Source organism: Psychrobacter sp. H25, from assembly GCF_059076335.1.
The window spans coordinates 403700-1326445 of the sequence record NZ_JCACRV010000001.1; the positions used below are offsets into that span (position 1 = coordinate 403700).

Here is a 922746-nt window from a genome sequence, read left to right on the forward strand (position 1 = left end):
GGCAACCTGAGCGCCAGCCGCCGCGACCACTAATGCTGATGCAGTCGAAACATTAAATAAATTAGCACCATCACCGCCAGTACCAACGATATCAACTAAATAATCGCAGTTCTTTGGTTCAATATTGGCGGCTAGTGCACGCATGGCACTGGCTGATGCGGTAATCTCATCGATCGATTCACCCTTCATGCGTAGACCTGTCAAGATAGCGCCCATCATGGCATCACTACATCTGCCTTGCATGATGATAAGCATCACTTGATACATCTCATCAAAGGTTAGGTCAATATGCTGAAAAATTCTACCGAGCGCTGACGTTAGCAGTTGATGCGTTTGGTCGTCAGACAGTTTTTCGATACTCTCTGGGGTGTGCGTTTCTTCTGTTTTTGTTGTATTCATTATGATCTCGCTTATGATTATTCTTTATGTAAATCTGTGTGAAATTTGGAATGAGTTTATGCAAACAGTATTTTTTATCGACATGCTTTTAGTTAGATCTAACCAACTTGTGGTAGCTCATCGGATGTCAGGGTAGCCAAACCATGAGTCTGCAAAAAGTTATTGAGCAACTGGTAACCTGCTTCGCTCAATATTGACTCAGGATGGAACTGGACGCCCTCTACAGCCAACTCTTTGTGACGAATACCCATGACTTCTCCGATACTACCGTCACTGCTCTGTGTCCATGCAGTGAGCTCAAGACAGTTGGGTAGGCTACTCTTGTCAATGACGAGTGAATGATAACGTGTCACTTTTGATGGGTTGGGTAGTCCAGAAAATATACCTTGGTCATTATGATACACAGCAGATAACCGCCCATGCATGACTTCACCAGCTTTAACAACTTGTCCACCAAATGCTTGCCCAATAGCCTGATGTCCCAAGCAAATACCAAGTATAGGAATCATCCCTTTGAACACTTCAATCACCTCTAGCGAAATACCAGCGCGATCAGGGTCGCAAGGACCTGGGCCAATAACAATCACAGTAGGGGCAAGGGTCTGAATCTGCTCAATAGTGACCTGATCATTACGCCAAACCATGATGTCTTGTTGCAATTCACCGAAGTACTGTACGATATTGTACGTAAAACTATCGTAATTATCGATCATCAGAATCATGAGCGTTCCAAATTATTGGTTTTTTATACTTCTCAGAATGGGGCATACATATGGGGTAGATATTGATAGAGAGCATCAAATAGCAAACATCAACAAGCCATGATGTTCTCGGCTTCTGGACGCCGCCGTTATCTTACCACTATTTTCTCCGCTATCAAATGTAGGACACATACAAGCTAGGCAACCGAGGCTCGAAATAGATTTTTTATCATACTGATCGACCTGGGTTAATTATTACAAATAAAATCGTAACTTAATATTTTGATAGCGCACCACAACAGAACAATGGCATCATTACGACTGTCATTAGCACTAACTTGGTGCTTTATGTTTACTGTTGGTGCGTTAAGTAAAAGCAAAATAAAAGGCGATTGAATAAATATTACTGCTGACAACTACTGGATTTTATTATAAGACGCTGTAATTATTGAAAATAAGCATTTGTATGAGCCGATTTTTGGTAATCAATTTAATATATTGGCACACCCTTTGCATTGACGCTGCTATGATTGTCTATGATTACAAAAAGTGGTCTCAAATGATCGTTAATCAGTGATCGTCAATAAGTGCCTGAAGCGTTCAGTATTATCAGTTATATACTGCTAGAATGACGTTAGAATTGACTTGGCGTATTTTAGACTATTAAGATGGAGCGGGTCTAATTAAGTAAACGTCTTAGATCAGTGTCTTGACTAATACGATAAATAGTGCTGATAATAAGCATAATATCGAATGCGCTGTTTGGTATTGAAAAGAGTACACTTGGAATACTTGAACAAGAAAATGGTACCAATAATTTTAAATTGCAATAACGTGACCAACACAACGGAGATTATGTATGTCGAACAAATTATTAGATCTTATTCAATCCTCTAATGCTAAATGGGTTGACTTTCGCTTTACTGATACACGCGGCAAAGAGCAGCACATCAGCTTTCCAGCATCTACTGTTGATGAAGATGTCATGGAAGATGGCAAAATGTTTGACGGTTCATCTATCGCTGGTTGGAAAGGTATCGAAGCGTCTGATATGATCTTGCGTCCTGATCCAGAAACGGCATTTATCGATCCGTTCTTTGATGCAGTTACTGTCGTCGTAACTTGCGATATCATCGAGCCATCAACGCTACAAGGCTATGATCGTGACCCACGTTCTATTGCTCGCCGCGCAGAAGAGTATTTGAAGTCTACTGGTATCGGTGACACGGCGTATTTCGGTCCTGAGCCTGAATTCTTCGTATTTGATGACGTTAAGTGGTCAGTTGACATGTCTGGCGTTAGTCATAAGATCACTGCTGAAGAAGCAGCATGGTCGACTAATGAGTCGTATGAATGGGGCAACATGGCGCATCGTCCACGTGTCAAAGGCGGTTACTTCCCAGTACCACCAATCGACAGCTCGCATGACATGCGCTCTGTTATGTGTGAACGTATCGAAGAAATTGTTGGTGAAGGCCGCGTCGAAGTTCATCACCACGAAGTTGCTTCTTGCCAGTCTGAAATCGGTGTTGCATTCAACACGATGGTACGTAAAGCGGATGAAGTTCAGCAATTGAAATATGTGGTGCATAACGTTGCTCACCAGTTTGGCAAAACAGCGACCTTTATGCCAAAACCAATCGTTGGTGATAATGGCTCAGGTATGCATGTTCATATGTCAATCTCAAAAGATGGCGTAAACACGTTCTCTGGTGATGAATATGCCGGTCTATCTGAGACAGCATTGTACTTTGTTGGTGGTATCATCAAACACGCTCGTGCATTGAACGCAATTACCAACCCATCAACGAACAGCTACAAGCGTCTGGTGCCACATTACGAAGCACCTATTAAGCTTGCTTACTCAGCGTCTAACCGTTCAGCGTCTATTCGTGTGCCACATGTAAGTAGCCCAAAAGCGGTACGTATCGAAGCTCGCTTCCCAGATCCAACAGCTAACCCATACTTAGCATTTGCTGCGCTATTGATGGCAGGTCTTGACGGTATTCAGAACAAGATGCATCCAGGCGAAGCTGCTGACAAGAACTTGTATGACTTGCCACCAGAAGAAGAAGCACAGATCCCAACGGTTGCAGAGAGTTTAGATGTTGCACTACAAGCATTGAAAGATGATCACGACTTCTTATTAAAAGGTGACGTGTTCACTAAAGATATGCTAGAAGCCTTTATTGCATTGAAAGAAGAAGAAGTACAACGCCTGAATGTTACTGTGCATCCTGTTGAGTTTGATATGTACTACAGCTGCTAATAATGAATTAATCTGTTGAGTTAATTCAACAAGAAAGAACCAGTCAAGTTAATCTTGGCTGGTTTTTTTGTGCCGTTAAGACAAGAATGTACTAGCATCAGATAATGCTATTTGAGATGAATAGTGAAGCCACACCAAACATTGCTGATTTTGCATCGAAAATATCGCATAATGATTGATATACTATTATATTAATAGCAGACACTAATTAGGCTGATTGACCATGACTTTGTTATCAACGCAACACTCTATACAAGGCAATGTAAAGGTAGGACTATTGATGGTTGCTGCGATAGCAAGTCTTTATGCACCGCTAAGCAATGCAGCACCTATCTATAAAGTGGTTGATGAGCAAACCGGTCAAGTCACTTTTACCGATCGACCGCAGGATTATGAGCAGCAAGCTGGCAAACAAGTCAGTCAGATGTCTATCACGACAGGCAATGAGACAAGCAGGTCAGCCAGCTCTAGCATGGCAGGTAGCTCTAATGCAAATAGCCTGCCATCGAATGTATCACAAATGGGAGTCACTCCTACGGCTTCTGCCGCCAATACTCAGACCAACGCACCAGTAAACTATCAATTGGCAATTGCTGAGCCTAGCAAAGAAAGAGCCTATCGTCGTCCAGCGCAAAGTATCGATGTCGCTGTACAGGTTAATCCTGCGCTACAAGCGGATGACAGCGTGGGTATTTATCTAGATGATAAGGAAGTAGCACAAGGATTGAGCGCGTCGATTGGGACTGTAGATGTGCTACCAGGTGCCCATACGATCAAAGTGGTCATACAAAATAAAACTGGTCAGGTGCTACGGCAAGTCACACGTACGGTATACGTCATCCAAAACAATACGACACTACAAAACAATAAAAAAATTGCGCAGCAGCTCTTGGCTTATCAGAACTTGCCTTGGTATCAAAAGGTACTGTTGAAACTGCGTCAACAGGAAGTGGCTCAGTCTCAGTAACGACTAATTGAGATAGATATCATTCGCCAAATAAAAAGGCAAGCACCACCGATGATGCTTGCCTTTTTTAATGTCAGTTGATTATTTGAGAGGTAAGTTAACTTACTTGGTTAGCTCGATGGTACCGTTAGCAGTGACTGAGATGGTACTGTTACCAGATTCAAAGCTTTGGCTTGGTACTGACTCGTCTGCCATGCCTGATTTCATGCTCATGGCGCTGTACATAGGACGTGGGTAGTTACTACCAGTGTTTAAGTTAACATTTATGACACGATAGCCACGCGCGTCCCAAGCACGGGTAAGGCTCTTAGCTTGCTGTTGAAATGCGCGGGAGGCTTCCGTCATTAGTTTTTGCTCTAACGCATCTTTTTTGGTATCTGAGACACCAAAGTTCAAATTGTCCATGACCAAGGTTGCTTGTAGATCAGCAATAAGTTGGCTAGTAGCGGCAAAATCGGTACTTTTCAAATCTATATTTGCTTGACCTGTCCAACCGATGATTTTATCGTTTTTATCGTAGCGTGGATAGGTACGTTGTTGTCCTGTGGTCACAGTAACGCTAGGATAGCGTTTGGCAATTTTTATGGCATTATTAATTGAGGTATTGAGCGTCGTGGCTAGCATTTTGGCATCCGTTGCCTGCGCCTTTTTGTACAAGCTGGCTCGTACTTCGTCGTTCTGGATTTCTTCTTTTATTTCTGTCTGAAATGTCAGTTGATCGTAGCCTGTTGGTTCTGCATGGGCGCTTCCCATCATTGCCGTCATTAGACAAACCGTACCAGACGCTAGCGCTGCTTTATTAAGTAACGTGTTTTTCATCATTATCTCCTTAATTGATTTTGTTAATTTTTATATGAATGTCTTACCATCCATTTTTATATGAGAAGCTGTCTCTTTTGTGCTCTAAATGTTGACATGTGTGCAACTTCATTCCCTAAAATAGCAAAATCTGTCTGATTTGCTGTGAGAATTTTGTGAGCTACGTTACTCAGTTATTAAATTAAACCATTAATATAATCGTGGCGGTTTTAGCAGGATTTTATTCTTTAGAGCACTAATAGTGTTTTGTGCGATTGAGCGTTTTTTACGAGCTACGGATAATGGGTTAGACACCAAGCTTTGGTCAGTGTCAGAAGAAAAAACATCGTTTGAGTGGGAGCTATAACCGACTTATTAAAAGCAGTTTGGCCGCAGGGGTTGCAAAATAAAAAAATCCTTGTATAATCTACATCCGGTGGCTCCATTGGTAGCCTCGCAACATTGTTCTATGAATCCCGCCAGGACCGGAAGGTAGCAACGGTAATAGTTATAATGTGTGCCGAGGATGTGCTTTTGGAGTCGCTTTTTTTTGCCTAAAATTTGATACTGACATCGATAAAACGTTTTATATTAAAGATACTTTTTATTTAAAATGCTTTTACGATGCGTCCAGCCCTTCATTGCAAAGGGCTTTTTTTTGTCTAAAATTTCATCCAAGCTTTGGTTTGATGTGCTATTTAATTTCTTGTTCAATTCAAAAGCTTCATTGGTTAATATGAGTTAAAATACAATGTATTAACTTTTATTAACATTCTAGACACTTTAAGGTTTGGTTATGAAAATGTTTGTTTGGCTATTCATTGCGTTTGTGGTTCTCGTGGTCGTATTTGGCGTGTCAGTATTTAATAGATTGGTACGCGCACGCAACCAAGCAAAGAACGGCTTTGCTCAAATAGATGTACAATTAAAGCGTCGTCATGATCTGATTCCAAACCTAGTCGAAACCGCCAAGCGTTATTTGAGCCACGAAGAAGAGACGCTAACACGAGTGATTAGCGCGCGTAATCATGCTCAAGACCTACAAAATTCAAATAAACATCAGCCAGACTCACTAGAGCATATGGCGCTATTTGCCAAAGCAGAAGGAATGCTGTCTAAAGCGCTAAGTCAGTTTTCAGCAGTTGTGGAAGCCTATCCTGAGCTCAAAGCCGATAGGATGATCAAGGAGCTCATGGATGAGCTGACCAATACTGAAAACCGAATCGGTTTTGCTCGCCAGCATTACAATGACAGCGTCATGTTCTATAACAATGACCGAGAAGTATTTCCTAATAATCTTGTCAGTACGACCTTTGGCTTTCGTCCGCTCAGTCCTTTAGTGTTCGAGGACAGAGAAGCCATTGCTCAAGCACCGAACGTCAATATGGCCTAAGGCTTCGACAAATTTAGCAAATACTAGGTAGTCTACGATCATGGATTTTTTTGGTGAGCAGCGCATACGTACGCGGCGCAGTCTATTGCTATATGGGCTGTTTTTTTTAATTGTGCTTGCTCATATAGCAGTAGCGCTCGCTGTCATGGGCTTACTACTGACGATATTTACAGGTGGTGTATACCGCTGGGTATTGATACTGGTTATTATCCTGACGCTAGGCAGTTTTTTTGTTGGTAGTTTTTTAGAGTATCAGCGCTTGAGAGCGGGTGGACGTGCTATTGCTCAGCGGGTAGGAGGCGTTAGATTGTTCATTGATAACAGTCAGGTACCCTGGCAGCATAGTCAAGGGGTGACGCATCAACATAAAAGTGAAGACAAGGTTCGTTATAGCGCGCGCCATATCGCAGTAAGTGACGAGCGTGACTTTCCACCAGTTTATCGGCGTTATTATGAAATAGCACAGCAGCTAGCGATCGCGTCGGGACTGAGCACACCAATACTATATGTATTGCCTGATGAGCAAGGTATTAATGGTTTTGTCGCTGGTCGCCACAGTCAAGATATGGTACTTGTCGTTACCCAAGGAGCGCTAGATAAACTATCTGATGAAGCGCTATATGGGCTCATTGGTCATGAGTATGGTCATATTTTGCATGGTGATGCCAATTTTAACCTACAGCTAATGGTAGTGCTGGCGGGTCTGCAGATACTGTACGACTGGAGTGATCCGATCTCCAATCATATCTCTAATTATCGTTACTTTGATAGCGATACCAGCTCCCAGAAGTCACTATCACAAAGGCAGGTTGATGTACTTGCGCGCAGTACAGAAGCGCAAACGGCCAGTTTTACCACACATAGTGAGTGGGTGACGTACTGGCAGACACAGTCGCAGCAACAGCAGTCGTCTGCCAAGCGCCAATCTAAATGGGTGCAAAATAGACCAACGTTTGATCGACGTGCCCCACGTAGTATATGGACATTGCTGCTGCATGGTTTGAGCTTCTCGAGCATGGCAAGTGCTCAGCTGATTAAGCATAGCTTTAATCGTCAGCGTGAGCTACTCGCTGATGCAACCAGCGTACAATTGACGCGCACACCTGCCATTTTAGAGACCTTAAAAGCCATTCACCAAGACTCGCTTGGGTCACGTTTGACTGGTATTGCTGATATCAATGGACTCAGTCATTTTTTCTTTGCCAGTAGTGGTGCTGATTTGGGAGACTTATCATGGTTTGCCACTCATCCAAGCTTAACCGAGCGTATGAGTGCTATTAATGCGGATGCCTACCATGACTTTGCCATACAAGTGGCGACAGAAAAACGTCTCAACCAACAAAAAATTAAAGAAATATATAGGCAGCGCCGGTTAGGTAACTGGGGTGAAGCAGAGGCAGTGACTACTCAAAATAGCCTAAGCGATAAATTACAAGTAACAGACCAATCCTCACGCCGATTATCTTCAAGTTTCAGTCAAGAAAGTAGCACTGAATATGAAAGCATAGATGGACCCATGAGGGGGAACGGTAATGACAACTCTAGCGAACAGCGCTCTATTTCTGATAGTCACACAAGTAAAAGTAGTTATCAAACAGACGAAGGTCTTGAGTTTACTAAAGAGACAGACAAGATTATTGATGGTCGCTTACAAGTAGAAGCTGTATCCTTAGACAACGATAGTTTACTAAAGCCATGGCAGGCAAGACCTAATGCGGATTTGCCAAAAAATATACTGATAGAAATCAGCGATAGGCAAAAGGTATCATTACCGCAATACATCATTGATCACAGCCATCATTCTCTAGGGGCGCTGGCATTGGTTGAGGCAGTTATGCTTTGTCATCAAAGGCGACCACTATCAACGAATGCGTTTTATAGTTTGGTAGATATTTGGTGCGCGACTGGCGAGATGGATGCTAATAACTCTAGCGACGAGCAGCTCTTACCACATAGGGTAGATACTAAGCTATTGACGCAAGTTGCCAGTGTAGATCGACGTTTAGACAGCGCTTTGATTGAGCTTGCGTTAAAGCAACTAAGACAGCATGATCTATCTGAGAGCTCTATCAAAAAATTAAAGCTCAAGAGCTATGACAATCATAGTCATGATAGCTATCAGCACTATAAACAACAAGAAAACTGCCGTACGATGTTGTTGCGTTATCAGCAAGGGATATTAGGTTTATTGAACCAACAACGAGCGTATGATGTCACCCAATGCCTCACTCATCATTCATCTGATAAAAAGTCAGTTAAGGATGGCACTTCTTCAGGCTCGACTTCTTCGAATGATTTGGCAGCTTTGGCGCAGCAGCAGTCACCCATATCGTCATTATGGCAAGCACTACATTTGCGGCAATTACTACCGATGCTGTCTGAGGTTTTATACGATACAGATGCGCCATCTTTGGAGCTAGAGACACTGAGTTCTGGTATAAAAGACATATGTACGCAGCTAGATCCGTCAGGACAGGTATTTGAGAGTCTCAATACGGCTGAGGTATCGATTATAGTGTTACTGGCTTATCGATTATCAAAAGATGCCAAAGGTCAGATAATCTCAATGCACGCTCGGTCGCGATTGAGTGAAGGTGATGAGAGTGTGGTGCATTATATTGTTGACTTGAGACGTCATGCGCGCTTGATTGATATTGATTTGTCGACAGTTACCGATGCAAATTTACAATGGCTATTATTGACTGTTCGACACTTAAATAGTATACAGTTATTGACGGTGGTTGCTGCCGTTCCTGTTAACACCAAACAGTCTATTAATAGCTCCAAAAGTGCTCAGAATGCTGATAGTGATCAAGAGAGACAACAGTATGACAGTCAAATAGATTATAATGATACCGATGCACTCAGACCTACTCATAATGACTATCGACAGTGGCTAAGTACATTGCATACTGTGATGCTACACGATACGATAATCAGCCAAGATGAGTATGATTGTTTGCTTGCAATGGCAGCGCACTGGCTGGGTGTTCGACAGCTTTTTTGACCCATGCTGGGTTGATACGCGCTCGATGATTCACGCTCAATAGATAGTATGATGCCTATGCGATCAGTGCCATCAAAACCATAACACCATCTGTAAATAGTATAGACAACATAATCAGGACAGTAGAGTCGTATGAGTGATATCCAAGACCCGCTGAGTGTATTGCAGCGCCGTATGCAGCAACGCCAAATACTAGCGATGATGGGTATCGATCACTGGGTGCAGCCTGCGTCAAAAACCATAAATATAGCGGATATTGCGGCAATACCAGTTGATCAATCAAATACTGACCATCCTACTATTGAGTTAACAAGTGACCAGTCGAGAAATACTGAATCAAAAAATACCGAGTTAGCGAGTGCTGGTTCTATAGACATAGTAGATCCGTCACTGATGGATTATGGTACTGATAGCTCTGATATCGTAAGTTCTGATATCACAAGCTATGACGACATCAGCAGTGATAACGACATTAGTAGTGATTTTAATGGACGAGATGACGGTGTACCCCAAGCCAGCGTTCAAAACCCTGTCACGTATAGCTTTGATACGCTGTCGGAATATGATAATACCTCAAGTTACGATGATACCTCAAATATAGAGCCAGACCGATTAGCCATCAACGAAATAGAGCAGTCGACGACCGAACCTGTAGCGCGACACTCATTTGCTCAAGGCAGCAATAATGATGCTGGCTCAAAAAAGGTAGCGCCATTCAACTTGCAAGGTGGTCGTTACGGTGACTGGGTGATACTGGTGGATATTCAAGCACTCAGTAGTGACAGCCAAAAGCTGTGGCAAAATATTACCCAAGCGCTATCACTCACTCATGAGACGACATCGTTCCCCATTTGCGCTGGTATGGACACAGCTGAGCTTGCTAATGCTAGTCTTGCTGGTTATATCTTTCGAATAGGCCTGCGCGAAGAGATACAGGTTGCTGCATTGACAGCGCTACCTGACGGTCTTTATCATCCCAATCTTACTATCGTACCGACATTAGACGATATGCTTGCAGACAGCGATGCTAAGCGACAGTTGTGGGAACAGATATCTTCGTAAGATACGTCTACATAAATATTGAGATACCTTTTTTATCAACAAACCGAAATAAAATAAGCTTATTTATTTCCCTACACCTAGGATCGTAATTATGTCCATCAACTCAACGCCTACCAACCCAGAGCCCACCAATCCAACTGCTTCTATTAGCCCAACTGGCAGTACCTCACCACATCGTTTACCAAATTTCTGTGCTGGACCTGCGACGATGCCAACAGCGGTATTAGAGCGTGCACAGAGTGAACTGCTTGACTGGCAAGGACGTGGCTTATCGGTCATGGAAGTGAGTCATCGTAGTAAAGAGTATATGGCAATCACTGATAAAGCAGAAGCCAAGCTACGCGCGCTTATGGAGATACCAGACAACTATAAAGTGCTGTTTTTGCAAGGCGGTGCCAGCTTGCAGTTCTCTGCTATTCCATTAAACCTATTGAACGGCGGGCGTGGTGATTATTTGACGACAGGTGCGTGGTCAGGTAAGGCTATCAAAGAAGCTAAGCGTTATGAAGCGCTCGGTTTGGGTGAGATTAACTTGGTTGCAACTGGCAAAGAAGGCAACTTTACTAGCGTACCGCCTCAAAGTGACTGGCGCGTAAGTGAAGATGCTGCTTATTTTCACTACTGTGCCAACGAGACCATTCATGGTTTGCAGATATTTGAGCCGCCACAAGTAGAGGCGCCAATCATTGCTGATATGTCATCCTCTATCTTGTCACAGCCTATCGATGTGTCCAAATTCGGTATGATCTACGCGGGCGCTCAAAAGAACATTGGTCCTGCAGGTTTGGTTATCGTTATCATCCGTGATGACTTGCTTGGACAGGCTAGTGAGTGGTGTCCTATGCTGCTGAATTATGAGCACCAAGCAGATAAAGAGTCGATGTCTAACACGCCAGCAACGTATTCTTGGTACTTGGCTGGATTGGTATTTGATTGGCTAGAAGAGCAGGGCGGGGTTGCTGCTATCGGTAAGATCAATCAACAAAAAGCAGATCTACTCTACAAAACAATTGATGACAGTAGCTTTTATAACAACCCAGTAGACCCTCAGTACCGTTCTATCATGAACGTACCGTTTACGTTAGCGGACAGTAGTCTGGATAAGGTGTTTTTAGAAGAGTCAGAAAAAGCCGGTCTACTCAATCTAAAGGGCCATCGTGATGTGGGTGGTATGCGTGCCAGTATTTACAACGCCGTACCGCTTGAGTGGGTACAGCAGTTGGTTGACTTTATGATCGCGTTTGAACAAAAACATGCTTAGGTGAGTCGATCAAGAGGTGGCTATAGAATTTAATAGGTACCTCAATACTTAAATGTAGATGTCTAGGGACGCAAACACATAAAATTATAAGCAAAAGGCGCAACTGATAACGGTTGCGCCTTTTTTGTGAGTCTATTTACTGGCATAAGTTTAAATATTTATGATTGATAATGCGACATCTATGCTGGGCGACATGGCAAACCATTAGGTTAAAAAACCTAAGTTTGTTATGATAAAATTTTGCGATGATGATATTTTGCCGTCAGCACTTCATTTTTTGTACTCACATTGGTTAGCACAGAGGTCGATTAGAACATCATGATGATAAAACATACTCTGCTAAAAGCTGCGTTGCTAACCGCCACTGTCAGCTGGATACCAAGCAGTATCGCTGCGCCCATTACAAAGACAGCGCTTGGACATAATAGCCCTACCGAGTACATCAATGCACCCTACATGCCCTATGCCAATCCAAAAGCACCATCAGGGGGTACGCTCTCTCTCGATGCCCGCGGCACGTTCAACAGTGCCAACAAATGGATGACCACGGGTGTGGCAATGATCGGTACCGATTATTTGTACGATACATTGATGACAGGCTCATTGAACGAAGCTTTTACCATGTATCCGCAGCTGGCAAGCAAAGTAACCTACGACCCAGATGATACGAGCTGGATTATTTATCATCTTAATCCTGCAGCCCGTTTTTGGGATGGATCACCTGTGACCAGTCGCGATGTTAAAGCAACTTTTGATGCGCTATTGAATAAGGGTCCCATGTACATCCGGAGTTACTTGGGAGATATTAAGAACGTTGAGATTATCGATAATCAGCAAGTAAAATTTGTCTTTGCTTCTACTGAAAACAAAGAGATATTATTGACCGTCGGGCAGTTTCCTATCTTTGCCAAATCCTCAATCGATGCAAATTTTGAGACCATTAGCCTGACGCCATTAATGGGCAGTGGCCCTTACAAATTAGGGCGCGTTGATGCAGGCCGTTCGGTCAGTTATCTACGTGACCCTAATTATTGGGGCCGTGATTTGATGGTCAATCGTGGTCGCTATAATTTTGACATGATTAAGTTTGTTTATTATCAAAGTGACGAGATTGCTTTTGAGGGTTTTAAATCTGGTCAATACCGCTTCCGCCCCGAAAACAAAGCATCAAATTGGGTAAGTGGCTATAACTTCCCAGCGGTAAAAGCAGGACTGATCAAAAAAGAAACGATAACCAGTCAAAACCCAGTGCCGATGCAAGCGCTGGTCATGAATATGCGTCGACCGATCTTTCAGGATATTAGGGTTCGACAGGCTTTAACAGCGGCTTATGACTTTGAATGGATGAATAAAACTTTGTTTCATGGTCAGTATGAGCGATTGCAGAGCTTTTTCCATGGCTCGGAGCTTGCCGCAACAGGCACACCGTCTGACGCAGAGATGCAGGTACTAACGCCTCTATTGTCTGAGCTTGAACCTATTCAGCGCAAAGCAACAGTGGCCGAATGGCAGCTGCCTACCAGTGATGGCAATGGTTTTAATCGTGCAGGATTGTTAGAAGCGCGGCAGTTACTACTGGCGGCTGGGTTTTATTATGACGATATGAAGTTATATCAGCCTGATGGTCAGCGCGCCCAGATCGAGATGCTGATGACGGGTGAGACCATGGGCCGTGTATTATTGCCCTATATTCGTAATCTAAAGCGTTTGGGGTTTGATGCAAGTTTGCGTCAAGTAGACGGGCCGCAGTACTATGAGCGTATGCGCCGATTTGACTATGATATGGTCGTTGACGTGTTCGCTCAAAGCCTATCTCCTGGTGCTGAGCAGGCTGCGTTTTGGGGTAGCGCTGCCGCTGATGAGCCAGGCAATCACAATAGCCCTGGTATCAAAAATGCGGCCATCGATAAGGTCGTTGCTGCACTTGGTAGTGCTAAAGACCGCGATGAGATTGTACTGTATACGCAAGTGCTAGATCGGTTGCTGCGAGCGGGTTATTACGTCGTGCCATTATATGGCAAGTCTGGGACCAATGTGGCGTATTGGGATCAATATCGCCATATAGCAACCTTGCCAACCAATGCCGTTGGTATCGACTACTGGTGGGTTGATAAAGAAGCAGAAGGGCGCATCAATAAGTATTTAAAGCAATAATCAGCGCTCAAAGTAATATCCCGCGTCTATTGACAGCGCTGATCTTATAATAACTGATGGTCAGGTGTGCAGGCTTCGGTTATGGAATAAAACCGATATTAAATAACTCAAAAATAACGAGCAACAAAAATAACTATTGGTAAGGATTTAACATGAGTATCCGTATTCACCCTATTAAAGCATTCAATGATAACTATATTTGGACGTTAATTAATGACAATAATAAACAAGCAATCGTCATTGATCCCGGTCAAGCTGAGCCGGTCATTGATTACTTAGAGAAAAATGAGCTGGAGTTGACCTCGATTTGGACCACTCACCATCATCATGATCATATCGGCGGCGTTGTAGCGCTACAAGAGTCGTATCCTATGACTCATCTGGTTGCGCATAGTGAGCATGGGGTTGATGAAGACCAAACGATAAAAGATGGTAGCACAGTAAGTGCATGGGGCTGCTCAGCACAGGTTTGGGATGTATCAGGGCATACGGCTAGCCATATGGCTTATATCTTAGATATTGATGGGCAAAAACATTGCTTTTGCGGTGACACGCTATTTAGTGCAGGTTGCGGTCGTGTATTTACAGGTACCATTGAGCAATTGCATGATAGCTTTAAGCGCTTAAATGGTCTGTCTGAAGATACGTTGTTGTACCCTGCACACGAGTATACGGCTAGTAATCTACGCTTTGGGCTATCTATTGAGCCTGCCAATGAGCAAATGCAGCAAGCGCTCGCGCAGGCTGAGACGAATACTGCCCACGGCGTGCCAACACTACCAGTGACATTAGAGCATGAGCGCGCGGTCAATGTATTCTTGCGTACTCAAGAGCCAAGTGTCATTGCTGGGGTTGAGTCCAAAACGAATATCGATGATGAGAAGTCTTTAACGGTGTTCGCGGCATTACGCGAGCTAAAAAACAACTTTTAAAGCACGTTTTTGATGCGGCAACTGCTTTCTTGCTTATATTCAATACAACATAGCCCGCTACTGTCGTTATTACCATCTCTTTTTATCTCATCTAGGAAGTCGCCATTATGGGTCGTTATATCTTAAAAAGACTACTACTGATATTGCCGACACTATTTTTGATATTGCTTGCCAACTTTGTCATTGTACAAGCAGCACCTGGAGGTCCTGTTGAGCAGCAGCTGGCGCTGATTGAACAGGGCGCAAAAGACAGCGCGCTCAGTGGTAATATCGGTGCGGGTAGTGCAGGTGGTAGTGACAGTGCTTATCAAGGTACGCGTGGTCTCTCTGAGGAGATGGTCGCTGCAATCAATGCCCAATATGGCTTTGATAAATCGGCACCAGAGCGGTTTTGGCTGATGCTAAAAAACTATGCTCAATTGGACTTTGGTGAGTCGTTTTTTAAGGGTCAAACAGTAACTGACCTTATTATAGAGAAGCTACCGGTCTCGATATCGCTTGGGCTGTGGAGTACACTGCTTATTTATATGATTGCCATTCCACTAGGTGTGTATAAAGCCATGCACCATGGTTCAGGTATTGATAAAGCCACAGCCATGCTGCTTGCTATTGGGCATGCGATACCTGTGTTTGTGTTTGCCGTGATCTTACTGGTGTTTTTTGCAGGAGGGAGCTACTGGAATATTTTCCCGCTACAAGGATTGACGTCTGAGAATTTTGATCAGTTAAGCGCGCTTGGTAAGGTCAAAGACTATTTTTGGCATCTGGCACTACCACTGCTGGCAAGCACAGTGGGCGGGTTTGCAGGATTAACGTATCTGACCAAATTTAGCTTCTTAGAAGAGCTGGGCAAACAATATGTATTGACCGCTCGCGCTAAGGGTCTAGGTGAACGTCAGGTGCTGTACGGACATGTGTTTCGTAATGCGATGTTGATCATCATTGCTGGTATTCCTGCTGCTATTGTGGGTATTTTCTTTGCGGGTAACTTTTTGATTGAGATTATTTTTAAACTTGATGGCTTGGGCTTGCTAGGTTTTGAAGCGATTCAGCAGCGCGACTATCCAGTGATATTTGGTACGCTGTTTATCTTTACGTTGGTGGGACTACTATTACAGTTGATTAGTGATTTGAGCTATCACTTGATCGATCCCCGCATTGATTTTGAGGGACGCTAATGTCAAGCAATCAATCTCCATTAAAGAGTAAGACTGGTAATAGCGAACCAGATAAATTGCAAATACCTGAGCCTTCGTCTAACACAAAACAACAGCGCTTAAATCCTATTTGGCAAGCCAGGCTCACGCGCTTTCGCCAAAATCGGCTTGGCGTGATATCGCTGTTCGTTTTTGCAGTGATATTTGTCATCTGTATGGCCGCCAATGTCATCGCCAATGACAAACCACTGCTGGTGAAGTATCAAGATGACTATTATTTCCCTGTTTTAAAAACCTATCCTGAAACCACCTTTGGCGGTGTGTTCGAGACTGAGACCAATTATAAAGACCCTGCAGTGCAGTCGCTAATCGATGAGCAAGGTTACTATGTGATGCCGCCCATTCCATTTGCTGATCAGACGCCCAACGTTGAGCTTGGTCTGCCTTATCCCGCGGCGCCCAATGCGCAGAATTGGCTAGGTACTGATGATATGGGACGCGATGTGCTGGCGCGGATACTATATGGGTTGAGAGTGTCGTTATTGTTTGGCCTGGCTTTGACGCTAGCTGGTGCCTTGATTGGTATTATCGTAGGTGCAGTGCAAGGCTACTATGGTGGCTGGGTGGACCTGGCAGGACAGCGATTCATGGAAGTATGGGGCGGTATGCCGCAGCTCTTCATGATTATTATTTTAGTGAGTCTGTTTAGTCCCAGTATCAGCATGCTGTTTGCTATGATGCTGCTCTTTGGCTGGATGGGTCTGGTGGGTTTGGTGCGGGCAGAGTTCCTACGCGCTCGTAACTTTGACTATGTACGCGCCGCTCGCAATTTGGGCGTTTCTGATAGTCAAATCATGCTCAGACACATTCTACCCAATGCGCTCGCGTCAAGCTTATCGCAGTTGCCTTTTATTTTAACCGCCAATATTATTGCATTGACCGCGCTGGACTTTTTGGGATATGGGTTGCCACCTGGTTCACCATCTTTAGGGGAGCTTATGGTGCAAGGAAAAAACAACCTTGATGCCCCTTGGCTGGCCTTATCAGGGTTTTTTAGTCTGACTTTTATTTTGTCACTGCTCATCTTCGTCGGCGAAGCACTGCGTGATGCATTTGATCCGAGGCGCTCTTGATATGACTGATACTATAATTGCTACTAAAAACAATGTATTAGAGACGCCAGACAAAGGCATTCACCAGACGAGAGGTAAGCTTGTGCTGAGCGTAGATCAGTTGATGATCACAACCGTTACAGGTATCAATTTAGTAGACAAGCTGTCTTATGAGCTACGACAAGGGCAGACTCTAGCGATCGTTGGTGAGTCAGGCTCTGGCAAATCGATTGCCAGCCTAGCGCTCCTAGGTCTGCTACCAGAGAGCTTGACTATTGATGGTACCGTTCAGCTGGCAAGTACATCAAACACCTCAGATATGTCTGTATTACCTATAGCGAATGACAAAGCACGTAACGCAGCTCTACGTCCTATTCGTGGGCAGCGTATCGGTATGGTATTTCAGGAACCAATGACAGCGTTAAATCCGCTGCATACAGTCGCTAAGCAAATTGCGGAGTCTCTACGTCTAAGCGGCGTACCCAAAAAGCAATGGCGTGACATCAGCATCGCGCTGCTAAATGATGTCAATATTACCGATCCTGCTGATAAGTTAGCTCGCTATCCGCATGAACTCTCAGGTGGTCAGCGTCAACGCGTGATGATTGCTATGGCGCTAGCACAGCAGCCTGACATATTGATTGCTGACGAACCCACCACAGCACTAGATGTGACCTTGCAGCATGAGATTTTAACACTATTGGATGATCTCAAACGCCAACATAATATGGCAATGATACTAATCAGCCATGATCTGAATTTGGTCAGGCGCTACAGCGACGAGGTTATCGTCATGCGTCAAGGTCAAACGATAGAGCAGGGTCATACCGCTACGGTATTTGAGCAGCCTGCAGCAGATTATACTCGTACGCTCATTCAGCAAGATTTTGGTCAAGCATTAACGCTAACGGGCGATAACGCAGACACACGCTTGAACGTACTACAAGTGAGTGATCTCAAAGTACAGTTCCCTATCGAAAAAAGTCTATTCGGCAGTACCAAGCGCTGGTTTGATGCGATCAAAGATGTCGATATGACCCTACAAAAAGGACAAGCACTCGGTATCGTTGGTGAGTCTGGCTCTGGCAAAACCACCATTGCTCTCGCACTCAGTCAATTACTCAGTAATCAAGCACGTGTGCATGGACAGATAGTGGTCAACGACCAAGATATCTCGGCTTTGTCAAAGGGTGCACTGCGTACGTTCCGCTCGCAGATACAGATGGTGTTTCAAGATCCGTTTGCTAGTATCAATCCTCGCATGACAGTCATGCAGATCGTGGAAGAGGGGCTGCTGGTACAGGGCGTGGATAAAGGTGCTCGTCAGCAAGCAGTAATGGAGAGTCTAGCAACAGTACATCTGCCTTTGTCCTTTGCGCAGCGCTATCCACATGAGCTATCTGGTGGACAGCGTCAACGTGTGGCATTGGCGCGCGCGCTCATCATGAAACCAAGTCTACTCATATTGGATGAGCCTACCTCTGCGCTAGATAGTACCACGCAAGTCACTGTAGTCAGCCTACTGCGTGAAATTCAAGAAAAACTGCAAGTCAGTTACGTCTTTATCAGCCATGATCTAAAAGTAGTACGCGCACTATGTCAGCATATTATGGTACTAAAACAAGGCATGTGCGTGGAGTCGGGACATACCGAAGATATTTTTAACAACCCACAGCACCCATATGCACAGCAGTTACTAAAAGCGAGTACAATTTAAACTAAGATCGCTATTTTGGACGAAATGTTGAACCGATCTACCAAATAGCATTTTAAATAACAGCTTGGAGTAACGTGCTGTCAGCAATAAGGACATAGCAGTTCATAATAATAGCGACATACCAAAAAGCGCAGTGGTACAATTATTCTCAACAGTCGCCAGCGCTAACCAAATTTTAACTAAGTTCTAGCTGAGCCTTTTTGTTACAGGCATAAGTATTTATTCTGCCAACAGTACTCAAACACCATCAACTGGTCACACAGTTGTTATCGCGGTTAAAATCATCATTGAAAAGGATTTTTGTACCCATGAAAAAACAAAACAGTATGACCAAGCTGGTCAATAGCACAGGACTCCAGCATGCTGGTTACTTGGCCGTTGCTAAGACACGTGCCAAAGTACTAAAAGCAGTCTCTTATGTGATACCTATTAGAAGACCGATGTTGTTTATTGGAGAGTCTTCTTGTGACGAGCTATGCGACATGCTCATAAATGAAGGTAATACCAATGTGTTTATCGTCACTGATGCCGTACTAAATAAGCTTGGTATACCTGCGAAGATTACTGACTATCTAGATGCAAAAAATATCCGTTATCATGTCTATGATGGTATTACGCCAGATCCAACCTTCAAGGTTGTTGAAGAAGGACTGCGTCAGTCTATAGGTGCCAATTGCGATGCTGTCTTAGCTATTGGCGGTGGTTCAGTGATTGATGCTGCCAAAATGATCGCGATGTCTCAAGGCAATAAGTGCAAGCCTCAACAACTAATCGGCATTCTTAAAGCAAGAAAGCCTTCAGCACCACTATATTGTGTGCCGACCACAGCAGGTACTGGTTCAGAGGCAACCCTAGGTGCAGTCGTCTCTGATGATAAAACACACCAAAAAGCCCTGTCTATCGACCCAAGAATGGTGCCGCTCGCCGCAGCGATTGATCCTGTTATCATGAAAGGAATGCCAGCTCATATTACAGCCGATACGGGCATTGACGTACTGACACATGCATTAGAAGCATGGATGAGCGCTAATGCAAGCGTAGAGACAGACTACTATGCCGCCTCTGCCGTCAAATCTGTCATGAATTATCTGCCACTGGTGTATAAAGATGGCGGCAATCTAAAGGCGAGAGAAGAGATGGGGATCGCTGCCCATTATGGTGGAATCGCTTTTAACAAAGCAGGTTTGGGTTATGTCCATGCTATCGCACATCAGTTAGGCGCTTATTATAGTATTCCTCATGGTCGCGCTAATGCCATCGTGTTGCCTTATGTACTTGACGTCAATCGCAAAGCAAGTAAAAAGAGACTGGCAGCACTGGCAAAAAGAACAGGTATGGTACAGGACGGTCAAGCGAGCAATAATGATAGCGAAATAGCAAACCATCTCATTGTACAAGTCAGAGAGTTGATTTCCGACTTGAACATCGATCCAACTGTTAATGGTATGCAAACCAGTGATTTCGATGACATTGCAAAAGCTGCTGCAAAAGAAGTCAGCGATACCTACGCGGTACCGACGTATCTCTCAGCATCTGAAATCAAAGAGATATTAACGAAAATTAAGCAGGCAAGTGACAATGAAGCAAAAGACAATATCCAGAAGGTGTCATAGTTTTTTACTAACACGCTTATGATAAATAAAGAGCCTATTCTTCTTTTGAGGATAGGCTTTTTTAATACGTTTGAGATAATAACATGCCTAAAATATCTGCTAAATATCCGATTTTTCTTTATACATCGATCATAATGTTTATATACTGTATTGACCAAAATACAGAATGATCATCATATCATTGTTTAATTTATCTTCTACTCATACGAATTTGATAAAAATTAACTTAATAAATTGTAATATGTAACAATACAGGAATGTTATGGTGACACATAGGCGTTAGGATAGTTAAATAACATTACGTTTAGGAGATTTTTGTGAATCGCATATCACCCTCTAAAATTATGGGTTTGATTGTCATCGCGAGCAGTGCACTTTACGCGGGCTGTGCATCTACTGAAAACAGCACCACTGTAAAAAACACAGCAGGCGCTAATCCCTATGCACCGACTACTCCAGGACTGGCAGTAGCCACAGTAGCTGGCGGGTGTTTTTGGTGTGTTGAAGCAGGTTATGAAAAAATCCCAGGCGTAGTAGAAGTGGTATCTGGCTACACGGGCGGTAACACCGAAAACCCAACCTACAAAGAAGTATCGGCAGGGGGCACGGGTCATACAGAAGCGGCACAAGTATACTATGATCCCAAGAAAATCACGTATAACGGTATAGTACAAGCACTATGGAGAATTGCTGATCCCACTGACGATCAAGGACAGTATGTCGATCGCGGCACACAGTATCGTCCAGCGATTTTTTATAACAATGCTCAAGAAAAGCAAATAGCAGAATCTGCCAAGCAAGCATTGCAAGATTCTGGGGTATACGAAAAACCAGTCGTGATTGAGATTGTACCTACGAGCACGTTTTATCCTGCTGAAGAGTATCATCAAGATTATTACAAAAAGAACCCAATACGCTATAAAGCTTACACGTTCAATTCTGGTCGATACCAGTTTATCGAAAGCGTATACGGCAAAGACTATGAGCTAGATTTTAGCCAGTTTGCACCTACTGCAAGTAGTGCAGAGCCAATGATATCTAGCCAAACGATCAGCAGTACAGTCAGCACAGGGTTCAATCCAGATACCTTTGTGAAACCTGCACAAGATGAGTTAAAAAAATCGCTCACTGATATTCAATATAAAGTCACTCAAAAAGACGGTACTGAGCGCGCCTTTGACAATGAATATTGGGATAATAAAGAACCTGGACTGTATGTCGATGTGATATCTGGTGAGCCATTGTTCTCTTCACGCGACAAATACAAATCTGGCACGGGCTGGCCAAGTTTTACTCGTCCATTAAATACTGAGCTGGTCGTTGAAAAAGAAGATCGCGGTCTTTTTTCGACGCGTACTGAGATTCGTAGCCGCTATGCGGACTCGCATGTCGGTCATGTATTCAATGATGGTCCAGCACCGACAGGTAAGCGATATTGCATGAACTCAGCAGCACTACGTTTTATTCCGCTCGCACAGATGGAAGCCGCTGGTTACGGTCAATGGATAGATGAAGTTAGACCAATGAGCTAGTACCGTTTTTTATAATCTACTCAAATAAAAAGGACGCTAAATGCGTCCTTTTTGCTATTTATAATAGGTGAAATCATCCACAGCATTTAGAAAGCAGGCTGACGTTTAGGTACAGCGCCCAAAAACTCGTTACGAGCTTGGATATTGTGACTGTATTCACCAAGCATCGCCGTACTACGCGTAGTCGAATGCTGTTTGCTGACGCCGCGCATCATCATGCACATATGTGATGCGTCCATAACGACCGCCACTCCGCGGCAGCCAGTGACATCCATGATAGTTTGTGCAATCTGCTCACTCAGGTTTTCTTGTATTTGTAGACGGCGAGCAAACATATCGACAATACGGGCAAACTTCGAAAGCCCTAGTACCTGGCCATCAGGTAGGTAGCCGATATGAGCGACACCATGGAACGGCAGCATATGATGCTCACACAATGAATAGAACTCAATGTTCTGCACCAGTACTAGCTCACGATTGGTCGATGGAAAAACAGCATCATTGACCACTTCCTCGATGCTTTGATGATAGCCTTGAGTCAAGTGAGCAAAGGCTTTTGCAGCACGTATAGGCGTATCTAGTAAACCCGGACGATCCAAGTCCTCGCCAGTCGATCCAATCAGTTGGCGATAAGATTCGGTACTTTCTTTATAATCTGGAGTTGTTATTGGGGTGTTACTCATAAGTTTGGCAGCCATCCAAAATGTGGGTGTAGCTTAACGCTGAGTCCTATCATGTGAGGACTCTTATAAAAATTGTGCAAGCTGGGAAGGGCTGTGATTATACTCGAAATCTGCTGAACTTCATACTGCTGTGGCGAGCGGTTGAGTCTTTAATCAATAAGGAAGTGTTTGGTACTTAATCGCAACAGTGCAGCGTTAGTATTTGAAGTACGATTTTGACAAACAATAAGCTAAATATTAACGTTCACGCGTTTTATTGTGAGGCGCCAATGCTAAAATGCACTTCAATGACTCGCAAACAGCGTTCGTTGATGACATTGCTTGAATTAATAAATCGCTGTTAGGCATTTTTATTTGATTAGCTGGTTGTATTAGCGAATCTACAGACAAGAATCAAATACAGTTTACGACTGTTTACTTAAATGAATTCGTGTATAATAACTCATCTTTTCATTTGTACTATTTAGTAGTCTCAATATTCTAATTACTCTAAATAAATTTTTATTCTAAATCATCTCGATTGATTCAAAAGGAAATCTTATGCTACTGCAAGGACAACGATTTGTCGTAACTGGCATCGCAAGTAAACTCTCTATCGCTTGGGCTATCGCAGAAGCGTTGCACCGCGAAGGTGCATCTTTGATTTTGACTTATCCAAACGACAAAATTAAAAAACGCGTCGATATGGCTGCCGAAAAGTTCGAAGCAGATTTGGTGCTAGAGTGTGATGTTGCTTCTGATGACTCAATCGCTGCTTGTTTTGAGCAAGTGACTGCCCACTGGGGTGATGGTATCGATGGCGTCGTACATGCGATTGGTTTTGCGCCGATGGATCAGCTAGATGGCGATTTTGTCAGTGCTACCACACGTGAAGGCAGCCATATTGCGCATGATATCTCAAGCTATAGCTTTGTTGCATTGGCAAAGGCCGCTCGTGAGTTGTTAGCGATGCGCCATGGCTCTATGTTGACCTTGACTTACGAAGGCAGTATTTCAGTGTTGCCAAACTACAATGTCATGGGTATGGCAAAAGCCAGTCTCGAAGCTAGCGTGCGTTACTTAGCGACGTCTATGGGCGGTGAAGGTATTCGTGTGAATGCAATCTCAGCTGGTCCTATCCGTACGCTTGCGGCTAGCGGTATTAAGTCATTCCGCAAAATGCTTGATGTCAGCGAAAAGATTGCACCACTGCAACGCAATATCACCCAGACCGAAGTAGGTAATGCAGCATTATTCTTACTATCGCCGTGGGCATCTGGTATCACGGGCGAGATTATGTTTGTAGATGCAGGGTTTAATACCGTTGCTATCAGCGAACAGCTGATGATGCTTGATGAACCAGCAAAGTAATGGGTTACACACTGTTTGCGAGTGAGAGTCATGTCTGTTCACTCAGCAGCGTGACTAGCATGCATAACGGTTGTTAAAATAATTCGTTCAGTGATATAAAAAGACAGCCGATAGGTTGTCTTTTTTGCTTATACTATCATTGTTGTTCGCTAGGCCACGCAGTTGTGTTGTCGACTGACTCCCGCACCATCTTATTATTAAGGTAGCATCGGATTCTTATACTATTATCGGGTATTGTTTTTTTGGTGCTAGTCTAGTAGGGTGTGATTTACTAATGTTGACTGTGATCCTCTGGTCGTTCTGACCACAGTCGTAGGACAACAAAGCTTGTGCAAAAATCAGTTTTTATATCTCTGTTAAAAAACGGTCAACATTAAAAAAGCGCTTATCAAAATGATAAACGCTTATTATGTTTACTGTTTGTGTTACACAAGCAAGCGACTATATTTAGAATTGGCCTGCCCTAAAACACTATTCTTTGTCTTACTCTTTGTGGTCTTCGTGTTCATGCATACCTTGCATCATATCGAGCATAGAATCATCAGTACGTTGCTGATCTTCTTTGGCTAAGCCATCTTGGTTGATGTCCTTTGGTGCCATTTTAGTCGTTGCATCGGTTTTATTTGAGTCTGTCATAAAGTGCTCCAGTTTATTTTTATTTGGTTTCCAATAGGAAAACTTACGCCAAGCCTGTACCAGTTATGACGTAGGTAATGTTTAACTCATCTAGTATGAAAGACCAATGCTACGTTGTACATATAAAATATGCGCTTGTTTAGTGACGATGTGTAACCAACCATTAGTGCCAATTTTAGACAGAATACGTTACCAGAGGTAACCGCTTTAATCATATCTATATTAGATATAGATAATAATTAAAAATATATATTAGTAGCATGTGTAGAGATTTTTACCTTAATTAAAATTTGCATTCAAGGTAATGAGAAGAGAGTCGCTAGTAAGAAAAATGCGTCTTTATATTGGGTTTTTTATACCGTCTTTGATTCAATAAGGACATTTTATGTCAGAGCAAAAACTGGACAGCCATCTGCCTAATGATGGCAATGAATATTTATTTACCGATAGTTTTCCAAAGGGTACGGGTAAGGGGTTGATCGTTGTCGCCATTGCGGCGATTATTGCAATAGTTATCTACAATGTATTGCCATTCGATATCAATGCAAATAAGGGTCTTGCCGTACTGTTTTTTATTGGAGCGTTATGGCTCACAGAAGCTGTGCACGTCACTATTACAGCGCTGCTAGTAGTCGTGGTAGGCGCATTGGTTGGTATACCAGATTTCGATGCTGAGATTGGGTTGCAGAGCTTTGCTAGTCCCACTATTTATCTGTTTTTTGGTGGCTTTGCATTGGCAGCCGCGTTACACGTACAGCAGCTAGACAAAAAAATAGCCCTCAAGATTTTATCGATGTCCGGTGGCAAGCTCAGTACCGCTGTATTTTTGATATTTGGTGTGACTGCGTTCTTATCCATGTGGATATCGAACACAGCTACAGCAGCGATGATGCTACCGCTAGCTTTAGGTATTTTGACACAGGTCGATCGTGAAAAAGACCGAGGAACGTTTGTCTTTGTATTGTTAGGTATTGCTTACTCAGCCAGCCTTGGCGGACTGGGTACGATTGTCGGCTCCCCGCCGAATGCGATTGCGGCAAAAGCGCTAGATATTGCATTTGTTGATTGGATGAAGTTTGGTATCCCTATGATGCTGGTACTGCTACCGCTATTACTGGGTGCCATGTATGTATTCTTAAAACCCAATCTCAATCGCAAAGTCGTGCTCGCCGAAGATGAGCCCATTGCTTGGAATAAGCCACGTATCGCCACTATTATTGTCTTCATCATCACGGCACTGAGCTGGATTTTTTCTAAGAAAATTGGGGCCGCTTTCGATATTACTGATACGGATGCCATTATTGCACTGGCAGCCGCGGTGGCAGTGGTGAGTTTAGGACTGGTGTCTTGGAAGCAAGTATCAGACAATACCGATTGGGGTGTGCTCATGTTGTTCGGTGGCGGGATTGCGCTATCGACTATCTTAAAAGTATCGGGTGCGTCATTGGTGCTGGGTGAGACTGTGGCAAGTGCACTGTCTGCTGCACCGCTGTTGGTTGTCATGATAGCGGTATCTGCATTCATTATTTTCTTGACGGAGTTTGCTTCCAATACGGCATCGGCGGCGCTCCTAGTACCTGTATTTGCAGCGATTGCAGAGCAAATGGGCTTACCACATGAAGTGCTGGTATTGGTCATTGGTATCGGTGCGTCGTGCGCCTTTATGCTGCCAGTTGCCACGCCGCCAAATGCTATTGTATTCGGTACGGGTTTAATTAAGCAGACAGAGATGGTGCGCACTGGTATTATATTGAATATTATTGCGACCATTATTATTGGCTTCTGGGCATATTTTTTCTTGCTATAGTTAAGTAGCCAAAAACCCAGTCATACGTACTGGTGAGAAATTAAACCCGATGTTTAAGGCCGACTTAAGCATCGGGTTTTTTTATGACTTGTTATGCTTCATAAAAGTAAACTACTTATAATTTGCTTTTATACCATAGTGAGTAGCAGTTGGATAAATATTGATGATATACGTCAGTTGTAGCCAGTCGCAACTGATCGTCAATCGATATCTAAAAACAGTACTTAAGAATAATACTTAGGATTATACCTAGGGACAATACTCGAAAAAATACTTAGAAAAAACGCCATAACCTAATGTCATACTATTAAATGGACTTGATCACATGACACAGTATTTATTAAAAATAACGGTCTTTATTATTTTGATTATGGTTGTCGTGCTAGTGGCACTCATAGCACTATATTGGGCACCAGACCGTACTGTCGCTGAGCTAAAGCATTGGCAGCTACCTAATAGTGAATTTATAGACATACAAGGTACGCAGGCACATATGACGCAATCCGGTATATGTCATGCAAACCGTAGAACAGTATCAATAGACGCAGGGGCTGATACCTCTCCTGATACCACTTCTACTAGCACCATTGTTTTGTTGCATGGAACATCAGCAAGCTTGCATACGTGGAGTGGCTGGACAGAGGCGCTTTCTGATCAATACTGTGTTGTGAGTATGGATTTACCAGGATTTGGTCTAACAGGTCCTTATATTGACCAAAGCATACAATATAGCAGTGAGCGTTATGCTGAATTTGTCATTCAAGTGCTTGATCGCTTGGATATAGATCGTGTCATTCTAGCAGGCAATTCGTTGGGCGGTAAAATTGCTTGGCGTACCGCAGCCTTATACCCTGATCGCATAGAACAGCTTATATTAGTGGATTCAGTGGGTTATCCAGCAGTACCCAAACATATTCCTATTGGCTTTAAGGTTGCAGGCTATCCTGCAATAGCGCCTATTTTAAATTATATCTTGCCCAGAAGTGTCGTCGAAAAAAGCGTCGTGAGCGTGTATGCAGATGAGAGTAAGGTCGACGATGACTTAGTTGATAGATACTATGAATTGACACTACGCCAAGGCAATCGGCAAGCCTTGACTCGTCGTCTAAAAGAAACCGATAGTGATAGTCATCAAGAACAAATCAAGCAGTTGGATATACCGACATTGATATTATGGGGTGCAAAAGATAACCTCATACCTGTAGAAAACGCGGCATTATTTCACAGGGATATACGTAACAGTCAGCTTGTGGTGTTTGATGATTTGGGTCATGTACCGCATGAAGAAAATCCGATAGCAACTGTTGATGTTGTGAAGCAATTTTTGATGAATGAGTAGAGACATGAACAAGATAATAAAAACAACAACCATCGCTGCGATTTCAGACATTCATAGTAATGTCTTTGCTTTGGAGGCAGTGCTTGCTGATATCAAACAACGCGGTGCTGATCAGATCGTAAATCTTGGTGATATTTTATATGGGCCAATAGCGCCTCAGGCTACCTATGAGCTGTTAATGGAACATCAAGAAGACATTATTACCATACGAGGTAATCAGGATAGGCAGATTTATGAAGCAACGACAGCAGAAATTGTTAGCAATTCAACGTTGAGTTTTATTGTCACAGAATTATCTAAAGATGCGATTGAATGGATGCGGTTTTTGCCGTTCGATTATCATTTAAGTAAGGATGTCTACCTATGCCACGGCTCACCAACCGATGACATGATGTATTTACTAGAAGATATTAAAACAGGGCAGCCAGTAGTACGTGATGATGCCTCTATTTCATCACTGCTTGATGGTGTCGATAGTGCGGTCATTGTCTGTGGTCATACCCATATTCCACGAACAGTAGTATTATCATCAGGTCAAACAGTTATTAATTGTGGTAGCGTCGGTTACCCCGCTTACGAAGATGATTTGCCTATCATCCATAAAATGCAGACCTATTCACCTTATGCTAACTATGCTCTTATAACATCCATTGATACTCAACAAGGTAAACGTTGGCAAACTGAGCATATCAAGGTGGCTTATGATCATAAAAAAGCAGCTACACTGGCCTCCAAAAATGGACGCGAAGACTGGGCGTTTGCTTTAAATACTGGGCGAGTATTGTAGTGTGGAAGACTCAGCATTATTGCTAGCCGAAATGACTAAAGCCACCAACCATGATCTACCATTAAATTATTATAAGGACGGTGTTACATGCTCACTCTATATATGGTTCAACTTGGTGGTCGTCCCAAAGGGCGTCTGATAGAGCAGCACGACATGTTTTTTGGTGTCGCCAATCAGGTCAGTGGACTGGTAGCAGATATCAACCAACATTGGCCAGAGGTCAAAAATAAATGGCATATTGATTCGTATCGAGCGATTACTAAGGTTGATAGTTACACGATCAAACTGCTTGAGTCAGGTGAGCAAGTCAGTACAGAGGCCGACCTAAAGCTGTTCTTTATCAATTTGGGCGGTTATCAGCGGGGCAGTTTTGAAGAGTTTCATTATAAATTGCTTGTTGTCGCCACCAGTCAGGCACAAGCGATTAAGCAGGCTAAACAAAGCGATTTTTATAAACAGTTCACCTTCACAGATATCGATTCACCTCTCGATGCCGCCTCTCATATCGATGATAAGTTTGAAGTGGATATAGATGATATCTATAACGTAAATGATCTGCTCTCAAATGTTCAGCTGTTGATCGAGCCTATCGCTGAGATAGGGGAGGACAATATTGAGATTGGAGAAGATAAAGAGTATGTGGGATACTTGAGTATCAAGAATCTAAGGAAGTTGTCATAATATGTCTTTAAATATGCACTACAAAAGTGGTCTAATCCGCAAAGCGCGCTGCCAGATATCTGATGACCTACTGCCCATACTTTATCAAATTCATAATAACGCAAAATTTCCACGATTGACGTGGCTAATTGACAACCTTTATGAAAACCCGCAGATTTGTCCTGACGTAGCGAGAGAGTTGGCTAATGAGATGGTTGGGTTTGAAAAACTGATACTGTCGCTACATCTGCCTTTTCCTAGACTATCCCTTCAAAAAATACATGCCTTTTTTGAAGGTGCCGCTGCCAGTCAACAGATTATTTATACCAAAGCCTATCCCAATAGTGATTAATGTTACTAGCTGAGCCTTCTCTGCGGCTTTCAGTATGTGCAATCTAATGTTTATATCCATGCTATCTCAGCTACGTGCGTCGATACTTTTACCACAGCTAAGACAGGCGTTCTATCGCGCATAGTTATAGTGTGAATTTCAGGTGTGTAATCAATACAGGACTCACTTGAATCGCCTGCTATTTGCCTCCATAATCTAATCACTTATTAATAATAAATAGCCTAAGCAAATATGCCAGATACTTCCAATAGAGACAATTTAAGCATTTCTAGTAAAAATGAAATTAATGACACAAAAGTAGCAATAACGCCATCAGCTGATTTACCTGTACTTGCTAAAGACAGCTACTATTTAAGCCGTCTTGAACGAGAGCTGGCGCGCGCTGCGGTGTCCAAAAATAAAAAATCCAATCATGATTCTGAGCAAAAAAACAATCGAGACGATGTGCTGACTAAGAAGCGTGCCCAATACGATAAGATAAAAACGCGCTCTCAAGTAGCAGTACAAGCCCGCATCGACAGTATTCCAAGCGATTTGCCCGCTAAGTTAAATCTTAATCTGCCAGTAAGTCAACGTGCAGAAGATCTGGTACAAGCCATCATCGACAATCAAGTCATTATCGTGGCGGGTGAGACAGGTTCTGGTAAAACAACGCAATTACCTAAGCTTGCCATGCTGGCAGGACGCGGTATTACTGGACAGATAGGGCACACGCAGCCAAGACGCTTGGCCGCGCGTAGCGTCGCAAACCGTATTGCAGAAGAGCTCGGAGAGCAGCTAGGCAATACGGTCAGTTTCAAGATTCGCTTCAACGAGCAAGGATCAGCGCAATCTGTAGTCAAGCTAATGACCGATGGTATTTTGCTGGCTGAGCTGGGTCATGATCGTTTTTTGAGTAAGTACGATACGATTATTATCGATGAGGCGCATGAGCGTAGCTTAAATATCGACTTTATCATGGGTTATCTCAAAAAGATGCTGCCCAAACGTCCAGATTTAAAAGTAATTATTACCTCAGCGACCCTTGATACCAAGCGCTTTAGTGAATACTTCAGTCGTTATGATGCCAAGCTTAAACGGCAAGTCCCTGCACCTATCTTTAATGTTGAAGGGCGTAGCTTTCCAGTAGAAGTTCGTTATCGTCCGCTGACCGATGAACCAGTAAATAGCTCAGAAGATGACAGCTATGATGATTTTGAAGAAAATCTACCGCGTGCGGTGGTTGCTGCTGTCGAGGAGTGTTTTAGCGACGCGCAAAATAAAGGTCATGCCGATCAGGCTGATATCTTGATATTTGCCGCGACTGAAGCAGAAATCCGTGAGATGCAAGAAGTGCTTGAGCGCCATGGTCCACGCCATACTGAAGTGTTGCCACTGTTTGCACGGCAGACCTATGAAGAGCAGCAGCGCATCTTTCAGCCGTCAGGTCGCGGTCGACGTATTGTCATCGCGACCAATGTCGCTGAGACGGCATTGACCGTACCGGGCATTCGCTACGTGATTGACTTGGGGTTTGCGCGTATTTCGCGTTACTCATATCGCTCACGTGTGCAGCGTTTGCCGATTGAAGCAATTTCGCAAGCGGCAGCCAACCAGCGTAAGGGGCGTTGTGGCCGTGTCGCGCCAGGGGTTTGTATTCGCCTATATTCTGAGGAGGACTTTAGTGGTCGTCCTGAATTTACTGAGCCTGAGATTTTACGTACCAATCTAGCCTCTGTGATATTGCAGATGGCAAACCTACGTTTAGGTAGTGTTGACAACTTTGATTTTATTGAGCCACCTGATAGTCGATTGGTCACTGATGGTCACAAGCTGCTTGATGAACTGGGCGCCATCACATCCAAACAAGATACTACGCAAGATAAAAACAAATCATCAAAGCGTCAAAAAGGGCTCGATCATCTTCGCCTAACAGCAACAGGTCAGAAAATGGCACGTATGCCAATCGATCCAAGGCTGGCACGTATGCTAGTGGCTGGTTCTGACTTTGATTGTATTCGTGAGATGCTAATCGTGGTGGCAGCGCTTGCGGTACAAGATCCACGTGAGCGTCCTGCCAATAAGCGCACGCAAGCCGATCAAAAACATGCGGTCTTTCGTCAAGACGACTCTGATTTTTTATTCTATCTAAGTCTGTGGAAGGCACTGTTTGAAAAGGACGAAGACGGCAATAAGCTGTCCGGTAATCAGCGTAAGCAGTTTGCAAAAAAGAACTATCTAAGTTTCCCTCGTGTACGCGAATGGCACCAGACGCATCGTCAATTGGTACAAATGGTCACTGAGCTTAAGTTAACCGATGTCAATGACTCACAAATATCGGATAAAAATGTTGCCAAGAATGACCCAACAGCGATCGAAGACGAAGCGTTAAAAGCTGTCAAATATGCCAATTTGCATAGAGCCTTATTGACAGGTTTGTTGTCTATTATCGCGCACAAAACTGAAAGTCGCGGTGAGTATTTGGCGGCGCGCCAGCAAAAAGCCAAGATATTCCCAGCCAGTACGGTATTTAAACAGATACCGCCTTGGGTGATGGCGTTTGAGATGGTCGAAACCTCCCAAGTGTTTATGCGTACCGTTGCCAAAATTGAACCCGAATGGATTACCTCGGCGGCAGGAGACCTACTCAAATATCATTACTTTGAGCCGCATTGGTCCAAAAAGACAGGACGAGTCAAAGCGTACGCGCAGATTAGTCTATTTGGCTTGATTATTATCAGTAAGCAGCTCACCAACTACGAGCAAGTAAACTTGGTCGAGTCACGAGAGATATTCATTCGTGATGGTCTTGTGACCGGTAATTTCGGTCGCAATGCGCCATTTTTACAGCATAATATGGACAAAGTTGCTCAGGTTGAGCGCATCGAAGACAAGCTACGTCGCCGTGATTTATTGGTTGATGAAGAAACGCTCTACCAGTTCTATGACAAAAAGATTCCTGAGTATGTTGCCAGCCGCAAAACATTTGAAGACTGGCGGGCAGAGGTAGAGAAAAACGACAACAAGTATCTGTTTTTTACTGACGAGGATGTACTCACTAGCCAAGCACCAACCACGGGCGACTTCCCAGAAGTATGGCAGCTGGGTGATCTAAAACTGCCGCTGCGTTATATCTTTGATCCAGCAAGCGATGATGATGGCGTGACCATACGCGTACCGCTTGCCGCATTACCACAGCTCGATGCGATTGAATTGCTATGGGGTGTGCCAGGATGGCGCTATGAGTTGGTGCTACAGTTGCTCAAATCATTACCAAAAGATATCCGTCGCCAGATCGTCCCGATACCTGATACCGCAGATAGCCTATTTGACGAGTTGCAGCAACAAGGCGGGCAAGGGTTATTAAAACAACTGTGCCAAGCGCTCAATCGCCGCGGTATTATGTCTGTGACGCCGGAGAGTTTTAGCCCCTCTACGATTGATCGTTATTTGCAACCACAAATTTGTGTGGTTGATGACAAAAACCGTATCATCGAAAAAGGTCGTGATCTGCAAACGTTGCAGATTCGCCATGCTTCCAAGACTAGCCAAGCGGTTAATGAGCAACAAGGTGCGCATACTGACTTCCCTGAACATTTTGCCTTTAGCAAAAACCATCATAGCGCAGGCGTGGTCATGAAGCAGTTTGCTGCGCTCGTTGCTGATGAGGCAGGAGAAGCAGTATCCATTCACCAGTACACCGATGTCAATGCAGCACTACAAGCGCATCGTATCGGCGTATTAACCTTGATCAAAGGGAAGCTTGGTGCGAAGAAAAAACAGCTGACCAGTCAAGTAGATAAAATATTCAAACTGGCATTTGCACCGCTGGGTGATATGGAAAAACTAAAAACAATCGTTATTGATGCCACATTGGATTCCGCACTCGAAGAGCACTATGTCCTGTTTGACCATAGCGAAAACCTACCAGAGAGCGCTGATGATATTGCAGTGGGTCTGAGTGAGGAGCTACCATTTACCCCTGAAGAATATGCACAGACGCTCGAAGTTGTGCTGAGTAATTTCTTATTGACAGGTCAAAGCGTTATCAAAACGCTCAAAAATGTCTATACGCGCTGGCAACGTATTCGCCAGGGGCTACTGATGCTAGACCGTGAGATATTTGGAGAGTCTATTGATGATATTGAAGATCAATTAGAAGATTTACATTTGGCTGATTTTGTTTACCGTATGGATTATAGCCATTGGCAACAGTATCCGCGTTATCTTGAAGCGCTAGAGATTCGCCTTGAGCGTTTAGAGCACAATTTAGACGCCGATCTTGATGGTGTCTACGCGCTAGACTTGCATATGGAACGACTAGCAGGACGTGCGGATAAGGAAGCCATCAGTGAGTATCGCTGGATGGTGGAAGAGTATCGGATCCAGCTATTTGCTCAGCCGATGAAAACCCGTATGGCGGTATCACCCAAACGTCTTAGCAAAATGTGGGATAAGGTAAGCTAGCATAGAGTATCTTTATATATTAAACCCAAAAAGAGGGCTAGATTAGTCATTACTAATCTAGCCCTCTTTTTTATTGGTAGTTAATGACTGATTCTTTCTGTCAGTACTCCCATGCTATAGAGCATAAACGCAATGGCGGTAAATGCCACGATAAATGGTGTCAGTATCCAAATCACCACATTGATCAGGATGGATGGGAGTAAACCATTAAATAGCTCGATATCTGGGGTAAAAAAATCTGTCATTACATCCACTGCACGTTTGGCAATGGGGAAGAGTAGTGTGCTTAGGGCTAACATGTATAGATATTTACTAAAGCCGGGGTCACTCATGACAACCAAGAAGTAAAACACTGAAAAATAAGTGATGCCTAGTGCCCAGCATTTGAGAGTGTAGCTTAAACGAATCATGTCATTTCCTCCCCAGCATATCTATTAATGAACGTAGATTTATCTACGTCTATATATTCTTTTATTTGAATATATAGTATATGTTATAATACGAATATAAAGACAAGTCAAACAATTTTTCCATATATTTAAAATACGCCATAAATTATTTAATTTAAAAACGATCATTTCTGAAGAAGGGGTTCGAACGATACGATATAAAATAGCCTAAGCAGAAAAACTTATGTTATTGAAAGATAGAATGATAGCTACAAATCACTGCTCGGATTCACACCAAACAGTCGCTTATATTCTCGACTAAACTGGCTAGGGCTTTCATAACCTACTTGCATGGCGATCTGTGATATTTGTGCTCCGTGCCTCTTAATCAGACGCCTTGCCTCCATCAACCGCAGGTTTTTTTGATATTGCAATGGGCTTAATTGGGTTATCTCTTTAAAGTGCTGATGAAACCCCGAGACGCTCATACCGCATCGACTGGCAAGATGCTCGACCATGATAGGTTGATTTAAATGTGCCTTTATCCAGTCAGTAGCTTGGGCGATGCGATGTGTATGACTGCCATCGACGACCAATTGCCTAAGCTTGGTTCCTTGTTCTGCTGAGAGTAGGCGATAGTATATTTCCTGCTGAATCAAAGATGCCAAAAACTTGATGTTATTTGGATAATCAAGCAAGTTTATCAACCGTTCAAACGCCGCCATTATCGTATTGTCTAACTGCCATTTTATGCCTGAGTGACCGCTTGCTATTGTTTGGTTAGCAGGTATTCGCGCTAAAATATCTCTAATCATAGCTAGGTCTAGTTTCATGGATAAGACAATGACAGGGTTTTCGATAGAAGCGTGTTTGATATGCATGCTGAGCGGGATATTGACTGGGCAAAACATCAGGTTGCTATTATCAAACCTTTGGCAGTCTGCTCCTAAGTAAATCTCTCGCTCGCCTTGTAAGACAATACATATGCTTGGCTCTTGTATATAGCTGACAGCTTTGCTCGGCCTATCAGCACAATAAAAGAACAATCCTGCCACAGCTGATTCGATGGTTTTGTTTTTAGGTAGTACTCTGAGTAGTTGATCAATTGTTGTCTGATCCATCATCATTGCTTGTTTTAGAGTGTTGCCTGATAGTATAAAAATTTATAGGATTAGGCAAGAGTTATAGAGGTCTGTTCTAACGCCTATAAGCAGACGTCACTATAATAGTCTTATCGCAACAGCGTAAGCACAACCTCTAATAATATGAAACAAGGAGTTATTGATCATGAAAATATTTTATAAAACTCGCGCGACAGCTACTGGTGGACGTTCTGGTCACACTGGACTAGATGATGGCTCATTAGGTTTTGATTTGGTTTCTTTTCAAGAGCAAGACAAAGAAGGCGTCAACCCAGAACAGCTTTTTGCTATGGGTTACGCAGCTTGTTTTGATAGCGCTTTGAGCATGACTGCGCAGCATATGAAACTGCCTATTACCTCTTCTAAGACTTCTGCGCAAGTAGGTATCGGTATGAAAGCAGATGGCAGTTACAACTTGGACGTAGAGTTGTATGTTGAAGTATCAGGTATCGACGAAGTGCAGGCGCAGCAGCTGATTGAAGCCACGCATCAGGTATGTCCATACTCTAATGCAACGCGCGGCAACGTTGAGACTCGCTTAGAAGTTACTGTTGTCTAACGGTGTTCTATGTTGGCTCTAATTGGCCTCTAGTAGCCATTTGGCAAAAGTAATAGCTCATATAAAAACCGCCCCGATTTATACAAATTGGGGCGGTTTTTGTTTGTCTGATATATATCAAATGACTTGGTCTATAGACTATAAGTGAGCTCATAGCTATGACTGTATATCTCAACGATATTACCAAATGGATCTTCCATATAAATCATGCGGTAAGGTTTTTCGCCTGGATAGTAATAACGGGGTTGTTTCATACGTTTTTTGCCACCGGCAGCGATGATGCTCTCTACAAGCTCCTCAAGATTCGGATCTTGAACACAAAAATGAAAAATACCTGTTTTCCAGTATTCAAAATTATTTTCGGGATCTTCTTGGTTTTTGAATTGAAAAAGCTCTACACCGACTCGGTCAGCAGTAGACAGATGCGCTATATGTAGATGACTCCATCCCTCGCCAAATATTTCTGTACACATCTGACCGACAGGACTATCATCTTCTGCAATTCTGGTAGGGGCTACGATAGTATACCAACCCATGACTTCAGTATAAAACTTGACGGCCTTGTCTATATCAGGAACTGACAGACCAACATGCGAAAAACTTCTAGGATAAACATTACTCATTACTTGTACTCCTATGTGGGTATGACTCAGTGGTATTCCTCATGGTGCTGTTTAAAAATAGCACCATGAGGAATACCACTGCGTTGTAAAAACACAGGCATATTGCAATGAACTGTAAGGTGTCAGGTATAAATAATTTATATATTTCAATGCGATAGTGAGTAAAGGCTCGGTCTAAAATATGGGTGATCAGCAAGATGCGCCAACACTTTAGTAAGTCAGCATGGTCTAAACAGGGGCTCTTTTATTCAAAATAAATACTAAGACGGCGCCCAAAATCACGACGCTTGCAATAATAAATGGCATGGTGAGCTGTTCAGACAAAAATACCACACCCAGCACTGCTGCAATCACAGGTACACACAGCTGAACGATAGCCGCTTGGGTGTTCTTCAATAATGGCATTGCGCTATACCAGATACTGTAACCCAGACCAGAAGCGATCGCTCCTGACGCACAGGCCAGCAGTATCCCTTCACTTGTGATGCTTTGCATCTCAATATTTGCTAAACCCATATCGCCCAAATACATCATGCCCACTAACAGTAATATGGGAACGGCTACCAAACTTCGTACAAAGTTAAATCCTGTCGCTCGCAGTGGTGACACACACGATTTGCCGCGTATGCTGTATACTCCCCAAGCTGCACCGCTCATCGCCATCAGTGATGCAGCCAAGGGTGAGGGGATAGCGGCTGACGGCAGCATCAGATAGACAAACCCTGCTACGGCAATGATAAATGCTAGCCACTGCAATGTACTCAGCGTCTCTTTTTGGTAGATGCCCCAGCCAATCATCGTAAGCTGTACTGCTGAAAACAAAATCAATGCTCCAGTGCCTGTATCAAGCTCTACATAGGCAATCGAGAAGCACAATGCATAAACAACCAAGCTGATGCTACTGAGCCAGCTGCCTTTATCATTCAAAATTGCATCAGTGGCGGCGCTGTCAGTCGTGCGAGAGTGACGTTTTAGACGGTAAGCGTGAATCGCCATAATAAAAGCTAAGCACACAGCCGCACTTAGCAGGCGAATAATCGTAAAGCTCCAAGCGTCGATATAACCCTCTGCCAATGCCATTCGGCAAAAAAGAGAGTTTGCGGCAAAGGCAATTAACGCAATGATGGTATAAATAGTGGCTTTCAAGGATGATTCCTAAAATGAGTAAGTGTGTCTAAATAGACAAGCATTGTGTTTTGTTTTTATCTTAATTTTTGGCCTATAGTCTTGATTTCTAGTTTTTGGTTTTAACTTCTGGCTTTGATTTCTTAGGTATGTCGCTATAACGATAGCTTATTTATTAGTAGAAGTAATAATGAAAAAGATAAAAATTAGAGCGACAGTGGGTTTATAAGGTTAGATATTTTGTCGTACTTGTGACAAAAAATCTTTGTTAAATGAGAATAACGATAGTTGTATTAACGATAAGGTTTGGAGTATAGAGGTAATCTATTTCGCATCAAATGAACCATTAGCAAGACAACCATTAAACACAATAAACCAGATAAATAAATAGGAAGCAGTAGTATGGATTGGGCAAGTATTTTTATTCATGACACCACTTGGTTGTTTGCCGTTGAAATTTTAATACGTGTCACTGTCATGTTTGTATTGATTATTACGTTCTTGCGATTCACAGGCAAGCGCGGCGTTCGTCAGCTCTCTATCTTTGAGCTGACCATTATTCTATCGCTAGGCTCTATTGCAGGCGATCCCATGTTCACCGAAGATCTGCCTATTATTCAGGCGGTATTGATCATGGGTACGGTCATCTCCCTCTACAGGTTTTGCACCTGGGCGATGATGAAGTTCCAGCCTTTTGAAGACCTGTTGGAGGGAAGATCACTTTATATTGTAGAAAATGGCATGTTGGTACTTGATAAAATTAAGCAAGGTGAGATGTCACATGATGAGTTTTTTGCTGAGATGCGCCAGCAAGGGGTTGAGCATTTAGGGCAAGTTCGTGTTGGTCTGCTCGAAGCTGACGGCAATTTTAGTATTTTATTGCACACCGCTGAAAAAACAGATTACGGTATGCCGTTGTTCCCTAAGCAGTATCAGGCAGTCGAAGAAACAGAGGTAAATACTTACTATGCCTGTATGTATTGCGGTTATGTCAATAAGATACCTGACCCTGATCATTGTTGCCCGCGATGCGAAGACAATTGTAGAAACTGGGCTAAAGCATTAAACAACAAAATCGTCAAATAATGAGTATACCGTGCTGTCTTCTATATCATGATGTAAGACAGCACAATAGATTATGACTTTGAAGCCAGATTACTGAGAAACTAAGTTGCTCCTGTAAGTGTTCTAAGTATCAGTGCTTTTTGGTATCGCCGACCACTTTATCCATAACAGCGAATAACAAGCCTGACAATACAAAGGTCATGTGAATGATCACTTTCCACATCAGTTTATCAGCATCGAGCTCACTCATTCCGCTAGAGATATCCATAAAAGATTTCAGAAGGTCGATTGCTGAGATCGCGACGATAGCTCCGATGACTTTGAGCTTTAAACCAGAAAAATCTACTTTCCCCATCCAGCTAGGACGATCGTCATGAGCGCCAGTGTCAATTTTTGAGACAAAAATCTCGTAGCCACTAAATATAATGATGAGTAATAAACTGGCGACTAACGAGATATCAACCAATATCAATATATCTACAATCACACTGGCTTCGGAGGCTATGAGTATATCGGCAAACATATGCCATAGTTTTTGAACAAACTTAACAAATAGTAAAACGATGCCTAATACCAATCCCAGATAAAAAGGTGCCAGTATCCAGCGGCTGTTGAATATTGTTTTTTCTAAGTACAGCTCAAACTTCTTTAGCATGGATATCTCTTAAGTTTTAAAAAACAAATGATATTAATGGTGGGTAAAATCCAACCTGTTTTTAGTCGTGTAATTTTTAGTCATGACACGTAGTGCCTACTCTATGTGTCTATGTGAGTAAGCTGCGCTACTACTTGCTGAACGCGCTGCTCCCTATTCCCGCCAACGCGCTGGAATGGTTTTTTATATTTTTTTAGTTGACTGGTAAAGTAGGCATTTATCTCATCACGTTGGTGCGGGCTGTCACGTAAGTCATCAGCGATCCACGGTATATCTACATCAGTCAATAGTATCAAATCATAGTGATGTGCCAATGCCGCCTGCTCAAGGGCAGCAGGGCAGTCGCCATAGTACCAATAAGAATAAGTCATCAGCTCAAACAGGCTGGTATCGCAAAACAAATAACGGTTTTTATTAGGAGTTTGGGCGACTTGCTTGGCTAAGGTGTTCTCCAGTTGCATCTGTCCTTGTGCGATAGGCAGTAGATCCTCCCACGTACATGTCAGCTGCTCATTATCCCATTTTGCTTGTAAGTAGGTGCGCATGTATTCTGATACCCACACACTGTCGAAATGCGCTGCTAAATCATGACACAACGTGGTTTTGCCCGTGCTCTCTGCGCCTAGTACAGCGACGTTGATGACAGATTTAGGCGTATGCTGCTCGAGGTTGTATGCGGTAGCGCCGTTGCCATTCATAATATGCCCAGATTGCGATGAGAGTGAAGACTACATACTGTAGTGCGGTAAACGTGAAGCCTTTATAAAAATATAGCGGTACTGATATTGCATCCGCGATAATCCATAGTATCCAATGCTCGATTTTACGCCGTGCCATGAGCCACATCGCCATAAGAAACCAAGCCGTAGTGAGCATGTCAGTATAGTCGACCCAAGTAAATAGATGCATGCCAAGTACTGCACCGTCGAAGCTAAGACCGTTATTGATCACTGGACGGAAATAATAAACCAATCCTACAAAAGCTATTGTCCCTGCTGCCAAAGCGGTAAGTATAGGAATATCCTTTGCGTGCAAATGCTCAATACGGACGCGATTGGCGTCTGATTGCTTGTGTTCAATAGACTGATTTTTCTTGTTCTTTGACCAGTTGATCCAGCCATACAGGCTCATTACGGTATAGTAAGCATTGATGAACATATCGCCAAACAATTGCCATTTCCACAGTAGGTACACAAATATAGCAGTGCTAACCAATCCAATAGGAAAGACAAGGATATTGGTTTTGCTGGCAAGTAAGACACTAGCCACACCAAAGACAACGGCAATTAACTCAAGCACAATAAACGTTGTAGAGTAGTCGGCGTATTGGCCAAATAACCAGTTGAAAAGTTCTACCATTAGCATTCCTAAGTATGAGTTTATAGCGATACGTATGGTTGTTTAGAATAGAATGGCGCTAATTATAACGTAGCTATTACGAAATGAAGTCAGTCTTTGCTTATTTATGGCAAGAAACAGATTATTTGTAACAAAGTATTAGAAAAATTATAATATTCAGGCATAATAAACACACTGATTTTAAGTTTACAGTTATTCACTGAATTTGAATGGCTATTATTTTTTCACTTTTATGCTTATTCCAAGCACTATAGTAGTAGACAAGGAAGCTTATCATGACGACTTGTATCACAGGCACAGGCCTGTATATCCCACCTTATAGCATTAGTAACGAAGAGCTAGTAGAGTCATTTAACCAGTATGTTGAAAACTATAATACCGAACATGCTGACGAGATAGCAGCAGAGACTGTGACCGCACTTGAGCCTTCTTCAGCCGCTTTTATTGAAAAAGTATCTGGTATCAAATCACGTTATGTGATGGAAAAAGACGGTATCTTAAATACTGAAATCATGGCACCAGTTATCCCATACCGTAATTTGGGCGAAGAGCTATCAGTGATGGCTGAAATGGGTGCAGCAGCACTCAGAGACGCTTTGGCTGATGCAGGACTTGAAGCCAATGACTTAGACGGTATCATCCTTGCTTGCTCAAATTTCCAGCGTACTTATCCTGCGGTTGCTATCGAAATTCAGAATGAGATCGGCATGGTTGGTGGTTTTGCATACGATATGAACGTTGCGTGTAGTGCGGCAACTTTTGGTCTATCACAAGCCCACGGCTCTATTATCTCAGGTTTGGCCAAGCGCATTGCTGTGGTCAACGTTGAGATTACCTCAGCGCATCTAAACTGGCGTAACCGTGACAGCCACTTTATCTTTGGCGATGTGGCGACTGCCTCTATCGTAGAAGAGCTTGATACGCCAAAAGGGTACGAGATTCTAAACTCTAAACTATTTACGCAGTTTTCGACCAACATCAAAAACGAATATGGCTTTATGGATCGCTCAGAATACCTAGCGGCACAGACAGAGATGTATCCAGATATCAAAGCACCGGTCACTGACAAGCTATTTTTGCAAAACGGTCGCAAAGTATTCCGTGAAGTTTGCCCGAAAGTTTCTGAAATTATCACTGAGCACTTGCAAGAAAACGACATCCCAACATCTGATGTTAAGATGATGTGGTTACATCAAGCCAATGCCAATATGTTGGATTTGATCTTACGTACTGTCGTCGGTAAAGATGCAGATAAGTCAATTGCACCAAGTGTGATTGCTGAATTTGCCAATACCAGTTCAGCGAGCCCTATGATTGTATTCCATCGCCACAAAGATGATCTATCATCAGGTGATTTGGGTGTTATCTGCTCATTCGGTGCAGGTTACTCTATCGGGTCAGTACTGGTGCGTAAAGTTTAATGCCTTAGTTTATTACTAAGGTTTAATACTAAGTGACCAGTAATTAGTACTAAGTAACTAGCAACTAGACAAAAAAATAGCCAAGAATGTTCTTGGCTATTTTTTTGTCTGTCGTTTTTGCTATTGAAATCAGGTCCTGACATCTAAATATAAACAGAGATGTTTGGAAAGATAACATCAAGATTACTGAGAATATCGACAAGAATGACCAGAGGTTTTAATTTAACCCAAAAAATTTGCTATAATCACGCTCTTATTCCCCTCATTTAAATAAAAGTCCTTTTATGAAAGAATCCTTACGCCTGCGTTTAGACCAGATGGTAGACCGTTATGAAGAGGTCACCGCCTTGTTATCAGATCCTAGTGTCATTAGTGATAATAATAAATTCCGTGAATTGTCTGTCGAACATAGCGACTTGATGGACATCACGACGTTATGGCAGAACTATCTGGGTGCAGAAACGGATCAGGCTGATGCAGAAGCAATGCTAGCCGATGCGACCGATCCTGACATGAAAGAGATGATGCAAGATGAAATTGAGACGGCACGCGATACCATCGTAGAGATGGAAGAAGCTCTCAATGTAATGATGCTACCAAAAGATCCGAATGATAAAGTACCTGCATTCTTGGAGATTCGTGCAGGGACTGGCGGTGATGAGGCGGCGATCTTCTCTGGTGATCTGTTCCGCATGTACCAAAAATATGCACAGACCCAAGGCTGGACACTAGAAGTGCTCTCTGCAAACGAAGGTGAGCATGGTGGTTATAAAGAGATTATCACTCGTGTATCTGGCAATAGTGTATATGGTCGCCTAAAGTTTGAATCGGGTGCTCACCGCGTACAGCGTGTTCCTGAAACTGAGAGCCAAGGTCGCGTGCATACCTCAGCTTGTACGGTTGCCGTCATGCCAGAGGTTGAGATTGATGATACCGTTGATATCAATCCTGCTGATATCAAGATGGATACTTTTCGCTCAAGTGGGGCGGGTGGTCAGCACGTGAACACCACTGACTCAGCCGTACGTTTGACGCATATTCCAACCGGTACCGTGGTAGAGTGTCAGCAAGAGCGTAGCCAGCACAAAAACCGTGCGCATGCTATGAAAATGCTAGTCTCTAAAATCCAGCAAGCCAAAGTACAAGCACAGGTCGATGTGGCGGACTCCATACGTCGTGACTTGGTCGGTAGTGGCGATCGCTCAGAGCGTATTCGCACTTATAATTTTCCACAAGGGCGCATGACCGATCACCGTATCAACCTGACCTTATACAAACTCGACTCTATTATGGAAGGCGACTTGGATGAGACTCTGGATGCGTTGTTACGTGAGCATCAGGCTGATCTGATGGCCAGTATTGGCGGCGGTGAATAGTAGCCAATTCTATGTAATATTGGCACTATTATACCCTTGTATAATAGTGCCTGCTTTTATAATAATAAGTATTGATTTCGTTTTTCTGTTTTCGTTTATCCATTTAATTATCTAATAATATTGAGAGTGTCATGTCAAAGCACAATAATCAGAACCAAGACCAAACCCCAACTGTAGAAGATACTAACGAGCTAATCGCACAACTGCAAGCCAAGCTAGACGATATCAGTGCTTCAGGAAAACAGCCGTATCCGAATACATTCAAACGCACTGATTATGCGCAAGACTTACAAGCCGCTTTTGATGGTGTGTCAAAGCAAGAGATCGAAGAGAAAGCTGCGAATGGCGAAAAGACACAGGTAAATGTAGCAGGTCGAGTCATGCTCAACCGTGGCTCATTTATCGTGATTCAAGATATGTCAGGTCGTATTCAGCTATATGTGGCACGTAAAGAGCTTGATGAAGAAACGCGTGCAAGCATTAAGTCTCTAGATTTGGGTGACATCGTTGGGGTGTCAGGCTATATCGGTCGTTCAGGTAAGGGTGATCTGTATGTGCACATCGAAGAGATTACGTTACTGACCAAATCGCTACGTCCGATGCCAAACAAATTCCATGGTTTAGCTGACGTAGAAGCGCGCTATCGCAATCGTCATCTTGACTTGATGACCAACGAGACCACTCGCGATACCTTTATGATTCGCAGTCAAATCGTTAGCGGTATTCGTCAATTTATGCTGAATGAGCGTTTTATGGAAGTTGAAACGCCAATGATGCATCCGATTCCAGGTGGCGCGGTAGCCCGTCCCTTTGAGACGCACCACAATGCTCTAGATATGCCTTTGTATTTGCGTATTGCGCCTGAGCTTTATCTCAAGCGCTTGGTCGTTGGTGGCTTTGAGCGTGTATTTGAGATCAACCGCAGTTTCCGTAATGAAGGGGTCTCAACCCGTCACAACCCTGAATTTACCATGATTGAGTTTTATCAAGCCTACGCTGACTATCATGATCTGATGGATTTGACTGAGCGTATGTTTAATCAGTTAGCAAATGATGTGTTGGGCACAACAGAGCTGACTTATCAAGAAGAAGCCATTAGCCTAAAAGCACCATTTGCTCGTCTATCTATGTCTGATGCGATTGCAAAGTATGCAGAAAACTTCGACATGGCACGTATCAATGATCGTGAATACCTAGCAGAGTACGCATCAACGACGCTGAAACAGCAAGTAAAAGATGTGTTTGGTGTGGGTAAACTACAAACGATTATTTTTGAAGAAACGGCTGAGCATCAACTGCGTCAACCAACCTTTATTACTGAGTATCCAGCTGAGACCTCACCACTCGCGCGCCGTAGTGATGACAATCCTGAGATTACTGATCGTTTTGAGCTGTTCGTTGGCGGTCGTGAGCTCGCTAATGGTTTTAGTGAGCTCAATGATCCAGCAGACCAAGCCGAGCGTTTCCGTGGTCAAGTCGCCGAAAAAGACGCAGGCGATGACGAAGCCATGCATTTTGACGAAGAGTACATCGAAGCATTGTCATACGGTTTGCCGCCGACAGCAGGTGAAGGTATTGGTATCGACCGCTTAGTAATGCTGTTTACTGACTCAGCCAGTATCCGTGATGTGATCTTGTTCCCGCATATGCGCCGCAAAAATGATTAATGTTTAATTATTCGTTAACCAAAGTCGCTTATTGAATGCGGCTCAGTCATAATCAAACTTGTGAGAAGCCAGACGAATGCGCTGGCTTTTTGCTATAATAAATATCGAAAAACAGCATCTAAAATAAGAATTTTAACCACTTGGCACAATGGATAGCTATGTCGCAGCAATATCAAGTTTTAGCTCGCAAATATCGACCCAAGAACTTTCATGAGTTGATTGGGCAGACGCATGTCTCGCAGGCGCTGATTAATGCAATTGATTATAATCGTCTGCATCATGCTTATTTATTTACTGGTACGCGCGGTGTGGGTAAGACGACGATTGCGCGTATTTTATCTAAATGCTTGAACTGTGATACTGGTATTACGAGCACACCGTGCGGGGTATGCGACAACTGCGTCGCTATCGATCAGGGGCGTTTTATTGATCTTATTGAAATTGACGCGGCTTCCCGTACCAAGGTCGAGGACACGCGTGAGCTGTTAGACAACGTGCCTTACGCGCCAAGCCAAGGGCGTTATAAAGTCTATCTGATTGATGAAGTGCATATGCTGTCAACGCATAGTTTCAATGCGCTTCTCAAAACGTTGGAAGAGCCACCTGAACACGTAAAGTTCTTGCTGGCGACGACTGATCCACAAAAACTGCCGATTACGATTATCTCGCGCTGCTTACAGTTTGTGCTACGCCCACTACCGCAGGTATTACTTAGCGAACATTTGGCAAATATTTTGACCAAAGAGCAGGTTGACTACACGCAGCCGGCCATTTGGCAATTAGCAAGCGCTGCCAAAGGCTCTGTGCGCGATGCTTTGTCACTGACAGATCAGGCGATTGCTTTTGGTCAAGGGTCACTGGATGATGCGACTGTCAATGCCATGCTCGGTCTCATTGATGCGGCTGACCTCATCAGCTTGATCACAGATATTTATAATCATGATAAATCAGCCGTTGCCGCACATATCGAGCAAATGCGCGCGCAGATGGTAGATGCGACCAGCATGTTTGATGGGTTGGCTGAGCTGTTGCATCAGTTGGCATTGACTCAGCTGTTGCCTGAGGTCGCTCTCAATGTTAATGAGGCGCAAGCAAAAGATATTTGTACGCTAGCTCAGCATATCAGCCCTGATGTCTTGCAGCTGTATTATGAGATTGTTGTGCAAGCACGTGAAGGCGTCAAGCTTGCTAGTACCCCTATGCAAGCGCTTGAGATGTGCATTTTGCGCTTACTAGCGTTTCGTCCTTTGCCGGTCGATGAAGTACTCAATAATACCTACGACGGGGAGGTATCTGCTACCAGTACACCAGTAATAGAGTCGACTGATTCGCCGTCTTCTTCAGAAAAAACGTCTTTAACTGTCACGACGCATGGCGCATCAGAACCACTACAGTCTTATGAGATTGATGACCAAGCGCAACGTTATGATGAGCAGCAAAGTAGCACTCATGATAACGAGAATTTTCGCTCTGAGTATATTAGTGACCAAGAGTACAACTTAGTACAGTCAGCTGTCAGTACTGAGCCTGAACCTGTTGTTGAGCCTGAACCTGTTGTTGAGCCTGAACCTGTTGTTGAGCCTGAACCTGTTGTTGAGCCTGAACCTGTTGTTGAGCCTGAACCTGTTGTTGAGCCTGAACCTGTTGTTGAGCCTGAACCTGTTGTTGAGCCTGAACCTGTTGTTGAGCCTGAACCTGTTGTTGAGCCTGAACCTGTTGTTGAGCCTGAACCTGTTGTTGAGCCTGAACCTGTTGTTGAGCCTGAACCTGTTGTTGAGCCTGAACCTGTTGTTGAGCCTGAACCTGTTGTTGAGCCTGAACCTGTTGTTGAGCCTGAACCTGTTGTTGAGCCTGAACCTGTTGTTGAGCCTGAACCTGTTGTTGAGCCTGATGCAAATAATTCTCAGTTACTATTACCATCTGATGAAGACCCGCGCACTTTGTTACGCTGTACGTCCCAAGAACTGACGGGGGAGTGGAACTCGGAAAAATGGGATTACTGGCTGCAGACTGCTCGTGAAGCAGAAGTATTAGCTCAAGATGAGTTGGCACTTGCTCGTCAAGGCACAATGACAGGTCAATGTAATGGCAATGCAACGTTCTTGACTAGTGTGGACAGCAAGCATTTACAAGCGACTTTTCAGCAACTGGCTGCAAAGTTGCAACAGCAATTCACACAGGCACAGATTGATTTAAAAATCGATAATAGCATCATGCAAAGTGATGATAAAACACCAGAGCGTCGTCAACAAAAACGATTAGAGCAAGCAAAAACGGTTGCTGAGACAAAATTGCTGAACACACCAGTGATGCAGTATTTGACGGAGCGGGGCGAGGGCAAAATGGGCAAGGTCCAACTGTATTAAGTTCTAAAAAACGGTTATTAAAACCATTTCAAATATGAATATGTTTTAAATACGGTTTTATATAAGATATCAAGGTGATGATACGCTATCGCCTTGATATTTTTGTTTTTACCGCAGCACAAATGGGCGCTCTTATATAAGAGAAAATATTTAGTAATGATAAGATAAATCAAAAGTCGTTATAATGATTAAGTTATATTAAAAACTGAAATGAAGTTTAGGTGAGAATATGTTGGATAATTTACGCGGTATGGCTGTGTTCGCCAGTGTGGTCGGACATGGTTCTTTTAGTGGCTCAGCTCGTGAGCTTGGTATTACCACCAGTGCAGTCAGTCAGCAGATTCGTTCACTAGAGAATGAGCTAGGTGTTGTGCTATTACACCGCTCAACTCGTAAGCTAAGCTTAACAGAAGCTGGTGAGAGCTTTTATGAGTCTGCAAAAGATGTGGTCAGTGCTGCTGAACAAGGTCGAATTAAAGTTAATCAGTTGCGTGATGAGCTCGCAGGTAGTTTACGTATATCGACGACGCCTGAGCTTGGTGTAAACCATATATTACCAGCGCTATCCACATGGATGGCGGCGCATGATGATCTTAGTGTCACCTATCTGGCAGATAATCACTATATCGATATGATTGATGAGCGTATCGATATTGCGATTCGTATGAGTCCATCGATCAATGATGCAAGCCTAAGTAGTCATCCGCTCACCGATGTACGTCAGTTGCTCGTAGCGTCGCCTCAATATCTACGTCACCACCCTAAGCTTAATACACCAAAAGACTTGGCCGACCATCAACTGATATCTATTGAAATCATGAAAGAGGCCAATCAGGTTGATATGATTCAAACAGAGACTGGTAAGAAAACACGTATCAAAATGAACTCGCGTATTTATACCAATAACGTCTTTATGGCCACGACTCTGGCAAAAGAAGGTCATGGCTTGATTAGAATGATGGAAATGGACATCAAAAAAGAGCTTGAGAGTGGAGAGCTAGTAGAAGTGTTAACTGGCTATCAACTGCCAAGCTTTGTTCTCTATGCGGTCACTCTAAACCGTGACCAACAACCTGCCAAAATCACTCGTTGTCTAGAAGTGTTAAAAAAATATTTCCATGCACATTAGAGCGGTTTGTTTTAGACAGTCGTATTATCAAATAAATAGCTAGAAAAAAGCCTATAGATAATGATATCTATAGGCTTTTTTGATTATATATATTCAAGCATTCCTTAGAATGAGGGTCTTAGTAGGTCAATCAAGCGCTCAGCAACTTGTGTGCTCTCATCACGGCTCATATTAAGTGGAGGTAGTAAACGGACGACATGACCCCCCGTTACATTGAGGATTAGGTTTTGCTCATCACGCGCACGATCTACCAACTGGCTACAGTCCATATCTTCTGGTAGCGCAATACCGATCATCATACCAGCGCCGCGGCTACTCACACCATGTTGTCCTAATGCATTAACGAGGCTTTCACGAATGAACAAACCTTCAGTCACTGCATTTTCCATAATGTCACTATTGGTGAGTACATCGTACACGCTATGTACCACGCGACTGGCTAAAGGTGTGCCACCGTAAGTAGAGCCATGGCTGCCTGCACCAAACAAACCATTAGCACGGCCTCGTACCATACAAGCGCCGACTGGAAAGCCATTACCTAAGCCTTTAGCAGTCGTCAATACATCAGGACGAGCACTGCTATGCTGATAAGCAAAATATTTACCAGTACGGCCATTACCTGTTTGTACTTCATCGAGCATAAATAGCCAGTTGTGAGCATCACATTCTGCCTGTAACTCTTCTAAATAAGTGAAACCATTTGCCGCAGTATTTAGACCACCTTCACCTTGGATTGGCTCTACAAAAATGGCGCAAATATCCTGATGATCCAAAGCTGCCTGCTTAACTGCAGCAATATCACCAAATGGCACACGGATAAAGTCTTCATCTAGCGTATAAAACCCTTCACGAGCCTTTGGGTTGGCAGTAGCTGATAGCGATAGTAATGTACGACCATGGAATGACTGCTCCATCACGATCACTTTTGGACGTGTAAATCCTTGCTTGTGTGCATACAAGCGTGCAATTTTCAGTGCGGCCTCATTTGCTTCAGCGCCACTATTTGCAAAAAACACACTGTCCATTTCGGCAGCCGTACATAAAGCCTCTCCCGCACGCTCTTGCCAGTCAATACCGAACAAGTTGCTGGTATGAATTAAGGTAGACGCCTGCTGCTCAATCGCCTCTGTCACTTGTGGGTGGCAGTGACCGAGCCCGCACACCGCGATACCAGTTAGAGCATCTAGGTATGGCGTATCATCTTTGGTATAGAGCCAACTACCTGCACCACGTGTAAAACTAATAGGTTGACGGTTGTAGGTAGGCATGAGGTAGGTAGCAGACATGTAAGACATCCTTGGTATAGTAAATTGAGTAAAATAGGGGGTTATAATTCGTCAGAGAAGGGCGTGGTTTCTGCAGGTAGCGTATAGTCTTCATTTGCCCAAGCCCCTAAGTCGATTAGCTTACAGCGACTACTACAAAATGGCTTGTATTTATTGTCTTGCCAGGCAGTCTGTGTGCCGCAGCGTGGGCAAGGGTAGGTTTTGGGCGTAGCATGGGAATTAGAGTCAGTCATAATAAAAGTGGGAGCATCCTTAATGTTATTAGTATCATTTACGCGCAGTCTTCTTCTATCATCATCTACATTAGGATGCATTTTGAAGGACTGGTCATCACTATATTACTATTAAATTAGATTGGCTATATAATAGCATGGGGCCGAATAATGACAAAAGACAAATGCTTTAAGGATAATAAATGACAGACAATACTGAGCTCACTCATCAGCAAGCGCGAGCGTTTCAACCACAGAGACTCTCAGCACCGCGTGACTTTGTGATACCTAAAATCATCAACGAAAATTTGAGTGAAAAACCGCTGATACTAGAGATCGGAGCAGGGAAGGGCAAGCACGCGCTAAGCTTTTCAGCGCAGAATCCTGACAAGCATTTAATAGCGATTGAGCGCACCCGTAATAAATTTGAAGCTTTCTCAAAACAGACTACGCTACAGGCCTTATCAAACCTAGATGCGATTCATGCGGATGCTATTGCTTGGACCGTACATGCTATAAAGCCCAATAGCCTGTGCAAGATTTTTATTCTTTATCCTAACCCCGAACAGCAGAACCCCAATCAACAATGGCTAAATATGCCTTTCTTTGAATTTCTATTGTCTCGCTTGCAGGTAAATGGTGAGGTAGTAGTGGTCACCAATATTGAAGCATATATGGACAACGCAGAGTTTCAGGCAACTAAGGTATGGTGTCTTCCAAATTCTCGTTATCAAGTCCCTGCAGATAGTCAGCGTACTCACTTTGAAGTGAAGTATTTGGCACGGCAAGAAGTGTGCTGGGAGTTGAATATCCGTAAGCCTAAATGGTATAAAACCAGATTTGATGATTGGCAAGCGACATCATTGTGTGAAGGAAAATAATCGAGGTAAAAGAAGAATGCTAAATATTAGGTTGAATATAAAATAGCCTAAGCGACTAAAAATAGAGAATAAAGAACTGCTCCTAAAGAGCAGTCCAAAAAATTTCAAACTTAAAGACTAGAATTAACGACTATAGGTAAGGTTTAACCAAATTATTAGAATTGGTATAAGCGTCAAGAACTGTCAAAAGAGTATATGCGCCAATGAATTTGCGACTAATGAACATAAACTCTTTTGGCGGGAGATTGAATTCGAAGGATTGCATTGCGCGAGTGGCTTTGGTGGATAGGCGCGAATGCAATTTACTGTTAGCCCAAATATAACACTTTTCCCCATCCAAGCACTCACTAGGAATATCTTTATTATTTTCAGGATCACTGAAAGGCTCTGTCGCCAGTAAAAATAGCGAGGCAATATCAGAGCGTACTTTGTCACTCATACTGTCGAAAAAGTCGTATCCTGTCATCGCAAGCATCATTGATTGATGATCATGACGGTATCCTGCTCGTAGCAGTCCGCGGGCTATAGTCAGTAAATGATTATCGAATTGGCGGATAGCGCCAAAATCTAACAAAACAAGCTTATCGATGTCGTCGCCTTCGCTGACTCGCACTAAGTAGTTGCCAAAGTTAGGATCTGTCTGCATCTCACCCCATACAAAAATCTCTTGCATCATGATTTCGATAGCAGCTTGACCGATTGCACTGCGGCGCTCATGAGGTAATAGTTGTAATTCATCAGAGACCACAGTGATACCTGGCTCATAAGACATACAAAGTAAGCGCTTTTTAGAGTAGGTACGGTTGATCTTCGGAACGATATAGCGCGGGTCGTCACTTAAACGATCATAAAAGCGCTCTGTCGTTGCGGCCTCTGCTTCGTAATCAACCTCATGGTGGAGTAGGTCACGTATCTCCTCAAACCAAGCATCAAGTGCGCGTGTTTGAGGAACGATATTACTTACTTTTAGCAACTGCTTGAATAAAGCAAGGTCGGAGTTGATGGCATCAGCCACGCCTGGGTATTGAATCTTTAGTACCACTTGTTCACCTGTCGCCAGTACGGTAGCGCGATGAACTTGAGCAAGAGACGCTGTTCCAATAGGAATAGGGTCGACATCTAGCTCGCTTAGTTTTTCACCCAATAATTTATGCAATGTTTTTTCAATCGTAGGCCACGTCAACGTTGCGGTGTCATCATTGAGCGTTTGTAAGGCACGTGTAATCTCCGGCGGCAGTATGTGCTCGCCATAGATTGCTAGCATTTGACCGATTTTGACGACTGAACCTTTTAACTTGCCAAGCTCTGATGCCAGATAATTTGCCTGAGCTTCCATAAACGCTTGGTTACGTGCTGTGCGTGCTTCTTTATTTAAAAACATGCCAGACACGCTATTGCCCGCCCAACGACGACCAATATTCAAGGAGGTTTTGGCAATCGACATTCGGCGATCAAACCCTGAGGTTTTTAGACTATCAATTGATTGCTTGTTGCTAGAAGGTTTAGACGTATCATTTGCCATAAATATAATCATTCATCCAGTTGCTATTGATTTGCGGGTTCGATACCCACAATACAAGGGAGATGTGATGCACGGGTATAAAATTGTACCATATAAAGCACATTGGGTTTATGAGCGTAGGCTGGCTGTTGATAGTTACTTTGTAAGCCGTGAGATGGTTCGAGTATTATTACTGAGCGTTATACGGCGTACCAAAAATAAGACCTAGCATAAAGCTAGGTCGAATAATGATGTAAAGTATACGCACCAATTTTGAAACGACAACGCAAGATGAGCGTTTAATGGCTCTTGATGGGTATAAGCTCGTTACGCATTTTCACGAGTGATGGCATGATGACCAATATCACGGCGATATTGTGCACCGTCAAAGCTAATGGCAGCAGTGACTGCTAGTGCTGCTTGCTGGGCTTCAGAGATATTGCTTGCTAAGGCAGTAATACATAATACACGACCACCATTAGTGACGATCTCATTTTCATGATTATCAGAAAACGCTGTACCTGCATGGAATACTTTGACAGCATTGTTGTTTGTCGAATCTAGTTCTGGCAAGCCTGCGATGACATCGCCCTTCGATGAGGTTTCAGGATAACCTTTTGAGGCAACAACGATACCCAAAGCAGGACGCTCATCCCATTTTGCTTCGCTAGGTAGTTGACCTGATAAACCTTGCACGACCAAATCTACCATCGATGATTGCAGACGCATCAAGATAGGCTGCGTCTCTGGATCACCAAAACGGCAGTTGAATTCGATCACATATGGGTCGCCTGCTTGGTCAATCATAAGACCTGCATATAAAAATCCAGTATAGGGATGTCCTGCGTCTTTCATTGCATCAACAACTGGCTGAATGACGCGCTCAATAACTTTATTATGCACATCTGCGGTCACGACAGGCGCAGGGGAATACGCACCCATCCCGCCTGTATTCGGACCTGTGTCACCTTCAAAAGCACGCTTGTGATCTTGGCTGGTTGCCATGGGTAAGATATTTTCCCCATCGACCATACAAATAAAGCTGGCTTCTTCGCCTTGCAAGAACTGCTCGATCACCACACGGCTACCAGCATCCCCAAATTTGTTGTCCGCGAGCATATCATCGATTGCTTCGTGCGCTTGCTCGATGGTCTCAGCCACGATGACGCCTTTACCAGCAGCAAGTCCATCCGCTTTGATCACGATGGGTGCGCCTTGCTCATCGACATAGGCTTTAGCTGCAGTAGCCTCTGTAAACCCTTGATAAGCGGCTGTTGGGATATGGTTCTGCTCCATAAACTCTTTGGCAAAGGTTTTAGAACCTTCTAGTTGCGCGCAATAAGCAGTAGGCCCCCATGCCTTAATACCAGCCTCGCGGCAGGCATCAACGATACCTGTAACCAAAGGTGCTTCTGGTCCAACAATAACCATATCAATACTATTATTTTGACAAAATTCGATGACAGCGGCATGCTCACTCGCATCAGCGTTCGCAGACGCTAAGACGACGTTTTGGCATTTAGGTTCAAGTGCACTGCCTGCATTGCCTGGAGCGACATAGACATTTTCGACATTGTCATCTTTTGCACACTGCCATGCCAGTGCGTGTTCGCGACCACCTGAGCCAATCACCAAAATATTCATCATACCGTTTGCCCTTAGCATTAAGTTAATAATGAGCTAGTCGTACGCTCGTAAATATGTCGACATATTCTAACAAAAAAACAGTCTTGATTACTATGAGTATCCTTGTGCCAGCATTTAATCTTGAATATTACTGGCTGCGTCATCATTGTCTCATTAGCAAAGGTTATCGACATATCACTGATTCATGAAATGATGTTGTACGCTTTAGCTAACGCCGCAGGTGCGTTAAACTTCACTGTAATAGTAGGATTACATCCTGATTGCTACATATTTATAAAAATAAGAACGAAAAAGGAGAAAATCTGTAGAAGTTATAAAATAATAAGTCACGTGACTGGACACACTGCCATTATATTGCAATTTTTGACAACGATTCTGTGAAAAGAAATGTGCAATAAAAGCAGTTGATACGGATTGATAAACATAAATAAAGAGACAAACCAAATCTATAAAAAGGACGAAGGACAATGCCAAACTCCCTCAGTATCGCAAAAGAGCGCATTAGCCAGATAAGCGATATTGCTACCGGCTATGTACAAAAAGACAAATCACTATTTGATCATTTTATTCATAGCTACTATCAGCCGCTGCATCAAGAGACTGCAGAGGCGATTAGCAATGCTGACTTGGCGGGCATGGCGCTACATCATTTTACGTTGCTCAAAGCCTATGATTGCAGCAAGCCGCAGCTCGCCGTATTTAACCCATTGGCGGAAGAGCAACACTTTCATAGCTCACACACGGTCATCCAAATCGTCGCATACGATAGACCGTTTTTAGTCGATACCATCTTGATGAGCCTCGAGGCTGAAGGCATCGATGTACACCGCACGTACAACATCATCGTTAGTGTTAAGCGTGATGATGACGGTCAAATTACCTATGTTGAAGGCGCACATGAAAGTGCAACCTCTCATTTGTCATTGATTCACTGTGAAATCGCTTATCAAGATAATGAAGACTTGGATGCTCTACAGCAAATGCTGCTGTCCAAAATCGATACGCTTGATACGGTCGTTGGTGACTGGAAACAAATGCGTACCCAGCTCAATGACATCAAAGCTGAGTTGTCTAACAAACCATTACCAGAAGTGTTTTATTCACAGCAAGAAATTCAAGCGTTCTTAGATTGGATATTAGATGACCATTTTATATTCTTAGGTTATCGCGAATATCGCTTAGAAGGTGGTCACGAAATCGAAGTAAGCGAACCGACCAATTTAGATCTGTTTGCCATTGGCAATAGTGGACTTGGTCTGTTACGCGGCTCTGAACAAGACAAATTGTCAGAGAGCTTTAGTCAACTACCTAAAGGGCTAAAGCAGTTATTGACTGAACCGCGCGTATTGATGCTGTCCAAATCAAGTCGTGTATCACCGATCCATCGCTCGGTATATATGGACTTTTTGGGTATCCATAAATTTGATGATAATGGTAAGTTGGTTGGTGAGTATCGCTTTATCGGTTTGCTCACGTCACAAGCGTATCAGCTGACGGTTCAGCAAATTCCGCTATTGCGCGAAAAAGCCAATAAAATTATGGCTATGGCAGACTTGCCACGTGATGGTCATGCTCATCATAAGATGATGCATGTGATCAACACCTTGCCGCGTGATGACTTGTTCCAAGCCAGCGTTGAAGAACTATATCCAATTGTCTCTGGTATCAGTCAATTACAAGATAAGAAAAGCCTACGTCTATTTAGCCGTATCGATCATTACCAGCGCTTTGTGTCGTGTCTAGTCTATATCCCGCGTGATAAGTTCAACACGGAGCTACGCATTAAGGTACAGAACGTCCTAAAAGATGCCTACAACGGCATGTCATCAGGGTTTACGACTGAATTTAATGAATCTGCGCATGCCCGCGTACATGTCCATGTGCGTACTGTGCCCGGTCAGGTAAATGACGTCAACATTGCAACGCTTGAAGCCAAACTATCAGCACTCATGCAGTCATGGGATGATAACTACCAAAAAATGCTACTCGATAATGTCGGTGAGCAACAAGCCAATGCCTTGAGTCGTCGCTTTTTAGATTATATTCCCGCGGCATACCAAGAGCGTTTTGATGCGCGTACTGCCGTCGAGGATACCAAGCGTTTGGCTGGATTGACTACAGAGAACCCGATGCTGTGGCATTTATACCAGTCGACAGGCGATGCACGTAACCAGCTCCACCTAAAACTGTATGGTCGCGAGCAACCTGTTATCTTGTCAAAAGTATTACCAATACTTGAAAACTTCGGTGTGTCAGTCATCTCAGCACAGACATATGAGTTTGATTTGCCAGAGCAGCCTATCTGGATGCAAGAGTACGAGTTGACCCTTGAGCATGTCGATACCGTCAATATGCAAGTCGTACGTGGTCAGTTCGAAGACAGCCTAAAACAAATCTGGGCAGGACGTGTTGAGAGTGATTCATTTAATGAGCTTGTACTAACTACTAAGCTTGATACTTATGATGTGGTGGTGCTGCGTGCACTGTCGCGCTATATGTTACAAGCACGCGCGCCGTTCTCTAGTACCTATATCCAGCAAACGGTAGTCAAAAACAGTGATATCAGCGTGGCGTTAGGTAGTTTATTTGATGCGCGTATGAATCCTAAGCATAGTGAAGACGATCGCCAAGCAAAAGCTACGCAAATCCAAGAGCAAATAACCGCTGCACTTGTAGATGTGGATAGCCTAGATGAAGATCGTATCTTGCGTTGGTACTTAGATCTGATTAACGCGATGGTACGTACCAACTTCTATCAGACGGATAATGATGGTCAGCGCAAAGATCGCTTGTCGTTTAAGTTCTTGGCCGCAAATATTCCAAATCTGCCAAAGCCAAAACCAATGTTTGAGATATTTGTCTACTCACCGCGCGTCGAAGCCGTGCATTTACGTGGCGGAAAAGTCGCCCGTGGTGGTCTGCGCTGGTCAGATCGTATGGAAGATTTCCGTACCGAAGTACTGGGCCTGGTCAAAGCACAAATGGTCAAAAACGCAGTGATCGTGCCTGTTGGCTCTAAAGGTGGCTTCATCGTCAAGACCAAAAGCATGGCCGATGGTCGTGAGGCGTTCCAAGCCGAAGGTATCGCCTGTTATCAGACATTCTTGCGTGGTATGCTCGATGTCACAGACAACATCGTTGATGGCACGATTGTCCCGCCAGCCAACACGGTACGCCATGACGAAGACGATCCATACTTAGTTGTTGCTGCGGACAAAGGCACTGCGACATTCTCTGATATCGCCAACGCGCTAGCAGCAGAGTACAACTTCTGGCTTGATGATGCCTTTGCATCAGGTGGGTCAGTAGGGTATGACCATAAAGCGATGGGTATCACGGCGCGTGGTGGTTGGGAGTCAGTCAAACGTCATTTCCGTATGCAAGGCAAAGATATTCAAAACCGTGATGATTTCACTGTGGTCGGTATCGGTGATATGAGTGGGGATGTATTTGGCAATGGCATGCTGCTATCAACGCATACTAAGCTGGTTGCTGCCTTTAACCATCTGCATATTTTTATTGATCCTAATCCAGATACTGCAGCCTCATACGCTGAGCGCGCACGCTTGTTTGAGTTGCCACGCTCATCATGGGCAGATTACGAAGCCTCATTGATCAGCCAAGGTGGCGGTATCTTCTCTCGCCAAGACAAAACCATCGTGATCAGTCCTGAGATGAAGTCTCTCTTTGAAATCAGTGCTGATACGTTAACCCCCAATGAGCTGATCAGTGCTTTACTCAAAGCGCCAGTCGACTTGCTATGGAATGGCGGTATTGGAACGTATGCAAAAAGTGTGAATGAGACGCATGCGGACGTTGGCGATCGTGCCAATGATGTGCTGCGTGTGAATGGTAGTGAGCTTGGCGCCGCAGTCATTGGCGAAGGTGGTAACTTAGGTTTCACCCAGCAAGCACGCATTGAGTATGCCCAAAACGGTGGTCGTGTCTATACCGATGCGATTGACAATTCAGGCGGTGTTAACTGCTCGGATCATGAAGTCAATATTAAGATCCTACTGGGTAAAGTGGTTGAGCAAGGTGATATGACGCTCAAACAGCGTAATGAGCTACTTGAGAGTATGACGGATACCGTAGCAGAACTTGTATTACGTCAGAACTACTTGCAGCCACAAGCGATTGAACTGAGTCACATCAGAGCCGCTGCTAATTTAAGTGATCATCAGCGCTTTATTCAGATGCTAGAGGGTGAAGGGCGTCTGGATCGTGCGATTGAGTATCTACCATCAGACGAAGAGATTGCAAAACGTCAAAAAGCAGATACAGGACTAACCAATCCTGAGCTAGCAGTCGTCTTGGCATATGGCAAAATGTGGGTGTATGACAGCCTGTTATTGTCCGATCTTCCAGATGATCCATACTTCATTAATGAGCTACGTAAGTACTTCCCAGATGAGCTTGCCTCGCGTTTCTTTGATGAGATGACGGAACACCGCTTGCATCGTGAGATCATCAGTACTTACTTGACCAATAGCGTGGTCAACCGCTTAGGTATTGAGGCGCTATTCCGTCTATTTGAAGAAACTGATCAATCGTTGGCAACCATCGTCCGAGGTTATGTGATCAGCCGCGATGTATTTAATGTATCGCGCGCTTGGAAGGCACTAGAAGCGCTAGATAATCAGGTAGATGCAACACTGCTGTTGAACCTTGAGCTGCGTTTACGTGATTCATTAGAGCGCGGTGTGGTCTGGTTTATCAATGCCTTTGGGCAAAATCTGCAAGTCGCTGATATGATTAGCCGCTTTAGTGACAGTGTTGAAAAACTGACCAAACCAAGTGGCTTTATCGAGCAGCAATTTGCTCAATATCTGCAAGAAGATACCAAGCATTTAATGCAAAAAGAGCTGTCTGATAACGATGCTACGCTATTTGCAATGCTACCGTATCATGTCGATGCGCTTGATGCTGCGTTGCTTGCTGAGCAATATGAGCGTCCTGTCGATGAGATCGCAACTTTGTATTTCGAAGCTTATCAAGTGTTGCAGTTAGATTGGATGATGGACAATATTGCCAATTTACCACAGCAAGACTACTGGGATCGCCGTGCACGTCATGCACTAGTCAATGAGCTGTCACGCAGCTTGCGCCTACTGATGGATGCAATACTATCAAAACCAGATGCCAAGCAAGCCTTTAGTGAGTGGAGAGCACGACACGTTGACCAACTGGCAGCGGTCACTACAGAAATGCAGAAGCTTGACGATATGTATAGTGACGATGCAGACGCTCAAATTGGTCTCTCAACACTATCCGTACTGATGAGTGAGCTGAGTGGCCTAGTAACTAAATAAGTAGTCATTAAGTAACTAGTCGCCAAATAATCAGCTACTAAGTAACGAGTAGCTGAATGATTAGCCACTAAACACAAAATAGCCGTATGTTCAAAAAAACCACCGAGCGCAATGTTCGGTGGTTTTTTATTTTTGCCTTATGAGACGCGTGCAATAACAAAACGTTAGCTCGCGATTCGCTGACAGCCTTGTCCTGTTATCTGACTGAATCCACCTGAGAGCTTTTCTACTTTGATTTGGGTCAAAATACGATCTTTTAATGCCTGCACATGGGATATCACGCCAATTAATTTTCCTTCTTGCTGCAAATTAGTCAGCGTATCCAGCGCAATATCTAAAGACTCCTCATCCAATGTTCCAAAGCCTTCATCCAAAAATAGCGAGTCCACGCGAATGTTTTGACTGGCCATCTGTGAGAGCCCTAATGCCAGCGCAAGACTAATAATAAAGCCTTCACCGCCTGATAGGTTTTTGGTGCTACGAATCTCGCCGCCTTGATAGTTGTCAATGACATTGAGCTCAAGTGGGCTGTCATCGTCACGCGCTAGCAGATAGCGGTCACTCATTTTTTGCAGCTGAGTATTGGCATGATTAACCATGAGGTCAAAGGTCAAACCCTGTGCAAAGGTGCGATACTTTTTACCATCGGATGAGCCAATTAATTTGTGTAGTTGTTGCCACACTTGCAACTTATCCTTTTGAGCATTGATAGCTTCAATCTGCGCCTGTTGCGTGTTTTTCTTGTCCTCATTGTCTTTTAGTCGCTGACTAATGGCACCAATAGACTCTATACGTTTATTAGACGCTTCTTGTGCTTGAGTATGCTGCTGAGTGAGTGTCTCTTTGTCGTCTGTTGTCAGCGGGTTAGCTTGCTTATCTTCCAATGCTTTCTGTGTTTCTTTTAATAAAGACTGCGCTTGCTTTAGCGCATAATCAATACGTTCTTGCTGCTGCTTGAGCGTATTACGTTCATCAATGGGCAGGCGCGCATTCGCAAAATCCGTTTCATCGATGAAATTGGAGGCGGCAAGTATTGATTTAAAAGCGTCCTCTTGAGTATTGAGCGCACCTATTACGGTGATCACTTGCTCAGTCACGTGAGATTGTTTGTTAAGCAATTGTTTAAGCTCAAGCTCAGAGTTATCGAGCTGCCGCTGTACAGAGGTTTGCTCAATTTGCGCTTGTTCTAACGCCTCACGCAAACGCTTTTCTTCTGATTCAGGGTCTTTATCAGCAAAAACATCTTCTCTGTTCGTTTTTAGCTGTTCAAGCGTCTCTGTCTTTTCAGTCACGAGCTTAACCAGCTTATCAAGCTCCTGTTGGTTGTTATTCAACTGGGTTTGTTTGGTATCGATCTGTATGTCTAGACGACCTAATGATGTCGTCAGCGTTTGCTGCGTTTCTTTAGATTGATTGAATTCATCTCTTATACTGAGTAACGCTGCACGCTGCTGACGAAATGTATTGATATGCGTATGGTAATCCGCCTCACTTAGTATGAATTGGTTATCAATACTATCCATCAGAGGGGATAAAGTGAGCTGCGAAGTACGTATCTGTGCTAGCGACTCTGACTGAAATCTGCCAGCAGTATATTTGGTTAACAACTGTACGATATCATTCTTGAGAGTTACCAATTTGGAGAAGTTATCGTGAACCTCTTTGTTAATATTATCTATACTCGCGGACTTAATTTTGATATCCGTCTCAATCTCACTAATGTCGCTTGCCAGCTTATACTGTTGTTGCGCTAGCACGCTTATATCATCGCGTATGGTAGCAAGCTTCTCTACAAGCGTTTCATAGTTGAGCAGAGTCTCTTTTAGGGACGCTCTACGTGCTACAAGTTGATGTTGAATACGATCTAATAGAGGTAGTATATTTACCTGTGGCTCACGTTGCTGCAATGGCGGTATCGTTGCCGCGATAAATGGCGAGTAGCTTCCATCAAGCACCAAACGGATTGACTGATTGGTATCAGCCGCTAGTTTTTGTGCTTGATCTTGTAGCGATTTTTTCTGATCTTGCTGCTGCTCAAGCTGCTGCTGTTTGGTCGCCTGACTGATACGATGCGCAGATAATCGGTTTTCCAAATTGGATATGGTAGTGTCTAAATCTGTTATATGCTGCTGAATCTGCTCCGCTTCGGTATCTGACACAACGTGGGGATGATTTGTGCGATAAGGATGCTCAAGCGATCCACATAGGGGGCAGGGTTGACCATCTTTTAAATCGGCAATGTGACTTTCTAGCGTGGCTACTTTTTGTAGTAGATACAGCTGTGTTTGTTTGTCTTGCCACTTGTCTTTAGCCGCATGGATAGCAGACACTGTATCATCAATGATGTTAGTCAATTCTACTAACTCGTTTTTTATCACTGGTAGCGTGATATCTATGTCTTTGGTTTGTGCGCTAATCTTATTAAGCTGATCTGCTTTTAGCCCCATTTGTTCAAGTTGACGATTGAGGTTATCGATCTGCTCTTGTTCATTCCGCATCTCAGATAAAGATTGTACTTCAGTTAAAGCAGTTTGCTCTTGCTGCAGCGCTGTGGTCTTAGTTTGCAGCGATTGTTCTTCGATTACTTGTCTCTCTTGCTGTTCATGCAAGCTCTTAAGACGGCTTTGATACTGCTCTATATCGCTTTGCTGGCTGGTTTTGTTGATGTTTAGGTCAACATTGTCTTGTAGTAATGACTTTAGATGTTTGCAATAACTCTCAAAATTAGCAATATCGCTGTCAATGTCGCTAAGCTCGTTATTATTTTTGAGATAACCTTCTACCTCTACTAACTGAGTTTGATTATGTTCAGCTGACTTTTTATGATCGTTTATTTCTTGACGCAAATGCTGAGTGCTCATAGATAAAGCGTGTTGTCTTTGTTCAGTCTCTTCTAAAGCGTACCTATTCTGCGCAATGTCTGTATCCAATTTACGCGCCTTTGCAATATCGGGCAGAGTATCCCGTAATACGTTGCTAGCCGTTTGCACTCGGACTTGTACGGACTCTAGACGAGTGGTGGCTTGTTTTTGATGGTCTTTTTGCTGCGGTAATGTCTGATTTATCTGCTGCTGCTCATCTTGCAAGCGTTTTAGGTTGTCGCGGCTATGAGTCAGCTGGCTAAACTGACTATCAAGCTCCAACGCCATATTGGCGGCAGTTAAACGCTTGGCATTAGGGATGAAATCTTGCTGCGCTTGCTGGGCACTATCAAGATTGCGTTGATAGCTACTCAGCTTTTCTTTTGCTTCTGCAACACTATCTAGCCATTTAATTTTTTCTGCCAAATTTTGAATGTCTTGCTGCTGCGTATTTTGAACACTTTGAGATGACTGTAATTCGGCTCTTAATTGACTTTCTTCTACAGTATCTAAAAGCGCTAAGCCATCTAGACCGTATTGCAATTTATTTAATATCTCTTCCTCAGTGCGTTTCTTATCATGAACATGTGCTGAGATAGTGGCATAAATATCAGTACCTGTAATTTTTTCTAAAATATCGGCGCGCTCATCGGCTTTTGCCTTCAAAAATGCTGAAAAACTGCCTTGAGCGAGCAATATGGAACGAGTGAACTGCTGAAAATCCATCCGAGTCAGTTCAATGATTTTGTTTTTAGTATGTTTTAGAGTGCTTTCTAGCAGCTCGTCCTCTTTTGAGGGATCATCAACGTGTATCTGAGCGATTTCATGAGTTGCGTCTTGCAGATTGCCGTCCGCTTTATTGTAAGCACGGCGCTGTCCCCAGCGGCAACGGTACTGCTCACCATTCAAATCAATCACGACTTCAGCGAAGCATTCCGCTGTTTGCCGCGTCATGACTTCATTGCTACTTTTGCTAATACTATTAATTCTTGGTGTCTCACCATATAGCGCCAAACAAATCGCATCCAATATGGTGGTCTTGCCAGCGCCAGTCTGTCCTGTGATAGCAAAGATACCTTCATTGATAAATGCTGTATCAGCAAAATCAATATGCCATTCACCTTTGAGGGAGTTGAGGTTTTTGAGTCTGAGTTCGATTAGGCGCATGGATATATCTTATTATTAGTGATAGCAGCAGCTGCGAAAATTTAGAAAGATAGAAAATAGAAGTGTGATAATGATTTATCCCTTATATCACTCCGCCTGTTTGTCCTCATGACGTATATTATAGAGTATCTGACCATAGGCAACGCGCAACGAGTCTTTTTGTGACTCAGCCACGCCATTTAGATTCAAGCAGCGCTCAAACACTTCCATCTCATTTAAGTCTTGCAAGTTTTCAGAGGTTTGCTGCTGATTTAGTACTTTATTATAAGTGCAGGTATTCTTAATTTTTAGCACCTCACATGGCAGTCCATCTACCATCGCTTGTACTTGCTCACGTAAGTCACTCACAATCTCGTCACCCGTATAAACCACCTCTAACCAAACAGATTCAGCTGGAGTGAGCGATTTTATCGTTTGTGAGATTATAGGCAGGTCACCAGATATCTGCGCCAGCTGTTGGAATTTTGGGATAGGCAGGGAAACTACTTGCATCTGATTGGCATCGTTTCGGTGCAGCATTTTATTGGTAGTGGTAGCCTTAGCAGGTATTGTTTGACTGCTTTGATCTTGCTGAGTAGAAGTGCCATTGGGAATCACTGTTTTTTCTGCTTCTGTATCTTCCATTGGCTCGTCAAAACCAAACAAATCGTCCATAAACAGCTCTACTTTGCTAACTACTTTCTTAGCTGTTTTTTCTATTGGCTTTTCAATTTTTGCGGTTTGGACAGTAGCATCTGTGCTGGAAAGCTGAGGGAGAACGTTTAGACTTAAGCTGTCATTATCAAAAGATTCAGAATTGCCAAATTGTATAAGTAGTACTTGTTTTTGTTGCTTGGCCTCTCCAAAACCCATGGCGATAGGTGAGCCTGAGTAGCGAATACTCTCACGACCACCAACGCGCTGCGGCACGTGTAAATGCCCAAGGGCGACATAATCAAAACCCTCATCAAACATATCAGCGGAGATTTTACCGAGTGAGCCAACATAGAGATCACGCACGCCATCGTCGTCGGTTGTTTTGCCGCCTGCTGCAAATAGATGACCTGTGGCAATGATAGGGATATGCCGTTGATGAGTTTTTATTAATTCTGCCTGCTGTCCTTTTGCAATACTTGCTACTGCATCATAGTGGGCGCGAATGCCTTTGATAACATTGGCGTCTTTGCTATCTGCGGACTCGCCAGCACTACTGCTACGTACATCACGGTCGCGCAGGTAGGGTACAGCGGCGATGATACAATGAGGATTGTTATCATCATCACCTAAGACCAGTACTTCATCTTCTAAATCATCACAAGCTGTGCCTATCACATGGACATTCAAAAATTTGAGTACATTGCTTGGCGCATCCAAAAATGTTGGTGAGTCATGATTGCCTGCGACAATGACCACATGCTGACAGCACGAGCGTGAGACCCTACCCAAAAACTCATAATATAGCGCTTGGGCTTTGTTGCTGGGTGTCATGGTATCAAAGATGTCCCCTGCGACAATCAATATATCTACTTGCTGTGTGCTAATGGTGTCCTCTAGCCACTGCAAAAACGCCTCGAACTCTTCATAACGCAGACGACCATATAAACGTCGCCCCAAGTGCCAATCGGACGTGTGCAATATTTTTAAGGGTTTAGTAGAGGTATATTTAGGAGCAATAGATGGAGGCATAGTTTGGCTTATCGTTAAACGTCAGAACAGGGGTTAGGTAGCTTTCATTCTAGCAAGAATCGTTGGGATTTTCTCTGTTGCCAAAATAAAACCCTGCCAATATATGATTGGCAGGGTTTTTTATAGTTATAAAGAAAAATCTTTTTGCTGATAAGCTTTACATAGTAAGGAAAGGCTAATCAATAATCAGTTGCTCGGGTCCATCCTCTTGCTGCATCGCGAGGTTTGCTACCATCGATAGTGCATGTGCTTGCTGGTCTATAGGCTGTTTAGTAGCTTCGCCTGTGACTCCTCCGCGCAGCCAATTCTTAGCCAAAGCATCACTATGTTGCTGATTTTGCAAGTTATACCAAGCCAAATCATGATGCAGACTAACCACATCTCCCATAATAAGTAGAGCAGGCGTGGGCAGCTGAGCGTCCTCTTGTTTGGCAACAATCGTGGCAAGCGTGCCTGTCAGTACTTGCTGATTGGGCATGCTCGCATTAGAGATGATGGCAATGGGTGTATCAGCGCTACGGCCAGCGTCAACTAAGCCTTCGGTCAAACGTGCCAGCGAGTGCAAGCCCATATAAAACACGATGGTCTCATCAGTGTTTAAGAAATTTTTAAAATTACTATTGGGTGCGCCAGCCTTCAAGAACCCTGTCACAAAACGTACGGACTGTGAGTGATCGCGGTGGGTGAGGGGAATACCAGCGTAACTTGCAGCGGCATTGGCAGCGGTAATACCCGGTACAACTTGGTAGGGCACATTGTTTGCTCGTAAGGTTTCAATCTCCTCGCCACCGCGACCAAAGATAAAAGGATCACCGCCCTTTAAACGAACGACACGGCGACCTTCTTTGGCGCTATTGACCAACAACTCATTGATGCCAAGCTGAGCGACCGTATGGTTACTGCGTTTTTTACCGACAAATACTTTATCAGAATCACGGCGGCAAAGATCCAGCACTTGTGGCGATACCAAGGCATCATAATAGACAATATCTGCTTGCTGCATCAAACGCAGCGCTTTAAACGTCAATAGCTCCGGATCACCAGGACCTGCACCAACGATATAGACTTCACCGACAGGAGGTGCTTTGTTATCTGAATCATCTGATAGCGTAGGCGTTGTATTTACTGGGGTATCAGAGTGGGTTTTATGATGGATAGCAATGGCAGTACTGTCTAAATCGGCTTGTAACTGGGCAGTAGCTTCAGTTTCGTTACCAGCAAACATGAGCTGGCTGACCTGACCTTCAAACGCGCGTTCCCAAAACTGACGACGCCCAGTGAGTGTGGGTATTTTTGCTTTTACCTCACTGCGGAAGTCACCAGCCAGTTTGGCCAATTTACCATAGCCTTGCGGGATTAGGGTCTCAAGACGTGCCCGTAATAGCCGTGCCAATACTGGTGCTTTACCATTTGATGAAATCCCAATCACAATAGGGTTACGATCAATAATGGCTGGAAAAATAAAATCGCATAATGGCGGGGTATCGACCACATTGACCGGGATATTTAGCTCAGTTGCATCTGCGTGAATCTCATGGTTCAGCGTTTCATCGTCAGTTGCGGCAATAATCACACGTGCCCCTAACATATAGCGCTTATTATAATTCTCGTAGATAAACTGGTGTTTATCATCCGTTAGCAAAGCTTGCAACTCATGGCTGATATCTGGCGCAAGAATTGTAATGCACGCGCCAGCGCGGCTGAGCAAATCCGCTTTACGCAGTGCCACTTCGCCGCCGCCCACGATGAGCACTTTACGGCCTTCTAATTTAAAAAATAGCGGGAAGGTGTTCATAGTGTCACCATATATTTAACTGTTTATTATAAAGGTTGGAGAAGGTATAAGAGATGCCGCCATTATGAGGTATCGCAGGCATACTCTCACGTAGTGAATTGGCATTAGTATATTCGTTTTTGAAATATTAATTGATATTTTTCTTGCTAATAGGAATAGATGAACTTACTTGATCAAATGAATAAGTAATCTAACACACGCTAACATATCCCAAAATTAGGTTGTGCTAGCATGTCTTAAGACAATTAATCGTATATCAATAATTAGCAATAATTAAAAAGAGTAAGCATACTATGAAATTACAAGACAGGGTCGCGATTTTATTTGGTGGCACGTCAGGGTTAGGTGAGGCAACGGCCAAAGCATTTGCCAAAGAAGGCGCTAAAATAGTCGTTACAGGACGCGATGAGGAAGACGGCAATCGAATTGTCAAAGACATTAGAGATCGCAATCAAGACGTCATCTTTGTCAAAGCTGATGTGACGGAAAAGACCGATATTCAAGCCGTTGTTGACCAAGCATTAACGACTTATGGTCAGATTGACATTTTGTACAACGGTGCTGGTATTCATGACGCTTATGATAATGCTGTTGAGCTAGAAGAGGATTTTTACGATAAATTGATGGCGATTAATGTCAAGGCGCCTTATTTGGCTTCCAAAATGGTGATTCCGCATTTTATTGAGCAGGGCGGTGGCACCATTATTAATGTCGGTTCGCAAGCGACACAAATGGCAGGACCGGGTGGCTCAGCATATGTGACATCCAAACACGCCATTTTAGGGTTCTCGAAGCAATTGGCTTTTGATTTTGGTAGTCAGGGCATTAAAGTGAATACATTGTCGCCAGGTTTTATAAAAACACCCATGACTGAGGGTATTGACGATGAACGTCTAGAGCGTATTCCTGCCGAGCGTGCTGGCAAGCCTGAAGAGATTGCTGCACTTGCTGTGTTTTTGGCATCTGATGATTCTAACTATATGCAAGGTGCTAACGTTTTGATGGATGGTGGCTGGGTACTAGGTCGCAAATAACTTTAGTAGTTGCCAACATAGTCGTCAACAATAACAAACGGTTCTTACGTATCTTCCCAACAATAAAAAAGCCCTATCAAAACGAGAGGGCTTTTTTATTGCTGCAGAATACTGCGAGCGGTTATCAAAGATTATAGCTGAGTATGCAAACCACACTCACGGCTTTCTTCTACTTTCGTTGGGTCAAAGTAGTCATGCTCATTTGGTAGGTTATTGTCTTCTAAGTAGACATCTAGATCAGCATCTGTTTTTTCAAACAATGGCGCTACTTTTAATACACCATCTTTTGACAAGCTAAGCACGTCAAGACCTTGACGGAACTCAGTTTGGTCTTTACGAATCGCATTGAACCATACATCAGGCTTTAGCTCATCTAGTGCACGGCGGAATGGCTCTAGTTTTACTTGCTCAGTGAACTCATCGTGCTGTGGGTTATCGATACCTGGGATACCGTTCATGGTCGCGTCACGGTGGGCAGCCGTTTGTTTTGGGATATAGGTCACAACATTCAAATCAAGGTCACGGATCAATTTGTTAGCAAACTGATAGGTTGCATCTGTGTTGTAGCCTGAGTCTACCCACAATACTGTGATATCAGGACGCTGCTTAGCAACCAAATGCAAAATCGCTGACTCGTATGGACGGAAGTTGGTGGTGATAATTGGATTTTTTGCTTGAGTCAGTGCCCACTCAACGATTTGCTCAGGTGATTTACCTTGCAAGTCTTGGTTGGCTTGGTCAATATCTAGGTTTGGGTGTAGTTGGCTCATAATATGTTCCTTAATGGTTGTTAATATAAAGTGTTAATTAGAAATATTAGGTATGACTATAAAAATTATAGTCAGTGCTAAAACTATGCGACCGATGGCTCTGATGATGCAAACATCGGTAAATCCGAAGCACTTCGACCATCATAGCTGCTAGCAAGCGCTGTAAAGGCTTGCTCAATGCCAAATTTAGAATCAGCTTCTAGGTCATGCTCACTCAGTACAAAGCTATCAACGCCCACACGTAACATATAAGCAATTTGATCACGGCCAAACGCGCCAGCAACACGAATCTCACCGGTGTAGCCGATTTGGCGCAGGGTGCGTGCAAAGCTAAAGTGACGACCATCAGCGAACTTAGGCACATCAATTACTATCAATGCTTGCGCTGATAGTAATTCACTAATGCCTTCTAGTGCATCAGCGTCAGTATCGGCGGTAACCCACAATCCAAGTCGGCTACTGTGCTGTACGATCAGCTCATAAACCTCTTTAATCAGACCACCAGCCTGCGCGCCTGACTCGTTTAATAGGTCAGCAAGCGGTACGATGACGTCAGGCTTTTCTTGCTTTTGTAGTAGCTCAAGCAACGTAATATTAGTCGATACGATACTCTCAGGCAGATCATCCGTAGTGAGCACATGCCAAGTGTCTTGGCTGCTAATGTCTACGCCATGATTGTCCAAAATATGATGATTAGCCATAGACCTTCTCCTTAAATGGATCAATACCAACGCGCTCAACCAATTGACCGAAACTCTCGACGTCATTGTCTGTGCTGGCACGTAAGTCCACGTACACATCAACGATCTGCTGTATGGTGTTGGCGACCTCAAGAGCAGGGACGGATTTGCCTAAGATTTTGCCAAGTTTGGCATCATCGCTAGAGTTACCGCCAAGACTGATCTGGTACCAATGTTCACCTTTTTTATCAACACCCAAGATACCGATATCGCCTGTATGATGATGCGCACAGGCATTGATACAGCCAGACATGTTCAGACGAATCTCACCTAAATCATACAGATAGTCTAGGTCATCGAATTGCTTTTCGATTTGCTCAGCGATGTTATGCGTCGTTGCATTGGCAAGCGAGCAATAGTCCCAACCTGGGCAGACAATCATATCTGTTAGGGTATTGATGTTTGCGCGTGCTAAATGTAGGTCAGATAGCTGCTGCCATAACTCATAAAGATGGTTGGTCTGTACGTCAGCGAATACTAAGTTCTGTTGATACGTACCACGCAGCTCACCAAAGCTGTATTTATCAGACAAATCAGCTAGTGCATCCATTTGCGAATCACTAACATCACCAGATGGTACGTATTTACCATCAACCAAGCCCGCTTTAAGCGAGATTACGACTGCACGGTAACCTGCTACTTTATGCGCTACGGTGTTTTGGTTATACCAATTGGCAAAGTCTTTATCAGCGTTTAGTTGCTGTTGTAGCTCAGACTGTACTTGTAGTGCGTCGAACGATGCATAGTCAGGCTCACTAAAGAAACCAGTCGCTGTTGCAAAGTTCTCATCCGTCAAGGTAAGTGGGCCGTCTTTGGTGTGGGCTTCCCATTCAGCATTGACCAATTTGGCAAACGCTGGACCGCCCATGCTTTCGACCAAAATTTTGATACGTGATCTGTATTTGCTGCCTTTGTCACGGCGGCCATGCAAGTTATAGACACGCAAGATAGCATCTAAATAGCTCAGCAAATGCTGACGTGGCAAGAATTTATTGATAACTTTACCAAGGACAGGAATACGTCCAAGACCGCCACCAACCAATACTTCAAAACCAATCTCACCGTCATCATTGGTTTTTACGTGTAGACCGACATCGTGTACTTGCGTTGCTGCGCGGTCATCATTGGTACCGATCACAGCAATCTTAAATTTACGCGGCAAAAAAGCAAACTCAGGGTGGAAGGTTGACCACTGACGGATAATCTCACAGTAAGGACGTGGGTCAGCAATCTCTTCTTTATGAATACCAGCGTACGGATCCGTTGTGGTATTACGGATACAGTTGCCTGAGGTTTGGATGGCATGCATCTGTACCGATGCCAATTCAGCTAGGATATCTGGCACGTCTTCTAGCTTTGGCCAGTTCAGCTGAATATTGGTACGGGTCGTGAAGTGCCCATAGCCTTTGTCATACTTGCGAGTAATCTCAGCCAATTTTCGCAATTGATAGCTGGCAAGTAAGCCATAAGGAATGGCAATACGCAACATTGGCGCATAACGCTGGATGTAAAGGCCGTTTTGCAGTCGCAGTGGCAAAAACTGCTCTTCTGGCAGCTCACCTGCCAAAAATCGCTCAGTTTGGTCGCGAAACTGGGCAACTCGTTCCTCTACCAAAGTCTGGTCAGCGTAATTATATTGATACATGACGTAATCTCAGTTTTGTTTTTAATTTTAAAATCAGCGACGAAAATGATTTGCGTGTGTAATAGGTTTTATTGCCGGGTGCAATGCGCATAATTCAGCTATACATGATATAAGCTTGCACTCAGAATCATAAATTCCTTTCAGACATATCCATATCCAAACACAGCATAAATTTTCATAACGAAAGTTAGGTAGCCTATGCGTATCAAATTCAATGCCTAATGGTTATTACTCTTCTAACGACTATTACTCTATTTTTTGCTAGCAGCTACCTATATAAGCGACACTTTACAGCAACTTATTTTCTTCGACCATTCTTTTATTTAAGAGGTTTTAAAAATTATATGACTCAAACTCAAGCTCCGACCCAGTCAAAACTCGTTCCGCCACATGGTAGTGACGTACTTAAACCTTTACTATTAAATGATGATGCACGTGCTGAAGCGTTAGAGCTTGCCAGCACATTGCCATCTATTACCCTCAGCTCACGTGAGCGCGGTGATTTGATCATGTTCGGTATCGGCGGCTTCACGCCACTAAATGGTTTTATGAATCAAGCGGACTGGCAGGGCGTGGTAGACAACATGCGCTTGCAGAGCGGCGAAAACGCAGGCTTGTTTTGGCCAATTCCTATCACGCTATCTGCGCCAACAGAGACTGCGGACAGTTTGAGTCAAGGTGACAAAGTAGCCTTAGTTGCTCAAGATGGCGAAGTCATGGGTATTTTGACAGTAGAAGAAACCTACACTATCGATAAAAAGCACGAGTGCCAGCAAGTATTTACAACTACCGATTCAGAGCATCCAGGTGTTCAGCAAGTACTGAATCAAGAAGCTGTCAATATTGCCGGTAGCGTTGAAGTACTTAGCGAAGGCGAGTTCCCAACACTATATCCAGAGATCTATAAAACGCCAGCAGAGACTCGCGAAATCTTAGACGCTAAAGGCTGGAAAACAGTGGCTGCATTCCAAACACGTAACCCAATGCACCGCTCACACGAATATCTGGCCAAGATCGCAATTGAGATCTGTGATGGTGTATTGATTCATTCATTACTAGGCGCGCTAAAGCCGGGCGATATCCCAGCAGAAGTCCGTCAAGAAGCCATCAAAACGCTAATCGATAATTACTTTAGACAAGATACTGTTATCCAAGCGGGTTATCCGTTAGACATGCGCTATGCCGGTCCACGCGAGGCGCTACTGCATGCGCTATTCCGTCAAAACTATGGCTGTAGCCACCTGATTGTCGGCCGTGACCATGCGGGTGTGGGTGATTACTATGGTGCGTTTGATGCGCAAACGATTTTTGAACATGTTGGTAAAGATGACCTTATCACCCAACCACTAAAAATTGGCTGGACGTTCTGGTGTAATGCTTGTAATGCAATGGCCTCTGACAAGACTTGTCCGCACGATGCCTCCGAGCACGTTAAAGTCTCAGGTACTAAACTGCGTAAAGCACTATCAGAAGACATGGATGTGCCAGATAACTTTAGTCGTCCAGAAGTATTACAGATTTTGCGTGATTACTACGCCGGTATCGCTCGCGAAGAACGTGCTGAAGTTAAATTAACAGGGGCGTCTGCGGTATAACGACTGATCATCAGTATAAATAACGCGTACGAAACCAGTTATAAAAAAGGTGTCAGACTTATGGTCTGGCACCTTTTTTTCTACTATTTCCAAACACCAACGCTGACTATTAGATCTCTAGACCTGCTGCCAGCTTTTTATATTCTCCAGCAAGCGAGCCACCACCTGAGCAAAAATAGTTCAGTGCATACTTGTCTGTACTGTCGATGGTGAGAGTGTCATCTTTAAATTGAAAAAAGGCGGTGCTGTCATTTACCTGTGCCTGAAAAATCGTACCGTGAGCGGCATCTTGCCCCATGAGTGTCGCCTTGCCATCGAAGTGACAAGTAGGTTTTTTAATATCGCTGCGTGAACGAACTTTAATGTCAATCTGCTGATCACTCTCTGCTCGTACCATTACGCCAACCCAGTCATAGCCTTGAGCACGTTTATCGTAGTCTGCAGAAGCATAATCCGCTGAAAGTTTGTCTGCAAAAACTTCATCTGCTGAACTAGTGACTGATTTGATACTGCTGTGATTGGCGCTATTCATAGTAGGCGACACATTATTACAACCTATTAAAGTTACAAGGGTAGAGGTGATCATCATGAGTCTACCAGCAGAATAAAAGCGACGGTACGAAAGAATCATATAAATGCCTTTGGTCGAGTAAGAGTATAGATTTTCAAATCACTATGGTCTGAAAACCTTATCGTATACAAACAATGGTACCGATTACCCAAATTATAGTCTACTGAATAAACCTGCCAGCAGTGATGTACCTTTTTTTACTCCTCATGCTGTCAAACAAAGACTGACAGCACTTATGCCAACATCACTATTCGATAAGCGAATTCGTCACTAAGCGTTTGCTATTTATGCTGATAGCATAGCTTTCATCCTCCCCAAAACCCAAAACCCAAAACCCAAAAATAAAAACGTCCTCCAAAATAGTCATTCATAGTGAAAATTATTTTGGCACAAACGTTCTATTACCTTTACTGAGAATCTCATGCAAAAAACAACAAACATTCAGTTCGTGAGTGACCGCCGCCTATCCGCCAAGACTCTTGGTATCAGCAGTATCATTACTGCAGCGGCCATAATGACTGGGTGTAGCCCAACTGAAGCCACACAGAATGATGCCGTCGCAGCTGGCAATAACGACTCACAAGACGTTAGCCTGCTCAATGTCTCTTATGACGTATCTCGCGATTTTTATAGAGACTACAATGAGCTATTTCGTACTGATTATCTCAAATCCCATCCAGACAGCGAGGTAAAGGTCAACCAATCACATGGTGGCTCAAGTAAGCAAGCACTGTCCGTGGCCAATGGTTTGCAGGCTGATGTGGTGACTTTTAATCAAGAAACCGATATGAACTTATTGGTCGAGAGAGGCTTAGTCAGCACTGACTGGCAGCAAGCGTTACCCAATGGCGCTGTCCCTTATACCAGTACGATGGTGCTACTGGTTCGTACGGGCAATCCAAAAAACATTAAAGACTGGTCAGATTTGGCACGTAATGATGTCGAAGTCGTTATCCCTAACCCCAAGACCAGTGGCACGGCACGCTATGCGTTCTTAGGTGCTTATGGCTATGGGCTGCATCAATTTAAAGAAAAGAGCAGCGAAAACCCTACTAAAACTGATGGCTTTATCAAAAAGCTGCTAGCAAACGTAGTCACTTATGACAATGGCGCGCGTGCAGCAACTACCAGCTTCACTCAGCGCGGCCTAGGGGATGTGCTGATTACGACTGAAAACGAAGCGCATTTGACAGCCAAGCAGTTTGCCAAAGGTCAGGTCGATATCGTCTATCCAAGCTACTCTATTACCATCGCCAACCCAGTAGCAGTGGTCACGGCAGTGACTGAAAAATCAGGTAAGACGGCAGCGGCAAATGCTTATCTGAAAGGTTTATGGGACAAGCCTGCACAAGAGCTCATGGCAGAGATGTACATGCGCCCAAGTAACGAGCAAGTCCTAGCCACTCACAAGGATACATTACCTGATATCGAGACGTTTGATCCTGTGACGGTATTTGGCTCATGGAACCAAATTATGGATGGATTTTTTGTCGATGGCGGCCGTTTTGATCAGCTGGCGAGCACCAAGACGAGCAGCAAGTAGCCGCTGATTATCTAATTTGTAGAACTGTCTATCTTGCCTATCATTACTAAGGTACATACAAGAAGGCATATGTAAGGCAAATCGCATTTGTGCCAGTAGCAACACTGTCCATTGCTAAACCAACAGTTATACATAACTCGTAGTGTGATAAATTATTGATATGTTTAGAATTGTCCGCTTGTTATTCCCTTTTGGCAATAACATACGCATATTCATCATTAAACATAATAAGATGGCACTGTTAGCATACTTGCATCACACAACAGACATCTTTGAGGTATTTATGACAGACGTAGCCGGTTATCAACAAAAAAGTAAAACTCTTAGTGCCTTAAGTATTGCTGGCGTTGCCTTGACACTTGGTCTGGCTGGCTGTAGCAATAGCGAGACGACTGATGCGGCTGCTAACGCTGATGGTGCAGCAGCAGAAGGGCAGAGCATTGAGCTACTGAATGTCTCATACGATGTGGCACGTGACTTTTATAAAGACTACAACCCATTGTTTGTTGAGCACTATAAAGCTGAGAACCCAGACAGCGATATCTTAATTAAGCAATCGCATGGCGGCTCAAGCAAGCAAGCGTTGTCTGTTGCTAACGGCCTACAAGCAGATGTTGCCACTATGAACCAAGGCTCTGATATCGAGCTACTTGAGAAAAAAGGCTTGGTTGAGTCAGATTGGGAAAGCAAATTCCCAGACAACGCAGTGCCGTTCACCAGTACAATTGTATTTTTGGTACGTAAAGACAATCCAAAAAATATTCAAGACTGGGAAGACTTAACCCAAGATGGTATTGAGATCGTCATGGCCAATCCAAAGGTCACAGGTAACGGTCGTTATGCGTTCTTAGGTGCATATGGTTATGGTCTACATGCTTTTAATGAAGATGAAACAAAAGCTAAAGGCTACGTCAAAGACATGCTAAAAAATGTCAAAGTCTATGAAAACGGTGGACGTGCAGCAACAACGACTTTCGTTCAGCGCGGCATCGGTGATGTCTTGGTGACCTTTGAAAACGAAGCCAACCTAGCGGCAACTGATTTTGGTGCTGGCCAAGTAGATATCGTGTATCCAAAATACTCAATCAAATCAGAGAGCCCTGTGGCTGTTGTGAAGACTGTAACAGACAAAAAAGGCACTACAGATGCTGCCAAAGCGTATCTTGATTACTTGTGGAGTGAGCCAGCTCAGCAGCTAGCCGCTGACCTATACTTGCGTCCTAGCGTCCAAAGCGTACTTGAGAAAAACGGTGACAAACTGCCGCCAGTTGAGACTTTCCGTCCGAACGATGCCTTTGGTACATGGGATGAGATTATGACAACTTACTTCAGTGATGGCGGTGTGTTTGACCAGCTAGCGATTAATGCGCCTCAGTAATTGCTTGCTAAGTACATAAGAGCAGCTACTGCGCTAGACATTGATTAGCTCGACAGTTAGTTATGAAGCACCCCATAAAGGACATGGTCGTACGCACTATGTCCTTTATATCATAAGCCGACCAATAATAATTTTTATAACAATAGTAATAATGGTCTTACGGTGAGCACCCTCGCTAAGTACCACCAGTTAGGCAATAGGACATCACTATGAGTGCAACATCTTCTTCTGCCAGTAAACCCGCCAATAAAAAGGGTTGGCTAACCCGTTTGCGTCAGCGCAATGTGCTACCTGGGTTTGGTCTGAGCATGGGTATAACTGTCTTTAGCTTGTCGTTATTGGTAGTCCTACCGTTTGCCATGATGGCCTATACCACAACCCAGATGGGGTGGACTGGGTTTTGGGATACCATTACTCAGCCGCAGGTCACTGCTGCTATCAAGCTGAGCTTATGGATGTCGTTTTTGGCGATGCTGACCAATATGGTGTTTGGTACATTGGTCGCTTGGGTGCTGGTTCGCTATGAGTTTTGGGGAAAGTCACTCATCAATGCTTTGGTCGATCTACCATTTGCGTTGCCAACGGCAGTCACAGGTATCTCACTGGCGACGCTATATGCGCCTAATGGCTTGATTGGTCAATGGTTTGCCAAGTTTGATATTCAGGTGGCCTTTACGCCAATAGGTATTTGGTTGGCACTGGTCGTCGTCAGTTTCCCCTTTATCGTTCGTGCCGTGCAGCCAGTACTCGCTGAGCTATCAGTCGAGTTTGAAGAAGCATCTGCGGTTTTGGGTGCCAATCGTCTCACGACATTTCGTAAAGTGATCTTGCCAGAGTTATTGCCTGCCTTGCTGATGGGTGCAGGTATGATGTTTGCTCGTGCGACTGGTGAGTATGGCTCGGTTATCTTTATCGCTGGCAACATACCGATGCAGTCTGAAATTTTGCCACTCATTATCATCAGTAAGCTTGAGCAGTTTGACATTCAAGGCGCCTCTGCGGTCGCACTATTTATGCTGCTCATATCGTTTATTATCTTGTTGACCATTAATATCATGCAGTGGAAACTGTCGCGCCGTGTAGGAGCTCGCTAATATGCAAATATCTAATAGCTACGACTACCAAAAAAACGCAGCGACTAAAGATTCCCCATGGATACGCCGCACCTTTATTGTTATTGCCGTGCTGTTTATGGTCTTGATGCTTGTGGTGCCATTATTGGCTGTGTTTTATGAAGCGTTCAAAAATGGCTGGCAGTTATATCTTGCCTCATTAGTTGATCCTGAAGCACTACAAGCAATCAAGCTTACGTTGATTACCGCCGCCATTGTGTTGCCGATCAATATGGTGATGGGTATTGCGATTGCATGGTTGGTCACACGCTACCAGTTTAAAGGCAAGCAGCTGGTGACCACGTTGCTTGATTTACCATTCTCAGTATCACCAGTTGTTGCCGGTTTAATGTTTGTGCTGCTATTCGGTCTGAACTCTACAATCGGTGGCTGGCTTGAGAGTATGGGCTTTCAGGTGATTTATGCCGTACCTGGTATCATTTTGGCGACACTATTTGTGACCTTTCCTTTTGTTGCGCGTGAGTTGATACCGCTGATGCAGACCCAAGGCGACTCCGAGGAGCAAGCAGCGTTAACCTTAGGTGCGAGTGGTTGGCAGACTTTTTGGCATGTGACACTGCCTAATATCAAATGGGCACTGCTGTATGGTTTGATTTTGACCAATGCGCGTGCGATGGGTGAGTTTGGTGCTGTCAGCGTTGTATCTGGTCATATTCGCGGTGAGACCAACACCATGCCGCTATTGGTTGAGATTGCCTACAACGATTATAACTTTACTGCTGCGTTTGCTTTATCGAGCTTACTGGCCGCACTTGCCTTGATAACGCTATTGATTCAGCAAGTCATGACCAAAATGCAAGAACGTAAGTTTGCAAAGTCTGAGCGCTTAGCGAGTGCACCTGAGCTACCAGTAAGTGCCAATGCAACGACTGCAACAGCTGAGAGTGTTGATAAGTGATAAGTGACGCGATTCAACGATATCCAACTTGGCAGTGTTAATAGGACTGATATAGTAACTACCCAGTACCTTGCTACGATACGATAAAAGACATAATAAGAGATACGATTATGAGCATTGAGATTCGCAACGTTAATAAAAAATTCGGTAACTTTACGGCTTTAGATAATATCAATATCACTGTACCGACTGGCAAGTTGACGACGCTATTAGGTCCTTCAGGCTGCGGTAAGACCACGTTGCTACGTATTATCGCAGGCTTGGAATACGCTGACTCTGGGCAGGTATTGTTTGATGAGTTAGATGTCACCAATACCCCTGTACAAAAGCGCCATATTGGTTTTATGTTTCAGCACTATGCGCTATTTCGCCACAAGAACATCGCAGACAATGTCGCCTTTGGTCTAACACTACTACCAAAAAATGAGCGACCTAGTAAAGCGGATATCAATAAGCGTGTGGCAGAGCTACTAGATCTGGTACAGCTCCCACAAGTGGCCAATGCTTATCCACATCAGTTATCAGGTGGTCAACGTCAGCGTATTGCACTAGCGCGCGCACTCGCTGTAAAGCCAAAGCTATTACTGCTTGATGAGCCATTTGGCGCGCTAGATGCCAAAGTACGTAAAGAGCTACGTACCTGGCTAAAAAACATCCATCATGAGCTCGGTATCACAAGCATCATGGTGACTCACGATCAGGAAGAAGCTCGCGCCGTATCAGATGAGATTGTGGTGATGAACCAAGGGCGAGTAGAGCAGGTAGGGACGTCAGAGGAGCTGATACATCAGCCAGCCAATGCGTTTATCAGTGACTTCTTAGATCTGACATAAGCAGTTGACGAGCCAATAAAAAAGCCTACTTATGTAGGCTTTTTTATTGGCTGCTCTCATCATCTTAGTTACAGTGAACTGAACTGTCGCCATTATGATACTTAAGCAGGTTTTGACTCGTCTTTGTCGATATCACTTGGGGCGAGTTGATCATAAGTGATGTCTAGAATATCCTGACACCACTCTGGTAAATCATCAGCGACCTCATACCACATCCATGTACCGTCACGTACACAGCTTAAGATACCTAATTTTTTCAAATGGTTCAAATGCCGCGATATCGTGGGCTGCGGCTGATCAAGCATGTCTACTAGATCGCCCACGCAACGTGTTTCTTTTTTGAAAAGAATTTGAAATATTTTTAGGCGTGTCGGATCAGATAAGACTTTAAACAAATCAATAGGTCGTATCGTAAAATTATTATCAGACATAGGAAAATTCCAATGGGCTTCGTTTATAGGGGTTCAATATAACAGCAGTCATCTACAAAATCGATTAAAAAATAAGCAAAATTACAGTTCATCGTTAATTCACTACCTTCGACAATATTCGGTTACATGCACGCTTATATCCACTTACATAAATAGATGAAAAAAGACATAGTAATACTGCTGCGACTAAAAAAAGATGTTAAATGTTATTGAAAATGATAATAGTTATCGTTATTATACTGCATATCGTGATTCATCGAATAAGTAGTGGTATTCAGAGGAGCCTGTTCATGTACGTATGTATCTGCAACAACGTAAAAGAAAAGCAAATCAAGGCAGCTATTGCATCGGGTGTCGATACCCTTGATGGTCTAAAAGACACTCTAGATGTGGCAACGTGCTGTGGATGCTGCGAGCCTATGGTTAATGACTACTTGGACGAGCATCATGCCAGTCTCGATGTTTTAGCATATGCAGTTTAAGTATATTTAGCGTAAGCTATTGTATTTCCAACATAAAAATATATATTCAATATATTGCATTTACTCTTTCATTATACATAAGGGGTAGGTTGCAAGCGTCCATATAACCTCTTTGATACACCGACCTACTTGCTACAGACTTGTATCAAGTATCCTGATTAGCAATTGTAGACAATTATAATTCTCAATTAGCATCTTATTCTTAGTTCACAACATTACATGCTATATAGCGCCTGTATGCTACTATATCTGTCTAAGATTGTAAGATGTTTTGTTGACTTTGCTCTTTACTGACCAGTTTACCAATCATGCTGTCCTTATATATTTAATTGTGAATATAAGGTGAAGTGCAAAAAATAAATAGAGGAGTACGCATTATGATAGGTAGCCAAAAAGTTATTGATTATTTGAATTTTTTGCTAGGCGGCGAGCTTGCCGCTCGTGACCAATATTTTATCCACTCAGAGATGTATGCTGAATGGCACTACGGCAAATTATATGATCGTATCCATCACGAAATGGATGATGAGACGCTGCACGCACAGGCGATTGTCCGCCGTATTTTGATGCTGAGCGGCACCCCTAAGATGACAGTCGATAAAATCAACATCGGTAGCACTGTTCCTGAGATGTTGCAGCTTGATTTAGATTTAGAGTACCAAGTACAGCAGCATTTAAAAGATGGCATCGCGCTTTGTGAAGCAGAGCATGACTATGTCACGCGTGAGATGTTGGTTGAGCAGCTAAAAGATACGGAAGAGGATCATGCACACTGGTTAGAGCAGCAGCTGCGTTTGATTGATATGATTGGTCTGCCCAATTACCTACAAAGCCAAATGGCTGAGGTGACTCCTAATCTTGTCTGATATCATAATAGACATGAATAAAACACCATAGCATTTAGTATAAATATGAAAGGGAGAGAGGTAATGAGAGGGGATAAAGAAGTTATTCGCGCACTAAACAAAGTGCTTGGGCAGTCGTTGATTGCAATCAATCAGTATTTTTTGCACGCGCGTATCGCTCGTCACTGGGGATTAGAGGCGCTTAACGATTCACTCTATAAGCAATCTATTGCTGAGATGAAGTGGTCAGATGATTTGATTGCGCGTATTTTACTATTAGGTGGCCTTCCAAACTTACAAGAACTGGGTAAAGTGTTGGTTGGTGAAGATGTGCCAGAGGTCATAGATTGCAATCTGCGTTTAGAGAAACAGAAATTTAGTATTATTACTGATGCCATCACTCTATGCGAGACAAAGTCTGATTATGTCTCTCGTCAACTACTGGTCACTTTGAAAGATGGTAACGAAGAATATCAGGACTGGTTAGAGACCCAAGAAGATCTGATTGAGAGTATTGGTGCAGAGCGCTATATCCAATCACAGATCAACGATGATGACGCGCCTTAGGTCATTATTATAGATAAGCGTAATATGAACTTGCCAGCGTACTATTGGTTTTGAGCCAGTGATACGCTGGCTTTTTTATGTGTGTACGCTTTGCCTCTAAAAGTAATGATGTCATCTATGACATGATTTTTAACATCATTGTCTTTTAACGACCTTTAACAATGTATATTTTTAGAACCGTTATCGTTAATATTCAATATAAGCCGCGACCGTCCTCAGGTTTTAGGCGCAAAAAGTATAACCCTGATAGTATCGTCAAGATCCCTAATATCCAGTAAGTGGTTTGGAAGGCGACTAGCGTATCCATTTGCAAGCGCTCACGCAGGATATTTAGTACCGCTGCCCCAAAAGCAATGCCGAAGCTAATAGCCAACTGCTGATTGACCGCCATCAAACTATTCCCGCTACTGGTCTGCGCTCCTTGCAAATCACCAATAGTAATGGTGTTCATTGCACTAAACTGCATTGAGTTACAAGCGCCCATTACGGTTAGTATGGGTATAAACCACAACCACTGCGAGGCATCGTTGAACTGCGCCAATACAATGATGAGAGAGCCCATAAATAAAGTGTTGTATACCAGAACCTTGCGATAGCTAAAACGCTGGATAATTTTGCTAACCCAAGGCTTGATACCGATAGCGCCAACAGCAATGGGGGCGAGCAACCACCCTGCCTGCGAGGGTGAATATTCAAACACCACCTGTAGCAGTAGCGGTAGCAAAAACGGCACAGCACTGATACCAAGGCGGGTAAATAGGTTACCAGTAATTCCAATACGAAAGGTACGAATATCAAATAAACTCAAGGGGAATAGAGGCGTTGATCGTCGCTTGGCATGCCAAACATAGGCGCCCATCAATAAACTCGCGCCCAAACCAAATAATAAGCCATAAAGTCCGCGCCCTGTATGTGAGCCAAACTCGACGGCAAGCGTAAACCCACAAGCGGCAGCGGCAAATAGTAAAAACCCTGTCCAATCCAGGCGCTTGGTATCTTCAAACAAAGCAGGCACCAGTTTTTTGCCCATAATAAATCCGGCTATCCCCATTGGTATGTTAATCAAAAATATCCAATGCCAGCTGGCATACTGCACGATATAGCCGCCCAGTACCGGCCCTACCAAGGGCGCGACCAACGCTGGTATGACCGCAAAGTTCATGACGGTGAGCAGCTTATTGCGTGGGTATGACTTCACCAATATCAGACGTGCAACGGGCGTCATCATCGCACCGCCAATACCCTGTATCACCCGTGAACCAATCAAAAAATCTAGGGTAGGCGAGGCGGCGCACAGTACTGAGCCAATACAGAAGATCACAATCGCTGATAAGAACACACGGCGGGTGCCATATTTATCTGCTAAGAACCCACTGATAGGAATAAAAATCGCTAATGTCAGTGCGTAACTGATGACTGCCCACTGCATCTTTAAGGGAGACTCACCCAATGCTTGCGCCATTTGCGGTAATGAGGTATTCAAGATAGTGGCGTCTAAAATTTGCATAAACAGCGCTACCGCCAGTACATAGGGTAGATATTTATCTTGTGTCGGGGTAAGCGTTAGCATGTCAATCCCATTAGGGGTCTGATTATGAAGTAGGAAAGATCGTAGGTTTGCGATCAGAGTGCGCCATACAAGCTGAGTAGTATAAGAAAGCCTGAATGATAATAAAAGTGACTCAAGGTAACGGAGGCGATAAAAGAACCTGCTAATAGACTATGTGGCGAGCTATGGTATTTACCATACGGTATCTATTAATCGTCTAACGTCATGACAGGCATGGAATCCGCAACATTGATTACAAGATAGGACTTTAATGTCAATAGAGGTTGTCGTTATAGTAAAGTCTTGCCAGCCAGTCGTATTATCGAGTGATCAAGAAGAAGACAGTCACTAAACAATAAGAGTAAATACAAGCTAAATAATAATGAATAGTCATTACTAAGGATATTTTATGAGTACTGAAACAACTGACAATGTGCAAAATGACAAATACGTGCCACCTAAAGTTTGGGTACAGGACAAAGATAACGGCGGTAAGTTTGCTAGCATCAATCGCCCAACATCTGGAGCACGCTATGACAAAGAGCTACCGATAGGGGATGCGCCGCTACAACTATACTCCCTAAACACACCCAATGGTGTCAAAGTAAATATATTACTAGAGGAGCTGGCTGAAGCTGGTATTAGTGGCGCTGAGTACGATGCATATAAAATTGATATCTCTCAAGGTGAGCAATTTGGCTCTGGCTTTGTGGAAATAAATCCCAATTCAAAAATTCCAGCCTTGGTTGATCATTCTGCAGATACCGCGGGCGAGCCTATCGCACTTTTTGAGTCAGGTGCTATTTTGATGTACCTGGCAGAAAAGTTTGATAAGTTTTTACCACTAGCTACTGGCAAGGCGCGAGCAGATTGTCTATCTTGGATTATGTGGCAAATGGGTAGCGCGCCTTTCTTAGGTGGCGGCTTCGGACATTTCTATGCCTATGCACCAGAGCCATTAGAGTACCCAATCAACCGCTATACAATGGAAACTAAGCGTCAGCTTGATGTATTGGATACTCACCTAAAAGACAACCAATACCTATGTGGCAATGACGAGTCTGACTACAATATAGCGGATATGATCGTGTGGGCATGGTATGGACAGTTGGTACTCGGTAAGCTCTACGATGCGGCAGAGTTTTTACAAGTACAAGACTATAAACATGTACAGCGCTGGGCTCATGCCATTGCTGAGCGTCCTGCCGTCAAACGTGCGATAGCATTGAAGCTAAAGCCAATCAACTAACCTAGACGTTGTAGGCTGTCTAAGCATCATAGCAAGGCTGATAAGTGGTTCACTTATCAGCCTTTTTTGCTTTAATGTTGGTTTATGGATATAGGGACAGAGGTGCACTTTATTTTATGCTTACATAATGCTACATTAGAATAACAGATAGAAACATTGGTACGTTAAGATAGCAGTTTACTGTCGTAATGGACAGGTGTTTATACTTATTCGATTGATGGGTAATGACTATGAAGGACTATAACAACACGAACACAGGATCACTGCTGAGCTGTTCTGATCATTTGGGCGTCAATGGCTTGAGTGATGATAATGAGGTTGATCACCGCATGGATGTAAAGGGACGAAATTGTGATGCTCATAACGTGGATAGTGACGGGCATTTGGAGTCTGATGCTAAAATAATAAAAAACGCCTCTGTCTTTCGCACAAAAAACAAAATGCGCTTACCCATGATTGCCGCTATCGGGGCTGCATTGTTCAGTACAGCGAGTGTGTCACATGCACACACCGAATTTACCAGTCAAGACTGGCAAGTGGTCTGTGACAATACCCGCACTTGCCGGCTGGCAGGGTATCAAGCAGAAAATAACAGCGAGTTTCCCGTATCTATATTGTTGACACGCCGTGCAGGGGCAGATGCCGGTGTGGATGGCAAGGTAAAACTTGGCGGCGCAAGAGACAGCTCTTCTAAAGCTTTAATGCAGTTGGGTAACCGTCATCGAATATCCCTATCTATCAATGACAGAAATTACGGTGAAACCAAGCCATACTCTACAGCGGCAGGTAACGCTGAGCTCACTCAAGCACAGGTGACAGCGCTCATCAATGCACTGCAGAGATCGAGTAAGATCACATTGACGCTGCGTAACTCACGCTGGGAGCTTTCAGACAAAGGCGCTAGTGCGGTCATGCTAAAAGCTGATGATGTCCAAGGACGAGTAGGCACGCCAAGCGCTTTTATCACTAGTGATGGCACAGCGAAGTCGAATAGCAGCGTACTACCCCCTAGAGCGGTACCAGTATTACGTTTTGTAGAGCCAAGTGGTAAAGCTGATTCGAGTAATGACAAAAAATTTGTCATGAAGTCTTCTCAATTAGCGTCACTAATGAAGAGCACGATGAAGGATGTAGATGGCGACTGCCCAAATCTATCGGACAAGTCTCCTTGGCGTGTCAGTCGTTTGAATGATTCACAATTGCTGGCACAGCATGATTGCTGGACAGCCGCTTATAACGCAGGTGGCGGTGCATGGGTTCTCAATGATAGCAAACCATATAAACCGACATTGGTGACGACCAGTGCCACAAGCTACGACAAAGGTAAGCTGAGCTCAGTACAAAAAGGACGCGGTATCGGCGACTGTATGAGCAAAGTCGACTGGGTATGGACAGGACGCGCGTTTGAGAAAAGTCACGAGAGCACCACTGGACTTTGCCGACTTATCGACGCGGGCGGTGCTTGGCAGCTACCGACCTATGTCACTGATGTCAAAGTCGTCAGATAGTCATATATCGTATGACATCAACTATTTAATAGTCTCAATATTGATGATATAAAGCCTATTTACTCGGTATCTGAAGAAATAGGTACATATAATTTTTTATTGTGCTATACTGCGTCGCCACGTTAGCTCAGGCTATCGTGAATTATGAGATTGATAACATCGCCTGCGATTTTGGGTCTAGGATGACCATAAGTAATTGTTGCCGATGATTTTGTGTACTTAAATAACCTTTTTATGACAATATCCGTTATTTTTGACTCATATCTTATCTACTGCCCCATAAATAGGGTCTAGATTGGTTGCTGTTTGCCTTTATCTGCTTTGGACAAAGCATCGATAATGAGCGTATATCAAGCAAGGATAAGACACTCGGCACTACCACCAAAATACGTCAGACAGCACGAACGCATTTATTATAAAGACGCTAAGCTCTATTGGCTTGGTTTCTAACTATCGACAATTTTATATTGCTCGGTCGTCAGTTAATAAGAGCAGCGTGGTGAACGGTTATCAGTGGTATGCATCAAGTTTGCTGAATTTACAGCAGCTTATACTTACCAAGGATTCTTATGACTGACATCTTATCTACAATTGCCGCTGAAAACGGTATCATCGAAAGCACTGACACGCCAAACACTACTACAAATACTGAAGCGGCTGCTACTGACGCCACTGAAGAAAACAAAGTCACCTTTACCGATCTTGGCATTGCTAAGCCAATTCTTACTGCGCTTGATCGCAGTGGCTATACCAATCCAACTCCTATTCAAGAACAAGCCATTCCTTTTGCACTAGCAGGTCGTGACCTTCTATTATCAGCGCAAACGGGTAGTGGTAAAACAGCCGCATTCGTTATTCCTGTACTCGATCGCTTGAGCCGTGCTACTAGCTTTGACAAGCTAACCAAAGCACTTATCCTAACGCCAACGCGTGAGCTTGCTCAGCAGGTACACGATAGCGTACGTACATACTCTAAAGACATGCGCGGTTTGTTCTGTGTGCCACTAGTTGGCGGCGCACCATACAACGGTCAGATCACTGCTTTGAAAAAAGGCGTTCAAGTTATCGTTGCAACCCCTGGTCGTCTACTTGATCATATCAATGCAGGCCGTGTTGATCTATCAAACCTAGAAGTATTGGTACTTGATGAAGCAGATCGCATGCTAGATATGGGTTTTGCTGATGATATCAGTGACATCCTTCGTGCAGCGCCAACAGATCGTCAAACCATCATGTGTTCAGCGACTTGGGATGGCCCAGTAGGTAAAATCGCGGCAAGCTTCACTAAGAACCCTGAGCGTGTTTCTATCAAAGTAGAATCTGCACACATCGAAGAAAAAGTGTACTACTGTGATGATTTTGAACACAAGAACAAATTGCTTGATAAGATTGTTTGCCACAAAGATATGGAGCAAATCATTATCTTTGCTGCCACTAAACGCAGTACTGAAAAACTGGCAAAACAGCTACAAGAAGCCGGTCATAAAGCAAGCTTCCTACATGGTGACTTGCCACAAAGCAAGCGTAACCGTATTGTTCAAGACTTGCGTAATGGCAAATGCAAAATCTTAGTAGCGACTGATGTTGCTGCTCGCGGTCTAGACGTACCAGCCATCTCACACGTCATCAACTATGATTTACCACGCCAGACTGAAGATTACGTCCACCGTATCGGTCGTTGTGGCCGTGCTGGCCGTACTGGTGTCGCTATCAGCTTATGTAGCATGGATGATCGTCCACAGCTAAACGCCATCAACCGTTACTTAGATCGTAAGATGGAAGTATGTGTTATCGAAGGTATGGAGCCTAAGAAAACGTACGTACCTAGCGAAAATAAAGGTAAAGGTCGTGGCCGTGGTCGCGGTCGTTCTAACGGCGGTGGTCAAGGCCGTGGTCGTTCAAGCGGTGGCTATGCTGGTAAATCTAGTGGCGGTGGTCAAGGCCGTGGGCGTTCAAGCGATAGTGCCTCAACTGGCCAACGTGCTAGTAACGACAGCGGTTATCAAGGTAAGCCACGTGACTCATCTGGCAAGCCAAATGAGCGTTCAGGCGGCAAGCCGTATCAAGGCAAGCGTACTGGTGGTCCTAGCCGTGGCGATAGCAATGGTGTTCCACGTGGTGAGCGCGCTGCAACAGGTCGCGGTCGTCCAAGCGGTAGCCAAGGTCGTCCAGCGGGTCGTTCTGACAGCCGTGGCCAAGGTCGCTCTAACGGCGGCAACCGTGGTAACAACTCGTAGTACTGTTATATTGAGCGATTGATATCATTGATCGCTTATATATAGTAATAAAAGGCCAGATACTTGTTATCTGGCTTTTTTGTGCGTGTCTGTTTTTTTTATGTGGTCTTGCCATACTTTTAGGTACTTAGTGAGTGTTTTGGCTACTGTGGTTTTGCTATTTCAATCAAAGAGCATTCAGCAAATTAATCATTGATGTCTGCTTGCGCGAGTTTTTTGCCTTGTCTATACTGACTTACTTTTGTCAGTTGTCTGTCTTGGAGCACGTTGATGCCTGCCACCTCAAATCTAGCAATCGATAACTTGCCGTTAGCCTTTGGTATTATCATGGCCATCATCGGTCTGGTTTTTTATACTCAAGGTCTACCGGGTAAGTTTTGGCGTCGGTTTTATGCGGTATTGCCTGGTATTGTGCTCTGCTGCTTTATCCCAGCAACCCTAAACAGCTTAGGGGTATTCGCTGACGGGGTTGGCGCGCAAATTTATGGGTTTACCGCCACTTATCTGTTGCCAGCCAGCTTGTTACTGATGACGCTATCTATGGATGTACCCAAAATATTGGGCTTAGGCTGGAAGGCCATTGCCATGTTCTTTGCCGCCAGTGTCGCTATTGTTATCAGTGGACCTATCAGCTTAGGGATTGCTAAGTGGGTGTCACCTGCCATGTTCACTGACGATACGTTATGGCGTGGGTTTTCTGCAGTAGCGGGTAGCTGGATCGGCGGCGCAGCTAACCAAGCGGCCATGAAGGAGCTGTTTGGGGTCAGTGATGATTTGTTTGGTATGATGATTTTGGTCGATGCTACCAACGCCTCATTGTGGCTACTCGCTATTTTAGTGATGGCAAAGCATAGTGCCAAGATTGATCGATTCTTAAGGGCAGATACCAGTAGTATCGATAAAGTCATTAAAGCTGTCGAGAGCTATGAGCGCGATCATGCCCGCCCAGCGACTATCAACGATTTGATGGTGATGTTCGGCTTATGTTTTGCCATGGTTGGGGTCGCACACTTTGTTGGTGGACAAATTGCTACCTTCTTTGCGCCATACAAATGGGCAGTACAATATAGCTTTGCCAGTTCATTTTTTTGGATGGTTGTCATTATCACCTTGATAGGGGTGGTATTTTCGTTCACCAAAATTCGTCGCCTTGACCATATAGGCGCATCCAAAGTAGGGACGGTATTCATTTTTGTGCTGATCGCTGCGATCGGTATGCAAATCAATCTGGCTGGCATCGTCTCTCAGTGGCGTTTACTACTAATTGGCTTATTGTGGATGAGCATCCATGTCGTGATTGTCTTTGCTGTGGCTAGACTCATTCGCGCACCGTTTTTCTTCTTAGCGGTTGGTTCCAATGCCAATACTGGCGGCGCATCGTCAGCGCCTATTGTTGCAACAGCTTTTCATCCGTCGCTGGCGCCCGTTGGTGTATTCTTGGGTATTTTGGGTTATGCTGTCGGGACGTTTGGCGGTTATATCAGTACCCAGTTGATGCGGTTGGTCGTGTCTTAATATATTAAGGTGTACTTAAAATTCCTGAATGCTCTAAAAGAGTTCTTTTCATTCAGCAATGCACTACATTAAGTCAAGTTGATGCAATAAAGTAGTGCGTTTCTTAGCTAAAATGGCTGTTAGGGTATGGCATAAAACTTGCCGAGTTATAGATGCATTTATAATCTATCACTATTAAGGGTATCTTTTATGTTTAAAAATACAGTGCTTTCTTTGGTTGCCCTTAGCGTATTTGGTGCTTCAGCATCCTACGCAGACAGCTTTATTATGCTTAAGCAAATGTCTAACAAACCTGTTCAGTTAACAGAAGACGACTATAAGGGCAACTATTATGTACCATCGACTTTAGATACCATTACGTGGGGTTATTTGCCAAATAAAGACGCCAAGCCAGTATTATCTGTGGCGTCTGGTAGTACTGTCACATTTGATACGGTGTCACATGAAGGATTACTTGAAGATCAAGGGCGTGACGCTGAAAAATTTTTCACCTCAAAAGGAGTCAACGCAGCATTTATTCTAGATGAAGCAAAAGCTATCACTAAATCTACATTGGATCACGATTTCGACAAAGATGGACCTCATATTGTGACAGGCCCTATCGAAATAAAGGGCGCAAAACCTGGTGATGTATTAAAGGTCGAGGTGTTAAAGGTAGAGCCGCGTGTTCCTTACGGTGTTATTTCCAATCGTCATGGTAAGGGTGCTTTACCTGGAGAGTTTCCTAAAAAGATACCCCAAGCAGGTGCCTCTGCAGCTAACCCTGAACGCTATGGTAATGTTTCGGTATTCACACCCATAGAAAAAAGTGCCTCAGGTGACTATGAAGGTGTCTTAAAGACTGCTTCTGGTTCATCTATTCGTTTTCCGCTTAGTCCGTTTATGGGCTTGATGGGTGTTGCAGCTAACACCTCAGAAAAGGTACATTCAGTACCTCCTTCGTTTTACGGTGGTAATGTAGATATTAATGAATTGGGTGCTGGCGCTACTGTTTACTACCCAGTTCAAGTAAATGGTGCTTTGTTTTATACGGGTGATAGCCATTTTGCACAAGGTGATGGTGAGGTAGCACTGACAGCATTAGAAGCATCAGCACGTGCAACATTTAAATTTACATTGTTGAAAGCTGGAAAGGATCCTGTACCTGGCAAAAAAATTGAGCAACCATTGGCAGAAAATGCTGAATTTTGGATCACCCCTGGCTTAGATGCAGATTTAGATGAGGCAATGAAAAAGTCTACTCGTGAAGCTATTCGTTTTTTGAATCAAGAATATGGTATTGATGAGTCAATAGCTTATGCTTATTTGAGTGCTGCAACCGACTTTGAAGTGTCGCAAGTGGTTGATAAAACCAAAGGTGTTCATGCAAAAATTCGCAAATCAGATTTCACAGAATTTGAAAAAGACGCCAAGTAAGCTCACAATCGATGCGGTTGGTGGTGTCTTAACCTACAAGTCACTGTTATCCTAACTTTAGTACTAAATAAAACCCGCATCAATGCGGGTTTTTTATTATTAAACGCTTGAAGGTTTGAGTTATTGTTTTGTCTATCTATGCTATTGATACGTAAGCCCAGCCATGGTCTTGCATAGGTACGTGTTAGTATTTCTGCTAATCAAATAAAGATAACTAAGAATACAGACAGATAAGCACGTTAAAAATAAATAACGACTTGATAGGAATAATAACGCTATGGCGAACCCAAAAAATATAGAAAAGACGGTCAATAAGACCAGCACAGTAAAAAACGCTCTATACAACCCCGACCAAGAAAATATTCAGGTTAGAGGTGCGCGCGTTCATAATCTAAAAAATATTGATGTTGACCTACCGCGTAATGCATTGGTGGTCTTTACTGGTATATCAGGCTCAGGAAAATCATCATTGGCATTTGGTACATTGTTTGCCGAATCACAACGTCGCTATCTTGATTCGGTGTCGCCTTATGCCAGACGACTGATCGATCAGGTTGATGAGCCAGATGTTGATGCTATAGAAGGGTTGCCGCCAGCAGTCGCGTTACAGCAGCAGCGAGGGACACCTTCGGTACGATCTTCTGTGGGTAGTGTGACGACGATATCGAATGGTTTGCGCATGCTGTACTCGCGTGCAGGGGATTATCCAGCAGAGCAAGAAATACTATATGCCGATGCATTCTCGCCCAATACACCAGATGGTGCGTGTCCGACCTGCTCGGGGATTGGCCGTGTGTTTGAAGTTACCGAAGAATTATTGGTTCCAGACAACACCAAGACCATACGAGAACGTGCGATTGCAGCGTGGCCACCAGCATGGCAAGGGCAAAATCTTAGCCGTATATTGACCACACTAGGCTATGACATTGATAAACCATGGCATACATTACCGAAGAAAACGCGTGATTGGATTTTGTTCACGGACGAGACGCCAACAGTGCCTGTCTATCCTGAATACAATATCAAGCAAACACGTGAAGCGATTGAAAAGGGCGAAAAGCCAAACTACATGGGTACGTTCACCAGTGCCAAAAATTTTATATTACACTCCTTTGCCACTACCCAAAGCCCGCGTACCAAAAAACGTGTCTCGCAGTTTATGCAGATATCTGAGTGCCCAGAGTGCCACGGCAAAAAGCTAAAAAAAGAATCGTTAGCAGTAAAATTTGCAGGTCTCGATATCGGTGAGCTCTCACAGCTTACACTTACAGATATGGCAAAAAAACTAGAGAAAACTGCACGTACCAAAATCGCTGATAACACCCCAAACCGCGAAAAGGCAATTGTCGCTCAGCGTATTGCCAGCGATATCCTCTCTCGTGTTGAGGCGTTGACAAGGCTCGGTCTGGGTTATCTCTCGCTTGAACGTACCACTCCGACACTTTCTCCTGGTGAGCTACAACGACTACGACTGGCAACCCAGATACGCTCGCAGCTGTTCGGGGTGGTTTATGTGCTTGATGAACCTTCTGCTGGTCTACATCCTGCCGACACACAAGCACTACTTGGCGCGTTAGATGAGCTGATTGCCGCAGGTAATTCTGTGTTTGTCGTTGAGCATGATGTCAGTGTCATTAGACACGCTGATTGGGTGGTTGATGTTGGGCCAAAGGCGGGTACGCGTGGCGGCGAGATTGTTTATAGTGGTCCGGTAGAGGGGCTGCGTGACGTTGCACGGTCGCATACGGGTCAATATCTCTTTGCTGATAAGACATCTAATACCCAGTCAATATCATCTAATGCAAGGCAGCCAGCAGTATGGCTCAAACTTGCAAATATCGAGCGGAACAACATAGCAGGTCTAGACGTTGAGTTTCCGCTTGGGGTGATGACGAGCGTCACAGGGGTATCAGGATCGGGAAAATCAAGCCTCGTCAGCCAAGCCCTAGTTGATCTCATCAACGAAGCACTGGGACAAAAAACGATTGCAGAGGCGCCAGTAGGTGAGGCCGATTTGCTTGAACAAGAGCTTGAGTCGGTAACCGGCGGAGAGATTGTTGCTGGCATGGAGCATATACGCCGTCTTATCAACATCAATCAAAAAGCGATCGGACGGACGCCGCGCTCGAACCTAGCAACCTATACAGGGCTGTTCGATAACGTACGCAAGTTATTTGCCGCAACCGAGCAAGCAAAAGCATGCGGTTATGATGCTGGCAGGTTTTCGTTTAATACGACCAAAGGACGCTGCCCAAACTGTGAAGGTTTAGGCTTTGTTAGTGTGGAGCTATTATTTCTACCAAGCGTCTATGCGCCTTGCCAAGTCTGTCATGGACAGCGCTATGATGACGAGACGCTTGCTATCACGTATCGAGACAAAAACATCGCTGAGGTATTAAACTTAACGGTTGAAGCCGCTCATGAGTTTTTTACTGATGAAGTGTCTATACTGCGTGCCCTAGATGCGTTGCTACAGGTTGGGCTTGGATATTTACGCTTAGGTCAGCCGGCTACTGAGCTATCAGGCGGTGAAGCCCAGCGAATTAAACTTGCTACCGAGCTGCAACGCACCCAGCGAGGTGATACCCTTTATATACTAGATGAGCCAACCACAGGACTACATCCTGCTGATGTGTCCATGCTGATGGCTCAGTTAAATAGTCTCGTCGATGCAGGCAACACAGTCATCATGGTTGAGCATGATATGCAGGTGGCTAGCAATAGCGACTGGATGATTGATATTGGACCGGGGGCTGGTGATGCAGGCGGGCTGATTGTCGCTCAAGGGACACCAGAAGAGGTAGCCCAATCAAAAGACAGTCGTACCGCACCGTTTTTGATGGTGTGATTTTATGGATATGACGACTGGTCTTTAAATTGGGTTTAAGGGCACGCCCTAGTAGAAAACACTACCCCCAATAACCATCAGGACATTTAGGCAGTTCAACCAAAGTGCGACGTAGCGCCTCTGACCATTGATGACGAATCGTATTAAAGTATTCATCATTCTCATCGATACGGCGGCCTACTGGTAAGGTTAAACTATTATTGTCATAAAGCACAAAATCTATAGGCATACCTACTGACAAGTTTGATTGGATGGTTGAGTCGAATGAGAGCATCAAGGCGCGCGCGGCATGTCTCACATCCGTGTCGTAGCTGACAGAACGATCCAAAATAGGTTTACCATACTTGCTTTCACCCAACTGAAAAAACGGCGTGTCTTCTGTGGCTTTGATGCAATTGCCTTCAGGATAAATCAGGTATAGCTCAGGGGGCTGCCCTTTGATTTGACCACCAAGCATAAATGAGCTGGTAAAAGCACCATCGCGACTAGAATTGGCGACTGATTTGGCATAGTTCATTTTTTCACGCATACATTCACCAACCATTTGCGCAGCATCAAACAAAGTGGCGACCGTATTAAGATTACTCTCAAGACGCTGATCAATGTCGTTTTGTAGTTTGTTGAATACCGCTTGCGATGTCGCTAAGCTACCAGCAGTCTGCAGCACCATGAAGCGCTCGCCTTCAATTCCGTATTGATACAGTTTTCTAAATGTCGATATGTGATCAACACCAGCATTAGTACGCGTGTCACTGGCAAAAACCATACCGTCTTTTAGACGAATGGCAGCACAATAGGTCATAAGGTATCCTCAATAAATAAACGTAATAAAAATAGCAAACGCTATGATAGCTTTGTGACCAGTACAAGACTGTAAAGATTTTCGTAGCCGCCGCCCATGCGTACGCCGCGCACAGGTGCCGTATCTAGATAATCTCGTCCAATAGCTACATACACGTGTGAGTTCGGCGTAAATGCCTGATTTGAGATATCAAAAGTATACCAATAACCATCTAGCCACACCTCAGCCCACGCGTGACTCGCCATATGGTTTTCGGTATCGTCGTACAGATAACCGGACACATAGCGCGCTGGAATCTGTTGATCTCGTAGGACACTCAAAAATACATGCGTATGATCTTGGCACACACCTGCACCAATCGCAAAAGACTCTGCAGCAGTTGTGCCCACATGCGTGACATCTTTGACAAAAGGCATTTTCATGATGAGTGCATTTGCCATAGATTTTAGGCTGTCATGGGTAGGCGTTTTTAGATACGGCGCTGCAAATTCGCGCATTGCTTGTGAGCATTTGGTCAGCGGGGTTTGTACCGTAAATAGCAGGTAGGGGACATGATCCATGTCCTCCAAGCGTTCGGTTTCGGTGTTGATCTCAACGACACCAGATGCTTGCATCTGTAAGTTGTTGTGTGCCTCGTTACGACTGAGCGTGAGCCAGTCATTACCAAAGCCGTCCTTTTGGCTGGTTGCCACTTTAGGCAGCATGACATTCCATTTATGAATAGTTTGGTGCGGCATTTGCATAGGGGTCATGCGTATATACTGTACACTACGCTGCGCCAGCTCATCGTAATAATAGTTGGTTTGATGACTGATTTGAAGTTTCATGGCATTTTCCTTATAGCATCTTTCTATTTTTTGTTTATTTCGTATGTCTCAATAAGCAATTACTCTTAGTTATTGGCTAGACACCTTTTATGCACCCTCTAAACACCCTGACGCAGTATGAGGTTGAACTCCTTGCTAATCAGCTCAAAGTCGCTAAACTTCTTTGATCGAATCATCTGGTTGGTCAAGCGGATAAGCTCACGCCAGCGCGTGTTCTCTGGTAATTGATTGATCCAGTACTTGAAGTCAAGACTGATCTCTATTGAGTCCTCCTGCAACAAGACGGCTCGCTCAAGCTGCTCAAAGTGACGCCCTAATTGCCAAAAACAAGTCACTGTCGGATTCTCTTGTTTCATCGCCGCATTACACGCATGTAGCTGCAAAGTCGCGGCGCGATAAGTACCAGCACTTGATAGACGCTTAATCAAGTTATAGAGTTCAGCCGTATCTTTACCAATGACACCCTTGGCTTCTTGTACATTGTCCTCAATCGACTGCACGATATTGGGAATGATGTTTTGTTCCAGATCAGACACCATTTGTGTTTTCATGGCTCTAAGTGACTCTTCACTATCGGCATTAAACCCTAAGTGACTGATCAGATGTTTGACCTGTGATTTTTTAAGATCGCCCTTGATGAGTTGTTTCATGACATCGTCATAGTGATAGAGGCGTTCGCTATATCGACCTAGCCATATTAAATGACTGGCGGTAGAGAGTAGCAGTATCATAGGTGCATCGTCCAAACTCTCATAACCTGCCTCTAAGGGTTGTAAGCGATCATAGTAGTTTGCATGCCCTGAAACATTGCTTGACGCATTGGCATCTACTGATGGTAAAGACGTACACTTGCCAGCTGACTGGGTCTCTGAATGACTGTCATCAACGATCCAAGTGTCTTTGATACCGCCACCTTGTGATGAGTTGACGACTAAAGAACCCTCAACCATGGCCACGCGGGTCAATCCGCCGGGCACAATATCTACCGTGCCATCACCGTGACTGAGAATAAAGGGACGTAAGTCGATGTGTCGCGGCGCAATACCATCGCTTACCGCAGTAGGGTTGGTCGAGAGCGAGATGGTTGGCTGGGCAATAAAACCGGCTGGGTTTTCAAGCAAGCGTACGCGATAGTCTTCGATTTCTTTTTTGGTTGAGGTTGGGCCAATAAGCATTCCGTAGCCGCCTGAGCCTTGCGTTTCTTTTACCACCAGCTTGTCTAGGTTATCAAGCACGTATTTAAGATCATCAGGTTTACGGCACTGGTAAGTTTCGATATTAGGTAAGATAGGCTCTTCGTTCAAATAAAACTTAATCATATCTGGTACAAACGGGTAGAGACTCTTATCGTCTGCTACGCCTGTACCTGGTGCATTTATGATAACCACGTTGCCAGCACGATAGGCACTCATCAATCCTGACACACCCAAGATAGAGTCAGACTGAAAGGCGAGCGGGTCAATATAGGGATCATCAATGCGGCGATAGATCACATCGACCTGTACCTTACCTCGAATACCCTGCATATAGACTTTGCTGTCCTCAACGACCAGGTCATAGCCATGTACAAGTGGTACATTCATCTCATGTGCTAAGAAGGCATGCTCATAATAGGCACTGTTGAAACGTCCTGGGGTCAAAATGACGACTTGTGGATCATATTTGGAGGTTGAGCTGGCAAGACAGGCTTTAAGACGGCTAGGGTAGTCGCTAATACCCATAATAGGAGTATCAGCGAACATGTCGGACAGTAGTGTCTCTGATATGTTACGGCTTTCAAGCATATATGAGACACCTGATGGTGTACGCAAATTGTCCTCTAGAACACAAAACTTACCCGACTCGTCTCGAATCAAATCGATACCACTGATATGTGAGTAGATCGGTTTGTCGAGTTCAATACCCATCATCCATGGCTCATAGCAGCCACTGGCATACACATAGCTGGCAGGTACGATATCAGCTTTCATAATGGCTTGGTCATGGTAAATATCATGCAAAAAAGCATTCAGAGCGGTAATACGTTGTTTACAGCCGGCCTCTATTTGTTTCCACTCACTCGCGGCAATAATACGCGGAATAATATCAAACGGAATCATACGTTCAATATTCTTGGCATCGCTATAGACCGTGAAGGTAACCCCTTTGCGGTAAAAGATGTTTTCTGCCTGTTCGTTTAGATAATTGAGGGCGTCCATATTGATGTTATCAAGCCAATCACCAACGGCCTTTGCAACTGGACGATACTGACCTTCGCTTATTTGGAGTTCATCAAAGCTGGGTGCTTGTGAGGGGGTGGCATCTGCTGAATTTTGTGATTGGTTTTGCGCTTGCTCCGAAACATTATCCTTGTTTTTGTCTTTTATACTGGCGTCAGAGGTGGCTTTGGCTTTATTCGAGTTTTGCGTCTGACTTTGTTCTTTGGTTTGATCTTTTGAAGAGTCTTCTTGAGATTGACTCTGAGACTGGGATTGAGATGATTTTTTGTTCATAAGTACCTCACGTATCCTTGGTAAAGTTATACTTTATGACGACTACGCTGTCTGTGCTAAGCTAGGTAGCACTTGTATTTCGCCCAACAGGCAGTCTATCTCCTGTATGAACTATACAACGGTTACTGAGTAACATACAACAAGAGTTAAATAATAGGTTTTAGAAAATAACAGCTTGATGATGATAAATTTAATTTAATTGGTATAGAAACAGGAGCAGGCATGAAGCTACGGGGACGGTTTTCGCTGCTGGCGAGTATAGGACTCTCATTTGGTATCGGATTGACTGGGTGCAGTAGTGAACCACAGAACCAGGTATTGCCCGCTGGTAGTACGGTGATAGCGCTTGGGGACTCACTCACCTATGGCTATGGCGCTAGTACAGAGACAGCTTACCCTAGCGTGCTTGCTGACTTGAGCCAGTGGGAAGTGGTGAATGCAGGTGTCAACGGTGATACCTCTGCCGATGTGCTGGCTCGAGTAGAAGATATCACCAAACAGTCCCCTGATTTGGTACTGCTTGGGGTGGGCGGGAACGATGTATTGCAGCGTATTAAGCCTGATACGACCCGTGCCAATATTGAGCGAACGGTTGATACCTTACACTCTGCAAATATTGATGTCGTCCTGATTGCTGAACCATACCTAAGTGCCAGTGCATTATTCGGTAAAGTAAGTGACAATCCGCTGTATGAAGAGGTAGCTGATGAGAAGGACATACCGCTATACTCAGGCGGCTGGTCAGCGGTACTATCTGATGACACACTAAAATCCGATAGAATCCATGCCAATGCTACAGGATATCGTCAGTTTGCAGAAGGACTGCATGATTACTTACAAGAGGAAGGTTTGGCGCCCTGATATTAAGTCTTGAAGTTATAGTCTCTAAAAACTTAACTTGAGACTTCCCAATAAAGACCCAACACAAAAAAGCAGCGAGCGCAGTAATTGGCTCTCTGCTTTTTTATTTGATGTTATGAGTAACGCTATTAGCAGCTAATTAGTTATTAGTAACGAATAAACAGTCACTTTGACTTATATCAATCTTCATCCTTCATGACCACTACCAAGCCTTTATCAGCATCTATCCTGCCATCACAGATATCTTGATAAGCACTCAATAAACCATCTACTCCGTCAAGCTCTTGAATGTTCAGCCATGAACTGGTCTTTGCCATGCTCATCATAATATAGCGCATAGAGCGCTTATTGAACGCTTCAGGGCCCCATTCTTTCATACGCTGCTGCACATGACTGGGTGCAAAGAACTGCTGACTACGCGCTTGAATGATGCCCTCAGAATGTCTCGGCTCATCCCAATGGGTAAGACCGACATTGCTGGTGTAACGCATGTTGTCGCCTAAGTGCTTATGTAGCCTACTCAGGACATCGGTATTGGCTGACATATCTACAATAACGGTAGGTTTGGTTGCATCAATTCGCTCAAGAGCGTCGTAGCTCAATACACTGTCATAAGCCTCAATCGAATCAACGAAGTCTGTATGGCGGTCGGAGGTAAGACCGACGACATGCGGGGCATCTGTATCCTCGGCCAGACCGTATGCCAAACCTATACTGGTCTTGCTCGAGGCACTGATGATAACGATCTGTTCTGCATCAAACCAATCATTACTTTTTAGTAAGTCATATAAGCAAAATGAAGTTAGATGCAGTACAAAGAGCAGCATCCGCTGGTTGTCGTTGGCGCGATCATAACCTCGTTCGTGATTGACGCGCTGATACAGGTTATAACCAGGTGGTAGCTCGGAACGGTGGGCGCTACCATCCATCAGATTGGTTTGCGTGATGCGTTTGGGCGTGATAATCAGCTCGTTCGCTGGCGGGAAATAACCGAATAGACGCTCACCAACAGGTAGGGCGTCGCTACTAGACTCCACAACATCACCAAATCCCCATACTGGAATGACTCCCCATTTTTCAGGCTCGTCACCATTCGGCGGAAAAAATTGCCAATATCGCAGCTGATTACCCATGACAGCGTAAGTAATATTATTAGCCGTAAAGGCAAAGCGATCGACTTTGACACGTACTTCACCCTCATTGAGGGTACATGCTGGTGTTTCCTGTAAACGTGCTTTAGAAAAATCCGTTTTATTGGTCTGAAATTCTTGCATATCTATCTCCTTGATAGCTATCTATTTAGGCGTGGGTAGTATTAGTTTGACGCTCTGCATTGATTTGCATGACTTCACCCATTAGTTTGGGCATATTGGCAGCAGCTTGTGGCATCGATTTTTTTAGACGCTGCAAGATAGCCAGCTCTTCAGGCGTTCTACTCTCACAGGGCTGTACCAACTTGGTAAAACCATCCAAGCGATTGTTCACCAACCATTCACGTAGTGCAGGCTCTTGTGACCAGCGCATCTGGTTTTGCATTTGTGCCACGATACCTACCAACCAGTCCGTGTCATGATTGGGTAGTGGTACCACGCGGCATAGATTATTTTTGATGGCGTCGTCATCGTAACTGGCTTCAATGTGCGCGATAAATGCGGCACTAAATACAGGCTGGTAAGTACGCATATTTTGTACGATGATGGTGTTATCCTGAAATACGGTATAGGTCTCTGTCACTGGTACCGCACGGGCAGAGCAATCAATATGCATAGTGTTGGTCGTCGTTGGGATATGCGTATCAGCAAAATAAATGGTGTCTTTATCTATGCGAGTGATGCGGCCCTTGCGAATGATGTTTTTGACTCGGCGTAGCTGTTTTATCTCCTCACTACTGACGGTGGCACCATGGAACATTTTCGGTCGTACATTTGGATCGATGCGCATCAACACGCCATCTTGCTCTAAACGATCAAACAAATCGCTGATACTTTTAGCTTCAGCAATTGCCTCTGCTTGAGTCGCCTGTGCCCCAATAGTATGCACAAAGAAGTCGCGTGATGGTTGGGTGTTTTTGCGATCAATCAACCAAGCATCCCTAGGCATAATCCACGTGATCTGATCAGGGTCAATTTGGTTTTCTAATAGCCACAAAACTGCATCAATACCTGTTTTACCGCCGCCAACGACCACATAACCATCGCATGGTTCAGTGAGGTTTGGTAAGTCATTCAATGGACCAAATTTGACGCCATCAGCAATGTCAAAGCTTGGCGTGTGGGTTGCTGGCACGGAGGTTTTGAAATAAGTACCATCGATGACCTTTTTATTGACTTTGACCTTGTGAGTAGTGCCTGACAGCAATGATGTAAAGTGACCATCTCCTTGATACTCACACATCGGGAAGTACTGGACACGCCCGCTGGGTAAAAAGGTATGTCGCATGACTTTATCGTAGTAAGACATGATCTCAGCGCCTGTCGCTAGCTCAGACAATCCTTTATTTAAGCCTATATTATCAACGGTACCGCCGCATAGCTCACGCGAACTGACGCCATAGAATGATGATGGCTGATGTAGTGTGACAAATGAATAGGCATCATTCCAATGACCGCCTGGCTTATGATGCTTATCAACGATAATGATATTGGCATCTGTCTCTGCTAGCAGTACGTCAGCAAAAGCCATGCCGACTGCACCACTGCCTATAATTAGGTAGTCCGTTTCTAGTTGTTGAATACTCATCGCATCCTTGCTCCTAAGATAATGGTTCATCCATGATATTTAATAACAACTGTTTGTATATAACAGTGTTATATACTAGAATAACACTGTTATAATTGTCAAGACATAGTGAGAATCTAATGGACGCTAGAACTAAAATCCTAAATGCAGCCTCCCAACTGTTTTTGGAGGGTGGCGGGAGTGCTTTGAGTGTACGTGCTATCTCTAAGCGTGCAGGACTATCTACCATCGGCATATACAGTCATTTCCAAGGTAAGCAGGGCATATTAGATGCATTGTATATCGAGGGGTTTTATCTGGTACGTGAAGCCATGGATGTCATACCTGATGATGGCAGAGCCAGCAAAGCGCAAGTACTAGAGTCGTGCTTGGGGTATCTCAACGTGGCTGAAAAATATGAAGCGCATTACCGGCTAATTTTTGGAGAGTCTGATGCAGGCTATCAGCCATCAGAGGAAGCCATTGCTGCACGGGACAGCGCATTTGCAAAATTGGTGCGAGTCGCAGGATCTTACTTATCCGAAGATACGAGCATGATAGAGCGTCAGCAAATCGCTCTAGACATATGGGCAATTGTGCATGGGTACGTCAGTATCAGTCATCATGTGGTATTTACTGATGGCGTTGACTTGGACTGGAAATCAATGGCGCTGCGTGTCGTTGAAGTACAGCTTGATTCGATAGGTTAGAAGAGGACGGATAAGGTAAAAAATAATACATTTTTATGAGTAATATAATACTCATAAACTTATAAATTAGTATAATATGATAAATATATTACTCATAATAAATAAATTCTGTATATAATGAGTAATATATTTATCATAAATTTGAGCTGATATGACTGATTTATCACTAACCATACAAGCCTTTCTTGACAATAGCTGGCAAGACATTGCTAAGCTAATATTTAATGATGACAAAGAATTGATAGAGCTTATATATAGTGATGATACGATGAATGTATCTCAGAACGATCAGGGCAGTGATAATTATAGCTATGAGCATTTTTTAGCCGACAATCACTTTGCCGTATCTATCAATTATCCTGTAGAACTATTTGGCACGACAATAACAGAGGGTTGGTTACCTGTCCTAGATGACATGATACCAGCTGGTGCTAGTCGCAGATATTGGATGCAACGTTTAGATTTAACGCGGCTATCAAAGACAGAGCAGGACTATGAGCTGCTCAGGCGTGCAACTATCGCGCCGATAGGTCATTTGCGTATCAAAGAGGCTGTCCCTCTGCCTACACAAGACGAGCAGCGTTTATTTACGCTGGCTGATATCACGGATCGCGACGTCAATTTTTTGGAGTATGCAAGCGAGCAGGGTGCCATGGCAGGTGGTGCAACGGGTGCTGGCGGTGAGGCCCCCAAGTTACTATTACGCTGGCGTGATGACGAAGCGATTTGGATTGATAATCAGCAACTGGCGGACAGCGAGGACAGGTACTATTTGGTCAAATACCCTCGAGGTCAGCGGACGAGTCTAGACTGTGACATCTTGCGTGCAGAGTATCATTATTATCATGAGTTAACGGCTATGGGTTTTAAGACGATTGATATCGATGGTATGAGGCTAATCGAAGGTGATAGGTATCCCTCACTGTGGTTGCCTCGTTTTGATATTCAGATAGGTCAGTCAGCCGCGTCCTACAAACGCTTTGCGATAGAGTCTATTTATAGCATGCTGAAAAAGGGGGCAGGTGCTATGTTGGATCATCATGCAGTGATACATGAGCTCATTGCACTCATTGAAAGCTCAAACATGGTGGATAAGGGCTTTTATTTTGATAAGCAAGCATTTGTCATCGAATGGGTACAGCGCGATTTATTAAATATTGCATTTGGCAACTCAGACAATCATGGACGCAATCATGCTTTTATGCGAGATGCAGACCAGATTTGGCTGACACCTATATACGACTTTGCACCGATGCGTGCAGACCCTGAAGGGATACCGCGCAGCATAAAATGGAAAACGGCAGATGCACGGTCACCTGATAAGCTTGAATCAGGAGGTCGCTATCGCTTTGATTTGATCGCTGAGCAGCTAGCAGACATAGTACCGCCTGAGTTGTTGTTAGGCGAGCTTAAAACCACAGCCAAAAACCTATTGAATTTGAAGACGCGCTTAGCTGCTAGGGGTGTGCCTGAGCGCATTTTATCCTTTCCAGCCATTGGTTTTGATTATTTACCCCAGAATTTAGAAGCGTGGCGATTGCTGAATTAACATGACCTATATGAATTGTGTGACATGCATGAGCTGCATAATTGAGAAACTTAAAGATCGACCGATAGCACAGGCACTATCAGACGTATCGAAGATAAAGGTAGGATTATGAATTACCATAAAGATATTCATGAAGACAAGGTTTTACTCGTCAATAATCACCAAAAACAGCGTGCATCAAAAAACGCGCTGCCGCTTGACAGTCATGCACGTAAGGTATTTAAAAACAACGTCGTCGAACAGTTACAAGACGGTATACTTACTCAAGGTGAAGCATTAAAGATATTGCGTGTACAAGTATTAAACGTACGCCAAGAGCAGTTTGCAACGCTTGTAAAAGTATCGCGTAAGACAATATCAGATATAGAAAATGATAATGGCAACTATAGTGTGGATCTGCTTAATCAAGTATTCCGCCCATTTGGCTTACAAGTAGGCTTAGTACCAATAAAAAAGTAGATAACATATAACTTAAGAATAGGGGTAGCGACGATGTTTGGTATTATAAAAGACTGGCGTGAGCAGCGTATATTAGACAATAGTGAGTTCACTCATGCTGATTGGGTGCAGGCTGCCAAACGTATCGTTATCTTAGATCGATTAAATGCTGATGAGAGGTCACATTTATTTGATCTAGCAACTTTATTCTTAGCTGACAAATCAATCACTGGTGCCCATGACTTTGAGATTACCGATGCTGTCAGACAGTCCATTGCACTACAAGCGTGTCTACCGATCTTAAACCTAAGTCTTGAATGGTATGCTGGTTGGTCATCCATTATCATTTATCCCGGCTCATACAAGAGTAGCAGTACCACAGTAGATGAGTTCGGTATTGTCCACGAAGGTACTCAGCATCGTAGTGGAGAAGCATGGCTGCGCGGGCCTGTCATTCTCTCATGGAAGGATGCCAAACATTCAGGCGAACGCGATGGGCACAATGTGGTTATTCATGAGTTTGTCCATAAACTCGATATGATGAATGGCCGTGCCAATGGCTTTCCACCGATGCAACCCGGTATGGATCCTGCGCGATGGACAAAGATTATGAGCCGTGATTTTGAGGATTTTCAAACACATCGCAAGTCAGGTTTAGATCGCTATGGAGCGACCAATCCCGCGGAGTTTTTTGCGGTGCTTAGTGAGGTGTTTTTTGAAACCCCGCAAAAGCTGGTAGATGCTTATCCCGATATTTATGAGATTATGGTGAAGTTTTTTCGTCAAGAGCCTCTCGAGTCAAAACAATAAAACATTCTTTTAAGTGAATATATACTATTAAAAATCGGAAAAGGGTAGTACGCTACGATAATTCTTCCTTAATTTTGGTATCCACCTTTGAAGTCTTTAAGTCGTCCATTGATCGTTAATAACCGCAATGAGATAACGTTTGCCTTGATATTCGTCAAATACCAAGCGCAGTACACGCCAATCCATGCCAGCGTACGCTTCAGTACCATTATAATAAAACTCTACAACCTCTGATTGTGGGTATATTTCTTTTAGGTTATTGATTGAATTACCATTATTGGTTGACTCGTTAACCCTAATGGCTACGTTATCGAACGTTTTACCATTCACCCATGTATCCAAATATGTAGGTAGTGTCGTGATGAGTAAATCGCCAGTGCCGTCTTTTTTGCCCCAAGTAAAGCGAATATTGGACTGATTCAAATACTGCTTATATTGCATGCGACTAAAGACTTTATCAGATTCAGGACGTACATAAGCATACATGGAAAAACGAACGCCACGTGTGGGATGAATGTCATTAGTAATCCTAGAAAAGTCCTTATTTGCCAGTGCGTGTTGTATACGTAATGCTTGCTGTCTAAGGGTTTGATTACTTATGTCAGTACTAATAACCATTGATGGGCTACTTATAGTCTGAGAATTGGTAGTTTCGATGGACTCAGAGGTAGACTGGCAACCAGTCGCAGTCAAAGTAGCTAATAAGAAGCTACTACAGGCCAATGTTACAGGTTTTTTCTTATAAGAAGTGGTCAATATAGCCATAAAAACGGTCCTTGGCAATGAATGAATTAGTTCTACAAATCATCATAGAAACCGATAAAGGGAATAATATAAAAGCACTATGTAATCAAGATCTTGGTAAGTAAACCTGAATGATACGATATTACATCATAGTCCTAATATGGCTATGATGTAATAGACCGTAACACTTATAGGATAAAGCTTGTAGAGACTGACATGTCAACGTATAGAACGCTAACATTGCTATCAATCATAGGACTGACAACCGTCGGTAGTGCTATAGCAGATGTAACACAAATAGATGAAACAAAAGCCGCTATGAAAATCGCTGCCATCACCAAGATGTATAAACAAGACATTAATGACGAAGGTATGAGTAATCCTACCGTGTTACAGCAGTATGCTGATGATGATTTACAAGCAGCCATACAGCTCGAACAGGATTATTTTGATAAGCACCAACTGTCATGCAATGTGGATTATGATGTGTTGTGGAACTCTCAAGATCCTGACTATACGCAGGATAAAAAGTTTTCAGTAACTGATAAAGGATTGGTTCACGTCAGCTTAGCGCAAGGTAGCGATATTTATTATGAGCTATCATGTGATGACAAGAGTGCTAATTGCCAAGTTGCAGACGTGATCTTAAACAAAGATGGCGATACTTTGCGTAATCATTTGCTTGAAACTTGCCGCTAACCTAACAACGGCCAAACTAATATTGAAAATACTGAGCCAAGATAAAACACACGGCAAAGAATATAAATTATATTATGACTAATTGCTATTCAGTCAATTACTAAAACAGCTGGTTTGTTTTCGCATAATGTATATTATGTTAAATAGAGCCTATGTAGTATTAACTTTATAGATTATTTTCAGTTCTTTATACAGCTAGCACATAAAAACCAGATCAACTAAAACACTCTATCATTTGAGCTGTCGCAAATTTTGCGACAACTGCTTTCTAAGCATTTAATAAGTTATCGCTATCATTATTAATGAACTACCGAATTTTCCTCGGTAGTCTTAGTTTCATAAATGACATTTTGCGGGATGATTCAGATCTGGATTAGTACTACTGTCTGCAATCAAATCTTTATTCCAAATTGTTCACACCCACTTGAGCGCGGGCCTAACGCTTAAACCCAGCCTTCTTCCAATAAGTGCTCAGTATTGCTAATTTTGAATTCATTGCATAAATTATAAAATGCCATCGGATCTTCAATATTGCCAAGTAATTCACGTTTATTTAACGCTACAAACATAGCCAGTGCATAGGCTGGATTATGAATAGACTTTGCAGGATTAAAAGTAATATCAGTAAAGGCTTGGTATTGCATTACCTCTTCATGTAAATGAGGGTTTTGCTTTAGTGCGTTCACATATAGCCAATCATAAAACGTCGTCAATGGTTCTACGCCCCATTCCATACCAAAATAATCGTAACCAGTGAGCTCTCCTGATGTCATCAATCGCTCATCCTTTCTGGCTTGTCTGGGTGCTACGGTCAGCAAGTCTTCATAAGGGCCACCATCTTCAAATACCATACTGGCTTGAAAGGCATTTTCGACACTATACTGCTTGCCATCATGCTCATTAGTAATTTGTAGGCTAAATGGGCTCAGCGGAAAACTCAGTTTATTGCCCGATTTACTAGACAGCTCTAATACTTGTTTAAATCCATACTTTTTGCGAATGACTTGATGCAAGTCATTGATCGTTTTTTTCTTTTGTCTACTCGCAAATCCCACATGCCGCTCAACCCTTACCATATCTGTTTTTACCAGATTGTCACTGTTGACTTTGGGCATGAATACAGGTTTATGTTCTATAGCGTTTTGTGTTGGTTCCATAGTAATACACCTTAATATCAATAATCTTTTATAAGCGCTCTTTTATGATCGATCTACTATATTTCTAACGGATTGCTCTATTCTCGTTTTCAGCATTATCCGTTTTGAATGACAGCTCTTAGCCGTCCAATACCGCTGATTGGTTTGAAATACAATACATCGAGTCAACGCTTGCGATGGCAGTTTATCTTATTCTTTGTTATTTATCCTACCCTATTTAAATATTATTGATACCTTCTACAAATTTAGGTGTAAGTAGTCTATAAAACATTCACTGCTATTTTTAGACTTTTGAGATCAATTATCTGCCACTTGTAGAACTTATTCACTTTTAAGATAAAAGATACAAATACAGACCTTAAAATAGGTTGACCTGTACTTGCATAAAACAGTCCTACCACCCTGTTTATTATATTCTGTGCAAGTATGAGACCATAGAATATTTAATTAATCGGCTGTAACGCTTACCATATAAAGCATTAAGCTAATTATTTTATAAATTTATGTCCTAAAATAGCGGCTAGGAATGCTCTATAACTCAATTATTACGTAGTCTACTGGATATATAGGTAAATATGGTACAATTATCCCCAAGTTAACCTTGGGGATAATTATGTAATGGATACCCTATGAAATATGACTTCTCGATTTTATCTTATTAATATCAGTGTCCATACTGGTGTCCAATGAGTATTTGTACGCTTTCGAAGAATCCTTCTTTTAGTTTATCAACCCTATATAACTGCCTAAACAAATTTACGGATATACCTTATGGCTGTCGACCACGCAAACGATATCAGTAAACTTGAATACCGAGACAAGGACTATTCGGTTAGTGTCTCAGGTGTGGCAGGTTTGAGCCTTCGTGTCTATCCAAACGGCAAAAAAGAATACTACCTGCGTTACTCTCATCCGCATATCGAGGGCAAGCGCCCCAGAATGATGCTTGGCAAAGTCGAAGATATTGATTTATATGAGGTGAAGTACAAAGCTGAGACTATCCTCAACATGGTCGCTAAAGGCTCTGACCCTAAAGCTATACAGCAAAAGGAACAAGTCAACAGATACACACACCTGAAAAACGCAACATTTTCTGAGATTGCACAAGCATGGCGAGACCACAAAACAGCAGGGCGCCATCAAAATAAGTCTACAAAATCCGCATTTAGTGACTCCACCCTTAAATTTTGGGACTTATGTTTGGGGTATATGTGTAGCGAGATTGGCGACTTGAGAATGAACGATATTACCAGCGAGATGATACTGAGTGTGTGTGAGTCAATTCAAAACAATGACAATCAAGCCACCTTTGTTGGTGCGAGCACTCGTTTATATACGGAAAAAGTATTCTCATTTGCAGTGGCCCGAGGACTTTGCGATAGAAACGTGGCTATCGATACTCGCGGTGAGCTGGCACCCGCCAATTCAGGCAATCACTTGCCAGCGATTACTAAGCCAGATCAATTTGCGACACTTCTAAAAGATATGTCTGAATTCAAAGGTGCAAGTAAAATCACACTAGAGGCCATGAATCTACTGCCTTATGTGTTTGTACGTAGTATCGATCTACGCTCGATGCGCTGGGAGGATATCGATTGGGATAATAATATATGGTCGTTCTCCCCGATCAAAGGCGAAGGTCGTGATGATATGGTCTCGCACTTAGTTGTACCATTAGCCACGCAAGTGATTGCGCGGTTACGAGACATTCAATCAATTACTGGGCATAAGGAGTATGTGTTTGCTTCAATGCGTGGCTCAAGCAATGTTTATATCAGCAAAGCGACACTGGTACAGATATTTCATCGACTCGGATACAAGGATGTGCAATGTGCACATGGATTTCGAGCATCGGCTAAGACTTTGCTCATGGAACGGCCTGAGCTACGCTATTCTGACATCGTCACAGAGTTACAGCTAGGTCACAGGATAAAAGATACGCATGGCGGCGCTTATAACAGACTTGATGAGATCGATACCAGAGTACAAATGATGCAGGATTGGGCCGACTATATAGATGAGCTGCGAGATAGATAGACTATGAGATAACCCTAAAACGTAATTAGGAAAACTTGTACCAAAACCTGTTAAATATATGAAGAACATTAGAAACGCACTGAGCCAGGCATAATCAATAGGATGACAAAGGTCAGTAAAAAGGTCAGAAAAACAAACAATTGACCATCAACATCAAGCAGGTCTCACCTATTTATGTTAAATTGCAAAAAACTATAGGATATTACGCATAAGATAGCCATAGTATTGTACCCATTCATTTGAGAAGGAGTTTGAAGATGACGCTAGATAATAACATACTACGTAAACGCACCAGTTTGTTGGGTTCATTATTAGGCGATGCTATTTCTCGCCAATCCGGTGAGCAGACGCTAGATACGATTGAGACACTACGCAAAGGCTTTATTCAACAGCGCCGTGAGCCAAACGAAGCGCATAAACAGCAGCTAATTGATTTTATTGCTTCTTTAGACAATCAAACCTTAAAAAACGTCATACGCGGCTTTTCTATCTATTTTTTCCTAGCCAATCTAAGCGAAGAGAATTACTTGCGTGAGCAGCGTCATGAGCAGCGTATGCAATCTGAGCAAAGCTGGGAAGGATCATTTCGCCGTACCTTGCTTGAGTGCCGTGAGCGCAATATTGAGCCTGCTCAAATGCAAGAGCTGATTGATCAGCTAAAGTTCACACCCGTGTTTACCGCGCATCCTACCGAAGCACGTCGCCGTACCACGATGAATATCTTACAAAGCCTATTCACTCACAGCGATGCCCTAAACAACGTGTCTGAAAATAGCTTTGCTTACGAGCAAGCCAAAGAGCAAACGGCGCAAACGATTGACTTGCTATGGTCGTCTGATGAAGTGCGCACCCGTAAGCCATTGGTATATGATGAGATTAATAATGGTTTGCATTACTTTAATGCCAGCTTGTTCAATGCCATTCCTAAAGTATATCGTAATATCAAAAAAGCCATTGTCGATATCTATCCAGAGCTCACAGACTATCCACTGCCTGCATTTATGAGCTTTGGTTCATGGATTGGCGGCGATAGAGATGGCAATCCTTTTGTGACTTTTGAGACCACAGAACTTGCTGTATTGATGCATGCGGATACCGTGCTGCGTCACTATCAAGTGCTACTCAAAAAACTGCGCCGACAGCTGATTCATAGTGACACTATTGTTACCGTTTCACCTGAGGTATATGACAAAATCAAAAGTTATGATGAGCTCGATCAGCGGGTGTTTGACTATAACCTAGATGACTATGGCAACGAGCCATATCGTCGCCTGCTCTCTATCATTCTGACTAAAGTCAATGCCACCAATCGCCGCATCCAAAGCAAAGGCACGGACAGTGAAGCTGAAAAAGATGCCTATGCCAATCCAGAAGCATTACTAGAAGATCTACGCATTATCCGTCAAAGTGTCAGCACACACGATACAGCACATAGCGACGGCCTGTTACTAGATATCATCCGCCTAGTAAAGACTTGCGGCTTTCATTTGGCAGCGCTCGATATCCGTCAAGAGTCGTCATACCATGGCGAAGTGATTACAGATATCTTTGCCAGTGCCTCTAATCTGCCTGATTATCAGACGCTAAGCGAAACCGAACGTCAAGAGTGGTTGACACGCTTGCTAGAAAACCCAGGCACACCGCTCATCTATACTGACAACCTGACAGACAAAACACGTGAGCAATTGTCACTGATGAATTCGGTCGCCACTCTACGCAAACTGGTGGGACAGGCTACTTTCGGCAGTTATGTGATTTCGATGACCAATAATGCTAGCCAGCTACTAGAGGTGTTGCTGCTCATGCGGTTTGCAGGCTTATGCAGAGTTGATGACGAAGGTCAGTTGTCCGCTGACCTACCTGTCGCACCATTGTTCGAAACCATCGAAGATCTTAAAAACATCGATAAAATCTTGCCTGCCGTGTTAGATAATCCGCTGTATCGTGGACTGCTACAGAACACGGATAACACACAAGAGATCATGCTGGGTTATTCAGACTCATCAAAAGACGGCGGTATTATCACCTCAGCGTGGCAGCTGTATAGTGCCCAGCAAACCATAAATAGCATTGCTGAGAAATATGGCATCAAAACACGGTTGTTCCATGGTCGTGGTGGTTCAGTCAGCCGTGGTGGTGGATCAACGCACAAAGCCATTGCCGCACAGCCAGCCGGCACGCTACATGGTCAGATTAAAGTGACTGAGCAAGGCGAAGTGCTCTATGCCAAGTATGCCAATACGGATACTGCTGTGTTTGAATTGACCATGGCTATCACAGGCACCCTCAAAGCCTGCTCGTCCAGATTCGTGGTGCAACCTCCTGAGTTACCAAATTATGAAGCGCTGTTTGCACGATTGGCAGATGCAGGCGAGCACCGTTACCGTAAACTGACCGATCATACCGAAGGGTTCTATCAGTTTTATTCAGAAGTGACTCCAGTACAAGAGATATCTTTATTAAATATTGGTTCACGTCCTGCTCATCGCAAAAAAGGCCTACCCAGTAAGACCACACTGCGAGCGATTCCTTGGGTGTTTGGTTGGTCGTTGGCACGCTTTACCCTACCTGCTTGGTATGGTGTCGGTAGTGCGCTAGATAGCGTCAAAGCTGATGAAGCTCTCATGAAAGAGATGAATAAGCACTGGCCGTTTTTTAATGTATTTATCAGTAATATTGAGATGGCGTTTACCAAAGCCAATATGAATATTGCACAGGCCTATAGCCAGTTATGTGAAGACGCTGCATTGCGTGAGCAAATAATGGGAGCGGTCATTGATGAACATGCCCTAACCTACTCAGGCTTAAACTCGTTATTGGATCAAGAGGCTCTCTTGTCTAGCCAGCAAAATCTAGCTGCCTCTCTTCAATGGCGCGATGCTTACCTAGACCCAATCAACTATATCCAGATTGAGCTACTAAAGCGCGCTAGACAGCAAGATGCTATAGGCAGTGCCGATTCTGGCGACATTAACGTAGAAGATCCATTAATCCGTAGTATCAATGCGCTAGCTGCAGGTTTACGAAATACTGGTTAGGGTAGCTTTACGATAAATAGCCTTCAGATAAATAGAACACTTATACCAATTGTCGTTAAATATTGAGGTTTCGTTCTCGAAGCCTCAACACCCTTCAAAATATGAATTTTCATATATGTTGTCTGACACCTTTGATTAGATTACCCATACCATCCTCTCTTTCATATGCTAATTGATATTGCCTATTGGGTGATTCGTAATTCAGTGTTTGAATAACCAATTTTAGCAAGATACCGTAAAATGTATGTTACTTCCTGATTATGTAGGATCTGCTCTAATGAAAACGATGCAATCAAAACCATCACTAGATACCCCAGTCGCAACTGAGTCAGAGGTTCATATAACCTCTATTTCGCTGATCGACCGCGCCATTCAGATACGCTGGAGTGATGGCATCGATAGCACTTACCATTATATCTGGTTGCGTGATAACTGCCCGTCTGCTTTTCATCCGCATACTGGCGAGCGTAGTTTTGACTTGCTGAGTGTCTCAAAAGATATTCATCCGTTAACTGTCTCTTTTGATGAGACAACGCTGACGATTGAATGGTCAGAACAAGCACATATCAGCCACTTTGAACAAAGCTGGTTGCGTGAGTTTGACTACTCTAGTGCATTGGTCAAGGATTATAGCAGCCCTTATATAAGTTGGGATGGCGCATTTATTAATCACATTCCCATGTATGATCAGCACAGCATCATGACCAGTGACAGCGCTTTATATGAATGGATGAGTGCTCTGGATAAATATGGACTTACGATTATTGACAATATGCCAGATGACTCTGATGCTGGTGTACAGACAGCCATGCGTGTCGATTATCTGCGTCAGACCAACTTTGGCATGACATTCGATGTGATATCAGAAAAATCGCCGATTAACTTGGCTTATACTTCGCTCTCATTGCCTTTACATACTGACTTGCCCAATCAAGAGTTGCCACCAGGGTATCAATTTCTACATTTTTTAAGCAATGAAAGCATTGGTGGTGAATCTACTTTTGTAGATGGGCTAAAGGTATTAGAAGAGTTACGAGAAGAGCAGCCTGAGTATTTTCGCTTGCTGGCTGAGTACGCCATCCCCTTTCGTTTTCACGACAGCGCACATGATATCCGAGAGCACCACCCCGTCATTAATCTAGATAACTTTGGCAATATTATCGAGATCAAATATAATGCGCATCTTGCCGATATCTTTGATTTGCCAAGCGATATCATGCACGACTACTATCTTGCTTATCGAGAGCTGATGGCTCGATTAAAAGACTCACGCTATAAAATTGAGTTAAAAATAACTGCTGGTCAGATGGTCGTCTTTGATAACCGCCGCGTCTTGCATGGACGTAACGCCTTTGATGAAAATGTGGGTGAGCGTCGTCTCAAAGGCTGTTATGTTGACCGCTCAGAATTTAAAAGTCGCCTAAGAACTCTTAAAAGACAACTGGCTTAACAGCTTTTCGGATAACAAACTTAATTCAAATACAAACCGTCTGATACTATCGGCAACACGGCATCAGACGGTTTATGGTTTGACGAGGATTATCACCCCCTTCCCTTTTTTTTCACTTTACCTCTATAGCGCTATATCAAGTGCTTTATGACTTTTCAAATGGTTTTACTATCATCTTGGACAACCTTCTCGCTTTCTGTACGGGCTGTATAGTTTTATGTTATGAACAGTAGCAGCATGGCTAAAAACACCTATGCCAACAAGTAAATCGATAGCGGCAATGCCCAAAATTTTGCGGCTAGCAAGCCTCCTAAGAACCAAAAGATAACTCCGCCTAGCTCGATAGACATGCCTTGTTTGGCAATCATGTTTAGGTGTGCCTCACCCTGATACCAGGTAGAAATCAACACTGTACAGCTCGCCATAGTGATTAAAAGAACACTATTATCGGTAATGCCCAAGCTCGTCGAAATACTGGCTAAGCCAGGTGCTAGTAGCACGCCCACCATAATGGTCAAACTGGCAATACACAGTAAAGTAAAACTGCCTACCGTTTTTAATGAGTTCATGTATGCTCTTGGTCGATGCCATCGGTAGCATATTCAACATAAGCAAAACAACAACAGCGCGACGGTTTCAGCTTTTATGGTTTGAGACGTGACATCAAACATATACCAAATCGTGATGATCATTAGCCAATAGCTAACAACATGGTGACCACTGACAATGATCAAAGCACTATATATTTGCCGTGCAATCAAACAAAAGTTGTGCAATAATAAATTAGATCTATTTGTTTTATGGTTTCTGTAGGCATCCTTAATAATTATTCTATTCACTAAACTGGTCACTGAAGGTGCTGAGCAGGTACATATAAAAACGCTACGTTGTATTGATAAACGCTCGAAATAATAATTTTGGAGAATAATCATGTCATCGAAAAAACACCTAATTACTATCGCTTTTTTTGCTATTACTAGCTTAGTAGCCGTTTCTACTGCTCAGGCCGCGACTGCAACAGGCACCTTTGACGTTAAGCTAACAATCACTTCTTTTTGTTCTGTCGCCTCCACAACAGGCAATCAAAATATTAATTTTGGTACTTATGTGGCCAACACAGCGATAGTAGATATTGCTGAACAATCATCTGCCAATGACATCTCCGTAACCTGCTCTAAGAACACGCCTTATATCGTGAACTTAACACCATCCAATAACAATGAATCAGGCGCTGGCGTTATGACAGGACCTAATAGCGCCACGATTGGTTATCAGTTGACGCAGACAGCAGGCGGTTCTGCTTGGGGTGATACTGGAAACTTAACTAATACTGGTAATGGCGTCTCTGGTATCGGTAATGGATTGGTGATTGCGCCCGATAGCTATAAGGTCTATGCCACAGTAACTTCTACAACGGACGTTGAGCCTGGTGTTTACTCTGACACTGTCGCTGTCAATGTGACTTACTGATAACCATGTTAGGTCACAGGTTACGACACATTGCGATGTGCGGATTTCTTGGAACACTTATATATAGTAGTGGCGCAAGCGCGAGCGGACTACAAGTATCTCCTATCTCCCTCTCGCTACAGAGTCACCAAAATGCCGACGGTTTGACATTGATGAATACAGGCAATGATAGGATCAGTGCACAAATACGTGTGTATCACTGGACACAAGATAGTACGGGTGATCAATTACAGCTATCACGTGGGCTACTTGCCAGTCCGCCGATGCTATCGCTTAACCCTAGTGAACAGCAGCTTGTTCGTATAATCAAAACCAATACGCAAATAAAAAAGGGCGCAGGCGTAGAAGATGCCTATCGTTTATTGATCAATGAGTTGCCTATTGACACGACCAATGAAAAACCTGGGATACAGTTTGTTTTAAGTTACTCTGTGCCAGTGTTTATTCAGCCCAAATTTGTAGAGAAACCTCAGCCGATATTACAGTGGCAGATGCAGACACAGCCTAGTACCAAGCAGATAACCTTGCAGGTGAGCAACAGTGGCAATGCTCATGCCCAGCTCGCCGCACTAGGCTTTGTAGACAAGCATAACAACCGTACTGTTCTTACCAGAGGTTTATTAGGTTACGTATTACCAGGTGCTACCATGACATGGGTGTTCGAGCTGCCACCCACCGTACTCACCACAGGTGGTCAATTTGAGGTGCTTATGAATGGAGATAAAATCATACCCGACATCACGCTATCAGGTATTGCTAACTAACCTGGTGTTATGCATTACTATTACATCTAGTGGCCATGCTGCCAACTCGCTAGTAGATCAAGCTGATCAGCAAAGACTGGCAAAACTTGGTCTAAGTGATCATAGCGATTCATATATAAAGGACGTACGTGCAGAGTTAGATGCAAACGACCCGGATGATGGTCTTGATTTATATCTAGAAGTGACGTTGAATGGCTCGAATGTCGGCTTGGTTCATTTTATTCATTATGATGAGAAATTATGGGCAAGCGCCAATGTATTACGGCATATTGGTTTTTTGCTGCCCCCTAGTACAGTGACACCGCTCTCACTAAGTGATATTCCTGGACTGAGTATCGATTATAATGCTCGCTTGCAAACCGTAACCCTTATAGCGCCCATAGATACTCTAGATATAGAACCATCGGTATATCGCAATTATCGCCCTAAACATTCAACGGCTCATACATCGCCTGGCGTCTTATTGAACTATTCGCTATATGGCACATACGGTGATGATAGTACCCATAGCCTCAATGCTTATACAGAGATGCGAGCATTCAATCAACTTGGAGTGCTAAAAAACACAGCAATCACGGCAGCACAAAGTCATGCTCAAGATGGTTGGCACCATCGTACGGTACGCTTAGATACCAGCTGGCGTCGGTCATTTCCTGATAGTCTGTTGAGTATTCAAGCAGGAGATATGCTGACCAGTGCATTGTCATGGACGCGCCCCACACGTCTAGGTGGTCTACAGATCGGTAGCAATTTTTCGCTGCAACCTTATAAGACAACCACACCGCTACCGTCATTTTTTGGTAAAGCGACGCTGCCGTCAGCAGTAGAACTCTATGTCAATGGACTTAAGCAGTTTGATACCAACGTACCTGCAGGCCCCTTTGAGCTTACCACTGTGCCAAGCTTCGAGGGTGCCGGTATGGCACAACTGGTCGTAACTGATGCGCTAGGTCAAAACCAAACGCTCGATTTTTCGTTGTATGGTACACATCGATTATTGCAAGCAGGGTTATCAGACTGGTCATTTGAAGTAGGCGCTGTCCGTAAAGATTACGGTATTGAGTCCTTTCATTATGCTAAGGATATCGCTGCTAGTGGTACGTGGCGTTACGGTGTAAACAACCGATTCACTGCAGAAACTCATATAGAAGCAACCAAGAATCTCAAAAATGCAGGTATGGGCGGCACATGGCTGTTAGGACGTACCGGTGGGGTTTTGTTTGCGTCGCTAGCGGGTAGCCAAGATACAGTCGATAATGGTATGCAATATAGTGCAAACTATTCTTGGAGTAATCGTCGTATCAATATAGGAGTCGGGATTACTGGTACACAGGGTAACTATCGCGACATTGCTGCCAAATACGGATCCATCCCTATTCATAGAAGCGAGCAGATATCAGCAGGTTATAATACCCAATCTGCAGGAAGCTTTGGTATTGGCTACAATAAAGTCACGTACAATCAGCAGGACTCAATAAAAATTGCGCGTGCCTACTGGAGCAAAAACATAGGCCAGCGTATACGGCTAATTGCCAACCTGAACCACGACTTTCACAATGCTGATAGCAGTGTACTCGTTGGTGCCTCTATATCACTGGGTCAACAGCGCGCAGCAAGTAGCAGTTTGCAACAGCAAGGGCAGCAATCTTTGTTGGTCGCTGATATGGTACAAGCGGCACCCAATACTGGCGGTATGGGCTGGCGCGCGCAATCTCGCTATAGTGCGGACCGTCATGACATACTAGCGGAATTGAACCATCTTGGACGCTATGGACAATTGAAAGCAGGTATAACCTTAAATGAGGATAATCATTCTTTTTATGGCGGTGCGTCAGGTGCTCTGGTTATGATGGGCGGCGGGCTATTTGCATCAAAGAGTATCAATAGTAGCTTTGCCGTTGTCTCTACAAGCGGTGTGGCTGATGTGCCAATCCTATTGCAGAACAGTCCAATTGGCAGAACCAATGATAAAGGATTATTGCTACTATCCCCGCTCAATGCCTATCAGGATAACAAAATAAGCATCAATCCTATGGATTTGCCTGCCAACATGAGAATCGATCAAGTCAGTATGAAAGCAACGCCAGCAGAACAAGTGGGCATGATAGTAAATATAGACATGACACCAGTGAATGCAGCATCTGTCATTCTACAAGACGGTACAGGTAAGCACTTACCGTTAGGTAGTCAGGTAAAGGTAATATCGAACAAAACTGTAAATAATGTAGATACATTAGATGCTGTTGTGGGCTTTGATGGCGAGGTGTATTTAGATATGTTGGGTGAAAAAAATGTACTACACGTCACTACACCTGACGGCAATACTTGCCAAGCGCGCTTTGATTATCAGCATCAGGACAATAATATTCCGCTTATTGGTCCGATCATTTGCAAAGAGGGACAACCATGAAGTCATTATGGCACTGGTGTTATTGGTTGGTTCTACTGATGGGCTGCTGTCTACTGGCTCGCCATGCCAATGCTATTTTGACAGCGGACTGTAACGCAAGTGTCAGCCCTAGCCTCATTGCTATAAGTACAGCGCTCACACCCAGCAACGCTGACGATACCAGTATCAATGCAACGCTAAACTACACCTGTAAGAATACTGACCTGCTGCTTAGTATGAAGGTATCCGTTTGCTTATCAGCTGATGGTGGTGACAATAACCCGAGTGTGATATCGCCGCGATTTTTGAAAAACACTATTAATAACTCTCGCCTAGCCTTTAGTATGACGTTACCAGGAGAGCAGATATGGGGCAATACGTCTGGTTCAGTCTACAAGTCGGTCGTACATACCATCGCCCCCAGAGGTAGTATCTCAGTCGATGTGCCAATCAAGCTGTCTTTATTACCAGGCTATAACAATAACCTTGCCACACAAGGCACATATATCAATAATTTTAATACCAGTGGTACCGCCATTACTTATTCGGACACCTTAGCGCTATTAGCCACCCCTAATTGTATTACCGACATTGGTAAGGAAACAAAGCCCTTACTATTTGGCGTTCAGGCAACAGTAGTCCCTAGCTGCCATATCAATGCAACCTCTGATATCAATTTGGGTAATCAAATGGCCAATCAGACCACTATCGTTGGCAGTCACAATGATGCTATCGACATGACTTGTACAAATGCAGCGCCCTACAATATCGGGCTAGCACCATCAAACGGTGATGCAGCTGGCGCTGGTATGATGAGTGGTACTGGTAGCAATACAGACAAGGTACCTTATCAGTTACGCCGTACTGCAGGTCCTAGTGGCGCCATATGGGGCGACGTAGCAAACGCGAGCGGCAATGGCGTCACTGGTAGTGGGACCGGTACGAGTACTTCTCAGACAGTATACGTCACTGTCCCGAGTACGGATTTTATGCCCGACCAGTACACTGATACGGTAACCATCACCATCAATTACTGACATTCAATACTCACTATCACTATATAAGGTCTTATCCGCTTCTGTTCTAAAACCTTCTGTGCTAACCGTAGGCGCGACACTATGTGAATTAGACTGTGCCTGTATGACTTCCTCTTCTTCACGGAACAATATGTTTTGAGCTTCTTGTTTAAACTCATTATAGTTAATAATGGTGTCTGATTCTCTAACATCAGTTATGACATGGCTGACTTGGATATCTGGGTTCTGTGTGTGTTCTGGGCTAGAAAGCAAAGAGTGGTCATGGCTAATGGTTAAACCAGTCCCCGAATTTGAGGTTTGAGAGATAGTTGATGAGATGCGATAAGAGACAAATGCGGTCACCACTACAAAAATAAGAAAGACGCTGACTATGGTAAACACAGTGCTTCGTCGTTTATTGGTATTTGTAGGAGACAACATGCTGGTAGGTCGATTTATACCTTTACTACCTGAATTCTCTAAGCTGTCCATAAGTAAGTACCAAATCAGTCCATATGATTGACGGTTTTCTAATCGCCTTATATGTATAATAATATGGTATTTTTGTTACATTGCAATGTCTTTTGGTACAAATGGACAAGATTATATGACCGATGGCACTAAAGTGTCAGTTTTTTACAATGCTTTTAATAGATCTAGAAAATAGCGGTTAGATGGTGTCAGTTGCTAGATAGAATGTTATAGGATGATGATAGATACCAACACGATGCTACATAACTACATACTGAGTTAATCATTGGTCTCGCGGTATAGTGTGGTCTGTGACTCTTCCCTGAAATCCTCATAAGTGATGGCTGCCTCAGCCTCTAAGGTAGTTACATCGCTGGCAAGCTCTTCCTCTACTTCATCGCTCATGGATATGTTTTGCATATCGTCATCTGGAGTGCTTTGCTGTATAACTGGTACTAGCGCGTCGTCGTCAGAGCTAGGTGCTGTGGTAGGTGCTGCTTCTGCGCTGTTGTCGAGACTACGATCAGCCTCAGATGTAGAGGTTGATAATACACCTGTGAATATGAGTGTGAGCACTATTATAGCGATCAGTAATGAGCCAAAAATCATACCAATGATGATAGGTTTTTTATTACTTGTGGTCGTACTCTGTGAGGGTGCTGTCTCTGCGATATGTGGTTCTGATGATGTGCCTTCAGTATCCGAATCCTCATCAGTAAAAGAAGTATCTGTCTCCTCATTATCGTCTACATACTGATCGTCCAAGCCAGTATCGAGGCGCTGGGTTTCCGTATAATTATTCTTGCTCAGAGTGTTGCTTTTAAGAGTACCACTAAGCGCATCTGTACTCGGTCGACTGATCTGGGACAGTGCGTTTTGATTTGAAAAATCAAAGGTAGCGTTTGTTGTTTTGATATCTACTGGTTCTAAAACTTGCGCTTGATCGCTATTGTCTTCTTCAAAGAGTAGTAGCTCTGTTGCACTCAAAGGCTCAAAAGCAGGTAGCTTATTTGCCGTGTTCAGTGGTTTTAACTTATCTGTGTCACTTATGTTTTCGTCATCTTCAGTGCTCTTAACACGGCTAATAAAACGCTCATAGATATCGTTTTTGGTACGCTTACGCGACTTTTCTTGCACCAGTTTGGCCAACTCTTCATCAAAGTCAGTACCGATGTTTTTTTTGTCGTCGCTCATAGAATAACACCAAGCCAGTTTATTCAGCTGGCAGTAAATGATTGCTAAGATGAATGATAATTTTCTTGCTAAAATGTAACAGCAGCATTAGTTCTCAATATAGTTGCTCACACTCCTATCTTCAAGCACAATTTGTGCGATATCACTAATATTATGCGTATCATCTCAAATAATTGCATACACATCTATTCAGACAACACCTTATGAAGACCACATATATCATGATAGGCTCGATAATATGGATTTAAAACAGCTCAACGCCTTTATTGCGGTCGCAGATTTGCGTAGCTTTAGTGCTGCTGCGACACAAACAGGGTTATCGCAGCCAAGTTTGAGCCGCCTACTCAAGCAGCTTGAAACCGATATTGGTGTGGTGCTGATTGATCGCTACCACAGACCTCTACATCTGACTGAAGCGGGCAATTTTTTTTACGATAAGATAAGCACCATACTGACAGAAATCGAGACCGTGACCAGTATGACCCAGCGCTTATCTGCGCCGAGTACTGCGCTCAATATTGGGTTTGTGCCCTCAGTGCTATATGGTCTACTACCTGAAATCATCGCCAAGTTAAAACAGTCTGACCCTGATATTGAGGTTAATCTAAAAGATATTAGCTCATATCAGCAGATGGACGCACTCAAATCTGGTGACATTGACGTTGGTTTTGGGCGTTTTGCGCATCAAGATCCTTGGATTCAGCAAATACTACTGCGTCATGAACGCTATGTGGTTGCACTACCCAAGTCACATCCTCTTGCCTATGTGGAGGAACAGCGGTTGATAGATCTGGCAAACAACCGCTTGATTTTATATCATCAAACGCACTTACCGATAGCAACCACAGTAACGTCCGCGCCACACGCTAGTAGTTATTCAGACAACACTCATTTAGATAAACCAGTTAAAGATACAGGCGAGCAACTTGCATCTAATGAGCCAATCACTGAACCTTTGCTACATTTATTTGCACAGTACGGCATATCTCCGTATATGACGACGACAGTAAGTGACTTACAAGTAGCACTAGGTTTGGTCGCGGCTGGAGAAGGCATTACCTTGGTGCCTGCCAGCTTAAAAACCGTACGTACCGAACAAATAAGCTACCAGCGTTTGGTGCACGAAAATGTCACCTCCCCTATCTACCTACATACTCTCAAAGATTTTGTCCACCCAAGTATTTCTAATTTATTAGACGCCATCTATCAAGTATACGAGCAGCGAGGCATTACTTACCGACCGCAAAAGTTTGTCTCTCAAGCTTAAATGAGCAGATATCCAATAGATATTGTGTTATAAAGTACCGCTGAAAAATAAACACTCACTAATGCTTGATATTAGCGAGTGATTATGCTAACCAAAAAGAATGGCAATGCAAACAAATAGTAATAACTATCACTATTAATAAATAGAATAATCATTCTCCTGAAGCGTACTGGTGTGCTAAAGTCGATACAAGACTAATCGTTTTAGAGAAAATAACTCATAAATCGGTTGTCTACTGATCATTGGCAAGCTGACACAGGTAAGTGATAATTTGCCGTTTTAAACATTTAGAGGTATTCATGACCACACAACCACTCAATAACCCAAATACCACTGACGATACGGTCACAGCACAGCAAGAAGGCTTTAGTTGGCGCATCTTTGGTCCTGGTATTTTAATGGCGACCGCTGCAATCGGTGGCTCGCATCTGATTTCGTCAACACAGGCTGGTGCCATATATGGCTGGCAGCTTGCAATCATGATTGTTTTGGCCAATGTTTTTAAGTATCCGTTTTTTCGCTTTGCAACGGATTATGTCTACGATACTGGTGAGAGCTTAATTGCAGGCTACGCCAAACGCTCAAAGCTATATCTATGGGTATATTTTATTCTCTCTATCCTATCGGCGGTCATTAGCACTGGTGCGGTCTCACTGATTGCGGCAGTAATTTTGGGCTTTATGCTACCCGCCTCCCTTGGACTATCGACGATGGCGTTGTCTCTCATCATCGTTGCGGTCTCTTGGTTCTTTTTGATAGCCGGTCACTATAAGCTACTCGATGGCGTCACCAAGTGGATCATGATTGCACTTACGACAGCGACTATCGCAGCGGTTATCATTGCTGCTGGCAAGCCTACCGTGATGGCAGTAGATTTTGTTGCCGCCTCTCCTTGGAATTTGGCGACATTAGGCTTTATTGTGGCGCTAATGGGCTGGATGCCTGCACCGCTTGAATTTGCAGCGATTACCTCTATGTGGACTTCTGCCAAAGTTAAAACAGATCACACGACCCACAGCCAAGGCTTACTTGATTTTAATGTGGGTTATGCGGTTTCAGCAGTTTTGGCGTTGTTTTTCTTATCATTAGGTGTGTTTGTCCAGTATGGCTCAGGACAAGAGATTGAATTGGTTGGCGGCGCGTATATCAACCAGCTGATTAATATGTATACCGCAACCATCGGTGAATGGTCGAGACTACTGGTCGCTTTTGTCGCCTTTATGTGTATGTTTGGCACGACCATCACCTGTGCTGATGGTTATGGACGCGCCAATGCTGAGTGCTGGCGTTTGCTCAAAGGTGAGAGTGAGATCAATAAAAAGCAGATCGCATTTTGGACGACTTATGCCATCGGTGGCGGGCTAGTGATTATTACCTTCTTCACAGGACAATTAGGCGCTATGCTTAAATTTGCCATGATATCGGCATTTGTCTCTGCACCTATCTTTGGTTGGTTGAATTACTCACTGGTCAAAAAGCATAAGAAACTATCAGCAGGTATGAACGCACTGTCTATTGCAGGTTTGGTATTCTTAGCAGGTTTTGCATTGCTGTTCTTAGCAAACTTAGCAGGTCTATTCTCTTAAACTAAGATTTGTAGTCTCGCTCAAATAAAAGCCCTGATAGCTTAGCTATCAGGGCTTTTTTGATGATTAATTCTTAGCGGATAAAGAATATCGGCTTAGTAATTGTAACTAAATGTAAAATATAAATAATGATTAAACATGGTTGTTTGAGTAATATGAATACTTATCCTAGCAGATCACCAATATATACATAATGCTATTTATATTATGAATAATATTAAAAAATTTAATATATATTTTTATTTATTATAATCAATAATTCTATTAGTAAGATTTTTATAAGTTAATAATTGAGTATAATCAGTCACAACAACGATAATACTTTCTCTATCTGCAAGGATACTAGCATGACAACTTCTTCAGCAGGCGCACGCTTTCGCAGTGCACTCACTCAAAAAAACAACAACAATCAACCATTACAGATTGCAGGCGCTATCAACGCTTATACAGCGATGATGGCCACCCAAGTCGGTCATCAAGCGTTGTATCTCTCTGGTGCTGGCGTCGCAAACGCGTCATTTGGTCTACCTGATCTTGGTATGACTAGCCTTGATAACGTATTAGAAGATGCTCGCCGTATCACTGACGCAGTCGATACGCCACTACTAGTCGATATTGATACGGGTTTTGGCGGCGCATTCAATATTGCCCAAACCATCAGAAAGATGGAAAAAGCAGGCGTCGCGGCAGTACATATCGAAGACCAAGTGGCACAAAAACGTTGTGGTCATCGCCCAAATAAAGAAATCGTCAGCATCTCAGAAATGGTAGATCGTCTAAAGGCGGCATTAGACGCAAAAACGGATCCTGATTTTGTGATCATGGCACGTACTGATGCATTATCAGTTGAAGGTCTCGACGCTGCGGTTGAACGTGCTGTTGCGTTCCAAGAAGCTGGTGCAGATATGATTTTTGCTGAGGCCTTAACCGATATCGAGATGTATCATAAGTTCACTGATGTATTAGATATTCCAGTATTGGCAAACATGACAGAGTTTGGTCAGACCGATCTATATACCACTGATCAGCTCTATAGTGTGGGTGTCGAGATGGTGCTATATCCGCTATCAGCGTTTCGCGCTATGAACAAAGCCGCACTGAACGTTTATCAGCATTTACTCAATGACGGCACGCAAGACAAAGTCGTCGATACCATGCAGACTCGCATGGAGCTTTATGATTTCTTAAACTATCATGAGTTTGAGCAGACATTAGACAAGCTATTTGCTGGTAACAAGTAACCAATGATTGGTTGTTAGCAACGCTGAGAAGATAAATTACCTCTGGGTGTTTTATCTTCTTGAAATTCGTATTCATTTACCTTTAGGTTATTTATGTCATTGTTTACTTCCCATACAGCGCTTAAAGCGACACTACTCAGTAGTACACTTGCGGGGCTGCTACTCATCACTGGCTGTGATAAAACGCCAGAAACCGTCGATAACGTTGACACGACTACCAGTGAAACAAACGATACTGCTGTGACCCAAGCTGCGCCATCGAACGCTGTCTCTCAAGATGACTTGATCATGACGACGATTACGCTAGATACCGTCAACAGCCTATTGTTTTCACCAATCATTAATAGCGGCGCGCTCAGTGAAGAGCAAGTCAGCTGCCTCGAGTCACGGGACAAAGACTTGGGCAAAGCCGAAGTCGATCGTTTTTATAAGAGTCAGTTTACCGATGCAGAGTTAAAAGAGTTAGATGACTTTTATACGTCGGATGTAGGGAAAAAACTGCTTGCTTTTGGCAATGAGCAATTGCGCGTCATGAATGGCGAAGAGGTGGCAACGCCAATGGCTGACCCTACTCCAGAAGAAATGACTGAGATTCAGACATTTATGGAGTCGCCACTGGGTGCCAAGTATATGAAGATCAACAATGCAGAAGGTGAAGGCAGTGCAATGGAAGTCTTAAATGACCCTATTGAAGCTGAATTTGAGCGTTGTAACGTCGATTTAGACGGTCCACAGCCTGCATAACGCTGGACTGGCGCTATAGTCAGTCATTGACCAATAAATTTATTATTAGAAACACCGTTTTCACTCAAAAAAGCTACCAACAAAAGGAATGTAAACATGGCAGCACAAAAAGAACTTTCAGGCGCAGGTCTACGTGGACAAGTCGCTGGTAAAACCTCTCTATCTACCGTTGGCAAATCAGGATCTGGTCTGACCTATCGCGGTTATGATGTATCAGAGCTGGCAGATAAATGTATTTTTGAAGAAGTAGCGTATTTGCTGTTATACGGCAACTTGCCTACTCAAAGCGAGCTTGATGCCTATCAAGTCAAACTCAAAAGCCTGCGTGGCCTACCACAAGCGTTAAAAGACGTGCTTGAACGTATCCCAGCTGATGCGCATCCAATGGATGTGCTACGTACAGGTTGCTCTATGCTTGGCAACCTTGAGACTGAAACCGATTTTGCTCAGCAAAACGATCAAACTGACCGTATGCTGGCGGCCTTCCCATCGATTATCAATTATTGGTATCGCTTTACCCACGACAATGTACGTATCGAGACTGATACAGATGATGCCACTATTGGCGGACATTTCTTACATTTGCTCAAAGGCGAAAAACCAAACGAGCTACACGAAAAAGTGATGAACGTCTCGCTTATCCTTTATGCAGAGCATGAGTTTAACGCGTCGACCTTTACCGCTCGTGTGTGTGCATCTACTTTATCTGACATTCATTCTTGTATCACTGGTGCAATCGGTTCACTACGCGGTCCATTGCATGGCGGAGCGAATGAAGCGGCGATGGATATGATTGAAGGCTTTAACTCACCTGATGAAGCCGAAGAAGAAATGATGGGTATGCTGGCTCGTAAAGACAAAATCATGGGCTTTGGTCATGCGATCTATAGCGAGTCAGATCCACGTAACGTGGTGATTAAAGGCTGGGCTGAGAAGCTAGCTGCGGACGTTGGTGATGAAGTGCTATACCCAGTATCGGTACGCTGTGAAGAAGTGATGTGGCGCGAGAAGAAGCTATTCTGTAATGCTGATTTCTTCCATGCTTCTGCCTATCACTTCATGGGTATCCCAACCAAACTGTTCACCCCTATCTTTGTCTGTTCACGTCTGACTGGTTGGGCAGCCCACGTGTTTGAGCAACGTGCCAATAACCGTATCATTCGCCCAAGTGCAGAATATACGGGTGAAGAGCTGCGTCCAGTACCAGAGATGAGTGCGCGTTAAGTTGATTTCTTTTGAGTAGCTATTGTTACGTACTTACTATCAGCTAGCGGCAGTGCTAGCTGATATAGGTATGATGATTGAGCCTTGCTATGAGTTTTTCAGGTTTAATCGTCATACGCTATCTTTTTTATAGACCATACCCTTTTAATTTTCAATATCGCTTCTTTAGCAAAGCCTACGCAAACGATGATTTTGCTAAAGGAATGACTTTTTATCTAATATCGACGTTTAACTATTTATTAAAATTAGCCAACAGCCAAGGTGACTTATGGACAACGCCCTCGTACAACCTATGAACGATGAATTCAAAAAACCGCTTCCTGATACTGACCTTTACTACTTTGACACCCGCGAAGCGGTCGAGAGTATCGAAGAAGGCGCTTATGATAAGCTACCATTCTGCTCAAAAGTATTGTGTGAAAACCTAGTACGCCGTTGCCCACCAGAAGAATTAACCGATGCGCTAAAGCAGCATATCGAAGGCAAGCAAGACTTGGACTTTCCTTGGTATCCTGCCCGCGTGGTCTGTCATGATATCTTGGGTCAGACTGCTTTTGTTGATTTGGCAGGCTTGCGTGATGCTATCGCTGAGCAAGGCGGTGACCCGTCTAAAGTAAACCCTATCGTACCAACTCAGCTTATCGTTGACCATTCATTGGCCGTTGAGCATGCAGGCTTTGAAGACGATGCATTTGAGAAAAACCGCGCGATTGAAGAGCGCCGCAACGATGACCGTTTTCACTTTATTAACTGGTGTCAGTATGCCTTTGACAATGTAAACGTCGTACCGCCTGGTAACGGCATCATGCATCAGATCAACCTAGAGAAAATGTCACCTGTCGTACAGGTCGTGCGCAATAAAGCCGGTGAAGAAGTCGCGTTTGCTGATACCTTGGTTGGTACTGACAGCCATACACCGATGGTCGACGCCCTAGGTGTGATCTCAATCGGTGTTGGCGGTCTAGAAGCCGAAAGCGTCATGTTAGGTAACCCATCATATATGCGCCTGCCTGATTACGTTGGTGTTAAATTAACAGGCAAATTGCAAAAAGGCATTACCGGTACGGATTTGGTACTGGCGATGACTGAGTTCTTACGTGATGCAGGTGTGGTCTCTACCTATATTGAATTCTTTGGTGAAGGTGCTCGTCAGCTGACTGTTGGTGACCGTGCCTCAATCTCTAATATGACGCCTGAATATGGCGCCACTGCCGCGATGTTCTATATCGATGAGCAAACCACTGACTATCTACGACTGACTGGTCGTAGTGAAGAGCAGATTAAACTGGTTGAGCAGTATGCCAAGCAGACAGGCCTATGGGCTGACGGCATGGAAAAAGCGGAGTATGCACGTGTACTTGAGTTTGATTTGTCATCAGTAGGTCGTAATATGGCAGGACCGTCGCGTCCACATGCCCGCGTATCGACCGATGATTTGGTTGCCAAAGGCATCGCCCACGCGCCTGATCAAAAGCTACCAGAGCCAAAAGATGGACTCATGCCAGATGGCGCAGTAATTATCGCTGCGATCACCAGCTGTACTAATACTTCAAATCCACGCAACATGGTGGCTGCGGGTCTCGTTGCTCGTAACGCCAATGCCAAAGGTCTATTACGTAAGCCTTGGGTGAAGTCATCCTTAGCACCTGGCTCAAAAACGGTCAAGATGTACTTAGAAGAAGCAGGCTTGATGCCAGAGTTGCAAGAAATTGGCTTTGATGTAGTCGGCTTTGCTTGTACGACGTGTAACGGTATGAGCGGTGCGCTAGACCCTGATATCGAAAAAGAAATCATCGAAAATGATTTATTTACCACGGCAGTGCTATCTGGTAACCGTAACTTTGATGGTCGTATCCATCCGTATGCCAAGCAAGCATTTTTGGCATCACCGCCACTGGTAATTGCTTATGCCATCGCTGGTAACATCCGCTTTGATATCGAAAAAGATGTACTGGGTCAAGATATGGATGGCAACGACGTCTATCTAAAAGACATCTGGTTCGATGATGAAGAGGTCGATGCCATCGTTGCTGCTGCCGTGAAGCCTGAGCAGTTCAATGCCGTCTATATCCCAATGTTTGATGAAGCCAAAAAAGACACTGGCAACGCGCTAAGTCCATTGTACGACTGGCGTGAGATGACCACGTATATCCGCCGTCCACCGTATTGGGAAGGCAAAATGGCTAAGAAAAACAAACTGACAGGCCTGCGTCCACTTGCTGTCCTTGGTGATAACATCACAACCGATCATATGTCACCATCGAATGCCATTCTTGGTACGTCCGCTGCTGGCGAGTACTTAGACACGATGGGCTTGCCTGCTGAGGACTATAACTCATATGCGACCCATCGCGGCGACCATTTAACTGCGCAACGTGCCACCTTTGCCAATCCTAAACTATTGAACGAAATGGTACGTGATGAAGATGGCGAGGTAATCCAAGGCTCTTTGGCTCGCGTAGAGCCACAAGGTCAAGTCATGCGCATGTGGGAAGCGATTGAGACCTACATGAACCGTGAGCAGCCACTTATCATCATCGCAGGTGATGGCTATGGTCAAGGCTCAAGTCGCGATTGGGCTGCAAAAGGGGTACGTCTCGCTGGCGTAGAAGCCGTCGTTGCTGAAGACTTTGAGCGTATTCATCGCCAAAACTTAGTCGGTATGGGCGCTCTACCGCTACAGTTTGAGGAAGGTGTGACTCGCCATACGCTGAATATCGATGGCACGGAAACCTTTGATGTCACAGGTGAGGTCTCAGCTGGCGGGCTCATGACTTTAACCATTCATCGTAAAGATGGTAGCACTACTGAAACATCTATCATCTGCCGCCTAGATACGGCTGATGAAGTCAAAATGTACAATGCTGGCGGTATGCTACAACGCTTTGCCAAAGAGTTCATCGAAGGTACATTAGATATTGTTTAGGTTCTACAAAATTTGAATCACATAAGAACCGATGCTTTATAGTTTTTTATATGGCATCGGTTTTTTCGTTGATAATAATGGATATTTGTATGATATTTTATAGAGGTTATTACTAAGAGAAATTCTATGAAAACTATCAGTTTTTCTAAAGCGAACAAAGACCTTGAAGCGGTCTTAGATACTGTAAATTGTAATGATAACCTGATCACTATAGGTCGTCAAAACAATAAGGGTGCAGTTATCATGTCGCTTGCTCATTACAATGGCTTGATGGAAACACTCTACTTATTAAGGTCACCTGTTAATAGTTCACATTTAGCTGAGTCTATTCAACAGTATAGTGCGGGTCAAGTTAGGGTACATGGTCTTAAGAATAATACCTCATATTAAATCAGCTCTCACCTCTTTTACTATGATTTCTGGTAAGCTATCTCAGGATTAGATAGTCAACTTGAGTTTGATAAATATGATTTGGAGTAGTAATGCATAAAATTAAAGAATTACACATAAAGAACTATAAATCATGCCAAGAAACAAAGATAACTCTTGAAAACTATACGCCTTTGGTTGGATATAACAACGCTGGTAAATCAAATATTCTAAAGTGTGTGGATACTTTAGTACGTGGAAAAGGTCAAAATGAATCAAGCTTTTTTGACAACACAAAACCTATCGAAATTATTGCATTACTAGAAGGTTTAAATGACAACTCTCTACAACATTTAAGCCAACGACAAATCACTAGCCTTGAGCCACATATTGAAGAAGGGTCATTATATGTTAGATTTTTTCAAGAAAAACCTGGTATTGGAAAAAACTCTGTTGTAATGGGTATACAGAAACCTTCAGAACTACAGCTTGGTGTGTGGATAAATCCTAATGGATTACCACAAGCAATAACCACATTATTTCCTGAGCCAACTTTCATAAATTCGATGGAAGATTCAGCAGAGGATGTTTCTAAGTTCAAAGCCAGCAATACAATAGGCAAGCTCATTGCTCACCTACAAACAGAAATTATAAATTCTAAAGCAACAGAGATAAATAGTGCTCTTGAAGTAGTGGGGAAAAAACTAAATTTAAATGGTAGTGAAAGACTGCATGAGTTATCTAATTTTGATTCCTCCATAAATGACAAAATTGGTGATTTCTTTCCGGGGTTATCATTAAATATTGATATACCAACTCCAAGTATTGCAGATTTGTTTAAACAAGGAACAATCAAAGTTAGGGAAGTTGGCACAGCAAGACAGTCCGACTTTATCGATATGGGTCATGGTTCACAGCGTGCTATTCAAATGACATTGATTAGACATTTAGCAGAAATAACAAAAGATGTAGCCAAGCAAGGAAAGACATACTTTTAATTGATGAACCAGAGTTATTTTTACACCCACAAGCAATTGAGTTATTACGATCTTCTCTTAAACTCCTTTCTGACAGAGGGTATCAAATTATATTCTCTACACATTCACCTTATATGATTGAACAATCAGATATACCGATTACGAATATTATTAGAAAGAATAATAATGGAACTATAGTAACTACAAGACTAAAAGAAGCTCTTGAACAAACCTTACTTGATAATGACTCACAAGCTAGACTGCTATTCGATACCTATAATCTTGGACAAATATTATTTTCTGATAAGATTTTAATAGCTGAAGGAGCTACGGAAAAAACAGTACTGCCAGCTCTTTTCAATAGTGTGACTGGAAAGACTCTAGGAGAACATAAACTTGCTCTAGTCATTGCAAGTGGAGCAAACAATATTCCAAATATGATAGACATACTTGAGAAGATGGGAATAGCCACCAAAGCTCTAGCTGACTTAGATTTCGCATTTACAGGCGCAATAAAACAAAACTTAATAGAAAAACAAAATACCTCTATTGAAGAGTGTTTAAATATTATAGAGAAAATTCAATCAACGCATGGTTTTGAACTAAAAGGTCGCCACCCTTGTAAAAATAAAGACTTTAAAGCCAGTGACGTTTATGAGCTAATGGCAGCCGAAAGCGATGCCACTATTCATATTAATAATATAAGAAAAACCATGAAATCTCATTCTATTTGGGTTTGGTCTAAAGGCGCCATAGAACCACACTTATGCTTGGAAAGTAAGAAAAGCGAAAACTGGCTTCAGTTTAGACAAAAATTAGCTACAGATCCTATTGAAAGTTGTGTACATGATTTAGGCGAGATTAGAGACTTTTTCAATTGGTGTATAAGCTGATAGTTTTAAGAGTAAAACTCTTTATTGATATATCTAATAATAGTAAAAAGGACAGCCAATAATGACCCGATCTGATATTGAATCAAAACCCTCTTTTGCCCCGCAACTATCCGTTCCGGCTACCTATATGCGCGGTGGCACCTCAAAAGGGACGTTTTTTAAATTGTCTGATTTACCTGAGCGCTGCCAAGTCGCTGGCGAGTCACGTGATCAATTTTTGCTACGTGTTATCGGTAGCCCAGATCCTTACGGTAAGCAGATTGATGGTCTAGGAAATGGTAGCTCTAGTACATCAAAAACGGTTGTTTTATCGGCTTCTGACAGACCGGATCACGATGTGAATTATCTGTTCGGTCAGGTCAATATCGCAAAGCCTATGATTGATTGGGCGGGAAACTGTGGCAACTTAACCGCAGCCGTTGGTGCCTGTGCCATTAATATGGGTCTGGTGGACGCTGGCAAGATTGCTAACAGCATCGATGACAACGCAGATAGCGGTATGTGCGAAGTCCTTATCTGGCAAGAGAATATCGGTAAAACCATTATCGCCCATGTCCCAGTTTATAAAGACGCAAACGACAAAGTACAGGTTCAAGAGACAGGCGACTTTGAATTAGATGGCGTGACCTTCCCAGCTGCTGAAGTCAAAATTGAGTTTATCGACCCTGTAGATGCCACTAGCGATATGTTCCCTACTGGCAACTTGGTCGATGACTTCGATGTGACGAGCTGCGGTCTACATTCTGACAGCGTCAAAGCTACTTTTATCAGCGCTGGTATCCCAACCATCTTTATGAAAGCGGAAGATTTGGGCTTTACGGGTACTGAGTTGCAAGGCGACATCAATAGCAACAGCGAGCTACTGGCCAAGCTTGAGATGATTCGCGCTACAGGTGGCGTGGCAATGGGGCTATTCAAAGACATAAGTGAAGCACAAACCAGCCAACACATTCCCAAACTCGCATGGGTTGGTAACGCACAGAGCTATACCGCCTCTAGTGGTAAATCGGTCGATGGAAGCGAGATTGATTTGGTCGTACGTGCCATGAGTATGGGGCAATTGCATCATGCCATGATGGGCACAGCAGCCGTCGCCATTGCTGCCGCGGCAACCACGCAAGGTACACTGGTCAGTCAAGCAGCTGGTGGCAGTCAATCTGAACAGCAACTTAGCGAGGTACGTTTTGGTCATCCATCAGGTACATTGCTCGTTGGCGGAAAAACAGAACTGGTCAATGGGCGCTGGCAAGCAAAAAAAGTGTCGATGAGTCGCTCAGCAAGGCGTATCATGGTGGGCGAAGTTTTTGTGCCAGCGGATGCGTTTTAAGCGCAGTCATGGCTTATTTCAATTGACGATAGAGTGTTATGCCGACATCTCCCCAGCCTCGCCGTGTGCAATTAGATAAAAAACCGCCCGTGGAAAAGAAAGAGCGGCGGGCGCTACTATGGGATATCCTCAAAAAACTGGCGGTATTTGCTGCACCCTACCGCCTGCTTATCATTGCCACATTAGCACTGACAGTCCTTGGCTCTTTTACCGCACAGGTCAATGCATTTGTGCTGCGTTATACCGTGGATACGCTGACCGAAATTGCCACGCTTTCCGAGCCGTGGCAGGCAGGTCTGCGTATGCTCGGGATTATCAGTGCGGTGCTTTTGACCAAAGAGATATTGTCGATATTTATCTCTTTTGGTCAGCGGTTTTTTGGTGAAAAAATTCGTATTAACTTGTCGCGCGATTTGTCGCAAAAAATCATTGAGCGCATCCTCACCTATCGAATGGCATTTTATACCAGTAGTGAGAACGACAGTGGCAAACTGCAAACCCGTATTGACTATGGTGTTAACAGTCTTACCAGCTTGGTGCAAAACTTCTTTATCGATATGCTACCGCTATTTGCCAATGCGATTGTGGCACTTATCATCATGTTCTCGACCAATTTTTGGGTTGGCATGGTTGGCCTTGTTATCATACCCATTTACTTCTTTATCAGCCAAAAACAAGCCAAGCGTCTGCAAGGATTTCGTCGGCAGATGCGCGGGTTTCGAGAAGCCAAAAGCGGTTTGGTGATTTCTTTGATTAATTCGATCAGTGTGGTGAAATCTTTTGTCCGTGAGTCCATTGAGGCTGAAAAGCACTTAACCATTCAAAAGGAAATGACCGACAACCAGCTGCGCATTCGCAGTATCGGCTTTGTTTATGACGCCATTAAAACCTTTATCGAACAGATTGGTGTGGTAGTTATCATCTTGCTCACTGCTTATTTTGTGCTACAAGGTGAGATGACCATTGGCATGATTTTGTTTCATGTCATGCTGTTTCAAAATGTTGCCGCCCCTATCCGTCAATTGCACCGTATCTACGACCAGATCAATAATGCATTGACCTATGCCGAAGGGTTTTTTGATATTTTAGAAGACGATAAACAAGTCGAAAACATTGCTGGTATCAGTAGCGAAAACCTCAAAGGCCATATTGAACTCAAGAACGTCGATTTCACTTATCCAAATGGCACACAAGCGCTAAAGGACGTCAGCTTTACTATCAAGCCCAACCGTATCACGGCACTGGTTGGTCTCTCAGGTGCTGGCAAAAGCACCATTATTAATCTGCTAGTCAAGTTCTACGCCCCAGACGCTGGCACGATCTGTCTAGATGGGCATGATTTGGCTGACTGTGATACCCATGAGCTGCGTCAGCGCATCGGTTTAGTACTACAGAGCAATCATATTTTTTCAGGGACGATTAGTGAAAATATCCGCTATGGCAATATGAATGCCAGCGAAGATGAAATTATCGTGGCTGCAAAAAAAGCCTCTATACACGAGCAAATTATAGGGTTAGCTGATGGCTATGAGAGCACTGCCAAGTCCCTATCAGGTGGTCAACAGCAGCGTATCGCGCTGGCAAGGATGTTTTTAAAAGATCCGCCTATTGTGTTTTTGGATGAGCCGACGGCCAGTCTCGACGCTATCGCCAGTCAACAGGTCAAAAAAAGCTTAGATCTCATCAAAAAAGACCGTACCGTCATCATGGTCTCACACAATATTGCTCAAATCATCGATGCCGATGATTTGGTCGTGATAGAAAATGGTGAAGTGGTTGAGACAGGTACGCACGAAGCGCTCTATGCTCAGCGCGGTAAGTATTTTGAGATCTTTAGCGCCATGTCTGATAGCCTAAACTTAGATAAGATTAGCCAAACCCTCAATGGTTAGGCATGGTGAATGCCTGTCTAAATCGTTATAATGCCCCTATTTTACCGCCTATTGCCAGAAGCTAGACCATTATGAATTGTGAATTTTCTCTAAAAACCTTTGACGAGCTGACCTCAGTTGATCTTTATCATATCCTAAAAGCACGCTCTCAGGTCTTTGTCGTCGAACAAAACTGCGCCTATCAAGATATGGATGAGGTCGATTTTGATTGCTTGCACCTTATTGCCCATCAAAACGTAGCGTTAGTAGGCTATTGCCGCATTATTCCGCCCGAATTTAATAAACTAAAATCAAATTTATCGGTCGCTGATCCTGCCATCAAAACCAACCACACTACTATGCCAGCCATTGGTAGGGTGCTCGTACTGTCCGAGCATAGAGGTGATGGTCTAGCACGGCAGATGATGACACAAGCCATTGCCCACTGCCGTAAAAAATATGGCAAAAAACGCCCGATTATCATCTCGGCACAGGTTTACTTGCTAAGTTTTTATGAGTCTTTGGGCTTTGTACCCGAAGGCGAGCATTATCTCGAGGACAATATCGAACATGTCAAAATGGTGCTATATGTTGCTAAGAAAAACAAAATCAAAAAAGAGAGCACGGATACCGCATCAACCACGACCAAAGTTTTGAGTTTTCTGCTATTTATTATAGCGGCGCTATTTATTTTAGGGTTACTGTATCTCATGATTTAAACGGCTGATAATGTCTTAATTTTTAACACAATTCAAATTGGTTGTTCCATATTGAGTGTGCTACTTTTAAATGGCGATGGCTTTAAAAGGATAACCAGAATCATTGGTTAATAAAGCGGCACACTCAAGGAAGAGGACACAACCATGTCAAACGACCATTCAAATACAAAAAACGCGACGGTAGAGAGCAACGTCCGTCCGGAATACGACGTTGAAATCCAAAAAATTGCCGATTATGTGCTTAATTATTCAATAGATGACGAGTCACCAAACGCTGCTGAGGCATGGAACACTGCACGTCACTGCCTGATGGACACTATCGGCTGTGGCCTACTGGCGCTGCGCTTTCCTGAGTGTACCAAGCACTTAGGCCCTAATTGCCCCGACCAAATAACACCGCATGGCGCGCGCGTTCCTGGTACGTCTTATCGGCTAGACCCAATCAAAGCCGCTTTTGATATCGGCTGTATCGTACGCTGGCTTGACTATAACGATACGTGGCTCGCTGCTGAATGGGGCCATCCTTCCGATAATTTAGGTGGTATCTTGGCAGTCGCGGACTATATTAGTCAAAAAAATATCAGCCAAGGACAAGCGCCGCTCACAATGAAAACTGTGCTTGAGGCGATGATCATGGCGCATGAAATTCAAGGCGTACTCGCACTTGAAAACTCATTCAACCGTGTGGGCCTGGATCATGTGTTTTTGGTCAAACTGGCTTCCACTGCGGTAGTTGCCAAACTCTACCAGCTACCCCGTGAGCGCATCATGGCAGCCATCTCGCAAGCCCTCGTTGATGGTCAGGCACTGCGCACCTATCGCCATGCCCCCAACGCTGGTAGCCGAAAATCATGGGCAGCCGGTGATGCAACCAGTCGTGCAGTACGCCTAGTAGATATCACCGCGCGCGGCGAGATGGGTATCCCAGGCGCATTAACTGCACCGCAGTGGGGATTTTATGATGTGCTATTCAGCCATACCAATCAGGATCTGGCCACAAAGCCCCAAGACGAGCGCCGTTTTACCTTTCAGCGTGATTTTGGCAGTTACGTGATGGAAAATATTTTATTCAAAATAAGCTTTCCTGCTGAATTTCACGCCCAGACCGCTTGTGAAGCAGCGGTCATTTTGCATCCACATGTCAAAGGCCGAGTGGATGATATCGAAAAAATCGTTTTGACCACGCATGACTCAGCGATTCGCATCATCTCGAAAGAAGGCGCGCTTGCCAACCCAGCCGATCGCGATCACTGCTTACAATATATGGTAGCCGTGCCATTATTGACAGGTGATCTAATGGCGGAGCACTACGAGAACGACTATCACGAGGAGCATCTATCCATTGATGAGCTACGCGGCAAAATGGTAGTAGAAGAAAACGTACAGTACTCAAAGGACTATCATGATCCCAGTAAGCGCTCTATCGCCAATGCCATTCAAATATTTTTTGCAGATGGTAGCAGCACAGAAAAAGTTGCCATTGAATATCCTATCGGTCATAAACGCCGACGCGCCGAAGGCATTCCTGTATTAGAGGCAAAATTCCGTGCCAGTCTGGCAACTCGCTTTGTCGACAGCCGTTGTCAGCAGATCATTGAATTGTGTGACGATCAAGAAAAGCTTACGCAAACACCGGTAAATGAGTTTATGGACTTATTCATGGCTTACTAACTATGGCTGATTAACGGCGCATCTTTTATGGTCTTATTTAGCGAATATACCTGCTACCAAGGTATCGACTCTCCCGCCCAATCGACAAAACTGCCTGATTGAGCGGCTGTCATACCTGATAGCACATCTAACAAGCACTCCGCGCTATACGCTGGTGAGAACAGATGTCCTTCAGCGACATTGCCTTGGAACGGCGCGGAGAGCTGGGTGTCTACAGTGCCTGGTTGCATGACAACCACGCACACGTCTTTTAGTGACCTGCCCCATTCGATACTTAGATTTTTCATACCCATATTGAGTGCCGCCTTACTCATTCTATAGCTATACCAACCGCCGAGCTGATTGTCAGTAATACTGCCAACACGGGCCGATATGGTCGCAAAAATCGCTGGATGCTCAGCACTACGTTCAGCTTTGGCGAACAATGGCTTGATGTGCTTGGCTATAAGTAACCCGGCTAACGCATTGATTTGCATATTTTGCAAAAAAAACTCGGTATCCATTTGTCGCAGCGCTTTCTCTGGCTGCGCGGTATCTGTATGCAATAACCCCACGCAGTTGATGACCCAATCTATATGACCGACTGTCTGCTTGATGGTATCAGCCGCTTTTTCGATGCTGTCCTCATCGCTGATATCCATCGGCAGCCAGTGCAGGTTTTCTGTTTCAACATTCGGCTCAGTGCGATGATAAGTGGCAAATATTTGTACACCATGGCTGTTATTGGCTTGCACCAACTGCTGAACCATCGCTTGACCAATACCGCCTGTACCACCGATAATCAGGTAAACTTTGTCATTCATATGATACTTTTCCTTGTTTATAAGTCTTTATTTATTTTGGCTGATTTTATGAGGGTTTACTATAGTCAATATACGCTACAATAATTGCTAGCGATTAAACCGACGTTTTGTTGTATCTTATTTTTATATTGATGTTTTTATACGGATATCAGCGCCTTATGCTATCACCTCAAGACCAATTGACCGAACTAGTACGTGCCTTAGAGAGCGATCAGCATGTGTTTGCTACTGACCCGTTACTTATTACTGAAAAACTACAGGGTGAGAGTGGCACACCTATCCAAAAACTGCACAGACGCGCATCCCGTATCGATAGCAATGGGGCGCTCGCTCGGGTACTTGGTAAAATTGATGGTCGCATAAAAGGCATTATGATTGTCATGAGTGTGGTGTGGTGCCTCTCGGGATTTTTGGGATTATTTACCCTCTTGCAGTCCAACGTCGTGAATTTCTTTTATGTACTGGTCTGCTTGCTTGGGTTCCACACTATTATGCTTGGCGGTTGGCTTGTCATGACACTCATCAATCGAGACCAACAAGCACCCAGTTGGTTTGCCAGCTTTGTCAGTCCAAGCTACCTTATACGCGGTAAGGACGATGTGACCAAGGCGGCCGTCGATCTGTATGAACGGCAGTTGCAGCATAGCGGTATGCGCTGGTATTTGGGCAGATTTAGCCATCAGTTGTGGCTTGCAACATTGACGGGTATGCTGCTTGCAATTATATTTTTGTTGATTGTGCGCCAGTATAGCTTTAGCTGGGAGTCGACGCTACTCTCTGATCAGGCGCTAGTAAGCTTGACTCAAATCCTCGGCTGGCTGCCCAGTATGGTTGGGTTCGATGTACCAGATAGTACTGCCATTGCCCAAAGCCGCCTTGTGACAGACGCCATGCCACTGTCTGTCGCACGGCAATGGGCAGGTCTACTAGTGGGTAGTTTGCTTATGTACGGTATTGTGCCGCGCGCGATAGCATGGGCGTTTTGTGCCTTGATGTTCCGCCGCAAAAAAATGCGTTTAGACATCAAGCAGCCGTATTATCAAAAGATAATCAATTTTTGGCAGCGCCATGTGGTTGATGCCGACGACTTTACAGAAACACCTGCCCCTATCGCACCTAAAGCGGCGGTGAGTGCTGGCAAGAAACTGGTTGCCCTACTCGAATATCCTTCAGATCAGCAAAAATGGTGGCAGTCAGGTCTTGAAAAATCAGAAGGTATTGAGAATTTTGGTATTGTGGATGATCGTGAGGACATGGCACGTCTCAAAGACTACTTGGATAAGCATCCAGTACAAGTATTACTGGGTATTCATAGCAAGGCGTTGCCTGATCGCGGTACGCTACGCAAGCTTGACCAAATCGCCACTCATGCAACAGATGGACTGATTGTACAGCTACTCGGTGACGCTCAACCAGTTACGGATGCTAATCTGACATCTAACGATGTGCCCATAGACAAACGAGCCGTTCGCTATCAGCAGTGGCAAACCGCACTCTCTGCGCGAAACATTGGCTTAGTTGACGTTACTAAAACAACATAACACAAGTATGATAGATCACTGGTTATACCTCTCATGACCCGCTAAAAATTAGCGATAACAGTCATTGAGATAACAAGGATGTTTTATAGTGGCTAGGAGCCCAATATGGCAGCAGACAATACTCTCTTGACGCTCGGTCAGTATGGTCAGGTATTAGACGATTATAGAGAGGCGCTAAACCAAAGCATACTAATGGCCTCACCAGAATCATGGCAGCCAATGCTGGCAAGTATCTTACCTGCACACTGGCAAGAGTGGTTGTTGCCGCTGGCTGGCGGTCCCTTTTTCTTATTGTTTTTGGCGGAGTGGTTCTATCAATCTAGGCGTGGTAACGGTAAGCACTTTAGCTGGCGCCGTGCGATGACCAATTTTAGTTTGGGTGGTTCCTATTTAGGGTTTGAGCTGATTGTCCAAGCACTGATTGTGCTGCCTATTTGTCTGTGGTTGTATCAGTATCGATTGTTCACCATCGAGGTGACATGGCTGACTGCCATCCCTATATTTGTCGCTGTTGAATTTAGCTATTATTGGTTTCACCGTGCATCACATCGTATGAATTGGTTTTGGTCGGCGCATGTCGTACATCATTCAGATGATAATATGAATTTATCGACTGCCATGCGCCAGAGTTTGCTGTACTCAGTGACGGGCTGGTGGTTGTTTTTTGTTCCGCTGATGTTGTTGGGCGTTCACCCGGTATGGGTATTTTTCTTTTATGCTCTAGATTTGATTTATCAGTTCTTTATCCATACTGAGACAGTTGGGAAATTTCCAAAATGGATTGAGTATATCTTTGACACACCATCTAACCACCGTGCCCATCATGGCACCAACAACGAATATATTGACCAAAACTACGGCGGCGTTCTTATTATTTTTGATCGTTGGTTTGGTACCTATGTAGAAGAAGATATGAGTGATAACCCTGTCAAATATGGTGCAGTCGGTGAAGCTAGTCATGACAATATCATTAGCCTAATATTTGGCGTTTTTTACCGCATGTGGCAACGGTTTTTTCGTGCTAAAGGGTTTAAGAAAAAACTCAAAGTACTACTACGTCCGCCTAGTGCAATCTCATAGGTTATTTATAACGGCAATGTATCGAAGCAATAATACGTATGCATAACCGACACCCAATAAGATTTGTTTTACAATGCATGACTATTGTATATATCTACTATATTTTGGTCATCAATAACGATAAGACGCAATTATGAATAATGATAATAAAAAAGATAATCACGAAAACCATAAGCCTGTTGGTCTCTTTGCAGACAAGGCGTTACCTCGTGACACGGATCACCATGACAATCTCAATAACAGCCCCGATAGCTTGCAAGCGGCAGTCGATCAGCCAAAGCTGACTGATGACCATCAACCGGTATCAAATGAAACAACAGCACCAGCTATGACCAAGAACATGACAAAGAAAACCATCGCTAATGGCGAAGCACTAAAATTAGTAGTGGTTGGTCATACCAATACTGGCAAGACCTCCATACTGCGTACCTTATTGCGTGATGTGTATTTTGGTGAGGTCAAAAACGAAGCAGCAACCACACGTCATGTGGAACAAGCAAGCCTGACAGACAGCAAAACGGGTGAGATACTGGTAGCATTATACGACACGCCAGGTCTAGAGGATGCATCGGGACTGATGGACTGGTTAGAGGATAATACTGCCAGTCGCCGTGATGGTATTGAGCGCTTGCAGCAATTTTTGGCTGCCGATGTTGCTCAAGGTGCGGATGGCTACGACTTGCCTTATGATTATAGCCAAGAAGCCAAAGTGATTCGTCAGCTGCTAGCAAGTGATATGGCCATCTATGTGGTAGATGCGCGCGAGCCTGTATTGGGTAAATATAAAGACGAGCTGGCTATTTTATCTTGGGCAGCTATTCCTGTCATGCCCGTTTTTAACTTTACCGACAGTCAAGATGCCAATATTGATGGCTGGCAGACCATGCTGGCAAGACGCAATCTACATATCTCCACACGTTTTGATTCCGTTGCGTTTGAGTTTGAGGACGAGATGCGTTTGTGGACTAATCTTGCCACCATGCTCACTCACTCTGAGATGCTTGAGCAATTGATGCAGCGCCGGACTGAGGACTGGGCGCAGCTATATGATGAGGCGAACATTATCATTGCGGATTTTTTATTGAATGTTGCTGCATTCGTACGTGAGATCAATGAAGACGATGACCCGATGCCTATATTGGCCCAAATGCAAGAAGCGGTTAGACAAAGTGAGCGTGCGATGCAGCACAACCTCCTTAATCTTTATAAATTCTATGATAATGCCGTGGCAGCAACCCCACTTGAGCTGCAAGCCTACCAACAAGACCCATTCGATCCTGAATTGCTCAAGAGCTACGGTATCCGCACTACGTCTGGTGCCGCAGCAGGTGCGCTACTAGGGTTAGGTATTGATGCAGCGGCGCTTGGCACGACATTGGGTTTAGGTGCTGCGATAGGTGGTATCGCAGGCGGGTTATTGTCTAACACCAGTAGTATTGCTGATAGGATCACAGGGGTAAAACGCTTATATATCGATCCTGCGACATTGACATTGCTTGCGACCCGAGCGATAGACTTACTCACTGCCCTGCGCCATCGCGGTCATGCGGCGACAGACGCCACTCAACTGTTATACAAAGGCGAAAAAGATAGCCTTGAGACATCGTTAAATAATAATGATGATAATGAAGAGAGTCAATCTATTACCGTATGGCCCGCACATAAACTGCCAAGTGAGCTAAAGAAAGCTCGCGGCAAACCGCAATGGTCATCGCTTAGCAGTAGCAAGTCCGAACAAGCGCAACTGCTGCGTGCAGACATGGCATGGTCACTATCAGGTAAGCTGCAATCGTATAAGCGCGAATCGTAACTATACACAGTAAGCAAAACCTAATAGGGCTACATTAGTTTTGTGCCGCTAGTTTTGTGCTTCCAATAAAGCACTTAATGCCTCTGTGCCGCGTACGTCTGTCTGCTGTAGATAAATCGGATACAAGGGATACTTAGAAAAGTTACTTTCGATATCTTGCATCAATTGCTGTTGACGTTCAGCACGGCGGCGCCAAAACTCATCCGATTGAGTGGGCGTTATCAGCTGATTGATGACAATTGCGGCTGGTGTGAGCTTACTCTCTTCTAGTTGTTCAATAGCTCGCTTAGTCTCTGCCAATGGCAGAACATCCGCAGTCATAACCAACACAATTGCGGTTTGGGCGCGGTCATGTAGTAGCAACCCTGCCTGTCGAAACAACTGCTTGCGCTTCTCTAGTACTGATACCGCTTGCTCCCAGCGATCAGACTTTTTTGCTGCAAATGGGTTTGGCACCTCTTTTGTGAGGTTGTCGGTTTGATGGCTCTTTTGATTATTTTTCTGATTATGACTGTCCAAATGCGTCGCCACTGAGCGCAGCTTGGCCTGTCTGCGCTGCTGCGCTAGTAGACCATCTGTCCATGCCCCCATCATCTCTGGTAGTACCAATAATCTTAAGGTATGTCCCGTTGGGGCCGTATCAAATATAATATGCTCATAACCCGCACTCGCGGCCGCAACCAAATGCTGACACATCGATTCGAGCATCGCCGCTTCTTGAGCACCAGGTGCTGACTTTGACAGTCTCAAATGCTCACGAATTTTGGGCATCATATCTGGATTGGCATAGGACTTAATCGTACGTTCAACTTGGGCAAAGTGCTCGTCGACGATAATATCAGGATCTAGCTCGATGGCATCTAGGTAGGGAGAGATGACTGTTTTTTCGTTCTTTAAACGGGTATTTAAGACATCACCCAAACTGTGTGCAGGGTCGGTTGAAACAATCAAGGTTTTTTGCTGTTGGCTTGCGTAATAGCTGGCAAGTGCAGCCGCAGTGGTGGTTTTGCCTACTCCGCCCTTGCCACCGATAAATATAATAGGTTGTGTCGCTAGCTGTTCTACGAATCCATGTAAGGGATGTAATGCCATATCTCTATCTCATTTTTCAAACTGTTTTATTTTTTTCTACCTAGCAGACCATTAGCAGCAACCAACATGATCAAATGGACATCTATCCATGCCCATACGTGTATGCCACTCATGAAAATTCTCTAAAAATAACGGTTGCAACTCTAATGTATAAAAGCTGGCAGGATTATCAATGCCTAAACTCTCAGCAAACATGAGCAGCATAAAAAAATCTTCTTCATCACGGGCAGCTCGTGCCATCGTCTGTCGATAAGGCGCATGATAAAACTCATTTAGACCAGCAGCAAACCGTTGCCACCATGGTTGGACACTTTTGGTATCTGCTAGGATATTTTTATTTTCCATAATATACTCGCCCCTTTTCCCATTTATTGTTATCTATCATGCCTATATGATACAAAAAACGCCAGCAATTGCTGCTAGCGTTTTTGTTTGTTAAATATATTAGACAGCTAAAGGCTTAAATTTCTCCGCCTTTACCTTTATGTATCGACCACTCTTTACGGAGTACGGATAGACTCTCAAACGTCACTAAGACCGTAGCGATCAAGATAATAATATCCATGATGATCAGTAGCCAATTTCCATCAGTAAAGAAGGTTTTTAACTGAATTAGCAATGCAAATACAGTCATAACCAACAGGAACGACAACGGTGCTAAGGTGTACCAGACTGGCTTGCCTTTGCGTAGTAAAATGACCGTTACAATCATTAAGGTCAAGGCTGCCATGAGCTGGTTGGTCGTACCAAATAATGGCCAAATAATCATGCCACCAGCACCATCAATACCACCAGCACCAAAGGCTAATAGCAAACAGCTGCCAACAGCAAGCAACGTCGCTACGACGCTTTTATTCAGTATTGGTAAATTATAAAATTCACCAAACTCTTGGAAAATATAACGTTGTAAGCGTACGCCAGTATCCATGGTCGTACCTGCAAACAATGCTGCCATAACCGTAAGCATCGTCTGTGATAACACCATATCGATACCAACACCAGCATTCAAAATAGTCGCACCGCCATCAATAAAGGCACCGATAGAACCGTCGCCAAATTTTTGATAGACCGCTTGCCAATCTCCAAGTGTCGCAAAGCCTGCCGTTGCTGCTAGAATGGCACCAAGCGCTAACATGCCCTCACCCAATGCGCCAAAATAACCAACAAAACGCGCGTCTTCTTCTTTATCGATCTGCTTAGACGTCGTCCCTGTCGCGACCAGACCATGGAATCCTGATATCGCACCACAAGCAATGGTCACAAACAATAGCGGCATAAGTGACGGTGTATCAACGGGCAATGATGTATTTATTGCTGGTGCCACGATGTCTGGCGTACCAATAAAAATAGCGGCATACAATAGAATCAAACCGACAAACAACTGCAAGCCGTTGATGTAATCACGAGGCTGAAGCAGCATCCATACAGGTAATAACGAGGCGATAGCTGCATAGCTGAACAGAATAATAATCCAGACCGCATTATCAGGCAGTCCAAAGACCGTCTCAGGCAATACAATCGGGAACATAGGACCAAGATAGATCAGACCGTATAGTGCACTGACACCAATGATAGATACCCAGACGAGATTCATTTTGTAGCGATAAATACACTGACCAATGATAAGCGCAACTACCAAGGCTCCCCAAACTGGCAGTACAGCAGATGGGGTTTTGATCATCATGTTTGCAATAGCCACACCAAATACGGCATTAACCATCAGCAATAGCAAGAAAATCACAACCATCATCAGACTACGGACACGCGTGCCCATAACCGTACCAGCAATAGAGCCGATCGACTGGCCTCTATTGCGCATACTTGCCCAAATGGCTGACATATCATGCACACCAGCCATAAAAATGGTGCCAAATACTACCCAAATAACGGCTGGCACCCAGCCCCAAATGACAGCAATCGCAGGACCGATAATCGGTGCAGCGCCTGCTACCGATGTAAAATGATGTCCCCAAAGCACATACTTGTTGGTTGGGACATAGTCGACCCCATCTTTCATAGTGTGTGCTGGCGTGGGACGGCTGTTATCCAATGCCAATATCTTAGTAGCAATGAATTTTGAGTAAAATACGTAGCCGCACAGCATGGCAGCAACGCCGAATAGAAGTACAATAGCACTATTCATCTCATCTCTCCCTAGACAAGTAGTAGGTAGCCGTATAAGTTCAAGCTTTTTAAATCAAAATATAAAAAATATGCTAAATTAGTGTGCGGTGAGTGACTCATCTCACCCATAGTCGGATAAATCGTAGGAATGTCGAAAGACCAATATCAATACAATCTTGCATTTTACAATTAGAGCACGTCACTAAGTAGCATATAGTGTGGTGAGTCTTTATTTAAAATTCTGGTTGAATAGTAACCGATTTCACGACAAATGTAACGTATGTAAGAGATGAAAAACAACAAATAAAGGAAGCGCAATGGCACATTATTTTGGATTCCACCCTTCAGATAAATTAAAAACATTAATCAGCGAGGCCGAACAAGTCGTTGCTTCAGATGAACACGTGGAATACTATCCTTACCGCGATGCGCTTACACACCAGACTGCTCGTGACTTGACGGACAATTTATTAATCGGTTTGGTAGAGATTATTCCAAACCCTGAGCGTCAAGCTTCTATGCGTAAAATCGTTGGAACGATTGAGAGTACTACCGATACCCTACTCAATATCTTATTGGGTAAAGAAAATAACGAAGAAGTATTACCGAGCTTTCATTTTTTGAGAGATCATGCGACATTTATCGATAATGAAGGTGCCAAACGGGTAGGCTTCAAGCTGTCTGAAGCAAATGCAAAAACCATCGTCGAAGGGTTTGCTGCTATCACACCGGAGCACGTCGATAGAGCCAAGTTCAAGACAGCACTAGAAACGATGAACGACGCCACGCTAACTCATTTTGTAACTCGTTATGCTGAAACCTTGAAGCTCGGTATGATCAAGCGTAAGTCAGTACCAGTTGCCAAATCTGCAATTGATAAGGGTATGAATATGGCTCTCAACAAGCTATTACCCGATCTACCCAATGACTCGCTCAACCGTTTAGCGAATTATTACCGTCCATTTATTGTAGAAAAGCCAGAATAACCTTAAAAGTTAGATTAATTTTGTCCTAAACGCTTTATGACGTTGGGCAAATTCACCAAAATTTGCTAAAATAAGCGGCACTTTTTACCAAAGGCGCACCCGATGACCCAAATCAGTAACCAAGAAATCGAAAAAACATTACGCAACTCAGAGTGCCTTATCAGCAGTATCGAAGTAGCCGCTGCTTATGAGCGCCTAGCCGCTCAGCTTAATCTACACTACGCTGGTCTGAACCCAATTGTAATGGTTGTTATGAATGGCGGATTGATTCCAGCTGGCCAGTTACTTACCCACCTGACGTTCTATCATCGTATGCACTATATCCATGCGACGCGTTATCGTGACAACGAAGGTACTAATGACCTCGACTGGAAATTCAAGCCTGACGTGAGCATTGAAGGCGAGCACGTATTATTGATTGATGATATTTTTGACGAAGGTATTACCCTGAAAGCCGTTGTCGAAGAGCTAAGTAAAGAAAAACCTTTATCGCTTGAGTGCTGTGTACTATTAAACAAAGAACACGAGCGTAAAGTTGCAGATTTTGATGTTGATTTTGTAGGTATCAACGTGGCGGATCGCTATGTATATGGCTGTGGTATGGATTTCCACGGTTACTTGCGTCACCTACCCGGTATTTATGCTATCAAAGAAGATAAAGTTTAAGTCTTATACTCCTCAAAAGGCTTAAATCATAAAAAAGCATCCGAATAGGATGCTTTTTTATTGTATGGAAAACAGAATTAATAAATGATGGCGGTTAAAACTGCAAGGCTAAACCAGTGTGACGCTCTGTTGGTGTCGTGACCGCAATTTCAAAAGCATGTTTTGTGCTATATATCGTCACCTTTTTCTTGGCACGCGTGACTGCTGTATAAATAAGCTCTTTGCTCAGTAATCTGGTATGGCTGTTGTCAAAAGTAATCGCCACATGATCGAACTCAGACCCCTGTGACTTATGGATAGTCATTGCATATGCTGTAGCAATCAGTTCCTCATTCAGTAAGTTGACCGCAATCCCTTGTGTCTTATTTTCAAAAAATACCTCCAACCTGCTCTTATCATCTGAGGTTTGTAAACAAAACCCAATATCACCATTAAATAGTCCTAACTCATAATTGTTCTGTAGCACCATGATTGGGCGACCATGGAACCATGTGTTTTGACCGAGTGGTAGTTTTAGCTCAGTCAGATGCCACTGGGTAAGATAACTATTAATATAATGATCGCCCCATTCTCCACTATGACCAGCACTCAAAATTCTAAATTCGTTGAAGGTTTCTGTTAGTGATGCGACTGTAGTTTTTACCGAATGTGGCACAGATCTTTCTATTGGAATTTCTAAAAGATGTCTTATTTTCCTCAGATAGTTTCTATAATTTTCCGTGACTTTTAAAATACTCTTTTTATTGCTTAGGCTATTTGTTAGTTTGTTATTTTTAGAGTCTTCTGTCTGGATCATATTTATATGTTGAAAGTTCAATGCGTTATCATTTTTTAGGAGTTGCCAAATTGCTTTTGTGTCTGCTTTTGTATTGTTGATTTCGTAAGCTAATCTACCGATACCTGAATCGGCACTAAATCGGCGACTTTCAGTTAACTCCGCATGTATAGGTTGTAGTAATGGAATGCGGCACAGGTCTGCCAATACTGCTCCTGCATCGACTGCTGCTAGTTGATTGGCGTCTCCTAATAATATAAGTCTTGCGCCTGGTTTTACCGCACTGACAAGATAATTTGCAAGCTCAACCCCTAACATTGATGCCTCGTCAACGATAATGATATCTTCGCCCAGTGGATTATCAGCACCATAGCGTGGACTACCCGTTCGACCAATACCTAATAAACGATGAATCGTTTTCGCTTCTTGCAATTGCAGCTTTACATCTGCTGCATCTAGAGCCGCTTGTAGAGACTCTTGCATACGCTGCGCTGCTTTCCCAGTTGGTGCTGCTAACGCTAAGCTGGCACTATCTGTACTAAATATAATATTCTCTTCAGTACCCCTACCCTCTGAAGCCTGTTGTAGTGCGATCACTAGTTGAGCCACAGTATATGTCTTGCCCGTCCCTGGGCCACCGGTAATAATACTAAACGCGTTATTGTTAGCGACATTAATCGCCTTTATCTGATTTTCGTGAAGACTTTCAGGTATTGTTATTTGTAGAGGGCTTACTTGTTGATTCAAAATATTGTTGATATTTTTTGCTAAATTAAATTCAGCCTGCCATGCACGATGAAGCCAAAAAGTTATAGACTTTCCTGCACTTCTGTTGCGGATTTCTCTGTATATAATTGGTTTATTTTTTTTGCTTAGGCTATTTTTATTATTATTGCTACTAGTTTGAACCTCTCCGAATAAAGCATGAACATCGATTAAATGCATGAAAGAAACTAAATCCATATCTCTTAGTACTTGATATAGCATAGCAATCGTATCAAAACGCTTGTTTAGCATGTCCTTTTCATGGTTACTGAGCGAGAGCTGTGTCCAAAGCTGATCTCGCTTACTAAATAAAATATCTAATAAATCAAACAAAGACATCTCGCTGCCAGTATCATTACTTAGCTGCACATCATCTATCAGAACAAAAATTGGCATGGCTAGCATCTCTAGTAGCTGTCGCTGCCAGCCGTATAGCGTGACTACTTCATTATTAATTTGACCTTGTAACGGTACTTCGTGCTCAGTAGCTTTGATTGTTAATACAGTATGCCCCTCCTCTAAATGAGTCGCTAGCATCATAAACAAGGCAGTAAATAAGTAGCTATCTTCTAATTTATCTGTTGGGTCATCGGTTAGGCTGCTGCCAGTATCAGCTTCTATGTCTGTAGTCTGATACGATGAGTAGGTTTGTCCGCGGCGTAGTAGAATATAGTCACTGATAGTACTGGCCCAACTTTCCTGTAGACCAACTACTGCTTTGCTCTTATTGTTGCTATTATTACTCATGGTATATCTCTGTAATGATCTAGTGAATCAATATAATATTTTTGGTTGTCGAATCGTTATTCAGCGCTCGCTAATCAGGCATACCAAACAATGCATCTAATCCCTTAACAAAATCAATTGGGATATCCCAAGTCACGAGTCCGTAGTGACCGTTGTGTAATGATTTGCTCGTTTTATTAGCTTCTTGTGATACGTTAGCGGCTGCTTGAGCGCTGGGATCGTACACTCCTCGTAGAAAAACATACTCTACCGCTCCCAGATACTTGTTTTCATTACCTGCATAATCAGCGATTCTCATTGAAAGGAATCGATGTAGTGCTACTTGATAAATTGCTGCTTGTAGCCAGTAGCCTGCCTTGGTCATAGCCTTTTTGAGTGTATTTTCATTATAATCGCTTAGGCTATTTCCTAAAAAATTACTCTTATAATCGACTACATAATACTTGCCAGCATGCTCATACACCAAGTCAATCTCACCACGCAAGTAACGATACAAGTGCGTTCTATTTTGCGGTACAAGATTGACATGCTTGTCTGTCTCATCAGCTAGATACTGTTGAAATAACTGACTGATATCCTCTGCTTTGAAGCGCTCTGACAGCCCCATATTGAACTCTAATTCAGCAAAGCGTTGCTCTTCGTTGAGAGAATAAAGTGGCTGATTGGACGCTAGCAACGGAGTACGCAGCACCTCTTCAATCCAAGTAATCAACGCCTCATGCTTTGTCGTATCTATTGCATCAGCGTTAAATGAGACAGCACTCTCTTCTCGATTGCCTTGTGCTCTACGACTTTGATATTCAGTACTGCTATACACCAGCGGTAGCTGATAACTACTGACAGCTCTATCGATCACGCCAGACCACTGCGGTTTATTAGTGAAATCAATTTTTTCAAATATCTCATGCAAAAACGTACCTGCATTAGCGCCTTTTATGAAAGTAAAGCGAATATCGTCTTCTGCCTTAAGACTTAGCTCATCAATTTTTTCAAGAGATGCATTACTGTCAAGGCTACTATTAGGATAAGACTCAACCGATCCTGCAGTGTCTGCCATATCAATGTCTATCGCATCATCAATACGCTCATCTACAACAGCCATTGCTTGTGTTGATTCGTCTAGCTGACGAGCCAATGCCGTAAAGCTGGTCTTAGCCCAACCATAAAAATAGCTCGTTTTCATGACATCAGAAAAAGGAACGTACTCAACCGCTTCTGTCGTAGGCTCTATGGTAAGTTCGTTATCTGTTGACGTTACGGTTTTAGCATAATTGCTATTATAGAACTCGTTGATATCATGCCCTCTAAGCATGCCTATCGTGCCTTTTAGCCTATCAGGTAATTCAAATTTTGCGTCTGGAGAGTCAAACCAATAAAATACTGGCCTTAATTCAGGATTTGTATTCTTCTTAGGATCTCGCAACACCACATAAAGTTGCTCGCTAGCCCGCGTAAATGCCACATATCCAAGACGACGTAGCTCATCAAAGCCTTCATTTGTCTCGATATCAGTGAAGTAAGTCTCTTTAGTGGCAGATCCTTGTAACGCAGAAAAACGGCGCTGATTACCTATTGACTGATCTTCTGTAGATTGCTGGGCATTATATAAATACAGCCCATAGTCTTCCTTATTGCCTGACTTCCTACTGGCGTCTCCCATACCCAGTACATAGACGATGGGGAACTCAAGCCCTTTTGATTTATGAATAGTCATGAGCTGCACGCCAGACTCTGTCGGTAGCGGATACTGCTTCGCCCAGTCACTGTTAGGTGCAGCCTCTATGTGTTGCCTAAACCAAGCCAGCAGCTCATGCTCACCCATGCCTACGCCATACTGTGCCAACACGTCCATCACATGGCGTAAATCCATGATATGTCGATCACCTTCTGGATGAGCGGCCAGTGCTTGCCAAACACCTTTTGACTGCACGGGGCTTTTGTCCAATAAATAGTGTAACGCCGACAAAATACCAAAGTGCTGCCAGCGCTGTGCCCCTTCCTTTAGATACGTAATAAAATCCTGATAGCTCTTTTTATGTTCTATATTTTGAACATCGCTACTATTTAGATTGATACTATTAAGTCTATCGTCACTCTCAGCCACACCTGATTCATGATCCGTCATCATGGCTTTGATATCTTTAATACTTAGCCCATATAGATGACTGGTTAATACCCGATTGATCATGTCATGACGATACGGGTATAGCATAGCGCTCAGTAGCGCTGCGACATCCTCTGCCATAATCGTTTCAAAGATGCTGACGTCGCTGGTGGTCAGGGTTGGGACGCTCAGTTTGACCAACTCGTCTTCAACCTGCTTTAAATCTTTTTTGGTACGTGCCAACACCCCAATATCACTGGGCTGAATCGGCTGATCGTTTAATGTCTGAACACTACTGAGCAAAATAGCAATATGACGAGCAGTAATCTCATACTCATCATAGTCAAGCTCTGCCTCTTTGCCACTAGGCAGGTGCAATACACTCACTGGCTGAGCAGAGAGAACGTCAGTCACCAAGCTACTATCTTTTGCGCCTGAATCCTTGAACCAAGACAATTTACTCTGCTCTTTTGAAGCCTTGCTATGCTGATAATAAATACCATTACCCAGCTGCGCCAGCTTATTTTCGGTAGTCGTTGCTGTTGGCATACCAAACCAGCAGTTGAGTGCGTTAATCAAACTGAGAGTGGAGCGCCGGTTAGTGTTGAGCGTCCAAATGGTGCTTTTGTCAAACTGCGCTTTCATATAGTTATAATTGGTCACATCTCCACCACGGAACCCGTAGATCGCCTGCTTTGGGTCACCAACCAGCAATAGAAACTCATGACTGGATTTTTTTGTAGTCGATTGCTTATCATTATCCAACTGTTTGCCATTACGCTTTGGCAAATAGATGCTCTCAATCATAGTGGCTTGCTCGCCATTGATATCTTGCGACTCATCAATTAATGCAATGGGGTAATGGTGACGTATATAACGTGCCAGCTTATCGCCTTGTCGACCTGTTAATGCTTGGTTTAAGCGTACCATCTGCAGACTAAAGGTGGTCTCCCCTCGCTCCTCTAAAATCACTGGCAGTCTATTGCGTACCGCAAGCACGATATGGCGATTGAGATTGGCTAAAACCAACAAAACATGCTGATTTAACCCTTCAACCATATCTAAGAGCGCCATCAACTTACTAATGGTCTCCAACTCAAAAAGGGACTGATGCTCTTTCTCCCTATTCTTATTAAAGTTCTTAATTTTGCCATCTTCATTTGGATATCTGGCATCCTGCAAAGACGTTAATATCTTGTTTTCACGCTCATTCAAGTAGCTGCTAAATGTCAGCTGATATTGCCCTACTTTTTGATGAACATCGACAAGAACATCGAAATGATTGGTTAAATTAGAGTTTCCACGAAACCCTTGAGATTTTCTATAATCAGGGTTTAGATAGGGCTGAATATCTGCCAAATCTAACTGGGCAAACTCATCAATCAATTTCTCATACGCCGCAAAGTCAAAACCTTGGTCTAGCGTAATCTCATCAATCGGCGCAGAAATAAAATTCAGCGAGCGAGAAACAAATTTTTTATGATCCCCTACTGCAGTCAGCTTACCTTGCTGATCCATAAGCGCATACAGTTTGGGCTGCTCATGATACAAACGGCTTTGAAACTGACGCAGCTCATCGTGAATGATACTATCGGTGACCTGCTCGATACTGCTGTCTTCAATGATTGCCATACCTTGCTGATGACCCGTCTCGCTACTGTACTCGATCAGCCACTTTTGCGCCAAGCTATCAAGTGTACCGACAAATAGCTTATCCAATGTCGTTAATACTAATGCGGTACGCCGAATCGCCTCCGCCATAGGATAGCTATACACATGATCGAGCAAATAACCGACCAAGTGCAGATTCACGGGATCTTGCATGATGCCATCTAGGCGTACGTGTTTGGCTTGCTCTATCAACCACTCTTCACGCTCTTTTTTGACTTGCGCGCGCTTTTCTCGAGCCGCCTGCTGAGCATATTTATGGTCATGGTCAATATCTTGATTAAACTCATCAGCCTCTGTTTTGGCATTTGGTTCGATACTTGAGTCGTTGCTTGTTGGCTTATCCTTATTATTATTGTTATCGCCACTATCAGGCAGTACCTGCAATATATTGGGATATAAATTGTCTTTATTATTGCTATCTGCACTCAGGTTATTGACCCATTGTAATAACTGATAAAACTCTACCAAACGATCATGGATGCGCTGACGCATCTCAGCGGCTGCCGCTCGCGTAAAAGTCGTGGCGATGATTTGTTCCGGCGCACGCCGCGCTTCGATCAATAAGCGCAGTACAATGCCTGTCAGCGTCCACGTTTTACCTGTGCCCGCTGAGGCTTCGATAAGATGCCGACCCGTCAATGCAACCGCAACCGCTGGCGCTATTTCTTCTTTTTCCTCAGCTATAGTCTCTGAGTCGCCCAAAACATCTGGATGGTCGTCAAATAAATTTGATTGTACAGAAGGTTCAATAATGTCGATTGTGTCAGTAAAATCTGTCATATAAGTGCATACTTTTAATTATTATTAATGAGATCAAAAGAATAAAAAAAGACACTAAGCACTAGTTATCCAATCCTTTTAGTGCCGTAAACATCGGTGCATACAATGGCTGCGCCAAAGTGGTTAGTGACGCTGATAACGCTCTAAATGCATCTTGGTCACGTAATACGTATTGCCAAATGGCATGCTGAGAGCAAGTATCGTATACCTTTTCTGAGTTATAATTAGGTCTTAGCCAGTCTGAGAAGTCACCTCGTTTTGGCCAGTAGCTGGCATTCTCACCCTCACTTTCCTCTGCTTTTGAGCACTTATCCAGATAACTTAATGCATACTCAGGTAGTAATGTCATGGGCACTTGACCCGATAACTTACCAAAAACTGCCCATTTTATCAGTTCAATCAGCGCATCCTCATAGACGATAGGGCTTAGTTTAAATGCGATAAAGTTTTTGTAGGCACTTACCTGTGCGCTGGGTTTATTAAAGCGCCAAATACTCACGCCGTCATCCGACGCCACTTGCTCAACTGTAGTGCGTCTGGCAACCTGCCAATATAAATGTGACAGCCAAAACTTGAGTAAGTGTTTGGGACTGGCAGAATTGGGCAGTATATTTAACCATTGCTTGGGTGATTGCTCAGCATAGGCAGTCACTGTCTCAACAGCAGCGCGACTAGCATGATTATCTATAGAAACTGATGGTGCTAGTGCCTGTAATTCTGATTGTGACTTTAATATCGGCACCATCCCTTTTATCTTAATCATTTCGGGTAATAGCTTGCACAGTATCTCGTTATCAGTACCGTTCAAGATCGTTGGCAGCGCCACCTGAATAGGATGCTCAGCAGTAGGCGTTAGTAATTGTAGGCCTGTAGTATTGTCTGCTACGCCTTCACTTAACACGCTACTGTCACCAAATCCATTGGCAATTAATTGCTCTTCAAACTCTACGCACTGCTGCTGCAGCTTTTGTTGTTGATTAGGCAAGGTTGTTTGGCGCGCTACCCCTGCTGGGATAATTTTTTGATACATCAGGGTTGAGATATCTTGCGGAGCAGTATTGTCAGTATGCTTATCAGCAGCCAGTTTGTTGATTAAATACTCTTTAATCTGATAAGTCGTTAGGCTGTCTAAAAATAGCGGCTCCTGATGTGCTAACGCGTCCTCACCCTGTACCACATGTACCTTTTGGGTACGCAAAAAAGCTTTGGCAGGGTGGCGTACTTGATATGTCAACATACCTTCAACATCAATCTCGCCAATATTGAATACGCTATCAGATACTGCTTGGATAAGCACTGCTCTAGCCGTACTTACAGCATCGTTATTACCGACAAGCGCATCTAAACCCAGCATATCAGCCAATGTAGACACGGTTTGGTCATCTACCTGTCCAAGCTGCCCCATACGACGACCAAGTAGCTCAGCTATTGACTCATACTGTGCTTTTGTGAGCAAACCAACCAGTTGCGGATATTTGCTGGCTTCTCTTTTTTGTAACGTCTCAAACACAGCTTGCCACAGCGGCGCAGGTGGGAATTGTTTTTTCTGAGCAAGTTTGGTGCTTCGCATGGCTTTACTTAATAAATCGTCTAGCTCATCGGCCGCGGCGGTAGGACTACTACTCTGAACGTCATCAACGGTATTATTTAGATTAGTATTAACACTGTAAGTATCAACCTTTTGCTCAGAGGCATGTTCAATATCTGTCTCAAATAGGCTCTTATGAAAAGGTAGTGCTGGATGTTCAGTGACCAGCCATTGCTTGATGAGCTTTGGTAAATAACGCTTCAGGCTTTCTGTCGTTGGATCAATACTTTCAGGCAACGTATCAAGAGAGTTGACCTGCCACTGTACCTCACCTTGCAAAAACTGTAGCAACTCACTTACTGGGTTGGCAGGTAGGTGTTCATGGGTATCGGTCAAGCTTTGGCCATTGTAGAACATCCAGCACGCACTGCGAGCGCATAGTAGCGCATCCAAAAATGCCCCATTGTCGTCATCTTCGCTGACTCGATCACCGCGACGTGAATTGGTCGCTTTCATCAAATCATACCGGTTATCACGATCACGCCCTGGGAACTCGGAGAGGTCCATATTGAGCATCACCACTAGCTCGAAAGGTACGTTTCTAAGCGCCCCAAATCGACCAAAAGTAATCACACCTGTAGGCTCCGCACTGACCTGCTGGCTTTCTAGTTCTGCTTCGATACTGTCTAGCATAAAGCTCAGCTTTAGTGGTAATTGCTCAACGCCTGCCAGCTTTTGCTCTACTTCTCTGTTGTCAATATCACCACTAGAGTACTGTCTATAGTGACGATTGGCCCGTAAGCTTGATTTAAAACCATTCATTGCATTGTAAATAGCACGCATCGTACGCGTTTGATCGACATCACCAAAGTAGCGATGAATCACTTGCGACTCAATCTGATCTAACCAATCTTCTGCCTTCATTTTTTGTGTATGATCATTACGCCTTGCCACCAAACCTGTATATATACGGCAAAGCGCTTCTACAATCATGGCATCATTTAAGCTGACCTGCGCCAGTGGCAAGCTCATCTCGGGCATAGCAGTACCTGGCCATCCTCCCTCCTTTAAAGGGTATAAGCAGTCGCTGAGATTTGCTTCTGGCATCACAAGACCCAAGGTCAACCTATCTAATGCTTGCGCAAAACTAAAACGATAATCATAGTCGTTAATATCTAAAGTTTGTTTCAGATGACGCTCATCAAAACCACGAACAAATCCTGCTTCTAGCAGCAGATCGCAGCCGCGGCTCATCTGTTCACGGGTCAACCCAAAACTCTCGAATAAGGGCGGTAGCATCAGCCAGTCTAGAACCTCGGCCGCCTCAAAACGGGCACTATGACTGCCTAGCAGCTTATAAAACCCAATGATCGCTTCCCACAACTGACGGATATCTGCATCGACAACACCCGTCACTTTAGCAGGCAAAGTCAAGCCATCTTGACCCTTACCATTGACAAAAATAGAGCCAATCAGTGCATGATGACGTTCAACATCGGGTAATAACACCACAATGTCTGATATATGGCGTTTCTTCTCGCCAGCTTTGGTAGGCTCATTTAGCCAGCGACCAATCATAATACGCAGTACTTCAAGCTGACGCTGCAGGTTATGGCACGAATGAATGCTTAGGCTATTATCCTGAGCAGAGATTGCCCACAAACGATCCTTTTCAAAGCGCTTGTTTTCTAGCACGTCATCGTCATACCACGACGACTCTTGCTCAGCGCCCAACACTATTTGCTCACTTACTGCTTGAGAGACTTTTGTTGCCGCAGCTTGCTGGGTCGATTGCTCATCAAGCATCAACACATCGTTTTGCAAACGTTGTAATAAGCTTGGGCTGTTTTGTATGGTTTGAGAGCGACCAGAGTCAGCCATACTGTGCTCGCTTTCATCACTGATACGACTCAGTTCCTCATCAAAACTGTCATGCCACTCTACCAAATCATCTTGATATTGCTCGTTACCCGATAAATTGGCAAGCATGGCAAAGGTATCACGAGACTGCTTGCCCAAACGTGACAGCAAGCTATGTCCATAATCACGTAAAAATACGCTTTCAGGGTTGATGATTTGCTGGCGTTGTAGCCAAGACTTATCGACAATATCCGCCCAGAATAGCTTGGAAGGATTATAATGTAATAGCGTGATTTTCATGTATTTGGACAAATGCTGCAAAAAATCGAGCTCAGTTTGCGGCAGCTGTTGAATAGTAAAAATACGCAATACTTTGGGCAACTGAGCACGCTCATTCGCGTTATTATTTTCTAGAGCCGACCAAAAAGTATTTTCAATGTTTACACGGTGCTGATGCACATCGGCAAACAGGTGCGACCATAAGAATCGCTGCGCTGCCTCAAGCTCTACATAATGCGCCACCAACCACTCCGGCGTGCCGCGTGCGTACTGATCAAAGCGTAGTGACAACGCATCTTTATCTGCTATCAACGCATCTACATTGAGCGGCGTATTATGTGACCATAGCGCAAGCCAGTCCTCACGGTGGGTTAAGTAACGATTAAACACTCTTGCCAAATCACTTGCCAGCTGCCAAATACGGGCGTCTTGTTGTGCCTTATCTTGTTGCGCATTGTCTTGTTGTACGCTCTCTGGCGTCGTTCCTACTTGTGGCTCATCAATCAAGGATGCCAGTAGCGGATGTACTGGGTGAATGTCATCCTTAACAATCAACTCTTGATAGTAAGTGAGGTAACCAAACAGGCGCCACTGCATCACCGTTGGCGACAACACAGCAACTTCAGGCACATTCAACGTAACTGCTTCAGGATCTGCCTCTAATAAATGTGCATTGTGACGGGTTAGCACATCCTGCATGAGTGTCCATTGATACTGACCCCAAAACTTAGTACGCACCAATGTACTAATCCCAGCGCGGCTGGCAATCGTTTTATCCAACCAGTCACCCAACACCATCGAGGGCACAATAACAATAAAAGGCTCAAAAACATGCTGGCTTTTTGACTGATATTGTTCAAGTAGTTGATCGACAAGGTTTTCGGTACGGTGTGACTGAATAATGGTAAACATAGACAATAATCTGATTAAAGTAGGAGTAGAATACGAATGCTAAGAAAGGCTGTTTATTGTAATTTATGGACTGATATATACTCGTAAAATCCTCGTATCAGCAATCAGTCACTGCATGGACAGCGCTGAAGACAACACTCATCAATACATGTTTGGTAGTCGTTACTGTACGGCATTTCTGCTAGTATATGGGTCGTTCATGCTAATCATCATACGCAAAAGTCATGATATTTATGACCCAAGCGCTTCGGTACGATAGTAATAGATATTGAGATGATAAGAAATCACTCTATTTATCAGTGTGCCATTGATGGTTATCGTTTGCCAGTATAAATACGAGTATTATCACACCTTGCGACATTTACTGTCGCATTGAACGTGAACATAGTTACAAGTGTTTTGACTATGACAAGATGAAGGGCGTGGCTTTGTTCAAATCAGCTGTTACACCCTATACTAAAACGACACTTTTTACGGGGTTATTGAATATTATGCCATTACGTCCTATTGATGCTATTTTTGTCCATCCTAAGCAGCGGTTGTACGTTGTTTATTATCGTGGTGAGCTTTGGTGCCTACCACGTATGAAAATCGATGACAGATCATGGCAAAACAGGCGCCCGTATGTTGATGACAGTCGCTCACTATATCTTAGTATTCATCAAGCTATCAGCGACCCTGTACTAGCACAAAAACTACGCACATTAGACTTACCTGCCGCAGTGCGTGGTAGCACATTATCGCGTTTTGAGTTGTGGTGGGAGACACATGGCTTTAAATGGTTAAAAGACAGACTGACAGCAGGTGAGTCACCATTAGCAGCTCATCAAGCAATGGGCTTTGAAGAAGTGACTGATAGCGAAATCATTTCATCACTTTCCATGGAAAAAGATGTGTTTGCGGATATGTTGGCGGAGCTAACTGATGAGGTTATGGATCACAAGCTTTGAATACAACGCTAATATATAGTGCCTTATACAAATTTTAAGATGACCCCATTAATAGATAGAGAGCAGTAATATATGAAAGACTACAAACTGCTACTGGTTGGACTAATTTCACTGCTAGTAGCAATTTTTATCGCTCTCTTTACTTGGTTGTGGACCAGTAATCACAAAAATACAGATCCACTGCCTATCATGACCAGTGAGAAGCAACCTGCACCTGCCACAAATGAAGAAAGCACAGATACCTCCCCTGAGAGTACGCTTTCTATTCGTGCAGAACAAAGCCTACAAGTACCGATAGATGACGTTATTGTAAGCTTTGAGTCGCGCTATCCACATATACAAGTTTTAGCAAATTATACTCCTGCTAATACTCTACTAACGATATCGAACGACGAACGCTCTGATTTTATTTTTGATACAGATATCATTATTGCCAATAGCAAGCTGTCTACAGAGCGTCTCTCGCCCCTACAAGATAAGCTTAAGACCGCTCAACATGGTAATAGTCAAAATCACACAAGTACTGACTCGGTCAATAGCAATACAGATGACGATAAGACTGATAATAGCGCCAGCAAAGTAGCACGTACGCTAACCTCTTTTAATTACGCTCGAACAGACCGTCAAGCGCTTGAAGGTGTGGTTTTGACCCATAACCCTGTTGCCGTTAGTTTCCGTAACTTTTTACTCTCAAGTGCTGGTCAAACTATACTAGAAAAATACGAGTACTATAATATCAATGGCTATGAAAACAGTGTAAATGATTTGTTTGAACCAGGTTCAGGGTCAAGCAAGGCATCAGGGGATAATCCAGTGAATGTGGCTGACGCTCTTAGTAATAGTGACTGATGATAAATTATCTCTATTTGTCTTTTGCCGATTGCTTTTACGACTGGTTTTTTCTACAATGTCACTCCATAATGCGCCTATAGCTCAACAGGATAGAGCAGTTGCCTCCTAAGCGATCGATCCGAGTTCGAGTCTTGGTGGGCGCACCATCGAATAATATTAGAAACAACTAAAAAACCCCATAGCCTATACGCTCTGGGGTTTTTGTTATTTAATACCTAATAGTAATCGATTAATAACGATATTTATCGTTCCTATGAAACACTCAATATCCAACAAGGCCGTACGCCACGGTGATGGCAAAATCTATATCTTACATACAAAATAGATATTTACTTTGGCATATAGCTTTATGATAAGTTCGTTCTAAAGTCCTAGTTTCAATACTGATGTAATACAATAGCTGGCTATGCCTGATATCCATACAGTAAGCATAACGGCATATAATGGTACGTCGATCTCATTTTTTATAGTGTAAAAAGGGTTATCAACACTGCATTATACATAGTGTTAGCAGCCTTTCTTTAGTTAATACTTTACTTAAGTAAAATCATCAAAATTGGGATTTGATATCCATGACATTATCGATATTGCTCTCTTAGGCACGTTTTTATTGTTTATTAAAGTACTCAGTCCAGCTTATGTGTTCGCGCCCCGCTATCTTAGCAAAATCACTTTGATTGTTCATGGCACCTATTGCTATCTGTTCATAGATACCAGCGATAACTGTACCCATAAACTCGCCGAGCTCATTAATACGGTCTTGTTTGAATGCCTCCACGGTCATATAACGATAACTAAGCGTTGTACCAAACCTGTCATTTAAGTACTGAGTGAGCTGCTGCTGGGTAATGGATTCACCATTTAAATGGTAAGTATTGGCATCGTGCTTAGCGTTAATTAGCATTTGGCTATAAGCGACAGCCAACTCCTCATGAGTGGTATAGCCACATTTGCCTTCACCCGCACAGTTGGCAACTTCACCCTGTTCCTTATAGCTATCAATATAATCCATATCAGGCTCGATATAGATACCATTACGTCCTATCACCCAATTGAGACCACTATCTTTGATATCTTGCTCTGTTTGCTGATTGCTCTTCACAATCGGCGCAAACGCAGTCTGAGTACTAGAACCTTGAATACTGGTATACACGATTTTCGTCACGCCATTTTTTTTCGCAGATTCGATGACATTGCGGTGTTGACCAATACACTTAGCAGGCTCATCCATACTAGACACCAGTAAAACACTATCTATATCTCGCAATGAATTCTCAAGCTGTTGTACATCATCGTAGTCGCCCGCTTTGACTTCAATGCCATACTGTTTCGTTAAAAACTCAGCTTTGGCAGGAGTGCGTGCCAGCGCCACGATGTCTGTTGCGGCATGCGCCTGTAGGAGATTGTCAATAATGGCGGATCCCAGTTTTCCATTGGCGGCTGTAACTGCTATTTTCATCATGCACCTCTTTGATTCGCTAAACGAGCATAAAAGTCGATTAGCGTTTATCTAGTTACCCTAATCGACCTACTGGTTTGCAACTGATTGAGATTGCTATTTGTTTCAAACTAATCTACTAACGTATAGCGATTCATTGTCATCGTCTCTAAATCTATACTACCCATAAACTCAGCTGCCATTGGTGTTTTAGTAAAACTTGTCATAGAAGCATCCGCATCAGCTAACGTCTCCCAATGCACCACGACCACCCATTCACCGTTTTCGCCCATTGCTGACTCACGAGACACAAAGCCTTTTTGTTTTGCCACATGATTGATCTCAACGCTATGATCAAGAACGGCAAAGTCATCGTAAGAGTTGGCTGGTTTAAGTTTGAAAGAGGCAATCTCAATCACTTTGGCGTTTGACATTACGTCAGCACCTTGATGATGGCTATGGTGCTGCGCATGCTTTTGAGCTTGATGAGCGGGTTGCAAGTTGTTGCAAGCGGTCAATGCCAGTGTGCTCATAACGACCGTGGTTAACAAAGTAGTTTTTGAAATATTCATAGTGACACCCTTTGATTAAATTAATGATTAAAAGATTGTTGAGTATTTAGATACAGATGAAATATTGAAACTAAGAGAAGTTGATAAATCAAGAAACCTTAAAACTGGTAGCGTAAGGGGCAAACGAGACACCGACAGAGAACTCATAAACCCCCTCAAGAGTCATTGATAGAATTTCAAAACACTATCTAAAACGTACTCCTCACTATCACGAACGCCTATACCGTAACATGAGTCATCAACCTCAGAATGACGTTGTACCAATCAGTCTTCATTAAAAACCTAGTATCTAATAGTATCTAATGAAGTAATATTTAAGTCCTAGGATTTTTGGAATGTTAAATTCTTGCAACCCAATGATAACCATCATATGCTAACAACTCATGAATAAAAATAGAGGTTTATTCATACTTATTATGAAAGATTTCGATTATTTATCCTTAAGCGGACAGCACTTGTTGGTATTTACTACTTTACATGAGGTGGGTACAGTAACTAAAACTGCTGTACAACTGGATTTGACACAATCAACTATCAGCCATAGCCTACAAAAGCTAAGGCAAATATTTGACGATGAGTTGTTTGTGCGCTCGGGCAGAAGTGTGATACCGACCAAAAAAAGTGAATATTTATATCAAGAAATTAAGCCGTTGTTGGTTCGACTAGATGAGTTAACCCAAACCCAAAAGTTTGAGCCAAAGCTGGCTCATTTCGATTATACGATCTTGGCAAATGATTATCAGGTAAGTGTGTTTTTGACACAGGTAATGCAGCAAATTAGCGCACAAGTGGCTTCATTTCGCTTAAATGTGTTGCCCTCTCGCAACCCTAATATTACTCGACTTCGGCAACATGATGTTGACCTGGCGTTTTCCCCCTTTGCCCCTGACCACAATGACATTATGAGCATACGTTTATTTGATGATGTGGCTCGGTGCTATTATGACCCTGCCTACCGCTCACCTCCAGTAACGGAGCAAGATTTTGATAATGCCCGCTATGTGGGGCTAAGCTTTGCCAAAGGCCTGTCTGCCAGCCAAACAGATAAACGTATTATTCAAGTCATAGATGCCAATACCGTCATACGCACAAATAGTTTTGCAACTGTGGCAACGTTCGTTAAAGGGTCAGCATTGATGGCAATTGTCCCTAGTAAATTGAACACATTGGGCTTTGAGCATTTAGACAGCGTGGCTCTACCTCATCAACCCACACCGATTACCATGCGAATGCTGTGGCACAAAAAATATCAAAAAGACCCTAAGCATAAATGGTTTAGGGAGCAGGTGGTCGCATCTACTGATATTTTTAGAACACACTAGATAGCACCACAATCGTCCCAGATATCACTTCTACTGCGTCTTCCTACATCACTATTTATATTTTCTTTTACAACCTCGTCAATGGGGTTTTGACATCAACAGTCATTAAAAATGTCGTTATGATGCTAGATTGGCTTTCAATTATCATAAAATCATCAGATGTGAAACGAGCAACACCTTCATCAAGTTATTGAATTATTTGATAATATAATAAGTCAAGGGGTATGAACTTATCTGATGCTTGCATAGCAATGTTTTTAGGTTCTCTCCAATACGTTTGTAAAAATTAAGGTTGAATAATCGCGCAAAACAATCTAATAATAGGTTTGTAGGTTCTAGACATTTATCTAGCAACTTATATCCACTATATTTAGGAAATGACTACAATGACGTATAAGAATGTAACTGTCGCGGGAAGCGGCGTCCTAGGCTACCAAATTGCCTTTCAAGCCGCGTTTCATGGTTTTAATGTCAGTGTCTATGACATCAATGACGAGGTATTAGAAAAGGCAAAATCAAAATTTCAATTGATGTGTAAGGCTTTTCGAAAAGACTTGGGAGCAACCCAAGAGCAGTTGGACAAAGCCTTTGACAATTTGAGCTATACTTCAGATCTAGCAGAAGCGGTCAAAGATGCTGATCTCATGATTGAAGCCATTCCCGAAATCCCCAAGATCAAAATCGAATTTTACGAAAAGCTTGCTAAGCTTGCCCCAGAGAAAACCATATTTGCCACCAATACCTCAACCTTACTTCCTAGCCATTTTGCAGAATCAACAGGACGCCCCGCTCAGTTTCTAGCGCTTCATTTTGCCAATAAAATTTGGATGCACAATGTTGCTGAAATCATGGGACATCCTGGCACAGATCCTCAAGTATTTGATGATGTTGTTGCTTTTGCTACTGCCATTGGTATGGTGGCAACGCCGCTAGATAAAGAGCAGCCTGGTTACATTATGAATAGTTTGTTAGCGCCTTTTATAGATGCAGCTTTGCAATTGGTTGCAAAAGAGGTTGCCGATCCGCATACGATAGATAAGACGTGGATGATAGTCACTGGCGCGCCGTCAGGTCCATTTGCCATATTGGACACTATCGGTATCAACACTGCCTATAACATCACCAAAATATCTGCTGAAGCCACTCAAAACCCGGTAAGGTTCAAGGCTGCTAAGTATTTAAAAGAGCAATTGATTGATCAAAACAAGCTAGGGTCTGCAACTGGTGAAGGATTCTACACTTATCCAAACCCTGCCTTTATGAATCCTGATTTTTTGAAATGATAAATGTTATAAAATCTGTTAAATAAAGCGGTAACCCCACCAGTTATCGCTTAGTAGATTAGTAGCTTGGTAGATTAGTAGAGCTGCACTGATGACTATTTGAACAAACAAAGAACCCTTGTAGATTAAATACTACAAGGGTTCTTTGTTGTCTATACCTTGAGTGGTACTGTTTTTTAAAGTATCAAAACTCTCTGCTCTGTTTCATTAACTACCGATGATATCAACTGCTGACCTATTCATAATTTTGGTTAAAGATAACAGACAATTCACTAGCGGCTTCTTGCATCAACGGCACATAGCTGAGTAACTCATCCATACTTTTTCTGACGGTTGGACCATGAGTAAACAACGTGGCAAATGCTTGCTGCTCGCCATTGGGAATCATCACCGCACAGGCGACCATCCCCGGAATAAATTCTTCGTTATCTATACCCACCTTGGTCTCACGTGTCTTTACAATTGTCTGCATGAGTTGCTTTTTATCCGTTTGGGTATGGGTCGTAAGCGCATGTATCGACATCTTTTCAATGATGCGCTCACATTTGTCATCTGACAGCTGTGCCAGCAGCAACTTGCCACTGGCACTGGCCCACACGGGTACATGAGTACCGGAAGGTAGAAATATCTGTAGTGGCCAGTCTGACATGACGCGATCAACATACACCACATCTAAGTCTTGCAAAATCGCAATACCAACTGTCTCTTCTATCTTCGCTGATAGCTCATTTAGTATTGCCAATCGCTCGTTTTTGAAATCACTATTTTGCAATAAGTTCATAGCAAGCTTGTACGTGCGCTTTCCGCAAGTGACCTTTCCTGGCAAGTCTAATTGAATAAATCCAAGACCCTGCAATTGATCCAGTAATCGATACATACTGGGTACTGGCACTTCCAAGGTTTCTGACAAATCACTGACACTCATTGGTCTTTGAGAGCTTGCCAGCACCTCTACAATCTGTAAAACACGCTCAACACTCGATCCTTTCTTTTTCTTAGCCTCACTCATTAATTACTCCAAAACTTGTAGCTGACGCTCAGCAAATAAATTTATTCATTATAACGATAAAATTTATGCTTTTGCGTCTTGTCATTACAAACATATTCTGTTACCTTTCACATAACGAGAAAATATTTATCGTTATGTGAAATTTAATTGTTAGGCACGATTGGTTTTGTCGGTAATACGCATGACAAATAAGCGACCTAGCAAGCTGATAATGGAAGTCATTAATACAAGGATTAGTAATTATGTCGCACAGTATCCTTCTGCCAAGGACCATGGAGATTGGACGCGATGCTTGCCGAAAGCTACCGCAGATATTAAAAAGTTTGGGTATCAAAAAACCCCTGATTATCACTGACGATATGATGGTCAAACTTGGCTATGTCGATAATATCCAACACATTTTAGAAGAAGCGAAAATCAGTGCTGATGTGTTTTCGGACACCGTTCCAGAACCTACTGAGATGTCTATTAGCGCAGGCGTCTCACAAGTCAAAGCGCAGGACTATGATGGTCTTATTGCACTAGGCGGCGGCAGCCCTATCGATAGCGCCAAAGCTATCTCAATACTGGGTAAGTTTGGCGGGGTCATGCGTGACTACAAGTTTCCTCGTCAAGTTGATGAAACTGGCTTACCTATCATCGCCATACCAACTACTGCGGGTACAGGCTCAGAAGTCACTCGCTTTACCATCATCACTGATGATGAGAACAACGAAAAACTGTTGTGCGTGGGTATGGGGTTCATGCCTATAGCAGCGATTATCGACTATACCCTAACGCTTAGCGTACCACCGCGCACCACCGCAGATACAGGCATTGACGCGATGACCCATGCTATCGAAGCGTATATCAGTCCCAAACGAAATGCCTATAGCGATCAGCAAGCATTGGCGGCGCTGCGTCTGATTGGACCCAATATCCAAACGGCCTATCATGATGGCAAAGATGACACGGCTCGCGAGACCATGATGCTCGGCTCTACCTTGGCTGGTATCGCTTTTTGCAACTCTTCAGTTGCGCTGGTACATGGCATGAGCCGCCCGATCGGTGCGTTTTTCCATGTGCCACATGGTCTATCGAACGCCATGCTACTGCCAACGATTACCGAATTTGGTATCTCAAGTGCGCCCGACCGCTATGCTGACTGCGCACGTGCATTAGGCGTCGCTGACTCTAACGATACAGATGATGATGCCAACACCCGTTTGATCAATTTTCTCAAAAACTTAAACAAAGAATTGCATGTGCCCACATTGGCAGAGTTTGGTGTGCAGCGAGCCGACTTTGACAAGCTCGTCAATACTATGTGCGAGCAAGCCTTTGCATCAGGTTCACCCAATAACAACCCACGCATACCCAATTTAGAAGAAATGATTCAGCTTTATACCATGCTGTGGGATGACAGCAGCACGGATCACGCCTAGCACTCTGTGATACCAACATTACTTCCATTTACTATCGACCACCCAATAACACACCTGTTTAAAGGACATAAACTATGCAAACTATCGGACACTTCATCAACGGCAGCTTAATCAATAATGACAGCCAAACTCAAGACGTCTACAACCCTTCAACGGGCGATGTCAGCAAAAAAGTTGCGTTAGGTGGTGCAAAAACCATCGGCGAAGCGGTCGCTGCTGCCAAAGCTGCCTTTCCAGCGTGGAGCAAAACGTCGCCACTAAAACGTGCGCGTGTGATGTTCAAGTTCAAAGCATTGCTGGAGCAAAATACAGATGAGATTTGCCGCCTGATCGGTGAAGAGCATGGCAAAATCGTCCATGATGCGGCAGGTGAGCTACAGCGCGGTATTGAAAACGTCGAATATGCTTGCGGTGCACCTGAGTTATTAAAAGGGGAACACAGCCGTAATGTCAGTACAGATATAGACTCTTGGAGTGAATTTCACCCATTAGGTGTTGTGGCTGGTATCACACCATTTAACTTTCCTGCCATGGTTCCCCTATGGATGTTCCCGATGGCAATCGTTTGTGGTAACACCTTTATCCTAAAGCCCTCTGAGCGTGATCCAAGCTCAACGCTATTTATTGCGCAGCTGTTGCATGAAGCAGGGCTTCCAGAAGGCGTTATCAACGTCGTCAATGGTGGCAAAGAAGCCGTCGATGCCATTTTGCATCATCCAGATGTCAAAGCGGTCAGCTTTGTCGGCTCTACCCCTATCGCTGAATACATCTATACGACCGCAGCGGCACAAGGCAAACGCTGCCAAGCCTTAGGCGGTGCAAAAAACCATGCGATCGTAATGCCAGATGCTGATTTGGATAATGTTGTGACCTCATTACTTGGCGCTGCTTTTGGCTCATCAGGTGAGCGCTGTATGGCGTTGTCTGTCGCTGTGGCTGTCGGTGATGAAACCGCGGATAAGATGATTGCCGCTCTACAGCCAGCTATCGAAGCGCTAAAGTTTGGCGTCCATTCAGAGAAGAATAACGACTTTGGCCCTGTCATTACCAAGGCACATAAATCTAAAGTCGTCGAGCATATCAAGAGTGCTGCCGATCAAGGTGCTACCTTAGTTGCAGATGGCTCCGATGTTCAACCAGAAGGTTATGAAGACGGGTTCTTTGTAGGTCCAACGCTGATTGATCATGTCACAAAAGACATGGACAGCTACAAGTCTGAAATTTTTGGTCCAGTACTGCAAGTCATGCGCGTACAAACCATGGCCGAGGCTATACAGCTTATTAATGACCATGAATACGGTAATGGTACGTGTATCTACACCCGCGATGGTGAGGCGGCGCGTCACTTTATTGACAATATTGAAGTTGGCATGGTCGGTATCAATATCCCGCTACCGGTACCCGTGGCATCACAAAGCTTTGGTGGCTGGAAACGCTCATTATTTGGCGACTTGGCCATGTATGGACCAGACGGCGTGAGCTTTTTCACTCGACGCAAGACCATCACTCAGCGCTGGCCGAGCACGGCAGTGAGAGATGAAAAGCAATTCTCCATGCCCACTTAATCCTATTATTTCTTAGAGCATCACCTCACCGTTGCTCTCAAAAACATTAAATAGTATGTCAAAAACTGGTGCTTGCGTCTTACCCACATTAACCGTGGATAGATAGCGAGCACTCTGACTATGTCAGTTTGATGGCCTTTAGTGTATCGGCTATCAAACCCTATGACGTTCTGGCTTTTTGTAATAACACCATAATATTCTAAGGATAGATAACTATGCGAGAAACTTTTGAATTACCACTCGTAGGTGTCAAAGTCATCGATTTTGGTCAATATATTGCAGGTCCTGCTGTTGGCATGATGCTTGGCGATCTCGGCGCTACCGTGGTTCATATAGACCCGCCGTCAGGTCCAAAATGGCACAGTCCGGCTAATGCCGTATTAAACCGCAATAAATTAATGCTAAAAATCGATCTTAAGACTGCTGAGGGCGTGGCGCAAGCTGAAGCGTTGATCTTGGAAAGTGACATTGTGATTGAAGGCTTTCGCCCTGGAAAAATGGCAGAGATGGGGCTTGATCTGGTAGCACTTCGCAAAAAACGTCCACAACTGATTGCCTTATCGATTCCTGGATTTGCCTCAAACGATGAACATCGCCGTGAGCTTCGTGCGTATGAGAGTATCATCTCAGCAAGCTCAGGGGTGTTTACTGACATGGGGCTCAACCGCGTACTCATGGGTATCAACCCATCATTTTCGCCGCTACCGCTGCCTTCTGCTTATGGTGCCATGCTGGCAGGCTCTGCCGTTGTCTTTGCTCTACAAGCTCGTGAAAACACCGGGCTTGGCGACGCCATTGAGGTTCCGCTTGCAGCGGCTGTCATGGAAGGTCTCTGCTACAATTCGATAGAAATCGAGGACTTACCTGAGCGCTATTTGACTCAGCGTGAGGTTGAGATTCAACGCCGCCGTGTCGAAGGCATTCCAATGAACATGGGCTATGAAGAGCTACAAGAATTACTAGATCCTTTTTATCGCAGCTATATGTGCAAAGACGGGCGTATGTTTTACGTGGTATGCCCCAGCCACAAACATCATGCAAAGCGTTGCCTAGAGGTTTTAGGGTTGTACGATGAGTTAGTTGAGGAAGGGTTAACTGAAGAGGAGGATACTTATGTGCCTTCTAGTCAGTGGCAGTCTGACACTTCGCTTGGCGTTTATCCAATGCCAAAATACTGGGCAGATCATATTGCTGAAAAAATGAAAGGCGCATTCTTGAAACGTACCTCAAAAGAGTGGCAAAAGATCTTTGGGAAACGCGGTATACCTGGCGCGCCCCAACGTTGGCTGCAAGAGTGGATTCATGATGATCATGCCGAAACAACGGGACTGATGATCGAGGTCGAAGACCCCACTTATGGCAAGATGATTCAACCAGGCCCAATTGTGTGGCTTGAAGAGTGCGGCGAACAAATGCTACAACCCAAACCACCGAAGCCTGTAGATTTTGATGAGGCCTTTAAAAAACTAAAGAGCATTAAGACCAAGCTGCCTTCAGTGAAGGAGTCTAATGAGACCTATGGCTGGCTAGACGGTATCAAAGTGCTCGATCTGTGTAATGTAATTGCTGGACCGCATTCAGCAGCTTACTTGGCACGGTTTGGTGCAGAAGTCATCAAGCTCGATCCTGCGTCACCACTATACGACAGTTGGAATACCGTCATTTACGGTATGTCTCAAATGGTAGGCAAGCAGTCGATACTTGCTGATATTCGTTATGGACAAGGACGGGAAGTATTCGAACAACTGGTTCGTTCAGCCGATGTCATTGTTTGGAATGCAACAGACACACAAATCAAAAAAATGGGCTTGGATACTGAGGGTTTAAAAGCATTAAACCCTGAGGCGACCTTCTGCAAGCTAGATTGTTTCAGTGGCGTTCGCAAAGGTCCATGCAGTGACTTCATTGGTTATGACGATGTCGTGCAGGCGTCTACTGGCATCATGTTACGCTGCGGCGGCGCTATGGATACGCCTGAAGAACATGCGCATGTCGGTACTATCGATGTTATGTGCGGTTTTGGCGGGGCAATGAGCATTGGCGTAGCACTCTATCAAAAGTATCGTACAGGTCAAATTGGACGTGGTCGTACCTCATTAGTCGCAAACAGCGCGTTGTTGCAAATTCCATACTGCTACGACTTTGAAAAACGGGGTTTGTTCGAAGAACCCTCAGGCCGAGAGACCAACGGTCACGATGAATTGACGCGTTTTTACTACACCTCTTCGGGGAACTATTTGCTACTGAACGCTTATGAAGGCGACGTCAAAAACTTTGAGAAAGTCGAAGGTTTAGAAGGTTTTAGTCAGCTCGACAAAGATGAGCGCGCGGCCTTCTTATCTAATATTTTCCAAAAAGCACCCGCTCATGATTGGATAGAACGCTTGCAAGCGGCTGATATTGCGGCGGTCATTTGTGCAGATATCAATGCGTTGCGTGCCGAATACAGTCACCCGGCAGATAACACGCCGGGCACTGATCGCGGTAGTTACTCTTTCTCAATTTATGAAGACCATCCAAGTGGTCATAGAGTTACGCAGCTTGACCCCTATGCCATTAGACCCTCTAACAGCAAGATATACGCGCTTTCTAGACCTGAAAAGTTCGGAAAATCAACCCGCCAAATCATGCTAGATCTTGGCTATAGTGAGGCGGACATTGAAACGGGTATCGCCAGTGGCAGTTTGAGTGACAGTTGGGGTGATGAGTTTTTACCAAGTTAAATCAAAATTTAGCCCAAAAAAAAGCATCAAGTGACTCAAAGGATTGTGGAACTTGGTGCTCACTTAAGCAAAGAGATATCATCTAAAGGATTAGTCATGAGATATAAAAACAAACCCCCTTTAACTAAACTGCCAATAAAAGTCGCAACCAAAGGCTTTTACGAGGGGTTTAACAAAGACGTTACCATTACCGCTAAAATATTGCTTGGCCTACTCATTGTTTGGGCTGTCATATCACCTGAAAACTCGATGACCGTATTGGGTTCGATCAATAGTTTTTTACTCAACCACTTCTCGACATGGTACATCTTAGCCGTCGCTTTTTTCTTGATTTTAGCGATGCTTTTGGCATTTATTCCGCGCTATGGCAAGCTGATTTTGGGAGATTCAGGTGACACGCCTGAGTTCTCTAGTTTTTCATGGTTTTCTATGATCTTCGGCGCAGGCATTGGCGTGGGTATGTTGACCTTTGCGACCGCAGAGCCCATGTATCACTTTGCCAATAATCCTGAAGTCATCAAAGGCATGGCGACTGGTTATGATGCTGATAATGTGCGATACGCCTACAAGTGGGCTTTTCTACATTGGGGCTTTAGTGCTTGGATTTGCTATTCCTTAGTCGGTCTGTCGATGGCGTACTTTTCTTTCAGGCGCAAATTACCGCTTACTATTCGTTCAGGACTTGCACCGTTATTTGGCAAAAGACTCTCCGGCAGGCTTGGTGATGCAATCGATATTGTCGCCGTTATTGCGACTATTTTGGGCGTGGCTCAGACACTAGGATTTGGGGTTGAGCAGTTTGTGTCTAGTATGCACCGTGTCGGTATGGGTGAATGGTTAATCAACACTGATGGAAAGTCGTCAGCAGCAGCGATTATCGTTGCGCTGGTTGTTATCGTTGGCGTTGCCACGCTTTCAGCACTTTCTGGTCTCGGCAAAGGGGTTAAATGGTTATCCAACCTCAACATGGGTTTAAGTGTTATTCTCTTTGCATTTTTCTTGATTTTTGGTTCAACATTCTTTGGCTTACAGTCCTTTTTCGTCGGTTTGTTTGACTATGTTGTCGCGTTGCCAGAATTGCTCGTGACTGTTTGGCAGCCAGATGGTACCCCTGTTGGTGAAACACTTGCTACGTGGCAAAAGGACTGGTCAGTTTTTTATTGGGCATGGTGGATTGCTTTTGGTCCCTTTGTTGGTGTGTTCTTTGCCCGTATCTCACGGGGTCGCAGTATTCGCGCTTATCTACTTGGTACGGTCGTTCTACCCGCGCTCATGTGTTTTATTTGGTTTTCGATTGTGGGCGGTACCGCGATTGACTTAACGCTAGGTGGTACGGATGCTATTTCAAGCGTAGGACAGGAGTCTCAATTACTAGCCATGCTCGATGTCATGCTCTCGCCGACTGCTGCTTGGGCGATGGCTTTGTTGGTTTTAGTGTTACTCCTAACCTACTTAGTGACCACGTTAGATTCAGCCATTTTGGTTATCAATACGATCAACTCAGGCGGTAACGAAGGTCCAAAAGGTCGTCCACATATCATATTTTGGGGCGTCATACTGGCATTAGTTGTTGGGGTACTCCTGATCAGTGGTGGCTTGGGTGCGATCAAAACCGCAATGGTTATTGGTGCCCTACCCTTTAGCTTCGTTATGGTGCTGATGGGCATAGCGCTTATAAAAGCCATTCTATACGACACCAGTCATGATCACGCGGACAACATAAAGTCGGTCGATAAATGATCATTCTAAAGCGCATCCTGTATTGCTATGAGTCGCCTCAATGTTTCTACCTTGAGGCAACTTGATTGATCGTTCAACAAATCAATAACGGTTGACGTACAAACCCATAACGGCGAAATCTATAATACTTTTAACGTTAATGTATTATGGATTTCGTCAGGTTGGTTTGTTTCATGTTAACAAAGTCGCTCTTTATAAAATCATGCTGCTCTATATTTTGCCATTTCATCTTTGCCACTTCACACACTTATGATTTCAGCAACATCATTGTTTATTAAGGTTGATAAGTTTGGTGTTTTATTGAGATGGAATATTTGATTAAGCACAAAGAATGATAGTGAGACAAGACCATACACTTCCTGAACAATCACTTTATAACACCACGATTATTGATATTCATCTTTAGGAGAATGGTATGAGCACTAACATAACAAGAAACAGTACATATATTGATGGACATGAAATTTCATTTTTAGAGCAAGGTTCTGGTATCCCAGTTATCTTGTTACATGGTATTCCAACCAACAACCTTATGTGGCGCAATATCATTCCACAGCTTGCCAAAACACATCGTGTTATCGCTCCTGACCTTCTCAATTACGGGGAATCTGCAAAACCAAAAAATGCAGATGTGTCTATCAATGCTCAAAGTAGTATGATTGTAAAGCTCATGGATGCGCTAGGTGCGCCTGAAGCCGATGTTATTGGACATGATATTGGTGGAGGGGTTGCTCAACTGATAGCAGTCAATTATCCAGAAAAAGTTCGCAAGCTTGTATTGATCGATAGTATTTGTTTTGATTCATGGCCTATCCCAGATTTTGAGCCGCTACAAGAGCCTGGCGCTGAATCAGACATGAGTCTTGAGGACTTTGTTAGCATGATGCAAGGTTTTATGCCAAAAGGCGTAGAAGATAAAAGTGTTATGACTGATGAGCTAATTGAGACTTATATCCAGCCTTGGTCAACTGAGGACGGTAAGCAGGCGTTTTTCCGCAATCTAAGACGGTTAAACAAAGAATATACTCAGGCCATCACTGACGAGCTGCGCAATCTACCCCATCAGACATTGATACTATGGGGTGAACAAGACCCTTTCCAAAAACCAAAATACGCGCCAAAATTAGAAGAAGCAATACCAAATGCACAGCTCATCTGGATTAATGACGTTGGTCATTGGTTAATCGATGAAAAGCCAACTGAAATTGGTGAGCACATTATTCAATTCCTTGGCTAATGTACAAGCGGTAAATAAATATAACACCCTATCCTACCCGACAAAGCGCTGTACCAAATAGCGATGACATTGTGCTATCTGGTACAGCGCTTTGTTATATTGCTTGCTGTTTCCGATATTGCTATTTTCGGTATTGCTGTTTATTGTTAGCAAGCCATTATCGATACGGTCTCTTACTGATATTACCTATTATTGGTATTGACTGTTTTTTATTCTGCGAGGATTTGTCTTTTTATAGGCTGCTCACCATAGTATCAGGCGATAAGATAGCGGCTAACGCCTCATCACTGAGTAGCTTTTCTTGTTTGACCAGTTCTGCCACACCTGAACCACTCAGCAATGCATGTCCTGCAATGCGACTGGCATTTTCATAGCCAATGTGCGGCACTAGTGCGGTGACAATACCGATACTGTTTTCGACATGCTGTGCGCAGCGCGATTCATTTGCCGTAATTCCTTGGATACATCGTTCATCCAACATACGAATCGATTTTTCCAATATACGTGTGTTGTTGAGAAGGTTATAAACGATTAGCGGTTCCATTGCATTTAATTGCAACTGACCTGCTTCTGCGGCCATAGTGATCGTCATATCTGTCCCCATCACTTGAAATGCCGCTTGGTTCATCGCCTCAGGAATCACAGGATTGACTTTACCTGGCATAATGGATGAACCAGGCTGCATGGCGGGTAGATTAATCTCTCCAAGTCCTGTGCGCGGCCCACTCGATAGCAATCGCAAATCGTTACTCAACTTAGACAACTTGATAGACAAGCGTTTGAGCGTACCAGAGAATGCCACAAATGCACCCATATCAGCACTTGCTGCAATGAGATCTTCAGCCGCTCTTACAGGTAGTCCACTAATTTCAGCCAACTCATCAATCGCTACCGCCGCATAACCTTTTGGCGCATTAATACCAGTTCCAATAGCGGTACCTCCTAAATTCAGCTCACACAGCTGTAGGCAAGCTTGCTCGATTTGAACAATCTCACTACCCAAGTCGCTAGCAAAGGCATGGAACTCTTGACCCAATGTCATCGGTACGGCATCTTGTAATTGCGTACGCCCCATCTTTAGGACACTACTGAACGCTTCTGCTTTGTCCATTAGGCTGCGCTGTAAATTAATGATAGTCTCCTTTAGAGGCGCTGCTGCAAACACAATGGCTAGACGCGCGGCACTAGGATAGACATCATTGGTAGACTGCGAGCGGTTGACCTCATTATTGGGATGTAGGTACTCATATTGACCATAGGTCAGTCCCATTTTTGCCAGTCCAATGTTAGCAATCACTTCATTGGCATTCATGTTCGTGGACGTGCCTGCCCCGCCTTGTATCAAATCAACAATAAACTGCTCATGGTACTTACCATCGATGATGTCTGTGCATGCATCGGTGATAGCGCTAAGCTTAGCATCGCTCAGCAAGTCATAATGGTGATTGGTTTTGGCAGCCGCTGACTTAACCATAGCCAACGCTCGTATCAACTCAGGAAAATGACTGATTGGCACTCCTGTGATATTAAAATTCTGATACGCTCGCTGCGTTTGAATACCATACAAAGCAGTAGCAGGTATAGCTTGTTTGCCAAGTAAGTCTTTTTCAATACGGGTAGGTGTTTGGTCGTTGCTCAGACGTTCAGTATGGCTCATATATTCGTTCTTCTTAGAAATGACTTAATAGAAAAGGTGGCAATGTAAAAAGTCACAATGCGGTTGTTAGCGGTTGTTATATACTGATTGTTTGACAGCTGACTGGTACCAGTTGCTAAGTATAAAGGGCTAGACAAACATGAATATGCTCAGCGCCATGCGCCATAGCCGTTAAATCTGCAACCAACCAACAAGTACTCTCAATCAAATAAAGCAGAGCCATCGTAACGGAGAAGATGCCACAAGAAAAACGTAAACATTCTGCTCTCAGCCCCAAAATTTTTGGTGCTCGTTGATATAGGTAGCAAATAAGATTGCCCTACAAAGAGAACCATCTGATTTACAACTGCTTTGAGAAAGATTTTTTAGAGGAATAAAGCGTGGAAAATATAAGGCATACGATAAATGGGATAAGAGTGTTTAGGCGCTTTTATTTATAGAAATAAGCGTTTTATAATTCGGGCATAGCGAATGGAATAATACTGTGGGGATAATAACTACAAAGACATTGATTGCAACGAGACTATTTATAGAAACTCCGGTTATCACGAGACTAGTTATATAAAAACTGGTTATCACAGACCCAATACTTGCTTTAAAGCAATAATTTGTGGCTGCTGACGGTCTACGTAACGGTAGGCAAGCACCACCTCTCGAGCCAAACTATTATCACCCAAATGATGAATCTGGACTGGTGCCGTACTCCTAATCCATAGCCCAGCATACGGAATCAGTGCCACGCCCAAACCAGACTCAACCATTCTGACAATGGCATCGAGATCATTGATCTCCATAATAGTGTTTACCTTGATATCTTGCTGCTTAAAAAACTTGCTCAATTTTGCCCCAGAAGAAGACTGCAAGCTGTAATGAATAAAAGGATGTTGCTCAAAGGTTTGTTTTAGACTATGAAAAGGCCACTTCTTGGGTGTGATCAGTACATAAGGCTCAGTCATAATAGACTGAGTAACGATGTCTTTGGGCAAGGTAAACGCCGGCTGTATCGTAATGGCAGCGTCGATACTTCCTACTGCCAGTTTTTCAAACAACTCTATAGAACGCCCTGGGATGATCTCAGTTTGCATTAGCGGTGCCAATATCGTAATGGCTTTTAGCGCCTCTGGCAAAATACCGACTTGAACGGAGTTGATCGCACCAATTCTAAGTTGACCATAATAGCTTGCAATGTCTGTGTCTGAGGGCGACTGCATGGTTGCATAGAGCTGTAAGATCTCTTTGGCTATTGGTAATACACGCGCCCCTTGCGGATTAAGCGTGACAGCACGAGCAGAGCGAGTAAATAGCGCCAAACCCAGCGTATCCTCCAGACTTTTTATCTGCGCACTCACAGCAGACTGGGTAAGATTTATGTGCCGAGCAGCCGCCGCAAAACTGTCCAATTCGCAAACTGCAACAAAGGTCTTAAGCTCTCTTATCATTGGGGTCACCGCGTATAGTATTGATATTTGCTTTAGGGTTTTTTTAGGCTCTACCGCTATCCTCATCTCTGTACAAAGGCGATAGCGACTGAGGTTAGCGTATGAACGAATACCTCGCTAAGTAGTATAAGCTAACGCTTCATTAACATCTAACAAATTGACAGCAAGGGTTGGCTTATACTACCATTGAAAACTCACTTTATTAATCTTACCTATCACATGTAAGATCGTTTCGGAGTAACCTCATGCAGTGGACTAAACCAGCTTTTCAAGACATCCGTATCGGTTTCGAAATCACTATGTATTTTGAAGCACGCTAAAAACTCATAAACCTGAATACATTAAAAGCCCTAGATGATTAGGGCTTTTACTTTTTTAGCAATTTGGAAATATTGATCTATGTATATTCATGTTTTAGGCTCAGCAGCGGGTGGCGGTTTTCCGCAGTGGAACTGTAACTGCGAAAACTGCCACGGTGTACGCCAAGGCACCATAGACGCAAAAACCCGTACCCAGTCCTCTATCGCCATCTCAGAAAATGGCACCGATTGGATTTTGTTTAACGCATCCCCTGATATTCGCCAGCAGCTATTTGACTTTAAAGCCGCTCAGCCAGCCCGTTATTTAAGAGACACAGGTATCACCGATGTGGTGTTGATGGACAGTCAGCTTGACCATACCACGGGGCTATTGACCCTACGTGAAGGCTGCCCCATTTCTGTTTGGTGTACGGACATGGTGCATGAAGATCTTAGCACAGGGTTTCCGCTGTTTAACATGTTAAAGCATTGGAACGGCGGCCTACGATATAATCAAATTGACCCAACACAGCGCTTTCAAATTGACGGCTATAGCAATTTAGAACTGACGCCTTTGGTGATTAGGAGTTCAGCGCCGCCGTATTCGCCGCATCGTAACGACCCTCATGATGGCGATAACATTGCACTGATTGTGAAAGATTTAAGAACACAAAAGCAGCTGTTCTACGCGCCAGGTCTAGGCAAAATCGATGATGAAGTGATGCAAATCATGAAGGCGTCTGATTGCGTGATGATTGACGGTACGCTATGGACAGACAACGAGATGCAAGAACGTGGCGTTGGCACCAAAACGGGGCAAGACATGGGGCATTTGCATATCAGCGGTGATGATGGCTCGCTAAAGTATTTAGATCAGCTCGACAATGCACGCAAAGTACTCATCCATATCAATAACACCAATCCGATATTAAATGAGCAATCTGAACAAGCGGCGACATTAAAACAGCATGGTGTTGAAGTGGCCTTTGATGGCATGCAGATAGAGCTCTAAGACAAACGGTAAGACAAAGACAGCAATCGCAAGGTAAAAATAATGCAAGAACAAACCGTAGCACTCACCCCAGAAGCGTTTGAACAAGCGATTATGGCTAAAGGTCAGTATTATCATATCCACCATCCGTTTCACATCATGATGCACGAAGGACGCGCGACGCAGCAGCAAATCCAAGCGTGGGTCGCCAACCGATTCTACTATCAAATCAATATCCCGCTAAAAGACGCGGCAATCATGGCGAACTGCCCTGATCAACGCGTGCGTCAAGAGTGGATTCAGCGCATGATCGATCAAGATGGGGTCTATCCTGATGGTGGCGGGCGTGAAGCGTGGCTTGGTCTGGCGGAAGCAGTTGGCTTGACGCGTGAGCAGGTGATTTCGGAAGAATTGGTATTACCGGGTGTGCGTTTTGCTGTTGATGCGTATGTGAACTTTGCCCGCCGTACGTCATGGCGTGAGGCGGCGAGTAGTTCATTGACCGAGCTGTTTGCCCCGCAGATTCATCAATCGCGTCTAGAGTCTTGGCCCAAGCACTATCCTTGGATCAAAGAAGAAGGCTATACCTATTTTCGCTCGCGCCTCAGCCAAGCTCGCCGCGATGTTGAGCATGGGCTGACCATTACCCTTGATTCATTCAAGACGGCTGAGCAGCAAGAACGCATGCTCGAGATATTACAATTTAAACTCGATATTTTGTGGACGATCTTGGATGCCTTGAGCCTCGCCTATGTCCATGACCAAGCCCCTTATCAAAGCGTCACCACTGAGAATGTCTGGCATAAAGGATTGTTCAAATGAATATAACTGCTAGTTTACCTGAGCTGGATCAATCTCTGGTTCCCACATGGCGTCATGGCTATCGCTTCCAGTTTGAGCCAGCGCAAGATGCGTATGTCCTGCTCTACCCTGAAGGTATGATAAAACTCAATGACAGCGCTAGCATCATTGGACAGCATATTGATGGTCAGACATCCATTGCTAATATTATCAAGAAGGTGAAAGCCATGTTTGGCGACGTGCCTGAAATCGAGCAAGATATCATTGAATATATGCTGGTCGCCCAGCGTGAATATTGGATTGACTTGATATGACTACGCCCGTCGGACTGCCTCTATGGTTACTCGCTGAGTTGACCTATCGCTGCCCCTTACAATGCCCGTATTGCTCCAACCCCATTGATTATGCTCAGTATAAAGAAGAGCTGACGACACAGGAGTGGTTTGATGTGTTTGATCAGGCGCGGAAAATGGGCGCGGTGCAGCTGGGGTTTTCTGGCGGTGAGCCACTGGTGCGTCAAGACTTGGAAGAAATGGTCGCTTATGCGCATCAGAAAGGTTTTTATACCAACCTTATCACTTCAGGTATGGGACTTACTGAGGCTAGAATCGCGAGTCTAAAAGACGCAGGACTGCAACATATTCAGATCAGCTTCCAAGCCAGTGATCCGACAGTAAATAACCTCTTAGCAGGTTCCAAACATGCTTTTGAGCAAAAGTATGAGATGTCACGTCTGGTCAAACATTACGACTATCCGATGGTGCTTAACTTTGTGATTCATCGGCAAAACATCGATCAGATCGACCAGATTATTGATCTCTGTTTAGAGCTAGAGGCCGATACGGTTGAATTAGCTATCTGCCAGTTTTATGGTTGGGCATTTGAAAACATCGAAGGCCTACTGCCGACCAAAGAACAAGTGGTCAGAGCCGAACGCATTACCAATGAGTATCGCCAAAAAATCGAAGCACGTGGTATCAAATGCAAGCTGATTTTCGTAGTGCCTGATTACTACGAAGAGCGGCCAAAACCTTGTATGGATGGCTGGGGTAAGATTTTCTTGACCGTCGCGCCCGATGGCACCGCTCTACCTTGTCATGCTGCCAGGCAGCTGCCCATGTCCTTTCCCAATGTCAGGCAGACGCCATTAAAAGATATCTGGTATGACTCAGACAGCTTCAATCAGTTTCGCGGTGATGAATGGATGCCTGATATGTGCCAAAGCTGTCCCGATAAAGAACGCGATTACAGCGGCTGTCGTTGCCAAGCGTTTATGCTGACGGGCGATGCCAAAAACGCCGATCCTGTGTGTGGCAAATCGCCTTATCACTACCTGATCGAGGAAGCACGCGTCAATAGCGAGACGCCTGTTCCTTTTGAGGAATTACGCTTTCGCAATCCTAAAAACTCTAAACGGCTAAGTGGTAAAAAAGCAAATGAAAAACAAATGAGTCAAGAGCAACTGATTCCCACGCGTACGGTTACGGATTAATGATGAATAACCAGCCTATAATTTTTGACGGTCATAACGATCTGTTAACCCGCCTATGGTTAAGCTCGGCTGATGATCCTGTGCATGATTTTATTTATGGTACGCTACCGGGGCATTTAGATTTGCAGCGCTGCCAGCAAGCAGGTTGGATGGGCGGTTTATTCTCTATTTTCTTACCGCCCTACGCTTATGTAAAAAATAACCATCCTGACAAGTTATCCAACCTGTCAAATTCAGACTTTACTCCGCAAGAAATCGTTGATATTTGCTGTGCGCAATTGGCGCTTGCTCAGCAATTACAAGCGCGATCGGAAGGTCAGATTCAAATTTGTACGTCGCTAGCACAAATTCAAGCCTGTCAGCAGAACCAGCAATTAGCTATCGTGCTGCATCTTGAAGGTGCTGAGTTTTTGGCTATTGAGCCTGACTTACTGGATGTTTTTTATGAAGCGGGGCTTAGAAGTATTGGCCCACTGTGGAATAGAAAAAGTCTATTCGGTGATGGTTTAAATGCGTCTTTTCCGCATTCTCCAGACACAGGCTCTGGTCTAACCCGCGAAGGCAAAGACCTTATTTTGGCATGCCGTGATAAGCATATGCTGGTTGATGTGTCACATATGAATGAGCGCGCGTTTTGGGATACGTTAGAGATTGCGAATCAGCCCATTGTCGCAACCCATTCCAATGCGCATGCCTTATGTCCGCAAGCCAGAAACCTGACTGACCAGCAGCTGGCTGCCATCAAACAAAATGGTGGTCTAGTTGGGGTGAACTTCGATGTGGCCTTTTTGCGTGCGGATGGACAGCGAGATACGCAGACCTCACTTGATGTAATTGTCGATCATCTTGCTTATCTGATCGACCATTTAGGCGAAGATCACGTTGGATTTGGCTCTGATTTCGATGGGTGCTTATCACCTGATGACTTATCTGATATCAGTCAAATCTCCAAGCTGATTGGGCGGATGCAACAACGACACTTCTCTGATACGCTTATTGAAAAGGTTACTTCAAAGAATTGGTTTAGTGTGCTAGGTGAGATATGGCGGTAATAAGCCATATAAGGAATCCATAAGAGTGGCTGGCACATTATAAATTCATATACAATTCTATACTTCCTAAATAGTTTATTAAAATCATAACCAACCATAACTTCCTAGGTCAATTACATGACTCCCATATATACCGCATTGGCTATACTAGTTACTTTTATTTGGGGCGTAAACTTTACCTTTATTGCATGGGGGCTTGAGAGCTTTCCACCATTGATGCTCACTGCACTTCGTTTTTTCTTTACTGCTGTGCCATTGGTTTTATTTCTAAAACCACCTAAATTTAACCGTACTTTATTAATATACGCCATCGGTACATTTGTTATGCAGTACGCTTTTGTATTCACTGCCATGCATTTGGGCTCATCACCGGGACTAACGGCACTATTACTCCAGATTCAGATTTTTATCACTGTATTATTGGCTTACTTTATATTGGGTGAGGCAGTAAGTCGAGTGCAAATCATTGGTATGTTGGTTGGTGTACTTGGACTCAGTGTGATTGCGCTAAACCTTGGTGGTGATATGCCTTTAGCTGGATTTATCTGTATTTTGATTGCAGCAATAGGTTGGAGCTTTGGCAATATCGCATCAAAGCAAGCATCAGCGCAAGCAGCCTTAAAAACTGCGCAACAGGGTTCAAAAATGAGTATTGTCTCGCCTAGCACTGACAAAAACAAGGCATCTGCATTATCTGCTCTAGCATTAGTAGTTTGGGGCGGTCTCATTGCTTGCGTGATATTGACTCTATCTTCTCTCATCTTTGAGCCCGAAGCCTGGCAAGTAGCAACGTTTACCGAAGCCTCACTAAAATCTTGGCTATCGCTTGCATTTATTGTGTACATCTCAACACTCATCGGCTTTGGACTATGGGCGCATTTGCTCAGTCAAAATACTGCGTCCAAGGTTATGCCTTTTGCCCTACTGGTACCCTTGTTTGGCATGGTGACCTCCGTGCTGCTCACAGGAGAAATCGTAACATGGTGGAAGATGTTAGCAATGTTATTGATTTTATCCGGATTATTACTGGCGAATGTGAAGCTAAAATTACAAAGAAAGCATCAATCAATATGACGTTAGCTACTTTACTTAAAAGAAGTAAAAAATGCGTTAAAAACATGTGCTCTCATTACACACAAAAAAACCACCCTAGCCATGCAAGCGAGGGTGGTTTTTTTTGTTTTTAAAATTGTGCTTTCTAATACATCTCTAAGTCTTACGCAGTCCAACCTTCCAACACTATCTTGCCATGCGCTTGTTGACTCTCTAGCATTTGATGCGCATGACGCACATGTTCAGCCGTGATAGCGCCAAGATTGTGAGCAACGGTGGTTTTGATCTCGCCTGCATCAATCATGTTGGCAACGTCCGTCAATAAACGATGCTGTTCAATCATATCTGGTGTCTGGAACATAGAGTGCGTAAACATAAATTCCCAATGTAGGCTCAGACATTTAGTTTTAAGCGCCTTAATGTCTAATGATTCAGGATCATCGATGAGTCCTAATTTACCTTGTGGCTTTAAGCATTTGATAATCTCTGCATAATGCTCATCAGTGTTGTTTAGACTGATGACATAATCTACTTCTCTGATACCTGTCTTCTGTAGCTCATCAAACAATGGGTTACGATGATTGATCACATGATCTGCGCCTAGACCCTTTAACCACTGTACACTCTCCTCTCGTGATGCCGTACCGATGACTGTGGCAGAGGTCCGTGTTTTTAATAGCTGCGTTAAAATAGAACCAACCCCGCCCGCTGCACCAATGACCAATACTGAAACGTCATTAGCACGCTCATCACTACCGTTTTTATCTGCCGAGCTGTTAGTAACAGGCACTTGCAGACGCTCAAACAACATCTCCCAAGCCGTGATTGTGGTGAGTGGTAATGCCGCTGCCTCAGCAAATGATAGCGATGCTGGCATGCGCCCAACGATGCGCTCATCAACTAGTTGATACTCAGCGTTGCTGCCTGAACGGGTCAGATCCCCCGCGTAATACACCTTGTCCCCGACTGAGAATAAGCTGACTTCTTCGCCAACCGCTGTCACGATGCCCGCGGCATCCCAACCAATCACTACATACTCACCCTCTGGTGCAGGACGTGATTGGCGGATCTTATAATCCACTGGATTTACGGATATGGCTTTGACCTCTACCAGAATGTCATGGCCTGTCGCAGTTGGCTTATCAAGGGTAATGTCTTGTAGCGCTTTTTCGTTATCGATGGCGAGATTGTCTTGATAGCCAATGGCTCTTATTGTCTGATTTTGCATTGTTTTTATTCCTAATAATAAATAAATTGAGTAGAGTCCTCACGCGAACAGTACCGAAATACATAGCGTTTAACAGGAGGCAATATATTTCTAATACAACGACTGTAACACCTTCTGTGTTTGGCGTTCTAGCTCTGCAATGGTGTCTTTATTTAACGCATCGGCATGCGGTTTTCCAAATTCGCCTCTGGCATCACCATGTGCGCCATCTTTGATATCGTTATCAAAGTATTTGCCCGTGTCGTCCGCGAACTCATCTGAGACAGCCAATGCTGTTAGGATATTTGCGCCTTTGTCTGCTGATGACCAATACTCACCATACGCTTCATCGACCATTTTGGTATTCAATAGCGACCCTGGGTTGACCGCAATCACGTTAATGTTATCGCTGGCAACCCTATCCGCTAAGTGCATACTCCACATCGTTAGTGCCAGCTTGCTTTGCGCATAGGCGGCTTTATCATCTAGACGCTCTTGTCCTATAAATGCCTTATATGATATTGGAACTTGAGCAGCCGAGCTTAGATTCACAATACGCGCTTTACTAGACTGCTTGAGTAAAGGTAGTAGCGCATTAGTCAACTCATAAGGCGCTAGGTAATTGACCACAAAGCGTACATCCATACCCTCTTTAGTCATCGCTGATGACGTGGTATAAATTCCTGCGTTATTTATCAATACATCCAGTGTTGGTAGCTTTTCGTTAATGTCTGCGGCCATCTTCAATACAGCGGTGAGGTCGGAGAAATCAGCGACAAACCCATCAATATGATCTATCACTTCGCCTGTTGCCACTGCTTGGACTTCAGCTATCACACTAGCAAGCTTGTCAGCATCGCGGCCATGCAGGTAAACGTGATGCCCAGCCTCTGCTAATTTTAAAGCAGCCAATTTACCGATACCGTCGGTGCTACCGGTGATCAAAATAGTTTTAGTTTTACTCATAGTTATCAACCATCCTTATGGTTCCAATTATAGTTATCGCTCTGGATATATGGTTTATTTTATCCACCCTCATGGCACCTATTGTAATGAAAGTGTTGTACTTCATACAGCTACTATTGATCATTTTTCAGTGTTATTATTAAAAATAACGAACGCTTTATCTGATTGTTTACTGTATGAAAATCATAAAGATATGATGGACAAAAAAACGCTAGTAAGTGAGTACTTACTAGCGTTTAAATAATAGCTTAAGTGCCTTTTATGAGTTGTCTGTCCAAATTTTCAGTTAGCGTCAATTATCGTAAATCATCAACGACAGCCAGCATAGCAATGAGCGAAGCCTCCCCTAGCTGCATAGAACGCTCCGGTGACCACCCTTTCTCTTCATCAGGTAGATTATCATTGTCCTTGAACGGCATCTCTAACGTATTGGCCAGACAATCAAAACGCTCAGCGACCCAGTTGGTTGCCAGTGTCATATTTGCCTTACCTGGCGCATCAACGTCATAGCCAACCTCCGTCTGAAAATCCGCACTGGCGAGTGTCAATACCTCTGAAAATCTATCACGAAGATGTGCCAGACGCTCATTATAGCTTGGCGTGCCTTGAGAGCCAGCAAGAAACGCGTATGGCAGTGCCTCGTCACCATGCACATCATAAAACAGATCAACACCCGTCTCTTCCATTTTATTGATCACATGAAAGACTTCAGGGCTTTTGTCCAAACTTGGATTTGTCCATTCGCGATTGAGATTGGTTCCGGCAGCATTCGTACGTAGATGCCCGCGCACACTACCATCGGGATTCATATTGGGTACGATATAGAAATTGGCTTTGTCCAATAACTGTCTGCCTGTTGCATTATCGCTATCTAACAAGCTATATAGCAATCCCTCAACCAACCATTCAGCCATCGTTTCACCCGGATGTTGACGCGCCGTGATCCAGATGTTGCGTTTATTAGCATCACCGTCACCGATTTTTACCAGAGTCAAATCACGCTTGTCGAGGGTGTCACCTAAATGCTCTAGAGTAACTAACGGGTGCGTCTGGACGGCGGCTAATAAGTCTTGATGACGCTCATAGCTATAAGGGGCAAAATAAGCAATTTGAATGGTTTCGCACTCTAATGCTGCTACAATGGTCAATGTGCCATCTTTATAAGAAGTCGGCAGACGAAACCAATGCTGACGATCATAAGACGCTACTGCTTGGTAACCCTCCCACCCTTCTACATAAGATGCCTCTCCTGCATTGACAATATTGAGAACATACTCTTCTCCAACCTCACCTGAGAGGCGAAAGTTAAACCACTGAAAAAATACTTCGCCAACGTCCGGACGAATCGCCAGTTGAATGTTTTTGTTATCATCTACAGTGATAACCTCAATGTTACCGGCGTCGAAATTGTCCGTAATATGCATAATGGCTCCTTATCTCATTATTATGATCGTACTCTATCGGTTTGTTATAAGCTGATGGTTTTACCTCAACACTTATTTTGCTAGCGTCTATAACCGTTACACTTAATTGGTCATGGTACAATTCTTTTCAAGTCAAAAGCTTGCTAAGCTGACGGTACTAGCGCCCTATGTCTAAAAACACTAGGATATTACACCCACTATTGCTCAGTCAGATTGCTTCTCATACCATCAAACATTTATATCCCCACAACAAAATAACGGCCTTACATTAGCAAGGCCGTCATCAGCTATACAATCCATTTAGAAAGAGTAATCGGTCCATAACATTCTGACGTCGCGCTCAGGGTCATTAACCGCTTCAGAGTCTACATCGAATCTCATGGTTGTTCGATCTGTAAGCTTATAGTTATCCCAGCTCACCTGCCCAGTACGAGCAAACTCAATCCAGTTTTGGTGTATGGTATTGGCAAGTTTTTGCGGTGGCTCATCGCCAACGAAATTTTTGGCTTGCTCGCTACCGAGCGCGTTAAAGGTAAAAGGCACATCCACAAAGTGTGCCGCGCCTAGCCGTCCATCGAATGCTGGTGACAACCACGAAAAGTTATAATGCCATACTTTATTACCGTTTTTGATTAAATGCTCAGCAAAGCTATCGCCAACAGACTTGTCGCTATTGGTAGGTGCATATACCTTAAGTGGCTTACCATTCAATGATAAGTCATTTAGCAATTGAGATCTTTGTGTAGAGGTAATCTTATCAATAGCACCTCCTGGTACAGAGTAAAGCCTTGCCTCTTGATCGGTACTACCGACAATCACTGGATTGACATACTCCCATCACTTTCGCGAAGCTTAAGTGGGGGATTCTAAAAGCAAACGCTCTTAGGTGACTTTCTCACGAAGGTCACTTGTTTTCTGTTTCAACGGGCGACCTTTACTGCATCCTCCCTCCGCAGACAACACGGCATGTCCTGCCGCTAATATATTACGAGCTGCATTAAAATCTGCATTCGCAACATACCTACATTTGACGCACTCAAATTTAGACTGAGTTTGTCTATTTTCTTTAGCAATATGCTGGCATCCAGAGCAAGTTTGGCTAGTGTAGCGTGGGTTCACCTTAATCAGTAATCCACCGCCCCATTGCTGCTTGTACTCAAGCATATTAACCATCATGCCCCAGCCTTGATCTAGGATGGATTTATTCAATCCTGACTTGGCTTTGACTTGACGACCTTTATTCTCCACCGTACCACTGGCTGATTTCGACATATTGGCTATTTTTAAGTCCTCACAAGCGATCATGGCGTGGTTTTTGCTGATGCGGGTGGTGATTTTATGCAAGTAGTCATGGCGAATATTGGCAATGTGGCTGTGGAGCTTTTGAATCTTGCGGTTTTGCTTTTTCCAGTTCTCACTGAATTTTACTTTCTTTGCTAGCCCTCGTTGCAATTTGGCAAGTTTGAGTTGATTGGCTTTAAAACTGTTTTTCGGTTTGATGTATTCACCATTTGAAGTGGTCAGTAGTTTGCTGATACCCATATCCAAGCCAATGGCGCTTTTAGAGGGGTGACGAGGGTTCTCAGTCAGTTTGCGCTCTGTGCCAAACGACACGTACCAGTGCCCTGATTTCTTGCTGATGGTGACGTTTTTAATCGTGCCAATAATGTCTTGCGATTTCCTAAACGTCACTAGGCCCACACCATTAGGCAGTTTTACTCGATTGCCCTCAACACGGCAGTATTTGTCAAACTGAACCAAGCGAATTGAGTCGCAGCCAGCGGATTTGCGCTTAAATTGTGGCATCGATGGTCGTCGTTGAATCTCTGTGCCATCCGCCAGTTTAAAAAACTTGGGTTTTCTTGGTTTCTTTTTATTTTCTTTTAACCTGGCATGTGCTTTAGGATCAAAGAAACGCGACCAAGCCGATGCCAGATCACGTACTTTTTGTTGTAAAGACACCGCGTTTGAGCTGCTTTTTAAGAACTCGAAATCAGGGTTATTCTTTAGATCTATAATTTTATTAACAAGGTTGGTGGCATTGATAAACTCATCTTTAGCAAACATCTCAAATGAGATCGCTAGCATTTGATTCCAAACAAAACGTGCAGAGCCGACAAGATTATTTAAAATAATCTCCTGCTCTGCATTAGGCTCAAGCCTAAATTTATACGCTTTGTTGATTTTCATAAATGCTTTCTTTATTAATGAGTGTGTGTTTGGTCGCGTTCCTATTTTACAAGCGCTTGTGGTGATACGCCATTAGATATTATTAAACAGTATATTCAGAATCAGCGATGCTAGCCAGTGATGCGAAATTCACTTCCACCCTAGTGTCGGGTGGAGGTGAATTTCGCTTTTTTGGTAGATGCATCTGCATATTTTATCAGGTCTTTCATTGGTGATTCTTTGATGATATCACCATCGTTCACAGGCAAAAACGCCGTACCACCCCAAGACATCATGCCCCACTCGTCTCTATCTTTTACTGTTTTGCCAATATTAATCACTTCAGAGACCAAATCGTCAAGTGGTACCTGAGAGATATCGGTCGTCGTAGGTGCTACCCCAAGCGCTTCAGCAAAAAGTGTACTGACTCGACTCGGTAGTTTACCGTGACAACAATCGTGTCGTTTTTTGCAAAGCTAGTACCGTTATAGGCTTCCTCGCCTGCATCTGCTCGTATAAAGGCACCACCGGGTAGCCAAACCATGACAGGTAATTGCTTATCTGTTTTTAGGGCATTTTTGGGTGCCCATATATTTAATATCAAGTCACCCGCAGCGCCCACAAGTTGAACTTTTTTCTCTCGTCCTGGCTGCGGTACTGGTACCGTTTTGGCGGTAGCATCTAATACGCCTTCCCACTTCTCGTAAGGCTGCGGTGCCTTAAATCTAAGCGATTTTGTGAAAGGATTATGTGCATAAGGAATACCGTAAAAAGTAGTAACGCCATTATCTGCTTTGCCTTTTAACTCACCTTGAGAAACGGTAATGTTCATTTTTTCCCCTTCATTATTTGCAGCAAATGCAGAAACCATACTGACACTCAACAGTACAATGACCACCTTTCGACACGCCCTACTCACCTTGTTAATCATCATGGCTGCTACTCCTTTTTTATTTTTTGTCGATTGCCTACCTGCTATCTTCTGAATAACCATCAAAACAGTGACTTTCCTCTAGGGCGTGTCTTTATTTTAAAAATGGTAATAAAAATGAGATAAATTGCCGTCAAACAAGGAAAATAGCTGGTTAATATCGAGATATTAACCAGCTATTTGACGCGGTTTGGCAAAATTTAGCCATTTTTAGTCCACTTAGATGACCATCGATTGAATTGAAGACACGCCCTAGAATAATACTGTTTTCTTGTGCAGATTGTTATGAGACAAACGTAAGGGTTTTATCGTTTGCAGGCCCGTTCTGATAAGACGATAAGAGTCATACTTGCAAATTTTGAGAGACCACTACTCTACATTACTAAGAAAACGAGAACTGTTGTATCAGCATTTAGCCAAACTGAAAAGCCGATAACTGCGTTTTAAGTACTTGCTCGGAGTAAATTTTGGTGCCTTTATCATTACCTGCTGCACCTGCTATTACCATCAGCGGCAGTAAATGCTCCTCTGCACCTAAGGGATGTGAGTCAAGCGCGTGAGGCGCCATCGACCAGTCTCTAAGCGCTGCATCTCGCTGCTCTGAGTCAGATTCAATCGTTTGGGTCAACCAGTCATCGAAAATCTCTGATGGCGCTGTAAAATGCGCATCGCCATAGCCCCTCATATTATGAAAGCTCATACCGCTTCCGATGATTAATACACCTTCTTGACGTAATGCCTGCAGTGCTTGACCTGCCGTCAGATGCGCTGTTGGGTCTAGATCATTACGCAGTGACAGTTGTACTACTGGAATATCTGCTTTAGGAAAAATCACCTTTAGCGGTATAAACACCCCATGATCAAAACCGCGTGACGCATCTTGCGTATTTGGGATGCCTGCCGCTGTCAGCAAATTACTAACTCGTTTAGACGACGCTGGCTCACCTGATGCTGGATAAGTCAGCTGATACGTATGATCAGGAAAACCATAGTAATCATAAATGAGATCAGGCGCTATGCTCGTAGTAATTGTAAACTCAGGCATCTGCCAGTGCGCGCTAATGATTAAGATAGCCTTTGGACGCTCCGGAAGTCGAGTATGAATACCTGTCAAAAAGTTTGCCATACTATCCCATGTGTTCGTAGGCTGCCAGTCCATAAAAAAACAGGGTCCGGCACCATGCGGTATAAATAGGACAGGCTGAGTAACTGTCTGGCCAGATGAATGTGCTGTCATAATTCTCTCCTTGTCCTATTCATCAAAGGTGACTGTTAATAGTAGGTCGTTTTATATTTACTGGCTTTGGTTTTTACTGACTTTTATCTGTACTGATTACGATTACAGGTAAGCTCTTAAACATAACTGTCAAAAGGTGATCTCTAAAGCCAACTATGACGCGCGTCCTAGCTTTGCTGCTAATGCTTTGTCCATACTAAAAGAGCCACCACCTTGTACGGCCAAAGACAGTAAAGCAACCATCAAGGTCAATGCATACTCGTAGCCACCGTTAGCAGAAAATAGCCCATTGCTGATATGGACAGAAAAAATAGCCACTAGCATTGTGAATGCAGCGACCAGTGCAGCAGGTCGTGTGAGTAACCCGAGTACTAGAGCGAGTCCACCGAAAAACTCAGCGCCGCCAGCCAATATGGCCATCAGCAACCCAGGCTCCATGCCCATACTGCTCAGCCACTGTGCCGTTCCTGCGAGCCCATTGCCATCAAACCAGCCAAAGAGCTTTTGGGCACCGTGCGCCATCAAAATCAAGCCGACGGGTACACGAAGAATTAGGGCCGCTATCCCAGCTTTAGAGGCCAACATTTTATTTAGTAGCGATGATGTCATTAGTACTTACTCCATAACGTATTAGTGCGATAAGTGATTGAATATTGGTATAAACATACTTTACTATCGTCGATATGAAAGAGTAAGCCCACTTATATTGAATGATTATCAACACAGTGTTTATAATTGGTTTGGTATTGAATAGTAGAAAAAATGGATAACAATGACATTGATGTAATATGCGTATTAAACGCTTGAGGCAATAAAGGCAATAAAGGCAATAAAAGTGACCATAATGATATAGGAGTACCTAAATTACACGTGGTCTGCGAGTACCATGATGGGCTGCCCATACTCAACACCCTGCCCACTTTCAACCAAGATTGCCGTGACAACACCATTCTTATCACTCACAACTGGTAGCAAGCGGGTCAACTCATCAATAAAGCAAACGGTTTGACCTTTTTGAATATGGTCGCCTTCTTTAATGAGATTGTCAGTTGTAGCGTCTTCGCTTAAGTAGACCTGCCCCACATAAGTCGCACAGACTTGCCTTATTTTGCTATCTGGTTTATTGGGCTCAGTAGCAGCGCTAGTAACATCGTTAGTAGTATCGTCAGTGGCTACATGACTTGCCTTACTTGGCAATCCTAGATTGTTGACCACTCTGATGGACTGATCACCATCAGCAATAGTAACTTCATGTAATTGACTGCTTTCAACCAATGTGACCACACGCGCTATTTGCTCTATATCCATAATAGATTCCTTAACTTAATTTTTAACTGAGACCGAAATATTTAGTAGGCAGATATCGTGATACCTTTGAGCTCTAGTTGTTTCTTGATTTCTTGGGCAAATAAAATGGCGTGTTCACTATCCCCATGTAGGCAGATGCTTTGCGCTTCTACTGGTACGGTCTGACCACAAATACTGGTGACCGTCCCTTCAATGATCATCTGCAACACATGCCTAACCGCATCATCTGTGTCGGTTATCAGGGCGTTGTCCTTGCTACGAGAGACCAGCGAGCCGTCTTTTTCATAGTTTCTATCGGCAAACACTTCTGATATGGCTTCTAAACCATGCTTCTTAGCTGATTTGACCAAATAGCCGCCGGACAGACCCATAACCTTTAGGTTTGGATCAAATCGTTTGATTTCACTTACCAAAATATCTGATAAGCCTTCATCAATAGCAGCTTGGTTGTACAATGCTCCGTGCGGTTTTACGTAGTCTAATGACACACCAACCAAGTCACAGAGCGCTTTGGTTGCACCCAACTGATACACCAATAAAGCACGGTAGTCGGCTTCGCTTAACGGCTTATGAATACGGCCAAAGTTTTCTCTATCGTTTAGACCAGGATGTGCGCCTACGCTCACGTTGTTTGCTTTTGCCAATTGCAACGTGGCTAGCATCTCGCTGTAAGAACCCGCGTGCAAGCCGCAGCAGACATTCGCTGAGCTGACTATCGTTAGTAATTTATCGTCTTGCCCGCAGCCTTCCGCCACATCAGCATTTAAATCAATTTTCATTGGCATACTCCTTTATTTGATCGATATAGTGTTGTCTGTTTTGCTGTTCCTTTAACGCTTGCTCTAATGACACAACGACGAACTGACAGGTTTTGCCAAATCTAATCTGTGCCATCAGACCTATGTCTGCTTGAATCACGGTTGCAATTTTCGGATAGCCACCCGTCGTTTGCCCATCCGCCATCAAAATAATCGGTTGCCCTTGCGGTGGCACCTGAATCATACCAATATCAACACCATGTGAGCTCATTTCTACAGGCTTACTAAACTCAAGCGCTGTTGCTCCCTCAAGACGGTAACCCATACGGTTGCTACTGGTTTGTAGTTTCAAAGGCTGTGTTTCAAAGGCTTGTTGAGCCGACTCAGTGAAGCAGTCATATTCGCTACTCTTTATCACTCTAATAATATCGGTTGGGGCAATGCGGGCAACGCCAATCACAGGTAGGCTTGATTCGGTTTTTACCGTTAAGATGTCTTCGGTTTTTAGGTACCTGCCTTCAAATCCGCCAAATTCGGCTTTGAGATTGGTGCTGGCTGACTGTAATACTGGCTCAATATCAAAGCCACCGTGCACACACAAATAGCTATACATACCTTGTAGCGGGCGCAACAGCTTAAGCGTCTGCCCAGCTGTTGCATTGATACGCCAATAGCAAGGAACACGCTTGTCGTCTAAATATGCCTCGTACAAAGCACCTGTTAAGCAAAAACTGACGCTTTCTTCAAACTGTATGGTCAGCTCACCGAGCGCTATTTCAATAGCGGGTTCGTTGGCTTCGTTTTTCATCAAAGCGTTGCCGGCTTGTAGCGCCCAGCTGTCCATCACGCCATTTCTACCCACGCCCATGCTTCGGTAACCTACTCGACCCGAATCTTGAATGCTGGCAAGGGCACTCGCCGTTAAAATTTTCATCGATACCACCTGTCTATATATCTTTTGAATTTATGTGGCTTTTATTTACCGCTTATTGATGAATATCAATCGCGGTAAATGTCAAGGTATCACCAGCGTTCAGCAACGTTGGCACAGACTTGGTCAAGTCAAATAAAGCAGTATCCGTCTGACCTAGTAACTGCCAACCCCCTGGGGAAGCAAAAGGATAAACCCCTGTTTGCTCGCCACCGATACCCACTGAGCCTGCTGGCACTTGGGTCCTAGGTATGGCATGTCTTGGGAAATACAGCGACTCAGATAAGCCGCCAAGATAAGGAAACCCTGGCTGAAAACCGATAAAATAAACGGTATAAGTGGCTTTGGTATGTAGATCGACAACGGCTTCAACTGAGAGATTTAGGTCATTCGCCATGGCCGCTAGATCGGGGCCGTATTTACCGCCGTAATGCACTGGTATCTCGACGTGCTTACCTTGGATGGTTTTTGAAGGAATATCATTGAGTAGATCTGATAGCTTATCTTTAAAAGTATTCAGCTCAGCCCAAGTTAATGGCACGATGAATACACTGAGTGTATTCATGCCAATCACTACTTCGATGACTTCTGACATTTTCTGGATGCTGTCTGATAGCGCCCAGCATTTTTGTTGTTTTTCTAAGGTGGTTGGTTTAGGGAAAAACAACGCTAGATTGGTTTCACTGCATATTTGCCATTGTAGTTCCATCAGTATGGGCTCCATTATTTTTTATCTACTACAGTCAAATCCTCTATAAATTGGATACGGTGTCAGGCTCGCTTAGTCTACAACTTGTAGTACTTTCACTCGCCTTCCTTGTATCCAAATTATATTGAACCGACTACATCTTGATTCTTATGCTTCCGACGCTAATGTCAAATTTGGTTTTCATTTTTGCGGGCAAGACTGGACTTATATATTGTCTTGTATCCACTGTTCTAGATAATGAATGCTCATTTGACCCTGACAAAACACCTCATCTTCAAACAGACGTTGATGCAAACCAATGTTGGTATCAATACCCGTGATTTGCGCCTCCCATAATGCTGCACGCATTTTTTCTATCGCTTTTTCTCTTGAACGGTCATGTACGCATATCTTAGCAATCAAACTGTCATAAGAGGGCGGCACGGTGTAGTTAGATTCAGCATGACTATCTACTCTGATGCCAAACCCTGCTGGCATGTGGCAGTAGTCTATGCGCCCCGCATTGGGCAAAAACGTCTGCGCGTTTTCAGCATTGATACGACACTCAAAAGCGTGTCCAGTCATGGCAATATCGCTTTGCTTGTGAGCAAGCGTGAGCCCTGCCGCTACTCTGATCTGCTCTTGGACAATATCAATACCCGTCACCATCTCAGTGATAGTGTGCTCGACTTGCACACGAGTATTCATCTCGATAAAGAAGAACTCGTCATTTTCGTATAGAAACTCAAACGTGCCTGCGCCTCTATATTGCATTTGTTCGCAAGCGGTCACACATGACTGCCCTATTTGCTCACGCTGTGCTTCTGTAATGCCGGGAGCTGGCGCTTCTTCTATGACTTTTTGATGGCGACGCTGCATTGAGCAATCGCGCTCGCCCAAATACAGTGCATTGCCGTGAGTATCGGATAGAACTTGCACCTCAATATGACGAGGGGCTTGTAAGTACTTCTCCAAGTAAACGATGGAACTGCCAAAGTTGGCTTTGGCTTCTGTTTGGGTCATAGCAATAGCAGACAACAAATCAGACTCTTTTTCGACCACGCGCATACCACGTCCGCCGCCACCACTTGCCGCCTTAATAATGACTGGATAACCCGCGTCACTGGCAATCTTAATAACCTCATCTGAATCGGTAGGCAACGCGCCGTCAGAACCAGGTACACAAGGCACGCCTGCCATCGTCATTTGTTTTTTTGCTTCGACTTTGTCGCCCATGTTTCTGATATTGTCAGCCGTTGGGCCGATAAATACGAGACCTGAGTCTTCAACCAAAGCGGCAAAATCCGCATTTTCGGACAAAAACCCATAGCCTGGATGTATGGCTTGCGCGTTGGTCAGCTTGGCAGCTGAAACAATCGCTCTTTGATTCAGATAGCTATGAGTGGCACTAGCAGGACCGATGCATACTTTTTCATCTGCCAAACGTACAGGTAGCGAACCTTTGTCCGACTCAGAGTGAGCAATGACTGACTGAATACCCAGCTGCTTACAAGCGCGAATGATACGTAGCGCAATCTCACCACGATTGGCAATCAAAATTTTTGTGAACATATTTATTTCCCTAAAAATATAGTATCAAATACAGCGTTTGTGTAATGTTTATGCGATGTCAGTTCGCTTTAACTGTCTGGCGCTATAGTAAATAAGGGCTGGGCATATTCTACGACGTCACCTTCCTCGATCAGAATTTCTTGAATCGTACCGTTAGCTTCCGCCTTTACCTCATGCATCATTTTCATAGCTTCAATGATACATAATGTCTGCCCAGCTTCCACATGATCGCCTACCTGAAAGAACACCTCAGCGGTTGGCTCAGCACGAAGATAGAACGTACCGAGCATGGGAGACAGTACTTTGGGCTGAGTGTCTGCTGCCTTGACGCCAGCCTTATGTTCACCCTCTACATCGGTGTTGGTAGCGCTGCTATGTTGATGCGCATCAGTTTGCGGCTTTAGATGTGCTGTTTTAGGGTGGCTATTATTGATATTGGTGTGGTTTGAGCTGTCTTCACTATGGTTAGACTGACAAACGATAGAGATACATGCATTACCTTCACTCACTTCTAATGACTGTATATCGGCACTTTCTGCCAGTTCGATGAGTCTTTCTAGATCCGCAAAATTGATATTCATATGATTGGGCATTCCATTAGAGTGAAGTAAAAATTATTATTCTAAGTCTTTAAAAGTACTATTTGATTTGTGTCCTCAATGACCTGAGCTTAATCTATGGGACGTCAGATAAGAACAATAACTAAAAACAATGATCTGGCTAAAACCATAACGCACCCTATCCCTTCAAACAACTATTGGACCCAAAAAAGTAATTTTCTCAAAACGCTGCTCAATAAAATCATCACTTATTTAAATAACGACAGCCTGTAAAGAAAATTAGACAGCAACGATCACAAGCTCTGTTACAGTGTCTGCTGTTTGGTTATGCTGGGACTGCCTAATGCATGACCTATACTTTCAATTCTCGAATTTATTCAGTCGCCATAGTAATCATGACCATAAGCACACGGTTCGGTACTTGGATACCGAACCATTATGATAAAAGGAATAAGTCTATCCATGATCCAATTTATTGAACGACATCCTCAGCTAATTAGCTTGGGCATGGTACTTATTTTTATTATGGCACTATTATGGCTGATACAGCACTTATTGATTCGTTATGGTAAGCGCGCATTGGCATTGATCTCTCGCGCTGATTTTTGGCTAAGAGAGCATCTGGCACGCCTGCCAATGATGGTACGACTACAACGTAGATACCCAGCGCTATTTGGCTTTGTCGCAGAACGTTTTGCACGTGGTCACTTTTCGGGCTTGATACTCACTGTATCAACGCTGTTGAATATCTATATTTTGGCGCTGTTTGCAGGGTTGGTTGAGGATGTGGTGAGTGCTGACTCTATCGTGACCACCGATCTGTTTGTGTCGCAGCATATGAGTGTACTGCGCGAATCCGGCATTATAGATTTTTTTATTTTAATTACCAGTTCAGGCTCTACTCCCGTCACCTGTTTGATCATCTTACTGACTGCTATTTTATGCATGATGTTGCGTCAGCCTTATATCATCGCCGGTTTGCTGATCTCGACCATTGGCAGCACTGCTTTTACTTTTATAAATAAGATGGTCTTTCAGCGTGCTCGCCCGATTGATATTTTGTTGCAAGAGCATACCTATTCGTTTCCAAGTGGACATGCCACCATCAGCATTGCACTGTATGGGTTTCTTGCGTACATGATGATTCGTTTTAGCCAAAGTTTTGTTCGACAAGTACGTGTCTTGTCACTTGCTCTATTGCTATTCTTGCTTATAGGACTGAGTCGAATCGTACTCAATGAGCATTATCTTAGCGATGTGATGGGTGGGTTTTTGGTAGGGTCATTGTGGCTAATCATCGCTATTAGCATAATGGAGTGGCTGACCGCGCGGGGCAAAATTAATTGGCGTATTGTATGGTCAGCGCGTCAGCGCTATATGGTGTGGTTCAGTGTCGTCGCTGTGCTGATTGCTATCTTCGTTTATGCCAATATTTATCAGTTTCCGCTACTTGGGTAATAGTGGAAACTGAATGGCTTTAACAGTATTAAAGTTTACGAGATGCTTAGCGCTTTACAATTGATCAGATGCAGTGCTCCTTACGATTTGGCAAAATCTTCCAAATCAATCACTTGATGGCAGTAATGGCGCATGATGTGGTGATCATGACTGACCATCACTAACGTACAATCCTGAGCTTGGCACTGTGCCACCAGCAAATCCAGCGTTTCTTTTTGAGTGATGGGATCGAGTCTGGAGGTGACTTCATCAGCAAAAAGCAGTACAGGGTTGAAGAGCAATGCACGCAAAATGGCTACCCGTTGTAACTCCCCGCCCGAGACATTGAGCGCATTACGTTTAAGAATCTGCTTATCAAGCTTTAACTTCTCCAATAATTCAGGCACGCGGCTGGCATCTAAACGATGCTTTTTAATAACATCATTAAGCAAGATTTGCAGTGGTACATGCGAGGAAAAAGCAGCAGGCGGATCTTGATATAGCTTGAGCACTTGATGGCGCTTGGGTTTACTTTGCCACGAGATGGAACCGCTGGCAGGTTTAAGCAGGCCGCAGAGCGCGTCCCCTAGTGAGCTTTTGCCAATGCCGCTACCACCAATCACCCCAAGTACTTCAGCTCGCTTGAGCCTAAAACTCAACCCCTCAAACAACACCTGTCTGCCGCGTGCCAAGCTCACATCTTTAACGGTCAATAAGGGGTGCTCTGCGATGATTGCGCTCTTTTTTGCGGGCCAATTATCAGGGGCAGCCGCGATGAGTTGTTTGGCATAGTCTGATGTTGGTTGGCTTAATATCTGCTCGCCTTTACCTTGCTCTAGTAGTTTGCCTTTTTTCATCACCATGATGCGATCATCAGCACCCAAACTCAGCGCTCTTGCTACATCGATATCATGGGTGATGGTGAGCAACGTACCGCCATCGCGGGAGACGTTTTTTAGTAGGGTAATCACTGCTTGTTTGTTTATCTCATCTAGACCCTTGGTCGGCTCATCGGCGATAACAATATACGCGCCGCCCGAGGTGGCAATCGCAAAAGACGCGCGCTGCGCCATACCGCCTGACAGCTCGTGCGGATAGTAATCGGCAAATTTACCTAGCCCTAGTGCTTCTATCTTCTCTTGTGCCAATTGCTTACTGACCTTACTGTCTTGCTTGGCGACAAAATACAGGCTCTCCCACACCTGACTGAGCACATCCATGGTGGGGTTCAGCGAACGGCTTGGCTCTTGTGGCAGCATCGCCATGCGGCGTCCCCAGTATTCGCGCAGTTGCGGCTTAGTCAACGCTTGGTTTTCGATCAAAATATCGCCGCGGCTCACTAGCTCATCAGGCAGTGCGCCCATGATGGCTTGCGCTAGCAAACTTTTACCCGAGCCTGTTTCACCCAAAATAGTCAGATTTTGGCCTTTATATAACGTAACGCTGATGGGTTCAACCAAGCCCAGCCCAGACTTGGTAAACACTGCCAAGTCGTCCGTTTTTACCAATACATTGGTGGCGACCTTATCAACATTGGCAACATTGAGAGCATTGTCTCCTGTAGTATGCGTGATCATTTCATTTTTCCTGAGAGTAATTGTAGGCTTAATACCAAAATAAAGACGGCAATGATAGGCTGGAGAAACACAAACGGCGCTTGATAATAATACGGAAACAGCTCCGTCATCATCAGTCCCAGCTCAGCGGTCGGCGGACGCAAACCAACATTGATAAAGCCTAGCGTGGCAAGTGCCAACACCGCATTACCTGCCGCAAAAGCACTTAGAGTGGCAACAACGGGCAAAATCTTGGGTAAAAAATGTCGTTTAAAACAATAGAAAAAATCCATACCCATCAAACGCGACGCTTCGATCTCGCGACTACTGGCGATCGTTTGGGTCATGGCACGCACCATGCGAAAGAACTCAACCCAGAGCACCAAAGAAATGCCAAGATAGAGCGACCAAAAGGTGTTAGGCGCAATCGCTGCAAACAATAAGACGAACAGCAGCCCCGGTAGCGCCATGATAATATCGCATAAAAAGGTACAAACCTTGTCCACCCAGCCGCCAAAATAGCCACTGAGCACGCCCATCAACAGTCCAAAAAACAGCGCAAAACCCACCGATAGGACAATCAGTAAAAATGACAGACGGATGGCAGACGCAACCCGTGCCAGCATGTCGCGACCAAAATGATCGGTGCCAAACCAATGGTTGATACTGGATGATTGCAGCATATTGCCAAGGTCTTGTATATCAGCATCTATCGGATAGTACAGCGGCTGCAAAAACGCAAACACCAATAACAAGATGAGTAGCAATCCACCAAATTTTTGTACTGGTTGTAGGGCATGAACCCCGCTAAAAATAGTCATAAAATCATAATTCCTCATGTGGCTTTGGTTTGTGGCTTTAATTTATGGCTTGGGTTTGTAGTTGCCATTACTGTTGAAGCGTTTTGATAACGGCTTTAACAGTAATGATTAACGTGCCAAATCAATACGCGGATCAATCAACCCACTGAGCAAATCCACCACCATATTGAGTACCACAAACATACCGCCCATAATCAACGCGGTGCCTTGTATCATCGGCACATCACGCGCGACGATGGCATGCACCAACGCATGACCACTACCGGGCCAAGCGAACAAACTCTCCACAATCACCACCCCTTCTACCAAATACACGAGCTGTACTGAGTGATAAGCCAAAATCGGAATGGTGACGTTACGCAGACCATGCCGACAAAACGCCGTCCATTTATTCAGTCCTTTTAGCTTGGCAAAATCATAATACTCAGACGTTTGTACCTGTACCATCGCATGGCGACTGACGCGAATCGACACCGCAGACAGCCCAATCGCCAAGGTCAATGCTGGCAAAATATAATGTTGCGGCGTGCCATAACCTGCTGCGGGTAGCCATTTTATTTGGACCGCGAGTAGTGTGATGAGCGCAATACCAATGATAAAGATCGGTACAGAGCGCAGTACCGTACTGGCCACCAACGTCAGACGATCAAACAGACCGTTGGGTTTTTGTGCAGCAAGCAGGCCAAGCGGCGGCCCAATAAAAACCGATATCACCAATGCCGTCAGCGCCAAGGACAGCGTATGCCCGAACTGATGCGCAATCTCAGCCCATACTGACTCGCCACTGACTAAGGAGTGACCAAGATTGAACTGAACCAAATCAAACAACCAATTAAAGTAGCTTTGCCACCACGGTTGATCCAAACCAAGCTCTGAGCGCACCAGTGCGGCGGCGGCATCGGTCTGATCGTAACCGTAGCGACTGGCCGCGATGCGGTACGCCATATCACCGGGTAAGCTGCGAGTCAGTACAAAGGTCAATGTACCGACCGACCAGATAACCAAGAGCAGTTGCAGCACTCGATGAGCAATATATTTAAACATAGTTATCCATTACAATTTTCTGGTGTTATAAAGAATTGGCGTTACAAATCAAATGACAGTAAACACGACTTACCAAGACAACTTGTTTAAATAAAAGTTTCGCTCCAGACCATCGATTTCTAAGCCCTTCAGTGACTTATGCGCAGCGGCATTTTGTTGGTAATACACCACAGGCACGATAGGACGCTTATCAAAGATGATTTGCGAGACGCGCTGTTTGGTCGTTACATCATTGCCTTTAGTCGTCTCAAGCATCAATAAACGCTCGGTCAGCTCTGGGTTTTGCCAATTCATCACGCCCCAATCGCTACCTTGTGGGTCAAAATCTTCAACGAGTGAGCCCACTGGATCAGGTATCATGCCGTAGTTGCGCGCATAGAGTCCCATCTCCAGCGTACCGTCTTGATGACCTGATGGAATCTCTGAAAAATTACCTACGGACACATCCACATCAACGCCGATTTTTTTCCACTGTGCTTGTAAGGCGGTGGCGATAATGGGTAATTCAGGACGATCTGAGAATGTACGCAACGTAAATGCAAAGGGCATGCCGTCTTTTTGGAGCATGCCATCACTACCCTCGATAAAACCTGCGTCTAATAAGCGCTGCTTGATGGCGACTGGGTCAGGCGTTTGAGTCGGGGTATTGATTTGCCAGTCTTTAAATATCGGTGGCAGTATTTGCGCGGCGACGGCATTGTCAGTATGCATCACAGATTGGGCAATGCCTTGTCTATCAATCGCATCACTAAGCGCTTGACGGACACGCACATCGCTAAAAAACGGATTGTCCGCATTGACTTTATATTCGATAGTACGCGCCAGCGACTTTGACTGAACTTGTAGGTTAGGGTTTTGCTTTAGGCGGGTTAGACTCGCTGAATCTAAGGTAAAAACCAGATAGTTGGGTTTGCTCTGCGCCAACAGAGTACGCATTTCGCTACGACTATTGGCTAAGTAAGTGATGTCCTGAATTTTGGCTTTCTCACCCCAGTAATCAGCAAACGCTTTTTGCTCGATTTTTTGTGGTGGCTCAAATTTGGTGACATAGTATGGCCCTGTACCGATAAGCTGAGTGACCTCGTTATTCTCATCAAACGACGAGGTCGCCAAAATGATACTGGTTGCATGCGCCAAATAAGCAGGGAAAGACATCAGCGGACGCTCTAGGCTAATCTCAACCGTTTTGTCATCAATGGCTTTGATGTCTGATATTGCAGCCGACTCTAGAGCAGTGGGTTTACTGAGCGCGACTTGCAAGCTTTTGACCACAGCATTCGCTGTCAATGGCGAGCCGTCATGAAATTTCACCCCATCACGCAACACAAACGTCCATATATCCCCTTTCTCATTGGCTGACCAGCTTTGCGCCAGCATGGGTTGCAGCTCTGCATTTTGTTTGGCATCTACTAGCGTTTCAGCAATCTGCAAACGCTGAAAAATAAATCCAGACTTACTGGGATCAGTAGAAGTCAGCTCCCACGGCGTCACCACGATTAAATCTTTTTGGGTGTCATCTTTTGCTGCGGTATTCGCCGCGTTGTTACCTGCGGTATTCGCGCCAGCAATGACATACCACACCAGTCCTGCCAACACCACCAGTACCGAAATCAAGCCCATTTTCTTCATATATATTCCGTTATAATATAACATTTCAAAAAAATCGTTATGTTATAACGAAACCTATTTAAGGTAAACCTTTTTCTCTTGTGGCTACGTGATAGACCCTAACCTGCCTTGTTATCTGAAGGCATTGCTAATATGTCACGTTGAACCACATCCTATCTTGGCTTTATTTATTTTAAATGGACGACTATCAATGGGGTTGATTTGGTTTTCTATTAAAAGAGCATAATTCTGGTGCGGCGACACGCTTTACTATGAGTCAAGCAAAAGCGTAAGATAACTGACGAGAGAATATTGATAACCGCTGTAAGGAAAACCTGAATAATGGATAGAATTGATGCGATGCGGGCATTTGTATCGGTAGTGACTGAGGGCAGTTTTAGTAATGCCGCAACAGCCATGCAGCTGTCGCCGCAACTGGTGAGCAAATATGTGTCAAAGTTAGAAGAGCGTTTGGGTATACGTTTATTGAACCGCACTACCCGTCAGGTTAGCTTGACTGAAGCAGGGACTCATTACTTTGAGCATGCACAGCAAGTGTTACTCAGTATCGATGATATGGAGTCCAAACTAGGTGGGCTGCAGCAGAACCCAAAAGGTACATTGAGAATAAGCGCGCCTGTATCCTTTGCCCTCAAACACATGGCACAATTGGTCACAGATTTTCAGGTACTTTATCCTTCGGTTAATGTCGATTTGCAACTGAACGATCGCAAAGTAGATATCGTCGAGGAAGGGTTTGATGTGGCGCTGCGCATCGGTCAGCTCAAAAGCTCATCACTGATTGCTAAGCAAGTGGCGCCTATCCGCGTCATTTTGTGCGCCGCGCCTGACTATCTTGACAAATATGGCGTGCCTAGTAAACCTGAAGACCTAAAAAACCATCGGTATTTGCATTACAGTTATATGGAAAAATATGGCAAAGAAGATATTTATCAGTGGCTAGATACCACCCATCAGCTAAGCCCAGAGCTGACCAGTAATAACGGGGATTTGCTTGTCAATGCCGCAGTGGCTGGCGCTGGAATAGCATTACAGCCCACATTTATTGCGAGTGAAGCACTGAGTAAAGGAGCGCTTATGATGGTCTTACCTGATTACGAACCCGAGACGCTAGGATTGTATGCAGTGTATGCCCATAGAAAACTGTTGCCGCACAAAATCAGGTGCTTTATTGACTTTATCGAAGGGTATTACGGTTCACCGCCCTATTGGGATGAATCGATACAACACTTGTAGATAACTATTAGCGACCCTCACCAAAACACCCTATGCACTGATAAATATCTAGGGTGTTGTTTAATGCGCTTGGTAGCATGACAAATCTATCGTGAGCTGTATTATAAATGTCATTAAAAATAGCACCCCTCTCAATTCATCACTCTCAAAACTCGTATTTGGCCATCACTTCTATTTGCTGACCTGCTGGCATCCATGGAAAGGTCGTGACATCTTGATTTCTCCACTCAATACCCAAATCCAAATCTGGTAGATACTCATAGATAAGATTGGCGCTTTTGACACTGGCAGAGGTGTCTGCAGCATCATTTACGTTCACCTCACCATAACGCAAGTTACCACGCAGCTTTTGAGTAAATTGATGCTTATAACCGACACTATAGCCCGTTTGTGAGATCAGTTTGCCATTCTCAGCGTCACAATCGGCACCGCCATTCATAATAAGAGGTCCACCGACACAGACGGCAGAATAGGCACCCATGCCTTCACCATTGAACACACTGCCATGAAGCGAATGCTCTCCCAAAGCCAGCTTGCATGCTAATGAGATACCAACGCCCACATCTGAATCATCTCCATTCTCAGCTTCACGAGCGGTCACCGCCACATTATAATCAAAATCAGCTACCTTATCTTTGTAGCTGACCACCATATCAGGCAGGCTAGCATCGTCATAGACAGGATCTTGAGCGGTAAAACGCAGTCCCTTATAAGTATAATGCACCGTCAAATCTGGACGAATATATGAGCCTCCACCTGAGGCTGTGCCGATACCTGTACCCCAGAAGTCAAGCTGCTCGGTGGAGAGTGGCGCGACTGCCAAAAACTGACCATTCCACGTTTTACCCACTGTTAGATCATTTACTTGAATGTAAGCATGGCGCAAACGTAGGTTCGATCCACCCTTGGCATAATCTCCATAGAAATCACCTTCTATAAACCCGGTTAGTTTTTTGTCCTCGACAGATTTAGTCGTCTTGACGTTAATGCGTGACTGGCGTAAGTTGCCCTTAAACTCCGAATCCTTGCCATCAGGAGAGTTAAACAATCCCTCCGCCTTAATATAACCACCGATACTCAACGTGGTATCACCCGTCGTCACAATATCTATCGCTTGTGCAGAGGCACATGTTGCCGCTATAGCCAAACCTACAGATAGCTTCTTTGTAAAAAGCATCATTCATCCATTCCCTGTTTTATGTTGATATCCTTATCAATCCAAATTGCTGTGACGTTTTTTGCGCCGTCACCATTAACCTCGTCACCATCAGCTCCGTCACCATCAGCTCCGTTGCTATCAGCTCTGCCACTATCAGTAGCTATTTTGCGCTGCATTACCCTTTATATAAGGGTTAACGCCTATTCAAAAATATAATCACGGCGTGATCGACGTGTTGAGCGTTATGCTTTTTGGTCAACATTCTCTAACGCCGCAATCGCGTCTTTTTGCGATTCATCGATCGGTTTTTTTTGTCCACTTGCTTTATCGAGATAGACCAGCACTGACTCACCGATTGCAACGACTGTCTCAAGCGCCATACTATAATAGGTGTATTCGTGAATTAAACTTGAGTTACCGATTTTTTTGACTTTGACGCCAATCCATAACTCATCCGGATAAGCAACCGATTTGAGGTATCGACATGACGAGGCTGCCATCACCGAAGACGTCTGTTCGTTAAATAAACCTAATCGCCTGTTGTAATAAATACGAGCGTTTTGAGCATATTCGTAATAAACCACATTATTGACATGACCAAAGGAGTCCATATCACCCCATTCCACTTGCTGAGGATAGATAACCGTAAAGTCATGTAATGGGTGATTGTCATCGCTTGTGACACTCTCTTGTATTTCTGGGAACGTAGGCGCAGCTTCCATAGTTTTTCTCTTTTTATTAGACAGATTCTGTTACATAGATGATGAATGTGCCTCAGGGTGCTCGTGACACACACCTCCCCTATCCCTAGCATTTAGTCAGACACTAGGGTTTATGCACATTTTCACTTTCATCGAAGTCGTTTTAGTGGGGATAAAGTTGTTTGACTAGATGAGATTTTCTGAGCACATCGAGCGCATGCGTTTTTTATCAAGTTTACCAACGCTGGTTTTTGGCATTTCTGACAAAAACCTCACTTCGCTTGGGACACCATATTTTGGCAAGTGACCTCTCTCAACGGCTTGATGACCCAATGCCAAAATATCTGTCGATGTTGTATCGATATAATCTGGCTTTAGCACAACCAATGCGAGAGGACGCTCGCCCCAGCGCTCATCTGGGACGCCAATCACCGCAATATCAGCCACGCTCGGATGAAAGGATAAAATCGTTTCGACCTCAAGCGAGGATACCCACTCACCGCCTGACTTGATGACGTCCTTTAGCCTATCGGTAATGCTGAGCGTGCCATCAGCGGTCATGCAAGCGATATCTTGCGTATGCATCCAGCCACCTTTCCACAGCTCATTACCTGCATCGGGGTTTTTAAAATAGCTTTGGGTCAGCCACGGTGCTCGTATCACAAGCTCGCCTGTCGATTTGCCATCCATTGGTTGTGGTTTACCATTCTCATCCCAGATTTCCATCGATACCAGCATAATTGGCGAACCTGACAGACAGCGATAATTGAGATTGTCCTCCAAGGTCATCGACTCGGTCTTGTCATCAAATACCGCTCGAGACAGCACAGGGCATGATTCTGACATCCCAAACCCTGACATAAACTCGATACCGCACTCGATAGCTGCTTTTGCCAAGCCTTCGTTTAGCTTTGAGCCACCTAGCAGTAGTTTGAGATTCTCAAATTTGCGACCGCGTTCTGCCATTTCTTTGAGGAGCATTTGCAATATTGCAGGGACACCGTGTGACAGCGTGACCTTGTGCTCCTCAATCAAATCGACTAACTTTGGTGCCAGATATCGTCCTGGATATACTTGCTTTAGTCCTATCATGGTAGCGCCGTACGGCCAGCACCACGCATGGACATGAAATAAAGGCGTCATCGGCATGTAGACATCGTTATAGCGCGCGCCTTGGCCTTCAGCATTGAGCGCTGATGCCAGTGTGCTTGCCATCGTCTGTAGTACAATCTGGCGATGAGTGAAGAAAACCCCTTTTGGATCGCCTGTGGTACCACTGGTATAGAATGTGGTGGCGATGGTGTTTTCATCAAAATCTGGAAAATCAAACTCATCACTGGCGGCGGCCAATAATGCCTCGTACTCACCATCGACATAGTCAGGTAGCGCTGCTTTCTCACCACCTACTTTGTCATCCTCTGCATCATCAGCCCACATCACATGCTCAATAGAAGGCGCATCGTCACGGTAGTCTTTGATCATTGGCGCAAATTCAGCATTTAACAATAAGGCTTTTGGGGCAGCATGGTTGACGGTGTATAGCACTTTTTCTTCAGACAGACGCACATTGACGGTCTGTAAAATCATACCCGACATCGGTACGGCAAAATACGCCTCAAGATAACGATGACTGTCCCAATCCATGACCGCGACCACATCACCTGCCTGCAATCCCATGTTTTTTAGGACATTGGCCAAACGGTTGATACGCTTAAAAAACTCAGCATAAGTATAAGTTACTTTGTCCGCGTAGCTGATGGTTTGGTTGGTAGAAGCGATTTTGGCACGGTTGAGCAGCTGCTTAATAATTAACGGAAACCCATACGCGTCTTCGGCTTGATGGTAGTTATCGTGTTCGTTGAGTATGGTTGTCATAGTGTCTTCCTTGATATTAAATAGTCCTTGATATAGTCAATCCTCTATAAAGAGTTACCGCGCTGCCCTCACTTGAAGTACCACATAGTCATCTGCGCTTGGTTGCCTGGTCTCTCTTTTAAGCTAAATCAACTATAATCAGTAATTCGGTGTGCGCCCTTTTAATATCAGACGCGCTCTATCACCATGGCAAGTCCTTGCCCGATGCCAATGCACAAGCTAACCACTGCGTATTTACCGCCCGTACGCTGTAGCTCTCGAGCGGCACTCAAAGCGATCCGTGCACCAGATGCGCCCAGCGGATGACCGACCGCGATAGCGCCACCATTGGGGTTAACGCGTTTATCATCAAAATCAATATCCAACCCTTTTAGACAACCCAGTACCTGTGAGGCAAAAGCCTCATTGATCTCAATGACAGACATATCATCAAGGGTTAAATCCGCACGTTTTAGCGCCAGCTTAATCGCTTCAACAGGACCCACACCCATAATATTGGGTTCAACACCCATCGCCCCTGATGATAAGATCTTGGCAATCGGTTTGAAGCCTAGCTTTTCTTCTGCTTGTTTTGAGCCGATGATGAGCGCAGCAGCACCATCATTAATACCAGACGCATTACCTGCCGTAACAACACCATTTTCATTTAAGGGTTTAAGCTTTTTTAGCGCTGCAATGTCGGAGCTGGCGCGAGGGTGCTCATCATCTGTAACGACTTTTTCGGGCAATTTCTTACCTTGGGGGGCGGTGATAGGCGTTATCTCATCGTCAAAGAACCCTGCTTGTTTGGCAGCTTGGTATTTGGCTTGCGATGCAGCGGCAAATTTATCGGCTTCCTCGCGCGTAATGCCATATTTTTGCGCGACATTATCGCCCGTCTGCGGCATGGTATCGCTACCGAACTGCTCAATAATCTTTGGATTGGGAAACCGGCTACCGATAGTCGTATCAAATACCTTAAAGTCACGGCTAAAGGGCTTTTCTGTCTTGGCAAAGACAAAGGGCGCACGCGTCATGGATTCAACACCCCCTGCCAATATAATGTCTCCTTCATTGCACGTGATACTGCGTGCAGCATCGATCACGGTAGATAGACCTGATGCACATAGACGATTGACGGTCTGCCCTGGCGTTGTGAAATCTAATCCTGCTAATAGAGCTGCGTTACGCGCGATATTGCGAGAGTCCTCACCCGCTTGGTTGGCACTGCCTAGCAACACTTCATCAAAAACATCACTAGACAATTGATGCTTTTCGACCAACGCTTTCATGACTGCAGCAACGAGATCATCAGGGCGCACGGTTGCTAATGCGCCAACATAGCGACCAAATGGGCTTCTTAATCCGTCATAAATATAGGCATCTAACATAACGTTTCCTTGTCGTATTTCTTAACTCTAAATAATGGTTTGGCGACAATACTTTGTCGTTCGTATTAATAGGTGGTTTGCTGAGTAAACAATGACACAGCTAGTTTGGCACGGCGTTGCAACCAAGGGCTTGGGCGGTAACGCGGATCACCTGTAAGCGCATAGATACGCTCTAAAATAAGCAATATACGCGAGGCACCAAGGTGATCGCCCCAAGAGATAGGACCATGCGGATAACCTAGCCCAAGCTTGACAGCATTATCGATATCCTCTGGCGTGGCAATTCCTTGCATCGCGATATCACAGCCAAGATTGATCACCATCGCAACCACACGCTGCGCCACAAAACCTGTACTTTCGGTAATCAACGTGGCACTACCCACATCCTGCGCTGCGACGTTATTATCTAAGCCTTTACTGAATAACGCATAAGCTTGTGCCACAAACTGCTCTTGTGTCACAAGACTTGGCATCAACGTACGATGCTTCGTAAGGTCGGTAAGCATATCAATGGCAACCGCTTGCTTCGGATCGATGTGATAACGAATCGCCGCGTTGGTCGTATCCTCTCCGTAGATGGCGAGCAGCACCAAACTATCAGGACTCGGCTTGTCGTTGTTATCAATAAGGACACCACGATTATTTAGATAGTCGACCAGCTGTGTTTTATCTTCTGCCAAATCAGCCCCAATCCAAACTGAGGTAATAGTCGCATCAGATGCCAGTGCTTTGGACGTTTGATTGTGAGCGTTATCTACTGAAAGCTTTTGACCGTTTTCGTAGTGGTAAAACCCCTCACCAACCTTACGGCCGAGCTTTTTGCCTACCAGCATCTGACGGGTTAATGGATGCGGACGGTAGCGCGCTTCTTGGTAGTACTGCTCATAGATCGATTCCATCACAGGGTGTGACACATCAACGCCTGTCAGATCCATCAGCTCAAACGGACCCATACGAAACCCGGCGCCATCACGCAAGATACGGTCAATCTGCTCAAAATTTGCGATACCCTCGCCTAGTATCTTTAGGGACTCGGTACCGTACGCTCGGCCTGCATGATTGACGATAAATCCTGGTGTGTCTTTTGCGACCACACCCAGATGTCCCATGCGTTTGGCCAAATCGGTCAAAGCCTCAACAACTGAATGCTGCGTGGATATTCCTGGAATAATCTCCACGATTTTCATCAGTGGCACTGGGTTAAAGAAATGAAAACCGACCACGCGCTCTGGATGGTCACAGTCAGCGGCAATAGCTGTGACAGATAGCGATGAGGTATTGGTCGCCAAAATAGTATCGGCAGCGACAACCTCCTCTAACTGGGCAAACAGCTGTTTTTTGATGTCTAAGTTTTCGATAATGGCTTCAACCACAATTTCAGCGCTAGCAATCTGGCTCAGCTCCTGAATAACAGTCAAATTATTTAAAGTTGCTTGCAGCTCATCAGCAGTAAATTTGCCTTTGGCAGCCAGCTTTTCAAGCGTACCCTGTAGTGATGCTCGTCCTTGTTCAGCAGCGCCTGCCTTGGCGTCATATAAAAGGACTTGGATACCCGCTTGAGCGGCAATTTGGGCAATACCCATGCCCATGATGCCAGTGCCAACAATGGCAAGTGTATTCACGGTCATAATAACTCTCTATATAATTTACGATAGGATTTGGTCGGCGTGGACCTTAAAAGAAATAAGGGACGTGATAGAGTCTAGTAGCCTTTATACTCTGCAGGACGCTTTTCTAAAAAGGCTTTGGCACCTTCTTTTTGATCATGAGTGTCAAATAGAATTTGAAACGCCTTACGCTCCAACGCCAGTGCACTATCTAAAGGCATGTCGGGACCGAGCATCGATACTTCTTTAATCTGAGTCAAGGCAATGGGTGAATAACTTGCCAGCTGCGTGGCAATCTCAATAGCACGGGTGAGGGTACTGTCGTCTGCAACCACTTCAGACACCAATCCCATTCGGTCCGCTTCATCAGCATCAATCATGTCACCTGTTAGTATCATCTTCATGGCTTTGTGTTTGCCAATAGCACGAAACAATCGCTGAGTGCCGCCCGCACCTGGCATAAGCCCTATCTTGATTTCAGGCTGGCCAAACTTGGCAGATTGCCCCGCCACAATAATGTCAGCATGCATGGCAAGCTCACAGCCACCGCCAAGCGCATAGCCGTTCACCGCGGCGATAATCGGCTTTTGGCAATCAGTAATCGCACGCCAATATCGCTCACTACGACGTAAGTACACATCGACTGTCTTAGCTGTTAAGAAATCATTAATGTCAGCACCTGCGGCAAACACCTTATCACCACCTGTAAGCACGATCGCTTTGGTTTGTGGATCGTCATTTAATTGAATGAACAGTTCTGCCATTTGTTGGCGCAATTCAGTATTTAGTGCATTGCGCACTTTGGGGCGATTCAATGTGATAACACTGACACCCTCTCCTTGTTTTTCACAAATAATGAGTTGTTCTTCCATGATTGCCTCTTTTTACATTTGTTTGTTTTATTCAAGATAATAAAAACCACCTCTTCAAACTTAATAATACCGCACAGCGATATTTGATACCAATATATAGCGTTTATTTTCATTTGTGAAGTAAAAACTGGCTAAATATCAAAATATTTGTTCAATTTCTTATAAATACATTTGTATTTAAACCGCATTGCGGTTTTTTAAACCAAAACTATTGTAATTTAATAAACCATCGATTATGCTGTTTGCTTAAGACAATTAGATTGTTGTTCAGTATTAATCATATTGTTTATCAAAAACTAAGATTTCTCCCAACTCAGGATGCTTATAAAACCACTATTAACAGTAGCGGTTAATCAAACAAGGAAGATTCACATGATTAGAGATAAAGAAACCCTCGACCATATCACCCAAACCATTCGTAACTTCGTAAACGATCAACTCGTCCCATTGGAGCATTGGGTGGCAGAAAACGATCGTCTCCCAGAAGAGATTATTGAGCAGATGCGTGAGCTGGGACTTTTTGGACTGACTATTCCTGAAGAGTACGGCGGACTAGGTGTCACGATGGAAGAGGAGGTTACATTGGCGTTTGAACTAGGCCGCACCTCCCCTGCGTTTCGCTCGCTTATAGGGACCAATAACGGTATCGGCTCATCTGGACTGGTAATCGACGGTACTGAAGCGCAAAAGCAGAAATACTTACCCAGGTTGGCCAGCGGTGAGATTATCGGTTCGTTTTGTTTGACTGAGCCGGAGTCAGGCTCAGATGCCGCGTCACTGAAGACGACTGCTATAAAAGATGGCGATACCTATATCATCAACGGCACCAAGCGCTATATCACCAACGCCCCGCAGGCTGGCATATTTACCGTCATGGCACGCACAGATCCACAAAACAAACGTTCTGGCGGGATTTCAGCATTTATCGTTGAGAGCGACACACCTGGTATTACCTTGGGCAAGATAGACAAAAAAATGGGACAAAAAGGCGCGCATACCTGCGATGTGATCTTTGATAACTGTGTCGTGCCAGCAGATGCGCTGATTGGCGGTGTTGAAGGTGTTGGGTTTAAGACTGCCATGAAAGTGCTGGATAAAGGGCGCCTACATATTGCCGCTGCCAGTACTGGCGCTGCCACTCGTATGTTGGACGATGCCCTACACTATGCCGTCGATCGCAAACAGTTTGGTCAGCCTATTGCCAGTTTTCAGCTGATTCAAGGCATGCTTGCTGACTCAAAAGCAGAGATATATGCAGCTCGTTCTATGGTATTAGATGCCTCACGTTTGCGCGATGAGGGCAAAGACGTCGTCACCGAATCGTCGTGCGCCAAGATGTTTGCCACCGAGATGTGTGGACGCGTGGCTGACCGAGCTGTCCAGATCCATGGCGGCGCAGGCTATATCGCTGACTACGGTATCGAGCGTTTTTATCGTGATGTGCGTCTCTATCGTTTGTATGAAGGTACCACTCAGATACAGCAAGTTATCATCGCTCGCAACATGATCAAAGAAGCCAGCGAGTAGTCTTGATTGAGCATTAGGATGTATCGCGGTATTGGCTAGGATGCCGGTACCGTCTTTTTTTGTACTTCGTTACTCTTTTGTTCTCACAACGATAAGGATATACATTGTGAAAAGTGCTGTTATGACGTCAGACCCAAGCGCAAGCGCTGTCCAAAAACAACCTTGGAAACTGGCCTTTGTATTTTGTTTTTTGGTTCTGTTATGTGATGGGGCTGATATTGGTATTCTCGCCTTTACTTTATCCAGCCTAAAACTGGAGTTTGCATTGACCAATGTGCAGGCAGGGGCGCTCGGCAGCTGGTCTCTATTTGGTATGGCTATCGGTGGGTTTTTTGGTGGCTGGGCTTGCGATCGGTTTGGCCGAGTGCGGGTGATTGTTCTGGCTACTGGAATGTTCTCAATACTGTCTGGGTTTAGTGGCATGGTGCAGAGCTATGAGCAGTTTATAGCCCTACGGACCTTTGCTTGTTTGGGTCTGGGCAGTCTTTATATCGCTACCAACACGCTGATGTCAGAGATGGTGCCTACCAAGCATCGTACTACCGTCCTTGCTGCCTTGATGACTGGATTTACCTTAGGCTCATTGGTTATCACCAGTGTATCCGCTTGGATCATCCCCAGTTATGGTTGGCGCACACTATACCTGTTGACTTTCTTACCCCTTATTCTCGCCGTCGCCATGTACTTTCTGGTTCCTGAACCTCAATCTTGGAAAGACGCTCGAGCGTTGAAGTTGAGCGGCGCACAAGATCCACTCAAAAAAGCAGAGAACCCATATAAGGCAATATTAGACAACCCAAAACACCGTATCATGTTTATTCTGTGGTCGATGAGCTCAGGGCTCTTACTGTTCGGTTATTTTGGCGTGAGCAACTGGCTGCCCTCTTACCTAGAGACCGAGCTTGGGATTAAGTTTAAAGAAATGGCGCTATATATGGCCGGTACGTACTTGACCATGATGTTTGCCAAAGTAGTCGCAGGATATATGGCAGATAAGATCGGTCGCAAAATCGTCTTTGCCTTTGGCACTATGGGTACCGCATTGTTTATCCCGATATTGGTCTATATGCATACCCCAGCCAATATTGGTTGGCTCATGATTACCTTTGGTTTCTTGTATGGTATTCCTTATGCGATCAACGCCACTTATTTAACCGAAAGCTTCCCTACTGCTATTCGAGGTACGGCCATTGGTGGTGCGTTCAATATTGGTCGCTTGGGTTCTGTGATTGCCCCTGTTGCGATTGGTTATATGGCGATGCACAACTCTATCGGTGCTGGTCTCCTATTAATGGCAGGTGCTTACTTCTTATGTGGTCTTATCCCAACGCTATTTATCAAAGAAAAGCAGTACGACCCGCAACAAGCGTAGGCGCACGTTGAGTGTAGGAGTACTTTTAGTGACGCCTTGAGTAGCCACTTTAGCAACCCCTTTTAGTAGCTTATATCGCTACTACTCATACCGCATAGCGAAACAATCTATACATATCGTGCTATGCTGAGCGTTCAATGATAACTTATTATAGTATAATTGAATGGATAAACTGCCCTTAGCACGTGGCTATAGACTTATACTATCAGCCATTGTAATAATCAATATAAGCTCTTGTATTGGCTCATAGATGCGCTAGGTAGTGAAATTATGATGTTTGTATGGACTTAATTGGGAATAGTAGACTGCATATGACGAATGATACCCTTGCCAATGAAGATGCTAACACTGAGATGCATATCGAGCTGCTAGAGCCCATTGCAGAGATGCGTGACAAAAACGACAGACAGTTTGTCACCGCGCTCGCTCGAGGACTAGAGCTGCTGCGCTGTTTTACGCCGCAGCGTCCCTATCTGGGCAATCAAGACCTAAGCCAGCTGACAGGGCTGCCCAAAGGGACCATCACTCGTCTGACTTACACCTTAGTCAAGTTAGGCTATCTAAAGCAGTCTACCAATAGCAGTAAGTATCAGCTCTCGACAGGCGTACTTGGTTTTGGTTATACCATGATGACCAACATCTCTATCAACAACCTTGCCACCCCTTATATGGAAGAGTTGGCAGATTACGCCAATAGCGCTGTTGCCATGGCGACCCGCGATCGGCTGATGATGGTCTATCTCAATGTGGTACAAGGTGCCGGTAGCACTACCATGCAGCGCAACGTCGGCTCTTATCTGCCTATTCATTTAAGCTCGATGGGACGAGCTTGCCTAGCCAGTATGCCACCTGCTGAGCAAGAGTTTATCTTGAATGCTATTCGTAGTAAGTATAAGGACGATTGGCTCAAAATCAGACGAGGATTAGATAAAGCCTTTCAAGATTACGAAGAGTACGGCTATTGTTTTTCGATTAGTGAATGGCAAAAGGACGTCAATGCGGTCGCTATTGCGCTGATGCATCCGACGGAAGGCTTGCTCACCTTTAACTGTGGCGCGCCCAGTTTTATTCTGAGTCGTACCAAGTTAGAAGAAGATATTGCCCCTCGCCTGCTGCATATGAAAAACATGATTGAGAGTAATTTGTATATTAGTTAGCACATAACTCCAAATTATTGTTCATTGTGATAATATCATAATGAATATGCTAATCTTGTTAACTCTACGATGTGTAGATAAAGACTAAATAATAGAAAATTAGTACTATTAAAACATATATCAAGCGCTATAATTTTTCTATTATAAAAACTATGGTATAGCTATCTAAATTTGGTTTTTAGAAAAAAATTTAGGCCTAGAGGAGATAGAGATAAATTTGTTGAAAATTGTCTTGTTATTATTTTTAGCGAAATCTTCAAAAATTTCGAAGTCAAATCTCGTTGCTGAGTTTATCATTTCTTGTCTCAATACAATCTGTAGTTCTTTATCAATTATTTTGTAATCAGTATTAAAACTTACACTGAAATCATCCTTGTCTCTATAGCCACTCATAATTGGAATTATAGCTAACTCTTGATCCATTCCCTCTGATTCGTTTGGTTCGCCTAGTGAAGAGACAATACCAACATAAACTTTTCGGTCATTTAAGGTTAGCATTAATGGAGCTTCTTCAATATAAGACTCCAAAAAGATATTATCTAAAGGACTGTCTCTTAATATAGAAGACATAAGTAATATCTTAGATTTCTCGATGTCTTTTTCTTTTAACTTGATGTGAAGATAAGAAAATTTAACCCAGACCCATCCCATGAATTGAGTTAAAACTAAAAGTAATAGTATCCAAGACAACTGTATACTTGAAACTTCTGTACCTTCAACTATAGGAGAAACAAAAGTTTCAATGTAAGCAATTACATCAACTGGTATTCCTAAAACTCTACTTGGAATAAATTTGTTTAGAGTTAGTGCAATAATAGATGATATCAACAAAGAAATAAAACCTATGAGCGCACTTTTCAGATATAAATACTGGCCTTCGTAACGGTGAATTCGATAGAAATAGTAAAGATTATTATTACAGACATAAAAGCCAGAAATTAAAACTGGAATAATCAGTAGTAGAGACATTTAGTTACTTTGGCAAGAGACAATAGTTGAAGCTTTCGCACTGTACGATTTAAATTTATCAGAGCTTGTGATATCAGATACTTTTACAGTCAACGTACCTCTTCCTACAACTCTCTTCGATATAACATCTGAGGAATTGAGTGCATCGAGTACTCTTTGCTCTTCTGCAGTCAAATTTAGCTTAAAGAACTCTTTGAAAAACTTAGACATATTGAACTCTCCATACTTTGTCATAGTATGAATTATAACATTATTCCTCACCAGAGATAATGTTATTTCTTTGTAGTTATCTAACACTTTGTTGTTAATTTAACACATGGTTATATTGATTCTGTTGGGATACTCGGTCGATGTATTGAGACTACCGTTATACTCTCCACCCTTTATGCTTACCTATGTAAACTAGATTACCAGAATATTAATTCATTACGAATTGTCTATCTTACTTTTGCTTAGGCTATTTACCTACACCTGCTACTTGTATTCTTCCAACCAAAAAATCTACCGCCGCTTTTACCTTGGGTACTAGGTAGCGCTGTTTTTGATACAGCAGATAAACCGCCATGTCCGAATGCTGAGTGATAGCTAACTTGTGTTCAAAGGTCAGCTCTTGCAGTGCGCCTGACTCAAGATACGACGCCAGCGCCCACCGAGTAGACATTAAGATACCTTCGCCGTTACTGGCTTTTTGTGCCAGCCATGGTCCGTTATTTGAGATCACAACCGCAGGCCCTGAAACATCATGCCATTGATCATCTACATGACACAGCCACGGTGTTGGGCCGTTTGGCGCTTTAAAGTACAGACCACGATGATTCTTGAGTTCCATTACGTGTTTGGGAGTGCCATGCTGCTCTAGGTAGCTCGGAGAGGCAACGGGGATAAAGCTATTGTCCATAAGCCTGATAGCAAGCACACGTTCGTTTGGCGCGTAGCCACCGCGGATCGCAATATCGACGTCATCACGTCCGAGTGCCGATAGCTCGTCACTCAAGCTGACATCCAATATAATCTGCGGATATAGAACACTAAAATCATCTAGTAAAGGCAGTAGTATCCTCTCCCCAAACCCTACCATTGAGCTGATACGCAGGCGCCCCATCGGGGTGGTTTGATAGCTCCGAACGGTCTCTTTGCTTTGCTCTAGTTGGTTCAGTATATGCTGCACATCATTGTAGTAGACATGCCCCACTTCGGTCAGCTTAACCATTCGGGTCGAACGCTGTAATAGAGTCGCGCCCAAACTCTTCTCCAAATCAGACACGCGTCTCGATAGTGAGGATGGCGGTACGTCGAATGCCTTTGCAGCCTTAGTAAAGCTCCCCGTTTCGACCACTTTACTAAAATATCGTATTGCCCGTAATTGATCCAATCCACTTCTCCATTGACTATCTAAGCTTGAGTAGCCAAGTATTTTGGCTCTATTGTTGTCTTAAAAGCAATAGTGATTGACGTTTTATCCTATATATAACCACGTTAAAACCAGTAATAATGTGGTTAACTTGAACGTCACGACTAAAACGTGATTAAAACACGACTAAAAATAACCCATCACGTCAATAATGGAAGAATGACATATGATTACTTTGCACGGTTTTGCTGCAAGCAACTATTACAACATCGTCAAACATACCTTACTGTACAAACAGATACCTTTTGAAGAAAACTTAATCTTCGCTGGTAGCGATGAGCTACTCTCAGTCAGCCCCGTGGGTAAAGTACCAGCCATCACCACTGATGACGGACTCAATATTTCAGAGTCGAGCGTGATTTGTGATTTTATCGAAGAGACTCACCCTGATATGCCGCTATACCCTGCAGATGCTGGTGAGCGTGCTGTCGTACGTCAAATCATGAAAATAGCAGAGCTTTACTTTGAGCTGCCAAGTCGCCGACTCATACCGTATGTATTTTCGGGTACTGCAGCGCCTGAGCCACTCAAAGCTGAAGTACGCCAAGTGTTGGAGCGCGGTATCGGCGCTTTAAATAGCTTGTGCCAGTTCTCACCTTGGATTGCAGGCGAGCAGTTCACCATGGCTGACATCTACGTCCACTATGTGAACCTTATTGTTAATACCTTTGCCTCAAGCCAGCTCGAATGGGATGTACTGGCACAAATCCCTGGTATGAAAGAGTGGAGCACCTCTATGAGTCAGTCTGATATTGCCCAGACTGTCGAAAAAGATCGTTTGGCAAATATGCCTGAATTTATGCAGCATGTACAAGCTCAGATACAAGCGACCCAAGCTAAATAAAGTATGAAAGTAATGAGCAACAAAAACACCCACTATTAAAATAAGTGCGTTGATTAAACAACATCTAAAACCTAACCAACACACTAATATAAGTGGTCCAATACCTATAATTATTTGCAGGAGCAAATCTTATGACTGATAAAAATGTCCAACTGACCTCGACCGTTAGTGATGACAATAAACTGACCCTAGCGCTACAAGATATCGAGATACCAACCCCTGGTGCAGATGAAGTCGTTGTACGCATTGAAGCCGCCCCATTGAACCCTTCTGACTTTGGGGTGATGTTCAGCGCCGCTGATATGTCAACTGCTGTGCAGTCAGGCACCGAGCAAAGCCCAGTCGTTACTGCCGATATACCTGCCAAATTTATGCCATCGCTAAAAACACGTGTCAATGAAGACACTCCAGTAGGTAATGAAGGCGCCGGTACCGTCGTTGCAGCAGGGTCATCTGAAGCTGCACAAGCATTGATGGGTAAAATGGTTGCTGTGATCGGCGGTGGTACTTATCGCCAATACCACTGCGTCAATGTAAAGAGCTGCCTCGAGTTAAAAGAAGGCACGACTGCCAAAGAAGGTGCGTCTTCTTTTGTGAACCCGCTTACTGCGCTAGCAATGGTCGAGACTATGCGCGCTGAAGGTCACAAAGCCATCATTCATGCAGCCGCTGCCTCTAGCCTAGGTCAAATGCTCAACCGTATCTGTATGGCAGATGGTATCGACCTAATAAACATCGTGCGTAAAGAAGAGCAAGAAAAACTACTGCGTAATATGGGCGCAAAGTACGTGGTCAACTCAAGCAACGATACGTTCTTAAAAGATTTGACAGCAGCGATTGTCGAAACAGGGGCTACTATTTCATTTGACCCTGTGGGCGGCGGTCAATTGACCAGCGATATCCTAAACTGTATGGAAGCGGCCATCACCCGCGATGTGGAAGAGTATAGCGTATACGGCTCAAACACGTTCAAACAAGCCTATATTTACGGCGCTCTTAACCGTGGACCTATCACGCTAAATCGTAACTTTGGTTTTGCTTGGGGTGTTAATGGTTTCTTACTATTCAATGCACTCGGCAAACTAGGTACCAAAACCGTTATGTCGATGCGTCAAAGAGTTGCAGAAGAAATCACCACCACGTTTGCAAGCAGCTATACCCATGAAGTGACGTTAAAGGAAGCATTGCAATTAAAGTCAATCGCTACTTATGGCAAGCAAGCCACTGGTGAGAAATACTTGATCACACCACAAGGCTAATCACATCTATACATCAAGCCCCTAGCAACAGATTGCTAACTATAGAGAGTGAAACGATACAGCTCAAGTGAGATAAGGCAGATACTGATCATAGTATCTGCCTTATTTTATGTTTGGATTAAAAGTCCTTAACACTGTCTTACTCTAACGCTGTCTTATGCGCTCAACCATTCAAACAGCGTCAGCATGACAAGTCGGCATGACAAATTTAACCAAGCACTTCCCATCGCCATTTTGCTATAACCAGCATCATACTATCTTTGAAAAACCACCCGTTAACATTGTTACCAAACTTTTGGTTGCATCTATTGCGTATTGCGCCTAGTATTTCGCCCCGTCAAAACACTCTATTTTTTAAGATACAGACTCAGTAGATATATACATTTATTATCAAGAAGGATGCGTTATGCCAACCAAAAAAACCACAATTATCGATGGCGGCATGGGACGAGAATTAGCGAAGCTCGGCGCACCGTTTCGTCAACCTGAATGGTCAGCACTGGCGATGATAGAAGCGCCCGAAGTCGTTCGCGACGTACACCGCGCTTATATCAAAAGCGGCGCCGATGTTATCACCACCAACAGCTACGCTCTTGTGCCATTTCATATTGGCGCAGAACGCTTTGCGCAGCAGGCTCAGGAATTATCAGCATCAGCAGGCGAAATGGCACGTGCAGCAGTTATCCTAGAAGGCACTACAACCCAAGTAGCAGGGTCTATCCCGCCATTATTTGGCTCTTATCGTGCCGATTTGTTTGATGCTGACCATGTAGAAGACATTGCGGCTCCGCTTATAAATGGATTGAGCCCGTATGTAGATTTTTGGCTCGCTGAAACCCAAAGTCTGATCGCAGAATCTATCGCTGTTCGTGAATTACTAAGTACGCTAGACACAGATAATAAGCCAATATGGATTGCTTTTACTTTAGAAGATAACGTGGATATCGATGTACCACGCCTGCGTTCAGGAGAGACGGTAGCAGAAGCAGTCGCGGCAATGGCAACCCGCGATATCGAGGCGATACTGTTTAACTGCTGTCAGCCTGATGTTATCGATCAAGCATTAGATGTCGCCCAAAGCACGTTGCAAGATAAAAATGCGACCCATATTGAGCTTGGTGCCTATGCCAATGCCTTTCCGCCGCAACCGAAAAACGCCGCAGCAAATGATACGCTCAATCAGGTACGTGATGACCTAACGCCACCTGCTTATCTGCATTGGGCACAAAAATGGCAAGCACAGGGTGCCTCATTAATCGGAGGCTGCTGCGGTATTGGTCCTGAGCACATTCAGGAGTTGAGCAGCTACTTTTCGGGTACGCCTTCTGCATAGATACAACACCCCTTAAGCACAATGCTTAAGCACAATGCTTAAGCACAATGCTTAAGCACAATGCTATTGAGTATGACGCTCTACAATTCACAATATCTATAATATCGAAGCTGATTACCCTCACTGCCATCACGGTTAGCCTAATGGTTAGATCGATGGCAGTATAGATATTTTGGCTGATGACAAGACGTACCTAAAGTGGCAAGTGCCAGTATTTTAGCTTTCATTATAGCTTTCATTATAGCTTTCGATAAACACTACAATAATTACTCCGATACCTATCACTAACTGATACTGCCTGTCCGACAACCCTTTTACTCTTACATCTCTCTCAAACCCAACGCTATAACCTAGAACTTCAATACACCTTCCTCTACATAGCCTAACCTTCTATATACCAACCTTCTATGGTCCAACTTTTTATAGATCAATTTTCTATAGACCAACTTCCTGTTTTTCTATTTGACCAAACATCGACTGTCGTCCAGTCATATTACATAGACTTACACCGTTAATTCACCATAAACAATTATCGGCTAAATAGTTACCTAATTTTGTATTAGTATTCATTGATATTGATTGAGTCGTTGGAGATACACACCCCTACCTTTGCTACAAGCACACAATTTCTATAAAAGCTCTATTTCTTTATATAACTTTCACCTGCTTCATATGCCTAAGGACTAGATATGACTGCCAAACCAGAAGCTTTGACAACAGCAATGCTCAGTTTTCAATTGATGACGCGGTCTGAGCCTCCAGAGCTAGTTATTGCCACTATCAAGTCTTTATTAGCAGTCAAGAACGTTCACGATGAAATACTTATTATCGATAACAACAATACAGAGTCGGCGCTATATGAGCCCTTAGCAGCATTTTGTAACGGCTTGGATGATGCGCTAAATGTTCATTTTTATCATGTCGATCATGTCGCAGGATTTAAGGCAGGGGCTTTGAACTTAGCACTGGGGTTGATGGATCCAAGATGTACTCATATTGTCGTTGTCGATAGTGATTATCAGGCATTACCACATGCTAGACATGCTATCGCGCAAGCTATCGCACAGCACCCTGACCATACGCTACTCCAGTTTCCGCAGTTCTATCGTAATGAGGGACAAGTGGATGCCCATAGCGAGTTAAATCATTACTTTAATCATCACTTATATCGACCTTTTAATCGTACACGTGCTTTATCAACGGGTACGTACGCAGTGATTCGGCGTTCAGATCTTCTGACCATAGGTGGCTGGTCAGGGGCATCTATCACTGAAGATGCTCAAATGGGTGTCCTCATGCATCGACAAGGGTTTCGTAGTCAGTTCATACCAGAAGTAATTGCCACAGGTCTACTACCCAATACCCTACATGACCTGATCTGTCAGCGACGACGCTGGATATATGGCAATATGCAAGTGCTTACGGACTACCTATCAACGCCATACTCTTCTAAATCCACACCACCTTCTAAATATAACAACGTCAGTGAACATCTAGGGTACATACGGGCACATCTGTCTCAACTGAGCGCTTGGGTGAACTTCACAGGATTATTTATCCTTCTGCACATTTGCTCTTTATTTCTAATCGCCAATATAGTCCTGATGGGTGATTCTAATATGGCTATGCTTGCACCTTTGTATCTGGTCTATGCAGGGTATGCATTTTTTATCGTCAGACGTCTATGGGCATACTGCCGTGATCAGACGCCTCTGAACAAACAACTAGATCGCAGCCATCAGCCACACTTTGTGAAAGGCGTACGAGCATGGCTGATGCATTTAAATTTTTGGGAGATTGGTGCATTGTCATGGCTACCTGTGTTGTGGGGTCAAAAAAAACCCTTTGTCTGTACCCCTAAACACAAAGACGTTCGTAGCCGTTATTCATTACTTCTAAAAAACATCAGTGCATTACCAAAATTACTGCTAATCGTAAATATCATTACCGCAGTGGCTGTTGCTCCGTTTTCACCGCTTTACTCCCCTGTCTTATTTATATGCGCCATGCTGGTTTGTATTTTGAAGCTTGCAGCAGCCAGTGTAGCCATAAACAATTTTACTGATATCGCATCAGGCACGCCTAGTATGAATGAAACGCTCAAGTACACCTTGAGAACAGCGCATAATAGGAACAAAGTCGTAACCACTTCTTATATGTCAGCGTTATTCAAAGACAAAAAAACCATCGACTCATAGAGGTCGATTTTAAGCATTATTAGCTTGTTTTTACCATTTCTATACTAGGGCTACTGTGTATCGTCTTACCGATAGCCAAAACGTTTATCATTATAAAGGTCTTAATAACATGACTCGGTCTTCAACCTCGCCACTACGTATCGCTATCATTGCGCACTCACTGTACCCTATTGCTCAGCCCTATGCGGGTGGTCTAGAGATGATCACCCAACTGATTTGCGATGAACTGGTGGCACAAGGGCATGACGTACTACTTTATGCGCACGAAGATAGCGAGACCAACGCAACGCTGGTACCATTATTGACTCGTCATGAATTTGATGACATGGTCTATGACAATGAGCACGAAGCAGTAGCGATGGATCGCGAGGAGATGTATCAGTATCTTGCTTATCAGATAGCCCTACGAGATATCATCGAACGTGACGAGCGCGGTGAAATCGATATCGTACACAACCACAGTTTGCATCATATCCCAATGATGACAGGTCAAGCGATTGGCAAAAGATTTTTCACCACTTTTCATACGCCTATCTTCCCGCAACTGCGGTTGGCACTGTTGACCCTTCGTGCTGGTACAACCACTCAATTTACAGCCGTGAGCAACCACCAACAGCGACTGTTTTCTGAGTTTGTCCCCTCGCACACCGTTTATAACGGTATCGACGTCGAGTCTTTTTTTGCCAATACTGAATCGAGTAAAAATAGCGATAACGAAACCTATTTCTGGTATGGACGTATCTGCCCCGAAAAAGGCACTCACTTAGCCATGCAGTATTGCCTAGAAGCAGGAAAAAATCTCGTTATTGCAGGACCTAAAAGCAACGAAGCGTACTTCGATCAATATGTAGCCCCCTTATTATCTAAAGACAATGAACGTGGCAATAACAAACTATTTAGCTACGTCGGTCATGCCACTAAAGACGAAATTAATCGCTATTTGTGTCAAGCAACCGCCATGCTGTTCACCAGTACTTGGGACGAGCCTTATGGATTGATCTTGGCTGAGAGTTTGGCATGTGGTACGCCAGTGATTGGTTTTGATGTTGGCGCTAGTGCCGAAATCATTACCCCAGATACTGGCATCATCGTCCCTAAAGGCGACAAAGCCGCTTTTATTAATGGCTTTTCTATGATCAAGCAGATATCACGTAAGGCTTGCCGCGAGCGCGCACTGAAATTCTGTTCTGTGGCTGCCATGGTCGAAGGCTACTTGGCACTTTATAAAACAGCGTTAAAGAACGACAGTTCCATAAAAGATTATCAGAGCGATGATAGTAGTGATCAAACCATTAACCATCAAATGCAGTCTGATATGGTGCATGACTCTTTTGAGGTTTCTAATGATGACGCTCATTCGTCCGTTGCAACAGACCATGAGCTGGTCAGTATTGCAGGAGGAGCATAATGCGTATCGGCTATTATGCTCATCATCATGGCTCAGGACACTGCCGACAAGCCGACAAACTCGCAGCACTAATACCTGATGATGTCAGAGAACAACTGATAGTATTCACAAGTTTAGAAGCTGATACTTATCGCTTCACTTCGATTAATGAGCAGCAGATCATACGGCTGCACCCAGAAGATGAGCGTCGTGATGACGTGCTAACAGGACGGGCTGGAGAATACTGGAAGCCTGCAGGTCTGCACTACTCTCCTGTAGGTAATATCGATATTCAAAGGCGCAGCCATCAAATACTCGATGCTATTCATCACTATGATATTAATCTCATGATTATTGATGTCAGTGCCGAAATCGCCATGCTATGCCGCGTGGCAAGTGTCCCTTATCTGTACGTTAGACTGCCAGGTATCCGCGATGATACTGCCCATCTAGAGACATTCGCGGGCGCGCTTGCCCTGCTGGCACCTTATCCTCAGAGCCTGGAATCCACCCATACTGCTGAGTGGGTCTGCGATAAGACGCTATATCTTGATTTTATCTATACGCGCAACACCCAGTCACATACTCGTGAAGACTTTATAGACATACTGACGCAGCTAGACACGGATAAGCGTCTCTCTACAACAATTCAATTTAGTAAACCTGCATCAATATATGAGTCCGAGCATACAGTCTCGCAAACGCCTGTAGCGACCATTCAGCCTATCGTCACGGTTATAAAAGGCTATGGTGGACATCAATCAATCGATGATAAGTTGCCTGAACTTCGTGAATTACTGCCTCACGCACTGATTGTCTCTCTCGGTCCTATTGATGATGATAAACGAGGTTATGTCGATATCTCAGCGCAAGTAGATGACGTCACACCGTTTATTAATCATAGCGATTATTTGATTATGGCATGCGGTTTGAATGCCGTGGCGCAGGCGTATCATTATGCAACCCCTCTTATCGTGATACCTGATGACCGACCACATCAAGAACAAGTGGTCATGGCACAGGCATTAGTCGCCCAAGACAAGGCATTGAACTGGGAGCAGTTTAAAGCCTTGATAATGGCTCAAGATGGTAAATCTGAATGTTTTGATACTATGAGTCAAGCTATGAGCCATGCACCAGAAAAACAATATAGAGTACCAGTGAGTAATGATGATATAGACGAAACAAACACGTTGATGGCTGCTCAAGCTTTTATGAATAGTCTATGCGCTTATCCTAGTACGAAACTCTGGTTTGAGAATTGGCTACTTACCAAAATCAAATCAAAGCCTGAATCAACTCATAAGCAATGATACGTCAAACACGACAAGTAATATAATAGCGAGACGAGCATACACAATGACCACTATTAATAATAACAATACAGCATCGATAACCATTATCACGACTTGCTATGGACGTAACCGCCACCTTTATAACCTGCTCAGCAGTCTAGAGAACAGTAGCATAAGACCGGCTGAGGTCATTATCGTCAATGATGACGCCGATTGCGACCGACTGGCTGAGTTCTCCTTAAATATCATAAAGTTACCGACTACTATTCAATCATCTACGAATGATAACTGCGATACACAGACTGCAGCGTTTGATATCGGTCACAATCGCAATCTTGGGGCGCAGCATGCTATTAATGACACCCTGATATTCTTAGATGTCGATTGTATCGTCGTCCCTACATTTATTGAGCACATGTATCACAAACTCATGCAACATCCCGATGCGCTACTGATGGGACAACCGCGCTATCTTATCCGACCTTTGTCAGATGTAGAGAGTGTACAATTACAAAGCAATCACTTGTCTCTTTCTTTTCTAAATGAGTTGTCTGTTTATAACCCTTATCGGTATAACTTCGATGAGGCAGACTCAATTCCTACCGAAACTGGGACAACAGCGATTAAGAGAACTGATGATTACGGGGCGTTTTGGAGCTTATGTTTTGCTATTAAAAAACAGACTTTCGACGATATTGGTGGCTTTGATACTCAATATACAGGCTACGGCGCAGAGGACACAAATTTTGCCTTTAGCGCGCGTCAGTTGAATATTGATTTTTACCTTACTGCCGATGTGATCTATCATCAGCAGCATAGTGTGTATCGACCGCCCCTCAATCACTTAGATAGTATCATTATCAATGCCAATCGTTTTTATCAAAAATGGCAGTGTTGGCCCATGGCAGGATGGCTGTCACAATTTGCTGACATGGGGCTGATTGATTGGGCAGAAGAACAGTCTTCACCCATAGCTGTGAGACGGCAGCCTAGCGACGATGAAGTAAAGCATGCCCACTATCCAAACGCTCCTTATGTTTAGCTGTAACCGACACGCTCGGTGATAACGATCTTAGTATCGATGGATAGATACCCGGGGCGGTAATGTGCTCATCTCCTGACGCTCAAACGCCCAGTTGTGACCGTGCCAAAAATGAGCCGTTTTATCATTGTTGTTAAAGCCAATTAAGAGCAACTCTAACGGTAGCTCTGTTTTTTGGGTATGATGCACATACTCTCGAGCTGCTAGCATCAACCGATATAACAAAAAACCTGACGAAGGTGCTGACGAATGAATATCTACGAAATGTGGATAGTCAGCAACGACTGCATGACGTTCTGATAGTACGCTGCAATGAGTAGGGCTCATCAACAACTCTTGCATAGGCAAAGGCACATTCAAAACGCGATGAGTGATAATAGGGTCATCGTCAGGGTTTGGATCATCAGTCAGTGATGGAAATAGATAAGATTGATTGCTCGTCAATATACCTAACGGGGCTGCTTTTGCCATTTGCTCTATCATCGGGAGGTTGTTGCTTCTAGGCGGTAAGCCAAAATGTAGTTTGCTGTCGCCAATTTGCCGAAAAAATAAGAGCTTAGGTAATAAACGTATTGCCTGATGGTTGGCAAAGAAGTCAGCGTGGATAAAATGGTTAAATAGCACTAGGACATCATCAGGCTTTAATAACCTCTCAAGCTGCGTTGTTGTGATTGCAGGATTGTTTGCAATTAAGATAACTCGTTTGGATTGTTCTAACGCTGCTTGTATGACAACTGGTAGCGTTAAGAAAGCCTCTTTCGCCTTGTCTGTGTTGCTGGATATATATTTATCCGATATCGATACGCTGCGCTGGTGCATTGGGGTATTTATATTAGACATAGTAGCCTTATTTGATATAGCGTTTTATACACTACTCTACTCTCACTGTAAGTTTTCCTAGATCGATTTGGCACCCATACTAAGTAGGAAAAACAACCACCTTATCACCTTCCTGCCATGGTTGAAACTTAGTCATAGCTTGGACAAATAATGGATGCTCAAGCCAATGTTGTAGCCACCGCTGTAAGTTTGGATAGGGCAAATTATAGAAAACCTCACGATCCACATGGGCAAACTGACGCACAAAAGGCATGATACCGATGTCTGCAATGGTTGGATTATCTCCTAGTAAATAGATGTTATCAGTCAATAAACTTTCTAAGACTGAGCTATGCTGAAAAAACTGTAGAACCAAACTTGGTAAACTAACGACTCAATGAGGAGTTTATCATGACTAAGAAAATCAGAACCTATAGTGCAGCATTCAAAGCTGAAGCCGTTAAAAAGATAGCAGATAATAAGGGCAATGTTTCAGCGACTGCAAAGCAGCTTGGCATCGCCATGCAGACATTATCTAACTGGCAAAACAAAGCTGATAAAGGCCAGCTTATTGGTACTAAAGAATATGATCCTGAGCTCATGGCTATACTAGAAGAGAATAAACGTCTTAAACGTGATCTCAAAGTTGCTCAGGAAGAGAGAGATATTCTAAAAAAGGCCACGGCGTACTTCGCGAAGCACAGTTGATGAGGTACGTCTTTATCAAGGATAACCAGAAAATATTTAGCATCACTTGTATGTGTCACGTATTAGATGTCAAGCCATCAAGCTATTATAACTGGATAAATCGTGGTGTTAGTAATCAGCAGATCCACCGCAACCAGTGTGAGCTGCTGGTTCGCGTGGCTCATGATGAAACTAAGCAGCGCTATGGCTGTGAGCGATTGCATGCTCATCTTGCAGAGCAAGGCCATCATATCAGTCAATACATGGTAAGACGCATTAAAGAAGAATACGGCATTGTTTGCCGTCGTCACAAGCGTTTTAAAGTTACCACCAACTCAAACCATAACAAGTTTATTTATCCAAACCTGCTCGATCAAAAATTTGATACCAGTCGTCCTAACGAAGCTTGGGTTAGTGACATCACTTACATATGGACAGATGAGGGTTGGCTATACTTAGCAGGTGTTAAAGACCTCTACACTAAAGAGCTGGTCGGCTATGCTATCCACAAGCGTATGACAGCAGATTTAGTTTGCCGTGCACTCAATATGGCCATCAAGAACAAACGACCCAACCAACGGCTGATTGTGCATTCTGATAGAGGCAGTCAGTACTGTAGTTATGACTATCATAAGATCATTAAGAAGCATAAATTTAAGGGTTCAATGTCCAGACGTGGTAATTGCTTTGATAATGCTCCGATAGAGAGTTTCTGGGGCATATTGAAAAATGAGTTAGTGTATCATCAGGATTATAAAATGAGATTCGAAGCTATCAATGACATCATTAAATATATTGAGCTTGAGTATAACCAGACTAGAATCCAAAAGGGTTTGGGCTATAAAACGCCAAGACAGGTGTGGTTTGATTTTTATCGTCAAGCTGCGTAACTAAAATCTCCCAAGTCAATGTCTACAGATTTGACAGCATAGGTCAGACTTGTAAAAATACTTCTCCCTTCTCTCGGTACTCTGACTGAGTCATCTCAGGGTGACGATTGGCATATTTGTAGCGATCTAACCACTGCTTGAACTCATTGTCATTTTGTTCAATCAAAGACTTGGCTTGAGATTGAGATTTATTATCAAGCAACTCTTGCGGATCTGCCTGTTTAAGCGCCCACATCATGATCTCTAAACTCTCTTCAATCGTTGTCTCCTCTGTTATCTGTAAGACGGGCACAGTACCTTTTGGGCTGATTGCTAACATGTGCTCTGGTTTGTTCTTTAGCGTGATCTCTCGCAGTTCAACTGGTACCTTGGCAAATAAAAGTGCAAGACGAGCGCGCATAGCATAGGGGCAACGGCGAAAAGTGTATAAGCGTGGCAGTGAAGCATTCATAGTTATTTCCATAATGGACAACGGGTTATATTTTGCTGACTTTTTATTGTGTGAGTTTATAGACTCTATTTTACAGCAAAGGTAGTACTGTCTTTACCTCTAGTTATAACTGTTCTTGACTATAAGTAAGATAGATTTTGAGTAATCTTATCAAATTATAATATTACTGTAGGCACATATCAAAAAACGCCCCCATTTGGGAGCGCTTTCTTTGTTATTTGCTAGTGGCTAATGACTCTTAAATCACATTGTCATCAATCGCAGTTTGTACATATAGCTTGGCAGAATTAGCACCATCTTGATATAAGTCATAACCAACTTGATCAGATGTAGCTGATTTAGTCATGCCCGATATATTAACAGTGTCTGTACTATCGCCTTTGATGAATAGCTCATTGTTGTTATCAGTGATACTAACCACATCACTCAATCCCAGGCTCAGGATTTGAGCGGTGTCATTGGTCATATTGATACTTTCAATATTAGTCACATTACTTAAATTAGCACCTGATACAGTATTTATGTCATTAATAATTAAAGTATCGATACCTTGACCACCATCAATTAACACATCATCTGCATCAAATATTAAAATATCGTTACCATCACCACCTAACAAAGTATCTGCACCGCTCAAACCGATTAAAGTATCATCGCCTATACCACCGCTCAGCGTTTCAGCTTGATTAGTTCCTACTAGATAATCATTATCAGCATTACGAGTAATATTTAATACCTGTGTAGCGGACACAATATCGCCGTCGTTGTCTTTTACTGAGAAAGCAATATTTTCTTGGTAACCAGTATCTGTAGCCCTAGCTTGATACTCAAAAATACCCGTTTCAAAATTCAATGATACAACGCCTCCAGTAAGCGTATTAATAGTTACTGTCGTGGTTGCTTGATCATAAGTAGAACGGTTATCACCTTGTACAGTCATACTACTATCAGTAGAACTATAGACATAAGTGGTACCATCTATAGTAATATCTAATACATTACCGCCGTCTGCTCCATACCCATACTCAGATACAGTGTCTGATAAGAGATTTCCTCTAACCAAATCTCTGCTCACCTCAGGTTGGCGATCACTCAATGAGTCCAGTAAGACGTTATTCAACTCATTTACATTCCTAACTATGTTTGCAAGGCCATTATCATCTACTCCTTGCTGTCCATCATAAGCGATTGGTAATATGCTGCTAAGCGATACTTCTGCCTCTGGTCCAAATGCATAGGCATAAGACTTAATACTATTGGCGGTTAGGAAATTTGTCCAGATAGCTTCTTCATTTTGTCCGATACCAAGATCAGGTACATTTTGATTAAAGGCACCTGACAATGAATCTATAGTACCCTGTGCAGCACTCGGATTACCATCTGTCAAAAAGTAAGAGTAATTTTGAGCTCCTACGATCTTACCGGGTCTACTAAAGCCTTGTATGCTAGTATTGAGTGCTGCGTCGTAATTTGTAACACCTGTAGTACCCGTAAGACTATTAACGTATGTTTTTGCGGCATCAACAGTTAACCATGCGTTTTGAGTTATAGCACTGGTTGCAAATAGAGTTATCTGTACCATCGTATCACCAAACTCAGCATAACCATCAATTAAGTTGATAGCTGCAGCTTTGGCTATATCTAAGCGAGTTTGGTTGGGGTTTACTAGTGTGTTCATACTACCTGACAAATCTAAAGTAATAGCTAAATTTGAGCTCACAGTATTCAAACTAAAATCGATAGGTCCTTCAGCCAACAAAGGGCGATCGTCTTCTACTGTAACTACCAGATCAGCAGTTAATGAATCATTACTACCATCATTGACAACTGCGCCGAATGTCACATCAAGCTCGTCCTCAATATTATTTGTTGGATGATCAATAGCGTGCAATAGCGTTACATCATAAGATGCAACAAAATTAGAACCATTAGCTGTGATATTATTGACTTCTATCGTCATCACATCAATTGCCGGCTCACCTGCAACCAATACTGCCTGACCGGTTAAAGTATCTGTAGCATCATTCCATGTCCATGTAACCGCATTGCCCTGAACAGTGATACCACTTGGTCCTGTCAACTCAATGCTAAAGTTAGAGATAGACACATTATCAACATCAGTAAATGTAATCTCACCTGTTGAGGTCGCGTTATTCGTAGTGTCGACATTTCCTATTGTATCGACGATACCTCCTCTAGAAACAAGACCTTCTTCAGAGACTCGGGTTGAAGTTGTCACAGCCACAGGTGCATCGTTTACTGCGTTAACCGTGATGGTCTCGGTGGCCGTGTCTGTACCACCATTGCCATCAGTGATGGTGTAGTCAAAGCTGGTAACACCATTAAAGTTGGCAGCAGGCACAAAGGTAATCACCCCTTGCGCGTCGATGTTCACCACCCCATTGTTCACAGCAATGCTTTGTGCGGTACCTGGCGTCAGTTCAGTACCGTTGATGCTGCTGATACTGAGCGTGTCGCCATCTAAGTCGCTGTCTGCGGTGCCAGTAGTAAGCGGCGTCAACTCCACGCTGCCATCTTCGGCAACAGTGTATGCGTCATCTACCGCTACTGGGTCATCGTTTACTGCGTTAACCGTGATGGTCTCGGTGGCCGTGTCTGTACCACCATTGCCATCAGTGATGGTGTAGTCAAAGCTGGTAACACCATTAAAGTTGGCAGCAGGCACAAAGGTAATCACCCCTTGCGCGTCGATGTTCACCACCCCATTGTTCACAGCAATGCTTTGTGCGGTACCTGGCGTCAGTTCAGTACCATTGATGCTGCTGATACTGAGCGTGTCGCCATCTAAGTCGCTGTCTGCGGTGCCAGTAGTAAGCGGCGTCAACTCCACGCTGCCATCTTCGGCAACAGTGTATGCGTCATCTACCGCTACTGGGTCATCGTTTACTGCGTTAACCGTGATGGTCTCGGTGGCCGTGTCTGTACCACCATTGCCATCAGTGATGGTGTAGTCAAAGCTGGTAACACCATTAAAGTTGGCAGCAGGCACAAAGGTAATCACCCCTTGCGCGTCGATGTTCACCACCCCATTGTTCACAGCAATGCTTTGTGCGGTACCTGGCGTCAGTTCAGTACCATTGATGCTGCTGATACTGAGCGTGTCGCCATCTAAGTCGCTGTCTGCGGTGCCAGTAGTAAGCGGCGTCAACTCCACGCTGCCATCTTCGGCAACAGTGTATGCGTCATCTACCGCTACTGGGTCATCGTTTACTGCGTTAACCGTGATGGTCTCGGTGGCCGTGTCTGTACCACCATTGCCATCAGTGATGGTGTAGTCAAAGCTGGTAACACCATTAAAGTTGGCAGCAGGCACAAAGGTAATCACCCCTTGCGCGTCGATGTTCACCACCCCATTGTTCACAGCAATGCTTTGTGCGGTACCTGGCGTCAGTTCAGTACCATTGATGCTGCTGATACTGAGCGTGTCGCCATCTAAGTCGCTGTCTGCGGTGCCAGTAGTAAGCGGCGTCAACTCCACGCTGCCATCTTCGGCAACAGTGTATGCGTCATCTACCGCTACTGGGTCATCGTTTACTGCGTTAACCGTGATGGTCTCGGTGGCCGTGTCTGTACCACCATTGCCATCAGTGATGGTGTAGTCAAAGCTGGTAACACCATTAAAGTTGGCAGCAGGCACAAAGGTAATCACACCTTGCGCGTCGATGTTCACCACCCCATTGTTCACAGCAATGCTTTGTGCGGTACCTGGCGTCAGTTCAGTACCGTTGATGCTGCTGATACTGAGCGTGTCGCCATCTAAGTCGCTGTCTGCGGTGCCAGTAGTAAGCGGCGTCAACTCCACGCTGCCATCTTCGGCAACAGTGTATGCGTCATCTACCGCTACTGGGTCATCGTTTACTGCGTTAACCGTGATGGTCTCGGTGGCCGTGTCTGTACCACCATTGCCATCAGTGATGGTGTAGTCAAAGCTGGTAACACCATTAAAGTTGGCAGCAGGCACAAAGGTAATCACCCCTTGCGCGTCGATGTTCACCACCCCATTGTTCACAGCAATGCTTTGTGCGGTACCTGGCGTCAGTTCAGTACCATTGATGCTGCTGATACTGAGCGTGTCGCCATCTAAGTCGCTGTCTGCGGTGCCAGTAGTAAGCGGCGTCAACTCCACGCTGCCATCTTCGGCAACAGTGTATGCGTCATCTACCGCTACTGGGTCATCGTTTACTGCGTTAACCGTGATGGTCTCGGTGGCCGTGTCTGTACCACCATTGCCATCAGTGATGGTGTAGTCAAAGCTGGTAACACCATTAAAGTTGGCAGCAGGCACAAAGGTAATCACCCCTTGCGCGTCGATGTTCACCACCCCATTGTTCACAGCAATGCTTTGTGCGGTACCTGGCGTCAGTTCAGTACCGTTGATGCTGCTGATACTGAGCGTGTCGCCATCTAAGTCGCTGTCTGCGGTGCCAGTAGTAAGCGGCGTCAACTCCACGCTGCCATCTTCGGCAACAGTGTATGCGTCATCTACCGCTACTGGGTCATCGTTTACTGCGTTAACCGTGATGGTCTCGGTGGCCGTGTCTGTACCACCATTGCCATCAGTGATGGTGTAGTCAAAGCTGGTAACACCATTAAAGTTGGCAGCAGGCACAAAGGTAATCACACCTTGCGCGTCGATGTTCACCACCCCATTGTTCACAGCAATGCTTTGTGCGGTACCTGGCGTCAGTTCAGTACCGTTGATGCTGCTGATACTGAGCGTGTCGCCATCTAAGTCGCTGTCTGCGGTGCCAGTAGTAAGCGGCGTCAACTCCACGCTGCCATCTTCGGCAACAGTGTATGCGTCATCTACCGCTACTGGGTCATCGTTTACTGCGTTAACCGTGATGGTCTCGGTGGCCGTGTCTGTACCACCATTGCCATCAGTGATGGTGTAGTCAAAGCTGGTAACACCATTAAAGTTGGCAGCAGGCACAAAGGTAATCACCCCTTGCGCGTCGATGTTCACCACCCCATTGTTCACAGCAATGCTTTGTGCGGTACCTGGCGTCAGTTCAGTACCGTTGATGCTGCTGATACTGAGCGTGTCGCCATCTAAGTCGCTGTCTGCGGTGCCAGTAGTAAGCGGCGTCAACTCCACGCTGCCATCTTCGGCAACAGTGTATGCGTCATCTACCGCTACTGGGTCATCGTTTACTGCGTTAACCGTGATGGTCTCGGTGGCCGTGTCTGTACCACCATTGCCATCAGTGATGGTGTAGTCAAAGCTGGTAACACCATTAAAGTTGGCAGCAGGCACAAAGGTAATCACCCCTTGCGCGTCGATGTTCACCACCCCATTGTTCACAGCAATGCTTTGTGCGGTACCTGGCGTCAGTTCAGTACCGTTGATGCTGCTGATACTGAGCGTGTCGCCATCTAAGTCGCTGTCTGCGGTGCCAGTAGTAAGCGGCGTCAACTCCACGCTGCCATCTTCGGCAACAGTGTATGCGTCATCTACCGCTACTGGGTCATCGTTTACTGCGTTAACCGTGATGGTCTCGGTGGCCGTGTCTGTACCACCATTGCCATCAGTGATGGTGTAGTCAAAGCTGGTAACACCATTAAAGTTGGCAGCAGGCACAAAGGTAATCACCCCTTGCGCGTCGATGTTCACCACCCCATTGTTCACAGCAATGCTTTGTGCGGTACCTGGCGTCAGTTCAGTACCGTTGATGCTGCTGATACTGAGCGTGTCGCCATCTAAGTCGCTGTCTGCGGTGCCAGTAGTAAGCGGCGTCAACTCCACGCTGCCATCTTCGGCAACAGTGTATGCGTCATCTACCGCTACTGGGTCATCGTTTACTGCGTTAACCGTGATGGTCTCGGTGGCCGTGTCTGTACCACCATTGCCATCAGTGATGGTGTAGTCAAAGCTGGTAACACCATTAAAGTTGGCAGCAGGCACAAAGGTAATCACCCCTTGCGCGTCGATGTTCACCACCCCATTGTTCACAGCAATGCTTTGTGCGGTACCTGGCGTCAGTTCAGTACCATTGATGCTGCTGATACTGAGCGTGTCGCCATCTAAGTCGCTGTCTGCGGTGCCAGTAGTAAGCGGCGTCAACTCCACGCTGCCATCTTCGGCAACAGTGTATGCGTCATCTACCGCTACTGGGTCATCGTTTACTGCGTTAACCGTGATGGTCTCGGTGGCCGTGTCTGTACCACCATTGCCATCAGTGATGGTGTAGTCAAAGCTGGTAACACCATTAAAGTTGGCAGCAGGCACAAAGGTAATCACCCCTTGCGCGTCGATGTTCACCACCCCATTGTTCACAGCAATGCTTTGTGCGGTACCTGGCGTCAGTTCAGTACCATTGATGCTGCTGATACTGAGCGTGTCGCCATCTAAGTCGCTGTCTGCGGTGCCAGTAGTAAGCGGCGTCAACTCCACGCTGCCATCTTCGGCAACAGTGTATGCGTCATCTACCGCTACTGGGTCATCGTTTACTGCGTTAACCGTGATGGTCTCGGTGGCCGTGTCTGTACCACCATTGCCATCAGTGATGGTGTAGTCAAAGCTGGTAACACCATTAAAGTTGGCAGCAGGCACAAAGGTAATCACACCTTGCGCGTCGATGTTCACCACCCCATTGTTCACAGCAATGCTTTGTGCGGTACCTGGCGTCAGTTCAGTACCGTTGATGCTGCTGATACTGAGCGTGTCGCCATCTAAGTCGCTGTCTGCGGTGCCAGTAGTAAGCGGCGTCAACTCCACGCTGCCATCTTCGGCAACAGTGTATGCGTCATCTACCGCTACTGGGTCATCGTTTACTGCGTTAACCGTGATGGTCTCGGTGGCCGTGTCTGTACCACCATTGCCATCAGTGATGGTGTAGTCAAAGCTGGTAACACCATTAAAGTTGGCAGCAGGCACAAAGGTAATCACCCCTTGCGCGTCGATGTTCACCACCCCATTGTTCACAGCAATGCTTTGTGCGGTACCTGGCGTCAGTTCAGTACCATTGATGCTGCTGATACTGAGCGTGTCGCCATCTAAGTCGCTGTCTGCGGTGCCAGTAGTAAGCGGCGTCAACTCCACGCTGCCATCTTCGGCAACAGTGTATGCGTCATCTACCGCTACTGGGTCATCGTTTACTGCGTTAACCGTGATGGTCTCGGTGGCCGTGTCTGTACCACCATTGCCATCAGTGATGGTGTAGTCAAAGCTGGTAACACCATTAAAGTTGGCAGCAGGCACAAAGGTAATCACCCCTTGCGCGTCGATGTTCACCACCCCATTGTTCACAGCAATGCTTTGTGCGGTACCTGGCGTCAGTTCAGTACCGTTGATGCTGCTGATACTGAGCGTGTCGCCATCTAAGTCGCTGTCTGCGGTGCCAGTAGTAAGCGGCGTCAACTCCACGCTGCCATCTTCGGCAACAGTGTATGCGTCATCTACCGCTACTGGGTCATCGTTTACTGCGTTAACCGTGATGGTCTCGGTGGCCGTGTCTGTACCACCATTGCCATCAGTGATGGTGTAGTCAAAGCTGGTAACACCATTAAAGTTGGCAGCAGGCACAAAGGTAATCACACCTTGCGCGTCGATGTTCACCACCCCATTGTTCACAGCAATGCTTTGTGCGGTACCTGGCGTCAGTTCAGTACCGTTGATGCTGCTGATACTGAGCGTGTCGCCATCTAAGTCGCTGTCTGCGGTGCCAGTAGTAAGCGGCGTCAACTCCACGCTGCCATCTTCGGCAACAGTGTATGCGTCATCTACCGCTACTGGGTCATCGTTTACTGCGTTAACCGTGATGGTCTCGGTGGCCGTGTCTGTACCACCATTGCCATCAGTGATGGTGTAGTCAAAGCTGGTAACACCATTAAAGTTGGCAGCAGGCACAAAGGTAATCACCCCTTGCGCGTCGATGTTCACCACCCCATTGTTCACAGCAATGCTTTGTGCGGTACCTGGCGTCAGTTCAGTACCGTTGATGCTGCTGATACTGAGCGTGTCGCCATCTAAGTCGCTGTCTGCGGTGCCAGTAGTAAGCGGCGTCAACTCCACGCTGCCATCTTCGGCAACAGTGTATGCGTCATCTACCGCTACTGGGTCATCGTTTACTGCGTTAACCGTGATGGTCTCGGTGGCCGTGTCTGTACCACCATTGCCATCAGTGATGGTGTAGTCAAAGCTGGTAACACCATTAAAGTTGGCAGCAGGCACAAAGGTAATCACCCCTTGCGCGTCGATGTTCACCACCCCATTGTTCACAGCAATGCTTTGTGCGGTACCTGGCGTCAGTTCAGTACCATTGATGCTGCTGATACTGAGCGTGTCGCCATCTAAGTCGCTGTCTGCGGTGCCAGTAGTAAGCGGCGTCAACTCCACGCTGCCATCTTCGGCAACAGTGTATGCGTCATCTACCGCTACTGGGTCATCGTTTACTGCGTTAACCGTGATGGTCTCGGTGGCCGTGTCTGTACCACCATTGCCATCAGTGATGGTGTAGTCAAAGCTGGTAACACCATTAAAGTTGGCAGCAGGCACAAAGGTAATCACCCCTTGCGCGTCGATGTTCACCACCCCATTGTTCACAGCAATGCTTTGTGCGGTACCTGGCGTCAGTTCAGTACCGTTGATGCTGCTGATACTGAGCGTGTCGCCATCTAAGTCGCTGTCTGCGGTGCCAGTAGTAAGCGGCGTCAACTCCACGCTGCCATCTTCGGCAACAGTGTATGCGTCATCTACCGCTACTGGGTCATCGTTTACTGGTGTGACGGTGATATCTAAGGTGGTACTATCTGTTAAACCATCAGGGTCAGTAACCGTGTAGTTGACCGTCGGTACGCTGCCATTGAAATCAGGCGCAGGATTGAAGGTATAACTGCCATCAGTGTTTAAAGTCAAGTTACCAACTGGGTCACCGTTGACATCCGTAATAACTGTTACAACACCTAGCTCTAGAACCGTCTGTGTACCACTACCATTAATGTCTATGGTTGCTGATTCAACGGTCAATAGACTACCTTCCGCGTCAGTGTCATTGGTCAATACGTTATCTATTAAGGTGACATCCTCATTAATACGCTCTACTTCTGGAATTGCCACTGGGGCGGTTTGTGGGTAGTCGATGGTGATGGTAGCTGGGTCAGACTTTAAGTTAGTGCTGTCCACTACGATGTAGTCTACAGGTGTTGGATCACCTGTATAACCGTCTTCTGGTGTAAAGGTCACAGCGCCTGAGGTAGGATCAACGACCCATTCCCCTTCGCCTGTGACCGTCAACGTTGTTACTTCATCACCATTGTCTGGATCAATCAGCTTGACGGTTGTTGGATCGATATCATTGTCAAAGTCTTCGTCATTACCTAATACAGCAACGGTAACTGGTGCTCCAGTGATACCTGTTTGGTTATCATCTGCTGCTCTTGGCGCCGTTGGTGGATAGTCGACAACGATTGTCGCTGGATTAGACGTTTGACCAGTGATATCAGAGACCACATAATCTACAGGCGTAGGGTCATTAGTAAAACCAACTTCTGGTGTAAAGGTCACAGCGCCAGAGGTAGGATCAACGACCCATTCCCCTTCGCCTGTGACCGTCAACGTTGTTACTTCATCACCATTGTCTGGGTCAATTAGCTTGACGGTCGTTGGGTCAAGGTCACCCTCAGCATCGCTATCGTTATTCAAGATGTCGACAGTCACAGGGGCATTCAAAGGACCGACGCCTACGTCATTCTGTGCCACTGGGGCGGTTTGTGGGTAGTCGATGGTGACCGTGGCTTCGTTCGATACCAAACCGTTGATGTCTTCAACGCTGTAGCTGATTGGGGTTGGATCTGCGGTAAAGCCATCTTCTGGGGTAAAGCTGATTGCCCCAGTGTCTGCATCCACATTCCAGCTGCCTTCGCCATCTACCACGACCGATTTGCCATCAGCGGCAATGGTGCCACCGGCTGGTGATTGGGTGATGATGACGGTGGTTGGGTCAAGATCTTCTTCAGCATCGGTGTCGTTGGCCACCACGTCTACCACGACAGTCTCACCAGAGTCACCAGTGTCTGCATCATTCTGTGCCACTGGGGCGGTTTGTGGGTAGTCGATGGTGATGGTAGCTGGGTCAGACTTTAAGTTAGTGCTGTCCACTACGATGTAGTCTACAGGTGTTGGATCACCTGTATAACCGTCTTCTGGTGTAAAGGTCACAGCGCCTGAGGTAGGATCAACGACCCATTCCCCTTCGCCTGTGACCGTCAACGTTGTTACTTCATCACCATTGTCTGGATCAATCAGCTTGACGGTTGTTGGATCGATATCATTGTCAAAGTCTTCGTCATTACCTAATACAGCAACGGTAACTGGTGCTCCAGTGATACCTGTTTGGTTATCATCTGCTGCTCTTGGCGCCGTTGGTGGATAGTCGACGGTTATAGTGGCTTGATTGGATTTGTTGCCAGTCAAGTCAGACACTATATATGCCACTGGGGTTGGGTCCGCGGTAAAGCCCGCCTCTGGGGTAAAAGTGACGGCTCCTGTGTCTGGATTCACGTTCCACGTGCCTTCACCCGGTACGGTTAGACTGGTGACTTCAAATCCAGTACTTGGATTGATTAGTTTGACACTAGTTGGGTCGATGTCGCCCTCAAGGTCGGTGGCGTTATCTAGCACATTGATGACGACTGGCTGACCAACACTGCCTGTTTGAATCTCATCTTCAACGTTTGGCGCCGTTGGTGGGTAGTCGACGGTTATAGTGGCTTGATTGGATTTGTTGCCAGTCAAGTCAGACACTATATATGCCACTGGGGTTGGGTCCGCGGTAAAGCCCGCCTCTGGGGTAAAAGTGACTGCTCCTGTTTCTGGGTTAACACTCCACGTGCCTTCACCCGGTACAGTTAGACTGGTAACTTCAAGTCCAGTATTTGGATCGATCAGTTTGACGCTGGTTGGGTCAATGTCGCCCTCAAGGTCGGTGGCACTACTTAACAGAGTGATAGTGACCGATTGACCCACGCTACCCGTTACAACTTCATCTTCTACCAATGGCGGCGTATTATCTTCAATGAATGTGCGCTCTCTACTGTTACTACTCGTACTTGCTAACAATCCAGCTATGCCCAAACCAGCTGCAGCAGGTATCCACCACGGTATAACAGCTGCATAGACTTCCCCGCCCAATGCTTGCCCTTCTACGTCACCTACTTCTAGTTGAGTAACATAATCGTAGGTTTCACCAGTATCTGGAATATAGTAGTAATACTCACCATCTTCAGCAATACCTAGTAGCGCACTATCTGCACTGTCGTAAAAACCTTCAATAATAAGATCGCTCTCTTCACCCTCTTTTTCAAATGAGACATGGAGGTCATTCTTAATACGTTTAGTAATAATGTGGTTAGGAGCACGATTTATGGCATTGTCGTGAAACTCGTAATTCACTCTTTCTGAGGCTTGAATGACTGTCGGTATGCCATCTTTAGTGACGACTTCTACTTGGCTTACAGTCTCAGTAGTATTATTAGTTTTTACGATGATAGTATTCATTGGCTACCCTTCTTTAAATGCTGTGTTGCCGCTTGAAATGTTTTTATGCTGCGGCCTATTTGTAATATAAATCTATTTGTATCAATTATTCATGCGCTCTTCGACAACAGCAACAACACGGCGGTTGAGCTGGCGCCCAGCAGCTGTATCGTTAGTAGCTCGAGGCTGGAGTTCGCCATAACCGATAGCGTTTAAACGTTCAGGATCGATACCAAACTGAGTGATCAACACTTCTTTAACAGCATCTACGCGGCGTTGTGAAAGTGATTGATTGTAGCGCTCACTTGCCCGGCTATCGGTATGTCCCTCGATAGTAACCATAGTGTTTGGGTATTGAGCCATGAATTCTGCGACTTCAGATATCTTGGAGTAGTATTCGGGCTGTACAACAGATTTATCTGTTTCAAACAGCACTTCAAGTTCAATGGTTACTTTTTCAGCCAATACTGGTACTACGGGTAAAGCCTCAGGTATCGGCGCTATAACGGCTACCGGTACTGCGCAGTTAGGTACAACTCGGCTAATCTGATGAGTTTGATAACGCTTGGTTTCTAATAATGGTAATGCACTATCACTCGTTATTTGTTCCAGTGTACTTTTGCCAGAATTATCCATGTCAACATAGAAAAAGTATGTTTGCCCACCATCAAGCTTATAGTCTTTTTTATCTGCCAATAAATTATTGTCTTTAAAACCAGTAGCATGAGCACTTAACTGATTAATACCAACGCAAGAGTTAACGGCCGTGTAATTGCCAGGATGCAAACTCACCTGATATCTGTTATTGACAGAAATATTGGCACTGGTTTGTTCTAGGTCATCATCACTTTTACGAATAAACACCAGTCTCGTTTCATTAGCATTGACTTCTTTTGCTAGCACATCACGAAAATCCATGTCGACTTGATTATTCCACATGACATTATTCACTCTACGACTGTCACCCTCATTATCAATACCACTGTTACCTGTGACAGCACAGCCAGAAATACCAAGTAAAATAGTAGGTAAAACAATAGTAGCCATAGCTTTCTTTAGTACTTTTTCCATGATGATTTCCTGATTAATAAATTTTAGGTATATATTTAAGGCTTATTTTAACTTTAGTTACTGCACAAATCGTGCCATGTGCTTATATTATTGAAACCTATAAGTATATGCAAACTGCAAAATACTCGCGACTTATACTTATTATCTGACGTAAACGATATAAATAAAAGAAACTAGCCGACTATTATGTATTCTTATGGTAAGTCTAGCGCGATACTTTCAATACTATAAACCGATTCTTGTATATCTAAACCGATCCATATTGCCTGGTACCTGGCAATTAACGCTCTACTAAGATTCTAAAGCTAAAATGATACTATTCGAATCCAATGTACCGCCAAACTTCTATGAGCTATAGCCTGCTTATGGTTAGTGACTTTCTCAAACCCCAACGATAAAAGCCTCTACCCCATAACCTAAAAATATATTCAGCATTAATACTGAAATAATATTGATAATGAAAATGATTATCATTACAATAAGTGCTTAATACCCTTATTGGAACCCCCAATGCAATTGTCTCGCCTATACTCTGCTTTATCTCATATCAATACTGTAAAAAAAACACGCAACCCACAACCACCAAACGTGCGTTACTCATCTTACCTGTCTACATTAATATTGCTATTAAGCGCCAGTCATACAGCATGGGCACAGACAGATAATGATCCTCAGTCCGCCTCTCCAAGTGTGGTGCTTGATACCATCGTCGTCACCAGTAGCGCCGATGCGTCAGCGTCTGGATTGCCAAGCGCTTATGAAGGTGGACAAGTTGCAACTGGTAGCCGTGTTGGACTCTTGGGCAACCAAGACATTATGGATACCCCTTTCTCCACTACCTCATACACCAACGACTACATCACCAACCAGCAGGCTCAAAGCGTGGGCGACCTACTCAAAAAAGACCCAACTGTGCGTGTCGCTAGAGGTTATGGCAATTTCCAAGAAGCGTACTTTATGCGCGGCTTTGTGACGACCTCAGATGACACCATGTTCAATGGTCTATACGGTATTCTACCAAGACAATACATCGCAACTGAACTGTTCGAGCGCGTTGAGGTTCAACGCGGAGCATCAGCGATGTTAAATGGTGCTGCACCTAGTGGTAATAATGCGGGCGGTACTATCAACCTGTTACCTAAACGGGCTGACAATGAGCCTCTGCGCGAGATAACGGTTGGCTATGGTCAAGGTGATCAAGGTAAAGTCGCAATAGATGTCGGTAATCGCTTTGGTACGGGTGACGCCATTGGTGTGCGCTTCAATGCCGCCTATCAAGATGGTGATAGCGCTATCGATGATGAATCCTCAACTTTAGGACTAGCAGCGCTTGGTTTGGATTACAGAGCCGACAAGTACCGTTTATCTGCCGATCTTGGTTGGCAAGATAATAAGCTCAATGAGACGCGTACCAATGTCACGTTAGATGGTGTCACAGATGTGCCAAAAGCGCCAAAAGGTACGAAAAACTGGGCACAGCCTTGGACCTACTCTAACGAGGAAGACATCTTTGGTACTATTAGAGGTGAGTATGACTTTAATGACAGTATCACAGGCTACGGTGCCTATGGTATTCGAAGCAGTGACGAGTCCAACTCCTTAGCAAACCTCACCGTCACGGATGCCGACGGCACAGGCACGACTTATCGCTTCGATAATACTCGTGAAGATCTGGTGCAAAGTGCCCAGCTTGGACTACGGGGTAAGTGGCAAACAGGTCAAGTTGATCATAACTGGGTATTAGCCGCAGATCACTATGATCAAGACGTAAAAGGCGCTTATGGGTTTGACTTTAGCAATAAATTTGCGACCAACCTCTATGATCCTATCGATTATGCTAATAACGCGTGGTCAAGTGCTGCTATTTTTGGTGGAGATCTGGACAATCCCAAACGTACGTCTGAGACCGAGCTACAGAGCGTTGCGCTCGCTGACACGCTCTCATTTTTTGATGACAAGCTAAAGACTACGGTAGGCGTGCGTCATCAGAATATAAAAACGACAAGCTATGACTATAACACTCAATCTCAACTGTCTGCATATGATGAGAGTAAATGGTCCCCAAGCATAGGCATTGTCTATCAGCCGACGCTAGATTGGTCTATTTATAGCAACTATATTGAAAGCTTAGCCAAAGGGGCTACAGCACCATTGAATGATAGCGATGGTAATGCCTTGACTAATGCGGGGCAAAACTTAGACCCTTATGTCAGCAAACAGACTGAGATAGGCGTTAAATATGACAATGGCATGATTGGCAGCAGTCTAGCATTATTCAGTACTGATGAGCCGCGTGCCTATATCAATGACATCAGTACGTTTGTCGAAGCGGGTGAAAACCGTCACCAAGGTGCTGAGTTGACGGTCTTTGGTAGTCCAAGTGAAAACATGCGTCTCAATGCTGGTGTCAGCTACTTAAGTGCTAAGCAAAGAGACACGGGCAATGACGCGCTAGATGGCAACAGAGTCATCGGCATTCCTACGCTTCAAAGCAATGTCAACCTAGAGTATGATTTAGCCGCAGTTGAAGGGTTAACGTTAACAGGCGATATTATCCACACAGGGGCACGTTACGCAGATGCTGCCAATACTCTGAAAGTTGATGGTTATACGACCTTAGATTTAGGGGCCCGCTATCGCACGATGCTTGGCGGACAAGATGTCACCCTCAAAGGCATGGTCACCAATGTCACGGATGAAGATTATTGGCAATCAGTCGGTGGTCTGCCAGGTTATGGTTACTTAAATGCTGGCGAACCCACTGCATTAAAAGTATCCGCAACGTTCGATTTCTAGACATCATTGAGTTCCATAGAAGGGACTAGGCGCGACCTACTCCCTTTTCTGCTATCAAAAATTTATACTATTACTGAGTCATTATGTCTTCTCGTGCCAGCACTTCTTTGTATCATATGATTTGGGCACAGTATCGCTCGCCCTTTTTAAAAGTCATCTTACTCAACTTAATCAATGCTGCTGTTAGTGTCGGTATTATTGCTTATATCAATCACACCTTTATCAGCCAGCCTGTATTCAATACCTTATCGTGGGCAAGTTTAGGGCAGTTTGTATTACTGGTACTATTATTGTTGATGACCACCTTTGTATCGCAATATGCACTGACATGCTTGGGGCACAAATTCGTCTATGAGCTCAGAACCAAACTGGTCAAGCAAATCATCGATACCACAGTTCCTCAAATCGATCATCTGGGTAGCGCACGACTCCTCGCCAGTCTATCCGCAGATATTCAGTCCATTACCGTCGCTTTCGTGCGTATGCCGGAGTTGGTACAAGGCGTTATTTTGGCTGTTGGTGTTGGGTTTTATCTGGGCTGGCTTTCGCTACCACTATTACTGATCGTGATGTTTTGGATTGCAATGACGATTTGGATCAGCACTATTTTGGTCAAGCATGTGTATCATCATCTAAGAGCCATTAGAGAGATTAACGATGCGCTGTATCAAGACTATCAGTCAATCATCGATGGTCGTAAAGAGCTGGCACTCAACCATCACCGCGCCGAACAACTATACACGCATGACTTTTTAGAACACGCGGCAGCTTATAAAGAACGAGTGATCAAGTCTGACACTTATCATTTATCCGCTGTGAACTGGTCTAATATTATGATGTTTGCCGCGATTGGTGTGGTATTTTCGGTGGCCAATTACCTGGGTATCTCGATGGGTATCGCCACTACCTTTTCTTTGACCATCCTATTTATGCAGTCACCACTGCTCCATGCTGTCGGTGCCTATCCAACCCTACAAACAGCTCAAGTTGCCCTAGACAAAATACAATCACTAGCGTTAGCTGAGCACCAGCCTACATTTCAAACAAGTGGTACTAGCCAGCATTGGCAGACCATCTCGCTAACTGATGTAAACTATCGCTACCATGTTTCCAGTAACGGTACTGTGAGTAGCAGCGTTTTCAATGACAATAATAATAGCCATATCGATGATCAGACATTAACAGCCAAAGACGGCGCCCACTCTAATAATATCTTAAAAGATGTTAATCTGACGCTCAAACGAGGCGACGTGGTGTTCCTTATTGGGGCTAACGGAAGCGGGAAATCTACGCTTGCCAAGATTATTACGGGTATCTTTACCCCTACTACGGGCGCAGTGTATATCGATACACTGCGCGTTGAGCCGCACAACAATGCTGACTATAGACAGCTATACTCTGCTATCTTTAGCGATCAGCATCTATTTAAGCAACTGATTGGTCAGCAAGGACAGCAGCCTGATGAGTCTCTAGTAAGTGCGTGGCTGCATAAGTTGAACTTACAAGACAAAGTCAGTGTGACTGACAATCAATTGTCTACAGACAAGCTGTCACAAGGACAACGCAAACGCTTGGCTATGCTCATCGCGGTCGCTGAACAAAAAGATATCTTACTACTCGATGAGTGGGCGGCTGACCAAGATCCTGCGTTTCGCCGCGTGTTCTACCAGACACTGATACCTGAACTAAAAGCATTGGGTAAAACGCTGTTTATCATCAGCCACGATGATGGTTACTTTGAGCACGCTGATCGGTTACTGCTAATGAAAGAAGGTCGCCTCACTGAGCTCAATGCTGAAGAAAGACAACGCGCTAGTAAGGACGCCATTGCTATGTTGTCATAAAGACCATCTCGGTACAGAGCCAACTTAAACAATAGAAAAAAGCGGGGCGTCTCTTAACAAGATGCCCCGCTTTTTTAAATAAGAATAATTTTTTGAACCATTTATTTTAATAATCTGTGCAAAAACCCAACACGAGAAATCACTAAAAAGTCTAATAGCACAATCACCACAATCGCAATAATAGCGGTTGGGAATATGATAGCCACTATTAATAAAGGAATGGCGAGCGGCCACCACACTGTAAAGTGCTGCCCACGTGCTGGCGGGTTTAACCCACTGCTCTGACTAGCATGACGCGGGCGACGTTGCCACCACATGACATAACCGCTGACACAGATAGCGATTACTGCAAGGCAAAATAGCACATTGGCAAGTACACTCCACCATCCAAGCGTACCCATATGCAGCGCAATACCAGCCGCCATAAATTTACCAAAAGCATTATAATCATCGAAGCGTATATCCGCCAAGATATTGCCCGAATAGCGGTCGATATGTACCGTACGGTCTGCTGTTGGACTTTTCATATCATAGCTCATTGAATCTTGGCTAATGGTCCAGACGCCTCTACTGCCTTGTGGTAGGTTTAGTTGATAGCGCCCTACAAACCCCATCTCACGAGCGAACCGATCTACCGTATCTATCATAATAGGTATATTGGTAGCGATACCATTTTCACCCATAGTTGTGCCTGATGCTGGCATCGGCGTCAGTTCAAGGACCCAAGGCACTTCTTTAGTGCTTCCTGAGTTTAAGGCGCTACCATGTGTAGGTACGTCAGACGCGGCTGCACCATGTACATGTGGTGCTGCTGCAGATTCCTGCATGGTGCTATGTTGGCTATGATCAATAGATACTGGCACTGGTGCCACACCCCACTTACCCGCAGGGAACTGGCTCCATGCTTGCACGACTCTCTCGCCCCATACGCCTGCCCATGCCATTCCTGAAATACAAAAAAACAGCAGTAATATAGAGACCCAACTGCCGAGCGTGGCATGAATGGTACGCATAAAAGACCGTTTTTTCTTACTGGTTGCCGTATCGTTAGGTATTAACATCGCTTTGACGGACTTGCGTTTTTGCCACCAGAGGTACCAGCCAGACAATATCATCAATATAGTCAAGGACGCCGCGGTCTCTAGGAGGTAATCACCAACTTTTCCAATCAACAAATCACTGTGAATATCATTAAAGGTGCTATATAGCCCGCTATTAGACGGTGTACTTTGGACGATATCAGCCGTATAGGGATTGACCGCCACCATGTTGCTGTGTTCGTCTGATTTTATCTGAAACAAGGCGACCGTATCTGTATCGCGAGGCGCGATATACTTAACCAGTGTGCTATTGGGCAAAGTGCTCAGCGCGTTTTTGGCTTGGATAGAAACAGGTGCTTGGCTGGTCAACTCTGGTATAGCCACGGTGAGACGATCATCATCACGGCCTGCAGTGTTGGACATGAACAGCATACCAAGTGCAGTGATGGCCAAAACAATCAAAAAAGGCGCCGCGAATATCCCAGCATAAAAGTGCCAACGCCATACCGTAAAGTAGCGTTGGTTGTTCGTGGGTTTCGGCATAGGTTCGTTCATAAATATGGCCTTTAGCGCTTTTTAGTCACTGATAAACAAGAGCGCTCTATCAGTAGTTGCCCTTAACAATGCTTACTGGTTTACTTAAGCCCAAATAGACGCCTGCATCATACGAGAAAAGCCCTATAAACGCTATTACTTGTGGCAGTAATTATCGATAAGTTACGCCTTTTAGCGGATAGACGGTACCTACTAGCGTTGATGATGATAACTACTGGTCATGTACAGACTATAGACACAGCACCATCTCGCTTAATATCCCTCTACAACCTTTTTATTTGTAAATTTTAATGATAATGATTATCGTTAATGTTATTATTCCTTTTCTTCTATTTCTGGTACTCAATAACACCTTACAAGGAAACATGATGCGTTCTGTCTCAACGTCCAAATCCATTCGCCAAAAACGTTTAACCTTAGCCGTCCAACTGGGACTAGCAATGGGTCTGAGCCATTCAGCCTATGCTGAGAACCCCACAAACAGTATCGAAAACAATACGGCTAACAATACTGAAAATAACGTAATTGAGACAAGCGTAGAAAACTCTCTAGATACTAATAAAGTGGGCAATGACATAGCGCCATCGACTACCTTAGACGCTATTACCGTCTATTCAGATGGCTATCGCAGTACCGGTACCAAAACTGCATTGGACCCAGACGATGCGCCAATGAGCTATACCAGAATCGATCAAGACTTATTACAAAAACGACAAGCAGATAGCGTTAATGCGGCTCTACGTTATGAGCCAGGCGTGAGCACTGAAAGCCGTGGCACAGTATCGATATTTGATGAGTACAACATCCGCGGGTTCAAAACTTACTCTAATTTTTATGATGGACTGAGACTACCCTACGATGGCGCTTGGAACCTTATGCCGCAAGTCGACGTCTATGCGACAGAGGCAGTAGAAATTATCAAAGGACCAGCATCCTCGCTTTATGGCTACGCAGCACCTGGAGGTATGGTCAACCAAATAGCCAAGACACCCAAAAGCACACAAGAAAATGAAGTACAGCTGCGATTCGGTAATCAAAACCTAAAGGAAGTCGCCGTCGATAGCACAGGTCCCATCACAGACACGCTGAACTACCGACTAGTGGCGCTAAAACGTCAAAAAGACGGTCAAATGCAAACCACTGAAGAAGAGCGATTGCTGATTAACCCATCGCTTGAATGGCAAGCGACCGACGATGTCTCTGTACTTGCTAATTTGTTTTATCAAGATGATCCAGAGATGGTGCCCTCTACCCCATTACCTGCTATCGGTACGGTCTACAAAGCAAGCTATGGCAAATTGAACAGTGACGCCTATGCAGGTGATGAATGGAATAAATTTAGCAAAGAAGTCTTTATGCCAAGTGTCACCGTGAACTGGGATATCAATGATCAGTTGACCTTTAAACACATCACGCGCTATACCGATGCTGAGGCGCAGCAGCGCAATATGTACAATAGAGGGTTTGTAGAAGGTAGTGACACGATTCTCAATCGCGTCGCCTATACCACTGATGAGAACATGAATAACTGGACCACAGACAATCAACTGGCCTATACATTTGATACTGGCAACACCTCACATAACTTATTGTTTGGTGCTGAATATCAAGAGACAGACAGCAGCGCGATTTACTATGATGCTGGTGCAAATGGCACGCCAAATCTTGACTTGTCTAATCCAGACTTTTCACAAATAAATACGGCTACGCTACCGCTGGATACCTATCGTCAGACACAAGATATCGAACAAAGCCAGCTTGGATTCTATGTGCAAGACGAAATGAAGTGGCAAGATTTAACCGTTGTCGCTGGACTACGTCACGACAACTTTGAGAGTACGACTAAGCAAACTGACGCCTCTCAAGGTGCAGTTTATAATAACGAGACGTTTGGTAATGATGCATCAGAGACCAGCGGCCGTTTTGCTGCGATTTATGATTTTGACAATGGACTCTCCCCATTTGTCAGCTATTCAGAGTCGTTCCAGCCTGTGGTTGGTAGCAACTTTACTACCAATGAACCCTTTGACCCTAGCACTGCTGATCAGCTCGAAGCTGGGGTGAAGTACTTGTCTCCAGATCGTGCGACCAAAGGAACGTTAGCCGTATTCGATATCATACAGCAAAATGTCGTCGTCACCAATCCCGCTGACTATCGACAGAAAGTTCAAACGGGTGAGATTGAATCACAAGGGTTTGAGATATCAGGCAGTCGCATGCTTAATGACTGGGTAGACGTGGCTGCAAGCTACAGCTATACCGATGCTGAGATTACCGAAGATGAGTTCAATCCAGATGTGGTCGGCAACACTCCTGCCCAAACGGCGAAGCACAAAGCCACGCTATGGGCAGACTACTATGCGACAGACAAACTGACTCTAAATGCTGGCGTTCGCTATGAAGATGGCATGCAGATCGATAAGCAAAACTCAGACGAGCTCCCAAGCGTGACGTTGGTCGATATTGGTGGTAGTTATCAGATTAACCCTATGCTCGCGCTGGGTGCTAGTATCAATAATCTGTTTGACAAGACTTACGTCGGCGCTTGTTACGATACCGAGAACTGCTGGATGGGACCTGAACGCCAAATGTCCGTCAGTCTAAAAGCCAATTTTTAAACCTTATGAGCTCAGTTATCGTTAGAATGGTGTTTGGCAGTCGACCATTCTAGCGATGTGTTTTTAAGATAATATAGATTTTTAAGATAATAGAGTATCAAAGCAGTGCTCTTGCCTTATAAACTATCAAACGAACGTACATAATAGTTTGAGCACCAATGTTATACGCGAAAAGCTACACGCGCTAAAAGAAGGAAGATAATATATGGCAAAACCAACCCCTAGATTACTTGATGTTATTGGTAGCAGATACCTCACCCCAAACATGTGCCGTGTCACGCTTGGTGGCACAGGACTGACTGATTTTCCAGTGGATCAAGAAAGCGCTTATATCAAACTGATGTTTCCTCAAGGCGAGGATGCAAAGCCAGTGGTACGTACCTACACCGTCAGCGTTCAGCGCGATGATGAGATAGACGTTGATTTTGCCTTACATGAGGCTGCAGGCCCTGCATCGACGTGGGCACGCAACACTCAAGCTGGTGATCAAGTACTAGTAGGCGGACCCGGACCCAAAAAACTCATCAACAGTGACGCCGATTGGTTTTTGTTAGTCGGTGATATGACGGCGCTACCAGCAATCACGGTCAATCTGGCACAATTGCCTGCTGATGCACGTGGCTATGCGGTACTTGAGATCACCTCTGAAGCTGATAAGCAAGCACTCAAAAAACCAGATAACGTCGAGATTCATTGGGTAATTAACGCGCATCCAAATGCAGATAGCAGCCCTTTGTTTGACTCGGTCAAATCATTGACTTGGCTTAAGGGACAGCCTGCAGCTTGGGCGGCTTGCGAGTTCCATAGCATGCGCGCACTGCGCCAGTATTTTAAAATGGAGCGCGACATACCAAAGACGCATTTATATGTGTCTAGCTACTGGAAAGTCGACAGCACAGAGGATCAGCATAAAGTGGTGAAAAGTCAGGATGCCCAAACGGCAGAGCAATAAATACAGATTTTAAATTCAAAAAAGGCGTAGCTCATATGAGTCACGCCTTTTTTTATTAAACCTCACCTATCATGCCTCAATCACCTTCCCCCTCTTCCACCCGACTAATCGTCAGCCCCGTAAAACCAAATAGCAGCGTCAGTAGCAGTGACAAATAACAAAAGAACGCATACGGTAGATACTCTAATACTGGCACTCCTAATGCCTGACTGATAAACACCCCGCACACACTCCATGGTACCAGTGGATTAATCACCGTCCCTGCATCCTCAATCGTCCGCGACAAATTCTTAGGATGCAATTGCAGGCGCTCAAACGTCGAACGAAATGCTGTACCGGATAATAGAATACTTAAATACTGCTCACCAATCAGCACATTGATGCTGAGTGCCGACATCGCTGCTGCAAAGATCGCTCGTCCTGATGTCGTCAGTGTATTCTTAATACCAGACAGTAATGCTGGCAGAATACCCAGTGCCGTTAACAGACCGCCTAAACTCAGCGCCAATATCACAATCGCCTGTGTAAAGAACATACTCTGTACACCGCCACGCGACAGCATACCGCCCACCTCACCCAGCTCTAATGACTCAGCAGGCGCATAGCCTGCAAACAAATAACCACCCAATTGACCAAAGCTTGGTGAACTGTGGATATAAGTAATAATCAATGCTGCTGCAATCGTACAGATAATTGTATAAATCGCATTGACCCGAAACAGTGCCAATCCAACTAGTATGATAAACGGCTGTACCGAATACCCATGTACCAAACCACTGTCTATCAGCTGTCCTTGTAATATAGTCACTTGACTCAGATCAGCGCCGGTCGTCTGGTCTGAAAACATCCAAAACAATATCACTGTCAGTATCCATGCAGGGACTGTCGTATACATCATATTGCGAATGTGCTCAAACAGATCAATACCGACTACTGAGGACGCAATCGTACAAGTATCAGATAAGGGCGACATCTTATCACCGAAGAACGCCCCTGATACCACTGCCCCAGCCGCTATCGCCACATTGGCATCAAAGGCATTACTCATGCCGATAAATGCCACACCAAGCGTTGCAGCAGTCGTCAAACTACTGCCTAGAGCAATACCGATAATAGAGGTTAAGACAAAGGCAGAGATATAGTAGTACTCAGGTGAGATCAGCTCAAAGCCCACATACATGAGCGTTGGAATAGCCCCTGACATCATCAACGCTGCCACCATGAGACCGATAAAGAAGAACAGATAGATGGCACCGATACCGCGCATGACCCCTGAGGCCATTTGCGCTTGCATGTCGTCAAAGCTGAGACCTTTAGTCATACCGATAGCCAGTAGCACACAGATGGCAAGGATAAGAGACAGGTGTGGTACCCAGCCAAAGCCGATCATGGTGATGCCCATGATACCGATGACGATGGCGGAGATGATAAAGGCGAGCTTGGCACTGATCTCGGTAAGTGGTTTTGGTGGCATGACACATCCTTAAAATGCCAGTAGATACTGGCATTAGAGTGGGTTTGAATTTGGGAGTGTTAATTTTATAGCGTTAAAAAACGGGTTTGCTAGCGAATAACCGAATGGCTTATGCGTTACTTATCAAGTAGTTTATCGGTCTTAGCCGCCATGACGAAGTCATTACGATGCAACCCTTTGATGCTATGTGACCACCATGTGACGGTCGCTTTGCCCCACTCTACCAGTATGCCCGGATGATGCCCTTCTGCTTCAGCGATATCTGCCAGTTGATTGGCAAATGCCATCGCTGCGACGAAATTTTTAAATTTGTACTGACGCTGCAATTGCTGGATGCCATCTATCTCAATCAATGACCAATCAGGAATTTGTGTTAATAGCTCACGTGCCTCAGCATCGTCGACTTTCGGTGCGCCAATGCGGCAGGCTTCGCAGCTGCTTTGCGATAGTGCTGTCATAATAAAATCCTTTTAAGTTGTTTGTTTTTAATAGCTGTTTCTCTAATACTCGTATATCCATATTGAAATAGCTTTAGCGCTACTTCAATACTCCGTACTGAAATGACTGCATTGATGTTTATGTTTATATTTGAATTTTAACGAGTTTTTTCTGGATAAGTCGGCTGAAACAACCCAAGTGACATCGCCTGCTTGACCGTCCCCATGATGTCACTATCGACGATATCAAATAGCATGTCTAATTCGTCAATCACATAGTAAATCGGCTGTATTTGATCGATACGATAAGGCGTACGCAATACATCAAGCAAATCAAATGCACGGTGCTCAGGTTGGGGGCTAGGCTGCTGTTTGGATGTATCTTGTACCGTCTGATCAAGCGCATAGATTGTTTCAGAAGGTGAGCTTAAGATACCGCCGCCATAGATTCTACGGTCCTCAAGCTGACTACCGACCAACCCAAACTCGATAGTAAACCAATAGAGCCGTGCTAAAAACCATCTTTCTTCCTTGGTCGCACTCAGACCCAACTTACCATAGGTTTCGTTAAACGTCGCAAATGCTGGATGGGTCAATAGCGGACAATGGCCAACAATTTCATGAAAAATATCTGGCTCTTCGATATAGTCCATATCGCAGGGCCTGCGAATAAACGTCGCCACAGGAAAAGATTTATTGGCGAGCAGTTTAAAAAACTTACCAAAGCTAATCAATGCAGGCACCGCTGCGGTTTGCCAACCTGTGGTCGCTTGCAATACCTCATCGATGTCTTGCAGTTGCGGGATACGAGTCGCCGATAGATTCAATTTGGTCAAACCCTCTAGATACGCATTACATGCGCGGTTGGGGATTTGCTCAGCTTGACGCGTAAGCAACGCTTGCCACATTGAATTTTCATTATCACTATAATGAATATGACCGTTGGCATCTGGCTGATGTGAGATATAGGGCTGCTTTTTATCGGTCGCGTTATGATGAGCAGACGTATCACCGCCCTGCTGATTGGCCACAGAACTATTGACACCGATGGCTGTATTAGGAGAATCTATCTGTGAGAGGCGTTCCATGCCTGTGTTCCTTTTATCGCAGTGAGTACATTACCTTTATACTTACACTTGTCAGTAATGTACTTATTGAAGAGTGCTTATATCGGACAAGCCAAACTCCTTTTGCCTTGTCCGTTTGTTTTTTAAATTTTTTCTAGATGTAGCGTGGCCTACGGCGTTTCTGTTTCTGATTGATTGGTCTCTTGCTGACCGACCGTGCCACGACGCACTTGGTCACGCTCTATCGATTCAAACAACGCTTTGAAATTACCTTCACCGAACCCATCTGCATAGTCACCTTTACGCTGGATAAATTCAAAGAACACTGGGCTACCCAAGATAGTTTCGGAGAAAATCTGTAGCAGTAGACGCGGTGCGCCGCCCTCTGTCGTGCCGTCTAGCAAGATACCGCGCGTTTGTAGATCCGCGACGTTTTCACCGTGGTTTGGCAAGCGCTCACTAAGCATTTCATAATAAGAGGCAGTAGGTGCAGTCATAAGCGGAATACCAGCGGCTTTTAGCTTATCGATACTGGCAAACAAGTCATCACTAGCCAGCGCAATGTGCTGAATGCCTTCACCATTGAAATGCATCAAGTACTCTTCGATCTGTCCACCGCCCTGCTTGGCTTCTTCATTGAGTGGAATACGGATTTTGCCATCTGGCGCGGTCATGGCTTTACTGGCCAGTCCTGTATACTCACCCTTAATATCAAAATAGCGAATCTCACGGAAATTAAAGATACGCTCATAGAATTTTGCCCAGTACGCCATGCGTCCACGGTAGACATTATGTGTCAGATGATCGATGACTTTAAAACCATGTCCGACGGGCTTTCTGTCCACATCTGCAAAAAACTCAAAGTCAACATCATAGATAGACGCCCCCTCTTCATAACGGTCAATCAAATAGATTAATGAGCCGCCAATACCCTTAATCGCTGGTAGCCTGAGCTCCATTACGCCTGTTGGCACGTCTACGGGCTGCGCGCCCATCTCAATAGCACGCTCATAGGCTTTTTTGGCGTCTTTTACCCGAAATCCCATGCTGCAAGCGCCTGCGCCGTGCTCTTCAACGAAGTAACTGGCTTGGCTTTTTGGCTCACGGTTTAGGATAAGGTTGATGTCCCCTTGACGATATAACGCAACGTCTTTTGATCTGTGATTGGCCACATGAGAAAAGCCAAGCTGCTTAAACAATGCATCGACCGCATAAGGCTGCGGGGATGCAAACTCGACGAAATCAAACCCATTTAGTCCCATTGGGTTGTCAAATAAATCTGCCATTGCAATCATCCTTAATGTCAATTAGTAGTAAAGTCGATTAATGAGTAGTAAATAGTCAATCAATAATGAAAGTCGCTAAAACGGTTCGTAATGAATCTTTATTGTTGACGTTGTATTTATATTAGATTAGCTTTATTTATAAGACTAATTGTTTTTTATGATTTATTTATCAGGTTTACTTATGAATATTAGCATTCGCCAATTAAACGCCTTTATCAAAGTCGCTGACAATGGCAGTTTCACTCGTGCCAGCGAGCAGATGTATCTGACCCAGTCTGCTGTTAGTGGATTGATCAAAGAGCTAGAGACTGGCCTCGGTATTGTGTTATTTGACCGCACCACCCGCCAGCTGTCGTTGTCGGCGGTAGGACGACATCTGCTGCCACAAGCGCGGCGTATTTTGAATGAGATGCAGCTGTTCGAAAATGAAGCCAGCAGCTTGACCAGCTTGGCGCAAGGTCAGGTGCGCTTAGCGGTGTCACAGTTTGCTGCGTCCTCCTTACCTGCCGTCATCGCGCAATTTGCTAAGGAATATCCAAACATTGGGGTGTCACTACTGGATTGCTCAGCAGAGAATTTGCTCAAGCATGTTCAAGACATTGAGGTTGATTTGGGGGTTGGCACTGAGCTTAGTTTTATAGAGACTGAAGATGATATCGGTGCTGATCTGTTATACAAGCTGCCATTTTGCGTGGTTATGCCAGACAACCATGCATTGGCGCAAAAAACCGAAATCACTTGGCAGGATTTATTAGATATTCCGCTTATTACCCTACAAGGCCCCTTCCTTGAGCAAGTGACTGCCGAGCTGGATGATGCTATTGCCACTCATGTTCAACAAGCCCGCTACAAGGTGAACTTTATGTCCACCGCGCTTGAGATGACGCGCCAAGGGTTTGGCATTACCTTATGCCTCCCCTATATGCCCGAGGTCATCGATTGGGTCAGCGCCAACGGCTTGCAAATGCGCCCACTCACACAACCGGTAAAAATGCGTCAGTTTTTTATCTATCAGCGCGCCTCTAGAGCATTATCCCCTGCTACGATTGCCTTTAAGCAGTTTTTGCAAACGTACTTTGCCACCCACTACAACGACTTGCATCAGCCTGACACACTGGCGATTAAGTGATAAATCACGACTCAAACGCTTCTGCTAGATAGATGGACAGATGCGCAAAAAAGATATTTGGTGATTTATTTGGTTAATTATCAAAGATAGCGCACTCTCGTGTTGAGTTCATCGGCAATTTGCTCTATGATTTTCGGCTGCTTGGTTTATATTCTTATAAGGAAATGGCATGTTTGAACGTATCGATTATTACGCTGGTGATCCAATTTTGGGTCTGATGGAAAAATACTCAGCAGATAGCAATCCTAACAAGGTCAACTTAGGTATTGGCATCTATTATGATGAGAATGGCGTACTACCTGTGCTCGACTGTGTAAAAACAGCCGAAGCGCGTATTGCTGATCCTGTCTCTCCTCGTCCCTACTTACCAATGGCGGGTTTGCCTGGACACCGCAAAGGCTGTCAGGAATTATTGTTCGGTAAAGACGCCCAAATTTTAAAAGACGGTCTGGTCGCAACGATTGCCACTATCGGCGGTTCTGGCGCTCTAAAAGTAGGTGCCGAATTTATCAATCAATGGTTCCCGCAATCTAAATGCTATGTGAGCGATCCTACGTGGGGCAACCATATCGCTATTTTTGAAGGTTCTGACGTTGAAGTAGGCAAATACCCCTACTACGACAAAGCCAATAGCAGCATCAAATTTGATGAAATGATTGCGTTTTTTGAAACAATGAACAAAAACGATGTCGTCTTGCTGCACCCTTGCTGCCACAACCCAACGGGCTTGGATTTAACCCAAGCACAATGGGATACGGTACTTAATGTCATCAAAGCGCGTGAATTGATTCCATTCATGGATATCGCTTACCAAGGGTTTGGCGAAGATATGGACAGCGATGCTTACGCTATTCGTAAAGCCGTTGAAATGAAGCTGCCACTTTTTGTCAGCAACTCGTTCTCTAAGAATTTGTCGCTATATGGCGAGCGTGTTGGCGGTCTGTCAGTCGTCTGTCTCACCGTAGATGAAACCGAGCGCGTATTTGGTCAGCTAAATGCGATGGTACGTCGTATCTATTCGAGCCCGCCATCACATGGTGGTCGTGTGGTCGATATCGTCATGAACGATGAAGCCTTACATGAGCAATGGGTGAGCGAAGTCTATGCCATGCGCGATCGTATCAAAGCCATGCGTCTAAAACTAAAATCAGTCTTAGAAGCAAAAATTCCTAACCGTAACTTTGACTACATCACTCGTCAAAACGGTATGTTTAGCTTTACTGGTCTGACGCCTGAGCAGGTCGAGCGCTTGCAAAGCGAGTTTGGTATTTATATGGTATCTAACTCGCGTATGTGTGTGGCTGGCCTAAATACCAGCAACATCGACTATGTCGCCAACGCAATGGCAGACGTCCTAAAAGGCTAGCGTTATCAGAAAGCTATCGTAATAAATAATAAAAAAGCCGAGCAATTGCTCGGCTTTTTTGTGCTTACCTTTTGCCCTTCTAATCGAAGTGTTTGATCAACCAAGCAGAGTTAATGCTAAAAATAACACTCGTTTTACTTAGGCTATTTTTACAATAGCGTAATGACAGCCCCTCGTAGGATGAGTCATAAAGCACAATCCACAAAAAGCTTGCAATCAATATATCAATAAATTACATTATACGTAAGTAATTAACTATAACGTAATTCACTATATTTTTAGCAAGGAGCAAATCATGTCAACGATTGACAACAACCTCACCTCTTTTATAGATATAGCTGCTGACTCTGACTTTTCTATTCACAATCTACCTTATGGCATCTTTAGCGACACTCAAGATAGCACTCGTCGTGCAGGCGTTGCCATTGGTGAGCATGTGCTTGATTTGTCCGTACTAGAGACAGAAGGGTTATTGAGTTTACAAGGCGGCCCTTACTTTGACCAACCTACCTTAAACGCCTTTATTGACTCTGGCCCAGACAATTGGGCGCACGCACGCACGACTATTCAAACGCTACTGTCTAGCGACAATGCCACCTTGCGTGACGATGCCGAATTGCAAAAAAAGGTGCTGCTCAAGCAAGCAGACGTCACCATGCATCTGCCCGTTCAAGTACCAGGATTTACTGACTTTTATTCGTCTAAAGAGCACGCCACCAATGTCGGTACTATGTTTCGCGACCCAAACAATGCCCTACTCCCCAACTGGACCGAAATGCCAGTCGGTTACAACGGGCGCGCCAGTACTGTCATCGTTAGCGGCATGGATATCGTGCGTCCATCAGGTCAGTTAAAGCCAAACCCTGATGAGCGTCCTGTTTTTTCTGCCTGTAAGCGCTTAGATTTTGAGTTAGAAACGGCGTTTATCGTGGGCAAAGGCAATCGTATCGGTCAACCAATCGCTGTCGATGAGGCAGCTAGTCATATCTTTGGCATGGTACTACTCAATGACTGGTCTGCTCGAGATATTCAAAAGTGGGAATATGTACCGCTAGGACCATTCAATGCCAAAACGTTTGCCTCCCAAGTCTCCCCTTGGATTGTCACTATGGAGGCATTGGCGCCGTTTAGTACCGCGTGCCCAGTCCAAGAACCTAAGCCACTTGCTTATCTAAACGAAAAAGACAGCGATAGCAGTTTTGATATCACTCTATCCGTTGAGCTACTGCCTGAAAATGTAAAAACGGCTACGGTCATTTGCGAGACCAATTTCAAATATATGTACTGGTCAATGGCACAGCAGTTGACGCACCACACTATAACGGGCTGCAAAGTAGAAGTCGGCGATATGATGGGTTCAGGCACTATTTCAGGGCCAACGCCTGATTCTTATGGCTCGATGCTAGAGATTGCATGGAATGCTACCAAGCCCGTCACACTTGAAGGTGGGGCAACCCGTAGCTTCATCGAAGATGGTGACACAGTCATTATGAAGGGCTATAGCGAAAAAGACGGCATTCGTGTTGGGTTTGGTGAAGTACGCGGCACCGTGCTGCCTGCGCTTAACTTTGACTTTAACAAATAGCAGTTGATGAATAGTAACTGAGAAGAGTATTCATCGAATGACACTGATATAGAAATAGTAAAAAGGCGTGTAAAAGCTCATGTAGGCTGATAGGAAGAGAAGCGCATTCACTTAATCATAGTTATGTGAATCAAGCCAAATGAGTGACACGCCCTATCAAAAGGAGTTTGATATGAGCTTTCAAATTGAGAAAATCCATCATGTGGCTTATCGCTGCAAAGATGCCAAAGAAACGGTCGAGTGGTACCAAAAAAACCTCAACATGGATTTCATCTTGGCATTCGCAGAAGATCATGTGCCGTCAACCAAAGCCTTTGACCCTTATATGCATGTCTTTTTGAATGCTGGTAATGGCAACGTATTGGCGTTTTTTGAAGTACCTAACCAACCAGAAATGGGCTTTGATCCCAATACTCCAGACTGGGTACAGCACCTAGCGCTAAAGGTAAAAGACCGTGATGAGCTAATGGTTGCCAAAGAACATCTCGAGGCTGCAGGTATTGACGTCATTGGCGTAACCAATCACGGTATCTTTCACTCCATCTATTTCTTTGACCCAAATGGCCATCGTTTAGAGCTGACCTATGATGATCCGACCTCAGAAGATAAGGTCTCGATGATTACAGATGCCATCAAACAAGACATGTTAGATGAGTGGTCACGTACTAAACGCGCGCCAGCACATACGCAGTTTTTACACAGTGATGAGCTGGCCGAAGCACGCGACGTTGCACCCGTTGGTGAGTAGCACGCTATACTGTAGTGTTCTCAAAGCACTTTAGTATAGTGGCTACGCAATTTGATAGCGCTGTGCAATTGTCAATATCTGCTCAACCACATTGCTTTGCGTGCTTATCGGCAACTGCTCTGTGGTACCGATAATAGTAATGGCATACTCTATAGGTAGGTTGTCACTAGGCATCTTACTCTCAGTCGCGGACTGACTCTTAGTATGACTGGCAATCGTCGGCAGGATCACAGGAATGGTAATGGCGTTAATACCCATGAGCATATCACCCGTAACGGTCGCATAGCCCTGAGTACGTATCTTGGTTTGTAGATGGGTAAAGCGCTGCCATTTCTCTAGGCTATCGGCTGAGTTTTCATCCGCTTGCCATTCAGCCATGACCAGCGGCTGGATCACACTCTGAGGTTGATAGCTGGCAAACAGTTGCCCTGTGGCTGATGTCGTCAAGGGCATCCGTGAGCCGATACGCGTAATGATACTAATGGGACTATCAGGCTCAACGGACTGAATAATAATTGGGCCTTCGCTAAACCATTTAGCAATTTGTACACCGCAGTTTAGGGTGTCTTTGATTTCATTGGCGACCTGTGTGAGACGTGCCAAGATATTGTTTTGGCTCAGTCCAGTGTATCCCAATGCAGCCAATGCCTGCACTCTATCACCGAGCCCATAACGCCCATCCTCAAGCTTACACGCGTAGTTTTTGCGGATGAGACTGACCAAGTAACGATGCGATTTTGCTGGATGCATGTTCATGGTTTCAGCGATGTCTTTTAGCATCATAGGCTCATTGTGATCAATGAGCACATCAAGTATCGATAGCCCAATCTCAAGCGACTGCACCCCGCTCTGGTTTTTACTGATGCCTAGGTTATCTAAAGCGTTTTTGGCTGCTGGCATGATGGGCTCAATTATGTTTATTTGATTATATGCGTGATGGTTGTTTGCTGATGGACTACTTAGCCAACCAACAATGAGAGATAAGTTTCATCTACATAGAGTTTTTGTATGACCATTCTATAGTAGTCATTTTTTACAGTACATACTCGTCACGCACTCATTTGATATACCAATAACCTATCACAATAAGGACATAAATCATGATGACACTTTATGGCTATTTTCGTAGTGGCACCGCTTATCGTACTCGTATCGCCCTGAATCTAAAGGGTTTGGATTACGAGAATATCGCCATCAATCTAGCTCAAGATGAGCAATTAGAAGCAGCCTTTAAAGCTATTAACCCTCAAGGATTGGTGCCTGTCCTGCAAGCTGATGACTTACTATTATACCAAAGTCCAGCTATCTTGGAGTGGTTAGAGGACGTCTATCCTGAGCACGCGTTATTGCCTAATGACACTACTGGGCGTATGCACGTGCGGGCGCTTAGTGCGATGATTGGCTGCGATATTCATCCGATCAATAACCGCCGCATTTTACAGTATTTACGTAATGAGTTATCAGTAGATGAGGAAAAGGTGATTGCGTGGTGTAATCGCTGGATTACTGAAGGATTTACCGCTTTAGAGACACGCTTAGCAGCAGATAAAAATCGCGGAAACTACTGCTACGGTGATAGACCGACTCTCGCAGACTGCTATTTGATTCCACAGGTTTCCTCTGCCCGACGTTTTAAGGTAGACCTCACTGCGTATCCCAACATTGTGGCTATTGATACGCATTGCCAAACCATACAAGCCTTTATGGATGCCGCTCCTATGATGCAACCTGACGCACCAAAAAATTAAGAGATATCAAAAAGTTAAAACGGATAAAATCGTAGACACAATACAGCAAACAAGTGTATAGTTAAAACCAACTTAATAAGGACATTATTTCGTTAACTGGTAATTGCAAGTGAGACTCAATATCAACTGCCCCATCACTTAAAGCTTTTCTACAAGGATCCGTATGAAATATACTACCAAAGCGCTAATAGCCGCGATGACATTATGTATGAGTGCAAGCGCCTTTGCCTCCAGTCACCGCGAAGCCCCTTCCATCACCAAGACCCCAAAAGTCGACGCGTCTGACTTTTATATGTTCAATAGCTATGAGAATAATCGATCGGACTACGTGACGATTATTGCCAACTACCTGCCTCTACAAGATGCGTATGGCGGGCCCAACTACTTTGCTCTAGATCCAGATGCCCTTTATGAAATTCATATCGACAATAACGGCGATGCGGTCGAAGACATTACCTTTCAGTTTGATTTCACGCAAAACCTAAACAGTATTGAACTTGATACGGATAACGATCCATCAACAGCAAATGTCGCTATTCCTTTATCTAATGCGGGTGATGCTTCAAACTCTGCCAATGTACAAACCAGTGAAAGTTATAATGTCACGATGGTCAAAGGCGATCGCCGTAGTGGCTCGCGCACCTCACTAGGCAATTTTGATAAACCATTCGATTATATCGGTACTAAGTCTTTTAAAGAGATAGACTACCCTACATACGCGCGAAGTTTTATTAAACCATTAAACCTAGGTAGCTGTGGTACAGGTAAAGTATTCGTCGGTCAGCGCGCTGAAGGTTTTGCTATTGATTTAGGTAAAGTATTTGACTTAGTAAATCTAAACCCGTTAGACACGCGTACTTCCGGAACAAACATACTGGCGGACAAAAACGTCACCTCTATTGCGATGGAAGTACCCAAATCTTGTCTCGTCAATAGCACCGGTAACGACCCTGTGATTGGCGCTTGGACGACGGCTAGTGTCCGTCAAGCGACCCTAGTCAATCCATCTCCTGAATCTGGTATTAGCACAACTGCCAAAAAAGGCGGCGCCTGGACGCAAGTTTCCAGATTGGGTATGCCGCTCGTCAACGAAGTGGTCATTGGTCTAAAAGACAAAGACAAGTTTAATGCCTCAGAGCCAAAAGATGATGTAGATAATTTTGCCCCTTATGTATTTTATCCAACGCTGCCAAAATTGATTGAAATTTTGTATGGCGATGTCGGTGCAGTAGCGCCAACGAACTTCCCACGTCAGGATTTAGTCACGGCATTTTTGACGGGTATACCTACTGTCAACAAGCCTGCTAATGACAATCAAGTACCTGCAGATATGCTACGCTTGAATACCAATATCGCAGCTGTGGCGGCTGACAATCAAAATGACTTAGGCTTACTCAGTATTATTGATGCTCAAACCGATGGTCTCCCCAATGCTGGTGCAGATACTGCCGGATTCCCGAACGGTCGACGCCCTGGTGATGATGTCACTGATATTGCCTTGCGAGTATCGATGGGCGCACTCTGCCATTCTGGTTTAGATGCCAAGGTTATTCCCTGCGCCCCTACTGATGCCAAAGCTGGCAAAGGTCTGTTCACAGATGGCGCACTCAAAACTGCTAAAGGGTTTGATTCAGTCTTTCCATATCTGAAAACCCCAACCCCAGGTGCCCGAAGCTCTACCACAGATGACCAATAAGCTGAAATTCAACCAAGGAGAAATACTATGCGCTATGTAATGTTAGCCGTATTGATCACTGGATCAGCTGCGCTTGCTGGTTGTTTCAATGATAACGATAGTTCATCAAATATAGGGAAAAGTGACGTTGCAGTAGACCAGGCAAAAGCTGAGCTGGCTGCTAAAAGAACCTCTGATGTGATTGACGCTAGTAACCGTCCAGACACTGATGAGCCTCAGGATATCGATAGAATTATTCTTCCTGAAGCCAATTTGGCTGAGCCTGTTGCTGTCACAGACGCCAACGCTTCACTATAGTGTGATATGAGATTGTTCCAGCACCTAATCAGCCTACTGATTAGGTGTTTCTTTATATATTGAGCCAAGGTAATTTCTATGCATTGGATTAAGACACTTGTCAAATTACTGTTTTTAGTATTTGTCGGTAGCCAAGCGGTTTATGCTGCCCCATTTATTCCCACGGACGATCAACAAATTCTCGCCACTCTACCAGAAAACTCGCCGCCACCTCGCTACCTAAGCTCAGCTGACTTTGCCTCTGACAAACAAGAAAGCAACCTTAATCAGACCAGTCAATTGCTCGAGCGTGCTTATTTACAAGGTGACCCAAGGGCACTCGGGCAAGCACGTGCGCAATTAGACCAGAGTACAGACAACAGTATAGATGCTTTGATGCTACAGGCGCGAGCATTCCAATCGGATCACAAATTCGCTGAAGCAAAACAGACGTTGCAGCAAATACTAAATCAAGAACCCGCTCATCCAGATGCTCTGCTGACGCTTTCTTCATTACTGCTTGTACAAGGGCAATTTACAGAAGCGATGCGCTACTGTAAAAAACTTGACGATCCTGACCTGCGTGTCTATGAGCTGGCATGTGCCGCTCAGATACAAACCATGACAGGAGAGCTTGACACTGCAAAAACAACGCTCAATGGTCTAGCCACTATTGCACCTGGTCTGGACGCTTCGACAGCGCGCTGGGTGTATCTGATTCAAGCTGACGCTGCATTACGTAGCCACGATACAGTGCTTGCCACTCAAGTATTTGATGCGATAGATGATCAGACCGTACCTGCACTTATGGCGCGCGCTGATTGGCTACTCAGTATTGGTGAATACAAAAAAGTCCGTGAGCTGCTAAAGACGCATACCGAAAAAGATGCCCTGCTACTACGTCTGATTACTGCTCAAATGGCGCTCAATGACCCAAAAGCCAAGCAAAATTTAGCATTAATGAAAGAGCGCATTAACGTCTGGCAAATACGTCAAGAAGATGCCCATATGCGCGAACAGGCCACCTATGCGCTACTTGCCAATCAAGTGGACTCAGCCCTACAACTGGCAAAAGAAAATTGGCAACAGCAGCGCGAAACGGCAGACATCGTACTGTACGCTACCGCAGCGATAAAAGCTGACAGCCAAAAAGATATCGAACTGATACGCGAGTTTATGGCCGATACGCAGTTTGAATATCCTGCATTAGAGCGTGCTCTACGTGAGGGCAACATAAGCGATTGTCTACATTGCCAAGCTGCAAGTGAACGACAATCAAGCCTACAAGCGGCAAACGCTTCTGTTCACAATGACCACGTTCACGGCAACCAAGTTCACAGTAACCAAGTGAGTACCAAAGCGTATACATGGATACCAGTTGAGCCTAAGGATGAGACTTTATGACCATTCTTTGTAGACTTATTTGGCATCATACGTACCGCTATTTGACTGTATTACTGCTCATGCTGACCTGCACCCTAGCACAAGCGCATGAGTCTAGTACCGCCTACCTAAATCTCGCACTTGAGGATGCTGACAGCACGACTGATATTATATACGATGCTACCTATGAGCTATCACTACGCGATTTGGCATTATTAATAGATATCGATGCAAACTCTGATAATCAAGTGAGCTGGGCAGAAGTGACGTCACAGACGCCGCTCATAGAGCAGCTTATAACCTCTAAAGTAACATTGGCTCACGCAGCGCAAGCATGTCAAGTAGCACGTTTTGCACCATTAGCTGTCAACACTCGTGGCGGTTTTAATTACTTATATACTCGTTTTTCATTGAACTGTGATCAGCCAATCGATAGTCTTGATTATCAGATATTGGCAGGTATTGATGCCAATCATCGCTTAATATTGACACAAGCGAACACTGACACACCCTTGCAAGTACTGACGGTCGGACAAAGCCCATTGGGCACAGAAGCAGATTCTGGTTGGATGGCAATAGTAACAAACTTCCTAAAAAGTGGCATACACCATTTGCTAATCGGTTTGGACCATTTGCTGTTTTTGTTCATACTCCTCATTCCTGCCGTATACATACGTCAACAAAAACAGTTGGTAGCTGTCTCCAACCCAAAAGCGGCGTTAATCGAAGTTTTTTGGATCGCCACATCTTTTACGCTTGCCCACTCCATCACATTGAGCTTAGCAGCATTACAAATCGTTAGTATTCCTGCGCGCTTTATTGAGTCTGTCATCGCGCTGTCTATTGCGTTTGCTGCGCTAAATAATTTGGTACCGATGCTACGCGTTCGAGCTGTTTATTTGGCTTTCTTTTTTGGACTCATTCACGGTTTTGGTTTTGCCAATGTACTGGTCGATTTACCACTTGCCACAAGCGCACGCGTATTGGCGCTATTGAGCTTCAATATTGGTATCGAATTGGGACAGCTAGTATTTATCGCTGTGGTCTTTCCGATAGCACTATTACTACGTCACACGCAGTTCTATAAATGGGGTGTGTTTTATATAGGATCATTGATTGGTATTTTGGTGGCGCTATGGTGGTTTTTTGAGCGGGCCTTTTAGCGCTTCGCTCGCTCATAGACCAATGACATCGGTACGATAGCATCGACTGCTACGTCATTTTGTTGTATTGGATTGAGTTGCCCTGCTCTTACTTGGGTCGTTGCTATGGCATCGATGATAGGACTGCCCGACGATTCAAGTAACTGCACTTCGGTAATACTGCCCGCTGTGTCGACGTGTAGCTCAAGCATTACAATAAAGACGTCACCCAACTCCCTATCGACACTACGCCATACTAGCGATGGAATACTAGTAATAGGTTCCTGTCCCTCAATCCAGCTGCCATACTCTGCCAAAAAAACAGTCTCGTCAATTGCCTGACTAGCATCATTGTCTGATGCCGATCGATCCATAGTTTGTTCTTCAGCTTGAGCAGCAGCCAGCGCTAGCATTTTTCTGACCGTTTCGTTAGCTGCTTGTTCTTGCCACTGCGCCTGTTCGTTGCGTTTTCTATTGGCTCGTTTGGCTGCTGCCTGCTTCTGTACGGCTTGTTCCCTATTGTATTTCTCTGTCACAGCACGAATCATATAGGACAGATAATCCTCTTCTTCGGCTTCTGCTTGGTTTGCTTGCTTAGAGGTCTTCGCTACTTTTTTGGACTCTACTATCGTGAGGTTTGCTACCGATGATGATGTATCAGGCGGCATATTTTTTTTGGCTGATTCTTCTGATGACAGTATATTTTTGTTTTGTTGCTGTTGCTGTTGCTGTATATGATGTATGAAAGGTTCAGGTGTCGAGGATTTAGGCATAGAGGACTCAACCTCTAAAGTTTCAGTCTCAGAGGTTTCGGGTGTTTTTGCAACTGACAATGGCTGAGTAGGCGCTAGCGCTTCTGTTGATATGGTTTCAATAGGTTGTCGCTCTATTGAAGGCGACTGCATAGTAGGCGCATTAGGCTGTGCAGGCTTTGTCGTCGCTGTTTTAGGTTGCATGTCCGTACTGATTGACTCTTTGGGCTGTGGCGGTTTTTTGGGCTGTGAAGACAGTGTAATAAACTCCACCTCTATAGCATTGGCGCTGCTAGTGTCTGTCAGCGGTGGTGGACTGTCCATAGATACCATTGCCCACACCGTAACCCCGTGCAGTAAAATAACGAACACAGTGATCCAAGCAGTGATAGGACGGGCAAATGGGTTTGGTATCATCATAGCTAATAGAATACGCATTAAAAACAACCCTGTATATGGATTTGTTTGATGATTTGATAAATAAAAAAGCGTGCGAGATCTACTGCCCATTCTCTTGCATTTTCAATAAACTCAGCTGACAAGACGTAGCAGACTGAGCAAGAAACACCAATATAACAACCAATAACAGCTAATAGCAGAATCGTTATGCCATCGTTGGTTTAAACACCTATCCATCAGCCACAAAAAAAGCAAGATATCTAATATCTTGCTTTTTATAGGTTACTAAGCATCATAATCCGAAACCTTTTAGTCAAAATGGAAACCTGCACCCACTGCGCCGCCTACGTTGCCTTGGGTATCTGCTGTTCCGTTCACTTTGATAACCCAGCGACCATCGTTAGATAGCTTAGAGAAACCAATCGCTACGGCACTTTCTCCATTGTACGTACCGATACCGCCGCCGATCAGTGACTTACCTGAGATATAGGCTTGAGGTAGTGAAGACATGGCCATCGCAGCCGATATACCTGCATTGGCATCATCTTCTACTTCATCGATCTTATAGCCAAGATCGCTCATATTGCGACCTAGTCTACTATCGAGCGCACTCAGCTGACTATAGTTGACGGCATCTGTTGCCTCGACACCATCAGCGACTCCAGTCATGCGCTGATTGCCAGCATATAGACCTTGGGCTGTCATACTCGGTCCATCTTGCATACTGATACCATTACTATTAATAACTGTCGTCCCAGCTGTGACACTATCAACGCTGATATTACCATTCAGATCAAACTTAATGCTACTGCCCTCTGCTGTGGTGGTGATGTTACTGCCACCTGTGAAGCTTAGGACACTGCTGTCTCCGATTGATTTATTGATGTCATCGCCACTGTCTGCACCAAAGCTAAGTCCTGCATCGAGTCTATCTGTGTTGGTCTCAATGTTGGTAGTATTGGTTGTGATATTGCTGGTGTTATTAGCAATATTCGTCGTATTGGTGGCAATACTGGTCGAGTTAGTAGCTATACTTGTGGTATTCACTTGCACACTTTCGTTGATCTCAATCGTCCCTTGTCTAATAGAAGCAATGGCACCGTCTATATTGCTCTGACCTGTTCCACCGATATCGCTATTAGTGAAGGTGCCACTCTCAGCATTGTAGACAGTACCGCCGCCAATGATGCTACTGATACCAACTCCTTGGGTGTAGAGCTGGCTACCGTTGATCGCATCCTGACTGGTCGCTGAAACCTCACCATTTTGAACATTGGTGACTTTGTTATTAGCAGCATCAATACCACTTTTCGTGATGCTTGGACCATCAGTTATGGTCAGTCCATTATCACTGATGGTGGTATCACCAGTAGTGACACTGTCCAAGGTAATATCTGGATTTAGATCAAAACTGATGTCATTAGGATTGCCAGGTACAGCTGCTGCACGTAAACCTGTGCTAGCATCCAAGGTGGCCGTATCATTGACTAACGTTCTAGATACTTTGATATTACCATCTCTACTATTTAGGTCGATTGCATCTCCTTGTCTTACCTGAGTCGCAATATCACCTTGAGCGGTGATATCCCAACCTCGATCCAAGGCAATGGTCACTTCTCTCAATTGCCCAACGTTTACAGCATCAGAGTTTAGCTCTCCTCTACCAACATTGCTGATAGGGTTGCCGCCATTGTCCAGACCACGACTGCTGAGTGTGACCGTTCTGCCCAGACCACTATCAATGAAAGTAAAGCCTGCGTTATTCATGATGCTATTGCCTATTTGCACACTACCATCATTACCAAGATCTAACTGGTTGTTGAGCTGGACTGCAACACCAGTCGCAGAAGCAGTAGTGGTTATATTGCTATCACCTGTGACATTGATCGTATCGCCTAATGCAAACTGCTGATCGTTATCACTATTGCCATCACCAATCCTGATACCTTTGGCGATTTCATCATTGGTCATAGTGAGCTGTGCAAAGTTTACGGCATCAGTTGGTGCAATCCCCTTATCAACTTTAATGATTCTATTATTACCGTTATCAAGACCCTCGTTGCTTAAGGTAATGGTTTCGTTAGGACCATCAGTGATGGTCACACCTGCATTGTTAAGTACAGTGCTTTCCATTCTCACACTGCCGTTTCGACCAAGTCTCACATCTTCAGCCAACTTAACGTTTAGGTTACCATCTTCATCAGCGACCACACCGATGTTATTATCAGTTAGCGCTGTTGCACCTCCCTTAATCGTTAAGGTTTGTCCTAATTTACGATTGACAGTGACTTCGGTGTCATCTCCTGTGAAGTTCAGTCCCAAGTCAACTGTACTGTTGGTTGCATTTAACTGTCTAACATTGACAGCGTCCGTATCTTCATCACCATCGGCTACCTCAGTGATTCTGTTACCGCCATTACCCAGTCCTTCATTACTCAAACGAACTGTACTGTCAGTGAAACTGACACTAGTGAAGGTGACGTCATCTTTTGTAGCGACTCTAATACCACCATCCTCGGCACTCAGAACGATGTTGTCGCCTGTGAGGAAGTTAGCAGTATTGTCCGCTTGGTTCAGGGTTTTGACCTCGTCACCATCGATTTGGGTGACCACCGTTTGTAGCGCACTATCCGCTTTACCCAAACTGGCTTTACTGTCATCGCTCAAGTCAACGGCATAATCAGTGATGTTGGTCATCTCGTCTGTTTCACCCGCTGTGACGGTGACTGCAGCAGATCCAGCTGAAGCGCTGACGCCATTAGCATTGACGGTGTAGACATCTTGACCTGTATTGCTGTCAGTTGAAAAGTCCACACTGGCGACATTGGTGCCTTTCACCACTTTGGTTCTAGCAGCGCTCGATGCACGATTCACATCACCGATGTTTGCGGCATTGAACTCATCACCTACTCCGCTTGCGACGTTGGTGATTTGATTGCCACCATTATCCAGACCGGTATTGCTGAGCCTGACGGTGCTACCACCCAAGAAGCTCACACCACCTGTATTGAGTGAGGTATCTCCTGTGGTTACGCTGGTAAGGCCGGTTAAGTCTTTAGCTAGTTTGATATTTAGGGTATCACTACCATCAGCATTTACGCCAATATTATTGTCCGATAATGCCGTGGTTGCACCACCTTTTATCGTTAGCTTTTCACCGAGTTGACGGTTAACGGGCATACCCGTATCACCGTCGAAGTTCAGACCTTTTTTGACCGCAGTATTGATACCGTCGTTCAGATCATTCAATTGCTCTTGGGTAGCCGCCTGACCACCAGTGTAAGCAGTGTTTGGATCAAAAGTTGTGTTGGTCAAACCTGAGATAGTCCCTGCTATACCGTCGATTTGCACAGGATTAGCCATACCGATATTGATAACGTTGGCTAAGCCAAATTTGGCACCGTCTGCAGTCGCTGTCACGTCAATGTTGTCGTCAGTTGTCACCCCAATTGTCTGACCAAGGGCATAAGTTCTTTCTATACCATCAACGTTGAATTTGATGCCTTTAGCAACTTCTTTGTTTGTATCAAACAGCTGGCTGCCATTAATAGCATCTTTACTCGTCGCCGTGACATCACCATTATCCACATTCACAACTTTTTTGTGAGCCGCATCGACACCGCCACTTTTCGTGATACTCGGGCCATTGAACATACTTAGACCATCACTGGTCAACGTTGCCTTAGATAGTGGATTTGTACCTATTACTTTCACGCCAAGCCCGCTAACCGTTGTCACCCCGCCCATAGCTAGGCCACCTGTGACCATACCCAAGCGATTAACTTGAGTACCACCAAAGATATTACCTGTACTAACGCTACCGTTGTTGCCTAGATCAAGATTGTCATTAAGCTCGAACGAGACATCATTGCTGTTTGCGGTTTTAGATACAGTGATGTTGCTATTCTTACTATTGAAGTCTACTGAGTCGCCAGGCTCTACCGTACTTGCGGTAGTACTGTTACCTTGTGCACTAATGTCCCAGCCTCTACTGGCTGTTTCTGTGACACTGTTTAGCTGACTGAGGTTGACTGCGTCATCTAACTCAATAGCATCACCCACCTCAGTGATTCTGTTACCACCATTATTAAGACCGGTACTGCTCAGTCTGACGCTGCTGCCACCTAAGAAGCTCACACCACCTGTATTGAGTAAGGTGTCTCCTGTAGTGACGCTAGTGAAGTCAACTACAGCGGCTGTTGCAACTTCGATATCACCATTCTTATCGGTGAGAACGATGTTCTTACCGGCTAAGAAGTTGGCAGTATTGTCCGCTTGGTTCAGGGTTTTAACCTCGTTACCATCGATTTGGGTGACGACAGTTTGTAACGCGCTATCCGCTTTACCCAAACTGGCTTTACTGTCATCGCTTAAGTCAACGGCGTAGTCAGTCAAGTTATTGCCATCAGTAGTATTGCTTACTTTTACTGCTGACGATCCTTCTGATACTTTGGTACCATTAGCATTGACGGTGTAAACGTCTTGGCCTGTATTACTGTCAGTTGAAAAGTCCACACTGGCCACATTAGTGCCTTTGACCACTTTGGTTCTAGCAGCAGCAGATGAGCTGTTGAGCTGGCTGACATTGACGGCGTCATTTGGACTCTCACCATCGTCAACATTTACAATCTTTTTATTTCCGGCGTTGATACCACCAGACCTTGTTACGCTTGGGCCACCGATAATGGTTAAGCCATTCCCAGTTAAAGCAGTACTAGGAATACCCAATGGACCATTTACAAATACTCCTGCACCATTGACTGTCGTACTAGCTAGTACACTACCTGTTTTGACCCCTAAGCCATCTACCGTTGTACTAAAGTACGAGTTGCCTGTTGTCAGACCAGAGCGATCAAGTGTCGTAGTGCTACCAAATCCAAAGGGAACATTTGATCCCATTTCCACGCTACCGTTATTGCCTAGGTCTAGGTTGTTATTAAGCTCGAACGAGACACCATTACTGTTTGCGGTTTTGGAGACAGTGATGTTGCTATTCTTACTATTGAAGTCCACTGCGTCGCCAGGTTCTACCGTACTTGCGGTAGTACTGTTACCTTGTGCGCTAATGTCCCAGCCTTCATTTGCAATGTCTGCAACCGCTTTTAACTGAGATACATTCACTGCATCAGTGTCTGCTGAGCCACCTGCCACATTGATGATACGACGTTCGCTTCCAACAGCGCCCACTGAGACTGTGCCGTTATTGGCATCAGCAGCAACGTTGGTTAAAAATGAAGCACCACTTTGTACTGCAGCAATAGAGTTTTGACCTAAAGACACGCTGTTTAGAGCATTGGCACTAGAACCTTTACCTAGTGCAACGCCGCCTACAGCCTGAGCTTGCGCACCAAGACCAAGTGCAACGGTGTCTTGGGCAGTTGCTTTTGCTTCATAGCCTATTGCAACTGCACGACTTGCATTTCCATTTGTGGCTCGTTGACCTATCGCAACTGAATTAACACCTGCTTTTGCATCTTGACCACCCGCGAAGCCATTGAATGAAGATCGTGCACCTTCACCAATGACGGTCGCATTTCCTTTTCCAAACGCATTTTCTCCAATAACGGTTGAGCTACTACCGTCTGCATTGGCATTAGAGCCAACGGCCAGAGCATCAGTACCTGTTACTGATGTGGTGTATGGCTGTGCATTGCTAGAGCGGATAGGAAAATCAATGTCAGCAACGACAGCATCTAACGCTTTTAGCTGAGATACGTTCACTGCATCACTGTCTTGACTACCTGCTGCAACATTTACAATCTGACGAGTGCCGTTGGCACTACCGATCGAGACTGCACCAGAATTTGCATTACTTTTAGTGTTTTTGATTGCCATCGTATCTGCTGTACTTACGCCTGTTGGGATGTAACCTACCACACCGCCTGCAACATTAGCCACTGAACCTGCACCTAGTGCGACTGCTCCTTTTTCGCTTGCTGAGGCGCCGATACCAAAGGCAGAAGACGCAACACCAGATGAAGAGGACTGTACGCCAACAGCGGTAGATAGTGCACCTTCAGATAACGACTTTGCCCCAATAGCTATAGAGGCGGCACCACCTGACTCGGTGTTTACCTTATAGCGCGGCGTCTCAACCAAATCACGTCCTGTATAGGAGAAGAAAGTAGTATTGACATCGCCGCCATTGATTGTGGATACTGAGGTCCCATCGATATTGGCTTTTGAGGCATCATCTAGATCATCGCCGCCAATGGCGATAGAAGAATGCCCTGTTGACACGACGTTTGCACCGATGGCGATAGACTGTTGTCCACTCGCTACGGTGTTCTGACCGCTTTGACCGCTACCAATAGCAATAGCTTGCCCGCCAGTAGCACTAGCATTACCACCCATTGCCATAGCATTGGGTCCGGTTGCGCCATCGTTATTGGCATTGCCAGAGGCAGTTGAATTGACACTATAGTACTTGGTTTTGTGAGCGGCGACGGTATTGGTTAAACTATGCAGTTGTGAGCCATTGACCGCCTCTTTACTACTAGCACTAACCAGCCCATTATCTACATTGGTTATTTTCTTATTACCAGCATTGATACCAGTGGATGAAATAACAATACCGCTGTTAAAGGTAGTACTTTCCAAACCCGTCAAATCTTCTGCTAGTTTAACGGTCAAAGTATCACCTATACCAAAGACCCCGATGTTGCCATTCGTTAGCGCTCCTGTTGCACCGCCCAAAATATTGAGCGTCTCACCATTACTGCGTGTAATAGTTGTAGCATTATCGCCTTCAAATTTTAGTGCTATTGAACTTCCGGGGTTGCCTTGACCTGAATTGTTATGGCTGTTGTTACCAGCGGTGTGGCTATGGACACCATGACTACCATGACTGTGACTATAGTTACCATTATGGTGATTTTCTGTGCCTACAGCGCTTGCCTGCATGCCGAATCCAGCCGTTATGAGCCCAAGTGCTATGGCACTCAGGCGTAGTGTATTGATAGTAGATGAACGAGATGTCGTGCTGATGGTTGTGTTAGCACTGACACTAGATTTGGAAGATTTGCCATGCCCTTTTGCATACTCACCGACTGCGGTAAAGCAATTTAGGGCTTCATTCCAGATGACTTTATAGATGCGGTTCATGATATGTACTCCCTTACAGATTTGTCAGATTTAAAAAATCAGAGATAAAATCCATCTTGCAAGAGAGTCGATATGACAAAATAAGACGAGTTATGTGTGCGGTAGTAAAGCCTTTTTAAGTATTACTGATATTAAGGTTTAAGAAGTAAGACGTTTCGTTTTGTAAGTTATGTATCACTCTCTTATATATTAGTATTACCGAATATATAGAGAGAGACAATACCGTTCGTCCGTTATTTAATACCGTTTGTCTTTTATATTCATATTAGTGAATATAACAGACTTTTATTATTGAGTGTATTTGTCAAGACGATGCTTCTTTATAAACATAAGTCCATAATCTCATACAGGTTATGGACTTATGTACACTACATATATGCATGAGCGAAAACGATTCATTTAAGCTGCTTTTTAATACTTTATTTTCTCTTTCATAGGCAAAACGATTTGTACTATCAATCCTTTGATACCATCCTGTCGGTTGTAGGCCGTGATAGAGCCTTTGTGCGCCATCACAACAGCGTGAACGATAGCCAATCCCAACCCATACCCCCCAGTATCACGATGACGCGCAGAGTCTAACCGCACAAATGGCTGAAAGATACGTTCTAGGTCTTTATCCGCTATACCGCCGCCTTCATCTTTTACGCTGATTTGAATGGCAGATCGACCATCATCTGTCTGAACTGCTTTCATCTCAGCAATGACTGTCGAACCTGCAGCAGTATGCATAAAAGCATTGCGGATGATGTTTTCGAGCGCGCTATGCAATTGCTCCTGATTGCCCTGTATTGTCCAAGCATCTTTTGCGTTTTTTGTACCCGTAGACATCAAACCTTCAGGTGGCTGCCACTGCCAGTAAACCTCTTTATGCTGAAACTCAAAACACACATCTTGTCCGATATCACTGATGATTTCAGTCAAATCGACGGCGTCACTTTCTAGATTGTCGATCGTATATTGCTGCATTTGTAGTGATTGAATATGAATGATTTGCTCAATCAGCTCATTCATCCGCGTGGACTCTTTGTCAATACGGTCAAGATAGCGATTGGCATTAGGGGCAAAGTCGCGAGTCAGCTCAGTTGCCACATCAAGTCGTGCAAGTGGTGAGCGTAGCTCATGAGAGATGTCGCTTAGCATTTGTTTGCGCGCTAGCTCACTCTCAGCCAGTCTCGTCGACAAATGCGCCACGTCTTTGGCCAGTAACCCAAGCTCATCATCACCCATTTTTGACAATGCTGGATTGGCTTGATAATCCCCATCAATCATACGGTGAACCGTGCTTTGTACACGCCCGATACGCTGGATCAATGTACGGCTAAGCCATACACAGATCAACACACTAAAAACGATAATCAAGAGCAGACGTATAGGAAAATTGCCGTGTTGCAACGCAACGACATCTGAGAAACGCAAGTGCGGGCGCAGCTGTATGATAACTGACTGTCCATCGGGTAGCTCAACCGAGATATCGGCCAGCTCAGGACGAGCATCTATCTCTGCAATTGCAGCACTACTCGAGGTTAATGGCTTCAAAATCTCATGCAAGACCGTTGGCGGTTTTTTTGGTACCTCGTCATTATAATTTCTTGGTCTATCGTTGTTGTCCATTCTGGGCTGCGGCATCGGTGGTATAGCACGCTCAACTGACTGCTGACCGTTCTGTAGCCGCTCTTGTGTTCGATCCTCTCGGTCTCGATATCGCGGGAATATAATAGCGCCCTGCTCGTCGTAGACTCTGATTTGATTCATCAGCCGTCTGTCCTGACGATACATCTGCGTGACCGTGGTCAAATCGCCTACTCGTAGTGCTGCAGCCATCTCTTGACGTTTAATTAATAGGCTCTCAATTTGGACATCCATCCGAGCAGTCAGCTCCTTTTCGGCCAACCAGCGCTCGACCACAATGGATAAAATAGAGGTAATCAGGATCGTCAGCAATAAGCTCAAAAACAAACGCCAAAACAGCGTCACACGCACCTTTAGCTTGGGTGACTTTTGAGCGTTTTTGTTAGTGTCCTGCTGGGGCGCTTTTATTGATGAGTTTGTCATTAGAGCACCAGTTGATAGCCTTTTCCACGCACCGCTTTAATTGGTTCGTCATGAAAAGGCTGTAATTTTTTGCGCAAACGAGACACATGCACATCGAGGCTACGGTCAAAAGGCTGCAACTCACGTTGCAAGACATTCTCTGATAACCATGCCTTACTTACCACTTCTCCTTTTTGCTTAAGTAGTGCCACAAGCAAGTCAAACTCCGTTCCAGTCACTTGTAACGCCACGCCGTCTATCTCGCAGACACGCTGGTTTTGGTCGAGATATAAGCGACTCTCTGGTAGCGGTGTATGCTCAGATGTGGTGGTATTGGTTCGTTTGATCACCGCATTGATACGTGCCAGCAGTTCGCGCGGGTTACAGGGCTTGGTGATATAATCATCAGCGCCTAACTCCAAGCCAATAATACGATCGATCTCCTCCCCCTTTGCCGTCAGCATAATCACAGGAATATCACTGATACTTGGCAGTTGACGCAATACGCTCAGCCCATCTATTTTGGGCATCATGATATCGAGCACGAGTAAATCGTAGGCAGCATCGTCGTGCGCCACCGCTTTTAATCGCTGTATAACCGCAGCGCCATCGTGAACACAGTCACAATGGATGCCATGATTGTACAAATACTCTTGTAATAACTGAGTTAACTCTTCGTCATCATCACCTATCAGTATATTTGGCATACGCCTCTCCTTTTACTTTTGATGATTTCAATTGGCTTTCATTGGTCCGGTTACCCATATTATCAGGCATGCGCGTATCAGTTCGCTATAAACGTTACCTTTCTTAATACTTCATAAATGTTCGTAACCTTCAACTGTCGTAATATAGCTCCTATCAGCAGCGAGTGCCGCAGTCTGGAAAAGGATGCTCGCAAGATAAGATTTTAGTGTCTACTAAACCACACTCAACTTCATAAAGGATCTCATCATGAAAAAATTATTATTAGGTTCAGTATTAGCAGCTTCTAGCGTGTTTACCGTGACCGCCTGTACTAGTGTTAATGCAACCACCGATACAACACCCGCGACTCAAATGCAACAGAAACATAAAAATGGCGCTATGAAAGGTCCAATGTCAAAGCTGGATCTAACGGTCACACAGCAAGCCCAAATCAAAGCCATCATGCAAGAAAAGCGTGGCGATCGTACTGCTGATCGTGCACAGCATCAAGCAGAGCGCGCGCAGATGGATCAGCAAATACAAGCTTTGACCAACGCAAGTACGCTAAATAACGCTGCGCTAAACCGCTTGGCTGATCAACAAGCTGCCAAAACCAAACAACGTTTTATCGAGCGTGTACAAACTCAGCATGCTATCTCTCAAGTCCTAACGGCTGAACAGCGTGCAAAAATGGAACAAATGAAATCAGAAAGACAAGAAAAAGGACGCAAGCACTCAAAAGACCGTAAAGGTCATGATGAGCAACGTCCAGGTATGTAAGCGGTTACCCCTGTACTGATCGGTACTAATTTGTCTTTGTATTGCTTATCGACATAGTACCCATCACTATATGAACAAAAAAGCGCATCGTACAAACGGTGCGCTTTTTTATTGAAAATCTTTCTGCTCATCAACGACTGGTCTTACGCATTAATCAATCGAACTAAGACGCTCTTTGGCCATCGGTAGCATGTTAAATATCATCTTACCCACTACCGTGCCATTACCATCACGGTAATATTGCAGTAACTCTGGCGCGTATTCTCTAAGATCGATACTATTGCTTGTATTCGGCGACTGAACATCACGTGGTAGATTTGGGAACGCCATATTTTTGGTATTGATAGCAGCGTACTGCTGCAACACGTCTATCATCATATGATTGCTTTTATCAGAGGCGTTGTCGATATCAAGCTTGCGATGGACATGCTGCCATTTGAGCTGACCCTTTTTATCAAAACCATATAGCTCTTGTACCTCTGTGTGGGCAGCTGCTTGCGCCTCTGATACGTCATCGTTCATTTGTTCTTTTATCATCGCTAGTATTTTTTGTACCATCGCTTTGCTAGTGAATGCCTGTGGGTTTTGAATCGTCTCAAAGGCTGTCATAGGCGCCGCTTCTTCAATGAGTTCTGGATATTGCTTGCTGATACGATCATAGAAAATCTGCATATAACTCTTATAATCGTCACGATAATCATCAAAACTCTGTACTCGGCGAATAATGGATTCGCTTGGCAACATTGCTGATAGCTGATGGGCAGGTAGCTTCGGGGATACCGACGTAAGTGTGTTGGGCGCGACATAATCAAACTGACCAACTGGGGCTGCATCATAAGTCATATCTAACGCGGCAAAGTGGCTTTTTATTACCGCACGACCAAACCCTTTGGGCAATGTACCATCATCGATGGCTATTTTTAGCCATTTGTTACGCCATTTTTCTCCAAGCTTATCGTCTAACAGCTCAGAGTTGATCAGCGCAAGGTTATCTGCCCATAGATAAATATCACCGTTTTTTAAATCAACGTAAATAGGCTGATTGATACTACTATGGTGGTTGCGCGCCTGATACTGGGCGCTGGCGAGCATTGTCGTCTTACCCGCGAGTGGTTGGTAGATTCCTTGCGCATCGATAGATAATGGTTGTAGCAAATACTCATCAAGCAATTGCGCTTTTTTGTTATCTAGTGGTTTTGGTTTGTCCTCATAATCATCGAATAGCGCCTGATACTCTGGTGCAACCTTGATAGTGCTATCATAATGATGATCGTTCCAAGCATTGTAAGCCTTTACGCATTCGACGTACGACTGCTTGATTTTATCACGCTCAGCATCGTAATCAGTCGCTAGAACTTCTTTGTTTTGTTTTTCTGCCTGCAGTATTAGCGCTGCATACGTTTGGTCATGCGCCTCCTCACAGTGTTGATCCACATAGTCTGCTTCAGCCATGTGTCGGCGCTCTGTAGCAGTCAACGGTCGGTTATTGCTGATTCCATTACTTATTTCAAGGTTGCTATGGTAGCTAAATGATTGACGGCGCTGTTTTTGCAACGCATTTGCCAATGTCTTTTTTGCAGTACTAGGTAATGGCTTAGCTGCCGTATTTGGTTGACTGATATTAGTTGCTTGGCAACCTGTTAGTAGTAGTGCCCCTGATAGACAGGCACTGGTCAATAAATGATTGGCTTTCATCATAGATGGCAAACGTAGAGTGATGGTTTTATATATTGTTTTCATTATTTATTCCTAATAGATATGAGCGTAAATGCAGTGAGATAATGCAGCTGAGTCGTTATTTATTATCTGTATCATCTTCGCCGTTGTCAGTACGGCTCTGCTCGATGGCCTCTTCGCCATAGTTACGCTCATAGTCACCACTGTTATAGTCATCACTATTATAATAATTCTCTAGCTCACCATTCTGATAGTCATAACGGGCATAGCGTGCCAGCTGTAGTCTGTCTTTTTTCTCACGCTGTGCGGCTATCCATGCATTACCATCGATAGGAGCGGCTGCTTTTGGACCAAACGATTCCACTAATAATGGCGTTAATGCATGACGATTAAAGCTGGTTTTGTCATAACGTATTTGACTGAGCATAGTCGTCGTAGAGCCCATAAAATCGCTACCAATATTGACACGCTGCTGCTTGGCAAGTAGGCGATCTGAGCTGTCTAAGTAGTAGTAATTGATTTGATTAAATGAGATGGGGCCAATAGCTTCGATGAGCTGCAACAGTGAGCCCACATCAGCACTTTGATAGCCTTTGTTGTACAGCTGCGCTTTGGCAAGTGCAGTCTTTAGCATAGCGCCATCAGGGTATTGTTTTGGATTGGCATCGACATGCGCTTGTAGCGACTGCGTCACATACTTTAGCACTTTACCAATCATCTCACCGCTTTGCTGACTACCAAAATAGACTTTTACTACGCGGGTCGCGCCGACTTCTTTGGCAAATGCATCACCATCAATATCTACCGCGCTAAAATGCTCAGGTGCCAATTCTGCCATGCTTTGTTGTATAGCGTTGAGCACGGCGTCATACAGTACTGCTGGTGGCAGCTGAGCGGTAATACTTTCAGGTAAACCAAAACTTACCGTATGTGCAGCCATTTGTTCAGGTAAAGGGGTGTTTTCAGGATTGACTATGGCGACAAGTGGCATAATGGCCGATGGGTCGACTGTGACCTTGCTGTTATTAAAATCAAATGCGAGAGGAACCTGTATAGATGAGCTGATCGTTGGTGTGGCGTAATCGTAGCTATAGACACTTTGTAATTTTCGCTGCTTGGGGTTGTATTGGCTGACGCTATTGAACGTCAAGTTCTGATACTGATAGGCGTTAGTTGCGGCGATTTGTTCTGGCGTACGGTGGAACATGGTCAGTATATTACCAATCAACCCAGTAGAAGACATCGAGGGCTTATCATCAGCTGATGCCTCTGTCTTAGCCTGCTGTTTTGCCAATTGCATGGCTTCATATTTTGCAGCCATTGTCTTTGGGTTTAACCTTGACATACCTGAGAGCGCACCTCCTGCGCCACTGCCATAGTAGTCATAGTCCTCATAGTTGTCACTGCTATAGTAGTCATCGCTGCCATAACCGTCTTTATCATAGCCATACTTATTGTCAGCGTTGGGATCACCTACTGGTTCATTTTCACCGGCTTCGGCCAATATCGCGGCAATGGCTTTTCTTTCTACCTCGGCAGGATCACTCTCACCGTATTTGTCTTTGTAATAGTCAGACTGCAATGAATCGTCATAATCATCGCTATAAGGCTGATATTCATCGGCCATCCCTTCAGGCTGATAGGCATAGGTTTCTATGATCGTTCTGAGCAAGCTGGTTGATCCTGCATCGATACTGTCTGCATCGATGAACGGTACTGACTGATAGTTCGCTTGGGCGACGGCCACATGCTCTGTCGCTAAGTGCTGACGAATCGCAGCTAGTAAATGCGTCTTGGCTTGGTTCTCAGTACTAGGGTATTTTTCTTGATCAAACAATTGCGCGTAATGCTCGGCCTGAGCGTCTTGACTGGCTGTAAAGGCGCGTCCTTGGCGTTGACTCTGCGCGGTATCTGCACTGCTAAAGTCTATCAGTGTGCTGGTCGACCCTGTATTCGATGATATAAGAGATGCAGATTGACAACCTGCGAGCACAAGCGATGCACTACTCACTAACAGTGCGATAGAAGTCAGTTTGCAGGTTTGATATAAACGATCATTATGGCGCTTAGTATTAGAAAAACAGGTAGGTGCAGCCTCAGTAAAACGCTGTTGATTGCAGGTGTTCAAATGACGTAATGGCATAGCAGTCTCTTTTTATAGATAGACTCATCAATAATGAGTGTACAGTAGTACTGTTATTTATATCACAAGACGTTACAGTTTAGTAAGCGTAGCGTATATTTTTTAAAGGAAAACTTCAATGAGAAGTAATCTCCTCTATACAACGAGGCAATTATGCTAGGTCGTGCTTGAATGAAAACAACTGAAATTACTGACAGAGTTGCTCATCTTGTATCAACACCTCATTGTAGAAGCTAATAAACAACTTTCTACTATTCGTTATTTTCGCTATCATTCAGACATCTCTCTAATGGTTTATCTTTACTCGCCCAAAAAGGACTTTGCGATGTCACGACTCCCTTTTCATGCTGATCAGACTGTTCAGCAGATTCATTCAAAAACTAGAAACCAGCTAAAAACTAATATATTGCTAATCACAAGCGCCTTGCTACTGTCTGTTTCAGCCCATGCACTTGAGCCAACCGTTCCGGCAAATAGCGCGACGGTCAATAATACCTCTATCAATACCAGTGCAATAAATTTAGCCATTATGGCGGACAATCCAACCGTCCTATCTGAAACCAAACGCATCACACGAGCCAAAACCAGCACTCTCAAAACCACGTCCAATAATGCCAATAGTGATCAGGCCATCTACTCTGAAGATGCGATTCACCATCCGCTATGGGTAAAAAACGGCATGGTTGCCACCCAAGAAGCACTTGCCTCTGATATTGGTTTGCAGATTTTAAAAGACGGTGGCAATGCCGTCGATGCTGGGGTCGCGGTTGGCTTTGCCTTAGCAGTGACCTTACCGCGCGCAGGCAATCTTGGCGGTGGCGGTTTTATGATGATTTATGATGCCAAACAAGGCAAAACAGTCGCCCTTGATTACCGTGAAAAAGCCCCAAGTAGCGCCTCTCGTGATATGTATCTCGACGATGAGGGCAACGCAGTTAGTGACTTATCTCGTTATCATGGCTTAGCCGTTGGCGTGCCAGGGACAGTAGCGGGGCTGTTAAAAGCACTAGAAGAGCATGGTACGATGAGCCGCGAGCAAGTTATGGCACCAGCGATTGCCTTGGCAGAAGATGGTATAACAGTCACCGCAGGCTTGTCCGAGTCGCTCACTGCTTTGAGTGATCGCTTGCAAAAATGGCCAAGCACCAAAAAAGTGTTTTTCAAAGCAGATGGCAGCGCTTATCAGCCAGGCGAGCGGTTAAAGCAGCCTGAGCTTGCGCAATCATTAAAACGGATTTCGGCACAGGGAGTAGACGGATTTTATAAAGGTGAAACCGCACGTAAAATTGTCAACGCGGTCAATGAAGCAGGCGGTACTATGAGCATGCAGGACTTAGCCGATTACGATGCCATCGCCCGCGAACCTGTCAGAGGCAACTACCGTGATTATGAGATTGTATCAATGCCACCGCCCTCCTCTGGCGGTATTCACATTATTGAGATATTAAATATTTTAGAAGGTTATCCCCTCAAGGACTACGGTCAAAACAGCGCACAGACTATTCATTTGATGAGCGAGGCCATGCAACTGGCGTATGCGGATCGTGCTGAGTACCTAGGGGATTCTGACTTTATCGATGTCCCTGCTAGCGGCCTAACGTCACAAGCCTATGCGGATAAACTGCGCACGTTAATCGACCTGAACAAAGCCACGCCAGCATCGACCATCAAAGCCAACAACCCGCTACCTTATGAGAGCGATCAAACCACGCATTTCTCTATCGTTGATAAAGACGGCAATGCCATCGCCAACACCTATACGTTGAACTTCTCTTATGGCACTGGTCTCGTGGCTGACGGCACAGGTATTTTGTTAAACAATGAAATGGATGATTTTTCTGCAAAGCCGGGGGTACCCAATGGTTACGGACTGCTAGGCGGCGAAGCAAATGCCGTTGAAGCCAATAAACGTCCGCTCTCCTCGATGAGTCCGACGCTGGTGTTTAAGGACAGTAAACCTTATATCGTCACGGGCAGTCCAGGTGGCAGTCGTATCATTACCACGGTCACCCAAATCATCTCCAACGTCATCGACCACGACATGAATATCGCGGAAGCAACGCACGCGCCGCGCATTCATGACCAGTGGTTGCCTGACGAGATTCGAGTCGAAAAGGCACTGAATATCGATACGATCAAAAAATTGGAATCTATGGGTCACACGGTCAGTCCAAAATCAGCCATGGGCTCCACGCAGTCGATTATGCTCACACCAAACGGCGTTTATGGCTCTTCTGATCCCCGTATAGTTGATGCAGCGGTGGTTGGATACTAGATCAAACTGTTTTTAATTATCAATAACATAGCCCTCTATACATTATGTATAGAGGGCTTTTTAATATGCCATTTGGCCTATTGGAAGTCGTATAGTGACTTATTTCACTCAGATTAAACCCTTGCAATCAGTGGCTGTCTGCCGCAAATAATGATATTATTAACGACCCCATTTAAAACGTATCAAGATGGCTGTCGAAGTCTTAATTACTTTTCGACATCGCTATAACCGATTGATAATAATCATTTATTTATAGTTAAAGCTTGTTCTTGATCGTACTAGTAAGAGTCTTCTATGGCATTTGTACACCTTGGCATCCACAGCGAATACTCCATCACCGATTCTATCGTGCGTATCAAACCGCTCGTAAAAGCGGCCGCAGCCGACAATCAGCGCGCGCTAGCACTGACTGATTTGTCTAACCTGTACGCCACAGTGAAGTTTTATCGTGCCTGCCTAGGCGCGGGTATCAAGCCCATTATCGGTAGTGACGTCATCATGGACAATGAAGACACACGCCTGACCCTACTTGCGATGAACAATGAGGGCTATCAAAACATTACCCGTATCGTGTCGCTTGGGTTTACCGAAGGTCGCGCTGATCCTGTCAATCATGGCACACCTGTGATTAAGCGTAGTCATATTCTGGAGCATGCGGCAGGTGTCATTGTACTACTGACCGAAAAATCAGACGTAGGCCAAGCACTAGTTGGCTCGATGCCAGAAAAAGCCGATGAGCTGCTCACTGAATGGCAAGCAAAATTTGACGATCGTTTATACTTTGCCATCAAGCGTACCAACCGCTCAGGCGAAGATGCTTTTATTAGGGCGGCCATTCACTCAGGTGCCAAGCACAACATTCCTATCATTGCTCATAACGATGTACGTTTCTTAGCGCAAGAGGATTTTGATGCACATGAAGCACGCGTGTGTATTGCAGGTTCTTATGTCTTAGCAGACCCCAGCCGCCCGCAGACCTATTCAGATGAGCAGTATCTAAAAACCCAAGACCAAATGGCGCAGCTGTTTGCTGATATTCCGCAAGTGGTTGATAACACTTTAAGTTTGGCCACTCGCTGCAATGTAACCTTGACGCTAGGCATTAATGTATTGCCCGACTTTCCTGTCCCTGAAGGCGAGACGATTGAGTCGTTTTTCCGTGCAGAGTCCCAGCGCGGTCTTGAGCGGCGCTTAGATAAGCTCTTTCCAGTCGAGGCACGTACAGACAATTGGAGCGACTTTCGTCAAAGATACGACGAGCGTCTAGTATATGAGCTGGATATTATTCTATCGATGGGCTTTCCCGGTTACTTCCTTATCGTAATGGACTTTATCCGCTGGGCAAAAGCCAATGGCGTGCCTGTTGGACCTGGACGTGGTTCTGGTGCAGGGTCTCTGGTCGCCTACGCGCTCAATATTACCGATCTCGACCCCATTCATTACGATCTATTGTTCGAGCGCTTCTTGAACCCTGAGCGGGTATCCATGCCCGATTTCGATATCGACTTTTGTATCGAGGGTCGCGATCGCGTGATTGATTACGTGGCGCAGACCTATGGTCGTGATGCGGTCTCACAAATTATTACCTTTGGTACCATGGCTGCAAAAGCGGTGGTGCGCGATGTGGCACGTGTACAAAGCAAATCGTACTTTTTGGCCAATAAAATATCCAAACTGATTCCCAAAACACCCGGCATCACCCTCAGCCAAGCGCTTGAACAAGAGCCGCAGCTTAAAGACTTAATCTCTAACCCTGATAATATGGATTATGAAGATGCCATTGAGATCTGGGAGATGGCAATTAAGCTTGAAGGTGTCTGTCGAAATGTCGGCAAACATGCTGGTGGTGTACTGATTGCACCGCATAAGATCACGGATTTTAGCGCCATTTATTGTGATGATGATGGGCACCGCGTCAGTCAGTTCGACAAAGACGATGTCGAAGCCGTCGGTCTGGTAAAATTTGACTTTTTGGGTCTACGTAACTTAACCGTCATCAACGCAGCGGTTGAGAACATCAACTTGCGCCGTGTCAAAGAAAACGTGCCCGCCTTAGTTTTAGAAGACTTGCCATTAGACGATGTCAAAGCCTACAAATTACTGCAAGATGCCAAAACAACAGCCGTCTTTCAGCTAGAAAGTATGGGCATGAAAAAGTATCTGGCCAAACTGCAGCCGACCAACATCGAAGATGTGATCGCCATGTGTGCGCTCTATCGTCCTGGTCCACTTGATGCAGGCATGGTAGAGATGTATATCGACCGTAAGCACGGCCGTGAGGAAGTCATTTATGATCACCCGAATCTCGAGCCAATTTTAGAAAACACCAACGGCGTTATTGTCTATCAAGAACAGGTGATGCAGATCTCACAGGTGATGGCAGGCTATAGTTTGGGCGGTGCTGATATGCTGCGCCGTGCGATGGGTAAGAAAAAACCTGAAGAGATGGCAAAGCAGCGCGATATCTTTGTGACTGGGGCAACTTCGCAAGGTATCGACGAGGTCACCTCAGGCGGCGTGTTTGATCTGATGGAAAAATTCGCAGGTTATGGCTTTAACCGCTCACATTCTGCCGCTTACGGGGTGCTCGCCTACCAAACGGCTTATCTAAAACAGTACTACCCTGCCGAATTTATGGCAGCGGTATTAACGTCAGATATGAACAACACCGACAACGTGGTGTTCTTTATCAATGATTGCCGCGAAAATTTTGAGTTGACGGTGGTCAATCCATCGGTCAATCGCAGTGAATGGCACTTCGTCGCAGACACCCCAACCAATATTATTTATGGTCTTGGAGCGATTAAAGGCGTGGGTGAAGGGGCTGTCGAGTCCATCGTTAATGCTCGTCGCACGGATGGACCTTTTAAAGACTTATATGATTTTTGCCGCCGTGTGGACATCAAAAAGGTCAATAAGCGTACGCTCGAAGCATTGGTCAGCGCAGGCTGTTTTGATGACTTTGCAGCGACGCTACGACCCGACTTACCAGCCGACGAAGCTTTCGAGATTCGCGGTGCATTGATGAGCCAGCTACCAAGCGCAGTACAAGCGGCTGAACAAGACCGTCAAAACAATGAGCTTGGCATGATGGACTTGTTTGGTGAGATGGATGGGGTTGTTGCCGCGCCGCCGCTCGTGATGACGCCAGAGCTGATTTGGGGTGACAAACATCGCCTAAAAGCGGAAAAAAATACGCTGGGGCTATACTTAACCGGTCATCCAATTAATGAATACTTGGATGAGTTAAAACGCTATACCTCAGGCGCTCGCCTCAATAAACTGGCAGATACTGGCTACAACGGCAGCTGCTATTTTTCAGGACTCATTATAGATATCGCAAACTTCGGTAATCGCAACGTGATTACGTTAGATGATGGCACATCAAGGCTAGAAGTCAGTTGCTACGCTGAGCGATTCAACCGTGTCAAAGAACAATTGAAAATCGATGAAGTCGTCATCATCAAAGGCAGCATCCGCGAGCGTGACGGGCGCTTGTTTGCGCGCCTTGATAGTGCCATGAGTATGGTCGATGCCCGCTTGCGTTGGCTCAAAAAAATCAGTATCAAAGTTCATGGCAGTGACATTGACCTGCTCACGCGCTTGCAGCCATTACTCAAGTCAGCCCAAGCTGACATCATACCTGAACCGCGATTAACTTATAATCAAGAACAAGACGAACAAGGCGGTGCTGGCAGTAACGCCTACGATCCTGCCATGGGCGGCAGCTTATATGATGAAAATGGCAATGATCTGTTGGCACTAGAGAACGATATGAACCATGATGCAATGAACCAAAACGGCCTGCTCCAAAGTTATGCAAACAATGCATTAAGTAATACGGATGCCTCTATCAATGACAACTGCCTACCACTTGGACTAAGCATCTATGACGTATATGGTATTGCCAATGTAGGACTGTCCGAGCACTGGCGCGTCTACCCAAATGATGACAACTTGCAACAACTGAAGACGTTAGTTAGTGAAGATAATTTACACTTTCATTACAGCTAAAATGTACAATACCCTCAAAAATTTACTATAGTAATCTTATAGCTTTAACTTTTAATAATTGGATAAAAGCCATGACTGACATGACAAATAATAATACAACTGGTCAGACTGATGAAGAGATTGTCAATCATGAACAGTTTGAAGACATGCGTGACTTACTAGAAGAAGATTTTGTCGATTTAATCCACGTATATTTTGTGGACAGTCGTCAAAGAATTGAGACATTACGCACTGCCCAGCAAGAGAATGATAATGCTACTGGTTTTGAGGCAGCTCATGCCTTAAAAGGTGCGAGTGCAAACTTAGGTACCACTCAATTAGTCCGCCTGAGCAGCGAGCTACAAGAACACTGCCGTGAGCGCCATATCAGTGAGCACGCAGATCTGATTGAAGACATCGCTGTCGCATTACAACGCGCCGAACAAGAAATCAATCAAAGATTGGGGTAATAATGAGTAATGACGCTTTATTACCTGCTGAACAAACTCATACAGTGAATGATTATCTTGACTGTTTGCAAGTCGTTATGGTCAATACGACCTTGCCTGCTAATATTGGCTCGGCGGCCCGTGCAATGCATACAATGGGCTTGTCTCGCTTGACAGTTGTCGATCCCAAACTACCGATTGATGACACCAGTGTCTCGCACGCAGCAGGTGGTAGCGATCTGTTGTCCTCTGCTACGATCGCGCCTACCCTAGAGACTGCTATCTCGGATTGTCAGTTGGTATTTGCTGCTAGCAGTCGCAGTCGTCATCTGCCTCGCCCTGTCGTGACACCCACGCAGGCCGCCAAGATCATGTTTGACTTTATTGATGCACAGGCAGCTTTAAGTACAGATGATAGCAATAGTGATACTGTATCTGCTGCACCTTCTAGTAAACCAAATATCGCTATACTATTTGGACGTGAAGACCGCGGATTGACTAATGAAGAATTGGCTTATGCAGACTACCACATCCAAATCGATGCCAATCCTGCCTATCCAGTACTAAATGTCGCCTCCGCAGTGCAAGTTATCGCTAGCTTTATTTTTGCTTATGCTCAGACACACGTTCAGACAGCAGATGATTTAGATACAGAGTCAGATGATACTACTCAGCCGACACTTAATGTGCATTTACGTCAGCAATGGGACGAGCCTGCTATCACTCAGCAGCAGCTACAACAGCTCACTCAGCGTACTACGGATCTTATGATCAATCGTGGTCTGGCAAATAGCGAACATCTAAAATCATTGCCATCGCGCCTGTCTCGACTTGGCTCGCGTTTGCAGCTTGATCAAAAAGAGTATCAACTATTAAGTGCTTTGATTGCGAAACTCTCAAAAGACTAAGGTAAGTTATTGCTCATTACCTCAGTTTATTTGATAGCGCCTTACTATATTTTAGGGCATAAAGCTGTTATAACTTGAGAGAGACTAGCGGCTATACGTTTCCATTGTTATCCGAATATCATGACCACAGATGAGAGACCCTGCTATGTTAGCAACGGTGCTCTATAGACAAATAGATAGGACGCTTTATGTCAGTGCCAGCCAAATTGTTCAAAACACTTGCCAGCATCAAAAAAGATCTAAAAGAAGATGTTGAAGCAGTATTTACCCGTGATCCTGCAGCACGTAATAGCTTGGAGGTTGTTTTGACCTACCCTGGTATTCATGCGCTGATATTGCATCGCGGTGCGCACTGTCTGTGGAATCATGAACAGAAACTGGCGGCTCGTGTTATCTCTTATGGCTCACGTATTATTACCGGTATCGAGATTCACCCTGCCGCCAAGATTGGTAAGCGCTTTTTTATCGATCACGGTGTCGGTGTCGTTATCGGTGAGACCGCTGAGATTGGGAACGATGTGACCTTATACCACGGTGTCACTCTAGGCGGAGTATCTTGGAATAATGGCAAGCGACATCCAACGCTAGAAGATGGCGTGACCGTTGGTGCTGGTGCAAAAGTTTTGGGACCATTTACGGTCGGTAAAAATGCCAAAATTGGCTCAAATGCAGTCGTAGTCAAACCGGTGCCAGCAGGTGCAACGATGGTCGGCAGTGCGGCTCGTATGATCTCAGATTACCACGATGAAAAAGGCAATCCGCTTACGACTAAGGTACAAGATGCCAAGCAGCAAGAAAAAGTTGCGAAAGCAGGTGACAGCAACGATCAAACTAAAGATACTACCCCTACTGCCAAACGCACTAATACCTTCCGTGCTTACGGTATTGACCCCTATTCACAAGACCCTGTTGCGGAAGCTTTTGCTAAAATGCTTGAACATATCCAACAGTCAGAAAATCGCCTCGATCAACTACAGTCAGCGATGTGCGATATCGATCCCAATTTTTGTAAAAAAGAGTATGACAAACTGTGTCTAGAGGATTTAGATGTGATTGGTCGTGCTGATGTAGAAGATATCAATGATGAAAAAAATCGCTAAGACAATCGTTAGAAGTAGGCAGTACTGTTACCGTATAAACTGATAACAAATGCTTATACGAATTGTAGAAAAGACACAATAAATTCAAGGCGGTCTTAGATAAAATCTACCATATCCGCATACATGGTAGATTGACTTGCTTGACTTCCTAGCAAATTCCAATCTTTCGAATCGCTGACTTTCATCTCAGAGTAAGCTGCACAAGCTAAGAAGTTCTCTGATGAGTTGATAACTTAGAAGACCTTTGTTCGTCCTGTATATCCAATATTACTCAATGTATACAACAACGATATAATCAAAATTAGATTGTGCTATATCTCTGTGCCTGCGCTATACCAGATATTTAATAGTTTTTACTAAATAAATATATCCTGACCTCACCGCTTCTTGTGAGCTTTGATTTATCATATTGTTAAAATTAGAAAAAATTATTTAGCAGCCTTTCCGCACTGTTTACTTCACTAAAGCTATCAATTATTTCATTTTAACCGTCTGCGACATGTATTTAGTACTTTTTAGTATTAGTAGTAGGTTTGAAATCGCCCAAGTAATCGTAAATAAAAATCTTTTTAGTAATTAATAAATTGATATCGACATACTGAATGGGGTGGCACTTCTCTTTATTGTATTCAAGATATTGATAAAACTCGTCCCTCTGTTGACCATTCCACTTATATCCATAAGGCATATTTCCTGAAAACGTTCTATGACTCTCAACTTTATGACCATCTATGGTCAATCTTAATATCTTCATTTTACTTGTGTCGGTATAACTACTTCGTAGATACAAACACCCTTCCTTTATATTATTTGGTTTTTCTGCTTTTCTTTCAGCGATATAGCGCACACCCCAGACCTCAAAAATAAAGTATCCGCATAATAAAGTTATGATGATAAGTTTTTGATGTCCGAGATAGATACCGCGGATTTTTTTACTATAACTTTTCATCCTTCTCTTCTTATAATTTTTAGGTTTCATCAATAACTGGGGTTAGTTTAAAACTAGCTATATTTAAATGTAATAGACCAACGTTCTTTACCACAGGGTATTTATCTTCGGTAAGGGTTTTAAGGTGCTCGGAAGGCGTGTTATCGCAGGCAGATAAAGTAGAGATTATTATTACTAATAAACTCGTGACTATCTTTTTCTTCGAAAAGTTCATTGGTTTTTGCATAGGTAGTAGTGTCTTGAAGATTACATCGTCACTTATACTAACAATTGCCTATATAATCGCATAGTTTTTATTAGATTTTTGTCTAGGAAAATGATGGGCTGAGGCAGAGTGAATGCTGAATAGCGATAGTTTTAGGTGAAAAGATATAATAGCAGTTAAGATATGGCTACTCATTAGAAAAATTAGAGCTTGGTTAAAATCAATTCTTCAACCCCTGCTTCCTCATGCGCTTTAAACGGATAACGATCTGCCATTACTATCCAACTAGGCATTGGTTTGGATGCTAATTTTCTGCTTAGGCTATTTTTTATATTAGCCAATTTAATCATCAGAATATCAATATCCATTGTCACCCGGCGCACTTGATTCGGTTTAGTCTGTCGGCATCTATTACAATCGCCTTCAAGCGTTTTAAAAGTTTGCTGTAGTTGTTGCAGGCTTATCGGTGTGGTCAATGTTAGATGGACACATTGATTGGTATAGTCAGGTTTTGGTAGCTCGATAGTCGCGGTAAAATCAGGGTTTTGAAAAGCAGTAGATAGCTTTACCTCACCCAGCGCTGCCAAACTCTCTCGAGCAAGCGGTAGATACTTCTCGGCTTGATAGTTGCTACCCAGCGCTAACACCACCTCTACCACAGACTGCGCTTGCAGAGTTTCAGGTGCGCATTGTGTTAGCGTTGCCACATTCAACTCCATCGACGTTTTATGCATCATCGGCTTGGCTGTCATCAGCGTCTGTAGTAGCTGGCTCGTTGATTGACGGTGGTGCATAGCGTGTTATTTGCACCCCGACCGCGTCGGCTTGAGTGATAGCAGTCGGCTTGGCAATACTTAACGTGATTTTTTGACAGTCATATTTTGCAAATAGCTTATCAGAGATCTGTCCCGCCAAATGCTCAAGCAGCTTTGCTTGTATCTCTTTGCACCACTCGCTCACATCATCGCAAACTTCTTTATAGCTTAGCGCATCGCTCACATCATCTGACAGTGCAGCAGCGCTAATATCAGTCTCAAGTGCGATATCAATGAGCAAAGGCTGAGTAATGGCTCGCTCCCAGTCGAAAACGCCAATCACGGCTTCAACTTTTAAACCCTTTATAAATACGACATCAGACTGGGTATGGAACATACGTCTATCCTTATTTGCGAATTTTTATTTGAGTGATGAATCTTTTGTCCAAAACTATTGCAAAGCTTCTTCTCGTAAGCGCGCCGCCTTTAACACTTTACTTGGACGATGTCGCCATAGATCGATGCTAAATAATAGCAGACCTAACCAAATCAGCCCAAATACTGCTAAACGATGTAAATCAAACGGTTCTTTATAATAAAATACCGCTAAGAAGAAGATAAACGTCGGCGTCAGATAATTCATAAAGCTTAAGATACTATACGCGACAAGCTTGGTAGACTTATTAAACAATAGCAGCGGTATCAGGGTGATCGGACCTGCAATCATAAGCAGCCAAATATTTGCGCTAAACCAAAAGCTTAGCTGGTGACTAACCACATCAGACTGCCAAAACCACCACAGGCATAACGGTACCAACATCGCCGTCTCAACAAACATAGCATCCACAGCAGTTAATGGCGTTTGTCGCTGGATGGTACCATAAGTGCTAAAGCTAAACGCCAAAATCAATGATATCCATGGCAGGCTACCAATCATCACCACTTGAATGACGACAGAAAATAATGCAAACCCAATAGCAACCCACTGCAAAGGGCGCAAGCGCTCTTTGAATAATACCATTGATAAGGCGACGCCTACCAACGGTCCAATAAAATATCCCAAACTAGCCTCAAGGATACGGTCATGATTGACCGCCCACACATAGGTGAGCCAATTAGTGGCGATAATCAGACCAGATACTAGTGATAGCGCAATCCATCTTGGGTTTTGTTTGAGTGTCTCTATCCATCCCCAGCGTTTGGTAGCCACTAACACAATTAGTAGGCAACAAAATGTCCAGACGATACGATGCCCAATGATCTCAGTCGCATCATAGTCAGACAGTTTTTTGAAGTATAACGGAAATCCGCCCCAGATAAAAAACGCCATAAGCGCTGTGACGATACCGCGTCTGGTGGTAGTAATGGGAGCAACAGGTTTTTTGATGACATTTTGGGTAGTCATAATATAGGACAACTTTTTAGAGCAAAGCGCGCCCTCACCTAGTTTCGATTGCTATTATCGATACCATGGTGAAAGCGCAGGGTTACTACAGTGAGATTATAAGGTAAAAAGCAATGTACTCATGTCAGTAGTGACATGAGTACATTGCTAACGATGTAATATTAAATTTTTATTGATGCGCTGTGTTGTCAATCAAGAAGATGACACTAACTGGCATTTGATAATCTATTGGGCACCAGTATCCACTTGATCAACGTCAATAGACATACCGATTTGGTTGGCAAGCGTCGCAAAACCTGGGAAGCTGGTATTAACTGTCTCAACCCCTTCAATGGTAATTTGCTTGGATGCACGTAAACTGGCAACAGAGAAACTCATTGCAATACGATGATCATGATGCGAGACAATGTGACCACCACCAAAAACAGGCTGGCTGTTATTTATATCGCCGTTCTCAGTAGCAGTGCCTTTGCCTTCGATAATCAGCCCATCATCAGTCACGGTACAATCGATACCAAGTGTGTGTAGCCCTTCTGCCATTACGGCAATACGGTCTGACTCTTTGACGCGTAGCTCTTTAGCCCCAGTCAATACGGTACGCCCTTGCGCACAGCTAGCCGCGACAAACAGCACAGGGAACTCATCAATCGCTAGTGGTACCAGATGCTCTGGTATCTCAATACCGACCAAGTTTGAGCTGCGAATGGTAATATCAGCCACTGGCTCACCGCCAACGTGGGTCTCATTGCTTAGGCTAATATCTGCATTCATTAATTTTAGAATATCAATGACACCCGTACGTGTCGGATTGATACCGACTTGTGTCAGTGTCAGTTCGCTATTTTGACTGATAGCAGCAGCCACCATAAAAAATGCAGCAGATGATATATCAGCAGGAACCGCAATATCACCACCTGTTAACTCACCGCCGCCAGTGACGCTGATACGATTGCCTTCTACAGTCACAGGATAACCAAAAGCCGATAACATACGCTCGGTATGGTCGCGGCTGACCTCAGGCTGTGTGACGGTTGTCGTACCCTCTGCCCACAGTCCTGCTAGGAGCAAGCAAGACTTGACCTGCGCTGACGCAACTGGCATATCATACTCAGCACCTTGCAATGGCTTACCGACCGTGTCACGACCAGTGACACTGAGCGGCGCGGTGCCACTGTGACCCGTACTCTGAATCACTGCCCCCATTGACCGTAGCGGTGCCGCCACACGCTCCATCGGGCGTTTATTTAGACTGGTATCACCCGTCAACACACTATCAAACGATTGCGCCGCTAAAATACCAGATAGCAGACGCATACTGGTGCCTGAGTTGCCCATATATAGTGGGGTCTTGCTTGGCTTTAGGCCATTCATACCGACACCATGGATGATCAAGTTTCCATTGTCAGGACCTTCGATAGTGACGCCCATATCACGGAATGCTTGCAGCGTTGCAAGGGCATCCTCTCCTTCCAAAAATCCGGTCACATTGGTTATGCCTGTGGCAAGACTGCCAAGCATAATGCTGCGATGCGAGATGGATTTATCACCAGGGATCGCAATGGTGCCAGAGACAGTGTTGCTAGGGGTAATATTATAAGAAGCTGACATGGCAGAAGTATCCGTATAAGGGGTGCTGGCTAACATATGGCCAAAATGTCGCCGTGCGGCTTGCGCACGGCCTAAAAGTCCCATCAGGGCGGTTGAATCTTGATCAATGATGAGCTGACGCATGGTTTGCAGATAGACACCATACTCATCAAGAGCACTCACAATGGCGCTTTGATTGGCAAAAAATATATCATGCCACATTTTAGGGTCGCTGGCGGCAATACGGCTAAAATCGCGAAACCCGCCAGCGGCATATCGAAACATATCTAAATTATCATCATGGCTCGCCAACTGCTCAACCAAGTTAAAGGCAAGCAAATGCGGTAAGTGACTGGTATGTGCCAGTATACGATCATGATGATCGGCTGGCATGGACATCACATTGGCACCTACGGCTTCCCACAATAGACGCAACCTTGCGATTGACCTTGTGTTGGTAGTCGGTAGTTCGCAGACAATGACGCTATGGTTGACAAACAAGTTGGCGCGTCTGGCATGATACCCTGAATTTTCAGCCCCAGCAATCGGATGCGCAGGCACAAGCCCTACTGGCAACGAACCAAACACGACTTTTGCAGCATCAATGATATTGACCTTGGTACTACAAACATCCGTAATGATGCAATCGGTAGCAAGCTGTCCATCATCCATTGCTTGCTTGATATCGACAAACACTGCTTGTACTGCCTGTACTGGCACAGCAATTATAATCAAATCACTGCCGCGAGCAACATCTAGAAGGGTGGCGCTACCAGCATCTAGTAAGCCGTGCTCAATAGCCTCAGCAATACTTGGTGCATGTCTGTCCACTGCTACCAGACGCTCACTGAGACCATTGTCTTTGATGGCCTGCGCAAAGCTGGCACCAATCAGCCCAAGACCGATCACACAAACTTGTTTAAACATAGGTTGGGGTATATTCAAAGATGGTCGAATGTTGTTTTTTTTCTGATGACTCACGGCTTTTCTCATTGAACACGCTAAGATAAACTTAGATAAAGCATACCCTAACGTTATAAAATTTAATGATTCATTATCATATTATTTGGTTAAAACCCTCTATCAGGCAGCTTAATCTTCGGTCAATATAGAGCGCAGCGTATCTATCAAACGCAGATTGTCTTCAGCCAAACCTACCGTAATGCGTAACCAGTTAGGTAAATCATAAGCTGCCAGTGGACGGACGATGACACCTTGCTCAAGTAGTGCTTGATGAATGGAATCAGCAGTTATATCTTCCATCTCAACTTTTACCTCAACCATAATAAAATTGGCATGCGACTTCACAAAACCCAGACCTAACGCATCAAACTGCTTTTCTAACCAGCGCATTTGCTCGTCGTTCATCACACGAGTCTCTTCGATAAAGTCTTGATCAGCAAGTGCCGCTGCTGCTGCTGCTAGACCTATACGGCTGACATTGAACGGTTGACGAATACGGTTTAATAAGTGCGCAACAGCGACTGAGCTTAGGGCATAACCCACGCGCAACCCTGCTAGTCCATAAGCTTTAGAAAACGTACGGACGATAACCACATTATCAAACTCATCTAATAGTGCGCGGTTATTACTTTCAGGGCTATATTCGATATAGGCTTCATCCAATACGATCAGTACTGAGGGTGGCACACTGGCAACAAATTGACGTAGTGCTTTTTGCTCTAGCTGAGTACCCGTTGGATTATTAGGGTTGGCAATAAAAACAATTTTGGTATTAGGATTATCCTGAACCGCTTGGCTCATGGCTTTTAGATTGTGACCAAAACGCTGGGCAGGCACTTCAATATCCATAGCGCCTTGCATCTTCGCTAACATCGAATACACCACAAAAGCATACTGGCTATAGACGATAGCGTCATCAGTGCCAACAAAACTACGCGCCAAGATATCAAGTAAATCGTCAGAACCATTACCAAGCGTAATCTGATCAGCACTGACATCATTAAAGTCAGCCAAAGCTTGCTTTAGGTAATAGCCATTGCCATCAGGGTATCGTGCCAGTTGACCCAATTGCTCGGTCACTGCTAGGGTCACACGCGGTGAGCACCCCATTGGATTCTCATTGCTAGCCAGCTTGACCACATCTGAGACACCATACTCGCGGGTCAACTCCTCAATCGGCTTACCTATTTGATAAGGTGTCAGTGCCAGAATACTGTCGTAAGCAGGCACAAGTGGTAGTAAATCTGACGATGTCGATTGAGAATCTTGCATGGTTCATTCCTAGATGTTGTCTCTAAATGCTGCCTTTAAAATACAATACCCACTTATTGTATATTTATACCAATAAGTGCTGCCTAAGTATTTTATAGGACGGCTTTTGGATACGAGCCTAATATGCGCAAATCTTTCACCAATGGGCGAATATCATTAATAGCTGCACTGACATTTGGATCATTGATATGACCATTCATATCAATAAAGAACACATACGCCCATTTGTTAGGACGCTCAGGACGGGTCTCGATACTGGTCATCGATACGCCGTGATAGGACAAAGGCTTTAATATCTCGATGAGCGCACCAGCTTTATCATGCGCTGACACCACGATAGAGGTTTTGTCCTGCCCAGATGGCGCGATGGCTTCATGACCGATGATTAGGAAGCGCGTGGTATTGCTTGGGTTGTCTTCGATGTTTGAGTAAAGCTTGTGCAGGTCATACTCTGCCGCTGCCACATCACCTGCAATCGCTGCTGAATGCCACTCGTTTTTTAGACGGCGGGCGGCTTCACCATTGCTCGATACGGCAACGCGCTCAACATTGGGAAAGTTCACATCTAGCCAATGGCGACACTGAGCAAGCGATTGCTGATGTGAGTAAATGCGGCTCAAGCCATCAATTTTGGTGTGTTCAGCAACTAAGAAGTTTTGATGAATCGGTAGCTCAACTTCACCAATGATCTTTAGGGTAGAAGATAAGAATCCATCTAAGGTATGATTGACCACCCCTTCTGAAGAGTTTTCGACAGGGACCACGCCATACATCGCGGTACCCGCTTCAACTTCACGGAACACATCCGTAATCGTCGTCATAGGCACGGTATCTGCGGCCTTACCAAAATGCTTGAGCGCGGCGGCATGCGTAAAGGTACCGACTGGTCCCAAGAAAGCAATACGCTGCGGCGCTTCTAAATCCAAGCATACTGACATGATTTCACGGAACAAACGCGCCATTTTTTCGTCAGCGATAGGACCGGTATTACGCTCCATTACTGCTTTTAGTACTTGTGCTTCGCGCTCAGGACGATAAAAGATAGGGTTACTGGTATCATCAGTGGCAATATGGTTTTTCTTTACTGTAGCGACTTGCTGAGCCAGCTTGGCGCGGTTATTGATGAGTGTTTGGATCTCGCAGTCGACTGCGTCAATATTTTGACGAATATTGTCTAAAAACTCTTTTTCAGTTGCGGTATCGCTAGCGCCTGCGGTGGTTTGATTTAGATTGTCCATATTTTGATCTGGTGACTGCTCGCTCATTACCGCCCATCCTTTTTAGATTTTATCACTGTTAGGTATTGCTATTGTTTAGGTGTCAATACTGCTTAATCTTACTGTCTTTTATATACTCTAATTGCTAGGCACCTCAATTATTAGGTGCTTCAATCATTAAATGTTTTAACTATTAGGTGCTTTGACTGTCTTTACATATCAATGACTATATACAATGGTATTTGTGTATAGCCCCATGATGGAGTCATTCGAAAGTCAGTTACGCATTAGCGTCATTTGCTGCTGATACTATATGCATCATCAAATACAGCTGCTCGATATATAGCCGGCTCTACTATAACAAAAACTTGAGTCAGTGCCCATTCGTAAATACGCATAAATATCCCAATGCCATTAATATTAGCACAGTTAAGGCACATAACAGCGTCACACCGCACAACTCTGGACAAACACATGCTCAAAACTGTGTTACAGTCTCAACTCAGCTCCCTACCCTGCTACATATAAGAGGAGCATCATATCATTACCAAAAAAAAGGATACCTAATGAGCGCATTACAACAGCTACGCACCATGACTACCATTGTTGCTGATACTGGTGACCTTTCGGCCATTGCACGTTTAAAACCTATCGATGCGACCACCAATCCAAGTCTAATTACCAAGGCTATGATTCACCCTGACAATCAAGGCATGCTATCAGAGACAATGAGCCGTCATAATGGTGATGTTGATGCCGTGATTGATGCACTGACCATTCAAGTGGGCTGTGATATTTTAGAGCTGATTGAAGGACGGGTTTCAACCGAAGTTGATGCGCGTTTGTCTTACGATACTGGGGCGACGATAGATAAAGCACTTGCCTTTATGGACGCGTATCAAAAAGCTGGCGTCAACTCAGAGCGAGTCTTGATAAAAATGGCAGCAACGTGGCAAGGCATTGAAGCAGCACGCTATCTTGAGACCCAAGGTATTCACTGTAATTTGACTCTGTTGTTTGGACAACATCAGGCTATCGCTTGTGCAGATGCTGGCGTGACCCTAATCTCACCTTTTGTGGGACGTATCTTAGACTGGCAAAAACGCCAACAGAACCGTCAAAACGTACCAGCTTCTGACGACATGGGCGTACAATCAGTCAAGCTCATCTATCAATACTACAAACAGCATGGTTACCAGACGCAAGTAATGGGTGCCAGCTTCCGTTCGACTGAGCAAATTTTGGCATTAGCAGGCTGTGATTTGTTAACTATTGCGCCCAATCTCATTGATGAGCTAGCAACCATGGACACTGAGGTGACACGCCAGCTATCGCCTAGTATGTCAATGGACGTACAAGCAATGACCCAAGTCAGCTTAACCCATGAGGAATTTAGCGCCGCCTACCAAAAAGATAAAGTCACACAAGACTTATTGCCTAAAGGTATCGATGGCTTTATTGGTGCACGTGATGAGCTTGCCAAAGCACTAACTGCAATCCGTGGGTAATAAAAGAGACAAGATTCACACTGGTGTCACACAAAAGATATTTGCCTGCCCACAGTAAGTTGGCTATCATGAGCGACTTCAGATAACAAGAAGCAAGGCTTAAGTATGAAACGGCTATCAATGTTATTGGCAGGCTGTGCTTTAGCGTTCAGCGCCCATGCAGCCAATTGGGTAGAAGTGTCCAAGAGCGGCTCTGGATCGGTTTTTAGTTTAGATTTGGACTCTATTGAGAGCTCTGACATCAAGATCATTGATGAAAAAGAGGTCGAAAATATCACTGTCTCTATGCTAAGAACCTATCCTAAGCAAAAAGAAAAAGATACAGTGAAAGAAAAAACCATTCATCATAGTGACCAGCAGCTCCTGATTTCTTGTAAAGACGCCAGTTACTACAAAAGGGCTTATGTCAATTATGGTGCTGACAACAAGGTCATCAAGTCATGGCAATCAGAAAAACCCATACTGACCACCAAAGACTTTAAAGTCACGACACCAAAGACAGTCGGACGCACACTGGTTGAACGCGCTTGCAAAAGCTACGAACAAGATGAAGCATAATACATTAGACCAATCATAAAAAAAGCGCCCTGATTATTTTCAGGGCGCTTTTTTGTGGCTGACAGCAATGACTTGCGATTGATCTTGGTCTTTTAGTATTGGTTTTAGGCTTTTAGTACCGTATAGACGGGGACTGGAAACGCGCCATGCAGATCTACTAAATCTAATAATACCAATGCACCTACTACCGTATGCTCCGCTGATTGACACAGCTCATACGCTGTCGTCAGCGTACCACCAGTCGCCAAAATATCATCGACCAATAGTACACGCTCAGGTGGCAGATTGTTTTGCATCTCAAGCGTATCTTTACCGTACTCAAGCGCGTATGCCTTATTGGCAACAGGTGGTGGCAGCTTGCCTGGTTTACGGAGCAAGATCATACCTTTACCCAAATGGCCTGCCAACATACTGGCAAATACAAAACCGCGTGCCTCAACAGCGCCTAAACAGTCCACTTCATCCATCAAACCTTCTGGTAACGCATCAAGTAGTGCATCGATGACAGCATCAACATGACTGCGCAGTAACGGGGTAATATCATAAAAATCAATGCCAGGTTTTGGAAAGTCTGGTACTGTGCGAATAATCTGCCAAAACGGATGGTCAGTGTTGAGCATGGTAGTCGTCTCATTTTCAGTAGTGGCAGATGCGGCGGCGGCATTAATACTCATGTTAACCCTTAACTTATATGTTTATCTGGTTTGAATGATGAATGGGTATGGCTTCTATACTAATTGGTTAATCGTATATCAGCGTTAAATAACGGGTGACTCTGTGAATTTAGCGGCGATTATTATAGCATAACTGGCTTTCGTATTGCGGACTGGCGCCTTAGATTGTATTACATCACAGCAAAATAGAGCATATGCTATCCTTGATAAAAGGCAAGTCATCTCAATATACAAGTGTAAACTTAACTATGAAAATAACGGTTATATGCTAAACTACGTGCGTTTTTGCAGTCTAATATGATGGCTGTGATGCTACACATGAGTGTTTATGACGCACTATAACACTAGTAATGATCGATAGGACTATTTATGAAACGTTATGAATGTATTGTCTGCGGCTGGATATATGATGAAGCGCTTGGCTGCCCTGAAGAAGGTATTGCACCTGGTACCAAATGGGAAGATATCCCTGATGACTGGACGTGCCCTGAGTGCGGTGTCGGCAAGCTTGATTTTGAGATGCTTGAGCTGTAATAGACGACCCTCTAATTAGGACACTTCATGACAAAATCAGATGACATCAATAGTGCCAAATTGCGTGAAACTTCAGACACAGATCTAGACAATACGCCAGATTTTTATCCAGCGCCTGAGTGGCAAAAGTTTGGGGATCACCAATGGCGAGACTCCGATCTTAGCAAACACCTCTACCAAGCGATGATTGATATTGGTGATGGTATTGAGCTATGTATCGAAGCTGGCGGCAACCCCAACAACCCACCTTTGTTAATGATTATGGGGTTGGGATCGCAGATGGTATTTTGGCCAGATAATTTTATCAAACGCTTTATTGATGCTGGTTTTTTTGTGATTCGTTTTGATAATCGTGATATTGGCCTGTCCTCTAAAGTTCAGATCGATGGTCTGCCCCGTATTAGCCAGCTCAAAATGATGATGCGCCTACAAACGGGGCTGTCAAATAAGAGCACTCAGGTTGCCTATAACCTGACTGATATGGCAGAGGATACCGCACGTCTGATTAAAGTTCTAAAACTCGGTAGAACGCACCTGCTTGGGGCCTCTATGGGCGGTATGATTGCACAAATTGTGGCCGCGCGTTATCCAAGTTTGGTTCAGCGTATGGCACTGATGTTCACCACAACCAATCGTGCTTTTTTAAAACCGCCAAAGCCCAAGCAGCTATATACGCTCATCAATCGCCCAGAGAGCCACTCTGAGCGTGATATCGTACGCCATAGTGTTTGGTTTATGAAGACAGTTGGCACGCCCGGTCATGTCAATGTGCGTATGGTCCGCGAAATCGCTAAAATTCGCTATCAACGCAACTTTCATCCCCTTGGTACTGTACAGCAGCTCAACGCGATCTTGGCATCAGGCTCTATCAGTCGCTTCAGTAAGCAAGTCAAAGCACCGACTATCGTACTGCACGGTAGTGCTGATGGGCTATTACCTGCATCACAAGGCCGAGTAGTCGCCAAAACCATTCCTAATGCTACGTTTCATCTGATCGAAGGCATGGCGCATGATATTCCGGAGTACTATCAGCCTTATATGGTCGATTTGATCAGCAATCATTTATCAGATAAATAATCATTTATCTATGATAAAGAGCTGACGACTAGCTGTTGTGAAAAAGAGTGTACCCCATTCTATGGCTGATAGGGGGTACACTCTTTCTTTGCCTATCTATATAGGCACGGCGCTACTCTACTCACAGCTGATGGCAGTACCTTCTTTATCAATGCACATCTTATTGCCATTTTTCAGGTTACCAATCCATGCCTTGCCATCTGTGAATAAAAATGACGGCTTGCCTTTGTAGCTATCATTAGCCAATACCTCATCACTCGTAAAGCGAAAGGGAATGACCAGCTCACCGCCAAGATTAACAAACCCCCACTCATCACCAATACGTACACCAGCTAATTGCTCAGAAAATGCTCGGGCTTCATCGAATGAATAGGTAATCATCGTAACGCCACTATCATCTACAAAACCCCACTTTCCATCTTGCTGTCGGGGTTGCAACGTCGTAAAGGGTCTAGGTGTGGGTCGCTCCGATTGTGATGATGATACATTGGTATTGCTAGACGTGGTCGGTTGTTTAGTTGTCTGACTGCTACTCCGAGCGTTTGGATCGTTAGTCGCATTGCCGTTTTTGTCCAACCAGCTGGTTGTGCTGTTTTTGCGGACGCGCGTCACACCATTACGATAGTCATCAATCTCATCGATTGTCGCTGAAAACGAGACAACGGTACTGTTGGACGTGTCAATAACGCCATAGTTGCCGTCCTTTTTTACCACGATACGCCCATCGGATACTGGGCGCGCCCATCCTTGGTTTCCTGTGATCATATCGTACATTACCGGTATAACCTCACGGCCCTGCATATTGAGATAACCGACATGGCTGTTGCGTAGCACAGGTAGTAGACCGCCTGATATCTTATTGGCATCAACTTTTTGATAACGTGATAAGTCGACAACTCTTTTGCCCTTGCTATCAATCAAAGCCACTGGCGCACCAAAATCTTTCTCTGCTAAAAAGTAACGACTACTAGCTGTACAGGAGACATTTTTGTAGTAGCTTTTGGGAAGCTTACAGCTGGCTGCTTGTGCGCTTGGTATCAAAAGTATAGCACTAGAGAGAACACCAATAGCAACGCTAAACTGCGATACTCTTAGGGAAGATTTAGAGGTTACATTTGACGGTATATTTGACAAAAAATGTCGGAGCATGAGCAAACCTAGGCAAATAGTATAGAGTGTTTGGTATAGCACATTGAGCGCTAGCCACATCATAAGGCATTAGACTAACAAATAGTCATGTGCACGCCAACGCCATTCCTGTAAGGATGTGACTCGATTATATAAGCGCTGTTGTATAAATATCAACACCGCCACATAGCGCATAAACTCTCAAATAGTTTATAAGTTCTTAAAAACTTGAACTTTTGGAAATTAATGCTCGTGAATGTCTGACTTTGTATCTGCCCTTTATTTAAGCACTTTCACTACCTATCGTAGTAATCTTTCTAAAACTAAAATAAATTTTGGTTTTACCATTTCATTTCTCGCCCAAAACCACGACAATATGCCTTTGGTCAACCGACATATGTGCCGGCTAAAATAATAATATAAGGACGATTTATGGCAATTGCTTCTTCACGCGCCGCCCCTATTGGATTGGTTATTGGTTGTATTATTTTTGGTTTGGGCAGTCTGATTGTCGCTCATGTCGATATCGGTGGCTGGGCGATGTCGTTTTGGCGACTGGCCATATCAGGTGTCGTATTTGCCATCTTAGCTAAAGTAATGGGACAACGAATACCTCAATCAAGGCGTGCTATTTTTTATGGTTTGTTATCAGGTGCCTTTTTGGGATTAGATTTGGCGCTTTGGCACGAGAGTATCTATGCCGTTGGTCCTGGTATCTCGACCCTACTCAACAGCTTACAGATCTTTTTCTTGGCTGCAATCGGGTTCTTATATTTCAATGAACGCCAATCTATCGTACAGATCATCAGTTTGTTTTTGGCGATGTTGGGCGTGGCCATGATTGGCAGTCCTGAGTTTGCGCATAATACAGCTGCTACTTGGGGCTTTGTTACTGGTATTGTTTCAGGCGCGATGCTGGCCGCATCAATGACCTTTATTCGTAAGACACACGATACCGAACCTGTACCGATCTTTATGCTGATGCAGCTGATCAGTATTGGCGGTGTTTTAGCGATGATCATACCAATGTTCGTATTTGATACTGGTCATATATTGCCCAATACATGGTCTGAGATTGGCTGGGTACTTGTCTACGGTACAGTGATGCAGTGCTTGGCATGGGGTCTGATTGCCTACTCGATTCCGAAGCTGTCTCTGGCACTGACTGGATTATTACTATTGACTGAACCTATCGCTGCTCTCGTGATTGATTACAGTTGGCTGGACAAACCTATCAATAGCTTACAATGGGGCGGCGCCTTATTGACTATGTTTGCCATTTATTTAGGATCACTAAAACCCAAGCCTCGCGCACTACGTCGTTATGGGTTTTTCTCAAAATTTTATAGGCGGGACTATAAGTAAAACTGCTTTTTTGACTGAATACGGTCAGCCAATAAAAAGCGCCCACACTATCAATAGTATGGGCGCTTTTTATTGGCATAATACATTATATTTTATTTAAGCATTTCAGATTTACTTATTATATAGTCTAATTATTTAGCCAATGATTGCTTAGTTGCTTTGGTCTCAGCGCTTTGGTTAAATAACGCATTTAATACGATAGCAGCCAAAGTAGCCGTACCAATACCGCCCAGATCAAAACCACCTAAGTGCAAGCTAAAGTTTCCCGTACCCATGATTATGGTCACTGCCGCGATAATGAGGTTGCTGTTTTTACTGAAGTCGATCTTGCTGTCTATCCATATTTTTATCCCCGCCACCGTGATAAGACCAAATACCACAATAGACGCACCGCCCAATAACGCAGCTGGTATCGTTTGGATAATCGCCCCAAACTTTGGTGATAGACCCAATATAATTGCAACGATACCTGCAACGACAAATATTGTTGTGCTATATACTTTGGTAACTGCCATCACACCAATATTTTCCGCATAAGTGGTTACCCCTGTACCACCAAATCCAGCCGAAAAAGTCGTGGCCAAACCATCCGCCAAAAACGCTCGACCCATATAAGGGGTGACACGAGCCTTAGTCATGCCTTCTACTGCCTTAAAATGCCCTAAATTTTCAGCTACCAAAATAAAGGCAACAGGAGCAATTAAAATAATAGCGCTCATCTCAAAACTTGGGGTATGAATACTGGGTAACCCCAACCATGAGGCAGCGGCGACCGTACTAAAATCAATTGGCGTACCAAACCCTAAGATATTGGTCATGACAAAATAAGCAAAATAGGACAGCACCAAACCTACCAGTAATAACAGACGACGTAACATGCCGCGCGTAAATATCGCTACACTGCTAATGAGTAATACCGTCAACGTGGCCATCCAAGCATCAAACTGATTGGCAGAGACACCCTGAATGGTCACTGGTGCCAAATTCAGACCAATAATCATAACGATGGCACCAGTCACAATGGGCGGCATCAAACGCTCAATCCAGCCTGTACCCGTTTTCATCACCAGCAAACCAATTAGCGCATAAATAATACCGCAAGCCATGATGCCGCCTAGCGCGACATTCAAATTATCATTGAACCCTGCCCCTGCATAAGCGGTCACCGCAATGACGGGCCCAATAAACGCAAAGCTCGATCCCAAGTAACTTGGCATACGTCCACCAGTGATCATAAAGAACATCACCGTACAGATACCAGACATCAAGATAGCCAGGTTAGGATCAAACCCCATCAATAATGGCGCAAGTACGGTCGCACCAAACATTGCAAACGTATGCTGTATCCCTAGCAAGACACTCTTTGATGGTGGCAGATATTCATTAATACCAACTGGATCACGGTCTAAGTTACCTTTATAGGCTCGCCATGTCGGAAACCAGCGACCATTTTCAAAATCTGGATTGTGTGGGTAGTTTATGGCTGTTGAATCAATACCTGCAGCCTCTAATGCATTGTGAGCTGACTGATCTTGAGCGCTGTTCTCTGAAGCTGATGATGGATCTTTTTGTGATGGCATGCGCGCTTGTCCTATGTGAGCTGAGCTAAAGTAATAGGCTAAAATAACTAATGAGATAAAAACTGAATGAGGTTGATAGACTGACCAACAAAACCGCGTAAGTTACAGATGATTTAAATCGAAGAAACCTAACATCCCCTATCAATAATATGTCATCTTAATTCATTCATTTATGTTGTAATATGACAAACCAAAAGTATTATTTGGTATGATAGCCAAGTCTTGATAGCTGCATAAGGTTGAAAAGTGTTGTCAAAAACATACTTACCCTTTTGCACGCTAGCATACTCAGTAGCGATATTTACTTACAGGATGTTACATAGTCGTTGGCTCCGAGCATGATAGCGGAGTTTCAAAATAAATAAAAGTTATTATTCAGTCATCACTTGTACTCTTTCGTGTTAAACCTTTTATAGACAGTGTCTCGCATGCCCCTATTAATGGTGGCTGCGGGCGATAACCGTCTGTTATATTCTCAATAAAAGTGCTCAATGTAATCGTGAGGATTGCTAAGGCTCTTAAATTTTTCGGTAACTTATTATGATTAGTGTTTTTGATTTATTTAAAATCGGAATTGGTCCATCAAGCTCACATACTGTCGGGCCAATGGTAGCCGCCAACCTGTTTTTGGACTCATTAACCAAACAGATAGCATTGACTGCCGTTGCTAAGATAGAAATCGAGCTTTATGGCTCGCTGGCGGCAACAGGAAAAGGGCATGCCACAGATACGGCTATATTACTAGGATTACTAGGTCATACGCCAAGCACTATTGATACGCGTATGAGTAGCAGTTACTTGTCCCCTATTTTTTCTGACAAAATATTGAACATATCAGGTACTCACACCATTGCCTTTGATACAGAGCAGGATATTCATTGGTACGATGACACTGTATTGCCCTACCATCCTAACGCACTGACACTGCGTGCCATATCAAACGATGGCACTCGCTATCAACAGACCTACTATTCGATTGGGGGCGGCTTTGTTATCAATGAAGAAGATGCTACCGACCCAGACGAAGATCACGCCAGCCCAACCATCGATAGCGTGCCTTACCCGTTCAACAACGCAGCAGAACTTCTAGAGCAATGTCGTCAGCATGACTTGAGTATTAGCGAATTGGTACTGGCAAATGAGTGCCACTTCCATGATAAAACAGAGATATTTGCTTACTTAGATAGTATTTGGGAGGTCATGCAAGACTGTGTAAAGCAAGGCTGTGAAAATGGTGGTATCTTGCCAGGTGGCTTAGATGTTAAGCGCCGTGCACAAGATTTGCACGTACAACTGTGCGCTGAAAAAGATCAGCCTATCACCAAAACGGATAAACTCGCCGCTATGGATTGGGTAGACTTATACGCACTCGCCGTCAATGAAGAAAACGCCAATGGCGGTAAGGTCGTGACAGCACCAACCAACGGCGCCGCAGGTATTATTCCTGCCGTACTGCACTACTACCGTGACTTTTTGCCCAACTATAGCCAAGACGGCGTTCGTAAGTTCTTGCTGAACGCCACCGCTATCGGTAGTCTAATCAAACAAAATGCATCTATATCTGGTGCCGAGGTCGGCTGTCAAGGTGAAGTGGGCTCTGCTTGTGCGATGGCAGGATCTGCATTAGCAGAGATCATGGACGGCACACCAGCCAAATGCTTAAACGCCGCCGAAATCGGTATTGAACACAACCTAGGCCTAACCTGTGACCCTATTGGTGGTCTGGTACAAGTACCTTGTATCGAGCGTAATGCGATGGGTGCGGTCAAGGCGATTAATGCTGCACGCCTAGCTTGTAGAGGGAATGGTCAGCACTTTGTCTCTTTGGACAAGGCCATAGAAACCATGAAGCAGACAGGCGCAGATATGTCTGATAAATATAAAGAGACTGCACGTGGTGGGCTTGCTGTTTACGCTGATAACAGAATTCCTACTGCCACTCGCGGTGTTAGTGTTAACTACAGTCAATGCTAATCTGAGTTATTGGTTGTGCTAATAGTAGATAATAACTGAAAAAAGATACCGTACTAACAATAAAAAAAGACCTCTAAAAAATTAGAGGTCTTTTTTATGGATAGCATCATGACATCAAGTTCATAAAACTAAATCATGACGTTAAGTATTAGAATTACTCAGCAGTTTTTGAAACCACTTCATTTAGAATCCAAACAGGCTGCACCATGTTCGATCCTTCAGCAACGACTGCTTCTTGGCGTACATCTAGAACATAACGATAGTTTGGCTCATAAGTAAAGCCTTGAATGTTACCATTTAGAGTCGTGTAGTTTTTCTGATAGGTTTGACGATACTGTAAGCACTGTGACTCTACCATACTGCCATCTGTTGCAGTCAGATCACAAACTGCTTTGCGCGGTGCGATCTCAACTTCAAAACTTGGGATATTAACCACTTTTACATTCATAGGCTGCCCTTCAACAACCATCGTGCGCTCGTCATCCATGCTCATAGTAGAGCAACCAGAAAGGGCGAAAGTTGTCATCAATGCTGCGAGTGCTAGTTTTTTCATTGTGTGTTCCTCAAGTGAGTGGTAATAATTATTTATTGTGTGTCTAGATTTATTACTGAAACTATTTTTCTATGACAGCTATGTTGCTAATTAAGCGATAACAATCCAAGTATACTTTTTCACAAAGTCTCTTTTTATTATCGATATTATAAGTATCTTATAAACAGTGCCATTTATTTACTTAGGCAAGTATATGCTGCAAACCGACCTACTCTCTATGACTGCTTTGTAAACTAACGTCAGCTTTTGCAACTCATGTTAATAGTACGTATTAAATAACAGAGTGTTTTGATACTCGGCATACATTAGAATGCAAAAAGGATTAGAAACTAAAAAGGCCAAAGCAAGTATTGCTTTGGCCTTTTTTTAACGTATTCGAGAATTATTTTGGGTTAGAGTTGTTAGCTACGATAATCAGCATTGATCTTGACATAGTCGTAAGACAAATCACAGGTATAGACTGTGTCGCTAGCTTCACCACGAGCAAGATCAATATGAATAGTAATCTCAGCGCGGCTCATGACAGCTTTGCCCGCCTCTTCCGTATAGCTCGGCGCAACACCACCATTTTGGCAAATCATGACCTCATCTAAATATACATCAACTTGCTCAGTGTCTAGGTCGTCGATACCCGCATAACCAACTGCTGCTAGGATACGTCCCCAGTTTGCATCACTTGCAAAAAAGGCGGTTTTTACTAGCGGTGAATGCGCCACTGCGTAAGCCACATCGCAGCACTCTTGCGTGGTCTGACCGCCAGTTACCTTGACCGTCATGAACTTAGTCGCACCCTCACCATCACGTACAATCAACTGTGCCAGACGCACAAAGACTTGGGTCAATGCGTCAAAGATGGGCTGATAATGTGGATGTGCTGGACTATCAATAACATCTGAGCTGGCAGCCCCTGTTGCAATCAATACACAGCAGTCATTGGTTGAGGTATCACCATCGACGGTAATGCGATTAAAAGACTGCTCATTAATAGCGCTCAACATCTCTTGCAATAAGTCAGCGGCAATATTGGCGTCCGTTGCTACGTAGCCAAGCATGGTTGCCATATTTGGGCGTATCATGCCTGAGCCTTTTGACATACCAGTGATATGATAACTGGTACCTGACACATCAATCTTTTGGCTAGTAAGTTTAGGAATAGTATCTGTCGTTCGAATACCATTAGCGGCAGCCAGCCAGCTATCATCAGCTAAAGTTGCCAACGCATCATCTAAACCCGCAATGACTGCATCACTATTTAACGGCTCGCCAATCACACCAGTAGAAAACGGCAATATCGCATGATTATCTACGCCTGCTTTATCAGCTAAGGCTGTACAGATGTCAACGGCGCGGCGTTTGCCATCAGCGCCTGTACCTGCATTCGCATTACCAGTATTCGTGACTAAATAACGAGGAGTGGACTTGGCAAAGTGCTCACGTAATATGCGTACAGGTGCGGCACAAAATGTATTTTTGGTCGTGACAACTGCCGTGGTCGCTTGTTCCGCAATTTCTATGACAACCAAGTCATCACGGTTTTTGTAGCGCACGCCTGCTGCGGTCGCACTGAGTCTAATGCCGTCAATCGGATAGATGGTATCAGGTACTGCTACGTTTCCAACAGCCATAATAAAATCCTTACTTTTTAATTGTTATCGTTGTTTTTAAGGGTAACGTAATAAACACTATAGGCATATTACGGTTTTTTTAGATCAAATGCCGACCAAATTGGTGCGTGGTCAGAGGGTTTTTCCATAGCGCGTAGCTCATAGCTGATTCCAGCATCGATACACTCACTAATAAGATCAGATGTGCATAGAATATGATCAATACGTAAACCGCGCTTAGGCTCATCATTAAAACCGCGACTGCGGTAATCAAACCAGCTATATAACTCTGTGCTCTCGGGATAATGCAAACGGTATGTATCAGTCAATTCACGTGACATCAATGCTGAATACCACTCACGCTCTTCTGGCAAAAACGAGGTCTTTCTATTTTTCAGCCAGCGCTTTGCATTAACCTCACCGATACCAATATCAATGTCTTCTGGTGCAATGTTCATATCACCCATTACAATGAGTGAGCGACCTTCTGCCTTTAGCGTATCAATATAAGCCATCAAATTGGCATAATAAGCGCGCTTCATCGGAAACTTGGTCGGATGATCTTGACTCTCTCCTTGTGGAAAATAGCCATTGAGCACATCTATCTCACGTCCTTCGATCTCATAGCGCGCATGGATAAAACGCTTTTGCGCCTCTACATCTTCACCAGGAAAACCTTTTTGTACAAATATAGGGGCAGTTTTCGATAGTAGTGCCACACCATAATGTCCTTTTTGCCCAAAATACTCTACGTGATAGCCCAAGCCTTCTATATTATCAAGTGGAAACTGATCATCATGAACTTTGGTCTCTTGTAGACCCATGACATCAGGATCGATTACTTCGCGCACCGCCTCAAGCTGATGCTGGCGAGCACGGATACCATTAATATTAAAACTGACAAAACGGGTCATAAATTGTCCTATACTGATTGGTTAAAATACGATGCTAATAAAAACGAATGCGCTATAAATGTCTATGATAACAGACCTCGTCTGTTCGAGCAGTTGCATGGCCTTATATCTTAAGCTAGAGTAGCTCTTATTATAATAATATAATAGACGCTTTTTTATTGGCACAAACATATATAGCGTCTTCATCAAACAATACTTATTAAAATACTGAGCACTATTATGACAATGACTGATCAAAAAAATAAAAATGCAGCCCTTAATAACACAGCCCCTAATAACAATATCGAACCACTGTTTGCTAAAGACTATAACGTCTACATCAACCACACTGATGCTGGCGGTATAGTTTATCACGCCAACCACCTAGTATTTTTTGAAAACTGTCGCCGCGATTGGTTTACCAAGCTGGGTCTTAATGGTTATTTTTTGCAGACTGATGATGGTGATGTACAGCATTTTGTCGTGAGTCAGGCAGATTTACAATACAAAAGAGCCATTCTCTTAGATGAAATCATCAGTGTCCGTATCGATAAAGTAGAGCTAAAACCTGCCAGCATGATATTTTATCAAAGCATTCATCGAACCCTATCTGATGATGACACTGCCAAAACAACCCGTAGTCAGCTATTAAGCAGCACCAAGATCGTCATCGCCTGTGTACAGAATCTTGTCAAACCAGAGCCAATGGCCAATGAGCAAACAGACAATAACAAAACTGACACGACAGTGAATACAACACCAATGCGCCCTATTCGTGTACCAAAACAACTGCGCGATAGTATTGGGCAAGCGATTAGCGTGCAAATGAATGGACACCAATAGTACTTTATGAGTATAGATACTAGTAAGCCCTTACTTACATTTGACACTCTTTGGGTATGTGGCAGACGAGCAGTCAGCATGTCTGATAATGAAGCTACAACAGGCACACGAACAAATGCTTTTGCTCTGCAAAAAATATATCAGAACTGGTCAGATAAGCTAAAGAACAATACGACGCCCGATGACCGGTCGACCCATAACAGCGCACTAATCAATGGCGCAAGTGGCGAACTACATTCAGGTCAAATAACTGTTTTGACAGGAGCTTCTGGTAGTGGGAAATCCGTATTGTTACGCGTACTTGCAGGCTTACTGCCAATGAGTGCTGGTGATATTCTCTTACAGAGTAACAGCGCGTCTTGTAGCAGTGACAGTATTGAAGTCATTGAGCCTACAGAATGGCGCAAACAAGTTGCTTTACTTGCTCAGCACCCGCAACTGATGGAAGGTCGTGTCCTTGACAACCTAAAGATGCCTTATCAACTACAAGCACATCAGTCTCAAAGCTTTGATATCGACTGGCATGTTGCCCAGCTTGAGACGCTCAATAGAAATGCAGAGTTTTTGCAGCAAGAGGCCTATCATCTATCTGGTGGTGAGCGTCAACTCGTCAATACGTTGCGTCTATTACAACTGAATCCAAGAGTATTATTACTAGATGAACCAACAGCTGCACTGGATGTTGATACCTCAGCACAATTGGTAACTCTGCTGATGAGCTGGTTACAGGCCAATAAACAGCGCACATTATTATGGGTCACTCACGATACTAAAGACATCATGCCGCTGGCCAATAGACATTGGCAAATGCAGGCGGGTGTCTTAACTGAGATATCTTGAGACAATTATCCAACGCTAGATAAGCAGTTTAATCCCCCTTGCCCCCACTTTTTTACTCGTTTATTTTTTCGTATCTAGAGTTGATCCAATTTAAGACTGCTACAAGACAACCGAGTACAGATATATATGTCATACTTTAAGCGAGGTTAACGCTGTAGCTCTTTTATAGTGGATTAACAATATAATGAGCACCTATGATTGGTACAGATGACATGCAAGTATTACTAACTTATGGTGATATCGCTCTTGCCAGCGGTCTAATTATTATCGTGCTTTTGGTGTCATGGCAGCTGCGCTTAAAACTGACAAAGACACTCTTAATCGCGGCTGTCCGTACCATCGTGCAGTTGAGCTTTATTGGTCTGATCCTGGCGTGGATTTTTGCACGTGAACAATGGTATGAAGTTTTGCTGATTTTGACCATCATGACGCTTATTGCCGGCAGTGCTGCAAAAAATCGTGTTAAACGCAGCTATAAGGGTTTACTAACTGACACCTTATTAGCAGTGAGCACCTCGGCTGTGCTCGTTACCGCGATAGCTATTGTGGTTATTTTAGGGGTTCAGCCTTGGTATACACCGCAATTCATCATTCCTGTACTAGGTTTGATACTGGGCAATTCTTTGACGGCTATCTCGTTGACCAGCAACCAGTTGATTGAAGCTTTTCACGAGCAGCAAGGGCGTATTGAGATGATGCTCAGCCTTTCTGCGAAGCCATTTGAGGCAGTACATGAACAGATACGCGCAGCAATAACCAATGGTATGACCCCAACACTGAATTCTATGCTAGTCGTCGGTATTGTCAGCTTGCCAGGTATGATGACCGGTCAGATACTGGCAGGTGCTGATCCTACACAGGCTGTTCGCTATCAGATTGTCACTATGTTTTTGATCTGTGCAAGTAGCACGCTTGGTTGTACTATCAGTGCTTTATTGATTTATCGACGCTTTTTTAATAAGCGCAAGCAATTTATGCTCCCCCAGTAGCTTCCTCTTTCTCTCCTCTCTATGAATTAACGATCAGACTTCACCGCTCTAAAGCGTTTATAATATCGTCGAGTAGTACTGGCTCCGTGACAAATCTCATCGTGAGGCCGATTTATAGAATAGTCACTTCCTATTCGCACATCCATTGTGATAAAAAAGCACCTCTCATATCTGCCAGATACTTGTACGTCATATATTTTTCAGTTTTTTTAGCTTTATGTATAGACTGCTCAGTTTTGCTTTCTGTTGTTGTTTTCAACGCTATTCATGCTAATGTATTGCTTAAATGTATCGTTTTTTTGATACCTGAGTTGCAAAGAGCAGATAATACTTACCTGAAATATCTATAATTTCTCTTAGGTGATTATCTACTCGTTCAACGTTACTTAATTAATTAGCCAATTGCTTTGGTAATTAAGAAGCATTGAACAACAGCAACACAAGTGAGTAGCCAGTCGATAGACAAGGACGTTGTCGAACACAGCAGAAGATAAAGTAGGTTACTGCTGTTTTGTTATATTTACGTGCAGATGGCTGCTTTCTTACAACACTTTAACCCATCCTAAATTGCAAGGACGCTGACCATGATGCCGAACAAACCTTGGCTTTCTCAATATCCCGCAGGTGTACCAAAAACTATTGATCCTGATAGATACAGTAGCATTATGGAGCTGTACGAAGAGTGTTTTGACCGGTTTCGCGGTCATCCGATGAGCATCTGCATGGGTGTGACCCATACCTATAATGACGTCGACAAAGCATCACTGGCAGTAGCAGCATGGCTACAAGAGCAAGGTTTACCCAAAGGTAGTGTCGTGGCACTTATGATGCCAAACGTACCCCAATACTTACCCACAATGATCGGTATCCTGCGTGCAGGTTACATTTGCACCCCTGTCAACCCGCTATATACTGGAAGAGAGCTACGACATCAGCTTAATGACTCTGGTGCACAAGCAATATTTGTGGTCGATAACTTTGCTCAGGCGCTTGAGCAAGTCATTGAAGAGACCTCTATCAAACGTATTATCTTATCGAAAATGGGCGATATGATGGGACTAAAGGGTATTTTAGTGAATACCATTATCCGTCAGGTCAAACGCTTAGTTCCTAAGTACAACCTCAACGACCCTAAATATCATGTCACCAAATTTCCTGACGTATTGAAGAAAGGTAAAAACCTACCTTTCCAGCAGCCAAAAATGTCGTTAGACCAAAAAGCATTCTTACAATATACAGGTGGTACCACAGGGCTTTCTAAAGGTGCTATTTTATCGCAGCGCAATGTTGTGGCAGCGGCAATGCAATCAGAAGCATGGACACGACCTATCACCTCGGAGATCAATGAGGTATATATTAATATGGTTATGGCGCTACCGCTGTATCATATTTTTGCTTTTATGCTTAGTCTACTGGGTATGCGCTCAGGTTATACCTTCGTATTGGTACCCAATCCGCGTGATATTCCTGGGTTTGTCAAAACCTTATCAAAACAACCGTTTCATATCTTCCCCGCCGTCAACACTCTCTTTAAAGGGCTATTAGATAATCCAAACTTTAAAGACTTAAACTTTAGCTCGCTTCGTATTTCACAGGCTGGCGGCATGGCTGCAACCGAGCAAACTGCCAAACGTTGGCTAGAGGTGACTGGCTGCGCAATGATTGAAGGTTGGGGTATGACGGAAGGTGTCGCCGTCGGTACAGCGAACGTGATTACAAACCGTGAGTTTAATGGCACCATTGGCGTGCCTGCCCCTGGCGTAGATGTCATTATTATCGACGAAGAAGGCAATCAGGTAAAACTGAACGAAGGCGGCGAATTATGTATCAAAGGGCCTAATGTAACTTCTGGATATCTAAACCGAGACAGTAGTGGTGATTTTACTAGTGACGGTTACTTCCGTACTGGAGACATCGTTAGTATGGATGATAAGGGCTATATCAAACTATTAGATCGTAAAAAGGACATGATCTTGGTATCAGGATTTAATGTGTTCCCAAATGAGATCGAATCTGTCATGCTCGACTGTGATGGTATCCTTGACTGTGCAGTAATCGGTATTCCTGATAGCCATCAGGGTGAGGCTGTCAAAATATACGTGGTTCCTGAAGACAACAATGTGACTAAAGAAATTATCAAAGATTTTGCACTAGACAACCTAACTGGCTATAAATGTCCGCGTCATATTGAGTTTGTCAGCGAATTGCCGAAAAGTAATGTCGGTAAAGTACTACGTCAAAAACTACGTGAAAAACATAATGCTGAGCACCCTCAGCTATAAGTGGTCTATATTGATCCCGAACATCATGTCATATTAATTCATGATTTCAGAAAAAAAGCCTCACATTAAATGCGGGGCTTTTTTCGTAGTGATTTTTTATATACAAGAACTTATAATGCTGTAACAGCTCTACGATGCTGTTGATTTCTGGCTCGTATTAATTTTTAGGCTTTCAGATCTCAACAATAATTTTATCCATTCAAAATAACCACTTATCTTCTTTAGCTTGCAACATATTTTTTTTGTTATATCAAACTCAAATATAAACTATTAAGTTCTTGTATAGCAATAACAAAATTAGTTGTAGTTGTGTTAATGTAATGCCGCAATGTGTCACTATGCTTTCTATCGATTTAATTTGATTCTAAGCTAAAAACAGGACAAATTATTGCTACCGCTCTAAATGAATGTTTTGATTGTAGAATCAGTAACCAGTCGTTTAATCTACTCAGATGTCTGTTGTTCGAACGGCTTACTCTTAGTAGTTAAATAAAACTTTATAAAGGCCTCTGTACGTTAGCAGTATGTGAAAACAAAGGATAGCACTCGACAATGCACTGCTTATAAGGCAGTGACTTATATTGTTGACATGGATGTGACTACTTCTCTATAGAACCTTAGCTTATTTTAATTTAAGGACGCTTGGCATGACAGTAGATAAACCTTGGCTTGCTCAATACCCAGACAATGTACCCAAGACCATTAATCCTGACCAATATGAAAGCCTCATAGAGCTATATGAAGAGTGCTTTAACCGTTTTCGTATGCATCCTATGACTATTTGTATGGGTGTTACTCATACTTATGGTGACGTTGATAAGGCATCACTTGCAGTGGCGGCATGGTTACAAGCTCAAGGCTTACCTAAAGGCAGCGTCGTGGCACTCATGATGCCAAACGTCCCACAATATTTACCAATCATGATTGGTATCTTACGCGCAGGTTACGTCTGTACCCCGATCAACCCACTATATACTGGCCGTGAGCTGCGTCATCAATTAAACGACTCTGGTGCTCAAGTTATTTTTGTCGTTGACAACTTCGCTCAAGCGCTAGAGCAAGTCATTGAAGAGACTAATATCAAGCGTATTGTCCTCTCAAAAATGGGCGATATGATGGGCTTGAAAGGTATTTTGGTAAATACCGTTATCCGTCAGGTGAAACGCTTAGTACCTAAATACAACCTTAACGATCCTAAGTACCATGTTACCAAATTTCCTGAAGTGCTTAAGAAAGGTAAGAACCTCCCTATTCAAGCACCTAAAGCCACCATGCAGCAGAAAGCTATTTTGCAATATACTGGTGGAACAACAGGGTTATCTAAAGGTGCCGTGCTGACTCAGCGTAACGTCGTCGCTGCTGCTATGCAATCAGAAGCATGGTATCGTCCTGTTACCTCGGATATCAACGAGGTATATATCAATATGGTAATGGCATTGCCGCTATATCATATTTTTGCATTCATGCTTAGCTTGCTTGGTATGCGTTCAGGTTATACCTTTGTGCTGATACCTAACCCACGTGATATGCCAGGGTTTATCAAAACCTTGTCAAAACAACCGTTCCATATTTTCCCTGCTGTAAACACTTTGTTTAAAGGTTTACTTGATCAGCCAAATTTCAAAGATTTGGACTTTAGCTCATTGCGTATCACGCAAGCCGGTGGTATGGCGGCAACCGAGCAAACAGCAGCCCGTTGGTTAGAGGTGACTGGTTGCCCTATGGTCGAGGGCTGGGGTATGACAGAAGGGGTTGCTGGCGGTACCGCCAACGTCATTACTGATCGTAAGTTCAACGGTACAATCGGCATACCAGTTCCTAGTGTCGATATCATCGTCGTCGACGAAAATGGTGAACGTGTCGCCATGCATGAGGCAGGTGAGATGTGCATCAAAGGCCCAAACGTCATGTCAGGCTATTTCAATCGAGACAATACCAATGATTTCACAAGCGATGGTTACTTCCGTACTGGCGATATTGTGAGCATGGATGAAAAAGGCTACTTCACTTTACTAGACCGTAAAAAAGATATGATTTTGGTGTCAGGATTCAATGTATTTCCAAATGAGATTGAAGCGGTCATGCTTGATTATGATGGTATTCTTGACTGTGCCGTGATTGGTATTCCTGATGAAAACCAGGGTGAAGCCGTCAAAATCTATATCATACCTGCAGACAATAATGTCACTAAAGAGGACATTAAAGAGTTTGCATTGGATAATTTGACCGGTTACAAATGCCCGCGTCATATTGAGTTTGTCAGTGAACTACCAAAAAGCAATGTGGGTAAAGTACTACGTCAAAAGCTGCGTGAGCAGCATATTGCAGACAACCCACAAACACTATAGTACTCATACTATGATTTTTGGATAAGTACAAAACAGCCCACTATCATAATAGTGGGCTGTTTTGTTTGTCATATCTAGTATTTTGTCATTTTTCTCTACTAGCTTAATTTACTCATTACTTGCAATGGCAAATGTTTCATCGCATGACTGACCATTGACCACGGTAGACTTGGTACACAGGCTTCATCTACTTCCGCTTCAATCGCTGCCACAATCGCTTTGGTACCAGTATCTGCATCGACCTCGAATGGCAATGGCTTGGAGCCCTCGTTGATCTCTGTACGGATATACCCTGGATAGATAGTAGATACTTTGATGGGCAATTTAGTCAATAGCATATCCGCGCGAATACCTTCTGCTAAGTGAGCCAAGCCAGCCTTGCTCGCGCCATAGGTAGTTAGATGTCTAGGCAGTCCGCGCATGGCTGACATACTTGATATCACTACTAAGTGTCCACTGTTTTGGGCACGAAAGATGCTCATTGCCGCTTCACATTGTGCCAATGCTGCCACAAAGTTGATATCTGCGGTACGGCGATTGGTCTCAAAATGCCCTTGACCAATTCGGCGACTGTCACCAATGCCAGCATTGACTACTACGCGCTCAATACTACCGAAGTCCTCTGTAAAAGCCGCAAATACTTGGAAAATCGCATCATAGTCACTGACATCTAAAGCACGATACTCAATACGGATATCAGGGTATTGCGCCGTTAGCTCTGACTTTAGCTGCTCTAAACGATCCGTACGGCGCGCACATATTGCCAGGTTATACCCTAATTTGGCAAAAAGTCTCGCCATCCCCTCGCCTAAACCTGAGCTTGCCCCTGTGATAAGTACCGTTTTACCCTTGCCTACTTGCTGCCTGTTCAGACCTTTTAAGTAACGTGCAGGTTGAACTGCACCGACTAACTGGTTTTTACTATTGCGGGCACTTTTGGCAACCAAATTTATCAATTTATTTTGCATATACAGTCCTTTGAATATCAGTAATGAATAGCGTTAACGTCATGTCCGCTTGTATCAGTGCATCTTATCAGCACAGACGGTGTACTTCACGCACAAACAATGTACTTCATTTAGGTATACACAACATTGTATCACTAACAAGTTTATCGCCATGTCACAAACGGCTTGCCTTCAGAGAATAAATGGCTATATTCATTTAAAGACAGCAAGCGAGTACTCTGTTTTTTTAGAGTGATCGATGTCACACCTGTATTAACCAAGCTTTTATTCAACTGGTAGGCTGTCTGGCTACCTTGACGTAACAACTGCGCAGTGATTGCAGCAATAACACCGCCTGACGTAAATACAAGTACTGTACTGTCCTGATCTAAGCTCATATTTGCTATTTTTGTACGTACTTGCTCAAGCGCTTGCTGCGCACGCTCACTAAACTGTGGCCAACTTTCAACATAATCTTGATCATTGTTACCACCGTGCCAGCGCTGCATTGCCTGATCGAATAATTCTGCCAGTCGCGTGGCTGGTGATTCCGCTTTAGCAATTTCAGCTGAGATATCGGCTCGATTACTGAGTCCGTCAGTTGACTTAATAAAGACGTCCTTGTGATTAAACTCATCGAGTTGTGGCACGATATAGCTATTGGGCTGATCAAAATCGATTGCTGGCATCGTAGGTTTGCCATCGCCATTATTGGTACAAACAAAGGGCTGATAGCCCTCCCAAAAATGGCGTGCTGAATCTTGCTGGCGAACCAAATTACCAGTGAATATTGCATCTATACGGCGCTGCGTTGCAGCGTAGTGCTGACCTAGCATTTTTGCTTGAATACTACCTAACTCTGAGAGTTGATCGTAGTTTTCTTGACCGAAAGAAGCCTGGCCGTGACGGGCTAAAAGTATGGTTGTCATAACTTACTACCTTTTATCATATTTACCAAAGTACAGTTTATTCAGGAGTGTGAGATGATTTTGCAAAATACCCCTTTGGTAAAATACTTTTAACAACCTTCTGTACAGGGCTTGGCAGCTGCTCGATGGTAGCAGCGTCTACCCCTCTGTCTTCTAAATGCGGCTGAACGTGTGTATTGAACAGCGCTTCGCCTTCATATTGCGCAATCAGTTTGAGACATTTGGCGTGCATGACGTGTATAGCAAGCCATGCATTTTTGAATGCTGGATTGGTGGTTTGTTTGTGATAGTAGCGATAGTAGATTTGCTGAATAATACCTGATAGACGGAATAGACCGAATACTTCATAAAAGGTCCAGTTATCTATCTTGAGTCCAGATTTTTCTAGATAATAAGCAACTACTTCATCACGCGTCATCATGCCTTCTAAGTGAGTTGGCTGGCGACGGAACTGCTGCATAACAATATTGTCATCTTCTTCAATCCAGTAGGCCAATGCACTACCCAAATCCATTAATGGATCGCCAAGGGTTGCCATCTCCCAATCAAGTACACCAATCACCTTGGTCGGCTCATCCGCATCGAGTATGACATTGTCAAAACGCCAGTCATTGTGAATAATGCACGTTTTGCTATCCGCAGGTGTGTGTTTTTTAAGCCACTGTCTGACCAATGCAAAGCTCGGTACGTTAGGTGTTTTTGCTTTGACGTAACGTTTATCCCAGCCACTAATTTGGCGCTCGCAATAACCATCACCGCGTCCTAAATCGACCAAATCAGGATGCTCTGTATAGTCTATCTGGTGTAGCTCTACCAACGCATCTAAAACATTGGTACAAAGCAGACGAGTTTGGGCAGGATCCAGCTCAACGCCTTTTGGTAAGTTGGCTCGAGGAATGATACCTTCCATACGCTCCATCACATAGAAATCAGCACCAATGACAGCTTCATCAGTGCATAATGCAACCATTTCAGGTACATAAGGATAAGCGTCTTTCAATGCCTTTTGAACTGTATGCTCACGTACCATATCATGAGCAGATTTTGCTTTGGTACCTTTTGGTGGACGGCGTAAGATAAGATCCTGGTTTTTACCTTCACCTTCATATTGTAATCGATACGTCCAGTTTGACGCTCCGCCAGAGAACTGAGTAACTTTAGGCTCGCCTACGACATCGACACCCTGACTGCGAAGCCATTCGCTCGCTGCTGTAGCATCAAGCTCTTCACCTTCACGTACGGCACCGCCTTTATCAAGTACTTTACTATCAGTTGCCATGAGACATTCCTTATCGTGTGATCATGTATTTTTATAGCCAGTAGTCAACTATTTAATAGCAATGAGCTACTGTTAGTGATGAAAAATTCACTACTAAATCGTTAATAGTGAATTTTCAATTTTTTTATTTTCGGCAATAGTGGTATGAGCAACTTTAGGTTTACTCACACCTATTGATGAGTCTTAAGCTTTGTCAGATTTAGAACGACTAAAACCTTGACGCTTTAGCTCTAGCTTGGCGATCATCGTTTGGTGTACTTCATCAGGGCCATCTGCGAGGCGTAATACACGAGCTTGGGCATAGAACCCTGGTAGCATCGTGTCTTGACATACACCCATGCCGCCATGAATTTGAATCGCCATGTCGACCACTTCTTGTAGTACAGTTGGCGCGACTACTTTAATAGCAGAGATTTCAGTCAATGCCGCTTTGGTACCTTGGGCGTCCATTTTTTGCGCCGCGTAAAGGGTTAATAAGCGTGCTTGATCAATCTTGATACGGGCATCGCTGATACGCTCAAAGTTGCCGCCCAATTGTAGTAATGGCTTACCAAAAGCGGTACGTGACATACCGCGCTTAACAGCCAATTCTAGTGATTTTTCAGCCGCACCGATACAACGCATGCAATGGTGAATACGACCTGGTCCTAGGCGGCCTTGTGCAATCTCAAAACCTTTACCTGGTCCACCGATAAAGTGACTGACTGGCACACGTACATTCTCAAAGCTAATTTCACCATGACCATGCGGCGCATCATAATCACCGAATACTTTGAGCATGCGCTTGATCTTAACACCCGCAGTATTGACTGGAACTAATACCATCGAATGCTGATGATGGCGACCGGCAGTTTCGTCAGCGGTATATGCCATAACAATCAAGATATCAACTGCAGGATCACCAAGACCCGATGACCACCATTTACTACCGTTGATAACGATTTCATCACCATCAACCACAGCAGTGGCTTGCATATTGGTGGCATCACTTGACGCCACATCAGGCTCAGTCATACAAAAGACAGAACGTGTCTCACCTTCTAACAACGGCGTGAGCCATTTGTCTTGCTGCTCTTGTGTACCATAACGCCATAGTAGCTCCATGTTACCGCTATCAGGCGCATTGCAGTTAAATACATGTGGCGCAAGCAAACTACGACCAGTCAGCTCTGCAATAGGCGCATAATCAGTAACCGAAAGACCTGCACCTAAAGTATCATCTGGCAAGAACAGGTTCCACAATCCTTCCTCACGCGCTTGTTTGCGTAAGTTTTCATAGGCTTCTGGCCATTCCCAGTTCTCCCAGTTACCGTCAGGGTTTTTCTTATGACACTCTTCCCAGAACTGGGCTTCGATGGGTTCAATATGCGTTTCAATGAACGCTTTGACTTTGGCATGCATGGCTTGACCATGTTCTGTTGCGGTAAACATTAAATTGTCGTTAGACATAAATGACTTCCTTTTCTTTATTGATTGTCTAAATCGAGTTTTGATAAAAAGCGCTGTTAGACCTTTAGCGCAAGCTTTAGTGTACGGACGTATACTGTTTTTAGTATGCTACATTTATAACACAGCAATTATGAATAAACAGCAAAAAGGCGCGACCAGCTAGGACACGCCTTTTACAAAATACAAACAATGCGTAGTTAAGAGTAAAGCGACTAAAACACTAACTATTAGACATCATAATGATATCTAACACTATTTTAAGATATTCAGACGACTATTTAACTCAAAACGTGCTAATGCATCCGGTAATTTATCCACTGCAATGCTAAGGGTTGCTTCGGCAGCTTGCGCCAGACCCAGCTTCTCTGCAAGCGTTGGCTTTTGGCGTGAATGCAATGAATACACTTCACTGTTTTCCATACGCTCCAAAATATAGCTATCAGAGGTCTGCAAGCTATCAACGAGGTTGAGCTTCAACGCGTCTTCGCCATACCAGTGCTCACCTGTGGCTACTTTGGCAACATCCAACTCTGGGCGGTAAGCATTAACGAAATGCTTAAATAGCTCGTGCGTCTGCTCTAGCTCTTCTTGATACTTAGCACGATCTTCGGCGTCGTTTTCTCCAAACACAGTCACCGTACGTTTGTAGTCGCCAGCGGTAAACATTTCATAATCGACGTCGTGATTTTTGAGCCATTTGTGGAAATTTGGCAATTGTGATACCACGCCGATTGAGCCAATAATCGCAAATGGTGCGGCCACAACATTGTCTGCCACACACGCCATCATATAGCCACCGCTCGCTGCCACTTTATCAACACATACTGTCAGCTTTAGACCGGCGTCCTTTAAGCGCACCAATTGCGCGGCTGCTAGACCATAACCATGCACCAAACCGCCGCCTGACTCAAGACGTACGATCACTTCATCGCCTTTATTAGCTGTACTGATAAGGGTACTAATTTCTTCACGTAAATGATTGACGGCAGTGGCTTTGATGTCACCGTCAAAGTCAAGTACAAAAACTTGTGACGCAGTGTCAGTATTTTTTTTCTGCTTTTTGCTTTTTGTCTTTAGGGCTTGCTTGGCTTTTTTTGCCATTGCTTTTTTGAATGCTTTAAGCGCGGCTTTGCCCTGGGTCGCTTCCATCAAATCTTCGCGACGCTGTTTTTGGGCTTCATTTAGATGTCTTACTTTTAGCTCAACCGGGTTTTTAGGGGGATGAAATAGCATGATTACAAATCCTCAAGTCAGTAGATATATCAATATAGATGTTTTTATTCAGGTGCGGTTGATATGCGCACGCTTGTTGGTGTTTTCAAGCAAAATGACAATATTTAACCTAATCTAGATATCGCTCAATGAATACAGCCGATACCAGTGCATGGCTGCACTTTGATTGAACTCAGCTGGTTGTATAACAAGGGCATATTAGGCATAATATGCGTTTATATCAAATTTTCTGCAGCCAACGTGATGACCCTTTGTCTTGATCGCGTTGTTTGTGTGTTTTTTTTGCAAATCGCTTGAAACGCACAGCAATGGCTGCATTACTGTATTTCGAATTGGGCTGATAACTGGATAACTATATTATGACGCAAAGCACTATGACGCATAGCGAATACCGAGACGAATATTGCGGAGCCGTAACTGAGAGCTTACTTGAGCAAACCATTAGCATCGTGGGCTGGGTACATCGTCGTCGCGATCACGGTGGTGTGATTTTCTTAGACATGCGTGACCGCGCTGGTATCTTGCAGGTCGTGGTCGACCCTGACACACCAGAAGCTTTCGCAACCGCTGATGCGGTACGTCCTGAATACGTACTAAAAATCACTGGCCGCGTACGTCGTCGTTATGAAGGTACTGAAAATAATAATATGACCAGTGGCCAGATCGAGCTATTGTGCAAAGAAATTGAAGTATTGGCTAAATCTGAAACACCGCCATTCCCATTGAATGACGAAAAAACCACGGTATCAGAAGACTTGCGTCTAAAGTATCGGTATCTTGATATGCGTCGTCCGCAAATGCAAGAGCGTATGGTGTTCCGTGCCAAGGCAACTTCAGCAATTCGTCGCTATTTAGACGATCATGGTTTCTTGGATGTCGAGACGCCTATTTTGACTCGTGCAACGCCTGAAGGTGCGCGTGATTATCTCGTACCATCACGTACGCGTCCTGGTAACTTCTTTGCCCTGCCGCAGTCACCACAGCTATTTAAGCAATTATTAATGGTGTCAGGTTTTGACCGTTATTATCAAATCGCTAAATGCTTCCGTGATGAAGACTTACGTGCTGATCGTCAGCCTGAATTTACTCAGGTGGATATCGAGACGTCTTTCTTAAACGAAGAAGAGATCATGAACATCAACGAAGGTCTGATCAAGCATTTGTTCAAGACCATGATGGACGTTGAGTTTGAGCAGTTCCCTCGCATGACTTATGCTGAAGCAATGCGCGACTATGCATCAGACAAGCCTGATTTACGTATTCCATTGAAACTGGTCGACGTTGCAGACTTGATGAAAGACGTTGATTTTAAGGTATTTGCTGGCCCTGCTAACGATCCTAAAGGTCGCGTTGCTGCCCTACGTATACCTGGCGGTGCTTCATTGAGCCGTAAGCAAATCGATGCTTATACTAAGTTTGTTGGTATCTATGGCGCACGCGGTTTGGCTTATATCAAAGTCAATGATGCAAGTAGCATCAACAATGGCGTAGATAAAGAGTCTGGCCTACAGTCTCCGATCATCAAAAACATGACTGATGATGTGCTTGTTAGTCTAATTGAGCGTACTGCTGCAGAAGATGGCGATATTATCTTCTTTGGTGCAGATAAAGCCAGTGTCGTAAATGACGCAATCGGCGCATTACGCCAAAAAATCGGTCTAGACCTTGAAATGGTAACTTGTGAGTGGGCGCCGCTTTGGGTGACTGACTTCCCAATGTTTGAGGAAACTGACAACGGTCAATGGACATCAATGCATCATCCATTTACTAAGCCTAAAGGCTCAGTTGAAGAGTTGAAAAACAACCCAGAAGCTGCGCTTTCTATCGCTTATGACATGGTATTGAATGGTACAGAAGTTGGCGGTGGTAGCTTGCGTATCAATACTTACGATATGCAGCAAGCTGTCCTTGATGCTTTAGGTATCGGCGAGCAAGAAGCAGAAGACAAATTTGGCTTCTTACTTGATGCATTGAAATTCGGTGCGCCGCCGCATGGTGGCTTGGCTTTCGGTTTGGATCGCTTGATTATGCTTATGGTAGGTGCAGACTCTATCCGTGATGTGATTGCCTTCCCAAAAACCAAAACTGCTGAGTGCCCATTGACCCAAGCACCTGCTGAAGTTGATAGCAAACAGTTACGTGATCTTGGTATCCGTGTGCGTGAAAAAGCACAGGCTGATGCCAACAAACCTGCTCAATAAAACCTTTGATGATGCGTAGTTGCTATCTACCGTGCTTGTTACGTGATTCATTGCCATGTGAGTGGTTATGAATCCGTATCATATTTTCAAATTCGTGCCACTGTCTGTACTGCAGATGCTGGCACGTTTTGTCGCTTGGGTTATCGTTAAGATACCTAATCTAAGTATCATGCGCACCATTCGTATCAATATGGCGCTGATTACTGGTACCTTGTCTGAGCAGCAAAAGCGCGCACTAACTAAAGACATCATCTACCATCAATGTTTGACCAGTATCGAATCTATCAAAAGCTGGGCGATGCCACCTGAATGGAGCATTGCTCAGATTCGTGACGTCCATAATAAAGACATTCTATTAGAAGGGCTTGCCAATCCCAATGGCATGCTTGCCATCGTACCCCATCTTGGTACCTGGGAGATGATGAACGCCTGGCTCAATCAGTTTGGTTCGCCAACTATTATGTATAAGCCTGTAGACGGCAGATTCGCTAATGAGTTTATCCTGCAAGGTCGTGCGCGTCTTAATGCCACGTTGGTACCTACCGATGGTAGCGGCGTAAAAGCCGTCTTTAAAACCCTCAAGCAAGGGGGCTTTAGTATTGTACTGCCAGACCATGTCCCAGATCCCTCAGGCGGCGTTGTCGTGCCCTTCTTTGGTGTCAAAACATTAACCAGCACCCTTGCCTCAAAATTGGCGAGCAAAACCAAATGCGCCTTAGTTGGTCTCGCATGTATTCGTCGTACTGATGGACGCGGTTTTGATATTTACTGCTATCAGCTCGATAATTCTGCTTTATACGACCGTAATGCTGAAGTGGCGACTCATGCGCTCAATCAGGCTATGGAGCACATGATCAACGATCATTGCAGTCATTATATGTGGGGCTACCGACGGTTTAAACGTATACCTAATTTAGGCAACCCTTACCGAAAGGATAAAGCAAAACTAGCAGCTTTTATTCAAGCACATCATGCTACTACTGATCGTTCCAACAATGATCTTAACGGCTCTCAGCGATAGCACCGAGCTTAATAATCGCTAGCAACAACCGTGCTATCATGTAATGATTTAGACATATCATCAATCACAGTTATGCTAGTATTGCCTAACTTTCAAATTCTTTTCTTTTTTATTGATCCTATATCCACCTTATCATTATCTCATCACGAGTGTATTATGACATCTGACGTAACCAAAGCCGTACCTACAGACCCAGCGCAGCGCAGTAGCGGCACTACTGAACAGCGTTATATTATTTGTATGAAATGGGGCGATAAATATGGTCCCGAATACGTCAATCGTCTCTACAACATGGTAAGCCGTCATCTGACACTAGATTTTCAAATGGTTTGTTTGACCGATGACAGTACAGGTATCGATCCTGCGATTGCTTGTTACCCCATACCTGAGATGGATTTGCCTGCAGGTCCTGAACGTGGCTGGAAAAAGCTCACAACCTTTAAGCCTGAGCTGTATGATTTAAAAGGTGTGGCACTATTTTTGGATATTGACATCGTCATTGTTGATAATATCGATGCTTTTTTTACTTATGTAGCAAAGCATGAAGATAGTGTGGTCATCATTCGCGATTGGAAAAAACCATGGCGTATGATTGGTAATAGCTCTGTCTATCGTTTCAATATTGGTATGAACACCTACCCTGATCTATTGGCAAACTTTGAGCGAAATTTTGAGACCATTCGCACTCAAGTACGTCATGAACAGGCCTACCTGTCTAACTACCTGCGTGAGCATCATCATCTAGAGTATTGGGATAAAACATGGTGCGTGAGTTTTAAATACCAATGTATCGCGCCCATTCCGTTTAACTTTGTGCGAGCGCCCACACTACCTGACGATGCAAAGGTTGTTATATTCCATGGCGAGATTAATCCACCAGACGCCATTGCTGGTAGCGGCGGCAAATGGTATCGGCATGTGAAGCCAAGTCCTTGGTTAAAAGAACACTGGCAGTAAACGTTTAGTCATTAAAATATCAAATAATTGAGGTCAACTACTGGAAAATGGTATGGCGTTGTATTTAAGGTTACCGACCACTGCTAGTTTCAATATTGATAACGAGCTCGTCGTTATTAATGCTTTTAATGCTAATGAAGCAGAGCAAAGTTTGCTTGGAAAAGACGTCAATATTATCGCCTCAGGTCCATCAATACAGCAGCTGGTATTGTCAGATTTATCAGACACACCAACTATCTTTGTAAACGGCAGTATCAGCCTTACCGCAGAGCATGATTTCAATGATATCGTCGGCTATGTTATCAGTGATGCCCGCTTTATCAATCATCAACCTGAAATTCTACGGCAGCATTATACGGGGCAACCTTTATACGCGACATTGGCTGTCTTTGAAGCAATGGCAACCACTCACCCGGACATCATGCGCACTTACCATCATGCCATGCGAGTATTGTATCCGGTGGATAGACCGTGGGGGGTTAAGTCAAATAAGCTATCATTCAATAAGCTTATATTTAAGAAAAAACGACTGAATAAAAAAACGCCATTGTCTTACTTTATAAACCATCCAAACTTTGTCATTGCGAGCACTCATAGCGCTGCTGAAATTGGCGTTTCTCTTAATGTCACTCATGGATTTGTCGAGGCAGGTACCGTTGCTTATGTCGCCACCCAACTGGCTTTTTCTCGTCTTGCAGCTACTATTCATCTATACGGTATTGACTTACTCAATAGTGATCAACCGCGTTTTTATGAAAACGATGGCAACAGTGCGCCAAGTACATTGAGTAAAGTTATGAGCGAGCGCATTGTGCCTTCCTTTAACTTACTGGGTAGAGCGTACAGAGCACATGGGGTTACTGTTATCAATCATTCGCCCGTCTCCAAAGACTTATTTAATGGTCTATAATCTTTTTTCTAACTTTCATTACCTAGTAAATTCGATATGAGACCAAATTCCAAATATTGCTGCGCGATATGTTTCGGCAATAGTTGCTCATTTAATGGCACTATATAACGTATAAGATTGTCTACCGCTTGATCGATAAGTATGGCCAATCCTTCAATGTCTCCAACAGCTATCAAGTTTTTAGTTGGTAACAGCTCCCTTGGACCAAAAGGACAGTCGGTACTGATCACGGGTACACCAAGTGCTTGCGCTTCGACAATAACATAGCCAAAACCTTCGAACTTAGAGGTGACTAACATCAATGCCGCTGACGCAATCAGAGGATAAGGATTGGTCTGAAAACCCAAAAACCTAACATGGTTATTAATATTAAGCTCAACTGCTAACGCCTTAATCTCTGTTTCAAGCGTGCCTTTACCCACCAGTACTAGCGGCAGCTTCTGCGCCGTCTGTGCATAGGCCTGTAATAGCTCGCGATGCCCCTTCATAGTGTCAAATGAGGCAACATGAATCATATACTGTTTATGGGTTAAACCAAATGCTTCAATATGTGATGTTTGCGATGATTTGCTTTTGATCCAAGCAGCGTCGCAAGGATTATAGATTGTTGTGGTAGCAGTCACTTCTCCTAAAAGCGAGACTAAGTCTTTACGTGCACCTTCACTGACGCAGCTACAAGGGTGTGCACCATACACCATTTTTAAATGATTAAGAGTCTGTACTGGTGTGTCTAATAACTGATGCTCGAACTGTTTAGATAGCGCTGTATGTAGCACGTTTACGACATTTGGCAATCGGCTATACGTCATGATCCAGTTCAATTTATAAATGTTAACCAAGGTTAGATTTGGTGTTCCTATTTGACTAAGCACATAATCGTCAATACGCGTCGCAACTTTCTTATAAGCCTGTGCCTGTTTGGAACCTGGATCAAGATTTTGCTCAATGAACACTTCATCGTATGGTACGACATGATAGTGAATACCAGTATCTAACGGCATATCCTGAGTCCCTTCCAGACATAGTATATGTACGTTATAGCCCATCTGTACATAAGTACTCGCTAGCGTAGTAACCATACGCTCAGCACCGCGACCTTCAAGCGCTTTTAGAATAAATAAAATAACGGGTGGCATGCGTGTCTCAGCTTAGCTTGGTAAGCGTATTAGTATGATTGATTGACCAAATAAGTGTATCAATAGCCATATTTATTGCAGCATTCTGGCTTTATATGCTAGTCTCATCTACCTTTATCCTCCTGATTTTAATTAATTAAGTATAGGCGTAACTGGTCTGCCTGCCCATAGCAAACTTGTGATAAACATTGTTCTTATAAATTGATGAAGCCTTGGTAACACTGATATCAGTAAATATCGTAGCTGAGCTAACGTCACTACTAAAAATAATAGCATTTTGATAAAATGTATTCCCAAAAGGTAGGATCTATTATGAAGCAGTTTAATGAAAAAGTAGTAGACGTTGTCATCGCTTGGGTGGATGGCGCAGATCCTATCCTCAAACAAAAAAGAGAGCATTATAAGTTAGGTAAGGCAGTAGCGTCAGATGCGACATCTGCGACGCGTTTCGCAAGCGACGATGAGATATATTATAATATTGCCTCTATCATCAAATACATGCCTTTTTGCCGTCATATCTATATTGTCACCGATGAACAGAAACCTGCATTTATCGATGAGTTTGCCAAGCAGAATATCTGCTCGACAGATAAAATACGTATCGTCGATCATAAAGAAATATTTTCAGGTTATGAGCAGTTTTTGCCTACGTTTAATACTCGGTCAATTGAGACAATGATATGGAATATCGAAGGGCTATCTGACTATTTTATTTATATGAACGATGATTTCTTTTTTAATCAGCCTGTGACGATAGATGACTTCTTAGATGGTAACCACCTGATCATTCACGGTCAGTGGCGCAATAATGCTGTTTTGAGCGCTAAGCTTAATTTCCGAAAATCTCGCTTGAAATTATTTGGTACCCCCGTTCAACCACGCCATACTATAGCCCAAATGTTAAGTGCTAAAATATTAGGTATGGATCAATTTTTTGAGATACACCACTACCCTCATATTGTTGATAGAAATATTTTAAAAGCTCACCTGTTAAATAACCCTAAACTGCTAGAAGAACAGATAAAATATAAATTCAGGGATGTTGCACAGGTCAATCCTATAACCCTGATGAATCATCTGAAAATTCAAAAGAGTGAAGTACATTTAAAATCTGATACCTCTGTCAATTATCTAAAAAATGAGAGTAGCGTAGAAGATTTTGTTCTTGCATTAGAAGACAAAACCATCAAATATGGTTGCATTCAAAGCTTGGACCTACTCAAGCCAGATTTGCACAATAAAATCAGCCAAGCCATGACACATAAACTCGCAGCTTATCTACCTACGTCTGTGGTAGCAAGCATTAATGAATAAGTCTAAAGCAGGTTAGCTCAAGCTTGAGCAGCTACCAATCTTAAACAACTATAAGAACTAGCCAATTTTGGTTTGAACCAATAAAAGCATAAACATTACTTGGATATATTATGAAAATAACAGTCGTAGGTACAGGCTACGTAGGTTTATCAAATGCAATGCTACTGGCACAGCACAATGAAGTTATCGCTGTCGATGTGGTTGCTGAAAAGATAGAGATGTTAAATACCAAGCAATCTCCTATTGAAGATGAAGATATTGAAGACTTTTTATCGCATAAAAACCTCAACTTTTCTGCGACGCTGGATGCCAGTACAGCTTACAAAGATGCTGACTTTATCATCGTTGCCACACCAACTGATTATGATACTAAGACCAACTATTTCAATACCTCCACAGTAGAAGCGGTCATTGAACAAGTACTCTTAGTCAACCAGCAAGCGACTATTATCATAAAGTCTACAGTACCAGTGGGTTATACAGCAAGTATCAGAGAACGTTACGCGACTGATCGCATTATTTTTTCACCTGAATTTTTGCGCGAAGGTAAAGCACTACATGACAACCTTTACCCTTCTCGAATCATTGTAGGTGCACAGTCTGAGCAGGCTCACGTGTTTGCCAACTTATTGCTTAAAGGCGCAATCAAAAAGGACGTACCGCTATTATTTGTAGAATCTACCGAAGCTGAAGCGATTAAGTTATTTTCTAATACCTATCTAGCGATGCGCGTGGCTTATTTTAATGAGCTTGACACTTATGCTCAAACCTTTGGACTTGACACCAAACAAATCATCGAAGGTATCGGCTTAGACCCACGCATTGGTGATCATTATAATAATCCTTCATTTGGCTATGGCGGTTACTGTCTCCCCAAAGATACCAAGCAGCTACTGGCAAATTACGATGAAGTACCAAGCAACCTGATAAAGGCTATTGTCGATTCTAATAGAACTCGCAAAGATTTTATTGCTGATAAAGTTATCGAAAGACAGCCAAAGATCGTAGGCATACATCGCTTAGTAATGAAAAGCGGGTCAGATAATTTTAGAGCGTCTGCGATCCAAGGTATCATGAAGCGTATCAAAGCAAAGGGGATTGAAGTCGTTGTCTATGAACCTGTGTTGAAAGAAGATAATTTCTTTAACTCGCGGGTTATTAAGGACTTAGAAACCTTTAAATCAATGAGTGATGTGATTGTCGCCAACCGCTTATCTGATGAGATAAAAGATGTGGCGGACAAAGTATTTACTAGAGATCTATTTGGGAACGATTAATGAAAATTTTGGTCACTGGTGCGGCGGGCTTTATTGGTTTCCACTTAATCAAAGCATTATTGGAAATGGGCGTATCTGATAGCGAATATTGTATTATTGGTATCGATAATATCAATGACTATTATGATGTAGATTTAAAAAAAGAGCGTTTAAGAATATTAGGTGAGATAGCATCGCCAGACACATTTACGTTCATCAAGTTAGACCTTGCTGATCGCGAAGCCATGTCTGAGCTTTTTGCCACCCATCAATTCGATACCGTTGTTAATCTGGGCGCTCAAGCAGGCGTACGCTACTCTATCGAAAACCCAAATGCCTATATCGACTCAAACGTGGTTGGATTCGTCAATATATTAGAAGGGTGCCGTCACCACGATATCAAGCACTTGATTTATGCAAGCTCGAGCTCTGTTTATGGTATGAATATCAAACAACCATTTACCACCGCTGACTGCGTTGACTTTCCTATCAGCTTGTATGCGGCTACGAAAAAATCAAACGAGCTGATGGCACATAGCTATAGTCATTTATACAATATCCCTACCACAGGTCTGCGCTTTTTTACGGTTTACGGCCCTTATGGTCGACCAGATATGGCATATTTTTCTTTTACTAAGAAAATTTTGGCGGGCGAACCCATCAACGTCTTCAATAATGGTGTTATGCAACGTGACTTTACGTATATTGATGATATCGTCAACGGCATTATTCGTACAATCAACAAAGCGCCCTCTCCTCAGTGTTCTACTATCACAACAGCAACCGCCCCCTACAAGATTTATAATATTGGTAACAATCAGCCAGTCACGCTGCGGCGTTTCATTACTGCTATCGAAGACGCATGTGGTAAAAAAGCGCAGGAAAACTTATTACCCATGCAAGCAGGTGATGTGCCTATTACCTATGCTGATATAGATGAGTTAGTAGAGGATATCGGCTTTAAACCTGAGACTAGTATCGAAGAGGGTATTAAACAATTTGTCGATTGGTATCAACGATATTATTCAGTTTAGATAAGCAGTGATAATCTTTAAGACTTATATTATAGAGATTAAAACGCTAGCATCTTTGTATTTTTTCAAAGGATTTTGATGACATGACCACACCTGCAAACTGGCAAAAAAAACTGCTATTACTGTTTCGAAGCGAAAAAAGACTAAATGCAGGTAAGGTTGTCAATAACTATAATGACAAAAGTTTTGATGAGATGAAAGCGACAACGATTACTGAGTCGATGTGTGATATTAAAGCGTTAACCGATGAGCGCAAAAGCACAGATTTAGAAAGTCATTTAAATAATTTGAAATATAAATCACTTGGTGAATCTGAGCTCTGCTTTTATCATAATACTCTTGTTATCTTGATACGCCGTAAATATAAGATAGCTAAAACGTTTGCTGAATTTGAGAGATTATGGGAGGCGGAAAGCGGCTACTTATTAGAGCACCTCTCGCTACGCTGGATTGTTTCTGCCTGCGACACATTCATTGACCATTCAGACGATACTTGTAGAGCAGCTATCTTGATGAATGTCGTGACTCTCATGAATACTTTGCGCACTTACGAAACCAAAAACTTCCTGCAGTTACCCGCTACTTCTGAATCTCTGCCATTGCTAACTGAAAAAACCGATATGCTTTATGCAGGTGATCTGCCTCTATACGATGGTCTTACTTATTTTCGCATCGGCACTGATGACAGCTTGAGAAACATGCGCAAACGTTATAGTAAATTTCAGAAAGTCGATAAATTAGCCACTAGAATACTATTATCTGTTTTTGAGAAACTACAGCATACTGATAGTGCGTTTGCCACATTACGAGCATTACACAGAGACGATTGGTCTAAATGGTGGTTGGATTAGGCTACCTTTTTTATACTTTTACTCAGAACCACTGCTTTCGATTTTTATCGATGCTACGACTAAGAAGAACCTAATTACTGCTTGCCATAAACTCTATATATTGTTGAGCAATATTCGTTGGTAGCAGCTCATTATCGAATGTGGACTCATACACACTAGCATCTATCATTGCCTCATCCATTTTTTCTGCTAAAGCGTCAATATCTCCTACAGGAACAAGATTGTATGATGGTAATAGCTCACTTGGACCTGATGGGCAGTCTGTACTGATGACAGGCGTGCCTAAAGCCAGTGACTCAGCAATGACTCGTCCAAACCCTTCGAATATTGATGATAACACCATAAACTTTGCCTTCCGGATATAGGGATACGGATTCTTTTGAAAACCTAAAAAATGTACATGATGGTCTAGATCTAAAGAGGCAACCAACATCTTCATTTGCTCTAACAACGCTCCCTCACCTAACAACAAAAGCGGAACCATTTTTCTTGTTTTTGCATAGCTTCTAAGTAAGACCTCATGAGCTTTTTGAGTCTTAAAACTACCGACATGAATAATATAACTATTAAACTCTGGCTCAAACTCTGACGCCGATTGCATGATCTGTATTTGGTCAATCGGGTTATATATTGTCGTGGTATTTGTAACACCTAATGTAGACTGAAAGTCTTTTTCGACTCCTTTGCTAATACATATGCAAGGATGCCGAGAATATATATTGCTTAACCTTTTCTCATTTGCTTTTTTGCCTTGGCTTCTAAACAACTCAATTTTTTTAGAAAGATTATTTCTAATTACGTGTGCAATATTAGGTAGCTTGCTGTGGCGCAAGACCATATCAGCTTTGTCTAAATTCGCAAGCGTCAGTATTGGAGTGCCAATCTCTTTGATCACGTATCTGTCTAATACTTTTGCAAAGTACCAGTGCCTCAGTTGTTTAGTAGGTATAGACTTATAGTCGTTCAAGTCAATCTGATGATAGGAAATATCATCGCTGAGTTCGTAAGATGTTTTAGATTTGAAGCGTAGAATATGGACGTCGTAACCTAACTCATGAAAACCTTGCCCAAGAGTTAAAACCGAACGTTCGGCACCCCCGCCTTGTAGGCAATTAATCACAAGTAACACTTTTTCTTTCTTATTCAGATCTTCTTTTATTTCTATAGTATTATTAATCATGTATCAGGTATTCTTAAAGATAAGTATTTCGATTTAAAAAAACAGTGATATCACTGTTTTTTCAGTTATTGCTTCTGAGTGAACTCTGCGTATTTTTCTGCTATTTTGACTGGTAGCAGCGCTTCATCAAATGGCGCACAAAATGCTTGTGGATCACTCATAGCTTGACGCATTTTTTCAGCAATGGCATCAATATCACCCATTGGCATCAAGTTACTTTCTGGCAGTAACTCACTTGGACCTGATGGACAGTTGGTACTAATAACAGGCGTATTTAGTACGAGGGCTTCGGCAATAACCAAAGCAAAGCCTTCCCAGTCAGAGGTTAATATTTTGAATTGCGCATGCTTAATATAGGGAAAAGGGTTGTCACGAAACCCTAGAAATACCACTTTGCCTACTAAACTCAACTCTGCCACCAGCTGCTCTGTCTCAGTCTTGTGCTTGCCCTGACCTAAGAGTAATAACGGCATAGATTGATCAGTCTGTGCGTAAGCCTTTACTAAGATATCATGACGTTTTGCGTCTTTGAAACTGCCAACATGAATAATATAGTTTTGATATTCAGGAACAAAAGCATCAGCCTGCTTTTGAATACTTTCTCTATCAATTGGATTGTGAATGGCAGTGGTTGGCGTAATACGACCAAAGCTCTTGATAAAATCTTTTTGCGCGCCCTCACTCACACACACACATGGGTGCTTTGCGTATATCTCCACCATTCTTTGCTTTAATTGCTCAGCATCGTGATTTTTATTAAACTTGTAGAGTAATGACACTGTGTTATGAATAATATAAGTGATATTAGACAGCTTGCTACTACTTAGAATACTATCTGCACGATCTAGATTAGACAAAATGACGTCAGGCTGACCGATATGTTGCAGAACGTATTTATCAACAGCGCGCGCAAACACTCTATCGCGTCTTTGTGCCCCTGGTATTAATTTGTAGGGCTTAAATTTTAGGACATGATAATTAAGGTTCTGGCTCAAATCATACTGTACCAGTGGCTTGAATCTTAGAATATGTACTTCGTATCCTAATTCATAAAACCCTTGCCCCAATGTCAACACAACACGTTCCGCACCGCCGCCTTGTAAACAATTAATAACGAGTAACGCTATTTTTTTATGCTGCTTCATAAACGACAACCTATAGAATAAATCTTTGACTTTTTAAAAAGGTTTATCACTGCTTCATTAAAAACTAGCGTTTGAATAGTTTTGAGAAAAATGACTTAGAGGCATGTGGACGAGTTACCTTATTGCCAATATAACCTTGCTGAGATTTTTTAGGGAAATCACCAAAAGGCTCAACCCGATAATTATCTAAACAATATTTATTATCAAGCGCTTCATTATAATAGATATCAAAAACCTCGGACAAATCCTCTCTTGGGTGCGGCATTACCTCACCATCAAACCAATGCTCAATCCCTTCTTTTTTCACTCTTGGCAGTGCATATTTATGACTAAATTGCGTACCCATATCTGAGTAATGCAAAATCCTAATATCTTCTAATGCTAGGTCCTCACCGTCTATACAGTTGTAACTGTCTTGATAAGGCTCAATCAGTTGTGTATTTTTTTTGAAGACAGCCATCATCTCTTTATGGCTTTTAGGATCTTTCCTGAGCCTTTGTGTTGGTAGAACAATACTTTTTGCAGCTTTACAATCCCATACGCACGTGCATAGTCGTGTCATATCAGCATTTGTCTTGGCAGCTACTATAGACTGCCCTTCAATAGGGTGCTGCCATAACTTTACTAGATCATCTAATATGACAACATCGGCATCCATATAGATAGCTCGTCCAGAATAATTACAGTATTCCGGAATTGCCCAGCGAAATCCTGAAAACGGCGTTGACCATTTGATGGTATTCCAACCATCACCAGTCTCAGGATTGGAATACCAATAGCTGCTAGGATCACGCGACAACTGCATCCACACTATCTCAACAGGTACACTGGTATGTTTATGAATACTATAATCTAATACCATCATCTGCTCTAGATCACAGTTATTTGGGTCACAGCCAACAAAGACTTTAATAGTATCTTCTGTGTTCATAATTTTATCCGCTTACTGGAGAGTTTGTTCTATTCTAATTTCCATTAGAATAAAGCACCTCAATACTGACTTCTACTAATGCAATAACGCTCAAATATAACGTTCAGCCTACTCTTTCCAATACTTCTCAATCCATCCTACTGGCAAAATAAAATGACGCAAATGACGTAGTGGTCTTTTTAGGTTTTTGGGCTCAGTCAGTCTTTTTAGATGGTCTTTGGCATTATTGGCCGCGTTTTTGTTGTATCTACCTTCAATAGCATGGGTTGGATACAAGTCGCCTGGGAAGATAACAATACGAGCGCCTTTAGGAATCTTTGGCTCTTTAATATAGTTAAGTGGAAATGGCTGACGGCACTTACGTCTAAAATGGGCGACCCATGCCTTTGGAAACAGTTTCACGCCACCTGGCGCATTACGAGTAACAAAACGCTGCTCAAAACGATATTCATCAGCGATACCTTGTGGATCTGCTTTGAACTTCTCTTGTAGTGACACAAGTGAGCCTACCTGAAATCTAAAGCAAGACGTCTGTCCCAAGCGCTCTAATGGATTACTTGGGTTATAAGATAAAATCACGTCATCTGGCGCGCCATATTCAAAGAAAGGGTCAAGACTATCTACTATAATGACATCCAAATCTACAAACAGTACTGTGCCTGTCAAATCACCTAGCTTTTCACCCCACAAACGAGATTTTGGCCATTTACCAAGTGTATTGGTTGGCATACTAACATCAAGTGGTGGCAACTCTTGACACTCAATCTCTGGACGCACATCGGTTGTATCATCGGTAAAACAAACAAAACGAAACGGCGGTGTGATATTGCGAGACACCATACCATAAAGTTTATTGGCATAATCAGCACCGTACTTTGTGCCCCATTTGATACAAATAATTTGCTTGATGTTTTTATTATCTACTATATTAGAATCTGTTGGCATTGACTGCTCGCTTTAATCTTATGAATAAATATGATGGCTATATTAGCATAAAAAAAAGACTGAACAATTATGTTCAGCCTTTTCGGTCTTCAAAGTAGTGACATTGTTAATCAATAAAGCTTAACCAGTCCATATACTGTTCATTACGACCATGCACCACATCGAAATACAAGGTTTGTAGTTTTTCAGTGATTTCACCGCGGCCACCGTTACCGATGATGCGATCATCATATTCGCGGATAGGGGTCACTTCAGCGGCTGTACCTGTCATAAAGATCTCATCTGCTAGGTAAAACTCATCACGAGTAATACGACGCTCAACGACTTTAATTCCTAAGTCATCAGCAAACTGAATAATAGTACGACGCGTGATACCATCAAGTGCACCGCCCGCTAGATCTGGTGTATGTAACACGCCATCTTTTACCAAGAACAAGTTTTCACCAGCACCTTGGCAAACATACCCTTGCGGATCCATCAAGATAGCTTCGTCGTAACCATTACGAGTAACTTCTTGGTTTGCCATAATAGAAACAGGATAATTGCTTGATGCTTTTGCCTTACACATGGTCACGTTGGTCATGTGATGCGTAAATGAAGAGGTTTTTACGCGGATACCGTTTTTGATACCTTCTTCACCAAGATAAGCACCCCAATGCCAAGCGGCAACCATAGCATTGATGCTGTTTTCACGTGAAGACAAACCAAGTTTTTCTGCACCAACCCAAATGAGTGGACGAATATACGCTTCTGCTAAGTTGTTTTGTTTGACTACGTCCTTATGCGCTTGCTCTAGTGTCGCCGCATCAAAAGGCACATCCATTTGGAAGATTTTTGCTGAACCAAGCAGACGCTCAGTATGCTCCTTTAGGCGAAAAATAGCCGTGCGATTGTCAGCCGTTTGGTAAGCGCGCACACCTTCAAACACAGCCATGCCGTAATGCAAGCTGTGTGTAAGCACGTGAACTTTAGCATCTGGCTGTTCAATTATTGTGCCATTCATCCAAAGCTTACCATCTTGTGTTGCCATATTCATTTTATAGTCCTTATGCTAGCACTGACGTCTAACTTTTTTAGGTAGGTTTTATTTAACAGTAGTGATTAACACCCTATGATAACACTGCAGTGCTTTTATTTATTGCTTAAAATCCAGCATTATTATGATAAATGGCTGACAGTGCTATGACGATGCGCGACCGATTATATCACTGGCCGTGTTGGCAAATGAAATCTTTTGGTTTGGGAGCACATGGCTTTTAATTACGCTTTTAAATTATCATAGGGCTCTACAGTGTAAGCGTCTCTGTAGCTATCAGCAAGACCCTAATAATACAAACCTCGGTATCACTTGTTGGCAGATTCGACACCCATTAGGTGTTGCCACTGTGCTTGTACCAATGCACGTGTCTCCTGCCAAAGTGACTCATCGACCAGCAACGACTGCTCCGATAATGCCAGTTGATGCGTGGCAGCACGTATCCTGAGATAAGCATCGCTTAAGTCTTGACAGACCTGCTCTTGCCATATACCAAGTAAGGCCACCTCTTCGAAGATACGAACGTTGTCGCTCCACTTGGTCAAGCTTGGATACTCATGCGAATAAGCCAATACCGCAAACTGTGCCAAGAACTCAATATCTACGATACCGCCTGCATCTTGTTTAAGATGGAACTTGCCTGCTTGTTGTTGCCATTGATTGGTACCCAAATGCTTCTGCATTTTGATACGCATACTGGTGACTTCACTACGTACTTGATCCAATGTCCGTGGTAGCGCCAACACATCTCGGCGAATATCACAAAAAAGCGCCGTCACCCGTCTGTCACCACAAATTGCTCGGGCACGTACCAGTGCTTGATGCTCCCACGACCAGGCTTTGTCCATTTGATACGTTTCAAACGCATGGTAAGACACCACCATCATGCCAGCATTGCCTGAAGGGCGTAGACGCATGTCAATCTCGTATGCTCTGCCATCTCGCGTTTGGGTATTGAGATAGTTCATCAATTTCTGTACCAAGCGCGCAGCAAATTTCATTCCGCTCACTGATTTTTCGCCTGTGGTCATGCCCCGCTCTTTTATCTTATGCAAAAACACCAAATCCAAGTCAGACGAGTATGAGAGCTCTAAGCCGCCAAGCTTTCCGTAGCCTATGATAGCAAATCCGCAATCAGCTTCAGTGACAGGGTCTCCATCTTGGCCGATAGGATAACCATAACGGTTGACGATCTCGGCAAAAGCACGCTCTAGTGCAGCCTCCAGTACTACTTCGGCAATATACGTCAAAGAGTCCGATACTTTCATGATTGGGCGCTCAGCCAATACATCGCTCGCAGCCACAGCCAATATTTGGTTTTTCTTGAATAGTCGTAAAACGCTTAGTAGCTCTTCTTCGTCGTTCGGCTCGACGCGCAGTAGCTGTTGACGCAAAATATCACGCAGTTCACGCTTGTCTGGCAAATGACGGTAGCGCTGCTGTAAAAAGGTGTCTAGCAATACAGGATACTGTGCCAGCTCTTTTGCAATCCATGGGCTGGCAGACAGCATCGGGATCAGCTCAATCGTTGCATTGGGGTTTTCTGCAATCATGACCAGATAGATGGAACGACGGCAAATCGCTTCAAGCAATGAAATCAGTCGAGGCAAGGCGGCATTAGCAAGTTTTTGCTGCTCTTGATGGGCCAGTAGCGCATGGACAATAACAGGGTAAGCATCATCTAAGCGCTCTCTTGCTTCCTCACTTAAATTCACCACCATCTTTGATTGCCAAAAGCTCTGCAATAGCTCGCGATTATCTTCTGTTAATACCTCATTTAAACGAGCAATTTGTTCATCTAAGCGTTCGGGCTCGAGATCAGTGTCTTCGTTATCAGGTACTTGACGCTCGGTGACCATACGCTCAAATGGTACGTTGACGAGCTCTCGGTGACAATTAAGCTGATCTAGCAATGCACGCCAGTTTTCAAAATTGAGCGTCACGGCTAGATTATGCTGCCACTGCATATCATGTGGTAAGCGCTGGGTTTGCTGATCATTGATGGCTTGAATGCCATGCTCAAGCCGGCGCAAGAAACGATACGCAGCTTGTAAGTTATCGTAGGTTGACTGCTCTAGATATCCAAGCTCACGCAACACTTTCATTGCTTGTAGACAAGGTTTTGTTTGTAGCTGTGGATGCCGGCCACCATATATCAACTGAAATGCTTGTACAATAAACTCAATATCCCTGATACCGCCCGCACCAAGCTTGATATTGTCTAGATCTTCACGCTGTGCTACTTGATTTTGAATGAGAGACTTCATCTCTCTAAGTGCCGAGAATGCACTATAGTCAACGTAATAACGAAACACAAAGGGTTTAATCAGTGCCTGTATCTCATCATAAAACGGCTGTTCTATTTGTCCAACGACGCGCGCCTTTAACCAAGCAAAACGCTCCCACGCCCGCCCATGCATCGTGAAGTATTTTTGTAATGCCGACAGGTGAATGGCCAAATCACTACCATCACCCCATGGTCGCAGGCGCATATCCACTCGAAACACGAAACCATCAGCCGTCTTGTTATCGAGTAGTTTAATAATGCCTTGACCAAGCCTAGTCATAAAACGCTTGTTGTCTATACTACGTGTGCCTTTGGTTTTGTCACCATTGGTCTCACCGCGCGCTTGATGCACAAAAATTAGGTCGATATCACTTGATAAATTCAGCTCCTGAGCGCCAAGCTTACCCATAGCCATGATTGCCATGTCATCAATCTGTACATTACCTTGGACATTGATAAAGGTTGGCTCACCATATTTGGCAACTAAGTGCTGGTAGGTATAGCCTTTAGCAAAAGAAATACAACCATCTGCAAATTCAGACAACTCATCGGTCAATTGCTCAAGACTGATCATCTGTAAGGCGTCTTGCCAAATCCAGCGCATCATCAACAGTGTACGCAGATTACGCAAGCCGCTCATGACTTTGGCTTCATCAGCGAGTTGGTAGTTTTCATCCAGCGTATAATCTTGTATCAGATCATCAATTTGTTGACGAGTCAGCGTACTACTCAAAGGGTAACTACGCAAAAACGTCTGACATGAAACCGTTCGGCTCTCCCAAATCTGATAAGCAAATTCACTTGCTGTTTGTAGTACTTGTAGTTGCTCCGCTGTCGGCTGATAATCTGTACCACTGTTCATACGTGAGGGCATAGCAGGTAACATAGTGACAAAAACTCCTTACATAGAATGGTAAGACTACGTGAACCAAGCTCATAAGTTTATTGTTTTTTCTTACGAGACAGTCACAACGTCAAATAGATATACTCGGTATATCAGCACAAAAGATAAAGGCGCGTTTAGTAATTAGTCGCTCTATTTGATGTGAAGCGCTTTATGGTAGCATACTAAAATGCGTCGCTGATCCGTCACTGTCGTTACACCACTATAGCGACGTGGCAATGTATCTAAATGCTCTTCTCACCAATAAAAATAGTATTTTGATATAATAGTGTTTAAAGACTATATACCTGACCATAAACCAATGAAGCAAATCAAAGAAACAAACTGCTGTCTACAAAACAGTCGCAACCACTCACTACTATCTTCTAATTCTCATAACACTCTTATTGACAATATGTGATACCGCACCTTATGACTACTACTCCATTACTGCTCATCACTGCTGATCCCGCCCACCCACTGGCGCACCTAGCACTACGTTATGCACACGCTTATCTTATAGAGGCCTCAAACCATTCTGAGAATAGTAGAATTGACGATAACGACATAAACGATAGTGACAATCCTAACACCAAACGGGCGTTGCTCAATGTCTTTTTTTACGGCGATTCAGCTCATACTGCCAACCGTCTACGTTGGCAGTCAGCAGATCAAATAGATTTAACAAAAGAATGGCAATCGTTGGCTGAGCAGTATCAATTATCACTACCCGTTTGTGTCAGCACTGCACTGAGCCGCGGTGTGAGTGACGCTGACAACAGCACACGACATCAGCTAAAGGGTGCCAATCTTGCTGCAGGATTTACGCTAGTAGGACTCAGTGAGCTTGCTCTAATGATGCAAGATGACTGCCGATTGATACAGTTTTGATCGCATTACGATGACGACTGTCAACAGCGACAAACCTATTTAGGAATATAACATGAAATTATTAATTCAGTTGCATACGCCCACTGAAGCGGCTAGTTATGAGGGCTGTGCACTGGCGCTAACACTAGCAACATTTGGGCATGAGGTGCAGTTATCATTGGATGCGCCTGTATTTGGTTTGTTGATGCAAACGGAGTCCCGTTTGCACGGTATGATTCAGTCGCTTGATCTTTACGATATGCCCGCAGCTTGGCTACCTGACGATGTCTTTAGCGGTTGGGTCATTGGTATGCTACCGACAGATCTAGCATCACAGCTTACACTGGTACCAGAAATCATCAGCTCGCAAGACTTTGAGCAGATTTTAACTTTTTAAATGACTATATCATCAGAAAAATAACAAAACACATCATCGGATACTTTTATGGCGACTTTATATCAATTACACAGTACGATGGACACGCTCAGACGTAGCACTGAAGAGATGTCTCGCACTTGGCACAATGGCGACAGCATTGTTTTACTTGGTACAACAGTCGCTTTTATCGACTGGCTAAGTGCTTATTTAAATGATAATGAGATAGATGGCATCACTGCTATTTATGCCTTGACGGATGATGTCGCGCAGCTCTCGGCGAATACTACTGGCAAGCTAAATTTAGATACCAAGTTAGCGGGCACTTTAACAGACGCTGAATGGGTCAATCTGACTCAGGACCGTCAATTTGATAAAGTGGTGACCATTGCCTTATGACAGATCACAACTCCAAAACTAGTAACAACGTGATGATAGCAGCCACTGAGGCTGCATTGGATCAAGATGGTCACTTATGTGACCACACCATTTGGACGCCTGATATCGCGCAGCAACTGGCTGACACATTAGACGTTCATTTGAAAGCTGAGCATTTACAGGTTTTGCAGCAAGTGCGTGCATTTTTTGACAAGTTCAACCACGCGCCAGCCACACGCCCATTGATAAAATGGCTACAAAAAACCTTGCCAGAACATGACATTAGCAATCAAAAGTTGCAGCAGCTGTTTCATACTGGTTTGGTTGCACGTCATGTCAACCGCTTAGCGGGTCTACCCAAACCGCCAAACTGCCTATAATACATATCATTGCTTATTCTGTTTTTATGAAACAAGGATAATCAATCCTATCGGTCTTATCAGACAAATCGCTATTCGTTAAAGTAACTACTTTGGGTCGTAGACTGTCAAACTCTCATAACCGACACTACGACCTTCATCACCCAAAAACCCTTGCTGTCGCCATATTTCATACAGGCAGATAGCAACGCTGTTGGATAAATTTAAACTGCGCGAATCAGCCAGCATGGGTAGTCTTAGCCAATTATCAGCACCAATATCCTCACGTATATCCTCTGTAAGGCCTGCCGTTTCAGAACCAAATACCAGTGCGATATTAGGTACTACGTCGTCATTAGCCTCTTCAGCAGCTACTCGCCCGCCAAAATCATAATCGTAAAAGGGCTTACTCAGCTTAGTCGTCAACGCGGTAATGACATGGCAGTCCGCTATCTGTAACGCCTGCTTCGCTGCTGCCCAGTCATCATGTACTTGTAGATGCGCATATTCGTGATAATCGAGTCCTGCGCGGCGTAGTTTTTTATCATCAAGCTCAAACCCTAGCGGTTTTACCAAATGTAGTTGGGCACCACTATTGGCACACAGGCGAATGATATTGCCTGTGTTACTCGGCATCTTTGGGCCAACCAGCACGATATGAATGATCATGTTTATTTACTCCAAAAATGGTTAACGCTCTGTTATTTAAGTTTATGAGCGACAGGTAATTAAAAGTTACAGTTTACTGCCAATAATTACATTTTGATACTGTGCAGCGTTTTTAACTTTCTCTATGATGTCTGTAATGGATAACGCGATAGCATTTAAGTGTGACTGTCTCATCCAATACCCCTTCAGTGACGCTTAAGCAGACCGCTTTGCATCACTGTTGTTATTTATAACCATCCATTTATCTTTGAGGATACTATTATGAAAAAAGTAATCATCGCATCTTTAACTGCTATGTTCGTTCTAACTGGTTGCAACACGTTCAAAGGCTTTGGTCAAGACGTATCAAGTGCTGGCGATGCTGTCACTGGTGGCGCACAAGAAGTACAAAACAAAATCTAAGGTCTGATTTTTTTAGATTTGTTAAGGGCTTACCATTTTTTGGTAAGCCTTTTTTATTTTTGACCACTTATTCTTACATGGCCTTTGAGTACATCTTGTCACACGAAAGTGAATACTAAACATTATAAAAAAGCACGTAGTATCTGATTAAGGTAGCGCTGCCCTAACAGTGTCGGTTGTAACTGCGTATCACTGTCTATCAGCAACCTTTGTTTTATCAAACCAGCCACTTGCTCATTGATACTATCAAGATTCAGCCCCGTTCTTTCCTCAAACAATGACCAAGCCACACCTCCATGCAACCTCAGCGCATTCAACATAAACTCGCTTACCAGCTCATCACGATCAATCTCTTGCCAGCCAACCGTTTTGGGTGCGCTTTGCTTGATATGAGACTGCTCAGTGATATCTTTAGAACCCACGTAATCCTTCGGCATACGTGACTTACTGAATCGATAAATACCTGCTTCTGCTACTAGGTCAGTCTCTAGCATATTGCTTTGCGTTGACGGCTCATTGTTTAGGTTATAACCAACCGTCACTTTGCCATGCGCCCCTGCACCTATTGCTAAATAGTCGCCAAACTGCCAATAGTTTATATTATGACGGCATGGCTTGTCTGATGCGCCTGCCCATGCCGACACTTCATAGTTGCTATAGCCTAATTGCTGCAATAGCGACTGACCTGCTTGTTCAATATCTGCCAAGTTGTCTTCATCAGGTAAGACCGGCTGACTGCGATAGAACACGGTATTGGGCTCAATTGTCAATTGATACCAAGAAATATGTGTGGCGCCAGCGTTGTGTGCCATTTGAATGTCATTAAGAGCTTCTTTCATGGTTTGCTGCGGTAGACCGTGCATCAAATCGACATTAACACGCGTAAATCCAGCAGATTTGGCAGCTTTAATTGCTGATAATGCTTGCACAGGGTCATGGATACGTCCAAGCGCTGTCAGCTTATCAGCAGCGAAGCTCTGTACGCCGATAGACAGCCGATTGATGCCAACCTCTAGATACTGCGCAAATGGCGCATGCTCAAGCGTACCTGGATTGGCCTCCATCGTGACTTCTATATCTGCTGCAAACTCAAAACATGACCGTAAACCAGAGAACAATCGCTGATACTGAGCAATAGGTAACAAAGATGGCGTGCCACCACCGATAAATATAGAAGAAATTTTGCGACCTTGCACCAGTGATTGCTGCATTGCGGCATCTAGCAGTAACGCATCGACATAGTCATCATACATGGAGATCTGACTGTCTACAGGCAACTCATGCGAATTAAAATCACAATAAGGACACTTCTTCACACACCACGGAATGTGAATGTAAAGAGACAATGGAATGTCAGTCACGTCTACCGCGATAGTAGCCGTCGTTGGTTCAGTAAGACTTAATGTATTTAGGTCGTTTGGCATGCTTTCTGTATTCACTTTGGGCATAAATAAACTTATTTTGTAGTGAGCAATAATAATCGATATCAAAAGTAACGTTAGGATAGCGACTAGATGGGATAAAGAAAAGCCTATCTATCATAAAACTATTAACAAAAACACGTATAAACGCTCTATTCACCATGACAACTTATGGGCAGTATATAGAGACTCTATTAAAAACAGCCTCTACTAAGAATAGACACGATTTAAAACATGTTTGAGGGTGAGTTAATAGAAACTAACCCTAATAGTTTTAAGAACGAATTAAAGAATAAACAAAAATTCAAAGGATAGATATATGGCGTATTGGTTAATGAAATCCAACCCTAAATTTTTTGGTATTGAAGATTTGCAGCGCTTGGGCACCGACGGTTGGGACGGTGTTCGTAACTACCGCGCGCGTAACTTTATGCGTGATGATATGAAAGTTGGTGACAAGGTTTTCTTTTATCACTCTAGTGCCAAACCCTCTGGTGTGGCTGGTATTATGACCGTGAGCCAAGCAGGCTATCCTGACCCTAGCCAGTTTCACCCTGAGCATCGACACTACGACCCTATTGCGACCGAAGAAGCGCCGCGTTGGTACATGGTAGATCTCACTTTTGAGCACGCTTTTACCGAGGTGTTGCCCTTATCAGAGCTAAAATTCTTGCCTGCGCTCGAAGATTCCTTACTACTGAGAAAAGGCTGTCAACAATTAACAGTGATCCCATTAGAACCCAAGCACTGGCGCGCGATTATGAATATGGCGGAGACACTTGAGATATTACCAGAGCAGACAACGAATCATTGATTAACTTATTGATTCAACATATCACTTATCTGTGATAAGCAGTGAAGTACAAAGCGTCTATGATTAATATGTATATAGACCCTTCAAAGCGTTGACATCGTAGCGCCGCTTCTTTACCATCTTATCTATATATGACCTGTCAATCCACTGCTTGGATCGACGGGTTATTTTTATTTTAGTGTCTTTATTTTAGAACCCTTATTTTAAGACCTTGATTTTCATTGCTGTGCGTGGTCTCTATAAGCTTACTCATATCGTTTATCAGGGCATCATCATTGGCACCACTTTTCTGCTCATGCTACCACTTTAGTTTTGATGCATTGCTCTCTTAGGATTCATAACAGTGTTGGCTTATTCATAATAACGCTCTTAATAACAATTACCGCAAAGAATAAAAAGTTGCTCACCATGGTTTTTCCATTGTCTTTCAAAGATTTTAAAAGCTACAGTTTACGCCTAGGCGTACTCGCCCTACCTATCTTGATCACTCAGTTTTGCCAAGCAGCACTTGGTGTTGTTGACGCTATCATGGCAGGCCAGGTGTCTGCGCTTGATTTGGCAGCAGTGGCAGTTGGGTCTGGTATTTGGCTCCCACTGTTTTTGTTAGCGACAGGTATATTAATCGCGACGACCCCTCTGATTGGTGAGGCGGTTGGTCAAAACCAGCATGATCAGGTTCCACATATCACGCAGCAGTCCTTATGGACCGCAGGGGTGATTGGGATTATTGGGTTTATTGTTGTCAATTTGGCACCCAATGTTCTGGGTCTCATGGGTGTACCTGAGAATATTCAGCCGATCGCAACACAGTATTTGCATGGTGTGTCCTTTGGTTTCCCTGCACTAGCAGTCTATGCCGTACTGCGCAGCTACTGTGAGGCACTGGGTCGACCTGAGCCTGTGACTGTCATTAGTATTATTGGTCTGATGGCCGACATACCGCTCAACTATATCTTTATTCATGGTTTATTTGGTATGCCTGAGATGGGCGGAGCTGGCTGCGGTGTAGCGACCGCATTAGTATTATGGATAAATGTGCTTTTATTAGCCGCTTATACGGGCTTTACCAAGCGAAAAGAATTTGCCACTACTCGCTTTTTTTATGGTTTTACACGTCCAAATCGTACACAGATTAAAAAACTTTTAAAGCTTGGTATACCTATTGGTATTTCTATCTTTTTTGAAGCCAGCTTATTTAGTTTGGGAGCCTTGGTTATTAGTCCATTGGGTGAGATTGCGACAGCAGCGCATCAGGTGGCTCTATCCGTGACCTCACAACTGTTCATGATACCTATATCCGTTGCTATGGCACTCACTATCATGATCTCAAATCGATTTGGTCAAAAAAATCTCTTGGCACTACGCCAAGTGCAAGCTACTGGGCTTATTTGGACAGTCCTGATTGCTGTTGTTTGCATGCTCGGTATATGGTTATTTAGGCCAGAATTGGCAGCTGCATTTACTGATAACCCCGTTGTGAGAGCTCAGTCTATGCACCTGCTTATCTTTGCCCTTGCCTACCAGCTCTTTGATGGCTGGCAGGTCAATGTCGCTGGCATATTACGCGGTATGCAAGATACGACGATACCGATGTGGGTGACGCTCTTTTGCTATTGGTTGGTTGCATTACCGCTGGGTATTTATTTAGTGCGTTTCACTGATGTTGGTGCACAGGGGTTTTGGATGGCACTCATAACTGGTCTGTTTTTATCCTCTATCCTATTGACACTGCGTCTACGTTACCAACAAAAACGTCTGACAGCACTGTGGGGCTAACATCGATGATAGAGCACCTTATCTCACAACATGACTGGCGCTACTTAGTGACATAGACTATGATAAATCGTAGAAGATTTCTTGCTAAACAAAGCGCTTACGTCAAAATATGTAAAAATTCTCAGTTAACAACTGTACATTGATTGCTCATTGACCTGAATCTAGGTATCATTAGCAACTAATTAGACAATATTTAGTTACACTATTTCTCGAATTTAGTACAAGGCCAGATAAAAACTATGGATATTGAAAAAATACGCACCCTCATCGCCCTTATGGAAGAAAGTGAACTGGTGAATTTAGAAATCAGTTCAGATGATGAACATATTAGTTTGACTCGTCACTATGATGCGCCTGTACCAGCTATGATGGCAGCCCCTACTGCTGGCACTGCACCAATGGCAGCTGCTGATGCAAAACCTGCGGCAAGAGCTGGAAACGTCGAAAGCTCACCTATGGTAGGTGTGTTCTATTCAGCACCAACGCCGAATGATCCACCATTTGTAAAAGTCGGGCAAAAAGTTCAAGCAGGTGATACCTTAGGTATTATCGAAGCCATGAAAATCATGAATCCACTTGAAGCGACTCAAAGCGGTATCATTGATGAAATCTTGGTAGACAACTCTGAAGTCGTACAGTTCGGCCAACCTGTCATACGCTATAAAGCGTAACGATATTTGCCATACTTTATTTCATAATGGCTGAGTTTTGGTGTACTTATCGTATCAATATTGAATAACACGATGCTATATTAAACTTGGTCAATGACTGACGCTTCGACAAGGATGAACCCATGATAAAAAAATTGCTCATTGCCAATAGAGGTGAGATTGCCCTGCGCATCGTTCGAGCTTGTAAAGCGCTAGGTATTGAAACAGTAGGTGTCTACTCTACCGCTGACGCCAATTTGATGCACCTGCGCTTTGTTGATGAGGCAATTTGTATTGGCAAACCTAATGCCAACCAAAGCTATCTGGATATCAATACCATCTTAACCGCTGCTGAAATCACTGGCGCAGATGCTATCCACCCAGGCTATGGTTTTTTGTCTGAAAATGCCGAATTTGCTGAACGAGTAGAAGAAGCAGGATTGACTTTCGTTGGTCCAAATGCTGATCACATCCGCTTGATGGGCAATAAAGTCTCTGCTATCAACGCGATGAAAAAAGCAGGCGTACCGACTGTGCCGGGCTCTGTTGGCGCTGTGACACTCCACAATGCTGAAGAGCAGGCACGTAATATCGGTTTTCCATTACTGATCAAAGCCGCCTCTGGTGGCGGTGGACGCGGTATGCGTGTGGTTGAGCGCTTTGATGAGTTGGTTGGTCAAGTACAAGCTGCAAAACAAGAAGCTGAGCTATGGTTCGGTGATGATACGGTCTATATGGAGCGCTATCTACAAAACCCACGCCACGTAGAAGTACAGGTACTTGGTGATGGGAATGGTAATGCCATCCATCTGTATGACCGTGACTGCTCATTGCAGCGTCGTCACCAAAAAGTACTAGAAGAAGCGCCTGCACCAGATATCCCAGATGATGTACGCGAACCAATTCTAAAAGCTTGTGTGAAAGCCTGTGAGCTTGTGAAGTATCGCGGTGCTGGTACGTTTGAGTTTTTATTTGAAAACAACGAGTTTTTCTTTATTGAGATGAACACTCGAGTGCAGGTTGAACATCCCGTAACTGAGATGATTACTGGTATCGATGTCGTTGTCGAGCAGCTCAAAATCGCCGCTGGTTATGGTCTATCTTATCGCCAAAGTGAGATTGAAATCCAAGGTCATGCGATCGAGTGCCGTATTAATGCTGAAGATCCAGCGACCTTTGTGCCGTGCCCTGGTACTATTAGCCAATTGTTCACACCAAGTGGTTCTGGTATTCGTTTTGACTCGCATTTATATCCTGGTTATGAAATACCGACTTATTATGATTCACTGATCGGTAAGCTTATCTGTCACGGTCAAACGCGTCAGCAAGCTATCGCTAAGACAGTACATGCCCTTGATGAATTAATCATCGAAGGTATCAAGACCAATATCCCACTTCATCGTGATGTGATTTTGGCGGATGATCAGTTTGTTCAAGAAGCACAAAACATTCACTATCTTGAAAGAGAGATGTTGAATGCGGACAAAACCAAGAAATAATCATAAATTACAATAGTTAGAGCTTTGATAGCTAGAGGCTAGATAGTTAAAGACTTTAATCCGCTTATTAGTAATCTGTAAACCAGACTTATTAGAAACTTAATACGAAAAAGCCGCTATATCGATAGCGGCTTTTTTCTGTCGTTTTAGAACAGGACGATTAGAATTCTATGTGATAGATAATTTACTATTAATACCACCTACTATGGCAAAACTCTATTGAAATTCATAAAGCATTCTTTTCCATCAGGGTCAGCGCACCACTGCATCTGATTGCCATCATGATTGATAAAGGCAATCAACGCTTCATCAGTCTGGTCTATCTGATTGCCCGAGCAGTCTACCTCGTTATTATCATAGACGGTCTTGATCGCGATAATAGGCAGCCCCTCTTCGCGATGAGTGATTAAGTAACGACCATAGGTCCACTCCTTGCCACTAGACGCTCGCATCTCGTTATCAGCACCAAAATTGTACAACTCGCGGCACTGCGCAGACTTATTTGCTGAACTAATAAGGTTCTTGTTAGTAGTTGGCGGAATCTTTAAAACTCGCTCTTCGTTTTGGGTCAGTATACCGCCATCTATCCTAGCCATCACTTTAGGCTCTACGCTGCTGGGTTTTTGCTCACTCACAGCCGGTTGCTTAGCCCTCGCCTCTTTAGTCATAGTGATAGGACTATCCAAATCAATCTCCCATTGTCCTGCAATAGCAGGGCTGATATGAGTAGTGATTGTTGGCTCAGTAACCGCTTCACCGTTTGCAGGTAATGAAGCTAGAATAGATGCCAATGTGAACGAAGCAAATGTGGTAGGTTCCATGGTTAACCTTTTATTTATAATGTTTTAATATATACATTAGCGTAAGTCGTAGACACCAAAAACACAAGTAACATTATGCTATTGGTCGCAGTATCATATATAAAAAGCTTCCAAGAAAATTCGTGCAACCGTAGGCTATATCCATAAGAAGATAGAACATTGACCAACGCTCAGTCTTCTTTTTACCCAAAAAATAACACCATAACTTTGCTTGTTAGGCACAAGGAGCTATGGCGCTATATATTTATGAAGCTAAGATCAGCATAAATTACTGGACTACACAATGATTGCTGTTTATTTGAGTATTAGGCTACCTCTGTACTCAATGCTTGAGCAAAAGCTGACAGCGCCCCTTTTAGCATCGCTGATACTGTACTACTGCATGTACCGATACCAGAGTATACTTCACCATCTACATTTAGCTGAATATAGGCGGCAGCATTGGCATTAGTCTTGTTGTCACTGTTGGTGTCATCATCGATGCCATTGCCACTGTTGTGGTGCGGGTTAATCGCATGCTCAGCATAGTTAATGATATGCAAAGACTTACCCGTATGCTGTGCAAGACCATCAATAAACGATGACAACGGGCCATTACCAGTACCATCAATATCAATGGTGTCACTATTCATCTGTACTTGACCGCTAAAATACACCTCACCACCTTTGTTATTGACACTATAGTCTAATAGCTCAAACTTACCTTGCTGTAAGTAAGTATCTTCAAAGGTCTGTAGGATTTCATCGTTTTGTAATTCTCGGGCCACCGCTTCAGCCTGCTTTTGTACCACGCGACTAAAGTCAATCTGCATCCAGCGCGGTAAATTAAAGCCATAGTTGCGCTGTAGAATATAAGCAACGCCGCCTTTTCCTGACTGACTATTGATGCGTACCACATCTTGGTAGCTACGACCAATATGTGCAGGATCGATTGGCAAGTAAGCCACATCCCAAACGTTATCCGTCTCGTTTTGATGATTTTCATTATAATCGAGAGACTTTTTGATGGCATCTTGGTGTGAGCCACTAAATGCCGTAAAGACCAACTCGCCTACATAAGGATGACGTGGATGCAACGGTAAATTATTGCACTCGCTCACGACTTGTACGATTTCACTCATGTTGCTAAAGTCAAGATCAGGATCGATACCTTGGCTAAACAAGTTCATAGCCATGACCATGATGTCCATATTACCGGTACGCTCGCCATTGCCAAGCAGAGTACCCTCGATACGATCAGCGCCTGCAAGTACACCCAATTCAGCTGCCGCTACTGCACATCCGCGATCGTTGTGCGTATGCAAACTAATAATGACATGCTCACGCTGGGCAAGATGACGACAGAAGTACTCGACTTGGTCAGCAAAGACATTGGGCATAGATGCCTCAACAGTCGCTGGTAGGTTAAAAATAACTTCTTGCCCGTTCTGCGGCTGCCACACGTCACAAACTGCGTCGCAGACTTCTACAGCATACTCAGTCTCTGTCTGGCTAAAACTCTCAGGAGAGTATTGAAATACCCAATCCGTCTCAGGATACTTTGCCGCATATTCTTGCAACAATTTAGCCCCTGCGATAGCAATCTCTTTGATTTCAGCTTTGTCTTTGCCATAGACTTTTTCGCGTTGTACACGACTGGTTGAGTTATAAACATGAACGACTGCGCGTTTTGCGCCCTTTAACGACTCAAATGTACGGGCGATCAAATGCTCGCGCGCTTGTACCAATACTTGTAGTGTCACATCATCAGGTACGTGGTTTTCTTCAATGAGCTTACGAGCAAAGTCAAACTCAACCTGTGCCGCTGATGGAAAACCAATCTCAATTTCTTTAAAACCAACATCGACTAGCGTCTTAAAAAAACGCATTTTTTGTTCAATAGTCATCGGGTCAATCAATGCTTGGTTACCATCACGCAGATCTACGCTTGCCCATATCGGTGACTTTTCGATTGTTTTGCTCGGCCACGTCCGATCTGGCAACGAGGGTGCAAATGCAAATGGACGGTATTTACGAAAGTCAAAAGCGGCACTTTTTGGTGTGATCTTTGCAGTCCCTGAGACTGCAGTGCGAGTGGCTTGGTCAGACATAATCAATCCTTAGACGGTAACGTTATTTGTATATTTAGTGGGCGATTAGCTGCTGGTTAGATCAATACTTATCATACAAGATAGCTAGTGTTTATATCACAATAATAGCAAAGTTTGATGCTCAGAAACCTGCTTTTTTTCACTCTATTTATTGTTATTTTAGTGGATAATACTATATTAGGCTCTATAATCGAGTTAATTCACTATTGAGACAATAAAAATGCCAGACAACCAGATCGAGAATACATTAGTAGCGGATATAGACGAGATCGATAGGCAACTACTGCGCTTATTACAGACACAAGCGCGCATGAGTGTGACTGAACTTGCTGAGCGCGTGAATTTATCTGCCACGCCCTGCGCGCGGCGAATCAAACGCTTAGAAGATGCAAATGTTATCACAGGATATCAAACCAAGACCGATGCACAAAAACTCGGTTATCCACTTGCTGTGTTTATCGCTATCAGTATGGACCGTCATACAGCTGAGCGTTTCGAACAGTTTGAGCGCAAAGTTCAAAGTTTTGAGGAAGTTATTAGCTGTAGTATTGTCACAGGACGCACAGAGGACTATCTGATCAAAGTAAGGGTACGCGATATGGCGCATTACGAGGAGTTTTTGTTACATAGACTCAATCGTATCGAAGGCGTTGCCCAAGTACATACCAGCTTTGAGTTACGAGAAGTGTTTAGTCGGAGCGTGGTTTAGAGGATCTAAGCCACTGGTAGTGTAGGACGACGGAGTGTTAGCATTATTATCCTGCCATGCCAGCAAGGCTGTGACCAATAAGCCAAAAAACTGCCCTAGTGCATAGAACAGCGTCACCAATGCAATCACTAAGTCAGAGTGGGCAGCAGTGGCATTTGACACAATGTGAGTATCATCGCTACCCTAACAACAAAGATTAATTACAAAAATCTCAACCTTACAATAGTGGCATTGCCATGTAGCCCAAATGTCCCATCAAACCAGATATTCAGGCACTCATCAATAGCAAAAACGACAAACCTATGATTCACTAATCGAATCAACATTTACGAGACGTTTAGCGTTGGCATTTCTGTCTCATCTTGTCCTAGCATCTGTACACGTTGATCACTGAACATATCCATATCAGGGGCTAACGTACGCATAAACCGATCAAAATATAGCATCTGCTTGGTCAACAGCGCAAAATCACGCGGGAAATGGATACCGTGACGCTTACCCACTTCGACGATCTCAAGCATCATTTGATTCAGCTCATCGGCTTGTTCTTTGCTGTTGAAAGGTACACCACTGGTAAACGCCTTATCTTCTGCCATGATGGTTGTCATCATGCGCTGTAAGTCATTGCCCAATGCAGCCACATCGACTTTGTTGTCGCCATGCGTCATTTCCATATCAATCATATGACGGGCCATCGCTTGATAATCATTGTCTTGCATCGCTTGCATCATACCCATGCACGCGCGCCAACTCTCAGCTTTGAGTTTACCAACAATACCAAAGTCTAAAAAGCCAATACGGCCGTCGGTCAATAGCATCAAATTACCAGCATGTAAGTCAGCATGAAAACTGTTGCACAGCATGAGACTGGCAAACCATGTATTTAGAGTATCTGCCATCACTTGCGCAGGATCGCTACAGTACTGACGCATGAGTGACTCATCGACCATCGAGACGCCATATAGTCGGCTCATTGTGAGTACACGCTTAGTCGTCAACGCTTCGTATACTTGCGGCGCCACTACGCGAGTATTCCCTGATACCGCTAAGAACTGCTGAAAATCGCGGATATTTTGTGCTTCAGCAATAAAGTCAGTCTCGGCAAGCATACGCAGACGAATCTCATCGATGATCGGTGCGATGCTAGCAAATTTCATCGATGGCATTACAATTTCGAGCAGTTTAGTCACGCCATGCAAGACACCCAAATCGGTCTGCATAATGGTTTCGACGCCAGGTTTTTGCACTTTTAGCACCACTTCATCACCGTTATGCAACCGTGCTGCATGCACTTGGGCAATAGAAGCTGATGCGAGGGGCTCTGAGTCAATATGCGCAAACGTGTCATCAAGGGTCATGCCCTCAGTCGCTAGCTCTTCTTTTAACACTTGCTCAATATAAGCATAAGACAACGGCGTGGTCTGATCCAGGCAGCTTTGGAATGCCTTGACATATTCTCGTGGAAACAGAGACGGTGTACTGGCAATAAACTGACCGATTTTGATATAAGTGGTGCCGAGCTGCTCAAAAGTTTCTTTGAGTAGCATCGCGTCAGGTTTCTCCCCTTTTGCTACTCTTAGCGCAGACAGACCTGCCACACTCGCTGTTTGGCGAACACGGTTGACGACATTAAAGGTATGTTTTAATAAATGCGGACGATGAATTTTCATAAAAAACAACTATGGTAATAAGAAGGATGTTTGAAAATAGATAATATGATAAAAGTATTTATAAAGGGTTACAGCACTAGCATATTAATTAACACTGCTACAGACAGGGCATTGGGGGTCTTTTCTATAACCCATCAGCCGCTGCTGCATTTGACTACCATCCCATATGAGCAGCTTATTTGTCAGTGGATTTTTGGTTAATCCCAAATACTGTAAGGCGGCATTGGCTTGCAGATTACCCATGACGGCTGTAGTACTAGCGAGCACACCCGAATTAGCACAGGTACGTTCATCAGCGGCATCATCGCGCACAACCGAGCCAAACACGCAGTGGTAGCAGCCAGTATCGAGCTGAGGCTCAAACAACGCCAGCTGTCCTTGCATTGCAATTGCTGAGGCTGATAACAGCGGGATTTTATAGCGGACGCTGATACGGTTGATACTATCACGCGTCGCAAAATTATCAGTACAGTCTAAAAGTAAATCAGGCTTGTTTGTTGCCATACCTAGCAGCTCATAAGCATTGTTTTCATCTAAACGTGCGACTGTCCCGTGAGCTCGTATCAGAGGATTAATGCGCGCTAACATGGCAGCTGCACTCAGTGCTTTAGATTTGCCAATATCTTCTGGCAAAAACAACGTTTGCCGTTGTAGGTTACTCGCCTCAATCTCATCATCGTCAATCAGATGAACATAGCCCACCCCTGCACGTACCAGTGTCTCAGACGCTGGGCAACCAAGACCGCCTGCCCCTATCATAACCACGCGTGCTGATTTTAGTCGCAGCTGAGCATCCATATCCCAACCGTCTAATAAAACGTGCCGAGCATAACGGAGCAGCTCATCATCGGATAGTGGTGCCACCTCTTCTACCATATTTATCTACAACCTATAATCAAAAAAATCCACTCATAAAACTTGTCTATTGAACGTGCCCTAGCGTGACACGGTCATTACCACCATAATCTTGTACCGTATGCACCGACTCAAAATCATTATCCAAAAACAACTGTCGAACAGCAGCACCTTGATCATAGCCATGTTCGATAGCCAATAACCCATTTGTGCATAGGTATATCGATGCGTGCTGAATAATATGCTCGATATCTGCCAAGCCATGATTGGGCGCACTCAGCGCGCTTATCGGCTCAGCCTTTAACGCAGCCAAATGCTCATCTGTCTCATCGATATATGGTGGATTAGAGACAATCACATCAAACTGCTGTTCAGCACTAGTAGCGAGTGCCTGATACCAACTGCTTTGGACGAATTTAATGTCAGCAACGTCGTTATTAATAGCATTATGCTGAGCAACCTTCAGCGCGTCGAGCGATAAATCGACTGCGACAACTTGCCAGTTAGCGTGCTTAAGTTCATGAGCAAGACTGATAGCGATACAACCTGAACCCGTCCCCAAATCTAGTAAACGCTTATTATGAATACGTGTTGGCTGAGCATTGATCCACTGTAGTACCTGCTCGACCAATACCTCGGTATCCGGTCTAGGAATCAGAGTATGCTCATTGACATTAAAATTAAGTGACCAAAATTCTTGCTGCCCAGTCAGGTACGCAAGCGGTATACCTTGCTGCATCTTACTCACACCATCACTGAACTGTGCAAGCTCGCTGTCACTCAGCTGGTAATCTTCATCCGTCATCAACGCTATCGCGGGCTTATCAGTGACATGTAACAACCAGTCCGTTAGCCAAAACGACGGCAGCTGGTTGCTCGTATTATCATTTGTCAGTTGTCCAATGTGTTGCTTAATTTGACCGATGGTTGATGCTGACATAAGTCACTCTTAAAAATAATAGAAAGATCAGTAAAGGGCCTAAACTATTCTGACGCGCGCGGTGGCTCTTTGGTATCAGTCAGGTTTGGATTTGCCCTGGCTAACTTATCGCCGCTGCCATCATCGTCGCCATAAATGTCATCGTTATCACCAATAACAATATGTTTATCAACAAAATAAATCAGTGCCAAGATAGGGATACCAATCGCAAAGGTAAAAATAAAGAAGAACGGATAGCCCATATTATCGACGATAGCACCAGAATAACCACCCATAACTTTAGGTATGAGCGTCATCAGTGAAGAAAAAATAGCATACTGTACGGCGGTAAAGCGAATAGAGGTCAGTGCCGACAAGAAGGCAATAAATACAGCACTTGCCAGTCCTGCAGCTAAGTTATCAAAAATGACCGCCAAATACATGAATGGTAAGCTGCCTGGATTATACGTCAATAGTACAAATAACAAATTGGTCGCACAGGCTAAAATAGCACCAATCATCATAGCGTGCATAATACGGAAACGCTGGGCTAAAATCCCGCCCAAAAACCCACCTCCAATCGCCATAATCACACCGACAAGCTTCACAGCATTCGCAATGTCCGTCTTACTAAAGCCCATGTCTTGATAAAAGACGTTTGAGATCACGCCAGCTACGATATCAGATATACGATACAGACCAATCAACGCCAGCAGCAACAGGGCTTTTTTGCCATAACGACGGAAGAAGTCCAAAACAGGCTCGATCCATGTTGCCATCGCCACTTCTTTTTTGACTAATCCTACTTTTACCAATGCGTAGCCTGCTACCATCGCCGCCCCTAAACTCACCAGTAAATGGAAAGTTTCTACAAAGAAGCTAGAAAACGCGCCTTCAAATTCTGGTAGGACTTGTCCCATCACTATGTAAGCAGCGATAAAGGCAATCACTGAAAATACAAACAACGCCACCAGTCTGACGTAATCCTCACGAGTCTCAGCGACCAGTGGGGCTTTGTTGATGATTTTGGGTTGGTTGACGATGAAGTACAGTAGTAATAATGGGGCACAAGCAACCAAAGCCAAAAAGTAAAACTTGATAGCCGGCATTATCATTAGCGGTATCAATGCCACTGTGCTATCAAATACTGTATTGATTAAGATGTTGATCAGATAAATGATACCGAATAGCAAACCTGGTATCAGCAGTAATGCAGAATAAATAAGAAATACTTTTAAATTGCCTTTTTGCTTGTTGTTTTGTAAAACGTCAGCCGTCGGCTCATAACTGGCAAATGTCGTCAAGACCCCTAAAGTCATGACCCCTGCCATAATATAATAGGTATTGCGCCATGCCTCGTAACTATAAAAAGTCTCATTTGAGCCAAAATAGTCCGCCAAATACAACGCGCCTGCCCCAGCAACGATCATACCAATACGGTAACCTGACACATAAATAGAAGACAAAATAGACTGCATAGACGGCGGTGCAAGTTCGATACGGTAGGCGTCAATCACAATATCTTGCGTCGCAGAAGAGAAGCCAAGCAACACCGCAGCACCTGCCATATAGACCAAAACATCTTCACTGACAGGGTTCACCCTTGCCATCAAAAAAATAGCCAGCACAATGAGCAGCTGTGATACCACCATCCAACTGCGGCGGCGACCGAGCCATTTTGTCAAAAACGGTACAGGTAGCGCATCGATTAATGGCGCCCAAATAAACTTAAATGAATATCCTAATGCCGCCCAACTAAACATGGTGACGACGCTACGATCAATTCCTGCCTCTCTGAGCCATAGTGATAAGCTTGAGAAAATAAGCAGAATAGGGATACCCGCTGAAAAACCCAAAAATAACATGATAATCACACGAGGGTCTAGATAGGCTTTTGTCGCCTCGCCCCATGATTTTTTGGCAATTGGTTGATTGGGTGGCACAGATTTCACAGCAGACATAATAACTCACCAACAATTGAGACAAGGAACACAACTGCACACAATTCTTATCACTCTTCAAAATCAGTTACTCAATAAAGTAGCGATAAAAAAGAATCGATAAAAACTGCTCGACGTTGTACCAATATAAAGTTGTACCAATATAGATATGACAACAAAATCCAGTTATGGTACTTGAGAACCTTCACCTTGACTAGATGTTTTTGCACTAACTCACTGACTATATTGCTTTTACGATGGCTTATGTTTCGTAGTAGTCTCGCAGATTATAACAATATTTCTCTAAGGTTAAATTAACCCTTATTTTTCTTGCTACATTCTCTCTTAAGCCATACCTGACAACGTCATGATATATAGGTAATATAAAGGTAGCTATAAAATTGAAATAGATCTAATTGATTGAGCGTAATCTGCTGGTTTATTCTCAACTAGCGATAACGAGTACAGGCGTTAATGACGATTTAGATAAACAAAACATCAAGCTTTTTACGATTAATAATTTAAAACTTATAATTCTTATATATTAGTTTTATAAATACACAGTGCTTCGCTATGCTCTATGTATAAACAATGATTATTTCGATTAACTGTTTGTTCTTTCTATTATCATAGCCCAGGAGTTTTACCATGTCCGATTCGACCAATACCCCAACCAACAAAAACGCTACGCAGGATACTGCTGGTTGCCCTGTAGATCATAGCAACAATGCACCAACCAATACCACTTATGATCAAGGAGATAACAAGGGTCCAACGATTCATAGTGAAAACGTTGACAAATCACACGCGCCGCAGCGCCCTAGCATGGGTGGCTGTCCTGTCATACACCAAGCTCACACCACTACTGCTTCTGCTGCAACCGATTGGTGGCCAAACAGCTTGAACTTAGACATATTGCATCAGCAAGACAAAAAGACCGATCCTATGGGAGCGGATTTTGATTATAACGAAGCGTTTAAACAACTGGATTTAGAAGCGGTAAAAACAGATCTAAAGAACCTAATGACTGAGTCACAAGAATGGTGGCCAGCCGATTGGGGACACTATGGCGGATTGATGATTCGCATGGCATGGCACTCAGCCGGTACGTATCGCGGTGCTGATGGTCGCGGTGGCTCTAATACGGGTAACCAGCGTTTTGCGCCATTGAACAGCTGGCCAGATAACGTCAACCTAGACAAAGCGCGCCGTTTATTATGGCCCATTAAGAAAAAATACGGCAACAAACTGTCTTGGGCTGACTTGATGATTTTGGCAGGTAACATGGCTTATGAGTCCATGGGTTTCAAAACCATAGGTTTTGCTGGTGGTCGCGCTGATACTTGGCATCCAGAAAAAGACATCTACTGGGGTTCTGAGCGCGAATGGTTAGCAGATACAGAGAACCGTTACGACAATGATGAAGACCGTACCTCGCTCGAAAACCCACTAGCAGCAGTACAAATGGGCTTGATCTATGTTAACCCTGAAGGTGTGGACGGCAACCCCGACCCACTAAAAACAGCTCAAGATATGCGTACGACCTTTGCTCGTATGTCAATGAATGATGAAGAGACTGTGGCATTAACAGCTGGTGGTCACACCGTGGGTAAATGTCATGGTAATGGTGATGCAACAACCCTAGAGGATGAGCCAGAAGCCGCTGATGTGAAAGAGCAAGGTCTAGGCTGGCGCAACCCTAAAGGTAACGGCAATGCAGGTAACACGGTCTCAAGTGGTATTGAGGGCGCCTGGACGACCAATCCTACTCAGTGGGATCACGGCTACTTTGAGCTATTATTAAACCAAAACTGGGCATTGACCAAAAGTCCAGCAGGGGCATGGCAGTGGGAACCAACCGACATCAAAGAAGAAGATCGTCCATTAGATGCTCATGATCCAAGTGTACGCCGCAATCCAATCATGACTGATGCCGATATGGCGTTGATTAAAGATCCTATCTATCGTGAGATCTCTGAGAAATTCCACAACAACCCAGAGTATTTTGATGAAGTATTTGCCAAAGCATGGTTCAAGCTGACTCACCGTGATTTGGGACCTAAAGCTCGCTATTTAGGTGCCGATGTACCAAGCGAAGATTTTATCTGGCAAGATCCTATCCCAGCAGGAAATGCAGAGTTAACTGCTGATGATATTGCAACGCTAAAATCGCAGGTATTAGATAGTGAGTTGAGCCGCCGTGAACTTATCATTACCGCATGGGATAGCGCACGTACATTCCGTGCCTCAGACTATCGTGGCGGTGCCAACGGTGCACGTATCCGTTTGGCCCCTCAAAAAGACTGGGCGGGTAATGAGCCAGAGCAGCTACAACGTGTACTTGAGACATTGACACGCATTCAAGCTGACTTTGACAAAGACATCAGTTTGGCCGATCTAATTGTGTTGGCTGGTAATGCGGCTATCGAGCAAGCAGCAAAAGAGGCAAGTGTAGACATAACCGTTCCATTCACACCAGGTCGCGGTGATGCCGATGCATCAATGACTGATGCTGAATCTTTTGCTGATTTAGAGCCATTACATGATGGATATCGTAACTGGGTCAAAGAAGATTACGCCGTTTCTCCTGAGGAGATGCTACTTGATCGTTCTCAGTTGATGGGATTGACAGCGCCTGAGATGGTTGTATTGATTGGTGGTATGCGAGTCCTCGATACCAACTATGGTCATAGCCAACATGGTGTCTTTACGGAACGCGCTGGTGTCCTCACCAATGACTTCTTTGTTAACTTGACAGACATGAACTACACTTGGCATCCTGTAAAATCGGACGACAAAGCAAGTGATACTGTTGATAACTATGAAGTGCGTGAGCGCAGCACTGGAAAGGTTAAATGGCAAGCACGCCGTGTCGATCTAGTATTTGGCTCAAACTCTATCTTACGTGCCTATGCTGAGCTATACGCACAAGACGATAATGTAGAGAAGTTTGTTCGTGACTTTGTGAGCGCTTGGAACAAAGTGATGAATGCAGATCGCTATGATGTTGCTAAGTAAGCGTTATTTATTGGATTAACGAAAATCAAGCAAGTCTATAAATCATGAACAGCTACCTTCTAGAAGGTAGCTGTTTTTTTGTGCTGAAAATTTACCCGTTTGAAGTCTATTTTCTAGAAAGCTGTAATTTTTTGTGCTTTATAGACCGCTTATCCTTCATAAGACATTTGTCTTTTATGAGTGACTACCGTCTTATAAGCCATTCACGTTTTACTAATATAAATCATCATGACCCATGTTGAGAGCTATGTCACCACATCAACTGCCTCTATATTCGTTATTATCATAAATTGATAGCTATTTATTATATACAAGAATAATAGGTTTGTTTTACACTAGCCTATTGCGGTATATTCATATGTTTTTACTTTCATATACAGACCTTTCAAACATAGACAAGGTCTATATAGTTATACAATAGGATTAGGTTATGGCAATCGACGTAGTGGTCAACCAGCGACATTTGCAGATTCAGCTCAAACAGTTGGAAACAGTATGGCATACGGTGATCAATGGCTATAACTTAAGTCAAGCAGCGACGGTCCTACACACGAGCCAGTCGAGCTTATCTAAGCATATCGCAGCCCTCGAAAACCAACTAAAGACCGAAGTATTCATTCGTCAAGGCAAGCGCTTGACAGGTTTGACCACTATGGGTACAGCACTCATGCCTCATATCGAGTCTATCTTTGCTGAAATCCGTACCATTGAAAACTTGAGTCTAGATTTTAACAATCCCAATATAGGCACACTAACGATTGCCACCACTCATACACAAGCACGCTATGTGTTGCCGCAAGTAGTCAAAGAGTTCAAAGATCGCTTTCCCAAAGTAAATCTCATCTTACAACAGGCAGATCCTGAGACCATCGCGCAGATGGTGATTCGTGGTCAGGCGGATATTGGTATCGCAACCGAGTCGTTGCTGCAAAACAATTACCTCAGATGCTACCGTTACTATGACTGGACGCACCGCGTTATCGTACCGAGCGATCATGAGCTTGCTAGTCAAGAATCTATCGACCTGCCTACCCTTGCCAGCTATCCCATTGTTACCTATCACGGCGGCTTTACTGGTCGCGGCGCCATTGATAAAACCTTTGAAGAAGCAGGTCTGGAGCCAGATATCGTATTAGCGGCCTTGGATGCTGATGTGATCAGTACCTATGTTGGACTGGGTTTGGGGATTGGCATCATCGCAGAAATGGCGTTTGAACCCAGCCATTATCAGAACCTAACTGCCATACCAGTAGATCATTTTGGCCGCTTTACCAGTTGGATGGCAGTACGCGATGATGCCGAAATCCGCCAATACGGCCGCGCCTTTATGGAACTGTGTCAGAAACAATTCAACAACTAAAACAACCCTACCAAACCGTTACTGCTAGCTTGCGTCACCTTTACCGAACTTATGCATAAATGATAAAATAGAGTCTAAAACGTCATCCAACGTTTTATTTTTTATTTATGCATGTATTGCTGGACACCTAGACATTTAATGACCTAAATATTTGAAGATTTAGGATTTGATGGCTACTGGGTGTCGATCACTGCATGTCCATTTGCTCTTATGTAACAGGTGATACCGCTCATGGAAAAACTCGTAGCGATCATTATGGCAGTTTTTGCCGCCCCTTTGCTTATCGGCGGCGCTTATCTGCTCTCTCTAGGCGGTAGTCCTTACTATCTTTTCGCTGGCGTTATCATGTTAACGACAGCTTTTTTATTGTTCAAAAAACATTGGAGTGCTTACGGACTCTACGCCCTCTTTATCGTGGCAACCATGGTGTGGGCACTATGGGAATCTGGATTTTATTGGTGGGCGCTAGCACCTCGCGTTGGTTTCCCACTGATATTTGGTTTGCTCATGCTATTACCATGGGTAGCTAATAAGATGCGTGGACATAAGCCTCAAGTAGCCGCGAGCACATCACCAACCACAGACTCTGTTAAGAAAAGTCCCCTATATTATTGGGGTCTGCTCGCTAGTGTCGTTGTGGGCGCATTGCTCTCTTTTGGGAGCTTGGCAAACAACGCTACTGACAAACTAGGCGAGCTTGATTTGTCTGCGACCGATAAAAGCAACCAAGATGACAGTACAGATGAAACGTCAGCCAATCTTGGTGATCCACTATCCAATGGTCAGCAAACGCCAGATGGCGAGTGGAGCGCGTATGGTCGTACAGACTACGGACAGCGCTACTCTCCTCTGACACAGATCAACACTGATAATGTCAAAGATTTAGAACTGGCTTGGCAGATCCAGACAGGTGATGTCAAAGGTCCTAACGATGTCGGTGAGACCACCTATCAGGTAACCCCGCTCAAAATCGGTAATGCACTATACCTATGTACACCTCACAACTGGGTTATGGCATTAGATGCAGACTCTGGTGAGACACTATGGAAGTTTGACCCTCAAGTAGAAGAGAATTTACAACGTCAGCACCAAACATGCCGCGGCGTCTCTTACTATGCGGGTCAAGCTAGCACTGATAATACGCCTGTGATTGCTAATGATGTCGCTGCGACTAATGAAGCGGGTACTCGCGATACGATGGTTCAAAAAATTGCTGGCAATACGTTTGACAATGCCTCTAAACAATGTGATGCCAAAATATTTATTCCGACGTCTGATGCCAAGCTATATGCACTTGATCCAAATACAGGACAGCGCTGCCAAGACTTTGGTGATGATGGTGCATTAGATTTGATGCATAACATGCCATTTACTCAGGCAGGGTATTACTACTCTACCTCGCCGCCAGTTGTTGCAGGTGACGTCATTATTGTAGCTGGCGCTGTCAATGACAACTATGATGTCAACTCGCCTTCTGGTGTGATACGCGCTTATGATGTCAATACTGGTGAGCTCATGTGGAACTGGGATTCAGGTGATCCTGAAAACACTGCACCTTTCGATGTCAATGATCCAGCCCAAACTTACAAAACCAGCTCACCAAACTCATGGGCAATCGCTAGTGCTGATGAAGAGCTTGGATTGGCATACTTCCCAATGGGCAACCGTACTCCAGATCAGTTGGGTAGCTACCGTAACGCTGCTGAAGAAAAATACGCAACGTCTGTAGTTGCACTAGATATCGAAACGGGTGAAGCGCGCTGGGTTCAGCAGTTTGTACATCATGACCTTTGGGACATGGACACCCCTGCTCAGCCTACGTTGCTTGACTTAGATACTGCTGACGGCGTTCAGCCTGCGTTGGTCGTGCCGACCAAACAAGGCGACGTCTACGTCTTGAACCGTGCAACAGGTGAGCCTATTGTACCGATCAAAGAACGCGAAGCGCCGCAGGGATATCTGGTAGCAGGTGAGCACGCCGCACCGACTCAGCCGTACTCTGGTTTGAGCTTTGAGCCTGAAATGATGACTGAAAAAGACATGTGGGGCGCGAGTCTCATTGATCAAATGATGTGCCGTATCGAGTTCAATCGGCTCAACTATGATGGTCGCTATACACCGCCATCAACCAATGGCAGCTTGGTCTATCCTGGTAACTTTGGTACCTTTAACTGGGGCGGTATCGCGGTCGATCCTGAAAATGGCGTAATGTTTGGTATGCCGACGTATTTGGCATTTACCTCAAAACTCATTCCTAGAGAAACGCTAGGCGATGCGGAGACCAATAAAGGCGAACAAGGGGTCAATGCAAACGAAGGCGCAGACTATGCAGTCGAGCTAGGTCCTTTCTTATCGCCACTAGGCGTCCCTTGCCAGCAGCCACCATGGGGCACGATAGCAGGTGCTGATCTAGCGACTGGCGAGATTGCCTATCAGCGCAAAAACGGTACAGTACAAGATCTGTCTCCTATCCCAATTAAACTGGAATTAGGGGTCCCTGGTATTGGCGGACCTATGATTACCAAAGGCGGCGTTGCGTTCTTATCAGCGGCGACCGAAAACAACTTCCGCGCTTATGACCTAAAGAATGGTGATGTGCTGTGGAATGTTCGTATTCCAGCGGGTGGCCAGGCCACACCAATGACTTACCTGAACTCTAAAGGTGAGCAGATGGTACTACTGGTTGCTGGTGGACATGGTTCAGTAGGTACAACTATTGGTGACTACGTCATGGCTTATAAACTTGGTGACCAGTCTAAGTAGCATTTACCTAAACAGCTATTAAGCTAAACAGCCGCTCAGCTATAGGACGTTATGTTGATAAAGTACCAATGATTCATATCATGGCTATTTTATCAATAACCAAAAAAAGCAGGTAACCTAGGTTGCCTGCTTTTTTGTTCTCTATGATGGTGCAATATTGCTTGTACTACCTCTATATCGTATGACAACGTTATATGTGACGCTCAGTGGTTAACGAGTGATTATTAAGTGGACTTAAATACTGAGTTAGCTTACTTTGTTATGATTGATTAATACCGACCAGAGGCACTTGAAACTATCACTAATCATGAGCATATCGGTAGACAGTAATTTACACACTACTGGATAATTTATGAATAACAACATCCCTTTATCTTTTTTAGATCTAGCACCCGTACCTGAAGACCATACTATCGCTGAAGGTATCGCCCAAACGGTTGAAACCGCACAGCAAGCAGAAAAGTCTGGCTTGAATCGTTATTGGATGGCAGAGCATCATAATATGCCAGGTATTGCTAGTGCAGCAACCTCAGTGCTACTGTCACATATTGGTAGTCAAACCAAGCGTATTCGTATTGGCGCGGGCGGCGTCATGTTACCTAACCATGCACCCCTCGTGATCGCTGAGCAGTTTGGTACCTTGCAGGCACTCTACGGTGACCGTGTTGACTTAGGTCTGGGACGCGCGCCTGGTACTGACGGGGCGACGTTTCAGGCACTTCGCCGACAAATGAAAGACGCTGAGCGTTTTCCGCAGGATGTGCAAGAGCTGATGTACTTTTTGGGCAATGATACTGACGGTAGCCCTGTACAGGCATTCCCTGGTGCAAAATCAGGCATTCCTATTTGGATATTAGGCTCTTCTCTTTTTGGCGCGACTTTGGCCGCCCATTTAGGACTGCCTTACGTGTTTGCCTCGCACTTTGCACCGCAGATGCTTGGGCAAGCAATCGATGCCTATCGTGAACAGTTCAAACCATCTGCATATCTGGACAAGCCTTATGTGATGCTGGCTGCAAACTTATTACTTGCTGATGATGATGAAACCGCTGAATATCACTTTACTTCAGCGCAGCAGAGCTTTGTACGGTTGCGCCGCGGCGAAACAGGTCAGATGCCAAAACCCACTTACGATATGGACAGTATCTGGAGTCAAGCAGAAAAGATGATGGTAGACAATGCGCTATCAGTGTCTTTCGTTGGCTCTGTTGAGACCGTTAAACCTAAATTGTCTGCGTTTTTGGCAAGATACCAGCCGGATGAGCTGATTGTGACGGCCAACATCTATGACCAAGCCGCCCGTATCCGTTCACTTGAACTTACACCGGAGCTAAACTTATTTACTTTACAATGAAATGAGAGACTTGCATAATTATTGGTAAATCTAAAACTGGATCTTTGACATGGAAGCAACTCCCATTATTGGCGCGTCATTGATGATTGGCTCATCAATATTTATGTATATCGTGGCGCTCCTTGCAGTACTGGCTATTTTTGCATACCTAACCTATCGTACTAGCCCAAAACGCAAACAGCGCCGAGAAGATAAGCGCAATCGAGACAATTTAAATCAATAACAAAAAGCCCTTTCTCAAATAAGAAAAAGGGCTTTTTTTTGCTTCAAAGAGACACCAAAACTCAATAATACTATTGTTTTAAATTTAATCGATGTCCTTAAGAAAATAAATACTACATCAAACCAAGCGCACGTAGCGCTGCCGCCCCAAACGCCATTCCGAACATACCAACGACCGTGGTAAATGCCAAAATGTTTGCCGCCAGTATATCATTGCCACCCATCGCTTTTGCCATCACATAACTGGCTGCTGCTGTTGGTGACGCTACCATCAAGAATAACACGCCCATGTGCACACCTGACAAGCCAAATGCCAGTCCAATCGCGACAGCTACCAGTGGTGCAACGACAATGCGCCCAATACTAGCCTGCATGGACAATCCTGACGCACTCAGCATTGATTTCAGATCAATGCTCGCACCAGCGCAAATCAATGCCAATGGCAATGCGACTGCTGCCAACAAGTCACCAGTCTTATGTATCACGCCTGTTAGTGGTGGCAATGGCAGTGCCTTATATGCAAATGCTGATAGCAATGCCAAGATAAGCGGATTGGTAAACACCTTCTTAATAATCATAATACTGCGACTGATCAAGGTATCATCTATACTTTTTGAAACACGGCTCAAGGTAATGACCGCTAAAATATTGAACAGTATCGTCACCACGCCCATATAGACAGCGCCGATACTTAAACCTTGCGCGCCATAAGCGTTGGCAACCGTTGCAAGACCAATAATTGCCATATTACTACGGAAAATACCCTGTACGAACACGCCTTGATCTTCAGGACGTTTGACAAACCGCTTGGCATAAAGCTCTGCGCCAATAAACAAAACAAAGGTTACCAAGATACCAACGAAGATTAGCTTAATTTGCTGACCATAGTCGACATCACTATCGACCACGCTAAAGAACAACAAGCACGGCAAGCAGTAGTTAAAGACAAAACTTGATGCTTGATCGATAAAAGTTTGGCTGGTCTCACCTCGCCTTTGCATAAAAAAACCCAACCACATCAGTGCAAGGTTGGGAAAGACAATGGTAATCGCAAAAATAACAGCATCGATCATAAATAAGCTCAGTTCGCTGACAAGCCCGACATCATATAGGCATCAGCGATATAAATTAATAAATAGTAGTGAGATTTGGTGAATTTGGCAACCTAGTTTCAGTGACCTAGTATAGAGATAAAGTAGCCAGTAAAACAAGCTCACATACTTCTTTCTTGTCAGAACGATGTATATCTTGACAAACAAAAGCCTGTAACGAAGTGCCGTTACAGGCTTCTTATACGATAAGTGCTTTATTATAAAAGGCTTTATTACATACCTATTATGAGTCCAATGCAGCCTTTGCTTTCTTATGTTTTTTGACCGTCATCGCTAATAGCTGTATAGCAGCAGGTGTCACACCACTGACTCGCCCAGCCTGAGCAAGCGTTGCAGGACGCACTTGCGTGAGTTTCTGTACGATCTCGTTTGATAGACCTGAGACGACGCTATAATCAAAATCTAGCGGTAGCGCTGTGTTTTCTAGTCGCTTCATTTGATCGATGTCTTCCTGCTGACGGTCGATATAGCCTGCGTATTTCACAGAAATCTCGATCTGCTCGCCCACTTGTGCATCTACTGTTGAATCAGTAATAGCAGCGATATCCGCAAAGTGAATCTGCGGACGCTTCAGCAAATCAAAGGCTGTCGATTCTTTAGACAGCACCTCACCTGTTTGCTCAGTCACTTGCTTACCTAATGCATTACTAGGCGTTGCCCACATGTCTTTTAGACGCGAGGTTTCTGTCGAAATGGCTTCCATTTTCTCTTGATAGGCCTGCCAGCGCACATCATCTACCAGTCCTAGCTTACGACCTGTCTCAGTTAAACGCTGATCGGCATTGTCTTCACGTAGCAATAGACGATACTCTGCACGGCTCGTAAACATACGATATGGCTCGGTCGTACCGTGCGTAATCAAGTCATCGACAAGCACACCAAGATAAGCCTCATCACGGCGCGGCGTCCACCTGTCAAACTCGCTGTTATTAGTGGTGACCAATGCTGCATTAGTACCTGCTAGTAGACCCTGTACGCCTGCTTCTTCATAGCCCGTCGTACCATTAATTTGACCAGCAAAGTACAAACGATCAATCGATTTGGTCTCAAGCGTTGGTTTTAAGTTCTGCGGATCAAAGTAATCATATTCAATTGCATAGCCTGGACGCGTGATATGAGCGTTTTCTAGTCCTTTCATACTATGAATAAATTCCAGTTGCACATCAAACGGCAAACTGGTCGAAATACCATTTGGATATAGCTCATGCGTGGTGAGACCTTCAGGCTCGATAAAGATCTGATGGCTGTCTTTATCCGCAAAACGATGGATTTTGTCTTCAATCGATGGGCAATAACGCGGGCCTACGCCTTCGATTTTGCCAGAGAACATCGGTGAGCGGTCAAGGTTCTCACGGATGATGTCATGAGTACGCGCGTTGGTATGGGTGATATAGCAATTGACCTGTTCAGGATGCATAGAGACGTCACCCATATAGCTCATGACTGGTAGTGGCGTATCACCCGGCTGTACCGTCATCACGCTAAAATCAACGCTACGGGCATCGATACGCGCTGGTGTACCTGTTTTTAAACGACCTACTGGTAGTTTAAGCTCACGCAAACGATCTGCAAGTTTGATAGACGGCTGGTCTCCTGCACGGCCACCCTTTGAGTTTTCCATACCAATATGAATGACACCGCCCAAGAAAGTCCCTGAGGTCAGCACCACTGTTTCAGTCTTAAAGACAATACCTGTAGAGGTCACAACTGCTGTCGCACGGCCATTCTCTACCAAGATATCGTCAGCGGCTTGCTGAAATATATCTAAGTTCGGCTGGTTTTCTAATGTATGGCGAATCGCCGCTTTATACAGAATACGGTCTGCTTGCGCACGCGTGGCACGAACGGCAGCCCCTTTACGGCTGTTTAGTACGCGGAACTGGATACCTGCTTTGTCCGTTGCCAGCGCCATTGCACCGCCCAACGCATCAATCTCACGCACCAGATGCGATTTACCGATACCGCCAATCGCAGGATTACAACTCATCTGCCCGAGCGTCTCAATATTATGCGTCAACAATAAGGTCTGTGCGCCCATACGTGCAGCCGCTAGAGCAGCTTCTGTGCCAGCATGACCACCGCCGATCACTATCACGTCATAATGTTTTGGGTATTGCATGTTTGCCTCACTTGACTCATAACGCTGCTTGGTACCACATTTCATTGAATAACATGGTAGTCGGCAAATAAACGTCAGTCGTATTTATAAAAAAGATAACGACTCAGATAAGTCGTTCATAATTGGTTAGATAACCTGTCATTATAACAATTTTTTGACGCTTAAAAAACGCTAGGACAAAAACTATTATAATTAAGCGCAAAGATATTTATACCAGTAATGACGATGTTGACAGTAACACCGTCATTACTGGTGCAGCCACCATCACTTTAGCGGTTAGCTTTTTAGTTTATGATGATATCTTAGCCATTACCGTTACCACGGCTCAGCGGTACTATTTGATCTGACTGACCACTAGACAGCATATGGTGACTGCCATACCCTTCTGGATTGATCTGTAAATAGGCATTCATTTGACCAATGGCATCACCGTCATCACTCGCTAAGATCTGCTCTTTGATGAGCTCGACTGGTGGTAATGGTAAATTTTTAAGCAATGCTAAGCGTTGGTCGTTGTCACCCTTGTTGACCACCAACTCGATCAGCTGGCGCGCATCAATAGGTAGATCAGGGGTATTTTGTGCCAATAATGCCAAATGATAAGCACCTGCCGTATCTTGATCTGCAACGACGCGCTGCTCGATAGCGATATAGGTCGCTTCTGTCGCACCGCCTGCCACACTCAACTGGTGAATACACTTGAGTGCTGAGTTTGACTCATTACTAGCAATCTCAATGATACGCGTAGATTCGTTTTTTAGACGCGCGCGGCGTTTTTCAATCGCCGCCTGCTCAGCCGCTTCTTTTTGCTCGTTTAACTGTTCATTGGTTTTGTTATTCATAAAGCTCTCTTACTCATCTAGTAATTATTATTTATATCGCTAATATCTTGGACACTATATGGGGGTAAATACTATAAAAACAACGAAGCCTAATGATATAGGCGCGTGAGAATACTAATGGGGACAATAAAAAACCCAAATAGCCATTAATAGCTATCTGGGTTTGCTATGCTCATATCTTGCAAAAGCTAATTGGACATCAAAGACATCCAACCAACACTCTCAAGTATTAAGCAGCAGGGCTGTTTGCTTCAACCAATGGCTTTAGCTCACCTGATTGATACATTTGCAAAATAATGTCAGATCCGCCCATCAACTCACCATCGATCCATAACTGTGGGAACGTTGGCCAGTTAGCAACTTTCGGGAGTGTTGCGCGGATTTCTGGGTTTTCTAAAATGTTTACAAATGCAAATGGACGACCAATCTGAGTCAACACTTCAATAGAGCGTGCAGAAAAACCACACTGCGGAAATTGCGGCGTGCCTTTCATGTAGATAATGACTTTATTGTCACGGATTTGATCACGGATCAATTGTTCAACGTCGTTTGCAGCAGTATTTGGGGTTTGCTCACTCATAAAAGCTCCTATTGATAAAGCGGTTTATTAAAATGATTATTTATATAAAAATAATTATGTGAAGATATGGCTGATACATGGGGTGACTGCTTGTATATTACAAGCGCCCTTTCATATTGTTTTAGCCAGTTGTTGTTTACTAAATCTAAAAGCTCTAGATTCAACAGCTCCTAGATTCGATAGCATTATGGACCAACCGCATTAGGCACCAATAATACCACGGCGTTGGCCATGATGCCTTCTTGTCGACCAGTAAATCCCAATTTTTCCGTCGTAGTGGCTTTCACACTGATATTGCTAATATCTGTTTGCAAGTCGCTCGCAATATTAGCGCGCATCGCTTGGTTGTGCGGTGCCAGTTTAGGCCGTTCACACATCACCGTGATATCGGCATTGCCTAGGCTATAACCTGCCTCTTGTACTTTGCCATAAACGTAGCGTAGCAATATACGCGAGTCTAGGCCTGCATGGGCGGCGTCTGTATCAGGGAAATGCTGACCAATATCACCAAGTGCTAAAGCGCCAAGTAGTGCGTCAGCCAAGGCATGCAAAACCACGTCGCCGTCAGAGTGTGCCAGCAAACTGTGCGAATGCTCAATGGGCACCCCTGCCAATACGACGTATTGCTGCTGCTGACCGTTGTTATGAAACGCGTGAACATCAATACCTTGACCGATTTTTATCATTTTCATTCCAAGATGAGTTAGATGTGATTAAAATAATTCAAAATGACTATCTGAATTTTCAAAGTGGTTTTCCCAATAGCTAGATAGCATCGGTCGCCACCAGTTTAAATTAACTGGTATAATATGACGTTTATTTTATCATAATACCAGATCCAAAAGACAAGCTGACACTGTTATGCTGAGACTATACGTTATAGTAATTGCATAACTCTTGGCGTCGGCATTTACTTTGGATAACGTATAAATAGTTGAGCCGTTCTATGTCAGCCACAAAAAACACCTCAAACGCAGTCGTTTCTGAGTCTTTTAATGCTCATCGCCCGTTGACACTTGCCGACGTCGAAAACCCTAGCACCAAACATGTGATTGTTGGTATGTCAGGTGGGGTCGACTCCTCTGTGTCAGCCGTATTACTTCAACAAGCGGGTTTCAAGGTTGAAGGCCTGTTTATGAAAAACTGGGAAGAAGACGATGGTACTGAATACTGTACGGCAATGGACGACCTAGCAGACGCGCAAGCCGTATGTGACAAAATCGGTATGAAGCTACACACTGCCAACTTTGCTATGGAATATTGGGACCGTGTTTTTGAGCATTTTTTGGCAGAATACAAGGCTGGACGCACCCCTAACCCCGATATCTTGTGCAACAAGGAAATCAAGTTTAAGGCGTTTTTGGACTACGCGTTGACCCTTGGTGCAGATTATATCGCTACAGGTCACTATACGCGCCGCAGTGTGAATTACAAAAATGCCGAGGGTGACGAGGTTGCCCAGTTATTGCGCGGCCTTGATAACAATAAAGACCAAAGCTATTTCTTACATGCGGTTGGCGGCGATAAAATCGCTAAAACGCTATTCCCAGTTGGTGAGCTTGAAAAGCCAGTGGTACGTCAAATTGCCGAAGAGCATGACCTAGCGACGGCTAAAAAGAAAGACTCTACAGGTATTTGCTTTATTGGTGAGCGCCGCTTTAAAGACTTCTTACAGCAATATCTGCCTGCTCAAAAAGGCGAGATACTTACGGATGACAATAAAGTCATCGGTACTCATGACGGCCTCATGTATTACACACTGGGTCAACGCGGCGGCATCGGTATTGGCGGTGTTAAAGACCGTCCTGAGGAGCCTTGGTTTGTATTGGCAAAAGACTTAGAAAAAAACCGTTTAATCGTTGGTCAAGGGCATGAACATCCCATGTTAATGAGCAACGAGCTAAAAGCTTATAAGCTCGATTGGACGAATGGTCTGCCACCTGCTGATGTGTTTAGTGACGAAGGTCTAGCCTGTATGGAAAAGTCTCGCTATCGCCAGCCAGACCAAGCATGTCGCGTATTTGCGACCAATACTGATGGCAGCGAAGTGCGTGTCATATTTAATGAGCCACAGCGCGCCGTCACTCCTGGTCAGTCAGCCGTATTTTATATCGATGACGTATGTCTGGGCGGCGGCGTGATTGAATCTATCGATGCACCTTGTGGATTCTAATTGCTTCCTAAGACCCAACTTGAGGTACAGATGTTGATGCAGTGAATAGATTGATTTTAACGAGCCTCAACATCGCTTTATTTGCATAGACCGCTTTTTTAATAACATATTTCTGCTATATTACGCGCAGCGATTTCGATGTCGTTTTTTGTATGGTAATTTTTAGCCAGACTCTTGCAGTTTTTTATTTCATAACTACTGAGGCATAACCATGACCCCACTTACCGCTCTCTCTCCAATTGATGGTCGTTACGCATCAAAGGCTGACAGCTTACGTCCTTATTTATCTGAATTTGGTCTAATCAAAGCCCGCGTTACGGTAGAGATTCGCTGGTTGCAGTCATTGGCTGACAACAGCGCAATTGGTGAATTAGCAGCATTTGATGAACAGACCAATGCTTTTTTGAATGCGATTGTTGATGACTTTAGCGAAGCAGATGCTCAAGCTATCAAAGACATCGAAGCAACGACCAATCACGATGTAAAAGCGGTTGAGTACTTTATCAAAGACAAATTCCGTGGTCAGGATGCCTTAATTGATTCGCTTGAGTTCATTCACTTTGCCTGTACCAGTGAAGATATCAATAACTTATCATACGCATTGATGCTCAAAGATAGCCGCGAGCTCGTCGTTGCCAAAATGCAGCAAGTGACTGACAGCATCGTTGACTTAGCGATCACCCATGCTGACCAACCAATGCTATCACGCACACATGGTCAGACCGCTAGTCCAACGACGCTTGGTAAAGAGATGGCAAACGTGGCCTATCGCCTTGCTCGTCAAATCAAGCAAATCGGTCAAGTAGAGCTACTTGGTAAAATAAACGGTGCCGTTGGTAACTATAATGCGCATTTTTCAGCGTACCCTGACGTCGACTGGCAGAGCCATGCTGAAGCCTTCATCAATCAGCGTCTAGAGCTGACCTTTAACCCTTATACGACTCAGATTGAGCCGCATGACTATATTGCTGAGCTTTTTGACGCTGTTAAACGCTTCAACACAATCTTGATCGACTTTAACCGCGATATCTGGCAGTACATCAGCTTAGGCTATTTTAAACAGCGTCTAAAAGATGGTGAAGTTGGATCTTCTACCATGCCGCACAAGGTTAACCCAATTGACTTTGAAAACTCTGAAGGTAACTTGGGCGTTGCCAATGCTATGTTGGGACACTTAGGTGAAAAACTACCAATTTCACGTATGCAGCGCGATCTATCGGACTCAACGGTACTGCGTAATATTGGTGTTGGCCTAGCACAGAGCATGATTGCATTTGATGCGTGCCTAAAAGGCGTTGGTAAACTTGAATTGAATGCGCAGCGTTTGAATGATGATTTGAATCAAGCGCAAGAAGTGTTGGCAGAGCCGATTCAAACGGTCATGCGTCGCTACCGCGTTGAAAACCCATACGAGAAGCTAAAAGCTTTAACTCGTGGTAATGCTATGACTCGCAAAGCGATGCTGACGTTTGTCGAAAGTGATGAGCTATCGGCAGTTAGTGATGCTGACAAAGCAAGTCTACGCGCATTGACGCCAGCCACTTATATCGGTAATGCCGCTGAACAAGCGCGCACTATTAAAGAATGGATTGCCAAGCTTTAATAGCAGTAAGCGGATACCAAAAAATAAGAGCGTTGAAAATAATTTACGCGCTCTTATTTCGATACTAGTATTGTCTGGTTCAGCTAATGTCTTACTGGTTTTGTGACCACACAACAGCCTTACTTTGAATGCTATGATATTAATTTAAAATTCATAGTTGATAAGTGAGGTTTTATTTTTTGTCATCATCGTCATCACTGTCGCCTGGTATGATGGCTTTGCCAACCGCTACCGTTCCTTTTACCACGCCTTTGGTGGTTTTATAAGCAACTTTAGCGGGCACCGTGACGATTTTGTGGACACAGGCTTGTAGCAAAAACACGCTAGCGATGATTGCGATCAAGTGCAATTTTTTCATAACTTTCCTACGATTTAGTGGCTACTCTGATGATAACCATCAGATAGACCATAATCATAGACTATTAAAACCTTCCTATAAAGCGTCCCTTATTATTAATATTGTACGTATTTGAAATATGGATTTATCAATGACTTCTATTCCGCTTTGTCTACCTGACACCATCACGCCTGAGCAGTTTCTAGCAGAATACTGGCAAAAAAAGCCACTGCTTATTAAGCAAGGGTTGTCGCAACTGATTGACATGTTTGAGCCCGATGACATGATCGGTCTTGCCCTTGAAGAAGACGCTAGCGCACGACTGCTAACCCAAGCAGCCAGTAAAAAAGAAGGTCAAGCGCAGTGGCAGCTCAAAAAAAGCCCACTAGCTGAAACTGACTTCGAAGACTTACCAGAGCAATGGACGGTATTGGTACAAAATCTCGAACAATGGTCACCAGAGCTGGGTCAGTTGTGGCAAGCATTTGATTTTATTCCGCAGTGGCAGCGGGATGATATTATGGTGTCTTATGCACCGCAAGGTGGATCGGTCGGTAAGCATTATGACGACTATGATGTATTTTTGGCGCAAGGCTATGGCTCTAGACGTTGGCAATTGGGTAAATTCTGTGATGAACAAACAGAATTTGTTGCTGATGAGCCGCTTCGTTTATTTGATGATATGGGCGAGATTATCTTTGATGAGGTACTAGAAGCAGGTGACGTGCTTTATGTACCGCCTAAATTATCACATTTCGGTGTGGCACAAGACGATTGTCTGACCTTCTCTTTTGGGTGCCGCCGTCCAAACTTGATGCAAGTTATCGATAGCGTGGCAGATATTGCAACCAATGACAGCAGTTTGTTTATCCCGATGCTACTGCCACAAGCACTACAGAACTCAGGTGAGCTGCAAACGGATAGTATCGCTGCTATTAAAGCGCAGTTGCTAGAGATGCTACAATCTAGTCGCGGTGACGACATGATTCGTCAAGCAGTCTTGGAGGTGGTCAGTAAGCGTCAATACGATGCGCTGATGCCAGAAGAAGCGTTAGATACCAATGAGCTCATGCAAGCGCTATCAGAAGGTGCCACATTACAAGCAGACTATAGCAATCGCCTCCTCTATAGTCAGACCAATGATAGCACCGTGCTGTATGCCAACGGTCAACGTATCGATGGGCTTGATAAAGCTGCTATATCAGTACTGGTACGCTTGGCCAATGGTGAAACACTGCAACATAGCGACGTGACGGGTATCGATGCAGATGATTTGAGCGAATGGCTAGAGAACGGCTGGATATGGGTGGATATTGCTGAATAACATCCTGTCATCAGGCTTCAGTTAAGTAGTATAAACAAAAAAAACCGCTATCTGATAATTACTCAGATAGCGGTTTTTTCTTATGCATTTTTTCTTATATATCTTACACAATCACTGGTTTGGTAATTATAGCGCTACCAAATACCACTTAGCCTTTGTGAAAATTACTATTATGAGTTGCTACTACGAATAGTTACTATAAAAGCTAAGCGGATTCGTAATTAATGCAACTACTCTACTCTGTACCCAGCTCAAGCAAGCTCGCGTTACCACCGATTGCTGTGGTATTGATAGTCTTAACACGCTCAGTGACAAACCGATGCAAGTAGTCAGGTGTCAGCATCTCTGATAGGCCTTCCATATCAGTGACGCTGATGACTTGGGTCAAAATACCGTCAGTATTGGCAAGCTCTTGACTGATCGCCTGTACTTCGCTGTGACTACCAGACACTGCCACTTGCGCAAGACGGTCGATATATAAAAGCGTGACCGTTTGTGAGTCGTTAGCAACGCTCAGTACATCTTCGCTGATACCAGTATCATGTAGTATCTTGGCCGCTTCGCTACACATGTCATCTTGGCTTGGGCAATGTAATATGACTTCATTACCTGTCAGTAGCGCAGCGATAAGTTGCCCTAGTACGGCCATGGCTCTAGCAGACTCACCGCCGATGACCATGGTTTTACCACGGCCAGTCACATACAAGTCGTTTGACTCGCCAGTTGCACCCGTCATGCGGTGCGTCTCATCTAGACTAGGAGCCGCACTCAATAGATGATTGAACAAACGCTTTGCTTTGTTGGCATCACCAGTGAGCAGCGCCAGTTTTGACACTGCCGCTTGCAGGTACGTTGCGCGATTGACTGCGCCAAGTAGTCGCCAAGATTCACAAACCTGGGCATGATTTTTTTTGAATTCAGTCGCCATGTTGCTACTCCTTATGCGAGTTCTGTTTGAGTGGTAGATTGGGTGGTTGTCGCTGTCATGCTAGCGGCTGGTTGTGCGGCATTAACTGACTCTGATTTGAGCTGCATTAGACGCGCAACATAGTGCGGCCCGCCAGCCTTTGGACCAGTACCAGATAAACCACAACCGCCAAATGGCTGGACGTTTACAACTGCGCCGATTTGGTTACGGTTAATATAGGTGTTCCCTACAAAAGCACGACGCTCAATGTGCTCAACCGTGTTTTCGATACGGCTATGGATACCCAACGTCAGACCAAAGCCTGTGTTGTTGATGGCATCAATCAGCTTATTCAAATCACGAGCTTGATAACGCAGCACATGCAGAATGGGACCAAAATGCTCACCGCCAATCACATCGATACTGTTTACTTCAATCGCTGTAGGCAGTACAAAGGTAGATTTCTCTTGGCTGACCACTGAGCTTGAACTCATTGGCGTTTGCGCCAAAATGTTTGCTGTCGGTTCAGCATCCATACGCGCGATATGCGCCTCCAAACCATGCTTGGCGTCAGCATCAATAACTGGACCAACGTCTGTCGCAGCATATAGAGGGTTGCCTACAGACAGCTCAGCCATATTGCCTTGTAGTAGCTCGATCAAATCATCAGCCATCTCTTCTTGCACGCATAGTATGCGACAAGCTGAACAACGCTGGCCTGCTGAGCCAAATGCTGATAGTACTGCATCTCTCACGACTTGCTCTGGCAATGCTGTTGAATCGACAATCATAGCGTTCTGACCGCCAGTCTCAGCGATAAAGACAGGCAGCTCACCGCTGGCTTGTGCATGGTCGTTTAGGCTTTGGTTGATACGCTGAGCAGTTTGCGTCGAACCTGTAAATATCACCCCTGATATATTGTCAGCAGCTGTCAATGCGCCGCCCACATCACCTGCACCAGTAACTAACTGTAGCGCTTCGGCTGGTACGCCTGCTTGATACATTAACTGAGCACCGAAGTGAGCAATCAAGCTGGTTTGTTCGGCAGGCTTAGCCACGACAGTATTACCTGCTGCTAGTGCCGCTACGATTTGACCTGTGTAAATCGCTAGTGGGAAGTTCCATGGACTGATACAAACAAAGGTGCCACGCGGTTTATACACTTGACGAGATTGCTTACCAGACAAATCGGTAAACTCATGTACAACGTCGTCTAATCGCTCTGCTTCATCCGCATAAAAACGGCAGAAATCAACGGCTTCTTTGATTTCATCGATGCTGTCTTGCATGGTCTTGCCTGCTTCGACTTGGCATAGTGCCATCAGCTCAGCATAGTTTTCTTCAAATAGCTCACCAATCTTACGCAAGATAGCAGCACGCTCAGCGACCTTCACGTTTTGCCACATGCTTTGTCCAGCAACAGCCACATCAATCGCTTGACGAGCCAATGCTGCATTGGCATATTTGACTTCACCAGCGCTTACATCGTGGTTCCAAGGCGCACGTACAGTCTGTGCATTTAGCTGATGGGTGACACCATCTACTTCATACTCATTAACTGCTTGACCGTTGATGATAGGTGTCGCTGACCATTTGTTATTTAGATGACTATCAATAGCTGATTTGAACGGCAGCCATTGCGACTCAACAAATATATTAGGACCAAAGCTTGCACGTCGCTCACCATAAATCTCTAGTGGTAACGGGATATCTGGATTGTGCAAGGTGGCATTAGCAAGTAGCTTGTCGTACGGATGTACGGTTAGCTTTTCAATTGGATAAGACTTGTCTAGCAACTGATGGACAAACGAGCTGTTAGCCCCGTTCTCAAGCAAACGGCGTACCAAGTACGGGAGCAAATCTTTGTGCGCGCCCACTGGTGCATAGATACGCACAGGGATCTCGTAAGCTTGCAAGATATGATCATAAAGCGCATCACCCATACCGTGCAGACGTTGAAACTCAAAGTCCCTGTGCGCGCTCATGGTCATGATTGACGACAATGTATGGGCATTGTGCGTGGCGAACTGTGGCCAGATAAGACCACGTATTTGCTCTGACAATAAGAAACGCGCGCAAGCAAGGTATGCGGTATCCGTACCTTCTTTGCGTGTCCATACTGGATAGCCTGATAGACCTTTTTGCTGAGCAAGTTTGATCTCAGTATCCCAGTAAGCACCTTTTACCAGACGTACTGGAATGCGGTCGCCTACTTCAGTCGATATACGAGCAAGCCAAGCCAATACAGCGATAGCACGCTTAGAGTACCCTTGTACGACGATACCCAAACCATCCCAGCCAGCCGTCAAATTATCACGGTACAAAGACTCAAATAGTTTTAGAGAAATCTCAAGACGATCCGCCTCTTCAGCATCGATACTGATATCGACATTGACTTCGCGCGCAGCTTCAATAAGCAGTAGGCAACGCTGACGCAATAGCCCCATAACTTGAGCTTCTTGCGTGGCTTCATAGCGAGGATGTAGTGCTGATAATTTAATAGATACAGACGGCTTAGGCATGCCTTCTTTGACTTTAACATTAGCCGTTGCTCTGATCGCATGCAGGTAGTCATTGAAGTACTTTTCAGCGTCTTTGTGCGTGATCGCCGCTTCACCCAACATATCAAACGAATAGGTATAGCCTCTATTACGATATGGTTGGCTGTTTTTGTTGGCGTCTTCGATAGTCTCACCCAATACAAACTGGTGACCCATGATACGCATGGCTTTTTGCATGGCACTACGAATGACAGGCTCACCCATCTTTTTGGTCATGCGATCCAAGAAACCTGATGCAGTGGTGCTGCTATCGATACTGACAACACGGCCTGTCATCATCATGCCCCATGTAGAAGCATTGACCATAAAGCCATTGTCGTTTTTGATGTGCTTTTTCCAATCAGCGACACTCATTTTGTCATGGATCAGCGCATCAGCCGTATAATTATCTGGTACACGAATCAATGCTTCTGCCAAACTCATGAGCAAGATACCTTCTTGGGTATCAAGGCTATACTCAAGCAATAATGAGTCAACCATCTTGACGGCTTTGCCATCGTTACGCACATGCTCAACTAGCTTGCGTGTCTGCTCAGCAGCAGCATCGCGCTCTTCTATACTAGGCTTGGCAAGTGGCAATAAATCAGACAACCAACGTTCTTCATCAACGCTATATAATGGCGAAATACGCTTATGTAGCTCTGCTGCTGACTGCGCAAGATACTCTGGCGACAGCAAATCAACAGGATTGAACAAAATCGGCTCTTGCGGGGTAAACTGGTCTACTGGGTTCATAACAACTCCATAACTATCGTTTAAAAACCATAATAAATGGTGCTTTAGGAAGTCTGATCGTCCTGTATAACTGCTCGTAACCGCTATCAAAAAATAGAGGTTATTGACGGATATTCACAGCAATAATCAAAAGACCAAACGGCGCCATCACAAAACTAGAAAATCCAGCACATGCTGGAGACGGTTAAGTAGGTCGTTCGACTGTTAAACGGGCTACGTTAACAATACAAAGGCAACAATGAAAAATTAAGCGGCATTAGTGCCTTCTTCTTGTTAGTAGTGAAAGGAGTGTGATGACCAGATATCGCTTGAGAGAGCCTAAATCTGTCATCTTTATGTGCTAATTCACTGTAAGAAAAACCTCTACGGCGTTGATTGAGGTGATGCGCTTAACTCGGCTATAATATCATGAAAAAAAATTTCAAACTAACGAATTTTTCTTAATTTCATAAATTAATATATATATAAATAACAATAGCTTACAAGCAATTTATTGACTATGACGCTTTGGTTATATATTTCTGTTTACTATTGCCTGTTTTTTGGCATGTCAAAAGCCAGCAAAAAAGCCCAAAATGTAAGGGTGAAAGCTGAAGCTGTAGATCTACATTACTGACAAAGAAAAACCCTCTTTATCATTCAATGATAAAGAGGGTTTGCTTTTTAGATACTAGCTAATGTTTGGTTATATCTTACAAGAAGACAATCTTAACCAGTAGTATAATAGTCAAAAGCCATACCGCGATGCTGATATCAGAGAACTTGCCTGCGATAGCTTTTACCGCAGTAAAGGTAATGAAACCTAGTGCAATACCATCAGCGATAGAATATGTCAGCGGTGTAAATAACAACACGACGACTACAGGCGCCGCTTCTGTTAAATCGCTCCAGTTGATGTCTTTTAGAGTGCCCATCATCAGTACAGCAACATAGAAGATTGCACCAGCCGTTGCATACGCTGGGATCATACCTGCTAGTGGCGAGAAGAAGATACTGAATAAAAATAGCACACCAACAGTCACTGCCATTAAGCCCGTACGGCCACCTGAGGCAATACCGGAGATACTCTCAATATAACTGGTCGTCGATGACGTACCCAGCAAAGAGCCTGCTACTGTCGCTGACGAATCAGCCAATAGTGCTTTGCCCATATTAGGAATGTTGCCGTCTTTGTCGGTCAGCTTGGCTTGGCTAGTGGTTGCAATCAAAGTACCCGCAGTATCAAATAAATCGACAAACAAGAAAGCAAAAATCACACTGATCATACCCACATCGAACGCACCTGCAATATCAAGCTGCATGAGCGTTGGTGCGACTGAAGGTGGCGTAGAGATAATACCCGTGAACTGTGTATAGCCCATTAGTAAGCTAATCAGAGCAACCAATAAAATACCGATGGTAACCGCGCCTGGTACTTTTTTGTAAGACAAGCCGATAATAACCACAAAACCCAATGAGGCCATAACAGGTCCAAATGACGTCATGTCACCAAGACCAACCAAGGTTGCATCATGATTGACAATAATGCCAGCGCTCTGTAGAGCAATGAACGCCAAAAATGCACCAATACCAGCGACTACGCCGTTTTTGAGAGAGTTTGGAATCGCATTAATAATTGCTTCACGGATCTTGAATAAGCTTAACAGTACAAAGATACAACCCGACAAGAACACCGCACCTAACGCTGTTTGCCATGCATAGCCCATGCCTAGCACAACCCCATAGGTGAAAAAAGCGTTGAGCCCCATTCCTGGTGCTAACGCTACTGGTAGTCGGGCATATATACCCATGATAAAACAACCTATCGCTGCAGCCACACAAGTCGCTACAAATACTGCTCCTTTATCCATCCCCGCATCAGCTAAAACATTTGGGTTCACAAAGATGATATATGCCATCGTCAAAAACGTGGTTATACCAGCGATGATTTCTGTTTTGATCGTGGTATTCTCACCGTTGATCCCAAAATAGCGTTCAATTGCATTCATAAGTGTCGCCCCCGACTGGCCAATAAAAAGTCACCACTACTTAAAATCAAACGTAACTTCAGCAAAAATGACGACGCCACAGTGAGAATAATGTAGTAACAAAGCGTAACATATTAGACCAGTTATCTTACAAACTCAATCGTTGATAATGCCTAATTCGTACAAAAACACAATTCGAGATGCCACTGGCGTAAGGGCTAAACGTCTATACAAATATGCGACTCTCTATATTACTCTAGGTGTTTTTAGGTATATCAGTCATCAATAAAAGCGTTCGTTGCTCTACTATTATTTCTATATATACTCGCTACTTGCCATTTGATATATGCGCTATCTATTTGTTTAACACATTAATAATGACCTTTCTTTCATTTAGAAGTAAACTAGGGGGTTATTGTGTCGATACCTTAATCATAGCTCGACCCCTATGGGCGATTATCTTTGCTGTTGTAAACATAGCATTGCCTTGAGGGCGACCAATCAAGCATAAGCGTTATATTTTGAGGTTGGTCTGGTTCATATACTTTTATTCAATCCAGCTGTTGTCAATTATCCGTGAGTCCATTACATGCCTGAATCATTAAATATTATTGATCTTATTGCCCAAGCCAGTTTATTGGTACAGATTGTGATGGCGTTATTGCTATTAGCGTCTTTATTCAGTTGGGTTATTATTTTTCGTATGAGTGCGCGTCTCGGTACGGCCAAAAACTTTGATCAGCAGTTTGAGACTTGGTTTTGGTCAGGTGAAGACTTGGCAAAGCTATATCAAGGTATCCAAGGCTCACCTGATCGCCAAGGGCTTGAGCAGATTTTTTATGTGGGATTTTCAGAATACCTCAGAATGCATAAAAAGCGCCAACCCAAAGACGATATTATCGATGGTGTCGAGCGTAAGTTGCGCGTGGGCCTAGGTCGCCAGCAGCAGCAGCTAGAGTCAGGACTGACGGCGCTTGCCAGTATCGGTTCGGTCGCGCCTTATATTGGCTTATTTGGTACTGTTTGGGGCATTATGAATGCTTTTTTGGGGCTGTCGCAAACGGAGCAGGCTACCCTAGCCTCTGTTGCACCCGGTATCGCCGAGGCATTAATTGCAACGGCGATGGGCTTATTTGCCGCTATTCCTGCGGTACTGGCTTACAACCATTTCACTGCAAAATCGAGTAACCTTTATGACTCACGTGCATTATTCTGCGATGAGATGACAGGCATGCTACAGCGTGAGACTAGCGTTCAAAGCACTGTCAACAGAGAAACTCAAGTGAGTGCCAGTCAGGTGAATGGGCTATGAAACCAAACCCCTATCGCCGTGAGAAAAAAACACTCAATGCAGAGATGAATGTCGTGCCTTATATCGATGTCATGCTGGTGCTGTTGGTGATATTTATGGTGACCGCACCGATGCTCATTACAGGTGTCGATGTTGATTTGCCAAAAGAGCAGACCAATACGATGAGCCAGAGCCAATTACCCGTTATTGTCTCTTTGACTGATAATGGTGAGATTTTTGTCAGCTATGAGAGCAACATCGATTTACCTATGAGTGAGCCTGAGCTGATCAACACACTATCAAACTTACAGTCTCAGAGCGGTAGTACCAACGCCGAGCCATTGCAAGTGATGATCAATGCCGATCAAAACAACCAATACGGCGCTATCATGACGCTAATGGCGACTTTGCAGCAGGCCGGTATTGAAAAAGTGGGATTGTTGACTGGTGCGCCTCTACCAACGCCTGCGCTCCAATAGTGGCACACCCCATGAATACTGACTCAGTACCAAATCCGATAATTCTCGTTTCTGATAACCACCGTTCATGAGTATCCCTACCATGCATAATGCGCCTGCCGTCTATGTACCTACCGAACCTGAAAGTAACGGGCTGACCCTACCTACGTTGCTCAGCTTGCTAGCACATGGTCTTATCATCGGTGTACTGGTCTATAACTATCAAACCGCTGACATCGAAACCTCTGGTAGCATCGAAACCGTAATGGTATCGCCTGAGCAGCTCGCTGAGATGCAAGGACAGATACTGGCCAACCGTGCAGCAGCAAGTGCCATGCAAATGGAAAGTAGCACCAGCGACTCGCCCAGTAGCGCTCAACCGCAAACGTCAAGCAGTAGTACCAGCGCGCAAAGCGCAAGCCAGCCAGATTCTCAGCGCGTTCCTGTGTTTACACGATCTGACGAGCCAGCCAGCCAGCCCATGCTCATGAGCGAAGAGCAGCATCAGCGATTGCGTGAACAAAACCAAGAATATGAGCGCAGAATGGCCGAGTGGGCATCTCAGTTGGACGAGACAACCATGGAAGAGCTCGAGCAAGTTGAACAAAACAAAAGAGAGCAGATGATCGAAGAGCAGAAAAGGCTTGGGGATTTTCGCCAAAAGCAAAACAATCCACCTAAAATAAAAAGACCTACTGCCAACGATCGTAATATAGAGATTGATACCGATGGCTCTGGTAATGCCGGGCGAACCTTTAGCTTATCTGATGGACAGTCAACCATCACAGGTGATACTTCAACAGCTAGCACCTCTAGAGGCAGCAGTCGTTCCGCCTCAAGTGGTAGCCGCGGTGCCAGCAACAATGAGATTATAAATCTTATCAAGCGTAACTATACACCGCCTACCGCAGCGAGAGGTTCCACCCAGCGTGCTACTTTGACCATCACTGTCAATGCCAATGGCGACGTCATCAATGTTACCGCCTCCGGACCTGATAACACCGTCAACGAAGCCGCCAAACAAGCAGTGCTCAATACAGGTAGCCTACCCATCAATACTGATGATCCTAAATACCCTACTTTTACCATACAGTTCAGAGGTAGCAACTAATCAGTTGCTAGCGTCTTGTATTATTGATAACGTAACGTTAATCGGCTTGTATCGTATCGGTTTTTTCTATTTAAATGCGTGCCTTATTGACTATAAAAATGAATATCATACTACTGTTAGGAGCTCCATTAACTCATGCGTACTCATAAAAAACTACTCGTCTCTTTATTGACTGGCACCTCGGCACTGCTTGCTTCGCAAAGCTTGCTAGCAGCACCTGTCGTACTAGAACTCGACTATGATATTCCTGTTCAACAGAACCAAGTCGCGTTTGTACCATTCGCAGGCGACTCTGTTTTATCTCCTATCATCCTAAACGACTTGAGCAACACAGAGCTGACAGTTACCAGCCAAAACTTGCCGCAGCAGCCGCGCAGTAGTAGCGAGCTGGCAGGTACGCTACCTGTGTGGCAAAACATGGGCATCCCTTATCTCGTTGTCGGTAGCACCCGCACCAATCGTGGCAAAGTCGTCACCGATTACGAGGTTATTGATGTTAAATCTGGCCGCGTGATAGAGGGTAAGCAAAGCCTAACGGCAGATAACAACAGAGAAAGTATGCGTTACGCCGGTCACGTGATCGCAGATAAGGTCTATGAGCTGATTACTGGTATTCCAGGGGATTTCTCGGGACGTATTGCCTACATTGAAGAGACAGGCACGGGCAAGCAAAAAATCTCTCGTCTAAAAGTAATGGATGCTGATGGTGAAAACGCCAAAACCATTACCGAAGTAGCAGGGTCTATTTTCTCACCAGCATGGTCACCTGATGGTAACCGTATCGCCTACTCGGTACAACGTGAAAAGTCGTATCCTGTCATCTATATTCAGAACGTCAGTGGCGGCGGCGCAAGCGTATTGACACCTTTTTCTGGTAGTAACCTAAGCCCATCATTCTCTCCTGATGGTGGCAAGATACTGTTCTCCAGTAGCTTTGAGGGCAGCGCTGATATTTATGAGATGAGTGTCAGCGGAGGTACACCTAGGAGACTTACCAACTTGCCAAGCAGTGAAGTACAGCCAAGTTATGCCCCTGACGGCAAGTCATTTGTCTATGTCAGTGACAAAACAGGGTTTAATAAGCCGCAAGTCTATCGTTATGAGTTCGGCTCAGGACGCACCACTAAAGTATCCAATGGTGGCTATGCGACTAGCCCGCAATTTAGTAGTGATGGGATGCAAATTGCCTTTTTGAGTGGTCGATCAGCCGCTATTATGAATAACAGTGGCGCGGTAACGACCAATCTCGGTAATACTGGTATCGACGAAGCGCCAAGCTTCTCGCCCAATGGTAAACGTGTGGTCTATGCGTCGACCCAAGGTGGCAAAGGTGTACTGACGATTAAATCACTCAATGGTGGTGCAGCCTTTGGCAAGTCAGGACAAGGCATTATTCGCTCACCAGTATGGTCATCAAGTCCAAAATAAATTTGCAACTTTATTGTCATGTAGCTATTCAAAGAAGCCCCAACCATAATAAGTATGGTCGGGGTTTTTTTGTGGGTGTTAGAAAAATAGACACGATGAGATGGACTGTCACCTTATGATATTTACTTTCTAAAATCTCTCTATTTAGGTTAACCCTTTCTTTCTAATACGTAACGATCACGTAAACCTGCTAGTACCAAAAAAAACATTGCATTCACTCATAATTTATCTATATCCTAAATAGACCTGACCAAATGGTCAGAATTTAACGGTATTAGCCAACAAATATAGGTTTTTTGGCTAGTATTCAATCGGATGTGTGCCCCCATTGTATAAATCGATAAAAAACTGCTCAAAGGTTAGATATTAATTCTTATCTAATGACCTCCATGTTATCTGAGATCCATTTGATTGCCATGTTATCTGATATATGCCGTTGCGCGGGTGCCAAGTAGTTATTTTAGGAGGAAACCACCATGAGTGAAAACGTTCCAGAAAATACCGATTTACTATATAAACTACATGACCGTCCAACCCCTATCAAAGCATTCTTAGGTGCTATACAACATGTGCTAGCAGCCTTTGTTGGTATTATCACTCCCTCCCTAATTATCGGTGGTACTCTAGGTTTGGGTAAGCATATCCCCTACCTTCTCAGCATGTCTTTGATTGTTTCTGGGGTGGCAACCTTTATTCAAACTCGAAAAGTAGGTCCTGTGGGCTCTGGGTTAATGGCGCTACAAGGTACCAGTTTTGGGTTTTTAGCGGCGGTATTGACCGCAGGGTTTGTGGTAAAAAACCGTGGCGGTAGTCCTGAAGAGATTTTATCAGTCATCTTTGGCGTTTCATTTCTCGGTGCATTTGTCGAGATATTTTTGAGTCAATTTATTACCAAACTCAAATCATTTATGAGCCCTATTGTTACAGGGTGTGTGATTGTCACGATTGGTTTGTCCTTAACCAAGGTAGGTTTGACTGATTTGGCAGGCGGGTTTGGTGCGGAGGATTTCGGTAGTATTCCAAATTTACTCTTAGGTGGTGGCGTACTTGCAAGTGTCGTGCTCATCAGCATTATTAATAACAAGGTTATTCGCTCAAGCGCTATCTTTATCGGTTTGATGCTTGGACTCGTCGCTGCTGTCTTTATGGGTCGTATTGACTTTTCATTGGTATCTGAGGCGGCGTTTTTTACCGTGCCCGTACCGTTCAAATATGGCTTTGGTTTTGATTGGCAGGCGTTTATTCCTATTGCCTTTATGTACATCATTACCAGTATTGAGACGTCTGGCGATCTGACGGCTACCTCGATGATATCAGGGGAGCCAATCAAAGGCCCTCTCTATGAAAAACGCATCAAAGGCGGCGTATTGGGTGACGGTGTCAACTCTCTGATTGCGGCGGTCTTTAATACCTTTCCGGTCACTACCTTTAGCCAAAACAACGGTGTGATTCAGATGACGGGGATTGCCAGTCGGTACGTCGGTTTTTATGTTGGTGGTATATTGTGCTTGATGGGATTATTCCCCGTGCTTGGGGCTGTTTTTACGCAATTACCCAAACCTGTCGTTGGCGGTGTCACGCTATTGATGTTTGCTACTGTGGCGACTGCGGGTATCCGTATTTTGTCTACCGTGAACTTCACCCACCGTAATGTATTGATTATCGCTACCTCTCTAGGTTTGGCGACAGGTATTGCGTTCGTACCTGATGTACTGTCACAAACCCCGCAGTTTTTTCAGAATATCTTTGGCTCAGCGGTGACGATGTCAGGAATTGTCGCGATTACGCTTGATATGATTTTGCCGAAGAATTACGGCGTTGAATTTGATACAAAAGCGCAGCACCAAGATGACTCACTAGAGCAAGCCCAAGAAACAGCTTGATAAGCCTCTGTACATAGTGCTTGATTGACTACGCTTGGCTGACTTATCTTATCTGGCTGTTCTTACCTGACTGGGCTTGACTGACAACCTTCAATCACCAAACAGCGAAAAACACAGTAGAGCTGCTTGGTGATGAGAGGTAGACTGCTCAACGTAGACAGCCCATACGACATAAAGCCTGTGACTTTAATCCGTAATTACTCTAGCCCGCAACCTCGCAGAATAAAGGGTACTAAAAACGCTTCTGCGCGTGCTTTGTCCTCTGCATCATAAGCGGTCTTGTCCATCAAACCGACAATTTCTATCTCAAATTCAGCATAGCGCTGGGTCGTCGCCCATATCAAAATCAAGAGTTGCAAAGGATCCGTAATGCCTATTTTTCCTTGCTTATGCCATTCTTTCATGACTTGTGCTTTATCGTTTACCCAGTCCTTCATCGTGGTAGACATAAACTCGTGTAAGTGCGGCGCACCGCCAATAACCTCAATAGCAAACAGTTTATGACGACTCGGGTTGGTAAAGGCTTGATGCAATTTGGTACGGACGAACTTTTCGATGACAGTTTTTGGATCACTCTCTACAGTCATGGTGACCAAACCCTCATTCCATTCCTGAATGATTGAGCGCAGTACCGCCATGTACAGGTTTTTTTTGTTTTTAAAATAGTAATGAACATTGGCTTTAGGTAGCCCTGCTCTATCCGCAATTCCTTGCATCGTAGCACCGCGATAGCTTTGGAGCACAAACTCCTCTTCGGCTGCTGCCAGTATTAGAGATTGATTGTGTGCACGCGTCGCTTGCTGGCTTCGATGCGAGGGCACGTCAGTAGTAAGGGTATCTTCTTTTTGGTTGTCTTTAGTCATGGTAGTGGTATCTCACTCCGAGTGGCAGGTTCGACAAAATAGTCGTTATTTTTCCTGAGACGTTTGGTTATCAATGCACAGAGTTGTGCAGCATTATTCTCTGGATAAAAATATTTCTAATAAAACAGTTGACCAATTAGTCAGGTTTTAGCAAAATGGTAACTATAAATTCATCACATTACTACTAAAATCATGTTGCCATGATTTTTTACCATTAAATTGTTAGCATTCATGCGGTAAAGCAGTTTTTTATTATCAATGCTATCCCACACAAATCATGGTTATCAACGATAAAGAATTAAATGCAGCAAGTGAAATATATACGCATGCAAAACAACATGGATATAGCAAATGGATATAGTAAAACGTCTACTGCTACCGTCACATTTATGCCCATAACCATAATGTATAAATCATTATTAGACAACCGTTACCCGATAGGTAAACGGCCTGTCATATTATAAAAGGATATCATCGTGAGCTTAACCTTAGCGCAATTTAATGATCTGTCTCAAGAGTTGGCTGCCGAGTACCTTCTAACGTGTTGTACCAGCAGCACGTGGGCGAGCAAACTTGCTGATGCGCGTCCTTTTACAGACTTGGATACACTGCTAACGAGTAGCGATACTATCTGGCGTGAGGTACAAACCAACGAGGTAGACTTGCTAGAAGCGTTCGATGGTCATCCACAAATCGGTAACGTGGCAACCCTAAAAGAAAAATATCGCAATACACAAGGTAGCGCCGCCCACGAGCAGTCAGGTGCTAATGATGCAGCTGACGATGTGCTCGAAGCACTTGCCAAAGGCAATCAGGACTATCTGGAAAAGTTTGGTTTTATTTTTATTGTCTTTGCCACTGGCAAAAGCGCGCAGCAAATGCTTGATTTACTATTAGCTCGCCTGCCCAATGAGCGTACCACTGAGCTGGCGAACGCAGCCACTGAACAAAACAAGATCACACGCCTGCGTCTACATAAATTGTTAGGTCAGGTATAGATGGCTGTTACTTTATGAACCGTAAGATCAACATTCTTACAATGGCTTATTCATCAATCACTCTAGACTCATTCACATCGTTACTGAATTTACATCGTCAATAAATATAAAGGAAGCACCATGTCTGCCACCCTATCGTCACATATCTTAGATACGCATCTTGGTAAGCCTGCCGCCGATATCGCTGTCACTTTACACCGTATACAGGACAGTGGCGGCGCCACCCTACTTGCACACGGTACGACCAATGAAGATGGCCGTGTCACACCAGATGCTTGGCAATTTGATACCACGCTTGATAGCGCAGCGCAGCAGCTAAGCATCGGACGCTATACCGTGACTTTCGATACTCAGTCTTATTTTGATGCCCAGCAGCTGACTGCATTTTATCCGCAAGTCATTATCGATTTTGTGGTGAATGATGCCAGTCACTATCACGTGCCGCTACTACTGAGTGCCCATGGTTATAGCACGTACCGTGGATCGTAGCCTATAGAGCGTGGTGTCCTTTAATGTGTATTCGCGTTATATGCTCATAACTCATTGCTGACATTTTGCTGACGTTGCCACTTTATCTCATTACTTTATATCCAAGCGACTGTAAACCATGGTCGTTATTACTTATCAAAAAAGCTTATCAATATATTTTATCAAGACACGGTCATATTAAAGGACAATTACTAAATGGGTGCCTATCTTCTCGAATGGTTGAGTTTATTTTTCCGCTGGTTTCATGTCATCGCTGGGGTAGCATGGATTGGTGCCTCATTTTATTTTGTGTGGCTAGATCTGAGCCTACGCAAGCCGCCACAGTGGAAAGCAGACAAAGGCATCTCAGGCGATCTTTGGGCCGTACATGGTGGCGGGTTTTATGAGATTGCCAAATACAAGCTCGAACCAGAAGAGATGCCAAAAACCCTACATTGGTTTAAGTGGGAAGCATATACCACGTGGCTAACGGGTGCGGCGATGATGTCTATCGTCTATTATGCCAATGCAACTGCCTACCTAATCGACCCAAGTAAGGTACCTTTTACCAGTATCGGCGCTATTGCCACAAGTTTGCTGTTTTTGTTTGGTAGTTACTTTATTTACGAAGTCATCGTGCGCAGTCATTTGGGTAAAAACGCCCTAATATTTAGTACGTTGATTTTTATTCTCTTGATCATTGCCTGTTGGGGTTCGTACCAGCTGTTTAGTGATCGCGCCTCATTTATCCATATCGGTGCTATCTTGGGTACGGTGATGGTCGGTAATGTGTTCTTTGGTATCATGCCGGCACAGCGCGCTCTCGTAGATTGCGTGAGGCGCGGTGAAAAACCGGGTAAAGAAGTGGCTGAATTGGCGCTACAAGCCAAAAATAGATCACTGATGAACAACTACTTTACCTTACCACTCATCTTTACCATGATCAGTAACCACTATCCAATGATGTATGCTCACGAGCAAGGTTGGTTGGTGTTGGTCTTCGTCGGTATCATTACCGCGACTGCCCGTCATTACTTTAACCAAAAGCACTTGGGACACAAAAAACCGCGTTATCTGGTCATACCAGCGATACTGACCGTATTGCTCATTATCTGGATGCGACCTGAGCCGATTGAGCCTACGCCTGTAATGCCTTCTACTGCCTCAGTAACGCCTACGACGACTGATAGCACGCCGCCAGCTACAAATGCGACTACTGACTCAAACACTAATACCGCTACTAATGCTAATGCCAATCCTAATAGTAGTACTAATAACAGTGTTACCGATAATACTGCCACTGCTGAAGCCGTACCCGTAAGCGCGTCAGCAGATGACGCGATGATGGATGTGGTGCATACACGCTGTAGCACTTGTCATGCCGTACAACCAACGCAACAGGGGTTTGCCGCGCCTCCAGCAGGTATTATCTTACAGACACCAGAAGATTTGAGAATACATAAAGCAAAAGTCGTCACTGCAGTACAGACCGGCTACATGCCACTTGGTAATATCACGCAGCTGACAGATACAGAGCGCCAGCAGCTTGTCGCATATGCATCATCGCTTTAATTTACGATCTAAGAAAAGCTATGGCCAGTAACCTTCAAATAAACATTTAAGGCTCTAAGAGATATAGGAACATCGATAATGACCCAAAAGATTACCAGTGACTTTGATCTAAGTACATATCCACGAGATCTAAAGGGCTACGGCGACAATCCACCAAAAGCAAACTGGCCTGGCGGCGCGAGAATCGCCGTACAGTTTGTACTCAATATCGAAGAAGGTGCAGAGAATAGCGTCATTCATGGCGATGGACAATCAGAGCGCTTTTTATCTGATATCTTGGGCACACCAGAATTCAATAACCGTCATCAGTCTATTGAGTCTGCTTTCGAGTACGGTAGTCGTGTCGGTGTATGGCGTGTATTAGACGTCTTTAAAGAGTACGGCGTTCCTATCACCACATTTACTTGTGCTGCCGCTGCCGAAAAAACGCCACACATTATTGAGCGTGTATTAGAAGACGGTCATGAGATTGCCAGTCATGGTCTACGCTGGATTACCTATCAGGACATGTACCGTGAGACTGAACGCGAGCACATTCGCTGTGCTACTACTATCTTCAAGCGTATGCTAGGTAATCAGCCTCTCGGATGGTATACCGGACGCGATAGCCCAAATACTCGCGAGTTAGTCGCTGAGCAAGGCGGCTATGTTTACGACTCTGACTCGTATGGGGATGAGCTACCCTACTGGCTCAATGTCAAAGTGCAAGATGGCAATGTCATCACGCGTAAGCCGCATCTGGTCATACCCTATAGTTTAGAGACTAATGACATGCGTTTTTCTTCAAGTCCAGGGTTTACTCATGCAGAGCCGTTTTATCAGTATCTCAAAGACAGCTTTGATACCCTTTACGAAGAAGGCGCGCATACCCCGAAAATGCTGACGATTGGTTTGCACTGCCGAATTATCGGACGTGCAGGACGCATCAAAGCGTTAAAGCAGTTTTTGCAATATATCACCAATAAACCTGACGTATGGATATGTCGCCGTGATGACATCGCCAAGCACTGGTACGACAATCATCCTGCCACGTCAGACAACACTGCCAACTGGATGTGAGCTCCGTCATTATCTTGATATATTGACCATATAAGACAGACCGCATACGATAAATACAACCTAATATAGAATAAAGGAAATAACGATGAGTCAAAGTAGTTCAGAAGTCGGACAAATTCTCTCAGCAAACAACCTACCTGAGACATTGCCAGCATTTACCAAAAAATCAAACGTGGCTGACAGTCGCTTAGGCGCAAAATCACTGTTTGCGACTGATGATTTTTTTGCAGATAAAAGCCGTATTCTAAATCCGGATGCGCCTATATTTGTGGTTGGTAAATTCGATGACAATGGTAAATGGATGGACGGCTGGGAGACGCGTCGCAAGCGTCATTTAGGTTACGATTACTTAGTTATTCAACTTGCCCGCCCAACCAAAATCGCTGGGCTCGATATCGATACCAGTCACTTTACAGGTAACTTCCCATCTTCTGCCAGTGTCGATGCTTTGTATGCACCAGAGCTATTACAGCAGGCTGATACTGAACTTACCAACCTAAGCAAAAAAGACTGGGACGGTAAGAACTGGCAAACGCTTGTAGGTATGACGCCGCTACAAGGACACAATCATGAGTTTGTCGAGATCGATCATGAGCAAACGGTGACCCATATTCGCTTGAACATCTATCCAGATGGCGGCGTTGCTAGGCTACGTGTCTATGGTGATATCCAGCTTGATGCGAGCCTTAATACTCAAGGCGAGTTGCTCGATTTGGCAGGTGCGCTAAATGGTGGTCGCGCGATTGCTAGCAATGATGCGCACTTTGGCGCAGCCAGCAACTTACTGTTACCGACCAAAGCACCTAACATGGGAGATGGCTGGGAGACGCGTCGTCGCCGTGAGCCAGGTAACGACTGGTGTATTATTGCTTTAGGCCAAGCAGGTATCGTTGATTCTATTGAGATCGATACGGCTCATTTTAAGGGCAACTATCCTGACAAAGTCTCGATCCAAGCGGTCTACTCACCAAACACACCAGAGCAAACGCTAGTGACTCAAAGTATGTTTTGGGAGACGTTACTTGAGCCGCAAAAGACCAATGCTAATGACGTCCATACTTTTAGTAAAGATAAGCTTCAAATAGAGCAGCCTATCACTCATATTCGAGTAAATATCTTTCCAGATGGTGGTATCAGCCGCGTGCGTATATATGGACAGATTGCTGACAATGCCGCGGCCCAGCCCAACGATAGCGAGACTACCTAATGTCTGTCATATTAACCGCCATACCTTTGACGAAGGAAAATTTTGCCCCCTATGGTTCGGTGATCGAGCGCTATAGTGATGATGAGCAAACCGCTGACAATACTTATGAGATCAATAATGGCTATGCCGTTCGCCATCATGCCCTTGCTGAAAGCCAGCTCGATGGTGGTACAGTAGGTATGAGTATCTTTCGTGCCAAAAAGCGCGAGAACCCTATTGTCCTCTCCGTCATGGAGTACCACCCACTTGGAACACAAGCGTTTGTGTCTATGGAAGGTCAGGACTATGTTGTCGTTGTTGCAAAAGCGGGTACACCGCCCCAGTCTGCTGAGGACCTCGCTGTATTCTATGCCACCTCTCATCAGGGTGTGCAATATGACGCTAATGTCTGGCACCATCCACTACTGGCTCTAGGGCGTGATAGTGATTTTCTAGTGGTTGATCGCATCAATGGCGACGGTAACAATTGCCATGAGATAGATATTACTGACTGGCATGTATTTATTAAACTAGCAGACGAGTGCAGCTAACCAGCTAATACGGCACGTACGATACAAACTAAAAGCCAGCTAATTCCCATTAGCTGGCTTTTTTACGTTTGGCAGATTGGCAAGTCCTATCTATGTTGACTCAAAGGTATTTTATACAGCCCAAATTGGGGCATAAAAAGGTCTATTTTGGTGCTTTTATCACGTGCTTTTTCATCCAAAAGCATTGTTTTTTATATTTCCTTAAATATATAGGAGATGCGTCTAGCATTTAAGAAAAACCAAGGACTATTTTGCTTATTTTATACCCTAATAATAGCAAATAAGCATAAAAGTCAGCAAATGCTGCAGAGCGTAGATTTTATAGGTTCGTGGCATGATTATTGAATACTCTTTAGGGGTAAGCGTATGAATGATACTTATTGATTTCTACTTAAAAACAGAACCGGTCAATAGCACGCTTATTGTTAGTTGATAGTGATTTTCAAACAACAACCTATTTTATGAATTATCAAAGATAAATTTAAGGTAATTAATATTCCATCGTACATAAAGGAGTTACATTTTGCATTTTGATTTACGAACGAGCCCACTCTCCACCTCTAAACTGTCTAATCAGCAACCATCTAGTCAAAAAAAATCTAGCCAAAAGCCGTCTTTGCTTAAACCGTTATCAATGGTAGCAGTTGCTGTCGCCGCTTTCGGTAGCATGTCTAACCTCCAAGCTGAGACCTATTTTACCGATACGAGCGTTTCTGTACTTTACGGCAATAACTATGACCTTGTAGAGGATGGAGAGCTGACGACTGTTACATTAGAGCATGTCTCTGCGCACGACTGGGGCGGTGTATTCTTCTTTGTCGATCGAAATCAAGGTGCCAATGATATTGAAAACAATAGATTTAGAGAAACTTATGGCGAGCTGTCTCCTACACTAAAAATGGCAACTTTTAACGATAGCTTTATAAAGCAAGTTAATTTAGCCGCTACTTATGAATTTGGCTCAAACAGTACTGGCTTTGATCAAGACAATTATTTGGTTGGTATTGGTGCAGATCTAAATATCCCTATTCCAGGGACAACGTACGCGTCTGCAACGCTATACCATGCTTTTAATGACAATATCGATGATGATCAACAAATCACCTTGACCTACGGTTGGGAGCGTAACAATTTTGTAGTGGACGGCTTTATCGATTATTCATTTAATAACGATAATATTGAAGATAATATTCATATCAATCCGCAAATCAAATACAATCTACAGGAGGTGCTCGGTATTGATAACCGCCTAGAAGTCGGCATGGAGTATAGTTATTGGAAAAACAAATACGGTGTCGATGGTGTCAATCAAAGCGCCCCTAGCGCCTTAGTAAAGTTCCATTTTTAACATAGGATAAAGATACCTTTATTCGTAAAAACCCCTGCTGCTATCTGGTAGAAGCAGGGGTTTTTATTTCTGATTAGACATCTACTGGCTGCGTTATTGGTGCAAGCATACACTGATGTATTTGTCCTATAAGGCAGCGCTGCGATAGCGACTCACACCTGCAACGACTGTCTGTTCGATCACTCTATCATCACCCAGCATCATCAGTACAAACAGCTGCTCCTCGAGTGATTTGGTCTGTGCCATACGTCGCTCCATCAGCTCCGTCGCACCCATATCTATGATGACAAAATCGGCTTCTTTATTGGGCATAAAGTTACCGATCTTATCATCCAATAGCAGCGACTGTGCATTACCCAAAGTAATCTGATACAACCCTTGATGCGCTGACAACTGATTGCTCTGTAACTGTTGGACTTTGTACGCCTCTGATAACGTCGTGAGCATAGACAGGCTCGTGCCCGCCCCAACATCGGTGGCGATACTGACACCAGTATAACTTAACGTCTTGGGTAAATCGAACAGTCCACTACCCAAAAATAGATTGGACGTCGGACAATGTGATATCTGTGTGCCAGTCGCGCGTAGGCGCTCATACTCTGATGTCTCAAGGTAGATCCCATGCGCCAAAGTCGTGCGCCTACCTAACAGACCCATATCATCATAGACATCGAGATAGCCTTTGTGATCGGGATACAGCTGCTGAACAAAGGCCACCTCATCACGGTTTTCTGCCAAATGCGTCTGCAAATAGACACTATCATAGCTGGCATATAACTCGCCTGCCAGCCGTAGCTGCTTCGATGTCGAAGTAATAGCAAATCGCGGGGTGATGGCGACATGCTGACGTCCGCGCTCATGCCAGTTATCAATGATGTCTTGAGTATCGCGGATACTTTGCTCAGCAGGAACGCACAGTTGCGCAGGTGCATTTTGATCCATCAATACATTACCCGTGATCATACGCGTGTTGAGCTTGTGGCTTTCGGCAAAAAATGCCTCGGCAGATAGCGGGTGACTGGTAGAGAAAATCATGGCACTAGTCGTACCATTTGCCAGCAGTTGGTTTAAGAAGAACTGCGCAGTGTCGTGCGCTACTTTTGGATCAGCAAAATTGGCTTCGGTGACAAAGGTATAGTTGTTGAGCCAGTCGAGCAGTTGCTCACCATAAGCGGCAATCATATCGATTTGCGGATAGTGCACATGGGTATCGATAAAACCTGGCATGATGAGTTTGTCGCGATAGTCATGCACTTTAACTGCTGGCTTGCCCTCTGCAGTAGCATACGTTGATAAGATAGTCTCGATACGACCGTACTCTACAATGCGTCCTGTCACATCATCTACAACAAGCGCACCATCAGCAATATATTCAGGGTAAATGCGCTCGCCTGCAATCACGGGTAATAACATTGTGCTGTGATCAATAGTTGATACCTGTGCATGATCAGGTTGATTGGTGTTCGCTATTTTAGAGGGTGTACGCTCAGTACGATCGCTTTCGGTCAAATAATGCAGCAGTCGAGCTTGATAAATATGTAGGGTCATTTGGTGGTCTCACATGGCTTAATAGTACTGAGCGTTTTGATAAATAAGTACTGAGCGTTTTGATTGTTTAATAAAAAGTGACACGGTTTTATGAGGTAATTAGTTCCTTCAAAGAGCAGCCTGATGATAACGCTGTAGCAACTGTGCCACGATAGAGACTGCTACTGCCATTGGCTCTTTGCCGCCGATTGATAGTCCAATGGGCATGACGAGCTGATTTACTAATGACTCACTATAACCGCGCTGAATCAAACGGTCTCTAAAACGTTTGGCTTTGGTGGCCGAAGCAATGCAGCCGATATAAGGTACTGGGATATCTGAGCGCTTATCATCATCTGGGCTGCTATCAGAAATAGTATCTAATGCTGCTCGCACCAGCTCAAAATCAACACTATGGTCATGCGTCATAACCAAAATAAAACGCTGACCGCCCTGCTCTATAAATGGACGCACAAAATCGACAGGATCGTCATCGATATGCGGACGGATATGCGCTGGTAATTTGTAAGAGGTTGGTTGGGTTGATGCTGTTTTGTTTGATGCTAATGGTCGTGCTTCAGCATCGTTATGTGATATTGAAGTGTGGCGGTTACAGTCTGTCTGATCTGCTTTATCAGTATTTGGCTTATTACTTAAGTAACGCTCAAACATCTCTGGGCGACTGTCCACCCAATCTACCTGACATGGCAATTCAGCAAGGATGGTCATGAGTGCTGAGGCCACATGTCCTGCCCCAAATACCAGTAATGACATCGGCGGTATCACATTAAAGCATTCAAACATAACGGTGACGCTACCGCCGCAACACTGTGCCAATTTCGCACCCAACGGGTAATGTTTGGTATAAACCGCGTCTCGGCGCACCGCTTTAGAAGGATTTAGCGCGCTTTCACTGTCAGTTTCAGAAACTTTTGGTTTGACTTCCTTTGATACCGTTGCTGAAATCTCACCGTTCAGTAGCTGACGAGCAGTAGTAATCACATCGTGCTCGAGACCGCCGCCGCCCAGCGTATCTACGATGCCATCCTGCGTGACGATCATTTTGGCCTGTAGCGCACGCGGAGCCGAGCCATTCACAGCCACAACCGTCGCCAACACATGAGCGGTACCTTGCTGCTGATATCGTGCCAGACCTTCATACCAGATCACTGGCGGTGCTAATGACTCACTCACTGTGCGCAGGACCTCTCGCCCCTGCGACATTCGGATGCTCTATCGCTTCTGGCTGCTCATCGGTCTGTTTGCCTGTTACCTCTTTTGGATCGATATCTTTTGCATGGCGCACATCTTGCGGCATGACCTTGTCGTTATAAAGGTCGCCATTTTCTTCTACGCCTTTGACAAGGCTATCCATCGTATCCTTGTCCACTTTGGTCTCTAGCTCCCATGAGGCACCTTCCATACGCATCACTGCCTTTAGTACCGCTTCTGGCGTTGCAGGCATGGTCAGTTCTGGATTCTTTTTATAATCACCGAGACTTGCGACGGCATTGTTGAGTGCGCACCAGACACTGGCTGCTAACATAAACGGCGGCTCACCAACGGCTTTAGAGTTATAGATAGTTTGTTCTTCGTTTTTGCGGTCGTATAATTTGACATTCCACTGTTTAGGCACGTCATGCGCAGTTGGAATTTTATAGTTGGCAGGACTGTCAGATGCGAGTTTTCCTTTATCATTCCAGATTAGCTCTTCTGCTGTGAGCCAACCCATGCCTTGCACAAAACCGCCTTCAATTTGACCGATATCAATGGAAGGGTTAATCGACTGTCCTGCATCGTGTAGCACGTCACAGCGCAGCACTTTGTACTCTCCTGTCAGGGTGTCAATCTCAACCTCAGCGCAGGCGGCACCTAGCGCAAAATAAAAGAACGGACGCCCCCATGCTTTAGAACGATCATAAAATATCTTTGGCGTTTTGTAGTAGCCAGTAGACGATAGGCTGATGCGATTCTGATACGACAGCTGAATCATTTCAGCAAAAGTTAGCGTTTCTTTATCACCAATATAGACATGGTTATTTTCAAAACGTATGTCTTCTTGTGCCACCTCAAAATGCTCAGCTGCAAACTCAACGATGCGCGCTTTGATGCTCAAGCAAGCATTTTGCGCCGCTTTACCATTGATATCAGTACCTGATGAGGCTGCCGTTGGCGAGGTGTTAGGTACTTTATCTGTACGCGTTGCCGATACTTTTACCGTATCCAGATCCACATCAAACTCATTAGCGACGATCTGGGCGATTTTGATATATAACCCTTGCCCCATCTCTGTACCACCGTGATTGAGATGGATACTGCCATCGGTATAAATATGTACCAGCGCACCTGCCTGATTGAGTGTCTGCACGGTAAATGAAATGCCGAATTTGACGGGCGTTAGTGCGATGCCTAAACGCTTGTCACTGCCTTCAGCAGCAGCTTTTTGATTGGCTTGTATGATTTGCTGACGGCGATTGTCATAATCGCAATCTTCTGCCAGTGTGCTCATGATGGTCGCCAAATCGAAATGCTCAATGGTCTGACCATAATGCGTACTTTGACCATCTTGATATAGATTAGCTAGGCGCACTTGCAGTGGATCTTGACCCAAGGTATAGGCAATATGATCCATCATATATTCAGCCGTCATCAGCCCTTGTGGTCCACCAAACCCGCGATAGGCTGTATTAGATACCGTATGGGTCTTGCAGCGATGACCTGCCACATGAGCCGCTGGATAATAATAGGCATTATCACAATGGAACATCGCTCTATCGACAATGGCATCGGACAGATCTGGCGCATAACCGCAGAGACCAGCCAACTGCATGTCGACGCCTAATATACGACCTGACTCATCCAAGCCAACCTCATAACGGTTGGCAAACTCATGACGCTTACCTGTCACAACCATGTCGTCTTGACGGTCTAGACGCATACTGACAGGGACATTGTGCCGCTTGGCAATGATACCGCACAGACAAGCCCATGCCGCGGCTTGCGTTTCTTTACCGCCAAAACCGCCGCCCATACGGCGCACGACTGTGTTTACCGCATGAAATGGCAAGTCTGTTACTTCAGCGACCAGTTGCTGCACTTCACTTGGATGCTGTGACGACGTGTATACTTCTAGCCCGCCATCATCACACGGCACCACGTAAGACACTTGCCCTTCAAGATAAAAGTGCTCTTGCCCGCGCATATGAATATGACCTTCGATACGAACTGGCGCGTTCTCAAGCGCCGTCGCTGCATCGCCGCGCTTCATAAAATGACTTGGACGCACAAAAAACTCTTGCTCTAGCGCTTTATCAATACTCAGCACCGCAGGCAACGGCTCATACTCGACAATGGCTTTGGTAGCCGCTTTTTTGGCAGCGCGGTGACTGCTCGCCACCACTACAAATAGCGTCTGACCGACATATTCTGTAATGTCATCTACCATCAGCGGCTCGCCATCGAACACCGCACCGATATCCGTTTGCGCCGGCAAATCCTGGAAACTTAAAACATCTATAACCCCATCAGCCTCTCTAACAGCGCTCAAATCCATACTCAGGACACGTGCATGAGCATGGCTGCTCTTGCCAACTGCTAAATGTAGCGTACCTTGTGGTTTTGCAATATCATCCACATAGGTTGCCGTCCCCATGACATGACTGATCGCACTATCATGCTTGGCAGAGGTGCCAATTTTGTTTTTTGGCGGACGCACACGGCGGATACTATAACTGTCGAATAAGGACGAATGATGGCTCATGGCAAGTCTCTTCTATTAATACGCTTTTATTGATGCTGTTTTTAATTTTTGACAATGATGACGATTAGGCACTCTCAGTCTGCATAGCTGCTGCCAACTGCTTACCGCACTTCACCAATAGACGCTGTACCACATGCATGCGGTATTCACGGCTGGCTCTGACATCAGTCATTGGTGTCACATCAGCAGATAAGCGTTGGGCTGCCTTCTCAAAACTTGCCACTTCAGTAGCTTGTCCCATAAGTGCTTGCTGGCACTTGGTCGCTAATAATGGTATCGCTGCCATACCACCAAGGCCTAGCTTAGCACTCTCAATGATTGCACCATCTGCTGACACGTCCAGTCGCGCCGCAAGCAAGCACGCTGAGATATCATCTTCGTAGCGTTTGCTAATCTTATGGATAAATAAGTGCTGATTGTCTTGTAGCAAAGGAATATGAATAGCGACGACGTAGCTACCTGCTTGTAGCCTGGTCTTTTTATAATCTAAGAAAAATTCTGATAACGGTATGATTTCATCCGTATGAGACGAGCCGCTTGACGCTTCAGTATTAGTCGCACAGTGACGCAAATGAATAGAAGCGTCCAGTGCCAATAGAATCGGTGGCAGATCACCAATCGGCGACGCGTTGGCTATATTGCCCCCAATGGTGCCCATATTACGAATTTGCGGAGAGGCAATACGCTCAAACACTTGCGCAAAGGTTGGGAAGTGTTGCTCAAGCACAGGCAGCATCTGTTGATAGCTCATGCCAGCACCTAGCACTAGTGACTGAGCTACCAGCTTTTCGCTATCCGACTTATCACTATTTGAGTCAGGTTTTGCGTCAAGTAGCGACCATGACTTTAGTGCCTCAACACCTGAGAGCTGAATAATGACGTCATGATCGATTAGATGCTGGGTTACGCTCAGGCCTAAATCCGTGCCACCTGCCCAAATCGTTGCCTGCGGATTGGCTGCCAATACTTGATTAAGCTCATCTACTGTTTTAGGCATATACAACTGTCGCTCAGCATCAGTCAATGCAGCTTCAGTATTTTTTTGCGCTGTATTATCTGGTTCAACTTCAGTTAAGGCAGTATGAGAGGCTGCTGATTGTTTTGTACTACTCATGGCATCTGTCGCCAAACTGACCGTCAGATCTTTCACCGCTGACTGCTCTACCTGTCTTTGCTGACCGATATCACCCATCAGTAGACCCGCTTCAATAATCGGACGATAACCCGTACAGCGACATAGGTTGCCAGATATCGACGCGACGACCTCATCATAGCTCAATGGCTTGGCATCACTTTGTTCACTGTCATTCTGATTGGTTTGCAAACGCTTGTTTTCGTAGACACAAGCCAGCGACATCACAAACCCAGGGGTACAAAAACCACACTGCGATCCATGACACTCGACCATTGCTTGCTGGGCGGGATGCAACAAGGCACGATCGGGGTGATGCTCAGGATTGTCTGCTAAGTAAGCCGCTGTCATTACATGATGACCATCCATGAGCGAGACTAGCGTGATACAGGCATTGATAGTATAGAACGGCGACGTAATGCTTTCATTACCGCCGTTTTCGACATCAGACGACTGCTGGTTGGTTGTGGGTAGACGCTGAACCATCACCGTACAGGCACCGCAGTCACCACTACCGCAGCCTTCTTTTGTGTCCATTTGGCCTTCATACAATCGTAGATACTCAAGCACCGTCGTATTGGGGTTAAGCTGGGTTAGCTCTTGGATTTTTCCATTGAGATAAAAACTAATCATAGCAAGGCTCGGCTAAAATAATGAAGATAAAAATAAGGAATTTGACGGCTCAAACACTCAGCTTAAGCATCCGACTTGTATCGTATTGCAACTGTTTTCGTATCATTTATGGGTGCTACAGCCTTTAATTTATTGACTGCTCTGTGGCACACTTGCAAGATACCAATACATTGACGACAGTACACTTTTATAGTAAATAAACGGATAAAAAATATCAGCAATCATCAGGCAGTTTCGTTAGAAATTCACAAACAGTTTAGAAACTAATGCTAGAGATATAATTTTAAAGACATAAGATACCTGACTATTTGGTCAGCTTTCAACATATTATCACTATTCTTATTTACAATACAACCCATTAGGATGCCTACCAATACTACCGAATAGTTGTTATATAGACGGATGCTCAATGGCTCTGATTGATATGTGTAGTAGCAAATATATTGCCACTATGCATTCGCTTTAGCCATATAGGCAACAGACCGAGCAGAGTGATCAATAAAGCAGGTTGCCATTGAATAAATAATCCTTTGAAAAACAAGGTCAAACACATATATCTTGTCTAAACTTTTATAGCTGGCTGGTTTTTATATATAATAGCTAAAATACATCCAACATTTTACTGCCATTATTTATGATAATCGGTAGTAGAAAAATATTACTGGTCAACACTGCCCTCGAGATACGATCATGAAGTCATTTAGCTTTATTTATTTGTTGGTAGTGACGATAATGCTGACAGGGTGTCAGGCATTTCAGTTTGTTGACAGCCCCATCCCTGTGACCGCTGCCCCTACTACTACGCTAATTGCTCAATAGAGACTCGGTACAAAAACTCTCTCCAAGATAAATTTGGCATAAAAAAAAGCAGACATTATAAGGTGTCTGCTTTTTTCTTCTACTAGTCTGTTAGCTATCCGCTCGTCTAGCTTTTAGTATCAGTTGGTTGGTGCTTGATAATAGTCTTTGCCAAATGATCACCGAACCAAATAGCGGTGTCGATATCCCCTTTTCCTGGTGTCTCTTCAGGTGGACCATCAAGCGACTGCGTCATCAAACCCAAAAAGCTAGATAAACGGTTTAAATCATGTGACTCATGACCTGTCGGCATCAAGGGCAGACCGATCCAGTTCATGCCATGCTGCATCGCATATAACGAAATTTGCTGTAGTACAGCAAGCTTATCACCGCTCAAACCGCCCGAGTTGGCAAAGGCTGCGGCCCACTTGCCTTCCCACTTACGGTTGTACCAGCGCTTTGAAGTCTCATCCATAAAGGTCTTAAATTCAGCGGTCACGCTACCCATATATACTGCACTACCGAAAACCAGCAAATCTGCCTGATCTAAATAGTCCCAATCAATATCATAAATATCGACTGCCCTTGCTTGAGCTTGCGGCAATTGCTGATGCGCACCTTCTACGATCGCTTCAGCGACACGCTTGGTATGACCATAATTACTATGAAAGATAACAGCGATTGATACGTTGGGCGTGCTATCAGTAGATGTTTCAGACGATTTAACAGGTGTATTCATACGTACTCTAATAATAAATAATTGGTTGAATAACAAAGATTATAAAATATCGGCTACTTAGCGATGGTCAGTAGCTTGTGACATCGCTTTGATTGGTAAAGGCGTCATCATTATCACTAATGAGCAATCAAGTGCTGACAGGCGACTCTAAGCAATTGATTACTAAATCAATCATTCTCATGGACAAAAGCGTCGATGACAACATTTCTAAATGGTAAAATCTCTAAATGACAAAGCTTGCACATGATTTTTATACGTCAGCGTACACGTATCATCATATATGCGATGAACTTCATTGAATTCAAGCCTATTGTATCAGACGTATTTTTATTTTTGAGTTATTTGTTAGATTCTAACCTATCAAACTATTAGGCTACGCGGTTTACCAAACGATGCGCTATGCATGATCAATACAGCCTAAAGTCTTACCTTAGATAGACGTAATGGCTTTCATACGCTGATAACCCTTATGTTTATTAACTACATAGACGACTATCAACCTCGAACAATATCAGCAATTAACTCCTATATTCCAAATAATTATATGCTAATTCAAATTATTCTACTCGCTTCAGGTTTACATTACGATTAATAGGATTAAGATGTAGCGCTTCTCTTAATTTGACCGTATGACCACTTTCAGCTCTGTAGACCTACATACATATAAAACAGAAATTCTCATAAAAACGATATCTGATAAAACTGTCGGATAAGGAAGCTATTACCTTGACTACTACTCTCGTTCAACCTGTAAACGATACAAAAGACCCCATTGTCAGAGACGATCTTGCTCTGAATGCCCCGCAAAAACCCTTGATCATAGGGGGCGGTATCGTAGGATTAATGGTGCTTGTGTATCTACTGGCCACCCAGCATATCTCTCAATCATTGCTACTTGGCATTGGGCTGTTGTTGGGCTATACCCTCTTTCATGCACGCTTTGGCTTTACCTCTGCTTTTAGACGCATCATGGCAGTGGGCAATGGTCAGGCGATGCGCTCTCATATGCTGATGCTAGCGGTTGCCGTCACCTTGTTTGCGCCCATACTTGCTTATGGTACGACGCTATTCGGTGGACCTGTGGCAGGTTATGTCGCCCCGTTAGGTGTCAGCCTGATCGTCGGTGCATTCGTGTTTGGTATCGGCATGCAGCTTGGTGGAGGCTGTGCCTCTGGTACGCTCTATGCGGTAGGCGGCGGCCGTTCAGTGATGTTTATCACCTTTATCTTCTTCATCATAGGCGCGACGATTGGCGCTTATCATTTGCCGTTTTGGACTGAGGAGATGCCCGCAGCGGCGCCTTTTTCTTTGGCAACCTCCACAGATCTCGGTTATACGGGGGCATGGCTATTGTCTCTTGCGATATTCGGTATCATCGCGTGGGTGACTCTGATCGTTGAGAAAAAAAGAAACGCACCAAAGATGGCGCCCGTACCCTCTGAGTCTGGCTGGAGAAGAATCTTTCGCGGTTCTTGGCCACTGTTTGCTGCCGCTATCGTATTGGCTCTACTCAACGGACTGACACTGCTCACGCGTGGTCAACCGTGGGGGATCACCTCTGCCTTTACATTATGGGGTTCTAAAATTGCAAGCGGCTTTGGTATGGATGTCGCCAGCTGGGGCTACTGGCAGGGTGCTAATGCAGCAGCTCTAGAAGCCTCTATCTTCGCAGATTCGACCACGGTACTAAATATCGGTATCATCGTCGGTGCGTTTATCGCTTCTGCAGCGGGCGGCTTATTCAAATTTACCAAGATTACCACAGGTAATTTTGCAGCGTCTGTCATTGGTGGGTTGATGATGGGATATGGCGCACGTTTAGCATTTGGCTGCAACATTGGCGCTTATTTTGGCGGTATCGCTTCTTTTAGTTTGCATGGCTATATCTGGGGCATACTCGCAATGGCAGGTACGTTTTTAGCACTCTATTTACGTCCTTTATTTGGCTTGTCAGTGCCAAAATCTAGCGATTCTGTTTGTTAATGCAGATCTTGTGTTAATACAAACTTAGTTCTTAAATAAAAAAACAGCAGATTATTCTGCTGTTTTTTATTGCGTGCTGTGTGGTGTATATAATTAGAGCGCTTCTAACGGCGCACAACGACCAGTGCCATGCGGCCGGTTGCCGGCTGCTGCATGTGTGTCTGACGACGGTAAGAATAATAGTGAGTATTTGCGTAACTACAATCAACCGGCAAATCATTCATAATGGTAGCGCCAGCCGCTTCTAACTGCATGGCAGCAAGCTTCGGTAAATCCAGCTTGACCTTGTCATCGATAGATGGGATAGAAAACAGCGTCGCAAAATTATCGATATGTTCCTGTGATAATGCCTGATGCTCTATGCATCCTGCTAGTAGCTTATCGCGAACGTCTGTATTTACTTCGTAGTTAGCCTGACTAATACAGACCCCTATCCAAGCCTGTATAGCCCCTGAATCGATAAAGCGCTGTACCGTCTCTTGAATGACGCCACACGCCAGCCCTTGCCAGCCTGCATGGATCGCCGCTATTTTGCCACTGGTAGGCTGGTATAAGACAATCGGCACACAGTCTGCCGTCATGATCGCTAGTCCGCGCCCACGTTGTTGACTCACCATGGCATCCGCAGCCAGTGGCGCCATACTTAACATCGTCGCATCAATATCATGGATTTGCTTACCATGGACTTGACTGACCCAATGTATACTATTGATACTGCCATACTGCCCATCTGTCGATGACTCACTTGCCAGCTGCTCATTGATAGCAGCTAATAGACTCATACGGTTATCTAATACTTGCAGTGCATTATCATTGACGTGAAGACCTAGATTCAGCTCACCATAATTTGACTGACCCTCATACCCCATACGCTGGTTTTTGGTAACAGAGTCATCCATATCATCATACGCAGCCGTCTGAAAAACAGCCACTTCGTCCATTTGCGCAAGCACTTTCATTGGAAAGTTATTTGTTGTCGGAAGCTTATTTATCATGACTGCTCTACCCCTTTATCCACCGATTACCTCACAATGAGGTTGGTTGTATCACTGCCGTAGACTAGATAGGTGTCATACCTGTGTACAGCAATGACTCAACCGCAGCATTGTTTCCGTAGCTTTGTTTCAGCAGGTTTTACTCTTCATCATAACCATCACTTAATACGGCTATTAGTTTTTGCATGTCCTCTGGCAGCGGCGTAGTAACTTCGATGTCTTCACCAGTCGCCGGATGAACAAAACCTAAAGTATAAGCATGCAGTGCTTGGCGCGGGAAATTATTAATGGCTTGACGCTGTGCTTCGGACAATCCTGCACGCAATTGACGACGTCCACCATAAACACGGTCTCCTACTAGCGGATAAGTCACATGACTCAAATGTACACGAATCTGATGTGTACGACCCGTCTCAAGCCCCACATCTAGCAGGCAGTAGTTGTCATTAAGGGGCGTCACTTTCAGTAAATGCGTCACCGCTTCACGGCCTGCTGTCATGACTGTCATTTTGGTACGCTGCGTACGATGGCGTCCAATCGGTGCATCAATACGGCGATGACGCAGCAAACTTGCTTGGTCACCTGCTACCACACACTTATAGTGACGATAAACAGACTTGTCTTTTAGCTGCTCCATGAGTGCCATTTGAGCAGGTTTGGTCTTACCAATAAGCAGCAGCCCAGAGGTGTCCTTGTCAATACGGTGTACCAGACCAGCACGCGGTAGATGGTGCTGCTGCGGATAATGGTATAGCAAGGCATTGACTAAAGTGCCAGTTTGATTGCCAGCCCCAGGATGAACCACCATGCCGACAGGCTTATCGATCACCAGCACCTCATCATCTTCGTAGACCACATTGATATCAATATCTTCTGGCTGATCTTCGCTATGCTGCTGCAGCGTCGTTGATAGATGCAGCACGTCATCTGCTTTTACACGGACCTTTGGCTTTTGTACCTTGCCGTTGTATAGCAAGCTGCCGTCAGTTATCCATCCTTGTAACTGCACCCGTGAAAAGTCTGAAAATACTTGCGAGGCGACTTTATCAATGCGCAAACCAGACTCTTCTTCTGTGACGATGTGTGTCATATCTACGACTACTGGCACCGCTTGACCTGCTACTGGCGCTTCATCATCGTCGCTATCATCTATATCATCTGCATCGCCATCATCAATGCCATGCTCTTCAACACCATCATCGTCGATGAGCATATCGTCGTTATCCAGTACTTCATCATGTGCTTCATCAATCATTGTCTGATTATCAGGTAGCTCTTCATTATTTAAAACGTTATTTGGCATTGGTGGCTCTTGTGCTGATGAATCAGTCTTTGACGATTGATTCTGTGATAAATGGGTAGTCATGGCGTTATTGTTCATAGCGAATTTATACATATCAAGACCCTTAACAGATAGTGATAAGGCAGCCTTAAAAAAAGTAATAAAAAAAATTATAAAAAGCTGGCGTTTTTTGACCTTTAGCTGCCGAACAAAAGCAATCAGGACTCAAAAAATCGGAAACAATATCGCCATAGTGTACCATGTCACGCGCCCAAGCCCTATAAAAGTGGCTGGTATCTATCGATTTTGAGCGTTTAACATTTACCCCTTAGCTCTCTGGAACATAACATTGCTGTAATTTACTGTATATTTGTTCCAGCCAGTGATATTCGATATCGCTCGTGATAGCCGCTCATGTTAAACTGCCTGTAAAATACCTGTGGCGAAAAAATAGACGAAGCTGACGTTATTCTATAAAGTGTAGCCATGTTTTGCTGTATGCTATTGCACTATATTTGAATGCTTTGTATTTGAATGCCCTGTTGACATGCCGTATTTGAGTGCCGTTGTATTCTATCGACAACGTTTGCTCTCTATATCGTTTGACTGTGATAAAACACGCATGCGCGGCTGAACATTTATAAATTTTTCATAGCTTAATCAGTTCTATGAGTAAAATACGTCATAACAAAAACTGCATTCGATAAAAACCTTATTATTCGTGAATTGTTTTTATCACTAACCTTTTATATAGCATGATAGCGCTGCTGCTATTATGCGTCTTGTGTCGGAGAAGAAGTATGCAAGCTGTTGGCAATACGTTTATCAAGCTGTCCTCAATAACCTTACTTGCGCTTAGCGTCAATCTAGTGGGTTGCCAAACTTTCAAAAACCTAACGGGTGCCAAAGACGTCGATGCGGTAGAAACTGCAGAAAAATCAGAGCAAGGTTACTATAGCGATGCCGTTGCTCAAATCGACAAAGGTCGTTATCTCCAAGGTATTGAAGAATTGACCAATTTGCGTACTTTTTATCCAACTGGACAATATGCTGAGCAAGCATTGCTCGACATGATGTACGCACAGTATGAGGCTGATAAATACGAGATGGCAGCGGCAAGTGCTGAGCAATTCATCCGTCTATATCCGTCTAACCCGCAAGTCAGCTATGCTTACTATGTACGTGGCGTTGCCAATATGGAAGGCTCATCTGAGAGCTTAAAGCTATTCAAACTCAACCAAGCAGAGCGTGATACTGCGTATTTGCGTATTGCTTTTGCCAACTTCCAAGAGCTTATCAACAAGTATCCAAACAGCCCTTACGCACCAGATGCCGCTCAGCGTATGACCTTTATCTATAACCAGTTTGCTGAGAGCGAGATGAGCGCAGCCAACTGGTATATTGAGCGTGAAGCTTATGTGGCTGCTGTCAACCGCGCCAAATGGGTGTTCCAGTACTACCCGCTCAGCGAATCGATTCCAGATGCGCTAGCCGTCTTAGCCTATAGCCACGACAAGCTTGGTCTAACAGATTTGGCAGACGAGTACAAAACCCTCTTGCAAATCAACTATCCAGATATGTTGACCAGCAACGGCAGTGTGAAGCTAAGCACCAAACGTGATCGCTCTTGGCTCAACAAAGTGACTTTTGGTAAGCTTGGTCGCTCAAACACAACTGACAACTCAGTGGCAACTGGCGAATATAATGGCGCGACCAAGACCCAAATGATTCGCAATGCCAATCAGCTCAGACTACCAAGTGATAATGGCATAAGCGCTGCTCGTGCAGCCACTGCCAACACTACGACGGCCTCAGGCAACAACGGTATCAATGTTGGACTAGGTCTGCCAGAAGCATCGGCTGAACGCGTTACCAGTCAATCAAGCACTGGCTCTACGGCGAGAGAAGCCAACGTTGATCCACAAAACATCAACCCAACACGCCGCACCACCCTAGATGATAGTAGCAATAGCATACTACTGACCCCATCAGATATGGACGACGAATAATCCCATTCAGTGACTGGGTTAAGTCGCCATCCTCTATATGATTAATAATAAGGTCAACACTATGTTGGCCTTATTTTCCTAGTGGTATGCTATTCGCTCTGCCCCAATATAATTGACCTATGGTAAACTGTTTTTTGTATGAGCATCCCTAACCATATTCTTGAACAATTAAATAGCCAAGCTGACCTGATCAGCATTATTGGTCGACATACCACGCTCAAACGTGCTGGTAGTGAATATAAAGGCTGTTGCCCCTTTCATGGTGAAAAATCACCCTCATTTTATGTCAATCCACAAAAAAACATCTACCATTGTTTTGGCTGTAGTGTTGGTGGCAATGCCATCAGTTTTTTGCGTGATTATGAAAGCTTGACCTTCATCGAAGCGGTCAATGAGCTGTCCAAACAAACAGGTATCGAAGTACCAAAAGAAGAACAACAAAACGTCAGCTACCAGCGCCGCGCACCCAAACCTGTGCCTCCGCCGCAGGCACCAAACCGTTCTAATGTAGCCGTAGATCGAGCTGTCAATCAAAGCCATCCAAATGCTAGCGACTCAAGCAAGAGCAATATAAAACAGGCTCATACAGATCCTAGTCATGCAGATCCTAGTCATGCAGATCCTAGTCACGCAGATCAGAGCCATGCAGATAACCGCGACCAAAGCTACATGGATCAGCCCAGTTATCCAGATGCTCAGGGCTACGATAATTTCCCGCTGATAGATGCTTACGATTCAGTGCCATACGCAGCGGACTCATATCCGTCCGATTATTCACAGGACGATGGCTACCCGCCAGCATGGCTGACGGACACCGATGCAGGCATAGCTAGTATTGAGACGACTGACCAAGATGGCAATTTATACGAGCTGCTAGAGCAAATTCAGCAGTTTTATCAGCACAACCTAACCACTCACCCTCATGCCAAGCAGTACTTTTTGTCTCGTGGACTCACTGAAGAGACTTTTGAGACTTTTGGTTTAGGTTACGCGCCATTTGGGTGGCAACATCTTGAGCACCAGTTTCCACAAGATATTGAAGGACTCAAAGCCTTGGGACTAGTGCGCCAGTCAGAATCTGGCCGCGACTATGATCTGCTGCGCGATCGGGTTATTTTTCCTATTCGTGATAACCAAGGTCGTACTATTGGTTTTGGTGGTCGCGCGCTCGATGACGAGGTAAAGCCCAAATATATCAACTCCTCAGACTCGCCTGTCTTTCACAAGCAGCACGTACTCTATGGCTATTACGAATCGCGCCAGCAGCGTGCCAACGACTGGCTGGTGGTCGAAGGCTATATGGATGTGATTGCACTGTACCAAGCCGGTATCTATGGTGCTATTGCGTCAATGGGTACGGCCATCAATGAAAGCCAGATATCACGTTTATTGACTCTAAACCCAACGCTTACCTTGAGCTTTGATGGCGATAGTGCCGGACAAAAAGCGGCTTGGCGTACGCTTGAAGTTGCTCTGCCTGTATTGGCCGATGACAAAGAGCTACGGTTTTTGACCCTGCCTAACAATCATGATCCTGATACGTTTATCAAAAGTCAGGGCAGCGATGCCATGCGTGAGCAAATCAATAATGCCATGCCGCTATCACAGTATATTTTTGCCTATTTGAGTGAGCGCTATGACATGAGTCTGGCTGAAGGCAAAGCCAAACTCATGTCGCAAGTACGCTCGCTGACCACCGCCTTACCTAAAGGCAGTAGCTTTCGCTATTTGCTCAACAATGATGTGTATCAAAAGCTTGGCGGCAAGCGCAGTCAAAATGTCGAGGCCAAAGATGCGCTGCTAGATTTTGATGGTGACATGACCATCAGTCAGCAACTGCAGCTTTGTTTTTTGTTTCAGCCACGCGCGTTAGTCGATGATCCTATTGAGTCAATATGGCAACAGTCTGGTCTTACAAGATTAAAACTACCAGCCCACATACAAAAAAAGGCCGCAAGCGATGCATTGCGCGCTATCGCATGGGAAGACTTACAAGATGCTGCGCTATTGAATGTCGTCACGACCATCAAGCGTTGTATCACGCACTTACCAACAGACGCCAATGCGGCGGCACACTTTGTATTATCTAACCTTGAGCATACCAATCAAGTGACATTGAGCGGTAGTTGGGGCGGGTTTTATAGAGCGCTAACCGCAAGGAACGTCCTCAGTCTTGATGATTTGATTGAAGAGCTGGTAAGCTCACTACTTGAGCGTAATATAAAGAAAAAAATGCAAGAGCTGATAAAAAACCCTGATCATATCAAACAAGCAATCGTACGTATGCAAGCCCAGCATTTGAGTAATTGGCTGCGCGCGCAACATGCCGAACGCTCATCACAGATGGTCACTGTCCAGTCTTAATGCTCAATTTCAAATGTCGACCCTTTAAAAGTTTAGTTACTGCCCCCACTACTAATGATTATGCCCAGTAGCATGAGCAGCTCCTATATCATTCAACTGATAATAAATAATCAGTAAAAATAGCTAGTAGCTATCACTAGCTCGTGCTTGAGAGCTGCGGTCTGTGTTAAACTGTGTCGCTGTATATTGACAGCACTGCTTGGTGAATGATTGCGAGCATGCATCGTTAAGCACAAATTTTAGGTATTATTTTTACGTATCCGCTTTTAGATACTATTTTTAAGTACTGTATTTTGAGTACTATATTCTTTTAGGTACTGTATTGAAGTTTTTTAGCTTTTCTAATTTTTAGCTGTTTTTTAGCATAGTTATTTTTTTAGCATTGTTATTGTAGTGTTTTGAGCCTTTATTCATATCAACTCATTTTTGATATTATTGACAACCTCTACGCCATATTTTGATCAATCGACTGATAAGATCAACGCAAAGAGCGAGCGATAGCGTGTCACAATATAAAAATGTCCGATGCAAGTAAGCGAGTATTTATGAACGATAAGTCAGTTTCTAAGTCCACATCTCAACTGGCCACCTTAATCCAAATGGGCAAAGAGCAAGGGTATCTTACCTATGCTGAGGTGAATGACCAGCTGCCCGACTCTATTACCGAAAGCGATCAGATCGAAGATATTGTGCAGATGCTAACCGATGTTGGTATCAAAATCTTTGAGTCTGCTCCTGATGCCGATGACATCTTGATGAATGATGATTCAAGTGACGATGACATGGCAGCAGATGAAGCAGCAGCGGTACTCGCCTCTGTTGAGACCGAGCCTGGCCGTACCACTGACCCTGTCCGTATGTATATGCGTGAGATGGGTACCGTTGATCTACTGACCCGTGAGGGCGAGATCTCTATTGCTAAACGTATCGAAGAAGGTATTCGTGACGTGCAGCATGCCATGTCTTACTGGCCGGGTACCGTACAGTTCGTCCTTGATGAATATCAAAAAGTACAAGACGGCGAAAAAAAGCTGTCTGATGTCATCACTGGTTTCTTAGATCCTGAAACTGAAGAAGACAAAATCGCTGCTCAAGAAGCAAAAGAAGCGGCGAAAGAAGAGCGTGAGCGCATCAAAGAAGAAAAAGAAAACCCACCAGTTATCAAAGCCAAGGTCAATGCCAAAGCTGAAGACCTTGATGATGAAGACGAAGATGAAGACGACGTTGAAGAAGAAGCTGAAGAAGAAACCAGCGGTCTTGATCCAGAAGAAGTACGTCTACGTCTAGAAGAGATCGAGCATCTATTCATCAAAGCCAAGCAAGCCTTGCTAGATTATGGTCGTGGTAGCGTACAGGCAGATACTGCGTATGCCCTACTTGCTGAACGCTTTATGATGCTAAAGCTAAACAACCGCCTATCAGATCAAGTCATGGCAATTATGCATGATGTCTATGACGATGTGCGTAAGCAAGAGCGTCAGATCATGCGTCTGGTAATTCGCCGTGGTCGTATGCCGCGCGAAGAATTCCGCAAGACTTTCCCAAGCAATGAAACCAACGTTGATTGGCTCATTGAGCGTATCAAAGGTAAGCCTGCATTTGCTGGTACGCTAGAAAAAGTCACTGATGACGTCATCTTATTACAACGTCGTATCCGTGACTACGAGCAGCAGCTCGATATGAAAATCCACGATATGAAAGACGTGGCACGCCGTATGGCTGTTGGTGAAGCAAAAGCTCGCCGTGCTAAGAAAGAGATGGTCGAAGCCAACCTACGTCTGGTTATCTCTATTGCGAAAAAATACACCAACCGTGGTCTACAGTTCTTGGATCTGATCCAAGAAGGTAATATCGGTCTGATGAAAGCCGTTGATAAGTTTGAATATCGCCGTGGTTACAAGTTCTCAACCTATGCTACGTGGTGGATTCGTCAGGCAATCACCCGCTCTATTGCTGACCAAGCGCGTACCATTCGTATTCCGGTACATATGATTGAGACCATCAATAAGATCAATCGTGTCTCACGTCAGCTGCTACAGGAAATGGGACGCGAGCCAACACCTGAGGAATTAGGCGAACGTCTAGAGATGGACGAAGTCAAAGTCCGTAAGGTGCTCAAGATCGCTAAAGAGCCTATTTCCATGGAGACGCCTATCGGTGATGATGAAGATTCACATCTAGGTGACTTCATCGAAGATGGTACGATCTCAAGCCCTGTCGACGATGCGACGTCTGCTGGACTACAAGAAGCCACTCGTGATGTACTCGGCAACCTAACTGAACGTGAAGCGCGCGTGCTCAAGATGCGTTTCGGTATCGATATGCCAACGGATCATACGTTAGAAGAAGTCGGTAAGCAGTTCGACGTCACGCGTGAGCGTATTCGTCAGATTGAAGCAAAGGCTCTACGTAAACTGCGTCATCCATCGCGCTCTGAGCATCTGCGTTCGTTCTTAGAGAACGACTAATACTCAAGCCAGCGACACAAAAAAGCCGAGTTTATCTCGGCTTTTTTGTGTTTAACGAATCCACTACAGCGTTATCAACTGTTCACACAGGTTGCTACGTTTGAGGTTGACCCGATGGCTATTGAAGTCAATAGTGATGCTAATGCTGTTAGTGTGACCACAAAACCCACCGCTAGGACGCCGACATGATTGTCCGCCAAACCCCAAACGCACTCAAAATATTTTTTACCCTACGCGGCTCTATTGTTCCCAAGATCTATCCGCAGATTTTACTGACCACTTTACTTAGCACGCTGATAACGGTTATCCAGCACTGGTACCCTAACTCGTTCCCTTATTATGGTACGGCGACCTTTACCTTGATAGGTATTGCACTATCGTTGTTCCTTGGGTTTCGGAACAATGCCAGCTATCAGCGTTGGTGGGAAGCGCGGACGCTATGGGGTCAGCTGGTCTATGATTCTCGTAGCTTAGCTCGCCAAGTGCTGTCCTTTATAGATGAGGACAATACGACTGCCATAGAAGGTGGCGAGAATAGCAACGAGACTGCACGCAATACTCAGCGAACGATGATATATCTTACCATTGCTTTTGCCCATGCTGTGCGTCATCGATTGCGTGGTACTGAACCATGGGCGGATATTGAGCCTTTTGTCGCATCGACGCATCATGACCATATGCACCAAGCGAAAAGCGCCCCTGACTATATAATGCGCCTGATGGGTAAGCAGCTTGGCGATATTCGGCGTCAGGGACTGGTATCGGAGCAAGTCATACAGAACATGGACGAGCGCCTGACCTCGATGACGATTGTACTGGCAGCTTGCGAGCGTATTCACAACACCCCGCTGCCATTTGCTTATATGCTGCTGGTACATCGCACGACCTACCTATACTGCATTATGTTACCCTTTGGACTAGTAGCCTCGCTCGGTTGGGCGACCCCGTTGATTTGTGCCGTGATTGCTTATACTTTTTTTGGTCTGGACGCGCTGAGTGAAGAGTTAGAAGAGCCTTTTGGCTTGGCGGCTAACCAGTTACCTTTGATTGCCTTGTCACGCACTATCGAGATTAATCTAAGAGAAGCATTAGGAGAAACGGACATTCCGCCTGATATCCCTCCTATCAATGGTTATTTGCAATAGCTTCTATTAATAGTTCTAATAAAAGCTAATTCACCCAATACTTCGTGATAGAACGGACTAAATACAGACTTCACTTGAATAATTGCCCATAGACCACTATAAACAGTGCATATATTCTCTACCTAATATAGCTATTCCACTATAAAAGTAGACAGCGTTGACCTCACTTGAAGTATCACACATACATCTACATTCGGTTGCCTTGTACTACTTTTAAATTGAATCGACTATAGCTTGACTGATACAAATGCCATTTACGACCATACTGAGCCTGTCTCAGCTTTTTGCGTTATGATTGATTTTGGCATGACTCAAGCAGATGTCTGACTCACTGGATGTCTATAGCGGTGATTTTTCCATTATGTACTATCAATTACTTACTACTAGTTACTGATTAACTTTTTCTTATTTCCCCATAAAAGCGAGGCTCATATCATGAGTGATGATTCAAACGACAACAATTCAAATAACCCAACCAGCAATCAGCCATCAGTGAAAGTCACTGATCTGACGCCAAATAAAGGCGTTCTAAAAGGCAAAAAAACGGACATTCAAAATCCAGAGCTTTGGGATTTTCCAATGAACTACCCGCTCAGCATCATTGGTCATGAAGGCGAGCATGAGAGCTTACTCAATGAGATAAAGCTCATCTTGGGTAGTCAGTTCCCTGATTTTGATCTGGCGTCTATCGAAGTTAAGCCATCAAAGACAGGTCGTTTTCACTCAGCACGGGTCAATCTATACCTAACGGCTGCTGAGCAAGTCAACGCGCTTTATGCGGCACTTGATAATGCCAAAACGGTTCGTATTGTGCTGTAGACAACTTAGAAAACTTTAACGCCTTTTTAGTCCAAATCGTCACTCGCTAGTAATAAGATACGGGTGGCGATTTTTTGTGGTTTGATGTACAATCTGCGCCCGCATTATTGTCGTCATGACTGCCTTTTTCAGTCAACAATAACCGAGAGAATGAAAAGCGAAACGTCACGATATTTTTACAAAAAATTTATTATTGACCGCATTCGCGTCTAACCCTTATCCCATCGTCCTTTGCCAAAATTTGGACCGCCTACAACCTTGTAGCAACATATTTTTATTCTAAAATCAATATAGTATTTTCAAAATTTTCCCGCTATATTGTGCCTACCAATTAACAAACACGCTATATGTAGTACTCAGTGATTTTAACCATCACTATGAGTAGTGGCAGTCTTTTGTCCAAAAAACAACCTATCACAACCCCGCATAATAGCGTTATAAAGAATGTCTGCCGCCCACTCGGCGCGTAGCATCACTATAAGCAATCAAAATAGAGGCCAGCATGACACATATTGATAAAATCCAAGTAACCAAACGTGATGGACGTTTAGAGCCTATTGATTTAGACAAAATTCACAAGGTGATCGCGTGGGCGGCTGATGGCTTGGACAATGTGTCGGTATCACAAGTTGAGCTAAAGTCGCACATCCAGTTTTATGAAGGTATCAAGACGCGTGACATTCACGAAACCATCATCAAGTCTGCTGCCGACCTCATCTCTGAAACCACGCCTGACTATCAGTATCTCGCTGCGCGTTTGGCTATCTTCCATCTGCGTAAGATTGCTTATAACCGATTCACGCCGCCGCATCTGTATGACCATGTCAAAACGTTAACGGACGCTGGCAAATACGACGAGCATATCCTAGCAGACTATAGCCGTGCTGAATTTGATGAGTTAGAAGAATACCTCGACCACTGGCGCGATATGAATCTTGCTTATGCGGCTGTTGAGCAAATGGCTGGTAAATACTTGGTACAGGATCGCGTGAGCAAGACTGTCTATGAGAGCCCGCAGTTCTTGTATATGCTGGTCGGTATGTGTCTGTTTAGCCAATACGACAAGTCAGACCGTCTTGATTTCGTCAAACGCTTCTATGATGCGACCTCAGAGTTCAAAATCTCACTACCAACGCCTATCATGTCAGGTGTGCGTACACCATCGCGCCAGTTTAGCTCGTGCGTACTGATCGAATGTGGTGATAGCCTAGACTCAATCAACGCCACCACTAGCGCCATCGTACGCTATGTATCACAGCGCGCTGGTATCGGCATCAACGCAGGTCGTATCCGCGCCCTCGGTAGCCCTATCCGTGGCGGTGAAGCGCAGCATACTGGCTGTATCCCGTTCTATAAACTGTTCCAGACAGCGGTGAAATGCTGCTCACAGGGCGGCGTCCGTGGCGGTGCAGCGACTCTATTTTATCCACTATGGCATTTAGAAGTTGAGTCATTACTGGTACTCAAAAACAACCGCGGCGTCGAAGACAACCGTGTTCGTCATATGGACTACGGCGTACAGTTAAACAAAACGATGTACACGCGCCTCATCAAAGGCCAAGACATTTCGCTATTCTCACCAGGTGATACGCCAGGCCTCTATGATGCGTTCTTTGAAGATCAAGATAAATTCGAAGAGCTATACACCCAGTACGAAAACGATCCTAACGTGCGTAGCCGTCAGATCCCAGCAGCAGATTTGTTCAGCCTAATGATGCAAGAGCGCGCCAGTACGGGTCGTATCTATATCCAAAACGTTGATCATTGCAACACCCATAGCCCATTTGATGCCTCGGTTGCGCCGATTCGCCAGTCAAACCTATGTATGGAAATCGCGCTACCGACTAAGCCACTAGATAACATCAATGACGAAGAAGGCGAAATCGCGCTTTGTACGCTATCAGCGGTCAACTTGGGTAAAGTTGACAACGTCAGCGATATCGAAGAGCCAGCTGAGCTAATCGTGCGTGCGCTTGATGCCCTGCTCGACTATCAAGACTATCCCGTAAAAGCGGCTCAAAACGGCAGTATGCGTCGCCGTACGCTCGGTGTGGGCGTGATTAACTATGCGTACTACTTGGCTAAGAATGGCGCACGCTACTCTGATGACAGCGCGCTTGGTCTGACTCATCAGACGTTTGAAGCGTTGCAGTTCTATCTCTTGAAAGCGTCAAACAAATTGGCAAAAGAGCAAGGCGCGTGTCCTGCGTTCAATGAGACCACGTACTCACAAGGTATCTTGCCGATTGATACGTACAAAGCTGACTTGGACAAAATCTGCCAAGAGCCGCTACATCTCGATTGGGAAACGCTACGTGGTGAGATCACTGAGCACGGTCTACGCAACTCTACCCTAACCGCCTTGATGCCGTCTGAGACCTCAAGCCAGATCGCCAACGCGACCAACGGTATTGAGCCACCACGTGGTCTGGTCTCTATCAAAGCGTCAAAAGATGGCATCCTAAAGCAAGTCGTGCCTGAGATTGCTACCCTAAAAGATCAGTACGAGCTACTATGGCAAATGCCAAACAATGACGGTTACCTAAAGCTGGTCGCTATCATGCAAAAATTCGTCGATCAAAGTATCTCTGCCAATACCAACTACGATCCAGTTCGTTATGCTGGTGGCCGTGTACCGATGAAGATATTGCTAAAAGACTTGCTAAACGCTTATAAAATGGGTGTGAAGACGTTGTACTACCATAACACTCGTGATGGTGCGAACGATGCCCAAGCGGATATGGAAGATGATTGTGCTGGCGGTGCGTGTAAGATCTAGGCTATTGATGAATGGCGGGTTTGGCTTTTTGGTTAAGCTCGCTGTTTGCTACCGTTAAATATAATCAAAGTAGTAATATCCCATTCAAGGATTAGAATATGGATAAAATAAAAATAAAACCCAATACGAAGATTGCCAAACTTGACGCTGCATTTGATGAAAAATTTCTTGAGCACTGCTTTCAAGATAATGGATTATTAGATGAATTGATAGACTGTAGTGAAAGTGAGTCTATAATACTGGGAAGAACAGGAGCTGGAAAGACAGCTGGATTAATAAAGATAGATAAAGTAACTGATAATTCGAAATTTTTAGACCTTGAAGATATTTCCTTAAGATTCGTAGATAACTCAAATGTTATTCCAATTCTTGATGAGCTCGGAGTAAATTTAAATTTATTTTATAGATACCTTTGGAGACATATACTTTCAAGTGAGCTTCTAAAGCTTAAATATCCAAATTGGGATTCGGAAAAGACATTAACAAATTATCTTGGTGACTTATTCAGTAAATCAAAGAGCCCAGAAGAAGAGTCAGCAATACAATACTTGAAAGAATGGTCTGATACTTATTGGATGGAAACTGAAGAAAACCTCAAAGAAATTATTAATAAATTTGATGCTACGGTTCAAAGTGAGATTAATACTGGTATAGGGAACTTTGGTAGTAAGTTAAATGCAGGTGTTGATATTTCGAACGAAGAAAAAACAGAAATTGTTCAGCGTGCTACGAAAGTAGTCAATGATGTACAGATTGCTAAACTATCTAAAATAGTTGGTCTTCTAAATTCACATGTTTTTGTGGATAACAAGCAAAACTATTACATATTGATAGATAAGCTTGATGAAAACTGGACAAGTAGCAATATCAAATACAGATTAATTCGATCTTTAATAGAAGAAATAAAATACTTCCGCAAAGTAAAAAACATCAAAATTATAATTTCGCTTAGAGTGGATTTGTTTTTGATAACTTTAGATGAAACCCGTGACAGTGGTTTTCAAGAAGACAAAATACGATCGCTCATACATAAAATTCAATGGGATGAAGCTAGCCTTAAGGAGCTAGTAAATAGTCGAGTTCAATATGTATTTGAACATAAGTATACAAGAGCTAAAGTCAATTTTGATGACTTGCTTCCTAATTCACAAGGTAGAGCTGGAGACCCATGGGACTACATAGTTCAGCGAACCTTTTTGAGGCCTAGAGATGTTTTACAATTCGTAAATCACTGTTTTGACAAAGCTACCAATAAAACAAAAATAGATTGGCCATCAATTTTAGCTGCTGAGAAAGAATATTCTCAAGAACGACTTAGCTCTCTTTATGAGGAATGGTTAGATATATATCCTTCACTAGAAATATTAATCCCTTTAGTTAGTGGTATTGACGAAACCTTCTCTAGGGATCAAATAGTTAACAAATATGATTGGTCATATAAGCTAATTGATATATATGGAAATCTAAAAAGATATGAATCAAAAGACAAATTAGCATCACTTATTATAAAGTTTTGGGACGAAAAGGCTCAAAATGGAACTACAGAAAATATAGAATATATATTCAACGAAGTACTTAGTTGCTTCTATAGAGTCGGTATTTTAGGGCTATCAAACAACAGACCTGATAATTTTGATTGGTCTTTTATAAACTCTTCGTACAAGACTAACTTAGACTGTAGTCAAGCTAAATATTTTAAAATGCATAAAATGTTTCACCATGTACTACATATTGAGACTGCTTGAAACTTTACTATTTATTAAAGTTGTAGGGTGCGCCCAGCGCACCGATGATATAAAAACTATGTTTAAAGGTGCGCGAGGCGCACCTTACAAGTTACGCCCAAACGGAAAAATCATTAAGAAAAAAGAAAGACGCCTGAATAAGGCTTTTTAGCCCCGACTATAGCGGTATCCTGCTGACGATGATGGCGATGCAGTCTGTGGCTGAACGTAGTATCGAGACAACAGGAATGCGGTCAGACACAATAGACTGCACGCCAGCGGCAAAGCAGATACAAGCGGTAGGCGGGATTGGCTACTGTTATAATTAAAACATACAGATAGAACTAAAACGACGGAGGTCATGTGCACTATACCGCAATCATCAAAGACGGTGGGTTGTTTATCCCAAACGTATTTTCAGACCTAAACGATGGTGGCTCGCATATCGTACAAGTCGAGGTTGATATTGCAGAGGTGCGTCAGCAGTTAGGTGTGGATGAAGCACCAAAGACAACTGTCGCCAAAAAAAGCGTGGCAAAAGCAGCCAAAAAACCAGCATCAAGAGCGGCTAAAAAAGACGTAAAAACAGCAGCAGAAGCGTCTGATGTGAGCACCCTACGTAAAAGCGCGCTTGATGAATTAGAAGCACTCGATGATAGTGAACTGAGCGAGATATTCAAAGCCTATATGAACGATGGGCAAGAGTCGTCGCAGATATCACTAGAGAACCTCTAAGCTAAAACGCTATAATCCAAAAACGTGTCATAACATCATATCAAAATCAGTCAAACCCATATAAATTAATAACCGTATCAATTATAAAGGCAGTCCCATGACTTACTCGATTTTTTCTCAAACGCCAAACAATGCGCTAAAAGAGCCGATGTTCTTTGGTCAGCCCGTCAACGTGGCGCGCTATGACCAACAAAAGCACCCTATCTTTGAGCAATTAATTGAAAAGCAGCTGTCGTTCTTTTGGCGTCCAGAAGAAGTCGATGTGTCACGCGATCGTATCGACTTTAGCAATCTGTCCTCGCACGAGCAGCATATCTTTTTGAGCAACCTCAAATACCAGACCCTACTCGACTCGATCCAAGGTCGCAGTCCAAACGTCGTGCTACTGCCGCTGGTGTCTATCCCTGAGCTTGAGACGTGGATTGAGACATGGTCGTTCTCTGAGACCATTCACTCGCGCAGTTATACGCATATCATTCGTAATATCGTCAATGACCCAAATATTATCTTTGATGACATCATGCAAAACGAGCACATCTTAGGCCGTGCCTCTGATATCGCCCAGTACTATGATGAGCTGTATCGCAACTCACAGCTATACAGCTTATACGGTGCAGGCACGCACAATATCAATGGCGAGCAAGTCACGGTTGATTTACGATCGTTGAAAAAGCAGATGTATCTATGCATTATGGCGGTCAACGTCCTAGAAGCCATTCGTTTCTATGTGTCGTTTGCTTGCTCGTTTGCCTTTGCTGAGCGTAAATTGATGGAAGGTAATGCCAAAATCATTAAGCTCATCGCACGTGATGAGGCGCTGCATTTGACGGGTACGCAGCACATGCTGAACCTGATGCGCAATGGTCGTGACGATCCTGAGATGGTCGAGATTGCCGCAGAGTGCTATGAAGAAAGTATCGAAATCTTCCGCAAGGCTGCTGAACAAGAAAAAGAATGGGCAGGTTATTTGTTCAAAGACGGCTCGATGATTGGTCTAAACAAAGACATCCTATGCCAATACATCGAATACATCACCAACTTGCGCATGGAAACCGTCGGCTTGCCAGCGGCGTTCCCGAACTCAAAATCAAACCCAATCCCATGGATCAACACGTGGTTGTCGTCTGACAATGTGCAAGTAGCACCGCAAGAGACTGAGATTAGCTCGTACTTGGTTGGTCAGATCGACTCTGACTTATCAGACAGCGACTTTGATGATTTTGAATTATAAGAGCTTTGAATTGTAACCGTTTTACGTTTTAATAGCAGTAACAGCAAAGACATATCCCAATAGGACGAATTATGACGTGGGTAATGACCAGTAAGCAGCAATTTTACTTGCATGACGATGAAAGTCTGCTTGATGGTCTGCTGCGCACTGGTCATGAAGTCAACTATCAATGCCGTGAGGGCTATTGTGGTAGCTGCCGAGTCAAGCGTATTGCCAGCTCGCATACGGTGGATTATCCGTTTGATCCACTCGCGATGATTGAGGACGATGAGATCCTACCCTGCTGCTGCCGAGTGCAAGGGGTTATTCATATCAACCATGACCCCATTGAAAAGTCATAATGCAATGGTAAACGCAAAACCCTAAGCTTACGACAGTCAGCGTTGCTAAAATGGTTCAAACCGTCAAAAAAAAAGCGCGCCCCTTTAGATAAGGAGCGCGCTTTTTTATGCGACTAGCTAAATCAATATGCTAATGAAGAGCGTATATTATCAATACACCTTACTGTGCCGCCGTGTCTTGTTCAAACAGTTTCATCAGCTCTTCGCGCATACGATCACGCTCGGCTTTTGACATCATTGGCGCCTCTTCATCACTTTGAATACTTGGCTCTGCTTCCATACCGCCCATACTCTCTCCTTGCAGTACGACAGGACGCTCGATAGGCTCTTGGACAGGACGTTCCTCTAGCATGATTTTGACTTGTGCATTCTTGCCTTGGCGTAGTATCTGCGCATCCAGTTCAGTATTTGGTGGCTTGCGAGCGACATACTGGATCAAGGTATTGGCATCGGTCATCTCGACACCATCGATGGTTAGGATGATATCACCAACACGCAGTCCACTCTTGGCAGCAGGACCACCTTCGATGACATTTAGCACTTCTACACCAGTTGAGGTTTCAAGCTGCGTTGGGTCACGTAGTTGTGACTGAATCTCGATACCGAGCCAGCCACGACTGACGCGGCCATCTTTGATGAGCGCATTCATCACTTGCTCAACGAGCGCTGTAGGAATCGCAAAACCAATCCCCATCGAGCCACCAGAGCGTGAGAATATGACGGTGTTGATACCGACTAGCTCACCGCGCGCATCGACCAGTGCCCCGCCCGAGTTACCTGGGTTGATCGCCGCATCCGTCTGGATAAAGTCTTCAAATTTATTGACACCCAGTCCAGTACGTCCAGTCGCTGAGATAATCCCTTGGGTCACCGTTTGACCGACACCGAATGGATTGCCAATAGCTAGGGCCAAATCACCGACACGGATTGGGTCTTCACGGAAACCAAGGGGCGTCAGTCCTGTCATATCGACTTTGATCACTGCCAAGTCACTGTCTGGATCAGTACCGATGACTCTAGCACGGCTCTTGCGACCATCGTTGAACGCCACGGTAATCTCATCGGCTTTTTCGATCACGTGAGCATTAGTCACGATATAGCCGTCTTCTGATACGATGACCCCTGAACCTAGATTGGTCGACCCTTGATCTTGTGACGGTCCGCTATGATTTTCAAAAAAACGGCGCAATACAGGATCATCCATATAAGGGTGCTCCATCATCGCTTGGGTCGTATAGATATTGACCACCGACTGTGACGCGCGTGCTACTGCGTTATGATAAGAAGATGTCGGCGCTGGCGTGTCTGCCACTGGTGCTGAGGCTTGCTGCTCAGCTGGCGTGGTTCTTGGTGGTTCCCATGTCGCCTCTGATGTCGACTTCATACTCATAAACAACCAGATAAACGCTGCTAACACTAGCAACAACAAAACCCAAGGCAACCATTTTAATAGGGATGCCTTGTTATGGGTGTTCTGGGATGACGACATATAGAACCTCTATAAATGTAATGCAAACAAACAATGAAAAATGAAATTATAAGAGATAAAGTAAGTTGGTTGCGACTGATCGCATCTCATTGTCTGGCTCAGCAATGAAACGGTCTGACTAGGCAACGCGACTGTCTGTTTGGGCAACGGATGCACAGATAAGCAGACTTACATGTATAAATTATAACCGCAATGCCGTCAAATAGTAACGTATCGTGTACCGTTTCAGTTATCCATCTTGTCTACTCTTTTGCAGGGTCATGTTAAAATAAAAACCATGTAAAATATTTGCTACAGAGACCGATACGATAAGAATAAGGAAACCCAATGACCCAAAACACGACTAAATCTTTGACCAGTAGTATCAGTGCACAAGAACTGACGCAGTTCTGTGATGAGTATCTATCTACCAGTGCATTTAAAGACTACGCGCCAAACGGGCTACAAGTAGATGGTGGACGACCGATACAACGCATCATGACGGGGGTTACAGCATGTGAAGCCTTAATTGACGCTGCTATCGCTGATAATGCTGATGCCATTATGGTGCATCATGGTTACTTTTGGAAAGGCGAACCTGCCCCGCTCACAGGCATGAAGGGTCGACGTGTCCGTAAACTCATGCAGCACGGTATCTCTATGATTGGCTATCACTTGCCGCTTGACGCGCATCCTGTGGTTGGCAACAATGCCCAGTTGATCGATGTCTTAGGTATGACGATGATTGGTGCGCTCTACCCTTCCGAGTCGCACCCTGTTGGCAATATTGCCACTTGTACACCGCAAACTACTGATGATCTTATCACCACAATTACTCAAGTATTAGGGCGCGTACCGCTTCATATCTCAGCCAATTATGAAAACAACGCAGATGCTCACTCACAGAACAGACTGATCAAACGAGTGGGTATTTGTACCGGTGGTGCCCAGGATATGATTGACCAAGCGGCTGCTATGGGCTGTGATGCCTTTATATCAGGAGAGATATCTGAGCGTACCACGCATAGTGCGCGAGAGTTGGGTATCGACTATTTTGCCTGTGGTCATCATGCAACCGAGCGTGGCGGTATCCAAGCATTGGGCGATATCGTTGCCAAAAAATTCGAGTTACCAGTGACGTTTATTGATATCAATAACCCTGCCTAATAAATCAGCATAGCGTGTATGGACAGTTACATGGTAGAAAAACAGATTGAAAATTGACAGTTTCGGGCTCATTTAAATTCACTGTCTATCTTTTTTTAGCCATTATTAGTCTTTTGTGAATAACAAACAGTTAATGTACGGAAATTTAACCGTTTATGTCTCTATTGTTAAGTTTTATCGCTTTTTTCTTAACTCTACTTGAATAATACAATCGGTAACCGCATATTACTACCTGTAAGAAAGAACGTTTTGTCATGAAACTTCCCATTATTACAGCTTCCGGTTATGGCACTAGAGTGATATTGGTAGTAATCTAAGATTTTATTACACATGATAAGTAATGATATTTTAGAATGCTGGCCACTGAGGCACGATGTATGCAATATATTTTGGCAACACCGCGTTTTTAACTTTAGTGTCGCGATGACAATATGACGTGGCTTGTTTTTATTTGATAGCTACTGTACTTACTCTCATCGCTGGACAAGAAACTTTGTAGCAAGCCACCTTATTACTAATAACACAAGGTGTTGCCAGCTTTCAAAGTTGCATAGTAAAGGCAGACGAAGATATTTATTTTAATCTTAAAATATCTCAATGCTACTTAGCGCTATGTCATTGTCCCAATGACTTACTCATGACCTTACCTATGTTTGATATATAGTTGTTTGACCATTAGCCACATCGAAACATTGATGAAGGAATCATCTGATCTATATCCTTCCTATAGTCGTGCGTCTAGATTTTGAGACGACTGTTGTGATGATATAGAGGATACCTGAATCGCCGGTTAATGATCGCTCATATCGCTAACTCTTAGAGAGAGTATGCTAGTGGCACTGTATTCAAGCAAGATGATATGTACTTGTTTTATTTAAAAGTACCCTATTGTCTGAGACACTATATCGATAGATGCAAAATGACGTGCATTTGTCTTTATGTGTTTTTGTGGTAAGAAGGATGGCTAAAATCAGGAGACATCCATGCAACGTATTACTTATCGTGTAAAAGTATCTGCGCAAGGGGCCAAACGCCGTATTTCTTATTTACTGCGTCCATCTAAACGCCTGCTTAACACCAAAAGTAACATCGTTTCATCCGTTACCCCTACCGCGTCAGGGCGTTTTGCCAGAACCAAGAAGCTGGCACAAGTATCTAGCATAGCGCTACTCTCTCTGCCAGCAGAAAGTCTGACCACTATGAGCGCGCCTGTGCCAGCTTATGCCAACGTCATGCTAGAGAACACCTTAACCATTGCCGCAGTACCAGGCGATAGTACCTATTTTGCGACTGATGGCTTCCAACATGGCTTTGGATTTGATTTGGTGCGCACTTACGCTGATGAGCTGGGTGTTGATATCGACCTAAAAGCTTATGCTAACGAAGAAGCTGCGCTAAAAGCTATCAGATCAGGTGATGCTGATATGGCGCTGACTACTGCCAGCACCAAGCTAAAAAGCCAGCTTAATCTGTCCTCTATAAATGTCAGCTGTGGTTATGATGCCAGTTTGACTAAAAATGGCTTACATCCAAAAGTCAGCTGGACGTTCAGTTCACCTAATGACCCACTATCCAAAAAAGCCAGTTACTTCTTGTGCGATAGCATCAAGCTACAAAACACACAGAAGCTGGCAGCATTCTACAATCAGAACTTGCTAAAAGATGCATATAGTCAGGATCATTTCCAAAAAACACTGACAGAAAAACTGCCTGATTATCAATCATCGTTTGAAGAGCAAGCGCGCAATTATAATCATGATTGGGAATTGCTAGTGGCTATGGGTTATCAAGAATCTCATCTGGATGCTGATGCGGTGTCACCGACTGGCGTACGTGGTCTTATGATGCTAACCAATAACACCGCAAAAGCGATGGGCGTCTCAGACCGTGTTGATCCTTACCAAAGCATTGGTGGCGGTGCACGCTACCTAGAGCAAGTCAAAGACGACTTCTCTGATGTACCCAAAACGGACCGTATTTGGTTTGCCCTTGCAGGTTATAACATGGGTCCCAATGCAGTCAAAAGAATTCAGCGTGAACTACGTGCTCAAGGTATTGATGATAAGAGCTGGGCGAACGTCTATGCTTATTTAGCAGATAACAAAGCTTCCAACAGTCGGTACGGGCAAGCAATGCATTATGTCAGTAACATCAGAAGCTACCTTGAGACCATCAAAACTCAAACTGTCTAGTCGATAGATCTTTATTGGATAGACACTTGTAAAACTAAATATCCAAAAAAAAGCTGCTCTTATTAAGAGCAGCTTTTTTGTTATACGGTCAATCAAAACGATATCTAGATACCGTATCTAAGGTCTCATTAACGGTTGGGTACTGTCAGACGCTGACCACGCTGCAACATAGTGTCAGCAGCGATATTATTCATGTCAGCCAGCTCTTGTGTCGATACGCCATACTTACGAGCTAGACCAATCAAGCTATCGCCTGAACCAACGGTATAGCTTACAGTTACTTTTGGTACTTTAAGGGTTTGACCACGCTGTAACTGTGCGTTAGTTGCCAGATTATTCGTCGCTGCTAAATCCTCAACAGAAACTCCAAATTGACGTGCCAAAGCAATTAAACCATCACCTGATTGGACTTTGTAGTTTTCAGTGTTACTCAGTTTTGTTCCGCTACTCGCAGAGCTGCTGCTGTTACTACTAGTAGAACTACTGCTTTGACTACTGCTAGAGGCACTTGCAACACTGCCACCAGCAGGAATCGTAATCGTACGACCCAGTATCAAATTAGAAGTGGTCGTTAAGTTATTCGCTGATGCCAAATCGCTCAAGCCGATGTTATAGCGTCTCGCCACACCAGTTAGCGTATCACCTGATTTTACTTTATAGCTAACCGCTTTATCATTGAGCTGACGATCAACCAATTCTTTAGACACAGGTACTTTTATCGTTTGACCACGTTGGAGACGTGCTCTTGCATCAAAGTTGCTGTTAACAGCAGCAATCTCTGCGGCACTAACACCCACACTATTGGCAATACCAATCAAGGTGTCACCTGATTGTACCTTATAACTGGTGGTCGCTACTGAGCTTGCGCTATTGGCACTACTAGAGCTTGACGTACTTGCTGTATCAAAATTAACACTAGCTGGTACTTTTAATGTCTGACCAACGTATAGTGAGCTGTTGGTATTGATACCATTTAGGCTGGCTAATGTGTCTGTTGATACATTGAACTGACGCGCTAGAGCAATCAGACCGTCTCCTGATTTTACTTTATAGTTCTTAGTTGCAGCGCTTGACTTGTTCGACCGAGTAGAAGGTGCCGCAGGTGTTGTCGCCGGTGCAGTCACTTTGCCCGGTATCAACCACAACTTTTGACCTCTAAGCAGATCTGCACGACTACTAAGATTGTTGTAGCTGGCAAGCTGCGTGACTGACAAGCCAAAGCGATTTGCTGTACCGATGAGCGTGTCGCCGCCTTGTACAACGTAGCTATCAGGCTGACTGGCTGCAGTATTATTGGCAGCAGCCAATGGCTCGATAAACTTAGCATTGTATAAATATAACGTACTACCAGACAATAAGTTGGCACTGGCGTCTATCTGGTTCCACTCTGCGATATCACGCCAGTTTACCCCAGCACGGCTTGCAATATTCGATAGAGTGTCGCCACGCTTGACTGTATAAGTACTGCGCGTGCCTTGCGGTTTTGGCTTGCTGGCCGATGACTTTGCAAAGCTAAGTTTTTTCTCTGCACCACTTGCTTCTAGGATAGACTGCTGTGTCTGAACCGCTGATAAATTGATATTACCATCAGCATTAATTACGTTAGTTTCAGAGGTGCTTCTACGAATTTGATTGGCAATGAAATCACGCTCTTCTTTGCTCAGTGGTGGCTCTTGGACAATCGTATTATTCTGAGTGATTTGAGCTGAAGTGGTCGGTAGACTGTTGCTACTCTTAAGCTCAGCATTGATTTTTTTGGTCTCAGCATTGGTCAATGGTGGCTCAGTACGCACTGAGGCACTACCGCTATAAACAGAGCTGCTCGTCGTTTGAGCCGATGGTGAGATATAGCTTGTCGTTTGCTGAGGGACGCTCGCGCTGGCAGCATAATCAGCTAAAGCGCTGCTGCTAGATGGTAGTGATGATGAGGTATATGGCTTGTTATTATAGCTTGGTGTCGTTGACGCCGGTGTGCTTGTATTACCAGATGCCAATACGTTACCTGTACCATTGCCGCGCAATAGGCTCAGTTTGGCATCAGCATTTAGGCTAACATCGTTAGGAATAATAACACGCTGCGGACCTGAAGAATCAACACGACCTGAGGTCAATGCCGTGTTGAGTCGTTCGAGCTCATCATAAGTCACACCTGTGAGCTGTGATACCTCAGACAAGCTCACACCATAGTTGACTGGTACACTACGGAAATGCTGACGGTTGGCAATAGCCGGTAGGTATACGCCATACTGCTCAGGTTTGGCAACAATTTCGGCAACTGCCAAAAAGCGTGGCACGTAGTTCATAGTCTCTGTAGGCAGCTGCAGTGACCAATAATCGGTTGGCAAGCCGCGTGCAGCGTTCGCATCAATGGCTTTTTGTACACGACCAGGACCTGCATTATAAGCCGCCAGCGCAAGCTCCCAACTACCAAATTGGTTGTGCAGTGCGGTCAAGAAGTCATAAGCGGCACGGGTCGACTCAATCACGTCACGGCGACCATCATAAGTACTGCTTTGGTTCAAACCATAAATACGGCCCGTACTTGGAATAAACTGCCATAACCCTGCCGCAGCTGCGCTACTGGTACCGCTTGGGTCATACGAGCTCTCAATAACAGGTAGCAAAGCCAGCTCTGTCGGGATATTACGTCGCTCAGCTTCTCGTACCGTATGATAAATATAACGGCTGGCACGCGCTGTTAGACGGTTTAGGTAGTCTTGTCTGCTAGTAAACCAGCTTTTTTGTCCTTCGATACGCTGATTATAAATCGGCTTACCACCGTTCATACGGTAACCAGCACGCAGGCGATTCCACAAATCACCATACTGTTGAATGGCAAGCTGGTTGCCTTCCACCATTGTCATATCAGTTGCTTCTAACAAATCTGCCAACTCATCTAAACTCTCTGCATCTAAAAATGCAGTAGAATAGTCTGTACTATTCGTCGCCACTTGAGTAGCAGGACGTTTAGTAACAACAGATGAGCTGTTAGTCGCACCTGTGTTTTTTACTGCTGAGGTGTTACTACACGCGCTAATGAGTAACGTTGATACTGCAAGCGTCAAGGGTAACGCGACAAACGAGCGAGATTTTGATAGCACAGTAGACATGGTATTGGAGGTTTCCTAACGACAGAAAGTGATAAGATAAAGTTGATAGATAGTATAGTATGCAACGTAAAGCAAAAACCAGCCTAATATAAAAGATAGTAATGATCGTTTAGAGAATCGTTTAAAGCTGGTACCTTTCAAAGACTTTTGATGTCAGACCTTTAACGTCAAAATCCTTAGTCATAAGTTTTGGCATCGACAATCAGACTGATTACTTTTTCAAAAAATAACCGTTTTTTGCTTTGTCTGACGGACATGCTTGGCTACCTACTCTTTTTGTTAACAGGTAATAGGTAGCAGCTAATTACGTTTGTTCTGAGTCAGACTTAGTTAATAGCTACTTGCGATACTGCGCGCAGTAGTATGGCATTACCAGTAGATACCGTCAGCGTCACCCGAGAGGTGGTAACAAACGATACTGGCTGACCATTTTTGATCCAGCTTTCGTTCGTTGTGACATTGGCTTTGGCCTGATCACCTGTGATGACCACATTATCTACTGATATGTCATAGCGATAATTCGACGTATCGTTCCAGCTATTCTGCAGTAGTCTCAAGTAGGCGTCTTTATCTAGGCTAGTCGACTTACCCTTTCTAGATAAAGAAATCAGCGCATCATCAGATACAAGACGCGCCACTTGATTGATGCTTTGGTTATTTGCAGAGGACTTCATTGCTGCTGCATAATTTTGCACCAAAGCTTCTGTCATCGTGGCAGCTTGTGCACTGATGCTAATGGTGCTGGCTACTGCTACTATCGCAGTGATGCTGGCGCCTTTTACCAAGAGAGCTAATAGCCCATTACCCAATAGTTTTTTCATGATAATCCTTAGCGATATTTTTCGTTAGCGTCATATAGTGACGATCAACGCTCTTTATCATTTATTTTGGCAGTACGTTTTTATAGATATATCTGTATGATTATACTTATATAATATGCCGAGCCTATCATCGAATTCTCACAGCCATGTGACACCCTGTGTAATTATTGCGACTAACAAAACGCAGAAGTCTCACATTCGCGGCTATGACACCGCACGTCATTAAAACGGTTATTTTTATGACGTTTGGTACCATAACATTTGACCTCAAGGGCTCTTAATACTAGATCAGCTCTCAATACTAGAATTTGGCGTCGCTATTGCTATCGTCATCTTGCTCGTCGTCACTGAGCTTCATACCCAAACGTTCTACACGTCTGTCCATCATTTGTCGAGCTAAGGCCTGCATATCTTCTACGCGATCTATCTCATCAACAATCTCAAGCCCTAGTAGTGTCTCAAAGACATCTTCTAACGTGACCAAGCCTTTTACTTCGCCATATTCACCGACAGTAATCGCAATATGAATACGGTTTTTTAGCATAAGCTCTAGTAGATCGAATAGCTTCATTTTAGAGAATACGAAAGTAATGTCTCTTTTGAACTGGGTCAACGGTTTGTGCATAGCATGATTGACTTTGGCCAATAACATGTCAGTCTTTAAAACAAAACCCGTAATATTATCTAAGTCACCATCATAAATAGGCAGTCGAGAAAAAGTCAGTTTTGGGCGATCAACCAATAACTCAGCCACTGTTTTGTTTTCTTCAAATGCGAGCATCACTGAGCGCGGCGTCATGATGTCTTCGACCTTTATAGCACCAAACGCCAGTAGATTACGAATAATACGTGACTCTAATGGATCGATCTGACCTGACTCTTCACCAATGCTAGCAAGTGCGGCAAACTCGCGACGGCTAAACGTTTGCGTCTCTTTACCGCGTACTAGTAGCTTAGTCAAGCGTTCTGACACCCAAATAAGAGGGTACAAAATCATGATAATACCGCGGACAAAGTATGCCACCATGCCACTCAGCTGACGCCAGTAGACCGTACCCAGTGTTTTTGGAATAATTTCAGATAAAAACAAAATGGCAAGCGTCATAATGGCAGAGAATAAGCCGAACCAAGCGCTACCAAATACGATCGTCGCCTGCGCACCAGCCCCGATAGAGCCAAGCGTATGCGCGACCGTATTTAGGGTCAAGATAGCGGCCAATGACTGGTCGATATTGTCAACTTTAAGGCTCTTTAGCATCGCTGCTTTTTTGGGGCTTGTTTCTTGCACATCGGCAATAAACGATGGCGTCATGCTAAGCAGAACAGATTCTGCAAGCGAACAGACAAAAGAGACGCCAATAGCGAGCAGAACAAAAAATATTAAGAGGGTAACGCTAAGCGCCGTTGGTGCTGCAGCAGCGGTGGTTGTGGCTACAGCACCAGCTGCCCATACAGACTGCGGTAGCATCAATAACGCTAACGCAGAAAAAAATGTATAACCAATTTGAGAACTATTCTTCATTCTCGGGGGAGGTTCTGCAGATGCGTCTTCACGATGAGCGCGCGGACGACATAAACGAGGTACAAACATAAAAGTGGTGAACAAGTTAGGTAACCTAAAAAGAGAAAAGGGAATATGACATGAAGAGCAAAAGATGTCGGTTAGTAGCATACTACAAGATCTCTAGAGATCATTATAATGTTGATTATATATAAATCAGATACGATGTCAGGCTCGTTCAGTCTACTCTGTAGTACTTTTACTCACCATCTACCTTGCTACACTGCATGAACCGATACCACTGCTCAAAGCTGACTTAGCACTGCTCCAAAGCTATATTTCGCTTCAATAGACAGCAGACTAAATACAGGCAATCATTGCCATTTGATAGTAGCATTGATAATAGCATTTCACAATAAGTCGCTATTTTTAAGTTTTTATTTTTTGGTCACTTTTATTGTTCATTATTGCCTCAATATTACTGAGCGAGTCACTGCTGTTTGTGGCTCCTTGTAATGCTATTTATGGCTTCGTATTTGCGTATCCTATACCTGGAATAGTAAAACGTTGCTGTGACACCTGTGTACTGCTAGTATGCCGCTACGCTAACAAAAACACGCTCAGCCTATGATTAACAGTTACCAAGTCGGGTATTTTTTGTTACTATGCGTCTAATTTTATTGTTATCTATGACTTACTGAGAGATATTATGAGCCTATTTATCCAAGCTGCCCATGCTGCCCCAGAGACTGCAGGTGCTGCAGGTTTATTCGGTCAGATTTTACTACCTGTTGCCTTTTTTGCCATTTTTTACTTTTTGGTTATTCGCCCGCAGTCTAAGCGTACCAAAGAGCACCGTGCAATGGTTAACGCTTTGAGCGTTGGTAATGAAATCATTTTTGCTGGTGGCTTAATGGGCCGTATCAAAGCAATCGAAGGCGATTATGCCGTCGTAAGCCTAAACAACAATACTGACGTAAAAGTACAACGTGCTTCTGTTATTTCAGTATTGCCTACTGGCACGATCGAAGGCGTATAGTCTCTACTGTTTCTTACTAGTAATGATTTGATGGTCATCTCACCACTGGGTGTCATGACAAAACAATGACCGTATATCATTTACGGTCATTTTTCGCTATTAAGGCAGTAAAGTATAGTTGCCATATAGGCTGAGTTTTTGTCTATATATATTGGCTCTTGAGACACATTGGTTTTATCTATTTGCTTGGTGATATTTTTGGTGACTAGATAAAGATACCGCTGTATTATTTGCTTTACTGTTTTATGCTTTACTATCACCGCGGATGATCGCAATGAAGCCTGCCAAATAGACAGTCAATCATTGCTGTCGCTAACTTCCCATCTGCTAACTTGTGGCTCACATCGCCAGTCGTTTATCAACCTAAAGAAGTGATTATGCAATATCCCGCTTGGAAATACTTAATTATTGCCGTCGTGCTACTCGTGGCCGGTCTATATGCTGCCCCTAACCTCTACCCTGACGAGCCTGCAGTGCAGATCACCAGTGCTGCAGCTGGCACGCAATTGTCTGAAGGCATTTTGACCGAGTCTCAAAGCTTGCTCGAAGAGGCAGGATTAGACAATCATGATGGTACGTTTGAGGGAAACAGTGCGCTGGTACGCCTCAACAACCCAGTTGACCAGCTAAAAGCGCAGGAAGTACTCCGTCAAAACTTGGGTGAGGACTATGTAGTCGCTCTCAACCTAGCACAGACGACCCCGCAGTGGCTGCGCGATATCGGTGCAAAACCGATGAAGCTCGGTCTTGATTTGCGCGGTGGTGTTCGTTTTGTACTAGAAGTTGATATGGACAAGGCACTTGAGCAGCGTTTGACCAGTGCCAGTCGTGATATGCGACGCGAGCTACGTGCTGAGCGAGTAGCAATCAAAGGTATAAAAACTGAAGAGCGCGGTGTTGTGTTGCATTTTGCTGACACTGATACACGTAATCGTGCACAGAATATTTTGCAAGGCTCGATGAGCAATACGTTTAATCTGCAATCTTCTATTGATGATCAAGGTCCTGCATTAGTGTTGTCGTATAATGATGCAACGCTTGATGAGATCAATAGCTATGCGGTCAATCAGAATTTAACGACTCTACGTAACCGTATTGCTGAGCTAGGTGTCACTGAAGCCTTAGTACAGTCTCAGGGTGCTAGCCGTATTGTGGTCGAGCTGCCAGGTGTACAGGATACCGCTGAAGCAAAACGTGTCCTTGGACGTACCGCAAACCTTGAGTTTCGTATGGTAGCAGACGACGCCGATACCTATACAGGCGGCATACCTCCTGCAGGCACAGAGGCCTTCCCGTTTGAGACATTAGATGGTCCACCAGTATTACTAGATCGCCAAGCGATCGTCACAGGTGACAAAGTAACCAACGCTCAAACTGGCGTAGATGAAAGCGGCCTACCTGAAGTAAGTATTACTTTGGACAGTGCTGGCGGCAAGCTCATGCAGAACGCCACTCGTACCGCTGTTGGTCAACAGATGGCTGTACTATTTATTGAAAACAAGCAAAGAATCACTTACGAAGAAGATCCAGAGACTGGTGAGACGACCGAAGTACGTACGCCTTATGCTGAAACTAAAGTTATCAACCGCGCTAACATTCAAGCGGTACTGGGTTCATCATTCCGTATCACAGGTTTAGATAGCACTGCTGAAGCAGCTGAGCTTGCTCTATTACTACGTTCAGGCGCACTTGCGGCTCCAATGTATTTTGTAGAAGAGCGCACCATTGGTCCATCATTGGGTCAAGAAAACATTGACAAAGGCTTGTTCTCTACGCAGGTTGGCTATCTTCTAGTCTTTGCGTTTATGATTATCTTCTATCGTCTGTTTGGGGTGATTGCCAACGTGGCACTCGCCGTGAACGTTATTATTATCATTGCTATCATGTCAATTTTGGGTTCATCACTGACTCTACCTGGTATCGCAGGTATCGTTTTGACCATCGGTATGGCCGTTGATGCCAACGTACTGATTTTTGAGCGGATACGAGAAGAAATAGCAAATGGCGTACGGCCAAAGTCCGCTATCGTGGCAGGTTTTGACCGCGCATTTAGTAGTATTTTTGATGCCAACATCACAACCTTACTGGTCGCGTTTATCTTATTTGCGATTGGTACAGGTCCGATTAAAGGCTTTGCGATTACGCTAGCTATTGGTATTGTCAGCTCACTATTCACCGCTATTTTGGTGACACGTGCACTGGTACAAATTGCTTACGGTAAGCGTAAATCCATCAAAAGTCTGAGCATCGGTTAGGAGAATACTATGGCGATCGATAATAACAACCCTTTAGAACAGCAGAACAACCCTGATCGAAATGGCTCGACTGGTGAGGCGACCAATGCAGGTACGCGACGCCGCAAAAAACCGCGTCGTGATGGTAAAGGTAGCAACACTAAAACCAATAATCCAACTGCCACAAAATCTGACAAAAGCAGTCGCCGCGGTGGCAAAGATAACAAAGACAGTCAGGCATTATCTACTGCGACTGATCCCAATCTAGTATCAGGTGACGCCGCTGATGATGCTGCAGCCGTAGCTGAAGGTGGTATCAAAGCGGTTGGTAATCAGCGTATTATTCCTTTTATGAAGATAGAGAAGCCAATGGCGCTATTATCTTTATTTATGGTTATCGCTAGTATCATTGCTATCGCTGTCAATGGCTTGAATTTAGGTCTTGATTTTACTGGTGGTGTCTCAGCAGACGTGCGTTATGAGCAACCTGTCGAGCAGGTAGCCGTGGTACAGGCGCTGGCAGACAGTGGGTTTGATGATGCTGTCGTACAGTATCTAGGCACTCGCGAGGAGCTACTAGTACGTCTACCGCCTCAGTCCGACAACGTCGATGGACTAAGTGCAGATCTCACTCAAGCATTGGCATTACCTGATAATACTGCTGATATTAGCAACGTCAATATCATTGGTAGCCAAGTGGGTAATGAGGTTTACTTAAACTCAGTTATGGCGCTAGCACTAGCACTGGCCTGTATGCTGGGCTATGTTGCCCTACGCTTTCAGTTCAAGCTGTCTTTGGGCGCTGTACTGTCTCTTTTTCATGATGCTGTCGTAACTATTGGTGTGTTTGCATTGTTCGGCTTTCCGTTCGATTTGACGGTATTGGCTGCTATCTTGGCCTTGATTGGTTATTCATTGAACGATACGATCGTTGTTTATGACCGTATCCGCGAGAACTTTCGCCGTGTTCGTGGCATATCGCCCAGTCAAACTGTCGATTTATCTTTGACTGAAACCTTACGCCGCACAATTATGACCATCTCAACTGTTCTATTGGTCGTACTAGCCATGCTCTTCTTGGGCGGCGATGGACTATACTGGTTCTCAGTGGCGCTATTTATCGGCTTGCTTGCCGGTACATACTCGTCGACTTATATCGCAAGCTCGATTCCATTACGTATGGGTCTATCGCGCGATGACTTTATTGTGAAAGTAAAACCAGAGTTCGAAGAAGAGATTGTTACTTTTAATGATCCAAAGATGTTTGAACAGGACAATGTCTAATAAGCCATATTAGCTGTCTAGCAAATTGGTTGAGCTAAGACGCGAACATAGCGTATTATTGGTCTTTATATTATCGCTACTCAAATAGTCATAATAACAGTCACTATCCTTAAAAGCGTCTAAATAAGAGCACCTGACTCATAAATGATGAGTCTAGGTGCTTTTGTCTTTATAGCTATTTTGTCTCACTTCTCATAGGTATGGCACTACTGTTTTGCTACAGATTAAATAACATATTACTCTCTTTATCACCTCAGTATAAACGAGCTACCAATGTCAGCCAACGCTTCAACATCTAATACCATGCCGCCTATTGATACCAGCTATAAGCGTATCATCGCGATTGCCCTGCCTGTACTATTGGCCAATCTGGCTATGCCACTGCAAAGTGTTATCGATACAGCAATCGTAGGCAATATGAATGACACTGCCAAACTGGCTGGTATGGGTCTGGCAATACAGCTGTTGTCCTTGTTGCTGGTCAGTTTTAACTTTTTGCAGTACGCCTCATCGGGACTTTCCGCACAGGCATTGGGACAGTTGGCTAATAGTACTGACCGTATTACAGCAACCTCTGCCACCACTCTGCTGTCTATCTTACAACGTGCGCTGTTGTTAGCCTTTATCATTGGCACAATATTGCTACTCGCAAAACCATGGCTGATTGATTATGGTTTACAAGCACTGTCAGCCAACCCGGAGAGCGGTCGCGCGGCAAAAACATATCTAGATGTACGCTTTTGGGGCGTGATAGCGGAACTCATGAACTTTGCATTTATTGGATGGTTTGCAGGACAAGGTAAGACACGATATATGCTCTACCAACAGGGTTTTATCGCCATAATCAATATCGTACTGACCTTATTTTTTGTGTTTGTAATGCAGATGGGTTTGGCTGGTGTTGCTCTAGGTACGACTATCGCATTTTGGTTAGGCGTCGTAATGGCATTGTGGTTAAGTCGTCATCACCTAACGATATCTTGGAGCGCTCTATTTAGGGCTGATAGCCAACATTTTACCAAAGAAAAGATGCTTAGGCTATTTTCTTTAAACAAAGATATTTTTGTACGTACACTTATTTTGACGCTAAGCTTTGCTTGGATTACTCGCCTATCTGCTCAAAGTGGCGACGTCATACTGGCAGCCAATGCTATTTTGTTACAAGTATTAAGTATCTCAGCCTTTGCGCTTGACGGCGTTGCTGTCTCTGCTGAAACCTTGAGCGGACAGGCCGCTGGTCGACGTGACTGGCCACGTTTTCGTCTGATCGTCAAACGCACAGGTGTGGTTAGCTATGCTCTCGCTATCATGTTGAGTGCCATTTGGTGGCTTGCAATGCCCACATACTTAGACTTTATGACCAATATTGAGCCAGTATTTACCCTCGCTTATGAGTACCATTGGTATGCCGTGCTATTGCCTCTTATCGGCGTGGGCGCCTACTGGTTGGATGGTATATTTTTTGGTTTGACCGCGGGTAATGTCATTCGAAATGCGGCCCTGATACTGGCTGTTGTTTTCTTTCCATTGAGTTGGTTACTTTATCAGCAATGGGATATGACTGGTATTTGGCTCAGCGTGTGGTGTTTGTTGCTATTGAGATTGATCATTTTAAGTGGGTTTTTATACCGTGCGCATCAGTCAGGTAGTTATGAGATGCTACAGCCTGAAGCATAGTGGTTCTCGACTAAATGCCTGCTTGGTTAGCCACCTTATGCAATGAGTGGTTTATCCTTAGAACGTATCAGTCTATCAGTCTATCAGTCTATAAAAAATTAGTAAGACAAATTTAGGATATCATGTGAGTACTCATTCAAATGAATTAAGCCAGCAACACAGCAGTCACTACGACTGGGCTGAGGGGTTTAAAAAAAGCTTACCCGTTGCTATGGGGTATCTGCCTGCAGGTATTGCCTTTGGTGTGCTGGCACAAGTTGCTGATATTCCCATATGGGCAACTATCATGCTCAGCATTGTGTTGTATGCTGGTGCCGCACAATACGCTTGTCTACCCATGCTAAGCGCAGGCTTACCAATCGGTAATATCGCAACCAATATCGCAGCGATCAATTTACGTCACGTATTTTACGGTATGCCATTATTACAGTATTTACCTCAACACAAACTCGCCAAAACGTATTGTTTGTTCGCCCTAACTGATGAGACATTTTCGGTGATGACCAGTCTACCCCATGAGTCACGACGAGCATTGATACTGCCTATTAGCTTATTCAATCAAAGCTGGTGGGTGCTCGCGAGTGCTATTGGCGTGGTCATTGGTAGTACGCTCAGTGATTTAGTACCGCATTTAGATTTTGCGTTGGTTTGTCTGTTTGCAATTTTAGCCTACGAGCAGTTTCAAAGTATCAAGCGTTACTTTCCAATTGGTATTGCAGTGATTGGCCTAATTATCGCCTCGCTATTTACGAGCGATTGGTTGCTATTAGTAGCCATTACTATCTGTATGATCATGATTTTGATACGTGGGTTTTGGATACAACGTCAAGAAATAGGAGCGCCTCATGACCAGTAGTTATCTTATTTTTGCAACACTTGCCATGGCTGCTGTTACCTTTATCACTCGTGCATTGCCAGCGCTAATACCTAGAAAAATTTTAGACACGCCTTGGCTACATCGATTGAATGAGAGCTTGCCGCTGTCTGTCATGGTCTTACTTATCTTGACCAGTCTGTCTTATCAGAATTTACCAGCAGATATCACATTCAATAACTCTGAGCTCCATTTATTGATGGCTCAAGTTGGTGCGCTTATTTTGGTACTATTTGTTTACCATATTAGCCGTCAACTTTTGGTGAGTATGGTCGTTGGTATTGCTGCAATCAATGGTTTGTTTTGGATACTTAGTCGATTTTTTGGCTGACTGTATGATGTCCACTCGTACTAGTGTCATTATTTCTGATTGTGCTTTACATACAAAAGAGCTGGATTCTACTTAGAATCCAGCTCTTTTTACAACATCATTCTTCAGCGGTATATGACTTAGAGCTCTTCAACACCCATCATATCTACTGGGGTATCGGCCACTATTTGCACACCTTTTTTGCCCGTTTTAGCGGTGTCATTACGCTGTTCTTGCAGGTGATCAAGATACGCTTCATTGATCTGACCTGTGATATAGCAACCATTGAATACCGCACAATCAAAACCTTCAACGCGGCTATGCTTGGTGTCTTTTACCGCATCGATCAAATCATCCAAATCTTGGAAAATTAAACGATCAGCACCGATGATATCACGTACCTCTTCGACACTATTACCTGAAGCTATCAGCTCACTACGCACTGGCATATCGATACCGTAGACATTTGGGAATTTTACCGGTGGCGCAGCACTCGCAAAAAACACCTTATTTGCACCGGCATCTCGTGCCATCTGAATGATTTCATGACAGGTCGTACCACGAACGATAGAGTCATCGACCAATAGTACGTTTTTACCTTTGAACTCTAATGGGACAGCGCTAAGCTTTTGACGCACTGATTTTTTGCGCTGCTGCTGACCTGGCATGATAAACGTACGACCGATATAGCGGTTTTTCATAAACCCTTCACGATATTTGACGTTCATTTTGAGCGCCAGCTCCATGGCTGACGTACGTGACGTATCTGGAATCGGGATAACCACATCAATGTCATGTCCGTCGCCCCATTCAGCAAGGATCTTATCTGCCAGTTTTTCACCCATGCGTAAGCGTGACTTGTAAACTGAGATATTGTCCATAATCGAATCTGGGCGAGCAAAGTACACATACTCAAAGATACAAGGCGTGTATTCTTTTTGCTCTACGCACTGATGCGTATGCAATTTATGGTTCAAGTCGATAAAAATCGCTTCGCCTGGTTTTACATCACGAACGATAGTGAATCCTGACCCTGTTAGCGCTACTGACTCTGAGGCGACCATATACTCGGTACCGCCGTTCTGTGCCATGCGTTTACCAAAGATAAGCGGACGGATACCGTTTGGATCACGAAATGCAAGCAGACCATGACCAGTAATCAAAGCCACAACGCCATAAGCACCCTCACAGCGTTTATAAACCGCTTTTACTGCTTCAAAGATATCATCAGCCGTTGGATGAGTCTTGCCAAGATTTTGCATCTCGTGCGCCAGTACATTTAGCAGTACTTCAGAGTCTGAGTCAGTATTTAGATGACGACGATCTTCGATATATAGCGATTTGGCCAAACTCTCAGCATTGGTCAAGTTGCCATTATGTGCAAGCGTAATACCATAAGGTGAGTTGACATAGAAAGGTTGGGCTTCAGCGCTGCTAGAAGTACCAGCCGTTGGGTAACGAACGTGACCAATACCAAATTTACCAACCAGCTTCATCATATGACGATTCATAAATACGTCACGTACCATGCCATTTTCTTTACGTAGATAGAGTCGTCCATCCTGCAAAGTGACAATACCTGCTGCATCTTGCCCGCGATGCTGTAGCATCGTCAAGCCGTCATAAAGTATCTGATTGACTGGCTCATGAGCTGCAACTCCAATGACTCCACACATAATAGCTATATCCTATTTTGACCCACACATTAGTACGACAATAACGGCAAATGCAACGACAGCCTGTTGCTAAAATCACTCACTGTCGTCCGCCGCTAACCTGATGATTTTGTAAGACACTTAACGATAGTTTCTGGTAACTTGTTTTTGATAATCCGCGACACGCACAAATATTTAGAAGTATAAAAAGAATGTAAACTTTAGAAAATTACGATTGATTGACTTGATCCCAAGCCATGCCTAGCACATCTGAAACCAAGGCTTTGCCCATGGGTGCATAAGGCATGAGTTCAGGAGCAAGTACCGAGGTCTGCCATTGCGGCATCTGCACCAATAACGGTGCACTAACACTCAAAATAACCAACACCATCAAGACATTTTTGGCAGCACCAAGTACCCCGCCAGCCATTTTATCGACCACACCTAAGCGTAGGGTTTTTAGGACACCTGAAAACACAAAAGCCACCAAGTGCATGATAGCCAATATTGCAATCACTACCAACAAAAAAGCCAACGCCATTTGTAACACAGGGCTTTGTACGATACCAGACAGTTGAGGCGATACTACGCCTGCTAGGCGAGTTGCGGCAATAAGTGCAATGAACCAACCTACCAAGCCTACTGCTGTTTTGATCAGTCCGACTTGAAAGCCACGCCACAAGCCAATCAATACAACGATAGCAATCACAATATCTAGACCGCTCATACTTTGCGCCTCACTATCTGCTTCATGTGATTAGCCTTCCATGGCATCATAATACCCACCGATTGCTTGAATGCACGACTGTACCAGTCCAGGACCTCTATAGATCAGTCCTGTATAGAGCTGCACCATGTCTGCACCCGCTTCGATTTTTTTGACGGCTTTGGCACCACTATCGATACCGCCGACACCGATCAAAGCCACTTTACCATCCAGCTGATCGGAGAACTGCTGCAAAATCTGAGTGCTAATATGGCTGACTGGTCGACCTGAAAGACCGCCCATTTGATCGCCATCACGCAAGTCTTCGACACCTACACGGCTCAATGTCGTATTGGTCGCGATCAAACCATCGATTTCAAAATCTAACAACTGCTGTGAGATATAGTCGACTTGCAGAGGCTCTAGATCAGGGGCAACCTTTAATACCAACGGCACATAAAAACCATATTCAGTGGCTAACTGACTGTGACGGTTCTTAATCGTATCCATCAGCTGGGTCAACGCTTCCCCACTTTGCAAATCACGTAAGTTCTTAGTATTTGGCGATGAGATATTGACCGTGATATATGACGCATGAGGATAAACACGCTCTAGACAATAGACATAATCATCTGCTGCTTGCTCTACTGGCGTATCAGCATTTTTGCCAATATTGATACCGATATTACCCTTGTACTTGCAGCGTTTGACGTTATCAATCAGATAGTCGACGCCTTCATTATTAAAACCCATACGGTTGATAATAGCGTCTGCTTGTTTGATTCGAAACAGTCTGGGTTTATCATTACCCACTTGTGGTCTTGGTGTGACGGTACCTACTTCTATAAAGCCAAATCCAAGCTCAGCCAAGGCATCAATATAGTCACCATTTTTGTCCAGACCTGCGGCAAGACCAACTGGATTAGAGAATTGCAATCCCATACAGTCTGTGGGCTGCATCGACTGACCATATGCCAGACCTAAGACACGCGCCTTATGTGCCTTGTCCAATAAAGACAAAGTCATCTCATGGGCGTGCTCAGGATCCATATTAAACAAAAAAGGACGAAGTAAGGCATAAGACATAATGACGACAGACCCTGCTCAAAAGCAATAGTGAATAAAGAATATGAATAAAATCAAGCGCAGCGATTATATCAGCTTAACAGAAACAAGGGCAAAGTTTCATACGGTAAATTTCCACCCCAAAGTAACTCTTAGCATTCCTAAGCATTTAGTAAATGACGATAATAAGTCACTGCCTGTTCAGTGGATCAACATCAAAAAACACTCAAACCATACATCTTGCGCCATATTAAAGCACTAAGGTACTGGGCGACCATCAGTCAGAGCAATCCAACCACGAACGATACGATACAGATGCCAGATAAAGGTAAAGGTCATAATCAATAGGCCAAATCCAGCCAATAATACGGAACCAATAGCGATATTGCCACTATCAGCCAACACACTGACACCAAAGCCGCCCAGTGCAAAGGTGATGATGATAACACCAATGACAAACCAGACAATACTGTACCAGAAGGTTTTGATTTGCCAATCAAAGTGCGTGGCTAGCCATGTGCCATTTGCATCATGACGCTTGGCATAGTTCATCACAATCGGCACAATCCATAGCAAACCAGCCGTAAAATAGCTGATCACATATAAGAAATAAGTAATGTGATTGTAAGTCACTAAAGAACGGTGCTTGTCTTTGCTCATACTGTCACTCATCGTAGGCGATCTTCCTTACCGAGTTTGCTATCTAGATACTTTTTTATGATACGTATTTGTAGGTAGCAGTGGCTAATAAATAATTAATGGTGCCAGTAAAAGGCTTTTCAATGACATTCAATCTAAAATAATACTCAAGCTAAATGGCACCTAATCTAAGATATTGGACCCAGCACGCCGTCTTAAGCACTGGCCATCGCTCATCTTAACTGATATATCACGTTTAGCACACCACACTATGAAGTGATAGTGGCTTGCACTTCAATAGATTTGTCCGTTAGGTTTTGCTGCATAGATAACTGCATGAACTGCCAACCTTGCTGCTCAAGCTTACCAAGTGCAGTACTGACAACAGCTTGACTAGGATGCACAAACCTCAACTGCACCGAATCGCCAGCAGCAACGACTTGAGCGTCCGTAATACCTGAATTATTGAGTAGCGCACTGATGCGATTGGCAGGCGGCATGTCAGCCACGCCGTTAGTAGTATTATTAATATTCAATGCATTATTATCAATATTACTTGCTTGCGCACGCAACCAAAAATAATCAGATACTTGCTCTTGATAGTTACTTTTGCTGGCTTTTGCGGCTTGATGAATACTATAACCGCCATAGCCACCGATAAATAACAGCAGAAACACGGACAATACAGCTAATGCCAGCTGGTCACGTGGTGGTAGAGCTTGCCAGCGCGTTGCCAGCATGTTTTGATAACTGCCAATCTGAGCTGAGAGTGCATGCGTTGTAGTATTGGATGCAGAGGCAGCTGCACTACGTTTGGTACGGCGCTGTAATCGTTTCATATTTTAACCTTTATTACCGATACCTAGATGAGTTATGACGCTGCCACATTGTCTGTTGCACCACTCCCTTCCACCACATTCACAGTGATCTGACCACTGAACTGACCTTGCTCATTACTATTCACTTGTGCAAGCTTAGCACTCAATCCCTGTGCAACCAGTGTGCTCGTAAACTGATCTAGACTGCCGCGATCAGGTGCAATGAGCGTAAAACTGAGTGTTGATGGTTGCATGACTAATGATTGCGCGCGTAGCGAGGACTGTTTGATCAAAGGTGATATCTTTGATAGTGCGGCTATATGCGACTCAGGTGCTTGGCTATCGCTCATCAGCTTGGGTTGCAGTTGTACTTGGAGTTTGGTACGTGTACTGAGTGGCTCATCAGCGAACCAAGATTGATACTGCGCCGCGATTTCGGTCTTAGTTGCAGCAGTGGCCTCGTTGTACTTGTACCACTGTACGCCATCGGTTGCCATCTGTAGCACCAAGGCCGCTAGCGCAACCATCATTGCCACTCGCAGATAAGGTGATAGCTGCGAGTCAGTTGATTTAATAAAAAAGTTAAGAGCATGACGTTCAGGACCGTCAATGGGTTTAGGTATACTCGGTAGCGTCGTCAATAGCAGTTGAGCATCAGCGATAAGCGCTGTTGTTTGTGCGATGGCGCTGGTTGTCGCTGACATCGTCTGAATATCTTGTGTACCCGTAACAGCAGTCTCGTTAGACTCTATAGCCGCGTTTAGACTATCATCTATCGACTGGTTGTCTACGAGACTCGAAGCCTCAATAGACGATAGCATCATCACTTCACTTAAGTGCGGCAAACGCTCCAATATCAGCGGTAAATAGCTGATAGCCATACCTTGGCGCACTGACTGACGCAATAGCATCGTCTGCCCATCTTGGTACAGTGTCACTTGCTGACCTGCTCCCTCCTCTGGTGGCGGCAACAATAAAAAATCAGGAAGTAAGGCAACGATATTCATGCCAATAAGCTGAGCACTTTGCTGCCAGGACTCAATATCGCTTTGCGCCAGTGCGTACAGCTGCGTAGTATCAGCATGACCTAACTGGCGAATAGCCAATTGCTCAACAGGTGTGAGCGAGGTCTCTTCAAACAGATACTGCTTACCGCTGTTGCCTAGCTGCTTGAGCTGAGTAGCACTAAGCTCGGTATCTACCTGCAGTGCATAGCTTGAGGGAAAATATAGGCAAAGTGACTTTTGTCTATTGGATTTATAATGGCTATAGACAGTTTGCAGCTGCTGCCAGCTGTCAACCACTTGCCACTGCTGTACCTCTTCATGCCAGACAGCTAACGGACTATGCTGCGCTCGTAACCAAACGTGTAACACTAAACATGTCCTCAATTATTGATGCAATTGTAACCATACGTTCATGAGGCAGAACCCCAAAGGCATCTGCTGAATGTCCAAATTTTTTAGTATGGCTGATCAGGCACAAACCGATCCACTTCTGTTGCCATACCTGTCATCACAAACTCCATCTCAAACACTCTAGATTCTGCCAAAGAGAATGACTCAGGAGACTCACCGGTAAGCAGCCCCGCTATATAAGCAACAATAGACATATGGCAAACCACTACCAGACACTCCGCGTCAATATTAGCGATATCTATTAGCGCCTGACGAGCATTATCAGAAGGCGTAATGTTGGGTTGGATAGATGATGGTGTTTTTGGCGCTCGCAACTGAAATGCAGATAGTGTCTGTTGCGCGCGTTCATAAGGACTGACTATGAAACGATCTGGGCTATAATGAGTGGTCACGTACTCCGCCGTTTGCGCTGCTTGGTGCTGACCAAAATCAGTCAACTGGCGCGCACTATCTGGACGCGTCTCATCTTCTGCTTGACCATGACGTACTAATATAATTTTCATAACCTTCCTTGGTGCATGTGGCGGCAGTGTATTTTGCCTAATAGTACTTTGCCTAAATGATAGGCCTTACTTACTATCAGCATCATTGGCATTGTCTGTAGCACTGTTTTTCATATGAGCGGTCAGCGCGGCATTGCTATGGTCATGAGCCATCACAAACTCAACATCACTACGGAATCCTGCTTCCATCAAATGTAGTGCCACGCCTAGTGCTGCCTTATCTTCATAAATCACGGCATAGAGTGCATGGGTAATGGGCATATAAATGCCCGCTTTAGTGGCTTTTTCGTGAACCTGCTGAATCGTATTGACCCCTTCAGCAGTTTGACCGAGCTTTTTGACAGCGGCGTCGATACTCATGCCACGACCGAGCATGTTACCAATACGGTAGTTGCGGCTCAATTCTGAGCTGCAAGTGGCATATAAATCCCCGACTCCTGACAGACCTAAGAAGGTGAGCGGATTTGCCCCTTCTTCGACACCGAAACGACTCATTTCTGCCAGCGCACGGGTCAGTATCATTGCCTTGGTATTCTCGCCCACTTCATAGGCAGCTGCCATACCCATAGCAATGGCGTAGATATTTTTGAGTGCGCCGCCAAGCTCAACGCCGCGTATATCATCACTAGCAAACACTCTAAAAAACGCACTATGCAGCGCAGCTTGTACGGCATGGCGTAATGGTTCCGACTCACTTGCTATGACTGTAGCAGATGGCATGTTTTTCATGATTTCTATAGCAAGATTCGGTCCTGACATGACACCAAAGTTCACCTCAGGCAGCACTTCTTTGATGATGTCGCTCATCATGGCAAAAGTGTCTTTCTCCATGCCTTTTGTCAATGAGACAATAGATTGCCCACTGATAAAAGGTGCAATACTCTTGAGGGTCTCACGAAAAGCTAAGCCCGGCACGGCAATAAAGATAATGTCTTTGTCTTTGACACTTGCCGCCAAATCATGGCTGTATTTTAGACGGTCATCAAGCTTGTAGCCCGGTAGATACTTTTTGTTGGTCTGGGTTTTTGCCATCGCTTTGACAGTACGTTTATTACGTACCCATAGCGTGGTATCACAGCCATTACGCGCAGCCAAATTTGCCATTGCCGTACCAAAGCTACCACCACCCAAAAATGCCAAACGCAGCTTGGTGGGATTGCTATGGATATCTGCCATATCCTTTGCAACTGCAGACGCCACTGGACTCGGTACTGATTTCTTACGACCGATGCCTGACTTACTTGCACGCTCTAAGATACCTGCCAGCATACCGTTTTGTTTGTCAGACGTATTGTTGCTCGTCTCATCACTAGCGCTGCTATTGTCTTTGTTGCTATTGTTAGGGCTTGTCATGTTCTTTTATCCGTGTTGACTGACTTATTATCAATAGAATCTATCTTACCCCTGATATCTTAGATACACAGGTTGACTGTCTATTTTGGCAATACTATTACCAAAAAATCCTATAGGGTCAAATCATGACTCGAAGCGTACTAACGGTTCGATATCGATAGGTTTGCGGGCAGACTCATCTTTGGGGCTTGTGCCAGTATAAACAAAAGCGGTCACATAATCATCTGGCCCTACGCCAAAATAGGCTTTTACTGCCGGCTCGTTACATAGTAGTCCAGTACGCCACACCGTACTAAACCCTTGGGCTTTTAGCGCCAATATAAGGTTTTGCACCGCAGCGCCAGCACTAAGCATTTGCTCAAATGGTGGGACTTTTTTATGCGCTTGCATTTGCGTAACCACAGTTATAATCACTGGTGCACGAAGTGGCATAGTGTGGGTTTTTTTGATGGTCTTCTCAGACACCTCTTCACCATCTTGTAATGCCTTTGCTTTGACGGCTTCAACCAGAGCATTGCCAAGCTCATGTCGCGCGTCACCTTGCGTCACAATAAATCGCCATGGGCGCAATTTTTTGTGATCTGGTGCTGTTGCTGCGCACTCAATAGCAGACTCAATCTGGTCACGCGTCGGTGCTGGTGTATCTAGATTGCCCATACTGCGTCTTGAATTAATCCAACCTATTAACTCATCACTGGTAGATGACATATCGCTTCCTGATACATTTTTCACGGACAGCTTATTGTCTAGAGTTTCTTCATTTGTCGTAGTCATTTTTTATCCTTATTTATTATTATCTATTTTTACTGATTGTTTGTAATATTTATCACTGACTGCCTAATTCTTATTACTCAGCAGTTCTAAAGAATAAATCTTTAACAGTACTTTTAGAAGCAATGAGCATAGAGCATCAGCTATACAGCTTTAAGGAGAACTACGCGGCATCCTCGACACGGTGCTCCATACGTAGGTAGTCTTCTGATTGCATCTCAAGCAAGCGCGAGCGAGTACGCTCAATCTCAAACGCCAGCTTTTCTCCCTGATATAAGTCCAAAATCGATTGTTCTGCCCTTACCAATAGTTTTACACGGCGGTCGTAAAACTCGTCAACAAGGTAGATAAAGCGGCGCGTTGGATCACGCAGATCATCATCCAAGGCAGGAACTGAATCGACCAATACCGTACTGAACTGTTTGGCAAGCTCAATAAAATCAGATGCTGAGCGCGGTGCCATGCACAGATGGCGGAAATCACAAAATAGAATATCGTCAGTACGCGCATTGACTTTTACTTCGCGACCATTAATAGTAATAGGATCATTACTGATTTTTTGGTTATCAGACAGACTGGCAAAACGGTTGGCTAACCAGTGATGGTTGGCCTTGGTCATTGGCGACTCATATAGCTCCGCTTGCTGAAGCACTCGCAGACGGTAATCAATACCAGAGTCAATATTCATCACTTTTGTATGGCTTTCAACTTCTGCAATGGCTGGCAAAAAACGGTCACGGTGCAGGCCATCTTTGTATAGTCCAGCGGGTTCAATGTTTGATGTGGCGACCAAGGTAATACCACGATTAAACAGCATGGTGAACAAATCACCTAAAATCATAGCATCGGAGACGTTAGACACAAAAAACTCATCGAAACAGATGATGACCGCTTCTTCATAAATAATATCGGCGACCTTTTCGAGTGGATTACTTTCACCTTGGAGTTTATTCAACTCTTGATGGACGCGCTGCATAAAATGATGAAAATGCAGACGCATTTTGCGCTCAATGGTCAATGAATCATAGAACATGTCCATCATCCACGTTTTTCCGCGTCCTACACCGCCCCACATATATAGCCCAGTTGGTGCGACCGGCTTAGACTTCAAAAACCCAAAAAAACCTTTCTTTTGCGGCGCACTATTGATGAGCTGATGGTATATCTCATCAAGAGAACTCATGGCCTGAAACTGCTGCTCATCACGGGCAAACTCATCTGTACTGACGGCTTTCTCGTAACGTTGCAATGGAGATAAACTCATAATACGACTCATCGTTGGATTCAATAAATATCAAAATTAAATAACAAAATAGTGGGATAGCCAAGCATCTGACAAGAAACACTACCCGTCAACACACTTCACATCAAGGTACTTCACTCAAAAACATTGGCTGTGAGATGTACTACAAAAAGCCTCTTCAAAGACAAAGCTGTGAAATAACGGCCTTTGAAGAACAATTATAAAGCCAAAGCTAGCCGTCATTCCCAAAGCTATGGGCTTCTAATAACTTTTTGAGCTCTGACAAGCGTCCATGGAAAAAGTGTCCAGCACCATCGATGACGCTAACCTCAAGCCCTAGACGATCTGCAAACGCTTGCATATTCTCAGGTTCAATCACTTCATCAGCATTGCCATAAATCTCAAAGGTTTTGTCAGCGGGTAGATCAATGTCGCTACTGTCGTTTTTTTCGACTGATGGTGCAATAAGGGCAATTTTTGAAACTTCAAAATCACCCACTCCCCATATATGCGGGGCTTCAAGCACTTGCTCAGCCACACGGGCTGTGACATATCCACCAAAAGAAAAACCACCAAGCCATAGTTTACGGGCATTGGTTTGCTCGGCGATCCATTGTAGCACGGTCATTGCATCGACGACTTCACCTTCCGCGTAATCGTGCTTACCTGTCGATTGACCTACCCCGCGAAAATTAAAGCGCACCACATGCATGCCATTATCACGAGCAAAGCGATACATAGTCGTGACTACTTTGTTATTCATCGTACCGTCAAACAGGGGATTAGGATGACACAGTAGCGCCACGGTATCGGTGTTTGGGTCATTCGGATTGTCTTGTTGCCATAGTGCGTCGACCTCGAGCACACCAGCAGGAGCAGGAATCAATTGCATAGTATTACTTTTTAATAAAAAATGAATGGCTCAATTATGCTAGATATGATTTATATTTCAAGTGATTTGCTGTGTATGGTCGTGTCTTGTTTTGTTCTAAACGAATGAAAGTTATTTTTAGCCTTGGGATTTAGGCTTTAGACCTCACTCATTTCACTAAACGCACTTATGGCAGTGTCTCTTCGCAATATCGCTGCAATACAACACACCATAAGCGTCTAGACATTTAATATATCGTTAGGTTACATTCATAAAGCTTTACTTATAATCATGATGTTTTTTTTGTAACCTCAGGAATCATTTATGAATACTTTTAATAAAACCGCCAGTCTAGGTGCGTGTTTCGCGGCTATACTGACATTGAGTGCGTGTCAAAGCACACCATCATCGCCTGTGATTCAACGTGCCAATTCCATTTATGAGACTACTGGAATCAGCGATACTAAAGTAAAGGCGCAACAGAATGCCATAGATAGTGCGCAAAAAACCTGTCGTAGCAAGCAAGTGATTATCGTAGAAGATAGCGTGCAATATAACGGTATCTTGAATGAGCGTACTGGTCGTATGGTTGGACAAATGGGTGCCGTCGTTGGCTCTATCTTTGGTACAGGCACACCTAACTTGTCGCGTGATGATGACTATGAATACACTATTAGTTTTCGTTGCCAATAAGCCAACAACCTACTTTATACGATAGCCACCTTACGGATGGTAAATTTACGAGTCATCTGCTGATATCACAGACAATCTGATGCTAATCAAATAGCCAACAAGCGTCGATGTCGATAATATATCGCTCAAAGCGTGTTGGCTTCGCTTTTTGTACACGCCCTTTTGGGTTAAACTGTTCATATTCTACTTGTCACTACCTCATCAGTCTTTGTATTTCAATCATCTTCGGTCTCATATCATGCGCAAACCCAATCTTTCAAATATCAAACCAGCCAAAGTATTAGCGCCTGCTAAAGATTTGGCAACATTGGAAGCAGAACTCGCTGAGCAAGAAGACCATTTAGAAGATACCGTCCTACGCCTGAGCGACTATTTATCGGCGGTTGAAATGGTCATCAAGCAAACCTTTGATCACCGTGTCTGGGTCAAGGCGGAAATCCGCAATTTATCAAGTAAGGGCGGTCACTATTACTTTGAGTTGGCAGAAAAAGACGATGATGGCAAAGTAGTTGCCAGTTGCCGCGGTAATCTTTGGCGTTTTAAAGCGTCTCGTGTGTTGGCTAAGTTTGAGCGCGCAACAGGCATGCCCCTTGAGCGTGACTTGACTGTCCTACTCAAAGTATCGGCAGGTTTCCATGCCCTATATGGCTTTTCTATCACCATTGAAGATATTGATCCTAGCTATACGCTAGGTGACTTAGCACGGCAATATGCAGAGATGGTTGATCGCTTGACAGGCGAAGGGCTACTGCATCTTAACCAACAGCTTCCGACTCCTTTTGATATCGAGCATGTACTGGTCATCGCACCCGAAAAGGCTGCTGGATTGGGCGACTTTCAAGCCGATGCAAATTGCTTGGCGACTACAGGCGCCTGTCAGTTCCACTATCATCATGCGACCTTTCAGGGCAATCACGCGCCCGCCGAGATACGACAAGCGATTGTTAGCGCCCAACAGGCGTTTTATGATACTTACCAGCACCTACCAGACTTGTTAGTCATTATTCGTGGCGGCGGTGCAGTTGGTGATTTGGCTTATCTCAATGATTATGAGTTGGCAGCGTTGGTTGCTGAGCTACCTATTCCTGTCTGGGTCGGTATCGGTCATGAGCGGGACCGCGTGATTTTAGATGAAGTTGCGCACACAAGCTTCGATACGCCTTCCAAAGTCATTGCTGCTATCCATAACCATTTAGCGCAGCTCGTCTCTCAGACGCTACAATATCAAGCGCAAATAAAGCAAGCCGCTCAGCGCCAATTGAACACTGCCGAGCAACAAACCACGCGCCAGTTGAGCCAAATACAATCGCAAACTATCGGACAGCTCACTGCTCTACAAAAAGACAGTGATTATGCGTGGCGCAGCATTCAACAAAGTGCCCAGCGCCAAGTGAAGCAAGCCGCTAGATTGACGGCTGAGCGGTACGTACAGACACAAAACTTAGCGCATCAGCAGCTCACAAGGGCCGCTACTCGTAGTAAAAATTACCAAGAGTCCATCATGCAAAACGCCCAACAACAAGTTATACAAGCGAAGCGCGATAGTGAACATCTGCGAGACATTGTACTATTACATCGACCCTCTCGCGTGCTCAAGCAAGGCTATACCATGCTTATGGATAAAAAAGGCAAACAAACACTCACCAGCAGCACCCAACTGCATCCTGAGCAAACGGTCAATATCATTCTAAAAGATGGTAGCGCAACAGCACAGATTATAGATATCACTATGGATAAAGAAGTAACAAAAACCTCAGGCACTTTGACTTAACAAAATAATAATATCTAAAGAACACTCGTCTACTTACCTTTAAACATTAGGAAATTTTATGACCACCCCTACTCGCAGACGCAAAAAAGCCGCCCCAAAAACTTTTAAGGCGGCCTACGATATTTTGAAAACCAATGCAGCCGAACTACAGCAACAAGACGAGCCTGACATCGATAACCTGATGACCACCGTTGAAGAGTCTATCGCCGCTTATCGTGTGTGCGAGACTCGCATCAATGCGGTTCAACAAGCATTGGATGCCGCCTTTGCCGAAGAAAATCCTACTAGCGACTCCAAGCATAATCAGGCTGATAGTTAGACAACAGAGTGTTTTTCTGGCTTACTCTGGCTCATCAACCTCAAATACTTGACGAAGATAGGCAAGATACGTGTCGTTATTGATCATGGTCTTGCCTGGACTATCAGATAGCTTGGCTACTGGCTGACCATTGCACTCCACTAATTTAAGTACGATATTGATCGGTGTAATCCCCATATCATTGGTCAAGTTAGTACCAATGCCAAAGCTGGTTCTGATACGATGTTTAAAGTATTGATGCAGCTCCCACGCTTTTTCTAAATCCAGCCCGTCACTAAAGGTCAAAATCTTGGTCTTTGGGTCTATTTTTAGCTTCTCATAATGAGCAACTGCTTTATCGCCCCAAATATAGGGGTCGCCACTATCGTGGCGTAGCCCATCAAAGAGCTTGGCAAAATATAAGTCAAAATCACGCAGGAACGCATCCATTCCGACCACGTCGGTTAAGGCAATGCCTAAGTCGCCACGATACTCATGTACCCATGCTTCAAGTGCGGCCTTTTGTGAGTCACGCAGACGCACATCCAATGCCTGAAATGCCTGCATGAACTCATGTGCCATCGTCCCTATTGGCGTCATTCCAAGCTGCTTTGCCAAATATACATTAGAGGTACCGCTCACGATCTTTGGTTCAGCGTTGTATAACGTCTCCACCACATGCGCTTGCCAGCGTTTACTAAAACGTCGACGCGTGCCAAAATCAGCAACGATAAACGGCGGTGTATCGACACCATTGTTTGCTTGCTCTACCGCATATTGGTGCAGTAGCGTGACCTTTTCATCAAGGCGGCGCTGTCCTTCTTCAATCACGCTATCATTCGATAGTGCATTAAAATATAGCTCATTGACGATAGCGAGCACAAATACTTCAAAGAACATCGCTTGAATCATCGGTCCTTCGATATCGATAGATAAGCGCCCTTTTTCATCGGTACTGACCGTAATAAAACGGCGCTTTAGCTTAAACAACTCAAGATAATCGACGAAGTCTGAACGCATAAAGCGCAAACTGCGCAGGTAATCCAACTCATCTGGTAAAAAACGCAGCTCACATAAGCTGTCTAGTTGCTGCTCTAAGTCTCTTTGGATATCAGCCAATGGATAGGCCGTGTCTTTATTATTGCGGCAGCGAAAACGATAAACCCCATGTGTCTGAGGGAACTGATGCAGCATGGCTTGTAGCATGGTAAATTTGTACAAGTCATTATCAAGCAGTGAGATAATGATCGGGGTATAGGTAGCAGTCATGCTATGGCCTTAAAAGTGCAAAATGAGAAACAAGCGTCACTGAATAGACCAAGCGACATTGCAACATTGTATTTGAGATATAAACTGTACTTAAAATATAGACTGTATTTGAACTATAAGTAGTATCTAGATATTAAACGACAAACCTTTATAAAGCGCGTGTTATCAAAAAGCCACTAAGTATAACGAAGTTTGGTGTTTATTTCAGAGTTCACTATAGATTGCAGCAAAATTAGTACAACCTTCAAATTAGTGAGCTGGCATATTGGGCATATAACACAGAAAACGCTAAGGCTTAGCTTAGCGTTTTTTATTTATTTTAGATCAGAGTTTTCTTAGTACTTATCACGTCTTATTAAGTATTGAGATCTATCAAGCTTTTGCACTCATGAACTGCTCGACATAGTCATCAACAGGATTATGCTGTAACTCACTTGAGGTGCCAGTCTGTATCAATCGTCCACCATTTAAAATACTGATGCGCTGACCGACTTTGATGGCTTCATCAATATCATGAGTGATAAAAACAATGGTTTTGTTGAGTCTGTCTTGTAGTGCAAGCAGCTGATCTTGCAGCTGGGCGCGAATAAGTGGATCAAGCGCAGAGAATGCCTCATCCATCAATAAAATTGGATTGTCGGTTGCTAATGCTCGAGCCAGCCCGACACGCTGCTGCATACCGCCTGACAACTCGTCTGGGTAACTGTGCTCTACATTGGTAAGCCCCACTTCATTTAGCCAGTGCCGTGCACTCTCATTGCGTTCATTCACACTCATTTTGCGGACACGTAGCCCGTAAGCGACATTTTGCATCACTGTCATGTGCGGCACCAAACCAAAATGCTGAAATACCATACTAACCGTCTGCTGCCGATAGTGCTGCAATTGCTTATCATTAAGCGACAAAATATTGGTGGCGGTTTCTGATAGTTCCTCTGCTGCTGGGTCGAGCGTTTCTATTCTTCCTGCACGGCTTTTAGTATTTGTCACTGCCTGAGTAATACGATCTGCATTAAGCGCAGTATCCACCCATATCTCACCACTAGTAGGATCGATCAAGCGATTAAGATGACGTATCAACGTAGACTTACCAGAACCTGATAGTCCCATGATGCAATGTAGCTCGCCTGCTTTGATATTCAAATTAATATCGTAAAGACCCACCGAGTAGCCAGTTTGTTCTTTGACAGCAGTACTGTCCATACCCTCAGCCAGTAATGCCAATGCAGATTGTGCTTGTGTGCTATTGGCATTGTAAATTTTGCTGATATTTTTTAGTTGGATATGATTCATTATCACTCTCACTATTGCCTGATTTTTTATTATTGCTTTAGTCACTGACGGTTGGATAAACAACTATCCAATGGGACGCCTACCTGCCTTAATCGTTTTTTGGCGTGCACGCTTGCCTTGACCAAACGCTTGAGTAATACGGTCAATGATAATGGCAACGATAACGATAGCTGTCCCTGCTTGCAGTCCTTGCCCGATATTGAGGGTTTGGATAGATTGCAATACATCCTCGCCAAGCCCTGGTGCACCAATCATCGACGCCAGTACCACCATCGCAAGCGACATCATCACCGCTTGGTTGATACCTGCCATGATACTAGGCAACGCCTGTGGCAGTTTGATCCAAATAAGTAGCTGCAAATGCGTACTACCAAAAGAGCGTCCTGCTTCGACCATTTCGTGATTAACTTGCGTAATCCCTAGTGTCGTCAGACGAATCAGTGGCGGCAGTGCATAGATAACCGTTGCAAACAATGCAGGCACCTTACCAATACCAAATAGCATCAGCACCGGAATCAAGTACACAAAGCTTGGCATGGTCTGCATCACATCGAGTACTGGCGTCACAATTTTGCGCAGTAGCTTACTGCCTGACATCGCAATACCGATAGGAATACCGATCACTACAGTGACCAATACTGATACGATAAGTAACGCCAAGGTATCAATTAATGCGCCCCATAATCCAAAGGCACCAATCAAAAACAGCCCCGCGCCGCATGCCAACGCAAACCAAATCTTGCGAACACCAAACCATGCCAGCACAGCCACCAAAGCGATAATCAGCCAAGGCGGAATGATGGTCAGCAATCGCTCAATAGGTAAAAGTAAATACGTAAGCGCGGCTGTACTAATGGTGCGAAATACGTCTCCATAATTTTGAACCACACTTGCCAAGGCGTTATTGAGCGGCGTCTCAAGTGACCATGAAGGGAATATTGTTGCTTGGGCTGACCCATCGATGCTAGCGGTAGTAGTATCCTCAGTAATAGCACCATCTAAACCGATACCTAAGTTTGAGGCAAGGTTGGTACTGGCCTCTTCAGACAACCACTCACGCCAAACGTCTGGGTTCTCACGCAAAAACACCAGCGCCTGCTCCTCCCCACTACGCTTTGTTTCGCTCATCTCCAAGATCGCACCATTGAGCTCATCAGGCGTAAACTGCACCTGCTCGAACACCTCTGCCAGCTCAGGATTAGATTTAATAAATGGGGTAGATACTGCGATGCCCAAAGGCGATACAGGAAATCCTGTTACACAGTCAGACGTACCGTCAGCAAGCAATAGATCTTGCCAGCAGGCATCTTTATGAGCAGGAAATTCCAACGCGGCAAAATCATACTTTGCCATGAGACCCGTGGGCTGCCAATAATAGAATAATAGCGGCTTGTGCTGCTCAAAAGCGGAGGCGATTTCGGCATCGAGCGCCGCGCCAGTACCAGGATGAGCATTATTAAAAGTACTGTCTAGACCGGTGTTTTTTAGCAACCGTGTATTGAATATCTCGCATGTCCAACCGGAGGGACAGTTCATAAAGCGCGATTTATTTGGGTCTTCGGGATCTATAAATAGGTCAGCATATTTAGGCAGATCTTGATAACTGCGCAGTCCTGGGTTTTCTTCTAAGACGTATTTTGGGACGTACCAGCCTTGGGTCGCACCGCCTTTTAGCGTATCACCAATGACAGCGACTTTATTTTTTGCAATGGCGTCTTCCATAATAGGTGAACGACCAATCCATTGCTCACCAATGATTTGGATATCGTTTTGCGACAGTGCCGTCTCTAGCGCAGGGCCTGCTCCTGGCACTTCCTCAACTGTACAATCATAGCCATCTTCTGCGATATACTTGAGTACACCAGAGATAAATTGACCGCTCTCCCAAGTGAGCGCTCCAAATTTGATAGGTGACTCACAAGCTGCAGATGCCGATACGGGTAGCAACAGTGCACTCATACACAGTAAGCTTAATGCAATCCATTGACGCATGCTTTGTCCTATTTTTTGTTTTGTATTAGCATGACATAAGCAGCAAATCAGCAAAGCCTTATAATGACATATCGATCAATGACATTTATGAATCATGCAAATATTATCTACTGTTGTTTAGACTTACTACAAAGTGTATCGATTTATGTGAGTGATGACAAATGCTTATTTATCGATAGATATCATGGTTGTGATGATTGATTTTGATACCACAAAGGCAGATATCTTGGTACTAAACATTCTTTTTCTGATTGCGACCATTTATCTTTTGAACAAAAAAAACAGCACCTATCTAAATAGGTACTGTAAGTTGTAAAATATGAATTATAAAATAGTCTGTAACTGAGCTATCTTTGAAATAGCATTCCAAAAGAATTTATTTTAAAAGCAACCCTCTAGAAGAGATTATTTCAAAATTTGTCATTTCACAAACTATCATTTTAGAAACAGCGCCATCGCCTTTTTAAACAGTCCACCATAAGGTGGCAGCAAGAAATTGAGACCATTAAGCTTGGTTTGTACAAAGACAGGCTTCATGTGGCTCAAACGCTCAAAACCTGCTTTGCCGTGGTATGCGCCTGTACCAGAGTCACCAACCCCGCCAAACGGTAAGTCGTGCTGGGCAACATGAATAATCACCTCATTAATACATAGACCACCAGAGACTGTATTATTACGCACATTCTCCACACTACTGTAGTTATCACTAAAGACATACAACGCCAATGGCCGTGGACGTGAGTTGACAAAATAAATCGCATCATCAAGGGTTTCGTAATGCACCAATGGTAAAATTGGAGCGAATATTTCGTTCTGCATAATGTCGCTATCAGGTGCAGGCTCACTCACGATGACTGGCGGCATCAGACGTGTTTCTATATTAGGCTCCGCAGTGGTAAGGGCATGTATCTCATCACCAGTTAGTGCATCTAGATAGCCCTTGACCCGTTTGAACTGCTCACCATTGATGATACGCGAATAGTCCGGATTTTCTTCGATATTAGGATAGTGTTTTGCCATCCACTCTTTTGCCAAATGGATGAACTGGTCATGATGTTGACGCGGAATCAACACGTAATCTGGGGCAATACAGGTCTGACCGGCATTTAATGTTTTGCCCATCATCACACGATTGACCACAGACTCTAAGTTGGCATCATCCAATACAATCACTGGTGATTTGCCACCGAGCTCAAGCGTCACTGGCGTTAAATTAGGTGCAGCAGCAGCCATTACCTTTTTGCCTACAGCAGTCGATCCTGTATAGAGCAGATGATCAAATGGCAACTCGCTGAAGGCTGCAGCAATATCAACCTCACCCAGTACCACACAGATCATATCTGGTGAAAAATAACGAGCAATAGCATCCGCGAACGCCTGAGCAAACTGCGGCGCCGCTTCGCTCATCTTGACCATGATTCTGTTGCCCGCAGTGAGCGCATCGATCATTGGGCCAATGGCTAGGTATAGTGGATAGTTCCAAGGCACCATAATACCAATCACACCCAACGGCTGCGGCTGAATCTCATTGTGTGCTGGCATATATAGGGCTGAGATAGGCGCGCGATGCGTCTTCATCCATTTTTTGCCGTGTTTTTTGGCATGACTAATACCCGTAAAGCTAGGGAACAGCTCAGCAAACTGGGTCTCTGATTGGCTGCGATAACCAAAGTCAGCACTGATCGCCTTTGCAAAGCTCTCTTGATTATCACTCAGCATCACTTCTAAATTATCCAGATGAGTCTCACGCTCTCTCCAGTCATTGATTGGCTGCGTACGACTCAACATCTGCAAGCGTGAAAACTGTGCTTTCATCTCATCGATAGTAGTAGCAGTGCTCAGTGCTTCGGGCATACGCTGTAGCACAGTTCGGACATCAGCTGATGTCTGCTCAGGGGTGTGTTGATTGTTATCTGTCATTTTTCTTCCTTGTCGTAGTCGTTTATGCTCATATCATTTATGTTCATATATTATAATGCAGTCACGGCGCTATATTGGGTTATAGGTACGGTCTTACTAGGCAGACCTTTTTATTTTGTATTCAGGTCTATTTTATGATCAGCTCTATATGGTCCTATGTACTTTTGACTATCTTACTTTTGAATGTCCTGCTGTTTACTATACTGCTTTGACTGTAGATTCTATCAAGTTCCATTTGTGCTACTTTAATGTAGCGCATCGACTGCGCAATGAACAGCATCTTTGATTGACTACAGGGTTTGTATCAATACTGTTTTTCGACCTTTAACGCAATGATATACAAATATTTTTAGCGCCTTCTCGCACTTCTTTTTTATGAGCGTCGGCCACCTTTACAGGCAGCGTGATAGCATATAATTTTGAGCGACAGTTGCCAAAACTGCTACACTGCCTATTTATACACCATACCTTTACGCCAAACCGTTATGCGCCTTTACACCAGACAATAATAAGACACTCCCATGCCAAACGACACGCAACAACTTAATGACACACTGATCAGTAAATCTCTATCAGCAGCCGACTACGTCTCTACGCTTGATGCGATGCTATCACGCACACTTGCTCGTATCGATTTAAAAAAACAACAAGAACAGCGTACCCCTGATGAGTTGTGGATCGTAGATCATAACGACGTCTATACACTCGGACAAGCAGGTAAAGAAGAGCACATATTACAGCGTACCGATACGCCCATTATAAAGACCGATCGCGGTGGTCAGGTGACATGGCACGGTCATGGACAGCTGGTGATTTATTGGTTGTTTGACTTGGATAGTCTAAAATGGAGCGTACGTCATCTGGTCTCTCACGCAGAGCAGGCGATCGAAGATGTCGTCAACGACTGTTTGCATAGCTCAGCATCATCTAGTGATGACCACATCAGCGCTCATGCCCGACGTGATGCCCCTGGTGTTTATCTTTACGCTGACCCTACCGATACCGACACATCAACCAACAGCACCTCGTTTGATGACACACCTCTTGATCATAAAATTATGCTGGGCAAAATAGCCTCATTAGGTTTCAAGATTAAGCATGGCTTTAGCTATCACGGTATTGCGATTAACCTAAATTGCGATTTGTCAGCATTTAATGCGATCAACCCATGCGGGTATGCAGGTATGCAAATGCTACGCTTATCGGATTTTGTAGATATGCAAAAAGAGACACAAAACCGAACGGCTCAACAAACAAGTGAGGCACTGAGCTATGACGTCGTTACTCAAAAACTCATCGACAATATTGCAAAACGCCATGCTGGTTTGATTAAATTACGAGCGATTGCACCTAAATAAGTGCTTTGAGTCTATTTTTGCATAATCTTTTTTTGCATAATGTCTTGCACGCTTAGACTTACGCATTGTGAGAAAACTTGATTCAAACTTGCTATAATCGCATGCAGCATAAATCGGATGCCCCAATATGACGTTGTGGCACTCCAAGCTCAACCCCTTATTCAAACTTCTAAAACAAAAGAAAATGGAGTATTTTATGGCAGATTTTAATAAAATCTTGGACGCAGGCGATGTAGACGGCGGCATTATTAACGCCGTTGTCGAGATTCCAACTGGTAGTAACCACAAAATCGAATGGAACCGCGAATTGGCCGTATTTGAGCTTGATCGTGTTGATCCACGAATTTTTGCAAAGCCTTGCAACTATGGTTTTATCCCGCAAACCCTTGACGAAGATGGCGATGAACTGGACTTGTTGATTCTAACGGAAGAGCCATTGACCACAGGTGTTTTCTTAAAAGCCAAAGTGATTGGTGTGATGAAATTTGTTGATGATGGCGAAGTTGATGACAAGATCGTTGTTGTTCCTGCCGATGACCGCAACAATAGCAACGCCTACAACAGCTTAGATGACCTACCAAAGCAAATCATCAATCAGCTAGAGTATCATTTCAACCACTATAAAGACCTGAAAAAGCCAGGAACCACTGTGGTCGAATCATGGGGCGATGTCAGCGAGGCCAAAAAAGTCATCCATGAAGCCATTCAACGCTGGAAAGATCTCTAATTTATCAAAAATTGGCACCAATGCTGACACAAGATAAATAATAAAATACCGCAATCATAATATGATGGCGGTATTTTTTTGCTTGAATATTGTTTGTGTAACATGGTTATAATAAACCGACGATACTCTCCTACTCTATGTGGCATCTATTTGACACTAAGGACAACCATGTTTAATCCCGACCCTATCACAAAGCCCGTCAATACAAAGCTGCCCAAAGCAATCATTACAATGATCGAAAAAAACAACTTGGTCATGGCGATCAAAACATTGGCAGCTGATGAAAACATCAGTATGGACGAGGCCAAGGTACGGATTGATGCTTATGAGACCAAGCTAAAAATAGAGCAGCAGCAAAAGCTAAGCACCATTGCCAACAAACAAGGCATCCCTAATCAAGCCATTAGCTTCGATAGAGAACAAGACGTTGAAGAGGACTCTGGACCGCTAGTAAAAAATCGGGTCAAATCTACTAAATCAGAGCAAGGATTCAAAAGCCTGCAAGCGGGTGTAGATAGTCAATTGAATGATTTGGGTTATAAAAAACCGTTGCTCCCCTACTGGCTAAAACGCTTACTCGTTATCGCTATCATAATGCTGGGCGTATTTTGGATATTATGGCGAGTTTTTGGTTAAAAATTATATTGAACAAGCGCTTAACTTAACGGGCTTCATGTTTTCTATATCGTTCTTTGAACTAGAGCTTGTACCATTCTTCAATCGCTTGGTGCCCAGCATCCAGCCCGACATCATAGCTATAGCGGATTTTAGCTTTATTTTTAGACAACCGGCTCGCCATATTTTTTAAGTCAGGTGGACAAATCTCTAAAAGCGTCTGTGATGGCGATGTATGCAAAAATTGCACGGCATCATTATAGCGTTGGGTTCGTGTCAATAAGCTTTGAGCAAAACCTTGGCGCTGCTTAGCGTAGTATTTTGCCAGTAACTTATCGCCTTTGAGACTCGCTTTATAGTAGTTTTTGGGGCGAGTACGTACAACCATCATCTTAGCGACGCGGTCCTGCTTGGCTGTCCAATGTACGGGTAAAGCATCAGCCACACCGCCATCAAAATAAGGCTCGCCAAGTATCTCAACGGCTTGCCTGGTCAGCACTGGAATAGAACTTGATGCTCTTAACCCCTCCAAAATATTTGCTTTACAAGCTTTGATATAGGTCGCTTCTCCTGAAATAGCATGCGTCAATACCATATAAAATTCAGCATGATTGGCAAATAACTGTTCCTGATTTAGTGGATATTCCTGTTCGACAACCTCCCACATCCACTTCAAATCTAATAAGTCCCCGCCTCTAAAAAAACGACCATAACGAATAAATTCAGATCGAAGAGAGTGATCTAAGTAAATGTGCAAGGTACGACCTTCTTGTGCAGCCAAATAGTTAGCGACGTTGGTTGAACCTGAGGAAACGCCCACACAAAGGTCAAAAGGATTGAACTGTTGCTGTAAAAAAGCATCTAAAACGCCACTGGTAAATGCGCCGCGCATTCCGCCACCTTCAACGACTAATGCCTGCCGATGTTGTTTGATCATTAAAAACCTCTGATAACTCACGCAGCGCACACTTACCAGCACACTAGATGAGAAAATATATACAAATAATTTTGAGTTTATGGTCGGGCTCTCAAGTCATTATTATCGCCATAAGAGACTTTGTAGTAAATAGTCATGGGTACATTCTGACTGATATGAATAACTGAACGCTATAGGTATCTAGGTACAGGAGTCTGCTATCACTTATTTAAATTATCTGAGCATAAATGACAAACCCAAACAGATAGATATTAGTTTGCTCAATCAATACTCTTAGTAACAAATACCAACTTTACAAAAATAATCCTAATACAAACAAACAGTCATAAAATGGACTTTTTTTTACCGTTTATCGGATAATCGACGATATAAGCCAGAAATACAAAAAAATACCGTCTTTATAATTGGCATTTGTTCATAAATAATATATATTCTATGTTGTTTTGATTTTGGGGAGATACACTTGTGATAGTTTCTGGTGACAAACTTATATGCATCATTGGCAATCCTTTTTTTGAAGAAGGATCTATATATACGGTTGGCGATGTCGTGACCAAGGATTTATTTGAAATAAAAATAGGGCTCGACGAATACTGGTATGCCAAAAAATGCAACGAAAGGATATGTGTCCATTTTAACTCGAACGAAACGGCGATCAACGATGCATGGTTCCAGCAAGTCAAATAGGCGTTAAGTAGACTGACTGTAGACATCATTTTATAGCTCATAACCTAAAAACCGTCTGTAAATTACGGACTCCTTTGCTGACCCTCGAAGTTTTTATAGATAGCCATCGATAGTCTCCAATCACTCTCAAATAAATATTCTTAAAATCAAAAACAAATCGAAATATCTCTCTCACGGCAACCGAATAATCAAATAAGCTAATCATTAGATCATTCAAAAAGTCAGAAGCATAAAAAAGGATAACATCGTATCCTTTTTTTGTTTGCTTAAAAACTCAAAAAGTTTCTACTCTAGTGATATTCACCAGGCAAAATCTTAGCAAAAGCGCGTTGAGCAAGGTTTGGCTTGCTGTCTTTGGTCTGTGCTGCAGTAGAGCTTGGGAAGATACGATAACCAATCGACTGAATACCGACGTTGAATGCTGGTACCAACGAATAGGTCGCTGATGCAAATTTACCCATATTACTAGCGATACTGTTTGGCTTATCAACAATAGCTCTTGCTACCATCAATGCAGCTTCGTCTGGCATAAGCGCAGGCATATAACGATACAGCTTAGTTGGGGCAATCATAGGCGTACGTACCAATGGCATAAAGATATTGGTGACTTTAATGTTATCCCCTTTCACTTCTGCTGCTAGGCAACGACTAAAGGCATCCAATGCGGATTTTGATGCCACATATGCAGAAAATCGAGGACTATTTGCCAATACACCAATTGACGATATATTGACAATCTGTCCAGTACGGCGACCAATCATCGTGGGCAAAAACCCAAGAATAATTTTGACGGCACCGAAATAGTTAATTTCCATCGTACGTTCAAAGTCATGAAAACGGTTGACAGACTCATGCACCGAACGACGAATCGAGCGACCAGCATTGTTTATGAGGACATCGACATGTTTAAAATCAGTCAGAATTTTATCACTGGTTTTTTCGATCTCATCCATGTTGGTGAGGTCACATGGATAATAACTGGCTCTACCACCAAGTATTTCAATATTTTCTTTTACTGTTCTAAGCTTGTCTTCAGTACGTGCAAGCAAAATAACGTGGGCACCGCACTCACTTAATAAAAAAGCGGTACGCTCGCCAATACCGCTTGACGCGCCTGTAATGATAATATTCTTACCTTTCACTGCTTTGGTTATTGCTTTTTTCGAGGGATTAGCCATAAAAAGTCCTTTTTGTCTGTCCTATGCCAATAAATATTCGTTTATAGCATAGCAAAAAAATATCGTATAAAGTGAACAAAACACCAGTAATTGACAGCTAGTACGATGATTATGCAGGTATGCAGTGGTATATAATCATACAATAGCGGTAAGATTTAATATTCTGCTATGTACTAATTGAGTTTGAGGAGGATATATTTTGATAGAAACGTTAACCCATTATATCGATCTAATTGCCAAAATAGTCGAAGTCATTGGGGTTCTTATAATGTTTTTTGGCATATTTTTTGCGTTTTATAGGGCATTTCGACTACCAGGAGGCTTCAACCATAATACGTATGTCGATATCAGGCAGACTGTTGGTAAATCTATCCTATTAGGCCTAGAGGTACTGATCGCTGCTGATATCGTCGCCACTGTGGTCACAGAGCCATCGTTACGTAGCGTAATAGTATTGGGTATTATCGTACTTATTAGAACGTTTTTGAGCTTATCATTACAGGTAGAGCTAGAAGGTCGGTTCCCTTGGCAAAAAGAAAAACCGTTGCCGAAAGAAAACCTCGCCACTACCCCTGCTGAGAATACGACACCTATCGATAAAGCATAGGAAACGAAAAAGATACGCTTATGCAGTATCTGCTATACAAGTGTGATGATAGATACTAGATGAGCATAATAGCATCGCGGTCTTCTACTACTCATGCGCCTGCAAAAAAGTCTCAACCACTCGAAATTGTCCAGCGGTGCTCTCTTCGCCATACATTGCTTGCCGAAAGGCGTTAGAGTTCGGAATACCTATCGTATACCAAGCGATGTGCTTACGGGCTATACGGCAGCCAGAGTACTCACCATAAAAGTCATAGAGCTCTTGTAGATGCGTCAGTACAATCTCTTTTATCTCACTGATACTTGGGGCATCCAGACGCTCGGCCGTACGCAAGAAATGCTCAATATCACGAAATATCCATGGCTGCCCTTGCGCCGCACGACCAATCATCACCGCATCACAGCCCGTCATCTCATAGACGTGCTGGGCTTTTTGCGCGCTATCAATATCGCCATTAGCGATAACCGGAATACTGATGCTGTCTTTGACTTCTCGTATGAGCTCATAACGCGCTTCACCCGTATACATATCCTCACGCGTGCGCCCATGAATGGCAATCGCCGTAATACCTGCTTGCTCTGCTCGCTTCGCTACTCGCAAAATATTCTCACGACCATTCTCATAACCCAAGCGTGTCTTTAGCGTAACTGGCGCATCAACTGCATTAACCGCTGCGTCTAATAGGCGCGCGACCAAATCCTCATCTTGTAGTAAGGCAGAGCCTGCCAGCCTACGGCAGACTTTTTTGGCAGGACAGCCCATATTGATATCAATGATCTGTGCACCGTTATCGATTTGATAACGAGCCGCTTCAGCCAATTTATCAGGCTCCGCACCTGCTATCTGTGCAGAGATAGGGGCAATCTCATTATTAAAATTGGCACGATATAGTGATTTTTTGCGTGCATAGAGTGCCGTATCTGCGATAATCATCTCACTGACCGCATGACCTGCACCGAATGATTTGCACAGACGGCGAAAAGGGTTGTCCGTCACCCCTGCCATCGGGGCAACCATCAGACGGTTTTCGATAGTCAGACCACCGATGACTAATGGCTGCAATAACGGATGGTCAGACACTGAGGCGGACGAGGATAAAACTGAAGAATCAATAGACATAAAAAAACGGCTTGATTTGTAAGGAAAACAAGCCGTTATTCTAAGGAATCTTATATTTATTGCAAGCTATTACGGTAAATAGCTTGCCTGATTTATAATTGCTATTGACGCATTCATTCTATTATTTGTCGAGTACACTGCCCTGCTCTAGGGTGATATCTTCATCGTGCGCTTGCATACGCCATGGGAGACTATCAGGCGATACATTGAGGAAATGCAGATACTTTTCGAACTGATCGATGATGTCGTTAATCACTGACTCGGACTGGTAGCCGTATAGATCATACGTTTGACCACCGCGCCGTAGATAGACCTCAGCACGGTGATGATGCTCTTGCGGTAAGGTATCCGCGGTGCCCTCAGTATAATAATCAGGCGCATCATGTTCGGATAAGCGCACTTCATACCAAAACTCAACATCGTCGCCACGCTGCAACTCAAGTACCGCACGGTTATTGACTGCATCGTAATTGACTTCAGTCGTCCAGCCTGTTTCTGCAAACTTAGATGATACTTCCATCATGGATGGCATAATCACTTCTTTGATATAACTCAAGACCTTATCGCGCGTTGGTTTGTCAGTCATGTAGTCAATACGCTCGCGCCATGCTGATGGTTTGAGTAGATGCGGTGGCAGTTTGTTATTTTGACCGAGGCTTTGATTACGGTGGCCTTCGATACGTAGGGCACGCCACATACCAAACATTGAGATTAGAATAATAATGGCAAACGGTAGCGCACTGACGATAGCTGCTGTTTGCAATGCTGTTAGACCACCTGCGATCAAGAGTACCGCTGCTACGGCCCCTTCAGTCACTACCCAAAAGCTGCGCTGCCACCACGGCGTATCACTACGCCCACCAGCCGCTAGTGAATCGATCACTAATGAACCTGAATCTGACGACGTCACAAAAAAGGTAATAATCAATAAAATAGTCAATGACGACACAAACTCAGTGAATGGTAGGTTTTCTAATAGTTTAAATAAAGCAATCGCTTGGTTGTCCTGTACATCGCCAATGAGCGAGTTGTACCCATCGACCATAATCATATGTAGTGCGGTATCACCGAACACAGCAAACCAAAAGAACGTAAAGAACGTAGGTACCAGCATCACGCCTAATACAAACTCGCGAATGGTACGACCACGGCTAATCTTGGCTATAAATAGCCCCACAAAAGGCGCCCATGCGATTGTCCACGCAAAAATAAACAGCGTCCAGCTACCGATCCAGTCGCTGTTTTCATAAGCCTGTAAGCTAAAAGTACGCTCAACGATATTGCCCAAGTAGCTGCCTGTATTTTCCATAAAGGCATTCAAGATAAAGATAGTCGGACCGACAATAAACACAAAAATCATCAGTGCTGTCGCTAGCACCATATTTAAAATAGACAAGCGTTTGACACCCTTGTCCATGCCTGCCAACACAGACAACAGAGCCGCTGACGTCACTAATGCAATAGCAATCACCTGCACAGTGGTGTTCACTGGAATGAGATCTGGCAACAGGTAGTTGAGTCCCGCGTTGATCTGCGATACTGACAAACCGAGACTGGTCGCAATACCAAACATCGTGCCCAATATCGCAAACACATCGACCGTGTGACCGATAGGACCATGAATCTTGTCACCGATGATTGGATACAACGTTGAGCGTATCGATAATGGTAGACCGTGGCGAAATGCAAAATACGCCAGTGACAACCCCACTACCCCATAAATCGCCCAAATATGAAATCCCCAGTGAAAATAGGCAATTTGCATCGCTTCTTTTGCCGCCGCAATCGTTTGTGGCTCCGAGAGTGGCGGACTGGCAAAATGCATCACTGGTTCTGCTACCCCAAAGAACAGGAGCGCGATACCATAGCCTGCCGAAAAGAGCATAGCAAACCATTCAAGAAACTTGTATTCCGCTTCAGCATGGTCAGGCCCCAGCTTGATACTGCCATAGGACGAAAATGCCAATACGATAATAAACATCAAGAACAGTGCCACTGCCAACATATAAAACCAACCGAACGTCTCAGTCGTAAAGGCAAGTACATCGTTGAATAAAGCACCTGCTGCTTCAGGATTGATCGCTGTACCAATGACCAGTAGCAGCATAATGATGGCAGCGGGTACAAAGACTGGTAATAAAATAGTAGAACGAGGTAATTTACTCATGAAAAGCGATTTCCCAAAAGTTGATTTTGCCTTTTTTATAGTTATTCACTGGTAAGGACAAAAGTGAATGTAAGATAGCTAATAGATAGTTTATGGTTGTGCGTTAAATCTAAATTAGTTAGTAATAAGTCGATTAACGATAAGTTAGTAAACACGCATCATATCTATCACATTCTTTTCAAAAACCCTAGACGACCAGCTGACTCGTAACATGACCTTAACGCTCGTTACATGACTATTACTAAGCAACAAAAAAGACAGCTTGCGAGCTGTCTTCTTATCTTGTACACCACTTATGTTAATGCGCTATGACTTAGACCTACATATCGCTATAGATATTAAGGTCACAAAGCATGGTATTTATATCACAAAACACGGTACTGAGATTACGCATCACTGATTGCTGCAGCAAGTTGCTTTGCAATATTGGCAAGTTCACTTTGATCAGCTTGTGTCACCGCATGGCGACCCAGCTCATGAATACTCGAGGGGATCAGATGTATATGATAATGAAAAACCGTTTGACCTGATTGTGCGCCGTTTAGCTGCATCTGGATGATACCTTCACGCTCGAACACTTTACGCTGCGCTTGCATGACTTTTTTGGAGGTCATCAAAACAGCGGCAGCATACTCTGGCTCAAGATTAGCCAAATCAGCTGTTTTTTGCTTAGGTATGACCAATACATGACCTTTTGCTTGCGGCATGATATCCATAAAAGCAAGGGTTTGGTCGTCTTCATACACTTTATGGTATGGAATACCACCATCTAACATTTTGGCAAAAATATTGTTGTCGTCATAAGCAGTCTGTTGATTCAATTCAGTCATTATTTTTCCTTTGATTATGAGGTGTTACTTCAATTATTAGGTGGCAAGTAGCTTTTAGAGCCGCTGACAGTGCTCATCCTATAGTGGACGAAATGTATAGTCAGTTCAAGATAATTTAGACACAAGGAAGGGGAATGAAAGTACTACAAATTGTAGACTGAGTGAGTCTGACGCTGTATCTAGTTTATATAGGATTGACTATAGGTTTAGTACAAGTCGGCATCCTCGTATTCATTGAGAAAATCAAGTGGTATATCCACTGTCTCAGCTCACTAATTTATTGGCGGGTCATGCCCTTAAAATGTTATATTGGTACTCTATTTTAACAACGCTATGTTTATGGATTTGCCTACTTTGCCGACCACTACATCAGATAACTCAAACAGTTTAGACAGCCCAGATAACAACGCTTACGCTGTGCGCGATGACGCAGCTCAAGTGTCTGGAGCGACCCAAGTATTCGAAAAAGATCTCTCTGTGTCTAACAGCCTTCCTTCAGAACAGCATGCTTCAGAACAGCATGGCTCAGAACAACCTCATAGTGAATCTGAGAATATGACTCAGACCATCGATCCAAATGCCATCATCTTGGCAGAAGCGTTGACAGACAAAGCCATCAGCTGGCAAATACATAACTGTAAAATCATAAAAAAGACGGTCACTCAAGACTTACCACTACCTTTTCTGTATCACTATGATAGCTTAGACGATACCATCAAACAGGCGCACCCCCTTACGCCTGAACTACTGACTCAATTCAATACGCCTATGTCAGCTCAAGAGGCTGCTCACTTAATTGGTATTAATCAAGAGTTATTGACCAGCCCTTGGCATGTAAAGGTAATTGGCTCATTAGTCGTGTTTAGTGAATCATTACAATTGGCTGTACGGCTACATTGGACCAATACTGGCAAAGAGACACAGCAGGTATATACCAAAGATGCAGCAGATGCGGTTATTGCAGCTTTTAAAGACTGGCAGTTTTTTGGTCGTGTGGACGTTCTTTATAAGAATAACAAGCAGACATTGATCAGTATTGATGAGCAAAATCCCAGTACCCCAGCATTACCTACCAAATCACTGCTAACGATTGGCGCAAGTAGCGACTATCAACAGCTTTTAGCCACTCATGCACTGGCAGCTATTGTCAAACTAGAAGCTGACAAAGCTGATTTACCTTGGTTTGACACAGCCATATTGGCGCGTCTTGAATAATCTTTTTTACTCACCTTTAGCGGTTCTGGAACCATTATTATTGGCATATTATTTTAAGTTATTCATATCTAATGGTATGGTAACGACTTAGTATTATTCACTAGTCCTCACTCTCTATAAAAAGCACACTATCCCTATTAAAACTGAGGGTGCAAATTTTAACAACTCCGCCTATTTGTAAGGAATATCACATGGATTATCGTTCAAAAACCTCTACCGGCGGTCGTAATATGGCAGGTGCGCGTGCATTATGGCGTGCAACTGGTATGACTGACGGCGACTTTGGCAAACCAATCATTGCGATTGCTAACTCTTTCACCCAGTTTGTACCTGGTCATGTGCATCTAAAAGATTTGGGACAACTGGTCGCACGTGAGATTGAACAAGCAGGCGGCGTGGCAAAAGAATTCAACACCATTGCCGTTGATGATGGCATTGCGATGGGTCATAGCGGCATGTTGTATTCACTGCCAAGTCGTGATTTGATTGCTGATTCGGTCGAGTATATGGTCAATGCTCACTGTGCTGACGCGCTCGTTTGTATTTCAAACTGCGATAAGATCACTCCAGGTATGCTGATGGCTGCCATGCGCCTGAATATTCCAGTGGTATTCATTTCAGGTGGTCCAATGGAAGCAGGCAAAATCCTAGCCAGCACCGTCGGTAAGAGCCACAATACTGATAGTAATGACAGCAGTGCTGTTCGTAAACTCGATCTGGTCGATGCCATGATGGACGCTGCTGATGACAGCATTAGTGATGAAGATGTGGCCGCTATTGAAGCCTCAGCCTGTCCGACATGTGGTTCGTGCTCTGGGATGTTCACTGCCAACTCTATGAACTGTCTTACGGAAGCCTTAGGATTGGCATTACCAGGTAATGGTTCACTACTAGCGACCCATTCACTGCGCCGTGAACTGTTCTTAGAAGCAGGACGTACTATTGTCTCACTTGCCAAACGTCGCTACGAGCAAGATGATGACTCGGTCTTACCTCGCTCGATAGCTAGCAAAGCCGCCTTTGAAAACGCGATGACACTAGATATCGCGATGGGCGGCTCGACCAATACTATCTTGCACTTATTAGCCGCAGCGAACGAAGCAGAAGTCGACTTTAAGATGTCAGATATTGACCGCCTAAGCCGCGGTGTGCCCTGTCTGGCAAAAGTCGCCCCTGCCTCACAAAAGTACCATATGGAAGATGTGCATCGTGCTGGCGGCGTGTTTGCGCTATTGGCCGAGCTTGACCGTGCAGGATTAATGAATACGGACGTTCCAACTATCCATAGCCCAACGATGAAAGCGGCGATTGATAAATGGGATATCATGAATGCGGACAACCAAGAGGCACGCGCACGCTATCTAGCCGCGCCTGGTGGCGTACGTACTACTGAGGCGTTTTCACAATCAAAAGAATGGTCAAACCTCGATGTCAATCGTGAGTCTGGCTGTATCCGCAGTGCCAAACATGCTTACTCGCAAGATGGTGGCCTAGCTGTACTGTATGGCAACATTGCCGAGCGTGGCTGCGTGGTCAAAACCGCAGGGGTTGATGAAAGCATCTTAGTATTTACTGGGCGTGCACGTTTATTTGAGTCTCAAGATGATGCGGTTGCCGCAGTGTTGGATGACAAAATCGTTGCCGGTGATGTGGTCATTATTCGCTATGAAGGCCCTAAAGGCGGTCCTGGTATGCAAGAGATGCTTTATCCAACCACATACTTGAAGTCAAAAGGACTGGGTAAAGAATGCGCCCTACTCACCGATGGTCGTTTCTCTGGTGGTACATCAGGTCTCTCAATCGGTCATGCCAGCCCAGAAGCTGCTGAAGGCGGGGCGATTGGTCTGGTTGAAGAAGGCGATACTATCCATATTGACATCCCTAATCGCACTATCAACATGCAGGTTAGCGATGCTGATTTGGCGACTCGCCGTGAAGCCATGGAAGCTCGTGGACGCGATGCGTGGAAGCCTGTCAGTCGTGAACGTTATGTGACCCCTGCATTACGTGCTTATGCCGCCATGACTACGAGTGCCGATACTGGTGCCATACGCGACGTGAGCCAAGTTGAGCGCTAAGCCCTGCTTGTGCCGTTAACATTAAAAAGCTACTTGTATCATTTATTAAGCCTGCGCTATGCAGGCTTTTTTTTCACCAAAAAACAACGCAGTAATCGTTTTGATAACTATTTCTTTCGGTAATAATCGTTTTTTATCGGCATGATAAGTCTTACCGTTAGACAAAATTTTTATTGATATACATTTTTATCAATACCGAAAATGATCGCCAAAAACAACACCCTAAAACTAATAGTTAAAACATACTGACGTGCGCAAACCTTATGATTGAAAAATATAACTTATTCTTATTGATTTGCGGTATCGCCTTTTTATTAGGGGCATTATTTCCTGTCATCTTTAAGCGTAACTTTATCTCCTTACCCATGCTACAAGTTAGCTTTGGTTTGATGATGGGCTACTGGTGGACCTCTTTGTCCTTTTTGGACCCTATAGACAATGGCATGCTCATCGAAAAGCTAACTGAGATCGTGGTATTGGTTTCGTTGGTTGGTGCGGGTATAAAGATTGATACCGAGCTCTCTTGGCAGTTATGGCGACCTACTGTCAGGCTATTGCTAATCACCATGCCCATTGGTATCTTTGCAATGGCAGTGTTAGGTTACTACGCATTTGGCTTAAGCCTAGGCGCTGCTATCTTGTTAGGGGCAGTATTGGCACCTACCGACCCTGTCTTGGCATCGAGCATTCAGGTTGGACCGCCTAATACTGGTGGAGAAGACACACCGCGCTTTACGTTAACGTCAGAGGCAGGATTAAACGATGGGCTTGCCTTTCCCTTCGTTTATTTAGCCATCAAAATTGCAGAAGCCTTTAGTGAAGGACAGGCTTTTACCTACGATATGCTATGGTCGTGGTTCACTCATGATGTCTTGTGGAAAATTGGCGCAGGCGTCGTTGTTGGTGTTTTGGTCGGCAAAGCGATGGCCAAAGTCGTGTTTTCTAAACATACTCGTGACACGACTATCTCACAGGGGTATGTTGTTATTGCACTCACCTTAGTCGCCTATGGTGTCGCAGAATACGTACACAGCTATGGTTTTATCGCAGTTTTCGTTGCGGCATTTGCCTTTCGGCGTTCAGAATGTGAGCATAGCTATCATCAAAAACTTCACGACTTTGCTGAGCAGTCAGAAGGCTTGCTGATGTCGCTGGTGCTGGTGATTTTCGGTATGTTCTTGGGCCAAGGATTACAGTCTGGGATTGAGCTGACATGGCGTGTCTATATCGTCAGTTTTACTTTTTTATTACTCATACGTCCGATTGGAGGGTTCATCGCTTTATCGGGACTTAACTTACCGCATACCGAAAAATACGCAATCTCAGCACTGGGTATTCGTGGTATTGGTACGCTGTACTATCTGTCTTATGCACTCAATAAAGATTTTTTTGCGGATGAAGATGCACTCAAACTATGGATTGTTTGCTCAATTGTGATTTTAGCCTCCATCTTTATCCATGGTTTAAGCGCTGCTAGGCTCCTAAAACTAACCCCTCAAAAGTCCAGTTGATTATTCATACTGGATTTATTTTTAATAAAGCTGTTTGGGCAAAATCAGTTTGACTACAGCAACTGTTTAAGAGCACGTTAATTTGAGAGCGCACTAACTAATGTAGCTCATTGATCCAGTCTAAAACCGCCTCTGTAAGCGCAAACTGACGGATGTCGTTGAGCATCGTGGTGTCAAAATTATGAATAAAGGTAAATGACAATTGCTGCGCAGGATCACACCACGCCACTGAGCCATTGTACCCCATATGCCCAAACCCTGATGTGGCAGGCGTTACGCTACTATCGGTGGCTCTCTCGTTGTTGCCTATACTAAATAGCTTATGGTACCCCAAGCGCCATTGCATGGCCGCTGGCATTACTGCATCTAGACCGGTGACTTGCGGCGTAGACAGTTGCTCAAAAGTAGCACTATCGATCAGCGTCTGCCCTTGCCATACGCCGCCATTGGCTAGCATGGCGTAGATAGTGGCTAATGCATCAGCTGAGGCGACACCGTTCGCAGCGGGAATGATGGCCTCTAACGTTTTGCGATTATGGTAGTCAAGTGCGTGTTTACCAGCAGGAATGAGCGCCGCTTTATAGTTCTTTAGATTGAGCTGACTGGTATCAAAGTACAAACGACTAATATAAGCTGTATCCATGAGTGGTAAATCATTTTGCTCATTACCTGTATCTTGCTCATTAGTTATATCTGGAGTGGGTGTCTGGTCATTGATTAAGCCCTGCTGCTGCCAGTATGTATAGCTGGGTAAACTGGCATAGGTACGCAATGTGTCTTGTGAGTCGGACTTCAGCGTTGGTTTATTGCGTTTGTTACGTAGCAGTACACTATCTTCGTCTGAAGCTTTAAAGTCTTTTGCCAGTTTTGCTACTTGATCAACCTTATCTTTTGGCACACCAAAATAACAACTATCTGAAATACCTAAAGGGTCAGTGAGATACTGGCGTAGTGCTTCAGCTAGTGACATCTGCGTCACTGCTTCTATCACACCGCCCAGCACCCAGCCATATATCAACGCACTGTACGCGCTATCATATTTTGCTGCATCTTCAGGTGCGGTGACAGGCATACCCTCAACGTGTCTCAGCATCGCGTCCCAATCGAGCACAGTGTCACTATCAACATCGATACTGGTGATCGAAAACAGATCAGCCTGATGTGACATGACTTGTCTCAAGGTGATGTTGGCTTTACCATTTGCAGCAAACTCTGGCCAATACTTCGCAATGGGCACATCATAAGTGAGCAGCTGCTGAGAGACCAGCACATGTACGAGCGTCGCTAAAATACCTTTACCCGTAGAAAAGTTAATCGCTAGTGTGTCAGACTGCCATGGCGCATCAGGACGTGCCATTCCTATACTTGCTTGCGCAATGCACTCATCTGCCTGATATACCACCACCGCACCACCTGCTGGCGCATCATCAAGCTGTAATACAGTTAGTAGCTGCTGCAAACGTTGCTGCAAGTCCATTCTTGTTAGTGCATGAGAGTGTTCTTTATTATGTTCCGTCATTATTGTCTGGCTCCAGTGCTATAAATTATTGTCATTTTGGAATTACATAAACACGCTATCATAAGGTCTGAACTAGTATAAATGAATGTGCAATCAATAAAAAAGGCCACCTACTGGTCGCCTTTGATTATTCAATAATAATATTTTAGGGTGTTACTAAAACTATGTGTCACGCTAGTATTTATTGAGTCATTTCACCCAGCTTAAGTATCTAGTCTAGCGAGGCACTAACAAACGATTATGAACTTCTTGTTCAAGCTTGGTCAGACCATGACTACGGCCGCGTTCCATGGCAGTATCCATTTTGCGCCCACGGAGCCAACCTGCTCGTAGCGCAATCGCTGCACCAACTCTATTACCTGATCCACAATGCATGACAATTTTTTTGCCATGATGCTGGCGAAGTATGTTATCAAATGCCAGTATTTTGAGCTGCTTTAGCTCGGCAGCCCCATTGATAGGTAGATGCTCATAGCTCATCCCTGCCTGCTCAACCGCTACTGCTTCATCAAAAGTAAGCTCATCATCTGGCTGTAAATTGATGACTAACTCTACACCAGATTTTGCCAAAACAGTGATCTTTTCGTCATCCAATGCCCCGCACACAATAGTTTTGTCATCCGGACGGAAGTAAGGCTCAAAGACAGCAGCTAAGTCGATACCGTTGTCACTATCTAAGTCACTATCTAAGTCACTATCTAAGTCACTATCTAAGTCACTATCTAAGTCACTATCTAAAGCCTCAGTGATTAAGGTGTCATTAGCAGCGACTGTGTCAGTAGCTGCTAAACTATCAGCGTGGTTGGTGCTTGTCGCATTGCTTTGTGGGTTTGTATTTTGTGACGTCATAATGATAAATGTGTTCGTTAAATATGGCTATTAAGATAAAAGCAACGCTATATGGTATGTGCTACTTGCTGTCGCTGTTTAAGGTCATAACACCAGCCAAATGTGGCTTACTGTTTTTAGAGCTATATAAGCCAAATTCACAAGTATCACCTGTGTTTTCTAGCTGTGCTACTGGCTCAGCGATAAGCTCCACTTCAGCTGGCAAAAAGATAGGCAGCTTAAATGAAACCTCGATAGTATAAGCGTCAGGTAGCTCATCCATTAAAGCAAGACATTTGGCTTTTGACCACATACCGTGTGCAATCGCTTTTGGAAAACCAAAGGCGCGTGCTGATAGCGGATGTAAATGGATCAGGTTAAAGTCACCTGAAACGAATGCATAACGGCGACCGATATCTTCTGGCACTTCAAAAATACTATGGACATCTTTCTCACCGACTTCTGGCTTAACAGCAACTGGGCGCGGCGCGCTTTTTTTGTCTTTACTACTGCTGGCTTTTTTACTGCGTGACAGATAAGTTGACGTCCCTTCCCAAATGACTTTATCTTCTGATTTGACTGTCGTCACAAAATCAAACTGCTGACCTTGGGCATGATCGCGCAAGTTACTAAATGTGACGGCCATTGCGACCGTTTCGCGCTCACCAATAGGGCGATACTGCGTGACGCTGTTGTCGATATGCACCAGACCTAACATAGCAAATGGGAATGGCTCTTTTACCATCATGTTCATCTGCAACGTTTGCGACAATACTGAAAAATAAGTCGCTGGAACTTTTCCATCATCAGCGAATCCGCAAATTTTACGATAGTCATTTAGATTATCTTGATCGATATGCAAGTCATCGACGTAATAAGTCGCTTGTGGTAATTGATCTTTGCTGATTTTTTCGCTGCTGCCAATAGGCAATAAACTTTTGACGATATTGGCGTAGGTAGTGTGCGCTTTTGGCAACGCATCATAATGTGTGTCTGACATAAGTAAATCCTAAATGTGGCTTGAACAAGTTTTAACGTATCTAAAGACATTCTGCAGTCGTTGATTAGAACCTATTATTAAATCATTTAATAAGCGCCATATTCAATCAATCTTATGAGTATCTCTAATAGCAAAAAATAGTTTGGCTAATGGGTCTTGTGTTTTTATCATAAAAAAGCCACCCGTGGGCAGCTTTATTACAATTTATCAGCAATTATTCGTAAGCATATGTGAAACCAATCAAAATTGAGAGGAAGTGCTATGCAGCTTCCCGCCTATTCATTACCACAAATACTCTCAAATAAATTCGTATTATGCACCAAGTAAGCTTTGACCACAGACACGGACAGTGTTGCCGTTCAGACCGCCAGAAGCCGGTGAAGCAAACCATGCAATAGTCTCAGCCACATCTACTGGCAAACCACCTTGGCTCATTGAGTTCATACGGCGACCCGCTTCACGAATAGCAAAAGGAATGGCTTCAGTCATTTGCGTTTCGATGAATCCTGGTGCCACTGCATTGATGGTCATGCCTTTAGCATTGTCTTCTAGCTGCTTGGCAGTTGCGTTGACCAAACCGATCACACCCGCTTTAGAAGTCGCGTAGTTAGTCTGACCCATGTTACCAGCGATACCTGAGATTGATGACACACAGACGATACGAGCGTTTGCTTTTAGTACGTCATTATCAAGTAGATAGCGGTTCAATTTAGCAATGCTGCCTAGGTTAATATCGATAACCATATCCCACTTTTTCTCATCCATTCTAGCTAGCGTCTTATCACGTGTTACGCCAGCATTATGAATGATTGAGTCTAAACCCCCACGCTTTTGCGCCGCATCTGCAATTTCTGCACCAGCATCATCACTTGTGATGTCTACCGTCAATGCAGAGCCACTGATTTCACTTGCCACTTTTTGTAAGTCTGCTTGCTGCTGTGGTACATCTAAACAGATCACATGCGCGCCTTCGCGAGCCAAGACACGAGCAATTGCTTCACCGATACCGCGGCTGGCACCAGTCACTAGCATGGTTTTGCCACCTAAAGGTTGATTCCAATCGACATCGACCGACTCGCCTTTGCTCACACGTACCACTTGTCCTGAAACGTACGCTGAACGTGCTGAAGTGAAAAAGCGCAAGGTTGAATCTAGGTTCTGCTCGGCACCTGCTTCTACATAAATAAGCTGCGCCGTAACGCCGCGCTTGAATTCCTTACCGACTGATTTTACAAAACCTTCGAGTGCGCGCTGTGCCATTGCCGTTTCGATATCAGTGATACTCTCTGGCGTACGACCCACAATGATGACTCGGCCTGATTTTTCTACGCGGCGGGCAACGGTATGAAAAAAGTCATACACTTCTTTTAGTTGATCGGCGTTGCTGATGTTGCTGGCATCAAAAAGTAAAACCTTGAATTGATCATCGCCACCTGTGTTTGCTTTTGCCTCAATACCTGCATCAGCCAATGCGTCTTTGATATCATCGCTGCTGTTTACATAAACCTCAGCATGAACATCTGACAAAATACGCGCAACTGATTCGCCAACGCTCTTGTCGTCCCCATTCGCACGGCCAACCAACACACTACCGCGAACCAAACGCTCACCGCTCTCAAAACGATCAAGCGTGGTTGGCATCGGCAAACCTAAGTTTTTTGCTACTTTTTTGCCAAGAGAAGATTGAACAAAATCACCATAACGGTCTGACATAATATATTCCCTATAAATAATAAATGGTTAGAAGAATAGTAAACACAAGAGGTAATGCACCTATTATATAGGCTCATCGACATTGTAATTATTGATATTTGGTAAATCATTTTAAAACCAGCCTAACTATACACTGCCCTTGTAAACAAGTCCAAAAACAGACAATGTCTACAACAATCTGTAAACAACTCAGTATACAAGCCAGCAACTTTTTGTCGCCTTAATCGCCACCATATCATGCTAGAATCCGACCTATAAGTTATGGCAAGTTTAATTATGGATAACAATATATTATCAAACGAACCATTATGCAATGCTAATATCTAATGTTGGTTGGGCGATTAACGTCTTACCCATTATTACTAAGACTGATGATAACGCTTGTATAAGCGTCACATCGTTTGCTAAAGATATACATTAAACGAGTAAAAACGCCTTATCATACACAGCTATACGATGTAATAAATGATAATATTTGCTTCTTGCTTAAAATAACATTACCTATTCTTTACCCTCCATTTCTTCTACCCATACTTTTTAAGGATAATATTATGAGTAACAAAAATAACCACCCTGATAGCCCAGTTGTCGAAAGTACTGTCGTTAAAGCAAATGATGCAAAACCACAAGAAACAGCAGCAAGCAGTGAGCCTACTGCAGATGTCAAAGACGTGGCAAAAAAAGCGGTCGATACTAGCAGTACAAAAGATACCAACAATACAAAAACAGATAGCTCAAAAAAAGACGTGTCTGCAAAAGACACCAAAACTGAAGCACCTAAAAAGCCTGACACTAAAGATGCGGCTACTGATACAGCTACTAAAGAAACCGCTACTAAAGATACTGCAAAAAAAGCAGATGACGAAAAGGCAGCAACCCCTGCTGCTAAAAAGCCAGCGGCCACTGCCAAAAAGACGAGCAAAGCCAAGCCTGCCTCAAACCAAAACCGTGTCGCTATCCTAGGTGGCAACCGTATCCCATTCGCACGTTCGAACGGCTCATATGCTGACGTTAGCAATACAGATATGCTGACTGCTGCCCTAGACGGTTTGGTTGAGCGTTACAACCTACAAGGTGAGGTACTAGGCGAAGTGGTATCTGGCGCTGTCATGAAGCTAAGCCGTGACATCAACTTAACTCGTGAAGCGACGCTAAACACAGCGCTAAACCCGCACACACCAACTTATGATATCTCACAAGCGTGTGGTACTGGCTTGCAAGCGACGTTTGCATCTGCCAACAAAATCGCCTTGGGTCTAATCGACTCTGCCATCACTGGCGGCGTAGACACAACCTCAGATGCGCCTATCGCTATTGGTGATGGCTTGCGCAAGGTACTTATCAAGCTGGGTGCAGCAAGAGACAACAAACAACGTCTAAAAGCATTGATGGGTCTAAATCCAAAAGATCTAATCGACTCTCCACAAAACGGTGAGCCACGCACAGGTCTATCAATGGGCGAGCATCAAGCAATCACCACACTTGAGTGGAATATCAGCCGCGAAGCTCAGGATGAGTTGGCATTTAACAGCCATCAAAACCTAGCGCGTGCTTATGACGAAGGTTTCTTTGATGATTTAATCACACCATACAAAGGTCTGACTCGTGACAATAACTTGCGTCCAGATACCACACTAGAAAAACTGGGCAAGCTAAAGCCAGTCTTTGGTAAAAAGAGTGCTAACCCAACGATGACTGCTGCTAACTCTACGCCACTGACTGATGGTGCGTCTTGTGTGTTACTAGGTACTGATGAATGGGCAAAAGAGCATGGTCTAAAGCCACTGGCTTATATCGCTCATCAAGAAACCGCAGCGGTAGATTTCATTGGTAAATCTGGTACCACAGAAGGTCTACTAATGGCACCAGCATACGCGGTACCGCGTATGCTCGAGCGTGCTGGTCTAACCTTGCAAGATTTTGATTTCTATGAGATTCATGAAGCCTTTGCCTCGCAAGTGCTATCAACCCTTGCCTCTTGGGAAGATGAGAAGTTCTGTGAAGAGCGCTTAGGTCTTGATGCGCCTCTAGGATCTATCGATCGTAGCAAGCTAAACGTAAACGGCTCGTCATTGGCAGCAGGTCATCCATTTGCTGCAACTGGTGCTCGTATCCTAGCGACTGCCGCAAAACTACTGGATCAAAAAGGTTCAGGTCGTGCGCTTATCTCTATCTGTGCGGCTGGTGGTCAAGGTGTGACTTGCATCTTAGAAAAATAAGACTTAACGCCAATATAGTTTGCTAGTTAAGCGTCATTAATACAGATGACGCTGTCAAAAAATAAATGCCCTCTAATTCAATTAGAGGGCATTTTATTTGCCTTTATTTTGTTATCATAAATTTGCTCTATGACGATAGCCTTTTACAAACGCAAGCTTATCAAACAAAGGTAATATTTATGAGTACGATGAAATACTTGTTAAAAAAGCTCAGGCAAGTGATTTTTGATGAGCATCAAACTGTCCAACATGATAAAAAAAAGCCCTCAACGGTGACCGAATTTAAACCTATCTCATCTCATACCTACGACAATGCCAATAAGAGCCGATACGAGCGTGAGCAGACCACTTTGTCAAAGCGCATCGAAAAAGAAGTCGACTATGATGAGTTACGTCGAAAAATGCACCAAGACCTGATCGATAGCCATGACGAAGAGTTAGAGAACGAAATAGACGATTATATGCGTAACTTTTATTTTGACGGATGTCAGTTAACTACCCAAGAGAAGCTCGACCGCCGCACTTATTTTCAAGAGTTGGTTCGTTTACAACGTGAACTCATCAAATTACAAGACTGGGTCGTTGAGAATGGCGAACGTATCGTTGTGATATTTGAAGGGCGTGATTCTGCAGGTAAAGGTGGGGCTATCAAGCGCATCACCCAGCGGTTGAACCCCCGAGTCTGTAGGGTTGCCGCATTGCCTGCGCCGACTGAGCGTGAGCAAACGCAGTGGTATTTTCAGCGCTACGTTGCACATCTACCAGCAGCAGGCGAGATTGTATTGTTTGATCGCAGCTGGTACAACCGCGGCGGTGTTGAGCGGGTGATGGGGTTTTGTACTGATGAGCAGTACGAGGAGTTTTTTCAGTCCGTACCAGATTTTGAGCGTATGTTGGTCCGTTCGGGCATACGCTTGGTAAAATACTGGTTTTCTATTACCGATGATGAGCAACATTCGCGCTTTATGAGCCGTATCCATGACCCCTTAAAACAGTGGAAGCTCTCGCCAATGGACTTAGAGTCACGTAGACGTTGGGAAGACTATACCAAAGCAAAAGAGACCATGTTTGAGCGTACTCATATCCCTGAAGCGCCATGGTGGGTGGTTGAAGGCAATAGCAAAAAGCGCGCAAGGCTCAATTGTATTGCTCACCTGCTCGAACAAATCCCTTATAAAGAAGTCCCTCGTGATGAGATCGAACTGCCTGATCGTAAGCGCGACGATGAGTACTACCGCGAACCCATACCTGATGACATGTATGTACCGCCCCGCTACTAGCCTGTATTTATATACAATCAAAGAGACTTTAATTGCTATAAGCAGCCTTTAGTTAATAGGCTGCTTTTTCGTATACGCCTTTAAAAACATTACATCGTATATGTGGATTGTAAGCTATCGATTTTACCAGCCAGCAGGCGCTCAACTTCGTTTTTGATACGCTGTCCAGAAATATCACTACCAATTTGCACTGCAAAACCTGCCGGACGACCACCTTGGGTTTTAGAATTAATCCAAACGACCTTACCGTTCATCGGTAAGCGTTCGCTAGAGTTTGGTAAGGTGATAGCAATAAACACTTCATTACCTAACTGCTGCGGCTGATCAGAGGGCACAAACAGTGCGCCATTACTCACAAAGGATAAATAGCTGGCATACAATGTCTCGATACTTTCAATGTGGCAGGTTAAGATCCCGCCGCGGCCTGGCATTGCCATAGTCAGCTTCCTTTATCGAATGAGTTAAATATATTTTATGAGCGTATTGTACATATATAAATAAAAGCAATTGTGAGTTAGCAATCCCTTATAAGACGCTACAGCACTGCCTTACAAGTATGCCAATTCTTGCATTAGCTTATCATAGGCAAATTTTTCTTGCACATTTTGTTGTAGAGCAACTTTGGTCTGCTGCAAGCTCATAGCTACGGTTTCTAGTCCGCTACCAGTGGGTTGGTACGATGCCAATGCTGATGAGAGATTAATGTCTTTTTGTAGTTCGCTAAGTCCCAAACAAACACGGCGTATATCAAGAAGCATCAACTCAGACAACTGAATAAATTCTTTAATACTCAGCTGACTTTGCCAATAATCACTTGCTGCCACACTACTACGCTTGCCGCTACGCAGTGCCTGCCATGTGGTCAACCACAGCGCGCGCTTGCTGTACCACGTTGCCTGCGCTAAGTCTATAGCAGCGAGCGGAGCACCATTTGCCAGCTGTATGAGCTGCTCGATGGCTGTTTGACCCACTGCCTCACGGTTGATCGTATGGCCTAGCACTTGGGTCACATAGTCGATGGCAACGGCAGGCTCTATCGTCTGTAGCGCTAACTGCTGTACTCGGCTCTTGATGGTTGGAAGTAGCTGAGCGGGTGTATCACTAATCAAAAACAAATGAACCTGCGCTTGCGGCTCTTCTAAAGTTTTAAGTAAAGCATTGGCAGCAGCAACGGTCATTTGCTCAGCATGATCTAACACGCAAATACGCATTCCCTGTCCGCCTTGATATATAAAAGGCTGGAGCGCTCGAATGTCATCAACTTTAATTTTAAGAGTGCTATTACTTGTGCTCTTGGTATTTTTCTTGTCTTTTGTATTGCTTGATTTTTCTTTTGTAGGCTCATTGTCTGCCTCGACGGGCATACTGACTAGCGGTAAGACGTGCAAGCTTGGGTGAGTGCCCGACTTTAACCATTGACAGCTTTCACATACGCCGCAGGCTCCTGATGGATGTGTACTACGCTTGCGGCACAATAACCAAGCAGCCAATCGCCACACAAAGGCCCGTTTACCCATACCCTGCATGCCAGCAGCAAGTAGTGCATGCGGCAATGACTGCTGCATCAATACTCGCTGCGTCAATTGCGTCAATTGCGTCCACAGCGTCTGCTGCCATGGCAACAATGGTGCAAAATAGATACTGCCTGACGCCTCCAGTGTACCTACATTCCCTGTCATATCATTCATAGTTATAGCTCTATTGGCTCTATCACGTTTTTGGGTACTTGGGCTTGAGAGGCAGCATGCGACCACTGCTCTAAAAATATGTGGTTAGATTACTGCGCAATGGGGCTTTGAGTAATGCCATTTTGGGTAGCAAGGTTTTGAGCAGCAGGACTCTGAAAGTCAGCTAAGCTCATCGCATTTAAACGCTCTAGATCTTCCTGTGTATCCACACCAGCAGGTAATTGGCAGGCAGCTTCGGCAATGGCAATATGCTCACCGTTTTCTAGCACACGTAGCTGCTCTAGACTTTCGAGTAACTCGAGCGGCGTCTGTGGCCAATGTACAAACTGCTGTAATAGACTGACGCGATACGCGTATAAACCCAAATGGCGATACGCATTTTTTGGTGGTTGACTTTGATTGTCATCTGCCAGAGCAACGTCGCGATCACAAGGGATCGGCGCGCGACTAAAATAAAGGGCGCGCTGTAGATTGTTCGCCTGTTGACTGACGACTTTTACCACAGATGGTCGCTGAAACGTATCGTAATCATCGATAGGTTCACAGAGTGTCGCCATGACGCTAGCCTCATCCGCGACCAAAAGCGCTTGTACCTGCTCGAGCAGCAATGGCGGTACAAGTGGCTCATCCCCTTGCATATTGACCACGATGTCATGGTCAGCCCAGCCTTTGATAGCAGCCACTTCTGCCAAGCGATCAGTCCCCGAAGCATGTTCGCTGCTGGTCATAACGACATCGAAACCTGCATCGGTGCAAACCTTTGCAATACTCTCATCATCAGTCGCGATACACATATCATCTGCAAAGGTAGCTGCCTGTGCTTTTTCAGCCACCCACAGTATCATCGGCTTGCCATGAATGCTTAGCAATGGCTTACCAGGTAGCCGAGTGCTCTTAAAGCGAGCAGGAATTACGATATGGGTTTTAGTAGAGGGAGCGACAAGCGACATGGTTGATTCCTATAAAATTATGGTGCAGTTTGGTGTCTTAACCAGTGTCTATGATGAGACGCTTATACTAGCATCTTGATTAGCGTTAACACCTAAAGCTTTTAATTGCTGATTGAGATTATCGTAGCAGTTATCGGATAAAACCGCTGTCACAGGCAATACCCATAATCTACTGATGAGCTCTGTGTACTCATCATTCAGCACTTGATCCGTTCTATAGTCTGACAATAACGCGCTTATTTTTACCGCATCTTTACTGGTCACCACGATTGGATAATCACTATATTGCAATAACTCAGCCAAACTAAAGTCATAATGATCAGGATAAGGGTGTCCTACGACATCAAAACCAAGAGATTTTAAGGTATTAAAAAAACGTTGTGGATAGCCGATGCCACTGACTGCATGTACTCTACTATTACTAACCGGTATTGCGTTATCGGCCTGAGGCGTATCCGACTGTGGATTCCATAGCCTTTGCAATGTATCCGCTTGCAAATGCATGGTTAAGCGCTCAGCACGTCGCGCTTTCTCACCACTTTTATTATCATAAGCCGAATCTATGACAGGCTTCTCGTGATAGATGACGTCAGCCCCTTGCAGTCGTGACATCGGCTCACGCAAAAACCCAGTCGGGAGCAACTGCTCATTGCCAAACCCTCGCGCGGCATCTACCACAATCCACTCTATATCGCGCTTGAGCGCATAATGCTGCAAACCATCATCAGCGATGATCAATTGTAGATCAGGCTGAGCATCCAGCAAAGCAGCAATCGCCTGCTGACGGTTGGGACATACTGCCATAGCAACGCCTGTCGTATGAACAATTAAACAAGGCTCATCACCTACCACGCTCGGCAAACTGGTAGCACTTACTACGGCTGGCATTTGACTGGTATCACCACCATAACCGCGGCTGATAACCCCGACCTTTATGCCTTGTCTTTGCAAATAACTAACTAAAGCAATGATAAGCGGCGTCTTACCACTACCCCCTACCGTAATATTGCCAATGACCATGACGGGTACAGATGCACGGTAACTCGATAGCAACCCAGATTTATAAGCATTGCGGCGAAGCATGGTAATCAACCCATAAAGCCAGCTAACAGGCAACAATAGCCAAAGCCAAAGGGCGCGGCGTTGCCATGCACGGGTGATTGTCGTCTCGATGCTCATTGATAATTGCCATTCATTCTATTGATGCATTGCATAGGTGCTAACGGTTGTTCCAGTTTTTAAGACTACCAGACTTACCATAAATCAAAGTACAGATATGTGATGCTATTCAAAATCTCGAGCATACATTTGGGCATAGTGACCCTGTAGCTGCATCAGCTCGTCATGCGTTCCTAGCTCAACGATTTGTCCGCCATCCATCACAGCAATACGATCAGCGGACTCGATCGTCGTCAAACGATGCGCGATTACTAGTGTCGTACGGTCTTTCATGACATTATCGAGGGCTTGTTGAATGTAGTATTCTGACTCATTATCAAGCGCACTAGTGGCCTCATCCAAAATTAAAATCGGCGCATCTTTTAACAGGGCACGAGCAATAGACAGTCGTTGACGCTGTCCACCCGACAGCTGTAGTCCTTCAGCACCGATTTCACTTTGGTAGCCGTTTGGCATCTTCATGATAAAGTCATGGGCAAACGCCGCTTTTGCGGCCTGCTCAACCTCAGCTTGGGTTTTATCAGCCAAGCCGCCATAAGCGATATTGTTCAATACTGTCGTGTTGAACAGCACCACTTGTTGATTTACCATGGCGATTTGTGCACGCAAGCTTTCTAATTTGATGTCTTCAATAGGCATGTTATCTAGAGTAATTTGCCCTGAGGACGTCTCTAAAGTACGTGTTAGAAGATTCACTAAGGATGACTTACCCGCCCCGCTTCGTCCAACTAGTGCAACTGTCTCACCTGCTTTTATATTTAAGGTAAAGTCGCGCAGAGCAACCGTTGAGTCTGGATATACCAAGCTGACATTGTCCAAAGACATTTGACCGGATAACGCCTTACTAATGGTACCTGTGTCTTCCTCTTCTGGTTCATCGAGCAGTGCAAAAATCGACTCACCAGCGGCAATACCTTTTTGCAACTTTTGATTGATATCGGTCAGTGATCGGACAGGCTTACTGAGCAGACCAGCCGCCGCAATATAAGAGATAAACTCACCCGCTGAAATATTACTGATGACTGAAGGTCTAAGGGCAAGCCATACCACCACTGACATGGCTATCGCCATTAATAACTGTACCGCTGGGGTATTGATACTGTTGGTGACCACCACCTTCATGCCTTGGCGTAAATTCTTTTTTGAAGTCTTATCAAAACGCTCGGCTTCGTACGCTTGTCCACCGTAGTTCTTTACCACCTGATAGCCACCGATGACTTCATTGGTGATATGACTGACACTACCCATCGTTTTTTGAATGCCTTTAGACAGCTTCAGGTAACGCTTAGAAGCAATACGGATAAGCCACAATATCGGCGGCAATACGACAAACAAAATGAGCGTCAAGCGCCAGTTGCTATACAACAAAAAGCCGATCAATGCCACAACCGTCAAACCATCACGCAGCAAGGTCTTCATTGAGTCGGTACTGGCAGCAGTGACTTGCTCCACATCAAATATCAACTTGGATGAAATCGTACCAGCAGGGTTGGCCAAATAGAATGAACTTGGTAGACGTAGTAGTTTATTAAATACCTCTACACGCAGCTCATAGACCAGATTACGTGACACCAAAGCCGAATAATAGTTACCCAAAAAGCTACCCACACCGCGTACAAAAAACAAGGCAATGATCAATAAAGGAAATAAAGCTTGTTTGCTTCGGTCATTTTGATTGATGGCATCAGTGATGTATTGCAATAGCTTGGCAATCCAAATCTCAGTGCCTGCATTGATAGCAAAACCCACAACCGTTAGGAGCAAGGCCCACCAATACGGCTTTAGATATCTCAGTAGGCGCAATAAGGTCTTACTTTTGGGCGGACTAGAATATGCTGCTGAAGGTTTTTTAGCAGAAGGTTTTGTAGAGTCAGATGTATAAGCTTGGCTCATAAAAGCCTCAATGTAGGTGTCATGATATGGATGGGCTGTGCTTGATACACAGTTTATAGTAATGATGCGGCAAATGTTATTGCGGCAAAGTTTGACCAAGTGGGACAACGGTGCTGATATTCAGGTTCAAAAAGCCAAGTTTACCAGCGACATCCATCACCCGTACGACAGACTGATGGGTAGCGTTGGCATCCGCTGCAATCACAAAGAGCATATCGCGATTGCTCCCTGCTTCTTGCTGCAACATGCTGGTCAGTTCGGCCTCGTTGCTACTGGCGAGCGTAATACCATTGACCAAGTAACTGCCATCTTCTTGCACAGCCACTTCAATGCTATTTTGTGGTTCTGTCTGTGCCACACCTTCTGCTTCAGGAAGGATAATGTTTAAGCGACTAAAGTGGTTAAAGGAGGTAGCCAGTAGCAAAAAAACAATCAAAAATAATAAGCAGTCGATCATCGGTGTTAGATTAATCTCGAGCGGCTCAACCGTCGGTTTTCTAAAGCGCATATGAATCTCTTCAAATTATCTAGTGCGCATGGGCATACTTTCGTATGAAAACCATCGCTATTATATAGAATCAAAACTATGACCGTTATGGTGTCGCCATGTTGACCTTGTCTGTATCTAAGCCTGCATCTAACTGAAATCTAGCATGCTCATCCGTGGCTACTGTACTATTGGCAGGCGCCGACGTGCGAGTGTTTTCAAGCAATTGGTAGTCGTATAGCTCTTGAATCATAAGCCCTGCTTGCGTCTCAAACTGCGCATTGATATCGATGATACGGCGCTGAAAATAACGATATGCAACCAGTGCTGGGATAGCCACGATCATGCCAGCAGCCGTCGTGATTAGCGCTTGTGACACACCAGCAGCAAGCATAGTTGGATCTTGCATCGCACCATCAGTGATGGCTAAGAATGAAGAGATAATACCTAATACGGTACCTAATAATCCAAGCAATGGCGCAATAGCACCAATCGTACCCAGCATATTGATATTTTTTTCTAATTGATGAACTTGTACGCTGGCACGGTTTTGCATATGCATGGTCATAGACTCTAAGCCATACTGACGATAAAGCAGACCTGTTGCCAAAATATCACCAAGCGCTGTCTTTTCTTTGACATTCATCAGCTGCGTACGGCCAATATCACCATTTTCACGTAAGCGAGTGATGAGCTGCTCTCGTAGTCTAGTGGGCACAATTTTGTTAAATTGTAGCGTATGGCTACGCTCAATGATGATAACCAGTGCTAATATAGAACAGACGACGATAGGTGTCATTAGCCAGCCACCTGCCTTTACTAACTCCCACATACTTACTTTCTTCCATGTTCTCAAAACAGTTATGACGTAGACGGATTCATGCGTAAACAATTGCTACTAATAAATCAGTCCTACTAATTCGCGTGTTGTCCTAAGCCTGCGCTTCTATATGCTTGATCAAAGCGGCCAGTTGATCTTGATTATGGAAGAATATCTCAACACTACCCTGTCCATCTTTTTTGTGCTTGAGTTTGACTTCGGCGCCTAGCATATCCGTCAGTCTTTGGGTGAGACGTTCAGCATCACGAGATTGTGCCTGTTCGATACGATTGGCTTTGGGAGCCGGCTGCAAGATAGATTTGACCAGTTTTTCCGCTTCTCGCACCGTCATGCCGCCATCGATGATTTTTTGCGCGATAATAGGCTGCTGCTCAGAAGACAATGCCAATAGCGTACGGGCATGACCCATATCTAGCGCGCTGGTTGCCAAATGGTCTTTTACCGTATCATGTAATTGATTTAAGCGCAGTAAATTCGATACCGTTGTACGTGCCTTGCCAACGACTTCAGCAATCATGGCATGACTCATACCGAACTCAGTATGAAAGCGCTGCAATGCTGCTGCTTGCTCAATGACGGATAAGTCTTCACGCTGAATGTTTTCGATCAATGCGAGTGCAATGGCGAGCTCGTCAGATAGCGCACGTTCAATAGCTGGAATAACCGACTTTCCGGCCATTTTGGCCGCGCGCCAGCGACGCTCACCCGCGATAATTTCGTGAGTAACAAAATCTTCACTTTTATCTTCATTGGCTAGCAAAGGACGAATCACAATAGGCTGCATCACGCCATGCTGCTCAATAGAAGACGCCAACTCTGCAAGCGCCGTTTCACTCATATCACGACGTGGCTGATATTTGCCCGCTTGTAAAAGGGTGACATCGATTTGTACGAGGCTGATTTGATCTTCTTGCGTACTTGCCTCTGTGCTGCTATTGCGTGATTTAGCAGCAGTAGACTTACTCGCAGCTCGAGGGCCGCGCGGTGCGCGAGTACCGTTGTCGCTATCAGCATCATTAGACGTTGTGGTCGATTTTTTGCTGGTTTTAATCGAAGTAGTATCAGCAGTCGCAGCTGCCGCGTTGGTATCGGCAGGCACTTTGGGATTCGGTGTTTCAGCTGGCGACGTGTTGTCACGTGCAGCCATATCGTCTTGCAAGGCAGAGGCGGTGATTTGCTTTTCTTTTTTGATTGATCCCAATAAGGCATCTAAGCCTCGATTGGCAGCCAACCCTCTTTTCTTCGCCATGATTACCTATCCTCTAACGCTAAAATAAAAGCCTATTAATTACTATTACGGCTTACTAAATACAATTTTCAGTGCTTTGTTGTCCAACTGATTGCTTACTGTCTTTACCAGTGACACTCGCTTATATAAACAACGCTTATATAAAAATCAACTGCTCTGCTTTATGACTTCAGCAGCCAGCTTTTGGTATGCGCGTGCGCCTTTTGACCATCTCTCATAAGCAATGACGGGCAAACCATGTGCAGGCGCTTCTGCTAGGCGAATATTTCTTGGAATATGTGTCTTGTACATGATATCGCCGAAGTGTGCTTCTAATTCAGCAGACACATCACGAGCAAGCGTATTACGTGCATCAAACAGCGTTCTCACGACTCCGCGTATGTATAGCTTAGGATTTAACTCTGTTAGACGCTCAATCGTTTGGGATAAATCAGCCAACCCTTCTAATGCATAATACTCACACTGCATCGGAATAATGACGCTATCAGTTGCGACCAGAGCATTAATGGTCAATAGATTCAAACTAGGCGCACAATCTATAATCACATAATCATATGACTGCTTTTTATTAGCGACTTGATCATTAACCAAATCTGCCATGGCAGTTTTGAACAATTCATGGCTATCAGTCTTACTCATTAACGTGATATCCATACCTGCCAAATCGCGGTTGGCACCAATAACATCAAACCCAGCAGGGCTAGTGACGATGGCTTCAGTCAGTGATACCCCATCAAGCAAAACGTCTGCTATGGTAAGCGTTAGCTCATTTTTATCAACACCAGTGCCGCTGGTTGCATTACCCTGTGGGTCTAAGTCAATCAGCAGTACATGCTTGCGCTTAGCAGCTAAACTGGCGGTCAAATTTACCGCCGTTGTGGTTTTGCCCACACCGCCCTTTTGATTCGCAATTGCTATGATTTCCATACACTCACTCAATATTATTAAAATCTATTACTTGATTTTTCTTTTACTGTATTTGATGCAGTTGGTAACGCTCGTACTGGTAAATTTGTACTACGCCAGCACTCTTAATCCGCAGCCGTTTTAGATGTCAACTGCTCAATTTCCGCTTACGTAGTTTTAGTGCTTTTAAATACTATGTCATTTGAGTACAAACGTAAACTATGTTTCACAAAAAATGATAGCTGTTTCATGACTGAGAAGTGTTTGTCATTTAGATGTTTTGACAGACATCTCAATCAAATGACGGCTATCATGCAGGCGCGGTACTGATAGCTTGATAGTTTTGATGTGCCAATCACCATCGAGCGCTTGCAGCTCTTCATCACTCGGTGCTTTGCCTTTCATCGCACACAGATAGCCGCCATCTACTAATCTTGGCTGCGCTACCTCAACAAAATCTATCAAACTGGCAAATGCTCTAGAAGTCACTACGTCGTAACTGGCCTCGTGTGCTTCGATACGTGAAGCGATTGGCTGCATATTGCCCAAACCAAGCTCACTGCTGATTTGCTTGATAAAGCGAATCTTTTTCTGATTGCTATCAAGTGCTGTACATTGGCGCTCAGGCTGACAAATCGCAATAATCACTGCCGGCAACCCTGCTCCTGTGCCAATATCAAGCAGTGAACCTGCTGGTAAATGCATTATAATAGACAAACAATCAATCACATGTTTGATCAGCGCTTCTTCTGGATCGGTAATGGCGGTCAGATTATACGCTTTATTCCATAACAAAAGCTGGTCTAAGTATAATAATAACGTGCGCTGCTGTTTATCACTTAGAGATAAACCGAGCTCGGCTATTGCTTGTGCTAAGATATTAGCAAGCGTTGGTAGCTGTGCCCCAAGTTTGACAAAGCCAGTCGGATCAATACGGATGTTACCCGTGTTAGCAGACGATGAAGAGGTTTTAGCGGAAGCTGACATACAACGAGTTATCCAGTTTTGACATGTGAACCGCCTATTTTATCATGTGACCCGCTCATTGAATAGTTGCAGATTGCGCCAATGTGGGACATCTTATACTATCTACGCTTATTGTGAGGCGTTATTCTGCTGTAATAGCATGATATGCCATGAGCCATTTATTCTTTTTTTATTCATTGTGCTATGTCAATTATCCAAATATGATACAAAACTGCGCTCAATGACTTCGCTAACATGCGGCTACATCTTGTAAGATGTCTTTATTGAAAGTGATAGTTTTAGAACAAATAAGCCTCGTATAAAATACCATACCCCAATCTATACCTTTAAGATGATGTTTTAATATCCTATGACTGATCAACTCCGCACCCCTATATCTCAAATACCAAAAGACGCTAACAATATGGTACTACCTACCGCTGACTCAAAAAATAATCAGCAAGACACACCTAATACGCCCAATCCTATTTTTATAGAGGTTCAGCAAAATTGCCGCATATCGGCTGAGCAACTAAAGCGCTATAGTGACCCTGATGAGCTGCCTACAGACACCCGCACGGCACCGGACTTGGATGTTGGTTTTGGTCAGCAGCGCGCACTCAAAGCATTGCATACGGCTCTAGATATCAAGGCTAGTGGCTACCATGTATTTGCTGCTGGTGAGAACGGTTTGGGCAAACGCACGGTTATTAGTCGCCTGCTTACCCGCATTGCCGCTGATGCACCAACGCCTGACGATTGGGTCTATGTGCATAATTTTACTGATCCCCGTACGCCGCTCGCACTGCATCTACCTGCAGGTCAAGCAGTACAACTACAGCAGCACGTCAATAGCTTATGGCAACAAGCCAAAAAGCGACTGAGCCAACGGTTTCGTAGTGACCAATACCAAAGTAAAATCGAAGCGATAAAGAACAATACGCATCAAAAAGAAAGTCATGCCTATGATGCGCTAAACGCTGAAGGCAAACAATATGACTTAGCTTTGACGTTTCGCTCGTTTGATAATAAAGCAGTTTTTGTTCATCCCAGTCAACTGACGACAGACAGTAGCAGCGACCACTCAAAGGATTCAAAATCACCTAGCAATGATGATGACTCATCGCCGATAAATAGTACCGAAAAAGCTAATATACCAAGTAACGATACAACTAACGGTAATGAAGATCAAAATAATGCCCAAAATTCTGAGTATGGCAATAGCGAGTACGAAGCGGAGTTAAATAACTTTGTACAGAAAAACCATATGCAAAAACGGCTCAGCCAACTGACCATTGCTTTAGAGCAGTTAGAAGATGAAGCCAACGATGCAATCGAGTCATTGCATCGCAGTATCGCACACCGTGCGCTACAACCTTTGTTTGCCCCTATTTATGAGCAGTTTGCCACGCACCCGCTTGTTGTTGATTACCTCAAAACTGTGTTTGCCGATATGGTTGCTCATGTAGAGCTCATCGTCAACGGTGATGACGAAGAATTTGTGTCGGCAGTATTAACCACAACACCCAGCCGTTATGCGGTCAATATTATTGTCAGCCACGTACCAGACAGTGGTGCACCTGTTGTCTTTGAAGACCTGCCGACTCACCTTAATCTGTTGGGTCACGTTGAGCAAATCACTCAATTGGGAACCGTAACCACTGATGTCAGCATGATTCGTGCAGGCGCCCTGCACCGTGCCAATGGTGGTTACCTGCTCCTAGAAGCCAGCCATTTACTTGAGCACCCTTATGCATGGCAAGGTCTAAAGCGCGCGCTACAGTCTCGCAAAATTAAGCTCTCAAGTCTTGAGCAGATGCTAACCCTAACAGGTAGCTTGTCTTTATCACCTGCGCCCATTGATCTTGATATCAAAGTGATCTTATTAGGTGAAGCAGACTTGTACTATGAGCTGTTAGAGCTTGAGCCTGAGTTCGATGCAGTGTTCAAAGTTCGCGCGGACTTTCATGATGATGTGACGCGCACCAGCGAGCATGAATTGGCACTGGTAGCGAAAATGGCAGACATCATTGACTACGCCGATCTGTATCCGTTCGATAGTAGCGCGCAAGCCACGTTACTTGAGCATTTGAGCTTGCAAGCTGAAGAACAAGACCGCTTGAGCTTACATAGTGACTTGCTCATCAAACTGCTACATGAGTCTAACCGTCATGCGCGTTTGAGCGCACAAAATATGGTTACTGCTGACCATGTCATTCAAGCAATTGACGACATGGATGAGCGCTCAGGATACTTGCGTGACCTATATTGGGATGAGCTCAAAAACGGGCAACAACTGATTCAAACGCAAGGCAGTGCAGTTGGACAGGTCAATGCCCTGACTGTCGTCAGTTACGCTGATAGTGAGTTTGGTATGCCTGCTCGTCTCACTGCGGTTATTCAACCTAATATTGGTGCAGGCGAAATACTTGATATTGAGCGTGATGTAGATTTGGGTGGTAGCTTGCATGCTAAGGGCATGCTGATCATGACCAGCTATTTGCGGGCGCTGTTTAGCCAGCACCATGCCCTAAATTTTAGTGCCTCGCTCGCATTTGAACAAAGCTACGCTCATATCGATGGCGATAGCGCCACTGTCAGCGAAGGCTGCGCCCTACTATCCGCCTTAGCCGATGTCCCCATTGATCAATCATTTGCCATCACTGGTTCCATGAATCAGCTGGGTGAAGTGCAGGCTGTTGGCGGCATCAACGCCAAAATCGCTGGATTTTTTGATGCCTGCCGTGAGCAAGAACTCACAGGTGGGCAAGGCGTGGTTATTCCGATGGCCAATGTCAAACAACTGATGTTACGTGACGATATCATTGCTGCTGTAAGAGACGACAACTTCCATATCTATGGTGTTTATACATTGCGTGAAGCCTTGACCTTGATGACAGGCCTACCCATCGACACCATGAACAAGAAAGGTCGATATCGCAAAAATACGCTATTCGGTAAAGTTCTGGATCGTCTAATGCTGTGGGATGAAAACCAAGATGGCGATGATGATGTCGATGATAAAAAGTCAAAAAAGAAAGAGAAAAAAAGGCGTAAAGCAAAGCGTCAGAAAAAAGAGGATAAGAAAAAGGAAGAAAATCGTAAAGACGAAAATGGTGAGACTGAAGTCATTGATGATGAATCGCTTTAGTACCCACTAGCTTTAATATCTACTATATTAGTCTTCATTATTAAATACAGAGCGTTCGATATGGCGTCGACTGTACGAACGTCCCTAGACGCCACGATGCTTTTCTGCGATGATAAACGGCTGCTAACTGGTTAAAACCTATAAAAAATTAGCCTTTAAAGTATTAATCTTGAAAATGTTGACCTACAAAAAAATGACCTATGACTTCATAAAGGGTATCTCTTAATGACTGTACGTCCTACCACTGCCAATGACATCCACGCTCAAGCCAACGCTACTGAGCAAGAGAATATGCTGGTGGCTACAGACAGCAACGCGCTAAAAGATAGCAATGATAACCGTCATGGAGCGGCGACGACTGCTCGTCAATGGCAGGTGTTGTCACAGCTACAGCGCAATCGCTGGGTAGGCACCACCCATATTTACGAACAGCTCATGATGGCAGGTTTCGATATCAGCCTACGTACTGTACAGCGTGATTTGAATGCGCTGGCCAAACGCTTTCCTATCGAAAAAAACAATGCCAATCCTCAAGGCTGGCGCTGGAAAGAAGATGCCCCGCTACAAAGCTTACCGCACATGAACTTATCGCAAGCCGTTGCCTTCAATATGGTTGAGGCCAATCTGACTCAGCTATTGCCACCTGTCATTTTAGATGAGCTGTTCCCTTGGTTTGACTTGGCAAGGCGACAACTCAAAAACAGCAAAGTGACACACTCATGGATAGACCGCGTTCGTATCGAGCCTGCGACCCAGCCACTCATTGCGCCACACATAGACCTAGATAGCAAAGACAACATCTATCATGCGCTATTTTATCAGTTGCAAATCAATGCCTGCTATACTCGCAGCAATAAGTCAGAGGCCAGCGAGTATACGTTAAACCCTATTGCTATCATTCAGCGCGGTGTGATTATCTATCTACTGGCCACTCGTACCGATGATCCAGACGTCATTATTCGTACCTTTGCACTACACCGATTTGATAGTGTGGAGATTTTAGAAAGTACCGCACAGACCCCAGATAACTTTCAACTCGATACGTATTTGGACGAAGGCAGTATGGGGTTTAGTCACCCGTTTTTCGGTGAACTGGCTGAGCGTGGTAAAAACACCACCATTGAGCTACAATTTACGCAGCAAGCAGGTAGAAGCCTCACCGAGAGTAAATTGAGTGACGATCAGGTTGTCATAGCAAATGATGACGGAACCTTAACGATAAAAGCGACGGTTAATCTGACCTCACAACTGGTTTGGTGGCTACGTGGTTTTGGCAATGGGTTGTTAGATGCTAAGCCTGAGTTGTTATACCAAGCGGTATTAGACAAACCTCGAGCGACAACGAATACTGATAGTGACGTCTAAGCTAAGTAATACTTAGACCACAATATGCGCTAATAACCAAGAACCAAGAATTAACCACTAAGAATTGAAAAAAGGAATGTTATGCCGACCACTGCCCCATCACCACTGCTTTCCGACAGTTTAAGAGGACTGGGCTTGGATACGGGAACCTTATTTTTTGCGCTCAATTATGAATTTACCAAGATTGAGCCAAAAGGGTTATTTAAGCGTTTTAAAAAGGACAAAAGCGCGGTCGATATCGACTTAGCGTGCGTCTTATATGATGACAACTGCATCATTAGTGACATTGTCTGGTTCAAACAATTGCGTGATAGAGCCGAATCAGTCAAGCATCAAGGAGACAGTCTAAATGGCAAGGATCGCGGTGAGCAAGCCATGTATCTTGCGCCACTTGACCAAGAGCAAATTAGATTGGAGTTAGAAGAAGTTCCAGAACATATCACTCATATTGCGTTGCTTGCCAACTCATACCATGGTCACGCGTTTTCAAGAGTTAAGAAAGGCGAGATTCATCTGAGCGATGACGAGGGTAACCGCTGTTTTGAAGTCAACCTAAAACAGCTGCCACGTGACTGTAAAACACTTTGGGTTGCTCATTTGCGTCGTTCTGTCGATGACTGGCATCTGACGCTCCAAAACCTACCACTAGATGCAGAAGATCTATCAAGTGCAGCACAGCAAGTTGCCCATGAGTTGGCACGTGCGATGCCGATTCCTCAGGGTGTATAGTCCTAGATATACATTATCAACAAATAATACAATGTAAAAATGGTGCTGTGTTTTGATCACATGGCACCATTTTTTGATCGCACACACCGTTATCTGGTGACTGTTTAGATTACTATTTGAATGGCTACTTCAATAGCTACCTTAGTAGCTACTTCAACAAACACCTACTCCTATCTAATTTTTATCTATAAGACCTCACCACAATGTGGACAAAAATTCTTTTGACGGTCCTCTACTTCTTTTTCGCGGCGCTCCAACTCTTGTTCACGCAGCACTTGTAATACGATATTTTGCGCCTGCTCTTTGTCCAGTCCTAGCTCGCGGCGAATCTTATCAATCATCATCTGATTCTGTACCAGATCAAAGTCGCTATCGATCAGCTGCTCTCGGAAATGCTGCTCCAGCTCTTCACGCCGCTGCGCAAGCTCATTTGCAAGACCCGTCGCCAGAATACCTGCAGGCAGGGCCGCAAGACCTACACCCAATATAGTAATGATTGCCCCCAATATCTTGCCAGCATTGGTGATTGGGGTTACATCGCCGTAGCCCACAGTAGTAAGCGTAACTACAGCCCACCACATCGCTTTGGGTATCGACTCAAACTCTTCTGGTTGGGCGTGATTTTCAACCAAGTAAATACCGCTCGATGCCGTCACAATCATGATAATTAATATAAAGATAACAGCTTGAAACGAGCCTCGCTCCTTACTGATAACCACCAGTAGAATACGCATGGACGCAAAATAGCGAGTCAGCTTTAGGATACGGAATAAACGCAGAATCCGTAGGAAACGCAAATCAATCGTGACAAAGAAGTTTAGGAACGCTGGGACAATCGCTACCAAATCGATGAGTGCTGACGGGCTTCTGATCCAATCCCAACGCTGCTTCCACGTTGTATTGTCAGGCTTGGCTTCAGCGACGCTCCATAATCGCAACAAATACTCGATAGAAAATATCACAATAGAGAAGTTTTCAAACCACGTGAAATATTCCTGATACGGGTAATACCAGCTATCTACTGACTCCGCTATCACGGCTGCCACATTGGTCATAATCAAGAATATAAGAAAATAATCGAGATAACGACTAAATAACGTGTCGTGCGCTTCGTTTTGCAAAACATCATAAACAAAATGACGCAAGCGCCGTATAGATTGGAATAGCATGCCGTCCCTATGCGGTGAAACACCGGTATTATATTAGTAGAATAAAACAGTGATCATAGAATATGACTACCTATATGTTCAAAAAGATAGCTCATTTGATGGAGCGCCTGACAGCTTATGATAGCCCCTGACTTGAAGCCACCCGTATTACTCATAGTTTTATCATACTTGACCATAAAGGGTTACGTAAATTTTGAATAATAGATATAGACAGATATGAGCAGCATCAGTGCGGTTGATAAAATAGAGAGTCTTAAAAACTGCTCATCAGCAATGAGCTGTTGGCTTATATCTTGAGCAGGCACCAAAAACAAATTGCATTCAGGGCAACAAGAGTCTACCTGATTCAATATCTTTGTAGAGCGTGCATTCTCACAGCGTAGAGGAGAATTACTACAATAACCGAGCATAATATATTACGCCTCTTGTCATATCATCAATATCAATTCCATAAGCCATTATAAATCGTTAATAATTTGACGCTCATCAACTCTTCGATTCAGATAACCATTATTATCTCAGTTTTTTGAACCAGTTATATCAGAGTATCACAATGCGGTTGTACCCTATCCCACAATAATTAGTTTTTTAACAGTCAAAAGCTGTCAAATAATTCCTTCTATCGTTAGTGACTAAATAAAAGCGCTTAAATCTCAAATTAAAACCTTACAATAAATGTGGTTTTAAACTATAATGATGCCATGATGTTACAGATTAACTATCTATTATAACATTATGTATCAGTGTACAATGCCATCCCTCATTTCACTGACCCTTTTCACATTTTAGGAACCAACCAATGAAACTACAATCCCTAGTTTTGGTAGCTGCTGCACTTACGATGACCACTGCTTTCGCTGTCCCTGCTGGCACATGGTCCGTTGCCGCTGGCGCCCATATGGTCGACCCAAAAAGCGACAACGGTACATTAGTCGACGGTACGCTAGCAGTAAAAGTGGATGATGATATCCGTCCAACGATCAGCGGCGAATACTTTATCGCTAATAATGTTGGTGTCGAATTACTTGCAGCCATCCCATTTCATCATGACTTTGACCTGAACAACGCTGATGGCAATGAAGTTTTGACAGGTAGTACCCAACATTTACCACCTACGCTTTCTGTACAGTATCACTTCGATAATGACAGTATGCCAATGAATATCAAGCCTTTTATCGGTGTTGGTGTGAACTACACGACATTTTTTAAAGAAAGAATCTCTAGTGGTGGTGATTTAGATCTTGATGATAGCGTTGGCGTAGCTGGTCACGTAGGTCTTGATATTCCTTTTGCCCCTACTGAGGCATTCCGAATCGATGCACGCTACATGGACATCAAAACCGACGCTACTTTAGACGGTAGTGATATCGGTGAAATTGATATCAGCCCTTGGGTATATGGCGTTGCCTTTGTCAAACAGTTCTAAGCCAATCAAGTATCATGACTCAAAAGAGCCAGCTTATTAGCTGGCTCTTTTATACTTACTAATTACTGTTTATCACTTGCTACTCACTATGACTACCATCTACACCTAGCCTAATCATTAAATAGCTGTTTTTAGAATAGTGGTTTCTAGAAACGAAAAGCAAGCCATAAAAAAGACCATCCGTAGACAGTCTTTTTTGTTTATCAGTGAGTGTTAGATCAAGATACGACGTGGATCTGCAAGCAAGGTCGCAACATAGCGGGTAAACACCGCGGCATCGGCACCATTGATAACACGGTGATCATAAGATAATGATAATGGCAGCATCAGGCGCGGCTCGAAAGTCTGCTTAGCATCATTCCAGACAGGCTGCATAGTGGCTTCTGAAGCCCCCAAGATACCTACTTGTGGCCAGTTGACCAGTGGTGTAAATGCGGTACCACCTAGGATACCTTGGCTTGAGATAGTAAAGCTTGCCCCTTGTAGATCTTTGGTACTGAGCTTCTTATCGCGAGCCTTGACAGCAAGCTCACCAATCTCAATTGCGATTTGCTTGATACCTTTATCTTGCGCATCCTTAATAACAGGTACAATCAGACCATCATCAGTTGCTACTGCGATACCCATATTGACACTCTTACGCAAAATGATTTGCGTATTGTCATCGCTTAAATGACTATTAAAGCGTGGATGCTGCGTGAGCGCATATGCAGTCGCCTTAACGATAAAGGCCAAGATAGTCAGCCCAACCCCTTCAGCTTTCATACCGCCTTTTAACTCACCACGTAGTTTTTCAGTCTCGGTAATATCAGACAAATCAAACTGTGTCACTTGTGGTAGCAAAGTATTGTAGTTCAGCTGCGGTATTGATACTTTTTGCAGACGGCTGAGGTCTTGGGTTTCTGTCTCACCCCAAACCTCTGTATTACTCATATCAGGCAGTTTCGGTAGACCTGAACTTACGGCACTGCTGCTCGCAGGCGCTGCTTTTTGCTTGGTCAGGCTGTCTTTGACATGGGCAAACAGATCTTCTTTTAGGATACGATCATTTAATGCTGAGCCAGTCACTTGTGTGATGTCAACACCTAACTGACGCGCTAGCTTACGCACGGCAGGACCTGCATACACATCGACCAATTTTTCATTGACCTGTGCTTCAGTGAGTTTACCCTCTGGCTTGCTAGCAGCTGTATCAGTATTGGTCGGTTTGGCAGCTTGTTTTGGCTCACCAGTGGTTTTAGGAGCTGTTTTATCTTCTGCTTTAGCTGGTGCTGACTCTTGTGGTTTAGAAGCTTCAGACTCACTATTACTCGCATTATCTGTACCGCTTTCCATAATAACGATAAAGTCCTGACCGTTAGCAACCATATCTCCTGCTTCGACCAAGATTTTTTCGATCTTACCGGCAACGGGCGCTGGTACTTCAACTGAAGCTTTATCAGATTCGATCAATAAAATCGACTGTTCAGCGCTCACCGTATCACCGACGCTTACCATGATTTCAGAAACCTGTGCTTCATCAACACCTAGGTCAGGCAACGCATGAGTCGTTGCTTGACCAGTAGCAGCTGGCTTAGCAGGAGACTCTGATTGCTCTGATTCAATAGTATCAGGCTCAGATTTTTCTTCTGTTTCAGCAGATGTGTCTTTTGTAGTGTTCTCATCTTGTTTGTCATCAGCAGTGCTATCACTATCATTGCTATCATCTGCACTCTCAAGCTCAATGAGCACCATACCTTCACTGACTTGATCACCAATAGCAATGCTAATTTTAGTGACTTTACCAGCAGCGGAGCTTGGCACTTCGACTGATGCTTTGTCAGACTCTAACAACACGATGTTGTCGTCTTTTGCGATGACATCGCCAACTTCTACCATAATCTCGCTGACTTCGGCGCTATCCACACCTAAATCGGGGGCTTTAATGTCCATGATTTATTTCCTCGTCTTATGGTTATTATTCTTTGACATCACTATCATCGAGTACATTTGCATCTGCTTGGTCTTCAGCGCGTCCCTCATCACTGATTTCATCATCATCTTCTTCAACAAACTCAGGAACAGGTTTTGGATTGACATTACCTGGTGCTGGTGCATCTGGAGACTGATCATAATAAGACTGCTGTTGCCATGCAGGTGGATGATCCACATCGATACCTAAGCTTGAAATCGCGTCTTTGACCAAACGCATCTCAACTTCACCCTCATCTGCTAGACGCTTCAGCGTTGCCACAACGATATGGGCGGCATCAACGTTAAAGAAACTGCGTAGGTTTTCGCGCGTGTCAGAGCGGCCATAACCATCAGTACCCAAAGTCGTATAAGGACGGTTGTCTGGTAACCAAGCACGAATCTGCTCTGAGTAGTTACGCATATAATCTGTCGCAGCAACCACGATACCTTCGTGCGGTGCCAACTGCTCAGTAACCCAAGGCACTTTTTCTTCATCCATTGGGTGCAAGCGGTTGTAGTCGTCGCAATCCATACCATCACGAGTCAGCTCGTTAAAGCTGGTAACGCTCCAGACGTTAGATGTGATATTGAACTCATCTTTTAGTATCTGTGATGCTTTTTGTACTTCGCGTAAGATCACACCAGACCCTAACAGCTGTACTTGTGCTGAGCCATTATCTTCTAATAAGTACATACCGCGCTTGATACCTTCTTCGCTTCCTTCTGGCATTTCAGGTTGCTCGTAGTTTTCATTCATCAGCGTCAAGTAATAATAGACGCGCTCGCCTTCACCATACATACGGCGCAGACCATCATGCATCACTACCGCCAGCTCATAACCGAAACAAGGGTCATAGGTGACGCAGTTCGGTACGGTATTGAATAGTATCTGTGAATGACCATCCTGATGCTGCAAGCCTTCGCCGTTAAGCGTTGTACGACCAGCTGTTGCACCTAGTAAGAAACCTTGTGCCTGACAATCGCCTGCAGCCCAAGCCAAATCACCCACACGCTGGAAACCAAACATTGAGTAATAGATATACATCGGAATCATTGGCAGGGCGTTCACAGAGTAGCTGGTTGCCAAGGCAATCCACGTACTCATTGCGCCCGCTTCGTTGATACCTTCTTCTAGCATGTGACCATCGATGGCTTCTTTATAACCCATCAACGCTTCACTATCTTCTGGCGTATACTTTTGACCGACCGCTGAATAGATACCCAATTGACGGAACATGCCCTCTAGACCAAATGTGCGTGCTTCATCAGGTACGATTGGTACAACGCGATCTTGGATGTCTTTGTTTTTGAGCATCGCAGATAGCAAACGTACAAAGACCATCGTGGTAGATTGCTCTTTGCCATTACTGCCTTTTAATACGCGATCAAACATCGATAGCTCAGGAATATTAAGCGGGATGTGACCACTACGGCGGTTGGGCAGATGACCCCCTAACGACTCGCGGCGCCCTTTGAGATATTTCATCTCCGCCGAACCTTCTTCAGGGCGATAGAATGGTAGGGTCTCTAGTTGCTCATCAGTAAATGGCAAATCAAAACGATCACGGAAATACATCAAGGCTTCTTGATCTAGTTTTTTGATCTGATGTGACTTGTTAACGGCTTGCGTTTGAGTAGATAAGCCGTAGCCTTTGACAGTTTTGACCAAAATAACGGTTGGCTGACCTTTTGTCTTCATTGCTTCACTAAAAGCAGCATAAACTTTCACTGGATCGTGACCACCACGGTTCAGACGTGCAATCTCTTCGTCCGTCAGCGCATCTGCCATCTCTTCTAGCTCTGGGTATTTACCAAAAAACTCTTTTCGGGTAAATTCAGGCGTACGTGCTTCATATAATTGGTACTCACCATCGACCACTTCTTCCATACGATGTTTAAGCACGCCGGTATGATCTTTACTAAGTAATGAATCCCAGTTGCCACCCCAGATAACTTTGATGACGCGCCAGCCTGCACCGCGGAACACAGACTCTAGCTCTTGAATGATCTTGCCATTACCACGTACAGGACCATCAAGGCGCTGTAAGTTACAATTGACTACCCATATCAAGTTATCTAGCTTCTCACGACCAGCAAGAGAGATTGCGCCTAAGCTTTCTGGCTCATCTGTTTCACCATCACCCAAGAACGTCCAGATTTTACGACCTTCTTTTTCTAGTAATTCGCGGTTTTCCATATAGCGATGTACATGGGCATGGTAAATCGACATGATGGGACCAAGTCCCATTGATACCGTTGGGAACTGCCAATAATCGGGCATTAAGTATGGATGTGGATAGCTTGATAGACCTTTACCACCCACTTCACGGCGGAAGTTATCAAGCTGATCTTCGGTCAAACGACCTTCTAAATAAGAGCGAGCATAGATACCTGGTGCTGAGTGACCTTGGTAATAAATCATATCGCCACCGAAATGATCGCTGGCTGCTCGGAAGAAATGGTTAAAACCAGTCTCATAAAGCGTTGCACTAGAGGCGAATGTCGCTAAGTGACCACCCAAGTCATCATCGTTTTTGTTGGCACGCATAACCATGGCAAGTGCGTTATAACGAATCAAAGCACGTATCTTACGCTCCATGCCTAGATCGCCTGGATACATTGGCTCATCTTCTGCAGCGATACTATTGACGTAAGCGGTATCTAGTCTATTAAAAGGCAGGCCTTCTTGAACTGCCATGTTGTACAACGCCTTTAGTAGAAACTGGGCACGGTCCTTGTCTGCGTGTTTGACCACAGATTCAAAGGCTGCCAGCCACTCTTGGGTTTCGGTGCTATCAGCATCCTTATAATAATTCATTGGTGTTAATCCTTTTATATCAGTCGTACCTGCCTATATGGCAGGGCTTTGTTAAATACTGGTGAGTGATGGGATATCGACTTACTGATGGCTTCCTTGCTATCTTCAATCATTCCATTGTTTTGTGCGGTGGTATAGAACATGATGGTAAAAAACACTGCTACGGTGAGCTGACTTGTACATCAAATAGATGCCATGACAAAACAGCTCATACTGTTATCCCTGTATATCCTGTCATAGATGATTTTGACAGTCCATTATAGGCGTTTGCGAGGAAATTGTTTATGGCTGTAAAGAAATGGAGAAATAACAAGTATTTTTTAAATAAATAACGATTAGTTTTTTTAAAAATGATTACTGATGACTCACTGAGAGAGATATAATTTTGTTGAATGTGCAAAAACAAGTATAGCCTTTGCAGTAGGGGTTCAGCTCTCTAAATATATTATCTGGAAAAGCTTTCTGCTATTCATACCCTATAAATAGACTTTCGTCTCATTTTTGTATATTAATTGTCACTTAAATATTATTCTTATAACAAAATTATATCTACATTCCATCCTTGCTCTCGGAGCTATTATGAATTCGTCTGTTGAACTATCAGCTCTTAAGTCGAGAGTAACGCGTTGGATAGCTTTGCCATCTTTGTTGATACTATTGCCCAACTATCTGGCTTTGGCGGCAATTACGACTTGCCCTGCTAACTTTGTGTCTGATGAGTTTGCAAGCACTGATTACAGTAACTTAGGATCGACAGCATCGCCACCTATCCTTGGTGTAAACCAACTTTTAAACGGTCTCAGAAGTGAAAGTTACACTATTGCTTCTAACAGTTTAGTGACTACTGGCAGTTTAGATGCTGGCGGCTCAAATTTTTATAGACCTAAGACGCTAGCAGGCAACCTTCAATCGTTTGAATTTTTTCAGGATTTTACTAATAAGGGATCGTCTCGTGCGGTCTCATACACTTTTAAAAACAGTTTCACCAACGAATCTCAAGCCCTTACCAATGTCAGCTTAAGTATTTATGATATAGATGTGAACTATTTAGGTACAGGGACAGGAAACGGAGGAACAACAGCAGGTACTAGGTATTTCGAGTTTTCCGACCAAGTAACAATCACTGGTTTTACTAGTGCGGGTGCTAGTGTGACGCCAACTTTGACATATAGAGGCACCGGAATAACGACTACTGCACCCTATCGTCAAACAACTACTACTGGTAGCGTTTTATGTAGTACAGATTCTGTAGATGAGAGATGTAAAGTATCCGTTGCTTTTAATCAACCTATCGTTAGAGTAGATGTGTCTTATGGCAATAACCCTAACCTAGAATACTACGATAATACTACTGGCACTGTAGGTAACCCTGGTGATCAGCTGATCAACATTGTATTTGATGGTTACTGCTACCTACCACAGCCGCGCCTAACATATACTAAAGTTCTCTCTTCTTCTCGTAAAACAAATACCGATCAATTTACTGTTCAAATCAAGGACAATGCAGATAACTCAGTTGTTACCAACGGCATCAGCTCGGTCACTACATCGGGTTCAGGCAATACAGTTACTACGGGCACAGGCACTACAGGAACCTTTAAGGTGAACCCTGCCAAGACCTATACACTGACAGAAGCCGTCTCAGGAACGACCAACCTAGTAGATTATACTGCGTTATATGCATGTAGAAGATCGGATGGTACAACCGTTACCACTTTAGATCCAAAAAATCTCAAGCTTACGTACGGAGATAATTGGGCATGTACAATCACAAATGACAGATCCAATTATGTCTTTTCAGGTATTGTATTTAACGATAACGGTCAAATTACATCTCCAGCCAAAGATGATGTCTCTACTAAATATCTAAATAATAGTCTTTATTTTAATGGTAGATATGACTCACCAACTGAATCTGGAATCCCCTTTACCACTGGTCACACCATTACTTTGAATAAATGTGCTGGTGATAGTGGGACGTTTTCGCCTCAAACAGTGAATATCAATAGTGACGGTACCTACAACTTCAATTTGACATCTGCACAAGTTGGCAGTTACACAAGACTCTGTGTCACTCAGAATGAACCTAGCAATTATGCATATTCTGTAGACACGACAAGCGATGTGCGACAAATAAACATTATTAATAGTCAGTACAACTATCCTAGCAATGACTTTGGTGATGTCATCCAAGAAAATGCTGCATTAGTATTAATCAAAAGTCAGTATGTTCATGACTGTAGTCTAAATAACCTTGCTACAATTGGTGTCAATTATGAAGGTAGTGCTAACAGCGCGTATAGTATAAAACCAATATCTGGCATTGTGCCAGGACAATGTATCGCTTATAGAATTGAAGCCATCAACCGGGGCAACGTTTCTCTGACAGATATTGTTATCAAGGATACGCTACAGAGTAAAAATGACTCTAATAATTCGCTGATTACCTCTACCTTAGTTAATCCAACACCTATTGGTGAAAATAGCGGCACTCCATCATTTGCAACAAACTCGGTATCTATTGGTAACAACGGTACAGTGACTACCAATACTTTTTCTTTAGGTGCTACTACAGCCACTCGCCGTCAGGCCATTCGTTTTAATACTAAATATGGTACTACCATTAGTAAATAAACACCTGTGTATCAAATTACTGAATACTCAATCAAGCCCTATCTTCCTAGATAGGGCTTTTACCGTTTGGTCATCTCGAAATACCATTTGTCGTCTTTATAATGAAAGTTTGTATTGGTTACGTGACAATAGCTTAAAGGGAGATGTGTGCTTTTTACAGACGAGCCTGATATCTAGTTATAGACAGCCTCACTGGAGCCCAAAGCATCAATATCCCAATGATAGCAACGGTATAAGAAAGGATTTTATATGAAACGTTTCAAGATTCTACGCAATGTTCTATTAGCAACGGTTGCTTCTACTTGCATGTTAGGCCTCGCGCATGCTGAAGATGCTCTAAAGATGGAACTGACTGCCAATCAAGTCATCAAAAATGCTGACGGTAAGACAGTCTATACGGCAGTACGTACCGCACCAGCAGGTACTGTCATCCAATACAAGGCAACTTATACCAATACCATTAATAAAGATATTAATGATCTAATGGTGACTCTACCTATTCCTGCCAACATGACCTTTACTGGTGATGCGATGCCTGCAAGCGCACAAGCTAGCACTGATGGCAAGAACTATGCTGATATGCCGCTAATGCGCAAAGTCGATGGCAAAATGGTTAAAGTGCCCTACTCTGAATACCGTACGCTACGCTGGAACATCAAATTACTACCCGCAAAAAAGGCAGCAGCTGTTGCCCTCAATACTGTCGTTAACAAATAACCCTTCATCCTTACTGATTTAATCTTTCGGAGATTTACTGCATGAAACCAAATTCTTTTAAATATTCAGTATTAGCCGTAGGTGTTGTGGCTGCAATGGGTATCTCTACTGCCGCTAATGCAGCTACTCCTAATACTACTGGTGGTATTAGTGCAGGAGCAGCACCGATTACCAACGTCGCAACCGCAAACTATAGCGTTGCTGGCATTGCTCAGCCAAACGTTACTTCTAACACAGTGACTGTGAGCGTTAGCGAAACAGCTAACTTTGCACTCGTATCGACTGTTGATGATGGTAGCATTGGTGACGATATTGCTATCAATCAGACTGCTACGCCAGGTGGTACGACTACCTTTACTCATGCCTTAAGCAATACGGGTAACGTGACGGATACTTATACCGTTAATACCACAGGTAATGACTCAGCACTAGTAACAGCTACGCCAGACTATGCTTTAGGTACTGCGCCTGTCACGTTTACGATTGTACAAGCAGATGGCACTGCTTTAACTCCTACTCAAGTCACCGCTTTGAATGGTCAGGCACAGACAGGTACCCTAGCCAACGGTGGTACTATTAGACTACAACCAGGTACCAGAGCTAACTTAAGCTACGAAGCAGCTACACCAGCCGCTCGTAACGGTAATGACAAAGGTGTAGGCACATTAACAGCAACCAGTAGTTTCTTTACTGCTAATCTTCCAGCAAATGCGACATTGGTGAACGAAAACCAAACTATCGTGAGACTGCCTACCTTCAAAATAGAAAAAACAGCGACCAGTACTGTCGATTTGACAGTCGCTAACCCACAGATCGCTTATAGTATCGTAGTCACTAACGTGGATACTGACTATAGTACTGCTGCGACTGATATTGTCATCCGAGATGTCCTTCCTGCAGGTTTGAGTTTGCCTAATGGCACAGCCTCAGACGTGACCGTAACTGGTGCTGGCACTGCTACGATTTCTACTGTTGGTACTCGACAAGCTATTAATGTTGCTGTAGCGAACTTAGCCGTTGGCGCAAGTCGCACAATTACTTTCACGGTTAATGTCGATAGAGATCAGTATACAGCTGCTAATAGTTCAGTAACTAACAATGCAGAAGTCTACGATAAGTTCGTCGGTGCGGTTAGTCCGTTAATTGCTGCTCCTGTACTTGGTACTGACTATGACATTTTGGATAGTACAAATAACAATTTAGATATGACTAGAGTACCTGCTGCTGCGGATCAAGCTAACGGCGCTGGTATAGATACTGCTGGTGTGACTAACTTTACCAGACGAGCGGTTGTAGTGAGCAATCCAACAACTAGAGAAGTTCCCCCTGCCTCAGGTACTGCTAGTCAAGCGACTCATTCAACTCTCATTACTAACAGTGGTCAAGATGCTGAAGGTACTAATACTAACCCATTGACTTTCACTATTGCTGATGGTGGCAATAATGGGGCTGTTAGACCTGTTACTGGTCCTGTTAGTGTTACTTATACGCCGCCTGGTAATGGTGCCCCGGTTACTATGACGTTGCAACCTACCGTTGCTGGTGGTAATACGTACACCCTTAATAGCGCTACACTACCAGCCGCTCAATTTCCAAATGGTATTGCACCTGGTGGCACACTAGCGATCAACTATAATGTATCGTCGGGCAATGTAACCACTCCTGCAACTGTTGCTGATGCTGCAGCTGTTGGTAGCACTGAAACTTCTGTCGTAACGCTAACGCCTGCCGGTATTAATCCACCTGCTGTTACTTCAGTGACTGATACGACTAACGTTAGAGGCTTAACGTTGGTGAAGTCTCAATCACTAGATGCTGCTTGTGAAGCTACCGTTGCTACAAGTACCTTTGTTCAGACTACACTCAATGCGGCACCTGATCAATGTGTTATCTATCGTATTCAGGCAACTAACACTTCTTCAACAGCATTAGGTTTTAATCTTAACGCATTAACTATCTCGGATTTGTTGTCTAACTTCTCAGCTGGTGCGGATTTAGTAGCTGGTTCACCTGCTACTTCGGCGACTGCTTCATCTACTGCAGGCACGCCTAGTGCGACTAGTACTGCAGTTCTTGGTACTAACTTTACTATAGTTCCTCAGGGCGTTGGCACCTTGACTTTCAAAATCAAAATCAAAAACGATCGTTAATTTATATTTAATATTTCAAAGTCTATAAGCGTCACAAGACGTTTATAGACTAACGCTCCAGTTTGACCTGATCGTTTTTGGTTAGCCAAGCTGGAGGGTTACTACCCTACCCTTCTATGTTTTATTGGATAAGCGACATATGACTACATACTCAACGTCTAATCGTATTACGTTGCATACAGCGAAGATCTCTGCGCTGACAGCTGCAATGTTGCTTATGCAATCAAATGTGGCGCTTGCTGCGCCTAGCACGCTCGTACAGACTATCAACAACATTGCTAATGCGACTTATGATGTCGATTCTATTGAACAAAGCGGCATTTCAAACCAAGTTCAAGTCAAAACCTCTGCCCTACCTGAATATGGTATTAATTTAACTCAGCAACCTCTGCGTACTGTCGCACCCAACACATTAGTGAATTGGGTCAATGTTCTTAGTAATACTGGCTATAGTAGTCAGACTGTTGAGCTGACGCTTGATGTATCGCCAACTCTATCTAATTTGAAAGTTTATCAAGACCTGAATAACAATGGTATTGTCGACAGTGGCGATAGACAACTTATTCTTGATAACATGAGTGCTCAAATCAAGCTTGGTCAGAGTGAAAACATTCAGCTTATTGTACAAGCGCTATCAGATGTTGATGGTCAGGATGGGGATGCTGCTGATATTAAGATTGGTGCAGTTGTGTTAGCAGATTCGTCAGTAGCCAGCGTGAGTGCGACCGATAGCTTGGTCATTATCGAATCTGGTATCAAATTCACCACTCCTAAATTTGATGAAAGTAAAACTGTTTCACAAATTAATGATGATGTTTATGTCAGTGCCAGCTATGCGCAATGTAACGTACAAACTGATAAGCCTGATCAAGTATGGGTAACCATCAAGTCGCCGATAACTGGAGATAGCTATTCACTTAAAGCTATAGAAACTGGTAATAACACGGGTAAATATCAGCTATCAGCGGCCACTCAAAATAACGCCAACGCTATTAATGATAAGCTCATCCAGACGTTGAACAGTGACACATTGACTGTCAGCTTAGACGCCTGTATCGCCCCTTCGGTTGGCATTGGTGCTGATGAATTGCCGAACGCGTCTGACTTCACCGTGCGTATCAGTGATCTGAGCTCACAAATTAATATCGTCGATGACAACCCAGCTTTAGTTGTCACAAAGGAAAGTGACGTAAAAAGTGCTGAGCTCGGTGATTACGTCAGCTACACCATCAATATCACGAACAACGGTAGTGCTACTGCTTACGATGTGCAGCTAAAAGACGCATTACCACGCGGTTTTGATTATGTCGATAGCAGTGTGCGTGTGAGCCCAGCGACTGATATCGATATCAATCAGACACAAACTACTGAGTTTAAGTCTGACGGTAAATACCAGGTATTGAACTTAGGCAATATGGCAAATGGCGAAAGTAAAAAAATTACTTATCGTGTGCTTGTTGGTGCTGCATCACTAGGTGGTGATGGTATCAACCGCGCAATCGCAGTTGCTAACAACGAGCAAGGCCAAAGCTTAGTATCAAGAGAAGCACAGTGGAAAATCGACGTAGAACGTGGCGTCATGAACACTGACGGCATCATCATCGGTAAGGTCTATCACGACATCAACCGCGATGGTATTCAGCAAAAAGAAGACGGTGAGATTGGTGTTGCTGGTGTACGTATCTACATGGAGAACGGTAACTTCATCGTTACTGATCCTGAAGGTAAATACAACTTTTATGGCATCAGTGCCAAAACGCATGTACTGAAAGTAGACCGCACGACGATCCCTAGAGAAACAGAACTGGTCACCCAAAGCAACCGTAATGCTGGTGATGCTGGCAGCCGTTTTGTTGACTTAAAATACGGCGAGTTACATCGTGCAGATTTTGCAATAGTCGCTGGTATGGCGGATAGCACTGAGCGTCTGAACGCTGAGCTAATCGCTCGTAGTAAATCAGTGAGCGCTAAAAACGATACGCTAGAACAAGCGGTAAAAACAGCGCTAACACTAGAGCCAGACTACGATACCGACACGACTGATAATATCGATGCAAGTGGCTGTAATATCAATGGTGACTTAGACCTTGGTAACAACTGTGATTCTGCTATTGTCAACGATATGGTTGGGCAAGCGACCAATCGTGTCGATATGGCCGTGACAACGATTACACCTCCAGTAGAAAAAGAGCTCGAAGAATACTTAAAAGAAGTGGCTAACAACAATGTCGCCTTTATTAATCTAGGTGAAGGTCAACAGCTTAGCACTTACAAGCAGATGGTACAGGTGCAAGCCCCTCTTGGCTCAATATTTACTTTATACGCCAATGGCAAAGCGGTATCAGAGCAAAATATCGGTAAAACTGCTAAGCAAGAAAAGCAAAATGTGACGGCTTTTGACTATTATGCGGTTGACCTACAACGTGGAAGTAATACCCTGCGCGGTGTGGCCACTGATATCAACGGCAAAATCATCTCTGAGCAGACGATTAAAGTATTGACACCTGATAGCTTACAATCTATCGATTATCGCACTCAGACTCAGCTAGTAGCTGCAGACGGCATTAGCGAATACCAGATAGTCGTTAGTCTAAAAGATCGTGACAATCGCCCCTATATTGGTACTACTTCTCTTACACTTGATACTAATATCGGTCGTATCAATTTGGAAGACAGCAGCAAAGATCAAGCCGGCACCCAAGTTACTGTGTCAGGTGGTGAGCTACTCATACCAGTCATCGCGTCAAGCGTACCCGGTAAAGGCGAGCTCGTCATTGACACGGGTAGCAGTAAACAAGTCATTCCATTACAGTTCACTGCTCAATTGCGTCCGCTGATTGCCGTTGGTATCGTAGAAGGGGCTATCTCGCTCAAAGATTTTGATGGTGGCAGCATCACTGATGCTCAAGGTGCATTTGAACAAGAGCTCAATGATTTTGCCGGTAACGACGATTACACAGCTTCTGGTCGTGCGGCGATGTTTCTCAAAGGTAAAGTGCGCGGCGATTATCTACTTACGCTCGCTTATGATAGTGATAAAAAAGGTGAGCGACTCTTCCGTGATATCGAGCCAGGCGAATACTACCCTGTGTATGGCGACTCATCAGCTAAAGGCTTTGATGCGCAGTCTACAAGCAAGCTCTATGTGCGCTTGGATAAAGGTCGCTCGTTCGCGATGTATGGCGATCTAAAGACCCAGATTGATAATGATGAAGGTATCAAGCTGGGTCAATATAACCGTACCCTAACTGGTCTAAAAGCTCAGTTTGAGGACAGCAATACTCGTGTCACGGCATTTTTGGCAGAGACCAGTACCAGCCAGCGTGTTAATGAGACTCGTGGCCTAGGTATTTCAGGTCCATATCCATTGGCTGAGAACTTTGATGCGGTATTAGAAAACTCTGAAACGATCGAAGTGATCACTCGTGATGCCAATAATCCTGGTCTTATCATCAGCCGTGAAACGCTGACGCGTTTTGCTGATTACGAGATAGACCCGATTAGCCGCAGCTTATTCTTGAAATCACCGATTGCCAGTCAAGACATCGAAGGTAATCCTGTCTATATCCGTGTCACGGTAGAAGTAGATGAAGGTGGTGAAGATTATCTGGTTGGTGGTATCGCTGCTAAGCAACAGCTAACCAACAAAGTCTCTATCGGTGGTAGCTATATCAATAGTGACGATCCACTGAACAAAGAAGAGCTTGCAAGTCTCAACAGCGTTATCAAATTCAACGACAAGTTAAAGCTAGTCGCTGAATATGCCATGAATAAAGCTGAGAATCCAAATTTTCAAGCCAGTAATCAAATCAACACCACAGAACTCGATGAGAGTGATGTTGAGGGTAATGCGCTGCGTCTTGAGATTGACTTTGATAATAAGAAAAACACCCGTGCCAAAGCGTACTACAATGATGCTGATGAAGGTTTCGTCACTGGTGCGTCACCGCTTACGGCGGGGCGTACCGAGTCTGGTGTAGAAGTCGTTCACACGATAAACAACAAAAAAACAGCATTAAAGCTAGAAGGTGTACGTACCGAAGACCATACTACCGAGGCGAGCGTCGAAGGTATCCAGGCTAGCATAGAGCAGCGTTTGAGTGAGAATGTGGTCGGTGAGATTGGCGTACGCTACTATAAGCAAGATGCCACTGCTGCTTCACGCAATACCCAAGCGGCGACAGACGTTTTGGATATTACAGACGATACGCTATTTAATGATGACATCATCAATCAATCAGCTTTAAGTAGCGTTAGTAATGCTGATGAAGACATCGAAGGTACAACCGTTCGTGCTCGTATTACCTCTCGCCTGCCTAAATTGAATAATAGCTTGGTATTTGCAGAGTATGAGCAAGATATCGACAATAGCTCACGTAATGCCACTTCTATTGGCGGCGAGACCCCTCTTGGTAGCTTGGGACGACTGTACGCGCGTCACGATTTGATCAACAGCTTATCGGGTACTTATGGTCTTGATGATACTGATGAGCGTCAACGTACTGTTTTTGGTTTCGATGCCACTTATATGAAAGACGGTAAAGTGTATAGCGAATACCGTATGAGTGACGCTATTAGTGCACGCGAGGCCGAAGCCGCTATCGGTCTAAAAAACAAATGGTATGTCCAAGAAGGTCTAACTCTAAATACCTTGTTTGAGCGTGTTGAGTCCCTTGAAGGTGAAGAAGACAACACGGCAACCGCAGCAGGTATTGGTGTTGAGTATCTTGCCAAAGAAAACTACAAAGCATCGGGGCGTTTTGAAAAACGCTGGGGCGAAACAAGTGATACATTACTAGGTAGTGCTGGTATTGCCTATCGCTATACTGATGAGATCACCCTACTTGCCAAAGATATCTACTCACGCACTGATTACACTGATGGCGACCGTACTATTAATCGCTTTCAGCTAGGCGCAGCTTATCGTGATTATGATAGCAACCAGTTAGATATGCTGGCAAAGCTTGAGTATCGCTTGGATGATAACAACACTGGTGATGACACTTATCGAAAAGACACGACCATCTGGTCATGGAATGGTAACTACCATCCGACGCGTCCGCTAACCTTATCTGGACGTTATGCTGGTAAATACACAGAGTACAAAGCAGACGCATTGACCAGTGACAATACGGCGCATGCTGTCTATGGTCGTGGGCTCTATGACCTCAGTGAGCGCTGGGATATTGGCTTACAAGCAGGCACTTACTGGAACGATCAAGCAAACGACTTGGCTTATATGCTTGGTGCAGAGGTTGGCTATAGTCCAATGACCAACCTGTGGTTATCACTTGGCTACAACTTTATGGGCTTTGAAGACGAAGACATCGCCTATGATGACAGTACTCAAGAAGGGGCTTATTTCAGACTGCGCTTCAAATTCGATGAAGATCTATTCAAACGTGAAGATCCACGAAAAAACCAGCGTTTGATGAGCAGCTCTACTACTATAAGCGATAATACGTTGTAAATTGACAACGCGATCTAATGGCATTGCTTCAGTACCGTCTTATGATAATGCCACTATAACTGCATTACGACCTACCAAGCTATGAGTAGCACTAGCCCTGATAATGGTAAATAACACCCCTTATTACCTTCATACAAGGTTTGCATTATGTTTAAAGCTGTCATGAAAACCATACCTGATAAGCAAACGATATCTACTGCCTTATCGGCAATACTGCTACTGACTGTAGCCCCACCTGCTTTAGCTAACAGTGACATCGTTAATACTTCAGCTCAAATCACTAATACGACCAATATTACTGACTGTCGTGATGACTTGCAGAGCCATGTGCAGAAACAAGCGCATTCTTATAAGTATCAAAGCCAACAACAGCGTGTATTGAACTGTATGGTAGCGCAATTAGAGCCGTATCAACAAAAAGACAAGACAGCTCATGAGCAGTATCTCGCTTATAAAGCACAAGCATGGCTTACTTATGCTATCAACAAAGACAGTATGAATAGCCGCTCATCTACAGGCTCAGTTGCAGTAGAAATGGCAGAGACTATTTTGCAAGCACTAAAAAATAATAGTGCACAAGACATGAGTATATATCAGGATATTCCTACTACCTCTGCGCTAATGCGACCTGACCTATGGGCAACGCTGAGTGCGCTCAAAGATAGTAATGGTATAGCGTCAGCACCTCGTGAAATGGCATTTGGTGAAGTGGCTCTAATATGGGCCGCCACCAACCAATGCGAACGAGGCTGGCGAGAGTCCGGTATACATTTTCGTATGGCAGATCGATGGCTTGAGCAAGCACGTGAAGCTTATGTCAACGCTCATGACTCACAGACCACTGTAGCGTTAGAAGCATCAATAGGCAGCTACTATCAGCAATATTCCCCTTTAGATGCTGTCGATGATGTCTGCCGCGGACAAGACTTAACGCCCAATAGTTGAGAAATAGCTTGTTATTAACAAATACCATTGATCATTGCTACGGTTATATGACATCTTGATAAGCGATAGCCATGTGTGTTTAAGAAATTGTAGTAAACACAAGACGTAAAAAAGCCGACAGAGATGTCGGCTTTTTGTGTTTAGTATGAAGAATTAAACGCTTTTGCGTCGTAGCTTCTCTGGCAGATAGCAGCGTAGATACGCGATAAATGCTGTATTTGCTTCTTGAATATAGTCCTCAGTAATGCTCTGATGACGACGATAAGACAAGGTAAAAATAGCGTTGACGATACTATAAGCAATCAACAGGGTATTTTGGATATCATCAAAGTTTGGCATTTCATAACGCTCTGACAAGCGCTTATATACCAAGTCAACGATTTGATGGTCCATATCTTCACCAAAGCTGTCGCCTTCAAAGTCAGGCGTATTGGTATCGTAAATTAGCTTGGCTTTGGTCTCATCACTATGAAAAATCATTACACACTGATCAATAAGAGCAGTCAGATATCCTTGCCATCTATCATAATTACCGATATCAACTGTTTCTACCATCTCCAATATTTCGATGGCATTCAAAAAACGCAATGCTAGAAATATTGCTTCAATATTAGGAAAGAAGTGATAAGCAGAGGCTCTTGGTATGCCCGCTTCTTCGCATACGGCAGCCAAGGTAATATCATTAATTGCTTGTGTTTCACTCAATTTCTTGGCACCAGCCAAAAGTTTTTGGCGGCGTACACGGCCTTGTTGGCTGGTAAATTTAAACTTGTTCGGTACAAGTTTTTTTGCCAATTCTGAGTCTACCAACACATCTTCAATTTTGTCGTCTTTGTTATCACTCATTATAAATCTCTTTATGTTACGCCCTATTGTATAGATATAATCTTCATTAGACAGTATTCATCCAAAACTAACGGATTACTGGCTATTGGCTAAAATATAGCGCTAATATTATCGTTACCACACTCGATGAGGAGGCATCATAAACGCTTGTACACTATCAAGCAAGGGACATGAATGGGTTAGAAGTTCATGTATCGATTAATACTCTACTAGAGTTAACTGTTTAATTTTAAAAAGTTAATCATTAAGTTTGATTTTCGCTCTTATAATACCATGATCAGTGACTCTGTCTGCATAATCCCATTTAAGGTGATCATTGAAATAATCAACGCGTTCAACCTGACCAAGCGAAAACTTACTATCAGGTAAAAACTCCTCTGAGACAAACAGCTGATCGATTACTTCTGGCATGCCTTGGTGTATATGGGTGTAAGCGACATCTTTCATCCAGCCATAACGAGCCTGAATACGAGCGGCATCAAAAAGTGCGACGTCGCGCATACTTTTATCATAATTGACCTCACCAGTTTCGGTCATCAGCTGAGTGGTGACACTACCTGTCACATCATTCATGTCGCCCAGCAATATCAATGGCTCACGCGTATGATGCAAACGCTCCATAATCGCCATTCGAATCGATGCAGCTTCTGCAGCACGCATGCACAAACTGCGCAGCTTGGCACGAATACGAATATTGGGATCATCCATATCTTCTAGTAGATTGCCGTTCTTATCACGTAAGAAAAAAGCACGTTTACTTTTTAAATGCGCAGTAATAATCGTTATTGGTTGACCATATGCATCGACACGCAATACGAGCGGTGGACGATTAAAACGCTCATAAGGTCCTATATCTGGAATATCAATCACAGCCTTTGGTGCAATACCTTCTAATAGACTGGTTTCTAACTGCTCAAATCGACTGATAATACCAACAGCTGGTGTGCCTTGTGCCCCCATACCTTGAGTACATGGACTGGCACTATCATTACTTGCTAATGGAATCACAGCATGCTCTGGTTTGAACCCTAACGAAACAGATAGCGCCTCTAGTGCCTCACTGTCCCATACTTCCTGCACGGCAATGATATCAGCATTCGCCTTAGATAATAAGTCTGTAAGACCATGCAGCTTATGCTCATAGGATTGCTTATCATAAGCCGGTGCATTGTCGTAATAAATCCGATCAGGGTTGGCGAAATTCAATAAGTTGGCTGTGGCAACATAAAACTGCTTATTATTATCAGCGTGATTACTCATATATTCCCTATTGTTTTCATCATTATAATACATAATATTCATTTATGTGTATAAACAGCAAATTTTATGCCTAAAAAAACCTCCAAGGTCAACCTTGGAAGTTTTAAAATAGCATAAATTTGATAGTTAAAGCCACTCGTAGAGCTAGTTATACAATTAGCCTATTTTTAGCAATGAATCAACAATATTTCGGATTATCCGTTTACTTGATAATTTTATGAATCAATGCTGCTTCAAAATATAACCTGACAAACCCTGACTAATTCAGTAGCTAAAAGGCAGCTATGTGGCTTTTTATGTTGCATGTGTTACGAAACGCGGTGCCATGCATCACGTGACGCTAGACGTGCCTCATCCCATGCCAGACGAGACTCACCTTTTACTTCGTGCCATGAACGCTCTAAATCTGCTTCGTGATCTTCAAAACGAGCATCTGCTGGATAACGAGCACGGTTTGCATATCCTACTGCATAGGCTGGATGCAGATCGCGATCGAAATCATGTCCTTCTTTATAGTAGTCAGCGTTTGCATATTCTGCACGCCAGTAAGCTTCTTCGTGTGTTGGATTTATCGCTTCACCTGCTGCATGACCTGCACCGCCACCAACAACTGCACCGATAGCACCACCGATCAATGTACCTAATGGACCTGCCATCGAACCGATTGCTGCGCCTGCTGCTGCACCGCCCACACCACCGATACCAGTACCCACTGGATGTGAACCTGGTTCACCTGTGATCATATCAGCGTTCAAATCGTCTTTTGTCTCATCAGACATATGTTTCACTTCGCTACGGTCGATGGCATCATGGTCACGGTTGTAGTCGTCTGTTACATTTGTATGTGTAGTACCATCTGCATTAATTTTTGTTTTATTTAGTTCGTCATGGTTATTCATAATAAATATATCCTTAATTAGTTATTGATTTCCGTTTGTTCTTATAGGTCTTGTCAAAATCATTGCTTGACTGCATTTGAAGTATAGGAACAATCACTACCCTACGATATACAGGTTATGTAAGCTATGTCGATATCTTTGTAGGCTTGCGTTACAGCCTGTATCTTTATCGCGTTTGTGTACGGTTGACCTATACTTTGAGTAATTGCAAAAACGCGTTGATACTTAACTTACCAAGTAAAATAGGCTTATAGCGGCATTAACGACCTCTCGATAGCACGTTGCCATTTATCAAGATGTTGTTCGCGAGCAGCAGTAGACATACTTGGCTCAAAGATACGATCTACCTGCCATGATGCTTTCATTGTTGACTCATCGTATAGCCCAGTTTTTAGACCTGCGAGTAACGCCGCGCCTTTTGCGGTAATTTCTGTGTCTCTTGGACGCAGTACAGGAACATCTAACAAATCCGCCTGAAACTGCATCAGCAAATCGTTGTTTGCTGCGCCGCCATCTACTCTCAGCTCGGTCAATGGATGGGGACTGTCTTTTTGCATAGCGATAAGTACATCGTATGTCTGATAGGCTACCGCCTCTAATGCTGCACGGGCAATGTGCGCTTTGGTTGTACCGCGGCTCATCCCTGTGATACTAGCACTGATATCAGAACGCCAATAAGGTGCCCCAAGCCCAGTAAACGCTGGTAGTAGCACCACATCTTCACTACTATCCACTTGACGCGCTAGGTCCTCAACATCACTACTTTGTTGAATCATACCTAAGTTGTCACGTAGCCATTGGACGATAGCGCCCGCCATAAAGACACTCCCTTCTAACGCATAAGTGACTTCCTTTTTGGGCGGTTGTAGCATACGCTTTCCTGACTGTACAATCTGATCAAACGATAAGTTATCTGGACGAGTTGGCGATGTTTTTCGTTGCCACGCGATAGTGGTCAGTAGCTTATGGTCGCTCAACTTTGGCTGCTGACCGATATTCATTAGCATAAAACACCCTGTACCATAGGTGTTCTTTGCCATACCTGCATCAAGACAACCTTGCCCAAAGAGCGCCGCTTGCTGATCGCCAAGCACGGCTTGAATGGGTATTTGTTTGGCAAACAAGCCTTTTTTAGTTTTGCCAAAATCACCGTCTGAGGGCAGCACTTTGGGTAATATGTTCATAGGAATGGCAAAGCGATCACAAAGTGTCTCTGACCACGCCAGCTTATGGATGTCAAATAACAAAGTGCGAGAAGCGTTAGTCACATCGATAACGTGCTCTCCACCTGTTAGCTTGTATATCAGCCAACTGTCGATAGTACCGACAGCTATCTCACCTTTGCTGGCTCGCACGCTCAGCTTTGGATTGTTTTCGAGCAACCACGCAATCTTGCTGGCACTAAAATAAGGGTCTAACCGCAGGCCTGTAATACGCTGTACCTCATGCGCCATATTATTTTGATGATTTTCAGACGTGTTCGTATGAGCGCTGTTTTTATAGCTGCTATCATCCATACTATTGGTAGCGCTTTCGGCAGCAAGCGTCTTACAGTAGTTTGCCGTCCGTCTGTCCTGCCAGATGATAGCAGGTGCCAATGGTTTACCCGTTTGTTTGTCCCACATCACGATAGATTCGCGCTGATTGGTAATGGCAATGCTGGTGACGTCCGTTGCAAGCAAACCTGCCCGATTGATAACATCGTGCGCACAGCTGATCTGGGTTTGCCAAATCTGCTGTGCATCTTGCTCTACAAATCCAGCACTTGGCGTTTGGAGGGTCGTTGGTTGTTGTACCATTCTTATAGGGCGTGCATGATCGTCATAGAGGATCGCTCGACTCGATGTTGTTCCCTGATCCAGCGCCAAAATATATCCTGCCATTACGCACATCCTCTACTAAGGTTATTTATTTTATTTGACAAAAATTCGTAATAAGTGACTACTTACTCTTCATTGATTAACGTTCATCGCTTGCTGTTTTTTTATGAATGACTGATTAATTATTTTAATAGTAAAACTAAAAACAAAGTTTATTTGAAGACAAATAGAATCATCTCAAAATACCTCCTAAGCTATGTTGTTAGTTATAAAGAGATATTTAAATATAGAGTTGAGCTTCTATCATACCGCTACTGCCCATACAATAGAAAACCAAAAAATACTGAGCATTGACCCGTCACCATTGTGGCTCTACAGTGTACGCCTTAATTTAAATGATGTTTCAAATGATAGACTGTCAGCGACGCTATGATAAGACCCTTTTTATTTAAAAGCCCTGACCTATTTGACAATAAATGTTTTGTATCGGCATCATTTACTCGATGACTGGTAGACGCGGTCACTCATAGATAGTCTATAATAATTTGATCAGTTAATATTTGAGCAATACGGTCTATCAATGATAACCGTTGTCTTATAATACCTTACCTCTCAATTAATGGTTTATGTGACTTATGAAATTCGCTTTATCAGCGCTACCGTCCGCTATGATGACTGTTACACTCATAAGTGTTGGGCCTGTGACTTACGCCAGTAGTGATGCCGATCGTATCGAACCAACTGGTATGGCATCTGGCCCTGTAACACAAATCGTGGAGGCTAACGATCCGAGCAATCATAAGTCAACTGAAACGCCTAATAACACATCGATAAATACTTATGATGGGCAACCTTCACTGGCTACCCTTGTCGATCCCATCTCACACAAAACGATTGATAATAGCTATCCGTTAGAGGTCTCCAGCTTTTTGAGCTTAGCGCAAGCACAAAAACTTTTAGTCCAAGTATCGCCCAAGATAGCGGCCAATCAAGCAGCCATTGCTGCCAGCGAATACCAAACTGATGCTCTAAGAACCATCGATAACCCGCTCGTATTTGCTCGCGTATCTGCCAGTGCTTACCATCTAGACCAAGATATAGATTTGTCCACTCTTAAAAACGGCATCATAGATGGGGTGAATAATCGTGTCGATAGTGTCATTCCTCCTATTGCAAGCTTGCCAGACTTACCCAACTTTGGCGAATTGGTTGGTGAGCGGATTCCAGACTCGTATGACCTCAAACGCTCAGGCTCCACAACTGGAGCAGGTGTTGGTGTGGTCTGGCCTATTTATACTGCTGGACGTACAGATGCCTTGACTGGCGCCTCCGATGCACGCACCCAAGAAGCACTAGCAGATAGTATTCTTGATAAAAACGAGCTGTATAATACGTTGATTGAGCGCTACTTTAAGGTGCAGCTAGCGATCATTGCCGCTTACTTACGTGAAGACGCTTACGATACACTGCAACAAACTGACCATATGGCAGAGCGTCTATTTGAAGAAGGCTTTATCTCACGGGTCGAGAGATTAGAGGCGCAATCTGCGCTTGCCGACGCCAAAAGCGAGTCTGTTAATGCCAATAACGATGCACGCTTGGCTATGATTGCATTACAGCGGTTACTACGTACCAACTACCGTATTAAGCCGACGACGCCTTTGTTTGTGTCTAGTCGCCCGCTACCAGATGTCAGTTATTTTCAAGATCTGGCTCTGAGTCATCACCCAGGATTACAGAAAGTTGCCGCCAAACGTGCGCAGGCACAGCAGCTGCATGCGTTATCTGATACTGGTTATAAACCGACCGTTTTGCTGTATGGTTATGGTCAGGTAGAGAAGGATCCAAGCTGGGTTGCTGGTATATCTGCCAGTTGGAAACTCTGGGGCGGACTTGATAAAACAGCCTCATTGGCATCAAGTAGCGCTCAAATCCGTCAAGCCGATCTCTCTGAAATTGAAGTCAGTGACAACCTACTCCTGCTCGTAGAAAAAAACTGGCATGATGTCAATAATGCCCAGTCACGCTATCAGGCACTTCAGAGTAATGTTGATTTGGCGGCAGAAGTGTTGCGACTGCGCCGCCTTGGCTTACAAGAAGGCGTGAATACCACCGTTGATGTGGTACAAGCACAGACTCAGTCGCTCAAAGCACGTACCGAGCAAGCACAAGCTGCCAATAGCTATGTACAGTCATTGGCTGCACTCATGCAAAGCTGTGGCACCCCGCTTGCTTTCAATGCTTATCTGAATGCCGCTGACATTCAACTACCAACTTTGTATACTGAACAATAATGAACATAAAAACCATCAGTCGTATGGATCAGCGCTTGTACAGTCGATCTAGCCTTTCGTTATAACGATGTCCTTAATAACGATGTCTTTGAGCGGTACGGTACATCGACTGCCTCAAGTGCGTGAGGTGCGATCATACCTTTGTAATGCACTGAATACGGGGCCTGTCACAACGCTGACAACATCCATACTGTTACTCATTCTATTGTGAATAATTGTTTTATGAAAAAATCTACCTCTAAATCGATAAGTCATTGGTTGCAGCCTTTACTCAAAACATGGCAGCTTGCAAACACCTCTAACGTTTGGGCACACTGTGCAAGCGTGGGATTTTTTGGTTTTTTGTCAATATTTCCCGTGATGGCTGTGTTTGTACTCATTTATGGCCTCGTGTTTTCACCTGCCCAGATGCAAGAACAGATCTCACTTTTGAGTCCATACATACCCGATACCGTGTATGAAGTCCTCAACTCACGCCTGAACGACCTAGTCTCTACTACCACGTCTAAGTTAACTTTTAGCCTTATTTTATCGTCACTGCTCGCCCTCTATGCTGGCTCTAAAGGAATTAAGTCTTTAATTATCCTTATCAACCTCGCCTTTCATATCACTCATGAGCGTGGGTTCATTCAAGGTACTATTCGAGCCGTTGGACTGACCTTTGGCGCAGTAGTTGTCTTGATTATAGCAGTCTCCTCTATCGCCATTATTCCTGTGGGAGCGGCTTTTTTCCCGTTTCCTCAGATAGCTGAAACGATTGCGCTTTGGAGCAGATGGCCAATATTGGCTGGTATTATATTTCTGAGCTTTTTGGGGCTCTACCGCTTAGCACCTAATCGCGATGCTGTCGCGCTAAAAAGGCTAGTGCCAGGTGCCGCACTAGCGACCATTATGTGGATTGTATTGTCTGTGCTGTTTTCTATCTATGTGCAAAATTTCAATAACTATAGTGCTGAGTTTGGTGCGCTTTCAGCTGCTGTGGTAATTATGCTGTGGCTGTATTATTCGGCATTTATTGTCGCTTTTGGTGCTATTTTCAACTCTGAAGCGTTAGACAGTGCTAAGCCTTACGCTGTTCGAATGTATTAATCATAACCCCTTACTCTCAACTTTGCTGCTTTAGGAACCCCGCTGTCATGTCTGAATTGCCAAATGAATCAAACGACTCAAATCAATCTGATGATTCAGCCGAGTTAGCGACCTCTCAGGACAGTCAATACTCAGCTAAACCAGCAGAAAACACGCCTGACGCTGAGCCGGTGCAGCCTACGCCACCGTACAATCGCGGTAATGCTAACGCTGATAAATCTGCTCGTGTAAAAAAAGCGCTACTTGCAGGGCTTGCATTGATTGTTCTTGCTGTGATTGCCTATGGTCTATATAAAAGCAATCAACAGAGCGAGCCTGAAATCATTACGCTTCAGGGGCAAATGCAAATGCAGCAAACCTCTATCGCTGCAAAAGTACCTGGCCGCATTGCACGGATTATGGTGACAGAAGGTGATGCTGTCACAGCAGGGCAACAGCTGGTCGAAATGGATTCGCCTGAAATTAATGCCAAGATCAACCAGGCGCGGGCTGGCAAGCAAATCGCACAGAGCCAGTTGGACAAAGCCGAAAATGGCGCACGCCCGCAAGAAATCGCTCAAGCCAAAGCGGCTTGGCAAGCCAATAAAGCGGCCTCTGATTTGGCGAAGAACACTTATCAGCGCGTTAATCGCCTCTACGAAGAAGGATTGATGGCGCGGCAAAAGCGCGATGAGGCGTATGCACAGTACCTTGCTACCGAAGATCAGACTGAAGCGGCACGTCTGCAATATGATCTGGCGTTAGAGGGCGCGCGTAGTGAAGATAAGTCAGCCGCTACCGCCCAAGTCGCACAGGTCGATGCCCAACTGGACGAGGCACTGGTCGCAAAAGAAGAAGCCAATCTAAAAAGCCCTATCGCAGGTATCGTTGACAACGTCATCGTCAGTGCTGGTGAAGTCATCGGTCAAGGCGTTCCTTTGCTCACTTTGGTAGATACCAATGACCAATGGGTGGTACTCAACGTCACTGAATCTTATCTGAATCAATTTGCTATCGGTCAAACTTTTATAGGAACTATCCCAGCTCTATCATCAGCAGACAAACCTTATAGCAAACAGTTCACTGTTTATGCGACGTCGACCCTATCTGATTTTGCAACTTGGCGACCGACTAACAATGACGATGGGTTCGATGTGCGTACCTTTGAGGTAAAAGCTCGACCATCAACGCCAGATACTCGTATTCGCTCGGGTATGAGCGTGGTTGTGCGTATCAATCCTACGCCTATTAACCAGAACCAAGAGTAAACCATGCGCTTAATTGAGGCGTTTTTGCGCAGTGCAGCCTATGAGCGGCGATTTTTGACCAAAAACCAGTGGGACCTTAGCATGGTGTTATGGATACCGCTGGCAACCGTCCTACTTATTTGGTGGATATTTTCACAGACTCAGATTACTGATTTGCCTATAGGCGTTATCGATCAAGACAATAGTGCGATGGCCAATACTGCCGTACGCTACTTAGAAGCCAGTCCTACACTCACAGTCAGGCAGTTGTATTATTCTCAAGCAGAGGCCGAGGCTGCGATATTGCAACGCGATATTTACGCAGTCGTGACGATTCCTGAAGACTTCTCTCGCAATATATTATCGAGTAAGCCTGCGCCGCTAACTTTGCAGGTAAATGCACAGTACGGTACTCACTCTGGCATTATCCAAACGAGTGTTCAAGCAGTTGCGAGCACATTGTCCGCAGGTGTCGAGATACAGCAATTGGTCAAGCAAGGCGTAGCGCCATCGCAAGCCGCAACTGCTTACGCGCCTATCAGTATTCAACGTATCAGTCTGTTCAATGCGGCCACCAATTATCAACAGTTTTTGGCCTCAACCGTGATACCTGCCCTGCTACATATATTGGCAATGGTCGTTGGTGCAACGACCATTGGACGTGAGCTACGTGATAAGAATATTGGTCGCTGGTATCGTTTTATTGATACCAAAAACCCTAAACGAACGTCACCTCGATATCCGAAAACACTAACCGCACCGTTCATCAAGCAAGATAGTGTCAATAACAACAGCGATAATGCCACGGTGTCGTCAACCTTAAGAGCGCCACAGGCACTCAGCCTGTCAGTATTATTGTTTGGTTTGTTAGGTAAATATTTTTGGCCAATGCTGGCCTATAGTGTATGGTCGGCTATGATACTGTGGCTGGCAACCTCGAACCAATCTATAAGCATAGCTTCGCTTGCCGTAGTATATGCCGGTCTTTTATGCCTAATGGCGCTCTCGTTTTGGCTGGGTGCGATCTTTACGTTGAATGCCTTTTCTCTACGTATGGGGCTGTCTGCTACTGGTTTTATCTCAGCGCCTTCTTACGCCTTTGCTGGTGTGACCTTTCCTTATATTGCGATTAGTGATAGCGCGCAGTATTGGTCAAACATCCTACCACTGACGCATTATCTGAAACTTCACATTGCACAATTGCAGATGCAAGCGCCCATTGCTATATCTCTGCCTGGTGTCTACGGTCTCACTATCGCTATGATTATAGCACTGCTATTAGCCGCATTATTAACCAAACGTGCATTGGCACACCCTGAACGTTGGGGAGCACGCTAATGTCAATACGATCCAACCCCAATCTCAAAAAATCTGAATCAACAAAGTCTTCGCCATCACCGTCGTTCTGGACAAGCTTTGTCCAAACGCTTAAAGATATTTTTGGGGATAAAGGCATCTTGCTGATGTTGATCATCGCCCCTATTATTTATGGCTTCTTTTATCCGTGGCCTTATTCTACTGAGGTGGTCAATCATGTACCGGTAGGTATCATCGATTATGACAATAGCAACTTATCGCGTACGCTCGCTCGTTACTCAAGCTCCAGCCCCTATTTAGATACCGAGCGTTTTGTCAATGAGCAAGCCGCCAAAGAAGCCATGTGGTCCAATCAAATTGCAGGTTATATGGTGATTCCTAGTGGGCTTGAAGCGCAAGTACTATCAGGTCAACAAGCCCATGTCAGTGTTTTGGGTAATGGTGGCTATTTTATCCTGAATAAAAATGTTCAATTGGGCTTCTCTCAAGCAGTGGGTACGGTATCAGCAGGCATAAAGGTAAAGAAGGCCGTTGCGAAAGGGACTTATGCACCCACTGCCGCACAGAGCACGCAAGCAATACCGCTACGCATCATACCGCTGTATAACCAAACTGAAGGCTATGGTGCTTATGTCGTGCCGGCGGTCTCTGTCATTATCTTGCAACAAACACTACTGATGGCGACAGCGATGCTGATTGGCACATGGTATGAGCAACGCCGCCATGCGACGAGCATACGTGGCTGGCTAGGACGCATCGGCGCGCTAAGCACGCTAAGCTTTATCGTCGGCTGTTTTTATTATGGCTGGGCGTTTGAGCTTCATCATTATCCACGTGGTCAAAACATGCTTGGTACGTTATTGTTTTTGGCATTATTTTGCCCGACGGTCGCCACGCTTGGTTGCGTGCTTGGGCTATGGTTCCGGCAACGAGAACGCAGCATGCAAATCTTAATCTTTGTCTCGCTACCGATATTTTTCTTGAGTGGCTACCCATGGCCAGCAGACCAGTTGCCTCAGATATTACAAGTCATACGCTGGATCGTGCCCACAACCCCTGCCATCAATACCTCTGTACAGCTGAACCAAATGGGTGCCAGCGTGTCCCAAGTCGCTATTGGGTTTTATGTACTGGCAGGCTTATGGCTATTTTACTTTGCTTTGCTACTGTTTTTACGCAAACGTATACCGCAAAGACAATCCGCTTATAGCGCTTGATAGTAACTGAGCTCAAGACCCTAACAAAAAAGCGCCTGCTAACAATAGCAGGCGCTTTTTATGGAGAGGACTTTATACTTTCAAGCTTTTTACTTCCGAACCTTAAAATGTTCTCAGTAGTTAAAGGTAATCGTTAAAACACTCGGTTCAGACCATTGAGCGCCGCAACACGATATGCTTCTGCCATCGTTGGATAGTTAAAGGTGGTATTAACGAAGTACTCAAGCGTATTGTTACACTTCATAACCGCTTGTCCGATATGGATAATCTCTGATGCATGGTTACCGTAGCAGTGAATACCCAAAATCTCTAGCGTCTCACGATGGAATAGTATCTTTAGTACGCCTGTACGCTCACCAATGATTTGTGCGCGAGCCAGATGCTTAAAGAAAGCTTGACCGACCTCGTAAGGTACTTTCTCATCTGTCAGCTCTTGCTCGGTTTTGCCAATACAAGAAATCTCAGGGATCGTATAGATACCCGTTGGTACGCTAGATACAGGTTCAGCATCACTGTCGCCAACCATAAATGCAGCCGCACAGCGTCCTTGGTCATATGCCGCTGATGCTAATGATGGCCAACCGATCACATCGCCTGCTGCATAGATATTATCAACATCAGTGCGATAAGTATCATCAACTTTTAGCTGACCACGGCTGTTCGCTTTTAGCCCAATAGCTTCTAGGTTTAGACCTTCAGTGTTACCTGAGCGTCCATTTGACCACAGTATGGCATCTGATTTGATTTTCTTACCGCTTTTGAGATGTAGGATTACGCAGTCATCATGGGTCTCAAGATGATCAATTTCTTCGTTACTTCGAATGAGCACACCGAACTGTCTAAAATCGTGCGCGATGGCATCGCTAATCTCGCTATCGAGGTAGTTGAGCAACTGATCTTGGTTGTTGATCAGATCCACTTTATAGCCAAGACCAGTAAAAATAGAAGCGTATTCACAGCCAATCACGCCAGCACCATAAATGATGATTTTTTTGACGATATAATCCATCTGTAGGATCTTATCAGAATCAAAAACGCGCGGATGATTGAAGTCTAAGATATCAGGACGATATGGACGACTACCGACCGTTACGATGGCTTTATTAAAGGTGATGGTTTCAAACACATTGTCATCAGTTTCAACACGCAGAGTATGTTTGTCAACAAAGCTGCCCCACCCTTGGATGACTTCAATACGGTTGCGCTCATAAAAGCCTGTATGCGTGTTCACTTGACGGCGTATCACTTGACGAGCATTGGCAAGCACTTTATTCAGCGGAACTTGCTTATACTCCATCGCTTTGGTGAACATTGGATCACGGCGAAAGTTAATCAAGTTAAATACCGATTGGCGCAGTGCTTTACTCGGGATCGTACCTACATGAGTCGAGTTACCACCCACCTGATCACGCGGATCGACCACCACCACTCTCTTACCAGATTTGGTAAGCTTCATGGCAGCGGCCTCTCCGGCTGGTCCTGCACCCAATACCACTACATCGTATTCATAGTCGTGATTGTCGCTTTTTAGGCGACGAGAGTCTTTGGCAAAACCCGATTGAATATCGATACGGGTGTCATCAAGCGGGTTGATAAGGTCTGGATGGTGCATGACATCATCAGTGACTTGCTCGTGGGTTTGTTCAATTTTTTGTTTTTTGTCTTTACCTTCGGTATGTTCAGGGTTGGGCGTGCGACCGTTCTCTTTATTAGATACTTCGGTATGAATATCTTTACCAGTATCATTGGTCGCGTCGCTTGCACTTTTACTTACCATGATGTCCTCTTTATTTATTGATTATATGAATAGGTTTGTATGGGAGGGAGTTTTTACGATCTACATAGGTTGATAAAATTAGGTTAGTAAAATCACGCCACCATAAAGTATGGATATCGTTTTTGCAATCTTGATACGTATTGCGCACTACAAAGTAATAATTTATCAGCCAATACGGCGCTTAAGACCAGTCATTTGCAAGATACGGGTGGCAATCTCTTCAACAGACATCTCCGATACGTCCAAGCTTGGAATACCATGAGTGATATAGATACCTTGTATCGCACGCTGCTCTTGCTGACATTGTTGGTAGCTGGAATAACGACTGCCCGCACGGCGCTCTTGGCGGATTTTTACTAAGCGATCGGTATCAATGAGCAAGCCAAACAATTTGTCTTTGTGCTCACGTAATGCTTTTGGCAACTGATTGTCGTACAAATCATCTTCGGTCAAAGGATAGTTTGCCGCTCGAATACCAAACTGTAATGCCAAGTATAGCGATGTCGGTGTCTTACCAGAACGCGACACCCCCACTAAGATAATATCTGCTGCATTATAGTGGCGAGTACGCGCTCCATCGTCATTGTCCAAAGCAAAATGAACCGCATCGATACGCTCTTTGTAGGTTTCAGAGTCAACGTCGTCGTGCGCATGACCAGAGTGACCATCTGGCTCAACGCCGGTTTCTTCTGCAACGCGTCCTATTAATCCCTCATACATATCCAAGTTACAGCTGTGGGCTGAGTTAATCTTTTCGCGGATCTCTGAATTAACGATAGTATCGAACACCAGCGGCAGTGAGCCATCGCGCTGATAAGCCATATTGATTTGCTCGACTGCGTCTTCAGCACGCTCTAGGCTGTCAACGTATGGCAAAACACGCGTCTCAAAAGGCACTGAAGCAAACTGACTTAAAATAGCGCGACCCAATGTCTCAGCAGTAATCGCTGTGCCATCTGAGATGAAAAATGCCGTTCTGATGGCTTGTGAGCTGTCCAAGTTGAGTGCGTGATGGTTTTGGATAGTGGACTTAACTTGTTCAGATGGATTGCTTGAGTACATGACGTTGGCACCTTGGTTGAAAACTCAATAATGATCTTCATTTAGCTTCTAGTGATGATTTGATAGCGTTTATCTAAATTTGGCGGCTTAATTGAGTTACCTGATTAGCTATTTAAGTACTCAATGAGTGCTCTCAAACAAGATACACAGCGGCATCTGTATCGTACATTGATAGAACCATGCACATCACCTATCTATGCGCTACATTATACGCATATTAAGCCCTTAATAGAAATCAATGTTACAGGCGCACACTTAGAACCAACACGGTTTTTCACGCAATCATTACCTTCAACTGACTACTCATTAAATGTTTTTATTACTGAACCTTTTATGTAAAAACAGAAGTTGTGAGAATACTCGAATACCGTCGCTCGAATGCACTCATCTTCAAATTTCTTGACAATTATAAGCACTCAACAAGCACATACCATTACTGATACTGTTGATATTTTTTGTGCTTTCAGACAAAAAAATCTCAGCCACTTACCAAAATTTATGTGGCAATTCCTACAATTTGTGTGTTTTTAACAAGTTTTTTGGTCAAACCCCTCGAAATCCTCATAATATGGCGGTATAATTCACCGTTATAATCTTTACTAAATAACCTTATTTTCTGGAGTTATCATGGCAGCGCAATCTACAGCACTTGTAATCAATCTTGATCAGCTAGGAAAAGACGATATCGAAATGGTTGGCGGCAAGAATGCCTCTCTTGGTGAAATGATCAGCCATCTTTCTGATTTAGGCGTTAGTGTTCCAGGCGGTTTTGCCACCACTTCAAATGCATTCAATCGCTTTTTGACAGAAACAGGCTTGCTTGACAAAATCAACAATGAGCTAAAAACACTAGATGTTGATGATGTTAAAAAACTTGCAGAAACAGGTAAAAAGATCCGTACTTGGATTATTGAACAAGAGCTGCCAAAAGATCTTGAGCAAGAAGTACGTCAGTCATTTGAAACCATGAGTGGCGGTGAAGACATCGCGGTTGCTGTCCGTTCTTCTGCTACCGCTGAAGATTTGCCAGATGCCTCATTTGCAGGTCAGCAAGAAACCTTCTTGAACATTCGTGGTATTGATAACGTTCTAATCGCTATTAAAGAAGTATTTGCCTCTTTATATAACGACCGTGCCATCTCTTATCGTGTTCATAAAGGTTTTGAGCATGAAGGCGTTGCCTTGTCTGCTGCTGTACAGCGTATGGTGCGTTCAGAGACTGGTGCTGCTGGTGTTATGTTCACACTAGATACCGAAAGTGGTTTTGATCAAGTGGTATTCATCACCTCAAGCTACGGTCTAGGTGAGATGGTTGTACAGGGCGCAGTTAACCCAGATGAGTTTTATATCTCAAAACGTCTGCTAGCTGATGGTAAGCCTTCTGTTATCCGTCGTAACCTAGGTAGCAAGCACAAGAAAATGGTTTATGGTGATGAAGGCAGCACGGCTAAATCAGTGAAAACTGTCGATGTTGAAAAGCAAGAGCGTATGCAGTTCTCTTTATCTACTGAAGAGCTGACCTCACTTGCCAAACAAGCCGTAACCATTGAGCAGCATTATGGTCATGCAATGGACATCGAATGGGCAAAAGACGGCGATAGCGGTGAGATCTTTATCGTTCAAGCACGTCCTGAGACTGTTAAGAGCCGCCAAGACAGCAATGTCATGGAGCGTTATGTTATCGACACGACTGGCGCAAAAGTATTGTGTGAAGGTCGTTCAATCGGTCAGCGTATCGGTTCAGGTAAAGTGCGTATCGTTAGCAACCTAAACGAGATGGACAAAGTAGAAGAAGGCGACGTACTGGTATCAGACATGACTGATCCGGATTGGGAGCCAGTTATGAAGCGCGCTTCTGCTATCATTACTAACCGTGGTGGCCGTACGTGTCATGCGGCTATTATCGCGCGTGAGCTAGGTGTGCCAGCTATCGTTGGTTGTGGTAACGCCACTGAGTTATTGGTTGATGGTCAAGACGTGACTGCGTCTTGTGCTGAAGGTGACACTGGTTTCATTTATGAGAGCCAGATTGACTTCGAAGTACAGACCAACTCTGTTGAGTCTATGCCAGAGCTTGCATTTAAAGTGATGATGAACGTTGGTAACCCGGATCGCGCGTTCTCATTCACCCAAATGCCAAACGAAGGTATTGGTCTTGCGCGTCTAGAGTTCATCATCAACCGTATGATTGGTGTGCATCCAAAAGCGCTACTAAACATGAACAGCTTGCCACGTGAGATCTCACAAGCAATCCAAGAGCGTATTGCAGGCTATGCCTCACCAGTTGATTTCTACGTTGATAAATTGGTTGAAGGTATCTCAACCCTAGCCGTTGCCTTTATGGATCAGCCAGTTATCGTTCGTATGTCAGATTTCAAATCAAACGAATACGCTAACCTACTAGGTGGTAAGTTATACGAGCCATCAGAAGAAAATCCAATGCTTGGTTTCCGCGGTGCTAGCCGTTATGTCTCTGACAACTTCCGTGATTGCTTTGAGCTTGAGTGTAAAGCACTAAAACGTGTTCGTGATGAGATGGGTCTGACCAATGTTGAGATCATGATCCCATTTGTCCGTACCACTGACGAAGCAGCACAAGTAATTGAGCTACTTGAAAAGAATGGTCTAAAACGTGGCGAAAATGGTCTACGCGTCATTATGATGTGTGAACTACCAACCAACGCCTTACTCGCAGAAGAGTTCCTAGAGCACTTCGATGGTTTCTCTATTGGTTCTAACGATTTGACTCAGCTAACGCTTGGTCTTGATCGTGACTCAGGCATCGTCTCACATCTATTTGATGAGCGTGACCCTGCTGTTAAGAAGCTATTGACGATGGCTATAGACGCTTGCCGTAAGCAAAACAAATATGTTGGTATCTGTGGTCAGGGTCCATCAGATCATCCAGATCTAGCATTCTGGCTTATGGAGCAAGGCATCAGCTCAGTATCATTGAACCCAGATTCGGTACTAGATACTTGGTTCTTCTTAGCTGGTGAAGAAGCACAGTAAGTCACTGTGTTAAGTGATCATTGTGTTAAGTAACTATATTGACTCACTATGCTAAGTCACAGTATTAAGTTACTGGGGTAATTCACACAGTCATTAAAGATACCACTATTAGGGTCTATTTGATTTTTTCAAATAGACCCTAATATAATGTGTTAAGACATGACTAACTATGCAGGCAATTATGCAGATTTTCCTTGCTCGAAATAACGTACAAGCTGGCCCATATGATTTGGAGCAGCTGAATATTATGCTCGCCTCTGGTGAAGTACTGCTAGATGATTTGATGTGGCATGAAGGCCTGAGCCAATGGCAACGTGTAGGCAATCTCACCAACAACCAAGCAGCTTATAGACCTACTGCTAGTGGTCGTTCTGAAAACAACGATTCCATTATCAACAATGTAACCGTGTTTCCTGAAGACAATGCTAATAGCGCGAGTGGTCAAGAAGATAAGTCTGTCTCACTAGATAGATTGTACGGCAAGCCTGAACGTCCAAAAAACGTCAAGGCAGATATGACGACCAATCGTCATCAAACGCCGCATAACAATGTATCGTTGAACAAGTCCAATCTCAAAAAGACGGCCGCAGACAAAACCGTGGGTAACGTCGTGCTCGCGCCTATTATGTCGCGAGTATTGGCAACGGCATTAAATGGTTTACTGTATGTCTTAGCCATTTTGCCATTGGTCATGGCATTGACCAAATTGGATGTGGATTACACCAAGTTTCAAAATATCCAAGACATGGACGCCGCTTATCAGTATTCAATGTCGCTAATGGAAAGTCTTCCTAGTAGCACGTTAATGATGTCGCAAGTGATGGTGTTTGGACTATTTGCTTTGCAATTGTTATTTATTGCTATGCGCGGTCAATCACTAGGCAAACTGATTACTGGTATTCGAGTGGTGGATCAAACCACGCATCGACTGCCTTCATTCATCAAGCTTATTGGTACGCGTACATTATTGTTGTTCGTCATCTACAACTTGCTCTTTTCGTTTACCAGTTTTTTAGGTTTCGTGATTATCGCTATTCATTATTACATGGCATCAAGAAATCCTCAGAATATTGGCTGGCATGACAAACTTGCCAAAACCTTAGTCGTTAAAGCGGACAGTAGCCAGTTAGAAAAAAAGTCTAAAACGAAGTAAATCTTTTTTATACTCGATTATCAATACTGTCTCTACTTTTTCTTGTAATTACTATAGAAAAGCTGCGTATAATCGCGGCTTTTTTATTTAGCGAAGATTATTTATCCTCTTTTTATATTTTATTGGCAACAGCTTGGTGATTAACCTTTGTGTTAATCACCGAGTACTGTTATAATACGGCGCTTTATAAACTAAGCTTTTTTCTTATTATATTTTTAGGAATTAGGGCTTACCTTATAAATCTCCTTGCTATTAACATAGGGTTAATAGCTACTAATCCGTAAGGAGTCATAATGCGACATTACGAACTGGTGTTACTTGTACACCCAGACCAAAGCGACCAAGTGGTCGGCATGGTTGAGCGCTACATCAAGTTAGTTCAAGACAACAACGGTGTTATCCACCGTCTAGAAGATTGGGGCCGTCGTCAACTGGCTTACCCAATCAACAAGATTCACAAAGCTCATTACGTTCTTTTCAACATTGAAACTGACGGCGAGACTTTAGCTGAACTTGAAGAATTATTCCGCTATAACGACGCGATCATTCGTAGTCTAGTTATGCGCCGTGACGAAGCTGTCACTGAAGAGTCGCAGTTAGCCAAGAATGCCGATGAAAAACGCGCACGCAAAGCAACTACTCGTCGTCCAGATAATCGTGAAAACGATAATGACGACAACGACAACAGTGAAGACTAATTAAAGGAGAATACTCATGGCACGTTTCTATCGCCGTCGCAAATTCTGCCGTTTCACTGCTGAAGGCATCACTCACATCGACTATAAAGATGTTGAATTGCTAAAACAGTATATTAGTGATAATGGTAAAATCGTACCTAGCCGTATTACTGGTACATCTACTAAATATCAGCGTCAACTAGCGACTGCTATCAAGCAAGCTCGTTACTTATCGCTACTTCCATACACTGATAACCATCAAGGTTAACCGCTAACTAGGAATGACTCATGCAAATTATTTTGTTACAGCGTATCGTCAACCTTGGTAAACTCGGTGAAACTGTCGATGTAAAACCAGGTTACGGACGTAACTTTCTTATCCCTCAGGGCCGCGCTCTACCTGCTACTAAAGCTAACATTGAAAAGTTCGAAGCACGTCGTGCTGAGCTTGAAGCTGAAGAAGCAAAAGAGATCGCTGTTGCTCAAGAGCGTGCTGATGCACTAACTGACGTTAATGTTATCATGCGTGCTAAATCAGGTGACGAAGGCAAGCTATTTGGCTCTATCGGTACTCGCGATATCGCTGAAGCATTGACTAACTCAGGTCTAGAAGTTGACCGTGCTGAAATCAAGCTACCTGAAGGCACTCTACGTCAAATTGGCGAATACAATGTTGATATTCAGCTACACCATGACGTTACTGCTAGCATCTTAGTTACTATTCTTTCTGAAGATGGTAACAACGAAGATTCAGCTGATGAAGAAGCATCTGAAGAAGACTACTCTGAAGAGTAATTCTTTAGACAGTTAGATTTATTCAAAAAAACCAGCAGCCTTGTGTTGCTGGTTTTTTTATTGTGTACGGTTTTTGATTAATTGTAGACTAGTTTACTGTCGTCTTGCGCAGCGCTATTCTGATAGATCAAAATTCAATTCAATATTAGTCGGCTAAATATTAGTCGGTTATAAGTTACTTAAAAAAATACTGTCCTAACGGCGATGTTACCTATGTAATGATATAGCAACTATTTACTACAACTACCTTAAAAATGGTATACCAAACAATAAGATAGTGCCTATATAATCGTCTTTATTATCAACAGCAGGATTGATATTCTGCTGTTTTATTTACAACAGGGCGCACAAATATGAAAGACAATGAAATATACACTGATGATAAGCTTCTATGTATTCAAGGCAATGATATTTACCTAGAAGGTGAAATTTATACAGTAGGCAGAATCGTCAATGACAAGTACTTCCAACTATTGACGAGTGATAATGACGATCATTGGTATGCCACTCACGACGAACAAGGTATTCATGTGAGTTTTGATACAGCGATATCAACCACGCCAAACAAAGCGTTTTTCGATAAAATCGCGTAGTCATTTATAGTTGTTCATTGGCTCAATACCATATCGTATAAATACCGCTTACTCATACCTTGTTTTGGGCTAAAACTTTGATATGAGCATTGCGTTAGACATTATCTCTTATCAGTACAAACTGGTCACTACATGTGGCCAGTTTTTTTGTGTCTTATCCATACAACCTACCCTAATAAAATAGACTTCAATAGTGTCGATACAATGAAATGTTTTGAACAAACGTTGATTTTATTTTAGAATAGCTCAGACATGCATCAGTCTGATGCAGTAGCATTTCTAAATGTGGCATGAATAGAAAGAGCACCCTATTTCTGCTAAATGTATTTCCTAGTAGCTGCCATTTGCTATAGAATATGCCCCTTCAAAATTTCGTATCGTTATTGATGCTTATAGCCGATTTAAGATAACTCATATAAAAACCTGTGCAAATAAGATTTCTGCCGCTATGACATATAGTCTAAGCAGCTCTGATGCCGTATATGATTTATACAAGATTGACTGTATTCGTATTAATAACCCATAAAGTCCTAAACCATATTGAGACAGTGATGATTGTATTTTGGCTTGTACTGACCATTCTTTTTATTATTTTCGCTACCGCAAAACTGAAGTGGCATCCTTTTTTAGTATTGATTTTATCTGCTTTTTTGGTCGCGCTATTTTATCAAGTACCGCTCAATACTGTCGCAAAAACAATCTCTGATGGGTTTGGTGGGATTTTAGGATACATTGGTCTGGTCATTGTATTTGGTACGATTATTGGTCTAATCCTTGAAAAGACAGGCGCTGCTATCGTAATGGCAGAGTCAGTGATCAAAGTGTTGGGACCGCGCTTCCCTACGTTGACCATGTCTATCGTTGGTGCGGTGGTATCAATACCTGTGTTTTGTGACTCAGGCTATATTATCTTGAACTCTCTAAAAGAATCTCTAGCTGAGCGCTTGAACGTCTCAAGTGTGGCGATGAGTATTGCTTTGGCAACGGGTCTATATGCTACTCATACTTTCGTACCACCTACTCCAGGTCCAATCGCGGCGGCGGGGAATTTAGGACTAGAGTCCAACTTGGGTTTGGTCATCATGGTCGGTGTGGTCGTGACAGCAGTTGCAGTACTAGCTGGCTGGTGGTGGTCTAACCGCTTTCTCAATGCGACACCTGACAACATGAACGAAGCTGACGCGCCAGCAGCAGCTATGCCCGAAGGCATGAAAACTCGCGACGATTATAACCATCTACCGTCAGCAACAATGGCGTTTTTACCTATTATTGTTCCTATTATCTTGATCTGTCTGTCTTCGGTTGCTAATTTCCCAAGTGCACCATTTGGCAGTAGCATGGTAGCTGAGATTTTAATATTTATTGGTAACCCACTTACGGCACTACTAATTGGCTTATTCTTATCATTCTTCTTAATCAAATCAAGCCAAAAAACGCAAGAAATTAGCGATAGCATCTCACAAGGTTTGGTTGTTGCTGCCCCTATCCTATTAATCACTGGTGCTGGTGGCGCATTTGGTGCCATGTTAAAAGTGACACCAATTGGCGATTATTTGGGTTCAACGCTATCTGCTTTGGGCTTAGGTATCTTTATGCCATTTATCGTTTCTGCTGCCCTAAAAACCGCACAAGGCTCAACCACAGTCGCATTGGTTACGACTTCTGCTATGGTTGCCCCACTATTGAGTCAGATTGGCCTAGACAGTGAACTTGGACGTGTGTTCTGTGTGATGGCAATTGGTGCCGGTGCCATGACCATCTCACATGCCAATGACAGCTTCTTTTGGATTGTGAGCCAGTTTAGTCGCATGAGTGTGGCACAAGCGTACAAAGCTCATTCAATGGCTACTGGTATCCAAGGTGTGACTAGCATTGTGTTTATCTGGTTGTTGACGCTAGTATTTATCTAATCCTAAGATTAGCTGTTTTTACAGACGTTTATTTGGCTGTTACTAAGTAAACGTTTTAAAACATGACACCATCGCAATGATCGTGTCATTACGATATTCAAAGAGAGCCGTATGAAAATTTTGATTGCCCCTGACTCGTTTAAAGAAAGTCTAGAAGCGCTCGATGTCTGCCGTGCCATTCAGTCTGGTTTTAACCAAGTGTTTCCAGATGCTGATTACAAGCTACTGCCGATGGCAGATGGCGGCGAAGGCACCTCAGCAGTGTTGTCTTATGTATTAGGGGGTCACTGGAAAGAAGTCAAAGTACACGACCCATTGATGAGACCAATCACCGCAAAGTACTTACTGTTGCCTGACGCGACTGCGGTAATCGAAGTGGCTCAAGCGTGCGGATTGCATCTACTAACAGCTGATGAGCGTAATCCTATTATTGCGAGTAGTTATGGTGTGGGTGAGCTGATCGAAGATGCGTTAGCAGAAGGGGCCAAGCGCATCATTATCGGTCTTGGTGGTAGCGCAACCAATGATGCAGGTCTTGGTATGCTCATGGCATTAGGTGTGACATTTCATGACATCAATGATAGCTTGCTCACTCATGGTGGCGGTGCACTTGCCAGCCTACATCATATAGACAGCACCAACCTCAATGCCAAGATATTGAATACTGTATTTGAGGTCGCTTGTGATGTGACCAATCCATTATGCGGTCTGCTGGGTGCTAGCGCAGTATTTGGCCCGCAAAAAGGCGCTAACCCAGAGCAAGTCAATACCTTGGACAAGGCACTGAATCACTTTGCAACAATGTGCAATCAGCATGGCTATGAAGACTGTCAACACGTTGAAGGTGCTGGCGCTGCTGGTGGTCTTGGCTATGCGATGATGACGTTCTTCCAAGCTCAGCTAAAGTCAGGCTTTGATACAGTTGCCGAAGTGTCTCACCTGTCACAGCATATCGCAGAGGCTGATCTCGTCATCACTGGCGAAGGTAAGCTCGATGCGCAAACCGCCATGGGTAAAGTGGCAGGCGGCATCAGCCAAACCGCTAAGGTCAGCCGCACACCTGTCATCGCTATCTGCGGCAGCGTCGATGGATTAAAACCTGCTCAGACCAGTCAGTTCGATGTGGTTATGCCGAGTATCCAAAAAGTCGATACAATAGATAATGTGTTGGGCTCTGCTTATAACAATATTGAAACTACTGCTGCTAATATCGCTGCAAGTATCAAACTTGGGCAGACTTTGAGATAGACGCAATTCTTCATAGTCGCAATCTATCAATTAACCTCCTCCACTAAATGCACAGCTATTGAACTTTCGATTAACCCTTTGTTAACTGTGCATTTATCATTCTCAACATGTCTATAGCCATTTTTTTACTTCATCAATGACCGTATGCATTCTATTAGAGAGTACCTGCTGTCGTCTAACTGCCAGATATAGCGTTTCGCTAACGGCAACTGGCAGATAATGACTGTTAATCAGCTCAGGCTTTGGATAGGCAGCCACGGCATGTGCTGGCAAAACCGTAAAGCCCATTCCCCTGCTGACTGGCTCTAAGATTAACCCTATCTGATTCGAAAAGCCTTTTTTCTCAAAATCATTAATATGCTGAAATTGCTCATAATTGGCAGTCAGTAGCATGCCTGCATGATGGGCGCCATCCGGATGATCAATAAATCCGAGCTGGGTAAGCTGCTCCCAACTCGGCTCCACTGTAGTCGCAGGGGTTACTAGTATCAATGCTTCTTGCGCCATGGGCTTGCAACTAACCGTTTCATCGTCTGAGATATCCGTCATAAAGCCAATATCAATCTCGTGATTTGCCAGTGCCCGCTCTATATCAGAATTTGGAGCAAAACGGTAATCAATCACTAGTTTTGGATACTGCTGCTGTAGTGTCAAAAGCTGCGGATATAGTTTAAGTCCCACACTACCCGGTGACATTAGCCGTACCAACCCTTCATAAGGCGGGTCTTCACCGATACGTTGCTCTAAATTTGATAGACGCTGCAATATCTCGCCTGCTTCTTTATAAAGCTGTTCACCTGCATTGGTCAGTGAGAACTGCTTACCTTGTCGAATCAACAAATCCGTATCCAACTGCTCCTCTAACTTACGTATGTGCTGACTCACGCCCGACTGCGTCATGTATAAGCGCTCAGCGGTACGCGTAAAGTGCCCGACCTCAGCAAGCGTGCAAAAAGTACGTAGCCATGCGATGTTTATCATTACGTTTCATACTTATTTATATAATATTTGATAATTTTACATAATTAATCTGTATTTGTATACTGGCTCCACGTTAAAGAAAACGCATATCAAACAGGAGCACGAGCTATGAATAACGTCTATCCAAGAAGCTTTTCGCACATTGGTCTATCAGTCCCAGACCTAGATGCTGCCGTAAAATTTTATACCGAAGTGATGGGCTGGTACACCATCATGGAACCTACTGAGATTGTCGAAGATGACAGTCCGATTGGTGAGATGTGTACTGAAGTATTTGGTGCAGGTTGGGGAAGCTTTCGTATCGCTCATTTGTCTACTGGTGATCGCATCGGTGTCGAGATTTTTGAATTCAAAAATCAAGAAAACCCTGAAAATAACTTTGAATACTGGAAAACGGGCATCTTTCATTTCTGTGTTCAAGATCCAAATGTTGAAGAACTGGCTGAGCGTATGGTTGCCGCAGGTGGTAAAAAACGTATGGAAAAACCGCGCTACTACTACCCTGGCGAAAAACCGTATCGCATGATCTATATGGAAGACCCGTTCGGTAACATCGTTGAAATTTATAGCCACAGCTACGAGCTTATCTATAGCGAAGGCGCATACTAGGTTCAGTATAAATACAGATTAGTATGAACTTAACTTAGTATAGATTTAGCTTATATCTGACTGAAAAACCAATAGCGTACTCATTATCTGAGTGCGTTATTTTTTTGTGGGCTTTCTATGTCAGTCATCTATTGTATAGAATATAAGCCATGCTACTATTTGGTTAGCTATATATAAAATTATTAAACCAACCCATTATCAAGGATGATACATGACTCAATTAGGCACCACTCTAGATAGAAACGACCTTTTGGTGGTTAGAGAAGACCATAAAGAAACCGGTGTGGTCACGCTCACCTTAAACCAACCCAAACAATTCAATACCCTATCCGTAGAAGTGCTGTCTACCATGCAGATAGAGCTAGACAGTATCACATCAGATGACACGATTAGAATTGTCGTCATTCAAGCGACAGGTAAGGCATTCTGTGCGGGTCATAATCTAAAAGAGATGCGAGCACACGACGATGAAGCATTCCACCGTGCACTATTTCAACAATGCAGCCAGATGATGCTTACCATCAACCGTATGCTGCAGGTCGTCATTGCCAAAGTACAAGGTATTGCCACTGCGGCAGGATGTCAGCTGGTTGCAGCTTGTGATTTGGCCGTTGCCGCTGATGATGCGAAGTTTGCTACATCTGGCATCAACGTAGGGCTTTTCTGCTCTACGCCTGCCGTTGCCGTCAGTCGCAACCTACCTCGCAAGCAAGCGTTTGAGATGCTCATCACGGGAGAGTTTATCGATGCACATACCGCCCTACAATATGGATTGATCAATCGAGTCGCACCAGTAGATCAACTCGATCAAGCGCTACAATCATTAATATCAGCGATTACAGCCAAATCCTCAGTCGCAGTAAGAACGGGCAAAGATATGTTTTATAAGCAGCTGGGTATGACCCTCGAAGACGCTTATGATTATGCCAGTGACGTGATGACTTGTAATATGATGGCGGGCGATGTGGGCGAAGGCATTGATGCTTTTATTGAAAAGCGCCGAGCGGTATGGAAAGGGTGCTAATAGTCATATAAATAATTAAACTAATTTATTATAAAGCATAAAAAAGCCACGATATTGCTATCATGGCTTTTTTTACTGCTTGGCTAAAGGTGCTGCAAGCAGTCTTTACTCAGCAGCGATGGCAATCATCTCAACCAATAACTCAGGACGTGCCAGTGCTGATTCGCCGCAAGCGCGCGCTGGTGGCTCGATACCTTCAAACCACTCGTCATAAACTTCATTCATAGCTGCAAAATCAGCCATGTCTTTGATCCAAACCGTCACTGAAAGCAGTTTTGATTTATCACTACCCACTTCTTCTAATAGCGTTTGGATCTTTTCTAGACATGTCAATGTTTGCGCTTTGATATCGTCTTCTGCATTACCGACCTGACCACATAAGTAAACGGTCTGATTGTGGACGACGATTCTGCTCATGCGTGGGGTGCTATGTAATTTCTTTATCATGTTATCTACCTTTAATTTATTAATTTAAAATGGTGCTAAATTTGCTAGACGCGCTTTTAATTAGAAAAACGCTGTGCACTAAATGGTGCCAAATCTACCAATGCCGGCTTGTCATGAATCATCTCTTCAACTAGGCGCCCTGTCATTGGCCCTAAGGTAAAGCCTTGATGACTGTGACCAAACGCAAACCATAGTTTGTCATGCTTGTCAGCAGGTCCGATGACGGGCTTCATATCTGGCATACAAGGACGTGATCCAGCCCATGCTTCACTTTCAACGGCATCTTCTAATGGCAAGATTTTCTTAGCAAGTTTCAATACGGTTTTTAACTGACCAAAGTTCTTTGGCGCATTCATGGTCGTCATCTCAGCACCAGTCGTGATACGGATACCCTGCTGCATTGGACCCATGACAAAGCCTTTGTCCATATCAAACATACTATGATTGATGGTGTTCTTATCTGTTACTTTGAAATGCTGATGGTAGCCACGCATCGGGAATAACGGTAGGTTATATCCCAGTGGTCTGATCAAATCATTCGACCATGGACCTGCTGCAATGACTAATTTATCACTGTAGTAAGTATCTTTATCAGTGATAACTTTCCAGCCGTCAGCATCTTTGACGATTTCTTTAACGTCATTCTCTTTGATCGTACCCTGCATGTCTTGGAAGTTTTTTGCATAGGCTTTTACAAGCGAGCTTGGGTTTGATACTTGCCAAGAGTTTTTCCAATGAATCGCACCAACGAACCCTTCAAAATTGGCACTAGGCTCCATGGCCTTGAGTTCTTCAAGGTTCAGTACGTTATGCTCAACACCTTGGTTGCGCGCATCGATGGCTGATACTTGGGCTTCTTTGAACGTCTCTTCCGAGCGATGCAATTGCAACCAACCGTCACGAGTAATGAGCTCGTCAGCACCAGAGGCGCTGATCATAGTTTGGTGCTCACTGGTACAATGCTCAATCAGCGTCTGCCACTCAGATTCGATTTGTTTAACAGATGCTGGCGTAGAGTATTTCCAGTACTGTAATAGCGCTTGGTGATAACGCAAAATAGCTGGTATACGGTAGCGAATATCAGTACCTTGGTTCGGCAACACCCTGATCATCTCTGTCAGCTGACGCGGAAAAGGATGCGTATGAATGGCTTCGCGCTGAATTAATCCTGCATTGCCATACGAGGTCTCTGAACCTGGCAATTTCTTATCTAAGAGTAATACATTTGAGTTATTTTTTTGTAGATGCCACGCGATTGACGTGCCAACCATACCTGCACCGATAACGATCACTTCGTAGCGCATAACCTATCCTTTTCTTAGGGTGTTAATACAGAGTATCAAATATAAGGGTCGAACCGAATTAGGTGCTAATAGTAACGCATTGGGCTAAATATGAAACCCTTATCTGAAAAATATTTTCGTTATTAAATACTTTTGGTTATGCCTTTATTGGTAGAGTATTTTCAAAAGGAATAACGGAGGTACGGCGTGGTTATTTAGACATAAAAATGAAAAAGAATAAGCTAAAAATCAGCACAGTTTTCTGCTATAAACCTCATTTAATGTCACAAATATACTCTTCTTCTTTGTCTTATAAAAATAACGTAATTACGCAGTCTCATCAACAGTTACCACCACATTGGATCATCATTGTCTATGATAGGCGGTTTTACCGTTTCTACTGTTACCTCGTCGGCAGATAATTCCGCGATGAAGCGTGAGGCCATATCAAAGTATCCAGAGTAGCTAGAAAAATAGTTCGGCGCGGTCAGATACAGCTGAGTTTTTGCGCGGCTACAGGCCACATAAAACAGTTTACGCTCTTCTTCCAATGCTTCAAAGTCATCTAGCGAGCGATGATGCGGCGTGATGCCATCTACTAACGAGTTGACGAACACAACTGGCCACTCAAGCCCCTTAGCACTATGAATGGTTGAAATGGTGACCTTATCATTACTCTGTTCATCGTCAGAGCGCCCCATGACCGCGACCGAATCATTCGGTGGGTCGAGCGCAAGATTTTCTAAAAAACTATCAAGGCTGGTATGCTCTGTTGCTAAGTTCTTTAACACCCGAAAGTCTTCGGTACGCTCACGCCAATTGTCTTCAATCAGCTTTAACACAGGAATATAAAAATCAAGAATACGCTCAATGGCTATTTCAACCGATTCCGCTTTCTGGGCGCTGACAAGTGTATGGTATAGCGGTTGTAATTGTTCACTTTTCTTGGCAAACGGCGCTGCCAATAACGGCTCAAACGCATTGTTGTCAGCAGTGATGGCTTGTGTGAGACGAGTTGCGGTAACTGCGCCTACCCCTTTAAACAAGGTCAATATACGGTGCCACGCAATCGTATCATTCGGGTTGTAAAGTATTTTAACGAACGCCAGCACATCTTTGATATGGCGCCTTTCGATGAATTTGATACCGCCCACCACGATAAAGGGAATATTGCGCGCCATAAACTCCAACTGTACATAATTGGACTGAAAAGACGTACGGCACAACACAGCAAAATCGTTATAGTCAAACTCTGGCTTGAGCGCGATAATTTTATTAGTAATATAACTCGCTTCTTTCGTCTCATCGCTGAGTCGTCGAAATATTGGCTTGTCGCCTGCTACAGGTGCGTCAGAGTACAACTGCTTTTGATAGCCCAAGGTAATTTGCGCTGACAATGCATTGATGTAGTTTAAAACTGATGGCGTGCTGCGATAATTTTGTTCAAGCTTGATAAGTTTGGCAGCAGGATATGTCTCACCGAACAGCAAAATGTTTTCGTAGTTCGCCCCGCGAAAGGCGTAGATGCTTTGATTGTCATCACCAACGACCATTAGTGACACCGAATCAGGCTCACATATCAAATCGATCAGCTGTTTTTGAGGGATATTGGTGTCTTGGTATTCATCAACCATGACATAGCCGTACGTGCTTTGGAGTCGCTGCCTAAAGGTGTCGTTGGTTTTTAGATGACGCACCACTTGACTGATGATGTCGTCAAAATCGTACAGATGATTGGCGCGCTTATACTCATGAAAATCGATTGCTAACTGCTCGATGATAGGAATGTGTACCGCGATATCAGGGTAATTGCTTTCTATTAAGTCGCGAATATGAATGCGCCTGTTTCTAGACGTTGACATGATATTTTGCAGTGTTTTTTTACGTGGAAAAGCTTGGGTTTTGGTTTGTGCGGGATATTTTTTTTCTTTATGTACCAAGTCAATCGCATCTTCGCTATCACTGGTATCCAAAATAGTAAATCGTGGATTGATACCAAGCAGCCCAGAATACTGGCGTAGCAGCATATTGCAAAACGAATGGAACGTGCCACTCGTGATGCTGTTTAATGCCTTATCTGTTGGTAGCTTATCTTCAGCTAGCTCTTCGTTTGTTAGCCTACTTGCCAGCAAAGACTTAGCGCGATCTTTGATTTCATTCGCGGCTTTACGAGTGAATGTCAGTAGTAATATCTCTTTAGGCGATACCCCGTTTTCGAGCAAGTAACTGGTACGATAGGTCAAGGTTTTGGTTTTGCCAGAGCCTGCGCCCGCAATGACCAACACTTTACCTTCGGTGGTAGTGGCTGCCATAAGCTGATCGGGATTTAACTCGCTGGCATAGTCAACCGTTAATCCTAAATGACTATCTAACCGTTGAGCGAGAAGCTTGGTATTTTTGACATCACTGGTATGAATTAAATTTGCCTCTAGCTTTTTTATGGCCTGCTCAAGTCGAGCAAGCTTAGGCTTCATCTCAAGGAAGTTTTGCGGATATTTATAGCGCTGTGTATCAAAGATCGAGATTGTCATCGTCAGATATTGCCTTACATTTTATTTTGGTGCGAACTGATTGTTTTTTGGTCAGCTTTTTATCGCTGTGATATCAGGCTACAGAATCAGTATTAGCTGTTAAGTCAAACACCACACAAGTGCTTCATCGTCTTGTGCTTTAGGGTACTGTTTGTATCAGATAGCTTACCATACTAAAAAGTCTTGAATAACCGCGCAAAAGTAATGCTTACCACTCATATAAGCTGCCCGACTCGTTTATGGACGCTCGATGTATACGAACCTAGCCATCGAGCAAGCTGTCATTGGCAGGCAAAAACCTTAGCATATAAAGTAACAACCTCACCCCTATTCAGGTAAATTTGCTACAATGTGCCCAATTTTGATTGACTATCTGACTGCTGTTCTAAATGCCTATTTTAAATGCGCTTTGTTTCGTACAGGTGAGGTTTTAGGCTTACGCCATAATCAGTCTGATAGTCACTACATACCAACTATTTTTATTAATACATTGAGAGAATGTTATGGGTTTTAATTGCGGCATCGTCGGCCTACCAAACGTGGGTAAATCCACCTTGTTTAATGCATTAACCAAAGCGGGTATTGCCGCTGAAAACTTTCCATTTTGTACCAAAGATCCCAATACTGGTATCGTACCAGTACCTGACCCACGCCTAAAGCAACTGGCTGATATCGTCAATCCTGAGCGCGTGATGCCTACGACCATGGAGTTTGTCGATATTGCAGGGCTGGTCGCAGGCGCTTCAAAAGGTGAAGGTATGGGCAACCAGTTCCTAGCCAATATCCGTGAGACTGATGCGATTGCTCACGTCGTTCGCTGTTTTGACGATGACAACGTGGTACACGTTGATGGTCGCGTCAGCCCGATTGATGATATTGAAACCATCAATACTGAGCTGGCTTTAGCCGACTTAGAAGCCGTTGAACGCGCTATCCTTAACTTGACCAAAAAAGCCAAAGGCGGTGACAAAGACGCCAGTGCCATGCTTGATGTGTTCAAAAAGATTGAGCCATTATTAGCAGAAGGTAAAGCGGCACGTGCGGCTACTCTAGATGCTGATGAGAAAAAACTGATCAGAAGCTATGGTTTAATCACCCTAAAACCTACCATGTATATCGCAAACGTTGCTGAAGATGGTTTTGAAAACAACCCATACCTCGATGCGGTGCGCGACTATGCAACTGGTGAAGACTCTATCGTGATCGCTCTATGCAACCAAATCGAAGCTGAAATTGCTCAGCTGGACGAAGAAGATAAGAAAGACTTCTTAGCTGAGATGGATATGGAAGAGGCCGGTCTTGACCAAGTCATCCGCGGTGGTTACGACTTACTTGATATGCAGACCTACTTCACAGCTGGCGTAAAAGAAGTGCGCGCATGGACAGTAGCCATTGGCGCAACCGCACCGCAAGCAGCAGGCGTGATCCACACTGATTTTGAGCGTGGTTTTATTCGTGCCGAAGTCATCGCCTATGATGATTTCATCGAACATAATGGTGAGAAAGGCGCTGCCGCTGCTGGTAAGTCACGTCTAGAAGGCAAAACTTATATCGTGCAAGATGGCGATGTCATGCACTTTAGATTTAACGTGTAGCTTTAGATAGTTAACACTGTTTAGTCGCTAACAAGCCGATGCTGGATATTTTCCAGCATCGGCTTTATTTTATTACTTAATTGTTATAATATAACATATCTTTTTTGTGTTATTTTAGGATTATATTGTGATCAATTCTTTTACTTTTTCCAAATTCGCAAGCGCTGCTCTAGTAAGCAGTGTTATGACAGTTTCACTGTTAGGTTGCCAGCCCAAAACAGACAGTGAACCAGTAGCATCTGAAGATGTGACAGCCATAGACAGTCATGCAGAACACGATGAACATGCTCATGAAGAGCATGACCACGAAGCACATGATGATATGGAACACGATCATGAAAGTCATAGTGACATGGACACTCACGAAGGACATGATCATGCAGGTCACGACCATTCTGAGCACGCCAGCAACAGCATAACGTTCACCTGTGAGCCAGCTGCTACTATCGGTGTCTCTTATCATAATGATGTTACGCCGCAGACAGCACATCTGCTTATCGATGGTATCGAGTACGATTTGTCAGCGGCTTCTGATAGCAATGTGAATACGGATAAAGCCATCTACACCAGTGATATTGGCTTAGATAACGATCATGGTATTATCTGGCAAGTAAATGGTGACAGTGCGACATTGCTAAACAAAACATTAGACAGTAACGTGGCTATCGAAGAGGAAGACGTACTTTTTGACTGTCAGAAGTCTTAATATGGTCCGTTCAATATCTATTAGTTATAAAGGCGGCGAGTGACAGTACCATTATGAGTCAGCTAGGCAAGACTGACACTCTATTCACTGTATAAAGAATGGACTATAGCTGTACCAAGGTCGCTATTTTGCTATGCTAGAGGCTCCCTTGGTTTCGGATGTTTTAGTATGCTAAGTACCTCTCCCTCTTTGCTGTCTTCTACCGCGCAATGGTCTCATCTTCTCAACTCGCAACGTCTTGGCGCTGCCAAAAAGCCTAACGCAAATACCAGTACACGCTCTCAGTTCCATAAAGACTACGACAGGTTGGTATTTTCTCACTCATTTCGTCAGTTAAACCAAAAAACCCAAGTCCATCCTTTGACCAATCAACTGGGCATTCATACTCGCCTCACCCATTCACTTGAGGTATCCTCTATTGGGCGCTCCTTAGGCATGATGGCAGCAGAAAAACTCCATGATAAGTTGGGCAGTGGTCTACCAGCAGGCGTCTCACCATATGATGTCGGGGTAATAGTACAGGCGGCCTGTCTCGCTCATGATATTGGTAACCCACCTTTTGGCCATGCTGGAGAGTACGCCATTCGTGATTGGTTTAGACAGTCCGATCCTCAAACGATATTACAACAGCTGAGTAGCAATGAGCTATTGGACTTACTGGCTTACGAAGGCAATGCTCAAGGGTTTCGGCTCTTAGTACGCAATGAGCATCATCCTGATAAAGGCGGTATGCGTCTCACCTGCGCAACGCTAGGCGCTTTTATGAAGTATCCTTGGCTCGCCACTCACAGCAATGATACTAATGATAAAAACCACAATATACAGAAGTTTGGCTGCTTTTATAGTGAAGCTGCTCAGTTAGAGGAGCTGGCAGCGTGTTTACAGCTGCCGCGCGCCGCACAACACGATGGGTTTGCTCGTCATCCTTTAGCTTATCTATTAGAAGCGGCAGACGACATCTGCTATGCGCTAATCGATTTAGAAGATGGCATTAATCTCAATATGCTAACCTATCATGAGGTTGCCACGATATTCTATGAATTGATTGGTGAGCGTCCTGATAGCGTCAGCCTGCCCGCGCACATGTCTGTTAGGCAGAGCCTCGCATCATTGCGATCACGCGCTATGATGCGTTTGGTTAATACAGTCACCGATGCTTTTGTCGCCAACAGTGCAGCGTTGCTGGCTGGTACACTGCAAGGCAGCTTGTTTGCTCACTGTGATACTAGCGTACAAAACGGTATCTTGCAGGCCAAGCAATTAGCGCGTGAAAAGATATTCAATCACCCAAGCAAAGTCAGAATGGAGCTGATGGCCAACCAATGTCTGCATCGCCTGATGGATGCTTTTGTGCCATTGGCTTGGACAGGCTCTAAAGTAGACAGCTTATCATCGATGTCTTTTGAGCAGCAGCGTCTACTGAGCTTACTACAGCCACATTTTGACGAACATCGCCGCGTGTTATCAGACGATATTTATGACAATATATTGAATATTTTAGATTTTATTACAGGTATGAATGACCACGAGGCTTATCGATTGGCGCAAGAACTGCAGGGCCATTGGGGTACCGTGGTTTAAAAAACTAGGTACAGATCTAGTAAATTCACACGAATTGCGCATTTTGGTCGTATTTGTGCGTTGAAATGAGTATGATAAACACTTATCGGACAATTTTGAAATATTATGAGCAGTCGCGAACAAAAGAAACTTCAAACTCGGCACGCTTTTTTTAACGCCGTACTCGATCTATGTATGACAGGGCAATCTTTTAGCTCTATTAGTCTCAGGCAAGTCACCCGCGAGGTTGGCGTAGTGCCGACTGCGTTTTATCGTCATTTTGATGATATGGAGTCACTAGGGCGCGCCTTAGTCATCGAGGAGCTGGGCGGTACGCTAGCCGCACTTAGCGATAGTCTACAAATTGGACGTAAACGCAGTTTTGATCGTCAGATAGCTAAGAGTATTCAGCTGTTTTTGTATATGGTCAGCGACCAGCCTTATTACTGGCAGTTTTTGGTCAGTGAACGTTATGGCGGTTCAGAAGCGGTACGCAAAGCTATTAATGAGTTAGTAAAAAAGCACGCCCAAAGCTTAGCAGATGATTTGGCGTTACAGCCAGCGTTTACGCATATCAATGCTTATGATCGCCGTTTGCTTGCTGAGGCTGGCGTAAATATGTTCTTTTCTTGGATTATCGACTGGTTGGAGTTGACCTATACTGAAGACCACGATGATGAGATCGATCTAAATGAGATCGAAGAGAATAAGCAGTTGATGCTCCATAATTGTACTCGTCAAGCACAGATGTTGTTTTATGGTGCTTATAACTGGAAATCGAGTGAAGAGACTCGCCTGCGAGATTAATGAGTCATTCACGATGATTCACTAAAAACTCGGACGAAAAGCCCATAGTCGCTGTCCAATCACTTTGATTTCTTTGGGCGTGTCGCTATTGGTATTACTACCATCAGTACCGTTTGGGGTTTGGTTATTATTTGACTGCTGGCTGTCATTCACTGCGGTCTTGCTGATTAAAACGGTAGCAAAGCGCTGTCTACCCCGTCCATTATCAGTCACAGCATTGTCATTTGCTGTGATAAGCGCCATAAAAGCTTGACTGTCAACTGCTAGCAACGGAACTATCGCTTGACGCTGTGCATCATCTACGTCGCTCAGATTTGCCAGCTGCCATATCTCATCGACAGAGGTCAGTGCTTGCCGTGCGCGCGCGTCGACCAATCCTTGCATCTGCTGGCTGGTTGCACCATCAATCAGTGCTGCTAACAATACTGGGCTGGCAGCATTGATGTTGATAGGCACGTAATAAGGAACCGCAGTCAGATAAGGTCGCATGGTCGCTAACGCCTCAGCACTTACCCCTTGCACTTCTTGTAACTGATCAATACTGACAAAAGATTGATTAGGTAAAGCGCCATTTGTAGTGCCGCTTGGCTGCTGGGCGTATACTGTGCTTTCATCACCACCATCTTGATAGACATCGCTGTCCGCATCTTGCCAATCAAGTACCGCAATAGCAATATCTGTCTCTAGGTTTAGTTCAGTCAATAATCGTTGAAAGACTGCCAGTGCAGCCGTATTAACCGCACCGCCTTGATACAAATTATTGATATTAAAACGACCCGCCTCATCGCGCAATTCAATACTGATACCATGGTTCGCCAATGTGTAAGGCGGAATTGGCTGTGCCCAAATGTCTCGCTCACTATCGGTATCGTTAAGCTGACTATCCGCGCGAATCATCGTCACTGCCAACTGTTGACCGGCATCGATATCTTGCAATAGCTGATTTTGATCAAACAATAAGCCGCTGCGCCTAATAGCGACCTTTTGACTGGCCAACATCGCTCCTGCAACCACGGTAATACTCACGACCAATAGCAAGATCGTGAGCAGCGCCACGCCGCGCTGAGCATTCACTGTTATTGACATATATAGCCTTTATCGCTGAGCAAGCGATGCCTGTTAAATACTACCCTTTCAATTACCATTTTCTGTACTGCCATTATCTGTATTGCTGCTACCATTACTATCACTATCGTTACCATTACCCTCAGGATTGTTAGTCACGCTTGGCGTACTTTGTGGTATCGGCTGCGGAGTAAGCGCCCACTGCCACGTGATTGGCATATCTTGATACGTAAAATTAATAGAAACACCTTTTGGGAGCAGAACAGCATCGGGCTCACTACTCTCGGTATTTGCTGTCTGTCCCAAGGCAGTGTTGATATTGGTGCTACTACTATTGATATCATCACTTGGAAATTTAGGGCTTAGCTCTGGCAGATAGGCTTGCCAACGTCCTGCGCTAATATCTTCTAATAGCACGCTGTCTAAGCTGACGCTATTGCTTCCATTTTCTAGACTGGTGTACTGCCGACGTATTAAGCGCCCATCTGCAAATACATATTCGATACGCTGGACGCTCGTGCTGCTTTGATAGCGTGGGTCAGGATCAGCAAAACGTACAAAGCTGATGTGCTCACTATCTACCTTCATGAAAGGCTCAGGTACTGTTTCGCTGGTTTGCTCGCCTGCTGGACTGGTACTATCTGTACGGTTACTTGTAGGCACAGCAACACTGACGTTTAGATCGCTAAGCGCTTGATAAGGGACTACTTGTGCCATATCTTGTTGCAGCTGCAAATAAGCATACTGTAGTACAGCCAAGTTATCAGCATGGGTTTGGGCGCGTTCACGAGCGCGGTTGACACTATCAAACACTTGCCAGCCTGCGACTGCTAGCATCGCGAATATCGCCATAGCAACCATCAGCTCAAGCAGTGTAAATCCACGCTGTCGCTTCACAGACCATCTCCTGCTTGCCCGGTACTATCACCACTCGCGTTATTAAAGTCTAAGCTTGCCGTATCTTGCTCAGCATTACTTAGCATGACACTAATATCAGTGACCGAGGTACGCGTTTGTCCATCTATGATAGGTGCCACCGATATATTAACTTCTTTTAGAGCAGGTGTGATGGCATCGCCAACTGTCATCACTATTTGCCAGTCACGACCTTGAGCATTCACGGTTTGAGTACGATTGGCGGTCAGCCATGTCTCTTGGATTCGTAAGTCAGCAGCGGCATTTTGCGCCACAAAATGAGCGAGCGTACGGGTACGCAATATATCAACCGATCTTAAATACGCACTGCTGGCACGGCTGGCTGCTACTGCCACTACTGCCAAGATAGCTAAAGCAACCATCACTTCGATTAACGTAAATCCACTCTCACGTTTAGCATTGATTGCTCTCGACTTATTCATCGTTCTGGGACTGTTAGATCGTTTACTCACTATAGTCCCTGCCCTATCATCATACTACCATCAGGCATAATGGTAATCACTTCCCCTACTAGTCGCGAGTCATGGATGACTTCAATAGTAACTGGTGTCGCTTGTCCCGTACCAAACCATAATAGCTGTGGTACGGTTTGATCACTAAACCAAGGTTGTAGCGACTGCGTCTGTCCTGTACTTGTCAGATTGATAGCGTCCAAACTTTGGACTCTGATACTGACACCAGCAGGTAACTCAGGCAAGCTCACTTCTGACTCAAGATCCCAGCTCGGTGTTGGCTGCTGCTCTCCAGTGGAGCCTGACATACCGCCCAGATCTGCAGACAGCTCCATCGAGTTTTTCGACTGGCTGTCGATACTATTTGAGAAGGTACCTGATAGGGTGCCTGATACGCTATCAGCAGTTTGATAAGCGATATAGGGATTTGACAAGGTGACGATGACGGGCTCTATTTGACCTTGATTATCTGCTTGTAGACGTAAGCCCATTGGCTGCATACGCTCAGCTGATAGTAGACGAACGTAGCTCAAAGAATCGGTAAAGTGCTCATAAAAGGCGCGGTTTTTTCGGGATTCGCTACTCCCAACAGACAGACTCATCATGCCAGCAAATATAGACAGAATAACCACCACTACTACGATTTCAACCAGCGTAAAGCCAGTCTGCGTGGTCTTATATATCGATAAAGGAGATAATGAGTAACAAACAGCTGTAGGAGCACCGCTGTAGTGAGGGTTTGTAGATATCGTATCGAAGTGGGGTAAACATGAGGAACGTGAGGCTTGACTGATTAAGGCTAAAGGGCGAGTGGCCACTGAGCTGGACTGAGTCTTGACAGTGACCGGCATATCGCACCTATAGAGCCTGTAATTCGTTTATATATGTAGGATAATAGATTTTGCTTTTGTAAACACTAAAAAGAGACATTTTAATGTGCTGCCATATCGGGTATAACAACACAGAAATGACATCATTGAGGATAACCAAAATAGTAGATTATAGATTTTTTAGTAATTGGTATTGCGATGCTCTTCTGACTCAGTGTCGATCTGCTCTACTAGCTCTTGCATGTCCTCATCCATTACTTCATCATCCTCAGCGGGATAATGACTAGGCAACTCTAGCATTTGCTGAACAAATGCGTAGCGCAAGGTATCACGGCGACCCAAGTAACGCTGATAAAAACTTGAATTTAGCAGCCCTGCACCGCCTTGACCCATCGCCCAAATAGAAGACAAATAGTCACGTGTGCTCAAACTACTATGCTCGTCTTTTAAGTAGGCACTGATAATATCAATCAGGCGCTTCATACGTTGGCGGCGAATATCATATAGCTCACCAAACAAGCGATTGAGACCAGTGACTGACGCGGCAAGACGCTCTTCGATTTGATTCAGTAGCATTGCTTTTTGCGGATTAAATAACTGCTGAAAAATCATGCGGGCAACACCTGCTGATGGGCAGTCATCAATACGGTTAATATCAAACAGTTGCTCTTCATAACGAATAATAATACGTAGGTAGAGCTCATCTTTACTAGAAAAATGCTTATATAGCGTGCCTTTGGCCAAGTCTAGCTGATCTGCCAAACTGTCCAACGTAATATCACCATCGCCTGACTCAAGTAGCAATTGCTCTGCCATCGCTAAGATATTCTCTTCTCGTGCCTTGAACTGATGCTGACGACTCATAATCTCTCCTAAAACATGACAAGATTAAGCATACAACCATCATTCACAGCAGTATAGGTAGTGAGCGTCTAATGCTATACCAAAACTGCTAAAGCTCTACAACGGGGAATATGCTTATGTTTGCTGACATAGTTATCGGTAGTCATGTGGTTATATTTATTGTGATAAATACTTAGGGGGATTGAACCACAAGACTATCGAATAAATGACTGATTGGTCATAGCATAACCATTTTAGTGGTACTGTGCCAGTAAATTTTCAAAGTTTTTTGCCGTCAATGCCCCTACTTCTTCTGCACTACAACCATACATGTCTGCGATGCAGCTCGCCACGTAGGGCACATACGCAGGCTCATTGGGTCTACCGCGTTTGGGGACTGGCGCCAAGTACGGACTATCAGTTTCGATTAATATTCTATCTCTTGGCATTTGTTTAGCAGCATCCTTGATATCTTGCGCGCTCTTAAAACTCACGATACCTGAGAATGAGATATAAAAACCCAGATCCAAAGCACGCTTTGCGGTCTCCCAGTCTTCAGTAAAACAATGAATGATGCCATGCTCAGCGCCCTCACTTTTTAGGATATCTATCGTATCCTCTTTTGCATCGCGCATATGGATCACAAGCGGTTTTTTTAACTGTTGACTGGCATGAACATGGCGCGCAAGGCTGGCTTGCTGCTCTTTTTTATTTTCTGTTGACCAATAGTAGTCAAGACCCGTTTCTCCTATTGCCCATACGTGATCAGCCTTTGCGGTTTCTATCAGGCGCTCGACTGTCGCTGATTGCAAGACACCAATATCTTCACAGGGATGGATACCCACACTCATCCCTAAATTGAGTGTCTCATCGCCATAGGTACTAACAATATTTGCAATCTCATCATATTCCGCAAAATCACACATAATTGCCATCGCACGCGTCACATTGGCAGCTTTCATGGCATCAATTGCACCTGTCAGTTGACCATCATACTTGGTTAAATCTAAGCGGTTTAGGTGGCAATGTGTATCTGTAAACATAAATAATCTCGTTATTGGAAGCGTATCGGTGAAAACTATGCAATAAAAACTATGCAAATTAAAAATTCGTTAGTATCTTAATTGTTCTATCAATGATGGTTTTCAAGTAGTGGATGATTTTCGAGCGGCGTAAGTTCAAGCCAAGCAGCGTAAGTGCAGCTACGTGCAACGGAAAATAGACTTACGCGCGGCTGGGTATTTAATGAGCGTATTTTCAATTAACGTATGGTGCCTACCGTTAATGCAGCGGCACCACCCGCATGACTTCTTCTATCGTTGTCACCCCTTCGCTAATGCGTTTAGCACCTGAGAGACGCAGTGGCTGCACACCTTCACGGTACGCTTGCTGTTTGAGCACATCCAAGTTTGCATCAGCGGCGACCAGTTTTTTCAATTCATTAGATAATGGCATAATCTCGTAGAGGCCAACTCGGCCCTGATAGCCTGTATGGCGGCAGTGCTCACAGCCCTGCGCCATATAAATCTGCGCAGGTACTGCTGCACGCCATGGTTGGACCAACTCTTGCCATTGAATGGCGATTTCGCTATCTGGTGTCACGTCTACTGCTTGCTTGCAATGCGAGCATAGCGTACGTAGCAATCGCTGTGCCATAACCCCTAGTATCGTCGCTGACGTCAAAAACGGCTGGATACCGAGATCATGCAGACGAGTGAGTGAGCTTGGTGCATCGTTGGTGTGAAGCGTCGAGAGTACCAAATGTCCTGTTAGTGAAGCCTGTACGGCCATATTTGCCGTTTCGGCATCCCGAATCTCGCCCACCATAATAATGTCAGGATCCTGACGCATCAACGAGCGAATACCATCAGCAAAGTACAGATCAACTCCTGGATTGACCTGCATTTGGTTAAATGCAGGCTCTATCATCTCAATCGGATCTTCAATCGTACAGACATTGACTTGCTCAGTGGCCAGTTGCTTGAGCGTGCTATAAAGAGTCGTGGTCTTACCTGAGCCTGTCGGGCCCGTGACTAGAATAATACCATTAGGGTTCGCAGTCAGCTGATGCCAAGTCTCAAGCTGCTTGCCTGAGAGCCCGAGCTGAGCAAATGAGCGTACGAGTACTTCAGGATCAAATACCCGCATGACCAGCTTTTCACCAAAAGCAGTGGGCATGGTTGAGAGACGTAACTCAGTCTCCAATCCTTTTGGTGTACGGGTTTTTAAGCGACCATCTTGGGGTTTGCGTTTTTCTGCGACGTTGAGACGCCCCAAAATTTTGATACGTGCTGTCACTGCCACGATGATCGCAAGCGGCATCTCATACACAGTATGCAGCACGCCATCGATACGGAACCGCACTTTTCCCGTTTCACGGCGTGGCTCTAAATGGATGTCACTGGCGCGCTGCTCAAAGGCATATTGCAACAGCCAATCAACGACTCTGACAATATGCTGATCATTGGCATCAGGATTGGTATTGTCACCCAACTGCAATAACGCTTCGACGTTAGTGACATCAGCCGCGGCACGTTTGTGAACATTATTTGCCCCAGCGATCGCTTGCGTGACTTGATAGAACTCCTGACGGTAACGATTGATTTGGTCAGGACTGATATAAACCGTACGATAGCTCTTTAATTTAATCAGCTTTTCAATACTGGAGTGCCAATCGGTATAAAAAGGCTGGTCGGTACCGATGACGACCTCATCTAGAGTAACCTCTATCGGCAAAATATGCTGTGAGCGCGCGTACTCAAATGACATCAGCTGCGTGACGGCAGGCACATCAATCTTGAGCGGATCGATACGGACCAGCGACACGCCCGCTTTTGATGCTAGCCACTGATTTAACCATGCCAGCGTCAGTTTACTTTCAGCGCTCGTGTCTGCTGCATGACCATTCGGCAACCCAAACTCACTAATCGTCAGCAGTGGATGCTGCGTTTTATCACGGCGACTGGTAATCACTAGGTTGTAGCTGCGCTGATCAATGATTTTATCTGCCAATAACTCATCTAGGCACCAACGCAAATCAATCACTATCGAATAATTTTGAGCAGACATATTTTTCTTCTTCTATTATGGTTAAATGGTCCCTTATCAGATAAGGCACCAAATCATACGAGCGCTATTGCCACCACTGATGTTATTTGTAGCTGCCCTGACGCTATTAGCCCAAAGCCCACATCAACAGACTTATAACGCATCACAAATGATGCATCCACCTCTTGACGACGATAAGCTGGACGCGGGTCTTGAGCGATTAGCGCTTTGATAGCATCGATATCAGAGACTACCAGCTGGCTTTGTATCTGACGAAGTGTTGCAGCTACTGTAACATTTCTGGATGCACTGTTTATATGGCTACTTATATGGTTGCTTATATGAGTACTGCCCTCGTCACTATCGTTGATACCAGCTGGTTCTTTAGTGCTCACTAGCAGCATAAACTGCTCGTAAGCATGCTCGGTCATAATCACGTCTAGCAGCGTTGGCGCAGCGGGTGCAAACCCGCTTTGTACCTGTATGAGTGCATCGCTATAGGATACATATGGCTTTATATCAATAATTGGGGTGCCGTCTATCATATCAGCACCTTTAATGATAAGTAGTATACGACCTTGTACCACCTCTACACGCTCAAGTTTGACGACAGACAACCCCAATGCTGATGGTCGATACATACTACGACTGGCAAACACCCCTATCTTTTGGTTACCACCCAATCTTGGAGGGCGCACTTGTGCTCGAAAGTTACTATCCGCTTGATGGTTGCCGTTATATCCGGAATCTTTGTATCGATAATTATGATGAAACTGCCAACTGATCCATATATGACTAAAAGCGTCTAAACCCTCAAACGCAGCTGGCGTATCATAGGGCGCGACCATTTCTATAGCGCTGGTCAGCGCGACCAGATTTGGTTGGCGCGGTGCTCCAAACTTTTGTGAAAGCGGTGCACGGTGGTAGCCAATGATAGGCGATTGATGATAACCAACTAAAGGCATATTGCCATCAGACATAAGCCTGCTCCAGTAATAGCTGACTGTCTTTTTAGACAGTTCTATCAAATGATACAAAATTACTCACTAACGATATTCCATTTTATCATGCTAGAAGGTAACGGCTAGACGGATTTTTATTTTAAAGTTTGGTATTATGAGCAATAATTTTGATGAGAGTCTTTTTCATTTGTACTCTCTGATACTTATTTGTAAAGGCTATTAGCATCGATTATGAATGGGTATGCGAAATACAATATAGGCTATCTTCTCTTTTATAAAGACTGATAGGCCAGATTTATTATTAAACCTTCGTTACTTGCGTTTTAATAATCAGGATTTTCGATAACTATTAGAATACTGGTAGGTTTTTATATTTTTTAATCTATCATTGAAAATTTTGATTTAATACGTATTTAAACGTGACGACACCGACAGCAACTTATTAATTAACGAGGACTTTATGTCAAAACTTCGCACCGAAACGGTCACAGAGGTTCATCACTGGAATGACTCTCTATTTAGCATCAAAACCACTCGTGACGATGGCTTACGCTTTCGTAATGGCGAATTTGCGATGATTGGACTTGTTGTCGATGGCAAACCATTGCTACGTGCTTACTCGATTGCCAGTCCTAACTACGAAGATCAATTAGAGTTCTTTTCTATCAAAGTTCAAGACGGTCCATTGACGTCACGCTTACAGCACATCAAAGTGGGCGATGAGCTATTGGTCAGCAAAAAACCCACCGGCACATTGGTACTAGATGACCTATTGCCTGGTAAGCATCTATATATGCTCTCGACGGGTACTGGGCTTGCACCATTCTTAGCGTTAGCACGTGATCCTGAAGTTTATGAACGCTTTGATAAAATCATCTTAGTACATGGCGTCCGTCATGCTCATGACTTGGCTTATCGTGATATGTTCGAAAACGAGCTGCCTAATGATGAGATATTTGGTGAATGGTACCGCGAAAAATTCATCTACTACCCGACTGTTACTCGTGAAGAGTTTAAGAATCAGGGACGTGTCACAGACTTAATGAAGTCAGGTAAACTGTTTGAAGATATTGGCTTGCCACCGATGAATAAAGACGATGACCGTGTCATGTTATGTGGTAGCATGCCGTTCAATGCTGAGGTTTCAGAGATTCTAGATGGCTTTGGTCTTACTGTTTCACCACGTATGGGTGTGCAAGCTGACTATGCCGTTGAGCGTGCCTTTGTCGGTTAGATTGAGAGTAACTTAGGGAATAAAAAATTATCTAAAATAATTCTTGACGCCTGCAAATAGGCTGCTATAATACGCAGCCTATACAGTCAACACTGTAGCCAAATTCGATAATAGTTGTAATAAACATTATCTCCTAACATGCCAGTGTGATGGAATTGGTAGACATGACGGATTCAAAATCCGTTGCCTTTAAAAGCGTGTCGGTTCGAGTCCGACCACTGGTACCAATATATAGTTCTATAGCTACTTATAGAGCAGCTAAAGCCCCTGATATCAGGGGCTTTGTTGTATCTGGCGTTCCATACTGTCCCATGAATCTATCCTAATCCATGCATCTGATGTACACTACTATGTACACTGGTTTTTAAATGTACATTGGAGATGTCAGCCATGGAAGCACGCAAGCCAATCAGCTCTGACCGTAGCATCAGCAGTCATAAAGCCGATGATAAAGAATATCTGGTCTCTGTAAAAAATCATCCTATGCTTTATCTCATGGTTAGACCTAACGGCACTAAATCTTGGGTTTATCGCTACCTGTCTCCTACTCATTCAAAAAACAAACGTATATCGCTTGGCGTGTATCCAAACGTATCGTTTTCACGTGCCTGTGAAATTTGGCGTGAATATGAAGAGCTATTAAGCCGTAGCATTGACCCCAAAAACCATCGTGAAGAATTGAAGAAAAGTCTTGTTAGTAAAACTAAAAATTCTTTTAATCATTTTTCTTGGGAGTATTTTGAAGGACTAGAGAAGACTCAAAAAGGTAATACGTTAATTCGTAAAAGAGGCCGTTTAGAGCTTATATGCTCCTATATTGGTAATGAACCTATTAGTGAAATTGGCTCACCTAGAATGCTCGAAGTGTTACTAGACATCCAAGCTAACTCATTAAATAAAGTTGGCAAACCCACGGATAAGGCTGAACGCTGTGCAGGCATCGCTAGTGACGTATTTATCTATGCTGGAGCTCGTGGATTCTGTAGCAGCAATCCTGCGGCGCTTATTAAGAGTCAATTAGCTAAGTCTAGCTATGGTCATCGTCCTGCTATCACTAATCCTAAAGATTTGGGCAAACTACTGCGAGCTGTTGAAACCATAGAAGGCGATCCGAACACTATTAACTCCCTTAGGCTATTGGCATTACTATTCGTACGTAACGGTGATCTACGCCGTATGAGATGGGCTGATATTGATCTAGAGGCTAGTAGGTGGCAATTAAAGCCATTAAAAGGCCAAGGTAAGGTAAACATGGTTAAGGATATGGTGGTTCCCCTACCTGATCAAGCTGTAGCTATACTACGTGAACAGCAAAAGATTAATGGTCATACCGAATATGTCTTTTTTAGCAAAACGGCAAAAAAGCACCAGATTATCTCTGAAAATACAGCAAACAAACGCCTTAAGGATTTAGGCTATCAAAACATACATTGTGCTCATGGCTTTCGAGCGACAGCAAAGACACTCTTACAAGAGCAGTTAAAGTATCCGCTTGTGCTTGTAGAGATGGCATTGGGTCATACCACTAAAGATCCTAATGGAAGCGCTTACGGTCGATTTGAGTACATTGATGATCGTAGCGATATGATGCAGAAGTGGGCTGACTATTTAGATGCACTCAGAGAAGGAAGAGATACGGCTGAGTTTAGAGCGGATGCACAAACCAAAGCTGACTCTACCGCGCAACTGCAAGCGTTAGTCGATCAGCTTGGAGAGGATAAGGTTTTAGAACTGTTGAAAAACAAAGGTTAAGATACTGCTTTCTAAGTAAATTGAGTCATATACTATTTACTAAAAAACGTTTAACAATCACTCTCAAAAGGCTCAATCAGTAATACATTTAAAGGTCTGCGCAGATATCCATGTTTATTTTGACGAAATCACTCCAACCTATTTGATCAGTTAAATAAGTTTTATAGTAGTCTCCTACTCTACAGATTAAAGGCCTTTCACTATAGCTATTGCACAGATTACTCACCTCATTAAAATACTGACATACTCCATCATCGCGATCTAAGTAGATAGTTAACTTGCTTAAGTTAATACGGTGACAGCATTTGCCACACGAGGCGAAATATAAGGCACTGGTGCACAAGATTTATGAGCAGTGTATTGCAGCTTGATATGTTCGCTGCTATAGCTCGAAAAGACTACTAGGATCGCCATAACCGTCAGATATAATGTATTGCCTCATCAACGGCAACACCATATTGATTGGCTAAGTCCTTGGCGAACTCATTAACCAACATGATCCGTTCACGTCCTGATAACTTATGAGGCAAATTAACGACAATCTCTCTAGCAGTTCTGCTGTTCTTTCTTGTTTCGGTGGCTTCCGCTAAGTTCCAAAGCTCATCACGCTTAATTTCTAAATCGTTTGGGGTATGAAGTCAAGTAGATACTACACCGCTTCTTTTGGTGTAGTCGTGTTCTTTGCCTGTGCGTTCATCTTTGATAGCAATACCGGCACGATAAGCAATAGACGCAGTGGCGGTTCTTCCGCTACTGCGCGATACTGGCTTAGTCGATAGGTGATAAATCGCCATACTTACTCAACAGAGGTATGTTTTAACTTGATGGCATCAAGGTCAATCGAATTATTGGTATCTAATGCTTTTCCTAGTTCTTGAAAAATCTTGTCAGCGACATCTTTCTCGCTAACTCTAAGCTGTAAAAAAATTCTGTTTCCTTGAGCTGGATGAATATTAATATCGTGGCAGGTAGCTGAGGTTGAATCTAGTTCAACTTGAGCAATATTATTTATGCTAATGTATTTATTCTCAAATTTTAAAAAAGCAGCCATTAGAAAATCCTTTATTTTATCTTTTAGGGGTCAAGGGGATTACCCCCTCTGCGAATTATGAAATCTATCTAACTATAACAAAGTGAAATGTTAGCATAGTTTTTGTAAGTTTATACTTATCCAAAAAACTGGAAGGTAAATAAAAAATACCTGTACTTAAAATATATTCGGTGGTTACTTTAGGTTTTAATAAGGTTGCTATAATAAATTAGAACTCGGAACTTATCCATAAGGAGTGTAGCCAATACAGTGTGCCGTACTTCTTTGGTTTTCAATACCTAACTCTGAACAAATGATGTCATACATGTCTGGAGAAAAACCGCCTCTGCGAAACCATGTTCTTCCTTCTTTACTCATTTCCACTGTCCCAGATATCTTTCCATAAACACCTTCAAGATTATTTTTTACAATAAAATTAGATATTTCTATTATCGTTGTGAAATTACTATAGTAAGCATTTTCTAAGAGATTATTTAACATTTCGGTAACTTCAGGTTCAAAACAATATTTGTGAGTGAGTGTTAACAATGTGAAATTTTTCATGTTTTTACTAAAATGCCTATAGAAATGTAAATTTATTAAACCTTAAAAAATCTAATATTTGGAGAACAGTCTAAGTCCAATATTAAATATTAAGGATCTTGAGTAGAAAAGAAACACTGGATGAAGCTAATCGTTTACAAAAGTAGATTTAAAAACAGCTAAATGGTCAGAAATTTGTGCTTGGTAGTATGATAATGAAAATAGCTGATAAAGATCCTAGCCGTATTACTCAACTTTTAGCTGATACTGATGAATATGTGAATATGAAAGCTGATATTAGCTATTTATAGGGCTTTGAAAGAAAATTGGGTATAATGTGCCAGGAAATGGTAATCAGAATGGTATGAGCAAAAATAGAGCTGTTTACGATACTAATTAATCATCGTCATCGTCGTAGTAATCATTGTAAGCTTTAGAAGCTTTAGAAGCTTTAGAAGCTTCTACATTACCGCTTCCACCATGGTTGCTGTTGGTCCATATTGTTCTGTATAAGACCTATACCGAAACATATATCACATTCTCTTGTAAACATAAATTCGCCTCATTAAATTAAATACAAAAATATGATGTTACTACTCAATTTGTGAATTTTCAAGAAACTGAACCGCCCCGACTATATCGGAGGTTGATTTACTTGAGTCAGGCAGCCATGCCTGACATGATGAAGTTGTCATAACTCTGCTTTACAAACTCAGAGAGGTCATACCAAATTACGTCTGAGTACAACTAAACCACCCTACTTTTCTTAAAGTTCTCAGCCTGCTCAAATATCTCTTTGTAGACCTCTTTGGAATCTACAGGTGGATAGCCCCATTCATCGAGCAATACCATCAAATCAAACTGTAGCTCAGCTTTGATGTCATCACGCTTGTTCCAGTCAGTGTATTTAGCCTTCTCATCGATGAGCTTTTTCACTTCTTTAGACAGCTCAATCAGCTTGTCCTCTGGATAAGTGAAATCGTACTTATGCGCCAATGATAGCAGAATGTCATAAAACGCTTTTTCTTCAAAGTCGATACCCATCTCACTAAATGATGCCATCTCTTCACGCAGCTCGTGATACAGCTTGATGATCTCATCAGAGAAATCACCAATGACCTCAGCGCGCAGTATGTCTTGCTCGTCACGGTCATTATACTTCTCGACCAAAGCATTCATCTTCTTACTAAAATCAACGCCCTTCACCTTATTGGTCTTTTTAAGCTCACCAATGGCTTTTGCGAGCAGCTGTTGTAGTAGCTCTAGCTTGGTACTTGGCTGCTTGATTACTTCAAGCTTGGCTAAGTAGTCTTCATCGAAGATATCAATCTCACCGTCGGTATTATCGCCGAGCTTAAAGATCTCTTCTACGCCATCACTCATCAGCGCATCTTTCACTAGATCACGTACCTTTTGGTTCATCTGTTCAACGTCAGGTGCGCCGCCAGTGGTTATTTTAAAGATGATGGTACGAATGGCTAGGTAGTAATGAATCTTGTCTTTGTGAGTCTTGGTGAGTGCTTCACTACCTACGCAAATATCATAGGCAGACTTAAGACGTTTAGCTAAATCCATAAAGCGCTTTTCTAGCTTTTTAGATTGTAGCGCAAAGTCAGCTGCTGCATTTAAGCAATTGAGCTGCTCTAATGGCGTGCCGTTAAAGTAAAGGCTAGAGTCAAACTTATGATAGACGGTATCCAGTAGGTTTAAATGGTCTTTGACCACCACGACTGACTTTTGGATATCGTCTAGGTTTTGAACCTGACCACCAGTGTAATGCGAGAGCGCTAGATTCATCTGCTTTTTGATGCCGATGTAATCAACGACTAAGCCGCTTTCCTTGCCTTCAAATTTACGATTGACCCGTGATATGGTCTGAATCAAGCTATGCTTTTGTAGGGGTTTATCAATGTAGATGGTATCAAGAAAGGGTACATCAAAGCCTGTAAGCCACATATCAACAACGATGGCGATCTTAAAGTTAGATTTGCCGTTTTTAAACTGACGGTCGAGCTCTTTACGATAGTCTTTATTACCGAGATTGTCCCACATGCCTTTTGCGTCGTCTTTGTTACGAGTCATGATCATTTTGACGCGCTCCATGGGCATGACATTTTTCTTATCACTCTCTGATAAGGTTGAGCCTTCCTCACACGCTCTTACTTCATTCCATTCAGGACGCAGGTCAATGATGTCTTTATAGAGCTGATAAGCAGCTTCACGGCTGCTACAGACAAACATCGCCTTACCTTTTTGCGTCGTGCCCTCTTCTACTCGCGCCTCATAATGCTGAACAAAGTCTTCAGCAATGGCTCTGATGCGGTCAGGATCACCAAGAATGGTGGACATACTCGCCATGGCTTTCTTGCTTTTCTCTATCTGGTACTCATTGGTGCCAGCGTCCGCACTTTCTTTATAGTATTTTTCGACTTCATCAAGCTGCTTGCTATCGAGTAGCACTTTGGCCGCACGGCCTTCATAGACGATACGTACCGTGATTTCATCGAATACCGATTCAATCATGGTATAGCTATCAATGACTGGACCGAAGACATCAAGGGTGGCATCAATCGGTGTACCCGTGAAGCCCACGTAAGTAGCATTGGGCAATGAGTCATGCAAGTATTTAGCAAAGCCGTAAGTCTTTTTCACCCCATTTTCAGTGACGGTGATCTTTTGCTGGAGGTTGATTTGGCTACGGTGCGCTTCATCTGAGATACAGATAACGTTGGTACGCTCGGTCAGTAGTGCTAGGTCTTCGGTGAACTTATGAATGGTGGTCAAGAACACACCGCCACTTCTGCGACCTTTTAACTGTTCGCGTAGATGCGCTCGACTTTCAACACTGATGATATTGTCATCGCCGATATAGGTCTTAGCATTGGTAAAGGTTTCAGACAGCTGACCGTCTAAATCGGTGCGATCAGTGATTAAGATAATGGTTGGACTGCCAAGCTCAACATCGCGCATCAGCAGACGTGCTAGAAACAGCATGGTAAAGCTCTTACCACAGCCAGTCGCGCCAAAGTACGTACCACCCTTTCCATCTCGAACGCCGTCACGTAAAGCATCGCTCTCATCAAACTTGCCGTTTGCATCAAGCACTTTCATATGACGTTTAATATTGTCAAACAGTTTGGTAGCAGCATAATACTGCGGATAGCGACAAACGATCTTCTCTTCCTTGCTTGATTTATCAGGCACATAGATAAAATTGCGAATGACATCAACCAAACGTGCTTTATCAAATAATCCTCTAATCATGGTTAGTAAGGAATGGATGCCGTCTTTCTCTAGCTTCTCATCGCCCGTCACTTTGCGCCAAGAGTAGTAGAACTCATACGGGGCAAAGAACGAACCCATTTTTGAGTTAACCCCATCACTGATGACACATAGGGCATTGTATTTAAACAGCTCTGGAATATCGCGCTTATAGCGAGTGGTCAGCTGGGTGTAGGCATCAAACATAGTAGCATCTTCACGGATGCTGCTCTTAAACTCAAGCACCACCAGTGGTAAGCCATTGATATAAAGAATGCCATCAGGAATACGCAGCTCAAAGCCTTGTATCTCCATCTGATTGACGATGCGAAAGCGATTGTTATCGAGTACTTCATAATCAATGAGCTGGATGTATAGGTCTTTTTGAGTATAGTCCTCACGCTTCAAGAAAAACCCATCAGCGACAAATTTCATGATGGCTTTGTTGGTGTCGTATAAATCAGATGCAGGAAGATATTCAAGCTTATGAATGATGGACTCAATCTCATACTCTGTGATCAAGTCTGCTTTATAGCGAGTAGCTAGAAACTGTCGAAGATCAGCCTTGATCAGTACATCGTCAGGGTTGCGGTCGAGTGCTTCGCCTAGCGTATGTGGATAGCCCTCGGCCGATAGCAATTCGATAATGGCTTGTTCAAGTCTGTCTTCAGTGAATTTCAACTATAAGTCCTTTTTTAGATAAATAGAGCGTTCTGCATTAGTATTATTAATTGGTGCATGTAATGTGAACCCTATAAAGCTGAGAAGCTGGATGTCGTCTCATAAACTTTTTTTACTGGATTAAACTTCATAACGAAGCTTTTATTAATAAAGTCAGGACGCTCAGGATCATCAGGAGCTATGCCTCTATAAGTCAACTTAATTGGATAGTACTTAGCCTTTGCAGGCATTACCTCAACAACCCCTTCATAACTATAGTAAAAAGGTGAGCCCTCTTCTTCCTGACCGCTATTATCCGAACCAGCATCACCTAATGCGTAAGTATTAATAAAGTCATTCTCAGGTAGGTGTAGTACTGCCCATGAACTATCCGTGTAACCTTGACGCATGTATCCACTCTTGAAAATGCTACCTACTAGGTTTTCACCTAAAGACTCTGAAGTAGCTCGAATATCATTATTTTGAAGATCCATTGAACTGTAGATACTTGAAAACTCTATGCTCTCAGATGTTCTGCTTACTAGTTGAAACTGTCCATTATTCAGCTTTTTAAAGCTGAATAAATCTGCCTTTGAACCGCAAGGAAAACAGTATTCCAACGAGTCATCATGAATGAGCACTTTTTCAATGGTCACTAAATAACGTTGCTCACCATCTGTATTGTCATAAAGCTCTATAGGGCGCATTAACGCTACTGTTCTGTATGCTGTGCTATCAGCACGACCTAAGCCAATATTTGGTAACGAGTCAATATATGTGTCATCTGCAACAGTAGGAACCATCTGACCATTATAAAACTGACGCATTACTTCTTTAAAGCTCAAGTCTTTGATTTTAACCTGAGCCATTTGACTGGCAGAGAAAGCAGGAGCGGCAGCCATTGCAGGAGTTACTGATAAAGCACCTAAACTAAGCGCCAAACTAAGCAAAAGCTTTTTCATCTTGAACTCCATTAATGATTATATTTTTGGGATAAACATGTACTATCAAAAGCTATACAGCTTCATCCACCAGTTCAGCCGCATCAGAAATACGCAACTCGCCTGACATCAGCTTAGGTAAAAGGGTGTCACGGAGTTTGGCGAGGGAGTTTATATTTTCAATTCTGCTAGTAATCTGATTATATAAATCTTTTACATCTCGGCTATAAGCATCGATAATCTTTCGACTAGGAACTAAAATTGGAATTCCCCGAAAATTTGTCTTACTTATCTCAGCAAATGTTGTTCCGCCTGCTCTTTGTTTGATTTCGTCCATAGCTGAATCTGCCCATTGGATGGCAAATTCGGGAGTTAAGATTTTTTCACACTTTAAAGCTATATATCCCTGATTAATGGCAACAGGTACTTTCGCTAAAGCTAAATAGCCCACTGGCGCTCTTGATGACATCAACACGGTATCAATAGGTAGTAATCCAGAACTAATTTTGTTCAAACCTAATTCAGTTATTTTTCTATCAGTATTCAATAAAATTTTCGATTGATTTCCTGAAAGGTCTTTTGGCGTAGTCCAACTGATATCTCCATTTTCCCAAAAATCAGAGTTCTTCGTACTAGGAGTCCCTCCTCCTACAGTATTAAACTCTGTACCAACATTGCTAACAGCCCAACCCTTCGGAATCCAACCCATTTCCTCAGTAAACTCAAACGCATCAGGGAATAAACCCTGAATATCTGAGTTGTCTTTTTTCTCAATGCCTTTACGCTGCTCAGCACGTTCGATAAATTCATCAGGAATGGCATTACCAGCTGCGAGCGCGTTATCAATCACGGGATCAAAATCTACAAACCAACTCTTAAACAATGCTTGCGCCATCGCCTCAAGCGTTTCGTTCATTTGGCGGTTAAGCTCAATTTTATCATCCAAAGAACCAAGAATATGAGCAATGGCTTTTTGTTCTGGGAGTGGTGGTGTTGGAATTTGGAAAGCCTTAATATTCGGCATCCTAATGTTGCTGACTGTAGTTCCTGTTCCCTCATTCCAACTAATTTGATGTTGTAGATATGGACTTTGTAATGCAAATAATAGAAAAGTCGAATCCATTATTTCTTTTTTGACTCTCAATAGAACCATTCTCTGACCAAGGCAGCAACGTAGCCCTTCTGGAATTTGACACACCTCTCCCATTGGCGCTTCACGAGTTAGAACTAAATCACCTGATTCTGGTATAGCTCTTTTGACTCTAGCTTGATAGCCTTCTTCGTTAGTAAAGCTAGGCGAAGATAAATCCAACCTACCATTTTTTATATTATTACTACGAAGAACAGCAACACCTTCGTCCATCCACTTAGGTGTTGAATGAGGACAATCAATAATCAGCTCTGTTACTTCATCAAGACGCATTTCTTCCCAATCATTCACCATAACCCAAACCCTCCAAGTTCTGGCGAATGGTGGCATCTAGCTTTTGCGACTCTTGCATCTGTGCATATAGCGTTTGACTGAGTTCTAACATCTTAGTCTCAAATGGGATGCCGTCATCTTCGATAGCAGCAGCACCGACATAACGCCCAGGCGTCAGCACATAGTCATTGGCTTTGATATCGTCTAGGCTTGCTGATTTACAGTAGCCTGCCTCATCGCTATAGGCTTCATAGCCGCCTGCTTCCTTCTCACCGCGCCATGCATGATATGTCTTAGCAATCGCCTCAATATCATCAGTAGAGAACTCTTTATGCGTCCTATCAATCATCGCACCGATATTACGGGCGTCGATGAATAGCGTCTCACCGCTACGATTACGTAAGCCGCGAGCTTGGCTATCAGCGGACTTGGCGGCTTTGTCTTTACTGATGAACCATAAGCACACCGGAATCTGCGTGGTATAAAACAGCTGACCCGGTAGCGCAATCATACAATCGACCAGATCGTTTTTGATGATTTGCTCGCGTATCTCACCTTCGCCGCTAGTAGTGGTAGACATCGAGCCGTTCGCCAGTACGAAACCTGCTGTACCGTGCTCAGAGAGCTTAGATATCATGTGCAATATCCATGCATAGTTGGCATTGCCCGTCGGCGGTGTCGGATAGCCTGCCCAGCGTGGGTCATCGACCAGCTCATCAGGTGCGCGCCAATCCTTTTGGTTAAAAGGTGGGTTTGCCATGATGAAGTCGGCTTTTAGGTCTTCGTGCTGATCTTTAAAGAAGGTATCGGCTGCCACATCACCCAAGTTGCTAGAGATACCACGAATGGCAAGGTTCATCTTAGCGAGCTTGTAGGTCGTGCTGGTGTACTCTTGCCCATAGATAGACACATCTTTGGTATTGCCGTGGTGACTCTCGATAAACTTGATGGACTGGACGAACATACCGCCGGAGCCACAACACGGATCATAGATTTTGCCTTGATATGGCTCAACCATTTCTGCAATCAGGTTGACCACAGACTTAGGCGTATAAAACTCACCACCGCCTTTACCCTCAGTCGCAGCAAACTTACCTAAGAAATACTCATACACGCGCCCGACGGTGTCTTCTTCTGGATTACCAATAGTATCAATGTTATTGACCACATCAATCAAGGCGGCAAGCTTACTGGCCGTTAAGCCCAAACGCGAGAAGTAATTGTCAGGCAATGCGCCTTTTAATGATTGGTTGGTTTTCTCAATCGTGCTCAGCGCTGTATCGATTTTAAGCGCGATGTCTTCTTGCTTGGCATTCTGCTGAATAAAGCGCCAACGGCTCTCCTCTGGCAAATAGAACACATTATCTTTGGTATAGGCTTGCACCATATCGATATGCTTTTCATAGCCTGTATCGATCAGCTTTTGGCGCTGCTGCTCAAAAGTATCACTGATGAACTTTAAGAAAATCAGGCTAAGGACGATGTGCTTATATTCTGATGATTCGACGCTACCGCGTAGCTTGTTGGCGGCATCCCAAAGGGCTTCTTCAAAATTGCTATTGTCTGTTTTATCTTTTTTGCTTACCGGTGTTTTAGCCATGTTTTTTGATTCTCTATGTTCTGATAGCTAACCATGCAATGAATGCATGATTAGTCGTACAAGAAAGTGATTTGTTTTGTGGTAACAATTTTAGCGAGATTGTGCTTTTAAGCAAGCTTATCTATCCACTCATTTTGGAAGGAACTGCTATTTCGTACTCAATATAGATCATAAACAATGGTTAATTTTTATTTTGCTGGACTCAGAATTTATATAGACCTAAGCAAATTATTCTACGAACGACAACGGTGATGTTCCTGTCGAATATTAAAAGGTGTTTTTGATAAATAGAAGTTTATTAAATTGTTTTACAAGTCAACTAATGTTAGCATTAATTTCTAAATGTTACTACTATGTAAATCTGCATAAATTCATGACATTGGTAAAAATTATACTTTGTAAATATAGCAGCTAAGCATTTCAGTCTAAGCGTTAGCTATTCGTATTGCTTTATCGTCTTTTAATATTATTAGAAATTCAGGAGAGATTCTTTGAAAAAGCTTTTACCTTGGTTGGCAGGCTTGTTGGTTATGTTTGCGATTTATCTCTATGCTTCACCATATATAGCTTTGTATAACATCAAAAATGCTGCTGAACAGAAAGACGCAGACAAGCTGTCAGGGTATATTGACTTCCCTAGCGTTAAGCAGAGCATAAAAGATCAAGTCAAAGCCGCTATGGTTGAAGAGCTTGCTGCAAGTGATGAGCAAGATGGTTTTGAGGCTTTAGGAACGATGTTGGCCGCTGCCATGATAGACCCAATCGTCGATGGTGTGGTCACACCTGATGGTGTTGCATTAATGCTTCAGGGGCAAGAGTTAGACTTTGGCTTAGATGACAAGACAACTAAAGATAAACCCAAAGTCAAAGATACAGATATTGATTATAAAGCAGGCTACTTGTCATTTAATCGATTCAAAGTTCAGATCATTGATGCTGATGACACGGATGAGTCATTAGATGTAATCATGCATAGAGACGGTCTTAGCTGGAAAGTCACAAGGATTTCTTTCTCGTTAGACTTAACAGATAAAAATTCTAACAAGAACGTTGAAGCATCATCTGACGTCGATTTAGGCTGGATTGATGAAGAGGTTGCTAGTGAAACCTATGACGATATGTTCCAAGATCTAAGTGAGCAGCTGGATGCTGACATGACATCCATATCAGATGAAAGTGAAACTACTTATGATACTTCGAATAACGACTACTACAATAATGAAGCCGGTGCTTACGCTGTAGAAACGACCGAACTACTGACACCAACGCAAGCAGCGCACATTGACTACCTTGTAGACAACAATATTGAAGTACCACAAGACATGATAGATTTGTTGAATGATTTTACCCTTGGTGATGGCACAGATGCTGATTTGCGTAAATTCGTGATTGAACGTTCAGGTTATGATGACGGATATGATCCATTAACCGATTGTCGTAACCCAGATCTGACAGAAGCACAGTATATGAGTAGCTGTACTTGATAGGTAGCTAGTCGTTCTGAAAAAAAGCCACCTTAGCATTTTGCAAGGTGGCTTTTTTATGGATAGAGGGTTGTGAGCGGTTATACGGTTTTTGGGAAATTTTCACTGTTCCCTATTTAATAAAACGTATTCATCACAACTAGGCTCATATCCATTGTCACAAGACTTGCTATACCACTCTTGCGATTTAACATTATCTTGCTCCACACCTCTGCCTTCGAAGTACATCAAGCCAAGACTATTCTGTGCCTCGGCTATGCCTTGATTTGCAGCTTTTAGATACCATTCGGCTGCTTTTTTATCATTGAGCTCAACACCTTTACCCGTTTCGTACATGTCACCAATATTGTTTTGAGCTCCAGCATATCCTTGATCAGCAGCTTTTCTTAACCATTTCAGTGTCTCTGCATAATCCTGACTCACTCCTTGACCCTCATAGTACATTGCAGCTAAATTGTACTGAGCCAATGCAAAACCTTGATCAGCTGACTTCCGATACCATCCAACTGCTTTATAATAATCTTGAGGAATATCTTCGCCATTCTGATAAAGAGTTCCAAGATTATATTGAATTTCAGCATTACCTTGTTTAGCAGCCTTTTCATACCACTCAATGGCCTTAGCATAATTTTGACGTACGCCAGTTCCATTACTATACATCTCTCCAAGTGCATATTGAGAAAATACTCTACCTCTATCAGCAGCTTCTTTAGTCTTTTCAAATGCTTTAACATCATCTTGACTAATACCATCTCCAGTAAGGTACATGTGGCCAAGAGTCGCTTGCGTGGTCGCTATACCTTTATTCATTAACATACTTACGATACCAAGATCGGCAGTAGCTGGTATGGCTAACCCACACGATAATCCCACTAGCATCACTTTACAAATTAATGTTCTATTGAATTTTTGCATGATAATTATTCTTTCTCATCCAGTTTTTGATTAGTATCCCAGCCTGCTTGATCACTTTGATCACTTAAAAATAATTCATGCTATGACTTTAATAATGAAATCGGTACTGTACTAATAACAGCGTTGGTGCTATCTCAACTATTCTATGTCTCACCTGTCAAATATCTTGGCACACCCAAAAAGTAACCCTTCATCGTCATCCGATCAAAGCTATACACATGAGCATGCGGCGCTTCCCTACAGCGTCCTACCAATGGCTGTTTTTGATCTGGCTTGCCATTAGCTAGCTCTATCAATCCTGAGCAAATTGGACAAGTTGCAGTGAACTCTGTGACTCTCGCTACATTCAGCCTATCTTTATCCCAATACATCTCAATATCCGCATTAACGACATTAATATTTGCAAAGAACATAGGCGCTTTAATAACACGATAATAAGGTAGTCTATATAACGGCACAAAGAAATATCGCCAGTTAAGATAAGCCAGAGGAATAAATGCCACAAAAAGTATGGCTTGCCAAAGCTTAAAATTTGGCAAATCGCTTAGTAATAAAATGACGAGTAACGAAAATATAGCAATAAAGATATCTACCAAAAAACTTAGCATCAGCAAGATCATTAGCAAAACGCCTCGAAAGCTTAAGATCTTTAGCTCACCCTTTTTGAAGAAAAGCCGAGTGAATAAAGATGGCTTAATCTCAGAAGCCGCTTTGCGCTCATAAGTAATACCACTTAAATCCTCATCAGACTCAAAGACAGCAGATTCAGCTATTCGCTCTTCATCTACTTCCTTGTTTTCAATAGCTTTAATGCTCATCCATATTAGGGTTCTGTTCTTGGCACCACCCTCTGATACAGATGAAATAACTTCTGGTAAATAACCTATATCCTTAAAAGCCTGTTTACAGTCTGGTTGTGAGTTAATGAATTTTTCTAACTCTACATTTAATCTATCCGTTTTTATCTTATTTTTAGCAACTTGACTGCTCACAGTATTTTTATTCACGCCCCTCGCTTTGGCATAGATATCTTGTCTTGATAACTTATTAGGTTCAAACGCTTCATCCGAATACTTTATTTTGTTGAGCTGTGCTTCGACTATTATTCTGAGGCAATGATCATAAAAAGTATTTCTTGGAAAATTAAGAAATTGTTTTTCGAGCTCTTCAAAGACACCTAAGTGTATGTTTTTCATAGTTAAATACCGATTAAAATCCTATTACGCCCCCAATAGCAGTCTGTTTTAGAGGCAGAATTCTTCTCATAATTACCTCACTCCTAACCAACTAACAAGAGGATGGTAACTATGACTATGTCAATAGCTGTTAATGAGCAAAAGCAAATCGTCAATGTTAAGCAAGTCGAGCGAGGGCTGGCTTGTATGTGTTTTTGCTTTGAATGCGCGGAGCCTGTAGTGGCTCGTAAAGGTGAAAAGAATGAGCACCATTTTGCACACCTAAACAATAAGGAAAGCTGCACTATTCATCCTGAAAGTATCCTACACAAGTTTGCTAAACAAGTCATTATGCAAGAGAGGTATTTAACACTGCCATCACTACCTGATGACGAAAATAGCGAGGATAAAACTTGGCAGTTTGACCACCTTATCGAGGAGCAATCTGTAGGCTGTATTCGACCGGATATAGTCGCAACGGTCGATGATGAAATGATGTTTATTGAAGTTGCCGTGACTTCTTTCATCGATACTGATAAAGCCGATTTTATTAAGCAGTTAGGTATTAAGACTGTTGAGATCGATTTGAGAGAGATCATGACACAAGGTATTGAGGTACCGAGTGAGGAAGCCAAAGATTATATTCTAGACTGTGTCAGTAATAAGCAGTGGATATTCCCAGCACCGAAATCGCTCACAATGCCAGTAGTCCCTACACCATTACCTGAGCCTCTTTATAACTGTCAGAGCAGCACTACTGACGAGAGTAGCAACGGAAGCTTTGATAAAGGCTATACCATCTATCGCTTTACCATCAAACACGCTTGGGTAGATGTCAGGGTCTTTAATTCAGGCATGGTGTCTATTAAGTGTGTGACCTACAACCATGATGTTATTGAGATACTCAAGCAATGGCGTAACGAAGGCGGTGGTCAATACAATCAAAAATATAAGTCATGGAATTACTTTAAGCCGTTTTCAGATACTGTCTTTCAACGACTGCAAGAAATGGATATGGCCCCTACTGCTTAAATATGACCCTACTTGATACTACGGAGAATAAAACTATGACGCTCAATACTATGCTGCTAATTATAATCTTGCTAATGATTGCACTCCTTGTATGGACTATACAGCGAATACAATTGCAAAATAAAGCTCTACTAGAGAGCGAACGGAATATTGCGCAAATTAAGAACGATATGCTTGAAAAAGAAGCAGGCTTTCAACAGCGATTAGATAAAGACATTAAAGAGGCACAAAAGCGTTCAAACAACATGCAGCGTAACGTCCTAAAAGGTCAAATTGGTGAACAGTTCACGCCCTTTATTACTGATTTTCCTTACAACCCTTCAGACTGCCGATTTATGGGGGAACCGATTGACTATGTCATCTTCCAAAATTTACACGAATGCGCTGATGGCAATGTTCCGATTGAAGACGTACATCTCATTATTGCAGAAGTTAAAACAGGAAATGCAAGACTTAACCAAAGACAGAAAATTATTAAGCAAGTAATCGAAAATGGGCAGGTTAGCTTTAAGGAGCTTAGAATAAGACACTGTGAGGATACAGAAGATATGCGTGTTCAGGTAAGCATATAACCAGTTTTATCTACTCGCTTTCACTCTTAAACAGCCTACCTACCTTTTCAATCAAAACACTAAAAAACATTACTTATTGACAAATTTAAGACTATTTAATCGTCTCTAGAGATGGGTTTAAGCCATTGTTTTATATAGTTTTATTAATAAATAATAGTTTAAAAATAGTCTTTTTTTATAAAAAGACTATTTTTTCAATATTCGTAATAATAAATATTATCTTATAGAAATTTGCTAAATAATCATTATAAATAAAACTACTTAATACTTCTCCCTTCATAAAAGCTTGGCAAACGACAATTAGCAGCTCACATGGTCGATAGATACCTGAAATAACAGAATCATTTATCAGTGATGAGGCTCTGAAAAGAGCAGCTAAAAAGCTATCTTGTCAGTTTGATATAGACATTGATAAGATTGACACAAAAAAAAGCGATAATGGCAATGAGGGCTAGCATCAAAAAGTGCTGCTGCCCTTTAACGTCAACAAGGTTAGAGATAGATCGTTTGAATTATAATAATCGTCAGTTTCTGCTAGAAGAACTCATGCAACTCGATGAACAAAGAGCAAAAGTCGCTAATAGCTATAGCAACGCTTTGATAACAACAGGGGCCAGTCTTTGTGGAAATCGGGGTTTACATTTCATCTGTTAGTTCTTGTGGAATATCTTTGCCTTTAATTTCGTCATTATGCCTACGATTGTCAGACATACTTTCTAACCTGAAGTGTTGAGAGTAGCTATTATCTTGATGCACTACGGCTATTTTGACGTGAATGACACAGTTAAAAACATAAAGCCTAACTGATTACGTTAGGCTTTATGATAAAAATTATCGAGCGTTAATCCTCATTTTCATCGGTCAAGTACCACTCCATAAACTCATAGAAGCTATCCCAATGCGGTAATGTACCGTCCGTTAGTTGCTGTAGCTGTCCCATCTGAAAATCCCATACGCTATCATCTTCTGTATTGTAAAAATAACCGCCTTCACCTTCGCCTGTACTAAATAAAATGTAATTCTTAGGTACATCCCAATAGTCATGTGAGCTATGCTGAAAAAACTGTAGAACCAAACTTGGTAAACTAACGACTCAATGAGGAGTTTATCATGACTAAGAAAATCAGAACCTATAGTGCAGCATTCAAAGCTGAAGCCGTTAAAAAGATAGCAGATAATAAGGGCAATGTTTCAGCGACTGCAAAGCAGCTTGGCATCGCCATGCAGACATTATCTAACTGGCAAAACAAAGCTGATAAAGGCCAGCTTATTGGTACTAAAGAATATGATCCTGAGCTCATGGCTATACTAGAAGAGAATAAACGTCTTAAACGTGATCTCAAAGTTGCTCAGGAAGAGAGAGATATTCTAAAAAAGGCCACGGCGTACTTCGCGAAGCACAGTTGATGAGGTACGTCTTTATCAAGGATAACCAGAAAATATTTAGCATCACTTGTATGTGTCACGTATTAGATGTCAAGCCATCAAGCTATTATAACTGGATAAATCGTGGTGTTAGTAATCAGCAGATCCACCGCAACCAGTGTGAGCTGCTGGTTCGCGTGGCTCATGATGAAACTAAGCAGCGCTATGGCTGTGAGCGATTGCATGCTCATCTTGCAGAGCAAGGCCATCATATCAGTCAATACATGGTAAGACGCATTAAAGAAGAATACGGCATTGTTTGCCGTCGTCACAAGCGTTTTAAAGTTACCACCAACTCAAACCATAACAAGTTTATTTATCCAAACCTGCTCGATCAAAAATTTGATACCAGTCGTCCTAACGAAGCTTGGGTTAGTGACATCACTTACATATGGACAGATGAGGGTTGGCTATACTTAGCAGGTGTTAAAGACCTCTACACTAAAGAGCTGGTCGGCTATGCTATCCACAAGCGTATGACAGCAGATTTAGTTTGCCGTGCACTCAATATGGCCATCAAGAACAAACGACCCAACCAACGGCTGATTGTGCATTCTGATAGAGGCAGTCAGTACTGTAGTTATGACTATCATAAGATCATTAAGAAGCATAAATTTAAGGGTTCAATGTCCAGACGTGGTAATTGCTTTGATAATGCTCCGATAGAGAGTTTCTGGGGCATATTGAAAAATGAGTTAGTGTATCATCAGGATTATAAAATGAGATTCGAAGCTATCAATGACATCATTAAATATATTGAGCTTGAGTATAACCAGACTAGAATCCAAAAGGGTTTGGGCTATAAAACGCCAAGACAGGTGTGGTTTGATTTTTATCGTCAAGCTGCGTAACTAAAATCTCCCAAGTCAATGTCTACAGATTTGACAGCATAGGTCAATGTGCCATTTTAGCTGAGAAACCCTGAGGTGGCATAGGATCAACTATTTCATCAGCACCCGAACGACTATTCAAAAATCTTAAAAAATATTTTGTATATAATTTAAAAAAACCACTGTCCTTTTTAACACCATATTCTAAAAGAATATTTTCTGTACTTTCTTTCTTTTCAGTTTTTTTTTGCATTAGACATGCAGCATGATTTTTTTCAGATAACAACTTTTCCACTGTATTGAATGAACTCACATTAATCTCCTTGCAGTTGGTTTAAACGATCTTTCCAATAGGTTTCTTTATCAGTCTTAAATTTTGGTCTATCGACTGGATAATCTGGATGCTGCTGAGGTGAATATGGATGCACCGCTTGCCTACCATTTTGATCATTACGCCCTAAATGAGTTGATTTAGAAGTTTCAAATAAAGCACCGCGCCCATCTTGACGTGAATGATGAAGCTGAACTTGCTCATATCGACCATTCTTAAATACGGAAGGTGACCTACCTTGTTTCATTAAATCAGCATTTGTAGTTAAATTATCACCATCAGCCTGTAGTGGTTTAGCATTTAAATCAATTTCTTGCTGAGGGTTTTACCTTTAGGACACTAACCACACTTGCCACACCTTCAATGCGTACGCTTGAGGCACTATTACTCGCGGCAAATAGACTTTGAACATTTTGGGCATTGTCGACAAGGCTGTTTAATGATCAGGTGAGGCAATCTTATTAAATATATTTAAGATGCTAAGCATTATTTTTAAAAAGTAAAAAAGCAATAATACTTAATTTGTATTATTGCCTTTTAAGATCGTTTCTAAGAGTATCTATTGATACTTTTTACTAGCTTCCAATGCTCGTTCGATAAAATCTTGTTTGATATAAGGTACAAATCCCATAGAGTCTGAATTTTGAAAATGCTCAAGATAGTCAGTCAATTGTGTAGATTTCCCACTGATGGCCAAGGCGGATAAATGATGTAAAGGAAGATTTCCTTTAGAATCAGTTGGCAACTTACAGTATTCTTTCAACCCTGCTTCAATATCTTGCTCCTGTGCCCACACTTCAATTTCGTTGAGATATTTTTCGATAACTTCTCTAGTTGGATTTTTAGTGTAGATAGATTGTTCCTTATTCCTGACGATACCAGAATGTACTATTCTTCTAGGTTTTTTATTCTCAAAAATGTATTTAACTAAAACACTAAAATCTTTAGTACTCACACTTGGCATCATGATTATTTGATATTCGTTTGGTAATCTTTTTATACCAGGTATGACTTGAATTTGTCTGTCTGGCAATTGCTTATAGGCACAGTCATCAATACCTTTTTTTATCGTCCAGCCATTGTCTAATAAAACATTACATAGCTCTATTTTAGTCATTTTTTAATCCTTCGAATTGTATTATTTCTATAGGAATACCATTAGGATAACCCTGTTCTTTGAGTGATAAACCTGGTGTTAGCCCAAAATTATCTGCTACATCGCCACGTGGAATAGCATCACCATTTCTAATCTGTGGATAAATCTCACTTTGGCGGATAGACAAATCGGCATTGCCAGTTTTTACTTCAAATAGTACTATTTTACCGTCTGGTCCTCTGCCAATTATATCAGGTCTACAGAGCCCTTCTTTCCCACAATCATAACCAAAACTTGCCTCTTTATCACTGACAGTATAGCCTCTAGCTTCCAGCTCAGATTTGTATTCTGTAACTTTAGCATCATGGTGAAGTTTTTGCGCACCGATATTACTATTATTTTCATAAGGTGAGGCAGCGGTTCGTTGCACGCCATTATCATCAATATAATAGTAACCACCGCTATCTCTTTGATAGATCTCATTACCATTATCATCACGTTTACCCGTGCTGGTTGCTCTTCCTTTGCCTGGACCTGTGATACTACCACCAGAGTTATTGGTATATGCGCCTTCTTTAGCATCACCGATAGCCAATATCGCGCCACCAGTTTCAGCGGCACCGATGCCATTTTTAGTGCCATCAGGTCTTCCTGTTATCGTAGTTGCACCGCCCATGTCAAGATTACCTACTATGGTAGCGGGCTTCGGGGTCACATCGATATTCACTTTTCCAAGCTGACCCAAACCCTCTTTGGTGAGTTTTACCCCACGACCAGCCGCACTACCCATCATAGCATCAGCACCCAGCTCTCCAACTATTTGAGCATCTTTATAAGTGACGTCATATGGTAGCGCTTGCTGTCTCTTCAACTTACGGTAGTTCCACTCGGTCAGAGCACCTTCTTGTAATTGCCCAGCTTTATCTACCGCACTATCCCAAGTACCACTTGGATCATTGACCACGTTGCTTGTCGCACCTTTTACTGTCTCGACAATATTTTTGCTTACCGTTATCGCATCATTAAGATGGTCTTTGGCAGATTTATTCGCTTCTGCTTTGATCGTTTCAACGTTATTATCAACCGCCTTATTTGCACCTGATATCAGACCTGCTATATTGGCGACATTGTTTGCACCATATATCATGGCAGCTTCTTTGGCACTAATATCTGTACCAAACTTCATATTTGCTGACTGATCATACAAGTCCGTAGTTTGTTCATCTGCATAAGCCGTATTCATAAATAAAGTTTGATTGTTAAAATCTTCCTTCGTAGCAGTAAAACCGTTAGCAGCAGTATCTACATAATAGACTGCTCGTTGTTTTTCAAAGTCTAATACGTTACTTTTATTAGCAGTGACAACAATATTATCTAGAGTGACATGAGGTAGATTGGGATCAGATGCTCCAATTGTAGGTTGATCTGCTTCAGGTATAGGTTGATTAGCTAAAGATATCTGATTTGATAAATCATAAACTGAAATATTACGCGTTTGATTCGTCAAATAGTTATAAGCCTGTTGATAAGTCTGTATTTCTTTATCGTCAATATAGTTTTCAATGCTGCTCTGCCATCCTACGTCAATATTGTACAAAGCACCTCTGGTCAGCCGTTTTTCTGCTTCTGTTATAGAAATGCCCTTATCTTGAGCATAGTCCTGCGCCAGTTGTTTAATCAGTGCTGCTTCTTCAGGATGCAGTTGTCTATTATTCGCATCGACATTGACAGCCGTCACCGTACTTGATGTGTTTAGCCCAGCAGCAACTCCCGCTCCTGCCAATGCCAGACTGGTAATACCTTTAGTTGCATTACTAGCAGTATCCGTATCCATACCTTGAGCAATGAGCGCATCTCTCATTTTAGCTTCAACATTACTGATAGTAGGCGCAGCAGCCGCAACGCCGCCTGTAGTTAGAACGCCTTCAATACTCCCTGTACCAAGTCCACCTAGCACTAGAGCATGGGTAGCAACTCGATATTTACCGCCTTCTTTCCAATTCTGGTAACCTGTTTCATTTTCCTTAAGTTGTTGTTCCGCAAGTCGTAATTGGTCACTGATATAAACTATTTTTTCAGGGTCTTTGGTCGCTTCCAAATCTTCTCTAAGCATATTAACGGCTTTCTGAGCAGTTTCGTAAGCCTCCATCTTTTTCTCTGCAAACTCAGCCACTGCCTTTGGCGCTTCCTTACCAAACTCCTGCGTAATCTGCGTCTGCGCCCCCAGCTCCTCATTCACTCGACTGGCATCAAAGCTATTCTCTAGGACACCTGCATACTCAGCACGGTTGTCCGTGGTGATGTCTTTATTACCTGCAATACCTGTGATACCTGCTCGAGTCACACTGCTGTCACTGTCGCTATCGCTGCCATAACCTAGGCCGTTCATACTGGCTTGCGGTTTATTATCGGTACTACCGATGCTCACACCCACTTGGATGGCATCACCATCATAGCTCGTGGTGTTCTCAATCTCTGTGGTCTCAATGCCGCCAAGACTCGTATAGCTATTGCGCCCAGCCGCAACCGCCGCATCAGTGGTGGTAATCGCGCCACCTATCAGCGTCGTTTTTCCCTTAGCAGCAAGATCAAAGCCACCATCGCCTGTGAAAAGGCCTGACTGCTCACCAACCCCTTTATAGTCTGCATTTAAGTCAGTCTTACTACCATTGACCGAGAGACTGGAGCCTGCACCTTTTAGATCAAGGTCAGCACTAAAGCCCATGTTCTTTTGCTTGCTGGCGTAGGTGGCGGTGTCTTAGTTTTAGATACGAAAAAAGCTACGATAATTAATGTATCGTAGCTTTTTTTGATTTAAATCGTTTTAGGATTGTGAGCCCTACCTCGCCTGTAGTAAAACAATACTATACAAATGATTAATAACTAAATATTCATTAAATCTTCAATGTCTTCACAATCACCTGAAACTTCAATAACATACCAATTTACAGCAATTAAAAAGCTCAAGTCACTGTTTGATAAAAAGTACTCAATGCCGAAAGATTCTTCCATCAACTCACCGACTCTTTGCACATTTTCAACTTCCAAAACTAAATTTCTATCAACTCCTTCTTGGTCAAAAAACAGGTAACCTTTTTGCTTTTTTATTGCTAAAGTATATGTAAACTCATTCTCTTCTAGAGAAATAACTTTACTATTATCTGATATTGCTAAATGACCACTCGTTCTTAAAGGATCAAACTTTTTAAAAATTTTAGAGATTAATTTTTCAGCTTCTACTCCCTTGATAATTGAATAATTGAGACCTATTTTATCTGCATTCGATTTTAATTCATTTATAATATACATTACCTTTATCTCCTTGTCGTTGGAATATGATCTACAAATATATGCCCTCTAACTCTATCTGAACCTTTACCAGGAGTCTGATATCCTATATGTGGCTGGTGAGGTCCTTCACCTAACTGACCGTTACCTTTTACATTATTAAATTTAGGTATATCTATATTGACATTAGCACCATTAGGACCTACATATTCAGTAGGGATTGTTTTTCCATTGATATCTTTACCCCATTTTGAAACTTTAAAACTTGTTCTAGGAATGCCAGTTTTTTGAAAGGCTAGATTTAAAGCATCTCTATAATTTGAAGAAGTTCCTCTTAAATCAAAATCTTTTTTAGGATTGAACTTCCAATTACTTCCAGTCAATCCTTTTCCTACTACAGTTGCTTTACCAATACGCGAAGCACCTATACCTACTGCGCCTTGAGCTATTACTCCAAGAATACCATCTTCTCTATACGCCGCATCACCTTGCCATCTTAAACTTTGATTTGCAAACTGATCGTTGTTAAATGTTACCCCTGAACGTAAGCTTCCGTTTCCAAGGCCACCTAGATTCTCTATCTGAGAATACAATTTAGGATCAAAAAGTGTATCGCCATTATATCGCTCGCTTCCAGCATAGTAGTTTTTAATATGCTGCCCACATCTTTGATAGCTGTAATTTGTCTCGCAATCATTAGTAAACGCAGCTTGCTGCTTTTTATCAAGGTTCTTATAATACGTATTAATCTCATCTATACGTCTTCCGTTTCCTTTCGCTTTTTTCAAGTCATTAATCCATTGTTGCAGTTGGATATGATTCAAATAATTATTGTGCGTCTGATTCACACTACTCGCCGTACTTGCCGTGTCTCCGCCAACAATACTACCAACACCAGCTGACAACCCTAGAAGTAGAGCACTTTTAGTTGTTTCATCAACGCCTTGTTTCTCTAAATACGCATCTACTGCTGGAATTGATACTGCCGTCGTTCCACTAGCTAAGGCACCGTCTACACTTCCTGTGGCAATAGCGCCAACTAGCGTATGCAAACCAACCCGATAAGCGCCACCTTCTGCCCATTTTTCTGCTTCTTCTAAATCACCATCAAGTATAAGCTGTGTTTGTATATTTCCAGAAAACTCAGCCACTGCCTTTGGCGCTTCCTTGCCAAACTCCTGCGTAATCTGCGTCTGCGCGCAAGCTCCTCATTCACTCGACCAGCATTAAAGCTATTCTCAAGCGCACCTGCATACTCGGCGCGGTTGTCTGTCGTGATGTCTTGGCTACCTGCAATACCTGTAATACCAGCGCGCGTCACACTGCTGTCACTGTCGCTATCTGTGCCATAGCCTAGACCGTTTAGATTGGCTTGGGGTTTGCCTGTTGTATCGCCGAGACTGAGTCCTGCTTGTAGCGCAGCATCAGTCGTGGTAATCGCCCCGCCTATAAGTGTAGTTTTACCGCCAGCAGTAAGATCAATACCACCATCGCCTGTAAAGATGCCTGGCTGCTCACCGACTGCTTGATAGTCTGCATTTAGATTGGTTTTGCCACCATTGACCGATAGACTAGAGCCTGCGCCACCACCTGCGATGTCAATATCAGCACTAAAGCCAATGTTCTTTTGTTTGCTATCGTAGGTGGCGGTGTCTTAGTTTTAGATACGAAAAAAGCTACGATATATTGAGTATCGTAGCTTTCAATTACTATTCAGAACTTTAGATCATCACTTTAAAAAAGTTTGATTTATCTCTTCTCCTGTGATGAGCTCATCAGTTTCTTCATAGTCTTCAGGTTTGTCATAATCATATTCAATTTCAAACTTACCATCAGGATACAAGGTAAAAGTTAAACCCCATATTCGGTCGCCTGTTAACTTTAACATATAATCTCTAATAAATATTGCAGCGTCCAGTCCTTCCCATATAGCATCTGAATTATTTTCAAACCCTGCTGTATCTGTTTTATTACCTTTAAAAATTAAGAAATGGTCAGCAGTTGCCATTTTAAAGTAAATATTAAAATCAACCTTGATAAGATCCCAAGGCCGTTCATTTGCAAAAGCTAAACCATACTTTCCAAGATATTCGTAAGCTTGGTCAATTGAGTCCATGTCTTATACTCACATTTATTGATTGAATTTGAAAGGTGTTACTTTACCATCGACGTTTACTGTGACATTGAATTCATTAGGCCTTCCTGAATTAGAACTAGGATATTTTAGATCAACTTTAATTGAAACATTCTTACCAGCCTCAAGTTCTCTTCTTGCAAAGTTCTCCATAGCTTTCCAATCGCCTCTATTTAATGTTCTTGCCTGAGGTACCATATTTATTCTATCACCTGCACCGCCTAGAGAACTAGCAATTAAATGTCCACCATCGTCACCAGTAGCATTTTCTGCTTTACCTGCATTTCTTTGCTGGTTTTTGTTTCTATCCATTTTATTAAGAGATAATTCACCTTCTACTTTATTGACACGTCCTTTACTATCAGTTAAATATTTATGTCCGTTTGAAAGTCTATACTGCTTATTAGGTTGAAAGCTAGGCTGATTAATTTGACGATCCCAATTGTTTTTAGAACCAGCTTGAACATCAATGATAGGTTTAACTTTCTCACCATTTTCAACTTTCCTGATAAGCTGAGTGCCAGACACCTCAGTCGCTAAACCACTTTTTTTGATATCTTTTTCTACTAAGTCTTTGGCCTTCATTACATCTTCAAGACTTCCAGATGCTTTTGCTTCTTTATAAGCAAGCTTAGCACCATCACCTATTACTGGTATTATTGCAGCAGACGCGAAAACATAATCTAAAGCGGATTTTGCTTCATTTAAACCCTTAATATCACCAAAGACAGGTAAGAAGTCCGTTCCAATCAAAATATATTTTTGGTTCTTGTTTAAGAGTTTGCCAATAGGCCCATTGTTCATCTCCCACGTTTCTTTCATGAGCTCAGCTTTCGACTGACCATAAGTCTGAGGCCCACCGTCATTATTCTCAGCTGCAACCTTACTCGTCTCCGCTGCATTGGCTGCATCACTTGCATTACCTGTTGTTGCACCAATACCAGCACCCAAAGCACTAACAATACTACTAATCGTATCCTTTTGTTCAGCCGTTAGCTTATCGGTGTCTTTTTCGTACAGCAGCTGAGACAATAACGGTGCAGCGGCTTCTCCTGTACCAGCAGATACACTGCCAGTAAGTACATCATTTCCTGTAGCATAGCTGACGGCTGCCCCTAGTAAGGTATGAGCTAAAATATGACCTGCTTGCTGTCCATCAGTGAGTTTATTATCTTGATTAGCTTCAAGCTCTTTATAATACTGTCCAACTTTAAAAGACACCGCTGGACTGACAGCCTTAGCCACATAACCCGTCGCGCCATTACTGTTTGGTCCATATATTGCACCTGCGACGGCATCAAATAGCAGACCTTGGTTTACAAGCTTATCTGCCGCATCAAACTTTTCTCGTGCTGTCTCATAGTCTCCAGCATTGCTTGCTTCTTCTGCCTCATCTCTTAACTTCTTCTCTTTGGCGTTAATCTCAGTCTTAATCTTACGACGCTCTTGATCAAAGGCTTGGGTTATCTGCGTCTGCGCCCCAAGCTCCTCATTGATTTTCTCTGCATCAAAGCTATTCTCAAGGATGCCTGCATACTCGGCAAGGTTGTCTGTCGTAATATCTTGACTGCCTGCAATGCCTGTAATACCAGCGCGCGTCACACTGTTGTCACTGTCGCTATCGCTGCCATAACCTAAGCCATTCATACTGGCTTGCGGTTTATTATCGGTTTGACCGATGCTGAGTCCTGCTTGAATAGCATCACCGTCATAGCTGATTGTGTTATTAATATCTTGCGTGTCTATACCGTCTGCACTGGTGTAACGGTTACGTCCAGCATCACGAGCGGCTTTGGTGGTGGTGATTGCACCGCCTATGAGCGTGGTTTTACCGCCAGCAGTGAGATCAAGACCACCATCGCCAGTAAAGATGCCTGACTGCTCACCGACTGCTTGATAGTCTGCATTAAGGTTCGTCTTGCCACCATTGACCGATAGGCTAGAGCCTGCGCCACCGCCTGCTATGTCGATATCAGCACTAAAGCCCATGTTCTTTTGTTTGCTGTCGTAGGTGGCGGTGTCTTGTAATGATTCGATATTGACATCACCACCAATTTTGCCTTGGGCGCGATTTGTATTAATGACCCCGCCTTTGATGTTGACGTCATTACCGATGTCAAAGGTGGTGGTGCCACCAACGTTAATTTGGCTGTTGGCATAGGTGGTGCTATCACTGTTGGCATAGCCTTTAGCACGGCTGGCACTAGCAGTGATACCTGCACTAGTGTTTTGACCAAAGCTGGCATAACCCCCTATGGCGGTACTTGAGCTTTTGTTATTACTACGGGTATTACTGTTTTGCGCGACACCATTGACGTTTAAGTCATTGTCTGCTTGGAATAAGGCATCATTGCTGACGGTTAGACTACTGCCATTGATGTTGATATTGCTGTCTGACCCTGCCCCTGTAGCGATCAAGGCAAGATTGTTAGTATCAATACTTGAACCTTGACTCTTCTCCGTATAGCTGCTGCTGTTCGATTGGCTCTTTTGACTACCGATGGTGGCTTGTATGCGGGTGTTGCCCACTCCATTTTGAATACTACCAAGTGTTTCCTGTGCTTGCTCTGCAAGTGCTTGTGCTTTTAAAAGGCCGCTGATCGCTGCTATACCTTTCATACGTGTACTGCCTGTATTACCAGCAGCCTCTTCTAGATCTCTAATAGCGTTGACATTATCCACTAAACTATTAGAAACAGAAACAGTCAGACCCGTCTGCTTAAACTTTTGCTCGCTTTGACTGGTAGTGACATTCATATTATTATCAATATTGATGTCTTGCGCGCGTACCACTGCATTACCACGATTGGCATCTTTGATATCTTTACCAGTGTCAGCGCCCATACCTGCGATAAGATTGCTACCGGTCTGTTGATAGGTGCGCCCCGCGTCAATGATGACGTTACCGTCAATGGTGCCAACATTGCTACTTGCATATTGGGTCTCGGTTTTAGTATTGCTATCATCGGTTTGCTGCTTGCCGATGGTGAAGCCTGTGCTACCTTCGCTACCAAATATTCCTTTTTTCTTCTCTTGATTAGAGCTATTTTCGCTAAAAGTATTTTTTGCAGCCAATATACTGACATCACGACCAGCACTTAATTGGGTTCCGCTATCACTAAGCGCATTGGCTCCCGTCAAACTGATATCTCGTCCAGCTTGAATAGAGACAGTATCACCTTCAATGTTACTAAAGTTAGTCACTTCTCTACTTTTAGCACCACTCTCTTTAATAGTGCTACGAGATAACTGCCCACTAACTTTATAGCTAGATTTGGCATTTACGCTCTCAGAAGAAAGGCTATTCTCTATCTTGACATCTTGACCTGCTGAGATTCCTACAGGTCCTTCGTCACTTTTGACATTGCTACCTCTAATACTAATATCATTATCGGCTATTGCAGTGATACTACCTTTGGCAGTAACATTGCTACCCACTTCATTACTGACTTTTACAGTACGCTGATTGTCCTCGTCTACATATAAAGATTCGCTAAAGCCAGTCGTTAGGGTCCCTAGATTGATATCTTTACCCGCATACAGAACTGTATTACCTTGCTCAGTAGCATTGTCTATATTGACCGCTTTTAGGTTAATATCTTGTCCAGCAGTAGCTTGTAGTCGCCCTTTTAGTTCGTCATCGACATAAAATCCTGCAATACGATCAAGATTGATTCGTTTGCCATTGTTACTTTCTTGAGTGGTAGACTCAATATTAATATCATTGCCAGCAGTGGCGAATAAGGCATTATTGACTCTGACTTCTCCACCTACGTTATCAATATCTTCCACAGCATTGAGATTGACGATATCACTAGTCAGTAGACCTGAGATATTATCAATGTTATTTGCACTGATATTCATAACATCACGACCCATTACGACTCCCGAGACATTTTTGAAGTCTCCAGATAGGTTGACGTTGAATCCTTCTCCTGCAGATATAAGTGACCCGTTAGCTCTTAACTGTAGCCCCTCAGGACGCAAGTACACTTTCGGTACTAGGGCGGTGACTGATTTACCATCATCTAGGGTGACCGTCTCTTCAACTAACCATACAATATCACTGGTCAATTGTGCGACTTGGGCCGCTGATAAAGCTATCCCTGGTCGAATACTGTAGCCCTCAGCAAAGGTTAAACCGTTGTCCATGAGCATTTGATATTGGGTTTGATCATCTTGATTATTGTCTAAGAAATAGTTACCAGTTAGATGATGGATTTGATCGCGAATGAGTGCTTGCTCATAAAACCCATCTCCAAGCCTTTTTTGGGTAACGGTAGGATCAAGCTGTAGGCGATCTAGCATATAATCAGATGACAGCCACTTATTATAATTATTAAAGGCAGGATCTACTTCCACCAAATAGTTAGCATTGCTATCAGGATTGATACCGAACAAACTACTAGTAGGTAAAAGTGGACCATTATTCTGCACAGAAACAGTATCTTGGTTTTGATTATCGATAGCTTGCTGACGCCCGCTATAACTTTCTAGAGTCGCTTTATTAATATCGACAGCTATATTATCGGTATTTTTTGCTGCTTTGACGTCTGGTGACTGAGTATTACCGTCGACATTTTCAACGCGTTTTGACTCTAAGTTGTTGATAATATTTTTTTGGATAATCCGATTGTCTTGGACCGCCTCTGCGTCACTATTACTGATCGTTGTCTGCTCAATATCCTGCTGTGCAATGTCTACATTTGCATTTTTGATAAAGGTAGTGGTATCTAAATCGAAAGTGGTTTTGAGAGAATCGCTATAATCATCAGTATCTTTACGCGATTCCCATTTACTGTCTCCAAATGTCCCGTTGTTGTCTCTGGTAATTCTATATTGCAGTTGCGTGCCATTTCTCTCAAGTACGCGCTCACCTTCTGTACTGATATTCTTTACAGAGTTGCCATTAGTACTATTTACCGAACCACCAACGATAATTTCACTGTCAATATTGGTCAAATTATCTGAAAATATTAAATTTCCGCCAATAGTGATACTACCCGGGTCAGAGCTAAGAACTGCCGTCTCAGAAGTCGTTTCTTTAAATCTTTTACTGACATGCTTAGTTATTTGCTTACCATCGGGCAACTCAATACCCCATTTTGCATCAAACTCTTCAGTATAATCAATCTCACCAAACCACTCAAAAAATTCCGACGTATTGTCGTTATATTGAGTAGCTTTAGGATCATCATCGTTCCAAGTACGCCACAACCTAATTTCATCAGCAGCATATTCTTTACTCTCTAGTGATTCACTAAAGACCACTTTGGTATTTGGATCCTGCGTTACTTTGGTTGTCGTAGTGAGATATCTATTTTCATTATTGATGTCTGTCACATTTAAAGAAGCATCACCGATTACTTTGATGTCAGCAGAAGCATTGGTTAAAAGAGTAGCACTGCCAATAGTATTACCCGCATCATCTAAGCGGCCACCTACGGACAAACCACCTTGAGCATAGATCAGTGCGCCTTCTTCGTTGAGGATTGTATTTCCCGCTAATGCTAAATCACCACGTGACGCGATAGCACCACCAGTTGTATTACTACCACCCACATTACTTAGGGCAGCCGTCTTATCTTTGCCATTTACTAATCTATTAGCTTGTATCGCAATATCACCACCAAATATCTTTTCACTGTTTAGTAACTCATCAGATTTGATCGTTACTTTTCCAGCATTGATAAGACCTGTATTTTGAAGCGTATTATCTATGTTTACAGTAAGTTTTCCGCTATTCGCCTCTGCGATAATCTGTCCTGAATTATTAAGACTGTTGGCACCAATAGCAAGAGAGGAGATACCATCTATGCTGCCATTATTAGTCAGTGTACCCTTAGCTTGTACATCGTTATTATTTGCAATAACTTTGGCATTAATATGATTGGTGATATTATCTGCTGTTAAATCAACCTCCTGATTACTTTGAATTTTATTGAAGTTTTCAAGATTTTTAGTCGTTGTGATACTTACACTATTACCGGCTTCTACTATCCCTTGATTGGTAAAATCTCCTTGTGTCTTAAATACAATATTACCGTTTGCACTCATTGTTTTAGACTGATTAAAACCTGATGTCAAATCTACAGCAATATCCTGAAAAGAGAGAATACTGCCATTACCTGAGAGACTGCGTGCGGTAATATCATTGGTAATATTTGCAACAAGCGACCCCTCTTTATTGATAATATCAAGTTGTCTGTTGTCTATATTACTATCAGTTATAGATAAAGACCCGCCTGACGCCACCAATCCACTGGTATTATCGATGCTTGTATCGGCTGATATATTTGCCTGCTCTTTTGCCTCAATCAACCCTGATTGATTGGATAACGTATTGACATTAAGTGCAATATTGTCCGCTAGAATACCTAGATTATTCTGTCCTAGCGTTCCGTCATTGTTGAAGCTATCAGCTGATATGGTTAGATTTTTTTCACTACTAACAAGTCCTGACTGATTATTTAGCTGCCCACTAATATCGAGCAGCACATCTGCTTTACTGGCTAGTAGCCCTTTTTCATTAATGAGCTGATCAACATTAACTTTTAACCCATTCTCTGAGACAATATCGCCAGTTGTATTATTAATACTCCCAGCGTCAATCAATAGTTGCTTATTCTGTGAAGCAATGCGGCCATCAATATTGTTCAGCTGTTGTTGTACGTCAATTAGGCTGTCGTGGGCTTTGTCGGTTAAGATGATTTCACCATCTTGGTTGCTAAGTGTCTTGGCGGTTAGCTGAATACTACCTGCTTGAGTACTGGCGCCACTCAAGTCAATATCTTGTCCGCTTAAGGTTAAGATATTGCCAGTTATTAATTGCCCTTCTTGACCTTGTAGTTGCTCTGTGGCACTAATATTCAGCGCATCCGATCCTGAGTGCTGAATCACTCCTTTGCTATTGTTTAGGCGCTCGGAGTTGATGGTCAGGGTTTGAGCGTTACTGCCAAGATAACCACTTTGGTTGTTGATGTCAGCGATGGCTAGTGTCAGAGGCGATGCGCCCACATGACGGATGTCACCTGCTTCGTTGTTGAGCAAATCGGTATTGAGTGCCAATCCTTCAGCAGCAACAATGAGACCTGTGCTGTTGTCTATTTGCTTGCTTGTTAAGGCGATGTTATCACCATTGATAACGCCGTTTTTGTTGATCAGTGCGTCATCAGCTTGCATATCGATGCTGATACCTTGGCTACTGCCATCACTCAAGTCAAGGCTGCTGCCTTGCAGGTATATATCGCCAGTCGCAATATTGGTACCTGCATTACGCTGGGTGCCTGTACTAGTGACGCGCAATGTAGATGGGGTGTTGCTCAGAGTATTGTCGGCATTCAACCCTGCTATCATCTGTCCATCAGCACTTTGCACCAGGCTGCCTGTATTCACGCTGGTATTGCCTTGGGCGGCAATACTGCCTGTGTTATTCATCGCGCCTTGGTTGACTATATCTACGTCAGCTTGGCTGTATAGGCTGCCGCTGTTGGTCAAAGTACGAGTTTTAAGACTCAAGTCGTTGACGCTTGAAATTTGTCCTTTGTTGTCTATCTCACCAGCAGTGACTGCAAGACTACCCGTATCGCTCGCAACAATGCCTATACCTGCATTGGTGAAGCTCTCTTGTATCTGTAACTTATTATTACTAGATGCTGTATTTTTTGCAGCGACTTGGGTGGTATCAACCGCGACAATACGTCCATCGGTGTTATCGATACTTTGTGCCGTGATATCAAAGCGATTGGCTTGTACCACCCCTGATGTGTTGTCGATATCTTTGGCGACCTGCCACGTTTGCGCACCTACACTTAAGATCTCACCTTCAGTATTGTTCACACTGTCTACATTGATGCTTAAACGACTGTCATCATTGCTGCTTGTACCAGCGTGAATAATTTTTCCGCTACTGTTATCGAGCGTTGTGGTACTCAGTGTTAGATTATCTGAATTACTCGCAATCTCACCACGTGTGTTGTCGATGCCTTCTGCCATTGCAAGCGTCAGGTCTTGTTTGCCCGTTTGTGTCAGTTTGCCATCGGTGTTGTTTAAGCGCTGGGCATCAATCTCTAGCACACGACCACTTAGGACGCCTGCTGTATTATCTAAAGCGCCGTTCGTACTGCTTAAAGTAAGCTTATCTGTCGCTGTTATCGAAGCATTTGTAGTATTGATACCAGTACGAGCAGTTGTATTAATACTGCTACCTTGGGTGTTGCTGTCTAACAGACTAATGTCACCACCACTTAAGCTCACATCGCCTGTGGCAATATGATTGCCTTGACTGGTGATATCACCGCTCGCTAGGATATTGAGATTTGCACTGTTATCTAGCAATGTCCCATCAGCACTCATTCCTGCGACCAGGCTACCACTATCTGTCTGTGTGAGACTGCCAGTCGTCATATCCACATTACCGCCACTGGCAATCGCGCCACTGTTGTTAATGGTGCCTGCCGACGTTACTTGTGTGTCAGTTTCACCATAGAGCTGACCACTGTTGTTAACGCTATCTGAGCTTGTCGTCAGACTGCCTTGTGCGGTAATTTGACCATTATCATTATCTAGAGATTTACTGGTAATGACGGCATCTTTGGTACTGTTAATCGCACCTTGAGTATTCGTTAAATCACCACGACTGTTGATCGTCAAACCTTCTTGCGATATCAACTTACCACTGCTGTTGTTAATATGATGACTGTCAGTAGTTAACTTAGCACCACTTTGAATAACACCTGAGTTATTATTGATGTCACCATTAGCGTTCAGTGTAATATCACCATTACTGGCAAGCGTCCCTTTGGTATTATCGATATCGCTATTTGTGCTAATGTTAATGCCAGCATTAGTGATAATCTGACTTTCAGTATTATCAAAGTCAGTTAATTGCCAATCTATTGACTCAAGTTGCAAGCGACTGTCAGTATTAGAGGCGCTACCATTATCAGCGATATTTAGAGTACTGACCGCTAAGCTAGATTTATCTTGGTTAGCCACACTTTCGGTTGCAACATTGATCTTACCATTGCTATAGATACTGCCCGTATTGGTGAGATTATTTGCGTTAATATTGCCATCGCGAGTAATAACAGGTAATGGCGCGGGCGTTTCAGATGGCTGACTGGTTGGATTTGTACCCACACTACTGCCATTGTTGGCAGTCGTCGGCGGGGTTTTAGAAGGTGTCACACTGGGCGGAGTGCTACTATCACTCGGATAAAGATCTTGCCCGATGATACCGCCTTGCTTATTGATTAGCTGAGAGCTATCAATGGCAAGTTTTCCTGAGCCCGTTTGCAGCAGTGAGCCACTGTTATTTAATGATGCCGCTTTTACATCAAAGCTGCCTGTAGATATTTCGCCTGAGTTACTGATAACGCCTGTTTGCTGGAGTTGTAACGTATCGCGGCTACTGAGCACACCGCTGTTATTTAAGGTACTGCTATTCAGCGTAGCGGTCTCACGAGAGCTTGCAATCGTCCCTGAATTATCAACATCAAAGCCTTTGGTGACGATGTTAACCTTACCTTGATTGGCAATCATACTCCCTGAATTGGTCAGGTTACCGTTACTGTCTAATTGCAGACCTCCAGTGCTTGCGATAATACTACCCGCGTTGGTCACGCCCATGCCTTTATCCGTACCGATCAGACGGATTTTCCCTGCGTACATTGCACCCAGCGCTGAGACATCCAGCGCTACACCCGTCGCTTGGTTGGTGCTATTGGTTGCACTGTTAGAAGTAATGACAGTATCTTTGGCATCCGCTTCATAGCTGACTTTATTATCACCAGTGATCACATCTAAATTTTTGGCATAGATACCTGCATTAATCTCAGCGGTCTTGGCAATGATTTGAGTGTAATCACTACTGCTAGTATCTAAGCCATCACCATCGATACGAATCTTACCACCTGTCACATCAAAGCCTGTCAAGCGGCCTTGATCCATGAGTGCTTGACCGGTCGTCAACGTGGTACGGGAGGCATTAATAAAACCGCAACCAGCACAACTGATGCCCGCAGGGTTGGCAATCACTAGCTCAGCTCGGCCACCTGCAATCTCAGTGTAGCCGCTGAGATGACTTGGATCGCTTGAATTGACCTCGTTTAGAATGACGCGAGCCTCACCGCGTGCCAGATACGGGTTACCCTCAACCCAACCTGCAAGCTGCGTTTGTGCGTTTTTACGGCTGTTATTAAGGATGGCGCCGTCAGCACCAACATCAAACTGGCTAAAGACATTGCGTGATACGCCAGCAGCACTTGGCGTCTGAATATTGACTTGTGCCGTGCCATTTGATGCTTTCAAGACCGCAGCTTGCTGGGCAGCGGCGGCATTACGATCAGCGACAATTTTGGTATTATCGGCATAAGCGCTGTTGCTAACACTTGTACTAATAATAGTCGCCATACCAAGCGCTAGTAGCATATGCGCACGCAGGGGCGTAAACCTGCCGCCTTGATAGTAGCCATTAATTTGAGTGGCCGTTTGCGAGCCACCTACAATCTGACTGATCGCACTGCCACCCTCGCTAGGGTTACTTGTTTTACCTTGAGAGCGTGCGGCCTCTGACACCACCATGAGCATTCCACGGGCTTTATTAAAAATAACTCGGTAGCATTGAGCGTTCATGGTGGTGTCCTTTGAAATAATTTTTTATAGAAGAAGTTTGATAGCAAATATAATGTTGACAACAATATGATTTAGTACTGCCATCCAAGGCTAAAGCCTGTGACCCATTCTTTATCGCTAAAATTGTCAGGCTGGGCCAGTGGATAACCAGCAAATACGTCATAACTGGTACGAATCGGGGTGACATAGCCTTTTACCCCGACGACGCCACCAACTAGATGATGACCAAGTAGCAAATCATCTTGGTCATCATTATCAAGCCTCACATACCCTGCATCGACGCCTGCATAAACGGCATGTGGCTTGTCACCAATATAAGCACTCAGCTCTTGTCTTAAGATGGCACCATGATCCCCGCTCAAACTACGCTCGCCATCAAACCCGCGTACACTATAACGACCGCCAATACTCAAACGTTCATTCGGTACCAATGCCTCAGTTGCATACTGACCTTTAAAAGTGGCATGATAATTTAAGGCTTTATCAGCGACTTGAATGGGCTGGTTGACATCCATACCAACCTTTACGATACCCGCACGCGCACTGCCTTCATTAAATAACGCCTCAGGCGGGTCAATAGCATCAAAGGCACCTGTACCGCGCTGATACATCACATCGCCAATCCACTGCGTTTTACCAATAATAGTCTCGTAGCCTACCCCTGCTTGATAGCCTGCCGTGCGGCGCTTTTGTACCTCAACCTCGGTATCATCGATAAAGTTGCTTTGCTGCTTGGCAAAGCCGCCTGCTTTTAGATAGGTTTTGCTGTGATTATCACGATGGACCAAATGACTAACAAGCACGTCGGTGTTGTAGGACTCACCGCTATAAACATAGTCTTGATTGACCCCTGCGACGGTCTGATCATAGTTGTAACCACTGTGAGTTAAAATCAGCTGAGTATTATTAAACGGCAGTACATAACCGACGTTGTAGCCCCAGCTACCATTATCTTCGCCATCGCCACCACCATCTAAGTTGTGGTTATAAGAGAGGTATAACAGATCGTTGTGCCACGTTGGGTTGTCGAGTGATAGTGTCACATTGCCTTGATAGACGCCTGTACTGTCTTGGCCTGAATCATCTACGGTTGCCGATAGACGCCAGCGCTTGCCCTGTTGCCATTTAACCTGAAGATCACTATAACCAGGCTCAGCCATTCGACTGCTAGGTGCAATAGAGAAATCCGCGTCAGCGGTTGGTACGCGCTTAAAGTTTTCTAGTGCCTGCTCGATATCACGGACATTAAGCAAATCACCAGACTGCATTGGTATGGCAGGAGCAAAGTTGGCAGGGTTGCCGCTATTATCAATATACACAGGTCGACTGGTTTGAACATCGACAGCGGTAATTTGGTCAATACGACCGGGAATGAGGGTAAGCGTCAAGTGACCAGATTTGAGGTTTTGGTTCTGCACCAATACCCGAGTGGTGACGTAACCTCTTTCGATAATCCGGTTCTGTACATTGGTGACCAGCTGGTTGATATCATTGACTGATAGACAGCTACCCAGTAGGGATGATTTACCTTTGGTATAAGGCATGAGTGCGAAAGTAAATTTTTCGCTCAGCTCACCTGTTAGGTAAATATGATCAATATCGAAACAAGGGATTGAAGCAGGATCAGTATTCTGAGAACTGGCGGGCACTATAGAAGTGGAAGGTGCTTGTTGATACGTATCAGTATTTATACTGACATTAGGCTTAACCAATTGTTGCTGTTTTAAGGCGTCACTACGCTGCTCTTGATACTGCTCAGGCGTAATCGCATTGGCATTGACACCCATACAAATGCTGACAATACTGACCGTTAACAGGCTTAAAGTGTGGCCAGCTATATCTGTTCTCAAAATACTTGTATACATAAGTCCACCATTTTTATAATAGCGAATTATGCTGTTAATAGTCGATTATTGCAAGATATTCAATTCTATTTTAATCATTACTGCATTGTTGTTAATATAAAAAACTGCTGAAATGATTTGTTGAGCGTGTTTAAACTCATAAAAACTTACTCAATTGCCTCAAACAAAAAAATAGCATTTTGAAATGATCTAATTGGAACCTACTAAAAAAACAAACTGCCCTACTCTTAGTGGTAAGGCGGTTCAGTAAGCCTAGGCTGAACGCTCAGCTATCTTAGTTTCAATCCATTCTGCAATTTCACTAGCTACCCACACTACCCTAACCTTTGTAAGCTGTACTTTCTTAGGAAATGTTGAATCATAACGTTCGGAGTCTTCATTATTAAGCTCGTATATCGTGGAACGACTAAGACCTGTGTAATGACCAACATCTTTGATGCTTAGTAGCTGTGGGATGTGATTACATTGTTTGATTACAGGCTGTGTTGTATTAAAATTTTCCATGACTAGCTCCTTTGTAAGTTAATGAGAACCTTTCTTCTCATACAGTTACGGAGTCCCATATTTTTTTACGGCATCCCATGTAGTCCAGTGCCTAGACTTAGACAATGCAATAAAAAAGGAGCTAATTATTCAGCTCCCTTTTTATGCCGTATATCTTTACCACTGCTCTAACTTATAGCTGTCACACTCTCCCTTAAACTTCTTTCAATATTACCGACATTGTAGGAAGCCATACCTTTTTGTGACCCTCCTTGATGACTACTATCAACCTCATCTGTCTCTACGGAATAAAACTCTTCAACCATATCGAGCAAGCCATCACTATCAATCTCAAAGCACGAGTTCACATAGCCAAGCTTTGCCGCTGCCTCTAATGCTGCTTGATCAAAGCCATGTTCGCTAAGCTCCGCATCTATCGTTTGTGCATCTTGTACCGCTTGTTTCAGCGTTACATCATCGCGCAGGGTTAAGTCCACGAAGTAAATCGGCGTGCGATAGCTTTGTGTGGTGCTCTTACCTCTAAGCGTGAGTTGCAATGGTAAACACGACAGCTTATTACCTGATACTGCTGCAAAGTAGCTTAAGCGTGCTGCCAAGGTACGGATACTGTTAAAGCCAGTCGTTCGAAAGATAAACGTACCCAGCTCATCGTCTTCACTCAGATTTGCGTACAGTCTGCCATACGGCTTACAAGCACCGCCTTGTGCCAGTGGACAGCGATCAGGTGATGGGCAAGGCAGTTGCTCGACACCATTATTGGTTCTGCGCTGACATTGTTCGCCATCACCCACACATAGTGGACGACCTGTTTGTCTATCGAACAGCGTGTACTCTGCTCTGAGGTTAAGCTCAGGATCATTAAACAACATGCGTACGGGTATCTGTCTGAGTTTACCGTCGTTCTTTTCGCGTAGCTTTGCATCGAGTGGATGATTGATCCAGCCATCTTTGTTCTGAACTTGACTGGTGATAGTGAATTGGTCGTCTTTGGCAGGGAGACGCTTGCCGTCTTTTACAATGACACGTCCAATGCTGATACGACCTAAGACTGGTGGGGTTATCGTTAGACCTTTAATCATGATGGTATTCCTTATATGTTTAATGGAATGTGTTTGCCCATAAAAAAGCCCACCTGTGCTAGGTGGGAAATTATGCGCTTGCTTTGATTTATTAGCTTTGACTGGTTGATTGTTGCGCTGATGATTGAGTGATCTTTAGCTTAGTCATTAAGTACAACGAAGCGTCTGCTGCCTTGCTTTGTTTTACTAAATTGCTTAAGCAATTCAGGATGGGCCTTGATGACAGCTTTGCTATCTAGACCAATGCTGTCTTTCGAGCGCTTCCACGAAATAGCGCCTTTATCAAACACAGCGACCTCGTTATCGGCAATCAGCGTTTGCAGCTGATGCTTCACTTGGTCATGACGCTGCTCTAACTCCTGCATATAGTCACGGTAGCTTAGTAATTGCTCAAACAGCTTGTTAGCACCGTCATCATTCGTTAGATCAACCTTGCTTGAGGGCTTAGCCATTGGATACAGCTGCTTTAATGCACGGGCGGCTGACTCAGAATGATCAGGGGTTGGCGGAGTTTCTGTTTCCACGTACTGCCAGAACAGACGCTCATGCTCAATGATAGAATCAATCAAGTGCTCGTCACGCTCAACTTTATAAATCTTCGCTTCATGTCCACAAAGTAGCACGCAGATATGTGCAGCCTGTTTACCAGTCACTGCCAGTTGATGCTGGACTTGGCAGGTAACGTACAACGGCACGCCATCACGCCACAGCTTGGCACCATGTTCACCAGCGGTTTTACACTCTAGTATCTGTACCTCGTCATTGCCAGTGATGGCATAGTCTAGGTTAGCAAGCATAAAGGCTTTATCAGGATCAGGGTGCTGCAAGATGGCATTGACGCGGCGAACCTTATTGCCGGTATGTTCTTGATAGTATTTAGCCACCATCGGCTCTAAGGTATTGCCCCAGTACAGTGGCGAATAGCCTTCAATGCCGTTATTACTACTGGCATCAATGTTTGAGTTCGTGCGTCCTGTTTTAATCATCCATAGCTCAAGCATGGATAGGTATGGATGGATACCACAAGCGGCTGCGGCATCCGAGCTGCCAATACCCTGCTTGCGAAACTGTAGCCAATCTTCACGGCTTAAATCTTTGGTATTGATTAAACGCTTAGGCGTGGTTGATGTCTTTGCTTGAACAGATTTATCAACCGTTTCATTTTGCTTTAGTGTGACTTTTACTGGCTTGCTCTTGGTTTTAGATTTAGCGATTCGAGACGTCTTACCTGTAATGACTGAACGTTTAGGTCTTAGCTGAGTCGTGGTTGTATTGTTTAATGCAATCATGTTCATGGTGAACTCCTTTATTAAGTTTATTCTTGGTGATCTGTGGATGTGCCTTGGTTCATTGACGGCATAAAAAAACCACGCTCAAAGGCGTGGCTGATTCATTAGATAGATAGAGTGGCTAGGCAATTAAGCGTAGCGCTTCATCAAGGCTTTTGTCTTTGAGTTTAGCGCCTGCGCCAAACCATGCAGAGTCCAAACGATGATCTCTCGACATGGCACGTCGTTCATGATCGACATATTCAGTCATGGCAGAGAGTAAGCCATAAGCCGTATCTTTGGCAGAATCTAGGTCAGCACCGCGACCTTGACCGTTAAACATATTCATCACCTGATTCATCGCTTTTGCATTAGGAACCGCATCTTTTTCCTTCTTAGCCGTATTAAACAGAATAAGGCCATCGTCCTTAACATCGTTAAACACACGATTTAAATAATTGGCCGCTTCTGCTTGAGTGACTCGTCTATTGCTCAATTGCTTCATCTCATAATTAAACTCATTCCATTGATTGACGGATACGCCTAATTGCTGCTTAACCTTTTTGGCATCAAAGGTAGTGCTATGCGGTACTTTCACCACACCGCCACTACCATCAGCTAAGCTGATCGCTAAAGTGTTATTACATACCACGCGAATATTGGTAAATTGTGCTGTGGTGGCAAGCGTGCCATCACAAGCAGTTGCTAGTAGCAAATAGCCATGACTGACATCACCGCCGCGTAACGTCGCGGATTGCCCCGTACGGGCGAGTGCCCAGAACTTACGTCCACCTTTTAACACCCCTGCGGTCTCCAGCTCAAAGTCAGCTTGTTCAGTCAGGTCACGATAAAACTCTAAAATCTCACTGGGTTGTACTTCTTGATAGCGCTGACTCACAACAGATAGTGGCTCTAAAGTGTCACTACGGTACAGTACCTTGTTATTGTCATAAGGCATGATTAGGTTTTGACCTTTATCATTGGTTGCCATGTAGCTCACATCTGATGATTCAATACGCCAATCCATACCTGCTTGCTTAGCCCAGACTTCAATAGGCTGCTTGGGTGACAACTCGTTGCCAAGTCCGTGCCAAGGGGTTTCGCCAACGTATGCCATGCTCTCGATTAAATGTGCCATGTTATTGCTCCTCTATGGTTCGATAAAATAAGTACTTGGATAAGTGAGTAGGTCAGATACTGAAGGTATGCTGACAGGTATTGCATAGATAGCGCGGTGTGAGAACCGCTTTAACGAGTGGCGGTTGGATAAGCTTTTGTTGTGCCAGATTAATCACGGTAGCAATAGCGCCACCTGCGACCGTACCAATCATGGGGTTGATCTTATAGTACTTGCAGACGCTAGCACCGATACCAGCAAGTAGCTTCGGTGAGAACATATCCTCTGCCATACCTTGCGTACTGGTATCCATATTTTCTACGACATTGGCTGAATGACAGTTGGGACAGATAGGTTTCATAGTATCTCCTTGATAGTGGCGCATAAAAAAGGCCTGCTATGAGCAGACCTTGATTAAACGTTTAGGGATAGATGGATAAGGTAGCTAGGCTCCTTATCTAAACTCATGGGGATACTATATATCTGAAATTATTTTGCTATTAAGGCACATCTATATTGTAGCTGTGTCGAACATCGTCCTTACTGAGCTAGTGAGTAATGCTTTGCCCAAACGTATTCATATTCGGTAAAGACACTTTAAGACGCTGATAGCTACCATCAGGCTTGTCAGGACTGGTTAAATACAAGGCAGCATTAACTGCATTCTCGACTTCCTGTGAATTCTTACGATGGATCATCCCAATACCAAGTTTACCGTAGCGCGTAAGCCCTTCCTTATATTCCCTAGTATTTAAGATAAAGCAATATCCAATATCATCAGTTATATCTCGCCATTTTTGTCCAACTCGATCAGCTAAATAACTGTCCTGGTAATGTTTTGAGCTATCAAAGATCAATAGCAAATGACAGTGAAAGCCACCATTATTCTCACCCTGTTCTAACGACCAGGCATAACCCAATAAATGCGTAAAACAAGTATCGCCATTATGAATAGCCTCTCTTAGTTTTTTCATATGAAAGTCAAAATCACGAATAGTAATGTGGTGACTGAGGTCTTGTATATATTTTAAATCCACTCTGACAAACAATAATCTTGAGTAATTTGATATTAGCATTCGAATATTATTTTCTAAACGTTCGCTATTTTTATTACTTTGATAATACCAAGCACTATAATCTTTTTTGACTGCCTTTTCATAACTTAATATCAACCGAATAAATTGCGCCGTCTTTTCGTTATCCCAAAATACGTTATAAGCATAATTATTGCCAATAACTATATTGGTACTTTCTATAAATGCTTGGATAGGTTTTGAATATCTATTTTCAGGATTAAGGCTAATCATGAACGAGTAATAGAACTCGTTCAATTGACTTTTGATTTGTTGAAAATTTATCGTACCATGCAGTATCTGTCTGACAAGTCTGTCGACGTTAGAGATAAGTTGTGAGTGATTAACAGGTGAGTAGATCATGGCTTGATTTCCTATAAATATAAAGTTGAATGGATGTTACATATATTCATAGGGTTGTGTATTTCTTTACAATTGAGTGCGGATAGGATCTGCCTTAGTTAAGTAATACTTAATATAAGTTATATTATAGTACCAACAGTTTGAGGGTCTACAGATCACAATTTTCTGCAAGCCACGCTTGGGCTAATGAAAAATACGATACAGTAAATCACTGTGTTTCGTAGAATAAAGTGAAGATGGAGTTAGCTGATTGTGATTGATGTCAATTTATAAAAAATTAATAGCTAAAGCATATATAATTCCTACAACATACTAAATTTATAACGACGTTTTAATGACGTTTTAGTGATATTATAATGACGAAAAATTCAACAGTATGACGATCAGTAATTAGCAAGAAATGACTTGCCTTTAGTTGTTGTATGGAGACAAATAATGAGAAACGGACTTAGAAATAGGAGCCAGACTTTGATAGAGAATGAAAGGTATATTGAAAAAAAGATCAATGCTCTTAGCATTTACAATGTGTATTGGTGCCTTTTCGAGTTGGGACGACGAGGTCGACTACTAACAGAAACTGTATTAAAAAACGACTCATTTTGTAAATTACAGTTGATAAGAATTTTAAAACAGCAACGATATAATGTTAGAAATTTGAATATACTTTTAGAAGTCAGTGCGGAAAACAGCATTCCATTGTCATACGTCAAGTGGTTCTACGACGATACAAGAGCCGCACTATGGTTAAATATGGTTTTAAGAAACACTATCAATTCAAGTGAATCAATAATCACAGAATCCGATATATCAATTTTTATTCATGATGTTATTTTCAATAAAAAACTACTGATATCGAATCAAGAAATTATTGATAGAACTAACGATTCACAAATTGCAATGAAAAAGATAGCTTTAGAATTGTTAAAAGACGCTTATCTTCTTAGTCAAGTAAATTCAACAGATATTAAATGGCTGACTAATAATGGAGGTAGTGTTAAAATAAACCATATATATCAATATATGAATAAATTGCATGATCTTAACAATTTGAGAAGAAACAAAGAGAATAAAAAAAAGAACGGAGGGCGAAAAATAAACATTGATAAGGATGGGTACCAACAGGCTTTAATTTGTTCTGACACTATTAAATTTAAAGCGACAGATATACCTATGCGGCTTTGTCACATACTGGCATCACTAGATTATTGGATGTTTGATACTTATTGGCTTTACAAAGAGGGTAAAGTTGTAGACAGAGAAACGGCTGATAATAGAGGCCTCTTTATTAGTAATATGGAAGACGTTTGGAATTCGAAGCAAAGGCGTGATCGCAATAAAATTAAGAAAAATCAGGGTATAGATCTCACAAGCGACAATAAGAAAAACCTAAAGTATCTTGCTAAGGCTTATGGTAAAAAACAGCGTGAAGTCTTAAACGACTTAGTTGAATCTGCTTATAGTCAAATGAGAGGTCAAGACATTCAGCTAGACCCATCTTTTCCTAATCAATATGCTTCTTTTGATAAGATACCTCTAGAGCAGCCCTGTAATTCGCAAAGCGAAGATAGTGAGGAAAAGTCCATTCTTAAAGAAACCTCACGTACTGACAATAAAGAAGAGCGGAGTCGCTCGTATGATACAGATTCCGCTATTTCATCAATGTACGATAATGAAAAGCTACCAACTGGCACCCCTCCACCCAAACAGGAAGCTAGTTCACTACAAACATTTCTTCCTGAAGAAAATTATGGAAAACAAATCAAAGATGCAGGTAATGTCAATACAGATAGCTATCATAAGTTATAACTCAAGACAGGGATAAATTTTCTAGCTTGCGTAAAATTAAGGTACAATACACTTATTAAACATTCATCTTTGATCCAAAATTTTGAAATCAATATTCTATGTACACTGTGGTGTACACAAAAACTCATTAATAATATTTTTTTATTTAATATCAATAACTTAACTAATATGTATCGTTCCGACCACTGGTACCAATATGTAGTGCAATTTAACCTCCCCCTTCGGAGGTTTTTTTGTGCCCGTAACTTTATGACTATTACGTTACGCTTGTCACTTTTTACTGGTCTTGCCACTTCTTACTGGCAATATTTGTTTGTACTTATACCGCTACTTCGTATTGCGTAACCGCACTTATCTTAATCGGTACGGCATAGCTCCATGGCATGCCCGCACTGCAGTAAAAAAATCCATCACGGAATGATACGATATAGGCGGTAAAATCATTGCCACAATGATCCATCATTGCTTGCTCATCGCTGTCATCACAAACCGCACACCATATTCGCTTGGTACCGCGTGCTAGCATTGCCCGTGTTAGGTCACTCCCCTTCAGTTCGTTATTCATCATCGGCTCCTTGACATTCTGCACTCTCTCACAATACCTACCTTTCAAGAGTTGATTTATCCGTACTCAATTCGTAAATTTGGTATTAACGACAAACAATGTTTTCGTATAAAAAATAATGTTAGGCGTTATTTATTTTTCACCGCGCTTATTACTATTGAGTATCTACTAGTGTAAAACTTTAATGGACTGACTGTAATAGATAGCTATCAGATTAGCGATGAATGGCAAAACTACTAAGACAAACGGCTTAGTTGAATAAAAACACTTAACAAACTTTTTAATAAAACTGGGCAAAAAGAAACAACTGTTCACTAACGTTGCAAAAGCATGAAACTTCCTATCTATCTAGAACAGCGGTGCGCCATTTATATTATATTTACTTTATGATATATATCAAAATATGGATATTAATGCAACTTTGTTTATCAGTTTTTATTGGCTCCTGTCAAATATAACAATTGATAATAGAAAAAGTCAGCAAGTCAGGTAAAATATCGACTATGACTATTTCTAAAGAATCCAGTCCTCGTAAAATCATTCATATTGATATGGATGCTTTTTATGCCAGTGTTGAGCAGCGCGACTTTCCCGAGCTTCGAGGTAAGCCATTGGTAGTTGGCGGTGATCCTAACGGTCGCGGTGTGGTTGCCGCTGCCAGTTACGAGGTGCGTCAATTTGGTGTACGTTCAGCAATGTCTTGCTATGAGGCACGTAGACGCTGTCCAGAGGTGGTATTTGTCAGACCGCGTTTTGAGGTTTATCGAGCGGTCAGTAGTGACATTCGCCGTATTATGCATAGTTTAACGCCTCATGTTGAGCCATTATCACTAGATGAAGCCTATTTGGACGTCACTGGGCTTAGCGCGCACAAAGGCTCAGCAACGCTAATGGCCAACTGGTTGAGGGCTCAAATTCTAGAGCAGACAGGATTGACTGCTTCTGCTGGAGTATCGTTTAATAAAATGCTGGCTAAAATTGCTTCCGATATCAACAAGCCCAATGGCACTGCTATCATCACACCAAAAGATGCTGATGCGTTTATTAGTACGCTACCTATTGAACGCTTTCACGGTATAGGGAAAGCAACAGCAAAGCGATTGCATGCGATGGGTGTGAGCAATGGCGCAGATCTACGGCGTGTGCCAGCAGCTACTATGGTTGAGGAGTTCGGTAAACGTGGTCAGTTTTATTACGATATCGCTCATGGCCGTGATGAGCGACCAGTCAAGTCTGAGCGTACTCATAAATCAGTTGGTTCAGAGACGACTTTTAGAGATAACTTGAGTGATAATGAAGAGCTGCGTATACAGATTTATGAGCAGAATGCTGATGCTTTTAGCCAGCTGCACAAAAAAAACCTCGTTGCCCATACCATCACGCTCAAAATAAAATACTCGGACTTCACTCAAATTACGCGCTCGCACACTTTATCTACCACTTTTGATAGCGCTGAGTCTGCACATTATTGGTTAGACAAGCTATTTGCAGATATTCCACGCGAGCTGCCCATTCGGCTGGTAGGTGTGACCTTTTCTTCTTTATTACCTTCTACGCAGTTATTGTCTCAATTAACTTTATTTGAATAACCTAATCGCTGACTGATGGTTATTTTTAATAAAAGCAATTAGGTTCGTATTTTTGCTTAGGCTATTACTGTGTTTGAAATCTCTTCTAATACGCTGTCATCATCGGGTAAAGTATCCTTTCATAAAAGCATTTCTGCTACAATTATGCCAAAATCTCTATTGAACTAAAGACTGATTATGACTGACTCTCACACTGCACTTACTGATACAAACACATCGCTTGATACCATCGCCAATAACGATACCTCAAACTATTTGAGCGTTGAGGACTATGATTATGAGCTGCCAGATAGCTTGATTGCCCGCTATCCTCTAGCACAGCGTTCTGCTTCAAAATTGCTATACTTGCCTGCTAACTCTCAGACAAACACTACTCGAATAGAAGACTGTCTGTTTTCTGCATTGCCCGACTTATTGGATGCAGGCGATCTGATTGTCTTTAATGATACAAAGGTAATGAAGGCGCGTCTATTCGGCCAAAAAGATACTGGCGGCAAACTTGAAGTCCTGATTGAACGCTTAGTTAATCTTGATGATTTAGATACTGCAGCCCTGCATCTAAAAGACATGAGTGATGAGCCAGTGAATCAAGAACACATTGCGCTTTGTCATGTAAAAGCAAGCAAAGCACTTAAGCTGGGTCAGCGCTTGCAACTTGCTGACGGTCATATGAGTGCTGCAATGATTGGACGTCAAGATAACTTATTTATCTTGGCATTTGATGCGCCGATTTTACCGCAATTAGAGCTCTATGGTGAACTTCCTATTCCGCCTTATTTTGAGCGTCATGCCGATGAGACTGACAACACTCGTTATCAAACCGTTTTTCATGATCCTACTAAGCTTGCTAGCGTAGCGGCTCCTACAGCGAGTCTGCACTTCGATGAAGCGGTACTGAGCAAGCTTGCAGAAAAAGGCATCAATACTGCTTTTGTCACATTACACGTTGGTGCTGGTACCTTTGCGCCAGTTAAAACAGACAACCTACTCAATCACACCATGCATAGCGAATATGCACACCTACCGCAAACGACGGCCGAGCTGATCAATCAGACTCATGCAAATGGGAACAAAGTTATCGCTATCGGTACAACAGTCACTCGTGTCCTAGAGACGGCTTATCAAAAGACAGCTATCGATGGGCAAAAGCTCTCTAGCTGGTCAGGTGATACCGATATTTTTATCTACCCAGGATTTAAGTTTGGCGTTATCGATCGATTGTTAACGAACTTTCACTTGCCTAAATCAACACTGCTGATGCTAGTGTCGGCATTTGCAGGCAAATCATCTATTGAGCACGCCTATCAACATGCTATTGACAAGCAGTATCGGTTTTTCAGCTATGGTGATGCCATGTTGTTAGATAGAAAAGTTGACTAAACATGACATAAACATTTTGTGCATTGCACACAACAGTTGTGAAATAAACTGGTAAACTAAACCGTATTTTGTTATAACAGCAAAGATAACTTATATCCTAAAGGACTACTCATGTCTTGTCATCTATCTCGTCGCTTGACTCCTGTACATCGCGCGGTATCGATGGCAATGCTTTGCTCTATAGGTTGGGCGGTCCTAGTATCAAGCGCGCAGGCGGCAACTATCGGTAAAACGGTAGTTACCTCAGCTCAGCATGAGCCACTAGCCGCTAGTATCGCTGTTAGCAATATAGAAGCAGCGGACTTTTCAGCCAGTTTGGCAAACTCTACTATCTACCAGCAAATGGGACTCTCCCCTACTGACTCTATGATGGTACGATTTCAACCGACCTCGGCGACCAGTGGCCAGTTGCTTATCACCACCTCACAGCCTGTATCCAAGCCGTTTGCTGATGTTGTTTTGGCGATAAACGACAAGGGGCAGCGCAATATGTTGCCAAAAACATTGCTGATGCCTTTGAAAGAAACCCTGCCTATCAATACCAGTAACACTATGGTGACAGCAGCGAAGAAACCAAATCTACCTAGCGTCTCTGCAAGTACTGCTGTGCCTTTGACAGTCCGCAGAGGTGCACCGCCACCGCTGATTTCGGTACCTGCAATATCCTCGCCTAAATTATCAACGCCCCAATTATCAACACCAAAAGCACCAACAGACGCCTTATTGGCGACCACGTTAGCGGCGCCTAACGTACAAGCGCCCACTATGACCGTTACCTCACAGGTCAACCGTCTCGCTTATGCACCTAGTCGCCTTGATAATGGACGTTTGAAGCGTATCTCTGATACAGATAATAATTCTAGCCCTACTGATAATCGCGGTAACTTAACAAACTCTCTGAGCAATAGCCTTTTGAGTACCGCAAGTAGCAATAGTGGCACGGCGACAACTGACAATAGTTCTATAAATGAACGCCCTAACAAAAACAGCATAAATACAGTGGTAGCAGATAAACCAAGAACCAATCAGCAGCTCGATATTCTCAATATACAAGTGACACGTCAAATACAGCCAAGCAGCAAAGCAGATGCTATAGCAAGCTCACCTCTCGTACCAACGAGCAAGCCCATAAGCGTATCAACAATCGCGCAAGATGCGAGTGATACTCCTACGGCGGCCTCTCAAGACCGCAAGACCGCGGATAGCACAGCACTATCTGTACCATCGCCTAATGATTCGATGACAGCCAGTAATAAAGTTGTGAGTAGCGCTACTACTCAGTATCAGGTACAGCGCAACGATAGCTTGTGGGTGATTGCTCAGCAGATTGCAGAAGAAAACAATCTAGATACGCCAACAGTAATGAAGCAGATTCAATCACAAAACCCTGATGCCTTTATCAATAAAGATGCCGATCAGTTAAAAGCAGATGCGAAGCTGAGCCTGCCCAGTTACGATATCATACCGTCGCAGCAGAGTTTGGAAGCTGCTATTAGCGCCCAAAGACAGTATAACCGTAGAGCAAATACACCTGTAATCAAAAAGGCTACACCATCACCAACCAAAAAATCATCTGAAACGGCGCAAGTAGCCAAGCGTCCTGAAAAATCCACAACGACTAAAACAAAGATACTGCCGCAAGCGCAATTTTCTGTACTTGCCCCTGGTAGTGATGGTAATGCAGATGGAACACAAGCAAAATCTGCAGCGGATAATGGTAATGGTCTAAGCACTGATATTTTAGCAACGCTCAAATCGTCAAGACAAGGAACAGCCTCACAGGCGAAGCGTTTGTCAAAGACTAGCAGCGCACTCAATAGCTATACTAAAAAGCTCCAACTACAAAATCAAAAACTGGCTGAGCTACAAGCTCGTCTTAAAAAACTACGCAATCAATAATTGCCTAACTGATCAACGCAAGACGCTATGATCATAGGCGTAGGAGTAACAATGGACAATATGCTATATATTATCGCCGGATTGGTGCTTATTCTGTTAGTTGCAGGCTTGTTATTGCGCAAAAACAAAGCACAAAAACAGAGTGCTCAACCCCCTGTCAACTCGCTAAGAAACTCTGCTACTCGGGCACCGCAAACGGATTATGGCACTACTGCCCAAAGCAATGAATACGCTAACAATAAGTTTGATCACATTACCATTGCTCAGCGCTTCATAGATCAACAGCGTTATGACAAAGCGATCGAAACAATCAATCGTGGTTTAAGTGAAAAGCCTAATGATGGTCAATTATCTATCAAGTTACTCAGTATATACGCCACTATTGATCAGCCAGAAAACTTCGATAACGTCTATAACACCATTAAACTTAATAACGATGGCAAGACCCTTACGCTCGCTGATGAACTCAAAGATCTGTATGTTGGCGAGCCACGTCCAGTCGCTACACAAGAACTAGCAACTGAGGATGCTGTTGATAATACCTTTGACGGTTTAGATTTTGATTTACCAACCAGCCAAGTCAATGACAAAGATACAGTCTCTGATCAGCCAGTCATCGAAGACAACAAAGATATTGTGATAGACGAGCCTATTGCTCAGCCAGTGCTTTCGGATGAACTCAATGATACCAGTCCAACTACTGAAAATACGGCAGATAGCTTTGATCTGACGCTTAGTGACTTAGAAAGCGACTCATTAGAAAGTGATTTTGACGAGCCTCATACTACTGCTGACAATCCTGTTGCACCATTATCTATTGCAGATGATGACGCCTCCGCTACATCTACTGATGAAAGTACTGAAGTTGTTGAAGACAATGACTTTAGTGACTTTGAGTTTGATTTTGACTCGGCGACTGACGATACGTCGACTGACAACACTATCATCTCAGATACTGTAGACGACCAAAACGAAGAGTTAGCGTTAGAAGATGACGATTTTGTCTTAGATTTTGATGACTTAGCTGCGGATACAGATACAGCAATAACTAACGATGTAACTGATAACTTAGTAGGCACCTCTACTGATGCTATTCAAAGCAGTGAAGATGACTTTTCTTTATCTCTAGATAGTTTAGATACGCCAGATAACGTTGATACTGTCTCTAATGTCGATACCGGTTTTGATAACGAATTGTCTACTACCGAAGAAAGTAATGACCTCGATAGCTTTATTTTAGAAAACACTGACTTTGAAGAAGTTGCTGCTGAAGACAATACGTTTGAAAACAGCACATTTGAAGATGATAGTCTTGTAGATCTTAATCTTGAAGAACAACTACTCGCTGATGATATTGAAGATAGTCCTGTTGAAGCGTCGGATGATTCATCACCTGCACCGCTGAGATTTGATGACAATACAAGCATAGATGATGACTTTGGTATTGATGATGCTGACTCTTTATTGGAAACTCCCGCTTCTACAACCGCACCAGTAGAGATCGAAACTGATAACACCACTGAAGCTGTTGAATCAGCAGAAGACTTTTCATCACGCTTTGCCGCTGATTTCGATTTTGTGAAGTCTCTAGATAGCAATCAGGTAACATTGGACTTAGCAGGTCAGTATCTACAGCTGGGTGAGTATGATAGTGCAAAACGTTTATTGAATGAAGTGATTGCTCAAGGTAATAGCGAGCAAAAACAACAAGCACAAGTGCTGCTTGAACGTACTGCGTAATCAACAAACAAAGTAGTCATCAGCAAGTACGCCTTAATCAGCAAATATTCTCTGATTAAGGCGTGCTTGCTGATTTTTTGCATCTGACTCTGATACCATCTATTATTAAATGCTATCACTGCTACTAAACTCTATAGCACCTCTTTTCTTTCATACTTTTTACTGTGTTGATATTATGCCATCTTCTGCTACATCCAAAAACCTGTCCGATCCTATTCAACTGATTTATGCTGGTGGTACCTTTGGTAGCTATGGCCGCCCTTTGGCCCCTTTATCAGCAGAAATCTTTTTGCCCACACTAAAAAAACTATTGTCTGAACAAGATAACGCCGTTACTTCACCAGCCATTTCATGGTTGGACAACACGCTAATCAAAGACAGTAGCCAGCTTACCCCCAGCGATTTTGTAAATTTTTATCAACTGTTACTTAATGCTTACACACAAGGTGAGAGACGCTTTGTGTTGATTAGTGGCACCGACACATTGAGTTACTTAGGTGCGTTTTTAGCGGAAGCTTTTGCCGGTAGCGATATTTGTATCGTAGTAACTGGAAGCATGCGACCATTGCTAAACAGTGAGGTAATACAGTCCTATGAGATTGACGACCATAGCGATGCTTGGAGCAATCTTAACGACTCATTAAAGCTGGCCGCTGCTGGTGAGTCAGGCGTCAAAATTAGCTTTGGCGGTGAATCGTGGCCTGCACAAACCGTGCAAAAGATTCACAGTCATGATCTTATGGCATTTACGGGTCATTCGCGCGCGGCATATCCGGCCAACAGTTATATCAGAAACCTCCCAGAGACTCGCAGACAGCATTGGCTTGATGATCAGCAAGTCTTGCTACCTAATATCACGGCACGCGCTGAGCAGTCCAAGATCCATGCCTTATACTGCTTGCCCAATGATGCGTCTGTGATAAATAATCAATTACAAAACTTATTATCTCAGCCGCCATGCGGTATTATCCTGCTAGGGTTTGGCGCTGGTAATATTCCTTATTCAGATACACTAGCAGATACGCTCAGTCTTGCTCATGAGCAGGGACACATCGTGATATGCGCCAGCCAATGTCCGTTTGGCGGTGTAAGCGACAGCTATGCTGCTGGTAGTTGGCAATACGACTATCATGTAATTGCTGGTGGTCGTTTAACTATCCCTGCTATTTATGCACGGTTGCTATGGTTGCTACTGCGCTATGACAGTCCAGCAAGACGTCGACAGCGTTGGTTGAACAATGTCAGTCAAGCGGGTACAAGCATCAAAAAAAGATAAGCAACTCTCCATCCATTCCAAATTTATAAGCTTAGAAACCACAATGTCTGATACTAAAATCATCGATCATGAACAATCGCCACTATATACTTTAGCGATTGCCATCGAATTCTTGGGTACACACTATCATGGCTGGCAGCGACAACGAGAGGTGCTGGGTGTCCAAGAAGCGTTAGAGAATGCCATTAGCAAAGTCGCCAACGAATCAGTTGAAGTTATTGCTGCTGGACGTACTGACGCTAGTGTCCATGCCAGTAACATGATTGCTCATTTCACCACCCATGCGTATCGCCCTACTCATAACTGGTTACGCGGCGTAAACAGCCTCTTGCCTGATGATATTGCGCTACGCTGGGTTCAGCCAATGCCAGCTGATTTCCATGCGCGCTTTGGTGCGATTGCCCGGCGTTATCGCTATATTACCCTCAACCAAGCACAGAGACCTGCGATACTGAATCATCAAGTGACTCACATCTATGAGCCTCTTGATCTCACAGCTATGCAACAGGCGGCGGCTGATATCGTTGGCACTCACGACTTTAGCAGCTATCGTGCTGCGGCTTGCCAGTCCAACCAGCCAGTCCGTAGCATCAGTCATGCTCATCTTTTTGCTCATGGACAGTTTATTGTATTCGACATACAGGCAGATGGTTTTTTGCATCATATGGTTCGTAATCTAATGGGTACGTTATACGCTATCGGTAGACATGAGCTAAAACCAGCAGATTTTTTGAACATTTTGAATAAAAAAGATCGAACCATTGCGCCGCCCACGGCGTCAGGCGACGGTCTGTATTTTATCAATGCCTACTACCCCGAACGCTTCCAATCCTTATTACCAGATGCACCATTAACGCCTGTCTGGCTAAATCTACCTGATTGATGCAACATAACCTGATATACATATCACTTACAGGCTGTCAAGTCAAAACCAGGTTCTGTATTGCTTTAATCGGCTAACTTACGTATAATATGGGCTTATTTTTAATTGATTGATACAAATTATGGCAAAAGACGATATTATCGAATTTGAAGGCGAAGTCATTGATACCCTTCCTAACACTTTGTTCAAAGTTCGTTTAGAAAACGGACACGAAATCATTGCACACATCTCAGGTAAGATGCGTAAGCATTATATTCGTATTTTGACAGGTGATAAAGTTAAGGTCGAGATGACCCCTTATGACCTATCTAAGGGTCGTATCACGTACCGTGGTAAGAATTAAATACATACCAACCAAATAGTTATAAATGTATTTGTAAAAATACAGCCAACAACCAAATAGCTACTTTATCGCTGATAGCTGATATTGACGCTTGGGTAGTTTAACTGATAATAATAATGAAAATGCTGACCTACTCATTATTGCCTATCACAGTTTTAGTTATTTAGTATTTGCTGTTTATTTTTACCAAAAAATACCGCTCAATATTAGCGGTATTTTTTTGTCTGTGTTTTATGAACTGCTTAAATTATAGATTAATTAAACTCGACAGTTGCATCGCTCTTGATAACCCCTAATAGACTAAGTGCATCCCAGTTGGTGAGGCGAACACAGCCTGCTGATGCTTGACGGCTGATACGCTCAGGATCTGGTGAACCATGAATGCCATAAGAGGGCTTGCTTAGCCCAATCCACACTGATCCGACTGGATTATTAGGGCCTGGTGGTATGATCGACTTTTTACCATCATCACTCGTATAGGTGTAATTGGGCTCATGAATTTTTACTTTGACCTGATGCGTACCTGTTGGTGAAGGTGTTGCTGTACTGCCTACTGTCGTCGGGTAACTGGCTACCAAATTATTACTATCGTCATAAGCATATAGCGTTTGGGTGTCTTTATCAGCGACCACGCGACTTACTGGTGTGGTGTTGGGATTGCCTGGATTATAGACGATAATAGTTTCACCACTTTCGAAGCTAGCATTGGGATTGAGCAATTTAAGATAGTCACGACTGATATGGAATTTTTCACCTAAAGATTCTAGAACGCTTTCGTAATACATACCATCTAGCTTCGCTTTGGCTTCTGCGCTAGCCGGGATCTGAGTTGTCGTGAAGTTTACATCAGCGTCGGTTAACTGATAGCTGACCAATACGGGCTGTGAGGTAAGCGTACTATTTTGAGTTAATGCTTGCCACGTTGTTTCGTTCAGCGATTCTGTTACTGGTAGACCTTGTGCTTTTTGGAACGCTTGCATGGCTTTACGTGTATTCTTTCCCCAGTAGCCATCTACTGCCCCAACACCACTATGATTCCAGTTCAATAGTGCTTGTACTTTAGTACCGACATTCCGATCTATTTTGCTATCAGCTGTCCATGTGGCGTCATTTACTTTTTTGGCAGTTTCCGATAATTCTGTTGTGCTATATTTAATTTTAGGAAGGAGTTTATTCAACGAGTTGGCAGTGTTGCTATCACCTTCTATTTGCTGACTGACACCATTGGTGACGGGACTGGTATCGTTGCCACCCATCATCGTGCTGTCTGTTGCCCCAGTATTGGTGCTGTCACTATTTCGATTGCTCATAGCGCTCATGTCAGTGTCTGTATTTACAGTCATGCTACTATCTGTTGTAGGAGCTTCTGCACTCGTCTCCATATCTGCCGCGTCATTACTCACTGACTTATCTTCAGTCGTTTGTACGCTGTTTTCAGTGGTATTAGCATTACTGCAACCCACTGATAATAATGATGCTGCCCCTATAGCAACGACAACGCCGCCAACCTTGAGTAGTTGAGACATAAAACCTCCTAAATAATTACTATATATCGAAAAAAGTATCGAAAAAATGTCAAAAAATTTATTGTAGGGATATATTGCCACAGCGCTAACACTATCCTCTAACAGCTTTATGTTAATAACTGACTATTCCTACTATGCATTTGTTAATAGAGCGCATAAACATACTGGTTTGTTTACACTAAGGCATGGCTCTATGCCTGTAGTATAAAAAACCCATAAGTTACTTAATAACTTATGGGTTCAAAAAACATAGATAAGACTGTCAAAGAAATCTATATGATATCAGCAAACTTACGATAATTTAGCTAGAACAGCTTGCCCCATCTCTTGGCACCCTACTTGTTTTAAGCCAGCTTCGCTACTGTCTAGAATATCAAGCGTACGCAAACCATCATCAAGAACCTCACTAACTGCTTGCTCGATCGCTTGTGCTGCTGTTTCTTGCTTAAAAGTGTAACGCAGCATCATAGCAACAGACAAAATAGTCGCCAGTGGATTGGCTTTATCCTGCCCAGCGATATCTGGTGCTGAACCATGGCATGGCTCATACATACCTTTTCCAGCTTCATCTAAGCTTGCTGATGGCAACATACCAATGGAGCCTGTCAACATTGCTGCTTCATCAGATAAGATATCACCGAACATATTGCCGGTCACCATGACATCAAACTGCTTAGGATCTTTGATCAATTGCATGCACGCATTGTCCGCATACATGTGCGACAGCGCCACATCGCTATAATTAGCTTGTTGCATCTGAGTTATCGTCTGCTTCCACAGCTCAGTCACTTCTAGGACATTGGCTTTGTCTACTGAGCATACTTTGGCAGCTCTACCTGCGGCTTCGGCACGTGTTTTTGCCAGATCAAAAGCAACTTTACCAATACGCTCAATCTCGCTGGTGCTATACACCATTGTGTTATAGCCTTGCTGTTCGCCGTTGTCCAGTGTACGGATACCACGTGGCTCACCAAAATAGATACCACCTGTCAGCTCACGAACGATAAGTAAATCTAAACCAGATATAATCTCAGGTTTGATGCTTGACGCATTGGCTAGCTGCGGATAAAGTTTTGCTACACGTAAGTTAGCAAATAGACCAAGCTCGCCGCGAATTTTTAGCAAACCGCGCTCAGGGCGTTTGCTGCGTTCAATTGTATCCCACTTAGGTCCACCGACTGCACCTAATAATACAGCATCTGCTGCGCGCGCACGCGCTAACGTCTCATCAGGTAAGGGCTCACCTGTTGCATCAATGGCTACGCCGCCAATCAATCCAGACTCTAATGTTAAGTCTAGCGAAAACTTATTATTGACTGCTTTGAGCACATCAATAGCTTGAGTCATGATTTCAGGGCCAATACCATCGCCCGCTAATGTTAAAATCGTTGCCATACTAATCCTTTTGGATATATTTTTATTGGTAAATTAATTTTATTACGCTTTGATCTTTTTGGCTTTGGATGATGATACAGTTTTTATGATGTCAGTCTCTACAAACTCACCTTGATGCTCAGCCCCCAGTTGCTTACAGAAGCGTCGCTGTACCTCATTACCTTGCAATAGCTCAATACACAAAGGCTCAGGTGATGCTGTTTCTAGTAGGCTGCCAGGCTTTTTGCTCATGTTTTTTTGATAAGCACGTAACTGATAAGTACCTGCCTCAGCAAAATCATGAATCATCGCAAAACGCTCAATATAGCCCATGTTGTTTTCTGGATAAAAATTAACATGGACTTCGTGTTTTGCGGGCAGTACTCGAGCATAGTAATTGGTCAACCCAGGCATGCTAGACGCTGCTAGTGGCACTATCTTTATAGCGTTTTTATTGATAAGAGGCGTCATATCCATACTTGCAGGGGCGTTTATCGCACCTTGGTAACTCGGCATATCTACTACAATCTGAGGATTGACTGGTTTGTGACTGTCAGGCGCGATGATGAGCGTCTTGTCTATTTGCACAATTTCACAGTGATAAGTGCCCACACATGCGATGTTTACTTCCCCATCGATAGGTTGAATTTTACCTACCCACGCTTGCGCACTTTTTGCCTCGTCTATTTTTTGGTAACCCGTCAGCAGCTGACAGCCTGACAAAAATAAGCTTGCAGTAACAATGGTGCTTGTCCATAGAGCATAATGTTTTTTATTCATAATGGCGGCTACTATTTATAAGAGAGATAATAAAATATTGTAAAAAACTACCTTTCATTTTAGCCAGTTCACCGCCATAACTCAACGCTGCGTTACGCCTGTCCGGTAGTTTTGTAAGCAATAACGCATAAACTCATCGTCGACCCACCAGCTAAGCGCGTACGCTATTGAATATCCATGGCGTTTTTTGCATCATTTTGTGCTCATAGTCTTTGATAGCATCACTTTGCTGCAATGTTAAGCCGATATCATCAAGTCCATTGAGTAAGCAATGTTTGCGAAAAGCGTCGACATCAAAGGCGTACTCTTCGCCTGTTGGCGTGATAACCACCTGACGCTCTAGATCAGCGGTAAGCTCATAGCCTTCATTGGCAATCGTGGCTTTCATTAAAGTATCTACAATAGCTTCGTCTAAAACAATCGGGAGCATACCGTTTTTGAAGCAGTTATTATAAAAAATATCTGCAAAGCTTGGCGCAATGACGGTGCGAAAGCCATACTCTGAAAGCGCCCAAGGGGCATGTTCACGACTAGAGCCACAGCCAAAGTTTCTGCGTGCCAGCAATATGGTAGCGCCTTGATAGCGCGGCTTATTCAATACAAAGTCTGGATTAATGACGCGTGTACTATTGTCCTGACCTGGATAGCCTTCATCCAGATAGCGCCAATCGTCAAATAGATTTACGCCGAAGCCTGTACGTTTAATAGATTTCAAAAACTGTTTTGCGATAATTTGATCGGTATCGACATTTGCGCGATCAAGTGGGCAAACGATGCCGGTTTGGGTGTTATAAGCTTGCATAAAATTTCCTATCAATTGTATTTTTGCTGGTGGAAAACTTTGATGAGTCAGTAAAACGGCAATCAATCTCTCACTGATTCAAACAATATACTGGCATAAGTCATAACTATATATACCAGTTTTCAACTCATCTTCATCGGACCTAAAACGTACGAACATCCACGAAATGACCAGCCAATGCTGCAGCGGCTGCCATTGCTGGACTCACCAAATGCGTACGTCCACCATTGCCTTGACGACCTTCAAAATTACGGTTAGAGGTTGAAGCGCAGTGCTCTTGTGGTTCAAGTTTGTCTGCATTCATCGCAAGACACATTGAACAACCCGGTTCGCGCCACTCAAAGCCCGCTTCAGTAAACAAAGCATCCAAACCTTCTGCTTCTGCTTGCAATTTTACTTGTCCAGAGCCTGCAACGACGATAGCTTCTTTGACGTTATCAGCAACTTTACGGCCTTTAATTACCGCTGCTGCATCACGCAGATCTTCAATACGCGAGTTGGTACATGAGCCAATAAAGATACGATCAAGCTGGATATCTGTTATTTTCTGACCTGCCTCTAGCCCCATATAGGTATAAGCGCGTAACCAGCCTTCCTCTTGCGCTTCATCAATGGCTTGATCAGGCGTTGGTACAGATTGCGTGATATCTACCACCATCTCAGGTGACGTACCCCAAGATACCTGAGGCGCTATTTGGCTACCATCGATCTCAACCACAGTATCAAATACCGCATCATCGTCTGAATATAGTGTGCGCCAGTAAGCTTCCGCTTGTGACCACTGTGATTCATCAGGCGCATATGGACGACCTTTGACATAATCTATCGTCGTATCATCAACTGCTACCATACCAACACGCGCACCGGCTTCGATGGCCATATTACAGACGGTCATACGACCTTCCATACTCATGTCTTCAAATACTTGACCTGCAAACTCAATCGCATGTCCTGTGCCACCCGCCGTACCGATCTTGGCGATAATAGCCAATACGACATCCTTCGATGTCACACCAGTACCCAGTTGACCAGTAACACGAATCTGCATGTTTTTTGATTTCTTTTGAATCAAACACTGCGTTGCCAATACATGCTCAACTTCAGAGGTACCGATACCATGAGCCAAACAACCAAGCGCCCCGTGGGTGGCTGTGTGCGAATCGCCGCAGACAACGGTCATACCAGGTAGTACTAAGCCTTGCTCAGGACCAACGACGTGCAAAATGCCTTGACGCGCATCATTAATGGTAAACTCAGCAATATCAAACTTGGTACAGTTCTCGTCCAAAGTCACAACTTGCAAGCGTGACACTTTGTCTTTAATCCCAGGTACGCCTTCTGAGCGCTCTTTGGTGACAGTCGGTACATTATGGTCAGGACTTGCGATATTGGCAGATAGGCGCCATGGTGCCCTATTGGCAAGCTCTAACCCTTCAAAGGCTTGTGGACTGGTTACTTCGTGTAAAAGATGACGATCGATATATATTAAGCTCGAACCATCATCGCGCTTGGTGACTTCGTGAGCGTTCCAAAGTTTGTCATATAATGTTTGACCGGCCATGATGCTATCCTTTATTGATGACTAATGACTTAATTTTCGCAGACTTACTCAATAGCAAGCTGGGATTTTATCTATTCGAATGGTTGTTTAAATATTATGCTGGTCTATAACGTTGTCTCTACAAGCGTGATAATTATCTATGCTGTTTAGGTTATACCCTTTAAATTATATTCTCTAGGCTATGGTTTTTAAGGCCAAAAGTAAGACTGCTAATTTTTCAATCGCTATTTTTAGACCCGTAGTTAAACCAGTAGTACAGATTGCTTACCTATAACTTGCACTCTATGACGATTATCAGTGCTCAAAGCATGTCTTTGTGTCGTAAATAATCAGGTTTGTAGAATAAATATGTGACAATACGTCTTGATGTCTTGTGATTATAGCAGGCAAATCCTATAATAATAATTGATGATTTTTAACCAGATGCAAACTTTTATTTCTAATACGTTATAATTAGATACGCCAACTTTTATTTATAGCTCATAAAGTAGCTAAGGACACCCGCTTGAACACTACAAACTTGACGACATTCGTTACCGTTATGCACACCGGCAGTATATCAGGTGCAGCAGAAAAGCTATTTATCACTCAGCCGGCCGTCAGCAAGCGCATCAAAAACTTAGAAGATGAATTTAACATTACTCTGTTCGATACTGTAGGGCGCGGGATTGTACCTACTCAAGCAGCCAGCGAGATGTTACCACATGCCAAGCGCTGGTTAGAAGATTATGAGAATTTTAAGATTAATCTACAGCACTCTCAGCATATCGTATCTGGAAAGCTTGTGATTGGTACGAGCCATCATATTGGCTTACATCATCTAGCACCAGTACTGAAGCATTTTATCCAGACTTATCCAGCAGTCCAGTTAGAAGTGCATTTTGTTGATTCAGAAAAAGCGCACAAAGCGGTATTGGATGGTGATCTGTCGTTGGCGTTTGTGACACTACCGCCTGTATATGATAAACGCTTAACGTATCATACGCTATGGTCAGATCCGCTCTACTTTATGACCGGTACGCTATCACCTTTGGCTACCAAATCGAATGTCACACTAGAGCAGCTAGCGCGCTACCCTGCCATTTTGCCGTCTGCCAATACCTTTACCAGTCAGATCACTTTGGCTGAATTTGCTAAGCATAACCTCAAACCTTATGCCACGATGAGCACCAATCCTCTTGAGTCCATTCGTATGTTGGTCTCTGTTGGACTTGGCTGGTCCGTGTTGCCACAAACAATGGTCAGTCAAGATTTAGAACGTATCGATATGGCTGACAATATCGAATTACAACGCTATTTAGGTGTGGTTATCAATCCAAAGTTAACCCAATCTAGTAGCGTGACTGCATTATTAGACCTGCTTGCACCTATCGAGTAAAAACCGTCTACTATAACAATTTATCAGATTAAGCTATTCGCATTTGTGACTGCCATGCGTTATAATGCGCTTGACGTTGCTTTAATAACAAAAACTTACCACAGGGACACTGATAGTCATATATCGAATACTTCTAGTAAGATATGATGGTTAACAGTAAGTTTAATGGTTTCATCTGATTGATTATGTAGGTTGCTAATACTCATATATAAATAGCAGATGCGAGCAATAATAAATAAGCGGAATGCGACATTCCCGTTGTTCTCTATCTCTATATGAGTGCTAGCCATAGAGCCATCTCAATCATATAAAACTACATTAGATACTGAAAAAAGCCATTATGTCTCACATTAATGGCTTTTTTTGTCTTTAGATATTGTTTTGAACATCGCCTTGTAGGATGAAGACTTTTATAGTTAAAAAATAATTACAGCCAACCATGTTGGTTAAGGATAATTTATATGAACGGAGTTTCTAGTGGCGTGCTGATATCGCTTGGCGCCTATTTTTTAGTGATGATAGGGATTGGCGTCTATGCTTACTTTAAGCAAGCCAATGATACTGAAGGCTACATGCTTGGAGGTCGTAACTTGGGCCCAGCGGTAACTGCACTATCAGCAGGCGCCTCAGATATGTCAGGTTGGTTATTACTTGGTCTTCCAGGCTATATGTATGCTGACGGTGTCGTCAGTGTATGGATTGCACTTGGTTTGACCCTTGGTGCCCTTCTAAACTACATCATTGTAGCGCCTCGCCTTCGTGTTTATACCGAAGTTGCAGACAATGCTATCACCTTACCAGATTACTTTGCCAACCGCTTTGAAGATAAGTCGCACATGCTACGCGTTATCTCGGCGGTGGTTATCATTCTATTCTTTACCGTTTACACGGCTGCAAGTCTAGTAGGTGGCGGTAAGCTTTTCGAAAGCTCACTTAACCTATCCTACAGTACTGGTCTATGGGTTACTGCTGGTGTCGTTGTTGCCTATACGTTATTCGGCGGCTTCCTAGCGGTATCAATGACGGATTTTGTGCAGGGTGTTATCATGCTTTTTGCTATGGTAATCGTACCTGTCGTGGCCTTTACTGATCTTGGTGGTATTTCTGCTACAAGTGAAGCAGTTAGAAATATTGATCCAACTCTTCTAGATGTGACTAGCGGTATGAGTGTCATCGGTATTATTTCACTCATGGCATGGGGTCTTGGTTACTTCGGTCAGCCGCATATTATTGTACGCTTTATGGCTATTCGCTCGGTTAGAGATGTACCGACAGCACGTAATATCGGTATGAGCTGGATGGTTGTTAGTCTTATCGGTTCATTGATGACTGGTTTTGCTGGTCGCGCATATGTACAAAAAACAGCGATGACGCTTGATGATCCTGAGACGATTTTCTTAGTATTTACTCAGTTCTTGTTCCATCCATTGGTTTCAGGTTTCTTATTAGCGGCGATTCTAGCTGCCATCATGAGTACGATTTCATCACAGCTGTTGGTGGTATCAAGCTCTCTAACAAAAGATGTTTACAAGCTATTCTTTGATAAAGACGCGCCAGAAGCTCGTCAGGTATTGGTTGGTCGTATCTCAGTGATAGTCGTTGCTGTTGTCGCTATTATGCTAGCCTCTAACCCAGATAGCTCAGTATTGAACTTGGTTTCTAATGCATGGGCAGGATTTGGTGCAGCCTTCGGTCCATTGGTTATCTTTAGCTTAACATGGCGTGGTATGAACCGTAACGGTGCTGTCGCTGGTATGGTTGTTGGTGCGTTGACAGTTATCCTATGGATCTATGGTCCGTTCCAAGTCGATGGTATGGCGCTTAACAGCTGGTTATATGCTATCGTTCCAGGCTTTATCTTAAGCACTATCGCTATCTTTGCCGTTAGTATTATGACTGGTGGTCCAAGACCTTCAGTATCTGCTAAATATAAAGAGATGGAGCTTAACTTAAATAAATAAGTTGAGACACTCGCTTTACTCTATGACAAAAAACCTCGCCACTAATGGCGAGGTTTTTTTGACTTTGCTTATCAGTAACTCTTAACTATAAGCTAAGCAGCTGCGATAAGTGAAGTAATTGAGGCAGTGCGCTGAAGTACTATACATGCATCTATTCTTGAGCGAATAATGATCTAGCCATCATGGCGCTAGATGTATATCTCGCTGGAGCATTGATAGTAGAATGACAGCATCATGTCGTTATTCACTCATGAAGACGACTATCATTAAAACTCATCGGGCAGCTACAACGTATCTTCCACAGGTATCAAGTTAGCATTAATATATAAATAAAGCTACGAAGCTAAACGCTATTATTGTAATAGCACTCGTCCCCCCCCCCCCAACTGACTATGATCACATAACCACCTATACTCAAAACCTTATATAACAATCACAATATTACAGTCCACAAAAAAGCGACCTATTGTAGGTCGCTTTTTCATTATCTAACAGTTACATCAAGAAACTATTTTCCCTGATAAGACAGTTTTACACCAGCGATGAAGCCATCATTGTCTTCAAAATCAGCAACGATTTTATCGCTAGGTAGCTGACCTTGAGCATCACCGAACCATAAGTATTTACCGCCAGCTGATACTGCCCAGTTTTCAGTTACGTTGTACTTGGCACCAAGACCGACACTATAGTAGCCTTCAACAGGACCTAATGATGTTGTTGGATCGCCAGCACCACTATCCCAACCAACCGTACCACTAACAGCTAACGCTGGTGCAATACGCTTGGCAAGACCTAGCTCTACTTGCCATTGGTCATCATCATACTCAACCAAGTTTAATCCATCAGGGCCATAGCTGATTTTACTAGTATCATTATAAAGTGGTGGTGTGATAACGAAATCACTCCATGGCACCCAGCGCACTTTTGCCGTAGCTAAAGTCGTTGGGTTAATACCTGTTTGGAAATCAAAGTTGACTGATTTAGGAGTAGAAATCTCATAATTACTCACTCTGTTTGACAGCGCTGCTGCCTGTTCTGGCGTAGCTCCTGCTGATATAGCTCTAATCGCTACCAAAGGATAAGACTCAGATATTTCTACATCATGATCAATTTCAGAACGGTAGGTCAAAGCAGCTTTCAAAGCAATTTCAGGCTTACTAAAAGATACACCTGCGATATAACCATAGTCCATATCAGGGTTACTGTTTGACGTATAGCCAGTAGCAGGACCGTAAGCAAGACCACGTAGTTTTGTTTCTGCTTGAATACGCTGTGCTACTGGACCACCATAAATTTGAAAGTTTTTATTCGCACCAAACTTCATCCCAAGAATACCTGTTAAGCTCTGGCTACGAACTTCAACATTAGTATTTTCACCAGCACCAGTAGCTTCTGCTGTTGCTACTGCTACTGCTCCACGCAATCCATCCAAACTTGCTTGTTGTTCATCGGTCAACAAACCAGCAGTTTCTCCTGGTTCAAGTTGAGATATACCAAATTGTGCTGCTGCAAGGCTCGGAGCAGCACCATCAGTAATAGACGCGATGGAAGCATCAATGTCTCCTTGCCCTACAAAATTACCTTGCGTGTATTCAGCTGCTGCGCCAAAAGGCTCATCGTATAAAACACCAATACTGAAAGTATCGTTGATATCAGTTTTTACACCATAACGGAAGAAATCGTAAGACTCGGCAATATCACCCGTTGCATTACCACGTTCATAATCGTTTTGAGATGGGTTAGTATTAGCACTATCTCTACCACTGACATCAGCATCGATGTAAGTATAGACAGCTTCAGCATAGGTACCATCTTGAAAAAAGGCGGTGACATCTTGACCTGAACGATCAAGACCAGCAGCGTTGGTTACGCTAGCGAAAGAAAGAGCGGCAATTGCTACTGCGAGGGTTTTCAAGTGAAAGGTAGTGCGCATTATGTATCTCCAACGGTCCTTGTTGTATTACTACTTTAATAATCAGTATTTAGCATTGATTTACCAAACATTGAAACTATTAAAGTCGTGTCCTAAGTTGAATACTAATGCCTTTTTGACACTAAAACAACAATTAAAGTGCTTTATTTCTCAATTATGACTGAACAGTACAAATAAGATATTAGTGAAATATTGTTTTTTAGTTTTGTTTCATCCTGATATTTACATTGCCGAGTAATATCAACAATCTAAATATGTTGGTTCACAATATTTCAAACCAAACGTGTCGAGAAGTATGGCATAAAAAAAAGCGACCCTTAACAGAGTCGCTCTTTTTATTACTAGACGATAAAAATCATTTTATAGTGAAACTATAATTTACTGAGCTTGGTAAGAAACCTTTACACCCAATACAAAACCGTCATTGCTTTCAAAATCACTAACGATGGTTTTACTTGGGATTTGACCTTCGGCATCACCGAACCATAAGTACTTACCACCAGCAGATACTGCCCAGTTTTCGGTTACATTGTATTTGGCACCAAGACCAGCACTATAATAGCCTTCGATAGGTCCTAGTGAAGTTACAGGATTACCTGCTCCGCTATCCCAACCTACAGTACCGCTAACAGCCAATGCTGGTGCGAGGCGCTTAGCCAAACCTAATTCTACTTGCCACTGGTCGTCGTCATAACTGACTAAATCTAAACCATCTAAAGGTATACCAGCACCAGCAGGTGTTGTTGCAAGTACTTGGCTGACACCATTATATAGCGATGGGGTAATTGCAAAATCGCTCCATGGTACCCAACGCACCTTTGCAGTCGCTAGCGTTGTAGGGTTGATACCTGTTTGGAAATCAAAGTTTATCGACTCAGGAGTAGTAACCTCAATAGTATTGGTGCTATCTGTTGATAACCCTACTCTTGGAGCGAAAGGATAAATTTCAGCCGCTTGCGTATTGTGTTCGATTTCTGAACGGTACGTTAATGCTGCTTTTAATGCAATTTCAGGCTTACTATACGCCACACCTGCGATATAACCGTAATCTTGATCAGCACTAATATGTGTTGTATAGCCATTTGCAGCACTATAAGCAGGACCACGTAACTTTACATCTGCCTCTACGCGCTGAGCAACTGGGCCACCGTATATTTGGAAGTTTTTGTTTTGACCAAGTTTTGCACCAAGGATACCAGTGATGCTCTCTGTACGTACTTCTACATTCGTACCTTCACCTGTTGCATCTACAAAGTTACTATCGCCTACATAATCAGCCGCTGCACCGAAAGGCTCATCATATAAAACACCAATGCTAAAGGTTTCGTTGATGTCTGCTTTTACACCATAACGGAAAAAGTCATAAGACTCTGCAATGTCATCAATATCGTTATCTGAAGTATCTTCACCCGTTACATCAGCGTCGATATAAGTATAAACAGCTTCAGCATAGGTGCCATCTTGTAGGAATGCGGTGACATCTTGACCTGAACGATCAAGACCAGCAGCACTAGCAACGCTAGCAACAGAAAGAGCAGCGATAGCTACTGCAAGAGTTTTTAAATGAAAAGTGGCGCGCATTTTATATCTCCAAACATCCGCATTGTTTTACCGCTATATCTGATTTTTCTAGATAAGCAGTATCCGAGGTGGAAGATAGTAAAGATTTTTTAACACCAAAACAACTGCAAAAACACATTATTTCCGAATTATGACTTCATAGTCACCAGACGTTACTCTTATTCAAAAATGCTAATATAGTATTCATTAATCACCAGCTATATGTCTCATTTACGTCTGTTTTTGCATCTGTTAGTAATGTGGTGGGCGGTCTGCCATGACATCGAATGGTGCAATACCATTATCTGTATCCTGTCCCTCAATTTGTTTGTAAATCAGCTGAAGTTGACGCTGTAGGGTCTGAATGTCCTTATCTTGACGTGCAATAACCTCATCGAGTCGCTCTACTGTGACCTCAAGATGCGTCAAGCTCATTTGCAGGTCAATCACTTGGTTTTGCAGGTCATCTTGCATATTGTAAGCCTCGTTTTTGTTATCAGATTGGTTCATATGGTTCTCTACAGTATAGTAAGCATAGGTCGGAGGGCGAGCGAGCACAGTGGTTGATAAATACTGGACACCAGCGGTAAGCCTATGATGACAATCACAGAATGTCAGTTGTTGGTCATCGCCATAAATAGTACTGATAAAACCATTTACTCGCACTACAGTTAAGCGGTGGCATGTTATACTGCTGGCAATTTTGCAACAACCCCTACCTCACTATTATATAAGCTTAAGATACTCTATGGCACTGATACATTTAAAAGACATTCACTTAGCCTTTGGCGTCGCGCCTGTTCTTGATGGTATTGATTTTTCTATCAGCTCAGGTGAGCGTGTTTGTTTGATTGGCCGTAATGGCGAAGGCAAGTCAACTTTATTCAAACTTATCAATGGCTCATTGCAGCCTGATAGCGGTGAAATCATCACCAACAGCAGCATGCGTGTTGCTATGCTAGAACAGGATGTCCCTGAGTCTAGTGGTCGTATATTAGACATTGTCATGGGTGGTAGTCGCCGTACAGCTGACTTGCTCATTAACTATAACGAGCAGGTCGATATGTGTGCCAATGGTGACATGGATGCCTGCGAGCATATGGCGACATTGCAACATGATATTGATGCGGTACATGGCTGGGATCTAGAACGCGATGCTAGGCGTCTTATCACCACCATGGGACTTGATCCAGACGACGACTTGTCATCACTCTCTGGTGGTCGTAAGCGCCGCGTGTTACTTGCGCGCTCACTAGTGACTAAGCCTGATGTACTCCTACTGGATGAACCAACCAACCATTTGGACGTTGAAAGTATCGAATGGCTTGAGCGCTTCTTGCTTGACTGGCAAGGTCTTACCTTATTGTTTGTGACCCATGATAGAGCATTTGTAAATAAGCTATCGACTCGCATTATTGAGCTTGATCGCGGCCAACTGACTAGCTACGACGTGACACAAGGCGAAGGGGGCTATGCACGCTATCAAGAACTAAAAGAGTTACAGCTACAGGCTGAAGAAAAGAACAACGCTAACTTTGATAAAAAGCTGGCGCAAGAAGAAGTATGGATTCGCCAAGGTATCAAAGCACGTCGTACCCGCAATGAAGGCCGCGTCCGTGAGCTAAAAGCCCTACGTGAAGAGCGTAGCGCTCGCCGTGAGCAAGTGGGCAACGTAAACATCACCATGGGTCAAGGCGAAAAAAGCGGTAAGCTCGTTTGTAAGGTTAAAAACTTGCACCTTGAATACAATGGCAATGTACTGGTAGATGACTTTACCACGACTATCATGCGTGGTGATAAAATCGGTATTGTCGGTCCTAACGGTGCTGGTAAGACTACCCTTATCAAAGCCCTACTTGATATGTCTGATGATGAAATAACCAAGACGGGTAATGTTGAGCTGGGTACTAATCTAAAGATTGCCTTTTTTGATCAGTTGCGCGATCAGTTAGATCTGGAAGCAAGCGTGGCGCAAAACGTCTCAGAAGGGTCTGATTTTGTCGAAGTTGGCGGTCGCAAGACACACATCATGAGCTATCTGCAAGACTTCTTATTTGCACCAGAGCGTGCACGTACTCCTGTCAAAGCATTGTCAGGTGGTGAGCGTAACCGTGTTTTACTTGCCAAGCAGTTGCTAAAGCCTGCCAATATCCTGGTACTCGATGAGCCAACTAATGATTTGGACATGGCAACGCTTGAACTGCTAGAAGAATCAGTAGCCAGCTTTGGCGGTACGATATTGCTGATCAGCCATGATCGCTCATTCATGGATAATGTCGTTACCTCTACATGGGTGTTTGGCGAAGATGAAGACGGCAAAGGAGTGGTCAGCGAATATGTAGGTGGCTATCAAGAGTATCTGGTACAAAAAAACCGCGAAGAAGCAGCGCGTGCGGCAAAAGCACCAGCCAATAATGTCACTAGCAAAAAAACAGCAAACAAATCTGGCACAGATACCAAGCCAAATAAAGCTACTAAGAAACTAAATTTCAATGAACAGCGCGAACTGGATAGCCTGCCAAAAGAAATCGCGGCGCTTGAGACCGAACAAGCTCAGTTACAAGAAAAACTGGCTGATGGATCTTGGTTCAATACCGACGTAGATGCTGCGACTGCCGCAAGTGAGCGTTTATTAACGATCGAAGATGAGATGATGGTTAAGCTTGAACGCTGGAGCGAACTAGAAGGTTAGCAACTCGCTATCTGTCTTTGTTTAGGTATGACTTATATAGGTTGCAAGCTATAATGAGTAGCTTGCTGGAGTAGCTAGATAGGTATTTATATCTAGGCAAAGATGATGACTGTCATGATAAAAACATCACCACTTTATTATATATAGTGGTGATGTCTGTTTTACAGCACTTTACAAAACAGTTCGGTAGTGAAAGTTAGTGAACATTACCTGGTTTTCAAGTATCATTCGCTGTTGCTAAAAATCCTTATCAATTATAAGGTCATCGCACTTGCAATCCTGATCAAAACAAAGTCGACGTTACACATTGATAATCCTGCTGTTTTGGTTTGATTGTCATATTCAACCTTATAATATGTCCTATCAAGGTTGCTTTATTTTTAACGCAATAATTTATTTTATCACCGAAATAGCTTAGAATAGCAACAATTAGCAAAATTAGGCACAGCTAAAGTGGCTTGATATTGTATATTTTCTAAGCCACAAACCCAGTGTGGGATAATCCCATTTCATTCACCTGGAGGAAGTATTAATGAGCCAAGCCGAAGGCGTTAATGTACAACGCCGTAGAGTTCTTATTGCCTCAACTGCCGCAATTGGTGCAGCTGGGGTAGCTGCCGTGGCGACACCTTTTGTCCGTTCTTGGTACCCAAGCGCTAAAGCTGAGGCTGCAGGGGCTGCAGTAACCCAAGATATTGGTTCTATCGAAGATGGACAAATGATCGTTGTCAAATACCGTGGCAAACCTATTTATGTGGTTAAACGCACAGAAGACATGGTCGCAGGACTAGAATCAGTTGCACCTTTATTATCTGATCCTGAGTCTGATGCGTCTCTACAGCCAGAATATTGCAAAAACCCTACTCGCTCTTTAGAACCAACCGTATTGGTTGTCGAAGGCGTTTGTACCCATCTAGGCTGTGCACCAAACTACCGTCCTGATGTGGGCGCGGTTGATTTAGGTGGTAATGATTGGTATGGCGGGTTTTTCTGTCCGTGCCACGGGTCAAAATATGACTTAGCAGGTCGCGTATACAGTGGCGTTCCTGCACCGCTTAATTTACCCGTTCCAGAATATGGTATGGATGGTACCATTTTGACGGTTGGGGAGGCTTAACATGAGTATAGGTAAAAAGTTAATGCACTGGGTGGACGCGCGTTTTCCGGCGACTGAAACCTATGAATACCATATGTCGAAGTACTACGCACCAAAGAACTTCAACTTTTGGTACTTCTTTGGCGTGCTATCGATGATTGTACTGGTCAACCAATTGGTGACTGGTATATGGCTGACGATGATGTACAACCCAAGTGCCGAAGGGGCATTTGCGTCTGTTGAATACATCATGCGTGACGTAAAAGGCGGTTGGCTCATACGCTATATGCACTCAACTGGCGCCTCTGCGTTTTTCGTGGTTGTGTACCTGCATATGTTTAGAGCCTTGCTATACGGTTCATATCAAAAACCTCGTGAGCTTATCTGGCTCATCGGTATGGGTATTTACCTAGCATTGATGGCTGAAGGTTTCTTCGGTTACCTACTACCGTGGGGCAACATGTCGTTTTGGGGTGCACAGGTTATCTTGAACCTACCTGCAGCGCTACCAGTGATTGGTGACGGTCTTGCTGAATGGGTACGTGGTGACTATATCATCTCTGGTATCACCCTAAACCGCTTCTTCGCTCTACATGTTGTTGCTATTCCGCTAGTCCTAGTGGGCTTAGTATTTATGCACATTGTAGCGCTACACCATGTGGGTTCAAACAACCCTGATGGCATCGACATCAAGAAACTAAAAGACAAAAACGGTGTGCCACTGGACGGTATCGAATTCCATCCTTACTACACTGTGCATGACATGGTTGGTATCGTTGTATTCTTTATCTGCTTCTTTGCAGTGGTGTTCTTCTTCCCAGAAGGCGGCGGCTTCTTCCTTGAGCCACCAAACTTTGAAACGGCAAACTCACTGAAAACGCCAGCGCACATTGCACCAGTATGGTACTACACACCATTTTATGCCATCTTGCGTGCAGTTCCAGATAAGCTTGGCGGTGTGATTGCGATGGGTGCGGCTATTGCGGTATTGTTCTTAATGCCTTGGCTAGATAGATCTCCTGTTCGCTCAATGCGCTACAAAGGTATCTTGTCTAAGATTGCCCTGACTATCTTTGCTATTAGCTTTGTTGTATTGGGTTACTTGGGTGCGACACCTGCAACGCCAACAGCAACGTTGATGTCTCGTATATTCACGGTTCTATATTTCTTGTTTTTCTTACTGATGCCGTTCTACACTGCTATCGAGAAGTGTAAACAGCCACCAGAACGCGTCACCGGAGGTCACTAATGAACACGCTAATTAAATCCCTAGCTGGTCTAGGCTTAGGCGCGGCATTGACCTTAACTGCTGGTACTGCCCAAGCAGCTGGTGGTGGATGTGGTACGTTCACCAATGCTGAAGGTGTTGACGAGCAATTGGCCTGTAGCACTGCCCCTATTGATTTTACTAATAAGGGCTCGTTACAGAACGGTGCAAAGATCTTTATGAACTACTGCGCTGGGTGTCACTCAGCAAAGTATGTTCGTCATTCGCGCATTGCCAAAGATTTAGAGATACCACCTGAGTTGGTCGAAAAATATCTGATGGTTACCACTGATCAAATCGGTGACCATATCGATGCTGAGATCGATCCTGAAGTTCAAGCATCTTGGTTTGGTGCAGCGCCTCCTGATTTATCACTTGAGACGCGACTGCGCGGCGATGACTGGGTATACACATACCTACTATCGTTCTATGAAGATCCAAGCCGTCCTTGGGGTGCTAATAACTTAGTACTAGCAAATGCTGCTATGCCTCATGTATTGCACAATATGCAAGAAGAGCTGAGCCAAGAAGAATTTGAATCTGAAGTTGGTGACTTGGTTAACTTCATGGCGTGGATGGGTGAACCTGCTCGTCATGACCGTCAAGTAATTGGTTTCTTCGTAATTCTATTCTTATTAGTACTACTCATCCCAGTTTACTTATTGAATAAAGAATTCTGGAAAGATGTCAAATAAGTCATAGTCAGCAGTTAGTTTTTAGAAATAAAAAAGGCACTACTTCGGTAGTGCTTTTTTGTGCCTTGATATAGAGTGTAAATACTAGATAAGCCGGAAAATAAGTCGCTCAGCGCTAATGTTTACGTACACTACCTTGATAAACGTTGCGAGTTTGTTTACGATGACAGCCTTCACTCTTAACATTAGGCTTTCATGATTGATGCGAATGACATTCCAAGTAGTCAGCTAATTTTGTATGCTGATGACGGCTACGACAGTCATGTGGTACGCCTATTACTTGAAGAAAAAAAGCTCGCTTACTATTTGTCTCGCTTACATTCTGAGCGCCCTGAAGATTTGACTGAGCTAAACCCCTATCATACCTTGCCTGTATTACAACAGCGTGAGATTGCGCTTTATGAGATTAATGTCATTTTTGAATATCTTGAAGAGCGCTATCACACAAACAAACTGCTCCCTGAGACACCGCAAGAGCGTGCACAGTTTCGCCAACTGGCGTGGCGCATTCAGCGTGATTGGTTAGTACTTGGCAAGCGTTTGCTGACGCATCCAGACAGCTTTAATAAAGCACAGGCTGCCATTGCCAAAAAACAGCTCAGTGATTCATTAATTACCTTATCGCCTTTGTTTGCTCACAAGCCTTATTTTATGGCTGATGAGTTTGGTTGGTGTGATGTACTGTTGGCACCGTTGTTATGGCGATTGGATGAGATGGGTATTGAGCTGCCACGTGCCATTAGCCGTCCATTATTTGAATACCAAACGAGAGTGTTTGAGCGCAGTAGCTTCCAAAAAAGTGTTAAATAGCATTTGTCATTTGATAAACGACGAAAAACATATTTTTCAATTATTAAAAATCATTAGTATAGGAAATCATTAGATGAGCGAAACCACCTCTATCACACCGACCCGTCCTTATATGGTGCGCGCATTGTATCAATGGATAGAAGACAACGCTTTGACGCCTTATTTGATGGTAGATGCCACTGCCGACAATGTTCAAATACCAACAGAGTATGTACAAGACGGTCGTATCGTACTCAACATTGCCAGTCGCGCGACAGGTAATATGAGTATGGAAAATGATTACATACACTTTAGCGCGCGCTTCGGCGGTGTCTCACAAGAGATTTGGGTGCCACTCACTGCAGTCATGGGCATTTACGCCAAAGAAAATTCGCAAGGGATGTTCTTCGATCCAAAAGAATATGATGACTATGTACCAGAAGACGACTCAGTACCAGCAGCCAGCCAGAGTCCCACAAAAGCACCAAAACCAAAGCGTGATAACAAAGCAGGGTTAAAAGTGTTGAAGTAGGTAAGATATTAAATGAATTGTTTTTGACATAAAAAAGCCAGCCATAATTAATATGACTGGCTTTTTTGTTACCTATTTAAAGGCTTAGGCTCTTAATATGATGAATAGAAGCTGACTGTCTAGGTTCTTGGCAGTGTCACGCCACGCTGACCTTGGTATTTACCGCCACGGTCTTTATAACTGGTCTCGCAGACGTCATCAGCATCGCTTTGGAAGAACAGCATCTGCGCCACCCCTTCACCGGCATAAATGCGGGCTGGAAGGTTGGTCGTATTACTAAATTCTAGCGTTACATGTCCTTCCCATTCAGGCTCAAGCGGCGTTACATTGACGATAATACCGCAGCGTGCATACGTTGATTTACCAAGGCAGATAGTCAGTACATCACGCGGAATACGGAAATATTCCATCGTGCGCGCTAACGCAAATGAGTTTGGTGGAATGATACACTCGTCACCAACGATATCGATAAAGCTTTTATCATCGAAGTTTTTAGGATCAACGACCACTGAATGCACGTTGGTAAAAACTTTGAACTCAGGAGCACAGCGCACATCATAACCGTAGCTTGAGGTGCCGTAGCTAACCAAACGCTCGCCTGCATCATTAAAGCGCACTTGACCTGGCTCGTACGGTTCAATCATGCCGTGCTCTTCGGCCATTTTACGAATCCAGCGGTCAGACTTAATAGACATTGTTGTTCCTTAGCAAATATTTAATAGCGACGATTATACGGAATTGACAGCTAGATTTATAGCGTGATGGCTGCTTTATCCTATATTGGTTTTAAACTGACTAAGTAACCAACACCCTATCTTATTATTACCTACTAGAAAATTCGCTTATCATCGACAGGTTTTGCAAATTTATTGATATTGGTTTCGATGTTTTTGGCGATGTTCAAATAATAAGTCGCAAACTCATCATTAGCCAATACGCTTGGCTCGCCTTTATCTACTTGTGCACGGATACCACTGGCAAGCGGTAATTGACCCAATAATGGCACATGGTACTGCTCAGCGATAAACTCACCGCCGCCAATACCAAAGATCGCTTCGGTATGATTGCAATTACTACAGGTATGTAGTGCCATGTTCTCAACCACTCCTAGCACAGGTATGTTGGTTTTGTTAAACATCTCCACACCTTTTTGTGCATCTAGTAATGCAACATGCTGCGGTGTTGTCACAATCACTGCTCCCGTGACTGGGATACGCTGTGCCAATGTCAGCTGTATATCGCCTGTACCTGGTGGCATGTCAATCACCAAGTAATCTAGCTGTGGCCAGTTGGTTTGATTATACAGCTGCATCAGTGCGCCTGTGGCTTTTGGTCCACGCCATGCAACAGGCGTGCTGTCTCCATCGAGCAGACTGCCAATAGAAAGCATAGCCATGCCATGCGCATCGACTGGCACAAATTGCTCGTTCTCTAGCTGCGGCTTTACATCAGCGACGCCCAGCATCGTTGGCATACTAGGGCCATAAATATCCGCATCGAGCACACCCACGCGATTGCCGAGCTTTTGTAGTGCTAGTGCGATATTGACCGTTGTCGTTGATTTACCAACGCCGCCCTTACCTGATGCCACAACGATAATATGGCGAATACGAGGGTGCGCGGCCAATGAGGCTTGGGTAGGTGCAGCCTTAGTGATCGGCGGCTCAGCATTGTTAGCATTACTATTAGCATTAGACGTCGGCTTGGACTGTGATTCCATCGCGTTCGTTGTTCTCGGCATTTGCTTTGGCAAGCTTGAGCCTGCGCCTTTTTCTGGCGCAGGTAGACGCACATTCATATGAATCGTAGTAATACCGTGCGGATGTAACAGTTGTCCAAGCTCCTGCTGAATAGCTTCAGGGTTGCTGTCTTGCGGTAGACGCAAGTCTAAGGTGAGTGCTTCGCCATCACGCTCAAGCCCTGTAACCATCGTTGCGATACTGACGGTGCCTATCTCATATCCTAGTAGGACTTTGTCAACGGCGCTATCACGCTCTGCCTGCTGCTCAGGCGTTTCAGTTTTTGTGGGTTTTTTCTTCATAAAATTAAACATAGCTATTATTGTTGCCTATAAAAGTGGGTGGGCTTAGTGAATGGCTTATCTTATATCTTAGCGCATCTGTTGATGCGATAGCGTCGATGAGCATTTAACCAAACCTTTTATCGTGACAGTGTAGCTGAATTGGACGCATAAAAAAACCACAACGCCAGTAGGTCTGACGCTGTGGTATACAAGAGTCATATTGCTACAACTCGATATCAATCCTAGTTCATAAACCAGCCATGGCTGGCAACGATAGACTGCCCTGTAAATACATTGGTTGGGAAAGCCGCTAAAAACAGCGCCAGCTGAGCAATATCTTCGACTGTCGTGAACTCTTTATCGACGGTATTCACCAGCATGATATCGTTGATGACCGACTCTTCACTGATGCCCTTTTCGGCAGCCTGCTCTGGAATTTGTTTTTCGACCAAAGGTGTTTTAACGAACCCTGGGCAAATCACATGCGAGCGTACTTTGTGCGTGGCGCCTTCTTTAGCCAAAACGCGGCACAGACCCAGCAGTCCGTGTTTGGCAGTCACGTAAGGGGCTTTATATAATGAAGCCTCATGCGAATGAGCAGAGCCCATATAAATGACGGTGCCCCCTTTATCAGCTTTGTACATATGCTGAATTGCGGCTTTGGTGGTCAAAAATGCGCCATCTAAATGAATATCGAGCATTTTTTTCCAATCGCTAAATGCCATTTTATCGATAGGATCAATAATCTGAATACCAGCATTAGAGACCAAGATATCAATACCACCAAAAGCATCGACCAGCTTTTGCACACCGTCGTTTACTGCATCTTCTGACGTCACATCCATAGCAATCGCAAGCGCGCGGCCACCAGTAGCTTCGATAGCATCAACGGTTTTTTGTGCTGCTTCAATATTGATATCAGCAATACCAACGGCTGCACCTGCCTGAGCATAAGTCTCAGCAATATCACGGCCGATACCACTTGCAGAGCCTGTGACTAACGCTACTTTACCTGTCAAATCTTGTTGTAATTGGGTCGCCATATATATTCCTTATCATGGTCTAACGTATTATTTGAATACTATAAAAACAGAGCTGAATAAATACGCCACTATAATCATAGTGGCGTATTTATTCAGTAGTACAGATCATTTATTTAGTAACAGTCGCATTACTATAAAGAGCTTACCGTGCGATGCTTACTGAATGATGTTTACTGGCGTTTTTTCTTGTAATGCCTCAAAGCTCACACCATCTGCCAACTCTACCAGCTTCAGCCCGCTGTCCGTAACATCTAATACGGCAAGCTCGGTAATGATACGATCAACCACGCCTTTACCGGTTAACGGTAGCTCGCAGTTGGCTAAAATCTTAGGGTCACCGTGCTTGTTGACTTGCTCCATCAATACGATGACACGCTGTACGCCTGCAACCAAATCCATCGCCCCGCCCATACCTTTGACCATTTTTTTGGGGATCATCCAGTTGGCAAGATCGCCCTTTTCTGAGACTTCCATAGCGCCCAATATAGCCAAATTGACATGACCACCACGAATCATTGAAAAAGACTCTGAACTACTAAAATAACTGGCACCTGCTTCTGCGGTAACTGTTTGCTTACCGGCGTTAATCAAGTCTGCATCGACGTTTTCTTCTGTAGGGAACTCACCAATACCTAACAAGCCATTCTCTGACTGTAGCCACACATCAACGCCTTCAGGGATATAGTTAGCAACTAACGTTGGTAGACCAATTCCCAAGTTCACATAGTAGCCGTCTTGTAGCTCTTGTGAAGCGCGCTGCGCCATTTGTTCTCTTGTCCATGCCATGTTGGTTTCCTTATTTTTGCAATATTCTATTGTTATTATTTAGACAGCCAGTTATGTAATCAATGAGCTGTCTGGACTATGATCCATTTAAAACTGACTATCAATGCTATATAAGATTGAGCTTCGATCACGTTGTTATTTACGCGCCTTCTACCGCTTTAGTCGTGGTTTTTTCGATACGCTTTTCAGGATTAGCATTCAGCACAATACGCTGAACGAAAATGCCTGGCAGATGTACTTCATCTGGATCAAATGTACCGGTTTCGACGATTTCTTCTACTTCAACGATGGTGATTTTGCCAGCCATCGCACAGTCTGGGTTGAAATTACGAGCAGTTTTATTAAATATCAAATTACCGGCTTTATCAGCTTTTTGCGCTTTTATAAGTGCAACATCAGCGCGTAAGGTGTGCTCGAGCACATAAGTGCGACCATCAAAATCGCGTGTCTCTTTGCCTTCAGCGACCAGTGTACCTACGCCAGTTGCGGTATAAAATGCAGGAATACCAGCACCACCTGAACGCAGTTTTTCGGCCAACGTGCCTTGCGGTGTTAGCTCAACTTCTAACTCGCCTGCTAAGTACTGACGCTCAAACTCTTTGTTTTCACCCACATATGATGAGATCATTTTTTTGATTTGACGCGTTTGTAGCAGCAGACCAAGACCGAAGTCATCGACACCAGCGTTATTACTGATACAGGTCAGTTCTTTAACTTTGCTATCACGTAATGCTTCGATTAATGCCTCTGGAATACCGCACAGACCAAAACCGCCGATAGCAAGCGTTTGCCCGTCACTGACGACATCTTTTAGCGCCTCTTCAGCACTGCTATATACTTTTGATTGACTCATGCTAGTCTCCTATAATTATCGTTTATATTTTTAATTCTTGCACAAACTAATGCTGAATTAAGTGTTTCAATTATCCATTTGAGTGATGCTCTTGGCAAAAACCAACAGCGAAAATGAATCATGCTTGTTTTTCTTTTGAGCGTTATAACGTTATACAGTCGATTCCATTTAAAAATAGTATAAGCGAGGTTAACGCCGTAGTACTTTTATAATGGAATGACTATACCACTAGCCAAAACACACCCATAATAATTGCTCCAGATACGGCAAGTACGATCAGGCAATAGCCCATAATGGCTCGCGCATCCAGACCTGCAATACCGAGTAGCGGTAAGGCCCAAAAAGGTTGAATCATATTGGTCCATGCATCACCCCATGCTACTGCCATTGCTGTAACGGCTGGACTCACACCCAGCTCAATACCGGCAGGTATCATGACAGGTCCCTGTACCGCAAACTGCCCACCACCCGATGGTACAAAGACGTTGACCAATCCAGCACTCAAAAATGCAAAAATTGGAAAGCTGTCTGCAGAGGCGGAGTTGACAAAAAACTGGGTCACTTGGGTACTAATAGAGATGCCATCAGCGTTTGCGCCAGTCATAATGCCCATGATACCGCCATAAAACGGGAACAATAACACAATACCGGTGATACCACCTATCCCTGAATTGACGGCACGATAATACCGCTCTAGTGTCCCATGCGACAGCAGACCTATGAACAAGAATAGCCCAATGACAATGTTTAATCCTAGATTAAAACCGTTACTGCCAAACTCGCTAATGTAATACATCAATGCCAAGGCTAGCAATACCACCGCGATAATACGGCTATCATCTAGCTTTTGCGCAGGCGTGTCTCTTTGCGGCGCGACATACACTTCTTCCTTGATGAGCTTAGGATCAATAACCGTAGGATTCTTTGGATGCATAAAGCGGTTTAGAATTGGCAGAATAACGATAAGCAGACCCACGATCAGCAAGTTATAGCCAGCAAAAACAGTCTCCGATAATGGTACTGCCTCCGTCATAGTATTGCCTGACAATGTCAGCAAAGTATCACCACCAGAGCTAAGCGTTAGAGGTATCGACCCTGAAAAACCCCCATGCCAAATCACAAATCCTGAGTAGGCAGCAGCGACGAGCAAAGGATAGTCCACGTTGGCGACTTTTTTTGCTAGTGCTTTGGCAAAAATAGCACCAATAATCAGACCAAATCCCCAGTTTATCCATGAACCCACCAATCCGACCAAGGTCGATACCATAATGGCAGTCGTAGGAGAATGGACTCTACTGGCTAGATTATCCAATAAACGCTGAATGAATGGCGCACTGGCAAACGCATAACCTGTCACTAGAATAAGTGCCATTTGCATCGCAAAGCTATGCAGTGACCAAAGCCCATTACCCCAGTGTCCTGCCATCGCGATCATGTCTTGACCAGTAATCGCAAGACCGACAGCAAAGGCAATGAGTGTCAACACAATAGAGAAGACAAATGGAGATGGCAGGTAGCGATTGACTAACTGCACGCTCATATTGGTAATGGCACTAAACATATTCACATTCCTTGTAAATTTGATGTTTGGTTCTGAGGATGACTACTGCTTATTTTTAACGCTTACTTTGCGTAACTATCAGACTCAAGCTCACTTACTGCGCTCTGCATCTGATAAGTAGCAAACATTATATATTATCGTATTTTTTATAATAATACATTCTATATCGCTATATCATGCATGAAACAGTTGTGCTAACTTAACATATTATTTTCGTAGCGACTAGAAAATAACACCAAAAGCACGCGAGTCAATGCAATGCGCTATATAGATCGACAGAATAGCTGTTATTAATTAAGTGATAATCTGGATTTATGTTTGATAAAACAGACGAAATAGGCTTATTTTGATTAATTTTATTGACCTATAACGATAAGAACGGCATACTCGCTGCCTTATTTTTTTGCCAATTTTGCCAAGGAGGGCCAGTCATGTTTAGTACGCTTGCTATTGTCATTACCCTATTATTACTCATGTTTTTTGCATATCGCGGTTATTCAGTGCTTATCCTAGCACCGATTATGGCGACACTAGCAGTCTTACTATCAGGTGATTTCTTAAGTACCATCCCCGCTTATACTGATATTTTTATGGGCGCCCTCAGTGGGTTCTTACTCAAATTCTTCCCTATATTTTTGCTGGGTGCATTGTTTGGGCGCTTGATGGCAGACTCTGGCGCAGCAACCGCTATTGCCAATACGGTTGTCGAAAAGCTCGGTGCGAGCAAAGCCATACTTGCTGTTATTTTGGTCTGTGCAATTTTGACTTATGGCGGTGTATCGCTATTCGTTGTAGCTTTTGCTATCTATCCAATCGCCAAAGACCTATTTAAAGCCGCAGACATTCCAAAGCGTTTGATTCCAGCAGCCATCGCTCTAGGGTCATTTACCTTTACGATGACTGCCCTGCCAGGCACACCAGCGATTCAGAATGCTATTCCTATTCCTTACTACAATACCAACGTCTTTGCTGCGCCTATTTTGGGTATCATCGGTGGTACGATTATGTTCATCGGTGGGTGGATGTGGCTACAAACGCGCGCCAAAAAAGCCAATGCAGCAGGTGAAGGCTATGGTCAGCATGATGAAGAGGATGTAGGTGGTATAGGTGCCGCTGAGAAAGAAGCTGAGGTATTAAACACTCATCAAACCTCATTTACTGTTGCTATGATTCCACTCGTATTGGTTATTGGCTTGAACGCTTTATTGACCTATGTGATTTTTCCAACGATAGATTTTGGTAGCCTGCAAACTCAGTTTCCGGACTTAAATGTCGCAGGATCGCTTGGGCTATGGTCAATTATCATCTCATTAGTTGTAGCGTGTGTGGTGTTAATTTTACTTCGTATCGGACATTGGAATAACCTACAAAAAACCATTAATCGCGGTACTTATGATTCTATGCTGCCTATTTTTAACACTGCATCAGAAGTCGGTTACGGGGCAGTTATCGCGTCACTAGCTGGTTTCCTTCTTATCCGTGATAGCATTTTAAACCTTACCCCTGACAACCCTCTGATCTCAGAAGCCGTCGCGATGACCACGCTTGCTGGTATCACAGGCTCATCGTCTGGCGGTTTGAGTATTGCGCTGTCGACATTAGGTGAAGACTATCTAAGAATGGCCGTCAATGCGGGTATCGACCCTGAGCTGATGCACCGCGTAGCCGTTATGGCGGCAGGTGGTCTTGATACGCTTCCGCACAGTGGCGCGGTCATCACCTTGCTAGCGATTTGTGGTCTGACCCATAAGCAATCTTATTTAAATTTGGCGATGGTTACGATGGTTATTCCATTGGTCGCTGTGGTTGCTGTTATTATCTTAGGGACGATGTTTGGTTCATTCTAAGGTAGATTATCGCTTAGCCATTTATTGTGACTAACCACTGGTATCTAAACGAATAATAGATAAATAAAAAACCCACTCGGCATACTGCTTGGTGGGTTTTTTCATGGCTGATTGATAACTAATCTATAATGACCAGATTCAATGCAAGGCTATTGTTTGTGGTTAATTAGTGCTTGCCAAATGAGAAGTAATTACCAAGGAATATCACAAAATTATCTGAATTACGGTATCATAGGCGCACTTTTTGAATTTTTATTATTTTTAGAAGTTTTTAGCATTAACGATGTCGCATCGATGAGTGATGAACCGCTTAAGATGTTCGATAACTAACCCGTTTATATAAAAATATAGGTGATTTTGTGCGTGAGATTCTAGTAACCAGTGCGCTGCCCTACGCCAATGGCTATATCCATTTGGGGCATCTTGTAGAGTATATTCAGACTGACATTTGGGTACGTGCGATGAAAGCGCAAGGCCATCAGGTCACCTATGTCTGCGCGGATGATGCACACGGTACGGCAATCATGCTCAAAGCAGAAGCCAATGGCGTCACGCCAGAAGAGCAAATTGCCTCAGTCAAAGCCTCACACGAAGCAGATTTTTCAAAGTTTCTGATCAATTTTGATAATTATCACAGCACCCATTCAGAAGAAAACAAACAGTTCTCTGAGCTGATTTATCGTCGTCTCAATGATGCTGGTCATATCAGCACAAAGGATGTCGAGCAACTATTTGATCCTGAAAAGCAATTATTTCTAGCTGATCGCTTTGTCAAAGGTACTTGTCCAGAGTGTGATTCACCAGACCAGTACGGCGATAACTGTGAAGTCTGCGGTACGACTTATGATGCTACTGAGCTAAAAGATCCCTACTCAACCTTGTCTGATGCAACGCCTGTGCTTAAAACTTCTAAGCATTATTTCTTTGATTTGCCAGAATTTGAGCAGTTCTTGCAGGACTGGACACGCAGTGACAATCGCCTGCAAACCTCAGTCGCTAACAAACTCCAAGAATGGTTTGATGCCGGACTTGCCAGCTGGGACATCTCACGTGATGCGCCCTATTTTGGTTTTCAAATTCCAGATACGCCAAGCGATGAGCCAGACAAATACTTTTATGTATGGCTAGATGCGCCAGTTGGCTACATGGCAAGCTTCAAGAACTTGTGTGACAAGCGCGCAGGCACGGACCAAGCGCTTGATTTTGACCGTTACTGGGCACAAGAAAACGAGCACAAAACCGAAGTCTATCACTTCATTGGTAAAGACATCGTTTACTTCCATGCCTTATTTTGGCCAGCGATGCTAGCGGGTAGCGAATTGCGTACACCAACTGGTGTCTTTGCCCATGGCTTCTTGATGGTCAATGGCGAAAAAATGAGTAAGTCACGCGGTACTTTTATTAAGGCCGAAACTTATGCTGAGCACTTACATCCTGAATATCTGCGTTATTATTTCGCCAGCAAACTGTCTGACAAAGTTGAAGATATCAACTTAGATCTAGAAGACTTTATGCAAAAGGTCAACTCTGACTTGGTGGGTAAAGTCGTCAATATCGCCAGTCGTAGCACCGGGTTCTTGGTTAAAAAATACGATGGTATGCTGTCAGAGGTTTGCGTCGAGTCAGCGCTATTAGAAGACATCACCAAAACAGGCGATGAAATTGCCGCTGCTTACGAGAATCGTGAATTCTCACGTGCAATGCGTCTCATCATGCAATGTGCGGACAAAGCTAACGAATATATCGATGCCAAAAAACCATGGTCGCTAGCGAAGCAGGAAGGTACTGAACAAGAAGTTCAAGACGTTTGCTCGGTTGCTATCAATATCTTCCGTCAATTGATGGTCTATCTGGCGCCTGTATTGCCTGAGCTGACCAGCAATGCCAAAGACTTTCTAAACCTTGATGATTTAAGCTTTGCCAGTCGTAATGAATGGTTATTAGGTCATAAAATCAATAAGTTCAAACCATTGATGCAGCGTATCGAAGAAAAAGATATCGAAGCCATGGTAGAAGACTCCAAAGCATCGTTAACTCAAGCCGACGCACCTGCCGCAACTGAAAGTAGCAAGTCTGCCGCAAAAGATAAAGCATCTGCAACAGATGCTGATGCTGAGCAAACGGACTACATTGGCATCGAAGATTTTGCCAAAGTCGAGATGAAAGTAGCACACGTCTTAGAATGTAACCACGTAGAAGGCGCGGACAAGCTACTACAGTTCACCCTAGATGTTGGTGAAGATAAACCGCGTAATGTGTTTAGCGGTATTCGTAAGTTCTATGAGCCTGAGCAGTTAACGGGTAAGAAAGTCATCTGCGTCACCAATCTTGCCCCGCGCAAGATGAAATTTGGTATCTCAGAAGGCATGGTACTCTCTACAGGCAATCCAAAAACTCAGCTAACGGTCGTTACGCTCCCTGACAACTGTGTCATTGGTGATGTCCTCGCATAAGACCGTTAACTTAAGGAACGTTACCTTAAGTAATGATTTAAGTAATCACCCAAGAACAAAAAAAAACGGTCTATTTAGACCGTTTTTTTATATCTGACTTAATAGACTAGAGCTTGTTATCTATTTAAAATGTCAATGATCTGCAACGTGTCATTAATTACCGTCACAATATTATTATCGGGCGTACGGATACGAACGTAACGATCATCATAACGATCTAAAATGACAGAACGATCATAATCTCTTCTGTCGATATTGCCGACTACTCTATAACCATACTTATCAAGGTCACGCTTGAACGAAGCGTTTGGGCTCGCATTACGATAAGCGTTAATATTAGGCTGGGCATTACCGTTTTGTTTATAATCTTTACTGCTATAAGTATGCTTACCTTTGGCATTACCATTACCGTTATTGTCTTTTGCCATAGCAGGTAGGCAAACTAAAGAAGTGGCCGTAATACCAGCGATAGTTAATAGCTTGAGATTAGCGATATTCATCATGTCATCCTTAAAATAGTTATTTGAAAAATTAGTAGGTAAGCAGTAGAGCGCATCACATATCTATTATTTCATTACAATGATGATTTGAATGTTATATGCATTAGCGCATTAGCATTACCGTATTAAAATGAGCTTACATTAACAATGAAGCGGGTACGTGATAGATAGGTTGCGCGCATGTAAGTTTTTTATTATCATTTTTTTGAGTATAAAGTTCAGTCAAAAGGTATTACTTTATGATGACCTCTCTAAAATAAGCCTTTACGCTGCTCGTCAACGTGTTTACCTGTTACTCCTATGACGAACGCGCTTTAATTTTTTATTGCGATAACTTACATTGCTGTCATAATATGAACATAATAATCGATGGAACGATTACTGTATTTAATGGTTAGCCTGCTATCTCGTTATCGACATAGCATTGACTCGGCTAATCTGCATTCTCCAATATCCTTTTTCAAAAATCAAAAATAGAGTCTAACAGATGGTTTGAGCACTACTACAAGTAGTCGCTACCACTCTGATAGCACTCATTTGACTTTTGTGATTGATATAACCTATGAGTTAATCTAATAATGACTATTGCTTCTACTCTACGCTTGAGCCTATATGGCGTTGCTCTTAGTGCCGTTAGCACACTTAGCCTCATCGGCTGTTCAAACTCCTCTACTGATACTACAGCGACAACTGAAAATAGTAGCGCTACAGACAAGCCTGCCAAATCCATTGCGATTACCCAAATTGTTGAGCATCCCTCATTAGATGATATGCGCCGCGGTATCATTGATGAATTGGCAGATAATGGTTATGTGGAAGGTCAAAACCTAACGGTTAATTTTCAAAGTGCACAGGGCAATACAGCGACAGCCGGACAGATTGCCAAGCAGTTTGCAGGAGACAATCCGGATGCTATCGTGGCTATCTCGACACCATCGGCTCAGTCGATTGTAGCGGCGACCACCACGATCCCTATTATCTATACCGCTGTATCAGACCCACTGGGTGCCAAGCTCATCACCGAAGATGGCAAACCTTTTCAAAGCAATTTGACAGGACTATCAAGTCAGCTGCCGCTAGAGCCGCAGTTGGATTTATTGCAGCAGATAAAGCCTGACCTAAAAACAATAGGCTATGTCTACAGCCCAGGCGAAGCCAACTCAGTATCATTGCGAGAGAGTCTCAAACAAGCCCTACCAGCACGAGGTCTGTCGTTGTTAGATATTCCTGCCAATCGCCCAACCGATATCGGTATGGCAACGCGTAGCTTGCAGGGGCGTGCAGATATTATTTATACCTCATTTGACAATAACGTCGCGTCTGCCTTTGAGGCAATGACACAAGCAGCAAATGAGTTAAAACTACCGATTATCGCATCTGATGAATTCAGTGTGAAACGCGGTGCCACAGCTGCTCTTGGTGTCAACGATTATGACTTTGGACGTACCACAGGCAAAATGGTATATCGTGTATTAAACGGTGAAGCCGTCAATACTATCGAGCCTGAAGTCATGAACGATCTGACCTTGTATGTCAGTCCTAAGCACGCTAAAACACAAGGTGCCAACTTGCCAGCAGACTTGCTAAAAAATGCCATCAATGTCGATACTGATACCAAATAAAAAGTATTCAGCTATCCATTAGCACATTCATTATTTATATAGTGTATGGACACACTATTATTTTAGGAGTAAAACCCATGTTGTCTCAAAATCGTTTTGGTCGTTTTAATTTTGGCAAAGCTATCTTATTAGGCGGCGTCTGCACCGCTATCTTGACGGGTTGTAATCAGTCGCCAACAGATGATCCGGATACTATTGATGGTGCAGTAGGCGGTGATACGGTAGCGATGAAGACAGTCGCTATCACTGCTATCGTCGAACACCCAGCGCTTGATGATGTGCGTAAAGGGGTCATTGATGAACTGAACGAAGCAGGATTCAAGGACGGCGAAAACCTAACGGTTAACTTCCAAAGCGCGCAGGGTAATACGGCGACTGCAGGACAGATTGCTAAGCAATTCGTCGCTGACGCACCAGATGTTATCGTTGCTATCGCCACGCCATCTGCACAGTCTGTTGCCGCTTCTACTAGCAGTATTCCATTAGTATTCTCTGCGGTAACTGACCCAGTAGCTGCCAAGCTCGTACCTACTCTAGATGGTTCTGGTACCAATGTCACAGGCGCATCAGATGCTCTACCATATGAGCCACAAATCGAGTTGATGCGTCAAATCATTCCAGATCTAAAGAACGTCGGTTATGTCTATAGCCCAGGCGAGGTCAACTCGACTGTTATCCTAAAGAACCTAAAAGAGAAACTAACGCCGCTAGGTATCAATGTACTCGAAGCGCCAGCACAGCGTAGTAATGATATTGCGATGGCAGCCCGTAGCCTCGAAGGCAAGGTCGATATGATCTATACGTCGACTGATAACAATGTGGTGTCTGCGTACGAGTCACTCTATCAAATCGCAAGAGAAAGCAAAATCCCGCTTATCGCATCGGATACCAGCTCGGTTGAGCGCGGTGCCGTTGCTGCACTAGGCGTAGACTACTATGAGCTTGGTCGTGAAACGGGCAAAATCGTTGTGCGTATCTTAAACGGTGAAAAAGCAGGCGCTATCCCTGTTTATACCCCGCAAGCGCTTAATCTATATGTCAGCCCAAAACATGCCAAAGAAGAAGGCATTACTTTGTCACAAGCGGTTATCGATAAAGCAAAAGAAGTGGTAGAATAACGCACCTTTATATTTAGCTCAGAGTAGCAGCCGTTATAAGATAGCCGTAACGCTTATTAATTGATCGTCTATCTTATGCTTCGATGTTAAATGTTAGACAAGAAACCCAGCTATGAATCAGTAGGCTGGGCTTCTTGTTTCAGTAACGCCTATTTCAATAAGCTTGTTTCGTATATTGCGGTATTTAGCTTGTGGCTTATCTGGTACTTGTTGCGTAAAATACACTTTACCTCATCGAATATTGCTGTTGCTTGAATCAGAGCTTTAAACCAAGGTAACTTATGATCGTTATTAATCGTGACCTGTTTTGGTTTACCCTAACCGCAGATTGCTTAATCTGTTAAATTCACCGCTTAGCTGTTTAGCATGTAGAGGGTTTTGGCCATTGCCACTTACCTATCTTGATACCATACGCTAGACACTGGGTTATGACTTACTGATCTCTTATGTCTTTAATTGCTTTTTTTGGTGCGCTTGAAAGTGGTCTGATTTATGGCCTAGTCGCACTCGGTGTGCTGATTTCATTTCGTACACTCGACTTTCCTGATTTGACCGCTGACGGTAGTTTTCCGTTAGGCGGCGCCGTCGCTGGCATTTCTATCGTCGCTGGTATCAACCCGTGGATCGCCTGTGCTTTTGGTATGTTAGCAGGGTCAGTCGCTGGTATCGTCACCGCATGGCTGCACGTCAAGCTCGGTATCCTGCAACTGCTCGCTAGTATCTTGGTGATGGTCGCTCTATATTCTGTCAACCTACGCATTATGGGTGCGCCAAACCTACCTTTGCTTGGTGAGACGACGGTATTTAGTAGCTTAGTCACTGACGGCAATGGTTATTGGATGCGCTGTCTGATTATCGGTGTCGTCGTCGCGCTCGCGATGTTATTTTTAAACTGGTTTTATAGCACCGAAACTGGGCTATCGATGCGCGCTACTGGCTCAAACTTAAGAATGGCACAGGCGCAAGGTATCAATACCTCATGGATGACCATCATCGGTATGGCGATTTCTAACGGCTTGATTGCCTTAGCGGGTGCGCTATTTGTCCAGACCCAAGGCGGCGCTGATATCTCTATCGGTATCGGTACCATCGTTATCGGTCTAGCAGCGGTCATCATTGGTGAGACCATCATTCCTGCCAAGCGTATTTGGCTGATTACCTTTGCTGTTGTGGTCGGTGCGGTATTGTACAAGCTGTTCATTCAGGTGGCGCTATCAAGCGATACCTTACGTAGTATCGGTTTTGGTCCGCAGGATTTGAACTTGATTACTGCACTACTCGTGGTATTAGCCTTGGTATTGCCAAAAGCAAAAACGAAGTTTTTATCACGCAGGGTTCGCGCCTAATGACAGTTAAAGCAAATGTTCACAACACTTGCAACGCTTGAAGAGACAATAAGGAATAACGATTATGATGCAGGCCACCGATTTACAGCTGACCTTTAATCCGGGCACACCTATCGAAAACCCTGCCCTACGTGGTATCAGTTTGAATATCGCTGATGGTGAGTTCGTCACCGTCATTGGTACCAATGGCGCAGGTAAATCGACTTTTTTGAACGCCGTCAGTGGTACAACGCGCGTCGATAGTGGCTCAATCTTGCTCAATGGCATTGATGTCACCAAAAAATCTGCCCATCAACGTGCACACTGGGTTGCTCGCGTCTTTCAGGATCCAATGGCAGGTACTTGTGAAGCCCTGACTATCGAAGAAAACATGGCATTGGCTTATAAGCGCGGCGGCAAACGCGGTTTGAAGTTTGCACTTAACCAAGACAACCGCGACCTGTTCCGAGAAAAGTTATCAGTATTGAAGTTAGGTCTAGAGAATCGTTTGACCGACCGTATGGGTCTGCTCTCTGGTGGTCAGCGGCAAGCCGTAAGCCTGCTGATGGCATCTTTGCAGCCCTCTAAGATTTTGTTGCTTGATGAACATACTGCAGCGCTTGATCCAAAGACTGCCGCTTTCGTTTTAGAATTGACAGACAAAATCGTCACCGATAACAAACTCACTACCATGATGGTGACGCACTCTATGCAGCAAGCATTGGCACATGGTACACGCACCGTGATGCTGCACCAAGGGCAAGTGGTCTTGGATGTCTCTGGAGATATTCGTAAAGGCATGACCGTACATGACTTGTTAGATATGTTCGAGCAAACACGTGGCGAAAAGGTCGAAGACGACAGTCTAATTTTAAGCTAAAGCTTCTCAACTTATGAATTTTACGTAGCAGATATAACTGTTTTAACGCCTCCTAAAACCTTCAAGAGAATTGATTTTTCTTGAAGGTTTTTTGTTATCTATAGTTAATGATCATATGAAGTTTCTGTTGACCATTATATAGTTGTTGTCTATCAATGCTCCGCTATTGTCATCTATCTATGAGGTCTGTCATGCGCAAAATTCCTATTTATTCCCACCCTGCTGCTGGTTGGCCTGCGCTGATCTCGTCGACTCAAAAACTGATGGACTATAAGACGTTTCTGCGAGGCGGTATTAGCGTGCTCAAAAGCAACCAACCTCAAGGCGGATTTGACTGTCCAGGCTGTGCATGGCCTGATCATAAGTCGCATAAAGCCATCGATGTTTGTGAAAACGGCATCAAGGTCATTGCCAGCGAGACTATGACTCACAAAGCAGATGCCGATTTTTTTGCGAAGCATACCGTCACTGAACTACAAGGATGGTCTGGTTACGAGCTTGAGCATAGTGGCCGCTTATCAGAGCCTGTCTATTATGATGCCGAGCAAGATCGCTACGTCCCTATCCCTTGGGAAACCGCTTATAGCTTAATAGCCGAACAGCTGGGACAACTTGATTCACCCGATGAAGCGTTATTTTATACATCAGGGCGCGTGACCAACGAGCCAGCCTTTTTATATCAGTTGTTTGTACGCTGTTTTGGTACCAATAATTTACCTGATTGCTCTAATATGTGTCATGAGCCCACATCGGTCATGCTCAGCAAACAGTTAGGTATTGGTAAAGCGACGGTCATGCTAGAAGATTTTGAGCAAGCCAAGCTTATTTTGATGTTTGGGCAAAACCCAGCGACCAACCATCCACGTATGCTGGAGATGCTTGCACACGCGCATGAGCAAGGGTGCCGAATCATCTCAATCAATCCGATGCGTGAGCAAGGTCTAAATAAATTTAGAAATCCGCAAAAACCAACGCATATGGCAGCTGGTCAAAGTGCTGACATGGTTGATGATGTTATTCAAATTCAAATCGGCGGGGACGCTGCGCTATTAACGGGCATTGCCAAATGGCTGATTGAAAACGATAGAATCAACCATGACTTTATCACTACTCATACCTCAGGTTTTGATCCTCTCAAACAGTGGCTAACAGCGCAGACTTGGGGAGATATTACGCTCGGATGCGGTATCACCCAAACAGATATTGTCAATCTCGCTAAATTGGTTGCTGACAGCCCAGCGACGATTTGTACTTGGGGCATGGGCATCACCCAACACGTGCAAGGCGATGACAATGTCGCCATGATTACCAATTTACTGCTACTAATGGGTATGATCGGTATTGATGGTGCAGGTGCCTCTCCCGTTCGTGGTCACTCTAATGTTCAGGGCGATCGCACCATGGGTATCCACGAGCGCCCTAGCAAAAGCTTGCTAGACAGTCTTGAGCGTGTTTTTGAGCAACCTATGCCACAAGAGCATGGTTACGATGTCGTCACAGGAGCCAAAGCGCTTATCGCGGGTAAACTAAAAGTCTTTATGGGTATGGGCGGTAATTACGCGGTAGCAGCCCCTGACACGAGCGCTATAGAACAAGCATTAACCACCACTCAACTCAATATATTTGTCGGCACTAAACTTAATGAGACGATGTTATATCCAGGGGCAAACAATATAATTTTGCCTTGCCTAGGCCGTACTGAGCGTCTTGCGACGACAAAAGGTGAGCAGTTTGCCACAATCGAAGACTCAATGTGCCAAATCGTTCCGACTCAAGGCAAACTAAAACCTGTGAGCGACACTTTAAAATCTGAAGCACAAATTGTGGCAGATATAGCGGTTCATGTACTCGGTGCTGACTCGTCTATTCCTTGGCTTGCGATGAGCGAAGATTTTAATCTTATTCGGGATTATATCGCTCAAGCTATTAATGGATTTGAAGACTTCAATCAACGCATTCGCACCTCTGAGCGTGGTTTCCATTTGTATCATGCGGCGCGTCACCACGTATGGAATACTGAGAGCGGCAAAGCGCAGTTTGAAGTACCACAATACCCTATTACGTATGTTGCAGCCCAAATGGAAGATGCGCAAAGCATTGATGAAGATAAGAATACAACGCAAAAAGTAACGCAAAAGGTTTGGCAGTTGACCAGCGTCCGTAGTCATGACCAGTTCAACACCATGATATTCGGGTTTAAGGACCGCTATCGCCAAACCAATCGCCGCGATGTGTTGTTTATGCATCCAGATGAGATAAGCCGCTTAGGTTGGCAAAAAGGTGACCGCGTTATGGTGACTCGCCAACGTGCTAAAGACAGTTCAGGACAACCACGCATACTAGGTCCACTGATATTAACGGAGATGGACATTGCCTCTAATGCAGTTGCTGCTTACTATCCTGAATGCAACGATCTGTTCGATTTAGACACACATGCGCCAGACTCTCATATTCCAGCATACAAATCGACGACCGTTATTTTGGAGCGCATCAATGCAGGCGCTCGAATAGCTGAGCCTGCGTAAATGACTATGATAACTGCAGATAGAGTTGAGCAAAGTGAGTTGCCTAGCACCACCGATATGATGGATGATACAGCTGAAACTAACGCGGTTACGACAGATTTATTTAAAGATACTGCAGCGTCTGGAATGCTGCTTGCTCGTAACCACTTAGCGCATAAGCATTATTACTCATTAGATAATGATAGACTTAATAATGGGAACAATACCTCTCAAGCTTATATCGAATCTCAGACCACCAGTTTGGCAGTAGAAGCAGCGGTTTCAATTATCATCAATGGGATTCATTATGCGGTATTAATGGCCAGTCCTTACCAACTAGAGTATTTGGCTGTTGGCTTCTTATTTAGTGAAGGATTGATCCAGCACAGTCACGAGTTGCTCGACTGGGAAGTGACTCATCTTACGGATATTGATAGCTACCAAAAGTTTGCTCAGGCTTCAAGAGACGAGAATTTCGAACCATCATCATTTGAGCAAAGCTTACAACAATTTCAAGATTACGATATCTATGTCGTAGAGCTGGTCTTAAGCCAGCGTTGCCATCAACGTATCCAAGCTCAGAAGCGGCAATTAGCAGGGCGTACAGGCTGCGGTATGTGCGGTATCACTGGCCTGACACAGGCATTGCCCGACTTGAGCTACTACTCACAAGCAAACATACATGGCTCTAAGGCAGCTGTGCCAAGCCTTGACTATCTATTAGGACTACGTCAGCAAGTGGATACCGCACAGCACACCCATCAGCTAACAGGCGCTGTGCACGCAGCGGCAACGATATACAATGGGCAGTTATACTTGTTTGAGGATGTGGGACGCCACAATGCGCTCGATAAATTAATCGGTTGGCAATTGCGACAAAAAGTAGCGGTTGATTGCGTACTCATGACCTCACGCCTATCGATTGAACTGGTACAGAAGTCTGTTCGTAGCCGCATACCTTGGCTTGTCGGTATGTCGGCTCCTACCAGTACAGCCGTGCGTGTCGCTGAACGCTATGGTCTTGGGTTAGCGGGATTTTTGCGTAACAACCGAGTTACTTACTACTCACAAGGCTAAATAATATTAAAAGAGATAAAGGTAATGATAAAGAGATTGCTCATCAAATTGAAATTTGATATTTAACACGTCTTTATCCTTTTATTATTTAATCATAACTAAATCAATATCAACTCAACCAATTGAAAATAAAGGGTAAATATATATTAATTAAAAATAACCTTTGTTTGTATAAAAAATGACTTGTAATTTGGCATATTTTTGCTAATATAGTCCACCTTGATTGGCTGGATGGCAGAGTGGTCATGCAGCGGACTGCAACTCCGTTAACGCCGGTTCGATTCCGACTCCAGCCTCCAATTATTTATTAACTTTACGTTAATTTTGGCTTGCATTATTATCCCAACCGATTATAATAGCGACCACTTATCTAGTAACCAGATGGTCTATCAACTGGTCTACATATTAGATAATACAAGTTTTGCCCGGGTGGTGAAATTGGTAGACACAAGGGATTTAAAATCCCTCGCTAGCAATAGCGTGCCGGTTCAAGTCCGGCTCCGGGTACCATTACATAGTCCTATACTATCTTATAGAACAGCTAAAGCCCCTGATATCAGGGGCTTTGTTGTATCTGGCGTTCTATACTGTCCTGCTACATAGAACTTTATTCAAAAGCTCTATATATCAATACTCCATGCGCAATTGCCATAATAACTAGAGTCGTGGCACAAGCCAAGATATTCAAAAAGCGTTTCAAATATTCTCACTTGCACCACTACGCTCAGCAAAACCTATATCATTGTCATACTTGAGACTTTTAAAGTTATGCTGATATCATGGTATAAGAGACCACTATCACATCTCTAGTAGTGCATCACCATAGTCGTCACGTAAGTCTTTTTTCACCATTTTTCCAGCACCATTGAGCAAAATACTGTCTGTAAAGATAACTTTGTCAGGTATTTGCCAGCTAGCAATCTTGTCTTCATAAAAACTTAGTACTTGTGCCTCGTCGAGTTCTGCATTTTCTTCTTTAACTACAATTAATACTGGACGCTCACCCCATTTTTTGTGTTTTGCAGCAATTGCGGCTGCCATTTTTATCTGTGGATGTGCTACTGCAATATTCTCAAGTTCTACTGAAGATATCCACTCCCCGCCAGATTTGATTAAGTCTTTTGATCGATCACGAATATTCATATAACCATCAGAATCAATGGTGGCAATATCACCGGTATCAAACCAGCCATCTTCCGTAATGGCATCAGGGTTTTCTGTATAGTAGTCGTTGATAATCCAGTGACCTTTGATTTGTAGGCGACCTTGTGAGATACCATCTTCTTTCACTTTTTTAAGCGGCTCATCAGTATCTATGAGGCGTAACTGCACGCCATAAGGCGGACGACCTTGAGAGTTACGTAATTCATTAATCTCATCTTTACTCAAAGATTTATGCTTAGCTTTGATTTGGTTCATTGTTCCAAGCGGACTGGTCTCCGTCATACCCCAGCCATGTACCGCATCGCAGTTGAAATCCTCTCTAAAGGTTTTGATTACTGATGGTGGACAGGCAGCCCCGCCAACGATAGTACGTGTCATGCTGTCTAGCTTACTTCCTCTGGCTTTAGCTGCCGTTAATAAGCTTTGCCAAATTGTTGGGACACCCAAAGCGACGGTTACGTGATAATCGTCAATGAGGGAAACTAAGCTGTCGCCATCAAGATTGGGACCTGGAAGCATCAAGGAGCAACCAGTCAACGCAGCAGCATAAGGAGTACCCCACGCATTGACATGGAACATAGGTACTACAGGTAGCAAGACATCTTGAGCAGATAGCGCTGAGACATCAGGCATACACAGCGCCATCGCATGAAGTACAGACGATCGATGGGTATACAATATCCCTTTAGGGTTGCCTGTCGTACCTGAGGTGTAGCACAACGAGCTGGCAGTAGACTCATCGAACTGAGGCCACTCAAAGTCAGGAGAGTGATCTGCTAGTAATTCGTCAAAGAATAATACATTCGGTAGCTTTGCGACAACATCATCATCTCGATCACTTAGACAAATAAAGTGTTCAATACCTTTGATATCTTCTTTAATTGCCATAATTAATGGCAAAAAAGTGACATCAAAGAAAAGCACACGATCATCAGCATCATTGATAATGTAGCTTAGCTGCTCAGGGAATAAGCGTGGATTGATGGTATGACAAACCATCCCACTGCCTGAAATGGCGTACCACGCTTCTAGATGACGATGGTTATTCCACGCTAGTGTGGCAAGGCGCTCTGAAGACTTGAGTCCAAGGGTAAATAAGGCATTAGCCAGTCGTTTTGAGTTATCCGAAATACTCTGCCAATTGGTATGAGTCATCTGACCATCTACTTCTTTGGACAAAACCGCCGTATCGCCATGGTAGCGCGCGGCGTGTTCGATAAGACCGCTGATCAGCAATGGCTGATACATCATTTTTCCTAACATAGTACATTCCCTGTAGTTGTTTTAATGTCACCTTACTCTTATGAGTACATCTTCTGATGCTAAAATTAGGCCACAACTAAGAATAATCAGAATTATGGATGATGACAAGCGAATATTATGAGCTGATTAGATAACAAAAGCCTACTACCAAGCATCTAGTGCTAGATTATTAAAATCACGCCTTTTATTTATGACTTCTCTAACAGAGATTTATAAGCCCCCCTGCTGTTAACGCTTTCAACAAGTAATAGTAAAACAAAAAATCCGACCACCTTAAGTGATCGGATTTTTGATATTTAGTAGTCATGAGCAAAGACAGTAAACGAGTGCTCAACTTATAATGTCATCAAAATTAAGTATGATGCGACATACTTTTGAGCCGGGCGCTATAGCTACTTTTTTAATTACAAAGGTAACAGACGATGCCGAAATGTGTTTGCGTTATTAGCCATTACATACTCTCTTCGACTGGCTAATTTTGCCATTCTTACACACGAACTTGCCACCTTCGCAATGAGACACACCGCCCATTTTACCAGAGCATGGCTTATTCTGAGCATTCGCCTGCATGGCGGGTGCCATGAGTAATAACGATACAATAAAAGCTGACCACAATTTCATCATAACACCCTCAATAGTTGCGCAATATAATCGAAAATATATCACTACAAATGACTCTCATCAACAACTATCTGACTTATGTCTATTACTCAGAAACCAGCTTCATCTTGTGTCAGTTCACTTATCTCGATTGGCACAGCATAAAGCCACGTCCTATCAGCATTACAATAAAACTGTCCCTCTTCAAAATTTACAATACAAGCTGTAAAATCGTTATCCGCTTGGTCATCTAACGCATCTTCATCGCTTATGTCGCTCACGGCACACCATACTTCTTGGTGACCATTCTTAAGCATTGAACGGGTCAACTCGCTTCCTACAACTCCCTTATCCATAATGATAACTCCTACGATGAATATGATCGTTCAGTTAAACAATTGGGATAATAGGAGCAGTCACCTGAATATATCTTAGAGTTCCGATGTCCTAACTGTTTTATGCGTGCCATTGTTATTCTACATAAACATCATGACATACAATTAACCGTTAAAGAAGCGACTATAATAGTCCAAGCGCATCGTTGAATGACTATAAATGCTGATGCTCAGACCCACAAGGTCCAACTGTTTTAGACAATAACTGCTTACAGTCCTACTTCATCCTGAGTAAGTTCCACCTTTTTAATCGGTACAGCATAGCGCCATAAATTGCCTTGATCGCAGACAAACTTATCTTGTTCAAAAGATACGATAGTGACCAATAATTCGTAATACCCATTATCGATAGTTGCCATCGCATGATCGTCATTAACATTGCTCACAGCACACCATACACCGGTATCGCTGCGTTCTAGGATCGCTTGTGTCAACCTACTTCCTTGTAGTTCGATAATCATCTCTAATCCTTAAAATATGACCCGTTGAGTCTCTACTTTACCCATAAATTCACTTTCTGCAATATATTTTTTAGACTCAGAAGTTTTGAATGGGCGTATTAGAGCGCAAATCTCATTACTTAAGATAGAGATTTCGTTGATTAAAATGGTACAACTGACAGGATTTATCAGACCAGAAACTATGCGATTTGATGACAGAACAGCGTGGGAGGGTCGAACTATTTTTGTTAATATTAAGCAGATTTATAATATCCGGTACTACTAGTAATACCAACATTCTATATAGAGCATCATAGGACGAGATAGAAATTAAAACCTAAAAAACAGGCAAAATAAAGGGCTGACAGTCTATGACGGTCAGCCCTTTATCAGTGTTTGGTGGAGATGGCGGGAGTTGAACCCGCGTCCGCCAGCATTACGCTCATGAATCTACATGTTTAGTTTCTGTCTTTAATTTTAGTCCGCACCGATCCGACAGTCAGGATGGATTGGACGATTCTCTACTTTTGAACCCAAGCGATTGAGACAACCCCTTGTGGCGAGCCTACATGCGGACGCTTCAACTTAGTTAACCAACTGTAGGTGATCAGCAACTAAGTAAGCAGGGTTTATGCTGCTAGAGCGTAAGTTTCGTCGTTTGCGACTATAACAATATATGTTTGATTAACGAGAGGACATACACTCTCGACATGCATCATTGAGTTTCATCACCAGCGTCGAAGCCAGAACATCCCCAATAAGGTCGCTTATTATATAGGAATATCAGGCGAGTTTTCAACCTATATGAGACCTGTATTACATTACGTTACAGCTTAGTAGACTAAGCCAAAACCGTGTTTAACCACTGACCGATATTTTGAATCTGCGGCATGCAGACCTGATGTGCCATCGGATACGTATTATAAGAGACATTATAGTCCTTTGCTGACAATAACTGCTGTGCTTGCTCACCTAGGATGACAGGTACCACTGGATCATGCGAGCCATGTTCGATCAAAATTGGCATGTCTTTATTAGCGGCGCTATACTCAATATTATCATTGGTCGCTAAGTAGGTAGAAAGTGTCATCAAGCCAGCCAAACGTTTTGGGTAGCCAAGTGCCACGTGATATGCCACTGCCCCGCCCTGCGAAAACCCTGCAATAACGATATGCTCTGGTAACACGCCGCGCTCTATCTCACGACTGATCAAATCTTGTATCTGCTGAGCAGACTCTTCAATCTGAGCCACATCTACTTTACGCTCCAGACTCATCTCTATGATGTCGTACCATGCTGGCATCACCATGCCGCCATTTACCGTGACTGGGCGTTTAGGTGCATGTGGGAAGATAAAACGTACTGCCATATCATCAGCCAGTCCAAGCTGCGGTACCACTGGCTCAAAATCATGACCGCTAGCACCTAAGCCATGCAGCCAAATCACTGCGCGATCTATCTTTTTTTGAGAGGGATTGTGCTCAACGACGACTGCGTCTAAATAGTTACTCATAGTTATCCTTAATAATGTAGTGAGATATGCCTTAAGCATTTCTATCTTTTTTGCCAAAATAATGTGTGTGTCATTATATGGTCAATATCATCTGTTAGTTTGAGAGTATGGTCAATAGTGAGGTACTAAATGGACAATAGCAAAAATGTGAACTCTATAAAAAGACACGTATGATCTTAAGACTGATAGGTTCAATACTATCAAGCTTGAATACTGTTAACTGTCTATTCTTTAGTACACTTGCCTACAATAGTATCCGCATTAATGCTAAATTCTTACACGGTTAAGCTTTTACAAGAATACATTGACTTTAGTGCTTTTTAGCAAAACGTTATTTTTTTAATTCCTATCCATATAACCGATGGGATTTTTATAATTTTGCAGGAACATTTTACATGACAATTTTTAATAAATCAGCGCTTGAGCTGAGTAAGCAGACGCCGGCCAAGGTTAATAAGATTAATCTTGCCTTACCTTTAACGCTGATCAGCTCATTATTGATAGTAGGTTGCACTGCCGATAGCCGCTCAATGCTCACATCAAAAGCCCCTTCATCGACGACGCAACCGCAATCGTCTTCACCTATTGCATACACCTATGGCGTGCGTCCGTTTTATCTGATCAATGATATGGACGAGGGACCACTAAGAGAAGAGCTACAGGCGTGTAAAGGGCAACTGCCAAGTAAGACTGACTTCTCTATTGCCCATCGAGGTGCGCCATTACAACTGCCTGAACATACCTATGACAGCTACGTGGCGTCAGCGCAAATGGGTGCTGGCATCTTGGAATGTGATGTAGCGTTTACCAATGATGGGGAGCTTGTCTGTCGTCATGCCCAAAACGATTTGCACACCACTACTAATATTTTGACCACGCCGTTGGCCAAGCAATGTACCGTACCGCCCATCTTAGATGCTAAAGGCAAACTTACCAATGCCGGCAGTATCGAATGCCGAACCTCAGATATTAGCGGTGCTGAGTTCAAGACACTGACGGGTAAAATGGATGCTGCCAATAAAGAAGCAACCAGCATTAGCGAGTATATGAATGCAACCGCGCCTTGGCGAACGGATTTGTATTCACAAAACGGCAAGGTGATGACGTTAAAAGAGCATATCGCATTGGCACGCCAGCTAGGTATGAAGCACACACCTGAGCTAAAAGCGCCTGCAGTGACCATGCCATTTAATGGCTATCGTTTAGACGACTACCGCCAACAGCTAATAGACACTTATAAAGCTGCCAATGTACCTGCAAGCGATATGTTTGCTCAGTCATTCAATATAGAAGATCTTGATTACTGGATCAAAAATGAGCCCGATTATGGCGCTAATGCCGTCTATCTTATAGATGACAGCAACGAGACCGCTAAGGATAAAACATTTGATAAAGATGACGCAGCCACTTGGAAACACTCATTGGCTGATATCAAAGCACGTGGTATCAACACCATTGCACCAGCGCTTTGGCTATTGGTCACTACTGATGGTAAGGGAAATATGCAACCATCAGAATACGCAAAACAAGCCAAGGCTAATGGTCTCAACATTATTACGTGGTCAATAGAACGCTCAGGACCGTTAACGAATGGTGGTGATTGGTACTATAGCGGTCTTGACGATGCCATCAATAATGATGGTGACATGATGAATTATATTGACGTACTAGCACAAGACGTTGGTGTTCAGGGTATTTTTTCGGACTGGCCTGCTACAGTGAGTTACTATGCCAACTGCAAAGGTCTTAAATAGGTTTTAGCTTAGTCTATTAACAGACAATCATGCTTAATCTTTATTATCAAGGTCAGCTTGTTCATTGAGCTGGCCTTTTTTGTTGAATGCATCAAGGGAGTAACATCATAAACGGTTTACTTAGCACCTCCCTTTTCCATTAACTTTTCACATCATTTGACTCATGGCAGCAATAGCAACATACGCTTTTGTGCTACGATAATTTAATAAGATTATAAGACGATGTAGAGACTATGACCCATATTTTACTGGTAGAAGATGATCCTGCTATTGCCATGTCACTCAAAGTGACTTGCAAGCGTGAAGGCTGGAATATGACATGGTTAGATAATGCCAGTAGCGTGTTACCCATGCTGCACAGTGATGAGGCTCGCGACCTATCAGCGATTATTATGGATGTCGGTCTGCCAGATGGTGATGGTTTGAGTCTGTGCCAACAAATACGTCATGCAACTGATATCGATACGCTAAAAGATTTACCTATCGTGTTTTTGACTGCACGTAGCGATGAGGTCGATCGTATTTTGGGGTTGGAGATGGGCGGTGATGACTATTGCTCCAAGCCTTTTAGTCCACGTGAACTAGTCGCACGCTTAAAGGCTATCTGGCGACGTGAGCAGTTACTGGTTCAGCAGTCTGAATCTTATACAACTAATGACAAAGTTGAAAACACGCCCGCAAGCAACCTAACTGGGCAGGCACTGACGTTCGAGAATCAATCTGGTGTTTGGCACTATCAGCCGCTTAATTACTCATTGAGATGGCAAGAACAAAAGCTTGAGCTTAGTAACACTGAGCGCAAAATCTTACTGTCATTATTACAAGCACCGAACCAAGTGTTTAGTCGTGAGCAACTGCTTAATGCAGTAAGCGACTATCCCGACCATCGCTTGGCGCGCACGATTGACAGTCATGTTAAGTCGATTCGTAAGCAGTTGGCGACCATCGATGCGAGTATCGATGTGATTCACACACATCGCGGACTGGGTTACGCACTATGTCCTGCTTGATAATGGCTTTGAACCTATGAATCATAAAGCCGATAACCGTAGTGATAGTAATAGCAATAGTGCCATCAATCGTGATCACAACATCGACGATGATCAAAGCAATTGGTATGCCAAACTGCACCCTATTGGTACTGCGCAGCAAGTCCCTAAACGCAAGCGACTGCTCAATCTGAGTATATTCTTTAGAATTTGGTTGGCGGTCGCTTTGGTACTCATTGTCTGCGGTGTGGTTGCCTTTACTCAGTTATTTGGCTACGTCAAGCCCACTGCACAGCAAGTCATTGAAGATACACTACTAGATACCAGTAAATTACTTGCTGCTAGTCTACAGGTGCCTCTATCTACAGGTCAGCTTTATGATGAAGCTTACCAGGCGCAGCTTGATGCTGCGTTTGTTGATATGTCAACGACTGACGATAGTCTGGGCCCTGTCTACCAGACCAAAAACCATACCAGCTTTCGAGTATATGTGACAGACAGTAGTGGCAAGGTCATTTACGATTCGCTCCCCAAACCTGATAACAACGAAGGACAGAATTACGGACGCTGGAACGATGTCTATCTCACACTAAGAGGTCAGTACGGCGCAAGAAGTACGCTAAAAGATTACCAACGGCGTGATGGTTCGGTCATGTATGTGGCACAACCAATAAAAAACGCATCTGGTGACATTATGGGCGTGGTCAGTGTCGGCAAGCCTGTCGCTAGCATATTGCCCTACTTAGACGATACGCGTAATCGCATGCTCATCACCGCGCTATTTATGAGCATCGCAGCCCTTATTCTGGCAGGACTAGTAGCATGGTGGCTTAAGCAAAGCATTACCTTAGTCACCCAATACACTAGTGCACTAGCAGAAGACACCAAAAAGCCCTACTTTTATCTCGGTCATGAACTAAATAGCCTAACAGACACAATCGAGTCCATGAAACATCGCTTGGAGAATCGTGCTTACGTCACTGACTATGTGCATACGTTGACGCACGAGCTTAAAAGCCCGCTGACTGCGATACGCGCCAGTGGTGAGCTATTAGAGGATGATGGCATGGATGGAAATGCCCTTGATCATGATGATCGGCAGATGCTTATCGAAACGATAGGTGAACAAAGTATAAAAATGCAGCAGCTTATCGATCGACTGCTATTACTTGCTAAAGTGGAGCAGCCTACCTTTAAGCTCAATCGTCAGCCAACGTCCCTACTGCCATTATTGCAGAGCCTGATAAAAGACAATACAGCTAAACAGCAGCAGCAGAACCTTAAACCTATTGATATCTATATTGATAATGAGCAAGTGACCAACAACATAGACTTGCCAGCAGATATCTTAGCGTCTACTAGCGTGTTCGCTGATGAGTTTTGGTTGATACAAGTGCTACAGAACGTACTAGATAATGCCATTCATTTTGCTGACAGCATTGTTGAAGTTTCTTTGCATGGTACAGCGCGGACGGTAACTATCGATATATTTAATGATGGCAAGCTGCTGCCTGAATACGCTATCGCAAAGGCTTTCGAGCGTTATTTTAGCTTATCGCATCAGAGCCAACCCTCTTACCAAACCGCTGAATCAAAACCGGCTACTAACGCTGGTAGTACGCTCAAAAAAGGTACGGGGCTTGGACTGACTTTGGTAAAACAAGTCATCGAACATCACGGTGGTCAAGTCACTATTAACAACACCCATGTCGACAAGAGTAAAGCTAGTGCTAGTAAACTCAGCACCCATCAAAAGCAACGTTCTGGCGTCATTGTTAGTATCAGCCTACCATTGGCTTAGAACTAAACATTCACGGCAGTTCATCAATTTTCCATCATGACTGCATATGATTTCTATCTCTTCACTTTACGATAGCGCTATAGGCTGTTGAACAGCCAAATTCGTAAAGCAAATTAGGAGAAGATATCAAATGGCAAAATTACTCACTGACAGCCTTACTATTAGAGATTTAGTAGGTCATAGCCGTTATCATTGTATAGAGATATTATCAAACCAAGGGCTGAGTAGCATTGATTTTGGGCACTGGTTAGCAATTCCCAGTCAGCGGTTATTACTAATTTTTCGGCATCAACAATGTGTGGCTATTAATGATTATAAATTAGCAGCCTAATACTTTGACAGCTCAACACGCTGAATGTATTCAAACATAATCAATATTATAACGAGCCACAAAAAAGCCCTTTATCGCCTCTAGTAATTGAATACTAAAAACGATGAAGGGCTGATTACTCTACGACGGAAATACTAGGTGATTGATTGCACTGGTGGTTTCACGTCCGCGTTTTGACCGCGGTGACGCAGATAGTGATCGAGCACTACAATTGCTAGCATCGCCTCTGCGATGGGCGTCGCACGTACACCAACGCATGGGTCATGGCGACCTTTAGTCAGCATATCGACTGCCTCGCCTTGCGTATTGATACTCTTACCAGCCGTGGTAATACTAGACGTTGGTTTTAGCGCAATACTCACACGGATATCTTGCCCTGATGAGATACCGCCCAAGATACCACCTGCATGATTGGCCGCAAACCCATCTGGCGTCAGCTCATCACGAGCACTATGTCCGAATTGACCTGCCACGTCCATACCATCACCAATCTCAACCCCTTTGACCGCATTAATACTCATCATCGCATGCGCGATATCAGCATCTAAACGATCAAACACTGGCTCGCCCAAGCCTACGGGTACACCGCTTGCAATGACTTCAAGACGGGCACCGCAACTGGTCCCTTCGCGACGCAGACTATCAATCAGAGTCTCAAAACGACCAATCGCTTCTTTATCAGCACAAAAGAACGGATTGCTATTTACGAACGCCCAATCGATTTGGCTGGGCTCTAGGACATTACTGTGCTCACTACCGATTTGAGTCACGTGACCACGAATTTGTACGCCCAGACGTTCTTGCAAGTATTTCTTTGCGATAGCACCCGCTGCCACACGCATGGCAGTCTCACGGGCAGATGAACGACCACCGCCACGATAATCACGGAAGCCATATTTCATGCTATAAGTATAATCAGCGTGTCCAGGACGGAAGGTATCCTTGATATCGCTATAGTCTTTTGATTTTTGATTGGTATTACGAATCAATAGACCGATAGACGTACCTGTGGTCTTGCCTTCGAATACACCGGAGATAATCTCAACTTCATCAGACTCGCGGCGCTGAGTTGAATACTTAGACGATCCTGGCTTGCGGCGATCCAAGTCTACTTGCAAATCTTCTGCAGATAACGCCAAACCTGGTGGTACACCGTCAACAATCGCCATAAGGCCTGCGCCATGTGACTCACCGCAAGTGGTAACCGTAAAAACCTGCCCAATACTATTGCCTGCCATAACTGTCCTTAAACAAGTAAACGTTACTAATGACTATTTGATCCATCTTTTATGATTAGTGCTTATAATTATCGATTACAGATGTCGGTTACGGATATCAGCTGTTATTGTTTAGCGCATTCACTCATACAACCGATATCCATGCAACCTAATGGCTGACTATTGGATACTGTCCAATAGTTGAACAAAAGAGGCAAACAGCTGACGATGTGATACTAGCTCATCATAAGTGATCGCAAACACCCCATGCCCACCATGTGCAAACTTCAACCAATCGAACTGAATTTCAGGATAAGCTTGTTTTAATGCCCATTCGCTATCACCCACTTCACAGATCAGCAATCCTTCTGGGCTCAGATAATCTGGCGCTTCAAACAAGATGCGATGCACCAAGTCCAAACCATCTTGACCCGCGGCTAGCGCATGCTCAGGCTCATACAAAAACTCAGGGGGCAAATCTGCCATGATAGCGGCATCGACATATGGTGGATTTGTGACGATAAGCTCATACTGATTCTCGGCAGGTATCTTGGCAAACAGATCTGACTCAATTACGTTGACCTGATGTCCAAGGTCATGATGATCGACATTGACCATGGCTACTTCTAATGCGCCCTTATCGATATCGACTGCATCAACCAATGCATCGACGAAACGGGTCGCAAGCGCAATGGCGATACAAGCAGAACCAGTACACAGATCCAAGATACGCTCAGGCTGTGACAACTGCTTCACGTCTAAACCATGGTCATAAAACACCGCTGACTGCTCATTTGGACTAACGCCTAGGGGCTTTGCAAGTTCAGTCACATCAAAGTATGGATGGAACTGCTGGCGAATCAACTCTGCGATTGGCGAGCGAGGGATAAGGACACGCTCATCCACATAAAAAGGCAAATCACAGAAATAAGATAAGTTAATCAGATAACTCAATGGCTTACGTTCAGCGATACGCTCTTCTAATAATCCAAGTACTGCCTGCTTCTCTGACGTGGTCAAACGGCAGTCTAAAATTTGCTCATTGGCTGACCAGTCCAACGATAGCGAATGCAATACGATGGCTGAGGCTTCTGCAAACTCATCTGTAGTGCCTTGCGCGACAACCACATCATAGTTACGCAACTGCGTGACCGAAAAACGAATAAAGTCGCGGATACTTACCAGTTGCTCACGCGCTTCATTCAGCTCTGCTTGTAGGTTAGCAAATTCACCGTGCTCACCAAGAAGTCCAGTCTCTAAATCATACTCCATCTCGCCGTCTAAGCCCTCAGACTCATCGTTAAAGTATTGGTTTTGAAACTCTTCTGCACTCATTGTTTGGTCTTCTGACATATCGCACCTTATGGATTAACTACATAGCGGATTAAATTGCTTTTTGCTAAAAACTGCTTTTTGCTAAAAGTCGGTTTATTAACCAAAAATTTAATCCTACATTATAGACGTAAACACCTAATAGCGCCAATCAGTGTCGCTATTACTGCAACAAAAAACAGGGGTAGTCTCAGGTTATCTAAGTAAGAATCGCGCACCATGCCATACATATATTCGTTAAATTATTACCCAACTGTAGCGAATACGTCAGCAGCTGACGTTTGGCAACCGTTAAATACAAAAACATGTGTCAAAAGTTTGCGATGGCGACAAATTATGCGCATAATAGCCGCATTAGTAGCAACCACAAGTGATTCAACATGATGAAAATAAAGCCTATTATTACTGCTATATCTATTGCCACCATAAGTGCTAGCGTTGCCGCATTGGCTGCGCCTGCTGATGCTACTCGCACATTGCCAGTACGCACATCGGATACGATGCCGAGCCTTGCCCAAAAGGTCAGCCTTGATGTACAAGAAAACCGTAGCAGCTCGTTAGACAGTCGCTTGCCAGCTGACCGTATGACTCAGCTTATTGATTCAAAGAGTGAGCCAAAGGCTGCAGATAACATGAGCGCTGCAGAATTGACACGTAAAGATGAGCAAGCTGACCGTGATGATGATATAACTGAAGGCCAAGCTGTTGCTGCTCCTAGTGATTTGTCATCTATCAATTCATCTGACCCGCTTGCTTTTGAGCTGCCAGAGAGTGAAAAGCGTCAAGACTTCAGTGATGATCCAACCATCAAAAGCATTGAAGACAAAGATGGCAAACGACACACCACACTCAACTTATCAAACTATGCTAAGCAAGTGAATAGTGCTGTCTGGTCACCCAACATGAACGTCAACTCAGCAATGACCATCAAAATACAGGCTTTGCTTGATTGGAATCATGCATCTCCTGGTCCTATCGATGGCGGTTGGGGCATGAACAGCAAAAAAGCCTTGGTCAACTTTCAAGCGATGAGAGGTCTGCCAAAGACAGGTAAAATGGACCAAAAAACGTGGGATGCCTTAGTAAAAAATATTCCTGCAACCAAACCTGTATTGGTCACTTACACCCTGACTGAAGATGACCTTAATACCAATTTTGCAACCACCCCTTCTGGTTCAGAAGCCAAGTCAAAAATGAAGGGCTTGTATTATCAAGACATCAAAGAGATGTTAGGCGAACGTTTCCATATGGACGTACGCTACCTCGATAAGTTGAATAAGAATAAAGAGTATAAAGTTGGTGAGACGATCACCGTACTGAACAACCGTGGCAAGCTTAACCAACGTATCAACCGTATCGTTGCCAACAAAGCAGATAAGACACTCTATGCATACAACGGTGACAAGCTAGTTGCTACCTACCCAACGACCGTCGGTAGTGATGCCACACCGTCACCAAAAGGGTCGTTTAAGATCATCAACAAAGTAAAAATGCCTTGGTATAAGTCAACTGTCGGTGAAGGCGCTCAAAAGAAAGTCCATATGATAGCACCAGGACCGAACAATCCAGTGGGTGTGGTATGGATGGGCTTATCTAAGCCTTCTTATGGGTTACATGGTTCACCAGTACCTGAAGGTATCAGTCGCCAAGGATCAGCAGGTTGTGTTCGTTTGACCAACTGGGATGTGTTAGAGGTTTATGCCAATGTCGAAAATGGCGCGGTTGTCGAACTTCAGTGAGTCTGATTGACTACCCCAATCTATCATAAAAATCGTGACAAAAAAGACCTCCATCGTGAGGTCTTTTTTATACCTACTCATTTTTTCTACTTATTTATAAAATCACTTCTTATATAGTCACCTTATATATAGCGAGCTTTTATACAGTCACCTTGTTGTAGAGCTGCCTTAGAACCAAAGAGTTATAGCACAGCTCTTCACTTACAAACCGTAGGTCTTATTAACTACGCCTCGTAACCTTCCTCATCACCCGTAATGCTGCCAATTTTTTTGGCAAAGAACATCGTTACAGGAATAGAAGCCAAAGCACCCACCGCGACCGCTATTTGCATATGAGCGATCTCATCGAACCCCATAATGAGCGTACCAATGATGACAACGCCTGTGGTGACCGTGCCTGCTATGATGTAAATAACAGCAAATAATGACCAATTCATGATTTAATCCTTACTTTTTTTGTGGGTATAATCTATTTATACTTTAATTCCACAATTTTAGTAAGTATTTAATCTGAACGCTTACATCACCTATATCAGATGACTTTTATTCAAAACCATGTTAGCTTTAAGGTTTTAGATGAATGCTAATAAACTGCTCCTTTATCACGCGCTCATCTGTCTATACCCTCCTTTGACTAATCGCAAAAAACCCCTATACCTTTGTCCGTTTATCATTACAATAGTGACTTTCTTCATTCGTTGAGAAAGTTATCTGTTATGACCTCATCTAAAAAAAACGTATCTACTGACTCAGCTCAGCAGAATAAAACTTCCGCCAATGCTGATCCTAAAAACGATCAAGATGCTTTGACTGATTCAGTAGCGGATACGGCGATAAGCGACACTGAAATGACCACCATGACTCAAGAAGCACTAGAAAATGAAGATCTAGCCTGTGCTGAAAACCCTGAAGCCAATGTTAAGATAGAGTCAATCAGTGAAGATGTAGTGGTAGCCACGCTGGAGACAACTGAACCTGCAACGCAGCCCAACTCTAATAAGCCCAATTCTGAGCAGTCCAATCCTAAACAGCAGAACCCTGAAGATTCATCTGAATCCCAATCAGATTTCTTTCAATCAGATGCGGCTGATACATTAGAGATGAGCGCTCAAGACAAAAAAAATGCTGACATAACGGAATCAACAGACGACGACCTAACTGTCGATGCTCAACACGCACCCTTAGACAGCTCTGATGAGCAAGCAGACAGTCAAGCGAAAACGAATAATACATTGAAAGATGAAAGTGTACATGAGCACGATAGTTTGCAAAGCGATGATCAATACAATGATCAAAGTAACGATCAGGACGAGGAACAAGACAACAGCCCCAATGTAGATGAACATAAAGAACACGAAAGCGATGAAGAAGAGGTTCAGGAAGAAAAAGAAGCCAAGCTTGAGTCTTATAAGCAGTTTGTCGCTGAGCAGTTCAATAACAAAAAAGTAGATTATCCAGAGGTGCGAGTTAGGATTGAAGCCAACGCGCTGCCTAGTAGAATGTACTTCATTATGAATATCCTCTCTGCCATCATCGCAAGCTACGGCCTAGTAACCAACTCAGCAGCAGTCGTGATTGGTGCGATGTTGGTTGCGATGATGCTAGGTCCCATCACTGGTGTCGCGTTAGCGATCATTGACTACCGTATGCCCCTACTACGTAAGTCACTAATCACCGTGTTTCTGGGGGTGTCATTGGTATTAGTCGTCGGCTTTATCGTCGGCTGGCTACACAAAGATCAACCCTTGACCGCTGAAATACTATCGCGCACCCAGCCCACCTCTATGGACCTGATGATTGCATTGGCAGGTGGTACGGCTGGTGCCTATGCAATGGTGTCTCCGCATTTATCAGTCGCGGTAGTCGGCGTTGCAGTAGCCACTGCGTTGGTGCCACCGCTTGCTGCTAGTGGTATTTTATTTGCTAACGGTGAGCTACAGCTTGGATTTGGTGCGCTTTTATTGGCAGTAACCAACATCATTGCTATTCAGTTTACCAATGCACTTGTGTTATGGGTTTTGGGTTTTCGCCGCTTGGTCGACAACGACTATAAATCAAACAACTATCTGACTTTTTTGCAGCGTAACGCGGTGACTTTGTTATTACTGGGTGGTTTGGGTACCTATTTGACCATCAACCTACAGACCAATGCCAAGCAGCAGGTGTTTGAAAGTAGTGTGAAAGAAGCTATCAACAGCTACTTTATCGATCAAGGCAACGTGCTGACCAATACTCAATTTGACACATCAGATGAGAATCAAGTCGTGCGTGCAGTCGTGCGCGGTGAGACGACACCAACCTCAACCGATGTCCGTCAGATCGAGGCGGTCATTACCCAAGATATGGCAGATAATTTTCCTGAGTATCTACCCATCAAATTGCAATTACGCTATCTGCCCATACAAGTGATTGAGTCTGACCCCGTGATAAAAGACAAACTCGATGAAACTGATGCTGCTATTTTGACCAACTAGCTTGTCCATTGGACTGACCTGATTGCACGATTGGCTTGTTTGAACCGCCAATCTTGATGCGCTACCAATCAAGCAGCGGTAAGCATGTGCATAATAACCTAGCAGTTATAACTCTTGTACCAAGAGCTTAGGCGTTTGTGCTAAAATCGCTTGCAAAATTATTTTATGTTATTTACTCAATTCTATCCGTCAGTAAGGAGCCGCTGTGAGCCAGCCATTTCGCTCAGCCGATATTCGCCAAGCCTTTATCGATTTTTTCATAAGCAAGCAGCACACCCAAGTTTCATCGTCTAGCTTGATTCCTCATAATGATCCGACATTACTATTTACTAATGCTGGTATGAATCAGTTCAAAGAAACCTTTTTGGGTATGGAACCACGTGACTACACACGTGCTGTAACTTCTCAAAAGTGCGTCCGTGCTGGCGGCAAGCATAACGATCTAGATAATGTCGGCTACACTGCCCGCCATCATACGTTCTTTGAAATGCTAGGCAACTTCTCATTTGGCGATTACTTCAAACAAGCAGGTATCGAGTATATCTGGGAGTTTTTGACCTCAAATAAGTGGCTAGCCATTGATAAGGATCGTCTGTACGTCACCATTTATGAAACCGATGATGAAGCCTTTGAGATTTGGAATAAAAACATCGGTATTCCAAGCGATCGCATCATTCGTATTGGCGATAACAAAGGTGCGCCTTACGCTTCTGATAATTTTTGGACCATGGGTGATACTGGTCCTTGTGGTCCTTGTACCGAAGTCTTTTATGACCACGGCGCCGATATCGAAGGCGGCTTGCCAGGTACTCCTGAAGAAGATGGCGACCGCTATATCGAGATTTGGAACTGTGTCTTTATGCAGTTCAATCGTCAAAAAGACGGCACTCTATTGCCACTACCTGCGCCAAGTGTCGATACTGGCATGGGGCTTGAGCGTATTAGTGCCATTATGCAGGGCGTTCATGGCAACTATGAGATCGATTTATTTACTCATTTGATGGATGCCGCTGCTGATATCTTAGAGATTGACAATGAACAACAGTCATCACTAAAAGTCATCGCTGACCATATCCGTGCCGTGTCGTTTTTAATTGCTGATGGCGTTACCCCAAGCAATGAAGGTCGTGGCTATGTATTACGCCGTGTCATTCGCCGTGCGGTACGCCATGGCAACAAGCTTGGCGCAGATAGTGAGTTTTTCTACAAAATGGTGGCGCCACTCGTTGCAGAAATGGGCAGCGCTTATCCAGATCTAAAAGAAAAACAAACTGCCATCGAAAGTGCCATCCAAAAAGAAGAAGCACAGTTTGCTAAAACATTAGCCCAAGGTTTGCGTTTGCTTGCCAGCGAACTTGAAGGCTTACAAGATGGCGATACGCTATCTGGCGAAGCTGCCTTTAAGCTTTACGATACTTACGGCTTCCCGCTTGATTTGACTGCCGATATCACTCGTGAGCGCGGTATTGTCATTGACGAAGCAGAATTCGATGAGCATATGCAAGCGCAGCGTGAGCGTGCCCGTGATGCTGGCAAATTCGACGTTGATTACAGCAGCGTCATTCAAGTAGAGACGCCAACGACGTTTATTGGCTATGAGCAGCTTGAAGAAGAAGGTGTCACTGTTGATGCACTTTACCAAGATGGTAACCCAGCAGACAGCTTAACAGAAGGCATGGAAGGCGTTGTCGTACTTGATCGCACCCCATTCTATGCAGAAGGCGGTGGTCAAGTTGGTGAGCTTGGTGAAATTCGTACCGAATCAGGCGTTTTTGAAGTGCAAGACACCAAAAAGTCTGGGCAGGCGATTATTCATTATGGTGTCGTGACTATGGGTGAGATTAGCCCTAAGCAGACGGCTGACGCTCATGTACTCTCAAGCATCCGTGCCGCTAGTGCAAAAAACCATTCTGCTACTCACTTATTACATGCAGCGCTAAGAGAAGTATTAGGTGATGCGGTTACGCAAAAAGGCTCATTGGTCTCAAGCGAAGTACTACGTTTTGATTTTGCCTACAACAAGCCTGTCAGTGCCGCTGAAATTACGCGAGTAGAGCGTCTCGTCAATGAACAAATCCAAGCCAACACCCCTGCACGCATCGAGCACATGTCGATTGATGAGGCAATGAACCAAGGCGCTATGGCACTGTTTGGCGAAAAATACGGTAGCGATGTTCGTGTCCTAACCATGGGTACAGACAGTATCGTAGACGGTCAGCGCAAGCCTTTCTCTATTGAGCTATGCGGTGGTCTACATGTGCAGCGCACGGGCGATATCGGCGTGCTAAAGATCACCAGTGAATCAGGTATCGCTGCTGGTATTCGCCGTATTGAAGCAGTTACTGGCATGAACGCGGTCAAAAACATGCAGCAAAGCGAGCAGCAACTGGGTGAATTGGCAAGTCAGCTCAAAGTAAAACGTCCTGAAGTGGCGCAGCGTGTACGCACCATGGCAGATAAGCAGCGCGATCTTGAAAAACAACTAGAGCGTCTGCAACAAAAGATGGCCAGTGCTCAAGCAGCTAACTTACTTGATGACGTGCAGACTATCGCAGGCACACCAGTTCTTATCAGTACCTTGAGCGGTATCGATGGTAAATCTATCCGTACGCTAATGGACGATATCAAATCAAAACTACCTGATAGCGTGATTGTACTCATAGGTGATAAAGACGATCAGTTGGCACTAGCAGCAAGCGTAGCGAAGTCTGTTACTGCTAAGATAAAAGCCGGTGATATCATTCGTCATTTAGCAGGTGAGCTTGGTGGTAAAGGCGGCGGTAAGCCAGACTACGCCCAAGGCGGCGCGCCGAAGTCTAGCAACAGTGCAGCAGTTATCAGCGCTCTACCTGCTTGGATTGAAACCCAGCTTAGCTAAGCTAGTGAATATTAGACCAGCGAGTATATTGCTATAGCGCGTCATAATATACCTTATATTTATCGCATAGCTTTACTCTACTACGCACCAAATACGCGATTGGTTATAACCACTATAACCAATCGCCATATATATAGGCGGTACTGAGACTTAAAGTTGTGCTGTAGATATGGTATAAAGGTCAACGTTTGGGCATGTTTTTCGTTCATTGAAGGTGGTAGACACTACCAGATGAACAGAAACCTAGGGCATCACTTTTATAATCTGGCTTTATGTATACAAGCATTGATAGGTCTCACATTGACACTCATCACTGATCATAAAAAGTCATTATTGAATAATAGGTAGATTTTTATGGCGTTAATAGTACAAAAATACGGCGGCACCTCAATGGGCAGTATCGACCGCATCAAAAACGTCGCCAAACGAGTCAAACGCTGGCATGACAATGGTCACCAAGTGGTCGTTGTGGTTTCAGCTATGAGCGGCGAAACCAACCGCTTAATTGATTTAGCACGCCAAATTAGCAACAATCCTGACGCACGTGAATACGACCAAATGGTCTCAACGGGTGAGCAAGTCTCTATCTCACTACTCGCTATGGCGATTAAAGAGCTTGGTATTGGTGCTCGCTCATTTACTGGTCGTCAAGTCGCTATCAAAACTGACAACGCCCATAATAAAGCACGTATCGAAAGCATCGATGATAAAAACATACGCGAGCAGCTAGATGCTGGCAATATCGTTATTGTGGCAGGCTTCCAAGGTATTGATGAAGAAGGCAACGCGACCACACTCGGACGCGGTGGCTCTGATACGACAGGTGTGGCGATTGCAGCAGCTTTGGGCGCTGATGAGTGTCAGATTTATACTGATGTCGATGGCGTATATACCACTGATCCTCGCGTGACCTCAAAAGCCAAAAAACTTGAGAAAATTACCTTTGAAGAAATGCTAGAGATGGCGAGCCTTGGTTCAAAGATTCTACAGATTCGTTCAGTAGAGTTTGCTGGCAAGTATGGTGTACCTCTACGCGTACTATCTAGCTTTGATGAAAACACAGACGGCAGCTTTGACCAAGAATTTCAAGACAATGTGGGCACCCTAATTACGATAGACGAAGGAGACAATATGGAACAGGCAATCATCTCAGGTATCGCGTTTAATCGAGACGAAGCAAAAATCTTAGTACGTGGTGTACCTGATCATCCTGGTATCGCCTCTGCTATCTTGAGTCCTATTGGTCGCGCCAATATCGAAATCGATATGATTGTCCAAAACCTATCAGACAATGGTACCACTGACTTTACCTTCACTGTAAACCGCACTGACTTGGACAAGACCCTAAAAGTGCTCAATGAAGAAGTCAAAGACGAGATTGGTGCCAAAGAAATCTCAGGCAATAGCGAAGTTGTCAAAGTCTCACTAGTCGGTGTTGGTATGCGTTCACACGCAGGTGTCGCAAGCCTAATGTTCCAGACATTGGCTGAAAACAACATCAATATCCAAATGATATCGACCAGCGAAATCAAAGTGTCTGTACTGATTCAAGACCAGTACTTAGAAAAAGCCGTCAAGTCACTGCATACTGCATTTGGCCTTGACCGTGAAGACGGCGAAAGCAAAATCGCTGGGCTATAACCCTCAAAAACTGTTAAAATACCGCCTGAGCATTGTCGGTAATTTGTCCAGTGCTACTGATATATTGATATAATACTCAAATAAAATAGGATCTCTTTAGGTCCTATTTTTATTTTTTGCCCTAGCTGAAATGAGCATTTACCTAATAGTTTTGTGAAAAAACCGTGACAGTATCTGTTATGCCACCTATAATGGGGCTTTCATTTGGGCTAAATGAATCTACCTATCGTTACCGTTATGAGCACGATGTCGAGCATTGTAATTATTGATACATTGCTTGCTTAGTGCTACGGTAATGTTCTGCAATTGAGAAGTAATCTGATGAGTAATAATTTGTTGATGCGACATAAGGAGTGTGACGCATGTTAATTTTGACACGCCGCGTGGGCGAAACGCTAATGATTGGCGATGAAGTCAGTGTGACGGTTTTGGGCGTCAAAGGCAATCAAGTACGTATCGGTGTAAACGCACCAAAAGATATTGCCGTACATCGCGAAGAGATTTATCAACGTATTCAGCATGAGCGCTCTGTACAGTCGCAAATGCAGCATCTTGAGCAAGGCAACTTTTCGCCTTCATTCGATGACGAAGACTATTTCAATCGCTAATCTATAATACTTGATGCTCAGTTGCTAACTGCTCTCGGGTATCAATAAGTATTATATTGTTTTTTTAATCTGCTCTGAGGTCATTTATTTATGAGTATCCGCCAATCAGATATATCGGCACTACTTAATGGTTTGAACAAAAAAGCCATTGGATTCAATGATGTCATCAGCTTTATTGATGATTTTTATCGCTATGCGCCTGCCCCATTTGTGAATGGGATGGTACATAATGCAGCTGGTGAAAACGAAGGTAGTGCAAAGATTTTTGGTTTTGCTAAGCATCATGGTTTGAACCAGCTGGACACGCTAAAACTATTTGGCGAACACTATGCCAAAGTGCAAGCAACGCCTAATGGTACTGATCACGCCAACATTCGTAACTTTTTGCATTGGGGCTGGCAGGGATTTTTGATGCAGAAAAACCCACTAACGGTTCGTCCTAGTGTCGATACGACTGCAATCTAATCATGTATTGCGATTAAAACACTATAAAGTAAAAAAGCCACGCTAATGAGCGTGGCTTTCTTGTGATGGCTGTATTTATAGCTATTACAGACCTACCTATTTGTAGGTCTATTTATCACAAAACTTATTTATCACGGAATTTGACAGGCTGCACGGCACCTTTAGGGTTCGGCATATTAGGATAATGATGTTCATGCTCGACATCACATTCAGCACCAACCACTGAACCGTCGTCTTTTACTGGTTTGTGGATATAGCCAGTACGTTCAGCAGGCGGTAGATGCTCATGCTCCCATACCATTACCGCTTGCATACAAGTGTCGCGCTGCTCAGCAGTAATTTTGCGACCATCAGGCCATTTGCCCAGCTCAATCGCCATACGGAATTTATCGACTACCTCAGGCGTTAGACTTGCTAGTATTGTTTGTTTATCCATTTTGCCTACTCCACTGCGATTTTTGGATCATACTTCTACATAAAAGACTGACTTATTCATCGTCCATAATATCATCATCGACATCAAGACTGAATTCTTCAGCGTGGACATTCCAGTGTAACTTTGTCCGGCACGCTTCATAAAAATCAAACCCAGGTGGGTGCAACAAAGTCAGTTTGTCAGGGTGCTTACGAATATGTAAGCGTTGCTCTTGTTCGAGCGGTACACTGGGCTTGCCATCTGCACTAACCATTGGCTGCGTACGGTTGTCTTCATGGATACGAATACAAACTTCACTATTACCGCTGACCACAATCGGACGACTAGACAAGGTATGAGGATGCATAGGCACGAGACAAATAGCATCCATACTCGGATGTATGATAGGACCACCACCAGATAGCGCATAGGCAGTTGAGCCTGTCGGTGTTGCTGCTATTAGCCCGTCACTATGCTGTCTATATACATCGTGTCCGTCAATTTTCATCTGAAAATCAATCATATGTACCGACTTGCCAGCATGCAACACGATATCATTGAGCGCCATATCCTCATGGACTATTTTGCGCCCTTCTCGTATTTCCATCGTAAGCAAAAACCGATGATCCAGCTGATAGTCTCCCATCAACACCTGACGCAGTTTAAACGCCGCTTCATCAGGCTTTACATCTGCCAAAAACCCTAAACGGCCACGGTTAACTCCCAATACAGGCACACGGTAACGTGCTAATGCTTCAGCAGCATGTAGTATCGAGCCATCACCACCGACCACAATAACCAAGTCGCAAATCTCACCAATTAAGCCACGCTTTACGATTTTGACTTTTTCTATGTCTATAAGATCCAGTGTGGGCAAATTGGCAGTTTGTACATCCATGATCAATGTCAAATTCATGTCATTGATGGTTTGGGCGATCTGCACCAGACTTTGAGTGACGCTGCGTTTACCAGCGCGGCCCATCAGCCCAATACGCCTAAAAGCAGGGTTCTTGATAGCGTGGAATAGCTCTGATTCATGTAAGTGTGGCAATCTTGCTGACTGCGCTGAGTTTTCCATAAAACGACTCGGTATAACGGTGAAGTACAGGGCAATGATAGCGATAAATGCGCGCTTAGACTAGCATGTTTCTCAATTATCGTTGTTAACTGTCGTAACTGACCCCATATAAAAGCTATCAAATGACTTACTTAGCCTTACTTGCCTGCCCAATATACGCACAAGCGCGCAGCAGTTTGATACGTGAGCTACTGACACTATTAGACAGCTAGGAAGACAGTCACAATGGCTGTCACGCAAACACAGTTGACAATAATGGCGGTTTTGCTAAAGTAGCTAACATCTCTATTTTCATATTTTATTATTAAGGATTTATGTATGGCCAATCCTATTGTCAGTCGCGCAGAACTTGCGATCGGCGGTAATCCAATGACGGTAAAGGGTGTTATTCAAAAGACCAGCCTATTACTTGGTTTATCAGCTATTACTGGTGTGGGCTTTTTCTTTTATGCGCTTATGGCAGGTTTATCGCAAGGTTTTATTACCATGGCAGCCTTCGGTAGCATGATTGCTGCGTTTGTTCTTGCCCTTTTTATCACTTTTAAGCCACAAAAAGCCAAGACGTTGGCAGTGCCTTATGCATTGCTAGAAGGTATCTTTTTGGGCGGTATCTCATTATTTTTTATGAGAATGTATCCGACTGTACCAGTAACTGCAATGTGTGCAACGTTCGTCACAGCGGCAGTCATGCTAGGCCTCTATCGCTCAGGTTTGGTTAAGGTTACTGAAAAATTCCGCTCTATTGTGACCTCAGCCGTTATTGCCATTATGCTTGTATACGTCGCACAATGGGTGCTTTCTCTAGCATTTGGTTCAACACTACCGTTCTTGTTTGAAGGCGGTGCTATCGCTATCGGCTTTAGCTTGTTTGTGATTGTTATCGCTTCTTTTACGCTATTATTAGACTTTGACAATATCGATCGCGGCGTTGCAATGGGTATCTCAGAAGACTATGAATGGTTATTCAGTATTGGTATTCTTGCGACTTTAGTCTGGATGTATATCGAATTCATGCGTCTATTGAGCTATTTACAAGACTAATTCTATACATTGTCTGATAGCAATTCTGTATAAAAACCGCCTTAACTACTTATAATTGAAGGCGGTTTTTTTATGGCTGAATGTTACAGGCTTGGGCTTGCTTAACGTCAATGCATTCTTTTAACGTCAGTGCGTTCTGAAGTGACTAGGCACGTTTTAGACGCAGCGCATTCAACACGACAAACAATGAGCTAAGCGACATACCAATAGCAGCAAGCCATGGTGGTACATAACCTAAAGCCGCTGGTATCAGGACAATACTGTTGTAAGCGAGCGCCCAGCGGAAATTTTGCTTAATGATGCGCTCTGTTTTATCAGAAATACGTTTAGCAGCAGTGATGGCCTCTATTTGACCGTTTAGGACAATACTATCACTAGATACTTGTGCCAGATCTGCCGCACCAGCAATTGAGGTGGACACGTCTGCCGCTGCCAATACTGGCGCATCATTGATGCCATCACCAACCATCAATACGACCGCGCCTTTGGCTTGCAGCTGCTGAATATGATTGACCTTGTCCGTCGGAGATAGACCATTATAGGCAGCCTGCATTCCTAAGCTATCAGCCATCGTCAGCGCTTGCGGGCTTGGATCTCCTGTTAGCATCACAGACTCGATACCTAGCCCTTTTATAGTATTAAGCATCGTTTGAGCACTATCTCGCACTTTATCATTAAAATAAAAGCATGCCAGCGCCTGCCAGCCATTGGTATTTGCTTTTTGGCAAGACAAAACAACAGCTGAGCTCGCGCGATGAGTTAGTAAATCGATGGTCAAATCATTGTTTTTTTCAATACTATTTATATCACTGTTCAAAGCGAAACCTTCATGACCGATGCGATATCTCATACCATCAATCATTGCTTCCACCCCGCCTGCCGGATAGTGCTGTACTGCCCGCGTCGTTGGTAGATGTAATTGATAAGCAGCAGTTAGCAGAGCGTGTGCAATCGGGTGACGACTGCCGACTTCTAAGGCAGCTGCAATTGCTAATAGCCTATCTTTTTGCGCTATTGACGACCCATCATCCGTTTCTGTCTGATCTATTGGTGCCACCAGTTCAATATGTAATAGATTTGGCTTACCGTAGGTCAGCGTTCCTGTTTTATCAAAAGCAATATGAGTGATTTCAGCCAGCGTCTGTAGCGTATGCCCACGAGTCGTCAAAAAACCATAGCTGGCTAAGCGATTGGTGGAAACAGTCAACGCTATTGGCGTCGCCAATGATAGCGCACAGGGACAAGTAGCGACCAATACAGCCACCGTTGCCCAAATAGCCTGACTTGGATCGACGATATACCAGCCAACAAATACTAAGACTGATAACACTAAAATACGGGCGACAAACCAACGTGCCAGCTTATCCGCTTGCTGTGCCAGTTTGGGCTTTTCACTCATCGCCCGGTTCATTAGTCTATCGATGAGACCTATCTGACTGTCTTGTGGTAGCGCTGTAACTAGCATCTCAAACGGTTGGCTATCGTTTTGTGCGCCGCCGACGATATAATCGCCTTGGGTCTTGATGATTAAGTCACCCTCGCCCGTCAGTAAGCTCTGTGACACGGTTGCCGTCGAGCTCAGCAAGATACCGTCACTGATAATCTCTGAACCTGCCTCAACCAAAATAACATCACCCACTTGCAAGCTGTGAGCCGTCACCATTTGCTTTGACGCTACATCACCTTCTAACTGTGAGATTGCATTTTTTTGATTACGAGAGTGCTGCCACTCTTGCGCAATATCTGATGTGAGCTGATGGACATCCGCATCTATCTTCTGCATAAAGTTAGGCATCACGTCAGTTGCAGAGACTGCCACCTCATGAGACTCATTTTCGATACTGTCATCTTGCTGAGCGCTATTGCCCCTAAGCTGCTGCAAGATACGCGCTGCCGCTGCTTTGTCTTCAGCCACTTTTTGGACCAATACGGGCTCGACCACGACCAGATCATTAGCCATGGTGGCAGCTTTCAAACGTGCATTGTGCTCGATATAACGCCCTGCTAACAAAAAGAATATAAACATACTGACTGAGTCGTAGTACGTCTCCCCTTGTCCAGTAATGGTGGCATAAAGGCTTGCAAAAAAAGTAATAATCAGCGCCAGACTGACGGGCACATCCATATTTACTTGGCGTGCCCGAATCGCCGACCACGCTGAGGTAAAGAACGGGATACCTGCATAAAAGAAAACAGGCGTGCTCACAAATAACGATACCCAACGCAAAAAGTCGCGCTGGAATATCAACATATCGCTATATTCACCAAAATAAAGTGCAACAGCATACATCATCGCCTGCATCGAACCCAATGCTGCAATACCGAGACGCAAGAGCATCTGGTTATTATGACGTGCCAGCATGGCCTCATGAGTATCTTGCCGATAAGGCTTGGCTTCGTAGCCGATTTCATTAATGACCGCCAGAATGCGACTGATTGGCAGCATGTCCTCATTCCAAACGACGCGCATACGCTGATTGGTCAGATTTACCTGACACTTACTGATGCCTTGTAGCTCATCAAGACGCGACTCAATGAGCCACGTACAGGCAGCACAGCGCAAGTTATTAACAGACAATTCGGCAACTGACAGTCCGTCTTGCGCATAGACGAACTGCGACTTTATCTCATCATGATCGTAGACTTCAAGGCGCGTCAGCTGGGTTGGCAAGCTTGCTGTACGATTGATCTCCGAACGGTCAAGATAGTATTGTTCAAGACCTGCCTCTACGATACTCTGCGCTGCTAGCTGACAGCCCATACAGCACATCTCACGCGACTTACCTAATATCTCAGCATGAAACGGTGGCTGCGGTACAGGATCGCCGCAATGGAAGCAGTGATCAGCCAATGGAAGCACTAACCCTTCAATAATAGAGTTATCTTCGTAGGAATGAGTTGTGGTAGATGCTACAGATGATGAGGTACTAGACATAGTCGACGCTTACTTCCTTTGACAAGCTTACTCAAACGTACTCACTAAAAGCAAGCTTGCTGTTATTGACTATTGATTAAATCAGAACAGTCATTTTTGACGATACTGATATTACTACTGATTGAAACTGTTACTAATTGGAGTTGCTACTCGTTAAGATTACTATTGATTGCGACTGCTATTAATCGAGACTACTATCAATTGATATTGGCATTGCTACTGTTAGCACAAACTAAACAGCAGAAGGCTGATTGTAAAAACAAAACCCAAAGGCTGTTTCATACAAATTACATCGTTGCAGCAATAATAGATTGTTATCCTATATACGTTTATCAACGCTATACAAGTTGCTCATACCTCACTGCTCTTACCAGTGTTTCAGTTAAGATTATACTACAAGCAATCACCCTAGGCAGTAACATCAGCACTGCTCTGATACCAATGAATGCGCCCGTTGACGATGATAGATTGAAAAATTCATCAATTTGCGTCATTATGAGGCAGTTTTTTATCCAAAAATGGTGCGACGTCCGTGCAAAAATCCAATTTTAAGTTATTAAATACTAAGTCAGCCCCATCATCTAAGCCTGCTATGAGTACATTACCTTCACAGCAGCGCGGCTTGGTGTTTAGTAGCCTTCTATTAATTGTTATCATCGCAGGCATGGTGCTCTTGGCCCTGTACCTGATCAAACTTGATCGCACCATTACCCATAAGTTTGAAGGTAAGCGCTGGGATATTCCAGCCAAAGTATACTCGCAACCACTTGAGCTGTATCAAGGCGCCAACGTCGATAGGGATACGATGAAGACGTGGCTAGAATTGCTTAATTATCAGAGCAATAAAGCTTACGACCGTACTGGTACTTATCATAGATCAGGCAATACTTATTTTATCCATACACGCGGCTTTACTTATAGCTCCAGCGACAAAGATGCTGAGCAAGTCATCAAAATGACTATTGCTGGTAATAAAGTGGACTCTATTCAAAGTACCGTACCTGCCAAAAGCGGCATCATACGTTTAGAGCCAGTGAATATCGGTGGTATCTATCCTGATAGTAATGAAGATCGTATGGTGGTGTCGTTAGATGACGTGCCTCAGCCATTGATTGACGCTTTGATTGCCACTGAAGATCGCGCGTTTTATGAGCATAAAGGCGTTTCGATACGCGGTATCGCTCGTGCTGTTTACAATAACTTTTCTGGTGGCGCAAGACAGGGCGGCTCAACCATTACCCAGCAGCTTATCAAAAACTTTTACCTTAATTCAGATCGCACCATAAAGCGCAAAGCCAACGAAGCGTTAATGGCAGTATTGCTTGAACTGCATTACAGCAAAGATGAGATCCTACAAACGTATTTGAATGAGATTTATTTGGGTCAAAACGGCAATCGCTCTATTAACGGTTTTGGATTGGCCGCACAGTTCTATTTTGACAAACCGCTCAATGAGCTACGCTTAGACCAACAAGCCATGCTAGTTGGTATGGCAAAGGGACCAAGTATTTATAACCCTCGTCGCAATCCAAATGATTCAAAAGCACGCCGTGATGTGGTACTTAATAACATGCTCACAGTAGGCACGCTAAGCCAAGAGGATTACGATAAAGCCTTAGAGCAGCCTCTTGGTATCGTGGACAAGCCTGCCGAAGGCAAAAGCCAGTTCCCTGACTTTTTGGATATCGTTAAACGCGAGCTCAACACTGTTTACTATTCAGACGATCTCAAAAACGAAGGTCTCATTATTATCAGTACCTTAGACCCTATCGCGCAATTAGCAGCAGATAAGGCAGTTGACAAGAAACTTGGTGAACTGCGTCGTAGCGGTAGCAAAACTAAGGACTTGCAAGGAGCACTCGTCAGTGCCAACCCAGAGACTGGTGAACTGGTTTCTGTCGTCGGTAGTGGCAGTGAGTTCACAGGATTCAACCGTGCTGTTGATGCCAAACGCCAAGTTGGTTCTTTATTGAAGCCTATTATTTATATGACAGCGCTTGAGAGTGGTCGCTATAACTTGGCAAGCTCAGTGGATGACTCTCCTATCACAGTGAACCTAAGCGATGGTACTGACTGGAATCCCAAAAACTATGACAACCGTGATCATGGCTATGTACCTTTTACCACAGGATTATCGCAATCTTATAACCAATCTGCGGTACGTCTGGGTATGGAATTTGGGGTTGATACCTTTGCCAAACAACTACGCCGCATGGGAGTTGAGGAAAAGATACCACCGTACCCGTCAGCGCTGTTAGGTTCTGTCAATCTTAGCCCGATGGATATGCTGGGTATTTATCAGGTCTTTGCCACTGGTGGTTTCCGCACCCCTATTCATAGTATTCGTACGGTTATCGATGATCGTGGCCGCATTTTGCAGCGTACTGGATTGAATACTCAGCGTAGCATTCCACCTGAGACCAACTTTTTAACGAACTATGCGCTACAGCAGGTGGTTTCAAACGGTACCGCCAGACGTGCCCAGTCGCTTGGTAGCAATCTAAACCTTGCTGGTAAAACGGGAACGACGAATGATTACCGTGATGCTTGGTTTGCAGGCTACAGCGGCAACTATGTCAGTGTGGTTTGGGTTGGCCGTGATGACAATAAACCTATTGGCCTGAGCGGTGGTACTGGTGCGCTTCCTGTGTGGGTTGACTACATGAATCGTCTAAAACTTACGCCTGTAGCGCTACCAGAGCCAGAAGGTATAGAATGGTTGTGGTTAGAGAATAACTCGGGCAAGCTGTCTAATGAGCGCTGTGCCAATGCGCGCTATTTACCAGTCATGTCCGCGTATCTACCAGAAGAAGCCAGTAGCTGTGCGCTGAGTTTGTACCAACAAGATCGTGCCCGTGAGCAAACGCAATTCCAGAACCAGCAAGGTGCCATCAATCAGCAGCGCCGCCGTGAAGGTTTAGAGATTCCAAATGGTGAAGCGGTTGAGAATACGGATTCAGAAAACAGCAATGAGCAAGACAATGGTAACGAAGAACGCGCTGATACTTGGTACGACCGTGCTGTTGAATGGTTCTAACGTTATTTTTGATATTTAGCTTTTAATATTTTAAAAAGGTCTCGACATGATCCCATCTTTACAGCAATTTGCCACTGTTAAAGAAGAAGTGACTCAGTGGCGCCAAAAGCTGATGTCAGCCAACACTTTGCTTGTAGGTGGTGCCTTAGCTGGCATGCTGAGTCTCAGCGCTTGTCAGACCGTACCCAGTACGTCGACGACTGCGACAAACACAGTACCGATACAGACAATCCCATCATCACAGCCGACAGTTGCAAGCACAACCATCATCACCCAGGCGCCCATTATTGACGTAGATGATGAAAATGAGTATCCAGTTGAGCCTTATATCCCACCTGAGCAGCTCGAGTCGCCAAACCCATTGACGCAAGAGGCGCCTGTATTTGAGCCCTCTACTCCAGTAACGACAGAGCCTGACCTAGGCATTGCCGTACCCTCGCGTAATGACTATATCATCTCTGAGCCATCAGCACCCTCCCACAACGAGTTACTGGAGCAGGCACAAAAAAACTCGCAACAACGGGCGCAACAGTCGACCAGCAGCAACAGTACATTGCCTGCATTTCGTAACTTGATGCAGGTCGGTATCAATCAGCTAAAAGCCGGCCAACTGACCAACGCCGAAAACAGCTTCACTCGTGCACAGCGTTTGGCACCTAAATCATCCGCGGTATATTTCTATTTGGCCCAAGTCGCCCTAAAAAAGAACCAACCACGCAAGGCAGAAGCAATGGCGCGACGCGGTCTTAGTGTGTCACAAGATGCCAATCGCAGACGGGCACTGTGGCAAATTATCTTACAATCAGGTCAAGCCCAAGGTAATTCACGCGTTATCAATGAAGCAAGGCGAGCTTTGCGCTGATAGGCAGGTAGCTAATTAATAGACAGGTATCTAACTGATAGGTATCTACTCAGAAACTTATAAAATTTCGCATTATTATTTGACAGATATTTGGCGTCCCATTTTCGACACCAAATATCTGTCTTTCATTCAAAATACACATTTATTATTTTAGCTTAAGGTTATCTTTATGGCATGGCAACAACTGCACTTACAATGTGAAAAATCAAACGTCGATTTGGCCGAAGCGCTTTTATTAGAGGCCGGTGCTCTATCAATTGCCCTAGATGATGCAGGTGATCAGCCTTTGTTTGAACCACTACCAGGCGAATCCCCACTGTGGGATGAGGTGATATTGACTGGTTTATTTGACGCGACTACTGATTCTGGTAGCCGTCAGGCTGTTGAGCAGCTCAGTCACGAAATCGCAGCACAAGTACAAGCAACCCGCATTTGGCTAACGGCCGTTGATGACAAAGACTGGGAGCGCGAATGGATGAGCAACTATCATCCTATTGAATGTGCCAATGACTTATGGATTGTGCCAGACTGGCTAACGCCGCCTAACCCTCAGGCGACAAATATCATCATGGATCCAGGCTTAGCTTTTGGTACCGGTTACCATGCTACAACTCGTCTCTGCCTTGATTGGCTGACAGAGCAAGATCTGACAGATAAAGTGGTCATCGATTACGGTTGTGGCTCAGGTATTTTAGGTATCGCTGCTTTATTATTGGGTGCACGCCAAGTATATGCAGTTGATATCGACCCGCAAGCGGTGCTCGCGACCAATCAAAACGCGGTACGCAATCATGTGGGTGACCGTCTGCAAGCGTTTTTGCCAGAAGCATTTACTGAACACTGTTCGCAAAACGATATCTTACCTGTAGAAGTCGTCGTCGCAAATATCCTAGCAAAACCTTTAATTGGCTTGGCGCCTTACTTCTCAACCTTGATTGCACCAAAAGGCCGTATTGTGTTAGCAGGCTTGATTGAGTCACAAACTGAGCAAGTTATGGCAGCTTATCAGCCCTATTTTGCCCTCGATCCTAAACATGCTTTTACCGCTCAAGAAGACCAACATTGGCAGCGTTTATCTGGTACATTTACTAGCTAGCAACATTTAATTACATCTGTTACGATAGAGGGCAGTCAAACGTTAGGTGTTTGACGCCACTCTGTCTTTGCTCACGATTGATATAATCTTAAGAGCACTGTAGGTAGCTGTTGGTGAGTGGCAATGCGGTATTGATAACCATACTTTTTTGGATTCGGCCCTATGACCACCCCTATAAAAACTCAGTGCCCTCATTGCCAAGCTTACTTTAATATCCAACAAACTCAGCTAAATAAAGTCAATGCTACCGTCAGCTGTGATCAGTGTCATCAAAGTTTTTTGGTCAACAAGAACCTCGTCGTAACTTCTGATACCTCAGCAATTCAAAGTACCAAAGCAAAACGTCCCAATACTAAACCGTCACTCAATCAAAAACGTTCATCTGACACTCTCATTCATGATGATCTTATCTACGATGATATGGATATTGATGAGCCAGACGATAACCCTACAGAATATACCTCTTTAGATAGTATGGATGCTTGGTTGACCCAAGTCAGCAACACACCTTCTACTACAGAAACATCAGCTACTGGGCAACACTCGCCCTCTGATATTAAGCATAAAAATAACGATCCAATGGCAAAATCTGCTACGACACATGTGGTACCAGAGTCTTCCTCGATAGCACAAGAAGTCCTCAGTTCTGCAGCTGCCAATGATATTCACGCCAGTGTAGATGATACAACTGACAACTCATGGCTTGAGGCACTTCTTGACGAGCAAAGTAAGCGAGACGAAAAGCCAATAGACGATACAGATTTATCACAGCTACTAATAGATATGGGTGTTCCTGTTAGAGATGAAGAAATCTCTGCCGCAGAACGTGCAAAAATAGCACAGGCACATTTTGCGCCCACATCCGCAGCACTTTCGATCGCCTCTATACTTTGGATACTCGGGTGCTTGGTATTGGCGCTCCTACTTGCTGCACAATATGTTATGTTTAATTTAGAGACTTTAGTCAAGAATCCTGCCAATGCCAAAAGGCTACAAGCCGTATGCTCTGTTGCAGCGTGCAGCTTGCCAAGTGCAGACTTGACTGCTTTTACTATCACTACTCCAAATCATAGAGCCAGCCAAATACAAACAGCGGGCACATTTAGCGATATAAGTGCGACACTTAACAACCAAAGCACACAAGCGCAGCTCTATCCAAATATAAAAGTTAGTGTTTATGGCGCCGATAGCCTTATCGGAGAGTTTATTGCAGCGCCCACCGATTACTTATTGGGTAAACAAAGCCAGCTACCTGCTAACGATAAAAAACGTCTGCTGTTTACTATACCCGTTGACGACAGACAAATCCGTGAAGTTACCATGACACCACTTTATTGATTTTTATTGGTATCAGCATAAATATTTTTCATAGGTGATATGCACCATACTTACTCTCGATGCGTATCGTTGTAATCAAGATAGCCATCAATCTGTCAGCGTTATACGATATTAATTTGATATACTATTATTCTGACATCTTATGGTTTGACACTTTTTTCATTTCAAGGATATTATCTTATGGCACCTCATGCACAGCATAATGCCCACCATTTTGCTAAAAGCTCTGAGCATCCTGCCGACTATAATAAAGAAGACTATCACTCCTCTACTCATGATTTTTCGCGCTCTTTAGATAGTGCTGCCAGTAGCGTACAACAACCTCTGCATGTACATGTTGAGCGTGTGGTACGTCAATACTTTGCAATGCTAGGTGACGAGATGCCGACCGACCTATACGAACTGATCTTAAAACAGGTTGAGGAGCCTCTTTTATCTGTGGTTCTCGAAAAGACTCGTGGCAATCAAACCAAGTGTGCGCAAATATTGGGTCTGAATCGGGGTACTTTACGCAAAAAACTCAAAACCTACGACTTAATGTAGCACTGCTATATGAGCTTACTCATCATCGCTAATTATCATGCATGGCAATTGAATATTCATAGCCTTATCTATCACGATAGAGTTTATGCTCATTGTCATCACCACCTTGCCAGACGTTTACGTCAGGCTTTTTTTATGGAAGATTTTTTATGAGTACAACCCCACTTGCCCTACTCTCGGTCTCTGATAAATCCAATATCGTTGAGTTTGCTCAAGGCCTTATCAAAGCAGGTTTTGGCTTACTCTCTACTGGCGGTACTTATCGCCTACTTACAGAAAACAATGTTGCCGTGACGGAAGTTTCAGACTACACCGGCTTTCCTGAAATGATGGATGGTCGTGTAAAGACACTGCACCCTAAAATCCATGGTGGTATTTTGGGTCGTCGTGGAACAGACGATGCGATTATGAGTGACCATGCCATCGAACGTATTGATTTGGTGGTCGTAAATTTATATCCATTTGCTGAGACGATTGCTCGCGCTGACGTGACTATGAACGATGCTATCGAAAATATCGATATTGGCGGCCCTACTATGGTACGTTCAGCGGCAAAGAATCACGCTCATGTTGGTATCGTAACTGACCCTACCGACTATGATCGCGTGATTGACGCTTTAGATGGTACCACTGAGCTAACAGCTGGGCTGCGCTACGATTTGGCAGTCAAAGCCTTTGAGCATACCGCACAGTATGACGGTATGATTGCCAATTTCTTAGGTAGCCGTGTCAATGAGACACAAGAGCCAGAAAACTTCTCACGTACATTCAATGTACAGCTAGAAAAAGCACAAGACCTACGCTATGGTGAAAACCCGCATCAAAACGCGGCATTTTATACTGAAAACCAACCCCTAAAAAGCCAGCAGGCTTCTATTGCAACGGCCAAGCAACTACAAGGTAAGGCGCTGTCATATAATAATATTGCCGACACAGACGCTGCCCTTGAATGTGTAAAAGCCTTTAGTACCCCTGCTTGCGTAATCGTCAAGCATGCCAACCCTTGCGGTGTTGCAGTTGATAATGATCAAGTGGCAGCCTATCGCACTGCTTTTAGCACTGATCCTGAGTCGTCTTTTGGCGGTATCATTGCATTCAACCGTCCATTAACTCTTGCTGCTGCAAAGGCCATCATTGATAACCAATTTGTAGAAGTTATCATTGCGCCTAGCATTGAAGACGGTGTACTTGAAGCGACAGCGACTAAGAAGAACGTACGCGTATTGGTATGCGGCGAGCTACCAGCACCAGATCAACGTGATAGTCAGCTAGACTATAAGCGCGTCAATGGTGGTCTACTGGTACAAGAGCAAGACCTTGGTTTGATTACCGCAAACGATCTAAAAATTGTAACTGATGTCCAGCCAACTGAAGCACAAGTGGCAGATCTGTTGTTCAGCTGGAACGTCGCAAAATATGTCAAATCTAATGCTATTGTTTATGCCAAAGGTCAACGTACTATCGGGGTTGGTGCAGGTCAAATGAGCCGCGTCAACTCAGCACGTATCGCTGCTATCAAAGCAGAACATGCTGGATTAGCTACTGAAGGTGCGGTCATGGCCTCAGATGCCTTCTTCCCTTTCCGTGACGGTATCGATAACGCTGCCGAAGTGGGTATCTCTGCTATCATTCAGCCAGGCGGCTCTATGCGTGACGACGAGACCATTGCTGCCGCCAACGAGCATGGTATTGCGATGGTATTTACAGGTATGCGTCATTTCCGTCATTAGACTGTAATGTCGTTTTATAGATTGACATAAATAGCAGTCGTGATATTCAGCTGCTACTTATAATCAACCTTCACAATATAAGTGCTATCCAAAAAAAAGCCACTGTAACGTTACAGTGGCTTTTTTTCGGTCAATGCTTTTTTTTAGTAACAGGATAAACGCTTAGCGTCCTTGCGCATTAGCCATATTAGATTCATTGATCTCAACCTGATACATCAGACGCAGATAATCTAAGTAGTCTTGCAACTGATCTTGACCCAAATTATCACGGATAATGCTAGCGGTTTGCGCTCGTTGCATATCAGACAGTGGTGACTGTTGCTCAGTTTGGATGCGATCACCCACCAACAGGGTTGCACCAAGCTCAGTCTCACTAGCAAGGGCTACCACGTTACCATCAGTAGCTTGCTTGCTAAAAGCCAAGCCGCGCTCTTTGTCTGTTAGCAGTGTCGTTTGACGGTTTATCTCACCCAATGCTCGTAAGCTTACTGACTGCTTAGAGATATCGCCTGATGTTTTGATACCAGCAGCTACCGCCTTGGCTTCTTTTAGTGCCAATGCTGTGGCTCTTTGCTGACGTAATATCTGAGTGATTCTTGGTGTAGCAGCACTCAGAGCAAGCGTCTTGGTAGGACGATAGTTGGTTGGTTGTACCCATACCGTACCATTACCGACTTCTATACCAGCTGTTACTGCTTGATCTTGAATCGTAAACTCATCAAAAGCCTGTTTGACCACTGCTGGTTGCGACAGGACTGAGCTGTTGTTTTGTTTGCGGTAATCTTTGATATTTTTTAGCGTCACATTCTCTTGCTGCGCTATATCTTCGATACTAAAACCATCTGCTGCCAAATCGTTAATCGACGTTACTTTGTCCGCATAAATCTCTTGACGCTTATATTCTTTCGCTTTTACTGTTAGCTCTTCACGCATACTCTCAAGACTCGGTATTTTTTCACCATTGTCTTCGGTAACTGTAAATATCTGATAGCCAAAGCTGGTTTTGATAGGTGCGGTCACATCACCGACGCTCAATCCTTCTAAAGCGTTCTGAACCGTATCAGCATCACTACCAAATACAGAAGGGTTGAAGCGACCGATATCACCGCCTGTTTCTCCTGAAGGGTCATCTGATTCTGTTTTGGCCACAGCAGCAAAAGACTCGCCTTTCGCTAAGCGCGCTCTGATTTTGTCTGCTCGTGTCTTAGCATCATCACCCGTCAATAGAATTTGGCTCACTCGGCGCTCATCAGTAGCAGCAATGCTTTGCTTATACGCTTCGTACTGCTGCTGCAATTCTTCTGAGGTTATCTCATCGACTTTGATGGTCTGCGGGCTAAGCTGGATGTAAGCCAAATTGACCATCGCCGCACTCTTTAATGTGTCTTTGTTGGCATCATAGTACGCTTGGATGTCGGCTTTGCTGAGCTTGACCTGATCTGCGTAGTCTTGCCAGTTAAAGCGATGTATCCAGACATTACGCGACTCTAGTTGCAAGTCAATTAGCTGACTAACCGCCTGCATGGGATATACCGCTGTCCCTACGATACTGGCATTCAACTGATCCAAACTTAGCTGATTACGAAACTCTGCAAACAACTGGTTTTTGGTCATACCACGTTGACGCAAGAAGTTTGAAAACTGGTCATTAGAAAAATTGCCATCCGCGTCTTTAAATATATCTTCTTCGCGCAGTAGACGATTGATCGTATCATCAGAGACTGTCATGCCAAGCTTGCCCGCCTGCTGCTCTAACAGGGTACGGTCAATCAGACCTTTTAGCACTTGTTCATGCAGTACGTCTTCATTTAATAAACTGGCATCATCAACTTGCTCGAGTATTTCGCTACGGCGGTTATTGACGGCAGTCTGATACTCGGACAACCCTACGCTTGCTTCACCTACCTGAGCGACTTGATTGGGATCAACTCCACCGCCAAAATAGCTTTCGACACCCAATAAGGCAAGTGGCGATAGGCATAAAATCAATAAAATGCGACCCGGCCAGCTTTTTAAAAAATCGCGCAATTTATCCATAGTTATCTCTACTTTATTAACCTATATTGATGAAAAACCATTGTAATACCGCTAGGAGCCAATAAATGCAACCTGCCAATATCAATGCTATCTAAGCCGGCAATGGCAAAAAAGAAGAACGTCTGCATGTTATAAAATAAAACAAGGCTGAATAGCAAACCTTACTTGAACAACGCATCTATCGCGCGCCCTATGATACGTGATTTTTCATCTATACTCAAAATATTCACATCGTATTATTCACGTTATATGATGCAAACTATAGCGACAAAAAAAGCACCTAAATATTAGGTGCTTTCTTGGTGCTTAGCTTATGACATCAGCCAAAGCACCCATTTGCTATAGGGCGTCTTAGTTCAAGCGCTCTTTTAGGTTTTTGCCAGCTTTAAAGCTTGGTACTTTGCTTGCTGGGATGCTTAGCTCTTCACCAGTTTTTGGGTTACGGCCCGTGCGCGCTTTGCGATCTTTTACGCTAAAAGTACCGAAACCAACTAGAGAGATGCTATCGCCAGCTTCTAAAGCTTCGCCAACACTTTCCATTACAGCATTCAAAGCATCACCAGCTTGAGTCTTATTTAGACCACTTTTGTCCGCGATGCTATCAATTAATTCTGACTTATTCATAAAATTTCCTTCAAGTTTAAGGGGGTAATAAACGCTCACGCCAAGCATTGTAACGCTCTCATGGTACTTACGCAATAAAAACTACCTGACTGGCGTATTAACAGGTTTCACTTTGTTATCGTCTTTATATCAAGGCAGCATAAGGAGCGCAAGCGATTTTACATATTTTTGTGCGATATACTACGTATTTGACACCCAATGTTACGCAAAACATCTGCAACCTGTATTCAGGCAGGTTACTTTATCCTATCTAACTACCCTGCATATTTATTTATGCTTTGAAACGATTGTCAGACGGTGTCTGTGCACTGCCAGTCATAAATAGTAGTGTCTTTATTGACTGCTAAATTGTACTGTAATAATTTTGCCACTGACAGAAACTAGCGTTACTTTTTATTATAAAGGCGTTACTATAAACGAAATATCACTGCAAATTCTGTATACAGATAAACTTAAGTTCACTGATGTTCAATTTGCTAAATAAAAAAATGGATTACTTGCATGAAGCGTTCTACGTTGTCTCACTCTCTTCTTAATATTATTCTGGTGTTCATAGAGTCAGCGCTAACACTATTGTTGCGTTTAGATCCTGAACTGCGTAAAGCCGCTTATCCACTTGCTAAGCAAGGTACCGTTGTGGCACTACGTTTATACCTACCTCATGTAGAAGTGTTTGCTACTTTTAGCACCAAAGGTGTGTTATTGGATGCTCAGCTACCTGTTGGACGTAGCGAGCCTGATGTTGTCATCAACGCCTATAGTATTCAGGTCATCAATGCCATCACGACTCATGACAGAGAAACAACCGAAAAATTACAGATGCGCGGTGAATCTCTACAAGTGCAACTGGTCAAGCAGTTCATTATACAGCTTGGTCTTGGCAGCCTGATTCAGGGTTTGATCAGAAAAATAAAAGGCGGTAAAGGCAAAACTAAACCGACCGATGCTGAAATGGCAGAGAAAAAAGATAACTATAAGCAGCGCATCAAAGAACAACAAACTCAAATTAATACATTGACCATCAAAAACCGCGAGCTTGAGACCACGGTAAAAGAGCTACAAAGTAAGCAAAAAACCTTAGTGATTGTGACCGTCGTAGCGCTTGTCATTATGATCGGCTCAGTCATTGCTCTACTTATGAACTAACGCTAATCAAGACCAGTTTCAACACTTATATAATTAATATCAGCTATACATAAGCGTTTCATAATTGAAGTAGTATTAAACGCTTATGTATAGCACCCTCCTCTCTACTCCACACCTTTATCGCTAGCTACCTTATCACTACCCATCATTTAACAAGCTTTTTATAATCTGTATATATAATCAACTCTATTACTGGTTTATAAGTGCATGTCACACTTCATTGTTTTTATCAATCATAGCGATAAGCTCTATTAACCGTTCGACCACACTTTAATCTTGACTAAATTACTCAGGATTAAGTATAATTGACCTAATCGTTGCACACATCGGGCTAACCATCTGTTGTCTAATAACGATAGAACACAACTTAGCTGGGCAAAATTCTATATCGCTATAGTATTACCTTTCTATATACCCTTCTAAGATCGTTGTTAAATAAAAATGACACACAAGTTTGGAGATGACACATGCGTTTAACTACTCGAGGCAGATATGCTGTCACTGCTTTATTAGATTTAGCACTACAAACCAGTCAACAAGAGAGTGCTGTTTCTTTATCTGATATCGCCAAACGACAATCGATTTCTATCTCCTATCTCGAACAGTTGTTTTCCAAACTTCGCAAGCGTGGTCTTGTGACCAGTATTCGCGGTGCTGCAGGTGGCTACCACTTAGCTAAACCATTAGATGAGATAGATGTGATGAGTATCATATCTGCGGTCGATGAGTCGGTAAATGCCATGCAGTGTGAAGGACGCGGTGACTGTCAAGGTGGTACAATGTGCCTGACCCATGACCTATGGTGTGCACTATCAAATCATATTGAGCAATACTTGAAAAATATAACATTAGCGCAATTATTAGATATGGAAAACGTGCAGTCAGTATCAGAGCGTCAGCACACCTCTACAAAAGATATTTCCATAAAAGACATCAATACTATTACTTTATCGAACAGCGAGGCAAACCCAGCATGAGCCAACATAACAACCTTATATACTTAGATTATGCCGCCACCACACCAGTTGCTAGACCAGTAGCTGCTAAGATGAGCGAATATCTGACAGTAGATGGCATCTTTGGTAATCCAGCCTCTCGCTCACATGGCTATGGCTGGCAAGCAGAAGAAGCTGTTGAGACTGCTCGCGGACAGGTTGCTGAAGTTATCAACGCCGATCCACGCGAAATCGTCTTTACTTCTGGCGCGACTGAGTCTGACAACCTAGCTATCAAAGGCGCAGCTCACTTCTATCAGTCTCGTGGTAAACACATCATCACTAGCAAAATTGAGCATAAAGCCGTGCTAGACACGTGCCGTGAGCTTGAGCAAGAAGGTTTTGAGATTACTTATCTTGAGCCGCAACCAAGCACTGGCCTTATCTTAGCAGAGCAAGTAAAAGAAGCGTTACGTGACGATACTATCTTAGTATCACTTATGATGGTGAACAACGAGCTTGGTACCATTACTGATGTGACTGCAATCGGTGAAATCACTCGTGAAGCTGGCGTAGTATTCCACGTCGATGGCGCACAGTCTGTCGGTAAAGTAAAAATCGATCTTGAAGAAATGAAAATTGATTTGATGAGCTTCTCAGGTCATAAAGCGTATGGTCCTAAAGGTATTGGCGCATTATTTGTTCGTCGTAAGCCACGTATTCGCTTAAAAGCAGAGCAACATGGTGGTGGTCATGAGCGTGGTATGCGTTCAGGTACACTGCCGACGCATCAGATCGTTGGTCTTGGTGCCGCATTTGCTTTAGCTAACGAAAGCTTTGAGACAGATCATGCTCATGCAGCAAAATTACGTCAAAAGCTGTGGGATGGTCTTCAAGATATCGAAGAGATTTACCTAAACGGTGATCTTGAAAACAGCGTACCTAATATCGTTAATATCAGCTTTAACTTTGTTGAAGGTGAGTCGCTAATGATGTCCCTAAAAGATTTAGCTGTATCGTCAGGATCAGCCTGTACATCAGCAACGCTTGAGCCATCATATGTATTGCGCGCTATCGGTCGCCCAGACGAATTGGCACACAGCTCAATCCGCTTCAGCTTTGGTCGTTATACGACTGACGAAGACGTCGATACCGTTATTAAGCAAATGCATGAAGCTGTTGACAAATTGCGTGCCCTATCACCACTTTGGGATATGTACCAAGAAGGTGTTGACCTGAACTCAGTTGAGTGGGCTGAGCATTAATTTTTAGTATAGCTTTTTAGTATTAAGTAACCACATATATTTTATTAAACGATTGATTAGACAATTAAGTTAAGCGTTTGACCCCAATTATCGATGAGTAGTCAGACATTCAAAGTTAACAAACGACTATTCATCATCTAACCAGGAGAAAACCCCATGGCCTACAGTGACCAAGTTATTGATCATTACGAAAACCCACGCAACGTTGGTAATCTTGATAAAAATGCCAAAAACGTTGGTACCGGCATGGTCGGTGCCCCAGCTTGTGGCGATGTAATGCGCCTACAAATCCAAGTTGATGATAATGGCATTATCGAAGACGCACGCTTTAAAACTTATGGCTGCGGTTCAGCAATTGCTTCAAGCTCGCTTGTTACTGAGTGGCTAAAAGGCAAGAGCTTGGATCAAGCTGGTGAAATCAAAAACAATGATATCGCTCAAGAGTTAGCGTTACCACCAGTAAAGGTCCATTGCTCTGTACTTGCAGAAGACGCTATTAAAGCAGCTATCAGCGACTATAAAGGTAAGCACGGTACAGCAGTAACGGCAGAAGAAGCTGCTATCTAAGCTCAACCTATTAGCGTCTGCGTTATGATTTACTAGCAATGCTAAAGTGGCAATATCTAAATAGCTACTGACGCTAAAGAGGTGACAATGACATTATGTAATTGTCACCTTTTGTTTTCTGGTAGTCGCTAGTCTATTATTTTGGCAAATTTCTAATTTTAGTTGCCAATTTATACAAATTTTTATTAATACTTATGATTATTAATAGTCAATGGGAGTTGGCATGATTGAAATGACAGAACGCGCCGCTCAGCATGTTCGAGACTTTTTGGACAACCGCGGTAAAGGTGAAGGCATTCGCGTTGGCATCCGTACAGCGGGTTGCTCGGGTTTGGCTTATGTCTTGGAGTTTGTAGATACTCCTGATGAGAATGACACGCGCTATGAGAGCCGCGGTGTGAGCATCTTTATTGACCCCAAAAGCCTAGTGTATTTAGACGGTTTGTTGATGGATTACGAAAAAGAAGGCTTAAATGAAGGCTTCAAATTCACCAACCCTAATCAGAAAGGCGAATGTGGCTGCGGTGAATCTTTTACTGTCTAACAATTCGACGAGCTGGTTTTTTCAGATATCTTTATAATGAGTGATGAAGTGATTATTACGAACTAGCGCTATAGCTACAGACAGCATGATAGATGTCGTTAAAAATCAGATTATAAATAAGCCACTAGCCAGATAAAGATTTTAAAAATAAATAAAAAGTAAGGCGTATGATATGACAGACTCCATTCTAGACACGCAATTTGAGAACTTCTTTGCCTTATTTGAGCAACCTGTACAATTTGAAGTCAATCAAGACAGTCTGGATCAACATCTACGTCTATTACAAAAGCGCTATCATCCTGATAATGTCGCAAAGAATTTAGCAGATACCAAGCAAGCTCAGCAGCAATCAGAGCAAGCCTCCGCTATCATCAATCAAGCATACCAAACGCTCAGCGCACCTGATAGCCGTGCTGGTTATCTATTGGATATGGCAGATCAAGCTCAAAATGTAGAGCACTCAATTGCAGATTTGGATTTTTTAGAAGATGCGATGGAGATGCGAATGGATCTAGATGACGCTATTACAGGTAAAGACCTTGCAACCTTGCAGCAGTTACACCCTCAAATTACAGCACGCCTAAACAATCAATCTGAACGCTTTAATGCTGCTTATACAGAGCAAGACTGGGGTACAGCCATTGATGCGACACAAAAACTGAAATTCTTAGTTAAGCTAAATGCTGATGTGACGACTGGTCTCGATGATGTCGCCAGTACAGCGCATTCAGATGATGACGATCTCTATGTTTAGATGTCCGTAGGTCGTGTATTTTTTGACAATTAAATTTTAGTTTTGGCGTTAGATTCTGTATAGATGGTTAAATTAATATCAACTATGCCGTATAATCTCTAACCCTAAGTATGCATGACTGCCAAGATTTTCTGTCCTTAATGTGAGAACGTAGTTGTTATATCTACACTATATTTGTTCCATTTTACTTATTCATTTTATCCCTGAGTTATTCTTATGTCTTTAATGCAAATTGCCGAACCCAATCAAAGCGCCCAACCTCACCAGCATCGTTTTGGTCTAGGAATTGATCTTGGCACCACGCGCTCACTGGTCGCCGTAGTACGTTCAGGCAAGGCGCAAGTTTTAGAAGCAGGCAAAGCGTCAGATACGTTGTTGCCTTCTGTAGTCTATTATCCAGCGACAGGTAACCCATTAGTGGGCTATGATGCCTTATCTCACTTAGCAGACGATCCAAAAAATACGATCGTCTCGGCTAAGCGTTTTATGGGTCGTAGCCAAGCTGATATCAAATTTTCTCATCCTTATGAGTTGTCTGGTAATACAGATGCTATGCCAGCATTTGTCACGGCTCAAGGTGAAGTGTCACCTGTGGAAGTATCAGCTCGCATATTGGCGGCGCTTGAGCAACGTGCAGCAAGTGCCCTACCTGCAGATAGCATAGAAGGTGCTGTCATTACGGTTCCTGCTTATTTCGACGAAGCGCAGCGTCAAGCTACTAAAGATGCTGCCCAAGCGGCTGGTATAAATGTACTACGTTTGTTGAATGAACCAACTGCTGCCGCGGTTGCTTACGGCCTTGATCAACAAAATCAAAATGATAACAAAGAAAACTATTACCTAATCTATGATTTGGGCGGTGGTACTTTTGATGTGTCTATCTTAAAGTTGAATGATGGCGTCTTTGAAGTATTGGCAACGGGCGGTAACAGTGCGCTAGGCGGGGACGATATTGACCGTCTTATTACCAACTGGATCATCAAGCAGTTAATTATTGATCCAAAACAGGTAAGCCTTCATGACAAATCGATACTCGCACAACAAGCCAAAGCTTATAAGCAAGCACTGACTGAAGCAGAACAGGTTGATATCGACGTTACTGTCAATGGACAGTCTTACAAAGGCACACTAAGCCGTGAAGACGTGTTAGCTATTGTCGAGCCTGTTAGTCGTCGTACTTTGAGCGTATGTGAACAAGTACTGCGCGATGCTAAGCTAAATGCTACAGATTTAGACGAAGTGATTTTAGTTGGCGGTTCAACCCGTATGCCTGCCATACAAGCAGTCGTCACTGAATTTTTTGCTAAGCAGCCGCTTTCTCGTCTCAATCCAGATGAGGTTGTTGCTTTAGGCGCGGCCCAAACTGCTCATCAGCTGGTCAATGGCGACAGTGATAGCAACCTGTTATTGTTAGATGTGACGCCATTATCATTAGGTCTTGAGACTATGGGTGGCCTCGTTGAAGTACTGATTCCGCGTAATACGCCTATCCCTGTCAAAAAACGCCAAGTGTTCACTACCTATCAAGACGGCCAAACTGGCATGGTTATCCATGTGGTACAAGGCGAACGCGAAACCGTCGAAAATTGCCGCTCGCTTGGACGTTTTGAGCTATATGGTATTCCGCCTATGAAAGCTGGGTTTGCTCGTATCGAGGTCACCTTTAGTATCGATGCCAATGGTCAGCTTACTGTCAGTGCTCAGGAAACGACGACCAAAACAGAAAGTAAGATTGAAATTGTGCCGTCTTATGGTTTGTCTGATGATCAAAAAGAACAATTGCTTGTTGCTGGGTTTAAGCATGCAGAAGAAGATAAAAATGCGCGTTCTTTGATTGAGACCAAGGTAGAAGCTGAACGTGAAGTATTGGCTTTAGAGTCTGCACTGAACGAGTTTGCAGCGCTACTCTCTTCTGATGAGCAGCAGTCTTTAGCAGAGCAAATACAAGCACTGAAGACCGCACTTGGCACTAGTGATTTAACACTTATAGAAGCGCAGCAGGCTCAGCTCAAGCCACATAGCGATGCTTTTGCTGCTCGCATTATGAATCAAAGCGTCAAAGCCAGCATGGCAGGTACTAGTGCTAAAGACTGGTAAGCGACACGCTTAAAATGATAGCTTAGTCATTATACTAAGCTAATTTCTTATTTTTAGATTGATTAGCATTGGACACATAATTTATGCCAAAAGTTACTGTACTACCCCATCACGAAATTTGCCCAGAAGGTGCAGAAGTTGAGCTAGAGTCTGGCGAAAACCTATGCAAAGCGTTGCTAGGAAAAGGCATCAAAATTGAGCATGCTTGTGAGATGTCAAAAGCATGCACTACATGTCACGTTGTCGTACGCAAAGGATTTAATAGTCTAGATGAGATGGATGATGTGGAAGCGGATCTATTGGATCGCGCATGGGGTCTAGAGCCTGACTCGCGTTTATCATGTCAGGTTATGCTTGATGATGAGGATTTAACCATCGAAGTACCCAAATATACGCTGAACCACGCAAAAGAAAACCATTAATAAGTAATGAGTTTTATTTTACTCTCAAAAAAGCCAGCTATGATTAAATAGCTGGCTTTATTCATAACATGCCACGATATTACTGCTCATATCATGACTTTTTCTGAGTGCTATGGCGTTTACTTTCTTCAGCTATACTAGTGGCCAGTTTTTCTTCTTCTTGCTCGATACGCTCAAGCGCAAAATTCAAGCGTGTTCTAATGTCCTGATAATCATTGTCTTTCATATCTTTAAAGTTCAAATGCAAGTTAAAACCCGGTAAGGTATGATCTACCCATTTAGACAAGTGACCTTTATTAGCATCAGGGTCAAACACCTGCCACGCGTCAATTTTATTATCAAAACCCTTTAGTAGAAACGCGCCAGCATGCTGACACTCATAGTTATGGCAAATATAATCATAGGTGCTTTCGCTGACCAGTATCTCATCTTTGCCAGCATGTGCTTCAAGCCTTGATGCTAGGTTAGCTTCTTTACCGATGAGCGTATAGCTGAGGCGATTGTTGCTCCCGAAATTACCAACGTGGCAATAGCCAGTGGTAATGCCGATACGTATATATAAACCCTCAAACCCCATAAGCCGCCATTTCTGACGTAAGGTGCGCATCTCTCGGCGCATATCTATCGCCATCGCCACACAGTCTAGTGCATCTTGGCGTGAACCACGGCTATCAGGCTCTCCAAAAAAACAGACCATACCATCGCCAATAAACTTGTCCAGTACAGCCCCATGCTTTTCAGCAATCAACGTCATGCAATGCATATAGGTATTCAAAATATCAGCCAAATTATCCGCACTTAAACTATCAGACAGCTCCGTAAAGCCTACGATGTCTGAGAACATAATGGTTAATTTGGCACGCTTGTTGGATACACTGACTGGACTGTCTGTTCTGACAATGGGCTCCCAGATTTGCGGTGGTACAAAACGAGTCAGCTTATTGATAACTGATACCATCGTACTCAAACGCTCGCCTGCCTGCTGAGCACATGATTTGTAGGCAACATACTCTCGATACGTACGCCGAAACTGGCATAGAATTACAGCCATACTTGCCAATAGTACTGTAGGTGGTAACCAGCTGTCATTACAGTCTATTCCACTGGGTCTTAGAATGGCGCTGACATAATAGAAAATGACAGCAGTCACTAAGGCTACGGTAAACAATCTTAGACGATTCTGAGGCTTATTTAGAATAATTCTAACAGCAATCAAAGACGCCAAGCTGAGCGATATAATAATGCAAAACTGTGTCACGCCAATAACGACTGCCAGTAAAACAATGACAATATTGGACGTCCAAAAGTTGGTCTGGCGTCGATAGTTATAGATGAGAATCATCAGACTAGGCAGTGCAATAATAACGAGCAATGCCATTGAGGTAGGACGGAAGTCGTAGTATACAGCGAGTAACATGACCGTGAGTATTAAAACAAAAACTTCTGGGTAGTCAAATCGGCAGATGCCTTTACCCTCTAATAAAGTTTTTGGTTTCAATGTCTCTTTAAAAGGCATATTGAGTGTTCACTTAAATAAGACGGACTATCGAAGAGACAAGACATATAAGAATAACATGTATAGGCACTTTGTCTTTATGATAAATAATCATAAGATATATCTAATAATATATTATACTTTTTAAATAGTACGAAACCTAGGTCATCGGTAACTAAAAAAACACCATTTATCATCTAATTGCACTACTGACTCGTAAGGTTTTATGGCTGTAAACACCCAATAGTATTAAAAAAGAAGCCAGATACAATCAGGTATCTGGCTTCTTTTCATTTCTGCATTATTTATTACTTCATAACTGTCGTTGTTACGCTGACACGTCGAATCTTTTTTATTACCGATTTCTTTTGTTAGCGGCACTATTAATAAATAGTATCAACTAACAATAGTGTCGATCACTTACTACATTTGCCAATCGAACGGCATTTGATGATGACCGCGTAGTGCCATCATCAATGTCTGCTGCATTTGTGCCAACACTTCTTTGGTATAAGGGACTGCTGGTACACCCCATACTGGATTTGGCCATTGCATGTCGTTTTGATAACGGACAATATGGTGAAAATGAAGTTGGGGTACTTGGTTGCCAAGGGCAGCGACATTCATCTTGTCCGCTTGAAACGTTTTAGCTAACTGGCTCGATAACCAGCTCGACTCACGCAAAAACTGAGTCTGATCTGCTTCAGACAGCTCATACAGCTCTTTTATACCTGATACGCGCGGCACTAATATCAGCCATGGAAATTGACAGTCATTAATTAAACGACAAGTGGATAATGGAAAATCCCCTACTAAAAAACTATCAGCAGCAAGTTTATGATGAAGTTGGAACATAATGACGGTTCTCTTGTTGTTTAATGCAAATAAAAGTAGGTACAAAATATAAAAGGTGAAATACAGTTTGGCTATTTTATCAGTTATCCTTTCGATAAAATAGCACCATAACTGACTGCTTCACTGTTACCTATCAACCTACTCAAACTATCTACCCTTTATCAAAGCCAAACTAAGCAGGTTCTGTCACCATATGCTCGCTAAAATAGCGCAACAGTTCTTGTATGACCGTCACTCGCTGCTGCGGTGTTGCCAACTTATCGCTATGTTGATAGCGAATACCAGATGCGCCATTCATACGGTAATGCTGACCATTCGATTGAATCAATTTAATAATAGCTAAAGCATCGACTGGCGTATCTGGCGCAAATTCCAGCGTCATACTACTACTATTTGCATCAATCTTGTTAATCTTCAGCGGTTCTGCTTGCAAACGTAGTCCATGAATGGCGAATAGCTGCTTGGTTTGGTCCGGTAACGCGCCAAAGCGGTCAATCATCTCTGTACGAATATCCGTCAATGATTCTTTATCATCGGTGTTGCTAATGCGTTTATAAAACAACAAACGCTGATGTACGTCGTGTAGATACTCTTCTGGAATAAGCGCCGAGCTATGCAAGTTAATTTCGCTGGTTAGTGATAATGGTGTGTTCAGGTCAGGCTCTTTACCGGCCTTGATTGCCTTAGTCGCTCGCTCCAGCATATCCATATACAGGCTAAAACCAATCGCCTGCATATTACCACTTTGCTGCTTACCCAATATCTCACCTGCCCCGCGAATCTCTAGATCTTCACTCGCCAGCATAAAGCCTGCGCCGAGTGTATTGGCACGCTCAATCGCATGGAGGCGACGCTTGGCATCTCCTTTAAGACCTTTAAGAGAAGGCACTAATAAGTAGCAATACGCCTGATGATGACTACGTCCTACGCGGCCTCGCAGCTGGTGTAATTGCGCCAGACCAAACTTATCAGCACGCTCAATGATAATGGTATTGGCATTGGGCACATCGATACCGGTTTCGATGATAGTCGAGCATACCAGTACATTAAACTTTTTGTGATAGAACTGCTGCATGATTTGCTCAAGTTGGCGCTCTTGCATTTGTCCATGGGCGACCCCTACTCTTGCTTCAGGTACGAGGTCACGAATAGTCTCTGCCATGCGCTCGATACTAGCCACATCATTATGCAACAGATATACCTGCCCGCCGCGTAGCAGCTCACGCAAGATAGCCTCTTTCATCAATGCTTCTGTCTTTTGCATGACAAAGGTTTTGATGGCAAGGCGACGTGCAGGTGGGGTTGCGATAATAGACATATCACGCATGCCTGAGAGCGCCATGTTAAGCGTTCTAGGGATAGGCGTCGCTGTCATAGACATACTGTCTACATCTGTCTGAATGGCTTTTATACGCTCTTTGTGGCGTACGCCAAATCGGTGCTCTTCATCAACGATCATCAGCCCTAGGTTGGCAAACTTTACATCAGGCTGCAATAGTTTATGAGTACCAATCACGATATCGACTTTACCATCAGCCAAATCCGCCAGCACCATGTCTTGATGTTTTTTACCACCGAAACGTGACAAGCTCTCAATACGCACTGGCCAATCAGCGAAACGATCGCGGAAGTTGTCTTCGTGCTGTCCTGCGAGCAGTGTGGTAGGTACTAATACCGCTACTTGATAGCCAGCACTGACGGCAATGAAAGCGGCGCGCATCGCTACTTCTGTTTTACCAAAGCCAACATCACCGCAAATGAGACGATCCATTGGTTGGTTTTGTCTCATGTCTTCCATAACGGCATGGATGGCATTGGCTTGGTCAGCAGTCTCTTCAAACGCAAATTGACTGGCAAATAGCTCATATTGCGACGGGTCTATTTTAAAGTGGATGCCAACTTTAGCCTCACGCCTCGCTTGCATGTTGAGCAGCTCTGCGGCAACATCATGAATCTGTTCTAACGCCTTTTGCTTGGCCCTATCCCACTTACCACTACCAATCTTATGGAGCGGTGCTAACGCTGGATCACCGCCACTATAACGACTGATCATTTGCAGATTAGCGACCGGTACATAGATACTGGCATCATCATCATATTTTAAATGAATAAATTCTTGCTCACCATCGCCCACATCTAGTGTAATCAGACCATTGTAGCGACCGATACCATGCTCAATATGTACCACTGGGCTACCGTCTGTTATCTCAGTGACGCTTTTAACCAAGAACTCTTCTGATACACCGCTTTGACGACGGCGACGCGTTTGTAAGACTTGACGACCGAACAGCTGCGTCTCACTAATCAATACTAAGCGTTCAGGCACGTAGACACCACGCTCAATCGGTGCCACAGTCAAACCGACATGCGGTAGACGAGCATTATTCATAGCACTCGTTTTATCTGCTGCTAAGAATGCTTCAAAGCTATCGTATGCTTTGATATCGACCTTACCTTTAAACAGCTCAATGAGAATCTCACGACGGCCAGCGGTTTCTGCGACGATTAGTACTGGCGTTGCAGTTTCTTGTTGTGTGGTTAAGAACGCTAGTAGCTCAGCCAATGGTTCAGATTTTTGGTGGTTAACTGCCAGCTCTGGCGGTTTTTGCGCACTTAATGTGACTAAGCCTTGCTGTTTAGTCTCATTATCAATGATATCGAGCGGCAGCTGTCTCTCAGATGGGAGTTTGCTTTCAATATCCTGTGTCGCTAGCTCATCGCGTGCGCTTAGTATCACTCGCGGGTACTGGTTTAACTGCTCGTTGAGCGCGTTAGATAATAGATATAACAGCGCAGGGTCCACAATAGGCTTATCAATATCGTGCCGACGCTCCTCATAACGGCGCTGAATCTGCGACCAATAATCTGACTGTTTTTCGTTGATCAGCTCATCTGTGATAAACAACGCGTCATTGGGTAAGTAAGAGAATAAACTACTCTCTTCTTGCCAGTCTTTTAAATCAAAAAATAGTGGCTGATAATATTCCAGTCCGCTACTCGCAATACCTGCCATCACATCTTTATGCAGCTCAGACTTGCGGCTACTCGCATTAGGGAACATGGCTGCAAAGTTCATGCGGAAGGTCTCGCGTCCCTCATCCAGTGGGAACTCTTTTGCGGGAAGTATTTGAAACTGCTCGATAGGCTTAGAAATATCCGGCATCTTATGCAGTAGCGACAGCGACTCTTTGCCCATACTGGTATCATTACCCGTCAGCATTGCCTTGAGATCATCAGCGGTCAAAGTGCGCTGCGTTTGCGGATGAAAAAAACGAATGGTTTCGATTTCATCGTCAAATAGGTCCAGACGCAACGGGAAAGGCTGACCCATAGCAAAAATATCAATAATGCTGCCACGCACAGCAAATTCACCAGGCTCAAAGACATTGTCAACAGCACGGTAGCCAGCTTTTGCCAATAGCCCGCGTTGAGTGCTGATATCGAATCGATCCCCAACACTCAAATCAAAATGCTGACCGATTAACCAACTCGGCGGCGCCACACGATGCATTAGTGCTTGTACTGAGATAAGCAGCACGCCTGAGCTTGGCATGTCTGTCAACAAGTTAATACGTTCGCTGACGATATCTTGATGCGGTGACAGCTCATCATATGTCAGTGTTTCCCAGTCAGGGAACACATAGGCATCGACCCCGCAAAATGCCAGCTCGGTTTCTATCTGATTGAGTTGGTTTTGGTCGCGTGCCACCACGACTTTTAATCGCTCGGCAACATTCCATAGTGGCGTCTGAACCAAACTTGCCAACCACAAGCTACTGACCGCACCATGGACAGGCGCTAGCCAACGCCGCTCGGCATTTTGGATAGGAAACAACTGCTGGTTAATAGGGTCGAACGCATCAGTCAAAGCAGTAATAGGCATAAAAGATAGGATCAAAGTTAGGGAATTAGAAAGCTATTATACGAATATTTGAGCAATTACCAATACGATTTGACAAAACCAAACAGTTTGTTAGTATGGCACGCTTTTTATAATTACCGATCTTAACGTTTATTGTTTTGAGCTCTCTTTCTATTATTAGCATTTTATTGTTTTTATATACGCTTTCGCATATTAGCTTAAACAATTATCTCCTATAAAGGCTTCTGACTGAGTGTCAATTACTCAGTAGCTTTTACGATTTATAGATCCTTAGAAGCCCTTTTATATCACCTAAAATTTAAAGCTTGTAGCTGCCAAAAACTATTTACTATTAATGAGTAGTCGATACTTTGACGGTGTCCAGCTCAGCTAACTCATCAGGAGATTCGTCACCTATGAACGAGCAAAAACAGATTCCAAAGCACCTTCTCGACAAGTTCCGTCGCAGACTCTATACCACTGAGCATACCACTGGTGAAAATAACACTGAGATATTAGGGTTAGATTTACACAGACCTGTATTCTTCTTTACCGCGTTTGCCGTTATTGGCTTTGTTTTGTTTGCATTATTACTACCTAATATAGCCAACGCTTGGCTTAATGGTGCTCAAGATTGGGTGGTCAATAGTTTTGATTGGCTGTTTATCAGTACCGCCAATATCATGGTGATATTTAGTCTGATATTAATTGTGTCGCCCTATGGCAGTATTCGAATTGGTGGTATCAATGCCAAACCTGATTTTAACCGGGGCTCATGGCTCTCAATGCTGTTCGCTGCGGGTATGGGCATCGGTCTTATGTTTTGGAGTGTGGCTGAACCATTGGCTTATGCAAGCGGCTGGGCAGGTACACCACTTGGCGTAACCGCAGGCAGTCCTGAAGCGTATCGTGCTGCTATGGGTGCAACGATGTATCATTGGGGTTTGCACCCTTGGGGTATCTATGCCGTCGTTGGTTTGTCATTGGCCCTATTTGCTTATAATTTCCGCTTTCCATTGACCATGCGCTCCGTGTTTTATCCTATTTTTAAAGAAAAAACGTGGGGGTTACCTGGCCATATTATTGATATATTGGCCGTACTAGCGACGATATTTGGTTTAGCAACGTCACTAGGCTTGGGTGCTCAACAAGCAGCCAGCGGACTCAATTATTTGTTTGGTTGGGATTTTGCAGGTAATTCACTAGAGATTGCCATCATAGTGGTCGTCACTGCGCTTGCCACAATATCAGTAGCACGTGGTCTCGATGGCGGGGTCAAGCTGTTGAGCAACGTTAATATGCTAGTCGCTTTGTCGTTACTATTGTTTGTATTCTTCGTTGGAGACTCACTCGGGCTTCTAAGCAAAATCGGCGCCACCACTATTGATTATGCAACTTATATCATCCCTTTATCTAATCCTATAGGCCGCAGTGATGGTGAGTTCTTTCACGGCTGGACCGTGTTTTATTGGGCCTGGTGGATCAGCTGGTCACCATTTGTAGGTATGTTTATTGCTCGTATCTCAAAGGGCCGTACCGTACGTGAGTTTATTACTTCAGTGATGTTAGCCCCTACCATGGTAACCATCGTCTGGATGACGGTCTTTGGACAGTCAGGATTGAGTCAATATGACAATAAAGTCGGTGAACTGGCAGGTGGGGTTAGTGATGCGTCCTTAACCTTGTTTCAGATGCTGGCAAACCTTCCTCTAGGAACCATTACTTCTTTAATTGCTATCATTCTAGTAATGGTGTTTTTTGTGACCTCATCAGACTCAGGATCTTTGGTTGTCGACACGATTACAGCGGGTGGTAAACTTGAAGCGTCAATATATCAGCGTATATTTTGGGCAGTTGCTCAGGGTCTTATTGCTATTGCGCTGCTCTATGGCGGCGGCGCACAAGCTCTAAAAACCATCCAAGCAGGCTCAGTAAGCACAGGCCTACCTTTTACCTCGGTATTGATTGTAATGTGTATTAGCTTGTGGCTTGGCTTACGCAGAATTTATAAAGCACGTGAGCAGATGCTCTCGGAGCTTGAAAAATACTAACGGTTTGCTTATTTTCAATCAAAAAACCCAGTTCTGTCATTGAACTGGGTTTTTTCTTTATAGTCGTTTGGGATATATATTTGTTAGTGATTATATGAAGTTCAGACCAATAATAATTTACGCTATTAAAGGCTCATAACTTGCAATAATGCCATTGTTATCTGCATAAACAAACATGCCTGAGTTGAGCGTTAAATCACCAAAGCTGATTTCAATATCTGTTTGGCCTTCATCACGTCGGGTCGACTTGCGCGGAATACAACCAAGCGCCATGACACCAATATTCATCGCTGCCATGTCATCAACATCACGTACACACCCATATACGATCACGCCAGCCCAGCCATTGTCGATGGCTGATTGCGCAATCATATCGCCCAGTAGTGCACAGCGCATAGACCCGCCGCCGTCGACGACCAGCACTTTACCGTTGCCCGCTTCATCTTTGCCATTACTATTCAATAGTGACTTAACGCGGCTATTGTCCTCAAAGCATTTGACTGTCACGATTTCGCCGCAGAACTTATCTTTTGCGCCAAAGCTATGAAAAGACTTACCTTCTATATTAGGTAGGCATACTTGCGACTCAGGATTAGCATCCAATAAGTCACACGTCACAAAATTATCTCTATTCATTTCCATTGATTCTGACATTTCTTCTACTCCTTATCATTAATGAGTTTGCTCGTTGATATTTTTATGCCTACTAAAGATACTGTATTTTCTGCCAATGTTATAATTTTAGGCTCGTATCATTGGTAAATGCTCACTCTAGATGAGCAGTCTCGTATGTCAACTTTAGGACGTACTCTACATTGAAAAGACACCACACCGTTATTTCTTGACGCGAGTCATCGACAGCATCTTTTTATTTTCGATAATGTCTGTCTGCTGAGTCTGAGGTTCGGAGCGGTATTTGCTACGATGATAGATATCATGCGCACTCATCGCCATAGCACTAGCGACACGTTTGGCAGAGATCGGATGTAGTGAGAGCGACTCTGAAACCAAAGGCGAGATCAGTTTAAACGCTTTTTGACCAATACTCTCAAGCGGACGTCCTTGGTGTTTACCTAGCAATAACGAAGGTCGTAAGATCACCAATTGCGTAAAGCCCAATGCCATAATAGAATGCTCAGTTTCGCCCTTAACACGATTGTACAAAAACCGACTGTCGATATCAGCATTCATCGACGACAGTAGAAAGAAGTTTTCCACACCTTTATCACGGCATAGTTTGGCAAAATTGACATTGTAATCGTGATCTATCTTTCGAAAAGCCTCATCGCTACCAGCTTGTTTTTTGGTCGTACCCAGACAGCTAAAGGCATCTGTCGTTCGGTCAGCACCGACGCTTGCGAACACCTCAGAGAGGTTTTCAAAATCATTAACCTGATAAAATCGCATGCTGGCATTAATGTAGCGTGGCGGGCGCCGAGCGATCACAATCAGTGTGTCATAAAGCTCACTCAGCTGTTTTGCCAAATGCTGCCCTACCAATCCCGTTGCGCCAATCACAATTGCTTTTCGCTGCATACTCTATCCACTTATATGACATTAAAAATTCTATATTGATGAAGAATGACCCATGCTAAGGTCTATCGTTAGGATATCATACCTAAATTCATAGCCAGCTGACGCCATTATGCACAATATATTGTAAAAGATTTTATCAGCTACTTATATCCTCTAGTGTCTATGATTGGTTTCGTTATCTAAATGAGCCAAATTTATAAAATTACACCACTTCTTTGAGCATTAATCATCAAATATATTGTCCTATGCTCAATAATTTGCTAAGATAACCGGCTTTACACGTCAACGCTGTTTAATTATTCCAAACAGTTCTGGCGCTTGCGATGATCTATTCATATTAGATACTTTAATATCAGACATCGACATCATGTTTGACGAGAGGCTGCTCGTCACCGATGATTGTTAAACCCATTATTGCAATCAACATTCATATTTTTATCTGTCTTTATCAAGGAGATACGCGTGGCTAATACTGCACAAGCTCGTAAACGCGCCCGTCAAAACACCAAACGTCGTCAGAACTCTGCGTCACAACGCTCTATGGTTCGTACTTACTTAAAACGTGTTGATGCGGCTATCGAAGCTAAAGATTATGACGCGGCTACCGAAGCTTACAAAAAAGCGGTACCAGTTATTGATCGTATGGCTGACAAAGGTATTATTCATAAGAATAAAGCTGCTCGTCGTAAGAGTCGCCTAAACAAAACAATCAAAGGCCTACAAGCTTAAGATTTGTATTGTCTAGACCGCATCACGCTTTTATAGCGTAATGACTAAAACCTTGCCACTGGTTCTAATACCGGGGCAAGGTTTTTTTATGCTACTCTCATGTACATATAAATATCTAGGAGAGGCTCAGTGGATTCAGTGAATAAGCGCGCAATTGTAATCGGTGGTTCGTTAGCTGGGCTGTTTTCAGGGACACTATTACGCTCTATTGGCTGGCAAGTAGATATTTATGAGCGCTCGACTCATGATTTGGACAGTAGAGGCGGCGGTATTGTATTGCAAGCCGATGTCGTCACTGCCCTCAAAAAAGCAGGAATTGCGACAGAGAATTTAGGTGTCGATGCCCTTGAGCGCTATTACCTACAAAAAAATGGCCAAATTGAAAAAATGGCCATGCGTCAGACACTTACCTCTTGGAATATTCTGTATCGCTCGATGCGAAGGCACTTTTCAGATGCGCATTATCATCAGGGTAAAGTATTGGCGCAGGTACAATCGAAAGGCGCTAAGGTAACCGCTACTTTCGTTGATGGCTCTTGTGAGACTGCAGACTTATTAATTGGTGCTGACGGCCCAACCTCAACAGTGCGTCAGCAGCTTTTGCCTACTTACGAGCCTCAATATGCAGGTTACGTGGCTTATAGAGGCTTGGTCGACGAGGCTGACTTAGAGCCAGAAGCCGCCGAGATATTTACGGAACGATTCGTATTTTATGATTTCCCAAACTCCCATATTTTGGCCTACGTTATTCCTGGCGAAAACGAATCACTGGTTTCAGGAAAACGTCGATTCAATTGGGTATGGTACGTCAACTACGACGAGAAGACAGAGCTTGCTCACATACTTACTGACAAGAATGGTAAGCCGCGAAAGTACTCTGTTCCACCAGAAATGATGTCACCTGCGGTTGAGGAAGCAATGCGACACTACGCAGATGATGTACTTGCTGACCCTTTCAAAAAGTTAATAGCCGCAACTAAAGCGCCCTTTGTACAGTCTATTTTGGATTTGACAGTGCCGCAAATGGCTTTCAATAGCGTTGCTCTGATAGGCGATGCTGCTTTTATTCCTCGCCCTCATACAGCAGCTGGTACCTCAAAAGCTGCGGCAAATGCGATTTCACTGGTAGAGGCACTGGTCCATCATAATCATGACGTTACTAGCGCTTTACAGGCGTGGGAGAGCAATCAGCTATCGTATGGCATGACCCTCTGGAAACATGGTCGTAGCGTAGGTGATCGTTCTCAGTTCTCCCATGGCAAAAATCGAACAGCAGGATAGAACGCAAAATTAGAATGATTTTTCACTTTTGAGGTGCTTAGGTCACATTGATGATTGTGAGGTGCTTAGGTCATATTGATGCTTGGGTCAAGTTCATGTCTAATGAGCATGAAGCACCTTTAGCAATCAGTTCCAATTCAACGTTGGCGGTAACAGCAACTTACTTGGATGAAAGCCTGCTGCACGGTAGCCCTCTAGTAAAGAGCTGATCGGCCTGGTATATACTTGTCCTCGCCAAATAAAATGCGCGTTTGCCTGATCAAAAGGTTCGTCATCAAACCATAAGAATACGCCTTCCATCATCTTCGGCCAGTCATTCCAGTCAATCTCAACCAAATCAAACATCACTGCTAAAAATGCAGACAACAATGTATCGTGACTCACAGCAAGCATTAAATGGCCCTGCTGTGGTTGGTTTTGATAAAAAAGCGATAGAATATCAAGACCACCTTGATAGGCATTTTTAGTGCCTTCAAGATTGCCTTGCAAAAAGCGATTGATAAAATTTAGCACTCCAATCTCTTTAAATACTGGATTTGCTATTTCAGGCTCAGTGACAAGGCTACCAGGCTCAACCAATAGTGATTGATGTGCAATATCACGTTTGAGACCAGCCCCCTCTTGCATCAGCTGCGCGGTATCAATACAACGTCCAATCGGACTTGAGATACTATCGACATCGAGTGAGTATGGAAGGTGACCTGCGAGCCAACGTCCCCAAGACTTGGCCAATACGCGGCCTTTGGGCGTCAGCGGTAGCTGATAACTGGCAAACCCATTGCCATCAGAACGCTCACGCAAAGAATGCCTAGTAAATAAAATTAGACGCTTGTCTTCAGGTAATAAACTGACAGAGGGAATCATACTGTCTGGCAGATGTGATGGCGCGGGCGCACTTGGTGTATGACTCGCAAGCTTGTCAGTAGATATTTTTGATGGGGTATTATTCAGATATTTACTCATGGTAGCAAGCGTAGCAGATTTTTTGTCAGGAATGAACAACATACAAATTCAGTTGCAATATATCTTGTAAATATTTGGTAGTATTTTAATGTTATATCAAAGCTAATTTAACCAATATCGATGACTCTATCCCATGCAAACGCTAATGCCGTACTACTAACTTCATTGGGATAGGCTCTTGGATTGACGACTACCCGCGTATTGCCTATCTGATAATCAAAGGCTTCATGAGTGTGTCCATGTACCCATAGCATTGGTGCCCAGTCCTCATCCATCCATCCAGATAGATCACTAACGAAGGCCGCATTACTCGGTAAGTTGGCGTATTTTTTGGACACGGACAATGCGCTAACGCTATGATGGCTCATTACTATGGTCTTTTTACCCAGCGCTTTGGCAGTGATCAATGCTTGTTGCAACCACTGACGGTGTTTTGCATGAATTTGCATTGAGATTTCAGGCGAGAACATCTCTTTACCAGCATAGATTTGCTTATAATCACGCATAAAATGCCTAGCAGCAGCCATGGTGTCTTCATTAGCATGATACTGGTAATCAGTCCATAACGTACAGCCCAAGATCCGTACGTCCCCAATATCAATGTGCTGACATTGCAAGACACGGACACCCTCACCAGACGCTGTGTTGTAGTTATCCCAAGTCGCAAGGTTTTGGTCAAAACTCAGTACATCTTCATCAAAGTACTCATGATTGCCTGCGATAGTAATCAAAGGCACTTGTAAGCGTGCTGCTTGCTCTTGTAGCCATGGCATACCCTTATCACTATTGGCGGTATCTCCTGCTACCAATACGATATCTGCATCAGTCTTAGGAATATGCCCGATAGGCTGCGACTGGCGCACATAACTATCAATATGTAAGTCACTCAATATCTGTAATTTCATATTATTCAATATCATCCAGTAATGTCATTATCGACCATCTCACCAGCATACAAACGTACATCAAGTGCAGCCTCACTCTTTAAGCCAGCGCTTAGCAAGCCAAATATTTACTATGATCGACAATACTTGAAAAATGCTATGAAGCATAAGACTAAACAGTGTAGCAGCTTTCTGTCCGTCATCGAACAGTAAAAAGGCAGCCTGAACGGCTGCCTTTTTACTGTTAACTACTACAAACCCTATATATCAAATACTCTGAAGTATTTTGTTCAGCTTAGCCGCAGGATCTGTCGCTTGAGTGATCGAGCGCCCAATAACTAGATAATCAGAACCGTCTACCAATGCTTGACTCGGCGTACAGATGCGCTTTTGATCATCAGCACTGTCTTCCGCTAATCGAATGCCAGGTGTGACCAACTTAAAGTCTGGACCACAGAGCTGCTTGAGTACCTTTGCTTCCTGTGCAGAGCAAACCACACCATCCAAACCAGCTTGCTTAGTCAATTGTGCTAAACGGCTCACTTGCGCATCTAAGCCATCAGTAATACCTGTTTGCATCAGCCCTTCATTGTCCATCGAGGTCAATACAGTAACGGCAATAAGCAATGTATCAAGATCTTTATCTAGCAAACGTTGTTTTGCCAGAGACATAGCTTCTAGACCTGCACTTGCATGGACGTTCACCATCCACACACCAAGTTCGGCTGCAGCCACTACTGCTTGAGCAGTCGTATTAGGAATGTCATGAAATTTTAAGTCTAAGAATACTTCGAAATTACGCTGGTGTAGCGCCTTAATAACCTCAGGGCCACAACGGGTAAACAACTCTTTGCCTACTTTCAATCGGCATAACGTTGGATCTAGCTTATCAGCTAACGCCAAAGAGGCTTGCAGAGTCATGTTATCTAGGGCAACAATCACTGGAGAATTAATCGTGTTATTCATGGTTTTGCCATATGTCAGAATTATCAAAGCATTATGTTTTTGAGGTCAGCAGTACTGCTATCGCTCAGTAAGCTAATCACGTTTACGCTTGGACAGCGTACCACCAGCATTCAAGTCAGTTTCCGCGCTGCCCTGGACATTCATAGTCCTCGTACCATAAACGGCTTCATCCACCGTTGGCGCACTTGCTTGACGATCAATAACTGCATTGGCTTGCGCCAGCTGCTCTTCTAAATGTGTGTTCGCCTTATTTAGACGTGTTATTTCCCATCTATTCTGTAAGACACGGAATATGAGCAATGACAGCAAGATACCAATGACAATACCAAGCATCAAGCACAGGATGAGTAGTAACCCCAAGTTCATCGTAGGCGCTTGCGAAAACAGTAAATTGACTCCGACCTCGGTATTATTTGCTAATACCAAACCAAGCGAATAAGCAAAGCTCAAGAACAGCAATACAAATAGTAAAAAGCGCATGAGACAGTTACCCCTGTTTGGAATGATAAGGTGTGCTCGGTCAATAATAGATAAATATTAGCTATGGGCTACTTTATCGTTGACTGCTTCACGCAGAGCCTTACCTGGTTTAAAGTGTGGAATGGCTTTGGCTGGGACTGGTACACTTTCACCCGTCTTAGGGTTGCGTCCCACACGAGCACGGCGATGATGTAGACAAAAACTACCAAACCCGCGAACCTCGACTCGACCATCACTAGCCAAAGTATGAGTCATTAAATTTAATATTTCACGAACGGCATCATCGACAGTAGTATCTGCCATGTTGTCACAATTCGCACTCAAGTTACTAATAAATTCAGATTTGTTGATCGCTTGCTGCATTATTACACTTGCCTTGTTGATTAATGGATAAACTGATGATGAAACAGTATCGTGTGCTTAGTAAATAATTTAATAGCTAATGATTAGCTATTCATTAAAAAATACATTCATGGCTAAAGTTAGGTCATAGCTCTGCATACACTGATGCTCACATCTCGTTACTCAATGTTGCAAATGATAGCGGATATTGCGGTAAATAGGAATAAGAGTTTGTCCATTTAGCCAAAAACCTTCGTTATTAATTATCCCTATCAAAATTTAATCAAAAAAAAAGCGACCGAAGTCGCTTTTTTATATTACTACTATATCAATAACTTACAGCTTACTGCATTTGTTCTTTGATCAAGTCACCAATAGTTTTTGGCTGTGCATCAGAACCTGGAGTAGCAGTAGTATTGGTGCTACCGAGATCTTTAATCGCTTGACGCTCTTCAGCTTCGTCTTTCGCTTTGATAGACAAGTTGATGTTGCGTGTTTTACGATCAACACTGATGATTTTCGCTTCAACGTCATCACCAACGCTCAGATGCTTTGTTGCATCTTCAACGCGGTCACGTTGAATCTCAGAAGCACGTAGATAGGCTTCAACTTCGTCAGCAAGCTCGATAGTAGCGCCTTTAGCATCTACTTCTTTTACTTTACCATTAACGATAGCACCGCGGTCGTTACCAACTAGGTATTCGTTAAATGGATCAGAGCTCAACTGCTTCACGCCTAGACTGATACGGTTAGCTTCTGCATCTACAGACAGTACCATAGCTTCTACGGTGTCGCCTTTGTTGTAGTTACGGATAGCATCTTCGCCAGTCTCGTTCCAAGAGATATCAGATAGATGAACAAGACCATCGATACCACCGTCTAGACCGATAAAGATACCGAAGTCAGTGATTGATTTGATCGTACCAGTGATTTTATCACCGCGCTCATGTTTCTTATCAAACTCATCCCATGGGTTAGCTAGAGTCTGCTTGATACCAAGGCTGATACGGCGACGTTCTTCATCGATATCAAGAATCATTACTTCAACTTCATCACCCACTTGAACAACTTTAGATGGGTGGATGTTTTTGTTGGTATGATCCATTTCTGATACGTGTACTAGACCTTCGATACCTTCAGATATCTCAGCAAAACAACCGTAGTCAGTCAAGTTGGTTACGCGAGCTTTAACAACACTACCTACTGGATAAGTGCCACCAACGTTATCCCAAGGATCAGTACCAAGTTGTTTTAGACCTAGGCTAACGCGGTTGCGCTCACGGTCAAACTTCAACACTTTAACTTTTAGGTCTTGGCCAACTTCAACAACTTCAGATGGATGCTTGATACGGCGCCATGCCATGTCAGTGATGTGCAATAGACCATCGATACCACCTAGATCAACGAATGCGCCGTAATCAGTAAGGTTCTTAACGATACCTTCGATCTCGATGCCTTCTTCAAGCTTGTTCAATAGCTCTTCGCGCTCAGCTGAGTTTTCAGCTTCCATAACTGCACGGCGGCTAACAACAACGTTGTTACGCTTTTGGTCAAGTTTGATGACTTTGAATTCTAGCTCTTTGCCTTCAAGATGCGTCGTATCACGGATAGGACGTACATCTACCAATGAACCTGGTAGGAACGCGCGTACTGAACCGATATCTACGGTGAAACCGCCTTTAACTTTGCTTGAAATGATACCTTTAACGATTTCATCGTTATCAGCGATTTTTTCAAGGAAGTTCCAAGTTTCAACACGCTTAGCTTTCTCACGTGACAGCAAAGTTTGACCCATGCCGTTATCAACCGCTTCAACTACGACATCAACGCTATCGCCAACTTCAACTTCAAGTTCGCCTTCTTCGCTTAAAAACTCTTCACGAGCGACGATACCTTCAGATTTCAGACCAGTATCTACTGTGATCCAATCGCTATCGATGGCCACAACAGTACCGTTGATAACCGAGCCACGCTCGATATCTAGGCCTGTTTCTTCGATGCTCGCTTCAAATAGTTCAGCAAATGATTCCATTATGTCTACCTTTGTATAGCCGTATCCTGTCCAGCACAGTACGGATCAAATTTATGACTGTATAAAACGAGGATACTGGTTTTATATCTCATACAGTCATATAAAAAAACGTTTGTTGTTAGTAAGCACATCATCGAAATTACTAACAACAACTGTCTTTGTTTGAGTTTTTCAGCTAACTATTTCAGTCCAGTTAAAACATCAAATCCTAACTATATAATTTTACATCAAAAACAAAGCTTGTGTTGAACTTTTTGGTACTTAATATGTTGTTTTTACTAGCTATTACTCTTTAATTAACTACTAAAAAAAACACCTTGATCTTGGCAGTGCTTCTTTACTTGCTCATAAACAGTATCAGCACTAAGTGTAGAGCTATCAAGTAATAAAGCATCCGTTGCAGGTTTTGATGGCGCTGTACTACGGTTTTCATCACGGTCATCACGCGCTTTGATCGTTGATAAAATCGCTTCAAAATCTGCCGTTTGACCCGCATCAATTAGCTGAGTGACACGGCGCTGAGCACGCGCTTCAGCACTGGCAGTCAAATACACTTTGACATCCGCATCTGGGAATACAACCGTTCCCATGTCTCGACCATCAGCGACAAGCCCTGAGCGTGTGGCCATGTCTTGTTGTAATGTGAGTAAGGCCTGACGAACTTGTGGAAACACTGCAATTTGCGACGCATATCCACCGACTGTCTCATTGCGTACTTGGTCACCAACTGCTTGCCCATTCACGATGATGTCTACACGTCCTGAGTCATTGTTCGGTACAAACGCTATATCTAAGCTTTTTGTAAGTGCTAATACAGCATCTTCGTCAATTGGTTGGCTAGCATCTGCGGTTATTAATCCAGCTTCAAATGCCTTGAGTCCTACGATTCTATATAACGCCCCAGAATCCAACAATTGATAACCCAGTACTTGTGCCAAACGCCAAGTGACTGTGCCTTTTCCTGCACCGCTAGGGCCATCAATACAGATCACAGGATAACGCGTTGAGTGACCTTTGCTGTCATTTTTGTTGAGCAAATCGTTGTCGGATGTGGAGACGGTCATAGTGCTTACTCAACAATAATAATTGCTACTTATGGGATCTATCACACAATCACAATAAAGCAATATTTACTGATATATCATGTGTTTGGTAGTAGAACAAAAGGTTCACTATCAAATAGGGCGACATTATAGCAAAAAATAGACGCTATCACTAGCACCAAGACTGATATCTTGTTTATTAGTTATTTTCAATCAAAGCCTTACTTTTATTCTTTTTTGCTGCTCGCCTACGCTCACGAAAAAACGTCTTTAGCATCTGACTACTATGCTCACTGCACAACCCTCTATGAACTTGGATATTGTGATTGTAAAAAGGCTGAATTGATAAATCGAGCTGACTACCTACCATACCAGCACGCGGTTCATTCGCTGCATATATGAGCCTGTCTACACGGGCGTGAATCAAGGCGCCAATACACATCGTACACGGCTCCAAAGTCACATAGAGAGTTGTGTGTAGTGGCAATCGATAGTTTTCTAAGCGTTGACACGCATCTCTCAACGCGACTATCTCAGCATGAGCTGTCGCATCGTGACCGCCAATTGGTTGATTAAACCCTTGACCGATTATCTGCTGCTCATGAACTAACACTGCCCCGACTGGTACTTCCCCACACTCAGCTCCCTGTTCAGCGAGCTTCAGCGCTTTTTGCATCCATTTGGTATCTTCAGCTAACCAAAATGTACTGGTATGCACACCTTCGATATCTGGCTGACGACTCAACGATTGATAAGGTTTCAAACTTATACTCGATATGGTCATCATCTATTGTGGCAGTTGCCAATCAATCGGTGTCTGACCGTATTGCACCAAATAATCATTGGTTTTGGAAAAAGGTTTGGTACCAAAGAACCCACCACGGTTGGCAGCCAAGGGTGAAGGATGTACTGCAGTCAGAATCAAATGCTTATCGGTATCAATATACTTTCCCTTTTTCTGTGCTTTACTACCCCATAGTATAAACACAGTATGCTCTGTCTGTTCGTTCACCGCATCGATGACTGCATCAGTGAACTGCTCCCAGCCTTTATTTTGATGACTATTCGGCTCGCCTTCTCGTACAGTCAGTGAACTATTTAACAGTAAAACACCTTGCTCAGCCCAATAGGTCAGATCCCCATGCGCTGACGGACGAATACCAATATCATCTGCCATCTCTTTTAGGAGGTTATTGAGTGATGGCGGCTTGGGGATGGCTTTAGGAACAGAAAATGACAAACCCATAGCCTGTCCTGGACGATGATAAGGATCCTGACCCAAGATGACAACTTTGACCTGTGATAAAGGGGTAAGATTCAGCGCATTAAACATAAGTGGTGCTGGTGGGTAGATACTATCACTCGACTGGTAAGCTTCTTTCAAAAATGCGCGTAAATTATCCATATTTTCAGACGTCAACTCATCGGCCAATGCCGTCTTCCAGTCTTCTGGCAAGCGGACATTATCTAGAATAGCTTGTTTTTGCTCTGGCGTTTTGGTTGTTTGTTCGTCAAACAGTTCCATAGTAAATCCTTTTTATATTTATTATGAGATAGGGCTCAATGATTGGTTTATTTTAAAGGTTAATGGTAACAAAAAACCATATGAGCTTTGTTGATAAATTATAGCAATAAAAAAACGGCTACCGCATTCATACGGTAACCGTTTGTCATTCACTCGAACTCAGCACCTTAGAACTAAACGCATTAGTAGTAAGCGCTTTAGTAAGCTGCTTAGCTGGCTACTGACTCAGAGTCCGAACGCGGCTCGTGAGTTTCAACGACTGTCAAAACGATTCGACTGTCAGATGAGCCTTTATCCGTAGACTTATCTAGCTTCACGGTATCGCCATCTTGTGTGTCGTCTGCTTTGGGTTCCAAGGTCAAGTGAACTACCCCACCATTCACCAATTCGCCGAATAAGATCATACTTGCCAATGGCTTTTTGATTTCATCCTGAATCAGGCGCTGCATCGGACGCGCACCCATCAGACGGTCATAACCTTTGTCAGCTAGATAATCCCGTACGTCATCATCAATCTCTAAAGTGACTTGCTTATCATCAAGCTGTACTTGCAGCTCAACCAAGAACTTATCAACAACCGATACGACAACTGAAGTATCTAGGGGATTGAATTGAATAATCGCATCTAAACGGTTACGGAATTCTGGCGTAAAGACGCGCTTGAGTGACTCGGTATTATCACGGCTATGATCTTGCTGAGTAAAGCCCATAGAAGAGCGACTGATACTATCAGCACCAACGTTCGTTGTCATGATAACAATGACTTGCTTGAAGATAGCAACACGGCCGTTATTGTCCGTCAAGGTACCATGATCCATGACTTGCAGTAACAAGTTGAACACATCTGGATGTGCTTTTTCAATTTCATCAAGAAGCAATACACAATGCGGATGTTGGTTGATTTTTTCAGTGAGCAATCCACCTTGATCATACCCGACATAGCCTGGAGGCGCACCAATCAGGCGCGAGGCAGTATGGGCTTCCATATACTCTGACATATCGAAACGTACCAGCTCTACGCCTAACAAGTTAGCAAGCTGACGTGATACTTCTGTTTTACCCACGCCTGTTGGTCCTGCAAACATAAACGAGCCGATTGGCTTATCTGGTGCTTTTAATCCTGCACGAGACAGTTTGATGGCATCAGCAAGTGTTGCAATCGCCTCATCCTGACCAAACACTAGATGCTTGAGGTCGCGATCCAAGTGTTCAAGAATGCTCTTGTCATCACTTGATACAGACTTAGGCGGAATACGTGCAAGCTTAGCAATAATAGCTTCGATATCAGCCACGTCGATTTTCATTGGCGGTTTCGCTGCTTTTGATACTTTTACACCATCAGTAGACTTAGCGCGGTCATCTGCCTTAGCAGCTTCGGCTTCGTCTAACATTTCATTATCACTGCCATTGTCTGCATCGATATCAACCTCTTCGGCATCGATTTGCGCATCAAAATCTTGCTCTAAATCGGCAATAAAGCTCTCTTCAGCATCGATGTCTTCTACATCAGGTACCACGCCCAAACGCTTATAAGCACCTGCTTCGTCGATTACGTCAATAGCTTTATCAGGCAAGAAACGTTCGTGAATGTGCTTGGCTGATAATTGTACTGCCGTGACTAGAGCTTCGTCGGTATATTCGACATTGTGGAACTCTTCATAACGAGGTTTGAGACCGCGTAAGATATCAATAGTATCATCGACGCTAGGCTCTTTTACATCGATCTTCTGGAAGCGACGCGATAGTGCGTGATCTTTTTCAAACACCTGACGATACTCAGTAAAGGTAGTTGAACCAATACAGCGCAGCTCACCATTAGCAAGTGCCGGCTTAATTAAGTTTGATACATCCATATTACTACTCATCGACGACCCTGCGCCAATGATCATATGAATCTCATCAATAAAAAGAATAGCATTTGGTTTTTTCTTCAAGGCATCAAGCAATGATTTCATACGCTTTTCAAAATCACCGCGATATTTAGTGCCCGCGATCAGTGAGCCAATATCAAGGCTATAGATCACGCAACCATTAAGTGGTTTTGGCGCTTTGTCATTGATGATTAACCATGCTAAACCTTCGGCGATAGACGTTTTACCAACACCAGGCTCGCCCACCAATAATGGGTTGTTTTTGCGACGGCGGCATAAGACCTGAGCTGCACGCTCAATTTCAGAAGCACGTCCAATTAAAGGATCTGTCTTACCTTCTGCAGCACGTTGGTTTAGATTGGTCGCGAACTCAACCAATGGGTCTTTGCTGGTTTTTTCAGATGCACTGCGGCGCTCGCCAGACATAGAAGCACGTGGTTCAGACGGCTCTTCTTTATCTTGACCATGTGACAAATACTGGGTCAGTTCAAGGCGACTAATGCCCTGCTTTTTGAGCAAATAAACGGCATAAGTATCATGCTCTGAGAACATAGATACTAAAATATCAGAGCCTTCAACTAGGCGACCACCGCCTATAGATTGCACGTGAAAAATAGCGCGCTGCAAAATACGATCGAAGCTTTGCGTTGGCTGCGGCGATTGTTCCGTGTTTGCATCGATAGTTGGCGTATGCTTATTAATATACGCTTCAAGCTCAGACCGCAGTGCCGACACATTGGCATTACAAGCAGTCAACGTATTGGCAGCGTGGGTGTTTTCTAGTAACGCTAGTAGCAGGTGTTCAACAGTAAGATACTCATGCGATTTTTGGCGCGCAAGCGTCATTGCTAAACGTAGAGAAACTTCAAGATGACGACTTAACATAACAACTTCCTACGGTTATATCTATCTTTATAATTGATAGTTTTATGAATGAGTTAGTAAGTAAATCAGGGCGGCAGATCGATTGTTCAAGGGTGATATTCGTATTATTACAAGCCGTGGATATATTGTTTGTGGTAAAGACTTTTTTACGAATGCTTAACCTATCTACCAGTTAGCAGTGATTGTGATAATTCATAGTCGCTTGTCTTTATATCAACACGATATTTGGACGGAGTCAATCTATTAACGCAGACTAAAGTGTATCAAAGCATACAAAAAGTAAGTGTTAAAAGGCTAAACAGCAACGACTGACACTCAAAATTTTGAGCAGATAAAAGATGAATGGATTATTAGGGGTATTAATATCGAGAGGATTATTTGAGTACTATGCCAAATGACTATGCTAAATAGCTCTGTAGCCAACAAAGCAGCTATCATCATAGTGCAGCTATCATAATAGTATCGAATTCAAAGCTATTTGTAGATACACTTTAATATATAAGGATATATTATGAAAAAATCAAGTCTATCATAGCGACGTGGCTGCTCACTAATATGGTTAATGCAATGAAGATTTGAAACGAAGTGATTAGAAAAATAAGTATTGAAAGAAAAGCAGATGTTGAGAAGATAGGTGATCAAGCTCACTGTGATAGTGAGCCGTTTATATATGTTAAAAAATCCTGCATGGTAAGGCAAATACTGATGACAAAACGAGATGCAAACGCTTATTCACCTTGATGAGGTTCAATCTGTGTCAGCAACGGATAACCTTCACGGTGCGCTAAGCTATTTACTTTTTTGGCTTTAGTCTCAGCAATATCCTTGGGGTAAATACCAGCAATGCCTTTGCTACTATTGTGAATCGTCAACATAATCTCAACCGCAGAATCCATGGTATGGCGAAACTCTGACTGTAAAATATAAACAACGAATTCCATTGGCGTATAGTTGTCATTGTACATAACCACAGCATACATTGGTGGTTTAGCGACTTCTGGTTCTGCGACCAATACATCTGCTTGCGGTGATGTTTCATCATCGGTATCGCCGTCTTGGGCACGATACGCAGGTATATGTGGAAAGTGCCAATCAGCAGCTGTTGGCATGTCTTGTGATATCATTTTTTTCATCATAATCAAAGTATAATTATAAGGTAAGTTTAAAATAAAAGAAGTTGTAAAGGCAGGCGGTAAGCCATGATGCAAAATATAATTACTAACTATAGTCGCTCTACTTTCTATGACTATAGTCGTTCTACTTTGCTTTCGGCTATATCATCGCTATTAGAGGTTTATTAGGACACGTCACTATTGTGAAATAGGGCTTTCATCGACTTCTGGCAAATCTAAAAGTGATGGTAGCATGTTATCAACTCTATCGCCGAGTCTCCAATCATACAGTTGTTCCACCTCTTGCCCACCTGCTTGCAAGCTAAGCTTTGCTTGTAAAGGCTTAAAACCTGATGGCATCACAAAGCGACCACGTATACGGACAATACCTTCAATAGCGTAGCTTGCAGGATCTAGGGGCACTTCTACAAGGTCATCATTGTTGAGCAGTGTCAACGTTGGTCTAAGACGCTTAGCCTGACCATCACTGCTGAGCATCCCGATGTCAAAACCATACTCAAAAGCATTTTCGGGTAATGGCTCAATTTTGGCGCCTAATACTTGCAGTGGCATACCGCCTTTATCACTAATGACATCAGCATATACTTCATTGAGCTGTATGACTTGTCTGTTTTCTACTGTCAACGCTTGCTGGTTTTCACGCAGCTCGTTGAGGTTCGCTAAGCTTATAGCTAATTCTTGCTTGGCAGTTGCCGCCTGATTCGTCGCTATCTTGTTACTGAGACGCAAGTCCTCAAGTGCTGCTGTCGCTTCAGTACCATCGATAATTGCTTGTTTGGCTTGTGTTTCCATCGAGTGAAAGCCGCGCTGATAGCCAAGCTTATGACCAAATACCAATCCAACCACAGCTGTCACTAATACGGCTACCACGAACAATGCCAGTACTAGCGTAGATGCGCCGCGTTGGTTGCTCCCGATATACTGTTTAGAACCATTGTCATCTTGATCGGAATGCATTTTGTATCCCAAATCAGATAGAACAGGATCTTGACACGATAAGCGTGCTGACTTCGAGAAAAAGCGTAGTTCAAGCTTAGTACGCATCTAGGGGATATCTCTTAAAAGTAAGGGCAAGTCATTATAGCGGAATTTATAATCAATACCTAGTATCATAAATATGAATGACTTAAACGCAACAAAGTCAGCATTAAGGAACAATAGGCGCAAAATTTAGTCCCATTGTTTCATCAAATCCAAACATCACATTCATATTTTGAACGGCCTGTCCTGCTGCACCTTTCACCAAATTATCTTGTACGACAATAACCGTTAATTCGGCGCGCTCATTGTTTTGATGTATCGCAATGCGTAAACGATTACTAGCACGCACACTGCGCGTGTCTGGATAAACACCTTTTGGAATGACATCAACGAAACTTTCTAAAGCATAGCTGTCTTCAAACGTTTGCTGCCAATCAATAGCCACACCCTCATCAGTCAACTCCATATGAATTGAACTGAGCATGCCACGTATCATCGGTACCAGATGCGGTAAGAAACGGATACGATGGTCAAACTGACTACCCAATAAATGTGCAACACCCTGCTCAATCTCAGGTAAATGGCGATGACCTTCAACGCTGTAGGCTTTGAAGTTATCGGTTGTCTCAGCATAGTTGAGTGCAAGCGATGCTTGGCGACCAGCACCAGATACTCCAGATTTGGCATCAATTACGATACGAGACTCAATCAACCTTTTTGTTTGTTCATTTTGTGCTTCGATGATTGGTTTTAGTCCCAAGATTGCAGTGGTCGGATAACAGCCAGGATTGCCTACTAACAATGCACTGGCAAGCTTATCACGATTGATTTCAGGCAATCCATAAACCGCTGTCTTCAACAGCTCAGGACATGCGTGAGACTGTTTGTACCAGTGCTCAAACTCAGTCAATGACTGCAAACGAAAGTCAGCAGCCAAATCAATAACTTTTACGCCAGCTTGCGTGAGCGCTTCAGCTTGCTTCATCGCTACACCATGTGGCGTCGCAAAAAACACAACATCACACTCTTGTAGCACACTCAGCGTGTTATCACCTAAATCACTGAACACAATGTCAGAAATACCGCGCAAACTTGGAAATATTTCATCAGCACGAGTGCCAGCTTCGCTACGCGAGGTAAGCAAATCAATAGAAACCTCAGGGTGAGCAGATAACAAACGAATAAGCTCGATACCTGTATAGCCTGTACCACCGACAATAGCTGCTGAAATCATAAAACACTCTCTTCTATTCAAAATTACTAGACAATACCGATAGGCTCTTATACGACTCATATAGTCATACAAGAGTAAGCCCAATTTTAGATTTTATAGTCGTGTACTGCATCTACAAAGACTTTGGCATTGTCAGGATTAACCCATTGAGTAATGCCATGACCTAAGTTTGCTATATAGCCTGTCTTTTCGCCATCTGCATAAGCACGATCAAGCATCGCATTCACCTCAGCACGAATAGTCGCTGGTGATCCATATAGTGTTGCTGGATCTAAATTACCTTGAATGGCTTTACTACTTTGCAGCTTTTTATGTTTTTTGGTCAATTGGCGCTGGCTTTCAGTCAGTACTTGACGCGCACGGTCAAGTGGCATCGTCCAGTCCAGACCTAGCACATCAGCCTCACTATCAGCTTGAGTATCAAGCCATAACCCGCCACCTTTAGTAAACAATACTACCGGTACTTGCGGGTGACGCAGCTTCAGTTCAGCGACGATGCGTTTGTTGTAAACATGCGAAAACTCAATAAACTGACGATGGCCAAGTGCGCCGCCCCAACTGTCAAATATTTGTACAATCTGAGCACCGGCAATGATTTGTGCATCTAGGTAATCAATAACCGAGGTCGCAAGCTTATCCAGTAATTGATGTAAAAAACCAGGATTACTGTACAAAAAACCTTTTGTATAGCGGTAATCTTTTGAGCTTCCGCCCTCAATCATATACGTAGCTAGCGTCCACGGACTGCCTGAAAACCCAAACAATGGTACTTGACCATTCAATGCTTTACGGATACTTGTGACGGCGCGCATCACATAGTCAAGAGAATCATTAGGTTCAAGTACTGGCAATCTATCAAGATCTGCCTGTTCACGAATCGGGTGTTTGAACTTAGGACCTTCACCCGTTTCAAAATAAAGACCCAATCCCATAGCATCAGGAATGGTCAAAATATCACTAAATAAAATAGCCGCATCTAGATCAAAACGACGTAATGGCTGGAGCGTCACTTCAGTAGCTCGATCTGTATCTTTGCACAGACTCATAAAGTCGCCTGCTTCAGCACGAGTGGCTTTGTACTCTGGTAGATAACGACCAGCTTGACGCATCATCCAAACTGGCGTGGTATCGATGGGTTCAAAGCGCAATGCGCGTAGCAGTCTGTCATTTTTTAAAGGGGCAAACTGCTGCTGAATCGAGTCACTATTGTCTAAAGCACTCATGTACAAATCTCCAAAGTAACACAACATCCATAATCGTCAACGGATGCTGTATTGGATAAAATAGATTAAATAAAATAATAAACGGTTATAGCGTATGAACTACATCAACTGAGGTTAAGAAAAACTTACCACCTATTTGTAGCTGATAAATTCATCTAACGCACCTAATATCTAGCGTACCTAAAACTTAGAGACGCTAGATAAAGTAAAGGCGGCTACACAACTTATGCGCTATACGGTGAGTGCAAGATTATCACGATGTACCATAACCACGCGTTCTTCATTGTTGCCAAAGATCTTATCGAACTGTTCAGTACGCTCACGAGCGACGCGGCGTGCATCATTCGATGAAAAATTCACCTGTCCCACTGCAATACGCTCGCCAGTATCTTGATGGGTGATTTCTACGACGTCGCCTTCATCGAAGTCGCCACGCACATCTACCACGCCAACAGGCAATAGACTTCTATTGTGTTCAGTGAGCGCCTTGGCAGCGCCAGCATCAACCATCAGACTTCCTGCCATGCGCAAGTGAGCTGCAAGCCACTGTTTACGTGCAATGATTTTGTCTTCGTCATTGGTAGTCAGCAATGTGCCTACCGCCTCACCTGACACTACACGAGTGATCACATCATCAATCGCACCGCTCACGATAACAGTTGGGCAACCGCCCATCGCAGCCAGACGACCCGCACGGATTTTGGTCAACATACCACCGCGTCCGAGCTTGCCACCGTCACCCGCTATATCAAATAGATAATCAGCCATCGCACGCTCTTGGCGGATCATTTTGGCATTGGGGTTGTCACGTGGGTTGTCAGTAAATACCCCATCTTGATCCGTTAAAATAATATACAAGTCTGCATTGATCATTGCAGCTGCCATGGCGCCCAACGTATCGTTATCACCAAATTTGATTTCGTCAATAGTGATGGTATCGTTTTCATTGATAACTGGTAGCACACGCCATTCTAATAGTTGCGTCAGCGCACTCGTAGTATTGAGATAACGGCTGCGGTTTGATAAATCATCGTGCGTTAATAGTAGCTGCGAGCTTTGAATACCATGCTGAATCAAAGCTGACCACCACGTTTCGATCAAACCCATCTGACCGATAGATGCACAAGCTTGTAGTGCGGCCAATTTTTTGGGACGCTCTTCAAGATCCATGCGTACCACACCTTCGGCAACGGCACCTGATGAAACCAGCAATACCTCTACGCCTTTTTTGTGTAGGCGAGCAATCTGCTTTGCCCACTCATATATGGCAGTACGATCCAGCCCCCGACCATTGTTAGTCAGTAACGACGAGCCAATCTTGACAATAACGCGCTGAATATCAAAGTTGCGATCTTGTTTAATAAACCTTGCTTCTTCGGTCGTATTTGCGATGTCACCTGCCATATAAACTCCTTTTTCTCACATAAATTGATTAGAGGGATTAATTTAATCATTCAAGTATATCAGCTCAAGCATACTAGCTTAAGGAACGTACATTACTTCAACACCATCGTCGTCATCGTCTTCATCAGACAAATCCAAACCTTCACGTGCCGCTTTTTTGGCTGCACGGTATGCTTCACGCTGTGCTTCAGTATTCAGACGTACTTCTGCTTCTAGTCGCTCAAAACGCTCTTTTTGTGCGTCAGCAAAGATAGGATCTTCTATCTCGCGCTCACGCTCACGTTCGATCTCATTCATTAAGTGATATTTGACTGCATCGACTCCTTCACCCGTTAAGGTTGCTGTGCGGAATACGATGCCTGTCCAACCCAGTTCTGCTACGATATGCGTACATAGCTCATTTAGCTCTTCTTCAGCCACTTGGTCAATTTTGTTCAATACTAAAATCTGCGGTAGATTAGCCAATTCGGGCGAAAAACGCTCAAGCTCATTTAAGATAACACGGGCATTTTCGACCGGGTCACTACCATCAACTGGCTTTACATCAACCAAATGTAGCAAACGACGGGTACGCGCAACATGCTTTAAAAAGCGAATGCCAAGTCCTGCGCCTTCTGATGCGCCTTCAATTAGACCAGGAATGTCAGCCATCACAAACGAACGATGACGACCGATATCAACCACACCGAGGTTAGGAACTAGCGTGGTAAAAGGATAGTCAGCCACTTTTGGTCTGGCAGCAGAAACCTGACGGATAAAGGTAGACTTACCTGCATTAGGCAAACCAATCAGACCCACATCAGCCACTACTTTTAGCTCAAACTTAAGAACCTTTAGCTCACCTTCAAAACCTGAAGTGGCTTTACGCGGCGCTTGGTTGGTAGAGCTCTTGAAATGCGTATTACCCAGACCACCGTCACCACCTTTGGCAATCAGCAACGTCTGACCAATTTCAATCAAATCACCCAATACTTCATCGGTTTCAGTATCAACGACCGTCGTGCCAACTGGTACAGGTAGATACAAATCATCTGACCCCTTACCTGAACAGTTTCTACTATGACCATTTTCTGCTCTCATGGCGTCATGACGACGTGTGTAACGATAGTCAACTAGGGTATTGGTGTTGTCTTCTGCAATGACATACACATCTCCACCCTTGCCACCATCACCACCATCAGGACCACCGCGCGGGACATATTTTTCTCGGCGAAAACTGGCGATTCCGTTACCACCGTCACCTGCTTTTACCGTTACGACGGCTTCATCAATAAATCGCATTCTACGTTCCTTAATTCACAATCCAGTGTATAAACTGGTAACAACCAACGGCTGTATTTTGGGTTTTGCTAGACTATTACGTCATAATGAAAACTAAGCGAGCATCTATTACTCAACGCCCATTATGACAATAACACCCGATAATCAATCGGACTATCGGGTGTTTAAGTATGACAGTTAAAGCCATATCAATCTATTCAAAGTGGTATCTACGAACGCATAATCATCAAATAACGCTGATCTAAAGTAAATACGACTTCGATATGATTAATAATATGTCATTGCTCTAAGATGTTCAGTACACTATGCTGGAATTTGAGCGTAGCTGATTCCTGCCATTTGTGTCGCCAGACGTAGCACCTGAGTGCTGTAACCTACTTCATTGTCATACCAAACATATACGATAGCTTGGTTGTCAGTTAGGATAGTCGCTTGCGCATCAACAATACCGACATGGGTTGTACCCACAAAATCTGTCGATACTGCTTCTGTAGAGTCTGTATAAGCGATTTGCGACTGCCACGTGCTGCTGTTAGCCATTTTACGTAAGAACTCATTTAAAGCTTCAGCATTTGCTGGTGCATTTTTTAAGTTCAAGTTCAAAATAGCTAAGCTGACATTTGGCGTTGGTACACGGATCGCGTTACCAGTTAGCTTGCCATTCAATTCTGGCAATGCTTTACCAACTGCTTTTGCTGCACCTGTGCTGGTAATAACCATATTCATGACAGCACTACGACCACGGCGATCTGCTTTATGGTAGTTATCAACCAAGTTTTGATCGTTGGTAAATGAGTGAATAGTCTCTACATGACCATTTTCGATACCGTACTCATCGTTTAGTACGTTTAGCGTTGGCGTAATCGCATTGGTCGTACAGCTCGCAGCACTAACGATATTATCGTCGCCAACCGTATTATTATTCACACCATAAACGACGTTTTTGATATCGCCACCAGCAGGTGCTGTTAATAAGACCTTTTTCACGCCTGTCGCTTGCAAGTGCTTACCGAGACCAGCTTCGTCTTTCCAGATACCTGTGTTATCGATAACTAATGCATCATCGATACCATAAGCGGTATAGTCGATTTCGCTTGGGTCTTTGGCATAGATAACTTGTACAAAACGGCCATTCACGATCATGCCGTTGTTGTCATCATCAATGCTAATGCCGCCTAAGAATCTACCATGGATTGAGTCACGCTCAAGCAATGAAATACGCTTAGCCAAGTCCCCAGCAGCGGCTGGACGCACAACGATGGCTTTTAGTTGTAGACCTTTTGCGCTTGACGCTTGTGACAATAGCAGACGAGTCAAGATACGACCGATACGACCAAAACCGTATAGCACAACATCTGTCGCGCCATTTGAAGCACCCGCGTTGTTGATAGACTGTAGAGCAGTTTGTAAGTCAGTATCGTTAGCAATCAATTGACCAACATCGATGCGAGTGGCTTGGATATCAGTGTTTTCTGAGATAACTTTTACCATCGCTAAAGTATCAGAGATATCGATAGATTTGGCACCTTGGTCGCGTAATGCTACTTTTTGATGTAAAGCAAGTATTTGACCAATTGAGGTAGAATCTAGCGTCTCACCAAATAAAGTCACTTGTACATCTTGCGCATTATAGAGCTTATTCAATAGCCCCATAAGCTCAATGGCTTGTTGCTCTTGATTGTTGTAATTTTTCAAGTGGTCTTGATGTAATTGGCGTAAGGTATCAGCGTTGCTCACGAGAAACATCCTTATGGTCAGTAATGTATGGTCAATAAAATATGAAGAAGTATAAATCAGATAGGTCGTGTATGCTCTAAGTGGTGACTTTAATGCGATAATCAACCACTATCAACATCAGTTCTTGACGTCAGAGTATTCAAATCGCCTAGATTTTAGCCTAAAACGCCTTATTTTGCCAGTGATAACCGTTTACATAGTATGTATTAGCATCCCAATTCTGATGTATAGCAATAAAAATAAAGCAGCACGGACGGCTGCTTTATCTTGAATTAGTCTAGCTATTGAATATGAATTGTTGATGATATATCAAAAATTTGCATCTAAATCTCTGCAGAAGAAAATATGTGGCTTATTCAGCTTTATGGTACCAAGTTCACGGTTTGATCAGTTTGTGACGTCAGCATAAACTCTTTTAAATCGTAACCTTGCTGCTGCGCAATTTGGCGGTACTTAGCATAGGTCTCTTGGCTAATATTTGGTGAACGTGCCAATAACCATAAGTATTTTTTGTCAGGTGTGCCCACGAGAGCCGTTTTGTAGTCTTCATCACGTGCCAGCACCCAATAATCTGCGCGACCTACTGGAATCCACCTGATCCACTTAGGTAAGAATGTCACTTTTAATTTACTGCCACTATCATCCACTGGCTTTGCTAGGCCTTCTGCAACGATATCTGAACCATCTGCAGCCACACATTTATTGGTGACTGTAATTCCTGAGCCGTCATTATTTTGAGCATAATTTGCGGTTACGTCACCTGCGCACTTACGCTGAAAATACATCGGTAAACGACCAACTTCATACCATGTCCCTGCGTAAGAATTTAGGTCTACATTATCTACTGTGGTTGGTGTATTTGTAGACTTATAAATAATATCACTTGGCTTAACTGACAACATGTCAGTTGTGGTTTTTTCGCTCATCGCATTACTAGACGTTTCAGTAGTTGCCATATTCACTGGTGGTGTAGCTGCATAGGCTGAAAAGGCCGCTAACGGTATAATAATCGCTAACGCAATGCCTGTGTGTTTGATAAGTCCATTCATAAATACACGCTCCGGTATCTCTTTATATGATGAGTCGATATCGGCTGACGACACGTTAGCATCCTGTTGGACGTTATCTTTTAAATTGCTCATTTGATCATCCAAGAGCCCTGATATCAACGGCTCATCTTTGTTCAGTGTTTTTGGTCGTTTGTAGCCATTAGCAGTATTGAATTGCTCTATGACCTGACGATTCATGGCTGACTCTTTTGCATCATTGGAATCTTGGTCAGCGCTTTTGTATCCAGAATAGTTATGCGACAAGACGTTATCTTCTGCCAAGTAGTCTGAGTACTCATTATCTGAACGTTCATTATTTATGTCTTTATGGCTATAGCTAGCGTCATTACTGGCGTTTTCGGTCTGCTGCGTGACATAACTGTGCCTGCGGTAATCGCTAGACGGTATAGACTGCTGAGATTGAGAACCAGCTGCCTGTGTGTCAGTCCATCCTGACTTAGGTAACTTGTTGGTTTTCATAGGGATACCATTATTAATAGTGATTGTTGAAGTTCTTTGTGTATATCATCTATCTAGTTCCATTTATCCAGTTTTATTTATCTAATTTCTAAATGAATATTGGCTATAAAATCGAGAACATATTCAAGCTTCACTACTACCAACGCTCTTATTTATTATAATTATTATAGAGTCGTCGTTAGTAGATCCATCGCTGAAAAATAAATGTGCTTTAGATATGCAATATATACTAAAGGCAGTCAGGCGATTAAAACAGTAGTCCAATGTAGGGAAACGCAACGGTTTGTAAATAACGATGTGTTTGTGCATTGCTATAAATACATCATAACCACACAGTTACTTACTGAATAAATATTTTAAAAATCAGCCATCTACATTTACTTATTTTAATAGTCGCATGTGATGACTGAGACAAGGTCTATACAGGTAGTATAGACAGTTGAACTATATTTTTTTTATATTTCTTACAAATGAAACTGACGGATACCAGCAATACTGAGACCTCCATGGTCTAATGCTTGTTCAATCATCGAAGGCGCCAATCCGCCTAAGCCGATAACAGGCATATCAGCCAACTGTGCCAATGATGACCATGACTGCCAACCAAGTGGTACTGTATCAGGATGCGTTTGGGTCGCTAATACAGGAGACAGGAGCATGCCGATGACTGGAGGTAAACCCTGCTCGACACGCGCGCTGGCAAGCTTGTTGACAGCATCAATACTGGCAGTATCATGGCAACTAACAATGAGTGGATAATCATTGAGTGAGTGGCTAGCGAGCAACTGGCAAGTGAATGAATAGTTATCAGGCAGTAACGGTTCAGACGCTATAACGCTCTGAGTATTAGTAAGCCATTCCATTAATGCTGAATGTGTTAAGTGCCTAGCGACGATTGAATCGTTGGTTTTTTTGTGAGTAGCTTCTACTGATACTTCAGTGTCAGTGTCAGTGTCAGTGTATTGATAATCGCTGCTATACGGTAAAATTGCCAGAAGATCTGGACGTGCGTCCATTAGCTGCTTGGCTATAGACTCTGAACCAGTGTGCTTCAAGCGAATATATGTCCAAGATTTTGGTGGTAGTTTTTCTTGATGATATTGTAGCCATGCTGTTTTTGGATCAGTATGCTGATGAAAATCAGCTAAAGGATAAGTGATGGCTATTTGTGTAGGTAACCTTAACCATTCTAGAATAGTTTTGTTGGCAGCAGGCAACGGGTAGTCACCTGCCAGTAGACGCGACTTATCTGCCCACGTTATTGCCTGCCCTTCTAGACCATACTCATGGCTCTTGTACTGCTCGTACTGCTGCGCTGTTAGCTCAATCTTATAAACCTGCAAGCTGACTTGCTTATCACCATAATCATGGTGCAAACGCCCAAGCTTAACGATAGTATTATCATCAACTAAGATACCTGTCTCTTCAGCTACTTCTCTTTTTAGTGCCTGCTCTGCTGATTCAGTCGCCTCTATCTTGCCACCTACAAACTCATAGCGATTGCCTTGATGTTGTGCTGCATCTCGGAACCCAAGCAAATATTGGTTTTGGTAATGGATAACTGCGACAGCCACATTGACGATAGTTACGTTTGTTATTGCTGACGGGCTATTTGATTCACTTGGCATAGCGTTGTCCTCTACGATTATGTCTGTTGATGATTTTTAATTATTTGGTTTGAATCGGCTGTATCAATGAAGTTGATTCAGGCATACGAAATTTTTGTGCGTACAAATTTGCGTACATAACTCTCGAACTTTATAGTTTGTGACATCAAGCTTAGATAAGTTTACATAATAACTGCATTTTATTTTATCAATTGCTTGCAAATTCCTTTAATCTAAATGATAATTATTATCGTTAAAGTCAGTTACGATATAGCTAATTTACTAAGCCACTTACTATCAAAAGGAATTCACCATGAGCATGGTTATCTCTCGTTATTTAAACTGCCGTGAAAATCGTCTGCCGACTCTACAATCACAGCATCTATTTGCTTTGACCAAAGAAGTACGTATCGAGCATGAGGGCGAAGAGTATCGACTACGCCTAACTCGTAACAACCGTTTGATCCTGACCAAATAGTTTAGTACCGTTTATTTGTACTTATAAAAAAACGCCTTCATTACAAGGCGTTTTTTGTTGGGTAGCAATTATTCAAATAGATTCAATTAACGTCAATAGTGAAATATCTGTCCTTTAGATACGTTATTAAAACTGCCAACTGTAGACGACATCCACGGCGTTTTCTGCCGCTGAACTCGCTTCTACGTAAATACGGCGGGTCAACTGATAGCGAACCGACAGACTGTTTTGAGCATTGAACACGCCCACTCCATAGCGGATATACAGATCAGGGGTCACGTAACCGGTGACGTTGACATTAGTATCTTCACTACTACCTGAGGCATCAACCGTTAGACTCTGTAGGCCAAAAGCTTGGCCAATTTGGTTGGTTAGACCACGTGTCCCACTCAAGCCAAAGCTCAATCCAGCAGCGGCAAGATTATTGGTCACCTGAGACTTAAATCCTTGCTCACTGATTTGAGTGGCGCTCTTATTATCAATACGTCCTGTTACCAGAGCGTTCATTGCTTGTTGCTGGGTCAGTCCTGCATTATTAAAGACAGTGATGTTCGGACTCTCTGTACTGCCTTTCACACGTACGCCTACTGTTTTGCCAGTGATCGTTTTGACAGCTTCAATACTCAATATCGGCTTCATTACGTCACCATTGAAGCGTACTTGACCATAATTAAGCTCTAAGTTCTGACCAAAGGCATTGATATTGGTACGGCGTGAGACCTGTACGACACCTGTTGCGCGCATGATACCTGTGCCGCTTTGTGTGATATTAATCGCACCTGCTAATGGAATAACGGCACCAAAACCGCGGAAATTAATATCATCACCCAAATCGACACCGATATCAGCGTTGATTGACCATGGTTTTGAGATGGCTAATACTTCATCAATGTTACCAATTAAACGACGGTCCAATACGACGGCATCTTCAGTTTGAGTGATGATGTCTTCACTGGCTTCTGGTGGACGTATGGTAGCTGAGGGTACGCTAATAGCGCCTTTGATATCGACATAGCGATCACTTGGGCGCACGATAATATCGATATCAGGATCAATCTCAGCCACTAATAATGGTGGCTGAGTGATCACTAAGCGCTCGCCAACAATACTTAATTTGGCCTGAAGCTTTTGCTGCCAGTTGACGGTACCAGACAATTCACCTTTACCATCACCGCTGTTGAACGTCCCATCGATAGTCGCTTGCGTACCGCGTATTTTTGCTTCGGCATTCACGTTGGTTAGATTGACTGGTAAGTCAAGCATCGCGACGCGGCCGTCAGAGAGTTTTACATCACCGTAGAACTGCGGCTTAGTCAAAGTACCTCCCAGTCCGCCTGCCATCGTGACATTACCTCTTAGGACACGCATACCCGGGAAGAAAGGCTTTAATATCGCTAAATCAAGCTCGTTGAGCACTAGGGCACCAGAGATTGGCTTAGGATCTTTGTAAGGATCAACGACAACCTCAGCATAGCCACGGGCACCGCGTCCTGTATTGATATCAGTACGCAGCTTAATACCTTCCGGCACAGACAAAGCGATAAGAGAAACGCGCTTATAAGGCAAGGTCATTGGCGTGCTATCGCCATCTTGAATCAGGCCGATTTTGCCATTGTCTGAGTATAGGGTTGTGTTTATGGTTGGCGGACGCCCCCGTTGCCAGCCGACAACGGCTTTACCGTTGATTTTGCCATGCCAATCAATATCTTTTGGTAAAAATACTGAAAATAGTGAGGTGTCTAAATTCTGCAGTGCCACATCGACTTCACCATTGGATGGTGAAGCGACCAATTTTTGGCGCAGGCATAGCTTGCCCGTTTGGTCAGCCGCTTGCCAGCAATGCGCTGCTAACTGTACCTTTAGGTCTGTATTGTTGCCGTTTTGGTTATCAGGCAAGTTCACAATCAACTGTGCTGGCTGTAATTGGTTTAAGGTGGCGTATTTGGATTTGACGCGGCCTTTACCAATCACCCCTGACCAGCTGAGCTTATCTCTATCAAAGCCACCTTTGAGTCTGGCCCCAATATCTAACTTACTATTGGCGATGTTTAGATCGACTACATGAGATTTTTCGGTACCGTTAAATGATGCTTTTATACTATCGAAACTTTGTCCAGCAGCATCTAGTCCCTCAGCAGTGACAATGAGCTGACTGGGGCTATTGGCTAAGTTGACAAGCTTGCCGCGGATACGGCCCTGACGTAAGATAAATCCTGGTAGTGCAAGTCGCTCACCGACCAAGTCGATATAAATCGTTGGTAATGCCTGTCCTGTTGGTTGAGCCAATGTGGCGCCGCCAGTCACTTTTCCAGCAAGCTTATCAGACAGTTGATCTAAACTTGTGATATTGATTTTGGTTTGTAGCTGTTTGGCATTGCCATTGGCAGTGACGTAGTTATCACCCCAGCGCAGCACTAGATTATCAGCGTTCAAACTATCCACTAAGGCATTTACTTGCTTGTATTGTGCCTGCGCATCCTGTGCTTGCAAACGCTTAAAATAACTGGCCACGTCTTTTGGCAAGCGCAGTTTTGCAGCCAAGCTACCTCTGGCACTGAGTGGTTGACCTTTTAGCATACCGCTCAGGTTTATTTGATTGATATTAATGGTCTGCTGCGTGTCACCCCAGCGACCATCGGTATCGATAGTACCCGTGATCAGACTTGGCGTGTCTTTTAGGAAATACCCAATGTTGAAACGATCCATCACTGCATTGATATCCCAGGCAATGCCTTGTCGCACATCGACTGTTCCTTCTGCATTGATACTACCTGCTGCCCCTACATGACGGAAGCGATTGATACGAATCAGTTGGCTATCACCACTGGCCTCAATATTAAGCTTACCTGCTGGCAATTGCTCAGCATCCAAAACCCCATCGAAGTTAATGGCAAAACGCTGTAATTTACCTGCGGCATTCGCATTGTTTTTGGCAGGGGTTTGCCACTCACCACTAGTTTTTAGATTGCCTGTGATAATGGCTGGATTGTTGGGTAATAAATACCCTACATTGAATTTGTCAAAACGGCCGTCGATATTCCAGCCAATATTGTTGCGTAAATCTATGACGCCTTTTGCATTTACTGCACCAGCTTCACCGTTATAGTTTAACTTGCGAATACTGATTAGCTTTGGTGTACCAGCAGCATCAATTGAGAGACGACCTTTTGGTACATCTGCTGTATCGACCTGACCATCAAAGCGCGCGTCAAATACAGACAACTCACCACCCACGATATCAACACTGGCATCGCCGCTACCTGTCACCCCAATAGCACGACCGTTCTGCGTGGCATCAAGCTGCGCCTGTAAGTCGGTATTGTTTAAAGTAATCACATGACGCTGACCACTTACACCGTTTTTGCTGATATTGAGCAATCGGCCACGAGCACTTAGGCGCCCTGTGAGACGCTCAAGTGGCAGGTCGCTACGGTATTTTTTGGGCAGTAGACCTTTGGTACTGGCATCAATCTGCCACGTCAATGGGCGGTTGCGATTTGCAAGCTGGATCTGCCCAGTACCTGATAGATCACCCACGATACCATCGTAATTGAGTCGATTGATATCAATGACGTCACCTGCTTTACGTAAGCGCACGTCGTAGTTACCCTTAGGCGCAGCGTTGAGCTCATTAATAACTGCATTGGCATCGACTGATAAATTCGAGCCACGAACGATAACATCTGCCTGACCACGAGGACTGTCGATATTACCGATATTAGGTACATCGCGGCGGATCAGATTCTGCCACGTGGCATCGATATACCAAGGCGCCACCTGCTTAGATTTAGCAGAGGTTTTGCCGCGGACCATATTGGCATTGATATGTTCACCATCTCGCTGGCGTAAATCAGCATCAATCTCTGTATTGCCCGTAAGGTTCTGCTGCTGATAGCGTAATGACAGTCTGCCATTCAGTGTCTGCGGGGCATAAGCTTTGAAATCAGCATAATCACTAGGAATAGCACGGCGAATATCAAAATTACGACCCGTTGCACGTATCGTGGCATCAAAGCCGTCTCTCCAGCCTAAGATACCTTGTAATGCCAGACGCCCCGCTGGGACATCAGCCTCCAAACGATCAATGCGCAATTGGCTATCAGCAATGACCGCGCGCCCTTGATAATGACCTGATGGAATGTCCTTGGCGGTCAGTTCAGTATTGATACGCAACCGTATTTCGGAGATAACCCCTGACGCCGTAGCCGTACCGCTTTGTAAACGAATATCTTGGCTGTCGGCATAAGGGATCAAAATATCATCCCATTGTAATGTTGCGTCAAACGGTGCGCCTGCATCTAACCCCTGCACCACAAAATCACCACTGACATCACTATCGTTGTAGCGACTGCGCACTTTGCCAACAGTACGTTTAAGTGTACCCGTCGCACTAATATTTAGTGGGTCAATGTATGCCTTTTCAAGCGCACTGACTTCAGCTATCGCGCTCAGATCTAATGGATAGTCGCCTTGCAGATCAATCTCACCTTGTAGCGCACTTATTTTGACGATATCAGCATACTGCAAATCACCACGGCCTACGGTCACGGTACTACCGACCCACGTCAGATCACGAGCTGTAATATTATTGATAACAACCGGGTCTTTAGTAACCTGTCTATAAATGATTTTATTAATCTTTGCTTGATCAAAACGTAAATTAATGGGTAGTTTTAAGGTTTTATAATCGAACGGCTCACCCGTAGGTGGCTTTTTATTGATAATTTCGATGGTATTTATATCAGCATCACTCAGATGCACTTCTTTTGCAAATACTGCACGCCAGCCTATTTTGACATAGGCTTTGTCTACTAATATTTCAAGGTCTTCAGTTGCATCGACATCGATATCAGTTACCCAAATACCGTCACGCAAGTTACCGCGTCCATATTTAAAATCAATACCCGTCTCAGCACTGATTTTTTCTAAAATAAACTTGGTACCAGCATCGGTGCCTGCTGCATAAAAGAATATCGCAAACATAATCGCGAGTACGATAAGAATCAGTACCAGCAATTTGATGAGAAATGATAGCGGATACCAACGCTTGACTGCGCGGGCATCGCGCTGTGCTGGATCTTCATCTGGTGCGTGGTTAGGCGGGGTATTTTCTGTCAGCATGACACTCAACTACGTTAAAAAATGATGACCAGCGATCGGCGCGATGGGTAATGGATAAGACGGTTTAAACAATCTGATTGCACGTTTATAAAGCGAGCACTTACAATGGTGAGCCAATAAAGAAATGTAGGCGCACAGGAATACTTTCTTCTGTCACCCCTGCAGCTACATCGACGCGCACCATTCCAACAGGAGATGCCCAGCGGATACCGACACCAACGCCGACTTTTGTCTCAGTCTCAAAGTCTTTGTCATAGGCATTACCAACATCGGTAAAGAACGCACCGCGAAAGCCTGGTCTGAACTCATAGTTATACTCTGCACTACCGACCGCCAATACTTGACCACCTGTCAGATAACCATTTTCTAGCGGTGACAGGCTCTCGTAATCATAGCCGCGGATGCTCTGATCACCACCTGCAAAAAAGCGCAGCTTATAAGGAACATCATAAAAATCATCCGCCCAAATATAACCACCATTCACGCTACCTAGCACTTGGTGTTTGTTGTCGTCACCGAAACTATAGATACCGCTGACACCAGCACGAACGATTGCCAAATCCGTATCACTTAGCGCCTTATCAGAACCTGCTTCAATCGAATAATACTGACGCATACCGCGCGTCGGGTTAGTAGCACTATCCGTATCAGTCTTGTTCATACCATAGCCAAATAGCAACGCTTGCTGCTTGGGGCTGGACGAGGTAAAGCGTATCGGCAAGTCGTCAAGCGCTGCTCCGTCAACACCCGTCTCAAGCTCATCCAAACGGTAGCGCACAGAGTAGCTGCGATTCCAGCCATTATCACTACGGATATTACGTGCTAGCGCTGCTTTTAGCGTTTTGGTAGACAAATCAAAGTTACCTTCACCTTGGTCAATAACTTCTTCTTCATAAGTAAGACGGACGTCCAGCTTATCATTGAGCGGATGATTCCAAGGGCGACTGGCATAGACAGCAACGTTCTTGCTAATTCTTGAGACCTCGGTTTCTGCACCTGCTTGGTAACCCTGACGGTTAAGCAGGTTATAATCAATTTTTGCAGTCGCTCGAACCCCTGTATCCGTACCATAACCCAAACCAACTTGAGCGTCACGCGGCTTATCAGCAGCTACAAAAACATATAGCGGTATTTTTTTGCTCGTCGCAACGTCTTGCGGCGTTTTGCGTCCCGCTAATGTCGGAGGAACGAAGTTTTCGTCGGCCAATATACTTTCTTCGTCAGGGAATATCTTTTGCGCCACGTTACTGATTGAGTCACTGATTTTTCCTAATAGATTATCAGCTTCTTGGTCTTTTTCATCTAGCACACGATCATTTGGTAGGCGGCTTAAGCGTTCTGCTTTTTGTCTTATTGCTTGTAGCTTATCGAGCGTCGCTTCATCAGCTTCAAACTCGATGGCAGCGATATCAGCTTCGTTGACCGTCTCACCACTGTTGGCAGTCAATGCGCTGTCACCTTCACCGCCAATATCGCTATTGTCGTTGAGAGTATCTTCTCTATTAGTCAGGCTAGCAAACCCATTACCATTAGCAGCATCTAAAATACTGTCGTCATTGACATCATCATCTAATGTACCGTCGCTATTGGTAGGCGTATTGTCAAACGCCAATGTACTTGCTTGGCTACTATCATCAGGTGGCAGTATGGACTCAACGTTGACAGTATTAAAGTAACGGGTCGCTGATAAGTCATTACTGAACTTTGTCACTGATGGGCGATAAAACGGGTCGCCTGGTGTGAACTCATACAATTGCTGCAGTAATGACAACTCTACTGGTAGTTTGTCAGGGTCTTGTGTCAGGGTGTTGGTCTTTTTGTCATACGTAAAGAAAACGACATCATCAAACTCATAGCGGTCACCTGTGTTGTATACCAACGAGACGTCAGCCTTGTTGTCTGGCAAGATAATATCGACAGACTTGTTCAACCAATACTGATCAAAATATCCGTAGGTATTACTCAAAGACTCAAGCGCAGCTTTGCTACTCTTATATACACGGTGGTTGAAGATATCACCTTCTTGGGGTGGCAGCTCTGTTTTGAGCGCAACAAACTCTTCTTGCTCGCCACCTTCACCGCGAATCTCAACAATACGGCTGTCTACAAGTACAGGCTCGCCCAGCGCCTCAATAACAACGTTGACTGTATCGCGATCAGGCTGGCTCAAACGTAGGGTAACATCATAGTAGCCGACCGCTTTTGCCGCATCTAGTGCCGTCTCACGCAAGCGTGGCAATGCTGCTGTAAAATCAATAACCGACTGTACCGACGTGTCATCAAGTGCAGCTTTGATGTTTTTTATTGGTTGAATATCGTTATCAGCCTCGATAAGTACAGCCTTACCATTAGGGGCATCTTCAGCTGACAGTTGCTCTAGATAGACAGTGGTTTCTATATTCGGCAGCGCCATCACGCCACCGTTGAAAAAGCGATTATAGAGACGCTTAACAATATTGCCTCTGTTGCGAGCACGTGGCTTTGGTTTATCGGCTTGTTCGATACTTTGATTTACTGCTTGGGTATTGCTTTCGTAATCGGGTAAATAATCATCAGGATTGATAATTTCTGCAGGCGTACTGCCTTGATCTGATGTATCGCTGTTGCCCGCTATTATCTCATTATTGATATTATTTGCTGTATTGACACGTCCGCTACTTACAGAATCACTGACATCAATAGGACGTGCCATAATCTCAGCAGTAGCTGCCCGTTCCTCTATCGTCTCCCCTGTACCTAAGGTATCAAGATTGCTAGGTGTGGGTAAATTGGTCGCATCCAGATCAATATCCAAGCCTATAGGCGGTGTTGTATCATCTAACGTGGCGATTGGCGCATCAAAGGCACTGTCGCCACTGATATTATTTATGTTGTCAATATCTTGAGCGTTTTGCAAGTCCAGCATCGCAAGCTCACGATCGATCTGCTCAGGCGTCATCATCTGATATCCTTGCTGCTGTACGGCAGTTGCCTGCTGCAACAAATCATCATTAAAGAGGTTCGAATTTCGAAGGGTGTTGTTTTGGGAGCTGCTACTTTGAACACTGCTATTTTGAGTGGACGACTGATTGACACCAGAGGTTTGGTTACCTAGGGTTTGTTCGTTATAGTCATCTAAGACCGACTGATCGATGAAGCCTTGTTCTACGGCTTTTTTTAGACGCAACGCATCCAAGGCAGCATTTAGCTGGGTATCATCGTCTGATAGCGTAGCTGATTGATTGTCAGCAGCTTGGTTACTAACCATCTGATTGCTAGTCAATTGGTTTGCAACCCCTGTGCTACTGGTTGTTTCCGCCAATGCTACAGGGGCAATACTGACTAGACTGGTTGCTAGCGCAGTACAAAGTGCTGAGCGCTTAAAATACATACGCGGCGCGGTGACATAGACGCTTTGAATACTGGTGTTGCTTTGAATACTCACCCTATCACGCTGCTTTGTGGTTGTGTTGCGTGCTCGAGTTAAAGGGTGCTGTGTCATATTTGTGTCCTATCGCCTCACACGGCGCACTTTTATTAACGATAGCTATCGCTAAGTCTGACCGGTGAATAAGCTTATCGCAGTTTGCTGAATGAATGGTTGACTACTTTGCTCTCAATGATGGACGTTACCAATGCAAACGGTAGCACTAGAACTATGACACCATACAGACAGTTTTGATTGATAGCAGGTCGTCAACTTTACCGTCGCTCTCACCTTTTAATACAACCATATAAAATTTACAAATCATAACTTAGTTAATTATGAAATCATAGCGCAGGTTACATGTATTTTTACCTAAGCCTTGCTATTATACGGCTTAATATTCATAAAACCTATGCTATATTTTGATAAGTTTTTGATAATACTGACGATTACCATAATACTATAAGCTATATTCAGGGCTTTTTCTTACTTTATTAGCCGCGTCTCATCTGTAGGAACGTTCATGTCCAATCAGTTTCAGTTGTTCAAGCGCCGCCGTTTTAGCGCCATGTTTTTCACGCAGTTTTTGGGCGCGTTTAATGACAATATATTCAAACAAGCGCTCATATTGGTTCTTACCTATACCGCTGCCAGTCAGTTGGGTGTAGAAGTCAGTATTTTAAATAATTTGGCGGCAATGCTATTTATTCTGCCTTACTTTTTGTTTTCGGCATTGGCAGGACAGATTGCTGATAAGTATGAAAAATCAAAGCTCACACGATTTATCAAAATGCTTGAGCTGGTCATTATGGCAATCGCTGCGGTTGGCTTTGTCTTTGAGTGGTATGCGCTCTTATTTGTCGCCTTGTTTTTGATGGGGACGCACTCGACCTTCTTTGGACCGATTAAGTACGCGTATCTGCCCCAAGCTATGAAAGAAGATGAGCTGGTCGGTGCTAATGGTCTGTTTCAGATGGGTACGTCCTTGGCTATTCTTGTAGGTATGATCGTCGCTGGTATATTGACTCAGCTATCACAATCATTGTATTGGATCAGTGCCACGGTATTAGTTGTCGCTGTATTAGGCTATCTAGCGGCTCGTTATATTCCTAATATGCCAGCCATGCAGCCGGACCTCAAGGTCAACTGGAATATCATCACTACCAGTTTGTCCACGGTACGCTACTTATATTCGCTGCCGTTTTTATTCTTTGTCATTCTTGGCAACAGTTGGTTCTGGTTCTATGGGGCGACCTTTTTGACCCAAGTACCAGAGTTTAGCAAGGTGATTTTGCACGGTGATGAGTCGGTCGTTATCTTTTTATTGACGCTGTTTTCGGTCGGGGTATCGATCGGATCACTATTATGCAAATCGTTGACCAAAAATCAAGTGAGCTTACGCTTGCTGCCGTTCGGTATTGCTGGATTGAGTATCTTTGCTATTGATTTGTACTTTTCCCTATCCAGCTTAAACATAAACGTGAATAATGATGTATTGCTCGGTATTGGTGATTTGTTTGGTACGAGTGGTAGCTGGCGCGTTTTTGCTGATTTGTTCTTTTTGGGATTCAGTGGTGGTTTATATATTGTGCCTTTGTATGCCTCGATGCAGGCCTACGCCCCTAAAAGCCACCGCGCACGTATTGTGGGTGCTAACAATATCTTTAATGCGATATTTATGGTGACATCAGCGATTTTTGCGATTGTTATCTTAAACTCACTAGGACTAAGTCTACCGCAACTATTCTTGGTAACTGGTGTGCTCAATATTGCCTTTGGTACTTTTTTATACATTAAATTGAACAAGCATATCAAACATGCCGTCATTCAAACCAATGACGAGATAACCCCATAAGAGTGATCTTATAAAAAACAGTCCTATGAACAGGCAATATTGAACTTGGTTGGCTATAGCAATTGATAGTGCTCAAGATCATAATATTGATGCCGATAATTTGGATTGTTTGCTATAGTAATGTGCATAAAAGCTGTGTATAGGATTATTGCCTGAGAGCAGTCGCTAGTCTTATTTTATTGATAGAATTTAACGCCATCAGGAGTGAACCATGGCCCTGCGTCCCTTATCCAAAGTCGACCAATTACTACTTGGGGTCGACAAAGCATTACGAGCTGTCGTGCCAAACTCAAACCCTAGTGCGCGCCCGTTACCGGTGAGCAGTGATGAGATTCCTGAGCTGACCATCACTGAGGCGCGTCATGTCGCAGGATTGATGCGTATCAACCATACTGGTGAGGTCTGTGCGCAAGGTCTATACCACGGGCAGGCGTTTGCAGCCAAAGACACAGATGTAAAACAAGCCATGCAAGAGTCTGCTGAAGAAGAAGTCGATCATTTGGTCTGGTGCGAAACGCGCTTAAATGAGCTCGGTAGCCATGCTAGTGTCTTTACACCGCTTTGGTATGGCATGTCTTTTGGGCTGGGTGCAGTCGCAGGGGCGATCTCAAATGAGTTTAGTCTGGGGTTTGTCGCGGAAACAGAAGCGCAGGTCAGCGAGCATCTCCAAGACCATATTAATCAGTTACCACAACATGATCAGCGCTCAAGAGAGATACTGGCACAAATGGATATCGAGGAACTGCATCATCGCGAATTGGCTCTAGCGAGTGGCGGCGCTGCATTGTCACCACCTGTCCGCCAGACCATGCGCTGGATGGCCAATCGTATGAAAGCCACCGCTTATCATTTGTAGGTATTTGTAGATGAAGGCATCGTTGTTTTTATCACTAGTAAAGCGCGTACTGTTGAGCGTATCCAATACTAGCGATTAACATTCCTACCACAGATAGCGTAAAGCTTAATTTGCTAGGGTATTAAAAATTTGTACGATTTGGTAGTGACGATATATCCTGATGATCAACCGGCCAATGAATAAATAACGACTAAATAAATTAAACAAGGTAATGATTTCTATGAAAGCTATCTACTCTAATAATACTGCTGCCAAGTCACCGAACAAGTCACCGAAGCTTGCAACTTTGACCGCCCTAGCTGCAGCCTGTACGATGATGCTATCAGCACCTGTACATGCTGCAGAAGCTGACGCTACAGCTACTTCGGTACCCAGTGCTGTAGACTCGAGCAAGCGTGTGATTCGTCTGGCAAGGCCAGGTGCAACGGCCAGTACCGCTCAAGGTACAACAGAGGCTACTCCTTCTAATAGCACTCAGTCAGTTGATACTCAGCCAATGATGCCGTCAACCAACGCTCAGCCTAACCGTATTCCTTTGAGCACGGCACAGGCAGCGCAGATGATGCAATCAAGCAATACTCAACCAAATCGTGTACCTGTCAGCGCCGCTCAGCCACCAGCATCACAAATGATGAGTCCAGCTAATGCCCCCGTGATCAGCGGTACCACTCGCGTCTATGAGCCTGGTCCAATGTCTGCTGCCGGTATTGATCTTCGTAGCGGTCAGTTGCCAAATATTCCAACACCGCGAGTACAGCTTTCAGATATGAGCTTTGTTAAGACCGTACTGATTCCACAGCAAACTGGCCTAGGTACTGATAAACTCGACGTCAGCTTACTTGATGACTTCATTGCAGATGTATCGCCCAATGCTCGTCACTATCCACCAAACTTCCCTAACCGCACTCAGCGCCATTACACGCGCGAAAAAATCAAAGTCTTGACTGATTGGATCGAGCCATATGCCAAATCACCAAATGCCTCTTATGACGTCTTGCTCCGTGCAGCCAAACTAAATGGTATGGGTCGAAATCTAGATCTAGGCTCAGACTATACGGTGCGCGGCGGACAGTATGTCGACCGTGCCATCAAAATTCAGCCAAATAGCGGCGAAGCTAATTTCTTATACGGTATGATGCTATCAGAAGGTGGCGGGTTTAAGGAAGGTCAAAAGTATCTAGAGAAAGCGGTTTCTGTTGGTTATACCGAAGCTGAGCAAAGCTTGGCGCAATCAGACCTACTCAGTGATCGCCGTGCTAATGCATTAGAGCGCTTACGCCGTCTTGAGGGACAATACCCTAACAATACGGTTATCCCTCAACAAATTAAACTCGTTGAAGAGGGTAAGTTCTACATTTGGGATATTCCGGCACCTGATATCAATGTTAAACCTGGTGCGTAGGTTTAGTCTGCAGGTTTATGCCTAAAATGAGTAAACCACAGCACTAGCCTGGCACAATAGCTCCAAAAAAAGCGCCTTTGTTCTATTAACATAACCATTAATACAAACACAGGCGCTTTTTTCTGCCTGTTAGAATAACAATTATAACGCTTTAGTGGTTACCTCAGCTTATCTAAGCAAATACTCTCGGTGCTGAGCGTATTTTCTGATACCCAAAGTTAGTAACCGTGTTTAGCGATACTATTTGAAACTTACCGCTTAGTCATAGCACCTCAAATAACATAGTCTAATGTCACAAGTTGCGCTACACTCATTATAGTCAAAAGTATTTTAATTAATCTCTTCTCAAAACTACCCTTTTACTGGACTGACCTATGACTCCTGTTAGCCCTAGCAAGCATACGATGATATCCACCAATAAAAAAACGCCGTTTGTTACTTTAGTCGTATTATTGGTAGCGGCTACCCTACTATCAGCATGTAGTGTCGTCTCGGTAGAAAGACAAGCATCAGCCAAGACCATCTCAGCACAGCGCGGCAACATTGTCACTGATAATGAGATGAGCAGCGATACTGCATCTGCCTTGTTATCTGCAGGTCTAAATGAACAAGCTTGCTTGCAGCAATTTGAGTTGTGTTTGACCCAGCTTACCGACAGTATTTTAAATAAGCACTACCGACCTGCACTGGCTATTTTTGCAGAATTGCACTACGCAAAAGCGCGCCAGCTCGCCGATTCACAAAATTGTCGTAACGCCCTTGCTCGCCCGCCACTTGACCCCTATTATGCTAACGCGCCTTTGAGCGACGCTGATGCGAAAAAACAGCAAGACGCAACCAACCTATGTCTCAACAGCTATCAGGAACGACTATTTGACGCCGTAAAATCTAGCTATACCTATTTATTTTATGACAGCTTGACCCATGACTTTGAGGGTGCCGATAAGAGTTACAGCAGTGCCCACGCACAGACTCGCATCCCAACTGACAACGATATTCAGACCCAAGATATCTACAATGCTGCTAGCAATGATGTCATCACTCAGCTTTATCGATCGACAGAAGACGCCGATAAGTTGATGAATGACACAAAGGTCGAATACCTACCTATCCCTGCTGCTAAACGCGATAGTAGCGAGCAAGCAGCCATTGCCAATCGCGCACCGCTACAAGGCAAAGCGGTTGATCAGATCAAGGTCATGAATGTACAGGTAGATGGCTATAACCTTGGTATTTATTTACCAAATGAAAACAACTATCTGCAAAATGCTCATAAGCAAGACTCTGCACTAGCAGATCTAGTCTCCACTTATGAGCTGCGTCTGTCTGGGCTTAACTCTGTCAGTAAACGCCCAGGTTTGGGCATCAGTTTGGTTGCTTCATTGGATGATCGTTATACCACGACCATTCGTCAGTTACTCACGTCCTCTCTATCAGGTCGATTAGCCGATGATGATAAGAATAAAACAGAGAGTGAACCAAGCACTCGCATTTACCCTACAGGTCACCTACTGCTAACAGGCCTGATAAAACCAAGCGGTGATAGCGTATTGGATGTGCTGGGTAGCCGTCAGCTCGACGTTCATTTGTACAACCCTTACCAGACCGAAACTGTCAACGTCCTCAACGATAACTACCCTTTGGCTGCCAACTTTTCAGCAGGCTACGGCATGTGGCTCGCAGAAAACCAATTGGATAGTGTCGGCTACCTGAACTTGATCACGCGTCAGCCGGAGGCAAGACTGCCTAAACTCTTTATGCTTGAGCCTTATGATCCTGATAAGCGTGTCATCATTATGCTGCATGGTCTGGCCTCTAGTCCGGCAACATGGGTTAATCTGACCAACGATATTCTTAATGACGACAAACTGCGTGACAACTACCAAGTTTGGCAGATATTTTATCCAACCAACTTACCTATTTTAGAAAATCGCTATCAAATTCAACAGTTAATCAATAGTACTTATGAGCAGACGGATCCCAATGGGCAAAACCGCGCCAGTCAGAACAGTCTGATTATCAGCCACAGTATGGGAGCACTCATTGCCAGAATGATGCTATCTGATGATGATTTGGTTGATGACTTAGACAGACTGGATGACCAAGAGGTGCTGTCCAATAGCGAAAAACGACAAATTCGTGATGCACTCAAAGCCTCTTTCGGTGAAAAAGAACTCAAAAAACGGTTTGAGCTACAATCACTGCCACAAGTCGATACCGCTGTGTTTTTGTCCGCACCCTTTCGAGGTACTGACTATGCAGACCGCTGGTTTACACGTGCACTGCGCCGCATTGTCTATTTGCCAGTTGGGTTGGCGAAAACCGTCACTGACAACTTAGCCACCATTGCGACACAAGGCGATCTGGCGCAAAACCCATTAGGGGCCTTGTATTTACAAAACGGTGCCAGTCAGTTAAGCAACAAATCCTCTTTTATCGAACTAACCAAAGACCTGACGATTAATGACCGTGTGACCTATCATTCGATTATTGCCAATAATGATGCCGACATTACCCAAGGGCTGGCACAAACACAGCCAGAGGGTGTCAAAGTCGACCTATCTCAAGCGACAGAAAAAAATATCGAAGACGAGAATGCTAGTGTTAGCGTGACAGAAAACACATCAGATCAGTCAGATAATCCAACAGTCGCAGCGGTGACTGTCAATGATGACATTAGCCAAGCACTGACTGAACGCCTGTCAGATGGTATCGTCCCTTATACTAGCGCGCACTTAGATGGCGCTGCTTCTGAAACTGTTATCAGCGGTGGTCATAGTATCCAAACCAATCCACAGACTATTTTGACGTTACGAAGAATACTTCATAAACAGTTACAAGAATGATGTATGTTTTTGTTATCTATGGGTATCTGGTAGCGTGGATCACCACACAAAAACAGGGACAGTAGCTTCCTTAAACGATGTGGCTAATTTTTAAGCTATTGTTTTTTATAAAATTAGTATTATTTTTCAAGGGCGATTAGCAATTATTTCGATGACTGTTAGGTAGGTGACTGGCTACCTACTCGGGTTGCGTGACTATCTAGGGAAGCGCATAATATATCTATAGCACATGACTGTAATATATGAATTTATAGGGACATAAATTATTCAATCCAGCTAAACCGTGACTCACAAGCTTAGCCACAATTTATGCCTAATGTTGCTAACGTTTGTATCACCAAAAGCCATTGCCCGTAATCATTGTCACCTTGATCTATGTACAGTTACGGACAGTTACTTGAGCGTTGTACGGAAGCCAGCGCTATTCAGCTAACAGATGAGAGTAACCGTTTATGTTCGCTACATTTATGATTGACCAGCTCGATGCGCTGATGCTCGCTCGCATCCAATTTGCTTTTGTTATCTCGTTTCATATTGTCTTTCCTGCCTTCTCTATCGGACTTGCCAGTTGGCTTGCAGTGCTTGAATTTCGCTGGTTAAGAACTGGTAATCCTATCTATGCTGAAGTGTACAAGCATTGGGTCAAGATATTTGCCGTCGTTTTCGGTCTAGGTGTCGTATCTGGCGTGGTAATGTCATACCAGTTCGGTACGAACTGGGCTGTCTTCTCTGACAAGGCAGGTAACGTTTTAGGGCCACTACTTGCCTATGAAGTATTGACCGCATTTTTCTTAGAAGCTTCTTTTTTGGGTATCATGCTATTTGGCTGGGGACGTGTCAGCAAACGTATGCATTTTGCCTCGACTGCCATTGTCGCCATCGGTACGCTAATCTCGGGCTTTTGGATACTGTCTGCCAACAGCTTTATGCAAACCCCTCAGGGTTTTATGATGGGTGCAGATGGTCTGCTTTATCCAACCGACTGGCTTGAGATCATTTTTAACCCTTCGTTCCCTTATCGCTATGCCCATATGATGACCGCAGCATTCTTGACGACTGCCTTTGTCATCGGTGGTATTGGTGCTTACTATATCCAATCCAAAAAACACGCCGATCACCGTGAGCATGGTCGTGTGATGCTTGGTATGGCAATGATTATGGCTATCTTTGTCGCGCCAGCGCAGGTATTGATTGGGGATGAACATGGTCTAAATACGCTTGAGCATCAGCCAGCCAAAGTGGCTGCGATGGAAGGTATCTGGGAAGATGAGCGCGGTGCCGCTTTGCGACTGTTTGCGATTCCCGATCAAGAAAACCAGACTAATAAATATGAAGTAAAAATTCCTTACGTGACTGGTTTGATTCTTACTCATTCATTAGATGGTGAAGTCAAAGGCCTAAAGAACTGGGCACCCGAAGACCAACCACCGGTCATCATTGTGTTCTGGGCATTTCGTATCATGGTTGGTATCGGCATGCTTATGGTGCTGGTTGGTTTATTTAGTCTCTACAAATACTTTAAGAAACAACAATTCAATTCTGATAGCGTGTGGTTCCACCGTGCGTGGATGATGATGACGCCGCTTGGTTTTATTGCTCTATTATCCGGTTGGTTCGTGACTGAGACAGGACGTCAGCCTTGGACAGTATATGGGGTGATTCGTACTGCTGAAAGTATGTCTCCTCTTGCAGCGCAGCAAGTGGCTACGACACTAATTGGCTTTATTGTGCTCTATATATTTGTTTTCGGTGCCGGTAGTTTTTATATCTTACGCTTGATTGCTCAAGGTCCTAAGCCTTATACAGACCCTGCTGAAGACAACTTCTATGAGCACTCAGTAACAGAAAGCCAAGGTCGCGCATTGAGTGGCGATAGCAATCCTGCCAAAAATACTGAAGAGGACTTAGATGCGCCTGCAGATGATGTCGATGATGGAGGATTACGCTAATGTTTAACTTCGGTGATGTATTAGACTTACCTCTCATTTGGGGCGGATTGATTGCTTTATCTGTCTTTATCTATGTGCTGCTTGATGGGTTTGATTTGGGCTGCGGAATTTTGTTCCCATTTGCAGGCTCAGACAAAAATCGCAGTCGTATGATGAATTCTATCGCCCCTTTTTGGGATGGTAACGAGACATGGTTAGTATTAGGCGGCGGCGGTCTATTTGCCGCATTCCCTGTTGCTTACGGTATTATCATGACAGGTCTCTACCTGCCTGTGACTGCCATGCTTTTCGGTCTTATCATGCGCGGGGTAGCGTTTGAGTTTCGTTTCAAGTCATCGTCGCGTCGACATGTATGGGACACTTTCTTTTTTGTAGGCTCAGTCGTTGCTACCTTTTCTCAGGGCATTATGCTTGGGGCGTTGGTGCAAGGGCTAGAGGCCAGCAACCGTCTCTATACGGGTGGTCCGTTTGATTGGTTTACGCCTTTCTCGATCGTTTGCGGATTTGCCATGATTATTGGTTATGCCCTACTTGGCTCGACATGGCTTATCATAAAAACAGAACATACCCTACAAGTATGGGCGCGCAGAGTTTCAGGCTGGATGCTGAGCGCCTTAGTGGTAGCGATGATTGTTGTGACCGCGTTTATGTACTTCTCGGACATTGATGCGTTAGAGGGATGGTTTGGTTTTCCAGAGCTGCTATATCTTGCCCCTATGCCTGTCATTGCTGTGATTTTGTTCTTTGTCATGCGTAAAGACTTGAAGACCGAGCGTGAATATCGTCCGTTTTTATTGACGGTTGCGCTATTTCTGATGGGTTATATTGGTGTTTGTTTTGCGCTATTCCCATATATCGTACCGTATCAGATGACGATTTATGAGGCAGCGGCGGCGGATACTTCGCTATCATTTATGCTTATTGGCGCCGTTATCATGCTACCGATTATCTTGAGCTATACCGCTTTTGCTTACTATACGTTCAAGGGTAAATCTGATCATAATCCGATGTACTAATTGCTAATAGTGATAAGTAACGGATCAGCTAGGGACGGTGGCTATTACTGTTGATAGTCGATAGCCACTGTTCATACGCTAATCAGGAGAAAGATATGAAAAAGCTTAGTAAAAAACAATCTCAATGGTTATGGTTTATTGGTCTATATACAGCAGGGTTTTTAGTTGTGTTTACGATTGCGCAGCTCATTAAACTTGCTATGGGTGTTTAATAAACAACATCTGGGACTAGAGTTATTAATATTGAAGATAAATGTCGAAGCCCACAAAAAAGCAGCGTTGAATCATCAACGCTGCTTTTTTATGGGTTTTTGCTAAATTAGCTAGTCTGCTCTACCTTGGTGACTCTCCATATCATTTTGTTCAACAAAGTCATTTACTTGTGTCAGACGCTCAGGGGTGCCCACGTCTATCCAGTTATCCGTAATCACTTCAGCAGTAATCTGAAACTTAATCATCGCCTGCTTGAGCAGCGGCGCCAATGCAGCAGGCTGCCCTGGTACTAATCCCTCGACCAATGCGGGTGACATCACACTAATACCTGCAAAGGTATATTTGTCTGCGTCGCCAACCGGGTGCTCACTAGCCAGACCATTATTGATCGCAAAATCGCCACCATTGTTGTGCTCTGGGTTATCAATGAGTAGCAAATGCGCGCGCTGGTCGGCGCTCAGCACATAGTCTTGTAACTGAGCGAAATTGTAGGTCGTCCAAACATCAGAGTTGACCAAAATAAACGGCTCATCTCGCAGCTTTCCTGATTGTAGCGCTTGGAAGATACCACCTGCCGTCTCTAACGGCTCATCGTCCTCTACTGACCAATGCAGCGTGACTCCGTATTGCGACCCATCACCTAAGCTATCTATAAGTTTGTCAGCCAACCAAGAGGCATTGATTGTGATGTCAGTAATACCTGCTGCCTGTAATGCTTTGATGTGCCACACAATAAGCGGCTGACCACCGACCTCGACCAAGGGCTTTGGCGTCTCTAATGTTAATGGACGCAGACGTGTGCCCTTGCCAGCAGCCAAAATCATTGCTTGCGTAATCTTAGACGTAGATGTCGACATGTACGCTCCTTTTTATATTATTATTTGAGTACTCGTTATTTAAGTACTCATTGTTTCAGTGCTGAGTTTGACTGATGATTATTGTGGCGACTCATCCTAAGAACATGAAAGTGACGTGAATTTGTCCTGATATGCAGGTAGAACAGTCTCTTGCAACCACTGATTAAACGGTCGAACGGCAAGCGCTATGTCGTCACTTCCTTGTTCAGCCAACCAGTTTAATTCAATAATTAGATCACGCATCACCTTGGGAATATCCGCTAGATAGCGATCTTTGCCATCACGTTCAGATAATCGAATAAAAATACCCAATACCTTTAGATGACGCTGTACACCCATGACGTTCACATCGTTTTCAAATTGTGACGCAGTGTCTGCTGTAGATAGTGAGTTTTGCTGTTGTAACTGCCAAAAGTCGTTAATCCATGTAGACACTTGACGCTCTGGCCATTCGACATAGGCATCGCGTACTAGCGACACCAAATCATACGTGTAAGAGCCGATCACGGCGTCTTGAAAATCAATCACACCCAAACGTGATGTGTCCGCTTGGTCTTGCATCAGGTTGCGGCTATGATAGTCACGATGGACAACTACTTGTGGTTGCAGTAGGATGGCATTTATCAATGTGGTTTTCAAATTCTCCCATACCGTCTCGTTTAGATCGACGCCGATATAAGGTATAAACCATTCGCTAAATAGGTTCATCTCACGATCGAGCAGCGCTGTATCGTAATCTGGCAACTGGTATTCAGATTTTGCAGTCTCAACGGGTACCGTTTGCAACGCTACTAGTGTCTGCATTGCCAGTTGATAATAGTCGTTGATTTGCGCTGGCGCTGCGTCTGTGAGCAGATGCGCAAACTCTGTAGCACCAAAATCTTGTAGTACCAAAAACCCTTTTTCCAGATTTTGCGCGACGAGCGTCGGTACATTGATGGCAGGCGACATGAGCTTGGCGACATTGATAAACTGACGCATGGCATCTTGCTCGTCAGCAGAGTCCATAACAATATAGCGCGTACTTTCTGACTCATTAACTCCTGATAGTTGAATACGATGATAGCGACGGGCGCTCGCATCACCAGGCAAACTCTCCAAATTAAAAGCTTTATCTGTAAATACTTGCTGTAACCACTGCTCTAGTTGTTGTTGGCGATTGTCGTTATTGTTATCGATCATGTCAGGCTCTATAGTCATTTTATCAGTCATAATGGGTGTCGTTGGTTAAATATAAATCATAAATAATTAAAGTAGTGATAAGTCAGGCAAATACTTGCTAAAATAGCCCTGTCCTGGGCCGCAACATCAGCGCCAGTAGACGTATAAAGATATTACTTAGTGTTTGATGCTCAACTGAACGCTCTATCTCGTTCACAATCAGCTTGCTTATATTATAAATTTTGGTAAATAGTGTAGCTGATTTGGTTTTTTTTGACTATGATTAGTCGTCATTATATGTAAATAGCCAAACTCTTGAGACGACGCTACCAATAAGTGATCTTTTAGCCGCTTGTTGACAGTGATGTGTTGTCGAACAGTATGGCTATGCAATTCAGTATCGCAATCCAATAGGCTCTGCAATCATAGGTGTGCCCTTGTTATATTCTCCGCTTTACCAAAGCATTCGTTTGATCTTATTTGGTGCCTTAGGCTTTTCTAGTCTATCTGTCAGTGCAGCTATCAACGATGCTGACACCCAGTCAACTGAGCCATCAATGAGCAGTGCGAGCAGCTACGCCTCTGACGACTCAGACTCAGACGCTGACTCAGAGCTAAGCATCACAGCAATTAATGAAGCCGATGATACGTCATCTTTACAACCCGTAAATACAATGGACAGTGCTCCAAAAATCAATGACACACGGGCCAGCACGACCATTACACCTAACCGCACAGTAACAGATAACCAACAGCTCGATACTAGTGATGAGAGCATTCAAGCCAGCCTCACGCGTTTGGCAGAATTTTATGAGCTCACGCCAGAAACAGACACTTCTGCCTTAAATAATGTCGATGAGGTAACGATCGTCGAATCAGAGGATACTCAGAGCACCCTAGCACCAGCAGCCCAAACCATTCCAAAAGTCGGTAAAGACTTACGGCTACTTCCAAGTGCGGTAGATAGCGCGCAGCGCTGTGAAGGTCAATGGGTCTATCCAAAGAGCAACCCTAATTACCAGCGTGCTGTGAATGAAGCTGGTGCTGTGAATGGACAACCTATTGCTGATGTAGATAGCGTACCGAATAACCAAGCGCCCCTGTTTACAGAGTCAGACTATGGTTATTACAATAATATTAACTATGCTGAACTGTCAGGCAATGTCAAAGTCGATCAAGGCACCCAGCACATTGAAGCAGAAAAGGTCGTTATTGACTTGAGTAACGGCGTTGCCGCTGCACAGGGCAAGGTTATGTTTACTGATCAGGCAACTGGAAAATCAGTCAAAAGTACGCCAAACCGCTCTCAGGCGAGCCTCAATGACAGAGCAAGGCAAGGCGGTCTGATTGGAGTCGCAGATAGCCTGAACTATAATACAGAAACTGGACAATCAACGGCCAATGATGTGGCTTTTGCTAGTGTTGAGTTACAGGCACATGGTTATGCTAAGCGCTTAAATAAACCCAACGATAGTGAGTACGAGTTGGACGAGGTAATGTTTAGTACCTGTCCCCCTACCAATCGTAAGTGGCAGTTCGATGCCAAAAGTATCGATCTAAACACCGATACTGGACGCGGTGAAGCTTACGACACTACCTTTCGCATTGCTGACGTACCTGTATTTTATCTTCCCTACTTTAATTTTCCCATAGACAGCCGACGTAGCAGCGGGTTTTTGTTACCTAGCGCTAGCGTGAGTAGTGAGAGCGGTGTCGAGCTTGATGTGCCTTATTATTTTAATCTAGCACCCAATTATGACGCCACGCTCAACACTCAAATATATACCAACCGCAACCCTATGTTGTCAGGCGAGTTTCGCTACTTGACCGAAAATTATGGTGAAGGGATCGTTAGCGGCTCTTACTTGCCTAACGACAAAGAATTCAATGATGAAGATCGTAAAAGCTTATTTTATGATCACTATTGGTCGTCCAAAGATATTCCACGCTTGAGTGCGGATGCCAAATATAGCTACGTTTCGGATTCAGACTATCTTGACGATTTTGATAATTTAGGTTTATCAGATAACACCATCAACCTACCACGCCGTGCTCGCGTTAATTATTACAATGACTATGTCGATGGTGAGCTAAAGGTTGAAACTTTTCAGACGCTAGATGCTTTTACCGATGATGGTGAGGCGTTAGAAGACAAGGACAAGCCCTATTCACGTCTACCACAGCTCAAGCTTGACTATAGACTACCGTGGGCAAAGAACTTTGACATCACTGGCGTACATGATTCTGCCTATTTCAAAAAGTCTATCGACGATGGTTCTGAGGATGAGAAGAGCGGCGCACGTATCTATAATAAACTGAGCGCCGTTTACCCGATGGAGAGATCTTGGGGCTATATTAGACCGAAGCTAAGCTTGCAACATCTCTACACCTCATATGATGAGGACAGCTTAGCAGATAATGATATTAGTGAGGAAGATGGTAGCCAGTCCGTATTCGTGCCACAAGCCAGTATTGATGCGGCGCTGAACTTCTATCAAGCAGGCTCACCTTTCGGTGCTTTTGATGACACTATGGGTGGCTACCGCTTGCTCAGTCCACGAGTCAAATACACGTATTCACCGTACAAAAACCAAAACGATATCCCTAACTTTAATACTCGTATTGCCTCTATCAACTATGAGCAGCTATTTTCGGACAGTTGGTTCTTAGGGCATGATCGCTTGCAGGATTTGCATTCTATTACGCCTGGCGTCAATTATCGTTACATCGATGCAACGGGTGTGACACGTTTTGATGGTAGCATTGCAGAACAGTTCTATATAGATGATGGACGTGTAACGCTTGATGATGAGCAACGAGTTTTCAACTCCTCGTCTTCGGGCATGGTATGGGATACCAGTACGCAACCTTACAATAATTTTTGGGTTGATGTCAGCGGTGCGCTGACTAACGACTATGATTTGAACTATATTACGACTGAGCTACGCTATCAACCCTCAGACAATAGCTTATTCAATGTGGGCTATGTTAAACGTCAGCGCGACGAAAATACGGATCAGTTGCCATTGTCTGCTTTTACGGCCTCTGCTGTTTTCCCTATCAATAATAGCTGGCGGATATTGGCTCAAGGTCAATATGATTATAATAGTAATAAGATGCTCGATTCACTTATCGGCGTTGATTACGAAGATTGTTGCTTTGGTTTTGCAGTTTATGGTCGTCGTTACTATAATGATCTAAATGTGAAAGACGAACCAACAGAAGCGGTTATGGCAGAGATACGGTTGAATGGTCTTGGTAGTGGCAGCAGCCGCTTGACACGATTGCTCGCTGACAAAGTGTTGGGCTTCGAACCTGTTCAGACAGCATGGAAAGACTAATACACTTTTTGCTAGTGTGACCTATTATTTAGACGAATATTTGTAAGACATTACTTGAACCCCTATTATGGACAACGCTGTCGAATAATCGATTATTAACAGTATTGGATAGCGTTGACCAACTACCATCCGATGCGATGACATTGATGAGGAGCATCATGAGATTTTTTTCTTTACGTCAAACCAGCCGTGCTGTACTGCTATCTACGGGCGCTAGCCTTGCGCTTACCTTAAGTGCTCAAGCAGCCACTGTAAAACCTGCAGCAGTACCAGCATCGTCGACCGCCGAACAAAGCACGGCAGCTCGTTTGACACCTGCTACTAGTACAGATGGTATCGTTGCCTTAGTAAACGAAAATGCCATTCTAAAAAGTGAGCTGGTCAATGCTATTACGCAGACCCAAGCGCGTGCACGAGCAGCAGGAGAACCTATTGCCAACTCATCGCAGCTACAGTCTGAAGTGCTAAATGCTCTGATCTTGCGTGAACTGCAATTATCAATGGTAAAACGTGTCGGTGTATCGCCTGATGAAGCGGATATCAATCAGCGCTTGGCTCAGATCGCTCAAGCTGAAGGCATCAATAGCATCTCGGGACTGCAGCAACGTCTAGATGCCGCCCGTCCTGGTAGCTACGCTGCGCTGCGTGCTCAGCTTATTGAAGAGGCTTCTATCCAAGCACTGCAGCAGCGTCAAATCAGTCGCCGTGTGCGCATTAGTGAACAAGATATTGATGCCTTTTTGGCTTCACCAGAAGCAAAGCGTCTAAACCAAAGTGAATATCAAACCGTACACGTCCGTGTTCCCTATATAGATGACTACAGCCGCTTGTCAGAAGCGCAGCGCGCAGAAGCCTTAGCAGTGGCTCAAAACTTACGTACTCGCCTGCTTGCGCCAAACGTCAGTGTCTCTGAAGCTGTTGCGGCAAGTCAAGGAAGCTACCCTATTCCTATTCAAGGTGGAGATATGGGCTTTCATAAAGCAGCCTCTCTACCTACAGAGTTATCGAGTAAGATAACCAAGCTTGATGTTGGCGCAGTTAGTGAGCCACTATTAACACCTGAAGGTATCGATATCATCAAATTGGCTGATAAAAAGGCCAGCGATACAATGCTCATACCGCAGTGGCATACTCGTCATATCTTGGTGAAAGTAGATGAACTTCAGACTGATGCGCTTGCTGAACAAAAAATCAACGACCTGTACGACCAATTGCGTAGCGGTGCTGACTTTGCTAGTTTAGCGTCGACTTATTCAGATGATCCCGGCTCAGCTGGGCGCGGTGGTGATCTAGACTGGGTCAGTGAAGAAGATATGGTTGGCCCATTCGAAGCCACTATGAAAAACACGGTAGTTGGTGATTACTCTGCACCGTTCAAAACTCAGTTTGGCTGGCACATACTAAAAGTCGATGGCAAGCGTGAGCAAGATGTTAGCGAACAGTATCGTCGTAATATGGCACGTCAAGCATTGTATCAGCGCCTAGCGCCGCAAGCCAAAGAAGACTGGTTACAAGAGCTACGTGCAGGTGCTTACGTCCAAGTGTTGGGCTAATTACCTATTGTTTGAGTACTCGGCAATAAGTAGTAATACCATTATCAGACAGCTTAACGAAAAAAGGGTATGTGCAGTAGCATGTGCCCTTTTTTTATTGCATACACTACGTCAGAAAATGGGGAGCTCATGAAGAGTACAGCAGATAAAATAGCTGAAAGAATGTATGAACTTAATATTACACAAGCAGATATAAAAAGAGCCACAGGTGCAGGTAAAGCGACTATATCAAGCTGGATAAATGGTTATACGAAACCCTCAAGTCTATATATTTCTAAACTAGCTACCTGTTTACGCTGCACTCCCAACTGGCTACTTGCAAATGATGATCAGAAAAACAATATCTACGAAACTGCTGAAAATCCTTTTATAGAATGCCAAAGTAAAGGGATGACTCCTATCATTAGCTGGACAATAGCTGCCAACTTTTCTGGTAATATACCGACTATAATAGACCCTATAGTTGATTGGACACCTAGGCTGCCTCATCTGTCTGAACAGGCTTTTGGTCTTATTATTCAAGGGAGAAGCATGTGGCCTGAATTCAAACCTAAAGACATTATTTATGTAGAACCAAAAGTAGTTTTAACAGACTTAAAAGATGGCGATTTAATCATTGTTCGCGATAATGACAATAAACAAGCTAATTTCAAACAAGTGATTATTGGTGAGGACAAATCCGACTTATACCTAAAGACTATTAATCCTGATTGGCCACATCAATCAATGCAACCAATGGCTGATTTCACACTAATTGGAATAGTTGATAGCAAACTAGTCAAATACAGATAACTGAATATTATAATTAGTCTGTAAACAACCTATTATCTTTCCGAATCGTACACAAAGAAAAGCCCCGAACCTAGGGTATATTATTGATAACGCCTAGTAACTTCTTATACTCTATAATAATCCTCAAAGCCATTGTAAATAAAGGATTAAGCCAGTATCATATAACCTATGATAACGCCTAGAAACTTGTCTAAACATTCTATTACTGGGCACCATATTGGGCACCAACTATCACGGTGCCCACTGGAAGGAGTACCAAATGGCTAAGCAGTCCAATAATCTACCATCTATTAAAGACGAGTCCGCAGACCATCAGCAAGTACGCTTGCAACCTATTGAATATGATAAGCAAATAAAAGCTAAGCCTTTGATGAGTGCAGACTACGAAATCAACATAGCTGGGTGCGATGGTTTGCTATTGAGAATTAGACCCAGTGGCAAAAGAGAATTTAGGCACCGCTACACTCACCCCATCATAAGAACCAAAAGAACGCGCTTATCTATAGGTGACTATCCAGCCGTCAGTTTGAAGCGTGCTAAAGAGCTGTATTACGATAATTTATCTTTATTGGCTGATGCTATCGACCCAAAAGAACACCGCGAGCAGCAACAAAGAAACCTTGAAAACAGCTATAACAACACTTTTAAAAAAGTTGCTGAACAGTGGTTAGAGCGTAGATTAGCTGTAGGCAAAAAGCCTAGCGTATCTACATTAAAAACCTACAATCGAATGCTGAAATATATCAATGCTAAGTTGGCTGATGTACCTATCGACCAATTAAAGATGACTATGCTATTAACGTTCTGCCAAGACTTGCAAGAGGAACGCGGTATAGAAGTAGGACAAGATGCAAAGACAGTGCTGAACTATGTCTTTGACCATGCTGTCAATCGTGGACTGGTAGAGCTGAACCCAGTAAGAGCATTCCCTAGTAGAAGTTTAGAAGCATCAGCCAATAAGCCCAAGCCAGCAATTACTACTCCTAGTGAGTTTGGGCAACTGCTTAGAGATATTGACCAAATGACACCTAGGCAGCCCTCAACAATCACAGCCTTAAAACTATTAGCATTAACCTATGCTCGCGTAGGTGACATATGCGCTATGAAATGGGCTGACATAGACTTCAACGCTAAACAATGGACTTTTGAGCCATTGAAAGGCAAAGGGCGTAAGGACATGGTAGATGAGTTAGTCATACCACTGGCACCGCAAGCCATTGCCCTATTGCAAGAACAGCATAAACAAACGGGCAACCATGAATTTGTATTCCATAGTCCAAAAAACAAGAAAGGAATATTACCTACTGGCAGGATTAATTATGCGCTCAACCACTATGGTAATGATGGTAAGACCTATCTAGACATACATACGCCACATGGTTTTCGTGCCAGCGCTAAGACTATGCAAATGGAGCGCCTAGGTTATGACGAACTCATTACTGAAATGCAGCTAGGGCATAAGATGATTAATAAGTATGGCAGAGCATATAGCCGTTTTAAGTTTATCGAAGTAAGAACCAAGATGATGGATGAATGGGCGGACTATATCGACAAGATGCGAGCCAATAAGATAGACAATGTTATCTATGCAAACTTCAAACATGCAGAACAAAAGCAGGGATAACACTCTGCTATAACAACTATGCAGGGCTAGGACTAATTACCCGAACGGCAGTCATTTATACACCTTAAGACAGCCAGCGCCTTGCACCTTCTCTTATAAAGGTGTGTAAAGGTGTAGATTATGGAAAAAAAGGATAATAATATAAATGACTATATTCAAATAACATTCTTTCTAAATACTTTTTCTATCCATATAGAAAAATCAATGTATGACACTATTAAATATTTGAAAGTAAATGAATTCCATACATTAATCGCATCCTACAACTATGATTACTTCAGCGAAGTATTAATAAAACTAGGAAAAGAAAATATGGAATGTCAGAAAGTAGATAAAAACACTACAGATTATTTCGACCTTATACAGGATGTGTATTGTTACGATGAACTATTCAGCAATAAGGTTATAACTGACTTCGAAGAAAACTTTCATAATGGATGCTTTTATAACAAGTACGAGCTCATGTCTTTAGATTTCATTAAAAACACTGGTTATGACTTTGATAATAAAGAAATGTTACCTAAATTATTTGATGAATTTATACAGAGAAATAGTCAACAATTTATAGACCAAGGATCACCCAAAAATTCTAATTTTGACACTCCTAGTTGGGGACAAAGAGAGTATTTCAGCAAAGATCATCTAACAGTTCACGACATAGCTTGCATGTTATCCAATAGTGACACTGAAAGCATAAGAAAATATGAGAATGAAACTTTCTTCACTAGCTTTTTTTCAGAATATATTAAATATAAGCTATTTATTGAAAACGCTATTGAAGAAAAAAATTTATTAATGGATGATAAATTTCGTATAAGTAATACTAATGTGAAAAAATTCCTACATAGTAATGGCTATACCCTCAAAGGTTATAATGACTGGCTTACTATTGAACCAGCTAAACCCTTATTAGATAATAAAAATGATCAAAAACTAAAGAATGATAATCAACTACTTAAAGAAGCAGAATCTAGTATAAAAAAACTTGAAACAGAAATAGCAGAATTAAAAGTTCAGTTAGATTTGCAAACCATTGCGTTAACCAATAACAAAGAGCTAGCTCCTAACTCACAATCTGGCGTAGCGCGTATGCTATACGCTATATTAACAGAGCATAGTTATGATCTATCGCCACTACAAGGTAAGGGATTGGCAAATGACCTGATTGTAACTGCCTCAAAAGATCATAAAACGCCAGTTACTCGAAACTTCGTAGCAAGTTGGCTTATAAGAGCTAGACAAGCCAAGATAGATAACGCAAAGTAATCTGATTATATAAATATTTCAGGGTCACGTGACCGTCATGTGACCTTATAACTCATGTCATCAAACTATATTATTCACTTACACCTTAACAGACGTTATCTAGGAGTAAGTGAATATGTTAGACATTACTAACAGCAATCAGCCCACCACTACGAATGAACAGCCGACACCACTAAACCCCCAAGGCTATTCACGTATCAAGCCCACTGCCGAACTAATCGGACTTCACCACCAAACGCTAAGGCGCTGGTGGAAAGCTGGCAAATTCCCCAAACCAGTAAATGTAAACGGTGTTCCTATGTTTAGGAATGCTGATCTATTAGCATTTCTTAAGCGCCAACACTTTAGTAGCGAGGTATAAGCCATGACTACCTCAAAGCAAACCTACAGCCAAATAATACTCAATCATCTGCTGGCAGGTAAAAGGCTTTCAAATATGCAAGCCTACGATCAGTACGGAATGACTTGTTTCTTACAGCGCATTAGTGACCTACGCGCTACAGGTATAGTTATTCAAGATGAAATAATTGAAAAAAACGGTAAACGATATAAGTCTTATTGGATAGACCAGCCAGCCAACACTACTGACAGTAAGGTGAGCTAAATGAGCCAGTCAAACGACATATTAGAACCGCGCCTAGTGGCAGTAGATACTTATACGCTGTGCCATGTGGACGACTATATTCAGGACGTATCAAACGATTGTGAAAGCCTTGCTTATGCATTGAACACCATCGAAACAGCCGACCCAGCAAGTCAGGGCGTTATTGTGGCGGTACGTTCTGCGCTACTGGCACACAGCGAACATGCCAGCAAAATGAGCACGGACATCATGGGTAAGATAATCCTACAAGACGAGGTATCAATCAATGAGTAATCAAATATCAGTATCAGCCGACTACTTGGAAAGTATCAGTGAGCAGATAGTGCTACTCAATATTGATACCAGTCATCTAGCAATGGCATTGCAAGCGGTCACTACAGACAATCCTGTATCAGGTGGCGTTATCAATGCGGTCATAACTGCGCTAAGAGCTGCGTCAAAGTCGATGGAGGACATTACCGAGGAATTGGATTGCATGTTGACCACGACAAAGCAGGAGGTAACAGACCATGAGTGATAACGATTTTATAAACGAAGTCATGGACGGGCTAAAAGATGAAGCTATACCCTCAGCCCATCAATTACCTAATGGCTTGCCTGATAGCAGCCTATCTAGCCAGCGTAAAGTTATCGACTTTACTAGCCATGATGACGACGAAGTAATCTTGATATCGTCACAAATGCTATCGGATATTGCCTGCGATATTAATGGTGCAGCTCATACCTTGAATGATGTTAGCCAATTACTCGCACTTATCCATTATGGAAAGATAGATACACGTGCTGCCGCTATGATGGCACGTTTAGCGCATGTTTCTGCCGATACATGGGTAAGTTTCCTATATGAGCAATTAGAGGTTATTAATAAACCCCTAGCACTGACCGCTTATGGCAAGGGGGAATAGATGATCACCAGACCACAAACCAATAGCCAAGAAAAAGCCCGTGCTGTGAACACGGGCGCGGATACTATCTTGCAAGGCTATAAGCCAGCCACAAGGGAACAGCTGGCAGGCGATCCATTTTTAAACAAACTCTATGACATTCTAGAACCTGAACGGCTGCTATCCGTTACAGATAATACTACTATATATCATGGTGATGAAATTGGCAAAACTATACCTACAGCTGGCACGATTGCTCTCGTAATTACTGACAAACAAGGCCAAACCGTCGGTGCGATATTTTTTAAAGCAAACAGCACAGACAAGCCTATTGTTATTGACCCGACAGGTTACGGTGCCTTGGTTATGGGTAGCACTGACCCAAACAGTGAAGTCATCGCTTTTGATCACCTCACTGATATGGTTGATGCCTATATCGCGGCCATCGGTCACGATAAGACACTGATCGCTAGCACCAGTAAGCAAAAGCAGACCATACAACACTGGGGCAGCACGCGCCGCGTTATTGTACCTATGACGCTTGATGATAAAGGCAAAAAAGCATTACTGGCAGGCGTGAAAGCGCAAGCACTTATTACCACAGCCGATATAGTCACGATGCTACAAGCAAATGAAAGCTATGAGTACATCAAAGAGCAGGCAGACATTATTGAGCTTGCCGACACTGCTCACTATCCTGAATGGCGTAAGGATAAAGCAGTTATGCTTAATGCACCTATGGTACATAATACTGGCAGATTTGAACTATATCCAGATGGATTATATTTTGTGGACTATAACCACGACGATCCCAGTAATATCACCTTCAAATTTAAATCCTTCATTTGTTCATCGATTGAAGTTATGGCCATGGTGCGTGATGTCAGTAACGGTAATTGGGGGCGCTTAATACAATGGCATGATGCTGATAGCGTGCTACACAAATGGGCGATGCCAATGGCGATGCTTCAAGGCGATGCGAGAGACTATCGACGCGAATTGGCAAGCTTTGGCTTAAACATTACCACCAATACCAAACAGCGTAGTTATCTCGACACCTATATTCAAGACTACCCTGTTTACGTTCGTGGCTTGTGCGTGGATAAATTGGGCTGGCACGATGATCAATACATATTGCCTGATAGATCACTGGGCGGCGATGATAAGGAGTTAATTGTTTATCAATCTGCCAATGCGGCGAACAATGCCTTAGCGCAAAAAGGCAGTCTTGCTCAGTGGCGTGATGAATTATGCCGCCCACTGGCAGATCAAAAACGTTTAGTGTTTTCAATTTCTTGCGCCTTTGCAGGCCAACTACTCGAACCACTAGGCATAGATAGCGGCGGCTTTCATATCGTTGGCTCATCAAGTATGGGTAAATCAGTATCGTTAAAAGTAGCGGCCAGCGTATGGGGAAATCCTGATAAGTATGTTAAGACATGGCGGCAAACTGATAACGCACTCGAAGGCACAGCATGCGAACATAACGACAGCTTTTTAGGACTTGATGAAATCAGCGAGTGTGATCCAAAGATTACAGGTAAGACCGGCTATATGTTGGCAAATGGTCAAGGTAAAGGACGTAGTACCGTCAGTGGCCACAATCGTAAGTCATCGACATGGCGGCTGATATTCTTATCTAATGGTGAAAATACTATTGAGCAACATATGGCACTGGCAGGACAAAAGACCAATGCAGGCATAGAGATACGTATAGCCCATATTGATGCTGATGCTGGTAAGGGGTTTCGCATGTTTGACAGCTTGGTAATGGCAGGCACAGGCGAGGCACAAGCGGACAAGATAAAAGCGCTATCAGCTACCTACTACGGCAGCGCTGGCATGGCATGGCTTGAGTATATCACCAAAGATAAGGCTATGATCACAACCGAAGCGCAAGTATGGATAGACGAGTTTATGAGTCTCTACCCTGATATAAAGGCGCAAGCGTACCGCGTAGGCACCCGTTTCGCTCTTGTTGCCGCTGCAGGCGAGATGGCAACACAGGCGGGTATTACAGGCTGGCAAAAAGGACAAGCACTGAGCGCAGCGCAAATCTGTTTTGATAACTGGCTTAATAATTACGGTCGCGGTGGTGAGCATGAGCAGCGCCAAATCATTAAACATATTCAGGCGTTTATTGAACAGCATGGGTCAAGTCGTTTCGAACCACGCCATAGTCACCGATGCCCAGACTTTGAGCCTAGAACCTCTAACCGTGTGGGCTATCGCAATACTAATACAGGGGATTATTACTTCTTAATGAATACCTTTGAGATGGAAATCTGCCCACCTTTTAATACTAAAAAAGTCTTACAGGTATTAGACGATGCAGGGCTTTTGATGCGTAATCAAGGTGACCGCAAAGCATACAAGGCACCAAAGACACTTTTTATAGAACGCGATCCATTCTATGCAGTTAAATCTCAAATATTAAGTTATGAAACAGATAAAACCATGGGACATACGGGACTAGCGGGACAGGCTTTTGACAGCAAGAGCTAAACACTGTCCCGCACTCTAAAACATTACTGGGCATACGGGACGGAAAACAATAATTTGCTAACTCTGTCCCGTTAGTCTCAAAAAATGAAAACAGGTTGGGACAGCTCAAAACTAGTAAGCACGGGGGCTGTCCCTTTGTCCCAACTGTCCCAAGCAAAAAAAAACTAAGGTACAGAAAAAACAGTAAGAGGCAGGCGTGTATCGTCTGCCTTTTTTGTGCCTGATGATACTACGCTCATAAGCCCATCTGAACATATTGATTGCATTAACAGATACCCCCCAAGTTTGGGGCTAGCGACTTGGCTTTGGATCACCCATACCACCGTTATTATTGGGCAGCTTTAACACGATAAAAATGGAAGCAAAACCATGGAATCAAGCGATTTTGGAATCAAGAATCGCCTTTTTCAGAATATTTAAATAACGTCAATCGCTTATCACCTAATAGATACAGAGGAATCAGAAAAGGAATTTGGAATCACGAGGAAGCAGAAAAAAGGCTGTTATCCACTTATCTAAAAGCTCGTTCAGTGACTCAATAATATGCTACAAGAACGCTTTTTTTGTCTTTAAGAGTTGACGTGCCGGTATCTCGGTAATCATCACAACCATAAGACACTAATCAAATAGAATTAAGCTGCCTAGTTTAGGCTCGCTTCACTCCCGATTTACAGGTTACTAATCTGGAGAAACAAAAGGCGAGGCACGACTCCATTCACAAACTGAACGGTTATCGTTGATTAATGATGTTCTCTCTGAGTTCTAGAATTAGATTTCCTTACATATACTGATTTATCTGATAAGATCACTTTGAAGCTTATTTTATCAATACCCTAGATAAATATTTTCTAGCGTAAATTTGTCCGTAATAAGGCCGTATAGTTATCGCCTTTATTATCATTATTAGTAAGAGGTAAAGTATTCTATGGAAAAATTTTTTATTGAAAGGGTTCAAATCGAGGGAGGCTTTCTTGATGGATTAGACGCTAGTCTACAAAACGGTTTAAATACGATAATCGGTGCTCGAGGTACTGGCAAATCAACATTTGTTGAATTGATAAGATATTGTTTAGGGATAAAAGGACACACAACTGAGTCTCAAGCAAAGGCAATTGGGCATGCCAGATCTGTATTAAAAGATGGGCAAATAATAGTAACCCTTTCTGACGGTATAGAGAGGATCAGATACTCTAGGACTGCTGAAGGCGAAACAACCCCGACGATATACAATATACCTAAACTTCCACTAATATTTTCCCAAACAGAGATTGAAAACATAGGGCTAATTTCAAGTGGAAGACTTAAAATTATTGACGGATTCGTGGACGGTCTAAGTGATTTAAAATCCCAAGAATTGTCTGCTATTTCATCAATTGAATCTTATTCATCAGAAATACTATCTTTGACATATATGATCAATGACTCTGAAGATAAACTACTGCAACTGCCATTTTTAAAACAACAGCTTAAAGTTTTAGAGTTGGAGGAACAAAAAATTTCAGAAGTATCTAAACAAGCGGCTCAAAAGTCAGAGCAGTTAAAAAGTCTAGAAAAAGGCTATCTTGAACACTCTGCTATCGTGAAATATATAAATGAATATTTAACATCTCAAGTGGAATGGAAGGTAGAACTGAGCAATAGCCTCAACAAAGCCAAAAAGACTAGCAATTGGCTTTATCCTTCTGAAGACCCTTTGCTTGAAGTTATACGTTTCAAACACGAAGCAGTTAAAAAAATTGAAGAAGCGTTACTGAACATACAAGTAGCAGAGAAAAAAGCTATTGAGAAGATCAATACGAGTCAAAACTCTATCAGCTTAATAACACAACAAGGTCAACTTTTAAGAAGTGAAATAGATAAACTAAAAAAAGGTTCTGGTGAGATATCAAGAAAATGCCAAACAATAAGGAATGAAATATCACAATTAGAAGCTGTATTGTTAACTACTACAGAAAAAAATAATAAAATTAATAGTCTTAGGCAAGAGCGAAACAATGCTTTAACACAGCTAGAGCTAGTCCGAACAAAACGCTCTCAAAAACGTTCTATCGTATGTTCTGAATTATCCTCAGTTCTACAGCCCAAAATTAGAGTTTCAATAGAAGAAGCAAGTCAAATTGAAGATTACCAGCAAGAGCTAATTAACGCATTGAAAGGAAACGGTATCAAATATAATGAGCTTGCACCTATTATAGCTGAGACAATCCCGCCGAGAGCTTTGCTTGATATTATAGAAAACAATAATGCTGATGAACTTATATCGCTAGTATCTATATCAAAAGAGAGAGCTTTCAGAGTTATAAGTAGTTTAAAGTTATCAGTTGATAAAATTGCAACAGTTTTATTAGAAGATGAAATAAAATTTGAATTATTAGACGGTTGTGGCTTTAAGGATTTTAGTGAGCTTTCGACAGGCCAGCGATGTACTGTGATTCTTCCTTTAGTTTTAGAACATAAAGATACTGTTTTAATTGTTGATCAACCAGAAGATCATATTGACAATGCTTTTATAGTGGAAACCTTAATATCTGCAATTGTTCGAAGGTCAGGTAAAGGTCAAGTTATTGTTACTACCCATAATGCTAACGTTCCAGTGTTAGGGAATGCCGCGGAGGTTATACATCTAAACTCCGATGGAACGAGAGGATATATTGTATCTGAAGGTGCATTGGACAATCCTAAAATAATTGAAGCTATATCTACAGTCATGGAAGGTGGTAGAGATGCATTTAGAAGAAGAGCTTCATTTTATGAACAGTAATTACGAAGAAGCTTTAGCTGCCTTATCATCACCAACGGCGATAGATCGTTTTAATGCTGCTAGGTATTTTATTAAAAATATTGACAGTAGGGCTACTGATCAGCTCATGATACAGAGAAGAATCGAAAGAGTCAGACACGTAAGAATGGCTTTGGACAAAGCTTTGAGTAATATCAATAAATTAGAAACAAATCAGTTATTAACTATAGACATTCAAGTTGATGAAGCAACTGATGTAGAGAGAAAAAGGTATTTAAAAGCGGAAGCGATCGATGAGTTCTCAGGAATTCTTTTACATGAATTAGCCCCAAAACTTGGCATTCTTGAAGCTACTTTAAATACAGAGTTTCACTCTTTTGATTCAAGTCAGTCTAAAAAGTGTATCAGCAACTTAATGCAAGTTTTCAATGCAATTGAACAACTTAGAATTTCTGCTAGTGCACCTGATAGCAAGGAAATTGATTTAGCACAATTGATAAAAAATATTTTAACAGAGGAGGTTCAGGGAACTATAAGAGTCAACTTAGAAGGTAGTCAACCCTATATCATAAAGACAGATCCTGCTCTGCTAAGTCTTGCTGTTTCTAATGGAATTAGGAATAGCAGTGAATCAATTAATGCCCTAACTAACATGAGTGATGATAAAAGTATCACGGTATCTTGGGGGGGGAGTGATCAAGAGTTCTGGGTATCTATCATCGATGAAGGAATTGGGGTTCGAGGCAATCCCAATGAAGCATTCAATATTGGGAACACAAATAAAACAGGCCATACAGGATTTGGAATGGGCATTATGAGGCAAGCGATAGATAGCTTAGGTGGAACTGTAGAGCTATCTAATATTGAGTCAGGTGGTGCGAAACTAATTTTAAGATGGGGAAATTTTAATGTCTAATCATAACTTTAAAGTCTTAGTAGTGGAGGATGAAGTTAATATTTCTGACTATATAACAAGTGTTTTTACGGCAATAGATGATCGAGTTGAAGTTACTATTGCAGGAAGTCGAGATCAAGCTTTTGATATTTTAAATGATTCGAACCAATTTTTTGATTTTATTACTCTGGATCTCAAAATCCCAGTTGACACTGATAGCTTTGAAAAATCACCGCAACATGGTTTAGCAGTTTTAGGTCGCTGTACGGTTATGGCGAAAGGTACCCCTCTGCTCATTTTTACAGGCACAAGTACTGTAGATATGATAACTGATTTTTTAGCCTCTTCTCATAATTTAGATGTTTGGTATGAAGGCCGATCGCGACCAACTATCGACCATCTACCTAAAACAAAGATGAATGAATTTAGAGAAAAAGTAACTGGCATTGTTAACGCTGTATTAAATCTGTCTGACATCGAGTTAAATTATTCTTCTGATTCATTGCCAGTCGAACATGACAGATTAATCCGCATTTTCACTAAAAGTCAGGGAGGGACGTCTGCTGTAGTTAATAAAGTGGGAGGAGGTCTGTCTGCTGCAAAAGTATATTCGGTACATGTGAAGAATGAGAATGGCAAAACAGTTCATATAGCTATTTCAAAATGTGGGCCGATGGCGGATATTGATAAAGACGCATTAAATTATGATAGTAAGATAAATCGGTTGAGGCCTGAAATTACCCCAAGAAAACTTCAACATATAAAGTTCGCTGCCAAATTAAATTCGGGCGTTTTTTATGGTCTTGCGACAGACTATAATCGTTCTTTCTTCAAGTCTGTTGAAGAAGATGTAATTACCATAGAAATTAGAAAGTTTATATTTTCTATGATGGATAAATGGCATGACACTTCTTTACAAAAGCGAGTTTCAATAAAAACTATTAGGCAAAACTTAGTTGATGATGAAACAAGTGAGCTTTTGAAAGAACAGTATGGACTTGATTGGGCAAACAAATTTGAGGACAACAAAGTTCAAGCAAATATTGGCTGCTTTCATAGGGACTTACATGGTGAGAATATTCTTATCGATACAGCTAGCAACCGCGCAACTTTGATTGATTACGGTGATGTTTCAGAAGGCCCAATCACTATAGATCCAATAACACTAGAGTGTAGCTTCTTATTTCACCCTGACACAATTAAATATGACTGGCCTACTAAAGCGGATATTGAAAATTGGGAAAATATAGACAAATATATTGAAGATTGCCCAATCGCTGAAAATATTCGCTTCTGTAGAGAATGGGCTAGTAGCATAGGAGCAGGTTCCCGAGAACTTGCTGCATGTTTATACTCATATTCTTTAAGGCAACTAAAATACAAAGACACTAACAAAGAAATTGCTTTAAATTTGTTGCAAGCTTCCAAAAGAATTTATGATCAATCTTAAATGTTCTTTGTAAAAGCAATAAGCCCCTTACCCTATTTAAGGTTCTAATAGATATTTCACATAGCAAAAAAATTAATAGGTGACTGATGGCACAGTCATTTCCCTATCTTAAAGTAAGTTAAACGTACACCATATACATAGTGTGTACGTTTAACTTATTTCATAAAAACCTTGTCATCAAAGTGATTTCACTTACTCGATTGGATATATATATTACTATATTTTTATAAAAAACCAAACTGTTTGTATGTTTTTTGATCAAAACCCTAAGATAGCTGGGAGATTCAATAAATTTAAAACGTTACTCTATTAATCATAGTCAGTAAGCAACTGGCTATGAAAACTAAACCCTCAGTGGAGTAACAACTATGAAAATTTTCATGAATAATGGTAGTCAAGGCGCAGGCTTTCCGAGCACAACAGACAATCCATCAGGTGGTGGTCGCGATAATAATCCACCCAAGGGCAAATAAATCACTTTTAGTTACTTTTTAGTTTTTTTATGCTCAAGCCATACGTTCATTACGTGTGGCTTGTTTTTTTAGGTAGTCTGGCCATTCAATACGATCATTTTTTATATTTTCACTGACCTTTGATTCGTAGTGACCTGTTATGGATTCCCATAAATTATGATAATCATCATAGAAGATATAGCTATCGCTATCAGACTTCTCATACAAGGTTTGAAAAAAAGCATAGACCAACCAGATTAATCCAACAAAGTTATGGTCAAATCCTTCTAAAGCCTCAATATCAGCGTTTTTTACATACTTGACCATATTATTTCGGCGGAGATTAAGGACTTTACGAGACTCATCATCATCTGTTCTATCCTCAATACCTAACAGCCAATATAAATCTATTAAAGTAATCCATTTACCTTCACTTGTCCGACGAATATAGTATTCACGCTTTCCTTCTGGGTCATTAATGGCAGGCCATTTAATCTCTCCACTTATACCTCTTGTAGTTTTGGGCATCTCCTCATGCTGCTGAAAATATAGCCAAGTTTGCGACCATTGTAAGAAAGTACGAGACGTACGAGTAAATAGGCTACCTTTTTTACCTAACGAAATAAACTTATCCGCTTCTGAATCATACTGTAATTTATTTGGATTTGGCTTTTTTTGAAACAGATGTCCTAGACTGATAGGATTGATTAATGATGAACATTCGTGATGATGAAAGTAAGCGTCAAGATGCGCCACAAAGCTCAGCAGTAAATGCATATAAAAACTCTCTGCAGTCATCTCTACATTAAGCTCATCACTCTCATAACTAAATTCACAGTGTAAATAGTCTTTGAACCGTTTTATAGCCGACTGAGACAGCTCTTGACTGGCGCAAGCATCAATAACCTCTGTATGTTCATACAACTTGCTATCAGACACTACACCCATAATTCGTAGTAGCGCCTGATAAGGATGTGCTGACATTTCTCCTTTTTGAATATCTTGCGCATTAATACATGTATCGAACGACGCAAATATTGAATCATTCAATACTTTGGCTATTTGAAACGGTTGTCTACGATGGTCTCTAGATAAACCTGCGGTTAATATTTTTAATAGCTTGTTAGGGTCAGCCCCCATCTGTGTGATGAAATAACTTGGTAGCATATTAAAAATATAGCGCTGCTTTTCATCTTCAGTATCGCAAAGCTTAATGTTTTTATCTGTCATGCTGTGTACCTCTTACTCTCTGTATAGCCCACCTATGCATGATCACCCAACTTCGTATCAAGCATCAATCTAATAAACTTCTTAAATTGATTAGGATTAGACAGAAGATGCATGGTCATGTCTTCAAACGCATCTTTGGCTTCAAACATAGCGTCTTCGGCGGCATCAGGATAACCACCAAGCATAATCTGATCGGTACTGTTATTACTGAATTGCTTGACCACAATTTCATTTTCCGTGACCTTATCCCAAATAGTATTCATAAAATTAACTTTGTCTTTATCAGTAAAGTCCTCGCCCGCAAATACCTCGTTCAATCGATTAATGACTTTCGACAGCAGCTCTTCTTTTATATCCTTAGGAGTTGCTGTACCAGCGCCGCCGCCAGCTTCTAATTCACCACTACCCTCTTGTAGCTTTAGGTCTTGCTGGTATAGCTTTGAGACGCGGTAATGACTCATGACGATATTACTTAGATCAACGTCATCTTCATTATCCACACTTTCGCGCAGTAGCGGCTGTAGGTTACGCGCGTATAGGCTCAGCTTCTCCAGCTCTTTAGAGTCATAGTCCACGATTTGTGACATAAACTCATATTGACGGGTAAAGGTACCCAAATCCTTTTTAAAGATTTCCAGCGCATCTTGATCGGCCTTAAAGCCTTTGTAGTCATTCTCGGCATTGGTCATTAGCACCACATCGCCCGTGGCTTTGGTGCGCTCAAGCATCACCTTGGCATGCTGGGCTTGTTCACGTGCCAGCTTATAGCGCTTCTGCCAACGCTCGACCGCTGGCTTACAGATGTTACTAATGGCAGCGTTAGACTTACTCTTACTATAAAAAGCTTCAACAAACTGCTCGACCTCATGCCATAAGAAGATACCGCTGGCACGCAATTTCTCATAAAGGTCAAACACCTGATCGGGGTCAGACACATCTGCTAAGGTAGCGGTCTCATAGTACGGCTGGAAGGCCTCAAGGATGTCTTCAGGATCATTAAAGAAGTCGAGCACAAAGGTGCCGCTTTCAGCCTTACCCTTATAGGTACGATTCAGCCGTGAGAGGGTCTGTACGCAGTCCACGCCCGTCAGCTTCTTATCCACGTACATGGCGCATAGTTTGGGCTGGTCAAAGCCTGTCTGGAACTTATTGGCCACTAGCATCACTTGATAGTCATCACTATCAAAAGCTTTACGCATATCACGGCCTTTGAGACCGATATTCATATTATGCTCAGTGAACTTCTCGCCAAGTAGCGCGCCGCTATCAGGGTCATTATCGTTAAAGGTGACTTCCCCTGAGAAGGCGACCATGGCATTGATGCCGCGGTAACTGTAATCACTAATATATTTATCAAAAGCCAGCTTATAGCGTACCGCTTCTTTACGCGACCCTGTCACCACCATGGCCTTGGCTTGCCCGCCGAGTAAGCCTTTTATATTGTCGTTAAAGTGCTCAATGATGATCTTAACTTTCTGCGCGATATTGTGCTCATGCAGTCGCACCCAGTTATTGAGCTTAATCTTGGCGCGGCGGGCATCGACTTCATCATCTTCGGCGGCCAGCTTCTGCTTAAGCTGATAGACCACCTTATAGTTGGTGTAGTTTTTTAGCACGTCTAAGATAAAACCCTCTTCAATCGCTTGGCGCATTGAATACACATGATAAGCGGCGGGCAAGTTATCGCTAGCAGCTGGCAAGTCAGGGTTAGGCAAGCGTCCAAACAGCTCGATGGTTTTTGGTTTAGGCGTGGCGGTAAAGGCGTAATAGCTCAGATTCGGACTGCTACGGCGCGCAGCAAGCGTGGCATCTAAGATATCTTCACTAGATAGCGGCGCGTCATCATCTGCATTACTTTCTATATCACCTGAGACCAACACTTCTTTAAGCTGGCGAGCCGTAGAGCCTGTTTGTGAAGAATGCGCTTCATCGGCAATGATGGCATAACGGCGTGACTTTAGGACGCTTGAATCTTCAATCGCTTTGAGTACAAACGGGAAGGTTTGAATGGTGACGATAATAATCGGCTGCGATTTTACCAGCGCGGCGGCAAGCTGTTCAGACTTTGAGCCATCACCCTCTTTTCGATTAATTTTACCGACCACGCCATCAGCATGTTCAAACTGATAGATAGTATCTTGTAGCTGGTCATCAAGCACGGTACGGTCAGTAATAACGATAACTGAATGAAACTGTTTATCGCCGTCGCTGTTGTATAACGTGGATAGCTGATGCGCCGTCCATGCGATAGAGTTAGACTTGCCCGAGCCAGCACTATGCTGAATGAGGTACTTTTGACCCGCGCCCTCATCAATGGCCGCATTGACCAATTTGGTCACCACATCCCACTGATGATAGCGCGGAAACATCATGGTTTCTTTTTTAGACTTACGCCCAATCGCGTCTTCTTCTTCCTCTATCTGCAAGTGCATAAAGTGGCCGAGAATCGCCAATAGGTTCTCTGGGGTGAGTACTTCATTCCATAGGTAATCGGTGGCATAGCGGCTGCTATCCGCTGGCACGTCATTACCCGCACCGCCATCACTAGTGCCTTTGTTAAAGGGCAAGAAGTAAGTACTGTCACCTGCCAGCCTTGTGGTCATATAAACTTCATATTGACTGACGGCAAAGTGCACCAATGCGCCGCGCTTAAACGTCAGCAGCGGCTCGGGTTTTTTAGTATCAGGGTCTTTTGGCAGGCGGGTCTTCTTGTACTGAGTAATAGCGTTATTAACCGACTGCTTAAACTCGGACTTTAGCTCCATCGTCGTCACGGGTAAGCCATTGACGAATAACACTACATCAATACGGTTACGCTTAGCAACCTTGTCATTAGCATCAGTGCTGTCTTTTAGGCTGGTATGCGGGCTATAAACCACCTCAGGAACAACACGGCAGATATTGGCCTTATAGCGTGCCATGATTTCAGGATTGAGACTGTGCTCAGGCTTAAACTGGCACAAGCTAAAACGCGCGTTACGAATCTTTAAACCATGACGCAATACACCAAGCGTGCCGTAACTACGCGACGCTTGATCGGTAGAGTGCTCATCAGCCTTATTAAGTTGCTTAACCAATGCGGCGATAAAATGACGCTCACTATCAATAGGGAAAGTGCGGCAGAACTTCTCCCACTCTTGCGGCTGCGTGCCCTGCACAAAGTCCAGCACGTCTTGCTCATATAGCGCCGTCTCTGCCTGATAGCCGCTAGGATTGCCCAGCTGCCAGCCATGTGCCTGCATCTGGTCGATGATATCGGCTTGAAAGACAGTTTCGTAAGTAACATTGTGCGCGTTAGTCATTTTAGGTTCTCTAGAATTATTATTTCAGTTCAACTACGTGATTCAGAATGTGAAATACCATAGAGTTTTTTAGAATCGATATCAGGAAATAATTGCCGTGCTTTCACATACCATATCGTTTCAAAGGTCGATACGGCTTCTTTAAACCTCTCACAACTTTCAATCGAGTACAGTGTCGTAAAATCATTTTGTAATCTTGGTTTAGAAATAAACTTGTCTGACAATTGCTCTATATCATCTAACTCTCTAGATTCAGAATGACTAATACTTTTTGAATGAACAACAAGATTTCGGAAATCCACCATAGTATCGATACTGTCTAGAAGCTTTTCAAGAATCTCTTTATTTTCTTCACTTTCTAACTCATTTTCGTAAACATTCAACCGTCTTAAAAACCAACGAACTTTCTCTTTTAAATTAGATGATTCTCTAAATTTTCTATAATCACTAGAAAATAAAACTTTACCATAGGTGTTTAGTCTAGACTCTAGCGCTAGGCAGTAGAAAAGCATTGCTGGTATAGTTTTCTTAAAGGTATGACCAAGTTTTTCATTCTTTGCTTCTTCAAAAAGGGTATGAGCTATTGAAATTAGAAAAATGTCATTATTTAAGTAGCTTTCGACAACGGCCATACTATTTCCTATATTAGAGTTTTTTATAGATGTAAAAGACATAAAAAACTTATCTTACTCTACTTAATTATTAGTCGAAGGCGCAACCCAACCCCTCACATCAATCTTACCCGTAACGGCGGCAGATATTAGAGCCGTACGACGTTCTTGCATAAGTTGGATAGCTTGTTCTGCATTATCTATTAAGTCATTAAACTTACTTTTCATTTTTTCAATGTGTTCAACAATCCCTTGCTGCTCGCTTATAGGCGGTAAGCCAAACTGGAAATTATTAAGAAACTCTGACGGTACTCTTCTTAATCCACCTGCACCTGTCATAGCTCCTGCACCAAGCTGCATAAACACACTTTCTTGCAAGCGGTAAAGTAGAAATTGATTTAATCCTTCTGCCTCAGTACGTAAGACATATATCTCTGAAGAACCGAAGCCAATACCATTAACCAAATTAGCTGCAATAGCCATATTTTGGTTTTCAAAGCATGGGGTTACTTTAGCAATTAGTACGTCACCATCTTCAAAATAGGTATAACCCTGATATACGTCTTTAATTTGTCGTGTTTCATCAAGTATAAGGGTATCAAGCTTTAATTTTTCCATTGGAATAAAACTACACCTCTCTTCCAACCTTGATAAAATCCCAGATTTACTTGGTGTTAGCTCAGCGACATATTTTATTCTTGTGATATTCCAATGCTCAGGCACTTCCCCTAACCACTCAACACCCGAATCTTTCATCAGCGCATCAGGATTCAAGCCTTTGGTCACCGCATGACTAATCACGGCTTGGCGCTTTTCTTTTAGTAGTGTGATGAGTGTTTGCTGTTTATCAATAAGGGTGTCAATTTGTGCGGTTTCGTAGTCGAGAAACTTTAATATATTTTCTTGCTCATCCATCGGCGCTAAAGGAATATAGGCTCCTTTAATATCATCCCAGCCTATAGCAGCTCTATGCGCTAATATCCCATTTCCAAAAGTTGCTAAATGCTTTTGAAAAGCTGAGTTTTCGAATACTCTTAGACCATATCTATTGAGCAAAACATCTTTCTTTGCTTCAAGAACTATATAAACAGAACTACACACTCCGTCATACGGAGACATTCCATAGGAACCTATTGAGTAATTCATACTATTAATAACTAACTGGCCTTTACGCACTATCTTACATTTAGAAAGATCTTCAGGCTTTTTATTTCCAACATCACCTTTATCTTCATAACGTATCACACCAATATTAGCCATTAATGAAAGATAATTCTGTATCTTTGCATTTTCATTTTTTTCGACAATATGCTCAACAATAGAGCGACAAGGAACAAGCTTCCAGTGGCTTGGAAACTCCTCAATCCAATTTACGTCTGTCTTGGTATAACTCGCATATTTAGGTAAAGTCTGCATTACGAATGCACCTCACCCAACAACTGCATAATCTCACGACTGACCGCATCCAAGTCCGCATCGATATCGACTAGCGCGCGCGGCGGCTCATACACATAGAAGTGACGGTTAAACGGTATCTCAAAGCCCACAATGCCAATCTCTTCATCGATGGCATCTGTCTTATCGGCATTTATCCACGCATCAGGCACATGTGGCTGCACTTCACGGGCAAAGTAACTCTCAATCAGCTCAGTCGTCGTCACCTCAGGATTGAGCGGTACGTTTTCATAATCACGTAGATCGCTGTCTGTTTGGAACTCAACTATTTTGGCTGGCTTGTCTGAATTAGTCGGCTGATAGCTAAACGCACCATAGAGTGGACTTTCAACCTTGAGCGCTTTTTTGATGACAGGTTCTGCTTCAGGGTTTTTCCACGTGATGGCATCCATCAGCTGCTTTTTCTCTTTGGTATCAAGATTCACATCAGCGTCTTTTAACGCTTGTTTGAACACTTTTTCAAACTCGTTGAAGTCATCGAATTGGTTTTCACCAATAGCCGCTTGCAGAGCTTTGGCTTTATTCATGATCTCAAGCTGATCTCGCCATACTTTAGAGTCAAGCACGTCTTTGATTTGCTTTTCTTTTAGCTCGGAGAAGTCAGCCTTAATCATGGCACGTGCCTCTAACGTGACCGCTGATAAATCACCATAGCTGTCAGTCGTCCACTCACTACCAAATGCCTCGTACAGCGCTGGCATGACTATATCAAACGGTTTAGAGGCATAGCGCAAGGTTTCGATGGCATCATCAGATAACTGAGCAGACAGACGTAGCGGGCGCTCAATCGTGATGCGACGATAGCCAAACTCATGAGTGGCAAATATCTTACTGGCAAAGGTCTTGGCAGGCTCAGTTTTTGGGTTGGCAGACTGGCGACCACGGTTAGACTTCACTTCCTCTGGCTTATCTAGCACACGCGCATCAACCACTTCAAAGTCACCAAAGCTGCGGGTAATGGTCTTGATGTCGTCATCATTCATCTCATTACGCTTAGAGCCAAGTGATTTACGCATCTTGCTGTATAGGTTGCTTCCGTCAATCAATTGCACTTTGCCGCGACGCTCAGGGGCTTTCTTATTGCTTAATATCCAGATGTAGGTCGCAATGCCCGTGTTATAAAACATATCATTTGGCAAGGCGATGATGGCCTCTAACAAGTCGGCCTCAAGGATATAACGGCGAATCTCACTTTCCCCGCTGCCCGCGCCGCCTGTAAATAATGGTGAACCATTTAAGATGATACCGATACGGCTGCCTTGGTTGCTGTTTTGAGTGCTGCTGTTCTCTGCATCTTTGGCATTATCAGTAATCGGGCGCATCTTGCTAATCAGATGCATCAAGAACAATAGCGAGCCATCAGACACGCGCGGCAAGCCCGCCCCAAAACGACCATCAAAGCCTTTTTGCTCGTGCTCATCTTTGATCTCACCTGATATCTTTTTCCAGTCCACCCCAAACGGCGGGTTCGATAGCATGTAGTCAAACTTCTCAGCGACCAGCTGATCACTAGACAAGGTATTACCCAGCTTGATGTTATTCACCTCTTGCCCTTTAATCAGCATATCGGCTTTACAGATGGCATAAGACTCAGGGTTTAGCTCTTGCCCATAGGTACGCATCACCGCGTCAGGGTTTAGCTCTAGCACGTATTCCATACCCGAGGATAAGAAGCCGCCCGTACCTGCCGTCGGGTCATAAATGGTGCGAATGATACCGTCTTTGGTCAGCGCGTCATCATCTTCCATAAACACCAGTGAAGTGGTTAGGCGCACAATATCGCGCGGGGTAAAGTGTTCCCCTGCGGTCTCGTTCGAGCTCTCAGCAAAGCGGCGAATCAGCTCTTCAAACACAAAGCCCATTTCATGATTGGATATCGCCTCAGGGCTAAGATCCGTAGTGGCAAACATCCGCACTACTTTATATAGCAGGTTGGCATCAGCCAATTGACCGACAAACTCTTCAAATTTAAAGTGCTCAAATATCTCACGCGCGTCTTTTGAGAATGATTGCACATAGGTATTCAAGTTATCCTTGATATCGCTTTGACCCATCTTGCTAAGATCCATTGGCGAGGTATTATAAAAAGGTCGCTTGCTGGCACGTATCAAGAACTTCTCTTGCGCTTCCTCAGGCAGACCCATATCAGCGATACGCTGGTTTTCTGCAACGACAGCGGCTTTGGTCTCTTCTAACACACACTCTAGGCGGCGCAGTAGCGTGAATGGCAAGATGATGCGGCCGTATTGCGATTGTTTAAAGTCACCGCGTAATAGATCAGCGACAGACCAGATGAAAGCCGCTGTTTGAGAGAAGTTTTTGGTCATGAGTTCGTCTTATTGTTTGTTGGGCAAGGATATGAGTTGTAGATTGTCTATCAGAGATGAGGCAATACTCATCTTAGACAAAATACAACCATCATAAGGGTATTCGACATTACTCGGCAAGTGTGAATGTGAGATTTATCGGAATAGTAATATATTTAGTTATGCAATACTTTGACGGGCCAAAGCTTCCCGACAAATTAACCCCATGCAAACAAAATACAAGTTTATTTTAGTATCAGTAGATAGTGGGAAATACGATAAGGCTAAAATACTGGAAACTGACGATAATCAGGAAACTTTTCCTGTCAGTTTTAGAAACCTATAAAGTGGAAACAGCTATACGCACAAAGGCGTGAGGACGGAAACTTAACAGCGATAGGAAACTTATTTAGAGAAACAACGCACCAAGAAACCAAAAGTTAAGCACCAAAAAATACGTTTTCGTCTTTGGTTCCATAGTCGCAAATCTATATCTATACAGGTTTACATCGGAACCAAGCAAGCACCAACGCACCAAAAAACAGGAGAATTAGAAACGGTTGGAAGCAAAATAACACCACTTATAGGAAGAAAAGCAGTATCAACAAATTATAGTCACAGACGCGCTATAGCTGGCAAGTATCTTAAGACCCATCAGGCACGATGCAATAAAACGCATTATAAACGCATTATAAACGCATTATAAACGCATGCATAAACTGGCTAAATTTAAGTAATCACAATCACAATGCGCGTTATTTGCACGATAAACGCTCGGTTTACGCTTAGGATAAGCACGACTTTTGCATAAGAGTTTAATCAGTAAGTAACGAGATACGCGCAAGATTGAGCGCATCTACTTAGCATACCCACCAATTGAGGTTATCCTCTTTGTCTTTAATCCATAACTGGATTTATCTTTGAGCCGATATTTTACTAGGCATAGCAACAAAGTATAGTTTTGCATAGTTAGAATGCGAGCAAGGCGCAAAGAAAACGCAATACATATGCACGATATTTGCGCCTATTTTGCAAGGCTTAAAAAGCTATTAATCAAGCGCGTGCAATCATCAGCAATTTAACCCCATGAAAGAAAGTTGCAAGTAGGAAATAGTATTCCTAAGTTGCTGGCACGTTCAATGTCTTGGATTAACCTTACGCCCCTATTGTGTTAAGCAACCCAATTATTTAATCAGCTTTATTTATTGAATTTATCTATAAATAAGCCCCAAGCAAAATCTACTGGGCACCGTACTGGGCACCAATATTAATAATGCTTGTAAAAAACCCTTATAAATCAAAATCTTGCACACAAAGAAAAGCCCCGAACCTAGGGCGATTGGTTCAGGGCTTTGACGCTTCATATTATTGTTATTATCTCTCTTCCATGTTGACTCATCCTGAGTCATAAACAGTAACATATAAGACAGCGGGCTGACCTGTTCTTTTATTGGTACCGTCTCAACACTGCATCCTTGCGTATCCTTGTGTTGATGGAGGTATTATAGGACAATCAATGTAGTACGAATAGAAGCTAAAGACCTTATTTGACGTAAGCATATGCTTACGTTACGACAGCACCGGTTACGCCTACCTGCAATATCGATTATTAAGCAAAATTGCGCTGCTCTTCTCTATGCTCATCTGATACTTTTTTGCCTTCTTTTTTGCCCTCTTCTATCTTATGGTCTGCTTCTTCAACATCCTCTGCTTCGGCAGTAGGTGCATTGCCCTCTTGGTTACTAGTCTCCTCTGGCTCGTATTGCAGAGTGGTCATTACAGGAAAATGATCCGACCCTATCGACGGCATACGCTTGATATCGACGACCGTAAAACAAGCACTGTGAAAGATATGGTCTAAAGCCCAGCGTAAAAACGGGTATTTGACATGAAAAGTATTGATAAAATGTCGACCAATACGAGGATCTAGTAGACCCGAGATACGCTGAAAACGTCGCGTTGTTTTTGACCATGCCACATCGTTGAGATCACCGGCCAATATCGCCGTTTGGTTATTTTCTTTAATGTGTTTGCCAACCATGAGTAACTCAGCATCACGCGTGGTTGATTTATCAGCTTCAGTTGGACTAGGCGGCATAGGATGTAAGCAATATAACCAAATCACCCGTCCGCCCTGCAGACGCAGCTGAGTATGAACAGAAGGTATGTCATCGATCATCAGATACTTAACCTCAGGATCTATCAGCTCAAGCTTAGAATACAGATGCATACCATATAGGTTGTCGAGTGGTACCTTAACCGTATAAGGATAATCAGATTCAATTTGGTGCAATGCTTTTTCCCACTTTTTATCACTCTCTAACGTGATTAAAATATCAGGCTGCTTTTGTCCAACCAAATCAACCAGTTTTTGCGTCTCATCATTAGGTGTCAGTACGTTTGATACCATAATTTTTAAGTGATGGACTTTTCCTTCTGGCTTATCTTTTGCTTTTTGGACTTCCTTTTTCCATAGCTTGGTATAAGGCAGGACCATTCTCAGCTGAAAGGCTAAAGTAATACTAAGTATAACGAACAGCACCCATTGACCCAGCTCCCACTCTGAAAAAAACACGATCATCCCCAGCCAAGCAATAATACCAAGCACCATGATCTGAATACGTGGAAACTCAACACCGCGCACCCACCAGTTATCAAGCGGTATCCAGCCCCAGATCGTAACAAATGCGATGAATCCTGCTAGCCACTGTAGGCCATAATATAATAGTGAGAGATCCATAGTATGTACTAACCATTTATTGAGAGGATGATAGAGTCAATGTTGTCAGATATCATTTGTTCAATGACAAAGCGTATTGTAATCGTAGCCCTAATTTGACCGAACTGGCGTTAGGTAATGATACTAGAAGCTTACTTTATCATCTCATAAGATTTTCGCCTACAAGTGAGTCGTAATTATAGGACAACTGTCATAAAAACTTACAATGTCAGACCCTTTAGTATAATAAGGATATGTAAATGCACTAACATTCGGAGCGTTACTCTGTGATACTAGAAACGAATAGATGTTTCAGTAATTCTGAATAGTGATAACCTAAAGTTATGGTAAGCATATTTAATAGTGTATAGAAAATGACCAAATAATAGCCAAAACGCCTTGCTTTTTTGTGCCATTCACGGCATTGTTATCGGTTGATGACGCAACAAATAATTGTAAATAGGATTGAATTTCATGAGTAATTTAACAGTAGGCTTGGTAGGCTGGCGCGGTATGGTAGGGTCAGTATTGATACAACGTATGCAAGAAGAGAATGACTTCAACGGTATCACGCCTGTGTTTTTTTCGACCAGCAATGCGGGTGGCGATGCACCAAAATTTGATGGTATTGAGACCGGTCAATTAAAAGATGCTCATGATATTGACGCACTCGCTGCTTGTGACGTGGTTATTACCTGTCAAGGTGGTGACTATACCTCAAAAGTTCATCAACCACTGCGTGATAGCGGTTGGAGTGGCTACTGGATTGATGCGGCAAGTACCCTACGTATGAAAGATAAGAGCATCATCATTCTTGATCCCGTCAATCGCAGTGTCATTGACGATGCCCTAACTAGTGGCAAAAAAGACTTTATCGGTGGTAACTGTACCGTATCATTGATGCTGATGGCCATCGGTGAGCTGTTTAATAAAGGCTGGGTTGAATGGGTCAGCGCAATGACGTATCAAGCCGCTAGTGGCTCTGGTGCCAATAACATGCGCGAGCTGATTTCAGGCATGGGTGTCTTGCATGACGCTGTGCAAGATGAGCTGGCCAATCCTGCAAGCGCCATTCTTGATATTGATAAAAAAATTGCTCAAACCCAGCGCTCTAAAGACTTTCCTACGCAGTACTTTGGTGTGCCACTTGCAGGTAGCTTGATCCCTTATATCGATGTTCAGTTAGAAAACAAGCAGTCCAAAGAAGAGTGGAAAGGCGGTGTTGAAACCAACAAGATTTTGGGCAATGATGACGCAAGCACCATTCCTATCGATGGTATGTGTGTACGTGTGGGCGCCATGCGCTGCCATGCACAGGGCCTAACGATCAAGCTTAAAAAAGACATTCCACTAGAAGAGATCGAAGCGGCGCTCAAGAACAGTGGCAACGAATGGTTGGACTTAGTCGAAGATGACAAAGAAGCGACTATGAATCGCTTAACGCCAGTGGCAGTAACTGGGACACTAACTGTTGCGCTAGGTCGCCTACGCAAGCTGAATATGGGCCCTGAATATTTAGGCGCATTTACTGTTGGTGATCAACTACTGTGGGGCGCAGCAGAGCCATTACGCCGTATGCTTAACATCATTCGTGAGCAAAACAGCTAAACCAATTAGCTAAAAAATCAGACATAAAAAAGACAGCAATGGCTGTCTTTTTTGATTAATGATCGAGATAATAGGGAAAAATAGTAATATTCATTTGGAACCCAGTAGAACAACTACTTTTGCTCATAAGCGATCATGACTTCATTGCGGCGCAAGAACGGTAGTGTCCATGGTTCATCATAGCGTGCCAACTCAGGATCACCGGTAGGCGTTAGATTTTTGCTTTGCATCCAATCCTGTAGCTCTTGTGTCTTTTTATCTACTTTTTCGCTTCCAGTAAATCCTGAAAATTTAATCACACCGTACGTTTGTGCAGGTACTTCTACAATTTCAACGTCTGGGTTGTTTGGCTTAGGCAATGTTTGCATCGTATATTTGCTAGGCATCGTAAATTGTACGCGCCATTTCCCGTCATCTTGTTGCATACTGACTGGTGCGGTCATCGCTATTTTTTGTGAGTCGCTACCCCCATCATTGTTATTAGGCTGCATGGTGACGGGTGCTGTCATGCTGATCTTACTACTGCCACCTGTTGGTGCGGTATTGTTACCAAAAATATAGTCTGCGAGTACTTTGAACCCTGCACGACTTGCCGCGCGCTGGTCACCGCTCACCCACGTCTGTGCTACGAGCTGTTCATCATAGCGACGTAGTTCAAAATCGCCTGTTTGTGCCAATAACGTGTACTCAGGCTCTTCTACATCAGCCGCCATCCCCCCTTTCGATATCAACAATAATCCGCCTGCTAATAATAAATACCCTGTCTTTTTCATATTATTTTCCTAGTTTTTTAAAGTATGGTTTCTTAAATTTTAATTTTTTAACATATAGCCTAATGACGCTAAATGCCTCACCAGTATGATTGATACTTTATCAATGACGACTCGTACTGTCTGTGTCTTTTGAGGTATGGTCTGTGTTTTTTGGTTATGACAAAGTGACCATAGCCAATGTTATTGAGTACCGCGTCCACCGTATATGGATAGCACTCAATATCTATGTCCAAAAAATTAACCAACAATGCTATAATTAGCGCCATTTTCATAGCTTACATAGCGGTTATCATATGCAATTTGTCTTACATAAAACGGCCAGCGGTGACACGCGTGCACGCCGTGGTACGGTTCATCTCAATCATGGCGATGTGCAAACGCCTGCTTTTATGCCTGTTGGTACTTATGGTACGGTCAAAGGTATGCTGCCACGTGACATCGAAGCCATCGGTGCTGATATTATTCTAGGCAATACTTTTCATCTTTGGCTACGTCCGGGTACTGAGGTGATTGATAAATTTGGTGGTTTGCATAAGTTCATGCATTGGGACAAACCTATCTTGACCGATTCTGGCGGTTTTCAGGTATTTAGCTTGGGCGCCATGCGTAAGATTACCGAAGAAGGCGTCAATTTTAAATCGCCTATCGACGGTGCCAAGGTGTTCCTCTCTCCAGAAAAATCGATGCAGATCCAGTACAGCTTGAATTCAGATATCGTCATGCAGTTCGATGAATGTACGCCTTACCCAGCGACTCACGAAGCAGCAAAAAAATCTCTGGAGTTATCATTACGTTGGGGACAGCGCTGTATTGATGAGCACAACAGGCTGGGCAGTACCAATGCCTTGTTTGGTATCGTACAGGGTAGTATGTATCCTGATCTACGTCAGCAATCCCTTGAGGGTCTGCTAGAGATTGGCTTTGATGGTTATGCTATTGGCGGTCTATCCGTTGGTGAACCCAAAGAAGAGATGATCGATGTCCTAGACTACCTCCCTGATGATATGCCAGCAGACAAACCGCGCTATCTTATGGGTGTTGGTAAGCCTGAGGATCTGGTTGAAGGCGTACGCCGCGGCGTAGATATGTTTGACTGCGTTATGCCTACTCGTAACGCGCGTAATGGTCATTACTTTGTGACGGGCGATGCAGACAATGCTGGTGTGGTACGTATCCGTAATAGCCAGTATCGCAATGACGAAGGTCCATTAGATCCAGAGTGCGATTGCTATACTTGTCAGAACTTTAGCCGTGCTTATTTGTATCATCTGAACAAGTGCAAAGAGATGCTAGGAGCTCAATTGGCAACTATTCATAACTTGCGCTACTATCAGCGTTTGATGCAAGGGATTAGAGATGCCATTGAACAAGATCAGTTCGATGAGTTTGTTAATGAGTTCTATAGTAAACGTGGACAAACCGTGCCTGAGCTGAACTTACGTTAGTCTGTTGCAAGCATTACTGATAGCTTTGATTGTTGATAGCTTCATCGTTAAACATAGAAAAAGGGCTTAAGAATTATCTTAAGCCCTTTTTGCTGTGCGCTATTTTAACATTAGATGATTTAGTAATGCTAAATCACTATTAATATTAGCCCATTAGCGACGTTACAAATACCACCACAACAGCGATTGGGGCAATGAATTTTGCAACGATCTGCCAAAGCTGCCATGTGCCATTAGATAAACCAAGCTCTTGCTGGATAGCACGTTGATCCATCTTCCAACCAACGAATAAAATAGCAGCAAGACCAGTCAGAGGTAATAGGAACTTACTGGTAAGCTTATCAAGTGCATCAAAGATACCATTACCCATGATAGTAAAGTCCGACCATAGGTTGAACGATAGCAATGCAGCAATACCTAATAGCCAGATTACCGTACTTGCAACGATAGTCGATACAGTACGACTCATCGAGGTACGCTCTTCTAATAACTCAACGGTTGGCTCAAGTAGTGAGATAGATGAAGTGATAGCAGCAAAGGTGATAAGCAAGAAGAACAATGCACCAATAATAGTACCTGCACTCATGCTACCAAAAGCAATCGGTAGACTAACAAAGATAAGACCAGGACCTGCAGCAGGGTCTAAACCATTACTAAAGATAATTGGGAAGATGGCTAGACCAGCAGCCAACGCAATAACGGTATCTAAAATAACAACCGTACGTGCTGTTTTTAGTAAGTTCACTTCACGGCCTAAGTACGAACCATAAGCAACCATGATACCCATACCAATCGATAGTGTGAAGAACGCATGACCTAGTGCTGCCAGCATAACGTCAGCTGTCAGTTTGCTAAGGTCTGGCGTGAATAGATAAGCCACTGCCTCACCAAAACCACCATTCATCACGTTATAACCAACGATAACGAACAAGATAACACCCAACAATGGCATTAAGATCTTAGCTGTTTTTTCGATACCACTTGTGACGCCAATACCAACGATGACCGCGGTTAAGATCATAAATACGGTATGCCAAATCGTCAATGTACCCGCTGATGCGAGCATAGCATCGAAGGTTGCAGCGACAGAATCGCTGTCTTGACCCACAAAGCTACCTGTTGAGATTTTTGTAATATAGTTAAGTGCCCAGCCACCAATGACACTATAAAACGATAGAATCAAAAAGCCACCCAAGATACCAGTAGCACCAACGATGCTCCAGCTACGTGACTTGCCTTCACTAGCAGCGACATCTGCAAAAGTGTTGACTGGGTTTTTTTGTCCACGGCGACCAACTAGCCACTCAGCAACCAGTATAGGAAAACCAACCAGAGCGATACAGAATAAATAAGCAATAACGAAAGCTGAACCACCACTTTCACCTACCATGTATGGAAACTTCCAAATATTTCCTAGACCTACTGCTGAGCCTACTGCTGCCAGTACAAAGCCAAAACTCGAGCTCCACTGTGCATGTTCTTGTTTGTTGATAGCCATTTTTTCCGTCCTCGTGCTCAAATTAACGTCACTGATAATCATCCTTGATCACCACAAATAGCCAGTACCACTACCGAACTATTCAGTAAACACTTCGATGTGAAGCGCCCAGTAACATTAAGAAAGAATTGTTTACAATATCGTAAACGCTCAGTTTCTGCTAAGCGACTAAAAAAGTCAAGTATTCATAAATATAAAAAGCCATAACAATTGGTTATGGCTTTTGGCGCTATTATCTTTTATTAATAACCTTTTGGCAAATTAAAAAATATAAAATGGCATCATAGGTTAGTAGTCATAATACCCTTTTAGCGCACCACACCGCGGCGACTGTTTTGTAGTGAATCGATAAGGAGCTGTATTTTTGGCTCTTGAGGCAGTAGCTCATTGTTAAGCGTTTCGAGCGCTTGTACCGTCGTCAAACCTGACCTAAAAATCACACGGTACGCTTGACGGAGTGCGTTAATAGTCTCTTTCGACCAGCCTTTACGGCGCATTCCCTCAACATTCATACCATGGGTTTTGGCTGGATTGCCAGACACCATAGTAAAGGCAGCCACATCTTTTAGAATCAAGCTGGCCCCGCCCACTAAACTATAATCATCTACCGTGCAAAACTGGTGGATACCTGAGTTACCACCTATAATTGTGTGATTACCGATGGACACATGACCTGCTACTCCGACGTTATTTGCCAGTACATTATGATCACCAATCACGCAGTCATGCGCCACATGAGTATTGACCATCAGTAGATTGTGGCACCCTATTTTAGTCAGCCCGCCATCCTGAGCAGTCCCGCGATGTAAGCTGCACGCTTCGCGAATGGTATTATGATCGCCAATCTCAAGCCAAGTGCGCTCTCCTGCATATTTCAGATCTTGTGGATCTTCACCAACACTTGCAAACTGATAAAACTGATTGTGCGCACCGATACGTGTTAGCCGAGTCACTACTACGTGGCGATGCAGTACCGTATGTGCGCCGATGGACACCTCATCACCAACGATACAATAAGGACCAATAATGGCAGTCTCATCAATCTGCGCAGATGGGGAGATGAGTGCTGTGGGATGAATCTGACTCATAGTGTGAACCCTTGTATCATTTAATACGAGTAAATAGTAAGCCAAATACAACCCATCTAGCCTCATTAATGATGCTAATACTAGGCTGTATTGTTAAATATACCTGCTAATTATAATTGTAATGGTCGGTTTGATATCACTTTTTATGCACTTTTATTGAATACGCACTTTTTCGCTTATGCATCTTTGATTTTTTGCTGCTCTTGGCGTGCAATCATAATTTGCGCACTGGCAGCAAGCTCATCTTCAACATGTACTGTACAATCAAACTTATAAATACCATGACGTTGCATGACTGTTTTTGCACGAATGATGAGTTGATCACCTGGAATGACACGACGCTTAAAGCGCACTTTGTCTACGCCTGCAAACAGGTAAAGATAACCATCTTCTGCGGTCAAACCAGCACTAATAAACCCAAGCACGCCTGAAACCTGTGCCATTGACTCTACCATCAGTACCCCTGGCATGATCGGCTCATCAGGAAAGTGACCATTAAAAAACTCTTCATTGATCGTCACGTTCTTGATACCCGTGATGCACTCACCAGGTGTACAAGCGACAATTCTATCTACCAACATAAAAGGATAACGATGTGGCAAATAATGCTTAATCGTCTGGTACGTTAGTGGCAGCTTGAGACCTTGTTCAGCCAAGCTTTTGATATCTTCATCAGTTGGGATATCTATGTTGTTGCTGCTCATAATGCCGCTTCCTTGCTGTATTTTGAATATTGATTGATTGTGTAGATTAATTGCGACCAAGCTGACGAAAGCGTACTGCTGCACGTCGCCAGTTAGCAGTTGGCATCGCAGCGGTGCCAGAAGAATATGAACCAGCAGTTTTTATGGATTTGGTGACCATCGTCATACCAGACAATACGACATCGTCTGTAATTTCGATGTGGCCTGTAATACCAACAGCACCGCCAATAATGCAGCGCTTGCCAATGGTAGTACTACCTGCAATACCCGTATGGGCGGCAATAGCTGTACCATCGCCGATACGCACATTATGAGCAACCTGTACTAGGTTATCAATAATAACATGGTTGCCAATGATCGTATCGTCAATAGCGCCGCGATCGATACAAGTCTGGCTACCAATACGCACGTGATTACCAATGACCACACGGCCTAATTGAGCAATACGCTCCCAACCCGAGGTACTAGGATCTGAGGTAGGTGCAAACCCAAAGCCTTCAGCACCTACGCTCACCCCTGTATGTAGTCTAACGTGGCTGCCAATAACGCAATCATGGCCGATAACGACTTGTGGCTTGATGACACAATCCGTACCGATCTTAGTATGTGCTTCGACGACCACATGAGACTCTAGCGAGCTACGTGACCCTACCTGTACATGCTCACCAATCACACAAAAAGGACCGATAGTAACCTCATCGCCAATAATGGCACTATCAGCAATGACAGCACTGGGATGAATTCCTTTGGACGATAGCTTACGAGCAAACAGCTGACTGGCGCTGGCATAAGCCAAGTATGGATTTGATACTACCAATGCTACGGCTGATGCAGGCACTTGATCCCGATACGAGTCTGTAACTAGAACGGCACCTGCTTGGCTAGTAGACAAGCTAGAGATGTAGTTAGGGTCTGCTAGAAAACTGAGCTGTTGCTCACTAGCAGTGGTTAGACTGCCAACGCTGACAAATGGTCGACATAACTGATCAGCATCCAGATCAGCCTTATTGATAATAGGCTGCCGCTGCTCGATCCGAGTGATAAGTTGCTCAATCGTTATCATAATGACTATTAATAGAATATAGGTGTATATAAAACGGTCGTCAAAACACATTGTTATTTTGACGACCTACTGGAAACTAATGACATTCTAACCTATTCAAATAAACATAAGCGCGGTTAGATAGATTTTATTAGTAATCTAGAATGTATTACCGATCTGGAACTGAACTTTTTCAGTCTCATCACCTTCTTTGTCATTGAAAGGCACCGCGTAACTGAGTGAGATTGGACCAATTGGCGTATACCACGTCACACCGGCACCAGCACTAAAGCGGAATTCATTGTCTTGCGTTAATAGAGGTACATCTGAATCATTAAAGGTTCTGTCTTCTTTATCAGAGGTATCAAAGACCTGACCACCTTCAGCAAATAGCACTGGACGTACTTGATCTGCCCAATCGCCTTTGAATGGCATCGGTAAAATCAGCTCGCTACCAAAAGTAACTAATGCATTACCACCAACCTCTTCTGCTAAAAAGGTTTGGTTATCTGGATCATTAATAGCATCAAAATAAACTTGTGACTTAGGCCCTAATGTCGACGACTCATAACCACGTACTGAGCCATAACCACCCGCGTAGAAGTTTTCGTAAAAAGGCAAATCGTTACCATAGCCAAGCTTGGTGTAACCACGTGCGACTACATCTTTATATAGCGGATAATATACGTTGCCGCTATACACAAGTTTTTGATAATTTGCGTCGCCCAAACCGATAGTGGCATCGACACTATGGCTCATACCTTTAGTTGGAAATACTGGACGATCTAGCGTACTGTAGTCCCAACCAAGTAATAAGTTATAGGTTTGATAGTCATTTCTGAATGTCGAAACGCCATCATCGTCTTCGTCAAATGTTTGTGTACCACCATCATCAAGAATTTCTTGAGCATTTGAGATACCTAGGAAGCGACCGCCACGTACTTTTGTGTTGTCAACATTGAGACCTGCACTAACACGCTTGGTTTCATCAACAGGATAGCTATAATTTAGCGTTGCACCATATGAGTCTGTCACATAGTTACTGACGTTGTCATCATCATACTTGGTCTTACGATAGTAGGCACTAACACCCTGCGAGACGCCATTTTCTGTAAAATACGGATCGGTATAGCCCAAGCTATAAGAGTCACGTGTCTCTGAGCGAGAAAGTGCCGCTTTGACGCGGTTACCTGTACCCATAAAGTTATTTTGGGTCAAATCTAACTGGAAGGTCACACCGCCACTCTGAGAGTAACCCGCTGCAATCGTTGAGCTACCAGAAGGCTGCTCTTCTACCGTGTAGCTAACATCTACCTGATCTGGCTGATTAGGCACTGGCTTTACATCGACATTGACCGCTTTAAAAAAACCTGTACGCATAAGGCGTGTGCGTGACAATTGGATCTTTTCGCTAGACGCAAGCGCCCCTTCTAGCTGGCGCATTTCACGGCGCAGCACTTCGTCTTGTGTTTTTAGATTGCCTGTAAAGTTAATACGGCGAACATAAATAGGACGTGCAGGATCAATATAGTAGTCTACATCAACCATTTTGGTATCGTCATTAATACGTGGTACTGGTCTGACTTGGGCTAGATAATACCCTTCGTTACCATAGCGTCTTTTGAGCGCGGCAGTAGTGGCATCTAATTTGGCTTGTGAGTACTTTTCATTAGGTGCAAAAGTAACCAGCTCATTCAATTCATTGTTATCAAAAGTAGGTTTGCCTAAGAAATTGGTTTCACCAAACTGGTATTGTTCACCTTCAGTCAGACTGACTTCAATAAACACACTCTGCTTGTCTTCACTGATATTTAGTACCGCATTATCTACTGCAAAACGTACATAACCATCATTCTGGTACAGCGCCTTTAAATTCTCTAAACTGGCGGCCAGTTTTTCTTGTGCATATCGGTCAGACTTTGAGAGCAAACGTGTCCATGACGATTCTTTTACCGCAAAGACGTCTTTAATTTCTTCATCGCTAAAGTGTTTGTTACCGATCACATTGATATCGACCACTTTGGCAGGCTTGCCTTCGATAAAGCGCACATCAAGTTTGACGCGATTGCCATCGAGTACCGTCTGATCTACTTCGATATTGCTGTTGTAATATCCTTGACTGATATACTGCTGTTGTAACTCATTAGCTACGCCTTGTAGCGTTGACTGCTTTAGTACATCACCAACTGACAAACCAGCATTGCCAAGGCCTTGCTCAAGACCTTCTTTTGGAATGAGTTTGTTGCCCTCAAAGTTTACCTCAGCAATGGTTGGACGCTCAACCACGTCGAACCTTAGATTGCCGCCTTCGACACGGCTCTGGATATCAGCAAAATTTTCGGTCGCATATAGTGCCTTGATACTGGCAGCCAAGCTACTGTCATTTACCGTATCTCCTACCGTAATAGGTAGGACCGGATAGAGGCTATCAGGGGTTAGGCGTTGCAAACCATTGAAACCGATGTCAGTGACTACAAATTCTGCAGCCTGTACTGGCATACTCATCATTGCTACAACTAACGGCAACCCAGCCGCGCTCATAAATAAAGGCGTACGCATAAACACTATCCGTCAATAAAAAACTTGCTAAAGTTAAGTTAAAAAGTATATGTTATCTAGCCCGTTTTGCATGAAGTTGCAACTCCATACATGGCTGACTCAGAACACTTTATATAAAATGCATCACAAAATAAACTAAAAATTACGATTAGTACAGAGGCTGCGACACAAAATATCTTGCGTATCATAGCAACAATCAGTAGATAAGAGTCACTAAACCATTAGTATATCGTGGTTTATCAAATATATTACGAATTAATCGATTAAAACAGCCTACTGATGTCATTACCAATTGCTAACACCATGAAACCTGCCAGTAAGAGTAAGCCGATGTTTAACCCAACCATTTGCACCCCTTCAGAGAGTGGTTTACCACGAATTAGCTCAATAAAATGATAAACAATATGACCACCATCCAATACTGGAATGGGTAAAAGATTCAATACCGCCAGACTTAAACTAATGAGTGCGGCAGTCGATAGTACCATCTGCCAACTGATATCGAAGCTTTGTTTGGCAACTTTGGCAATGGTAATCGGACCTGATAGGTTATCTAGACCAATCATTCCTGAGAGCATTTTGCCCATAGAGTCTACCGTCATCACAGCGAGCTGTTCAGTCTTCTCGAACGACTTGACCAAAGACTCACCAGGGCCATAGACCACGGTGGTTTTGTAAGCATCAGGGATCACGATCTCAGTTTGGTCTACCATAGCACCAATTTGTCCATAGTCGTTGCCCATGTTGTCCTTTTTCCCTTGCGGCATGATCTGTAGCTGAATAGTCTTATCATCACGCAACACAGTGAACTCAAGTAATACCTCAGGATTATCACGAATGATACGCGTGGCGCTGATCCAGTCTTTGATTGCTTCGTTATTGATGGCTGTAATACGATCGCCTACTTGTAGACCTTGACGACTGGCGGCGCCATCAGGAGCCAAACCGCCAACAATCGGCGCAATCTGTGGCTGCCACGGCAACATCCCAAAGCTGGTCAACGCATCTTTACCCTGTGCTTCACCCTGCATAAATTGGGTGACGGGAGCTTGATAGGTTTGGGTCGACTGATTGGCTTGGGTATCCGACTGTAGGGTGATGCTCACATTGTCCGTCTCACCCATACGCCCTGCAAGACGATAGTTGATACCTTCCCACGTCTGTACATCGTGTCCGTCAATCGCAACAATCTTATCACCGACAGGTAACTGAGCCATTGCCGCAGGCGTATCTGGCAGTACCTGCCCAATCTTAGTAGCCAATTGCTCAGATGGTGTCATGAAGAGCACCCAAAAAAGTCCAATGGCAATGATAAAATTCATGATGGGACCGGCAGCAACAATCGCAATTTTTTTGAGTGGATGCTGATGATTAAATGCCAAATGCTGCTCATCTTTTGCGACATTGCCTTCACGCTCATCAAGCATTTTGACATAACCGCCCAGTGGTAAGGCCGAGATACGATAGTCGATACCGCTTTTTTTACTGGTCCAACCAAACAGTTTAGGACCAAAACCGATAGAGTATGTTAATACTTTGACACCGCACATCCGTGCCACAATATAGTGCCCCCACTCGTGCAAAGCGATGAGTGGACCTAAGACAAATATTGCTGCAAGAAGCGTTAGTAAAAACGTCATGATCTTTTCTCAGTAGGGTTCTTAGCATCTTTTATTAACATTGACATATTTTATCAGTACTGCCATCGCAACCATCGTTTGGCTCAACTGCACTTGGAGTAATTATGCCAGTTTTGCCACAAGCTTGTCCGTCAAGTGACGTGCTATCTTATCAATGGCCAATATATCTTCGATATCAGCAGCGGCATCTAAGGGTGGCAACTGTATATCATTCAAAGCTTGCTCATTAATATCTGCAATATCAGTCAAGCGTATTTGACCATTCAAAAATGCGGCGACTGCAATTTCATTTGCTGCATTTAAGACAATAGTCGCCTGTGTACCAGTTTGCATGGCTTGACGCGCCAAACGTAGACAGGCAAATTTTTGTAGATCAGGCTCAATAAATTCTAAACCACTGAGTGCAAACAAATCTAAAGGCTGCGAGCCACTATCAATACGATTCGGGTAGCTGAGTGCATGAGCGATTGGCGTTTTCATGTCTGGACTGCCCAGTTGCGCTAAAAAACTGCCATCACTATATTCTACCATTGAGTGAATGATACTTTGTGGGTGAATCACCACATTTATCTTGTCTTCAGGCAAGTCAAACAGATGACAGGCCTCTATCAACTCAAGTCCTTTGTTCATCATCGTGGCCGAGTCGACAGATATTTTTTGCCCCATTGACCAGTTAGGATGTTTGACCGCTTGGGCCACACTTGCTTGCTGCATCTGCTCAAATGATTGTTGCAAGAATGGGCCGCCAGAGGCAGTCAGCCATAGCTTACGGACACCATGGTCTGGCTCATGAATTTGGGTGTTGTCTTGTTGAATAGCAGGCGGTAAACATTGAAAAATAGCATTGTGCTCAGAGTCGAGTGGCAGCAACGTGGCTTTATGCGTTTTGACTGCATTGATCATGACTTGCCCTGCCATCACTAGGGCCTCTTTGTTAGCAAGCAAAATACGCTTGCCTGCACGCGCTGCGGCTAAAGTAGACGGCAGCCCTGCTGCACCTACGATGGCGGCAACAACAGTATCAGTTTGCGGATCAGTGGCGATATCTACTAGCCCTTCTTCTCCGCCTACGACATCACTATCGATTCCTGCTGCTTTGAGCCGTTTAGCAAAATCGTCTACCGCTGCCATTGGCACACTAACGCGCTTTGGCAAGAACTGCTGACACAGTGCAAACAGCTTGTCTAAACGGTAGTAGCCTGATAATGCGTAGACTTCGTAGAGATGTGGCTGCACAGCCAAAATTGCTAACGTACTATCGCCAATCGAGCCTGTCGCGCCTAATACGGCGATGCGTTGGGTCATAACCATTGATGCCTATGATATTTAGAAAGTAAAAGAAGAATAAACAAGATATGAAAAACTATAAAATGATGTAATCGTAAATAAGGCTGTCTATGGGATGCTCGCCAAGACAGTCACTTAGCTTGAGTATCATACTCACACAACCAGCTAAGCGACCCTGTCATTTTATACCACTATTAAACCCAGCTGCTGTATCAGCCAAAAACCAAGGGCAAATATAGGCGTGGCAGATAACAATGAATCAATGCGATCTAATATACCGCCATGACCTGGCAAAATAGTTCCAGAGTCTTTGACATCAGCACGACGTTTGAGCATTGATTCAAACAAATCGCCAAGTACAGAGGCAAGAATAGTGATTGCAGATAGTGCGGCAAAAGCAATTAGCGCAAGTCCTGTCAGCTGTAGCTGGAACACACTGATCGCAACCACTACCAGTAAACCGGTAACCAAGCCACCAGCTAAGCCCTCCATACTTTTATTGGGTGAGACATTGGGTGCCATCTTTCGGCGACCAAGCTTACGGCCAACGAAGTAAGCACCACTGTCAGCGCACCATACCAATAAGAACACGTAAAGGAGCCACCATGCTGATAGCTGCCACAGATAAAACATCGCTGTGATTGACGCTGTCAAAATGACCACACCCATCAATGCTAGTTGTTTACCATACCATTTGGTCTGCGTGGGGAATACTTTGACCCAAGATAACGCCATCAGCCATATGACTAGTGAAGCAATCCACCAGAAGAGCCAAGTTACCTTGAACATAAGCGACAATACAGTGATGACGAATACCAATAACACAAATACAATCGGCTGACGCCATTTCGGCATTAGTTTTGCCCACTCGTGAGCCGCAATAACCACGCCAACCGCTAGCAGCGGCGCAAATAAAACAGGTGTTTGGCTCGCAAACATTGCAATACCAACGATAATAACGAGAACAATTGCCGTCTTAATTCGTTGCCACATACTTATCGAGCCTTATAATGATGATGAAAATACAGCCAAGAGATGTATTGTAGTTGCTAGTCGATTATCGCCCAATAACAGCAGTGACACTAATTAAAGCGGTTTATCATTTCACAAGCAAGCGATATTGACCACTTATAGTGTACTCATTGAATTTGTACAATAACGCGTGCTTCAGTGGCTTTGCTGCTCTGTCACAACCTGCTCGCTAGTTTTGCCAAAGCGGCGTTGACGCTGTGCAAACTCGGCAAGCATCGAAGCAAGTTCTTGTGGGACAAAATCTGGCCATAAAGTTGGCGTAAAAAACAACTCGGCGTAGGCCGCTTGCCACAACAAGAAATTAGATATCCGGTAGTCACCGCCTGTACGCACCAGCATATCTACTGCTGGTACGTCGGCCAGTTGTACCTGCTCACCAAGCCTCTCAGCGTTGATATCTTCAGGATTGAGATCACCTGACTGCACCTGATGTGCCAGTTTTTTTGCAGCGTGGGCAATATCCCACTGTCCACCATAACTGATGGCAATCACTAACGTCATGGCCTCAAAGTTCGCGGTCTTTTGCTCAGCATCTAGCATTAATGCTTGCAGCTCTTCACTAAGCTGACTGCGATCACCAATGAAACGCAAACGAATGCGGTATTTATGCATACGCGGCATTTGCTCATTGATGGTCGATGCCAATAGTTGCATCAATAGTGCGACCTCACTAGGTGGACGTTGCCAATTTTCACTAGAAAACGCAAATACGGTCAGCACTTCGATACCAACATCGACACAATACTCAACCAAAGGATCTAGCGCATTTTTACCAGCGATATGACCTTGGCCCTTACCCAATTTATTGGCTTTACCGTAGCGATTATTGCCATCCATAATGATAGCGATATGATGAGGAAGAACAGTAGGTGCAATAGCGGCTGGAGAGGACATAGGCAAACTTGCTTATTATTAAGGTGAAACAATGATAACGTGTGCAGCAGCGATTAAAAAGCGTCATGTAAATAATTCACAAACTTATCGTCATTGAGAGATAAAATCCCTTAATAGATTGTAAACTAAACCATCTAATCTATAGTCTGCCATGTTGTGGGCAAACACTACAAAGTTATGGATAGATCAATAAATGCATATCGATATATCCAAGAATAAACAGCCAATAGTTATCACGTATTGGCTGTCACATTATAAATAGTCGATTGAATTGAGCATTGCTATAAATAGCAAGTGTATCAATATCAGACTTCCATCAGGTCGCTTTCTTTTTTGCTTAAGCGACTATCGATAGTTTCGATATATTTGTCAGTGATTTTTTGAATATCATCATTGGCGCGGCGCTCGTCATCTTCTGAGATTTCTTTTTCTTTTGCCAAATCTTTGATGTCATTCATCATATCACGGCGGATATTACGGATAGATACACGGCTGCTCTCCGCTTCTCCGCGTGCAAGTTTTTGCATGTCGCGGCGAGTGTCTTCTGTCAATGCTGGCATTGGCACACGAATCACATCAGCAGTCATTGGGTTTAGACCCAAGTCCGCTTCACGAATAGCCTTATCTACTGCTTGAACCATGGTACGGTCAAACGGCTGAACCAATAAGGTACGTGAGTCTTCAACGTTTACGCTTGCAACTTGGTTTAGCGGTGTATCAGAACCGTAGTAGCTGACCATGACACCTGACAACATGCCTGGATGGGCACGTCCAGTACGGACTTTACTAAAAGTGCTCTCAAGCGCTTCTAGTGTTTTTTGCATGCGTGATTCGCCGTCTTGCTTAATCTCTTTAATCATTATGTGTCCTTATTTATCGCTATCGACAAATTTTTTATTTACTATTAGGGTGTTAATTATGAGCTGCTTGCTAAACTCTGCGTTCAGTGCCACATCAATTAATGAAAAACGCGTGTCCCTTCGTTTTCGCCCATGATGACGTTCAACAGGGCATTGGGTTTGGTCATGTCAAAGACTTGTAGCGGTACATTATGCTCACGGCACAACGCAATAGCCGTCAAATCCATCACGCCAAGTTTTTGCTCTAGCACTTCATCAAAAGTGAGACCATCGTATTTTTTGGCATCAGCGTGTAGACTTGGGTCTTTGTCATAAACCCCATCAACCTTAGTTGCTTTTAGGATCAAGCCCGCTTCGATCTCGATACCGCGCAGACATGCTGCTGTATCAGTCGTAAAGAATGGATTGCCCGTCCCTGCAACGAAGATACAAACTTCACCATTTTTGAGATAACGAATCGCATTACGACTGCTATAACTTTCGGTAACCTCACCAATTGGCAATGCTGACATCAGGCGCGTTTTGATATTACGACGCTCAAGGGCATCACGCATCGCCAGACCATTCATTACCGTCGCTAGCATACCCATCTGATCACCAGTGACACGGCCAACCAAGCCTTCTTTTTGTAACTGTGCACCGCGATATAAGTTACCACCGCCGACCACGATACCGACCTGAACCCCTAATCCGCGCAAGTGAGCGATAGACAGGCTCATTTTATCAAGCACTTCGGTATCAATACCCATGTCTTTGCTACCAGCCAAGGCTTCGCCAGAGAGTTTTAGCAAGATACGAGCGTAACGCGGGTTTTTGTCAGACATGAGGTCACCTTATTATCATGAAATTATAAAGAAAATTATGGGTAAAACACAAATCAAGTTTGGTCGCAACGCTGCACTTAAAGACAAGCGTATTAAACAGGCTAAATTGCGCTAATTGTAGCAAAAACTGCCCGCCATTGGGCAATTTTCACTCGTATATCTTGTCAAATGCCTAACCTTGATAACTGGCAAATAGATCGTACTCACTAGCATCATCAATCGTCACAGTCAGGAACTGCCCAACTTTGACTTGATCGTTGATCTCATCGACATAGACGTGACCGTCGATCTCAGGGGCATCCGCATAACTGCGGCAGATAGCAATATTCTCATCACTATCAATCTCATCGACCAATACCATTAAGGTTTTACCTACTTTTTCTTGCAGTTTTTGTGCTGAGATATCTTGTTGCAACGCCATCAAGCGCTCGTAGCGAGACTGCTTAATATCTTCAGGCACATGATCTGGCAAATCATTGGCAACAGCGCCTTCTACTTCTGAATACGTAAAGGCACCTACGCGATCTAGGCGAGCCTCTACTAACCAATCAAGCAAGCACTGAAAGTCTTCTTCGGTCTCACCCGGGAAACCGACCACGAAGGTCGAACGAATCACAATATCAGGACAGATATCACGCCATGCTTTGATACGCGCTAAGGTGTTTTCGCTGTGCGCAGGACGTTTCATCGCTTTTAGGATACGATGGCTGGCGTGCTGAAACGGAATATCCAGATAAGGCAACAGTTTCTTCTCGCCCATCAATTCCACAACTTTATCTACGTGTGGATATGGATAGACATAATGCAAGCGCACCCAAATCCCTAGATCATTCAATGCTTGGCACATGTCATAAAATTTAGACTTGAGCGGCATGCCATTCCAAAAACTGGTCTTATACTTTAGATCAAGGCCATAGGCTGAAGTATCTTGCGAGATGATAAGCAGCTCTTTCACGCCCGCCTTTTTGAGCGCCATGGCTTCATTCATAACATTGTCAATCGGACGCGATGCCAAATCACCACGTAGACTTGGAATAATACAGAACGTACAGCGATGATTACAGCCTTCTGATATCTTTAGATACGCATAATGACTTGGGGTGAGTTTGATACCCGCCTCATCAATCAGATCTATTTTTGGATCATAGTTGGCATCCAAGCTACGGTTTGGCTTTGGCACGTGCTGTGCAACTGCCGTAATTACTTCGTCATAGGCATGTGCGCCCGTCACTGCGAGTACAGCAGGGTGCATCTCACGGATTTTATCCGCCTCTTTACCCAGACAGCCCGTGACAATCACCTTGCCGTTCTTGCTAATGGCCTCGCCGATCGCGTCAAGTGACTCTTGAACCGCTGACTCAATAAAGCCGCAGGTATTAACCACGACCAAATCAGCACCATCGTAGTCGCTGGCAACTTGATAGCCATCACGGCTCAGCTCAGTGATGATACGCTCACTATCTACTAAGGCTTTTGGGCACCCTAGTGACACAAACCCAATCTTTGGTGCAGCGCTGACTGGCATCGTAGCCGTGGCATTCGCTGTCGAGGCTGAAGTGGCATGGCTACTTTGGACAATGCTGCGGTTTTGATTGTGGTTGGCTTTATGATGATAAGGTTGGCTAGTATTAGCTTGGCTGCTATCTGTCTGGCTCTGCTCTTTTGCCACAGCTGGCTTGGCAGGATTAAAGACGGTGGCAGTATCTTTTACGGCTGACGTAGGGATTGTCGTTGTCGTATTCACTGACTCGGTAGAAGTTTTGGACATGGCTGACCTTGCTAGAGATAAATTGGCTGAGCGCATTGTACGTTTTTTTTGCAAAAATCACCAGTTTTGCCGCTCTATAGTCTTGATTTGTGGTTAAATATTCAATCAAACATCCTATTTTTTGGGTAACATCCATGACCGCTGATTTTATCACTACCAAAACCACACCTGATTTAGCATTTGTATCACAGCATCTATTTACTGCTATTTTATGGGTTAATGACCAGTTATCGATTACACGTTTAAATGCACAAGCAGAGCAATTGCTGGCTATTAGCAGTGGAAGGTTAATCAATCAGTCTATCTTAACGCTATTGGCACCTGAAGAATTAAAACCCAAGGAAAGCGCCACTTTGGATAATAGCGACAGTAGTGAGAATGGGCATCTGGACGAGCCTATCTGCTCTTTAAGAGAGCGTTTTAGTCAAGCGCAAGATTACCAGCAACCGTTTATTGACCATGATCACCTCATCAAGACGCCATTAAATGGCAACCTACTACTCTCTGTTGACTATAGCGTGACGCCTGTGATCTATGAGCAGCAGTCATACTTCATCATTGAGATGTGGGGTAAAGATCGTCAAAGCCGTATATCAGAGGAGCAGCGACAGCAGCAACAATATGCCGTTGCCCGTCATATGCTGCGGTCAGTCGCTCACGAGATCAAAAACCCACTCGCAGGTATCCGCGGTGCCGCGCAATTATTGCAGCGACAATTTATCAAATTCAGTGATGTCACGACCACCAACAAGGATGCTACCGCTAGCAATACCTCATCGAGTATCAGCCCTGATACAAACAATGATTTGCAAAAAATGAATCAAAAACTGCGCAACTATACTGATATCATCATCTCAGAGACCGATCGCTTGACACATCTGATTGGGCAGTTGCTTGGCTCCAACCAACTACCAAACTGGCAGACACTGAATGTCCATGAACCCCTAGAGCATGTGCTGACTTTAGTCGTCAGCCAGTATCCAAAAATAGCTATACAGCGCGATTATGATTTGTCATTGCCTGAGTTATGCGCTGATAAAGATCAGTTGATTCAGGTATTTTTGAACATTATCAATAATGCTTGTGAATCTATGACTGAGTTTGAGCAAACGCTACAACAAAACAAACTCTCTGACGCTGAGGGCGCATCATCCGCTGACGTGCAAGCCAATATAAATTCTGATTATCAGCCAACTCTGCACATCCAGACTCGCGTTGCCTTTCAGCACACCATTATAGGACAGCAGCACAAGCAAGTATTGCAAATCACCATTACCGATAATGGTTCAGGCATTGATCCTGCACTCATTGGACAGATATTTTTCCCGATGGTGACTAGCCGTGCTGCAGGCACTGGTCTTGGGCTATCCATCGTGCAAGATATCATTAGCCACCACCATGGTATGATTGATGTGAGTTCTACAAAAGAAGCCAGTGACAATCAAACACGTTTTACGCTATATCTGCCCTTTACTCAGCCTATCGCTGAAACGTAGAACACATTATGCTCTAAAACTGCTAAATTATAAGACGCTCAATCCCAAACCAACAATAACAATTGCTCATTAGGCCCGATACATGACCGAATATAGTGATAACCACAAACCTAAAAGCGATGCCAGATCCCCAATAGTAACCGTTAATAATATCCCTAGCGACCACCCTGCTACGCTATGGTTGATCGATGATGATGCTGCACTGCGTATGGTTTTGGCAGATACGTTTGAAGATGCAGGACTGACGGTAATCAGTTTTACCCAAGCGCAAGCAGCATGGACTCGTCTCAACGATTCGTTAAAACAACCAGAATCAGACGCTCAGCTACCAGATGTCATATTAACTGATATTCGTATGCCCATGATGGATGGTCTGTCATTTAGCGACTGGGTACATCAGCACTTTCCTGATATGCCAATTGTCATCATGACAGCGCATTCAGACCTCACTTCTGCTATCAATAGCTATCAGACAGGTGCCTTTGAATACTTGCCCAAGCCCTTTGACTTAGATGATGCCGTGGCTACTATCTACAAAGCCATCAATTACCAGCCAAACATGGCCGCAGCTGACTATCCAAGCGAACCTGACAGTCAGCTCTCCACCACTGATACCTCTGAGAGTGATGTAAAACCTATAGCAACCAGCCCACCTACCAAAAACGCTAAAAATGACGCTGAAGTGATCCCTGATCCAAAAAACAATGGTAATCCTAGCGGTATAGTGGGTCAGTCACAGGCTATGCAAACGGTGTTTCGCGCCATTGGTCGATTGGCACAGTCGCCTATTTCTGTGTTGATCACAGGAGAGTCTGGCACAGGTAAAGAATTGGTCGCCAGTGCCCTGCACCAACACTCACCGCGTAAGCAGCAGCCTTTTATCGCACTTAACATGGCAGCGATACCTCATGATTTGATTGAATCTGAGTTATTTGGTCATGAAAAAGGCGCATTTACTGGTGCAACGACAACCCGGCAAGGTCGCTTTGAGCAGGCTGATGGTGGGACGTTGTTTTTGGATGAAATCGGTGACATGCCTTTTAGCACTCAAACGCGCTTGCTGCGTGTACTGGCTAATGGCGAGTTTTACCGCGTTGGTGGACAGCAGCCTATCCAAGTAGATGTACGTATCATTGCGGCTACTCACCAAAACTTAGAAGAGCTGGTCACCCAAAACCGATTTCGTGAAGACTTATTTTATCGACTCAATGTCATTCGTCTACCGCTACCACCACTGCGCAAACGTCCCGAAGATATTCCAGCATTAGCGGCTCACTTTATGCAGTCTGCCGCTGAGCAGATGAACACGGCCGCCAAGCATTTGCATCCTGCTGCCGTACAGATCATGCAAGCCTTTGACTGGCGAGGTAATGTCCGTCAACTTGAAAATGTCTGCTTATGGCTCACAGTAATGGCGACTGGTGATACCGTGACGGCGGCAGACTTGCCACCTGAGCTGCTCGAAAACATCCCAGCAGATGCAGAGCTGTACCAAGAGCATGGTCTATCACCGCAAGAAATAACTCAAACTCCTGCACTACAAAACAGCGACGCTGCCATAAATAATGCTCAAGACGCTCCAAGCATCGAAGCCAGTCACACTCTTACAAACCCAAGTTGGCAGCAAGTACTTGCTATTTGGGCCGAGCAATCTCTCAACACAGGCGAGACTGATATTTTACAAACCGCAACGCCTGAGTTCGAACGGGTCTTATTGACGGCAGCGCTCAATCATAGCGGCGGTAAAAAGATAGAGGCGGCAAGTTTGCTCGGCTGGGGGCGCAATACCCTAACCCGTAAATTACAGCAACTAGATATCTCTGCACCAAGAGTACCTTCCAAAGATTAATTGAGGGTTAAAGACGCTAAATTTAAATGCTATTAAAATCAGATATTTATAGAAATAACGAAAAATAATTGCGAAATAGTTAAAAATAAATGCAAATAGGGGTTGACCAAAAATTCAAACTCTATATAATAGCCAACCACTGAGACGCACTACCGAATCAGTTAACTGTCTAGATAGCGTTTGAATTTAATCGCTTTTGATGATAGAGTAACGGAAAATGGGGCTGTGGCGGAATTGGTAGACGCACCAGATTTAGGTTCTGGCGCCGCAAGGTGTGAGAGTTCGAGTCTCTCCAGCCCCACCATTTTCGGATAGTACATCTTAGACCAAATATCAAAACCTGCTTTTTAGCAGGTTTTTCTGTGTCTGTAATTTACTACTCACCATTACAATCTTTTAAAGCCTCCAATATAGCTTCCATGCTCTGATATCGTTTCTCTACTCGCTTCGCCAGCATCTTATCGACAATGCCTTGATAGTGAGCGCATGCTATTGGCAGCCTAATAATAGGTTGTTGGCAGTGCCTAATTGCCCAGTCTGTCATCGGTTGCTGACTTTTAGAATTTATACTAAATGGTCGCACGCTCGTCAGTATCTCAACCATCATGTTACCAAACGCGTAAATATCACTTTGTATGGTTGCCTTTTGCCCTTGCCAACGCTCAGGCGCTAAGTATGCTGGTGTGCCGCTAGCAGAATTTATTGCGTTTGCTTGATCACTTCTTTGGGCTAATGCAAAATCCGTCAGTAGTAAGTCAGCTGCTTTATGGTCGCTACCAGCATTATCCTTCGGGATGTTGCTAATATTGCTAAGCAAAAAATTACTGGGTTTAATATCATTATGCAGCCAACCAGCTGTGTGTAGACTGAGGATGAGCTGAGCGGACTGTACAAGCAAATGATGCTTTTGCTCGTCAGTTAGAAATGAGTGGCGCTGATGATTGAGCAGCTTGGCTAGGCTAGCATTTTCATAATACGGCATAACCAATACCGTTAATCGCTGAGGCTGCTCCAACGCTTGGATATCTATATCGTAATTGTCAAATACAGATGGTGTGATAGTAGTAAGTTGAATCTTCTGCGAAACACTTAGCGATTGTAATACGCTTATTTCATGATTCAGATCTGAGATATTTTGTGGCACATCTGAAGTGCTGGATATTTCCCATTTGATCATCACCCTGCCATACTGTAAATGTTGGGCGCGCGTGAGACCTTGATAGCAGTTTTGCTGCCTGCTCTGCCTGATATGTTGCGTGTCGCTCTCTTGAGTCTGCTCTGGGCTTCCCTCTCTGTATTGTTGACTAATACGCTGATGCACTATTTTACTATATGCTCGCTCTGACAATGCTTGGGTGATGACTGGCAATAGTTGCCTAGACTTCGCTTGCAAGGCTTGTTTAATAGGCGAATTACTGGCACTATTTTTCACAGTGTTGTTATCTATCATATTGCACCGCCCCAATCACGCCACCATCTTATTACCCAACCGCCACTTTACCACTAGAGTTATTATGTCACAGTCTACCCAATATGCCCTGCCCGCCTCCTTGTTAGAGTTGCTCAGTCAGTATCTGCAAGAGCACGTCACACCCACCATTGAGATTGACCCTGATCAACTGGCATATCGCTGGGTTGGTGGACGTACTGGTCACCTGCAGCCTTTATCGGTCAATCTATTTTTGAGTTTAGATGACTTGCAAGGTATCGATACGCAAAAATCAAAACTGGTACAGAACACGCGCCAATTTCTAAAAGGTTATCCCGCCAATCACGTTTTGATGACAGGCACACGCGGTGCCGGTAAATCTTCACTGATTCGCGCCTTGCTACAAGCGTATCATAGCGAAGGGTTGCGTATTATTGAGATTGCCCGTGATGACCTACAAGTACTGGATAAGATTCGCACTGCTATTAATGAGCTGCCAGCAGACTCGAACTGTCGCTACATCGTCTACTGTGATGACTTGGCGTTCAATGGTCAAGATGAAAGTTACCGCGCGCTAAAAAGCGTGCTGGATGGCGCGCTAGACTCTGAGCAAGACAAGCTACTGGTCTATGCCACCAGTAATCGCCGTCGTCTGCTCCCTCAGATGATGAAAGACAATCTTGATATTTATAATGGTCAGACCGACGAGGTTAACCCCTACGAGACTATTGATGAGACTGTGTCGTTGTCAGATCGGTTTGGCTTATCATTGACCTTTCATCCTATGGATCAACAGACTTATTTGCAAATTATTCAACATTACCTGAATTTAGAACAACGGAAAATCTCGGCACATACTGATCATGATGTGGAGGTGACTGCGGATGATGGCAGCTTGGCCAACAAGATAAGAATGGATGCTTTGCGCTGGGCCTCTGAACGTGGTGGGCGCTCAGGACGAGTGGCTTATCAATTTAGCCGTTACTGGAGCGGCAAGACGCAATTGGCGCTTGAGGACCACAAATAAGCAATAGCTGCTAATCCATACCCGTAACACCTTACCTATAAAGTCATGCCTATAAAGTTATGTCTATAAAGTTATGTCTATAAAGTTATGTCTATAAAGTCATAACTGATTGCTGCGTGCAGAACCCACATACTGTACGCGGTTATCTTGCTGGTCGTCTACCAAGGTGGCAGCACCATCGACCGTATATTGTGCAAAATCTGACGCTAACCATAGATTACCTTTATAGACACTTTGCGCATCTAAGCGGATATAGGCCATATTTGGTGTTTCGCTCTCTGGGTTATCAAAGCTTTGATAACGAGCGCTAAAATGGGTCAAAATCAGATTCTGCACACCTGTGTTTTGCGCGAAGGTACCCACTATATGCGCGCTACTATGCATGGGATCAAACTCTGGATTTCTGGCTTGAATAGCCATCAATACCTCATGCGTATAAGTGGCTTCGTGCACCAACAGATCTGTATCAGCAACAGCATCACTCAAGCATTCTGGCGTATCATTATCACCCGCCACCACTACTTTTGTACGCTGCATATCATTATAAACATAATCTGCTGAGCGCAATTGCTGACCATCCTCAGTGATAACATCGCAGCCTTGTTGTAATTTGCCCCATAGTGCACTTGCTGGAATACCATTCTCTTTGAGTTTATCAGTATTCAATAGTCGGCGACTGATGGTCTGAGCGATACCAAAACCATGGGACGGCACGCGATGCGATAGCGGGTAGACCTCTATCATAATCTGCTGCTGTCCATCTAACTCTAGCGTCACTTTACCTTTGTCACTCTCTTGTGAGAGTAAGTCTTCTATCGACACAAAATCGAGCGTAAATGGTAGGTATAGCTCAGTCGTTGAGACGATAGCCTCAAGTAAGGTAGCAATCGCATTGGGTGCAATGAGCGTTAGCGGATCACGGCGTCCTGACATCGCAGCACTCGCCAGCAATCCTGGTAGACCATAGCAGTGATCACCATGGACATGGGTGATACAGATAGCAGTCAATTGACGTAAAGACAGCTTGGTATGTAGCAGCTGCTGCTGTGTGCCTTCACCGCAATCAATGAGTAGCCAAGGACGTGATTTTTTATTTTGATTGCTACTATGCTGTGAGCGGCTCTGCTGCTTCGAACCAGAATTGTGAACATTCAAGCACTCGATTGCCAATGCAGTTACGTTACGCTGTTTGGTTGGCGCCCCGGCAGAGGTCCCCAAAAAGGTTAGCTTTAGCATAGATGGTGCCTTTTATTTGTCAGGGACATTTATTATGACCGCTGACATATCATGGTTCGTTGAGCCTCAATCATTTGCCCACCATTTGCGGTACACTCGTTGACCATGTTGGACTCATAAGACTTCCAACCACCATAAAAACTGGCAGCACATAGAATGACAACCAGTAGTTTTTGTGACCATGCCTTGATAGATACCTGCTGGCTGTCAATAGCTTGCCTATCTTGCATATTCTGTCCTGATGGCTGGTTGGAGTTAATGTTTTTGCTTAGATCTTTATGATTCGGTCTATTGGAATCTGTCATTGTTTTATCCTAAAAAAGGCTTTGCTTAAAAATAAACAAAACCTTTTATCTAAATATCTACTCGAGTAATAAGCCAAGTACTGAGCAGTGCTTATTGATAATACCAATTTGATAATACCAGCATTATCTAAAAATTAAGACGACCGCCTTTTTCTTCGGCGCGCTTAAAGGCATCTCGTTCTTCACAGCGTTGTAGCCACGTTAAGATATTGGCATATTTACTCTTATTGAGACCTGCGCCCGCGTTTGCGCCTACGACAGCAAGGTGCATCTGAATATCAGCAGCACTAAACTCACTACCTGCAAACCAATGATTTTTGCTCAAGTGCTGTTCCATCATGTTCAGCATTTTGTCCAAACCATTTCCGATCATGTTCTTTTCGACCTGACCTTGGATTTTTTTGCTAATCGGTTTGATCAGCATAGGCGACTGACTCACAACCTTTGTAAACACCAGACGCATAACCAACAACGGCATCAGCGAGGCTTCTGCAAAATGCAGCCAGAACGTATAGGCTTCCCACGCCGCTTCGTCACTATCGTCAGGCTTGAACTGTTTTTCTTTGTCGTAGTGCTTGATCAAATACTCAATAATGAATCCTGATTCAAGCAATACGCGATCGTCTACTTCTAGCATTGGCGCACTACCGATTGGGTGCACTTTTTTTAGACTATCAGGGGCGCGGTATGCTTTATTGCGCTCATAGCAAGTCAATTGATAATCGGCGTTTAGCTCTTCTAGTAGCCAAATGATACGAAACGAGCGTGAGTTTGCTAAATGATGAAGATGTAACATAAACCGTCCTAGTCATATATTGTTTTGGGTCAGTCCTGAGGTTTAAGAGGTACGTTCTTAGAGACAACCTTTTAGATACCGTCACTTAGAGACAGTTTCTCAAACATAATCTCTTAAACATAATTTCTTAAACATAGTGCAGCGCCCTTAATTAAGCGCAGCAGCATCTTCCTCGATAATAGCGTAATTTAATGCCCTTTGACACAGCAAGTTTGTAGAGTAATAGCAAAAAATCTTACCTACCAAGTCAGTTCTATTGGCTGCTATAGCGATACACTCATTAGCATTATGATAGATTTAGCGCTTCAATCTTGCGCGTCATCTTATCTATCTTTTGCTGGTATTTCTTAATTTGACGGAATCGATGCGCAATCAGCACGCCCTTGATACGGCGGTTTTTGAGACGACGACGCGGCGGAAAACTACCCACTTGTGGCTCATTGTAGCCATGTAAGCGATTGTCACGTTTGCGCGCCAGATAGCCAAGGGCACTATCCGCAATCATAATCAGCAATGCGATAAAAATCATGCTATACATCAGGATGGAGCCGCCCTCATGTAAATTACGGTCTAAAATTGCAATCGAGAATATAAATAGAAATACTGGCTCAAGGTAGCATAAAGTTCCAAACAGTGAGACCGGTAGCTTTTGACTCGCGACCATCGTCAATGACATTGCCGCAGTGCTAATAATGCCGAGTAAAGGCAACAGGTACCAAAGCTTATGGTTGGTGATTGCCACTTCAAAACCACCATTCATATACAGCGCGACCAATACCACTGGCAATAACAATACAAGATCAGAGATCAAACCAGTAATAGGTGGTACTGCCAGTTTACGGCGTAGCAGATAGTATGGTGGATAGCCCAAGCAAACAAATAAAGTCGCCCAAGAAATAGCCCCATATGCAAAGATATCGTAAGCGATACCGAGACCTGCACACACAATGGCAGCCCACTGAAGTAGACTCATGTCTTCGTTGTAAAAGAACCTGCCGACAACAATCATAATCATAGGATATAGGAAGTAACCCAAAGTGACCTCAAGTCCCAACCCATTGACTGGCGCCCACATAAATATCCAGATCTGCGCGCCCAAAATCGGTGTGGGTAATATAAACAACAACCACTCTTTTGCGTTCTTTAAAGTTTTTAGATAATCAAAAATGTGCTGCCATTGCTTTAGTACGCTGACCAGCAGCACCAGACTAAAAAACATCGTAAGCACACGCCACGAAGCGACTTGCGTACCTGATAAGGGTTGCAGAAGCAAACCAAATAAGAACAGCAAAGAGTATAAAAAGTTTGCAGCCACAGCAGTGATCGTACCCTGCGAGGTTTGGTTAGTAGTCAGCATCACAACAGCCTTTAGAGATTGGGGCACATCCTTGGCAATTTTTAAAAAAAACAAAAGCCTCAGACGAGAACGTCTGAGGCTTTTGCATATAAGGTCGTCGCGCAATCTAAGTTGAACGCTTTTGATGTGTTAGGCTTACATCATGGGGCGCATTATGTCAAAGTCAGAATAGATAAGCAATGCCAGTATGCATCTAGTAGATTAACTTCTACATTGAGTAAATTTAATGCAGATAAATGATTATTTTGCATCAAGTTTTTCGATTTTTTGCTGTATCTTACTCATCTTTTTTTGGTAGTGACGAATCTTACGAAAACGATGGGCTTTTAGTACGCCATCGATACGCTGATTGATAAAATGACGACGTGGCGGGAAGCCTCCTACCTGCGGCTCTCTATATCCATGAAGATGATCATCTCGGCGACGAGCCAGATACCCTGCCACACTATCAGCCATCATAACCACTAGTGCAAGCGTAATCATGCCGTACATAAAGAGCGAACCACCTTCTTCAAGGTTTTGGCTCAGAACCGTAATGGACAACACAAACAATAGCATCGGCTCTATATAGCTTAGTGCACCAAATAGTGACACTGGCAACTTACTACTCGCGACCATCGTCAGTGACATCGCCATCGCACTAAAAGCACCCAGCAGCGGCAGTAGATACCAAAACTTTATGTTCTGTGCTGCCACACTAAAACCACCGGTCATGTAGAGTACGATGAGCACCACGGGTGTCAATAATGCCAAATCAAACAGTAAGCCCGTGATGGGTGGTACAGAGAGGGTACGCCGAAGTAGATAATACGGCGGATAACCCAAACACACAAACAGCGTCACCCAAGACACCGAACCATATTGAAACACATCATAGCCAATACCTAACGCTGCAAATATCGCCGCCACACACTGCAAAGTACTCATGTGCTCATGGTAAAAAAACCGACCAAGCACGATCATCATCAATGGTAATAAAAAATAGCCTAGCGTTACATCCAAACCAAAGCCATTGACTGGCGCCCACATAAACAGCCATATCTGCCCGCCTAAGATTGGTGCAGGCAGTATAAATATCAGCCATTCTTTGGGCGTCTTTAGTGTTTTTATATACTCAAAGACATGCTGCCACTGTTTAGTCAAACTGAGCAATATCACCAAACTCAATAGCATCATGAGTACCCGCCATGACGCCACCTGTGTCCCTGACAAGGGCAACATGAATAGCCCAAACAAAAACATCATCGAGAACAAAAAGCTTGATGATACGGATGCAATCGTTCCCTGAAAAGTTTGATTGGTCGTGAGCATAACAACAGCCTTAAAAATAGAACCCTGTGTAAATTATTGAGAAAAATAAATCAAAAAACAAAAGCCTCCGACGAGAACGTCAGAGGCTTTTTTCTAGAACAATGATGTAAAACTAGACTGAAAAGCTAATTACTATAAGTATTATTTGTCATCATTTGGCGTATAATCATTTGCAATGTCGATAGCATCATTGGCATCGGTCATTGCGGTATTGTCAGTGGTCGCATCAATATCTATTTGCTCCTGACCTTCTACCTCAAATGTACCGTCTTCTCTCATGGCGTCGACTAACTCATCGTCGCTTTCTTCGTGCTCAACACGTGCCATAGCGACCAGCTTCTCATCTTTTGATAGACGGATAAGCGTGACACCCTGTGTATTACGACCAGAGCTGGCGACATGCTCAACTGGGGTACGTACGAGCGTTCCTTTATCAGAGATCAAAATAATATCATCGGTAGCGTCAACCTTGGTCGCTCGTACCAATGCGCCATTACGCTCGCTGGTCTTGATTGCAATCACACCGCCGCCACCACGGTTTTGTGTGTTGAACTCTTCGACAAAGGTACGTTTGCCAAAGCCATTTTCACAAGCAATCAGGATTTCACGTACGTCATCTTCGATAACGACCAGTGACTTTATAAATTCTTCAGCAGACAGACGCATACCGCGAACGCCTTTTGCTGTACGGCCCATCGCACGTGCATCATTTTCATCAAAACGAATTGCCTTGCCACTTGACGCAAACAACATCACTTCTTGGCTACCATTAGTAATACGCGCGCTAACCAATTTATCACCGTCTTCTAACCCGACTGCGATCAAGCCGTTCGATCTTATATTAGCAAATTGCTTGAGCTCTACCCGCTTGACGGTACCATTAGCCGTTGCAAAGAAAACAAATGGCGCTTCTGCTTCATTACTGTCTTCTGATAACTCATTATCTGTTGATGAATCGTCATCTTTTACAGGTGATTCTTCTACTATTTTTGGAATCGGTAGTATGGTCGTTACGGTCTCATCACTGTTTAGACCAATTAAGTTGACCAATGGACGACCACGAGCGCCGCGACTAGCGATCGGTACCTCAAAGCCTCGTAGACTAAAGACACGGCCACTATCAGTGAAACACAGTACTGTAGAATGCGTTGATGTCACGACTAAATGATCAATCACATCATCTTCTTTCATGGCTGTGGCAGACTTACCTTTACCGCCGCGTTTTTGTGCAACATAGTCATCGATTGGCTGAGTTTTGGCATAGCCAGTACGCGATACCGTCATAACGACAGTCTGCTCAGGGATAAGGTCTTCGCGACTAAAGTCCATACGCGAATCGATGATATCGGTACGGCGCTCATCACCGAAGTTATCACGAATCTCAATCATCTCATTAGAGATAATAGTCATTAGCTTATCAAAATCACCTAAAATAGACTCTAAGTGTGCAATCTCACGTAGCAAGTCTTGATATTCTTCGGTCAATTTATCTTGCTCAAGCCCAGTCAAGCGATGCAATTGCATGTCTAAAATCGCATTGACTTGTTCAAGTGACAAGCGATAACGCTCCTCGCCTTCAATTAAGCCAAATGGCGCTTTTGGATCTTCGCCTTCGATGAACTCAGGACGTACTGACTGGCTACCCGCAGCGGTAAGCATTGCAACGACGCTACCCGAACCCCACGTGTTATTTAATAAACTTTCACGTGCGAGGCCACGGTTTGCCGACGCTTTAATCGTTGCAATAATATCATCAATATTAGCTAGAGCAACGGTCAGACCTTCGAGCAAATGACCACGGACGCGTGCTTTGTTTAATTCATAAATCGTACGACGCGTCACTACTTCTTGACGATGGCGGACAAACGCAGCGATAAGCTGACGCAGAGTCAATAGCTTTGGCTGACCATTATCGAGCGCCACCATATTGATACTAAAGCTAGACTCTAGCGGCGTCTGTAAGAACAAGTTGTTGACGATAACCTCAGCGGTTTCGCCGCGACGTAAGTCAATAGCGATACGCATACCGTCTTTGTCAGACTCATCACGAATCTCGCTAATACCTTCGATTTTCTTATCACGAACCAGCTCTGCAATACGTTCAATCAATTTGGCTTTGTTTGCTTGATAAGGAACTTCGGTAAATACAATACGCTCGCGATCACGGTTGACCCCAGAGTTGCTCATTGGCTCGATATGATAGCGACCACGGATATGTAGACGGCCTTTACCCGTGCGATAAGCATCTAGGATACCTGCACGGCCATAGATAATACCGCCCGTTGGGAAATCAGGACCTGAAATATGCGACATCAGCTCTTCGGCTGAGACTTGAGGGTTTTCAACATAAGCCAAACACGCGTTAATCACTTCGGTCAGGTTATGCGGTGCCATATTGGTCGCCATACCAACGGCAATACCAGTGGCGCCATTGACCAATAGATTAGGAATACGCGCTGGCATCACGCTTGGCATGCGCTCAGAGCCATCGTAGTTGTCTTCCCAATCGACCGTATCTTTGTCCAAATCAGCCAGCATCTGGTGAGTCAGCTTGGTCATACGTACTTCGGTATAACGCATGGCGGCAGGAGGATCATCATCAATCGAACCAAAGTTACCTTGACCATCAACCATCGGATAGCGCAAGCTAAAGTCCTGCGCCATACGTACGATGGCATCATATACCGCGCTATCACCATGCGGATGATATTTACCGATGACATCACCCACCACACGTGCTGATTTCTTGTACGGTTTATTGTAGTCGTTAGATAGCACATGCATGGCATACATCACGCGGCGATGGACGGGTTTAAACCCATCACGCACATCAGGTAGCGCACGCGAGACAATCACGCTCATTGCATAATCCAGATAGGACTGCTTCAGTTCATCTACAATGCCAATAGGACTGACCGACTCGCTCATATACACTCCTTCACTCATATCCACGCTATTAATTTTGCAGGCTTTATAGATAGCGTATTTGCCTCATTAAATACTGATAAGAACCAATAAATATAACAAGCAAAGCAACACTATAAAGCGTGAAAAATATTGGGAAAATGATGATATTTTTGATAATAAATAAAAGAAGCTATTTTAGCACAAATTTGCTGATTTAGGGGTTCTGAGCGTCATTAAAATCAAGCAAAACAGCCTATTAACCCCAATATTTCAAACAATCAATATCCTTTAAAAATATATTACTAACAGGGACGTTTTGATTGGCTAATTTTGCTGTTTTTGGCCCATTTAGCCTGTTTGAATGGTTGTCAAGTAAATCGAAAACACGCTCTAGACAAAAAAAATTTAAACGCTACACTAACTCATCTTCTACAGTATGGCATGTTGAACACGCCCTACTTAAATAACGACCCAACAGGCTACTTATATTATGGATATCATTCTTGCGATTATTTGGATTTTAGCAATGGTGCTATATAGCTTTTCGAGTGATTATGTTGCCAGCTTTCCTAATCATAACAATCGTGCCGTACCTTATGTCCGCTGGGGAGCACTTTTGATTGCTATGGCTTTATCCGCGTACTTGGCACAAGCCTACCAAGAAAACCTACAAGGTAGTGGTATGTGGGTGTTTGTTATCGTCGTATTTATCATCATTGTTTTATCGAAATTCGTTTTTAAATGGGTTATTAATAGACGTTTAAAACGCTAGTCTGTACTGAATATTTTTTTATAGTCAAAGAAATCTAAAACAGCTACAAGACAGCCTACCGCAGATTGTACATATAGCACCTCTAGGAAGGGTAACACCGTAGCAGTTTAGTAATTCGATGACTATACTCCAAACCTCTCACTTATTGATCTAAATACCTTATGCCAATTAAACATGAAGATAGCCACCCTGACCCAACCCACGCTACAGCATCAGAGAGCGAACGAGCAGATCGTAGCTTCGATACTATTGCTGATCATTTTGAAAAAAAGGTCTATGGTGGGCTAAAAGGTGAGATTCGACTGGCGGTACTGCGCCGTGATATTTTTGAATATAGCGCGCAAGTGAGTGAAGCGCTTGGGCGACCTTTACGTATCTTAGATGTGGGTGCAGGGCTTGCACAGGTTGCGATAGAGCTCGCCACCCAAGGTCATAGCGTAGTCATCAATGACATATCAGCGAATATGCTCGAAAAAGCAAAAGCGAGTGCAGGTCAGATTGAGCAAAAATTAGACATCACTTGGTATGTCTGTCCCTATCAAGCGCTTGAGGAAAAGCTGGATAAGAGTGAGGCAGGGAAGTTTGATTTGATCATGTGTCATGCGCTACTGGAGTGGCTCGCAGAGCCAGCAGCGGTCATGGACTTTTTTGATCAGTATTTGACCGATAATGGCGCGTTATCTTTGTGCTTTTATAACCCAGCCAGCTTTGATTATCGTAACCTGATTATGGGGAATTTTAATTTACTTGATAATAATGACTATAAGGCAGACAACAAAAAAAGCCTAACACCCAACCATCCGGTTGCCAAAGAAGAGGTTGAGCAGTGGTTAGAGGCTCATCAATATCAAACCGTGCGCAGCAGTGGTCTGCGAGTATTTCATGATTATGCCCCGCTCAAACGCGGTGGGCATAACGACCCAGATGCAGTGATACGAATGGAGCTACGTTACTCACAGCTAGAGCCGTACAAGTGGCTTGGACGATATTTACATATTTTGGCAGCAAAGCACGCTTAATTAGTGTCTGGTGATATCAATGAAAAAAGCTATTATTTCTTATAAATAATAGCTTTGATATTTGCTAGACACCTTCATCGACTCTTGATGACCTATCATATTCTGACCAAGTGGTCGCATTGATGTCTTTTTCATCAAATACGACCACATGCTCTAATAACGGCAAAATTCCAATATGTGAGCCAATCGCATGATTGTGGTGACTGGCAACCAAAGACAGGACAGTCTGCCCATCATCTAGTTGCAATCGGTACAAATAATTAGCACCGCGAAAGACGCGTCCCACCACCAAGGCTGTCTGCGTACTGTCATCATCATGAATAATGTCATCAGGACGTACCAGCACTTTGATCGGCGTGCCGTTTGGATAGTCATACTCACAGTACTGTGGTTGGCCCGAGTCATCATAGACTTCCATACGGCGATAAATATTGCCCAGTGCTGTTTTTACATGCCCTTCTTTGATGATACCGTCTATCATCGCGCCTTCACCGACGAACTCCGCGACAAAAGGACTAACAGGCTCATGATACAACTCGCTTGGAGTCGCCCACTGTACCAGTCTGCCCTTATCCATGACCCCGACTTTGTCTGCTAAGGCAAATGCTTCGTTCTGATCATGAGTGACCAATATCGCTGTGGTATTGGTGCTTTTGAGAATATCGCGAACATTCATTGCCAGCGATTCACGTAATACCACATCTAGGTTAGAGAACGGCTCATCGAGTAGCAGTAATTTAGGTTTTGGTGCAAGCGCCCTTGCAAGAGCCACACGCTGCTGCTGCCCACCAGACAGCTCATTTGGACGTTTGTCCGCATGTTCAGTTAACTCAACTAAGCTCAGCATTTCTGCCACTCGAGCTTTTTTATCAGCAGCTGACCATTTATTGAGACCAAAGGCGATGTTTTTGGCCACGCTTAGATGACCGAAAAGCGCGTAATCCTGAAACACCATCCCCATGCCACGTTTGGCTGGTGCTACGGCAAATGAGTGACGAGTGGTTTTTTCGGTCAAGCGCTGGTTGTTTAAGTGAATGGTACCGCCGCGGCTTTGCTCTAGTCCTGCAATCGCTCGTAATGCTGTCGTCTTTCCGCAACCACTATAACCTAAAAAGCAGCCAATCTCTCCTTGCTCGAGCATCAACGACATGCCATTGACGACAATAGTATCATCGTAGCCGACGATTAGGTTTTGCACACTAAAATAAGGGTTGCCAGCGAGAGTTCTCTCATTGTCTTGGCGTACGCTATTGGTTTTTTCTAAAGGCTCGCTGGGCTGCCTCGGCAATATCCGAGCTTGGGTGAGTGGTGATTTTTTGGCAGGGATGATATCTGCCCCAGCCTTGACTGACTTAGGATCTGATGAGTCGTTGATTGAGTCAGTATACATAGACAATCCCAGTTCGCTATTGGTAAGTACAGTTTTAGGTAAACAGTAAAATAATAATATCAGTTACGCTAAGCGCTATCGAATATAGCAGTTTTTTAAGCAGCAGCAGTTAGCTTTGTTGTTATTAGCTATGTTTGTCACTTTGACGCAATAGTATCCAGACAGGCAGTAAACCAACCAACACAATCAATAGACTGGGTAGTGCTGCCCGTCCCCACATACCCTCGCTCGTCATTTCAAACACTCGCACTGCAAGCGTATCCCAGCCCTGACGCCTTGTCATTAATGTAATTGGCATCTCTTTCATCACTTCCACAAACCCCATCAGCAGTGCCGTGAGCACGCCGGGGCTAAGCACAGGTAACATCACATGACGCCAGCGCTGATAGGCACTATCGCTGAGTAGCTTTGCCGCCGCCTCTTGGTTGACAGTTAGTCGCTGCAGCTGCCTATCTACTGGCTGAAAGCTCACCGTCATGAAACGTGTCGATAATGCCAATAGCATCACGATGACACTACCAGACAGCACTTGCTGCGAGGTAATACCAAAGGCAATCATTTGATTATCAAGCCATGCAATAGGAATAAATATACCTACCGCCAACACCGTACCAGGTACCACATAACCTAAATTGGCTAAGGTGGTCATAAGCTTGGTCGACTTGTCAGAATACTGCCGTTTGATCCACGCAATAATAATCGCTAAAAAGGCAATAAAAAGCGTGGTCATACTAGCAATCATGAGGCTATTGGTAACAAAATCAATATAGCGCGCATCAAAATCTTGGCGAAAGTTCAATGCTGTCCAATAAATCAGCTGTAAAACTGGCACCAAAAACGCCACCAAAAATACAACTGTGCATAGCAGCGTCATACCTATTTTGGCAGGCTTGCTAGCATCAAAGCGTTGATTACTGCCTTGCGTCAGTGAGCTACCACGCTTGGCCTGCCAATACTGCTCAAACAATACCACGATAAAGATCACACCGATGAGCAACGCGGCCAGCTGCGCCGCCGTAGTCAAACTAAAAAAGCCAAACCACGCCTTATAAATCGCTGTGGTAAAGGTGTCGACATTGAATACTGACACCGCCCCAAAATCTGCCAAGGTCTCCATACTTGCCAGCAACAATCCGCCAATGATCCACGGTAATGCCTGCGGCAACGCCAACCGAAAAAACACTCGGCTCCGGCTCAAGCCCAGCATCTGCCCTGCTTCAATCGCTCGTCTGCCTTGAGACAAAAACGCCTGACGGGCTAACAAATAAACGTAAGGATAGAACGCCAGCGACAAGACTAAACCTGCACCCCATACGTTACGTACTGACGGAATTGCGGTGCTGATACCAAAATCACGTAACCCTGTCTGGAGCGGCCCACTAAAATCAACAATACCGATAGTAACAAATGCCAATACGTAGGCAGGTATCGCTAGCGGCAACATCAATGCCCACGAAAAAAATCGTTGACCAGGAAAGCGGTACATACTGGTCACCCAAGCAAGAGCCGTACCGATAGTGCCTGAGATTACCGTCACCATAAGCAATAAAATTGCAGTATTTTTGAGCACTTGAGGCAGTACATAGTCTGCCATATGCGCCCAAATATCTGCAACTGGCTGAGTCCACGATAACAGCACGATCAAAATTGGCACCAGCATAAACAACGAAATCAGCCCTAAGACTGATTTCGATATAATACGTTTACGAAGGGCGTGGTCTTGGCTGATAGCCTGCTCGTCATCGACACTGTCATGGACGGTATCGTTCTGAGTAAGGGACGTATCTGGCGTTGTGATCATATTCTCATTACCATGTCATACTCATCGAGACCTTATAAACTAATACCAAACTCAAAATTATCATTACTTTGATAACTTACTCTTCATGACTTGTCTATAAAACTATTCGTCAAGACATATATTTTTGAGCTTGGTATATCGTTTATTGGCAGTCTCTTATTTATAGCCCGCTTTGTCCATCATTTGGATAGCTTGGGTTTGTAGCTCACCGAATTTCTGTACGTTGATATCGTCTTTCTTGAACTCACCCCACGATCTGAGCATTTCTGACTCATCAACCCCTTCTTTGACTGGGAATTCTTTGTCTGAGCTGGCGTACAGACCTTGTGCCTCATCAGATGACAACCACTCTATAAGCTTAAGCGTGCCATCTGGATTGTCCGAGCCTGCAACCACACCAGCGCCTGAGATGTTTACGTGTGTACCAGTGGTGTCTTGGTTTGCCCAGAATATCTTGACAGGGAAGTTTGGTTGTTCGTCCAATAGACGACCATAATAGTAACTATTGGCAATACCGACTTCACACTGACCAGCAGCAATCGCTTCTAACATGCTGGTATCATCACTGAATACGTCAGTCGCTAGATTATCGACCCAACCACGAATGACGGCTTCGGTCTTCTCTTCGCCCAAATGCTCCATCATACTGGCAACAAGCGATTGGTTATAGACTTTTTTAGAGGTGCGTAAGCATAATTTGCCTTTCCATTTAGGATCGGCCAAATCGGCGTAAGTAGATAATTGGTCAGCGGTAACTTTGCTTGGATCATAGAAGATCGTACGTGCACGTAGCGACAAACCTGTCCACTGACCTTTTGGATCACGATACTTTGCAGGGACATTTGCTTCTAGCACAGACGACGCTACTGGTTGTAGCAACCCTTGCTCTGCCGCCTGCCATAGGTTACCCGCATCTACGGTCAATAGCATGTCAGCTGGGGTATTTTGACCTTCCGCTTTTAGACGCGCCATGAGTGGGCCTGTTTGGTCTGTGACCAATTCAACCTTCACCCCTGTCTGCTCGGTATAACGATCTAGTAGTGGTTTGATGAGCTGTTCGTTACGTGAAGAATAAATAGTAATCGTTTGGCCATCTGCGCTAGTAGCACCATCATCGTTAGCTACTTGTTGTTCAGTACCAGCTGCTGGCGCTTCTACTTCTGCGCTCTCTTCTGTAGTAGATGAATTGCTACAGCCTGCTAATCCCAACATCATGCCAAATACGGCCGCAGGTAGAACAAGCTTCGTAGACATAAGATTAGCGCTGATGGTATTCAATGACATGGTTTTCCCCATAATAGTGCTATAAAAAAGGTACAACAAATGGTAAGAAAAAATGGCTATAAAACCCTTAAACATCAGGAATCACAAGACCATAATATGTGAGAACAACATACTAATGGAAATGATAGTAGTTATCAATACATTTATTGAACTCAGAAATACACCCATTATTTACCTTAAGTGCTATTTATGGATACCAATTACAGATACCAAGAATTTTCGTCGGAGACTCGTTTTCAGAAGTTTTAGAGACGTGATATTAGATTAGAGCAGCCACTGTCCCAATATAGCATTGACCGCAGCTTCTGTACGCAATATGCGGGGACCTATATGTACAGGCATACAACCTTGCGCTGTGAGTAACGCAATCTCATAGTCAATCCAGCCGCCCTCAGCACCGATGAATACTATGCTTGGTAGTCCTAGAGATGAGTTATTCTGTAGCCATTCAGAAAATGACTGCTCTCCATAAGGGTGCGCGACGATCGCCTGATTCGTCATCAGACGTGGTAAGGTATCTTCGACGAACGGCTTAAAGCGCTTTTGTAACGTAATCCTAGGTGCAATCGTATCAACCCCTTGCTGTAGTCCTTCTAATACAAACTCATCGAGGCGCTCAAGCATCGGACTTTGCCAATAGCTTTTTTGTGTGCGGTAGCTATTAATCAGAACAATATTACGTACACCAAGCGCCGTCATATCAATGATCAGACGCCGTAGCACTTTAGGACGTGGCAAGGCCAAAACAACTGTCACATCTGGTTTGGCAGGCGGTATAGCGTCGAGCTGAACATTGCACAGTTGAATACGGTCAGGTGCAATACTCTCAATAGTAGCTGTACCCAAATGACCACCGAGCTGTCCGATTTTTAGCGTGTCACCGACTTTTGCACCCAATACTTTATTAACATGATTGACTTGTGCCATAGCATCAATTTTTGCTTTGTCTGTCGAGAAGTTCTCGGCAGGTAACAGTATACAGTTCATAGCATCTCTTGGTTTAGCTTCTTAATAACTGGTGCTCTAATGGCTAGTTCTTTGATCGTTAGTTTTATGAATAGCCAGCTCTTATACAGCCTGTTCTCGAGTAGAGTATTGCTCGATGACATCTTCGATCATCGCAAATTGACGGAGCAATACTGCTTGCTGCTGCGCGGTTATTTTCTCACCAACCTGTCCTACCGCTGCTGCTAATGACAGGTCGCTTAACCAGCGCTCTAACTGTTGATAAATAAGTGCGGTGTCATCCGTACTGCCAGTATTACCAGTATTACCAGTAGCGTGGTTGTGAGAGGGTTTGTTATTGCTATTTAATATCTGTTGATTTGGAGTGCGTTGTGCCGTTTCGGATGACTCATTCATTACAACTGAACGATAACACTCGTTGTTTGGTTGATATAAAGCGCCTACCTCTGCCAGCTTATCGACCACACTTTGGCAAGACTGGGTATAGCGCCCCATGATGACAGGCGTTGCCACGCTAGCCGGCTCAACTGGATTGTGACCGCCTATATCTACCAGTGACCCTCCCACTAGTGCAACAGTTGCCAGCGTGTACCACGTCATCATCTCACCCATACTGTCTGCCAGATAAACTTGCGTGTCTGCACCAATCGGCTCATCGTTACTGCGACGAGCCATAGTGAGCCCAGTCTTTTGAATCAGTTCTGCGACCGCATCAAAGCGTTCAGGATGTCTAGGAACGATAATCAACAAGCTCTCAGCCAGTGCTGATTGTGACAATAGCTGTTGATGCAAGGATAGTGCCGCCGCCTCTTCGCCCTCATGCGTACTCGCTGCGACCCACACTGGTCTACCGACTGTGGCAAACTCTTTTGCCAGCTGATTTTTTTGATATTCTATATGTGCATATGTCTCTCTTTTATCAGCATTCTGACCATCAATATTAATAGTATTACTATTGGCTTTGGGTGTGTTGATTACCCACTTTAGTGACCCTGCCACGCGAATTTGGGCGCTATCAGCCCCCAATTGTCTGAAACGTTTCGCAGAATCGCTGTCTTGTGCAATGATGAGAGCAAGGTTTTTCATCATGCTGGTGCTGACCGCCGCAATTTTTTGATAGCTTTTGAAAGAAGAAGACGATAGACGACCATTGACTAAGACGCTAGGTATCTGGTGCTGAGCCAGCTTGGTCAAGATATTGGCCCACAGCTCGGTCTCTACAAATAGCGCAGCGATAGGCTGCACATGAGCCAAAAACGTCTCAATCACAGCAGGACTATCGACAGGCACATAGCTGTGACTCATGCGACCTTGGGTAATCTCGTCTACAAAACGACTGGCACCGCGAGCAAACCCTGTCTGTGTGGTATTGGTCAGCCATATCTGATAACCATTCGCCATTAGCATATCTAACAAAGGCGCAACGGTATTGGTTTCTCCAAGCGAGACCGCATGGCACCAAATAACGCCTTTATGATCTTCATCGATAGCTATTGGGGGCGATGGGTATTGCTTCCCAAAACGTTGAGCCACTTCTTGCTGGTAGTTGTCGCGTTTATGAGAGCGACGCCACACTTGCAAGCGGTACAGTGGCTTTAACAAACTGATCAGGAATTGATAATAAAACGGCGTCTGGTACACCACCTTTTCAGTCAATGGCTGACTGTCTACTAGCATAGTGTCCGCCGGGTTCGAAGCGTTGTCAGATGAGGAATGTGATGATGGCATTGAGCAGCCTAAATTAGTAATGGATCAAACAATAGGAGGGTAAATGTGAAAACGCGCCAATTTTACCTGAAATCAGCGCGTAACAATAAGCTTTTAAACGGTTACTGAAAAACAGTTACTAAAAAAAGAGCACTAAAAACAGCTACTAGACAATAATCAAAATCAATAATGCGATTAGGATCACGGCGCCAAATAATAACTGATAACGTTTAGTACTGTGCTGCTCTTGTTTTTGGGTTGTGATCAATGCTTGCGCTTGCTCCCATTGGCGTACTAGATTGGCAGCTTCCATATGCCCGTTGTCTGAGGCTTGCTCCAACCAGTATTTACCATTAGTCATATCTTGAGGGACACCTACTCCTTGGTAGTACAGTTTGCTGAGTAAGCGCTGTGCACGGCTATCGTTTTTGCTAGCGGCTTGCTTCACCCAATCCACAGCCGCTTTTTTATCGCTTTCATTATCTGCCGTCAGTCCTTCGCCCAACAACTGATACATCGCCAAACGCAGCATAGCAGCCGTATTGCCAGTCTCGGCCGCTACTTGCAGGGTTTGCAGCGCTTTATTCTTTGCTTCGATATGATCATCTGAAAAGACAATTTGGCTGCGAGGTTTGTCCTGCTTGGCAATATGCTGCTCAAACTGATCGAGCACTTTGCACGCTTTTTGGTATTCAGCCACACCTACTGTTTGTGGTACCTCAATCTCATCCAACTCTACGAGCAATTGTGTAAACATCTCTGGGGTTGGCGAAGTTTTTGCTGATGCTATAGATTTGGTGACTGGCGATGTCACTTCAGTCACTTCACTCAGCTCAGGTCGCACGTGATTCTCTACTGGTAACGGTGCAGCGCTCATCGATGCCTCAGAGGTCCTAGCGATAGCAGAAGCTGTCTCTGTGTCGGCTATTACTCTATCAGGTTGAGTCACCGGATGACTGACAGGTGCCTTTTTTAACTGCTCATGGAGATTGGCTGCTGCACTTGTTTCAGCATGTGCATTTGGCGTTATCGGTGATTGTACGCTTTGGGTCGCATCGGGCGTTGCTACTTCACTCGTATGATAGCTTAATGGATCAGAGAGATCTGGCAGTCTTGTCTTAACTGCTTGGTACAACCCGCTAGCAATCTGCCCACCTTGTACTGCATCAAACGGACGATCAATATGACCAAACAAACGCAGTCCTATCGGCTCCAGTGCAAAAAATAAAGGCCTAGCATCAGTAGCCGCATTACTATCATTATAGCCAACCGCCATGTGCTGATAAAAGTCATCAGTGATGAGTGGCAACTCAGAATAGTGCTTACGTAGCTCAAATTGACCATACCAATGGGGCCTGCTTTGCCACTGCTGCGCCAATACCCGTCCTGCATAAAATGCCAAAAACACCAAAAAATTACGGTAGTACTCATCGACTAATAACGTCGACTCATCCCATATGCCGCTCTTAACCATATCACGGCGTACCTGAGACAATAACGTATCGATACGTTGCAAACTCTCAAGTGACTCATCCAGCACACAAGCATGTAGCTCTGCCTCGTATGCGATACCGCCTGCGACAGGGCGTCCAGCCAAAAAATCCTGCCAGTAGCCTGCTGCCATATAATCCAGCGGCGTTAAGGGCGATGCAGACGATACAGACATAGACAGGCGAGTCCTTTTAGTAGATTAACTGATCGTAGAGACGAGACAGCTAGCGTGATCACACGATTAAAAATCTGAATAGCTTACCTTAACCCAAAAACCAAAGCGCTACAATAACGGACTGAATAAGCGTACGACATTATCAAACAAGCGCTTTGAGCCGTGGCGCTGCTGCCACTCTTCACTATTCAAGATACGACAGTTTTGCAAGTAGACCTCTTGGCAGTCAGCCACTTGGGCCACCATCTCTGGTGTATAAATCGCCAGACTGACTTCCATATTCAAATAAAAGCTGCGCATATCAATATTGACCGTGCCAAATAGACAATAATCGTCATCGATAACCACGGTCTTGGCATGTAATAAACCGCCTCGAAACAATGCAATGGTCACGCCAGCATCGAGTAGCTCTTGGTAATAGGCCTGTGACGCATGCTGTACAAGGAAAGAATCAACCTTCTCAGGAACGATAAGCGTCACCTCTACCCCGCGTTTAGCCGCTATCGTCAATGCACCTGATAGGGATTCATCAGGTACAAAATATGGCGTGGTGATGCGAATGCGTTTGTTGGCACGATGGACGACTGTGACCAACGTATTATAAATCACGTGAGCGGTCAGCTGCGGGGCTGAAGGTATTAACTGCGCCAATACCTTATCGACAACAGGCATCTTTGGTATCACAATGGAGGTAGCGCCAATCTGTGGTTGCTCATGCTCATCAATAGTATCGTCCAGCACCTTCACTCGACTATTCAAGTCATTGATGGTTGGGTCCATCACGTACAGCTTACGCGTATAGTTATTGACTCGCTGATGCAGCTGGGCAAGATTATCGTTATTTTCGGCGCCGATATCTGTCACGATAACCTTGGCCATCGCTGTATTAATACTGATAGCCTGTTGACTGGTGGTTCGTATCGCCACATCAATCCACTGTCCAACGTTTTTATTTTGTTTAAAAAACCGTGGATCAACCAAATTAAAGCTGCCGATATAACCAATATGTTCATCAATGACGACCATTTTGCGATGATTACGCAAATCAGAGCGCTTAAACAATGTCTTGAACAGCCCTACTGGCAATGACTGATGAACAAAAACACCCGCCTTTTCTAAGCGGCGATGCTCACTGCTGTTGATAAAGCTAAAACTACCCACACTATCGGCCAATATATGACATTCCACCCCGCGCTGCGCCGCTACAGATAGCGCCTCTATTACCTCTAATACTTGTCCTTTTGGATATACAATATAAAACTCCATAAAGACAAGGCGCTTTGCTGCATGGATATCCTCTATCAAGCGCTGGAAAATCAAAGCAGGATCTGTCAATAACTGCATCTGATGATTGGGGTATATTCCAAGCCCTGTCCAGCGCGTTCCAATTTGACTGACGCCGCGGTATTTGATTGGCAATAGCTCCTGACCTTTATCGAACACCAAATGCGCGCGGCGTGCCATATCATTCATCACGATACTTGCTTGATCCACACGCTCACGATAGCGTCGCCCGATCATCGGCTCGCCCAGTAATATGTATGCAATCAGACCGAATACAGGCACCGTATAAAGCATGGCAATCCAAGCAATGGATACCCCAATGTTACGCTGTACTGACACCACGCGTAACGTCATGACGATCATAAGCACAATGTGCAATATCAGACCCAGACCTGCAAAGTCGCCCAACGACCAGTTGGTGAAGGTCTGTCCAATAGTAAAAGTATTTATGCTGACCTCCATCAATGATGCTCAAAAACAAAGTAACCGTAGTATAGTAGCTTTTCATTATCAAACAACAGCTAACGATAATTAATGGGTTATGAAAAATGCCAATAAATATCGGCCTTATGCTGTTGTTTTTAATAATATTAAAAAATTATTATGAATTATTTCATAAAATAGTCAAAATAACGTTTGACAGCCATGTGTAAATCTATATAATACACACCCACAGCAGCAGAGCTTAGTGACAAACTTAGAGCTCAGTTGATGTTGAATAAATTGCATTGCAATTGTTCGAAGGGTGATTAGCTCAGTTGGTAGAGCGTCTGCCTTACACGCAGAATGTCGGCGGTTCGAATCCGTCATCACCCACCACTTCTTAGCAAGTGGGCTCCTTAAATAAGAGCAAGAAGCTAAGACGACCTAAGCAGCGGTAGTTCAGTTGGTTAGAATACCGGCCTGTCACGCCGGGGGTCGCGGGTTCGAGTCCCGTCCGCTGCGCCATATTTAAAACGAATTTAGACCGTTAGGTTTAAGCAAGTTTCGCCTCAAACATTAGATTGTTTGGGGTTTTTTTGTGTCTATAAAATAATTTATTATTATTATAGCTTTCATATTTTATGCCTTCCCGTTAGGAGCAACTTACTACTGATTGTCATATATGATATAAAACAATCAACAGACGCTTTATCTTGAAGAATGAGCGACTTCTTTAGCTTAACGTGGCAAAATGATGATTTGATCACAGCTGATAAAACCTCCCAAACTTTAATCGCTATAACAAGCATAATGTTGATTAATGCAATAACAGCAGTCTTATTAGCAAATGCAACAGATTCGTTAGGTATAGCACTACCAACAAATATAGCTATATTGTTTAGCAACATAGTCTTTATTGACATTATAATGATAAATACAGCGCATACTGGTAGATTCAATTGATAATAGTACTCAAAGGACAGCTATGTTCTGGATATATATATTACTCTTGTTAATGGTTCTAGTTGGTATTTATACTATTTCTGCACTGATTTTCGATTTTTATATACTGATCAATGGTAGAAGAATTTGGGCTGAGATATTAGAAGTTAATACTGTTGAAAAATCAGTCTCAGGGCTAGAAAATTACAGTTTATTTGATTTGAGGATAAAGTATTCTTATACCATAAATAGTAAAGAGTATACTTCTACTAGTATCAACGCTTTTTTTGACTTTACTAGAGAAAATAAAACAGATATTTTAGAAAATATAAAAATTACTGACAACCATATAGAAATCTATGTATTAAAATCATTTCCACAAATTTCTATGACAAGCCCTCTCAAAGTAAACAAGAAAATCTTAGCTATTGCTATAACTATAGGTATCATCCTTCCAAGCATTTTGAGTTATCTTCTCATAGAGAATCAAACTATTTTTGATATATTATTAAGTGTTCTCAATTAGACTAACGTTAATGCCTGAAGAGTTGTATTTTATTGGAAACGATAGTCATAGATGCATAAGAGAGCTCTCTGTCGGAGAAATTTTCAATGCATAATGATCTGATTTATGAAGCTTATATTGGATTTTTGCTAAAGTCTCTATTGTGGGTAGGAATCATATTTTTATTAATTGTTGCATTAATTATTATTATAGATACGATATTCGTTTTATTTGCTTCACGCCACAAAGCTATGGTTATTAGAGCTGATATCGCACCTTTAGGAAGAGAAAATAGATTGGGTAATCCTCATGTCATACTCATCTTTTATGAATTTGACTATAAAGGCAAAACTTATAAGTGTACTAATCTAAATTCATTTAAGAATAATTATAGAAAAAATTTAATCTAGATTATAGCGACTCAAATTATGTACGAGATATTTCTTCTGTATAGTATGTTTTTATCTTCTTTACTAATTACAGTTTTTATAGCAGGGTGTTTCTTGATAGATGCCCTTATTTGTCTATTTGGAGAAAAAATTAATTGTAAAGTTGTTTCATATAATATCTCACCTTTTGGCGAAAAGTTTTATCTAGGACAATGGCACTCTATCAGTGTTACCTATGAATACGAGGTATCAGAAGAAAATTATAAGAACAGCTTACTTAACTCTACAAATTCTGTAATGAGGCTAAGTTATGAAAGTGCCAATGCAAGATTACTAAAATGTATGGATAAAAGTAAGATTTATGTTATTAGGTCGTTTCCTAATATATCGATGATAATGCCTTTTAGTCAGGATCTTAGATATTATCTAGGATTGATATTTAGTGTCTCATGCCTATTATTTTCAGGTTTAAAAATTTTGTAGATGACATAAAAATTATTAAAACATGATTGGTTTAGCCTTTCACGTCGAAAATCTCAAGTAGTAACTCTGTTCGCTACACCATTTCTTGTAAACAGCTAAAACGAATTTAAACTTTAAGCAAGTTTCGCCTCAAACATTAGATTGTTTGGGGTTTTTTTGTGTCTGTGTTTCTTGTCTTCTATATTTACTCTAACATCTATACTTTTACTGATATAAGTATCTCTCAATAAGCCTCTCTTTTGCATTAGTGATAGTTATAATCATCCAACGGGCGTATATCTGTTTATGACTATGGACGCTGACTCATGCGGCTGACACTGGCAATCAACGCCACCATCACTACCCCCATAATAATCAAGACACCCGACATCATGTGCGCCGCCTCATAGTTGAGTGCTTCTACTTGTTCATATATCGCAATCGATACGACCTTAGTCTCACCAGAGATACTGCCCCCAATCATCAGTACGACACCAAATTCGCCAATGGTATGAGCGAAGCTAACTAAGCTGCCCAAAATGATACCCACGCGCGCTTGCGGTAGGGAGATTTTGATAAATCGGCGCAATCGACTGGGCTCTAACAGGTGCGCCACTTCCGTCACACTTTGGGGAATACGCAAAAACTGTGCATATACTGGCTGTATATAAAAAGGCAACGAGTAAATAATCGAACCAACCATCAATCCCTCAAAAGTAAAAATCAATGGACTGATATTGTGCTCAATGAGCCACTTACCGATACCAGCATTGGGACTTAGGAAGAGAAGTAGATAGAAACCAATGACGGTAGGTGGCAGCACTAGTGGCATAGCAATGATACCCATGAGGACTACTTTGAGACGTCCCATAGCTTGTCTACGGCTGGGTTTTGCCAGCCAATAAGCGATAGGCGTGGCAAATAGCAATAGACATAAGGTCGTAACAGTAGCGAGCTTGATACTCACCCAAAATGGACTGAGCATATCTGACATAAGAGACGGGTCGATCATATAATGTCACTGCTCGTTTTATAGGTAGAATGTCTAGTCTAACGAATTAATTGATAGACAGATAGCCTGCTTGTGAGAAGTGTCGTTGCCCCACCTCCGAGCGCAAGTAGCCTATAAACGCTGCGGCAGCAGTTGTATTATTGATGATAATGCCATCTTGTAGAATAGGTGGGTAGGCTGCGGGTGGTAAAATAACAAACTGCTCAGGTTTGGCTTGTATTGAGACAAGCTGAGACTGCGCCACAAAACCATAGTCCACATTGCCTGTGTGTGCATATTGAAACGCTTGACCGATATTCTCTGCTTGTATCAAACGTTTTTGAGCATTTAATGTGTCATACATCTTCTGTGATTGTAGATAGGCTTTTGCCGCGGCGCCATAAGGGGCAAGATCAGGATTAGCAATGGCTATCTTACCGTTACTGGTAAAGTTGGCAATGCTAAACACCTCACTGAGTGAGGTTGGCGTGATACTACTCAAAGGTTCTGTGACACTATAAAGTGCTAACTGCCCTCTGGTATAGGTAAACGGACGCACTGACTCACTGGCTTTATTTGCGATGCTTTCATCAGCAAGCTTTGCTGGAAATTCCTGATTTGCGGACAAAAATATATCATAAGGTGCCCCTGCCCTAATCTGAGCATACAGCTTGCCAGAGGAGGCATAAGTGACGTCAATATCTAAGGCGTCTTGTCCAGAGACATTATTATCTGCCTGATAACTATCAACGATGCTGGGTAGCACATCAGATAGATTGGCAGCCGCAGCGATACGCAGCGTTTTGTCTTGCTCAGTCGTATCAGCCGAAGACTTGGCCCCACTATCTTGTGTACAAGCGCTTAGTGCGAGCAGCAGACAGGTAAACGCTCCAGCAGCAGCTACTGACTTGACCACTTTAACCATTATTGCTTAGCCATTTGGACGAGTCATCTTCGTAATACTCTTGCTTCCAGACGGGAATATCTGCTTTGATCGTATCTAATATCCAGCGACACGCATCAAATGCAGGATAACGATGTGCCGACACCACCCCTACCCATACAGCCACATCACCAATCTCTAAGGCTCCGATACGGTGTATCGCGATGGCATGAGTAATCTCAAAGCGTTTTTTGGCCTCTTCTATAATGGCACGGCCTTGGTTGATGGCCAAATCTTCGTAACCATAATAGGTAAGACGATCTACGCTTGTAGCATTATTATGATTGCGCACCCGCCCTTCAAAGCAGACAAACGCACCGCAGCTGTCATTGTCTAGCGTACTTTTGAGCTTATCTTCATCAATAGCAATGTCTAGTATTGCAAAGCCATCACGTTCAGCGATAAGGTAAGCCTCATCAGCGCTACGTTTAATAGTCATTGAATGGTCATGGACGTTATCTGTCATATCTTGTCTCTTTTGTGCTAATAGCGGCGTTGTCGCCACTCATAAATATAAACCTAACCACCAGCAACTGGGGTGATGAACACCACGCTATCACCATCATTTATGTGATCTGTCCACTTAGCAAAGTAGTCGTTCACAGCGACGCGTAGGTCTGCCTGCGGACGGCTAAAGCGATACTTTTGATTGAGCTGTTCGTACAGTTCGGTCAATGAAGTATTCTGCTGCACTTTTACTGTTTCTTGCTGACGATTGGCTTCATCTGCCAAACTGGCAAAATAGATGACATTGATATCCATCATTGACTCAATATCAGCTTTTGTATCGATAGCACTCATAACCCTCTCCTCTCTTTACAAGCTTCCTTGCTTAATAGTCAATATTTCTTTGAACATGAGCTCATTGTTTTTGTATTAAGCATGACTATAATCTGACTTACCGCCTGTCTTGTTGACTAGATGAATATCATCTATAACGATGTCATGCGATAGCGCTTTAGTCATATCATAGATGGTCAAACAGGCAACGCTCACTGCGGTTAGTGCTTCCATCTCCACTCCTGTTTTGTGCGTGACTTTAACAGTAGCGCTTACCATAATGCTGCTAAGTGCATCATGGTACGTAAAAGCAAGACTGATCTTATCCAATGGCAGTGGATGACAAAGCGGTATCAGATCATAGGTACGTTTGGCCGCCATGATACCAGCGATATGTGCCGTTTGGGTGATGCTGCCTTTTTTGGTCATACCATCAGCCGCTTTGATCTGCGCATAAATCTCATCAGGAAAACGAACTTGCCCAGTAGCATTGGCTTCTCGCGTTGTTGCCGTCTTGCCGCTGACATCAACCATAGTAATGTCGCCGTTACCGTCTAAATGCGATAAAGCAGATTGCTGATTTTTTTGTCCACTGTTACTCATTGATATAGCCTTTTCTTAGTAATCTCTTTATTAGTATTTTTATTCTTTTGGTAGAGCGGCACATGCCTGCTTAAAATCTTTAGGCGTATTAAAGTTGGTTAAATGCTGCCATTCTACAATAAATGGCACAGCCTCCACCCTCGGCTGAATAAATGGCATCACTCGACGCTGACCACTATCAATATAGGCTTTTAGATCAGGCTCGATATCTAAACGGTATAAACCCAGTAGTGGATAAAAATGACTGTTATCTTCTAAACAAATGACTTGTTTATCGACAGCTTGTGTATTAATGACTTGGTGCACCGATTGCTGTAATGTCAACCACAGATCGATTGCAGGTATTAAGCTGTCACAGCTAATAACCAGCAACCATGATTCATTTTTATTTTTTGATACATGTGAATCTTGTAATCTAAGCAGTACTTGCAGTGCTGATTCAATAGCGACTAGAGCGCCGCCAGTGTTGATCGTATCGTCGCATTTACTGGCATTACTATTAGAACTATAGTCAGCAATATGCATAACAGGCGAATTGGGGTTTCCTAGATTTATATCTGAACCAATTTGAAAACTACGTCCATTATCTGCAATCAAAATAGGAATTTGTAACTTGCTTGCTTGACGGACATGGTAATCCAATAACTGCTCACCTGACGGTAGCGTCAACATAGCCTTAGCCGTTCCCATACGTCTAGATGCACCGCCTGCCAAGATAACCACACCTGCCAAACCATCCAGATTATTTGAGCAATCTGTTACTACTCTATTACCTTTCAGACTTGATTGTATATCACTCATAGGTCAATTATTTATAACTCAATCATGGCTAGGATTTTGTGCCAAAAAATGTGGCACAAAATTACATGGGCGCGTACGGCTGTCAAATTGCTCTTTTAAGATATTTTCCCAACCAGTACGGCAGGCACCAGATGAGCCTGGTAGACAGAATATACCTGTACCGTTTGCCATACCAGCTACTGCTCTTGACTGCACCGTAGACATCCCAATCTCATCTTTTGAAATCAGACGGAACATTTCACCAAAACCATCAATAGACTTGTCAAATAGTACGCTTACGGCTTCTGGCATACTGTCTCTGATAAAGAACCCTGTACCGCCAGTCGTAATGACCGCGTGCACGTCTGCACTGGCAATCCAACCACTAATCACGGCGCGAATTTGGTAAATATCATCAGTGATTAATTGGCGGTCTGCCAAATGATGCCCTGCTTCGGTCAAGCTGTCTACCAAGTACTGACCTGAGGTATCTTCTGCAAGCGTACGGCTATCAGAAACGGTCAATACAGCAATATTGAGCGGTGTAAATTGTGCAGCAGGCTTACTCATAAAAGATCCTTTCTAAATATGATTTTATAGTTATATCAAAATGGTTTTAATAAAATATTCAGGGTAAAAAACAGCTTGAGCAAAGAATAATTAATCGAGTATTAGTATAAAAAGCTAACTTATTCTAGCCACCGATTATCGATAGATTGTGCATGATACCACTGTTGGAGTCATGAAGATGATGGTGTTCAGGCTTGATCGGCATAAAGCTATGTAAGGTATTCACCAGTCCTTGAATATCGTCTTGCTGTAAGTATGGACGAATATCATAATTACCCTGGTCAAATAAACACAAATGCACCTTACCTTGACTACTGACTCGCAGGCGGTTGCAAGTATCGCAAAAATGCGCAGCATAAGGCGCAATCATACCAATACGCCCGGCATAGTCAGGGTGACTGTACTCAACTGCTGGACCATCGGCACTGCCACGCTCATGCGGCTGCCATCCATTCTCTAATAAATAATCAGTGATAATATCAGATTGAGCATGCTGCGCAAAAAACAAATCGCTATTGTCGCTGGTCTGCATAAACTCAATGAAGCGGTACGTGACCTGCCTGTCTTTTACGTAATCGATAGCTGTAATGAGGTTTTCAAAGGCAGTCTCCGCCATCAAAACGCTATTTATTTTGAGCTTGATATCGGTCGTTTCTAACAACGTATCCATGTCAGCCAATATCTGCGGCAAGGTATCAAAGCCAGTCATCTTATGAAAGGTAGCGGCATCAAAACTGTCCATGCTGATATTAAGCTGATCAAGTCCGGCTGCTTGCCAGCTGGCTAAGTGCTTACCTAACTTATAACCATTACTGGTCATTGCTACTGTTTCGATGCCGTCCGTTTGCTTAATCGTTTCGATGATTTCGACAACATCACGACGAATAGAGGGCTCACCACCAGTGATTCTTACTTTCTTGGTACCTACTTGCGCAAAGCCGCGCACCAATGTCGCAATTTCAGAAATACTCAGCTCATCGTCAGGACGTTTACCTTGGTAGCCATTAGGCAAACAATACTCACAGCGAAAATTACAAAAATCGGTGATCGATAGGCGCAGATAGGTCAGACGTCGCGAAAACCCATCGGTCAAAGGTTGATGAGCGTGTATTTGATCCGTCGGTGCTACTAGCGCTGACTGTGTATAGCTGTCTGCAAACGCTGGCGCTGACACAGGAGAGTATAGTTGCGGACTGTCTATTTGGATGTGGTCATCATTCATATTTCACTGCCATCAGTATTGCTTGTCATAAGCGTTACTTTATTATTCGTGTTTAGCATGCCATTACTATGTTGTTTTTTTCACTGTATTCAATCAGCTTATATCAAATTAGCAAACGCCAAGCTAGCGATGTAGCCAAGGAAATGGTTGTACAACAACGTCACTACCCGCTATCACGTTACTGCTGTCTTTGTCCAAAACAACAAAACAATTGGCACGGCTTAGCTGCTTAATCCTGTGCGATTGCTGATTAGAGAAGCATTCAACTTGATAATTACCTGCATCATCTTGAGACAATATACCGCGCTGAAAGTCTTTACGACCAGAAGATTTTCTGATGTCATTGGTAAGCATCGCTTTGATGGTTAGCGGCATAGGCTGCTCTGATACAGTAGTACCCGACATCTGCCATAGTGCAGGTATGACGAACTGTAGCGTACCCACAACCGTAGAGAGTGGATTACCGGGTAGTCCAAAATACAATACAGGCTTATCAAGATTCTTGTTTAACTCACCAAATACAAAAGGCTTACCCGGCTTCATTGCCACTTTGTAATGGTTAATCTGCCCAAGTGTCTCGATCACCGTTGTCAAAAAGTCATAGTCACCAACTGAGACGCCTGCTGTCGATATCAGCACATCACAGTGTTGCATGGCTTCATGGACAGCGGCTGTGGTCTTGTCTAGATTATCAGGAATGATGCCATAGTCACGAATAACAATTGGCAAATCCGACAGTAGACTTTTGAGCGTTGGGGTATTTGAATTGTATATTTGGGCTAAGCTCTCAAGCTCATCACCGATAGTGACTAGCTCATCGCCGGTTGCGAGCACACCGACGACGAGTGGTTGAAACACGCTAACTTGGCTGATGCCTAAATTGGCAAGCAAACTGATATCAGCAGAGTTGAGGCGCTTACCTATCTTTAAAACAGCTTCGCCAGACTCAATCTCTTCGCCCTGCGCGCGGATGTTATTGTTGATTTTAGTCGTTTGTGTGAGCGTGATGTTATAGGGCTGCGACTTATCGATGGTATCTCTGATATCAGCAAAGTTGGTATTCTCTTGCATGACAACCGTATTGCAGCTATCAGGTACAACTGCTCCCGTAAAAATACGGACACCCTGCCCTGCTGCTGTCACACCAGTATAAGCACTACCCGCCTGAGATTCACCAATGATTTCGATAGTATTACCGTCTGATAGATCGCTACCATTAGCAACGGCATAACCATCCATAGCAGAAAGATTCTGTCTGGGTACATCGAAAGGTGAGGTAATATCTTGCGCCAGTATATGATTGCGACTGTCCAATAAATCGCAAGTATTGATGGCTCTTTCTTGTAGCGGAAAATCCGTATTATTATAATCGTTGATACGCAGCTTTATTGCCGCTTGTAATTCTTCCATGGTAATCATAAAGGCACGCTCTTTTGATCGTTCTAATTATTTTTTATAAAATACATACTATCAATAGCTTCAATTATTACTATCGACAGCTCTAACTAAAAGCAGTTATTAAAGATAAAGATGCTATTAAAGATAAAGCTTTTAAAGATGCAGTATCTAGAGTCTATCACCCAAAGTATCAACTTTCTTGTATTAACCTTGTCCTGATAAGTTTTGAAAAAACGAGCGTATGTCGTTAATTAGAGTACCCTCAACATTCAATGCTCGTAACCACATCTATTGCAGTAATGAGGTATGGCAAGATCAAACATAGACTGGAGCAAAAAAAGCACCTTGGCAAGGTGCTTTTTGTAGAGCAAAGTAAAATGGGTGTTTGAGAGCTGATAGGTAATTATTAGCAAACTAATGGCTAGTCAACAGCAATCAAAGACAGTTAGCAAAAGTTGCTTTTACCCAGTGTATCAATACCGCCAGTATACCTCACCAGCCAGCCAATGAAGATGCACTGTTTTGAGTGATAAATCCATCTGCCGTTCGCCCATTGTCTGCCTGCCAGCGCTGAAATGCCATGCGTGTATTGGTACCTACGATACCGTCAGCGCCCTTGGTATCATAACCCATACTGGTTAAACGACGTTGTAGATTCGTGACTTGTGCGGTAGATAATGGACGCTCATAACGGGGCCATGATTTTTGCAACCCACTCTGTCCATCAATCGTTTTGCCCAGCAGACTCACCCCTAACGCATAACTCGATGAGTTATTGTACACTCTAATCACATCAAAGTTAGGACTCAGCAGTAGCACTGGACCATCTTTACCAGCTGGCAACCACAGCTCCATCTCGGTATTAGCGTCTAGGTAAACATCAGCGATCGTATCCACACCCATTGCCGCCCATCTAGCCGCAGGTTGTTTGCTACCAGCGACCGAATAGTCAAATGACGCTGGCACGGTTGCCTCATAAAAAGGCGCTAGACCACGAACCCAACCTGAGTTACTAAGATAGTTGGCCGTAGAAGCTAATGCATCGCCTGTTGCCCATGGATTGCGGTGACCATTATTATCACCATCCACACCTTGTTTGAGCCACGTTTCAGGAATGAACTGCGTCTGTCCCATACCACCTGCCCAAGAGCCATCGAGCTGTGACCATGAGACATCACCGCGCTGTAGCAGCGTTGCTAACGATAGCAGCTGGGCCTCCGCAAAGGCTTGACGACGACCATCATAGGCAAGACTGGCAAGCGAGCTTGGCAAATTACTGTTGCCAGTAACCGCGCCATATGATGACTCCATACCCCATATCGCTGCAATAATCTCAGCATCAACACCATACTGCGACTCTAGCTGCGACAAAAACGCACGCTGCTCTGAAAATTTACGCTTGCCGACGCTGACACGTCCACTTGATACCGCAGAGTCTACATACTCCCACGGCATTTTAGAAAATTCAGGCTGTCCTGAGTCTAGCGAGATGACTTGCTGATTCAGATATGCCGAATCCAACATTCGGCGAATAACCTGAGCATCATAGCCTGCTGAAATCGCGCGCATAGAAAAGTCTGACTTCCAATCAGAAAAACTACTATAACTAGGCTTTGGGGCGGGCTGCGGCTTGACAACTGGTGCAGGTGTCGGCTTTACTTGAACAGTTTGAGTCTGAGTGATCTCAACACCGCCTTGACGGACAGGCTTTTTTTGCATTGCTTGTTGACTTGTACACCCGACCATTACTAATGCTGGCATCAGGGTGAGGTATTGTTTTTTTAATTTCATAAAAATCTCAAATATGAATAAATGAATGACTCAAAGTCGCCTAGCCATCAGCAACAATGCCTCAATGTTAATGTATTAATACTGATGTCTTAGTACTGATATATTAGTGCTAACGATCAAGTACCGTACGCGGATCTATCGGATTACCGTTCAAGCGAACTTGGAACTCTAAGCCGACTTGATTGGTTTGACCACTGCTGCCCATATTGGCAATGCGTTGACCACGCTGTACCGTATCCCCTTCTTTTACAAGCAATTGGCTATTATGCGCGTAGGCAGTGATATAGTCATCACTATGACGAATCATAATCAAATTGCCATATTCTGGTAGACCGTTACCTGAGTAAAGCACTGTTCCTGATTGGCTGGCAAGTACTGGATCACCAATGTTTCCAGCAAACCACATACCCATGTTGCCTGCCGCAGGATCAATGTTGCGAGTCACTGGATTACGAGTAGGATAGTCATAGCCAGAGGTCGAACTGGCAGTTGCTCCGTACGCTGGCGTTGGAGCCGTCGTCACAGGAGGCGTATAAGTAGGTTGTGGCTGTGCTGGTCTGCTGTAGCTATTGTTGCTAGCCGTCGTTGCCGCACTGCCCTGCCATAGCTTGAGCCACTGCCCACTATAAATCGTATATTTACTATCTAGGTTATTCAGCGCCCCAATTTGACGATAGTTGAGACGATAGCGCGCCGCAATTTGGCTGACCGTATCGCCGCGCTGTACGCGATGGTAGTTAGGGACGCCTTGCGCGTTGGTTATGATCTTAGGGCCAGCTTGATTGGGTGATTGATAAGTCGGCTTAGTTGCACAGCCCACCACAGACAAGGTAGCAACTGCCATTGTGCCAATCAACACCGCTTTGGCAAGGTGCGATCCGGTCGTAATTTTTTTCATACAAGGTTCCTGTTCTTTGTATTGCTGATCTATTGTTTTATCATCCAAAAGCTTTTGACATCACTAAAAGCTCTTTTGACTGCACACTACACTTAGCCATCCATCAAATGACTTATATCACTAACACAGTAGATGGTAAAGTAACCATGATGGCTATCTATATAGTTTGGATTACATCGTATCGAGCTTATGGATTTATTGCCTAACTTATAGCTTTAGTTTCCAAACAGTGTCGAAAACTGAGCCAATGCCACCGTCGGCGTATGGTGCAGACGTACTGGCGATAAACTGACATACCCTGCCACTACTGCTTGATCATCTGTCATCACCGGCGTAGCGATATCTCCGCACTTGCCGTTACTTCCAAGCTCGCCATCTTTGGGTCTTGATAGCGGAGCGGCAGTATCTAGAGGCGATTCTTCCATACACTCGTCGTTTTTACGTTTTCGTAAAGACAGCCAGTATGCATCCCGGCCACGCGGATCAATCATATGACGTACAGGCTGAGCAATCTGTTTGTGTGCCAATGAAGTTATCTTTCGACCTCTAATATCATCTGCGCTACCCACATCAGGGATATTAACGTTTAATACATGATAGGGCAAACTTTCGAGAGTATCTAAAATCGGCGTATCAGTAAGCAGTTTGACGATCTCATTGGCTGCTACCTTATAATCGTCTGCTGATTCTTGCCCGCCATTTTTTACGCCGCCACCTACCAAAGACGTCGCGATAGCAGGTATTCCAAAGAGCTGTGCTGTCAACGCCGCACCAAAAGTCCCAGAAAACATCACATCTTGACCTAAGTTTGCTCCTGAATTGATACCCGTAATGACGCAATCAAAGTCCATATCACGGTGTAGCTCATGCAGTGCCAAGTGAATACAGTCAGCAGGGGTTCCGTTTACTGCTACAAACCCTGATGGTAATTGATGCGTATGTAATGGTTTTGAGACACTCAGTGCGCTAGCATAGCCACTTTGTTCGTCGTTTGGGGCAACCACTACGACCTCACCAATAGTCGATAGTGCTTGAAACAAAGCCAATAATCCTGGCGCATGCACCCCATCATCATTACTAATCAAAAATTTCATATCAGCTCGTTATGTTTGTATCAGACGTTCTATCTGCCCGTGGTTTTGTTACCGTACCATATCTTTATTGATGCAAAAATTGCAACTATAAATGAGATAAAATTTAACGCTTCCATCTTAAAAGCCTTGCCATATTAATATATCGTCAACCCTCTATAAAAGAGTGCTAGCGTTAACTGCACTTGAAGTATTCAATATATATCTATACTAGACACCTGCACTTAGTTACCTTATACCTCTTCCACTTGTATCTCATCTAAATGACGTCAACCATCGTAAGATGGCTCACTTTAATTGCTCGAGTGATTATATCTTAATAATGTACTCTGAAATCCCCGGTTTTCACTAGAAAATGTATTGCGTTTTTTGTCGATAACTGTGCTATTGCTATCAAACCAAACTGAGAAAAAAGTAGGAACAAACAGTGCGTTACAATACGCAACACCATACAACAATACAAACTGATGCATTTATACTGAGGTGACCTCGTTGGTATATGCTACTGATATGTTTCTACAAAGTGCCATCGGCTCACAAGATATCTACACATACATCAATATTTTATGTGACTTTTGTTTTTTTACCCATTAACATATCACCATCAAATAAAGATAAGCGAGTGTAATACTGAATGAAGAATCAATCGATATTATCTATAGCTTCTGTGATAGCAAAGACTGCCTCAAAAATCGGGCTTGCAGGACTGATAACGTCTGTTGCCATGCTGTCTCAAGCGTCTAATGCTGCAAACAATCCTGCGACCACTATTCCGTTAGATCTGTCTGGCATTAATATCACTAAGCATGAAATCGCTGTGATGCAGGTACTATCAGAGATCTGTCCATCAATGCTGAACGGTAAGCAGAAACAACGTTTTTATAAGTCATACACTGTACAACTGCACGAATTAATGCCAACTCTAGAAGACCCAAAAGCAGCCATTCAATATCTGTCAACGCAGCAAGACTACCGTCAGATATTGCAAGGTATCCGTAGCTGGACAATGGGCTTCTCAAAGCAAGAAAACAAAGCTCTGTGCGAAGATTTGGCAGACGCTGAATATTAATAGAGTGTATTAGCAGATAAAAGAACACTGTTAACCATTAGCTATTAACAGTCGTTATAGAATATGATGATATAGACTATATCTTGTGGTTTATGTCATACAAAGCTTGCCGTAATGCCATTTATAAATCACAGATGGCACGGCAGGCTTTTTTGTGGTTATCACATTTATGACAATCGCAACCTAGTTATACTTCAACAAAAGCAAGCACTTGATTAGTATTCATTTTTCTTTTTATTCTTGTCTTACTTTTTTGCATTTATCGATTCCCCATCGGTTGGCATTTTGCTAAGATAAGGCGTTAATTTTATGTCTATCGTGCCGTCGTCCCTATTTTTGTAGATACATGATTTTAGACATGATGTCTAAGGTATATTGCCTAAAATAATATATGAAAATTGGTACTGAGCATAAGCGATAGATACATTTGGTTCCATGATGCGGTGTAACGATATATGACAGTAAAGCGTGTGAAAAATCAGCTGGTACAGTTGGTAGTGGGTGTAAGTATCTCAATGAGTGCAGTGATGGCAAACGCAGCCATACAGCCACCTGAGATGGATAATACCGCCTATGTATTGATGGATTATAATACTGGTGAGATTTTGGCTCAAAAGAATGCTAATGAAGCGCTACCGCCAGCGTCCCTAACCAAGATGATGACCAGTTACATCATTGAGCAGCGCCTAGCATCGGGTGACCTCAAAGAAGACGACCAAGTGCTCATGAGTCCAAATGCATGGTGCCGTGGTAGTAGCAGCCAGTCTTGTATGTATGTTCCAGTTAATAAGACAGCCAGCGTTATCGACATGCTACGCGGTATCATCATTCAATCAGGTAATGATGCTTCAAAAGCAATGGCTGAGCATATTGCTGGTAGCGAAACATCTTTTGCTATTTTGATGAATGAGCAGGCGCAGAAGATTGGTATGGAAAATACCAACTTCGTCAATGCAACCGGTATGCCTGATGAGGGTCATTTAGCATCAGCCTTAGATTTGTCTAAACTTGCCCGCGCTATTATCAAAAATAGTGGCGATTACTATAGTATTTATGCCGAAAAAGAGTTTACCTACAATGGCATCACCCAAGGTAACCGTAACGCTCTACTCATCACTGACCCAACTGTTGATGGTCTAAAAACAGGTCATACGGATGCTGCAGGCTATTGCTTAGTGGCCTCTAGTAACCGCGACGGTATGCGTCTAATTTCTGTCATTATGGGCACTAAGAGCCAACAAGCGCGTGCGGATCAATCGCGTGAACTACTCAATTGGGGTTTTGGTCACTTCACTACAGTCACCAAAGCACCTGCTGGTCAGTTTGTCAGCAAAATCCCAGTATGGTTTGGGGAAGCAGATGAGATAGAGCTGGCTACTGGCGATAATTTACAGATCCTAACCAGCAAAACACAAAAGAATAAAATCACTACGGTAGTTGATATTCCTGAGAGTTTAGAAGCACCTATCAAAAAAGGTCAAGAAATCGGTAAGATGATGGCGGTTATTGATGGTAAAGCGGTGGCGTCCGTTCCTGTTATCGCGACCAGTGATATCGAACAGTCGGGATTCTTCAGCCGTACTTGGCAACATGTTGTACGCTGGGCAAAGAATCTTTTTTAAGCGTTAATCTGTCTTTATAGAGCGTAGTTTATCTTTATAGGACATACTTTATTCTTTTAGAAGTTGCTCTCTTTATAGATAACAACATAAATAATAACGCTAACAACGTATGAATCAGTAAAGACCCGTTAACAAAAAAGACGCCTCAAAATTGGGCGTCTTTTTTTGTACTAGAAAAACGTTTGCTTAATCGCTAGCAAACATAGTAGCGGTAGGAAACTCTATACGAGACTATTGCTGGTTAATTATATCTAGCGTACTACCGAGCACACCATATCACTTTGACAGAGCCAATCACGTATTGAGCTGTCGCATTACGTCCATACCAACCAGCGCTTTAATAAATCGCTCAATGCCTTATCTTTATAATTGGAACTGTGGCAGTAGTCAATGCCAGCTGCTTTTAGTCCGTATTCAAAACTGTCAACATAGCGCGCTCGGTGCGGTGGATACCAATATACCAATAGAGTGCGCTGCGTACCCTCTTCACTTTCGTACTGACGAATACTCTTGGCTAGCAGCTCAGCTTTCTCTACAAATACATCCTCAGCAAACATCACCATATCAACTTTTTGGGTTCTAACCTCATTTATCACCTGCTGCGGACACTGGTGACAAATAATAGTAGCTCCTAGATACTCCAGCTCACTTAATAGAGCACCTGCCTCCTGATAGTAGTAATAAACAATAGTCAGTCCAGATAAAAGGCGCTGCTGACGGGACTGCTGCTGGTTTGGCATTGCTACAGTAAGCGTAAACTCAGTACCCAAGCCCAATGTACTATCAACTTCGATTGTAGCGCCCATAAGCTGCGCCATTTGCTTCACAACAGGCAAACCTATACCTGAGCCTTCATATTGACGTGTTTGTGATGAGTCCACCTGAAAAAACGGATTGAAGATATCTTCAATATGATCGCTATCGATACCGATACCGGTATCTTTTACGCTGATTTTCCAGCGATTACTCTTATCAAAATGAGTCAATTGCGACGATATAATCACCTGTCCGGTAGGGGTAAACTTGATAGCGTTATTGAGCAGGATCGATAGTATCTGTTGAATTTTGGCCGAATCCCCATGCAAGCTATAGTCTATGTGATGGATATTGCTAATAAGCTCTAAGCCTTTTTGACTGGCAATAGGCTCAAATTTCACTAATAGATCAGAGATTAATTGTAGCGGATTAAATTCGTTGGTATGAATCCTTATTTGACCCTTTTGTATCTGATTGAGCTGAATAATATGGTCGAGCGATAAGACCAATTTATCACTACCATCACTGATAATTTCAACAGCATCTTTCTGCTCTCTGGTTAGACTCTCATAATCCAACAACTGCAGGCCACCCACAATCGCATTGAGCGATGTTTTTAGCTCATGGGTGATCATGCTCTGGAAATTATGCAGCTGTACATCAAGCGAGACATCCTTGTTATGTAGCTGCTGCTCAAAAGCCGCTAATGTCTCATACCCTATTTTGGCCTCTTGTAGTCGACCAAATAGTATGACTAATGCTTTTTTTATTTGCGTAAGCTCTTGGAAATTGAAGCGCTGCGGGATGATCGGTAGCTGCTCTAACTCTGAGTTTTTTGTGATGGTTTGGCAAATATCTGTCAATGCTTCGATATCTTTGACAGGCCAGTTAAGCTTTCTAAAGATATATAAAGCAAATATAACAATCAGTACGACGGTTGTGAGCCATAACCATAAGACACTTTGGAACCAGTGCAGCCGTAGCAACTTTACGTCCATTGTAATGTTGATATAGCCAATCAGCGCACTGTTTTTGGCAGAGTCATCAGTCAACTGACTCGTACTTGGCGCGTTCGCCATACTTTCTGACAAAGTGCTGGCTATTTGTCGGTCAGATGCTGCATTATCAGCACCTGCCTCATTGTCATCTTCATACTTACTCACGACTGGATAATTAAAGCTGACAGTATCGGCAAATAAAGCATTTCGCCAGTCATCAAGGGACTGGTTCACATCGCTGATCGGTTTAGAGGTTGAATAGAAGACAATACTTTGAATCGTAGGTTCGTTTTCTAGCAAAACATTGACTTGATCAGCCACAATATCTGCACCATCTGCTGTCGATGCACTGGTCGTCAATAGCGAAGCCAACTGCTGGATATGCTGCTGCTTTTCTTGGTAATGATGCACCAACCCATAACTAAAAGGCAGCACAAATCCTGCTAGCACGGCCAAAGTTACGGCCTGCCCAACAGAGCGCCAGATAAGCATAGAAATGGTTTGAGACGAACGGTTGTTCATATCACTCTACTGAGTAAAGAAAACTTTTACTTATAGTACAGGTATTTGGGAGATGTTATAAGCGAAAGATTGAGGTAATTTATGACTGCGTTGACCGGACGGATGCAGCATCATTGCTAAATAATGCTTGATACTCATTTTACCGTGTATAGTGACACGGTAAAATGAGTAACTGTTAGACAACGCAATGAATCAAACAGAAGGGTTAGATAAAAAGTTACTAACGAGACTTTTTGTCTTTTGTGGTGAATTTCTTTGCACGATTACGCTCACGTTGGCGCAACTGCTGGGTTTTTGCCTTGGTTGGCGTATCGCTTTTATTAGCATATGGGTTGTCATTTTGCTTGAAAATAACATTGAGCGGTGTGCCTTCAAGTTTGAACACCTGACGGAATTGGTTCTCTAAATAACGCTGATAGCTCTTAGGAAGCGCACTTGTCTGGTTACCATGGATAACAATAACTGGTGGATTGTGACCACCAATGTGCGCATAGCGCAACTTGATACGACGACCAGCAACAGTTGGTGGCGGATTGGCCGTAACCGCATCTTGCAAGATTTGCGTCAAGCGATTGGTTGATACTTCAAACATTGAAGACTTATACGCACGCAAAATAGAGGGGTATAGATTGCCAACGCCAGTGCCATGAAGCGCTGATATTAAATGCACTTTTACGTAGGGAATAAAGTTAAAACGACGATCCATCTCAAGCTTGATGTAATCTCTTTGATCTGGCGTCAGGCCGTCCCATTTATTGATCGCTACTACCAAAGCGCGACCAGCATCCAAGGCGTAACCAATCATGTGTAAGTCTTGGTCAACGATACCTTCGTGCGCATCAATCACAATCACAGTCACATTAGAGTCTTCGATTGCTTGCAACGTCTTGATGACGGAGAACTTCTCTACTTTTTCATCAATTTTACCGCGGCGACGCACACCAGCAGTATCAATCAATACGTAGTCTCTGCCTTCGCGCTGATAAGGGATGTAAATACTATCACGTGTGGTACCTGGCATATCGTACACCACTACTCGGTCTTCACCCAGCAAACGGTTCACTAGGGTTGATTTACCGACGTTTGGACGACCGATAATCGCAAGCTTTAAGCCTCTTGGCTCTACAATGTTTTCTTGCTCAGGCATATCAGCCGTTAAGATTTCGAGTAAGTTACCCACACCGCGACCATGACTGGCGGCCATCGGGTAAGGCTCACCCAATCCTAATGCATAGAATTCGGCAGGCGCGGCGTCATGAACACCATCAACTTTGTTGGCAACGACATAAACAGGCTTGCCTAACGTGTGCAAAAACTTGCCAATTTCGGCATCAGCGCCAATCATACCAGCACGGGCATCAACAACGAATACAATAATATCTGCTTCATGAATCGCAGTATGCGACTGCTCAGACATATAGTCGTCAATATTACCGCTACCATCGTCCGCTTCACCAATACCACCAGTATCCACAACGATGAAAGATTTGTCTTCATAGGTCGCGTCACCGTATTGACGGTCACGAGTCAATCCTGACAAATCAGCGACCAATGCCTGCCGACTCTTTGTGAACTGATTAAATAAGGTGGATTTACCGACGTTTGGACGACCAATTAAGGCGACCACAGGCTTGATACTCATGGGTTACTCTCAGTGAAAGGCACAATGACGGACAGCACAGCTGTTCTTATAACCAGCAACATAACAATAGCAGCGAATAGGCTGTACTTAACCGCAAATTAAAATGAATAATAAAACAATAGCAAAAATAGTAGATAGCTATCTTACAATCAAAAATAATCGTAGTTTTAAAAAATATCTGGAATGACTAAACGATATACAGTATACATGGCTAGCGCATCGGTCGCATAGAGTACGCGAAAGCCTGTCTATAAACAAGCGATTTACACAAAGCACTAAACGCTGACCAAGCAGCGTTTGTGTTCTAAAATAATAATAACTCAGTTGACTGACTAACGCACCAGCTGCCAAATAGCCACTTGTCCTGATGTACTTTGAGTCATAAGGCGGCTGCCCTGTACTTGCAGGTTGGTCAGTGCGCCTTTTGTCTCCACGCGACTAACAATATCGCCAGTCGCAGGATCAAATAAATGCACCACACCATCGAAATCACCAACTGCAATATAATTACCAATCATGACAGGGTTGGTTAGATCACGATACGCTAGCGCTTTACTTTCCCATAACGTCTCGCCACTATTGCGATCGTAAGCGACCACATTGCCATCCAAACCAGTCGCAATAACTTGTTGAGCATTCACGGCAAGCGACTTGAGACTTGCAAGCTCGTTGACGAACATTACTTGACGTGAAGCCAAATCAATACCTAGTAGCTGTCCGCTATAACTAATGGCAAACATCTGCTGCTTATCTACAATTGGCGTGCCATCGACATCGCTCATGCGCTCAACTTCACTACTACCAGAACCGATACCGACACGTCTTGACCACTGCGGTAAGCCATTATCAACGGTAATCGCATGCAGACGACCATCAGCAGTAGACAACAATGCTGTTTCATTATCTAATAAAGTCGGTGCTGCACTACCGCGAACGCTAATGGCTGGTACTTGGGTCGCAAACTGCCATACTGATTGACCCGTCTGTAGTGACAAGCCATGCAAGAAACCATCATTTGCTGATAGCACCACACGATTATTACTGATCAATGCAGAAGACAAGACCGACCCTGATAACTGTTGCTGCCAGCGTTTGGCGCCCGTAGCACTATCAAATGCCATAATTTGACCACTGCGAGTACTGATAACAGCAGTTTGACTGAGCGCGTCTAAAGCAACGCCGCCTGTAATTTGATCACCAACGTTTATTGACCACAAGCGCTCACCTGCTTGATTAAAGCCTATTAAGTCGCCACCGCGTGAGGCAGTAACGACTTGCCCATTGGCATAACCAACCTGCAAATCTAGTGGGTCTTTTTTACTGGCTTTTTTATTGCCCACGTCAGTGCTAAATACTGGCTGTAGCACGCTGATTGGCTGCGCAATTTGTACTAACTTTACTGGGTCATTGACTACGGGCTTGATACCGCGAGTACACCCTATCACTGCAGTGCTCATCACAGCAAGTACTGCTACATGCATGACTGTCTTTTTGACAGTCTTAGTACTGAACCTGGTACTTAACATTTTGCTTGCGCGAATAGATTGGGTCATTATACGTTCTCACTACAGATGAATTATTATTAATTAGTACATTGGCTAACCGCACATTAGTAATCTTATTTAAAAGTTTTTGAGCGACTACTAACTATTATTTAAGCGACTACTATTAGTGTTATCGTTCAATACAATCCTATTTACTGTACCGTCTCAACGGCCACACTTTCTGAGCTATCAACCACTAATGGCTGTTCAGGAGTCGCTGACTCTTGAACAAGACTCGCTTGCTCTGCGATAGGCTCAGGCGTGATACCTAGACTTTCCATTTTTAATGCCAATACTGCACGCGTTTCTTGACGGCTACGTAACAGCTCCCAAGCATTATTGTAAGACTTAATCGCTGAGTCTTTGTTGTCTTGAACCAAATAAATATCACCTAGTAATTCTTGCTGACTGGCTTCAAACGAGCTTGGCATATCGTTATTGGCTTCTGATAAAGCTGCATCTGCGTCCCCAGTAGCCAGTAATGTCTTGGCATAACGCAGACGAGTAATCGCCTCTAACCCCGCATCCCCCAAGTCAATTGCGAGTGCTTGCTTGAGCGTCTCAGCTGCTGCAGTGAAGTCATCGCTATCTACTTGCTGGCGAGCCTTAATCATTAGTGCTTGCCACGCATAAACTGAGTCGCCATGGGTGCTTACTAATGCATCAATATTCTCGTCTAATTGTGTACGGCTCTGTGCCAGAGCTTCTTGCGCTTGTGCTTCTAGATCTGGGTTCTGCGATGCGATGCTGACCTCTTCATTCAATCGCTGGATATCTGCGTATTGATCGGCGGCGACCGTATCTACGCGCGCATGGTTATTCTGCCAGTATGTCCAGCCAAAATAAGCGGCCAGCGCCAACAAAATCGCAGTGACGATATAACTGCCATACTGCTTTAGTGCTTGCATGGAGTTGTCTGCATTCGGCGAGTTGGGGGTCAGAGCCATATATATTTACCTGATAAAATGTACATTAATTTACTGATACCAAAATCAAAACAACGGTATGACAAGATGATTAGCTACGAGAAAAGTTGTCTTTGCTCGATAACCAGTCTTGTACGACCGTTTGCTGCTCACCTGTCTGCATGTCTTTAACACTGATTGTATTATCATCTAGCTCTTGCTGCGCAATAATGACCGTCAATGCAGCACCTGACTTATCTGCTTTTTTCATTTGTGCTTTTAAGCTTGTGGCACTTGCCATTTTTACACGTACATCTGGGCGACTGTAGCGTAAACGTTGTGCATAATCAACACCAGCACCATAAACCTCTGGGTGAGCGACAACGAACACATCACAAGCAGGTACATCAGCAATTGGTGCAACCGCTTCTATAAGTAACAACAAGCGCTCAAGCCCCATCGCAAAACCAACGCCTGGTTCAGATTTTACCGGCTTGCTACCATCAGTGCCCGTAGACTTTAACTGTCCGATCAGACCGTCATAACGACCACCGGCACAAACTGTCGCCTGGCTACCTAACTTGTCCGTTACCCATTCAAAGACCGTTTTGTTATAGTAATCAAGCCCGCGTACCAGATGCGGGTTAATTTCAAAATTGATGCCAAGTGTTGTTAAGTATGACTGAACTTGCTCAAAGTGCGCTTTACTCTCTGTACCCAAGAATTCTGCCAGCTTTGGCGCGTCTGCCAACAGTGCTTGTGTACTCGCCTCTTTACTATCTAGGATACGTAGCGGATTGGTCGTCAAACGGCGCTGACTGTCTTCATCCAACTGATCTTTTTTGTCAGTTAAATAAGCGACCAATGCTTCGCGATAAGCATAACGCTCATCACTCTCACCTAAGCTATTAAGCTGCAAATGCATCTCATTTTTTAGACCCAACTCTTGCCACATTAGATGGGTCATCGCAATCAGTTCAGCGTCAGCGTCTGGTAACGCACTACCAAAGCTCTCGACACCCAACTGATGAAACTGACGATAGCGGCCTTTTTGCGGACGCTCATAGCGAAACATTGGACCGATGTACCAAAGCTTAGGAGTGTCACCGCGCAGTAGATTATGCTCGATGACAGCGCGTACTGCGCCTGCCGTACCTTCAGGACGTAGCGTCAAAGGTGTGGGCGGCTCAGACTTATCCGTAAAGCTATACATCTCTTTTTCGACGATATCAGTAGCGCCGCCAATGGCACGTGCAAACAGATCAGTCTGCTCAACGATAGGCAGGCGGATATGCTCGTAACCATATCTACCAAGTACATCAGCCAATATTGCTTCTAGATGTAGCCATTTTGCTGATTGATCAGGCAAAATATCATTGAACCCTTTAATAGCTTTGATCATGGTACGGTCGTATCCTTAAAAATTTAACAGGTATATCTATTGTTGTTGTCTATCTAAATGTTCATTGTGTTTTAACTTAACTACTTGACGTTGTGTATCAGTTTGAAACATATATCAACACACTGGCCTATCTTACGCGAATGATTTCGTTTTCGCGCTTTTTTGCCAAGTCTTCTGCGTGAGCACGAACCATGCTTTCTATTTCATCGACCAAATTGTCGGTATCAATAAGATGGCTTTTTTCGCCCATACGATAGACTAGCGATCTTGGTGCGGCGCCAACGATACCAATATCTGCCTCTTTTGCTTCTCCTGGACCGTTTACTTTGCAGCCGATGACGGATAAATCCATCGGTTCACGGATATCTTCTAAACGCGACTCTAACGCTGTCATCACTCTAATCACATCAAACTCTTGACGTGAGCAACTTGGGCAAGCAATAAAGTTGACACCATTTGAACGGATATTCAGCGATTTTAAGATATCAAAACCAATCTTAATCTCTTCTTCAGGCTCGGCAGCTAAAGAGATGCGAATAGTATCACCAATACCGTCTAATAAGAGACCACCAAGGGCAATTGCAGACTTTACCGCACCAGTACGATATACCCCAGCTTCGGTTACCCCAAGATGAAGTGGATTATCAATTTGTGCTGATATCAGACGATAAGCATCCAATGTCAAAAACACATTACTGGCTTTGACAGATACTTTGTACTGATCAAAGTTAAGGCGCTCTAAAATATCGATATGGCGCATCGCTGACTCAAGCATCGCCTCCCCAGTTGGCTCAGTATATTTGCGCTGAATGTCTTTTTCTAGAGAGCCTGCATTGACGCCAATACGGATAGGAATATTATGATGTTTAGCACAAGCAACCACTTCACGCACCTTGGCATCGCTACCGATGTTACCAGGGTTGATACGTAAGCAATCAGCGCCTGCTTCAGCAACTGCTAGGGCGATTTTATGATCGAAATGTACGTCCGCAATGAGAGGCACGCTCACAAGTTTGCGAATCTCGCCAAAGGCTTTTACCGTGTCCATCGTTGGCGTTGACACCCGCATTAGATCAGCGCCAGCTTCAACACAGCGCTCAATTTGGGCGACCGTTGCGGCCACATCACAGGTGTCAGTATTGGTCATGCTCTGCACACTGATTGGCGCATCACCACCAATTGCAACATCACCCACATAGATTTTTTTGGTCAAACGACGGTTGATAGGTGATGGCATTGACATACATAAATCCTTGAATCAAAAATAAAAAAGCCACTGGCTTGTATATATAAACGAGCTTGCACATGTGACCACTTTAGCGAAAACAGGCAATCAAACCTTTCATCAACAATTAAGGCGTTAACTCAAAAGTCGCTTGCTTATCAGTTGCATAAGTCTCTAAAGCGACCGTTTCTTGGTTAAGCATCAAGCTGACATTATCGATATTATCGATTTGCACATCGAATGGTGGCATACCTGATAGATCATAGTCGCCAGCTGTCTGGTCCCCGCTAATCAGATTATTGCCAGAGGCATCAGTGATACTAACTACGGCATCATCGCTCAACTTAACATTCAAAAAAGCTGTACTAGCATTGGCATCACCCAGATTCAGCGCAGAGCCAGAAGCGCCAACGCTACTGGCATCATTATCAATATTAATCGCGGCCCCCTGCGCTTGCTCTATGGCTGATACATCTTCCACAGCAGCGACAGGCTCTTGGTTATTTTCTTTACTCGCATTACTCACCATACGGAATAAAAATATCGCCAAAATAATGAGTCCAATCACACCGATGATCAATAGTGGATTGAAACGGATACGACTATGCGTATCACGCTGCAATGTTCCCATTGGTCGCAGTGGCGTATCCGTGTTATTTACTGACTTGGCTTTAAGCTCATTAGGATAGGCGGCATCGAAGCTACTTGCGATTTTGGCTGAATCCAGACCTAAGTATTTGGCATAGTTGATGGCAAAGCCACGAGCAAATGTGGCTTGTGGTAGTTCAGAGAAGTTCTCGCTCTCTAATGCCTCTAGATGGCGTTTTAAAATAAATAACTCGGCAGCCGCCTCATCTAAACTGACTTGCTTAGTTTTTCGGGCTTGCTGCAACATGGCACCAAATGATCCCTGAGCGTTAGATTGAGTGTTCGATGATGGGGTGGTCATTTCCATGGTGCCTCTGGATTGTTAAGCCAAGTCTTAAGTTGTTTCGCTTCATCGCTCAGTGGATAAGCAGATAAAAGCTGCTGGGCCAATTGCTGGCGCGTTGTCGTGTTTTTTTGTGCTGCCGCAAGTTTGATACCTTGTAGGAGTAAGCGGGGGCTGATGCCCTGCCCTTGCACCAATATCAATGTCTCATCATATAATCTTTGAGCCTGAGGTACGCGCTGTTGTTCAAGCAACAAATCAACCAATTCAATATGGGCGATGATGCTATTGCGGTTACCATCAAGCGCTCGCAGGAACGCTTTAGCAGCAGCGCTGTTATCACCCAGCTGAAGGTATGTGCGCCCTAGATTTTCTAATGCACCGATACGGCCTTCATAGCCTAATGATGCGCCTGCAATCTCGAACTGCTCTGCCGCCTCGCGATAGCGCTTCGCCTGTGACAAGTAAACACCATAATTATTGTGTGCTTGCACAAAATCTTTGTCTAGCGCGATTGCTTTTTTGAAGTACTGATCGGCTTTTGCAAGATTGATGCGGCTGCCTTCTTGTTGCAACAAAACGCCCATCATATCATAGGCTGGCGCGTAACGGCTATCGGCAGTAAAGGCTTTTTCGAGCTGACGCTGCGCCGCATCCAGCTCATTTTTACGGATATATTGTGCCGCCAGTGAGGTGCGCACACGTGCAACTTCTTGTTGGTCTGAATTGCGATCACCGCTTGCGCCCGTAGAGGTTTGATAGACTGTACCACCTGTCAGATCATTACTTGGCGTGCTCTGACAACCACTTAATAATGATCCTGCGAGCACAGCCACAAACAACATTTGTTTCGGTACATTCTTCGATACATTGACATGAGTCGTCATCGCGCCTATCTGCTTGTAACGTTTAAAAAATGGTTTGTTAGGTTCAAACTGACAAGAATTTTTAGAAGTCATCATAGCCGCCATCATAAAACTGTGGTTCAATGCATTTGGTCATCGAGCATCAGTTTAATAGATTTAACCCCTATAAGTACAATTTAGTTGTTATTAATTGCTGTGCTCTTCAGTCTCGAGCGTTATTGATACATTTTCGTTACCGTTGCGACAGACAAATGACAGTTAAGCATCTACGTTAAGAACACCTATGATTTATATATCAACCGTTTTCACGATCCTTGATGCTTTGCTGCCATGCAGCCGAACGTCTGGTACGATCAGCCACTTGTCCAACCAACTGACCACAAGCCGCGTCGATATCATCGCCGCGCGTTTGGCGAATAGTACAGACAAATCCAGCTTCGCTAAGTATATTACTAAACGCATGAATACGGTTGTTGCTCGACTTATCATATGGCGCGTGTGGGAACGGATTGAACGGGATAAGATTGATCTTACTTGGTAGACCGTCTAATAGTGCGACCAACTGATGCGCATGTTCATTGCTGTCGTTGACCCCATCGAGCATCACATACTCAATGGTGACGTGCTTTTTGTGACGTGGATTAACATCATAGACGTAGTTTTTTGCAGCGGCAATCAGCTCATCTAGCGGGTACTTTTTGTTTATTGGTACCAGCTCATTACGCAGCTCATCGTTTGGCGCGTGCAATGAGATCGCTAATGCCACATCGATGTCTTGGGCAAGTTGATACATTTTGGGAACGACACCTGATGTTGATAAAGTCACACGGCGCTTTGATAACCCATAAGCATGATCGCTGAGCATCAATTCCATTGAGCCAACCACTGGCTTATAGTTTAATAGCGGCTCACCCATACCCATCATGACGACGTTGGTGACATTGTTTTCCCATAGACTGTGATCGACATTTTCTAAGCTTTCGTTTTCGTCAGTCATATATGAGGCATTGGCAACCCATAGCTGTCCAATAATCTCAGCGGCACTCAAATCGCGCTCAAAACCCTGCTTACCCGTACTACAAAAACTACAATCAAGCGCACAGCCGACTTGTGAAGACACACATAGCGTCTTACGGCCATTTAGCTTACTGTCATCTGCTGGAATCAACACCGTCTCAACCAGTGAGCCGCCCGTCACTTCAAACACCCACTTACGTGTACCATCATCGCTGTATTGGCGATGAATAACCTTTGGCGGTACCACGCAAGCATTAAGTGACAACTTATCGCGCAATGATTTACTCAAATTGGTCATTTGCTCAAAGTCGGTAACCCCATGCTGATAGATCCATTTAACAACCTGAGTAGCACGAAAAGGTTTTTCGCCGATACTTTTGAAGTAATCAGCCAGCTGCGCTTGGGTCATGCCGAGTAGGTTGGTTTTGGCATGTGCCTCATCTACTAATTTGATGCTATCAGTAAGCTTGGCAGGTATATGCTGGGTTGGTGCTTGAACAGTTGACATAATAGGTAACCTTTTTGCATCAGTCTAATAAGCGATGCAATTATTGATATGAGCGTTGCCGTACACACGTATGGCTTGAATGCATGAGCAATCCGTTATGAGCGTAGCGTTTATCTCATGAGCAACCAATGCCAATACAACGCGTTGATACTGATTAGAGGATGCTGATAAGGGATTGTTGACTTCCTCTCTAAAATGAAGAGATTCCTACTGCTAGACGGTCAAGCCCGACCGCAAGAATATTCTTTGCCGCATTGACATCTCTATCATGCGTTGTGCCACACTGAGCACAAGACCATTCTCTTATTCCTAAGCCTTTTCTACCTTTCGGACTGTTTTGGCGTGAACCGCAACACGAACAGGTTTGGGTTGTGTAATTTTCATTCACTTCTAAGTAACGGCAACCTGCATGCTTGCATTTATAATCCAGTTGCCGCTTCACTTCGAACCAACTAGCATCATAAACAGATTTTGCTAGCTTGCTTGAGATGAATGATCTCGATTGAAGTTTACCAATAATAATTATATTGTTGTTTTTAACCAGTTTGCTGGTGAAAACATGGATTAGATGTTGCCGGGTATTTTTTATCTTGGCATGAATCGCTTTGACACGCCTTTTATTATTGGCTCGTTGAGCAATGCCTAATTTAGCTGCATATTCATAAGTTAGCTTGGTAGCTAGAGTATCGCCATCACTGGTAGTTGCCGCTTTTTTACATCCTAAGTCGATACCAACCTTACCAGTACCACACTTCAAGTTTGAGTGCTCTTTAACAGTCACGCACGCATACCATAGTCCACGGCTGTCTTGTACGAGCTCACAGGTGTTAATGTTATACAAAGATAAGTTATAGCTATCCCAGACGTCGATAGTAATTTTTTGGCCTTTTGCAAGGCTAAATTGAATTATAGATTTAAGACTTTTCTTTCCTGCCTTCTTGATACCCAAATACCTGATTGCAGATTTCTTAAAAGGGATCCAGCCAAGCGACCTACGTTTGGCTTTCGGATTATTGGTACGCCAGTTTAATTTGGCTCTTTTAAATTGTTTTCGGCTTTTAGCATGAGTTTCAGTGATTGCTTGAAGCGTTTGGCTGTGCAGACCTAAAAATTCGCCTGCACCTTTGGTGTACGGTGCAATATCGTAAGCTGAAAAGAAACGCCCAGTACGTTGCACATGCTTAAAACTCAAATCATTTACATAGTTCCACACAAAATTAACCGCCTCAGCCAGTTTATTGAGCTGATTGACGTGCTTGTTTTTGATGCGTAATTTAAGTGTTTTCATAGTTTGAGTGTTTAGCAATCTGACAGGGAAATCAACCGACGATATGTGAGTCTTTATATCACTATCCTAAATTGCAAGACTTTATGACGATTTTGGTAAGAATAAATAGGACTTATAATGAGGGACTCTTCAGATAATTTCAATCTAGATTGCTTTATTATAATCTAAGTTGCCCATCAGCAAATAGCTAAAACGGCCTATACCCATAAGATATAAGCCGTCTTGCAAAACCAATCATTAACACTCACTATGCTACAGGGTAGCTGATATCAATAACTGCTGCTATTAGCGCGTACGTGCACAAACTTCATCATCGCTGAAGAAGTAGCTGATTTCACGTGCTGCTGATTCAGCTGAGTCTGAACCATGTACTGCGTTTTCATCGATACTGCTAGCGAAGTCAGCACGGATAGTGCCTTCAGCCGCTTCTTTTGGGTTAGTAGCGCCCATGATTTCACGGTGCTGAGCGATAGCGTTTTCGCCTTCTAGTACTGATACCAATACTGGACCTGACATCATGAAAGATTTTAGGTCATTGTAAAATGGACGCTCAGCATGCTCAGCGTAGAAACCACCTGCTTTTTCGTCATCAAGTTGTAGCATTTTAGCTGCAACGATTTTTAGACCAGCTTGTTCAAAGCGGCTATAGATAGCGCCGATGTGGTTGCCAGCAACTGCGTCAGGTTTGATGATAGATAAAGTACGTTCGTTAGCCATGAAAAGCTCCTAATAAATGATAAATTCGATAAAAAATGAAAGAGTTAATGCTTTGTTTTATCTTTAGCCGCCATATTGACCTCAGCTGAATGAACCAACTCATAGTTAGTCAAATCTAATACCTGAGTGCCAACATAGGATTGCTGCCTATTATAATGATTAAGGCTATAAATGATAGGGTTAATTTATGACCATACCTTGCAAAAAAGTAAAAATCCCAATGCTCAGCACTGGGATTTTTATTAATACTAAAAACGACTCACTAAGATATATAGTAAAAATTAAGCATCATACGGGTCACGTAATACGATCGTCTCTTCGCGATCAGGACCAGTTGAGATGATATCAACTGGGCAACCGATCAATGCTTCGATACGTTTGATGTATTTTTTTGCATTCTCTGGTAGATCGTCATAGTTAGTAACACCAACCGTTGACTCGCTCCAGCCTTGCATAGTCTCGTACTTAGGCGTTACTGATTCATAGAATTCAGCATCATGCGCGCCTGCACACTCAGTCTCAGGTAGGTTGTAACCCACGCCGATGAGCAATTCTTCAAGACCATCTAGTACATCAAGCTTAGTTAAGCAGATACCTGACATCGAGTTCAGCACCACGGCACGGCGTAATGCTTCAGCATCGAACCAACCACAGCGACGCGCACGGCCAGTCGTCGCACCAAATTCATGACCGACTTTGGCTAAATGAGCACCAACATCATCGAACAATTCTGTTGGGAATGGACCACTACCAACACGCGTGGTGTAAGCCTTGGTGATACCAAGTACGTAGTCTAAGTATAATGGACCGATACCAGTACCCGTTGATACGCCGCCTGCTGTTACACTTGAGCTGGTCACAAACGGATAAGTACCATGATCGATATCAAGTAGTGTACCTTGAGCACCTTCAAACATGAGGTTCTTGCCAGCAAGACGCAATTGATTTAGGTCTTCGGTGACATCAGTAACCATACCTTTGATTTCTTCTTTCCATTCTTGGCATAGCTTGAGTGTCTCATCAAAATCAATCGCATCAACTTTGTAGTACTCAGTCAGTTGGAAGTTGTGATATTCGATGAGGTTACGTAGCTTTTCTTCTAGATCGTCACGGAACAAATCGGCAAGCTTGATTGCACGGCGTGCTACTTTGTCTTCGTAGGCAGGACCGATACCACGACCCGTTGTACCAATTTTACCGCTGCCACGCTTGGCTTCACGAGCTTGGTCAAGTGCCACGTGATAAGGCATGATAAGTGGACAGTTTGGAGAGATACGCAGACGCTCACGCACTGGGACGTTGTTGTCTTCTAACTCTTTCATCTCTTTTAGTAATGCGTCAGGTGCGAGCACCACGCCATTACCAATAAAGCAAGTAACGCCTTCACGCAAGATACCTGATGGAATCAAATGCAAGACAGTGGTTTTGCCATCGACAACCAACGTGTGACCAGCATTATGACCGCCTTGGAAGCGGGCTACTGCTGAGGCTTTTTCGGTAAGTAAATCAACGATTTTACCCTTACCTTCGTCGCCCCATTGGCTACCCAAGACTACAACATTCTTACCCATGATCAATCCTTACCTTTATGTATTGAGGTGTGTGCAATAACAGTCGGAAAGCTAAAATAGCTTCATGCTTTATTTACTGTATCTTTTTATCTAACGAACCATTGAGCGTTCTAATAACGTGTACTTAATAAATTGTATTTATTGAACTGGCAACTAAACAGTTTGTAGATGCCATTGATTGTCCGTCATAACCAGTCGATGAGTAACGTCATGTGGACGATCATCTGCGTTTAATGGCATGGTGACGTGATAACCTTGCTGACGCAGACTCTCAACTTGCACAGATAGCGTTTGTGTCTCATCTGCAGTTGCGTCAGCCAGTGATCCAAAATCAACCAGTACAATAGTTGGCGCATCAAGCTGTGTATGAGCGAGCAAGCGACTGATATCCATACTAAAGCCGGTGGCGGCGCGTAAGGTTTGCGTTTGGCTCTGCATACCATCAAAGCGACCACCACGTACTAGTGGCTGGGTCTCACTATTGATATAGCCGTTGAATACGATACCCGTATGATAGTGATAGCCTGATAGCTCGGTCACATCGATACTGACTGGGCACTGCCACTGATCTTCTAAATGAGATTTTAGACGTTGTAGCTCATCCACAGCGGTTGCGATTTGGCTGTCTTGTTGCGCTGCGTCTGACAATTTGGCCAACAAGTTTGCAATATCATGACCGAAGCGTGCCAACACATAAAAATCATCGCCCATCGGCAACTCACGGCAGACGCGCTTGAGTTCTGGAAGGTTTTTGTTGGCATATAGGTACATCAAGCGCTCAGTCGCGTTATCTGGTAACTCAGCCAATTCAGCTAGGCGCTTAAATATCGCTACATGACCCAAATCGATATGAAGCGCGGCGCTCATATTTAAGTTATTTACCATCGTAAACAACACATCAATCAGCTCAATATCTGCTGTCAGTGATTCACAACCAAATATTTCAGCACCTAACTGTAACGGTGTACGCGAGCCAAACAGTCCTGATGGTAAGGTATGGATCACATCACCAACGTAACAGTAACGTGCAATACCTGTACCGCCATGATGCGCATCTATACGTAAGATCTGCGGCGTAATATCAGCACGCACACCCATTAGACGTCCGGTCAGCTGATCGATGATCTTAAAGGTCTGACGCTTGAGATCTTCTGATGCATCACTGAGCAAGGACTCAGTAAACTCGAGCATCGGTGGACAAACAAGCTGATAGCCATGAGTGATAAGCTGCTCAATCAATTGATGCCTAAGCACTTCTTGCTTATGCGCATCTTCGAACAGTACATCGACTACCCCATCAGGTAATAGCCAGCTGTTGGCAACATCGCTCGCAAAACCACTCAGATAGGGCATGCTATTAGATGCAGCGCTGTCCTTTGCAGGCTGAGCTGCTGTCTCGTTTATGGAGTTTTGCTGGGTAGGTTTTGTAGAATCAGAACTAACAGACACAATAAATCCTTGTTTGGCGTATCGCTTACCAAAAACGCGGTACTGAAGCGGTACTCAAAGGGTTGTTTTGTCAAATATTGATGCCGTGTTTTTTCAACACGCAACATCATTGACCCAATTATTTATAAACAAACCAGGTAACCGCAAAAGGGTGAATAATAAGTATAATTTTGAATGATAAGACGAGTATCTTTGTGCGCTAAAAAATTGCGACAAATAATCAAGGCACTTTATGCTTTAGTTTAGCATAGCACTTAAGGTTCGCCTAGTGACAATTATATCCAATCGTTATCTAATTAGCATCTAATGGTGCCTTATAAGTAAAGCAGATATAGCCCTATCTACGACCTGCCTACGAGAGGATTTAACGCGATGCTTATTTACTAAAGGGGTGGCTGACGATAGCGTGTACTTTTTGTTATACATCGAGTGCTGCGCATGTTTACATCAGCGTTTTTGACACATACTCATGGTACACTAACACATATTTTTATCTCGGAAGCCTTATGTCATCTGATTATCACCCAAACCCCGCCAACAACCAAACCAACGTACTAGGTACTGCCCTTGCCAGCTGCTGCTTCGATCCTATCACCGGCTATTACCGCAACGGCTTTTGTCATACTGGCAATCACGACGTCGGTCAGCACACAGTTTGCGCCAAGATGACCAGTGAATTTTTGAACTTTTCGGCCGGTCGCGGTAATGATCTTATTACCCCGCTACCTGAATACAATTTTGCAGGTCTCAAGCCTGGTGATTATTGGTGCATTTGTGCGCTGCGCTGGGTTGAAGCGCTAGACTTTGATATCGCGCCACAAATCAAACTAGAAGCGTGTCACGAAAGCTTATTGGCATTGGTAGATATTGATACCCTAAAAAGCTATGCCTTATAGAGGGTTACTAAATAAAGGGCATTAGTATTTAGCCATATTTAGTCACAGTAGTCATGTTCACGGCTTTTATACTTAAAATTTTAGATTATTGCAGTTTTTTATTATGTGGCAGGAGGATGTATGGAAAACGACAATAACCAATTAATCAAAAAAACGGCTCATATTGCTCCTGACTCTAATATGAGCCACATTTATGCCAATATGAATGACAAGCACCTCTATTTGGATGGTGATGACAGCTATATTTATGGCGATGTTGATGCGACAACAGAAGATACTATCGAGACCATGACGGTCTACGATCCTGATTCTGAGCGCTATGAAGATATTGATTCATCGAGTGCTGATGAAGTGGTCAATTGTTATGCTTACTCTCGCAAGACAGGCGAAAATATAGACAAGGTGGCACTCAATGATGTGAGCCGTGCGCTTAGTAATAACGGTCAGTTTATTTGGCTTGGTCTCTATGACCCCAGCCTAGAAACCATGGTCAAAGTAAAAGATGCTTTTGATATCCATGAGTTGGCAATTGAAGATGCCTTCGCTGATCATCAGCGTGCCAAGGTAGAAAACTACGATAACGACATGGTCTTTGTGGTGCTACGTACTGCTAAGCTTGAGGACAATGTCATTCGCTATGGTACGACTGCGATATTCATGGGCAAAAACTACTTGATTACTATTCGTAATGGTCCATCAAACTCCTACGCCCCTGTCCGTGAGCATTGCCACCGTCGCCCTGAAAAGCTACGTATGGGTCCTATCTTTGTATTACATGCCATACTTGATTTTATCGTTGATAACTATATGCCGATCACTGATCGCTTGGGTCGGTATTTGCGCGAGCAAGAGCGCTATGTCTTTACCTATGAGTTTGATAAAAGCACACTAAAAAACCTCTATGAACTCAAGTCGCAGCTGGTACATATGCGGGCTATTATCCTACCAGTCCAAGACATCTGTAGCTTCTTTATCAATCATAAAAAAAGCGAAATTGTCTCTGGTTTCTCTCAAGCAGCCAAACCATACTTCCGCGATGTCAATGACCATCTCTTGCACTCACTAGACGCCATCAATGGTCTCAATGAAATGTTGAGTGTGGTTATGAATACCTATATGGCCATGGTCAATATGGGGCAGAATGAAGTCGTACGTAAGCTTGCAGCATGGGCAGGTATTTTAGCAGTGCCGACTGCTATTGCTGGTATCTATGGGATGAATTTTGATTTTATGCCTGAGCTGCATTGGAAATACGCTTACCTTGTGATCATGATTATCATCATCGCGTTGTGTAGCTTCTTATACTACAATTTCAAAAAACTAAAATGGCTGTGATCACTCATTTATATAAAAAAAGGCTACCACTGGTAGCCTTTTTTTATATAGGTATCAAACATTACTCACGGCGATGCTTTGTATGACTATCCGGTGCTTGCGCGTCATCAGGTAGCATGGCTTTGACCGTTAAATTTGCATACTGTTTGTCGAGATTATCCTCTGGGCGACCAAAGGTTTTTGCGGTCCACGTCAGCACTACAATAGCGCCACTCAACAGCATGATCGCTACAGAAATTGTCGCCAGTAGCCATAGATGAAAATAATCCGAGACCGCCTGTACGTCGACAACTAAATGTCGTGATAATGCGGTTATGGCAATAAATATCAAAAACTGAACGGGTAAACGATGGGTTTTAAAATAGATACCTATCATGGCCAACAGCTCAAGGTAAATAAACAGCATCAAAATATCTTTTAAGTCCGCTGAACCCTTTTGGACAATATCGACAAACTCCTTGCCTGCCGTCCAAACCACCACCACGCTGATTAAAAACAAAATGACGTAATGACAGATATCGACAAATTCTCTGCCAATGCCTTGCAGTCGCTCATGAAAACCTACGTTTTTCTTAGACATTTTTAGGTCCTATCAACTAAAAGGTGGTTGATTTAGCCTGAGTCTATATTGCCTCAAGCCTCTTAACTATCGGCGATCAGCATTCATTTCACTACTTTCAGCTGATGTTCAGACCTGCTGATTTTTCAGCAGCATCGACCGTTTGGCGAATAAGCGTATTGATAGTCATTGGACCAACGCCGCCTGGCACTGGGGTGTAAGCACTGGCAATATTTTCCATACCCTGCATTTCAATATCACCAACACCGCCATCATCTGTTGGATGGAAGCCTGCATCAACGACAACGGCGCCTGCTTTGATCCACTCTGCTTTAATCAGCTCAGGCACACCCACAGCACCAACTACAATATCGGCACGTCTGATATGTGCTGCTAGATCTTGGGTTCTTGAATGGCAAATGGTCACCGTACAGTTGGCATTGAGTAGCATCATCGCCATTGGTTTGCCCAAGATAGCACTACGTCCCACAACTACCGCTTCTTTACCTGATAATTCGACATTATGATGCTCTAACAAATGCATGATGCCTTGCGGTGTACATGAGCCGTAGGCAGGCTGCTGCATAGCCATACGACCAAAACCAAGACAAGTCACGCCATCGACATCTTTTGCCAAGTCAATCTGCTCAAAGCACGCGCGCTCATCGATATGTTCAGGGACTGGATGTTGCAGCAAAATACCATGTACATCTGAATTACTGTTTAGCTCATCTATCTTTGCCATCAACTGCTCAGTGGTTGTCGCACTTGGCATCTCAACACGTATAGAATCCATACCAACACGCTTACAAGCATTACCTTTCATGCGAACGTAAGTTGCAGAAGCAGGATCATCACCAACCAATATCGTGGCAAGGCTTGGGGTGCGTCCAGTCTTGTCCTTTATCGTATCAACGCGTGTACGCAGATCCTGTTCTATTTGTTTGGCAAGTGCTTTGCCGTCCAAAACGGTGGCGGATTCTTGAGCAGTAGACATAGTAACTCCAATAGGGGGTACGATATAAAAAAATAAAGACAGCGCGCGCAAATACTTTGCATGCCTGTCCTTTGCTTCGTCAACCTTTGACTAAGAATAATATTGTACCTGTGTACGCTGCAAAATCCTAGCATGTATTAGAGTACCGCTAAAAACTAATTCTTTAACTATTGCTATGCAATATACAAGTAAAGGGCTATCAAATTGACAATTACTTATAGAACATACGCGTCAATTTACCAACACGTAGCTCTAGCAACAGCTCAAATAAAAAACAGCCTACTATAATATTAGTAGACCGTTTCTTAATTTTTAAAGCGCTAAGGTATTCACTTATTCTTGTCTAATAAGTCTGGAACTCTATACCCACACCTGCACCAATATCAGTTGACTGAGTATCAGAGTCTACCGCCCATACCCTACTCGTTATTAGTGTCTGAGGTTGCCATTGGTGTGCCCATGATACGTCAATAGCTGTTAATTTAGCCGTCGTTGGAAAGGCTTGATTGTCTGCCTCATCCGCTTGGTTTACTTTGGCATATTGCAGTTTTGTATTGACAAAGTTCCGACTATCGAGCCATAGCTTACCACCTACTGATACACTCTCAGCATCACCGCCTAAAGAGTGTCCGAGCGGATAGCCCTGTTGGTAATAGCCATCGGTGTATAAAAAATGATCGTAAGACACACCTTTTACTTCTCCACTACTACGAGTATCTGCGTATTCAGCATATAACTGATAGGGTTTTCCATAAGCTTCAGAAGCATAGTCTACGCCCGCTAAATACATATTTTTGGCTGGAAGACCACCCGCTTCATCTTCGCCAACATATTGTCCATAGACACTCGCTGGTACATTAAGTAGCGGTGCTAACTGTATTTTGGCATCAAAACCACCCAACTGATTGGCCGGATCATTGTCAGTATTACCTGCAGTAGCCTCATTATCTTTAGTACCTAAAACAGCATCACCAAAGGAGCTAAAACTCTCTGGACGACCTTCTCCGCCCCACATAAAGGTTCGAGACGCACCAACTTCTAACCACTCCCATGGACTCGCAGTGAGGCGAGCACCAAATAGCTTAGCATCTGGTATGGCCTCATAATCATCTAATTGACCAGCAAACAGCTGATATTGCCAAGGGCCGACCCAGTTCAAATACTGGTTAGTTGGTGCAGTTTGCGTATCGCGCTGCATCGTAAAACCAGTGACCGGGATGCTGGCATCCCCTCGGATGAGACTACCATCATTCCCTGGACCCCACCATGCTGGAATTTTACCTGCTATTAACCACTGATTGGCTGCTGTACCAGCAATATACGACCCCTCAAAACTAACATCACTATCGTCATCGGTAAGCTCATCATTTTTTACGTTGGCTTGTAGCTTCATCTCCCAGTTCTCTTCACTTAAACCTATCGCAGCTGATATCTGCTGGCCTGCCAGATTGTCATCTGCAAAAGTTTGCGGCAGCTGCTGACGATTTGTTTGTAAGTAAGCTTCTGCCTCTGCTTTGACTAGTGAGTTTGGATTTTGAGCCAGCATGACACGTATAGACTGCAATACTCTTTGCTGGGTACCTGTTGTCACTTTAGCCGTGTTGAGTGCATTTGTAATTTCATTAGCAGCCAACGGCCATGTACTGGTACTAACATGAGTCACACCTTGCGCATTTAACCAGTCTAGCTCAGACTTGAGTTTTATGTCATTCATATATAGATTCTGTGCTGAAGCCAACATCGATGCGGTACTGAGAGCGACTAACAAACTCATCTGCTTAAATTTTTGTGGTTTAGACATAATTACCTACTCTTTATGAAGGGCGCTTTTCGATAGCAGATAAGCGGTAATGGATAGTACAATAACTATAATTTGTATTATTGGTTCTATTGTTAGCTTGCCTAAGCTTTAATTATCAGTATTGATTTTTGCTAAAGCCATATCTAGTGCTTGAACTGTTTTGTTAATTTCTGACTCAGTGAGTGTTGGATGTACCAAAAACATTAAGCTTGTCTCACCCAATTGCTTAGCTATTGGTAATCTGACCTCTGGACGTAAGCCAGTATTATCAAATGCTTTTTCTAAATACACTTCGGAGGCGGAACCAGAGAAACATGGCACACCTTGCTCGTTAATAGCTGCAATAATGCTATCACGATCCCATCCTGCTGGTAGATTCTCAGGCTGAACATAGACATATAGCTTATAGTAAGCATGCTTAGTATCTGTAGACTCAGATATATCCTCCAATCTAGGCACCGACATATAGCCTTTGTCTGCCCAGCGTGTGCAGGCATCTAAGATAGCGTGTGCATTAGCAGTACGGCTCGCAGTCCACTCACCCATACGCGTCAGCTGAATACGTCCAATCGCTGACTGCATTTCAGGCATACGCCAGTTGGTACCAAAACTCTCATGTAGCCAGCGATACCCTGGTGGGTGCTCTGTTTCGTACACAGCAGCATAGCTTTTACCATGGTCTTTATATGCCCACATCTTACGCCACAGCTGCTCGTCATTGGTGGTGACCATTCCGCCTTCACCACCTGTCGTCATAATTTTGTCTTGGCAAAAACTCCACGCGCCAATATGACCAATACTTCCAACACTGCGACCTTTATAGCGTGCACCATGTGCCTGAGCACAATCTTCAATCACATATATATCATACTCATCTGCCAGTGACATGATAGCGTCCATGTCACACGGCCAGCCTGCCAAATGGACACAAATTATTGCCTTGGTTTTTTTGGTCAATACCGCTTTAATAGAGTCAGCGGTAATATTACCCGTTGCCGATTCTACGTCTGCAAAAACGGGGACTGCACCTGCATTAACAACGCATGAAATACTGGCAATAAACGTACGCGGCGTGACTACAACCTCGTCACCTTCGCCTACATTCAGTGCTTTTAATGCTACATCTAATGCCAATGTACCATTACTGACAGCTACTGCATGCGCACAATCAGCCCATTCGGCAAACTCTTTTTCTAACTGACGACCTTCCTGTCCTGTCCAATAGTTAACTTTGTTAGACAGTAACACTTGACTGACTTTGTCTGCTTCTTGCTGAGTAAAACTTGGCCACGGTGAAAAAGCGGTATTTAACATACGTTCCTCGGTAATAACGAATAATAACTAATCACTAACTGTATAGATAGTATCTAGGCCTTTATAAGCGGATGAGCAGGGTTTCCTACGACGATTGCTCCCGCTGGGACATCTTTGGTCACGACAGCGCCCATACCTACAATAGCGCCTTCGCCAATGATCAAGGGCTTATCGGGTGTACCTTGTTTAATCACTGCTCCTGCGCCAATATAAGCATGGTCATGGATATGAATATTGCCGTTGCAGCTGACACGCGGCGCAAAAGTCACATAATCGCCGATTACACAGTCATGCTCTACATAGCTATAGAGATTGGCATGAAAGCATTTCCCAATAATAACATTAGAACCAACAGTCACAAACGGACTGAGCGCCACACCTGCACCAAATTGAACACTATCCATGATCAATGTATTGTCACCAGCCACTGACCATAATGATATTTGATCATTAAATAACTTATTAGCAATTTTTTGACGTATTTGACTGCTTGCAATTGCAATGAGTACCTGCTTATTGGCATCCAATTCTTTGAACATGTCATAATTCATGGCGACGTAGCCATTAACTTCGCTCATAGCACTGAGTGAATCATCAATAAAGATCAGCCGTCCGTCGATACCGTTCCGTGTCAGCTGCATAGCAGCTACAGGCATCAAGCTGCGTCCACAACCTGATGCGCCATAGACCGCATAAACCTCATGCATTGCTTGTCTCTTCTACCGTACTACCAGCAAACTTTGGCATTGTCGCTTCGCCTTCGGCAGAGATGCCGTCTTTGACGACCACTTTTTTGACTGTTTTCAACAAAATCTTTATATCAACCCATAGCGATTGGTTATCGACATACCACGCATCAAGCTCGAATTTTTCATCCCAGCCGATCGCGTTACGACCATTAATTTGAGCATAGCCCGTAATGCCAGGACGGACCAAATGACGACGTTTCTGTTCATCATTGTATAGTGGCAAGTACTCCATTAATAATGGACGTGGCCCTACAAGACTCATGTCACCTTTGATTACGTTCCACAGCTCTGGCAACTCATCCAAGCTACTATCACGCAGACGCTTACCAAAATCTGTCAGGCGCTCACTGTCTGGCAGTATATTACCCTCTGAATCTGTTGCATCTTTCATCGAGCGAAATTTGATCATCTCAAATGGTATACCATTCTTACCAGGACGCGTTTGACGAAAGAGTACTGGCGAACCTAATTTTTTACCCACTTTATAGGCAGTGATGGCATACACTGGAGATAATGCAATTAAGGCTGTAGTAGCAGCGGTAATATCAAAAAGTCGTTTTATCATTTTTTGTCACTCCAGATCCATTTCAGAAATCATATGAGTATTCACTTTATGCACATCATATTTTTCTTCAGCTATCATGCGTGAGCGTTTACCCATTTTTTTAATTAGTTCTGGCTGCTCGATAAAACTTAGCATAGCTTTAGCCAGAGCATTCGCATCTTTAATAGGAATTAGAAAACCATTATCACCGTCAGCAACAGTTTCACGGCAGCCAGGTGCATCAGTAGTTATCACAGCACGCCCCATAGCCATAGCTTCTAATATTGTACGAGGTGTACCTTCACGATAGTAAGAAGGAAGTACAAAAACTGAACTGCTTTGAATAGCTGGACGCACATCGCTTAGACGACCTAGAAAGTTAATTTCACCATCAGCAATCCACTGGTCAAGTTCACTTTGAGTAATACTATTCGGACTAGCATCTAACCAACCTACCAAATCAAATTGTACATCAGGATACAACTTTTTGACCTGTTTAGCGGCATGCACGTATTCACGCACACCTTTACCAGCTAATAAACGAGCAGTCATTAAAAAACGTGGCGCATTTTTACTATCTAAAGCAGCAACATCATACTCACTAATATCAACACCTGAACCATTTACTACACAAGTTTTTGCATTTTTTGAGAGGATCTTCAGCCGACGAAATAGAATTTCATCATCAGGATTTTGAAAAAACACCACTTCACAGTGCCTTAGTGCAGCCTTATATAGATTTTGAATTACTATACGTGTGCCACTATAGTTACCGTTTCCTTCATCCATAAAAGCGTAGCCTAAACCAGTAATTAAGGCGAAACGATGAGGTACGCGTGCTAACCAAGCGGCCAAAACTCCATAAATAACAGGCTTAACGGTATAACCCATGACATAATCTGGTTTTATATTGCTGATTAACCGATATAAAGAAAATAGAGATTTTGAATCAGCTATAGGATTAGTACCTATACGCTGCATTGAGATATCATGAGCGATAATACCTGAAGTGGTCAGTTCTGAAGTAACAGCTTTGTTAGATATTAACTCAGGAGCAGCTACGTGGACTTCCAAGCCTTTTTCTAGCAAAGCGACTATGAGAGGTTTTCGAAAGCCGACTAAAGAATTAGCATGGCTTGCAATAACTAGAAATTTCATTTAATTATCTCTTGCAATATATGATTGAATATGAATATTCAGATTACGATACATTATAGCTTAGTCACTGCCAAATAAGTCACGGGTATAAACTTTTTCAGCAACGTCTGTTAGCTCTTCAGATAATCGATTAGTAAGAATAACATCGGCTTCTTGTTTGAATGCTGCCAAATCTCGTATTACACGTGAACCAAAAAACTCATTTTCTTCAAGTACAGGCTCATATACGATAACTTCAATGCCTTTTGCCTTAATACGTTTCATCACGCCTTGCATCGCACTAGCCCTAAAATTATCAGAGCCTGATTTCATGATTAAACGGTACACACCAACTACTTTAGGTTGACGCTTTAATACAGTATCTGCAATAAAATCTTTGCGAGTACGATTCGCATCAACGATTGCTCTAATTATATTGTTTGGTACTTCCTCATAATTGGCTAAAAGCTGCTTAGTATCTTTTGGCAAGCAATAACCACCATAGCCAAATGACGGATTATTGTAGTGGTCACCAATCCTTGGGTCTAATCCTACACCTTCAATTATTTGACGGCTATCCAAACCTAACGTCTCTGCATAACTATCTAACTCATTAAAATATGCTACACGCATAGCCAAATAAGTGTTAGAGAACAATTTAACAGCTTCGGCCTCTGTGCTTTCAGTAAATAATAGAGAGACATCTTTTTTGATTGCGCCTTGTATCAATAGCTCAGCAAATTGTTTTGCTCGATCGGAACGTTCGCCAACAATAATACGTGAGGGGTACAGATTGTCATATAGTGCTTTGCCTTCTCGTAAAAACTCAGGAGAGAAAAACAAATTTTGTGTATTAAAAGATATTTTTGCAGACTCTGTATAACCTACTGGAACAGTAGACTTAATAACCATTATTGCGTTTGGATTGACCTCTGTTACAGCCTCAATAACTGCTTCAACACTTTTTGTATTAAAGTAGTTGGTACTAGAGTCATAGTCAGTAGGCGTTGCGATGATAACAAAATCAGCATCGGCATAAGCATACTTTGAATCTAGCGTAGCCGTAAATTTCAATGTCTCTTTATTCAAAAACTCTTGAATTTCTATATCTTCAATTGGTGATTGCCTAGCATTTAGCAGCTCGATTTTCTCTGGAACAATATCAACTGCCACAACATCGTTGTGCTGTGCTAACAACATAGCATTAGATAGCCCTACATAACCTGTCCCTGCGATAGCTATTTTCATATTCACTTACCTACCTTGTAAAAGTCACGATACCACTCTACGAATTTATTAACACCGTCTTGAACAACGACCGAGGGACGATGGCCCGTTCTCTCAAATAAAGCTTCAGTATCTGCCCAAGTACGCGGTACATCGCCTGGTTGCATAGGTAAATAATTGCATACTACCTGCCTGTCAGTTGCTTGTTCTATTGCTTTAACAAAAGCCATCAGTGAGACAGGGCTACCATTACCAATATTGTATACCGTATGTGGCGCACATCCATCTTTTACCTCAGGTGGTAACTCAAGCAATCTCACGATACCTTCAACTATATCATCAATATAAGTAAAATCGCGTTGCATGTCACCATTGTTATATACATCGATTGGCTCATTTTTGAGGATAGCTTTGGTAAACTTGAACAAAGCCATATCAGGTCTACCCCAAGGACCATATACAGTAAAGAAACGTAAACCTGTAGCTGGTAAATTATAGAGGTGAGAGTAAGTGTGGGTCATTAGCTCGTTAGCTTTCTTAGTAGCTGCATAAAGACTAATTGGTTCATCCACTCTGTCTGTAACAGCAAAAGGTACTTTTGCATTTTCGCCATAAACAGAGCTAGACGACGCATATAGGAGGTGTTTGATCTTGTGGTGTCGACAACCTTCTAATACATTCACATGTCCAACTAAATTAGAGTCGACGTAAGCATGTGGGTTTTCTAAAGAATAACGTACTCCTGCTTGAGCTGCTAAATGAATAACAGCATCAAATTTTTCTACGGAAAAAAGGTTAGCCATACCTTCACGATCGGCCAAATCCAACTGAACGAAACTTACATTATTTAAGCCAGCTAAATTGTCTAGACGCGCCTTCTTTAAAGAAACGTCGTAATAGTCATTGAGATTATCTATACCGACTATCTTATGATTATGACCGGCTAAACGTTTAGCAACAGCATGACCAATGAAGCCTGCCATCCCAGTAATAAGAATATTCATTTTAAACCTTTTGCTTGTGACTTTTTAGTTGATATTAATACACTTTAAAAAAACCTAACTTATATCATTATTTTGAGAATTTTGGACTCTATCCCATACTTGATGATATTTACTAATCATTGTTTCAATACTGAAGTTGTCGACCACTCTTGTGCGGCAAGCAGACTTACGTTCTGACCATGTCTCTGGATCTGTTTGCTGCTCATGTAGTGCTAGCAGGATAGCTTCAGCTAATTCCTGTGGGTTCTTAGTGGGAACAACCCAGCCTGTATCACCGACAATGGAAGCTGCATCGCCGACATCAGTAGTTACACAAGGTGTACCACAAGCCATAGCCTCAGCTAAAACATTAGGGAATGCTTCACCAAATGAAGATGATAGTACGTGTAAATCTAGGCTATTCATTACAACAGGTATATCAGTTCGCTGATCAAGTAAAATAACTGAATTATCTAAATCTAAAGATTGAATCTTTTCCACCAAGTTAGCATTGGAACTATTAATATCTTTTCCAACTAAAATTAACTTATGCGGTATATTTGCCTTTTTGACAATTGCGAATGCTTCTAATAAGTTGAAATGATCTTTTTGTGCATTGTAACGTGCTACCATGCCAATTGATGGAAAGATATCACCCAACTCGTTTTTTAGCTTAGATTGAGTATCTGTTAAAATGCAGAGTCTAGAGAGATCATAGCCGTTAGCTATTACCGTCATCTTTCTATCGTCATATCCTATCGCTTTATGCACCTCAACAGCCTTATCCGCGCAGCAGATGATTTTTAACGGGATTTTTTTACTTATTTTCGCGCAAGCTTTAGCCACTAAAATAGTAGAACGTTTAGAGTGATGTTTTTCAAGGGTAGTATGCCGAATATTCCAAACAATATTTTTATTACCTGCTAGACGGGCTGCTGCGCTACCAATTAAATCTGCATGATACATCCAAGTCTGTACAACATCAGGTTTAAGATCACGGATAAGCTTAAGCAATTTGTAGAGACCTGATGGTGTCACTTTACCAGCAGGCATATTTAAACAATGTACGTCTAAACCAGAGCCCGTAAGAAGGGGCCCATATTTGCCTTCATCCATCAAAGAAATGACTTTGTGATTATAGGTATCATCATAAGTACATAAGCGATATAAAACAGCTTCTGCACCGCCATCATTCAAACCTGTAATTATATGTAATATATTCATATATACGTTCACACCCTATATTAACCAAAGCTGGATATTTTTTATAAATCAGTTTAAAACATCACTAATCAGAACTAGTTCAAGAAAATTGCGCTACATCGAAAAGCAAATTTAAACCAATTAAAACTTCTAACTGTTCAAAAAACCTCTTTCTTAATCTCAATAATATTCTATAAAATTTCAGTCAGTAAAGATTATTATCTTAGATTTTCAAGCAGCTATAATTAAATTTTGTCAACGGAACCTATTGGTTAATAAAATGTTCAACCGTATAAATAGATGCTGTTCTTTGAACCTGCTTAGGATCGTATACAGAAGAGTTCATAAGCGATATTTTTTTTACCAAATCATCAATACTTAAATATTTCACTAAATAACCATTAACACCTTGTTGTATAATCTCACTTGGCCCACTAGGACAGTCAAATGCAATGACAGGGGTTCCAAGTGTAATGGATTCAATTAATACGTTAGGAAAACCTTCATACAACGAAGTTAGAACAGTAGCTTTTGCATGAAGATAATAAGGAATCATGTCTTTTTGAAACCCTTCAAAATCTACACGATCTGCAACATTTAAACTAGCTGCCAGTTGCTTTAAACTCTGTTCTAAACTACCTATGCCGATAATTTTTAATCGAAGTTTAGGAAAATCGTCTACCACCTTAGAAAAAGCTTCAATAGCATAATGAAAGGCTTTTTGCTCTTCTAAGCGCCCTACACAGAGTAAATATTCTTGTTTTTCTATCTCGTCAAAATTTATATTTTTTGCATAGGCTTCAACATGATTGGCTACAGGATTATAAACCACACTAGTTTTACCTTTTAAATTAGGTAACACTGATAGTAAATCCTGCTCCATAGCTTTGCATTGATTGATTACATGATCAACATTGGAGTAAAGATTATCAATCGACCTTTGTACAACATACTTATTCCAAAATCCCTTAGATAACTGTTGCTTTTTAGATAAGGTATTAATATTACGAGCTATAATCTTAGTTCTAAACCTAAAAACTGAACGTAATATAACCAGCAATATTGCCATCTCATAATTGAATACAAGTATCTTTTTAGGCTGTTCTCTACGAATATATTGTAACAAAGCAGGCGCTGCGTACCTCGCGTGATTAACATCTAAAACCACTAAATTTACTTGATCAGATACGCGATCTTCGTAAACAGCAGTCTTGAGGTTGAGTACTACCAGATCTACTAGCCAACCCTGCTCCGCATAGCCATTAGCAACGGTGACACATACCCCTTGGGCGCCACCACCATTAAGATTACTAATCAATAAGGATATTTTTTTAGTTTCAGCCATTTAAATATTTACTCCGATTTGCCCATCCTGACAATAAATAAATACGATAAATTAGGCGTCCTGATAGGTTTGCATATTTGTGCTTGCTCTGCATAGTAGCTCTCAAGCGATTACTGAATTTTAGAACTTCCTTTTGATCCCAAAGTACGCAGGCCTGTATCTCTTGCATAATGTCATCCCAGTTTTGTAGTACTACGCCTTGTGAATCATAAGACCAGCCCATTTTTCCTATTGCATCAGAATCTAAATCCATTTTATTTTTCAGCATATCTCTGAGTACAAGTTTATTTTTTAAGCGTTTACGATCAAACAGGTATGCTTCAGGCATTTTAGCAAAATAATTTGCTAATACATTATTAGTAAATGGTAATATAAGATTTGCATTTATTACGTCTGTAAAATTTCTAGCTTTCCTTATGTGTAATTCTGCTGCGACGATTGTCGTTAAAATATCTGTTTTGAATTCAAAAGCATCTAATTTGCAACGTATTTTGCTTTCTTTTTTCCAATGGGACCGAATTGGCTGATTTTCGCTAAAAATATTATTCGCATCTTTCACACTTAGACCGCTCATTCCACACCATTCTACAGGTACTCTAAAAAATGGATTAAATAAGCTCTCAGAATTAGCTCTATTTCCTAGAAATGAAAAATTGGAACTATACTTAGATAACGTTAACATTTTTAATTCCTTTTTACTTGGTGGTGTCATCATATAACTGTCATTGCCTCCACCATCAATAATATTGGAATTTTTCAATTCAGGCATTTGCTCGGTATAAAGTGGGTAAGCAAGCGTAACGTTATCAGTGCACGGAAAAGGGGCATTAGCAAAATACTCGTTTATCGCTTGCTTATGACTATTTTGCAACTGATCGACTTCGTATAAAACTTGATGATTGAAACCGAGCTGCTTGGCAACTTTTGCACTTATTTCACTCTCATCAAGTCCTCCTTTTGATTTATGAGTTATTAAGGTCACTTTATCTTGCCAACCCGCTTCTGCTAACGCTAGTGCAATACTATTGCTATCCTTGCCAGCACTATGAAACAAGAAACTAGGTTTGGATTGGTCAATACGGCTAATCGTTGCTTCTGCTAACATTTGTAATATCAAATCCTCATCTGGCTGCATTTCTTCTTGAGACAAGCGATTGGCGTTCATAAAGGGAAATTCGTGTTTGAAAATTACCTCAATATTGTTTCCAACAGTTTTGACCTCAGCTGTATCACCAAGACTGACAATGTAAATATCTTGATAAGCAGTTTTAGGAGGTGGTACTACACCACTTTGTAGCAAAAAAGAAAGGCCTTCATTTGATACTTGCAAAGGTTTTGGAACACGAATATCATCAAGTAGGTGCTTAATCGAAGTCGAATATAATAGTAGCGCTTTGTCTCTTGACCAATATATATAAAAAGGTGATTCCCCTGCCAAATCACCCTGAATAAGTAGTTTTTGCTGACCTACAATATATTGATTGACCATTATTTTTCTCTTTAATTTTGTTAGTAAATTATTAATTAGAAAATTTCATCCTACTAATAAAACTTATCATCAGTAAGATAAACATCAACACTATAAATGGAAATAGGCCGCCAACGAAATGCGCTGGATAAGCATAAAGTAATCCAACAAACCCTAGGCGTAACGAGGCATAAGCGAATAGAATATGTCTCAAAGGATTATTTTTTATTAAGTGTAAAAAATAATCTAAATACTTAATAAAATATCCAAACATCACACCTACAGGAAATATTCCAACTACGTTCATTTGCATTAAGCCTAGGGTTAGCAAATCAACAGGTATTGTACCAGTTACGCCTTCTTGACCTTTAATAGCACCACTTATCAAAGCAGTATTGGTTTGAGATGCTTCCTGAAATTCGAACAATTTTGAGGTGATTGAAGATGGCATAAGATGAGTTGGGGCAAATATAAAATCTGTAAACAATCTAAATAAATGACCTTCATTGAGCTGTGCGAAAAAACTTACATAAATAAATGAAGTTTCTTTTATGACAAAACTAGATACTGACTCAGATGCTTTTAATCCAAAATAATCACTGATGTAAAATAGCAGTACTAAAGTCAAAGGAAAGCCTATAAAGGAAAACATTAGTATGATTCGCGAAGATATTCCCTTTATAGAAATGTAAGCTATAATAAAACTGGCAAAATACAATGCAAATGTGACCCTGCCTGCATTACTATAAAGTACATATAAAGAAGATAGTACTGATAAGATCAAACCAAGGCTGGCAAGTATCATTCGATATTTACTAACTAATAAGGCCCAAAAAAAGTAAGATGAAAAAAATACCAAGGCACCAAAAGGCTTAAAGAAGCTGTACGGGTTATCTATATTGAATATGCCAGACCTAATAGCTTGGCTGTAAGCTAAGTAGCCTACAAACCCTCCGTATGGTTGAACATATAACCATCTTAATAGGAAACCTATGATTAGCAGAATATATGCAATTAACATCATTCTGTCTAATTTCATATCGAAACTATATTTAGATAATTTTTTTACTTCTCTCTTGCCTAAAATAGGTAGTCTCCATCCTAAAAACATTCCTATTGTAAGCACAAGTACTAAAGGTCCATAGAAAGACCAGTAGTTAATACCACTCAATACTATATCTGATCTCAAATAAGTAACGCCATCCAGGGTAGCTAAAAGAACAACAGATGAGCCAACACCATAGACAAATGCAACTGCTAAAAAAGACCAAGAAATAATAGGCAATTTTGTTCTTTCTTTAGCAGCGTAGAAAGAAAGGAAAGTTGCTACTATGAAAACTACAAAACTGTTTATTAGAATTACCAAAAAATTTACCTGCTTAGAAAACTTGAATCATAAAATTAAATTTTCTATTACCTAATAGACTGGAATAGTTGAACGAATATAACCATTAAATTTGCTATTCTGGCATTTTAAAAGTTTACTATTAAAGCTGATAGTATATACATCGTTATACTTATAGAGTTTTAGTAAACCCAACTATTGGTACATGATAGCTTCTTTCTTGCTTATCAGCTTTGCTTTATAACCAATACTTATTCCTAACAGTGCCCTAGTTGCCGTCATTGTCACAGCAGCGCCGATATAGCTATAGTAATAGATGAGAGGAAATGCAGCTGTAAACCCTATAAGTGAGCATATAGTGGTTATATTTCTAAGCTCCCTATCATATCCTTTCACTATCATAAAATTTGTACCAAAGGTACTGATTAGTGCAGAGAAAATTAGTGATATAGATGTAATTTGAAGCACAATGACCGCATCAAAAAACTCTTCTGTATAAAAAAGTCTTATTATATATGGTGCTAATAAAAACAAACCCACACTAGCAGACGTAGACAAGTAAATATTAATCTTCGCATATAAGTTGTGTGAATCCATTTTTCTAGACAATAATGGGAAAAAAACTCTCGATACTATCGTAAGAAATCGTTGAATAATATTTATAAATTTACTACCAGCATCTAGCAGACCGTTAGCTAAGCTACCACCGTAAAAGCCAAGCAGCACGACGGAAAAGCTGTTATACAGGTTTGGCATCATATTATTTATAAACACATCAGTACTATTCTTAATGGTTATAAATATCTCTTTAAAGTCTGGACTCCGAACGCTTATCTTCCATTTAAAGACAATAATATACATCGCAAATATTCCGCTAACCAGTAACCCCAAACTTGTAAGCAACGGCTGCAAGATATAATCTGACTCTTCTTTTATAAAAACAAAGATCGATAACGTAAAAATAGTTCTGCTAATTAGACTGAAAACAGTAATAAACTTCATTCTCTCCATTGCTTGAAAGAACCACTCAGGAAAAAGTATATTTCCTGGTATCAACAAAAAGCTAATGAGCAGAATAGTCTTATTTTCTCTAAAGTATGGAATAATTGCTATTGCAATCATTAAGAATGCAAATGATATAAGCATCAGTATTACCCGTGCCCATAAAACATTGCTGAATATTTCAGAAACTTTTTCTAAATCATTTTTGTTTTTCGCTACATCTCTAGTCGCTGTATAGTTAAACCCCCAGTCTGAGACTGTTTTCATCCATAGAATAACAGCAGCTGCGAAAGCTATTTTACCGAACCCATCTACCCCAATAACTCTCGCAAGATATGGTATTGTAAGTAAAGGAAAAATATAGCCAACAATCTGTAATAACATCAAATAACCAAAATTACTAGCTACTGTTTTACCGTCTTTGCTTTTTTTTAATTTATCTAAAGCGTTTTTAAACTTATAGATCATATTAGTTCAAATAATTTATGTATAAAGGCATATGTTTTTTAATATCTTGATTAATATCACGTTGTAATTTTCAATCAAGTTGTTGATTTACTTTGTGCTTAGACTTTTATGGTTTATAAGGTCATTACCATTTTATACTACCTTCAAATTATCTTGATAACCTGCAACAAAGTACCCAAGTTGTGCTTTGAGCCACTTTATATCTTGCTGTTTTTCTCTCTCAGCGAGTTGAGCTATCATATTTTCAACATCGCTCAAAGGAAAGCTGTGCTCCATTGCCTGCATAATAAGAGGATGCTCAGTATTTTCGATATTATCATCACCAATAATCAGCTCTTCATAAAGCTTTTCGCCTGGACGTAAACCTGTAAACATTATCTCAATATCACCATTAGGATGACTGTCATCCTTAACCTCACAGCCACTTAGATGAATCATGCGCTGTGCAAGATCGACAATTTTTACAGGATCACCCATATCTAGAACGAATACTTCACCACCTTTCGCCATAGCTCCTGCCTGTATTACTAGATTCGCTGCCTCTGGTATCGTCATAAAATAACGTGTTACATCGGGGTGCGTAACAGTAATTGGAAGTCCTTGTTCAATCTGCTTGGTAAAAACAGGTACCACTGAGCCGGATGAACCAAGAACATTGCCAAAGCGCACCATACTAATACACGTTTTAGGACTGACTTTACTAAGTCCTTGGCAACTCAGCTCAGCTAAACGTTTGGTTGCACCCATAACGTTCGTTGGCCTTACTGCTTTATCAGTCGAGATAAGTACAAAGGTGTTAACTTCGGCACGTATAGCGGCACGCGCGCAATGATAGGTACCTTTAGTATTATTGATCAGCCCTTCAAAAGGATTAAACTCTACAATAGGTACATGCTTGTAAGCTGCTGCATGATATACCGTCTGTATACTGTATTCCTGACACACATGATATAACCTATCCTCATTAGTGACATTACCAATGAGAGCAATGATCTGAGTCTCTTGGTATTCAGGATTACGTTTCTGCTTAGCGAGTAATTCTTGATGAATACTATAAAGAGCAAACTCTGATAGCTCATAGAGTACTAAATACCGCGGCTTATTCTTGATAATCTGTCTGCACAGCTCGCTGCCAATAGAGCCACCAGCACCCGTAACCACTACGCTTTTCTTTGTGATGTTTCTAGCCAGCAGACACTCATCAGGCTCTACGGTTTGCCTATCTAGCACATCTAAAATATCAATCTTACGCATATGGCTAATAGTTACTTTTTCATCAGCCAGTTCTTGTAAACTTGGTAGCTCTTTTATCTTGATAGAGATATGTGAAAGCTTTTCGATAATTTGGCGTTTGCGAGCACGGCTAATGGAGGGTACTGCCAAAAACACTTGTGCAATATCAAGAGTATTTACGATATCCAATAAATTATCGGTATGATAAATCTTCTTACCCATTACATGGGCACCTGTCAACTGCCTATCATCATCAACAAAAGCAAACACACTATACTTATGTGAATTGCTCAAGCCTTTCAGTAATTCTTGACCTGCTTCACCTGCACCATAAATTAAGATATTGTCATAGTCTATAAGATCAGCATCAAAGTGCTTACCTTGCCACCGCTTCAATAGCTCTTTTATTGTCAGACGGCTGTTCCAAAGCCAGATATAAAGAAAAAATAAAAATAAAATAGGAGTAGATCGAGGTATCTGTGGTAATAGATCAAAATAAATAATCAACTCATAGAACAAAATTAATACTACGAACAGCTGCAGTACACCGCTCATAACTGTATCAAGAAATCCTCTAGATACACTATGATAGAACCCTATAAAATACAGACTGACAACAGGTATCAATGCATAAAGGCCTAGTGCCCACCAACTAATGTGAAGCTCGACATAACCATAACGCAATAATAGTGATAACAACAGACAAGCAATAGCCATGACAAAGTCTGCGCTAATCAAAATCAGACGCTTGACGTATCTTGGCAGTGACAACAGGTACTGAGCAATAGATTGCAACACATTTCCACCTATAAGCTTCGGCTTACGTTTAACACTATGTAGAGAGTTTTCAACCATATGGATTGTCTATTCGTTCTACATCATTTTTAAGAACTAATTTATTTAGAAGCGTACTACTGGTTGTTGCCATAAGCATAACTATAGTGATAACTGTATTTGCTCATGATACCCTGTTGTACGTCATTTAGAATAATACCGTCTACTTTTATATTTGCCTTATTCATTTGATTGACAGCATAGACCAGTTGTCCCTCAATTGAGTTATCGTATCTGGTTACCATCAGTACTTTGTCAGCATATTGTGCCAGTATCATCGCATCAGAAGCCGCAAGTATCGGTGGTGTATCAATAATAATATAGTCATAGCGTAAGCCTAGCTCTTTCATTAGAGCATTAAGCCTACTATTAGACAGTAGTGATGCAGGATTACGTGGATGCTCCCCTCTTGGCATAAAATCAATATTATCTATACCTGTAGAATGGATAAAATGGCTCAGTTCACCGGATGGTAATGTATTGCCTTGAGACGATGTATTATCATGTTGTGATAAATAATCGGCTAAGCCGTTATCTTGATTCATACTGAACATCTTGTGCAACTCGCCCAAGCGCATGTCTGCATCCATAACTAGTACTTTTTTGTCGAGCTGAGCAAAAACTTCCGTTAAGTTAGCAGAAATAAATGACTTGCCAACGCCAGGACTCTCACCAGTAATCAGAATAACCTTAGCTTTTTGAGCCACCTGCTCTGCTGTCGGCATACCGAACATCAGATTAGTTCTTAAGCTTTTAATCGCTTCATAGCTTAAGCTATTACTGTCGGCATATGCTAGCAGACGATTAGGCGCTTTTTTGTCTTTACGCAGTCTTGTCAGTAGAGGGGAACGAGGTATCGTCGCTACTACAGATACGCCTGTTTTTGCTTCGATAAGTTCAGGGTCTTTGACTACATTTCTAAGCATATTTTTCAGCAATACGAGCATTGTTCCAAGCATAGTCCCTAACAACATTGCTAGTATGATAATTTGTAGTTTCTTTGGAGCAATCGCTCGGTAAGTACTGATTGGCAAATCAATGATGCGAGCAAAACCGATTTGACCAGCTTTGACGATCTTTAACTGTTCATAATTTTTGAGTAACGCCAGATAGATCTCTCTATTGATCGTCGTATCAGCCGATAGTTGTAAAAACTCTCTTTGTATCTCAGGTAAGCCAGCAATAGTATTGTCTATTTCTTGTCTTCTATCGTTCAACACTGCAAGCTGATCATTAATCTGGATTACTAATGGATGTTCGTCCGTATAGTAAGTAGTAAGATCTGCTTTTTTCAATTTTAACTCATTGAGTTGTAGCTCAATTTGCGAGCTCTCTGTTAACAGTAACTCGGCCTCTTTTGCCACATCAATAGTACCGTATTTCTTACGAAATTCATTAAATACAGCTTCAGAGTCTTCTAGTTTTTTCTTTAGGTTTGGAATCTGAGTTTCCATAAAACTAATGGTTTTAGTGGTTTCTTCAGAACCGCGAGACTGATTTTGATCAATATAAGACAAAACGATTTGTTTTAGAATTAAGCTGGTTTGTTGCTGATTAGCACCAGTCATAGACAATTGAATGATGCCTGTCTGCTTGCCTTTTTCAACAACAGATAGAGTACTATTTAGCTGTTCTGTCGTTGTTTGAAGAGACTGCTTAGTAAGATTAATTGAATAACCATCAGCAGGTAAACTATTTACTGTGATCTGAATTTGACCGTCTGTACCTTTGAACTGCTGCGGCTGACCTATCTGACCCTTAAAGTCTTCAAAACCGTTAGTTAAGACAAACCCAGTCGCCGAACGCGTCAAAGTAAATGGCTGATTCAAGTATTCTTGAGACACATTAAACTGACTGATTCCTACTTCACCGTCTTCAGTTCTGAGTGTTACCCCTTCAGGCTTATTTATTTGAGTAGTAGTGCTACTATTTTTTATTCTATCTAGCGCCCCGATATTAGGATCAGACAAGCGTATACGTAGATGTAACAAATTGACAACAGGCTCTAAGATCATACGTGACCTTATTAATTCCGCCTCTGCTTCAGCTTTACTAGCTTCCGACCCAATTAACTCAGAAATATCAGCCCCTAGCGCGGCTACTCCTTTAGAGTTCTCTTCAATCTGGATAAGCGCATCCGACTTGAAGGTAGGATTGACATATCTACTATATAAAAATCCTACCATCAAACCCAATAGAGCAAACAACAAGATGGCTTTCCAGCCACGTAAAATAGCAAACAACAAGGCCATAAGGTCAATGTCATCATTATCTTCTTTCGAAACAGGGTTTGATACATTCTTTGAATCTGTACTCATAACTATACGTCTACCACTTCAGCTTGTTCATCGGATAAGCATTACTTAGCTAATTTTATCGGTCCACTGATCGAGACCATCAACAATATCTTGATATGCTGTCTCAAAAGCGCTCATTTCATGTCTGTATGGATCAGCAATATCTTTGTTTTGCCAGTGACCAAGCTTAAATGTTTTACCACGGCAGAATGGCCAACGTTCTTCAATCCACTTAGTTTGACTGTCTGACATGGTGAAAATAAGGTCTGCTTTTTTTGCTAATTTTTCGTCAATTTGTTTGGCAACATGGTTTGTGATATCAATCTGCTGTTCAGACATAATTTTAAGAGCAGAAGTATCTGCAGGATGTCCAACTAAAGCGCCCACACCTGCAGAGTCGATTGTCTTGGCAGGATAACGCTCTTTAAGCAATGCTTCTGCCATTGGACTACGACAGATGTTACCAACACAAACGACCAAAATATTGTTAAATCCCATAATCGTGATTACCTATAGAGTTGAAAGAGATCTAAACGCTGTAGTAGAAGGTAGTAAGGCACTAATAACACGATTCCAGCGTGTCAGACCTGTTGGATCAACATAGACAATATCATTGGGGTACATCTCAAAACGATTGGCAAGAGCAAAGCTAGTAACTGTCTGCATATCTACATAATAAATATCAGTTGCTCTCGTATTGATATTGTCACGGACGACGTATATTTTGGCCGCATTAGCGGTATTAGAATTGAGACCTTTTGACTCTCCTAAAACCTGTGCCAAACTGATACCCTGCTCCAAAATAGGTACAGGCTCCACTTGGCCAAATTCTCCCAAGACGTATACTTTATTACGTTCTTGGCTATTTACATGAATGGAGTCTCCGTCTTGTAAATAAATTTGATTGGCAGACGCTCCCATCTGACGTAGAGACTGTAAACCTATATTATAGCTTGTACCTCTGCGGTTTAATACCACACTATTTGAGTCACCTGTAGGTGTCGCACCGCCTGCCATAGAAATTGCACCATATAGAGACACAGGTACATCAGCAATAGGAAACTCACCAGGTTGCTTAACTTCCCCATCTATAAAGAACTTATTGCCACGATAGTTAATGATCTTTACTTGCGGATCTGGGTACTTAAGATAACGCTGAAGTCGGCTTTGTAAGTTTGCTGTAAATTGAGGAACACTCATACCGCTAGCCTTTATACGACCGATAAGCGGAAACTGGATAAACCCTTGCTGATCTATAGGAAAGCCCGACGCATACGGGTTGGAGCCACCACTGCTACTGGTCAAAGGAGGCGCTATGTCGGGGTAACCTACCAACGTAATCCCTAGTATATCTCCTTTAGCAATACGATAGTCCATTTGGCCAGACGTATTAATCAAACGTATTAGATCGTTACTCGGTGTGATAGTTTTTTTCGGCGGTAAGGTTAATAAGCTTAAAGGTTGAACGTTAAACTCTATCCCGTTTTCTGCAGTAAAGGAACCACTGGGTGGTAACTCACCAGCTTGAAGCCCAGAATTGATGGTAGTAGTAGCACACCCATAGAGCATACTGCTAGCCAACAAACACGCTGTACTTAACAACTTAATTGTCTGTCTCATATCAAAGAGCCTCTTCTATTACTACAATCACGTAAAACGATAAAAAAAATTCTGTACTAGTGTTTGTGCATTAATGTTATTTATTTACATCTTTAACAAAAATAATCGGCATCATAACATAAGTTAGCTAATAGTAACGAACGTTCTTATTGATTGATACAAAAAGCTATTTTAGCGTTACCTGCATTCATAATAGCTATTATTCTGATGATAACATATTGTTTTATACACCTTAATTACTCGTAACATTTGCAAAAATCTAATCAAAGCTATGTCAGAGTTACTATAATTTTTTGCTTAATCATGGCAGAGGTCATATCAGAAACAATTAATCTTTGCATATTGTTTGTAGAGATCATAGACAAAAGTTATTGTCAAATTAACAAGGCTTTAAAAAGTCCAATAATTATTTCAATTTATTAGTATAATATGTGCCGCTAAAGGCAAATATACTATATGCCTATTAGTTAGTAATAGAGATTACCTAGGCCAATGTCTAGAAGCTATAAACAGTCATACATTGAGAAATGTAAACCCACCGACTCAAGGACATCAAGATGAAAGATGAAAAATTACAGAAAGCACTAGCCCGTATGGGGCTTGGTTCACGCCGTCAAATGGAAGAAGTGATCAAAGCTGGTCGCGTCTCTGTCAATAACGGACCGGCAACCATTGGTGATCGCGTATCACAGGGTGATGAGATTCGCGTTGATGGTCGTCAGATCAAATATACTGCTGAAAACGAGAAGCGTCGCCGTGTATTGGCATACTATAAACCTGAAGGCGAAGTTTGCTCTGCAAAAGACCCAGAAGGTCGTCCAACTGTGTTTGAGCGCCTACCAAAACTGACTCATGATCGCTGGGTAATGGTTGGACGCTTGGATATCAACTCAACTGGTCTACTATTGTTTACCAATGATGGTGAAATGGCGCATCGTTTGATGCATCCTTCTAGTGAAGTGACTCGTGAATACGCGGTACGTGTATTGGGTGAAGTGACTCCTGATATCGCTCGCACATTGACCTCTGGTGTCATGTTAGAAGACGGTATGGCACAGTTTGATGATATCAAAGACGGTGGCGGTGAAGGTGTCAATAAGTGGTATCACGTTCAGTTAAAAGAAGGCCGTAATCGTGAAGTACGTCGTCTGTTTGAATCTCAAGGTCTAAAAGTCAGCCGCCTACTACGTACGCGCTATGGTACGATTGCTCTACCAAAAGAGCTACGTACTGGTCGTTTCTTAGAGCTCGACAAAAAAGAAATCAACACGTTAACGGACTTAGTAAGCTTACGCCCACGTTATGGTACGGGTCTGCATGGCGCAGCCAAAGAAAAGCAAGAACGTATCAGAAACAAGCCGCTTAAAGCACGCCGTACTACGGACAGCCGTAGTGATAACCGCAGCGGTAGCGACAACCGTAATAGCAGTGCAAAGCCTAAAAGTAGCGCTAGCCCTGCAAGCCGTGGTACACGTAATACTCGTGACCGCAATAACAAGCGCTAATCTAAGTTTTCTGTAAAACACTTATAGCGTTAGACGTGTTATAAAAAAGCTGCCAATGATATATAGTCATTGGCAGCTTTTTCTATATTTGTATGTCTGAGAGTTTGTCTATCTAACAGCTTTTTATACATGACTTTCAGACCCAGTATATAAAACATATGGATAATGATTTAATTATCGTGGCTGTCCATGTAACTATCCATAGCTTTTAAGTCCTGTAGATGTTGCGCCTCTATTTGCGCCATTAACATATCTAGACGCTGCTCGATATTGTCTAACATTTTTTGTAGCAATCTATTGGCTTCTATACTTTTTTCATCACTTGCGTGGTCAGTACTTGCATAAGTATTCATTAAATGGTGATGACTGGCCAGCATTTCAGGTAGCCGAGTTTGCAGTAGCTTGTTCAGCACAAATTGCTGCTCAGTCGCTGCTGGTACTTTACTCTGCGCTGATTGTGACTTCTGATATCTTTGATAGTAAGTGACTTTGTTATCTATATTCTGTAGTTGTCTTAGCTGCTGTTCAGATAGGCTTTTTAGATGCTTTTTATTTAGGCTTAGCTGTTGCCAACTTGTTGTAGCTAATGATAATGCGGCATTACTATCTTGATACATGAGCACACCTGGTGTGATACCAACTGCCTTGTGTAGCGCGTGCCAGCCTTTTTTGCCCAGATATAAGGCAGCGGCAGTTGCTACGATGCCAGTACCTATTAATATACTCATATACACTCGCTACTTATTAATCAATTCTGTATATCCCTACTCATCATTATCACTTACAGCTTGATATTGTCTACCGTTTCGCTTGTCTTAACGGTATTCTTTGATGCAACACTCTTTGACATAGGAGATTGAATCGTCTCTATATCTATATTGTCATTCAGCTCACTCAATGACTGCATCGTTGATTTCGCTTTTGGATTATCAAAGCGCGTCTGCAAATAACGATTGGTCGCAAGTAGCTTTTGTCCATCTTGATGGTACGACGCGTTTAGCAGATCATCGAACTGAACATCGATGGTTTTGAGCACATCTAGCAAGGCTTGTTTACCAGTAACGTCTGAGTGTTTGATTTTGGTAGTATCAGCGCGCGCGCCGTCTGCCCCATCTAAATCATGCAAGCGGCGATAGTCTGCGACTGCTTGCGGGATATGTCTGTCCATCAGATTCTGAATCATGATATAGGTTTCATTGATGGTGTCTTTATCGTCTATTTTTCCATCGTTATTGGTATCGCCATAAATCAAACGTAACTTTTTGCCCTTTTGATTGATTTGATCAAGTGCTGCTTTTACGTCAACTGGCAAGCTTTTTTCTGGAATATATCCCAATTGCGGCATCGCCGTATATTCGAGCATTTTGGGCGCTGTGACTTTTTTGATACCGCGATATCCTAGATATAACCCAGCGGCTGGCAGCACCCCGTATAGTACAAACATTACTAGCATGGCAGTCACTTGGGTCATCAGAGTATCCTTATGGTTCGGCAGAATGGTGTGGTAAATTTTTATTATGTTAGCCCATACGCTCAGCTAAGTAGCTTCAATATAGCCAGTCATATATAGGGCACTGCTTTTATTAAACAAAAAAATAAGGCTCTGTTAAAGCCCTATATTGTTATGTACTGAGTCGATTGTGTTTATCAGTTATGACTTGCTCACAGCAAACAAGAAAACCGTTAGCTTTGCGTACGGCTCTTGACATAACGATGTGTCGAGGCAAGGCGGTTTAGAACGGTTTGATGCAGCTCATCTAACAGCTCATCAAGCTCATAATCGATTTCTAAAAACAAATCAGTTAGCATATCGCCAGCAGTCATTTTACCTTGTGCCATGTTGTTCTTGGTGCGGTGCGGGCTAAATCGTTGTAGCTGCTCATAATGGTATAGCGCTTCGGGGATACTTTCGGATACGAGCTTGTCGATGACGAACTGGCGCTCATTATGTTGCTGCTGCTGTTGTTCGTTCAGCTCGCTACTCCACTCGCGATAGCGCTTTAGCTTACCATTGATACGGTCTAGTATCGCAACGGCTTCTATAGGCATGGCATTTAGGGTGGCCTCATCGACCACGTCAATAAGCTCAGTCATAATCGGACAACGTCCATGTTTGAGATACCACAAAGTATCTGGGTCAAAAGGCGGTCTGTTGGTTGGGCGCATTTGAGCATGATTGGCTAAATACCGATCAGTCAAAGGCGTTGCTGAATGAATATCGCTGACTTGCGCTAAAGCATGACATATACGATCTACCCGCTCAGGCGGTGTCAGAGCGGTACGCTCATGGCTTGCAGTACGTTCGGGGTTTAATGGAGTGCTGCTATTATTATGCTCATCGCTAGTATGATTGACATCATCTATATGATGACTGGCTCCTGACTGCTGCACGTTTTTGGCAGCGAGCGTTGGCAAATCATCTTGAGCTTGCCCAAATGTCTTTAGCATTCTTGTCAAACTGACTACCATGACGCGCTCTGCCCCTCATCTAATACATGCCTATTGTGCCTGTATTGTATACCTTCATTCAATAGCGTATCTTAACAGGTTTTTGCTGACCTGCCAGTACGCAAAGTGTCAACATTCTTACTCTCTGCACCGATGCTCTAAACGCTAAGCACCTTATTATTATGAATGCTCCCGATTATATTTCTGGTTTTCTGCTTGGGTTGTCGCTTATCTTGGCAATTGGCTCTCAAAATGCGTTTGTACTCAAACAAGGCATCAAACGTGAACATATCTTTTTTATCTGCCTGTTCTGCGCTATTAGTGATGCGCTACTGATCTCAGCAGGCGTCGCTGGGTTTGGTGCGGTAACGGCTCGCTATCCACATGCTGTCGATATAGCCAGACTGGCAGGCGCGCTATTTTTGCTGGTTTACGGCTTACAGAGCTTATATGCCAGTGTTAAACGATCGCATGCAATGACAGTCGATGGTCAAGTGGTGACCAGCTTAAAAAAAGCACTGCTTTTATGCTTTGGTTTCACTTGGCTAAATCCCCATGTCTACTTAGATACATTGGTGCTCGTTGGGATGGTTTCAACAGGTGCAAGTAGCAAGATGACTTTTGCCGCAGGGGCGGTTAGTGCGTCGTTCTTTTTCTTCTTTGCACTTGGTTATGGCGCACGCTTGCTGAGACCTCTATTTGCGAAGCCAAAAGCGTGGAATATACTCGATGCGTTGGTAGGATTGCTGATGCTGTATTTGGCTTGGCATTTATACCAGAGCTAAAGACAGGCTAGCCATTAGATATAGAGTGTTAGATTAAGAGGTCGTTATTTGTATCTGGCACGGCCTCTTAATTTAATTATTGGGGTTTTTTGTGGTTAAGATTGATACTAGAACTATAGTTGTTAGAATTATAGTTTCTATCAGAGATAAAGTAGATAGCCTACATTAAAGCAGGAAACAGGGTACGTAGGCCATTAACGATAATTTCGATAGAAACAGCCGCCAGTAGCATGCCCATGATTCGGCTCATAATATTTAGACCGGTATCACCCAATAAGCGGCTGATACGACCTGCTGCCATCAATGCCAAATAACAAAACAAACTGATAAACAGTCCAGCGATCAATATGGCAGACACTTGCAACATGCCTGAGACTTGTGAAGAGTAAATAATAACCGTAGAGATACCACCAGGCCCAATCATCATTGGAATGGCGAGAGGTACCACGGCAGCTGCCATAGAAACGGGCGCATCTTTCACATGATCCACATCGAAGTTTTCTTGATCAGGTTTTACGGGGTTACCCTCTCCGTTCATCATATTTAGGGCAATCAAAAACACCAATATGCCGCCCGCCAATTGGAACGAGCCGATAGAAATACCAAGAGTTTTTAGTAAGGTCTCACCTGCAAGCGTGAAAAAGCTGATGGTGATAAAAATGGTCAAACAAGCAACGCGCGCAACTTTGCGGCGGTTGTTCATCGAATAGCCACGAGTCAAATCCAAAAATAACGTCAATGCGCTAAATGGATTGATCAACACCATAAAAGCTAGGATTATCTTGATAATTTCAGTATTCACTGAGCGCTCGCTTGTCTATTGATACCACTTGTGCAAAAAGATAAGGCCATCGTGCGAGTGCAACGATGACCAATAGGCAGATACAAACGGCATTGTAACATAGGCAGATAAGCGAATTAAATCATTAACTTTGCTCGATTACACGCTTGCTTTATGTTATTAAACAGTTTGTATCTACAGTGCGATATCACTAGTAGACAATCTATCTCCTACAATTCGCTAAGCGTTTGTATTATGCGCTAAAATCCAAGCCAATATCCAAAGCCGTAGTACTGTGTGTCAGATAACCCATCGCAATAAAGTCTACGCCTGTACTTGCGGCTGCCTCTACAGTCTCAGGCGTAATACCACCTGATGCTTCAGTCTTTGCACGTCCTTTACACATATCCACTGCTTGCGATAGCGTTTCAGGCGACATATTGTCTAGTAGCACCAAGCTCACACCAGCATCTAACGCCTGTTCTAACTGCTCTAATGTGTCTACTTCAACTTCAATGGGAATCAGATGCCCAGCAAAGTCTTGTGCCTGCTGAATGGCAGTTTTGATATCGCCTGCAATAGCGATATGATTGTCCTTGATTAAAATAGCATCATCCAACCCTAGGCGATGATTGCGACCACCGCCGCAGCGTACAGCATATTTTTGGACGATACGTAGACCTGGAATGGTCTTGCGTGTACAAGTAATCTGCGCCGGATATTGTGCCACGCTATCGACAATCTGACGGGTCGCTGTTGCAATACCACTAAGGTGCGTCATAAAGTTCAATGCCGTACGCTCAGCGGTGAGCAAATGACGCGCATTACCGCGTACCGTTGCTAGTACGGTACCAGCGGCGACGGTTTCGCCATCATGGGCGTGTGCCACAAACTCAATCTGCGTATCGACTGCTGCAAAAGACAAGCGAGCCAAATCCATACCACATATTACCCCTGCCTGCCGCGCTTTGATCTGTAGCTTCGCTTGCATATCAGCTGGGATAGTCGCTTGTGACGTGACATCACCGCGTCTCCCCAAATCCTCAGTCAAAGCATCTTTGACCAATGGCGTGAGCAATACTTCATCTAATGCTGGTTCTTTTTCAATTGTCATTTTTGACCCTCATATAGCCATGATAGTAATGGAAACCGCTAAGCATTTAAACTCAAAATGAGCATAAATATAGCGTAAAGCTGACCAACTGGCAAGGATAGGTAAAAAACTTATCGGTTCATCAAAAATTTTCAGAGTGGAATTTAGTACACTTTGAATTGAACACATGCCATGAACTATTTACGTTTAGGAAGTTTACTATCCATCAATAAACTCTGTAGTTCGATATCGTGACGGAAGCAATAGAGTTTGGCAGGGCGACCACGCTGCGCACTACTACTCTCCCCTGTCTCCATCACTAAATTCTGTGAATCTAGCAATCGACGGAAGTTTTGCTTATGCAAACGCATGCCTGATAGGGCCTCAACGCTCTGCTGTAATTGCGATAAGGTAAATACGTCTGGCATTAAACCAAAAATAAGTGGGCGGTATTCAATCTTAGCACGCAGTCTTGAGATCGCAGTGGCGATGACACGGCGATGATCATAGTACATGGGCACACCGATACGCTTTGACCAATCTTCTGGCAGCACGACTGCTTGATAATTAGGTGGATAATTGGGCGCTTCGGGTATTAGTCCTACCTCATAGAGCATCTCATAACGTAGCAGCACATGCTCTGCAATCCACTCTCGCTGCTGATGAGCGTCATCATTTACTGCTTGAGCATTGGTCAACTCACCACCTGCCAAAAACGACTCGCTTAGTCCCCAGCATAGTCCAATACGCTGATGTCGACGCTCTCGAACACTTGAGTCTTCAGCGGTATTGGCCCACTCCAAAAGCACAGGCACAATAAAATCCGTGATGATGCTTGGCATACCGTCTAGGTGATTCTCCCATGGGAAATAATCATACCAGTCTCGCCATAACGCTTGGCTTTGCAGCTCTTGCGTCTGTGTCTCTTGTACCAGACCTAAGTAACTGACATAGACCAGCGCATGGCCGTCGATGTTACGTCTATTGGTATCGACAAAGGTATATAGCTGCTCTAAATACCCAAGCGGCTGCTGTGTCTGCTCTTCCACCCACTGACGTACGCCTGCCTGTAACGAGCGGTGTAGCGGCATAAGAGGACCGTTTGGCAATAGCTTGCCTTGATCAACGGTCAGGACTCGAGCGATATGATCAGTAATAGCAACCAACACGGCGACAACTTCTGTCGTGCCGCTACCCTGCTGATGCGCATGTGAATAAGACAACGTCATAATGTTTAGGACTACCCTTTTTCTGAACTGCGGCGAGTAGACTACCAATAATAAGAATCTCTTACGCCTCAGTATAACGTGGATCCAGAATATTATAGCCTGAAACTGACACTATTATAGACCGCCGTTGTAAACATGGTGCATCAGCATCGTCTGGTAAAAGTCATCAAAAATATACGGGTTAGGAGCGCTTAATCAGCTGATGTATATCCGTCCGTATATAAAAAACACTTGTAATTATGCTCAAAATGAGCATAATTAAGTTAACTCAATCATTTTTTATTATAAATTATCTGAATTTTTGACACATACATTTATCATTATCGTACCAATAGAGGTCGCCATTATGAAAACTTATCCTTACGACGCACCCATTATGAGTACCGACAACCGTATCGCTACTAAAATGAATATCGACTATGCCAAAGCAAAAATGCCAGCTGACTTACCGCGTTCTGAGCGCATCGTGGTTGAAGAGAACATCAAGAAACTATTAAAGGAACATAACGCCGTACTGGTAGCGCATTATTATGTTGATCCTTTTATCCAAGACTTGGCGCTCGCAACAGGCGGCTGTGTTGGTGACTCGCTCGAGATGGCGCGTTTTGGTCAGGCCCATAGTGCCCAAACGCTCGTGGTCGCTGGAGTGCGCTTTATGGGCGAATCGGCAAAGATATTAAGTATGGAAAAAACGGTACTTATGCCAGATCTAGAGGCGGAATGCTCGCTAGATTTGGGCTGTCCTGCTGATGAGTTTTCGGCATTTTGTGACGCGCATCCTGAGCGTACGGTCGTTGTCTATGCCAATACCAGCGCCGCGGTGAAAGCTAGAGCTGACTGGGTAGTGACCTCCTCTGTCGGTATCGAAATTATCCGCCACCTGCATGCGCAAGGTGAGCCCATCATTTGGGGACCTGACCGGCATTTGGGCAAATACATTGCTCGTGAGACGGGCGCAGATATGTTGCTGTGGCAAGGTTCTTGCCTTGTACACAATGAATTTAAAGCTACCGAGCTTGAGCAATTAAAAGCAGAGCATCCAGAGGCCAAAGTACTGGTCCATCCTGAGTCACCTGATAGCGTGGTTGCACTCGCTGACGTGGTAGGCTCCACCAGTAAATTGTTAAAGTCAACTTACGAGATGGACGCTGATACCTTTATCGTTGCCACTGACTTAGGCATCTTGCATGAAATGCAAAAACGCTCACCAAACAAACGCTTTTTGGCAGCGCCTACTGCTGGTGAGAGTGCCAGCTGTAAGAGCTGTGCGTTTTGTCCTTGGATGGCGATGAACGGTCTAAAAGGTATCGAACAATGCCTAACTAATAACAGCGGTGAGGTGTTGATGACACCTGAGCTGGCAGTCGCCGCCAAAAAACCGTTGCAACGTATGCTTGATTTTGCTGAAGCACAAAAGCAAAACGTCGCTGCCAGTGGCGATATTGTCAAAGACCGTACACTGTTCGCTAATGTTGGAGCAGCATAATATGAATAAGCAGCACTCAGCCAACCATGCCAGCACTATTAAACCTGATAATAATGGGAGTAACAGTAACATGAACACGATTATAAAAACTGACGTCCTTGTTATTGGTGCTGGATTGGCAGGTTTGAGCACTGCACTATCCCTACCTACATCACTGCATGTTACCGTTTTGAGTAAAGCAGCACTTGAGGTTTGCTCAAGTCACTATGCTCAAGGTGGTATTGCCGCTAGCTTAGACAAAGATGACTCTGTCAGTGACCATATCGCCGATACCCTAGTGGCTGGTGCAGGACTATGCACGGCTGACAATACTGCCAGCATTTTGGGTGCTGGACAGCAGGCGGTTCAGTGGTTATGCGCGCAAGGCGTGCCTTTTACTCAGAACTCATCTAAAGCTTCGGATAACATAAACGCGCAGGACTTCTCTCAGTTACAGACCAGCGAGTTGCATTTAACAAAAGAAGGCGGGCATGGCTGTAGACGCGTCGCCCATGCAGATGATGCGACTGGCAGGCACGTGATGGACACCTTGATCCTAAAAGCACAGTCTGCGACTAATATTACTATATTGCCTTATCACGAGGCTCTAGAGTTACTCACATCGCCTATAGCTGATACTCAATACCTCGGTGGCTATGGTGCCAAGCACTGCCAAGGCGCACTTGTATTCGATCATAAACAGGCGCTTCAACTTACCTTTCAAAGTCGTACAGTCGTACTAGCCAGCGGTGGACTAGGTCAACTGTTTAAGCGGGCAAGCGCACCCAATGTCTGTGTCGGCGATGGCGTGATGATGGCGTGGCAAGCGGGCTGCCGTTTGGCGAATTTGGAGTTCATCCAGTTTCATCCAACTGGATTAGCACTGGGCGACAGTAGCTTTTTGATATCTGAAGCACTACGAGGAGAAGGTGGACGATTATACTGTCCGCAAACAGGCGTGCGTTTTATGCTGGATATAGACGCACGGGCGGAGTTAGCACCGCGAGACATCGTTGCTCGCGCGATAGCCACGCAGATTGATAGCAATGGACTTGGTTATGTACATCTTGATGTCAGTCACTTGCCCGCAGACTTCGTAAAAGCACATTTCCCGCAGATTTATAAGACCCTGCTGGCACATGGTATCGATATGACTACCGACCCTATCCCAGTTGCGCCAACGGCACATTATAGCTGTGGCGGTGTGGTGACTGATGCCAAAGGGTTAACGGATTTGCCAGGACTTTATGCGGCTGGTGAGGTGGCTTATACAGGACTGCATGGCGCCAACCGTTTGGCAAGCAACTCCCTACTAGAGTGTGTGGTAGTTGGCCGTAATATCGCAGCCAACCTACCGCATTATCTAGAGCGTTTAGACAACTTGCAGAACCTAGAAGACTTAACAAAAATGGCTACGTTCGATCGCGCATCATGTGATGAGTTAACACAATCATACCTTAGTGCATGGTCAGCGCCAGTGCTTAGGGATACGCAGTCTGTGATGCTGCCGGCATCTGTATCATCAGCATATCACTATGAGCTTACCCATGAATCGCTCACCCCTGATATTCACACTGATATTGCAACCATAACTACAGCATTAAAAACGCTGATGACTGCTAATATGGGTATCACTCGCAGCGCCGAGCAATTAGAGCAAGCGTTGCAACAAATACAAGAGTGGCAACATTGGAGTACAAAGTCAAAGGTGAGCCAGCTTGGCACAAATAATGCGAGTAGCCCTACTACTGCCAATGAGTTGTCATACTTTCAACTAGAAAGACAACTCACATTAGCAACCTTAATTATCCAGTCGGCCTATCAGCGCTTTGAGAGTCGCGGTGGTCATTACAGACAGGACTATCCAAACCTAGCGACTGCCCCTCTTACTAGCGTTGTGGAGCCACAGCATGACCTAGCTTATGATCAATTCAGTTATTTTGCGGGATCCACGCAGCCTCTTAAAAGCGATAACTGCCTGCCAGAGCATAGCTTGCCCAAACACTGTCTGCCTGAAAAAAGTCACGTGCTAGTAGAAATCGATTAAGCCAGTCCAAAAGACCATACTGAAAGGTATGGTCAATATGATTTTAGGGATGTATTTTCAGCATTATTTCGGTGTTATGGTACAATCGCAAGCTTGTCAAAAACACCCTGTTAAAATGCTGCGAGTTCCCTACAATGCAAAGCTTGATTACCCTCGTTTTGGTATTGATGCCAATGTTTATTGGCTTTGCCATTCCTGCCAACCCAACTCTGACCAGACTTGCCGATATGGGCTTGTCTTATTTGGTATATCTCATCTTGGCACTGATCGGCGTTGAACTGTCGCAGGTAGAAGGCTTAGGCAATCAAGTTGGCGAAATTGCCCTATATGTTACTGTTCTATCAATACTCACAATTGGTACGGGGCTTTTCGCACTGATGGTGTTTGACCATATACGACCGTGGCAGGCCAAAAAACCAAGCGTCAAATCTAAAGAACATCGTGTCAGTATTCGGGGCAGCCTATTACAGGTCGTCTGCGTGGTGATTGGGATGGTGATTGGCTTTTTCTTACCTGCTGATTATATGCCACCTGAAAACTCTATGACCGTCATGCTGATGATTTTGATTTTGTTGGTCGGTATTGGCTTAAAAGGCTCAGGCATTACCTTAAAAGAAGTCATGCTCAACAAACGCGGCGTCGAGATGAGCATTATCTTTACGCTGTCGGTGTTGGTTGGTGGGCTTGTGTTTGCCTTACTATTCACAGATGTGTCATGGACGAAAGGCTTGGCAATGGCGTCAGGGTTCGGTTGGTATTCGTTATCAGCGATTGTCATGACCGATGCTTACGGCGCGGTATGGGGCAGTGTCGCGCTATTTAATGATTTGGTACGCGAGTTCTTTGCGCTGCTATTCATTCCTGTATTTATGCGCAAATATCCTTCTGCTGCGGTAGGTCTCGGCGGTGCGACCAGCTTAGATTTTACCTTGCCTATTATTCAGCAATCTGGTGGTCTAAAGGTTGTACCACTGGCAATCAGTTTTGGCTTTTTGATTAATATTATCTCGCCCGTATTGATGGTGTTCTTTTCAGCGTTGGGATAGTTACTCATAATCAATTCTTATTCAAACGGATCACAATGTTTTGCGTATTTCCCATACTTTCTCTGATAAGAGATATAGTCTAAGTTCTTTAAGTCACTTACTTCACTACTTGCCATTAAAGTTACGCGGCGCTGTTTTGATTCAATATTTTTTAGATTGAGCGCTTTAAAATTAGGATCTATATAAGCGTTGTCGTTAACTAATAATTTATTTGAGCAGTCATAAGTATGGATACGCGCAGTAGCAATACCATGTTCTAATACCAACATATTTTTGACGATAAGCGCCCGATGACGAGGTAAGGACTCAAATCCAAAGTTTGCTAAAACATCCTCATCTATTTCACTTGATGCAACATGACCAAAAATAAACACTGTTGCTTCTGGATACTCACTGAGTTTTTCTTCAATTTTTCCAAACTCAATATCATAAATATTAGGTAACTGGCTGCTCATAGATGGAAAAAATCCACTAAACTCCATTTCAAGTGCTTCACCTCCCTCAATTACTACTGTACAACCTTTCACATCGACTACCGTATGTTTTGACGTTTCAGGACACTCGTCTATATCATCAAGTACGCCATCCCCATCTGAATCCGGGATGTCTGGTACTAACGTAATAGGCGGTTCTTCAATACTTTGATTGAGCGCAGTGCTTTTTAACGGCGTCTGACAACCTGTCAGTATCAATACACTTATCAAACCTGTCGCTATCATCGATAATTTAATATTCATACCTTACTCATCCCTAAGTCAAATCCTAAACCCCACTCGCCTGCTTCGCAAACAAGCGCATCAATGGCTTGATTTTGCCGACGCGGTACATGCCTTCATTACGGATCTGCTGTACAGGGCGCACTTGGGCAAGCGACCCTGCAAACAACCAGTTGAGTGCCGAGAAGCTATGCATCATCAGGCTATTATGCGGACGACGCGAACGTTCATAATGACGCAGTGTTTGGTTGCTGCCCCACAGCGTGCCACCACTACGGGTAAAGTCATGCGCTAGCTGCTCACACAATACTTTTACATCGAGCATACCGAGGTTCAACCCTTGGCCTGCCAGTGGATGTACGCCATGAGCGGCATCGCCAATGAGTACCAAGTTATCAGCCACATAACTCTTTGCTTGCTGTGCTGCTAAAGGAAAACTAGCAATGGACTCAATCTGCGTGATAGCACCCAGCTCGTAATGGCTCGCAGCCGCAAGTTTGTCCGCGATAAAGCGGTCGTCTTCTGCTATCAATGCCAATGCCTGATTGCGCGGCAATGTCCATACGATCGATTGCCAATGTTGCGGGTTTGATTTATCAGTCTCAGTGATATCCGCTAACGGCAAGAGCGCTAGCGTGCCAGTCGGCAACATGGCTTGACGAGCAGTCGCTTGATGTGGCTTTTCGGTCTGAATCGCACAGCAAATCGCGGTTTGATTATAATCAAGCGTATCGACCCCAATCCCTGCTTGCTGGCGGACAAATGAGCCACGCCCATCAGCCCCAACCAAGAGACGCGCATCAATCGCTGTACCATTATCTAACGTCACACGGTAGCCTTGCTGCGCACCTAGCCAGTCCATATTGACAACTTTGTGCCCAGCGATAACCGTCAGATACTCGCTGATATCCGCTTCATGCAAACGCTGCCATAAGGCGTGTTCAATAACCGCGGGCTCCACCATACTACCGAGTATCTCAGGCGCAGCGCTTTGGTCATGGCTATTACCAAATAATAGCTCGCCCATGCCGTTCAACTGCCAGACCTGCATCTGTGAGTAATCCGCTTTACGCTTGGAGATGGCAATGTGTTGCCACGCGCCAATCTCTTTGAGCAGGTTAATACTCGCCAGACTGAGCGCATAGACACGCGCGTCACGTTTGCTCAGCACCGCTTGCCACGCTGACTCATCGCGCGCAGGACAGGCATCAACCAAGGTCACTGGCATTTTATCCTGTGCTAGCTTTAGCGCAAGCGTCGCGCCAACGATACCGCCACCGATAATTAGGGTATGATTGTTTCTCATAAGGTGTCTCTCAATATTGCTCGATATTAGAATGCTTATTATCAGTCTCAATTACATATAGTTGATTCAGTTCAAAAGAGAGACAAGGCAACCGAGTGCAGATGTATAGGCAATACTTCAAGCGAGGTTAACGCTGTCACTCTTTTAAAGAGGATTAACTATAGCGCTATGACTTTAAACCCATCGCGTAGGTCGCAATCAATGGCTTGATATTTGGCAATTTATCAAAGGCCAACAATGCCATATTTCGTGCCAGCTTAATAGCTAAATTGGGATGGGTAAAGCCATGTACTACGGCATCACAAAAGCGAATCACTCGTTTTTGATCGGTCTGACGTGCTTTTTCATAACGCTGTAGTAATTGTGCATTACCGATGTCTTCGCCTTTGAGCACTTGTGAACTCATCATTTGCGCCAATACATGGGCATCTCGCATACACAAATTGAACCCTTGACCCGCGACAGGATGCAAAGTGTGAGCGGCATTGCCCATAATCACGCAGCGACCCTCGACTTGCTTGTCTGCTAATACGCGAGACAATGGATACGCGCCGCGGCGACCAGCAGCGACAAACGTGCCCGCGCGCTGCCCAAATGCCTGCTGTAACGTCTGCAAGAAATGCGCATCGTCTTCTAGATATTTGTTTTCTTCGCCTGTTGGACATACCCATACCACAGATCGTCTATAGCCTTGTTGATATCCGTCATTGCCATCGCCCTCTGGATCCGTCAGCGGCAGTACAGCCAGTGGACCTGCTGGGCTAAAACGCTCAATTGCGACATGCTCGTGCGGCTTATCCGTCTCTACCACGCCAACGATAGCCGTTTGCTGATAGTCATAGGTCGTGGTGCCAATATTCAATAGTGGACGTACCGTAGAATCTCGTCCATCACAAGCGACTAATACGCTGGCTTGTAGTTGCTGCTCGTGTTCCGCATTGCTTTCATCACTAAAGCTCAGCGTCACACCATCTACTTGTTGGGTTACTGCATTGACACTGGCATTATCAATCAAAGTAACGAGTGGCGACTGCTGCGCGGCTAATAAAAGCTTACGTCCAAGCCACGCGTTCTCAATCACTTGTCCAAAAGACTCTACTTTCTCTTCCGCTTTATTCAGCTGCGCGCGACCAAAGCTACCTTGCTCACTAATTTGCACGCTATCAATTCGGCACGCATGGCTTTGCAGGTCATCCCACAGTCCAATCTCTTGATAGATCTGTACCGTGCGTCGTGACAACGCTGTATTGCGACTGTCCAAATAATGACTGCGCGTACGGTCATCGGTCGGACTGATCGTTGGATAGCAGTTTTTTTCTAGTAATGTGCTAGCGATGCCGTGATTCGCCAATAGTAAGGCAAAGGACAGACCCACGTGACCGCCACCAACGATAAGCACTTGCTGCTCGGTAATTGCCTTCTTGTTATTAGACCCGTTTTTAGAATTAGATAAATGTGAATCAGTCTCTTGCATCGTTATTGTTCCTATTATAATTTTTGAGCTTGCCTATCTTTAGTGATTGATAGCCGTTTTATTGGATAACCTTTATCTGATAAAGGCCGCTTTTGACTCAATCGTAAAGCGCTGTAATATCGTTCATAGATTACCACAGATTCTTTATTATGCCGTGAGCTAAACCGTAGACAAATCGTTTATCTACTCCCCTCAAGCACAAGGTTTATAATCACAAAAAAAAGATCCATAAAGCCAAAGAAACCTAGATTAATCTGTACTTTGGTTCAACCTAAAACAGTTGATAAAGGTTGCCTGTACCGATATTGCAATCCACATACAAAAACAACGCTATCTACTCAATGTATGGCTTGAATTTTAAAAATTCTCTACCATAATGAAGGCAAGACTTTTATTTATTATTTTCCACAACATCAATAACAAAATTACCGTTACCCTGACCATCTAAAAACCATTTGTCATTTGAAACACTTATCACTTAAAACACAACAACGCTACTAACTATTTTATCTCTGAAACCCGTGACGCATGCAACGCTAGACTATAGCGCCGGGCACACAATACAAGGATAATCGCTTGACTGATACCATGAGCCGCCGTATAAAGTTTGAATCTCTAACGCCAGCACAGCTCAAAACCGTGCTAGGTGAATACAATAACCACATGAAATATATTCAAGAACGCCTCGATATCAAAATCATGCAACGCCAAGGTGATTTTTGTTTGAGTGGCGATGTGACCGCTGTTGAACGCGGTGAGCGTATCATCTACAAAATGGTAGATGAAGCCCAAAACACTAAA

The 922746-nt window shown here is 43.7% G+C and carries 697 protein-coding genes, 7 tRNA genes, 2 other RNA genes and 4 pseudogenes (2 of these 710 only partly in view); 340 read left to right on the top strand and 370 right to left on the bottom strand.

What is annotated here, in order from left to right:
• Together trpD and AC5JPO_RS01630 are read right to left on the bottom strand one after the other, a co-directional pair.
• On the bottom strand, window positions 1-399 hold the 5' portion of the coding sequence (trpD, locus tag AC5JPO_RS01625) for an anthranilate phosphoribosyltransferase (protein ID WP_493851908.1). The gene continues 723 nt to the left of window position 1, outside the view; the window shows 399 of its 1122 coding nt (coding positions 1-399); its start codon is at window positions 397-399; its stop codon lies beyond the left edge, outside the window.
• A gap of 98 nt (window positions 400-497) precedes the next feature.
• Window positions 498-1121, bottom strand: a complete 624-nt coding sequence (locus AC5JPO_RS01630) for an anthranilate synthase component II (protein WP_319051962.1) — start codon at window positions 1119-1121, stop codon at window positions 498-500.
• Window positions 1122-1959: 838 nt separating this feature from the next.
• Between AC5JPO_RS01630 and glnA the strand changes: the two genes are divergently transcribed.
• Together glnA and AC5JPO_RS01640 are read left to right on the top strand one after the other, a co-directional pair.
• The gene (gene glnA, locus AC5JPO_RS01635; RefSeq protein WP_319051963.1) at window positions 1960-3369 is read left to right on the top strand and encodes a type I glutamate--ammonia ligase; all 1410 of its coding nucleotides are present in this window, start codon (window positions 1960-1962) and stop codon (window positions 3367-3369) included.
• Window positions 3370-3592: 223 nt separating this feature from the next.
• Window positions 3593-4336, top strand: a complete 744-nt coding sequence (locus AC5JPO_RS01640) for a DUF4124 domain-containing protein (protein ID WP_493843082.1) — start codon at window positions 3593-3595, stop codon at window positions 4334-4336.
• Window positions 4337-4438: 102 nt separating this feature from the next.
• Here AC5JPO_RS01640 and AC5JPO_RS01645 read toward each other — a convergent pair whose 3' ends face one another.
• Complete coding sequence (locus AC5JPO_RS01645; protein ID WP_493843083.1) at window positions 4439-5155, bottom strand: SIMPL domain-containing protein; 717 nt, start codon at window positions 5153-5155, stop codon at window positions 4439-4441.
• A 422-nt stretch (window positions 5156-5577) separates the two neighbouring features.
• Between AC5JPO_RS01645 and ffs the strand changes: the two genes are divergently transcribed.
• The 12 genes from ffs to msrB all read left to right on the top strand — a co-directional run bounded on the left by ffs (window position 5578) and on the right by msrB (window position 22074).
• Window positions 5578-5674: signal recognition particle sRNA small type (gene ffs, locus AC5JPO_RS01650), an RNA gene on the top strand.
• Between the two features lie 256 nt (window positions 5675-5930).
• Window positions 5931-6527: a LemA family protein gene (locus AC5JPO_RS01655; RefSeq protein ID WP_493851906.1), complete on the top strand. Its 597-nt coding sequence runs from the start codon at window positions 5931-5933 to the stop codon at window positions 6525-6527.
• 40 nt (window positions 6528-6567) lie between these two features.
• The gene (locus tag AC5JPO_RS01660) at window positions 6568-9534 is read left to right on the top strand and encodes a M48 family metalloprotease (protein WP_493853098.1); all 2967 of its coding nucleotides are present in this window, start codon (window positions 6568-6570) and stop codon (window positions 9532-9534) included.
• A 132-nt stretch (window positions 9535-9666) separates the two neighbouring features.
• The gene (locus AC5JPO_RS01665; RefSeq protein WP_493853099.1) at window positions 9667-10596 is read left to right on the top strand and encodes a DNA polymerase III subunit psi; all 930 of its coding nucleotides are present in this window, start codon (window positions 9667-9669) and stop codon (window positions 10594-10596) included.
• Between the two features lie 91 nt (window positions 10597-10687).
• Entirely contained in the window at window positions 10688-11857 is a 1170-nt protein-coding gene (gene serC / locus AC5JPO_RS01670; RefSeq protein ID WP_493853100.1) for a 3-phosphoserine/phosphohydroxythreonine transaminase, read from the top strand.
• Window positions 11858-12178: 321 nt separating this feature from the next.
• Window positions 12179-14011 carry an extracellular solute-binding protein gene (locus AC5JPO_RS01675; protein ID WP_493853101.1) on the top strand — a complete coding sequence of 611 codons (1833 nt, stop codon included), beginning with the start codon at window positions 12179-12181 and terminating at the stop codon, window positions 14009-14011.
• A gap of 152 nt (window positions 14012-14163) precedes the next feature.
• Complete coding sequence (gene gloB / locus AC5JPO_RS01680) at window positions 14164-14943, top strand: hydroxyacylglutathione hydrolase (RefSeq protein WP_493853102.1); 780 nt, start codon at window positions 14164-14166, stop codon at window positions 14941-14943.
• A gap of 107 nt (window positions 14944-15050) precedes the next feature.
• Complete coding sequence (gene yejB, locus AC5JPO_RS01685) at window positions 15051-16121, top strand: microcin C ABC transporter permease YejB (RefSeq protein WP_443527069.1); 1071 nt, start codon at window positions 15051-15053, stop codon at window positions 16119-16121.
• Entirely contained in the window at window positions 16121-17233 is a 1113-nt protein-coding gene (locus tag AC5JPO_RS01690; RefSeq protein WP_319051973.1) for an ABC transporter permease, read from the top strand. Before yejB ends, AC5JPO_RS01690 begins: the two co-directional genes overlap by 1 nt.
• Window position 17234: 1 nt before the next feature.
• Window positions 17235-18929 carry an ABC transporter ATP-binding protein gene (locus AC5JPO_RS01695; RefSeq protein ID WP_493853103.1) on the top strand — a complete coding sequence of 565 codons (1695 nt, stop codon included), beginning with the start codon at window positions 17235-17237 and terminating at the stop codon, window positions 18927-18929.
• A 308-nt stretch (window positions 18930-19237) separates the two neighbouring features.
• On the top strand, window positions 19238-20542 hold the full coding sequence (locus tag AC5JPO_RS01700) for an iron-containing alcohol dehydrogenase (RefSeq protein WP_493853104.1): 1305 nt from the start codon (window positions 19238-19240) through the stop codon (window positions 20540-20542).
• Between the two features lie 317 nt (window positions 20543-20859).
• On the top strand, window positions 20860-22074 hold the full coding sequence (gene msrB / locus AC5JPO_RS01705; protein WP_493853105.1) for a peptide-methionine (R)-S-oxide reductase MsrB: 1215 nt from the start codon (window positions 20860-20862) through the stop codon (window positions 22072-22074).
• A gap of 86 nt (window positions 22075-22160) precedes the next feature.
• On the opposite strand, the gene folE is transcribed toward msrB, so the two are convergent.
• Complete coding sequence (gene folE, locus AC5JPO_RS01710; protein WP_493843092.1) at window positions 22161-22757, bottom strand: GTP cyclohydrolase I FolE; 597 nt, start codon at window positions 22755-22757, stop codon at window positions 22161-22163.
• 540 nt (window positions 22758-23297) lie between these two features.
• Between folE and AC5JPO_RS01715 the strand changes: the two genes are divergently transcribed.
• Window positions 23298-24107, top strand: coding sequence for an enoyl-ACP reductase FabI (locus tag AC5JPO_RS01715; protein WP_319052298.1), 810 nt, complete (start codon window positions 23298-23300; stop codon window positions 24105-24107).
• Window positions 24108-24590: 483 nt separating this feature from the next.
• Here AC5JPO_RS01715 and AC5JPO_RS01720 read toward each other — a convergent pair whose 3' ends face one another.
• The gene (locus tag AC5JPO_RS01720) at window positions 24591-24743 is read right to left on the bottom strand and encodes a hypothetical protein (protein ID WP_319052297.1); all 153 of its coding nucleotides are present in this window, start codon (window positions 24741-24743) and stop codon (window positions 24591-24593) included.
• 385 nt (window positions 24744-25128) lie between these two features.
• Between AC5JPO_RS01720 and AC5JPO_RS01725 the strand changes: the two genes are divergently transcribed.
• The 6 genes from AC5JPO_RS01725 (at window position 25129) to hrpA (ending at window position 34134) form a co-directional block, all read left to right on the top strand.
• Window positions 25129-26550 carry an SLC13 family permease gene (locus AC5JPO_RS01725; protein ID WP_493851901.1) on the top strand — a complete coding sequence of 474 codons (1422 nt, stop codon included), beginning with the start codon at window positions 25129-25131 and terminating at the stop codon, window positions 26548-26550.
• 325 nt (window positions 26551-26875) lie between these two features.
• A complete protein-coding gene (locus AC5JPO_RS01730) occupies window positions 26876-27889 on the top strand; it encodes an alpha/beta fold hydrolase (protein WP_493851900.1) in 1014 nt (337 codons plus the stop codon).
• A gap of 4 nt (window positions 27890-27893) precedes the next feature.
• On the top strand, window positions 27894-28676 hold the full coding sequence (locus AC5JPO_RS01735; protein WP_493843095.1) for a metallophosphoesterase family protein: 783 nt from the start codon (window positions 27894-27896) through the stop codon (window positions 28674-28676).
• Window positions 28677-28763: 87 nt separating this feature from the next.
• Window positions 28764-29357: a DUF1543 domain-containing protein gene (locus AC5JPO_RS01740; protein WP_493851899.1), complete on the top strand. Its 594-nt coding sequence runs from the start codon at window positions 28764-28766 to the stop codon at window positions 29355-29357.
• A 1-nt stretch (window position 29358) separates the two neighbouring features.
• Window positions 29359-29688 carry a hypothetical protein gene (locus AC5JPO_RS01745; protein WP_493851898.1) on the top strand — a complete coding sequence of 110 codons (330 nt, stop codon included), beginning with the start codon at window positions 29359-29361 and terminating at the stop codon, window positions 29686-29688.
• Between the two features lie 303 nt (window positions 29689-29991).
• Window positions 29992-34134 (top strand): ATP-dependent RNA helicase HrpA, encoded by a 4143-nt coding sequence (hrpA, locus tag AC5JPO_RS01750; protein WP_493854001.1) that lies wholly within the window; start codon window positions 29992-29994, stop codon window positions 34132-34134.
• Window positions 34135-34214: 80 nt separating this feature from the next.
• On the opposite strand, the gene AC5JPO_RS01755 is transcribed toward hrpA, so the two are convergent.
• Complete coding sequence (locus tag AC5JPO_RS01755) at window positions 34215-34544, bottom strand: hypothetical protein (RefSeq protein ID WP_319052290.1); 330 nt, start codon at window positions 34542-34544, stop codon at window positions 34215-34217.
• 248 nt (window positions 34545-34792) lie between these two features.
• Window positions 34793-35644 carry an AraC family transcriptional regulator gene (locus tag AC5JPO_RS01760; protein ID WP_493851897.1) on the bottom strand — a complete coding sequence of 284 codons (852 nt, stop codon included), beginning with the start codon at window positions 35642-35644 and terminating at the stop codon, window positions 34793-34795.
• A 166-nt stretch (window positions 35645-35810) separates the two neighbouring features.
• Here AC5JPO_RS01760 and AC5JPO_RS01765 point away from each other — a divergent pair, with 166 nt between their 5' ends.
• Window positions 35811-36224, top strand: a complete 414-nt coding sequence (locus AC5JPO_RS01765) for an organic hydroperoxide resistance protein (protein ID WP_493851896.1) — start codon at window positions 35811-35813, stop codon at window positions 36222-36224.
• Between the two features lie 131 nt (window positions 36225-36355).
• Here the strand turns inward: AC5JPO_RS01765 and AC5JPO_RS01770 are convergent, their stop codons facing one another.
• Together AC5JPO_RS01770 and AC5JPO_RS01775 are read right to left on the bottom strand one after the other, a co-directional pair.
• Window positions 36356-36847 carry a lactoylglutathione lyase family protein gene (locus AC5JPO_RS01770; RefSeq protein ID WP_493851895.1) on the bottom strand — a complete coding sequence of 164 codons (492 nt, stop codon included), beginning with the start codon at window positions 36845-36847 and terminating at the stop codon, window positions 36356-36358.
• A gap of 228 nt (window positions 36848-37075) precedes the next feature.
• A complete protein-coding gene (locus tag AC5JPO_RS01775) occupies window positions 37076-37993 on the bottom strand; it encodes a DMT family transporter (protein WP_493851894.1) in 918 nt (305 codons plus the stop codon).
• 381 nt (window positions 37994-38374) lie between these two features.
• Between AC5JPO_RS01775 and AC5JPO_RS01780 the strand changes: the two genes are divergently transcribed.
• Complete coding sequence (locus AC5JPO_RS01780; RefSeq protein WP_443527084.1) at window positions 38375-39058, top strand: DUF421 domain-containing protein; 684 nt, start codon at window positions 38375-38377, stop codon at window positions 39056-39058.
• Window positions 39059-39167: 109 nt separating this feature from the next.
• Here the strand turns inward: AC5JPO_RS01780 and AC5JPO_RS01785 are convergent, their stop codons facing one another.
• From AC5JPO_RS01785 to pnuC, 3 genes are all read right to left on the bottom strand, one after another.
• Window positions 39168-39692: a TIGR00645 family protein gene (locus tag AC5JPO_RS01785; RefSeq protein ID WP_319052285.1), complete on the bottom strand. Its 525-nt coding sequence runs from the start codon at window positions 39690-39692 to the stop codon at window positions 39168-39170.
• A 101-nt stretch (window positions 39693-39793) separates the two neighbouring features.
• Window positions 39794-40390, bottom strand: a complete 597-nt coding sequence (locus AC5JPO_RS01790) for an AAA family ATPase (protein WP_493851893.1) — start codon at window positions 40388-40390, stop codon at window positions 39794-39796.
• Window positions 40341-41051: a nicotinamide riboside transporter PnuC gene (gene pnuC, locus AC5JPO_RS01795; protein ID WP_493851892.1), complete on the bottom strand. Its 711-nt coding sequence runs from the start codon at window positions 41049-41051 to the stop codon at window positions 40341-40343. The genes AC5JPO_RS01790 and pnuC overlap by 50 nt, the downstream gene beginning before the upstream one ends.
• A gap of 275 nt (window positions 41052-41326) precedes the next feature.
• Here pnuC and AC5JPO_RS01800 point away from each other — a divergent pair, with 275 nt between their 5' ends.
• From AC5JPO_RS01800 to AC5JPO_RS01820, 5 genes are all read left to right on the top strand, one after another.
• Entirely contained in the window at window positions 41327-42472 is a 1146-nt protein-coding gene (locus tag AC5JPO_RS01800) for a beta-ketoacyl-ACP synthase III (RefSeq protein ID WP_443527087.1), read from the top strand.
• Between the two features lie 284 nt (window positions 42473-42756).
• Entirely contained in the window at window positions 42757-43848 is a 1092-nt protein-coding gene (gene prfA, locus AC5JPO_RS01805; protein ID WP_443527088.1) for a peptide chain release factor 1, read from the top strand.
• A gap of 131 nt (window positions 43849-43979) precedes the next feature.
• Complete coding sequence (lysS, locus tag AC5JPO_RS01810; RefSeq protein WP_443527089.1) at window positions 43980-45515, top strand: lysine--tRNA ligase; 1536 nt, start codon at window positions 43980-43982, stop codon at window positions 45513-45515.
• Between the two features lie 158 nt (window positions 45516-45673).
• Complete coding sequence (gene dnaX / locus AC5JPO_RS01815; protein ID WP_493853106.1) at window positions 45674-47881, top strand: DNA polymerase III subunit gamma/tau; 2208 nt, start codon at window positions 45674-45676, stop codon at window positions 47879-47881.
• Between the two features lie 229 nt (window positions 47882-48110).
• Complete coding sequence (locus AC5JPO_RS01820) at window positions 48111-49010, top strand: LysR family transcriptional regulator (protein ID WP_319051723.1); 900 nt, start codon at window positions 48111-48113, stop codon at window positions 49008-49010.
• A gap of 104 nt (window positions 49011-49114) precedes the next feature.
• Here the strand turns inward: AC5JPO_RS01820 and AC5JPO_RS01825 are convergent, their stop codons facing one another.
• Entirely contained in the window at window positions 49115-50296 is a 1182-nt protein-coding gene (locus AC5JPO_RS01825) for an aspartate aminotransferase family protein (RefSeq protein ID WP_493843108.1), read from the bottom strand.
• A 41-nt stretch (window positions 50297-50337) separates the two neighbouring features.
• A complete protein-coding gene (locus tag AC5JPO_RS01830; RefSeq protein ID WP_493843109.1) occupies window positions 50338-50529 on the bottom strand; it encodes a DNA gyrase inhibitor YacG in 192 nt (63 codons plus the stop codon).
• Window positions 50530-50711: 182 nt separating this feature from the next.
• Between AC5JPO_RS01830 and AC5JPO_RS01835 the strand changes: the two genes are divergently transcribed.
• Window positions 50712-51389: a class I SAM-dependent methyltransferase gene (locus AC5JPO_RS01835; RefSeq protein ID WP_493843110.1), complete on the top strand. Its 678-nt coding sequence runs from the start codon at window positions 50712-50714 to the stop codon at window positions 51387-51389.
• A 130-nt stretch (window positions 51390-51519) separates the two neighbouring features.
• Here the strand turns inward: AC5JPO_RS01835 and AC5JPO_RS01840 are convergent, their stop codons facing one another.
• Both AC5JPO_RS01840 and purD read right to left on the bottom strand, forming a co-directional pair.
• Window positions 51520-52911, bottom strand: a complete 1392-nt coding sequence (locus AC5JPO_RS01840) for an ABC1 kinase family protein (RefSeq protein WP_443526416.1) — start codon at window positions 52909-52911, stop codon at window positions 51520-51522.
• Window positions 52912-53217: 306 nt separating this feature from the next.
• Window positions 53218-54534: a phosphoribosylamine--glycine ligase gene (gene purD, locus AC5JPO_RS01845; protein ID WP_493852715.1), complete on the bottom strand. Its 1317-nt coding sequence runs from the start codon at window positions 54532-54534 to the stop codon at window positions 53218-53220.
• Between the two features lie 470 nt (window positions 54535-55004).
• Between purD and AC5JPO_RS01850 the strand changes: the two genes are divergently transcribed.
• The gene (locus tag AC5JPO_RS01850; protein WP_493853107.1) at window positions 55005-59849 is read left to right on the top strand and encodes an NAD-glutamate dehydrogenase; all 4845 of its coding nucleotides are present in this window, start codon (window positions 55005-55007) and stop codon (window positions 59847-59849) included.
• Window positions 59850-60013: 164 nt separating this feature from the next.
• On the opposite strand, the gene AC5JPO_RS01855 is transcribed toward AC5JPO_RS01850, so the two are convergent.
• The 3 genes from AC5JPO_RS01855 to cysG all read right to left on the bottom strand — a co-directional run bounded on the left by AC5JPO_RS01855 (window position 60014) and on the right by cysG (window position 67337).
• A complete protein-coding gene (locus AC5JPO_RS01855) occupies window positions 60014-63877 on the bottom strand; it encodes an AAA family ATPase (protein WP_493853108.1) in 3864 nt (1287 codons plus the stop codon).
• 87 nt (window positions 63878-63964) lie between these two features.
• Window positions 63965-65542 carry an exonuclease SbcCD subunit D C-terminal domain-containing protein gene (locus tag AC5JPO_RS01860; RefSeq protein WP_493853109.1) on the bottom strand — a complete coding sequence of 526 codons (1578 nt, stop codon included), beginning with the start codon at window positions 65540-65542 and terminating at the stop codon, window positions 63965-63967.
• A gap of 175 nt (window positions 65543-65717) precedes the next feature.
• Window positions 65718-67337, bottom strand: coding sequence for a siroheme synthase CysG (cysG, locus tag AC5JPO_RS01865; RefSeq protein ID WP_493853110.1), 1620 nt, complete (start codon window positions 67335-67337; stop codon window positions 65718-65720).
• A 293-nt stretch (window positions 67338-67630) separates the two neighbouring features.
• On the opposite strand from cysG, the gene AC5JPO_RS01870 reads away from it, so the two are divergent.
• Entirely contained in the window at window positions 67631-68371 is a 741-nt protein-coding gene (locus tag AC5JPO_RS01870; RefSeq protein WP_493851886.1) for an SDR family NAD(P)-dependent oxidoreductase, read from the top strand.
• Between the two features lie 131 nt (window positions 68372-68502).
• Here the strand turns inward: AC5JPO_RS01870 and AC5JPO_RS01875 are convergent, their stop codons facing one another.
• The 3 genes from AC5JPO_RS01875 to AC5JPO_RS01885 form a co-directional block, all read right to left on the bottom strand.
• Complete coding sequence (locus AC5JPO_RS01875; RefSeq protein WP_443526424.1) at window positions 68503-69141, bottom strand: phosphoadenosine phosphosulfate reductase domain-containing protein; 639 nt, start codon at window positions 69139-69141, stop codon at window positions 68503-68505.
• A gap of 83 nt (window positions 69142-69224) precedes the next feature.
• Entirely contained in the window at window positions 69225-69842 is a 618-nt protein-coding gene (locus AC5JPO_RS01880) for a DUF934 domain-containing protein (protein ID WP_493851885.1), read from the bottom strand.
• Complete coding sequence (locus tag AC5JPO_RS01885) at window positions 69835-71526, bottom strand: nitrite/sulfite reductase (RefSeq protein WP_493851884.1); 1692 nt, start codon at window positions 71524-71526, stop codon at window positions 69835-69837. The genes AC5JPO_RS01880 and AC5JPO_RS01885 overlap by 8 nt, the downstream gene beginning before the upstream one ends.
• Window positions 71527-71870: 344 nt before the next feature.
• Here AC5JPO_RS01885 and sat point away from each other — a divergent pair, with 344 nt between their 5' ends.
• Window positions 71871-73121 (top strand): sulfate adenylyltransferase, encoded by a 1251-nt coding sequence (gene sat, locus AC5JPO_RS01890; protein WP_493851883.1) that lies wholly within the window; start codon window positions 71871-71873, stop codon window positions 73119-73121.
• A gap of 109 nt (window positions 73122-73230) precedes the next feature.
• Here sat and AC5JPO_RS01895 read toward each other — a convergent pair whose 3' ends face one another.
• Window positions 73231-73653 (bottom strand): hypothetical protein, encoded by a 423-nt coding sequence (locus AC5JPO_RS01895; protein ID WP_493851882.1) that lies wholly within the window; start codon window positions 73651-73653, stop codon window positions 73231-73233.
• Window positions 73654-74113: 460 nt separating this feature from the next.
• On the opposite strand from AC5JPO_RS01895, the gene AC5JPO_RS01900 reads away from it, so the two are divergent.
• From AC5JPO_RS01900 to AC5JPO_RS01920, 5 genes are all read left to right on the top strand, one after another.
• A complete protein-coding gene (locus tag AC5JPO_RS01900) occupies window positions 74114-75235 on the top strand; it encodes a sulfate ABC transporter substrate-binding protein (protein ID WP_493851881.1) in 1122 nt (373 codons plus the stop codon).
• 283 nt (window positions 75236-75518) lie between these two features.
• The gene (locus tag AC5JPO_RS01905) at window positions 75519-76613 is read left to right on the top strand and encodes a sulfate ABC transporter substrate-binding protein (protein WP_493851880.1); all 1095 of its coding nucleotides are present in this window, start codon (window positions 75519-75521) and stop codon (window positions 76611-76613) included.
• A 209-nt stretch (window positions 76614-76822) separates the two neighbouring features.
• Window positions 76823-77707, top strand: coding sequence for a sulfate ABC transporter permease subunit CysT (gene cysT, locus AC5JPO_RS01910; RefSeq protein ID WP_443526434.1), 885 nt, complete (start codon window positions 76823-76825; stop codon window positions 77705-77707).
• A 1-nt stretch (window position 77708) separates the two neighbouring features.
• Complete coding sequence (cysW, locus tag AC5JPO_RS01915) at window positions 77709-78644, top strand: sulfate ABC transporter permease subunit CysW (RefSeq protein ID WP_443526436.1); 936 nt, start codon at window positions 77709-77711, stop codon at window positions 78642-78644.
• Between the two features lie 110 nt (window positions 78645-78754).
• Entirely contained in the window at window positions 78755-79477 is a 723-nt protein-coding gene (locus AC5JPO_RS01920; RefSeq protein ID WP_319051705.1) for a sulfate/molybdate ABC transporter ATP-binding protein, read from the top strand.
• Between the two features lie 101 nt (window positions 79478-79578).
• Here the strand turns inward: AC5JPO_RS01920 and AC5JPO_RS01925 are convergent, their stop codons facing one another.
• Entirely contained in the window at window positions 79579-79908 is a 330-nt protein-coding gene (locus tag AC5JPO_RS01925) for an ArsR/SmtB family transcription factor (RefSeq protein WP_493843121.1), read from the bottom strand.
• 290 nt (window positions 79909-80198) lie between these two features.
• Between AC5JPO_RS01925 and AC5JPO_RS01930 the strand changes: the two genes are divergently transcribed.
• The 3 genes from AC5JPO_RS01930 to bfr (AC5JPO_RS01940) all read left to right on the top strand — a co-directional run bounded on the left by AC5JPO_RS01930 (window position 80199) and on the right by bfr (AC5JPO_RS01940) (window position 81802).
• Window positions 80199-80390: a (2Fe-2S)-binding protein gene (locus AC5JPO_RS01930; protein WP_319051702.1), complete on the top strand. Its 192-nt coding sequence runs from the start codon at window positions 80199-80201 to the stop codon at window positions 80388-80390.
• Between the two features lie 377 nt (window positions 80391-80767).
• Window positions 80768-81256 (top strand): bacterioferritin, encoded by a 489-nt coding sequence (bfr, locus tag AC5JPO_RS01935; RefSeq protein ID WP_319051701.1) that lies wholly within the window; start codon window positions 80768-80770, stop codon window positions 81254-81256.
• A 63-nt stretch (window positions 81257-81319) separates the two neighbouring features.
• Window positions 81320-81802, top strand: coding sequence for a bacterioferritin (gene bfr, locus AC5JPO_RS01940; RefSeq protein WP_443526441.1), 483 nt, complete (start codon window positions 81320-81322; stop codon window positions 81800-81802).
• Window positions 81803-81995: 193 nt separating this feature from the next.
• Here the strand turns inward: bfr (AC5JPO_RS01940) and AC5JPO_RS01945 are convergent, their stop codons facing one another.
• A complete protein-coding gene (locus AC5JPO_RS01945) occupies window positions 81996-83372 on the bottom strand; it encodes a DHA2 family efflux MFS transporter permease subunit (protein WP_493853111.1) in 1377 nt (458 codons plus the stop codon).
• A gap of 388 nt (window positions 83373-83760) precedes the next feature.
• On the opposite strand from AC5JPO_RS01945, the gene yghU reads away from it, so the two are divergent.
• From yghU to uvrA, 6 genes are all read left to right on the top strand, one after another.
• Entirely contained in the window at window positions 83761-84600 is an 840-nt protein-coding gene (gene yghU, locus AC5JPO_RS01950; RefSeq protein WP_493853112.1) for a glutathione-dependent disulfide-bond oxidoreductase, read from the top strand.
• Between the two features lie 230 nt (window positions 84601-84830).
• Window positions 84831-86108, top strand: coding sequence for a DUF1176 domain-containing protein (locus AC5JPO_RS01955; protein ID WP_493853113.1), 1278 nt, complete (start codon window positions 84831-84833; stop codon window positions 86106-86108).
• A 569-nt stretch (window positions 86109-86677) separates the two neighbouring features.
• Complete coding sequence (gene csdA, locus AC5JPO_RS01960) at window positions 86678-88345, top strand: DEAD/DEAH box helicase CsdA (RefSeq protein WP_493853114.1); 1668 nt, start codon at window positions 86678-86680, stop codon at window positions 88343-88345.
• A 270-nt stretch (window positions 88346-88615) separates the two neighbouring features.
• Window positions 88616-89860: a DUF819 family protein gene (locus tag AC5JPO_RS01965; protein ID WP_493853115.1), complete on the top strand. Its 1245-nt coding sequence runs from the start codon at window positions 88616-88618 to the stop codon at window positions 89858-89860.
• 189 nt (window positions 89861-90049) lie between these two features.
• Complete coding sequence (locus AC5JPO_RS01970; RefSeq protein ID WP_493853116.1) at window positions 90050-91276, top strand: acetamidase/formamidase family protein; 1227 nt, start codon at window positions 90050-90052, stop codon at window positions 91274-91276.
• A 277-nt stretch (window positions 91277-91553) separates the two neighbouring features.
• A complete protein-coding gene (uvrA, locus tag AC5JPO_RS01975) occupies window positions 91554-94124 on the top strand; it encodes an excinuclease ABC subunit UvrA (RefSeq protein WP_493853117.1) in 2571 nt (856 codons plus the stop codon).
• Window positions 94125-94185: 61 nt separating this feature from the next.
• Here uvrA and AC5JPO_RS01980 read toward each other — a convergent pair whose 3' ends face one another.
• From AC5JPO_RS01980 to AC5JPO_RS01995, 4 genes and pseudogenes are all read right to left on the bottom strand, one after another.
• Window positions 94186-94926 carry a proteasome-type protease gene (locus AC5JPO_RS01980; protein ID WP_493853118.1) on the bottom strand — a complete coding sequence of 247 codons (741 nt, stop codon included), beginning with the start codon at window positions 94924-94926 and terminating at the stop codon, window positions 94186-94188.
• 41 nt (window positions 94927-94967) lie between these two features.
• Window positions 94968-95753, bottom strand: a complete 786-nt coding sequence (locus tag AC5JPO_RS01985) for a transglutaminase family protein (protein WP_493853119.1) — start codon at window positions 95751-95753, stop codon at window positions 94968-94970.
• Between the two features lie 98 nt (window positions 95754-95851).
• Window positions 95852-96484, bottom strand: coding sequence for an alpha-E domain-containing protein (locus tag AC5JPO_RS01990; RefSeq protein ID WP_336623811.1), 633 nt, complete (start codon window positions 96482-96484; stop codon window positions 95852-95854).
• A gap of 138 nt (window positions 96485-96622) precedes the next feature.
• Window positions 96623-98119: pseudogene (locus AC5JPO_RS01995) on the bottom strand (circularly permuted type 2 ATP-grasp protein); the annotation flags it as partial.
• Between the two features lie 348 nt (window positions 98120-98467).
• Between AC5JPO_RS01995 and AC5JPO_RS02000 the strand changes: the two are divergent.
• Window positions 98468-99106, top strand: a complete 639-nt coding sequence (locus AC5JPO_RS02000; protein WP_493853120.1) for a GDSL-type esterase/lipase family protein — start codon at window positions 98468-98470, stop codon at window positions 99104-99106.
• A gap of 179 nt (window positions 99107-99285) precedes the next feature.
• Here AC5JPO_RS02000 and AC5JPO_RS02005 read toward each other — a convergent pair whose 3' ends face one another.
• Both AC5JPO_RS02005 and AC5JPO_RS02010 read right to left on the bottom strand, forming a co-directional pair.
• Window positions 99286-100380, bottom strand: coding sequence for a DUF2855 family protein (locus AC5JPO_RS02005; protein WP_493853121.1), 1095 nt, complete (start codon window positions 100378-100380; stop codon window positions 99286-99288).
• 25 nt (window positions 100381-100405) lie between these two features.
• Window positions 100406-101845 (bottom strand): NAD(P)-binding protein, encoded by a 1440-nt coding sequence (locus AC5JPO_RS02010; RefSeq protein WP_493853122.1) that lies wholly within the window; start codon window positions 101843-101845, stop codon window positions 100406-100408.
• 119 nt (window positions 101846-101964) lie between these two features.
• Between AC5JPO_RS02010 and AC5JPO_RS02015 the strand changes: the two genes are divergently transcribed.
• The 4 genes from AC5JPO_RS02015 to AC5JPO_RS02030 all read left to right on the top strand — a co-directional run bounded on the left by AC5JPO_RS02015 (window position 101965) and on the right by AC5JPO_RS02030 (window position 105331).
• Window positions 101965-102534 carry a TetR/AcrR family transcriptional regulator gene (locus AC5JPO_RS02015; RefSeq protein WP_493853123.1) on the top strand — a complete coding sequence of 190 codons (570 nt, stop codon included), beginning with the start codon at window positions 101965-101967 and terminating at the stop codon, window positions 102532-102534.
• Window positions 102535-102685: 151 nt separating this feature from the next.
• Window positions 102686-104083, top strand: a complete 1398-nt coding sequence (locus AC5JPO_RS02020; RefSeq protein WP_493853124.1) for a type II toxin-antitoxin system HipA family toxin — start codon at window positions 102686-102688, stop codon at window positions 104081-104083.
• 108 nt (window positions 104084-104191) lie between these two features.
• Window positions 104192-104542: a helix-turn-helix transcriptional regulator gene (locus AC5JPO_RS02025; RefSeq protein ID WP_493853125.1), complete on the top strand. Its 351-nt coding sequence runs from the start codon at window positions 104192-104194 to the stop codon at window positions 104540-104542.
• 33 nt (window positions 104543-104575) lie between these two features.
• On the top strand, window positions 104576-105331 hold the full coding sequence (locus AC5JPO_RS02030) for a M90 family metallopeptidase (RefSeq protein ID WP_493853126.1): 756 nt from the start codon (window positions 104576-104578) through the stop codon (window positions 105329-105331).
• A gap of 96 nt (window positions 105332-105427) precedes the next feature.
• Here the strand turns inward: AC5JPO_RS02030 and AC5JPO_RS02035 are convergent, their stop codons facing one another.
• The gene (locus tag AC5JPO_RS02035; protein WP_493853127.1) at window positions 105428-106096 is read right to left on the bottom strand and encodes a hypothetical protein; all 669 of its coding nucleotides are present in this window, start codon (window positions 106094-106096) and stop codon (window positions 105428-105430) included.
• 195 nt (window positions 106097-106291) lie between these two features.
• On the opposite strand from AC5JPO_RS02035, the gene AC5JPO_RS02040 reads away from it, so the two are divergent.
• Window positions 106292-106774, top strand: coding sequence for a hypothetical protein (locus AC5JPO_RS02040; protein ID WP_493853128.1), 483 nt, complete (start codon window positions 106292-106294; stop codon window positions 106772-106774).
• A 443-nt stretch (window positions 106775-107217) separates the two neighbouring features.
• Here the strand turns inward: AC5JPO_RS02040 and AC5JPO_RS02045 are convergent, their stop codons facing one another.
• On the bottom strand, window positions 107218-107931 hold the full coding sequence (locus AC5JPO_RS02045) for a DarT1-associated NADAR antitoxin family protein (protein ID WP_493853129.1): 714 nt from the start codon (window positions 107929-107931) through the stop codon (window positions 107218-107220).
• Between the two features lie 771 nt (window positions 107932-108702).
• Between AC5JPO_RS02045 and AC5JPO_RS02050 the strand changes: the two genes are divergently transcribed.
• The 3 genes from AC5JPO_RS02050 to AC5JPO_RS02060 all read left to right on the top strand — a co-directional run bounded on the left by AC5JPO_RS02050 (window position 108703) and on the right by AC5JPO_RS02060 (window position 114456).
• Entirely contained in the window at window positions 108703-109968 is a 1266-nt protein-coding gene (locus tag AC5JPO_RS02050) for a tyrosine-type recombinase/integrase (RefSeq protein ID WP_493853130.1), read from the top strand.
• Window positions 109969-110225: 257 nt separating this feature from the next.
• On the top strand, window positions 110226-113006 hold the full coding sequence (gene ppc / locus AC5JPO_RS02055; protein ID WP_493853131.1) for a phosphoenolpyruvate carboxylase: 2781 nt from the start codon (window positions 110226-110228) through the stop codon (window positions 113004-113006).
• Window positions 113007-113283: 277 nt separating this feature from the next.
• Complete coding sequence (locus tag AC5JPO_RS02060) at window positions 113284-114456, top strand: TauD/TfdA family dioxygenase (RefSeq protein ID WP_493853132.1); 1173 nt, start codon at window positions 113284-113286, stop codon at window positions 114454-114456.
• 251 nt (window positions 114457-114707) lie between these two features.
• Here AC5JPO_RS02060 and AC5JPO_RS02065 read toward each other — a convergent pair whose 3' ends face one another.
• Window positions 114708-115025, bottom strand: coding sequence for a hypothetical protein (locus tag AC5JPO_RS02065; protein ID WP_493853133.1), 318 nt, complete (start codon window positions 115023-115025; stop codon window positions 114708-114710).
• A 361-nt stretch (window positions 115026-115386) separates the two neighbouring features.
• Between AC5JPO_RS02065 and AC5JPO_RS02070 the strand changes: the two genes are divergently transcribed.
• Genes AC5JPO_RS02070 through AC5JPO_RS02085 form a run of 4 tightly spaced genes read left to right on the top strand, consistent with a single transcriptional unit; the run spans window position 115387 to window position 120116 of the window.
• Window positions 115387-115926: a Csu type fimbrial protein gene (locus AC5JPO_RS02070; protein WP_493853134.1), complete on the top strand. Its 540-nt coding sequence runs from the start codon at window positions 115387-115389 to the stop codon at window positions 115924-115926.
• A 5-nt stretch (window positions 115927-115931) separates the two neighbouring features.
• Complete coding sequence (locus AC5JPO_RS02075) at window positions 115932-116690, top strand: fimbrial biogenesis chaperone (protein WP_493853135.1); 759 nt, start codon at window positions 115932-115934, stop codon at window positions 116688-116690.
• Window positions 116641-119100 (top strand): fimbria/pilus outer membrane usher protein, encoded by a 2460-nt coding sequence (locus AC5JPO_RS02080; protein WP_493853136.1) that lies wholly within the window; start codon window positions 116641-116643, stop codon window positions 119098-119100. Before AC5JPO_RS02075 ends, AC5JPO_RS02080 begins: the two co-directional genes overlap by 50 nt.
• Entirely contained in the window at window positions 119097-120116 is a 1020-nt protein-coding gene (locus tag AC5JPO_RS02085) for a Csu type fimbrial protein (RefSeq protein ID WP_493853137.1), read from the top strand. The genes AC5JPO_RS02080 and AC5JPO_RS02085 overlap by 4 nt, the downstream gene beginning before the upstream one ends.
• 3 nt (window positions 120117-120119) lie before the next feature.
• On the opposite strand, the gene AC5JPO_RS02090 is transcribed toward AC5JPO_RS02085, so the two are convergent.
• Window positions 120120-120497 carry a hypothetical protein gene (locus AC5JPO_RS02090; RefSeq protein WP_493853138.1) on the bottom strand — a complete coding sequence of 126 codons (378 nt, stop codon included), beginning with the start codon at window positions 120495-120497 and terminating at the stop codon, window positions 120120-120122.
• 348 nt (window positions 120498-120845) lie between these two features.
• A complete protein-coding gene (locus AC5JPO_RS02095; RefSeq protein WP_493853139.1) occupies window positions 120846-121760 on the bottom strand; it encodes a hypothetical protein in 915 nt (304 codons plus the stop codon).
• Window positions 121761-121998: 238 nt separating this feature from the next.
• Here AC5JPO_RS02095 and AC5JPO_RS02100 point away from each other — a divergent pair, with 238 nt between their 5' ends.
• The 14 genes and pseudogenes from AC5JPO_RS02100 to AC5JPO_RS02165 all read left to right on the top strand — a co-directional run bounded on the left by AC5JPO_RS02100 (window position 121999) and on the right by AC5JPO_RS02165 (window position 138575).
• Window positions 121999-123027, top strand: a complete 1029-nt coding sequence (locus AC5JPO_RS02100; protein ID WP_493853140.1) for a LysR family transcriptional regulator — start codon at window positions 121999-122001, stop codon at window positions 123025-123027.
• Window positions 123028-123326: 299 nt separating this feature from the next.
• Complete coding sequence (locus AC5JPO_RS02105) at window positions 123327-124613, top strand: NRAMP family divalent metal transporter (RefSeq protein ID WP_493853141.1); 1287 nt, start codon at window positions 123327-123329, stop codon at window positions 124611-124613.
• A 347-nt stretch (window positions 124614-124960) separates the two neighbouring features.
• Complete coding sequence (gene prpB, locus AC5JPO_RS02110) at window positions 124961-125854, top strand: methylisocitrate lyase (RefSeq protein WP_493853142.1); 894 nt, start codon at window positions 124961-124963, stop codon at window positions 125852-125854.
• A 93-nt stretch (window positions 125855-125947) separates the two neighbouring features.
• Window positions 125948-126598 (top strand): DUF2059 domain-containing protein, encoded by a 651-nt coding sequence (locus tag AC5JPO_RS02115; protein WP_493853143.1) that lies wholly within the window; start codon window positions 125948-125950, stop codon window positions 126596-126598.
• Between the two features lie 96 nt (window positions 126599-126694).
• Window positions 126695-127822: a bifunctional 2-methylcitrate synthase/citrate synthase gene (gene prpC, locus AC5JPO_RS02120; protein WP_493853144.1), complete on the top strand. Its 1128-nt coding sequence runs from the start codon at window positions 126695-126697 to the stop codon at window positions 127820-127822.
• A gap of 292 nt (window positions 127823-128114) precedes the next feature.
• Complete coding sequence (gene acnD / locus AC5JPO_RS02125) at window positions 128115-130748, top strand: Fe/S-dependent 2-methylisocitrate dehydratase AcnD (protein WP_493854002.1); 2634 nt, start codon at window positions 128115-128117, stop codon at window positions 130746-130748.
• A gap of 126 nt (window positions 130749-130874) precedes the next feature.
• Window positions 130875-131138: a type II toxin-antitoxin system Phd/YefM family antitoxin gene (locus AC5JPO_RS02130; RefSeq protein ID WP_493853145.1), complete on the top strand. Its 264-nt coding sequence runs from the start codon at window positions 130875-130877 to the stop codon at window positions 131136-131138.
• 92 nt (window positions 131139-131230) lie between these two features.
• A complete protein-coding gene (locus tag AC5JPO_RS02135) occupies window positions 131231-132115 on the top strand; it encodes an AAA family ATPase (RefSeq protein ID WP_493853146.1) in 885 nt (294 codons plus the stop codon).
• Window positions 132115-132174 (top strand): annotated as a pseudogene (locus AC5JPO_RS02140) (hypothetical protein); the annotation flags it as partial. The gene AC5JPO_RS02135 and the pseudogene AC5JPO_RS02140, both read left to right, overlap by 1 nt.
• A 54-nt stretch (window positions 132175-132228) precedes the next feature.
• Window positions 132229-132987 (top strand): TOPRIM nucleotidyl transferase/hydrolase domain-containing protein, encoded by a 759-nt coding sequence (locus AC5JPO_RS02145; RefSeq protein WP_493853147.1) that lies wholly within the window; start codon window positions 132229-132231, stop codon window positions 132985-132987.
• 61 nt (window positions 132988-133048) lie between these two features.
• Window positions 133049-134314 (top strand): 2-methylaconitate cis-trans isomerase PrpF, encoded by a 1266-nt coding sequence (prpF, locus tag AC5JPO_RS02150; RefSeq protein ID WP_493853148.1) that lies wholly within the window; start codon window positions 133049-133051, stop codon window positions 134312-134314.
• A 38-nt stretch (window positions 134315-134352) separates the two neighbouring features.
• Window positions 134353-136206, top strand: a complete 1854-nt coding sequence (locus AC5JPO_RS02155; RefSeq protein WP_493853149.1) for an ABC transporter ATP-binding protein — start codon at window positions 134353-134355, stop codon at window positions 136204-136206.
• A gap of 71 nt (window positions 136207-136277) precedes the next feature.
• Entirely contained in the window at window positions 136278-136904 is a 627-nt protein-coding gene (locus AC5JPO_RS02160) for a GNAT family N-acetyltransferase (protein ID WP_493853150.1), read from the top strand.
• 144 nt (window positions 136905-137048) lie between these two features.
• Complete coding sequence (locus tag AC5JPO_RS02165) at window positions 137049-138575, top strand: bifunctional 2-methylcitrate dehydratase/aconitate hydratase (protein ID WP_493853151.1); 1527 nt, start codon at window positions 137049-137051, stop codon at window positions 138573-138575.
• Between the two features lie 53 nt (window positions 138576-138628).
• On the opposite strand, the gene AC5JPO_RS02170 is transcribed toward AC5JPO_RS02165, so the two are convergent.
• Complete coding sequence (locus tag AC5JPO_RS02170; RefSeq protein WP_493853152.1) at window positions 138629-139378, bottom strand: SDR family oxidoreductase; 750 nt, start codon at window positions 139376-139378, stop codon at window positions 138629-138631.
• A 158-nt stretch (window positions 139379-139536) separates the two neighbouring features.
• Between AC5JPO_RS02170 and AC5JPO_RS02175 the strand changes: the two genes are divergently transcribed.
• The 3 genes from AC5JPO_RS02175 (at window position 139537) to AC5JPO_RS02185 (ending at window position 143809) form a co-directional block, all read left to right on the top strand.
• Window positions 139537-140919, top strand: a complete 1383-nt coding sequence (locus AC5JPO_RS02175) for a DUF2868 domain-containing protein (RefSeq protein ID WP_493853153.1) — start codon at window positions 139537-139539, stop codon at window positions 140917-140919.
• Between the two features lie 105 nt (window positions 140920-141024).
• A complete protein-coding gene (locus tag AC5JPO_RS02180; RefSeq protein WP_493853154.1) occupies window positions 141025-141999 on the top strand; it encodes a sterol desaturase family protein in 975 nt (324 codons plus the stop codon).
• Window positions 142000-142327: 328 nt separating this feature from the next.
• Window positions 142328-143809, top strand: coding sequence for a DUF3482 domain-containing protein (locus AC5JPO_RS02185; RefSeq protein ID WP_493854003.1), 1482 nt, complete (start codon window positions 142328-142330; stop codon window positions 143807-143809).
• A 48-nt stretch (window positions 143810-143857) separates the two neighbouring features.
• Here the strand turns inward: AC5JPO_RS02185 and AC5JPO_RS02190 are convergent, their stop codons facing one another.
• From AC5JPO_RS02190 to AC5JPO_RS02200, 3 genes are all read right to left on the bottom strand, one after another.
• On the bottom strand, window positions 143858-144901 hold the full coding sequence (locus AC5JPO_RS02190; RefSeq protein ID WP_493853155.1) for an ArsA family ATPase: 1044 nt from the start codon (window positions 144899-144901) through the stop codon (window positions 143858-143860).
• 51 nt (window positions 144902-144952) lie between these two features.
• Window positions 144953-145246 (bottom strand): cory-CC-star protein, encoded by a 294-nt coding sequence (locus AC5JPO_RS02195; protein WP_493853156.1) that lies wholly within the window; start codon window positions 145244-145246, stop codon window positions 144953-144955.
• A gap of 115 nt (window positions 145247-145361) precedes the next feature.
• A complete protein-coding gene (locus AC5JPO_RS02200; protein ID WP_493853157.1) occupies window positions 145362-147044 on the bottom strand; it encodes a carbon starvation CstA family protein in 1683 nt (560 codons plus the stop codon).
• A 298-nt stretch (window positions 147045-147342) separates the two neighbouring features.
• On the opposite strand from AC5JPO_RS02200, the gene AC5JPO_RS02205 reads away from it, so the two are divergent.
• A complete protein-coding gene (locus AC5JPO_RS02205; protein ID WP_493853158.1) occupies window positions 147343-148011 on the top strand; it encodes a hypothetical protein in 669 nt (222 codons plus the stop codon).
• 102 nt (window positions 148012-148113) lie between these two features.
• Window positions 148114-148677: a hypoxanthine-guanine phosphoribosyltransferase gene (locus AC5JPO_RS02210; protein WP_319051655.1), complete on the top strand. Its 564-nt coding sequence runs from the start codon at window positions 148114-148116 to the stop codon at window positions 148675-148677.
• Between the two features lie 94 nt (window positions 148678-148771).
• Here the strand turns inward: AC5JPO_RS02210 and recD are convergent, their stop codons facing one another.
• From recD to AC5JPO_RS02225, 3 genes are all read right to left on the bottom strand, one after another.
• Window positions 148772-150964, bottom strand: a complete 2193-nt coding sequence (recD, locus tag AC5JPO_RS02215; protein WP_493853159.1) for an exodeoxyribonuclease V subunit alpha — start codon at window positions 150962-150964, stop codon at window positions 148772-148774.
• A gap of 70 nt (window positions 150965-151034) precedes the next feature.
• On the bottom strand, window positions 151035-155519 hold the full coding sequence (locus AC5JPO_RS02220) for a UvrD-helicase domain-containing protein (protein WP_493853160.1): 4485 nt from the start codon (window positions 155517-155519) through the stop codon (window positions 151035-151037).
• Between the two features lie 61 nt (window positions 155520-155580).
• Window positions 155581-160098 (bottom strand): exodeoxyribonuclease V subunit gamma, encoded by a 4518-nt coding sequence (locus AC5JPO_RS02225; RefSeq protein ID WP_493853161.1) that lies wholly within the window; start codon window positions 160096-160098, stop codon window positions 155581-155583.
• A gap of 491 nt (window positions 160099-160589) precedes the next feature.
• Between AC5JPO_RS02225 and AC5JPO_RS02230 the strand changes: the two genes are divergently transcribed.
• The 3 genes from AC5JPO_RS02230 to AC5JPO_RS02240 all read left to right on the top strand — a co-directional run bounded on the left by AC5JPO_RS02230 (window position 160590) and on the right by AC5JPO_RS02240 (window position 162046).
• The gene (locus AC5JPO_RS02230) at window positions 160590-161048 is read left to right on the top strand and encodes a hypothetical protein (protein ID WP_493853162.1); all 459 of its coding nucleotides are present in this window, start codon (window positions 160590-160592) and stop codon (window positions 161046-161048) included.
• A gap of 72 nt (window positions 161049-161120) precedes the next feature.
• A complete protein-coding gene (locus tag AC5JPO_RS02235; RefSeq protein WP_493853163.1) occupies window positions 161121-161897 on the top strand; it encodes a hypothetical protein in 777 nt (258 codons plus the stop codon).
• A 73-nt stretch (window positions 161898-161970) separates the two neighbouring features.
• Window positions 161971-162046 (top strand) — tRNA-Arg (locus AC5JPO_RS02240).
• 461 nt (window positions 162047-162507) lie between these two features.
• Here AC5JPO_RS02240 and AC5JPO_RS02245 read toward each other — a convergent pair.
• Together AC5JPO_RS02245 and AC5JPO_RS02250 are read right to left on the bottom strand one after the other, a co-directional pair.
• Window positions 162508-163359 carry an NAD(P)H-binding protein gene (locus AC5JPO_RS02245; protein WP_493853164.1) on the bottom strand — a complete coding sequence of 284 codons (852 nt, stop codon included), beginning with the start codon at window positions 163357-163359 and terminating at the stop codon, window positions 162508-162510.
• Window positions 163360-163469: 110 nt separating this feature from the next.
• Window positions 163470-163910 (bottom strand): antibiotic biosynthesis monooxygenase family protein, encoded by a 441-nt coding sequence (locus tag AC5JPO_RS02250; protein WP_493853165.1) that lies wholly within the window; start codon window positions 163908-163910, stop codon window positions 163470-163472.
• A gap of 416 nt (window positions 163911-164326) precedes the next feature.
• On the opposite strand from AC5JPO_RS02250, the gene AC5JPO_RS02255 reads away from it, so the two are divergent.
• On the top strand, window positions 164327-165232 hold the full coding sequence (locus AC5JPO_RS02255) for a LysR family transcriptional regulator (protein WP_493853166.1): 906 nt from the start codon (window positions 164327-164329) through the stop codon (window positions 165230-165232).
• A 386-nt stretch (window positions 165233-165618) separates the two neighbouring features.
• The gene (locus AC5JPO_RS02260) at window positions 165619-166515 is read left to right on the top strand and encodes a 3-hydroxyacyl-CoA dehydrogenase (protein ID WP_493853167.1); all 897 of its coding nucleotides are present in this window, start codon (window positions 165619-165621) and stop codon (window positions 166513-166515) included.
• A gap of 235 nt (window positions 166516-166750) precedes the next feature.
• Here the strand turns inward: AC5JPO_RS02260 and AC5JPO_RS02265 are convergent, their stop codons facing one another.
• A complete protein-coding gene (locus AC5JPO_RS02265; RefSeq protein ID WP_493853168.1) occupies window positions 166751-167524 on the bottom strand; it encodes an IclR family transcriptional regulator in 774 nt (257 codons plus the stop codon).
• 242 nt (window positions 167525-167766) lie between these two features.
• Between AC5JPO_RS02265 and AC5JPO_RS02270 the strand changes: the two genes are divergently transcribed.
• The 5 genes from AC5JPO_RS02270 to AC5JPO_RS02290 all read left to right on the top strand — a co-directional run bounded on the left by AC5JPO_RS02270 (window position 167767) and on the right by AC5JPO_RS02290 (window position 176213).
• Window positions 167767-168948: an iron-containing alcohol dehydrogenase gene (locus AC5JPO_RS02270; protein ID WP_493853169.1), complete on the top strand. Its 1182-nt coding sequence runs from the start codon at window positions 167767-167769 to the stop codon at window positions 168946-168948.
• A gap of 74 nt (window positions 168949-169022) precedes the next feature.
• Window positions 169023-170513 (top strand): CoA-acylating methylmalonate-semialdehyde dehydrogenase, encoded by a 1491-nt coding sequence (locus AC5JPO_RS02275; protein WP_493853170.1) that lies wholly within the window; start codon window positions 169023-169025, stop codon window positions 170511-170513.
• 215 nt (window positions 170514-170728) lie between these two features.
• Complete coding sequence (locus AC5JPO_RS02280; RefSeq protein WP_493853171.1) at window positions 170729-173236, top strand: CoA transferase; 2508 nt, start codon at window positions 170729-170731, stop codon at window positions 173234-173236.
• Between the two features lie 96 nt (window positions 173237-173332).
• Window positions 173333-174976 (top strand): BCCT family transporter, encoded by a 1644-nt coding sequence (locus AC5JPO_RS02285; protein WP_493853172.1) that lies wholly within the window; start codon window positions 173333-173335, stop codon window positions 174974-174976.
• A gap of 415 nt (window positions 174977-175391) precedes the next feature.
• Window positions 175392-176213, top strand: coding sequence for an alpha/beta fold hydrolase (locus AC5JPO_RS02290; RefSeq protein ID WP_493853173.1), 822 nt, complete (start codon window positions 175392-175394; stop codon window positions 176211-176213).
• Window positions 176214-176445: 232 nt separating this feature from the next.
• Here AC5JPO_RS02290 and AC5JPO_RS02295 read toward each other — a convergent pair whose 3' ends face one another.
• A complete protein-coding gene (locus AC5JPO_RS02295) occupies window positions 176446-177870 on the bottom strand; it encodes an aspartate ammonia-lyase (RefSeq protein ID WP_493853174.1) in 1425 nt (474 codons plus the stop codon).
• A gap of 575 nt (window positions 177871-178445) precedes the next feature.
• Window positions 178446-179309 carry a LysR substrate-binding domain-containing protein gene (locus tag AC5JPO_RS02300; RefSeq protein WP_493853175.1) on the bottom strand — a complete coding sequence of 288 codons (864 nt, stop codon included), beginning with the start codon at window positions 179307-179309 and terminating at the stop codon, window positions 178446-178448.
• Between the two features lie 245 nt (window positions 179310-179554).
• Between AC5JPO_RS02300 and pqqA the strand changes: the two genes are divergently transcribed.
• The 7 genes from pqqA to AC5JPO_RS02335 all read left to right on the top strand — a co-directional run bounded on the left by pqqA (window position 179555) and on the right by AC5JPO_RS02335 (window position 185018).
• A complete protein-coding gene (gene pqqA, locus AC5JPO_RS02305; protein WP_075107140.1) occupies window positions 179555-179629 on the top strand; it encodes a pyrroloquinoline quinone precursor peptide PqqA in 75 nt (24 codons plus the stop codon).
• Between the two features lie 79 nt (window positions 179630-179708).
• Window positions 179709-180620 (top strand): pyrroloquinoline quinone biosynthesis protein PqqB, encoded by a 912-nt coding sequence (pqqB, locus tag AC5JPO_RS02310; protein WP_493853176.1) that lies wholly within the window; start codon window positions 179709-179711, stop codon window positions 180618-180620.
• 42 nt (window positions 180621-180662) lie between these two features.
• A complete protein-coding gene (pqqC, locus tag AC5JPO_RS02315; RefSeq protein ID WP_493853177.1) occupies window positions 180663-181421 on the top strand; it encodes a pyrroloquinoline-quinone synthase PqqC in 759 nt (252 codons plus the stop codon).
• On the top strand, window positions 181418-181714 hold the full coding sequence (gene pqqD, locus AC5JPO_RS02320; RefSeq protein ID WP_493853178.1) for a pyrroloquinoline quinone biosynthesis peptide chaperone PqqD: 297 nt from the start codon (window positions 181418-181420) through the stop codon (window positions 181712-181714). The genes pqqC and pqqD overlap by 4 nt, the downstream gene beginning before the upstream one ends.
• On the top strand, window positions 181711-182892 hold the full coding sequence (pqqE, locus tag AC5JPO_RS02325; protein WP_493853179.1) for a pyrroloquinoline quinone biosynthesis protein PqqE: 1182 nt from the start codon (window positions 181711-181713) through the stop codon (window positions 182890-182892). Before pqqD ends, pqqE begins: the two co-directional genes overlap by 4 nt.
• Before the next feature lie 2 nt (window positions 182893-182894).
• Window positions 182895-183944 (top strand): dipeptidase, encoded by a 1050-nt coding sequence (locus AC5JPO_RS02330; protein WP_493851827.1) that lies wholly within the window; start codon window positions 182895-182897, stop codon window positions 183942-183944.
• A gap of 117 nt (window positions 183945-184061) precedes the next feature.
• Window positions 184062-185018, top strand: a complete 957-nt coding sequence (locus tag AC5JPO_RS02335) for an EamA family transporter (RefSeq protein WP_493851826.1) — start codon at window positions 184062-184064, stop codon at window positions 185016-185018.
• Between the two features lie 142 nt (window positions 185019-185160).
• Here AC5JPO_RS02335 and AC5JPO_RS02340 read toward each other — a convergent pair whose 3' ends face one another.
• The 5 genes from AC5JPO_RS02340 to AC5JPO_RS02360 form a co-directional block, all read right to left on the bottom strand.
• Window positions 185161-186210, bottom strand: a complete 1050-nt coding sequence (locus tag AC5JPO_RS02340; protein WP_493852713.1) for a zinc-binding alcohol dehydrogenase family protein — start codon at window positions 186208-186210, stop codon at window positions 185161-185163.
• Between the two features lie 105 nt (window positions 186211-186315).
• Window positions 186316-187170: an SDR family NAD(P)-dependent oxidoreductase gene (locus AC5JPO_RS02345; RefSeq protein ID WP_493853180.1), complete on the bottom strand. Its 855-nt coding sequence runs from the start codon at window positions 187168-187170 to the stop codon at window positions 186316-186318.
• 296 nt (window positions 187171-187466) lie between these two features.
• Complete coding sequence (locus AC5JPO_RS02350) at window positions 187467-188594, bottom strand: M14 family metallopeptidase (protein WP_319051826.1); 1128 nt, start codon at window positions 188592-188594, stop codon at window positions 187467-187469.
• Between the two features lie 300 nt (window positions 188595-188894).
• Window positions 188895-189413: a hypothetical protein gene (locus tag AC5JPO_RS02355; protein WP_493853181.1), complete on the bottom strand. Its 519-nt coding sequence runs from the start codon at window positions 189411-189413 to the stop codon at window positions 188895-188897.
• A 63-nt stretch (window positions 189414-189476) separates the two neighbouring features.
• Window positions 189477-190784 (bottom strand): RNA-guided endonuclease InsQ/TnpB family protein, encoded by a 1308-nt coding sequence (locus AC5JPO_RS02360; RefSeq protein ID WP_493853182.1) that lies wholly within the window; start codon window positions 190782-190784, stop codon window positions 189477-189479.
• Window positions 190785-190805: 21 nt separating this feature from the next.
• On the opposite strand from AC5JPO_RS02360, the gene AC5JPO_RS02365 reads away from it, so the two are divergent.
• A complete protein-coding gene (locus AC5JPO_RS02365; RefSeq protein ID WP_442967672.1) occupies window positions 190806-190898 on the top strand; it encodes a transposase in 93 nt (30 codons plus the stop codon).
• Window positions 190899-190924: 26 nt separating this feature from the next.
• On the opposite strand, the gene AC5JPO_RS02370 is transcribed toward AC5JPO_RS02365, so the two are convergent.
• The 10 genes from AC5JPO_RS02370 to accB (AC5JPO_RS02415) form a co-directional block, all read right to left on the bottom strand.
• Window positions 190925-191104, bottom strand: a complete 180-nt coding sequence (locus AC5JPO_RS02370; RefSeq protein ID WP_493851822.1) for a hypothetical protein — start codon at window positions 191102-191104, stop codon at window positions 190925-190927.
• A gap of 53 nt (window positions 191105-191157) precedes the next feature.
• Window positions 191158-191697, bottom strand: a complete 540-nt coding sequence (locus tag AC5JPO_RS02375) for a carboxylesterase family protein (protein WP_493853183.1) — start codon at window positions 191695-191697, stop codon at window positions 191158-191160.
• 409 nt (window positions 191698-192106) lie between these two features.
• Window positions 192107-192931, bottom strand: a complete 825-nt coding sequence (locus AC5JPO_RS02380) for a DODA-type extradiol aromatic ring-opening family dioxygenase (protein WP_319051830.1) — start codon at window positions 192929-192931, stop codon at window positions 192107-192109.
• Window positions 192932-193084: 153 nt separating this feature from the next.
• The gene (locus AC5JPO_RS02385) at window positions 193085-193540 is read right to left on the bottom strand and encodes a DoxX family protein (RefSeq protein ID WP_493853184.1); all 456 of its coding nucleotides are present in this window, start codon (window positions 193538-193540) and stop codon (window positions 193085-193087) included.
• A gap of 255 nt (window positions 193541-193795) precedes the next feature.
• Window positions 193796-194239 carry an acetyl-CoA carboxylase biotin carboxyl carrier protein gene (locus AC5JPO_RS02390; protein WP_493853185.1) on the bottom strand — a complete coding sequence of 148 codons (444 nt, stop codon included), beginning with the start codon at window positions 194237-194239 and terminating at the stop codon, window positions 193796-193798.
• A 41-nt stretch (window positions 194240-194280) separates the two neighbouring features.
• Window positions 194281-195018, bottom strand: coding sequence for a 5-oxoprolinase subunit PxpA (gene pxpA / locus AC5JPO_RS02395; protein ID WP_493853186.1), 738 nt, complete (start codon window positions 195016-195018; stop codon window positions 194281-194283).
• Window positions 195008-195931 (bottom strand): 5-oxoprolinase subunit C family protein, encoded by a 924-nt coding sequence (locus tag AC5JPO_RS02400; protein WP_493853187.1) that lies wholly within the window; start codon window positions 195929-195931, stop codon window positions 195008-195010. The genes pxpA and AC5JPO_RS02400 overlap by 11 nt, the downstream gene beginning before the upstream one ends.
• Window positions 195932-195983: 52 nt before the next feature.
• Window positions 195984-196637 carry a 5-oxoprolinase subunit PxpB gene (pxpB, locus tag AC5JPO_RS02405; RefSeq protein WP_493853188.1) on the bottom strand — a complete coding sequence of 218 codons (654 nt, stop codon included), beginning with the start codon at window positions 196635-196637 and terminating at the stop codon, window positions 195984-195986.
• A 204-nt stretch (window positions 196638-196841) separates the two neighbouring features.
• Window positions 196842-198188 carry an acetyl-CoA carboxylase biotin carboxylase subunit gene (gene accC, locus AC5JPO_RS02410; RefSeq protein WP_493853189.1) on the bottom strand — a complete coding sequence of 449 codons (1347 nt, stop codon included), beginning with the start codon at window positions 198186-198188 and terminating at the stop codon, window positions 196842-196844.
• A gap of 68 nt (window positions 198189-198256) precedes the next feature.
• A complete protein-coding gene (gene accB, locus AC5JPO_RS02415; RefSeq protein ID WP_493851813.1) occupies window positions 198257-198769 on the bottom strand; it encodes an acetyl-CoA carboxylase biotin carboxyl carrier protein in 513 nt (170 codons plus the stop codon).
• A 441-nt stretch (window positions 198770-199210) separates the two neighbouring features.
• Between accB (AC5JPO_RS02415) and AC5JPO_RS02420 the strand changes: the two genes are divergently transcribed.
• Window positions 199211-200206, top strand: coding sequence for a phosphatase PAP2 family protein (locus AC5JPO_RS02420; RefSeq protein WP_493851812.1), 996 nt, complete (start codon window positions 199211-199213; stop codon window positions 200204-200206).
• An 80-nt stretch (window positions 200207-200286) separates the two neighbouring features.
• On the opposite strand, the gene AC5JPO_RS02425 is transcribed toward AC5JPO_RS02420, so the two are convergent.
• From AC5JPO_RS02425 to AC5JPO_RS02440, 4 genes are all read right to left on the bottom strand, one after another.
• A complete protein-coding gene (locus tag AC5JPO_RS02425) occupies window positions 200287-201762 on the bottom strand; it encodes an ABC transporter ATP-binding protein (protein WP_493851811.1) in 1476 nt (491 codons plus the stop codon).
• On the bottom strand, window positions 201759-202562 hold the full coding sequence (locus AC5JPO_RS02430) for an ABC transporter permease (protein ID WP_493851810.1): 804 nt from the start codon (window positions 202560-202562) through the stop codon (window positions 201759-201761). Before AC5JPO_RS02430 ends, AC5JPO_RS02425 begins: the two co-directional genes overlap by 4 nt.
• A gap of 108 nt (window positions 202563-202670) precedes the next feature.
• On the bottom strand, window positions 202671-203606 hold the full coding sequence (locus AC5JPO_RS02435; RefSeq protein ID WP_493851809.1) for an ABC transporter permease: 936 nt from the start codon (window positions 203604-203606) through the stop codon (window positions 202671-202673).
• Between the two features lie 69 nt (window positions 203607-203675).
• Window positions 203676-205235 (bottom strand): ABC transporter substrate-binding protein, encoded by a 1560-nt coding sequence (locus AC5JPO_RS02440; protein ID WP_493853190.1) that lies wholly within the window; start codon window positions 205233-205235, stop codon window positions 203676-203678.
• 321 nt (window positions 205236-205556) lie between these two features.
• On the opposite strand from AC5JPO_RS02440, the gene AC5JPO_RS02445 reads away from it, so the two are divergent.
• The gene (locus AC5JPO_RS02445) at window positions 205557-206471 is read left to right on the top strand and encodes a LysR family transcriptional regulator (protein WP_493851807.1); all 915 of its coding nucleotides are present in this window, start codon (window positions 205557-205559) and stop codon (window positions 206469-206471) included.
• Between the two features lie 145 nt (window positions 206472-206616).
• Here the strand turns inward: AC5JPO_RS02445 and AC5JPO_RS02450 are convergent, their stop codons facing one another.
• From AC5JPO_RS02450 to AC5JPO_RS02475, 6 genes are all read right to left on the bottom strand, one after another.
• Window positions 206617-207651 carry a hypothetical protein gene (locus AC5JPO_RS02450; RefSeq protein WP_493853191.1) on the bottom strand — a complete coding sequence of 345 codons (1035 nt, stop codon included), beginning with the start codon at window positions 207649-207651 and terminating at the stop codon, window positions 206617-206619.
• 221 nt (window positions 207652-207872) lie between these two features.
• Window positions 207873-208352, bottom strand: coding sequence for an acyl-CoA thioesterase (locus tag AC5JPO_RS02455; RefSeq protein ID WP_493853192.1), 480 nt, complete (start codon window positions 208350-208352; stop codon window positions 207873-207875).
• A gap of 165 nt (window positions 208353-208517) precedes the next feature.
• Complete coding sequence (locus AC5JPO_RS02460) at window positions 208518-210206, bottom strand: fatty acid--CoA ligase (RefSeq protein WP_493853193.1); 1689 nt, start codon at window positions 210204-210206, stop codon at window positions 208518-208520.
• 167 nt (window positions 210207-210373) lie between these two features.
• Window positions 210374-211576, bottom strand: coding sequence for a 3-oxoadipyl-CoA thiolase (locus tag AC5JPO_RS02465; RefSeq protein WP_493853194.1), 1203 nt, complete (start codon window positions 211574-211576; stop codon window positions 210374-210376).
• 65 nt (window positions 211577-211641) lie between these two features.
• On the bottom strand, window positions 211642-213204 hold the full coding sequence (locus AC5JPO_RS02470; protein WP_493853195.1) for a 3-hydroxyacyl-CoA dehydrogenase: 1563 nt from the start codon (window positions 213202-213204) through the stop codon (window positions 211642-211644).
• Between the two features lie 74 nt (window positions 213205-213278).
• A complete protein-coding gene (locus AC5JPO_RS02475) occupies window positions 213279-214055 on the bottom strand; it encodes an enoyl-CoA hydratase (protein ID WP_493853196.1) in 777 nt (258 codons plus the stop codon).
• Window positions 214056-214427: 372 nt separating this feature from the next.
• Between AC5JPO_RS02475 and AC5JPO_RS02480 the strand changes: the two genes are divergently transcribed.
• From AC5JPO_RS02480 to AC5JPO_RS02490, 3 genes are all read left to right on the top strand, one after another.
• Window positions 214428-215582, top strand: coding sequence for an acyl-CoA dehydrogenase family protein (locus AC5JPO_RS02480; RefSeq protein WP_319051848.1), 1155 nt, complete (start codon window positions 214428-214430; stop codon window positions 215580-215582).
• Between the two features lie 121 nt (window positions 215583-215703).
• Window positions 215704-216954, top strand: coding sequence for an MFS transporter (locus AC5JPO_RS02485; RefSeq protein ID WP_493854004.1), 1251 nt, complete (start codon window positions 215704-215706; stop codon window positions 216952-216954).
• Window positions 216955-217265: 311 nt separating this feature from the next.
• Window positions 217266-218111 (top strand): IclR family transcriptional regulator, encoded by an 846-nt coding sequence (locus tag AC5JPO_RS02490; protein ID WP_493853197.1) that lies wholly within the window; start codon window positions 217266-217268, stop codon window positions 218109-218111.
• A 165-nt stretch (window positions 218112-218276) separates the two neighbouring features.
• Here AC5JPO_RS02490 and AC5JPO_RS02495 read toward each other — a convergent pair whose 3' ends face one another.
• Both AC5JPO_RS02495 and AC5JPO_RS02500 read right to left on the bottom strand, forming a co-directional pair.
• Complete coding sequence (locus tag AC5JPO_RS02495) at window positions 218277-219080, bottom strand: hypothetical protein (RefSeq protein WP_493853198.1); 804 nt, start codon at window positions 219078-219080, stop codon at window positions 218277-218279.
• 457 nt (window positions 219081-219537) lie between these two features.
• Window positions 219538-220452, bottom strand: coding sequence for a LysR family transcriptional regulator (locus AC5JPO_RS02500; RefSeq protein WP_493853199.1), 915 nt, complete (start codon window positions 220450-220452; stop codon window positions 219538-219540).
• Window positions 220453-220657: 205 nt separating this feature from the next.
• On the opposite strand from AC5JPO_RS02500, the gene AC5JPO_RS02505 reads away from it, so the two are divergent.
• From AC5JPO_RS02505 to AC5JPO_RS02535, 7 genes are all read left to right on the top strand, one after another.
• Window positions 220658-221335, top strand: a complete 678-nt coding sequence (locus tag AC5JPO_RS02505; RefSeq protein ID WP_493853200.1) for a glutathione S-transferase family protein — start codon at window positions 220658-220660, stop codon at window positions 221333-221335.
• A 131-nt stretch (window positions 221336-221466) separates the two neighbouring features.
• A complete protein-coding gene (locus AC5JPO_RS02510) occupies window positions 221467-222594 on the top strand; it encodes a zinc-binding dehydrogenase (RefSeq protein ID WP_493853201.1) in 1128 nt (375 codons plus the stop codon).
• Window positions 222595-223000: 406 nt separating this feature from the next.
• Window positions 223001-223927, top strand: coding sequence for a homocysteine S-methyltransferase family protein (locus AC5JPO_RS02515; RefSeq protein ID WP_493853202.1), 927 nt, complete (start codon window positions 223001-223003; stop codon window positions 223925-223927).
• Between the two features lie 689 nt (window positions 223928-224616).
• A complete protein-coding gene (locus tag AC5JPO_RS02520) occupies window positions 224617-226125 on the top strand; it encodes a glycosyltransferase family 2 protein (protein ID WP_493853203.1) in 1509 nt (502 codons plus the stop codon).
• Between the two features lie 109 nt (window positions 226126-226234).
• Window positions 226235-227533 carry a glycosyltransferase gene (locus tag AC5JPO_RS02525; protein WP_493853204.1) on the top strand — a complete coding sequence of 433 codons (1299 nt, stop codon included), beginning with the start codon at window positions 226235-226237 and terminating at the stop codon, window positions 227531-227533.
• Entirely contained in the window at window positions 227533-228825 is a 1293-nt protein-coding gene (locus AC5JPO_RS02530) for a hypothetical protein (RefSeq protein WP_493853205.1), read from the top strand. The genes AC5JPO_RS02525 and AC5JPO_RS02530 overlap by 1 nt, the downstream gene beginning before the upstream one ends.
• A gap of 46 nt (window positions 228826-228871) precedes the next feature.
• On the top strand, window positions 228872-229849 hold the full coding sequence (locus AC5JPO_RS02535; protein ID WP_493853206.1) for a glycosyltransferase family 2 protein: 978 nt from the start codon (window positions 228872-228874) through the stop codon (window positions 229847-229849).
• A gap of 30 nt (window positions 229850-229879) precedes the next feature.
• Here the strand turns inward: AC5JPO_RS02535 and AC5JPO_RS02540 are convergent, their stop codons facing one another.
• Together AC5JPO_RS02540 and AC5JPO_RS02545 are read right to left on the bottom strand one after the other, a co-directional pair.
• Window positions 229880-230689 carry a hypothetical protein gene (locus tag AC5JPO_RS02540; RefSeq protein ID WP_493853207.1) on the bottom strand — a complete coding sequence of 270 codons (810 nt, stop codon included), beginning with the start codon at window positions 230687-230689 and terminating at the stop codon, window positions 229880-229882.
• A gap of 79 nt (window positions 230690-230768) precedes the next feature.
• Window positions 230769-231044 carry a glutathione S-transferase C-terminal domain-containing protein gene (locus AC5JPO_RS02545; protein ID WP_493853208.1) on the bottom strand — a complete coding sequence of 92 codons (276 nt, stop codon included), beginning with the start codon at window positions 231042-231044 and terminating at the stop codon, window positions 230769-230771.
• Between the two features lie 35 nt (window positions 231045-231079).
• Here AC5JPO_RS02545 and AC5JPO_RS02550 point away from each other — a divergent pair.
• A protein-coding gene (locus AC5JPO_RS02550; protein ID WP_201608321.1) for an IS3 family transposase occupies window positions 231080-232245 on the top strand; the annotation gives its coding sequence in 2 pieces (ribosomal slippage) (window positions 231080-231338 and window positions 231338-232245; 1167 coding nt in all).
• 43 nt (window positions 232246-232288) lie between these two features.
• Here AC5JPO_RS02550 and AC5JPO_RS02555 read toward each other — a convergent pair.
• From AC5JPO_RS02555 to AC5JPO_RS02565, 3 genes are all read right to left on the bottom strand, one after another.
• Complete coding sequence (locus tag AC5JPO_RS02555) at window positions 232289-232696, bottom strand: glutathione S-transferase N-terminal domain-containing protein (RefSeq protein WP_493853209.1); 408 nt, start codon at window positions 232694-232696, stop codon at window positions 232289-232291.
• A 238-nt stretch (window positions 232697-232934) separates the two neighbouring features.
• Window positions 232935-244214, bottom strand: coding sequence for a cadherin-like domain-containing protein (locus AC5JPO_RS02560; RefSeq protein ID WP_493853210.1), 11280 nt, complete (start codon window positions 244212-244214; stop codon window positions 232935-232937).
• A gap of 81 nt (window positions 244215-244295) precedes the next feature.
• Complete coding sequence (locus AC5JPO_RS02565; RefSeq protein ID WP_493853211.1) at window positions 244296-245264, bottom strand: OmpA family protein; 969 nt, start codon at window positions 245262-245264, stop codon at window positions 244296-244298.
• Between the two features lie 510 nt (window positions 245265-245774).
• Here AC5JPO_RS02565 and AC5JPO_RS02570 point away from each other — a divergent pair.
• Window positions 245775-248060: a TonB-dependent receptor gene (locus tag AC5JPO_RS02570; protein ID WP_493853212.1), complete on the top strand. Its 2286-nt coding sequence runs from the start codon at window positions 245775-245777 to the stop codon at window positions 248058-248060.
• An 83-nt stretch (window positions 248061-248143) separates the two neighbouring features.
• Window positions 248144-249904, top strand: coding sequence for a multidrug ABC transporter permease/ATP-binding protein (locus AC5JPO_RS02575; protein ID WP_493853213.1), 1761 nt, complete (start codon window positions 248144-248146; stop codon window positions 249902-249904).
• 101 nt (window positions 249905-250005) lie between these two features.
• Here the strand turns inward: AC5JPO_RS02575 and AC5JPO_RS02580 are convergent, their stop codons facing one another.
• Complete coding sequence (locus AC5JPO_RS02580; protein WP_493851783.1) at window positions 250006-251499, bottom strand: PepSY-associated TM helix domain-containing protein; 1494 nt, start codon at window positions 251497-251499, stop codon at window positions 250006-250008.
• A gap of 368 nt (window positions 251500-251867) precedes the next feature.
• Here AC5JPO_RS02580 and AC5JPO_RS02585 point away from each other — a divergent pair, with 368 nt between their 5' ends.
• Window positions 251868-254117 carry a TonB-dependent siderophore receptor gene (locus tag AC5JPO_RS02585; protein ID WP_493853214.1) on the top strand — a complete coding sequence of 750 codons (2250 nt, stop codon included), beginning with the start codon at window positions 251868-251870 and terminating at the stop codon, window positions 254115-254117.
• 205 nt (window positions 254118-254322) lie between these two features.
• Window positions 254323-255069, top strand: coding sequence for a siderophore-interacting protein (locus tag AC5JPO_RS02590; protein ID WP_493851781.1), 747 nt, complete (start codon window positions 254323-254325; stop codon window positions 255067-255069).
• A 76-nt stretch (window positions 255070-255145) separates the two neighbouring features.
• Here the strand turns inward: AC5JPO_RS02590 and AC5JPO_RS02595 are convergent, their stop codons facing one another.
• The 4 genes from AC5JPO_RS02595 to hppD all read right to left on the bottom strand — a co-directional run bounded on the left by AC5JPO_RS02595 (window position 255146) and on the right by hppD (window position 259333).
• Window positions 255146-256543 (bottom strand): Na+/H+ antiporter NhaC family protein, encoded by a 1398-nt coding sequence (locus tag AC5JPO_RS02595; RefSeq protein WP_493851780.1) that lies wholly within the window; start codon window positions 256541-256543, stop codon window positions 255146-255148.
• A 116-nt stretch (window positions 256544-256659) separates the two neighbouring features.
• Window positions 256660-257001: a 4a-hydroxytetrahydrobiopterin dehydratase gene (locus AC5JPO_RS02600; protein WP_443524006.1), complete on the bottom strand. Its 342-nt coding sequence runs from the start codon at window positions 256999-257001 to the stop codon at window positions 256660-256662.
• A 137-nt stretch (window positions 257002-257138) separates the two neighbouring features.
• A complete protein-coding gene (phhA, locus tag AC5JPO_RS02605; RefSeq protein WP_493851779.1) occupies window positions 257139-258068 on the bottom strand; it encodes a phenylalanine 4-monooxygenase in 930 nt (309 codons plus the stop codon).
• Between the two features lie 149 nt (window positions 258069-258217).
• Window positions 258218-259333, bottom strand: a complete 1116-nt coding sequence (hppD, locus tag AC5JPO_RS02610) for a 4-hydroxyphenylpyruvate dioxygenase (protein WP_493843242.1) — start codon at window positions 259331-259333, stop codon at window positions 258218-258220.
• 181 nt (window positions 259334-259514) lie between these two features.
• Between hppD and AC5JPO_RS02615 the strand changes: the two genes are divergently transcribed.
• From AC5JPO_RS02615 to AC5JPO_RS02630, 4 genes are all read left to right on the top strand, one after another.
• On the top strand, window positions 259515-260462 hold the full coding sequence (locus AC5JPO_RS02615; protein WP_493853215.1) for a LysR family transcriptional regulator: 948 nt from the start codon (window positions 259515-259517) through the stop codon (window positions 260460-260462).
• A gap of 169 nt (window positions 260463-260631) precedes the next feature.
• The gene (locus AC5JPO_RS02620; RefSeq protein WP_493851776.1) at window positions 260632-261828 is read left to right on the top strand and encodes an amino acid aminotransferase; all 1197 of its coding nucleotides are present in this window, start codon (window positions 260632-260634) and stop codon (window positions 261826-261828) included.
• Window positions 261829-262123: 295 nt separating this feature from the next.
• Complete coding sequence (gene fahA / locus AC5JPO_RS02625; RefSeq protein ID WP_493851775.1) at window positions 262124-263413, top strand: fumarylacetoacetase; 1290 nt, start codon at window positions 262124-262126, stop codon at window positions 263411-263413.
• A gap of 172 nt (window positions 263414-263585) precedes the next feature.
• Window positions 263586-264161: a VOC family protein gene (locus tag AC5JPO_RS02630; RefSeq protein ID WP_493851774.1), complete on the top strand. Its 576-nt coding sequence runs from the start codon at window positions 263586-263588 to the stop codon at window positions 264159-264161.
• Window positions 264162-264203: 42 nt separating this feature from the next.
• On the opposite strand, the gene AC5JPO_RS02635 is transcribed toward AC5JPO_RS02630, so the two are convergent.
• A complete protein-coding gene (locus AC5JPO_RS02635; RefSeq protein WP_493851773.1) occupies window positions 264204-265061 on the bottom strand; it encodes an IclR family transcriptional regulator in 858 nt (285 codons plus the stop codon).
• Window positions 265062-265264: 203 nt separating this feature from the next.
• On the opposite strand from AC5JPO_RS02635, the gene maiA reads away from it, so the two are divergent.
• The 5 genes from maiA to AC5JPO_RS02660 all read left to right on the top strand — a co-directional run bounded on the left by maiA (window position 265265) and on the right by AC5JPO_RS02660 (window position 270427).
• Window positions 265265-265909, top strand: a complete 645-nt coding sequence (gene maiA / locus AC5JPO_RS02640; protein WP_493852710.1) for a maleylacetoacetate isomerase — start codon at window positions 265265-265267, stop codon at window positions 265907-265909.
• Between the two features lie 163 nt (window positions 265910-266072).
• Window positions 266073-267605, top strand: coding sequence for a DUF4331 domain-containing protein (locus tag AC5JPO_RS02645; RefSeq protein WP_493851772.1), 1533 nt, complete (start codon window positions 266073-266075; stop codon window positions 267603-267605).
• A 27-nt stretch (window positions 267606-267632) separates the two neighbouring features.
• The gene (locus AC5JPO_RS02650) at window positions 267633-267902 is read left to right on the top strand and encodes a hypothetical protein (protein ID WP_493851771.1); all 270 of its coding nucleotides are present in this window, start codon (window positions 267633-267635) and stop codon (window positions 267900-267902) included.
• Window positions 267903-267980: 78 nt separating this feature from the next.
• Window positions 267981-269285, top strand: a complete 1305-nt coding sequence (locus AC5JPO_RS02655; protein WP_493851770.1) for a tetratricopeptide repeat protein — start codon at window positions 267981-267983, stop codon at window positions 269283-269285.
• Entirely contained in the window at window positions 269282-270427 is a 1146-nt protein-coding gene (locus AC5JPO_RS02660; RefSeq protein ID WP_493851769.1) for a HupE/UreJ family protein, read from the top strand. The genes AC5JPO_RS02655 and AC5JPO_RS02660 overlap by 4 nt, the downstream gene beginning before the upstream one ends.
• Here AC5JPO_RS02660 and AC5JPO_RS02665 read toward each other — a convergent pair.
• The 4 genes from AC5JPO_RS02665 to AC5JPO_RS02680 all read right to left on the bottom strand — a co-directional run bounded on the left by AC5JPO_RS02665 (window position 270424) and on the right by AC5JPO_RS02680 (window position 281402).
• A complete protein-coding gene (locus AC5JPO_RS02665; RefSeq protein ID WP_493851768.1) occupies window positions 270424-271596 on the bottom strand; it encodes a TonB family protein in 1173 nt (390 codons plus the stop codon). The genes AC5JPO_RS02660 and AC5JPO_RS02665 overlap by 4 nt on opposite strands.
• A 270-nt stretch (window positions 271597-271866) precedes the next feature.
• Window positions 271867-278661, bottom strand: a complete 6795-nt coding sequence (locus tag AC5JPO_RS02670) for an ESPR-type extended signal peptide-containing protein (protein ID WP_493851767.1) — start codon at window positions 278659-278661, stop codon at window positions 271867-271869.
• A 411-nt stretch (window positions 278662-279072) separates the two neighbouring features.
• Window positions 279073-280716 (bottom strand): sensor histidine kinase, encoded by a 1644-nt coding sequence (locus AC5JPO_RS02675; RefSeq protein WP_493851766.1) that lies wholly within the window; start codon window positions 280714-280716, stop codon window positions 279073-279075.
• Window positions 280716-281402 carry a response regulator transcription factor gene (locus tag AC5JPO_RS02680; protein WP_443524028.1) on the bottom strand — a complete coding sequence of 229 codons (687 nt, stop codon included), beginning with the start codon at window positions 281400-281402 and terminating at the stop codon, window positions 280716-280718. The genes AC5JPO_RS02675 and AC5JPO_RS02680 overlap by 1 nt, the downstream gene beginning before the upstream one ends.
• Window positions 281403-281649: 247 nt before the next feature.
• On the opposite strand from AC5JPO_RS02680, the gene AC5JPO_RS02685 reads away from it, so the two are divergent.
• Entirely contained in the window at window positions 281650-282162 is a 513-nt protein-coding gene (locus AC5JPO_RS02685) for a Spy/CpxP family protein refolding chaperone (RefSeq protein ID WP_493851765.1), read from the top strand.
• 150 nt (window positions 282163-282312) lie between these two features.
• Here AC5JPO_RS02685 and AC5JPO_RS02690 read toward each other — a convergent pair whose 3' ends face one another.
• Together AC5JPO_RS02690 and AC5JPO_RS02695 are read right to left on the bottom strand one after the other, a co-directional pair.
• Window positions 282313-283902: a hypothetical protein gene (locus AC5JPO_RS02690; RefSeq protein WP_493851764.1), complete on the bottom strand. Its 1590-nt coding sequence runs from the start codon at window positions 283900-283902 to the stop codon at window positions 282313-282315.
• Window positions 283903-283957: 55 nt separating this feature from the next.
• Window positions 283958-285982, bottom strand: a complete 2025-nt coding sequence (locus tag AC5JPO_RS02695; protein WP_493851763.1) for a hypothetical protein — start codon at window positions 285980-285982, stop codon at window positions 283958-283960.
• 325 nt (window positions 285983-286307) lie between these two features.
• Here AC5JPO_RS02695 and ggt point away from each other — a divergent pair, with 325 nt between their 5' ends.
• The 5 genes from ggt (at window position 286308) to cysE (ending at window position 294707) form a co-directional block, all read left to right on the top strand.
• The gene (ggt, locus tag AC5JPO_RS02700; RefSeq protein WP_493851762.1) at window positions 286308-288257 is read left to right on the top strand and encodes a gamma-glutamyltransferase; all 1950 of its coding nucleotides are present in this window, start codon (window positions 286308-286310) and stop codon (window positions 288255-288257) included.
• A gap of 294 nt (window positions 288258-288551) precedes the next feature.
• Window positions 288552-292271, top strand: coding sequence for a DNA polymerase III subunit alpha (dnaE, locus tag AC5JPO_RS02705; protein ID WP_493851761.1), 3720 nt, complete (start codon window positions 288552-288554; stop codon window positions 292269-292271).
• Between the two features lie 71 nt (window positions 292272-292342).
• Window positions 292343-292720, top strand: coding sequence for an Hpt domain-containing protein (locus AC5JPO_RS02710; RefSeq protein WP_493851760.1), 378 nt, complete (start codon window positions 292343-292345; stop codon window positions 292718-292720).
• A gap of 2 nt (window positions 292721-292722) precedes the next feature.
• Window positions 292723-293607, top strand: a complete 885-nt coding sequence (locus AC5JPO_RS02715) for an RNA methyltransferase (RefSeq protein WP_493851759.1) — start codon at window positions 292723-292725, stop codon at window positions 293605-293607.
• 188 nt (window positions 293608-293795) lie between these two features.
• Window positions 293796-294707, top strand: a complete 912-nt coding sequence (gene cysE / locus AC5JPO_RS02720) for a serine O-acetyltransferase (RefSeq protein WP_493851758.1) — start codon at window positions 293796-293798, stop codon at window positions 294705-294707.
• Between the two features lie 505 nt (window positions 294708-295212).
• On the opposite strand, the gene AC5JPO_RS02725 is transcribed toward cysE, so the two are convergent.
• The 7 genes from AC5JPO_RS02725 to pheA form a co-directional block, all read right to left on the bottom strand.
• The gene (locus AC5JPO_RS02725; protein ID WP_493851757.1) at window positions 295213-295656 is read right to left on the bottom strand and encodes a hypothetical protein; all 444 of its coding nucleotides are present in this window, start codon (window positions 295654-295656) and stop codon (window positions 295213-295215) included.
• 408 nt (window positions 295657-296064) lie between these two features.
• Complete coding sequence (locus AC5JPO_RS02730) at window positions 296065-296568, bottom strand: 2-amino-4-hydroxy-6-hydroxymethyldihydropteridine diphosphokinase (RefSeq protein ID WP_493851756.1); 504 nt, start codon at window positions 296566-296568, stop codon at window positions 296065-296067.
• Between the two features lie 19 nt (window positions 296569-296587).
• Window positions 296588-297013 (bottom strand): dihydroneopterin aldolase, encoded by a 426-nt coding sequence (folB, locus tag AC5JPO_RS02735; protein WP_493851755.1) that lies wholly within the window; start codon window positions 297011-297013, stop codon window positions 296588-296590.
• A 54-nt stretch (window positions 297014-297067) separates the two neighbouring features.
• A complete protein-coding gene (gene rarD, locus AC5JPO_RS02740) occupies window positions 297068-298021 on the bottom strand; it encodes an EamA family transporter RarD (RefSeq protein WP_493851754.1) in 954 nt (317 codons plus the stop codon).
• Between the two features lie 225 nt (window positions 298022-298246).
• On the bottom strand, window positions 298247-300535 hold the full coding sequence (locus AC5JPO_RS02745) for a bifunctional prephenate dehydrogenase/3-phosphoshikimate 1-carboxyvinyltransferase (protein WP_493852709.1): 2289 nt from the start codon (window positions 300533-300535) through the stop codon (window positions 298247-298249).
• Window positions 300536-300700: 165 nt separating this feature from the next.
• Window positions 300701-301843 (bottom strand): histidinol-phosphate transaminase, encoded by a 1143-nt coding sequence (gene hisC, locus AC5JPO_RS02750; protein ID WP_493851753.1) that lies wholly within the window; start codon window positions 301841-301843, stop codon window positions 300701-300703.
• Window positions 301844-301935: 92 nt separating this feature from the next.
• Window positions 301936-303108 carry a prephenate dehydratase gene (gene pheA, locus AC5JPO_RS02755; protein ID WP_319050389.1) on the bottom strand — a complete coding sequence of 391 codons (1173 nt, stop codon included), beginning with the start codon at window positions 303106-303108 and terminating at the stop codon, window positions 301936-301938.
• Window positions 303109-303626: 518 nt separating this feature from the next.
• Between pheA and AC5JPO_RS02760 the strand changes: the two genes are divergently transcribed.
• Together AC5JPO_RS02760 and AC5JPO_RS02765 are read left to right on the top strand one after the other, a co-directional pair.
• A complete protein-coding gene (locus tag AC5JPO_RS02760; RefSeq protein ID WP_493843267.1) occupies window positions 303627-304568 on the top strand; it encodes a transaldolase in 942 nt (313 codons plus the stop codon).
• Window positions 304569-304673: 105 nt separating this feature from the next.
• Window positions 304674-305126, top strand: a complete 453-nt coding sequence (locus AC5JPO_RS02765; RefSeq protein WP_493851752.1) for a surface-adhesin E family protein — start codon at window positions 304674-304676, stop codon at window positions 305124-305126.
• Window positions 305127-305230: 104 nt separating this feature from the next.
• On the opposite strand, the gene AC5JPO_RS02770 is transcribed toward AC5JPO_RS02765, so the two are convergent.
• Complete coding sequence (locus tag AC5JPO_RS02770; RefSeq protein WP_493852708.1) at window positions 305231-305746, bottom strand: adenine phosphoribosyltransferase; 516 nt, start codon at window positions 305744-305746, stop codon at window positions 305231-305233.
• Window positions 305747-306169: 423 nt separating this feature from the next.
• Between AC5JPO_RS02770 and AC5JPO_RS02775 the strand changes: the two genes are divergently transcribed.
• Together AC5JPO_RS02775 and AC5JPO_RS02780 are read left to right on the top strand one after the other, a co-directional pair.
• Window positions 306170-306334: a rubredoxin gene (locus AC5JPO_RS02775; RefSeq protein ID WP_057759803.1), complete on the top strand. Its 165-nt coding sequence runs from the start codon at window positions 306170-306172 to the stop codon at window positions 306332-306334.
• A gap of 27 nt (window positions 306335-306361) precedes the next feature.
• Complete coding sequence (locus AC5JPO_RS02780) at window positions 306362-307411, top strand: alpha/beta fold hydrolase (protein WP_319050386.1); 1050 nt, start codon at window positions 306362-306364, stop codon at window positions 307409-307411.
• A gap of 117 nt (window positions 307412-307528) precedes the next feature.
• On the opposite strand, the gene AC5JPO_RS02785 is transcribed toward AC5JPO_RS02780, so the two are convergent.
• Entirely contained in the window at window positions 307529-308560 is a 1032-nt protein-coding gene (locus tag AC5JPO_RS02785; protein WP_493851751.1) for a WG repeat-containing protein, read from the bottom strand.
• A gap of 411 nt (window positions 308561-308971) precedes the next feature.
• Here AC5JPO_RS02785 and AC5JPO_RS02790 point away from each other — a divergent pair, with 411 nt between their 5' ends.
• Window positions 308972-309904 carry a DMT family transporter gene (locus AC5JPO_RS02790; RefSeq protein ID WP_493851750.1) on the top strand — a complete coding sequence of 311 codons (933 nt, stop codon included), beginning with the start codon at window positions 308972-308974 and terminating at the stop codon, window positions 309902-309904.
• Between the two features lie 131 nt (window positions 309905-310035).
• Here AC5JPO_RS02790 and AC5JPO_RS02795 read toward each other — a convergent pair whose 3' ends face one another.
• Entirely contained in the window at window positions 310036-311484 is a 1449-nt protein-coding gene (locus tag AC5JPO_RS02795; protein ID WP_493851749.1) for a solute carrier family 23 protein, read from the bottom strand.
• A gap of 537 nt (window positions 311485-312021) precedes the next feature.
• Between AC5JPO_RS02795 and AC5JPO_RS02800 the strand changes: the two genes are divergently transcribed.
• The gene (locus AC5JPO_RS02800; protein WP_493852707.1) at window positions 312022-313458 is read left to right on the top strand and encodes an L-serine ammonia-lyase; all 1437 of its coding nucleotides are present in this window, start codon (window positions 312022-312024) and stop codon (window positions 313456-313458) included.
• Between the two features lie 154 nt (window positions 313459-313612).
• Here the strand turns inward: AC5JPO_RS02800 and AC5JPO_RS02805 are convergent, their stop codons facing one another.
• The 3 genes from AC5JPO_RS02805 to xthA all read right to left on the bottom strand — a co-directional run bounded on the left by AC5JPO_RS02805 (window position 313613) and on the right by xthA (window position 316529).
• A complete protein-coding gene (locus AC5JPO_RS02805; RefSeq protein ID WP_319050382.1) occupies window positions 313613-314011 on the bottom strand; it encodes a DUF4377 domain-containing protein in 399 nt (132 codons plus the stop codon).
• Between the two features lie 401 nt (window positions 314012-314412).
• Window positions 314413-315636, bottom strand: coding sequence for a bifunctional glutamate N-acetyltransferase/amino-acid acetyltransferase ArgJ (gene argJ / locus AC5JPO_RS02810; protein ID WP_493851748.1), 1224 nt, complete (start codon window positions 315634-315636; stop codon window positions 314413-314415).
• A 68-nt stretch (window positions 315637-315704) separates the two neighbouring features.
• Window positions 315705-316529: an exodeoxyribonuclease III gene (gene xthA / locus AC5JPO_RS02815; RefSeq protein WP_493851747.1), complete on the bottom strand. Its 825-nt coding sequence runs from the start codon at window positions 316527-316529 to the stop codon at window positions 315705-315707.
• A gap of 219 nt (window positions 316530-316748) precedes the next feature.
• Between xthA and AC5JPO_RS02820 the strand changes: the two genes are divergently transcribed.
• The 5 genes from AC5JPO_RS02820 (at window position 316749) to AC5JPO_RS02840 (ending at window position 323810) form a co-directional block, all read left to right on the top strand.
• Entirely contained in the window at window positions 316749-317351 is a 603-nt protein-coding gene (locus AC5JPO_RS02820) for a hotdog domain-containing protein (RefSeq protein ID WP_493851746.1), read from the top strand.
• A gap of 78 nt (window positions 317352-317429) precedes the next feature.
• The gene (locus tag AC5JPO_RS02825) at window positions 317430-318191 is read left to right on the top strand and encodes an ABC transporter ATP-binding protein (RefSeq protein ID WP_493851745.1); all 762 of its coding nucleotides are present in this window, start codon (window positions 317430-317432) and stop codon (window positions 318189-318191) included.
• A gap of 194 nt (window positions 318192-318385) precedes the next feature.
• The gene (locus AC5JPO_RS02830) at window positions 318386-319180 is read left to right on the top strand and encodes an ABC transporter permease (protein ID WP_493851744.1); all 795 of its coding nucleotides are present in this window, start codon (window positions 318386-318388) and stop codon (window positions 319178-319180) included.
• 584 nt (window positions 319181-319764) lie between these two features.
• Entirely contained in the window at window positions 319765-321462 is a 1698-nt protein-coding gene (locus tag AC5JPO_RS02835) for an AMP-binding protein (protein WP_319050376.1), read from the top strand.
• Window positions 321463-322109: 647 nt separating this feature from the next.
• Window positions 322110-323810, top strand: coding sequence for an AMP-binding protein (locus AC5JPO_RS02840; RefSeq protein ID WP_493851743.1), 1701 nt, complete (start codon window positions 322110-322112; stop codon window positions 323808-323810).
• Window positions 323811-323908: 98 nt separating this feature from the next.
• Here the strand turns inward: AC5JPO_RS02840 and AC5JPO_RS02845 are convergent, their stop codons facing one another.
• From AC5JPO_RS02845 to sohB, 5 genes are all read right to left on the bottom strand, one after another.
• Complete coding sequence (locus tag AC5JPO_RS02845) at window positions 323909-324778, bottom strand: SDR family oxidoreductase (protein WP_319050374.1); 870 nt, start codon at window positions 324776-324778, stop codon at window positions 323909-323911.
• 143 nt (window positions 324779-324921) lie between these two features.
• Complete coding sequence (locus AC5JPO_RS02850; RefSeq protein ID WP_493851742.1) at window positions 324922-325686, bottom strand: histidine phosphatase family protein; 765 nt, start codon at window positions 325684-325686, stop codon at window positions 324922-324924.
• 37 nt (window positions 325687-325723) lie between these two features.
• Entirely contained in the window at window positions 325724-326965 is a 1242-nt protein-coding gene (locus AC5JPO_RS02855; protein WP_493853216.1) for a phosphotransferase family protein, read from the bottom strand.
• A 183-nt stretch (window positions 326966-327148) separates the two neighbouring features.
• Window positions 327149-328396 (bottom strand): acyl-CoA dehydrogenase family protein, encoded by a 1248-nt coding sequence (locus tag AC5JPO_RS02860; protein ID WP_493854005.1) that lies wholly within the window; start codon window positions 328394-328396, stop codon window positions 327149-327151.
• A 270-nt stretch (window positions 328397-328666) separates the two neighbouring features.
• Window positions 328667-329647, bottom strand: a complete 981-nt coding sequence (gene sohB / locus AC5JPO_RS02865) for a protease SohB (protein WP_493843279.1) — start codon at window positions 329645-329647, stop codon at window positions 328667-328669.
• Window positions 329648-330021: 374 nt separating this feature from the next.
• Between sohB and aspS the strand changes: the two genes are divergently transcribed.
• The 4 genes from aspS (at window position 330022) to AC5JPO_RS02885 (ending at window position 334736) form a co-directional block, all read left to right on the top strand.
• Window positions 330022-331848 (top strand): aspartate--tRNA ligase, encoded by a 1827-nt coding sequence (gene aspS, locus AC5JPO_RS02870; protein ID WP_493852705.1) that lies wholly within the window; start codon window positions 330022-330024, stop codon window positions 331846-331848.
• Between the two features lie 67 nt (window positions 331849-331915).
• Window positions 331916-332869, top strand: a complete 954-nt coding sequence (locus AC5JPO_RS02875) for a lysophospholipid acyltransferase family protein (protein ID WP_493851740.1) — start codon at window positions 331916-331918, stop codon at window positions 332867-332869.
• A 156-nt stretch (window positions 332870-333025) separates the two neighbouring features.
• Window positions 333026-333826: a glycosyltransferase gene (locus tag AC5JPO_RS02880; protein WP_493851739.1), complete on the top strand. Its 801-nt coding sequence runs from the start codon at window positions 333026-333028 to the stop codon at window positions 333824-333826.
• A 52-nt stretch (window positions 333827-333878) separates the two neighbouring features.
• Window positions 333879-334736, top strand: a complete 858-nt coding sequence (locus tag AC5JPO_RS02885; RefSeq protein ID WP_493851738.1) for a WaaZ-like lipopolysaccharide core biosynthesis protein — start codon at window positions 333879-333881, stop codon at window positions 334734-334736.
• Between the two features lie 8 nt (window positions 334737-334744).
• Here AC5JPO_RS02885 and AC5JPO_RS02890 read toward each other — a convergent pair whose 3' ends face one another.
• Complete coding sequence (locus AC5JPO_RS02890) at window positions 334745-335872, bottom strand: glycosyltransferase (RefSeq protein WP_493851737.1); 1128 nt, start codon at window positions 335870-335872, stop codon at window positions 334745-334747.
• Window positions 335873-336184: 312 nt separating this feature from the next.
• Here AC5JPO_RS02890 and AC5JPO_RS02895 point away from each other — a divergent pair, with 312 nt between their 5' ends.
• The 4 genes from AC5JPO_RS02895 (at window position 336185) to AC5JPO_RS02910 (ending at window position 340327) form a co-directional block, all read left to right on the top strand.
• A complete protein-coding gene (locus AC5JPO_RS02895; RefSeq protein ID WP_493851736.1) occupies window positions 336185-337186 on the top strand; it encodes a capsular polysaccharide biosynthesis protein in 1002 nt (333 codons plus the stop codon).
• A 110-nt stretch (window positions 337187-337296) separates the two neighbouring features.
• Window positions 337297-338463 (top strand): nucleotide sugar dehydrogenase, encoded by a 1167-nt coding sequence (locus AC5JPO_RS02900; protein ID WP_493851735.1) that lies wholly within the window; start codon window positions 337297-337299, stop codon window positions 338461-338463.
• On the top strand, window positions 338463-339476 hold the full coding sequence (locus AC5JPO_RS02905) for an NAD-dependent epimerase (RefSeq protein ID WP_493851734.1): 1014 nt from the start codon (window positions 338463-338465) through the stop codon (window positions 339474-339476). Before AC5JPO_RS02900 ends, AC5JPO_RS02905 begins: the two co-directional genes overlap by 1 nt.
• An 83-nt stretch (window positions 339477-339559) precedes the next feature.
• A complete protein-coding gene (locus AC5JPO_RS02910; RefSeq protein WP_493851733.1) occupies window positions 339560-340327 on the top strand; it encodes a hypothetical protein in 768 nt (255 codons plus the stop codon).
• Window positions 340328-340397: 70 nt separating this feature from the next.
• On the opposite strand, the gene AC5JPO_RS02915 is transcribed toward AC5JPO_RS02910, so the two are convergent.
• From AC5JPO_RS02915 to glnE, 6 genes are all read right to left on the bottom strand, one after another.
• Window positions 340398-341507 (bottom strand): glycosyltransferase, encoded by a 1110-nt coding sequence (locus tag AC5JPO_RS02915; protein ID WP_493851732.1) that lies wholly within the window; start codon window positions 341505-341507, stop codon window positions 340398-340400.
• Window positions 341508-341572: 65 nt separating this feature from the next.
• Entirely contained in the window at window positions 341573-342652 is a 1080-nt protein-coding gene (locus tag AC5JPO_RS02920; RefSeq protein ID WP_493851731.1) for a glycosyltransferase, read from the bottom strand.
• 64 nt (window positions 342653-342716) lie between these two features.
• A complete protein-coding gene (locus tag AC5JPO_RS02925; protein WP_493851730.1) occupies window positions 342717-343583 on the bottom strand; it encodes a glycosyltransferase in 867 nt (288 codons plus the stop codon).
• Between the two features lie 108 nt (window positions 343584-343691).
• On the bottom strand, window positions 343692-344528 hold the full coding sequence (locus AC5JPO_RS02930) for a glycosyl transferase (RefSeq protein ID WP_493851729.1): 837 nt from the start codon (window positions 344526-344528) through the stop codon (window positions 343692-343694).
• A gap of 106 nt (window positions 344529-344634) precedes the next feature.
• Window positions 344635-345564: a branched-chain amino acid transaminase gene (locus tag AC5JPO_RS02935; RefSeq protein WP_493851728.1), complete on the bottom strand. Its 930-nt coding sequence runs from the start codon at window positions 345562-345564 to the stop codon at window positions 344635-344637.
• Window positions 345565-345872: 308 nt separating this feature from the next.
• Window positions 345873-348737, bottom strand: a complete 2865-nt coding sequence (glnE, locus tag AC5JPO_RS02940) for a bifunctional [glutamate--ammonia ligase]-adenylyl-L-tyrosine phosphorylase/[glutamate--ammonia-ligase] adenylyltransferase (RefSeq protein ID WP_493851727.1) — start codon at window positions 348735-348737, stop codon at window positions 345873-345875.
• Window positions 348738-349166: 429 nt separating this feature from the next.
• Here glnE and tusD point away from each other — a divergent pair, with 429 nt between their 5' ends.
• From tusD to AC5JPO_RS02960, 4 genes are read left to right on the top strand one after another with little or no spacing between them, the layout of a single operon-like run.
• Window positions 349167-349625 carry a sulfurtransferase complex subunit TusD gene (tusD, locus tag AC5JPO_RS02945; RefSeq protein ID WP_493851726.1) on the top strand — a complete coding sequence of 153 codons (459 nt, stop codon included), beginning with the start codon at window positions 349167-349169 and terminating at the stop codon, window positions 349623-349625.
• A gap of 52 nt (window positions 349626-349677) precedes the next feature.
• Entirely contained in the window at window positions 349678-350001 is a 324-nt protein-coding gene (locus AC5JPO_RS02950; RefSeq protein WP_319050353.1) for a hypothetical protein, read from the top strand.
• Between the two features lie 48 nt (window positions 350002-350049).
• Window positions 350050-350379, top strand: coding sequence for a hypothetical protein (locus tag AC5JPO_RS02955; protein WP_493851725.1), 330 nt, complete (start codon window positions 350050-350052; stop codon window positions 350377-350379).
• Window positions 350380-350411: 32 nt separating this feature from the next.
• Complete coding sequence (locus tag AC5JPO_RS02960; protein WP_319050440.1) at window positions 350412-350738, top strand: TusE/DsrC/DsvC family sulfur relay protein; 327 nt, start codon at window positions 350412-350414, stop codon at window positions 350736-350738.
• An 87-nt stretch (window positions 350739-350825) separates the two neighbouring features.
• Here the strand turns inward: AC5JPO_RS02960 and AC5JPO_RS02965 are convergent, their stop codons facing one another.
• Window positions 350826-351386, bottom strand: a complete 561-nt coding sequence (locus tag AC5JPO_RS02965; protein WP_493851724.1) for a tRNA (cytidine(34)-2'-O)-methyltransferase — start codon at window positions 351384-351386, stop codon at window positions 350826-350828.
• A 261-nt stretch (window positions 351387-351647) separates the two neighbouring features.
• Here AC5JPO_RS02965 and AC5JPO_RS02970 point away from each other — a divergent pair, with 261 nt between their 5' ends.
• A complete protein-coding gene (locus AC5JPO_RS02970; RefSeq protein ID WP_057759705.1) occupies window positions 351648-351788 on the top strand; it encodes an entericidin A/B family lipoprotein in 141 nt (46 codons plus the stop codon).
• A 122-nt stretch (window positions 351789-351910) separates the two neighbouring features.
• Here the strand turns inward: AC5JPO_RS02970 and hemW are convergent, their stop codons facing one another.
• Complete coding sequence (gene hemW, locus AC5JPO_RS02975) at window positions 351911-353212, bottom strand: radical SAM family heme chaperone HemW (protein ID WP_493852704.1); 1302 nt, start codon at window positions 353210-353212, stop codon at window positions 351911-351913.
• 316 nt (window positions 353213-353528) lie between these two features.
• On the opposite strand from hemW, the gene AC5JPO_RS02980 reads away from it, so the two are divergent.
• The 4 genes from AC5JPO_RS02980 to accC (AC5JPO_RS02995) all read left to right on the top strand — a co-directional run bounded on the left by AC5JPO_RS02980 (window position 353529) and on the right by accC (AC5JPO_RS02995) (window position 357948).
• Entirely contained in the window at window positions 353529-354023 is a 495-nt protein-coding gene (locus tag AC5JPO_RS02980; protein ID WP_319050350.1) for an EVE domain-containing protein, read from the top strand.
• Window positions 354024-354431: 408 nt separating this feature from the next.
• Entirely contained in the window at window positions 354432-355799 is a 1368-nt protein-coding gene (locus tag AC5JPO_RS02985) for an MATE family efflux transporter (RefSeq protein ID WP_319050438.1), read from the top strand.
• Between the two features lie 239 nt (window positions 355800-356038).
• Window positions 356039-356470: an acetyl-CoA carboxylase biotin carboxyl carrier protein gene (gene accB, locus AC5JPO_RS02990; RefSeq protein ID WP_493851723.1), complete on the top strand. Its 432-nt coding sequence runs from the start codon at window positions 356039-356041 to the stop codon at window positions 356468-356470.
• Window positions 356471-356592: 122 nt separating this feature from the next.
• The gene (gene accC, locus AC5JPO_RS02995; protein ID WP_493851722.1) at window positions 356593-357948 is read left to right on the top strand and encodes an acetyl-CoA carboxylase biotin carboxylase subunit; all 1356 of its coding nucleotides are present in this window, start codon (window positions 356593-356595) and stop codon (window positions 357946-357948) included.
• A gap of 203 nt (window positions 357949-358151) precedes the next feature.
• Here accC (AC5JPO_RS02995) and AC5JPO_RS03000 read toward each other — a convergent pair whose 3' ends face one another.
• Complete coding sequence (locus tag AC5JPO_RS03000) at window positions 358152-358769, bottom strand: hypothetical protein (RefSeq protein ID WP_493851721.1); 618 nt, start codon at window positions 358767-358769, stop codon at window positions 358152-358154.
• Between the two features lie 305 nt (window positions 358770-359074).
• Window positions 359075-360859 carry a 2-isopropylmalate synthase gene (leuA, locus tag AC5JPO_RS03005; RefSeq protein WP_319050346.1) on the bottom strand — a complete coding sequence of 595 codons (1785 nt, stop codon included), beginning with the start codon at window positions 360857-360859 and terminating at the stop codon, window positions 359075-359077.
• Window positions 360860-361079: 220 nt separating this feature from the next.
• On the opposite strand from leuA, the gene AC5JPO_RS03010 reads away from it, so the two are divergent.
• Window positions 361080-361568, top strand: a complete 489-nt coding sequence (locus AC5JPO_RS03010) for an Lrp/AsnC family transcriptional regulator (RefSeq protein ID WP_443524109.1) — start codon at window positions 361080-361082, stop codon at window positions 361566-361568.
• Here AC5JPO_RS03010 and AC5JPO_RS03015 read toward each other — a convergent pair.
• The 5 genes from AC5JPO_RS03015 to AC5JPO_RS03035 all read right to left on the bottom strand — a co-directional run bounded on the left by AC5JPO_RS03015 (window position 361536) and on the right by AC5JPO_RS03035 (window position 366973).
• Complete coding sequence (locus tag AC5JPO_RS03015) at window positions 361536-361730, bottom strand: hypothetical protein (protein WP_493853217.1); 195 nt, start codon at window positions 361728-361730, stop codon at window positions 361536-361538. The genes AC5JPO_RS03010 and AC5JPO_RS03015 overlap by 33 nt on opposite strands.
• A gap of 164 nt (window positions 361731-361894) precedes the next feature.
• Window positions 361895-363238, bottom strand: coding sequence for an ABC1 kinase family protein (locus AC5JPO_RS03020; protein WP_319050343.1), 1344 nt, complete (start codon window positions 363236-363238; stop codon window positions 361895-361897).
• Between the two features lie 84 nt (window positions 363239-363322).
• Entirely contained in the window at window positions 363323-364114 is a 792-nt protein-coding gene (locus tag AC5JPO_RS03025) for a HesA/MoeB/ThiF family protein (RefSeq protein WP_493853218.1), read from the bottom strand.
• Window positions 364115-364160: 46 nt separating this feature from the next.
• Complete coding sequence (prmC, locus tag AC5JPO_RS03030) at window positions 364161-365033, bottom strand: peptide chain release factor N(5)-glutamine methyltransferase (RefSeq protein ID WP_493853219.1); 873 nt, start codon at window positions 365031-365033, stop codon at window positions 364161-364163.
• Window positions 365034-365077: 44 nt separating this feature from the next.
• Window positions 365078-366973 (bottom strand): AmpG family muropeptide MFS transporter, encoded by a 1896-nt coding sequence (locus tag AC5JPO_RS03035; RefSeq protein ID WP_493853220.1) that lies wholly within the window; start codon window positions 366971-366973, stop codon window positions 365078-365080.
• Between the two features lie 804 nt (window positions 366974-367777).
• Between AC5JPO_RS03035 and katG the strand changes: the two genes are divergently transcribed.
• From katG to AC5JPO_RS03060, 5 genes are all read left to right on the top strand, one after another.
• Window positions 367778-369970, top strand: coding sequence for a catalase/peroxidase HPI (gene katG, locus AC5JPO_RS03040; protein ID WP_319050437.1), 2193 nt, complete (start codon window positions 367778-367780; stop codon window positions 369968-369970).
• A gap of 430 nt (window positions 369971-370400) precedes the next feature.
• A complete protein-coding gene (locus tag AC5JPO_RS03045; RefSeq protein ID WP_319050339.1) occupies window positions 370401-371330 on the top strand; it encodes a LysR substrate-binding domain-containing protein in 930 nt (309 codons plus the stop codon).
• Window positions 371331-371561: 231 nt separating this feature from the next.
• The gene (locus AC5JPO_RS03050; RefSeq protein ID WP_319050338.1) at window positions 371562-374093 is read left to right on the top strand and encodes a membrane-bound PQQ-dependent dehydrogenase, glucose/quinate/shikimate family; all 2532 of its coding nucleotides are present in this window, start codon (window positions 371562-371564) and stop codon (window positions 374091-374093) included.
• 352 nt (window positions 374094-374445) lie between these two features.
• Entirely contained in the window at window positions 374446-375447 is a 1002-nt protein-coding gene (locus AC5JPO_RS03055) for an LLM class flavin-dependent oxidoreductase (protein ID WP_443524120.1), read from the top strand.
• Between the two features lie 49 nt (window positions 375448-375496).
• The gene (locus tag AC5JPO_RS03060) at window positions 375497-375670 is read left to right on the top strand and encodes a hypothetical protein (RefSeq protein WP_493853221.1); all 174 of its coding nucleotides are present in this window, start codon (window positions 375497-375499) and stop codon (window positions 375668-375670) included.
• A 112-nt stretch (window positions 375671-375782) separates the two neighbouring features.
• Here AC5JPO_RS03060 and AC5JPO_RS03065 read toward each other — a convergent pair whose 3' ends face one another.
• From AC5JPO_RS03065 to ispF, 5 genes are all read right to left on the bottom strand, one after another.
• On the bottom strand, window positions 375783-376742 hold the full coding sequence (locus AC5JPO_RS03065; RefSeq protein ID WP_493853222.1) for an AEC family transporter: 960 nt from the start codon (window positions 376740-376742) through the stop codon (window positions 375783-375785).
• A gap of 262 nt (window positions 376743-377004) precedes the next feature.
• Window positions 377005-378900 carry a tRNA uridine-5-carboxymethylaminomethyl(34) synthesis enzyme MnmG gene (gene mnmG / locus AC5JPO_RS03070; protein ID WP_493853223.1) on the bottom strand — a complete coding sequence of 632 codons (1896 nt, stop codon included), beginning with the start codon at window positions 378898-378900 and terminating at the stop codon, window positions 377005-377007.
• 302 nt (window positions 378901-379202) lie between these two features.
• Window positions 379203-379742, bottom strand: coding sequence for a hypothetical protein (locus AC5JPO_RS03075; protein WP_493843310.1), 540 nt, complete (start codon window positions 379740-379742; stop codon window positions 379203-379205).
• Between the two features lie 229 nt (window positions 379743-379971).
• The gene (gene grxD, locus AC5JPO_RS03080) at window positions 379972-380322 is read right to left on the bottom strand and encodes a Grx4 family monothiol glutaredoxin (RefSeq protein WP_193012410.1); all 351 of its coding nucleotides are present in this window, start codon (window positions 380320-380322) and stop codon (window positions 379972-379974) included.
• Between the two features lie 185 nt (window positions 380323-380507).
• Complete coding sequence (gene ispF / locus AC5JPO_RS03085; RefSeq protein WP_319050332.1) at window positions 380508-381014, bottom strand: 2-C-methyl-D-erythritol 2,4-cyclodiphosphate synthase; 507 nt, start codon at window positions 381012-381014, stop codon at window positions 380508-380510.
• A gap of 254 nt (window positions 381015-381268) precedes the next feature.
• On the opposite strand from ispF, the gene mnmA reads away from it, so the two are divergent.
• Both mnmA and purB read left to right on the top strand, forming a co-directional pair.
• Window positions 381269-382495: a tRNA 2-thiouridine(34) synthase MnmA gene (gene mnmA / locus AC5JPO_RS03090; RefSeq protein WP_493853224.1), complete on the top strand. Its 1227-nt coding sequence runs from the start codon at window positions 381269-381271 to the stop codon at window positions 382493-382495.
• A 211-nt stretch (window positions 382496-382706) separates the two neighbouring features.
• Complete coding sequence (gene purB / locus AC5JPO_RS03095; protein ID WP_493853225.1) at window positions 382707-384098, top strand: adenylosuccinate lyase; 1392 nt, start codon at window positions 382707-382709, stop codon at window positions 384096-384098.
• Between the two features lie 172 nt (window positions 384099-384270).
• Here purB and AC5JPO_RS03100 read toward each other — a convergent pair whose 3' ends face one another.
• Window positions 384271-384456 (bottom strand): NF038104 family lipoprotein, encoded by a 186-nt coding sequence (locus AC5JPO_RS03100; RefSeq protein WP_201571421.1) that lies wholly within the window; start codon window positions 384454-384456, stop codon window positions 384271-384273.
• Window positions 384457-384586: 130 nt separating this feature from the next.
• On the opposite strand from AC5JPO_RS03100, the gene AC5JPO_RS03105 reads away from it, so the two are divergent.
• Entirely contained in the window at window positions 384587-385759 is a 1173-nt protein-coding gene (locus AC5JPO_RS03105) for a JmjC domain-containing protein (RefSeq protein ID WP_493853226.1), read from the top strand.
• 235 nt (window positions 385760-385994) lie between these two features.
• On the opposite strand, the gene AC5JPO_RS03110 is transcribed toward AC5JPO_RS03105, so the two are convergent.
• From AC5JPO_RS03110 to AC5JPO_RS03120, 3 genes are all read right to left on the bottom strand, one after another.
• Window positions 385995-386687, bottom strand: a complete 693-nt coding sequence (locus tag AC5JPO_RS03110; protein ID WP_319050327.1) for a 1-pyrroline-5-carboxylate dehydrogenase — start codon at window positions 386685-386687, stop codon at window positions 385995-385997.
• An 11-nt stretch (window positions 386688-386698) separates the two neighbouring features.
• On the bottom strand, window positions 386699-389962 hold the full coding sequence (putA, locus tag AC5JPO_RS03115) for a bifunctional proline dehydrogenase/L-glutamate gamma-semialdehyde dehydrogenase PutA (RefSeq protein WP_493853227.1): 3264 nt from the start codon (window positions 389960-389962) through the stop codon (window positions 386699-386701).
• A 692-nt stretch (window positions 389963-390654) separates the two neighbouring features.
• The gene (locus tag AC5JPO_RS03120) at window positions 390655-391950 is read right to left on the bottom strand and encodes an NCS2 family permease (RefSeq protein WP_319050325.1); all 1296 of its coding nucleotides are present in this window, start codon (window positions 391948-391950) and stop codon (window positions 390655-390657) included.
• A gap of 568 nt (window positions 391951-392518) precedes the next feature.
• On the opposite strand from AC5JPO_RS03120, the gene tolQ reads away from it, so the two are divergent.
• The 5 genes from tolQ to AC5JPO_RS03145 all read left to right on the top strand — a co-directional run bounded on the left by tolQ (window position 392519) and on the right by AC5JPO_RS03145 (window position 398100).
• Window positions 392519-393241 carry a protein TolQ gene (gene tolQ, locus AC5JPO_RS03125; protein ID WP_493853228.1) on the top strand — a complete coding sequence of 241 codons (723 nt, stop codon included), beginning with the start codon at window positions 392519-392521 and terminating at the stop codon, window positions 393239-393241.
• Complete coding sequence (gene tolR, locus AC5JPO_RS03130) at window positions 393238-393699, top strand: protein TolR (RefSeq protein WP_493851706.1); 462 nt, start codon at window positions 393238-393240, stop codon at window positions 393697-393699. Before tolQ ends, tolR begins: the two co-directional genes overlap by 4 nt.
• A 67-nt stretch (window positions 393700-393766) precedes the next feature.
• Window positions 393767-394789, top strand: a complete 1023-nt coding sequence (locus AC5JPO_RS03135; protein ID WP_493853229.1) for a cell envelope integrity TolA family protein — start codon at window positions 393767-393769, stop codon at window positions 394787-394789.
• A gap of 135 nt (window positions 394790-394924) precedes the next feature.
• On the top strand, window positions 394925-396217 hold the full coding sequence (locus AC5JPO_RS03140; protein ID WP_493853230.1) for a translocation protein TolB: 1293 nt from the start codon (window positions 394925-394927) through the stop codon (window positions 396215-396217).
• 476 nt (window positions 396218-396693) lie between these two features.
• The gene (locus AC5JPO_RS03145) at window positions 396694-398100 is read left to right on the top strand and encodes a nucleobase:cation symporter-2 family protein (RefSeq protein ID WP_493853231.1); all 1407 of its coding nucleotides are present in this window, start codon (window positions 396694-396696) and stop codon (window positions 398098-398100) included.
• A gap of 197 nt (window positions 398101-398297) precedes the next feature.
• Here the strand turns inward: AC5JPO_RS03145 and AC5JPO_RS03150 are convergent, their stop codons facing one another.
• On the bottom strand, window positions 398298-398963 hold the full coding sequence (locus AC5JPO_RS03150) for a TetR/AcrR family transcriptional regulator (RefSeq protein ID WP_493853232.1): 666 nt from the start codon (window positions 398961-398963) through the stop codon (window positions 398298-398300).
• A 476-nt stretch (window positions 398964-399439) separates the two neighbouring features.
• Between AC5JPO_RS03150 and uraD the strand changes: the two genes are divergently transcribed.
• From uraD to AC5JPO_RS03185, 7 genes are all read left to right on the top strand, one after another.
• A complete protein-coding gene (gene uraD, locus AC5JPO_RS03155; protein WP_493853233.1) occupies window positions 399440-399961 on the top strand; it encodes a 2-oxo-4-hydroxy-4-carboxy-5-ureidoimidazoline decarboxylase in 522 nt (173 codons plus the stop codon).
• A gap of 120 nt (window positions 399962-400081) precedes the next feature.
• On the top strand, window positions 400082-400450 hold the full coding sequence (uraH, locus tag AC5JPO_RS03160; RefSeq protein WP_493853234.1) for a hydroxyisourate hydrolase: 369 nt from the start codon (window positions 400082-400084) through the stop codon (window positions 400448-400450).
• A gap of 195 nt (window positions 400451-400645) precedes the next feature.
• Window positions 400646-402001, top strand: a complete 1356-nt coding sequence (locus tag AC5JPO_RS03165) for a urate hydroxylase PuuD (RefSeq protein WP_493853235.1) — start codon at window positions 400646-400648, stop codon at window positions 401999-402001.
• Window positions 402002-402079: 78 nt separating this feature from the next.
• Complete coding sequence (gene puuE / locus AC5JPO_RS03170) at window positions 402080-403060, top strand: allantoinase PuuE (protein WP_493851703.1); 981 nt, start codon at window positions 402080-402082, stop codon at window positions 403058-403060.
• An 85-nt stretch (window positions 403061-403145) separates the two neighbouring features.
• Entirely contained in the window at window positions 403146-404267 is a 1122-nt protein-coding gene (alc, locus tag AC5JPO_RS03175; RefSeq protein ID WP_493853236.1) for an allantoicase, read from the top strand.
• Window positions 404267-404797 carry an ureidoglycolate lyase gene (locus AC5JPO_RS03180; RefSeq protein ID WP_493853237.1) on the top strand — a complete coding sequence of 177 codons (531 nt, stop codon included), beginning with the start codon at window positions 404267-404269 and terminating at the stop codon, window positions 404795-404797. Before alc ends, AC5JPO_RS03180 begins: the two co-directional genes overlap by 1 nt.
• 523 nt (window positions 404798-405320) lie before the next feature.
• Window positions 405321-406145, top strand: coding sequence for a DUF5020 family protein (locus AC5JPO_RS03185; protein ID WP_493853238.1), 825 nt, complete (start codon window positions 405321-405323; stop codon window positions 406143-406145).
• A 126-nt stretch (window positions 406146-406271) separates the two neighbouring features.
• On the opposite strand, the gene guaD is transcribed toward AC5JPO_RS03185, so the two are convergent.
• From guaD to AC5JPO_RS03210, 5 genes are all read right to left on the bottom strand, one after another.
• Entirely contained in the window at window positions 406272-407693 is a 1422-nt protein-coding gene (guaD, locus tag AC5JPO_RS03190) for a guanine deaminase (protein WP_493853239.1), read from the bottom strand.
• 108 nt (window positions 407694-407801) lie between these two features.
• On the bottom strand, window positions 407802-408866 hold the full coding sequence (locus AC5JPO_RS03195; protein WP_493853240.1) for an XdhC family protein: 1065 nt from the start codon (window positions 408864-408866) through the stop codon (window positions 407802-407804).
• Window positions 408859-411432, bottom strand: a complete 2574-nt coding sequence (gene xdhB / locus AC5JPO_RS03200; RefSeq protein ID WP_493853241.1) for a xanthine dehydrogenase molybdopterin binding subunit — start codon at window positions 411430-411432, stop codon at window positions 408859-408861. The genes AC5JPO_RS03195 and xdhB overlap by 8 nt, the downstream gene beginning before the upstream one ends.
• 64 nt (window positions 411433-411496) lie before the next feature.
• Window positions 411497-413197, bottom strand: coding sequence for a xanthine dehydrogenase small subunit (locus AC5JPO_RS03205; RefSeq protein ID WP_493853242.1), 1701 nt, complete (start codon window positions 413195-413197; stop codon window positions 411497-411499).
• Window positions 413198-414122: 925 nt separating this feature from the next.
• Window positions 414123-414734, bottom strand: coding sequence for a flavodoxin family protein (locus AC5JPO_RS03210; protein ID WP_443524159.1), 612 nt, complete (start codon window positions 414732-414734; stop codon window positions 414123-414125).
• A 726-nt stretch (window positions 414735-415460) separates the two neighbouring features.
• Between AC5JPO_RS03210 and AC5JPO_RS03215 the strand changes: the two genes are divergently transcribed.
• Complete coding sequence (locus AC5JPO_RS03215) at window positions 415461-416717, top strand: YeeE/YedE family protein (RefSeq protein WP_493853243.1); 1257 nt, start codon at window positions 415461-415463, stop codon at window positions 416715-416717.
• A 104-nt stretch (window positions 416718-416821) separates the two neighbouring features.
• Here AC5JPO_RS03215 and AC5JPO_RS03220 read toward each other — a convergent pair whose 3' ends face one another.
• Both AC5JPO_RS03220 and AC5JPO_RS03225 read right to left on the bottom strand, forming a co-directional pair.
• Complete coding sequence (locus AC5JPO_RS03220) at window positions 416822-417712, bottom strand: purine nucleoside phosphorylase YfiH/LACC1 family protein (RefSeq protein WP_493853244.1); 891 nt, start codon at window positions 417710-417712, stop codon at window positions 416822-416824.
• Window positions 417713-417851: 139 nt separating this feature from the next.
• A complete protein-coding gene (locus AC5JPO_RS03225; protein WP_443524825.1) occupies window positions 417852-418925 on the bottom strand; it encodes an RluA family pseudouridine synthase in 1074 nt (357 codons plus the stop codon).
• An 869-nt stretch (window positions 418926-419794) separates the two neighbouring features.
• On the opposite strand from AC5JPO_RS03225, the gene AC5JPO_RS03230 reads away from it, so the two are divergent.
• The 10 genes from AC5JPO_RS03230 (at window position 419795) to yfaE (ending at window position 434609) form a co-directional block, all read left to right on the top strand.
• The gene (locus tag AC5JPO_RS03230; RefSeq protein ID WP_493853245.1) at window positions 419795-421003 is read left to right on the top strand and encodes an outer membrane protein assembly factor BamD; all 1209 of its coding nucleotides are present in this window, start codon (window positions 419795-419797) and stop codon (window positions 421001-421003) included.
• A 138-nt stretch (window positions 421004-421141) separates the two neighbouring features.
• Window positions 421142-423367, top strand: coding sequence for a DNA primase (locus AC5JPO_RS03235; RefSeq protein WP_493853246.1), 2226 nt, complete (start codon window positions 421142-421144; stop codon window positions 423365-423367).
• 545 nt (window positions 423368-423912) lie between these two features.
• Window positions 423913-425835 (top strand): RNA polymerase sigma factor RpoD, encoded by a 1923-nt coding sequence (gene rpoD, locus AC5JPO_RS03240; protein WP_493853247.1) that lies wholly within the window; start codon window positions 423913-423915, stop codon window positions 425833-425835.
• A 185-nt stretch (window positions 425836-426020) separates the two neighbouring features.
• Complete coding sequence (locus AC5JPO_RS03245; RefSeq protein WP_493853248.1) at window positions 426021-426980, top strand: bestrophin family protein; 960 nt, start codon at window positions 426021-426023, stop codon at window positions 426978-426980.
• A gap of 435 nt (window positions 426981-427415) precedes the next feature.
• Window positions 427416-427799: a YbeD family protein gene (locus AC5JPO_RS03250; protein ID WP_134292530.1), complete on the top strand. Its 384-nt coding sequence runs from the start codon at window positions 427416-427418 to the stop codon at window positions 427797-427799.
• Window positions 427800-428301: 502 nt separating this feature from the next.
• Entirely contained in the window at window positions 428302-430578 is a 2277-nt protein-coding gene (gene nrdA, locus AC5JPO_RS03255; RefSeq protein ID WP_493853249.1) for a class 1a ribonucleoside-diphosphate reductase subunit alpha, read from the top strand.
• Window positions 430579-430676: 98 nt separating this feature from the next.
• Window positions 430677-432323: a P-loop ATPase, Sll1717 family gene (locus AC5JPO_RS03260; protein WP_493853250.1), complete on the top strand. Its 1647-nt coding sequence runs from the start codon at window positions 430677-430679 to the stop codon at window positions 432321-432323.
• A 342-nt stretch (window positions 432324-432665) separates the two neighbouring features.
• Window positions 432666-433037, top strand: coding sequence for a hypothetical protein (locus tag AC5JPO_RS03265; protein WP_493853251.1), 372 nt, complete (start codon window positions 432666-432668; stop codon window positions 433035-433037).
• Between the two features lie 97 nt (window positions 433038-433134).
• Window positions 433135-434268 carry a class Ia ribonucleoside-diphosphate reductase subunit beta gene (gene nrdB, locus AC5JPO_RS03270; protein WP_493853252.1) on the top strand — a complete coding sequence of 378 codons (1134 nt, stop codon included), beginning with the start codon at window positions 433135-433137 and terminating at the stop codon, window positions 434266-434268.
• A 71-nt stretch (window positions 434269-434339) separates the two neighbouring features.
• Entirely contained in the window at window positions 434340-434609 is a 270-nt protein-coding gene (gene yfaE / locus AC5JPO_RS03275) for a class I ribonucleotide reductase maintenance protein YfaE (RefSeq protein ID WP_493851682.1), read from the top strand.
• Window positions 434610-434769: 160 nt separating this feature from the next.
• On the opposite strand, the gene AC5JPO_RS03280 is transcribed toward yfaE, so the two are convergent.
• Complete coding sequence (locus AC5JPO_RS03280; protein WP_493853253.1) at window positions 434770-436098, bottom strand: S1C family serine protease; 1329 nt, start codon at window positions 436096-436098, stop codon at window positions 434770-434772.
• A gap of 327 nt (window positions 436099-436425) precedes the next feature.
• On the opposite strand from AC5JPO_RS03280, the gene AC5JPO_RS03285 reads away from it, so the two are divergent.
• Window positions 436426-437244: a Nif3-like dinuclear metal center hexameric protein gene (locus AC5JPO_RS03285; protein WP_493853254.1), complete on the top strand. Its 819-nt coding sequence runs from the start codon at window positions 436426-436428 to the stop codon at window positions 437242-437244.
• Window positions 437245-438227: 983 nt separating this feature from the next.
• Window positions 438228-439436 (top strand): transglycosylase SLT domain-containing protein, encoded by a 1209-nt coding sequence (locus tag AC5JPO_RS03290; RefSeq protein ID WP_493843345.1) that lies wholly within the window; start codon window positions 438228-438230, stop codon window positions 439434-439436.
• Window positions 439437-439564: 128 nt separating this feature from the next.
• Here AC5JPO_RS03290 and AC5JPO_RS03295 read toward each other — a convergent pair whose 3' ends face one another.
• The 3 genes from AC5JPO_RS03295 to AC5JPO_RS03305 form a co-directional block, all read right to left on the bottom strand.
• Window positions 439565-442546, bottom strand: coding sequence for a LysM peptidoglycan-binding domain-containing protein (locus tag AC5JPO_RS03295; RefSeq protein WP_493853255.1), 2982 nt, complete (start codon window positions 442544-442546; stop codon window positions 439565-439567).
• Between the two features lie 326 nt (window positions 442547-442872).
• Entirely contained in the window at window positions 442873-443367 is a 495-nt protein-coding gene (locus tag AC5JPO_RS03300) for a hypothetical protein (protein WP_319050289.1), read from the bottom strand.
• Window positions 443368-443668: 301 nt separating this feature from the next.
• The gene (locus AC5JPO_RS03305) at window positions 443669-444889 is read right to left on the bottom strand and encodes a hemolysin family protein (protein WP_319050288.1); all 1221 of its coding nucleotides are present in this window, start codon (window positions 444887-444889) and stop codon (window positions 443669-443671) included.
• A gap of 688 nt (window positions 444890-445577) precedes the next feature.
• Between AC5JPO_RS03305 and yajC the strand changes: the two genes are divergently transcribed.
• The 6 genes from yajC to AC5JPO_RS03335 all read left to right on the top strand — a co-directional run bounded on the left by yajC (window position 445578) and on the right by AC5JPO_RS03335 (window position 452307).
• A complete protein-coding gene (gene yajC, locus AC5JPO_RS03310) occupies window positions 445578-445907 on the top strand; it encodes a preprotein translocase subunit YajC (RefSeq protein WP_319050287.1) in 330 nt (109 codons plus the stop codon).
• 377 nt (window positions 445908-446284) lie between these two features.
• Window positions 446285-448162: a protein translocase subunit SecD gene (gene secD / locus AC5JPO_RS03315; protein ID WP_493853256.1), complete on the top strand. Its 1878-nt coding sequence runs from the start codon at window positions 446285-446287 to the stop codon at window positions 448160-448162.
• Between the two features lie 9 nt (window positions 448163-448171).
• Window positions 448172-449425 (top strand): protein translocase subunit SecF, encoded by a 1254-nt coding sequence (gene secF, locus AC5JPO_RS03320; protein ID WP_493853257.1) that lies wholly within the window; start codon window positions 448172-448174, stop codon window positions 449423-449425.
• 273 nt (window positions 449426-449698) lie between these two features.
• Window positions 449699-451102 carry an MATE family efflux transporter gene (locus AC5JPO_RS03325; RefSeq protein ID WP_493853258.1) on the top strand — a complete coding sequence of 468 codons (1404 nt, stop codon included), beginning with the start codon at window positions 449699-449701 and terminating at the stop codon, window positions 451100-451102.
• A gap of 124 nt (window positions 451103-451226) precedes the next feature.
• On the top strand, window positions 451227-451958 hold the full coding sequence (locus AC5JPO_RS03330) for an AzlC family ABC transporter permease (protein WP_493853259.1): 732 nt from the start codon (window positions 451227-451229) through the stop codon (window positions 451956-451958).
• A complete protein-coding gene (locus tag AC5JPO_RS03335) occupies window positions 451948-452307 on the top strand; it encodes an AzlD domain-containing protein (protein WP_443524188.1) in 360 nt (119 codons plus the stop codon). Before AC5JPO_RS03330 ends, AC5JPO_RS03335 begins: the two co-directional genes overlap by 11 nt.
• A gap of 119 nt (window positions 452308-452426) precedes the next feature.
• On the opposite strand, the gene purF is transcribed toward AC5JPO_RS03335, so the two are convergent.
• The 11 genes from purF to AC5JPO_RS03390 form a co-directional block, all read right to left on the bottom strand.
• Window positions 452427-453962 (bottom strand): amidophosphoribosyltransferase, encoded by a 1536-nt coding sequence (gene purF, locus AC5JPO_RS03340; RefSeq protein ID WP_319050281.1) that lies wholly within the window; start codon window positions 453960-453962, stop codon window positions 452427-452429.
• A gap of 208 nt (window positions 453963-454170) precedes the next feature.
• Window positions 454171-454668 (bottom strand): CvpA family protein, encoded by a 498-nt coding sequence (locus tag AC5JPO_RS03345; protein ID WP_319050280.1) that lies wholly within the window; start codon window positions 454666-454668, stop codon window positions 454171-454173.
• Between the two features lie 30 nt (window positions 454669-454698).
• The gene (locus tag AC5JPO_RS03350; RefSeq protein WP_319050279.1) at window positions 454699-455733 is read right to left on the bottom strand and encodes a quinone-dependent dihydroorotate dehydrogenase; all 1035 of its coding nucleotides are present in this window, start codon (window positions 455731-455733) and stop codon (window positions 454699-454701) included.
• A 237-nt stretch (window positions 455734-455970) separates the two neighbouring features.
• The gene (locus AC5JPO_RS03355) at window positions 455971-456384 is read right to left on the bottom strand and encodes a DUF4870 family protein (RefSeq protein WP_493853260.1); all 414 of its coding nucleotides are present in this window, start codon (window positions 456382-456384) and stop codon (window positions 455971-455973) included.
• A gap of 236 nt (window positions 456385-456620) precedes the next feature.
• Window positions 456621-457190, bottom strand: coding sequence for a type II secretion system protein M (locus tag AC5JPO_RS03360; RefSeq protein WP_493853261.1), 570 nt, complete (start codon window positions 457188-457190; stop codon window positions 456621-456623).
• A gap of 32 nt (window positions 457191-457222) precedes the next feature.
• A complete protein-coding gene (gene gspL / locus AC5JPO_RS03365) occupies window positions 457223-458545 on the bottom strand; it encodes a type II secretion system protein GspL (RefSeq protein ID WP_493853262.1) in 1323 nt (440 codons plus the stop codon).
• A gap of 86 nt (window positions 458546-458631) precedes the next feature.
• On the bottom strand, window positions 458632-459090 hold the full coding sequence (locus tag AC5JPO_RS03370; RefSeq protein WP_493853263.1) for a SixA phosphatase family protein: 459 nt from the start codon (window positions 459088-459090) through the stop codon (window positions 458632-458634).
• Between the two features lie 66 nt (window positions 459091-459156).
• The gene (locus AC5JPO_RS03375) at window positions 459157-460443 is read right to left on the bottom strand and encodes an NAD(P)H-dependent glycerol-3-phosphate dehydrogenase (protein WP_493853264.1); all 1287 of its coding nucleotides are present in this window, start codon (window positions 460441-460443) and stop codon (window positions 459157-459159) included.
• A gap of 123 nt (window positions 460444-460566) precedes the next feature.
• Window positions 460567-461151, bottom strand: a complete 585-nt coding sequence (locus AC5JPO_RS03380) for a nitroreductase family protein (RefSeq protein ID WP_443524827.1) — start codon at window positions 461149-461151, stop codon at window positions 460567-460569.
• 226 nt (window positions 461152-461377) lie between these two features.
• A complete protein-coding gene (gene zapE, locus AC5JPO_RS03385; RefSeq protein WP_493853265.1) occupies window positions 461378-462478 on the bottom strand; it encodes a cell division protein ZapE in 1101 nt (366 codons plus the stop codon).
• A 211-nt stretch (window positions 462479-462689) separates the two neighbouring features.
• On the bottom strand, window positions 462690-463349 hold the full coding sequence (locus tag AC5JPO_RS03390; RefSeq protein ID WP_493853266.1) for an alpha/beta hydrolase: 660 nt from the start codon (window positions 463347-463349) through the stop codon (window positions 462690-462692).
• A gap of 303 nt (window positions 463350-463652) precedes the next feature.
• On the opposite strand from AC5JPO_RS03390, the gene AC5JPO_RS03395 reads away from it, so the two are divergent.
• From AC5JPO_RS03395 to xseB, 3 genes are all read left to right on the top strand, one after another.
• Window positions 463653-464021, top strand: a complete 369-nt coding sequence (locus tag AC5JPO_RS03395; protein WP_319050271.1) for a hypothetical protein — start codon at window positions 463653-463655, stop codon at window positions 464019-464021.
• A gap of 238 nt (window positions 464022-464259) precedes the next feature.
• Complete coding sequence (gene xseA / locus AC5JPO_RS03400) at window positions 464260-465792, top strand: exodeoxyribonuclease VII large subunit (protein ID WP_493853267.1); 1533 nt, start codon at window positions 464260-464262, stop codon at window positions 465790-465792.
• A gap of 58 nt (window positions 465793-465850) precedes the next feature.
• On the top strand, window positions 465851-466111 hold the full coding sequence (gene xseB, locus AC5JPO_RS03405) for an exodeoxyribonuclease VII small subunit (RefSeq protein WP_493843362.1): 261 nt from the start codon (window positions 465851-465853) through the stop codon (window positions 466109-466111).
• A 21-nt stretch (window positions 466112-466132) separates the two neighbouring features.
• Here xseB and pncB read toward each other — a convergent pair whose 3' ends face one another.
• From pncB to AC5JPO_RS03425, 4 genes are all read right to left on the bottom strand, one after another.
• Window positions 466133-467359, bottom strand: a complete 1227-nt coding sequence (gene pncB, locus AC5JPO_RS03410) for a nicotinate phosphoribosyltransferase (protein ID WP_493853268.1) — start codon at window positions 467357-467359, stop codon at window positions 466133-466135.
• Between the two features lie 372 nt (window positions 467360-467731).
• Complete coding sequence (locus AC5JPO_RS03415) at window positions 467732-468652, bottom strand: ATP-binding cassette domain-containing protein (RefSeq protein WP_493853269.1); 921 nt, start codon at window positions 468650-468652, stop codon at window positions 467732-467734.
• 63 nt (window positions 468653-468715) lie between these two features.
• The gene (locus AC5JPO_RS03420; RefSeq protein WP_493853270.1) at window positions 468716-470644 is read right to left on the bottom strand and encodes a glycine betaine ABC transporter substrate-binding protein; all 1929 of its coding nucleotides are present in this window, start codon (window positions 470642-470644) and stop codon (window positions 468716-468718) included.
• Between the two features lie 435 nt (window positions 470645-471079).
• A complete protein-coding gene (locus tag AC5JPO_RS03425; protein ID WP_493853271.1) occupies window positions 471080-472564 on the bottom strand; it encodes a coniferyl aldehyde dehydrogenase in 1485 nt (494 codons plus the stop codon).
• Window positions 472565-473085: 521 nt separating this feature from the next.
• On the opposite strand from AC5JPO_RS03425, the gene lipB reads away from it, so the two are divergent.
• From lipB to AC5JPO_RS03440, 3 genes are all read left to right on the top strand, one after another.
• Entirely contained in the window at window positions 473086-473922 is an 837-nt protein-coding gene (gene lipB / locus AC5JPO_RS03430; protein WP_493853272.1) for a lipoyl(octanoyl) transferase LipB, read from the top strand.
• Window positions 473923-474118: 196 nt separating this feature from the next.
• A complete protein-coding gene (locus AC5JPO_RS03435; RefSeq protein ID WP_443524214.1) occupies window positions 474119-474649 on the top strand; it encodes an inorganic diphosphatase in 531 nt (176 codons plus the stop codon).
• Between the two features lie 168 nt (window positions 474650-474817).
• On the top strand, window positions 474818-475285 hold the full coding sequence (locus AC5JPO_RS03440; protein ID WP_493853273.1) for a hypothetical protein: 468 nt from the start codon (window positions 474818-474820) through the stop codon (window positions 475283-475285).
• 61 nt (window positions 475286-475346) lie between these two features.
• Here AC5JPO_RS03440 and AC5JPO_RS03445 read toward each other — a convergent pair whose 3' ends face one another.
• Window positions 475347-476201, bottom strand: a complete 855-nt coding sequence (locus AC5JPO_RS03445) for a patatin-like phospholipase family protein (RefSeq protein ID WP_493853274.1) — start codon at window positions 476199-476201, stop codon at window positions 475347-475349.
• Between the two features lie 977 nt (window positions 476202-477178).
• Window positions 477179-478066: an SDR family NAD(P)-dependent oxidoreductase gene (locus AC5JPO_RS03450; protein ID WP_493843369.1), complete on the bottom strand. Its 888-nt coding sequence runs from the start codon at window positions 478064-478066 to the stop codon at window positions 477179-477181.
• A 199-nt stretch (window positions 478067-478265) separates the two neighbouring features.
• On the opposite strand from AC5JPO_RS03450, the gene AC5JPO_RS03455 reads away from it, so the two are divergent.
• The gene (locus tag AC5JPO_RS03455) at window positions 478266-478673 is read left to right on the top strand and encodes a DUF1622 domain-containing protein (protein WP_493851660.1); all 408 of its coding nucleotides are present in this window, start codon (window positions 478266-478268) and stop codon (window positions 478671-478673) included.
• An 87-nt stretch (window positions 478674-478760) separates the two neighbouring features.
• Here the strand turns inward: AC5JPO_RS03455 and dusB are convergent, their stop codons facing one another.
• The 3 genes from dusB to AC5JPO_RS03470 all read right to left on the bottom strand — a co-directional run bounded on the left by dusB (window position 478761) and on the right by AC5JPO_RS03470 (window position 482789).
• The gene (gene dusB / locus AC5JPO_RS03460; RefSeq protein WP_493853275.1) at window positions 478761-479792 is read right to left on the bottom strand and encodes a tRNA dihydrouridine synthase DusB; all 1032 of its coding nucleotides are present in this window, start codon (window positions 479790-479792) and stop codon (window positions 478761-478763) included.
• A gap of 121 nt (window positions 479793-479913) precedes the next feature.
• A complete protein-coding gene (locus AC5JPO_RS03465) occupies window positions 479914-481959 on the bottom strand; it encodes a BCCT family transporter (protein WP_493853276.1) in 2046 nt (681 codons plus the stop codon).
• A gap of 386 nt (window positions 481960-482345) precedes the next feature.
• Window positions 482346-482789: an HIT family protein gene (locus tag AC5JPO_RS03470; RefSeq protein WP_493853277.1), complete on the bottom strand. Its 444-nt coding sequence runs from the start codon at window positions 482787-482789 to the stop codon at window positions 482346-482348.
• Between the two features lie 339 nt (window positions 482790-483128).
• Between AC5JPO_RS03470 and AC5JPO_RS03475 the strand changes: the two genes are divergently transcribed.
• From AC5JPO_RS03475 to AC5JPO_RS03485, 3 genes are all read left to right on the top strand, one after another.
• On the top strand, window positions 483129-484004 hold the full coding sequence (locus AC5JPO_RS03475) for a hypothetical protein (protein ID WP_493853278.1): 876 nt from the start codon (window positions 483129-483131) through the stop codon (window positions 484002-484004).
• Between the two features lie 191 nt (window positions 484005-484195).
• On the top strand, window positions 484196-486082 hold the full coding sequence (gene ilvD, locus AC5JPO_RS03480) for a dihydroxy-acid dehydratase (protein WP_319050253.1): 1887 nt from the start codon (window positions 484196-484198) through the stop codon (window positions 486080-486082).
• Between the two features lie 263 nt (window positions 486083-486345).
• Window positions 486346-487593, top strand: coding sequence for a cation:proton antiporter (locus AC5JPO_RS03485; RefSeq protein ID WP_443524226.1), 1248 nt, complete (start codon window positions 486346-486348; stop codon window positions 487591-487593).
• A 97-nt stretch (window positions 487594-487690) separates the two neighbouring features.
• Here AC5JPO_RS03485 and AC5JPO_RS03490 read toward each other — a convergent pair whose 3' ends face one another.
• The 4 genes from AC5JPO_RS03490 to AC5JPO_RS03505 form a co-directional block, all read right to left on the bottom strand.
• Window positions 487691-489112 carry a serine hydrolase domain-containing protein gene (locus tag AC5JPO_RS03490; protein ID WP_493853279.1) on the bottom strand — a complete coding sequence of 474 codons (1422 nt, stop codon included), beginning with the start codon at window positions 489110-489112 and terminating at the stop codon, window positions 487691-487693.
• A gap of 216 nt (window positions 489113-489328) precedes the next feature.
• Window positions 489329-489961 carry a protein tyrosine phosphatase family protein gene (locus tag AC5JPO_RS03495; RefSeq protein WP_493853280.1) on the bottom strand — a complete coding sequence of 211 codons (633 nt, stop codon included), beginning with the start codon at window positions 489959-489961 and terminating at the stop codon, window positions 489329-489331.
• Window positions 489962-490022: 61 nt separating this feature from the next.
• Window positions 490023-490940: a MaoC family dehydratase gene (locus tag AC5JPO_RS03500; protein WP_493853281.1), complete on the bottom strand. Its 918-nt coding sequence runs from the start codon at window positions 490938-490940 to the stop codon at window positions 490023-490025.
• A gap of 312 nt (window positions 490941-491252) precedes the next feature.
• Window positions 491253-492653 (bottom strand): 3-oxoacyl-ACP reductase, encoded by a 1401-nt coding sequence (locus AC5JPO_RS03505; RefSeq protein ID WP_443524233.1) that lies wholly within the window; start codon window positions 492651-492653, stop codon window positions 491253-491255.
• A gap of 551 nt (window positions 492654-493204) precedes the next feature.
• Between AC5JPO_RS03505 and AC5JPO_RS03510 the strand changes: the two genes are divergently transcribed.
• Together AC5JPO_RS03510 and ppk2 are read left to right on the top strand one after the other, a co-directional pair.
• Entirely contained in the window at window positions 493205-494872 is a 1668-nt protein-coding gene (locus tag AC5JPO_RS03510; RefSeq protein WP_493843381.1) for an acetyl-CoA C-acetyltransferase, read from the top strand.
• Window positions 494873-495051: 179 nt separating this feature from the next.
• Window positions 495052-496152, top strand: a complete 1101-nt coding sequence (gene ppk2, locus AC5JPO_RS03515) for a polyphosphate kinase 2 (RefSeq protein WP_443524235.1) — start codon at window positions 495052-495054, stop codon at window positions 496150-496152.
• An 89-nt stretch (window positions 496153-496241) separates the two neighbouring features.
• Here the strand turns inward: ppk2 and AC5JPO_RS03520 are convergent, their stop codons facing one another.
• From AC5JPO_RS03520 to rsmG, 10 genes are all read right to left on the bottom strand, one after another.
• Window positions 496242-496589: a PilZ domain-containing protein gene (locus AC5JPO_RS03520; RefSeq protein ID WP_319050244.1), complete on the bottom strand. Its 348-nt coding sequence runs from the start codon at window positions 496587-496589 to the stop codon at window positions 496242-496244.
• A 111-nt stretch (window positions 496590-496700) separates the two neighbouring features.
• The gene (locus AC5JPO_RS03525) at window positions 496701-497840 is read right to left on the bottom strand and encodes a DNA polymerase III subunit (RefSeq protein ID WP_493853282.1); all 1140 of its coding nucleotides are present in this window, start codon (window positions 497838-497840) and stop codon (window positions 496701-496703) included.
• Between the two features lie 89 nt (window positions 497841-497929).
• Entirely contained in the window at window positions 497930-498790 is an 861-nt protein-coding gene (kdsB, locus tag AC5JPO_RS03530; RefSeq protein ID WP_493843383.1) for a 3-deoxy-manno-octulosonate cytidylyltransferase, read from the bottom strand.
• 48 nt (window positions 498791-498838) lie between these two features.
• Entirely contained in the window at window positions 498839-499969 is a 1131-nt protein-coding gene (gene lpxK, locus AC5JPO_RS03535; RefSeq protein ID WP_493843384.1) for a tetraacyldisaccharide 4'-kinase, read from the bottom strand.
• 105 nt (window positions 499970-500074) lie between these two features.
• Complete coding sequence (msbA, locus tag AC5JPO_RS03540; protein WP_493853283.1) at window positions 500075-501862, bottom strand: lipid A export permease/ATP-binding protein MsbA; 1788 nt, start codon at window positions 501860-501862, stop codon at window positions 500075-500077.
• A 76-nt stretch (window positions 501863-501938) separates the two neighbouring features.
• Window positions 501939-502370: an ExbD/TolR family protein gene (locus tag AC5JPO_RS03545; protein ID WP_493843386.1), complete on the bottom strand. Its 432-nt coding sequence runs from the start codon at window positions 502368-502370 to the stop codon at window positions 501939-501941.
• An 85-nt stretch (window positions 502371-502455) separates the two neighbouring features.
• Window positions 502456-503181 (bottom strand): MotA/TolQ/ExbB proton channel family protein, encoded by a 726-nt coding sequence (locus AC5JPO_RS03550; RefSeq protein ID WP_493853284.1) that lies wholly within the window; start codon window positions 503179-503181, stop codon window positions 502456-502458.
• A gap of 100 nt (window positions 503182-503281) precedes the next feature.
• Window positions 503282-504439: a ParB/RepB/Spo0J family partition protein gene (locus tag AC5JPO_RS03555; RefSeq protein WP_493853285.1), complete on the bottom strand. Its 1158-nt coding sequence runs from the start codon at window positions 504437-504439 to the stop codon at window positions 503282-503284.
• 147 nt (window positions 504440-504586) lie between these two features.
• Entirely contained in the window at window positions 504587-505366 is a 780-nt protein-coding gene (locus tag AC5JPO_RS03560; protein WP_493853286.1) for a ParA family protein, read from the bottom strand.
• 246 nt (window positions 505367-505612) lie between these two features.
• Window positions 505613-506332: a 16S rRNA (guanine(527)-N(7))-methyltransferase RsmG gene (rsmG, locus tag AC5JPO_RS03565; protein WP_443524248.1), complete on the bottom strand. Its 720-nt coding sequence runs from the start codon at window positions 506330-506332 to the stop codon at window positions 505613-505615.
• 349 nt (window positions 506333-506681) lie between these two features.
• On the opposite strand from rsmG, the gene AC5JPO_RS03570 reads away from it, so the two are divergent.
• The 3 genes from AC5JPO_RS03570 (at window position 506682) to AC5JPO_RS03580 (ending at window position 511556) form a co-directional block, all read left to right on the top strand.
• Window positions 506682-509462 (top strand): AAA family ATPase, encoded by a 2781-nt coding sequence (locus tag AC5JPO_RS03570; protein WP_493853287.1) that lies wholly within the window; start codon window positions 506682-506684, stop codon window positions 509460-509462.
• Window positions 509463-509687: 225 nt separating this feature from the next.
• A complete protein-coding gene (locus AC5JPO_RS03575; RefSeq protein ID WP_493853288.1) occupies window positions 509688-510827 on the top strand; it encodes a helix-turn-helix transcriptional regulator in 1140 nt (379 codons plus the stop codon).
• A gap of 81 nt (window positions 510828-510908) precedes the next feature.
• Entirely contained in the window at window positions 510909-511556 is a 648-nt protein-coding gene (locus AC5JPO_RS03580; protein WP_319050232.1) for a TerD family protein, read from the top strand.
• A 185-nt stretch (window positions 511557-511741) separates the two neighbouring features.
• On the opposite strand, the gene AC5JPO_RS03585 is transcribed toward AC5JPO_RS03580, so the two are convergent.
• Entirely contained in the window at window positions 511742-512725 is a 984-nt protein-coding gene (locus AC5JPO_RS03585) for an ion transporter (protein WP_493853289.1), read from the bottom strand.
• 799 nt (window positions 512726-513524) lie between these two features.
• Here AC5JPO_RS03585 and AC5JPO_RS03590 point away from each other — a divergent pair.
• On the top strand, window positions 513525-514151 hold the full coding sequence (locus tag AC5JPO_RS03590) for an OmpW/AlkL family protein (RefSeq protein ID WP_493853290.1): 627 nt from the start codon (window positions 513525-513527) through the stop codon (window positions 514149-514151).
• 213 nt (window positions 514152-514364) lie between these two features.
• On the opposite strand, the gene AC5JPO_RS03595 is transcribed toward AC5JPO_RS03590, so the two are convergent.
• Together AC5JPO_RS03595 and aceE are read right to left on the bottom strand one after the other, a co-directional pair.
• Window positions 514365-516083 carry a 2-oxo acid dehydrogenase subunit E2 gene (locus tag AC5JPO_RS03595; protein ID WP_493853291.1) on the bottom strand — a complete coding sequence of 573 codons (1719 nt, stop codon included), beginning with the start codon at window positions 516081-516083 and terminating at the stop codon, window positions 514365-514367.
• Between the two features lie 25 nt (window positions 516084-516108).
• On the bottom strand, window positions 516109-518922 hold the full coding sequence (gene aceE, locus AC5JPO_RS03600; RefSeq protein WP_443524259.1) for a pyruvate dehydrogenase (acetyl-transferring), homodimeric type: 2814 nt from the start codon (window positions 518920-518922) through the stop codon (window positions 516109-516111).
• 579 nt (window positions 518923-519501) lie between these two features.
• On the opposite strand from aceE, the gene AC5JPO_RS03605 reads away from it, so the two are divergent.
• The 5 genes from AC5JPO_RS03605 (at window position 519502) to AC5JPO_RS03625 (ending at window position 530838) form a co-directional block, all read left to right on the top strand.
• Window positions 519502-521556, top strand: coding sequence for a hypothetical protein (locus AC5JPO_RS03605; protein WP_493853292.1), 2055 nt, complete (start codon window positions 519502-519504; stop codon window positions 521554-521556).
• Between the two features lie 249 nt (window positions 521557-521805).
• Window positions 521806-522273, top strand: coding sequence for a hypothetical protein (locus AC5JPO_RS03610; protein WP_420230407.1), 468 nt, complete (start codon window positions 521806-521808; stop codon window positions 522271-522273).
• Window positions 522274-522314: 41 nt separating this feature from the next.
• Window positions 522315-524423, top strand: a complete 2109-nt coding sequence (locus tag AC5JPO_RS03615; protein WP_493853293.1) for a beta strand repeat-containing protein — start codon at window positions 522315-522317, stop codon at window positions 524421-524423.
• Between the two features lie 139 nt (window positions 524424-524562).
• Window positions 524563-529893, top strand: a complete 5331-nt coding sequence (locus tag AC5JPO_RS03620) for an SdrD B-like domain-containing protein (protein WP_493853294.1) — start codon at window positions 524563-524565, stop codon at window positions 529891-529893.
• A gap of 147 nt (window positions 529894-530040) precedes the next feature.
• Window positions 530041-530838, top strand: coding sequence for a hypothetical protein (locus tag AC5JPO_RS03625; protein WP_493852677.1), 798 nt, complete (start codon window positions 530041-530043; stop codon window positions 530836-530838).
• A 153-nt stretch (window positions 530839-530991) separates the two neighbouring features.
• On the opposite strand, the gene AC5JPO_RS03630 is transcribed toward AC5JPO_RS03625, so the two are convergent.
• The 4 genes from AC5JPO_RS03630 to glpK form a co-directional block, all read right to left on the bottom strand.
• Window positions 530992-531684, bottom strand: a complete 693-nt coding sequence (locus AC5JPO_RS03630; RefSeq protein ID WP_319050221.1) for a TetR/AcrR family transcriptional regulator — start codon at window positions 531682-531684, stop codon at window positions 530992-530994.
• Window positions 531685-531921: 237 nt separating this feature from the next.
• Window positions 531922-532944, bottom strand: a complete 1023-nt coding sequence (locus tag AC5JPO_RS03635; RefSeq protein ID WP_493853295.1) for an endonuclease/exonuclease/phosphatase family protein — start codon at window positions 532942-532944, stop codon at window positions 531922-531924.
• A 308-nt stretch (window positions 532945-533252) separates the two neighbouring features.
• A complete protein-coding gene (locus AC5JPO_RS03640; RefSeq protein WP_319050431.1) occupies window positions 533253-533723 on the bottom strand; it encodes a hypothetical protein in 471 nt (156 codons plus the stop codon).
• 368 nt (window positions 533724-534091) lie between these two features.
• Window positions 534092-535726 (bottom strand): glycerol kinase GlpK, encoded by a 1635-nt coding sequence (glpK, locus tag AC5JPO_RS03645; RefSeq protein ID WP_493853296.1) that lies wholly within the window; start codon window positions 535724-535726, stop codon window positions 534092-534094.
• A gap of 572 nt (window positions 535727-536298) precedes the next feature.
• Here glpK and AC5JPO_RS03650 point away from each other — a divergent pair.
• The 5 genes from AC5JPO_RS03650 (at window position 536299) to AC5JPO_RS03670 (ending at window position 542806) form a co-directional block, all read left to right on the top strand.
• Window positions 536299-537957, top strand: a complete 1659-nt coding sequence (locus AC5JPO_RS03650) for a TolC family protein (RefSeq protein WP_493853297.1) — start codon at window positions 536299-536301, stop codon at window positions 537955-537957.
• A 222-nt stretch (window positions 537958-538179) separates the two neighbouring features.
• Window positions 538180-539046 (top strand): YihY/virulence factor BrkB family protein, encoded by an 867-nt coding sequence (locus AC5JPO_RS03655; protein WP_493853298.1) that lies wholly within the window; start codon window positions 538180-538182, stop codon window positions 539044-539046.
• A gap of 47 nt (window positions 539047-539093) precedes the next feature.
• On the top strand, window positions 539094-540293 hold the full coding sequence (locus AC5JPO_RS03660) for an HlyD family secretion protein (RefSeq protein ID WP_493853299.1): 1200 nt from the start codon (window positions 539094-539096) through the stop codon (window positions 540291-540293).
• 3 nt (window positions 540294-540296) lie between these two features.
• The gene (locus AC5JPO_RS03665) at window positions 540297-541610 is read left to right on the top strand and encodes an ABC transporter permease (protein WP_493853300.1); all 1314 of its coding nucleotides are present in this window, start codon (window positions 540297-540299) and stop codon (window positions 541608-541610) included.
• Window positions 541610-542806 (top strand): ABC transporter permease, encoded by a 1197-nt coding sequence (locus tag AC5JPO_RS03670; RefSeq protein WP_493853301.1) that lies wholly within the window; start codon window positions 541610-541612, stop codon window positions 542804-542806. Before AC5JPO_RS03665 ends, AC5JPO_RS03670 begins: the two co-directional genes overlap by 1 nt.
• 133 nt (window positions 542807-542939) lie before the next feature.
• On the opposite strand, the gene sthA is transcribed toward AC5JPO_RS03670, so the two are convergent.
• Both sthA and ppsR read right to left on the bottom strand, forming a co-directional pair.
• Entirely contained in the window at window positions 542940-544583 is a 1644-nt protein-coding gene (sthA, locus tag AC5JPO_RS03675; RefSeq protein WP_319050212.1) for a Si-specific NAD(P)(+) transhydrogenase, read from the bottom strand.
• Between the two features lie 165 nt (window positions 544584-544748).
• A complete protein-coding gene (ppsR, locus tag AC5JPO_RS03680) occupies window positions 544749-545645 on the bottom strand; it encodes a posphoenolpyruvate synthetase regulatory kinase/phosphorylase PpsR (RefSeq protein WP_443524279.1) in 897 nt (298 codons plus the stop codon).
• 627 nt (window positions 545646-546272) lie between these two features.
• Here ppsR and ppsA point away from each other — a divergent pair.
• The 8 genes from ppsA (at window position 546273) to AC5JPO_RS03720 (ending at window position 555033) form a co-directional block, all read left to right on the top strand.
• Complete coding sequence (ppsA, locus tag AC5JPO_RS03685; RefSeq protein ID WP_443524281.1) at window positions 546273-548657, top strand: phosphoenolpyruvate synthase; 2385 nt, start codon at window positions 546273-546275, stop codon at window positions 548655-548657.
• Window positions 548658-548826: 169 nt separating this feature from the next.
• Window positions 548827-549810, top strand: a complete 984-nt coding sequence (locus AC5JPO_RS03690; RefSeq protein WP_493853302.1) for an RDD family protein — start codon at window positions 548827-548829, stop codon at window positions 549808-549810.
• A 293-nt stretch (window positions 549811-550103) separates the two neighbouring features.
• A complete protein-coding gene (rpsF, locus tag AC5JPO_RS03695) occupies window positions 550104-550508 on the top strand; it encodes a 30S ribosomal protein S6 (RefSeq protein ID WP_101205443.1) in 405 nt (134 codons plus the stop codon).
• Window positions 550509-550524: 16 nt separating this feature from the next.
• On the top strand, window positions 550525-550755 hold the full coding sequence (rpsR, locus tag AC5JPO_RS03700; protein WP_010198808.1) for a 30S ribosomal protein S18: 231 nt from the start codon (window positions 550525-550527) through the stop codon (window positions 550753-550755).
• A gap of 20 nt (window positions 550756-550775) precedes the next feature.
• The gene (gene rplI, locus AC5JPO_RS03705) at window positions 550776-551282 is read left to right on the top strand and encodes a 50S ribosomal protein L9 (RefSeq protein WP_319050205.1); all 507 of its coding nucleotides are present in this window, start codon (window positions 550776-550778) and stop codon (window positions 551280-551282) included.
• 353 nt (window positions 551283-551635) lie between these two features.
• Complete coding sequence (locus AC5JPO_RS03710) at window positions 551636-551875, top strand: hypothetical protein (RefSeq protein WP_493853303.1); 240 nt, start codon at window positions 551636-551638, stop codon at window positions 551873-551875.
• Window positions 551876-552426: 551 nt separating this feature from the next.
• Window positions 552427-553785: a GntP family permease gene (locus AC5JPO_RS03715; RefSeq protein WP_493853304.1), complete on the top strand. Its 1359-nt coding sequence runs from the start codon at window positions 552427-552429 to the stop codon at window positions 553783-553785.
• Between the two features lie 111 nt (window positions 553786-553896).
• Window positions 553897-555033, top strand: coding sequence for a glycerate kinase (locus AC5JPO_RS03720; protein ID WP_493853305.1), 1137 nt, complete (start codon window positions 553897-553899; stop codon window positions 555031-555033).
• A gap of 111 nt (window positions 555034-555144) precedes the next feature.
• Here AC5JPO_RS03720 and AC5JPO_RS03725 read toward each other — a convergent pair whose 3' ends face one another.
• Window positions 555145-556014: a LysR family transcriptional regulator gene (locus AC5JPO_RS03725; protein WP_493853306.1), complete on the bottom strand. Its 870-nt coding sequence runs from the start codon at window positions 556012-556014 to the stop codon at window positions 555145-555147.
• Window positions 556015-556122: 108 nt separating this feature from the next.
• Between AC5JPO_RS03725 and AC5JPO_RS03730 the strand changes: the two genes are divergently transcribed.
• Together AC5JPO_RS03730 and AC5JPO_RS03735 are read left to right on the top strand one after the other, a co-directional pair.
• Window positions 556123-556623 carry a lactoylglutathione lyase family protein gene (locus AC5JPO_RS03730; protein ID WP_101205448.1) on the top strand — a complete coding sequence of 167 codons (501 nt, stop codon included), beginning with the start codon at window positions 556123-556125 and terminating at the stop codon, window positions 556621-556623.
• A gap of 211 nt (window positions 556624-556834) precedes the next feature.
• Window positions 556835-557647 (top strand): enoyl-CoA hydratase, encoded by an 813-nt coding sequence (locus AC5JPO_RS03735; RefSeq protein WP_493853307.1) that lies wholly within the window; start codon window positions 556835-556837, stop codon window positions 557645-557647.
• Window positions 557648-557752: 105 nt separating this feature from the next.
• Here AC5JPO_RS03735 and AC5JPO_RS03740 read toward each other — a convergent pair whose 3' ends face one another.
• The 3 genes from AC5JPO_RS03740 to AC5JPO_RS03750 all read right to left on the bottom strand — a co-directional run bounded on the left by AC5JPO_RS03740 (window position 557753) and on the right by AC5JPO_RS03750 (window position 561908).
• On the bottom strand, window positions 557753-558091 hold the full coding sequence (locus tag AC5JPO_RS03740; protein WP_319050428.1) for a RidA family protein: 339 nt from the start codon (window positions 558089-558091) through the stop codon (window positions 557753-557755).
• Window positions 558092-558150: 59 nt separating this feature from the next.
• The gene (locus tag AC5JPO_RS03745; RefSeq protein WP_319050199.1) at window positions 558151-559398 is read right to left on the bottom strand and encodes an NAD(P)/FAD-dependent oxidoreductase; all 1248 of its coding nucleotides are present in this window, start codon (window positions 559396-559398) and stop codon (window positions 558151-558153) included.
• A 326-nt stretch (window positions 559399-559724) separates the two neighbouring features.
• Window positions 559725-561908 (bottom strand): ATP-dependent helicase, encoded by a 2184-nt coding sequence (locus AC5JPO_RS03750; RefSeq protein WP_493853308.1) that lies wholly within the window; start codon window positions 561906-561908, stop codon window positions 559725-559727.
• A gap of 503 nt (window positions 561909-562411) precedes the next feature.
• Between AC5JPO_RS03750 and ychF the strand changes: the two genes are divergently transcribed.
• The 4 genes from ychF (at window position 562412) to AC5JPO_RS03770 (ending at window position 566576) form a co-directional block, all read left to right on the top strand.
• Entirely contained in the window at window positions 562412-563503 is a 1092-nt protein-coding gene (ychF, locus tag AC5JPO_RS03755) for a redox-regulated ATPase YchF (RefSeq protein WP_443524295.1), read from the top strand.
• Between the two features lie 184 nt (window positions 563504-563687).
• Window positions 563688-564209 carry a hypothetical protein gene (locus AC5JPO_RS03760; protein ID WP_493853309.1) on the top strand — a complete coding sequence of 174 codons (522 nt, stop codon included), beginning with the start codon at window positions 563688-563690 and terminating at the stop codon, window positions 564207-564209.
• 168 nt (window positions 564210-564377) lie between these two features.
• Window positions 564378-565790: a deoxyguanosinetriphosphate triphosphohydrolase gene (locus AC5JPO_RS03765; protein ID WP_493853310.1), complete on the top strand. Its 1413-nt coding sequence runs from the start codon at window positions 564378-564380 to the stop codon at window positions 565788-565790.
• A 105-nt stretch (window positions 565791-565895) separates the two neighbouring features.
• Entirely contained in the window at window positions 565896-566576 is a 681-nt protein-coding gene (locus AC5JPO_RS03770; protein ID WP_319050194.1) for a TetR family transcriptional regulator, read from the top strand.
• Window positions 566577-566597: 21 nt separating this feature from the next.
• On the opposite strand, the gene gspK is transcribed toward AC5JPO_RS03770, so the two are convergent.
• The 8 genes from gspK to tsaA form a co-directional block, all read right to left on the bottom strand.
• Entirely contained in the window at window positions 566598-567662 is a 1065-nt protein-coding gene (gspK, locus tag AC5JPO_RS03775) for a type II secretion system minor pseudopilin GspK (RefSeq protein WP_493853311.1), read from the bottom strand.
• A 48-nt stretch (window positions 567663-567710) separates the two neighbouring features.
• Entirely contained in the window at window positions 567711-568538 is an 828-nt protein-coding gene (gspJ, locus tag AC5JPO_RS03780; RefSeq protein WP_493853312.1) for a type II secretion system minor pseudopilin GspJ, read from the bottom strand.
• Window positions 568535-568999: a type II secretion system minor pseudopilin GspI gene (gene gspI, locus AC5JPO_RS03785; protein ID WP_493853313.1), complete on the bottom strand. Its 465-nt coding sequence runs from the start codon at window positions 568997-568999 to the stop codon at window positions 568535-568537. The genes gspJ and gspI overlap by 4 nt, the downstream gene beginning before the upstream one ends.
• A 29-nt stretch (window positions 569000-569028) precedes the next feature.
• Window positions 569029-569880 (bottom strand): prepilin-type N-terminal cleavage/methylation domain-containing protein, encoded by an 852-nt coding sequence (locus AC5JPO_RS03790; protein WP_493853314.1) that lies wholly within the window; start codon window positions 569878-569880, stop codon window positions 569029-569031.
• A 159-nt stretch (window positions 569881-570039) separates the two neighbouring features.
• A complete protein-coding gene (locus tag AC5JPO_RS03795; protein ID WP_319050189.1) occupies window positions 570040-570723 on the bottom strand; it encodes a TetR/AcrR family transcriptional regulator in 684 nt (227 codons plus the stop codon).
• A 233-nt stretch (window positions 570724-570956) separates the two neighbouring features.
• Window positions 570957-571745, bottom strand: a complete 789-nt coding sequence (locus tag AC5JPO_RS03800; protein ID WP_493843422.1) for a TatD family hydrolase — start codon at window positions 571743-571745, stop codon at window positions 570957-570959.
• 238 nt (window positions 571746-571983) lie between these two features.
• Window positions 571984-573771: a type IV pilus assembly ATPase TfpB gene (gene tfpB / locus AC5JPO_RS03805; RefSeq protein WP_493853315.1), complete on the bottom strand. Its 1788-nt coding sequence runs from the start codon at window positions 573769-573771 to the stop codon at window positions 571984-571986.
• Window positions 573772-573824: 53 nt separating this feature from the next.
• Window positions 573825-574730 carry a tRNA (N6-threonylcarbamoyladenosine(37)-N6)-methyltransferase TrmO gene (tsaA, locus tag AC5JPO_RS03810; RefSeq protein ID WP_493853316.1) on the bottom strand — a complete coding sequence of 302 codons (906 nt, stop codon included), beginning with the start codon at window positions 574728-574730 and terminating at the stop codon, window positions 573825-573827.
• 442 nt (window positions 574731-575172) lie between these two features.
• Here tsaA and AC5JPO_RS03815 point away from each other — a divergent pair, with 442 nt between their 5' ends.
• The 3 genes from AC5JPO_RS03815 (at window position 575173) to AC5JPO_RS03825 (ending at window position 577698) form a co-directional block, all read left to right on the top strand.
• Entirely contained in the window at window positions 575173-575946 is a 774-nt protein-coding gene (locus tag AC5JPO_RS03815) for a ferredoxin--NADP reductase (protein WP_319050186.1), read from the top strand.
• A 140-nt stretch (window positions 575947-576086) separates the two neighbouring features.
• Window positions 576087-576173, top strand: a tRNA-Leu gene (locus AC5JPO_RS03820).
• Between the two features lie 163 nt (window positions 576174-576336).
• Window positions 576337-577698: a tyrosine-type recombinase/integrase gene (locus tag AC5JPO_RS03825; protein ID WP_493853317.1), complete on the top strand. Its 1362-nt coding sequence runs from the start codon at window positions 576337-576339 to the stop codon at window positions 577696-577698.
• A gap of 419 nt (window positions 577699-578117) precedes the next feature.
• Here the strand turns inward: AC5JPO_RS03825 and AC5JPO_RS03830 are convergent.
• From AC5JPO_RS03830 to AC5JPO_RS03860, 7 genes and pseudogenes are all read right to left on the bottom strand, one after another.
• A pseudogene (locus AC5JPO_RS03830) lies at window positions 578118-578492 on the bottom strand (MobA/MobL family protein).
• A 2-nt stretch (window positions 578493-578494) separates the two neighbouring features.
• Window positions 578495-578749, bottom strand: a complete 255-nt coding sequence (locus AC5JPO_RS03835; protein ID WP_087041294.1) for a hypothetical protein — start codon at window positions 578747-578749, stop codon at window positions 578495-578497.
• 222 nt (window positions 578750-578971) lie between these two features.
• Window positions 578972-579292, bottom strand: coding sequence for a hypothetical protein (locus AC5JPO_RS03840; protein WP_087041293.1), 321 nt, complete (start codon window positions 579290-579292; stop codon window positions 578972-578974).
• A 726-nt stretch (window positions 579293-580018) separates the two neighbouring features.
• Complete coding sequence (locus tag AC5JPO_RS03845) at window positions 580019-583213, bottom strand: type I restriction endonuclease subunit R (RefSeq protein ID WP_493853318.1); 3195 nt, start codon at window positions 583211-583213, stop codon at window positions 580019-580021.
• Window positions 583214-583284: 71 nt separating this feature from the next.
• Window positions 583285-584154 (bottom strand): hypothetical protein, encoded by an 870-nt coding sequence (locus AC5JPO_RS03850; RefSeq protein ID WP_493853319.1) that lies wholly within the window; start codon window positions 584152-584154, stop codon window positions 583285-583287.
• Between the two features lie 52 nt (window positions 584155-584206).
• Window positions 584207-585577 (bottom strand): restriction endonuclease subunit S, encoded by a 1371-nt coding sequence (locus AC5JPO_RS03855; RefSeq protein WP_493853320.1) that lies wholly within the window; start codon window positions 585575-585577, stop codon window positions 584207-584209.
• A complete protein-coding gene (locus AC5JPO_RS03860; RefSeq protein WP_493853321.1) occupies window positions 585567-587156 on the bottom strand; it encodes a class I SAM-dependent DNA methyltransferase in 1590 nt (529 codons plus the stop codon). Before AC5JPO_RS03860 ends, AC5JPO_RS03855 begins: the two co-directional genes overlap by 11 nt.
• 491 nt (window positions 587157-587647) lie before the next feature.
• Here AC5JPO_RS03860 and AC5JPO_RS03865 point away from each other — a divergent pair, with 491 nt between their 5' ends.
• The gene (locus tag AC5JPO_RS03865) at window positions 587648-588640 is read left to right on the top strand and encodes a DUF2939 domain-containing protein (RefSeq protein ID WP_493852646.1); all 993 of its coding nucleotides are present in this window, start codon (window positions 587648-587650) and stop codon (window positions 588638-588640) included.
• Window positions 588641-588742: 102 nt separating this feature from the next.
• Here AC5JPO_RS03865 and AC5JPO_RS03870 read toward each other — a convergent pair whose 3' ends face one another.
• Complete coding sequence (locus tag AC5JPO_RS03870) at window positions 588743-589555, bottom strand: tetratricopeptide repeat protein (protein ID WP_493853322.1); 813 nt, start codon at window positions 589553-589555, stop codon at window positions 588743-588745.
• 143 nt (window positions 589556-589698) lie between these two features.
• Window positions 589699-590751, bottom strand: coding sequence for a hypothetical protein (locus tag AC5JPO_RS03875; protein ID WP_493853323.1), 1053 nt, complete (start codon window positions 590749-590751; stop codon window positions 589699-589701).
• A gap of 111 nt (window positions 590752-590862) precedes the next feature.
• On the opposite strand from AC5JPO_RS03875, the gene AC5JPO_RS03880 reads away from it, so the two are divergent.
• Window positions 590863-591762 (top strand): competence protein CoiA family protein, encoded by a 900-nt coding sequence (locus tag AC5JPO_RS03880; protein WP_493852643.1) that lies wholly within the window; start codon window positions 590863-590865, stop codon window positions 591760-591762.
• Between the two features lie 35 nt (window positions 591763-591797).
• A complete protein-coding gene (locus AC5JPO_RS03885) occupies window positions 591798-592334 on the top strand; it encodes a Holliday junction resolvase-like protein (protein ID WP_493852642.1) in 537 nt (178 codons plus the stop codon).
• Window positions 592335-593175: 841 nt separating this feature from the next.
• Here AC5JPO_RS03885 and AC5JPO_RS03890 read toward each other — a convergent pair.
• Window positions 593176-593409: a hypothetical protein gene (locus AC5JPO_RS03890; protein WP_493853324.1), complete on the bottom strand. Its 234-nt coding sequence runs from the start codon at window positions 593407-593409 to the stop codon at window positions 593176-593178.
• Between the two features lie 35 nt (window positions 593410-593444).
• On the opposite strand from AC5JPO_RS03890, the gene AC5JPO_RS03895 reads away from it, so the two are divergent.
• A protein-coding gene (locus AC5JPO_RS03895; RefSeq protein ID WP_201608321.1) for an IS3 family transposase occupies window positions 593445-594610 on the top strand; the annotation gives its coding sequence in 2 pieces (ribosomal slippage) (window positions 593445-593703 and window positions 593703-594610; 1167 coding nt in all).
• A gap of 43 nt (window positions 594611-594653) precedes the next feature.
• Here the strand turns inward: AC5JPO_RS03895 and AC5JPO_RS03900 are convergent.
• The 15 genes from AC5JPO_RS03900 to AC5JPO_RS03970 all read right to left on the bottom strand — a co-directional run bounded on the left by AC5JPO_RS03900 (window position 594654) and on the right by AC5JPO_RS03970 (window position 619342).
• Window positions 594654-594902: a hypothetical protein gene (locus tag AC5JPO_RS03900; protein ID WP_493853325.1), complete on the bottom strand. Its 249-nt coding sequence runs from the start codon at window positions 594900-594902 to the stop codon at window positions 594654-594656.
• Between the two features lies 1 nt (window position 594903).
• Window positions 594904-595230, bottom strand: coding sequence for an HNH/ENDO VII family nuclease (locus AC5JPO_RS03905; RefSeq protein WP_493852742.1), 327 nt, complete (start codon window positions 595228-595230; stop codon window positions 594904-594906).
• A gap of 249 nt (window positions 595231-595479) precedes the next feature.
• A complete protein-coding gene (locus AC5JPO_RS03910; RefSeq protein WP_493852640.1) occupies window positions 595480-596037 on the bottom strand; it encodes a DUF6990 domain-containing protein in 558 nt (185 codons plus the stop codon).
• The gene (locus AC5JPO_RS03915) at window positions 596030-598741 is read right to left on the bottom strand and encodes a hypothetical protein (RefSeq protein ID WP_493853326.1); all 2712 of its coding nucleotides are present in this window, start codon (window positions 598739-598741) and stop codon (window positions 596030-596032) included. Before AC5JPO_RS03915 ends, AC5JPO_RS03910 begins: the two co-directional genes overlap by 8 nt.
• Before the next feature lie 158 nt (window positions 598742-598899).
• Entirely contained in the window at window positions 598900-599325 is a 426-nt protein-coding gene (locus AC5JPO_RS03920) for a hypothetical protein (protein WP_394213386.1), read from the bottom strand.
• Window positions 599326-599330: 5 nt separating this feature from the next.
• Complete coding sequence (locus AC5JPO_RS03925) at window positions 599331-600455, bottom strand: polymorphic toxin type 47 domain-containing protein (RefSeq protein ID WP_493852638.1); 1125 nt, start codon at window positions 600453-600455, stop codon at window positions 599331-599333.
• Between the two features lie 578 nt (window positions 600456-601033).
• A complete protein-coding gene (locus AC5JPO_RS03930) occupies window positions 601034-601420 on the bottom strand; it encodes a hypothetical protein (protein ID WP_493852637.1) in 387 nt (128 codons plus the stop codon).
• A 15-nt stretch (window positions 601421-601435) separates the two neighbouring features.
• Window positions 601436-612073 (bottom strand): two-partner secretion domain-containing protein, encoded by a 10638-nt coding sequence (locus AC5JPO_RS03935; RefSeq protein WP_493852636.1) that lies wholly within the window; start codon window positions 612071-612073, stop codon window positions 601436-601438.
• A 71-nt stretch (window positions 612074-612144) separates the two neighbouring features.
• The gene (locus AC5JPO_RS03940; RefSeq protein ID WP_493852635.1) at window positions 612145-613938 is read right to left on the bottom strand and encodes a ShlB/FhaC/HecB family hemolysin secretion/activation protein; all 1794 of its coding nucleotides are present in this window, start codon (window positions 613936-613938) and stop codon (window positions 612145-612147) included.
• A gap of 252 nt (window positions 613939-614190) precedes the next feature.
• The gene (locus AC5JPO_RS03945; RefSeq protein WP_493852634.1) at window positions 614191-614442 is read right to left on the bottom strand and encodes a helix-turn-helix transcriptional regulator; all 252 of its coding nucleotides are present in this window, start codon (window positions 614440-614442) and stop codon (window positions 614191-614193) included.
• Between the two features lie 167 nt (window positions 614443-614609).
• Window positions 614610-615521, bottom strand: a complete 912-nt coding sequence (locus AC5JPO_RS03950; protein WP_493852633.1) for a recombination directionality factor — start codon at window positions 615519-615521, stop codon at window positions 614610-614612.
• Between the two features lie 140 nt (window positions 615522-615661).
• Entirely contained in the window at window positions 615662-616816 is a 1155-nt protein-coding gene (locus AC5JPO_RS03955; protein WP_493852632.1) for a YqaJ viral recombinase family nuclease, read from the bottom strand.
• 115 nt (window positions 616817-616931) lie between these two features.
• On the bottom strand, window positions 616932-617927 hold the full coding sequence (locus AC5JPO_RS03960; RefSeq protein WP_493852631.1) for a DUF932 domain-containing protein: 996 nt from the start codon (window positions 617925-617927) through the stop codon (window positions 616932-616934).
• A 52-nt stretch (window positions 617928-617979) separates the two neighbouring features.
• Window positions 617980-618267, bottom strand: a complete 288-nt coding sequence (locus AC5JPO_RS03965; RefSeq protein ID WP_493852630.1) for a hypothetical protein — start codon at window positions 618265-618267, stop codon at window positions 617980-617982.
• 187 nt (window positions 618268-618454) lie between these two features.
• On the bottom strand, window positions 618455-619342 hold the full coding sequence (locus AC5JPO_RS03970; protein ID WP_493853327.1) for a YagK/YfjJ domain-containing protein: 888 nt from the start codon (window positions 619340-619342) through the stop codon (window positions 618455-618457).
• Window positions 619343-619810: 468 nt separating this feature from the next.
• Here AC5JPO_RS03970 and AC5JPO_RS03975 point away from each other — a divergent pair, with 468 nt between their 5' ends.
• Complete coding sequence (locus tag AC5JPO_RS03975) at window positions 619811-621148, top strand: hypothetical protein (RefSeq protein ID WP_493852628.1); 1338 nt, start codon at window positions 619811-619813, stop codon at window positions 621146-621148.
• Window positions 621149-621467: 319 nt separating this feature from the next.
• Here AC5JPO_RS03975 and AC5JPO_RS03980 read toward each other — a convergent pair whose 3' ends face one another.
• On the bottom strand, window positions 621468-621713 hold the full coding sequence (locus AC5JPO_RS03980) for a hypothetical protein (protein WP_319050185.1): 246 nt from the start codon (window positions 621711-621713) through the stop codon (window positions 621468-621470).
• A gap of 503 nt (window positions 621714-622216) precedes the next feature.
• Here AC5JPO_RS03980 and dinB point away from each other — a divergent pair.
• The 7 genes from dinB to infA all read left to right on the top strand — a co-directional run bounded on the left by dinB (window position 622217) and on the right by infA (window position 630823).
• Window positions 622217-623302 carry a DNA polymerase IV gene (gene dinB, locus AC5JPO_RS03985; protein WP_493853328.1) on the top strand — a complete coding sequence of 362 codons (1086 nt, stop codon included), beginning with the start codon at window positions 622217-622219 and terminating at the stop codon, window positions 623300-623302.
• 177 nt (window positions 623303-623479) lie between these two features.
• Window positions 623480-624682 carry a tRNA preQ1(34) S-adenosylmethionine ribosyltransferase-isomerase QueA gene (queA, locus tag AC5JPO_RS03990; protein WP_493853329.1) on the top strand — a complete coding sequence of 401 codons (1203 nt, stop codon included), beginning with the start codon at window positions 623480-623482 and terminating at the stop codon, window positions 624680-624682.
• Window positions 624683-624793: 111 nt separating this feature from the next.
• A complete protein-coding gene (locus AC5JPO_RS03995) occupies window positions 624794-626581 on the top strand; it encodes a type IV pilus assembly protein FimV (RefSeq protein ID WP_493853330.1) in 1788 nt (595 codons plus the stop codon).
• Window positions 626582-626632: 51 nt separating this feature from the next.
• Window positions 626633-628321, top strand: a complete 1689-nt coding sequence (locus AC5JPO_RS04000) for a FimV/HubP family polar landmark protein (protein WP_493853331.1) — start codon at window positions 626633-626635, stop codon at window positions 628319-628321.
• A gap of 175 nt (window positions 628322-628496) precedes the next feature.
• Window positions 628497-629597: an asparaginase gene (locus AC5JPO_RS04005; RefSeq protein WP_493853332.1), complete on the top strand. Its 1101-nt coding sequence runs from the start codon at window positions 628497-628499 to the stop codon at window positions 629595-629597.
• 43 nt (window positions 629598-629640) lie between these two features.
• Window positions 629641-630480 carry a tRNA pseudouridine(38-40) synthase TruA gene (gene truA / locus AC5JPO_RS04010; RefSeq protein WP_493853333.1) on the top strand — a complete coding sequence of 280 codons (840 nt, stop codon included), beginning with the start codon at window positions 629641-629643 and terminating at the stop codon, window positions 630478-630480.
• Window positions 630481-630601: 121 nt separating this feature from the next.
• A complete protein-coding gene (infA, locus tag AC5JPO_RS04015; RefSeq protein ID WP_021814850.1) occupies window positions 630602-630823 on the top strand; it encodes a translation initiation factor IF-1 in 222 nt (73 codons plus the stop codon).
• 254 nt (window positions 630824-631077) lie between these two features.
• Here infA and AC5JPO_RS04020 read toward each other — a convergent pair whose 3' ends face one another.
• The 5 genes from AC5JPO_RS04020 to leuC all read right to left on the bottom strand — a co-directional run bounded on the left by AC5JPO_RS04020 (window position 631078) and on the right by leuC (window position 636866).
• A complete protein-coding gene (locus AC5JPO_RS04020) occupies window positions 631078-632349 on the bottom strand; it encodes a L,D-transpeptidase family protein (RefSeq protein WP_493853334.1) in 1272 nt (423 codons plus the stop codon).
• A 291-nt stretch (window positions 632350-632640) separates the two neighbouring features.
• Window positions 632641-633744, bottom strand: coding sequence for a 3-isopropylmalate dehydrogenase (gene leuB, locus AC5JPO_RS04025; protein WP_493853335.1), 1104 nt, complete (start codon window positions 633742-633744; stop codon window positions 632641-632643).
• A gap of 42 nt (window positions 633745-633786) precedes the next feature.
• A complete protein-coding gene (locus AC5JPO_RS04030) occupies window positions 633787-634503 on the bottom strand; it encodes a hypothetical protein (RefSeq protein WP_493852620.1) in 717 nt (238 codons plus the stop codon).
• Between the two features lie 151 nt (window positions 634504-634654).
• Window positions 634655-635305, bottom strand: coding sequence for a 3-isopropylmalate dehydratase small subunit (gene leuD / locus AC5JPO_RS04035; protein ID WP_319050174.1), 651 nt, complete (start codon window positions 635303-635305; stop codon window positions 634655-634657).
• Between the two features lie 142 nt (window positions 635306-635447).
• Window positions 635448-636866: a 3-isopropylmalate dehydratase large subunit gene (leuC, locus tag AC5JPO_RS04040; RefSeq protein ID WP_493853336.1), complete on the bottom strand. Its 1419-nt coding sequence runs from the start codon at window positions 636864-636866 to the stop codon at window positions 635448-635450.
• 505 nt (window positions 636867-637371) lie between these two features.
• On the opposite strand from leuC, the gene AC5JPO_RS04045 reads away from it, so the two are divergent.
• Together AC5JPO_RS04045 and putP are read left to right on the top strand one after the other, a co-directional pair.
• Window positions 637372-638244, top strand: a complete 873-nt coding sequence (locus AC5JPO_RS04045; RefSeq protein ID WP_058023799.1) for a LysR family transcriptional regulator — start codon at window positions 637372-637374, stop codon at window positions 638242-638244.
• Between the two features lie 461 nt (window positions 638245-638705).
• On the top strand, window positions 638706-640205 hold the full coding sequence (gene putP / locus AC5JPO_RS04050) for a sodium/proline symporter PutP (protein WP_493853337.1): 1500 nt from the start codon (window positions 638706-638708) through the stop codon (window positions 640203-640205).
• 508 nt (window positions 640206-640713) lie between these two features.
• On the opposite strand, the gene AC5JPO_RS04055 is transcribed toward putP, so the two are convergent.
• From AC5JPO_RS04055 to AC5JPO_RS04065, 3 genes are all read right to left on the bottom strand, one after another.
• Complete coding sequence (locus AC5JPO_RS04055; protein WP_493853338.1) at window positions 640714-642138, bottom strand: hypothetical protein; 1425 nt, start codon at window positions 642136-642138, stop codon at window positions 640714-640716.
• Window positions 642139-642516: 378 nt separating this feature from the next.
• A complete protein-coding gene (locus tag AC5JPO_RS04060; RefSeq protein WP_493853339.1) occupies window positions 642517-643719 on the bottom strand; it encodes an OmpP1/FadL family transporter in 1203 nt (400 codons plus the stop codon).
• Window positions 643720-643950: 231 nt separating this feature from the next.
• Complete coding sequence (locus AC5JPO_RS04065) at window positions 643951-644208, bottom strand: SlyX family protein (RefSeq protein WP_443524429.1); 258 nt, start codon at window positions 644206-644208, stop codon at window positions 643951-643953.
• A gap of 238 nt (window positions 644209-644446) precedes the next feature.
• Here AC5JPO_RS04065 and AC5JPO_RS04070 point away from each other — a divergent pair, with 238 nt between their 5' ends.
• The 6 genes from AC5JPO_RS04070 to AC5JPO_RS04095 all read left to right on the top strand — a co-directional run bounded on the left by AC5JPO_RS04070 (window position 644447) and on the right by AC5JPO_RS04095 (window position 650769).
• Window positions 644447-646390 (top strand): ATP-binding cassette domain-containing protein, encoded by a 1944-nt coding sequence (locus AC5JPO_RS04070; protein ID WP_493853340.1) that lies wholly within the window; start codon window positions 644447-644449, stop codon window positions 646388-646390.
• A 532-nt stretch (window positions 646391-646922) separates the two neighbouring features.
• Window positions 646923-647507 carry a ubiquinol-cytochrome c reductase iron-sulfur subunit gene (gene petA / locus AC5JPO_RS04075; RefSeq protein ID WP_493853341.1) on the top strand — a complete coding sequence of 195 codons (585 nt, stop codon included), beginning with the start codon at window positions 646923-646925 and terminating at the stop codon, window positions 647505-647507.
• Between the two features lie 22 nt (window positions 647508-647529).
• Window positions 647530-648735: a cytochrome b gene (locus tag AC5JPO_RS04080; RefSeq protein ID WP_319050424.1), complete on the top strand. Its 1206-nt coding sequence runs from the start codon at window positions 647530-647532 to the stop codon at window positions 648733-648735.
• Window positions 648735-649448 carry a cytochrome c1 gene (locus tag AC5JPO_RS04085; RefSeq protein WP_493843461.1) on the top strand — a complete coding sequence of 238 codons (714 nt, stop codon included), beginning with the start codon at window positions 648735-648737 and terminating at the stop codon, window positions 649446-649448. The genes AC5JPO_RS04080 and AC5JPO_RS04085 overlap by 1 nt, the downstream gene beginning before the upstream one ends.
• Before the next feature lie 195 nt (window positions 649449-649643).
• Entirely contained in the window at window positions 649644-650258 is a 615-nt protein-coding gene (locus AC5JPO_RS04090; RefSeq protein ID WP_493853342.1) for a glutathione S-transferase N-terminal domain-containing protein, read from the top strand.
• 73 nt (window positions 650259-650331) lie between these two features.
• The gene (locus tag AC5JPO_RS04095; protein ID WP_493853343.1) at window positions 650332-650769 is read left to right on the top strand and encodes a ClpXP protease specificity-enhancing factor; all 438 of its coding nucleotides are present in this window, start codon (window positions 650332-650334) and stop codon (window positions 650767-650769) included.
• Between the two features lie 119 nt (window positions 650770-650888).
• On the opposite strand, the gene dcd is transcribed toward AC5JPO_RS04095, so the two are convergent.
• The 6 genes from dcd to AC5JPO_RS04125 form a co-directional block, all read right to left on the bottom strand.
• A complete protein-coding gene (gene dcd, locus AC5JPO_RS04100) occupies window positions 650889-651464 on the bottom strand; it encodes a dCTP deaminase (RefSeq protein WP_058024138.1) in 576 nt (191 codons plus the stop codon).
• A 134-nt stretch (window positions 651465-651598) separates the two neighbouring features.
• The gene (gene apbC / locus AC5JPO_RS04105; RefSeq protein WP_493853344.1) at window positions 651599-652822 is read right to left on the bottom strand and encodes an iron-sulfur cluster carrier protein ApbC; all 1224 of its coding nucleotides are present in this window, start codon (window positions 652820-652822) and stop codon (window positions 651599-651601) included.
• Between the two features lie 212 nt (window positions 652823-653034).
• Entirely contained in the window at window positions 653035-653835 is an 801-nt protein-coding gene (locus AC5JPO_RS04110; protein ID WP_319050163.1) for a 3-hydroxybutyrate dehydrogenase, read from the bottom strand.
• Window positions 653836-653991: 156 nt separating this feature from the next.
• On the bottom strand, window positions 653992-654621 hold the full coding sequence (locus tag AC5JPO_RS04115) for a 3-oxoacid CoA-transferase subunit B (RefSeq protein ID WP_493853345.1): 630 nt from the start codon (window positions 654619-654621) through the stop codon (window positions 653992-653994).
• 139 nt (window positions 654622-654760) lie between these two features.
• Window positions 654761-655474: a CoA transferase subunit A gene (locus AC5JPO_RS04120; protein ID WP_493853346.1), complete on the bottom strand. Its 714-nt coding sequence runs from the start codon at window positions 655472-655474 to the stop codon at window positions 654761-654763.
• A gap of 220 nt (window positions 655475-655694) precedes the next feature.
• Window positions 655695-657035 (bottom strand): short-chain fatty acid transporter, encoded by a 1341-nt coding sequence (locus AC5JPO_RS04125; protein WP_493853347.1) that lies wholly within the window; start codon window positions 657033-657035, stop codon window positions 655695-655697.
• Between the two features lie 431 nt (window positions 657036-657466).
• Between AC5JPO_RS04125 and AC5JPO_RS04130 the strand changes: the two genes are divergently transcribed.
• Both AC5JPO_RS04130 and metG read left to right on the top strand, forming a co-directional pair.
• Window positions 657467-658882, top strand: coding sequence for a GntP family permease (locus AC5JPO_RS04130; protein WP_493853348.1), 1416 nt, complete (start codon window positions 657467-657469; stop codon window positions 658880-658882).
• Window positions 658883-659241: 359 nt separating this feature from the next.
• Window positions 659242-661335, top strand: a complete 2094-nt coding sequence (metG, locus tag AC5JPO_RS04135) for a methionine--tRNA ligase (RefSeq protein WP_493853349.1) — start codon at window positions 659242-659244, stop codon at window positions 661333-661335.
• A gap of 116 nt (window positions 661336-661451) precedes the next feature.
• Here the strand turns inward: metG and AC5JPO_RS04140 are convergent, their stop codons facing one another.
• Window positions 661452-661835, bottom strand: a complete 384-nt coding sequence (locus AC5JPO_RS04140; RefSeq protein WP_493853350.1) for a hypothetical protein — start codon at window positions 661833-661835, stop codon at window positions 661452-661454.
• A 578-nt stretch (window positions 661836-662413) separates the two neighbouring features.
• Between AC5JPO_RS04140 and AC5JPO_RS04145 the strand changes: the two genes are divergently transcribed.
• The 8 genes from AC5JPO_RS04145 to AC5JPO_RS04180 all read left to right on the top strand — a co-directional run bounded on the left by AC5JPO_RS04145 (window position 662414) and on the right by AC5JPO_RS04180 (window position 670871).
• Window positions 662414-663457 carry an ABC transporter substrate-binding protein gene (locus tag AC5JPO_RS04145; RefSeq protein WP_493853351.1) on the top strand — a complete coding sequence of 348 codons (1044 nt, stop codon included), beginning with the start codon at window positions 662414-662416 and terminating at the stop codon, window positions 663455-663457.
• Window positions 663458-663534: 77 nt separating this feature from the next.
• Window positions 663535-664575 carry an ABC transporter substrate-binding protein gene (locus tag AC5JPO_RS04150; protein WP_493853352.1) on the top strand — a complete coding sequence of 347 codons (1041 nt, stop codon included), beginning with the start codon at window positions 663535-663537 and terminating at the stop codon, window positions 664573-664575.
• A 446-nt stretch (window positions 664576-665021) separates the two neighbouring features.
• Window positions 665022-665921, top strand: coding sequence for an ABC transporter permease (locus AC5JPO_RS04155; RefSeq protein WP_493852610.1), 900 nt, complete (start codon window positions 665022-665024; stop codon window positions 665919-665921).
• A 64-nt stretch (window positions 665922-665985) separates the two neighbouring features.
• A complete protein-coding gene (locus tag AC5JPO_RS04160) occupies window positions 665986-666780 on the top strand; it encodes an ABC transporter ATP-binding protein (RefSeq protein WP_443524455.1) in 795 nt (264 codons plus the stop codon).
• A 191-nt stretch (window positions 666781-666971) separates the two neighbouring features.
• Entirely contained in the window at window positions 666972-669305 is a 2334-nt protein-coding gene (locus AC5JPO_RS04165; protein WP_493853353.1) for an FdhF/YdeP family oxidoreductase, read from the top strand.
• A complete protein-coding gene (gene fdhD, locus AC5JPO_RS04170) occupies window positions 669306-670361 on the top strand; it encodes a formate dehydrogenase accessory sulfurtransferase FdhD (protein WP_493853354.1) in 1056 nt (351 codons plus the stop codon).
• A gap of 225 nt (window positions 670362-670586) precedes the next feature.
• Window positions 670587-670660: transfer RNA gene (locus AC5JPO_RS04175), tRNA-Cys, on the top strand.
• Between the two features lie 124 nt (window positions 670661-670784).
• Window positions 670785-670871, top strand: a tRNA-Leu gene (locus tag AC5JPO_RS04180).
• Window positions 670872-671159: 288 nt separating this feature from the next.
• Here AC5JPO_RS04180 and AC5JPO_RS04185 read toward each other — a convergent pair.
• The 6 genes from AC5JPO_RS04185 to AC5JPO_RS04210 form a co-directional block, all read right to left on the bottom strand.
• Window positions 671160-672788: a long-chain fatty acid--CoA ligase gene (locus AC5JPO_RS04185; protein ID WP_493853355.1), complete on the bottom strand. Its 1629-nt coding sequence runs from the start codon at window positions 672786-672788 to the stop codon at window positions 671160-671162.
• Between the two features lie 444 nt (window positions 672789-673232).
• Window positions 673233-673409, bottom strand: a complete 177-nt coding sequence (locus AC5JPO_RS04190; RefSeq protein ID WP_493843473.1) for a YdcA family protein — start codon at window positions 673407-673409, stop codon at window positions 673233-673235.
• Window positions 673410-673498: 89 nt separating this feature from the next.
• Complete coding sequence (locus AC5JPO_RS04195) at window positions 673499-673744, bottom strand: hypothetical protein (RefSeq protein WP_319050129.1); 246 nt, start codon at window positions 673742-673744, stop codon at window positions 673499-673501.
• A gap of 248 nt (window positions 673745-673992) precedes the next feature.
• A complete protein-coding gene (locus AC5JPO_RS04200; protein WP_443524461.1) occupies window positions 673993-674244 on the bottom strand; it encodes a hypothetical protein in 252 nt (83 codons plus the stop codon).
• A 376-nt stretch (window positions 674245-674620) separates the two neighbouring features.
• Window positions 674621-674979: a transfer-messenger RNA gene (ssrA, locus tag AC5JPO_RS04205) on the bottom strand.
• A gap of 85 nt (window positions 674980-675064) precedes the next feature.
• Entirely contained in the window at window positions 675065-675736 is a 672-nt protein-coding gene (locus AC5JPO_RS04210; protein WP_493853356.1) for an alpha/beta hydrolase, read from the bottom strand.
• A gap of 395 nt (window positions 675737-676131) precedes the next feature.
• Here AC5JPO_RS04210 and AC5JPO_RS04215 point away from each other — a divergent pair, with 395 nt between their 5' ends.
• From AC5JPO_RS04215 to AC5JPO_RS04230, 4 genes are all read left to right on the top strand, one after another.
• Window positions 676132-677490: a glycerophosphodiester phosphodiesterase family protein gene (locus tag AC5JPO_RS04215; protein WP_493853357.1), complete on the top strand. Its 1359-nt coding sequence runs from the start codon at window positions 676132-676134 to the stop codon at window positions 677488-677490.
• A gap of 233 nt (window positions 677491-677723) precedes the next feature.
• On the top strand, window positions 677724-678500 hold the full coding sequence (locus tag AC5JPO_RS04220; protein WP_493853358.1) for a response regulator: 777 nt from the start codon (window positions 677724-677726) through the stop codon (window positions 678498-678500).
• Between the two features lie 16 nt (window positions 678501-678516).
• The gene (gene creC, locus AC5JPO_RS04225) at window positions 678517-680280 is read left to right on the top strand and encodes a two-component system sensor histidine kinase CreC (RefSeq protein ID WP_493853359.1); all 1764 of its coding nucleotides are present in this window, start codon (window positions 678517-678519) and stop codon (window positions 680278-680280) included.
• A gap of 130 nt (window positions 680281-680410) precedes the next feature.
• Window positions 680411-680611, top strand: a complete 201-nt coding sequence (locus tag AC5JPO_RS04230; protein WP_493853360.1) for a hypothetical protein — start codon at window positions 680411-680413, stop codon at window positions 680609-680611.
• 134 nt (window positions 680612-680745) lie between these two features.
• Here AC5JPO_RS04230 and aroC read toward each other — a convergent pair whose 3' ends face one another.
• Together aroC and prmB are read right to left on the bottom strand one after the other, a co-directional pair.
• The gene (gene aroC / locus AC5JPO_RS04235) at window positions 680746-681849 is read right to left on the bottom strand and encodes a chorismate synthase (RefSeq protein WP_493852601.1); all 1104 of its coding nucleotides are present in this window, start codon (window positions 681847-681849) and stop codon (window positions 680746-680748) included.
• A gap of 159 nt (window positions 681850-682008) precedes the next feature.
• Window positions 682009-683181: a 50S ribosomal protein L3 N(5)-glutamine methyltransferase gene (gene prmB / locus AC5JPO_RS04240; protein WP_493853361.1), complete on the bottom strand. Its 1173-nt coding sequence runs from the start codon at window positions 683179-683181 to the stop codon at window positions 682009-682011.
• Between the two features lie 359 nt (window positions 683182-683540).
• Here prmB and AC5JPO_RS04245 point away from each other — a divergent pair, with 359 nt between their 5' ends.
• Window positions 683541-684899 carry a L,D-transpeptidase family protein gene (locus AC5JPO_RS04245; RefSeq protein ID WP_493853362.1) on the top strand — a complete coding sequence of 453 codons (1359 nt, stop codon included), beginning with the start codon at window positions 683541-683543 and terminating at the stop codon, window positions 684897-684899.
• A 224-nt stretch (window positions 684900-685123) separates the two neighbouring features.
• Here the strand turns inward: AC5JPO_RS04245 and AC5JPO_RS04250 are convergent, their stop codons facing one another.
• On the bottom strand, window positions 685124-685336 hold the full coding sequence (locus AC5JPO_RS04250) for a hypothetical protein (protein WP_493853363.1): 213 nt from the start codon (window positions 685334-685336) through the stop codon (window positions 685124-685126).
• Between the two features lie 279 nt (window positions 685337-685615).
• Between AC5JPO_RS04250 and AC5JPO_RS04255 the strand changes: the two genes are divergently transcribed.
• The 5 genes and pseudogenes from AC5JPO_RS04255 to AC5JPO_RS04275 all read left to right on the top strand — a co-directional run bounded on the left by AC5JPO_RS04255 (window position 685616) and on the right by AC5JPO_RS04275 (window position 692965).
• Entirely contained in the window at window positions 685616-687373 is a 1758-nt protein-coding gene (locus tag AC5JPO_RS04255) for a TIGR00341 family protein (RefSeq protein WP_493853364.1), read from the top strand.
• Between the two features lie 205 nt (window positions 687374-687578).
• Window positions 687579-690251: an alanine--tRNA ligase gene (alaS, locus tag AC5JPO_RS04260; RefSeq protein ID WP_493853365.1), complete on the top strand. Its 2673-nt coding sequence runs from the start codon at window positions 687579-687581 to the stop codon at window positions 690249-690251.
• Between the two features lie 354 nt (window positions 690252-690605).
• Window positions 690606-691892 carry an aspartate kinase gene (locus AC5JPO_RS04265; RefSeq protein WP_493853366.1) on the top strand — a complete coding sequence of 429 codons (1287 nt, stop codon included), beginning with the start codon at window positions 690606-690608 and terminating at the stop codon, window positions 691890-691892.
• A 362-nt stretch (window positions 691893-692254) separates the two neighbouring features.
• Window positions 692255-692422: pseudogene (csrA, locus tag AC5JPO_RS04270) on the top strand (carbon storage regulator CsrA); the annotation flags it as partial.
• A 168-nt stretch (window positions 692423-692590) separates the two neighbouring features.
• Entirely contained in the window at window positions 692591-692965 is a 375-nt protein-coding gene (locus tag AC5JPO_RS04275; protein ID WP_319050113.1) for a HopJ type III effector protein, read from the top strand.
• Window positions 692966-693089: 124 nt separating this feature from the next.
• On the opposite strand, the gene AC5JPO_RS04280 is transcribed toward AC5JPO_RS04275, so the two are convergent.
• Both AC5JPO_RS04280 and AC5JPO_RS04285 read right to left on the bottom strand, forming a co-directional pair.
• Window positions 693090-693401 carry a YeaC family protein gene (locus AC5JPO_RS04280; protein ID WP_493843484.1) on the bottom strand — a complete coding sequence of 104 codons (312 nt, stop codon included), beginning with the start codon at window positions 693399-693401 and terminating at the stop codon, window positions 693090-693092.
• A gap of 52 nt (window positions 693402-693453) precedes the next feature.
• A complete protein-coding gene (locus AC5JPO_RS04285; RefSeq protein WP_443524483.1) occupies window positions 693454-694458 on the bottom strand; it encodes an NAD(+) kinase in 1005 nt (334 codons plus the stop codon).
• A gap of 318 nt (window positions 694459-694776) precedes the next feature.
• On the opposite strand from AC5JPO_RS04285, the gene AC5JPO_RS04290 reads away from it, so the two are divergent.
• Window positions 694777-695499, top strand: a complete 723-nt coding sequence (locus AC5JPO_RS04290; RefSeq protein ID WP_058024171.1) for a Bax inhibitor-1/YccA family protein — start codon at window positions 694777-694779, stop codon at window positions 695497-695499.
• 145 nt (window positions 695500-695644) lie between these two features.
• Here the strand turns inward: AC5JPO_RS04290 and AC5JPO_RS04295 are convergent, their stop codons facing one another.
• The gene (locus tag AC5JPO_RS04295) at window positions 695645-698434 is read right to left on the bottom strand and encodes a heavy metal translocating P-type ATPase (RefSeq protein ID WP_493853367.1); all 2790 of its coding nucleotides are present in this window, start codon (window positions 698432-698434) and stop codon (window positions 695645-695647) included.
• A gap of 592 nt (window positions 698435-699026) precedes the next feature.
• Here AC5JPO_RS04295 and mrcB point away from each other — a divergent pair.
• The 6 genes from mrcB (at window position 699027) to purH (ending at window position 707040) form a co-directional block, all read left to right on the top strand.
• Window positions 699027-701471 carry a penicillin-binding protein 1B gene (gene mrcB, locus AC5JPO_RS04300; protein WP_493853368.1) on the top strand — a complete coding sequence of 815 codons (2445 nt, stop codon included), beginning with the start codon at window positions 699027-699029 and terminating at the stop codon, window positions 701469-701471.
• Window positions 701472-701517: 46 nt separating this feature from the next.
• Window positions 701518-702333 carry a tetratricopeptide repeat protein gene (locus AC5JPO_RS04305; protein WP_493853369.1) on the top strand — a complete coding sequence of 272 codons (816 nt, stop codon included), beginning with the start codon at window positions 701518-701520 and terminating at the stop codon, window positions 702331-702333.
• A gap of 169 nt (window positions 702334-702502) precedes the next feature.
• Window positions 702503-703429, top strand: coding sequence for a 50S ribosomal protein L11 methyltransferase (gene prmA, locus AC5JPO_RS04310; protein WP_493853370.1), 927 nt, complete (start codon window positions 702503-702505; stop codon window positions 703427-703429).
• A gap of 162 nt (window positions 703430-703591) precedes the next feature.
• Window positions 703592-704767 (top strand): MJ0042-type zinc finger domain-containing protein, encoded by a 1176-nt coding sequence (locus AC5JPO_RS04315; RefSeq protein WP_493853371.1) that lies wholly within the window; start codon window positions 703592-703594, stop codon window positions 704765-704767.
• Window positions 704768-704947: 180 nt separating this feature from the next.
• Entirely contained in the window at window positions 704948-705310 is a 363-nt protein-coding gene (gene fis, locus AC5JPO_RS04320) for a DNA-binding transcriptional regulator Fis (RefSeq protein ID WP_443524491.1), read from the top strand.
• Between the two features lie 149 nt (window positions 705311-705459).
• On the top strand, window positions 705460-707040 hold the full coding sequence (purH, locus tag AC5JPO_RS04325; protein ID WP_493853372.1) for a bifunctional phosphoribosylaminoimidazolecarboxamide formyltransferase/IMP cyclohydrolase: 1581 nt from the start codon (window positions 705460-705462) through the stop codon (window positions 707038-707040).
• Between the two features lie 162 nt (window positions 707041-707202).
• On the opposite strand, the gene AC5JPO_RS04330 is transcribed toward purH, so the two are convergent.
• Window positions 707203-709077, bottom strand: coding sequence for a SurA N-terminal domain-containing protein (locus AC5JPO_RS04330; RefSeq protein ID WP_493853373.1), 1875 nt, complete (start codon window positions 709075-709077; stop codon window positions 707203-707205).
• A 351-nt stretch (window positions 709078-709428) separates the two neighbouring features.
• Window positions 709429-709749 (bottom strand): HU family DNA-binding protein, encoded by a 321-nt coding sequence (locus AC5JPO_RS04335; RefSeq protein ID WP_161808411.1) that lies wholly within the window; start codon window positions 709747-709749, stop codon window positions 709429-709431.
• Between the two features lie 453 nt (window positions 709750-710202).
• Here AC5JPO_RS04335 and AC5JPO_RS04340 point away from each other — a divergent pair, with 453 nt between their 5' ends.
• The 8 genes from AC5JPO_RS04340 to fdx all read left to right on the top strand — a co-directional run bounded on the left by AC5JPO_RS04340 (window position 710203) and on the right by fdx (window position 717431).
• A complete protein-coding gene (locus AC5JPO_RS04340; protein ID WP_493853374.1) occupies window positions 710203-710847 on the top strand; it encodes a hypothetical protein in 645 nt (214 codons plus the stop codon).
• A 467-nt stretch (window positions 710848-711314) separates the two neighbouring features.
• Window positions 711315-711824 carry an Rrf2 family transcriptional regulator gene (locus AC5JPO_RS04345; RefSeq protein WP_493843493.1) on the top strand — a complete coding sequence of 170 codons (510 nt, stop codon included), beginning with the start codon at window positions 711315-711317 and terminating at the stop codon, window positions 711822-711824.
• On the top strand, window positions 711821-713047 hold the full coding sequence (locus AC5JPO_RS04350) for an IscS subfamily cysteine desulfurase (RefSeq protein WP_493843494.1): 1227 nt from the start codon (window positions 711821-711823) through the stop codon (window positions 713045-713047). Before AC5JPO_RS04345 ends, AC5JPO_RS04350 begins: the two co-directional genes overlap by 4 nt.
• A gap of 156 nt (window positions 713048-713203) precedes the next feature.
• On the top strand, window positions 713204-713614 hold the full coding sequence (gene iscU / locus AC5JPO_RS04355) for a Fe-S cluster assembly scaffold IscU (protein WP_319050099.1): 411 nt from the start codon (window positions 713204-713206) through the stop codon (window positions 713612-713614).
• A gap of 223 nt (window positions 713615-713837) precedes the next feature.
• Window positions 713838-714158, top strand: a complete 321-nt coding sequence (gene iscA, locus AC5JPO_RS04360; RefSeq protein ID WP_021814983.1) for an iron-sulfur cluster assembly protein IscA — start codon at window positions 713838-713840, stop codon at window positions 714156-714158.
• Between the two features lie 172 nt (window positions 714159-714330).
• Window positions 714331-714912 (top strand): Fe-S protein assembly co-chaperone HscB, encoded by a 582-nt coding sequence (gene hscB / locus AC5JPO_RS04365; RefSeq protein WP_493853375.1) that lies wholly within the window; start codon window positions 714331-714333, stop codon window positions 714910-714912.
• Between the two features lie 216 nt (window positions 714913-715128).
• Window positions 715129-717009 (top strand): Fe-S protein assembly chaperone HscA, encoded by a 1881-nt coding sequence (gene hscA / locus AC5JPO_RS04370; RefSeq protein WP_493853376.1) that lies wholly within the window; start codon window positions 715129-715131, stop codon window positions 717007-717009.
• 83 nt (window positions 717010-717092) lie between these two features.
• Window positions 717093-717431, top strand: coding sequence for an ISC system 2Fe-2S type ferredoxin (fdx, locus tag AC5JPO_RS04375; RefSeq protein WP_319050095.1), 339 nt, complete (start codon window positions 717093-717095; stop codon window positions 717429-717431).
• 91 nt (window positions 717432-717522) lie between these two features.
• Here fdx and AC5JPO_RS04380 read toward each other — a convergent pair whose 3' ends face one another.
• The 3 genes from AC5JPO_RS04380 to mfd all read right to left on the bottom strand — a co-directional run bounded on the left by AC5JPO_RS04380 (window position 717523) and on the right by mfd (window position 723664).
• Window positions 717523-718947 (bottom strand): adenylate/guanylate cyclase domain-containing protein, encoded by a 1425-nt coding sequence (locus tag AC5JPO_RS04380; protein ID WP_493853377.1) that lies wholly within the window; start codon window positions 718945-718947, stop codon window positions 717523-717525.
• Between the two features lie 402 nt (window positions 718948-719349).
• Window positions 719350-719781: an HIT domain-containing protein gene (locus tag AC5JPO_RS04385; protein WP_057759208.1), complete on the bottom strand. Its 432-nt coding sequence runs from the start codon at window positions 719779-719781 to the stop codon at window positions 719350-719352.
• Between the two features lie 172 nt (window positions 719782-719953).
• Window positions 719954-723664, bottom strand: coding sequence for a transcription-repair coupling factor (gene mfd, locus AC5JPO_RS04390; RefSeq protein WP_493853378.1), 3711 nt, complete (start codon window positions 723662-723664; stop codon window positions 719954-719956).
• 395 nt (window positions 723665-724059) lie between these two features.
• Here mfd and AC5JPO_RS04395 point away from each other — a divergent pair, with 395 nt between their 5' ends.
• On the top strand, window positions 724060-725694 hold the full coding sequence (locus tag AC5JPO_RS04395) for a BCCT family transporter (RefSeq protein ID WP_493853379.1): 1635 nt from the start codon (window positions 724060-724062) through the stop codon (window positions 725692-725694).
• 117 nt (window positions 725695-725811) lie between these two features.
• Here the strand turns inward: AC5JPO_RS04395 and rraA are convergent, their stop codons facing one another.
• Window positions 725812-726330 (bottom strand): ribonuclease E activity regulator RraA, encoded by a 519-nt coding sequence (gene rraA, locus AC5JPO_RS04400; protein ID WP_493854006.1) that lies wholly within the window; start codon window positions 726328-726330, stop codon window positions 725812-725814.
• Between the two features lie 198 nt (window positions 726331-726528).
• Window positions 726529-727230, bottom strand: a complete 702-nt coding sequence (locus AC5JPO_RS04405; RefSeq protein WP_493853380.1) for an NAD-dependent epimerase/dehydratase family protein — start codon at window positions 727228-727230, stop codon at window positions 726529-726531.
• A gap of 462 nt (window positions 727231-727692) precedes the next feature.
• Here AC5JPO_RS04405 and rpsT point away from each other — a divergent pair, with 462 nt between their 5' ends.
• Both rpsT and AC5JPO_RS04415 read left to right on the top strand, forming a co-directional pair.
• Window positions 727693-727959: a 30S ribosomal protein S20 gene (rpsT, locus tag AC5JPO_RS04410; protein WP_058024191.1), complete on the top strand. Its 267-nt coding sequence runs from the start codon at window positions 727693-727695 to the stop codon at window positions 727957-727959.
• 129 nt (window positions 727960-728088) lie between these two features.
• Window positions 728089-729240, top strand: a complete 1152-nt coding sequence (locus AC5JPO_RS04415) for an FAD binding domain-containing protein (protein ID WP_493853381.1) — start codon at window positions 728089-728091, stop codon at window positions 729238-729240.
• Window positions 729241-729366: 126 nt separating this feature from the next.
• Here AC5JPO_RS04415 and AC5JPO_RS04420 read toward each other — a convergent pair whose 3' ends face one another.
• From AC5JPO_RS04420 to AC5JPO_RS04510, 19 genes are all read right to left on the bottom strand, one after another.
• Window positions 729367-730203, bottom strand: coding sequence for a histidine phosphatase family protein (locus AC5JPO_RS04420; RefSeq protein WP_493854007.1), 837 nt, complete (start codon window positions 730201-730203; stop codon window positions 729367-729369).
• A gap of 107 nt (window positions 730204-730310) precedes the next feature.
• Window positions 730311-731123: a metallophosphoesterase gene (locus tag AC5JPO_RS04425; protein WP_493853382.1), complete on the bottom strand. Its 813-nt coding sequence runs from the start codon at window positions 731121-731123 to the stop codon at window positions 730311-730313.
• A gap of 231 nt (window positions 731124-731354) precedes the next feature.
• Window positions 731355-732053: an orotidine-5'-phosphate decarboxylase gene (gene pyrF, locus AC5JPO_RS04430; protein ID WP_493853383.1), complete on the bottom strand. Its 699-nt coding sequence runs from the start codon at window positions 732051-732053 to the stop codon at window positions 731355-731357.
• Window positions 732054-732125: 72 nt separating this feature from the next.
• Window positions 732126-732533 carry a lipopolysaccharide assembly protein LapA domain-containing protein gene (locus AC5JPO_RS04435; protein WP_493853384.1) on the bottom strand — a complete coding sequence of 136 codons (408 nt, stop codon included), beginning with the start codon at window positions 732531-732533 and terminating at the stop codon, window positions 732126-732128.
• Between the two features lie 57 nt (window positions 732534-732590).
• The gene (locus AC5JPO_RS04440; protein ID WP_319050085.1) at window positions 732591-732896 is read right to left on the bottom strand and encodes an integration host factor subunit beta; all 306 of its coding nucleotides are present in this window, start codon (window positions 732894-732896) and stop codon (window positions 732591-732593) included.
• 322 nt (window positions 732897-733218) lie between these two features.
• Complete coding sequence (gene rpsA, locus AC5JPO_RS04445) at window positions 733219-734910, bottom strand: 30S ribosomal protein S1 (RefSeq protein WP_493854008.1); 1692 nt, start codon at window positions 734908-734910, stop codon at window positions 733219-733221.
• A 293-nt stretch (window positions 734911-735203) separates the two neighbouring features.
• A complete protein-coding gene (cmk, locus tag AC5JPO_RS04450; protein ID WP_493853385.1) occupies window positions 735204-735971 on the bottom strand; it encodes a (d)CMP kinase in 768 nt (255 codons plus the stop codon).
• A 178-nt stretch (window positions 735972-736149) separates the two neighbouring features.
• Window positions 736150-736713, bottom strand: coding sequence for a tRNA adenosine(34) deaminase TadA (tadA, locus tag AC5JPO_RS04455; RefSeq protein WP_493853386.1), 564 nt, complete (start codon window positions 736711-736713; stop codon window positions 736150-736152).
• A gap of 24 nt (window positions 736714-736737) precedes the next feature.
• The gene (locus AC5JPO_RS04460; RefSeq protein WP_319050080.1) at window positions 736738-737475 is read right to left on the bottom strand and encodes a uracil-DNA glycosylase; all 738 of its coding nucleotides are present in this window, start codon (window positions 737473-737475) and stop codon (window positions 736738-736740) included.
• Between the two features lie 209 nt (window positions 737476-737684).
• A complete protein-coding gene (clpA, locus tag AC5JPO_RS04465) occupies window positions 737685-740231 on the bottom strand; it encodes an ATP-dependent Clp protease ATP-binding subunit ClpA (protein ID WP_443524528.1) in 2547 nt (848 codons plus the stop codon).
• 728 nt (window positions 740232-740959) lie between these two features.
• Window positions 740960-741355 carry an ATP-dependent Clp protease adaptor ClpS gene (locus AC5JPO_RS04470; protein ID WP_319050078.1) on the bottom strand — a complete coding sequence of 132 codons (396 nt, stop codon included), beginning with the start codon at window positions 741353-741355 and terminating at the stop codon, window positions 740960-740962.
• Window positions 741356-741541: 186 nt separating this feature from the next.
• Window positions 741542-742321, bottom strand: a complete 780-nt coding sequence (locus AC5JPO_RS04475; protein WP_493853387.1) for a hypothetical protein — start codon at window positions 742319-742321, stop codon at window positions 741542-741544.
• 190 nt (window positions 742322-742511) lie between these two features.
• A complete protein-coding gene (gene argC / locus AC5JPO_RS04480; RefSeq protein ID WP_493853388.1) occupies window positions 742512-743579 on the bottom strand; it encodes an N-acetyl-gamma-glutamyl-phosphate reductase in 1068 nt (355 codons plus the stop codon).
• A gap of 86 nt (window positions 743580-743665) precedes the next feature.
• Window positions 743666-744802 (bottom strand): uroporphyrinogen decarboxylase, encoded by a 1137-nt coding sequence (gene hemE / locus AC5JPO_RS04485; protein ID WP_493853389.1) that lies wholly within the window; start codon window positions 744800-744802, stop codon window positions 743666-743668.
• A gap of 231 nt (window positions 744803-745033) precedes the next feature.
• The gene (gene proB / locus AC5JPO_RS04490) at window positions 745034-746206 is read right to left on the bottom strand and encodes a glutamate 5-kinase (protein ID WP_493853390.1); all 1173 of its coding nucleotides are present in this window, start codon (window positions 746204-746206) and stop codon (window positions 745034-745036) included.
• Window positions 746207-746284: 78 nt separating this feature from the next.
• Window positions 746285-747487, bottom strand: a complete 1203-nt coding sequence (gene cgtA / locus AC5JPO_RS04495; RefSeq protein WP_493852569.1) for an Obg family GTPase CgtA — start codon at window positions 747485-747487, stop codon at window positions 746285-746287.
• A gap of 303 nt (window positions 747488-747790) precedes the next feature.
• On the bottom strand, window positions 747791-749233 hold the full coding sequence (locus tag AC5JPO_RS04500) for a glyceraldehyde-3-phosphate dehydrogenase (protein WP_493853391.1): 1443 nt from the start codon (window positions 749231-749233) through the stop codon (window positions 747791-747793).
• Window positions 749234-749586: 353 nt separating this feature from the next.
• Entirely contained in the window at window positions 749587-750753 is a 1167-nt protein-coding gene (locus AC5JPO_RS04505) for a lipocalin family protein (protein WP_493853392.1), read from the bottom strand.
• 464 nt (window positions 750754-751217) lie between these two features.
• Window positions 751218-752381: an NUDIX domain-containing protein gene (locus AC5JPO_RS04510; RefSeq protein ID WP_493853393.1), complete on the bottom strand. Its 1164-nt coding sequence runs from the start codon at window positions 752379-752381 to the stop codon at window positions 751218-751220.
• A gap of 298 nt (window positions 752382-752679) precedes the next feature.
• Between AC5JPO_RS04510 and hemP the strand changes: the two genes are divergently transcribed.
• Window positions 752680-752838, top strand: coding sequence for a hemin uptake protein HemP (hemP, locus tag AC5JPO_RS04515; RefSeq protein WP_227672156.1), 159 nt, complete (start codon window positions 752680-752682; stop codon window positions 752836-752838).
• A 126-nt stretch (window positions 752839-752964) separates the two neighbouring features.
• On the opposite strand, the gene AC5JPO_RS04520 is transcribed toward hemP, so the two are convergent.
• Window positions 752965-757959 carry a translocation/assembly module TamB domain-containing protein gene (locus AC5JPO_RS04520; protein WP_493853394.1) on the bottom strand — a complete coding sequence of 1665 codons (4995 nt, stop codon included), beginning with the start codon at window positions 757957-757959 and terminating at the stop codon, window positions 752965-752967.
• 100 nt (window positions 757960-758059) lie between these two features.
• A complete protein-coding gene (locus AC5JPO_RS04525; protein ID WP_493853395.1) occupies window positions 758060-761440 on the bottom strand; it encodes a BamA/TamA family outer membrane protein in 3381 nt (1126 codons plus the stop codon).
• 448 nt (window positions 761441-761888) lie between these two features.
• Between AC5JPO_RS04525 and AC5JPO_RS04530 the strand changes: the two genes are divergently transcribed.
• The 7 genes from AC5JPO_RS04530 (at window position 761889) to AC5JPO_RS04560 (ending at window position 771501) form a co-directional block, all read left to right on the top strand.
• Window positions 761889-763220 (top strand): MFS transporter, encoded by a 1332-nt coding sequence (locus AC5JPO_RS04530; protein ID WP_443524544.1) that lies wholly within the window; start codon window positions 761889-761891, stop codon window positions 763218-763220.
• 217 nt (window positions 763221-763437) lie between these two features.
• Window positions 763438-764076: a 2-polyprenyl-3-methyl-6-methoxy-1,4-benzoquinone monooxygenase gene (coq7, locus tag AC5JPO_RS04535; RefSeq protein ID WP_493844442.1), complete on the top strand. Its 639-nt coding sequence runs from the start codon at window positions 763438-763440 to the stop codon at window positions 764074-764076.
• A 220-nt stretch (window positions 764077-764296) separates the two neighbouring features.
• Window positions 764297-765478, top strand: a complete 1182-nt coding sequence (locus AC5JPO_RS04540; RefSeq protein ID WP_493853396.1) for a tetratricopeptide repeat protein — start codon at window positions 764297-764299, stop codon at window positions 765476-765478.
• 374 nt (window positions 765479-765852) lie between these two features.
• Complete coding sequence (locus AC5JPO_RS04545; protein WP_493853397.1) at window positions 765853-768324, top strand: esterase/lipase family protein; 2472 nt, start codon at window positions 765853-765855, stop codon at window positions 768322-768324.
• A gap of 452 nt (window positions 768325-768776) precedes the next feature.
• The gene (locus tag AC5JPO_RS04550; protein ID WP_442967625.1) at window positions 768777-770273 is read left to right on the top strand and encodes a cytochrome ubiquinol oxidase subunit I; all 1497 of its coding nucleotides are present in this window, start codon (window positions 768777-768779) and stop codon (window positions 770271-770273) included.
• Window positions 770273-771289 carry a cytochrome d ubiquinol oxidase subunit II gene (gene cydB / locus AC5JPO_RS04555; RefSeq protein ID WP_443524549.1) on the top strand — a complete coding sequence of 339 codons (1017 nt, stop codon included), beginning with the start codon at window positions 770273-770275 and terminating at the stop codon, window positions 771287-771289. Before AC5JPO_RS04550 ends, cydB begins: the two co-directional genes overlap by 1 nt.
• A 95-nt stretch (window positions 771290-771384) precedes the next feature.
• Window positions 771385-771501 (top strand): DUF2474 domain-containing protein, encoded by a 117-nt coding sequence (locus AC5JPO_RS04560; protein ID WP_423725573.1) that lies wholly within the window; start codon window positions 771385-771387, stop codon window positions 771499-771501.
• A gap of 111 nt (window positions 771502-771612) precedes the next feature.
• Here AC5JPO_RS04560 and murU read toward each other — a convergent pair whose 3' ends face one another.
• A complete protein-coding gene (gene murU / locus AC5JPO_RS04565) occupies window positions 771613-772359 on the bottom strand; it encodes an N-acetylmuramate alpha-1-phosphate uridylyltransferase MurU (RefSeq protein ID WP_493853398.1) in 747 nt (248 codons plus the stop codon).
• Between the two features lie 96 nt (window positions 772360-772455).
• Window positions 772456-773571, bottom strand: a complete 1116-nt coding sequence (locus AC5JPO_RS04570) for an aminoglycoside phosphotransferase family protein (RefSeq protein ID WP_493853399.1) — start codon at window positions 773569-773571, stop codon at window positions 772456-772458.
• A gap of 386 nt (window positions 773572-773957) precedes the next feature.
• Here AC5JPO_RS04570 and AC5JPO_RS04575 point away from each other — a divergent pair, with 386 nt between their 5' ends.
• From AC5JPO_RS04575 to AC5JPO_RS04640, 14 genes are all read left to right on the top strand, one after another.
• Window positions 773958-776861 carry an LPS-assembly protein LptD gene (locus tag AC5JPO_RS04575; protein ID WP_493853400.1) on the top strand — a complete coding sequence of 968 codons (2904 nt, stop codon included), beginning with the start codon at window positions 773958-773960 and terminating at the stop codon, window positions 776859-776861.
• 158 nt (window positions 776862-777019) lie between these two features.
• On the top strand, window positions 777020-778414 hold the full coding sequence (locus AC5JPO_RS04580) for a peptidylprolyl isomerase (RefSeq protein ID WP_493843522.1): 1395 nt from the start codon (window positions 777020-777022) through the stop codon (window positions 778412-778414).
• 129 nt (window positions 778415-778543) lie between these two features.
• On the top strand, window positions 778544-779206 hold the full coding sequence (locus tag AC5JPO_RS04585) for a LexA family transcriptional regulator (RefSeq protein ID WP_493852557.1): 663 nt from the start codon (window positions 778544-778546) through the stop codon (window positions 779204-779206).
• A 259-nt stretch (window positions 779207-779465) separates the two neighbouring features.
• Entirely contained in the window at window positions 779466-780830 is a 1365-nt protein-coding gene (locus AC5JPO_RS04590; RefSeq protein ID WP_493853401.1) for a tyrosine-type recombinase/integrase, read from the top strand.
• Window positions 780831-780950: 120 nt separating this feature from the next.
• Window positions 780951-782096, top strand: a complete 1146-nt coding sequence (locus AC5JPO_RS04595) for a hypothetical protein (RefSeq protein ID WP_493853402.1) — start codon at window positions 780951-780953, stop codon at window positions 782094-782096.
• A gap of 115 nt (window positions 782097-782211) precedes the next feature.
• Window positions 782212-782457, top strand: a complete 246-nt coding sequence (locus tag AC5JPO_RS04600; RefSeq protein ID WP_493853403.1) for a helix-turn-helix transcriptional regulator — start codon at window positions 782212-782214, stop codon at window positions 782455-782457.
• Between the two features lie 3 nt (window positions 782458-782460).
• Window positions 782461-782700 carry a helix-turn-helix domain-containing protein gene (locus tag AC5JPO_RS04605; protein ID WP_493853404.1) on the top strand — a complete coding sequence of 80 codons (240 nt, stop codon included), beginning with the start codon at window positions 782461-782463 and terminating at the stop codon, window positions 782698-782700.
• Complete coding sequence (locus tag AC5JPO_RS04610) at window positions 782701-782973, top strand: hypothetical protein (RefSeq protein WP_493853405.1); 273 nt, start codon at window positions 782701-782703, stop codon at window positions 782971-782973.
• On the top strand, window positions 782966-783217 hold the full coding sequence (locus tag AC5JPO_RS04615; RefSeq protein WP_493853406.1) for a hypothetical protein: 252 nt from the start codon (window positions 782966-782968) through the stop codon (window positions 783215-783217). The genes AC5JPO_RS04610 and AC5JPO_RS04615 overlap by 8 nt, the downstream gene beginning before the upstream one ends.
• Complete coding sequence (locus AC5JPO_RS04620; RefSeq protein WP_493853407.1) at window positions 783210-783605, top strand: hypothetical protein; 396 nt, start codon at window positions 783210-783212, stop codon at window positions 783603-783605. Before AC5JPO_RS04615 ends, AC5JPO_RS04620 begins: the two co-directional genes overlap by 8 nt.
• The gene (locus AC5JPO_RS04625; RefSeq protein WP_493853408.1) at window positions 783606-786089 is read left to right on the top strand and encodes a DUF927 domain-containing protein; all 2484 of its coding nucleotides are present in this window, start codon (window positions 783606-783608) and stop codon (window positions 786087-786089) included. It begins immediately after the preceding gene.
• Window positions 786090-787014: 925 nt separating this feature from the next.
• A complete protein-coding gene (locus AC5JPO_RS04630; RefSeq protein ID WP_493853409.1) occupies window positions 787015-788850 on the top strand; it encodes an AAA family ATPase in 1836 nt (611 codons plus the stop codon).
• Entirely contained in the window at window positions 788813-789745 is a 933-nt protein-coding gene (locus AC5JPO_RS04635; protein WP_493853410.1) for a sensor histidine kinase, read from the top strand. The genes AC5JPO_RS04630 and AC5JPO_RS04635 overlap by 38 nt, the downstream gene beginning before the upstream one ends.
• Window positions 789738-791174 carry a hypothetical protein gene (locus tag AC5JPO_RS04640; RefSeq protein WP_493853411.1) on the top strand — a complete coding sequence of 479 codons (1437 nt, stop codon included), beginning with the start codon at window positions 789738-789740 and terminating at the stop codon, window positions 791172-791174. Before AC5JPO_RS04635 ends, AC5JPO_RS04640 begins: the two co-directional genes overlap by 8 nt.
• A 506-nt stretch (window positions 791175-791680) precedes the next feature.
• Here the strand turns inward: AC5JPO_RS04640 and AC5JPO_RS04645 are convergent.
• From AC5JPO_RS04645 to AC5JPO_RS04670, 6 genes are all read right to left on the bottom strand, one after another.
• On the bottom strand, window positions 791681-792856 hold the full coding sequence (locus AC5JPO_RS04645; protein ID WP_493853412.1) for a hypothetical protein: 1176 nt from the start codon (window positions 792854-792856) through the stop codon (window positions 791681-791683).
• 32 nt (window positions 792857-792888) lie between these two features.
• The gene (locus tag AC5JPO_RS04650; RefSeq protein WP_493853413.1) at window positions 792889-796158 is read right to left on the bottom strand and encodes a type I restriction endonuclease subunit R; all 3270 of its coding nucleotides are present in this window, start codon (window positions 796156-796158) and stop codon (window positions 792889-792891) included.
• 29 nt (window positions 796159-796187) lie between these two features.
• Window positions 796188-796790 carry a hypothetical protein gene (locus tag AC5JPO_RS04655; protein WP_493853414.1) on the bottom strand — a complete coding sequence of 201 codons (603 nt, stop codon included), beginning with the start codon at window positions 796788-796790 and terminating at the stop codon, window positions 796188-796190.
• A gap of 63 nt (window positions 796791-796853) precedes the next feature.
• Window positions 796854-798185, bottom strand: coding sequence for a restriction endonuclease subunit S (locus AC5JPO_RS04660; protein WP_493853415.1), 1332 nt, complete (start codon window positions 798183-798185; stop codon window positions 796854-796856).
• Complete coding sequence (locus AC5JPO_RS04665; RefSeq protein WP_493853416.1) at window positions 798185-800551, bottom strand: type I restriction-modification system subunit M; 2367 nt, start codon at window positions 800549-800551, stop codon at window positions 798185-798187. Before AC5JPO_RS04665 ends, AC5JPO_RS04660 begins: the two co-directional genes overlap by 1 nt.
• A 1588-nt stretch (window positions 800552-802139) precedes the next feature.
• On the bottom strand, window positions 802140-803270 hold the full coding sequence (locus AC5JPO_RS04670) for an endonuclease/exonuclease/phosphatase family protein (RefSeq protein WP_493852556.1): 1131 nt from the start codon (window positions 803268-803270) through the stop codon (window positions 802140-802142).
• Between the two features lie 453 nt (window positions 803271-803723).
• Here AC5JPO_RS04670 and asd point away from each other — a divergent pair, with 453 nt between their 5' ends.
• A complete protein-coding gene (gene asd, locus AC5JPO_RS04675) occupies window positions 803724-804857 on the top strand; it encodes an aspartate-semialdehyde dehydrogenase (protein ID WP_493852555.1) in 1134 nt (377 codons plus the stop codon).
• Window positions 804858-804970: 113 nt separating this feature from the next.
• Here asd and AC5JPO_RS04680 read toward each other — a convergent pair whose 3' ends face one another.
• Window positions 804971-805630 (bottom strand): SOUL family heme-binding protein, encoded by a 660-nt coding sequence (locus AC5JPO_RS04680; protein ID WP_493852554.1) that lies wholly within the window; start codon window positions 805628-805630, stop codon window positions 804971-804973.
• A 293-nt stretch (window positions 805631-805923) separates the two neighbouring features.
• Between AC5JPO_RS04680 and tgt the strand changes: the two genes are divergently transcribed.
• Window positions 805924-807075 (top strand): tRNA guanosine(34) transglycosylase Tgt, encoded by a 1152-nt coding sequence (tgt, locus tag AC5JPO_RS04685; RefSeq protein ID WP_493852553.1) that lies wholly within the window; start codon window positions 805924-805926, stop codon window positions 807073-807075.
• A 145-nt stretch (window positions 807076-807220) separates the two neighbouring features.
• Here tgt and AC5JPO_RS04690 read toward each other — a convergent pair whose 3' ends face one another.
• The 12 genes from AC5JPO_RS04690 to rimO all read right to left on the bottom strand — a co-directional run bounded on the left by AC5JPO_RS04690 (window position 807221) and on the right by rimO (window position 822271).
• Window positions 807221-808573 carry a sodium-dependent transporter gene (locus tag AC5JPO_RS04690; RefSeq protein ID WP_319050054.1) on the bottom strand — a complete coding sequence of 451 codons (1353 nt, stop codon included), beginning with the start codon at window positions 808571-808573 and terminating at the stop codon, window positions 807221-807223.
• A gap of 308 nt (window positions 808574-808881) precedes the next feature.
• Window positions 808882-809661, bottom strand: a complete 780-nt coding sequence (gene lpxA / locus AC5JPO_RS04695; RefSeq protein ID WP_319050053.1) for an acyl-ACP--UDP-N-acetylglucosamine O-acyltransferase — start codon at window positions 809659-809661, stop codon at window positions 808882-808884.
• Window positions 809662-809837: 176 nt separating this feature from the next.
• Complete coding sequence (fabZ, locus tag AC5JPO_RS04700; protein ID WP_319050051.1) at window positions 809838-810365, bottom strand: 3-hydroxyacyl-ACP dehydratase FabZ; 528 nt, start codon at window positions 810363-810365, stop codon at window positions 809838-809840.
• A 46-nt stretch (window positions 810366-810411) separates the two neighbouring features.
• Window positions 810412-811428 (bottom strand): UDP-3-O-(3-hydroxymyristoyl)glucosamine N-acyltransferase, encoded by a 1017-nt coding sequence (gene lpxD, locus AC5JPO_RS04705; protein ID WP_493852552.1) that lies wholly within the window; start codon window positions 811426-811428, stop codon window positions 810412-810414.
• Window positions 811429-811566: 138 nt separating this feature from the next.
• Window positions 811567-813966: an outer membrane protein assembly factor BamA gene (gene bamA / locus AC5JPO_RS04710; protein ID WP_493852551.1), complete on the bottom strand. Its 2400-nt coding sequence runs from the start codon at window positions 813964-813966 to the stop codon at window positions 811567-811569.
• Between the two features lie 263 nt (window positions 813967-814229).
• Window positions 814230-815606 carry an RIP metalloprotease RseP gene (gene rseP / locus AC5JPO_RS04715; RefSeq protein ID WP_493852550.1) on the bottom strand — a complete coding sequence of 459 codons (1377 nt, stop codon included), beginning with the start codon at window positions 815604-815606 and terminating at the stop codon, window positions 814230-814232.
• Between the two features lie 102 nt (window positions 815607-815708).
• Window positions 815709-816917 carry a 1-deoxy-D-xylulose-5-phosphate reductoisomerase gene (gene ispC, locus AC5JPO_RS04720; RefSeq protein WP_493852549.1) on the bottom strand — a complete coding sequence of 403 codons (1209 nt, stop codon included), beginning with the start codon at window positions 816915-816917 and terminating at the stop codon, window positions 815709-815711.
• A gap of 159 nt (window positions 816918-817076) precedes the next feature.
• Window positions 817077-817886, bottom strand: a complete 810-nt coding sequence (locus AC5JPO_RS04725; protein ID WP_319050046.1) for a phosphatidate cytidylyltransferase — start codon at window positions 817884-817886, stop codon at window positions 817077-817079.
• 174 nt (window positions 817887-818060) lie between these two features.
• Window positions 818061-818819, bottom strand: coding sequence for a polyprenyl diphosphate synthase (gene uppS / locus AC5JPO_RS04730; protein ID WP_493852548.1), 759 nt, complete (start codon window positions 818817-818819; stop codon window positions 818061-818063).
• 305 nt (window positions 818820-819124) lie between these two features.
• Window positions 819125-819679: a ribosome recycling factor gene (gene frr / locus AC5JPO_RS04735; protein ID WP_319050044.1), complete on the bottom strand. Its 555-nt coding sequence runs from the start codon at window positions 819677-819679 to the stop codon at window positions 819125-819127.
• A 98-nt stretch (window positions 819680-819777) separates the two neighbouring features.
• Window positions 819778-820503 carry a UMP kinase gene (pyrH, locus tag AC5JPO_RS04740; RefSeq protein WP_319050043.1) on the bottom strand — a complete coding sequence of 242 codons (726 nt, stop codon included), beginning with the start codon at window positions 820501-820503 and terminating at the stop codon, window positions 819778-819780.
• Between the two features lie 172 nt (window positions 820504-820675).
• Entirely contained in the window at window positions 820676-822271 is a 1596-nt protein-coding gene (gene rimO, locus AC5JPO_RS04745; protein ID WP_493852547.1) for a 30S ribosomal protein S12 methylthiotransferase RimO, read from the bottom strand.
• A gap of 134 nt (window positions 822272-822405) precedes the next feature.
• Between rimO and AC5JPO_RS04750 the strand changes: the two genes are divergently transcribed.
• The 3 genes from AC5JPO_RS04750 (at window position 822406) to AC5JPO_RS04760 (ending at window position 825920) form a co-directional block, all read left to right on the top strand.
• Complete coding sequence (locus AC5JPO_RS04750; RefSeq protein ID WP_493853417.1) at window positions 822406-823767, top strand: two-component system sensor histidine kinase NtrB; 1362 nt, start codon at window positions 822406-822408, stop codon at window positions 823765-823767.
• A gap of 82 nt (window positions 823768-823849) precedes the next feature.
• Complete coding sequence (locus AC5JPO_RS04755; protein ID WP_493852545.1) at window positions 823850-825616, top strand: sigma 54-interacting transcriptional regulator; 1767 nt, start codon at window positions 823850-823852, stop codon at window positions 825614-825616.
• A 219-nt stretch (window positions 825617-825835) separates the two neighbouring features.
• A tRNA-Leu gene (locus tag AC5JPO_RS04760) sits at window positions 825836-825920 on the top strand.
• 72 nt (window positions 825921-825992) lie between these two features.
• Here the strand turns inward: AC5JPO_RS04760 and AC5JPO_RS04765 are convergent.
• Window positions 825993-827066, bottom strand: coding sequence for a protein kinase domain-containing protein (locus AC5JPO_RS04765; protein WP_493852544.1), 1074 nt, complete (start codon window positions 827064-827066; stop codon window positions 825993-825995).
• A 64-nt stretch (window positions 827067-827130) separates the two neighbouring features.
• Between AC5JPO_RS04765 and AC5JPO_RS04770 the strand changes: the two genes are divergently transcribed.
• A complete protein-coding gene (locus AC5JPO_RS04770) occupies window positions 827131-828072 on the top strand; it encodes an ATP-binding protein (RefSeq protein ID WP_493852543.1) in 942 nt (313 codons plus the stop codon).
• A gap of 99 nt (window positions 828073-828171) precedes the next feature.
• On the opposite strand, the gene AC5JPO_RS04775 is transcribed toward AC5JPO_RS04770, so the two are convergent.
• From AC5JPO_RS04775 to gyrA, 6 genes are all read right to left on the bottom strand, one after another.
• Entirely contained in the window at window positions 828172-829308 is a 1137-nt protein-coding gene (locus tag AC5JPO_RS04775) for a ribonuclease Z (protein WP_493852542.1), read from the bottom strand.
• Window positions 829309-829340: 32 nt separating this feature from the next.
• Window positions 829341-829613, bottom strand: a complete 273-nt coding sequence (locus AC5JPO_RS04780; protein ID WP_493852541.1) for a hypothetical protein — start codon at window positions 829611-829613, stop codon at window positions 829341-829343.
• A 127-nt stretch (window positions 829614-829740) separates the two neighbouring features.
• Window positions 829741-830409, bottom strand: coding sequence for a glutathione S-transferase (locus AC5JPO_RS04785; RefSeq protein ID WP_443524650.1), 669 nt, complete (start codon window positions 830407-830409; stop codon window positions 829741-829743).
• Between the two features lie 286 nt (window positions 830410-830695).
• Window positions 830696-831766, bottom strand: coding sequence for an EamA family transporter RarD (rarD, locus tag AC5JPO_RS04790; RefSeq protein WP_443524652.1), 1071 nt, complete (start codon window positions 831764-831766; stop codon window positions 830696-830698).
• A 240-nt stretch (window positions 831767-832006) separates the two neighbouring features.
• A complete protein-coding gene (gene rarD, locus AC5JPO_RS04795; protein WP_493853418.1) occupies window positions 832007-833077 on the bottom strand; it encodes an EamA family transporter RarD in 1071 nt (356 codons plus the stop codon).
• Window positions 833078-833218: 141 nt separating this feature from the next.
• The gene (gene gyrA, locus AC5JPO_RS04800) at window positions 833219-836005 is read right to left on the bottom strand and encodes a DNA gyrase subunit A (protein WP_493853419.1); all 2787 of its coding nucleotides are present in this window, start codon (window positions 836003-836005) and stop codon (window positions 833219-833221) included.
• Between the two features lie 469 nt (window positions 836006-836474).
• Between gyrA and AC5JPO_RS04805 the strand changes: the two genes are divergently transcribed.
• Both AC5JPO_RS04805 and AC5JPO_RS04810 read left to right on the top strand, forming a co-directional pair.
• Window positions 836475-836756: a hypothetical protein gene (locus AC5JPO_RS04805; protein ID WP_493852537.1), complete on the top strand. Its 282-nt coding sequence runs from the start codon at window positions 836475-836477 to the stop codon at window positions 836754-836756.
• Window positions 836757-836917: 161 nt separating this feature from the next.
• Window positions 836918-837775 (top strand): methyltransferase domain-containing protein, encoded by an 858-nt coding sequence (locus AC5JPO_RS04810; protein WP_493853420.1) that lies wholly within the window; start codon window positions 836918-836920, stop codon window positions 837773-837775.
• 64 nt (window positions 837776-837839) lie between these two features.
• Here the strand turns inward: AC5JPO_RS04810 and AC5JPO_RS04815 are convergent, their stop codons facing one another.
• The 7 genes from AC5JPO_RS04815 to AC5JPO_RS04845 form a co-directional block, all read right to left on the bottom strand.
• Window positions 837840-839165 (bottom strand): ABC transporter ATP-binding protein, encoded by a 1326-nt coding sequence (locus tag AC5JPO_RS04815; protein WP_493853421.1) that lies wholly within the window; start codon window positions 839163-839165, stop codon window positions 837840-837842.
• Window positions 839166-839289: 124 nt separating this feature from the next.
• Window positions 839290-840966, bottom strand: a complete 1677-nt coding sequence (locus AC5JPO_RS04820; RefSeq protein ID WP_493853422.1) for an ABC transporter permease — start codon at window positions 840964-840966, stop codon at window positions 839290-839292.
• Window positions 840967-841122: 156 nt separating this feature from the next.
• Complete coding sequence (locus AC5JPO_RS04825) at window positions 841123-842250, bottom strand: extracellular solute-binding protein (protein ID WP_443524665.1); 1128 nt, start codon at window positions 842248-842250, stop codon at window positions 841123-841125.
• Between the two features lie 264 nt (window positions 842251-842514).
• Window positions 842515-843237, bottom strand: a complete 723-nt coding sequence (locus AC5JPO_RS04830) for a 16S rRNA (uracil(1498)-N(3))-methyltransferase (RefSeq protein WP_493853423.1) — start codon at window positions 843235-843237, stop codon at window positions 842515-842517.
• Window positions 843238-843318: 81 nt separating this feature from the next.
• Window positions 843319-844944: a 3-deoxy-D-manno-octulosonic acid transferase gene (locus tag AC5JPO_RS04835; RefSeq protein ID WP_493853424.1), complete on the bottom strand. Its 1626-nt coding sequence runs from the start codon at window positions 844942-844944 to the stop codon at window positions 843319-843321.
• A gap of 145 nt (window positions 844945-845089) precedes the next feature.
• Window positions 845090-846589, bottom strand: coding sequence for a tetratricopeptide repeat protein (locus tag AC5JPO_RS04840; protein WP_493853425.1), 1500 nt, complete (start codon window positions 846587-846589; stop codon window positions 845090-845092).
• A 108-nt stretch (window positions 846590-846697) separates the two neighbouring features.
• On the bottom strand, window positions 846698-848335 hold the full coding sequence (locus tag AC5JPO_RS04845) for a cardiolipin synthase (RefSeq protein ID WP_493853426.1): 1638 nt from the start codon (window positions 848333-848335) through the stop codon (window positions 846698-846700).
• A gap of 281 nt (window positions 848336-848616) precedes the next feature.
• Between AC5JPO_RS04845 and AC5JPO_RS04850 the strand changes: the two genes are divergently transcribed.
• The 3 genes from AC5JPO_RS04850 to AC5JPO_RS04860 all read left to right on the top strand — a co-directional run bounded on the left by AC5JPO_RS04850 (window position 848617) and on the right by AC5JPO_RS04860 (window position 849764).
• Window positions 848617-848692: transfer RNA gene (locus tag AC5JPO_RS04850), tRNA-Val, on the top strand.
• Between the two features lie 52 nt (window positions 848693-848744).
• Window positions 848745-848821: transfer RNA gene (locus AC5JPO_RS04855), tRNA-Asp, on the top strand.
• A gap of 460 nt (window positions 848822-849281) precedes the next feature.
• A complete protein-coding gene (locus AC5JPO_RS04860; RefSeq protein ID WP_443524673.1) occupies window positions 849282-849764 on the top strand; it encodes a hypothetical protein in 483 nt (160 codons plus the stop codon).
• 1140 nt (window positions 849765-850904) lie between these two features.
• On the opposite strand, the gene modB is transcribed toward AC5JPO_RS04860, so the two are convergent.
• From modB to surE, 12 genes are all read right to left on the bottom strand, one after another.
• On the bottom strand, window positions 850905-851606 hold the full coding sequence (gene modB / locus AC5JPO_RS04865; protein ID WP_493843536.1) for a molybdate ABC transporter permease subunit: 702 nt from the start codon (window positions 851604-851606) through the stop codon (window positions 850905-850907).
• 46 nt (window positions 851607-851652) lie between these two features.
• A complete protein-coding gene (modA, locus tag AC5JPO_RS04870) occupies window positions 851653-852510 on the bottom strand; it encodes a molybdate ABC transporter substrate-binding protein (protein WP_493843537.1) in 858 nt (285 codons plus the stop codon).
• Entirely contained in the window at window positions 852503-852994 is a 492-nt protein-coding gene (locus AC5JPO_RS04875; protein ID WP_493843538.1) for a molybdenum cofactor biosynthesis protein MoaE, read from the bottom strand. Before AC5JPO_RS04875 ends, modA begins: the two co-directional genes overlap by 8 nt.
• A gap of 53 nt (window positions 852995-853047) precedes the next feature.
• Entirely contained in the window at window positions 853048-853329 is a 282-nt protein-coding gene (locus tag AC5JPO_RS04880) for a MoaD/ThiS family protein (RefSeq protein ID WP_443524679.1), read from the bottom strand.
• 75 nt (window positions 853330-853404) lie between these two features.
• Window positions 853405-853911, bottom strand: a complete 507-nt coding sequence (gene moaC, locus AC5JPO_RS04885) for a cyclic pyranopterin monophosphate synthase MoaC (RefSeq protein ID WP_443524681.1) — start codon at window positions 853909-853911, stop codon at window positions 853405-853407.
• A gap of 39 nt (window positions 853912-853950) precedes the next feature.
• Window positions 853951-854712 (bottom strand): molybdenum cofactor guanylyltransferase, encoded by a 762-nt coding sequence (gene mobA / locus AC5JPO_RS04890; RefSeq protein WP_443524683.1) that lies wholly within the window; start codon window positions 854710-854712, stop codon window positions 853951-853953.
• 18 nt (window positions 854713-854730) lie between these two features.
• Window positions 854731-855261 (bottom strand): molybdenum cofactor biosynthesis protein B, encoded by a 531-nt coding sequence (gene moaB / locus AC5JPO_RS04895; RefSeq protein WP_443524685.1) that lies wholly within the window; start codon window positions 855259-855261, stop codon window positions 854731-854733.
• 124 nt (window positions 855262-855385) lie between these two features.
• Window positions 855386-856483 (bottom strand): GTP 3',8-cyclase MoaA, encoded by a 1098-nt coding sequence (moaA, locus tag AC5JPO_RS04900; protein WP_443524687.1) that lies wholly within the window; start codon window positions 856481-856483, stop codon window positions 855386-855388.
• 123 nt (window positions 856484-856606) lie between these two features.
• On the bottom strand, window positions 856607-857902 hold the full coding sequence (locus AC5JPO_RS04905) for a molybdopterin molybdotransferase MoeA (protein ID WP_493853427.1): 1296 nt from the start codon (window positions 857900-857902) through the stop codon (window positions 856607-856609).
• Window positions 857903-858373: 471 nt separating this feature from the next.
• Window positions 858374-859672, bottom strand: coding sequence for a lytic murein transglycosylase (locus tag AC5JPO_RS04910; protein ID WP_493853428.1), 1299 nt, complete (start codon window positions 859670-859672; stop codon window positions 858374-858376).
• A gap of 109 nt (window positions 859673-859781) precedes the next feature.
• Entirely contained in the window at window positions 859782-860570 is a 789-nt protein-coding gene (locus AC5JPO_RS04915) for a peptidoglycan DD-metalloendopeptidase family protein (protein ID WP_493853429.1), read from the bottom strand.
• Window positions 860571-860785: 215 nt separating this feature from the next.
• Entirely contained in the window at window positions 860786-861664 is an 879-nt protein-coding gene (surE, locus tag AC5JPO_RS04920; protein WP_493853430.1) for a 5'/3'-nucleotidase SurE, read from the bottom strand.
• Window positions 861665-862295: 631 nt separating this feature from the next.
• Between surE and AC5JPO_RS04925 the strand changes: the two genes are divergently transcribed.
• Complete coding sequence (locus tag AC5JPO_RS04925) at window positions 862296-862730, top strand: MCR_0457 family protein (RefSeq protein WP_443524695.1); 435 nt, start codon at window positions 862296-862298, stop codon at window positions 862728-862730.
• Window positions 862731-863185: 455 nt separating this feature from the next.
• Entirely contained in the window at window positions 863186-864352 is a 1167-nt protein-coding gene (locus AC5JPO_RS04930) for a D-alanyl-D-alanine carboxypeptidase family protein (RefSeq protein WP_319049978.1), read from the top strand.
• Between the two features lie 314 nt (window positions 864353-864666).
• On the opposite strand, the gene AC5JPO_RS04935 is transcribed toward AC5JPO_RS04930, so the two are convergent.
• From AC5JPO_RS04935 to AC5JPO_RS04995, 13 genes are all read right to left on the bottom strand, one after another.
• Window positions 864667-866628: a sensor histidine kinase gene (locus AC5JPO_RS04935; RefSeq protein WP_493852525.1), complete on the bottom strand. Its 1962-nt coding sequence runs from the start codon at window positions 866626-866628 to the stop codon at window positions 864667-864669.
• Between the two features lie 220 nt (window positions 866629-866848).
• On the bottom strand, window positions 866849-868270 hold the full coding sequence (der, locus tag AC5JPO_RS04940; RefSeq protein ID WP_319049976.1) for a ribosome biogenesis GTPase Der: 1422 nt from the start codon (window positions 868268-868270) through the stop codon (window positions 866849-866851).
• A gap of 332 nt (window positions 868271-868602) precedes the next feature.
• Window positions 868603-869823 carry an outer membrane protein assembly factor BamB gene (bamB, locus tag AC5JPO_RS04945; protein ID WP_493852524.1) on the bottom strand — a complete coding sequence of 407 codons (1221 nt, stop codon included), beginning with the start codon at window positions 869821-869823 and terminating at the stop codon, window positions 868603-868605.
• A gap of 143 nt (window positions 869824-869966) precedes the next feature.
• Window positions 869967-870761: a YfgM family protein gene (locus tag AC5JPO_RS04950; protein WP_443524700.1), complete on the bottom strand. Its 795-nt coding sequence runs from the start codon at window positions 870759-870761 to the stop codon at window positions 869967-869969.
• A 70-nt stretch (window positions 870762-870831) separates the two neighbouring features.
• On the bottom strand, window positions 870832-872121 hold the full coding sequence (gene hisS / locus AC5JPO_RS04955) for a histidine--tRNA ligase (protein ID WP_493852523.1): 1290 nt from the start codon (window positions 872119-872121) through the stop codon (window positions 870832-870834).
• A 127-nt stretch (window positions 872122-872248) separates the two neighbouring features.
• Complete coding sequence (gene ispG / locus AC5JPO_RS04960) at window positions 872249-873364, bottom strand: flavodoxin-dependent (E)-4-hydroxy-3-methylbut-2-enyl-diphosphate synthase (RefSeq protein ID WP_319049972.1); 1116 nt, start codon at window positions 873362-873364, stop codon at window positions 872249-872251.
• 109 nt (window positions 873365-873473) lie between these two features.
• Complete coding sequence (locus AC5JPO_RS04965) at window positions 873474-874301, bottom strand: helix-turn-helix domain-containing protein (RefSeq protein ID WP_493852522.1); 828 nt, start codon at window positions 874299-874301, stop codon at window positions 873474-873476.
• A complete protein-coding gene (gene pilW, locus AC5JPO_RS04970; protein WP_493852521.1) occupies window positions 874292-875239 on the bottom strand; it encodes a type IV pilus biogenesis/stability protein PilW in 948 nt (315 codons plus the stop codon). The genes AC5JPO_RS04965 and pilW overlap by 10 nt, the downstream gene beginning before the upstream one ends.
• A gap of 199 nt (window positions 875240-875438) precedes the next feature.
• Window positions 875439-876668: a dual-specificity RNA methyltransferase RlmN gene (gene rlmN, locus AC5JPO_RS04975; protein ID WP_493852520.1), complete on the bottom strand. Its 1230-nt coding sequence runs from the start codon at window positions 876666-876668 to the stop codon at window positions 875439-875441.
• A gap of 190 nt (window positions 876669-876858) precedes the next feature.
• Window positions 876859-877956, bottom strand: coding sequence for an RNA-guided endonuclease InsQ/TnpB family protein (locus tag AC5JPO_RS04980; protein ID WP_319049967.1), 1098 nt, complete (start codon window positions 877954-877956; stop codon window positions 876859-876861).
• A 285-nt stretch (window positions 877957-878241) separates the two neighbouring features.
• Window positions 878242-878673 carry a nucleoside-diphosphate kinase gene (ndk, locus tag AC5JPO_RS04985; protein ID WP_057759031.1) on the bottom strand — a complete coding sequence of 144 codons (432 nt, stop codon included), beginning with the start codon at window positions 878671-878673 and terminating at the stop codon, window positions 878242-878244.
• A gap of 281 nt (window positions 878674-878954) precedes the next feature.
• Window positions 878955-880244 carry an adenylosuccinate synthase gene (locus tag AC5JPO_RS04990; protein ID WP_319049966.1) on the bottom strand — a complete coding sequence of 430 codons (1290 nt, stop codon included), beginning with the start codon at window positions 880242-880244 and terminating at the stop codon, window positions 878955-878957.
• 153 nt (window positions 880245-880397) lie between these two features.
• Window positions 880398-881693 (bottom strand): ATP phosphoribosyltransferase regulatory subunit, encoded by a 1296-nt coding sequence (locus AC5JPO_RS04995; protein WP_493852519.1) that lies wholly within the window; start codon window positions 881691-881693, stop codon window positions 880398-880400.
• A gap of 506 nt (window positions 881694-882199) precedes the next feature.
• On the opposite strand from AC5JPO_RS04995, the gene AC5JPO_RS05000 reads away from it, so the two are divergent.
• Both AC5JPO_RS05000 and corA read left to right on the top strand, forming a co-directional pair.
• Complete coding sequence (locus tag AC5JPO_RS05000; protein WP_493852518.1) at window positions 882200-882589, top strand: DUF2237 family protein; 390 nt, start codon at window positions 882200-882202, stop codon at window positions 882587-882589.
• Window positions 882590-882769: 180 nt separating this feature from the next.
• Window positions 882770-883924 (top strand): magnesium/cobalt transporter CorA, encoded by a 1155-nt coding sequence (gene corA, locus AC5JPO_RS05005; protein ID WP_493852736.1) that lies wholly within the window; start codon window positions 882770-882772, stop codon window positions 883922-883924.
• A 61-nt stretch (window positions 883925-883985) separates the two neighbouring features.
• Here corA and AC5JPO_RS05010 read toward each other — a convergent pair whose 3' ends face one another.
• The 18 genes from AC5JPO_RS05010 to AC5JPO_RS05095 all read right to left on the bottom strand — a co-directional run bounded on the left by AC5JPO_RS05010 (window position 883986) and on the right by AC5JPO_RS05095 (window position 906050).
• Window positions 883986-884504, bottom strand: coding sequence for a phosphate-starvation-inducible protein PsiE (locus tag AC5JPO_RS05010; protein ID WP_319049962.1), 519 nt, complete (start codon window positions 884502-884504; stop codon window positions 883986-883988).
• A 97-nt stretch (window positions 884505-884601) separates the two neighbouring features.
• Window positions 884602-885480, bottom strand: coding sequence for a bifunctional methylenetetrahydrofolate dehydrogenase/methenyltetrahydrofolate cyclohydrolase FolD (gene folD, locus AC5JPO_RS05015; protein ID WP_493852517.1), 879 nt, complete (start codon window positions 885478-885480; stop codon window positions 884602-884604).
• A gap of 343 nt (window positions 885481-885823) precedes the next feature.
• Window positions 885824-887281, bottom strand: coding sequence for a capsule assembly Wzi family protein (locus AC5JPO_RS05020; protein WP_493853431.1), 1458 nt, complete (start codon window positions 887279-887281; stop codon window positions 885824-885826).
• A 108-nt stretch (window positions 887282-887389) separates the two neighbouring features.
• Entirely contained in the window at window positions 887390-888595 is a 1206-nt protein-coding gene (locus AC5JPO_RS05025; protein ID WP_493853432.1) for a DegT/DnrJ/EryC1/StrS family aminotransferase, read from the bottom strand.
• Between the two features lie 53 nt (window positions 888596-888648).
• Window positions 888649-889302: a NeuD/PglB/VioB family sugar acetyltransferase gene (locus tag AC5JPO_RS05030; RefSeq protein ID WP_493853433.1), complete on the bottom strand. Its 654-nt coding sequence runs from the start codon at window positions 889300-889302 to the stop codon at window positions 888649-888651.
• Window positions 889295-889909 (bottom strand): sugar transferase, encoded by a 615-nt coding sequence (locus tag AC5JPO_RS05035; protein ID WP_493853434.1) that lies wholly within the window; start codon window positions 889907-889909, stop codon window positions 889295-889297. Before AC5JPO_RS05035 ends, AC5JPO_RS05030 begins: the two co-directional genes overlap by 8 nt.
• Window positions 889910-889915: 6 nt before the next feature.
• Window positions 889916-891046 carry a glycosyltransferase family 4 protein gene (locus AC5JPO_RS05040; protein ID WP_493853435.1) on the bottom strand — a complete coding sequence of 377 codons (1131 nt, stop codon included), beginning with the start codon at window positions 891044-891046 and terminating at the stop codon, window positions 889916-889918.
• Window positions 891047-891106: 60 nt separating this feature from the next.
• Window positions 891107-892273 (bottom strand): nucleotide sugar dehydrogenase, encoded by a 1167-nt coding sequence (locus AC5JPO_RS05045; RefSeq protein ID WP_493853436.1) that lies wholly within the window; start codon window positions 892271-892273, stop codon window positions 891107-891109.
• A gap of 2 nt (window positions 892274-892275) precedes the next feature.
• A complete protein-coding gene (locus tag AC5JPO_RS05050) occupies window positions 892276-893256 on the bottom strand; it encodes an NAD-dependent epimerase (protein WP_493853437.1) in 981 nt (326 codons plus the stop codon).
• 54 nt (window positions 893257-893310) lie between these two features.
• A complete protein-coding gene (locus AC5JPO_RS05055) occupies window positions 893311-894459 on the bottom strand; it encodes a glycosyltransferase family 4 protein (RefSeq protein WP_493853438.1) in 1149 nt (382 codons plus the stop codon).
• Between the two features lie 244 nt (window positions 894460-894703).
• Entirely contained in the window at window positions 894704-895783 is a 1080-nt protein-coding gene (locus tag AC5JPO_RS05060; RefSeq protein ID WP_493853439.1) for a glycosyltransferase, read from the bottom strand.
• On the bottom strand, window positions 895776-897272 hold the full coding sequence (locus AC5JPO_RS05065) for a hypothetical protein (protein ID WP_493853440.1): 1497 nt from the start codon (window positions 897270-897272) through the stop codon (window positions 895776-895778). Before AC5JPO_RS05065 ends, AC5JPO_RS05060 begins: the two co-directional genes overlap by 8 nt.
• A gap of 31 nt (window positions 897273-897303) precedes the next feature.
• Window positions 897304-898536 carry an O-antigen polymerase gene (locus AC5JPO_RS05070; RefSeq protein ID WP_493853441.1) on the bottom strand — a complete coding sequence of 411 codons (1233 nt, stop codon included), beginning with the start codon at window positions 898534-898536 and terminating at the stop codon, window positions 897304-897306.
• A 255-nt stretch (window positions 898537-898791) separates the two neighbouring features.
• On the bottom strand, window positions 898792-900066 hold the full coding sequence (locus AC5JPO_RS05075) for a flippase (RefSeq protein ID WP_493853442.1): 1275 nt from the start codon (window positions 900064-900066) through the stop codon (window positions 898792-898794).
• Between the two features lie 132 nt (window positions 900067-900198).
• The gene (locus AC5JPO_RS05080; RefSeq protein ID WP_493853443.1) at window positions 900199-902097 is read right to left on the bottom strand and encodes a polysaccharide biosynthesis protein; all 1899 of its coding nucleotides are present in this window, start codon (window positions 902095-902097) and stop codon (window positions 900199-900201) included.
• A 113-nt stretch (window positions 902098-902210) separates the two neighbouring features.
• Window positions 902211-904451 carry a polysaccharide biosynthesis tyrosine autokinase gene (locus tag AC5JPO_RS05085; protein ID WP_493853444.1) on the bottom strand — a complete coding sequence of 747 codons (2241 nt, stop codon included), beginning with the start codon at window positions 904449-904451 and terminating at the stop codon, window positions 902211-902213.
• Between the two features lie 45 nt (window positions 904452-904496).
• Window positions 904497-904928, bottom strand: coding sequence for a low molecular weight protein-tyrosine-phosphatase (locus AC5JPO_RS05090; RefSeq protein ID WP_493853445.1), 432 nt, complete (start codon window positions 904926-904928; stop codon window positions 904497-904499).
• A 12-nt stretch (window positions 904929-904940) separates the two neighbouring features.
• Window positions 904941-906050, bottom strand: a complete 1110-nt coding sequence (locus tag AC5JPO_RS05095) for a polysaccharide biosynthesis/export family protein (protein ID WP_493853446.1) — start codon at window positions 906048-906050, stop codon at window positions 904941-904943.
• 557 nt (window positions 906051-906607) lie between these two features.
• Here AC5JPO_RS05095 and rluB point away from each other — a divergent pair.
• Window positions 906608-907555 carry a 23S rRNA pseudouridine(2605) synthase RluB gene (rluB, locus tag AC5JPO_RS05100; RefSeq protein ID WP_319049937.1) on the top strand — a complete coding sequence of 316 codons (948 nt, stop codon included), beginning with the start codon at window positions 906608-906610 and terminating at the stop codon, window positions 907553-907555.
• Between the two features lie 170 nt (window positions 907556-907725).
• On the opposite strand, the gene AC5JPO_RS05105 is transcribed toward rluB, so the two are convergent.
• The 3 genes from AC5JPO_RS05105 to AC5JPO_RS05115 all read right to left on the bottom strand — a co-directional run bounded on the left by AC5JPO_RS05105 (window position 907726) and on the right by AC5JPO_RS05115 (window position 910003).
• Window positions 907726-908283, bottom strand: a complete 558-nt coding sequence (locus AC5JPO_RS05105; protein WP_493853447.1) for a hypothetical protein — start codon at window positions 908281-908283, stop codon at window positions 907726-907728.
• 53 nt (window positions 908284-908336) lie between these two features.
• Window positions 908337-909026 (bottom strand): hypothetical protein, encoded by a 690-nt coding sequence (locus AC5JPO_RS05110; RefSeq protein WP_493853448.1) that lies wholly within the window; start codon window positions 909024-909026, stop codon window positions 908337-908339.
• A gap of 212 nt (window positions 909027-909238) precedes the next feature.
• On the bottom strand, window positions 909239-910003 hold the full coding sequence (locus AC5JPO_RS05115) for a hypothetical protein (RefSeq protein ID WP_493854009.1): 765 nt from the start codon (window positions 910001-910003) through the stop codon (window positions 909239-909241).
• Window positions 910004-910185: 182 nt separating this feature from the next.
• Between AC5JPO_RS05115 and AC5JPO_RS05120 the strand changes: the two genes are divergently transcribed.
• On the top strand, window positions 910186-910788 hold the full coding sequence (locus tag AC5JPO_RS05120; RefSeq protein WP_319049934.1) for a LysE/ArgO family amino acid transporter: 603 nt from the start codon (window positions 910186-910188) through the stop codon (window positions 910786-910788).
• A 160-nt stretch (window positions 910789-910948) separates the two neighbouring features.
• Here AC5JPO_RS05120 and AC5JPO_RS05125 read toward each other — a convergent pair whose 3' ends face one another.
• The 3 genes from AC5JPO_RS05125 to AC5JPO_RS05135 form a co-directional block, all read right to left on the bottom strand.
• Window positions 910949-911590 (bottom strand): MarC family protein, encoded by a 642-nt coding sequence (locus AC5JPO_RS05125; RefSeq protein WP_493853449.1) that lies wholly within the window; start codon window positions 911588-911590, stop codon window positions 910949-910951.
• A 232-nt stretch (window positions 911591-911822) separates the two neighbouring features.
• Window positions 911823-912683, bottom strand: a complete 861-nt coding sequence (nadC, locus tag AC5JPO_RS05130; protein WP_493853450.1) for a carboxylating nicotinate-nucleotide diphosphorylase — start codon at window positions 912681-912683, stop codon at window positions 911823-911825.
• A 176-nt stretch (window positions 912684-912859) separates the two neighbouring features.
• Entirely contained in the window at window positions 912860-913891 is a 1032-nt protein-coding gene (locus AC5JPO_RS05135; RefSeq protein WP_493853451.1) for an NUDIX hydrolase, read from the bottom strand.
• Between the two features lie 346 nt (window positions 913892-914237).
• On the opposite strand from AC5JPO_RS05135, the gene nadA reads away from it, so the two are divergent.
• The 3 genes from nadA (at window position 914238) to AC5JPO_RS05150 (ending at window position 918449) form a co-directional block, all read left to right on the top strand.
• Window positions 914238-915377, top strand: coding sequence for a quinolinate synthase NadA (nadA, locus tag AC5JPO_RS05140; RefSeq protein ID WP_493853452.1), 1140 nt, complete (start codon window positions 914238-914240; stop codon window positions 915375-915377).
• 70 nt (window positions 915378-915447) lie between these two features.
• Window positions 915448-917403 carry an L-aspartate oxidase gene (gene nadB, locus AC5JPO_RS05145; protein ID WP_493854010.1) on the top strand — a complete coding sequence of 652 codons (1956 nt, stop codon included), beginning with the start codon at window positions 915448-915450 and terminating at the stop codon, window positions 917401-917403.
• A gap of 134 nt (window positions 917404-917537) precedes the next feature.
• A complete protein-coding gene (locus tag AC5JPO_RS05150; protein ID WP_443524754.1) occupies window positions 917538-918449 on the top strand; it encodes a LysO family transporter in 912 nt (303 codons plus the stop codon).
• A 17-nt stretch (window positions 918450-918466) separates the two neighbouring features.
• Here the strand turns inward: AC5JPO_RS05150 and AC5JPO_RS05155 are convergent, their stop codons facing one another.
• The 3 genes from AC5JPO_RS05155 to AC5JPO_RS05165 form a co-directional block, all read right to left on the bottom strand.
• A complete protein-coding gene (locus tag AC5JPO_RS05155) occupies window positions 918467-919186 on the bottom strand; it encodes a hypothetical protein (RefSeq protein ID WP_493853453.1) in 720 nt (239 codons plus the stop codon).
• Between the two features lie 25 nt (window positions 919187-919211).
• The gene (locus AC5JPO_RS05160) at window positions 919212-920471 is read right to left on the bottom strand and encodes an FAD-dependent monooxygenase (protein WP_443524756.1); all 1260 of its coding nucleotides are present in this window, start codon (window positions 920469-920471) and stop codon (window positions 919212-919214) included.
• Window positions 920472-920637: 166 nt separating this feature from the next.
• A complete protein-coding gene (locus tag AC5JPO_RS05165; protein ID WP_443524757.1) occupies window positions 920638-921945 on the bottom strand; it encodes a UbiH/UbiF/VisC/COQ6 family ubiquinone biosynthesis hydroxylase in 1308 nt (435 codons plus the stop codon).
• Between the two features lie 588 nt (window positions 921946-922533).
• Here AC5JPO_RS05165 and AC5JPO_RS05170 point away from each other — a divergent pair.
• A protein-coding gene (locus tag AC5JPO_RS05170) for a PhoH family protein (RefSeq protein WP_443524845.1) crosses the window boundary here: on the top strand, window positions 922534-922746 show its 5' end (the start). Its footprint extends 876 nt past the window's final position; only the first 213 of its 1089 coding nucleotides appear in the window; its start codon is at window positions 922534-922536; its stop codon lies off the right edge, out of view.

Coding starts and splice junctions, on each gene's coding strand:
- AC5JPO_RS02645 (WP_493851772.1), top strand. CDS start 266,073: ATGAAATATACTACCAAAGCGCTAATAGCCGCGATGACATTATGTATG.
- putA (WP_493853227.1), bottom strand. CDS start 389,962: ATGAACCCAGTAGACCAGTTTACCCCGCAAGAGCCGATTTTGTTCAAT.
- AC5JPO_RS03500 (WP_493853281.1), bottom strand. CDS start 490,940: ATGTCAGACACACATTATGATGCGTTGCCAAAAGCGCACACTACCTAC.
- AC5JPO_RS04840 (WP_493853425.1), bottom strand. CDS start 846,589: ATGTCTGTATCGTCTGCATCGCCCTTAACGCCGCTGGATTATATGGCA.
- AC5JPO_RS02480 (WP_319051848.1), top strand. CDS start 214,428: ATGATTAGAGATAAAGAAACCCTCGACCATATCACCCAAACCATTCGT.
- hemP (WP_227672156.1), top strand. CDS start 752,680: ATGGTTATCTCTCGTTATTTAAACTGCCGTGAAAATCGTCTGCCGACT.
- hemE (WP_493853389.1), bottom strand. CDS start 744,802: ATGAGTGCTTTAGACAATAGTGACTCGATTCAGCAGCAGTTTGCCCCT.
- AC5JPO_RS02350 (WP_319051826.1), bottom strand. CDS start 188,594: ATGCATATTACGGACAATTTCGACGCCGGTAACATTGAGGTTATCACT.
- AC5JPO_RS04655 (WP_493853414.1), bottom strand. CDS start 796,790: ATGGCCGTTGTCGAAAGCTACTTAAATAATGACATTTTTCTAATTTCA.
- AC5JPO_RS03350 (WP_319050279.1), bottom strand. CDS start 455,733: ATGTCTTATGCCTTACTTCGTCCTTTTTTGTTTAATATGGATCCTGAG.
- AC5JPO_RS05045 (WP_493853436.1), bottom strand. CDS start 892,273: ATGAAAATAGCTATCGCAGGGACAGGTTATGTAGGGCTATCTAATGCT.
- AC5JPO_RS03445 (WP_493853274.1), bottom strand. CDS start 476,201: ATGATCAAACAACATCGGCAGGCATTAGTCGTTGAAGGTGGCGGAATG.
- AC5JPO_RS04820 (WP_493853422.1), bottom strand. CDS start 840,966: ATGATCACAACGCCAGATACGTCCCTTACTCAGAACGATACCGTCCAT.
- AC5JPO_RS04215 (WP_493853357.1), top strand. CDS start 676,132: ATGACAATTTTTAATAAATCAGCGCTTGAGCTGAGTAAGCAGACGCCG.
- AC5JPO_RS01830 (WP_493843109.1), bottom strand. CDS start 50,529: ATGACTGACTCTAATTCCCATGCTACGCCCAAAACCTACCCTTGCCCA.
- AC5JPO_RS04585 (WP_493852557.1), top strand. CDS start 778,544: ATGAAGAGTACAGCAGATAAAATAGCTGAAAGAATGTATGAACTTAAT.
- AC5JPO_RS02025 (WP_493853125.1), top strand. CDS start 104,192: ATGAATTACCATAAAGATATTCATGAAGACAAGGTTTTACTCGTCAAT.
- AC5JPO_RS03545 (WP_493843386.1), bottom strand. CDS start 502,370: ATGCGCTTTAGAAAACCGACGGTTGAGCCGCTCGAGATTAATCTAACA.
- AC5JPO_RS04755 (WP_493852545.1), top strand. CDS start 823,850: ATGACCGAATATAGTGATAACCACAAACCTAAAAGCGATGCCAGATCC.
- AC5JPO_RS04265 (WP_493853366.1), top strand. CDS start 690,606: ATGGCGTTAATAGTACAAAAATACGGCGGCACCTCAATGGGCAGTATC.
- argJ (WP_493851748.1), bottom strand. CDS start 315,636: ATGGCTGTTGGAAACGTAGCAGTACCTGATACCATCTATCCGATTGAC.
- AC5JPO_RS01965 (WP_493853115.1), top strand. CDS start 88,616: ATGCCTGCCACCTCAAATCTAGCAATCGATAACTTGCCGTTAGCCTTT.
- lpxA (WP_319050053.1), bottom strand. CDS start 809,661: ATGAGTCAGATTCATCCCACAGCACTCATCTCCCCATCTGCGCAGATT.
- zapE (WP_493853265.1), bottom strand. CDS start 462,478: ATGAGTTTATCTCCATTGCAACGTTACGAGAAAGCCGTCAGTACAGAT.
- bfr (WP_443526441.1), top strand. CDS start 81,320: ATGAGAGGGGATAAAGAAGTTATTCGCGCACTAAACAAAGTGCTTGGG.
- AC5JPO_RS04665 (WP_493853416.1), bottom strand. CDS start 800,551: ATGACCAAAAACTTCTCTCAAACAGCGGCTTTCATCTGGTCTGTCGCT.
- purB (WP_493853225.1), top strand. CDS start 382,707: ATGACCCCACTTACCGCTCTCTCTCCAATTGATGGTCGTTACGCATCA.
- nadA (WP_493853452.1), top strand. CDS start 914,238: ATGAAAACTTATCCTTACGACGCACCCATTATGAGTACCGACAACCGT.
- purF (WP_319050281.1), bottom strand. CDS start 453,962: ATGTGTGGAGTCATTGGAGTTGCAGCTCATGAGCCAGTCAATCAGATA.
- secF (WP_493853257.1), top strand. CDS start 448,172: ATGGCGATCGATAATAACAACCCTTTAGAACAGCAGAACAACCCTGAT.
- putP (WP_493853337.1), top strand. CDS start 638,706: ATGAACGGAGTTTCTAGTGGCGTGCTGATATCGCTTGGCGCCTATTTT.
- AC5JPO_RS02030 (WP_493853126.1), top strand. CDS start 104,576: ATGTTTGGTATTATAAAAGACTGGCGTGAGCAGCGTATATTAGACAAT.
- AC5JPO_RS02965 (WP_493851724.1), bottom strand. CDS start 351,386: ATGATCATTCATATCGTGCTGGTTGGCCCAAAGATGCCGAGTAACACA.
- AC5JPO_RS03035 (WP_493853220.1), bottom strand. CDS start 366,973: ATGTCTGCTGTGAAATCTGTGCCACCCAATCAACCAATTGCCAAAAAA.
- hscA (WP_493853376.1), top strand. CDS start 715,129: ATGTCTTTAATGCAAATTGCCGAACCCAATCAAAGCGCCCAACCTCAC.
- AC5JPO_RS02590 (WP_493851781.1), top strand. CDS start 254,323: ATGGCAAAACCAACCCCTAGATTACTTGATGTTATTGGTAGCAGATAC.
- AC5JPO_RS03850 (WP_493853319.1), bottom strand. CDS start 584,154: ATGAAAAAGCTTTTGCTTAGTTTGGCGCTTAGTTTAGGTGCTTTATCA.
- AC5JPO_RS02630 (WP_493851774.1), top strand. CDS start 263,586: ATGAGCTTTCAAATTGAGAAAATCCATCATGTGGCTTATCGCTGCAAA.
- AC5JPO_RS03260 (WP_493853250.1), top strand. CDS start 430,677: ATGGATAAAATAAAAATAAAACCCAATACGAAGATTGCCAAACTTGAC.
- AC5JPO_RS02855 (WP_493853216.1), bottom strand. CDS start 326,965: ATGGCAACTGATAGTAAAGTACTTGATAAAGGCGGTGCCGTACGTGAA.
- AC5JPO_RS02065 (WP_493853133.1), bottom strand. CDS start 115,025: ATGAACTCATTAAAAACGGTAGGCAGTTTTACTTTACTGTGTATTGCC.
- AC5JPO_RS02860 (WP_493854005.1), bottom strand. CDS start 328,396: ATGTTTACCGCAACAGAACATGGTCAAGCCATGCATGCCAAAGTCAAA.
- AC5JPO_RS04725 (WP_319050046.1), bottom strand. CDS start 817,886: ATGTGGCAACGAATTAAGACGGCAATTGTTCTCGTTATTATCGTTGGT.
- prfA (WP_443527088.1), top strand. CDS start 42,757: ATGAAAGAATCCTTACGCCTGCGTTTAGACCAGATGGTAGACCGTTAT.
- AC5JPO_RS02955 (WP_493851725.1), top strand. CDS start 350,050: ATGGCGACTTTATATCAATTACACAGTACGATGGACACGCTCAGACGT.
- AC5JPO_RS01980 (WP_493853118.1), bottom strand. CDS start 94,926: ATGACCTATTGTGCTGCCATTCGTCTAAAAGACGGTATGGTTTTTGCC.
- creC (WP_493853359.1), top strand. CDS start 678,517: ATGAATCATAAAGCCGATAACCGTAGTGATAGTAATAGCAATAGTGCC.
- AC5JPO_RS03230 (WP_493853245.1), top strand. CDS start 419,795: ATGCAAGCTGTTGGCAATACGTTTATCAAGCTGTCCTCAATAACCTTA.
- AC5JPO_RS05000 (WP_493852518.1), top strand. CDS start 882,200: ATGTCATCTGATTATCACCCAAACCCCGCCAACAACCAAACCAACGTA.
- ispF (WP_319050332.1), bottom strand. CDS start 381,014: ATGAAAATGATAAAAATCGGTCAAGGTATTGATGTTCACGCGTTTCAT.
- AC5JPO_RS02535 (WP_493853206.1), top strand. CDS start 228,872: ATGACCACTATTAATAATAACAATACAGCATCGATAACCATTATCACG.
- AC5JPO_RS03100 (WP_201571421.1), bottom strand. CDS start 384,456: ATGAAAAAATTGCACTTGATCGCAATCATCGCTAGCGTGTTTTTGCTA.
- sthA (WP_319050212.1), bottom strand. CDS start 544,583: ATGGTAAGTAAAAGTGCAAGCGACGCGACCAATGATACTGGTAAAGAT.
- dinB (WP_493853328.1), top strand. CDS start 622,217: ATGACTATTTCTAAAGAATCCAGTCCTCGTAAAATCATTCATATTGAT.
- AC5JPO_RS04625 (WP_493853408.1), top strand. CDS start 783,606: ATGATCACCAGACCACAAACCAATAGCCAAGAAAAAGCCCGTGCTGTG.
- AC5JPO_RS03105 (WP_493853226.1), top strand. CDS start 384,587: ATGACTTCTATTCCGCTTTGTCTACCTGACACCATCACGCCTGAGCAG.
- AC5JPO_RS04315 (WP_493853371.1), top strand. CDS start 703,592: ATGACCACCCCTATAAAAACTCAGTGCCCTCATTGCCAAGCTTACTTT.
- AC5JPO_RS02670 (WP_493851767.1), bottom strand. CDS start 278,661: ATGAACCGCATCTATAAAGTCATCTGGAATGAAGCCCTAAATTGCTTT.
- AC5JPO_RS03180 (WP_493853237.1), top strand. CDS start 404,267: ATGTCTGTCATATTAACCGCCATACCTTTGACGAAGGAAAATTTTGCC.
- AC5JPO_RS01765 (WP_493851896.1), top strand. CDS start 35,811: ATGAAAATATTTTATAAAACTCGCGCGACAGCTACTGGTGGACGTTCT.
- AC5JPO_RS04460 (WP_319050080.1), bottom strand. CDS start 737,475: ATGGAACTGTTTGACGAACAAACAACCAAAACGCCAGAGCAAAAACAA.
- dcd (WP_058024138.1), bottom strand. CDS start 651,464: ATGTCTATTAAGTCTGACCGCTGGATTCGTAAAATGGCCGAAGAGCAC.
- AC5JPO_RS05095 (WP_493853446.1), bottom strand. CDS start 906,050: ATGAGACAGACAATTAAGTTGTTAAGTACAGCGTGTTTGTTGGCTAGC.
- AC5JPO_RS02490 (WP_493853197.1), top strand. CDS start 217,266: ATGACGAATGATACCCTTGCCAATGAAGATGCTAACACTGAGATGCAT.
- rarD (WP_493853418.1), bottom strand. CDS start 833,077: ATGCTCACGACCAATCAAACTTTTCAGGGAACGATTGCATCCGTATCA.
- yghU (WP_493853112.1), top strand. CDS start 83,761: ATGAGTACTGAAACAACTGACAATGTGCAAAATGACAAATACGTGCCA.
- AC5JPO_RS04250 (WP_493853363.1), bottom strand. CDS start 685,336: ATGAATTGGTCATTATTTGCTGTTATTTACATCATAGCAGGCACGGTC.
- AC5JPO_RS04750 (WP_493853417.1), top strand. CDS start 822,406: ATGACCGCTGATTTTATCACTACCAAAACCACACCTGATTTAGCATTT.
- AC5JPO_RS04905 (WP_493853427.1), bottom strand. CDS start 857,902: ATGATTACCATGGAAGAATTACAAGCGGCAATAAAGCTGCGTATCAAC.
- AC5JPO_RS04060 (WP_493853339.1), bottom strand. CDS start 643,719: ATGCGCGCCACTTTTCATTTAAAAACTCTTGCAGTAGCTATCGCTGCT.
- AC5JPO_RS04350 (WP_493843494.1), top strand. CDS start 711,821: ATGAGCCAACATAACAACCTTATATACTTAGATTATGCCGCCACCACA.
- ppk2 (WP_443524235.1), top strand. CDS start 495,052: ATGAGTACGATGAAATACTTGTTAAAAAAGCTCAGGCAAGTGATTTTT.
- AC5JPO_RS02420 (WP_493851812.1), top strand. CDS start 199,211: ATGATCCAATTTATTGAACGACATCCTCAGCTAATTAGCTTGGGCATG.
- AC5JPO_RS04950 (WP_443524700.1), bottom strand. CDS start 870,761: ATGGCTCTGACCCCCAACTCGCCGAATGCAGACAACTCCATGCAAGCA.
- AC5JPO_RS02495 (WP_493853198.1), bottom strand. CDS start 219,080: ATGTCTCTACTACTGATTATTCCAGTTTTAATTTCTGGCTTTTATGTC.
- AC5JPO_RS03470 (WP_493853277.1), bottom strand. CDS start 482,789: ATGACTGAATTGAATCAACAGACTGCTTATGACGACAACAATATTTTT.
- alc (WP_493853236.1), top strand. CDS start 403,146: ATGAGTCAAAGTAGTTCAGAAGTCGGACAAATTCTCTCAGCAAACAAC.
- AC5JPO_RS03825 (WP_493853317.1), top strand. CDS start 576,337: ATGGAAGCACGCAAGCCAATCAGCTCTGACCGTAGCATCAGCAGTCAT.
- nrdB (WP_493853252.1), top strand. CDS start 433,135: ATGACTTACTCGATTTTTTCTCAAACGCCAAACAATGCGCTAAAAGAG.
- AC5JPO_RS02565 (WP_493853211.1), bottom strand. CDS start 245,264: ATGGAAAAAGTACTAAAGAAAGCTATGGCTACTATTGTTTTACCTACT.
- AC5JPO_RS04090 (WP_493853342.1), top strand. CDS start 649,644: ATGATTGATGCGAATGACATTCCAAGTAGTCAGCTAATTTTGTATGCT.
- AC5JPO_RS03300 (WP_319050289.1), bottom strand. CDS start 443,367: ATGAAAAAACTATTGGGTAATGGGCTATTAGCTCTCTTGGTAAAAGGC.
- AC5JPO_RS03875 (WP_493853323.1), bottom strand. CDS start 590,751: ATGAAAAACATACACTTAGGTGTCTTTGAAGAGCTCGAAAAACAATTT.
- AC5JPO_RS03355 (WP_493853260.1), bottom strand. CDS start 456,384: ATGAGTGACAGTATGAGCAAAGACAAGCACCGTTCTTTAGTGACTTAC.
- AC5JPO_RS02695 (WP_493851763.1), bottom strand. CDS start 285,982: ATGCCATTACGTCATTTGAACACCTGCAATCAACAGCGTTTTACTGAG.
- bfr (WP_319051701.1), top strand. CDS start 80,768: ATGATAGGTAGCCAAAAAGTTATTGATTATTTGAATTTTTTGCTAGGC.
- purH (WP_493853372.1), top strand. CDS start 705,460: ATGAGTACAACCCCACTTGCCCTACTCTCGGTCTCTGATAAATCCAAT.
- sohB (WP_493843279.1), bottom strand. CDS start 329,647: ATGCTATTTCATCCCCCTAAAAACCCGGTTGAGCTAAAAGTAAGACAT.
- AC5JPO_RS03750 (WP_493853308.1), bottom strand. CDS start 561,908: ATGACAATCTCGATCTTTGATACACAGCGCTATAAATATCCGCAAAAC.
- AC5JPO_RS03575 (WP_493853288.1), top strand. CDS start 509,688: ATGACTGTACGTCCTACCACTGCCAATGACATCCACGCTCAAGCCAAC.
- AC5JPO_RS04030 (WP_493852620.1), bottom strand. CDS start 634,503: ATGAATAAAAAACATTATGCTCTATGGACAAGCACCATTGTTACTGCA.
- AC5JPO_RS02390 (WP_493853185.1), bottom strand. CDS start 194,239: ATGGATATAGAGCAAATAGCGCGTGTGGTCACATTGGTTGAAAGCAGT.
- nadC (WP_493853450.1), bottom strand. CDS start 912,683: ATGACAATTGAAAAAGAACCAGCATTAGATGAAGTATTGCTCACGCCA.
- AC5JPO_RS04935 (WP_493852525.1), bottom strand. CDS start 866,628: ATGAACAACCGTTCGTCTCAAACCATTTCTATGCTTATCTGGCGCTCT.
- tusD (WP_493851726.1), top strand. CDS start 349,167: ATGACTACTACTCCATTACTGCTCATCACTGCTGATCCCGCCCACCCA.
- AC5JPO_RS02770 (WP_493852708.1), bottom strand. CDS start 305,746: ATGCTCAACACTGACCATCCGTTTTGGCAGATTATTCGCACAGTACCA.
- AC5JPO_RS04505 (WP_493853392.1), bottom strand. CDS start 750,753: ATGAAAACCAACAAGTTACCTAAGTCAGGATGGACTGACACACAGGCA.
- AC5JPO_RS04510 (WP_493853393.1), bottom strand. CDS start 752,381: ATGCCAAGTGAATCAAATAGCCCGTCAGCAATAACAAACGTAACTATC.
- AC5JPO_RS03655 (WP_493853298.1), top strand. CDS start 538,180: ATGAAAAAATCTACCTCTAAATCGATAAGTCATTGGTTGCAGCCTTTA.
- AC5JPO_RS03795 (WP_319050189.1), bottom strand. CDS start 570,723: ATGAGTCGTCAGCATCAGTTCAAGGCACGAGAAGAGAATATCTTAGCG.
- AC5JPO_RS01970 (WP_493853116.1), top strand. CDS start 90,050: ATGTTTAAAAATACAGTGCTTTCTTTGGTTGCCCTTAGCGTATTTGGT.
- rarD (WP_443524652.1), bottom strand. CDS start 831,766: ATGCTGACTACTAACCAAACCTCGCAGGGTACGATCACTGCTGTGGCT.
- AC5JPO_RS01780 (WP_443527084.1), top strand. CDS start 38,375: ATGGATTGGGCAAGTATTTTTATTCATGACACCACTTGGTTGTTTGCC.
- AC5JPO_RS04290 (WP_058024171.1), top strand. CDS start 694,777: ATGGCCAATCCTATTGTCAGTCGCGCAGAACTTGCGATCGGCGGTAAT.
- aroC (WP_493852601.1), bottom strand. CDS start 681,849: ATGGCAGGCAATAGTATTGGGCAGGTTTTTACGGTTACCACTTGCGGT.
- AC5JPO_RS02400 (WP_493853187.1), bottom strand. CDS start 195,931: ATGAAAATTTTAACGGCGAGTGCCCTTGCCAGCATTCAAGATTCGGGT.
- AC5JPO_RS02170 (WP_493853152.1), bottom strand. CDS start 139,378: ATGAATGACAAAGTTTACCTGATTATCGGTGGTACAGGCGGTATTGGT.
- AC5JPO_RS01700 (WP_493853104.1), top strand. CDS start 19,238: ATGAAAAAACAAAACAGTATGACCAAGCTGGTCAATAGCACAGGACTC.
- AC5JPO_RS05030 (WP_493853433.1), bottom strand. CDS start 889,302: ATGCATGAGGTTTATGCGGTCTATGGCGCATCAGGTTGTGGACGCAGC.
- AC5JPO_RS02790 (WP_493851750.1), top strand. CDS start 308,972: ATGGCAATTGCTTCTTCACGCGCCGCCCCTATTGGATTGGTTATTGGT.
- AC5JPO_RS01755 (WP_319052290.1), bottom strand. CDS start 34,544: ATGATTCGTTTAAGCTACACTCTCAAATGCTGGGCACTAGGCATCACT.
- AC5JPO_RS01770 (WP_493851895.1), bottom strand. CDS start 36,847: ATGAGTAATGTTTATCCTAGAAGTTTTTCGCATGTTGGTCTGTCAGTT.
- AC5JPO_RS03730 (WP_101205448.1), top strand. CDS start 556,123: ATGAATAACGTCTATCCAAGAAGCTTTTCGCACATTGGTCTATCAGTC.
- AC5JPO_RS03295 (WP_493853255.1), bottom strand. CDS start 442,546: ATGTCTACTGTGCTATCAAAATCTCGCTCGTTTGTCGCGTTACCCTTG.
- AC5JPO_RS02950 (WP_319050353.1), top strand. CDS start 349,678: ATGAAATTATTAATTCAGTTGCATACGCCCACTGAAGCGGCTAGTTAT.
- AC5JPO_RS02925 (WP_493851730.1), bottom strand. CDS start 343,583: ATGAACACAGAAGATACTATTAAAGTCTTTGTTGGCTGTGACCCAAAT.
- rarD (WP_493851754.1), bottom strand. CDS start 298,021: ATGACTACCCAAAATGTCATCAAAAAACCTGTTGCTCCCATTACTACC.
- AC5JPO_RS04530 (WP_443524544.1), top strand. CDS start 761,889: ATGTCCAATCAGTTTCAGTTGTTCAAGCGCCGCCGTTTTAGCGCCATG.
- AC5JPO_RS02980 (WP_319050350.1), top strand. CDS start 353,529: ATGGCGTATTGGTTAATGAAATCCAACCCTAAATTTTTTGGTATTGAA.
- AC5JPO_RS02690 (WP_493851764.1), bottom strand. CDS start 283,902: ATGAAAACAATATATAAAACCATCACTCTACGTTTGCCATCTATGATG.
- xseA (WP_493853267.1), top strand. CDS start 464,260: ATGCGCAAACCCAATCTTTCAAATATCAAACCAGCCAAAGTATTAGCG.
- AC5JPO_RS02970 (WP_057759705.1), top strand. CDS start 351,648: ATGAAAAAAGTAATCATCGCATCTTTAACTGCTATGTTCGTTCTAACT.
- serC (WP_493853100.1), top strand. CDS start 10,688: ATGTCCATCAACTCAACGCCTACCAACCCAGAGCCCACCAATCCAACT.
- AC5JPO_RS03165 (WP_493853235.1), top strand. CDS start 400,646: ATGGGTGCCTATCTTCTCGAATGGTTGAGTTTATTTTTCCGCTGGTTT.
- cysT (WP_443526434.1), top strand. CDS start 76,823: ATGAGTGCAACATCTTCTTCTGCCAGTAAACCCGCCAATAAAAAGGGT.
- AC5JPO_RS01945 (WP_493853111.1), bottom strand. CDS start 83,372: ATGCTAACGCTTACCCCGACACAAGATAAATATCTACCCTATGTACTG.
- pxpA (WP_493853186.1), bottom strand. CDS start 195,018: ATGAAAATTGATTTAAATGCTGATGTGGCGGAAGGCTGCGGGCAAGAC.
- AC5JPO_RS03840 (WP_087041293.1), bottom strand. CDS start 579,292: ATGAAAAATTTCACATTGTTAACACTCACTCACAAATATTGTTTTGAA.
- AC5JPO_RS03235 (WP_493853246.1), top strand. CDS start 421,142: ATGAGCATCCCTAACCATATTCTTGAACAATTAAATAGCCAAGCTGAC.
- AC5JPO_RS03290 (WP_493843345.1), top strand. CDS start 438,228: ATGCAACGTATTACTTATCGTGTAAAAGTATCTGCGCAAGGGGCCAAA.
- AC5JPO_RS04595 (WP_493853402.1), top strand. CDS start 780,951: ATGGAAAAAAAGGATAATAATATAAATGACTATATTCAAATAACATTC.
- AC5JPO_RS03590 (WP_493853290.1), top strand. CDS start 513,525: ATGAAACTACAATCCCTAGTTTTGGTAGCTGCTGCACTTACGATGACC.
- pncB (WP_493853268.1), bottom strand. CDS start 467,359: ATGACTGCTACCTATACCCCGATCATTATCTCACTGCTTGATAATGAC.
- AC5JPO_RS04335 (WP_161808411.1), bottom strand. CDS start 709,749: ATGCTTGGCGTGAGCGTTTATTACCCCCTTAAACTTGAAGGAAATTTT.
- AC5JPO_RS02470 (WP_493853195.1), bottom strand. CDS start 213,204: ATGACCGTGAATACACTTGCCATTGTTGGCACTGGCATCATGGGCATG.
- AC5JPO_RS03495 (WP_493853280.1), bottom strand. CDS start 489,961: ATGACGTCACAAAATACAAACCCACAAAGCAATGCGACAAGCACCAAC.
- accC (WP_493851722.1), top strand. CDS start 356,593: ATGATAAAAAAATTGCTCATTGCCAATAGAGGTGAGATTGCCCTGCGC.
- AC5JPO_RS02335 (WP_493851826.1), top strand. CDS start 184,062: ATGACTCCCATATATACCGCATTGGCTATACTAGTTACTTTTATTTGG.
- AC5JPO_RS05135 (WP_493853451.1), bottom strand. CDS start 913,891: ATGACGTTGTCTTATTCACATGCGCATCAGCAGGGTAGCGGCACGACA.
- rplI (WP_319050205.1), top strand. CDS start 550,776: ATGCAAATTATTTTGTTACAGCGTATCGTCAACCTTGGTAAACTCGGT.
- AC5JPO_RS04185 (WP_493853355.1), bottom strand. CDS start 672,788: ATGTTAGGAAAAATGATGTATCAGCCATTGCTGATCAGCGGTCTTATC.
- AC5JPO_RS03375 (WP_493853264.1), bottom strand. CDS start 460,443: ATGACAAGCCCTAACAATAGCAACAAAGACAATAGCAGCGCTAGTGAT.
- yfaE (WP_493851682.1), top strand. CDS start 434,340: ATGACGTGGGTAATGACCAGTAAGCAGCAATTTTACTTGCATGACGAT.
- rseP (WP_493852550.1), bottom strand. CDS start 815,606: ATGACGTTTTTACTAACGCTTCTTGCAGCAATATTTGTCTTAGGTCCA.
- AC5JPO_RS03915 (WP_493853326.1), bottom strand. CDS start 598,741: ATGGGCTTTAGTGCTGACCTTGATCTAAAAGGTGCAGGCTCCAGTCTC.
- AC5JPO_RS03420 (WP_493853270.1), bottom strand. CDS start 470,644: ATGCGTCAATGGATTGCATTAAGCTTACTGTGTATGAGTGCACTGTTG.
- AC5JPO_RS01720 (WP_319052297.1), bottom strand. CDS start 24,743: ATGACAGACTCAAATAAAACCGATGCAACGACTAAAATGGCACCAAAG.
- AC5JPO_RS03715 (WP_493853304.1), top strand. CDS start 552,427: ATGATTGTATTTTGGCTTGTACTGACCATTCTTTTTATTATTTTCGCT.
- lysS (WP_443527089.1), top strand. CDS start 43,980: ATGTCAAAGCACAATAATCAGAACCAAGACCAAACCCCAACTGTAGAA.
- AC5JPO_RS04405 (WP_493853380.1), bottom strand. CDS start 727,230: ATGCAGCGAAAAGCAATTGTGATTGGCGCAACGGGATTGGTAGGGCAG.
- AC5JPO_RS03435 (WP_443524214.1), top strand. CDS start 474,119: ATGGCAGATTTTAATAAAATCTTGGACGCAGGCGATGTAGACGGCGGC.
- AC5JPO_RS02615 (WP_493853215.1), top strand. CDS start 259,515: ATGAATATTAGCATTCGCCAATTAAACGCCTTTATCAAAGTCGCTGAC.
- AC5JPO_RS02085 (WP_493853137.1), top strand. CDS start 119,097: ATGAAGTCATTATGGCACTGGTGTTATTGGTTGGTTCTACTGATGGGC.
- maiA (WP_493852710.1), top strand. CDS start 265,265: ATGACACTTTATGGCTATTTTCGTAGTGGCACCGCTTATCGTACTCGT.
- hscB (WP_493853375.1), top strand. CDS start 714,331: ATGACAGACTCCATTCTAGACACGCAATTTGAGAACTTCTTTGCCTTA.
- ppsA (WP_443524281.1), top strand. CDS start 546,273: ATGGCAGCGCAATCTACAGCACTTGTAATCAATCTTGATCAGCTAGGA.
- hemW (WP_493852704.1), bottom strand. CDS start 353,212: ATGCCAAACGACCTAAATACATTAAGTCTTACTGAACCAACGACGGCT.
- AC5JPO_RS04470 (WP_319050078.1), bottom strand. CDS start 741,355: ATGATATCACAAGACATGCCAACAGCTGCTGATTGGCACTTTCCACAT.
- AC5JPO_RS03595 (WP_493853291.1), bottom strand. CDS start 516,083: ATGGACATTAAAGCCCCCGATTTAGGTGTGGATAGCGCCGAAGTCAGC.
- AC5JPO_RS02665 (WP_493851768.1), bottom strand. CDS start 271,596: ATGCGTATTCTATTAGCTATGATGATACCAAACCCATTTGCCCGTCCT.
- AC5JPO_RS04425 (WP_493853382.1), bottom strand. CDS start 731,123: ATGATATTGAATAATATGAAATTACAGATATTGAGTGACTTACATATT.
- accC (WP_493853189.1), bottom strand. CDS start 198,188: ATGTTCACAAAAATTTTGATTGCCAATCGTGGTGAGATTGCGCTACGT.
- AC5JPO_RS03225 (WP_443524825.1), bottom strand. CDS start 418,925: ATGCTCATCGACGATGATGGTGTTGAAGAGCATGGCATTGATGATGGC.
- AC5JPO_RS03065 (WP_493853222.1), bottom strand. CDS start 376,742: ATGATCGATGCTGTTATTTTTGCGATTACCATTGTCTTTCCCAACCTT.
- AC5JPO_RS02745 (WP_493852709.1), bottom strand. CDS start 300,535: ATGTTTAAACAAGTTTGTGTGATCGGTCTTGGGCTGATTGGTGCCAGC.
- fahA (WP_493851775.1), top strand. CDS start 262,124: ATGTCAACGATTGACAACAACCTCACCTCTTTTATAGATATAGCTGCT.
- tfpB (WP_493853315.1), bottom strand. CDS start 573,771: ATGTCTGCTCAAAATTATTCGATAGTGATTGATTTGCGTTGGTGCCTA.
- AC5JPO_RS02460 (WP_493853193.1), bottom strand. CDS start 210,206: ATGACAACCATACTCAACGAACACGATAACTACCATCAAGCCGAAGAC.
- bamB (WP_493852524.1), bottom strand. CDS start 869,823: ATGACCCAATCTATTCGCGCAAGCAAAATGTTAAGTACCAGGTTCAGT.
- AC5JPO_RS04650 (WP_493853413.1), bottom strand. CDS start 796,158: ATGACTAACGCGCACAATGTTACTTACGAAACTGTCTTTCAAGCCGAT.
- AC5JPO_RS03760 (WP_493853309.1), top strand. CDS start 563,688: ATGACAGTTTCACTGTTAGGTTGCCAGCCCAAAACAGACAGTGAACCA.
- AC5JPO_RS03440 (WP_493853273.1), top strand. CDS start 474,818: ATGTTTAATCCCGACCCTATCACAAAGCCCGTCAATACAAAGCTGCCC.
- AC5JPO_RS03550 (WP_493853284.1), bottom strand. CDS start 503,181: ATGTGGGAGTTAGTAAAGGCAGGTGGCTGGCTAATGACACCTATCGTC.
- AC5JPO_RS04295 (WP_493853367.1), bottom strand. CDS start 698,434: ATGTCTAGTACCTCATCATCTGTAGCATCTACCACAACTCATTCCTAC.
- AC5JPO_RS03305 (WP_319050288.1), bottom strand. CDS start 444,889: ATGAAGAATAGTTCTCAAATTGGTTATACATTTTTTTCTGCGTTAGCG.
- AC5JPO_RS04630 (WP_493853409.1), top strand. CDS start 787,015: ATGGAAAAATTTTTTATTGAAAGGGTTCAAATCGAGGGAGGCTTTCTT.
- AC5JPO_RS03110 (WP_319050327.1), bottom strand. CDS start 386,687: ATGGCGACTGAATTCAAAAAAAATCATGCCCAGGTTTGTGAATCTTGG.
- AC5JPO_RS03970 (WP_493853327.1), bottom strand. CDS start 619,342: ATGATCTACTCACCTGTTAATCACTCACAACTTATCTCTAACGTCGAC.
- AC5JPO_RS03520 (WP_319050244.1), bottom strand. CDS start 496,589: ATGGCAATGCCAGGCCGCGGCGGGATCTTAACCTGCCACATTGAAAGT.
- AC5JPO_RS04110 (WP_319050163.1), bottom strand. CDS start 653,835: ATGGCGACCCAATTACAACAAGATTTGACAGGTAAAGTAGCGTTAGTC.
- tsaA (WP_493853316.1), bottom strand. CDS start 574,730: ATGTCTGATGGCAATATGCCTTTAGTTGGTTATCATCAATCGCCTATC.
- AC5JPO_RS02190 (WP_493853155.1), bottom strand. CDS start 144,901: ATGGCATTACATCCCTTACATGGATTCGTAGAACAGCTAGCGACACAA.
- AC5JPO_RS02000 (WP_493853120.1), top strand. CDS start 98,468: ATGAAGCTACGGGGACGGTTTTCGCTGCTGGCGAGTATAGGACTCTCA.
- AC5JPO_RS02265 (WP_493853168.1), bottom strand. CDS start 167,524: ATGAGTGAGGCTAAGAAAAAGAAAGGATCGAGTGTTGAGCGTGTTTTA.
- AC5JPO_RS03880 (WP_493852643.1), top strand. CDS start 590,863: ATGACTATGTCAATAGCTGTTAATGAGCAAAAGCAAATCGTCAATGTT.
- cysG (WP_493853110.1), bottom strand. CDS start 67,337: ATGAACACCTTCCCGCTATTTTTTAAATTAGAAGGCCGTAAAGTGCTC.
- AC5JPO_RS03145 (WP_493853231.1), top strand. CDS start 396,694: ATGAGTGAAAACGTTCCAGAAAATACCGATTTACTATATAAACTACAT.
- prpF (WP_493853148.1), top strand. CDS start 133,049: ATGACCCGATCTGATATTGAATCAAAACCCTCTTTTGCCCCGCAACTA.
- AC5JPO_RS03620 (WP_493853294.1), top strand. CDS start 524,563: ATGACTACATACTCAACGTCTAATCGTATTACGTTGCATACAGCGAAG.
- AC5JPO_RS04930 (WP_319049978.1), top strand. CDS start 863,186: ATGACAGTAAAGCGTGTGAAAAATCAGCTGGTACAGTTGGTAGTGGGT.
- AC5JPO_RS02960 (WP_319050440.1), top strand. CDS start 350,412: ATGATAGCAGCCACTGAGGCTGCATTGGATCAAGATGGTCACTTATGT.
- purD (WP_493852715.1), bottom strand. CDS start 54,534: ATGAATATTTTGGTGATTGGCTCAGGTGGTCGCGAACACGCACTGGCA.
- AC5JPO_RS04765 (WP_493852544.1), bottom strand. CDS start 827,066: ATGATAGATAACAACACTGTGAAAAATAGTGCCAGTAATTCGCCTATT.
- AC5JPO_RS02045 (WP_493853129.1), bottom strand. CDS start 107,931: ATGGAACCAACACAAAACGCTATAGAACATAAACCTGTATTCATGCCC.
- AC5JPO_RS04395 (WP_493853379.1), top strand. CDS start 724,060: ATGAACGAGCAAAAACAGATTCCAAAGCACCTTCTCGACAAGTTCCGT.
- AC5JPO_RS04825 (WP_443524665.1), bottom strand. CDS start 842,250: ATGTCATTGAATACCATCAGCGCTAATCTTATGTCTACGAAGCTTGTT.
- AC5JPO_RS02180 (WP_493853154.1), top strand. CDS start 141,025: ATGGCAGCAGACAATACTCTCTTGACGCTCGGTCAGTATGGTCAGGTA.
- AC5JPO_RS03945 (WP_493852634.1), bottom strand. CDS start 614,442: ATGGAAAATTTTAATACAACACAGCCTGTAATCAAACAATGTAATCAC.
- pheA (WP_319050389.1), bottom strand. CDS start 303,108: ATGAGCGAGCAGTCACCAGATCAAAATATGGACAATCTAAATCAAACC.
- msbA (WP_493853283.1), bottom strand. CDS start 501,862: ATGAGCCAAGCTTATACATCTGACTCTACAAAACCTTCTGCTAAAAAA.
- AC5JPO_RS04785 (WP_443524650.1), bottom strand. CDS start 830,409: ATGTTACATCTTCATCATTTAGCAAACTCACGCTCGTTTCGTATCATT.
- cysE (WP_493851758.1), top strand. CDS start 293,796: ATGTCAGTGCCAGCCAAATTGTTCAAAACACTTGCCAGCATCAAAAAA.
- rpoD (WP_493853247.1), top strand. CDS start 423,913: ATGAACGATAAGTCAGTTTCTAAGTCCACATCTCAACTGGCCACCTTA.
- AC5JPO_RS03665 (WP_493853300.1), top strand. CDS start 540,297: ATGCGCTTAATTGAGGCGTTTTTGCGCAGTGCAGCCTATGAGCGGCGA.
- AC5JPO_RS03475 (WP_493853278.1), top strand. CDS start 483,129: ATGGATTTGCCTACTTTGCCGACCACTACATCAGATAACTCAAACAGT.
- AC5JPO_RS04330 (WP_493853373.1), bottom strand. CDS start 709,077: ATGGATAAATTGCGCGATTTTTTAAAAAGCTGGCCGGGTCGCATTTTA.
- AC5JPO_RS02105 (WP_493853141.1), top strand. CDS start 123,327: ATGACCACACAACCACTCAATAACCCAAATACCACTGACGATACGGTC.
- clpA (WP_443524528.1), bottom strand. CDS start 740,231: ATGTTAAGTCGTCATCTTGAAGTTTCTCTACGTTTAGCAATGACGCTT.
- AC5JPO_RS03725 (WP_493853306.1), bottom strand. CDS start 556,014: ATGATAAACATCGCATGGCTACGTACTTTTTGCACGCTTGCTGAGGTC.
- gyrA (WP_493853419.1), bottom strand. CDS start 836,005: ATGAGCGAGTCGGTCAGTCCTATTGGCATTGTAGATGAACTGAAGCAG.
- pqqD (WP_493853178.1), top strand. CDS start 181,418: ATGAATATAACTGCTAGTTTACCTGAGCTGGATCAATCTCTGGTTCCC.
- AC5JPO_RS03580 (WP_319050232.1), top strand. CDS start 510,909: ATGCCGACCACTGCCCCATCACCACTGCTTTCCGACAGTTTAAGAGGA.
- AC5JPO_RS03285 (WP_493853254.1), top strand. CDS start 436,426: ATGACCCAAAACACGACTAAATCTTTGACCAGTAGTATCAGTGCACAA.
- AC5JPO_RS02910 (WP_493851733.1), top strand. CDS start 339,560: ATGACCACACCTGCAAACTGGCAAAAAAAACTGCTATTACTGTTTCGA.
- folD (WP_493852517.1), bottom strand. CDS start 885,480: ATGTCTACTGCTCAAGAATCCGCCACCGTTTTGGACGGCAAAGCACTT.
- AC5JPO_RS04125 (WP_493853347.1), bottom strand. CDS start 657,035: ATGTTTAGTGCCATTACCAATATGAGCGTGCAGTTAGTCAATCGCTAC.
- hisC (WP_493851753.1), bottom strand. CDS start 301,843: ATGCAAGATTCTCAATCGACATCGTCAGATTTACTACCACTTGTGCCT.
- dusB (WP_493853275.1), bottom strand. CDS start 479,792: ATGTCTATTGATTCTTCAGTTTTATCCTCGTCCGCCTCAGTGTCTGAC.
- AC5JPO_RS04670 (WP_493852556.1), bottom strand. CDS start 803,270: ATGGATCTCTCACTATTATATTATGGCCTACAGTGGCTAGCAGGATTC.
- AC5JPO_RS04120 (WP_493853346.1), bottom strand. CDS start 655,474: ATGAGTCAATCAAAAGTATATAGCAGTGCTGAAGAGGCGCTAAAAGAT.
- cysW (WP_443526436.1), top strand. CDS start 77,709: ATGCAAATATCTAATAGCTACGACTACCAAAAAAACGCAGCGACTAAA.
- AC5JPO_RS02895 (WP_493851736.1), top strand. CDS start 336,185: ATGAAGCAGTTTAATGAAAAAGTAGTAGACGTTGTCATCGCTTGGGTG.
- AC5JPO_RS03465 (WP_493853276.1), bottom strand. CDS start 481,959: ATGAGTAAATTACCTCGTTCTACTATTTTATTACCAGTCTTTGTACCC.
- pyrF (WP_493853383.1), bottom strand. CDS start 732,053: ATGAATAACACGATTAATTCTCCAGTGATTGTTGCCCTAGATAACATG.
- AC5JPO_RS03485 (WP_443524226.1), top strand. CDS start 486,346: ATGATTGAAAAATATAACTTATTCTTATTGATTTGCGGTATCGCCTTT.
- kdsB (WP_493843383.1), bottom strand. CDS start 498,790: ATGTCGCTTGTCGCTCCCTCTACTAAAACCCATATCGTAATTCCTGCT.
- AC5JPO_RS02530 (WP_493853205.1), top strand. CDS start 227,533: ATGCGTATCGGCTATTATGCTCATCATCATGGCTCAGGACACTGCCGA.
- AC5JPO_RS05165 (WP_443524757.1), bottom strand. CDS start 921,945: ATGCAAGAGACTGATTCACATTTATCTAATTCTAAAAACGGGTCTAAT.
- AC5JPO_RS02455 (WP_493853192.1), bottom strand. CDS start 208,352: ATGGAAGCTGCGCCTACGTTCCCAGAAATACAAGAGAGTGTCACAAGC.
- AC5JPO_RS04645 (WP_493853412.1), bottom strand. CDS start 792,856: ATGACAGATAAAAACATTAAGCTTTGCGATACTGAAGATGAAAAGCAG.
- aceE (WP_443524259.1), bottom strand. CDS start 518,922: ATGAATTATTATAAGGATGCTGATAGCACCGAAACCCAAGAGTGGCTG.
- AC5JPO_RS01740 (WP_493851899.1), top strand. CDS start 28,764: ATGCTCACTCTATATATGGTTCAACTTGGTGGTCGTCCCAAAGGGCGT.
- argC (WP_493853388.1), bottom strand. CDS start 743,579: ATGATTTCAGCAGCTATTGTCGGTGGTACAGGCTATACAGGTATCGAG.
- ispC (WP_493852549.1), bottom strand. CDS start 816,917: ATGGTTATGACCCAACGCATCGCCGTATTAGGCGCGACAGGCTCGATT.
- AC5JPO_RS03135 (WP_493853229.1), top strand. CDS start 393,767: ATGAGTATCCCTACCATGCATAATGCGCCTGCCGTCTATGTACCTACC.
- AC5JPO_RS02380 (WP_319051830.1), bottom strand. CDS start 192,931: ATGACAGCACATTCATCTGGCCAGACAGTTACTCAGCCTGTCCTATTT.
- AC5JPO_RS02430 (WP_493851810.1), bottom strand. CDS start 202,562: ATGACTATTTTTAGCGGGGTTCATGCCCTACAACCAGTACAAAAATTT.
- AC5JPO_RS01850 (WP_493853107.1), top strand. CDS start 55,005: ATGCCAAACTCCCTCAGTATCGCAAAAGAGCGCATTAGCCAGATAAGC.
- AC5JPO_RS03800 (WP_493843422.1), bottom strand. CDS start 571,745: ATGTTTACAGATACACATTGCCACCTAAACCGCTTAGATTTAACCAAG.
- AC5JPO_RS04345 (WP_493843493.1), top strand. CDS start 711,315: ATGCGTTTAACTACTCGAGGCAGATATGCTGTCACTGCTTTATTAGAT.
- glpK (WP_493853296.1), bottom strand. CDS start 535,726: ATGGCAGGATATATTTTGGCGCTGGATCAGGGAACAACATCGAGTCGA.
- AC5JPO_RS04340 (WP_493853374.1), top strand. CDS start 710,203: ATGAAGCGTTCTACGTTGTCTCACTCTCTTCTTAATATTATTCTGGTG.
- AC5JPO_RS04220 (WP_493853358.1), top strand. CDS start 677,724: ATGACCCATATTTTACTGGTAGAAGATGATCCTGCTATTGCCATGTCA.
- AC5JPO_RS03625 (WP_493852677.1), top strand. CDS start 530,041: ATGTTTAAAGCTGTCATGAAAACCATACCTGATAAGCAAACGATATCT.
- grxD (WP_193012410.1), bottom strand. CDS start 380,322: ATGAGTGAGCAAACCCCAAATACTGCTGCAAACGACGTTGAACAATTG.
- AC5JPO_RS02985 (WP_319050438.1), top strand. CDS start 354,432: ATGGTTTTTCCATTGTCTTTCAAAGATTTTAAAAGCTACAGTTTACGC.
- prpB (WP_493853142.1), top strand. CDS start 124,961: ATGACAACTTCTTCAGCAGGCGCACGCTTTCGCAGTGCACTCACTCAA.
- AC5JPO_RS02230 (WP_493853162.1), top strand. CDS start 160,590: ATGCCATTACGTCCTATTGATGCTATTTTTGTCCATCCTAAGCAGCGG.
- leuD (WP_319050174.1), bottom strand. CDS start 635,305: ATGCAAGCTTATAACACCCAAACCGGCATCGTTTGCCCACTTGATCGC.
- ychF (WP_443524295.1), top strand. CDS start 562,412: ATGGGTTTTAATTGCGGCATCGTCGGCCTACCAAACGTGGGTAAATCC.
- cgtA (WP_493852569.1), bottom strand. CDS start 747,487: ATGCGATTTATTGATGAAGCCGTCGTAACGGTAAAAGCAGGTGACGGT.
- AC5JPO_RS04065 (WP_443524429.1), bottom strand. CDS start 644,208: ATGAACCAATCTGATAACAAAAACGAGGCTTACAATATGCAAGATGAC.
- AC5JPO_RS03650 (WP_493853297.1), top strand. CDS start 536,299: ATGAAATTCGCTTTATCAGCGCTACCGTCCGCTATGATGACTGTTACA.
- AC5JPO_RS04610 (WP_493853405.1), top strand. CDS start 782,701: ATGAGCCAGTCAAACGACATATTAGAACCGCGCCTAGTGGCAGTAGAT.
- AC5JPO_RS04115 (WP_493853345.1), bottom strand. CDS start 654,621: ATGGCATGGACAAGAGAACAAATGGCGCAGCGCGCTTCACAAGAGCTA.
- AC5JPO_RS04475 (WP_493853387.1), bottom strand. CDS start 742,321: ATGCATTCCGATCAAGATGACAATGGTTCTAAACAGTATATCGGGAGC.
- ppsR (WP_443524279.1), bottom strand. CDS start 545,645: ATGTACTCAAGCAATCCATCTGAACAAGTTAAGTCCACTATCCAAAAC.
- AC5JPO_RS02845 (WP_319050374.1), bottom strand. CDS start 324,778: ATGCAAAATAAATTGATAAATTTGGTTGCCAAAAGTGCCCGCAATAGT.
- AC5JPO_RS03670 (WP_493853301.1), top strand. CDS start 541,610: ATGTCAATACGATCCAACCCCAATCTCAAAAAATCTGAATCAACAAAG.
- AC5JPO_RS02525 (WP_493853204.1), top strand. CDS start 226,235: ATGACTCGGTCTTCAACCTCGCCACTACGTATCGCTATCATTGCGCAC.
- AC5JPO_RS02505 (WP_493853200.1), top strand. CDS start 220,658: ATGATTACTTTGCACGGTTTTGCTGCAAGCAACTATTACAACATCGTC.
- queA (WP_493853329.1), top strand. CDS start 623,480: ATGACTGACTCTCACACTGCACTTACTGATACAAACACATCGCTTGAT.
- AC5JPO_RS02760 (WP_493843267.1), top strand. CDS start 303,627: ATGAGCGCATTACAACAGCTACGCACCATGACTACCATTGTTGCTGAT.
- AC5JPO_RS03150 (WP_493853232.1), bottom strand. CDS start 398,963: ATGACTAAAGACAACCAAAAAGAAGATACCCTTACTACTGACGTGCCC.
- AC5JPO_RS03010 (WP_443524109.1), top strand. CDS start 361,080: ATGCCAGACAACCAGATCGAGAATACATTAGTAGCGGATATAGACGAG.
- AC5JPO_RS01675 (WP_493853101.1), top strand. CDS start 12,179: ATGATAAAACATACTCTGCTAAAAGCTGCGTTGCTAACCGCCACTGTC.
- AC5JPO_RS02660 (WP_493851769.1), top strand. CDS start 269,282: ATGACCATTCTTTGTAGACTTATTTGGCATCATACGTACCGCTATTTG.
- csdA (WP_493853114.1), top strand. CDS start 86,678: ATGACTGACATCTTATCTACAATTGCCGCTGAAAACGGTATCATCGAA.
- AC5JPO_RS02650 (WP_493851771.1), top strand. CDS start 267,633: ATGCGCTATGTAATGTTAGCCGTATTGATCACTGGATCAGCTGCGCTT.
- lpxK (WP_493843384.1), bottom strand. CDS start 499,969: ATGAGCATCGAGACGACAATCACCCGTGCATGGCAACGCCGCGCCCTT.
- murU (WP_493853398.1), bottom strand. CDS start 772,359: ATGTCGACATCTACGTCTAAGATTACGCAAGCAATGATTTTGGCTGCT.
- corA (WP_493852736.1), top strand. CDS start 882,770: ATGAGCCACATTTATGCCAATATGAATGACAAGCACCTCTATTTGGAT.
- uppS (WP_493852548.1), bottom strand. CDS start 818,819: ATGTCCTCTCCAGCCGCTATTGCACCTACTGTTCTTCCTCATCATATC.
- rpsF (WP_101205443.1), top strand. CDS start 550,104: ATGCGACATTACGAACTGGTGTTACTTGTACACCCAGACCAAAGCGAC.
- AC5JPO_RS04560 (WP_423725573.1), top strand. CDS start 771,385: ATGAAAAAGCTTAGTAAAAAACAATCTCAATGGTTATGGTTTATTGGT.
- hisS (WP_493852523.1), bottom strand. CDS start 872,121: ATGATCAAAGCTATTAAAGGGTTCAATGATATTTTGCCTGATCAATCA.
- folE (WP_493843092.1), bottom strand. CDS start 22,757: ATGAGTAACACCCCAATAACAACTCCAGATTATAAAGAAAGTACCGAA.
- AC5JPO_RS03560 (WP_493853286.1), bottom strand. CDS start 505,366: ATGGAAATCATAGCAATTGCGAATCAAAAGGGCGGTGTGGGCAAAACC.
- lpxD (WP_493852552.1), bottom strand. CDS start 811,428: ATGATAACGATTGAGCAACTTATCACTCGGATCGAGCAGCGGCAGCCT.
- AC5JPO_RS01630 (WP_319051962.1), bottom strand. CDS start 1,121: ATGATTCTGATGATCGATAATTACGATAGTTTTACGTACAATATCGTA.
- AC5JPO_RS01735 (WP_493843095.1), top strand. CDS start 27,894: ATGAACAAGATAATAAAAACAACAACCATCGCTGCGATTTCAGACATT.
- AC5JPO_RS04195 (WP_319050129.1), bottom strand. CDS start 673,744: ATGGATAAGGGAGTTGTAGGAAGCGAGTTGACCCGTTCAATGCTTAAG.
- AC5JPO_RS02385 (WP_493853184.1), bottom strand. CDS start 193,540: ATGACATCATCGCTACTAAATAAAATGTTGGCCTCTAAAGCTGGGATA.
- AC5JPO_RS02070 (WP_493853134.1), top strand. CDS start 115,387: ATGTCATCGAAAAAACACCTAATTACTATCGCTTTTTTTGCTATTACT.
- AC5JPO_RS02015 (WP_493853123.1), top strand. CDS start 101,965: ATGGACGCTAGAACTAAAATCCTAAATGCAGCCTCCCAACTGTTTTTG.
- AC5JPO_RS02435 (WP_493851809.1), bottom strand. CDS start 203,606: ATGTTTAAATATATTGCTCATCGAGTGCTGCAACTGCTCTTGGTTATC.
- AC5JPO_RS02795 (WP_493851749.1), bottom strand. CDS start 311,484: ATGCCATCACAAAAAGATCCATCATCAGCTTCAGAGAACAGCGCTCAA.
- AC5JPO_RS03120 (WP_319050325.1), bottom strand. CDS start 391,950: ATGAATGCAATTGAACGCTATTTTGGGATCAACGGTGAGAATACCACG.
- AC5JPO_RS01800 (WP_443527087.1), top strand. CDS start 41,327: ATGACGACTTGTATCACAGGCACAGGCCTGTATATCCCACCTTATAGC.
- moaB (WP_443524685.1), bottom strand. CDS start 855,261: ATGAGTAAGCCTGCTGCACAATTTACACCGCTCAATATTGCTGTATTG.
- AC5JPO_RS02900 (WP_493851735.1), top strand. CDS start 337,297: ATGAAAATAACAGTCGTAGGTACAGGCTACGTAGGTTTATCAAATGCA.
- AC5JPO_RS01730 (WP_493851900.1), top strand. CDS start 26,876: ATGACACAGTATTTATTAAAAATAACGGTCTTTATTATTTTGATTATG.
- AC5JPO_RS02935 (WP_493851728.1), bottom strand. CDS start 345,564: ATGAATATGGCAACACAAGATGGTAAGCTTTGGATGAATGGCACAATA.
- AC5JPO_RS02040 (WP_493853128.1), top strand. CDS start 106,292: ATGTCAACGTATAGAACGCTAACATTGCTATCAATCATAGGACTGACA.
- AC5JPO_RS02840 (WP_493851743.1), top strand. CDS start 322,110: ATGACAGTAGATAAACCTTGGCTTGCTCAATACCCAGACAATGTACCC.
- AC5JPO_RS02060 (WP_493853132.1), top strand. CDS start 113,284: ATGAAAACGATGCAATCAAAACCATCACTAGATACCCCAGTCGCAACT.
- AC5JPO_RS01660 (WP_493853098.1), top strand. CDS start 6,568: ATGGATTTTTTTGGTGAGCAGCGCATACGTACGCGGCGCAGTCTATTG.
- AC5JPO_RS04080 (WP_319050424.1), top strand. CDS start 647,530: ATGCACTGGGTGGACGCGCGTTTTCCGGCGACTGAAACCTATGAATAC.
- AC5JPO_RS03020 (WP_319050343.1), bottom strand. CDS start 363,238: ATGAAAATTCATCGTCCGCATTTATTAAAACATACCTTTAATGTCGTC.
- AC5JPO_RS05085 (WP_493853444.1), bottom strand. CDS start 904,451: ATGAGTACAGATTCAAAGAATGTATCAAACCCTGTTTCGAAAGAAGAT.
- AC5JPO_RS02830 (WP_493851744.1), top strand. CDS start 318,386: ATGATTGGTACAGATGACATGCAAGTATTACTAACTTATGGTGATATC.
- AC5JPO_RS02580 (WP_493851783.1), bottom strand. CDS start 251,499: ATGAACGAACCTATGCCGAAACCCACGAACAACCAACGCTACTTTACG.
- AC5JPO_RS03205 (WP_493853242.1), bottom strand. CDS start 413,197: ATGATTAGTTTTTATCTCAATGGAAAAATCCAAGAGCTAACCCAGCTT.
- pqqE (WP_493853179.1), top strand. CDS start 181,711: ATGACTACGCCCGTCGGACTGCCTCTATGGTTACTCGCTGAGTTGACC.
- AC5JPO_RS04525 (WP_493853395.1), bottom strand. CDS start 761,440: ATGACACAGCACCCTTTAACTCGAGCACGCAACACAACCACAAAGCAG.
- AC5JPO_RS02805 (WP_319050382.1), bottom strand. CDS start 314,011: ATGAAAAAACTAGCACTCGCAGCATTGATGACAACTTTCGCCCTTTCT.
- AC5JPO_RS04550 (WP_442967625.1), top strand. CDS start 768,777: ATGTTCGCTACATTTATGATTGACCAGCTCGATGCGCTGATGCTCGCT.
- AC5JPO_RS03870 (WP_493853322.1), bottom strand. CDS start 589,555: ATGCAAAAATTCAATAGAACATTAATTTGTAAAGTGATGCTAGTGGGA.
- AC5JPO_RS04000 (WP_493853331.1), top strand. CDS start 626,633: ATGGACAATATGCTATATATTATCGCCGGATTGGTGCTTATTCTGTTA.
- AC5JPO_RS01905 (WP_493851880.1), top strand. CDS start 75,519: ATGACAGACGTAGCCGGTTATCAACAAAAAAGTAAAACTCTTAGTGCC.
- AC5JPO_RS02330 (WP_493851827.1), top strand. CDS start 182,895: ATGAATAACCAGCCTATAATTTTTGACGGTCATAACGATCTGTTAACC.
- nrdA (WP_493853249.1), top strand. CDS start 428,302: ATGACACATATTGATAAAATCCAAGTAACCAAACGTGATGGACGTTTA.
- AC5JPO_RS02515 (WP_493853202.1), top strand. CDS start 223,001: ATGCCAACCAAAAAAACCACAATTATCGATGGCGGCATGGGACGAGAA.
- AC5JPO_RS02035 (WP_493853127.1), bottom strand. CDS start 106,096: ATGGCTATATTGACCACTTCTTATAAGAAAAAACCTGTAACATTGGCC.
- AC5JPO_RS03425 (WP_493853271.1), bottom strand. CDS start 472,564: ATGACAGATAACAATCAACACACCCCTGAGCAGACATCAGCTGATGTC.
- AC5JPO_RS01880 (WP_493851885.1), bottom strand. CDS start 69,842: ATGGCTAATCATCATATTTTGGACAATCATGGCGTAGACATTAGCAGC.
- AC5JPO_RS04085 (WP_493843461.1), top strand. CDS start 648,735: ATGAACACGCTAATTAAATCCCTAGCTGGTCTAGGCTTAGGCGCGGCA.
- AC5JPO_RS05110 (WP_493853448.1), bottom strand. CDS start 909,026: ATGACCCAAGTGACTGCCATGCTAGTAATGTTTGTACTATACGGGGTG.
- mnmG (WP_493853223.1), bottom strand. CDS start 378,900: ATGCAATACCCAAAACATTATGACGTGATAGTGATCGGCGGTGGTCAT.
- AC5JPO_RS04210 (WP_493853356.1), bottom strand. CDS start 675,736: ATGAGTAACTATTTAGACGCAGTCGTCGTTGAGCACAATCCCTCTCAA.
- AC5JPO_RS04145 (WP_493853351.1), top strand. CDS start 662,414: ATGACTATTGCTTCTACTCTACGCTTGAGCCTATATGGCGTTGCTCTT.
- aspS (WP_493852705.1), top strand. CDS start 330,022: ATGACGCATAGCGAATACCGAGACGAATATTGCGGAGCCGTAACTGAG.
- AC5JPO_RS05155 (WP_493853453.1), bottom strand. CDS start 919,186: ATGAATATTAAATTATCGATGATAGCGACAGGTTTGATAAGTGTATTG.
- AC5JPO_RS04590 (WP_493853401.1), top strand. CDS start 779,466: ATGGCTAAGCAGTCCAATAATCTACCATCTATTAAAGACGAGTCCGCA.
- AC5JPO_RS02780 (WP_319050386.1), top strand. CDS start 306,362: ATGACAAAATCAGATGACATCAATAGTGCCAAATTGCGTGAAACTTCA.
- AC5JPO_RS04420 (WP_493854007.1), bottom strand. CDS start 730,203: ATGAGTAAATATCTGAATAATACCCCATCAAAAATATCTACTGACAAG.
- AC5JPO_RS03965 (WP_493852630.1), bottom strand. CDS start 618,267: ATGAAACCTATCTGTCCCAACTGTCATTCAGCCAATGTCGTAGAAAAT.
- fdhD (WP_493853354.1), top strand. CDS start 669,306: ATGACTATGATAACTGCAGATAGAGTTGAGCAAAGTGAGTTGCCTAGC.
- AC5JPO_RS03505 (WP_443524233.1), bottom strand. CDS start 492,653: ATGTCAGACCGTTATGGTGATTTTGTTCAATCTTCTCTTGGCAAAAAA.
- AC5JPO_RS02095 (WP_493853139.1), bottom strand. CDS start 121,760: ATGAGCGACGACAAAAAAAACATCGGTACTGACTTTGATGAAGAGTTG.
- bamA (WP_493852551.1), bottom strand. CDS start 813,966: ATGCGTACGCCTTTATTTATGAGCGCGGCTGGGTTGCCGTTAGTTGTA.
- accB (WP_493851813.1), bottom strand. CDS start 198,769: ATGAATATCAATTTTGCGGATCTAGAAAGACTCATCGAACTGGCAGAA.
- AC5JPO_RS03885 (WP_493852642.1), top strand. CDS start 591,798: ATGACGCTCAATACTATGCTGCTAATTATAATCTTGCTAATGATTGCA.
- pnuC (WP_493851892.1), bottom strand. CDS start 41,051: ATGGTAGAACTTTTCAACTGGTTATTTGGCCAATACGCCGACTACTCT.
- iscU (WP_319050099.1), top strand. CDS start 713,204: ATGGCCTACAGTGACCAAGTTATTGATCATTACGAAAACCCACGCAAC.
- AC5JPO_RS02225 (WP_493853161.1), bottom strand. CDS start 160,098: ATGTTTACCATTATTCAGTCACACCGTACCGAAAACCTTGTCGATCAA.
- AC5JPO_RS03955 (WP_493852632.1), bottom strand. CDS start 616,816: ATGAACATGATTGCATTAAACAATACAACCACGACTCAGCTAAGACCT.
- AC5JPO_RS04500 (WP_493853391.1), bottom strand. CDS start 749,233: ATGTTTCTCGTGAGCAACGCTGATACCTTACGCCAATTACATCAAGAC.
- AC5JPO_RS02620 (WP_493851776.1), top strand. CDS start 260,632: ATGTTTGAACGTATCGATTATTACGCTGGTGATCCAATTTTGGGTCTG.
- AC5JPO_RS02005 (WP_493853121.1), bottom strand. CDS start 100,380: ATGCAAGAATTTCAGACCAATAAAACGGATTTTTCTAAAGCACGTTTA.
- leuC (WP_493853336.1), bottom strand. CDS start 636,866: ATGGCCGGTCAAACATTATATGACAAACTTTGGAACGCTCACGAAGTC.
- AC5JPO_RS03745 (WP_319050199.1), bottom strand. CDS start 559,398: ATGCGCTACGAAGTGATCGTTATCGGTGCAGGTATGGTTGGCACGTCA.
- yejB (WP_443527069.1), top strand. CDS start 15,051: ATGGGTCGTTATATCTTAAAAAGACTACTACTGATATTGCCGACACTA.
- AC5JPO_RS03390 (WP_493853266.1), bottom strand. CDS start 463,349: ATGCAATTGATTCCTGCTCCTGCTGGTGTGCTCGAGGTCGACGCACTA.
- AC5JPO_RS02685 (WP_493851765.1), top strand. CDS start 281,650: ATGAAAAAATTATTATTAGGTTCAGTATTAGCAGCTTCTAGCGTGTTT.
- AC5JPO_RS02835 (WP_319050376.1), top strand. CDS start 319,765: ATGATGCCGAACAAACCTTGGCTTTCTCAATATCCCGCAGGTGTACCA.
- leuA (WP_319050346.1), bottom strand. CDS start 360,859: ATGTCTGACCAAGCCACTCGCACTGCAGTCTCAGGGACTGCAAAGATC.
- fabZ (WP_319050051.1), bottom strand. CDS start 810,365: ATGAGCAGCAACAACATAGATATCCCAACTGATGAAGATATCAAAAGC.
- AC5JPO_RS01640 (WP_493843082.1), top strand. CDS start 3,593: ATGACTTTGTTATCAACGCAACACTCTATACAAGGCAATGTAAAGGTA.
- ispG (WP_319049972.1), bottom strand. CDS start 873,364: ATGTCAATGCCATCACCTATCAACCGTCGTTTGACCAAAAAAATCTAT.
- AC5JPO_RS04580 (WP_493843522.1), top strand. CDS start 777,020: ATGAGATTTTTTTCTTTACGTCAAACCAGCCGTGCTGTACTGCTATCT.
- AC5JPO_RS02785 (WP_493851751.1), bottom strand. CDS start 308,560: ATGCTCCGACATTTTTTGTCAAATATACCGTCAAATGTAACCTCTAAA.
- AC5JPO_RS01925 (WP_493843121.1), bottom strand. CDS start 79,908: ATGTCTGATAATAATTTTACGATACGACCTATTGATTTGTTTAAAGTC.
- AC5JPO_RS03835 (WP_087041294.1), bottom strand. CDS start 578,749: ATGGCTGCTTTTTTAAAATTTGAGAATAAATACATTAGCATAAATAAT.
- AC5JPO_RS04980 (WP_319049967.1), bottom strand. CDS start 877,956: ATGAAAACACTTAAATTACGCATCAAAAACAAGCACGTCAATCAGCTC.
- xseB (WP_493843362.1), top strand. CDS start 465,851: ATGACCACCCCTACTCGCAGACGCAAAAAAGCCGCCCCAAAAACTTTT.
- AC5JPO_RS02165 (WP_493853151.1), top strand. CDS start 137,049: ATGTCAAACGACCATTCAAATACAAAAAACGCGACGGTAGAGAGCAAC.
- frr (WP_319050044.1), bottom strand. CDS start 819,679: ATGATTAAAGAGATTAAGCAAGACGGCGAATCACGCATGCAAAAAACA.
- AC5JPO_RS04095 (WP_493853343.1), top strand. CDS start 650,332: ATGAGCGAAACCACCTCTATCACACCGACCCGTCCTTATATGGTGCGC.
- AC5JPO_RS03335 (WP_443524188.1), top strand. CDS start 451,948: ATGACCAGTAGTTATCTTATTTTTGCAACACTTGCCATGGCTGCTGTT.
- AC5JPO_RS05035 (WP_493853434.1), bottom strand. CDS start 889,909: ATGATAAAACGACTTTTTGATATTACCGCTGCTACTACAGCCTTAATT.
- AC5JPO_RS03765 (WP_493853310.1), top strand. CDS start 564,378: ATGCTAAGTACCTCTCCCTCTTTGCTGTCTTCTACCGCGCAATGGTCT.
- AC5JPO_RS02270 (WP_493853169.1), top strand. CDS start 167,767: ATGTCGCACAGTATCCTTCTGCCAAGGACCATGGAGATTGGACGCGAT.
- fis (WP_443524491.1), top strand. CDS start 704,948: ATGGCACCTCATGCACAGCATAATGCCCACCATTTTGCTAAAAGCTCT.
- AC5JPO_RS03395 (WP_319050271.1), top strand. CDS start 463,653: ATGAATACTTTTAATAAAACCGCCAGTCTAGGTGCGTGTTTCGCGGCT.
- xdhB (WP_493853241.1), bottom strand. CDS start 411,432: ATGAGCCATCATTCGTCCTTATTCGACAGTTATAGTATCCGCCGTGTG.
- AC5JPO_RS02345 (WP_493853180.1), bottom strand. CDS start 187,170: ATGAGTAAAACTAAAACTATTTTGATCACCGGTAGCACCGACGGTATC.
- AC5JPO_RS04830 (WP_493853423.1), bottom strand. CDS start 843,237: ATGAACTGTATACTGTTACCTGCCGAGAACTTCTCGACAGACAAAGCA.
- AC5JPO_RS02160 (WP_493853150.1), top strand. CDS start 136,278: ATGAATTGTGAATTTTCTCTAAAAACCTTTGACGAGCTGACCTCAGTT.
- AC5JPO_RS02220 (WP_493853160.1), bottom strand. CDS start 155,519: ATGACAGATTTTACTGACACAATCGACATTATTGAACCTTCTGTACAA.
- AC5JPO_RS04190 (WP_493843473.1), bottom strand. CDS start 673,409: ATGAAATTGTGGTCAGCTTTTATTGTATCGTTATTACTCATGGCACCC.
- AC5JPO_RS01955 (WP_493853113.1), top strand. CDS start 84,831: ATGAAGGACTATAACAACACGAACACAGGATCACTGCTGAGCTGTTCT.
- AC5JPO_RS02100 (WP_493853140.1), top strand. CDS start 121,999: ATGGATTTAAAACAGCTCAACGCCTTTATTGCGGTCGCAGATTTGCGT.
- pqqC (WP_493853177.1), top strand. CDS start 180,663: ATGCAAGAACAAACCGTAGCACTCACCCCAGAAGCGTTTGAACAAGCG.
- AC5JPO_RS03690 (WP_493853302.1), top strand. CDS start 548,827: ATGCAGGCAATTATGCAGATTTTCCTTGCTCGAAATAACGTACAAGCT.
- AC5JPO_RS04815 (WP_493853421.1), bottom strand. CDS start 839,165: ATGTATACTGACTCAATCAACGACTCATCAGATCCTAAGTCAGTCAAG.
- AC5JPO_RS04545 (WP_493853397.1), top strand. CDS start 765,853: ATGACTCCTGTTAGCCCTAGCAAGCATACGATGATATCCACCAATAAA.
- prmB (WP_493853361.1), bottom strand. CDS start 683,181: ATGTCAGAAGACCAAACAATGAGTGCAGAAGAGTTTCAAAACCAATAC.
- ggt (WP_493851762.1), top strand. CDS start 286,308: ATGTCACGACTCCCTTTTCATGCTGATCAGACTGTTCAGCAGATTCAT.
- AC5JPO_RS02485 (WP_493854004.1), top strand. CDS start 215,704: ATGACGTCAGACCCAAGCGCAAGCGCTGTCCAAAAACAACCTTGGAAA.
- secD (WP_493853256.1), top strand. CDS start 446,285: ATGCAATATCCCGCTTGGAAATACTTAATTATTGCCGTCGTGCTACTC.
- AC5JPO_RS02575 (WP_493853213.1), top strand. CDS start 248,144: ATGTCTTCTCGTGCCAGCACTTCTTTGTATCATATGATTTGGGCACAG.
- AC5JPO_RS04140 (WP_493853350.1), bottom strand. CDS start 661,835: ATGAATATCGCTAATCTCAAGCTATTAACTATCGCTGGTATTACGGCC.
- puuE (WP_493851703.1), top strand. CDS start 402,080: ATGACCCAAAAGATTACCAGTGACTTTGATCTAAGTACATATCCACGA.
- AC5JPO_RS05055 (WP_493853438.1), bottom strand. CDS start 894,459: ATGAATATATTACATATAATTACAGGTTTGAATGATGGCGGTGCAGAA.
- AC5JPO_RS02445 (WP_493851807.1), top strand. CDS start 205,557: ATGGATAGAATTGATGCGATGCGGGCATTTGTATCGGTAGTGACTGAG.
- cydB (WP_443524549.1), top strand. CDS start 770,273: ATGTTTAACTTCGGTGATGTATTAGACTTACCTCTCATTTGGGGCGGA.
- AC5JPO_RS03075 (WP_493843310.1), bottom strand. CDS start 379,742: ATGAATAACAAAACCAATGAACAGTTAAACGAGCAAAAAGAAGCGGCT.
- AC5JPO_RS02360 (WP_493853182.1), bottom strand. CDS start 190,784: ATGAAAATCAACAAAGCGTATAAATTTAGGCTTGAGCCTAATGCAGAG.
- rimO (WP_493852547.1), bottom strand. CDS start 822,271: ATGTCCAAAACTTCTACCGAGTCAGTGAATACGACAACGACAATCCCT.
- AC5JPO_RS05150 (WP_443524754.1), top strand. CDS start 917,538: ATGCAAAGCTTGATTACCCTCGTTTTGGTATTGATGCCAATGTTTATT.
- AC5JPO_RS01665 (WP_493853099.1), top strand. CDS start 9,667: ATGAGTGATATCCAAGACCCGCTGAGTGTATTGCAGCGCCGTATGCAG.
- AC5JPO_RS02520 (WP_493853203.1), top strand. CDS start 224,617: ATGACTGCCAAACCAGAAGCTTTGACAACAGCAATGCTCAGTTTTCAA.
- AC5JPO_RS02145 (WP_493853147.1), top strand. CDS start 132,229: ATGATTGAACAATCAGATATACCGATTACGAATATTATTAGAAAGAAT.
- AC5JPO_RS04925 (WP_443524695.1), top strand. CDS start 862,296: ATGAAGAATCAATCGATATTATCTATAGCTTCTGTGATAGCAAAGACT.
- accB (WP_493851723.1), top strand. CDS start 356,039: ATGGATATTGAAAAAATACGCACCCTCATCGCCCTTATGGAAGAAAGT.
- AC5JPO_RS03995 (WP_493853330.1), top strand. CDS start 624,794: ATGTCTTGTCATCTATCTCGTCGCTTGACTCCTGTACATCGCGCGGTA.
- AC5JPO_RS04275 (WP_319050113.1), top strand. CDS start 692,591: ATGAGTATCCGCCAATCAGATATATCGGCACTACTTAATGGTTTGAAC.
- AC5JPO_RS02075 (WP_493853135.1), top strand. CDS start 115,932: ATGTTAGGTCACAGGTTACGACACATTGCGATGTGCGGATTTCTTGGA.
- gspK (WP_493853311.1), bottom strand. CDS start 567,662: ATGTCAATAACAGTGAATGCTCAGCGCGGCGTGGCGCTGCTCACGATC.
- AC5JPO_RS04255 (WP_493853364.1), top strand. CDS start 685,616: ATGACCTCATCTAAAAAAAACGTATCTACTGACTCAGCTCAGCAGAAT.
- AC5JPO_RS01885 (WP_493851884.1), bottom strand. CDS start 71,526: ATGTATCAATATAATTACGCTGACCAGACTTTGGTAGAGGAACGAGTT.
- AC5JPO_RS03720 (WP_493853305.1), top strand. CDS start 553,897: ATGAAAATTTTGATTGCCCCTGACTCGTTTAAAGAAAGTCTAGAAGCG.
- AC5JPO_RS01895 (WP_493851882.1), bottom strand. CDS start 73,653: ATGAATAGCGCCAATCACAGCAGTATCAAATCAGTCACTAGTTCAGCA.
- ilvD (WP_319050253.1), top strand. CDS start 484,196: ATGGATTATCGTTCAAAAACCTCTACCGGCGGTCGTAATATGGCAGGT.
- AC5JPO_RS04690 (WP_319050054.1), bottom strand. CDS start 808,573: ATGGCTATCAACAAACAAGAACATGCACAGTGGAGCTCGAGTTTTGGC.
- AC5JPO_RS01715 (WP_319052298.1), top strand. CDS start 23,298: ATGCTACTGCAAGGACAACGATTTGTCGTAACTGGCATCGCAAGTAAA.
- AC5JPO_RS02710 (WP_493851760.1), top strand. CDS start 292,343: ATGACTGACATGACAAATAATAATACAACTGGTCAGACTGATGAAGAG.
- AC5JPO_RS03510 (WP_493843381.1), top strand. CDS start 493,205: ATGAGTAACAAAAATAACCACCCTGATAGCCCAGTTGTCGAAAGTACT.
- apbC (WP_493853344.1), bottom strand. CDS start 652,822: ATGTTTAATTTTATGAAGAAAAAACCCACAAAAACTGAAACGCCTGAG.
- mfd (WP_493853378.1), bottom strand. CDS start 723,664: ATGCCTATTACTGCTTTGACTGATGCGTTCGACCCTATTAACCAGCAG.
- AC5JPO_RS02595 (WP_493851780.1), bottom strand. CDS start 256,543: ATGCCACCAAAACCACTTACCGAGATCAGTGCCAAGCTCGCCTTTATC.
- AC5JPO_RS02290 (WP_493853173.1), top strand. CDS start 175,392: ATGAGCACTAACATAACAAGAAACAGTACATATATTGATGGACATGAA.
- AC5JPO_RS03045 (WP_319050339.1), top strand. CDS start 370,401: ATGGCAATCGACGTAGTGGTCAACCAGCGACATTTGCAGATTCAGCTC.
- tolR (WP_493851706.1), top strand. CDS start 393,238: ATGAAACCAAACCCCTATCGCCGTGAGAAAAAAACACTCAATGCAGAG.
- AC5JPO_RS02880 (WP_493851739.1), top strand. CDS start 333,026: ATGACATCTGACGTAACCAAAGCCGTACCTACAGACCCAGCGCAGCGC.
- AC5JPO_RS01825 (WP_493843108.1), bottom strand. CDS start 50,296: ATGTCTGCTACCTACCTCATGCCTACCTACAACCGTCAACCTATTAGT.
- AC5JPO_RS04230 (WP_493853360.1), top strand. CDS start 680,411: ATGGCAAAATTACTCACTGACAGCCTTACTATTAGAGATTTAGTAGGT.
- AC5JPO_RS01930 (WP_319051702.1), top strand. CDS start 80,199: ATGTACGTATGTATCTGCAACAACGTAAAAGAAAAGCAAATCAAGGCA.
- AC5JPO_RS05105 (WP_493853447.1), bottom strand. CDS start 908,283: ATGAGTATATTAATAGGTACTGGCATCGTAGCAACTGCCGCTGCCTTA.
- AC5JPO_RS04880 (WP_443524679.1), bottom strand. CDS start 853,329: ATGAGTGCTATCGATACAAAAGCTGATATTGAGTCAATGATGGATATC.
- AC5JPO_RS03220 (WP_493853244.1), bottom strand. CDS start 417,712: ATGATAAATAAGCTTCCGACAACAAATAACTTTCCAATGAAAGTGCTT.
- AC5JPO_RS04200 (WP_443524461.1), bottom strand. CDS start 674,244: ATGATTATCGAACTACAAGGAAGTAGGTTGACACAAGCGATCCTAGAA.
- AC5JPO_RS02915 (WP_493851732.1), bottom strand. CDS start 341,507: ATGATTAATAATACTATAGAAATAAAAGAAGATCTGAATAAGAAAGAA.
- AC5JPO_RS04150 (WP_493853352.1), top strand. CDS start 663,535: ATGTTGTCTCAAAATCGTTTTGGTCGTTTTAATTTTGGCAAAGCTATC.
- surE (WP_493853430.1), bottom strand. CDS start 861,664: ATGAAATTTTTGATTAGTAATGATGATGGGGTGCATGCGCCAGGATTA.
- AC5JPO_RS02930 (WP_493851729.1), bottom strand. CDS start 344,528: ATGCCAACAGATTCTAATATAGTAGATAATAAAAACATCAAGCAAATT.
- fdx (WP_319050095.1), top strand. CDS start 717,093: ATGCCAAAAGTTACTGTACTACCCCATCACGAAATTTGCCCAGAAGGT.
- prmA (WP_493853370.1), top strand. CDS start 702,503: ATGGCATGGCAACAACTGCACTTACAATGTGAAAAATCAAACGTCGAT.
- AC5JPO_RS03815 (WP_319050186.1), top strand. CDS start 575,173: ATGTCAAAACTTCGCACCGAAACGGTCACAGAGGTTCATCACTGGAAT.
- mrcB (WP_493853368.1), top strand. CDS start 699,027: ATGAGTACATTACCTTCACAGCAGCGCGGCTTGGTGTTTAGTAGCCTT.
- truA (WP_493853333.1), top strand. CDS start 629,641: ATGTCTGATACTAAAATCATCGATCATGAACAATCGCCACTATATACT.
- AC5JPO_RS02010 (WP_493853122.1), bottom strand. CDS start 101,845: ATGAGTATTCAACAACTAGAAACGGACTACCTAATTATAGGCAGTGGT.
- AC5JPO_RS04305 (WP_493853369.1), top strand. CDS start 701,518: ATGATCCCATCTTTACAGCAATTTGCCACTGTTAAAGAAGAAGTGACT.
- AC5JPO_RS02285 (WP_493853172.1), top strand. CDS start 173,333: ATGAGATATAAAAACAAACCCCCTTTAACTAAACTGCCAATAAAAGTC.
- pilW (WP_493852521.1), bottom strand. CDS start 875,239: ATGATGACTTCTAAAAATTCTTGTCAGTTTGAACCTAACAAACCATTT.
- AC5JPO_RS04835 (WP_493853424.1), bottom strand. CDS start 844,944: ATGCCATCATCACATTCCTCATCTGACAACGCTTCGAACCCGGCGGAC.
- AC5JPO_RS03370 (WP_493853263.1), bottom strand. CDS start 459,090: ATGAAAATTATATTAGTACGTCATGGTCAAGCAGAAGATGAGACGCGT.
- AC5JPO_RS02675 (WP_493851766.1), bottom strand. CDS start 280,716: ATGACAAACTCATCAATAAAAGCGCCCCAGCAGGACACTAACAAAAAC.
- AC5JPO_RS03525 (WP_493853282.1), bottom strand. CDS start 497,840: ATGAATGATATGACAGGGAATGTAGGTACACTGGAGGCGTCAGGCAGT.
- AC5JPO_RS05040 (WP_493853435.1), bottom strand. CDS start 891,046: ATGAAATTTCTAGTTATTGCAAGCCATGCTAATTCTTTAGTCGGCTTT.
- AC5JPO_RS04435 (WP_493853384.1), bottom strand. CDS start 732,533: ATGCGCTTTTTACTATTTGTATTGCTGTTCTTGAGCTTTGCTTATTCG.
- AC5JPO_RS01900 (WP_493851881.1), top strand. CDS start 74,114: ATGCAAAAAACAACAAACATTCAGTTCGTGAGTGACCGCCGCCTATCC.
- AC5JPO_RS04055 (WP_493853338.1), bottom strand. CDS start 642,138: ATGCGCACTACCTTTCACTTGAAAACCCTCGCAGTAGCAATTGCCGCT.
- AC5JPO_RS03615 (WP_493853293.1), top strand. CDS start 522,315: ATGAAACCAAATTCTTTTAAATATTCAGTATTAGCCGTAGGTGTTGTG.
- yajC (WP_319050287.1), top strand. CDS start 445,578: ATGAGCCTATTTATCCAAGCTGCCCATGCTGCCCCAGAGACTGCAGGT.
- der (WP_319049976.1), bottom strand. CDS start 868,270: ATGAGTATCAAGCCTGTGGTCGCCTTAATTGGTCGTCCAAACGTCGGT.
- sat (WP_493851883.1), top strand. CDS start 71,871: ATGACTCAAACTCAAGCTCCGACCCAGTCAAAACTCGTTCCGCCACAT.
- AC5JPO_RS03710 (WP_493853303.1), top strand. CDS start 551,636: ATGAAAGACAATGAAATATACACTGATGATAAGCTTCTATGTATTCAA.
- gspI (WP_493853313.1), bottom strand. CDS start 568,999: ATGAATAAGTCGAGAGCAATCAATGCTAAACGTGAGAGTGGATTTACG.
- AC5JPO_RS02050 (WP_493853130.1), top strand. CDS start 108,703: ATGGCTGTCGACCACGCAAACGATATCAGTAAACTTGAATACCGAGAC.
- AC5JPO_RS02510 (WP_493853201.1), top strand. CDS start 221,467: ATGACTGATAAAAATGTCCAACTGACCTCGACCGTTAGTGATGACAAT.
- AC5JPO_RS03450 (WP_493843369.1), bottom strand. CDS start 478,066: ATGGCTAATCCCTCGAAAAAAGCAATAACCAAAGCAGTGAAAGGTAAG.
- AC5JPO_RS02875 (WP_493851740.1), top strand. CDS start 331,916: ATGAATCCGTATCATATTTTCAAATTCGTGCCACTGTCTGTACTGCAG.
- AC5JPO_RS01785 (WP_319052285.1), bottom strand. CDS start 39,692: ATGCTAAAGAAGTTTGAGCTGTACTTAGAAAAAACAATATTCAACAGC.
- AC5JPO_RS02275 (WP_493853170.1), top strand. CDS start 169,023: ATGCAAACTATCGGACACTTCATCAACGGCAGCTTAATCAATAATGAC.
- AC5JPO_RS04805 (WP_493852537.1), top strand. CDS start 836,475: ATGGATATCATTCTTGCGATTATTTGGATTTTAGCAATGGTGCTATAT.
- AC5JPO_RS04615 (WP_493853406.1), top strand. CDS start 782,966: ATGAGTAATCAAATATCAGTATCAGCCGACTACTTGGAAAGTATCAGT.
- AC5JPO_RS04965 (WP_493852522.1), bottom strand. CDS start 874,301: ATGGAAATGACCACCCCATCATCGAACACTCAATCTAACGCTCAGGGA.
- tolQ (WP_493853228.1), top strand. CDS start 392,519: ATGCCTGAATCATTAAATATTATTGATCTTATTGCCCAAGCCAGTTTA.
- AC5JPO_RS03210 (WP_443524159.1), bottom strand. CDS start 414,734: ATGAATACACCTGTTAAATCGTCTGAAACATCTACTGATAGCACGCCC.
- katG (WP_319050437.1), top strand. CDS start 367,778: ATGGGTGGCTGTCCTGTCATACACCAAGCTCACACCACTACTGCTTCT.
- AC5JPO_RS03935 (WP_493852636.1), bottom strand. CDS start 612,073: ATGAACGCTCAATGCTACCGAGTTATTTTTAATAAAGCCCGTGGAATG.
- pyrH (WP_319050043.1), bottom strand. CDS start 820,503: ATGTCTGACAAAAACCCGCGTTACGCTCGTATCTTGCTAAAACTCTCT.
- AC5JPO_RS03940 (WP_493852635.1), bottom strand. CDS start 613,938: ATGTATACAAGTATTTTGAGAACAGATATAGCTGGCCACACTTTAAGC.
- AC5JPO_RS04635 (WP_493853410.1), top strand. CDS start 788,813: ATGCATTTAGAAGAAGAGCTTCATTTTATGAACAGTAATTACGAAGAA.
- AC5JPO_RS03345 (WP_319050280.1), bottom strand. CDS start 454,668: ATGAGCGGTCTAGATATTGTGATTGCTATCGTTGTATTGATTGGCTTG.
- moaA (WP_443524687.1), bottom strand. CDS start 856,483: ATGAATGATGACCACATCCAAATAGACAGTCCGCAACTATACTCTCCT.
- uvrA (WP_493853117.1), top strand. CDS start 91,554: ATGGCGAACCCAAAAAATATAGAAAAGACGGTCAATAAGACCAGCACA.
- AC5JPO_RS02775 (WP_057759803.1), top strand. CDS start 306,170: ATGAAACGTTATGAATGTATTGTCTGCGGCTGGATATATGATGAAGCG.
- AC5JPO_RS04020 (WP_493853334.1), bottom strand. CDS start 632,349: ATGTCTCAACTACTCAAGGTTGGCGGCGTTGTCGTTGCTATAGGGGCA.
- AC5JPO_RS02450 (WP_493853191.1), bottom strand. CDS start 207,651: ATGATGCTTTTTACAAAGAAGCTATCTGTAGGTTTGGCTATAGCGGCA.
- AC5JPO_RS02555 (WP_493853209.1), bottom strand. CDS start 232,696: ATGAATGCTTCACTGCCACGCTTATACACTTTTCGCCGTTGCCCCTAT.
- AC5JPO_RS04520 (WP_493853394.1), bottom strand. CDS start 757,959: ATGCTGACAGAAAATACCCCGCCTAACCACGCACCAGATGAAGATCCA.
- AC5JPO_RS03060 (WP_493853221.1), top strand. CDS start 375,497: ATGGAAGCAACTCCCATTATTGGCGCGTCATTGATGATTGGCTCATCA.
- rpsR (WP_010198808.1), top strand. CDS start 550,525: ATGGCACGTTTCTATCGCCGTCGCAAATTCTGCCGTTTCACTGCTGAA.
- AC5JPO_RS04160 (WP_443524455.1), top strand. CDS start 665,986: ATGATGCAGGCCACCGATTTACAGCTGACCTTTAATCCGGGCACACCT.
- AC5JPO_RS01760 (WP_493851897.1), bottom strand. CDS start 35,644: ATGGATCAGACAACAATTGATCAACTACTCAGAGTACTACCTAAAAAC.
- AC5JPO_RS03050 (WP_319050338.1), top strand. CDS start 371,562: ATGGAAAAACTCGTAGCGATCATTATGGCAGTTTTTGCCGCCCCTTTG.
- AC5JPO_RS02155 (WP_493853149.1), top strand. CDS start 134,353: ATGCCGACATCTCCCCAGCCTCGCCGTGTGCAATTAGATAAAAAACCG.
- AC5JPO_RS03490 (WP_493853279.1), bottom strand. CDS start 489,112: ATGACGGAACATAATAAAGAACACTCTCATGCACTAACAAGAATGGAC.
- AC5JPO_RS04845 (WP_493853426.1), bottom strand. CDS start 848,335: ATGGAGGTCAGCATAAATACTTTTACTATTGGACAGACCTTCACCAAC.
- AC5JPO_RS02560 (WP_493853210.1), bottom strand. CDS start 244,214: ATGAATACTATCATCGTAAAAACTAATAATACTACTGAGACTGTAAGC.
- AC5JPO_RS03000 (WP_493851721.1), bottom strand. CDS start 358,769: ATGGAACCTACCACATTTGCTTCGTTCACATTGGCATCTATTCTAGCT.
- AC5JPO_RS05115 (WP_493854009.1), bottom strand. CDS start 910,003: ATGCTAAAGACATTTGGGCAAGCTCAAGATGATTTGCCAACGCTCGCT.
- prmC (WP_493853219.1), bottom strand. CDS start 365,033: ATGTCAGCATCAACCATCGGTCAAATTAAGCAACACATTGGACAACTG.
- modA (WP_493843537.1), bottom strand. CDS start 852,510: ATGGTTAAAGTGGTCAAGTCAGTAGCTGCTGCTGGAGCGTTTACCTGT.
- AC5JPO_RS03860 (WP_493853321.1), bottom strand. CDS start 587,156: ATGGCTAAAACACCGGTAAGCAAAAAAGATAAAACAGACAATAGCAAT.
- AC5JPO_RS04990 (WP_319049966.1), bottom strand. CDS start 880,244: ATGGGTAAGAATGTTGTAGTCTTGGGTAGCCAATGGGGCGACGAAGGT.
- AC5JPO_RS03555 (WP_493853285.1), bottom strand. CDS start 504,439: ATGGCGAAGAAAAGAGGGTTGGCTGCCAATCGAGGCTTAGATGCCTTA.
- AC5JPO_RS03415 (WP_493853269.1), bottom strand. CDS start 468,652: ATGAATCATATCCAACTAAAAAATATCAGCAAAATTTACAATGCCAAT.
- AC5JPO_RS05025 (WP_493853432.1), bottom strand. CDS start 888,595: ATGTTAAATACCGCTTTTTCACCGTGGCCAAGTTTTACTCAGCAAGAA.
- AC5JPO_RS04605 (WP_493853404.1), top strand. CDS start 782,461: ATGACTACCTCAAAGCAAACCTACAGCCAAATAATACTCAATCATCTG.
- AC5JPO_RS02210 (WP_319051655.1), top strand. CDS start 148,114: ATGACCCAAATCAGTAACCAAGAAATCGAAAAAACATTACGCAACTCA.
- AC5JPO_RS02080 (WP_493853136.1), top strand. CDS start 116,641: ATGGAGATAAAATCATACCCGACATCACGCTATCAGGTATTGCTAACT.
- AC5JPO_RS02185 (WP_493854003.1), top strand. CDS start 142,328: ATGACCAAGAACATGACAAAGAAAACCATCGCTAATGGCGAAGCACTA.
- AC5JPO_RS02375 (WP_493853183.1), bottom strand. CDS start 191,697: ATGATGATTAACAAGGTGAGTAGGGCGTGTCGAAAGGTGGTCATTGTA.
- AC5JPO_RS02235 (WP_493853163.1), top strand. CDS start 161,121: ATGAAAGACTACAAACTGCTACTGGTTGGACTAATTTCACTGCTAGTA.
- AC5JPO_RS02570 (WP_493853212.1), top strand. CDS start 245,775: ATGCAATTGTCTCGCCTATACTCTGCTTTATCTCATATCAATACTGTA.
- pqqB (WP_493853176.1), top strand. CDS start 179,709: ATGTATATTCATGTTTTAGGCTCAGCAGCGGGTGGCGGTTTTCCGCAG.
- AC5JPO_RS02250 (WP_493853165.1), bottom strand. CDS start 163,910: ATGAATATTTCAAAAACTACTTTGTTAACCACGGTCGTTATGAGCACA.
- AC5JPO_RS04910 (WP_493853428.1), bottom strand. CDS start 859,672: ATGAAATTAAAAAAACAATACCTCACCCTGATGCCAGCATTAGTAATG.
- AC5JPO_RS03325 (WP_493853258.1), top strand. CDS start 449,699: ATGTCAGCCAACGCTTCAACATCTAATACCATGCCGCCTATTGATACC.
- AC5JPO_RS02245 (WP_493853164.1), bottom strand. CDS start 163,359: ATGAAAATAGCAGTTACAGCCGCCAATGGAAAACTGGGATCCGCCATT.
- rluB (WP_319049937.1), top strand. CDS start 906,608: ATGAAAGATGAAAAATTACAGAAAGCACTAGCCCGTATGGGGCTTGGT.
- xthA (WP_493851747.1), bottom strand. CDS start 316,529: ATGACCCGTTTTGTCAGTTTTAATATTAATGGTATCCGTGCTCGCCAG.
- AC5JPO_RS01870 (WP_493851886.1), top strand. CDS start 67,631: ATGAAATTACAAGACAGGGTCGCGATTTTATTTGGTGGCACGTCAGGG.
- phhA (WP_493851779.1), bottom strand. CDS start 258,068: ATGGAACGCCTCTCACAGATAGATTCTCCTAATACAGCCATCGGTGTC.
- rraA (WP_493854006.1), bottom strand. CDS start 726,330: ATGAATAGAGATAATTTTGTGACGTGTGACTTATTGGATGCTAATCCT.
- AC5JPO_RS03055 (WP_443524120.1), top strand. CDS start 374,446: ATGAATAACAACATCCCTTTATCTTTTTTAGATCTAGCACCCGTACCT.
- AC5JPO_RS03855 (WP_493853320.1), bottom strand. CDS start 585,577: ATGGTGAATGATTGGGAAGAAATGCGTCTTGATGAAGTAACAGAGCTG.
- uraH (WP_493853234.1), top strand. CDS start 400,082: ATGTCTGCCACCCTATCGTCACATATCTTAGATACGCATCTTGGTAAG.
- AC5JPO_RS03250 (WP_134292530.1), top strand. CDS start 427,416: ATGAGTGATGATTCAAACGACAACAATTCAAATAACCCAACCAGCAAT.
- AC5JPO_RS02020 (WP_493853124.1), top strand. CDS start 102,686: ATGACTGATTTATCACTAACCATACAAGCCTTTCTTGACAATAGCTGG.
- AC5JPO_RS05090 (WP_493853445.1), bottom strand. CDS start 904,928: ATGGGATTTAACAATATTTTGGTCGTTTGTGTTGGTAACATCTGTCGT.
- AC5JPO_RS03610 (WP_420230407.1), top strand. CDS start 521,806: ATGAAACGTTTCAAGATTCTACGCAATGTTCTATTAGCAACGGTTGCT.
- guaD (WP_493853239.1), bottom strand. CDS start 407,693: ATGACCCTACATATTTATCAAGCTCGACTGCTGCATTATTTGACCGAA.
- AC5JPO_RS04130 (WP_493853348.1), top strand. CDS start 657,467: ATGTTTAGTACGCTTGCTATTGTCATTACCCTATTATTACTCATGTTT.
- AC5JPO_RS04770 (WP_493852543.1), top strand. CDS start 827,131: ATGTCACAGTCTACCCAATATGCCCTGCCCGCCTCCTTGTTAGAGTTG.
- AC5JPO_RS02255 (WP_493853166.1), top strand. CDS start 164,327: ATGAAAGATTTCGATTATTTATCCTTAAGCGGACAGCACTTGTTGGTA.
- AC5JPO_RS03140 (WP_493853230.1), top strand. CDS start 394,925: ATGCGTACTCATAAAAAACTACTCGTCTCTTTATTGACTGGCACCTCG.
- mobA (WP_443524683.1), bottom strand. CDS start 854,712: ATGAGTGATATACAATCAAGTCTGAAAGGTAATAGAGTAGTAACAGAT.
- AC5JPO_RS02920 (WP_493851731.1), bottom strand. CDS start 342,652: ATGAAGCAGCATAAAAAAATAGCGTTACTCGTTATTAATTGTTTACAA.
- dnaE (WP_493851761.1), top strand. CDS start 288,552: ATGGCATTTGTACACCTTGGCATCCACAGCGAATACTCCATCACCGAT.
- cmk (WP_493853385.1), bottom strand. CDS start 735,971: ATGACCGTCTCCACATCCGACAACGATTTGCTCAACAAAAATGACAGC.
- AC5JPO_RS04540 (WP_493853396.1), top strand. CDS start 764,297: ATGAAAGCTATCTACTCTAATAATACTGCTGCCAAGTCACCGAACAAG.
- AC5JPO_RS04640 (WP_493853411.1), top strand. CDS start 789,738: ATGTCTAATCATAACTTTAAAGTCTTAGTAGTGGAGGATGAAGTTAAT.
- AC5JPO_RS04780 (WP_493852541.1), bottom strand. CDS start 829,613: ATGACAGATTCCAATAGACCGAATCATAAAGATCTAAGCAAAAACATT.
- petA (WP_493853341.1), top strand. CDS start 646,923: ATGAGCCAAGCCGAAGGCGTTAATGTACAACGCCGTAGAGTTCTTATT.
- proB (WP_493853390.1), bottom strand. CDS start 746,206: ATGGCAGGTGACATCGCAAATACGACCGAAGAAGCAAGGTTTATTAAA.
- iscA (WP_021814983.1), top strand. CDS start 713,838: ATGATTGAAATGACAGAACGCGCCGCTCAGCATGTTCGAGACTTTTTG.
- AC5JPO_RS02205 (WP_493853158.1), top strand. CDS start 147,343: ATGGCACATTATTTTGGATTCCACCCTTCAGATAAATTAAAAACATTA.
- AC5JPO_RS05050 (WP_493853437.1), bottom strand. CDS start 893,256: ATGAATATTCTTATTACTGGGATGGCAGGCTTCATTGGTCATGCTGTT.
- ndk (WP_057759031.1), bottom strand. CDS start 878,673: ATGGCTAACGAACGTACTTTATCTATCATCAAACCTGACGCAGTTGCT.
- AC5JPO_RS03380 (WP_443524827.1), bottom strand. CDS start 461,151: ATGTCATCTACCAGTGATGAGTTAATAGGTTGGATTAATTCAAGACGC.
- AC5JPO_RS01820 (WP_319051723.1), top strand. CDS start 48,111: ATGTTGGATAATTTACGCGGTATGGCTGTGTTCGCCAGTGTGGTCGGA.
- AC5JPO_RS02260 (WP_493853167.1), top strand. CDS start 165,619: ATGACGTATAAGAATGTAACTGTCGCGGGAAGCGGCGTCCTAGGCTAC.
- AC5JPO_RS02890 (WP_493851737.1), bottom strand. CDS start 335,872: ATGCCACCCGTTATTTTATTTATTCTAAAAGCGCTTGAAGGTCGCGGT.
- AC5JPO_RS03910 (WP_493852640.1), bottom strand. CDS start 596,037: ATGACTAAAATAGAGCTATGTAATGTTTTATTAGACAATGGCTGGACG.
- AC5JPO_RS03950 (WP_493852633.1), bottom strand. CDS start 615,521: ATGATTAAAGGTCTAACGATAACCCCACCAGTCTTAGGTCGTATCAGC.
- rsmG (WP_443524248.1), bottom strand. CDS start 506,332: ATGTCAGCTTCCGCTAAAACCTCTTCATCGTCTGCTAACACGGGTAAC.
- modB (WP_493843536.1), bottom strand. CDS start 851,606: ATGATCGACCCGTCTCTTATGTCAGATATGCTCAGTCCATTTTGGGTG.
- AC5JPO_RS03920 (WP_394213386.1), bottom strand. CDS start 599,325: ATGTATATTATAAATGAATTAAAATCGAATGCAGATAAAATAGGTCTC.
- AC5JPO_RS01645 (WP_493843083.1), bottom strand. CDS start 5,155: ATGAAAAACACGTTACTTAATAAAGCAGCGCTAGCGTCTGGTACGGTT.
- dnaX (WP_493853106.1), top strand. CDS start 45,674: ATGTCGCAGCAATATCAAGTTTTAGCTCGCAAATATCGACCCAAGAAC.
- AC5JPO_RS01745 (WP_493851898.1), top strand. CDS start 29,359: ATGTCTTTAAATATGCACTACAAAAGTGGTCTAATCCGCAAAGCGCGC.
- AC5JPO_RS01655 (WP_493851906.1), top strand. CDS start 5,931: ATGAAAATGTTTGTTTGGCTATTCATTGCGTTTGTGGTTCTCGTGGTC.
- AC5JPO_RS02475 (WP_493853196.1), bottom strand. CDS start 214,055: ATGGAAGAACAACTCATTATTTGTGAAAAACAAGGAGAGGGTGTCAGT.
- AC5JPO_RS05160 (WP_443524756.1), bottom strand. CDS start 920,471: ATGAGAAACAATCATACCCTAATTATCGGTGGCGGTATCGTTGGCGCG.
- AC5JPO_RS02825 (WP_493851745.1), top strand. CDS start 317,430: ATGTCTGATAATGAAGCTACAACAGGCACACGAACAAATGCTTTTGCT.
- AC5JPO_RS01695 (WP_493853103.1), top strand. CDS start 17,235: ATGACTGATACTATAATTGCTACTAAAAACAATGTATTAGAGACGCCA.
- AC5JPO_RS01920 (WP_319051705.1), top strand. CDS start 78,755: ATGAGCATTGAGATTCGCAACGTTAATAAAAAATTCGGTAACTTTACG.
- recD (WP_493853159.1), bottom strand. CDS start 150,964: ATGAGTAATAATAGCAACAATAAGAGCAAAGCAGTAGTTGGTCTACAG.
- AC5JPO_RS01855 (WP_493853108.1), bottom strand. CDS start 63,877: ATGCGCCTAATCGAACTCAGACTCAAAAACCTCAACTCCCTCAAAGGT.
- AC5JPO_RS05065 (WP_493853440.1), bottom strand. CDS start 897,272: ATGGTCAATCAATATATTGTAGGTCAGCAAAAACTACTTATTCAGGGT.
- AC5JPO_RS04875 (WP_493843538.1), bottom strand. CDS start 852,994: ATGACAGATAACGTCCATGACCATTCAATGACTATTAAACGTAGCGCT.
- AC5JPO_RS02465 (WP_493853194.1), bottom strand. CDS start 211,576: ATGTTAGATGCCTATATTTATGACGGATTAAGAAGCCCATTTGGTCGC.
- AC5JPO_RS05020 (WP_493853431.1), bottom strand. CDS start 887,281: ATGTCTAAACCACAAAAATTTAAGCAGATGAGTTTGTTAGTCGCTCTC.
- AC5JPO_RS01840 (WP_443526416.1), bottom strand. CDS start 52,911: ATGGCAAATGATACGTCTAAACCTTCTAGCAACAAGCAATCAATTGAT.
- AC5JPO_RS04440 (WP_319050085.1), bottom strand. CDS start 732,896: ATGCAGCAAGCGATCAACAAATCTGAATTTATTAGTAACTTGAGTGCG.
- AC5JPO_RS04285 (WP_443524483.1), bottom strand. CDS start 694,458: ATGGAAAACTCAGCGCAGTCAGCAAGATTGCCACACTTACATGAATCA.
- AC5JPO_RS02680 (WP_443524028.1), bottom strand. CDS start 281,402: ATGCCAAATATACTGATAGGTGATGATGACGAAGAGTTAACTCAGTTA.
- AC5JPO_RS04600 (WP_493853403.1), top strand. CDS start 782,212: ATGTTAGACATTACTAACAGCAATCAGCCCACCACTACGAATGAACAG.
- lipB (WP_493853272.1), top strand. CDS start 473,086: ATGCCAAACGACACGCAACAACTTAATGACACACTGATCAGTAAATCT.
- AC5JPO_RS04660 (WP_493853415.1), bottom strand. CDS start 798,185: ATGCAGACTTTACCTAAATATGCGAGTTATACCAAGACAGACGTAAAT.
- AC5JPO_RS02280 (WP_493853171.1), top strand. CDS start 170,729: ATGCGAGAAACTTTTGAATTACCACTCGTAGGTGTCAAAGTCATCGAT.
- pxpB (WP_493853188.1), bottom strand. CDS start 196,637: ATGGAACTACAATGGCAAATATGCAGTGAAACCAATCTAGCGTTGTTT.
- AC5JPO_RS03640 (WP_319050431.1), bottom strand. CDS start 533,723: ATGTCTGATGAGACAAAAGACGATTTGAACGCTGATATGATCACAGGT.
- AC5JPO_RS05075 (WP_493853442.1), bottom strand. CDS start 900,066: ATGATCTATAAGTTTAAAAACGCTTTAGATAAATTAAAAAAAAGCAAA.
- AC5JPO_RS02115 (WP_493853143.1), top strand. CDS start 125,948: ATGTCATTGTTTACTTCCCATACAGCGCTTAAAGCGACACTACTCAGT.
- AC5JPO_RS02135 (WP_493853146.1), top strand. CDS start 131,231: ATGCATAAAATTAAAGAATTACACATAAAGAACTATAAATCATGCCAA.
- AC5JPO_RS02300 (WP_493853175.1), bottom strand. CDS start 179,309: ATGATAAGAGAGCTTAAGACCTTTGTTGCAGTTTGCGAATTGGACAGT.
- AC5JPO_RS01790 (WP_493851893.1), bottom strand. CDS start 40,390: ATGAATGGCAACGGCGCTACCGCATACAACCTCGAGCAGCATACGCCT.
- AC5JPO_RS02600 (WP_443524006.1), bottom strand. CDS start 257,001: ATGACAGCACTATCGCAAAGCAGCTGCGAAGCCTGCCGCATTGGCGCA.
- AC5JPO_RS05060 (WP_493853439.1), bottom strand. CDS start 895,783: ATGGCTGAAACTAAAAAAATATCCTTATTGATTAGTAATCTTAATGGT.
- AC5JPO_RS04280 (WP_493843484.1), bottom strand. CDS start 693,401: ATGGATAAACAAACAATACTAGCAAGTCTAACGCCTGAGGTAGTCGAT.
- ppc (WP_493853131.1), top strand. CDS start 110,226: ATGACGCTAGATAATAACATACTACGTAAACGCACCAGTTTGTTGGGT.
- AC5JPO_RS03630 (WP_319050221.1), bottom strand. CDS start 531,684: ATGAGTGATAACAAAGACGACAAAATTGAAGATGTGTTGGTAGACTCA.
- AC5JPO_RS02905 (WP_493851734.1), top strand. CDS start 338,463: ATGAAAATTTTGGTCACTGGTGCGGCGGGCTTTATTGGTTTCCACTTA.
- tgt (WP_493852553.1), top strand. CDS start 805,924: ATGCAATTTGTCTTACATAAAACGGCCAGCGGTGACACGCGTGCACGC.
- AC5JPO_RS05120 (WP_319049934.1), top strand. CDS start 910,186: ATGAATGCTCCCGATTATATTTCTGGTTTTCTGCTTGGGTTGTCGCTT.
- glnA (WP_319051963.1), top strand. CDS start 1,960: ATGTCGAACAAATTATTAGATCTTATTCAATCCTCTAATGCTAAATGG.
- glnE (WP_493851727.1), bottom strand. CDS start 348,737: ATGTTACCTGCTATGCCCTCACGTATGAACAGTGGTACAGATTATCAG.
- AC5JPO_RS02655 (WP_493851770.1), top strand. CDS start 267,981: ATGCATTGGATTAAGACACTTGTCAAATTACTGTTTTTAGTATTTGTC.
- acnD (WP_493854002.1), top strand. CDS start 128,115: ATGAACGATGAATTCAAAAAACCGCTTCCTGATACTGACCTTTACTAC.
- AC5JPO_RS02820 (WP_493851746.1), top strand. CDS start 316,749: ATGACAATGACTGATCAAAAAAATAAAAATGCAGCCCTTAATAACACA.
- AC5JPO_RS03790 (WP_493853314.1), bottom strand. CDS start 569,880: ATGCCGGTCACTGTCAAGACTCAGTCCAGCTCAGTGGCCACTCGCCCT.
- AC5JPO_RS02295 (WP_493853174.1), bottom strand. CDS start 177,870: ATGAGCCATACTGAACGTCTGAGCAACGACCAAACACCTACCCGTATT.
- AC5JPO_RS04070 (WP_493853340.1), top strand. CDS start 644,447: ATGGCACTGATACATTTAAAAGACATTCACTTAGCCTTTGGCGTCGCG.
- AC5JPO_RS02425 (WP_493851811.1), bottom strand. CDS start 201,762: ATGATCACGCATACTACAGGAGACAATGCTCTCAATGTTGCCAATGTT.
- AC5JPO_RS03960 (WP_493852631.1), bottom strand. CDS start 617,927: ATGGCACATTTAATCGAGAGCATGGCATACGTTGGCGAAACCCCTTGG.
- AC5JPO_RS01985 (WP_493853119.1), bottom strand. CDS start 95,753: ATGAAACTTCAAATCAGTCATCAAACCAACTATTATTACGATGAGCTG.
- AC5JPO_RS03735 (WP_493853307.1), top strand. CDS start 556,835: ATGACTCAATTAGGCACCACTCTAGATAGAAACGACCTTTTGGTGGTT.
- AC5JPO_RS03635 (WP_493853295.1), bottom strand. CDS start 532,944: ATGAGTAATCACGCTGATAATAATAAGCAGTTTTATGTTGCCACAGCC.
- AC5JPO_RS04620 (WP_493853407.1), top strand. CDS start 783,210: ATGAGTGATAACGATTTTATAAACGAAGTCATGGACGGGCTAAAAGAT.
- AC5JPO_RS02540 (WP_493853207.1), bottom strand. CDS start 230,689: ATGTCTAATATAAATACCCCAATGCACCAGCGCAGCGTATCGATATCG.
- gloB (WP_493853102.1), top strand. CDS start 14,164: ATGAGTATCCGTATTCACCCTATTAAAGCATTCAATGATAACTATATT.
- hppD (WP_493843242.1), bottom strand. CDS start 259,333: ATGGCAGATTTATTTGACAACCCAATGGGACTAAATGGGTTTGATTTC.
- AC5JPO_RS02725 (WP_493851757.1), bottom strand. CDS start 295,656: ATGAAAAGTTATAGTAAAAAAATCCGCGGTATCTATCTCGGACATCAA.
- AC5JPO_RS04775 (WP_493852542.1), bottom strand. CDS start 829,308: ATGCTAAAGCTAACCTTTTTGGGGACCTCTGCCGGGGCGCCAACCAAA.
- nadB (WP_493854010.1), top strand. CDS start 915,448: ATGAACACGATTATAAAAACTGACGTCCTTGTTATTGGTGCTGGATTG.
- leuB (WP_493853335.1), bottom strand. CDS start 633,744: ATGGCAACGATTTTAACATTAGCGGGCGATGGTATTGGCCCTGAAATC.
- AC5JPO_RS03605 (WP_493853292.1), top strand. CDS start 519,502: ATGAATTCGTCTGTTGAACTATCAGCTCTTAAGTCGAGAGTAACGCGT.
- AC5JPO_RS01875 (WP_443526424.1), bottom strand. CDS start 69,141: ATGAGCCAACTACACCCAAACCTAGATATTGACCAAGCCAACCAAGAC.
- AC5JPO_RS03930 (WP_493852637.1), bottom strand. CDS start 601,420: ATGGACTCAATTGACCAAGCTTACGAATATCTTGGAAAGTATGGTTTA.
- AC5JPO_RS03245 (WP_493853248.1), top strand. CDS start 426,021: ATGATTGTCCGCCAAACCCCAAACGCACTCAAAATATTTTTTACCCTA.
- AC5JPO_RS02585 (WP_493853214.1), top strand. CDS start 251,868: ATGCGTTCTGTCTCAACGTCCAAATCCATTCGCCAAAAACGTTTAACC.
- asd (WP_493852555.1), top strand. CDS start 803,724: ATGAGTAATTTAACAGTAGGCTTGGTAGGCTGGCGCGGTATGGTAGGG.
- AC5JPO_RS04385 (WP_057759208.1), bottom strand. CDS start 719,781: ATGTTCCAACTTCATCATAAACTTGCTGCTGATAGTTTTTTAGTAGGG.
- AC5JPO_RS04005 (WP_493853332.1), top strand. CDS start 628,497: ATGCCATCTTCTGCTACATCCAAAAACCTGTCCGATCCTATTCAACTG.
- AC5JPO_RS02715 (WP_493851759.1), top strand. CDS start 292,723: ATGAGTAATGACGCTTTATTACCTGCTGAACAAACTCATACAGTGAAT.
- AC5JPO_RS03360 (WP_493853261.1), bottom strand. CDS start 457,190: ATGAAACGATTACAGCGCCGTACCAAACGTAGTGCAGCTGCCTCTGCA.
- AC5JPO_RS04570 (WP_493853399.1), bottom strand. CDS start 773,571: ATGACTGATAAAATGACTATAGAGCCTGACATGATCGATAACAATAAC.
- AC5JPO_RS03660 (WP_493853299.1), top strand. CDS start 539,094: ATGTCTGAATTGCCAAATGAATCAAACGACTCAAATCAATCTGATGAT.
- mnmA (WP_493853224.1), top strand. CDS start 381,269: ATGTCAGCCACAAAAAACACCTCAAACGCAGTCGTTTCTGAGTCTTTT.
- AC5JPO_RS04380 (WP_493853377.1), bottom strand. CDS start 718,947: ATGCCTTTTAAAGAGACATTGAAACCAAAAACTTTATTAGAGGGTAAA.
- AC5JPO_RS03585 (WP_493853289.1), bottom strand. CDS start 512,725: ATGCTATTCCAATCTATACGGCGCTTGCGTCATTTTGTTTATGATGTT.
- AC5JPO_RS02175 (WP_493853153.1), top strand. CDS start 139,537: ATGCTATCACCTCAAGACCAATTGACCGAACTAGTACGTGCCTTAGAG.
- AC5JPO_RS04245 (WP_493853362.1), top strand. CDS start 683,541: ATGATGAAAATAAAGCCTATTATTACTGCTATATCTATTGCCACCATA.
- AC5JPO_RS02635 (WP_493851773.1), bottom strand. CDS start 265,061: ATGCCAGCAGCCAAAAACGCTTTAGATAACCTAGGCATCAGTAAAAAC.
- folB (WP_493851755.1), bottom strand. CDS start 297,013: ATGTTCCATACCCAGTCTGATGTCGTATTTATAAAGGGTTTAAAAGTT.
- AC5JPO_RS01690 (WP_319051973.1), top strand. CDS start 16,121: ATGTCAAGCAATCAATCTCCATTAAAGAGTAAGACTGGTAATAGCGAA.
- AC5JPO_RS04810 (WP_493853420.1), top strand. CDS start 836,918: ATGCCAATTAAACATGAAGATAGCCACCCTGACCCAACCCACGCTACA.
- AC5JPO_RS02200 (WP_493853157.1), bottom strand. CDS start 147,044: ATGAATAGTGCTATTGTACTTCTATTCGGCGTTGCTGCCATGCTGTGC.
- AC5JPO_RS03770 (WP_319050194.1), top strand. CDS start 565,896: ATGAGCAGTCGCGAACAAAAGAAACTTCAAACTCGGCACGCTTTTTTT.
- AC5JPO_RS01835 (WP_493843110.1), top strand. CDS start 50,712: ATGACAGACAATACTGAGCTCACTCATCAGCAAGCGCGAGCGTTTCAA.
- AC5JPO_RS02440 (WP_493853190.1), bottom strand. CDS start 205,235: ATGAAGAAAATGGGCTTGATTTCGGTACTGGTGGTGTTGGCAGGACTG.
- AC5JPO_RS04915 (WP_493853429.1), bottom strand. CDS start 860,570: ATGAAAAAAATTACGACCGGATCGCACCTTGCCAAAGCGGTGTTGATT.
- AC5JPO_RS03570 (WP_493853287.1), top strand. CDS start 506,682: ATGACTGATCAACTCCGCACCCCTATATCTCAAATACCAAAAGACGCT.
- AC5JPO_RS05010 (WP_319049962.1), bottom strand. CDS start 884,504: ATGTCTAAGAAAAACGTAGGTTTTCATGAGCGACTGCAAGGCATTGGC.
- moaC (WP_443524681.1), bottom strand. CDS start 853,911: ATGAGTAACAGTGGACAAAAAAATCAGCAATCTGCTTTATCGCATTTA.
- AC5JPO_RS02195 (WP_493853156.1), bottom strand. CDS start 145,246: ATGGAAAATAAAAATATCCTAGCAGATACCAAAAGTGTCCAACCATGG.
- AC5JPO_RS01860 (WP_493853109.1), bottom strand. CDS start 65,542: ATGCCTCCATCTATTGCTCCTAAATATACCTCTACTAAACCCTTAAAA.
- AC5JPO_RS02850 (WP_493851742.1), bottom strand. CDS start 325,686: ATGACAACCATACTTTTAGCCCGTCACGGCCAGGCTTCTTTCGGTCAA.
- AC5JPO_RS04165 (WP_493853353.1), top strand. CDS start 666,972: ATGCGCAAAATTCCTATTTATTCCCACCCTGCTGCTGGTTGGCCTGCG.
- AC5JPO_RS01990 (WP_336623811.1), bottom strand. CDS start 96,484: ATGATACTGCTACTCTCTACCGCCAGTCATTTAATATGGCTAGGTCGA.
- prpC (WP_493853144.1), top strand. CDS start 126,695: ATGGCAGCACAAAAAGAACTTTCAGGCGCAGGTCTACGTGGACAAGTC.
- infA (WP_021814850.1), top strand. CDS start 630,602: ATGGCAAAAGACGATATTATCGAATTTGAAGGCGAAGTCATTGATACC.
- AC5JPO_RS02885 (WP_493851738.1), top strand. CDS start 333,879: ATGGCGTTGTATTTAAGGTTACCGACCACTGCTAGTTTCAATATTGAT.
- AC5JPO_RS03280 (WP_493853253.1), bottom strand. CDS start 436,098: ATGTCGTCATCCCAGAACACCCATAACAAGGCATCCCTATTAAAATGG.
- AC5JPO_RS03025 (WP_493853218.1), bottom strand. CDS start 364,114: ATGGTAGAAGAGGTGGCACCACTATCCGATGATGAGCTGCTCCGTTAT.
- AC5JPO_RS04860 (WP_443524673.1), top strand. CDS start 849,282: ATGTTCTGGATATATATATTACTCTTGTTAATGGTTCTAGTTGGTATT.
- AC5JPO_RS03980 (WP_319050185.1), bottom strand. CDS start 621,713: ATGAATAACGAACTGAAGGGGAGTGACCTAACACGGGCAATGCTAGCA.
- AC5JPO_RS04155 (WP_493852610.1), top strand. CDS start 665,022: ATGTCTTTAATTGCTTTTTTTGGTGCGCTTGAAAGTGGTCTGATTTAT.
- AC5JPO_RS02130 (WP_493853145.1), top strand. CDS start 130,875: ATGAAAACTATCAGTTTTTCTAAAGCGAACAAAGACCTTGAAGCGGTC.
- rlmN (WP_493852520.1), bottom strand. CDS start 876,668: ATGTCAACTGTTCAAGCACCAACCCAGCATATACCTGCCAAGCTTACT.
- AC5JPO_RS04680 (WP_493852554.1), bottom strand. CDS start 805,630: ATGAAAAAGACAGGGTATTTATTATTAGCAGGCGGATTATTGTTGATA.
- AC5JPO_RS02765 (WP_493851752.1), top strand. CDS start 304,674: ATGAAACGGCTATCAATGTTATTGGCAGGCTGTGCTTTAGCGTTCAGC.
- AC5JPO_RS01725 (WP_493851901.1), top strand. CDS start 25,129: ATGTCAGAGCAAAAACTGGACAGCCATCTGCCTAATGATGGCAATGAA.